This window comes from Rhodococcus sp. 4CII, from assembly GCF_014256275.1.
Classification (GTDB): domain Bacteria; phylum Actinomycetota; class Actinomycetes; order Mycobacteriales; family Mycobacteriaceae; genus Rhodococcus_F; species Rhodococcus_F wratislaviensis_A.
Genome location: NZ_JACCFE010000002.1, coordinates 6,985,857 through 7,821,090, shown reverse-complemented (window position 1 = coordinate 7,821,090; position 835,234 = coordinate 6,985,857). Strand labels below are relative to the sequence as shown.

At 65.7% G+C, this 835,234-nt stretch carries 691 protein-coding genes, 1 tRNA gene, 58 pseudogenes and 1 riboswitch (1 of these 751 running past the window's edge); of the genes and pseudogenes, 359 read left to right on the top strand and 391 right to left on the bottom strand.

Annotated features, from left to right (window positions below; genetic code table 11):
• Positions 1–116: 116 nt before the first annotated feature.
• From H0B43_RS36635 to folP, 7 genes are all read right to left on the bottom strand, one after another.
• Positions 117–371, bottom strand: a complete 255-nt coding sequence (locus H0B43_RS36635; protein ID WP_312034135.1) for a DUF3263 domain-containing protein — start codon at positions 369–371, stop codon at positions 117–119.
• A 75-nt stretch (positions 372–446) separates the two neighbouring features.
• Positions 447–611, bottom strand: a complete 165-nt coding sequence (locus H0B43_RS36630; RefSeq protein WP_185730483.1) for a hypothetical protein — start codon at positions 609–611, stop codon at positions 447–449.
• Between the two features lie 80 nt (positions 612–691).
• Entirely contained in the window at positions 692–3,700 is a 3,009-nt protein-coding gene (locus tag H0B43_RS36625; protein ID WP_185730482.1) for an AAA family ATPase, read from the bottom strand.
• Positions 3,701–3,710: 10 nt separating this feature from the next.
• Positions 3,711–4,760, bottom strand: coding sequence for a porin PorA family protein (locus H0B43_RS36620; RefSeq protein WP_185730481.1), 1,050 nt, complete (start codon positions 4,758–4,760; stop codon positions 3,711–3,713).
• A 284-nt stretch (positions 4,761–5,044) separates the two neighbouring features.
• The gene (locus H0B43_RS36615) at positions 5,045–6,382 is read right to left on the bottom strand and encodes an aminomethyl transferase family protein (RefSeq protein ID WP_185730480.1); all 1,338 of its coding nucleotides are present in this window, start codon (positions 6,380–6,382) and stop codon (positions 5,045–5,047) included.
• A 228-nt stretch (positions 6,383–6,610) separates the two neighbouring features.
• The gene (locus H0B43_RS36610) at positions 6,611–7,861 is read right to left on the bottom strand and encodes an aminodeoxychorismate synthase component I (protein ID WP_185730479.1); all 1,251 of its coding nucleotides are present in this window, start codon (positions 7,859–7,861) and stop codon (positions 6,611–6,613) included.
• A 69-nt stretch (positions 7,862–7,930) separates the two neighbouring features.
• A complete protein-coding gene (gene folP, locus H0B43_RS36605) occupies positions 7,931–8,731 on the bottom strand; it encodes a dihydropteroate synthase (protein WP_213015348.1) in 801 nt (266 codons plus the stop codon).
• A gap of 417 nt (positions 8,732–9,148) precedes the next feature.
• On the opposite strand from folP, the gene purU reads away from it, so the two are divergent.
• Together purU and folD are read left to right on the top strand one after the other, a co-directional pair.
• Complete coding sequence (purU, locus tag H0B43_RS36600) at positions 9,149–10,102, top strand: formyltetrahydrofolate deformylase (protein WP_133987540.1); 954 nt, start codon at positions 9,149–9,151, stop codon at positions 10,100–10,102.
• Entirely contained in the window at positions 10,102–11,031 is a 930-nt protein-coding gene (folD, locus tag H0B43_RS36595) for a bifunctional methylenetetrahydrofolate dehydrogenase/methenyltetrahydrofolate cyclohydrolase FolD (protein ID WP_185730477.1), read from the top strand. Before purU ends, folD begins: the two co-directional genes overlap by 1 nt.
• Positions 11,032–11,099: 68 nt before the next feature.
• Here folD and H0B43_RS36590 read toward each other — a convergent pair whose 3' ends face one another.
• The 4 genes from H0B43_RS36590 to H0B43_RS36575 form a co-directional block, all read right to left on the bottom strand.
• Positions 11,100–11,834, bottom strand: coding sequence for a GntR family transcriptional regulator (locus H0B43_RS36590; RefSeq protein ID WP_185730476.1), 735 nt, complete (start codon positions 11,832–11,834; stop codon positions 11,100–11,102).
• Between the two features lie 136 nt (positions 11,835–11,970).
• Positions 11,971–12,723, bottom strand: a complete 753-nt coding sequence (locus tag H0B43_RS36585) for an alpha/beta fold hydrolase (protein ID WP_185730475.1) — start codon at positions 12,721–12,723, stop codon at positions 11,971–11,973.
• Positions 12,724–13,197 carry a nuclear transport factor 2 family protein gene (locus H0B43_RS36580; protein ID WP_185730474.1) on the bottom strand — a complete coding sequence of 158 codons (474 nt, stop codon included), beginning with the start codon at positions 13,195–13,197 and terminating at the stop codon, positions 12,724–12,726.
• Positions 13,198–13,230: 33 nt separating this feature from the next.
• Positions 13,231–14,151, bottom strand: a complete 921-nt coding sequence (locus H0B43_RS36575; protein ID WP_185730473.1) for a VOC family protein — start codon at positions 14,149–14,151, stop codon at positions 13,231–13,233.
• A gap of 160 nt (positions 14,152–14,311) precedes the next feature.
• Here H0B43_RS36575 and H0B43_RS36570 point away from each other — a divergent pair, with 160 nt between their 5' ends.
• The 7 genes and pseudogenes from H0B43_RS36570 to H0B43_RS36545 all read left to right on the top strand — a co-directional run bounded on the left by H0B43_RS36570 (position 14,312) and on the right by H0B43_RS36545 (position 20,521).
• Positions 14,312–15,211: a hypothetical protein gene (locus tag H0B43_RS36570; protein WP_185730472.1), complete on the top strand. Its 900-nt coding sequence runs from the start codon at positions 14,312–14,314 to the stop codon at positions 15,209–15,211.
• Positions 15,208–15,921 (top strand): annotated as a pseudogene (locus H0B43_RS42125) (HpcH/HpaI aldolase/citrate lyase family protein); the annotation flags it as partial. The gene H0B43_RS36570 and the pseudogene H0B43_RS42125, both read left to right, overlap by 4 nt.
• A 72-nt stretch (positions 15,922–15,993) precedes the next feature.
• Positions 15,994–17,979, top strand: coding sequence for an acetoacetate--CoA ligase (locus H0B43_RS36565; RefSeq protein ID WP_312034155.1), 1,986 nt, complete (start codon positions 15,994–15,996; stop codon positions 17,977–17,979).
• The gene (locus H0B43_RS36560) at positions 17,979–18,773 is read left to right on the top strand and encodes an enoyl-CoA hydratase/isomerase family protein (protein ID WP_185730470.1); all 795 of its coding nucleotides are present in this window, start codon (positions 17,979–17,981) and stop codon (positions 18,771–18,773) included. Before H0B43_RS36565 ends, H0B43_RS36560 begins: the two co-directional genes overlap by 1 nt.
• A gap of 27 nt (positions 18,774–18,800) precedes the next feature.
• On the top strand, positions 18,801–18,980 hold the full coding sequence (locus H0B43_RS36555; protein WP_185730469.1) for a hypothetical protein: 180 nt from the start codon (positions 18,801–18,803) through the stop codon (positions 18,978–18,980).
• Entirely contained in the window at positions 18,977–19,234 is a 258-nt protein-coding gene (locus H0B43_RS36550; protein ID WP_397517532.1) for a DUF3263 domain-containing protein, read from the top strand. Before H0B43_RS36555 ends, H0B43_RS36550 begins: the two co-directional genes overlap by 4 nt.
• A 102-nt stretch (positions 19,235–19,336) precedes the next feature.
• Complete coding sequence (locus H0B43_RS36545; RefSeq protein ID WP_185730467.1) at positions 19,337–20,521, top strand: thiolase family protein; 1,185 nt, start codon at positions 19,337–19,339, stop codon at positions 20,519–20,521.
• Positions 20,522–21,203: 682 nt separating this feature from the next.
• On the opposite strand, the gene H0B43_RS36540 is transcribed toward H0B43_RS36545, so the two are convergent.
• Both H0B43_RS36540 and H0B43_RS36535 read right to left on the bottom strand, forming a co-directional pair.
• Entirely contained in the window at positions 21,204–21,620 is a 417-nt protein-coding gene (locus H0B43_RS36540) for a DUF4345 family protein (protein ID WP_252190381.1), read from the bottom strand.
• A 26-nt stretch (positions 21,621–21,646) separates the two neighbouring features.
• Positions 21,647–22,222: a TetR/AcrR family transcriptional regulator gene (locus H0B43_RS36535; RefSeq protein WP_185730466.1), complete on the bottom strand. Its 576-nt coding sequence runs from the start codon at positions 22,220–22,222 to the stop codon at positions 21,647–21,649.
• A 134-nt stretch (positions 22,223–22,356) separates the two neighbouring features.
• Here H0B43_RS36535 and H0B43_RS36530 point away from each other — a divergent pair, with 134 nt between their 5' ends.
• From H0B43_RS36530 to H0B43_RS36505, 6 genes and pseudogenes are all read left to right on the top strand, one after another.
• On the top strand, positions 22,357–23,271 hold the full coding sequence (locus tag H0B43_RS36530) for an alpha/beta fold hydrolase (protein ID WP_185730465.1): 915 nt from the start codon (positions 22,357–22,359) through the stop codon (positions 23,269–23,271).
• Positions 23,268–24,269, top strand: a complete 1,002-nt coding sequence (locus H0B43_RS36525) for an NADP-dependent oxidoreductase (RefSeq protein WP_185730464.1) — start codon at positions 23,268–23,270, stop codon at positions 24,267–24,269. The genes H0B43_RS36530 and H0B43_RS36525 overlap by 4 nt, the downstream gene beginning before the upstream one ends.
• A 71-nt stretch (positions 24,270–24,340) precedes the next feature.
• A pseudogene (locus H0B43_RS36520) lies at positions 24,341–24,553 on the top strand (alpha/beta fold hydrolase); the annotation flags it as partial.
• Positions 24,554–24,596: 43 nt separating this feature from the next.
• The gene (locus H0B43_RS36515; protein ID WP_185730463.1) at positions 24,597–25,415 is read left to right on the top strand and encodes an SDR family oxidoreductase; all 819 of its coding nucleotides are present in this window, start codon (positions 24,597–24,599) and stop codon (positions 25,413–25,415) included.
• Between the two features lie 245 nt (positions 25,416–25,660).
• Positions 25,661–26,216: pseudogene (locus tag H0B43_RS42980) on the top strand (ANTAR domain-containing protein); the annotation flags it as partial.
• A 261-nt stretch (positions 26,217–26,477) separates the two neighbouring features.
• Positions 26,478–26,756, top strand: a complete 279-nt coding sequence (locus tag H0B43_RS36505) for an AMP-binding enzyme (protein WP_185730462.1) — start codon at positions 26,478–26,480, stop codon at positions 26,754–26,756.
• A gap of 99 nt (positions 26,757–26,855) precedes the next feature.
• On the opposite strand, the gene H0B43_RS36500 is transcribed toward H0B43_RS36505, so the two are convergent.
• Positions 26,856–27,482, bottom strand: coding sequence for a TetR/AcrR family transcriptional regulator (locus H0B43_RS36500; protein ID WP_185730461.1), 627 nt, complete (start codon positions 27,480–27,482; stop codon positions 26,856–26,858).
• A gap of 118 nt (positions 27,483–27,600) precedes the next feature.
• Here H0B43_RS36500 and H0B43_RS36495 point away from each other — a divergent pair, with 118 nt between their 5' ends.
• The 4 genes from H0B43_RS36495 (at position 27,601) to H0B43_RS36480 (ending at position 32,882) form a co-directional block, all read left to right on the top strand.
• Positions 27,601–29,226 (top strand): AMP-binding protein, encoded by a 1,626-nt coding sequence (locus H0B43_RS36495; RefSeq protein WP_185730460.1) that lies wholly within the window; start codon positions 27,601–27,603, stop codon positions 29,224–29,226.
• Entirely contained in the window at positions 29,223–30,035 is an 813-nt protein-coding gene (locus tag H0B43_RS36490) for an enoyl-CoA hydratase/isomerase family protein (protein ID WP_185730459.1), read from the top strand. The genes H0B43_RS36495 and H0B43_RS36490 overlap by 4 nt, the downstream gene beginning before the upstream one ends.
• Entirely contained in the window at positions 30,032–30,790 is a 759-nt protein-coding gene (locus tag H0B43_RS36485) for an SDR family NAD(P)-dependent oxidoreductase (protein ID WP_185730458.1), read from the top strand. The genes H0B43_RS36490 and H0B43_RS36485 overlap by 4 nt, the downstream gene beginning before the upstream one ends.
• Before the next feature lie 424 nt (positions 30,791–31,214).
• Complete coding sequence (locus tag H0B43_RS36480; protein WP_185730457.1) at positions 31,215–32,882, top strand: CocE/NonD family hydrolase; 1,668 nt, start codon at positions 31,215–31,217, stop codon at positions 32,880–32,882.
• A gap of 1,672 nt (positions 32,883–34,554) precedes the next feature.
• On the opposite strand, the gene H0B43_RS36475 is transcribed toward H0B43_RS36480, so the two are convergent.
• Genes H0B43_RS36475 through H0B43_RS36450 form a run of 6 tightly spaced genes read right to left on the bottom strand, consistent with a single transcriptional unit; the run spans position 34,555 to position 39,751 of the window.
• A complete protein-coding gene (locus H0B43_RS36475) occupies positions 34,555–34,956 on the bottom strand; it encodes a Zn-ribbon domain-containing OB-fold protein (protein ID WP_185730456.1) in 402 nt (133 codons plus the stop codon).
• Between the two features lie 11 nt (positions 34,957–34,967).
• Positions 34,968–36,131: a thiolase family protein gene (locus H0B43_RS36470; RefSeq protein ID WP_185730455.1), complete on the bottom strand. Its 1,164-nt coding sequence runs from the start codon at positions 36,129–36,131 to the stop codon at positions 34,968–34,970.
• The gene (locus H0B43_RS36465) at positions 36,128–36,562 is read right to left on the bottom strand and encodes an acyl dehydratase (RefSeq protein ID WP_312034128.1); all 435 of its coding nucleotides are present in this window, start codon (positions 36,560–36,562) and stop codon (positions 36,128–36,130) included. The genes H0B43_RS36470 and H0B43_RS36465 overlap by 4 nt, the downstream gene beginning before the upstream one ends.
• A complete protein-coding gene (locus H0B43_RS36460) occupies positions 36,559–37,167 on the bottom strand; it encodes a MaoC family dehydratase N-terminal domain-containing protein (RefSeq protein WP_185730454.1) in 609 nt (202 codons plus the stop codon). The genes H0B43_RS36465 and H0B43_RS36460 overlap by 4 nt, the downstream gene beginning before the upstream one ends.
• Positions 37,164–38,396 (bottom strand): CaiB/BaiF CoA-transferase family protein, encoded by a 1,233-nt coding sequence (locus tag H0B43_RS36455; RefSeq protein WP_185730453.1) that lies wholly within the window; start codon positions 38,394–38,396, stop codon positions 37,164–37,166. The genes H0B43_RS36460 and H0B43_RS36455 overlap by 4 nt, the downstream gene beginning before the upstream one ends.
• Entirely contained in the window at positions 38,393–39,751 is a 1,359-nt protein-coding gene (locus H0B43_RS36450; protein ID WP_312037610.1) for a CoA transferase, read from the bottom strand. Before H0B43_RS36450 ends, H0B43_RS36455 begins: the two co-directional genes overlap by 4 nt.
• Before the next feature lie 37 nt (positions 39,752–39,788).
• On the opposite strand from H0B43_RS36450, the gene H0B43_RS36445 reads away from it, so the two are divergent.
• Entirely contained in the window at positions 39,789–40,385 is a 597-nt protein-coding gene (locus H0B43_RS36445) for a TetR/AcrR family transcriptional regulator (protein ID WP_185730451.1), read from the top strand.
• Between the two features lie 254 nt (positions 40,386–40,639).
• On the opposite strand, the gene H0B43_RS41065 is transcribed toward H0B43_RS36445, so the two are convergent.
• Genes H0B43_RS41065 through H0B43_RS41055 form a run of 3 tightly spaced genes read right to left on the bottom strand, consistent with a single transcriptional unit; the run spans position 40,640 to position 41,780 of the window.
• A complete protein-coding gene (locus tag H0B43_RS41065; RefSeq protein WP_213015016.1) occupies positions 40,640–40,837 on the bottom strand; it encodes a hypothetical protein in 198 nt (65 codons plus the stop codon).
• On the bottom strand, positions 40,801–41,421 hold the full coding sequence (locus H0B43_RS41060; protein WP_213015017.1) for an IS630 family transposase: 621 nt from the start codon (positions 41,419–41,421) through the stop codon (positions 40,801–40,803). Before H0B43_RS41060 ends, H0B43_RS41065 begins: the two co-directional genes overlap by 37 nt.
• Positions 41,310–41,780, bottom strand: coding sequence for a helix-turn-helix domain-containing protein (locus tag H0B43_RS41055; RefSeq protein WP_213015018.1), 471 nt, complete (start codon positions 41,778–41,780; stop codon positions 41,310–41,312). Before H0B43_RS41055 ends, H0B43_RS41060 begins: the two co-directional genes overlap by 112 nt.
• 358 nt (positions 41,781–42,138) lie before the next feature.
• Between H0B43_RS41055 and H0B43_RS36435 the strand changes: the two genes are divergently transcribed.
• Both H0B43_RS36435 and H0B43_RS36430 read left to right on the top strand, forming a co-directional pair.
• A complete protein-coding gene (locus H0B43_RS36435; RefSeq protein ID WP_185950054.1) occupies positions 42,139–42,543 on the top strand; it encodes a putative quinol monooxygenase in 405 nt (134 codons plus the stop codon).
• Between the two features lie 111 nt (positions 42,544–42,654).
• On the top strand, positions 42,655–43,542 hold the full coding sequence (locus H0B43_RS36430) for an SDR family NAD(P)-dependent oxidoreductase (protein ID WP_185723579.1): 888 nt from the start codon (positions 42,655–42,657) through the stop codon (positions 43,540–43,542).
• Positions 43,543–43,879: 337 nt separating this feature from the next.
• Here H0B43_RS36430 and H0B43_RS36425 read toward each other — a convergent pair.
• Positions 43,880–44,014, bottom strand: a pseudogene (locus H0B43_RS36425) (IS5/IS1182 family transposase); the annotation flags it as partial.
• A gap of 38 nt (positions 44,015–44,052) precedes the next feature.
• On the opposite strand from H0B43_RS36425, the gene H0B43_RS41050 reads away from it, so the two are divergent.
• Complete coding sequence (locus H0B43_RS41050) at positions 44,053–44,331, top strand: transposase (RefSeq protein WP_213015019.1); 279 nt, start codon at positions 44,053–44,055, stop codon at positions 44,329–44,331.
• A gap of 63 nt (positions 44,332–44,394) precedes the next feature.
• Positions 44,395–44,778, top strand: a complete 384-nt coding sequence (locus H0B43_RS41045; protein ID WP_213015020.1) for a transposase — start codon at positions 44,395–44,397, stop codon at positions 44,776–44,778.
• Between the two features lie 19 nt (positions 44,779–44,797).
• Here the strand turns inward: H0B43_RS41045 and H0B43_RS36415 are convergent.
• The 3 genes and pseudogenes from H0B43_RS36415 to H0B43_RS36405 all read right to left on the bottom strand — a co-directional run.
• A pseudogene (locus tag H0B43_RS36415) lies at positions 44,798–45,144 on the bottom strand (transposase); the annotation flags it as partial.
• A gap of 63 nt (positions 45,145–45,207) precedes the next feature.
• Positions 45,208–45,369 (bottom strand): hypothetical protein, encoded by a 162-nt coding sequence (locus tag H0B43_RS36410; protein WP_185723580.1) that lies wholly within the window; start codon positions 45,367–45,369, stop codon positions 45,208–45,210.
• Positions 45,366–46,499 (bottom strand): IS701 family transposase, encoded by a 1,134-nt coding sequence (locus H0B43_RS36405; RefSeq protein ID WP_185723581.1) that lies wholly within the window; start codon positions 46,497–46,499, stop codon positions 45,366–45,368. Before H0B43_RS36405 ends, H0B43_RS36410 begins: the two co-directional genes overlap by 4 nt.
• Positions 46,500–47,709: 1,210 nt before the next feature.
• Here H0B43_RS36405 and H0B43_RS36400 point away from each other — a divergent pair.
• Positions 47,710–48,470 (top strand): IS5 family transposase gene (locus tag H0B43_RS36400; RefSeq protein ID WP_252189884.1). Its coding sequence is split into 2 segments (ribosomal slippage): positions 47,710–48,009 and positions 48,012–48,470, totalling 759 coding nucleotides; the frame shifts between segments, so codons are not numbered across the junction.
• A 291-nt stretch (positions 48,471–48,761) separates the two neighbouring features.
• Here the strand turns inward: H0B43_RS36400 and H0B43_RS36395 are convergent.
• The 10 genes from H0B43_RS36395 to H0B43_RS36350 all read right to left on the bottom strand — a co-directional run bounded on the left by H0B43_RS36395 (position 48,762) and on the right by H0B43_RS36350 (position 60,903).
• Entirely contained in the window at positions 48,762–49,286 is a 525-nt protein-coding gene (locus H0B43_RS36395) for a nuclear transport factor 2 family protein (protein ID WP_185723583.1), read from the bottom strand.
• Positions 49,287–49,501: 215 nt separating this feature from the next.
• Positions 49,502–50,434: a cyclase family protein gene (locus H0B43_RS36390; RefSeq protein WP_185723584.1), complete on the bottom strand. Its 933-nt coding sequence runs from the start codon at positions 50,432–50,434 to the stop codon at positions 49,502–49,504.
• A gap of 172 nt (positions 50,435–50,606) precedes the next feature.
• Complete coding sequence (locus tag H0B43_RS36385) at positions 50,607–52,187, bottom strand: acyl--CoA ligase family protein (protein WP_185723585.1); 1,581 nt, start codon at positions 52,185–52,187, stop codon at positions 50,607–50,609.
• Positions 52,188–52,898: 711 nt separating this feature from the next.
• The gene (locus H0B43_RS36380) at positions 52,899–53,735 is read right to left on the bottom strand and encodes an enoyl-CoA hydratase/isomerase family protein (protein ID WP_185723586.1); all 837 of its coding nucleotides are present in this window, start codon (positions 53,733–53,735) and stop codon (positions 52,899–52,901) included.
• Positions 53,736–53,768: 33 nt separating this feature from the next.
• Complete coding sequence (locus H0B43_RS42110; RefSeq protein WP_185723587.1) at positions 53,769–54,152, bottom strand: carboxymuconolactone decarboxylase family protein; 384 nt, start codon at positions 54,150–54,152, stop codon at positions 53,769–53,771.
• A 50-nt stretch (positions 54,153–54,202) separates the two neighbouring features.
• A complete protein-coding gene (locus tag H0B43_RS36370; protein WP_185723588.1) occupies positions 54,203–55,339 on the bottom strand; it encodes an acetate--CoA ligase family protein in 1,137 nt (378 codons plus the stop codon).
• On the bottom strand, positions 55,336–56,262 hold the full coding sequence (locus H0B43_RS36365; RefSeq protein ID WP_185723589.1) for a CoA-binding protein: 927 nt from the start codon (positions 56,260–56,262) through the stop codon (positions 55,336–55,338). The genes H0B43_RS36370 and H0B43_RS36365 overlap by 4 nt, the downstream gene beginning before the upstream one ends.
• A complete protein-coding gene (locus H0B43_RS36360; protein WP_185723590.1) occupies positions 56,262–58,103 on the bottom strand; it encodes an NAD(P)/FAD-dependent oxidoreductase in 1,842 nt (613 codons plus the stop codon). The genes H0B43_RS36365 and H0B43_RS36360 overlap by 1 nt, the downstream gene beginning before the upstream one ends.
• A gap of 266 nt (positions 58,104–58,369) precedes the next feature.
• Positions 58,370–59,749, bottom strand: coding sequence for an MFS transporter (locus H0B43_RS36355; protein WP_185723591.1), 1,380 nt, complete (start codon positions 59,747–59,749; stop codon positions 58,370–58,372).
• A gap of 203 nt (positions 59,750–59,952) precedes the next feature.
• On the bottom strand, positions 59,953–60,903 hold the full coding sequence (locus tag H0B43_RS36350; protein ID WP_185723592.1) for a LysR family transcriptional regulator: 951 nt from the start codon (positions 60,901–60,903) through the stop codon (positions 59,953–59,955).
• A 390-nt stretch (positions 60,904–61,293) separates the two neighbouring features.
• Between H0B43_RS36350 and H0B43_RS41040 the strand changes: the two genes are divergently transcribed.
• The 9 genes and pseudogenes from H0B43_RS41040 to H0B43_RS41025 all read left to right on the top strand — a co-directional run bounded on the left by H0B43_RS41040 (position 61,294) and on the right by H0B43_RS41025 (position 70,125).
• Complete coding sequence (locus tag H0B43_RS41040; protein ID WP_213015021.1) at positions 61,294–61,533, top strand: hypothetical protein; 240 nt, start codon at positions 61,294–61,296, stop codon at positions 61,531–61,533.
• Positions 61,534–62,278: 745 nt separating this feature from the next.
• Positions 62,279–63,397, top strand: a complete 1,119-nt coding sequence (locus H0B43_RS36345) for an NDMA-dependent alcohol dehydrogenase (protein ID WP_185729638.1) — start codon at positions 62,279–62,281, stop codon at positions 63,395–63,397.
• 73 nt (positions 63,398–63,470) lie between these two features.
• Positions 63,471–64,907 carry an aldehyde dehydrogenase family protein gene (locus H0B43_RS36340; protein WP_185723593.1) on the top strand — a complete coding sequence of 479 codons (1,437 nt, stop codon included), beginning with the start codon at positions 63,471–63,473 and terminating at the stop codon, positions 64,905–64,907.
• Positions 64,908–65,197: 290 nt separating this feature from the next.
• Entirely contained in the window at positions 65,198–66,115 is a 918-nt protein-coding gene (locus tag H0B43_RS36335) for an alpha/beta hydrolase (RefSeq protein WP_185729639.1), read from the top strand.
• A gap of 56 nt (positions 66,116–66,171) precedes the next feature.
• Complete coding sequence (locus tag H0B43_RS36330) at positions 66,172–67,785, top strand: NAD(P)/FAD-dependent oxidoreductase (protein WP_185723594.1); 1,614 nt, start codon at positions 66,172–66,174, stop codon at positions 67,783–67,785.
• A 514-nt stretch (positions 67,786–68,299) separates the two neighbouring features.
• Positions 68,300–68,827, top strand: a complete 528-nt coding sequence (locus H0B43_RS36325; protein ID WP_185723595.1) for a winged helix-turn-helix domain-containing protein — start codon at positions 68,300–68,302, stop codon at positions 68,825–68,827.
• A gap of 133 nt (positions 68,828–68,960) precedes the next feature.
• Positions 68,961–69,212, top strand: a complete 252-nt coding sequence (locus H0B43_RS41035) for a hypothetical protein (protein ID WP_213015022.1) — start codon at positions 68,961–68,963, stop codon at positions 69,210–69,212.
• A gap of 210 nt (positions 69,213–69,422) precedes the next feature.
• Positions 69,423–69,659: pseudogene (locus H0B43_RS43345) on the top strand (SDR family NAD(P)-dependent oxidoreductase); the annotation flags it as partial.
• 283 nt (positions 69,660–69,942) lie between these two features.
• Positions 69,943–70,125 (top strand): hypothetical protein, encoded by a 183-nt coding sequence (locus H0B43_RS41025; protein WP_213015024.1) that lies wholly within the window; start codon positions 69,943–69,945, stop codon positions 70,123–70,125.
• Here H0B43_RS41025 and H0B43_RS41020 read toward each other — a convergent pair.
• Together H0B43_RS41020 and H0B43_RS36305 are read right to left on the bottom strand one after the other, a co-directional pair.
• The gene (locus H0B43_RS41020) at positions 70,110–70,610 is read right to left on the bottom strand and encodes a DDE-type integrase/transposase/recombinase (protein ID WP_185723596.1); all 501 of its coding nucleotides are present in this window, start codon (positions 70,608–70,610) and stop codon (positions 70,110–70,112) included. The genes H0B43_RS41025 and H0B43_RS41020 overlap by 16 nt on opposite strands.
• Before the next feature lie 896 nt (positions 70,611–71,506).
• Positions 71,507–71,854, bottom strand: coding sequence for a hypothetical protein (locus tag H0B43_RS36305; protein ID WP_312033604.1), 348 nt, complete (start codon positions 71,852–71,854; stop codon positions 71,507–71,509).
• 109 nt (positions 71,855–71,963) lie between these two features.
• Between H0B43_RS36305 and H0B43_RS42105 the strand changes: the two genes are divergently transcribed.
• The 3 genes from H0B43_RS42105 to H0B43_RS42095 all read left to right on the top strand — a co-directional run bounded on the left by H0B43_RS42105 (position 71,964) and on the right by H0B43_RS42095 (position 72,840).
• Positions 71,964–72,332 (top strand): helix-turn-helix domain-containing protein, encoded by a 369-nt coding sequence (locus H0B43_RS42105; protein WP_252189887.1) that lies wholly within the window; start codon positions 71,964–71,966, stop codon positions 72,330–72,332.
• Positions 72,314–72,517, top strand: a complete 204-nt coding sequence (locus H0B43_RS42100; protein WP_252189616.1) for a hypothetical protein — start codon at positions 72,314–72,316, stop codon at positions 72,515–72,517. The genes H0B43_RS42105 and H0B43_RS42100 overlap by 19 nt, the downstream gene beginning before the upstream one ends.
• A gap of 164 nt (positions 72,518–72,681) precedes the next feature.
• Entirely contained in the window at positions 72,682–72,840 is a 159-nt protein-coding gene (locus H0B43_RS42095) for a hypothetical protein (RefSeq protein WP_252189617.1), read from the top strand.
• Positions 72,841–72,964: 124 nt separating this feature from the next.
• Here H0B43_RS42095 and H0B43_RS42975 read toward each other — a convergent pair whose 3' ends face one another.
• The 3 genes from H0B43_RS42975 to H0B43_RS36285 form a co-directional block, all read right to left on the bottom strand.
• The gene (locus tag H0B43_RS42975) at positions 72,965–73,504 is read right to left on the bottom strand and encodes a group II intron maturase-specific domain-containing protein (protein WP_213015025.1); all 540 of its coding nucleotides are present in this window, start codon (positions 73,502–73,504) and stop codon (positions 72,965–72,967) included.
• A 154-nt stretch (positions 73,505–73,658) separates the two neighbouring features.
• On the bottom strand, positions 73,659–74,618 hold the full coding sequence (locus tag H0B43_RS36290; RefSeq protein WP_252189618.1) for a tyrosine-type recombinase/integrase: 960 nt from the start codon (positions 74,616–74,618) through the stop codon (positions 73,659–73,661).
• Complete coding sequence (locus H0B43_RS36285; protein ID WP_185729641.1) at positions 74,615–75,400, bottom strand: reverse transcriptase domain-containing protein; 786 nt, start codon at positions 75,398–75,400, stop codon at positions 74,615–74,617. Before H0B43_RS36285 ends, H0B43_RS36290 begins: the two co-directional genes overlap by 4 nt.
• A gap of 639 nt (positions 75,401–76,039) precedes the next feature.
• On the opposite strand from H0B43_RS36285, the gene H0B43_RS36280 reads away from it, so the two are divergent.
• Positions 76,040–77,245, top strand: a complete 1,206-nt coding sequence (locus H0B43_RS36280; protein WP_185723598.1) for an IS4 family transposase — start codon at positions 76,040–76,042, stop codon at positions 77,243–77,245.
• Positions 77,246–77,609: 364 nt separating this feature from the next.
• Here the strand turns inward: H0B43_RS36280 and H0B43_RS36275 are convergent.
• Positions 77,610–78,242: pseudogene (locus H0B43_RS36275) on the bottom strand (acetyl-CoA C-acyltransferase); the annotation flags it as partial.
• An 89-nt stretch (positions 78,243–78,331) separates the two neighbouring features.
• Between H0B43_RS36275 and H0B43_RS36270 the strand changes: the two are divergent.
• Positions 78,332–80,020, top strand: a complete 1,689-nt coding sequence (locus H0B43_RS36270) for an IS1634 family transposase (RefSeq protein WP_185723599.1) — start codon at positions 78,332–78,334, stop codon at positions 80,018–80,020.
• A 100-nt stretch (positions 80,021–80,120) separates the two neighbouring features.
• Here H0B43_RS36270 and H0B43_RS36265 read toward each other — a convergent pair.
• The 12 genes and pseudogenes from H0B43_RS36265 to H0B43_RS36205 form a co-directional block, all read right to left on the bottom strand.
• A pseudogene (locus H0B43_RS36265) lies at positions 80,121–80,680 on the bottom strand (acetyl-CoA C-acyltransferase); the annotation flags it as partial.
• A gap of 55 nt (positions 80,681–80,735) precedes the next feature.
• Positions 80,736–82,125: pseudogene (locus H0B43_RS36260) on the bottom strand (MFS transporter).
• Positions 82,126–82,335: 210 nt separating this feature from the next.
• Complete coding sequence (locus H0B43_RS36250) at positions 82,336–83,043, bottom strand: TetR/AcrR family transcriptional regulator (RefSeq protein ID WP_185723602.1); 708 nt, start codon at positions 83,041–83,043, stop codon at positions 82,336–82,338.
• An 80-nt stretch (positions 83,044–83,123) separates the two neighbouring features.
• Positions 83,124–83,588 (bottom strand): MaoC/PaaZ C-terminal domain-containing protein, encoded by a 465-nt coding sequence (locus tag H0B43_RS36245; protein ID WP_185723603.1) that lies wholly within the window; start codon positions 83,586–83,588, stop codon positions 83,124–83,126.
• A 1-nt stretch (position 83,589) separates the two neighbouring features.
• A complete protein-coding gene (locus tag H0B43_RS36240; RefSeq protein WP_185723604.1) occupies positions 83,590–84,828 on the bottom strand; it encodes a S9 family peptidase in 1,239 nt (412 codons plus the stop codon).
• Complete coding sequence (locus H0B43_RS36235; protein ID WP_185723605.1) at positions 84,825–85,094, bottom strand: hypothetical protein; 270 nt, start codon at positions 85,092–85,094, stop codon at positions 84,825–84,827. The genes H0B43_RS36240 and H0B43_RS36235 overlap by 4 nt, the downstream gene beginning before the upstream one ends.
• Positions 85,091–85,702, bottom strand: coding sequence for a VOC family protein (locus H0B43_RS36230; protein WP_185723606.1), 612 nt, complete (start codon positions 85,700–85,702; stop codon positions 85,091–85,093). The genes H0B43_RS36235 and H0B43_RS36230 overlap by 4 nt, the downstream gene beginning before the upstream one ends.
• Before the next feature lie 45 nt (positions 85,703–85,747).
• Positions 85,748–87,445: a (2,3-dihydroxybenzoyl)adenylate synthase gene (locus H0B43_RS36225; protein WP_185723607.1), complete on the bottom strand. Its 1,698-nt coding sequence runs from the start codon at positions 87,443–87,445 to the stop codon at positions 85,748–85,750.
• Between the two features lie 2 nt (positions 87,446–87,447).
• Entirely contained in the window at positions 87,448–89,007 is a 1,560-nt protein-coding gene (locus H0B43_RS36220) for an FAD-dependent monooxygenase (protein ID WP_185723608.1), read from the bottom strand.
• Between the two features lie 227 nt (positions 89,008–89,234).
• Positions 89,235–91,553, bottom strand: coding sequence for a hydantoinase B/oxoprolinase family protein (locus H0B43_RS36215; protein ID WP_185723609.1), 2,319 nt, complete (start codon positions 91,551–91,553; stop codon positions 89,235–89,237).
• A 9-nt stretch (positions 91,554–91,562) separates the two neighbouring features.
• Positions 91,563–93,662 (bottom strand): hydantoinase/oxoprolinase family protein, encoded by a 2,100-nt coding sequence (locus tag H0B43_RS36210; RefSeq protein ID WP_185723610.1) that lies wholly within the window; start codon positions 93,660–93,662, stop codon positions 91,563–91,565.
• Between the two features lie 234 nt (positions 93,663–93,896).
• Positions 93,897–94,743 (bottom strand): annotated as a pseudogene (locus H0B43_RS36205) (SDR family NAD(P)-dependent oxidoreductase).
• A 190-nt stretch (positions 94,744–94,933) separates the two neighbouring features.
• On the opposite strand from H0B43_RS36205, the gene H0B43_RS36200 reads away from it, so the two are divergent.
• Positions 94,934–95,728 (top strand): TetR/AcrR family transcriptional regulator, encoded by a 795-nt coding sequence (locus tag H0B43_RS36200; RefSeq protein ID WP_185723611.1) that lies wholly within the window; start codon positions 94,934–94,936, stop codon positions 95,726–95,728.
• Positions 95,729–97,180: 1,452 nt separating this feature from the next.
• On the opposite strand, the gene H0B43_RS36195 is transcribed toward H0B43_RS36200, so the two are convergent.
• The 7 genes and pseudogenes from H0B43_RS36195 to H0B43_RS36165 all read right to left on the bottom strand — a co-directional run bounded on the left by H0B43_RS36195 (position 97,181) and on the right by H0B43_RS36165 (position 105,487).
• Positions 97,181–98,005: a mycofactocin-coupled SDR family oxidoreductase gene (locus H0B43_RS36195; RefSeq protein WP_185723612.1), complete on the bottom strand. Its 825-nt coding sequence runs from the start codon at positions 98,003–98,005 to the stop codon at positions 97,181–97,183.
• Positions 98,006–98,222: 217 nt separating this feature from the next.
• Positions 98,223–99,349 (bottom strand): annotated as a pseudogene (locus tag H0B43_RS36190) (IS630 family transposase).
• A gap of 71 nt (positions 99,350–99,420) precedes the next feature.
• Complete coding sequence (locus H0B43_RS36185; protein WP_185723613.1) at positions 99,421–100,014, bottom strand: MarR family transcriptional regulator; 594 nt, start codon at positions 100,012–100,014, stop codon at positions 99,421–99,423.
• A 46-nt stretch (positions 100,015–100,060) separates the two neighbouring features.
• Positions 100,061–101,122, bottom strand: a complete 1,062-nt coding sequence (locus H0B43_RS36180) for an alcohol dehydrogenase catalytic domain-containing protein (protein WP_252189889.1) — start codon at positions 101,120–101,122, stop codon at positions 100,061–100,063.
• Positions 101,123–101,157: 35 nt separating this feature from the next.
• The gene (locus tag H0B43_RS36175; RefSeq protein WP_185723615.1) at positions 101,158–102,591 is read right to left on the bottom strand and encodes an aldehyde dehydrogenase; all 1,434 of its coding nucleotides are present in this window, start codon (positions 102,589–102,591) and stop codon (positions 101,158–101,160) included.
• A 26-nt stretch (positions 102,592–102,617) separates the two neighbouring features.
• Positions 102,618–103,853 (bottom strand): NAD(P)/FAD-dependent oxidoreductase, encoded by a 1,236-nt coding sequence (locus H0B43_RS36170; protein WP_185723616.1) that lies wholly within the window; start codon positions 103,851–103,853, stop codon positions 102,618–102,620.
• Positions 103,850–105,487 carry a pyruvate, phosphate dikinase gene (locus H0B43_RS36165; protein WP_185723617.1) on the bottom strand — a complete coding sequence of 546 codons (1,638 nt, stop codon included), beginning with the start codon at positions 105,485–105,487 and terminating at the stop codon, positions 103,850–103,852. Before H0B43_RS36165 ends, H0B43_RS36170 begins: the two co-directional genes overlap by 4 nt.
• A 392-nt stretch (positions 105,488–105,879) precedes the next feature.
• Here H0B43_RS36165 and H0B43_RS36160 point away from each other — a divergent pair, with 392 nt between their 5' ends.
• The 5 genes from H0B43_RS36160 to H0B43_RS36140 all read left to right on the top strand — a co-directional run bounded on the left by H0B43_RS36160 (position 105,880) and on the right by H0B43_RS36140 (position 110,153).
• The gene (locus tag H0B43_RS36160) at positions 105,880–106,296 is read left to right on the top strand and encodes a PEP-utilizing enzyme (protein ID WP_185723618.1); all 417 of its coding nucleotides are present in this window, start codon (positions 105,880–105,882) and stop codon (positions 106,294–106,296) included.
• 117 nt (positions 106,297–106,413) lie between these two features.
• Positions 106,414–107,589 carry a cytochrome P450 gene (locus H0B43_RS36155; protein WP_312033607.1) on the top strand — a complete coding sequence of 392 codons (1,176 nt, stop codon included), beginning with the start codon at positions 106,414–106,416 and terminating at the stop codon, positions 107,587–107,589.
• Positions 107,586–107,777: a ferredoxin gene (locus H0B43_RS36150; protein ID WP_185723620.1), complete on the top strand. Its 192-nt coding sequence runs from the start codon at positions 107,586–107,588 to the stop codon at positions 107,775–107,777. The genes H0B43_RS36155 and H0B43_RS36150 overlap by 4 nt, the downstream gene beginning before the upstream one ends.
• Before the next feature lie 155 nt (positions 107,778–107,932).
• Complete coding sequence (locus tag H0B43_RS36145; RefSeq protein ID WP_185723621.1) at positions 107,933–108,760, top strand: tyrosine-protein phosphatase; 828 nt, start codon at positions 107,933–107,935, stop codon at positions 108,758–108,760.
• A 37-nt stretch (positions 108,761–108,797) separates the two neighbouring features.
• Positions 108,798–110,153: a CdaR family transcriptional regulator gene (locus tag H0B43_RS36140; protein ID WP_185723622.1), complete on the top strand. Its 1,356-nt coding sequence runs from the start codon at positions 108,798–108,800 to the stop codon at positions 110,151–110,153.
• Here the strand turns inward: H0B43_RS36140 and H0B43_RS36135 are convergent.
• Entirely contained in the window at positions 110,106–110,636 is a 531-nt protein-coding gene (locus H0B43_RS36135) for a hypothetical protein (protein WP_185723623.1), read from the bottom strand. The two genes, H0B43_RS36140 and H0B43_RS36135, sit on opposite strands and share 48 nt — an antisense overlap.
• On the bottom strand, positions 110,633–111,802 hold the full coding sequence (locus H0B43_RS36130; protein ID WP_185723624.1) for a phosphotransferase family protein: 1,170 nt from the start codon (positions 111,800–111,802) through the stop codon (positions 110,633–110,635). Before H0B43_RS36130 ends, H0B43_RS36135 begins: the two co-directional genes overlap by 4 nt.
• Positions 111,803–112,149: 347 nt before the next feature.
• Here H0B43_RS36130 and H0B43_RS36125 point away from each other — a divergent pair, with 347 nt between their 5' ends.
• From H0B43_RS36125 to H0B43_RS36115, 3 genes are all read left to right on the top strand, one after another.
• Entirely contained in the window at positions 112,150–113,463 is a 1,314-nt protein-coding gene (locus H0B43_RS36125) for a hypothetical protein (RefSeq protein WP_185723625.1), read from the top strand.
• 42 nt (positions 113,464–113,505) lie between these two features.
• The gene (locus H0B43_RS36120; RefSeq protein ID WP_185723626.1) at positions 113,506–114,213 is read left to right on the top strand and encodes a hypothetical protein; all 708 of its coding nucleotides are present in this window, start codon (positions 113,506–113,508) and stop codon (positions 114,211–114,213) included.
• A 194-nt stretch (positions 114,214–114,407) separates the two neighbouring features.
• Positions 114,408–115,352 (top strand): hypothetical protein, encoded by a 945-nt coding sequence (locus tag H0B43_RS36115; protein ID WP_185723627.1) that lies wholly within the window; start codon positions 114,408–114,410, stop codon positions 115,350–115,352.
• A gap of 66 nt (positions 115,353–115,418) precedes the next feature.
• Here the strand turns inward: H0B43_RS36115 and H0B43_RS36110 are convergent, their stop codons facing one another.
• Positions 115,419–116,243, bottom strand: a complete 825-nt coding sequence (locus H0B43_RS36110; protein ID WP_185723628.1) for a hypothetical protein — start codon at positions 116,241–116,243, stop codon at positions 115,419–115,421.
• A gap of 286 nt (positions 116,244–116,529) precedes the next feature.
• On the opposite strand from H0B43_RS36110, the gene H0B43_RS36105 reads away from it, so the two are divergent.
• The 3 genes from H0B43_RS36105 to H0B43_RS36095 all read left to right on the top strand — a co-directional run bounded on the left by H0B43_RS36105 (position 116,530) and on the right by H0B43_RS36095 (position 121,670).
• Positions 116,530–118,254: a PEP-utilizing enzyme gene (locus H0B43_RS36105; RefSeq protein ID WP_185723629.1), complete on the top strand. Its 1,725-nt coding sequence runs from the start codon at positions 116,530–116,532 to the stop codon at positions 118,252–118,254.
• A gap of 420 nt (positions 118,255–118,674) precedes the next feature.
• Entirely contained in the window at positions 118,675–120,402 is a 1,728-nt protein-coding gene (locus H0B43_RS36100; protein ID WP_185723630.1) for a PEP-utilizing enzyme, read from the top strand.
• 329 nt (positions 120,403–120,731) lie between these two features.
• A complete protein-coding gene (locus H0B43_RS36095; protein ID WP_185723631.1) occupies positions 120,732–121,670 on the top strand; it encodes a hypothetical protein in 939 nt (312 codons plus the stop codon).
• A 370-nt stretch (positions 121,671–122,040) separates the two neighbouring features.
• Here H0B43_RS36095 and H0B43_RS36090 read toward each other — a convergent pair whose 3' ends face one another.
• From H0B43_RS36090 to H0B43_RS36080, 3 genes are all read right to left on the bottom strand, one after another.
• Positions 122,041–122,640, bottom strand: a complete 600-nt coding sequence (locus H0B43_RS36090; protein WP_185723632.1) for a histidine phosphatase family protein — start codon at positions 122,638–122,640, stop codon at positions 122,041–122,043.
• 18 nt (positions 122,641–122,658) lie between these two features.
• Positions 122,659–123,765 (bottom strand): LuxR C-terminal-related transcriptional regulator, encoded by a 1,107-nt coding sequence (locus H0B43_RS42970; RefSeq protein WP_185723633.1) that lies wholly within the window; start codon positions 123,763–123,765, stop codon positions 122,659–122,661.
• 261 nt (positions 123,766–124,026) lie between these two features.
• Entirely contained in the window at positions 124,027–124,797 is a 771-nt protein-coding gene (locus tag H0B43_RS36080) for a FadR/GntR family transcriptional regulator (protein WP_185723634.1), read from the bottom strand.
• Positions 124,798–125,471: 674 nt separating this feature from the next.
• On the opposite strand from H0B43_RS36080, the pseudogene H0B43_RS36075 reads away from it, so the two are divergent.
• The 5 genes and pseudogenes from H0B43_RS36075 to H0B43_RS36055 all read left to right on the top strand — a co-directional run bounded on the left by H0B43_RS36075 (position 125,472) and on the right by H0B43_RS36055 (position 130,841).
• Positions 125,472–126,527, top strand: a pseudogene (locus tag H0B43_RS36075) (transposase).
• Positions 126,528–126,914: 387 nt separating this feature from the next.
• Positions 126,915–128,021, top strand: a complete 1,107-nt coding sequence (locus H0B43_RS36070) for an NAD(P)-dependent alcohol dehydrogenase (protein ID WP_185723635.1) — start codon at positions 126,915–126,917, stop codon at positions 128,019–128,021.
• 35 nt (positions 128,022–128,056) lie between these two features.
• Positions 128,057–129,073, top strand: a complete 1,017-nt coding sequence (locus H0B43_RS36065; RefSeq protein ID WP_185723636.1) for a hypothetical protein — start codon at positions 128,057–128,059, stop codon at positions 129,071–129,073.
• 26 nt (positions 129,074–129,099) lie between these two features.
• Positions 129,100–130,299 carry a phosphotransferase family protein gene (locus H0B43_RS36060; protein WP_185723637.1) on the top strand — a complete coding sequence of 400 codons (1,200 nt, stop codon included), beginning with the start codon at positions 129,100–129,102 and terminating at the stop codon, positions 130,297–130,299.
• Between the two features lie 2 nt (positions 130,300–130,301).
• Positions 130,302–130,841 carry a hypothetical protein gene (locus H0B43_RS36055; RefSeq protein ID WP_185723638.1) on the top strand — a complete coding sequence of 180 codons (540 nt, stop codon included), beginning with the start codon at positions 130,302–130,304 and terminating at the stop codon, positions 130,839–130,841.
• 15 nt (positions 130,842–130,856) lie between these two features.
• On the opposite strand, the gene H0B43_RS36050 is transcribed toward H0B43_RS36055, so the two are convergent.
• On the bottom strand, positions 130,857–132,236 hold the full coding sequence (locus tag H0B43_RS36050; protein ID WP_185723639.1) for a PLP-dependent aminotransferase family protein: 1,380 nt from the start codon (positions 132,234–132,236) through the stop codon (positions 130,857–130,859).
• A 302-nt stretch (positions 132,237–132,538) separates the two neighbouring features.
• Between H0B43_RS36050 and H0B43_RS36045 the strand changes: the two genes are divergently transcribed.
• The 3 genes from H0B43_RS36045 (at position 132,539) to H0B43_RS42080 (ending at position 137,880) form a co-directional block, all read left to right on the top strand.
• Positions 132,539–133,993 carry an aldehyde dehydrogenase gene (locus H0B43_RS36045; protein ID WP_185723640.1) on the top strand — a complete coding sequence of 485 codons (1,455 nt, stop codon included), beginning with the start codon at positions 132,539–132,541 and terminating at the stop codon, positions 133,991–133,993.
• A gap of 1,659 nt (positions 133,994–135,652) precedes the next feature.
• Complete coding sequence (locus tag H0B43_RS36040; RefSeq protein WP_185723641.1) at positions 135,653–137,071, top strand: MFS transporter; 1,419 nt, start codon at positions 135,653–135,655, stop codon at positions 137,069–137,071.
• 302 nt (positions 137,072–137,373) lie between these two features.
• Complete coding sequence (locus H0B43_RS42080) at positions 137,374–137,880, top strand: hotdog fold domain-containing protein (RefSeq protein ID WP_252189620.1); 507 nt, start codon at positions 137,374–137,376, stop codon at positions 137,878–137,880.
• Positions 137,881–138,723: 843 nt separating this feature from the next.
• On the opposite strand, the gene H0B43_RS36030 is transcribed toward H0B43_RS42080, so the two are convergent.
• Positions 138,724–139,440 carry an IclR family transcriptional regulator C-terminal domain-containing protein gene (locus tag H0B43_RS36030; RefSeq protein WP_185723642.1) on the bottom strand — a complete coding sequence of 239 codons (717 nt, stop codon included), beginning with the start codon at positions 139,438–139,440 and terminating at the stop codon, positions 138,724–138,726.
• Positions 139,441–139,836: 396 nt separating this feature from the next.
• On the opposite strand from H0B43_RS36030, the gene H0B43_RS36025 reads away from it, so the two are divergent.
• The 6 genes and pseudogenes from H0B43_RS36025 to H0B43_RS36000 all read left to right on the top strand — a co-directional run bounded on the left by H0B43_RS36025 (position 139,837) and on the right by H0B43_RS36000 (position 147,504).
• Complete coding sequence (locus H0B43_RS36025) at positions 139,837–141,525, top strand: AMP-binding protein (protein ID WP_252189621.1); 1,689 nt, start codon at positions 139,837–139,839, stop codon at positions 141,523–141,525.
• A gap of 14 nt (positions 141,526–141,539) precedes the next feature.
• The gene (locus H0B43_RS36020) at positions 141,540–142,925 is read left to right on the top strand and encodes an MFS transporter (RefSeq protein ID WP_185723644.1); all 1,386 of its coding nucleotides are present in this window, start codon (positions 141,540–141,542) and stop codon (positions 142,923–142,925) included.
• Between the two features lie 71 nt (positions 142,926–142,996).
• Positions 142,997–144,217, top strand: coding sequence for a phosphotransferase family protein (locus H0B43_RS36015; RefSeq protein ID WP_185723645.1), 1,221 nt, complete (start codon positions 142,997–142,999; stop codon positions 144,215–144,217).
• A gap of 29 nt (positions 144,218–144,246) precedes the next feature.
• Complete coding sequence (locus H0B43_RS36010; RefSeq protein ID WP_185723646.1) at positions 144,247–144,711, top strand: hypothetical protein; 465 nt, start codon at positions 144,247–144,249, stop codon at positions 144,709–144,711.
• A gap of 122 nt (positions 144,712–144,833) precedes the next feature.
• Positions 144,834–145,754: a hypothetical protein gene (locus H0B43_RS36005; protein ID WP_185723647.1), complete on the top strand. Its 921-nt coding sequence runs from the start codon at positions 144,834–144,836 to the stop codon at positions 145,752–145,754.
• A 381-nt stretch (positions 145,755–146,135) separates the two neighbouring features.
• Positions 146,136–147,504, top strand: a pseudogene (locus H0B43_RS36000) (IS701 family transposase).
• A gap of 142 nt (positions 147,505–147,646) precedes the next feature.
• On the opposite strand, the gene H0B43_RS35995 reads toward H0B43_RS36000, so the two are convergent.
• Both H0B43_RS35995 and H0B43_RS35990 read right to left on the bottom strand, forming a co-directional pair.
• A complete protein-coding gene (locus H0B43_RS35995; protein WP_185723649.1) occupies positions 147,647–148,378 on the bottom strand; it encodes a reverse transcriptase domain-containing protein in 732 nt (243 codons plus the stop codon).
• A pseudogene (locus H0B43_RS35990) lies at positions 148,378–148,515 on the bottom strand (IS256 family transposase); the annotation flags it as partial. The gene H0B43_RS35995 and the pseudogene H0B43_RS35990, both read right to left, overlap by 1 nt.
• Positions 148,516–148,760: 245 nt before the next feature.
• Between H0B43_RS35990 and H0B43_RS42075 the strand changes: the two are divergent.
• From H0B43_RS42075 to H0B43_RS42060, 4 genes and pseudogenes are all read left to right on the top strand, one after another.
• Positions 148,761–149,300 carry an IS110 family transposase gene (locus H0B43_RS42075; RefSeq protein ID WP_252189623.1) on the top strand — a complete coding sequence of 180 codons (540 nt, stop codon included), beginning with the start codon at positions 148,761–148,763 and terminating at the stop codon, positions 149,298–149,300.
• Positions 149,297–149,470: a hypothetical protein gene (locus tag H0B43_RS42070; protein ID WP_252190877.1), complete on the top strand. Its 174-nt coding sequence runs from the start codon at positions 149,297–149,299 to the stop codon at positions 149,468–149,470. Before H0B43_RS42075 ends, H0B43_RS42070 begins: the two co-directional genes overlap by 4 nt.
• Positions 149,471–149,485: 15 nt before the next feature.
• Positions 149,486–149,728, top strand: a pseudogene (locus H0B43_RS42965) (transposase); the annotation flags it as partial.
• Between the two features lie 15 nt (positions 149,729–149,743).
• Positions 149,744–150,106, top strand: coding sequence for a hypothetical protein (locus H0B43_RS42060; RefSeq protein ID WP_252190876.1), 363 nt, complete (start codon positions 149,744–149,746; stop codon positions 150,104–150,106).
• A 634-nt stretch (positions 150,107–150,740) separates the two neighbouring features.
• On the opposite strand, the gene H0B43_RS35980 is transcribed toward H0B43_RS42060, so the two are convergent.
• The 9 genes and pseudogenes from H0B43_RS35980 to H0B43_RS35940 form a co-directional block, all read right to left on the bottom strand.
• Positions 150,741–150,953, bottom strand: coding sequence for a hypothetical protein (locus H0B43_RS35980; protein WP_185723650.1), 213 nt, complete (start codon positions 150,951–150,953; stop codon positions 150,741–150,743).
• An 864-nt stretch (positions 150,954–151,817) separates the two neighbouring features.
• Positions 151,818–152,474, bottom strand: coding sequence for a 3,4-dihydroxy-2-butanone-4-phosphate synthase (locus H0B43_RS35975; protein WP_185723651.1), 657 nt, complete (start codon positions 152,472–152,474; stop codon positions 151,818–151,820).
• A gap of 4 nt (positions 152,475–152,478) precedes the next feature.
• Positions 152,479–152,970, bottom strand: a complete 492-nt coding sequence (locus tag H0B43_RS35970) for a flavin reductase family protein (RefSeq protein WP_185723652.1) — start codon at positions 152,968–152,970, stop codon at positions 152,479–152,481.
• Positions 152,967–154,055, bottom strand: a complete 1,089-nt coding sequence (locus H0B43_RS35965) for an alpha/beta hydrolase (RefSeq protein ID WP_185723653.1) — start codon at positions 154,053–154,055, stop codon at positions 152,967–152,969. Before H0B43_RS35965 ends, H0B43_RS35970 begins: the two co-directional genes overlap by 4 nt.
• Position 154,056: 1 nt before the next feature.
• Complete coding sequence (locus H0B43_RS35960) at positions 154,057–155,298, bottom strand: CaiB/BaiF CoA-transferase family protein (RefSeq protein WP_185723654.1); 1,242 nt, start codon at positions 155,296–155,298, stop codon at positions 154,057–154,059.
• A gap of 48 nt (positions 155,299–155,346) precedes the next feature.
• The gene (locus H0B43_RS35955; protein WP_185723655.1) at positions 155,347–157,359 is read right to left on the bottom strand and encodes a GAF domain-containing sensor histidine kinase; all 2,013 of its coding nucleotides are present in this window, start codon (positions 157,357–157,359) and stop codon (positions 155,347–155,349) included.
• Positions 157,343–157,627 (bottom strand): response regulator transcription factor, encoded by a 285-nt coding sequence (locus tag H0B43_RS43340; protein ID WP_397517422.1) that lies wholly within the window; start codon positions 157,625–157,627, stop codon positions 157,343–157,345. The genes H0B43_RS35955 and H0B43_RS43340 overlap by 17 nt, the downstream gene beginning before the upstream one ends.
• 35 nt (positions 157,628–157,662) lie before the next feature.
• Positions 157,663–160,263 (bottom strand): annotated as a pseudogene (locus H0B43_RS35945) (TrlF family AAA-like ATPase); the annotation flags it as partial.
• A 236-nt stretch (positions 160,264–160,499) separates the two neighbouring features.
• On the bottom strand, positions 160,500–161,156 hold the full coding sequence (locus H0B43_RS35940; RefSeq protein ID WP_185723657.1) for an Ltp family lipoprotein: 657 nt from the start codon (positions 161,154–161,156) through the stop codon (positions 160,500–160,502).
• A gap of 370 nt (positions 161,157–161,526) precedes the next feature.
• Here H0B43_RS35940 and H0B43_RS42640 point away from each other — a divergent pair, with 370 nt between their 5' ends.
• The 5 genes from H0B43_RS42640 to H0B43_RS35915 all read left to right on the top strand — a co-directional run bounded on the left by H0B43_RS42640 (position 161,527) and on the right by H0B43_RS35915 (position 166,274).
• Complete coding sequence (locus tag H0B43_RS42640; protein ID WP_185723658.1) at positions 161,527–161,784, top strand: DUF4190 domain-containing protein; 258 nt, start codon at positions 161,527–161,529, stop codon at positions 161,782–161,784.
• 226 nt (positions 161,785–162,010) lie between these two features.
• Positions 162,011–162,514, top strand: coding sequence for a hypothetical protein (locus H0B43_RS35930; RefSeq protein ID WP_185723659.1), 504 nt, complete (start codon positions 162,011–162,013; stop codon positions 162,512–162,514).
• Positions 162,515–162,845: 331 nt separating this feature from the next.
• On the top strand, positions 162,846–163,235 hold the full coding sequence (locus tag H0B43_RS35925) for a hypothetical protein (RefSeq protein WP_185723660.1): 390 nt from the start codon (positions 162,846–162,848) through the stop codon (positions 163,233–163,235).
• A 429-nt stretch (positions 163,236–163,664) separates the two neighbouring features.
• Positions 163,665–163,907, top strand: coding sequence for a hypothetical protein (locus tag H0B43_RS35920; RefSeq protein WP_185723661.1), 243 nt, complete (start codon positions 163,665–163,667; stop codon positions 163,905–163,907).
• A 1,287-nt stretch (positions 163,908–165,194) separates the two neighbouring features.
• The gene (locus H0B43_RS35915) at positions 165,195–166,274 is read left to right on the top strand and encodes a YhcG family protein (RefSeq protein ID WP_185723662.1); all 1,080 of its coding nucleotides are present in this window, start codon (positions 165,195–165,197) and stop codon (positions 166,272–166,274) included.
• 165 nt (positions 166,275–166,439) lie between these two features.
• Here the strand turns inward: H0B43_RS35915 and H0B43_RS42050 are convergent, their stop codons facing one another.
• The 3 genes from H0B43_RS42050 to H0B43_RS35900 form a co-directional block, all read right to left on the bottom strand.
• Complete coding sequence (locus tag H0B43_RS42050) at positions 166,440–166,865, bottom strand: DUF6283 family protein (RefSeq protein WP_252189625.1); 426 nt, start codon at positions 166,863–166,865, stop codon at positions 166,440–166,442.
• 75 nt (positions 166,866–166,940) lie between these two features.
• Positions 166,941–167,135, bottom strand: a complete 195-nt coding sequence (locus H0B43_RS35905) for a hypothetical protein (protein ID WP_185723663.1) — start codon at positions 167,133–167,135, stop codon at positions 166,941–166,943.
• Entirely contained in the window at positions 167,132–167,599 is a 468-nt protein-coding gene (locus tag H0B43_RS35900) for a helix-turn-helix domain-containing protein (protein ID WP_252189626.1), read from the bottom strand. Before H0B43_RS35900 ends, H0B43_RS35905 begins: the two co-directional genes overlap by 4 nt.
• A gap of 316 nt (positions 167,600–167,915) precedes the next feature.
• Here H0B43_RS35900 and H0B43_RS35895 point away from each other — a divergent pair, with 316 nt between their 5' ends.
• Positions 167,916–168,245, top strand: coding sequence for a hypothetical protein (locus H0B43_RS35895; RefSeq protein WP_252189627.1), 330 nt, complete (start codon positions 167,916–167,918; stop codon positions 168,243–168,245).
• Here the strand turns inward: H0B43_RS35895 and H0B43_RS35890 are convergent.
• The 5 genes from H0B43_RS35890 to H0B43_RS35870 form a co-directional block, all read right to left on the bottom strand.
• On the bottom strand, positions 168,156–168,941 hold the full coding sequence (locus H0B43_RS35890) for a 3,4-dihydroxy-2-butanone-4-phosphate synthase (protein ID WP_185723664.1): 786 nt from the start codon (positions 168,939–168,941) through the stop codon (positions 168,156–168,158). The genes H0B43_RS35895 and H0B43_RS35890 overlap by 90 nt on opposite strands.
• On the bottom strand, positions 168,938–169,720 hold the full coding sequence (locus H0B43_RS35885) for an enoyl-CoA hydratase-related protein (protein WP_185723665.1): 783 nt from the start codon (positions 169,718–169,720) through the stop codon (positions 168,938–168,940). Before H0B43_RS35885 ends, H0B43_RS35890 begins: the two co-directional genes overlap by 4 nt.
• Positions 169,717–170,619, bottom strand: a complete 903-nt coding sequence (locus H0B43_RS35880; RefSeq protein ID WP_185723666.1) for an alpha/beta hydrolase fold domain-containing protein — start codon at positions 170,617–170,619, stop codon at positions 169,717–169,719. Before H0B43_RS35880 ends, H0B43_RS35885 begins: the two co-directional genes overlap by 4 nt.
• A 37-nt stretch (positions 170,620–170,656) precedes the next feature.
• Entirely contained in the window at positions 170,657–171,145 is a 489-nt protein-coding gene (locus tag H0B43_RS35875; protein ID WP_185723667.1) for a flavin reductase family protein, read from the bottom strand.
• A 90-nt stretch (positions 171,146–171,235) separates the two neighbouring features.
• Positions 171,236–172,132 (bottom strand): alpha/beta hydrolase, encoded by an 897-nt coding sequence (locus H0B43_RS35870; RefSeq protein WP_185723668.1) that lies wholly within the window; start codon positions 172,130–172,132, stop codon positions 171,236–171,238.
• Between the two features lie 297 nt (positions 172,133–172,429).
• On the opposite strand from H0B43_RS35870, the gene H0B43_RS35865 reads away from it, so the two are divergent.
• Genes H0B43_RS35865 through H0B43_RS41010 form a run of 3 tightly spaced genes read left to right on the top strand, consistent with a single transcriptional unit; the run spans position 172,430 to position 175,793 of the window.
• The gene (locus H0B43_RS35865; RefSeq protein ID WP_185723669.1) at positions 172,430–174,583 is read left to right on the top strand and encodes an acetate--CoA ligase family protein; all 2,154 of its coding nucleotides are present in this window, start codon (positions 172,430–172,432) and stop codon (positions 174,581–174,583) included.
• Positions 174,580–175,044, top strand: a complete 465-nt coding sequence (locus tag H0B43_RS41015) for a hypothetical protein (RefSeq protein WP_213015344.1) — start codon at positions 174,580–174,582, stop codon at positions 175,042–175,044. Before H0B43_RS35865 ends, H0B43_RS41015 begins: the two co-directional genes overlap by 4 nt.
• Complete coding sequence (locus H0B43_RS41010; protein ID WP_213015343.1) at positions 175,041–175,793, top strand: AMP-binding enzyme; 753 nt, start codon at positions 175,041–175,043, stop codon at positions 175,791–175,793. The genes H0B43_RS41015 and H0B43_RS41010 overlap by 4 nt, the downstream gene beginning before the upstream one ends.
• Positions 175,794–175,881: 88 nt before the next feature.
• Here H0B43_RS41010 and H0B43_RS35855 read toward each other — a convergent pair whose 3' ends face one another.
• Both H0B43_RS35855 and H0B43_RS35850 read right to left on the bottom strand, forming a co-directional pair.
• The gene (locus tag H0B43_RS35855; RefSeq protein ID WP_185723670.1) at positions 175,882–177,744 is read right to left on the bottom strand and encodes an acyl-CoA dehydrogenase; all 1,863 of its coding nucleotides are present in this window, start codon (positions 177,742–177,744) and stop codon (positions 175,882–175,884) included.
• Positions 177,745–177,857: 113 nt separating this feature from the next.
• The gene (locus H0B43_RS35850; RefSeq protein WP_185723671.1) at positions 177,858–179,066 is read right to left on the bottom strand and encodes an acyl-CoA dehydrogenase family protein; all 1,209 of its coding nucleotides are present in this window, start codon (positions 179,064–179,066) and stop codon (positions 177,858–177,860) included.
• Positions 179,067–179,607: 541 nt separating this feature from the next.
• Between H0B43_RS35850 and H0B43_RS35845 the strand changes: the two genes are divergently transcribed.
• Positions 179,608–180,648: an LLM class F420-dependent oxidoreductase gene (locus H0B43_RS35845; protein WP_185723672.1), complete on the top strand. Its 1,041-nt coding sequence runs from the start codon at positions 179,608–179,610 to the stop codon at positions 180,646–180,648.
• Positions 180,649–180,690: 42 nt separating this feature from the next.
• Entirely contained in the window at positions 180,691–182,622 is a 1,932-nt protein-coding gene (locus tag H0B43_RS35840; RefSeq protein ID WP_185723673.1) for an NAD(P)/FAD-dependent oxidoreductase, read from the top strand.
• Between the two features lie 155 nt (positions 182,623–182,777).
• Here the strand turns inward: H0B43_RS35840 and H0B43_RS35835 are convergent, their stop codons facing one another.
• From H0B43_RS35835 to H0B43_RS35800, 8 genes are all read right to left on the bottom strand, one after another.
• Positions 182,778–183,605 carry an SDR family NAD(P)-dependent oxidoreductase gene (locus H0B43_RS35835; protein WP_185723674.1) on the bottom strand — a complete coding sequence of 276 codons (828 nt, stop codon included), beginning with the start codon at positions 183,603–183,605 and terminating at the stop codon, positions 182,778–182,780.
• 55 nt (positions 183,606–183,660) lie between these two features.
• A complete protein-coding gene (locus tag H0B43_RS42960) occupies positions 183,661–184,650 on the bottom strand; it encodes a PDR/VanB family oxidoreductase (RefSeq protein ID WP_312033609.1) in 990 nt (329 codons plus the stop codon).
• Between the two features lie 26 nt (positions 184,651–184,676).
• Positions 184,677–185,918 carry a cytochrome P450 gene (locus H0B43_RS35825; RefSeq protein WP_185723675.1) on the bottom strand — a complete coding sequence of 414 codons (1,242 nt, stop codon included), beginning with the start codon at positions 185,916–185,918 and terminating at the stop codon, positions 184,677–184,679.
• A 399-nt stretch (positions 185,919–186,317) separates the two neighbouring features.
• Positions 186,318–187,091 (bottom strand): SDR family NAD(P)-dependent oxidoreductase, encoded by a 774-nt coding sequence (locus H0B43_RS35820; protein ID WP_185723676.1) that lies wholly within the window; start codon positions 187,089–187,091, stop codon positions 186,318–186,320.
• A 49-nt stretch (positions 187,092–187,140) separates the two neighbouring features.
• Positions 187,141–188,376 carry a TetR/AcrR family transcriptional regulator gene (locus tag H0B43_RS35815; RefSeq protein WP_185723677.1) on the bottom strand — a complete coding sequence of 412 codons (1,236 nt, stop codon included), beginning with the start codon at positions 188,374–188,376 and terminating at the stop codon, positions 187,141–187,143.
• A gap of 84 nt (positions 188,377–188,460) precedes the next feature.
• Complete coding sequence (locus tag H0B43_RS35810; RefSeq protein WP_185729646.1) at positions 188,461–188,835, bottom strand: MaoC/PaaZ C-terminal domain-containing protein; 375 nt, start codon at positions 188,833–188,835, stop codon at positions 188,461–188,463.
• A gap of 62 nt (positions 188,836–188,897) precedes the next feature.
• Positions 188,898–189,353, bottom strand: a complete 456-nt coding sequence (locus H0B43_RS35805) for a MaoC family dehydratase N-terminal domain-containing protein (protein WP_185729647.1) — start codon at positions 189,351–189,353, stop codon at positions 188,898–188,900.
• Positions 189,353–190,537 (bottom strand): lipid-transfer protein, encoded by a 1,185-nt coding sequence (locus H0B43_RS35800; protein ID WP_185723678.1) that lies wholly within the window; start codon positions 190,535–190,537, stop codon positions 189,353–189,355. The genes H0B43_RS35805 and H0B43_RS35800 overlap by 1 nt, the downstream gene beginning before the upstream one ends.
• A 239-nt stretch (positions 190,538–190,776) precedes the next feature.
• On the opposite strand from H0B43_RS35800, the gene H0B43_RS35795 reads away from it, so the two are divergent.
• From H0B43_RS35795 to H0B43_RS35755, 9 genes are read left to right on the top strand one after another with little or no spacing between them, the layout of a single operon-like run.
• A complete protein-coding gene (locus H0B43_RS35795; protein ID WP_185723679.1) occupies positions 190,777–191,601 on the top strand; it encodes an SDR family oxidoreductase in 825 nt (274 codons plus the stop codon).
• Positions 191,598–192,467, top strand: a complete 870-nt coding sequence (locus H0B43_RS35790; RefSeq protein ID WP_312033610.1) for an enoyl-CoA hydratase-related protein — start codon at positions 191,598–191,600, stop codon at positions 192,465–192,467. The genes H0B43_RS35795 and H0B43_RS35790 overlap by 4 nt, the downstream gene beginning before the upstream one ends.
• 35 nt (positions 192,468–192,502) lie before the next feature.
• Positions 192,503–193,492, top strand: coding sequence for a hypothetical protein (locus H0B43_RS35785; protein ID WP_185723680.1), 990 nt, complete (start codon positions 192,503–192,505; stop codon positions 193,490–193,492).
• A gap of 41 nt (positions 193,493–193,533) precedes the next feature.
• Positions 193,534–195,108, top strand: coding sequence for an AMP-binding protein (locus H0B43_RS35780; RefSeq protein ID WP_185723681.1), 1,575 nt, complete (start codon positions 193,534–193,536; stop codon positions 195,106–195,108).
• Between the two features lie 52 nt (positions 195,109–195,160).
• On the top strand, positions 195,161–196,372 hold the full coding sequence (locus H0B43_RS35775; protein ID WP_185723682.1) for an acetyl-CoA C-acetyltransferase: 1,212 nt from the start codon (positions 195,161–195,163) through the stop codon (positions 196,370–196,372).
• A gap of 50 nt (positions 196,373–196,422) precedes the next feature.
• Complete coding sequence (locus tag H0B43_RS35770) at positions 196,423–198,555, top strand: 3-hydroxyacyl-CoA dehydrogenase NAD-binding domain-containing protein (protein ID WP_185723683.1); 2,133 nt, start codon at positions 196,423–196,425, stop codon at positions 198,553–198,555.
• 3 nt (positions 198,556–198,558) lie between these two features.
• Positions 198,559–199,701, top strand: coding sequence for an acyl-CoA dehydrogenase family protein (locus H0B43_RS35765; protein ID WP_185723684.1), 1,143 nt, complete (start codon positions 198,559–198,561; stop codon positions 199,699–199,701).
• Entirely contained in the window at positions 199,698–200,504 is an 807-nt protein-coding gene (locus H0B43_RS35760) for an SDR family oxidoreductase (protein WP_312033611.1), read from the top strand. Before H0B43_RS35765 ends, H0B43_RS35760 begins: the two co-directional genes overlap by 4 nt.
• Positions 200,505–200,537: 33 nt before the next feature.
• Entirely contained in the window at positions 200,538–201,605 is a 1,068-nt protein-coding gene (locus tag H0B43_RS35755) for a phosphotransferase family protein (protein ID WP_185723685.1), read from the top strand.
• 1 nt (position 201,606) lies between these two features.
• Here the strand turns inward: H0B43_RS35755 and H0B43_RS35750 are convergent, their stop codons facing one another.
• Complete coding sequence (locus H0B43_RS35750) at positions 201,607–202,746, bottom strand: RNA-guided endonuclease TnpB family protein (RefSeq protein ID WP_185723686.1); 1,140 nt, start codon at positions 202,744–202,746, stop codon at positions 201,607–201,609.
• Between the two features lie 95 nt (positions 202,747–202,841).
• Here H0B43_RS35750 and H0B43_RS35745 point away from each other — a divergent pair, with 95 nt between their 5' ends.
• The 7 genes and pseudogenes from H0B43_RS35745 to H0B43_RS35715 all read left to right on the top strand — a co-directional run bounded on the left by H0B43_RS35745 (position 202,842) and on the right by H0B43_RS35715 (position 211,634).
• On the top strand, positions 202,842–203,246 hold the full coding sequence (locus tag H0B43_RS35745; RefSeq protein ID WP_185723687.1) for a hypothetical protein: 405 nt from the start codon (positions 202,842–202,844) through the stop codon (positions 203,244–203,246).
• 16 nt (positions 203,247–203,262) lie between these two features.
• A complete protein-coding gene (locus tag H0B43_RS35740) occupies positions 203,263–204,798 on the top strand; it encodes a long-chain-fatty-acid--CoA ligase (RefSeq protein WP_185723688.1) in 1,536 nt (511 codons plus the stop codon).
• A 94-nt stretch (positions 204,799–204,892) separates the two neighbouring features.
• The gene (locus tag H0B43_RS35735; protein ID WP_185723689.1) at positions 204,893–207,604 is read left to right on the top strand and encodes an ABC transporter permease subunit; all 2,712 of its coding nucleotides are present in this window, start codon (positions 204,893–204,895) and stop codon (positions 207,602–207,604) included.
• Positions 207,601–208,308: an ABC transporter ATP-binding protein gene (locus tag H0B43_RS35730; protein ID WP_213015342.1), complete on the top strand. Its 708-nt coding sequence runs from the start codon at positions 207,601–207,603 to the stop codon at positions 208,306–208,308. Before H0B43_RS35735 ends, H0B43_RS35730 begins: the two co-directional genes overlap by 4 nt.
• A gap of 41 nt (positions 208,309–208,349) precedes the next feature.
• On the top strand, positions 208,350–209,597 hold the full coding sequence (locus H0B43_RS35725; RefSeq protein WP_185723690.1) for an ABC transporter substrate-binding protein: 1,248 nt from the start codon (positions 208,350–208,352) through the stop codon (positions 209,595–209,597).
• A 38-nt stretch (positions 209,598–209,635) separates the two neighbouring features.
• Positions 209,636–210,463, top strand: a complete 828-nt coding sequence (locus tag H0B43_RS35720) for a mycofactocin-coupled SDR family oxidoreductase (protein WP_185723691.1) — start codon at positions 209,636–209,638, stop codon at positions 210,461–210,463.
• Positions 210,464–210,507: 44 nt separating this feature from the next.
• Positions 210,508–211,634, top strand: a pseudogene (locus H0B43_RS35715) (IS630 family transposase).
• A 489-nt stretch (positions 211,635–212,123) separates the two neighbouring features.
• Here the strand turns inward: H0B43_RS35715 and H0B43_RS35710 are convergent.
• Positions 212,124–215,012 (bottom strand): AMP-binding protein, encoded by a 2,889-nt coding sequence (locus H0B43_RS35710; RefSeq protein WP_185723692.1) that lies wholly within the window; start codon positions 215,010–215,012, stop codon positions 212,124–212,126.
• The gene (locus H0B43_RS35705) at positions 215,009–215,902 is read right to left on the bottom strand and encodes an alpha/beta fold hydrolase (protein ID WP_185723693.1); all 894 of its coding nucleotides are present in this window, start codon (positions 215,900–215,902) and stop codon (positions 215,009–215,011) included. The genes H0B43_RS35710 and H0B43_RS35705 overlap by 4 nt, the downstream gene beginning before the upstream one ends.
• Positions 215,903–216,060: 158 nt before the next feature.
• Here H0B43_RS35705 and H0B43_RS42955 point away from each other — a divergent pair, with 158 nt between their 5' ends.
• Both H0B43_RS42955 and H0B43_RS35695 read left to right on the top strand, forming a co-directional pair.
• On the top strand, positions 216,061–216,420 hold the full coding sequence (locus tag H0B43_RS42955; RefSeq protein WP_312037635.1) for a DUF3263 domain-containing protein: 360 nt from the start codon (positions 216,061–216,063) through the stop codon (positions 216,418–216,420).
• 686 nt (positions 216,421–217,106) lie between these two features.
• A complete protein-coding gene (locus tag H0B43_RS35695; protein ID WP_185723695.1) occupies positions 217,107–217,871 on the top strand; it encodes an SDR family NAD(P)-dependent oxidoreductase in 765 nt (254 codons plus the stop codon).
• 95 nt (positions 217,872–217,966) lie between these two features.
• On the opposite strand, the gene H0B43_RS35690 is transcribed toward H0B43_RS35695, so the two are convergent.
• The 9 genes from H0B43_RS35690 to H0B43_RS35650 all read right to left on the bottom strand — a co-directional run bounded on the left by H0B43_RS35690 (position 217,967) and on the right by H0B43_RS35650 (position 227,846).
• On the bottom strand, positions 217,967–218,908 hold the full coding sequence (locus tag H0B43_RS35690) for an NADP-dependent oxidoreductase (RefSeq protein WP_185723696.1): 942 nt from the start codon (positions 218,906–218,908) through the stop codon (positions 217,967–217,969).
• 28 nt (positions 218,909–218,936) lie between these two features.
• Positions 218,937–220,292 (bottom strand): TetR/AcrR family transcriptional regulator, encoded by a 1,356-nt coding sequence (locus tag H0B43_RS35685; RefSeq protein WP_185729651.1) that lies wholly within the window; start codon positions 220,290–220,292, stop codon positions 218,937–218,939.
• 104 nt (positions 220,293–220,396) lie between these two features.
• Entirely contained in the window at positions 220,397–221,821 is a 1,425-nt protein-coding gene (locus H0B43_RS35680; RefSeq protein ID WP_185723697.1) for an NAD(P)(+) transhydrogenase (Re/Si-specific) subunit beta, read from the bottom strand.
• A complete protein-coding gene (locus H0B43_RS35675; RefSeq protein ID WP_185723698.1) occupies positions 221,821–222,159 on the bottom strand; it encodes an NAD(P) transhydrogenase subunit alpha in 339 nt (112 codons plus the stop codon). The genes H0B43_RS35680 and H0B43_RS35675 overlap by 1 nt, the downstream gene beginning before the upstream one ends.
• The gene (locus tag H0B43_RS35670; protein WP_185723699.1) at positions 222,160–222,309 is read right to left on the bottom strand and encodes a hypothetical protein; all 150 of its coding nucleotides are present in this window, start codon (positions 222,307–222,309) and stop codon (positions 222,160–222,162) included. It lies immediately after the preceding gene.
• Complete coding sequence (locus tag H0B43_RS35665) at positions 222,306–223,427, bottom strand: Re/Si-specific NAD(P)(+) transhydrogenase subunit alpha (RefSeq protein ID WP_185723700.1); 1,122 nt, start codon at positions 223,425–223,427, stop codon at positions 222,306–222,308. The genes H0B43_RS35670 and H0B43_RS35665 overlap by 4 nt, the downstream gene beginning before the upstream one ends.
• A 28-nt stretch (positions 223,428–223,455) precedes the next feature.
• The gene (locus tag H0B43_RS35660) at positions 223,456–225,606 is read right to left on the bottom strand and encodes a 3-hydroxyacyl-CoA dehydrogenase NAD-binding domain-containing protein (protein WP_213015341.1); all 2,151 of its coding nucleotides are present in this window, start codon (positions 225,604–225,606) and stop codon (positions 223,456–223,458) included.
• 21 nt (positions 225,607–225,627) lie between these two features.
• Positions 225,628–226,839 carry an acetyl-CoA C-acetyltransferase gene (locus H0B43_RS35655; RefSeq protein ID WP_185723701.1) on the bottom strand — a complete coding sequence of 404 codons (1,212 nt, stop codon included), beginning with the start codon at positions 226,837–226,839 and terminating at the stop codon, positions 225,628–225,630.
• Positions 226,840–227,039: 200 nt separating this feature from the next.
• Positions 227,040–227,846, bottom strand: coding sequence for an SDR family oxidoreductase (locus H0B43_RS35650; protein WP_185729653.1), 807 nt, complete (start codon positions 227,844–227,846; stop codon positions 227,040–227,042).
• A 207-nt stretch (positions 227,847–228,053) separates the two neighbouring features.
• Between H0B43_RS35650 and H0B43_RS35645 the strand changes: the two genes are divergently transcribed.
• Together H0B43_RS35645 and H0B43_RS35640 are read left to right on the top strand one after the other, a co-directional pair.
• The gene (locus H0B43_RS35645) at positions 228,054–229,376 is read left to right on the top strand and encodes an oxygenase MpaB family protein (protein ID WP_185723702.1); all 1,323 of its coding nucleotides are present in this window, start codon (positions 228,054–228,056) and stop codon (positions 229,374–229,376) included.
• Between the two features lie 76 nt (positions 229,377–229,452).
• Complete coding sequence (locus H0B43_RS35640; RefSeq protein WP_185723703.1) at positions 229,453–229,644, top strand: ferredoxin; 192 nt, start codon at positions 229,453–229,455, stop codon at positions 229,642–229,644.
• 15 nt (positions 229,645–229,659) lie between these two features.
• On the opposite strand, the gene H0B43_RS35635 is transcribed toward H0B43_RS35640, so the two are convergent.
• The 20 genes from H0B43_RS35635 to H0B43_RS35540 all read right to left on the bottom strand — a co-directional run bounded on the left by H0B43_RS35635 (position 229,660) and on the right by H0B43_RS35540 (position 254,044).
• Positions 229,660–231,468, bottom strand: a complete 1,809-nt coding sequence (locus tag H0B43_RS35635; protein ID WP_185723704.1) for a long-chain fatty acid--CoA ligase — start codon at positions 231,466–231,468, stop codon at positions 229,660–229,662.
• Between the two features lie 182 nt (positions 231,469–231,650).
• On the bottom strand, positions 231,651–232,445 hold the full coding sequence (locus H0B43_RS35630) for a hypothetical protein (protein ID WP_185723705.1): 795 nt from the start codon (positions 232,443–232,445) through the stop codon (positions 231,651–231,653).
• Entirely contained in the window at positions 232,442–233,134 is a 693-nt protein-coding gene (locus tag H0B43_RS35625; protein WP_185723706.1) for a hypothetical protein, read from the bottom strand. The genes H0B43_RS35630 and H0B43_RS35625 overlap by 4 nt, the downstream gene beginning before the upstream one ends.
• 33 nt (positions 233,135–233,167) lie before the next feature.
• Positions 233,168–233,725: a hypothetical protein gene (locus H0B43_RS35620; protein WP_185723707.1), complete on the bottom strand. Its 558-nt coding sequence runs from the start codon at positions 233,723–233,725 to the stop codon at positions 233,168–233,170.
• On the bottom strand, positions 233,722–234,408 hold the full coding sequence (locus tag H0B43_RS35615) for a hypothetical protein (RefSeq protein ID WP_185723708.1): 687 nt from the start codon (positions 234,406–234,408) through the stop codon (positions 233,722–233,724). The genes H0B43_RS35620 and H0B43_RS35615 overlap by 4 nt, the downstream gene beginning before the upstream one ends.
• A 2-nt stretch (positions 234,409–234,410) precedes the next feature.
• Positions 234,411–235,841: an MCE family protein gene (locus H0B43_RS35610; RefSeq protein WP_213015340.1), complete on the bottom strand. Its 1,431-nt coding sequence runs from the start codon at positions 235,839–235,841 to the stop codon at positions 234,411–234,413.
• Positions 235,841–236,989, bottom strand: coding sequence for an MCE family protein (locus tag H0B43_RS35605; protein ID WP_185723710.1), 1,149 nt, complete (start codon positions 236,987–236,989; stop codon positions 235,841–235,843). Before H0B43_RS35605 ends, H0B43_RS35610 begins: the two co-directional genes overlap by 1 nt.
• A complete protein-coding gene (locus H0B43_RS35600) occupies positions 236,986–238,263 on the bottom strand; it encodes an MCE family protein (RefSeq protein ID WP_185723711.1) in 1,278 nt (425 codons plus the stop codon). Before H0B43_RS35600 ends, H0B43_RS35605 begins: the two co-directional genes overlap by 4 nt.
• Before the next feature lie 3 nt (positions 238,264–238,266).
• A complete protein-coding gene (locus H0B43_RS35595) occupies positions 238,267–239,490 on the bottom strand; it encodes an MCE family protein (RefSeq protein WP_185723712.1) in 1,224 nt (407 codons plus the stop codon).
• Positions 239,487–240,509 carry an MCE family protein gene (locus H0B43_RS35590; RefSeq protein WP_185723713.1) on the bottom strand — a complete coding sequence of 341 codons (1,023 nt, stop codon included), beginning with the start codon at positions 240,507–240,509 and terminating at the stop codon, positions 239,487–239,489. The genes H0B43_RS35595 and H0B43_RS35590 overlap by 4 nt, the downstream gene beginning before the upstream one ends.
• Positions 240,506–241,714, bottom strand: a complete 1,209-nt coding sequence (locus H0B43_RS35585; RefSeq protein WP_185723714.1) for an MCE family protein — start codon at positions 241,712–241,714, stop codon at positions 240,506–240,508. Before H0B43_RS35585 ends, H0B43_RS35590 begins: the two co-directional genes overlap by 4 nt.
• A 12-nt stretch (positions 241,715–241,726) precedes the next feature.
• Positions 241,727–242,536: an ABC transporter permease gene (locus tag H0B43_RS35580; protein WP_252189901.1), complete on the bottom strand. Its 810-nt coding sequence runs from the start codon at positions 242,534–242,536 to the stop codon at positions 241,727–241,729.
• Positions 242,537–242,592: 56 nt separating this feature from the next.
• Entirely contained in the window at positions 242,593–243,396 is an 804-nt protein-coding gene (locus tag H0B43_RS35575; RefSeq protein WP_185723716.1) for an ABC transporter permease, read from the bottom strand.
• Between the two features lie 110 nt (positions 243,397–243,506).
• Complete coding sequence (locus H0B43_RS35570; RefSeq protein WP_185723717.1) at positions 243,507–244,916, bottom strand: aldehyde dehydrogenase family protein; 1,410 nt, start codon at positions 244,914–244,916, stop codon at positions 243,507–243,509.
• Entirely contained in the window at positions 244,913–246,883 is a 1,971-nt protein-coding gene (locus H0B43_RS35565) for an NAD(P)/FAD-dependent oxidoreductase (RefSeq protein ID WP_252189629.1), read from the bottom strand. Before H0B43_RS35565 ends, H0B43_RS35570 begins: the two co-directional genes overlap by 4 nt.
• A 182-nt stretch (positions 246,884–247,065) precedes the next feature.
• Positions 247,066–248,160, bottom strand: coding sequence for a phosphotransferase (locus H0B43_RS35560; protein ID WP_213015339.1), 1,095 nt, complete (start codon positions 248,158–248,160; stop codon positions 247,066–247,068).
• Positions 248,161–248,318: 158 nt separating this feature from the next.
• On the bottom strand, positions 248,319–249,620 hold the full coding sequence (locus H0B43_RS35555; protein ID WP_312033612.1) for a TetR/AcrR family transcriptional regulator: 1,302 nt from the start codon (positions 249,618–249,620) through the stop codon (positions 248,319–248,321).
• 14 nt (positions 249,621–249,634) lie between these two features.
• Positions 249,635–250,495, bottom strand: a complete 861-nt coding sequence (locus H0B43_RS35550; protein WP_185723719.1) for an alpha/beta fold hydrolase — start codon at positions 250,493–250,495, stop codon at positions 249,635–249,637.
• Between the two features lie 92 nt (positions 250,496–250,587).
• The gene (locus tag H0B43_RS35545; RefSeq protein ID WP_185723720.1) at positions 250,588–252,795 is read right to left on the bottom strand and encodes a 3-hydroxyacyl-CoA dehydrogenase NAD-binding domain-containing protein; all 2,208 of its coding nucleotides are present in this window, start codon (positions 252,793–252,795) and stop codon (positions 250,588–250,590) included.
• A 22-nt stretch (positions 252,796–252,817) separates the two neighbouring features.
• Positions 252,818–254,044 carry an acetyl-CoA C-acetyltransferase gene (locus tag H0B43_RS35540; protein ID WP_185723721.1) on the bottom strand — a complete coding sequence of 409 codons (1,227 nt, stop codon included), beginning with the start codon at positions 254,042–254,044 and terminating at the stop codon, positions 252,818–252,820.
• 353 nt (positions 254,045–254,397) lie between these two features.
• Between H0B43_RS35540 and H0B43_RS35535 the strand changes: the two genes are divergently transcribed.
• Complete coding sequence (locus H0B43_RS35535; protein ID WP_185723722.1) at positions 254,398–255,438, top strand: ABC transporter ATP-binding protein; 1,041 nt, start codon at positions 254,398–254,400, stop codon at positions 255,436–255,438.
• Complete coding sequence (locus H0B43_RS35530; RefSeq protein ID WP_185723723.1) at positions 255,428–256,756, top strand: bifunctional lytic transglycosylase/C40 family peptidase; 1,329 nt, start codon at positions 255,428–255,430, stop codon at positions 256,754–256,756. The genes H0B43_RS35535 and H0B43_RS35530 overlap by 11 nt, the downstream gene beginning before the upstream one ends.
• A gap of 5 nt (positions 256,757–256,761) precedes the next feature.
• On the opposite strand, the gene H0B43_RS35525 is transcribed toward H0B43_RS35530, so the two are convergent.
• Complete coding sequence (locus H0B43_RS35525; protein ID WP_185723724.1) at positions 256,762–257,466, bottom strand: nitroreductase; 705 nt, start codon at positions 257,464–257,466, stop codon at positions 256,762–256,764.
• Positions 257,467–257,681: 215 nt separating this feature from the next.
• On the opposite strand from H0B43_RS35525, the gene H0B43_RS35520 reads away from it, so the two are divergent.
• Both H0B43_RS35520 and H0B43_RS35515 read left to right on the top strand, forming a co-directional pair.
• Positions 257,682–258,995, top strand: coding sequence for an oxygenase MpaB family protein (locus H0B43_RS35520; RefSeq protein WP_185723725.1), 1,314 nt, complete (start codon positions 257,682–257,684; stop codon positions 258,993–258,995).
• Between the two features lies 1 nt (position 258,996).
• On the top strand, positions 258,997–260,148 hold the full coding sequence (locus H0B43_RS35515) for a CaiB/BaiF CoA-transferase family protein (RefSeq protein WP_185723726.1): 1,152 nt from the start codon (positions 258,997–258,999) through the stop codon (positions 260,146–260,148).
• 62 nt (positions 260,149–260,210) lie between these two features.
• On the opposite strand, the gene H0B43_RS35510 is transcribed toward H0B43_RS35515, so the two are convergent.
• Both H0B43_RS35510 and H0B43_RS35505 read right to left on the bottom strand, forming a co-directional pair.
• Positions 260,211–261,350 carry an acyl-CoA dehydrogenase family protein gene (locus H0B43_RS35510; protein WP_185723727.1) on the bottom strand — a complete coding sequence of 380 codons (1,140 nt, stop codon included), beginning with the start codon at positions 261,348–261,350 and terminating at the stop codon, positions 260,211–260,213.
• Between the two features lie 2 nt (positions 261,351–261,352).
• On the bottom strand, positions 261,353–262,522 hold the full coding sequence (locus H0B43_RS35505; protein ID WP_185723728.1) for an acyl-CoA dehydrogenase family protein: 1,170 nt from the start codon (positions 262,520–262,522) through the stop codon (positions 261,353–261,355).
• A gap of 210 nt (positions 262,523–262,732) precedes the next feature.
• On the opposite strand from H0B43_RS35505, the gene H0B43_RS35500 reads away from it, so the two are divergent.
• Positions 262,733–263,518: an enoyl-CoA hydratase gene (locus H0B43_RS35500; protein WP_185723729.1), complete on the top strand. Its 786-nt coding sequence runs from the start codon at positions 262,733–262,735 to the stop codon at positions 263,516–263,518.
• Between the two features lie 293 nt (positions 263,519–263,811).
• Here H0B43_RS35500 and H0B43_RS35495 read toward each other — a convergent pair whose 3' ends face one another.
• From H0B43_RS35495 to H0B43_RS35480, 4 genes and pseudogenes are all read right to left on the bottom strand, one after another.
• On the bottom strand, positions 263,812–264,090 hold the full coding sequence (locus H0B43_RS35495) for an HNH endonuclease (RefSeq protein ID WP_252189902.1): 279 nt from the start codon (positions 264,088–264,090) through the stop codon (positions 263,812–263,814).
• A 55-nt stretch (positions 264,091–264,145) separates the two neighbouring features.
• Positions 264,146–264,388, bottom strand: a complete 243-nt coding sequence (locus tag H0B43_RS35490) for a hypothetical protein (RefSeq protein WP_185723731.1) — start codon at positions 264,386–264,388, stop codon at positions 264,146–264,148.
• Positions 264,389–264,806: 418 nt separating this feature from the next.
• A complete protein-coding gene (locus tag H0B43_RS35485) occupies positions 264,807–265,100 on the bottom strand; it encodes a hypothetical protein (RefSeq protein WP_185950099.1) in 294 nt (97 codons plus the stop codon).
• A gap of 641 nt (positions 265,101–265,741) precedes the next feature.
• Positions 265,742–266,525 (bottom strand): annotated as a pseudogene (locus H0B43_RS35480) (hypothetical protein).
• Positions 266,526–266,948: 423 nt separating this feature from the next.
• Between H0B43_RS35480 and H0B43_RS35475 the strand changes: the two are divergent.
• Both H0B43_RS35475 and H0B43_RS42030 read left to right on the top strand, forming a co-directional pair.
• Positions 266,949–267,971, top strand: a complete 1,023-nt coding sequence (locus H0B43_RS35475) for an alpha/beta fold hydrolase (RefSeq protein ID WP_185723732.1) — start codon at positions 266,949–266,951, stop codon at positions 267,969–267,971.
• Positions 267,972–268,299: 328 nt separating this feature from the next.
• Positions 268,300–268,636, top strand: a pseudogene (locus H0B43_RS42030) (MFS transporter); the annotation flags it as partial.
• 76 nt (positions 268,637–268,712) lie between these two features.
• Here H0B43_RS42030 and H0B43_RS35465 read toward each other — a convergent pair.
• The gene (locus H0B43_RS35465) at positions 268,713–269,351 is read right to left on the bottom strand and encodes a TetR/AcrR family transcriptional regulator (protein ID WP_185723734.1); all 639 of its coding nucleotides are present in this window, start codon (positions 269,349–269,351) and stop codon (positions 268,713–268,715) included.
• Positions 269,352–269,725: 374 nt separating this feature from the next.
• On the opposite strand from H0B43_RS35465, the gene H0B43_RS35460 reads away from it, so the two are divergent.
• Together H0B43_RS35460 and H0B43_RS42025 are read left to right on the top strand one after the other, a co-directional pair.
• On the top strand, positions 269,726–271,387 hold the full coding sequence (locus tag H0B43_RS35460; protein ID WP_185950098.1) for a CocE/NonD family hydrolase: 1,662 nt from the start codon (positions 269,726–269,728) through the stop codon (positions 271,385–271,387).
• Positions 271,388–271,499: 112 nt separating this feature from the next.
• Positions 271,500–272,447 carry a phosphoadenosine phosphosulfate reductase family protein gene (locus H0B43_RS42025; RefSeq protein WP_312037652.1) on the top strand — a complete coding sequence of 316 codons (948 nt, stop codon included), beginning with the start codon at positions 271,500–271,502 and terminating at the stop codon, positions 272,445–272,447.
• Here H0B43_RS42025 and H0B43_RS35450 read toward each other — a convergent pair.
• Both H0B43_RS35450 and H0B43_RS35445 read right to left on the bottom strand, forming a co-directional pair.
• Positions 272,369–273,121 carry an RES domain-containing protein gene (locus H0B43_RS35450; protein ID WP_185723736.1) on the bottom strand — a complete coding sequence of 251 codons (753 nt, stop codon included), beginning with the start codon at positions 273,119–273,121 and terminating at the stop codon, positions 272,369–272,371. The two genes, H0B43_RS42025 and H0B43_RS35450, sit on opposite strands and share 79 nt — an antisense overlap.
• A complete protein-coding gene (locus tag H0B43_RS35445; protein WP_185723737.1) occupies positions 273,118–273,510 on the bottom strand; it encodes a hypothetical protein in 393 nt (130 codons plus the stop codon). The genes H0B43_RS35450 and H0B43_RS35445 overlap by 4 nt, the downstream gene beginning before the upstream one ends.
• A gap of 229 nt (positions 273,511–273,739) precedes the next feature.
• Between H0B43_RS35445 and H0B43_RS35440 the strand changes: the two are divergent.
• Both H0B43_RS35440 and H0B43_RS35435 read left to right on the top strand, forming a co-directional pair.
• A pseudogene (locus tag H0B43_RS35440) lies at positions 273,740–274,737 on the top strand (phosphatidylserine/phosphatidylglycerophosphate/cardiolipin synthase family protein).
• A gap of 149 nt (positions 274,738–274,886) precedes the next feature.
• Positions 274,887–275,173, top strand: a pseudogene (locus H0B43_RS35435) (DUF4193 domain-containing protein).
• Here H0B43_RS35435 and H0B43_RS35430 read toward each other — a convergent pair.
• The 8 genes from H0B43_RS35430 to H0B43_RS42020 form a co-directional block, all read right to left on the bottom strand.
• The gene (locus H0B43_RS35430) at positions 275,170–275,445 is read right to left on the bottom strand and encodes a hypothetical protein (RefSeq protein ID WP_397517423.1); all 276 of its coding nucleotides are present in this window, start codon (positions 275,443–275,445) and stop codon (positions 275,170–275,172) included. The pseudogene H0B43_RS35435 and the gene H0B43_RS35430 sit on opposite strands and share 4 nt — an antisense overlap.
• Positions 275,446–275,529: 84 nt before the next feature.
• Positions 275,530–275,802, bottom strand: coding sequence for a hypothetical protein (locus H0B43_RS35425; RefSeq protein ID WP_185723738.1), 273 nt, complete (start codon positions 275,800–275,802; stop codon positions 275,530–275,532).
• On the bottom strand, positions 275,786–275,917 hold the full coding sequence (locus H0B43_RS42635; protein WP_282555421.1) for a hypothetical protein: 132 nt from the start codon (positions 275,915–275,917) through the stop codon (positions 275,786–275,788). Before H0B43_RS42635 ends, H0B43_RS35425 begins: the two co-directional genes overlap by 17 nt.
• Before the next feature lie 94 nt (positions 275,918–276,011).
• The gene (locus H0B43_RS35420; protein ID WP_185723739.1) at positions 276,012–276,776 is read right to left on the bottom strand and encodes an SDR family NAD(P)-dependent oxidoreductase; all 765 of its coding nucleotides are present in this window, start codon (positions 276,774–276,776) and stop codon (positions 276,012–276,014) included.
• Positions 276,773–277,192: a hypothetical protein gene (locus H0B43_RS35415; protein ID WP_185723740.1), complete on the bottom strand. Its 420-nt coding sequence runs from the start codon at positions 277,190–277,192 to the stop codon at positions 276,773–276,775. Before H0B43_RS35415 ends, H0B43_RS35420 begins: the two co-directional genes overlap by 4 nt.
• Before the next feature lie 138 nt (positions 277,193–277,330).
• Positions 277,331–277,699 carry a Dabb family protein gene (locus H0B43_RS35410; protein WP_213015337.1) on the bottom strand — a complete coding sequence of 123 codons (369 nt, stop codon included), beginning with the start codon at positions 277,697–277,699 and terminating at the stop codon, positions 277,331–277,333.
• A 189-nt stretch (positions 277,700–277,888) separates the two neighbouring features.
• A complete protein-coding gene (locus H0B43_RS35405) occupies positions 277,889–279,022 on the bottom strand; it encodes a cupin domain-containing protein (RefSeq protein ID WP_185723742.1) in 1,134 nt (377 codons plus the stop codon).
• 2,089 nt (positions 279,023–281,111) lie between these two features.
• Entirely contained in the window at positions 281,112–281,459 is a 348-nt protein-coding gene (locus H0B43_RS42020) for a hypothetical protein (protein ID WP_252190875.1), read from the bottom strand.
• On the opposite strand from H0B43_RS42020, the pseudogene H0B43_RS43335 reads away from it, so the two are divergent.
• A pseudogene (locus H0B43_RS43335) lies at positions 281,389–281,856 on the top strand (response regulator transcription factor); the annotation flags it as partial. The gene H0B43_RS42020 and the pseudogene H0B43_RS43335 overlap by 71 nt on opposite strands.
• Before the next feature lie 159 nt (positions 281,857–282,015).
• On the opposite strand, the gene H0B43_RS43330 reads toward H0B43_RS43335, so the two are convergent.
• Positions 282,016–282,366, bottom strand: coding sequence for an IclR family transcriptional regulator C-terminal domain-containing protein (locus tag H0B43_RS43330; protein WP_397517551.1), 351 nt, complete (start codon positions 282,364–282,366; stop codon positions 282,016–282,018).
• 2 nt (positions 282,367–282,368) lie between these two features.
• A complete protein-coding gene (locus tag H0B43_RS41000; protein ID WP_213015336.1) occupies positions 282,369–282,863 on the bottom strand; it encodes a helix-turn-helix domain-containing protein in 495 nt (164 codons plus the stop codon).
• A 9-nt stretch (positions 282,864–282,872) separates the two neighbouring features.
• Between H0B43_RS41000 and H0B43_RS35390 the strand changes: the two genes are divergently transcribed.
• The 3 genes and pseudogenes from H0B43_RS35390 (at position 282,873) to H0B43_RS35380 (ending at position 285,543) form a co-directional block, all read left to right on the top strand.
• Positions 282,873–284,009 (top strand): cupin domain-containing protein, encoded by a 1,137-nt coding sequence (locus H0B43_RS35390; protein ID WP_185723743.1) that lies wholly within the window; start codon positions 282,873–282,875, stop codon positions 284,007–284,009.
• 207 nt (positions 284,010–284,216) lie between these two features.
• Positions 284,217–284,831, top strand: a pseudogene (locus tag H0B43_RS35385) (fumarylacetoacetate hydrolase family protein).
• Positions 284,832–284,922: 91 nt separating this feature from the next.
• Complete coding sequence (locus tag H0B43_RS35380) at positions 284,923–285,543, top strand: maleylpyruvate isomerase family mycothiol-dependent enzyme (protein WP_213015335.1); 621 nt, start codon at positions 284,923–284,925, stop codon at positions 285,541–285,543.
• Positions 285,544–285,821: 278 nt separating this feature from the next.
• Here H0B43_RS35380 and H0B43_RS35375 read toward each other — a convergent pair whose 3' ends face one another.
• The 4 genes from H0B43_RS35375 to H0B43_RS35360 form a co-directional block, all read right to left on the bottom strand.
• Entirely contained in the window at positions 285,822–286,661 is an 840-nt protein-coding gene (locus H0B43_RS35375) for an alpha/beta fold hydrolase (RefSeq protein WP_185723744.1), read from the bottom strand.
• A gap of 201 nt (positions 286,662–286,862) precedes the next feature.
• Positions 286,863–287,774 carry a fumarylacetoacetate hydrolase family protein gene (locus tag H0B43_RS35370; RefSeq protein ID WP_185723745.1) on the bottom strand — a complete coding sequence of 304 codons (912 nt, stop codon included), beginning with the start codon at positions 287,772–287,774 and terminating at the stop codon, positions 286,863–286,865.
• A gap of 456 nt (positions 287,775–288,230) precedes the next feature.
• Positions 288,231–288,584 carry a hypothetical protein gene (locus tag H0B43_RS35365; RefSeq protein WP_185723746.1) on the bottom strand — a complete coding sequence of 118 codons (354 nt, stop codon included), beginning with the start codon at positions 288,582–288,584 and terminating at the stop codon, positions 288,231–288,233.
• 658 nt (positions 288,585–289,242) lie between these two features.
• Entirely contained in the window at positions 289,243–290,127 is an 885-nt protein-coding gene (locus H0B43_RS35360) for a LysR family transcriptional regulator (RefSeq protein WP_185723747.1), read from the bottom strand.
• Between the two features lie 460 nt (positions 290,128–290,587).
• Here H0B43_RS35360 and H0B43_RS35355 point away from each other — a divergent pair, with 460 nt between their 5' ends.
• Together H0B43_RS35355 and H0B43_RS35350 are read left to right on the top strand one after the other, a co-directional pair.
• A complete protein-coding gene (locus H0B43_RS35355) occupies positions 290,588–292,549 on the top strand; it encodes an NAD(P)/FAD-dependent oxidoreductase (RefSeq protein ID WP_185723748.1) in 1,962 nt (653 codons plus the stop codon).
• Positions 292,546–293,421, top strand: a complete 876-nt coding sequence (locus tag H0B43_RS35350) for an alpha/beta fold hydrolase (protein ID WP_185723749.1) — start codon at positions 292,546–292,548, stop codon at positions 293,419–293,421. The genes H0B43_RS35355 and H0B43_RS35350 overlap by 4 nt, the downstream gene beginning before the upstream one ends.
• A gap of 559 nt (positions 293,422–293,980) precedes the next feature.
• On the opposite strand, the gene H0B43_RS35345 is transcribed toward H0B43_RS35350, so the two are convergent.
• From H0B43_RS35345 to H0B43_RS35330, 4 genes are all read right to left on the bottom strand, one after another.
• Positions 293,981–294,814: a mycofactocin-coupled SDR family oxidoreductase gene (locus tag H0B43_RS35345; protein WP_185723750.1), complete on the bottom strand. Its 834-nt coding sequence runs from the start codon at positions 294,812–294,814 to the stop codon at positions 293,981–293,983.
• A gap of 186 nt (positions 294,815–295,000) precedes the next feature.
• A complete protein-coding gene (locus tag H0B43_RS35340) occupies positions 295,001–295,414 on the bottom strand; it encodes a nuclear transport factor 2 family protein (protein WP_185723751.1) in 414 nt (137 codons plus the stop codon).
• 53 nt (positions 295,415–295,467) lie between these two features.
• A complete protein-coding gene (locus H0B43_RS35335) occupies positions 295,468–296,340 on the bottom strand; it encodes an SDR family oxidoreductase (protein WP_185723752.1) in 873 nt (290 codons plus the stop codon).
• Between the two features lie 1,308 nt (positions 296,341–297,648).
• Positions 297,649–298,440: an IclR family transcriptional regulator gene (locus H0B43_RS35330; RefSeq protein ID WP_312033613.1), complete on the bottom strand. Its 792-nt coding sequence runs from the start codon at positions 298,438–298,440 to the stop codon at positions 297,649–297,651.
• A 412-nt stretch (positions 298,441–298,852) separates the two neighbouring features.
• Between H0B43_RS35330 and H0B43_RS35325 the strand changes: the two genes are divergently transcribed.
• Complete coding sequence (locus H0B43_RS35325; protein ID WP_185723753.1) at positions 298,853–299,989, top strand: cupin domain-containing protein; 1,137 nt, start codon at positions 298,853–298,855, stop codon at positions 299,987–299,989.
• Between the two features lie 135 nt (positions 299,990–300,124).
• On the top strand, positions 300,125–300,823 hold the full coding sequence (locus H0B43_RS35320; RefSeq protein ID WP_185729657.1) for an IS6 family transposase: 699 nt from the start codon (positions 300,125–300,127) through the stop codon (positions 300,821–300,823).
• Positions 300,824–300,910: 87 nt separating this feature from the next.
• Here the strand turns inward: H0B43_RS35320 and H0B43_RS35315 are convergent.
• The 6 genes and pseudogenes from H0B43_RS35315 to H0B43_RS35290 all read right to left on the bottom strand — a co-directional run.
• A pseudogene (locus tag H0B43_RS35315) lies at positions 300,911–301,615 on the bottom strand (Dyp-type peroxidase); the annotation flags it as partial.
• Positions 301,608–302,162 carry a copper chaperone PCu(A)C gene (locus H0B43_RS35310; RefSeq protein WP_185723755.1) on the bottom strand — a complete coding sequence of 185 codons (555 nt, stop codon included), beginning with the start codon at positions 302,160–302,162 and terminating at the stop codon, positions 301,608–301,610. The pseudogene H0B43_RS35315 and the gene H0B43_RS35310, both read right to left, overlap by 8 nt.
• A 106-nt stretch (positions 302,163–302,268) precedes the next feature.
• Entirely contained in the window at positions 302,269–303,741 is a 1,473-nt protein-coding gene (locus H0B43_RS35305; RefSeq protein WP_185723756.1) for a PepSY domain-containing protein, read from the bottom strand.
• Between the two features lie 314 nt (positions 303,742–304,055).
• Positions 304,056–304,586, bottom strand: a complete 531-nt coding sequence (locus H0B43_RS35300) for a hypothetical protein (RefSeq protein ID WP_185723757.1) — start codon at positions 304,584–304,586, stop codon at positions 304,056–304,058.
• 97 nt (positions 304,587–304,683) lie between these two features.
• Complete coding sequence (locus H0B43_RS35295) at positions 304,684–305,403, bottom strand: YcnI family protein (protein ID WP_252189632.1); 720 nt, start codon at positions 305,401–305,403, stop codon at positions 304,684–304,686.
• Positions 305,404–305,569: 166 nt separating this feature from the next.
• The gene (locus H0B43_RS35290; RefSeq protein WP_312033614.1) at positions 305,570–306,247 is read right to left on the bottom strand and encodes an XRE family transcriptional regulator; all 678 of its coding nucleotides are present in this window, start codon (positions 306,245–306,247) and stop codon (positions 305,570–305,572) included.
• A gap of 226 nt (positions 306,248–306,473) precedes the next feature.
• On the opposite strand from H0B43_RS35290, the gene H0B43_RS35285 reads away from it, so the two are divergent.
• From H0B43_RS35285 to H0B43_RS35230, 12 genes are all read left to right on the top strand, one after another.
• Positions 306,474–307,325 (top strand): sugar phosphate isomerase/epimerase, encoded by an 852-nt coding sequence (locus H0B43_RS35285; protein WP_185723758.1) that lies wholly within the window; start codon positions 306,474–306,476, stop codon positions 307,323–307,325.
• Between the two features lie 43 nt (positions 307,326–307,368).
• Positions 307,369–308,094 (top strand): SDR family NAD(P)-dependent oxidoreductase, encoded by a 726-nt coding sequence (locus H0B43_RS35280; RefSeq protein ID WP_185723759.1) that lies wholly within the window; start codon positions 307,369–307,371, stop codon positions 308,092–308,094.
• Between the two features lie 14 nt (positions 308,095–308,108).
• Positions 308,109–309,026, top strand: coding sequence for an intradiol ring-cleavage dioxygenase (locus H0B43_RS35275; RefSeq protein WP_185723760.1), 918 nt, complete (start codon positions 308,109–308,111; stop codon positions 309,024–309,026).
• Positions 309,027–309,061: 35 nt separating this feature from the next.
• A complete protein-coding gene (locus H0B43_RS35270) occupies positions 309,062–310,099 on the top strand; it encodes a maleylacetate reductase (RefSeq protein ID WP_213016500.1) in 1,038 nt (345 codons plus the stop codon).
• Positions 310,100–310,148: 49 nt separating this feature from the next.
• On the top strand, positions 310,149–310,535 hold the full coding sequence (locus H0B43_RS35265) for a nuclear transport factor 2 family protein (RefSeq protein WP_185723762.1): 387 nt from the start codon (positions 310,149–310,151) through the stop codon (positions 310,533–310,535).
• 83 nt (positions 310,536–310,618) lie between these two features.
• The gene (locus H0B43_RS35260; protein ID WP_185723763.1) at positions 310,619–311,401 is read left to right on the top strand and encodes an SDR family NAD(P)-dependent oxidoreductase; all 783 of its coding nucleotides are present in this window, start codon (positions 310,619–310,621) and stop codon (positions 311,399–311,401) included.
• Positions 311,402–311,675: 274 nt separating this feature from the next.
• Entirely contained in the window at positions 311,676–313,226 is a 1,551-nt protein-coding gene (locus tag H0B43_RS35255) for a sugar ABC transporter ATP-binding protein (RefSeq protein WP_185723764.1), read from the top strand.
• On the top strand, positions 313,219–314,217 hold the full coding sequence (locus H0B43_RS35250) for an ABC transporter permease (RefSeq protein WP_185723765.1): 999 nt from the start codon (positions 313,219–313,221) through the stop codon (positions 314,215–314,217). The genes H0B43_RS35255 and H0B43_RS35250 overlap by 8 nt, the downstream gene beginning before the upstream one ends.
• On the top strand, positions 314,214–315,236 hold the full coding sequence (locus H0B43_RS35245; protein ID WP_185723766.1) for an ABC transporter permease: 1,023 nt from the start codon (positions 314,214–314,216) through the stop codon (positions 315,234–315,236). Before H0B43_RS35250 ends, H0B43_RS35245 begins: the two co-directional genes overlap by 4 nt.
• On the top strand, positions 315,233–316,255 hold the full coding sequence (locus H0B43_RS35240; RefSeq protein ID WP_185723767.1) for a sugar ABC transporter substrate-binding protein: 1,023 nt from the start codon (positions 315,233–315,235) through the stop codon (positions 316,253–316,255). The genes H0B43_RS35245 and H0B43_RS35240 overlap by 4 nt, the downstream gene beginning before the upstream one ends.
• Before the next feature lie 23 nt (positions 316,256–316,278).
• Entirely contained in the window at positions 316,279–317,079 is an 801-nt protein-coding gene (locus H0B43_RS35235; RefSeq protein ID WP_185723768.1) for an SDR family NAD(P)-dependent oxidoreductase, read from the top strand.
• Positions 317,080–318,147: 1,068 nt separating this feature from the next.
• Complete coding sequence (locus tag H0B43_RS35230) at positions 318,148–318,297, top strand: hypothetical protein (RefSeq protein ID WP_185723769.1); 150 nt, start codon at positions 318,148–318,150, stop codon at positions 318,295–318,297.
• A 610-nt stretch (positions 318,298–318,907) separates the two neighbouring features.
• Here H0B43_RS35230 and H0B43_RS35225 read toward each other — a convergent pair.
• Positions 318,908–319,693 carry a GAF and ANTAR domain-containing protein gene (locus tag H0B43_RS35225; protein WP_213015331.1) on the bottom strand — a complete coding sequence of 262 codons (786 nt, stop codon included), beginning with the start codon at positions 319,691–319,693 and terminating at the stop codon, positions 318,908–318,910.
• Between the two features lie 419 nt (positions 319,694–320,112).
• Positions 320,113–320,895, bottom strand: coding sequence for a hypothetical protein (locus H0B43_RS35220; protein ID WP_185723770.1), 783 nt, complete (start codon positions 320,893–320,895; stop codon positions 320,113–320,115).
• Between the two features lie 423 nt (positions 320,896–321,318).
• On the opposite strand from H0B43_RS35220, the gene H0B43_RS35215 reads away from it, so the two are divergent.
• Entirely contained in the window at positions 321,319–322,341 is a 1,023-nt protein-coding gene (locus tag H0B43_RS35215) for an alpha/beta fold hydrolase (RefSeq protein WP_185723771.1), read from the top strand.
• Positions 322,342–322,869: 528 nt separating this feature from the next.
• Here H0B43_RS35215 and H0B43_RS35210 read toward each other — a convergent pair.
• Positions 322,870–322,943: transfer RNA gene (locus H0B43_RS35210), tRNA-Ile, on the bottom strand.
• Between the two features lie 1,393 nt (positions 322,944–324,336).
• On the opposite strand from H0B43_RS35210, the gene H0B43_RS35205 reads away from it, so the two are divergent.
• From H0B43_RS35205 to H0B43_RS35190, 4 genes are all read left to right on the top strand, one after another.
• Complete coding sequence (locus H0B43_RS35205) at positions 324,337–324,759, top strand: hypothetical protein (protein WP_185723772.1); 423 nt, start codon at positions 324,337–324,339, stop codon at positions 324,757–324,759.
• Between the two features lie 470 nt (positions 324,760–325,229).
• Positions 325,230–325,988: a hypothetical protein gene (locus H0B43_RS35200; RefSeq protein WP_185723773.1), complete on the top strand. Its 759-nt coding sequence runs from the start codon at positions 325,230–325,232 to the stop codon at positions 325,986–325,988.
• Between the two features lie 222 nt (positions 325,989–326,210).
• Positions 326,211–326,399, top strand: a complete 189-nt coding sequence (locus H0B43_RS42630; protein WP_282555455.1) for a DUF732 domain-containing protein — start codon at positions 326,211–326,213, stop codon at positions 326,397–326,399.
• Positions 326,400–326,577: 178 nt separating this feature from the next.
• On the top strand, positions 326,578–326,835 hold the full coding sequence (locus tag H0B43_RS35190) for a hypothetical protein (protein ID WP_185723775.1): 258 nt from the start codon (positions 326,578–326,580) through the stop codon (positions 326,833–326,835).
• A 287-nt stretch (positions 326,836–327,122) separates the two neighbouring features.
• On the opposite strand, the gene H0B43_RS35185 is transcribed toward H0B43_RS35190, so the two are convergent.
• Positions 327,123–327,797: a zeta toxin family protein gene (locus H0B43_RS35185; RefSeq protein WP_185729661.1), complete on the bottom strand. Its 675-nt coding sequence runs from the start codon at positions 327,795–327,797 to the stop codon at positions 327,123–327,125.
• Positions 327,798–327,990: 193 nt separating this feature from the next.
• On the bottom strand, positions 327,991–328,455 hold the full coding sequence (locus tag H0B43_RS42005) for a winged helix-turn-helix domain-containing protein (protein WP_252189633.1): 465 nt from the start codon (positions 328,453–328,455) through the stop codon (positions 327,991–327,993).
• 385 nt (positions 328,456–328,840) lie between these two features.
• On the opposite strand from H0B43_RS42005, the gene H0B43_RS35175 reads away from it, so the two are divergent.
• The 8 genes and pseudogenes from H0B43_RS35175 to H0B43_RS35140 all read left to right on the top strand — a co-directional run.
• Positions 328,841–329,500, top strand: a complete 660-nt coding sequence (locus tag H0B43_RS35175) for a cysteine hydrolase family protein (protein WP_185723776.1) — start codon at positions 328,841–328,843, stop codon at positions 329,498–329,500.
• A 638-nt stretch (positions 329,501–330,138) separates the two neighbouring features.
• Entirely contained in the window at positions 330,139–331,344 is a 1,206-nt protein-coding gene (locus H0B43_RS35170; RefSeq protein WP_185723777.1) for an amidohydrolase family protein, read from the top strand.
• Positions 331,345–331,503: 159 nt separating this feature from the next.
• Positions 331,504–332,130 (top strand): VOC family protein, encoded by a 627-nt coding sequence (locus H0B43_RS35165; RefSeq protein ID WP_185723778.1) that lies wholly within the window; start codon positions 331,504–331,506, stop codon positions 332,128–332,130.
• Positions 332,131–332,177: 47 nt separating this feature from the next.
• Entirely contained in the window at positions 332,178–332,768 is a 591-nt protein-coding gene (folE, locus tag H0B43_RS35160; protein WP_185729663.1) for a GTP cyclohydrolase I FolE, read from the top strand.
• A gap of 394 nt (positions 332,769–333,162) precedes the next feature.
• Positions 333,163–333,663: a DoxX family protein gene (locus H0B43_RS35155; RefSeq protein WP_252189910.1), complete on the top strand. Its 501-nt coding sequence runs from the start codon at positions 333,163–333,165 to the stop codon at positions 333,661–333,663.
• Positions 333,664–333,711: 48 nt separating this feature from the next.
• Positions 333,712–333,960: an alkyl hydroperoxide reductase gene (locus tag H0B43_RS43325; protein ID WP_185723780.1), complete on the top strand. Its 249-nt coding sequence runs from the start codon at positions 333,712–333,714 to the stop codon at positions 333,958–333,960.
• A gap of 113 nt (positions 333,961–334,073) precedes the next feature.
• On the top strand, positions 334,074–334,448 hold the full coding sequence (locus tag H0B43_RS35145) for a hypothetical protein (protein ID WP_252189634.1): 375 nt from the start codon (positions 334,074–334,076) through the stop codon (positions 334,446–334,448).
• Positions 334,449–334,468: 20 nt separating this feature from the next.
• Positions 334,469–335,089 (top strand): annotated as a pseudogene (locus H0B43_RS35140) (L-threonylcarbamoyladenylate synthase); the annotation flags it as partial.
• Positions 335,090–335,319: 230 nt separating this feature from the next.
• Here the strand turns inward: H0B43_RS35140 and H0B43_RS35135 are convergent.
• The 5 genes from H0B43_RS35135 to H0B43_RS35115 all read right to left on the bottom strand — a co-directional run bounded on the left by H0B43_RS35135 (position 335,320) and on the right by H0B43_RS35115 (position 340,337).
• On the bottom strand, positions 335,320–335,685 hold the full coding sequence (locus tag H0B43_RS35135; RefSeq protein ID WP_185729664.1) for a cupin domain-containing protein: 366 nt from the start codon (positions 335,683–335,685) through the stop codon (positions 335,320–335,322).
• A 2-nt stretch (positions 335,686–335,687) separates the two neighbouring features.
• On the bottom strand, positions 335,688–336,683 hold the full coding sequence (locus tag H0B43_RS35130) for a zinc-binding dehydrogenase (RefSeq protein ID WP_185723782.1): 996 nt from the start codon (positions 336,681–336,683) through the stop codon (positions 335,688–335,690).
• A gap of 220 nt (positions 336,684–336,903) precedes the next feature.
• Positions 336,904–338,013 carry an acetyl-CoA acetyltransferase gene (locus H0B43_RS35125; RefSeq protein ID WP_185950097.1) on the bottom strand — a complete coding sequence of 370 codons (1,110 nt, stop codon included), beginning with the start codon at positions 338,011–338,013 and terminating at the stop codon, positions 336,904–336,906.
• 31 nt (positions 338,014–338,044) lie between these two features.
• Positions 338,045–338,884, bottom strand: a complete 840-nt coding sequence (locus H0B43_RS35120; protein ID WP_252189637.1) for an HpcH/HpaI aldolase/citrate lyase family protein — start codon at positions 338,882–338,884, stop codon at positions 338,045–338,047.
• Between the two features lie 247 nt (positions 338,885–339,131).
• Positions 339,132–340,337, bottom strand: coding sequence for an amidohydrolase family protein (locus tag H0B43_RS35115; RefSeq protein WP_185723777.1), 1,206 nt, complete (start codon positions 340,335–340,337; stop codon positions 339,132–339,134).
• Between the two features lie 494 nt (positions 340,338–340,831).
• Between H0B43_RS35115 and H0B43_RS35110 the strand changes: the two genes are divergently transcribed.
• Positions 340,832–341,512, top strand: a complete 681-nt coding sequence (locus H0B43_RS35110; protein WP_252189638.1) for a FadR/GntR family transcriptional regulator — start codon at positions 340,832–340,834, stop codon at positions 341,510–341,512.
• Positions 341,513–341,667: 155 nt separating this feature from the next.
• On the opposite strand, the gene H0B43_RS35105 is transcribed toward H0B43_RS35110, so the two are convergent.
• Positions 341,668–343,263: a class I adenylate-forming enzyme family protein gene (locus tag H0B43_RS35105; RefSeq protein WP_312037634.1), complete on the bottom strand. Its 1,596-nt coding sequence runs from the start codon at positions 343,261–343,263 to the stop codon at positions 341,668–341,670.
• 238 nt (positions 343,264–343,501) lie between these two features.
• On the opposite strand from H0B43_RS35105, the gene H0B43_RS35100 reads away from it, so the two are divergent.
• Positions 343,502–345,472 carry a GAF domain-containing protein gene (locus tag H0B43_RS35100; RefSeq protein WP_252189640.1) on the top strand — a complete coding sequence of 657 codons (1,971 nt, stop codon included), beginning with the start codon at positions 343,502–343,504 and terminating at the stop codon, positions 345,470–345,472.
• A gap of 60 nt (positions 345,473–345,532) precedes the next feature.
• On the opposite strand, the gene H0B43_RS35095 is transcribed toward H0B43_RS35100, so the two are convergent.
• Positions 345,533–348,817: a protein kinase domain-containing protein gene (locus H0B43_RS35095; RefSeq protein ID WP_185723783.1), complete on the bottom strand. Its 3,285-nt coding sequence runs from the start codon at positions 348,815–348,817 to the stop codon at positions 345,533–345,535.
• Between the two features lie 513 nt (positions 348,818–349,330).
• On the opposite strand from H0B43_RS35095, the gene H0B43_RS35090 reads away from it, so the two are divergent.
• The 3 genes from H0B43_RS35090 to H0B43_RS35080 all read left to right on the top strand — a co-directional run bounded on the left by H0B43_RS35090 (position 349,331) and on the right by H0B43_RS35080 (position 353,154).
• Complete coding sequence (locus tag H0B43_RS35090; RefSeq protein ID WP_185723784.1) at positions 349,331–350,773, top strand: MFS transporter; 1,443 nt, start codon at positions 349,331–349,333, stop codon at positions 350,771–350,773.
• A gap of 778 nt (positions 350,774–351,551) precedes the next feature.
• Complete coding sequence (locus tag H0B43_RS35085) at positions 351,552–351,707, top strand: hypothetical protein (RefSeq protein ID WP_185723785.1); 156 nt, start codon at positions 351,552–351,554, stop codon at positions 351,705–351,707.
• The gene (locus H0B43_RS35080) at positions 351,700–353,154 is read left to right on the top strand and encodes an NAD-dependent succinate-semialdehyde dehydrogenase (protein WP_185950096.1); all 1,455 of its coding nucleotides are present in this window, start codon (positions 351,700–351,702) and stop codon (positions 353,152–353,154) included. Before H0B43_RS35085 ends, H0B43_RS35080 begins: the two co-directional genes overlap by 8 nt.
• A gap of 269 nt (positions 353,155–353,423) precedes the next feature.
• Here H0B43_RS35080 and H0B43_RS35075 read toward each other — a convergent pair whose 3' ends face one another.
• From H0B43_RS35075 to H0B43_RS35065, 3 genes are all read right to left on the bottom strand, one after another.
• A complete protein-coding gene (locus H0B43_RS35075; RefSeq protein WP_185723787.1) occupies positions 353,424–354,569 on the bottom strand; it encodes an acyl-CoA dehydrogenase family protein in 1,146 nt (381 codons plus the stop codon).
• A 163-nt stretch (positions 354,570–354,732) separates the two neighbouring features.
• Positions 354,733–356,181: an APC family permease gene (locus H0B43_RS35070; protein WP_185723788.1), complete on the bottom strand. Its 1,449-nt coding sequence runs from the start codon at positions 356,179–356,181 to the stop codon at positions 354,733–354,735.
• Positions 356,182–356,492: 311 nt separating this feature from the next.
• Entirely contained in the window at positions 356,493–357,704 is a 1,212-nt protein-coding gene (locus tag H0B43_RS35065; protein ID WP_185723789.1) for a cytochrome P450, read from the bottom strand.
• A 195-nt stretch (positions 357,705–357,899) separates the two neighbouring features.
• On the opposite strand from H0B43_RS35065, the gene H0B43_RS35060 reads away from it, so the two are divergent.
• Complete coding sequence (locus tag H0B43_RS35060) at positions 357,900–358,589, top strand: FCD domain-containing protein (protein ID WP_185723790.1); 690 nt, start codon at positions 357,900–357,902, stop codon at positions 358,587–358,589.
• A 405-nt stretch (positions 358,590–358,994) separates the two neighbouring features.
• On the opposite strand, the gene H0B43_RS35055 is transcribed toward H0B43_RS35060, so the two are convergent.
• The 4 genes from H0B43_RS35055 to H0B43_RS35040 form a co-directional block, all read right to left on the bottom strand.
• A complete protein-coding gene (locus tag H0B43_RS35055; RefSeq protein ID WP_185723791.1) occupies positions 358,995–359,969 on the bottom strand; it encodes an acyl-CoA dehydrogenase family protein in 975 nt (324 codons plus the stop codon).
• Positions 359,966–361,045, bottom strand: a complete 1,080-nt coding sequence (locus tag H0B43_RS35050) for an acyl-CoA dehydrogenase family protein (RefSeq protein WP_185723792.1) — start codon at positions 361,043–361,045, stop codon at positions 359,966–359,968. The genes H0B43_RS35055 and H0B43_RS35050 overlap by 4 nt, the downstream gene beginning before the upstream one ends.
• 14 nt (positions 361,046–361,059) lie before the next feature.
• Positions 361,060–361,854: an enoyl-CoA hydratase/isomerase family protein gene (locus tag H0B43_RS35045; protein WP_185723793.1), complete on the bottom strand. Its 795-nt coding sequence runs from the start codon at positions 361,852–361,854 to the stop codon at positions 361,060–361,062.
• A 61-nt stretch (positions 361,855–361,915) separates the two neighbouring features.
• Positions 361,916–363,163 (bottom strand): CoA transferase, encoded by a 1,248-nt coding sequence (locus H0B43_RS35040; RefSeq protein WP_312033616.1) that lies wholly within the window; start codon positions 363,161–363,163, stop codon positions 361,916–361,918.
• Positions 363,164–363,234: 71 nt separating this feature from the next.
• Here H0B43_RS35040 and H0B43_RS35035 point away from each other — a divergent pair, with 71 nt between their 5' ends.
• On the top strand, positions 363,235–364,119 hold the full coding sequence (locus H0B43_RS35035; protein WP_185723794.1) for a LysR family transcriptional regulator: 885 nt from the start codon (positions 363,235–363,237) through the stop codon (positions 364,117–364,119).
• Between the two features lie 255 nt (positions 364,120–364,374).
• Here the strand turns inward: H0B43_RS35035 and H0B43_RS35030 are convergent, their stop codons facing one another.
• The 9 genes from H0B43_RS35030 to H0B43_RS34990 form a co-directional block, all read right to left on the bottom strand.
• Complete coding sequence (locus H0B43_RS35030) at positions 364,375–365,115, bottom strand: hypothetical protein (RefSeq protein WP_185723795.1); 741 nt, start codon at positions 365,113–365,115, stop codon at positions 364,375–364,377.
• A gap of 150 nt (positions 365,116–365,265) precedes the next feature.
• A complete protein-coding gene (locus tag H0B43_RS35025) occupies positions 365,266–365,685 on the bottom strand; it encodes an ester cyclase (RefSeq protein WP_185723796.1) in 420 nt (139 codons plus the stop codon).
• Between the two features lie 262 nt (positions 365,686–365,947).
• The gene (locus H0B43_RS35020; protein ID WP_185723797.1) at positions 365,948–367,255 is read right to left on the bottom strand and encodes an NAD(P)/FAD-dependent oxidoreductase; all 1,308 of its coding nucleotides are present in this window, start codon (positions 367,253–367,255) and stop codon (positions 365,948–365,950) included.
• Positions 367,256–367,645: 390 nt separating this feature from the next.
• On the bottom strand, positions 367,646–368,755 hold the full coding sequence (gene ald, locus H0B43_RS35015) for an alanine dehydrogenase (protein ID WP_185950095.1): 1,110 nt from the start codon (positions 368,753–368,755) through the stop codon (positions 367,646–367,648).
• A 351-nt stretch (positions 368,756–369,106) separates the two neighbouring features.
• Positions 369,107–370,354: an NAD(P)/FAD-dependent oxidoreductase gene (locus tag H0B43_RS35010; protein ID WP_185723798.1), complete on the bottom strand. Its 1,248-nt coding sequence runs from the start codon at positions 370,352–370,354 to the stop codon at positions 369,107–369,109.
• Positions 370,355–370,357: 3 nt separating this feature from the next.
• Positions 370,358–370,546, bottom strand: coding sequence for a ferredoxin (locus H0B43_RS35005; protein ID WP_185723799.1), 189 nt, complete (start codon positions 370,544–370,546; stop codon positions 370,358–370,360).
• Positions 370,547–370,618: 72 nt separating this feature from the next.
• Positions 370,619–371,377, bottom strand: a complete 759-nt coding sequence (locus H0B43_RS35000; protein WP_185723800.1) for a gamma-glutamyl-gamma-aminobutyrate hydrolase family protein — start codon at positions 371,375–371,377, stop codon at positions 370,619–370,621.
• Between the two features lie 10 nt (positions 371,378–371,387).
• Positions 371,388–372,884, bottom strand: coding sequence for an aldehyde dehydrogenase (locus H0B43_RS34995; protein WP_397517425.1), 1,497 nt, complete (start codon positions 372,882–372,884; stop codon positions 371,388–371,390).
• A gap of 17 nt (positions 372,885–372,901) precedes the next feature.
• Positions 372,902–374,284 (bottom strand): aspartate aminotransferase family protein, encoded by a 1,383-nt coding sequence (locus tag H0B43_RS34990; RefSeq protein WP_185729671.1) that lies wholly within the window; start codon positions 374,282–374,284, stop codon positions 372,902–372,904.
• Here H0B43_RS34990 and H0B43_RS34985 point away from each other — a divergent pair.
• From H0B43_RS34985 to H0B43_RS34970, 4 genes and pseudogenes are all read left to right on the top strand, one after another.
• Positions 374,199–375,794, top strand: a complete 1,596-nt coding sequence (locus H0B43_RS34985) for an aldehyde dehydrogenase family protein (protein WP_252189643.1) — start codon at positions 374,199–374,201, stop codon at positions 375,792–375,794. The two genes, H0B43_RS34990 and H0B43_RS34985, sit on opposite strands and share 86 nt — an antisense overlap.
• A gap of 255 nt (positions 375,795–376,049) precedes the next feature.
• Complete coding sequence (locus H0B43_RS34980; protein WP_185723802.1) at positions 376,050–377,462, top strand: glutamine synthetase family protein; 1,413 nt, start codon at positions 376,050–376,052, stop codon at positions 377,460–377,462.
• 76 nt (positions 377,463–377,538) lie between these two features.
• Positions 377,539–378,249 carry an ABC transporter substrate-binding protein gene (locus H0B43_RS34975; protein WP_185723803.1) on the top strand — a complete coding sequence of 237 codons (711 nt, stop codon included), beginning with the start codon at positions 377,539–377,541 and terminating at the stop codon, positions 378,247–378,249.
• Positions 378,250–379,291: 1,042 nt separating this feature from the next.
• Positions 379,292–379,737, top strand: a pseudogene (locus H0B43_RS34970) (transposase); the annotation flags it as partial.
• 1,134 nt (positions 379,738–380,871) lie between these two features.
• On the opposite strand, the pseudogene H0B43_RS34965 reads toward H0B43_RS34970, so the two are convergent.
• The 8 genes and pseudogenes from H0B43_RS34965 to H0B43_RS34930 form a co-directional block, all read right to left on the bottom strand.
• Positions 380,872–381,024, bottom strand: a pseudogene (locus H0B43_RS34965) (MspA family porin); the annotation flags it as partial.
• An 84-nt stretch (positions 381,025–381,108) separates the two neighbouring features.
• Positions 381,109–381,345, bottom strand: coding sequence for a hypothetical protein (locus H0B43_RS34960; protein WP_185723804.1), 237 nt, complete (start codon positions 381,343–381,345; stop codon positions 381,109–381,111).
• A 475-nt stretch (positions 381,346–381,820) separates the two neighbouring features.
• A complete protein-coding gene (locus tag H0B43_RS34955; protein WP_185723805.1) occupies positions 381,821–382,726 on the bottom strand; it encodes an IS3 family transposase in 906 nt (301 codons plus the stop codon).
• Positions 382,723–383,034 carry a transposase gene (locus H0B43_RS34950; protein WP_185723806.1) on the bottom strand — a complete coding sequence of 104 codons (312 nt, stop codon included), beginning with the start codon at positions 383,032–383,034 and terminating at the stop codon, positions 382,723–382,725. The genes H0B43_RS34955 and H0B43_RS34950 overlap by 4 nt, the downstream gene beginning before the upstream one ends.
• Positions 383,035–386,484: 3,450 nt before the next feature.
• Positions 386,485–386,868, bottom strand: a complete 384-nt coding sequence (locus H0B43_RS34945) for a hypothetical protein (protein ID WP_252189644.1) — start codon at positions 386,866–386,868, stop codon at positions 386,485–386,487.
• Between the two features lie 443 nt (positions 386,869–387,311).
• Positions 387,312–388,070 carry an SOS response-associated peptidase gene (locus H0B43_RS34940; protein WP_185723807.1) on the bottom strand — a complete coding sequence of 253 codons (759 nt, stop codon included), beginning with the start codon at positions 388,068–388,070 and terminating at the stop codon, positions 387,312–387,314.
• A gap of 43 nt (positions 388,071–388,113) precedes the next feature.
• Positions 388,114–388,461 (bottom strand): Lsr2 family protein, encoded by a 348-nt coding sequence (locus H0B43_RS34935; RefSeq protein ID WP_185723808.1) that lies wholly within the window; start codon positions 388,459–388,461, stop codon positions 388,114–388,116.
• A gap of 79 nt (positions 388,462–388,540) precedes the next feature.
• Positions 388,541–388,864: a hypothetical protein gene (locus H0B43_RS34930; RefSeq protein ID WP_185723809.1), complete on the bottom strand. Its 324-nt coding sequence runs from the start codon at positions 388,862–388,864 to the stop codon at positions 388,541–388,543.
• 551 nt (positions 388,865–389,415) lie between these two features.
• Between H0B43_RS34930 and H0B43_RS34925 the strand changes: the two are divergent.
• Positions 389,416–390,120, top strand: a pseudogene (locus tag H0B43_RS34925) (YhcG family protein); the annotation flags it as partial.
• Between the two features lie 106 nt (positions 390,121–390,226).
• Here the strand turns inward: H0B43_RS34925 and H0B43_RS34920 are convergent.
• The 4 genes from H0B43_RS34920 to H0B43_RS34905 all read right to left on the bottom strand — a co-directional run bounded on the left by H0B43_RS34920 (position 390,227) and on the right by H0B43_RS34905 (position 394,317).
• The gene (locus tag H0B43_RS34920) at positions 390,227–391,258 is read right to left on the bottom strand and encodes a tyrosine-type recombinase/integrase (RefSeq protein ID WP_185723810.1); all 1,032 of its coding nucleotides are present in this window, start codon (positions 391,256–391,258) and stop codon (positions 390,227–390,229) included.
• Complete coding sequence (locus H0B43_RS34915) at positions 391,255–392,190, bottom strand: tyrosine-type recombinase/integrase (RefSeq protein ID WP_185723811.1); 936 nt, start codon at positions 392,188–392,190, stop codon at positions 391,255–391,257. The genes H0B43_RS34920 and H0B43_RS34915 overlap by 4 nt, the downstream gene beginning before the upstream one ends.
• Entirely contained in the window at positions 392,187–393,419 is a 1,233-nt protein-coding gene (locus tag H0B43_RS34910) for a site-specific integrase (protein WP_185723812.1), read from the bottom strand. Before H0B43_RS34910 ends, H0B43_RS34915 begins: the two co-directional genes overlap by 4 nt.
• A 160-nt stretch (positions 393,420–393,579) precedes the next feature.
• A complete protein-coding gene (locus H0B43_RS34905; protein ID WP_185723813.1) occupies positions 393,580–394,317 on the bottom strand; it encodes a PDDEXK nuclease domain-containing protein in 738 nt (245 codons plus the stop codon).
• Between the two features lie 237 nt (positions 394,318–394,554).
• On the opposite strand from H0B43_RS34905, the gene H0B43_RS34900 reads away from it, so the two are divergent.
• Positions 394,555–396,450 (top strand): RNB domain-containing ribonuclease, encoded by a 1,896-nt coding sequence (locus tag H0B43_RS34900; RefSeq protein WP_185723814.1) that lies wholly within the window; start codon positions 394,555–394,557, stop codon positions 396,448–396,450.
• 265 nt (positions 396,451–396,715) lie between these two features.
• Here H0B43_RS34900 and H0B43_RS34895 read toward each other — a convergent pair whose 3' ends face one another.
• Positions 396,716–397,270, bottom strand: a complete 555-nt coding sequence (locus H0B43_RS34895) for a recombinase family protein (RefSeq protein WP_185723815.1) — start codon at positions 397,268–397,270, stop codon at positions 396,716–396,718.
• Positions 397,271–397,855: 585 nt separating this feature from the next.
• On the opposite strand from H0B43_RS34895, the pseudogene H0B43_RS34890 reads away from it, so the two are divergent.
• The 9 genes and pseudogenes from H0B43_RS34890 to H0B43_RS34850 all read left to right on the top strand — a co-directional run.
• Positions 397,856–398,511: pseudogene (locus tag H0B43_RS34890) on the top strand (transposase); the annotation flags it as partial.
• Between the two features lie 112 nt (positions 398,512–398,623).
• A pseudogene (locus H0B43_RS34885) lies at positions 398,624–399,423 on the top strand (IS256 family transposase); the annotation flags it as partial.
• Positions 399,305–400,336 (top strand): tyrosine-type recombinase/integrase, encoded by a 1,032-nt coding sequence (locus H0B43_RS34880; protein WP_397517550.1) that lies wholly within the window; start codon positions 399,305–399,307, stop codon positions 400,334–400,336. The pseudogene H0B43_RS34885 and the gene H0B43_RS34880, both read left to right, overlap by 119 nt.
• On the top strand, positions 400,333–402,624 hold the full coding sequence (locus H0B43_RS34875; RefSeq protein ID WP_185726419.1) for a tyrosine-type recombinase/integrase: 2,292 nt from the start codon (positions 400,333–400,335) through the stop codon (positions 402,622–402,624). Before H0B43_RS34880 ends, H0B43_RS34875 begins: the two co-directional genes overlap by 4 nt.
• Positions 402,625–402,636: 12 nt before the next feature.
• Positions 402,637–402,798 (top strand): annotated as a pseudogene (locus tag H0B43_RS34870) (IS256 family transposase); the annotation flags it as partial.
• A 311-nt stretch (positions 402,799–403,109) separates the two neighbouring features.
• Entirely contained in the window at positions 403,110–404,567 is a 1,458-nt protein-coding gene (locus tag H0B43_RS34865; protein WP_185723816.1) for a class I adenylate-forming enzyme family protein, read from the top strand.
• 146 nt (positions 404,568–404,713) lie between these two features.
• Complete coding sequence (locus H0B43_RS34860) at positions 404,714–406,525, top strand: DUF3556 domain-containing protein (protein ID WP_185723817.1); 1,812 nt, start codon at positions 404,714–404,716, stop codon at positions 406,523–406,525.
• Between the two features lie 4 nt (positions 406,526–406,529).
• Positions 406,530–407,945 (top strand): NAD(P)/FAD-dependent oxidoreductase, encoded by a 1,416-nt coding sequence (locus H0B43_RS34855; protein ID WP_185723818.1) that lies wholly within the window; start codon positions 406,530–406,532, stop codon positions 407,943–407,945.
• A complete protein-coding gene (locus tag H0B43_RS34850; RefSeq protein ID WP_185723819.1) occupies positions 407,942–409,276 on the top strand; it encodes a CdaR family transcriptional regulator in 1,335 nt (444 codons plus the stop codon). Before H0B43_RS34855 ends, H0B43_RS34850 begins: the two co-directional genes overlap by 4 nt.
• 536 nt (positions 409,277–409,812) lie before the next feature.
• Here the strand turns inward: H0B43_RS34850 and H0B43_RS42625 are convergent.
• From H0B43_RS42625 to H0B43_RS34830, 5 genes and pseudogenes are all read right to left on the bottom strand, one after another.
• Positions 409,813–409,944: a hypothetical protein gene (locus H0B43_RS42625; protein ID WP_282555422.1), complete on the bottom strand. Its 132-nt coding sequence runs from the start codon at positions 409,942–409,944 to the stop codon at positions 409,813–409,815.
• A 53-nt stretch (positions 409,945–409,997) separates the two neighbouring features.
• Positions 409,998–411,145: pseudogene (locus tag H0B43_RS34845) on the bottom strand (transposase).
• A gap of 672 nt (positions 411,146–411,817) precedes the next feature.
• Positions 411,818–412,159, bottom strand: a complete 342-nt coding sequence (locus tag H0B43_RS34840) for a hypothetical protein (RefSeq protein ID WP_213015327.1) — start codon at positions 412,157–412,159, stop codon at positions 411,818–411,820.
• A gap of 5 nt (positions 412,160–412,164) precedes the next feature.
• Positions 412,165–412,413, bottom strand: a complete 249-nt coding sequence (locus H0B43_RS34835; protein ID WP_185723821.1) for a hypothetical protein — start codon at positions 412,411–412,413, stop codon at positions 412,165–412,167.
• 76 nt (positions 412,414–412,489) lie between these two features.
• A pseudogene (locus H0B43_RS34830) lies at positions 412,490–414,471 on the bottom strand (cutinase family protein).
• 1,458 nt (positions 414,472–415,929) lie between these two features.
• Between H0B43_RS34830 and H0B43_RS34825 the strand changes: the two are divergent.
• On the top strand, positions 415,930–416,544 hold the full coding sequence (locus tag H0B43_RS34825) for a hypothetical protein (protein WP_185950094.1): 615 nt from the start codon (positions 415,930–415,932) through the stop codon (positions 416,542–416,544).
• Between the two features lie 204 nt (positions 416,545–416,748).
• Here H0B43_RS34825 and H0B43_RS41995 read toward each other — a convergent pair whose 3' ends face one another.
• Positions 416,749–416,979: a hypothetical protein gene (locus H0B43_RS41995; RefSeq protein ID WP_252189919.1), complete on the bottom strand. Its 231-nt coding sequence runs from the start codon at positions 416,977–416,979 to the stop codon at positions 416,749–416,751.
• A 38-nt stretch (positions 416,980–417,017) separates the two neighbouring features.
• Positions 417,018–417,647, bottom strand: coding sequence for a hypothetical protein (locus tag H0B43_RS34820; protein WP_252189645.1), 630 nt, complete (start codon positions 417,645–417,647; stop codon positions 417,018–417,020).
• 594 nt (positions 417,648–418,241) lie between these two features.
• Between H0B43_RS34820 and H0B43_RS34815 the strand changes: the two genes are divergently transcribed.
• From H0B43_RS34815 to H0B43_RS34800, 4 genes are all read left to right on the top strand, one after another.
• Positions 418,242–419,015, top strand: a complete 774-nt coding sequence (locus tag H0B43_RS34815) for a hypothetical protein (protein WP_185723823.1) — start codon at positions 418,242–418,244, stop codon at positions 419,013–419,015.
• Between the two features lie 86 nt (positions 419,016–419,101).
• The gene (locus tag H0B43_RS34810; protein ID WP_185723824.1) at positions 419,102–419,605 is read left to right on the top strand and encodes a cytochrome c oxidase subunit 3; all 504 of its coding nucleotides are present in this window, start codon (positions 419,102–419,104) and stop codon (positions 419,603–419,605) included.
• Position 419,606: 1 nt separating this feature from the next.
• Complete coding sequence (locus tag H0B43_RS34805; RefSeq protein ID WP_185723825.1) at positions 419,607–419,876, top strand: cytochrome C oxidase subunit IV family protein; 270 nt, start codon at positions 419,607–419,609, stop codon at positions 419,874–419,876.
• A gap of 78 nt (positions 419,877–419,954) precedes the next feature.
• Positions 419,955–420,878: an alpha/beta hydrolase gene (locus tag H0B43_RS34800; protein ID WP_185723826.1), complete on the top strand. Its 924-nt coding sequence runs from the start codon at positions 419,955–419,957 to the stop codon at positions 420,876–420,878.
• A gap of 41 nt (positions 420,879–420,919) precedes the next feature.
• Here the strand turns inward: H0B43_RS34800 and H0B43_RS40995 are convergent, their stop codons facing one another.
• Positions 420,920–421,174 carry a site-specific integrase gene (locus H0B43_RS40995; protein ID WP_213015326.1) on the bottom strand — a complete coding sequence of 85 codons (255 nt, stop codon included), beginning with the start codon at positions 421,172–421,174 and terminating at the stop codon, positions 420,920–420,922.
• Between the two features lie 90 nt (positions 421,175–421,264).
• Positions 421,265–421,639 (bottom strand): hypothetical protein, encoded by a 375-nt coding sequence (locus H0B43_RS40990; RefSeq protein ID WP_213015325.1) that lies wholly within the window; start codon positions 421,637–421,639, stop codon positions 421,265–421,267.
• A gap of 205 nt (positions 421,640–421,844) precedes the next feature.
• Between H0B43_RS40990 and H0B43_RS34790 the strand changes: the two genes are divergently transcribed.
• Complete coding sequence (locus tag H0B43_RS34790; RefSeq protein ID WP_185723827.1) at positions 421,845–421,985, top strand: hypothetical protein; 141 nt, start codon at positions 421,845–421,847, stop codon at positions 421,983–421,985.
• An 8-nt stretch (positions 421,986–421,993) separates the two neighbouring features.
• Here H0B43_RS34790 and H0B43_RS41990 read toward each other — a convergent pair whose 3' ends face one another.
• From H0B43_RS41990 to H0B43_RS34775, 4 genes are all read right to left on the bottom strand, one after another.
• A complete protein-coding gene (locus tag H0B43_RS41990) occupies positions 421,994–422,158 on the bottom strand; it encodes a hypothetical protein (protein ID WP_252189646.1) in 165 nt (54 codons plus the stop codon).
• Positions 422,159–422,199: 41 nt separating this feature from the next.
• On the bottom strand, positions 422,200–422,496 hold the full coding sequence (locus tag H0B43_RS41985) for a hypothetical protein (RefSeq protein WP_252189647.1): 297 nt from the start codon (positions 422,494–422,496) through the stop codon (positions 422,200–422,202).
• A gap of 222 nt (positions 422,497–422,718) precedes the next feature.
• Positions 422,719–423,759: an NAD(P)-dependent alcohol dehydrogenase gene (locus H0B43_RS34780; protein ID WP_185723828.1), complete on the bottom strand. Its 1,041-nt coding sequence runs from the start codon at positions 423,757–423,759 to the stop codon at positions 422,719–422,721.
• Positions 423,760–423,805: 46 nt separating this feature from the next.
• Positions 423,806–423,964 carry a hypothetical protein gene (locus H0B43_RS34775; protein WP_252189648.1) on the bottom strand — a complete coding sequence of 53 codons (159 nt, stop codon included), beginning with the start codon at positions 423,962–423,964 and terminating at the stop codon, positions 423,806–423,808.
• Between H0B43_RS34775 and H0B43_RS43320 the strand changes: the two are divergent.
• Positions 423,894–424,091 (top strand): annotated as a pseudogene (locus tag H0B43_RS43320) (hypothetical protein); the annotation flags it as partial. The gene H0B43_RS34775 and the pseudogene H0B43_RS43320 sit on opposite strands and share 71 nt — an antisense overlap.
• 105 nt (positions 424,092–424,196) lie before the next feature.
• On the opposite strand, the gene H0B43_RS34765 reads toward H0B43_RS43320, so the two are convergent.
• Both H0B43_RS34765 and H0B43_RS34760 read right to left on the bottom strand, forming a co-directional pair.
• Entirely contained in the window at positions 424,197–424,754 is a 558-nt protein-coding gene (locus H0B43_RS34765) for an SRPBCC family protein (protein ID WP_252189649.1), read from the bottom strand.
• A gap of 102 nt (positions 424,755–424,856) precedes the next feature.
• On the bottom strand, positions 424,857–425,489 hold the full coding sequence (locus tag H0B43_RS34760) for an isochorismatase family cysteine hydrolase (protein ID WP_185723829.1): 633 nt from the start codon (positions 425,487–425,489) through the stop codon (positions 424,857–424,859).
• A 131-nt stretch (positions 425,490–425,620) separates the two neighbouring features.
• Between H0B43_RS34760 and H0B43_RS34755 the strand changes: the two genes are divergently transcribed.
• Positions 425,621–426,178: a helix-turn-helix domain-containing protein gene (locus tag H0B43_RS34755; RefSeq protein ID WP_213015323.1), complete on the top strand. Its 558-nt coding sequence runs from the start codon at positions 425,621–425,623 to the stop codon at positions 426,176–426,178.
• Positions 426,179–426,465: 287 nt separating this feature from the next.
• Entirely contained in the window at positions 426,466–426,663 is a 198-nt protein-coding gene (locus H0B43_RS34750) for a DUF6300 family protein (protein WP_213015322.1), read from the top strand.
• A gap of 404 nt (positions 426,664–427,067) precedes the next feature.
• Here H0B43_RS34750 and H0B43_RS34745 read toward each other — a convergent pair.
• The 3 genes and pseudogenes from H0B43_RS34745 to H0B43_RS34735 form a co-directional block, all read right to left on the bottom strand.
• Positions 427,068–427,495 (bottom strand): annotated as a pseudogene (locus H0B43_RS34745) (transposase family protein); the annotation flags it as partial.
• Between the two features lie 166 nt (positions 427,496–427,661).
• Positions 427,662–429,197, bottom strand: a complete 1,536-nt coding sequence (locus tag H0B43_RS34740) for a class I adenylate-forming enzyme family protein (protein WP_213015321.1) — start codon at positions 429,195–429,197, stop codon at positions 427,662–427,664.
• 311 nt (positions 429,198–429,508) lie between these two features.
• Positions 429,509–430,066 (bottom strand): helix-turn-helix domain-containing protein, encoded by a 558-nt coding sequence (locus H0B43_RS34735; RefSeq protein WP_213015320.1) that lies wholly within the window; start codon positions 430,064–430,066, stop codon positions 429,509–429,511.
• A gap of 115 nt (positions 430,067–430,181) precedes the next feature.
• Between H0B43_RS34735 and H0B43_RS34730 the strand changes: the two genes are divergently transcribed.
• Positions 430,182–431,291: a thiolase family protein gene (locus H0B43_RS34730; protein ID WP_185729678.1), complete on the top strand. Its 1,110-nt coding sequence runs from the start codon at positions 430,182–430,184 to the stop codon at positions 431,289–431,291.
• Between the two features lie 56 nt (positions 431,292–431,347).
• Here the strand turns inward: H0B43_RS34730 and istB are convergent, their stop codons facing one another.
• The 7 genes and pseudogenes from istB to H0B43_RS34695 all read right to left on the bottom strand — a co-directional run bounded on the left by istB (position 431,348) and on the right by H0B43_RS34695 (position 439,085).
• Positions 431,348–432,112, bottom strand: a complete 765-nt coding sequence (gene istB / locus H0B43_RS34725; RefSeq protein WP_072816447.1) for an IS21-like element helper ATPase IstB — start codon at positions 432,110–432,112, stop codon at positions 431,348–431,350.
• Between the two features lie 53 nt (positions 432,113–432,165).
• Positions 432,166–433,704 carry an IS21 family transposase gene (gene istA, locus H0B43_RS34720; protein WP_185723831.1) on the bottom strand — a complete coding sequence of 513 codons (1,539 nt, stop codon included), beginning with the start codon at positions 433,702–433,704 and terminating at the stop codon, positions 432,166–432,168.
• 402 nt (positions 433,705–434,106) lie between these two features.
• Positions 434,107–434,710, bottom strand: a pseudogene (locus H0B43_RS34715) (GTP-binding protein).
• A 199-nt stretch (positions 434,711–434,909) separates the two neighbouring features.
• Positions 434,910–435,806 carry a hypothetical protein gene (locus tag H0B43_RS34710; RefSeq protein ID WP_185730150.1) on the bottom strand — a complete coding sequence of 299 codons (897 nt, stop codon included), beginning with the start codon at positions 435,804–435,806 and terminating at the stop codon, positions 434,910–434,912.
• Between the two features lie 24 nt (positions 435,807–435,830).
• Positions 435,831–436,091 carry a hypothetical protein gene (locus H0B43_RS34705; RefSeq protein ID WP_185730151.1) on the bottom strand — a complete coding sequence of 87 codons (261 nt, stop codon included), beginning with the start codon at positions 436,089–436,091 and terminating at the stop codon, positions 435,831–435,833.
• 882 nt (positions 436,092–436,973) lie between these two features.
• Positions 436,974–437,996, bottom strand: a complete 1,023-nt coding sequence (locus H0B43_RS34700; RefSeq protein ID WP_185723832.1) for an AraC family transcriptional regulator — start codon at positions 437,994–437,996, stop codon at positions 436,974–436,976.
• Positions 437,997–438,152: 156 nt separating this feature from the next.
• The gene (locus H0B43_RS34695) at positions 438,153–439,085 is read right to left on the bottom strand and encodes an AraC family transcriptional regulator (RefSeq protein ID WP_185723833.1); all 933 of its coding nucleotides are present in this window, start codon (positions 439,083–439,085) and stop codon (positions 438,153–438,155) included.
• Positions 439,086–439,514: 429 nt separating this feature from the next.
• Between H0B43_RS34695 and H0B43_RS34690 the strand changes: the two genes are divergently transcribed.
• The 16 genes and pseudogenes from H0B43_RS34690 to H0B43_RS34615 all read left to right on the top strand — a co-directional run bounded on the left by H0B43_RS34690 (position 439,515) and on the right by H0B43_RS34615 (position 456,085).
• On the top strand, positions 439,515–440,486 hold the full coding sequence (locus H0B43_RS34690; RefSeq protein WP_185723834.1) for a PDR/VanB family oxidoreductase: 972 nt from the start codon (positions 439,515–439,517) through the stop codon (positions 440,484–440,486).
• Between the two features lie 73 nt (positions 440,487–440,559).
• Positions 440,560–441,882 (top strand): cytochrome P450, encoded by a 1,323-nt coding sequence (locus H0B43_RS34685; protein WP_185723835.1) that lies wholly within the window; start codon positions 440,560–440,562, stop codon positions 441,880–441,882.
• Positions 441,883–442,015: 133 nt separating this feature from the next.
• Positions 442,016–442,777, top strand: a complete 762-nt coding sequence (locus tag H0B43_RS34680) for a dioxygenase (RefSeq protein WP_252189650.1) — start codon at positions 442,016–442,018, stop codon at positions 442,775–442,777.
• 17 nt (positions 442,778–442,794) lie between these two features.
• On the top strand, positions 442,795–443,100 hold the full coding sequence (locus H0B43_RS34675) for an EthD family reductase (RefSeq protein ID WP_185723836.1): 306 nt from the start codon (positions 442,795–442,797) through the stop codon (positions 443,098–443,100).
• A 277-nt stretch (positions 443,101–443,377) separates the two neighbouring features.
• Positions 443,378–444,427, top strand: a complete 1,050-nt coding sequence (locus H0B43_RS34670) for a hypothetical protein (protein WP_185723837.1) — start codon at positions 443,378–443,380, stop codon at positions 444,425–444,427.
• Between the two features lie 267 nt (positions 444,428–444,694).
• Entirely contained in the window at positions 444,695–445,108 is a 414-nt protein-coding gene (locus H0B43_RS34665) for a hypothetical protein (RefSeq protein ID WP_185723838.1), read from the top strand.
• Positions 445,109–445,195: 87 nt separating this feature from the next.
• Positions 445,196–445,648, top strand: coding sequence for a hypothetical protein (locus H0B43_RS34660; protein WP_185723839.1), 453 nt, complete (start codon positions 445,196–445,198; stop codon positions 445,646–445,648).
• Between the two features lie 158 nt (positions 445,649–445,806).
• A pseudogene (gene hemQ / locus H0B43_RS34655) lies at positions 445,807–446,384 on the top strand (hydrogen peroxide-dependent heme synthase).
• A 209-nt stretch (positions 446,385–446,593) separates the two neighbouring features.
• Positions 446,594–450,127, top strand: coding sequence for a serine/threonine-protein kinase (locus H0B43_RS34650; RefSeq protein WP_185723840.1), 3,534 nt, complete (start codon positions 446,594–446,596; stop codon positions 450,125–450,127).
• A 298-nt stretch (positions 450,128–450,425) separates the two neighbouring features.
• Complete coding sequence (locus H0B43_RS34645) at positions 450,426–450,995, top strand: flavin reductase family protein (protein ID WP_185723841.1); 570 nt, start codon at positions 450,426–450,428, stop codon at positions 450,993–450,995.
• 38 nt (positions 450,996–451,033) lie between these two features.
• Complete coding sequence (locus tag H0B43_RS34640; protein WP_185723842.1) at positions 451,034–452,653, top strand: 4-hydroxyphenylacetate 3-hydroxylase family protein; 1,620 nt, start codon at positions 451,034–451,036, stop codon at positions 452,651–452,653.
• Between the two features lie 335 nt (positions 452,654–452,988).
• Positions 452,989–453,378 carry a 2Fe-2S iron-sulfur cluster-binding protein gene (locus H0B43_RS34635; RefSeq protein ID WP_185723843.1) on the top strand — a complete coding sequence of 130 codons (390 nt, stop codon included), beginning with the start codon at positions 452,989–452,991 and terminating at the stop codon, positions 453,376–453,378.
• Between the two features lie 46 nt (positions 453,379–453,424).
• Positions 453,425–454,339: a catechol 2,3-dioxygenase gene (locus tag H0B43_RS34630; protein WP_185723844.1), complete on the top strand. Its 915-nt coding sequence runs from the start codon at positions 453,425–453,427 to the stop codon at positions 454,337–454,339.
• Positions 454,340–454,422: 83 nt separating this feature from the next.
• Positions 454,423–455,253, top strand: a complete 831-nt coding sequence (locus H0B43_RS34625; RefSeq protein WP_185723845.1) for an alpha/beta fold hydrolase — start codon at positions 454,423–454,425, stop codon at positions 455,251–455,253.
• 112 nt (positions 455,254–455,365) lie between these two features.
• Positions 455,366–455,707: a WhiB family transcriptional regulator gene (locus tag H0B43_RS34620; RefSeq protein ID WP_185723846.1), complete on the top strand. Its 342-nt coding sequence runs from the start codon at positions 455,366–455,368 to the stop codon at positions 455,705–455,707.
• A gap of 207 nt (positions 455,708–455,914) precedes the next feature.
• Positions 455,915–456,085: a hypothetical protein gene (locus H0B43_RS34615; protein ID WP_185723847.1), complete on the top strand. Its 171-nt coding sequence runs from the start codon at positions 455,915–455,917 to the stop codon at positions 456,083–456,085.
• A gap of 57 nt (positions 456,086–456,142) precedes the next feature.
• On the opposite strand, the pseudogene H0B43_RS40985 reads toward H0B43_RS34615, so the two are convergent.
• From H0B43_RS40985 to H0B43_RS34595, 6 genes and pseudogenes are all read right to left on the bottom strand, one after another.
• Positions 456,143–456,430 (bottom strand): annotated as a pseudogene (locus tag H0B43_RS40985) (ATP-binding protein); the annotation flags it as partial.
• Between the two features lie 405 nt (positions 456,431–456,835).
• A pseudogene (locus tag H0B43_RS43315) lies at positions 456,836–457,429 on the bottom strand (Mu transposase domain-containing protein); the annotation flags it as partial.
• A 70-nt stretch (positions 457,430–457,499) separates the two neighbouring features.
• On the bottom strand, positions 457,500–457,859 hold the full coding sequence (locus H0B43_RS41980) for a hypothetical protein (protein WP_252189651.1): 360 nt from the start codon (positions 457,857–457,859) through the stop codon (positions 457,500–457,502).
• Positions 457,860–458,232: 373 nt separating this feature from the next.
• Positions 458,233–458,607: a hypothetical protein gene (locus H0B43_RS34605; protein WP_185723848.1), complete on the bottom strand. Its 375-nt coding sequence runs from the start codon at positions 458,605–458,607 to the stop codon at positions 458,233–458,235.
• Positions 458,608–458,748: 141 nt separating this feature from the next.
• Positions 458,749–459,156 carry a DUF3224 domain-containing protein gene (locus H0B43_RS34600; protein ID WP_185723849.1) on the bottom strand — a complete coding sequence of 136 codons (408 nt, stop codon included), beginning with the start codon at positions 459,154–459,156 and terminating at the stop codon, positions 458,749–458,751.
• A gap of 69 nt (positions 459,157–459,225) precedes the next feature.
• Positions 459,226–459,717, bottom strand: coding sequence for a hypothetical protein (locus H0B43_RS34595; RefSeq protein ID WP_185723850.1), 492 nt, complete (start codon positions 459,715–459,717; stop codon positions 459,226–459,228).
• Between the two features lie 227 nt (positions 459,718–459,944).
• On the opposite strand from H0B43_RS34595, the gene H0B43_RS34590 reads away from it, so the two are divergent.
• Positions 459,945–460,391 carry a hypothetical protein gene (locus H0B43_RS34590; RefSeq protein WP_252189652.1) on the top strand — a complete coding sequence of 149 codons (447 nt, stop codon included), beginning with the start codon at positions 459,945–459,947 and terminating at the stop codon, positions 460,389–460,391.
• A gap of 268 nt (positions 460,392–460,659) precedes the next feature.
• On the opposite strand, the gene H0B43_RS34585 is transcribed toward H0B43_RS34590, so the two are convergent.
• The 4 genes from H0B43_RS34585 to H0B43_RS34570 form a co-directional block, all read right to left on the bottom strand.
• Positions 460,660–461,019 carry a hypothetical protein gene (locus H0B43_RS34585; RefSeq protein ID WP_185723851.1) on the bottom strand — a complete coding sequence of 120 codons (360 nt, stop codon included), beginning with the start codon at positions 461,017–461,019 and terminating at the stop codon, positions 460,660–460,662.
• A gap of 125 nt (positions 461,020–461,144) precedes the next feature.
• Entirely contained in the window at positions 461,145–462,239 is a 1,095-nt protein-coding gene (locus tag H0B43_RS34580) for a hypothetical protein (RefSeq protein ID WP_185723852.1), read from the bottom strand.
• A gap of 223 nt (positions 462,240–462,462) precedes the next feature.
• Complete coding sequence (locus H0B43_RS34575) at positions 462,463–462,876, bottom strand: VOC family protein (protein ID WP_185723853.1); 414 nt, start codon at positions 462,874–462,876, stop codon at positions 462,463–462,465.
• A 41-nt stretch (positions 462,877–462,917) separates the two neighbouring features.
• Positions 462,918–464,042, bottom strand: coding sequence for a helix-turn-helix transcriptional regulator (locus H0B43_RS34570; RefSeq protein WP_185723854.1), 1,125 nt, complete (start codon positions 464,040–464,042; stop codon positions 462,918–462,920).
• 107 nt (positions 464,043–464,149) lie between these two features.
• On the opposite strand from H0B43_RS34570, the gene H0B43_RS34565 reads away from it, so the two are divergent.
• The 3 genes from H0B43_RS34565 (at position 464,150) to H0B43_RS34555 (ending at position 467,608) form a co-directional block, all read left to right on the top strand.
• A complete protein-coding gene (locus H0B43_RS34565; RefSeq protein WP_185723855.1) occupies positions 464,150–465,169 on the top strand; it encodes a methyltransferase in 1,020 nt (339 codons plus the stop codon).
• Positions 465,170–465,196: 27 nt separating this feature from the next.
• Positions 465,197–466,324, top strand: coding sequence for an NAD(P)/FAD-dependent oxidoreductase (locus H0B43_RS34560; protein WP_185723856.1), 1,128 nt, complete (start codon positions 465,197–465,199; stop codon positions 466,322–466,324).
• A gap of 327 nt (positions 466,325–466,651) precedes the next feature.
• The gene (locus tag H0B43_RS34555; protein WP_185723857.1) at positions 466,652–467,608 is read left to right on the top strand and encodes a nucleoside hydrolase; all 957 of its coding nucleotides are present in this window, start codon (positions 466,652–466,654) and stop codon (positions 467,606–467,608) included.
• Between the two features lie 68 nt (positions 467,609–467,676).
• Here H0B43_RS34555 and H0B43_RS34550 read toward each other — a convergent pair.
• The 15 genes and pseudogenes from H0B43_RS34550 to tal all read right to left on the bottom strand — a co-directional run.
• Positions 467,677–468,247: pseudogene (locus H0B43_RS34550) on the bottom strand (nitroreductase family protein); the annotation flags it as partial.
• Positions 468,248–468,415: 168 nt separating this feature from the next.
• Positions 468,416–469,114: a 2-phospho-L-lactate guanylyltransferase gene (gene cofC, locus H0B43_RS34545; RefSeq protein WP_185723858.1), complete on the bottom strand. Its 699-nt coding sequence runs from the start codon at positions 469,112–469,114 to the stop codon at positions 468,416–468,418.
• Between the two features lie 41 nt (positions 469,115–469,155).
• Positions 469,156–469,962 (bottom strand): 6-phosphogluconolactonase, encoded by an 807-nt coding sequence (gene pgl / locus H0B43_RS34540; RefSeq protein WP_185723859.1) that lies wholly within the window; start codon positions 469,960–469,962, stop codon positions 469,156–469,158.
• Positions 469,959–472,430 carry a 5-amino-6-(D-ribitylamino)uracil--L-tyrosine 4-hydroxyphenyl transferase CofH gene (gene cofH, locus H0B43_RS34535; RefSeq protein ID WP_185723860.1) on the bottom strand — a complete coding sequence of 824 codons (2,472 nt, stop codon included), beginning with the start codon at positions 472,428–472,430 and terminating at the stop codon, positions 469,959–469,961. The genes pgl and cofH overlap by 4 nt, the downstream gene beginning before the upstream one ends.
• Before the next feature lie 75 nt (positions 472,431–472,505).
• On the bottom strand, positions 472,506–473,483 hold the full coding sequence (locus H0B43_RS34530) for a ribose-phosphate pyrophosphokinase (protein ID WP_185729679.1): 978 nt from the start codon (positions 473,481–473,483) through the stop codon (positions 472,506–472,508).
• Positions 473,484–473,634: 151 nt separating this feature from the next.
• Positions 473,635–474,255, bottom strand: coding sequence for an HAD family phosphatase (locus H0B43_RS34525; RefSeq protein WP_185723861.1), 621 nt, complete (start codon positions 474,253–474,255; stop codon positions 473,635–473,637).
• Positions 474,256–474,349: 94 nt separating this feature from the next.
• Positions 474,350–475,807 carry a nicotinate phosphoribosyltransferase gene (locus H0B43_RS34520; RefSeq protein ID WP_185723862.1) on the bottom strand — a complete coding sequence of 486 codons (1,458 nt, stop codon included), beginning with the start codon at positions 475,805–475,807 and terminating at the stop codon, positions 474,350–474,352.
• 845 nt (positions 475,808–476,652) lie between these two features.
• Complete coding sequence (locus H0B43_RS34515; protein WP_185723863.1) at positions 476,653–477,042, bottom strand: nuclear transport factor 2 family protein; 390 nt, start codon at positions 477,040–477,042, stop codon at positions 476,653–476,655.
• 75 nt (positions 477,043–477,117) lie between these two features.
• A complete protein-coding gene (locus H0B43_RS34510) occupies positions 477,118–478,068 on the bottom strand; it encodes a PfkB family carbohydrate kinase (RefSeq protein WP_185723864.1) in 951 nt (316 codons plus the stop codon).
• Positions 478,065–479,096 (bottom strand): LacI family DNA-binding transcriptional regulator, encoded by a 1,032-nt coding sequence (locus H0B43_RS34505; RefSeq protein WP_252189654.1) that lies wholly within the window; start codon positions 479,094–479,096, stop codon positions 478,065–478,067. The genes H0B43_RS34510 and H0B43_RS34505 overlap by 4 nt, the downstream gene beginning before the upstream one ends.
• A gap of 7 nt (positions 479,097–479,103) precedes the next feature.
• On the bottom strand, positions 479,104–479,916 hold the full coding sequence (locus tag H0B43_RS34500) for a glutamine amidotransferase (RefSeq protein WP_185723865.1): 813 nt from the start codon (positions 479,914–479,916) through the stop codon (positions 479,104–479,106).
• A 143-nt stretch (positions 479,917–480,059) separates the two neighbouring features.
• Positions 480,060–480,584, bottom strand: coding sequence for a pyridoxamine 5'-phosphate oxidase family protein (locus H0B43_RS34495; RefSeq protein ID WP_005561315.1), 525 nt, complete (start codon positions 480,582–480,584; stop codon positions 480,060–480,062).
• Between the two features lie 7 nt (positions 480,585–480,591).
• On the bottom strand, positions 480,592–481,047 hold the full coding sequence (locus H0B43_RS34490) for a cupin domain-containing protein (RefSeq protein WP_185723866.1): 456 nt from the start codon (positions 481,045–481,047) through the stop codon (positions 480,592–480,594).
• A 361-nt stretch (positions 481,048–481,408) separates the two neighbouring features.
• Complete coding sequence (gene pgi, locus H0B43_RS34485; protein WP_397517500.1) at positions 481,409–483,052, bottom strand: glucose-6-phosphate isomerase; 1,644 nt, start codon at positions 483,050–483,052, stop codon at positions 481,409–481,411.
• Positions 483,053–483,059: 7 nt separating this feature from the next.
• Positions 483,060–484,340 (bottom strand): annotated as a pseudogene (gene tal, locus H0B43_RS34480) (transaldolase).
• A gap of 283 nt (positions 484,341–484,623) precedes the next feature.
• Here tal and H0B43_RS34475 point away from each other — a divergent pair.
• The 11 genes and pseudogenes from H0B43_RS34475 to H0B43_RS43305 form a co-directional block, all read left to right on the top strand.
• Positions 484,624–486,090, top strand: a complete 1,467-nt coding sequence (locus H0B43_RS34475; protein ID WP_185723868.1) for an aldehyde dehydrogenase — start codon at positions 484,624–484,626, stop codon at positions 486,088–486,090.
• 82 nt (positions 486,091–486,172) lie between these two features.
• On the top strand, positions 486,173–487,603 hold the full coding sequence (locus H0B43_RS34470) for an aldehyde dehydrogenase family protein (RefSeq protein WP_185723869.1): 1,431 nt from the start codon (positions 486,173–486,175) through the stop codon (positions 487,601–487,603).
• Positions 487,604–487,657: 54 nt separating this feature from the next.
• Positions 487,658–488,608, top strand: a complete 951-nt coding sequence (gene gnd / locus H0B43_RS34465) for a phosphogluconate dehydrogenase (NAD(+)-dependent, decarboxylating) (RefSeq protein WP_282555423.1) — start codon at positions 487,658–487,660, stop codon at positions 488,606–488,608.
• 53 nt (positions 488,609–488,661) lie between these two features.
• Positions 488,662–489,607: pseudogene (glpX, locus tag H0B43_RS34460) on the top strand (class II fructose-bisphosphatase).
• A 42-nt stretch (positions 489,608–489,649) separates the two neighbouring features.
• Entirely contained in the window at positions 489,650–490,663 is a 1,014-nt protein-coding gene (fgd, locus tag H0B43_RS34455) for a glucose-6-phosphate dehydrogenase (coenzyme-F420) (RefSeq protein ID WP_185723871.1), read from the top strand.
• An 842-nt stretch (positions 490,664–491,505) separates the two neighbouring features.
• Positions 491,506–491,775: pseudogene (locus H0B43_RS43310) on the top strand (hypothetical protein); the annotation flags it as partial.
• Positions 491,776–491,915: 140 nt separating this feature from the next.
• The gene (locus H0B43_RS34450) at positions 491,916–492,527 is read left to right on the top strand and encodes an enoyl-CoA hydratase/isomerase family protein (RefSeq protein ID WP_312033618.1); all 612 of its coding nucleotides are present in this window, start codon (positions 491,916–491,918) and stop codon (positions 492,525–492,527) included.
• 1 nt (position 492,528) lies between these two features.
• On the top strand, positions 492,529–493,371 hold the full coding sequence (locus H0B43_RS34445) for an MBL fold metallo-hydrolase (RefSeq protein WP_185723872.1): 843 nt from the start codon (positions 492,529–492,531) through the stop codon (positions 493,369–493,371).
• Positions 493,372–493,629: 258 nt separating this feature from the next.
• Positions 493,630–494,010, top strand: a complete 381-nt coding sequence (locus H0B43_RS34440; protein WP_185723873.1) for a hypothetical protein — start codon at positions 493,630–493,632, stop codon at positions 494,008–494,010.
• A 7-nt stretch (positions 494,011–494,017) separates the two neighbouring features.
• Positions 494,018–494,827, top strand: coding sequence for an alpha/beta hydrolase (locus H0B43_RS34435; RefSeq protein WP_185723874.1), 810 nt, complete (start codon positions 494,018–494,020; stop codon positions 494,825–494,827).
• 714 nt (positions 494,828–495,541) lie between these two features.
• Positions 495,542–495,706, top strand: a pseudogene (locus H0B43_RS43305) (hypothetical protein); the annotation flags it as partial.
• Between the two features lie 576 nt (positions 495,707–496,282).
• Here H0B43_RS43305 and H0B43_RS34425 read toward each other — a convergent pair.
• The 3 genes from H0B43_RS34425 to H0B43_RS34415 form a co-directional block, all read right to left on the bottom strand.
• Positions 496,283–496,888 carry a CGNR zinc finger domain-containing protein gene (locus tag H0B43_RS34425; protein WP_185723875.1) on the bottom strand — a complete coding sequence of 202 codons (606 nt, stop codon included), beginning with the start codon at positions 496,886–496,888 and terminating at the stop codon, positions 496,283–496,285.
• Positions 496,889–497,093: 205 nt separating this feature from the next.
• A complete protein-coding gene (locus tag H0B43_RS34420; protein WP_185723876.1) occupies positions 497,094–498,692 on the bottom strand; it encodes an AMP-binding protein in 1,599 nt (532 codons plus the stop codon).
• A 631-nt stretch (positions 498,693–499,323) separates the two neighbouring features.
• Positions 499,324–501,090, bottom strand: coding sequence for a CocE/NonD family hydrolase (locus H0B43_RS34415; RefSeq protein WP_185723877.1), 1,767 nt, complete (start codon positions 501,088–501,090; stop codon positions 499,324–499,326).
• Positions 501,091–501,657: 567 nt separating this feature from the next.
• Here H0B43_RS34415 and H0B43_RS34410 point away from each other — a divergent pair.
• The 10 genes and pseudogenes from H0B43_RS34410 to H0B43_RS41975 all read left to right on the top strand — a co-directional run.
• Positions 501,658–502,389 carry a flavin reductase family protein gene (locus H0B43_RS34410; protein ID WP_185723878.1) on the top strand — a complete coding sequence of 244 codons (732 nt, stop codon included), beginning with the start codon at positions 501,658–501,660 and terminating at the stop codon, positions 502,387–502,389.
• A gap of 17 nt (positions 502,390–502,406) precedes the next feature.
• Complete coding sequence (locus H0B43_RS34405; protein ID WP_185723879.1) at positions 502,407–503,609, top strand: alpha/beta fold hydrolase; 1,203 nt, start codon at positions 502,407–502,409, stop codon at positions 503,607–503,609.
• Positions 503,610–503,726: 117 nt separating this feature from the next.
• Complete coding sequence (locus tag H0B43_RS34400; protein ID WP_185723880.1) at positions 503,727–504,515, top strand: enoyl-CoA hydratase/isomerase family protein; 789 nt, start codon at positions 503,727–503,729, stop codon at positions 504,513–504,515.
• 634 nt (positions 504,516–505,149) lie between these two features.
• Entirely contained in the window at positions 505,150–505,365 is a 216-nt protein-coding gene (locus H0B43_RS43300) for an AMP-binding enzyme (RefSeq protein WP_185729682.1), read from the top strand.
• A gap of 201 nt (positions 505,366–505,566) precedes the next feature.
• The gene (gnd, locus tag H0B43_RS34390) at positions 505,567–506,454 is read left to right on the top strand and encodes a phosphogluconate dehydrogenase (NAD(+)-dependent, decarboxylating) (protein WP_185723881.1); all 888 of its coding nucleotides are present in this window, start codon (positions 505,567–505,569) and stop codon (positions 506,452–506,454) included.
• Positions 506,454–507,455, top strand: coding sequence for a glucose-6-phosphate dehydrogenase (coenzyme-F420) (gene fgd, locus H0B43_RS34385; RefSeq protein WP_185729683.1), 1,002 nt, complete (start codon positions 506,454–506,456; stop codon positions 507,453–507,455). The genes gnd (H0B43_RS34390) and fgd (H0B43_RS34385) overlap by 1 nt, the downstream gene beginning before the upstream one ends.
• Positions 507,452–509,107, top strand: coding sequence for a glucose-6-phosphate isomerase (pgi, locus tag H0B43_RS34380; RefSeq protein WP_185723882.1), 1,656 nt, complete (start codon positions 507,452–507,454; stop codon positions 509,105–509,107). The genes fgd (H0B43_RS34385) and pgi (H0B43_RS34380) overlap by 4 nt, the downstream gene beginning before the upstream one ends.
• Entirely contained in the window at positions 509,107–509,424 is a 318-nt protein-coding gene (locus H0B43_RS34375) for a WhiB family transcriptional regulator (RefSeq protein ID WP_185723883.1), read from the top strand. Before pgi (H0B43_RS34380) ends, H0B43_RS34375 begins: the two co-directional genes overlap by 1 nt.
• On the top strand, positions 509,381–509,539 hold the full coding sequence (locus H0B43_RS34370) for a hypothetical protein (protein ID WP_185730152.1): 159 nt from the start codon (positions 509,381–509,383) through the stop codon (positions 509,537–509,539). Before H0B43_RS34375 ends, H0B43_RS34370 begins: the two co-directional genes overlap by 44 nt.
• 292 nt (positions 509,540–509,831) lie before the next feature.
• Positions 509,832–510,280 (top strand): annotated as a pseudogene (locus tag H0B43_RS41975) (transposase); the annotation flags it as partial.
• A 156-nt stretch (positions 510,281–510,436) separates the two neighbouring features.
• On the opposite strand, the gene H0B43_RS34365 reads toward H0B43_RS41975, so the two are convergent.
• The 3 genes from H0B43_RS34365 to H0B43_RS34355 form a co-directional block, all read right to left on the bottom strand.
• Positions 510,437–511,438: an LLM class flavin-dependent oxidoreductase gene (locus tag H0B43_RS34365; RefSeq protein WP_185723884.1), complete on the bottom strand. Its 1,002-nt coding sequence runs from the start codon at positions 511,436–511,438 to the stop codon at positions 510,437–510,439.
• A gap of 866 nt (positions 511,439–512,304) precedes the next feature.
• Positions 512,305–512,502: a hypothetical protein gene (locus H0B43_RS34360; RefSeq protein ID WP_185723885.1), complete on the bottom strand. Its 198-nt coding sequence runs from the start codon at positions 512,500–512,502 to the stop codon at positions 512,305–512,307.
• A 161-nt stretch (positions 512,503–512,663) separates the two neighbouring features.
• A complete protein-coding gene (locus H0B43_RS34355) occupies positions 512,664–513,551 on the bottom strand; it encodes an NmrA family NAD(P)-binding protein (protein ID WP_312033619.1) in 888 nt (295 codons plus the stop codon).
• A 306-nt stretch (positions 513,552–513,857) separates the two neighbouring features.
• Here H0B43_RS34355 and H0B43_RS34350 point away from each other — a divergent pair, with 306 nt between their 5' ends.
• The 9 genes from H0B43_RS34350 to H0B43_RS34310 all read left to right on the top strand — a co-directional run bounded on the left by H0B43_RS34350 (position 513,858) and on the right by H0B43_RS34310 (position 524,369).
• The gene (locus H0B43_RS34350) at positions 513,858–514,841 is read left to right on the top strand and encodes an MBL fold metallo-hydrolase (RefSeq protein ID WP_252189656.1); all 984 of its coding nucleotides are present in this window, start codon (positions 513,858–513,860) and stop codon (positions 514,839–514,841) included.
• A gap of 746 nt (positions 514,842–515,587) precedes the next feature.
• Positions 515,588–516,394 (top strand): alpha/beta fold hydrolase, encoded by an 807-nt coding sequence (locus H0B43_RS34345; protein WP_185723887.1) that lies wholly within the window; start codon positions 515,588–515,590, stop codon positions 516,392–516,394.
• A gap of 297 nt (positions 516,395–516,691) precedes the next feature.
• Positions 516,692–517,681 carry an Acg family FMN-binding oxidoreductase gene (locus tag H0B43_RS34340; RefSeq protein WP_185723888.1) on the top strand — a complete coding sequence of 330 codons (990 nt, stop codon included), beginning with the start codon at positions 516,692–516,694 and terminating at the stop codon, positions 517,679–517,681.
• 154 nt (positions 517,682–517,835) lie between these two features.
• Positions 517,836–518,099, top strand: a complete 264-nt coding sequence (locus tag H0B43_RS34335) for a hypothetical protein (protein WP_185723889.1) — start codon at positions 517,836–517,838, stop codon at positions 518,097–518,099.
• A 78-nt stretch (positions 518,100–518,177) separates the two neighbouring features.
• Positions 518,178–518,825, top strand: coding sequence for a response regulator transcription factor (locus H0B43_RS34330; protein ID WP_185723890.1), 648 nt, complete (start codon positions 518,178–518,180; stop codon positions 518,823–518,825).
• 79 nt (positions 518,826–518,904) lie between these two features.
• Positions 518,905–520,626, top strand: a complete 1,722-nt coding sequence (locus H0B43_RS34325; protein WP_185723891.1) for a GAF domain-containing sensor histidine kinase — start codon at positions 518,905–518,907, stop codon at positions 520,624–520,626.
• Between the two features lie 55 nt (positions 520,627–520,681).
• Positions 520,682–520,885 (top strand): hypothetical protein, encoded by a 204-nt coding sequence (locus H0B43_RS34320; RefSeq protein WP_185723892.1) that lies wholly within the window; start codon positions 520,682–520,684, stop codon positions 520,883–520,885.
• Between the two features lie 555 nt (positions 520,886–521,440).
• Positions 521,441–521,947 (top strand): cupin domain-containing protein, encoded by a 507-nt coding sequence (locus tag H0B43_RS34315; protein WP_185723893.1) that lies wholly within the window; start codon positions 521,441–521,443, stop codon positions 521,945–521,947.
• A 904-nt stretch (positions 521,948–522,851) separates the two neighbouring features.
• The gene (locus tag H0B43_RS34310) at positions 522,852–524,369 is read left to right on the top strand and encodes an acetyl-CoA hydrolase/transferase family protein (RefSeq protein ID WP_185729685.1); all 1,518 of its coding nucleotides are present in this window, start codon (positions 522,852–522,854) and stop codon (positions 524,367–524,369) included.
• 687 nt (positions 524,370–525,056) lie between these two features.
• On the opposite strand, the gene H0B43_RS34305 is transcribed toward H0B43_RS34310, so the two are convergent.
• From H0B43_RS34305 to H0B43_RS34295, 3 genes and pseudogenes are all read right to left on the bottom strand, one after another.
• Positions 525,057–526,256: a low temperature requirement protein A gene (locus H0B43_RS34305; RefSeq protein ID WP_185723894.1), complete on the bottom strand. Its 1,200-nt coding sequence runs from the start codon at positions 526,254–526,256 to the stop codon at positions 525,057–525,059.
• Positions 526,257–526,344: 88 nt separating this feature from the next.
• Positions 526,345–526,807 (bottom strand): annotated as a pseudogene (locus H0B43_RS34300) (DJ-1/PfpI family protein); the annotation flags it as partial.
• A 28-nt stretch (positions 526,808–526,835) separates the two neighbouring features.
• On the bottom strand, positions 526,836–528,164 hold the full coding sequence (locus H0B43_RS34295; RefSeq protein WP_252190873.1) for a glutathione-independent formaldehyde dehydrogenase: 1,329 nt from the start codon (positions 528,162–528,164) through the stop codon (positions 526,836–526,838).
• A gap of 162 nt (positions 528,165–528,326) precedes the next feature.
• Here H0B43_RS34295 and H0B43_RS34290 point away from each other — a divergent pair, with 162 nt between their 5' ends.
• Complete coding sequence (locus H0B43_RS34290; RefSeq protein ID WP_185723896.1) at positions 528,327–528,623, top strand: putative quinol monooxygenase; 297 nt, start codon at positions 528,327–528,329, stop codon at positions 528,621–528,623.
• 434 nt (positions 528,624–529,057) lie between these two features.
• Here H0B43_RS34290 and H0B43_RS41970 read toward each other — a convergent pair.
• Both H0B43_RS41970 and H0B43_RS34280 read right to left on the bottom strand, forming a co-directional pair.
• Positions 529,058–529,378, bottom strand: a pseudogene (locus H0B43_RS41970) (IS30 family transposase); the annotation flags it as partial.
• 594 nt (positions 529,379–529,972) lie between these two features.
• Positions 529,973–531,144: pseudogene (locus H0B43_RS34280) on the bottom strand (epoxide hydrolase family protein).
• Between the two features lie 103 nt (positions 531,145–531,247).
• On the opposite strand from H0B43_RS34280, the gene H0B43_RS34275 reads away from it, so the two are divergent.
• Together H0B43_RS34275 and H0B43_RS34270 are read left to right on the top strand one after the other, a co-directional pair.
• Positions 531,248–531,823: an ABATE domain-containing protein gene (locus tag H0B43_RS34275; protein WP_185723897.1), complete on the top strand. Its 576-nt coding sequence runs from the start codon at positions 531,248–531,250 to the stop codon at positions 531,821–531,823.
• An 84-nt stretch (positions 531,824–531,907) separates the two neighbouring features.
• Entirely contained in the window at positions 531,908–532,876 is a 969-nt protein-coding gene (locus tag H0B43_RS34270) for a glycoside hydrolase family 43 protein (protein ID WP_252189922.1), read from the top strand.
• A 70-nt stretch (positions 532,877–532,946) separates the two neighbouring features.
• On the opposite strand, the gene H0B43_RS34265 is transcribed toward H0B43_RS34270, so the two are convergent.
• Both H0B43_RS34265 and H0B43_RS34260 read right to left on the bottom strand, forming a co-directional pair.
• Positions 532,947–533,504, bottom strand: a complete 558-nt coding sequence (locus H0B43_RS34265; protein ID WP_185723898.1) for a dihydrofolate reductase family protein — start codon at positions 533,502–533,504, stop codon at positions 532,947–532,949.
• A gap of 344 nt (positions 533,505–533,848) precedes the next feature.
• Positions 533,849–534,364: a putative immunity protein gene (locus H0B43_RS34260; protein ID WP_185723899.1), complete on the bottom strand. Its 516-nt coding sequence runs from the start codon at positions 534,362–534,364 to the stop codon at positions 533,849–533,851.
• 316 nt (positions 534,365–534,680) lie between these two features.
• Here H0B43_RS34260 and H0B43_RS34255 point away from each other — a divergent pair, with 316 nt between their 5' ends.
• The 3 genes from H0B43_RS34255 to H0B43_RS34245 are packed head-to-tail and all read left to right on the top strand — an operon-like array spanning position 534,681 to position 536,892.
• Complete coding sequence (locus H0B43_RS34255; protein WP_185723900.1) at positions 534,681–535,283, top strand: dihydrofolate reductase family protein; 603 nt, start codon at positions 534,681–534,683, stop codon at positions 535,281–535,283.
• Between the two features lie 53 nt (positions 535,284–535,336).
• Positions 535,337–535,660 carry a YciI family protein gene (locus H0B43_RS34250; protein ID WP_185723901.1) on the top strand — a complete coding sequence of 108 codons (324 nt, stop codon included), beginning with the start codon at positions 535,337–535,339 and terminating at the stop codon, positions 535,658–535,660.
• The gene (locus tag H0B43_RS34245) at positions 535,657–536,892 is read left to right on the top strand and encodes an RNA polymerase sigma factor (RefSeq protein ID WP_185723902.1); all 1,236 of its coding nucleotides are present in this window, start codon (positions 535,657–535,659) and stop codon (positions 536,890–536,892) included. Before H0B43_RS34250 ends, H0B43_RS34245 begins: the two co-directional genes overlap by 4 nt.
• A 108-nt stretch (positions 536,893–537,000) precedes the next feature.
• Here the strand turns inward: H0B43_RS34245 and H0B43_RS34240 are convergent, their stop codons facing one another.
• On the bottom strand, positions 537,001–537,441 hold the full coding sequence (locus tag H0B43_RS34240) for a VOC family protein (RefSeq protein ID WP_185723903.1): 441 nt from the start codon (positions 537,439–537,441) through the stop codon (positions 537,001–537,003).
• Between the two features lie 190 nt (positions 537,442–537,631).
• Here H0B43_RS34240 and H0B43_RS34235 point away from each other — a divergent pair, with 190 nt between their 5' ends.
• A complete protein-coding gene (locus H0B43_RS34235; protein WP_185950093.1) occupies positions 537,632–537,784 on the top strand; it encodes a hypothetical protein in 153 nt (50 codons plus the stop codon).
• A gap of 140 nt (positions 537,785–537,924) precedes the next feature.
• Here the strand turns inward: H0B43_RS34235 and H0B43_RS34230 are convergent, their stop codons facing one another.
• The gene (locus H0B43_RS34230; protein ID WP_185723905.1) at positions 537,925–538,671 is read right to left on the bottom strand and encodes a response regulator transcription factor; all 747 of its coding nucleotides are present in this window, start codon (positions 538,669–538,671) and stop codon (positions 537,925–537,927) included.
• 159 nt (positions 538,672–538,830) lie between these two features.
• Here H0B43_RS34230 and H0B43_RS34225 point away from each other — a divergent pair, with 159 nt between their 5' ends.
• Complete coding sequence (locus tag H0B43_RS34225; protein ID WP_185723906.1) at positions 538,831–539,679, top strand: alpha/beta fold hydrolase; 849 nt, start codon at positions 538,831–538,833, stop codon at positions 539,677–539,679.
• A gap of 10 nt (positions 539,680–539,689) precedes the next feature.
• Here H0B43_RS34225 and H0B43_RS34220 read toward each other — a convergent pair whose 3' ends face one another.
• Entirely contained in the window at positions 539,690–540,367 is a 678-nt protein-coding gene (locus H0B43_RS34220; protein ID WP_185723907.1) for a hypothetical protein, read from the bottom strand.
• A 330-nt stretch (positions 540,368–540,697) separates the two neighbouring features.
• Here H0B43_RS34220 and H0B43_RS34215 point away from each other — a divergent pair, with 330 nt between their 5' ends.
• Together H0B43_RS34215 and H0B43_RS34210 are read left to right on the top strand one after the other, a co-directional pair.
• The gene (locus H0B43_RS34215; RefSeq protein WP_397517502.1) at positions 540,698–542,212 is read left to right on the top strand and encodes an MFS transporter; all 1,515 of its coding nucleotides are present in this window, start codon (positions 540,698–540,700) and stop codon (positions 542,210–542,212) included.
• Between the two features lie 118 nt (positions 542,213–542,330).
• Positions 542,331–546,704 carry a non-ribosomal peptide synthetase gene (locus H0B43_RS34210; RefSeq protein WP_185723909.1) on the top strand — a complete coding sequence of 1,458 codons (4,374 nt, stop codon included), beginning with the start codon at positions 542,331–542,333 and terminating at the stop codon, positions 546,702–546,704.
• 401 nt (positions 546,705–547,105) lie between these two features.
• Here H0B43_RS34210 and H0B43_RS34205 read toward each other — a convergent pair whose 3' ends face one another.
• A complete protein-coding gene (locus H0B43_RS34205; protein ID WP_185723910.1) occupies positions 547,106–547,783 on the bottom strand; it encodes a response regulator transcription factor in 678 nt (225 codons plus the stop codon).
• A gap of 211 nt (positions 547,784–547,994) precedes the next feature.
• On the opposite strand from H0B43_RS34205, the gene H0B43_RS34200 reads away from it, so the two are divergent.
• From H0B43_RS34200 to H0B43_RS34190, 3 genes are all read left to right on the top strand, one after another.
• The gene (locus tag H0B43_RS34200) at positions 547,995–548,423 is read left to right on the top strand and encodes a hypothetical protein (RefSeq protein WP_185723911.1); all 429 of its coding nucleotides are present in this window, start codon (positions 547,995–547,997) and stop codon (positions 548,421–548,423) included.
• Between the two features lie 101 nt (positions 548,424–548,524).
• A complete protein-coding gene (locus H0B43_RS34195; protein ID WP_312037633.1) occupies positions 548,525–549,421 on the top strand; it encodes a DUF4436 family protein in 897 nt (298 codons plus the stop codon).
• Positions 549,422–549,429: 8 nt separating this feature from the next.
• Positions 549,430–549,882, top strand: a complete 453-nt coding sequence (locus tag H0B43_RS34190; protein ID WP_185723913.1) for a nitroreductase family deazaflavin-dependent oxidoreductase — start codon at positions 549,430–549,432, stop codon at positions 549,880–549,882.
• Between the two features lie 5 nt (positions 549,883–549,887).
• Here the strand turns inward: H0B43_RS34190 and H0B43_RS34185 are convergent, their stop codons facing one another.
• Both H0B43_RS34185 and H0B43_RS34180 read right to left on the bottom strand, forming a co-directional pair.
• Positions 549,888–550,325, bottom strand: a complete 438-nt coding sequence (locus tag H0B43_RS34185) for a cupredoxin domain-containing protein (protein WP_185723914.1) — start codon at positions 550,323–550,325, stop codon at positions 549,888–549,890.
• A 111-nt stretch (positions 550,326–550,436) separates the two neighbouring features.
• Positions 550,437–551,148 (bottom strand): annotated as a pseudogene (locus H0B43_RS34180) (enoyl-CoA hydratase/isomerase family protein).
• 117 nt (positions 551,149–551,265) lie between these two features.
• On the opposite strand from H0B43_RS34180, the gene H0B43_RS42950 reads away from it, so the two are divergent.
• The 3 genes from H0B43_RS42950 (at position 551,266) to H0B43_RS34165 (ending at position 554,381) form a co-directional block, all read left to right on the top strand.
• A complete protein-coding gene (locus tag H0B43_RS42950) occupies positions 551,266–551,715 on the top strand; it encodes a DUF6292 family protein (protein WP_185723915.1) in 450 nt (149 codons plus the stop codon).
• Positions 551,712–552,878 (top strand): AI-2E family transporter, encoded by a 1,167-nt coding sequence (locus H0B43_RS34170; protein ID WP_185723916.1) that lies wholly within the window; start codon positions 551,712–551,714, stop codon positions 552,876–552,878. Before H0B43_RS42950 ends, H0B43_RS34170 begins: the two co-directional genes overlap by 4 nt.
• Before the next feature lie 117 nt (positions 552,879–552,995).
• Positions 552,996–554,381, top strand: a complete 1,386-nt coding sequence (locus H0B43_RS34165) for a wax ester/triacylglycerol synthase family O-acyltransferase (RefSeq protein ID WP_185723917.1) — start codon at positions 552,996–552,998, stop codon at positions 554,379–554,381.
• Positions 554,382–554,385: 4 nt separating this feature from the next.
• Here the strand turns inward: H0B43_RS34165 and H0B43_RS34160 are convergent, their stop codons facing one another.
• Entirely contained in the window at positions 554,386–555,432 is a 1,047-nt protein-coding gene (locus tag H0B43_RS34160) for an iron-containing redox enzyme family protein (protein ID WP_185729687.1), read from the bottom strand.
• 24 nt (positions 555,433–555,456) lie between these two features.
• Between H0B43_RS34160 and H0B43_RS34155 the strand changes: the two genes are divergently transcribed.
• The 3 genes from H0B43_RS34155 (at position 555,457) to H0B43_RS34145 (ending at position 557,950) form a co-directional block, all read left to right on the top strand.
• On the top strand, positions 555,457–555,678 hold the full coding sequence (locus H0B43_RS34155) for a CDGSH iron-sulfur domain-containing protein (protein ID WP_185723918.1): 222 nt from the start codon (positions 555,457–555,459) through the stop codon (positions 555,676–555,678).
• Between the two features lie 377 nt (positions 555,679–556,055).
• The gene (locus H0B43_RS34150) at positions 556,056–556,511 is read left to right on the top strand and encodes an STAS domain-containing protein (protein ID WP_185723919.1); all 456 of its coding nucleotides are present in this window, start codon (positions 556,056–556,058) and stop codon (positions 556,509–556,511) included.
• Positions 556,508–557,950: a trehalose-6-phosphate synthase gene (locus tag H0B43_RS34145; RefSeq protein ID WP_185723920.1), complete on the top strand. Its 1,443-nt coding sequence runs from the start codon at positions 556,508–556,510 to the stop codon at positions 557,948–557,950. The genes H0B43_RS34150 and H0B43_RS34145 overlap by 4 nt, the downstream gene beginning before the upstream one ends.
• 24 nt (positions 557,951–557,974) lie before the next feature.
• On the opposite strand, the gene H0B43_RS34140 is transcribed toward H0B43_RS34145, so the two are convergent.
• The 5 genes from H0B43_RS34140 to H0B43_RS34120 form a co-directional block, all read right to left on the bottom strand.
• Positions 557,975–558,745, bottom strand: a complete 771-nt coding sequence (locus H0B43_RS34140) for a GAF and ANTAR domain-containing protein (RefSeq protein WP_185723921.1) — start codon at positions 558,743–558,745, stop codon at positions 557,975–557,977.
• 127 nt (positions 558,746–558,872) lie between these two features.
• Entirely contained in the window at positions 558,873–560,000 is a 1,128-nt protein-coding gene (locus H0B43_RS34135) for an aromatic acid exporter family protein (RefSeq protein WP_252189658.1), read from the bottom strand.
• A gap of 76 nt (positions 560,001–560,076) precedes the next feature.
• Positions 560,077–560,874: a SigB/SigF/SigG family RNA polymerase sigma factor gene (locus H0B43_RS34130; RefSeq protein WP_185723922.1), complete on the bottom strand. Its 798-nt coding sequence runs from the start codon at positions 560,872–560,874 to the stop codon at positions 560,077–560,079.
• A complete protein-coding gene (locus H0B43_RS34125) occupies positions 560,874–561,308 on the bottom strand; it encodes an ATP-binding protein (RefSeq protein ID WP_185723923.1) in 435 nt (144 codons plus the stop codon). Before H0B43_RS34125 ends, H0B43_RS34130 begins: the two co-directional genes overlap by 1 nt.
• A gap of 125 nt (positions 561,309–561,433) precedes the next feature.
• Positions 561,434–561,661 (bottom strand): cold shock domain-containing protein, encoded by a 228-nt coding sequence (locus tag H0B43_RS34120; protein ID WP_213016482.1) that lies wholly within the window; start codon positions 561,659–561,661, stop codon positions 561,434–561,436.
• Between the two features lie 475 nt (positions 561,662–562,136).
• On the opposite strand from H0B43_RS34120, the gene H0B43_RS34115 reads away from it, so the two are divergent.
• The 6 genes from H0B43_RS34115 (at position 562,137) to H0B43_RS34090 (ending at position 564,484) form a co-directional block, all read left to right on the top strand.
• Complete coding sequence (locus tag H0B43_RS34115) at positions 562,137–562,676, top strand: Dps family protein (RefSeq protein WP_185723925.1); 540 nt, start codon at positions 562,137–562,139, stop codon at positions 562,674–562,676.
• 42 nt (positions 562,677–562,718) lie between these two features.
• A complete protein-coding gene (locus H0B43_RS34110; protein ID WP_073364240.1) occupies positions 562,719–562,955 on the top strand; it encodes a CsbD family protein in 237 nt (78 codons plus the stop codon).
• A 77-nt stretch (positions 562,956–563,032) separates the two neighbouring features.
• A complete protein-coding gene (locus tag H0B43_RS34105; RefSeq protein ID WP_185723926.1) occupies positions 563,033–563,296 on the top strand; it encodes a GlsB/YeaQ/YmgE family stress response membrane protein in 264 nt (87 codons plus the stop codon).
• A gap of 87 nt (positions 563,297–563,383) precedes the next feature.
• On the top strand, positions 563,384–563,911 hold the full coding sequence (locus tag H0B43_RS34100; protein WP_185729688.1) for a DUF6328 family protein: 528 nt from the start codon (positions 563,384–563,386) through the stop codon (positions 563,909–563,911).
• A 74-nt stretch (positions 563,912–563,985) separates the two neighbouring features.
• The gene (locus H0B43_RS34095; protein ID WP_185723927.1) at positions 563,986–564,129 is read left to right on the top strand and encodes a hypothetical protein; all 144 of its coding nucleotides are present in this window, start codon (positions 563,986–563,988) and stop codon (positions 564,127–564,129) included.
• A 31-nt stretch (positions 564,130–564,160) separates the two neighbouring features.
• On the top strand, positions 564,161–564,484 hold the full coding sequence (locus H0B43_RS34090) for a hypothetical protein (RefSeq protein WP_185723928.1): 324 nt from the start codon (positions 564,161–564,163) through the stop codon (positions 564,482–564,484).
• 19 nt (positions 564,485–564,503) lie between these two features.
• Here H0B43_RS34090 and H0B43_RS34085 read toward each other — a convergent pair whose 3' ends face one another.
• Positions 564,504–566,249, bottom strand: coding sequence for a cutinase family protein (locus H0B43_RS34085; protein ID WP_185723929.1), 1,746 nt, complete (start codon positions 566,247–566,249; stop codon positions 564,504–564,506).
• Between the two features lie 259 nt (positions 566,250–566,508).
• Here H0B43_RS34085 and H0B43_RS34080 point away from each other — a divergent pair, with 259 nt between their 5' ends.
• On the top strand, positions 566,509–567,204 hold the full coding sequence (locus H0B43_RS34080; RefSeq protein ID WP_185729689.1) for a GAF and ANTAR domain-containing protein: 696 nt from the start codon (positions 566,509–566,511) through the stop codon (positions 567,202–567,204).
• Between the two features lie 339 nt (positions 567,205–567,543).
• Entirely contained in the window at positions 567,544–567,894 is a 351-nt protein-coding gene (locus H0B43_RS34075) for an STAS domain-containing protein (RefSeq protein WP_252189659.1), read from the top strand.
• A 218-nt stretch (positions 567,895–568,112) separates the two neighbouring features.
• On the opposite strand, the gene H0B43_RS34070 is transcribed toward H0B43_RS34075, so the two are convergent.
• The 3 genes from H0B43_RS34070 to H0B43_RS34060 all read right to left on the bottom strand — a co-directional run bounded on the left by H0B43_RS34070 (position 568,113) and on the right by H0B43_RS34060 (position 570,298).
• Positions 568,113–568,265, bottom strand: coding sequence for a hypothetical protein (locus H0B43_RS34070; RefSeq protein WP_185723931.1), 153 nt, complete (start codon positions 568,263–568,265; stop codon positions 568,113–568,115).
• A gap of 52 nt (positions 568,266–568,317) precedes the next feature.
• Positions 568,318–568,539, bottom strand: a complete 222-nt coding sequence (locus H0B43_RS34065; protein ID WP_185723932.1) for a hypothetical protein — start codon at positions 568,537–568,539, stop codon at positions 568,318–568,320.
• A 775-nt stretch (positions 568,540–569,314) separates the two neighbouring features.
• On the bottom strand, positions 569,315–570,298 hold the full coding sequence (locus H0B43_RS34060; protein ID WP_185723933.1) for a magnesium transporter CorA family protein: 984 nt from the start codon (positions 570,296–570,298) through the stop codon (positions 569,315–569,317).
• Between the two features lie 97 nt (positions 570,299–570,395).
• Here H0B43_RS34060 and H0B43_RS34055 point away from each other — a divergent pair, with 97 nt between their 5' ends.
• Entirely contained in the window at positions 570,396–570,803 is a 408-nt protein-coding gene (locus tag H0B43_RS34055) for an NYN domain-containing protein (RefSeq protein WP_312033621.1), read from the top strand.
• On the opposite strand, the gene H0B43_RS34050 is transcribed toward H0B43_RS34055, so the two are convergent.
• The 3 genes from H0B43_RS34050 to H0B43_RS34040 all read right to left on the bottom strand — a co-directional run bounded on the left by H0B43_RS34050 (position 570,800) and on the right by H0B43_RS34040 (position 574,281).
• Positions 570,800–572,413, bottom strand: a complete 1,614-nt coding sequence (locus tag H0B43_RS34050) for an NAD(P)/FAD-dependent oxidoreductase (protein WP_185723935.1) — start codon at positions 572,411–572,413, stop codon at positions 570,800–570,802. The genes H0B43_RS34055 and H0B43_RS34050 overlap by 4 nt on opposite strands.
• Before the next feature lie 5 nt (positions 572,414–572,418).
• Positions 572,419–572,814: an SRPBCC family protein gene (locus H0B43_RS34045; RefSeq protein ID WP_397517427.1), complete on the bottom strand. Its 396-nt coding sequence runs from the start codon at positions 572,812–572,814 to the stop codon at positions 572,419–572,421.
• Between the two features lie 144 nt (positions 572,815–572,958).
• Complete coding sequence (locus tag H0B43_RS34040) at positions 572,959–574,281, bottom strand: NAD(P)/FAD-dependent oxidoreductase (RefSeq protein WP_185723936.1); 1,323 nt, start codon at positions 574,279–574,281, stop codon at positions 572,959–572,961.
• Positions 574,282–574,404: 123 nt separating this feature from the next.
• On the opposite strand from H0B43_RS34040, the gene H0B43_RS34035 reads away from it, so the two are divergent.
• Together H0B43_RS34035 and phoU (H0B43_RS34030) are read left to right on the top strand one after the other, a co-directional pair.
• Positions 574,405–574,674, top strand: a complete 270-nt coding sequence (locus H0B43_RS34035) for a DUF4235 domain-containing protein (RefSeq protein WP_185723937.1) — start codon at positions 574,405–574,407, stop codon at positions 574,672–574,674.
• A gap of 53 nt (positions 574,675–574,727) precedes the next feature.
• Positions 574,728–575,375 carry a phosphate signaling complex protein PhoU gene (phoU, locus tag H0B43_RS34030; RefSeq protein WP_185723938.1) on the top strand — a complete coding sequence of 216 codons (648 nt, stop codon included), beginning with the start codon at positions 574,728–574,730 and terminating at the stop codon, positions 575,373–575,375.
• Positions 575,376–575,382: 7 nt separating this feature from the next.
• On the opposite strand, the gene H0B43_RS34025 is transcribed toward phoU (H0B43_RS34030), so the two are convergent.
• Entirely contained in the window at positions 575,383–576,441 is a 1,059-nt protein-coding gene (locus H0B43_RS34025) for an S-adenosylmethionine:tRNA ribosyltransferase-isomerase (protein WP_185723939.1), read from the bottom strand.
• Entirely contained in the window at positions 576,438–577,148 is a 711-nt protein-coding gene (locus tag H0B43_RS34020; protein ID WP_185723940.1) for an SDR family oxidoreductase, read from the bottom strand. The genes H0B43_RS34025 and H0B43_RS34020 overlap by 4 nt, the downstream gene beginning before the upstream one ends.
• 209 nt (positions 577,149–577,357) lie before the next feature.
• Between H0B43_RS34020 and H0B43_RS34015 the strand changes: the two genes are divergently transcribed.
• Positions 577,358–577,678, top strand: a complete 321-nt coding sequence (locus H0B43_RS34015) for a hypothetical protein (protein ID WP_185723941.1) — start codon at positions 577,358–577,360, stop codon at positions 577,676–577,678.
• Between the two features lie 478 nt (positions 577,679–578,156).
• Here the strand turns inward: H0B43_RS34015 and H0B43_RS34010 are convergent, their stop codons facing one another.
• Positions 578,157–578,630 (bottom strand): DUF6194 family protein, encoded by a 474-nt coding sequence (locus tag H0B43_RS34010; protein WP_185723942.1) that lies wholly within the window; start codon positions 578,628–578,630, stop codon positions 578,157–578,159.
• Between the two features lie 63 nt (positions 578,631–578,693).
• On the opposite strand from H0B43_RS34010, the gene H0B43_RS34005 reads away from it, so the two are divergent.
• A complete protein-coding gene (locus tag H0B43_RS34005) occupies positions 578,694–579,455 on the top strand; it encodes a MerR family transcriptional regulator (RefSeq protein ID WP_185723943.1) in 762 nt (253 codons plus the stop codon).
• On the opposite strand, the gene H0B43_RS34000 is transcribed toward H0B43_RS34005, so the two are convergent.
• Positions 579,406–580,035 (bottom strand): bifunctional 2-polyprenyl-6-hydroxyphenol methylase/3-demethylubiquinol 3-O-methyltransferase UbiG, encoded by a 630-nt coding sequence (locus H0B43_RS34000; protein ID WP_185723944.1) that lies wholly within the window; start codon positions 580,033–580,035, stop codon positions 579,406–579,408. The genes H0B43_RS34005 and H0B43_RS34000 overlap by 50 nt on opposite strands.
• A gap of 92 nt (positions 580,036–580,127) precedes the next feature.
• A complete protein-coding gene (locus H0B43_RS33995; protein WP_185723945.1) occupies positions 580,128–581,219 on the bottom strand; it encodes a substrate-binding domain-containing protein in 1,092 nt (363 codons plus the stop codon).
• Between the two features lie 165 nt (positions 581,220–581,384).
• Between H0B43_RS33995 and H0B43_RS33990 the strand changes: the two genes are divergently transcribed.
• Both H0B43_RS33990 and H0B43_RS33985 read left to right on the top strand, forming a co-directional pair.
• The gene (locus tag H0B43_RS33990) at positions 581,385–582,749 is read left to right on the top strand and encodes a hypothetical protein (RefSeq protein WP_185723946.1); all 1,365 of its coding nucleotides are present in this window, start codon (positions 581,385–581,387) and stop codon (positions 582,747–582,749) included.
• Positions 582,749–583,732: a glutamate ABC transporter substrate-binding protein gene (locus H0B43_RS33985; protein WP_185723947.1), complete on the top strand. Its 984-nt coding sequence runs from the start codon at positions 582,749–582,751 to the stop codon at positions 583,730–583,732. Before H0B43_RS33990 ends, H0B43_RS33985 begins: the two co-directional genes overlap by 1 nt.
• A 10-nt stretch (positions 583,733–583,742) precedes the next feature.
• On the opposite strand, the gene H0B43_RS33980 is transcribed toward H0B43_RS33985, so the two are convergent.
• The 5 genes from H0B43_RS33980 to H0B43_RS33960 all read right to left on the bottom strand — a co-directional run bounded on the left by H0B43_RS33980 (position 583,743) and on the right by H0B43_RS33960 (position 587,242).
• On the bottom strand, positions 583,743–584,156 hold the full coding sequence (locus H0B43_RS33980) for a hypothetical protein (protein ID WP_185723948.1): 414 nt from the start codon (positions 584,154–584,156) through the stop codon (positions 583,743–583,745).
• 77 nt (positions 584,157–584,233) lie between these two features.
• Positions 584,234–584,851, bottom strand: coding sequence for a class I SAM-dependent methyltransferase (locus H0B43_RS33975; protein ID WP_185729691.1), 618 nt, complete (start codon positions 584,849–584,851; stop codon positions 584,234–584,236).
• Positions 584,845–585,618 (bottom strand): PIG-L deacetylase family protein, encoded by a 774-nt coding sequence (locus H0B43_RS33970; RefSeq protein WP_185723949.1) that lies wholly within the window; start codon positions 585,616–585,618, stop codon positions 584,845–584,847. Before H0B43_RS33970 ends, H0B43_RS33975 begins: the two co-directional genes overlap by 7 nt.
• A gap of 2 nt (positions 585,619–585,620) precedes the next feature.
• Entirely contained in the window at positions 585,621–586,580 is a 960-nt protein-coding gene (locus H0B43_RS33965) for an acyl-CoA dehydrogenase family protein (protein WP_185723950.1), read from the bottom strand.
• Positions 586,577–587,242 (bottom strand): glycosyltransferase family 2 protein, encoded by a 666-nt coding sequence (locus H0B43_RS33960; RefSeq protein WP_185723951.1) that lies wholly within the window; start codon positions 587,240–587,242, stop codon positions 586,577–586,579. Before H0B43_RS33960 ends, H0B43_RS33965 begins: the two co-directional genes overlap by 4 nt.
• Before the next feature lie 155 nt (positions 587,243–587,397).
• On the opposite strand from H0B43_RS33960, the gene H0B43_RS33955 reads away from it, so the two are divergent.
• The 4 genes from H0B43_RS33955 to H0B43_RS33940 all read left to right on the top strand — a co-directional run bounded on the left by H0B43_RS33955 (position 587,398) and on the right by H0B43_RS33940 (position 591,959).
• Positions 587,398–588,270 (top strand): hypothetical protein, encoded by an 873-nt coding sequence (locus H0B43_RS33955; RefSeq protein WP_185723952.1) that lies wholly within the window; start codon positions 587,398–587,400, stop codon positions 588,268–588,270.
• A gap of 70 nt (positions 588,271–588,340) precedes the next feature.
• Positions 588,341–588,877, top strand: a complete 537-nt coding sequence (locus H0B43_RS33950; RefSeq protein WP_185723953.1) for a 2Fe-2S iron-sulfur cluster-binding protein — start codon at positions 588,341–588,343, stop codon at positions 588,875–588,877.
• Positions 588,874–589,866 carry a xanthine dehydrogenase family protein subunit M gene (locus H0B43_RS33945; RefSeq protein WP_185723954.1) on the top strand — a complete coding sequence of 331 codons (993 nt, stop codon included), beginning with the start codon at positions 588,874–588,876 and terminating at the stop codon, positions 589,864–589,866. Before H0B43_RS33950 ends, H0B43_RS33945 begins: the two co-directional genes overlap by 4 nt.
• Complete coding sequence (locus H0B43_RS33940) at positions 589,863–591,959, top strand: xanthine dehydrogenase family protein molybdopterin-binding subunit (protein WP_185723955.1); 2,097 nt, start codon at positions 589,863–589,865, stop codon at positions 591,957–591,959. The genes H0B43_RS33945 and H0B43_RS33940 overlap by 4 nt, the downstream gene beginning before the upstream one ends.
• 11 nt (positions 591,960–591,970) lie before the next feature.
• On the opposite strand, the gene H0B43_RS33935 is transcribed toward H0B43_RS33940, so the two are convergent.
• The 7 genes from H0B43_RS33935 to H0B43_RS33905 all read right to left on the bottom strand — a co-directional run bounded on the left by H0B43_RS33935 (position 591,971) and on the right by H0B43_RS33905 (position 624,761).
• On the bottom strand, positions 591,971–592,300 hold the full coding sequence (locus H0B43_RS33935) for a hypothetical protein (protein ID WP_185723956.1): 330 nt from the start codon (positions 592,298–592,300) through the stop codon (positions 591,971–591,973).
• On the bottom strand, positions 592,297–592,686 hold the full coding sequence (locus tag H0B43_RS33930; protein ID WP_185723957.1) for a Zn-ribbon domain-containing OB-fold protein: 390 nt from the start codon (positions 592,684–592,686) through the stop codon (positions 592,297–592,299). Before H0B43_RS33930 ends, H0B43_RS33935 begins: the two co-directional genes overlap by 4 nt.
• A 192-nt stretch (positions 592,687–592,878) precedes the next feature.
• Positions 592,879–595,200, bottom strand: coding sequence for a LuxR C-terminal-related transcriptional regulator (locus H0B43_RS33925; RefSeq protein ID WP_185729692.1), 2,322 nt, complete (start codon positions 595,198–595,200; stop codon positions 592,879–592,881).
• Between the two features lie 108 nt (positions 595,201–595,308).
• Positions 595,309–595,995, bottom strand: a complete 687-nt coding sequence (locus tag H0B43_RS33920) for an SDR family NAD(P)-dependent oxidoreductase (protein ID WP_185723958.1) — start codon at positions 595,993–595,995, stop codon at positions 595,309–595,311.
• Positions 595,996–596,081: 86 nt separating this feature from the next.
• Complete coding sequence (locus H0B43_RS33915; protein ID WP_185723959.1) at positions 596,082–597,302, bottom strand: lipase family protein; 1,221 nt, start codon at positions 597,300–597,302, stop codon at positions 596,082–596,084.
• Between the two features lie 118 nt (positions 597,303–597,420).
• Complete coding sequence (locus H0B43_RS33910) at positions 597,421–624,204, bottom strand: non-ribosomal peptide synthase/polyketide synthase (protein ID WP_185950092.1); 26,784 nt, start codon at positions 624,202–624,204, stop codon at positions 597,421–597,423.
• Positions 624,205–624,428: 224 nt separating this feature from the next.
• Positions 624,429–624,761 carry a hypothetical protein gene (locus H0B43_RS33905; RefSeq protein ID WP_073359665.1) on the bottom strand — a complete coding sequence of 111 codons (333 nt, stop codon included), beginning with the start codon at positions 624,759–624,761 and terminating at the stop codon, positions 624,429–624,431.
• 172 nt (positions 624,762–624,933) lie between these two features.
• Between H0B43_RS33905 and H0B43_RS33900 the strand changes: the two genes are divergently transcribed.
• Entirely contained in the window at positions 624,934–625,272 is a 339-nt protein-coding gene (locus H0B43_RS33900) for an RNA polymerase-binding protein RbpA (RefSeq protein ID WP_124393463.1), read from the top strand.
• A 519-nt stretch (positions 625,273–625,791) separates the two neighbouring features.
• Here the strand turns inward: H0B43_RS33900 and H0B43_RS42945 are convergent.
• The 6 genes and pseudogenes from H0B43_RS42945 to H0B43_RS33870 all read right to left on the bottom strand — a co-directional run.
• A pseudogene (locus H0B43_RS42945) lies at positions 625,792–651,399 on the bottom strand (non-ribosomal peptide synthase/polyketide synthase); the annotation flags it as partial.
• A gap of 13 nt (positions 651,400–651,412) precedes the next feature.
• Positions 651,413–656,968 carry a non-ribosomal peptide synthetase gene (locus H0B43_RS33890; protein ID WP_312037631.1) on the bottom strand — a complete coding sequence of 1,852 codons (5,556 nt, stop codon included), beginning with the start codon at positions 656,966–656,968 and terminating at the stop codon, positions 651,413–651,415.
• A gap of 271 nt (positions 656,969–657,239) precedes the next feature.
• Complete coding sequence (locus tag H0B43_RS33885; RefSeq protein ID WP_185723961.1) at positions 657,240–658,022, bottom strand: polyprenol monophosphomannose synthase; 783 nt, start codon at positions 658,020–658,022, stop codon at positions 657,240–657,242.
• A complete protein-coding gene (lnt, locus tag H0B43_RS33880) occupies positions 657,949–659,652 on the bottom strand; it encodes an apolipoprotein N-acyltransferase (protein ID WP_185723962.1) in 1,704 nt (567 codons plus the stop codon). Before lnt ends, H0B43_RS33885 begins: the two co-directional genes overlap by 74 nt.
• Positions 659,642–661,246, bottom strand: coding sequence for an amidohydrolase (locus H0B43_RS33875; protein WP_185723963.1), 1,605 nt, complete (start codon positions 661,244–661,246; stop codon positions 659,642–659,644). The genes lnt and H0B43_RS33875 overlap by 11 nt, the downstream gene beginning before the upstream one ends.
• A 12-nt stretch (positions 661,247–661,258) precedes the next feature.
• A complete protein-coding gene (locus H0B43_RS33870) occupies positions 661,259–661,765 on the bottom strand; it encodes an FxsA family protein (protein WP_185723964.1) in 507 nt (168 codons plus the stop codon).
• 205 nt (positions 661,766–661,970) lie between these two features.
• Between H0B43_RS33870 and H0B43_RS33865 the strand changes: the two genes are divergently transcribed.
• The gene (locus H0B43_RS33865; RefSeq protein ID WP_185723965.1) at positions 661,971–662,588 is read left to right on the top strand and encodes a hypothetical protein; all 618 of its coding nucleotides are present in this window, start codon (positions 661,971–661,973) and stop codon (positions 662,586–662,588) included.
• 27 nt (positions 662,589–662,615) lie between these two features.
• On the opposite strand, the gene H0B43_RS33860 is transcribed toward H0B43_RS33865, so the two are convergent.
• Entirely contained in the window at positions 662,616–663,275 is a 660-nt protein-coding gene (locus tag H0B43_RS33860) for a response regulator transcription factor (RefSeq protein ID WP_185723966.1), read from the bottom strand.
• 65 nt (positions 663,276–663,340) lie between these two features.
• Here H0B43_RS33860 and H0B43_RS33855 point away from each other — a divergent pair, with 65 nt between their 5' ends.
• From H0B43_RS33855 to H0B43_RS33840, 4 genes are all read left to right on the top strand, one after another.
• The gene (locus H0B43_RS33855) at positions 663,341–663,667 is read left to right on the top strand and encodes a DUF3099 domain-containing protein (protein ID WP_185723967.1); all 327 of its coding nucleotides are present in this window, start codon (positions 663,341–663,343) and stop codon (positions 663,665–663,667) included.
• Between the two features lie 125 nt (positions 663,668–663,792).
• Positions 663,793–664,221 (top strand): CBS domain-containing protein, encoded by a 429-nt coding sequence (locus H0B43_RS33850; RefSeq protein WP_185723968.1) that lies wholly within the window; start codon positions 663,793–663,795, stop codon positions 664,219–664,221.
• An 11-nt stretch (positions 664,222–664,232) separates the two neighbouring features.
• Positions 664,233–664,517 (top strand): YciI family protein, encoded by a 285-nt coding sequence (locus tag H0B43_RS33845; RefSeq protein ID WP_185723969.1) that lies wholly within the window; start codon positions 664,233–664,235, stop codon positions 664,515–664,517.
• Positions 664,484–666,193 (top strand): DUF2079 domain-containing protein, encoded by a 1,710-nt coding sequence (locus H0B43_RS33840; RefSeq protein WP_252189662.1) that lies wholly within the window; start codon positions 664,484–664,486, stop codon positions 666,191–666,193. Before H0B43_RS33845 ends, H0B43_RS33840 begins: the two co-directional genes overlap by 34 nt.
• 322 nt (positions 666,194–666,515) lie before the next feature.
• Here the strand turns inward: H0B43_RS33840 and H0B43_RS41950 are convergent.
• From H0B43_RS41950 to arr, 4 genes and pseudogenes are all read right to left on the bottom strand, one after another.
• Positions 666,516–666,726: pseudogene (locus H0B43_RS41950) on the bottom strand (dihydrofolate reductase); the annotation flags it as partial.
• Positions 666,727–666,866: 140 nt separating this feature from the next.
• On the bottom strand, positions 666,867–667,352 hold the full coding sequence (locus H0B43_RS33835) for an SRPBCC domain-containing protein (protein ID WP_185723970.1): 486 nt from the start codon (positions 667,350–667,352) through the stop codon (positions 666,867–666,869).
• 12 nt (positions 667,353–667,364) lie between these two features.
• A complete protein-coding gene (locus H0B43_RS33830; RefSeq protein WP_185723971.1) occupies positions 667,365–667,697 on the bottom strand; it encodes a helix-turn-helix transcriptional regulator in 333 nt (110 codons plus the stop codon).
• Positions 667,698–667,894: 197 nt separating this feature from the next.
• The gene (gene arr / locus H0B43_RS33825) at positions 667,895–668,314 is read right to left on the bottom strand and encodes an NAD(+)--rifampin ADP-ribosyltransferase (RefSeq protein ID WP_312033623.1); all 420 of its coding nucleotides are present in this window, start codon (positions 668,312–668,314) and stop codon (positions 667,895–667,897) included.
• 242 nt (positions 668,315–668,556) lie between these two features.
• On the opposite strand from arr, the pseudogene H0B43_RS33820 reads away from it, so the two are divergent.
• Positions 668,557–669,146: pseudogene (locus H0B43_RS33820) on the top strand (class I SAM-dependent methyltransferase).
• 76 nt (positions 669,147–669,222) lie between these two features.
• Here H0B43_RS33820 and H0B43_RS33815 read toward each other — a convergent pair.
• On the bottom strand, positions 669,223–669,645 hold the full coding sequence (locus tag H0B43_RS33815; RefSeq protein ID WP_185723973.1) for a DUF302 domain-containing protein: 423 nt from the start codon (positions 669,643–669,645) through the stop codon (positions 669,223–669,225).
• Positions 669,646–669,689: 44 nt separating this feature from the next.
• Here H0B43_RS33815 and H0B43_RS33810 point away from each other — a divergent pair, with 44 nt between their 5' ends.
• Positions 669,690–670,094 carry a hypothetical protein gene (locus H0B43_RS33810; RefSeq protein ID WP_185723974.1) on the top strand — a complete coding sequence of 135 codons (405 nt, stop codon included), beginning with the start codon at positions 669,690–669,692 and terminating at the stop codon, positions 670,092–670,094.
• Positions 670,095–670,103: 9 nt separating this feature from the next.
• Here H0B43_RS33810 and H0B43_RS33805 read toward each other — a convergent pair whose 3' ends face one another.
• Positions 670,104–671,267, bottom strand: a complete 1,164-nt coding sequence (locus H0B43_RS33805) for a sensor histidine kinase (RefSeq protein WP_185723975.1) — start codon at positions 671,265–671,267, stop codon at positions 670,104–670,106.
• A 46-nt stretch (positions 671,268–671,313) separates the two neighbouring features.
• Between H0B43_RS33805 and H0B43_RS33800 the strand changes: the two genes are divergently transcribed.
• From H0B43_RS33800 to H0B43_RS33780, 5 genes are all read left to right on the top strand, one after another.
• Positions 671,314–672,081 carry a TSUP family transporter gene (locus H0B43_RS33800; RefSeq protein ID WP_185723976.1) on the top strand — a complete coding sequence of 256 codons (768 nt, stop codon included), beginning with the start codon at positions 671,314–671,316 and terminating at the stop codon, positions 672,079–672,081.
• 22 nt (positions 672,082–672,103) lie between these two features.
• Positions 672,104–673,624 carry a TldD/PmbA family protein gene (locus H0B43_RS33795; RefSeq protein ID WP_185723977.1) on the top strand — a complete coding sequence of 507 codons (1,521 nt, stop codon included), beginning with the start codon at positions 672,104–672,106 and terminating at the stop codon, positions 673,622–673,624.
• The gene (locus H0B43_RS33790) at positions 673,621–674,982 is read left to right on the top strand and encodes a metallopeptidase TldD-related protein (protein ID WP_185723978.1); all 1,362 of its coding nucleotides are present in this window, start codon (positions 673,621–673,623) and stop codon (positions 674,980–674,982) included. The genes H0B43_RS33795 and H0B43_RS33790 overlap by 4 nt, the downstream gene beginning before the upstream one ends.
• Before the next feature lie 219 nt (positions 674,983–675,201).
• Positions 675,202–675,408, top strand: a complete 207-nt coding sequence (locus tag H0B43_RS33785; RefSeq protein ID WP_185723979.1) for a hypothetical protein — start codon at positions 675,202–675,204, stop codon at positions 675,406–675,408.
• A complete protein-coding gene (locus tag H0B43_RS33780; protein WP_185723980.1) occupies positions 675,405–675,755 on the top strand; it encodes an ANTAR domain-containing protein in 351 nt (116 codons plus the stop codon). The genes H0B43_RS33785 and H0B43_RS33780 overlap by 4 nt, the downstream gene beginning before the upstream one ends.
• On the opposite strand, the pseudogene H0B43_RS33775 reads toward H0B43_RS33780, so the two are convergent.
• Positions 675,724–676,728 (bottom strand): annotated as a pseudogene (locus H0B43_RS33775) (DUF418 domain-containing protein). The gene H0B43_RS33780 and the pseudogene H0B43_RS33775 overlap by 32 nt on opposite strands.
• A 32-nt stretch (positions 676,729–676,760) precedes the next feature.
• On the opposite strand from H0B43_RS33775, the gene H0B43_RS33770 reads away from it, so the two are divergent.
• A complete protein-coding gene (locus H0B43_RS33770; RefSeq protein WP_185723981.1) occupies positions 676,761–677,345 on the top strand; it encodes a TetR/AcrR family transcriptional regulator in 585 nt (194 codons plus the stop codon).
• A gap of 45 nt (positions 677,346–677,390) precedes the next feature.
• Here the strand turns inward: H0B43_RS33770 and H0B43_RS33765 are convergent, their stop codons facing one another.
• Positions 677,391–677,786: a PPOX class F420-dependent oxidoreductase gene (locus H0B43_RS33765; protein ID WP_087557467.1), complete on the bottom strand. Its 396-nt coding sequence runs from the start codon at positions 677,784–677,786 to the stop codon at positions 677,391–677,393.
• A gap of 16 nt (positions 677,787–677,802) precedes the next feature.
• Positions 677,803–681,405 carry a cobaltochelatase subunit CobN gene (locus tag H0B43_RS33760; protein WP_185723982.1) on the bottom strand — a complete coding sequence of 1,201 codons (3,603 nt, stop codon included), beginning with the start codon at positions 681,403–681,405 and terminating at the stop codon, positions 677,803–677,805.
• A gap of 55 nt (positions 681,406–681,460) precedes the next feature.
• Positions 681,461–681,604, bottom strand: a riboswitch (cobalamin riboswitch).
• A gap of 6 nt (positions 681,605–681,610) precedes the next feature.
• Here H0B43_RS33760 and cobG point away from each other — a divergent pair.
• The 3 genes from cobG to H0B43_RS33745 are packed head-to-tail and all read left to right on the top strand — an operon-like array spanning position 681,611 to position 684,894.
• On the top strand, positions 681,611–682,744 hold the full coding sequence (gene cobG, locus H0B43_RS33755) for a precorrin-3B synthase (protein WP_185723983.1): 1,134 nt from the start codon (positions 681,611–681,613) through the stop codon (positions 682,742–682,744).
• 24 nt (positions 682,745–682,768) lie between these two features.
• Entirely contained in the window at positions 682,769–683,395 is a 627-nt protein-coding gene (locus H0B43_RS33750) for a precorrin-8X methylmutase (RefSeq protein ID WP_185723984.1), read from the top strand.
• The gene (locus H0B43_RS33745; protein ID WP_185723985.1) at positions 683,392–684,894 is read left to right on the top strand and encodes a precorrin-2 C(20)-methyltransferase; all 1,503 of its coding nucleotides are present in this window, start codon (positions 683,392–683,394) and stop codon (positions 684,892–684,894) included. Before H0B43_RS33750 ends, H0B43_RS33745 begins: the two co-directional genes overlap by 4 nt.
• A 6-nt stretch (positions 684,895–684,900) precedes the next feature.
• Here the strand turns inward: H0B43_RS33745 and H0B43_RS33740 are convergent, their stop codons facing one another.
• Both H0B43_RS33740 and H0B43_RS33735 read right to left on the bottom strand, forming a co-directional pair.
• Complete coding sequence (locus H0B43_RS33740; RefSeq protein WP_185723986.1) at positions 684,901–685,809, bottom strand: serine hydrolase; 909 nt, start codon at positions 685,807–685,809, stop codon at positions 684,901–684,903.
• Complete coding sequence (locus H0B43_RS33735) at positions 685,806–686,699, bottom strand: LysR family transcriptional regulator (RefSeq protein ID WP_185723987.1); 894 nt, start codon at positions 686,697–686,699, stop codon at positions 685,806–685,808. Before H0B43_RS33735 ends, H0B43_RS33740 begins: the two co-directional genes overlap by 4 nt.
• A 147-nt stretch (positions 686,700–686,846) precedes the next feature.
• On the opposite strand from H0B43_RS33735, the gene bla reads away from it, so the two are divergent.
• Complete coding sequence (gene bla, locus H0B43_RS33730; RefSeq protein ID WP_185723988.1) at positions 686,847–687,800, top strand: class A beta-lactamase; 954 nt, start codon at positions 686,847–686,849, stop codon at positions 687,798–687,800.
• Here the strand turns inward: bla and H0B43_RS33725 are convergent.
• From H0B43_RS33725 to H0B43_RS33705, 5 genes and pseudogenes are all read right to left on the bottom strand, one after another.
• The gene (locus H0B43_RS33725; RefSeq protein WP_312033624.1) at positions 687,775–688,089 is read right to left on the bottom strand and encodes an alpha/beta fold hydrolase; all 315 of its coding nucleotides are present in this window, start codon (positions 688,087–688,089) and stop codon (positions 687,775–687,777) included. The two genes, bla and H0B43_RS33725, sit on opposite strands and share 26 nt — an antisense overlap.
• 153 nt (positions 688,090–688,242) lie before the next feature.
• Positions 688,243–688,665, bottom strand: coding sequence for a hypothetical protein (locus H0B43_RS33720; protein WP_185723990.1), 423 nt, complete (start codon positions 688,663–688,665; stop codon positions 688,243–688,245).
• Between the two features lie 218 nt (positions 688,666–688,883).
• Positions 688,884–689,696, bottom strand: a pseudogene (locus H0B43_RS33715) (molybdopterin-dependent oxidoreductase); the annotation flags it as partial.
• Between the two features lie 248 nt (positions 689,697–689,944).
• On the bottom strand, positions 689,945–690,127 hold the full coding sequence (locus tag H0B43_RS33710; protein ID WP_185723991.1) for a hypothetical protein: 183 nt from the start codon (positions 690,125–690,127) through the stop codon (positions 689,945–689,947).
• Between the two features lie 103 nt (positions 690,128–690,230).
• The gene (locus H0B43_RS33705; protein ID WP_185723992.1) at positions 690,231–690,641 is read right to left on the bottom strand and encodes a DUF1801 domain-containing protein; all 411 of its coding nucleotides are present in this window, start codon (positions 690,639–690,641) and stop codon (positions 690,231–690,233) included.
• A 132-nt stretch (positions 690,642–690,773) separates the two neighbouring features.
• Between H0B43_RS33705 and H0B43_RS33700 the strand changes: the two genes are divergently transcribed.
• Positions 690,774–692,195, top strand: a complete 1,422-nt coding sequence (locus tag H0B43_RS33700) for an MFS transporter (RefSeq protein WP_185723993.1) — start codon at positions 690,774–690,776, stop codon at positions 692,193–692,195.
• Here the strand turns inward: H0B43_RS33700 and H0B43_RS33695 are convergent.
• The 3 genes from H0B43_RS33695 to H0B43_RS33685 form a co-directional block, all read right to left on the bottom strand.
• A complete protein-coding gene (locus H0B43_RS33695) occupies positions 692,179–693,015 on the bottom strand; it encodes a CoA ester lyase (RefSeq protein WP_185723994.1) in 837 nt (278 codons plus the stop codon). The genes H0B43_RS33700 and H0B43_RS33695 overlap by 17 nt on opposite strands.
• A gap of 126 nt (positions 693,016–693,141) precedes the next feature.
• Positions 693,142–693,429 carry a hypothetical protein gene (locus H0B43_RS33690; RefSeq protein ID WP_185723995.1) on the bottom strand — a complete coding sequence of 96 codons (288 nt, stop codon included), beginning with the start codon at positions 693,427–693,429 and terminating at the stop codon, positions 693,142–693,144.
• A gap of 67 nt (positions 693,430–693,496) precedes the next feature.
• The gene (locus tag H0B43_RS33685; protein ID WP_185723996.1) at positions 693,497–694,195 is read right to left on the bottom strand and encodes a transglycosylase family protein; all 699 of its coding nucleotides are present in this window, start codon (positions 694,193–694,195) and stop codon (positions 693,497–693,499) included.
• Between the two features lie 442 nt (positions 694,196–694,637).
• Here H0B43_RS33685 and H0B43_RS33680 point away from each other — a divergent pair, with 442 nt between their 5' ends.
• On the top strand, positions 694,638–695,432 hold the full coding sequence (locus H0B43_RS33680) for a class I SAM-dependent methyltransferase (RefSeq protein ID WP_252189663.1): 795 nt from the start codon (positions 694,638–694,640) through the stop codon (positions 695,430–695,432).
• A 209-nt stretch (positions 695,433–695,641) separates the two neighbouring features.
• A complete protein-coding gene (locus H0B43_RS33675) occupies positions 695,642–696,631 on the top strand; it encodes a rod shape-determining protein (protein ID WP_185723997.1) in 990 nt (329 codons plus the stop codon).
• Here the strand turns inward: H0B43_RS33675 and H0B43_RS33670 are convergent, their stop codons facing one another.
• The 8 genes from H0B43_RS33670 to H0B43_RS33635 all read right to left on the bottom strand — a co-directional run bounded on the left by H0B43_RS33670 (position 696,632) and on the right by H0B43_RS33635 (position 706,216).
• Complete coding sequence (locus H0B43_RS33670) at positions 696,632–699,463, bottom strand: FtsW/RodA/SpoVE family cell cycle protein (protein ID WP_185723998.1); 2,832 nt, start codon at positions 699,461–699,463, stop codon at positions 696,632–696,634.
• A 15-nt stretch (positions 699,464–699,478) separates the two neighbouring features.
• Positions 699,479–700,714, bottom strand: a complete 1,236-nt coding sequence (locus tag H0B43_RS33665) for a hypothetical protein (RefSeq protein WP_185723999.1) — start codon at positions 700,712–700,714, stop codon at positions 699,479–699,481.
• A gap of 645 nt (positions 700,715–701,359) precedes the next feature.
• Entirely contained in the window at positions 701,360–701,746 is a 387-nt protein-coding gene (locus tag H0B43_RS33660; protein WP_185724000.1) for a hypothetical protein, read from the bottom strand.
• A 125-nt stretch (positions 701,747–701,871) separates the two neighbouring features.
• Positions 701,872–702,660, bottom strand: a complete 789-nt coding sequence (locus H0B43_RS33655; RefSeq protein WP_185724001.1) for an ABC transporter permease — start codon at positions 702,658–702,660, stop codon at positions 701,872–701,874.
• On the bottom strand, positions 702,657–703,619 hold the full coding sequence (locus H0B43_RS33650) for an ATP-binding cassette domain-containing protein (RefSeq protein WP_185724002.1): 963 nt from the start codon (positions 703,617–703,619) through the stop codon (positions 702,657–702,659). Before H0B43_RS33650 ends, H0B43_RS33655 begins: the two co-directional genes overlap by 4 nt.
• Positions 703,619–704,497, bottom strand: a complete 879-nt coding sequence (locus H0B43_RS33645; RefSeq protein WP_185724003.1) for a DUF4097 family beta strand repeat-containing protein — start codon at positions 704,495–704,497, stop codon at positions 703,619–703,621. Before H0B43_RS33645 ends, H0B43_RS33650 begins: the two co-directional genes overlap by 1 nt.
• Before the next feature lie 51 nt (positions 704,498–704,548).
• Entirely contained in the window at positions 704,549–705,064 is a 516-nt protein-coding gene (locus H0B43_RS33640; RefSeq protein ID WP_185724004.1) for a toxin-antitoxin system HicB family antitoxin, read from the bottom strand.
• A gap of 102 nt (positions 705,065–705,166) precedes the next feature.
• Complete coding sequence (locus H0B43_RS33635) at positions 705,167–706,216, bottom strand: sigma-70 family RNA polymerase sigma factor (protein WP_185724005.1); 1,050 nt, start codon at positions 706,214–706,216, stop codon at positions 705,167–705,169.
• Between the two features lie 205 nt (positions 706,217–706,421).
• On the opposite strand from H0B43_RS33635, the gene H0B43_RS33630 reads away from it, so the two are divergent.
• On the top strand, positions 706,422–706,841 hold the full coding sequence (locus H0B43_RS33630; RefSeq protein ID WP_185724006.1) for a hypothetical protein: 420 nt from the start codon (positions 706,422–706,424) through the stop codon (positions 706,839–706,841).
• A gap of 90 nt (positions 706,842–706,931) precedes the next feature.
• Entirely contained in the window at positions 706,932–707,285 is a 354-nt protein-coding gene (locus H0B43_RS33625; RefSeq protein ID WP_185729695.1) for an HNH endonuclease, read from the top strand.
• A gap of 43 nt (positions 707,286–707,328) precedes the next feature.
• Here the strand turns inward: H0B43_RS33625 and upp are convergent, their stop codons facing one another.
• Genes upp through H0B43_RS33610 form a run of 3 tightly spaced genes read right to left on the bottom strand, consistent with a single transcriptional unit; the run spans position 707,329 to position 710,516 of the window.
• Positions 707,329–707,958, bottom strand: coding sequence for a uracil phosphoribosyltransferase (gene upp, locus H0B43_RS33620; RefSeq protein ID WP_185724007.1), 630 nt, complete (start codon positions 707,956–707,958; stop codon positions 707,329–707,331).
• A 21-nt stretch (positions 707,959–707,979) separates the two neighbouring features.
• On the bottom strand, positions 707,980–709,248 hold the full coding sequence (locus tag H0B43_RS33615; RefSeq protein ID WP_185724008.1) for a URC4/urg3 family protein: 1,269 nt from the start codon (positions 709,246–709,248) through the stop codon (positions 707,980–707,982).
• Positions 709,245–710,516, bottom strand: a complete 1,272-nt coding sequence (locus H0B43_RS33610) for a GTP cyclohydrolase II (RefSeq protein ID WP_185724009.1) — start codon at positions 710,514–710,516, stop codon at positions 709,245–709,247. The genes H0B43_RS33615 and H0B43_RS33610 overlap by 4 nt, the downstream gene beginning before the upstream one ends.
• Positions 710,517–710,850: 334 nt before the next feature.
• Between H0B43_RS33610 and H0B43_RS33605 the strand changes: the two genes are divergently transcribed.
• Complete coding sequence (locus tag H0B43_RS33605) at positions 710,851–711,786, top strand: poly-gamma-glutamate hydrolase family protein (protein ID WP_252189664.1); 936 nt, start codon at positions 710,851–710,853, stop codon at positions 711,784–711,786.
• A gap of 42 nt (positions 711,787–711,828) precedes the next feature.
• Here the strand turns inward: H0B43_RS33605 and H0B43_RS33600 are convergent, their stop codons facing one another.
• Positions 711,829–713,163 carry a serine/threonine-protein kinase gene (locus H0B43_RS33600; RefSeq protein WP_185724010.1) on the bottom strand — a complete coding sequence of 445 codons (1,335 nt, stop codon included), beginning with the start codon at positions 713,161–713,163 and terminating at the stop codon, positions 711,829–711,831.
• A gap of 583 nt (positions 713,164–713,746) precedes the next feature.
• Between H0B43_RS33600 and H0B43_RS33595 the strand changes: the two genes are divergently transcribed.
• Positions 713,747–714,076, top strand: a complete 330-nt coding sequence (locus H0B43_RS33595) for a hypothetical protein (protein ID WP_185724011.1) — start codon at positions 713,747–713,749, stop codon at positions 714,074–714,076.
• Positions 714,077–714,116: 40 nt separating this feature from the next.
• Positions 714,117–714,311, top strand: a complete 195-nt coding sequence (locus tag H0B43_RS33590; protein ID WP_185724012.1) for a hypothetical protein — start codon at positions 714,117–714,119, stop codon at positions 714,309–714,311.
• Positions 714,312–714,328: 17 nt separating this feature from the next.
• Here H0B43_RS33590 and H0B43_RS33585 read toward each other — a convergent pair whose 3' ends face one another.
• Both H0B43_RS33585 and lexA read right to left on the bottom strand, forming a co-directional pair.
• Positions 714,329–717,337, bottom strand: a complete 3,009-nt coding sequence (locus H0B43_RS33585) for a serine/threonine-protein kinase (protein WP_185724013.1) — start codon at positions 717,335–717,337, stop codon at positions 714,329–714,331.
• A 589-nt stretch (positions 717,338–717,926) separates the two neighbouring features.
• Entirely contained in the window at positions 717,927–718,565 is a 639-nt protein-coding gene (lexA, locus tag H0B43_RS33580; RefSeq protein ID WP_252189930.1) for a transcriptional repressor LexA, read from the bottom strand.
• 194 nt (positions 718,566–718,759) lie between these two features.
• Between lexA and H0B43_RS33575 the strand changes: the two genes are divergently transcribed.
• On the top strand, positions 718,760–718,972 hold the full coding sequence (locus H0B43_RS33575) for a molybdopterin-binding protein (protein ID WP_185724015.1): 213 nt from the start codon (positions 718,760–718,762) through the stop codon (positions 718,970–718,972).
• 52 nt (positions 718,973–719,024) lie between these two features.
• On the opposite strand, the gene H0B43_RS33570 is transcribed toward H0B43_RS33575, so the two are convergent.
• Both H0B43_RS33570 and H0B43_RS33565 read right to left on the bottom strand, forming a co-directional pair.
• On the bottom strand, positions 719,025–719,900 hold the full coding sequence (locus H0B43_RS33570; RefSeq protein WP_185729697.1) for a class I SAM-dependent methyltransferase: 876 nt from the start codon (positions 719,898–719,900) through the stop codon (positions 719,025–719,027).
• Positions 719,901–720,086: 186 nt separating this feature from the next.
• Positions 720,087–721,364: a sensor histidine kinase gene (locus tag H0B43_RS33565; protein ID WP_185724016.1), complete on the bottom strand. Its 1,278-nt coding sequence runs from the start codon at positions 721,362–721,364 to the stop codon at positions 720,087–720,089.
• Positions 721,365–721,611: 247 nt separating this feature from the next.
• Between H0B43_RS33565 and H0B43_RS33560 the strand changes: the two genes are divergently transcribed.
• From H0B43_RS33560 to H0B43_RS33550, 3 genes are all read left to right on the top strand, one after another.
• Positions 721,612–722,526, top strand: coding sequence for a hypothetical protein (locus H0B43_RS33560; protein WP_185724017.1), 915 nt, complete (start codon positions 721,612–721,614; stop codon positions 722,524–722,526).
• A 121-nt stretch (positions 722,527–722,647) separates the two neighbouring features.
• Positions 722,648–722,881: a hypothetical protein gene (locus H0B43_RS33555; RefSeq protein WP_185724018.1), complete on the top strand. Its 234-nt coding sequence runs from the start codon at positions 722,648–722,650 to the stop codon at positions 722,879–722,881.
• A 75-nt stretch (positions 722,882–722,956) separates the two neighbouring features.
• Entirely contained in the window at positions 722,957–723,355 is a 399-nt protein-coding gene (locus tag H0B43_RS33550) for an ANTAR domain-containing protein (RefSeq protein WP_185724019.1), read from the top strand.
• A 13-nt stretch (positions 723,356–723,368) separates the two neighbouring features.
• Here the strand turns inward: H0B43_RS33550 and H0B43_RS33545 are convergent, their stop codons facing one another.
• On the bottom strand, positions 723,369–724,661 hold the full coding sequence (locus H0B43_RS33545) for a wax ester/triacylglycerol synthase domain-containing protein (protein WP_185724020.1): 1,293 nt from the start codon (positions 724,659–724,661) through the stop codon (positions 723,369–723,371).
• 69 nt (positions 724,662–724,730) lie between these two features.
• Positions 724,731–725,924 carry an NADP-dependent malic enzyme gene (locus H0B43_RS33540; protein ID WP_185724021.1) on the bottom strand — a complete coding sequence of 398 codons (1,194 nt, stop codon included), beginning with the start codon at positions 725,922–725,924 and terminating at the stop codon, positions 724,731–724,733.
• Positions 725,925–726,129: 205 nt separating this feature from the next.
• Here H0B43_RS33540 and H0B43_RS33535 point away from each other — a divergent pair, with 205 nt between their 5' ends.
• From H0B43_RS33535 to H0B43_RS41945, 5 genes and pseudogenes are all read left to right on the top strand, one after another.
• Positions 726,130–726,852 carry a rhomboid-like protein gene (locus H0B43_RS33535; RefSeq protein WP_185724022.1) on the top strand — a complete coding sequence of 241 codons (723 nt, stop codon included), beginning with the start codon at positions 726,130–726,132 and terminating at the stop codon, positions 726,850–726,852.
• Positions 726,853–727,031: 179 nt separating this feature from the next.
• Positions 727,032–727,654, top strand: a pseudogene (locus H0B43_RS33530) (carboxymuconolactone decarboxylase family protein).
• A 237-nt stretch (positions 727,655–727,891) separates the two neighbouring features.
• Complete coding sequence (locus tag H0B43_RS33525) at positions 727,892–729,715, top strand: amino acid permease (RefSeq protein ID WP_185724023.1); 1,824 nt, start codon at positions 727,892–727,894, stop codon at positions 729,713–729,715.
• Complete coding sequence (locus H0B43_RS33520; protein WP_185724024.1) at positions 729,712–730,602, top strand: universal stress protein; 891 nt, start codon at positions 729,712–729,714, stop codon at positions 730,600–730,602. The genes H0B43_RS33525 and H0B43_RS33520 overlap by 4 nt, the downstream gene beginning before the upstream one ends.
• Positions 730,603–730,714: 112 nt before the next feature.
• Positions 730,715–731,034, top strand: a pseudogene (locus H0B43_RS41945) (prolyl aminopeptidase); the annotation flags it as partial.
• Positions 731,035–731,134: 100 nt separating this feature from the next.
• On the opposite strand, the gene H0B43_RS33515 reads toward H0B43_RS41945, so the two are convergent.
• The 11 genes from H0B43_RS33515 to H0B43_RS33465 form a co-directional block, all read right to left on the bottom strand.
• Positions 731,135–731,317 carry a hypothetical protein gene (locus tag H0B43_RS33515; RefSeq protein WP_185724025.1) on the bottom strand — a complete coding sequence of 61 codons (183 nt, stop codon included), beginning with the start codon at positions 731,315–731,317 and terminating at the stop codon, positions 731,135–731,137.
• A 252-nt stretch (positions 731,318–731,569) separates the two neighbouring features.
• A complete protein-coding gene (locus H0B43_RS33510) occupies positions 731,570–732,010 on the bottom strand; it encodes a DUF1931 family protein (protein ID WP_185729698.1) in 441 nt (146 codons plus the stop codon).
• A gap of 13 nt (positions 732,011–732,023) precedes the next feature.
• Entirely contained in the window at positions 732,024–733,739 is a 1,716-nt protein-coding gene (locus H0B43_RS33505) for an FAD-dependent oxidoreductase (protein WP_185724026.1), read from the bottom strand.
• The gene (locus H0B43_RS33500) at positions 733,717–733,983 is read right to left on the bottom strand and encodes a ubiquitin carboxyl-terminal hydrolase 14 (protein ID WP_185724027.1); all 267 of its coding nucleotides are present in this window, start codon (positions 733,981–733,983) and stop codon (positions 733,717–733,719) included. The genes H0B43_RS33505 and H0B43_RS33500 overlap by 23 nt, the downstream gene beginning before the upstream one ends.
• Positions 733,980–734,432 (bottom strand): thioredoxin, encoded by a 453-nt coding sequence (trxA, locus tag H0B43_RS33495; RefSeq protein ID WP_185724028.1) that lies wholly within the window; start codon positions 734,430–734,432, stop codon positions 733,980–733,982. Before trxA ends, H0B43_RS33500 begins: the two co-directional genes overlap by 4 nt.
• A 14-nt stretch (positions 734,433–734,446) precedes the next feature.
• Entirely contained in the window at positions 734,447–737,080 is a 2,634-nt protein-coding gene (gene clpB / locus H0B43_RS33490) for an ATP-dependent chaperone ClpB (protein WP_185724029.1), read from the bottom strand.
• Entirely contained in the window at positions 737,062–737,391 is a 330-nt protein-coding gene (locus H0B43_RS33485; RefSeq protein WP_185724030.1) for a chaperone modulator CbpM, read from the bottom strand. Before H0B43_RS33485 ends, clpB begins: the two co-directional genes overlap by 19 nt.
• A complete protein-coding gene (locus tag H0B43_RS33480; RefSeq protein ID WP_185724031.1) occupies positions 737,388–738,314 on the bottom strand; it encodes a DnaJ C-terminal domain-containing protein in 927 nt (308 codons plus the stop codon). Before H0B43_RS33480 ends, H0B43_RS33485 begins: the two co-directional genes overlap by 4 nt.
• A 6-nt stretch (positions 738,315–738,320) precedes the next feature.
• A complete protein-coding gene (locus tag H0B43_RS33475; RefSeq protein WP_185724032.1) occupies positions 738,321–738,845 on the bottom strand; it encodes a nucleotide exchange factor GrpE in 525 nt (174 codons plus the stop codon).
• A gap of 8 nt (positions 738,846–738,853) precedes the next feature.
• A complete protein-coding gene (gene dnaK, locus H0B43_RS33470) occupies positions 738,854–740,740 on the bottom strand; it encodes a molecular chaperone DnaK (RefSeq protein ID WP_185724033.1) in 1,887 nt (628 codons plus the stop codon).
• A 3-nt stretch (positions 740,741–740,743) separates the two neighbouring features.
• Positions 740,744–741,247, bottom strand: a complete 504-nt coding sequence (locus H0B43_RS33465; RefSeq protein ID WP_185724034.1) for a general stress protein — start codon at positions 741,245–741,247, stop codon at positions 740,744–740,746.
• 691 nt (positions 741,248–741,938) lie between these two features.
• On the opposite strand from H0B43_RS33465, the gene H0B43_RS33460 reads away from it, so the two are divergent.
• Together H0B43_RS33460 and H0B43_RS33455 are read left to right on the top strand one after the other, a co-directional pair.
• Positions 741,939–742,955: a S1C family serine protease gene (locus H0B43_RS33460; protein ID WP_185724035.1), complete on the top strand. Its 1,017-nt coding sequence runs from the start codon at positions 741,939–741,941 to the stop codon at positions 742,953–742,955.
• 352 nt (positions 742,956–743,307) lie between these two features.
• The gene (locus H0B43_RS33455; protein ID WP_185724036.1) at positions 743,308–743,559 is read left to right on the top strand and encodes a hypothetical protein; all 252 of its coding nucleotides are present in this window, start codon (positions 743,308–743,310) and stop codon (positions 743,557–743,559) included.
• Positions 743,560–743,816: 257 nt separating this feature from the next.
• On the opposite strand, the gene H0B43_RS33450 is transcribed toward H0B43_RS33455, so the two are convergent.
• The 3 genes and pseudogenes from H0B43_RS33450 to H0B43_RS33435 all read right to left on the bottom strand — a co-directional run.
• Positions 743,817–746,057, bottom strand: coding sequence for an NADP-dependent isocitrate dehydrogenase (locus H0B43_RS33450; protein WP_185724037.1), 2,241 nt, complete (start codon positions 746,055–746,057; stop codon positions 743,817–743,819).
• 356 nt (positions 746,058–746,413) lie between these two features.
• Complete coding sequence (locus H0B43_RS33445) at positions 746,414–746,632, bottom strand: hypothetical protein (RefSeq protein ID WP_185730153.1); 219 nt, start codon at positions 746,630–746,632, stop codon at positions 746,414–746,416.
• Positions 746,633–746,693: 61 nt separating this feature from the next.
• A pseudogene (locus H0B43_RS33435) lies at positions 746,694–749,119 on the bottom strand (LuxR C-terminal-related transcriptional regulator); the annotation flags it as partial.
• A gap of 256 nt (positions 749,120–749,375) precedes the next feature.
• Between H0B43_RS33435 and H0B43_RS33430 the strand changes: the two are divergent.
• Entirely contained in the window at positions 749,376–752,603 is a 3,228-nt protein-coding gene (locus tag H0B43_RS33430; protein WP_185724038.1) for a protein kinase domain-containing protein, read from the top strand.
• A 115-nt stretch (positions 752,604–752,718) separates the two neighbouring features.
• On the opposite strand, the gene H0B43_RS33425 is transcribed toward H0B43_RS33430, so the two are convergent.
• From H0B43_RS33425 to H0B43_RS33415, 3 genes are all read right to left on the bottom strand, one after another.
• Positions 752,719–753,402, bottom strand: coding sequence for an MspA family porin (locus H0B43_RS33425; RefSeq protein WP_185724039.1), 684 nt, complete (start codon positions 753,400–753,402; stop codon positions 752,719–752,721).
• Between the two features lie 71 nt (positions 753,403–753,473).
• Positions 753,474–754,157, bottom strand: coding sequence for an MspA family porin (locus H0B43_RS33420; protein ID WP_185724040.1), 684 nt, complete (start codon positions 754,155–754,157; stop codon positions 753,474–753,476).
• A 45-nt stretch (positions 754,158–754,202) separates the two neighbouring features.
• On the bottom strand, positions 754,203–755,624 hold the full coding sequence (locus H0B43_RS33415) for an APC family permease (RefSeq protein WP_185724041.1): 1,422 nt from the start codon (positions 755,622–755,624) through the stop codon (positions 754,203–754,205).
• A 674-nt stretch (positions 755,625–756,298) separates the two neighbouring features.
• Here H0B43_RS33415 and H0B43_RS33410 point away from each other — a divergent pair.
• Entirely contained in the window at positions 756,299–756,571 is a 273-nt protein-coding gene (locus H0B43_RS33410) for a hypothetical protein (RefSeq protein WP_185950091.1), read from the top strand.
• A gap of 31 nt (positions 756,572–756,602) precedes the next feature.
• Positions 756,603–756,890, top strand: coding sequence for a helix-turn-helix domain-containing protein (locus tag H0B43_RS33405; RefSeq protein WP_185724043.1), 288 nt, complete (start codon positions 756,603–756,605; stop codon positions 756,888–756,890).
• Between the two features lie 30 nt (positions 756,891–756,920).
• Here the strand turns inward: H0B43_RS33405 and H0B43_RS33400 are convergent, their stop codons facing one another.
• On the bottom strand, positions 756,921–758,198 hold the full coding sequence (locus H0B43_RS33400; RefSeq protein ID WP_185724044.1) for a CdaR family transcriptional regulator: 1,278 nt from the start codon (positions 758,196–758,198) through the stop codon (positions 756,921–756,923).
• Positions 758,199–758,324: 126 nt separating this feature from the next.
• Here H0B43_RS33400 and H0B43_RS33395 point away from each other — a divergent pair, with 126 nt between their 5' ends.
• The 3 genes from H0B43_RS33395 to H0B43_RS33385 all read left to right on the top strand — a co-directional run bounded on the left by H0B43_RS33395 (position 758,325) and on the right by H0B43_RS33385 (position 763,216).
• Positions 758,325–759,953, top strand: a complete 1,629-nt coding sequence (locus H0B43_RS33395; RefSeq protein WP_185724045.1) for a GMC family oxidoreductase — start codon at positions 758,325–758,327, stop codon at positions 759,951–759,953.
• Positions 759,953–761,467 (top strand): aldehyde dehydrogenase family protein, encoded by a 1,515-nt coding sequence (locus H0B43_RS33390; protein ID WP_185724046.1) that lies wholly within the window; start codon positions 759,953–759,955, stop codon positions 761,465–761,467. The genes H0B43_RS33395 and H0B43_RS33390 overlap by 1 nt, the downstream gene beginning before the upstream one ends.
• 90 nt (positions 761,468–761,557) lie before the next feature.
• Positions 761,558–763,216, top strand: coding sequence for a long-chain-fatty-acid--CoA ligase (locus tag H0B43_RS33385; RefSeq protein ID WP_185724047.1), 1,659 nt, complete (start codon positions 761,558–761,560; stop codon positions 763,214–763,216).
• A 31-nt stretch (positions 763,217–763,247) separates the two neighbouring features.
• On the opposite strand, the gene H0B43_RS33380 is transcribed toward H0B43_RS33385, so the two are convergent.
• The 4 genes from H0B43_RS33380 to H0B43_RS33365 form a co-directional block, all read right to left on the bottom strand.
• Entirely contained in the window at positions 763,248–763,616 is a 369-nt protein-coding gene (locus tag H0B43_RS33380) for a hypothetical protein (protein ID WP_185730154.1), read from the bottom strand.
• 6 nt (positions 763,617–763,622) lie between these two features.
• A complete protein-coding gene (locus H0B43_RS33375) occupies positions 763,623–764,858 on the bottom strand; it encodes an epoxide hydrolase family protein (RefSeq protein WP_185724048.1) in 1,236 nt (411 codons plus the stop codon).
• Positions 764,859–765,262: 404 nt separating this feature from the next.
• Positions 765,263–766,453, bottom strand: a complete 1,191-nt coding sequence (locus H0B43_RS33370; protein ID WP_185724049.1) for a PIN domain-containing protein — start codon at positions 766,451–766,453, stop codon at positions 765,263–765,265.
• Between the two features lie 17 nt (positions 766,454–766,470).
• Positions 766,471–766,929, bottom strand: coding sequence for a helix-turn-helix domain-containing protein (locus tag H0B43_RS33365; protein WP_397517428.1), 459 nt, complete (start codon positions 766,927–766,929; stop codon positions 766,471–766,473).
• A 950-nt stretch (positions 766,930–767,879) separates the two neighbouring features.
• Here H0B43_RS33365 and H0B43_RS33360 point away from each other — a divergent pair.
• Positions 767,880–769,355, top strand: a complete 1,476-nt coding sequence (locus tag H0B43_RS33360; protein WP_185724051.1) for an MFS transporter — start codon at positions 767,880–767,882, stop codon at positions 769,353–769,355.
• On the top strand, positions 769,352–769,996 hold the full coding sequence (locus H0B43_RS33355; protein WP_185724052.1) for a TetR/AcrR family transcriptional regulator: 645 nt from the start codon (positions 769,352–769,354) through the stop codon (positions 769,994–769,996). Before H0B43_RS33360 ends, H0B43_RS33355 begins: the two co-directional genes overlap by 4 nt.
• Before the next feature lie 68 nt (positions 769,997–770,064).
• Here H0B43_RS33355 and H0B43_RS33350 read toward each other — a convergent pair whose 3' ends face one another.
• On the bottom strand, positions 770,065–771,258 hold the full coding sequence (locus tag H0B43_RS33350; protein WP_185724053.1) for a GDSL-type esterase/lipase family protein: 1,194 nt from the start codon (positions 771,256–771,258) through the stop codon (positions 770,065–770,067).
• A 156-nt stretch (positions 771,259–771,414) separates the two neighbouring features.
• Here H0B43_RS33350 and H0B43_RS33345 point away from each other — a divergent pair, with 156 nt between their 5' ends.
• Positions 771,415–771,984 carry a TetR/AcrR family transcriptional regulator gene (locus H0B43_RS33345; protein WP_185724054.1) on the top strand — a complete coding sequence of 190 codons (570 nt, stop codon included), beginning with the start codon at positions 771,415–771,417 and terminating at the stop codon, positions 771,982–771,984.
• Between the two features lie 897 nt (positions 771,985–772,881).
• Positions 772,882–774,414 (top strand): ABC transporter substrate-binding protein, encoded by a 1,533-nt coding sequence (locus tag H0B43_RS33340; RefSeq protein ID WP_185729700.1) that lies wholly within the window; start codon positions 772,882–772,884, stop codon positions 774,412–774,414.
• Positions 774,415–774,595: 181 nt separating this feature from the next.
• On the opposite strand, the gene H0B43_RS33335 is transcribed toward H0B43_RS33340, so the two are convergent.
• From H0B43_RS33335 to H0B43_RS33325, 3 genes are all read right to left on the bottom strand, one after another.
• Positions 774,596–775,738 carry a flotillin family protein gene (locus tag H0B43_RS33335; protein WP_185724055.1) on the bottom strand — a complete coding sequence of 381 codons (1,143 nt, stop codon included), beginning with the start codon at positions 775,736–775,738 and terminating at the stop codon, positions 774,596–774,598.
• A 67-nt stretch (positions 775,739–775,805) separates the two neighbouring features.
• On the bottom strand, positions 775,806–776,033 hold the full coding sequence (locus H0B43_RS33330) for a hypothetical protein (RefSeq protein ID WP_185724056.1): 228 nt from the start codon (positions 776,031–776,033) through the stop codon (positions 775,806–775,808).
• A gap of 299 nt (positions 776,034–776,332) precedes the next feature.
• Entirely contained in the window at positions 776,333–777,133 is an 801-nt protein-coding gene (locus tag H0B43_RS33325; protein WP_185724057.1) for a DUF2127 domain-containing protein, read from the bottom strand.
• 97 nt (positions 777,134–777,230) lie between these two features.
• On the opposite strand from H0B43_RS33325, the gene H0B43_RS41940 reads away from it, so the two are divergent.
• On the top strand, positions 777,231–777,560 hold the full coding sequence (locus H0B43_RS41940) for a hypothetical protein (RefSeq protein WP_185724058.1): 330 nt from the start codon (positions 777,231–777,233) through the stop codon (positions 777,558–777,560).
• Between the two features lie 27 nt (positions 777,561–777,587).
• Here H0B43_RS41940 and phoU (H0B43_RS33315) read toward each other — a convergent pair whose 3' ends face one another.
• Positions 777,588–778,265, bottom strand: a complete 678-nt coding sequence (gene phoU / locus H0B43_RS33315; protein WP_312033626.1) for a phosphate signaling complex protein PhoU — start codon at positions 778,263–778,265, stop codon at positions 777,588–777,590.
• A 337-nt stretch (positions 778,266–778,602) separates the two neighbouring features.
• On the opposite strand from phoU (H0B43_RS33315), the gene H0B43_RS41935 reads away from it, so the two are divergent.
• The 4 genes from H0B43_RS41935 to H0B43_RS33295 all read left to right on the top strand — a co-directional run bounded on the left by H0B43_RS41935 (position 778,603) and on the right by H0B43_RS33295 (position 782,015).
• Positions 778,603–779,424: a polysaccharide deacetylase family protein gene (locus H0B43_RS41935; RefSeq protein WP_185724059.1), complete on the top strand. Its 822-nt coding sequence runs from the start codon at positions 778,603–778,605 to the stop codon at positions 779,422–779,424.
• 153 nt (positions 779,425–779,577) lie between these two features.
• Positions 779,578–779,937: a hemophore-related protein gene (locus H0B43_RS33305; protein WP_185724060.1), complete on the top strand. Its 360-nt coding sequence runs from the start codon at positions 779,578–779,580 to the stop codon at positions 779,935–779,937.
• Between the two features lie 54 nt (positions 779,938–779,991).
• Positions 779,992–780,672, top strand: a complete 681-nt coding sequence (locus tag H0B43_RS33300; RefSeq protein WP_312033993.1) for a response regulator transcription factor — start codon at positions 779,992–779,994, stop codon at positions 780,670–780,672.
• Positions 780,669–782,015 carry a HAMP domain-containing sensor histidine kinase gene (locus tag H0B43_RS33295; protein WP_312033627.1) on the top strand — a complete coding sequence of 449 codons (1,347 nt, stop codon included), beginning with the start codon at positions 780,669–780,671 and terminating at the stop codon, positions 782,013–782,015. Before H0B43_RS33300 ends, H0B43_RS33295 begins: the two co-directional genes overlap by 4 nt.
• 69 nt (positions 782,016–782,084) lie before the next feature.
• On the opposite strand, the gene H0B43_RS33290 is transcribed toward H0B43_RS33295, so the two are convergent.
• Entirely contained in the window at positions 782,085–783,473 is a 1,389-nt protein-coding gene (locus H0B43_RS33290; RefSeq protein WP_185724061.1) for a HAMP domain-containing sensor histidine kinase, read from the bottom strand.
• 343 nt (positions 783,474–783,816) lie between these two features.
• Between H0B43_RS33290 and H0B43_RS33285 the strand changes: the two genes are divergently transcribed.
• The 6 genes from H0B43_RS33285 (at position 783,817) to H0B43_RS33260 (ending at position 789,098) form a co-directional block, all read left to right on the top strand.
• Positions 783,817–784,185 (top strand): CD225/dispanin family protein, encoded by a 369-nt coding sequence (locus tag H0B43_RS33285; protein WP_185724062.1) that lies wholly within the window; start codon positions 783,817–783,819, stop codon positions 784,183–784,185.
• Between the two features lie 242 nt (positions 784,186–784,427).
• A complete protein-coding gene (locus tag H0B43_RS33280) occupies positions 784,428–785,258 on the top strand; it encodes a hypothetical protein (RefSeq protein WP_185724063.1) in 831 nt (276 codons plus the stop codon).
• Positions 785,255–786,238 carry a VWA domain-containing protein gene (locus H0B43_RS33275; RefSeq protein ID WP_185724064.1) on the top strand — a complete coding sequence of 328 codons (984 nt, stop codon included), beginning with the start codon at positions 785,255–785,257 and terminating at the stop codon, positions 786,236–786,238. Before H0B43_RS33280 ends, H0B43_RS33275 begins: the two co-directional genes overlap by 4 nt.
• Before the next feature lie 103 nt (positions 786,239–786,341).
• Positions 786,342–787,601 (top strand): hypothetical protein, encoded by a 1,260-nt coding sequence (locus H0B43_RS33270; RefSeq protein WP_397517429.1) that lies wholly within the window; start codon positions 786,342–786,344, stop codon positions 787,599–787,601.
• A 550-nt stretch (positions 787,602–788,151) separates the two neighbouring features.
• Positions 788,152–788,655 (top strand): GNAT family N-acetyltransferase, encoded by a 504-nt coding sequence (locus tag H0B43_RS33265; protein ID WP_185724065.1) that lies wholly within the window; start codon positions 788,152–788,154, stop codon positions 788,653–788,655.
• Positions 788,656–788,822: 167 nt separating this feature from the next.
• Positions 788,823–789,098 (top strand): WhiB family transcriptional regulator, encoded by a 276-nt coding sequence (locus H0B43_RS33260; RefSeq protein ID WP_185724066.1) that lies wholly within the window; start codon positions 788,823–788,825, stop codon positions 789,096–789,098.
• A gap of 73 nt (positions 789,099–789,171) precedes the next feature.
• Here H0B43_RS33260 and H0B43_RS33255 read toward each other — a convergent pair whose 3' ends face one another.
• Positions 789,172–789,393, bottom strand: a complete 222-nt coding sequence (locus tag H0B43_RS33255) for a hypothetical protein (RefSeq protein ID WP_185724067.1) — start codon at positions 789,391–789,393, stop codon at positions 789,172–789,174.
• Positions 789,390–789,644, bottom strand: a complete 255-nt coding sequence (locus tag H0B43_RS33250; protein ID WP_185724068.1) for a hypothetical protein — start codon at positions 789,642–789,644, stop codon at positions 789,390–789,392. Before H0B43_RS33250 ends, H0B43_RS33255 begins: the two co-directional genes overlap by 4 nt.
• A gap of 97 nt (positions 789,645–789,741) precedes the next feature.
• On the opposite strand from H0B43_RS33250, the gene H0B43_RS33245 reads away from it, so the two are divergent.
• Positions 789,742–789,891 (top strand): hypothetical protein, encoded by a 150-nt coding sequence (locus H0B43_RS33245; protein ID WP_185724069.1) that lies wholly within the window; start codon positions 789,742–789,744, stop codon positions 789,889–789,891.
• 172 nt (positions 789,892–790,063) lie between these two features.
• On the top strand, positions 790,064–790,327 hold the full coding sequence (locus H0B43_RS41930) for a WhiB family transcriptional regulator (RefSeq protein WP_185950102.1): 264 nt from the start codon (positions 790,064–790,066) through the stop codon (positions 790,325–790,327).
• Positions 790,328–790,588: 261 nt separating this feature from the next.
• Here the strand turns inward: H0B43_RS41930 and H0B43_RS33235 are convergent, their stop codons facing one another.
• Entirely contained in the window at positions 790,589–791,047 is a 459-nt protein-coding gene (locus H0B43_RS33235) for a TIGR03618 family F420-dependent PPOX class oxidoreductase (RefSeq protein WP_185724071.1), read from the bottom strand.
• 303 nt (positions 791,048–791,350) lie between these two features.
• Between H0B43_RS33235 and helR the strand changes: the two genes are divergently transcribed.
• Complete coding sequence (helR, locus tag H0B43_RS33230; RefSeq protein WP_185724072.1) at positions 791,351–793,519, top strand: RNA polymerase recycling motor ATPase HelR; 2,169 nt, start codon at positions 791,351–791,353, stop codon at positions 793,517–793,519.
• A gap of 41 nt (positions 793,520–793,560) precedes the next feature.
• Here helR and H0B43_RS33225 read toward each other — a convergent pair whose 3' ends face one another.
• A complete protein-coding gene (locus tag H0B43_RS33225) occupies positions 793,561–793,767 on the bottom strand; it encodes a hypothetical protein (RefSeq protein WP_185724073.1) in 207 nt (68 codons plus the stop codon).
• A gap of 579 nt (positions 793,768–794,346) precedes the next feature.
• Between H0B43_RS33225 and H0B43_RS33220 the strand changes: the two genes are divergently transcribed.
• The 11 genes from H0B43_RS33220 to H0B43_RS33170 all read left to right on the top strand — a co-directional run bounded on the left by H0B43_RS33220 (position 794,347) and on the right by H0B43_RS33170 (position 800,389).
• Positions 794,347–794,733 carry a hypothetical protein gene (locus H0B43_RS33220; protein WP_185724074.1) on the top strand — a complete coding sequence of 129 codons (387 nt, stop codon included), beginning with the start codon at positions 794,347–794,349 and terminating at the stop codon, positions 794,731–794,733.
• A 335-nt stretch (positions 794,734–795,068) separates the two neighbouring features.
• Positions 795,069–795,785, top strand: coding sequence for a hypothetical protein (locus H0B43_RS33215; RefSeq protein WP_185724075.1), 717 nt, complete (start codon positions 795,069–795,071; stop codon positions 795,783–795,785).
• A gap of 5 nt (positions 795,786–795,790) precedes the next feature.
• Complete coding sequence (locus H0B43_RS33210; protein ID WP_185724076.1) at positions 795,791–796,948, top strand: SRPBCC family protein; 1,158 nt, start codon at positions 795,791–795,793, stop codon at positions 796,946–796,948.
• Positions 796,945–797,355: a gas vesicle protein GvpJ gene (gene gvpJ, locus H0B43_RS33205; RefSeq protein WP_185724077.1), complete on the top strand. Its 411-nt coding sequence runs from the start codon at positions 796,945–796,947 to the stop codon at positions 797,353–797,355. Before H0B43_RS33210 ends, gvpJ begins: the two co-directional genes overlap by 4 nt.
• Positions 797,355–798,143, top strand: coding sequence for a GvpL/GvpF family gas vesicle protein (locus H0B43_RS33200; RefSeq protein WP_185724078.1), 789 nt, complete (start codon positions 797,355–797,357; stop codon positions 798,141–798,143). The genes gvpJ and H0B43_RS33200 overlap by 1 nt, the downstream gene beginning before the upstream one ends.
• A 3-nt stretch (positions 798,144–798,146) precedes the next feature.
• Positions 798,147–798,398 (top strand): gas vesicle protein GvpG, encoded by a 252-nt coding sequence (locus tag H0B43_RS33195; protein ID WP_185724079.1) that lies wholly within the window; start codon positions 798,147–798,149, stop codon positions 798,396–798,398.
• A gap of 6 nt (positions 798,399–798,404) precedes the next feature.
• The gene (locus H0B43_RS33190) at positions 798,405–798,695 is read left to right on the top strand and encodes a gas vesicle protein (protein WP_185724080.1); all 291 of its coding nucleotides are present in this window, start codon (positions 798,405–798,407) and stop codon (positions 798,693–798,695) included.
• Positions 798,692–799,084: a gas vesicle protein gene (locus H0B43_RS33185; protein ID WP_185724081.1), complete on the top strand. Its 393-nt coding sequence runs from the start codon at positions 798,692–798,694 to the stop codon at positions 799,082–799,084. The genes H0B43_RS33190 and H0B43_RS33185 overlap by 4 nt, the downstream gene beginning before the upstream one ends.
• Positions 799,071–799,850, top strand: a complete 780-nt coding sequence (locus H0B43_RS33180) for a GvpL/GvpF family gas vesicle protein (RefSeq protein WP_185724082.1) — start codon at positions 799,071–799,073, stop codon at positions 799,848–799,850. The genes H0B43_RS33185 and H0B43_RS33180 overlap by 14 nt, the downstream gene beginning before the upstream one ends.
• Positions 799,851–799,854: 4 nt before the next feature.
• Positions 799,855–800,064: a gas vesicle protein gene (locus tag H0B43_RS33175; RefSeq protein WP_185724083.1), complete on the top strand. Its 210-nt coding sequence runs from the start codon at positions 799,855–799,857 to the stop codon at positions 800,062–800,064.
• Positions 800,057–800,389, top strand: a complete 333-nt coding sequence (locus H0B43_RS33170) for a gas vesicle protein K (RefSeq protein ID WP_185724084.1) — start codon at positions 800,057–800,059, stop codon at positions 800,387–800,389. The genes H0B43_RS33175 and H0B43_RS33170 overlap by 8 nt, the downstream gene beginning before the upstream one ends.
• 26 nt (positions 800,390–800,415) lie before the next feature.
• Here the strand turns inward: H0B43_RS33170 and H0B43_RS33165 are convergent, their stop codons facing one another.
• A complete protein-coding gene (locus H0B43_RS33165; protein WP_185724085.1) occupies positions 800,416–801,243 on the bottom strand; it encodes an NADPH-dependent oxidoreductase in 828 nt (275 codons plus the stop codon).
• 179 nt (positions 801,244–801,422) lie between these two features.
• On the opposite strand from H0B43_RS33165, the gene H0B43_RS33160 reads away from it, so the two are divergent.
• The 11 genes from H0B43_RS33160 to H0B43_RS33110 all read left to right on the top strand — a co-directional run bounded on the left by H0B43_RS33160 (position 801,423) and on the right by H0B43_RS33110 (position 812,399).
• A complete protein-coding gene (locus H0B43_RS33160) occupies positions 801,423–802,163 on the top strand; it encodes an SDR family oxidoreductase (protein WP_185724086.1) in 741 nt (246 codons plus the stop codon).
• Positions 802,164–802,244: 81 nt separating this feature from the next.
• Entirely contained in the window at positions 802,245–802,607 is a 363-nt protein-coding gene (locus tag H0B43_RS33155) for a PadR family transcriptional regulator (RefSeq protein ID WP_185724087.1), read from the top strand.
• Entirely contained in the window at positions 802,607–803,950 is a 1,344-nt protein-coding gene (locus H0B43_RS33150; protein ID WP_185724088.1) for a permease prefix domain 1-containing protein, read from the top strand. Before H0B43_RS33155 ends, H0B43_RS33150 begins: the two co-directional genes overlap by 1 nt.
• A gap of 984 nt (positions 803,951–804,934) precedes the next feature.
• A complete protein-coding gene (locus H0B43_RS33145; protein ID WP_185724089.1) occupies positions 804,935–805,459 on the top strand; it encodes an MSMEG_0572/Sll0783 family nitrogen starvation response protein in 525 nt (174 codons plus the stop codon).
• 11 nt (positions 805,460–805,470) lie between these two features.
• The gene (locus H0B43_RS33140; RefSeq protein ID WP_185724090.1) at positions 805,471–806,532 is read left to right on the top strand and encodes an MSMEG_0568 family radical SAM protein; all 1,062 of its coding nucleotides are present in this window, start codon (positions 805,471–805,473) and stop codon (positions 806,530–806,532) included.
• 19 nt (positions 806,533–806,551) lie between these two features.
• Complete coding sequence (locus H0B43_RS33135; RefSeq protein ID WP_397517503.1) at positions 806,552–807,982, top strand: MSMEG_0567/sll0787 family protein; 1,431 nt, start codon at positions 806,552–806,554, stop codon at positions 807,980–807,982.
• Positions 807,979–808,920, top strand: a complete 942-nt coding sequence (locus tag H0B43_RS33130; RefSeq protein WP_185724091.1) for a carbon-nitrogen hydrolase family protein — start codon at positions 807,979–807,981, stop codon at positions 808,918–808,920. Before H0B43_RS33135 ends, H0B43_RS33130 begins: the two co-directional genes overlap by 4 nt.
• Positions 808,913–809,218, top strand: a complete 306-nt coding sequence (locus H0B43_RS33125) for an MSMEG_0570 family nitrogen starvation response protein (RefSeq protein ID WP_185724092.1) — start codon at positions 808,913–808,915, stop codon at positions 809,216–809,218. The genes H0B43_RS33130 and H0B43_RS33125 overlap by 8 nt, the downstream gene beginning before the upstream one ends.
• On the top strand, positions 809,215–810,471 hold the full coding sequence (locus H0B43_RS33120) for an MSMEG_0569 family flavin-dependent oxidoreductase (RefSeq protein ID WP_185724093.1): 1,257 nt from the start codon (positions 809,215–809,217) through the stop codon (positions 810,469–810,471). Before H0B43_RS33125 ends, H0B43_RS33120 begins: the two co-directional genes overlap by 4 nt.
• A gap of 13 nt (positions 810,472–810,484) precedes the next feature.
• Positions 810,485–811,324, top strand: coding sequence for a carbon-nitrogen hydrolase family protein (locus H0B43_RS33115; protein WP_213016457.1), 840 nt, complete (start codon positions 810,485–810,487; stop codon positions 811,322–811,324).
• A 1-nt stretch (position 811,325) separates the two neighbouring features.
• Complete coding sequence (locus tag H0B43_RS33110) at positions 811,326–812,399, top strand: MSMEG_0565 family glycosyltransferase (RefSeq protein ID WP_185724095.1); 1,074 nt, start codon at positions 811,326–811,328, stop codon at positions 812,397–812,399.
• A gap of 398 nt (positions 812,400–812,797) precedes the next feature.
• On the opposite strand, the gene H0B43_RS43295 is transcribed toward H0B43_RS33110, so the two are convergent.
• Both H0B43_RS43295 and H0B43_RS33100 read right to left on the bottom strand, forming a co-directional pair.
• Positions 812,798–812,944 carry a hypothetical protein gene (locus H0B43_RS43295; RefSeq protein ID WP_185724096.1) on the bottom strand — a complete coding sequence of 49 codons (147 nt, stop codon included), beginning with the start codon at positions 812,942–812,944 and terminating at the stop codon, positions 812,798–812,800.
• Positions 812,945–813,787: 843 nt separating this feature from the next.
• Complete coding sequence (locus tag H0B43_RS33100; protein ID WP_185724097.1) at positions 813,788–814,681, bottom strand: LysR family transcriptional regulator; 894 nt, start codon at positions 814,679–814,681, stop codon at positions 813,788–813,790.
• A 78-nt stretch (positions 814,682–814,759) separates the two neighbouring features.
• On the opposite strand from H0B43_RS33100, the gene H0B43_RS42940 reads away from it, so the two are divergent.
• The 6 genes and pseudogenes from H0B43_RS42940 to H0B43_RS33070 all read left to right on the top strand — a co-directional run.
• Positions 814,760–815,737, top strand: a complete 978-nt coding sequence (locus H0B43_RS42940) for an NAD(P)-dependent oxidoreductase (RefSeq protein WP_312033994.1) — start codon at positions 814,760–814,762, stop codon at positions 815,735–815,737.
• Positions 815,734–817,158, top strand: a complete 1,425-nt coding sequence (locus tag H0B43_RS33090) for an MFS transporter (protein ID WP_397517430.1) — start codon at positions 815,734–815,736, stop codon at positions 817,156–817,158. The genes H0B43_RS42940 and H0B43_RS33090 overlap by 4 nt, the downstream gene beginning before the upstream one ends.
• 18 nt (positions 817,159–817,176) lie before the next feature.
• Positions 817,177–818,655 carry a CoA-acylating methylmalonate-semialdehyde dehydrogenase gene (mmsA, locus tag H0B43_RS33085; RefSeq protein WP_185724099.1) on the top strand — a complete coding sequence of 493 codons (1,479 nt, stop codon included), beginning with the start codon at positions 817,177–817,179 and terminating at the stop codon, positions 818,653–818,655.
• A 91-nt stretch (positions 818,656–818,746) separates the two neighbouring features.
• Positions 818,747–819,730 carry a zinc-binding dehydrogenase gene (locus tag H0B43_RS33080; protein ID WP_312033628.1) on the top strand — a complete coding sequence of 328 codons (984 nt, stop codon included), beginning with the start codon at positions 818,747–818,749 and terminating at the stop codon, positions 819,728–819,730.
• Between the two features lie 171 nt (positions 819,731–819,901).
• Positions 819,902–820,867: an NADPH:quinone oxidoreductase family protein gene (locus tag H0B43_RS33075; protein ID WP_312033629.1), complete on the top strand. Its 966-nt coding sequence runs from the start codon at positions 819,902–819,904 to the stop codon at positions 820,865–820,867.
• A 238-nt stretch (positions 820,868–821,105) separates the two neighbouring features.
• Positions 821,106–821,336: pseudogene (locus H0B43_RS33070) on the top strand (AAA family ATPase); the annotation flags it as partial.
• A gap of 526 nt (positions 821,337–821,862) precedes the next feature.
• Here H0B43_RS33070 and H0B43_RS33065 read toward each other — a convergent pair.
• From H0B43_RS33065 to H0B43_RS33035, 7 genes are read right to left on the bottom strand one after another with little or no spacing between them, the layout of a single operon-like run.
• The gene (locus H0B43_RS33065) at positions 821,863–822,378 is read right to left on the bottom strand and encodes a gamma carbonic anhydrase family protein (RefSeq protein ID WP_185724100.1); all 516 of its coding nucleotides are present in this window, start codon (positions 822,376–822,378) and stop codon (positions 821,863–821,865) included.
• Positions 822,375–823,766 carry an FAD-binding oxidoreductase gene (locus tag H0B43_RS33060; protein ID WP_185724101.1) on the bottom strand — a complete coding sequence of 464 codons (1,392 nt, stop codon included), beginning with the start codon at positions 823,764–823,766 and terminating at the stop codon, positions 822,375–822,377. Before H0B43_RS33060 ends, H0B43_RS33065 begins: the two co-directional genes overlap by 4 nt.
• On the bottom strand, positions 823,763–824,602 hold the full coding sequence (locus H0B43_RS33055; protein ID WP_185724102.1) for an SDR family NAD(P)-dependent oxidoreductase: 840 nt from the start codon (positions 824,600–824,602) through the stop codon (positions 823,763–823,765). Before H0B43_RS33055 ends, H0B43_RS33060 begins: the two co-directional genes overlap by 4 nt.
• The gene (locus H0B43_RS33050; RefSeq protein WP_312033630.1) at positions 824,599–825,519 is read right to left on the bottom strand and encodes a PCC domain-containing protein; all 921 of its coding nucleotides are present in this window, start codon (positions 825,517–825,519) and stop codon (positions 824,599–824,601) included. Before H0B43_RS33050 ends, H0B43_RS33055 begins: the two co-directional genes overlap by 4 nt.
• The gene (locus tag H0B43_RS33045) at positions 825,516–827,132 is read right to left on the bottom strand and encodes an AMP-binding protein (protein WP_213015308.1); all 1,617 of its coding nucleotides are present in this window, start codon (positions 827,130–827,132) and stop codon (positions 825,516–825,518) included. Before H0B43_RS33045 ends, H0B43_RS33050 begins: the two co-directional genes overlap by 4 nt.
• 5 nt (positions 827,133–827,137) lie before the next feature.
• A complete protein-coding gene (locus H0B43_RS33040) occupies positions 827,138–828,352 on the bottom strand; it encodes an acetyl-CoA acetyltransferase (RefSeq protein ID WP_282555459.1) in 1,215 nt (404 codons plus the stop codon).
• Positions 828,353–828,362: 10 nt separating this feature from the next.
• Entirely contained in the window at positions 828,363–829,190 is an 828-nt protein-coding gene (locus tag H0B43_RS33035) for an IclR family transcriptional regulator (RefSeq protein ID WP_185724106.1), read from the bottom strand.
• A gap of 281 nt (positions 829,191–829,471) precedes the next feature.
• Between H0B43_RS33035 and H0B43_RS33030 the strand changes: the two genes are divergently transcribed.
• From H0B43_RS33030 to H0B43_RS33005, 6 genes are all read left to right on the top strand, one after another.
• Positions 829,472–830,803 (top strand): MFS transporter, encoded by a 1,332-nt coding sequence (locus H0B43_RS33030; RefSeq protein WP_185724107.1) that lies wholly within the window; start codon positions 829,472–829,474, stop codon positions 830,801–830,803.
• A gap of 76 nt (positions 830,804–830,879) precedes the next feature.
• Complete coding sequence (locus tag H0B43_RS33025) at positions 830,880–831,635, top strand: SDR family NAD(P)-dependent oxidoreductase (RefSeq protein ID WP_185724108.1); 756 nt, start codon at positions 830,880–830,882, stop codon at positions 831,633–831,635.
• Between the two features lie 142 nt (positions 831,636–831,777).
• Positions 831,778–832,791, top strand: a complete 1,014-nt coding sequence (gene ilvC, locus H0B43_RS33020; protein WP_185729709.1) for a ketol-acid reductoisomerase — start codon at positions 831,778–831,780, stop codon at positions 832,789–832,791.
• Between the two features lie 438 nt (positions 832,792–833,229).
• Entirely contained in the window at positions 833,230–833,478 is a 249-nt protein-coding gene (locus H0B43_RS33015; RefSeq protein WP_185724109.1) for a hypothetical protein, read from the top strand.
• A gap of 62 nt (positions 833,479–833,540) precedes the next feature.
• Complete coding sequence (locus H0B43_RS33010; protein WP_185724110.1) at positions 833,541–834,473, top strand: esterase family protein; 933 nt, start codon at positions 833,541–833,543, stop codon at positions 834,471–834,473.
• Positions 834,474–834,498: 25 nt separating this feature from the next.
• Positions 834,499–835,234: the 5' portion of an APC family permease gene (locus H0B43_RS33005; protein ID WP_185724111.1), read on the top strand. 731 nt of this gene lie beyond the right edge of the window; only the first 736 of its 1,467 coding nucleotides appear in the window; it begins with the start codon at positions 834,499–834,501; the stop codon falls past the right edge of the window.

The window sequence follows — 835,234 nt, the reverse complement described above, 5'->3', positions numbered from 1 at the left end:
CCGCAGGAACACCTGCCGCATAGGCTTTCTCGTGCGTGACGACCACGTCGGATTCGTTGATGTCGTGCTTCGGTACGGGCATGGTGTTCCTTCGAGATCTGCGGGACGAACTACTATCAAGGGCTGGTTGGGTTCTTGCGGTGTCGTGTTCGTCGGCGTTGCTCGGGTGGGTTGTTCGACTGTTGGTCGCGGTGTTCCGCTCGTTCGTCGGCGGGAAGATCGCGCGGGCCCTCGTCGTGGATCCGGGTGAGGTGTTCGTCGTATCGGTCGGTCGTCATGCCGAATTCGACGAGTACGTCTTCGGATCGTGGCCCACCGAACGGCGACCACCGGCGGGCGAATTCGAGGATGGCGGCATCGAAGCTGTCCACGGCGTTGTCCTTTCGAATGTTCAGCGACGGCACTTCTGGTTAGGGGTCGCTCGCGTGCGCGTGCGTTGACTCTGGTCAGTGTGAGTTGTCGAAGACGCCGGTTCCGCTCATTGCGATCCAGCGTCGCTGGATTCGGGCGAGTGCGATGTGTCGGGCGAGGTGCCGGATGAATGCCGCGGACCGGTTGGGCGCGAGCAGGCCAGCGAGGGCGATGACGGCGTGGATGGCGGGTAGGAGCACGCGGAGGTTCCTCATTATGTGGGGCGCCGCGCACAGGGGCTCGGATACGTCCCTGCGATCGATGCGTTCGGGGGTGTTGTTCAGCCCGGTGTACCGGTGGGATGCTCGCCGTCGCTGTCGAGCGCCGCACGCAGCGCGTCCCGCGAGTCGATGTCGAGTTTCCGGTAGATGTTGCGCCGGTGCCATTCGACAGTGCTCATCGTCAGGTAGAGCGTTTCGGCGATGCTCCGAGTGGTCAGTCCGTCCGCGAACAGTGCGGCGATACGTTGCTCGCTGGGGGTGAGGGCATTGAGACCGTGGATGACCTGTCGGCGGGGTCGTGCGCCGCTGACGAGCAGTTCCTGATGGGCCTGTCGTTCGACTGCCGTCGCCCCGGAGCGGTGGGCGAGATCAAGTGCCTCGCGCAACGTCTCGCGGGACCGAACTTTCTTCCCGAGCCGGCGTTGCGCGGATCCCAATTCGATGAGGGTGCGGGCGAGCTCGAGCGGCGAGCTTTCGGCGGATTCGAGTACGGTGACCGACTCTTCGAGAAGGGCGATCTCGGGGTTGGGTGAGGCCACCAATGCTCGCTCACGCAGGGCCGAGCCCAGGGTGGAGCAGAGGCCGAACTGGCGTGCGAGCTCGATGTCGCGGTCGATCAGTTCGATGGCGGCTTCGGTTCTCCCGGCCGCGTGCAGGGCTCGGCCGGCGAGTGAGCGCCAGGGGGCGAGCATGTAGCCGGGGTTGTGGAAGCGGTTGTTCTCGAGGAGCTTCCCGACGCGTAGGAAGTCGTCGGATGCGCCGTGGAAGTCGCTCTGAAGCAGGCGTAACCGGCCACGCGCCATGTAGAACCAGACGTTGAGTGTGCGTGTTTCACGGCTGCGCAGCTGCGCCTCGGCGTCGTGGAGGACTTCGGCTGCCTGTTCGAGTTCGCCACGGTCGATCAGGCAGTAGGCCAGAATTCCCTGCGGGGCGGGGACTGTCGAGTTCCATCCGCGTTTCATTCCGATGATCGCGGCCTGCGCGTCGACCATTGCCTCGCTGACACGGCCGAGGGAGTACATGGCCATGGAACGGGCGAGGGAGATTTCGGCGAAGATCAGCGAGTCACCCCGCATCCGGGCGTCGGTGAGGACGCTGTCGGCGACTTCGGCGGCGTCGTGGGCTCGGCCGCACCAGGTCAGGGCGAGGATGGCGTGGCTGATGGTCATGCCGTCGGAGGTTTCGCGCCAGAGTTTCACGCTGTCGCCGAGTGCCTGGAGAACCAATTCCGCGTGGTCGGCGGAGCGGGGTTCGGACATGGCGCGGAAGACTGCCAGGTGCAGGATCAGGAGTCGCTCGGCTGAGGTGAGTTCGGATTGTGCCGGGAAGGTCGTGGCCAGTGCGCTGACCCGTTGGTGGGCCTCGTGGGGGCGGTCGACCAGGTACGCCGCCGACGCCATGTAGCCGGCCTCGAATCGCAGCGCGAGGTCGCGGTCGGTGTGGGTGAAGGTGTCGGCTCCCTTGCGGAAGACGGTCAGGGCTTCGGCGGGGCGCCCGTATCGGAACAGGGTCTGGCCGAGTGCGTACATTGCTCGGGCCTGCTCGTCGGGTTCGTCGATCAGTTCGAGTGCGGACTCGAGGTGGATCAGGGAGTTGGTCTCTCCGGCAGCGGCTTCCATGATGCCGAGATCGATGAGCAGGTTCGCGTGCTGGCGCGGATCCTCGTGCTGCATCGTCAAGGCCCGACGGAGGTATCCGGCCGCGGCGCTCGGGGCGCCCTTGCGTGCGGCGCTTTTCGCCGCCGAGTGCAGGGCTGTTCGTGCCCAGTCGGAGTCGGTGGGCGCTCCTCGCATCAGGTGCACGGCGACTCCGTCCATGTCCGCTTCGGACGCCCGGAGCAGTTTCGCGGCTTCGAGGTGGCAGCGGGCGCGGTCGTTGGAGGGAAATTTGCGGTAGACCGCGCCGCGAATCATGGGGTGGTAGAACGACAGGTTTGCTGCGCTGGCGAAGATCTGTGCGGTGGCGAGTCGTTCGGCGGCGACGGTGGCAGCGGCGAAGTCGAGTCCACTGAGCTCCGCCGCCGTCGCCAGCGATGTCGAGGTACCCAGGACCGCTACGGCGCGTGCCAGGGCGAGCGCGTCGTCGCCGAGTCGGGCGATGCGGAGCATGACACTGCGGGTGACGGATTCGGGTGCGGTGTCCGGGACGGCGCCGTAGGGGTTGGCGGCCCCGACAGCCGAGCGGGAGTCCATCGCTGTGGCCAGTTCGCGAAGCAGGAAGGGGTTCCCGCGGGTCGCGGCCCAGCTTTCGTCGATCAGGGCGTCGTTGTCGTCGGCGTCGGGAAGCAGTGTGTGCAGCAATTCCTTGACCGCGTCGCGGCTCAGTTCGGCAGGTTGCAGGGTGTGTGACGCCTGCAGGGCGATGCGAGCGACGAGTTCGTTCTCGGCGGCCGGATCTCCGGTGCGAACCGCACCGAGGATGATGACCGGAAGGTCGCCGAGTCGCTGGGCGAGGTAGAGCAGGAATCGCAACGACAGCTCGTCACCCCACTGCAGGTCGTCGGCGATCAGGACGAGGGGCCGCTCCTCGGCGAGATTGGCGATGAGCCAGTAGAGGCTGTGCAGCAGCACGAACTCGTCGGTGAGGGCGGTGGCGGTCTCATGCAGGGGTCGTCGGAGCATCGGCTCCACCAGGGCCGCGTGTCCGCGGAATACCGCTTCGAGTTCAACCTGCGAGGCCCGGGCGATCCGGGTTTCCAGCAGGCGCAGGGCGAGCCCGAGCGGGAATTCCTGCTCGAGCTCGCCCCCACAGGTGGTCAACACTTCGGCGCCGAGGTCCTCACCGATTGCCTGCGCTGCGGCCAGCAACCGTGATTTGCCGATTCCGCTGGGTCCTTCGATGAGTAGCATCTGGCCGTCACCGCGCGTTCCGCTGCGGACTGCGCGGGTGATCGCCTCGACCTCTCTGCCGCGTTCGAGGAGCGGGGCAGGGTTGTCGGTCGACTGCTCAGGGGTTGGCATATCCACCTTCTCCGCGAACGATGCGGCTCCCTGCTCGGGTTGGACCTCCCGCGCGGCGTCTTCCAAGACACCGGGCAGGTCGGTTGTCTCACCTTGTGTATACAACATTGTTGTCCGTCTATCGATCGATCGCGACAGGCTCTTCTCCGGTGTGTGTCTCACGGGTCGGGGTGGCCGCCTGCGCCGGCGGGTGCCGGCGCGCGAACGCCACTGCGAGTGCGATCACCCCGAGCAGGAGCAGCACGATCGGGGCCACGGTACCGAGCACGGTCAGTGCGGTGCTGATGCTCGCGGCCGTGTCGGCGGCTGCTTGCTGGCTCTCGGGTGTGACGGTGGCGTCCACGGCGAGCACCGGGGTGACGTCGGTGACGCTGCCGTTCGCCGAGACTCCCGCGGTGACCTGCTGCTGCAGTCGAGCGTCGAGGACGACGCCGCTGGTGTCGTCGACATAGAAGGTCAGCGTGGTGTCGGCGGTGTAGGCCAGCGGCACCGGATCGGGCAAGGTCGGGACGAGGGGTCCGACGGCTGCCATCACGTCGGCGGGCAATGCCGGTGCGAGACTGGCCAGCAGGTCCTTCGGCAGCGCCGGTGGCAGGGTGGCCAGGGTTGCGTCGTCCTTCAGATTTCCGGACACGGTGGTCGTGTAGACGCGTACGTCTCGGCCCTGCCGGGTGTCCTGGCCGGTATAGGTGATGGGTGCGCTGGTACGCGACTGCGGGTCCCAATAGGTGTAGCGGTCCTCCGGTGCCGGATGGACGGGGAAGGCGACGGTCAGCCCGGAGGCCTGCTCCACCGCGGGTGCCCCGTCGGGGCCGCTGACGGCGCCGAGGCTGGTGCGGTCCACGGCGTAGGTGTGGGTGCTGGGCAGAACGGCCGGACCTGCCTGGATGGTCGCCTCGTCGGCGACGACGGCGGTGCTGCCACTGGTGTCGAGGACGTGGACCCGTCGGTCGATGGTGACCGGAACGTCCTTGGCGATGGCGTTCGCGACGTCGCCGGTCTGCAGGGCGTCCGCGTTGAGCAGTGTCGCGGTGCCGGTGTAGGTGACGGTGACATCGGTGTCCGACGGCAACTGGGCCATGTACGGGGTGACCACGAAGCGGGTGAGTGCGGCCAGTGCAATCAGCACGAGGCCGATCACCCCCCACACGGCAGATGAGCGTCGCATTTTCACAAAGGTCTCCAGTTCGGGCTGGGGCGAGGTCCTCGCCTCACCGGTGGCCGGCCACACCGAGGCGCGCCGAGAGGCGATTCGGTGTGGCCAGGCCTTCAGATGCCTGCACACAGAAGCTGGTTGAGCTGCGCTGCGGGCGAGAGTGGGGCGCGCACGCAGGTGGGATCCTCCGATTGATCCAGACCCACCTGCGCGGTCCCGGCGGGCGCATTGTGCGCCGGTCACAGATACCTATGACAGTCGAGCTCGGGTGGCACGATCACGTGCCGGCTGCGGTCTCACACGGCCAGTGCCGGTTCCTGGGACAGATCGCGGCGGCGGCTGTCCTTCTTGTAGGGGGCCGGTGCGACCGTGGCCCGAATTTCGGTCTGCGGGGTGCCGGGCTTGCCCCACAACACGGTGACCTCGGTGCCGGGTTCGGCGTACTCGGTATCGATGAAACTCAGTGCGAGGGTCTTCCTGAACCACCGGCTGTAGCCGGGGTGCGTTGCGTGGCCGATCTTCTTGCCATCCTTGAGGATCCAGTCGACCCAGTTGCACACCAACTGCACCTCGGGGAGGTCGAACTGCTGGTAGACAGGGCCGTCGGCGTAGAGCGAGGCGTGGATGCGCTTGACGTCCTCGCTGTTGAATTCGAGGGTGACGACCTGGCGGCGCGGGTGGGCGGCTTCCTTCTCGAGCGCTTCGCGGCCCGGGAAGTCGTGATCGAACGCAATGTTGCGGCCCCAACCCATTTCGATCGGGCTGCGGTAGAGCTCCTTGAGGTCGTCACCGTCCCAGCTGCCGTCGAAGGAGGTCGCAAAGTTGTGGCGCAGTGGACCGTTGAACGGTGACTCCACCCATTCCGGGGGGAGGTTCTCGTCCATGAACTTGTGGTAGTCGGCCTTGCTCTCGTCGGAGAGGGCGTTGAAGAAGTGCATTCCGCCGGTCGGGTAACAGGCCTCGAGATGGTTGATCATGAACGTGCGGGTACCGAGCCGGCGGATGCCGAAGTCCTTGCCGGCCTCGAGGATGGCTTCGAGGACCTTGCCGTGGTTTTCGATGGGTCCCTGGATTTCGAAGCCGATCTCACCGGCCATGCCCTGACGAAGGAATGTCACATCGATGTCGTTGATGACACCCTGGCGGGTGTTCATGAACTTCACATCACGAAGCCCGGTCTCGGTGAGCTTTTCGATCACTGCCAGGGCCTTGGGCCCGGAGACCTGGAACTTGTGGGTGAGCGGGAACGAGACCTCGACGTCGTAGCCGCCCTTGCGGGCGTTGTACAGCGACCACTGCGGGGTGCCGACCTGATATTCGAAGTCGTCCTCGGCGTGCCGGAGCAAGATGCCCTCGGCGATGACCTTGCCGTCGTCGTTGCACTGGATGACGTGCTTGGCCTTACCGACCGGGAAGTTGACGAAATCGTTGACCGACAGGTCACGGAAGAGCTTGAGCGCGTCGGGTCCCTTGAAGCGGATCTGCGGGACGAAAGACCAATCACCGACATAGCAATCGGTGTGCCACGACAGCTGCTCGTCCATCCATCCCGTGTGTTCGGGCGGCCCCATGACCGGAAAATATCCGACGGGCGCGATTCCCGTGAAGGCGCGGAAGGGTGCTGGGTCCGTCATTTGAGTTTCCTCCTGAAGATTGTGACCGCGACCACATCGGGCGGCCTTCGTCAGCGTATGTCGCACCACACCCCGTTTCGGCCCTCCGAACCCCCGGGGGTTTTGATCCCATGGGGTCCCCCGAGCACCCCCGGGGGAGGGCCCCCGGCCGTGTTTGGGCAGGTGGAAGGGCCGTGCGGGTGTGGTTCCTGCACGGTTCCGGTGCTGGGGGGTGGGGGTTGGGATGGGTCAGGGCCGCTCGGTGAGTGCGGGTACCCGGGTGGGGCTGAGTTCGATGATGCTGCGTGCCTTGTCGAGGCATTCCTGCCATTCCGCGGCGGGGTCGGAGTCGATGGTGATCCCGCCGCCGACGCCGAGGACGGCGCCGCCGGTGGGGGTGAACTCGACCGTGCGGATGGCGACGTTGAGTTCGAGGCCGGCCAGCGGGCTGCTCATCCCGACGGTGCCGCAGTACACGCCCCGAGGTTGCGGTTCCCACCCGGAGATCAGTTGCCGGGCCCGTGTTTTCGGGCATCCGGTCACCGATGCCGGCGGGAAACTCGCCTCGAACAACTCGGCCGAGGTCGTGGCCGGGGGTAGCTGCGCTTGCACGGTGGACACCAGATGCCACACCCCGGGGGCCGGGTGCACGCGCAGCAGGTCGGTGACGGTGACGGTGCCGGTGACCGCGAGCCGGCCGAGATCGTTGCGGACCAGGTCGACGATCATCACGTTCTCGGCGACGTCCTTGGCCGAGACCCGCAGGGCGGCGGGGTCGGCGGTGAGCGGCAGGGTCCCCTTGATGGGGCTGGAGGTGACGGTGGTGCCGTGGCGGGCCAGGTAGAGCTCCGGGGACAGTGAAGCGACCGCCCCCCAGTCCCCCTGCAGGTACGCCGCCCGGGTGGGATGGGTCTGGTCGATGCCGTCGGCGAAGAAGTCCGCCGGCCGGCCGGTGATCTGCCCGGTGAATTGGGTGCAGATGCAGGCCTGGTACACCTCGCCGGCGCGGATCGCGTCCTTGCAGGCCTCGACGTTGTGGTGGTGGGAGGCGCGGTCGGGGGGTGTCCACCGCATCGACCAGGTGCGCGGTTCGGCCTGTGGGTCGAGGGCGGCGGCGGCCAGATCCGGTGGGCAGGGGGTGTCGGTGAGGGTTTCGTACCACCAGCATCCGCCGGTATCGAGGCGCAGTACCGAGTCGGTCCAGCCGCCGGCGGCCGCGGGGAGCCGGCCCGCACCGTCCGGATATCCCAGGTAGCCGATCCATCCGCCGCCGATCAGTGGGTCACCGGGAGCGGGCGGGCGGTCCGGGTGCCCGCCGGGAAACGCGGCCCGGGGCGTGACGGGCTGGGTGTGCAGGTGCGGGGCGATCACCGCGGCCGCGCCGAACCACTGGCCGACCAGCGCGGCCGGGGCCGGCAGCAGCATCTGCCGGGCCCGGGTGTGCAGCGCCCGGAGTACCTCGGCGGGCCGGCCACCGGGCCCTAGACGTTGCAGGCGCACGGTCGGACACCCGGATCCCTCACGGGAGCAACCGTTCCAGCACATCATCGACAGCAGCAGGCCGGCCGATCATCGGGTCGCACCCTGCCACGCCGCCACCACAGCCACAGCCCGACGCGTGGATTTCACGTTATGGACCCGTACACAGTAGGCGCCGGCTGCGGCGGCGAGCGTGGAGACCGCGCAGGTGAGGTCGTCGCGGTCGGCAGGCGGGGGGATGGTGGCTTCGACGTCGGTCATCAGCGCCCCGAGGAAGGACTTGCGGGAGGCGCCGACCAGTACCGGCCGGCCCAGCTCACGGATCCGGTCGAGGTGAGCGAGCAGCGCCCAGTTGTGGGCGCCTGTCTTGGCGAATCCGAGCCCCGGGTCGAGAACGATGTGGTCCTCGCGGATCCCGGCACCGATCAGTGCGTCGAGGCGGTCGGCGAGTTCGGTGACGACATCGGTGACGACATCGTCGTAGACGGCGCGCTCGGCCATCGTGGTGCTGTGTCCGCGCCAGTGCATGGCGATGAACGGCACACCCAGGCCCGCGACGGTCGCGGCCATCGCCGGGTCGGCCAGCCCGCCGCTGACGTCGTTGACCATCGATGCCCCTGCCGCGACCGCGGCGGCCGCGACCTCCGCGCGCATGGTGTCCACACTGACCAGGACACCGGCCGCGCTCAGCGCCCGGACGACCGGAAGCACCCGCCGCAACTCCTCTGCGACCGGAACCCGCTGTGCCTGCGGCCGGGTGGACTCTCCGCCGACGTCGACGATGTCCGCGCCCTCGGCCACCAACGCCAGCCCTCGGGTGATCGCGGAATCGGCGGCGGCGCACAGCCCCCCGTCGGAGAACGAATCCGGAGTGACGTTGACGATGCCCATCACCAGGCACCGCGCCGGCGCGGGCCGCGACAATCGGACCCCGGATCGGGGTACCGCATCGGTGATGCGGTCGCGTTCGGTCGGGCGCGGCGGGTGAGAGTGTTCGGTCATGATGTGGTGCATTGCTGCCTTCCTGCCGGCCCGTCCCCATCTCCTGGCGGGCGGCGTCAGCGAAGCGCTTGCCCCCGCACCGAGCGGACCGGATATCTGCGGTGAACGTTAGTGACCGAGAGGCCGGACACGGCAGGGCTCGGGGGTATTCCCACCCCGGTGGGGCACAAATCCCATGGGAATCACCGGGCGAAATCGACCCTGCCCCGCCCATACGCTGAGTGCTGTCTCGAGTCGGACCCCATCTGCGGTCCCCATCGCCTCGGACCTCACGACCCCCGCTTTCATCCCGCTCAGGAGGGCATCATGACTGCCACACCGTCGACGTTGGCACCCACAACAGTGGACTTCGCTCCACCGCGCGCCGCTGGAGCTCAGGGCAAGTCCGGCGGGGGCGAGCTGACCGATCTGGGGCGTCTGATCCTGCACTGCGCCGATCAGCCCGGCATTGTCGCCGCGATCTCTCGGTTCCTCGCCGACCACGACGCGAACATCATCGAGTCCGATCAGTCGACGAGCGACCCGGAAGGCGGGCACTTCTTCCTGCGGATGGTGTTCCACAAACGCGACCTCCAGGCACACATCGAACAGATGGAGGCGACGTTCGAGGCCTCGATCACCGATCAGTTCGACGTCACGGACTGGTCGATAACCAGTGCCTCGGCACCGAAACGGGTCGCGGTGATGGTCTCTAAGTACGACCACTGTCTGTTGGATCTGCTCTGGCGCGCCCGCCGCGGCGAGCTGCCCGTCCAGATCGGCCTGGTCATCTCCAACCACGCCGATCTCGCGGCGGAGGTCCGCTCCTTCGGTGTGCCCTTCGTGCACATCCCGGTGACCCGCGATACCAAGGCCGAGGCCGAGGCCAAGCAGCTCGAGTTGCTGCGCGGCAACTTCGATCTGGTCGTGCTCGCCCGCTACATGCAGATCATCACCAACGACTTCCTCGAGAAGGTCGGGTGCCCGATCATCAACATCCATCACTCCTTCCTGCCCGCCTTCATCGGCGCCGGCCCGTACCAGAAGGCCAAGGACCGAGGGGTCAAGCTCGTGGGCGCCACCGCGCACTACGTCACCGAGGACCTCGACGAGGGCCCGATCATCGAGCAGGACGTGGTCCGGGTCAGCCACCGGGACGACGTGGCGACCCTCGAACGACGCGGCGCCGACGTCGAACGTTCGGTGCTGCACCGAGCCGTGCTGTGGCACTGCGAGGACCGTGTCCTGCGTCAGGACAACACCACGGTGGTGTTCGCCTGATGAGCGCCACCATCATCGACGGCAAGGCCGTCGCCCAGACGTTGCGGCACCGAGTCGCCCAAGAGGTCGCCGCCCTCGACCGCCGCCCCGGGCTCGCGACGATTCTCGTCGGAGAGGACCCGGCGTCGGCGATCTACGTGTCGAACAAGCGCAAGCTCTGTGTGGAGGCCGGGATGCGGGATCGGCACCGGCTCCTGCCCGCGCAGGTGTCGCAGGCAGAGGTCGAGGACGTCATCGACGAACTCAACCTCGATCCCGAAGTCGACGGCATCCTCCTGCAGCTACCGCTGCCCAAACATCTCGATGCCCCGTCGCTGATCGAACGGATCGATCCGGACAAGGACGTCGACGGACTCACCGAGACCAACGCCGGACGTCTGGCGCTGGACAGGCCGGGTCTGCGCCCGTGCACCCCCTCGGGTGTGATCCAGCTGCTCGACTCCGCCGGCATCCACCTCGAGGGAGCGCACGCCGTCGTGGTGGGACGCTCCGATCTGGTGGGGCGTCCGCAGGCCCAGCTGCTGCTGGCCCGCGATGCGACGGTCACCATCTGCCACCGGCATACACGGGATCTGGCCAGTCATACGCGCGACGCCGACATCGTCGTCGCGGCGGCCGGGGTCCCGAAACTCATCGGTGCCGAGCACATCAAACCGGGCGCGACGGTGATCGACGTCGGAATCCACCGCACCGACGGCGGCCTGTGCGGCGACGTCGACTTCGATGCCGTGGCCGGTATCGCCGGGCACATCACCCCGGTCCCCGGTGGGGTGGGCCCGATGACCATCGCGACGTTGCTGCGCAACACGTTGACCGCGGCCAATCTGCACAACAGCTCGCACCGGGAGACCCGCACCAACGGGTCCGGGCCGGCACGCGAGGGCGTGGCTGTCACGGCAGGACGGACCCCGCTGCCGGTGCAACCGTAGCGAGTCAGGCGATGTTCAACTCCCCCGTGCGCCCACGAAGTGCTGCGGCGTCTGACTCCCGGGCGGGGTCAGACGCCGGGCGCGGCCTCTGCGGGGGCCGGGCGGGCGCGGCCGCTGGCCGCCTGAACGATGGGGGCGATCATCTTGTGGCTGTAGACGACGTGCTCGACGACGGCGTCGCGGACGGTGTTGGCATCGCCGCCGCGGGCTGCGTCGACCAGGACCTGGTGGGAGGCAATGATCCTGTCCGCCACCTCCGGGTCCGGGTGCGCCCCGACGTACAGCTGGATGTAGCGCTCGGATGCCACCCACAGTTGGTCGAGCAGTCGGCGGTCCCAGTCGGTGGCGCTGGGCAGCATCAGCAGGTGGAATCTGGCGTGCACGGAGTAGACGTCGAAGGCGTTGCCCCGGGTGATGATGCGTTCGAGCTCGCCGAGGGTCTCGTCGAGCAGGGTGAGCCGCTCGGGTGTCATGAGCTCCGCCGACCGTTCGGCGATCTGCCCTTCCAGCAGGCCGCGCAGCCGGTAGACGTCGTCGAAGTCGTCGGTGTTGATGGGGGCGATCTGCGGTCGCCGGCCTCGCCGGAACTGCACCAGTCCGCGGCCCTCGAGGCGGCGCAGGGCTTCGCGGATCGGGACATTACTGACGTCGAGGATCGCACTGAGTTCCTGGATGGCCACCGGCTGTCCAGGTTTGAGCTCGTTGGCGAGGATCATGTTCAGAATATGCGCGGCGACCTGGTCCACGACGGACCTCGGGCCGGAGCCGGAGCCGTCATGCGTGGCCCGATCAATGTCTTCCATTAGCAGGATCCTATCGGTCCGGATTACACGAAACCTTCGTGTGCTGCCGTGTTCCTACCGGGCTGTCCCGGCAGGTCGATCGTCGACGCCGGAGGCCGGGCCACCTGATGGTGGCCCGGCCTGTCGGCGGTGTGCGCTATCCGGGGTGCGCCCGCACAGCGGTGGGCAGCTCGGGCGGGGCGGCGCGTCCGTGGTGCAGGAACGTCGCCGCCTGCGCCTGCAATCGCGGCGAGTGGGGTGTCGAGACGTGATCGACTCCTTCGAGGACCAGGCCGGTCAGGTGCGGGAGCGCCGCGCTGACCTGATCCGCCGCGCCGGCGATGACGTCCTGGTCGCCGACCACCAGCAGGACCTGGGCGCCGATTGCGTGCAGTTGGTCTGCGGTGAGCAGGGACGGGGGGCGCTCGATGGCGGCCGCGAGGGCGCGGGGGTCGTTGCCGGATGCGAGCGCCTCGGCGAGCACCGGGCGCAGTGCGGCCGGGGTGTCGTCGGTGATTCCCGCGTGCAGGGCCTGCGCCACCGCGGCGCCGTTTTCCGGGCGCAGCAGATTGTCCCCGACCCCGGCGATGACCAGTCGCCGGAACCGCTGGGGCTGCTCGGCGGCGAGCTGGAGCAGGAGTTTGCCGCCGAGCGAGAACCCGACCCCGTCGACGACGGTATCGGCCGGCAGGTGCGCGGCGAGTTCGTCGGCCATGTGCGCGTACTCGCCGCTCTCGTGCGGGGCACGGGCGCTCCCGTGCCCGAGCAGGTCCACGGAAATGATCCGGCGGCCATCCTGCTCGAGGGTTCGTTCGAGGTCGGAGCCACCCCAGGTGCGTTCGTAGGTGCTGCCCCACCCGTGTACGAGGACGACGGGTGGGGTGCACGTGTGGTCACAGGCCACGTTCATTCACTTCCTGCCGAGAAGGACCGAGTCATTGTCCTGCGCGACGAAGACCGCTTCCAGGACGCGGCGGCGGATCAGCCAGTTGCCGCCGGTCCTGACGAAGTCGTCGACGACGTCGCAGATCGCCGACGGCGAACCCAGCTCCAGGGGCGCAATCCCGTTCCGGGCGAAGAGGGTCAGGGCGTACGTGGCGGTGACCCGGGCGTCGTCGTGGTGGTCGGTGACGAGATTGGACACGAGGTGACGCGACAGGCGCGGCCCATGGGCCTGGCGTGCCGCGTACCCGCGTACGATCTCGTCCCGGCCGGTCATCGTCACCGCCGGCATCACACACGCCCCGTCTTCGGTGTACAGCAGCTCGCTACCGATCCCGGCGGCCCGGTCGACGTTCCACCAACTGCGGTACACCGCCTGCGCGATCACGGTATGACGATTCGACTCGGCGGCCGCCGGGTCGTGCGGAGGGTCCGAAGACATGCACTTCTCCTGAGGGAAGGTGAGGGGACGGGGTCAGGAACCGATCGTCATGAACGACTCGGGCATGTTGTACGCCCACCCGTTCATGATCTCGGGGAACTTCTCGGGGCTGGTCTCGCCGATGTAGCCCGGGTCGTCGTCCTCGAATTCGTTCATGCCGCAGCTGAATTCGTTGCGGTTTCCGGTCGGGTCGAAGGCGTAGGCGAAGTTGTTGGTGCCGAAGCCCTGGGTGTCCTGCGGGATGCCGCCCATGTGCCGGCCCGGCCCGAACTCCCACCGGTTGCCCGTTTCGGTGAGCCGGTCGCTGAGCCGGAAGTAGTGGTTGCCGTCCTGGACGGCGAACGCGACGTGGTGCAGCCGGTCCCCCGGGCGCTGCGCCTGCATGTAGGCGAGGTCGTGGTCGAGCTTGGAGGCGCGCAGCCAGGACGCCGCCCACTTGCCGGCGATGGTCAGTGCGAGGGACTGCTTGAAGCCCAGGACCATCTTCATGAACTCGGAGAACTCCTGCGGATCCCCTTCTCCGAGAAGGTTGATGTGGTCGATGTCGGTAGGAATGAACGAGCCGTCCGACTGGAAGTTCGTCACCCCGGCCCGCCGGTCGCCGTCACCGACCACGAATTCCATCCGGTGGCCGCTGGGCAGATCGAAGCCGAGGATGTCGCTGTGGCCGGGGCGGTCGGCTTCCTTGTACCGCTTGTGCGCCACCCCGTTCTTGTCCAGCCGCGAAATGATTTCGTCCAGGTCGTCGGCGTGGTCGACGCCGAACGCGAAGCTGTCGATGCTCTGCCCGCCGTCGATGAGCGTGAGATCGGCGTCGGTACCCGAACACGCCAGCAACGCGCGATCGGCGTTGCGGTCCAACACGGTCAGCCCGAGGACACCCTCGTACCACTCCAGCGCCTGACCCAGGTCCTTGACCCGCACGGCCGCGTGGTCGATCCGGTTGATTGCCATTTGTTACTCCTCGGAAGTTCGTTGACACGTTGTGAGCACGATCACCTATACTCAACACACGAATCGTATACACACTTTGGTAGGGCTGTAAAGGAGCGATCCGAACTCGGATCGCAGCGAGCCCTCCGTGGTTTCGCGGCACCGACAATGGAGGTAAGAGATGTACGCGGCAGATGACGTGCGGTCGAAGCTCGCGGGCGGCAAGCCGCAATCGCAGGGCCCGCCGGCTACCGGTATCCGAGCGGCGCAGTACCTCGAGTTTCGGGATTCCGAACCGGACGAGATCACCACGAAAGGCTCCAAGACCTGGGTCTTTCGCAGTCAGAACCTGGCCGTTCTGTTCACCGACGCCGTCGCCGGCGACACATTTTCGCGCGAGCAGGACGACGAGTACGTCGCCGTGCTCTACTCCGGCAGCGCGCCGATCCGGGTCGCCGCCGCCCACGACAGCGCCGAGGTCACCGAAGACGCCCTGGTGGTGATTCCGCCCGGTCCGAGCACCATCGAAGCGCTGACCGACGGGCCGGTCATCCGGTTGATCACCACGCAGAACGACGTCGCGGCCACCGCGAAGAACGCCGCCGCCTACACCGAACGGGACCCGCAGGTCGCCGACTGGCAGCCGTGGCCCGACCCCGTCGACGGCTTCCGGCTGCGGGTCTACCCGCTCGCCCAGACGCCCATCGCCGAGGGCAGGTTCGGGCGGATCTTCCGCACCACCAACATCATGGTGAACTTCCTCGCCGAGGAATCCGCGCCCCGGCCACCGGCCAAGCTCTCGCCCCACCACCACGACGACTTCGAGCAGATCTCGCTCGCCGTCACCGGTGACTACGTCCACCACATCCGCTACCCGTGGGGACCGGACTCGACCGAGTGGAAACCCGACGAACACACCCCGGTCGGTTCCCCCTCGGTCGCGATCATTCCCCCGCCCACCGTGCACACCAGCCAAGGGGTGGGCCCCGCCCAACAGCTGATCGACATCTTCTCCCCACCTCGCCAGGACTTCTCCGATGCCGGTTGGGTTCTCAACGCAAAGGACTACCCGACCCGATGATCACGACCCACACCACCAGCGGTTTCCGTGCAGGCCTCGAACGAGACAACCATCTTCCGCTCGGCACCTGGATCAAGCTTCCCGCCCTCGAAAGCGTCGAACTCGTCGCCGGCGCCGGATTCGACTTCGTGGTGATCGATCTCGAACACAGCCCCCTCGACCTCGGAACGGTGTACGCGCTCATCGGGATCGCCAAAACCTCCGGCCTGTCCCCGATCGTCCGGATACCCGCCACCGACACCGGACTCATCCAACGGGTGCTCGACAGCGGCGCGGACGGACTGATGTTCCCGCACATCGACTCCGCCGACGAGGCCCGCAGCGCCGTCCGAGCCATGCGGTTCCCACCACAGGGAACCCGCGGAGTCGGGAACACCAGCCGCGCCGGGCAGTGGGGCGCCCTCGACCGGAACGAATACCTCCGGTTCGGTAACGAGGAAGTCCTGTGCATCGCCCAGATCGAAAGCGCGGCAGCAGCACTCGTCGCGGGTGACATCGCCGCCGTCGACGGTGTCGACGCCGTCCTCATCGGTGCAGCCGACCTCGCCGTCAGCGAAGGGCACACCGAAACCGATGCCCCGATCGTCGAATTGATCGCCAAGGCCATCGCCGCGGTACGGGCCGCGGGAGTGCCGGTCGGCAACGCCGGGGCAGCCACCGAGGAGGCGGTGCGCGCCACCGTCGACGCCGGCTACGACTTCACCATGCTGAGCAACGACGCCACCCTGCTCGGCAGCGCCGCACGGCAGGCCGTATCCGTCGGTCGCCGCGCCTGCGGGAGTATCGACGGGTCGCCGCAGACCTGGTACCCCACCCGTGAGCGCACCGAGAACGCCAACGTGGAGGTCTTCCGCCGCTGGCTCAAGGCCAATCGGGGTCTGGACTTCGACGACTACACCGCACTCCAGCGGTGGTCGGCGACCGACATCTCACAGTTCTGGGGCGCATTGTGGGCGTACTTCGACATCGCTGCCGACTCCCCCTACGACCAGGTGCTCGTCGACGAGACCATGCCCGGCGCCCAGTGGTTCCCCGGAGCCACCCTCAACTACGTCGATCAGGCCTTCGCGCACCGCCACCGTGATGCCGTCGCCGTCATCGACGAAAGCGAACCCGGCGGCGCCGGTCGCCGCACCCTGTCCTGGGCGGAACTCGAGCGGCAGGTCGGTGCCGTCGCCGACACCCTGCGCCGGTCCGGAGTAGGACACGGTGATCGCGTCGTCGGATACCTACCCAACATCGCCGAAGCCGTCGTGGCGTTCCTCGCCACCGCCAGCCTCGGCGCGATCTGGGCCTCCTGCGGACAGGACTACTCCGCCCCGGCCGCTGTGGACCGCCTCGGTCAGCTCGAACCGAAAGCCCTGATCGCCGCCGACGGCTACCACTACGGCGGCAGGGCCCACGATCGGCGTGAGGCCATCGACTACCTCCGATCCCACATTCCCTCCCTCGACGCCACCATCGTCATCCCTCGAATCGGACTCGATACCGCCGGACTCGCACCGATCACCACCTGGGCCGAGGCCACCACCGGTGACACCGCACTCGAGACCACCCCCGTCGCCTTCGACCATCCGCTGTGGGTGCTGTTCTCCTCCGGCACCAGCGGACGCCCCAAGGGAATCGTCCACGGACACGGCGGCGTGGTGCTCGAACACCTCAAGTCCATGTCCTTGCACCTCGACATCTCCCCCGGCGATACCTACTTCTGGTACACCTCGCCGAGCTGGATGATGTGGAACTTCCAGGTCGCCGGCCTGCTGGTGGGCGCCACCATCGTCTGCTACGACGGCAGCCCCGGCTTCCCCACCACCGACACCCTATGGGCGCTCGCCGACCGCAACCGCGTCACCCACCTCGGCACCAGCCCCGCCTACCTGCAGGCCTGCGAAAAAGGACAGCACTCCCCCACCGCCGAGCACGACCTCTCCACGCTCGAAACGCTCGGCGTCACCGGCTCCGTGCTCCCCCCGGCCTCCTACCACTGGGTCGCCGAACACGTCGGATCCAACGTCCAGGTCGCGTCGATGACCGGCGGCACCGACGTCGTCAGCGCCTTCGCCACCGCCGTCCCCACCGTGCCCGTCCAGGCCGGGGAAATCCCCGTCGTCTCGCTGGGCGCGGCACTGGAAGCCTGGGACGAGGACGGCAACGCCCTCGTCGGCGACGTCGGTGAGATGGTCCTGACCAAACCGATGCCCTCGATGCCGGTGCACTTCTGGAACGATCCCGACGGCAAGCGGTACCGCGACGCGTATTTCGACACCTACCCCGGCGTGTGGCGGCACGGCGACTGGATCACCATCAGCGACCACGGCAGCGTCGTGGTCCACGGACGCTCCGACTCCACCCTCAACCGCAACGGCGTCCGGATGGGCAGTGCCGACATCTATCAGGCCGCCGAGAAACTCCCCGCGGTCCGGGAATCACTCGTCATCGGAGTCGAATACCCCGACGGGACCTACTGGATGCCGCTGTTCGTCACACTCGCCGACGACACCGTCCTCGACGACGACCTGACCCGCACGATCTGCGACACCATCCGCCGCGACGCCTCACCCCGGCACGTGCCCGACGAGATCCTCGCCGCGCCCGCGATTCCGCACACCCGCACCGGCAAGAAGCTGGAAATCCCCATCAAACGACTGTTCCAAGGCGCACCCGTCGACGCCGTCATCGACCCCCAAGCCGTCGACGACGCCACCGCCCTGCAGTGGTACATCGACCTCGCCGCCAGGCGAAACCGGACCTCGGAGGACACGCACTGATGGCACATCTCACCCACGAGCGCATCGCCTTCGCATCCGACGGTGCGATCGCCCGCATCACCCTTCACCGCCCCCAGCACGGCAATGCCTTCGACCTCCCGATGGCCGAAGACTTCCTCGAAGCCGCCGAACGAGTCCACGACGCATGTACAACCGGTCTGCGAGTGGCGGTCCTCGATGCCGAGGGACCGATGTTCTGCGTCGGAGGCGACCTGCAGAGCTTCGCCACCGCCGAGGACCGCAGTGCCCTGATGGACCAGGTGACCTCCACGGCGCACCGCGCGATCGAGTTGCTGACGACGGCGCCGGTACCGGTGGTCACGATCGTCCAGGGAACCGCCGCAGGTGGGGGCATCGGCATCGTGCTCACCGGCGACATCGTCATCGCCGCCGACACCGCGAAGTTCAAGATGGCCTACACCGCAGCGGGACTGAGCCCCGACTTCGGCAGCACCTGGCGCCTGACCCGCGATCTCGGGCTCGCTCGTGCCCTCGATCTGACCCTGACCAACCGCGTCCTCACCGCCGCCGAAGCACAGAGCTGGGGGCTGATCAGCCGGGCCGTGGCCCCGGACACCCTGCCGCAGGAGGCCGAATCCGTCATCGAGCAGTTGGCGGCAGGACCCACCCGGGCCTTCGCCACCTCGAAACACCTACTCCGAACGTCCGCCGCCCACGACTTCACCACCCAGCTCCACCAAGAGGCCGCGGCGATCACCACTCTGGTCGACGAACCCGCCGCGCACGAGGGAATAGACGCGTTCCTCACCCGACGCACCCCGCAATTCACCTGACACCCCTTTTCGAACCAGGACCGACCCATGCCCACACTGATGCTCGACGCCCTCGTCGCCGCCGCCGCGGTCACCCTCCGACTGTGCCTGCCCGAATCGGTCCGGGTCTCGATGACCGGCCTCTCCCGTCCGGCGGAGAAAGTTCGAATGTTTCCCCTGTTCAGCGTCGGATATCTGTCTGCCGATGACTCGTGGGCACAGCGATGACACGGCGAGCGCTGAGCACTGCCACGGCGGTCCCCGATCCCCTGACGCCGCAGGAGCGGCGCGTGCTCGAGTTCGCACGAACGTGGGCACCATTCGGGGAGCCACCCGACGGCGAGATCTTCGTCGAGTTCGGAGTCGATCCGACCCGCTTCTACCGCGACCTCCTGCGCATTCTCTCGACCCACTGCCCGTCCTGCCTGCTCGCACCCGCCGAACGCTCACAGGTGTTGCAACTGGCGAACAACCACACCTGACGGCCGGTCGTCGTCTCGCACATAACGCCGACCGCGACCGCGCACAGGTCAGCGCACACACTCAATTACCCCGCCGCACAATCCACTACAGATCGGATCTTCATGACCTCCCCTGACCGCATCCTGATCGTCGACGGCGCCCGCACACCCGTCGGCAGCTTCGGCGGCGTCCTCAAGGACGTACCCGCCCACGAACTCGGTGCGACCGCCGCGACGGCGGCCCTCGACCGCGCCGGTGTCACTCCCGACGCCATCGGCGAGGTCGTGATGGGCTGCATCGGCCAGGTCGGCCCCGACGCCTACAACGCCCGACGGGTCGCCCTCGCCGCCGGACTCCCGAAATCCACCCCCGCGTACACCGTCAACCGCCTCTGCGGCTCCGGCCTGCAAGCCGTATGGTCCGCAGCCATGCAGATCCGCTGGGGCGGACTGGACATCGCGCTGGCCGGCGGCGACGACAGCATGTCCCGGATGCCGTTCTACGACTTCAATGCCCGAGCCGGCTACAAACTCGGAGACCGCGCACTCGTCGACGGCACCGTCGGAATGCTCACCGACCCCTTCCACGGAATCCACATGGGCGTCACCGCCGAGAACGTCGCCCGCAAATACAACGTCAGCCGCCAAGAACAGGACGAGTTCGCCCTGCAATCGCAACACCGCGCCGCCACCGACGCCGCGAAAGCCGCCTTCGCCGAGGAAATCACCCCCGTCGAGGTCGGCGGCCGCCGACCGGCCACCATCACCACCGACGAGCACCCCAAACCCGAGACCACCCTCGACACCCTCGGCACCCTGCGCGCCGCCTTCGAAAAGGGGGGCACCGTCACCGCAGGAAATTCCTCCGGCATCAACGACGGCGGCGCCGCCCTCGTCCTGGCCCGCGAATCGACCGCACACGAGCGCGGCCTGACCGGGCTGGTCACCCTCGAGGCCGTCACCACCTCCGCTCTCGAACCCGACGTGATGGGCTACGCCCCGGTCCTCGCCCTGAAGAAACTGTTCGAACAGACCGGAACCACCCCCAGCGACATCGACACCATCGAACTCAACGAAGCCTTCGCCGCCCAGGCCGTCGCCGTCATTAGGGACGCCAAACTCGACCCGGACAAGACCAACCCCTACGGCGGCGCCATCGCACTCGGCCACCCCGTCGGCGCCACCGGAGCCATCCTCACCCTCCGAGTCGCGAAGGATCTCGTCCGACGCGACCTCGAACTCGGCATCGTCACCATGTGCATCGGCGGCGGCCAAGCCCTCGCCGCACTGCTCCGCCGAGTCCACTGAACCCACCCCTCCCCACGACACCGTTCATACAGGCAGGTGTCGTGCATCCCGTGCACGCTGTCGCCGACACCGGGGGACAGCGTGCACGGACGCGTAGCGATCGCCAGCTCCGTTGCACAGAGCAGGTCGCCCCACTATCACAGGTTCGACACTCGACATGGGCGGGCGCATGCCGGCGTCACCGAGACCCCCGGCACCGTCGCGTCTCAGGCGATGTCGGGGTGGGCTGCACACACCGACGCGGCATGTCGCCCGCTGCGATGCACATGCAGTCCGCGGTCCGAGATGTGTTCGTCCACCCCCGCCGACCCTGCGCATTCGGTGGAAGCGCGCCGGGGCGAGGGCGGCGGTGCAGGCGCAATACGCCCTCACTCAACGACATCGCGCCGTGGGTGGGATCTCCGTGGTGTCGGTCTTCCGCGGGAGGTGGTTCCCGACCTGCTCGCCCGCTCCAGCATGGGTGCCGGTCCGCGAAGGCATGCGGTAACAGGCGGAAGACGTTAACCCGGCGGCCTCGTTCATGCTCCGCGGCGAGGTGTCGTCCAACTGCGCGCGCCGCGAGTGGGACGACGACAAGTATGTGTCGGTGCGACTACACAGGCAGCACTACGGGGCCAACACCGTCCCAATTGAGACGGAATCCCGAGACGCACTTACTCCCCGCCACCACCAAACCAGCTCATTATCGAGAACCGGCGCCCTGAATTGCGAAACGCCGTCGCCAAGCCAGAATTGCCGGCACGACGCCGACCTCGAGCCCAATGGCAACCATCCCGACGGGATGCGGACGTCCGGCCTGCTTCCACGACCACAGCCGCGCCAATCCCCCCGCGAACACTGCCGCCAAAGCAGCGGTGACCGCAGGCGAATCCTCCACCGCACCCAATCGAGAGAGGATGATCGGACCGACAGCAGCCTTGAACACGTTGGCGTATCGGAGCTCTCCGTCGATTACCGCAGAAACCTCGGGTATGTGCCCGGGTACTGCATCCGCACCCAACAGAACCTGCTGCACCCCGCTGATGGTCGGGACCAACGCCATGAGCCCGAGGGTCCACTGCATGCGGGTTCGGGTGCGGTCGCGCGTGGTCGTTGTCATTGACGTCTCTTTCCCAGTCGGTTGCTTCATTTATCGAGTAGGCGAAACGCGGTCGTGAGCCCGGCCGCGAGAATTTCGTTGGACAGCCTCGGGTCCGACACCGCCCGCGACAACTGCAGGGTCCCGATCAGGCTCGACATCAGGCCTATCGCAACCGTGCGCGCCGCGGCCGTATCGTCGATGTAAGTACGACTTGAGACGATGGCGATCATGGCCGCGAGTCCGTCCGTGAACGATTTCTGCACAATCGGTTTCGACCGACTGATCTCGCTGAGCAGGGCAGCGGACGGACATCCGTTCTCACGCTGGTCACGATGACTCGCCGACAGATAGCCCTCGATGTAGGACTGCAACGAGTGGCCGTCGTCGGGTAGCGCCCGCAGAGTATCCAGCTGCTTCGTCAGCTGATCGGCCAAGACCACCGCGACGAGTTCGTCCTTCGACGCGAAGTGCGCGTAGAAGGCGCCGTTGGTCAGCCCGGCGTCGGACATCAACGCACTGACCCCTGCCCCGTCGATCCCATCCTGCTTCAGACGTCGACCCGCCGCCTCCACCACTCGAGCGCGCGTCTGCGCCTTGTGCTCGCTGCCGTATCTCGCCATGTCGATGATCCTCCGCACTGCCGCGTCCTTGCCCTACCGAAGTCTATCCGATAACCTTACGCCCATAATAGTATGAGCGTACTTCAATCGAGCTCTCACAGGCCAGGCTCACTTGCTTCGGATAGAGGACAGACATGGCAACCAACCACGGTGCACCAGCCGACACCCGCACCTGGACCACGGTCCCGACAAAATCCGTCCTCGCAGGCGGCGTGAACTTCGCGTACCGCGAGCTCGGCCCCACGGGAGGCGTGCCGGTGGTGTTCCTGCACCACTTCGCCGCCGTCCTGGACGACTGGGACCCCCGCATCATCGACGGCATCGCCGCGCATCACCACGTCATCACGTTCGACAACCGCGGCGTCGGCGCGACCGACTCGAAGGTCCCCGCCGATCTCGAGCAGATGGGACGTGATGCGGTTACGTTCATTCGAGCGCTCGGTCACGACAGCGTCGACCTTCTCGGGTTTTCTCTGGGCGGTGGGGTAGCCCAGATGGTCGCCCTGCAGAATCCGACACTGGTTCGGCGAATGGTGTTGGCAGGAACCGGCCCACGCGGCGGCGGCGGTATCGACCACATGGGCAGGATCGTCGGCCTTGCCTACCTCAAAGCCGCCCTTGCCCGCAAAGATGCCCGACACTTCCTGTTCTTCCCACGCACGACCGAAGGCAAACGCGCCGCCGACGCCTATTTCGCCCGGCTCGCCGAACGTGTCGTCGACCGGGACACACGCATTTCGATGCAGGCCCGCCTCGCACAGTTGAAAGCAATCATGGGCGGCGGGCAGGCAGCACCCGACGACCTGTCACAGATCACCGCGCCGGTGTTCGTCGCGAACGGCGACCACGACCTCATGGTCGCCAGTGAGCACTCCGCCGACCTCGCGCGGCGTCTTCCCAATTCGCAGTTGACGATCTACCCGAGCTCGGGACACGGCGGCATATTCCAATACCACCGCGAATTCGTCCCGGAAGTGCTCGCATTCCTCGGCGATGAGCCGCACACCGCCGCCGCGTCCTCCGCGACCAACACTGGCGATCAGTCGTGAAAGCCTTCGCCTTCGCTGCGTACAAGCGGCCGCTGCAGGAAACGACCGTGCCGGAACCGATCGTGGGCGACCATGACGTACTCGTCGAAATTCAGGCAGCCGGCCTCAACCAGCTCGACGAGAAGATCCGCATCGGCGAGTTCAAACAACTGCTCCACTATCCGACGCCGTTGACTCTCGGACACGATCTGGCCGGTACCGTCATCGGAGTCGGCGCCCGCGTTCGACAGTTCTCCGTCGGCGACGAGGTCTACGCGCGCCCCCGCGACGGCCGAATCGGCACCTTCGCCGAACGCATCGCCGTCCACGAGGACGACCTGGCGCTACGACCGACGTCGATCAGCGTGGTCGACGCCGCCTCACTCCCCCTCGTCGCGCTCACCGCCTGGCAAGCTCTCGTCGACAGAGCGAATGTGCAACCCGGGCAGAAAGTTCTGATCCACGCCGGTGCGGGCGGAGTCGGGTCGATCGCGATCCAGCTCGCCAAGCATCTCGGGGCGAGCGTCGCCACCACTGCCAGCGGACGAAACACCGACTTCGTCCGAGAGCTCGGCGCCGACGTCGTCGTCGACTACCGCACCGAAGATTTTGCAGACGTTCTCGACGGGTACGACGTGGTCGTCGACAGCCTGGGTGGGGACAACCTCGAAAGATCACTGCGCGTGCTCCGGCCGGGCGGCAAGGCAATCGGTATCGCCGGCCCACCCGACCCTACGTTCGCCCGGACCGCCGGCGTCAATCCGATCGTTCGTCTCGCGATCACCGCCCTGAGCCGCAAAATACGCAGACAAGCCGCGAAAGCGGGCGTGAGCTACGAATTCCTTTTCATGCGTGCCAGCGGTGCGCAACTACGCCGCATTGCGGAACTCGTCGACCACGGCGCGATCCGTCCGATGGTCGGACGAACGTACCCCTTCCATCAAACACCGGAAGCACTCACGGCCCTCGCCTCGGGTGGCCTCCGCGGCAAAGCCGTCATCACCCTGCCCACCGCCTGACCTCGCAGCCCGGAGACCACCCCATGAGTACCTCGAACAACCACGCCGCCGCCTACGCGTCAGCGCCGACAAAGACCACCCCGTCGGATCTATCACGCATCACCGCCGACACCCTCATCGCCAACGGCGACCACGACCGCATGGTCCCCACCCCACTGTCCGAAGATCTACGACGCCGCATCCCCGGCTCCGAACTGATCATCTACCCCGACTCCGGCCACGGCGGAATCTTCCAATACCACGACAGGTTCGCTCCGGTCGCCGTCGAGTTCCTCGGTCACTGAACACCTCTCGGTACACACGCCCTCTTGGATCGGAGAAGAACACATGCCCTCAGTACTCGTCACAGGAGCCGGCCGAGGCATCGGTCTGGCCATCACCCACCGCATGAGCGAAGCCGGGTGGACCGTCTACGCAACCGCCCGCTCGGAGTCGGCCCTTGCCCGCCTCGACCAGCTGCACCACGTCCACGCGGTCCCACTCGACATCACCGATCGACCGGCGATCGCGGCACTATCACGACACCTTCCAGCACGGCTGGACGCCGTGGTCAACAATGCCGGCATCATCGTCAGCGGACCGGTCGAAGGCCTCGCGATCGAGGACCTCTCGCGTCAGCTCGACGTCAACGTAGTCTCGCAGATCGCCGTCACCCAAGCCGTCCTGCCCGCGATCCGAGCAGCACACGGCCGCATCGTGTTCATGTCCTCGGTCAGCGGGCTGATCACCACCCCCGGCACCGGCGCGTACAGCGCATCGAAATACGCGATCGAATCCCTCGGTGACGCACTGAGAATCGAACTGCGTCCGTGGAAGATCCCCGTCTCACTGATCGAACCCGGACCCATCCGTACCGACATGTGGGAGGGAATGCTCGACGACTACGACGCCATGACCGCGAAACTGAGCCAAGAGAATAAGGCACTTTATGCAGCGCACCTCTCCGGTAGCCGCAAGCTCCTGGGGCGAATGCAAAAGATCGCTGCTCCACCGAAGCGCGTCACCAAAGCCGTCCACCATGCCCTGACGTCGCCGCGCCCCAAACGGCGCTACATCCTCGACACCACAAGTCGCGTCCAAAAACTGGCCGTAGCAGTAACGCCCACACCGGTCACCGACAAACTGCTCGCCGCAGTGACGACGTGACCTCACCTCAGACAGATCGGGTCGTCGACGCAGTACCCCATTCGATATTTTGAGCCCGGTGACACATTGACTTGATCGTCCGCGAATCATGCACCACGTTTCAGCACACGGTTCGGGTTCGGTGCATACCCCTGGAGGCGCAAACGGACCACCGCGGTCGCGCCGTCAGAAATTAGTTTCCTGTACGCGACCGGCTTTCCGCTCTTCACCCTCCCGCCGAACGGCGGTGATGCACCGGGCCAACTTACCAGCCGGGCGAGATCACTCCCACCACCGAACTTCTGCTCTCCCACAAGCACCCAGACGACCACGCACAGGTCGCCGCCTCTTCGACGAGGTGATCCACGCCGACGAGCCGTTCAGCAGCAGACACCGTATCATGGAGACCGACCATCGCATCCACCACGAGATCGTGGTCGGCATCGAATGCTCGACGAGGACGATCAGGTCATCGGCACCTCCGGGTACTACATCGACGTCACCGAAACGTCGGAAACAGACCTCCGCGTCTTCAACGCGGCACACACCGAGGCCGTCGCCGAACTCGAACATCCCGGGCGGTGACGAGCAGGCCAAGGGTGCCGTCATGCTCGTCTACGGCGTCTCCACCGAACGCGCCTTCGGAATCCTCACCTGGCGCTCACAGCAGACCAACACCAAACTCCACACCCTCGCCGAGCGACTTCGTCGACACCCTCACCGCCGAGGCGACCCTGCCCGAGTCGTTTCCGGCCACGGTTCGACCACCTCCTCCTCACCGCACACGAGCACCACGACACACCGCAGGAAAAACGGGACTGACAGGCGACCCCGCACGGTGGAAACACATGGCGGGACCCGGACGAGTGCGAGCCGGGGTAAACCGAGTCGCTGTACACACAGAACCACTGGGAGTGGCTCGTCACCTATCAAGGCGCCTGGAAGCCGGCCCAGTCATCAACCCGATCAACGTCATGTTGACCATCGACGAAGTGGAATACGGTTCTACGAAATGCTCTTCGGCGGCGGCCCATCTATCCGACAGAGATCGAGCGGGTCCTGAGCGCGCACCCGGATATCACCATGGTGAGCGTGGGTGCCGTCCCCCACTCCGTCAAGGATGAACTCACGTGCACCTACGTCGTCCGTGCAACCGGCTCGGAGTTGACAGAGGACGAATCCATCGATTTCTCGGCACAGCATCTCGCCGCATACAAGCGGCCACGGATGGTCCGATTCGTCATCAACCTTCCGAAGACATCGATCGGAAGATTCTGCGCCGCAAACTTATCAATGCCTTCGAATCCTGAGTCGAATCATTGCGTTCGCGAAGGATCACCATGCACTCGGCACTCGCATTAGGTTCAAGTGGTCCCTTCTCGTCGTACCGACGGATTGTCGACAAATGATGTCCGTTGTGATCGGCGGCGACTGCGGTGTGGTGGGCGGTCTTTCGCGTGGTTAGTCGGTGCGCAGCAAGCCGTGGAGCAGGAGGTCGCCGAGTTCTCCGAAGGCATCGGCGGCGGACAGTCCGGTGCGCTCGAGGAGCACGCCGGACTGGACGGCGTCGATCGCCAATGCCACCAACTGGGCGGCGAATGCGGCGTCGGTGGCCCGGAAGTGCCCGGACTCGACGCCCTCGTCGATCAATTCGTGCACCCGCTGCGCGGCCTGCGCGGTATTGCGGCCGTAAATCTCCGCTGTCGGTGCGTACGACACCATGTCGTCGTAGAACGCCCGCGAGTTGCGGCGCATCGCCGATGCGACACCACCGAGATACGTCGTGATCCGCTTACGCGGATCGGACTCGTCGGCAACGGCGGCTTCGATCTCGTCCGCGGCGGCGCCGAAGAAGTGTTTGGTGGCGGCGATGACGAGTTGCTCTTTTGTCGACGCCACGCTGTAGAGGGTGGCCTTGGAGCACCGCAAACGCTGGGTCAGGTCGTCGACGGTGACCGACGTGAACCCCTCCGTCAGGAAAATTTCCTCGATCCGCGCGAGCAGTTCGTCGCGGCGGGCGGTGTCGACGCGTCGACGCCGCGGGGTGTTCATCGTCGCGCGGTTCGGCGTCGCTCCTGCACGTGCCATGTGGTCGAGTGTTTCACAATCGCGGGCCTCTCGAATCCCCAGGGCTTCCCTTCCAGACACGCGTTGGGTACATTGATAGGTACCCAATTACCCAATAGATTACCCGCTAGGAGTTGTCGTGTCTGTCGATATCGACGCGCGAGTACGCAAGATCCTGTCGTCCTACGCCGGTGACGGCACGAACGTGGCGTGGCTACTGTGCGATCGGCACCCACCCGAATCCCTGGCACTGACGGTCGTGAACGAGGATCTGTCCACCACACGACTGACCTATGGTGACCTCGCCGACTCATCACGCCGATTCGCGCAGGTGCTCACCGATCGAGGGATCGGCCGAGGCGATCGCGTTGCCACTCTGATGGGCAAGGGCACCGACCTGGTGTCCGTCCTGCTCGGCATCTGGCGGGTCGGCGCCGTCTACGTCCCACTGTTCACGGCGTTCGCCGAGGACGCCGTGACCTCCCGCCTGACGAACTCGGAGACCAAGCTGGTTGTCGTCGACGCACAGTATCGGTCCAAGGTCGCTACCAGTGGTGATTGGGACGTGCTGGTGGCCGGCGGCGCCGAGAATGGTCTGACCGCGGCCATGGCCTCGGCAAGCACCGAGGCCCGGGCGTCCGTTTCGGTCGGTGGAGACGGACCGCTGGTGCACATGTTCACCTCGGGTACCACCGGCACGCCCAAGGGCGTCGTCCATCCCGTCCGCTACATCGCCGGTTGGCAAAGCTACCTCGAATACGCACTCGCCGTGGGCGAGGACGGCGTGTTCTGGTGTGCGGCAGACCCGGGATGGGCGTACGGGCTCTACACCGCGGTCATCGCGCCGTTGGCCGCCGGAGTTCCGACCATCCTGACCCGCGGCGGCTTCTCCGCCGCCTCCACCTGGGATGTGCTCTCCCAGTTGCAGGTCACCGACTACGCGGCAGCGCCGACCGTGTACCGGGGCATGCGCGCCGAACACCACTACCGGGCCGACACACTCGCGTTGCGCAGCCTCTCGAGCGCGGGTGAACCGCTCACCCCCGAGGTGAACCTGTGGGCCGAGAAGGAACTCGGCCTGCTCGTCCACGACCACTACGGACAGACCGAACTCGGGATGCCTGCCGGATTTCCGCATCACCCTGACCTCGCGGTCCCGGTGGTCGCGGGAGCCATGGGGGTCGCGCTGCCCGGGTGGAAGCTGACCGTCCTCGGCAACGACCGCGACGAGCCCGCACCCGCCGGCACGGTCGGGCGGCTCGCGGTGGTGGTCGCCGACAGCCCGCTGATGACCTTCACCGAATACGCGGCCGGACGCGGCGACGCCGGCCGATTCACCACCGACAAGAACTACTTCCTCACCGGCGACACCGCCAGCATCGACGCCGACGGAATCCTGCATTTCTCCTCCCGCGACGACGACGTCATCATCATGGCCGGTTACCGAATCGGCCCCTTCGACGTCGAATCCGTTCTCGCACAACACCCTGCCGTGCGCGAGTGCGCCGTGGTCGCCGCGCCCGACGAGGTGCGCGGCGAAGTGATCGAGGCCTTCGTCATCCGGAAACCCGATACCACCGTCGCCGAAGAGGATCTGGTCGCCGAGCTGCAGCAGTGGGTCAAGACCAAGTACGCCGCCCACGCCTACCCGCGCCGGGTGCATTTCGTCGACACCCTCCCCAAGACCCCGAGCGGAAAGATCCAGCGCGCCCAGCTCCGCCAGCAGCGCCGCGCCGAACTGGCCCGACAGGACGCACACTCATGACCGACAACCGCTCACCACTGGTCGTGACACAGCACGGCCCCACCCGCATCCTCACCCTCAACCGCCCCCACCGGCGAAACGCCCTGAACGACACCCTGGTCGAGGCACTGGGCGGCGCGCTATCCGACGCCGAGACCGACCGTGACACCCGAGCCGTCGTCCTGCGTGGCGCCGGCAAGAGCTTCTGCGCCGGCGCCGACCTCCAGTACTTCCTGCACCTGCACGCCCGCGGCCAGACCCCACTCGGCTTCCTGCGCAAGGTTTCGGCCCTCGCCACCCGACTCGAGGCCAGCCGGTTGCCTGTTGTCGCAGCGATCCACGGGCACGCCGTCGCCGGCGGACTCGAACTCGCCCTCGCCTGCGACGTCGTCATCGCCACCCCCACCGCACGCATCGGGGACGGCCACGTCCGGAACAACCTCCTCCCCGCCGGCGGCGCCAGCGTGCGCCTGCCCCGCAAGGTCGGCGACTCCATGGCCCGCTGGCTCGCCCTGACCGGCGCCTTGCTTCCGGCGACCGAACTTTCGCACACCGGATGGCTACACGCGGTCGTCGACCACGAACACCTGCACACCACCGCCCTGGCCGCCGCCACCGAACTCGCCGAGCACGCCGGCCCCGCCCAACACGCCTACAAAACGCTGCTCGCCGACCTCACCGGCCTCGACGAAAAACGTGGCCTCGCTCACGAACTCGACGCCTTCGATGCCCACTGGCAGACCAGCGACGTCCCCGCCGCCCTGAACGACTTCCTCCACGGCAGGACCACCACCACCAACTCCCACCCCGCCCCGACAGGAACACGATGAACCGCTACACCGACCAGATCGTCCTCGTCACCGGCGCCGGCCAAGGCCTCGGCGCCGCCATGGCCCACCGCTTCGCCGCCGAAGGCGCCACCGTCGCCATCGCCGAAATCAACGAAGCCGCAGGACAAGCACTTGCCGCCGAGCTGACCGACCGCTACGGACACCCGGCCACCAGCCACCCCGTCGACGTCGCCTCCGCCCCCCAGGTCCAGGACTGGATCGACACGATCGCCGACACCCACGGCCGCATCGATGTCCTGGTCAACAACGCCGGCATCATCCGCGACAACCGCATCGAAAAGATGAGCATCGACGACTGGCACGCTGTGCTCGAGGTGTCCCTGACCGGATCGTTCCTGTGCACCCAAGCCGTCCTACCGCACATGCGCGCCCGCGCCTACGGCCGAATCGTGTCGTTCAGCTCCATGAGCTGGCGCGGGAACTTCGGTCAAGCCAATTACGTCGCAGCCAAGGCCGGCATCGTTGGGCTCACCCGCACCATCGCCCTCGAATCCGCCCGCGACGGCATCACCGCCAACGCCATCGCCCCCGGACTCATCGAAACCCCCATGCTCGCCTCCATGAACGGACCCGCCCGCGACAAACTCGTCTCCAAAGTCCCCCAAAAACGGACCGGTGACCCCACCGACATCGCCGAAGCCGCCGCCTACCTCTGCTCCCCCGCCGCCGGCTACGTCAGCGGCATCGTCCTCGACGTCGACGGCGGCCTCGGCATCGGATCCTCCATCCGGTAGCCCCAAAAACTGAATCCTCCAACATGCGCCCGCAGACACAATTCCGGCAGATCACGTCCGTCGCTCACGTCACGTCCGCGCGAGGCGATCCGCGGCAGCAGGCGCGCCCTAAAGGGGTATTCCACTGCTCTGGATCAATCAGGCTCGCAACAACCTCATTCTCAAACCAGCTTCGTGATCTACGAGATGAATTGCAGGACAGCGACTATCCTGAACGCTCGTTGTTGGGGACGACATCACGTGGGTTCGAGCGACGACCCATCTGGCGGGTACGTTCACTTGCCTACTCGTACCCATTCTTGTACCCTAGAAGGTGTCCGCAATCACAGGATCTACACCCGGTGCTTACGAATACGTCGGCGGGCCCCCCTCAACCGCCGGGTGTGCACCGAGTTGGTGTTCGAACGAAGGCAGGAAGTCTGAAATGAGTCAGATAAGCATCGATCTCAACGTGGAGGTGCCGATGCGCGACGGCACGATTCTGAGGGCCGATGTCTATCGGCCGGCGGCGGCGGGGGCCTATCCGGTGCTGATCCAGCGCACCCCGTACGACAAGACGGCATCGTTGAATGTCCTCTTGTTCGACACCCTGATCGCGGTGAAGCGTGGCTACATCGTCGTGCAGCAGGACACCCGTGGCAGATTCGATTCCGACGGAGAGTGGCTGCCCTGGGCCTACGAGCAGCAGGACGGGTACGACACCGTCGTCTGGGCGAGCCACCTTCCCGGCAGCAACGGCAAGGTCGGCATGTTCGGCGGAAGCTATACCGGTCAGACTCAATGGGCCGCAGCTCTCGCTGCACCGCCAGGTCTGGCGGCGATAGCCCCGCAGGTCACCTGGAGTGACCCGGCCGATGGTCTCATGTTCCGCGGCGGCGCAGTCGAACTCGGTCTCAACGCGTGGTGGACGCTCGCCCAGTCCTTGGCGCAGTTGCCTAAGGTCGTCGAAGATCCCGACGAGTTGCTGGGTGCGATGGCAACCACGATTGCAGATTACGACTCGCTGGCCACGAAGAGCTACTGGGAGCTCCCGGCGGTGCCGCTGCCCGCCCTGAGCCGGGCCGGCCTGCCCGACATCGGTGTTCAACGCGGTCTGCAGAACCCCGACACCACCGAGGAATGCCGGGTTGCCGGCCACCACGACCAGGTAACTGTGCCTAGCCTGAACATCGCTGGTTGGTACGACGTCTTTCAGCAGGGAACACTCGACAACTACATCGCGATGCGCGAACGCGGGGTGCCGACCCGTCTCGTGGCGGGCCCATGGCCGCATGTGAAAGGCTTCAACTTCGGCCAGATCGGCGACGTCAACTTCGGGCTACTCTCGGAGGTCGCCCCCGGAGCCAAGACCATGACCGACTATCAGCTCGATTGGTTCGAGAACTACCTTCGTGACGGGTCGGACACCACCGATTCGAGTGCACCAGTGCAACTGTTCGTCATGGGAATCAACCAATGGCGCGACGAGGAAGAATGGCCGCTCCAGCGTGCGGTCGCCACGCCGCTGTACCTTCACGGAGACGGCAGTGCGTCCTTCGACCAGCCCACCGCCGAGCAATCACACAGCGACTTCACCTATGACCCCGCCGATCCGGTGCCGACGTGCGGCGGCAACCTCGTCATGTCTACCCAGTTCCCGGCCGGACCGAAAGACCAGGCCACCGTCGAAGATCGTGCCGATGTGTTGATGTTCTCGACGCCCGTGCTGACAGAAGACCTCGAAATCACCGGCAAGATAACGGCCGAACTCTTCGCCGCCACCGACGGACCGACGACCGACTGGGTAGTCAGACTCTGTGACGTTGACGAAAACGGCGTCTCCTACAACATCGTCGACGGAATCACCCGCGTGAACACCGAGCCCGAGAGCATCGACAAGACCGAGATCGATCTATGGTCGACCAGCATCGTCATCAAGGCCGGCCACCGGCTCCGAGTGCACGTCACCTCCAGCAACTTCCCCCGCTGGGACCGCAACCCCAACACCGACACCGAAGTGGACGACGCCAGCAAATTCCGCGTCGCACAACAAACCATTCACCACAACGCACTCCACCCCTCGCACCTCGTACTCCCGGTCATCCCCCGCTGAAAAACGCTCACCACGAAAAATGACGGCCGGGCAGCCACGCGCTCACAAACAAGCGTGCGCCTGCCCGGCCGTCCCTTTTCCCTCTGTCTGATAGCGCCGATCCACGAAGTTCTGGCGCGATAACGCCGAACATACGATAGCTAGTCGTTGTGCAGGGAGTCTTCTGACGGTTTCTAGCTGATCGGATTCTCTTCGCACAAGTTACTCACGGTATCCAGCGTCCCGACTCGGCATCGCGCCGCAACCTAGGAGTCGCCATCCACATGCCCATGCTCATCATTCAAGCTGTCATTGCAGGTGTCAGTCTGTTAACCCCCCGACACGCCACAGAATCGATCCGACGAATCCTGACGAACATCGCCCTCGTACAAGCCAATGCGCGATGGATAACCATGGCAGCGGGCGCGCAAGAAGAGTCGTCCTACGGTCGTTCACGCGCAGACGCACTGGCCCAGGTAGACCGCGCAATTCCTTGAGCCAGCCACTCACCGGGTCCCCTAGATCCTTCTGTTCCGAACATGCTATTTCCGCCGCCCACCGGAATCCCGACCACGGTACGGAGCCGACGACGCACTCGTGATGGGCATCAGCGTGGCCCGCCTCCAAGCGATTTCTCGCACATTGGCCACCGCGATCGTCGCCGTCCCCGGCGATGCTGAGAAACGAAGTTCCTCCACCGTCACCTCGCGCTACCGGCGCAGCGACAGCGAACGTCTTACCGTGCTCGCCTCCGAGCAGGAACGCCCGCGGTCCTCACCCGCGCCGAGGTATGGGTTTCTGGCAGCCTCGTGAACCTCGATTCGTTACCTCGCTACGCCATCCGCAACTCGCAACCTGCCGGGTACCTGAACTTCACCGCCCAGCACTGGTGGTCCTTGATCACATCCTTCGAGCAATCGACCTGCATAGGTTCGAGACATGGTAGACCCCGTCATCAGGACATGCCGGACAGAGTGACGACCAAAAAATTGTGAAGCGCTCCTTCAACATCGCCGCTCGATTCCGACTCCGCCGTTGCTGCCCGTGTGTCCGTAGAGATTGACTGCGAGCCGTCACCGAGGTGCGTGATGACGCGCCCATCGTCGAGGTAACCGAACGGTTCGGGGTCCCCCCGCAAACGGTCACCACATGGCGCAAACGGTACGGAATCGCACGCCTTCGGAGGACTGTCCGAGATCTCGAGCCGATCCCATTCGAGCCCGATACCTATCTCGCCCGACATCGAGGCCCTGATCAGCGAGATAGGCAGTCGCTACCGACAGTGGGGAGCGCGGCACATCGGGCTACGACCTGCACCAGGAAATCTGTGATCGTGCCGCGTCAGCCTCGACGATCCAAGTACTTGCGTGCAACGGGCTCGTCAATTCGCAAGAACCGAAATGTAAACGAGCCTAAGCGGCGAGATCTAGCGTTTCCATCGGACGCTGCGATACGAACATCTCGACGAGGTCGGCGCGTTCGCCACGATCCAAGCAGCTCAAGCGGCAGTCGACGACGAATGGATCCATACTTACGACACACCGCCCCATCACCAATGCTCGTTCGCAGGGTCTTCTCTGAGCGAATGGACCATACGGCCCCGTCGTCGGTCGACGAGGCACGTACGCAGAGAATGAGCCAATGAAATAAGAACTGGGGCAGCGTTCGTCAGGTCCGTCCCTATTCCTTAGATTTAGGTCTTGACGGTGAAGTACGGGATCGTCTCGGCCTCCGCATCGGTCTCGCCGTCAGGGCGGGCAAAGGCGACCCGTACCCGAGTCCCGATCAGATCGGAACTGGGATCGACGCCGCTGATCTCGGTCCACCACCACGGGCCTTCGTCCAATTGGACGATTCCGACCACGGTGCGCGCAGGACCATCCGGTGACCGGCGGTGTACGACCGACCATGACACGATTTCGCCTGTTCCCGCAGCGGGGACGAGTGCGTACCGTTCGGGATCGATAGAAACGTCGAATTGGGGCGCATGATGGGCGCCGGTCGACTGATCTCGCACGATGAGGAAGCGCCCGGCTGCGGCGCCGTCGAGAAAGGCAGCAGTCGCAGCGTCACGATGGATGGGGAAAGCGGGCATGTGTTCTCCGATCAGTCCGTGCCCAGCACGAGTGTCGCGTGATAATCCAAGACGCCGCCGTTTCCGGAGACGAGGACGCGGTGATGCTTTTCGACCTGGCGGGCGCCGCCGTGGCCCCGGGCTTGGATGACCCCTTCGGACAGCGGCGTCATGCCCCAGAGGTAGTACGCCGACAGCTCTCCGCCGCCGGTGTTCACTTTAAGCCGGCCGTTCGGCCCCAGCATGCCGGGTTGGGCAACCATCGGGCCCCCTTCTCCCTTGGCACAGAACCCGTAGTCCTCGAGGGTGATGAGGGCCGTATAGGTGTAGCAGTCGTACACCTGTACGACGTCGATCTCGTCTAGCGTCGTGTCTGCCATCCGCAGAGCGGCCGGGCCGGAGCGCGCAGCGCCCGACACAAGCCCGAAGTCGTCGTTGCGCACGCCGGTGTTTCCCGGGTGCGCCTGCGCCCACCCGAGGACCCGCACCGGCGGCTGACGCAGGGCCCGCGCGCGATCCAGACTCGTGACGATAAGGGCGATGGCGCCATTGGATACCAGACAGCAGTCGAACAAGTGGAATGGCTCGGCGATCCACCTCGAGGCGTGGTACTCCTCGAGCGTGAGGGGAGTGTCGTGGAACTGCGCGAGAGGATTTCGTTGTGCCCATTCGCGTTGGGCGACTGCGATGTGGCCGAGCTGGTCGTTGGTCGTGCCGTATGCCTGCATGTGGCGCCTCGCCGCTAGCGCATACATCGTGTTCGCGGAGGAGATCCCGTTCGAAGCGGTGATCGCCCGCCAGCCGGACGCGGCGGAACTAGCCGCCGCGTACGACGCGGACGAACCTTGCCGCTCCTTGAGCGGATTGTCGGCCCAGACGATGGCAATGGTGTCGGCGGTACCCGACTGCACCGCCATCGAGGCGTACTGCACCATCTGGGCCGCGGTCGACCCGTATGCCTGCATAGCGGTCAGTAACTTGAGGTTCTGCAGGCCGAGCTCGCCCTGCAAGTTGAGGCTGACCTGGTCGGTGAGACCGCCCGACATGATCAGCCCATCCACGTCCTGCAAGTCGAGACCGGCGTCCGCGGCTGCCAGGCGGACGGCGTCCGCGGCGAACTGCAAAGCGCTCTTGCCGTAGACCTTACCGAGTTCAGTGATTCCAAGACCAGCGATCGCGGGCTCCACGACGCTCATGAAACGGCTCCGGGCAGGCGCACCAGCACGGAGCCGGGTCCGACCGTGACTCCGGTGCTGTCCGAGGTGGCCGCTGCCACCGTGACGATGTCATCGTCGACGGTTGACACCGTGCCGGTGATCCTGATCGTCTCGCCGACGACGTTGAACCGCCGCATCCGAAAGCCACGGATGCTGGTGATCGTGGCACCCGGTCCGGCCCACTCACGGACGAGACGTTCCCATCCACCCATGAGCATGAGGGTGTTCGCGTACATCTCGGGCGCGCCGGTCTGCTGCGCCCATTCGGTGTTGTGGTGGATGGAGTTGAAGTCGCGCCCGGCGCCAGCCCACATCACGAGGCGGTATACGCTGAGCGGAAAGATCACCGGCGGCAGGTTCTCCCCGACGCGCACATCGGACAGAGATCGGTTCTGATTGGCGAGTGTCACCCGTTCGCTCCCGCCTCAACGTGTTCGGACATGCGCTCCTCCGGAATTGGATCGAACGCGAAGAGCGTGGTTCGCAGACGAGCAACTGTGTCGCCTCGGTCGGACACGATCTGCGATTCGACGGTCATGAACGCGCCCCGACCGACCGACGTTTCCTTCAACACGCACGACAGCAGGTGCCGTCCCTTCGTACCGACCCTTTCGCCGATCTCGACCGGCCGCAGGAAGTCGGCCTCGATGTCGGTCGCGAAGAACCCCTCGGTACGCGGAATCGGCCCCGGGTCTTCGTTGTTGATCGGTGTGCGCGCGGGCTGGGCGTTCCGTTCGCTACTTTTCCAAAGAGTCTCCTCGCCCGGCGACCACATGGCAGGCAATGAGAACGCCAGGGCGCCCGTTGCCGGCGCGACCAAACCCGGGTAGCCGGCGGCGACCGCAGCCTCCTTCTCCGTGTGGATCAGGGTGCCGATCTCGAGTGGCTCGACGTAACGGCGGACTACTGCTGCTTCGATTCGATCGGCTCCCCATCGCGTGGCACCATCGGAAAGGTCCTGGCCGACGGCATCTTGCGCGGCCTGCCACTTTGCCCTCCAAGAATCGTCGATCACTTCATCACTCCGCTCTCGATCAGGTCGCGCACGCGGTCTTCGTCGTATCCGAGGATGTCGCGCAGCACCAGCTCGTTATCGCGTCCAAACGTCGGCGCGGCGTTCTCAACCTTCGCCGGTGTGTCCGAAAGCAGATAGCGCGGACCTTCGACGACAGTCGTGCCGAACAGTGGATGGTCGAGCGCGATCAAATGACCTCGGGCCGCGATTTGCGGGTCGTCGATGAAGTCCCGGGAGGCGGCGACGACGTGGGCAGGCACCCCTCGTGCTTGCAGCTCGATCTCGATTTCTTGGGCGACCCGGTTACAGCTCACGCGCTCTATTGCGGCTTCGAGTAAATCCTGTGCGGCGAGACGTCCGGAGGCCGTGACGAGCGACGCGTCGGCGGTCAAGGTATCGTCGCCCAGCCAGGCGGCCAGCTGCGTCCACTGCTCATCGGTGGTCACTGCGATCGCCACGAAGCGAGCCTTGTCCTCCCCGTCGATCGTCTCGTCTGCGGTGCGAAAGACGCCGTGCGGCGCGAATGCCCGGTCTCGGTTACCCATTCGTTGCGCCACCGCCCCAGTGAGCTCGTACTCAACGAGCTCGGGCGCCTGGAAGTACACCCCGGACTCGACCTGCGAGAGGTCGATGTAGCAGCCCTCGCCGGTCTCGGCTCGGTGTTCCAGCGCAGCTAGGAGCACGGCGAGCCCCATCCGGGGCCCGACGAAGTCGGTGTAGGGGCCGAAAGGTCCAATCGGGACGTCTTCGGGCCAACCGCTGACCTCCTGAAATCCCGAGAGGGCCGCGCCGACGTTACCGAAGCCAGCGAGCCGTGATAAAGGCCCGGTCTGACCGCTGATAGAGCTGCTGACCATGATGAGGTCGGGATGGTCGGCGCTGAGGGAGGTGTAATCAAGACCCCACTTCGACAGCGTTCCCGGTGAAAACGCTTCAAGCACCACATCCGCCCAGGCGGTGAGGTCGCGGACGATCTGCTGTCCTTCCTCATCCCGGAGATTGACCGTGACGCCGAGCTTGCCGGCATTCCACGTGCCGTAAAGCGCCGACCCTTCAGTGGAGACCTCTCCTCCATGGAACGGCTGCATGTAGCGGGCGGTCTCGACCCTTCTCGATGATTCCAGACGCACTACGGTGGCGCCGAAGTCGGCCAGCGCCCGTGTCATGACGGGACCGGCGACAACCCAGGTGAGGTCGAGGACTTTCAGTCCTCGCAGGGGGCGGGTCATGCGAGCACCGCTTCTTCCTGAGCACCGGACGGTGCGGTCGACCAATCACGAATGGCACTGTCGGTGTGCTCACCGATTTTCGGCGCGCGACGCGTAAGCGTGAAAGCGTCGACGTTCACCGCGGCCGGCATACCTACGAGACGAAGTGTTCGTTCACCGTCTCCTACTGGGACGAAGGTATGACGCGCCTCCAGCTGTTCGGTGGCGGCTAGGTCGGCTGTAGTGAAGATCGGGACGCAGAGGAGCTTGTACTGCACTGCCGCTCGCAGGACCTGGTCTTTCGTCTTCGTCGCCAGGAAGTCACGTACGGTTGCCCGCACGCGGTCGATTTCTGCGTCTGGAAATTCGCCCGACTCGATGAGCTTGTCGACTGTGCGCCAGTCGAGTTCGGTGTACTTCTGGACCGGTTCGCCCTCGGCGAGCATCCATTGGAAGAAATTCCCAGTGAAGGCCCCGGCCGCCGGTCCGATACCGACGTGGAACTCGATCATTCCGTCGACGCATTCCCACTTCTTGGAAGCGGCGGGCGTTCCCGAGCCGCTCCCAGATCGATCGACCCGATGTGTCAGTTCCTGGCCAGCGCCTATGGCGCGCGGCACGTCCCCCACGGCCGCGGCGAGCACCGTCGCGAGCGTCGCCGACCCCAGCGCGGCTTGCACGGCGACGTCGACAAGCTGACCGCGGCCAGTAGTTCGACGGGCAATCAATGCCAGCAGGGCGCCGGCGGCGGCGTCCGCGGCGGCCAATCGGTGCGCCTGCGGGATCGAGGGACGGACAGGTGGACGCGAGCCGTCGCGGTGCGGCTCCAGCGGTCCTCCCGCCGCCCACAGGATGAGATCAGACTCGGCATACCCGGCCTTCGGTCCGGTCCGGCCGAAGCCGGTCATCGAAACATAAATAAGACGGGGATTGATTTGCCGCACATCGCTCCAGTCGAGCCCCTCGCGACGCATCGCGACGGGCCCGCTGCTCTCGATGAGGATGTCGGCAGCTTCGATCAGCGCCCGCATGCGTGCGGCATCGCCGGGCACGGCGAGATCGAGCGCGACGCTACGTTTGTTCGCCGCGTATGCCTCCCAGAGGAATGACGCCTCGCGACCAGCGGCGGTTGGCTGAGCCGATCGTGCGGGAGACCCGTTAGGCGCCTCGACGTGCACGACGTCCGCACCGAGGTCGGCGAGGATACGCCCCGTCATCAGCCCGCGCTCGTCGGTCAAGTCGAGCACGCGCGTTCCGGAAATGAATGCCATGTGGGACCTGCCCTTCCGCGCGTCACGGTCGACGCGCTGGCCCCGACCATACCGATACGCCATCCGTTCCGCAATGGATTTTCGAAGGGAGGTTGTGTTCTCCACCTGGGTGTCGCGAAGATCGGCAAGTTACGATTCAGGCATGACGCTCTCCCCTATTCCGACCCCGCAAGGGCGTCCACGTGATCCCGACGTGGATCGCCGCATCATGGATGCAGCGCTCGAAGAATTCGCGGCAGAGGGATGGCGCTCGTTCTCCATCGAGGGCGTAGCCCGCCGCGCGCAGGCGGGGAAGTCATCGATTTATCGGCGCTGGAGTAGCAAACAGGACGTCCTGGTGGACGCCTTTCGGGCGAACGAGCTTCGATTCGACCTGCCCGAGATCGGGCGTGTGCGCGCAGCCCTCTACGACCTCACACTGCAAATGATCCGCAGGTCCGTGAGCCCCGCAGGGGCCGCTCATCTTCGATTGCGCACCGAGCAAGATCTGCCCGAAGAGTTACGTGCGATCGCTGATTGCGGAACGCGCGACGCAATTGCGTCCTCGCGGCAGCTCGTGAAACTCGGGATCGAGACCGGTGAACTCCCCGTCGATGTGACGCCCTCGCTATTCATGGACTGCCTGTCTGGCGCCGTGACCAATCGAGCGATTGCCTCCGCTCTCTATCGCGGCGATAAGCCGCTGAAGTCTGACGAAGAGTTCGCCCAGGAGCTGGTCACGTTCCTGCTGCGCAGCTGAATCACTCCAGCTCCAACAGCTTTCGCATCGACGCGTCGCTTCGAAGGGGTTCGTTGCAGTCGGTCGGGACGTGCGAACCTTTGAAGACATCCATGGATGCCCGAGAAGGGCAACCTGAGACTGCGCGGGCGCCAGGTGACGACCTTCGTCACGAAACGCCGCAACTAACAGTTTCCAACAACACTGTCCGAGCTGCCAGACCAGCGCGAAAGCCTGGGCATGGTCTACCAGTACTAGCTAGTAGACCGTCGCCGCTAAGTCTTGGGATATAGGTGGCGGAGCTTGATACGGGCGTCGTCGGTGGTGAAATGCCACTGGACCTGGCGTTGGTCTGCATTGGTCTGTCGTTGCCAGGCAGCGAGTTCGGAGTTGAGCATCTCGAGGTCCTCGATGCGCCGGTCGAGGCACTGCCGGGTCAGCGCCGAGAGCTCGACTCGGCGATGTTGAGCCACGAGCCGTGTTTGGGGGTGTGGTGGATCTCGAGCCGCTGCGCGAGCGCGAACGCCTCGGCCGGCTCGAAGGCCTCGTAGAGCGATCCGATGCCGTGTGTGTTGAGATTGTCCATCACCAGCACCACCGTCTCTGCGTCCGGGTAGTCTACGCACAGTAGCTTTTTGACCTGTCGGGCCCAGTCGACCTTGGTGCGCCGGGGCTGGGCATTGACACGCCGCCAGCCGGCCAGGGGCTCGACCCAGCAGAAGATCGAGCAGGTTCCGTGCCGCACGTACTCGGAGTCCTCCTTCAGATCGTGTCCCGGGCCTGCAGGGATCGGGTCGCGCACGTGCGCGAGGAGTTGGTAGGGCTTTTCGTCCATGCACACCACCGGGTGAGCGGGGTCGTGGGGGCGGGCGTAGACCGACAGGACATCTTCCATCCGGGCTGCGAACTCCGCGTTCGCTTTTGGTGGGATGGTCCAGCACTTCTTCAGGTGAGGACGAAGTTTCGTTTTTTTAAGATCCGGCCGATGGTCGAGTGGTCCAGGTCGGGGATGTCGTCGACCAGGGCGACGTGCTTCTCCAGCAGTCGCAGCGACCACCGGGCATGACCTTCTGGGGGCTGTGTGCACGCCAACGCAATCAATCTGGCCTCGATCTCGCCGGTGATCTGCGACGGCACCGGTGGGAGGTCACGCTGTTTGCGTCCGATCGTGGCTTCCACGTCCTGACCGGTTTCGGCGAACCGCTTGGCGACCAGTCGCACTGTCTCACCCGAGACTCCCAACCGTGCTGCGATCACCTTCTTCTCATCCACCACCCCGATCGAGGTGTCCAGCGCCAGCAACACCCGGGCCCGTCGGATCATCGAGGCCGGATGTACCCCGGTGGTGGTCAATCGTTCCAAGAACTCACGATCAGCCGAGCTCAACGTCACCGGACGCTTCTTCTGCGAAGGCATGACAACAGTCCTGACCGGCAGAGGGGACGGGGAACTCTGCCGCCCCTTACCTTAACGAAAAAGGCCAGAACTAAGCAGCGACACGCTACTAGTGCAGACCTCCGAACTGGCATTGCCAAATGATCGCTCAGCGAGGAAGGGTCCCCGGCCCGCTGCCCTCGCGGTGGGGCGGGTGCTCGGGTTCCTGCGGCGCTAAGGTCGATGAGTGACTGCTGAATTTGGTTGAGCGGAGGGTAGATCCGTGCCGAGGTTCAGCTGCACCATACTTGACGAACGGTACCCGTCTCGTTAGTGTGAGCTTCCTGACATCGCCGATGCCGATGGCGGTCCAATCAACAATTCATGAAGGGATTTCCGCATGTTCCATATCAATTCCGAGGTCACCATCCCTGAGGGAAAACTCGAGGAATTCAAAGACGCCTTGCGCGCTCAGATGGCCAAAATGGCGGAAGCCGAGACTCGGACGCATTCTTACGTCGCGTACATCAGCAGCGACGGAAAGCGATGCCAAGTTGATCAGTACTACGAGGACGAAGCCGCATTCATCGACCACCTGAAGGCGTCAGCGGCAGGTCTGCGCGATGCTCTCGACGGCACCAAGGAAGATTTTCGTTACTGGATCTACAACGACATCGAGAGCCCTGAAGTGAAAGAGATCATCCCGAAGATTGCAACCCTCGATCTGCTCGTCGTCGGCTCAGCATCCATGGGGTACAAGCGAGAAGCCAGTGGAGGCCCCGTTACTTGGATCGGGGCCCGCTAAAACCAACGGTCTTCCCATTTGACACTCTAGAGAGGTTGACCACCTCGTGACGAGAGTCCCCCTGATACAGCCTGATACGGCTGATACGGCTGAACGATCTAAGGAGTTTGCATGTCCCAGGCCCACACATTCGAGGGGAAGGTCGCCATCGTGACCGGCGCCGGCAGCGGCCTGGGACGAAGTCATGCGCTTGCACTTGCGCGTCTCGGTGCGACTGTAATACTGAACGACCTCGGCGACCGGCCCGAACCGACAGGGGATGGGACAGGCGCTCGCACTGCGGCCGAGACCCTCAGCGACGAGGGCTATCTTGCCTTTGTTGACGAGGGAGACATCGCAAACGAGGCGTACGCGCGTGGTCTTATTTCGCGCACCGTCGATCGATATGGGCAAGTCGACGTGCTGATCAACAACGCAGGTATCGCGGGTTTTGGAACAGCTCAAGACACAACGACGCACGACCTGCAGAAACTTCTGAACATTCACCTCATGGGCAGTTTCTGGACCATGAACGAGGCCCTCCCCCACATGAGGCGACGTCGGTATGGACGAATCGTCAATACATCCTCGGCTGCCGGAGTCTTCGGCGCGGCTGGGGCCTTCCCGTACGTCGTTGCGAAGGCCGCGATAGTCGGTATGACGAAGGGGGCAGCTGAGGACAACATGGACGTGGACATTCGGGTCAACGCGCTCTGTCCGCTTGCCGCAACGCCGATGTCGCAGACGTGGATGGAGGCTAACCCGACGGTCGATCGTGCACTGCTGCGAACCGAATCAGTCTCACCGTTGGCGCTTTACCTTTCCCATCACGACTGCAGCATTACTGGTTTGGTGCTCAGCGGTGGCATGGGGAAGTGGACCAATTACTTCACGGCCGAAGCGGCAGGAGTCGACTCGAGCGAGAATCTCGACGACGTCTTCATGAGGTTGGACAGACTGCTCGCGCTGGAAGGATTTCATGTCCCTCGGATTCACACCATCCCGGACACCGACAGCTAGTAGACCATCTTCCAAAACTGCTTAAGTTGTGGGGTTCGATCACATTGAGGTGAGTCGCTGCCGCTCAATGAGCGAGGTCTCCGGTATCTGGGTTAGCGACCAAGTAGAATAATGAAAATCGGAGACCGCAGCTTCGCAGCATGCCGGTCCGGATTTGTATACGAACAATGAGCTCGGCCATCGTCATCTCGTGCGCCGCCGCAGCCCGTCTAAGAGGGTGTCTCATGTGGGTAGCTTCTTGAAGCAGGTGAGTGGCGGCGCGGTGGAGGAAGCCGGCGAAATGTTCGCCGTAGCGTTCGTAGCGGATGGTCAAGCGCCGGTAGCCGGTGAGCCAGGCGATAGTGCGTTCGATCTTCCACCGGTACCGGCCGAGGCGATCGTTTCGCTCGATGCCGCGGCGGGCGATCCGCGGGACGATGCCTCGTTCGCGCAGCCACCGTCGGTGAATGTCGTAGTCGTAGCCCTTCCCAGCGACTGCGACACGCACTGCGCGAGTACTTCCCTGCCGCATTGGAGGCATTCGACGACCTCGACGCCGTCGATGCCCTCGAGCTGCTCGGGAAGGCACCGGACCCGGCCGCGGCGACACGACTGACACGGGGACAGATCACGGCGGCGCTGCGAAAAGCCCGCCGCCGCGACATCGAGACCAAGACCGATCGGATCCAGGCAGCCCTGCGCGGCGAACACCTGGGCCGGGCGGCCGTGATCACCACCGCCTACGCGGCCACCACCCGCTCCGCCGTCGCCGTGTTGAGCACTCTCAATCACGAGATCAAGATGTTGTAACGGCAGGTCGATGCCCATTTTGGCCGACACCCGGATGCTGAGATCATCCTGTCCCAGCCCGGGATGGGACCGCTGCTCGGCCCCCGGGTATTCGGTGAGTTCGGCGACGACCCGGAACGGTATGCCACCGCGAAGGCTCGCAAGAACTACGCCGCCAACAGTCCGATCACCCGCGCCTCCGGCAAAAAGAAGGTCATCGCGGCCCGGTTCGTCCACAACGATCGGCTCGTCGATGCGCTGAACTCGCAGGCGTTCTCGGCCCTGCAGGCGTCACCCGGTGCCCGCGCCTACTACGACAAACAACGCGCCCGCGGTCTCGACCCCGGTTCCGCCCTGCGGCAGCTCGCCAACCGGCTCGTCGGCATCCTCCACGGATGCCTCAAGACCCACACCTGCTACGACGAAACGACGGCCTGGGCACATCACGTCGAGAGGGCTGCCGCTTGACACCCAAGCTCCTGGGATGTCTTTTTGCCCGGACGCTTGCCGCATCCAGGATCGCTGCCGTCCAGTCGAGTTCGCCCGCGTTCCCGAGCCGGTCGAGCACCTCACGATGGAGTTTCTCGAACACCCCATCCCGCACCCAGGCACTGAACCGTCGATGCGCGGTCGGCACAGTCACCCCGAAGGAGGGCGGCAGGTGCCGCCACGCACATCCGCTGGTGAGCACGTACACGATCGCGGTGACACCGCCCGGCCATCGGCCGGCGCACTGCCACCTCCCTGCGGCCGGATGACAAAACGGGGAATCAACGGTTCGACTATCTCCCACAACGCATCCGGAACCAACCTCAGTGACAACTCATCTACCACGCGTCACATTATGTCCCACATCACTTCATCCACATGAGACACGCTCTAATACTGCAACGGCACTTACGGAACGTGGCCACGGCGTCGGTAGTGGGAGGTGCGGGCCTGGTGTTGCCGGCGTCGTCGCCAGTGTGACCAGGACCAGATGTGCTCGTCGGGGTGGGCGTGTCGCAGGATCAGATGCACGAGCAGTCGCCGGATCTCGGGTACCGTGTACGCGATCATGCCCTGATCTTCAATCCCGATTCCCCCTTTATCGCTTGGGTTTTCGTCCCGGCGAGCCAGGCGAGGGCCAGCATCGACAAGGTGATGTGCGCGTACCAGGCCCGGTAGGTGCGTACCTGATACTGGTCGAGGCCGGCCTCGTTCTTGGCCTGCTGGAAGCATTCCTCGACCCGCCACCGCGATCCGGCGACGGTGGCGAGCTCGGTGAGCGTGGACCGGCGGGGTCCGGCGCAGATGTAGTACGCGATCTCGGTCGGATCGGAGAGGGATCGGCGGGCGAGGAGCCAGTGCCCGCGCCCGGGAGCCCACGCTATCCGGATCGGCACCCGCACCCACGAATACTCCCGTGGCCCGTGGGCGCCGTCGCCGACGGAGATCCGGCGCCACTGCTTCGGTGGGACCGCGGCGATCATCTCGTCGGCACGGCCGGCGCGCCCGTCGGGAGTGAAGACGTCGTCGTTGCGGCGGGTGGCCAGCACGTACGACACATCGCGCTCTTCGAGCCACACGCGCAGGTACTTCACCTGCCCGTAGGCCTCGTCCGCGGTGAGCCAGGAGAAGGGCACCTTCGCGTCGAGGGCGCGTTCGATCATGTGCTGCGCCAGAACCGGCTTGGTCGCGAACTCGACCTCGTCGCCGATGCCGGCGGCGCGGCACCGGTCCCGGTCGGTGGTCCACGATTCGGGCAGGTACAGCTCCCGATCGATGAGTGCGTGCCCGGCCGCACTCGAGTAGGCGAGGAACACTCCGATCTGACAATTCTCCACCCGACCGGCGGTGCCCGAGTACTGGCGCTGCACCCCTGCCGAGCGGGTGCCCTTCTTCAAGAATCCGGTGTCGTCGACGACCAACACCCCGTCCGTATCGCCGAGGCGTTCGACCACGTAATCACGCACATCGTCACGGACCCCGTCGACGTCCCAGTCCGCCCGCCGCAGCAACCGTTGCATCCCGTCCGGGCTCACCTCACCGGCCCGCTCGGCGAGAGTCCACCCATTCTTGCGTTCCAGACCCGCAACCAAACCCGCCACATACTCACGGACCCGGGACCGCGGCTCCGACCGGGTGAACCGACCGGAGATCCGCTCGTGCAACGCTTCCAACTCGGCAGCAACCATATCGAGGACCACGCAACCAGTATCGCCCACCTGTCAAGCAAGTGCCGTTGCAGTACTAAGGAACTGAGGCAACGGTTGGACGAGCGAATGCAAATACTCCACTACACGGTCCGCGCGCCACAAACGGCCACACTGAATCAGTCGAGCTGTGACTCGATGTCGAGGGCTCCGTCCTCGACCAAGCACGACAGTACAGTCAATGGTTGCCGGTGTTCTCCAAACGCATTTCGCTGAGGGATCAGCCCACCGCGGTTCACGATTTCACACAGGTTACCTGGGACGCGGCTCGCAACTTGGGGCGACCGGAACAATTGCGACCAGACACATCATTCGGACCGATCCACGAACGGCCTCCTCGTGCCGAGATGGACACTCTTCAACCGGTCTGGCGGGGTCCCCATCGAAACCATCGCAGCAGAAACGGACCTGTCGATCGAGCATTCCGATCACGCTGACCGTTACACCCGCCACCCTACCTCGCGCCTCGACCGGCGCTGGACACCCTCGGTGACAAACCTGACCTCATTCTGGAGCAGCCGGATTCGGTACGTAAGGGATGGATCGGCCGAGCACTTCGAGTACACCACGACCCCGTTTTCTTTCACCCGCGTCTCGTCATGCCCTCGAAGTGCTCGACGAGGAGCACAACAGACCGAATGTTCCTCAGCATGTGAATGATTTAACGCGGTGCGGACGTTTGGGCCCAGATTGTCTTCCAGCGTCGTCGGCGCAGAGACCGTCGACGATAAACCGGTGGGTGAAGCCCTTGAGCTCACCTCCATTTGTTGATCGCATCGAGGCGGCCTCGCCACCACTAAGTCTATGTCAGCGCCCGGGTGTTTCCCCGGGGAGCTTCGACGCCGAGATTCGCGAGCTCCTCGTAGTGGGAGTAGGCGAGGTCGGTCGACAGCCGTGGACCGTGACCCGGTCAACTAAACATGCCCTCCAGGACAGTGATTCCGTTGGTCGCAAAAGCAACAAACCGCGAGTGCGAGAATGCCAGCACTGCGCAGAACGGATGCCCATCTCCAACGGTGGCCCGTTCGATCACCAGATAGTCACCCCGGTGCCCACACCGCCGGACGTCTTCCTCGCCGATTCCTCTTGCCCACTGATCTTTTGTTTAGAGCGTGTCTCATGTGGATGAAGTGATGTGTGGGACATAATGTGACGCGTGGTAGATGAGTTGTCACTGAGGCTGGTTCCGGATGCGTTGTGGGAGATGGTCGAACCGTTGATTCCGCGTTTTGTCGCCCGGCCGCAGGGAGGCGGCAGTGCGCCGGCCGATGACCGGGCGGTGTTCACCGCGATCGTGTACGTGCTCACCAGCGGATGTCCGTGGCGGCATCTGCCGCCCTCCTTCGGGGTGACGGTGCCGACCGCGCATCGACGATTCAGCGCCTGGGTACGGGATGGGGTGTTCGAGAAACTCCATCGCGAGGTGCTCGACCGGCTCGGGAGCGCGGGCGAACTCGACTGGACGGCAGCGATCCTGGATGCGGCAAGCGTCCGGGCAAAAAGGGGGGATCGCTGACCGGCCCCAGCCCGGTCGACCACGGCAAGAAGGGATCGAAGATCCACGTCCTGTCCGAAACGAATGGAATCCCACTGGTCGTGGGTGTGACCGGGGCGAACACCCACGACAGCACGATGCTGCAACCATTGGTGGCACGGATTCCGGCAACGAAGTCCAGGCGCGGACCACGCCGGCGCAAACCGGGAAAGCTTCGCGGCGACAAGGGCTACGACTACGACATTCACCGACGGTGGCTGCGCGAACGAGGCATCGTCCCGAGGATCGCCCGCCGCGGCATCGAGCGAAACGATCGCCTCGGCCGGTACCGGTGGAAGATCGAACGCACCATCGCCTGGCTCACCGGCTACCGGCGCACGACCATCCGCTACGAACGCTACGGCGAACACTTCGCCGGCTTCCTCCACCTCGCCGCCGCACTCACCTGCTTCAAGAAACTCCCCACATGAGACACACTCTTAAGGCAACGAGGCGGCGGAAGTTGCGGTCCGACCCGTCATATCCCGCGGCCGGCGATCGGCAGCAACGGTTTGGTCGTGATACACCCACGGGATCGTTCGACACGTTCGACGCGTTCGACGAGAACACGCCCTGCGCAAACCCACCCTATCGAGTACTAGATGATCATGACTCCAGCGAACATGCTGGCGGCCCAAACCAACGAGCCAATGAAACCTACAGCAGCCCGTCATAGCTTCTTCTTCTGCTGCAGGGGTTGGTTTTAAGTAGTCCTGAAAGGTTTACGCATTGTCGTGAACGAGCCCCCGGGAATAGGAAGGGTCTGTCTTGTCACGTGTCCCTCTGTGGAACCCAGGGCCGAGGATTGCGTGCTCACCGCCTACCGGGTCGGTTCGTTCGGTATCACATGTCGCCACGCGCTCAACGATGCGCCAATGACCGTCTCTGCGTTCGAGTCGATCGATATAGCGCAAGTTGAGGACCCAGTCCGTTGCAGGCAGCGCGCCGGCAGGTGCCTTTCGGTGGTAAGCCCGGGAGTAGGACTCCATCCAAGCTGAGTCGCCGTTGACTTCGACGAGTTGGTTACCGATGAAGTGTGTTGTCGAGACGAAAGTAGGCAGTAATTTGGCGGCCCAAGCGATGAACTCGTCGATGGTCCCCCGAAAGGGCCCGTGGTCGTCGACGGCACCCGGGTGGTAGCAAGACCGCACAAGTTCCCAGTCCATGCGATCGATTCCGCGGCAATACCGGAGGTGGACCTCGCGGATTGCGGCCTCGTCGATGATCCGCTGCAGCTGTGATTCCATATCGTTAATCCTCTCGCTGTTAGTCTTCTGCCCTGTCTCCCAGGGAAGGTATGCCGCCGCAGCAGGTATCGGGACTCTAGGAAACCGAGCTGTCCAACCTCACCCCGCCGTGGGCCACGGTGGCGGTGATCATTGCGTTCTGTAGGGGTCGCCACAATCGGATGGTTTACCTTTCGTCTTACTCGAGGCGTCAGACACCCACACGACAGGGGGCCTCACCGCAGCGCGATGGCATTGGCAGGTGTGCCTACGCCACCGGGCAGGTTCAGTGGCACCGAGGCCAGGAAGCACGTGTAGCGCCCATCGCGTGCCGACGCCTCGGCGAGCGCGTCAAGTGCCCAGAACTCACCGATGAGGAAGCCGAGCATCGGGATGAGCCGACTGTGGAGGTCGGGTACCTCGAGATTGCGCGGCAATGCTTCGAGGCCGGGGTTATCTCCGGCCGCAGCTGTGATCCTGTTGTCCCAGAGGAACTCGGCCATCTCCTCGGCGGCGGCTAGGCCGGCACTGGTGACTTTGTCCCGAAGTGCGCCCCGGTCTGTCACAGGTGCGGCTAGGTACGCCCCCATGTATCCCGTGCGCACCAGAAGGATGTCGCCGTCGGACAGGACAACTCGCTCGGCGTCCAGGACTTTCTTGATCATCTTGACATCGATACGGTGCGGTACAAAAGGATCGTAGTCTTCGATGCCGCCAAATCGTGGGATATCGAGGAGAACTCCGCGTCCGACGATCCCCTGTTGGGCCCACGCTTCCACGCCCAACCGGGAGCCGCCGGCACCGGCCTCCTCCTCGGAGACACCGTTGTAGAAGCCGACATCGGGGTCCTTTCGGTGCCGCAAGCCATCCCATTGGCTCGAGGCCTGTGGGAAAAAATTGTCCATGACATCGTCGAGCACCAGCTCGCTATGACGAAAGATTCGGTGCTGCATCGGGTTCCGTCCGAAGTACGGCGGGGTTGGAAGGTCGAGGGGCAGTGACAAGTTGACCCGTTCGCCGGTCTGAATCTCGCGGGTCGCGGCCCTGACCGCGACAGGAGAGAGGAAGTTGGCGGTGCCGAGGTCGTCCTCGGAGCCGAATACCCCCCACGCCGAACGTCGACCGTTCTCGATCCTTTCGAGCTCCCTATACTTCGGGTACATCGTCATTTTCTGACTCCTTCCTCGTTACTCACAATGCGGGACCGCCACGGTAGCTGTGCCCCGTCGCGGATCCGACGCCGAACCGCGTGGTCGGATGGCCCGAAAGCATCCTCGAACAGGTCGGTTCGCTTGCCACGGGTGCGTGCTATCGGTTCACAACCCAGTGATTCACCCCGCGTCATTGGATTTGGCGTGCGATGCCAGCCCATGCCTTCTCGCGAAGTAGGTGTTTCTGGATCTTACCGGTGGAGGTTTTGGGAAGCTCGCCGAAACTCACCATCTTGGGTGCCTTGAACCGGGCGAGTCGACTTCGCACGTGCTCGACGATCTCTTCCGCGGTCGTCGAGGCGCCCTCTTGTAGCGTGATGTACGCGGCCGGGACCTCGCCCCATCGCTCGTCCGGCATTGCGATCACCGCAGCCTCCAGCACCGCCGGGTGGTCTAGAATTGCCTGCTCGACCTCGACTGACGCGATGTTCTCTCCGCCTGAGATGATCACGTCCTTGGCCCGGTCTCGTAGCTCGATGTACCCATCGCGATGCACGACGCCGAGGTCACCGGTCCGAAACCACCCATCCGGCACCGCGTTCAGCGTGGCCTCCGGATCGTGCAAGTAGCCCAGCATGAGGTTGTTGCCGCGCAGGGCGATTTGCCCCGTCGTGGTGCCGTCGGCTGGTACGTCGGAGCCGTCCTCGGCGATTACCCGCACGGTACAGGAGATCATGTTCCCGACGCCCTGGCGGGCCTTGAGCCGGGATTGGGCGTCCAGGTCGAGATCGTCCCACTCTGGGCGCCAGTCGCACAACATGGCCGGTCCATAGGTCTCGGTGAGCCCGTACAGATGGGTCACCTCGAATCCGAGTTTCGCCATTCGCCGCAAGATGGCCGGTGACGGCGGCGCTCCTCCTGTCGTGATCCGTACAGGGCGTCCCTTCGGTAGTGGCGTTGCGTCCTTCGCGTGCGCGATCATCGCCAGGACCGTCGGTGCTCCGCTCAGGTGTGTCACGCCCTCCTCGCGGACTAGACGCCATATTTCGGTCGGGTCAACCTTGGGCAGGCAGATATGCGTTGCGGCCGCCGCGGTCACCGCCCATGGGAAGCACCAGCCGTTGCAGTGGAACATCGGCAGCGTCCACAGGTACATCGAGGAGGGTGACAACCCGGTATGGCCCACCATTGCCAACGACTGCAGCGATGCGCCCCTGTGGTGGTACATCACGCCCTTGGGCCGTCCTGTGGTGCCGGACGTGTAGTTGATCGACAGCAGTGAGCGTTCATCCGACGGGGTACGGTGCTCTGATTGTGCCCCGGCGAGCAGGTCTTCATACTCCTGCCCGGCTCGGATCCGCACGGGCGGTTCCGACAGCTCGGCAAACACGGCGCCGACGAGGTCGTCGAACATCGGGTCGTGCACGAGCACTCCAGCGTTCGAGTGCTGCAGAATGTAAGCGACCTCTCCCGCGGAGAGCCGAGTGTTGATCGAGACGAGCGGTACTCCTGCCCATGGCACTCCGAAATTCGCCTCCAGAAGTACATGTGTGTTCGGAGCGAGCACCGCGACCGGCCTGCGGTGCGCCAACGGGGCCAATGCCCCGGCCAGCCGCATGCATCGTTCCCTCAGCTCCGTGTAGGTCCATCGGGAGTGACCGTCCACCACACCGACCCGGTCGCCATGTGCGGCGGCCGCCCGGTCCAGATACGCCGTCGGGGTCAACGGCTCGAATGAAACCGAGCCGTTGGCGCTCTGTCCGTTCGGCATGTGCTTCTCCTTTTCGTCCATACGGAATGAACCCGCGCGCAGTGACAGCTGGGCACACCTCGAACACTCGACTTCCGTGGCCGCAACGTAATTGGCGATCATGAACGGCTGCTCGGGGGAATAACCAGGACCTCCTCGACGACGACGTCGTCGACTCCGAGCAGTCCGATGAAGTGGTCACATCGCTGCCTCCGTGCAACCTCCCCGGCGGGCACCGCAGGCCACGTAACCGCAAAGGGCGTCGCCGGCGACGACCAGGGCGCCCCGGCGACCACCCACTCGGCCGTGCCACTCGATGGCCATCCCACGGTAGTCGTCCCATCCGAGGTGACGAAGCAGATGTATCGGCCGTCGTCGAGCAGTAATGGGTTCGCGATGTGCGGGAAGATTGTGTGACGGCCAGGCTGAACCGGGGAAACGGCAGTGCCGATATCGAGAGGGCAGGGCGAAATTGCTCGCTCACCAGTCCGGATCTCGCGGACTGCGGAGGTGACGGCATCGGGCGACAAAAGTGGTCCCGAGATCGTCGTCGGCGCCGCCCCTCCCGCCGAACGACTGCCGTTGTCGATCGTCTCGAGCTCGCTGTGTTGCGGTCAGCCGGACATGGTGTGTCGGTTCCTCTCTGGCCATTCAGCAGCGCAGCGCTGCCACGACCCAGTTACCGCCCGCGGGCAACCCGCACCCGGGAAGAAGGGAACAGGCTCCGCGTCGTCACTCGAACGGCACGTCCAGACCGACGAATCGTTCCTTCCGCCACTGGATCGCGGCGGTGACACCCTGCTCGTGTCGGATGTTGGATTCGACTTCGTCACCTGCGACGAGATGGGCGAGGATATCCGCCTCCTTGCCGTAGAACCAAGCCTCGCGCAAACCGGCGAGATCGTAGGCGTGCCTGGTCGCGATTTTGCCGAGCTTCAGCGACTCCATCGGCATCCGCGATATGATCGTACCCAGCCGCTCTGCCTCGTTGAGCAGGTTCTCCTGTGAGACGATACGGTTGATCATTCGCAGCCGGAGCGCTTCGGCGGCGTGGACTGTCCCGCCTGTCAGGTAGATCTCGTGGGCGGCCTTCCAGCCGGCCGTATACACCAGCATCTGCGACATGAATACGCCGGTTGCGCGCAGCACGCTGTAGTCGAAAACTGCATCCGGCGTGGCCAGCGTGATGTCGCACAGCAGGGCGAGCTCGGCACCACCGGCCGCTGCTGTGCCGTGTACCGCCGCGATCAGCGGCTTGGGGTAGTCCTTGAGCGGCCAATACCAGTGATCGAAGATGAAGTCCAGGTAGGCGCGCGACTGGTCCTCACTCCAGGGCCGGGGTCCGCTGCCGAGTTCCTTGTGCGCCAATAGATCGTGTCCGGAGCAGAAGTGTGGGCCTGCGCCGCTGATCACGACCGCGTGGACATCGGCGTCGTACTTGGTCTCCTCCAGGAAGTGCCGCATCTCGCGCATCATCTGCGCGGAAATCGCGTTTCGTTTTTCGGGGCGATTCATGGTCACCCAGGCGATTCCTTCACGGACCTCGACGGCCAGTGCTGTGTACTCCATGTGTTGTTGCCTTTCGTCGCGCGTTCAATTGCGCTATTCGGATTCGCCTTGGATTTTCAGTGCATGTTGGAACAGTTCGTCCCCGATCCGGCCGTAGGTGACCATGCCGTTGCACAGCAGGATCATCACCATGGCTTCGCGGATCTGTTGGAGCGTTACGCCCGCACGCAGCGCGGCCTCGATGTGGTTCTTGCCGCCGCTGGGGTTCTCCCGCCAGATGTCGATGATGACGAAGATCAGTTCTTTCATGGCGAGGCTGAGGCCGTCGGGATTGTCCTGCAGCACATCGTCGCGTGCCTGCGTGTAGTGCTGGAAGTAGCTTGGGCTGAGCTGCTTCACGGAGTCGATGATCGGCGGTACCTTGCCCAGAAATGTGTTCCAGTGCTTATCCAGCTGCTTTTCTGTTACGGCGTCCACGTCAGTCCTTCCAGATGAAATAATTGATGTTGCTGCTCACCGCGTCCTACTCATCCGATCAGGACATCCACGGCACAGGCCCGAGCGCCGTCGATCATGAGAGGGTTCACCTCGATCTCGGTGATCCCCGGCTCGGCGTCGTATGCAGCGACCAGTGCGTCGACGGCCGACAGCAGCGCGCGGAGGTTCAACGGCGGCAGGTTGCGGTATCCGGTGAAAAGTGGATACCGCCGCAATGTGCGGACCGCTGCCTCGATCTCCCCCGGCGCGCACGGAAGGGGGAGGAAAACCATGTCCTTGTCCAGCTCCGCCGTGACCCCACCCGACCCGATCGTCAGCACCGGCCCGAACTCCGGATCGGTGACGATACCGATGAGGAACTCCTCGCCCACGTTCTGTTGCTGGACGAGTACGTACCCGGTACCGCCCCGGATGTGCTCGGAAAACCTTGTGTCGAGGGTGGCGTAAGCGGCCTGCAGTTCGACGGCGTTGCGGATTCCGACGATCACGCCGCCGAGCTGGGTACGGTGCGCAACCGCGTCGGACTCAATTTTCGCGACGACCGGGTATCCGATCCGGTCACCGATCGCGACTGCCGCCTCCGCCGAGTGCGCAGCGGCCTGTTGTGGGAGGACCATGCCGTGCAGAGCGAGCAAATCGAACGCATCTTCAGGGAGCTTCTGCTCCGGCTGGCGTGCTGCGATCGGCTTGCCGGTGCTCAGCGTCGACGACGCACGCCGTGCGGCGAGGGCTGCCAGTGCAGCGACGGCTCGTGGTGGCTGCGCGATGACTGCCGCGCCCGCCCGGCGAAGGCGGGTCTCGAGCTCGTCGGGCAGACGGATTTCCGACGCCATGTAGGCGATGACGACGGTGACGCCCTGCGCGGTCCACGTCGGTAGCACACGCAGAATCTCTTCGCCGATGTCCGGGAAATCGTTGGCCAGTGGGGTCAGTATCAGCAGCAACACGTCTGGCCGTGCCGCCGATTCAACGACCGACGTCAGGTAGGCCAACTTGGTCGTGTCGGGCTGCTGGGCGATGGGTCCGATATCGACAGGATTGCCCGAGAGCTCCGGAAGCCCCGACAATTTCACGGTGACCGGCACGAGTTCCAGGGATGTGCCGGCCGCCATGTCGGCGACCAGTGCACCCATCCCGCCGCTGGCGGTCATGACCACAGTTCTCATCGTCCGTCCCTCCCGGCGACGGCGGCAAGTTCGGCGAGCCGAACCTCCGCGATGTCAACAAGCTCGTCGAGCGATGCTGCTGGTAGCAAACCAAATTCATTCGCCACCGCCTCCCACATCTGGCCGTCGCCGGCGATCTTCCCCGTGTGGGAACGGGAGGCTGCTGCCCCGGCAGCCGATCGTCCAGACTTCGTGACGATCACGGTTTTGTCGAGTTCACGTGCACGGCGCCCGACTTCGCGTGCGGTCTCGGGGTTCTTGAAGGCCTCGACGTAGCCGAGTAGCACCCGGGTCTCTGATTGCTCGAGCACAGCGAGTGCGAGTTCGCCCCACTCCAGGTCGAGTTCGTTACCTGAGGTGACCGCGTAGCCGATGCCGAGCCCGCGGCACGCGCAGGTCTGCAGCACGACGTTGGTCAGGGCCCCGCTCTGCGCCACCACCGCCAACGGCCCCGGCGACAGCGGCATCTGTCCGATCACCGTCGAAAAGGTCAGCGGAACATTGTCGATATTGTTCAGCGCACCGATGCAGTTCGGCCCCAGCAGTCGTAGCCCCGACCCCGTGCAGATCCTGCGGACCTCGTCGTCGAGCACCGAATTGCCAGCCTCTCCGAACCCGCTCGCGACGCTGATCGCAAACGGCACCCCGGCCTTGGCGCACTCCAATAAAGTGGCCGGCACCAGGGCCGCATTGACAAGGATTAGCGCCACGTCCGGCACGAACGGAATGTCGGTGATCGTCGGGTAAGTCGGCACTCCCATCGTCTCGGTCCTGCGTGGGTTGACCGCCGCGAGCCGACCCGTGAACCCGGCGTCGAGCAGATATCGGAGGGGCCGCGACGCATAGCTTGCGGGATCGGAGGAAGCACCTACGACGGCGACCGCGGACGGCCGCAGCAATGCGGTAAGTGGATCGGCAGCCATCAACGTTCCGCCCTCCGGGGCTCGAGTGACAGACCCGCGAACCTGCCCTCGGCCCGCCAGTTCTCCAACATGTCGTAGAACTCGAGCGCCGATCCGCCGAAGTTCGCGTCGGTCTCCGGCAGGTCCTCCGGTCGACCCTCGTTGTTGAAGAAGCCCGGAATACATGCCTGTAGGAGCTCGAGGCGTTGCCGGGAGTACGGGTCGTTACGTGCCGAGCGCGTCTTTATCGTCTGCACCCAGCCTGCCTCCGCGTCGGACTCGACGTCGAATACCTCTACTTCGTTGTCGATGCAGTGCGCAATGACAAAGGCGACATGCCGGGCGAATTCGCCCAGTGCGGTGGGGAAGTTGATCGTCAACGGGGCGAACTGGGAATTGACCCCGGGACTGAACGCCAGGTTCGGGAAACCACTGGTCATCATGCCGTGCAGCGACGACATGCCGTCCGCCCACTTCACGGTCAAACTGACCCCATCTCGGCCGACGACGTCGAATCCAGCACGGCGAGTGCGGGCCGAGTTGATATCGAAGCCGGTGGCGAAGATCAGGCAGTCAAGCGGGTATTCGGCGCCATTGACGACAAGTCCGTCCGGCGTGATTCGCTCGATTTCAGCGCCTTTCGTATCCACCAGCGAGACGTTCGGGCGTTCAAACGTCTGGAGGTACTCGTCATGAAAGCCGGGCCGCTTGCAAAAGTAGTAGTAATAGCCCTTCAGGCTTTCGGCCGTGGCCGGATCACTCACGATCGAGTCGATCCGGGCGCGAACTTCCTCGCCCAGTTCCAGGTCCGCGACCTCGGTGCGCGCCGCCCGCTCCGCGGGAGAAAGGCCGACAAAGTCCGGATTGCACATCAGCTTTTTGAAGGCGTACGTCCAACCGTCGTCGACGAGATCTTCCAGCCCTGCAACACCCGAGATGAGCGCGGTGAAGTTGTGGATACGACGCTGCTGCCAGCCGGGTTCCAACGACGCCACCCACGACGGGTCCGTTGGCCGGTTGTTGCGAGGGGCCACGGTGGACGGTGTCCGCTGGAACACGTACACCTGCTTCGCCGACCGACCGAGATGAGGCACGATCTGCACCGCAGTAGCGCCTGTGCCGATGATTCCGACCGACTTGTCCGCCAACCCGCTCAAGTCACCCTCGGCGCTACCCTTCGTGTACTCGTAGTCCCACCGGCTACTGTGAAAGGCATGGCCACGAAAGGTCTCGATCCCAGGGATCGCCGGCGGCCGCGGCTTGTCCATCGGACCGTTCGCCATCAGCACGAATCGCGCGCGCATCGCGTCACCACGATCGGTGTGTACCGTCCAGCGTCGCCTCCTTTCATCCCACTCCAACCCCGTCACCTGTGTCTGGAAGCACGTGTCGCGGTATAGGTCGAAGTGGCGTGCGGCCTTCCGGCAGTAGTCCAGAATTTCCGGTTGACGGGTGTACTTTTCGGTCGGGATGTAGCCCGTTTCCTCCAGTAGCGGCAGGTAAATGTATGACTCGACATCGCACTGGGCGCCGGGATAGCGGTTCCAGTACCAGACACCGCCGAAGTCGCCAGCCTTGTCGAGAACTCGGATCGACTGCACGCCGCGCATACGGAGGTGCGCGCCGCTCAGGATTCCGGAAAGCCCACCGCCGATCACGAGCACGTCCACCTCGTCGGTCAGCGGTTCACGGTGGATCGGAGGCATGTGTGGATCAGCCTCGCTGAGGCCGACATCGGCCAACGTTGCCGTACTTTTGCGTGCCTTCGCCCGCCGTTTCGTCATGCGGACGTCGCGCTCGTGACGGTAGCGGGCCCGAAGTTCGTCCAATTCTGCTTCGGATATGCTGAAAGGGGTTGACATTCTCTTTTACCTTTGGTTTCGAAATCAGTGATGAGCCAGGGCCGTCGCGACGCCAGTGGCAAAGTTGTGCGATCTCCGTCGATCGACGGGGCCTGACACCAGGATGTTTCGCTCTTTCTGAGTCCCTGTTCTGGCGATGTGTCGAGCAGCTGCTCGATAGGGGCCAGGAAACATCCCTCCGAGACCCGAGACGTCGACCGCGTTCCTTCCAGCTAGGGTGAACAGCCACAAGGCGGTGGCCGCGTGGATCGCATCGGATATCGCGATCATGACTGGAGTTGCCGATCGACCGAGGGTGGCTCAATACTCTGCCCTGTGATACGCATGTTCCTGCGACGCACGGCGAGTAAGACGATGCCGACAGCAGCGAGGATTGTCGGAATGATCGTCAGGCTGAAGATCGTGGTGGAGGCCAAACCGGCGGCGATGAGGAACCCGCCAACGAGCGGGCCGATGATCGATCCGACTCGGCCGACGCCGTAGGCCCAGCCGAGGCCGGTGGAACGGGCAACCGTCGGGTAGACGTCGGCGCCGACCGCGCTGATCCCGGTCTGTCCACCGGATATGCCGAAGCCGACAACGAACAGCGCAATCAGCATGAGGGCGGTGTTGCCGATCGCCGTCGCGGTGGCGGCGATGGACACCGCAGCGATGAGGTAGCTGGCGGCAAGGATGCCGGTGGCAGATCGTCGGTAGTCCGCAATCAGACCTATAGTAACGCCACCCACAACCCCACCAAAGTTGTACAGCGATGTCGCCACTAGGGCAAGGGACGCGCTGAGGCCGGCCGCGGTGAAGAGCGACGGCATCCAGTTCAGCAGGAAGTATGCGACGAACAGGTTCATGCCGAAGACAATCCAGAGCAGAATCGTCACCACCGACCGATGTTCGGTGAACAACGTCCGCACCGGGGAGCGACGAATAGCCTTTTCCGGCAGGACGAACGCGCTCTTCGTCGCGTCTGCCTGAACCGCCGGGGCAAGCCTCCCGAGAATCTTGGCTGCTCGCTCATTCTGTCCGGTCACCGCGAGGAAGCGGATCGACTCCGGAAGCGCTCGCCAGGCAATTAACAAGATGATCAAGGTCAGGACTCCACCGGCGGCAAATACAGTGCGCCAACCGTAATGGGGTATCAGGTAGGCCGCCAGAAAGCCGCCCACCATGCCACCGAGGGACATCGACGACACCACAACGGTGACGACGGTGGAGCGACGACGAGCTGGGGCGTACTCGGACGCCAGTGCGATCAGGTTCGGTGTGAGTCCGCCGAGGCCGATGCCACACACAAAGCGGAGCGCTAGGAGGGTCTCGACATTGGGGGCGATGGTCTGAAGTAAGGTGAAGACCGCGACCCCCACAGTACACAGCAGAATGACCTTGCGACGCCCGATCCGATCGGCGATCGGACCGAAAGCCATTCCTCCCAACATCATGCCGACGAGTCCCGCGGAGAAAACCAGGCCGAACGCCGAGACCGGGAGCCCCCAATCCTTGGCGATGGCCGGTGCGGCGAAGCCGATCGACTGAACGTCGAAGCCGTCCAGGATTGCGATCGCGATGCAGATTGCGAGCGTACGTTTCTGCAAGCGAGAGAACGGTGCACCATCGACTACGGCCTCGACGTCGACGCGTAGGGGAGGTTTCATGAAATCCTCTTTCTCATAAGCGTTTTGGATCCGGGCTGACGACCATCCCGTTCCGCGGATGGGCGGCGATCCGGGCAGGTCCGGACCGGGAGAAGGTGCCGTCGTTGTGACATGCGTTCGCCGCACGGCACCCCGAGCCCACCCTTCCGACAGGAGAGATCATTGATCAGATTGATCCTCAGAACGGGGCGAGCGCTGTGTATCTAGAGCACCTCGGAGAACTTCTCCTCGAGGCTCTGCGGACAGATCAGCGCACGGATGTGGCTATCAAACCCGGGCGCAGCCATGCCCTCGCGGAGATGGTCGATCAACGCACCGATGTGCAGCGGCGGCCAGCCCTCGTAGTCGTGAACGAGCCAGGTGCCCATCTCGGTTATCCAGTACTTCTGCAGGACCGGTATCAGGCGACCGGCCTCGATGTGCGGGCGGATGTAGTGCTCGGTGAAATACACGATTCCGAGGTCATTCAATGCCGCGTGCAGCAGGCCGGGTATGTGGCCGTGCACTCGAGAGCGACCCGAGACGAGAATCGGCCGCTCCTCGTCGCCGTCCCGGATCATCCAGAACGGTGCGTCGGCCATCACGCAGTCGTGCTGTTTGAGGTCCTCGGGCGTACGCGGGGTGCCGTGCCGGGCGAGGTAATTGGGTGTGGCTGCCATGCAGAAGGATCGGGTGTGCAGCAATTCCGAGTGCAGCGACTTCTCCGGACCCCCTCCGCTGAGCAACGCGAGGTCGACACCTTGCGATCGAATGTCAATGTCGCGCACGAAAACTGACAGATCGACGCTGACCTCTGGATGCTGCGCTAGGTACTGCGGAATGAGGTACGCCGCGACATCCGACGCGAAGCCCTTTATGGCCGCAACCTTGATGTGTCCTTGCGGGACTGCTTTTTCTCCCTGACCCGCAGCATGCGCCAGCTGAAGACTCGCGACGGCCTGCCGGCATCCATTGAGATATTCCTCTCCCGCCCTCGTCAGCCCGACGCTACGCGTGGTGCGATTGAGCAGCTTGAAACCGAGCCTCTGCTCGAGCTGAGCGATCCGCCGGCTCACGATCGCGACCGAGACTTCGAGATGTCGGGCAGCTCGGGTAAAGCTCCCCTGGTCGACAACAGCGAGGAATTCTTCGATGCCGTCCCAACGAGTGACCACCGCGACTCCTCCATGGTCTCGATCGCGCTGCAAGCCTGGGCCGCGCGAGCATCTGTTGACGCCTTCAAGGGTCATCAACTTTGAAGTATGTTGCCTATCACACTAGTCGACTATCTCCTCCACGGCAATAGTCGCGCCAATGACCCGCAACTTATGCAAAAATGCGTGGACAGCCCCTCCTTGCGACTCCGGTTGCACCCCGCCCGATCACCTGCTCGGCCTTGAGGTTGGCAGCGTGATCCACACAGTCCTAGCCGGTCAGCAGGGTCCGTCCCGAACATCGACGGACACCGCCGGACCGTTTGAAGGCTTCCAGTTCGAGCAGCTACTTCACCTGCAGCATTGGCCGGGCAGACGGGCCGCCGTTCCGCGGGACCCGGGTTTACTGGCGTGCCCAGCTTCTCGCGCCGCGAGCGCGCTCGGGCGCCTCATGAGATTCCTCGGATCGTTTATGACTCGTGGGGGGTCAGAGGGTTCGTCGTCGACGGCACCCAGTTGGCCGAGCAAATGGTCACCACCGTGCGCACTGGGGAGAGCGCTCATTTGCCGGACGATGATCGGCAACGGATGGGCATTCTGATCAAGACCAGCGCCGATACCGGCCCGAGAGCCGGCGATGAGGATCGATGAACACCGCCGGAGGGTCCCGGCACCCAAGGGCAGCGGTGCTGATTCCACATCCACACCAATCCTTATGCTGCGCTACCGAAGTACGCGTATGCGAACGGATGGCGCCGTGGCTTGGAACGGAGTTGCCACCGCAAGGGCAGCGTTTACGTTCGGTCAACTCGATAAGCGCAAGCGCAAGCGCCGCAGGGCCGTCGAGCGTTCGTCGTCGCGGTCGGGGATCGAGCAGTGGCGCGGCAGCGGCGCCGGTACTACTAGCTCGCCTCGACCTACTGGACCGGAGCGATATTCTCCGAGGCAGGCTGCCCAGACACTCCACCATGGAGTGCTTTCGTCCCCATCAGACGAGAACCGACCTGTCGATCACATCGGCGACCACAGTTGCCGACGGCCAATTGAGCAATATATGTATTCGCAATCGACCCCGAGGAGTTACGTCACATCCAGCCGGCTTTCGAGCCGGAAGGGCCGGATTGTTGCGCAATGCGTCCGCGGAGGGCAGGGCTATTGTGCGCTAGTTCACAATGCTCTACAGTCGACCTCACCGCAGACCCGCGTGAATTACTGGAAGTTTCGACTTTCCCATTCGCGTCGCAATGCGCCACGGTGCCAAGGCATGCGGTCGTTCGCATGTTCACCCTCCATGCTGTCGCGCCCAATCCTCCCCCGCGGACCGATCGGCTCCCCGACTGACAGGTCCGAGCCCGGTGAGCGCGCTACCTGCCAGAACTTCGAAGGAAGAGAACCTATGAGAACGCGAGCCGCCATCCTCACCACGGCGCCCGGTAAGTACGAAACCACAGAGGTAGACCTCGATGCGCCCCGTCAGAACGAGATCACGGTCGAACTGGTCGCGTCTGGTCTGTGCCACTCCGACGACCACTACTCGACCGGCGACATCCTCGCAGGCAACTACCCGCTGTGCGGCGGGCACGAGGGTTCAGGCGTCGTGGTCGACGTCGGCCCGCATACCCCGGGTTGGCAAGTCGGTGATCATGTCGTGTTTTCCTTCGTTCCCTCCTGCGGCAAGTGCCGTTGGTGCGCCGAGGGCAAGCAGAATCTCTGCGATATCGCCGCCAACATGTTGATCGGGGCGCGATTCGACGATCCGACGAGCTTCCGTATGGCTCTTAACGGCGCACCGGTCGGACAGGTCTGTGGTGTCGGAAGTTTCAGCCAGTACACCACTGTCAGCGTCGATTCGGCGGTCAAGGTGGACAAGGAGATTCCGCTCGCCATGTTGTCGCTCGTGGGGTGTGGTGTGGCCACAGGCTGGGGATCCTCGGTCCACGCCGCCGGAGCCCGCCCTAACCACACAGTCGTCGTGATGGGAATCGGAGGCATCGGCGCCAGTGCACTGCAGGGCGCGGCGCATGTGGGAGCCCGCGACATCATCGCCGTGGACCCGGTCGCGTTCAAGCGCACAGCTGCGCTGGAGCTGGGGGCCACTCACGCGGTCGAGACGATCGAGGAAGCGACAGATTTGGCGAGGTCCATGACCAACGGCCAGGGCGCCGACTCGGTCGTGGTATCGGTCGGCGTCACCACCGGCGAGCACGTCGGCCAGGCGATGAACGCGATCCGCAAGGCGGGCACAGTCGTCGTCACCGGCGCCGGCCCGGTGAAGGTCTCCGACGTCCCCATCAACCTGATCGACCTCACGATGTCCCAAAAACGCATCGTCGGAGCGCTCTTCGGGATGTCGAGTCCTCGCGAAGCAATTCCCAGGCTGGCAAGTCTTTACAAGGCGGGCCGCCTCAAGCTCGACGAGATGGTTACCAAGGAGTACACGCTCGACGAGGTCGCTCAAGGCTATGAGGACATGCACGCCGGAACGATCATCCGCGGGATGGTGTCGTTCCGTTGATCGGAAAGCTCGGCAGCGACTCCTCTGGGACGTCTGGAGACCGTTGCCCACCCATCATCACTCAGGAGGAAGCATGACCACATCCGTTACCGACGTCGCGGAGGTCTTCGTCGGCGGACATTGGCGGCCGACGACCGGCGAAGGCTTCGATATCATCTCCCCGGCCAACGAGGAAGTAGTTGCCCGTGCGGTGCTCCCGACCCAGGCCGACGCCGACACCGCATTGACTTTGGCCCGTGAGGCGTTCGACGACGGACGCTGGTCGCGGCTCAGCATCGACGAGCGTGCCGACAAGGTGGCGGCGTTTTGCGCAGCGTTCGAGAGGCGTAGGAGCGATTTCGACAGCGCATGGGTCATCGAGTCTGGCCCGACACTCGAGCACGCTGACCTGCTCAGCGGTGCGGTTGTCGCCATGTGGCAGGACCAGGTCGCGCACGCTCGCGCAATACCGTTACAGGAGCGCCGGGCACTGCCGGACGGCGAGGTCCTGATCCGCCGCGAGCCGGCTGGGGTGGCGGTGGTCGTCACCACCTGGAACGGCCCCGCCCTCTATTTTGCGATGAAGGTGGTTCCTGCCCTGCTGGCAGGCTGCACCGTTGTGGTCAAGTCGGCGGTGCAGTCACAGCTCACCAGTCGGATCCTCGCGGAGTGCGCGGACGAGGCTGGGTTCCCGGAGGGAGTGCTCAGTGTCCTGGCGGCACCGACTCCGATCAGCGAGTACCTCGTTGCTGATCCACGGGTAGATCATGTGAGTCTGACCGGCTCAATTCCGGCTGGTCGAAGCGTGATGGCGGCGTGTGCATCCAACTTGACCGACCTGACCCTGGAGTTGGGCGGCAAGTCTCCGGCGATCCTGATCGGCGACGTCCCGTTGGAACGCGTTCTGCCCTCGCTGATTCCGGGTTTCATCGCCTACCAGGGCCAGATCTGCGCTGCCCTCACCCGTGTTCTGGTGCCCGAGCACCGTCGGGACGAAATCGTCGATGCGCTGGTCGAGCAGCTTGCGGGCCTGCAGATCGGCGACCCCACCGAAGCCGGCACCGTGATCGGCCCACTGGCATCGGCCCACCAGTTCGAACGCGTTCGCGGCTACATCCAAAAGGGGATAGATGAGGGAGCAACGTTGGTCCTCGGTGGGCTGGAGCGTCCGCGATCACCCGGTTTCTACCTGGCGCCCACGGTCTTCGCCGACGTGACACCGGAGATGACGATTGCTCGGGAGGAGATCTTCGGTCCCGTGCTCAGCGTCATGACCTACCGAGACCTCGATGACGCGCTTGCTATCGCGAACGGCACCGAGTACGGGTTGGCCGGATCGGTCTACGCGGACGATGACGAGACGGCACTCGCGGTGGCAAGCAGGCTCGAGTCCGGCGCCGTCGCTGTCAACACAGCACGTCCGTCGTTGTTCGCCCCCTTCGGCGGCCGTCGAAACTCCGGCTTCGGCCGCGAGAACGGGCCCGAAGGAATCGCGGAGTTCCTCCGTATCAAGTCCGTCATGTTGAGCTGAGCACAGCGCTTCTGCAGCCAAGTTCGGACGCACCGACGGGCGCTGCCGGGTAACTCCCCGGGCACGGGAATTAATTCGAACAGCTATCGAAGAATCTCGTCGCGGCTTGCGCCTCCGCGAACAAGATCAGCACGATTGCGGTCGACCCGCTGATGGTCGACAACCTCAGGCGTATTCGGTCGCCGGGTCGATCGCCGAATGAGTTCCGTGCAGCCGTTTTGCGTGATGCACTAGAACAGCTGCAAGTCAACATTTCGCCGCAGATCATCGACAAGCGCGAAGGAGTGCAGATGGCACTGGATGAGGCAACAACGCAGTTTCTCGCCACGATGGCTGAATCAGGCACCAAGCCAATAGAAGATATGACCCCGCAGGAGGCCCGCGCGCTCGGGAAGGTGTTACGGGACATGTACGGCCCCGGCCCTGCCGTCGCCAGTAGCACCGACTATCAAGTTGCCACCCCGGACGGGGGGAATATCGGCGTTCGCGTTCTCGCAGTCGAGGCTCCCCGCGGCGCCATCGTCTACTACCACGGCGGGGGGTGGGTGATGGGGACTCTCGATGAGTTCGACACCCTCTGCCGTCATCTGGCGACCCGGACCGGTTGCACGGTCGCAATGGTCGACTACCGACTCGCGCCCGAGTACCGCTACCCCACCGCCGCGGAGGACGCCTGGACTGCGTTGCGCTGGGTCGCCGATCAGCGGCTCGGCGAGGGGCCGCTGATCGTGGCCGGAGACTCGGCGGGCGGCAACCTTGCGGCGGTCACCGCGCAACGCGCGAAAATCGAAGGAGGGCCCCAGATTGCGATGCAGGTTCTCGTGTACCCAGTTACGGATTGCGATCTGGACAATTCGTCCTACGCCGACCCCGCGAATCAACTGATGGTGAGTCGCGCCTCGATGATCTGGTTTTGGGCGCACTACGCGGATCCGAACGACCGCACCAACCCCGATGCCTCGCCGATACGTGCCGCGGATCTGTCCGGTTTGCCTCCCGCTGTCGTCGTCACCGCCGAGCACGACCCGCTATTGGACGAGGGAGAGGCCTACGCGCAGAAACTCCGCGCCGCAGGTGTAACAGTCGAGTCGCGCCGGTTCAGGGGTCAGATGCACGGTTTCTTCACCATGGTCAACGTCCTTCCCGGCCATCAGGACGGTCTCGACTATGTGGTCGAAAACATTGAGCGTGTCATTGCCGGCGGTTAGGCCCGGCTTGTCCGCTTCCTCGATATGTAAGAACACTGCAGGAGAGAGCAACACGAATGAGCACACATCAGTCGGTCGACGCAGTCGTTGTCGGAGCCGGATTCGCGGGGCTCTACCAAATTTACCGGTTCCGTGAATGTGGACTTTCGGTCAGGGGATTCGAAGCCGCCTCAGGGGTTGGGGGAACATGGTGGTGGAACCGCTATCCCGGTGCACGGTGCGATGTCGAAAGCATGGACTATTCCTACGGGTTCTCGGCCGACCTCGATCAAGACTGGACCTGGTCTGAGAAGTACGCGACCCAGCCGGAGATTCTCCGCTACCTTGAACACGTCGCCGAGCGGCTCGACCTCGAACGGCACATCACGTTCGGCACCAGGGTCGAGAGCGCCATCTACGATTCCGATCGCTGCCGCTGGACGATCAGCGCGAGCAACGGTGAGACGGTCGAGGCGCGCTGGGTAGTGATGGCGACCGGGTGCCTGTCGGTCTCCAAGGCACCGGAAATCCCCGGTGCCGATCGCTTCACCGGGCCGATCTACCACACCGGGGACTGGCCTCACGAAGGGATGGACTTCGCCGGGAAACGGATCGCGGTGATCGGTACGGGCTCCTCGGGTATCCAGTCGATCCCGATCCTCGCCGAGCAGGCAGCCCACACAACTGTGTTCCAGCGGACTCCCACCTTCAGCATGCCTGCCGGCAACCGACCGCTCACGGACGTCGAGATCAACGCGCGCAAGGCTGAGTACCCCGACTACCGGCGCCGGCAGAAGGAATCGTCCTTCGGCGTCCCGGTCGCGCCCCCCACGCAGTCCGCGCTCGAAGTTTGCGAGGCCGATCGATTGTCCACGTACCAGGCTGCTTGGGACAGCGGCCGTCTCACGGGGCTGCTCGGTGCCTACACGGATCTCTTGGTGGACAAGGCGGCTAACGACACGGCAGCTGAGTTCGTCCGCTCGAAGATCCGAGACATCGTCGACGAACCGGAGGTCGCTGCGCTGCTGTCCTCACACAACTACCCGTTCGGCAGCAAACGACCGTGCCTGGACTCGGGCTACTACCAGACCTTCAACAAGGACAACGTCGACATAATCGACCTGCGAAGTACACCGCTGATCGAGATAACAGAGACGGGCATCCGCACCTCGCGCCAGGAGTACGCGTTCGATGCGATCGTCTTCGCCACAGGGTTCGATGCAATGACGGGCGCGTTGGCCAGAATCAATATTCGCGGTGAGGGCGGGATGTCGCTGGCCGACAAATGGTCCGAAGGTCCACGATCCTACCTCGGCCTGGCCGTCGCCGGGTTCCCCAATCTGTTTACAGTGACGGGCCCGTCAAGCCCATCGGTGCTGTCGAACATGGTCGTATCCATCGAGCAACACGTCGACTGGATAACCGAGTGCGTACAATGGATCCGCGAAAAGGGCGCCGACGCCATCGACGCAACCGAATCCGCCGAGTCCGACTGGATCCAACACGTCGAGATGGTTGGTAACTCAACCCTTTACCCGGTTGCCGACTCTTGGTATGTCGGAGCCAACGTCCCCGGGAAGCCCCGCATATTGATGGCCTACGTCGGCGGAGTTGGGGAATACCGGAAGATTTGCGACGACGTTGCCCGCCGGGATTACACAGGATTCACAACGAAAGCCGCCCGGGTGTAAACGTCTCCCCAGCGGTGTTTTGCGAGCCGCGCTGCCCTGAATCCTCCGGGGACTCCCCACCGACGCTTCGACTGTGCGTCGATCCAATCGTGGTGGCGCGGCGATCGCCGGCCGCGTCACCGCCCACGCTGCCCGGTCCCTGATCTCGGGAAGCCATCTCGAGATCAGCTCGCGCCAGAGTGCCTCGTCGAGCTTCCTGCCCGCGTTGGCGCCAACCCCGCCGGCAACGCGGGTGCGTCGCACCCCGAAGCTGCGCGAATGCACGCACAAGAAACTGCGGAAATGTATCTGATTAGGAATCCCTACTGACACGGAGTTTGGTCACCAGACGCACCACCGACATGGATCTGGAAGCCGACACGGAAACGCGGAACTGTTCTCGTCGACCATGTCAGTTACACAACGTCGTGACCAAGATTCTCACAAAGCCCTGTTGCCAGCAACCTAAAGACGTTTCGGGCAATAGGGTCTGTTGTTGCACGGGATTCACAATGCGCTGCTGGATCATTGATGAATGGCAGGTAAGGAATCCGGTTCGGGCGAGGGCTCGGAGGCCCGGAAAGTCAAGCGGCGCGGCGGTCGTCGGGATCTCGAGGCGTTGCGTGACCGGCGGACGCGGGCGGCGGAGATGTTCGCTGCGGGACGGCGGCAGGTCGATGTCGCGGCCGAGTTGGAGGTGTCCCCGCAGACTGCGTCACGCTGGTATCGACAGTGGACCGAAGGGGGCAACGAGGCGTTGGAAGGTGCCGGTCGCGCTGAACTCCGACCCCGCTTCGATGACGGCCAGATCGAGGTGATCCGAGAGGAGCTGCTCAAAGGACCCCAAGCGAATGGCTTCACGACCGGGGTGTGGACCCTGGGTCGGGTTGCGATCGTGATCGAGCGGCTCACCGGCGTGACCTACGGACCCACTCAGACGTGGACGATCCTGCGGACCCGACTGGGCTGGAGTCGGCAGCGGCCCGCACGGCGGGCGGTCGAACGCGACGAGGACGCTATCGTCGCTTGGCGCGAGAACGAGTGGCCGCGGATAAAAAAATAGCGCGGCGCCGAGGTGCGTGGATCTGCTTCCAGGACGAAAGTGGTGTGTCGCTGCTCCCGGTGGTCCGCACAACCTGGGCGCCAAAGGCGTGACACCCGTTCTACATCACCGATTCTCTCGGAAGCGAATGTCCATGGCCGGAGTCCTGGCCTATCGGCCCGACCGCAGCGAAAGCGCGTTCGTGTTCTCCATGACTGGCTCGTACAACACCGACAAGCTGATTGTCACCGGATCCGGAGGCCGACTCGGCCGGGCGTATGTCCACGGGCTCGCCCCGGCCGGTGCTGCGGTCGTCGTCAACGACCTCGATGGGGACGTCGCCAAGGACACCGTCGAGAGCATTGTGTCGAGGGGCGGGCGCGCCGTCGCCGAGGTTGCCCGGTAGGCACATCCGATGTGGCGGACGCGTTGGCTCAGCGGGCAGTATCCGAATTCGAGCGACTCGACGTCGTGGTCACCAACGCCGGGGCGATCCGAGACAAGACGCTGCGCAACACCACTGACGAGGGTTTCGAACTTGTCGTGGGTAGCCACCTTCGCGGCACGTTTACTGTGGGCGGGCTGCCGTTGATCAGTTCCGGCAGCAGGGCGAGGGTGGGCGAGGTTGATCCTCGTCGGTTCGTCTGCCGGCCAGCGGGCCAGCTTCGGCCAAACCGCGTACTCGGCGTCCAAGGGGGCCATCGTGGCGATGATGCGTACTTCGGCTGCCGAATGCAGGAAGCTCGACGTGACCGTCAACGCGATCATTCCCACCGCCATGGTCGACCATCCCGGGTCCGCAACGATACGTCACAGAAAACCCGATTCCGAAGAATGCCCCGTGTTGGACTAAAGGCACAGTGAAGATCTATAGTGTACCTGTGAACGATACAATGTAGGCATCTCGATGTGATCGATGGTCGATCTCACGAATCGCTCCGTGTGTCGGCGCCGCCATCCCACTATTCCCACCGCCCTGACTCGCATGGTCGCCACCATCCCCGGTCTCGGCGAACTCGTAGAGAAGGCAGTAGCGGGCGAGTCGATTCCGAAGAATGCACGCCGTGTTGGACTCGGCACACCGGACGATGTCTCCCCGCTAGTGGTGTACCTGGCGTCGAAGGCATCAGTTGCATGTGACCGGGCAGGCCATCGCGGTCGGTGGTGATCGGATCGCCCGGTGGCGGGCGATCTCCACGACACCGCCTCCGGTGCGGGCGACGATCACCAATTCATCGCCGATGACCCGGCACCACACCTTCGCCCCTTGGTGCCCGTCCGGCGTCGAGTACCGCACGTTGCCTCAGATGATGGTCTGATCGAAGCCGACGAGACGCTCGCCGCCGAGGGCAAGCAGATGCGGATCATCCGGCAACACGTGCAGGTGGCCGAGTTCGGTGGCCAACCGTGTGGCCGGGGCCGCTCCGACCGCGCGGTGCGGGCGGGCGTTGACCTTCTCGCACCACCGATCGCACGCGTCGGCGAGCTCGGCGAAACTCGGGTAGTCGCCCAGCAGGTTCGCATCGGTCGGCACCAGATCGGCCTTCGCGATCTTGACCGTGTGCTCGGCGCCGCCCTTCGATTCCGGGTCGAACGGATCACACGTGTGCACGACGCAGCCGTAATGCCTTCCTAGGGAGACGATGTCGGGGTGGCGAACGGGAACTCCGGCGATCCGGTCCATCGTGACGGTTCGGGGATTGTCGGTCAGCAGATACGTCGGTGCCCCACCGATCCGGCGCAGCATGGTGTCCAGGCAGGCGATCAACGTCGGGAGCTGCTGGTCCCACGCCGGCACCACCACCTTCGAACCTCGACCACGACAACCATGCGCAGAACAGTTGAGTCCGCCGGCCACCGACCCGTCGGGCCCTCACCCCAATCGAACTGCAACCACATTCCCGGCTCCGGATCCAGGGCCGATACTTTCGGCGGTGCCCGGCCCGGTAGGTCGCCTTGAGCTCGGCGACCGCGCGACGGGTGGTGCGGTCGGTGCGGTCGGTGCCGTCGAAGCCCATCGCGGTGAGCCGTTCGTGCACCACATCCGCCCTGATCCGGCCCTGTGAGGCATCCACCAGCTCCTCGACCTTCCCGAGGAACGGGTCGATCGACCGCGCACGACGCGCGCGGCCGGCCGGGTCACGGCCGGCGTCGCGGAGCTCGACATACCGGGCCACCGTCTTCTCGTCACACCCGACCAGCTGCGCCGCCGAATGCGCACACCGGGTCAGGTCATAGGCTTCCAAGATTTCCATCACTTCCCTGGCACACTTGGTCATGGGGTTCCTTCGGTCGGTTGGTTTGCGCGGCAAACCAGGCCAACTCGGACGAAGGAACCCCGCCCGGTATTTACGCCAGCGTGTCAATCAGCGCGTCGTGACCACCGACCCGGAATCCTCGTGTCCACCGATCCCGAGAAACCGTGTCCGCCCAATTCTGACCTGTCCGTCGGCAATCCAGAACCGCGGCGCACAGGTGAGAGCCGCCTCTCCGGCCGAGGCGGAGACCACCGAGATATGTATCGCCATCGAAGGGCTCTGTGGTGCAGAGGCTACCGAGAACATCACCAACGCCGAGATTGCAGAAATCGCTGCTCCGCGCGGAGCTGATCACCGCGGCCGAAACCACAGATGCCTTCGCATGCCCGCGGCTGGACCACATGCTGCACAATCTGATTCGTGTTCTTAGTGGTCTGATCCGTTAATTCGTCGGGGGTTGTTGGAAGCCTGTGGGGTCGGCGAGGTAGAGCCCGCATGCGGTGTCGAGAGCATCTTCCGGTGTGCCGGCGAAGTCGCCGTTGGGCAGGATCGAATCCTGGTATTTGCCGCTGAGGGCGAGGTGGATCGCGAATCCCCACGAGCGGGCCGATCCGCCGTAACGCAGCCGCATCAACGGGATGATGGTCCCGTCGGGGAGGGTGGCGTCGACGTAGGCGAACGAGCCACGGAACCGGGCGTCGACGTCTCGCAGCTGCGGCCAGCGGGCGCGGGCGTGATCGAACAAGCGAAGACGCAGGGAGTTCTTCGTCGATTCCGGTGGTGTGGGCACGGGTTTCATCGTGCCCGACGACACCCGTGTCGGTCATCTGGCACGCGGACCTCGCGCGTGAGTGTGGAGGCATGTGTGACGACTGTGAACTAGTGGTGCCGTCGTGGTGATGGTCAGCCCGTACCGGATCGTGTTGGACGAGCGGGAACGCAGCGAGCTCGAGCGGCGGGTGCGGGCCGGCAACACCCCGCAGAAGGCGGCGCTGCGGGCGTTGATCGTGTTGATGGCTTCCGACGGCGCGTCTAACGCGGCTATCGCCGACGAGCTCGGCATCTGCGTCGATGCCGCCCGCAAGTGGCGCGCTCGGTTCTGCGCCAAGGGCATCAAGGGATTGGTGGATGCCTCCCGGTCGGGGCGTCCGCCGGTATCACGCCCACCGAGGTCGCGCAGGTCAAGGCGTGGGCGTGTCAGCTTCCCGCCGAGTACGAGCTGCCTCTGTCTCGGTGGAGCGCCCCGGAGTTGGCTCGGCAGTTGGTGATCGACGGCATCAGCGCGTCGGTTACGACGGTCCGCCGCTGGCTCGCGCAGGACGCCCTCAAGCCCTGGCAGTACCAGTCGTGGATCTTTGTCCGGGACCCGCAGTTCGAAGCGAAGGCCGCCGTCGTCCTCGATCTCTACGCCCGAAGGTTCGATGGAGTCGCGTGGAGGCGGATGAGTACGTGATCTCTGCGGATGAGAAACCGTCCATCCAGGCCCGCCGGCGCTGCCATCGAACGCAGCCGGCGGGCGCAGGACGGCCGATGCGCGTCAATCACGATTACCGCCGCGGTGGGGCCCCTCGCGTATCTGGCGGCCTACGATGTGCATCAAGCGAAGGTGTTCGGCCGATGCGAGCAGACCTCGATGCCGTCGAGCAACGTCTGCTCGCCTTCGAGGACCGCTACGACGCCACCGCTTCGCCGTTCAGGTGGCGTTACACCGCCACCGACCTACACCGACACCTCGAACGACTCGACCACCACGACCGAATCCTACAAGCGGCATGACCCCCGACGAACTAACGGATCCGACCACTTAGAGCGCCGGGTGGCCCCGGGGAATCTCGCCCCGGGGCTCCCACAGAACGGAGCGTGACAGTCTCCCGTCACTCCGCTCTTCTCATCCAGTCCGTCAGAACTCGGTCATCCACTTCCAGTGGGCGAACAGGCCCGGCTGGCGTTGCAGCAGGCCCTTCCACCATCGCTGGGCTTTCTTGAACGATCTGAGCCGTTTGAATCTCCGTCGCGCCCATCGCACCAGATAGGTGTTGATGCGTCGCAGGATGGCGTGGATCTCGGTCCGGTAGAACCGGCCGTAGTAGTTCATCCAGCCGCGAACGACCGGGTTGATCCACCGCGCCAACTCTTCCAAGTCGGTCGTGGTGCGTAGATGCAGCCGCCAGGACCTAACCACCGCGCCCATATTCTTGCGGGCATCGATGCTGGCCGCGGGCAGGAACGCCGAGAACATGCTCGCCTGGTCCCGCGTCGGGGCCTTCCTGGCTCGGAACGTGTACCCGAGGAACGTGAACGAGGTGTTCTCATAATCGAGGCGCCTCTTACGGTCCTTGCAGTACACTATCTTCGTTTTGGTCGGATGCAGTTGCAGCCCGACCTGCTCCATCCGCGTTTCCAACGCGGCCAGCACTTTTCGCGCCTGCCGCTCGGTCACGCAATGCACCACCCCGTCATTAGCTTATGCCGACCACCGGATTATGCCGACCGTGGCGTGACGGTGCTGGTCAGCGGGGCTGAGTCGGCGGTGTGGTCGGCATAATCCGGTGGTCGGTTTCGGGGTCAAAGTCCGTCGAGGAATGCGAGTAGCGTCAGGTGCTCGGTATCGACCGGGACTTGTGTTGTGGGGCTGGACGCGTGCGAGGGCTTGCTCCTTGATGGTCATGTCGGCGTGTAAGGTAGGCCTGGGTGGATCCAGGGTCTTCGTGGCCGAGCCAGAGCGCGATCACCGAGGTGTCCACCCCTGCGTGCAGCAAAGCCATTGCCGCCGAGTGCCGCAGCGTATGCGGTGTGATGTTCTTGCCGGTGAGGGTTGGACAGTTCTTCACGGCTCGGGAGGCGTGTTTGGTGACCAGCTTCTGGACTGCGTCCGATGAGAGCCGCCCGCCGACTCGGGTCGCGAACAATGGGTCACCCGGCCCACCGCCGCACTCGGTGAGCCAAACCCGCAGTGTGGCAACGGTTTGTTTGGTCAGGGGTGTGGCTCGGTCCTTGCGGCCCTTGCCGTGGCAGCGGACGTGCGCCCCGGTTCCGAGTTCGACATCGCCGATTGTGAGGCCCGTCAGCTCACTCAGGCGGAGCCCGGTTTGGCAGGCGAGCAGCAGCAGCGCGTGGTCGCGGCGCCCGAGCCCGGTGTTGCGGTCAGGCGCGGCCAGCAGGGCGTCGATCTCGTCGGCGGTCAGGAAGCAGACCACGGGGCGATCGCAACGTTTGGGTGGGATGGCCAGCACCTTGCTGATTTGCTCGGCGTGCTCGGGTGCGTGCAACGCGGCGTATCGGAACAGGGAACGGATCGCGGCCAAGCGCGCGTTGCGGGTTGAGACCGTGTTGGTGCGCCCGGACTCGATATGGGTCAGAAAGGCCGTGACCAATTCCGCGTTCACCTCGGCGATATCGAGGCCGCTCGGGGGATGCCCCGTCTTCTCGTACGCGAACGTCAGCAGCAGGCGGCATGTGTCGCGGTAGGCGGCAATCGTGTTCGGGCCGGCCTGGCGCTGCCGGAGCAGTTTGTCGGTGAAGAATCCCTGCAGGATCGGGGCCAGCGGGCTCATACCGGCACCCCGAACGCATTCTCGAGCCGGGATGCCGCCAACGCCAGCAATTCCGGGACGGCGTGAAGATACCAGTTATTCCGACATAAGTCCGCGTAGCGTTCGAACTCAACGGTCGGGAACTCTCGTTCCAACCAGGAGTCGAACGCATAGTGCATGAACAGGTTCGCCAAAACTGGCGAGATTGCCGACCCCTGCGGGGTCCCGCGATCACGCTCGACGACCCTGCCCTCAGGCGTTCGGATCGGGGCAGCCAGCCACCGCCGCACATACAGCACAATCCAGCGCTGCTCGTGGGTGACGTTGGCTTCCACCGCCTTGACCATCAGGTCCCAGGCGACACTGTCGAAGAACTTACGGACATCAAGATCGATGACCCAGGACTTCGACCAGCACCTTTCCCGGCACCTGGCCACCGCATCCAGCGCGCCACGCCCCGGCCGATACCCGTAGGAGTCATCGTGAAAGATCGACTCCGTGCGGGGCTCGAGCGTCAACGCCGCCACCGTCTGCGCCACCCGATCACCGATAGTAGGCACACCTAAAATTCGCGTCCCACCAGCGGCTTTCGGTATTTCCACCGCCCGCACCGGAGGTGGGAAAAACGTCCCCGACGACATCCGATTCCAGATCTTGAAGAGATTGTTCTCCAAATCGGCCTCGAACTCCTCGATCGACACTCCATCCACCCCGGCAGCACCCTTGTTCGCCTTGACCTGCTTCCACGCTTTCCACACCAGACGCTTGGAGATATCGAACGGTTTCCCGCTCGGACCTGACATGTTCACTCGTCTCCTCCCGGGCCTCGCCCGGTTGCTCGAACAACCACATCCAGATGAGCCGGCCCCTTCGCTCCACCCCCATTACAGGGGTTTCACCGCTACTACGAGCCGGTCCGCCGGCGCGCGCCGCGACGGTACTCAGCACCTCCGGTTTCAGCCGTTCGGTGTGCTCCCTCTCGCCCACCACCCCACCGGGATGGCCGACAGTGTCGACACGCGCCTTCCCACGTTCCGCACAGCAGCCGCAGACCGGACTCACGCCACCTGCACGCCGGACACCGCCTGGCCAATAAACGGGCACCCGCCAGACTCATCCCGAGATTGCATTGAGACCCCGGTTTCGATGTCATTTCCTAAATCTCGACGCTTCAGCAGTGGTTCACTCGCGTTCGTCTTCCCGGTCCCCACCTGACGACTCTCTCGCCGCCTTTTCCTCGACGCTCACCACGACAGTCTTCAACTAACGCAGCTCGAGGTGGTTTGACGCCTTCCCCCGCAGGACGACGCCGAAGGGCCACAAACCTTCATCTCCTGTGCAGCAAGCACTTCCAAGCCAGCCGCCTCCTACATGACGACTCCTTTCCGCGCCGTGGCGCAACAATACCGTTCAGTTAGCGGTTGCATAGTTTATGATGAGGCGTGCCTCGGAGTGGATGGGTGAAGCCGGTCTCGGATCGGCGGTTGTCGGATGTGGTGTCGGTGGGGTTGTTGACCAGGGTGTTCCCCGCGTCCCTGGTTGATGAGGTGATCGCGGAATGCGGTCGGACCGAGCAGCGCAGTAGGTCGTTGACCGCTCGGGTGACGGCGTATTTCGCGATCGGGATGGCATTGAATTCGGAAGGCTCCTACGAGGAGGTCTTCGAGCAGCTCACCGACGGTTTGTCATGGTCGTCGGGATGGTCGCAGTCCTGGTCGCCGCCGACGAAATCGGCCATCTTCCAGGCCCGTTCACGGCTGGGGCACGAACCGGTGCGGGAGCTGTTCCGCCGTGTCGCACGACCGCTCGCCGACGCGGATACACCCGGATCCTGGCTCGCCGGGCGCCGGCTGGTGGCCCTCGACGGGACCTGCCTCGACCTGCCCGACACCCCGGTCAACGCCGAGCATTTCGGGCGGCCCGGATCGAGTCACGGCGAGAAGGCCGCGTTCCCGCAGGCACGATTGGTGGCCCTCGCCGAATGCGGCACCCACGCGGTCTTCGACGCCGCGATCGGGCCTTGCCGCACCTCCGAGCGGGAGCTCGCGCACGACCTGTTCGACACACTAGAACCGGAAATGCTGCTGCTCGCCGACCGCGGCCTGTACGGATTCGACATGTGGACCCGGGCCGCCGCCACCGGCGCCGACCTGCTGTGGAGAGTCACATCGGCCCTCTCACCCCGGCACCTCGAAACCCTCGACGACGGATCCTGGCTGGCGCACATCGTCCCCACCTCCGGGAAGAATCGGCGGCAGCGAACACCACTGACGGTGCGCGTGATCGACTACACCCTCGACGACGGGCGGGACAACCCCGAGCAGTACCGGCTGCTGACCACCATCCTCGACCCCGCCGACGCATCCGCGGAAGAACTCGCCCTCGCCTACGCCCAACGCTGGGAGATCGAGAACACCTTCGACGAACTCAAAACCCACCAACGCGGACCACGAGCAGTCCTACGGTCGAAATCCCCACCGCTGGTCCAGCAGGAAATCTGGGGGCACCTGTGCTGCCACTACGCCATCCGCACCCTGATGCGCGACGCCGCGACCGCCGGCAGTCACGACCGAAGACCGGATCTCCTTCGTCACCGCCTGCGGATCACCCGAAGATCCCTGTCCCACAGCTCTTTTTCCCCCTCATAACCACCACGCCGCCACCCGATTGTGGAATCAGGGCATCGTCAAACTCCTGCGCCGCATAAACCCAGCCCGCCGCCCCCGATCAAACCCCCGCGTCGTCAAACGCAAAATCCTCAAATGGGCAGCCAAACGCGCACACCACCAACACCATCCACAACCCACCCAACCGCCGAAATGCACCATCCTCGTTCACTAACTGAACGGTATTGCACTTAGAGCGTAATGGTTGTTAGCCGGCGAATGTCGCTGTCGTGACCACTGCACCGCCCGTGCGATCCCTGATACGACCGCGGGCCACCAGATGAGTCCACGTGCGCGTCACGACCCGCCAGCACTCGGGTATGAAGTTCGACACCATGACGAGTGCTCAGCTGAGGCGTTCTAGCACCATGGCCATACCCATGCCGCCGCCGACACATATGGTCTCGACACCGAACGACTTGTCGTGCGCCTTCAGGTTGTTCAGCAACGTCGTCGTAATCTGGGCACCCGTCATACCGAGCGGGTGGCCGCGGCGATGGCGCCACCGGAGACATTGAGCTTGTCGTGGTCGATACCGAGGTCCCCAGCCGAACCGAGAACCTGCACGGCGAACGCCTCGTTGATCTCGAACAGGTCGATGTCGGAGATCGACATGCCGCGATGGACAGCGCCTTGCGGGTGGCTTCGATCGGTCCCAGGCCGATGATCTCGGGCAAAGTTCCGGTGACGCCGGGAGACGGCCCGCGCCAACAGGGCGAGACCGAGTGCCTTGGCCTTGGTTTCGCTCATGATCACCAGTGCTGCAGCGCCGTCGTTGAGCGGGCACGCGTTGCCGGCGGTGACGGTTCCGTTGGGACGGAACACCGGCTCGAGCTGGCTGATCTTCTCGTACGTGGTGCCGGCGCGCGGACCGTCGTCGGTGGACACCACGGTGCCGTCGGGAAGCGTCACGAGTGATCTCGCGCTCGAAGAAGCCGGACTCGAGTGCTTCCTCGACGCGGTTCTGGCTGCGGACGCCCTAGCTTGAGTTTCCCCGCTATCTGCTCGGTCGGCGTGTCTTTTCCTGTGGTGCTTGCCTTTTAGTCCCGGGGAATATATTACCTAAATATGTCGTCGATCGTGGGGAAACGTCAGGGCGGCAAGACGTACTACTACCTGGTCGAATCCGCACGGGTGGACGGTAAGCCGCGGATCGTCTCGCAGCAGTATTTGGGGAGCGCGGACGAGGTGACGGCGAAGCTGGCGGGGGCCGAGTCGGGGCAGCCGGTCCGCAGTGCGCACAAGAGCTTCGGGGATGTGGCGGCGGTGTGGTCGATCCTCGAACGCCTCGGTGTCGCTGAGGTCATCGACGCGGTCGTGCCGCGTCGGTCGGATGCGGCGGTGTCGGTGGGCACCTACATGACGTTGGCCACCGTCAACCGGGTGGTGGCACCACGGTCGAAGGCCGCGTTCGCGCAGTGGTGGGCGGGCACCGCGGGGTCCCGGTGGGTCAAGGCTCCGGCCGCCGCGCTCGATCACCGCCGGTTCTGGAAGGCGATGGACCGACTCGGCGAGGACGAGCTCCGCCGGGTCGAGACCGAACTGGGTCGGCGGATGGTCACCGAGTTCGGGCTGGACCTGTCCGGGCTGGCATTGGACATGACGAACTTCGCCACCTTCATCGACTCGGCCAACGAGGCGGCGCCGATCGCGCAACGCGGCAAGGCGAAACAGAAACGGGTTGACCTGCGGCTGGTCGGGCTGGCGTTGGTGATCACCCGCGACGGCGGCATCCCGATCGTGGCGCACCCCTACCCCGGGGACCGACCCGACGTCACCCAGTTCCCCGACGTCCTCGACGCCCTGGTGGCGCGCTACCGGGACCTGACCAGCTCTATCGAGTCGCTGACCGTGGTCTACGACGCCGGCCAGAACTCCGCCGCCAACCACGCCCACGTCGAGGAGTCGGGGATCGGGTTCGTCGGCTCCCTGCCCCCGAGCGATCATCCCACCCTGCTGGCGATCGGCAGGTCCCGCTACACCAGCGTCGACGAGGACCGGTATCCCGGCCTGCGATGTGTCGACACCGAGGTCAGTGCGCTGGGGGTGACCCGCCGGGCGGTGTTGACACACTCGCCGAACCTGCACGCCAAACAGTCCCGTGGATTCGACCAGACCCTGGCCAAGACCCGCCGACAACTCGCCGAACTGCAGGCCACCCTCGCGGGCGGGCGCACCCGCCGCGACAAGGCAGCCGTGCAGGCCGAGATCGACCGGATCTGCCGACCCCGCTGGGTGCGTGAGGTGCTCACCACCACCCTGACCGGGGAGACTCCGGCGATGCTGCGCCTGTCCTGGCGAACCGACACCAAGGCCCGGAAGCGACTGGAACAGCGGATCTTCGGCAAACGGATCCTGTTCACCAACCGAGACCACTGGAGTACCGCGGAGGTGGTGGCCGCCTACCGGTCCCAGTCCGAGGTCGAGTCCGGCTTCCGGCAACTCAAGGACACCCACGTCGTCTCGTTCTCCCCGATGCATCACTGGACCGACTCGAAGATCCGCGTCCACGTCTTCTACTGCGTCCTGGCCCTGGCCGTCGCACACCTGATGCGCCGCCAGGCCGCACACGCCGGCCTGCACCTGTCCGTGCGCGCCCTGCTCGCCGAACTCGCCGACATCGAGGAAACCGTGCTGCTCTACCACCACGGCGGCAAGGGACGCCCCCGCGCCCGCCGCATGCTCACCGACATGACCGACACCCAGCACCGCCTCTACGATCTGTTCACCCTCGACCGCTACGCCCCCACCCGATGAGCGCAGCCAGTTAGGTAATACACCCACACCACCCCAAAATGCCCACTGGCCAGCGCAAATACCACACAACCCCGAGCTAGCGGGGAAACTCCGGCTAGTGGTCCTGCTCCTCGCGGCCGATGCCGGACAGAAGCGCCACGTTCTCGGCGGTCTGGCCCATCGCGATGTACACGTCGAGACGCTCGCCGATCTCACGAGGATCGGTCCACGTGTCGGCCCTCTTCCTGCGCCTTTTTGGTGCGGACCTTCGCGTCGGCGAAGAGCGGATTGTGGCTCTGCGGCAGCCAATCGGAGTTGCCGTGCACAAAGCTCGAAACGCTCTCGACTCCGGCGGAGATTAAGGCGTCACCCTCGCTCGCCTTGATCGCGTGCAGAGCCATGCGGGTTGTCTGCGGCGACGAGGAACAGTAACGGGCGATGGTGGTACAGGGAGACGAGTAGCCGAGGAGAACAGCGACGATGCGGGCGAGGTTGTCGCCCTGCATACCGTCGGGCTGACCGCAGCCGAGAGCTGATCGTCGATGTCGAGGGGTTCGACGATCTCGGGCACTTTCGCCAACGCCGCTGCCAGCATCTGCACGGTCAGGTCGTTCGGACGGATGTCCTCGAGCGACCCTTCATCGCGCGGCCGATCGGTGAGCGGGCGGTACTGACGATCACTGCTCTGGCATGTAGAGACTTTCGTTCGGTGCGTGGGTCAAATTCAGGTGTTGCGTTACGCGATTGAGTTCCGGGTGTCGACGTTGTGGGCGCCTACTGCCGGGCCACCGGCTGCGGGGCTCTGGTGCGTCTGGCGTGAGGAGACAGCGCGGGGAACGAGCGTCACGGCTGCGACACCGATGATGGCCGGGAGTGCGAAGGCGAGGAACTGCAGGTTCAGTGGTGCACCGGATGCAATGTACACGCCGTCGTAGAGTGGGCCGAGCACACCGCCGACCCTGCCGACTGCCAGCGCAAGTCCCAAACCTGTTGCGCGGCAGTAAGTCGGATAGTAGCTACCGACGTAAGCGAGGAGTATCTGCGATCCTTGTGTTCCGAACCCGGCCAGGGCGACGAGCAGGTACACCACAATTGTCGGCGGTGCCAGGCTCAGTGTCACGAGCGAGAGCGCCGCGGACCCCATCGCCACCATGCTCATGGACTTGAGCCCGAATCTGTCGGCGAGAATCGATGCGCCCAGTGAGCCGATCACGGCACCGGCGTTGAGGACGAGGACGAAGCTCAACGCAGAGGTCAACGGGTAGCCGGCGGTATGCAACAACTCCGGAAGCCAGGACGAGACACCGAAGAACACCATCAGAGAGCAGAAGGTGGCGGTCCAGAAAAGAATGGTTGCTCGCCATGTGGACCGGCCGAACAGGGCGACCGCTTTGGATTCGGTTGCCTTGGCTCCGTCGCCGGGGGTCGATACCGGTTCGACGCGGAAACGCCGTTCGATTGTCGCCGCTTCGTCGTGGCGTCCTCTGGTGCGGAGGAACGCCGGCGATTCAGGGAGTTTCTTGATCAGGATGGGGACGACGACGAGCACGGGAGGGAATCCGGCGACGAACATTCCGCGGAATCCATAGCTCGGGACCAGCCAGGGGGAGCAATCCGCTGGCCATGCCGCCGAAACCGACGCCGACGAAGCTGATGGCCGCCGACCTGGCACGCCTGTTGGGCGGGGAGAACTCCAGCAGGATGGCCATTGCAGTGGGCATCAGGGCTCCGGCGCCGAGGCCGACTACGAACCGGCCGATGCCGAATATTTCGGGTGAGGTGGCGAACGCGCACAGGCCCATCGCCACGGAGAAGAGGACGACGCTGCAGATGATGGTTCGACGTCGGCCCCACCGGTCCCCCATCGAGGCTGCGAGCAGCGCTCCTGCTCCCATGCCGAACACGGCGGCAGAGCCGAGGAAGCCGACTGCGGTGGGGTCGAGTCCCCATGGTTCGTACGTCAATAGCGACGGGCACGATGGTGCCTTACATGACAAGGTCGTAGCCCTCCAGGCAGAGGACAGTGAAGGCCAATGCAAGTAGCAGTGGCGAGGTTCTGGGAACTTCGGCGGGGGTAACTGGGGTCTGATCCACGAGGGGTCCTTAGGTCGTAGCGCGTCGAACACGTGTGGCTGCGGCTGCTGCTGTTGAAACGATGGGGCACACACCGCGTGCGCCTGTAATTCGTTGACGCGGAGGGCCCAGATAGCTGAATTCGGTCAGCCGTGCAGAATGCTGTCTACCGATGGGTCGAGATTGTGTTTATGCGGCCGATAAGCTTATTGACTCGTTACCCTGTTACTGCGCGATCGCTCGTATTCGATAGGAACGTGGATTCAGTCGGACAGGGAGCGCCGCAATTGTGCGATATCGTTCTCGAGTCGGGCGACCAGATCCAAGGGTGTTTCAGGACCTGCCGCCGGGCCATCGGTACGGCGCAGCATGGATACCGCGCTGTCCGAAATTTGTTCGGCGATAGGTGAAATCGGATGGTTGTCCGCTGGCTCGAACCACCACGCGACCCAATTACACATGCCGAGGACCGACAGCGCTGCCACGCGTTCATCGACGGGTTTGAACTCTCCCTCGGCGATTCCTTGCGCGATGACCGATCGTACGATGGCCAGCGCTTCGCGCCTGCCGTGCAAGTATTCTTCTGTCAGTTCATCGGGCAGCGACGATGACGATCGGTCGAGTAGACGGAATTCGCGTGGTTTCTTTGCTCGGTCGGTAACGATTACTGTCACGACCCTCGACAGTTTATCTGTCGCGGTCGCGTCTTCATCCATTTCGATGAACCGCATTTGCTCGACCAAGTTCGTCGTCATATGTGCGACGAGCTTGGCGAGGATGTCTTCTTTGCTGGACATGTAGTAGTACAGCGATTGTCGGCTCATTCCGACCGAGTCGGCGATCTCTTGCGGCGTGGTTCCGGCGTAACCCTTCTCTGCGAACAAGGCCGAGGCGTGCGCGAGGATCTCGCTCTCCACCAGATCGCGCCGTGCAGAACGGCGCGATTGTCCGGTGTGTTCGTCAGCAGTCACATCGCCAATCCTATCGACCGGATTGGTACTGGAGTCGGCAGGTCTACCGTCGCGGTTCGCGCGTTCCGCGCGGCGGGTCGTCATGACGCCGTGTTCCTGACGTACATCTCGCACCGCAAACTGAATACCGTCTCCTCGCCCGCGGTGAGCTGCCCTGCGATGCAGACGAGGGATCGACCTGGCTTGTCGTGGCGAATGTCGACCACTGTCACCGAGCCGTGCAGTTCCATGCCGCCGCGGACTGGGCGGGGCAGTTCGATGTCGGAGATGCGCCGGCCAGCGATGACGGCCCACGAGGAGTAGATCGCGCTCGCGGCCAACCGCTGGAAGATGGCGAATGTGTGTACTCCGCTGGCGATGATTCCACCGAAGTACCCCTCGCGAGCTACCTCGGGATCGCAGTGGAAAGGTTGCGGATCCCAGTGGTTGGAGAAGTCGATGATGTCGGACTCCGTCACCGCAAACAACCCGAGATCGTATCTCTGGCCGATCTCGAGATCGTCCGCGGCGAGGGTGGCAGTACTTGCTGCGCTGTCGGATCGCATCTCAGAACTTATCTTTCAACCACGGCTCAATGACGCGCGCCGCGAGTTCATATCCGGTCGGATCGCCTTTGGTCAGAGGCTGACCGAAATGCTGACCGGGTACCGACTCGTACCGTTTGTCCTTCGCTGCCAGCGCATCGAACATGCGACTGACGTCCGATGGGAACGCCGCCTGGTCACCGCTGAAGTCGACATACAGGGTGGGCACGTGGACGCCTGCGGCGCAGCGGACGAAGTCGGCGTTGCTGCTGATGGCGGACCAGGTCGAGAGCCAGGCGTCGGGTGTGGTGAGCCTGCCGAAGCCGACCAGGCCGTAGTTGATCAGGTCAGGGCGGGCACCGAACAACGAACCGTAGGGCCGATCGTTGGGGTCCAACGAAAGGTCGATGCAGCGTGGGTCGGCGTTTGTGCGGTAGGTGGTGATGATGCGTGGGGCGAGCGATCGACGCCGGTCCTCGACCGCTCCTGTGACCGAGAACGAGGCCCGGTGGTCGAGGACTTCTTTGGCCATCTCTCGTGCGCGTGCGTCGATGCGCTCGACGCGGGTGTACTGCGCTTGCCGGTAGTGGTCGAGCCATTCGGCAGAGTAGGTCGACGACTGCGGCGGTGGTGCGAACCCGTTGGCGGGGTCGAACATGTCCAGCTCGGGGATCCGCGACATCGGATCGTCTTCGTCGGCGACCGACGGGTCGATGAGGCTGAGCAGAACCTTGCCTTGACCCGGGTGCGGCGCCATGAAGATCGCGCCGTCTGGCACCGGCATCTGCGCCCCGGATAGCGCCACCCGGCGGCCGGCTGGTGTGCTGTCTATCCGGAATTCCGGTTCGAGCGCTGCCTGTTCGATGTAGAAGGCGTACAGGGTGCCTCCACCCGAGTGGCCGAGTGTGACGATCTTGTCGAAACCGGCCTCGCGCAGGAACGTCATACCTGCAGCCACGTCGAGGATGGCCTGTTCGTGGACGAGATTGATATCGTTGTTGACCGACCGGCTGTCCTGCGTCCACACCGACACCCCAGCCCGCAGCAGCCACGCGACCATAGGGTGGTGGGTCAGTGACTGCCGCGGGTGCATCAGGGTGACCACTGCCGTGGAGCCGCTGATGCGGTGGAGCACGCCGTGCAGTTTGGCGCCGTCGAAGGCCCCCAGCTCATGCACGGTCGTCACAACGTCGCTGGGCATCTCGACGGTAGCGACATCCCGGCCGGCGCCGAGCCTGTCGACGGCGGTATCGGAACTCATGACGTACCGTCCGTCGCGGTCGCGGTCGGCTCGATAATCATTTCGGTCTTGTCCCAGGTGGTGATGCGGGCGCCGGACAGTGCGGCTACCGAGCTGAACCACACCGCGTTGCGGCAACCGGTGGCGTTTCGATCGATGATGATTTTGTCTTCGGCGCTGACCAGCAGGTACGGTCCGCGCCGAGTGATGGTCACATCGGGATTCTTGGCGGCGACTTCGGCGAGCGGGGTGAAGTCCTCTACGTCGAGGACGAACAGTGTGGTCATGCGAACGTCACCTCGGGAGCATCGTCCGCAAACTGCTCGGCAATGAGAACCGCCTTGCGCGCGTAGAACTTCTGCAGTGACGGTGAGTCCTCCTGGGAGACCTGCAGAAGCGCTTCGGCACTGATGCGAGCGTCGACATCGTCTTCGGGGGTGAGGGCGCGCAGGGGCCTGGTGATCTCGATCAAGTAGCCGTTGGGGTCAGTGACGTAGATCGATTCGACCGTCTCGTGCCGGACCTGCAGCTCGCACTTGTAGTCGCTCGCGTCGAGCCTGCTGCGGTACTCCCGGAGGTGGTCCTCGGTATCAACGTGGATGGCTAGATGCCGGGCGCGAGCCAGCAGATCAGCCTTCGCTGCGTCGACGGGCTCGACCGCTTCGGGCTTTTCGAGCCCGAAGTAGTAGAAGAACGCCAAGCGGTCTCCGCTGCCGATGTCGAAGAAGAAGTGCACGAAGTCCGGATGCGCGGACGGGCCCCAGCCCAGCGCACACGTGGCGTGCACGACCGGGAACCCGAGCACGTCCCTATAGAACGCGATCGTGGCTGCCGGATCGAACGTGGGAAATGCTGCGTGGTCGACGCCGCGGACGACGTGGTCTAGCTCAGTCATTGCAACCTCCTGCGCGGAATGACTCCACGATAGCTAATTCTGTCACTACTGTCTATTATTAGTCATAGTCGCAGATTCCTTGACGGGTTCCGGGGTCAAGTGCTGCGCGATCGCGCTCAGACGCTTCTTGTCGAGCTTGCCGACCTGGCTGGCGCGCGGCATTTCGTCGACCCACTCGATGCGTTCGGGCCACTTGTACTTCGCCACGCCGAGCGAGTCGAGGTATTCGCGAATGTCGTGAATGGTCGGCCGCTCACCCTTGGCCGAGTACACGAATGCGCAGGCCCGCTCCCCCAGTCGGTCGTCGGGCATAGCCACGAGCGCCGCCTCGTCGATAGACGGGTGCGAGACGAGCAGAAATTCGACTTCTTCGGCGTTGATCTTCTCGCCGCCGCGGTTGATGAGGTCCTTGATGCGGCCCTCGACGACCAAATTCGGTTCACCGTCGATAATTTGAACCGACGCCAGATCACCCGAGCGGTAGAAGCCGTCACTGGTGAAGGCGCGTTCGTTGTACTCGGGCGAGTCGAAGTATCCGCGGATCGTGTAAGGCCCGCGAGCGCACAGTTCCCCGACCTCACCCGCGGGAACCTCGTCCTCGTAGCCGGGCTGCAGAATGCGCACCTCGTCGTACGGGGAGATCGGCGAGCCGATGGACACCGACCGAACTGCCGCCGAGTCGTCGAGCTTGGTCACCGCGCACAGGCCTTCACCCATCCCGAAGAGCTGACCTGCCCAGATGTTCAGGTTCGTCAGCGCCGCAAAGTGCTCCGCAGGTACCTTCTTGCCGCTGAAGACCACGCGGCGCAGATGCTTGGCCGCCGTCAGTTCCGGATCGATGGCGACGGCGTAGGCGAAGGGGCCGAGCACGATGTCGGACACTTCATGCTTGGCCATCATCGGAATGACCGGAGGCAGGGCGGGAGGTCCGAGAATCGCTGCCGCGCCCACTGCGTGCGGCCCGTGGATTCCGCAGATGATTCCGGCGTTGTGCGAGACCGGCCCGATGTAGGCCACCCGGGCCTTTTCGTCCCAGCCGAGTCTTTCGGCGTAGGCGCGGGCGTTGTACCAGTACTCGGCGTGCAGGCGCGGAATCACCTTGGGCACTCCGGTGGTGCCGCCGGAGAGTTGCAGTACCGATACCGAATCGGGGTCGACCTCGGCTTGAATGGACGCCACCACTGCGCGGGCCTGATCGAGATCGACACCCTCGGCGAGCGAATCGATATCCTGCGCGGACGAACCCGCACCTTCGATCGCGAGGACGTGGCGAACGGATGGCAGTTCCTTCCGCATCTCGAGTGCGAAGGTCACGAGATCGAAGTTGGGGTTCTTTGCGTCGACCAGATGCAGCGCAGGCTGCGTCTGCCGGGCGATGGCGGAGATCTCGTGACGGCGGTGCAACGCGAGGGTGCAGATCGGGATCAATCCTGCCTTGAGCAGGCCGTACCAGGACACCACCGAGGACAGCGTGTTGTTGACCTGGAGGAGGACCGTTTCGCCGGGGCGCAGACCCACTCGGTTCAGGCCGGCGGCGAGAACGGTCGAGCGGTCGTCCAGCTCGGCGTAGGTCAACGACTCCTCCCCCACGATGAGGGCGACGCGCTCGGGGAATCGCTGGGCGGTGGCGGTGAACTCTTGCGAGAGCGTCGCAGTCCCCCACAGGCCGGCGCTTCGGTAACGCTCTTTGTCCGCTTCCGGAAACTGGACGACCTTCTCGTCGAGGAGTTTCAGCTCTGACATCTTCAAATCCTTCTCGTGTCGAAACAAATCAGGTCCGTACGGAACGAGGCAAGGCCGGCGGCCAGGTCGTCGGTGAGCGCCTGCGGCGCTGCGACACGAACGGGGATGCCCAGCTCGAGGCGGATCCGCTCGGCGATGTCGAGTCGCTCGAGCAGGGCGGGGCGGGTCGGCGGGCCGGTAAGGGTGATCAGGGGCGCCCCGTCGGCCGAGCGGGACTTCACGGTTTCAACCAGGGCATCTGCGGCCGCGCCCCAGGGATCTACGATGTCGACCTCGACGGTGCCGGCCTGCCAGTCGGAGTTGTCCATGTCGGTCAGCCTGGAGACGGTGCGCACCGTGCCGTGGGAGAACGGTTGTTCAATGACCCATTGGGCGATGGTCGTTCCGGCGTCAATTCCGTCGAAGTCGCGTTGGGCGTGTACCGACATCGCGTCGCGGAAGACGTCGGGTTCGCGTGACTGGAATGCCTCGAGGGAGGTGTTGCCGGCCCGGGTGAGGAACGAGAGCATCATCTGTGCTGGTGTGAAGTCCAGTCGGCGGGTGTAGGACTCCCACCAGAACTGGCTGCGTTCGGCGAGGTACTGCAGTCGCTCGACGGAGGGTCGGCGTTCTGTCTCGTACCGCACGAACGCATCTTCGACGCTCGCCTCTTCGGTGAGGGCCGTGGAGAGGGAGATCGCATCTTCCATGGCCAGCTTCGTGCCGGATCCAACCGAGTAGTGCGCGGTGTGCGCGGCGTCGCCGAGCAGCGCGATTCGCCCGTGGTGCCAGGTCTTGCACTTGACGTTGCGGAACTGCGTCCATCGGGTGTTATTGCCCAACAACGGATGCCCCTGCAACTGTTCCTCGAATGTCTTTTCGAGGTAGTCGATGGCCACCTGGTCGGACTCGCCACGTGCGATCGTTTCGGCGGTGGCGTCGAAGCCGGCGGCGCGCCACGTTGCGGGGTCGGTTTCGACGAGGAACGTGCTCCGGTCCTCGCGGTAAGGGTATGCGTGCGTGGTGAACAGTCCGTGCTCGGTCTCTGCGGGCGCGAACAAGGCGTCGGGGAGCGGGAAGTCGGTTCCGCACCACAGGTACATCTGGCGGCCGAGTTCGACGTTCGCACCGAATTCTTCGCTGCGTTCCGTTCGGGTACGGCTGCCGACTCCGTCGGCTGCGATGATCACCTCGGCGTCGAGGTCGTCGATCGACACACGTTCGCCGAATCGGAGATCGACTCCGGCTTCGTTCGCTCTGGTGTAGAGAATCTCAAGCAGATCCGCGCGGGCGATAGCAGTCTGGCTGTTGCCGCCGAAACGGACCGATCCGGTGGAGGCGAACAGATGGGCGCCGTGGCCCTGGTAGGACGAGTTGGCGATCATCTCGAATGTCTTCGGGTCACTGTGGCCGAGGCTTTGCTGCGTACTCGTGCTCAGCCCGACTCCGAAGCCGAAGGTCGCCTGCGCCGGCCACTCCTCGTAGAGAGTGACGGTCATCTCCGGGTTCTTCATTTGAAGTAGGAGCGCTACGTAGGCACCGCCGGGGCCTCCACCGAGGACGGCCACGGTCCGCGGGCTCATCGTCCCGATTCCGGGTTGTTGATGGACATGGCGTGAACCTCCGTGATTGTCATTAATGACAAAAGATTGTCATAATTGTCAGACTCCCGTCAAGCCTGGTCAGCACAGTTGCGTATCGAGTTGCGCACAGTGTGGCGGCCACCTGGGGGCGCGGCCGGAGGCACTCCTCCGACCGCGACCCATGGGTTCCGCGATCACTCGCAGTCGTTCGCGGGCGATCGATCAGCTCACTCGGCGAGTGCGCGGCTCAGCCAGCGAATGTCATCCGTGTGACGGGTCGGTACGACCGAGGAGGCGAACGCCGCCGAGCAGCTCGGGCAGGACAGCTGACGGAACACCACGTCGTCGTCGACGTAAAGGGAGGTGTCCTCAACGATTCGCGGTCCGGCTTCACTGGGCTTGCCGTCGTACGTGAGCACCGACAGCGGCTGCTCGTGATCCGCTCCGAGCACCGCCGAGCAGTGGACGCAGATCACACCAGGACCATCGGCGGTCTCGGCCAGTGCCAGGTTGTCGTCGAGACGACGAGTCCGCGTCACCGAATCCGGCGAAGCCGGGCCGTACGACGAGACCTGTGGCGAGCGGGACTTACGCGTGGACAGGATGTCCGTTCGCCGCGCGTTCGTCGCGTTTGTGTCCACCGCGAGCGCGTCGTCGAGGACGACGCCATAGAGTTCGCGAGCTGCGTCCGTGCTGACGTAGCCGTCGCGAACATCCTTGGCGACGGCATCGGGTTCGCGGAAGAGTGGATCGCCGTATCCGCCGCCGCCCTGCCAATGCATCTCGAACACATCCCCGGGCGCGAGGTAGGTGCGCCCATAGCAGGGGCAGAGCTCGGTCGTGCCGTCGAGCTGGTCGATGGTCGAGGGGATCTGCCCGTTAGCCAGCATCTCCTGCAGACCACCGTAGCGGATGATCGTCTCGCGGCCGGAGTTGCCGGGATAGCCGCCGGAGAGACCGCTGTTCTGACTCACTGCCTTACCTGCCGAGGCAAGCACCAGACCCATCGGCGTACTGGTGCCGTGCGGAACGAGTGCAAGCGAGGCGCTGACGCCGCCGCGGTGACGGCCGGGGCCGCCGGAGTCGATCTCTTCACGCCGCCAGAGGGCGAGCACCGGGTACATCAGTTCGGTCATCTCGACGTCGGGCACCCGGCCCATCGGGATGCCGAGGAGTCCGCCGGTGTCCATTCCGTCGGCGTGGGGCTGGGCGCCGAAACCACCGGCCATCGGTTCCATCATGATCGACAGAAACGGAACCGAGGCACCGTTGCGCTCGTCCAAGCCGGCGATGACGGCGGTGTCCCACGTACCGCAACACGTGGCCTGAACGTGCCCGTTGGTCACATCCGCTGTCTCGAGCATGTTCGACAGGCACTCTGCGACAAGGTTGCCGGTCAGCCAAGCAGGACCGATCGGTGCGCGGCTCACCGCAGCGGGGAACGTTGCGTTGTTGATCGTTCCCTCTTCGGTGATGATGTCGAAGCAGCGCATGATTCCGCCGGTGGACCAGGGAATATCACCCGATAAGTGGGGGAGCACTGCCAGCATGATGCCGCCTCGCAGTCCGGCGTAGGTGCAGTTGATCACCCCCGAGCTCGGGTCGGTGCCGGTGAAATCGAATGTCAGGTGATCGGCGGCCTTGGTCATGGTGACGGTGATGCCATGTACGCCGCGGTCGCCCTCGTGGGACTGATCCTGGTATCCGGTTGCGCTCCATTTGCCGTCCGGCACGCTGGTCAGCTTGCTCCGCAGACGGGACTCGGCGTCGTTCATCATCCGCTTCATCACGGCCTTGACCGTGTCGGCACCGTAGTGGTCGATGATCTGCAACAGCTGGTTGCGGCCGACGGTGTTGGCGCCGACCTTCGCGCGCAGATCGAGTCCGACCATCATCGGTACGCGCGAGCGGCGTACCCACATGTCGGCGATGTCTTCCTGCACGACGTTGCCACGCACGACCTTTACCGGCGGGGTCGGCAGTGCCTCGGAGAATACGTCTTCTGCTGCCGGAGAGAACGACCCGAGACCGACACCGCCCAGGTCGGCCTGGTGAGCGACTGCGCTCGTCCAGGCGAAGAGCTTGCCTTCGTGGAAGATCGGCTGGTAGACCATCGCGTCGTTCTGGTGCAGTCCGCCGCCCACCCAAGGGTCGTTGCAGAGGAACATATCGCCCTCTTCGATGCCCGGGTTGACAACGCGATTCTGCAGAGTCCAGTAGATGGCCAGGTCGACAGCGCCGACGAGCATGGTGTTGTACAGGCCCACCTGAACTTCTTGTCCGAGTTCGTCGCTCAGGGCGAAGTCGAAGTCGTTGGCATCGGTCACGATCGGGGAGCCGCTCATACGCATGAGAGCTTCGCCCATCTCGTTGGTGACCGACCACAGGCGATGTCGTACCACTTCGTACGTCAGGGGGTCGATGTTGCGGACCTGCTCATCGGTGACGGTGTGCACCGGGATGAGCGATTTGAGGGAATCATTCAGTTCGCCCGGGTCGACTGGGCGGCTGATGAACTTGTCGGATCCGAGGACTGGCATTGGCATGGCGAGCTCCTAGTTGGTAATTATCAGGTTGCCGAGGCTGTCGACCGTGCCTGTGCGCTTGTGCGGAATGACGACTGTGGTGGTCGGCACCTCGATGATCGCGGGCCCGTGGATGACGTGACCGGCACCCAACTTCGAATAGTCGTAGACGGGAGTATCGACGAATCCGATTTCGAGATCGAGCGAAACCGGGCGGGCCTCCTTGATCGCACTGGAAGAATCACTGCTGGGTGCGGCGGCGAGCGGCGGCAGCTGGGGCGCGGTGCCGAGAACGCCGGTGCCACGAACGCGATAGGTGATCGACTGAATACCTGCCTCACGGAAACCTGTTCCCTCGCCGTATAATTCGGCGTAGCGACGCTCGAAAAGCGTGACCACCTCTTCGAGCGCCTTCGGGAAATCGTCGTGGTCCGGGACCTCGACGGGGACCTCGGCCAGCTGCATCGCGTAGCGCATGTCGATCTCGCGAGTGAGGTCGACGTGGTCGAACTTCACGTCCTGGCGGTCGATTCCCGCGAGTACCTGCTCTTCGAGGTCCTTGAAAACCTTGTCCACCGACTCGGGGTCGAACGGCGCGAATGCAGGGTCGGACATCTCGCGGGTGAGAACGACGTTGGAAGAGGCCAGCCCGAATGCCGAGAACGCAGAGGCGACGGCACCCAGGGGGATGACCACCTCTCTGACATTGAGTGCGGCTGCGTAAGCGGCGCAGAACGCCGGCCCCGATCCGCCGAAGGCGTAGAGCACGAAATCGCGGGGATCCTTGCCGGCCTCGACGACGGTCTTGCGGAGCAGATCGCCCGTCTGCGCGGTCTGGGCGGCGTAGATCGCTGCTGCGGCGTCCTCGATCGACAGGCCGAGAGGTTCGGCGATCCGGGTCCGGATCGCCTCACGCGAGCGCTCCTTGTTCAGCGCTTTCTTCCCGCCCAGCAAACCGGTCTCGGGCAGGATGCCGAGTACGAGGTTTGCGTCGGTGTTGGTCGGCTCGGTGCCGCCCTGGTCGTAGCAGGCAGGGCCGGGTACGGCCTGCGCGCTCTTCGGTCCGATCCGCAGGTTACGGCCTTCGTCGACCCAGGCGATGGCACCGCCGCCGGAACCGATGGCGTCGACTTTAAGCGTCGGAACGTTGATGGGATGGTGGTTGATGACCGTCACCGAGTCGCGAACCGGCTCCCCGCCGACGATCAGGCCGGTGAGGAAGGTGGTACCGCCGACGTCGGTGGCGATAACATTGGAGTGCCCGAGCTGCTTGGCCAGCGCCATCGATCCGATGACACCGCCGGTCAGAACCGAACCGACCGTTGAGATGGCCTGGTCGGGTGCCTCGGCTGCCGTAACGGCGCCGCCGCTGCTCTGCATCACCAGCAGGGGTCCGGTCAGCCCGCGTGCGTCGAGCTCGCCCTGCAGGTGGTCGAGGTAGCTGCGCAGCCCCGGGCCGACCTGGGTGCTCATGATGGTAGTCGAGTGCCTCGCGAATTCACGGATTCGCGGGCTGACTTCGCTGGAGAGCGCCACGAACACGTCGGGATCGATCTCGTGGATCAGGTCCTTTATCCGCAGTTCGTGCTGCGGATTCCGAAACGACCAGAGCAGCGACACTGCGATCGCACGCACGCCGTGGCCGATGAGTGTGCGGATGCGGTCGCGGCACTCGTCCTCGTCGAGGGCGACGACGATGTTACCGTCGCGATCGATTCGTTCGGTCACCTCTTTGGCCAGGTGCTTGGCCAGCAGCTTGTGGTTCTTGTCCTGCATGATCGGGTTCTGCAACTCGTACGAGCCGCGGCCGAGGAAGCGGCCTTCGACGTTCATGATGAAAATCGAGTCGCGGTGGCCCTTGGTGGCGATGAAGCCCACGTCCGGGACATTGCCCATCACCAGCGCATTGAGCGAGGACGTCGTTCCGTGCGCGATGTGGTGCGTGTCGGCCAGCATCTCTTCGGTGGAGATCTCCAGCTGGGCCGAGAGCTGCTCGAGGGTCTCGAGGACACCCACCGAGTAGTCAGGCGGCGTCGACGGGGCCTTCGCGGCGACGAGAGTTCCGGCACCGTCGTCGAGGACGGCGTCCGTGAAGGTACCTCCCACATCAATTCCGATGACATACGACATGTAGGGCTCCTGAGGCTTCAATGTGACGGTCCGAGAGAAGTGGGCGTCGGGGGTGTGATGCACATCATCTTGTCGTCAGCGGTGACTAATTGTCAACACAACTGACAGGAAAACTTTCGACACGCATGCCGCCGTGACACCACGGACACCCCAGCAATGCCGAGGTCGCCAGGCGGGATTGCGCCGGGCGACCTCCGCTTCCAAGAGTGGAGTTTGCCGCGGGAGCGATGGGCTTCAGAGGTGGGTCGAGCCGCGAGTTGCAGCCTCGACGATGTGTCGAACCTGATCGGTCATGCTGTCGGTACCCGAGGCGAGACTCTTGTCGCTGATCGAATCCCATTGCCGAGCGACGTCTTCTGGCGCCCTCGCATCGACGGGCAGAAACGCTCCCTGCGCTTCGACCATGGCGCTGACCGCGAAGGTCCCGCCGCCCGCACCGAGAATCGTTTTCGTCGGCGCGTCGTCGGAGACGAGAAACAGCGCGCCCGCCGTGATGGACTCCGGCGTGAGCAGGCTGGCCGTTTCGGCGTCGAAGATGTCCTCGGTCATCCCCGTTGCGGCGAGAGGTGCGAGGGCATTGACCCGAATCCCTTTCGGCTTGCCTTCGATCGCGAGGACGTTCATGAGCCCCACCAGGGCGGACTTGGCGGCCCCGTAGTTCGCCTGGCCGAAGTTGCCGTATATGCCCGAGGCTGAAGTGGTCATCAGGATTCGGCCGTAGCCCTGCGAGATCAGGTGCTCCCACGCGGCTTTGCAGGTGTGCACCGCTCCCATCAGGTGAACGTCGAGGACACGGCGGAAGTCATCGAGGTTCGCTTTACGGAATGTCGAATCCCGCAGGATCCCAGCGTTGTTGATCACGATGTCGACCCTCCCCACTCTCCAACCGTCCGATCGGTCATCGCGACGATCTGGTCATAGTCCGTCACATCACTGTGGTCGGCCACAGCCGACCCTCCTAACGCGGTAATTCGGCGACGACGCGTGCCCCGCGCGCGGCCAGGGCGTGAGCGTGTGCCCGGCCCAGTCCCCCGCCTGCTCCGGTCACGATCGCGACCTGCCCGTTAAAATCGATGGTCATCAGCACTCCCTGCTTCGAGTCGACTCGCTACCGCCGGAGCCGAGCAAATTATTGACATAAGTGACAGACTTTCGTCACCGCGGATGATATTATCGGACATCGAGGGCCTGCTGACAGCGCAATTTGTCGGCAGCGGGCTGGTCGACTACGCCACTCCGACAACGAACGACCATGAGGACAGGGTTCACATATGACGCGCGAGGACAAAGCGGTTGAACGCAGATCCCGCCGCGGGGTCGATTACGTCGCGACGCAATCGACCCGCGTCGATGCGCGTGGCGAGGCCCACACTGGCCCACGCCGCGAACTTGTCGAAAAGCAGATCTTCGCTCAGGCCACGCGCTTGTTCGCCGAACGCGGATTCGCCAGAACCACATTGCAAGACATAGCCGACGCCACAGGTCTCACGCGCCCCGCGCTGTACCACTACGTTGCCAACAAGGATGAACTACTCGCGCGCCTAGTGTCCGAAACCACGCAAACTCCGGCCGATCACCTCCGAAAGATCAACGACCGCCTCGATCTCCGCCCCTCGGAAAGGCTTCGCAGTATGGCCACCACGATCGCCCTTCATCAAGCGCGGAATCCCAATCAATTCCAGCTTATCGTTCGATCCGAAGCCGAACTGCCCCCGTACCTCGCCAGAACATTCGAGCAGGGTCGACGTCAGGTACTAAAGGAATTCATTCGCGTTATCGAAGACGGCATCAGCGCCGGCGAATTAAGACCCATTGATTCCAGATCGGCAGCCCTGGGCATTATCGGCATGCTCAATTGGATAGCATGGTGGCACCAACCAGGGAACGCGCGCAACGACGAAACTGTCGCTAAACAACTCGGCGACATGGCCGGACGCTCCCTGGAGCGCGGCCACGGAAGCGACGGGCCAGTAGCGGAGGACGGCCCCGCCCGCGCAATTGCCAGACTCCGTGAAGACGTCGACTACCTCGAACGCCTAATTGCCGGGGCTGGCAGGTCAACGTAGCCAATAATAAGACGGTGCGTACTGCTTCACTAAAGCCACACCGTATGCGCCGATAATTCGTTCCTATGTCGGGTTTGGCTTGTGGGGCCGAGTGCCAGCTGCGAAATGTCGAAGTACTACGTTGAGAACTGATATGCAGAGATACCAATAGCCGGGCGAGAGGAGGCCCGGTTGGACCGACCGCCAAACCCGCCCGATCGACGCGGTCCTCGACGACGCCGGCCAGCACGTCCCCGCCATCGTCGAGCAGTTCGTCCTGCCCTTCCGCGGACCCGCGCGCGCACGCCACGCGCGAGGTCGAGGCACACCTGGACCAGACTCGGCTCTCCTGGATCGGAGTCCACAAGCCAAGGACCTCTTCTATTACCGCATCCAGTCTCCAGTGATCGTCGCCGGGCTCGACCACCACTGCGGAGTCTCTCGACTACGCCACCCCTATGCGCTTCCAGGTCCACACGGTGCTAAGCACCCACACGGCAACGACTGCGGTCGAGCACTGGCTCGCCATCGGCAGGCCGCCCATGCCGAGGTCTCGGGGATGAGCGTTGGGATTGCCGAGACGCGGCACAGGATCGCAAACCTGCTGTTCGCCTACCACGAGCCGACCGCAAGTACGTCGAAGCGGTCGCCGCACTGCTCGGTACAGCGCACGTCCGGGTCCCCGCCGGGGCTGCTCCGACCCGGACGGAGCCGGGCGCTTCCTCGTCAGGCTCTGGAGCGCCCCTTGGGCCAGCGGACGACATGAGCCCCCATTGTCGACCGGTCCGAGGAACCCAGAGCATGGAGTGCGACCGCCCCCTAACCCACTGTGCAGATACGAACTGCTCGTCGAGGGCACTGATTGGTCCATCCGCGAGCTGATGGTCGGCCCGGGCCTGGACCGCAGGGGGCCGCTGCGGTCGAACGCACGGTGACCGCGGTGGCACACCGTTTTCAATCACGTCGGCCGATTCGCCGCCCACTACCGCGGGTGATTGGCCGATCTTCGTGGACTCCCACGACGTCCGGCGCGCGTACTTCAACAGACCCGAACACCCGGCAGTGGCACCAACTGGACTGGGAACACGGGACGTGTCTGCATCAGCAGTTCAACGACCGCCTTGATCTCGCCAAACGCGTCAGCGTCCGCGAGCACCGCCACCCCGAGTGTGGGTGAATCACAGCTTGGACATACCTGCCCTGCGAGAGGGCGCTCCGCCGCTGGTGCCTGATGCGGTGGGGACATCGAACATCCCCACCGATCGATGGTGGTTCAGGGCCGCCTGACAGTCGACAGGCCATCAACGCACATAGATTCACGGTCAACAGCGACCGGCATGGTTAGAAGGGTTCAAAAATTATCACTGCCGGCTCGGTGGCGGTATGGTGTCGAGGATCGTGCGGCTCTACAAGCACCGCCACAGCACAGCACACTACGGTCGCTTGCTCTGGGTCGACCGTAGTGTGCTGTGATCAGCCGAGGCTGAAGCCACAATCAATCTTGAGATCCTGGCCTGTCACGTAGCGTGCCTCCTCACTGACTAGGAACGCCACCGCATTGGACACGTCGTTCGCTTCCACCCATGGAAAAGGCATGGGGCTGATCGAGAAGGCCTCTTCCGCTTGTTTCGGTGTGGGAGTTTCGATGTCAGGCAGGAACAAACGGTACATGGCCTCGTTGTGAATCATCTTCGTGTTTACCATGCTCGGGCTGACAGTATTGACGCGAATCAGGTGCGGTGCCAATTCGAGCGCCAATGCTCGCATCAGGCCCACAACACCGGCCTTGGCGGCGACGTAGTGAGCGGAGTTTTGCATAGGACGCGTGCCCAGCGCCGAGCCGGTGAAAACCATTGCACCCGACCCAGCCTCAATCAGGTAGGGCACGGCGTTGCGGGCAGTGTTGTACACGCCGGTCAAGTTGATGTCGACTACGTCGCCCCACATGCCAGGTCCCAGATCGGCAATGGGGGCGTTGCTGACGATTCCAGCGTTCGCGACCACTATGTCGAGACGACCGAGTTCTGCGACACCGTCGCTCAGCGCCGCCGCGACCGCCTCGTTGTCGCGAACGTCGGCGATTCGGAACACGATTCGCCTGTCCAGCTTCTCCACGAGTGCGACCGTCTCATCGAATTCATCCCGGGTGGCCATCGGGTAAGCGGCGGAATGCACGTCAGCGCACGAATCGACAGCGATGATGTCGGCTCCCTCCTCGGCGAGCCGGACCGCATGACTACGGCCTTGTCCACGGGCCGCTCCGCTGACGAAGGCGACCTTTCCAGCAAGACGTTCCATTGATTTCTCCTTCGATTCGAAATGATTCTCGAATGCTCACCGGGAAAGCCGGCAAGTTGTGTGACCGTCGTTCGAACACCGAAGCTGTTACCGCTGACATGTCCATCCCCCATCCCGGTCCGACTAGATCAGGACGAACAACCGGGCGTAGAGAACGCGACGTCAGAATTGCCGGAAGAGGGCTCCCGTTGAGCTCCAGGCTATGACACTGATCACACTAGTGTCCCGCGTCAGAAATTCGTGAGATATATTTGGCGAGGGAATCGAGGATCTCCTCGGCGGTCTTGTGCCAGACGAACGGCTTCGGGTCGTCGTTCCAGGTCTTGATCCAGTTGCGAACGTCTTTCTCCAGTGCTGCAACGCTTTTGTGTACACCACGGCGGAGCAGCTGATCGGTCAGGAATGCGAACCATCGCTCGACCTGATTGATCCACGAGGACCCGGTCGGGGTGAAGTGGACGTGAAAACGTGGGTGCTTGGCCAACCAGTCGCCCACTGCCGGCGTCTTGTGGGTGGCCAGGTTGTCGCAGACGAGATGCACGTCCAACTCGTCGGGGACGGCCTTGTCGATCGCGGTGAGGAACTTCTTGAACTCCACGGCCCGGTGACGTCGATGAAGCTCGGAGATCACCGTGCCGTCGGCGATGTTGAACGCCGCGACTCCCCCAAGGACTACGTCCAGGGAGGTACCCCCAGGCTGGTGACGCCGCTGCGGGCGTAGTCATGACTGCGCCGTTCCGGCATGCCGGGCATCATCGGCAGCACCGGCTGGGAACGGTTTAATGCCTGCATCTGGCTCTTCTCGTCCACACAGAGGATAACGGCATGCTCGGGCGGATTATGGTAAAGGCCAACAACATCGACGACCTTGTCCACGAACTGCGGATCCGTGGAAAGCTTGAAACCGTCGGTCAGATGCGGTTTGAGTTCGAACTTGCGCCAGATCCGGCCGATCGTCGAAGGTGACAGGCCGGTGCGCTTGGCCATCGAGGTACGCGACCAGTGCGTCGCATCGGCCGGGGCGGTTTCCAGTGTCGCGGTGACCACGTCTTCGACCCGGTCCAGCAAGATCGAGGGCGGACGACCCGGTCGAGGTTCGTCGACCAAGCCGTCGAGGCGTCGGTCGACGAAGCGCCCGCGCCATTTGTTGACCGTGTTAGCGGATATCCCCAGGTCTGCCGCGACTTGCTTGTTGGTCATCCCCGGCTCCGCGCAGGCCAACACGATCCGCGACCTCAGTGCCAACGATTGTGGGGTTTTCGCTCGCCGCGACCATCGAACGAGTTGTTCGCGTTCGTCATCGGTCAACATCAACTCAGCCTTCGGGCGTCCGGTTCGAGGCATGCTTCAGACTATCAATTTAAAGCACGAATTTATGGCGTACTACACTAGCGTTGGCCCTCACGGCCGGATAATTACTCGTCTGCGTGTGTCCGCTCACGGCCGAGGACGAGCAGGAGATCCTCGTGCAGTTCCATCCAAACGTCGTGGTACGACCCTGACATCGGCCGGGCCAATGCAGATGTCTCGCCCCGCTGAAAAGCATCGAGTGCAGCCCTGAATCGAGGTACGTAGGATTGCATCCGGGGAACAGAGTTGGATGCCAGCGACAACACCTTGCCGACGCACTCGTCGATGGCGACGAGTTCCGGCAGAACTACCGACGGGTCGCCGTTGGCCTCGGTCTGCCACTTGGTCGTCACCGCTTTGAAGTCGCGGTTCGGGGCGAGAAATTCGCCATAGGCTGCGGCAAGATCATCGAGTTGCGCCGGAACATTGTCGGCACGCAGTTCCTCGTGCCGCTCACGGCCCTTTGCCGTCAGCATGTATCCCTGTACGCGGCCTCCGGATCGCTTCCTCACATGTTCTTTCTCGACCGCGTCGTCGAGCACTCGCTCGACAAGCGAAGGATCGAGTCCGACCGCCGTGGCGATCTCCTCGGGTTGGGCCATTCCCTTGATTCGGACGCCGTGGAGCACGTCGAATTCTTCCTTATGGCTGAAACTCATGGGTCTGTACCTCCGTGAACGGTTTAAAGGTGTGGCGTTTGACCCCTCAGAGCTGAGGGGTCAGCACGATGCGAAGGGCTTCGCCGCTCTGCTGAGCAGTGACCACCTCGTTGATTTCGGACAGGTCTGCTGTCTTGTTGATCAGCTTCTCGACGGGAAGGCGTCCATTGCGCCACAGCCCGACCAGGATCGGCAGGTCACGGTGCATACTGATGCCACCGTGGAAACTTCCGGTGATCTTCTTGTCGTCATGGAAGAGTTCGTAGGAGTTGATCTCCACAACCTTGTCCGGCCTGCCGGCGCCGACCACCGTCACGGTGCCGCCACGACGGACGGCTTTCCATGCGGCCTCGACGGTCGCGGGGGCACCCACCGCGTCGATGATGACATCCATGTCGCGTAGTTCGTCCAACTGCTCGGGGGCAAGGGATTCCGTCGCACCGACTGTGAGGGCAAGTGCGCGACGGTCCTCCATGGGGTCGATCGCGATTACGCGCGCCGCTCCAGCCACGACGGCACCTATAACAGAGTTCAATCCGACTGCACCACAACCAATCACAGCCACATTGTCACCAGGCTGCACTCTCGCACTTCGGAGGGCAGCGCCAACACCGGTCGGCACTGCGCATCCCATCATCGCGGCGACGGGGAACGGGACATCGTCATCGATGCGGACGACCGCATTGGCAGGGACGACGGTGCGCTCGGCAAAGGTCGAAGTCGCCATACCTTGGTGGATGGAGGTGCCGTTCACGCTGAGCGGGGAGGGCCGTGCGGTCTTTCCTGCGCGTGCATCCGCCGAGGATCGGCGGTTGGCGCACAAGTAGTCATCACCCCGTCGGCACGGTGCGCATCTTCCGCACGGAGGTACCCACACCAGGACGACGTGGTCACCGACCTGAATTGAATCGACGCCCTCACCCACTTCTGCAACGATGCCCGCTCCCTCGTGCCCGAGCACTACCGGAGTGGGCTGTCCGAACGCTATCGTCAACGACAAGTCCGAAGCGCAGACACCGCAACTGTGCAGGTCGACTGCGACATGACCTGGTCCCGGGGAAGCAATGTCGATGTCTTGGACGTCGAACGGCTTACCGGCATCCCACATTACTGCTGCTCGCATCAGAGTCTTCTTTCGGTTGGTCAAGACGGATAATGGATCGACGTGAACTGCAGGTAAGCGTCAAGTCCTTCGGCGCCGAACTCGGTTCCGAGGCCGCTGTCCTTGTGCCCGCCGAAAGGTGCTGCGGCATTAGATCCGTAATGATTGATTCCAATGTTGCCGGTGTGCAGGCGCTCGGCGACGCTCGTCGCGCGGTCCTCGTCGGCGCTGAAGACTGTAGCGGCCAAACCGTAGTCCGAGTCGTTGGCTATGGCGACGGCGTCATCGATGTCGCGATAGCCGATCACGGACAACACCGGACCGAAGATCTCTTCCCTGGCAATCGTCATCTCTGGTGTCACGTGCGAGAACACGGTGGGCTCGATGTAGTAACCGCGCTCAAATCGTGTGGAGACGTCGCCCCCGGTCACCGCCTTGGCCCCCTGGGTGTGAGCCACCGACAAATACCCTGCGATTCGGTCTCGCTGGCGGGCGGACACGACAGGACCGAAGAATGTCTCCGGGTCGAAGGGGTCGCCCACCCGTGCAGAGCCCACGATCTCACCGGCGAGCGAGGCGATCTCGTCCTGCCGGTCGACTGGTACGAGAAGCCGGGTGCAAGCCTTGCAGGTCTGTCCAGTGTTGCGCATCGAGACCTTGAGCAAATTCTTCGCGAAAATCTCGGGGTCGAAGTCATCAAGGACGATCGCCGGCGACTTGCCGCCCAACTCGAGGGTTACCGGGCGAAGCCTGTCGCCACAGATTCGCGCAATCGCCCTGCCGACGGTCGTGGAGCCGGTGAACGAGATCTTGTCGACGTCCCGATGCGTGATCAACGCAGATCCCGCCTCAGTCGATCCAGTCACCAGGTTCACCACACCGTCCGGGATGCCCGCCGCCGCTACCGCATCCATCAACAGGCGGGTGGCCATGGGGGTTTCGGGCGCGGGCTTGATGACGACGGTGCAGCCGGCGAGCAGGGCGGGACCAAGCTTGATGATGATGAGCCCGAGTGGAAAATTCCACGGGGTGATGAGACCGGCAACGCCGACCGGCACTCGACGAACAACGCTGTGGCCCGGCGCCATCGGATTCGCGCGGCGGTCAGGAGCAGCAAGCACCTCGGCGAGATCCGCAGTCAACCTCAAATGCGCGGCACTGTGCGACGGAGCCGCACCGCTTTCCGCGATGGGCGTTCCGTTCTCGGTGGTGATGATGCGTGACAGCTCCGCCGCACGCACGTCGACCTCGTCGGCGAGCCGGCGCAAGAACGCGGCTCTCTCTCCCGGGCTGGTCGCAGCCCATGCCGGAAAGGCTGAGCGTGCGGCTAGTACCGCATCATTGATGTCGAGTTCGTTGCCATCAGGGACGCTTGCCCAGACTTCCTCGGTAGCCGGATTGATCACCTCGGTGCGGTCGGTGGAGCGGGATGGAACCCATCTTCCTCCGATGAAGACATCGTCGTGGTTCTGCATATTCGTGTTCTCCTCGACTCGTGGAGTCAGGCGCTCGCCGCAATGGCGGCGTTACGCTTGTCGGCGAATGCCATCGCTGCGGACCATGTTCCACGGCGCGATATCTGCACGCGGTACTTCATGATGTCCCCTCGTCGGTTGACAGCGAGTGCGCCGACGAGACGATCACCGTTTCGGTAGAGAGCCACGAGGTCGTCGCTGTCCCAGCTACCGCTGACCACGTGAGGCTTACCGACGGGGAGACCTGCGAATTGGATTCGTTGGCCGTACCAGTCCGACCAGAAGTAGGGAACGTGCTGATACGGTGAAGCGTCGGCGGGCGACAGAAGGTTCTCCATCGCATGTGCCGCCTGCTCGCCTGCGTTCGTCCAATGCTCCAGGCGCATCGAGGTGCCGAAAAGTGGATTGCTCCATCGGGCAACGTCACCGGCGGCCCAGATTCCGTCTGTGGCACGTAGAGTTTCGTCGCAAACGACACCGTTGTCGATGCGCAGCCCCGATGTCTCAAGCCAGTCGGTCGCCGGATCTGCGCCGATACCGATCACCACCAGGTCGGCAGCAATCTCGGTTCCATCAGCGAGTCGGACGCCTTCGACGCGGTCATCACCCAGGACCTCGGAGACCGCGACGCCGCATCGGAGGTCGACTCCGTTGCGTTCATGCATTCGAGCGAGCCCCCTACCGCCCTCCTCGCCGACCGCGCGGACGAGTGGAGTGGCGGCGGCTTCGAGAATTATCGGGTCGAGGCCGCGTTTCACAGCAGCTGACGCGACCTCTGCACCGATGAAACCGGCGCCGATCACCACCACGCGTGCCCGCGCGTCGAGTGCCTCTCGAATTGACTCCGCATCATCGAGGTCGCGCAGCACATGGACTCCGGCGAGACGCTCCGTACCTGGCAACCGGCGCGCACGGACGCCGGTGGCGATCAACAGCGCGTCGAAATCGACTATCTCTCCCCGACTCGTTGTCACGGTACGCCCTTGGACGTCCAAAGATTCCGCCCGGGTGCCGGTTCGGACGTCTACGTCCAGTCTCTCTGTGAGATCGGCAGTTTCAGGAAACTTGTGTGCTGTGGTGAGGGGGCCGTCCGCCAAATATTCTTTGGACAGTGGCGGTCGGTCGTATGGGAGGTGGATCTCGTCGCCGATCAGGGTCAGCCGGCCCTCAAAGTTGACCTCACGAGCTGTTTGTACCGCACGTAGCCCGGCGAGCGATGCGCCGACGACGACCACGTGTTTCGGGCACGCTGCCTCGGTCATGCTCGTGACACCTCACCCTGCCGTGCCCACTCGTCGATCCGGAGAAGATGCGGCAACCGTTCTCCGATGACGTCTGCTGCTTCGACGGCAGACGCGATGATTTCACCCAGCCAAACACAGCCAGTAGCGCCGTCGATCGTGATCACGTCTCCTGCCTTGACGCTTGGCCCACCTTCCGAGTGGACCTCGTCGCCGGAGATGCTCAGCGTGTGGGCCCCTACCACTGCGGGGAGGCCCCAGCCGCGGGCCACGACGGCAGCGTGACTCACCAGTCCCCCCTGAGTGGTGAGGATTCCTACCGAGGCGGACATACCGGCCACGTCTTCTGGGCTGGTGCTCGTGCGTACGAGGATGACGTCGTCGTCGGCAAGCATGGCGTCTTCCGCCGTGAGCACGACTCGCCCGCTCACCCGGCCGGGCGATGCTCCCAATCCAATGCCTACGACGGTTGCATTCTGGTCGGGATCATGCGCTTTCGCGGCGACCTCAGCGCGAGCACGTGCGCGGGTCGCTTCGGACACACGGTCCAACACTTCGGCTGGAGTCAGACCGATTTCGACATCGTCGGCCATGTCGACGGCAATACGCACTGCTGCGACAGCGCCGCGCTTGCCGATGCGGGTCTGCAACAACCACAGCTTGCCGTTCTCTACCGTGAACTCAACATCACAGATATCGCGATAGTGCAGTTCGAGGCGTCGGAGGGTTTCCAGCAATTCTGCGTAGGCATCGGGCTGATGTTCGCCCAGATATGCGATGGGCTCGGTCCGCGAACTACCGCCCACGACGTCCTCGCCCTGCGCGCACGGTAGGTAGTCCCCGAACGGCGTCGCTTCGCCCGTCGACGGATCGCGAGTAAAGACAACGCCCGTACCGGAGTCATTTCCTCGGTTGCCGAATACCATCGCCTGCACATTGCAGGCGGTACCGATGTTCTCGTCGATAGATTCGTGCTTGCGGTAGGCGCGAGCGCGATCGGAGCCCCACGAGCGGAAGACGGCCTCGATAGCCTCTCGGAGTTGCTGCACCGGATCGCGAGGCACCGGCCGGCCGGCATATTCAGCGATCCGCTCTTTGAGCGCCGCGACATGCTCGCGCAACGCCTCAGGCGTGGCTCCGGCGGCGATCTCAGGCAATGATTCGCCCGGGACATCCATCACCGTGCTGGCGAACATCGTAAGAAAACGGCGGTAGCTGTCCCAGGCGAACCTCTCGTCCCCGGAGGTGCGGGCGAGCCCTTCGACAGTGTCGTCGTTGAGTCCCAGGTTGAGAACAGTGTCAAGCATGCCTGGCATCGAGACCGGGGCGCCGCTGCGCACGGCGACGAGCAGCGGATCCGCCGGATCGCCCAGCCGACGACCCATGAGTTTGCCCAGGCGATCGATGTGGGTGTTGATCTCACCATCCAAATCAGCCGGCCAGCCGTCTGCAAGGTATGCGCGGCACATGGGCACAGTGATGGTGAAGCCAGGTGGGACATTGAAGCCCAGCGCTCCCGTCATCTCCGCCAGTCCGGCCCCCTTACCGCCGAGCAAGTGACCGAGCTCGCGTGCGGGGACTTTGTGGTCATGGTCGAAGGAGTAGACACCACTCACCATTGCCTCCAGTTCATTACGGTCAGACCGTTTACTCATTGGTCCAAACCTAGCGAGTGATGATCTGCGTCGGAAGCCCCGTGAGTGACTGCAGGCACACTTCCCTCTTTCGAGGTATCCAAGGGCGACCCCTCCCACCTGTTCCGCGCGGGGCGGTCGATGCGCGCGGGCCCGTACCACTGCTCTCCCCCATTGGGTGGACAGGCAATTCGGGCCACCGAACCCTTGTCGCCGGGTGGCGGCCACCCATTTTCACGCGCCGCCCGCGCTCCCAGCCATCCCCACAGACTCGCAACGACACAGCGCTTATCCCGAACGGGGGAAAACACTCGCGAGTTGAGCCAGAAAGGTTGACGTGGTTGGGATTCCTAAATCATGCTCTCGGTAATGGTCCAACAATTTTCGACCCGGCGGGTCCAAGAGGAGCGGGAATGACCACAAGCGAGACCGTGACCGGCAAGCAGATCGGCGCCGGGGTCAAGGCGTTTACGTCCACGTCGGGAGCCAGCGGCCAGATCCGCTTCCTCGACTCACCCGAGGAAGTTCTCGACTTCATCGAAGGCCCGGACGTCGAATCGACCGTGGTGATATCGCGCGGGGGCACCACGACCTTCATGTCGCCAGCCCTGATGGCAGGCGTCGCGGGCCTGATCACTCTCCAGGGCGCACCGGAAAGCCACCTCGGGATCCTGTCGCGCGAGTTCGGCATTCCGTGCGTGATGTCCACCGTATTCACCGAGGGCATTCAAACTGCACGGGGGGAGACAATTCCTGCGGATGGCACGACTGTGCGACTGGACACGTCGGGCGAGACCGGCCTCGTGTTTCTCGCGGACGCTGATGCTTAGCATGCCGCAAGCGGTACAGATCCTGACTCCGATTTTCACGTTCGGGGACGGACGTCCATACCTTTCGATCACCCGAGCGAGGCAGCGATGACAACCGGACAACAGTCAATCGACTTGATGGATCTCAGGCCGTTCATCGACGGCACCGAGAACGCCATACTCGCGCGGCTGCGCGAGTATGAACCACTGCACTGGAACGACGAGAAGGGCGGACCGGGGTTCTGGTCCGTGACTCGCTACGACGATGTGATCCGTGTGGTCACCGACCCCGAAACATTCATCAACGGTGAAGGAACACAGATCCTCAGCCGGAAGGTCGAGGGTGGTACGAGCACGGTACACAACACCGATCCGCCCCGGCACGGCAAACTTCGGAAGCTGGTAGCACCCCACCTGCGTGCAGTCCGCATCAAGGACTGGCAGGAAGTCATCGATCGCTCGGTCACGGCGATCCTCGATGACATCGAGTCCCGCGGCGATGTCGAATTCGTGCATTCGGCCTCGGCACTGCTGCCAATCCAAGCACTGGGGCAGGTGCTCGGCGTGCCCCTCGAAGATTGTGCATTGTTGCTCGACTGGACGAACCGCGTGGTCTCCGACGACCCCGAGTACATGCGTGGGCCGGACGAAAAGGAACGCGCGCGCGCCGAGATGTTCGCGTACTTCAGTGAGCTGAGCGAGTTGCGGCGGAAGGACCCCCGAAACGACATCGTCTCGAAGTTGGTCCACTCCGAACTCGACGGGGAGCCGCTGCCGTGGGACGATCTCGCGGCGTACTACTTCGTGCTCGTCGGGGCAGGCAACGAGACAACCCGGAATCTACTCACCGGTACCGTCCTCGCTTTCGACGAGTTCCCCGATCAATGGGAGAAACTTGCGGCCGACCGCACCCTCTTGAAGCCGGCGATCGAGGAGATGCTCCGCTACATCACTCCCATCCGTGCGATGCGCCGCACGGCGACCAAGGATGTCGAATGGGACGGAAACACGATCCGAGCGGGCGACAAGGTCGTGTGCTGGTTTCAAGCGGCAAACCGTGATCCGGCGATGTTCAGCGATCCGGACATGGTCAGGATCGATCGTGAAGACAACGAGCATGTCGGCTTCGGCTGGGGTATTCATGCTTGCATGGGCTCTCACCTGGCACGCGCGGAAGCAACAGCCTTCCTTTCACAGGTCCTGGATCGAGGATTGCGGATCCGACCGCTGAGCGAACCGGATCGGTTGCACACCAATCAGTTCAATGCATTCAAACGGCTCAACGTGCGAGTGGAGAAGGGAGAGAGTCGATGAAAATCCACGTGGACTGGGATCTGTGTGAGGGCCACGGTCAGTGCGAATATGCAGCACCCGAAGTCTTCACTATTAACGATGACGGTGAATTGACAGTCCTCGACGAGACGCCCGAGGAAGGCCACCGCAAGGAAGTGGAACAAGCCGTCCGGCGATGCCCGGTCAGGGCGCTCGAGATCGAGGACTGAACACAGACGGCCGACGACCTGTTGTCTCGCCGTACAGTCGTCGGCCGGCACGTCGAGAATGAACTATGTAGGCCCATCGAGCTGGAGATTGCAATGAGTCAAGCTGTGCAGCCGGACAAACCGCCCGGCGACAATGTCGCCGTCGCCGCGGCCCAATGATCGACACCGAGAGGCGCATCCCGATTCCAGGGACGTCAAACCTGCGCGACATCGGTGGTTACATAACCCGACACGGAGAAATCGTCGGTCGCCGCCGGGTCCTGCGAGGAGAAGCACTGGTCATGCCCGGCGGCAGCGCGTCTTATGCGATTTACGACCGCTCCGCCGACGAACAGTACAGACAACTGAACCTGCGGACCGTCATCGATCTGCGCGCCTCGAACGAGATGTTTCGTGCGCCGACTGCATGGGCGACGGTCTGCGACGCCGATCTGGTCGAGATTCCCATTGCAGAAGGCGGCGAAGGCGCCGACACGAACTACGTGCGCATGCTTCTGTCCGGCGAAATGCACTCCTTCGGCATCGAAGACATGACGCGGTTCTACATCGGACTTGTCGAGAGGCGTGGCGAGCAGCTCGGGCAGGCAATCCGAGTGCTGGCTGATCGCAATCGATTACCCGTCTTGGTGCACTGCGCCGCCGGGAAGGACCGGACCGGAATCCTCATCGCGTTAGTCCTCTCCGCGCTCGGAGTTCCCGACGATCAGGTTGTTTCCGACTTCGCAATGACCGGCGTGTTACGCCCAAATCGCATCAACACCTACGCTCACCTGTTCATCCAGGCCGATCGGGACCCGGAGGTGGCGCGAGTCTTGTTCGAGTCACCGGCGGAATCCATGTCCGCTTTGTTGACTTATCTCGGCACCGAATACGGTGGCACTGTGAACTACCTGAGGGAGCGGGCGCGTCTCGACGAAAAAGTCATTGCGGATCTCAGGTCCGAGCTGCTTCAGGCCGAGTGCGGCGAACTCGCGACTGAATGAGCGCTAGGATTCTTGCCTCATGAGAGGTGCTGCATCAATGGATCCGACACTCGACACCGCTGAAAAACATCGCCCTGACAGTTACGAGCAACTTACAAACCGATATGAGCTGTTGCTCGGGCAGCACCAGATCGAGTTACGCCTAGCCGACCGATTGGGATCGGGGTGTGAGTTCCCGGAGATGTTCGCAGCCATCGCGGAGTCGAGCGATCTGCCCATGTGGGTATTCGACACGCGGGGTCCCGTGGTGCTCCGGTCCGGCGACAGGGAGCTCGACCAACCTGACATTGCCTCGATCTGCGCCGACGCTCGGGCTGGACAACTGGGCAACAGGTTCGTGATCGCCCCCGCTCCCAATGGGGTCGCTCGACGATTTCTTGTCAGACGCCTGGAGGGGTCGAGTGCAGATGACTCCATCGGTTGGCTCGTCATGGGAGAGATCGGCCGTAGCTTCAGGAAGCTCGATCAATTTCTCGTGGATCGCGGAGCGGTCTATCTTGCGCGGCACTGTACCCTGCACCACGCGATGCACCGATCGATCGCCGATTTGACGCAAGGTTTTGTGGAACGGTTACTCCGGCGTGGCGAGCACGGCGAAAGCACTGTCGAGGATGCGCGCCGAATTGGTATCGCTCCTGACAGTACCTGCATTGTCGTTGCGATCGACGATTCAGCACTGTCGCGTGGCATCGGTGACATCGACTCGCTGATCTCTTCCCTTTCCAAGTTAATCGCCGGCCAGGTCTTTGGGGCGCGAACTCCGCGGGGGCCGGTGCTCATCGTCGATCTCGGTGCGGCGGAACGAATTGAGGACTCCCGGCTGATCGAGGAGGTTTGTAGGGGATTGAACTCGGCCTTACCGGACTCGGGGGTTCAGTGCGGTGTCTCGAGTGCAGTCGAGGTCGACGCCATCACGGAGGGTTACGACGAAGCGTTAGAGGTGGTGGCATGCCTGGAACGCTTCACCGCGGACCATACGCGGGTCGTCAGTGTTCGAGACCTTGGTCCGGCGCGAATTCTGGTCGCCAACGGCAACATCGCCGCGATTCGCCGATACGTCGAGCATACGCTGGGTCCGTTGTGGAGCGAACAAGGTGACAGCGATATGGAAACGCTGATGAACACGCTCGCGCAGTTCTCGCGGGTGGGACATAGTATTCGCCGGACGGCAGCAGCGATGTCGGTGCACGAGAATACCGTCCGACAGCGATTGGCGCGAGTACGGCGGCTGACAGGCCTGGACATGCTCAATGATCCGTTCGCACAGCTGTCAGTGCACACCGCACTCGCGATCATCGCGTTGCGCAATCGTGCGCATCCCCTCTGGGACACACGGGCGAGGGGACTATTGAGCCGTGGTCGGGTCCGCCAGAAGGCGGTTGAGATCGGTTAAGAGTACATCGCTCTCCCACGCCATCCCGACGAAGAATGAGCGGTTCGCATTAACCCGTTCGCGCTCGGAATTCAACACCGCAGTCCTCGCAGCCACTTGGAACGCGTCGTCTCCGTCGTCGTAGGAAGCGAAGATCAGTCTCTCGATTGCTCGACCCAGTCGATCCGTTCTATCGCGTATTGCGGCGGGATCCTGCGGTGGGTACGAACTGGCGAGGATAGTTCTGAGCGTCCTGGTGGCCTCGACGACGGAAGGTCCCCCAGAACTCGCCGCCATCAGTTCTTCCCCCAGACCCTCAAAGCACCTTAGCTCGTACCTGTCGAAACTAGTTGCTATGTCGAGCTGTTCACGAATTACCCGCAGATGAGCGATCGCCATCTGCAGTTGTTCAGCAGCTCGTTCGTCGCCGGCAACGGCGGGATCGACAGTGTCCTCGAGCGCGCGTATCACCGAATCGATCCTGAGCTGTATCGAGGGATTCATCGTGGGCCTTTCTCGATCATGTCGATGATGTCGGCAGCGAAGAGGTATCCGCACGTCGCTAGCCAAGTGAGCAAGACGTCGTGGTGACTTTGCCGGTCGCGGGCAGCCTTCAGCGAAGACGCAAGGGTCGCGACGAGGCTCTTGAATGCGCAGAGTACTTCGTAGAAGTGCAGTGTTACTGGGTCGACGCAATGTCCGGAAAGCTCTTCGTAGCGTGTCAGCAGGCGCTCACGTGGCATCAGCCCCGTGACGAGACGCTGCCCATCCTCGGCGACCGTGCTGTACAGCCGCTGGATCCCCCATGCCAGATCCTCGTGCGGATCTCCGACATGCGCCAACTCCCAGTCCAGTACTGCGGTGACCTTGTTGGTGGACTCGTCGAAGAGATAGTTGCCGGTGCGGTAGTCACCGTGCACGATGGACAGACGTTCCTGTAGGGGAAGGTTGTCGCGTAGCCAGACCTCGATCGCGGCAACGAGTGGGAAAGGTGAGATGGAGTCGTCTCGCCACACGCGAGACCACCAGTTGACCTGCCAGCGGGCCGCCTGACGCGGATCGTCGTCGGGAACTCCGAGACAACCGAGTTGGTCGGAGGACAACTGGATGTCATGCAGAACCGCCAAGTTGTGGACGAATTGTTCAGCAAGTGCTTCGCGTTGTTCGCCGGCGAGCACTGTTTGCAGACCCGAGACGCTCTCCTGTGAGCCCTTTGTCGGCGCTGCTACCCCCTCCACGAAAGACGTCGCCAGGAAGGGCCGTCCCAGTACTTCTCCGGTGGATTCAACCCACCGCGGTGTCGGAACCGGGAAGCGCGGTTCGAGAAAATGTAGGACATCGAATTCTCGTTGCCGGTCCGATTCCATCACCCCCTGGATCGCGTCGATGCGGAGGACAAGTCGTTCGGATCGTCCGTCGGTATGGGCGAGCTCCACGGAATACTGCTCGTTCGATGCCCCACCTCCCATCGGTTCGACACAGCACACACGCGCCGAGATCGCCTCGCGATCGAGGAAGCGTTCGAGCCCGCAACGGACCGCATCGGTCCCCAGCGGTGAGTAATCCCCGTTGCGTTCGACGTTATGCCGCTTGCGATCGAGCATCGCCGCGATGGAAGGTTCGAGATCGTTGCTCGTCCCTAAGGAGAGTGAACTGGTCAAGGGATCCATGTCTCCAATCACATCCTCACAGTTGGTAGAGCGTGTAGAAGCCACGGACTCGTTTCGGAGGCCGAAGCTGCGATGAACTGTTCCGTCCGTGACCTTCGTAAGGCAACGTGCCGCGGATTCAGCTGTGGAGAAATCTACCGAAAAGTGTGTCCTACCTCACAGCATATCTGCGCTTTAGTGCGTTCGACGCCACGTTCCATCGGGGACGAATGTAGATACTTCCATCGGCCGACATCCAGCATTGATCATCGACCTTTCGTCACCTGGTTGCATGTGCCCATCGACAACAGGCAGTCGCACCGCGCATTGTCAGTTGCGGTTGCTTGCAGAACAGAACGGAGCGGGACGTGACAGATATCGACTTCGAGGCAATGCTGCAGCGTTACAGGGGCATCCACCCGCTGGGCAGTGCTGGAGACAGAAGTATCGCGGCGACCCTGAAGACCAGCATCGTCGACACCACCGACCACAATGTGCGCCCCAACCGACTGTCCGTCGAAGAGATCGACGACTACCTTGCTTATTCAGGCTGGAACCTGTGGGACCTGCTTGCTCGGAGGTCGACGGAGGGCGAGTCCGGTTTGATACCGCAACAGGAGTACGAGACGGTCGCCTTCGTCCAGCAGTGGTTGAAGTTCCCGCACCTGTACGACAGGATCACCGAGGCCGCCGGCGGTGCGGAAGGATTGGTCGAACTCGCGCGGTCGCATGCGTCGCAGCCGGCCGACAAACTGAACAACACCCGCGCATGGGTCAACATCTGCACACTGATGGGGCGCGGCCTGCTCACTTCCCTTGGTCTTCAGCAACCACACGATCGTCTCCATGAGCTCAACACCGCAATTCAGTTTCAGCGGCGTATCCAGCACGGTGTGTACGGGCCGGGTCGTGGCTTCATCTCCGGCCGAAACTACAAACCCCGAGTTCTCGACCAGAAGTGGATCGATCGATTCTTCGACGAGCGCCAACCTGTAGCCGACGACGAACACCGACAGTTCTGCCGCAAGTTCAACGCGTCGACCGAGGTCTTCGGGTTCCTGCTCATGTTCGACACGCGGTCGGCGACCAACACGAGCGGACCGTACGAGCTACCCAACGGCGACGTGATGCTGGTCCGAGATCACTTTCTTCTCGAACCGCTGTACCCGTGGATGGACGACGCCGCGGGCGGTCTCCCTTACTGCGTAACGCAGGCAATGATCTTCGACGGTTCCGCCCCGGAGTTCAACATCAACGATATCGGTACAACGTTCACCGCTGAGCACGCCGACTATTGGAACGCGCTAACTCACTTTTCCGTCTACCGCAAGGATCGCTGGGACAGTAGCGAACTCATCCCCCTCGATCTTGAGCAGCAGCGCGATATTTCGCGACGTTCGCAGCAGGGCGTCGGGAAGCTGTACCGGCGGATAGCCAGTATGAGCCGCCGCGATCGCATCATGGCCGGCGTCTTGGTCTATACCCGCGAGATGATGGCTCCCTTCGCACGACCGGTCGGCTTGTGGAATTCGTTTGTCGATCAAGAGCAGTTCGACGAACTCGATCCCTTGACGGCGCAGGCCTACTTTCCACTCACGAACGGCCAGGCGCAGGACCTTCTGCCACCCGCGTTCGTGATGGGAGAGGCATTCATCCCCATCGAACACAGCGCAACCTGGTAACGAGCCGAACGAAACCGACCACGAACATGGAATGGAGCACTCATGACTTTGGCCGCACACGACCATCTCCGTCACACGATCAATGGGCAATTCGCGCGAGAGAGCGTGGCATACTGCCTGATTCTTCCGGAACACGGCATCATGGGCCACTGGTACACCTGGGTGAACGACTCCGGCAAAGGCGGGCGTGCATTCGTTCTCCATTCGGACGGTCCTGAGCCGGTGTACTTCAACCATTGTGACGATCTCGAAGTCGGCGTTCAGGACTTCGATGATTGGAATTTGGGTGGCGCATCCCTCGCGGTCGGAGAGGCGCTCCACAGCGCGGAAGTCCGGTTCGAAGCAGATGACCTCGCTGTCCACTTCACATTCGAAGGCATTCATCCGGCCTTCGACTACGGCTCCAACGCCGTCAGCACACCAAGCTATCTCGCGGACAACCGTTACGAACAGACCGGACGCATCGTCGGCACCCTCGTTTGGCGCGGCAAGACGTACGAATTCGACGGCCCCGGGCACCGTGATCAATCATGGGGAACCCGCGATTGGGATGCAATCCACCACTACAAATGGATAGCGGCTTCGGGGGACGACTGCTCGACGAACCTGATGTGGACAATGGCGGAGGGGAAGTGGACATCAACGGGTACGTCTACCTCGACGGTGTTCAAGCGCCATCGTCGATGCGTCCGTCTCGACCGATTACGGCCCCGAATTCGTTCAAGACGTGGTCCGAGCGGAATTGGTTGATGCAATTGGGCGACGCACGACGCTGGACCTGGATACACGACATACCCTCGCCCGCTGGGACGTGACCCCTAGCTTCAATTTTTCCGACACGATGTTCACCGGGACATTGGGTGGCCGACAGGTGCGAGCGTACGTGGAGTACACCTGGCCGCGCGCGTATCTCGATCACTTGTTGTCACGTGTGGAGGAGACCGATGTCCGTGTCGGCTAGGGCCTTGCATACCGCCCGGGAGACACGTCATGTCTTGGATCCAACTCGTCCACGACATCGGGAGTCGATCGTCTGGGTCATCCCGCACGTCTCGGCCGGGATCACCGCGTTCGTCTACACGTGGATCAACTCGCAAGGCGCCGCCGGAGCCGCGCTCAGCGTGTTTGGAACCACGGTAGGCGAGCAAATATTCGAGAAGGTCGACGGAGTGCCCGTTTCGGACGCTGCGCAATTCGAAAATTATCGAGTCGGTCCGCTGACTCTAGAGTTGAACCCTGACGGTATGGGCTCGACCGTCTCGTTCCGAGGAAAACGCGTTGCGATCACCCTTGAATTCGATGGCTTGCATGCATCCTATCGCTATGGGAGTCACCCGGAGGGATGCCCGTCGTTCTTCGCTGACGACAGGCTGGAGCAAACGGGTCGTGCGGTTGGCACGCTGGACGTCGACGGCCGCTCGTTTCCTTTCGACGCGATGTGCCAGAGAGATCACTCCTGGGGGGAACGCGATTGGGACGCAATGCATCACATGAAATGGGTGAATGCATTGGGTAGCACCACAGCGGTGCATGCTGTCGAGTTGCTCGCCTACGGTCAGCGCTACCTGCGTGGTTACCTTCTCCGTGAGGGTCAGTGTGTTCCGCTCGAGGATCTATCGCTGCGCTACACGCTCGACTCCGAGTTCTTGCACCGCGACATGTCCACAGACTGGACGGATCTGATCGGACGATCCGCCCACGTCACCTTCGACGGGGGTGGTCCGCACTTCGTCTGGGACGTAAGTGCGAATTTCACTCTGCGCGACACCGCCATGTCGGCGTCCATCGACGGGGAACCGGCTGTGGCCTATGTGGACATGTCCTGGGACCCGGACTATCTCCGTCGCACGGCGGAGAAGACGAACATCCCGGTGACTGTCACTATGTAGCGCCGCAGCGCACGCGCGCGAACGGATGCCCGCCCGGTCGTCCAGGCGGGCATCCGTTTGTGTAGTTCAGTTGTACAGTTTGGTGTAGTGGTAGAGATCGAGGAAGTCGGTGCTGGTGCCGTAAGCAGTCAAATCACCCATCGTCCATTTGGGCAGCACCATGAATGCCATCGATCCCGGCCAGAACTGACAGGGGAACTGCGTCTGCGCCTCACCGGTCAATTCCCAGACGCGGTCCTCGGCGTCGGTCAAATGGAGATCGATGGTCTCGGCGTACATACCCCGGCGCCGGATGGTGGCGGTGCCTTCCTTGAGGCCGATGCCCTTGCCGTGGTCCATCACGTAGCCATGCGTGATCTCGGCGATGACTTCTTGGTCCGGCCCGATGGTGGGATCGAATGCGAACATCGAGTGGATCGCCAGATCGTGATTGAAATGAGCCTGAAGCCAAGTCATGGTGCCGAGCTGCTTCTCCTCACGCACACCCCAGCTGTGATCCATCGTCGACATCGAATCGACCTTGTGCGTGACACCGTTCAGAGTCACTTCGCCAGTGATTTTTCCGGTCATGTCGAAGTGACCTGCGTACGCCGCGCTTCCCGAGAGATCACCGGCGGAGTTCTTCGCCCGGGGGTCCATTGCCGCGTCGTGGATGTCGAAACCATCCATGAGCGCCTCGTAGCGAACGTCGATCTTCAGGGATTCGCCGTTGTCGTAGCTAAGGTCCCAGACTTTGTTGGGTTCACGGCAGATGACCGACAGTCCGTTGTCGAGTGAGTAGTCCAGCAAGCTTCCGGATTCGGGCATGGGTAGGTACGCGCGACTGTCCCAGAAGTCGATCTCCCACGACGAGGTCACGCGGCGGGAGTTGACGAAGATGGCGGAGTTCACGACTCCAAGATTTGGTCGGAAGAGGGCGTACAACCCGATGTGGAGGGGGACCTCGGGAATTTCGAATCCGAAGTAGTTGGTCTCCGTCCACATGCGCGCGTCGGTGGTGGGCGGATGAAATTCAGCGTCTTGTGAACTGATCATGGACCTAGTGTCGCGAAAGGAGCAGCACGACGACACCACTTCACGGCGCGTTGCCTCTTATGGGGTATTCCTCTGGCGAGGGCAGTTGATCGCACTCGAACGTTCGTACGCTCCTCACACCATCGATTGACCGAGGAGCGATATGACTACGTCATGGCCTTGCGACGACAAGTCGAGCGAACGTTTCCCCATCTTCACGCGCGCCAACACCGGTGAGGTGTTCAGCGATGCAGCGACACCCCTTACGTGGAGTACGTTTGGGCGTGGCGTGTATGACGCTGCGTACCGTGACGGTCTCTACGAGATCGGGGTGTTCACCGAGGAAGACTTCCGCCCTGAGGGCGAGTGCGAGGTCGTTGGGTGCTTCGGTGGCTATGTGTATATCAACGTCTCGATCTCGCGCGTGCTAGCAGTGCGCACGCCTGGGATGACGGCGGAAGCTATCGACCGGTCGTTGTTCGGCGAGCACCCGGACGTCAGGCCGTACGCTCCGCATCCGGCTGACGAGAATCAGCAGTGCACCGAGCGCATGGTTGCGTGGATGGAGGGCTTGTTCGCCGCGTCGGACGTTCCGGAACTGGTCAAGCACCGAGCGCGGGTCGACACGATCGTCGCGGAGCGACCTGATCTGACGGATTTGAGCGATCAGGAACTCGTCGACCGGTACCGTTCCCTGGTCCCGGAGATGCGACCGGTCTTCGCCACCCATATCGTCCACCTGTACGCGAGCAACATCATTACCGGTTTGCTGGCCCAGGTAGGCGAAGCGGTCGGTGAGGGTGAATTGGTTGCGAAGATGACTTCGGGACTCGGCGAGGTCGACTCCGCGCAGCAATCGTTCGACCTCTGGGAGCTGTCTCGCTCGATTCGCCACTCTCCGAGGCTGTCGGCAGCGTTCGAAGGCGGAATCACTGGGGTCCTCGATCGCATACGGACTCACGATGCTGCCGATGCAAAAGAGTTTCTCGCACAGTGGGACGCGTTCCTCGCCTCGTGGGGATTTCTCGGACCAAGCGTGTGGGAGGGCCGTTCACCGACCTACCGATCCAACCCCGAGATCCCACTTCGGATGCTCGACCACGCGCGCCAGGTCCCGGATGAAGGCTCGCCCGCGGTCCGCACAGCGAATGCGGTTTCAGAGCGCGACGCCGCGGTCGCCGCCATCGCCGCCAAACTCGACGATGACATGCGAGGCCAGTTCCTGGCGGCGGCCCAAGCGGCGAAGCTCTACCTGCCGGCCCGTGAGGCGACGAAAGTGCAGTGCACGCGGTTGTGCGAGGAGGCGCGTATGACCATGCGCGAACTCGGCGGCCGGCTGGTAGGCCGTGGCATCCTCTCCCGCTGGGAGGACGTCCTGCTCCTCATGAACGACGAGTTCGACGCGTTCCTGAGCGATCCCGAGTCTTTCAGGGCCACAATCGCCGACCGCAAAACCACGTTGCAAACTCTTGAACAGAAGTGGCCGCCGTTCATCCTGGATGGTCCTCCGCCCTCCATCGAGGACTTCGCGGACCGGAACAACTCTATCGTCAACCCGGTGGACAGTGGCGAGATCCTCGGAGGTCTCGGAGTGGCACCGGGCGTACACACCGGGCCGGCTCGCGTCGTCCGGTCTCTGATGGACGATGTCGACGTCGAGCCAGGCGATGTTTTGATCGCGATGACTACAGATTCGTCCTGGGGACCACTGTTTCTCTCTGCAGGCGCCGTGGTTTGCCAGACGGGTGCAGCAATATCGCATGCAGCGATCGTTGCCCGTGAACTGGGAATTCCCGCTGCGGTGTCCGTCCAAGACTGCACCACCCGAATTCCGGACGGGACGATGATCACCGTCGACGGAAGCAGCGGCAAGGTGACCGTGCACTAACCGATGAGCACATGACGCTGTACACGAGATCTACTCGAGTACAGCGTCATTGGCGACTTATGGCGAGAAAAACTCTCCATGACCGTCGTTCAAGTCCCTGCGGGCGGCACCGACGACAACCCCCCGGACGGCCTCAGCGTGAGAGTCGGTCAGCTCGGTTCCGGAGCAGTTCCGGTGACGACGATGCGACCGCCGTCGATGGGGATAGCGGCGCTGACGCGGCCTGTTCGAATGACCACAGCATAGGCCGCCCGTTTCGAGACGCGGCCGTGCTGGCCGTGGAGCGCGGCGAACAAGTGTCCGTCGAGTCCCGAAACACGCTTCGCGCCTCTACCTCGAAAGGGGGAACTCCGCGCGGATGACAAGTGGTGAGCGTCACTTACAGAATAATGTTGGACCAAATCGCTAAGGAGGCTCTTGATGGAAAAGATCTGGCCCTGTGACGACGATGCGAGCGAACGCTTCCCAATCTTCACTCGCGCGAACACCGGCGAAGTGTTCGTCGACGCAGCAACTCCACTGACGTGGAGCGTCTACGGTCGCGGAGTCTACGAGAACGGATACCGCGACGCCCTGTATCGCATCGGTGCCTTCACCGCTGAAGACTTCCGGCCCGAAGGGGAGGGCGAAGTCGTCGGCTGCTTCGGCGGTTACGTTTACATCAATGTATCGGCGTCACGCGTCCTGGCTGTCCGAGCGCCTGGAATGACATGGGAAGCCATCGACCAGTCGTTCTTCGGAGACCAGCCTGATGTTCCCCCGTATCAGCCCAATCCGCTCGACGAGAATCCCGAGTGCACGGCACGAATGGGCGAATGGATGAACTCACTGTTCACCGCCACGTCGCTACCGGAGATCGACGAGCACCGTCGGCATATAGACCGGGTTATCGCAGAGCGCCCCGACCTGACGACGCTGACCGACGCCGAGCTCCTAGCAAGGTTCCGCGACCTCGTCCCGCAGATGCGCAAGATCTTTTCCACACACATGGTGCAGACCTACGGCTCCAACATCGTCACGGGCACCATCGCCCAAGCTGCCGCTGCAGCCGGAAGGCCCGAGTTGGTCTCCAGCCTCACGGCAGGTGTCGGCAACGTCGATTCTGTCGTGCAGTCAATCGACATCTGGAACCTGTCCCGCCTGGCCAACGCACCCGCCGTAGCCGCAGAGTTCGACAAGGGGATCGACGATGTTGTCGCGCGCTTGGAAACTTCCGAGAGCCAGGAATCGACGAAGTTTCTCGAGGCATGGCGGGCGTTCATCCGCCAGTGGGGCTACCTTGGCCCTAGCATCTGGGAGCTACGCTCGCCGACGTACGAACAGAACCCTGAGATCCCGCTCAAGATGATCGACCGAGCCCGCGGTGTTCCCGACAGCGGGTCACCGGAGATTCGTGCCCGGCGCCTTGAACACGACCGACTGCGGGCGGTCACTGTGGTCGCGGAACTCCTCGACGGGGCCGAACTCCACGACGCCTTCTTGGCGGCAGCCAACGTCGTGCCGCTCTACATGCCGGCTCGCGAGGCAATCAAGGTTCAATGCACACGCATGCTCGAGGAGGCTCGCAAGACCATGCGGGAGCTCGGCGGACGACTGACCGAGGCCGGAACTCTCGAGCGCTGGCAAGATGTCCTCCTTCTGATGGACGATGAGATCGACGATTTTGTTGACGACCCAGCACCTTGGAAGGACACGGTTGCCGCGCGCAAGGAGAAGCTGACCCTCATCGAGTCGCTCACGCCGCCCTTCGTCTTCTCTGGAACCCCTCCGATGCTCGACCAATTCACCCCACGGAATGCCGCCTCGACGACGACGGCCGCCGAGGCGGGCACCGTCCTCACAGGCATCGGGGCCTCACCGGGTACGCATACCGGACGGGCACGAATCATCACCTCATTGGACGATGAGAGCGACTTCGAATCGGGCGACGTTCTGATCGCGAGGACAACCGACTCCTCATGGGGGCCACTGTTCCTCACTGCAGGTGCCATCGTATGCGAGACTGGTGCGGCAATCTCTCACGCCGCGATTGTCTCTCGCGAACTCGGACTACCTTCGGCAGTTTCGGTACCCGATGCGACGTCGCGGATCCCCGGCGGCACAATCGTCACCGTAAACGGTGACGACGGAACGGTACTCGTCCACTGAACGGACGAGCCTGCGGGCGCGACTGAGCATCGGCGACAGAAGGCCTGGATAGATCTCGGCCTCAGCCCCCTTCACCAGAACGACTGTTCGACGACAACGGTCTTTCACATGCAGAAAACGTGCAATGGCCGAGGTAGGCACCAGGTACGCGAAGGCTGCCGGGCTGTAACAGCCATCGGATCAGATGCGCAGCTTTGTGCCGCCCGTCAGCAGGCAACGTCCGATCCTGACTATCAACTCGACTACATGAGTCGCCGATACGCCGCCAATGGTTCCAGCTCGGCAATGTGTCGATGCAGACAAGCGCGAACCGCCCCATCCGCCTCCGGGTGGATACCGAACCGAAAGAGGATTTCATGCTCGAACAGATGGATCGCCTTCGCCACGACATCGCTGGCGACTTTGCACGTGAAAGCCTCGCCTACTGTGCGATTTTGCCGGGCAAAGGCGTCTATCTTCTCTATACGTGGGTCAATGGAGATGACATCGCCGGCTACGCTTTCGCCATCTATGGCGAGGGACCCGAGCCCACCTACTTCGCTCGGCGCGAGGGGATTCCCGCAGAGGGTCAGAACTTTGACCACTGGGACATCGAAGACCTGTCCGTTCGCGTCGGCGGCGACTTCAGCACGGCGACCGCCACGTACGAGGACTCCGAATTCTCGATCTCCATCGAGTTCGAAGCCTTTCATGCCCCGTTCGACTATGACCAGAACGCCGGCGGGTGTCCGCGCTACCAGGCCACGAACCGGTATGAGCAGTCAGGCGTGATCCGTGGCCAACTTACTCGGAATGGCGTGACGACGGTCTTCGACGGACCAGGACACCGCGATCATTCATGGGGTCGTCGCGACTGGGACGCGATCCATCACTACAAGTGGCTTTCGATCGTAGGCGCGGATAGGGCGGCAAACATCATGGTCGCACTCGTTGAAGGCGAGACAATCTACAACGGCTATGTCTTTGTGGATGGCGTCCTGTCACCGATAGTGTCGGCCGAAATTGCTACCGAGTACGACGACGAGTACTTCCAGGACGCAATCGTCGCATCCGTCCTCGACGAGAGCGGCCGCACCACGCAAATCGACTTCCCCGAACAGAGCGCGCGGGCCCGATGGGATATTTCCCCGACGTTCAACTTTACTGACACCTGTATGGACGGAACGCTCGCTGGCGGGGCCGTCAGTGCCTACGTCCAGTACACATGGCCCCGCAGCTACCTCGATCATTTACTGACACGCGAACCTTACGCCTCGATCACTCATTGACCAGCGGGCGTGCCGGCACCAGCCTTGGATTCAAACGGAGCCACTTGCCCTATATTGATGGTTGATTGTCAGAGGGAGGCGACCTGACAAGGCTCAGGTTTGTTTCTCAGATATCGTCTCGACGAGAGCGCTCATTCTTGCGGCTCTCGCGATGGGAAGCGGGTCTCCCCAGTGCTGTTCACAGGCGGTCTCGGACCGCCAGCCAGCACCGTGGAGGAGGCCTGCTTTCTCCTGTGCCCATGGCGAAGACGCGTCGACCGGACGCATTCACCGCGGTGGGTGTGGCCGGTACCTCGTCAAGCCCGTATCAGGCAAACGCTGGCCCACCGGGATCCGGGCGCTGAGCAGAACACTTCTGTCGCCGCACTTCTCAACGGAGATGGTCGGTCTCGTTCACCGAGAGCAGTTCACGATAGTCGCCGTCGACATGGATGCGGGTGATCGACGTGTAGGCGGTATCGACGAAGAACGTACGAGCCGTCCCGAGAATGTGGGAAAGATACGCACTGATGACACCGCCGTGACACACGACAGCGACAACTGACTGCGGATCTGCACGCGATACGATGTCGTCGAAACCCCCAACGATTCGTCCGCGAAATTCATTCAGGTCGAAGGTGTTGCCACCAAACCGGCCATTGTTGAGGTCATCCCAGCCAGCTCTGCGGTTGGGGTAGTGACCGATTCCCGTCCCATAGGTCTTCCATCCTGAATCGACCTCGACGATGCGGTCGTCGAGGTCGGGCTCCAGACCCACGACGCGCTGGACGTACTCGGTCGTCTCGATTGCCCTGCGCATCGTACTGCTCACCAGATGGGAAATTTCACCGAAGGGTTTAGTTGCAAGATAGTCGGAAAGTCGTGAGGCTTGGTCTGATCCTTCAGGTGTCAGCCCTGGGTCCGCCCCGGACGGGTTGTGGGTGACGGCATGAGGCTGTGCATGACGAATGAGAAGAAGTTGAACGGCCATACCCTTGAGCATAGAGGCTCATACCGCGGCGAGTCGCTGCGGCTTCATCCATATGGCAACGGCCTCAGCCCGATTCGACGAGGAAGTCTTTCTGAGTATCCGTTTGACGTGCGACTTGACCGTTCCTTCCGTAATCGTGAGCCTCCGGCCAATCTGCGCATTGGTCAAACCTTCGGCCATCAGTGCAATCACCTCGACCTCACGCGCGGACAGGCTCCCTTCCGCGTCGGATTCGGTGTCCTCGCGTTGCGGGACAGTTGTGGTGGTGAGCTGTCCGAACACCGATACGGATGCCAGCCCGGCAGTCGAGTGAAGGTCACGGTCGATCACCGGCGCATTCGTCGCTGCCGAATGAGCGATGATTACCGATAGCTGATGACAAAATCGGCGGAGCGCGTCGATCTCGGACTTACTCGGAATACGCTCCTGGAGGTGACAATCGACGTGGATGATGCCCACCACGCGGTGCTGGTGCAGTACCGGTATCATCCAGAAGTTTCTCGATTTCGATCGTTGCCACAGCGAGAAGCCGAACGCACGTTCGCGATGTGCGAGCATGGTCGCCTCGTTCACGTGAGCAGGATGGCAGTGGGCGGCGGCGCTGGGCAGAAGAAATCCGGGCCCCTTCTCACCGTCGAGGTGCGACGATGCCCATTCGGATCCACACCGCGAGTATGCAGACTTCGGATACCACCGCCCCGATGAGACAGTCGAAAATAGCACCCGGTCGAATCCGAGCCGTGCGACCTGCGAAGGGACCATCGCCATAAGTTCCGCTGCGTTCGAACACTGGCTCAATCGGCCGAGCGCATCGGTCGTTACGTCACTCAGCGTGGACGTCAACGCGCGCCGATTCTCCGCCAGCGCTGTTTCCAAATCTCGCAGACGCGAGAGCACTGTCACCAGATCGCCTACCTCCGCAGCGGACGCGTCGGCCGTGACCGTGTTCAGCAAACCACTTGTCGCATCCCACGCGTGAGCGATGAACTCGCCGATGTCGGCCGCATCGCGCAATCGATGGGATCCAGTCAATGGATGGGCGGGTGCCAGGCGCGGATTGGCCGTCACCCTCGCGCGCACTAGGCGGCAGGTGTCGAGCGCCTGCACCACGATGTCGTCGGCCACACGCTCAGGCCCGTAGAGACGTCGCTGCAGATATCGCGATCTGGTGGTGCCAGGGTTCATATCCGATCCCGATTGGGCGCGGCCTTCAGCGAGTCGCAGCATCACGAGTATCCGTTCAGTAGAGGTCGCGGTGTGGTTGTGACAGCGTTTGCCCTGCCGGGGTAGGCGTGCGCCATATCACACTAAATATCGACCATAGAGCGGTCTGACCGATAACGCAAGACCGCTCGGGCGGACTACCACACGGAATGACAGGCCAGGCTACGCCTGGCGGGGTGAGCGTACGCTGCAGTAATCGGCGGGAAGACTGTCCACCGTCGTCGCGTTCACAACTGGTGGTGTGTGCACGTGCCTCGTCATGAGTTGATAGGCAGCGGGCGACGACCCCTCGGCGATGGCAGCAGTGATTGCCCGATGCGCGTCGAGTGACCGTTGCATCGCATCCTGGTCTCGATGCGCCTCATTGTCGGTTTGTCGCAGGATTGCACGCGACACCGCCTCCATAAACGTTGACAACAAGTCGTTGTGGCTGGCCGTGGCGAGAGCGGTATGCCAACGAACCTTGCATTCGATGAAGTCACCCAGGTCATTGATCGCCTCGGCTGATTGTTCATCGATTAGCCTCAGCGCTCGCAGGTCGGCGTCCGTTCGTCGTTCGGCGGCAAAGTACGCACACCACGGTTCGATGACCTGCCTCGACTCGAAGAGCATCTGAGTCCCTGGGGCCCAGCCTTGAAGTTGAAGGTCGACAGAGCTCATGAATGCTGCCGCAGTTGGTCGTGAAACGATCGATCCACCTCCGCGCCCTGGTTTCGTGACGATGAGTCCTTGCCCCTGCAAGCGATGCAAAGCTTCGCGAACAATGGCGCGTGTAAGACCGCTCTCTTCGACGAGCATTCGTTCCGGCGGAAGTAGCGTGCCCACGAGAAGTTCACCAGCGAGGATCTTGTCCCGGATCAGATCGGCGTAGACATCTGCGGGACGAGGGACGTGAACCGCACCGATGTTGAGACGCGCTTGCTGACTCGCCATGTCAGTACCGTGACTCTTCGACTTGGACGTTCACCGACAGCAGGATAACTGCCCGGGAACTCGTCGCGTTTTCCATAGCTTTGTCGTGGGCGGGCCATGTTGGGCATCGGGACAGCCACGCGGAGTGCAGGCTCGGTCGGAACACTTGGGATCTCCTTCGCGCGTTTGCTCCTATTGTGGTGCACGACGACGCGTGAACCAGCGCCCGGTCCTGGGCTTTATCCCTTTCGAGAGACCCTGCGCGACGTGTCGGCTTCCCGCACGTGGCAGTCCAAGAACACCATGTGACATGAGGAGATTTCGGCAGATAACTTAGAAACGGCAGAGTGGTGAAGTGGTCAGCGGGTTCGGCGCGAGACGAAATAGAGTGACGCACGACTTGTCGTGAGTTCACTCCGGTGGGATCGGCGTCCCTCGGTCGGCGAGCATGTGCCTGGCGCGGGGCGATGTCATCAACGTCGTTCATGCTCGGTGCGTGTGCTCTACGTTGACATCGCGGCCTGCGCCGGGCGGGCCAGCGATCATCGAGGGACACCGAAGCTGTGGACCCGTCTTGCGGGCCGGGCCTCACGCACAAGATTCGTGGGTTACCGAGCAGACGAACCGTCCTATTCCGCCTATCCGGCAACTGTGGGAGGCCCGGGGCTACTGCGCGTACGAGCGTTGAACTGGACGTGCACGCACGTTCGGTCGCAGCAGCAGCCATCGACAGCGTCACCGGGACGGGATCCAGACACGATTGACCCCGTCCTATGAACACATCCGATCCCTATTAGCGGATCTACCGGGTCCGGCGGCAGTGGCATATGAGGCCAGACCGACCGGCTTCGGGTTGTAGCGGGACCTGTCCGCGGCCGGGGTCCGGTGCGAGGTCGCGGCCCCGTCGAAGTTGCGGAAACCAGCCGGGGACCGGATCAATACCGATGTCCTCAATGCCTTGCACCTGGCCCGGCTGCTGTGCCTGGACAAGGTCACCCCGGTGACGGTCCCCAGCATTGATCAGGAAATAGCGCGAGATCTGGTGCCGGCTCGAGAGGAGTGCCGCGGGGATCTGATGCGGCCACGTCACCGTCTGTCGAAACTGTCACTTCGCCACGGCATCGTCCACTACGGCGGCGCGGCCTGGACCGGAGCACACGACCGCTGGCTGCGCACTGAGGCAGCGCCGCCGTTGACCTTGCCCGCGACGAGGATGGCGTTCGACGTCGACTACGACCATGCGCCCACAATGCAGGCCCGCCGCCTGCGACTCGATATGGCGAACGAGGAAACAGCCGAGGTGAGTGAATTCACTCCGATCGTGCGCAGACTGGCCTGCCTGCGCGGGGTGAGCATCCCGACCGGGTTGGCGTTGGCCGTGTAGATCGGTGACTGGAATCGGTTTACCGGCAACACCATCGGCTCGTTCGTCGGGTTGGTGCCGTCGGGAGTACACGTCCGGTTCATCGCGGATTCAGGGATCGATCACCAATACCGGCAACACCCATGCACGCCGGCTCTTGGTGGAAGCTGCCTGGCATCACCGGCCGCGCTATCACCTCGGGGCGGTGATGCGGTCGCGATGGGATCAGGCGGCGGTCGCGGCTCGTGCCCGGGGTGACCAGGGCAATCGTCGGCTGCATCAGCGGTGGGTGGGTTTCTCGAGCGGCGGAAAACGGCCCGTGGTCGCGAACGTCGCGATCGCTCGGAAGCTGGCGGGTTGGCGGTGGTCTCTGGCGGTGATGGACTGAGGGCAGGTCTCCTGGACTGCTTCGCCGACGAGTTCGGTGGTGACAGCGCGTGGATCGACCCGCGGCGCAGCTCGCAGAGGATGAGAGCCCGACCAGTGAACCTCGAACCCTTGCAGCAGACAGCCGGGGCAGCACGCTCATAGCAAGCTCCACCCCTCGCCCAACCCGAGGCGATCGCTGTCAGCGCCGGCCAGCGCCATAAGCGCCGCAGGACATCGGCCGCCGGGACCCGACCTCCAGGAACTCTGGCGGGGCGCAGCAAGGGGAACGCCTCGGCGCCTATTGTGCTCCGCACCACTCTTGCCTACACTTTGGCCTAACCATTTCATCTATCGGATGAAAATAGTGCAGAATTGGCCCAGCCAATCAGACGAAGAGGTACTAAAGGTGCAGATCACCGCAGCTGTCGCCCATGGCCCCCACCAGGACTTCAGGATCGAGACAGTGGACCTTGCATCACCTAGGAACGATGAGATCGTCGTCGAGATCCGTGGAGTCGGCCTGTGCCACACCGATATCGCGGCCCGGGACGGTGTATACGGCCTGCCCTATCCGCTCACCCTCGGACACGAGGGCAGCGGGGTGGTCGTGGCCGTGGGCCAGGATGTCACGTCGGTCACCGCCGGCGACAAGGTCGCAGTAACCTTCAGCAGCTGCGGAACCTGTCGTCCATGCGCGAATGGGCGTCCGGCATACTGCACAACCTTCACACAAGAAAACTACATCGGTAGTCGGCCAGACGGATCAGAGACCATGGTCATGGACGGGTCGCCCGTGCATGCGCACTTCTTCGGTCAATCATCCTTCGCCTCACACGCGCTCGTGACCGAGCGCAACACCGTCAAGGTCGACACGGACCTCGACATTTCTCTCGTCGGCCCGCTCGGCTGCGGCATCCAGACCGGCGCCGGGGCTGTGATGAAGTCGATGAACTGCGCGGAAGGAAGCTCGCTGGTCGTACTCGGCGGCGGTCCCGTCGGACTGGCCGCGGTGATGGGCGCGGTCATCCGTGGCTGCTCGACGATCATCGTGGTTGAGCCCGTCGAATCGCGAAGGACCCTTGCCTCACAACTCGGCGCGACCCAAGTGATCGACCCGGTAGGCGAGAATCTGACTCAACGGATCATGGAGATCACACCGGACGGCGTGGACTACATCTTCGACACAACCGGCAGGACCGAGGTCATCACCGCCGCCATGGATTGCGCGGCACAGAATGCCACGGTTGGCCTGGTTGGCGTACCTGCTGACTTCTCAGTGAACCTCCCGCTCAACATCGTCGGTGCTATGCAGAAAGGACTCACCGTACGCGGCATCGTTGAAGGCGACAGCCAGCCACAGTCGTTCATTCCGGAACTACTCGCGTACCACGCCGCCGGCAAGTTCCCTTTCGACACCATCATCTCGACGTACCCATTCTCGAAGATCAACGAGGCAGTCGCCGCCCAAGAACGCGGTGAAGTCACCAAACTCGTGCTAGTGCCGGACGCCTGATCACCGCAGCACACAACACTTTCAGAAAGGTAATAATGATTCACCCCGAAGACGCAGACCTGCATCCCGTCGATTCTTCCCTCACAACCTGGACCGAGACGATCGGCTTCTGGTTCGCGATCCCCGAAGAACAGATCTACGGAAATGTATATGTACTGGCGCGACCCAATGTCGGCGCCGCGATCTCGTCGATCAACGTGGTACAAGGACTCAACCGATACCCCTTCACGGCAGATCTGACCGACCCCCAGATGCATTGCCCGTGTCCCGATTCGATGACCAACTTCTCCCTGACGAGCGGGCTGGAGGTCGATGTCCCCAGTCCGCCGAACAACTACCATTTCCGTTACGCCAATATCGCAGGCACCTGCTCTTTCGATATGACGTTGGAAGGTGCGATGCCTGCGTGGGATCCGAACGACCCCGACGAGAACCCGTTGTTGGCCAAACCTGACGAAGACCACACCGACCTCGGGCTCGGAGACGCGTGGGCGGGAGGCCACCTCGACTTCTTGGGAAGAGTCCGAGGGGAACTGACCCTACGCGGACGTTCCTACCAGATCGATGCCATGGGAGGAATGGATCGGAGCTGGGGCACGCGCACCGAACTTGGCCAGGCTGCAATTTCATACATCCACATTCCGTTCGACGAAGACCTCGGCATCCACCTGGTCACCGGCATCGAACTCGTGGCAGGTGAGGTCGTGTATGGGCCACTGCGCTTCGGTTACATTCATGAAGGCGATAAGGTCTACGGGATTACCGACGCAACTGTTTCGGGAAAGCAACAGGGTCTCAGTCCTTTCCAGAATGAAATCACGGTGACCGATTCGACCGGGCGTACCCTGACTCTTCGAGGTGCTGCCATCGCGAGCGCACCGTGGTACACATTCAGCCCTTCCTACGTCACCTTCCAGTCACTCATGCACTACGAACTCGACGGCAAAAGCGCGTACGGCCTAATGGCCGACACGTATGGCATCGAGTTTCTGGCGGATCGGACATCACGACACGGGGCTCGCACTGTGCAATCCTTCGGCCCGGGCATCTGAGGCCAGAAAAGTCAGGAATACTGAAAATGCACACCTTGCCCCAATCCAGCACCCCCGCAGCAGAAGTTCTCCGTTCAGTCCGCGATCGATTCCCCACCGACTCGGCGAGCCAACGTGCCGTCGATCGCAAGCTCGATCGCCGGCGGGGCGCCGGATGGTCGCCCCTGTCGCTGACACAGCTCACCGAGGCGGTACGAGAGCTGTTGACCGAGGACGAGGACGGCAGTGACTACGAGATCCACAATCCGGTGTGGCTGACCGGTGGCGCATCCAAGATCCAGATGTCGTTCGAACTCACTGCAGGGGCCGATCCGACGCGGCGACATCTCTTACTGCGCATGGATCCGCCGGAATCCCTGAACGCAACGATCAAGACGACCGAGTTCGAAATTCTCCGAGGTGTCGCCGGCGTGCTCCCCGTACCACGGGCCTACTGGATCGACGATGAAGCCCGCCACCTACCCGAACCCGGACTGATCTGCGAATTCGTCGACGGTGTCACCAAACCCACTCTGACCGCGACGGGTCAGGTCAGTGGTCTCGGTACCAATTTTGGCGCGGATCTGCGAAAACCACTCGGTGACCAGCTGATCTCGAGCCTGGCGGCCTTGCATACCATCGATCCCACCGGCTGGGCATCGGAGGCGCTGGTGGTGCCTACAGTCGGCACCACCGAAAGCGCCAACTGGCAGCTCAACTTCGAACGACAGCTGTGGCTGCTCGACAAGTTCGATGCATCGCCGATCATGGACCTGGCGGCCAATTGGCTCGCTCGGAACCTTCCGACGCTCGATCAGGTCAGCGTGGTCCATGGCGACTTCCGAAGTGGCAATTTCCTGTTCGACGAGAGCACTGCGGAGGTGACGGCCTGGTTGGACTGGGAATCGGCGCACCTCGGCGATCGGCACTTCGATCTCGCATACTGTTCGCAGGATCTGTTCGGTCACTACGACGAGTCCGGAGATAATTTCCTGGTGTCGGGTCTCGTGCCTCGTGACGAATTCTTCACACGCTATGAGCAGGCGTCCGGCCTTAGTGTCGACCCGGCCCGTCTTCGGTGGTACACCATATTCTGCGGCTTCTCGTCAACCGTAAAAACTCTCGCAACCTCTATGCGCATAGCTCAGCTAGGGCGGTCCCATCAGGATGTCCTTCTCGCCAGATTGGAAGGGACGGTTCCGATTCTGCTCGGTCAACTCGGACGTCAGCTCGAGGAGGTTATCTGACCATGGATTTCACCAGCATTACGCTGAACGCTGCGGCGAAGGCGATGCACGACTGCGTGCTACCCGCACTGGCTTCTTCGGGTGACCGCCAAGCGCTCGAACAGGCCCACTTGGTATGGGACGCTATCATGTTCGCAAGGGACAGAGTGGACCTCATCGATGCGCGGCGCCGAACGGAAGTGCTCGAGCTCAGTACCCTCATGGGTCAGCTTATGGATCTTGATTCAGTCAGACGACTTGCAGTGAGCGACCGAATGGCACAGGTTCACGCCGAATCGCTACAGGTACTGGCACATCCAGCGAGTACCGCGCGCGAGTATTCCGACCTCGGCGTCAAACTCGGCGAAACGCTCACATCGTTGCTCGCCGAGGCCGACGACCTGGCCGCCCCCACGCGGAGCGAAATCGAGCGTGCGGTTCTTGATCATTCGTTGCGGAAACTCGAACTCGACCGCGCATGGCTGTTGCCTCTGGGACTCGATCCCGACCCTTCGACCGTCCGCGACCTGCAGACCCTCCTGAAAGGTGGTAGTGCAGAGTAGGATTTCGTACTGCTATCACTCCACGGTCTGGAGCGCGTGTCTGAGAGCTTCGGCTGCGCTCCAGACCGGTAGTCGGATATGAGTCTCGAACCCGTGAGTCGGCGAAAAGGACGGGCCACCGGCTATTCTGATACCACGGGCTTGAGCCTTCATAACGTACTCGATCGAGTCGGAGTGGGTGTCGATCCACAGCCCACTCCCACCCTCGGGCATCGCCAGGTCCCACCGCGGACACACCTCCCTGACGATGCGCGCAGTGAGACCGAGGTGGTCCAGAAGGAGTCGCCGGCGGTCGGCAATAGCTTCCTGCGCGTTCTCGAGCACCTCGGCAGCCAGGAACTGATCAACTACTGACGTGGTCACATCGATCGTCTGCTTGGTATCCGCAATTCGGGCAATCGTATGCGGGTCACTGCGTATCCACCCGATTCGAAGCCCACCCCAGAACAGTTTCGACATCGTGCCCACCGTAATCAATCGCTCCGGGTCGATCAGACCGCTCAAACCGGCATTTCGTTGGTCCGGATCGTATATCAGGTCTGCCGCACTCCGATCCTCGACCACCAGCAGGTCGTGCGCGTTTGCGACGTCAGCAAATGCATCGAGCATCTCCTTCGACCGAACTCGCCCCGTCGGACTGTGCACCGACGATTGCAAATACACCAGCGCCGAACGCGACCGAGGGGGTACACGTAGTTGGGCCGATACCGCCGGATAACTGTCGACACGCAAAGCTTTGTTGACGCTCTCGAGCACCGCAAGGATGCCTCGGTAAGTGGGATCCTCGACGATCACGGTGTTACCGTGATCTGTCATCACAAACACGCTCAGCCACAACGCTTGCTGCGCGCCGGCAGTAATGAGGATCTGTTCGGGGCCGGTCAAAGTTCCCGACGAGGTCAGATGACGGGCTACCGCCGACCGCAAGACCTGCAGCCCGTACGGGGTGTGCCCGTCGGTTTCGAGATAGGGCCGCAACGAGGTCGGATTGACATGTTCGAGAACGGCTTTCATTGCCGCGCTCGATGGAAGCGATTGGGTCGACAGGTCGATGGCTACCGGGGTTGGTCCGTAACCGAACACATCATTCGCCGCCGGACGCAACCTGGGCTTGCTGATCGAGCTGACTGTCGACCCGCGGCCCACCTCGGCGGTGACATATCCCCCACCGGAAAGTATCTCGTACGCTGTGGTAACTGTCCCCCGCGCGACCTCGAGCTCGGCAGCAAGCGCACGCTGAGCCGGTAACCGAACGCCGCTCGTCAACTTCTCCGACTCGATCATGTGCGCGATCGCAGTCGCGAGACCAACACTTAATGTTCCCTCGTCAGCCCTCCAAGCACCAAGCATTGCAGAGAGGTCCCTGGCGGACAGTTGCGGTTCGAAGTCCGGCATGACCCGATCTTTTCATACCTCGATTGCCTACAAATCCCCTCGGGGCTCGGTCGTCAATCTCGGTAGCTCGTTGCTTCGCCCTCATCCACTGTCAAAGTTTCACAAAACCATTAGAATGGTCAGACCGATTATTCTACGCCCACGTCCTGTGCAACATGCTGGCGGCTACGGGGAGCCCAGTAGTGACGGCCCGATAGTTCGGCCGCAATAGGTGAGTCATCTGTGTTATCGGTGATCGCTGCCGAAAACACGGTTCATAGAGTCGGCCGGAGAACGGCCTTCATACCCAACAGAGGAGTGAGATGACATCCATCGACTATCAAGAGTTGTACATCGATGGTGGCTGGCAGCGTCCGGCGACCACGAGCACGATCGAGGTACATTCCCCGACTACCGAAGAGTCAATCGGGAGGGTGCCCGCAGCCTCGACTCAGGATGTTGATTGCGCTGTTGCCGCCGCTCGACGTGCATTCGACGATCCGTCCGGGTGGTCGACCTGGTCCCCGAAGCGACGAGCTGAAGCGCTTGATCGCTTCGCGACCGAACTCGAAGCCCGTGCCTCGGAAACCGCTCGACGCGTGACGATGCAAAACGGTATGCCGATCTGGCTGGCCGAACAGTTCGAGGGCGGATTTCCAGCCATCCTGCTGCGTTACTTCAGCCAGATGATGGTCGACACTCCCCCAGTCGATGAGCGCCCGGGCATGCTCGGTGGAACCGCCCGCGTCACTCGCCACCCCGTCGGTGTCGTCGCGGCAATCGTCCCGTGGAACGTGCCGCAGGCAATCTCGTTCCTCAAGCTGGCGCCGGCGCTCGCGGCCGGATGCACGGTCGTATTGAAGCCAGCCGAGGAAACAGTCCTCGATGCCTTCCTGATGGCCGAGGCCGCCGCTGCCGCCGGCCTACCCCCCGGAGTTCTCAACGTAGTCCCCGGTGGACGCGAGATCGGCGCCTACCTCGTCGAGCACCCTCACGTCGACAAGGTCTCCTTCACAGGCTCCACCGCAGCGGGCCGCCGGATTGCCGAAGCATGCGGTCGACTCCTACGCCCAGTAACCCTGGAACTCGGCGGCAAGTCGGCAGCGGTCCTACTCGACGATGTTGACCTGAACGCATCCATGGATGCGCTGTTCGGGGTGACGCTGCTCAACAACGGCCAGATCTGCTGGCTCAACACGCGAATCCTCGCACCGCAATCGCGCTACATCGAAGTCGTCGACGCCGTCACGGACCTAGCCATGTCCCTCCCGATCGGTGACCCCCTGGACCCTCAAACCAAGATTGGTCCGCTGGTATCGGCACGACAGCGTCAGCGCGTCGAGGACTACATCGCACAGGGTAAGAGTGAAGGTGCGCGATTGACCACCGGCGGGGGGCGACCCGAAACCATCGATAGCGGGTTCTTCGTCGAGCCGACCGTTTTCGCCGATCTGGACAACAACGCGACGATCGCACGAGAAGAGATATTCGGACCGGTTCTGACCGTAATCCCCTACACCGACGAGCACGAGGCGCTTGCCATCGCGAACGACAGCGAATACGGACTCGGTGGGTCGGTCTGGTCGTCGGACATCGAACGCGCCGCGAGCTTCGCCAGTAGAGTGGCCTCCGGCACCGTCGGCGTCAACCACTACACCAACGATCCCGTTGCACCATTCGGGGGCATCAAGAACAGCGGCTTGGGCCGCGAACTCGGTCCCGAAGGACTACATACCTTCCAGCACTTGCACACCGTCTACCTCCCACCCGCCGGCTGACGGGGCCGTGCTTATTGCACGGATCATTAAGACAACTCGCGGCCAGAATCCACTCGCCGCCGTCCGACGGCGAAGCGGGCGAGGATACGGCACGTGAAGAACAGTGAACCAGATTTGGACGTTTCTGCGTGCACGCACTGTTCTCGGCGCACGTATAGGTCTTCGGAAACCTCCGCGACGATCGTGTGCAAAAGAAGAACTCACCGGCACAATGGTTGGGCGTGTTGGGGAGCAGTGAGTGTCCGGGGAGCACCACGCTCCCCGGACACCGCGCACGGAGGTCCAACAGAATCCGCCACCGGTCTTTGCCCGGAGCGAGCCACCAGAACCGAAATTTTCGGCGCCTCCGAGGATCTACTGTTCCCGACAACAACGCTAATGCAGTGGCGTCTGCCGTCATCTCACAACGGCAGCATCCTCGACAAGCAACTCCTAAAGCGTGCGCCGCCCCTTGTGCTGCACCCGCACGCGAGGCGTTCCGCGGAAATCTGACCTAAATGGTCGAGGCCTAAACAAGACACTGATTTTGCTGAACACCATTCGGGATCAGGGGCGACACGCGACTCAGTTTGCGACATGAGAACTCGGCGCGGCGGATTCAACAGCGCATCGACTCCGGGCTAAGCTTGGGGCTGAGCTCGCTTATCAAGGTTTGTCGTGCAGGATGCGACATGCCTGCTCGAACTCGAACGGCTTTACGACCATGGAAACTGTTAATGCCATGGTGCGGACAGACCGTCTCGCGCGCACCACCGCTTCGGTTGTCTTGGTTGCTGCAGATAGGTTGCCTGGATCATCCAGCGCAAGCGCGTTCAAAGGCAAAGCGCGACTTGCCAAACTTGCCCCTCTGTTGTTCAGTCGTCCCCCTCGCATCGAATGACGATGAACCCTGATGAGCCACAGCACCTCTTTCGCGATCTGCGGGCTGTCCGTGACAGTGGATACGCTACATCGATCACCGTTTTGCCAGTGTTGCCGTATGGATTCGGAAACACGGCGAGGACGTAGGAGCTTTGGTGGTGGCCTTGCCCTCACGTAGCGCGCATGCTGCGCTCGATGCCGTTTTGGTGCAAACGATTCGGCGGTCGTCATTACCGAGTAGAGACCTACGGAAACAACTGCGAGGCTGGTGCCGTTGCCCCCCTTAGAATGGTCGCAGCACCATAGTTCTTCGCCCCTTGCGGCTCCCTCACGGATGCTCGATGTTGCGCGCCGATCGGCAACGTGCGTGGGAGTCGCTGCCCCAAAGCTTCACGACGAGGAACCGCTGCTCGGAAGCTTCAAGGACTCGTCAGTGACTCCAGAGGCGCGAATGAAGCAACTTCAGCGAAACTTCTTGTGCGCTCAGTCACATCAATGATAAAGTTCGATCCTATAGTAACAATGGTTGGACCATAGATGAGCGATTGCTGGACCGCGAAGGCAGTAACCAGCGCCCCAAGTCATCGATGGAGGCCCCGGCCGCGGCGCCCTGAGTGACGGGGCACGGAGCCGGCCGAGCGGTCGTTGTCACCGAAAGCCGGGATCTCTGTGAATTGGGTTGGGCAATTTTCTTCCGTTTTTGTATCGAAGCCGAAAATTGGTTCTTCTCCAGACAGTACTTCCACCCTGTTTCGGCGTTGCCCGCCGAACTCTCTGCGAATAGAAACGAGTCGAGGGTTGTCACACAACGACGAATTAGTTGACGGGAAGCCTAATACCGCCGATGCGGTCTATGCCCGGTTAGCCGATATCGTGGATGACATCGGCATAAAGTCCGTGCATTACAAGATTCTCGGGCTGATCGCGCTCGGGGGGCTGTTCAATATCATCGAGCAATACAATATCGGATTCGCCGCGCCGGGAATCGTTGCGGAGTGGGGTATCTCGACCTCTCAGGTGGGGTTCCTCTCGACCGCTACCTTCCTGGCGATGGCGGTCTCATCTCTCGTCTGTGGCCGACTCGCCGACCGCTACGGCAGGAAGCGGATCTTCATGGCGAACATTCTCATCTACTCCGTGGGCGCCCTGTTTTGCGCGCTGGCGCCGAGTTACGAATCGCTTCTGGTTGCGCGTGTCGTCGTCGGAGTCGGCCTTGGGGGTGAAATGGCGCTCGGATACACCGTTGTTGCGGAATTAATGCCGACAAAGCGCCGCGGCGCGGCAACGGGCGCAATGAGCCTGACTCACGGCGGTGTTGGGATCTTCGCCGCTGCCGGCTTGGCCGCCCTCATTCTGGGTCCGTTAGGGGACGCCGTCGGTGGTGAGGTTGAATCATGGAGAATTCTTCTGGGAATCATGGTGGTTCCCGCGCTTCTCGCTGTTCTTGTCCGGATGTACGTGCCCGAGTCTCCGCGTTATCTGATCCGTGCGGGCAAGTACGCGGAATTGAATCGGACTCTCACTCTGATTTCCCAAAATCGACTGCGCGCGAACGAGTCGCTTGCGATCGTCCGCTACTTCGATTCGACGGAGGGGAAAGGAGTGTCGGAGGAGAAGTCGTCGGTGGCGGAGTTGTTTCATAGGTCGGTCCGCCGACGGACTTTCGTGTCCTGGGCCCTGGTTACCAGCCTCTTCGGTGCCGTCACGGTTTCGACGATCTTCATGCCGACTGTTCTGACGTCGCTGGGCTTCGATTCGGGTTCCAGTGCGAGGCTGGCGACACTGATCAACCTCGGAGGTCTGCTCGGAGGGGTGATCGGAGTGGTCGGCGCGCATCGCCTTCCACGGCGCGCGGTCGGCTTCGCCTGCACTCTCGTGAACATTGTGCTCGCCCTGGCCATTGCTTTGACGAGCTCGGCGTGGATGGCGTTGGTGTGCGCATTCTTCCTGGCTTTTACGCTTCAGGTGTTGTCCGGAACATTTTGGACGTATCTGCCGGAGTTGTATCCCACCAGGATCCGAGCTCTCGGTTCCGGGACGGCGATTACGGTCGGACTGGTCGTTGGGTCGGCCCTCGGGCCCGTAATCAGTGGCTACGTGTACGACGGAGTCGGCAAGGCCGGTACCTTCGGGTTGGTCGCGGTACTGTGCGTTCTGTTCGCCTTCGGGGTATCCGCTGGCCCAGAGACCTACAATCGGCGCCTCGTCGAAGGGTAAATCAATGCCCGGTCGGAGGACATCGTTCGGATGCCCGCTGCACGGTGGCCGAACCGGGGCGATTCCGGTCGACGAACCCCCTGTTGGTATCCAACGACTGAACTCCGATTCGTGATGATTCGATGCGCAGCCGCGCAACGCGCCCTGCAGTCCCAGTTGCCGGCCTCGAGGTGCCTGCTGTATCGAGGTCGGCCGGTGTTTGCCGGCCTGTTCCACCCAGATCCGCCTACTGATCACTCAAAGGCAACGGCGAAATCAATCTCAACTCAGCCGGACAATCGACGCTGGAGAACGGATGCGGGGTGATCACCGAGGAACATCGACCCAGCTCTGGTGAATGCGACGTCAATCCGAACTACTCGGCGCCCACCACCCGACGGGACAACGCCTCGGCCGGCCTCGAACCCGAACCGTCGGAATCGCTCCGCAATCCGCTGGACAAGGTCCACGGCGGAGTCCTCCTGTGCGCATCCGAGCTCGCCGGCCACTCCGCGGTGACGCCCCAGGCCGGGTTCCGGACGACGTCGATCGCCATGGCATACGTCCGACCCTGCCCGGCCACCGAACCGATCAACCTCGCCCTCAGAGTGATCTACGGCGGCCCCACCTTCGCCGTTATCCAGGTCGTCGGACGCAATCGACCCGGAATGACGTGCACACAGCGACGGTTAAGTTCCATCGCATCCAATCCGGGCACGACGGTAAGCACAATCGACAGCACGGGCACGATCAAGACTCGTTCAGTGCACACCCCCACTAAATCGAAAACAGCAACAGAGCCGTACTTTTGCACGCCCAGTCGCGATTAGCGCATCCTTCGGAACAATACGATCTCAACTCGTCCGCGGTACTCAACAACTCCTGTGCACAGAAACCACAAAATAGTCGCTGAACAGCCCGCCGCGCCCTGATCACGTTCATCATGCGCATGATACCGAGACAGGTAGCGGACCTCGCCATAGAGGTGTTGGGGACCATGTTTACTCCAAATTTCTGAACATCCAGCGGGTCGGTAGCCCTAGAAAACTCCGGCGGAGAATAGAAGTGGTGCTCCTATTGTCGGTACAGTGTTGTCCCGTCTGATAGACCGTACGGATGAATCCTGGGTGTTGGTTTCCTGACCGCTTTGCGCGCGAACAACGCTACTTGGTACAACGCCATAGTGTGTCGTCTCCGTGGGGAGGCTGATCTACCAAGTAGTCGTCCGGCGCTGCCGCCTCGTCCTGTGGTACTCACGGTGTGTCGGTTTGCCCCACAACCCTGACCCTTTCGCATCGGTGTGGTTAAGGACGGTGAACATGACGGCGGCAAGGGCATTCGCCCAACGATCGCCACGCCCTGATCACGATGCCCGCGATCGCGACGCCATACTCGCGATCCCTACCCGGCCTCCGCACACCGATGACCCGAGCAACGCGACGACCCTCCGGAGCAACCCTCGCACCGACCTGTCGGCCACGCAGAATCTGCTGATCGTGACCGCTCGCACCGAAGTCGTCCAGCTGTGTGAGGCAGACGCCCGATGCGCATCGGCAATGTTCAGCGCAACGCCGGATCTGCTGCCGTCAAGTAGATGGGACGATCGGACGCCGGAGCGGGGCCGGCGAAGCAGGCTTCGCTCCGGTTTTTCTTGATTGCCGTATGAACCCCCATCACGACCGCCTCCGATCTACGACCAACTCCGGTCCGCCGCGTCTCAACGCGCCCTCGATCCGTTCGACCGAGGTAGCGAGATGTTTGACCAGGCGCGCTTCGGAGCCGAACGGGAAGCGACTCGACGGGAGAAGTAACACTAGTGCACCGATTGCCTCATCATCGAGGTGAATCGCAACGGCTATGCTCGACAGCCCGTCCTCCACTTCGTTTATGGATGTTGCGTAACCGCGAGCCCGGACGACGGCCAAAAGTTCTGCAAAGCCTTCGGGGAAGGGCGATTCAACGTCGAGAGCGTGAAGAGACGCAGAGTCGAGTTCCGCTAACATCACCCGTCCCCCCGCAGCACGGTGAGCTTCGGTCACGTGACCGAGTCGGCTACCGATCCGCAGCAGACGGGTCGACTCGACGGAGGCGATGGTGCGGGACAGAGTGCCCGTACGGACCATCACGTTTGCCGTCTCGTTGGTTGCTCGGGTAATGCGATCCAGTTCCGGTTGGCATGCGGCGCGCAGTGCACGCTGCGTGCCAGCCAGAGCCGGCTCGATGCCCATCTGGGCGCCCGCGACATAGCGCCGATCGGGCTCCTGGCTGATGAAGCCATGATACGCCAGCGTCGACAGAAGCCTGTGAGCGGTTGACTCCGCAACTCCGAGAACCGTTGCAGCGTCGCTTAATCGAATACCGCCTTGGTCACGCACTTCGGTCAGGAGCACGAGGGCATTGTGCACCGACTCAACCATATACGTCGGTTTGTCGACCAGGCGTCGTACATTCGCGCGCCGAGCGGCCGCAGCACTCGGCCCACGGTTCGCATCCCCGATCGCGGCCGACGATCGTGGGTTTCGCTGCGACTGGGTACTCACCGCTCCTCCTCTTTGTTAGCCGAGTTCCCATCGCGACTGCGCTGGGGAGTCTCGCTAACACGACCACTCTACTGTGATGCGGACTACGAGCCCTCCAGTTTCTGCAGGGCAGAAAACCGCACGTAGCGGCACGTCGATTCAATATTTGGCCCCGCTTTTAGCGGCCAGACCATTCGACCTTTCGGCGGAAGGGAGCTAACTTACGCTCCATAGTGATGCAGGACACAAGAAGGTAGGAGTTTGGTGATGGCAGTAGTGGCCGATCGGTATTCCATCTCGGAGGTCACCGACTTCTACGACAGTGGGGATTGGTTGCGCGACAGCTTCTTCGATATGATTGAAAGGCAGTCCGCGGAGCGCGGAGCGTCTCGGTTCGTCTTCGACGACCACCGATCGCTGACGTTCAGCGAGTTCCGTCACGAGGTCGTACGTCTCGCGGTCGGATTCCGTCGGCTGGGAGTTGGCGCAGGAGACCGAGTGGTCGTTCAGCTGCCCAACTGGGTGGAATTCGCGGTCGCGGCCGCGGCGGTCTCTCGGGTCGGGGCAGTCATCGTGCCGATGATGCCGATCTACCGGGACGAGGAGGTCGAGTACATACTTCGGCACTGCGGCGCGAGGTTTGCGGTGACCTGCGAGGAGTGGAAGGGCTTCTCACATCGCGTGATGTTCAGTGAGATGATCGCGCGCTGCGACAACCTGGAGCATGTTCTCATCGTGCGCGGAGCGACCGATGAGGTGCCCGGCACCTCGCTTATTACCGCCCATCTGGCTGACGGTGAGCCGGACAACCTGCTCGCAGAACTCGGAACAGATCCGGGACCGGACGAGGGATTCCTCATCGTTTATACCTCCGGAACAACGGCACGTCCCAAGGGGTGTTTCCACACTGTGAACACCGTTCGGGCAAGTGCTATCGCCATCGCTCGAAGCCTCGAAGCGACCTCCGAGGACGTTCAATTCGGACCGTCACCGATCACGCACAGCACCGGATTGATGACGAGCGTCATTTTGCCGCTTCTGGTCGGGGCGCAGTCGTATCTCATGGAATCGTGGACACCTGCTGCGGCGGTCGCCAAAGTAGCCCAGCACCGCTGCACGGTCGCCGTCACGGCTACGGCTTTCCTGCAGATGTTTCTCGGTGCCCTCGAAAACCGCTCGAATGCAAACACTCTACGTCAATGGGTTTGCGCCGGGTCTCCCATCCCCGGGGCCGTGGTCGAGCGGGCACGTCGAGAGCTTTCCGGATGCCAGGTTCTGAGCCTTTACGGAAGATCCGAGTCGTTCCTCAACGCGATGTGTGCCAGCGACGATGCCCCCGAACTGTCGGCGAGCACCGATGGTCGGCCACGCGGAAGTGCGAGTCTCCGGGTCGTCGACGCGCAGGGCGAGGAGCTCCCCCGCGGGGAGATCGGAGACATCGCGTATAAGGGACCGAGCCATATGCTCGAGTATTTCCAGAACTCGGACGAAACAGCAGCCCTGGCTGCCGCCGATGGGTTCGCGCGATCGGGCGACCTCGGCTATATGACAGCGGACGGCTACGTCCGGGTGACAGGGAGAACCAAGGACATCGTCATCCGGGGCGGGCTGAACATCAGCGCACGCGAGCTCGAGGACCATCTGATCGAGCATCGGGCCATCGAGGACGTCGCCGTGGTAGGCATGCCCGACGAGCGCCTCGGCGAGAAGGTATGCGCATTCGTCATCGTCGCACGCGGTCATCAGGCGCCCGGCCTCGACGAGCTGGTCGATTTTTTACGGGCTCGCCGGGTTGCGACGCCGAAGCTTCCGCAACGTCTCGAAGTGGTCACGCAGTTCCCTGCCACGGCGACCGGCAAAGTCAAGAAACACGAACTGCGCCAACGGATCACCGCGACTCTTGAGAGCGAGAAATCCGCTCACACGGAGCGCCTTTCCGCAGCCAGCACAACCTAGGAGACATCGACGTCATGCCCACCAACTACTCGACAGACGGTGTCGACCCGGATCGGCTCTACCGCAAGATCACCTTACGAATCATCCCATTCCTTTTCGCCGCGATGCTCGCCAGCTATCTCAACCGTGTCAACGTGGGCTTCATTCAAGAGTCCTTATCGACCGATCTAGGCTTCAGCGACGCTGCATACGGACTCGGTGCCGGCATCTTCTTCATTGGTTACTTGCTGTTCGAAGTTCCGAGCAACCTCTTGATGCACCGAATCGGTGCTCGTCGCACACTTCAACGAATAATGATCTTGTGGGGCATCACATCGGCACTGATCCTCTTCGTCCAGGTCGAGTGGCAGTTCTATATCCTCAGGTTCCTGCTCGGCGTATTCGAGGCCGGCTTTTTTCCGGCCGTCATCCTGTACCTGACTTACTGGTATCCGTCCCTGCGACGGGGCAAGGCAATGGCGTTCTTGATCACCGGCGTCGCGGTGTCCGGAGTCGTCGGTGCACCGCTGTCGGGAGTCATCCTGTCCTTCTTCGAAGGCTGGCTAGGACTGGACGGATGGCAGTGGATGCTGCTTGTCGAAGGTATTCCACCGGTGGTTCTTGGGTCGCTGGTGTTCGCAGTCCTGGCCGACAGTCCCGAACTCGCGAAATGGCTAAGTCCTGCAGAACGCGCATTTGCGACTTTGCGCGTCGAAGAGGATCGTGTTGCGAATCCGCCCGAACACACCACGTTCGTTGCAGCGTTGAAAGATTGGCGTGTTTATGGCCTATGCTGGGTGTACTTTTCCGTGGCGTCGGGCATCTACTTGATCAGCTTCTGGCTTCCACGCATGCTGCGCGAAGCCGGGTCTTTCGTGCCGTGGCAGCTCGGACTCGTTGTGGCAATTCCTTATCTGGTGGCCGCCGTCACGATGGTCGTCGTCTGTTCCCATTCGGACCGAACCGGAGAACGTCGATGGCACTTCGCATCGGCGGGAATCGTCGGGGTCGTGAGCGTCATCGCCGCCACGCAGGTCACGAACGTCTGGCTGGTGGTCACTCTGTTCACCGTCGCCACGGCAGCAATGCTGACGATGTCTCCACTCTTCTGGACCTTCCCCACGACGCTCCTTGCCGGGAGCGCGGCAGCCGGCGGAATTGCCATGGTCAACTCGATAGGCAACCTAAGCGGCTTCGCGGCGCCGTTCGTAACCGGGTGGATTCGAGACACAACCGGTTCGTTCGCTCCCACTCTGTGGCTGAACGGCGGAGTGCTACTCTCCGGAATTGTATTGCTAATGACCATGACTCGGAAGCAGCGTTCCAGTGCATCGTCGGCGCTTGTCGTCGACGCGGAGAGCGAGATAGGTGTCGCGGTGACTGACAGAATCATTGATCGCGGACCCAAGGAGAAGATCTGATGCCGACCCCTGCTGCTCTAGCCGCTAAAGGTCAGGATACTTCGTCGTCGAGCTGGAACGAACCGCGGACGATGACCGAAGCCGAGCGAGACAGGCCAAGCCCCGAAACGATCCAGTGGTTGCGCTCAACGTTCCCCACTGAGGCGGAATACGCCCGAGTCCTGGACTCGAAACTCACCTCACGGGACGGCGGCGAAGAGCGGCCCGAGACGGATCTGTCCGCCATCGGTGCGATGCTTGAGCGGTTCGTGGGACGCACAACGCACGGCGCCTTCTCGATCGATCGGGTTCGGTGGCTCAGCGGCGGCGGTTCCAAGATGCAGGTGGCGTTCGATCTCGACACGAGCGGCGACGGATCGATCGAGGCGGGTCATCATCGGTTGGTCCTTCGGCTCGAACCCCTCGAGTCACTCAACGCGACCAGCCGGGTGCGCGAGGCTCAGATCATCACGGCCCTACGCGATGTGGTCCCGGTACCTCGGGTGTATTGGATCGACGAGTCGAACGATGCATTCGGCCGGCCGGCGCTGATTTACTCGTTCGTCGACGGAGTTACGAAGCCGCGGGGAACCACGAGCCACGTCGGCGGTGTCGGTGGTCTATACACCGGAAAACTGAGAACCCGCCTCGCGGATCAGTTCGTCGACGATATAGCGCGCATTCACACAGTCGATGTCGACGGTGTCGACACACCCCTGGACGCCTTCAGTCGGCCACGAGTCGGATCCCCAGAAAGCGCTCTGTGGCAGGTCAACAGGGCTCGACGCATCTGGGAGGAGGACCGAAGAACAGATTTGCCCTTTATGGAAGTCGCAGCGAATTGGTTGATTGACAACGCCCCGCCGCTGGATCGGATCAGCGTCATCCACGGCGACTACCGCACCGGAAATTTTCTGTTCGACGAAAACTCCGGCGACATCACCGCGTGGCTGGACTGGGAACGAAGCTACCTCGGCGATCGGCACCGCGATCTCGCATGGATCATGCTGCGGCAGTGGGGTAATCGCAGTCAGAGTGGAGATCTTATGGTCTCCGGCCTCATCCCGGAAGAGGAATTCCTTTCGCGATACTCGGAAGCGTCCGGCATGGAGGTCGACCCCGCTCGTCTCCGGTATTACAAAATGATGAATCTGTACCAACTCGTTGCGTCGAGTTTGGGTACGGCTTACCGAGTTTCGCACCTCGGTCGGTCTCATCAAGACGTCTTGTTGACATGGATAGAGGGCCTCGCTCACGCGTTCGCGCGTGATTTGGTCGACGAACTTTCCCAGGTCAGGAGCGCCGCACGGTGACCGATACAATCGACAACGCACTCGCGGCCATGATCCGGTCGCTCGAGACAACCGTCGTTCCCGCGATCGACCCCGGCCACCCACTCGCGCTTGAGCAGGCAGATCTCATTGTCAAGACGCTGCACATGCTCCGTTCACAGCTCCCACAACGCCGCGCCAAGGCACTACGCGAGCTCGACAGATACACAACGCTGACCGAAGAGGTGCGGACGGTGGCTGAATGGCCACCGGAGATCATGACTCGCGTCGACGAGAGCTTGCGGGCAGCGCGCTCGGTGCGCGAATCGACGTCCGCAGAATGTGTCGAGATCGACGAGGTCACTGCCTCTCTCGCAACCGCTGTGAGCGACATCGTGCGCACCGCACGCACCTCCGACGTCGACGTGCGCAGATCAGTCGACCGAACCATACTGGATGCTTCGCAGCCACTTTTGGACGACGAGCTGTCCTGGTTCGCATCCCAAGGTTGGTCGAATTCTTCACCGCACAACTGAGCACGACCCGAAACCGCAATCCACAGACGAGGAATCCCATGATCACCGCTCAAGACCTCGAGTTTCACCACGACGAAGACTCCGATTACACATGGGCGGAAACATATTTCATTCCCATCTCGGTGCCCGAGGCCAAGTTGTTCGCGTTCGCCTACATCTGCGCGCGCCCCGTGATCGGCGCTATGACGAGCTGCGTCCGAGTCACGGGCGCGGTCAGCGGAACAGAGTGGGAGGTACTGTACGACGACAACCAGGAACACCTGCCCTGTCCGGACCGGTTTTCGCTAATCGACGCACCCAACGGCTTGCGAATCGAAGCAGTCACGCCGCCACGCGAGTACCGGATCGACTACTCCGGCTACGACGGAACGGAAATTCATGTCGATTGGAAGGGCATCATGGATCCGTGGGACATACACGATCCGAAACTCAATCCACTCGCAGGAGCGACGGAGGAGGAACAGTACGCCGCGTCCTCGATGGGTAGCGGTTACAAGGGACATTTCGACATGCACGGTCGCGTGACCGGAGAAATCACCGTACGCGGCAAGACGTACCCGATCGATTCGATCGACCGGATGAATCACAGCTGGGGTCCACGACCGACGCTGGACATCCCGTCGATGAACGCACTCTGGGGCTCTTTCGGCGAGAGGTTCGGATTCCGTTTGCACTGCCACCTGGATCTGGACAAGCCCACGGGTGAGGACCAGCGGCTCGCCCACGGGTATGTACTCGAAGACGGAAAGGTCTTTGCGGTCACGGACCTGAAAATGACCACAACGCGGGTCGGGATCGTACCCGTAACGATGAGTCTCGAGATCACTGTCGCCGACGGGCGATATTGGTCTGTTCATGGCCAACCCGTCAACGGAGCCCCGTGGCGTTCGTATCTCACGACTGTGACATGGCTCGGTCTCTACCGATGGTTCCTCGCAGACGAGGTAGGATACGGTGTGGCACAAGAAGTTAGGTCATTCCGAGAGGAGACGCGTCGCCGCGGACGGGCATGGTCGGACAAACCGGCGTACATCACAACGTGACCGGTTGGCTCGTCGGTGCAGCGCACCTCCGCCTGAGGCCAGGCTGATCGTCGCTATGGATACGCGCGCTGCGGCCCTGCAGTGTCTGTGTGCTCGGCCTGGTTGTCGGCGCTCGTCTGCGTCCTCCGTCACGCCTGTAACTCTAGAGTCTTGAGTTGTTAGATTCTATCCTGGCGGGGTTGCCGAGTCGGTGGTCTTGCAACCCAGCTGAGGTGTCACGCAACGTGTATCAGCAAGTTCGGTCCATTGTTGCGCGGGAATTCTCCCTTTGCGGATCAAGCCGCCGAGCTTAGCTTCCTTCGACCACGAGGACACTAGTAGTACTTTGTTAGCTCGGTGTGTCGGCTCGAGTTTTCGTGATTTTCTCGAGAGTATGCGGGCATGGATACAGCCGCGCTCGCCCGTGTCGGGGAACAGTTGGATACGTTTGTCGGTGAGGTGTTCTCGTCGCTGGCACGCAAGGATCAGCGGGAGAAGGCGGGGCTGTATGCGCGGGGGTTGATGCTCGACGGCCGGCGGAAGTCGATGCAGCCGATGGCGCAGCGGCTGCGGGTCGATCACCAACAGTTGCAGCAGTTCGTGACGACCTCGCCGTGGGATGTGGTGCCGGTTCGGAAAACGCTGTCGCGCAAGGCATGTGATCTGATCGACCCGGATGCGTGGGTGATCGACGACACCGGGTTCACCAAGGACGGGCCCGCCTCGCCGGGCGTGGCCCGGCAGTACTCGGGCACCCTCGGCAAGGTCGGCAACTGCCAGGTCGCGGTCAGCGTGCACGCCGCCTCCGACGCGGCCTCGGCACCGTTGGACTGGCGGCTGTTCCTGCCCGAGAGCTGGGACGATCAGTCCACCACGGACCCCGATGCGGTTACGGCGATCACCGCGCGCCGGCGGCGGTCGGCGATCCCCGAAACCGAGCATCACCGCACCAAGTGGGAAATGGCGATCGAGATGATCGACGAGCTGACCGAGTGGGGCCGGAACCCACCGGTGGCGGTGGCGGACGCCGGTTACGGCGACGCCACCGCGTTCCGACTCGCGCTGACCGAGCGCGGCATCGACTACGTCGTCGCAGTCAAGGGCGCCACCAGCGCGTATCCCGGCGAGTCGGTCCCCGAGACCGCGGCGTACACGGGGCGGGGACGCCCGCCGACACCCCGCTACGGCCCGCATTCGACCTGCAAGGACCTGGTCCTGGCGGCCGGACGGAAGGCCCTGCGGATCGTGACCTGGCGCCACGGCAGCAAGACCGATCCGACCAATCCGACCGCGGCGATGCGGTCGCGGTTCACCGCGCTCCGGGTCCGCCCGGCGAACCGCGACATTCCCCGCGCCGAGGACGGCGCCGTGCCCGCGGTGTGGTTGCTCGCCGAGTGGCCCACCGGCGCCGACGAGCCCACCGACTACTGGCTCTCGACCCTTCCCGCCGGCACCCCGCTGCCCGAGCTGGTGCGCCTGGCGAAGATTCGCTGGCGCATCGAGCACGACTACCGGGAGCTGAAAACCGGTCTCGGCCTGGACCATTTCGAGGGCCGTTCCTGGCTGGGCTGGCACCATCACGCCACCCTGGTCACCGCCGCCCACCTGTTCATCACCACCCTGCGGCTGGCCGACCCAAAAGCGGGTGGGCAGGACTGACGCTCTATGGGATCGTGCGCGAACTCCAACGCGCACTTGCCCGTTGGATCGGTACCTGCCCACTCTGCCACCACACCTTCCCGACATGGAGGGTCGAGAGCTGGCGCGGTGACCGTGATCGGCGGTAGGTCGCGAAGCCGCTTGTGACCCATACGGTTTCCCGTTTGATCGTTCTTCTCCTCGACCGTAACCGATCTGGTTCCGTTTCCAGCTCCCGCCCGTCAATCCGTGCATGCGGTTCCCCCGCACACGGCTTACCGACGCCGTTCACCGCCGGCATTCGGCGTCACCCGCCAAGCCCGAAAGGGCCTGGGTGCGACCACGATCCCATCAAGGCTGATCAATCCGAGCTGGTTATCCGAGGACTGGGAGACCACCCACATCCCGAACCTGCGGCTACGCCTGTGCTTCTTGGCCAGCATGCCCACCACCCGCGTCAGCGCGTAGTGCCGGATCTTGGTGAACCGAGCCGAGGAGTTCCCGTATCGGAAATACCCAGCCCACCCGCGCAGGAAGCTGCCCAGCTCCCCCACGATCACGTCCACCGACAGCAACGTCCGGTTGGTTCCCGTGAGACCACGGATACGGTCCCGTGCGTGCCGCATCGCCTTGTCCGAGGGCCAACGAGCGAGGAATTCCACACCCTTGCCGCCGGTGCGTCCTTGCGCGCGCACCCACCGATGATGGAACCCGAGGAAATCCAGGCCCTCACCACCCAGTTTCAGGTGCACGATCCTCGTCTTGGCCTCCTTCGGTTCCAGCCCGAGTTCGGCCAGCAGTTCCCGCAACCGCATCAACGCGGCTTCGGCCTGCGCACGAGTCCGACACATCACGACGGCGTCGTCGGCGAAACGGACCAGCACCCCATGCTCACGCACATCCCACACCCGATCGATCCGATGCAGGAACACGTTGCACATCAGCGGTGAAATCACACCACCCTGTGGAGTTCCGGTCACCTCACGCCGCACCACACCGTCGCTCATCCGCACAGGCTGTCGGCGTCGGCGCCCATGAGTGCGTCGATGAATGTGGACAGCAGACTGCGCAACAGGTCGGGGCTGGCATCGGTGAGCCGATCGATCAGGAACTCGTGTAGGTCGATATCGTGGGCAGTGGTCATCGCATGGTCCAACACCCGAGTGACTTTGGTCGGTCTCTCGAAGAGTCACGCGATGGCCGCCTTCTTGGGGCTACGACACGCCGGTCCGATGCGGATCGGTTCGTACACATAGATGATGGATACGGCCGCGAGGTGACGTGACTCGGTCGTACACCGACGTCCCGACGTGGGACTGTCTTCTGATGGATCTGTCCGTCACCTCGCGGCTACGCGCACCGACCGGGCAGGCATGACTTGATAGGAGCTTGACCTGGGCAGTCTCGTCTATGTGCTGTCTGCCCGCCCGGTCGGTGCGTGTCCAACAACACCGATCGAGGGGAAGGGACGTCATCGATGGGCACCGACGACGAGAACGGGATCAGCGTCTACGGAGGAATCGACACCACAAAGACACCCACCACGTCGCGGTCATCGACGAACACGGACGGCCACTCGGTGACCGCGAGTTCAGAGCCACCGGCACCGGCTACCGGAAGATCATCGATTATCTCCGCGGATTCGGCCTCGTCGTCGCGGTCGCAGTGGAGGGCACCGGCAGCTACGGCGCCGAACTGGCGCGCATACTGCGCCGTGCCGGAATGACCGTTCTCGAGGTCGCTCGGCCCGACCGCCGTGCACGCCGCCTACACGGCAAGTCCGACCCGCTCGACGCACTCCAGGCCGCCGTCACCGCACTGTCCGGACACGGGCTGGCGACCCCGAAAGACCGCGACGGGCTCGTCGAATCGATGCGAATCCTGCTCACCGAACGGTCCTCCGCCCGCAAGGCACGGGCGCGGCGATGAACCAGATCCATGCGCTGCTGGTGACCGCACCAGACCAGATCCGCACCACCTACCGCAACCTCGGTAGCGTGAAACTCATTGCCGCACTGGCTCGATCACGGACGAATCCCGGTCACGGCCCAGAGCAAACCCTCCGCGGATCGTTGAAACGACTGGCCGTGCGCCACTAACAGCACACGTCCGACATCGATGGCATCGACACCCGGCTCGGTGAGCTGGCCGCCCAGATCAACCCGGCCCTACTGCAACTGCCCGGCGTCGGCCCTCTCGTCGCCGGCCAGCTTCTGGTCGCCTGTGGCGACAACCCCAAACGGCTGAGCAGCGAGCAGCAGTTCGCCGCACTGTGCGGAACTGCACCCATCCCCGCCTCGTCGGGCAAGCATCAGCGGCACCGGCTCTCCCGGGGCGGAGACCGCACCGCCAACTCCGCGATCCATCGCATCGTGCTGGTGCGGATGTCCGCCGGCGACGCACGCACCGCCGACTACATCACGCGACGCACAGCGGAGGGCAAGTCCGACCGCGAGATCATCCGCTGCCTCAAACGCTTCGTCGCGCGCGAGGTTTTCAAGACCATCCGGAATCCGCAGCCGGTGAACAGCAACACGGGCCGACTTCGACAACGCCGCCGAACACTGGCCATCCCGATCAGCACCGCGGCAACCGCACTCGCGGTTCCCTACCAGCGCCTACGACGTCTGGAAATCGGACAACGCCTCGACCCCGACCTCACCGCCACCTACTCGCAGTGGCTCACCGACCGCGAACAGCAGTCCAGCTCCCCAGCCCTGGCCGACACGGCTTGAAGCAATCTTGACGGCAATAGGAGCATCCATCATCGTGGACGCAACCCTAACTAGCCTGCGGGACCGCACCCGGTGGGTGCGGTCCTTCATTCGATAGCCCGGATGAGGATCCTTGGGTTCGTGCGGTGATCGCAACACCACTGATCAAAGGGTGTTGCACATGGCAAAATATTACGGGCCACCGCAGAGAATGCAGCACCGATCCGCACCAAACACCAGCACCAGCGCCAGCACCAGCACCAGCGCCAGCACCAGCGCCAGCACCAGCACCAGCACCAGCACCCACCTACCGACATGTCCCGGCCAGGCACAACCTTCGCGCTCTACCTGCGGCGCCGGGAGGGATCGATTCCCCATCGGTAGCATCACCGGAGGTCCACGCCGTATCACCACACCAGGAATCAGGCAGACACTCATGTTCTCGTTCTTCCGCCGCACACCGCCGCGCACCCCAGATCGGACCGCGGCGCACGAACCCGCCACCGAGAACCCGCAAGGACTGTCGCAGGACGAGGCCGCGCGCGCGATCCGGATCCTGGATGGCTTCTCCGCGAACGGGCCGTTCACCGACCCCGGCGACGACGAGATCGCACTCTGGCGGGCCGGAAAGCCTGTCCCCTGGTACATCACCCGCCTACTCGACCGCGGTGGCCACTCCGGGCCGCAGGTCGATCTCACCTGCCGGGCCGAGGAGCCGGCGGTGGATCTGTGGGAACTCGGCCACCTCTACCCCACGTGGGATCAGACTGTCGCCCTCGCCCGGCTGCTCGACGCGCGAATTCGTGAACTCGCCCACCCCGAGGTGGTCCCCGTCCATCTCGCAGACCGGCCCCGGAGACGACGTCACGGCATGATGATCCTGTCGTTCGAGCCCTCCGCCGTCGACGCGGTCACCGCAGAACACCCGCGGCCCGCCCCCTCTAGAGTCACCGGGAAGTCCAGTGCCGGAACGAAGGTCAGCGATCAGCCGGCGCACGCGCACACAATTCACCGTAGGGCATCACACCAGACCCCAAAGTTCCTCACCTCGGTCTGCCGCCGCAGCAGCCCGCCCGCCAGTGTCACGAGTGCATGCCCGAACACAATCATCTTGATTGCATTGGCACATGCCGTAGCGCATGCATGGGGACTTGCATCGGATCGCGGCGGGCGTGTGCGGCGGCCGGGGCACCTGCGGTGCCAGTTGTCATGCGGCACGACAGTTGTCGCGCCGACCACACCGACTCCCACCGTCGCCAAAATCGGTGTCGAGGTAGAGGTCGTCGAGTTGGCGGCGCAGGTATTCCATCCGGCACCCCGTGGTGTGTTGGTAGTCGATCATGGCCTGTTGCTCGGCGTCGCGGGTCGCTTCGAGACCGTCGTAGCGGGCCGTGGCGTAGGTCCAGGGCTTCCCGGTCGTCCATCCCCGCGCACCCCCTGCACGGAGGTGCGTTTGCCATCGGCTGCTCGGTATAACGCGACAGCCTCCGGAACTCCTCCGGATACAGCGACTGACGTCCCACCTCGACATCCCTTCCTGGACCTTCACGATCCATTGTCAGGGTGTCCACTCCAAGGGGTCAGCCTCAAGTTTCAGTCAGGGGCCGGCCTTCGGAACGTGCCGCTGGTGGTTCCGCCTTCGGGAAGCCCAGCAGGATAGTCCATAGTAAGTTGCAGGCTCAAAACCGCTGGGGTGCAATCACTCAAAACCTCTAGCTGACATAATACTTGATTACCGGCAAGATATATTTGCTGTGACTCCGGAGAGTTCGACCGCGTGCAGGTCATGCTCACGTGCGAAGTTCAACGCGGCGCGGCCATCTGCCATGCGGGTGGGTTCGTTCGGATCCACCAACTCGGTGAATACCGCGGCGGGTGTGCAACCGGCCGAACTTACTAAACGCATCGCACGGGATCCAACCGTGACGCTTGCGAATGGGGCGCGTTCGTCCACGCGCACGACGATCACGTGTCCCGGTCGGGTCAGGTCGCCGGGGCGGGTTTCCGGGTCGGCCAACACCCGGGCAGTGTGTGCACGATCTTTCGCCGAAATTCCGGTTCCGACTCCATCGGCGGCGTCGACACCGAGGCACTGACCATAAGCAGACAGCCTCGGATCACGCTCTGTCGGCACAGCTTCGGGAAGCTGCAGCGCATCACAACGTTCTACCGGGAGTGCAACCTGAAGAAGGCCCGAGCCATGCCGTACCGCAAACGCCGTTGCACGAACATCGGCCACCTGCGCGGCGTAGACCATGCAGGAGATTTCTCGGTTGTACAGGACCGTGATCTCGCCCGCCGAACAAGCGAGGGCGGCGGCACTGTCGGACATGTCGGGAATCGACCGAAAGCCTACCGACAGAACGGATCCAACCCCGTTGGTGGTCATCTTCTCACCTCTGATTGGTCAGCACGCTGTGCGTGCCGAAAGTCCGGTTGTGATAGGTCAGTGGTAGCCCATCGCCGATGATGAGTTCGCGAACACACACCAGTGCGACGATGTGGTCACCGCCGTCGATGAGCTCGTTCACCTCGCCCGCCAGCCACCCGGCGGAGCCGGTGATGTGTGGGACACCTGCACGCAGTGTCCAGTCCACGTCCGCAAATTTGTCATCCCCTTTGCGAGCGAACCCGGCTGCGAGCGATGCTTGCTCGCTCGACAGCATGTTCAGGCCGAGGATGCGGTGTTCTCGAACGAGGGCCAGCAACGCTGATGCTCGATCGAGCGCGACCAGGACCATGGGTGGGTCGATCGACAGTGACGCAAATGCACTGACCGTTGTGCCGTGGGGCCGCTCGCCATCGACGGCTGTCACGACCGAGACCGGCGTGCAGACTGCCGCCATCAGATCGCGGAACGACTGACCCAATTCGATACTGGTCATTTTGTCTCCTCATCACTGCTTTTCGAGTACGGCAACCGCCCAGGCGTTTGGAGGTGCTGTGGTCCCTCGTCCAGGGACCGCTGAATGGCGATGGCGACCGAGTTGACGGCCGCGCGTGACATCGCGAGTGCCCGGATTAAGGGGAAGAAGCCGTGCGCCATCGTGTCGTAGCGGTCAACTGTCACCTCCACACCCTGCTCGGACAGACGACGCGCGTAGTCGAGTACCTCATCGCGTAGCGGATCGTATTCCGCAACCAGCAGCAGGGCTGGTGGCATGCCTCGCAGGTCGGTTGCGAGTGCCGGCGAGGCATCCGCCGAACTCCGCAGCTCGCGATCGGGGACATACTGCTCCCAGAACCAATGCATGTCGGGACCACTGATCAACAACCGTCCCGCGTGCTCAACGTACGACTTCGTCTGCATGCGGTGGTCGGTCACCGGATACACGAGGACCTGCAGCGCGATCTCGGTGCGCGCACGATCACGGAATCGGCGTGCCACTACCGTGGCGAGGGTGCCTCCTGCGCTGTCGCCCAGCAGTATCAACGGTTGGCCCTCCGGACTTGTGTCAGCAATCCAGGTGGCGGCTGCGTCCGCATCGTCAACCGCCGTGGGAAACACATGCTCCGGCGCCAGGCGATAGCCCACGCTGACAACTTCGCAACCGGTCGCCCTGGCAAGGGCGCGGCAAAGGTCATCGGACTCTTCGATCCCGCCGACCACCCATCCGCCGCCGTGGTAGTAAACGATGGTGCCGCGTGAGCGACCCGCGAGCGGACGGTAGCGCCGGAGCGGAACCGCGTCCGTCCCGACCTGGACAGCCAGATCGTCCACAGCGAACATCGAGGGCCCCGGAGCCGCAGGGGTCATCTTGCGCAGTTGGACAGCGAAGTCTCGCGAGCGCTCGACGCCGGCGGCGTGAAACCCCGGATGACCCATGCGACGCAGGGACGCGATCAACGAGCGCAGCTCCGGATCGGGTGGATCGGGGAGCACTGTCGTGAACTCTTCCCCCGTCACGTCATCGTGTCCATACACAGGCCTGGCCGGGTCCACGGCCACAGGATTGTTCTGGGCATCCACGTCAACGACCCGCAGTCGTTGACTCGCAGCGAAGAAGTGACGCGCGAACCTCGTCGGGCAGGTCCAGTTCAGCGAGGACCTCCGCGGTGTGCTCTCCGAGCGCCGGGGGCCAGTGCAGCTCTGTGTCTGCCGATAGGAACGGCAGCCTCAGCAGCGGCAGCGGTTCTGACCCCTTCGGCGCACCCGTCGGCTCTACCAGCAGATCGCGCTCCAGCGCCAATGGCATCGTCAAGCCACGATCGAGTCTGTTGACGGCGGAGACGGGCACGCCCGCATCGGCCAGCAGACGCTCGGCGTCATGTTCGGTCAACTTCGCGAGTCGAGCTTCGAGGAGCTCATGCAACTCGCGCCGGTGGGCGAGACGATGGGCGACAGTGTCGAACCGCGAGTCGTTGACCAACCCGGCAAGGTCGAGGGCGGCGCACATCCGGGCGAAGATCGCGTTGTTTCCGGCTGCAACCATGATCGTCCCATCCGCTGTACGGAACGACTCGTACGGCGCTGCCAGCGGCGTCTCTGTTCCCGTCCTCTTCGGGGGCTTACCGGTCGCGAACATCGATGTAATCTGGTGGTTCATCAGGGTGAATCCCGCGTCAACGAGAGTTGATTCAACGCGGGAACCGTGTCCGGTGCGATCGCGTTGCGCCAGCGCCGACATGATCGCAATGCCAGCCCACATGCCGGCGCTGATGTCGACCACAGAGGCCGAGACACGGGCTGCGGGACCGTCCGGGAAGCCGTTCGCGTCCATGATTCCGGTGAACGCTTGGATGACCGGGTCATAGCCGGGAATGGATCGTCCGAGCGGCCCGCGCCCGAAGGCTGACAGCGAGCAATACACCAAGCGCGGGTTGCGGTGTCGAAGCTCCTCCCACGAGAGCCCAAGCCGATCCACCTTGCCTGGACGGAAGCTCTCGATGAATACGTCAGCGGTGTCGATCAACCGCAACAGTGCCTCACGCGCATCAGGATCCGTGAGGTCGAGCTGGATGCTGCGCTTGTTGCGATTGAGGGCGATGAAGACAGTTCCCACGCGTTGGCCGGGCGCCCCGTCCGGGGACCAGAAGGGCGGGAACATGCGGGCGTCGTCGCCCGCGCCTGGCCTCTCCACCTTGATGACGTCGGCGCCGAGGTCCGCGAGGATCATCGTTGCCATCGGCCCGGCAATCATCGCGGTCAGGTCGACAACACGCAGTCCTTCGAAGGCATTGGCGGCGGGATTCTGATGCAGTCCAGTTGACACCACATCATCGTCGTCGTCCTCGTATGGCCGGGCATACTGGCGGTTGCGTCAGTCTCTGACCGTCAAGGGCGCGTGGATCTGGACTTCGGTGCCGCCGCCGGGCGCAGCTTGGAACTCGACGGAGGCTCCCTGGGCAGCGAGCTTGCGACTCATCGCACGACGGCCGTAGCCCTCAGCAGTGACCGCCGAGCCGATGCCGTTGTCCCGGACGATGACATCGAGTCGCATAGCTTCGTTCTGGGCCACTTCGACAGTGATCTCGGAGGCGCGTGCATGTTTCACGGCGTTGATCACGGCCTCACGGGCAGCGGCGACCACGGCGACGGTGACGGGTTCGGGCAGCGAGTCGGCTGCCGCGAGCACCGCGGATTGAGCGACCAACTCGACGGCAACGGCGAACTGTTCCTCCAGCTCGTGCACTGCGTCGACCAGCCGGTCCGCCAGGCCCGCTCGTTGCCGGCTGCCACCAGCCAGCCCATAGATGGCCTCCCGCAGCGACTGCTCGCTCCGCACCAGCATCCCCAGCGCCCGGTCAGCCGTCAGGCGCAGGTCCGAGTCTTCGGGCATTTGACTGATGAGCGACTGCATCGTGATTTTGCCTCCGAACAGCGTCTGTGCGACGTGATCGTGGATGTCATCTGCGATGCGTTCGCGTTCACGGAGCCGCGCGATCTCGGCCTGGCGCAGTCGGTAGCGCTCGGTCGTCCAGGACAACGCGATGATGTTGCTCATTTGGATAACGGCAGCCCGCTCGTGCTTGCGGAACGGTTCGCACGGGATACGAAGTAGCGCCAGGTGGCCCTCGCCGCGTCCTTCCACGGCAATGGGGACATAGAGCGTGGTCCATCCAGATTCTCCAGGTGCTTGCGGCCGACTCACGGAGGATCGGAGGGTCACGGAGCCGCGCATGCCGGCCTCGAATGCCCGGCTGGCCGGACCGGCGTCAAGAGGAGACCCGACATAGGTCGGTGGACCCGAGTGGTCCGAGGGAACGACTGCGGCCGTCGTCGCACCGAGGACGCGACGCAAGTCGTCGAGAAAGTACTCCAGTCCTTCGGCCGCCGACCCGACTCCCAGCCATTCGCCTGCCGCGACCGCGGTAGCGGCCCTGCTCACCACCGCTGCGACGGCCTCTTTGCGACCGATGTCGCGGCGTCGGCAGGCTTGCTGAATGACACCGGCCACGAACGGGGCCAGCGCCTCGGCCCGTCGAGCGTCCGTGTCGTTAAAGTCCGTCGACTTGTTCGCGAGATGCAGCACGCCCAGCGGCTTTCCAGCGACCGCGAGCGGCACCGTCATCAGTCGCGTGATGCCGTATCCCTCGATCCACTCAGGGAATCGCGAGGCATCCCGGCTCGGGGCGTTGGCCAGGAGGGTCCGTCCGCGGTTGAACACTTCAGCCGCGGCGCTGTTCGCCTCGGTGCGACTTAGTTGAGACGACGCGACGAGCGCGTCGCTCGCCCCGAACGAGCCCGGCAGCATCTGGAGGTAGCCCTGTTGGTTCACGACCGCGATCCCTACCGAGGAAGCATCAGCAAGGGGTGCCAGCAGGGCGGTGATAGCCCCCAGAAGCTGATCGTCGTGGGGGACGGAGGTGGCGTCGACCAGCGTAAGTGCGCCCAGCAGCATGGCCCGGTCCTCACTTACCGTCGCAAGCAACTCGCCCTCAGAGTCGAAGAGCTGCTCGGCGCAGCGGGCCAGCATCCGCCCGACGGCGCTCTCCCGACGATCGGGGGACCAGCGTTGATTCGCATAGAGCTCGAGGGTAGCCACAACTTTGTCACCCGCCACCACAGGAAGCGCGACCAGGGCGCCTTCAGGAAAACGTTCGACAACGATCGGCGCGTCCAGGGCTGCGACTGCGGCGACTGATGGCTTGATCGATGCGGAGTTGGACTCGTCACAGATCCCGGCCGCACCGAGGAGTTCGTACGACGGCGAAGCCAACAGTCGCACCCCGTCGACTGGGAGCAGCTTCAATGCCCGGCGGACGAAGCTGGTCGCGACGCTAAGCGGGGTCGGTGCCTCGACTTCTTCGCTGGCCTCAGCGGGCGACAGCATCGGCGCCCGGAGCCACCAAGGCGCAGCGGATGGCCTTGCTGATCAGCTCGGTTTTGGTGTGCACGTCAAGGCTCTGCTTGAGGCGCTGGATATGAAAGCGAACAGTCGACTCGGAGATGTGCAGTTCGCGAGCGATCCTGCCATAGGTCCAGCCCTCGACGACAAGTTCGAGAACTCGCTCCTGACGTGCAGTGAGGGCCCGCCCGCCTGTGGGCAGGATGGTCGTCTCGTGCAGTTGCCGCACCACCGCGGATACACTCCGGGACATCGTTCGATTCGCGGCAAGGCATCTCCATGTTGGAGCGAGAGGATGTTCTCAGCAGCTGATGTGACAACGATATTCGCATTGTGAGTGGACACGATCAATTGACGGCGAGTCTTGATGTTCTTCAGCGTTTCGACGGCGAGACGTCTGACGAGCTTGTTCTCGAGATCATCCTCCGGTTGATCGAGCAGGAGCGGATCAGTGCCCATCTGAAGGATGACAGTGAGCAGAGCCGCTGTCTTCTGACCAGGAGATCCGTGGTCGACAGGAGTCAGATTGCCGCCCTCTGTCGGCCTGTAGAGGACTGTGACGAGGTCCTCAGGGAACCAGAGCATGATGTTTGTGGACAGGTCAAAAGAGTCGGCATTGGACAGGCGACTGTAGAACCGGGCGTCTACCTTGAATGATCGGCCAATCTCAGAGTCGACGCCATCTCGAACCAGCGCCATGAGAGATTTCTTGAACTCTCGCACCCGTGTGGGAAACTGCGGACTCTTGGGCTGCTCCTTGAGAAGAGACGTGGCGATGCCGTCCTGGCCGAACGCCGACTCGAATGAGTCCGGGCAGTTGAGGAGGGCACGCAGTTGGTCCCCGATGCTCGCGATGGCGCCTTGTTGATGGACATCAACCCGAGTGAGCGAACCAGAATTTCCCAGTCCTTGCGCGTACGCCCGCCGTCGGGTGAAGAGTTCACTCCTCTTCGAGATGAGTTTCTCCATAAGTCGATCGATCACGTCTTGCTGTTCCAGGCGTCGCTGCTCAGAGTTTTCGACCTCGCGCAGTTCGGCCTGGAGGTCAATTTCCCTCTGACGATCATCCTGCATCTGCTCAGTTGACGTGTTCGAGGCGTTACCTTGCTCAGCCAGCCAGACGTTGAGCTGTCCTACTCGTTCCTGCCATGCCGTAGGGGCCGCGCGCTTCTCCCATGCAAGCCGCGCGGTATGCAGGGCAGCGCCAGCCTGCTCGAGGAGATTTGCAGCTGTCGCGAACGATGCCGCTCTGTCGGTGTAGTCGGCTATCTGGAGCGCATTGGTCATGAGGTTGCGTAGCGAACTGGCGTGAGTGGCGATGTTCTGCTCGATGCTCTGGGCTTGCTGTTCATGAGTCGAGGCATCCCTGATACGAGCCTCAGTTGCAATGAGCTCTTTGTACTTCTCTGTTGCCTGGAGTTCGGCTAGATGCCTCAGCCGGCCTCGGACTTCTTCGAGTTGCCCACGTAGCCGGTCAGCCTTCTCCGCCTCCGCGAGCACCTGGCGGAGCTTGTTGCGCTCGCCTCTAAATTCAAGTTGCAGTAGTTCGTACTCCTCATCCCATTGGCTCTTCCGGATTTCTGGCATGTCATCGAGGATGGTCAGGAAGCTTTGGGAGGATGTGGCGAGATCGTAGATTTGCTTCTGACTGAACACGCGAATCGGGACACGATCGAAGGACCGACCAGATTGCCTTTCCCAGTTGTTCCCTACCCGAAGATCAAGGGCAGTCTTGTCCGGCTCTTCTCCTGACCACGTGACCCGGAGTAGTTGGTTGTCTTTCGTGTATTCAACGACGATCCGCGTTTCGGCATCCCACCAGCGTTCGCTAGGGTCCGCGGACGGTTGAAACCGCTTCAGATCCTCGGCAACCGACCCTGTCAGCTCGTGGCTACGACCTAGCGCCAATCTGAGCATCTCGATGAGTGTTGACTTGCCAACCCCACGCCCACCGATCAGGCAGTTCATCCAGGGACCGAAACAGTAGTTCTCGGTCACGCCCCCGCGTGAGACTGTTATCCGGTTAATGTGCCCGTGTTCGGTTCTGTTCGGATCGCTGTAATTACGCCGGGCCCGGCGGACAGATTCGGCGGGATCTGTCAAAGCTAGCCGAACTCCCTCGAGATCGAGTTCTTCTGCTTTAACGAGGGTCAAGTGAGTGCCCGGCGCTTTCGCCTCGTTCTCCGCCGGGCAGGCATCGGTAGTCAGATGATGCGCATCAGATCCAAGAACTGGAACCCACCCAAGTCGAGCTGCCTCGATGACGTTCGAGTCATCTACGACCTCGACGGCGATAATTGGACTGGACTCGGCGAGGGCCTTCTTCTCCCGCTCATCCATCTTGAAGACACCACGGGACTGGTCGGCGTGAGCCGGAATACAAATGCCACCCTGGCTCCGAATGATAGAAGCCACATCGGCGACGGTCTTATTGGCAGTTTGGTCACTGTGCCCGCGGGTGCCTCTATATTCGCAGAGGACCAACACGTCGTTGACGACTTGGGACCCACACGTTGGGTCGAAGATCCCGAGAATGTGAGTTCCTCCGCTCGCGGTGATTTCAACACCCGGGAAGATGACGAGCGAAGAAAGCTCTGGGTCATCTCTACGAAGCTCTTCCAGTGCCTCTCGCGCCAAATCGATCCCGGCATGGGAGTTGTGGTCGGCGATGACGATGCCATCCACCCCCGCGTCGATGTACGACCTGATCCACTCTTTGAACGATGGCCGGGGTCCATCATTCGCCTTACCATCGATGCCCCCGTAGTCGAATGACGCGGGCGAGTGCGCATGGATGTCGAGGCTCCACCATCGCGCGCCGACATGCTCTGGCTCCTGCGCGGGGGCAGCAGTGTCTGTCAGTGGCTCCGTGTCAGTAGATGTCGTCACGAAGCGATGTTGGCACAGAGTAAAACTGACACGTGACGCGGGCTAAATGACCGAGTCACGAAGCTCCAAAAGGTCATGAGCACCCAGATAACCAGCAGAAGCACAATGTCATTCGATTGAATGACATCGCTGAGCATGTCTGCTCGAGGCCGACGCGCACTCCTCGCGACACCCATCGATGGCGATGCGCCTGTGCGTCGACGAGAAAGGAACCCGAGACGTTATGTGCGGACTTATCAGTACGCCGCGTTGGCTCCGTATTCAGCCTGCGCACTCGTGAACCCTTCGTACTCGAGCTGCTCAATCAGTCCCGACTTCGAGAACAACGTCATCTCGAGGTACTGCTGGGCACTCAGCGCAGCCTGCTCGTTCCAGTCCACAGTCAAACTGTCCACCGCGTACGTCGCATCCGCGGTGGAGAAGCCTTCGTACTCGAGCTGGTCGATCAGACCACTGCGGGAGAAGGGACTCATCTCGATGTACTGCTGGGCAGACCGGACGGCATTTCGCTGACTGGAACTGATCTGCGGCCTGACCGGTGCCGGTACGAACGCAGGCGAGCTGATCTGCGGCTTGGCCGTCACAGGTACGACCGCAGGCGCAGGCGCAGGCGCTGCTGCGGTCCGCGACGGGATGCTGCTCGGTGCAGGTGCAGCGGAGACGGCAGGCGTTTGCGCCGCAGTGACGCGGGCAGTGGTGGCCTGACTACTGGGTACAGACGCGGTCGCCGTGGAATCCTTCTCCTTGTCGCCTCCGCCGACAGCTGCGGCGAGAATGAAAACGAGGACGATGGCGCCGGCGATCCACGGCCACTTCTTCCGCTTCTTTGCGGGGGTTTCTGGCTGACCGCCGGGCGGCGGCGGAGGAAAGCTCGGATTCTGGGGCGCGGTCATAAGTTTCTCTTTTCGGAAGTAGCTGGAGTCGCGGTTCGATCACGACCTTCTCAGATTTCTCTCAGGATTGCTTGAACATAGCTGCCGACGACAACCGATGCGCACACGCCTCCCAATTCGGTGGCGACAACACCGCAATCCGGCCATCGTCATTCACACAAATGACAGCGTCACAACCGAACATCACCGCACCGATTAGGGCATCGGGTCGGAAACAGCCTCGAGGAGTTGGTTGTGATATCAATTAGCTCGCACCCCTGCATCCAACGTGCACACAGCTCCACGTCGCGGCACAGGACGGGCGCAGCTTCGACGACCGCTCCCCGACTCGACCTGCCCGCACCAACCCCTGACATGAGAGGAACTGGCCGTGGTGGCATTCGACGACACGGAGCTCGATGCCGAGGCGGCGGAGCGCACCAACGTATGCGCGATCGTCGGACTGTTCTGCGCCCTGACAGGGCTCTTCATCCCGGCGCTGGTCTTCGGCGCGATCGGTTACGTCGAGACCGGTGGGCGCGAACACGAAACCGGTTCCGGCCTCGCCGTTGCCGCACTGATCCTGGGTGCAATCGAACTACTTGTCGCCGTGCTGACGGCCGTCATAGTTCTCGTTTCTTATCGCTGAAGCGAACTCCCGCGCCGCTCGGCATGAAGCAGGGGGCTGATGGTGCGTCCGAAACGTCGCCTGCCACTGCTCGGTTCCGATGGGGCGACCACCAGCCGCGCCGACCACCCACTCTTCCATTCTCGCCACGGTCGGCATCTGCCGTGGCGTCGCACCCCCCGACCGTTCCCGCAGACTCCTTTCACGAGAACCCCCAGACCCGACGTCAGATAGGCCACACACCGATATGCGACACCGCCACACCCTGTCCCTCGCCACATGGATCAGCGCAGCCACGTTGCTCCTCGCCGCCTGCAGCGACGACGCAGCCACCACCGCCCACAATGTCTCCTCGACATCATCAACCAGTTCAACGGCCGAACCCGACTCCACCCTCAAGCGGATCACCGCCCCACCCACAACCAGCGCGGCCACTACGACCACCAGCGAGAAGGATCTGCACGGGGCTGCGCTCTACCTGCAGACGTGCCTCGACAGCCTGGACTATTTCGACGCGATCCGCGAACTCGCCGACCTGGCCGGCGAACCCTTTGACGCGAAGGAGGCCGCCGACGGCCTGCTCGAGCTCGCACGCACCGGCGGCGAGGAACTTCGCCGAGACCTCGAAGCGTCGGGTGACCTCGACGTCGCAGCCGCGGATCCGGATGAACCGACATGGGACGAAATCCCGAAGGCCGACCGCACCGAGATCGAGCGCGCCGTCTACGCCGCCGCCAAGGGCGATTGCTGAACCAGCCCCTCGCAGAACCGGCACGATGGGCGTCACCCGGACGAGCACCACCCGAGCGCGCGGCCTGCGGTCCCGCCGCGGCAATCTGCCGGCACAAAGCGGTGGCCTGTATCCGACTTTGATTGCTGCCCTGCAGTCTTCGACTCCAGCGGCAGCCCGCTATGGCTGTGCGATACCCGCCGATACAGTCATTCGATCTATACCGCCGCCCCCTAACGTCTGGTTTGATCCGCGGTGACGACTCCCACCCGCCAACCCGGCGCACCAGCACCGCGGCACACCGCGACTGGCTCAGGTGACTTCGGAGAACGTCACTTCAAGGGGGAATACCGTGACAACCATTCCGACGTGGCCGGCGATTCGCAAGCAAGGTGCCTGGGGGCTGTGGTGGCTGACCGTCATCACCTTCGGCATCTACTACCTGGTCTGGTACGACCGCATCGGCGGGGAACTCGCCGCCACCGCCGGCGTGAGCCGGGAAGCCTGGACCCGGTGGTGGTCCCAGCTGATTCCCATCTACGGGCTCATCGGACTGTCCCGGACCGCCAAACGACTCAACCAGGCTCACACCCAGGTCGGATCGTCGACTCGGGTGTCGCCGGTCGTCACGTGGTTGTGGGCGCCGATCTGGTTCGGCTCACACACCCGGTACCTGCAGCGCCGCATCAACATCCTCGTCGACATCCACGCGGGCCGCGCCGCCCAGCACGCAGCCGCGTAGCCACAAACGCGACCTCGCCCGATCGGGCGGGGCCCGTCGCTGATGCGGTGACGGGGACGGTCATCCACACCCGCACGTTCGCGTACAGAACCCGCGGCACGACGGGCGGAGTAGGGGTGCGGTTCGGGTCGGGCGCGGGGGCCGCACCCTTCGCCCTCCCCGGGACGTGCAGGCCGCGCGCTATCGATGTGTGGAACCCTGGCCGGGTGTCGGGACCTGCCGCCGACGCAGCGCCGGCCAAAGCCCCGCCGACATCCGAGGCTCGAGATGGAATCCGGGGCTTCCGAATCGACGTGATTCTGCGTGCAGCCACGGCCGACCGCATGGCAGGTGAACACAGTGGTGGGCACTCAGGCCGACGATTCGCACCCGACCCCGAGGCACACTTATCCTGCCCCTGAAGCAGGATTGAGTGAGAAGGTGCGTGAAATGCCCCGACACTACGGAAGCGGTCCCGCGCCGGCCGTGGGCACCCGAGTGCTCGTGGCCCGGGCGAAGGACATCGCCGGGACTGCGGTCGGTGAGATCGTCGCCGACTACACCACCCTGACCGAGAACGGCGGCACCGGACACGAGTGGGCGCCGGCGCACCGGTGGGCAATCGCCCTCGACGACGGCCGACTGGTCTTCGCCGACACCGAGGACCTCACCGTCGACCCGAGCACCAGCTGAGCACACCCCGCCGCACCTGACCCCAGCCCCCGCAACTGCCCAAACAGCGTTTCGTGTGATGCGGTCGACGGCACCTGGTCGGCGATGCGAGAACACCCGGTGCACCCGTCGGCTGCCGTCCGCCCACCTGAGGCCCTCGTGTCACGGAAGAAGAATCAGCAATCGATATGGATCCGCGAACCGACAACGATCTCCCGTTGTGAATCCGGCAAGTGGGTGTAGGAACGGATTGCGATCCGACCGACGTGTCGTGGCCCGTGACGCCCGGCCCTAGCGTGACTCTCCGAGAGACCGACACCGCAGCCGGCCCTCAAACATCAACCCGTCGGCGTCCGGCCGTCGGTCACGGCACGATACTGCTCGGCGATCTCCCCCGTCTGTCAGAACTGATTCCACCAGGTCGCGAACGCGTTCCACCACGTCCACGGCCAGAACGTCACGTCACCGACCTGATTCGGAAGGTCGAACACGATGCCAGTCATGACTACTCCTTCGGGTCCGATCCCGACCCATGCTGAATATCGGCACCCATTGGCTCAGCGCTACACACAGCCCCGGACCTTGCCCGCAGCCGCGCGAAACGTATGGAACACACTCGAACCGGCCGTCCTGCGAGGACCGCACGCACCCGGTGTCACGACATGAGGACGCGCGGATCACCGCCGGATCGGGACGCATCTGACCGCCGGCGGCGGATACGTCGCATTCTCCGGAGGCAAGGACTTCCTCGCCGTTCCCGATCTCAGCCGCCGCGTGGACCAACAGCGTGCCTGGACCGGAGATGCATTCGATACCGTCGAGTGACGCGGTCAGGGGTGGTCGGCACTGTTGAGCTCATCGAGAACCCGATCGACACTGGTGGTCGGGATACGGAAGTCTTTGCCCTCCGAGGCCCGAAGTTCGTTCGCGTACGTAGGCGAGCATGAACAGTTCGCGCTCGAGGTCTGCTGCGGTGCGGTCGCTCACGATCCGATTCTGCTCGGAAAGGACAACTGGGGCGACCTCGGCACCGCCCGGCATGCCCGGCGAGGGAGTGCGACCTCGCCGACGCGTCGCTACCGCTCGATGAAATGGTTGCCGTCTGCCTCGCACCGCTCCTCCCCCTGCCGAACGCCCTCGTATCGTTTACGCAGCAGCTTGCTGCGTAAATGCCCGCTCCCCGCGTTTCCACCGGTCGGAACGGCGCCGATCAGCCCGCGGTGCTCCCGAAAGATGACGGCGAGAGCGGACGGGTCGGCGTCCGCCCGGCGTCACCCCTTTCGGCCGGATGGGAGAAGATTGGCGGCAATGAGTCGAGCAGAAGAGATCGAGCCCGCCGGATACGGCGCGTTGCTCGACGACATCAAGTCGCAGGTCCGCACCGCCCGGGTCCATGCCGCCCGCAAGGTCAACACCGAAATCATCGTCCTGTACTGGAAGATCGGGAAGCTGATCCGCGCCCGACAAAGCCAGGAGGGGTGGGGTGCCCGTGTCATTGCCCGGCTCTCCGACGACCTCCGCACCGAGTTCCCCAGCATGCGCGGGCTGTCCCAACGGAACCTGGTCTACATGCGCACCCTCGCCACCGAATACCCCGACCCAATTGCGCAGCACCCTGCTGCGCAATTGCCGTGGGGACACATCCTCGTCCTCCTCGACCGCCTCCCCGACCCCCGGGTCCGCGACTGGTACGCAGCCCAGGCCGCCGACCACGGCTGGTCCCGCGCCACCCTCGTCCACCACGTCACCTCGCAGCGGCACCTGCGGGTCGGCGCCGCACCGAACAATTTCCCCACCACGCTGCCGGCACACGAATCCGACCTGGCCCACGAGATCCTCCAGGATCCGTACAACCTCGACTTCCTCGGCCTCGACCCCGGTTACAGCGAACGCGAACTCGAAGATGCCCTCATCGGCCGGCTCACCCACTTCCTCAGCGAGCTCGGAGGCGGGTTCTCCTTCGTCGGACGCCAGTACCAAATCACCGTCGGAACCTCCGAATACTACCTGGACCTGCTGTTTTTCCACCTCGGCCTGCGCCGATTCGTCGTCTTCGAGCTGAAGATCGGCCGCGCCGAGCCCGAACACATCGGCAAGCTCAACTTCTACGTCAACGCCGTCGACGACCTGCTCCGCAAACCCGAGCACGGAGACGGCAGCACCATCGGGATCCTCCTCGCCGCCGACCGGGACGACATCGTCGTCGAATACGCCCTCCGCGGTCTCGACTCGCCGCTCGCGGTCAGCACCTACACCACACACCGGTCCCTGCCCGAGGAGATCCGGCCCGCCCTTCCCACAGCAGCCGACCTCGCCGACGCCATCCGAGACGTGCGTCACCCCCACAACCCACAGCCTCCCATCCCCGGACCGCCGACCGACGACTAAGCGTTCTCCAGTCGTCTCGACTCCAGCCCCCTCATGCTGCATCGCCGGCCGGGGGCCTGGCCTCGCGGCTCACCCGTCATGGGGGCGCCTCCTGACCGGGCCACGACACAGGAATCGGCGACATCACTGGCTCCCGGCAACGTGGTAGTCGTTCGGTCAGGCTATCTACGACTGCGTTTCGGCCATCTCGTCATACGAGTCGAACAGTGCCGGGCACCCCTCCCGCGCGGTCAGCATTTCCGGATCCAGTCGGCCCTGCACGACAGCAAGCCGGACCCCGAGGTGCTCGACCCCCGCGACGGCCAGCCACCCCGCACAGGCCTCCTCCGCACCCTCAGGCGACTTGTGGCAGGCGAACATCGGACCGCCGACCTCGACCTCCCGGCCGGGACCACCGGACGTGGCGGCGAGCGCCTCGAACCTGTCGCGGCCGAACATGTCCGGCGCGACATCACGACGCCACGGGCACTGCGCACACGGGCGCCGACGATGCGCCATCCCCGACCGGCCCACGCACCGCGCGCCCGCAGACTCCGTTCGCGCACTCGCCTCACCCCGCAGGGGTGAATGTGCCGGGACGCCGTCTTTCATGACACGGATGATACGGGCGCGGCCACAGCGCCGCGCTCGGTGCGGCCAGTCGACTTCAGCCCCCACGAGTACCGGTCAGCGAACCCTCATCGGCATCAGTTCACCGGATGCGGCCGTCGCGCACGAGTCGCGCCGCCACAACCGGGACGGAGATTCCGCGTAGCGGATCATCGTGCCGGTGTCGGATTTGGTGTGCAGCGGGCCGCCGGGCAAGGACATGGCGGTGAGCTGCGCGGCGACGTTGCCGCGCAGCGGATCCGGGGACCTCACGCAGACCGGACCGCCTGCTCGAGGGCGTCCTTGTTGCGTTCCATCAACCGGCCGATCTCGTCGTCGGTGAGCAGGCCACGGCAGTAGGCGCGTTCGATCTCGTCCCAGCTGCCAGGCTCGTACGCGTCCGTCGAGATGCCGCCGCTGACCGGGACCTGGCCGAAGGTGAAGTTCCAGTCCAGCAGCACCTGCATCATGTCATCGTCGGTGATCTGGCCGGCGGTGCGGCGGTCGATAACCTCGGTCGGTGTCTCATCGAGCAGGGCCGGGTTTTCCAGCACGGTGCGCAGCATGCGGTGAATCGTCGGTTGGGAGATTCCGATGTGCTCACAGATGACGCGTTGGGTGATGTGGGCGGCGTTCGCCTCGGCCACGGCGCGCAGGACGTCCAGGTCGGCGACCCGGCGGCGTGCGGCGGCGGCGTCGAGGGCGGCGACGGCCTTGCGGTCGAGGGTGTCCATCATCAACCTCCTCGATTATTCATCATGAATCATTGCACGTCAGGATACCCATACCTGGCCGACGCCATCCACCACGGCCCGGATCCACGCACGAACCGACAGACCGCCGCACCCCATTGTCACCACGGGAACGGCGGCGTTCCCGGCGCTCGATTCCGCCGGGAGGGGTGTGTGACCACTCACTTCTCGCACGAAACTGTTAGCACTCTCACATCGAGAGTGCTAACTTTGTCGTAGTCGATGACCACGCGAAACCGTGAGTGTCCCTCGGACGGAGGCGCACTCGCCTATTCGTCACTTACAGCCTCGAAGGAGGATCATGACCGCCCCTGCCGCTCCGTGCGAAACACCGACGACCAGCGACGGGTGGCCCTCCGCCGACACGCCTGAGCGCCCGGCGCGACGGAGTTCACGGTTGCCCACGGTGTCGATCGTGCTGGGGGCGTTGTCGATTCCGTCGTTCTGGGTGTTCGGGCTCGGGTTCGTCCTCGGCCTGTGCGCGGTGGTGTGCGGGGCCTTCGCCACCACGCGGACCGCCGTCGCCGACGACGAAGCGGCCTCACTGCGGGCGTTGCTGGGCATCGTCGCCGGAGTCGCAGGGATCATGGTGTCGGCGATCGCACTCTTCCCCATACTCGAGTACCTGTGAACCACGCCCTACGGTCGCGGCCACGTCGAGTATCGACAGATGGGCCAGGCTATGACGGCGAGCGAAGGCGACTCCTTCGGTCTCGTCGGCCATCACGGTCTCGTCGGCCGGGGACACCAGCTCGCACAGCGCACCCAAGGGCCGCAGCCCGGCCGCTCGCATCAGATCGACAACCGCATCGGGTGCCCCGTAGGCGGACGGGATTCCGAGCACCGACGGCGAGGGGTCGTGGGCGATCACCGGTACGACGTGGCCGGGCCGGGCCAGGTCAAATGCGACCGTCGCCGGGTCGGCGATTGTTCGGATCGTGTGGGCTCGGTCCGCCGCCGAGATTCCGGTGCCGACGCCCTCGACGGCGTCGACGCTCACGGCGAGATTGCAGCGCGGAGCGTGGCCTGCCAGCGGCCACATCGGTGGCAGTTGCAGCCGTTCGCAATCCGGCACAGACACCGTCACTTTCACGAAACCGGAGGTGTGCCGGATCATGAACGCAAGCAGCTCGGTGGAAGCCAGTTCTGCGGCGAGGACCAGATTGGTCTCCCCACGGACGGGATCGGCTAGGACGAGCGCCCTGCCTGCGGCGGCCGCGGCCGTGGCCCGCTCGACGCGATGCAGCGCGGCTGCACTCCCGGTGCGGTCCGCGGCGGCCGGCCTGCGCTCGACGTACATCTCGTGCCGGCTATCGGTGATCGTCACTTCGACTCCTCGCTGCGACCTCGGTTCACCGCGCGGGCGGCCGCGAATGCCGTGACTGCGTCGCGGAAGCCGTCCGACGTGGTGAGGCGGATCTGCCCGGCCCGTTCGCGGGCGAAGGCCTGGCCTAACTCGGCCAGGGTCGCGTCGTTGATCGCGAGCTTGGTCTCGACGAGCGCGTCGACCGAGCCCCCACCCAGACGGGTCACCAGTGCGCCGAGTTCCGCATCGAACTCGTCCGCGCCGTAGGCCGCCGTCACCAGGCCGAGGTTCACGGCCTCGGGCGCGCTCACCCGGTCCCCCAGCAGCGACATCCGCATCGCGGTCGGGCGCCCCACCGCAGCGGCGACAAGGGCGGTGGCACCGCCGTCCGGCATCAATCCAATCGAGGTGAACGGCATCGAGAAGAAGGCGTCGGAACGGACCAGTGTGAGGTCCGCAGCGAGCGCGAGCGACACCCCGACGCCGACGGCCGGGCCGCGCACCGCGGCGATGACGGGTCGCGGAACCTGCCTGATGGTGTCGATGCATCGCGCAGCCGCATCGGCGGTGGTCGCGGTGTTCGCGACCGACAGTGGGTCCTCGACGTCGAGGTCTCCGCCCGCGCAGAAGGCTCGACCGGTTCCCGAGAGCACGATCACCCGGACGGCGGGATCGGCACCGGCGTCGGTGATCGTGTCCGCCAGTAGGTCGAGCGTCGCCCGGTCGACGGCGTTCATGCGTTCGGGGCGGTCGATCAGGATGTGGCGTGCGGTCCCGTCGTCGACGACGCTGACGGTCATCGCAGCACCTCCCTCAGGGCGCGGGCGATCTCGTCGACACCCTCCCGCGCCTGCGGGAGGAACTCGCTGAAGAGCGTCCAGGCGTGGCAGGTGTCCGGGTACACCGACAGCGTGCTGGTGCCCCCGGCGGCCTGGACCGACTCGTGAATCCGGACGGAGTCGTCGAGTAGGGTCTCGCTGTCGCTGGCCAGCAGCAGCAGCGGTGGCAGGCCGGCGAGGTCCGCGAACACCGGTGACGCGAGGGGGTCCCGGGGATCGTGCCCCTGCAGGTAGCTGGCGGCGAGCAGGCCGAGTGCGCGTTCGGTGATCACCGGATCGGTGCCGGCGTTGGCCGTCACGCTCGCCCCCGCGGCGGTGAAATCCGCCAGTGGCGAGACCACCACGGCAGTCGCCGGCAGCGCACTGCCGGCCTCGCGGGTCCGGACGAGGGCGGCGATCGTCAACCCACCGCCCGCGGAATCGCCTCCGACGGCGGTGTGTTCGGGTCCGTGCTCGGCCACGACTGCTCCGAGCACAGCGGCCGCGTCCTCGACAGCCGCCGGGAAGGGGGCCTCGGGGGCGAGGCGGTACTCGGGCAGCAGCACCGCCGATCCCAGGGCCCGCGCCAGTGCGGCGGCGGCGTGCCGATAGCCATGGGCGCTGCCCATCACGTAGCCGCCGCCGTGGAACCATACGAGAACGTTGCCGTCGATCTCCGGGCCGGCGGTGACCCGCAGGCAGTCGACACCAGCGACCGTCAGCTCTTCCACCGAGACATCATCCGCCAGTGCGGGTTCGAGCATCATCGCGTCCAGGTTCGAGCGCAGTTGCTTGAGAGTCGGTCGGCCGGAGGCGAAGACCGACGCGAACGACTCCCGCGCCCGGTGCAGCGCCGCTTCGCGGCTATCGGTTCCTAACATCCTGTTGTGTCCTTCCCATGGTGCCTGTGTCCTCGCGCTAGAGCGCGGCGTGGGTTCCGAAGACCCGGTCGTGATAGGTCAGCGGGGGGATCGTTTCGCTCCGCACCGCCAGTACTCTGCCGAAGACCACCGTGTGGTCGGCCACGGTCGCGGTCTGCATCACCTCGGCGGCCACCCAGTGCGCGGCACCGCCGATGCGGGGGATCCCGAGTTCCGACTGCCAGTCGACCCCCTCGAACTTGTTCTTGCCCTTGCGCGCGAACCGGGCCGCGAGAGCGGAATGCTCGCTACCGAGCACGTTGATCCCGAAGGCCTCCGATTCGAGGATCAGCCCCAGCAGTTCCGATCCCCGGTCGAGGGACACCAGGAACGAGGGCGGGGACATCGACAGCGACGAGAAGGCGCTCACCGTCGTGCCGTGAGGCCGTTCCCCGTCCATCGCGGTGACCACGGCGACCGGCGTGCACACCGCGGCCATGGCGTCGCGGAACCGGGTCGTGAGTTCGTCGAGTTGTTGTGCAGCCATGTCGGATGCCTTTCGCAGAGTGTGGATCGTGCCGTCGAGGCGGGTGCTCGACGCCGTGGGCGCCGGTGCGGCGCCCACGGCGTCGGGACGTCAGAGCCCGAGGTTCTTGCGGACGAACGATCCGACCTCGTCGGCGGCCTGGATGCCTTCCGGCAGGATCGACGAGAACAACGGCCAGACGTGGACCATGTCGTCGTACACGGAGGTGCTCGCGGATCCACCGCGGTCGACGATGGCAGCCGTCGCACGGAGGGAGTCGTCGAGCAGGACCTCTCGGGATCCGACGAGGAACAGCGCCGGCGGGAGGTCGCGAAGGTCGGCAAACAGAGGTGACGCCAGGGGGTCCTTCGGGTCATGTCCCTGCAGGTATGCCTCGCCGAGATTGGCGACGGACCCCCGGGAGACGGCGATGTCCTGGCCGTCGAAGAGCTCCATGCTCTCGCCACTCGCCGTGAAGTCGAGGAGCGGGGAAATGAACACCGCTGCCGCCGGGAGGTTGTTGCCCCTGTCGCGCGCTGCGGTGAGTGCCGCGAGGGTCAGTCCGCCACCCGCCGAGTCGCCGCCGACCGCGACGTTGTCCGCGTCGTACTCCGTTACCAGCGCCGAGATCACGGCAACGCCGTCGTCCACCGCCGCGGGGAACTTGTTCTCCGGCGCCCGACGGTAGTCCGGCAATACGACGGTCAGGCCAGCAGCGCGAGACAACGTGTGGCCGAGTTCCTGAAAACCTTTGGCGCTACCGAGAACATATCCGCCGCCGTGGAACCACACGAGTACCTTGTCCCGGGCCGCTCCCTCCGCTGTGACGTGCAGGACAGGAACGCCGCCGGCGTCGCCCTCCACTGGCTCGACGCCCTGCGGGAGCGGGAATTGCAGCAGCAACGCGTCGTACGCGGTCCGCAGGTCGTCCACCGTCGCCGTCGCCGGGTCCGGAAAGCCGTCAACATACATCTTCTCGACGCGCGCGAGCGCCTCGGTCCTGGCCATGGGTCCTCCGAAGTAGACATCGAATCCCGACACCGCCTCACAGTCGGGCTGTGAGCGATGTTACATAGTTACTGCTAACTTTTACAGGGGTTTCCCAGCAATTTCCTGCCCATTGCCCCGACCTGTTCCATAACTACCGTTCACGAGGGTAGATTTCGCACCAATCGGTGCCGGCCGCTCGGTCCCCGCCGCAGCGGACGCGACATCCACGACTCACCGATTCGCACCCCTGCGACGACCGCGCCGACGAACAGCCCACCGGAAACCATTACGCCCCGCCCGGGAGGACGAAAACCCATGACCCTCACCTCGCACGACGGTTCCTCCTGCACAGCGGAATCCGCCGCTCCGCCGGCGTCGTCGCTCGGGCGCGTGCTGAACCCGGGCACCATCGCCGTCGTCGGGCTCAGCGACAAGTCCCCGGTCGCACCCTTCATCGAGCCGACACTCGACAGTGGCGCGGACGTGTACTTTGTCCACCCGTCGGCACCGACCGTCCTCGGCAGGCCGACATACCGATCAGTTTCCGAAATTCCGGTGCCTGTCGATGCAGTGCTGTCCGTGATGTCCGCGGAGCGGACCGTCTCCCTCGCCGAGGAGTGCGCGGCGCTCGACTGTGGAGGGCTCGTCGTCTACGCCGCCGGCTTCTCCGAACTCGGCGTCGCCGGAGATGCACTCCAGCGCAGACTCGTTGCCGCAGCCGAACGCGGTAGCATGGCTGTGGTCGGACCCAACAGCCTGGGTTACATCAGCGTCCCCCGCAGCCTCGCCCTGACCGCATCGGCCAACTACCGACCACCCGCGGGGGGAGTATCCATCGTCTCCCACAGCGGCGCGATGATCGGCGGTGTCGCCATCACCGCGCGTCTACGGACCGGAGTCGGGATCTCGCGCCTGATCTCCGCGGGCAACGAAGCGGTCACCGACATCGCCGACTACGTCGATTTCCTGGCAGGCGACCCGGAAACCACCGCAGTCGGCTTGATCGTGGAGGGGATCCGCCGGCCGGAGGCGTTCCTCCGGGCGGCGCGGCGGTGCATCGAGGCGGGCAAACCCGTCGTGGCACTGAAGCTGGCGCGCAACAGCCGGACGCAGCAGATGGCGGCGTCCCACACCGGCGCACTCGCCGGGAACGCCTGGGCCTACGACGTGGCCTTCCATCACGCAGGGATCCAGTCAGCCCACGACATCGAGGAGCTCGTCGACCGACTCTCGATCGTCGATCAACTCCACCCCGCGAACTGGAATACGGTCGAACGTCTGGGTGTCGTGGCCGGAACCGGCGGCTTCGCTTCGCTGGCATATGATCTCGCCGAAGCGGAGGGGCTGAGCCTGCCGCCTCTCGACGAGCTCGCCGACTGGGTCGCAGCGACGATCCCGGGTATCGCCGTACCCAATCCACTCGACACGACCGGCTTCGGCGCGACCTTCTGGACGGAGATCGTCGACCGGTACGTCGGATCGCCCGACCTCGACGCCGTCGTGTTCGTCAACATGTGGGGTGAGGGCGACGACTCGCCGGTCTACCGACGGCTCATCGACGACGTCGCGACGGCCGCTCGCCGGTTCGGAAAGCCGGTCGCGATCGCGGCCGGCGCCGGGCCGGTCGGCTCCTATGCGCAGGAAGTCATCGGCACCGACGGGAGTGTCGCGCTCGGATACGGGCTCCGTGGCACCCTGCGCGGACTCCAGACGATGGGGGCGTTCGTCCGGGACCGTGCGCGGTCGCCTCACCCGGCGGAGCGGGTGCCGGAGATCGCGCGCCCGACGACTCCGCTCGCCGACGCCGGAGGTGGCCGCCGGCTCCTTCCGTTCGATCAGGCGATGAAACTTCTGCAGCAGTTCGACATCCCGATAGCCCCCTACTGCGTGATCCGGGCCGGGGAGCAGGCCTCTCCGACTTTCCCCGGCCATTACGCGGTGAAGCTCGCGGACGTGGCGCACCGAACCGAATTGGGCGCGGTCACACTGAACGTCGCGTATGACGAACTCGACCGAGCGGTCGACGACATGCGCGCTCTCGCCAGCCGTAACGGCGTCCGCGATGCCGTCGCCATCCAGCCGATGACGCCGTCACAAGGTGAGCTGCTCGTCGGGGTCGAGGGCCGCAGCGAACTCGGGCCGATGGTGATGCTCGGTATCGGCGGCGTTCTCGTCGAGGTCCTCGAGCGGGTCGGCGGACGTCCGGCGCCCATGACCACGATCGATGCGGAGGCCCTGATCGAGGAGTTCCACGACCTGCGTCTGATGCACGGCTATCGCGGAGCGCAACCCTGGCACCTGTCGCAGCTCGCGCAGGTCCTGGTCGGCTTCGGGCGCCTGGCCGCGGCCTGCCACGGGTGGATCGAATCTCTGGATGTCAATCCGCTGCTGGTCACCGACGACGGACTCGTCGCGGTCGACGCCCTGTGCATCGTGCGGGACGCACCGGTCGGAAGTGATCTCCGGTGACGGCCGAGGCCGTCGTCCGGTGCGGCGATCAGGTTCGGACCCACGGCGAGGTCCGCGGCCGGGCGGCCCGGATCGCCTCCGCACTCGCGACACTGGGTGTGGGGCACGGGGACCTCTACGCGCTCGTGATGCGCAACGAGATCGGATTCGTCGAGGTGATCCTCCGCTGGAGCGGCGATCGGTGCCGTTCCGGTCCCGGCGAACTGGCACGGCAACACCGAGGACCTCGGCCACCTGCTCGCCGACAGCGGCAGCAAGGTCGTCGTCGTGCACACCGACCTGATTCCGCAGGTGGAGTCCGTGCTGCCGGCCGGCACGGCGATCATCGAGGCCCCGGTCCCCCGGTCGTCGCGGATGCCTACGGGCTCACACACCCGGAACCCTCCGCCCAGTACCCGAACCTCGACGAACTCGTCACCGCGGCGAACCGCACTCGACCGTCATCACCGACCCGCCGATGAGCGTCATCTACACCACCGGCACGACTGGGCGACCGAAGGGGATCCTGCGCACCCCGATCACCCCGGCCGACCCCCCGGCGCTGCTCGAAGTGGTGATCGAGGCCTTCGGGTTCGGCACCGCCCGCTCCACCCTGGTCGCGGCGCCGATGTACCACACCGCCCCGAACACGCAGTTCCAGTTCGCGCTCGCGCTCGGGGCGCCGTCGGTAAGCCTCTCGCCGATGCAGCGGTGCGGATTCTCGACGCAGACGGGCGAGGCTCCGGTCGGGGAACACGGCGACATCTATCTTCGACCCTTCTCCGCCTGGCCCGACTTCACCTATCTGGGCGACGACGCGAAGCGGCGTGCAATGGAGAAGGACGGGTTCGTCACCGTCGGCGACATCGGGTACGTCGATGCCGACGGCTTCCTGTACCTGAGCGATCGACGCAACGACATGATCATCTCCGGCGGGGTCAACATCTTCCCCGCGGAGATCGAGTCGGTACTGCTCGGGCTGGACGGGGTCGCCGACGTCGCGGTGTTCGGCATCCCCGACTCGGAGTTCGGCGAGGCGATCGCCGCGCACGTGCAGCCGGACCGAGGGTGGACACTCACGGCGGCAGCCGTCCGCGAACACGTCAAGAGCCGGCTGGCCCGGTACAAGGCGCCCAAGGTCGTGGTTTTCGAGGACGAACTGCCCCGGGAGGACACCGGCAAGTTGTTCAAGCGCCGGCTCAAGGCCCCCTACTGGGAGGGCCGGGATTGACCGGACACCCACTGCCACACCGACGACTGCGCGCCCAATCCGAGAGGGATCGGGCGCGCTGTCGTCGATCGGTGCGGCGGGGACGCCGTCAGAAGGCGTTCTCGTCCAGGCGCATCACTGAATCGTCCACCGCGAAGGCGATTCGGCTCTCCGCCGCGACCAGGGGCAGGACGTTCCGGGCGAAGAACCGCGCTGCAGCCACCTTGCCCTCGTAGAATGCCCTCTCGGCCGCCGAAACGTCCGTGTCGAGCGCGCGCAGGGCGATCGCGGCGCTCCGACCCAGCAGCCACGCGACGATCACGTCGCCGAGCGCGTACAGCAGACGGGTCGCGTTGAGCCCGACCTTGTAGATGCTCGCCACCTCGCCGCCTTCGACGGCCGGGTTCGCCTGCACCAGGTCGGCCCTCATCGTCGCGACGATCGCCTCGACGCAGCCGGCCGCCTCGCGCAGGAGAGCGCGTTCGATCGCCAGGTCCGTGGCGGCCGTCGGATCGTCCACGAACGAAGAGATCTCGCGCACCAGGTGTGTGAAGGCGATCCCGTTGCCCTTGGCGATCTTCCGGAAAAACAGATCCTGCGCCTGAATGGCGGTCGTCCCCTCGTAGACGGTGTCGATCTTGGCATCGCGCACGTACTGTTCGAGCGGATAGTCCTGGAGGTAGCCCGATCCGCCGAAGGTCTGGAGGCATTCGGTTCCCAGCACCGTCCACGAGCGCTCGGAGCCGTAGCCCTTGACCACCGGCAGGAGCAGATCGTTGACTGCCTCGGCCAGCACGGTATCGTCTCCGGCAGCACTCCTGATCGCGATCTCGTCCTGCCAGGAGGCCGCGTAGAGGACAAGGGACCGCATCCCCTCGGCGAACGATTTCTGCGTGAGCAGCGATCTGCGTACGTCCGGGTGGCGGGTGATGGTGACCCTGGGTGCCGCCTTGCCGGAGGAGCGGGTCAGATCGGCACCCTGCACGCGCAGCCTGGCGTAGTCGAGCGCGTTGAGGTAGCCGCTGGACAGCGTCGCGATCGCCTTGGAGCCGACCATCATCCGGGCGTCCTCGATCACGTCGAACATCTGGCCGATGCCGTCGTGGACCTCGCCGAGCAGCCAGCCGCGCGCCGGCGTGTTCTCCCCCAAGGTCATTTCGCAAGTCGCCGAGACCTTCACGCCCATCTTCTTCTCGACGTTGGTGACGTAGACACCGTTGCGCTCACCGGTGAGCTCCCCGGTGTCGAGATCGAAGTGGAACTTGGGGACGAGGAACAGGCTCAGCCCTTTGGTTCCCGGCCCACCCGCCCCCTCGACGCCCACCGGCCGGGCGAGCACGAGATGGACGATGTTGTCCGCCAGATCATGCTCACCTGCGGTGATGAAGCGCTTGACACCCTCGATGTTCCAGGTGCCGTCGTCGTTCGGGATCGCCCTCGTGCGACCTGCTCCGACATCGGAACCTGCGTCCGGCTCGGTGAGCATCATCGTCGCGCCCCACTGCCGGTCCACAGCGATCCGGGCGATCATCCGGTCCCGTTCGGTGCCGTGCTGCCACACGACGCGAGTGGCGGTCGGGAATCCGACGTAGGTCCACAGGGTCGGGTTGGCGCCCAGCACGAACTCGGCCAGGGCCCAGTTCAGCGAACTGGGTGCGAGGGTTCCGCCGAGATCGGGATGCACTCGTAGACGCCACCATTCGGCGTCCATCCAGGTCTTGTACGTCGCCGCATAGGCGGGCGGGACGGTAACGGTATGTGCCACCGGGTCGAAGATGGTCGGGCTGCGGTCGGAGTCCTCGAACGACTGCGCCAGGTCCTCTCGCGCGAGCCGGTCGACCTCGCGAAGTGCGACCCTCGCGGTGTCGACGTCCACATCCTCGAACGGGCCGGTGCCGAGCACGCGATCCCGTTCGAGCAGTTCGAACAAATTGAACTCCACATCGCGGAGGTTGCTCTTGTAATGGCCCATCAGGGATGCCTCTCACGCTCGTCGGACTGCCGAGCGGCAGACCGGTTGAACGTGGTGGTTCGATCGGGGCGCACCGCAACCCCGGTCGAACCGCCACGTCGACGATCACAGGGTCAGGCCCGCGCCGCGGCATGCGTGTAGATGGGGAGAAGAACTTCGGCGGCATCCACGAGCATCTTCGGATCGACAAGCAGATGCTGAGTTGCGACGTGCATGTCCCGCACGTAGCGGCCCAACGTGCTGGTGCGGCCGATGCTCCGGCTCCCGCCCCAGCGATGGGCGAATTCGACGATGTCGGCGGTCACCTCGTGAACCCAGGCCAGCATCTGCTTCACCCGGGCGATGTCCTCGGGAGTCACCGAACGCCCCGCGTTCACGGTGGCCTCGGCCGACTCGGCGATCTCGTGGCAGTAGAGGCGAGCGGCCTGAAGGGAGGCATCCTTGCGGGCGAAGTCGATTCGGAAGATCTCTGCATCGCCGACCGGGATCGTGTAGTTCGGCCGCATCTTGCCGGCGGTCAGCTCCGCGACCAACTCGAGCGCGCGCGTCGCGATGCCGAGCACGATCGGCGCGTGCGGCAATCCGCCCGCGAACTCGTTCGTGAGCTTGTACAGCGTCTCCGAGCGGACCGGGGTGCCACCGAAGGTCGGCGTGGTGAACTCCGCCGGCACGAATTGCTTCGAGATCGTGTAGTCGTGGCTGCCGGTGCCCGCCAGGCCCCAGACGTCCCAGTTGTTCTTGATTTCGACCTCGTCCTTGGGCAGGAGCGCGATACGGGCCTGAGGCTGACCGTCCTCCCCCAGGATCAGGTTTCCGTTCTCGTCGGCGACCAGGAATCCCGCACCGATCCACGTCGCGTGATCCGAACCGCTCGCGAAGGAATAGTCGCCGTCGATGATGTATCCACCGTCGACCTGGACGGCCGGGTAACGCGGCAGGAGCTGGCCGGCGACGATGAATCCGCCGTCGGTGCTCATCAGCTGGGCGACGACATGCGGCTGGAGGTGGCCCAGGACACCGGCGGTGGCCCAGGAGCTGGCCATCCACGCCCACCCGACCGAGGCGTCGCACTTGGCCATTTCCTCGTATACCCGCAGGGCCTCGCTGGGAAGCAGACCACCGCCACCCAGCTCCTCAGGGATCAGCAGCTCATGTAGACCCAGCTCGACGAGCGCGGCGGCGACTGGCTTGGTGATCGTGCGGTCGCGCTCGATCGCTTCTGCCTCCGCCCGGACCAGGTCCGCGATGGAACGGACCCGATCCAGATAATCGGATTCCCTACTGCTGCCGGCAGTCGTCTCACGGGTCAGCATCTCGGTCATGTTCAGAGCCTTTCCAGTAGAAGTGCGTCCGGAGGCAACAACGCCCGACACTCGAGCGCTCCCCCTGCATCCAGCACGGCGCCGACGACTCATCTCCCGGTACGGATTCGGACGATGCGCGGCTTGTGACCAAGCTAACATAGTTACTGCTAATGTCAATGCTAAAGCATGCAGGTCAGGACACATTGCAACCTAGAATCATCTATAACCGTCATTCGCATGATGTCCCGACAGTCTCGTGGACCGACACACCGGCCGATACCGTCGTCGGCGATCCGGGTTCCGGGTTCCGCCATCGAGTCGTCGCCCGCGACGACTCGATGGCGACTCCACCTCAATGCAATGTTCGACCGAATTCACAACTAACACAATTGACCAAAAGCGCTAGTGATTAGCGCTCGACGGTAGATTTTCTGTGTATTTATCATTAACATGACGTCCACGCGCCGGTCCCGGTCGCGACCCACGGCCGATCCGTCGATCGGACCCGAACGCCGTCAATCGCAGCACGGACTGCGACTCCCAGAAGGCAGGCAACCACATGCGTATCGGCACAGTCCTCGACTTCGGCCCTCCATTCGACGAACTGGCCGACCAGACAGTGGACTTCGAGTCTGCAGGCCTGGACTCGGTGACCTTGGGCGAGGCGTACTCCTTCGATGCCGTCAGCCAACTCGGATACCTCGCCGCGCGCACGTCGAGAGTCGAACTCGCCACCGGGATCCTCGCGCTCGACTCCCGCACACCGACCACACTCGCCATGACCGCGGCGGGTCTCGACTACGTGTCGAACGGGCGGTTTCGGCTCGGACTCGGCGCGTCCGGGCCCCAGGTCGTCGAAGGATTCCACGGAGTCCCGTTCGGTCACGCGCTGGGAAAGACCCGGGAGACCATCGAGATTTGCCGCACCGTGTGGCGCCGGGAGCCCCTGCGACACAACGGCCGTCACCATCAGGTGCCCCTGCCGGCCGATCGTGGCACCGGCCTCGGCAAACCGCTGAAGCTGATCAATCATCCCGTCCGTGCGGACATCCCGATCTCGATCGCCGCCCTCGGCGACCGGATGGTCGAACTCGCCGCCGAGACCGCCCAGGGATGGGAACCGATCTTCTTCCATCCGGAGAAGATGGACGAGGTGTGGGGCGAGGCGCTGCGGCGAGGCGCCGCCAAACGTCCCGAGCATCTGGGCAATCTCGACATCATCGTCCGGGTGCGGTTCGCCGTCACCGAGGACCCCGCGCCCTGGCTGGACCGGGCACGTCCGCAACTCGCCCTCTACGTCGGCGGAATGGGTTCACGGGAACGCAACTTCTACAACGATCTGGCCTGCCGCTACGGATTCGCCGATCAGGCGCGGCGCATCCAGGACCTGTTCCTGTCCGGACAGCATGCCCGAGCGGCGGCCGCGGTGCCGGACGAACTCGTCCGCGCCACAACGCTGATCGGTCCGGTCTCCTACATCGCGGAGCGTCTCTCCCTCCTACGCGAGGTCGGCGTCGGACTGCTCAACGTCGCTCCCCTGGCCGGCACCCACGCCGAACGGCTCGCGGCCTTCGAAACCCTTCGATCGCTGCTCGATTGACCCACGACCGACCCACGACCCGAACTCTGAGAAGGAGACACCATGAGTCAGACCGTCTCGCCGGATCCGAATCTCGACCGGGACACGCTGTATGCCGCCGTCACCGCCGGCAACATTCCCTGCCTCCTCCCGGTCCTGTACCAGCTGACCGGCGAGGAGAAGTGGCTGGCACCGCCATACGTCCCGAGTCCGACGAAGGGCTTCGAGGAGCTCGACGACGGCGGACTCACTCCGCAGATCCAGGCCGAGATCCATGCCGCCGCCACCGACGCCATCCTGGACTGGTCCCAGGGCAAGCCGATCGCCCGCCCCGAGCCGACCGGCGAGCTGGCCCGTCTGATGAGTGCGGTGATGGGCGAGCCGATCGACGAGGCGTACGCCCCGATGATCGCAGAGCAGTTGGGGTTCACCCCCTACGTGCCGACGAACGTCGACGCGCTCGTCGAGTCGACCCGGTCCGATCTCGGCGTCATCGTCGTCGGTGCCGGTATCTCCGGCCTGACCTGTGCGATCAACCTGGGCAAGGCCGGGATTCCCTACACGGTCCTCGAGCGCAACGACCACGTCGGCGGCACCTGGTGGGAGAACCGCTACCCCGGCGCCCGGGTCGACATCCCGAGCGATCTGTACTCGTTCTCCTTCCACCCGAGGAACTGGTCCGAGTACTTCGCCCGGCGGAACGAGATCTTCGACTACCTCGAGGAGGTCGCGCGCGAGTACGACCTCCACGACAACATCCGGCTGCGCCATTCGGTCGAGGGCGCCGAATGGGATGAGACGAACGGGCAGTGGGTCGTCACCGTGACCGGGCCCGACGGACGGCGGCAGGAGATGCGCGCCACCGCGCTGGTGACGGCAGCCGGACTGCACAGCACCCCGAACGTTCCCGAGTTCCCCGGTCGCGAGAGCTTCCGAGGTGAGATCGTGCATTCTGCGCAGTGGCCGCAGGACATCGATCTCACCGGAAAGCGTGTCGCGGTGGTCGGCAATGGCGCCAGCGCGATGCAGCTCGTCGTGGCGATTGCCGACCAGGTCGAGAGCATGGTCGTGCTGCAACGCCAGCCGCAGTGGATCGCTCCCAACGAGCACTACTTTCAGTCCTCGGATCCGATGAAACACTGGCTGTACGACCATGTTCCGTTCTATCGCGAGTGGTACCGGTTCCGTCTCTACTGGCTGTACACCGAACGCACCTTCGCTGCGCTCCCTGTCGATCCGAAGCGTGAGGAGAAGGGCAAGCAGGTCAGCTCGCTCAACGACGCCTACCGCGCGTACTTCACTGCCTACCTCGAACAGCAGATCGGCGGCGATGAGGACCTGATCCGCAAGACCCTGCCCGACCGCCCCCCGTTCGGTAAGCGTCTGCTCATCGACAACGGGTGGTTCACCACGCTGAAAAAGCCTCACGTCGAGCTGCTCACGCAGCGGGTCGAGGCCCTCACCGACAATGGGATCGTCACCAGCGAGGGCGAGTCGAGGGACGTTGACGTGCTGATCCTCTGCACCGGGTTCCAGCAGCAGCGGTACCTCTACCCGATGGACATCCGCGGCCGTGACGGCGTCGAGCTCCGCGAGTCGTGGGAGGACGACAACGGTCGTGCCTACCTCGGCATCACCACCCCGGGATTCCCGAATCTGTTCTTCCTCTACGGACCGAACACGAACCCCCCGGGCGGCAGCTTCATCACCATCGCCGAGGCACAGGTTCGGTACGTCGTCGATTTGCTCGCCCAAATGGTCACCGACGACCTGGCGACCGTCGAGTGCCGTCCTGAGCCGTACCGGCAGTACAACGACGAGCTCGACGAGGCGAACTCGCGGATGGTGTACGCCATGGACGGGGTGGACAGCTACTACCGCAACTCCACCGGACGTGTGGTGACCAACTCCCCCTGGCCGGTGCCCGAGTACTGGGCCCGGACCCACCGTCCCGATCCGGCCGACTTCACCGTCACCGTGCGCGGTACCCACTGACGGCGGACCGAGACCTCCGGCCGGGATGTACTCCACATCCCGGCCGGAGGTCTTTGCGCGTCCCGCCCCGATGAATGCGCGGATCCGCGCACAGCGAAATGCCGGGTGGGTGATCGATCCGATCACCCACCCGGCATGACCTGCCGGCTGCCTCGTTACTGCTCGGACGCGGTGGTCATGCCCATCATGACCATGTCCGGCACGAACGGCTGGTGGGCCAGCAGGCCGCCGTCGACGCGGACCACCTCGCCGTTGATGCCCTTGGCGTCGTCCGAGGCCAGGAAGAGGTAGACCTTGCCGAGTTCGGTGGGACCGTTGAGATCCGGGCTCATCGTGTGAGCGCGGTAGACGTCCTTGATCGCCTCGGGCAGGGCCTGGGCCGGCGGGGTCGTCGTGGTGCCGGGGCAGATCGCGTTGGCACGCACACCCTCCTTGCCGTACTGGGTGGCGGTGTACTTCGTCAACGCCAGGAGTGCGGCCTTGGCGGCACCGTACCCGGTGAGACTGCTGTCGCCGGCGAACGCATGGGTGGACGCGGTGTTCACGATCGCACCGCCGCCCTCACGCAGATGTGGCAGTGCGTGCTTGGTCAGCAGCATCGCGGCCCGGACGTTGGTGGCCATCACGTTGTCCCACGTCTCGATCCCCATGGTCGCGACGTCGCCGTCGTCGATCGGGAAGATGCCCGCATTGTTGATCACGATGTCGGGCCGGCCGAAGTACTCGAGGGTGCGCGCGACGAGCTGTTCGATCTCGCTCTCGTTGCGCAGATCGAGCCCGAAGGCCAGTGCGGTCTTCTCGCCGTGCCGCTCGTTGAGGATCGCGGCCAGCCGCTCCGCGCCCTCGACGTTGATGTCGGCGAGGACCACCCCCGCGCCCTCCGCGGCCAGTTCGGTGGCGGCGGCACCGCCGATGTTCAGACCGCCCGGCTCGACCGAGGTCGCTCCGGTGACGATCGCGATCCTGCCTTCTACACGACCCATTGCTCTCTCCTTTTCACGAATTATTCTGTCGTATAACATATCTGATGTTCTCGGATCACAGGTCCAGCACGAGGCGGTCGCCTCGGCACCGGGAGACGCAGATCAGGATGTACTCCCCCGCGGCTCGCTCCTCCGGGGTGAGGATCTCGTCGCGGTGGTCCGGTTCTCCCTCCAGGAGGGCCTGTTCGCAGGTGCCGCACATGCCCTGCCGGCAGGAGGACGGCACGTCGATCCCGTTCGATTCCAGGGTGTGCAGGATGCTCTCACCCGGCGGCACCTCGAACGAGCGGTCCTGCTTGGCCAGCACGACCTCGAACGGCCGGTCCCGGTGCGTGTCGGCTCCGGCCCGGGGGATGAACCGTTCGACGTGCAGCGAACCGGCCGCGCGGTCCGCGCAGGCCTGCTCGATCACCTCGAGCAGGGGCGCCGGTCCGCAGCAGTAGACGGCGGTCGCCTGGTCCACACCGGCGAGCAGTCCCGCAAGGTCGAGCCGACCGCACTCGTCCTCGGGAAGCACCGACACGCGGTCCCCGTACGCGGCGAGTTCGTCGCGGAAGGCCATCGTGGCCGCGGACCGCCCACCGTACGCGAGTGACCAGTCAGCCCCGGACGACTCCGCGGCGGCGACCATCGGCAGTATGGGGGTGATCCCGATCCCGCCCGCGACGAACAGATAGCTCTCCGCGTCGATGAGCCGAAAGTTGTTCCGCGGAGCACTCACCCGCACCAGGGACCCGCTGTGCAGCGCTCGGTGGACGTACTCGGAACCACCCCGACCGCTGCCGTCAGGCTCACGGAGCACCGCAATCCGCCAGGTCTGCCGGTCCTCGGGGCGGCCGCACAGCGAGTATTGGCGCACCGTGCCGTTGGCGAGGAAGAGGTCGATGTGGGCGCCCGGGGTCCACGGCGGCAGGTCCGCGCCGTCGGGCCGGCGCAGCACGAGCTGTTTGACGCAGGTCGAGACCGACGCGGTGCTCTCGACGAGGGCGTCGAATTCCACTGCGGCCGTGCGCTTCTCACACGCATCGAGGGTGGCTCTGGTCACGGTCTCGGCTCCTTCCGTGCGGTCCGCTACCCGCGGTCCCAGGTGAGCGGGAGCTCGTGCAGCCCGAAGATCCGCGCCTCGGTCTTGACCCGGACCTCCTCCGACGGCACCGCCAGGCGCAGCGACGGAAGGCGCTCGAGGAGGGCGGAGATGACCACCTGAAGTTCCAGCCGGGCCAGCGGCGCACCCAGGCAGGTGTGGATGCCGTGCCCGAAGGTGAGGTGCCGGCTGGCGTCCCGGTGGATGTCGAGGCGGTCGGGCTCGTCGAAGACCTCGGGGTCGCGGTTGCCGGCCTGGGTGGAGAGCAGCACCAGTTCGCCCTTCGCGATCGTCTGGCCGTCGACCTCGATGTCCTCGGTGACCGACCGCGGCAGGTCGCCGATGATGTCGAGATAGCGCAACAGTTCCTCGACGGCCTGCGGCATCAGCTCGGGCTCGGCACGCAGCTGCTCGAGCTGGTCGGGATGTTCGAGGAGCGCATACACGGCCAGCCCGATCATGTTTCCGGTGGTCTCGTGTCCGGCCATCAACAGCAAGGTCGACATGCCCGCGACATCGACCACCGAGACCGCCCCGGACTCGATGTGCTGGATCAACAGGCTGATCAGGTCATCGCCGGGGGTGACCTGTTTGATCGCCACGAGTTCGGCCAGGTAGGTCATCACGGCCCCGATCGCCGCGGCGATGTCCTCCGGTGTGCTGTCCGCCGCCAGCACGGCGCGGGTCCGTTCCTGGAAGAAGTCGTGCTTGTCGTAGGGGACGCCGAGCAGTTCGCAGATGACCAGCGAGGGCAGCGGCAGCGCCAGTGCGTCCACCAGGTCCACCGGGCCGTCCGATTCGAGCATCCGGTCGATCAGCTCGCCGGCGATCCGCTCGACCGTCGGTCGCATCGCTGCCATTCGCCGCGGGGTGAATTCGCGCGCCAGGATGCGCCGCAGATCGTCGTGCCCGGGGGGATCCATCGCGACGAAGAAGCCCGGCACGGCCTGGTCGCCGGCGTCGCCACGCGAGGAGTCGTCGATGCCGCGGACGCTGGTGTGCGGGTCGGCCAGTACCGACCGCACATCCTTGTATCCGGTGACCAGCCACCCGGATGTGCCCGTCCCCTTGAAGCTCAGCTTCTGTGGCTTCTCACCCGAACGGGACTCGAGCTGCTCGGAGAGACCGAACGGGCAGGTGCGCGGGAACGGAAAGGCCGGCTCGGCGGCCGCGGCGGCCTGGCCGTCGGCGGCGTTCGCTGCGACCTCTGCGGTCTTCTGGGGGGTCATGGGTGCTCCTTCGGGTGCGGGAAAGGATCTCGACGTCGTCCGGGGGGCTCGGCATGACGGCGAGCCGCGCAATACTCACGATTTCGGGACGGTTCGGCTGGAACGCTACCCCGTCGGGTGTGACGGACGGCACAGTCAAAGTGAACGATGATATCGTGGCATGTCGACCCGATCCCGTCAATGTCCGAGAACTTGAACGGCCCGGCTCACCGCGACGCGCCCACCCATGTCGGATATGCGATGGTCACCGACTTTCCTTGATAGACAGCGAATGCAGAAGGAAGATTCGGATCGGGCGTCTACGGCGGGAACACGCAATCGGGCACCATCCGAGCGGGAAATCCGCCACGTAATGGTGCCCGATTGTTAGCGTTCACTCTGATATGACCCTTGTCTGGGTCAGCTCGCGGATCGGGTGAAGTGCCGCAACAGGTCCGGATACCTCACCAGGTGCGCCCCGCCGTTCAGGTCAAGGTTCTCACCGGTCAGCCAGGCCGCTCGGGCCATGTAGACGGCGGCATCGGCGACCTCCTCGGGCGTTCCCGCGCGTCCCAGAGGCGTGTTCGCAAGGTAGTCGTCCTTGAGTCCGGGAATCTGCATCGACGGGCTGGTGAGCGGAGTCATCACGATCCCCGGCGCGATCGCGTTGACACGAATCCCCTTGGGCGCCAGTTCGAGTGCGGCAACCTGAGTGAGCATCGCCAGCCCCGCTTTCGCCGAGCAGTAGGCGCCCATGCCGGTGCCGGGCTGGCGGGCGTTGAGCGAGGACAGGGAGATGATCACGCCGCCCTCCTCCATCACCCGGCCGGCGTGTTTGACGACCAGGAAGGCGCCGGTCAGGCAGACGTCGACGACGCGGCGGAACTTCTCCACGGGCAGGTCGGTGACCCCGCCTGCGGCGCTGACACCAGCACTGTTGACCGCGACGTCGACGCGGCCGTGGGCGGACCTGACCGATTCGAACAGGGCGTGGACCGAGTCCTCGTCGGTCACCTCCACTTGAGCGGCCCGGTGGCCGGGGCCCAGTTTTGCGGTGAGGGACTGCGCCAGGTCGAGATTGCGGTCGGCGACGGTGACCGTCGCACCGTCTGCGGCGAACGCCCGGGCGATGGCGGCGCCGATTCCGGAAGCTCCTCCTACGACCACCGCACTTCGGGTAGCTGTTTCGGACATGTGTGGTTCACCCTTCTGGAGGGGTTGTCGGTGTTGTTCTGTGCGATGTTCACTGCGGCACCAGGCCCGTGGGCAATACCATGGCGCGCGCGAGAATCGCGAGGTCCTCCGCGATCCCGGGGCGTTCCCGGAGCCGGGATTCTTGCGACACGTCGGTGATGACGCCGATCGCCGACTGCGCGAGGGCGCGGGCGTCGGCCGCGGACAGGTCGCCGTCGAGGGCGCAGATGGCGTCGACCCACTCGGCGACGTACTCGCGCTGGGTTTCCCGGAGGGCCGCCTGTTCGTCGTCGGGCAGGTAGAGCAGGTCGGTGGCGAGTATGTGCATGATCCGCCCGTGCACCCCCAACGCCTGCCGGATGTACGTTCGGATCAGCGCGTCGAGCGCCTGGTGTGGGTTGTCGGCGGTGGCGAGCGCATCTGCGGTCACGTACAGCAGGCCCTCCGCGCCACGTTCCAGGATCGCACGCAGCACCTCGGTCTTGCCGCTCACGTGCTGGTACAGCGTGGCCACGGACATCTCGGATGCCTTGGCGATGTCGTCGATACGAACGTCGTAGAAGCCGCGCGCGTCGAACAGCCCCGCCGACGCCTCCAGGATCCGTTCCCGTCGGCCCGCCGGGCGCCGGTGGACGGTGTGCGGCGCCGTCACTGCCTCCGGACCGTGGTCCGGGAGCTTGCTGCCGATGATCGCCGCGGCGACGGCCGACTGGATGTCGATCAGGCGATCGGAGGGCAGGGTGCCGCGGATGTCGGGGGTGTTCGAGTACATTGCGAGGACGGCGAACCCGAGCAGTTCCGCGGTGCGTTCGTCGACCTTGGGTTGCGCGGCCATGACCTTCGCCGCGATGCGATCGCGATTGGTGGCGAAGTCCGCCAGGAACTCGTCACGTTCCGCGGGCTCGAGATGCCGTTGCTCACGTCGCCACAGCGTCGCTTCGTCGCCGTTTGCCGTCAGGTCGCCGAGGCCGGCGAGGAACAGATCGAGCTGCTCCTGCGCCGTCACGCCCTCGTCGGCCCGGGCGGCAAGCTCGTCGACGAGCCGGACCTGACTCATCAGGGCCTGCACGAGGATGTCGTGCTTGCCCTTGAAGTGCCGGTAGACGGCAGGCCCGGTCAGCCCGACCGCGGCGCCGATCTGATCGATGCTGACGTTCTGGTAACCCAGGTCCTGGAACAGACGGGCGGCCGCCCGGGCGATCTGCTCGGTCCGCCGTCCACCCTTCACGGACGACCGAGTGCCGCCGGTGCCCGCGTCGGACCGCGTCGCTGTCGCTCGTGGCATCTCAGTACTTCCCCATCGTCTCGGTCACCGAACACGTCTCGATCATGGGAACAAGTTTCGCATCCCGGACACGATCGACGATCCCTACCACGCCACCACGGCGGCGCCGAGCAGGGTGCGGGTGCCGTCGGCGAGCACCGCCGACAGGTCCAGATTCGCGCGCTGTTCGCCGTCGACCGTGACAATCTCCCTGATCTGCGCGTTCAGCACCGGCTCTGCGAGAACCGGAGTGATCGCGGTGAATCGGGTGGACAGCTCCAGGATGCGGCCCTGAGGGATCCAGTCGGTGAGCAGCCGCCCGAGATAGGCCATCAACAGCATGCCGTGGGCGAATACGTCGTCGACGCCGGACGCCCGCGCCGAGTCGATGTCGATGTGGATCGGATTGTGATCGCCGGACGCACCCGCGAACAGGGCCAGGGTTGCGCGGCTGATCCGGCCGGGCCGCAGCTCGGGCACGGACTCGGTGACGACAGCGGAGCCTGTGGCGACGGCGGATTCGGTGGCAACAGGGGGTGGTTTCACGAATTGCTCCCGGGGTTTTTGATGACGCTGACACTCTCGAGCTCGGCCACGACGGTGCCGCCTCGGGTCACGGTGGTGCGACGCACCAGGAAGTCGAGTGTGCCCGAGGCCTTGGAGTACGCGTCGACGTAGGTGGATTCGAACTGCAGCCGGTCCCCGGCGTGGACGTCGGCGAAGTACCGGAATCGCTGCTCGCCGTGCAGGACGTTCCCGAGATCGACCCCGTGGGCGGCGAGGTCGCCGAAGACGTCGGAGTTCTCGAGTTCGAGACCGAAGAGGAAGGTGGGCGGCGCGAGCACATCAGGGTGGCCCGCCGCGAGCGCGGCGTCCCGGTCGCGGTAGACCTGGTTCTTCTCCCCGATCGCGACCGCGAACTGATGGATCCGCCCCCGCTCGACGTCGAGGGACAGGATCGGCGGGGTGACGTCGAGGATCGCGTGGTCGAGAGCCATCATCCCACCTTCTCGTAGAGTGACACGACGCAGGCGCCGCCGAGTCCGAGGTTGTGCTGCAATGCGATTCGCGCGCCGTCGACCTGCCGGTCGCCCGCCTGCCCGCGCAGCTGCCACACCAGTTCCGCGCATTGCGCGAGTCCGGTCGCCCCCAGCGGGTGCCCCTTGGACAGCAGCCCGCCGGATGGGTTGGTCACCACACGGCCGCCGTAGGTGTTGTCGCCGTCGAGGACGAATTTCTCTGCTGTTCCTTCCGGGGTGAGCCCGAGGCCCTCGTAGGTGATCACCTCGTTGGTGCTGAAGCAGTCGTGCAGTTCGACGAGCGGGATGTCGAGCGGGTCGACACCGGACTGCTCGTACACCTCGGCGGCCGCCTTCGCGGTCATGTCGTAGCCGACAACCTTCATCATGTCGGTCGTGTCGAAGGTTCCGGCGACGTCGGTGACCAGCGACTGGGCACGCAGGCGCACGCTCGCGTCCAGACCGCGGCTGCGTGCGAACTCATCGCTACACACGACCGCGGCCGCGGCTCCGTTGGTCGGCGGGCAGCACATCAGCCGGGTCAGCGGACCCCAGACCGGCGCGGCGGTCATCACGGTCTCGAGATCGATCGGATCCCGAAAGACGGCGAGGGGGTTGCGTCCGGCGTGGGTCCGGGCCTTCACCGAGACCCGGCCGAACAATTCGGGGGTGACGCCGTAGCGCTCCATGTACGTCACGCCCGCACCGCCGAACAGCTTGGCTGCCATGGGGCCCGGGACGTCCCCACCGCGCCGCGCGGTGGCCACCTGCTCGCCGCGCGCGGTCGGGCTGGGGCGGTCGCCGTAGGCGTTGACGAGCGCGCCGGGCTGCATCTGTTCGAAGCCGAGTGCGAGAACGCAGTCCGCGGCTCCCGAGGCGACCGCCTGGCGTGCGAGCCACAGCGCGCTCGAGCCCGTCGAGCAGTTGTTGTTGACGTTCACGACGGGGATTCCGGTCATCCCGATGCCGTAGAGAGCGTTCTGTCCGGAGGTGGAGTCGCCGTAGACGTATCCGACGAAAGCTTGCTGGACGTCACGGTATTCGAGTCCGGCATCCTGGAGGGCGGCGGCCGCGGCCCCGGCGCCCATCCGGTCGTAGGTCTCGCTCTTTCCCGGTTTCGCGAAGGGCACCATTCCGATGCCACTGACGCAGACGTTGGTCATAGGCCTGTCCTTTGCTCGATGCGGTCCGTGGGACCAAACCTCTTCCGACTATACATATTCACTACTAACATTTGTCGAATCATTCCTGCAAAAACTGATGATTGACGGCGCCAGGTGCTGAAGTTAATATTCACCCCAGTGATTGGGGTCACAATCGGTTGTCCACCCACTCCGACGCCGGCACCTGCGGCGTCCAACGCATTCGTCCCGTTCGACGCGACACACACAGGAGGCAGCACGTGAGCGTGCAGAAACTGCAGGACAAGATCGCACTGGTCTCGGGCTCCGGCCGCGGCATCGGCCGCGCGGTTGCCGTGAAGCTGGCGTCCGAGGGCGCCAAGGTCGTCGTCAACGACCTCGATCCCGAACCCGCGAAGGAGGTCGTCGCGGAGATCGAGGCGCTCGGTGGCCAGGCCGTCGCCTGCGTCGGCAGCGTCACCGACCCCGATTTCGCCGATCGCTTCGTCGCGACCGCCGTCGACAACTTCGGCGGCATCGACATCATCGTCAACAATGCCGGCTACACCTGGGACAACGTGATCCAGAAGATGAACGACCAGCAGTGGGCGGACATCATCGACGTCCACCTCACTGCTCCGTTCCGAATCCTGCGGGCTGCTCAGCCGGTGATCAGCGCGGCGGTCAAGCGCGAGCGGGAGGCCGGCTTCGTGCCCTGCCGCAAGGTCGTCAACATCTCGTCCACCTCCGGCCTGCAGGGCAACCCCGGCCAGGCGAACTACTCCTCTGCCAAGGCTGGCTTGGTGGGTCTGACCAAGACGATCGCCAAGGAGTGGGGCCGCTACAACGTCACCTCGAACGCAGTCGCCTACGGCGTGATCAACACTCGGCTCACCTCGGTCACCACCGAGGAGAAGACCATCGACGTCGACGGCCGCTCCATCAAGGTCGGCGTCAACCCGGCGGTGATGGACGCCGCCACCAAGCAGATCGCCCTCGGCCGCGCGGGTTCCGTCGAGGAAGCCGCGGGCGCCGTCTACCTGCTGTGCAGCCCCGAGTCGAGCTACATCACCGGCGAGGTGCTCGTCTGCGGCGGCGGACTGTGACGGACACCGTCGCCCCCGGCGCGCACGCCGAGGTCACCTACGAGGACGTGCGCTACGACGCCGCCGACGGCATCGCGGTGATCACCCTCGACGCGCCCGAGCGCCGAAACGCCATGCGGGTGCAGATGCTCGTCAGTGTTCTGCGGGCGCTCGACCTCGCCGATCGTGATCCGCAGGTGCGCGCGGTGATCGTCACCGGCGCCGGTGAGGCGTTCTCCCTGGGCGCTGCACTCGACGGTCCGGAGACGTTGAGCCGGGCGCTCGTCGAGGACATCGAGGGACACACGCCGACCGGATACCGCGAGCCGGCTGGACGGATCAGCGAGCGACTGTTCGCCATGCAGAAGCCGGTGATCGCCGCGCTCAACGGGCACGCGGTCGGCGGCGGGGTGACCATCGCCGCCGCGATGGACATCCGGATCGCCAGCGAGAAGGCCCGATTCGGCTTCGTGTTCAATCGCCGCGGCGTGGTGCCGGAGGGGGCCTCCTCGTGGTTCCTGCCCCGCCTGGTCGGGATCGGCCGCGCCACCGACTGGATCCTCTCCGGGCGTGTCTTCGACGCCGCCGAGGCATACGCCGCCGGGTTCCTGACGCAAGTGGTACCCGCCGACCAGGTGATGGCAGCCGCCCGAACGTACGCCGAGCAGTTCGTCCGCGACACCTCACCGACCTCGGTGGCGCTCTCCAAGCGCCTCCTCGCCGCAAGTTGGGCGCAGCCGCACCCCCGCGGCGCCGCCGCCGAGGAATCCCGCGCCTATGCGTCGCGGGTCGACTCCCTGGACGCCCGGGAAGGGGTGCTCTCGTTTCTCGAGCACCGACAGGCGCTCTTCCTCCCGCTCGACCCCGTACCGGCCGAGAGATTCTGACGCCCAACCCATTCGACGATCCATCGAGGAGAACCATGACGAGCGAACCGTTCACCGCCTGCAAGTACGGAGCGGATGCGGAGGGCACCCACGGCTTCACGGGAGTCGAGAACTTCAACGAGAGCGTCTACTTCAACTTCGTCGACCCGATCACCCAACTCGGCGGCCTGGTCCGCATCGGCAACCGGCCGAACCTCGGTTACAGCGAGACGTCCGTCCAACTCACCCTTCCGGGTGGCGCGATCGCCTTCCGCGCGGGGCGCACGACCTGCACCACCAACGACGAGTTCGCCGGCCAGGGGCTCGAGATCGCGTTCAAGGAGCCCACACGCACCGCGGAGATCACCTACCGCAACACCGTGGCCCGCGTGTCCCATCCGTCGTTGATGGCCGAGAACGGCCGCATCGCATTGAAGAACGCGCCGTCCGAGGAGTGCGAGATCTCCCTGACCTACGAGGCCACCTCGCCGATGTTTGTCATCAACGACGACGGCGACGGCGACTGCACCCCGGGCAGTTCAGTGTTCGCCACCGACCACTACGAGCAGTTCGGCCACCTCTCGGGCACCATCCGAGTCGGTCGCCGGACGTGGGTGCTCGACAAGGTGACCTCGTTCCGCGACCACTCGTGGGGACCGCGTGAATGGGCCTCCTACACCGGCGAATGGGTCGCCGGCTGGCTCGCCGACGGTACCGCTTTCAGCGCCTACGGCGAGTACGAACCGTCCGGTATCCGAGTCAGCGCCGGTGCCGTCGTCACCACCGACCACGTCGTGCACCCGATCACCGACTACCTCGTCCACACCGACTACGCCGGTGAATCCACCTATCGGGGGCGCCACGTCGGCGTCATCACCGCCGAGGGCCTGCCGACGATCGTCGTCGACGGCAGCATCCGCCACTTCGTCCCGGTCACCCAGCGCACCCAGGAACGGGCCGTCCGGATGGCCCAGATGACGGTCGACCTAGCACAGGGTCACGGCGGCTGGGCGGTGGCGGAGTTCCTTCGCCCCATCCGGGCCTGACCGGCAACCATCACCGAACCGACCCCTCACAGGAGCGCAGCATGTACCCCGGTCGCCATGTCTTCGACCACCCTGATCGCCCCGCAGTGGTGATGCACCCCAGCGGGATCACTGTGACCTACGCAGAACTCGATGCCCGCGCCAACCGGCTGGCAGCCCTCTTCCGGTCCGACGGACTCGTTCCCGGCGACCACATCGCGCTGCTGATGGAGAACCACCTCGAGATGATCGTGGCGATGTCGGCGGCCGAACGCTCGGGCTTGTTCTACACCCCGGTCAACTCGTTCCTGTCGGCAGCCGAAGCCGCGTACATCATCGACGACTCCCGGTCACGCCTGGTGATCACCACCACGACCAAGGCCGAGGCGGCACGGGAACTCCCCGGCTTGTGCCCGCGGGTGAGCCGTTGGCTCATGGTCGATGCCGAGCCCGGATCACCGGCCCTGACCGGCCCGTTCGAGTCGTACTCGCATGCCGTGGCCGGCTACCCGACCACCCCCGGCGAGAACGAGCGCCTGGGCACGCCGATGTTCTACTCCTCCGGAACCACCGGCCGCCCCAAGGCGATCAAGCGCCTGCTGCCGGACGCCCACCCGGGCGAGATCCTCGCGATCGAAGACTTCGGACGCAAGCTCTTCCACCTACGCGAGGGCATGCGATTCCTCTCCCCCGCCCCGCTGTACCACTCGGGACCGCAGTCGACAGTCGCGATCAGCCTGCGGCTCGGCGCGACGGTGGTCGTGATGGAGCGCTTCGACGCCGAGCAGTACCTCGACCTGGTCGAGAAGCATCACATCACCCACTCCATGGTGGTGCCGACGATGTTCTCCCGGATGCTCAAACTGCCCGCCGAGAAGCGCAATCAGGACCTGTCCTCGCTCGAGGTCGTGGTGCACGGCGCCGCCCCCTGTCCGGTCGCGGTCAAGGAGGCCATGATCGACTGGTGGGGTCCGGTGATCTACGAGTACTACGGCGGCACCGAAGCCAACGGCATGTGCGGGGCCACCCCGGAAGAGTGGCTCGCGCACAAGGGCACCGTCGGCCGGCCATTCATGGGTGAACCGGTGATCCTGGACGACGACGGCAACGAGTGCCCACCCGGCGTCGCCGGAAACATCTGGTTCCGCGGCGAGGGAAGCGGATTCGAGTACTTCAACGATCCCGGCAAGACCGCCGACGCCAAGGACGACACCGGCACGATGTCGAAGATCGGCGACATCGGCTACCTGGACGAGGACGGATTCCTCTACCTCACCGACCGCCAGGCCTTCGTGATCATCTCGGGTGGGGTGAACATCTACCCCCAGGAAATCGAAAACCTGCTCGTCACCCACCCGAAGGTATTGGACGCCGCCGTCTTCGGCGTCCCCGACGAGGACTTCGGCGAAGCCGTCAAGGCCGTGATCCAGGCGGCCGACCCCGCAGCGACGGACCCGAGCCTGGCCGCCGAGCTCGACGAGTTCTGCCGCGCACACCTCGCAAAGTTCAAATGCCCCAAGTCCTTCGACTTCATCGACGACATGCCACGGTTGCCCACCGGAAAGCTCTACAAGAAGTCGTTGCGCGATGCCTACTGGGCCGGCGCAGACACCGCAGCCGCCCGCGCCTCGGTCTGATCGCGCCGGCCCCGCGCGACTCGCGCATCCATCACCAGAACAGGACCCGAAAATGCCTCATGACGTGTACGTGTACGACGCCTTTCGCACCCCACGCGGGCGGGGACGTGGAGGAGCCCTGCACGGCGTCAAGCCGATCTCACTCGTCACCGGATTACTCCGCGCCCTCCAGGACCGCAACCCGAGCCTCGACACCAAGCGCGTCGACGACCTGATCCTCGGTGTCGTGAGCCCGCTGCGAGATCAAGGCGCGGACCTTGCACGCATCGCCGCCATCGCCGCGGGCCTCCCCGAGACGGTGGCCGGCGTCCAGATGAACCGCTTCTGCGCCTCCGGCCTCGAGGCCGTCAACACCGCCTCACAGAAGATCGCCTCGGGCTGGGAGTCCCTGGTGCTCGCCGGCGGCGTCGAGAGCATGTCCCGGGTTCCGATGGGCTCCGACGGCGGCGCCTGGGCGAACGACCCGGAGACCAACCTCACCACCGGGTTCGTCCCACAGGGCATCGGCGCCGACCTGATCGCCACGATCGAGGGCTTCACCCGCGAGGACGTCGACGCGTTCGCCGTCGAGTCCCAGCGCCGCGCCGCGACCGCCTGGGACGAGGGCAGGTTCGCCCGCTCGATCGTGCCGGTCCTCGATCGGAACGGCCAGACGATCCTCGACCACGACGAGCACATCCGCCGCGGCACCACCCTCGAGTCGCTCGGAAAGATCAAGCCCGCCTTCGCCGCACTCGGCGCACAGGCCGGCTTCGACGCGGTAGCACTGCAGAAGTACCACTGGATCGAGAAGATCGACCACGTCCACACCGGCGGAAACTCCTCCGGCATCGTCGACGGCGCCGCCCTCGTCGCGCTCGGCAACGAGACGGTCGGCCGTGAACTCGGACTGACTCCCCGGGCCCGCATCGTCGCGGGCGCCGTCAGCGGATCCGATCCGACGATCATGCTGACCGGTCCCGCACCGGCGAGCCTCAAGGCCCTCGAGGTCGCCGGCCTGTCGGTCAGCGACATCGACCTGTTCGAGATCAACGAGGCCTTCTCGTCCGTCGTCCTGCGGTTCATGCGGGACCTCGACCTCCCGCACGAGAAGGTCAACGTCAACGGCGGCGCGATCGCGATGGGCCACCCGCTCGGCGCGACCGGCGCGATGCTCATCTCCACCGTCATCGACGAACTCGAGCGCCGCGACCAGCGCCGCGCCCTGATCACCCTGTGCGTCGGCGGCGGCATGGGCATCGCCACGATCGTCGAGCGGGTGTGAACACGGTGACGGCCAATTCCCCTACTTCCCAACGAGAGAAGCGCGAGCGCATGACCGAGACCACCACCTGGAGTCAGGACGAGCAGGGCGTCGTGGTCCTGACCTTCGACGACCCCAACCAGTCCGTGAACACGATGACCGCCGACTGGTCCGCCTCCCTGGCCTCGGCCCTGGACCGGCTCGAGACCCTCGGCGACCAGCTCACCGGCGTCATCCTCACCTCCGCCAAGAAGACGTTCTTCGCGGGCGGCGACCTCGGCGGCCTGCTCGCCACCACACCCGAGCAGGCCGGCGAACTGACCGACTTCGCGAACGGGGCGAAGGCGATGCTGCGGCGCCTCGAGACCCTCGGCGTCCCGGTAGTCGCAGCGCTCGCCGGCACCGCGCTCGGCGGCGGTCTCGAGATCGCGCTCGCCGCCCACCACCGCATCGCCGTCGACTCCCCAGCACTGCGGGTCGGCCTCCCCGAGGTCACCCTCGGGCTGCTGCCCGGCGGCGGTGGCATCGTCCGCACCGTGCGCCTGCTCGGTCTCGACCGCGCGCTGGACAAGGTCCTCCTGCCCGGCACCGCCTTCCGCGTCCAGGAAGCCCTCGACCTGGGGCTGCTGGACCGGCTCGTCCCGGATGCCGACACGCTGATTCCCGCTGCCCGAGAATGGATCTCCTCGAACCCGAGCGCCCGCCAGCCGTGGGACCGCGGCCAGTTCATCCCCGGCGGCACCACATACACCCCGGCGATCGAGAACCAGCTGCCGATGCGGGCCGCGGCACTGCGAAACCGCCACAAGGGCGCCCCGATGCCCGCCCCGGCGAACATCCTCGCCGCCGCGGTCGAGGGCACCCAGGTGGACTTCGACACCGCCTCTGCGATCGAGACCCGTTACTTCGTCGAACTCGCGACCGGCGCCGTGTCGAAGAACATCATCCAGGGCACCTTCTTCGACAAGCAGACCGTGCGGGCGGGTGCCAGCAGGCCGAAGGACTTCCCCACCCACCGCGCGAACCTCGTCGCCGTCCTCGGCGCAGGCATGATGGGCGCCGGTGTCGCCCTCTCGTGCGCGCTCGTCGGGATGCGGGTCGCACTCAAGGACGTCGACGCCGCTGCCGCCGAGCGGGGCAAGGACTACGCCCGCAAGGTGCTCGGCAAGCAGGTCGATGCGGGCAAGCGCACCCGCGAGGACGCCGACGCGGTCCTCGCCCTGATCACCCCCACCGCCGACGTCGCGGACCTCGCGGGCGCGGATCTGGTGATCGAGGCCGTATTCGAGGACCCCGACCTCAAGAAGAAAGTCTTCGGGGAGGTGCTCGACGTGATCGCCCCCGACGCGGTGCTCGCATCGAACACCTCGACGCTGCCGATCACGGACCTCGCCGACGGCGTGCCCCGCCCCGACGACTTCATCGGCCTGCACTTCTTCTCACCGGTCGACCGGATGGAACTGATCGAGATCATCGTCGGTGACAAGACCAGCGACGCGACCCTGGCGAAGGCCTTCGACATCGCCCTGCAGATGCGGAAGATCCCGATCGTCGTCGGCGACGGACGCGGCTTCTTCACCAGCCGGGTGATCCTGCAGCGCCTCGTCGAGGCCGCCGCGATGGTCGGCGAGGGTATCGACCCCCAGTCGATCGAGCAGGCGTCCCTGCAGGCCGGTTATCCGCTCGGCACGCTCGCCCTGCTCGACGAGCTGACGCTGTCGCTGCCGCTGAAGATCCGTGGCCAGTTCCGCGAGGTCGCACAGAGCCGGGGTGCCGAGCTCGCCGATCATCCCGGCGACGCGGTGCTCACCGCGATGGTCGAGGAGCTCGGCCGGCCCAGCCGCGTCGCCAGCGGCGGCTTCTACGAGTACCCGGACGGCCGCCGCGGGACGCTGTGGTCCGGCCTCGCGCAGCGCTTCCCGGTGTCCGGTGACCGCGCGAACCTGACGGACCTGCGTGACCGGCTGCTCTTCGCCGAGGTGCTCGAGACGGTCCGCTGCCACGAGGACGGCATCCTCCGGTCCACCGCCGACGCCAATGTCGGATCGCTGCTCGGCATCGGCTTCCCGGTGTGGACCGGCGGTACCAGCCAGTTCGTCGCCGGATTCCCCGGCGGCACCGAGGCGTTCGTGGCGCGCGCCCGGGAACTCGCCGAGGCGTACGGTCCGCGGTTCACCCCGCCGGCCTCGCTGCTGGAGGGCTGAGCCGTGCGTCGCACCCTGTACACCGCCGAGCACGAGGCGTTCCGATCGGCGTTCCGGTCGCTACTCGACCGGGAAGCGGTGCCGAACGTCGAGAAGTGGGAGCAGGCCGGCACGGTCGACCGGGACTTCATCACCACGGCGGCCGAATCCGGATTCCTCGGTTTCGAATTCGAGACCGAGTATGGCGGACTGGGCATCTCGGACTTTCGCTACAACGCCGTGATGACCGAAGAGGTCGTGCGCTCGGGCATGGCCGGGGACACCTTCAGCATGCAGAACGACATCATCGTGCCGTACCTACGCGACCTCGCCACCGACGATCAGAAGAAGCGCTGGCTGCCGAAGTTCACCCGCGGCGAGTGCGTCACTGCCCTGGGCATGACCGAGCCGGGCGCCGGCTCCGATCTCGCGTCGATCCGCACCTCCGCAGTGCGCGACGGCGACAACCTGGTGATCAACGGCACCAAAACGTTCATCACCAGCGGGGCCACCTGTGATCTGGCGATCGTGCTGGTGCGCACCGGCGAACGTGACGGCCGTGGCACTTCGCTTGTGCTGGTCGAGAACGGGACACCCGGGTTCGAACGCGGCCGCCCGATGCACAAGATCGGCCGCAAGGCCCAGGACACCGCCGAACTCGTGTTCACCGACTGCCGTGTCCCTGCGTCCAACGTCCTCGGCGAACCGGGCCGCGGATTCCGTTCGGCCATCGCGAATCTCCCGCGCGAGAGGCTGTCGATCGCGGTCTCCGGCGTGGCCTCCGCGGTGCACGCGTTGGAACTCGCACTCGACCACGTCCGATCCCGTGTCGCGTTCGGCGGCCCGCTCGCAGACCTGCAGTCGGTGCGGATGGCGATCGCCGAAATGCACACCGACATTCAGGTGCTCCAGCACTACGTCGACGGGTGCGTCACCGCGGTCGACCGCGGTGAGCTGACCGCCGCCGAGGCTGCGGGCGCGAAGTACAAGGCGACCGAGTTGCAGTGGGACGTCGTGGACCGGTGCCTGCAGTTGTTCGGCGGCTACGGCTACATGGAGGAGTACCCGATCGCGCGGATCTGGCGCGACGCGCGCATCCAGCGCATCTACGGAGGAGCGAACGAAGTGATGAAGGATCTGGTCGGCCGAGCGGTGGTGGCGCAGTGAGCATCCCGACGGAAAAGGCACCGCTTGCAGGACGCACCGCGCTCGTCACCGGCGGTTCGCGCGGTGTCGGTCGGGCAGTGGCGCTGCGGCTGGCACGGGACGGCGCCGCGGTCGCAGTGAACTACCGCCGCGACGGGGCATCCGCGGATGAGGTCGTCGACCGGATCGTGTCCGAGGGAGGCCGCGCGAGGGCCTATCAGGCGTCGATCGACGACGAGTCCGCCGTCGCGGACATGGTCACGGCGGTCCGCTCCGAGCTCGGACCGGTCGACCTGATCGTCAGCAATGCCGGCTCCGCCAGCAAGGGCCAGGACGTCGCCTCGACACCGCGGGCGGACTACCTGCAACTCATGCAGGTGCACGCCTTCGGTCCGATCGGGCTGATCCAGCAGGTGCTGCCGGACATGCGCAAGGCCGCGTCCGGGGAGGTCGGCCGCGCTGACATCGTGATGATCTCGTCGAACACGACATTGTCGGCACCTCCGAACTCGGCACCGTACACAATGGCCAAGGCCGCCATGGAGACATGCGTGCGCACGATCGCCCGGGAGGAGCGCCGATACGGCATCCACGCGAACATCGTCGCGCCCGGGCTGATCGCCACCGAGATGGGCAAGCGGCTGGTGTCGGCGGCGAAGGGCGCCGACATCGAGGACCTCGACACCGGGTCGCCGTTCGGGCGGGTGTGCCGGCCCGAGGACGTCTCCGGCACGGTGGCGTTCCTGGTCTCCCCGGATTCCGGGTACGTCACCGGACAACTCCTGGTCGTCGACGGCGGCGGCCCCAACCCGACCATCTTCTGAGAACCGACCCGAGTGAGGCTCGAAGTGACATCCGTGGCCGAGACAGACACCACCACCAGCACACCCGTGCACGACGGCTTCTTCGACGAGTTGACCGCGTCCCTCGACACTGTGCTGTCGGCGGGCGGCTCGCTCCGCCTGACCGACATCGACCGGCGCGGCGAGGGCAACTCGTGGGAGACCTATCTGGTCACCGCGCGGTGGACCAACGGCACGGCGCCGACCACCGCGACCTACGCGGTCAAACGGCAACCCGTCAGCGGGATCACCGGCGACTACGACGTCGACCGCGAGGTCGCGCTGCTCACCACCGCCGCCCGCATCGGGATGCGGGTGCCCGCCGTCGTCACGCACCGCAGCGAGACCGCCGGCGAGCGCGGGTACTTCGTGATGGAGAAGGTGCCGGGCATCATTCCGATGCCGAACACCGTGTCGCGCCTGATCCCGGACCTCGCTACACGAGCCCGTCTCGGACGCGAGGTCGCGCGGTCGATGGCACGCCTGCACACTGCCACCCCGGCCGCGCTGGGCCTGGACGTGCTCGGGCCGGTCCCGGACGGATCCGACACCGGACGGATCGAGAACGACGCCTGGTCGCGCGTGTACCACGAGGCCGTCGACATCCCGATCCCGATCCTCGACCTGGCCTGCGCGTGGCTCGACCACCGCAGCGATTGGGTGTCCGGCCGGGTCGCTCTGGTCCACAACGATTTCCGGATCGGCAACCTGGTCGTACAGGACGGTGCGATCTCCGGTGTCCTCGACTGGGAGACCGCGCACTTCTCCGACCCGACCGCCGACATCGCCTGGTTCGCGCAACGCACCTCGCGCGGCCGTTCGCCATTGCTGTGCAAGCTGCTCGAACTCGAGCCGTTCCTCGACGTGTACGAGACGGCGGCCGGGTGGCGCCCGAGCACCGAAGCCCTCACCTGGTGGTCGGTGCAGTCGCTGGTCAAGACCGCGGTGGGCTGCCTCCAGGCAGTCGACATCTACAAGCGCGGCGACCGCGACGAACTGCGGTACTCGAACATGGCGCACAGCGTCTACTTCAGCGTGGGCTGGCTGGGGAAGATGCTGCGCGACGGCGAATGGGGACTCTGACTTAACGCTTCTCCTGCCTGAAGGCCGGAGATTTCACGCTCGGACCGCAACCCAACCATCCCCGAGGGAGGTGACCAGATTGTCTGACATCGTCAACACATGTGTGGCCGCGCTCTGCCACAGCCAGGATCACCCCGGCAGCGTTCCGATCCCGACCGGCGGTATAGCCGCAGGTCGTGCATCGGAAGACTCGCTCATCGAGTTCGAGGCGCTGCTTGGCTCTCGCGCAACACCTCGAACACGTCATCGTCGTGTACGCGGGCCGCACCAACACCACCCTCCGGCCGGCCCGCACACCACGCTCGATCAACTCTCGCTTCGCCGCGCCGATCGCAGAATCGGCGGCCTTACGCGCCATCGTCGACCTGGCGAGGAACTTCGGCGTGAAGTCCTCCACCGCGATCAGCTCGTGGCTGTCGACAACTTGCTTCGCCCACACCCGCGAGTCGTGTTTCGTTTGCCGGGCCGCTTTCGTGTGCAGCTTCGCTGCCTGCCGTTTCGCCCGCTCGTACCCCTTCGACTGCGGTGTCCTGCACGGCGACCACCACGAATGGTGAGTTCGATCTGCCGTTTCTGGGGCATCGGAAGCGGTGCGCGGCTGAGTTGGCGAAGGCGCGGCGGAAGATGGCACGCCGCCCGTCGCATCCGGGACGGGTGTGACCTCGCGGCGGACGACGAACGACGCGTACCAATGCCCCAGCGAATCCCGGGTGATCCGGACACTCGACGGTTCCGACGGCAACTCCCGCGACCATACCACCGGAACACTGATGCCCTTCGGCAGCACCAACCGGCCGTCACGGATTCGGAACCCGCGGCAGGTGAACTCCACACTCGGCAAGCTCGTCCCGCGGGGCTTGAACTTAGGGCGTCCACGACCCTTCACCGTGCACGACTGATCGAGCGCCCGCCGGTACGTGCGCAATGTCTGCTGCTGCGCGACCTGCGACCCCTCTCTCAGCCACGCGTTACGCGCACGAGCATCGGTCAGGAGTTTCGACAACTTCCCGAACGTCGGCCGAGCCCCCGACTTCTGTTGGTGGACGGCCTCGTTCCACAGGAATCGGCACCGATGCCACTCCTCGGTCAGCGCACGCTCCGCCTGAGCACCGGGCCGCAACCGGAACGTGTACCGCACCACTTCCCCACGCCCTGCAACGTAACCGACCCCACCGACAGAAGGGAGGCTGGCGCTTCTCTCCCCGTGAACGAGGGAGTATCCGCGCCAGACATCCGATGACCGTCTACTCGACCGACCTGACCCAACTGACGACCACGATCCGGGAGACCCTCGTGCAGCGGGTGGCGCCAGGTGTCACCGAGGACGCCGCACGCCTCGAACTCGCCGCGGTCGTCGAGCAGCTCGACAACCTGGTCGAACGCATCGCGTGGGACGGACCGCGGCTCGCGGAAACCTGCGCGCGCACCGACGAACTCGCCGCCCGGCTGGGCCTTCGGGACCGTCCGGACCCCGAGGGCGTCGACCGGCTGCGCGAACGGCGCCGCAAGGTCGCGGCCCTGCTGCGCGACCTCTACGCGGGCGGCGACCCTGCCGACGTCGTCGACGCGGTCGCAGATTTCACCGATGCCGATGTGCAGGAACAGATTTCCACCGCGCTGCGCGCGGGGCTTTCCGACTGACGACGAGAGGGCGGCGATGCGAGTTCACGAACTGCTCGACCACTGGGCCGAGCGCACTCCCGACGAGATCTACCTCAGCGACGACGACCGGAGTCTGACCTGGGAGCAGGTGCGACTGTGGACCCATCGGATCGGCAACTGGCTGGCGGCGACCCTGCAGCCGGGTGACCGCTTCGCGGTGCTCGACCGCAATTCCCTGGAGATGGTCGCCCTCTACTTCGGTGCGTCCCGCGCCGGGGTGGTCCCGGTCCCCCTCAACTTCCGGTTGGCCCCGCCCGAGTGGAAGTACATCGTCGAGGACGCCGGCTGCGGCCTCGCGGTCGTACACGAGGAGTATGCGGACCCCCTCACCGCCGTACTCCCCGACCTCGCGGTCTCAGTGCTCCGAGACGACGCACCGTCGCTTGTCCGGTTCAGCCGAGAGGCGCTCGCGTTCCCCGACGACGAGGTCGACCGAGACATCTCCCCCGACGCCGTGTACCACCAGATGTACACGAGCGGGACCACCGGAAAGCCGAAGGGCGCGATGGTGACCCACCGCGCCGCCTGCACGAATGCGCTCCAGATCCAGATGGCGCTCGACTCGACGCGCAAGGCCACGCTGTGCGTGATGCCGCTCTTCCACGCCGGGGCCGCGCTGCAGATCCTCGCGTACACCTCGGGCGGATGCTCGATCCACGTGGTCCGCAACTTCGACCAGACCAAGGTGCGCCACCGGATGGCCGACCGGCGCATCCGACTGCTGACCCTCGCACCCGCGATGATCCAGACGATGATCGCCGACCCGCTCGCCACCCGCCTCGACCTCGACGCGCTCGAGACGGTGGTCTACGGTTCGGCGCCGATGGCCGTGTTTGTTCTGGAGCGGGCGATCGAGGTCTTCGGGTCCGAGTTCATCCAGGCCTACGGCATGACCGAGTCCTGCGCCGTGGCGACGATTCTCACGCCCGAAGACCACAACAAGGCACTCGAGTCGAGGCCGGAGATCCTCGCCTCGGCCGGCCGTCCGGTACTCGGCACGGCGATTCGCGTGGTGGATCGGGACGGTCGGGAGCTGCCCCGAGGTCAGGTCGGCGAGATCGTCGTCCGCGGTCCGCAGTTGATGATCGGCTACTGGAACCTCGCGGACGCCAGTCGCGCGGCCCTCGCGGGTGGGTGGCTCCACACCGGCGACGCGGGATATGTGGACGAGGACGGCTACCTGTACATCTCCGATCGCGTCAAGGACATGATCATCTCCGGCGGGGAGAACATCTATCCCCGCGAGGTCGAAGAAGTCCTCTTCGCAATGGACGAGATCGCGGACGTCGCCGTCATCGGTGTCCCCAGCGAGAGGTGGGGCGAGAGTCCGGTCGCGGTCGTCGTCACCGCTCCGGGTGCCACTGTCGACGAGCAGTCCGTCCTCGACCACTGCCGCGCCCACCTGGCACGGTTCAAGTGCCCGATCGCGGTCACCTTCGTCGATGCCCTGCCACGCAGCGCGGTCGGCAAGGTCCTCAAGCGCGAGCTTCGAGAGCCATACAGGCAAAACATGTCTCGTAGTGTGACCTGAACCCACGCATCGCATCAACCATCGAGCACCACGACCCGGGCCGGGGCCGTCACCCCGGCCGCGCTGACGCGCACCCTCACACAGGAGCCCGCGAATGGAACTGCTCTCCTTCCTCGTCATCGGACTCGTCGCCGGATCGATCTACGGCCTCGCGGCCGTCGGCCTCGTCCTGACCTACAAGACCTCCGGAGTGTTCAACCTTGGCCACGGCGCCCTGGCCGCCCTCGCCGCCTACGCGTTCTACGTCCTCAACGTGCAACTCGACCTGTCGTGGCTGCTCGCGACCGTGCTCACCGTCGGCGTCGTCGGACCCGCCGTGGGCCTGTTGCTCGAACTGCTCGCTCGCCGTCTGCAGGGCGCCCCGCTTCCGCTGCAGATCTCCGGAGTCGTCGGCATCATGCTGATCATTCAGGCGGGTGCGCTGCTGATCTTCGGCGCCCAGCAGGTGCGCCGCGTCCCGTCCTTCCTGCCGAAGGGCCGCGTCGAGATCGCCGGTACCTTCGTTCAGTACGAGGATGTGCTCACCTGCGCCGTCGCCGTCCTCGCGACCGCGGCACTGTGGGCGCTGTTGCGCTGGACCCGGACCGGCATGGCGATGCGCGCGGTCGTGCAGAACCCTGAACTTCTCGAACTGGTCGGCCGCAGCGCTACCCGCGTGCGACGCTGGGCGTGGGTGCTCGGCACGATGATGGCCTCGCTGTCCGGGGTGCTGCTCGCACCCATCATGCCTCTCGACCCGGTGCAGCTGACATTGCTCGTGGTCGCCTCCTATGCGGCCGCCGCCATCGGCACCTTCAGCAACCTGCCCGGCACCTTCGTCGGCGGCTTGATCGTCGGCATCGGCGCCGCCCTGGCCACCTCCTGGCTGACCGAGGGGATCCTCGCCTCCCTGCCGGCCGCGCTACCCTTCGCGATCCTGTTCATGGTGCTGCTCGTCTACCCGAAGAGGCTCCTCGCCGGCAAGACCGCGGTCCGGATCCACCCGCGCTCGACCTGGCGTGCCCCTTGGCGGCTGCAGTCGACCGGCGGAGCCGTCCTCGTCCTCTTCCTGGTGACCGTGCCGACTTTCGCGGGAATCCACCTCGTCGACTGGACCGTCGCGCTGGCAATGATCCTGGTGTTCGCCTCGCTGTCATTGCTCGTGCACACCTCCGGCCAGGTCTCGCTCGCGCACATCGCGTTCATGGCGCTCGGTGCGGTGACTTTCTCGCACCTGCTCACCCGCGCGGGATTGTCCTGGCCCTTGGCGCTACTCCTCGCGGGGGTCGTCGCGGTGCCCATCGGTGCAATCCTGGCGATCCCCGCGATCCGCCTCGGCGGGCTGTACCTGGCGATCGCGACCTTCGGCTTCGGCATCTTTCTGCAGCAGATGTTCTACACGCAGGACTTCATGTTCGGTGCGGCTTCCTCAGGGCTGCCGGTGCGCAGGCCGGAACTCGGCCCACTCGACCTGAGCACCGACATCGGCTACTACTACCTGGTCCTGTTGATCGTGAGTATCGCGGTCCTCGGTGTGGCTGTGTTCGAACGTGGCCGCCTCGGCCGGCTACTGACCTTCATCAAGCAGTCGCCCCGGGCGGCGGAGTCGAACGGTATCCCCGCCTCGGTGACCCGGCTGTTGATCTTCTGCATCTCGGCCTTCCTCGCCGCGGCGGGGGGTGCGCTGGCAGCCTCTGCCCAACAGACGATCTCGGCGGACAGCTACGCACCGATCGTCTCGCTGACGGTGTTCGTCATCATCGTGCTCAACGGCCCGGCAACCCCGTGGAATGCGGTACTCGCGGCCGCCGCCTACACGCTCATCCCCAGCTACTTCCCGAGCCACCAGGTGGGCACCTACCTGCAGCTGCTGTTCGGCATCAGCGCCGTCGCACTGGTCCTGTTGCCGGCCGCCGGAATCCCTGCCCGGGCCAGGGCCCTCGCCGACCGCCTATTCCGCCGACCGGGAGCCCGGACCAGCGCGCCCGCCCGGATAGCCACGCCGCCCCCCGCTCGGGGCCGGACCGGCCTCCTCGAGCTGACGAACGTCGGTGTCACCTTCGGCGGGGTGCGCGCTCTCGACGGCGTGAACCTCTCCTGCACCACCGGTCGGGTCACCGGACTGATCGGCCCCAACGGCGCCGGGAAGTCCACCGTCTTCAACGCGGTGACCGGCCTGGCCCCCACCGCCGAGGGCGCGGTCCGGCTCGACGGCAGCGATCTCCGTCGCACCACCCCGTCGGGGCGGGCCCGCACCGGAATCGGGCGCACCTTCCAGACCACCGAGCTGTTCGAGTCGATGACGGTGCGGGAGAACATCTCCGTCGGACCGGAGGGCCGGACCGTCGGGCTCAATCCGATCAGTCACCTGTGGTCGCCGCGGGGCGACCGGGAGACGATCGACGCGGCCACCGAGGAGGCGATCGTCGCCTGCGGCCTCGAGGAGGTCGCGGACCGGCACGTCGCGAGCCTGCCGACCGGCACCCGACGCCTCGTCGAGGTGGCCCGCTGCCTCGCCGGTGGACAGCGAATCCTGTTGCTGGACGAGCCCTCCGCGGGACTCGACAACAACGAGTCGGCGCGTCTCGGCGAGTTGATCCGGCGCGTAGTCGACGAGCGCGGAGTGGGTGTGGTCCTCGTCGAGCACGACGTCTCACTCGCGCTCGGGATCTCCGATGCGGTGTACGTGCTCGAGCACGGGCAGGTGATCTTCGCCGGTACCGCCGGTGAGGCGCGGCGGTCGAGCGTCGTGCAGACCGCCTACCTCGGCGGCACCGGTCCCGAGGACGGGCAGCGGTCCGCTCACGAACTGGAGGAAATCCGTTGAACACCCCCGAACTGGAAGTTGTGGGCCTGTCCGCGGCCTACGGCACTCTGACCGTCCTCCGGGATGTGAACCTCACCGTGCGTCCCGGTTCGGTGACCGCCCTGCTCGGCCCGAACGGCGCCGGAAAAACCACCCTGCTCAGGGCGATCGGCGGCCTGATCAGGCCTACAGCTGGGTCCGTCCGGCTCGGGGAAACCGACATCACCTCCCACCGCCCGGCGAAGCGGGCGGAAGCGGGGATCTGCCTGATTCCCGAAGGACGCGGCGTCTTCCCCGGCCTGTCGGTCCGGGAAAACCTCATGCTCGCCGTCGACGGTCCCCTGCGTGATCGGTACGACCTCGCGATGGCGACCTTCCCCGAGATCGGTCGACGCCTCGACGCGACGGCAGGAACCCTGTCCGGCGGCCAGCAGCAGATGGTCGCGCTGGCCCGCGCCTTCCTACCGAGCAGCTCCTTCATCGCCCTCGACGAGGTCTCGATGGGATTGGCCCCGTTGGTGATCGACCAGATTTTCGACGCGCTCTCCGTGCTCGAACAGGCAGGCAAGTCGGTGCTACTGGTCGAGCAGTACGTCGGTCGCGCACTCGCCGGCGCCACCACCGTCCACCTCATCGACCGAGGGCGGGTGTCGGCGCCACTGGATCCGGCAACCCTCGACGAGCATGCACTGGCAAGCCGCTACCTGGGCATCGAAACCCCCTAATACCGTATGCAATTGGTGACCGATAAGTGGAGGAAATGAGTATGGTGACATCGATTCGCAGACGCGCCGCGATCGCGGCCGTCCTGGGCGTGCTGGTCGTGTCCGGATGTTCATCCGGCGGGGAGGCGGCACCGGCAAAGACACCGGCGGACACCCTCACCCAGGCACCGATCGTGGTCGGCACGATCTGCGGCTGTTCGGGAGTATCCGCCCCCACCCACGGCCGAGTGGACGACGTGGCACAGGCTTGGGCGTCGAGCGTGAACGACTCCGGCGGGATCGACGGGCACCCGGTGAAGGTGATCGTCAAGGACATCGGTCAGGAACCATCGAAAGCACTCGGCGCGGTCAAGAGCCTCGTCGAGGAGGAAGGCGCGATCGCGATCGTCGGCGCCATCACCGGCACCACCGGCTCGTGGCGACAGTACGTCGAGGAGAAGGGCGTTCCGGTGCTCGGCGGGGTGCCGTCCGATCCGACCTTCCTGGCCAGCGACATGTTCTTCCAGGGCGGCTCTCCCAACCCGGTCATCACCTACGGACTAGTCAAGCTCGCCAAGGACAAGGGCACCACGAAGTTCGGGGTCGTCTATTGCTCGGAGTCACCGGTGTGCGCCGACTCGGACTCGCTGGCGCAGCGGTCCGCAGCGGACCTCGGGGTCGGCTACGTCTCCGCCAAGGTGGCGGCCGCAGCACCGAATTACACGGCGATCTGTCAGACCATGAAGAGCGAGGGAGTGGATGGACTCTTCCTCGCACACATCACGAGTGTGGACGTCCGGATCGCCGAGGACTGCCACAAGATCGGCTACGAGCCGCAGTTCTACAGCTCGGCGGGCGCAGTGGGCAACGAGTACCTCGAATCGGATGCTGTCGAGGGACTGCTCTTCACCCAGTCGAACGCGCCCTACTACGACCCTTCCGTGCCGGTGGTCGGCGCAGCTCGCGAAACAATTGACTCGTACTTCCCGGGCCTCACCGAGTCCGCACAGTTCTCCGCGGTTGCCTTCGACACCTGGATCTCCGGGAAGATGTTCGAAGTCGCCGCGGCGCACGCTGGACTGACCTCCGACTCCACCTCGGCAGACCTGCTGCGGGGCCTTCGGACGATCGAGAACGAGACCCTGGACGGGTTGGCGCCGCCGCTGAACTTCACCGAGATAGGCGCCTACCCAACCTGCTACTACACCGGTGAGGTCACCGTCCGGGAAATGGTGCCGGGCAACGCCGCCGAGGCTGTCTGTCTCGACGAGAAGGATCTGACGTCCACTGTCTTCACCTCCGCCTCCTAACAAAAATCGCACGTCATCCACAAGAAAGGTTGATTCCCATGGGCCAATTCGATGGTCAAGTTGTATTCGTCACCGGGGCTGCACGCGGCCAGGGGCGTAGTCACGCGCTGCGTCTGGCGCAGGAGGGCGCCGACATCATCGCGGTCGACGTCTGCCGCCAGGTGAAGACCGTTCCGTACCCGACCGCGACGCCGGATGACCTCGCCGAGACCAAGCGTCAGGTCAAGGCGCTCGGAAGACGCATCGTCGCGACGGAGGTCGACGTCCGTGACCTCGCCGCGCTGAGGGAGACTGTCGACGCCGCGGTTGCCGATTTCGGTCGGCTCGACATCGTGCTCGCCAACGCCGGGATTTCGGTGCCCGCGCCGACGCTCGAGATGTCCGAGGAGACCTGGTCGACAATGATCGACGTCAACCTCACCGGGGTCTGGAAGACGTGTGCGGCCGCGGTACCGCACATCATCGCCGGTGGTCGTGGTGGATCGGTCGTCATCACGAGTTCGCTGGCGGCGCTGAAGGCCAACGCCAACACCGCGCATTATTCTGCCGCCAAGGCTGGTCTCGTCGGACTGATGCGGGTCCTGGCGGTCGAACTCGCGCCGCAGAGGATCCGGGTGAACACCATCCACCCGAGCACGGTCGCCACCGATATGATCCTCAACGACGCCACGTATTCACTGTTCCGTCCCGATCTCGAGCATCCGACCCGAGCCGACTTCGAAGAGGCCGCACTAACCCTCAACAGACTCCCGGTTCCGGCGCTCGAGTCGAGCGACCTCACCGATGCTGTCCTATACCTCGTCGGCGACAGCGGTCGCTACATTACCGGAACCACGCACACCGTCGATGCAGGCGGACAACTCTAGTGTCGTACGCCATAAATTCGTGCTTTAACCTGATATCCTGAGGCATGCCTCGAACCGGACGCCCGAAGGCGGAGTTGATGTTGACCGATGACGAACGCGAACAACTCGTTCGATGGTCGCGGCGAGCGAAAACCCCACAATCGTTGGCACTGAGGTCGCGGATCGTGTTGGCCTGCGCGGAGCCGGGGATGACCAACAAGCAAGTCGCGGCAGACCTGGGGATATCCGCTAACACGGTCAACAAATGGCGCGGGCGCTTCGTCGACCGACGCCTCGACGGCTTGGTCGACGAACCTCGACCGGGTCGTCCGCCCTCGATCTTGCTGGACCGGGTCGAAGACGTGGTCACCGCGACGCTGGAAACCACCCCGGCCGATGCGACGCACTGGTCGCGTACCTCGATGGCCAAGCGCACCGGCCTGTCACCGTCGACGATCGGCCGGATCTGGCGCAAGTTCGAACTCAAACCGCATCTGACCGACGGGTTCAAGCTTTCCACGGATCCGCAGTTCGTGGACAAGGTCGTCGATGTTGTTGGCCTTTACCATAATCCGCCCGAGCATGCCGTTATCCTCTGTGTGGACGAGAAGAGTCAGATGCAGGCCTTGAACCGTTCCCAGCCGGTGCTGCCGATGATGCCGGGCATGCCGGAACGGCGCAGTCATGACTACGCCCGCAGCGGCGTCACCAGCCTGGGGGTACCTCCCTGGACGTAGTCCTTGGGGGAGTCGCGGCGTTCAACATCGCCGACGGCACGGTGATCTCCGAGCTTCATCGACGTCACCGGGCCGTGGAGTTCAAGAAGTTCCTCACCGCGATCGACAAGGCCGTCCCCGACGAGTTGGACGTGCATCTCGTCTGCGACAACCTGGCCACCCACAAGACGCCGGCAGTGGGCGACTGGTTGGCCAAGCACCCACGTTTTCACGTCCACTTCACCCCGACCGGGTCCTCGTGGATCAATCAGGTCGAGCGATGGTTCGCATTCCTGACCGATCAGCTGCTCCGCCGTGGTGTACACAAAAGCGTCGCAGCACTGGAGAAAGACGTTCGCAACTGGATCAAGACCTGGAACGACGACCCGAAGCCGTTCGTCTGGCACAAGACCGCCGAGGAGATCCTCGATTCCCTCGCCAAATATATCTCACGAATTTCTGACGCGGGACACTAGCGACCCGTCACGATTGTTGACCAGGCGACTCCGGGCTTCGGGTTGACCTGCGCTACAGACTGTCTCAGAACGGGAACGGAGATAGTCGAGGAACGTCAACCCGAATCATGTTCGTACGTCAGTTCCGCGAAAAGAAGGACGGCGACTGCAAACGATCACACGCACCGTCAAAGGCCCGGTCATTTGCGGAGCGCGATCGTGGCGATGATGCCCACTCAGCACCGGGGCGTCAAGGGCATCAACGTTCTGCAGATCGCCGCCGCCCGGGTGTTCACACGGTCAACGAGCAGAGTAGGTGGTCGACGGAATCGGTCGGCGGTGCATACGGCCGGAGGACATCTGCATGAGCACGACATGGTCGTCGACCGCGGAGGTGGCAGTGCGGCTGGAGAGGTCACGCACTGGGAGCAAACTGCTGCTCGTTGGCCGGGGTCCGATGCCGGGCTAGTTTTTCATCGAACTATTGACCGTTTCCCTCCTCTCGGGTTTTCACGAACTCTGCGCAGCGAGGAAGGTGCGGTCCGGCCGGTACCAGCGGGTGAGCGGGATCGCTTCGACGACTCGCACGGCAACGTCCGCCGTTGCAGGGCGCAGACCCGGTGTGTGTGCGATAGCCGGATCGACGATATCTCTGCAGCTCAGAGCATCCCGGGCGCGACCTTCGTCGAAGGGCACTCGACCACCCGCCGTGACGAGGGCGACTGCGCCGTCCCCCTCGGGGATGCACACGACTTGGTCGACCCCGGGTACACCCGAGAGGATCTGCTCGACTTCACGCGGCCACACCACGCCGGACGGCGTTCTGATCTCCTCGCCGTGACGGCCACTGGGCCACAGGTCGCCGTCCGAGTCTCGGACGAATAGCTCGCCGGTGTCGATCCAGGCGTCCTTGGGTCCGAATACGCCCCGCATCGGCGCGTCCTCCCATGCGGGTTGCTCGCGGTCGACGGCGACCAGCAGCCGGCCTAGTCGTCCCCGACGGGCTCTGAGGACGTACCCGTCGGAGTCGTGCAGCAACGCGCCGGTGACGGGGTGGACAGCGGCCAGCTCGATCGCCGCCGTGCCGGGCAGCGGGCGCCCGACCGAGCCCACCTTGCGCCCGCTGACGTTCGCGAGGATGGCGTCGGTGCGTGCGGCGGCGAACATCTCGACAACGACGGCCGGCCTGAACCGGTCGAGTACCCCGCGCCATACCGCGGGCGGCATACCGGAGCCGATGAACAGGCGCACCGGGTGGTGCCGCTCATCCGCCTCGACGGGCCTGGCGAGCAGCAGCGACAGCATGCTCCACGTGTAGGGCACCACTGTCGCGCCGTAGCGGCGCACCTCCGCCCAGAACGTGTCCGGGTCGAATGTGTCGGTCAGCGCAAGCCGTGCGCCCGACGCGACCGGGGCCGCGGTCGCAAGCAACAACCCGGACGGGTGATACAGCGGGTTCGCCGAGTAGACGGTGTCCGCCGCGGTGAGCGACGCCGTCGACGCAGCGCCGTACGCGGACAACGCCCAGCGCCGGTTCGTCACGGGCAGTGGGCGGATCCCGTCGTTGCCGTCGGTGAACAGGACGAACGCGAGGTCCCGGCCGCGGCCGGGGTCGGGGCGGTACCAGCTCGGTACGCGCACCTCCTCCGTCGCGATCGCACCGAGACAGCCTGCATCACTTTCTGTCCCGGAACCGAGCAGGTGGACAGTGACCGCGGAGTCACCGAACACGCCGGCATGCGCCTGGTCGACCACAACGCGTCGCGCACGCCCGAGCCGCAACTCGGTGGCAGCGTCCCCGCCGGGCCGCAGCAGCACTACGACGGCGCCGATCCGGCTCAGCGCCGCGGCGGTGGACAGCAGGGCGGAACCGGAATCGCACAGCACTCCCACGTGCTCGCCGCGGCGGACCCCTACCGCCAGCAGTCGTAGCACGAGATCGTCGACCTCCCGAGTGATGTCAGCCCTGGTGAACGCGTGCCCGCCGTACAGCAGTGCCACCGCCTCGGGGTCGTCCGCACAGGCCTCGGCGACCAGCTTCCCGTAGGAAACCTGCGTCGTGGCGCCGACCCGCTCGAGCCTCAGCAACCTCGGCACCTGCTCAACGGTGCCGGTGGTGACCTCGGCGATAGTCCCGGCCACGCGGTCGACGATGGTCTTGGCGATGCCCGGCGCCGCGACCGCCGAGGCCGTCGCCACGTTGACGACCTGTTGGAGCGCACTCGGGGTCTGCTCGGCACGATCCTCGACGCCGAGCTCGCGAGCGTCCTGCACGCCCTCGGGTGGGCCGTCAGCGGACGAGGCGCCGGCGTCGACCCACTCTGCCCACCGCGCCACCGTCGGCCACGTCTGCCGGTTCGCCCGCCCGCCGACACCGAGCCCGAAATGCCCGGTCGGCATGGAGAACTCCCACACCCGTGCGCGCGGCATCCCGCGGACCACGTCGCGCACCGCGCGGGGCGGCGCGAACTCGTCGAGCTGCCCGGTGAAAATCAGTACGGGGCAGGTGATGTCGGCAAGCGACACGGTGCGGCCGTCGAAGACGAGACCGCCGCGCACGAAGCGTTCGTTGGTCATCGACTCCATGACCTCGGCGATCGCGGGACCAGGGAAAGTGATCCAGCCGTCGCCGGCGAGGAATTTTCGCTGCCGCTCCCGCGGGAGCAGGGCGTCCCGATCGCGCAGAGCGAGCAGGTACTGCAGCCGCCCCTTGGCGGTCGCGACGGGGCTGGTCCAGCTGAACAGGTTCGCCGACGCCCAGCCCGGCAGACCCGTCTTGCTCAGCACGTCTATGGTCGCGCGGGTAAGCGCCTGCATCAGCTCCTCGGGCAGATCGATACCCGGCAGCGACAACGGCTCCATCGGGCTGCCGAGCGCGAAGATGCTAGCCACATCGCGGCATTCGCGCAGTGCGGCCGCCTGGTAGCAGAACAGCCCGCCCTGGGAGTAGCCACCGATGTGCACCGGGTGACCGGTCGAGGCGGCAACACGCGCGATGGCGTCCGACACGGCGAGCACGTGGTCGGTGACGTTGCGCGCCTTGCCGCCCGGCTCCTGCGCGGGATCGCCGAAGTCGACCACCCACGGATCGAGCCCGCTGCGACGGAGGTGCGCGACGGCACTCGCCGACGGAGACACGTCCCACACGTCCGCGCTGAGCATAAGCGGCGGCACCAGCAGGATCGGGGTGCGCTCCGTCTCACCGGCCTCCTCCGCGAAGTAATGGCGCAGCGTGAGCACCGGTGTGCGTGCCGCGATCTCGTACGGCGACGCTTCCTCGCCGGTCTCGAGGCCGCCGAACCGAATGTATTCGACAACATTCATCGCCGTACGGACCACATGTCCAACTCGTGCCCCGACATTCGGAGTCTCCCCGAGCTTCTCGTCCTTCGTGCTCATACGTGACGTTCCCTCCCCATTCCGGCCCGGCCGAGCGCCGCGACCACGTCCGCGACGACCGCGGGTTGCTGCACCTGCGGGACGTGCCCCGCACCTTCGAGCATCACCAGCCGTGCCCCGGGCACGTGGTCCAGCAGCGGCTGCGCGGCAGCGACGTCGCACACCTCGTCGTCAGTGCCCCACATGAGCACCACCTCGCCTGCCATATCTGCGAAGTCGAAGGCGCCCTCCTCGATCTCTCGCATGAGGACCAGCCCGAGAGCACCCATGCGCCGAATGTCCTTCATGCCATGCACGCCGGCACCGAACCGCCATGCGTTCACCACACCGGGCGCGATCCGGACGCGGTAGTAGGCAGCGACGGCCAGCTGGACGACCAACTGTGGGTAGGGAATCCGATACGCTACGCGCAGAATCGGCACCAGCGAACCCAAAGTACGATCCGCGACGTGCAGCACGCGATGGAAGCCGAGCCCGGCCGGGGCGAGCGCCGCCACCGCCACGACGTCGGGCCGACCGCTGGCGGCGCGCAGGGCGACGGTGCCGCCCATCGAGTTACCCACGACCACCACCGGACCGGAACCGCCCAGCTCGGCGATGAGATCCGTGAGGAAGGCGTCGTACTGCGGAAGGATGTCGCCGCGGTTCAGAGGCGACGCCTCGCCGAACCCGGGCAGGTCCGGGGCGACAGCCCGGCGCCCCCTGCGCCCGAGCTCGACGAGCACCGCGCGCCAGGTGTCCGCGTTATCGCCGAAGCCGTGCAACAACACGATGAGAGGGGCGTCGACGAGCGATTCTCCGGCGCGGGGCAACCGTCTCACCTCCGCTGACGGGAGCACGTTCTCCACGACGCGGGTGTGGTGCCCCCCGACCGCGACCTTCCGGCTCATCACGGGGGCAGCGCGCAGAAGAGCACCACAGAGATTGGGTAACGCACTCGCACAGGGCATTCTCGCTCCCATCGTCCGAAATTTCATGAGGTGCTTGTTCGCTGCGTCATCGAACGGAACAGTGATTGACATCACGTCTGAACACATTGTATAATTAGATGCTGCCTGCGTCCAGTCCGCGCCTTGACTCACTGATTGGCGAGCGGCACGGACGCCAATCACCCCGGCGGTCAGCCGACCAGACGCACTTCAGAGGTAACACCATGGACATGTCCCGAGTAGATGGTTTCGACTCGTCAATGCTCGAGTTTGCTCGGCGATGGCTACCCTTCGGCGGTCCACGAGCGGGCGACATCCTGGTCGAGTTCGGAATGACGGTCACTCAATACGAACTACGCCTGTTGGCGTTGATCGACAGCACCGATTCGCGCACCATGCCCGAGGCGGACCGCGCCAAGCTGCGTGCACAACTGGTGGAGCGGGACTCCAACCGACGACCACACCTAGCCCAACCGTAAGATGCTCGATTCCACCTCTTACGAACTCGCGACTTTCCACTCGAAGGCCGTGCGTCATATCGCGTTACGTGCACGATAACAACGAGGATGATGCCGTCACGCACAGGAAGCCCTATGCGGCAGGTATTCCTTGGTGTTCGGATCGTTGCTTTGCAGGTTCGAGCAGATCAGCCCACAACCGCACGGTGCAGCCCTGGCTCTAATATGGAACTGGCACAGTGGTTTCTGCCGACCAGAGAGATCATCGACGGACGCGGCGGTGCAATGCGGCTCTGCAAGGGTGTCGACGGCAGAGCTCGGATAGTTCCGCCTCGCCACCCCCGGGGCCGCGCCAGTCGTCCCGTGCGCGGACATGTTCTCCAAGTGACCATTGACAACCGATTGTTGCACTCCGATTTCGAACACTCGCTGCCTCAAACCCTTACGCTCTCGCGCAGCAGAACACAAGACACCGATAGGCAAACAGTTCCGAGACGGACATCGGGCTGCGCAAACATAGAGTCTCGCACCCTTCAGTTCCGCGGCGAACCGTGCGTCGGCCACCCGTGACGCGACGAACCTCGAGAAACGCCGAATCCTTTGCACCACCTCTACTAAAGCAACTCAAGACAGGCTCTAGACACACTGTTCAGCCACGTTGTATGTTGCCTGTATTCATTCATCCACCCGAATCGAGGTTGATCAGCATGGGAGCGTTCGAAGGAAAATCGGTTGTCGTCACGGGCGCCGCAACCGGCATCGGAGAGGCGGCCGCACGCCGGTTCGCACGCGAGGGAGCTCGCGTAGTCGTCGCCGACATCGATGGCGCCGGAGCAAAGCGCGTGGCGAGTGACATCGGTGACTCCGCGGTGAGCACCGTCGTCGACGTTACCGACTCCAGGCAAGTCCAGGCCGCGGTAGAGGTTGCCGTGGAGGCGTTCGGCGGCCTCGACATCATGGTGAACAACGCCGGTATCGCCATCCTCGCGCCAATCGCCGAGTTACCCGACGACGACTTCGCACGGCTAGTCGACGTCAACCTCAAGGGCGTCTTTTTCGGCATCAAGGCTGCGGTTCCTCACCTCGTTGCCCGTGGTGGCGGGGCAATCGTCAATACCGCTTCATCGGCTGGGACCAACGGAATGCCGATGATCGGCGGGTACGCCGCCACCAAGGCCGGCGTCATCAATATGACGAAAACGGCAGCAGTGGAGCTGCGGGCATTGGGAATTCGGGTGAACTGTGTTGCACCCGCCTTCGTGGTCACCTCCCTCTCCGACAATCTCATGGACGGCTTCGAACAAGCGTCAGGGGGCACTCCCGCCGACGAATTCTTTGCGGCAAATCAAGGACGGCTCGGTGAGCCAGAAGATGTTGCACGCATCATCACCCACCTCGCCGAGGATGAGGGAAATTGGGTCACCGGGCACGCGTACGTGATCGACGGAGGGTTCACTGCGTCACCGATGTGAATGCAGCGACGGGCAGAAGGGGAGTCCCCCGGCGCAAGCCGCGCGACTCCCCTTCTCGCGATGGATGGGTGTCTGTGTCGAGCTGATTCGCAATCTCAAAAGACGATGAGCGGACGTCCCCGCATCCCACCCGCCTCGATCAGACGGTGGGCGTGTGCAGCGTTCTCGGGAGTCACTCGCGCCGCGACGTCGAGGAAGTCGAAGTCACCCGCGTCGGCGAACGCACTCAGCTGTTCGAGTCCGACCGTATCTTGGAGCCGCGCACGCACCCAGACCTCGCGCACCCGAATTTCGCGCTCCGCCTCACCCTTGAAGCTTCGCACAGTGGCCAATACGCCGCCGTCAGCTATACATGTGAACAGTTCCGCGCCGACGAGAGCGGTATCGAGTACTGCATCCACTCCGCGCGGCGCGGCTGCAGAGAAGCGCTCGGCCACACCGGACCCGCGGTCCACGACCACGTCGGCACCGCGCCGGAGGATGGTGTCATGCTCATCCGGACGCCCGTCCGCGATAACGCGTAATCCGGCCTTCTTCGCCAGCACGATGACGAACGCCGCGAGGAAGCCCGCTCCGCCGGTGATCGCCAGGGTTGCACCCGCGGGCAGGCTCAACTGTTCCAGCGCCTCCAGCGCGGTGAGCCCGTTCATCGGCAACATGGCAGCCTGCTCCATCGAGAGGCTCGCCGGGACAGGAACAATGGCATCCTCAGGGACGACGATCAGCTCTGAGTGTGAACCGCCCTCTGGGCGACGTGGCATGACGATTGCCATGACGGAGTCGCCCGCGCGCAGTCGTTCGACGCCGGGCCCGACAGACTCGACGGTGCCCGCTGCGTCCATTCCGGCGATATACGGTGGAGTGAAGTCGGCATAGGCTGCGGCGACGAGCCCACTTCGAGTGGCTATATCGGTGGGGTTGACGGCGGCGGCATGGACGCGGATGCGGACCTCGCCTTCGCTCGCGGGTCGAACGTCCACATTCCGCACCTCGAGGACGTCGGGACTACCGAACTTCGGGATCACCACTGCACGCATAGACTAAACATAGCGTATGGACTACCTGTTAGTAAGGTGTGTGCGTGTGAGATTCGCTGGGCTGCTGCGACATTAGACCGGTAGGATTACCGTAGATCGCCGACACTGTCAATTGGGCGAGCAGCGCGGTCACCTCACGGAAGTCGGCAAGATTATCTTCCCGAGCCAACGCGCCGGCGACTGTGCGTTCTATGGTCCAGAGGAGAACAGCGGATAGCGCAGCTGCTGGCGGCCCGTCAGGGGCGACACCGTTTGCCCGGTCCGTCGTGATGACAGTTTCGAGTACGTCGGCCATCCGTGCCATTCCGTCGCGGTACACGCGTCGAAGCTCCGGTCGCCGTGGCCATTCGTGGAGCGCGTTCCGCAAGACGACCAGGGTACGTTCGTCGGGGGCCAGCCAGTCCATCACCATGGTCTTGATGTTCTCGGTGTCGGATCGGTCCACCGTCAGCAATTCTTGCAAACCCCTGATCGTCGTTTCGGCGACGCCTCGGTACAACGCCGCGAATGCGTCGTCCTTACTGGTGAAGTAGAAGTAGAAGGTCGCTCGTGATGCGTGTGCACGCTCGATGATCCGTGCGACGCTCAGTTTGCCGAGCGCACACTCCATCAGCAGTGAGTTCGTCGCCTCCAGGATGGTTGCCGCTGTCTCCGAGGCGGCGAGCGCGGGCTGAACAAGGGAGGCGGGCGCGACCGCCACCGGGTTCGGGCGGCGGTTCTTACTCGGACGCTTCGGCTTTCGCCCTGGTTCACAATCGCCGTAGATCGCGGCGAGTGTCAATGCCACGATCGGCGCGACAGCGCTGTCCGCGGTGGGCAGACGCGCATCGAGCGCGCGCGTCCCGACGTAGAACGACCGCTCGATTCCGCATACCAGCACCGTCGCAATCAGCTCGGAAGGGGCACCCGGAGGCGCCGCTCCCACCTCACGCTCGTAGGCGATTTGTTCCGCGACCGCGCTCACGAAACGGTCGAACGTGGCCGTCCACACCTCGGCGACCACGGGCACGCTGTGCATGTGTTCGACCACGGCGCACACCACCCCACCATGCTTCGACCACATCTCGAGGGTCGGACGCACGCTTGCATCCATGGATCGTGCACGCAGCTTTCCCGGAGGTGCCTGCCACGGGCCGGATTCCGTGTACGTGTCGTCGAACAGCTGCGTTGCCATGGCAACCAAGACGTCGTACTTGTTGGCGAAGTAGTGATAGAAGTTGGCACGGGAGAGGCCAGTTCGCGAGATTATCTGCGCTACCGAGATATCCTCGAACGGCATCTCGGTCAATAGTTGCTCGGTCGCACTGAAGACCGCCAACTCGGTGGGACTCTGCCCGTCGAACCGTCGCGGCCGCCGTCTTGTGGAACCTCCTGTCACCCGCATCAATCTACCCCCTGTCCAGACATGGCGATCATTGCGAGGCGCTTCACGCCCGTGCGTGATTAGCGAGTGTCTGCACTCGTCAACCACGCACGGGCCCGGAGGGCCTACAGCGCTTTGAGTTCTTCGGTGACCTCGGCGACCGACTTCTTCGCGTCCCCGAACAGCATCGAGGTGGTGTCGGCGAAGAACAGCGGGTTGTCGATGCCGGCGAACCCGGAGTTCATCGACCGCTTGAGCACGATCACCGACTTCGACTGATCCACGTTCAGGATCGGCATCCCGTGAATCGGCGACGACGGATCGTTGCGGGCGGCCGGGTTGGTGACATCGTTCGCACCGATCACCAGGGTGACGTCGGTGCGAGCGAACTCGTCGTTGATGTCGTCCATTTCCTTCATCGCGTCGTACTCGACGTCGGCCTCGGCCAGGAGCACGTTCATGTGCCCGGGCATCCGGCCGGCGACCGGGTGGATCGCGTACTTGACCTCGACACCCTTCGACTCGAGCAGCTTGGCCATGTCCTTGACCGCGTGCTGCGCCTGGGCCACCGCCAACCCGTACCCGGGGACGACGATGACCTGGTTGGCGTACGCCATCTGGATCGCCGCGTCCGCCGCCGAGGTGGACTTCGCCGTCCTGGCGGTGCCGTCGCCGACCGCGGCCGCCGCACCGCCGCCGCCGAACCCGCCGGCCACGATCGCCGGGATGGACCGGTTCATCGCCTTCGCCATCAGGTTGGTCAGGATCGAACCCGAGGCGCCGACGATCATGCCGGCCACGATCATGGCCTGATTGTTCAGGGCCAGACCGGCGGCCGCCGCGGACAGACCGGTGAGCGCGTTGAGCAGGGAGATCACCACGGGCATGTCGGCGCCGCCGATCGGGAGCACCACCATCAACCCGAGCACCGCCGCCAACACCAGCACCCCGACGATCCACCACTGGGAGGTGGGTGCGGTCGGGTCGATGGCCTTGATGCCGATGGCCACCGCCAACGCGACCGCCCCGATCAGCAGCAGCGCGTTGAGTGGTTGCTGCAACCGGCCGATGCCGATCGGCCGGCCCGGCAGGGTTTCCTGCAGCTTGAGGAATGCGATCACCGATCCCCAGAAGGAGATCGAGCCGATGATCGCCGCGAACAGCGAGGCGATCACGATGTGCACGGTCGGGGTCTGACCGTGGGTGAACGCGGTGAACCCGTCCGAGTCCAGGAATTCGGCGTAGGCGATCAGGGCGACGGTGCCGCCGCCGACGCCGTTGAACAACGCCACCAGCTGCGGCATCGCGGTCATCTTCGTCCGCAACGCCGGCGGCACCCCGAGGACCACACCGATCACCAGACCGGTGATGATGAGCACCCAGTTGGAGGTGTCCCGGATCGAGATCAGGGTGGCGACCACGGCCACTCCCATGCCGACCGCGGCGATCTGATTGCCGCGGACCGCGGTCTTCGGGCCGGTCAGGCCCATCAGACCGTAGATGAACATCGAGAACGCCACGATGTACAACACGTTGACGAGGTAGTCCATTACTTGTCCCCACCCTTCTCAGCGGCAGCGGCAACAGCCGTCGGTGTGGCGGGCTTGGACTTGAACATGCCCAGCATCCGGTCGGTCACCACGAAACCACCGACCACGTTGATCGTTCCGAACACCAGGGCCACGGACAGGATCACCTGCAGCCCCCACGGCGGGTTCTCCACCTTGCCGAGCACCACCAGCGCGCCGAGCACTACGATGCCGTGGATGGCGTTCGTGCCCGACATCAGCGGGGTGTGCAGCGTGTTCGGGACCTTCGAGATCACCGCGAAGCCCACGAACCCGGACAACACCAGGATCGCGATGTTCGCCAACAATTCGGTATACATCTACGACACCTCCCGACGGCCGGTCAGGTCGAGGTCGTCTCCGTACTCATCGATGTAGTCATAGAATTCGCGTATCCGGCGAGGTGCCATCATGTGGTCGAGCACCAACGCCAGCGGTATCACCGCGATCCTGAACAGTGTTGTGATCATGAGGTTTCCTTGGTTTTGCGGGTGACGCAGGCGGCGGCGAGGACCTCGTCCGAGAAATCGGGAGCCAACCGGCCCTCGACCAACATCAGCTCCAGCAGGGCGGAGATGTTCTTCGAGTACAGCTCCGACGCGTGCTCGGGCATGCTGGCGGGCAGGTTCAGCGGCGAGCAGATCGTCACCCCGTGCTTGACGACGGTCTGACCGGGCTCGGTGAGCTCGCAGTTGCCGCCGGTCTCCCCGGCCAGGTCGACCACCACACTGCCGGGCTTCATGCCCTCGACCGCGGCGGCGGTCACCAACCGGGGTGCCGGACGACCCGGCACCAGGGCGGTGGTGATGACCACGTCGAAGCCCTTGATCGCATCCTCGAGCGCCTGCTGCTGCTGCGCCCGTTCGGCCTCGGTCAGCTCGCGGGCGTAGCCGCCCTCACCGGCGGCGTCGATCCCCAGATCGAGCCACTGCGCACCGACGGACCGGACCTGGTCCGCGACCTCCGGGCGGACGTCGTAGCCGGTGGCCCGGCCGCCGAGCCGCTTCGCCGTCGCCAGGGCCTGCAGACCGGCGACACCGACACCGAGGACCAGCACCGACGCCGGCTTGACCGTGCCGGCCGCGGTGGTGAGCATCGGGAAGAACCGGGTCGACTCCGACGCCGCCAGCAGCACCGACTTGTACCCGGACACGTTCGCCTGCGACGACAACGCGTCCATCACCTGGGCGCGGGAGATCCGCGGGATCGCCTCCACCGCGAAGGCCTGCACGCCGGCCGCCTTCAGCGCGGCCACCTGATTGTCCTGATTGCGGGGGGCGAGGAACCCGATCAACGTCTGCCCCGACGACAGGCGGCCGACTTCCTCGTCCGACGGCGGCGCCACCTTCACGATCACGTCCGCCGACCACGGGTCCGCGATAGCAGCCCCGGCATCCTTGTACAACTCGTCCGGAATCAACGCGTCCAATCCGGCCCCCGACTCGACGACCACGTCGACGCCCTTGGCGATCAACGCGGCCACGACCTTCGGCACCAACGCCACCCGACGCTCACCGTCGTTCGACTCCCGAACAACACCCACAGTGGGCGCAGATCGGCCTGGGTCTCTTCTTTCCGATGTACTCACATCATGACTTTCTGCTGAAGTTGCGCGGTTACCGGTAGATCTCACCGCGAGTGGCTTTGGTAACCAGCGATTCCGGGGGGAGGAAGTGGTTTCCGTAGCGTGCGGCAAGTTCTCGCGCTCGGTCGACGAAACCCTGTAGACCCTGGGGATATCCGTTGATGTACTGGATGACTCCACCTGTCCACGCCGGGAATCCGATTCCGAGAATTGAGCCGATGTTGGCGTCGGCCACCGAGTTCAGCACGCCTTCGTCGAAGCACCGAACTGTCTCGAGTGCCTCCGAGAACAGCATCCGCTCCTGGAGATCTTCGAAGGGGATCAACGTACTTCCGGATGCGAACTTCTCACGAAGCCCTGACCAGAGGGTGGTGCGTTTGCCGGAGTCGTCGTAGTCATAGAAGCCTGCTCCGGTCGAACGCCCCTGACGATCGAACTCGTCGATCATGCGGTCGAACACGATGGCCGAGCCATGCTCTACCCAGGTCCCTCCGACGGCTTCCACAGCAGCGCGGTTCTCACGGATAATTTTGCGTGGAAGGGTCAGCGTCAATTCGTCGAGGAGTTGGAGCGGTGGTGCCGGGTAACCTGCCTGTGCCCCCGCCTGTTCCACAATTGCCGGGTCGACACCCTCGCCGACGGCGGCTATCGCTTCCTCGAGGAACTTTCCGATGACCCGGCTGGTGAAGAACCCGCGGCTGTCATTGACGACGATCGGACTCTTCCGGATCTGCAGGGTGTAGTCGACGACCTTCGCAAGGGTTTCCGCGGAGGTGTTCTTGCCGGTGATGATTTCGACGAGCGGCATCTTGTCGACGGGGGAGAAGAAGTGGATTCCGATGAAGTTGTCGGGCCGTGTGACACCTTCGGAGAGCACTGTGATCGGCAGGGTGGAGGTATTGGATCCGAGTACTGAGTCCGGTGCGACCTCGTTTTCGATCTCTTGGAAGACCGTCTGCTTGAGTTCCACGTTTTCGAATACAGCCTCGATCACGAAGTCGACGTCCGCGAAATCTTTCGGGTCGTCTGTCGGGGTGATGCGGTCGAGCAGAGCCTTCGACTTCCCCGGGGTAGCTTGCCGCTTGGCGAGTGCCGTGGCTTCGAGTTTCTCCGCGTACCTTTTGCCCTGTTGTGCCTGGTCGAGGGTGACGTCTTTCAGGACTACATCGATACCGGCGCGCGCCGATACGTAGGCGATGCCTGCACCCATCATTCCGGCCCCAATGACACCGACCTTTTTCGCGGCGTATTTCGGGAATTGCTTGGGTCGGCTTCCGCCGGAGCTGATCGTTTGCAGGTCGAAGAAGAACGCGGTGATCATGTTCTTTGCGACCTGTCCGGTTGCAAGGTGCACGAAATAGCGCGTTTCGATCAGGCTGGCAGATCCGAAGTCGACCTGAGCGCCTTCCACGGCTGCCGCGAGAATCGCTCGCGGCGCCGGCAATGGTGCACCCTTGAGCTGTTTGCGCAGCAGCGCAGGAAGCGACGGCAGATGTGCAGGAATGCCGCCGGGGATCGTGTAGCCCTCGGAATCCCACTTCTGCGCGGCGGCGGGATTCTCTTTGATCCATGCCTTCGCCGCGGGGACGAGGTTCTCTAGCGACGTGACGGTGTCGTCGACCAGCCCGAGTGCCTTTGCGTCGAGCACAGCGTAGCGCCTGCCGCTGAGCAGCACATTCGTCAGCGCGCTGTCGAGTCCAAGTAGGCGCACGGTCCGGACGATGCCGCCACCGCCAGGTAGCAGACCTAGCGATACCTCGGGCAGTCCGATGACGACTCCCCTCGCGTCCAGTGCGATTCGATGATGGGTCGCCAGCGCGATCTCGAGTCCGCCGCCCAGCGCCGCGCCGTTGATTGCGGCGACCACCGGGAATCCCAGGGTTTCCAGGCGTCGTAGTTGCGACTTGACGCGATTGGTGTGTGCGGTGATCTCGGCGGCGTCCTCCACCTTGGCGGCGAGCAGTTCGTGGAGATCGCCCCCCGCGAAGAAGGTCTTCTTCGACGAGGTGATGACGACGCCCTTCACGGTGGCGCACTGCTGCTCGAGTCGATCGACGACCACTTCCATCGACTCGACGTAGTTCGTATTCATGGTGTTGGCGGACTGATCCGGGTCATCCAGAGTCAGCAGAACGATGCCTTCGTCGTCCTGTTCCCATCGGATGGTCTTCGATTCGATCATGTTGTCGGATTCCGTTCTCTCTCAGACCCGCTCGATAATGGTCGCGATGCCCATGCCACCACCGACGCACAGAGTGATGAGTGCCCTCCGGTCGCCGCGACGCTCGAGTTCGTCGACCATGGTGCCGACCAGCATGGCGCCGGTGGCCCCCAAGGGGTGGCCCATCGCGATGGCGCCACCGTTGACGTTCAGTTTCTCGCTCGGGATGTTCAGATCTTTCTGGAACTTGAGCACGACCGATGCGAACGCTTCATTGAGCTCGAAGAGGTCGATGTCGTCGACGGTCAGGCCGGCGAGTGCCAGGACTTTCTCTGTCGCCGGCGTAGGGCCGGTGAGCATGATCGTCGGATCCGATCCGGTGACCGCGGTGGCGACGATCCGTGCTCGCGGGCTCATTCCGTATCGCTTCGCCACCGTTTCGTTCCCGATCAGGACTACCGCGGCTCCGTCCACGATTCCGGACGAGTTTCCGCCGTGATGGACGTGTTCGATACGCTCGATAGACGTGTACTTCTGCAGTGCAACCGCGTCGAATCCACTCATCTCGCCGATGGTTGCGAACGACGGCCAGATCTTCTTCAGAGCCTCGAGGGTTGTTCCCGGTCTGCGGTGCTCGTCATGGTCCAGGATCGGGACTCCGTTCATATCATGGACGGGGACGACGGATTTCGCGAAGTAGCCGCCGGACCACGCCTCTTCGGCTCGTCGCTGTGAGCGGACGGCGTACCCGTCGACGGCCGCCCGGGAGAATCCTTCGATGGTGGCGATCAGGTCGGCGCCGATTCCCTGCGGAACGATGTAGTGGTCGTAGCTGGTGGCAGGGTCGTTGAAGAGCGCGCCACCGTCGGAGCCCATGGCAACCCGCGACATCGATTCGACGCCGCCGGCAATGATCAGGCTCTCGAATCCCGATCGCACTTTTTGGGCCGCAAGGTTCACCGCTTCGAGGCCCGAGGCACAGAATCGGCTCACTTGGGCTCCGGCAACCGAATCAGGAAGTCCTGCGACGAGCGCTGCCGTGCGTGCGATGACGGCGCCCTGATCGGCAACCGGGGTCACGACACCGAGGACGACGTCGTCGATCTGTGCGGGATCCATGTCGGGATAGCGAATCTTCAGTTCCCGGATGAGGCCGACCACCAGGTCGACCGGCTTCACGCCGTGGAGAGAGCCGTTCTTTCCCTTGCCGCGCGGTGTGCGGATGGCCTCGTATACAAAAGCTTCATCAGGCATATTTCCTCCTCGGAGACTGACGCGATATAGGTGCGGAACGATCGGTGACGAGACGTCCGTGGCGGTCACTGTGCGTCCGGAAGGAAGCCGGCTGTCCCATGGCGTGCACGGAGACGATGAGGAATGTGACCTAGAACCGACACCTACCCTACAGTGCGTTCATACACGCTGTACAGTCCTCGCGCGGTTTTTGCGACCCCTCAAAAGCGCGCCGAGCTGCCACAACCCACAATGCCGCCGTCCAGCGGAATGACCGTACCCGTGAGGAATTTCCCGGCCGGCGACGCGAGGAAGATACTCAGCCCCGCGACATCCTCGGGACTACCGAACCGCCCCAGCGGAATGCTCGCAGTCACCGCCGCGTTCGCGGCCGGATCGTCCAAAACGAATCTGGTCATCTTGCTCTCGAACGGCCCCGGTGCGATCGCGTTGACGGTGATCGATTCCGGGGCAAGTTTCTTCGCGAGATGACGCGTCAGGTGATGAACCGCAGCCTTGCTCGCTCCGTAGCTGAAGCTGTCCATCTCTGGGACATTGATTCCATCCGTGGAACCGATATTGATGATCCCCGCACGTCCCGACTGCGACGCCGCCTGGCGCAACCCCGGAAGCAGCGCCACCGTGAGGTGGAATACCCCCTCGACGTTGGTATGCATGACACGGTCCCACGCCGAATCCGGAAACTCCTCCATCGGAGATCCCCACGTCGTGCCCGCGTTGTTCACCAGCACATCGATCTTCGGGCTCTGCGCCAAAACCTCGGCGGCCAGCGCCCGCGCCGAGTCCGGCGTCGAGACGTCCCCGACTATTCCGGTTGCGATGCCCTCACTGCCCAGATCCTCCTGCGCCGCGCGAACCGAATCCGCCTTTCGCGACGAGACGATCACCTCGGCGCCGGCTCGGACGAACCCGCGGGCGATCATCAGGCCGATTCCGCCGGTACCGCCGGTGACGAGCACCCGCGCCCCGGAGACGTCGAACAAGCCCGTTTCGGTTGTCGCATTCATGATGCCTCTCTCCTTCTCGACAATGACAGTATGCATCCCTGAACACGGGACCATACATAGTGTCCAAACATAGCAGCCAGACATGTTGACTGTGGCATGTGCCACAGGTACCGTCGGTCCGATCACACAGAACGGCGACGTGCACATCGCCCGCCATCTGCGTGATTCGACACTTTCGAATACTCACCAGGACAAGGAGCGTCGGTAATGGCCACCACGCAAACAGCACCGCGCCGTGAAGGATCCCTAGATGTTCCCGAGGGTCTGCCCCGAGGCATCGACCTCGATCGGATCAACAACCGACAGGAGGCGATCTCCCGGTTCGGCCGCGACTACACCGAACGCCTCACCGATCACGCACTGTTGGGCGATGACCACGCGTACCGCGCATTTCTCGATTTCAAGGACAAGTCCAAGAATGCCAACTGGGGGATGTTCGAGCAGGCCCTCGACCACGGCATCGACTCGCTGGACAACCCGTCCGACGGGCTGGTTGGGCTCTTCCGCCAGCTGGACCATATTCCGGAGTGGGTCGACTTCGATCAGCTGTACCGTGGTGCTGTTGCGTACTGGCGCGTCGGATCTGTTGCGGGAATGGTGTTGTCCTACTCGTCGATCGGCGCAGGATTCTCCATGTACAGCTCGACCAGGCCCGTGCTCTTCAGCGGCCGACTCAAAGATCCATCCGCGGTGGGCGGCCGATTGACAGAGAGCTTCCGTTACGTCGTCGCCGCCCACACGCCGGGCGGGATGCGGCGCGACCAGGACGGATTCCGGTTGACAGCCAAGGTCCGCATGATCCACGCCGCGGTGCGTCACACGCTGAGCCACTCGCCGCACTGGGACTGGCAGTCCTGGGGATTGCCGATCAGCAACCTCGACTCGATGAACACCCAGGCCGGCCAGTTTGGCACGCAGTTTGTCGACGGGGTTCGGGCGTCCGGCATCCGTATCAGTGACCGTGAGGAGGAAGACATCTTCGCGCTGTGCCGGTACGTCGGCTGGGTCATCGGTGTTCCGGAAGCCGTACTCCACACGAACGTGGACGACGCCCGGATGAAGGTGAAGTTCCACAAGCTGATCGAGCTTCCTGCCGACGACCTCTGCCGGGATGTCGTCAAGACGATTATCGAGTACAGCACCGAGAAGCCTCCGGGCGACGTCGAGATCTTGCCCGGTCCGGTTGCAAAGTTTATGACGACCGAACGTCGTCGCCGGTTGGCGTGGGGTCTGATCCGCAACTGGCAGCCCGAGTACGTCAGTGAAATGCTCGACGTGGAGCGCACACCCTGGCGATTCGCGTTACCTACTGCGCGCCCGTTCATCTCGGTGATGGACAAGGTCGGACGCATACTTCCGCACAACGACGAAGCCAAAGCATTCAAGACGCTGAGCGTGTTCAACAGTGCGATCGAACTGCCGGGAACGTCACGGAAGGAAGAGGTGGCGAACCCCGACACGCTAACGGCCGACATCGCGGCCAACAAGGGAAAGGTTCCGCGGCGCAGCCCGGTGACCGTAGGCGGTTAGCAATCAGATTGGGCGCGGTCGGCAAGAAGTTTACTGCCGACCGCGCCCATCCAGCTCTTTACAGGAAAGGACAATCATGACTATCAAAATCGACCGCACGAAATGCATGAGCCTGGGTATCTGCGAGTCCCTTGCACCCGATGTACTCGAGCTTGATGACAACGGACAGCCGGCGCTGAGGGCCGTCACCCGTCCCGGCGAACACCGCGATCAGATCGTCCTGGCTGTTTCACGATGCCCGATGAAGGCACTTCGGTGGGAAGGGTGACGGCGCGACGAAATCTCAGCGGTAGAGGGTTTCGATCAGATCGGTGTACTTGCCCGCGATCGAACGGCGCTTGAGTTTCATCGTCGGGGTGAGCTCTGCTCCGTCCGGCAACCACTCCTCGTCGAGGAGTTCGTACCGTTTGATCTGCTCGACCCGGGACAGTTGTTCGTTCGCATCGTCGACGGCTTTCGCTATCGCTGCCTGCACCCGGGGGTCCTGCGCGACCGCGTGAGCCGATGAGTCAGGCAGACCGTGTTCGGACGCGAATGCCGCTGCGGCGTCGGGGTCGAGCACGAGCAGTGCGACGTTGTAAGGTCGCCCGTCGCCGACGCAGCACGCCTGCCCGATGAGGGGAGATGCGCCCTTCAGCGCGCCTTCGATGTTGACCGGCGACATGTTCTTGCCCGCCGCGTTGATGATCAGCTCCTTCTTGCGATCCACGATCCGGACGAAGCCCTCGTCGTCGATCGTGGCTATGTCACCGGTGTGCAGCCAGCCGTCGTCGTCGATGGCCTCAGCTGTCTTCACCGGATCCTTCCGGTATCCGCGCATGACGTGCGCCCCGCGGAGCAGGAGTTCGCCGTCGTCGGCGGTACGCGCCTCGGTGCCGGGCATCGCTTTGCCGACGCTGCCGAGCCGGATGTCGCCGGGCAGGTTGGTCATACCCAGGGCGCCGGTCTCGGACATGCCGAATCCCTCGGCCAACGGCAGCCCGATCGCGAGGAAGAACTCGTGTACGACGGAGGGAATGGGTGCGGCTCCGGTCATGAGGAGAACGACTTCGTCGAGTCCGAGTTGTGCACGCAGTGGCGCGAGCACCGTCGAGTCGGCTTGCGCGTAGGTGGCTGCGAGGTCTTCGGGTACCGGCTTTCCGGACTGTTCGACTCGGACCTTTCGCAACCCGGCGTCGAGTGCGGCGTCGATCGCGGCGCGTTGTTCGGGCGGATTCGACGCGAATCGAGCGAGCAGTGCCGAGCGAAGCTTTTCCCAGATTCGCGGAACCCCGAGGAACCAGGTCGGGTGGACCTCAGCGATGGCAGCGAACAACTGCGCCGGGTTCTGCACGGTGGTGAGGGTCCAGCCGGTGACCATGTGGAGGTAGTGGGAGAACACGCGGTCGGCCATGTGCGCGGTGGGCAGATAGGAAATGCACTGCCCCTGAGCGGGGAACGGAAAGCGCTCGTGGCATGTCCGGAGAACGAACGTGAGGTTGGCGTGCGTGAGTTCCACGCCCTTGGGCGGGCCGGTGGTCCCGGAGGTGTAGATGAGGGTCGCGATGTCGTCCGGTTGGACGGCACGCCAGGCGGCGTCGAAGTCGAAGCCGTCAGGCTGCTTGGCCCGCAGGTCGTCGAGTGAGAGCACATCCGTGTCCTCTGCTGCGGGATCGATGACCACGATGTGTTCGAGATGCGGTGTCCCCGCCGCACGGATTCGATCGAGAAATACTCGCTCGCATAGCATTACCCGATTCTCGGCGTGCCCGAGCAGATATTCGATCTGATCCGGTGCCGAGGTGTTGTAGATCGAGAACGGTATCGCGCCGAGGTGAAGTGCCGCGGTGTCGACGAGGTGGAACTCCGGCCGGTTCGTCATCATCAGACCGACGGTGTCGCCGCGCCCGACGCCGAGTCCGGCGAGCCCGCCTGCGATCGCCTCCACCGCGTCGGCGTATTCACGACGGGTCAGCGCGGTCGCGTCGCCGTGGGCACGCAGTGCGGCCGATCCCGGGTCCTTCGATACGGTGTATTGGAAAGCGGCGCAGAGGGTTGCCGCATCAACGCCGGGTGCGGTCGGCGATGCCGACGGGGCTGCTGAGGTCGTCATGATTCCTAACTATACAGAGTGTTCGTACTTTGTGAATGGACAGTTCGTCGGGTCGTGAGGGTCAGGCCGGCGGCAGATGTCCGCGCAGCAGCAGCCACGCGATCGCGGTGACGAGATTCTGAACGGGGTCGACGAGATCGATGAGGACCATGTGAGTTCTTCCTTCTGCAAGTGGGAGGGGGTCAGAAGAGCGGATCGAAGCCGGAGATCAACCAGTCGCCGTCGACGTGGCTCAAGGTCACGCGGACGACATTCTGGGTTTGTGACGGTTCGGGGGTTTCGGCCATCGTGGTCGTCTGGTTCACGTAGACGAGCACCTGCGCGGTATCGGTGGTCACCGACTCCACCGAGGCGCCGACCGGTACTGCCTGCATCGTGACGTTCTTATCCTTTGCGGTGGGACCGACGACGTCGCCGGCGAGCTGCCGATACGAGTTCAGGAGGTCGCCGGTCAGCAGTCCCGAGGCTCGGTCCAGATCCTCGTCCACCGTCTCGGGGGTGTACGAGAGGAGCGCGGCGGCGCCGTCCGACGCCAATTGGACCGTCGCCGCGCGGGCGTCCGAGATGCTCATGTCATCCGCCCGCTGTATCCCGATCTGTACGGCGACGAGTGCACCGACCGCGACGACCGGCGCCGCGCACAGCGCCAGACCTTCCGCCTTGCTGAGTGTTCCGTGCACGCTGATCCCGAGGACCGATCGCCCGGCGGTGAATCCGGCGCGACGGCGACGGACCACACTGTTCCACCCGAGGTACGCGAGTGCGCCGCCGATCGCGACCACCGCGGCCGCGATACCCCAGACCGCGAAGTTCGATACCGCCGCCAGTGCGAGACCGGCGACACCGACGACCAGTGCGGGTAGCACGTCGACCGCCACCGCCGCGATCCGTCTGACCGTCGAGGTGGCATCGTCGTTCAGCGAGGGGTCGCTATTTGCGTCGAGGTCGCCCTGTTTGACGTCCACTGCGGTGCTCATTGGACGAATCCGACACTCGAGAGCTTGGGCTGGTCGTCGACCATGGTGACTCCTACTCGGATCTGGTACTGCTGAATCTGCGGTTCCGGGGCGGCGGCGGGATCGGCCGGCGCGGGGGTGGTCTGCGCCGTCGCGGAGACGAGGACTGTCGTGGTGTCGTTCTCTCGCCCTTCTATTCCCGCTTCGAGTGTCCGGCCTGCGGTCCGGTTTCCGGCTTGCCGCATGGTGTCGATCGTCGCCGTCTTCCGTTGTTCGAATTCGGTGCGCCAGTCGCCGGTCGAGTCCGCGAGGACGCGCTCGACGTATGCCTTGGCATCGTCGGTGTCGGTCGAGAGCAACCGTGCCACTGCGTCCTCGGTGAAGGCGAGGACTCGCGTGTCGGCGGCGACGCTGCGCTGGGTCGCCCGGTGATCGAGGGTGGTCTGTATCGCAAGGGCGCCGGCGCCGAGGCAGGCCACGGCCGCCGCGGCGACCACCGCCCGATAGCGTGCCGACCGGCGCCCCGTCGGCGGGCTCTCCGGCAGCTCACTCGCGCCGTCGTCGCCTCGTTCCTTCTCGGCGTTTTCCGCGGCCGCTCGGGCCGCTGCTGCGGCCGAATCCGCCGCCGCCCGGGCGCGCTGGACCTGCTCCCGCAGGTCGTCGACTCGACCGGGACGTGCTGTCTGCCGGCTACGGCGTCCCAACACCATGGCTACTCGACTCCTTCTCATGATCTAGCGCCTTCACAGGGGCTCGAGGTCTGAGATCGACCAGGATTGGCCGGTCCGTTCGGCGCGTACGCGCACGCTGCTCGACAGGTCCTCGGTGTGGGGCGTCGCGCCGCTCGTCACGGTGCCGTGCAGAAACACCAGTACGGTGGCGGTGTCGGCTTCTGCGGTGACCAGGGACGTACCGGTCACGTCCCACTTCGCGCTGATCGCGTCCTGCTTGGCGCGGGGCACCACCTCGCTGGCTGAGAGGTCGCTGAATTGGGTCAGAAAGTCACCGGTGAGATGCACTTTCGACGTCTCCACGTCGGCCTCGACGGTGTCGGGTGAGTAGCTGAGGACGGTGGCGGTCAGTGTCCCGATCTCCGCGGCGGCACCGGTACGCACTTGTTCGAGGCTGTGGTCTCGAGCACCGATGGCGAAGTGCAGGATCGCGCTGTAGCCGAGGAGTACCAGTGTGATCGTCGCGAGGACGATCAGTGTCCGCGACGAACGCCATCGCCGCGCCGGCTCGGTGGGTCCGGTGTCGTCGATCGTGTCGGTGACGCGTTCGAGGGTCTGGTTCACGGTCATGGCACTACCTCGATCTTCGCGAGTTTATAGAGATCTCCGTCCTTGCCGACCTGCACGCGCAGCCGCCAGGTCCGGGGTTCGTCCTTGGCGCCGGCGGCGTTGGTCACCTTGGTCACGGCGGACACCATGACCGAGGTGGTGCCGTCGTCGTGCGCGCGTTCGATTCCGGCGCCGAGGATTTCCCCTGTGGATTCGGTTTTCGACTGCGCGATGGTGTCGATGAATTCCGTTTTGGTGCTTTCGAATTCGGTCTTCCACTCCCCCGTGGCACCGTCGAGAATCCGCTGTGCGCTTCCCGCCGGGTCGGCAGCGCTCGGGGTGATGAGGTTGATCACCGCCTGCCGGGTTCCCTGCAGAAGTTCGAGATCCTGGTCGGCGGCGGCTTGACGGGCGGTGTGGGAGTGCGAGAGCCCGACGGACGTCGACGCGAGGGCGACCACGGCAACGGCCGAGACGACGGCACCGGCGAGGGCCCGGCGGGGACGCTTCCGGGTCCGCCGGACGGGTTCCTCGGCGTCCTCTGAACCGTCGTCCGCGACGTGGGACTCGTCCTCGGCCAGTGCTCGGGCGAGGGCCGCCTCGGCCTCGCGCGCCGCCGTTTCCGCTTCGGCGGCGGCTCGGGAGGCCTGGGCCGCGGCGTCTGCCGCGGTGGCTGCGGGTCGGGAAGTTGCGCGTCGCACCATGATCAGCGTCCTTGGGTCAGCAGATTTTCGAGAGTGGGCACCCCGCCCGGTGCCAGGTTGGACTGGCGGTAGACCTGTCCGTCGGCACCCCGGTATTCACCGGTGGAGGGGTTGTAACCCGCAGTTCCCACCGACGCCGGTGCGGCGACAGGTTGCGGGACACCGATCGCGTCGAATGCGGCGTTGCCCTCGGCCGCGAGCGGGTTGTCGGTGGTCGGGGTGGGATTGCCCACCCAGGGGTTCGTGCCCTTGGGCACGTATTCTTCGTCGCTCTTGCAGATTTCGACGGTGGGTGCCCGTTTGCCCGGCTTGTCCATGCACGGCATGTTCCGGGCACCGCGAGAAGCGACGTCGGCGTCCTGCGGAACGGCGCAGTAGATCGCATCGGAGGTGCGGACCGGCGAGTCGACGGCCGAACCGTCGCGCCGCTCGGAGGCCGGGAGGAATCCTGTGGTGCAGGGCGGGGAGGTGTTGAGGTTGAGGTTGAAGTCCATCAACGCTGCTCCCGTGGTGTCCTCGTTTGGGACGGTCATCGTCTTCATCAGTCCGACGCTCGGGGGCACCAGTACCAGCGCCTGCTCGAGCGACCGGTTGTAGGTGACGGCGACCTGGCCGAGGCTGGTCAGATTGGCCAGCAGGATCGGGGTGGTCGGGCGCAGTCGCCGGAAGAGTTCCGTCAGCTCCGTCGACGCCGCCGGCGCGGTCTGGAAGATGCTGCGTACCTGCGCGTCACGTCCGGCCGCTTGCGCACTGACCTCGCGGAGATGTCGTACCCATTCCTGCAGGGCCGGGCCGCTGTCCACCTGGGATCGGAGGAACGGCGCGGCGTCTTCGATGAGCCGGGCCGTGGGATCGGCGGTGTCGGCCGCCGTGGCTGCTACCGCGCTCGACGACTCGAGCAGTCGTTGGATATCTTCACCGGTTCCGTTGAAGGCGTTGTAGCTTTCGTCGATCAGGGTGGCGAGCTTGTCCTCGGGGATGGCCTCGAGGCCCTTGTTGACGGTGTCGAACATCGGGGCGATGTCCTGTGGCACCGACGTCCGGTCGACGGGGATCAGATCGCCGTCCTCCAGGTACGGTCCGTCGAGGCCGGTGGGGACGAGATCGACGTATTGCTCACCGATCGCCGACCGGCTGTGCACTTCAGCACGTGCGTCTGCGGGGATCTTGGTGGTGCTGTCGACTCGCAGGGTTGCGTGTGCTCCCGTGGCCGTGGGCACGACGTCGGTGACCGTGCCGATCGTGGCACCGCGGTAGGTGACGTTGGCGGTTCCGTAGAGGCCGCCGCTGGTGGGCAGGTCGACAGTGAGTTCGTACTGGCCCAGGCCGGCGATCGCGGGGAGGCGCATGTAGTGCAGACCCATCACCGCCAGCGCGATCACGGTGAGGATGCTGAAGATGGTCAGTTGGATGCGGACGAAACGGGTGAGCATCACTGTCCACCTCGGATCACGACCGACTCGAGCGGAACGGTCAACGGGTTCTTGTCCGCGGTCGGCATTCGGCCGACGGTGCGACCCAGGGCGGTCTCCGCGTTGTAGAGGGTGCCGGCGAGCGGTGTGCCCTGGAGGAAGTTGGCGTCGATGCGGCCCATGGTGAGGTCGAGGGTGGCGGAGAGGTTACCCGCGTCGCCCTGGATGTATTTGGGGAGACCGGCAAGCGGCCACGGGAAGGTGGGCAGCATGCCCAGGGAACCGGCGAGGCCCGGTCCGGCGTTCGCCAACTCGCGCAGGGTCGGAGCGAGATCCCGCAGGTTTTGTTGAATGTCTTCGGACCCGGCCGTCACCGTCCGGTTCGCGACGTCGGCGAAATTGCCGACTGAGGTCACCGACCCGGTCAGGTTCTCCTTCTGCCGGTTGAGGGTCTCGATGGCGGGCGGTATCCGTTCGAGTGCGCTTTCGAGGGTCTGGGTCTGCTCGTTCGCGGTGAGCGAGAGCCGATCGAGTCCTTCCAACGCTGTCAGGATGTCGTCCTTCTGGGTGTTCAGTGCGCTCGTGAATGTGTCGAGCTGGGTCAGGAAGGTGCGTACGTCCGACTCGCGGCCACCGAGGGCGGCGTTGAGCTGGGTGTCGATCTCTTGCAGCTGGCCGAGGCCTCCGCCGTTGAGCACCACCGACACGGCCGCCAGGGTCTGCTCGGTGGTCGGGTATTGGCCCGCATGATCGAGGGGGATGGTGTCGCCGTCCCGGAGCGAGCCGCTCGGGGACTCGTCGAGCGGTTCGGCGAGTTCGACGTGGAGCGAGCCGAGCAGGCTGGTCTGTCCGATCTTCGCGGTGGCGTTCTTCGGGAGGGTGACACCGCCGTCGAGTCGCACGGTGACCAGGGCGTGCCAGTCCTGTAGTTGCACGTCCGTGACGTTTCCGACGGTCACGTCGTGTACTCGGACGCGGCTGTTGCGCTGGATCGATGTGACGTTCGGCATCTGGATGGTCACGGTGTAGGAGCCGTCTCCCGATCCCTCGGTGCCGGGGAGTGGCAGTGAGTTCGCGCCCTCCCAGCTGCAGCCGGTGAGCAGTGCCGCGGACAGCCCGGTCAATGCGAGGCCGATCGACCGTCGTAGGGGTTTGCGCCGGAACATCATCGGCCTCCACTCGTCGTCGGTATGGCCAGCCCGAGCAGGCCCGGAATGCCGACGCGGGCGTCGATCGTGCGCGCCGGGGGTGCCGTCGGCACCGTGCCGCGCAGCGAGTCCTGGCTGTAGTCGATCTGGTCGGGGCGCACCTGGACGCTGGTGATCGGGTTTGCGCCCGCGGGTGGGTAGTTCATTTGGATCAGGTTGAGGACCGGGGCGAGATGCTGGACGCAGAGTTTCGCCGATTCGGCGGCACCCTTTTGGCTCGCGGCCTGGATTGCACCGCAGATGAATTGGATGGGGTTCTGCATCTGGGTCACCGCCAGCGCACCGGTCATCGAGCCCTGGGCGGGCTGATAGATGTTGTAGAAATTCTGCAATGTGTTCGGCAGGACGTGCAGCAGCTGCTCGATGTCCGGGCGTGATTCGTTGAGCATCGTCGTCACCGCGGCGAGATCGTCGACGGACTTGCCGAGGCCTTCCCGGTTGTCGCCGATGAACTGACCGATGCGGTGTACGAGGGCGTCCACGCTGTCGAGTGAGGTGGCGAGTTCCTGATCGGAGTTGGTGAGTACGCCGGAGACCGATGCGAGGTTCTGGTTGAGCTGCACGATCTGCTGGTCGCTCGCGGCAAGCGCGGAGACGAACACCTGCAGGTTGCGCACCGTCGCGAACACGTCGTCCCGCCCGTCGGACAGTGTCGACATCGCCTCGGACAACTTGGTCAGGGTGGTGTTGATGTCGGTTCCCTTGCCGCTGAGCGAATCCGCGGCATCGTTGACGAACTGGCCGAGTGGGCCGTTGGCGCTGTCCTGGGTGGGGCCGAGCGACTCGGAGAGGTGCTGGAGTTGGGCGCGGAAGTCGTCCCACTCGATCGGCACCGCGGTGCGTTCGAGCGGAATCTCGTCCTGATCGGCGAGGGCGGGGCCTCCGGTGTAGGCGGGGGTCAGCTGGATCGCCCTGGAGGTGACGAGGCTCGGGGACAGGATCGCGGCCTTGGCGTCCTGGGGAACCTGATACTGCGAGTCGTAGTGGAAGGTGACCTTCATCCGTTCGCCGTCCGGCTCGATCGCGTCGATCTTTCCGACGTCGACGCCGAGGATCTTCACCTGGTCGCCGACGTAGATTCCGTTGGTGTTCGCGAAGTACGCCGTCACGGTCGTCGTGGAACTCGTGCGGTAGAAACTCCACCCGGTGGCGGCGACGACGGCGACGGTCACCACGACGAGCGCGGCGATCCAGACGCGGCGTGAGCCTCGGAATGTGTTCAACATGGTCGACATGTCCTATCCGCCCAGTCCGGGCAGTGGGGGCAGACCGGGAATGGAGATCTGCGGCAGCGCGGGGAGCGCGGGCGGCGCCGGCGGCTGCGTCGAGTTCGCGACCGGAAGCTCGCCGGGCTGAACCGGGCAGTTGCTCGGGTTCGGCAACGGCGTCGTGCTGCCGGGGGGAACGGCGCCCGGAGCGCTGTTGTCTCCACAGGTCACCGGGAAGGTGTTCTGCCCGTTCAGGGTGCCGGGGTTGATGCCCTGCTCGGAGAACGCGGCGTCGATGAACGGCTGCAGGTACTGCCCGGGCAGCAGATTCATGATGTAGGCCTTGAAGAACGGGCCGGAGGCCACGGATTCCCCGAGCGACGTCGCGTATTGCGACAACGGCTTGAGCGACGCTGCGAGGTTGTCCTTCTGCTGGTTGAGCAGGCCGGTGGTCGTGTTCAGCTGGTCGAGCACGGGCCGCAGCTGTGCCTCGTTGTCGTCGACGAGACCGTTCACCTGCGCGGTCACCGCCGTGACGTTGCCGAGCAGTGTGTCGATTGCCCGGCGTCGCTGCTCGAGTGAGGCGAACAGGGTGTTGCCGTCGACGAGCAGTTTGTCGATCTGATTGCTCCTCTCGGACAGCACACCCGTCACCGATTCGGCGTTGCGGGAGAGGTCCTGAATCAGCTGGTCCCGGGAGCTGACGGTGTCCGAGAACCGGGACATTCCGTCGAGCGCAGCGCTGAGGTTCGGTTGGGTCTGATCGAGCGTCTCGCCCAGCGTCTGCAGAGCCCCGGTCAGTTTGTCCGTGTCGAGTCCGCTGATCGTCGTGGTGAGGTCACCGAGGGCGTCCGTGAGCAGGTACGGCGTGGTGGTCTGGGCGAGCGGGATGACGTCGTCCGTGGCGAGGAGGTCGTCGTCGCCGCGCGGTGTGACCTGGAGGTACTTGTTGCCGAGCACGGTCCGCGTCTTGATCGACAGTTCGGTCTTGCTGCCCAGGCGCACCCCGTCCGCGGTGAATTCGACGAGGACCTTGTCTCCGTCGAGTTCGACGTCGTGGACCTTGCCGACCTCGACCCCGGCGACCATGACCTTGTCGCCGGTCAACAGGCCGCCGGTGTCACCGAAGTACGCCGAATAGTGTGAGGACGTGGTCAGGTACTGCAGCTTCTCGAAGTTCATGGAGGTGAGCACGACGATGAGGGTGATCGCAATGCCGATCAGGCCGATTCGTGCGGTCTTGGAGCCAATCATTGTGGAGTGCACCTCCCGGCCCGCTGGCCGACGATCGGAATGTATAAGGGGTCTCCGTTCGGGCCGTTCACCTTCAACTGCACATCGCACAGGTAGAACGTGAAGAAGTCACCGAACAGGCCCAGCCTCGACAGCTTGTTGTAGGCCGCGGGAAGGGAATTGAACGCCCAGTTGATGTAGTCCTGATCGGCGACCACCTGGTCGGAAAGCCTGCCGGCCTGGGTGATGTCTTCCTTGATGTCCGGACGGGTCGAGTCGAGCAACGCGGCCATCGAACTCGATGCGTCGTCGATGTGGACGAGGGCGTCGCCGAGCGGATCGGACTGCTCCCCCAGCCTGGAGACGAGTTGCTGGAGTTGATCGATGCCCTGGTTGAACTCGGCGTTCCGCCGGTCGACGGTCCCGAGCAGGGTGTTGAGGTTGCCGATCACGGCCCCGATCAACTGGTCCCGGTCGGCGAGGACCGACGTCAGCTGGCCGGCTTGCTGCAGGAAGTGGTCGATGGTGCCGCCCTGTCCCTGGAAGACGTCGACGAGGGAGCCGGACAACGCGTTGACCTGTTCGGGGTCGAGTGCCTTGAACAATGGCCGGAAGCCGTTGATCAGCGCGTCGAGGTCCAACGCCGGCACGGTGCGTTCGACGGGGATAGTGTCGCCTTCGCCCAGCGGGGTGAGCGGACCGGACCCTTCGATCAGTTCGAGGTAGTGATCGCCGATGAGGTTGCTGAATTTCACTGCCGCGCGTGTCGATTCGGTGAGGGGAACGTTCTTCGTCAGCGCGAAGGTCACCCTCGCCGTGGAGTCCTCCCGCACGTCGACCGATTTCACCTTGCCGACCTCGACGCCCGCGACGCGGACGAACTCGTTGTCCCGGAGTCCGGACACGTCGTCGAAGACTGCGCTGTACTGCTTTTCGCTACCGAAGCGGAACTGTCCGAAGACGATGACGACCGCTGCGGTGAACAGGACCATCACGATCGCGAAGATCGCGAGTTTCGTTGCCGTTGTCGAGATCTTCATCGCGGGGTCACCCCTCCGATGGTGGTGCCGAAGAGGTACTCCACGAAGCTCGGCGATCCGGCACGGGGTGCGGTGGCATTGGCGATGTTCGCGCCGCCATCGACCACCAGGTGCGGGGTTGGGAACATGTCCTTGGTGATCTCCGGGTAGCAGCCGGGAGCGCCGCCGGGTCCACCCCGGCCCTGGACGATCGGAAGATTCTCGGGGTATGTGTAGTTGTCGTCGCCGGGCATGATGCCCGCGTCCAGTTCGAGTGAGTAGCCGGTGTTTCCGGCGCCGAAGCGCTGTTCGGCCTCGGCAGTGGTCGCGGCCTGCTGGAACAGGCACGCGTATTCGGGGCTGTATTCGGCCAGCAGAGCTGTAGTGGGCACGAATAGTCTCATGGCGTCGAGGAAGCTCTTCTCGTTCTCGGATGCGATACCGAATCCCTCGTCGCCCATCGTGCGGAATGCCTGGAGGGTGGACTCGAGCGGTTTCTCCTCGGCGACCAGGGTGTCCGAGGTGACGCTGGCGTTGCCGAGCAAGGCCATGAAGTCGGGAACGGCTTCCGCGTAGGTATTCGCCGTGATGGCGGCGTCGCGCCAGTCGTTCGCGAGGGTCGGCAGGGTTGGGTCGACGGCTGCGAGGAAGGTGTTGGCGTCGGTGATCGTGGTGCCGAGTTGATTGCCGCGGCCACGGAGGCCGGTGGCGACCGCGCCGAGTGTCGCGTTCAGCTTTGCTGCGTCGACGTGTTCGGTGACCGAGGTCAGGTTCTCGAATACCGTGTTGATCTCGGTGGTGACGTTGCGCGATCGCACCTCGTGTCCGGCCGCGAGAGGCTCGGCCGACGATCCGTCCGGGATCTCGAGGGCCACGTATTTCGACCCGAATGCGGTGGTGGCCTTGATCTCTGCGACGGTGTCGGCGGTGAGGAGTCCGAACCACTGCTCGTCGATGTCGAGTTGCAGGCTTGCTCCGTCAGCGACGTGGTCGATTTCGCGGACCTTGCCGATCTGGACTCCGTTCAGCTGCACCTTGGCGCCCTGATCCATCACCAGGCCGGATCGGTCCGAGACGACGGTCAGGGGAACTGTGCTGGTGAACGCGCCGTTGAAGGACAGCAGGCAGCCGAACAGGATCGCCGCGAGTCCGAGGACGAGCGCTGCGCCCTTCGTTTTCAGGGGCGGTGGGTGATAGTGCGACTTGGCACTTCTTGTCGAGAGCATGTTCGTTTACCCCTAGCCCGCAAGGTTGAAGTTGCCGGACGCTCCGTAGATCGCCAGGGATGCGATGAGAGTGACCGAGACGACCGCGATCAGCGAGGTCCGGACCGCACGTCCGACCGCTTCTCCCACGCCGGCAGGTCCGCCGCGTGCGTGGTAGCCGTAGTAGCAGTGGATGAGCATCACCACCAGCGCCATGACCACCGCTTGCAGGAACGACCAGAACAGGTCGGTGGGGCGCAGGAAGGTGGTGAAGTAGTGGTCGTATACGCCGGAGGACTGTCCGTAGACGTACGTGGTGGTGAACTGGGAGGCGACGAATGACATGATCACGGCCATCGAGTAGAGCGGGACGATCGAGATCATGCCGGCGATCAGGCGTGTCGAGACGAGATACGACATGGAGCGGATGCCCATGACCTCGAGCGCATCGATCTCTTCGCTGATGCGCATGGCACCCAATTGGGCCGTGGCGCCCGCGCCGATCGTGGCCGCGAGTGCGATGCCCGAAATTACTGGGGCGACGATGCGCACGTTGATGAACGCGGCGAAGAATCCGGTCAGGGCCTCGACACCGATGTTGCCGAGCGAGCTGAAACCCTGGATCGCGAGAAGTGTTCCGCCGGACAGTGTCATGAATCCGACGATGACGACGGTGCCGCCGATGATGGCCATCGCGCCCGATCCCATGCCGATCTCGGCGATCAGTCGCACTGTCTCCTTCTTGTAGCTGGAGATCGCGTGCGGGGCGAGCCGGATGGTCTTGCCGAAGAAGTCTGCTTGGTGCCCGATCGCCTGGAGGATACGGACGGGGGCACCGGCCATGTCAGCCAGTTTCGGGTGCCGGCTTCCGGCGACGGTCTTGTGCACTGTCATGTTCGTCAGGCTCCTGTTCCGAATTTGACGCCGATGGCGGTGACCACGACGTTGACCGCGAACAAGGCCATGAAGGCGTAGACGACGGTCTCGTTCACCGCGTCGCCGACGCTCTTGGGGCCGCCCTTGACGGTGAGCCCCCGATGACATGCGACCAGGCCGGCGATCAGCCCGAAGAGGGTGGCCTTGACTTCGGAGATGATGACCTCCGGCAGCCCGGTCACGAACGTCAGCGACGACACGTATGCGCCGGGGGTGACGTTCTGGATGTAGACGGAGAACAGGAACCCGCCGGTGAGCCCGATCGTGATGACGAGGCCGTTGAGCAGTACCGCCACGAACATCGACGCCAGCACGCGCGGGACCACGAGACGGTGGATCGGGTCGATTCCGAGCACCCGGACCGCGTCGATCTCCTCCCGGATGGTGCGGGCGCCGAGATCGGCGCAGATCGCGGTCGCGCCCGCACCGGCCACGATCAGCACGGTGACGAGTGGTCCGATCTGCGTGACGGCGCCGAGTCCGGCCCCGGCACCGGACAGGTCGGCCGCGCCGAATTCCACCAGCAGGATGTTGAGAGTGAACACCACGAGCACGGTGAACGGCAGTGCGACGAGGAGCGTCGGCAGCAGCGCGACGCGCACGATGAACCACGACTGCAGCACCAACTCGCGCCACTGGAAGGGGCGCTTCGCGAGGGCGCGGAATGTCTCACCGCACAGCTCGAAGAAGCCTCCGACGGCGCGCAGTCCCGTGTCGACGCCGGATGCGACCTTCGCCGCGGCGGTCTCACGCACGGGTGCACTCATGACGGGCCCTTCTCTGGCGACGGGGCTGCGCGAGCACAGCCGGATACTCGAGGTGACAACGCTCTGGTTCCTTTGCGGCGAAGTGGGTCCGGACGTTTGCAGGTCGACGACTATCCCATGAGGCGGCGGAGCAGACGGGTCGCGAAAGGTCCGTACGGTGGGTACGCGAAGGACGGATCGGGATTGGTCGGCTTGCGCAGCACCGACTTTCGATGACTGAACGTGGCGAACCCGTGCTCGCCGTGGTAGTCCCCCGCCCCGGAGGCACCGACACCGCCGAACGGAAGGTCGGGCACGAGCAGCTGGTAGAGAAGATGATTGACCCCGGCCGAACCGGAGGAGGTGTTGCCGAGCACGGTCTGCACGGTGTCATTGTTCTCCGTGAACAGGTACAGCGCGAGAGGCTTCGGTCTGCTGTTCACCAGCTCGACGGCGGCGTCGACCGATTCCACCGACACCACCGGCAGGATCGGCCCGAATATCTCCTCGGTCATCAGCGGCGAGTCGAGATCGGGGTCCGTGACCACCGCGGCGGCGAATCGGAGGGTGCCGCGATCGTGCTGCCCACCGGTCGTGTCGCCACCGTGCCCGGCCAGGAGCGCGGTGAGGCGATCGAAGTGGTTCTCGTTGACGATGCGGGTCGGTTCCGCGCGCCAGGCGCTGTCGAGCTCCCTGAGCAGCCGTTCGACGAACGCCGGTCGCACCGAGTCCTCGACGAGGACGTAATCGGGTGCGATGCACGCCTGTCCACTGTTCACGCATTTCGCCCACGCGATGCGCCGGGCAGCGACATCGAGGTCGGCGTCGGCCGCCACGATCACGGGGCTCTTGCCGCCGAGTTCGAGCGTCACGGGGGTGAGGTGCTCGGCGGCGGCGGTCGCGACCAGTCGCCCGACGCGCGCAGATCCGGTGAAGAACACGTGATCGAATCGCTCCCGGAGGAGGGCGGTGCTGACCTCGGCGCCGCCGTTGGCGACGACGACCGCGGATGGGTCGCAGTACTTCGGCAGCAGCTCGGCCAGCACCTGCGCTGTGCGCGGGGCCAGCTCCGACGGTTTGACGAGCACCGCGTTTCCGGCGGCGAGAGCGCTCACGAGCGGTTGGAGGGTGAGCAGCAGGGGGAAGTTCCAGGCCCCGATCACCAGGACCACGCCCTTCGGCTCTGCGACGGTCCACGCCTTCCCCGGCTGCTGAGTCGCCGGCAGCGTCACGCGCTGGGGCCGTGACCACCGCTCCAGGTTCTTCAGCGTGTGCCGGATCTCGGCCCGCACCGGGGCGAGGTCACCCATGAAGGTCCCGATCGCCGACCGCCCGAGATCCTGTTCGACAGCGGCGGCGAGATCTTTCTCCCGTTCCGAGAGCAGCCGGGCGAGACCCTCGAGTTGGGCGCGACGCCAGGTGAGCGAGCGGGTGCGTCCGCTACGGAAGGTTGATCGCAGCAGAGCTACCTGCGCGGCGGCGTCCGGGGTGGCGGCGATCGGAGCGGTCACAGGTGTGGCCTTACGAGTTGCGGTGCTCATGCGAAGCTTCCATCCGTTCGGGCTGCCGGCGACAGCGCTGATTCCACGTCGAAGTCGTCCATGTTCGGCTGGTGTGTGCGGCGCCAGTACTCGATGTACTGCCACGGACTGTTGGTCACCACACGTCCCCGACTGTTGCGGTAGTAGGTGGTCATGCCGGGATGCGTCCAGATGGTCCGCGAGAGCGCCTCACCGAGTTCCTCGTCGTACGTGTCGAAGGTGTCCTGCCGAACCTCGACACTCGCGAGACCCTCGTCGATCATCTCGGCGAGGACGCTCGTGACGTACTGGACCTGGATTTCGGTGCCCGCCACGACGGTGCCGCCGTGCCCGGTGTTGGTGTTCGGACCGTAGAGGCAGAAGAAGTTGGGGAACCCGGGGACGGTGATGCCCAGGTAGGCGCGACCGTCGTCATGTCCCCAGTACTCCCGCAGGGACCGTCCGCCCCGACCGCGGATGTCGACCGAACCGAGCACCTGAACCGCATCGAAACCTGTCGCCAGAACGATGATGTCGGCCTCGTGCTCGACACCGTCGGCGGTGCGGACACCGCGAGGGGTGACGGTGTCGATGTTCTCGGTCACCAGGTCGACGTCGTCGCGCCGGATCGTGCGGAACCACCCGTTGTCGATGAGCAGACGCTTCCCGTACGGCGGGTAGGACGGCAGGCTTTTCGCGAGAAGGTCCGGTCGACCGTCGAGCTCACTTTCGATGTGCGCGGTGAGGATCTTGCGCAGTTTGTCGTTGCCGCGGTTGATCGCACGGTCGGTGTGCGGGTAGTCGGGATCGATCTGCAGGAGCCCGTGCAGTTTGTCGCCCATCCGCCAGAACAGCCGGAGCCGGTACCAGCCCTGGTAGTGCGGGATATGGCGGTTTAGGAAGGCGACGCCCTCGGGGATGTCCCGACGGTAGTTGGGGTGCGGCATGGCCCATTGCGGGGAACGCTGGAAGACACGCACGTTGCTCGCCACGCCGGCGGCGGCGGGCACGAACTGCATAGCGCTGGCGCCGGTGCCGATCACCGCGACGCGTTTGCCGGCGATGTCGATGTCGCGGTCCCAGCGCGCGGTGTGCAGGCAGGGGCCCTCGAAGGTGTCGAGACCCGCGATGGCGGGGACGCTGGGGCGGTTCAGCAGGCCCACCGCGCTGACGAGGATGCCGGCGTCGAGTTCGTCCTCGAGTCCGTCGGTGCCGCGCGTCACGATCTTCCAGACTGCCTGGTCCTCGTCGTAGTTGGCCGACACCGCTTCGGTGGAGAACCGGATGTTCCGGCGAATGTTCCATTGGTCTGCGAGCGAGCGCCAGTACTCGGCGAGTTCGTCGCGGCCCGCAAAGAATCGCGTCCAGTCCGGGTTCAGTGCGAACGACAGGGAGTACAGGTTACTCGGGGTGTCGACACCGCAACCCGGATAGGCGTTCTCGTGCCACGTGCCGCCGACGTCGTCGTTCTTCTCGATGATCACATAGGGAATGCGGGCCTGCTCGAGGCGGATCGCCAGGCACAGCCCCGACAGCCCCGCCCCGATGATGGCGACCCGCAGTGGGGCCTCGCCCTCGAATGTCGTCGTGGGGACGGACGCCCGGGGGTAGATCCCGAGTTCCTCGCCGAGGAGGTTGCCGTAGTCGGCGGGCAGTTGCTCCCCCAGGGACACACTCAGAATCCGGACCAGCCGCGCAGGGTCCGGCGTCGGACCGGGCTCGAGCTCCTCGTCGCGATGGCGGCGCAGGACCTCGAAGGCCTCCAGGCGAATGCGGTCCTGCACTTCCTCGGTGAATCCGCCGGAGTCGTGGTCGCCGAGGTCCGTGGGCGGTGTCGGAACGAACGGCTCTTCGATCCAGCGGTCCTCGCCGGTCAAGTGCGCCAGCGCCGCGAGCAGCGCGGGCAGATTCGCCACCGCCAGCGCGTCGCGGAGGTCTTGGTCAGTGAAGGAATCGGGCGCCGATCCCGGCGTCGTGGTCTGCTGCATAGAGTGACCATACAAAGTGTTCATACGTGATGTCAATCACTAGAGGTTGGACAGTTCTGGACACGAAAACGGGGACGAGCCAGAGAGAGTGCCGAAGCGGACAGCAATGAAGCATTCTCCGGTTCATCCCCGTTGAAAAGGAGATGCAGCCGTTGGCCGAGCTCGGGCCGGCGACAGGAGAGTCAGTTCTTGAAGAGCAGGGCGAACGGGTCGTGGTCCTCGATGGCAGCCGCGTACCGGTGCGCCATGGCGGCAACGGTTTCCGATGGCTGCATCACCGTCGGAACGCACATCCACGCAAAGCCGTGCAGCGTGTGTCTCCGATAGTCTTCCCAGGCGTCGTCTCGTGAAATCTTCGGTCCGCCATGGCCTTCCAATGCGTCGAGGTAATGGGCCAGGAGGTCGCGTTCGTGCGTGCGACGATCCTCGACGGTCAGGGCCGATCCGATGAAGTAGGTGACGTCGTGTGACCACGGTGCCAGACATGCGGTCTGCCAGTCGAGGAACGCCGGCGCCTGCCCCGGAATCCGGTACAGCTGCGCGAAGTGGGCGTCCCCGTGGTTGATGGTGTGTACCGCGCTGTCGTCGTGCTCCCACAGCGCACGGAATGCGCGCCGGACTCTGTCGTCGTCCTGCAGTCCGGGCGACAGTTCGGGAACCTCGTCGCGACTGATCAGGGGGTGGAATTGTTCGGGGCTGAGCATGACCTGGAATGCCTGTCGGGCCGCTTCGACGCCGATCGGGAGCCACTGGTACCGACCCTTGGTGCTTCCCCACAGCGGTCCGTGCCAGCTGGCCTGCACCTCGAGCGTTTCGGCGACGCTGTCGGTCGACCAGAGGTTGGTCGCTTCGCCGAATTCGGCTCCCCGCGAGGTGAGATCTTCGAGGATGACGATGCCCTGCTCGGGTTCGGCCTCCGCGTAGTAGCAGGCGGGAACCTCCGCCTGGAGATTCGGCGCGAGGTCGCGGTAGAAGCATCCCTCGAGTTCGTACGCGGCGCCGAGCCCGAATGCCCGGCTCCGCTCGTCGAATCCGCCCTTGACGCAAACCCTTTCGGGTATCCCCTGCGAGTCGCCGTCGAATTCGAGCTTCGCGAACGCCTTGGTGGCCGAGCCCCAGATGACACGTTCGATTTCCACCCCCGTGACCCGGATTCCAGTTCGCGCCTTGGCAAGTGCGGCGGTCATCCACTCCGGGGTCAGTTCTTCGATGGTGCGGACGAGGGGAGTCGGCGACCCGGCGTCGCCGGCCACAGGAGGCGTGAATGTGTGAGTCATGTCACGGACAATACAGAGTGTTCAGACGTGATGTCAATGACATCGGAGGCGCCGCCAACCGCCCTCGAAACGCAAAAAAGGCACACCTCCGAGGAGGAGGCGTACCTTGCGGCCTGTGAGTACTTCTCAACCGCCGGCGGTTGAGAAGTACTCACAGGTCAGAGACCGTAAATGGCGGAGACGAGCAATTCGCCGAGCAGTTTGGTCACGGCGCCGAGATCTTCGAGGTGCTCCTCCTTCGCCATCGCGCCGGCCACGGTCCGCTCGATGGTCCACATGCACACGGCAGCGAATGCTGCCGCGGGAGGACCGTCGACAGCAATCCCGGCCGCACGGTCGGCTTCGATCATGGTTTGGAGCGCCGAGGTCATCCGGGTCATCGTGTCGAGGTAGTGCCGCCGCAGTTCCGGCCGACGGGGCCATTCGTGGACGGCGTTGCGGGCGACCGCGAGAGTGGCCTCGTCCAGATCGAGCCAATCGGCGACCAAATCCCGGATCCGGGCCGGGTCGTTGCGATCCACCTGCACCAGCAGTTCGAATCCACTTGCGATCCGCTCGGCGAATTCCTTGAACAACGCCACGAACGCGTCGTCCTTGCTGCCGAAGTAGAAGTAGAACGTCCCGCGGGACGCGTCGGCGCGTTCGAGGATCTGGGCGACGCTGAGTTCGTCCAGGGTGTGCTCCTGGAGGAGGTCGTTGACCGCCTGCAGGATGGTGGCCGCGGTGTCGGTGCTCGCCGTCACCTCTCCGGCGGCCACCGCCGGTGTCATTGCCGCCGCTCGCGTGCTCTTGGCTGCCGACTTCCTGCGCTTCGCGCGTTTGACCGGCCGCCGGTTGCCGTAGATCGCGGCGAAGGTGAGCGCCAGGATCGACTCGACGGCGCTCTCCGCGGACGGCAGTCGCTCGTCGAGTCCCTTGGAGCCGACGTAGAACGTTCGCTCGACGCCCCCGACCAGCATCGTGGCGATCATCTCCGGGGGCGCACCATCCGGGGCGGCACCGTTCGCGCGCTCGTGGGTGATCTGCTCGGCGACGGCACCGACGAACTGCTCGAGCATGATCTTCCATGCGGCCGCTACGGCGGGCACGCTGTGCATCTGCTCGACCGCCGCACAGATCACCTCACCGTGCCCGGACCACATGTCGATGGTGCCGCGCATGCTGGCGTCCATCGACTTGGCCCGAGTCTTACCGGGAGGCGCCTGCCAGGGGCCGGCCTCCGCATAGGCGTCGTCGAAGAGTCGCGCGATCATCGCGACGAGGACGTCGTACTTGGACGCGAAATAGTGATAGAAGTTCGCCCGCGACAGGCCGGCGCGCTTGATAATCTGCGCGACGGTGAGATCCTGCATCGAGGTCTCCTGCAGCAACTGCTCGGTTGCCTCGAACACCGCCACCTCGGCGCCACGCTGCCCGTCATGGGCGCGTGGTCGTTGTCGCACTACCGGCCGTGTACTCACGCTTCGAGAATACCCTATGTCTGGACACTGTGACTGGACGGTGCCTCGACCCTTCGTACCGCCGGGCCCTTCGGCTTGCGCACCGCGCGGAGCAGCGCCTCGTCGAACAGGTCCGGCCGCTCCAGCATCGGGTAGTGCCCGCAATCGAGCTCCACCAGGGTGCTGCCGATCCGCTCCTGCACCCAGCGCGCGCCGCGGACGGAGAGCGCCGGGTCCGCCGTACCGATGATCTGGGTGACCGGAATATCGAGGTCGTCCAGAGCGAACACCTGCGCCGTCCGCAGGAGCGTGGTCATGCACGCGTTCGCCGCCCAGCTCGGCGTCTGCAGGGAGATGCGCTGCAGCCAGTCGAGGGTCTGCCCGTCCGGCGGTGTGCCGAACGGGTCACCCACCGCCCGCCTCCGGTAGTCCAGCCGTCCGGCGTGCTCGGCCGCATGCATGCCGCCCTCGACCGCGTCTGCCGGCACGCCGAAGGGGTAATCGGGCTGCCGCGCCCCGGCCACACCGTTGGAGGCGACGAGCACGAGGCGATCGACCAAGTCCGGGTGGCGGTGGGCCATCCGCAGTGCGGTCATACCGCCCAGCGACCAGCCGACGACGGTCGCGTTGCGGGCGTGGAACGCTTCCAGGACTGCCGCGCCGTCGTCGGCGAGTCGGTCGATGTCGTACCGGCTCAAGGGCGCATCGGACCCACCGTGCCCGCGCAGGTCCATCGCGAGCACACGATGCCCGGCTTCGGCGAGCACTCGGATCTGCCGGTCCCACACCGCGGAACTCAGGCTCCAGCCGTGGATCAACAGCACCGGGTCGCCGACGCCCAGTTCGAGTACCTTGACCCGGACGCCGGGCTCGACCTCCACCAACGTCGAACTCATTTCTCTCCCTCTTCGTGCTCCGCGACCACACGGCCGGACGACGTGGAATGCCCGGCGGACGGGGCCTGATCGGCTCCCGTCCGCCCGGCCGTCTATGGGGTGCCGACCAATTCGGCGGACCGGGACCGCGCGAGCGTCGTACCCGATTCCGCCAGCTGCAGGAGCGATTCGGTCGGGGTGAAGCGTTCGCTGTAGGTTTCGGCGAGGTATCGGGCTCGGGCGACGAAGCCCGCGACACCGCCCTCGTAGCCGTCGACGAACTGCAGTACTCCACCCGTCCACCCGGGAAATCCGATGCCGAGGATCGACCCGACGTTGGCGTCGGGGACCGCTTCGAGGACGCCCTCGTCGAGGCACTTGACCGTCTCGATCACCTCGGCGAACAACAGCCGCTCGACCACATCGTCGAACGGGATGTCGGTGTTCTCGCCGCCGAACGCGTCCGTCAGTCCGGTCCAGAGCCGGGTGCGTTTGCGGTTCTCGTCGTATTCGTAGAACCCGGCTCCTGCCAGCCGGCCCGCCCGCCCGAACTCGGACAGCATGCGGTCGAGAACGGCCTCGGCGGGATGGCCGATCCAGGCCAGGCCGGCGTCCTCGGCGGCCTCCTTACTCGCGTCGCGGACCCGGCGCAGCAGTTCGAGGTTCAATTCGTCGGTCAGCTGGAGCACGGGAGCGGGGTACCCGGCTTGGGAGCTCGCCTGTTCGATCGTCGTCGCCGGCACCCCCTCCCCGAGCAGCGCCATGGCCTCGTTGATGAATGTGCCGATCACGCGGCTCGTGAAGAATCCGCGGCTGTCGTTGACGACGATCGGGGTCTTCGCGATCTGCTTCGCCAGGTCCAGTGCCCGTGACAGCGTGTCGGCGGAGGTCTTCTCCCCCTTGATGATCTCCAGCAGTGGCATGCGGTCCACGGGGCTGAAGAAGTGGAGTCCGATGAAGTCTTCGGGTCGGCCGACGTTCTCGGCGAGCCCCGTGATGGGCAGGGTGGACGTGTTCGATCCGATGAGGGCGCCGTCTGCGAGATACGGTTCGATCTCGGCGAGCACCTGGGCTTTGACGGCGGGATCCTCGAACACGGCCTCGATCACCAGATCGGCGCCATCGGCCGTTTCCGGGCGGTCGGTGGGCGTGATGCGTGCGAGGAGCGCATCGCCCTTGTCCTTCGAGGTCCTACCCGCAGCGACCTGCTTGTCGACCAGCTTGTGCGAGTATCCCTTGCCTCGTTCGGCGGCCTCGAGTGTCACGTCCTTCAAGACGACGTCGATGCCGGCGCGGGCGCACTCGTATGCTATTCCGGCGCCCATCATTCCCGCGCCGAGGACGACGACCTTTTGTGCGCGCCACGGCGTGCGATCGGCGCTACGACCGCGGGCGCCGTTCACGGATTGCATGTCGAAGAAGAACGCCTGGATCATGTTCTTGGCGATCTGCCCGGTTGCGAGGTCGAGGAAGTAGCGGGCCTCGATCCGCAGCGCGTTGTCGAAGTCGACCTGGGCGCTCTCCACGGCTGCCGCGACGATGTTCTGCGGCGCCGGGTAATTCGCCCCTTTCGACTGCTTGCGCAGCAGTGCGGGGATCGCGGGGAGCCGGGAGTGCAGTTGTCCGCTGCGGTCACCGGGCGCTCCACCGGTAATGCGGTAGCCTTTCACGTCCCATGGTTGGACCGCGGCCGGGTTCGCGAGAATCCACTTCTTCGCCGCGGCAATGAGGTCCGGCCTCGACTCGACGAGCTCGTCGATGATGCCGAGTTCGTGCGCCGACCGGACGGTGCGGCGTTGCCCCTGCAGCAGGAGTTCCGAGAGTGCACGTTCGACGCCGAGCATCCGCACCGAGCGGACGACGCCGCCGGCCCCGGGCAGCAGACCCAGCGTCACCTCTGGCAATCCGACGAAGTTGCGCGAACCGTCCAGTGCGACGCGATGGTGTGTGGCCAAGGCGAGTTCAAGTCCGCCGCCGAGCGCCGAACCGTTGACTGCCGCGACGACGGGCCTGCCGATCGTCTCGAGGCGGCGCAGCAGCGCACTGTTCCGGTCGACGAACGTCGCGAACTCGTCGATGCGGTCCTTCGATGCATCCCGGAGATCGTTGAGATCTCCACCGGCGAAGAAGGTGTCCTTGGCGGACGTGACGACGACGCCGGTGATGGTGTCGCGTTCGGCCTCGATTCGGTCGAGTGCCGCCTCGAGCGCGTCGACGAAGCCGGCATTCATCGTGTTGACGCGCTGCGTCGGGTCGTCGATCGTGAGCACGACGATGCCGTCGTCGTCACGTTCCCAGCGGATGATCGGGTTCTGGCTCATAGCCTGTGCGGTCCTTCCGGTTTCAGCTTGCCTGGAGTGCTTCGATCACGGTGGCGATGCCGATGCCACCGCCCACGCAGAGGGTGACGAGGCCGTAACGCCCGCCGGTGCGGTGCAGTTCGTCGAGGAGGGTGGACACGATCATCCCGCCGGTGGCGCCGAGCGGGTGGCCCATCGCGATGGCGCCGCCGTTGACGTTCACTTTGTCGAGATCGAGGTCGAGATCGCGGACGAACCGTAGAACGACCGAGGCGAACGCCTCGTTGATCTCGACCAGGTCGATGTCGGCGGGCGTCAGTCCGGCCTTTGCCAGCGCCTTCCACGAGGCGGGGGCGGGCCCGGTGAGCATGATGGTGGGGTCTGCGCCGGACACCGCGGTCGCCACGATGCGTCCCCGCGGTGTGAGCCCGAGTTCGTGTCCGAGTTCCTCGCTTCCGATCGCCAGCAGGGATGCGCCGTCTACGATTCCAGAGCTGTTGCCCGCGTGATGGACATGGTCGATGCGCTCGACCGTGTGAAACTTCTGCAGCGCAACCGCGTCGAATCCGGCGGTCTCGCCCAGGGCGGCGAACGACGGCCTCAGGCCGCTCAGCGATTCGACCGTCGTGCTCGGCCTGATCATCTCGTTGGTGGCGAGCACCACGCGGCCGTTCAGATCGCGCACGGGGACGGTCGAATGGTCGAACCGGCCCTCCTTTTGAGCCCGGCTCGCGCGCTGGTGGGAACGCACGGCGTAGGCGTCGACGTCCTCGCGGGTGAATCCCTCGATCGTGGCGATCAGGTCGGCGCCCACCCCTTGGGGCACGAAATGGCTCGCGAGGTTGGTGGCCGGATCGTCCATCCACGCGCCGCCGTCGGACCCCATGGGCACCCGGGACATCGACTCGACGCCACCTGCGAATACCAGGTCCTCGAACCCCGAACGCACCTTCTGCGCTGCGATGTTCACGGCCTCGAGCCCCGATGCGCAGAAACGGTTGATCTGCACCCCCGCGACCGTGTCCGGCAGTCCGGCAGCGATACTCGCTGTGCGAGCGATGTTTCCGCCCTGCTCACCGACTGGGGAGACGACGCCGAGAACGAGGTCGTCGACGCGGTTCGGATCGATGCCGGGGTTACGGTCGAGCAGATCCCCGATCAGCCCGACCGCCAGGTCGATCGGTTTGACGGTGTGCAGGGCACCGCCCGGCTTTCCCTTACCCCGTGGCGTCCGGATCGCGTCGAAGATCAGCGCTTCAGTGGCCGGCATCGAAAGACTCCTTGTTCTCGCTGAATGGCTGCTTCGCCGCAGCACATCGCGACCATACATTGTGTTCATATGCGTTGTCTATACCCGTCCGGAATGGTAACCGAAAAGTCGACGACCCAGCATCCTCGACGAGAGCGCTTTCGACGCAATCGGATACGCAAAGCGACGAATTGGTCCTTACGCCGAGACGCTGTGTGGTGGTATATCTCGATAGTCGATCAACGCTGGGCATTCGCCGCAGTGGACGAGCCCCATGCAATTCTCATGGCGCCGCTTCCGTCTGCGCGCCACTCCTCGCCCAGTCATTACCGGTCCGAACGATTCGGGCCGGTCCCCAATCAGTGGAGGTTGTCGTGGGTGTCGAGGTTTCCGTCGAGGGACTGACCAAATCGTTCGGCTCGCAGAGGATCTGGCAGGACGTCACGTTGACCCTTCCGGCCGGTGAGGTGAGTGCGTTGCTGGGCCCGTCGGGTACGGGTAAGTCGGTGTTCCTGAAGTCGCTGATCGGTCTGCTCCGTCCGGAGCAGGGGTCGATCGTGATCGATGGCACGAACATTCTGGAGTGCTCCTCGAAGGAGTTGTACGAGATCCGGAAGTTGTTCGGGGTGCTGTTCCAGGACGGTGCGTTGTTCGGCTCGATGAACCTGTTCGACAACGTGGCGTTCCCGTTGCGGGAGCACACGAAGAAATCCGAGTCCGAGATCCGCAAGACCGTGATGGAGAAGATGGAGCTGGTCGGTCTGCTCGGGGCCGAGGACAAGCTGCCCGGCGAGATCTCCGGCGGTATGCGCAAGCGCGCCGGTCTGGCGCGGGCGCTGGTGCTCGATCCGCAGATCATTCTGGTGGACGAGCCCGACTCCGGTCTGGATCCGGTGCGCACCACCTACATTTCGCAGACGTTGATCGATATCAATGCGGAGATCGATGCGACGATTCTGATCGTGTCGCACAACATCAATCTGGCGCGGACGGTGCCGGACAACATCGGGATGCTGTTCCGGCGGCATCTGGTGATGTTCGGGCCGCGGGAGGTGCTGCTCACCAGTGAGGAGCCGGTGGTCAAGCAGTTCCTCAACGGCACGATGATCGGTCCGATCGGGATGTCGGAGGAGAAGGACGAGGCGCAGATGGCGCAGGAGCAGGCGATGGTCGATGCCGGGCATCATGCCGGTGGTGTCGATGACGTGGAGGGGATCGTTCCGCAGATGAAGGCGACGCCGGGGATGCCGTTCCGGCAGGCCGTGGCCCGCCGTCAGGAGCGGGTGCGGCACATCATGCACACGTTGCCGGAGAACGCTCAGATCGCGATTCAGGAAAGCCTCGACGAGAATTCCGGCGGCTGGTTCTACGACGACAGCACCGCGCCGCTCGAAGGTGCGGTCGATGTCCGTTGATCCGTCGACCCTGATCGTCGCCGCGGTCGCGGCAGCGGGTGCGTTCGTGCAAGGCACCGCGGCCCCGCCTGAGATCAAGGATCAGGCGACGCAGACCCTCGAGTCCTATTCGCCGGCCACCGCGGACCAGCAGGTGTCCGACCTGATTTCGGCGCTGCCCGAGCCGTTGCGCGCACCTGCGCAGCAGGCTGTGGACGACGTCACCGATGCAGCAGCGGCTGCGCTCGAACCACATCTGCCATCCGGTGCCCTGGCTCCCCCGGCACCCCCACCTGAACCGCCGGTGCCTGCGGAGCCGGTCATGCCGAATTCCGTGTCGGAACCCGCTCCGGCGGCGCCGGTGTTCCTGTCGAGCCCGCCCTCGCCCGACGAAACTTCGATCGGCACGGGCGCTGTGCTGCAGCCGGTTCCGGCAGCGTTTCCTCGCGCCTCGCTCGCTCCGGTCGGTGCGATCGCACTCTTCGCGCCGTGGCTGCGCAAGGCCGGAGCCATCTGCGACGGAATCAAGCCGGCGACTCTGGCGGCGCTGTATTCGGCGGAGAACGGATTCCGATATGGGGCCACCGCACCGGTGTCCCCGTCCGGCGCACTCGGGCCGGGGCAATTCATGCCCGGCACGTGGGCGGTGTACGGCAAGGATGCCGACGAGGACGGGAAAGCCGATGTACTCGGTATCGCCGACCCCGTGATGGCGTCGGGAAACCTGCTATGTGACATGTACGGACAGATCGACTCATGGAAGCGTCAGGGCAGGGTGTCGGGCGATACCCTCGACCTCACCATTGCTGCGTACAACGCCGGATCGGGTGCCGTGCTGCGCTCCGGCGGAATGCCGTCCGGCAGCCCGGACTACGAGAACCAGACCAAGCCGTACGTCGCGAAGATCCGCGGCAGTGAACCGTCCTTCGCGGAATTGCTCGCGCCCCTGATCGGGCTGCCCCTGGCGGACGGCCTCGGCGGGCGGGTGGTCGAGTCGGCCGTCCGCTACCTCGGTCTGCCCTACGTGTGGGGCGGCGGCACCGTCGACGGGCCGTCCGGCGGCGGATTCGACTGCTCGGGACTGACATCGTTCGCGGTCCATGCCGCCACGGGAATCGCGCTGCCGCGCACGTCCGAGACCCAGTGGAACGTCGGGCAGGAGATACCGACGGATCAGGCGCGGCCCGGGGACCTGCTGTTCGGCAACTGGCAGTCGGGTGGTCCCGGGCATGTCGCCATCTACATCGGAAACGGTCAGATGATCCACGCCCCCACCACGGGTGACGTCGTGCGTATCGCCGACGTCTTTCCCGAGATGAAGGTCCGTCGCATTTTCTGACCGACTCAGCGCTCCAGCCAGGTCACGACTTCGTCGCTCGACTGACGCTCCGTCCGATACGAGTTGATCGGATGGTCCACGTCCGGGTATCCGAAGGAGATCCCCAGGAGCACCTGACGACCTTCCGGGATGTCGAAGAACTCGCGGATGAAGGGTGCCTGGCTGGCGAGCGCGGCCTGCGGAATCGTGCCGATACCGTGGCTGTGCGCGGCCAGCAGGAAGCTGTTGACGAAGACCCCGCAGTCGACGGCGCCGTACGTCCCGAGCTTGGCCTCGGTGGTGACGATGGCGACGTGCGGTGCGTCGAACAACTCGAAGTTGCGCATCATCTGCCGCGCGGACGCGATCCGATCCCCCTTGGCGATGCCCACGCTTTCGTACAGTTGCCATCCGCTGGCACGCCGACGCTCCTGGTAGACGCCCTCGTAAGCCTCCGGAAAGGGGATGTCCGGGTTCTCTGCCGGTGCCTGCCCAACGTGTTCGGCCAGTGCTGCGCGGAAGCGATTCGTCGCGTCCGCCTCCGCGATGTGGAGGTGCCACGGCTGAGTGTTGCACCACGAGGGCGCCCGGCGGGCAGTCTCGAGGATCGCGGCGATCACCTCCCTCGGCACGGGCTCGGGCCGGAACCCCCGGCAACTCCATCGACTCTCCATGAGAGTGTGCAAAACCTCGTGACCGGCGGTGGCGGGCTCGACCAGATGTCGTGTCATTACTGTGCCTCGTTTCTCCGGTGGTGACGACCACCTGCGACCGAGCTCGGTTCCGAGCTCGCGTGACCACTGACTAACATCACCATACAGTGCGTGTAGACAAGGTGTTCAGTTTGTCCTACGCTGTTTGTAATGGAGGTCACAGGGGGCGGGCCGGGCGGATGTGCCCGCCGTTCCGTCCGGCCGAATACACAGCTCAGACGTGAGGAGTAGGGATGACTGCCACCACCGAGACACCACGACGCGAGGGCGCACTCGACGTGCCAGAGGGTCTGCCACGCGGCATAGATCTCGGCCGGATCAACAATCGGGACAGGGCAATCGCCATGTACGGCCGCGAGTTCGCCGAGAAGCTGACCGATCACGCGCTGCTCGCTGACGACGCCGCATATCTGGCCATGCTCGACTTCCGCGACAAATCGACGGGCGCCAACTGGCGCACGTTCGACACTGCGCTCGAGCACGGCATCGATGCCCTAGACGACCCGCCCGCTGGCATGGTGGAGCTATTCCGGCAGCTCGACCACATCCCGGACTGGGTCGACTTCGACCAGCTCTACCGTGGTGCCGTCGCCTTCTGGCGGGCCGGGCCCATCGTGCCGCCCATCCTGGCCTGGGCCACCATCGCCGGCGGATTCTCGATGTACAGCGCCACTCGGCCGGTCCTGTTCAGTGGCAGGTTGCGGAAGGCCGACCATGTCGGTACCCGTCTTGTGGAGAGCTTTCGTTACGTCGTCGCGGCTTACACGCCGGGCGGTATGGGGCGTTTCGAGGAGGGCTTCCGGCTCACCGCGAAGGTCCGCATGATTCACGCGGCAGTCCGTCACGGCCTGAGCCGGTCGGACGCATGGGATTGGGAAAACTGGGGTATCCCAATCAACAATCTCGACTCCATGGTCACCCAGGCCGGTCAGTTCGGCGTGAAATTCATCGATGCGGTACACAGTTCCGGTATCCGCTTCACGGACCGGGAGATCGAGGACATCTTCGCCCTCAGTCGCTACGTGGGATGGGTGATCGGGGTTCCCGAGGACATCCTGCACACCGACTACGACGACGCCCGCAAGAAGACGGATTTCCACACCCTCGTCGAGCAACCCGCAGACGACCTGTGCCGCGACGTCGTCCACTCCGTCATCAAGTTCAGCGTGGAGAATCCTCCGGGAGACGTGGAGGTGCTGCCCGCACCCGTCGCCAAGTTCATGACCACCGACCGCCGCCTCAAGCTCGCCTACGGAATGTTGTCGACCTGGCTGCCGGCGAATGTCATCAAAGACCTGCACATCGAGCCCACACCGTGGCGTTTCGTGCTACCCGCGGTGAAGCCTCTGCTGACGTTATCCAACCGCGTCGGTCGCATCCTTCCACACGACGACGAGGCCGCCACCTTCCGAATCCTGAAGCAGTTCAACGCCGCCATCGCGGTGCCCGAGTCGGAAAAGGCGAAGGCCGTCGCCAACCCCGACGACGTCGGAGCCGACGCCGCAGCCAACAAGGGCGGCATGCCCGTCGTCACAAAGGCAGGCTGACGTGCCAGATACGACCAACGCTCCCCTCGCCGGCGTCCGGATAGTCGAGCTTGCCGGGATCGGACCCGGCCCGTTCGCCGGAATGATGCTCGCCGACCTCGGCGCGGAGGTGATCTGCGTCGACCGTCCCGGCGGAAACCCCTGGGCCGCCAGCGGCCACGGAGTGATGTTCCGCAGTCGCCGCTCGATCGCGGTCGACCTCAAGTCGTCCGACGGCGCCGAAATCGTGCGCCGACTCTGCACGAGTGCGGACGGGGTCATCGAGACGTTCCGCCCCGGTGTGGCCGAGCGCCTCGGCGTCGGACCCGCCGACTGCATGGCCGCCAACCCTGCACTGGTGTACGGCCGAATGACCGGATGGGGTCAGGACGGTCCGCTGGCGTCGATGCCCGGGCACGACATCAACTACATCGCCCTCACCGGCGCACTGCACGCGATCGGACGCCGCGACGAGGCGCCCGTACCTCCGCTCAATCTGGTCGGCGATTTCGGTGGCGGCGGAATGTTGCTCACCGTCGGTATGCTCGCCGGGATCATGTCCGCGCGGACCACCGGTGTGGGACGCGTCGTCGACGCCGCCATGATCGACGGCGCATCGGCCCTGATGGCAATGTTTCACGGTCTCCGCGGAGAGGGGACGTTCAGCGAGAATCGCGGAACCCACCTCCTCGACACCGGCGCGTTCTTCTACGACGTGTACCGCACCCGGGACGAGAAGTGGGTAAGCATCGGCGCCATCGAGGATCAGTTCTGGCAGGACCTCTGCGACGCACTGGACCTCCCGGACGATTTGCGCCACAACCAGTTCGACACCACCCGATGGGACGAGTTCCGCGACGTCCTCGGCCGCCGGATCGCGACGTTCGACCGGGCCGAACTCGACAACCTGCTCCTCGGCCGCAATACCTGCTACGCCCCCGTCCTGACACTCGCCGAGGCCGCGGCGCACCCACACCACGCCGCCCGCGGAACGTTCGTCGAGGTGGACGGTGTCGTGCAAGCCGCCCCGGCTCCCCGCTTCGACGGGGCACCGGCCACCAAACCTGGACCGCCGCGCAAGCCCGGCGCCGACACCCGCCAGATCCTCACCGACGCCGGGTACGACGCCGCCGAGATCGAAAGGTTCTTCTCCAGCGGCGCTGCTGCAGACTAGTTTTCGCAACCATATGAGGGCGGGCCGGGAATTCTTCCCGGGCCCGCCCTCATGTGGTGGTCTCACAGTCCCAGTGAGCGTCCCACGATCTCGCGCATGATCTGGTTGGTACCGCCGTAGATCTGCTGTACCCGCGAGTCCCGCCAGCGCCGGGCCACCTCGTACTCCTCCATGTAGCCGTACCCGCCGTGCAACTGCAGACACGTGTCCAGGGCCTCGAATTCGAGTTCGGTGGTCCAGAACTTGGCTCCGGCCGCATCGGCCGCGGTGAGCTCACCATTCCCGTGCGCGTCGAGGCAGCGGTCGAGATAGATCCGCGCGATCTGCACCTTCGTCGACAACTCGGCCAGTGTGAACCGGTTCGCCTGGAAGCTGCCGATCGGGGTCCCGAACGCGCGCCGCTCCTTCGCGTACGACAACGCAAGGTCGAGGGCGTACTCGGCGCTCGCCACGGCGACAACGGCCATCGACAGCCGCTCCTGCGCGAGGTTCGCCATCAGATAGCGCAAACCCTTACCCGGCTCGCCGAGCACGTTCTCAGGCTGCACCTTTACGTTCTGGAAGAACAATTCGGCGGTGTCCTGGGCCTTGCGCCCGATCTTCGACAGCTTACGACCGCGTTCGAAGCCCGGCTGCCCATCCTCGACGACGAACAGGCCGAAGCCACCGCCGTCCTCGTCGGGGATCCGGGCAGCGACGATCACGAGGTCGGCCTGCATGCCGCTGGTCACGAACGTCTTCGAGCCCGTGATGCGCCAGCCGGATCCCTCGCGGCGCGCGGTCGTCTTGATCGCACGCAGGTCCGATCCGGTCCCCGGTTCGGACATCGAGACCGCGATGGTGCGCTCACCGCTCACAATGTCCGGTAGCCAGCGTTTCTGCTGCGCCTCGTCGGCGAGGTCGAGGAAATACGGGAGGACGATGTCGTTGGTGAGGGAGAACCCGTCACCGACCGTGCCGGTGCGCACGACCTCCTCGTTCAGAACCGCGTTGAACCGGAAGTCACGCAGCCCGCCGCCCCCGAACTCCTCGGGTGCGGCGAATCCGACGAGACCCTGCGCCGCGGCGCGGCGCCAGAAGTCGCGGTCGACCATGCCCGCCTCTTCCCACTCGTCGGAGTGAGGCACCGCTTCCTTGATCAGGAACGCGCGCACAGCGTCGCGGAACTGTTCGTGCTCGGGTTCGAAGATGGTGCGCTTCATGATCAGAGCCCCATCGATCGGCCGATGATTTCGCGCATGACCTCACTCGTGCCGCCGTAGATGCGTCCGATCCGCGCATCGACGTAGGCCCGCGCGATGGGGTACTCGGTCATGTAGCCGTAGCCGCCGAACAGTTGCAGGCAGCGGTCGGTGGCGGTGCCCTGCAACTCGGAGGCCGCGAGTTTGGCCATCGCCGCGCGTTCGGGCGTCAAGGTCCCGGCGACGAGTTCGGCGACGCAACTGTCGACGAAGGCCTGCATCACCTCCACCTCGGTCTTGATGCTCGCCAGCACGAATCGGGTGTTCTGGTAGCTCCCCACACTGCGCCCGAAGACGCGGCGTTCCTTCACATACCCCACCGCCCACTCCAAGGCCTGTGCGGCGGACGCGATACTCGCCACGGCGATGGTCATGCGTTCCTGCGCCAAATTCGACACGAGCGAGCGGAACCCGCTTCCCGGCTTCCCGAGCAGGTTGGCCGCCGGCACCCGCGCATTGTCGAAGAACAACTCCGCGGTGTCCTGCGCATGCATGCCGATCTTCTCGAGGTTTCGGCCCCGCTCGAACCCGGGAGTGCCCCGCTCGACGACGATCAACGACAGACCACCGTGACGGTCCGCGTCCCGCTCGGTGCGCGCCGCGACGATGACCAGGTCGGCGTTGTGTCCGTTGGAGATGAACGTCTTGCTTCCGTTCAGCACGTAGTGGTCACCGTCGAGGGCCGCCGTGGTGCCGATACCAGCGAGATCCGAACCTGTACCGGGTTCGGTCATCGCGATCGCCGCGATCAACTCGCCCGACGCCAATCCGGGAAGCCAACGTTTCCGCTGCTCGTCGTCGGCGTAGGCCAAGAAATACGGGACGCAGATGTCGTTGTGCAAATTGATGCCGACCGAGACCGTCCCGGTGCGAGCGATCTCCTCCGCGACGACCGCATTGAAGCGGAAGTCCGATACTCCGCCGCCGCCGTACTCCTCCGGAATATCCATTCCCAGAAAGCCGAGGTCGCCGGCCTCACGGAAGACCTTGCGGGGCACGATGCCGTCGCGCTCCCACTGGGCGTATTGCGGCACCACCCTCGATTCCAGGAAGGATCGGAAGCTGTCGCGGAAGGCTTCATGTTCGTCGTCGTACAGGGCGCGGCGAGTGCGCGCAGGTTTGTCATTGCTCATGACCTCCAGCATACAATTCATCCATACACTGTGTATAGCCTCGATGTACGCTGCATCGTGTGCTTCCCTCCTTGCAGAGTGGAGACACACGCCCCCGAACGACACTCTCCTTCACGCCTAGTGACGTCAGGGCTGGTGCGAGCGGGCGGCCCGGCGTCGCCGATCCAAACCACTCACCGGACAAATTCCACTACCTGCGAAGGAATCCTCATGAGCACCGACATCTCGGGCCTCGACACGAGCATCGACAACGGCCTGCTCCGCCTTACCTTCAATCGCCCCACACGCCTGAACGCAGTCACGGCCGAATCCCTCAATGCGGTAGCCGACGCTCTCGAGTCGAAGGCTGATGACCCCTCGGTGGCGGCAGCAGTCCTCACCGGCACCGGGCGTGCCTTCTGCACCGGCGCCGACTTGGGATCGGCGGACACATCCCGGCCACCGTCCGCCACGACAATCGACGCCGCGAACCGGGCAGTGGCTGCGATTCGTGCGTTTCCGCGTCCCGTCGTCGGCGCGGTCAACGGACCTGCCGCAGGCGTGGGCGTCTCCCTCGCGCTCGCCTGCGACCTCACCGTCGCCACCGAGTCCAGCTACTTCCAACTGGCATTCACGACGGTGGGTCTCATGCCCGACGGCGGTGCCACCGCACTCGTCGCGGCCTCGATAGGCCGGGCCCGTGCATTGAGAATGGCCCTTCTCGCCGACCGCCTCCCAGCGTCTGCTGCGCTCGCGACTGGGCTGATCGCCGACGTCTTCCCCGACACCGAGTTCGCGGACGCGGTCGAGGCCCTCACGCGGCGTCTCGCCAGTGGCCCTGTCAACGCCTACAGATGGACGAAGGACGCCGTTAACGACGCCACCCTCACTGAGCTCGACAACACTTTTGCCCGCGAACGGAAAGGACAACTCGACCTGCTTGCATCCGCCGACTTCGAGGAAGGCCTCGCCGCCTTCCTCGAGAAGCGCGCCGCGGTGTTCGGCGGAGTTGCGTAACCTCGCGGCTTCTCCGCCAGGAATCCTCGCGATAAGCGTGCCTCGCCGGCAATGTCGTCCGGTCGACAGTGTTCGAAACATCCTGCCGGGCAAACGGTATGACGGTGGATGCGAGGATACGGTCGGCCGAAGCATATACCAGTACTACCGTCCCTACGTCGCGCCAGGTGAACCGGCCAAATTGGGCATCGGTGATCGGGGCTGGCATTTGCAGGTATGGGATACCTGTCCGTTGCGACGGGCGGGGACGATCGTCATCAGGCAGGAAGCAATCCGTCGCGGGACCCAAATCATCACCTCCCTGAACAAGGAGACCGCTTCTCATGGAGCGCATCGACGTTTTCGGGGAAGTTAAAGCCCACATCGTCGAGAAGGAGGCCGGACTTGCGCGAATTGCACGGCCAGCACGCCGTGACGATGTTGCCGGCGTCGAGCGGGTCGCCTCCGTGCGAGAGCGGCACGACGTGATCGTGGGTGGCCGACAGTGACCAGTACACGGGGTGAGTGTCGGTGGTCTTCCAGTTGCGATGGAAGGGGAACTGGTCGGGAAACTCCGCGGACAGCAGACGCATCACCGGCGTCAGAATGGTCTTGATCCCGCAGTACCGGCACAGGTATCGGTCCCGGTCATAGATCGCGGCGAGGCCCTTCTCCCGCGGAGCTCGGCGGCGCGTCGCCTCCCGTCTCGAACGCGATACGGTCCATCGCCCGCCGCGCGTCGGCTACGCGCGCCTCGATGAGCGCCTCGACGATTCCGTGCAAAAGATCCGGCAGCGTGGTGCCGGGTCCGACACCTGGCAACGACGTGTGGCCGCCGGTGTGGTCGGGTGCGTCGTGACCGGACCCCGTCGGCGCTGTCGAACCCGTCACGGGCAGTCCTTCGCACTGCCGCGCAGGGGGCACCACACTACCCACGCCAACATATGACACCCCGTTCCGCAGACCGTTTCCGCAGACCGCCCGCTACTCGTGGATCGCAGCGAGGCTGCTGGCCGTGTCATCCGCTGTGCCGGAGAAACTGTCAACGGACACGATTATGCCGGTCGGCCACATCACGATGGCAGGAAGGGACAAGACCCCATCACCCCCGGACGACCGTGCGTGGGGCTGATGGGTCCGGTCCTGATCCCGAGTGCAGTCGGGTCGACAAGGCACCGGAGGCCCCAGTCGCGGCGTCCGAGGTCGTCGCTAGCGGCGTGTTCCGGGCGTGACCGACAGCTCGAAAGGCCGGGTCGCCAGATAAACCCGTCGCCCGTAGATGAAATGCAGATTCGGCAGGAGCAGTGGGTTACGTGACCTTGACACTCCCGGTGAAGAAGAACGGGGCCACGCTTCCGAAGCAGAAGACGGTCACGTTGGACCCCGACGCGAACCCGCCTATCTTTCCGACGCCGGCTTTGAAACCGAAATTCGAGTCGAGAGCGAAGCAATTCCAGCTCTCCCCCGCCGGTACCGCAATGTTGATCTCACCCTTGCCGCCCGCGGTGACAGTGGGTGCCGCTGTCGCGGTACCGGCTCCCACGAGCATCACCGGGGCGATGACGGCTGAGGCAACAGCTGTGCGCAACGCGATCTTGTTCATCGTGCTCACCTTTCGATCTCAAAAGTCCCGACTCCAATAGGGGAGCGGTGACGCCGGCCTCTCCTGGGAAGCCGCGAACACGATCACCGCGTACTTCGCATATCGCATCGACACTCGAAAAGTTTCACAATTTTGGAAATATTCTCGAATCCGGGAACTCGAACAACCGCCCAATCAATTGGACAGTCGAACAATTCCGTTGTCATTCTCATTAACCGAGTTTCAAGCAAATCATCGAAACCAACTGCAGGAGGCCCCATTTCCCGTGTCCGCGTGCGTCGCAGGCACGGTCGGACGCCTCGCCACAGGGGCCCGATCGCCGGGGCCACTCGCGGCGGGGTGAAGGGGACGAGCACCGCGGCCTCCGGCCGCAAGCGACGGAGGGTGAGCCAACCGGAGGACCTGGCTGGCCGCCTACATCACCGGCACCGTCATCAACGTCGACGGCGGCTCGGCATGGGGCACTGAACCAGCCCTCTAACTGCATAGACGACACGTCCCTGAGGCTGGGCACTTCCTCGGAAGTGCCCCAGCCTTCTGCGTCCGTGGGGAATGCAATCAGCTGCGCCCGATATCCCCATGCGGGGGTGCCGGGCGCCGACTCGTTTCTCCGCGACGTCGGCGGGCCCGTGCCTGCCGCGCTAGTGGGACTTCTTCTCGGCGATCGCGGTCGCCGGATGCACGGCGATCAGGCCGAGGCCTTCGCGTCGCTTGCACAGCCGCGCCAGCTCCCGATACGCGGCCTCACCGAGCAACTCGGTCAGCTCCGCCGCATACGACTGCCACACCGCCTCGGAACCGACGTGCGCGTCCGGCGAGCCGGAGCAGTACCAGTTCAGATCCGCGCCGCCCTCACCCCAACCACGTCGGTTGTACTCGGTGATCGTCGTCTTCAGGACCTGCTCGCCGTCGGGTCGCTCCACCCATTCCTGGCTGCGCCGGATCGGCAGCTGCCAGCACACGTCCGGCTTCACCTCGAGCGGCTCGATGCCACGCTCGAACGCCATCGCATGCAGCGCGCACCCGATGCCCCCTGCGAAGCCGGGACGGTTGAGGAAGATGCACGCGCCCCGGTAGCGGCGGGTACGCAACGCCGGCTCACCCTCGAGCTCGTCCTCCTCGATGTACCCCCTCTTCCCCGAGCCCCTGCTTCATGAACTGCCAACCCTCGGGCCTGAGCAGCTTCACCGACTCGTGCAACCTCTCGACATCCTCCTCGTCGGAGAAGAAGGCGCCGTGCGAGCAACAGCCGTCGTCGGGTCGCCCCGCGATGATGCCCTGGCAGGCCGGGGTGCCGAACACGCAGGTCCAGTGCGAAAGCAGCCACGTCATGTCCGCGGCAATGAGATGCTCGGCGTCGTCGGGATCGCCGAACTCCACCCATTCCCGAGCGAAGTCGAGCGCAACCTCGGGGCTGGGCGTCATCTTGGGCGATGACCCCGCACTACCTGCTGTCACAAACCCCCACGGTAGTCGACCCACATCACAGCCAAGGACTGATCGGATCCCCGTCCGGGAGCAACGATGCCCGGCCCGAGTCGCGCCGATACTCCGGTGAAACTACCGCGGTGTTCTGCCGCCGATCAGCCCCAGTCCCGGTGCCGCACAGCGGAAGCACCGTCGAGCGGAACGCCCAGGGGCCAGGGCCCCGGTGGTCGGTGATCGCCTGCGTGTAACGCCCCGGCCTCCACCGCAAATAACCAGCGAACGTTCTCGCGCCCATGTCGGGGCACGTCAGGAGGCAACAACCCTCCCGATGTCGACACCCTCGGGTGGGGCGTGTCGTCAGGTGTGTCGACGGTGCGAAGCGAAGAATCGACGTAAAACGCGACAGTCGAGGAGGGTGCGATGAACCCCAGTCGCATGCGCAGGCTCAGGCCGGTGCCCAACGCCGAACCGCAGATGATGTTCCGCACCATCCACGGGTACCGGCGCGCCTTCCGCATGACCGGTGACGGCCCCGCGCTGCTGTTGTTGCACGGCATCGGCGACAACTCGTCGACATGGACCGAGATCATCCCGCACCTCGCCGAGAAATACACCGTGATCGCACCCGATCTACTCGGCCACGGACGCTCCGACAAGCCCCGTGCCGACTATTCCGTCGCCGCCTACGCCAACGGCATGCGCGATCTACTCTCGACCCTGGGAATCGACCACGCCACCGTGATCGGACATTCGCTCGGCGGCGGCATCGCGATGCAATTCGCCTACCAGTTCCCCCAGATGGTGGATCGGCTCATCCTGGTTTCCGCCGGCGGTATCACCAAGGACGTTCATCCGCTCCTGCGCCTGGCCGCGACGCCGATCGTCAACGAGGCACTGAAATTGCTGCGCCTGCCGGGAGCGGTCCCCGCGGTGCGATGGGCGGGAACCCTGTTGACTCGGCTGCACGGCACTGCCCTGCGCCCCGGTGCCGCCCTGCACGACACACCGGATCTGGTGCGGATCTTGACCGAACTGCCCGACCCCACCGCGTACGAGGCCTACCTACGCACCCTGCGGGCGGTGGTCGACTGGCGCGGACAGACGGTGACCATGCTCGACCGCTGCTATCTGACGGCAAGTCTCCCTATTCAACTCATCTGGGGAGATCGCGATACCGTCATCCCCGTCAGCCACGCCCACACCGCGCACGCGGCAATGCCGGATTCGCGCCTGGACATCTTCGAAGGCGCCGGTCACTTCCCCTTCCGGGACGACCCCATGCACTTCCTCCACACCATCGAGAAGTTCCTATCCGACACGCGCCCATCACCATTCGACGAGACCAGGTGGCGGCAACGGCTCAACACCGGAACCGTCGAGAAGGCCCTCACTCGTGCCGCTGTGTTCGATGCGGTGGAATCCGCCGAACGCAGCGCCACCTGATTCAGGCTCAGGTGACCGACCCCGGCACAGCACCCACCCGGTACCTGGGTAGGTACCACACGGCACGGTGCACCGGTTCGCCGTGCCCGGGGGCTGGAGCTTGTGATGGCGCTCGCTGAAGTAGGGTCGGTCTGGGATAACGGGGTAACTGGTTGAACCGTAGCTACTTTCGTCCAACGGGCAGTGTCCATCGAAGGTGATCTCGAAGGCGTTCTGCTGCCTTCCAGCGGTTGCACCAGCGTTGGCGGGCAGGCGCATGTGGGGTCGAGGCTCATGATTGCCGCAGATGCTGCGGGCGATGCAACCTACCAATGAACCGGCAGCTCGAGCTGTCGGTTGGGCCCTGGCGTTGTTCCCGCTTCTCGACACTGGATCGCCGGCGGCATTCGTGCTGGGAGTATGTGGGACTCTGGCGATCTTCGGCATTGCCTACGGGCCGTGCGGTGCACTACTGCCGGAGATGTTCCATGTTCGGTACCGCTACACCGGCGCCGGTCTCGGATACAACCTGGCCGGTGTCCTCGGCGGCGCGGTCCCGCCGCTGATCGCCCCCGCTCGCCTCCGCATATGGCAGCTTCGCGATCGGGCTCATGCTCGCCGTCCTGGCCCTGCTGAGCCTTCCGTGCACCCGGGCTCTGGCCGAAACCAAGGACCTCGCTCGCTGACGGTCGCGGCAGGACGAACGAACTGGGCGCGGGCACTGGCCGAACTCGGCCGGTGCCCGCGCCTGTGGCTGTCCGGCTACCCCTGGCGACCGTCAGTGCGCAGGAGCCCGTGCAGCAAAAGATCACCGAGTTCTCCGAAGGCATCGGCCGCGGACAGTCCGGTGCGCTCGAGCAGCACACCGGACTGGACGGCGTCGATCGCCAGCGCCACCAGCTGGGCGGCGAACGCGGCGTCGGTGGCCCGGAAGTGACCGCCGTCGACACCCTCGTCGATCAACTCGTGCACCCGCTGCGCGGCCTGCGCGGTATTGCGGCCGTAGATCTCTGCGGTCGGCTGGTACGAGACCATGTCGTCGTAGAACGCGCGGGAGTTGCGGCGCATCGCCGATGCGACACCGCCGAGATACGTCGCGATCCGCTGACGGGGGTCGGATTCGGCGGCGACGGCCGCTTCGATCTGGTCCGCGGCGGCGCCGAAGAAGTGTTTGGTGGCGGCGATGACGAGTTGTTCCTTCGTCGACGCCACACTGTAGAGGGTGGCCTTCGAGCACCGTAGGCGCTGGGTGAGGTCGTCGACGGTGACCGACGTGAACCCCTCCGTCAGGAAGATCTCCTCGATCCGTGCCAGCAACTCGTCCCGGCGGGCGGCGTCGACGCGTCGACGGCGCGGAGTATTCATCGTCGCGCGGTTCGGCGCCGATCCTGCACGTGCCATGCGGTCGAGTGTTTCACAAACGGTCCCCCCCGAATCCATGGGTCTTCCCTTCTCTCGACACGATGGGTACATTATTGGGTACTTTCTGATTATCTAACGTACTCGCAAGGGAGTTTCCGTGTCCGCCCTCTGCTCCCCCGCTGCCGGCTACGTCAGCGGCATCGTCCTCGACGTCGACGGCGGGCTCGGCATCGGCTCCTCCATCCGCTGACCACGGTGCCCGAGCGCTGCACAGGACCTCCGGGTCGGTAATGCGCCCGGCGCACTCGCGAAGACCCGATCACTCTTCGATCCGACCCATGCCCGCACGAAAGCGGCATTCCCTGGTCGCCCGCGCGAAAACTGAAAGAGAAAGCGAGACAACGTTGTCCAGTATGGAAATCGAATTCGATGTCGAGGCCACGATGCGCGACGGCGCCGTCCTTCGCGCCGATGTCTATCGGCCGGTCGGGGACGGCCCGTGGCCCGTTCTCGTCCAACGCACGCCCTACGATCGGCGCGCCATGCTGCAGATGTTCCTCGACCCGTTCACCGCGGTGTCCCGCGGTTACATCCTGATCCACCAGGACACCCGCGGGCGGTTCCGTTCCGAGGGCGACTGGCTCCCGTTCACCTACGAGGCCGAAGACGGCTACGACACCGTGCGCTGGGCGGCGAGTTTGCCGGGAAGCAGCGGCGTGGTCGGCATGTTCGGCGCCAGCTACACCGGCAATACCCAGTGGGCAGCGGCGCTTGCCAAGCCTCCGGAGCTGCGGGCGATCAGTCCCGGAGTCACCTGGAGCGATCCGAGCAACGGCCTGCACTTCCGCGGTGGCGCGATCGAGCTGGGTCTCAACGGGTGGTGGTCACTGACCACCGGTGCCGGCGAAATCGTGGCGCGGGCACAGGACCCGGCACAAGCTTTCACCGCCCTTGGCGCTGCCATCGCAGACTTCGACGGGCTCGTCCCCGACGGTTACTGGGGACTGCCGGCTGCGGAACTGCCCGCCGTCGCTCGCCACGGTGTCCCCGACATCGGCGTGCGCCGCGCGCTGGCCGATCCCGCCGCCGCCGACGGGGCCACGATCGCAGGCAAACACAGCAGCGTGGAGGCCGCCGCACTCAGCACCGGTGGCTGGTTCGACATCTTCCTGCAGGGCACCCTCGACAACCACATCGCCATGACTGCTCTGGGGAAACCCAGCCGCCTGATCGTCGGCCCGTGGACCCACACAGCCCGTGCCGGAATGGCCGGCGGCGTCGTCGGTGAGGTGAACTTCGGGATGGCGTCGACATATCCGGGCATCGCCTACGACGAGCTGCAACTGGACTGGTTCGACCATTGGCTCAAGGGCGTGAACAACGGTATCGATGCCGAGCCGCCGGTGAAGATCTTCGTCATGGGAATCAACCAGTGGCGTTCCGAGGCCGAATGGCCCCCCGCACGCGCTGTCGACACGCCCTGGTACCTCGGCGCCGACGCCACCCTGACCCCGGCCCCGCCCATCACCGAGCAGACTCCGGACCGCTACCGCTACGATCCCGCGGACCCGGTACGCACCCGCGGCGGCAACCTGGTCATGGCTTCCGAATACCCGGCCGGCCAGTTCGACCAGGCCGCCACCGAACAGCGCCCCGATGTACTCGTCTACACCAGCGAACCCCTCGCCGATAACCTCGAAGTCACCGGCCAGGTCCGCATGCGCCTGCACGCCGCCACGGACGCACCCTCCACCGACTGGGTCGTGCGGTTGTGCGACGTCGACACCGACGGCGTCTCACGCAACCTCTGCGACGGTATCCAGCGCATCCAGGCCGTCCCCGGCGAACCCGGCCAATACGAAATCGACCTGTGGTCGACCAGCAACGTCTTCCTCGCCGGACACCGCATCCGGGTCCAGGTCACCTCCAGCAACTTCCCCCGCTGGGACCGCAACCTCAACACCGCAGAACCCGCCACCACCGCGGTCACCATCCGCACCGCCCAGCAAACCATCTTCCACGACGCGGCACGACCCTCCCACATCATCCTGCCGGTCGTACCGCCCACGCCGTAACCCGCCGACCCGCATCGGTGCCGAGCCCGGCACCGATGAGCAGCCCGAGGACGCCGAGCAGGTCGGCCTCCTCGGGCTGCTCCACCTCGATACACGGTGGGTGGCGCCGGTCATGGAACTATTTCCGAGCGGATTCACACCGCCAACCTTCGTGTTGTCCGTCCCAGCTAAGCGGCAATCCCTCGGACCGATGCAACTGGCGGATCTCCGCCCAATCGTCCACAGATCACCTCCACAAGGCTTGTTGGAGGTCAATTTTCGTTCGTCGACAGGTGGTTATTTTTCACCCGTCGTCGACAAACCCTATCGTGCCGACCCACCACTGCTGACCGTCCTCGGACGCTCCGGCGAATGGGACCACCAACAGCCCACCCGCGTTACGAGCCAGAAGCTGCGCGACATTCTCATCGGCGCACCCTCCCGTGCGGCGTACGCGGCACATGGGCCGGGAGAAATCTGGGGCGTACGCGCTGACGAATCCTCGAAAAGGACCGGATGCTGGTCGCTCTACGACAACGCTCTCAGCAGCCACGTCGCACGCGACTGCGACGGCTGCTGCACCAACACGACCGAGCAACGCCAACACCACGGCGGCGTCATCGACCGAGCCGACCGAACACGTGTCTTCGGACCCGTGTGGGACTGGAGCGTCGAAGAGATCTGGGCATACATCGCCCACCACCAGCTACCGGCGAACCCCGTCTACGACAAACTCCGCCAGCCCGGCACACCCGATAAACACCTGCCCACGCGGCTGCGGCGGCTGGCCGGCGCTCGTCGAAGAACGCGTCCATGTCCTCCGCCGGATTCGCGAATTCGTCTGATTGCGAGTGGGTATCGCGGGACCGCTCCGAGAGAGTTGGTGCGAGTGTCACTTCGCTTGTGGACCTCGGCCGCCCACCCAGCCACAAATCGGTGTCGCGACTGTAGTGAGTGCCATTGCGACGCTGCGCAGAATCGCGTGATCACACGGCGGGCGACTCATGTGTCGTCCCATTCGAGTCCGAGCAGACGCATCGCCTGGACAAGGTCACCGTCGTCGGGTGCCACCGGCACCTGATCCAGTGCGGTGACGTGGGCGCTGACCACCGGGTCACCCGGTCGCTCGTAGACTGCCCACAGCCGCAGCCCGTCACCGTGCCGCGAGTCGAACTCCACACCGGTCACCGGATCTCCGTCCGGGCCACCAAGGGTGTTGATCCACTTGGAGATTGCCTGCGTCAACGACCGCGGGCGGCCATCCCGAATCGCGGCGCCGTCCAGATCATCGAGTCCGTGCCGGATCGCGGCCGACCGAAACCCGACACGCAGCGTGGCCAGCGTCTCCGGATGACCGGGAACCGCGAACCACCCCGTCAGCGCGCCGTGGGCGGCCAGGCGAGGCACGCACCATGAGCGCGGCACCCGGCCGGGTTCGACAGTGGGGAATGCGGCGGCATCCTCGTCGTCGACGACGATCTCGTCCAGATCTGCGATCACCTGCGCGCTCGGCCGGGCGTAGGCGAGGACCTCCAGGTAGCAGGCCAAGAGGTTGGCGCCCAGGTAGAGGGTGCGCCACACACCGTCCGGGTCGTCCCACCGGCCGGTGAACCGGCCATCGGTGGCGTACACCCACGGTGTCCATTCCCACGGCGACGGCGCGAACCCGACCCGATAGACCTCGCAGCCGCATCGGTGGGCGCACCACACCGACCCTCGCGCCGTGGCGACGAGGGCATGGTCGACCTGGGTCATCCGACGGCGGCGAACTGCCGGGCCGCGGCGAGGACCTGCCGGCCGACATCGGCGAGTTCCCCCTCGCGCAGCAACAAGGCCGGGGCACGGTCGTCGAGGATCGGATTCAAACCCTGAAACCAGGCCTGCGCCACCGCCGGGGTGTCGCGGGCGGTGATCAACCGTGCCGCCCGGTACGCGATCCGCAGCCGTTCCACATCCGAGTCACTACCGATCGTCCGTGTGCCGTCGGCCCACTGGCGCACTGCCCGGGTCTCCTTCACCCGACCCAGATAGGCGACCAGCTTCGCGCCCAGCAGCTCCCGCAACGCGGTGACCAGCTCGGACTGGGACATCCGGGCGGCCTGGTTGTACGCCTCCAGATCCGGCCGGGGATGCGCTGCGGTCATCACGAACCACCTCCAGATCCCAGGATAAATCACAATAAGGATCCCAGCAACGACTCCAGTCGAGAGCACTCGCACGGAGACTGCTACCGGACCCGCCTCCAACGTGCGGCACGGTGGACTACGCCGGCAACTGGGAGGTAGTGGCGCGGTCTACCAGGGCGGATGGCGCCGAGGTACCCTCCGCGCGGAAACCCACGTGGCGAAACCCCGAAATTGGTGTGTCGTCTCGTTGGACCACCCCGAGGTCTTCCACCGGCGACCGTTCCGCCCCGGGACCACATTCCACGGGCCGAGCCCATGGCCACACATCACCGCCGCGCTCGGGCACGAGGCCCACCGATGGCGGCGATCGCCTACCTCGGAGCCGACGCCCCCACCCTCCCTGCCGCTGCGCGCCGGCGACCTCCTGATCGCCACCGCCGCCCGCGCCGCACTCCGCGCCCACGCCACCTCCCCCGCCGCCCACACCCACTACCTGAACGCCGGGGTACGGGTGTGGTCCACCCCGAACCTGCACACGGGCGTCATAATCACCCACCGGCGGGCGGTCATCGGATCCGCCGACGCGTCGGAGAGTTCTTGCATCGCCGACGACGCCGGCATCGTCACCGACGACCCCGACGGGATCACCGATGCACGCAGGTTCATCGACGGCCTCGACGAGATCACCGAAGTCGACGACACCTTCATCGACGACGCCACCGCCATCGGGCAGATCGGCCGCGCCGTTCCCTCCCCGGGATCGGAACCCGGATCCGCGCGCAACCCGAATACCTCCCCACCCCGGCCACCCCGAATGTTCCTCCGGCACACCACCAACTACCAACCAGAACCCTACGAGTTGCAGGAACGGGACACGCACACCACCCGGCGGCGCACCGCTGCCGGGCCGGCCGCGACATACGCATTCGAATCGTTTCGCATCGACACCCCGAGTGGCCGCCGCGGCGGCCGGCTCGAACGCGGCGACATCCTGATCCAGGTCACCGCCGACAACCAGTGGCTGCATCCGCCGGCAGTCGTCGACTCCGAACCCATCCCGGTCCCGCACACGCGGAAAGCGGGCGTATCTGCTGCGCACCCGTATCGACCTCCAGCCCATCGCCAGTGACCGATGCCGAGACCCGGCTCGCCGACCTCGGACACCCGAACCCTCGCCTCCGAAGCGATCACCGGATCATCTCCGCGAGCTTGCGGGTAGCGCTGCTCCGGCTGCGGAACCGCTGAACCCTCACACCTTCTCCGGCCTGTCATCGGCAAGTGTCAGACCCTACCGACAACGACACCTTCCCGGCCGCGGAGTTGGCAGCCGCGCAATCCCGGGCCCGGGTGCGTGCCACACCTGCACGCCCTCTAGTCTGGCGGCCCGAACAGCCATGGCCACCGACTACGCCCCCAGAGTCACCGAATCCGACGACACGAAATCGATCGAACAGCTGACCGCCAGCGGAAAGAATCTCAGTCCCCCGCCGTGGACGTCGACGACACCGACCCCGACGAGTCCTTCGAGCTGCCCGGCACCGACCTGTCCGGTGAAGAATTCACCGTCCGCGTGATCCCGAAACAGATCGACGAATTCACCTGCACCCGTTGCTTCCTGGTCCACCACCGCAGCCGCCTCGCCGGCAGTGCACAGCTGATCTGCCGAGACTGCGCACTCTAACAAAACGACGACGCGCGAAGGGCGTGTTCCCCTCGACGCCCGAATTTTGGGCAGAGGTGGCAGCGGGGCATCAGATCCGCGCGCATGCCCACGCTGACCGCCGCATCGATGACGCGCGGCCACATCCGTGGTTCGGCGAGCGCGAAGTCCTTGTGCCTCCCCGCGTGTGTGGTGACCACCTCGATTCGAGACTCGTTGTTCCACAACGCCAACGCGGGTCCGTTCGAGTGTGCGGCGTCGTAGTAGACACCGTGGATCCGGTGCCGGGCCACCGGCTGATCCTCATAGATCGCCCGCGCCCATTGCTGGGTACGCGGCCGTGGATAGTCGCCGGAGGCCGTCCGGTGTCGGCGGCATCAGTCAACCTCAAACAGGGGATAGTCCTCGCCGCGGTCCTCTTCCCACACCCGGCGATAGGGGCCGACGACGTCGCGCAACGACTTAATCACTGCGCGTAGAGCATTCTCGGAGTGATCGTTCCCGTTCGCCAAGATCAACGACGTGGTCGACAGGCCCGGGTCGTTGCGGCGGCCGCTGCGATGCAGCAAGCTCTCCAGCCGACTGCGAGTGAGTTTCTGGCCGGCGTCGGGCGTGGCACTGCTGTGAGCACGGTCAGGGATCGCTGACATTCGCCTCGTCGAAGATGTCGAGGTCGACCTCCGGCCCGTCTGCCTGCGTGGTAGAGGGTGCCCGGCCGCTGCTGGACGGGGCGTCCGGGCACAAGTCCTCATCTTTGATGGACATGCAGTGTCTTCTGTTCGCGCTACGGACTGCACTTTCGAGGGAGTCGTTCGACGACGTACGATTTGCCGTTGACTCGTTGGTTGATCGGCGGACTTCACCAAGCACTGGCTCCACCGTCGATGCTCAAATCAGTTCCGGTGATCCAGCTCGCCTCGTCGGAGCAGAGGTAGACCAGTCCCCAAGCGATGTCCTGAGGGGATCCAAGGCGGTTGATGATCGTCTTGGTGCGGGCGCCTTCTTCGAACGCCGGCACGTGTTTGAAAGCCTCCCGCCCCCCAGGGGTCTCGATGACCCCCGGAGAAATGGAGTTCACACGGATGCCGTGAGGACCGCCCTCGAGGGCGAGCTGACGAGAAAAAGCGATCATGCCACCCTTTCCGACGGCATGTGCGCTGGCCCCGAGGCCTCTTGTCGCGCGCCATCCCGCAAGCGAACCGAAGTTCACGATCGACCCACTCTGCTGCGCGACCATGTGTGGCCACGCAGCACTGATCGACAAGAACACGGTGTCGAGCTCGCCCTTCATCGTGTGCTGCCACTGCGGGAGTGTCATCTCACCGATCGGAGCGAAATCGACGAATGAGGCGGCGGTGATCAGGCTGTCGATGCGACCGTGCTGTTGGACAACGCCGTTCATCAGGCCCTGGGCACCGTCTTCGGTGGTCAGGTCGACAGTCGCTGTATGAATCGGCGTTCCTGCAGCCTCCGCGAGCTCGACGGTCTTCGCGAGCAAGTCCGCATTCAGTTCTGCGGCGACGACAATGGCGCCCTCGCGGGCGAATGTCAGGGCGGCCGCCTGACCGAGCCCCCCTCCGGCGCCGGTCACAACTGACACTTTTCCTGCGAGTCGATCGGTCACGATGACTGAATTCCTTTCGTCGTCTCTACGGAGCCCGCAGAGTTTGCTGGCGTATTGAGTTCTTTCGGCTGCGCGAGCCGGCCGACGGCCGAGTCCTCCGAGAACGCGGCGGCAATTTCCGGCTGATCGCTGAGTCGGGGCCCACCGATGTTGGTATCGAACGCCGATGGTGCGATTGCTTTGATTCGAATACCCTTCTGCTCCAGATCTTTCGCCGCTTCACTAGACTGCTGCCCGCAGCTTTCGAAGCGGAGTGCGGATATGCTGTCAAAGGAAGGAATCGCAGCGCGACCGAGGATGTCACAATGATTCGGGCGCTGTCTTGAGCGCATCAGCGAATGCTCCTCGATGTACGAGATGAGGTCTCCACGCTGCGCTAGGGCGAGCACCTCTCCAGTTCGTTTCGCGAACCCCAATTGCTCATGGTCGGCGATGCTTCTTGGACGACCCCGAAGAAGGAGAATGGGACGCTACCTTCCGCGAGACCTACCAGGACGACGAGTCTCCTGCCTAGCCATTCCGATGCGGCGCGAGTCGTGGACGACCGAATTCACTCATGCCGTTATCGCTGCGATGTGCTCGATAATCTTTGGCGTGCTTGCCATCTCGCTTATGGTTTTCCGAATTCGATCATAGAGGGTCGGATCGAACTCGTCCGACGCGTCACAGAACATTGCTTTCTTCCACCGAGGGATGACGAAGTCGATGATGACGGCGTGGTCGGGGTCCGTGAGGTAGCTCAGATAATCGGCCGATCCCTCGAACAGCACGATAGCGGTGTGCGAGAAGCCGTTGGCGGGATTCCCCAGATCTTGACATACGGAGCTCGAGATCACCATCGGCAGATCTACCAGCGAGCGAATCTGCCTGCATACTTCGTCGCGTTCTGCAACTGTCAGTCCGTCTTGGAGGGAAAACCTCATGATGTGATGAAACATCCTGTTCCTTCTGAAGCATCCGGAGGCGGAGGAGAATACGGGCGCGATGATTGGCGAGACCGAAGCGACTGGCCGACGCCGTGACCACTGTGCGTATAGCGGCTCAGAGCGGACTGTCGTACAACTCCGTTGATCCTCGTTGGCAGTCCTCCACAGAGATCGCCACCGAGGAACTCAGCTGAGGTCTTTCACCGGGAACACGCCTGGCCACTCGTCAGGACCGAGAAAATAGTTGGCGCTGGTCTTCGTTACCCACTCCATGTAGGCCTGGAGCTTCTCGGGGGTCGAGAGGTCGGCGCCCCTGTTCTCAGTGGCGAGCGCGTAGAAGAAGTTCAGAAATCCTCCACCTCCCGGGACGAGGCAGGTCAGCACACGTGCGCCGGACTCTCCAGAGATGTGGTAGTAGTGCGGGTAGTCCCGCGGACCCCACACGAAGTCCCCGGGCCGTCCTACCTGCTTGGTCACTCCGGTGGGCTCGGCCACGTACAGAGTGAACTCGCCCTCGAGGATGTAAAAGCCTTCCTCCTCCAGCGTGTGAACGTGCGGGAAGACGATGTCTGGAGCCGACCACGCCACCTCGAGCAGATCGAAAAGATCACCGGTCTGGTGGCCCCAGGCGTGGAAGATGAGCTCGGTGCTGGTCATTTGGCCCCCGCCGACGTTCAGCTCGTACTTGTTGTCAGGATCGGACTTGAAAGGCGCATTGACCATTCGATCGATCTCGGTGGGCCCCAAGAGGCGAGCGTCCGGGGTCAACGGACCGCGGGACAGCGCCGGCCGGGTCGACGGCGGGGGACCTTCCGGCCCGAAGACGCGAACGCCGAACTCCCGGAATGACTTCTCGGCCAACTCAGCCACACTGAGGGCCGTCGCGCCGGCCTCCTCGAAAAACTTGGGCACGAGATCGGTGCCTGGCACGAGATACTGCAGGACCTTGGCCCCCTGAGCACCCGCCCGCAGCTTGTGCGCACGCCCCATGGGGTGCCACACGAACTCGCCCGGTCCTGCCTCGATCACCAGATCGTCGTGCGGCATGTCAAAGGTGACAGTGCCCTCCAGGACGTAGAAACCCTCGTCCTCGAGCGAGTGCAAGTGAAATCCAGAGTCCTCGCCCGGGGCGAGTTCGTGCACGGCGACGGTGAGTCGCCGGTTGGTCTGGCTGGCCTCGGCGAGGACGAAGAGCGACTTCTGCTCGCCGTCGAGAGTGTAAGTGACTTCACGACCTGGAGCGGGGGTCCTGAAGGCCCCGTTCGTCACTGCTGGTGGATGGTCCGTCAGCGTGACGTGCGTGCTGTCAGTGGTGGTCATGTGATCATCTCCGGCGTGGGTAGGGATAGACGGGTTGGTAGGTATGGATAGGAGGGACTTAGGGCACGGAATGGTCGCAATCTCGCGAGAGACCCGTGATCGGACTTGTGATTCACACAAGTGCAACCGTTGTCGGAGCGAGCTTCTCAAGCGTGTCCGGAACGGCACTCGCCGTCCGCGCGGCGGAACCGCCAGGGATTGTAAAGAGATCGGGACTTCTGACGTCCCGGCACACGCTGGAGGAGAGCTCAATCATGGTTGCGGTCACCACGAACTGGCGCGCCCTCTTCTGTCAGAGCAGGTGTCGGTGACCCAGCTCGCCACATCGGAAACATCGAGAGACGAGCGTCCAGACGAACGTCTTGCGGTGAGCCGTGCGGACGAGCGTCGTTTTCACCTCGGCAGCTTCCTCGAATTCTGAACGCGTACTCGGCGTCGAGTTTCGACGAAAGGGTGCTGATGACGCCTAGTGAGACCGTGCTGGCGCGGATACCCTTTGGGTACCCTTCGTATGCAAGGCGGCGCGTGTACGCGGCCAAAGTACTCCTCCGCTCTGAGGATCAGCTAGCTCTGTGAGCCTCATCATATGTACGTTCATAACTTTCATCCCAACAGATCATGCAAATGTCTGACATTCACTTCATAAATGCTTTTCAAAGTGCTGTTCGGTCGAAATCTACGCCGTGATCTCCTGGGCTTGTGGTATACGCTTGAAAGATCGTTCAGTCGATCAGGGAGGATGGGTGATCCAGCGTCTCATTTCATTTCGCGCCGGATGGCGGTCCCAAAACTTCTTGATGGACGCTGGACCTTCGAAATTCAGCTATGACGTCTCTGATCTGGCCGCACTACCGAAATTGCGAGAAATACCACGCTATCGACCGGCCTGGGTTCGCCACGCTCGCCCGGGGCGGACATCATTATGCAGCGGTCGAATATGCAGGGTTACTAGCGCGCAGGCTGGCCGCCCGGAGAACACCACCACCACCGCCGCCGTGCGGCATCGTCCGCGAAAGTGTCGGACATCATTGGCGGGATCGAAGCTGTGGACACGCTGTTCACGACAAGCATGCAGCTACCACCACGCCGCAGCGCGCTCGGTCCCGCCCCCTATCGCTACCTACCATAGGTGAAACGAGACCCGGCACCGTTGACAGCGCAAAAGCGGTCACCCTCTTCGTCGACCGCGCACGACGTGGTGCCGGACTTTACCCTCACGCCGCGGAATACGGCGGCAATCGTGGAGCTCCGCACCCGACTCGACGGGATCCCGCTGGCCATCGAGCTGGCTGCAACCCGACTGCGTGCGAGATCCGTCGCAACCCTCGTTCAACGGTTGCATCATCGCTTCGAGCTGCTTTCCATAGGAGATCGGAGCGCGCTGCCGCGCCAACAGACATTGCGCGCGATGGTCGACTGGAGCTATGAGCTGTGCAACATGGAGGAACTAAAGCTCTGGGCCCGATTGTCGTTCTTTCCTGGCAGTTTCGACCTCGCGGCTGCCGAGGCGATCTGCGGGACGGCAGACCTCCCGCTCGGCGCGATGCTCGCTTTTCGATCGGTTGGTGAACAAATCAGTCCTTGGTGTCGAGCGGACCGACGAGTTGGTTCGCTATCGGCAGTTGATGAGCATGCGCGAGTACGGCGCCGAGTTGATCGACACCCGACGGAGCTCGGGCGGCTCAAACGGGTCCATCGGTATCACTACCGGGATGTAGCGCGACGGATGGTGGACGGGTGGTGTGCCCCGGGCCAGGCTCCGGCGCTTGCTGACGTCAGGCACGACCACGCCAACATCATCGCCGCACTGGAGTGGTCGGCCACAGCTGAAGGCGAGTCACAAGCTGGAGTCGAGCTTGCTTCGCTTCTGCGCTACCACTGGATCGCCGGCGGACACCTCAGCGATGGCCGTCGATGGTTCGACCGCTTGCTCGCAGACGATGACACCACCGGCAGCGCACTGTGGGTGGCGGCGTGGGTGTCCCTGGCCTCGGGAGACTCCGACGCCGCCTTGGTCTACCTGGAGCGATGCCGCCGGGCGGCGGAATCGGCGGGTGACACTGAGATGCGTTCTCACGTCGATCAATGGTCAGGGCCCTATCATCTCTTCCGCGGGAATCTCGACGAAGCAGTTCGTCGCCTTCAGCAGGCGTTGCACGCGCACCGACAGGCCGGCGACCACGCGGCGGAGCTCATAGCCGTGTTCCCCCTGGTCCACGCGCAGGCCTACGGCGGGGATCCGGCGGGCGGCTTGCAAACGTGCATGAGCATTTTGGCGCTGGCTGACCAGAACGGTAAACAGTGGGCACGCAGTTATGCGCTGGCCGGAGGCGCGCTCTGTCACCGCATGCGCAACAGAATCGACGATGCAGAGGAGTTCATCCAGGAAGCGCTTGAACAGCAGCGCGCATTCCAGGACCCCTTGTGCACGGCGCACCTTCTGGAGAACTACGCGATGCTTGCGATCTCTCGCGGGCAGCTCGACAGAACAGCCCAGTTGGCACACTACGCGAGTGCAATGTTGGCACGCGCTCGGCACGACGGCTCAGGCGTTCGGACCGCCCATGGCCGAGGACTATTCGCGAACGGCGGAAGAGCTGGCGCACAGATTGGGCACGGTGGAATCCGGAAGTCCTCGAGCAGACCATCCTCCGCTGGACTTGCCGGGGATAATCGGTCTGGCCCTGGGCGATTCGGTGCCGACAGCCGGCGTAGCCGTGCGTGGCAATCCGTTGACAGCTCGACAGCAACAGATCGCCGAGTTGATCGCGGAGGGCCTGAGCAACCGCAGCATCGCGGAGTCCCTCGTCATCTCACCCCGAACTGTGGGCAGTCATGTCGAACACATCCTGGCCAAACTCGACTTCAGCTCGCGCACACAGATTGCCACCTGGTTCTTTGAGCAATCATGGAATTCGCGAATCGTTAAGCGTACGAGTGCCTATCGACAGCAGAGCCTGAGAAAGATCAACCGTTCGCGAGGCGAGAACACGTCAGTCGAGGTCCGCTCGGACGCCGTCGGCAGCCATCATGAGCGTGGCGACGAGGGCGGGCAGGCACTGCGGGTCATACCGGACGGAGGGCATCGCGATCGACAGTCCTGCCACCGCTTTGTCTTCCAGGTTGCGCACAGCTACGCCGATGGCCACGACGCCACGCTCAGAGCGTCCCCGGTTGACAGCGAAGCCCTGACGGCGCACGCGCACCAGCTCGGTGCGTAGTCGTGCGGGCTCAGGGTCGGCCGAGGCGTGGTCGGCCGTGGTGCCGGACCCATTCGCAGCCTCTCCGGGTGACAGAGAATCAAGTAACCGCGTCAACTCGGACTCGCCGAGCTCGGCGAGCAGGATCAGACCACCCGACGTGCGGTGCGCGGGAACACCATGCCCTCGCGTGAGCCCATCCGCAGGGCCTGCGTCGATTCCACCGAAGCGATGAATCGGACCTCGGTGCCGGTGCGCACCGTCAGGTGCGCGGATTCGTCGACAGCTCTAACCAGCCGTCGCATATGCGGCAGGGCGGCTGACCGCAGTCGAGCAGTGGCCGACCGGGAGTGTTCCGCCAACTGCAGGATCGGCACGGCACCGTAGCGCCGGTCGGGACTCCGTACGGCGAAGTCGCGGTAGACCAGCATCTGCAGGAGTCGGTGAGCTCTTGATCTCGCGACCCCCAGTCGATCTGCGGCCTCGGCCACCGTCAGCTCGCCCTTAAGGTGCAACATCGCTGCCAGCCGCAGTGCGTGGTCGACACTCGATATGGCGTATGCAGGCGGATTCTTCGGCGGCATGGTCGCACAATTCTGTATAACAGAATATTGTGTTCTGCTTGGTGCTTCTTGCGTCATGGTTTCACCATGAGCACACTCGACAACCCCGTCCGGCTACAAGCAGTCAACGCCCAAGGCCAGCCTAATGTCACCCCCGCACTCGAAGAGCTCTATCGCGGCTTCGAGTCGGAGTTGCTCATCCCGCTATGGACCGCGATCGGCGATCTCATGCCACCGCATCCGCGGTCACGTGCGGTCCCCCACCTGTGGCGGTGGGAGAATCTTGTCCGCCTCGCGGAACAGGCCGGGCAGATCGTGCCCGTCGGCCGCGGAGGTGAACGACGCGCGATTGCACTGGCCAATCCAGGGCTCGACGGAATCCCGTTCGCCACACCCACCCTGTGGGCAGCCATCCAGTACCTGATGCCCGGTGAAGATGCGCCCGAGCACCGTCACAGCCAGCACGCGTTCCGCTTCGTCGTTGAGGGGTCGGGAGTCTGGACTGTCGTCGGGGGCGACGCGGTACCGATGAATCGAGGTGACTTCCTGCCCCAGGCCGGCTGGAACTGGCATGCCCACCACAACGCCACGGACCGGCCGATGGCGTGGATCGACGGCCTCGACGTCCCGTTCCAGTACACCAACGAGACCCAGTTCTTCGAGTACGGACGCGATCAGCTCGACGACGACGAACGCATCACGCCCGAACGTTCGCGCTCCGAACGCCTGTGGGGTCACCCGGGCCTGCGTCCGATCGCAGCGACGCCGGTCGCGCCGGGCACTCCCCTGTTGTCGTACAAGTGGGAGTACACGGACCGCGCGCTCGACGACCAACTAGCCGTCGCAGCGGAAGGATTCGGTGGAACAGTCGAGCCCGGCCACGCCGCGGTGCGATACACAAACCCCCATACCGGCGGGGACGTGCTGCCCACACTGCGCACCGAGTTCCACCGGATCGCTCGCGGAAGCGAAACCGCACCCGTGTCCGAGACCGGTTCGAGCGTCTACCAGGTGTTCGACGGAGCCGGGGTCGTCACGGTCGGAGACCGCAGTTGGTCGGTGACCCGTGGCGACCTGTTCGTCGTGCCATCCTGGTCCCCGTTCTCGGCGAAATCCGAGGCGGGTCACTCCGATTCGGATTCCGGAGCGCTCGACTTGTTCCGATTCTCCGACGCACCGATCTTCGAGGCACTCCAGCTCAACCGGAAGAACATCACCCGATGAAGCTCGTGACCATCCGCACCGAGGGCCAGACGCGTGCCGTTCGACTCGAGGGGGATCGGCTCTTCGACCTTGGCGTCGAAGACCTGGGTGAACCACTAACACAACCAGATTGGCGCAACATCGCGGCTGTCGACGCCGGGGGGCCACCACCTATCCGCTGGAGGCAGCGGACCTTGCGCCCGTGGTGCCGAACCCGTCGAAGGTCGTGTGCGTCGGGCGCAACTACACCAACCACATCAAGGAGATGGATCCGAACTCCGCAGTCACCCAACTCTTTTCCCGACGCTTGCCGACTCGCTGATCGGTGCTGGTGACGACATCGTGAAACCGGCGGAAACCGACGCGCTCGACTGGGAAGTCGAACTCGTCATCGGACAGCAGGTGCGTCGGGCTGACGACGCCGCGACGTGAGCCGCGATCGCCGGGTTCACAGTCATGAACGACGTGTCGGTGCGCGACTGGCAGTTCCGCACCATCGAATTGACACAAGGTAAGATCAGGGATTCGTCCACCCCGGTCGGACCGTGCCTCGTGACGCCGGACGAGGTCGGGGGCGTGCGTCCCGCACTCGAAGTCACCACGACCGTGGACGGGACGGTGATGCAGCGCGCCAACACCGGCACACTGTTGTTCGATCCGGTCCATCTCGTGACGTATGTGTCCACCGTCATCCGGCTCAATCCGGGCGACATGATCGCCACCGGCACACCGGTAGGCGTCGGTCACGCACGCGATCCGAAGGTGTACCTCGTCGGTGGCGAAACCGTGGTTACGGCAGTCGAAGGTCTCGGCGCGTGCACCAATCGGGCCGTGACGCAGTGACCCGATCGTTCTCCGATGCGCGCCCGGTGGATGCCGGAAGGCACCACGCTGTTCCTGTCCGGCGTCGACCGTCTCGACGAGGAAGGTCTGGATGCCGTCGATTCTACCGGGCTGGAGCAGGCGGCACGTCGTGGCGCATGTCGCAGCCAATGCGGACGCCCTCGGCAATCTGGTGCAGTGGGCCCGGACGGGAGTAGAGAGCCCGATGTACGCCTCGCCCGACGATCGTTCGCGCGGCATCGAGGAAGGCGCGACGCTGACTACCCCAGAACTGGTCTCGTGGATTTGCGCGTCGGCGACGACACTCGCCCATGCGATGGAGGAGCTGTCCGACTCCCAGTGGGACAAGTCGGTGTGCACCGCGCAGGGTCGAGTGGTCCCGGCAACGGAGGTCCCTTGGATGCGCTCACGCGAGGTTTGCGTGCACGCAGTCGACCTCGCCGTCGGGATCGGTTTCGACGAACTAGGCGTCGACTTCCTTCGGGCCCTGGGCGATGACATCGTGGCCAAGCGCCACACGTCGCCCGCCGTGGCGCTCGCACTCGAGGTCGACGATGACTCGTCCCGCTGGGAACTCGACGGTCCGGGCGAGGCGCAGACCGTCACCCAATCCCTCGCCGATACGGTCGCTTACCTCAGTGGACGCCTGTTGCGTCAGCGACCGGCCGGCGCGGCGAATCCCAGGGTCCCGGTTCTGCCGACCTGGCTCTGACACAGCGGCACAGTTGCTGGCTGACGGATGTGGGGCGGGCGGAATCGCCGGTCTCAAAACGGCTTCCGCGCCACCCCGTGGAGGGATCGGCCGTCTGGCTGTCTGCGGAGGCGAACACTGAAGCTCGTTGCGGTCAGGTCAGATGGTCAGCAGGTACACCCGACCCGCCCCCATGACCGCCACGAACGCCGCCTGTGCTCGTGCGGCTTCGTAGCGGATCTGAATCCGAGTGCCGGCGGGACGTGCTGTCGCGCGTGTGGTCCTGTGGATGCGCCACCTTACCGTGCGCAGAATGCGGCAACCGTGTCGTTGAAACGATCGGGGTACTCGATCTGAGGTAGGTGTCCGCAGTTGTCGAGCGTCAGCAATGCGCAATCGGGAATGCGTTCACGGAGTTCATCGGCATAACCGGGCTCGCGCAATTCGTCGTTTGCGCCGGCGACCAGCAAGGTAGGTACGTCGATGCGTTCATAAGGGATCGTGTCTTGCTGCCCGAAATCCGCACGTTCGCTCACAGTTGGCGCCTTGAATCGGGCAGCCGCGACAGCTTCCCACGCGCCGGGCTCGATTGCAGCTTCGTAGCGGGCTTTGACCAATCTTTCATCGTCGAGCAGATCTTGATTGAACACGAAATGCGATACGATCTTGCGCATTCCCTCATAGGTACAGTCGTAGTCAAGGGTCGCGGCCCGTGCAGAGTTCAAAGGTATGAACCCGCCTCCGGACACCGAAACGATTGCCTTGATCGGCCATGCGTATTCGCTGCCGGCCGCAACAGACAGCAAGAGCGTCGCACCCATCGAGACACCACAGAAAACTGCGGGACCGAGATCCATCACCTCGAGAAAACGCGACATGTGCCAGAGACGCCTAGCGCGACCACCCCCGAAGTCGTGCACTTTGTCGGTACCGCCGAAACCCAACCAATCCGGCGCGATCACACGGTGGGACTGCCCAAGAGCCTCGACGTTCGGATACCAGGACAGTTCGGCCGACGAACCATAGCTGCCGTCGTGCAGCAAGACCAGCGGAGGCCCGTCACCGAACTCCAGGTAGTGGGTTCTGATCCCGTCGATGAGGATCGTACGGCTGGATGCTACTGGAACAAACTTTGACATGGTCCACCGATCTATGAAGAGCGTGATAGTTACGACGGTAGTGCGCGCTCCACTTGTTTGGTACGCCCCCCGCATTTGTGCATTGATTCGTCACGTGACATGGACACCACATCGAGCGGCCAGGTGACATGGTCGTGCCGTCGCGCGCCCCCGCAGCTGACGGACCCGCGACGTCCCCGGCGAGTTTGCCGACCGCCCTCGCTATTTCGAGACCGGTGTCGAGAAGCTGGGAGCGACCGGACCCTGCCTAGCACCTCGGGTCGGGCAAGGGACAGCGCCCAGGTCACTGACCTTGACACGGAGAGTATCGAAGCCCTGCATGTCAACAGCGATGTCCTGGCCGTCGCGGACCTGACCCACACCGGCCGGCGTCCCTGTTGCGATGACATCGCCGGGAAGCAGAGTCATCACGGAGGAGGCATACGCGATCAGCTGCGGCACTCCCCAAATCAGGTCGGCGATCGGCGCAGACTGCCGCAACTGGCCATCCACCGCACACGTGAGCTGCAGGTCGGAAAGGGAGCCAACCTCATCCGGCGTGACCAAGCACGGACCCATGGGGGTGAAGGTGTCAAAGGACTTACGTGTCGAACGGTCCTCGCCACCACGCATGGTGATGTCCAACAGCAGGGAATACCCGGCCACCACATCGAGCGCACCGTCGACCGCGACCCCCCTCGACTTCTTACCGATGACGACCGCGAGTTCGCCTTCCTGGTCGAATCGCCTGTCGGTGTACGGCAACCTGACTGTCGATTCGTGTGCGAGGAGTGATTGCGGAGACTTCAGAAACAATCCGAGCGCCGAAATGTGCACACTCTGGTTCATCTCGACTTTGTGGTTCTCGTAATTGACCGGAGCGGCAATGATCTTGCTGGGATCCGGGACAGGCACGTCTACCGTCAGGTCCTCGAGGGAAATCAGCTCTGCGGACGGCAGTTCGTCCGCCACTGCCTGCACATCACCGGCTGTCCGCTCGAGCAACGCCCGCATCGGGCTGACGTTCGCCGCCGCGTCGCGATCTTGATCGGAACCCACAACGCGGACTCCTTCCTCGGTGAGCACGCCGACGCCGCGGCGCCCATCGAGTGTGGTAAAGCTCAGGAGTTTCATGATTTGTCTCCTACAGACACTGTGCTGAACCCTCGGTCAGCGTTCGGTTGAAGTGCAGTCGTTCGACGATCGGACCATGGGAAGACCGGAAGGAAGCGAGGCCTTCTCGGCCGGAGGAAGGATGCCTTGCCATCTCGACTCCCGGGAACCGCGCGCGACTGCGGTTGGATGGTCATCACCCCAGACGTGTGCGCCCTCAATGTACTGATGCGATTCGCTTTGACACCGGCGTATCGCCTCTGGCCCACTGGTGTTGTCTCCAGCCCGGAACGGGACCCGCTACCGGGACTCTGCCCGGCATCGGTGGTGGTCATGTCGGCTCCTTAGGGCGATCGACCGTCAGGTCTACGCAAAGTACACGCTGTGAAGCTATTAACAACAAAGGGAATCAGAACAATCGGTCGTTCGAGGATCCAGCTAGTGCAGCGTGGGGTAAGTAGTTTGACGGTCGAGTTGTCACCGGTCACCCAGATCAAGACCGGGTGATGTCCGACGCCGCGCATTGCTGAGATCACGTGCGAGCGCTGCAAGTGCCGACAGCCCATAAATGCGCCCGGGAGAGGTGGTGCCTTGCTCGAGTCGGGCCAACTGAAACCTCGCGGCGCCTCGGAGCCTGTAGTTGTACTCGCTCATATCGATTGAGAAGGCGTTCGCAACGTTTTCCGGAGAGGGCCCTCCAAGCGGATCCCAGAGCAACGCAAAATCGAGGATGTCATTGTCGTTAAGGCTGTTCCACATTTTGTCCTGCTTGGGGGTACATACACTGATTTCTCGCAAGTTCTCCGAGACCGTCAGGTCGTCAGCTGACATGCGAAGTCGACGTTTCAGATCGCCGCGGGTTTACGGGAGAGATGAGAACCGCGCCGGGCGCGGGTATGCGTCCACCAAACTGTGTATCTCGGCTTCGGAGCAGGTCGACTCCGGGATGACCTGCCACAATCGCTCGAGGAACCGGCGCCGCGTCATCCCGAACTGCAGAAGGATTTCCTCCTCGGAAGCACCCCCGTACGGCACCCACATCCTGGCGAACCCTATGAGGCGCTCCGCCTCGCTGTCAGGATGGGTCCGGGTGCGGTTGGCTTCCACCCAACCGGCGCGGCGCCTCTGGCGCCATTGGCGACATTCACGAGCGTTCACGGGATATTCACCTCTAATCGTATTTAGGAGGCCCTCGGAACTGCGGGTTCCTCGCCGGCGAGGGATATGCGGGGAACGCCAGTCGTCCTCGCACCGACTGTCAAGGTACTTACCTCACGCCGCACTAGTGGTCCTGGGCTTACCCAAAACCCGTGCTGCACATCGGAAGACAAGTACGCCCCTGGATGAGTACCTCATCGCGAGTTGCACACATCTCTCACCGTAGATCCGAGCGGCGATGTGCGCAAACCTCGATCATCAATACTAGACATTCACAGCGCGAATACCCTGCGCTGAAAGGCATCCACTGGTTCTGCGCAACGCGCTCCGGCTAAGAGTTGAGCTGTTGGCCGATTTCGGCCAGCCGCTCTCTGACCCAGAGGTTTCCCGGGTCTCTGTCATTCTGCGAGTGCCAATACATACTTATGTTCACACGCGGCAACTCTATCGGCGGCGCTATGGTTCGAAATTGACCACCGGCATTTACTCTTTCCGCCAGTTTGTCCTGAATGACACCGATGTGATGATTGCCGGACACCAGGAACGGGATGACCATGAAGTCATCGACAATGATGCGGTCGTTACCAAGACCGGCGGCGACCAGCGCAGACTGCGCATTCACCGGGACGCCTCGATGCTCGTACACCACGTGGGGGTACTGCCTGAACGACACCGGGTCGAATCGCTCCCCTTCAAAAGGATGATCGCGATCCACCAGACATACCCATTCCAAGGACAGCAGGCGCTGATTAGAATGTGCGATTCCGTAGTGCTCCGGCAGTAGAACCAAGTCGATGTTTGCTTGGGTCAGCAAAGTGTTGCTCGGTTCCCCGATGGGAACGACCTGTATCCGAATGTTGGGGGCTTCGCGCTCCAGGACCTTCACGAGGGGGGCGACCAGCATCACCGCGGCGGCATTGGCCGTGGCGATGTGGAAGCACCGTTCGGACGACGCTGGGATGAATGGGAGAGGACTGAGAACCTCTTCCCGCACGATGGCCAAGAGCCGAGTCAGCGGCTCTTGCAAAGCGACCGCGCGCGTCGTCAGCTGCCACTCCCGACCGGTCCTGATCAGGATTTCGTCGTCGAGGGTCTTGCGCAACCGGGCCAGAGTATTGCTCATCGCAGACTGGGTGATTCCGAGGGCGTCGCCCGCACGCCCGACGTGGCGTTCGACAAGCAACGCTTCGAGCGCCACCAGGAGGTTGAGATCCACCCCGTACAGATTCCTGGGCAACGTTCTCCCTCCCCGCGACATCCGCAACCAGCCCAATCTACCACCTCGTACGCCCACTGCGTTTCAGCAGACCGAGCGCGCCGACGGCCCATGGGGTTACGGGTCGACCCCCGCTTCATCCACGACAATGATGCCAGCCATCACCGATCGTCGCTCTCGAATGGGTTGTCGGAGTACAGCGGACGCAGTCTAATGGAGCAGTATCGAAATCACGGGATGAGTTCGGTAACGCACCGGTTGCGACCCACCGGCTGCCTGGTGGAGATCTCAACGGGGGTCGGCATATCGGTACAAGCGCACCAGCCGAGTCGCATCCACGATCTCAACGGAATGAACTTGAAGTTCACGAGGGTCGGTCGTGACCGTGAGTCCGCATTTGTCACTCGCGTCCAGACATTCTCCGCACTCCCCCAAACAGATATTCATCGAGGAGTCCTCAATGGTTGCCCCCCACGTTGTGCCCGGAATTTTCACCGCGGACGACGACACATTGATACAGGCGTTCAGAGACGCTGACCTGCCCTCTCTGCTACCTGCGCTTGCTTTCGTCACCGGTGACATGAGTCTGGTACCAGATGAGTTGCGTCCACAGGTACGGATATCCGGTGCCGCGATGGCGCCACAAGGCGGACTGGCCCCCGAACAGCAAGAGAGTGCACGAAGCCTCGCTCTCGACTGTGTTCGGAAGTTTCGAGGGGCCGGCGCTCCGGCGGATCGCATTGACGACGCCGCTCTCCGTCGGTTGATGCGATTCATCACCGGCGACACCAAGAGCGACTACGAGCCGTTGCTGTTGAAGGAACTTGGCCTTGCCGAACTCGAACGTTCTGATGACCTAGACAACGCGAGCGGCCTCTCTGCACTGGTCATCGGCGCCGGCATGTCCGGGCTCATCGCTGCCCACCGCTTGGACCAGGCCGGCGTTGATTTCACGGTTGTCGAACGCAACGCAGACGTAGGTGGTGTCTGGCTCGAGAACAGCTACCCGGGATGCCGGCTCGACACGAACAATTTTGCTTACAGTTATTCATATGCTCAGAAGAGTGACTGGAATCATCAGTACTCTACGCAGAGATCAATCCACGAGTATTTCCGCGACGTTGCCGATCGCCTGTCACTACGTGACAAGATTGTCTTCGGCACCGAAGTCATATCGGCAGTGTACGACGAGGACGATTGCGTCTGGACAGTCACGATGCGGTCGTCAGAAGGCGTCGCCACCCAACGCGTCAATATCCTCATCAGCGCCGTGGGCCAGCTGAATCAGCCGTCCATCCCGGACTTTCCGGGTACCGCCAGTTTCAAGGGCACGGCCTTCCACACAGCGCGATGGGACCACAGCGTAGACCTCGCCGGTAAGAGCGTAGCGGTCATCGGGACCGGAGCCAGCGCTTACCAGTCCATTCCATCGATCGCAGACGAGGTCGGTGAGTTGTTCATCATGCAGCGCAGCGCACCCTGGGCGCTGCCGGCACCTGCGTATCACGACGAGATCGCGCCAGGACTCAAATGGTTGTTCCAGAACCTGCCCCACTACCACAGCTGGTTTCGCTTCTATCAATTCTGGATCGCCGTCGACGGAATGCGTCGATTCGCCGTCGTCGATAGCGACTGGCAGCGATCGGACTCGGTCTCGGAGGCGAATTACCAGCTCAAACTCGCTCTGGAGAGCCACATCCGAGCTCAGTACACGGACCGCCCCGATCTGATCGACAAGGTCATCCCGGACTACCCTCCATACTCCAAGCGAATGCTGCGGGACAATGGCGTCTGGGCGCGGACCCTGCACCAGGACCATGTTTCTCTTGTGACCGACAAGATCGAGCGTCTCACCGAGGACGGGATCCTGATGGAGTCCGGCGAAGAATACAAGGTCGACGTGATCATCTACGGCACTGGTTTCAAGGCCTCCGACTTCCTCGCACCGATGCAGATCATCGGGCGCGACGGAAAAGAACTTCATGAACAGTGGGGCGCGGATCCCCGCGCGTACCTCGGGATCACCGTCCCGAACTTTCCCAACCTTTTCTGCTTGTATGGGCCCAATACCAACCTGGTCCTGAACGGCAGTATCATCATGTTTTCCGAGTTGGGGATGAAACACATCATGGACTGCATAAACACGCTGGCCAGTCAAGGACCTGGAAGCTTGGAATGCGCCGTCGAGCCCTATGAAGCATATAATCGGCGTGTCGATGAAGGTAACGAAATGATGGCCTGGGGCATACAAGGCGTTCGAAATTGGTATAAGAGCTCGTCGGGCCGCGTGTCCCAGAACTGGCCATTCAGTACCATCGAGTATTGGCGAGTCACCCACCACTTCAACGCCGAAGATTACACCTATACGCCGGCTGCAGTGACAGCGGGTACGGCGCATTCGGCAGGGGCCGCACGATCATGATGGATTCGCTTTCACCTGCCAAATTCGAGAGGGTGGGGTCGTTTCGTACACGATATTACGATTTCGGTGTTGCGGATGCCCCAGTTCTGGTACTTCTTCACGATGGCGCATGGGGTGGAAGCGCTTCCGTCACTTGGGAGCGCATTGCGGCACCACTCGCCGAGCGATACCGCGTCATAGCGCCGGATCTCCTGGGTTTCGGCGCTACGGACAAAGCCGTGTTCTTGGGCGAATCCCCTTACGATTTTCGCATCCGTCACGTCTTTGATTTGTTGCGTCACCTCGGGGTGACGTCAGCGATTCATCTGATCGGGAACTCGTTTGGCGGCTCGCTGGCGCTTCGTGCCGCCGGTTATGGCACCCATACCGCCGACATCGCCGATATAGAAATCAAGTCTGTCGCCAGCATCAACGGAACGGGCGGGCCTTGGCGGACTCAGCTGGCCCTCGACGAGCTCGGGTGGTGGGACGGGACACGGGCGGACCTCGAAAGGGTGGTTCGGCTGTTGATCGATGACGGGCAAGACTTCGCGTCGCACGTAGACCAGCGGCTGGAGCAAGCGACAACGGCGGGACATTACCGCGCGGTCAAGGCACCGACACTCGCATTGCCAGACGCCCTGCGCCTGCCAAAAGCGGCCGATTCATGGCCCGAGCCGCTGCGCACTTGCGAGTCGCCGGTGCTGCTGGTCAGCGGGAAGCGCGATCCGTTGTTGGAACCGGAATGGACGTCGCGGTTGCAGTCCGTGTTACCGCACTGCGAAGTCGAACAACTCGACTGCACGCATGCGCCCAACATCGATCATCCGGATGAGCTCTTGCAAGTGCTCACGCAGTTCTTACTCCATAGCGAGACCACGACAAGAATCTAGAACAAACGGCTCCACCACTTCCCGGCCTGTTGTCTCGCAACAAGGAAGAAGACCCAAGGCCCCCCTTCGTACACGAAGGGGGGCTTCTTGCCAGTGCGCGCCCGCCGACTTGTTTCGGCGGGTGGCCTGGGCGCCGTTCTATGGATTTGGGCGGAGTCAGCCGCAGATTGATCCAGCCTGTTCCGTCGATCATGAGGAGAGGCCAGGAGCGTCACGTGCCCGGGTGTGGTCGTCGCAGGGCTCCTGCGGGTACGCAAACTGCCGGGTGCATGGATGGTGTCAAACGTGCGGCACCAAAAGCACAAAAGGGCCCCTGGCATCGCGCGGTTTTCAACTGCGCCGTCACAATCCAGGCATCACTGGCGGGAAGATGGACTACGCTGCCCGCTTCGCGAATAGTGGACCACACCGGGTAGATGTCCCGGAGGCTGTCGTTCGGCAAAGATGTCCACATCCATTGCGGAGCCTGAACTTTGCCGTCCACTTGGGTCGGTCGAGGTCTCGACCGCATTACCCTTTTCGGTACTTATGATTTCTCCTCTGCCGCAGCCGGAACGAATTAAAGAAGAACAGATCCGGCATCGACTGGCAATGTGAGTCCAGTGATGAAACGAGCTTTGTCAGAAGCAAGGAACGCAACTCCGTTGGCGATGTCCTCGGTTTCGACGTACGGCACCGGCAAGACATTCAGCGACCGGTAAATGGGTTCGACGTCTTCCAGCGTTGGGGCGTCGAGGTCGGGGCGGAATGCTTTGTAGTTGTATTCGTTCAAGAGCAGCGGCGTAGCTGTGGACGTGGGGTGAACACAGTTAACTCGGATCGAGTGCGATCCGAGTTCGAGGGCCAGCGTCTTCATCAGTCCGATAACGCCCATTTTCGCTGCGATGTATGGTGCAAGATTGGGCTGTGCACGTAGCGCGAGGGCCGAGCTCACGAGCGAGATAGAGCCTCCACGTCCACCCTCGATGAGGTGCGGAACCGTGGCACGAACAGTGTTGAAATGTCCCGTCAAGTTATTGGTGATGACATTGTTCCACTCTTCGGCGGAGATTTCCTGGACGGGTCCGGGATTTCCCAGAATTCCTGCATTCGCCACGACAACGTCGAGTCTTCCGAGTTCTGCCACCCCTTCGTCCACCACCGAAGTGACTGCGTCCAGGTCGCGCACGTCGCACTTACGGGCGATGATGCGGCGCCCGAACTTCTCGACGAACCGCTTCGCTTCTTCGAGATCTTCAGGCGTGGAAGCCGGTCCTCCTTGCGAGGCGATCGGCTCGACGATGTCGAGGCCGATGATGTCGGCCCCTTCGGACGCAAGTCGAACAGCTGTGGCGCGGCCGATGCCCCGGGCAATTCCGGAGATGAAAGCGACTTTTCCTTCTTGTTCGGGCATGATGGAGACCTTCTTCTGGGTTGGTGGGCAGCAGGACGCGCGTGGCGATACCAGCGTCAAGACGTCCGTGCCCTGAGATACAACGAAACGGATGAATAGATCCGAATGCGCGTCCGTGAGATGCGACCGGGGTGGAGCGCACATTCTGCTGGACAGATGATTCAGTTGACTTGCCGGGCAGATGATTCAGTTGGCTTGCGCGTCGGAGTAGACGTCGGCCAAGATGGGAGCGAGCGCTTCGGTGCCATAAACATTGTCGAGATACTCATGCAAGCTCGAGATCTTGGTTCCTGAGAATGTGATCCAGTAGGAGATTGCGTTTTCGTACGCATCTCCGTTGCGAAACCGGCTACCCGACTTGGCCTCTACTGCAACGAAGTCTCCATCGCTGATCATTCGGATCGGATTGATCAGCATCTGACGCTCGTCGAAGTGCTTCGCGAACGCTTCGCTCAGCTTCGGGATCTGATCTGTGAGGTCGCCCAGGCCGTTGATCCACCAGGTGAAATCATCTGTCCCGTATCCCTTTACAGCCTGCTGCATTCCTTTGGCAGACATGTCCCTGAAAAAGTCTGTAACAATCTGCTCATTCTGCTTCACTTTACGTTCCCTTCTCGATGATGGAGACTGCACGCCCGGGGGCCGTCGGGCTTCTAAGAGACTGGTTCCCGCCACGCCACAACGCTCTCCTTGATGTAGTCGTCGTAACTGCGCGGGGGCCGACCCAGCAGGCGGGTGAGAGTGTCGAGTTCATCGACGTTTCCGAGCATCCCGTGCAGTCCGATTTCATAGAACATCGCGCCCACATCCTCGATCATCCAGCTCGTGAGGTACGGCTCCATCGAAGCCTCCCACACGTTGATATCTCCTTCGTACCGAACTGGTTGACCCAGGGCGCGGCTCCACTTTTCGGCACACTGGGGTCCCGTCAGGTTTTCGGGCCCTATGAGCGCGTAGTTCCTGCCACTGTGGCCGTCGGAGGTCAGGACCTTCGCCGCTGCTTCAGCGATATCGCGCACGTCGACCCTCCAACAGCCGACGTCTCCAACCGGATTGAGATAGAAGCCGTGCTGGAGCATTGCGTAACGGCAATCCTCATCTGCCTGGAAGAAGAAGTTCGGACTGATGATCGTGTAATCGAGCCCCGAGGACTTCAACGCCGCTTCGATAGCAAGCTTGGCTCCCAGGTGCGGGATGTGGTGCAGGTGGGCCAGACTGTGCGTCGACTGATAGACGAAGCGTTTGACCCCTGCTGCCCTTGCCATGGAGAGGACCAGCAACCCTTCAACGGTTTCGTGGTCCGTCGCCGCGTTCAGCATGAACACGGACTCGACACCCCCGAACGCGGCGCGTGCACCGTTGGGGTCCTCGAGGATGTTCGCGACGAACACCTCCGCGGCGTCCGGAACGAGTGCGGCCCGGTCGGGATTGTGGACGAGAACGCGCACTGTTTCGTTCTGCGAAGTCAGATTCCTCACCAGGTGAGTTCCCACTCTGCCAGTGCCGCCCAAAACTAGGATTGTCATACCTTCTCCTGTGACTTTTCTCCGCCGAACCGGCGGAGGCTATCGAATATGTACCGTCCTCGATCTGGTGACTCCAGATCCACCACCGCATCGACAGGCTGATCGCATTCGACTGCACCGGCCGTTGTGGCGTGACATCGGTTGTTCCTGTGGCGGACGGACCTCTTTCCGGAGCGGGAGGAACTTAGGAGCCCTCCTGACACCGATGAGTTCGCGTTTCAGACGTCGCCCACACAGATGGGTTCCGTGCGGGCGGAGCAAACGCGGTGCGGTTCAGCCCTCGCCGGTCCTTGTTCCGCTTGGACTTGCGGGCAATTCCCAGGTGTCCGGAGCCCATCCGGCGCTGTGATCCACGTCATTTATATAAGACCAGGTTGCGGCGGTTCACAATTACTTTTCGCGTGTTCTTCAGTGATGACGGCCATCAGTCTTGTGAATGCCTCTGAGGTCGACGTCGTTCGTGCCGCAGGGAGTCGTCGGGTCATCTTGCCTCCCTTTATGTCCCGGCCAGTTGGCTTCGCCAACCCTGTGCACGCGCGATCCTCGGCCAGCCAACAAGCGCCGGCGGCCGCCGACCGGCGTCGGGGACTTCCGTCGGATCGTGACCCGCGTCACTTGGGTACTTTAGCATCCACCTGAGTACCCTGCCCATACCTGGTAGTCCCAACTACCGCAGAACGGCTGGATGGTGTGGCGATCGACCGTGGCGGCCTCGCGCGATGGCGGCGGCGATGACCACGCCGAAGCCGGAAGGGACCCAGAGGCCGGTCATGCGACCCGCCGGGATCAAGGCGCTGCGCCGAGGAGGGCAGACGAGAACGCGTCAAGCGTCGAGCGGCTGGTCACCAGTTGACGAGTGGACAGAGAGATCTGCTGTGAGCGCGTTTGCCGCGGCAGTCAATGCTGTGGCTGTTACTGATAGAGCCGTGGGTTGCTTCTGGCTTCAAAGGCCACTCGTTCATTGATCGTCAAGAACCCCGCGTCGAGATGCCACTTGTCACCGGGCTGTGGCCAGCGGCGGCAGCCACCGACTCCTTCCCATTCAGCCATGTCTCCGCACATGGGTACATTCGGCACAATGTTAGTACCCGATTATGTTCCGCACTAGGGTCGACCTGCGCGCGGGCGGCACACTGTGGCCACGGCCCTTATCGAGAGCCCATCTCGACCACCTGGAGCTCTCGATCGCGGACATCGCGTACTCGCCGAACCTGAGTCAGCGTCGTCTCGGCCGCGTCTTCGCCGCGTGTGAGACCACCGGTGGTGGCGGGCTCTAGTTGCAGTCGCACATTGAAGGGGCCGAATCTATCAGGCGTTCAGTGGCTGGTCGTCGGCTGAAGGATGGTCGGAGAGATCTGCTTCAAGTGCCTTTGCGGCGGCGTTCAACGTTGTTACGAAAGCAGGCAGAGATGTAGCGATGTAGCGGGATTTCGGCATGGAGATCGTCAGGCAGGCGATCGGATCCCCACTGGAACCGCGAACCGGCACGCCCACTGCCACAACGTCTTTCTCGAATCTACCCACATTCACTGCAAAGCCGTTGCGACGAATGGTTTGCAGATCGCGCCGGAGCATACGCAGATTTGGACGCTCTCCATAGGAGTCGGTCTCCGGCCCGTCTGGGTACATCGTCTCCAACTCGCGTGAGCTGAGGGGGGCAAGAAGCAGGAGGCCAGCGGCAGTGCGGTGCGCAGGGATCACCATCCCCTCTCGAGAGCTGACGCGAAGTACCTGTTGGCACTCGACAGCGGCGATGAATCGAATGAGGTCATTCGTTCGCACCGCTAAGTTCGCGGTCTCCTCTGTAAGGTCGACTAACCGCCGTAGGTGGATCATCGCCGCTGCTCGTAGACGGCTTGCATGGGGTCGGGAATACGCCGCCAGTTCGAGTACCGCACCGGGCCGATAGACGTGGTTGTCGTCCTTCACGGCGAAGTCGCGGTAGACCAGCATCTGGAGCAGTCGATGCGCGGTCGAGCGCGCGACACCAAGTCGCGCGGCAACCACACTCACTGTGAGCTCACCCTCGAGCTGCAGCATCGTGACGATCTTAAGCGCGTGGTCGACGCTGGTGACCGCATACGTCGGCCGGTCCTTCACCGCTCCTCCTTGTTCTGCAAGACAGAATCTTGTGCCTAGAATCTGGTGGAGCATACATAGTTGGCATATGGTCGCGATGTCGAAGGCCAGCCACACCGTGATCGGCATGGTCGGCGGTCGCTGTGCACGGCAATAGTCGACATCAGCGGTGCCGATGTCGGCCCTCTCGAAGGTCGGTCAAACCATATGGAGCGACTCCGGGGTGTCGTGCCTCGAGGTTCTCCGCCGACTACAACGGAGTCGGTCACGCAATTCGTCGTAGGCCGAAGCCGAAGGCCGAGATGGTCGCGCGCGCATTCGAACATCGACTCAGTCGACGCCCGACCCCTTATTAGTCATGGACAGGTGGGAACTTCAACCGCTCATCCAACATGGCGAGAGTCTTGCCCGTGCTCAACAGAGAAGGATGATTATGACGACCACTGAGCACAAGCCCGCAGTGACCAACGGGGCATTCAGAACCCCCTCCCCCGGCCGGGAGGTCAGATACAAGACCGGCGCCGATGCCGAGAAGGCCGCGTACGTCCTCGCGGAAGCTTCTCAGACCAACCAAAAGTTGAGTGTGGCGTTGCACGAATTGGAGCCGGGAGAAAAATCCGGAAACCACATGCACACGCTGGAGGACGAAGGGTTCTTCGTCCTGGAGGGCACCGTCACCTTCTTCATGCCTCACGACGACTTGGTGATCGAAGCCGGCCCGCGCGAGTTCGTCTGGCATCCGGTCGGCCGGGCCCACAGCTTCCAGGCCGGTGACCAGCCGGCGAAACTCCTCCAGTTCATCGTGCCGGGGAAAGACCTCGTTCCGGAATTCTTCGAAGCGGAGGCCGGAGTCGACACCAGTACTTCCGAACAGCTTTCAGCATTGGCGGAGAAGTCGTTCCGCGAGTTGGGAATACGGGTATTCGGTCCTGACGCCACGCCTCCGTCGACGAGGCCTGCGATGGCACGTGGGCCGCGTACACCCGACGCTCGCCTGCTGATGCCCGATGAATCAGATAGGAAATTGAACAACCCGTTCAAGTCCGACGCCCGCAACAAACTCGTGCTGAATGTCGATCGAGGCGCAATGACGAGCGGGGAACTGATCTTTCACGCGTGGGGCCATCAGACCGGCGACTTATTCGAGTTGTTGGAAGTGGCGTGGACGAAACCCGACATCGTTTTCCCCCATGTCCACACTCTGGAAGAGGAAGGTTTCTACGTCCTCGAAGGTGAGTTCACCCTGTACGTCGCCGAGCCGGAGGGAATCACGAAGCAAGTTGGTCATCCAGGTGACTTCATCTGGGGGCCAAGGGACTACCCCCACTACTACCACATTTCAGGAGAGCAAGGCGCGCGCGTTCTCACATGTTTCGTACCCGGAGGAGCGGGATTCTTGAACTTCTTCCTCGGCATTGCGACCGAAGGAAGAGGCGCTGACCTCTCGACGTTGGAGAAGCTCCAGGACTTCCAGGACTGGACCAACAAGACTTCCGGACAGTACTTCCTGGGCCCTGATGAGTGGCCGGGAGAGTTTCCGACGCCAGTCGGTGGTGGAACACTTTCCTGACGAAGACCGACCCGCAAGCATGAGTTGCCGAGCGGAGGGCGGGCGCGACCAGAGGCTTGGTCGCGCCCGGCCTCCGCATGGCACTGTCACGTTGTTGAACGCGGCAAACTGGGAGAATGTGGCGTGACCACCCCAATGCCGTCGTACAAAGGCCACCGCTACCCGGTCGAGATCATCAACCACTGCGTGTGGTTGTACTTCCGGTTCCCGCTCAGCTTCCGTGAGGTCGAGGAACTCATGCTCGAACGTGGTGTCGCGGTCAGCTACGAGACGATTCGGCGGTGGTGCGCCAAGTTCGGGCAGTCCTACGCCAACCAGCTGCGCCGACGGCGGGCGCGGCCCGGTGACAAATGGCACCTCGACGAGGTATTCATCCGGATCAACGGCACGCAGCACTACCTGTGGCGGGCGGTCGACCAAGACGGCAACGTGCTCGACGTGCTGGTCCAGTCCCGCCGAAACGCGAAGGCAGCCAAGAGGTTCTTCCGCAAGCTGCTCAAGGGGCTGCGGTACGTGCCGCGGGTGATCGTCACCGACAAGCTCGCCAGCTACCAGGTGGCGCACCGCGAGATGCTGGCCTCGGTCGAGCATCGCCGGTCGAAGTATTTGAACAATCGAGCCGAGAACTCCCATCAACCCACCAGGCAGCGAGAACATGCGATGAAGCGCTTCAAATCACCCGGGCACGCGCAACGATTCCTGTCCGCCTTCTCGGGCATCTCACCGCATTTCCGGCCCAACCGGCACAGACTCTCGGCACCCGAATGGCGTACCGAGATGGCCGACCGTTTCGCGGTCTGGCAGCATGTCGCCGCGACCGACGCCGCCGCCTGAAAGTGAACGGCCCGGCGGTGTCCCGTAACAGCCTGCCCCAAACAGGCGTCGCTGCTAGGCGTTTCGACTAACGTGACAGTGCCGGGAGTCGAACTCGGTCGGGCCGGGGTTGGTGGTGCCGTCGACCTGGCCCATCAGGTTGCGCATGGTGGTGCCGGCCGGCCGGCTGCGGCGGGCGTTGCGGAATCCGCGCTGGGACCAGCGGACCGCGACCAGGGACCGCACGTTCTTGATCAGCACCCGCGCCGCGTGCGCCACCGCCACCGGGTCGTCGGCGCAGATCTGCAGCAGCAGATCGGTTTGCCCCCACCGGGTGTCGTCGAGTTCGTCGATCCCGAACGCGGGCAGCGGCCGCAACCACGACGGCTGCCGGTCGACGACCGATGCCGCGGTGAATGCGCCGGGGCCGAGGCCGACGGTGACGGTCAGCCGGGCCGGTGTGGCGGCGAGTTCGGGTTCGGTGTCCGCGAGCGCCGGGGTCCCGGCGGTGAGGCGGGCGGCGTCCTCGGTCCACACCCTCAACAGCCCCGCCACCGTGGCCCGGTCCGCGCCCGCCCGCAGGTCCAGGCCGACGAACTGGGCGTGCGCCTGCGGCGCGGTGGCAACCCCACCCTGGTGGGGGCCGTGGAACGGTTCGGTCAGCCCACCATCGGAGGGACTGTCGGGCCTGAGGTGGTCGGCGGTTTCGTGTGCGCCCCAGCCGACTCCCACGGCCCCGAGCGCGGCGGCACCCCCGGCGAGGAGGCGCCGCCGGCTCAGGCCGCGGGCGGGTGGGGTGGTGGACTCAGCCACCGTGCCGGGGTGCGGTCACGGCGGCGGGGGTGGTGTCGTGGCCGCCGGCGGGATCGTAGTTCTCCTGGTTGCCGGAGAAGTCGCGCACCTGGGCGTCGAAGGTGGTGGCGGAGCCGTCCTCGAAGGTGAGGGTGAACGTGGTGGTGGCGCCGGGGGTCAGTGGTGCGGTCAGGTCCATCAGCATCAGGTGGTCGCCACCGGGGGCGAGGGGGTGGGTGCTGCCCGCCGGGATGGTCACGCCGCCTGGCTTTTCCCGCATCACGGTGGCGCCGTCCGCGCCGGCGGCGATCTCGTGCAGTTCCATCCGGGTCGATGCCGGGCTGGACACGGACACGATCCGCACCGCGCCGCTCCCGGTGTTGGCCAGTTGCGCGAACGCGGCGCTCATCCCGGAATCGGCGGCCTTGACCCACTGGTCGGACACGGTCACCGCATCCGCCTCGGTGGCGGTGGATCGGTCGTGGTCGGGGCCGCCGCATCCGGCCAGCAGCAGGCCGGCGGACAGGGCGACGGCGCCAGCGGACCAGCGGTTGTGAAAGTGAGACATGTTGGTACTCCACACGGTTGAGCATGCGCAGGGCGCATGCGGGGGCATCGGTGCCCGCCCGGGGGCGGGCACCGGTATCAGTGACTGCGGGTGCGGCCGGGCCGCCTCACGCGGTTTCGGCCGTGGTCCTTCCTCGGCGGCCGGCCCGCGCCCGGTTGACGCCGCCGAGCAGGGCGTCGATCAGCAGGAACCCGAGCAGGCTCAGGCCGAGGAGCGGGATGAACCAGCCGACCGCGGCGACGGCCACGGCGACGGCCACGGCCGCGGCCGGGTGGATGCGCCGCCAGGCGCCGCGCACCGGCGGGCGGCCCACCCGGCGGGTGCCTCGGGTGGGGCGGCGCCGCCACCACAGGATGTAGCCGCGGACGATCACCGACACCAACGCGACCGCCAGCGCGAGCAACGCCAGCTGGTTGGCCAGACCGAACAGGATGCCCATGTGCAGTTGGATTCCCCAGGCGGACAGCTTCGCCGCCAGTGGCCAGTCCGCGAACCACGACGTGTCCGTGACCGCGCCGGTGGCTCCGTCGATGGCGATGGCGTTGTTGGACAGCACCCAGGGCTGGCGGGTCTGCGCGACGGTGAACGCGGTGCCCGGCTTGGACGGGATGCCGGCCTCGACCTTGCCGGTGATGCCGTTCTCGCGGGCGAGCGCCAGGACGGCGTCGATGCGCCCGACGTTGGCTGCGGTGATGTCCGCGGCGGGGGCGGCCGCATGCGTCATGCCCTCGTGTGCGGCGTGCTCCCCGGCCGGTGCGGCGGAGATGTCGCCGAGGGTGGTGGTGATTGTCGGGGTCGTCCAACTCAACGCGGACCGCACGTCGGAGACGTGCTGGCCGGCGTAGGTGGACCAGGTCAGGCCGGTCGCGGAGAGGAACACCAGCCCGACGGCGATCCAGATCCCGGCCACCCCGTGCCAGCTCAGGGTGCGATCACGGCCGCGGGCGGTGCGGTCGAGGGTCCACAACCGGGCACCACCGGTGGTGCGGGAGCGCGCCGCCCACAGGTAGACCCCGCCGAGGGCGATCACCCACAGCCAGGAGGCGGCGAGCTCGCTGTAGAGCCGGCCCGGCTCACCGAGGTGCAGGTTCCGATGGAGCTGGTCGATCCAGGTGCGCATCGGCAGCGCCCCGCTGCTGCCGTAGACCACCTGCTCGCCCACCGGGTGGGCGGTGGCCGGGTCGACGAACACCGCGCGGCGTTCGGACTCCCCCAGCGACGGGTCGGTGAAGATCACCCGGGTCGTCTCACCCGGGTCGGTGGCGGGGCGCACCGCCGCCACGGTGAGGTCGGGGCGGACCTGCTCGGCGGCGCGGATCTGGTCGGCCACCGGCACCGCTGGGCCGGTCGAGTCGACATGCAGAGAGTGCGAGTAGACGAACTGTTCGATGGTCGGGGCGACGGCGTAGAGGCCGCCGCTGACGGTGGCGATCAGCAGAAACGGGGCCACCAGGATGCCCGCGTAGAAGTGCAACCGCAGAATCAGCGGCCGGAACCTGCGCGGCGGTGCGGAATCCGGCGCCGCGAGCACGGGGGTGTCCGCGACGGGGGTGTCGCGTTCGAGCTCTGGAAGGGACATCGACGATCTCGATTCGAGTGTGCGCGGGCGACCGTCACCTGCACACCCCTCGACGAGTGCCGGCGCTACTGGGGCGCGGCGATCACTCGGGTGGGGTCGGCAGGCGGCGTCGCCGCAGGGCTGGGTCGGCGCCCGGACCCGGGCTTTCGGATCCTGCCGGCGCCGCCGAGGGACACGCCCGGGCCGCGGCTGACCCAGAACCAGGTGAGCCGGACAGGGGCGGGGAGGAAAGGGACGTCGAAACCTCGCGGACGGGTCCTGCCCGTGGCATCGGGCGATGCCGCGCACTGACCGGGTCCGGTGTCGGGGTCGACTCAGGCGAGCACCGGTGGGCCGCGGGTGCCGGCGGCCGCGCTGACCAGCAGCCACAACGACAGCTTCGCCCGGTAGAGCGGTGTCGCCGACCAGGTTCCGGTATCGACCCGGAGCGGGGCCAGCACCGTGAGCAGGATGCGGGTCACCGCCGCAAGCGCCCGCAGGCAGGCGCGTTCAGCGGCCCGCACCGCGACCGCGGACGCGGCGATCGCACCGACGTGCGCGGCGATCATCGGTGCGGACAGGCCCAGGCTGTGGGTGTGCTCGGACGCCACCGCCAAAGTGGTGTGCCCGATCAGCTGACCGGAGGTGATCGCGCCGATCAGGACCAGCCGGTCCCGGCGGGTCGCGTGGAGCGTGGCCACCGCGACGCCGACCGTGGCGCAGGCGGCGAGCAGCAGCACCAGCGCACCTTCGCTCGGTGGCATCGCGCCGCCGCCGATGCCATGGGCGGCGACGCTGACCGCGCCGGAGAGCGAACCCACGACGGCGCCGCGCACCCGCGCGAGCACCTCCACCCGTGAATTCACCCCGCGAGACTACCGCCCCTGCTGCCGGGCCTCGTACCCCGGACCGCCGGGAACCCGGACCCTCGGGCCAAGGGCTTCCGGTCGACGGGTGTGCGGGTTAGGAGCGCCGGGATCGCGCGAACGCCGCAATGCCCGCGAGCGCCCCGACCGCACCGAGGACCAGACCGATCCCGCCCAACCACCGGGCCAACGTGTCCGAGGTACCGGTGGAGGTGGTCTCCGAGGTGTGCGCGAACTCCCCGTGCTCGCTGCCCGTCTCGCTGCCGGATGCCGCTGCCAGGGTCAGGGTCGGTGCCGGGTACTCCGGTTCGCTGCCCCCGGCGGGGGTCGGTTGCTCCCAGTTGACGACGGTGCCGTCGCTGTAGGTCTGCGCCGCGGGGAAGGACACCGTGTCCTGGTTCGGCAGCGGACCCGCGGCCAGCTCGAATTGCTCGAACTGGTCGGGGCCGACCAGGGTGCCGGCATCGGCGGTCCAGGTCACCGCGGTGGCCTGATCGGCGTTCCTGTCGATGGTGGCCGTCCAGCCGGGCATCGGTTCGGTGCGCGCCGACTTCAGCGACGGCAGCTGCACGGTCAGTTTGACCGTGCCTGCGGTCTCGGATTCGGTGGGGACCCGGAAGGTCAGCACCGAATAGCCGCCCTGCTCGGCTCCCGACCCTGCCGTCAGGTCGAGTGATTCGCTGATCTCACCGATCAATGGCTGGGAGTAGTGGAGATTGGCGACGACGATGCCGCAGGCCGCTGCGATGAGCAGCACGAGCGACGTCGGCATCGAGACAGATGTCTTGGTGGCCGGGATGTCGTCGGCTCTGGTCATCGCGGTTCCTTTCGGCAGCGCCGCCCGGTGTGTAGGCCGTTGGATTTGTTGTTCGTGGCGCGGGCATGCGGAAGCCCGCGCAACAGCACCCGTGTATGCATGAGGCGCGCGGGATGCCGGGAAAGGTGTGGTCAGCGGGGGTAGTGGCCGCTGAGGGCGGACGGGCTTATGAGGCCGGTTGTCCGAACAGCGGCAGGTGGGTGCGGCTCTTTCCGGTCCCGTTGGTGGGTCGGAGCGCATCGAGCAACGAGTTCACGTCGGGTGCGGCTGGCGCGTTGTCGAAGACGAACCAGACGCCGCGCGTCGCTATCGTCCCCGGGTTGTAGAACAGGTGCGGCCGGCTCGAGTCGAAGCAGAACGAGTCCCCGGGTCCGAGTTCGTGCTCGTCGAAGTCGAGTTTCAGCCGCAGTACACCCTCGAGGATGTAGGCGAACTCGGCTCCGGCGTGGCGCATCAGCTTGCCGTCGACCGAACTGGACGCGCCTGCCTGATAGGTGACGTAGAGCGGTTCGATGTCGGTGCGACCACCGGTGGCGAGCCGCTGCCAGGTGACCCCGTTCTCCATTTCGAGGACGGGGTTGTCGGCGGAGCGCTGAATCCCCGCCGCGGCATCGCGGTCCTGCGGAAGCTGAATGCCGAGACTGCGACCGGTGACGATTTCATCGAGGGACACCTCGAGGACAGTCGCGAGCCCGAAGAGTGTCTTCACGGACGGCTGCGTCTTACCGTTCTCCACCTGCGAGAGCAGGCTGGTGGAGATGTTGAGCTGCTCAGCGACCTGACGCAGGGACATCTTCTTGTCCAGGCGCGCCCGTTTCAAAGCGACGCCGATTTCATCATCCACCACATGCCCCGTTCTGTTGCTGACGCTCAATATCCACTGTGACTTAACTCAGACTGCAGCGCAACCGTGCATATCCTTCAACGATGTTGACAATCACACTACACGACTTGCATGATTGGAGTCACAGATTCCAGCCATAGTGAACGATTGGGTTGGTTGCTCTGACATCCTCGACATCTGTGCCACGAGGCGCAGAAGCCTATTTCCCAGGGAAGGAAGATTGACCGTGAGCAAGATCGATCTGATCGCAGGCACATGGACCACAGCAGGCGACGCAGACGCCGGCAACGCGGAGAACGATCGCAGTCCGCATAGTTTCCAGGAGCGCATCGAGGTCGCCGCGAAGGCCGGATTCACTGGTGTCGGCGTCGGTTACCTGGACCTTCTCGACGCCGAGGAGCAGTACGGGTTCTCCACGCTGAAGTCCGTGCTCGCCGACAACGGCATCGAGCACCTCGAACTCGAGTTCCTGGAGAACTGGTTCCTCACCGACGATCGCCGCCCTGCCGCGGACAAGGTCCGCGCCGACATGCTGCGCGCTGCCGAGGCGCTCGGTGCCCGGCACATCAAAGTCGGGGGCGACTTCACCGGAGGTGAATTCGATGCGGACCACATGGCCGCCGAATTCGTAAAGCTGTCCACCGATGCTGCAAACGCCGGAACGACGGTGGTGTTCGAGCCGATGCCGTTCGTGAACGTCAAGACCCCGCAGCAGGCGCTCGAGTTCATCGCCAAGGCCGATCACCCGGCCGGTGGGCTGCTCATCGACATCTGGCACGTCGCCCGAGCCGGCGTCGACTTCACCACCCTGGCCCACATCCCGGCGAAGTACATCTTCGACGTCGAACTCGACGACGCGCCGCTGAACTTCGAGGGCGACATCATCGCCGACACCTTCAACGGCCGCCGGTTGCCCGGTGAGGGCGAACTCGACGTCGCCGGTTTCGTCGAGGCGATCCGCAAGACCGGATACGAGGGCATCTACGGCGTGGAGATCCTGTCCGCCGAGTACCGCAAGCTCCCCATCAGCGAAGCAGTGCCGGCGGCGTATGAAGCGACGATGAAGTTCCTCCGCTGACCCGATCACACCCGAAAGATCACCGAGAGACGAGGACATCGCAATGGGGCGATTGGCAGGCAAGGTAGCGATCATCAGCGGCGGGGCCCGCGGCATCGGCCGCGCCGCCGCGGAATTGTTCGCCGAAGAAGGGGCGAAGGTCGTGGTCGGCGACGTGCGCGAACCCGAGGGCTTCGAGCATGCCGACATCACCTTCCACCCGCTCGACGTCACCCGCCTCGAGAGTTGGGGGAGCCTCGTCGACTCGGTGATCTCCGCCCACGGGCGCATCGACATCCTGGTCAACAACGCCGGCCTGGTCGGCTCCTACGAACCGATCGGCAAGATCGACGTCGACGACTGGCACAACATCATCGAGGTCAATCAGACCGGCGTCTTCTACGGCATGCGATCGGTGATTCCGACGATGCAGGCCCAGCACGCCGGGGCGATCGTCAACGTCTCCTCGATCTGGGGCATCGTCGGCGCCGCCGGCGTCTCGGCCTACCAGGCGAGCAAGGCTGCGGTGCGGATGATGAGCAAGAACGCCGCACTGTCGTATGTCGACGACGGGATCCGGGTCAACTCCCTGCACCCGGGGCTGGCCAGCACCCCGATGATCGCGGCCCAGGACGACGCGATCACCGCCGATGTGATCGCGGCGACTCCGATGAAGCGCGCCGCCGATCCCCGCGAAATCGCCTACGGCGCACTGTTCCTCGCCAGCGACGAAGCCAGCTACATCACCGGGATCGAACTGCCGGTCGACGGCGGCTACACCGCACCGTGAAAGGAAATGAACCGATGACCGATCGTGGATTGTTCACCGAAGGCCGCTCGGCGGAGGTGGTGATCGAGAGCCTGGGCGCCGACACCGACCCTCGGCTGCGGGAGATCCTGACCTCGCTGATCCGGCACCTGCACGACTTCGTCAAGGACGTCCAGCTCACCGAGGAGGAATGGAACACGGGCATCGAGTTCCTCACTCGTACCGGGCACACCTGCAACGATGTGCGGCAGGAATTCATCCTGCTCTCCGACGTCCTCGGGGTGTCGATGCTGGTGGAAACCATCAATCACCGGGCCCTCGACCACGCGACCGAGCAGACCGTCCTCGGGCCCTTCCACATGGTCGATTCGCCGCCCCGCGAGCTCGGGGACACCATCGCCCTCGACGGCGGCGGTGAACCGTGCCTGGTCACCGGGCAGGTCACAAGCGCCGACGGTACTCCGTTGGCCGGGGCGAAGGTCGACGTGTGGCAGGCCAACGCCGAAGGGTTCTACGACGTCCAGCAGCCCGGCATCCAACCGGAGTTGAACCTGCGCGGGTTGTTCACCGCCGATGACGAGGGCAAGTTCTGGTTCCGCTCGATCGTGCCCCGCTACTACCCCATCCCCGACGACGGACCGGTGGGGGATCTCCTCGCGGTCACCGGACGCCACCCCAACCGGCCGGCGCACGTGCACTTCATCGTCACCGCCCCCGGCCACGAACCGGTCACCACGCACCTGTTCGTCGAGGACACCCCGTACATCGACTCCGACGTCGTGTTCGGGGTCAAGGAGAGCCTGATCCGGGAGTTCCCGGTGGTCGACGACCCGCAGCGAGCCACCGAGCTCGGGTTCACCAACCCGTTCCGGAGCGTGCACTTCGATGTGACCCTGCTCGAATCCGACGTCCGAGAGCCCGAAACCGAAGTACGAGAGGCGGTTCGACCGTGACGTTCACCAGCTCCTTCCACTACCAGGCCCTGCCGATGCGGGTGACCTTCGAGGCCGGTGCGGTGACCAAGATCGGGGCGGAACTCGACCGTCTCGGGCTGCGGCGGGCACTGGTTTTGTGTACGCCGGAGCAGAAGCACCTGGCGGAGCAGGTCATGGAGCACCTCGGTGACCGCGGCGCCGGCATCTTCGACCAGGCTCGCATGCACGTGCCGGTCGAGACCGCCGACCAGGCCCGGGACCGGGCGCTCGAGCTCGGCGCGGACAGCTGCGTGGTGATCGGCGGCGGCTCCTCGATCGGCCTGGGCAAGGCGATCGCCCTCGAACACGGGCTGCCGATCATCGCGATCCCCACTACCTACGCCGGATCGGAGATGACCCCGATCTGGGGGCTGACGCGCGAGGGCCGCAAGCAGACCGGACGCGACCCGAAGGTGTTGCCGCAGGCCGTGATATACGACCCGCAGCTGACCACCACCTTGCCGGCGGAAATCTCCGCGGCCAGCGGCCTGAACGCCGTCGCGCACGCCGTCGAAGCGCTCTACGCCCCCGACGCCTCGCCGATCATCTCGCTGATGGCCGAGGAAGGAGTGCGGGCGTTCGCCGAATCGCTGACCGCGATCGTGGCCGACGGGAACGATCTCGACGCCCGGTCGCGGGCGCTGTACGGGGCGTGGCTGTGCGGCGCCTGCCTTGGGGCGACCACGATGTCGCTGCACCACAAGCTGTGCCACGTCCTCGGCGGCTCACTCGATCTGCCGCACGCCCAGACGCACGCCATCGTGCTGCCGTATGTGCTGGCCTACAACGAATCCCACGCCCCGGCGGCCCGGGCCGGGCTGCAACGGGCTCTGGGCACTGACGGCGACCCGTCCATCGCACTGTGGGAACTCGAGCAGCAACTGAAGATTCCGCACTCGCTCGAGGAACTGGGCGTGCGCGAAGGGCAGCTCCCCGCCGTCGTCGACGAGGTCCTGTCCAACCCGTACTCGAACCCCACTCCGGTCACCGACGACGGCCTACGCCATCTCCTGCGCGGGGCACTGCGCGGCGATCGACCCACCCACCGATGACCCGATACACCGATCATCCCCATCCGCCCTGAACAGCACAGGAGCCGACGTGACCGCTCCCCACGATGCCACGACCACCATCCGCGACCTCGAAAACGACCGATACCGGGCCATCGTCGACCGGGACCTGACCCGGTTCGCCGAACTCAGCCACCCGGACCTGGCCTACTCGCATTCCTCCGGCGAGACCGACACCCTCGAGGACTACCTCGACAAGGTGCGTTCCGGCTTCTACGTCTACCACGAGATCGACCACCCCATCGACTTCATCCGCATCGTCGACGACGTCGCACTCGTCGTCGGGGAAATGAACGCCGACATCACCGCCGGCGGGCGCGACAAGAAGCTACGCAACCGGTGCCTGGCGGTGTGGAAGAACACCGACGACGGCTGGCGATTCCTCGCCTACCAGCCCACACCGATACCCACCGCCTAACGCACTCTTCGCTACCGCTCCGCGAGCGAGCGCTCGGCTCGCCAGGGGTAGTTCACCCACCCGAACACCCAGATTGGATCGTCATGCCCACCCTCGAGAACAACATCGCCATCGTCACCGGAGCCAGCCGCGGCCTCGGTGAAGGCATCGCCGTCGAACTCGCCGCGCGCGGCGCCACGGTCGTGTGCGCCGACCTGCACAGCGCCGAGGACACCGCGGCGAAGCTGCAGTCCGCGGGCAGCCCGAAGAGCACGTCCGCCAAGGTCGACGTGTCCAGTGCCGCCTCCGTGAACGAGCTGGTTGGCTCCACCGTCGACACGCACGGGCGTCTGGACATCATGGTCAACAACGCCGGAATTTACACCTACGGTGCGATCGCCGAGGTCAGCGACGAGGACTTCCGCCGCACCATGGACGTCAACGTCGGGGGTGTCTTCCACGGTGCCCGCGCCGCCGCGCGGGTGATGAAGCAGCAGAAGTCCGGGCGCATCATCAACACCGCGTCCCAGCTCGGCAAGCTGGCACGGCCCAATGAGGGTGTCTACTCCGCGTCGAAGGCTGCCGTCATCTTGATGACGCAGGCGCTCGGGCTGGAACTGGCGCCGTACAACATCACCGTCAACGCCGTCTGCCCCGGTTGCATGCACACCGAGATGATGGAGGCCTCGTTCGCGGAAATCGCTGAGAGCGAAGGGATCACGCTCGAGCAGAAGATGCAGAACTACCTCGACGCCAGCATCCCCACGGGCCGCTTCGGCACTCTCGAGGACATGGGGCGCATGGTCGCGTGGCTGGCCTCCGACGAGGCCTCGTTCACCACCGGTTCCGCTCTCAACCTCACCGGCGGAGAACAAGTCTTCTTCTGAGGCGGGCGTCCACTCCCCACCCGTGTTCGACTGCGGTGGCAGCCTTCGTTCACCCGAGGCTGCCACCGCACTCGCATATTCAGCACGGTTAAACAATCGATGCCCAACTTCGGCAGTATCACCCCGTTCACGTCCCCGTGTTGACAGTCACGCTTAAATAGGTGTTATGATTGGGGTCACCGGATTCAGTGATGATGAATTCCTGGTTTGGGAGTGTCATACCAGTCCCCCCTTCCTCCGCACTTTTGTCTATCCGTCTGTTCAGGAGCCCGCCGTGACCAATCAGATCTCCGCTCCGTCACCCATTGCCGTCGAGGCGGCCGGGGTCAGCAAGCAGTTCGGCGGTGTGCACGCTCTCCGCGACGTCAGCGTCCGCGTCGAGTCCGGCACCTGCCACGCGATCGTCGGGGCCAACGGCGCCGGCAAGTCCACCCTCATGAAGGTCCTCGCCGGCCTCTACCTCCCCGATTCCGGACAGGTCACCGTCGCCGGGGAACCACTGGCCGGCGGAACGGTGGCCTCCAAGGCAGCCGGAATCGCGTTGGTGCACCAGGAACTGAGCCTGTGCCCGGACCTGACCGTCGCCGAGAACATCTGCGTCGGAACCACACCCACCAGAAACGGGCTCGTCGACCGCACAGCGATGCGGCGGATCGCGACCGCACTGTGTGCCCGGTTGGGTGTCGACATCGACCCCGACGCCCTGGCCGGCCAACTGCCCGCCACCCTGCAGCAGTTTGTCGAGATCGCGAAGGCGCTCCGGCTCGACCCTCGCATCCTCATCCTCGACGAGCCCACCGCGTCGTTGACGCCGCAGGAAACCGACAAGCTCCTCGACCTGCTGAAATCGTTGCGCGACGAGGGCGTCACCATCGTCTACATTTCCCATCGCCTGCGGGAGATCTTCGAACTCTGCAGCCGCGCCACCGTGCTGCGCGACGGACGCCTGGTCGAGCACCTCGACCTCGCCGAGTCGTCCACCGACGCGCTCGTGGAGAGCATGGTCGGAGAGAAGCTCCTCAACCTCGAGATCAGCGAACGCCAGTCCAAGCCGGAGACGTTCGGTGACGTCGTCCTGTCCGTCGACAACCTGTGGGCACCGGGGGTGTTCGGCACCAGCCTCGAGGTCCGCGCGGGTGAGGTCCTCGGGCTGGGCGGACTGATGGGATCGGGACGCACCGAACTGGTCCGCGCCATCCTCGGTCTCGAACCCCGCACCCGCGGCACCGTCACCCTCACCAGCGACGGCCGCCGTCGGGCCATTCATTCCTACAGCTCCGCGGTCCTGAGCGGGATCGCCTTCGTCCCCGAAGACCGTCGCACCGAAGGGGTTCTGCTCGCCCGCTCGGTCCGGGAGAACCTGGCGCTGCCCTCACTGCGCGCCCTGAGCCGTGTCGGGCAGATCCGGTCCTCCCGGTTGCAGACCCTGGCCACCGGCATCGTCGGCGAGGTCAACCTCAAGCCCGCCAAGACCGGTTCGACGGTGAAACTGCTCAGCGGCGGAAACCAGCAGAAGGTCGCCTTCGGCCGGTGGCTGCCGACCAACCCGCGACTGTTCGTCCTCGACGAGCCGACCGCCGGCGTCGATGTCGGTGCCAAGGCCGAAATCCACGAATTGGTCCGCGGTCTGACCGCGAAGGGCACCGCCGTCATCGTCGTCTCCTCCGACCTCGAAGAACTGCTGTCGCTGTCCGACCGCATCGCGGTGCTGCGCGACGGCACGATCGCCGGTGAACTCTCCGCCGCGGAGGCGGACCAGCACGCCATCGTCCGCCTCGGCACCCACCACACCACGCCCGAAAACAAGGAAGCCGCACATGTCTGACACCCAGATCGCGCCCCCGCAACGGGTCGCCACCTATGTGCCGCCGCTGCGGCAGAAGTTCGACGACAACCCCACGGTGATCGTCGTGACCGGGGCACTGATCGCGCTGCTGCTGTTCGCCGCCGTCGGCCTCGACGGCTTCTGGTCCGCGCAGAACCTCGGCACCCTGCTCCGCAACAGCGCCTTCCTCGGATTCGTCGCTCTCGGTATGACATTCGTCGTCGTCTCCGGTCTGATCATCGACCTGTCGGTCGTCCCCCAGATCGCGCTGGCGGCCATCGTCGTCGTCGCGTTGAGCCCGCACGGATTCCTCGTCGCGGCCCCGGCGGCGATCGGCGCCTGCCTGATCTTCGCGCTCGTCAACGGACTCGGCGCAGGTCTGATGCGCGGCAACGGGGTCATCGTGACCCTGGCCACCGCCACCGCCGGAATGGGTGTGCTCAACTACGTCACCGGCGGCGCCCAGTACTCCGGGAACACCTCGTTCCTGTCCTGGATCGGCAACACCAGCATCGCCGGGATCCCCGTGGTGTTCCTGTTCTTCGCCGCCGCGGCCGTCCTCGCCCACAACCTGCTCTCGTCCACCAGTTTCGGCTACTCGCTGCGAGCGACCGGAACCAACCGCGGCGCCGCCCGGATCGCCGGACTGAGCACCTCCCGCACCCTGACCCTCACCTTCGCCGTCTCCTCCCTCGGAGCCGCGGCCGCCGGAATGGCGCTGGCCGGCTACAGCTCGAGCGCCGTGTCGACCATGTCCGCCGGTTACGACTTCAACGCCCTCGCCGCCGTGGTCATCGGCGGCACCAGCCTCTTCGGCGGTAAGGGTTCCGTCCTGGGCACCGTCCTCGGTGTCGCCTTCGTCCAGGTCCTGCTCAGTGTCCTGTCCCTGGTCGGGTTGCCGTTCCAATGGCAGCAGTTCGTCCAGGGATTCATCATCGTCGCGACGCTGGCGGCCGACGCCGTCCTGCGCCGACGTGGAGGTCTCAAGTGAACAACAACACTCTCCTGACCCAGTTCAAGAACTGGACCGCGTTCCGGGCGGTGATCCTGCTCGCCCTGGTCGTCGCCGTGCTGCTGCTGGTGCAACCCACCGCGCTCGGCTCCTACGGCATCGCCCTGTCCCGGATCGTCGACGTGTGGCTGGTGGCCATCGCGCTGGTGCCCGTCCTGGTCCTCGGTGAGATCGACCTCAGCGTCGGATCGACCATGGCCGTCACGGCCGCCGTCGCCGCGCAGGTCTCCGGCAACCTGGCCATCTCGATTCCCCTCGCGCTGATCACCGGTGCCGTGGTGGGATTGATCAACGGGCTTCTGATCGTCAAGGTCGGGATCAACTCCTTCATCACCACCCTCGGCATGCTGATCACCCTGCAGGGTCTGGCCCTGGCCATCACCGACGGCGCCCCCGTCCCACTGCAGGACTCCCCCCGGGCCCTGTCGTTTTCCGTCCCCCTCGTCGGGCAGGTCACCCCGGACATCGTCATCGCCGTCGTCGCCACCGCGGCCCTGTGGTTCTTCATGACCAAGGTGCGCTCGGGACGCGAGCTCTACATCATCGGCGGCAACGCCGAAGCCGCGGCGTCGGGCGGAATCTCGATCACCTCCCGCAAGATCCTCGCCTTCATGATCTGCAGCTCCGTCGCCGGTCTCGCCGGCGTCGTCGACACCCTCAACCTCGTCGCCGCGTCCCCGACCCTGGGATCGACGGTCATGCTGCTGGCCATCGCCGCCGCCGTCGTCGGTGGGGCGAGCCTGTCCGGCGGGAAGGCCAGCATCATCGGCGCCGTCATCGGCGCCGTCGCCCTCGGCGGCATCAGCATCGGACTGCAGATGAGTGGTCTGGACTCGAGCATCGAGAACGTCGCCATCGGCGTGATCCTGTTCGCCGCGATCGTGCTGACCAAAGACGGCGTCCGAGCCCTCCGCCTACCGGCGCTGTCGGCGCTGCTGGCGCCACGCACCGGCACATCCGCGGACCACACAGCCGTCGCAGCAGGAAAGGCACGATGATGGCGCACACAATCACTCTGCTCCGCAAGGTCGCACTCGCGATCACCGTTTGCGCGGCCACCGTGCTGGCCGGCACCGCGTGCGGCGCCCCCGGGGCGGCGACCAACCACGACGACTGGCCGACGATCGCGTTCCTCGTGCCGATGGACCGCAACCACGAATACGGCCGCAACTACGTTGCGTCCCTGCGCACCACCGCCGAAGAACACCACGTCCACGCGTTCGTGATGAACTCGAACTACGACGCCTCCGTGCAGGCCTCGCAGATGAAGATCGCGATCGCCAAGAAGGTCGACGGCATCGTGATCTGGCCGGCGCTCTACGGCGCCGAACAGCCGATGCTCATCCAGGCCCAGCGCGCCGGGATTCCGGTCGACATCAGCAACTCTCAGCCCCCCGAGGACCTCGACACCAGCCTCTATCACGCCTTCACCGGACCGAACGATCAACGCATCGGTGAACTGCAGGGCAAGGAACTCGCGAAGCTGCTCAGCGGCAAGGGCACCTACGTCTACATCGGCGGCACCCCCGGCAACGCGGCCGCGATCAACCGGCAGGTCGGCCTCGAACGGGAGATGGCCAATCACCCCGACATCACGCTGCTCGGCTCCCAGCCGGGCAACTTCGACAAGAACCAGGCCCAGACCGCCGCGAGCGCGCTGATCAGCCGGTTCGGCAACCAGATCGACGCCCTCGTCACCCCCGACGACATCATGGCCTCCGGTGCCGCGCAGGCCCTCGACGCCGCCGGGATGGCCGGCCAGGTCAAGCTGCTCGGCCACAACTACGCCCCGGTCGCCCGGGGCATGCTCGAGAACGGTTCGATGTCGACCACCCTGTTCCAGTCACCGTGCTGGGACTCCACCCACGCCCTGACCACCATGATGGCCATCCTCGACGGCAAGGACGTGCCGCCGGTCAGCTACATGCCGCTGCCGGTGGTCACCAAGGACAACCTCGACGAGTTCACCCCCAACAGCTGCCTGCCCGACGGATACTCCGAACCCACCCCCAACTAGAAGCCCGACCGAGAGGAACCCCGATGGACACCGGACTCGAGGACAAAGTTGTCGTCATCACCGGCGCCGGCTCCGGAATCGGCGCCGCCTCCGCCCGCGCCTTCGCCGCGGAGAAGGCCCGGCTCGCCCTGCTCGACCGCGACCGGCACGGTCTCGACATCCTCGCCAAGGAACTCGAGCAGATCACCGAAGTCCACTACGCCGTCGCCGATCTCAGTACCGAAGCCGGTGTCACCGGTGGGCTCGACGAGGTCCTCGCCCGCTACGACGGGCGGGTGGACGTGCTGTTCAACAACGTCGGCGCCGGCAGCCTGGGAACGTTCGACAGTCTCACCGACACCGACTGGGTCTCCACCCTCGAGCTGAACTTCCTCAGCCAGGTCCGCGCCGCCACCCACGTGCTGCCCGCCATGCGGGCCGCCGGACGCGGGGTCATCGTCAACAACGCCTCCGACCTGGGCCGCCAGCCCATCGCCGCCGGCCCGGACTACGCCGCATCCAAGGCCGCGATCCTGTCGTTCACCAGCTCGCTGGCGATCAGCGAAGGCCCGACCGTGCGGGTCAACGCCGTCGCCCCCGGACCGATCCTCTCCCCGATGTGGCTGATGGACGGCGGCCTCGCCGACACGTTCGCCGCCGCGCACGGCGTCCACCGCGACGAATCCATCGAGGCCGAGATGAAGCACCGCGGACTTCCCTTGCAGCGCATCGGAACCCCCGAAGAAGTGGCGAACGTGGTGGTCTTCCTCGCCTCCGACCTTGCCTCCTACGTCACCGCCTCGGTCTACGGCGTCGACGGCGGCTCCTTCCGCGCCATCACGTAAACCGCACATCGAACCAGGGCCTGTCCGAATACGGACAGGCCCTATTCGGCGTTGTCACCGGGCCCCGTGCCGTGGGCCTGAGAACGCCCCAAGACCCGCCCTTCCCCATGAACAAATTTAGTAACACTAAATATTTATGCGCACTGCGAACGCGACCACTCGACGGCCGCGCCGACCACCAACCCCGCTCCGCCGAACACCGGGACGAGGGCGCGGCATCCATCAGGAACACCGCAAATAAACTTTCATATGAACACTTCTCGCCGATACTTCGTCGTAGCCGCATCGTGTGGGATACGTCAATGCGGGCCGGGCTCGCGGTCTCTGGCCACCGTCGACACCTCAACCGATCCGCACCTCATCACGGCCGCGGGGCGCACACCGGAACGGACGCCGAGCTGCGGATCCACACATCCATCGCGACGTTCGACGTCGCGGCCGCGCAGACCGTCAGGCGATTCCCGTGCCACGACAGGCGCCCACCTGCCCGCACTACCTGCCCTCTGCCATCGACGGCAGAGAGCCGATCACCATTCCCACGACAGCCTGATGATCACCGGCACTGCGGCGCAACCGAATCGGCCCTTGACCTGCCATCACGACACATCCCCCGGTACCCCAGCGCTCGAGCGGCGATGACTCGTGGTGCGTCGTAGTCGGTAGCCATGACTGATCTTTCCTCGTACGCTGGGTGTTCGGACCCATGATCCTTGTCGGACGAAGGAACAGCAGAGCACCGACACGACGACGGCACGAACGGTTGACATCGCCCATGATCAACCCGCGCAGCGCGATCAGGTTACTTCCCAGCCATCACATGCGCGGCCGAAGTCGGGATCACATCCCGGAGGCAGTGCGGAAAACTACTCTGCACCAGCAATGTTCGTGCCGTTCACTCGGCATCCCGCCAACTTTAGCGCTCACCCACAGGACGTGCTAACTCCGGTGTAGCGGTGCAACCTCCCGGCAAATACTGGCACTGCCGGCGACCGAGTGCTAATTTCTTGTTCTGCACGGTGACCGCGCTCGTCGGGGGACGAGCACAGGAGTCGAGGGAGGTGCATTGCTGTGCGCAACGACGATCGACAACAGCACGATTGCAGTGATCCCACCGCCGAAGATCCGCTCGTGACGGGCGGGTCGGTGCGCTGGCCGGATCCGAGCCCGCTGGCGAAGTGGTGGCAGCAGATAGTCTTCGGCGACCGGAGGGCCGCGTGAGAGCCCTGCGTGTACCGCGGACCGTTTTCGCGTGTAGCCGTTGTGGTCGCGCGTATCGATCGCGGGAAGGCAACCGACCGGGCCTCGCCGCCACGGTGGCCCGACTCAACGGATGGGAGATCGACGAGACCGTTCTGTGCCCCGGGTGCGCCTCGATCACCACGATGGCCTCCTGAGCTGGCGCGTCCGACTCCGATGATGGCGCCCTCGCCGGGATTCCGGGAGTGGTGATGCGACACCGATGGCAGTGGACAGTCGAGGCTACCCGCGGCCGGAGGTGCGGAGTCGGGGTCGGGGTCGGGTAACGAGTTCGCACCAGGCTGGTCCCCCTGACCGGAGCGACCGTGCTGCGTGCCGCACAGGCGAGTCGATGACGCATGCACGCCGAGCAGTCTCTCACCCACTCGCGACAACCTTCGCGGACTGGCGGAGTGTTGCCGACGAGGTGGTCCGTCAGCGCCCGCTTGGAGCCGTGGCCGGTCGCTCGAAACGCAGGTGATCCGTTGCCCTGGGGCCAGCTCAGTCAGTTGGTGGGGGCGGGTGTGCAGTCGATGACCGGTAGGGAAATCCGTACACCTCCCCCGCCCCGGTTCGACTGCGGCAGGGGCGGTTAGCGGACCCGGTCGGGGGACGAGGCCGCGGTCGCGGTGCGGAGCACCTCGCGGGCGACGTCGTAGAGTTTGGTGTTGGTGCGCTGAGACCTCGCGACCAACTCGCGAAATGCCTGTTCGGCGTCGACGCCGTGCCTTCCCATCAGCACCCCCTTGGCCTGTTCGATCTCGGCGCGGCTGGCCAGCGCGGCCTGCAGCTGCTCCACGGTCTGCCTGGATCGGCCCCACCGTAGGGCGTTGGTGATCGCCGCCGACGCCGCGGTGCTCAGCAGCGCCATCAGCTTTTCGTCGAACGGATCGAACGCCTCGGGCCGGGCACTGTACACATTGAACGATCCCACCAACTCCGCCGCGTCGTCATCGCCGACGAGCAGCGGAACCGACAGATACGCGCGGATCCCGGCGGCCCGGGCAGCGGCGGTGAATTCCGGCCACACGTCGTCGTGATCGCCGACCACAGACCGCACCGGGCGGCGAGTGGCGCAGGCCTGCAGGCACGGTCCCCGGCCGGCCGCGTACTGCGCCGCGTCGATCGGTTCCATCGCGGGGTCGGTGACCGCCACGGTCACCGGGTGCCGTTCGTCGAGGCGGGTGACACTGATCGCGTCCGCGTCCTCGAGCGCGGCCACCCCGGTCCGGGCCAGCCGCAGCAACACCACCTCGAGGGCTTCCTCGGAGGCCGACTCGCCGCGAAGCGTGTCGAGTGCCGCGGTGACGGTGTCCAACGCGACGGTCACCGCGGTCATCGACGGATACTGCGCCGACCCGTCGGCACCGATAGTCATCGCTTCATCCCTGCACGTTTCGGACCCGTGAACGGTCCTCAGCGGCGCACACTCGCATCCCGACGCGGTGTGGTGCCCCCTCGGGAACAGCGTCTCCGCCAGCCACGCCCGGGACCTCCGGGACCTCTGAGCCCTGGCCAACATCGGCGGCGATCAACCCAGACACCGCGGCCCGGTACCGCACACACGGGCCGACCGGGAAGAACCCCGGCGGCTACGTCTTCACCCGACCGCCCCGCGACAACGAAGGCACACCCACCCAACTCGCCGGCCGAACCCGACTCCCCATCACCGCCCCCGACGCCCTCCACACCGTCCGCACCGCATGGGCTGCCCACCTCACACCCCCACCCTGACCACCCCGAACCCCACGCCAACGGGGCGGCGCATGCCACCCATCGTCAGGAGCCGCCGCCCCGCTAGTGGGACTTCTTCGCGGCGATCTCGGTCGCCGGATGCACGGCGATCAGGCCGAGGCCTTCGCGTCGCTTGCACAGCCGCGCCAGCTCCCGATACGCGGACTCACCGAGCAACTCGGTCAGCTCCGGCGCATACGACTGCCACACCGCCTCGGCGCCGACGTGCGCGTCCGGCGAGCCGGAGCAGTACCAGTTCAGATCCGCGCCGCCCTCACCCCAACCACGTCGGTCGTACTCGGTGATCGTCGTCTTCAGGACCTGGTCGCCGTCGGGGCGCTCCACCCATTCCTGGCTGCGCCGGATCGGCAGCTGCCAGCACACGTCCGGCTTCACCTCGAGCGGCTCGATGCCACGCCGCAGGGCCATCGCATGCAGCGCGCACCCGATGCCACCCGCGAATCCGGGACGGTTGAGGAAGATGCACGCGCCCTGGTAGCGGCGGGTCCGCAGCGCCGGCTCCTCGTCGAGTTCGTCCTCCTCGATGTACCCCCTCTTCCCGAGACCCTGCTTCATGAACTGCCAGTGCTCGGCTCTGAGCAGCTTCACCGACTCGTGCAACCTCTCGACGTCCTCCTCGTCGGAGAAGAAGGCGCCGTGCGAGCAGCACCCGTCGTCGGGTCGCCCCGCGATGATGCCCTGGCAGGCCGGGGTGCCGAACACGCAGGTCCAGTGCGAAAGCAGCCACGTCATGTCCGCGGCAATGAGATGCTCGGCGTCGTCGGGATCGCCGAACTCCACCCATTCCCGAGCGAAGTCGAGCGCAACCTCGGGGCTGGGCGTCATCTTGGGCGATGACCCCGCACTACCTGCTGTCACAAACCCCCACGGTAGTCGACCCACATCACAGCCAAGGACTGATCGGATCCCCACCCGGGAGCAACGACGCCCGACCCGAATCGCGCCGATACCCCTGTGATGCCACCGCCGTGATCCGCTGACGATCAACCCCAGTCCGGTGCCGCACAGCGGAAGCGCCGTCGAGCGGAACGGCCCAGGGCCCCGGGCCCCGGTGGTCGGTGATCGCCTGCGTGTAACGCCCCGGCCTCCACCGCGAATAACCAGCGAACGTTCTCGCGCCCATGTCGGGGCACGTCAGGAGGCAACAACCCTCCCGATGTCGACACCCTCGGGTGGGGCGTGTCGTCAGGTGTGTCGACGGTGCGAAGCGAAGAATCGACGTAGAACGCGACAGTCGAGGAGGGTGCGATGAACCCCAGTCGCATGCGCAGGCTCAGGCCGGTGCCCGACGCCGAACCGCAGATGATGTTCCGCACCATCCACGGGTACCGGCGCGCCTTCCGCATGACCGGTGACGGCCCCGCGCTGCTGTTGTTGCACGGCATCGGCGACAACTCGTCGACATGGACCGAGATCATCCCGCACCTCGCCGAGAAATACACCGTGATCGCACCCGATCTACTCGGCCACGGACGCTCCGACAAGCCCCGTGCCGACTATTCCGTCGCCGCCTACGCCAACGGCATGCGCGATCTACTCTCGACCCTGGGAATCGACCACGCCACCGTGATCGGACATTCGCTCGGCGGCGGCATCGCGATGCAATTCGCCTACCAGTTCCCCCAGATGGTGGATCGGCTCATCCTGGTTTCCGCCGGCGGTATCACCAAGGACGTTCATCCGCTCCTGCGCCTGGCCGCGACGCCGATCGTCAACGAGGCACTGAAATTGCTGCGCCTGCCGGGAGCGGTGCCCGCGGTGCGATGGGCGGGCACCCTGTTGACTCGGCTGCACGGTACTGCCCTGCACCCCGGTGCCGCCCTGCACGACACACCGGATCTGGTGCGGATCTTGACCGAACTGCCCGACCCCACCGCGTACGAGGCCTACCTACGCACCCTGCGGGCGGTGGTCGACTGGCGCGGACAGACGGTGACCATGCTCGACCGCTGCTATCTGACGGCAAGTCTCCCTGTTCAACTCATCTGGGGAGATCGCGATATCGTCATCCCCGTCAGCCACGCCCACACCGCGCACGCGGCAATGCCGGATTCGCGCCTGGACATCTTCGAAGGCGCCGGTCACTTCCCCTTCCGGGACGACCCCATGCGCTTCCTCCACACCATCGAGAAGTTCCTGTCCGACACGCGCCCATCACCATTCGACGAGATCAGGTGGCGGCAACTGCTCAACACCGGAACCGTCGAGAAGGCCCTCACTCGTGCCGCTGTGTTCGATGCGGTGGGATCCGCCGAACGCAGCGCCACCTGATTCAGGCTCAGGTGACCGACCCCGGCACAGCACCCACCCGGTACCTGGGTAGGTACCACACGGCACGGTCACCGGTCGCGGGCAGGCGCCACTCCGGTGCCGGTAGCGACTCGAGCATGGCGGCGGTCGGCACGGACTTACATCCGAATTCCGTCCAGGCTCTACTCTCCGGGAGAGATCCCCCTCGCCCCGGTGATCGGCTTACGCTGTGGCAGAGGAGAATGACCCCCGAGGAGTGGGCATCAGAGCTTCGGATACCTCGTCCGAGGCTGTCGATCTGCTGATCGCGACGCCGGGGCCCGCCGGCTTTTCCTGAGGGACAGACCCACCCGAGCCTGCAGTTGGTGTACACAACGGGGAAATGGGGTACCGCATGCAGCGGCCGATCCGATGACAGCACCGGTGTTCGAGAGGTTCACCACCTACCGACCGGGATCGCCACGGCCATGTCACTGCCTCGCACACACTCGATCCGGCGGCTGTCTGACCCCGCCCCCCGAGCCTGTCCGGGGCCGGCGATGAACGCGGTGGGGCGGGCGGGGCTCGAACCCGCGACCAATGGATTATGAGTCCACGGCTCTAACCGACTGAGCTACCGCCCCATCACCGCACTACCCCAACCACGTGGGGCGTGGTGATGCTACCGGCCACCCTGCAGGCTGTCCCCCCGCCCGCGTCGGGAAGTCTCATGCGCGGCCGAAGAGCTGCCGCACGCCACCGTCCTCATCGACCGCATACAGCGCCATCCCCAACAGATCCAGAATCCGCTGAGGTGCCCGCACCGCCGCCTCCACCGATCGCGGCTCGTCACGCACGACCAAGGCAAAGCGGCAGCGTCGCATCCCGACATCCCCTAAACCGAGTGAGATGGCCGCGCACCACCGCCCATGTGGGCTTGACGTTTCCGTTACCCCGTCTGCCGGCCGGCTGGGGTTCAGAGCGGATTCCACCAGGCGACGAAGGCGTTCCACTCAGCGATCAGCGGCCACACACCCGCCTCGAGGGGATTCGCACCGAACAGGTCCGGAAGCAGTCCGACCATCACCATCTCCTCAGAACTGATTCCACCAGGTCGCGAACGCGTTCCACCACGTCCACGGCCAGAACGTCACGTCACCGACCTGATTCGGAAGGTCGAACACGATGCCAGTCATGACTACTCCTTCGGGTTCGATCCCGACCCATGCTGAATATCGGCACCCATTGGCTCAGCGCTACACACCGCCCCGGACCTTGCCGGCAGCCACGCGCGAACCGTATGGAACACAATCGAACCGGCCGTCCTGCGAGGACGATGCGCACCCGGTGTCACGACACGAGGACGCGCGGATCACCGCCGGATCGGGCCGCATCTGACCGCCGGCGGCGGATACGTCGCCTTCTCCGGAGGCAAGGACTTCCTCGCCGTTTCCGATCTCAGCCGCCGCGTGGACCCGATGGGCCAGTGGTGTTCTACGGCTTCTGTTTCGTCAGTCAAGTGAATGACAGATCGGCTGTACGGCCCGCACCATCCGCTTCCCGTCGCCGCTAGAGGACAAAGTCCCTGTTCCAATACTCCTGTCGGTCGAATGACCTATTGACTCGGATGCCTTGGAGCGCAACACATGCGTCGCCGCTAGAGGACAAAGTCCCTGTTCCAATACTCCTGTCGGTCGAATGACCTATTGACTCGGATGCCTTGGAGCGCAACACATTGCGCGGATAGCTCGCTACACGCGGGAGATCGTTCCGAATTGTGTTTTCGCCCGGTTTGTCTGGTATAAGTTTCAACTATCGCACTCATGAACGGCGCACGACCTGGGCTTGCGCGCCTTCATGGCGCAGTGCGAGTGACTGCCCACCCTCGAAACAGGCGGCCCGGAAGAGGACTCCAACCCACCAAGGACCTCTCCCCCAAGAAACGGAATGTGGGTGGTTGGTTCCCCTGCCCGAGGGCTGGCCGGGGAGCATGTCCACTCCCATCAGGGGTAACACACCGAACAGGAAGGGCGCCCGATGCGTCTTACACGTCTCGCAACGGCCGTGGCCACCACCACTGTCGCTGCCGCCGCCATCGCCACCGCCGGCGCTGGCACGGCCCAGGCCACCACCTACTACGGGGACAAGGTTCGCTCGTCGATCTACTACTCCGGCACCAACTGCATGAACTACGTCATCTGGCGGGAAGACGGCTCCAAGTACGACGGCTACACCTGCCGGGGCGTCGTCGAGGTCGACCAGATCGTGAACAAGGGCGACTGGCTCGGCATCGAGCCCACACCGGCCGCCGGTTTGTACGTTTCCTGCCACACCTTCAACCTGCGCACCTACGAAACGATCGTCTCCAAAAGTGAGTACTGGGACGAGGACTACGCAGGCTCAGGCTCGCTCGGGTCGCTGTTCGGGCCCCCGCCGCCGATGTGCATGTTCCAGGCCTGACCCACACCCTTTCCTCGACATCCGCAACGAGCAAGACCGCACGGTCCGACAGACCCCGAGACACGGGCCCACATCTGAGGGTCGTGTCCGGGGTCGCAATCCCCCAGCGTACGGACGGTGCCGACAGACAACACAGCGCGACTTGACCTCGACGTTCACGTCATCACCAGCGTGAGTGAGCAAGCGGATCGCCAAGGCGGGGAGGCCGATCGACGGCACGCAACCCCCGGAGCTGACCAAGCACCAGCAGCGCTGGAAAATCAGAGAGACCGACCGGGTCCCCGTGGACGCCGTCCTGACCAGGGTCGAGGACTACCTCCTCGACCGGTACGCCTCGGAGCCGGAGCTGCAGGACTCCACCCCACCTGACGGTGCACATCAAGAACCTTCCGTCACCGCAATAACGCCGGGGGCACCCCGACGGTTGAGGGCAAGACGCAGTAGGCGTCGACTATCGAGAGAGACACCCCGTGAACGACACGCATTTTCCTCCCCAGGACCCGAACCAGCCGAAACCGGGCCAGCTCGGGCAGCCCAGCCCCGGCCAGGCCCCCAAGCCGCCCAAGCAGCCGTGGGCCACCGGCGACAAGAAGAAGCGCTGGCCCTGGGTAGTGGGCGGCTCCTTCGCCGCCGCGATCCTCGTCCTCGGCATCGCCGCCAACCAACACGAGAACACCCCGACGGCGTCCGAGACCGCGCCGGCCTCCCGCACCAGTGCCGCCGCCGCGACCCTGTCAGCTCAGCAGACCGAGGCGAAACGGCTCGAACAGGAGGAGATCAAGCGGCAGCACGAGGAGGAACGGCTGCGCCGCGCCGCCGAGGCCGAGGCCGAACGCCAGCGGCAGGCGGAGGTCCTGGCCGCGAAGATGGACCGGGGCACCTACGAGCAGATCGGCGACCGTGACTTCGCCCTGCTGGCGAAGGACCCGGACGCCCACAAGGGCCGCAAGCTGGTGATCTACGGGGTGGTCACCCAATTCGACTCCGCGACAGGGAAGACGACGTTCCGCGCCGAGACCGGCGCCAACCCGGGCGACTACTACGACTACGACGTGAACTCCATGGTCGGGGTGCTGTCCACCACGGCCGCGAATGTGGTCGAGGACGACATGGTCACCCTGTACGTCGAGGTCGTCGGCTCCATTTCCTACGACACCCAGATCGGCGGCAACACCACCGTGCCGAAGTTCTTCGCGAACATCGTCGACGTCACCGGGAGCAAGGAGTGATGCGACGGGTGGCCCCGCTGCTGCCGGCAGTGGGTTCTCCGGCCCTGGCCGGGTGCAGCTCGGAGTCTGAGACCCGGGAGGAGGCGGTCCCCACGCAGGTAATCACCACCCCCGCAAAGGTTCCGCCGACGATGGCGAAGCCGGTTCAGACCGTGGCCCGGCCCACCATCTCGGAGACGTTGGCCCCCAGGAGCGGGCGTTCATGGATGAACTGAACTTCCACTGGCGGAGGTCAGCGAGAAAGCCTTCCTCGGGCCCGGGGAGGACGTGTGCGCGCAGCTCGACTCCGGTGTGGACTGGAAGGTGGTCATGCAGATCATGACCGAAGCCTCCGACGCCGAGAACGCGGAGAACCTGATGTACGCGTCCACGAAGGCGTACTGCCCGCAGCACTTCACCGGCGCCAAATAGGTCTGAATGAGACTTGAGCTGGCGGAATCCCTTCTGCCAGCGGGTCCGCCGGTTGCTTCTGACGAAGGACACGCACCCATGATCGACCGCCTGTACGTGGTGCCGTGCGGGAGAGGACGTCCACCTTCCCAACCCTGGCCCGGCACCCGGTACACCATGAAATGAGAGGAATTTGCCCGTGGTGACGTTCGACGAGACCGACCTCGGCATCGAGGCGCCCAAGCGCACCAACGTGTGCGCGATCGTCGCACTGTTCTGCGCCCTGACGGGCTTGTTCGTTCCAGCCCTGGTGTTCGGCGCGATCGGCTACGTCGAGACCGGCGGGCGGGAATATGAAACCGGGTCCGGTATCGCCGTTGCCGCACTGATTCTCGGTGCCATCGAACTCACTGCCGTCGTGGTGACCGCCGCCATCGTTCTTGTTTCCCTGCACTGAATCGAATATCCGGGTGGTCGACGACACGGGCTGGCGAGTGCCTGAGCGCCCCCGGAGCGCCCCACCGCCTTCACCGCCTCTCGCGGAGCAGCCATCCCCCACGGAACAGCCCAATCGCGAATCAGGCCCACCTCGGCGTCCCGACGACCTGAGAGTCGGCGACACCGAAGCCCCGCAGTATGAGCCGGAGACGTCACCCCACCACTCGCCATCGGCGTGTGACCAGTTCTTTTCTCTGGCGCGGCGTGTGTCCGGACACGCTTGCCCCAGCCCTTCGCGGGCGGTGGTTACCGTCCCTCGACCAGCTTGCCCTCGACGCGCCGCGAGACCAACGGCTCGGCGCCGAGTCTGCGGTCGATGTGGATGAGGGTGACCTGCGTGATCGCCGCGGCGAGCGAGCTTTCGAACGCCGCCCGGGCGTGGGCTGCGCACCGGCTCACCGGACCATTCTCGTAGAGCCGTGTGATCGCCGCGGGCGGTGTGAACCGCCCACCCATCCGGTCCTGACCGCTGATCCCCCGGAGCCGGCCCTCCCACCACCGGCGCACCGCCTGCTCCTGCGCGATCGGCGCCGGTACTTCGACGTCGACGATGCGGACATCGGTGTAGTCGTGCTCGCTGAGCTGGGCCATCAGGATGTCTCCGAGCGGGCCCCATTGCAGGGTGCCTTCGATGACGACGTTCTCCCGTCGTTGCAGGCACACCTCGCGGACGTCGTCGATGACTTCGGTGGATTCGGCGTGGACCAGGGCCGCGAGCTCCCGGGGTGCGATCGGGTGCGTATCGGCGAGCGTCGTCGACAGCAGGTCCGCGTAGTGACCGTCGGCGATGGCGCGGCGCAGGAGTTCGTCCTTGACGATGTCCGCATCCAGGTATCGGTAGCTGGTATCGACCAGATGCCGTTCCCGCAGTGCCGTCGACTTACCGGCCCCCGGGGTCCCGCGGAAATTATCGCGGCGCAGTGCCCGTCGCGGTCAGGTTCGGCGAGGTCTAGGTACCACTCGATGACCTCCTGCAGTGTCCGGTCTCGCCGGCGATCATTCGCGTACAGGTCGAGGGTGGCCCGGCCACCGTCAGGGTTCAGCGGCTGCCCGTGCTGGCCCAGGTGCACCAATTGCCGAGAAACGATTCCGCACAGCGGTTCTCCGGCCACGCTCACCCTCGGGCCGCAGTACGCTGCGCCTGCCGTGCGGTGCGGGTGCTGTCGAACAACACGTCCCACTCGTCGTCGGTGAGCAAGCCCCGCCGGTACGCCCGCCGCACCTCGTCCCAGCTGCCCTTGGCGTACGCGTCCACCGGCTGGTCGCCGTCGGTGGGCACATAGCCGTAGGTGTAGGTCCAGTGCACCAGCGTGTCCATCATCTCGTCATCGGTGATCACCCCGGCCGAGCGCTGGTAGATCACCTCCTGCGGGCTTCGCTCGAGGTCGCCGGGCTGCTGCAGGACGCGTTGCGCGAGCCGGTGGACCTGCGTTGCCGAGATTTCCAGGAGATCCGCGATCTGGCGCAGCGTGAAACCCTCATTCTGCGCCTTGTCGATCAGCCGCAGGCGGTCCAGCCGCAGGAGGTGCTCCCGCGCGGAATTGGCAGCGAGAGCACTTCTGGTATCGGTGACGGTCATGACCACCCCTTCCCCACACTCGTGTTCCAAATTGTAACACCAATGCGGAAAGCTGCTGCTGGCCGGCGATATAGCTACGGACAGCTCACCAGCGGGAATACGACCGGTTCGATATGCAGGGCCACTAGTGAATGCGGAGACGACGCCGTCACCGAAGACGACTCGCTACATCAGACGACCCGCCCCCGCGCCCCTCGAGTCCCGTCCCGTTGCAACGCATACAACAGCTCGCCGGCCCTGGGGATACAAATTCAGTCAAACTGTGTCTCCCTCGGACATTTGTCCGCACCTCAACCGGGAATACTGTCGATATGTTGCGTATCACTTACCGCAGGTGCATGACTCGAACCCAGAATCGGACAACGGTGCAAATTTGGAGCGGTCGATGAAAGCTGAGATCAGCGCCCCCATCGGTGCGTTGCTGTTGATGGATCTGCAAAACTGCATTCTGTCCGGAATATCGAACTCGGATGAGCTGTTAAGCGTGGCAGAGTCCCTAAAAATTACGGCGCATGAGAATACTCTTGAGACAATCTACGTGCGTGTAGCCTTTGACGAATCGGACTACCGCAAGGTTCCTGCCGAGAACAAAGCATTCTGGCCGATCGCACAGAATCGGGCACTAGGGTCAATGTCAGCGGATTCTGCTATCGCGGAGAGAATTTCGCCTGAATCAGGCGACCAGCTTATTATCACCAAAACTAGATGCAGCGCTTTTTCTGGGACTCACCTATTAGAGCACCTCCGGTCACACGGTTTGCGACTTCTGTTGATCTCTGGGGCCTCGACCAGCGGGGTCGTGTTGTCGACGAGTCGGGAAGCCGCGGACCTCGACTTCAAGGTTGCGGTGGTTTCCGATGCATGCGGGGACTTCGACAGTAAAATTCATCAGACGCTTGTCGAAGACGTGCTCCCATTGCACTTGGACGTAATAACCGCAAACGAGGTGAGCCGATATGTCGAAAACTACCGCGACACTCTCGATCTTGAAGGGCCCCCCTCAAGCCAACTAGCGCCTAAGGAACAAACAGGGCCGCGCAGCTAGGCACCACTACGCCCAAGACGGCGACGATGTTTACATCCCATTGTTTACGTTCCATTGCGGCCAACCCCGGGCGAACTCACCAAAGAAGACCCGGACGGCCGCCCAATACAGGTCCGCCAAGTTGTCGGTGTAACTGAATTGAGCTTTTGCGACATCCAGGGGTCGACGTTCGGCAACCCCCGCCTTCGTCATAGCGGAGAAGCCCGAGCCGGCGCGAGATCCTACCGGCCGCTCGACCCGGCCTCGCTCCGTGATGGCGCATTCCTGAGCGAGAGCTGATCGGCCCTTGTCGTCATACCGGCAACCACGAATCGGCCGGGCTCAGGAGGTAAGCGTTACGCGGTTATCGGCCGACGATCCTTACCAGCACCAAGGGCGCAAAATTGCCGCGTGGGACCCAACGGATCCCGGTCAGATGTCGACCTCACGACGGACAACGTGCACTGTCAGGCACCTCGCCACTACTGGTTGGTGCGGCGGGGTCGCCTACCGGGCGTCTTCGTTCCTGCGTAGGCGTGTTGAGCAGGTGTTTCAGCCGGTGGGTGGGCGTGCGGCGGAAAGTGATGGTTGACACAGACCCTAGTTGATGTAGATCATCTACAGGAACTATTTCTGAGCCAGCAAAGGATTGTGGTGCCATGAGTAAGTACCGGGTCATCGACACAGATACCCATCTCATCGAGCCGGCGGAGCTGTGGACCGAGCGCCTGCCGAAGGCGTGGGGCACGGACGTTCTGCACGTCAAGTGGGACGAGAAGAGTCAGTCGGATCTGTGGTTCTTCGGCGATCAACCGCTCAAGGGCGCGTGGACGTGGGCGAACTGGAACTGGAAGAACTTCAACTCCGAACTGCACGACGGTAGCGGCCCCACCCGCCTCGACGAAGCCCATCCGGCCACCTACGACGTCGACGAGCGCGTGAAGTTCATGGACGACCAGGGCTTCGAGATGCAGGTGCTGTACCCGAACCTCGCCGGATTCGACTGGAAGCCGTTCGTGCAGCACCCCAACCGGAACCTGGCGATCGCGCACCTGGCCGCCTACAACGACTTCCAACTCGAATGGGTGGCCAAGTACCCGGGCCGGTTCATCCCCATGATGGTGATCCCGTACTGGGACGTGGAGGCGTCGGTCGCGGAGATCGAACGCCTCGCGGACTCCGGCTTCGGCGGCATCGTGACCACCGGTGCCCCGCACGAGCACGGCCAGGCGCCCCTGGGCAGCCGCAAGTGGGATCCGCTGTGGAAGGCATGCGAGGAGGCGGGCCTGTCGGTCAGCTTCCACACCGCCAGCGGCGACTTCCGCGAGATGCTCAAGCACGACGACGACGACGGATTGGTCGGCGGTGTCCGAGTCGCCGCCGACGGACCCCACATCTACCTCGCCAATGCCGTCATCGTCAGCGACCTGCTCGTGTCCGGGATCCTCGCCCGGTTCCCGACCCTGCAATTCGTCTCCGTGGAAAGCGGAATCGGCTGGGCCCCGTTCGTTCTCGACGCCCTGGACAAACGATTCCAGAAGAACGGCGTGTTCCGCTCGCACCCCGAGTTCGGTGACATGCTCCCCAGTGACTTCTTCAAACGGCAGGTGTCGCTGAACTTCTGGTTCGAGCAGCTCGACGACTACCACATCGAGACGCTCTCGCTCAAGCCGCTGATGTTCGAGACCGACTTCCCCCACCCCACCAGCTTCCACCGGCCCACCCTCGAGGAAAACATCGAACTCGTCCTCGGCCGCCAGCCCGAAGAGGTCCGCCGCGCAGTCCTGTGGGACAACGCCGCCCGCCTCTACGGCAAGGCCATGGAGAAGCAGGGTGTCAACCCACTCCAGACCGTCGCAATCTAGCTCCACCCCGCAACACCGATAAGCCGGGCGCTCTGGGGCACTCCACCCGCACCCGACGGTGCCCCAGAGCGCCCCACCCCCCCCATCACCCGATACGGATCCTTGGACTCCTCCGGACTGTGTCGAGCGACCTACTCGAGAAGACGTAAGGAAGCGTTAATGACCACCGAGGCAACGGAAACCAAACCGGCGATCCTGACGCAGGCCGGTGCTGCGACAGGCCGTCTCGCCGGTGTCAATCACTTGCAACTCATCGTCAGCGACATGGACGCCAGTGTCAGGTTCTACCGCGACATCCTGGGGTTGACCGTTGTTCGCACCACCGCCGACTATCCGGCGCCCGGACGCGGATACCAGATCCTGAAAAATACCTTCCTGGACATGGGGAACGGTAACCTGCTGTCACTCATTGTGGTGGGTGGCGCCGGCATCAGCGATACTCCCACGACCGCAGAACCCTCGGTCAGCGCCGAATGGTTGTGGCCAGGTGTTCCGGAAAACCAATGGACTCCGCGCAAGTTCGATCATGTGGCGTTCAATGTCGACAGTCACGACGACATGGTGTGGTTCCAGGATCACCTGCAAGCCTGTGGCGTCAAGACGAGCAAGATCATCGCCCGTGACTACGAGGCCTGGGTGGAGTCCCTCTACTTCTACGACCCGGACGGGATTCCCCTCGAAATTGCGACTTTCGACAAGGGAAACCCGAAGTGGGAATCACACAAACCGACGGACTGGTTCCGCGACCCCCACCCTGTCCCTGCTCTCCGCGTGAACCCGTTGTGACAGTGGTAAGGAGCGCAGTCGACGGTAGCTCGACGCAATCGGTCGATCTGCTGCTCTACGGAGGGGAGACCAACGTAGGTGATCCGCCGAACGCGGACCTGGGCGCTGCGGAGTCCGCTGCGCGGGCGTTTCTGGACGCGCTCGGGATCGATACCGGAGCCAGCGGGGCCCGAGATACACCCGCCAGGATGGCACGGGCGTACCTCGATCTCTTTACCGCGAATTCCTTCGAGTTGACGACCTTCCCCAACGATGAAGGGTATGACGAGCTGGTGGTGGCCAAATCTATTCCGGTTCGTTCGGTGTGTGAACACCACCTGCTGCCGTTCAGCGGTGTCGCGCACGTCGGATACCTTCCGGGCGAACGCGTCCTCGGCCTGTCGAAACTTGCCCGAATCGTCGAGTTCTTCGCCCGGCGGCCACAGGTGCAGGAACGGCTCACGAAGCAAGTCGCGGACTGCTTGACAGCGAAACTCGGACCGAAGGGTGTGGGAGTCGTCATCGAAGCCGAGCACAGCTGTATGTCGATGCGCGGTATACGCGCGATCGGCTCTACCACCATCACCTCGGCGCTGTCGGGATCGTTGCGCGACGATCCGCGATCACGCCAGGAATTCTTCGCGCTGACCGGAGTCTAGACGCAACGAAAACCTCTGGCCTGCAGCACACCGCATCAAAAATATGGGCCGATCAATGTCATGTTCGGAGTCCTGAATCTGAAGTCGTCCTGATGTGATTCGGCACTGGCTGCATCGGGCGCCCACGGACGAGATTTGGAGAAGGCGATGAAAAAGAACCCGTGAGCGCGGCTGAACACACGTGTGGTCTCAACCATGCGCCGGCCGGTAAATCGTCAAACGTCAAAGTCATGCCCGGCGCGTCTCACATGCCTTCGAAGGCCCGCGCGTCAAGGCGAAAATGCACAACCCAGGGGTGTCCATGAGAGCTGAGTTGGATCGAGTACGGCAGAACCGCGGATTCGGTGGCGTTGAGGTCGCTGAACTATTACTGAGAACGACTATCGGAGCGACCATGGTCGCACACGGAGTGAAACACGCTCGTTCGCTCGACGGCACGGCGCGTTGGTTCGAATCGATCGGTTTTCGCGACCCCAAGTTTCAGGCAGCCACCAGTGCCGGTGTCGAGATCCTCTCGGGAAGCGCCCTTATCGCGGGGACCATGACGCCGATGGCGGCGGCAGCTGTGATCGGCACGATGGGCGTGGCGATCCGAACCGTGCACGCCCCCAATGGCTTTTTCATCACGTCCGAGGGATACGAGTACGCAGCGGGCATTGCCGCCGGATGTGTGGCGCTCGTCAGTCTGCCGGCGAGCATGTTCGGTCTGGATCGACATCTGCGACTCGGACGATTCCGCGGTGGCAAAGCCGCGTTAGCCACCCTGATCGTGGGTGCGGCATCGGCAGCAAGCCACACATCCGCGTTCTGGAACAGTCCCCGACGTACGCCGCGAGACGCTCCACTGCCGACACCGGATCTCGACACGGTAGAGCCGGACGATCGAACCGACTGATCCGGCGACGTAACTCAACACACCCAGGCCCTCCAGAAGGAACCCCCAATGGTCCTGCTGCCCAACGTTGATCAGTTTCCCGCACACAACTTGACCGCCGCTATTGCTGGCCGCCGCCCCTCCGGCGTCGACCCCCAGTGGCCTGATGACTACGTCACCACCGTCACCGGCGACGTCGACGAAGTCCTCAGAGCGCTCGACACCCTGCGGTCCGACCAGTTATGCATGTGCAACTGCAAGAAGGGCTACCCCACCATCGCCCCTGGCGCACTCCAGACCGCGAGGGCCCGATCATGACGGGCCGAGATATTGCGGCGGCTGCCAGCGCCGTTAGGAAGACCGCGGGTGACATCATTGTTCGACGAGTCGTCCCGTACGCATCCGAGGTGCTCTCGACGGGGACAAAGTGCATGGCACGGACACCACGATGGGGCATCATCGGTAAAGCATCGAACCGGAATCGATTCCTCGCAGATCTTCGCGACGTGCCTGCGATGAGTGTCGATGATTTGATGTCGCAGTACGCGAGGCTTTCACCAGTGGGGGCTCCCACCGATGCCGTGTTCTGGGAGTTGGTTGATGCACGCAATGCGTTGCGAAAGTTCATCGTTGACGCGGCTTGTCGCGAAGACCGACTGATCGAGGTCAGTCAGCGTTTCCTGTCGGTGGAACTGCCCGCCCGGACGGATGTTGCGCCAGCGGTCACGCGGCCTCGACGGTACAACTGGATCGGTTACGGCGGATCCCACGACACGTCGATTGCACCAGGTGAGCCGAGAAGATAGCGACTGCCACGAACGAGCCCATGACGACCGTATATGACTGCCACGCCCTCGCGACCAGGAAGATCGGCATCTCCCACGCTGATACCGCACTCCGATCAGGTCGGCTGGTCGCCTTCCCTACCGACACTCTGTACGCGGTCGGTTCCGACGCCTTCAACCGAGAAGCCGTGCACGCACTGCTGGCTGCGAAACAGCGCGGGGGTGACAAGCCGGCCTCCGTCCTGGTGGGTAACTCGGAATCTCTCGACGACCTGGTGGCCTCTGTGCCATTACAGGCACAACAACTGATCCACGCATTCTGGCCCGGCGCTCTATCGCTGGTCCTGCGGGCCGCACCGCATCTGTGCTGCGATCTCGGTCGGACACACGGAACAATCATGGTCCGGATGCCGCGGCATCCGGTTGCCCTCGAACTGCTCGAGGCGGGCCCGATCGCGCAGTCGAGCGCCAATCAGACAGGGCGCCCGCCGGCGACCACTGCCGAACAGGCTCGCGACTATCTCGGCGCGGCCGTCAGCGTCTATCTCGACGGCGGCGCGACCGGCAATCTGCCCTCCACCATCGTGGACCTCTCCGCCTCAAGGCACCCGACAATCCTCCGGGAAGGGGCTATCTCGAGGGCTGAGATCAGCGACGTGCTGGAATTACCCCTTCCTGCGGGGCCCCGCGCGTTACATCGCAACTCGATCGCCCCCGCCACCGCTCGCGTCCATGATCTGCCAGGGACAACGCCGCCGCAGCAACCTGTGGCCGACGGCGAGCCGTGGTGACCATTCTCCCACACTCCATCCCTTCACCTCGAGTTCACTCACCGCATGACATGCCAGTAGCGGAGTTCCCTCGCGCGATTGGAGACGCTGGCCGACTCAGTTCACTGGAACGGCACCACATCCTGACCGCGGGCGGCATCAAGGTAGTCCTGCCGAAGGGGATGGAACGCCTCGACGAATACAGCACCCTCCCAGCCGACCATCAGACCGTGTCGGACCTCGCCGGGCACCACGTAGCTGGACAACGCGGTTAGCTGCATCTCGCCGGTATCGAGCACCAGCGTCGCGGTGCCGTGGAGAAGCAACCCGATCTGTTCCTGCGGATGCGAGTGGACCGGCACAACCGTACCGGGCTCGAAGGTCACATAGGTCAATTGCATATGTGAGCCGAAGACCGCACGTCCATCCATACCCTGCACCGGCTTGAAACCGATCATTTGTTTTACGTCGAAGACATCTGCTTGCACTTTCAACCAACTTCCAACACGATCTTGCCCAACATTTCATTCTCGGACATCAATTGATATGCCTCATCCGCTTCGTTCCACGGCAGGACTCGCGCGATGACCGGACGGAGTGATTCGTGGATATCGCGGTGGGCGGCATCCGGACGAAATGGCGCAATGTCGCGCCGCACCGCGGCCACGATCTCGGCCTTTTCCTGGGGAGTCCTGGTGCGGAACGTCACGCCGACCAACTCGAGCCGTTTGAACGCGAGCGCCTCCATATCGAGGAGCCCGTCGGCTCCACCCAGACGCCCGACCCCCACGATCCGGCCCTTCACAGCCGCGGCCTGAACGTTCATCGGAAGGTAGCTGCCACCCACAAGATCGAGAACGATGTCGATACCTGTTCCTGCGGTGATCTCCGATGATCGCGCGGCGAAGTCGGTTGCACTGGTGTTGATCACTTCGTCGACGCCCAGGGCGCCAAGTAGCGCACGGCCTCGGTCCGAACGCGTGGTACCGACGATGAGTCCGGCTCCGAAGTAGCGCGCCAGTTGGACTGCCTGCATGCCCACACCCGATGTCGCCGCATGGATCGCCACCGATTCACCGTCGGTCATTCGCGCGGTGGTGACCAACGCGTTGTGGGCTGTCATGAAGCCAAGTACCGCCGCAGCTCCTTCGAGGTAGCTCCAGTTCGTCGGAATCGGGATGAGCATCGAGGCATCCACCACCACCTCTTGCGCCAGACCGCCGGCCACCATCGCCATCACGCGGTCTCCTCGCGCAAAGTCGGTGACGCCAGGACCGACGTCGACGATCTCCCCCGCAGCGTCGAGCCCCACCACCTGCACCGGCGGTCCACCCCCGGCGGCATGCGTTCCGGAGAGCTGGGCCAAGTCGGCGCGGTTCACAGAGGCTGCATGCACTGCGATGCGAACCTGATGGTTCCCGATCTCGGGTGGAACCATATCGACCAGGCACAGTCCAGGACTGTCCGACCGTCGATTGATTACCATAGCCTTCATTCTTGTCCCCTTGAATTCTAGAAATCGAAAATTGACGATAGCCACCCGTAGATATGAAGAATTTGGTCGTGGAGTACCAGGAAGACAGCTTCCCGAATTCGATTCCTTGTTGCCTTCTTGTAGGTTTGCGTGCTCAAGAAACTCGAAGATTTTCTTGAGACTGCTTCGAATGGTGACCGAGGCACGTAGGTCAGTGCGGTCTCGCGGTTGGTCAGGGGCTGTTCAGGCATTCCACCAGCAGTACGCCGGCTCCTTCGGAGTCCGACGTGGCCACCATGCCGTAGGTTCCGCCGGTGTCCTCCAAGGCGCTGAGCATGGTTGTCACACAGCGGATGCCTTCGAGTTCGGCCAGATGGCCGAATGCCAACGCCCCGCCACGCGGATTGAGCATGTAGGGATTCAGACGGAACTGCTCGAGCCAGATCAGCGGGGTCACCGCCACCTCTTCCGGCACTTCGAATTGATCGATCCGGCTGAGGGGCACTCCCCTGGTCCGAAGATACGAGCGCACCGACTCGAGCCGAGAGACGGACACACCCGTCAACGGCGTGTCGAACAGGATCTCGGCTCCCACCAGACGCCCACGAGGGTGCAGCCCCAGTTCGTCGGCGCGCCCGGCACTGGTGAGCACGAGTGCGCCGGCGCCACTTGCGGAATGAGCGCTGAAATGGGAAGGCCGACAATCCTGGCCGGCTCGACCGTTCGAAAACGGCGCCACTGGAGTGCGGGCACGGTGGAGGGCAACGGCCGCCTCGGACACCTGCCTGAGCTCGTCGCTCGCAATGAATTCGGCCATCCCGGGATCGAGGTGAACTTCGAGGGGAATGATCTCTCGTCGAAAATCGCCCGACAGGGCACATTCGCGGGCGCGGCAGCGTGACGCCGAAGCATAGTCGCTTTGGTGCTGTCGCGTGATGGACCACAGGTCCTCCCCCTGCGGCATCAGCCGACCAGGTGCCTTTACACGCGAATGGCCGGGATTCTCGCCCACCGCTCCCGCCACCAACACCACCCTTCGCGGATCGTCGTTGATCGCATCAATGGCTATGATCAGTGCCGCAGTTGATGACACCGTCTCGTGCAGATCGATGTGGCCAAAGACTTTCCGCCATGACTCGGCATACCGCTGCGACGCCGCTCCGTCGCCCACTGTCACCACGGTGGTGACCATGTCCTCATCGATCTTGGCTCGTTGCAGGAGGCCGTCGACGGTGACGTCCAAGAGCTTCGGCACTGTGAGCTCACTGTGAGTTCTGCCGTACACCTGCCGCTGGGCGAGCGGCGAGCGCACTGCCTCCACGATTACGACTTCGTTGGTCATCGGACTACCTCGAACTCCACACTCAGATATTTCAACGGTGTACTGAAGATCCGCCGCACGGCTGGACCATCTGCGACGTCGAGTCCGCGGCTAAGGCGTCCTCGACAGTTCTTCGAAAGTCCCCCACCGATTTGCGGATGAAGGAAAAGACCCCACCGTGGACGATCAACTGTGCCCCCAGTTCAACCTCGGAGGCAATGAGATGGGGGTTCGGCTGGAATACACCGTAGGCGATTCCACGTTCGGCACAGAGTGAGCGCACCCGTTCTTGTGCCTCGAGCACAAGGCGGTGTCGCGAATCTCCGGGCACGCCATACAGCTGGGCAAGGTCCCCGTGCCCGACCAGTGCCAGCCCGACGCCGGGAAGTAGCAGCTCGTCCAACGCCTCGACCGCTTCGGGGGTCTCGACGATCAACGCAATCAGCAGATTCTCATTGGCCCAGCGCATGGCGTCTGTCGCGCTGGTGACCTCCTGATAGTTGACGCCCACACCACCGACCAACGCGACACCGCGTCGACCGCGCGGGTGATAGAACGCCAGGTCGATGAGGTGCTCGACCTCGCCGCGATGTCGCACATGCGGAATCAGCAAGGATTGACATCCTCCATCCAGCAGGCGGGTGATCCAGGCGTAGTCGATTTGTGGTGGCCTGACCAACGGAGTGATTCCCGCCGCGTGGGCGTGCGCGACCAAGTCGGAGACCGTCTCGGTGTTGTGAAGATTGTGTTCTTGGTCGATGAATACGGTGTCCGCACCCGCGGCGGCCATTGCGTAAATCATGCCGGGATCACGTGCTTCATTTAGACTGCAGCCCAGCGAGAGTCGTCCGTCTCGTAAGGTTTCCAATAGCTGGTTGCGCCTCAAGATCATGACGACAGTTCTCCTCACTCTCGGACGGCGAGCAGCAGTCGCCGATCAATGCACGAATAGACACATCCGGCTGGATGGCTGGCACGTGGCGACGTTCCGGGGGACGTAGTGACGTTCCGGTGGGGACACGTGGTGACGTTCCGGGGGCACGTGGAGACGTTCCCGGTGGGGGTGGGCGCTCTGGGGCACCGTCGGGTGCGGGTGGAGTGCCCCAGAGCGCCCGGCTTATCGGTGTTGCGGGGTGGAGCTAGATTGCGACGGTCTGGAGTGGGTTGACACCCTGCTTCTCCATGGCCTTGCCGTAGAGGCGGGCGGCGTTGTCCCACAGGACTGCGCGGCGGACCTCTTCGGGCTGGCGGCCGAGGACGAGTTCGATGTTCTCCTCGAGGGTGGGCCGGTGGAAGCTGGTGGGGTGGGGGAAGTCGGTCTCGAACATCAGCGGCTTGAGCGAGAGCGTCTCGATGTGGTAGTCGTCGAGCTGCTCGAACCAGAAGTTCAGCGACACCTGCCGTTTGAAGAAGTCACTGGGGAGCATGTCACCGAACTCGGGGTGCGAGCGGAACACGCCGTTCTTCTGGAATCGTTTGTCCAGGGCGTCGAGAACGAACGGGGCCCAGCCGATTCCGCTTTCCACGGAGACGAACTGCAGGGTCGGGAACCGGGCGAGGATCCCGGACACGAGCAGGTCGCTGACGATGACGGCATTGGCGAGGTAGATGTGGGGTCCGTCGGCGGCGACTCGGACACCGCCGACCAATCCGTCGTCGTCGTCGTGCTTGAGCATCTCGCGGAAGTCGCCGCTGGCGGTGTGGAAGCTGACCGACAGGCCCGCCTCCTCGCATGCCTTCCACAGCGGATCCCACTTGCGGCTGCCCAGGGGCGCCTGGCCGTGCTCGTGCGGGGCACCGGTGGTCACGATGCCGCCGAAGCCGGAGTCCGCGAGGCGTTCGATCTCCGCGACCGACGCCTCCACGTCCCAGTACGGGATCACCATCATGGGGATGAACCGGCCCGGGTACTTGGCCACCCATTCGAGTTGGAAGTCGTTGTAGGCGGCCAGGTGCGCGATCGCCAGGTTCCGGTTGGGGTGCTGCACGAACGGCTTCCAGTCGAATCCGGCGAGGTTCGGGTACAGCACCTGCATCTCGAAGCCCTGGTCGTCCATGAACTTCACGCGCTCGTCGACGTCGTAGGTGGCCGGATGGGCTTCGTCGAGGCGGGTGGGGCCGCTACCGTCGTGCAGTTCGGAGTTGAAGTTCTTCCAGTTCCAGTTCGCCCACGTCCACGCGCCCTTGAGCGGTTGATCGCCGAAGAACCACAGATCCGACTGACTCTTCTCGTCCCACTTGACGTGCAGAACGTCCGTGCCCCACGCCTTCGGCAGGCGCTCGGTCCACAGCTCCGCCGGCTCGATGAGATGGGTATCTGTGTCGATGACCCGGTACTTACTCATGGCACCACAATCCTTTGCTGGCTCAGAAACAGTTCCTGTAGATGATCTACATCAACTAGGGTCTGTGTCAACCATCACTTTCCGCCGCACGCCCACCCACCGGCTGAAACACCTGCTCAACACACCTACGCAGGAATCAAGACGCCCGATAGGCGACCCCACACGTCGGCACTGAGACACCGACTTCGCCGGCACCACCCCGCCCCACCGACACCAGGGCCGCGATATAGAACGCCGTAGCTCGGGCGACGCCCCCCATTGCCGGAGCGCCCACGAACACGCCCGTGGTCGCCCTGCCCCGCCCGTTCCCCGGTGCGTATCCGCTACCATCGCTACGCCAGCGACGCCTGGCGGATTACCGTGCGACCCGCTCCGGGAGGGTGCCGGTAGCCGCACAAGAAGACGACCTCGCTCGAAATCCCGACCTGGAATCCATCCGTCTACATCGCTGTCACGCAGCGGTGATCCCTATGGTGAGGGCTACCATGAGCGCTATGAAAGTTGTCGGCCGGAAAACTGCGCGACTGGTGGCAGGTCAGATCGTGCAGGATATCGGGACCGAGGGGCTCACTCGGCTGCCCTCGGAAGCGGAGCTACTCGCGCGCTACGAGGTCAGCCGGCCCTCGCTTCGCGAAGCCCTTCGTATCCTGGAAATGTACGGTGTCATCTCCATTCGACCGGGTCCGGGCGGCGGGACCCGGGTGAATACGGTCGCAAGCTCACAATTTGCCAGCGCTTCCTCGTTGTATTTTCATCTGCTCGGCTTGACGCTGCGGGACGTACTGAACACGCGTCTGCAGGTGGAGCCACTCATGGCTCGGCTCGCGAGTGAACGCGTGAAGTCCGGCGTACCGTGGACCCCTGACGAGGCGGAGGGCAGCAGCGCGGAAAACGCGGAGTCCGGAAGTTTCCATTTTTCGGTCGCCCGGTTCACCGGAGACCCGATCTTGCTTTTGTTCGCGGACGGTCTCCGCAGCATATATGTCGATGAATCCGCCGACGAAAAAGTTCCCCGCGAAGAACTTCCGGTTTCACATGATCAAATCGCCGATGCCATCAAGAGTGGCGATTCGGAAAAATCTGAACGTTTGATGCGGGATCATATTCGAAGTTATCTCGACGCATTGGAGGAGAACTGCCCCGAGGTTCTCGACCAGGTTGTGGACTGGAACTAGTCCACCGCATGCCGGAGGTGCGGTGGGCGCGCACTCTCCGCCGCCGGACGCGTCCTCGGAGGGTCCGATGACGCGGCCCGCACCTGTCGTCTTGCCGTATCCAGCCATTCTGCGCGCACTCTCTTCGGGTATCGAAAGGGGCGCGGTGTAGGCGGTTACGCGTCGTGAGGCGTCAGCTGAGACCGTCTGATCTTGCCGACACTCGTTCGCGGCAATTCGGTCACCTGATGCCAGTCGCGTGGGCGAGCTTGGGGTGGAAGGTTCTTCGAGGCCCAGATGTCGAGTTCTTCGACGTCGAGGGGTGTCTCCGGGCTTCGCGGCACGACATAGGCGACGGGAACGACATCGCGGATGGGATCGGGGCGCGGAACGACCGCGACTTCCAGCACTCCCGGGGCCTGCGCTAGTGTCGCCTCGACCTCTGTGAGGCTGACGTTCTCCCCGGAGACCTTGATGACGTCGTCGACCCGGCCGACAAATCGCAGTCGCCCGTCCTGGTCGGAAACCGCGAGATCACCAGTTCGTAGCCAGGTGCCTTCGCCGTACTCGACCAGTGCCGTCGATGTCGCCTTCGGGTCCGAAAGATATTCCTGGAACAGATCACAACCCGGTGTGCCTGCTACCAGTAGGAGGCCGGGTGTTCCCGTCTCGACGGGTTCGAGGCTCTCGGGATCGACGATGGCGGTGGTCCGTCCCGCCCAGCTGGGATTGCCGATGAAGTTCGGGCTTGCGTCCTCCGGGCGTTCCGCCGTGACCATGGCAACGGTTTCGGTCATTCCGTACAGCTGGCGCGGTGCACATCCCACCATCGCAGCGAACTCCTCGAAGTGCCCCGGCGCCAAGCTCTGGGCGAACCACACATGTTTGAGGCGCAGTTGCGGCGCATCCTCGGGGCGGCGCGCGAGAATCATCCGGATCGGTGCTGCAAACAGGCTTGCGTGGGTGGCTTCGAGGCGAGCGGCCTGCTTACTCCACTGTGATGCCGAGAAGGTACTGGTGAGCGCCACGCTTGCACCCGCGGCGATCGCCGCAGCGAAGCAGTAGTACTGGGCATTCGCGTGGAAGAGTGGAAGTGTCACCAACCAGCGGTCCCCTGGACTCAGGTTGGCTGCCTGGGCCATTGACCGTGCGACGTGTGCATAGTTGCACTGCGTGAGGACAACAGCTTTCGGCTCGGATGTCGTTCCGGACGTGAACATCACCGCCAGTCGTTCATGCGGACCGGGTTCGGCACGAAGAGGTGGTCGGTCGGTGGGCGCGAGCAGGATGCTGTCGATGCCTACGTCAGTCGAATCTTCCTCCAGGACTATCACTTCTGTATCCAGTGCGGCGCTCGCACCCTCGTCGCAGGCGCGCTTGACGCCCTGTAGATAGGTGTCGGCGTTGCGCGAACCACACAGCGCCACGGCCGGAGCGGTCCGGCGGATGTGCATCGCGATGTCCCTGGCGGAGGAGGCCGGATCGGCGAAGATTGCGGTTGCACCGATGCGCGCCGCGGCGAGCCACACCGCCACGAACGCCGGACAGTTTTTCAGGACGACGTGTACCGCCGACCCGGGCACGGCCCCGGCCGCTTCGAGCGCGGCTGCAGTCGAGTCGACGATTCGATCGAACTCGTGATAGGTCCATTGCGCGATCTCGTTCCTCGATCCTTCAAAGACCAAGAACGTCTCGCTCGCATGAGCCGCGACGGTCTCGTCCCAGCTTCGGGCGAATGTTGCGCAGGCAACGGCGTCCAACGTGCACCTCACAGATTTGTAGTACAGATCTCGGATCGTTCTCGGTGCTCTACCAGCCCCAGGACGTGTTCGGTGGGCCCATGCACTCTGTGCGCCACGCGGGCCTCCGCCGAAGCCTACGTTCGTCGCGAACGTGCCGACATGTCCGAATAGGACACAGATTAACCAGATTCTGGTCTTGGGTAGACATGCCCCGTATGGTGTGGAGCATCTGTTGCGGGAGGCACACGCAGGACCAGATGAGGCGACCATGAATCACGAAATGCAGCCCACACCTTCCGAACACCCCGCGGGTGGCACGGCCACCAAGCTTTTGCGAATCGCCTCCCAGCTCGTGCGCGCGGTCTCCCGTACGGGCTCCGACCTCGGGGACGTCGAGCGCACAGTCCTCGAGGTCCTGGGCGCAAGTTCGGACCGTCCGATCAGCGCTGAGGAGCCCGGGTTTCATGCGGCGCTGCTCACTTTGCTCAGGGACGTTACCGGCCAGCACGAGGCGCGAGACGATCGGTATCGTGCCCTCTTGGACACCGTTGCCGATATCACCTCGGAAGACGATCCGGACAGGCTTCTCGGAGGCATTGCCGATCGAGCGCGACGGCTTCTTCGTGCAGACGTCGTCTACCTCTGGTTGGCTGACCGGGACGGCACATACGCCTATCTCGGGGCGACGTCGGGTGGTATGACTTCCGAGCTCCTCGACCTGCGCGTTCCCGCTGGGACGGCGATGACCGGACGGATAATCGACACCGGAATGCCGCTGATCGTTTCGCGATACTTCAACGATCAAAATTTCGTGCATTACCCGGACATCGACCGAGTCATGGAACAAGAACAGATCGTCGCGACCGTCGGTGTGCCTCTGGTGAACGGATCGAAACGGCTCGGCGCGTTGATTGCAGCCAACCGTGACGAACGCGCCTACACCCCTGCGGACCTGGATCTGTTGCACTCATTGGCCGGTCATGCGGCCATCTCGATCGAACGCTCGCGGCTTTCGGAGGAAACCAAGAACGCTCTACATTCACTCGAGGCCGCAAATCGCGAGTTGGCCCGCAGCAATGCCGAGTCCGAACGAGCGACCACGGCGCACTTCACACTTTCCCAGGTCGCGTTGGCCGGCGGCAATATCGACAATCTCGTCCAGGAAGTGGTGAAGATTGTCGGCGGCCAGCTGGCTGTGTTCGATCCGGACGGCCGGCTGCTCGCCGACGGCGGCGACTTAGGCGGAACTACGCAACCACCTGAGTTGATTCGGCTCGCCACTCTCGCGCGGACCACTCAGACGGCCGCAGGTGTGGTGGCGATCCCGATCCTGGCGGCCGCCAGACTCCTCGGGATTCTGTACTACCAAGCTGACGGAGCCCCTGCGAATCCGGACATCCAAATCCTCGAACGCGCAGCGGTCGTCGCGGCCTTGCTGCTCCTGCTTGCCGAGGCGGAGGTGGGAGCTGCGGGTTTCCGTCGCGACGACTTCATCGACGATCTCCTGTCGGGCGACGAAGCTACTGGGCGCTTGATCCACCGCGCCGCGCAGCTGCGAATGGAACTACGCCAGCCATACACCATCCATGTCGTGCGGGCCCCCGTGCAGCAACGCCGGCTCGCGTACCTCGCAGACGAAGCAGCGAGGACACGCGGAGGCTTGGCCGGGCAAAGCCACATCCTGCAGCGCGGAAACACATCGTCGGTGGTCGCCCTGATTCCCGGCAACGATCCGCGGTCGAATTCCGAGGAGCTGTCCGTCGCGATAGCGCGCGCCGGACGAGTGACACCATCAGTGGCCGGGGCGGGGCCGACACACGGAGGGGCCGGCGTGCGAGAGCTGTTCGACGAGGCCGTGACCTGCAGTGACGCGATGGAGCGGATACATGGTGGTGCCATGGTCGGCACTTTGGACGATCTCGGTTTCATCGGACTGGTGCTGAGCAACAGACCCAATGTGGACCGGTTCGTGCAGACGATGCTGGCCCCGGTGGCCCGATACGATGCGGCGCACCACACCGAATTGTTGAGCACCCTCGAAGCCATCCTGGCAACGGATGGAAGTCCCACAGCGGCAGCCGAGGCCCTGCATGTTCACGTCAGCACAGTGAAACAGCGAATGCAGCGGTTGAAGGACCTCTTGGGAGACGACTGGCGAACGGTGGAGCGAACGAGTGAACTCCGTCTCGCGATGAAACTCTCTCGCCTTCAACAGAACCCGTTCGAGGCGAATACCTAGCCGCCCCGGAGGAATGCCTCTCGACCGGCCGGTGACTGTGAGCGGTCCGGCCCGGTGGTGCTATGCAGAAGTCTGCTCGACAACCCAGGCTGCAATCTGCGCGCGGGTGTTGAAACCGAGCTTGGACAGAATGTGCTCGACGTGTCCCTGGACGGTGCGGGGGGAAATCACCAGGCGGGTGGCAATGGCTCTATTGGTCAGTCCCTCCGCCACGGCCTCCGCTATTTGACGTTCACGCTTGGTCAACTTCGCGGTCTCCCCCGCCGCGGGCTGCGGCGTGGGCGCTTTCTCCCCGAGGGCATAGGCGATGGCAGCATCCAATCCCAGGCCTTGGCCTTCGCCGCGAGACGAGGCGTATGTTCGCTCGCCGAGCGCCTGAATCGTCCTCCGCTCGCATTCGTCGTGGTAGTTGAGAAGGTTCTGGAACCACAGCGTGAAAGTCCCCACTGACCGCACCAGGTCTTCGGCGGCACCCATCAGAACAGCTGCACGCCGCGCATCGTTGTCTTCGGCTGCCACCCAGGCCAGCACTTCGAGACATGTCGCGGTGGTACGGCGATCGCCCACCTGACGAGACAACTGCAGTGCCTGCTCGAGCAGGCGAACCGTGCGGGGGCGGTCCGACTGTCGCCATGCGGCGATACCCAATGCCCGGAGCGTGGGCGCCCGGTGTACGACCTCACTGCAGGCCTCGGTGATCGCGAGCGCCTGGGAGTAGTACTCGATCGCTCGGTGCCCGTCACCAGCTTGGTCACACGCCCGCCCGAGCATGTGAAGCACCTCAATGCGCGAAGGGTCGTGGGCACCGAACCCCTCGAGCGCGGTCTCCAGCAGTGACCGGGCGTGGGCGAAATCGCCGCGGTACAGGGCGAGCGTCCCCTCCCCGAGCGCGACAAATGCATCTGCCGTCGAGTCGGTCAACTGCTGGGCCACCCTACGTCCCTCGGTTACCGAGCCAGCTGCCGCTGTCAGGTCGCCCTGCAGTTCGGCCAGGACACTGTGTGCGTGCAAGGCCTTGACCCGATCAACTGTCGGGGTTTGCCACGGCTGGGCAAGGAGTCGGTCGAGCCAGCGCCGACCCTCGCTGAACAATCCGCGGGCCCGCCAGAACGGCTCGAGGGCGGCGGCAATGGTCAGTCCGACGCTTGCGTCGTCGCTGAGGCAGAATTCCATCGACTCGCGGAAGTTGGTCTGTTCTCGGTCCAGGCGGGCAATCCAGTCGAGCTGGCGAGAGCTGATCCACTCCGCCTCGGCCGCGAGCGCCAACTGCCGGTACCAGTCCCGGTGGCGGCAGCGCAGCTCGGTGTACCCCTCGTCAACGTGTGCCTTCTCCCTGCCATAATCGCGCAGGATGTCGAGGAGTCGGAACCGCACGACGGTGCCGGCCTCTTCCCGAATCAGGATCGACTTGTCGACCAGCGAGGTCAACGAATCGAGCACCTCCTGCGCGTCCATGTCACTGCCGCAAATCTGCTCGGCCGCGTCTAGTTCGACGCTGCCAGCGAATACCGACAGCCGCGCCCAAACCAATTGCTCTGCAGAAGTGCACAATTCGAAACTCCAGTCGACGCACAGTCGCATTGTCTGTTGCCGCGTCGGAGCGTTCCGGCTGCCGCGGGTCAGCAGCGTGAAACGGTCGGCCAGCCGCTGCAGGATCTGCTCGGGTGACAACGCCCGCAGCCGGGCGGCGGCGAGTTCAATCGGCAACGGCAATCCGTCCAGTCGATGACAGATCTGTGCCACCGTGCCCCCGTTGTCCTCGGTCAGTGCGAACGTGGGCACAGCGGCGGCGGCGCGTTCGGAGAACAACGTGACCGCGTCGTAGCTCGGTGTTCCTCGAAGCGAGGGCCGACGGTCGGGCGCGGGAACGGCAAGTGGAGGAACACTCAGCACTGTTTCCCCCTCGATGCCGAGAGGCTCGCGACTGGTGGCAAGGATGCGCAACCGTGGACAACTCCGAAGGAGGGTCGCAGAGAGCTCTGCCGCCGCGTCTACTACCTGCTCGCAGTTGTCGAACACCAAGAGGAGCTCACGCCGGGCCAGAAAGTCCAACAAACTCTCGCTCAGGTCACCCACCTGATGGTGCCGCAAGCCCAGGGCTGCAGCGACGAGGTCCACCAACAACGACCCGTCGGATAGCTCGGCGAACTCCACCAGCCATACCCCGTCGGTGAATCCGCGTCGCACACTGTCAGCCGCCCTCAAGGCAAGGCGAGTCTTGCCCACGCCTCCGAACCCGGTCAACGTCACCAAGTGCGAAATACCCAGCCACCGTTTCACTTCCGACAGCTCGTGTCGGCGACCGACGAAACTGGTCAGCTCCACCGGCAAGTTTCCCGTCGACGTGCCCGGTCGCGGATACGGGCCCGCGGAGGACGAGCTTCCGCCGGAGCGTGCAACCACGGACTTCGACACCGGGTCGGAGCGGCGCTTCCTTCCCGGCCCGGCTTGTAGCGCCATGTCGTCGACCGATAGCCCGTGGTGAAGCTGCGTACGTTGTAGGTCTTCACCGAGCGCGGCCGCGGAGGGACGGTCCGGGGCGCTTGCGGCCATCGCGCGTTCGACCACCGTGCTCATGTCATCAGCGATGTCGTGTTCACGCAGGTCCGGAACGGGTTGGGTGGTGATGCGTACGAACTGCGCTACCAGTTGCTCACCGCTGCGGCGTTCGAAGGCAGCATGACCTGTCAACGCACAGAACAGGGTGGCGCCGAGCCCATAGACGTCAGAGGCCGGGCTCGACGATTTCCCGTCGAGAACCTCGGGCGCGGTGAACGCTGGCGATCCGGTGATGGTACCGGTGGCCGTCTCGAATCCCCCGTGCATGCGAGCGATACCGAAATCGGTCAACGCCGGTTCGTCGTAGTCGGAGAGCAAGATGTTCGAGGGTTTAACGTCGCGGTGGATAATTCCCAGCCGGTGCGCGGTCTCGAGTGCTCCCGCAATTTTCACCCCGAGTCGAAGGACCTCGTCGAGTGGTAGAGGTCCGCGGCGGCGAATCTGCGTATCGAGGCAGCCGCGGGCGTAGTAGGGCATAACCAGGAAGGGCCGGCCACTGTCTGTGGCACCGACCTGCAGAACGTTCACGATGTTCGGGTGTCCGGTCAGCCGGCCCATCGCCCGCTGTTCCCGCAGGAATCGCTCCCGATTTTCGTTGTCGAAGTCAGCGGTGAGAACCTTCACCGCCACCGTGCGTTCCAGAACGGTCTGCATGCAGCGATACACGACACCGAAACCCCCGCGTCCGATTTCCAGGACATCGGAGAAACCTTCCGAGGCCAGTTCCGACGCCAGCTCAGCGTTCGAGACGCGCTGTGTTGCGAAGGGATCGTTGTCGGTAGCCATACGGTGCGCTCTTCGCCCTGTTCAGGGGCATCGATAAGGCGTCGGTCGACACCTCTTGACTGCCCAGGATATCGCTCGCACCCGATACCCACACGGATGCGTCGGCCACAGGCGCGAGAGGACCGGAACCTGCACGGCGTGCACCCGACTGCTGATCGAGGCAGGCTTTTCGTCGACACCGCGGCAATCGCGAGGGCCTAGGTCAGGGTCCGTTGCAACCAGGGGCGGGCGATGCGATCCCTCACGGACACAAAGTTCAGGGGACTATGTCTCCGACGGACATAGTTCATTGCTCCAACCAGAGTTACGGTCGCTGTGTGTTGCGGATCACCAGGATCCGTGCGCCCCGCACGGTCGCCGGGTTAGCGGTATCCCTTCAGGGAGCCGGAGCCCGTTGCTTGTCGGAAAACCTGTAGGAGCTGCGCCACCTCACCACGCCACATACAAGATCATGAGTGAAGTTCAGTCGGGTGCAATCGACGGCAATCACCATCATCATCCGGAGGAACAAAAGTGACGTTATCCGACAGACCACCTGCGCGCAGCGTCAATCCAGCGCTGACGCTTGCGGTCGTTGTTGCCTCAGTATTTGCCTACAAGGGTCTCGAATCGGTCCTCTCCCCTGCCCTGCCGCTGATTCAGGAGTCCCTCGGCGCAACAGAAGCACAGATCGCGTGGGTGATCACCGGTGTGTTGCTGACAGGTGCTGTTGCCACCCCGCTGATCGGTCGCCTCTCCGACATCCGTGACAAGAAATCGATCCTCCTCGCAGTGCTAGCAATCGTCGCAGCGGGAACCGCGGTCTCGGGTCTCTCGAACTCGATTCTGATGCTCACAGTCGGACAGCTACTGCAGGGAGTCGGTCTTGCTGTGGTCCCCCTCGCCTTCGGGATCATTCGCGATACTCAGACCGAAGCCCGGATCAAGTCCGGCAACGGTTCGGTCATCGCCTTCATCTACGCCGGGACGGCGTTTGCGCTGGTCGGCTCCGGGCTGCTTGTGAGCGTCCTTCCCTGGCGTTGGCTGTTCTCGGTCCCCTTCGCGATCATCGCCATCATCTTCGTCGCCGCATGGCGCCTGGTCCCATCGTGTCCGCCGGCCAACCACGGTCGCGTCGACTATGCGGGCGCAACTTTCCTCGGCAGCGGCATGGCCGTCATCCTCATCGGCATCACCAAGGCACCCGAGTGGGGTTGGCTGTCGGTCGAATTCGGTGCCGCACTGCTCGTCTGCATTGTGCTACTGGCAACGTTCGTCGTCCTCGAGCTTCGCTCATCCGAGCCGCTCATCGACGTGCGCCTACTCGCGACGCGACCGCTCGCAGTGAGCTGTCTCGGATACCTACTGACCGGATTCGCCACCAACGCACTGTTCCTGGCGGTCCCCATGTTGGTTCAACAGTCAACCGACACGGGGTTCGGCCTCGGAGCCTCCGAGTTCACGACAAGCCTTCTCCTGCTCCCTCTGGGGCTGGCGGGAGCGGTGGTAGCACCGTTGACAGGCTGGCTCGATCTTCGTGTCGGTGGACGAAACACCATGCTCACCGGTGTCCTGCTGGCGGGAGTGTCGTTCATCCTCCTGCTCACCGCGAACGGACACTTCCTCATGGTCATGGGGGCGACCATCCTCATCGGCGCTTCAGGTGGAATCACCCTGACGCAAGCAATGAACACCGTGGCGCTGACGTCTCCCGCCAGCCGGATCGGGGCGTTCAGCGGTCTCGCATTCGTGGTCAAGGCAGTCGGTGGCACACTCGGCGTCCAACTCTCCGGAAGCATCCTCACCACCGGCACCAGTACGGCGGCACCGACCTGGAGTTCCTTCACGATTGTGTTCGTGATGGGCATCATCGTCACCGTCCTGGTTGCACTGAGCTGCTTACTGCTGCCCCGTAGAGCAACGACGTCGACGGCAGCATCGGAACCGACGGTCGACACCCGGGTTTCGAAGGACTAGAACATAACTTCCCGTGTCGGTATGCAGTAGAAGGCGTCGCCGAAACTGACACGGGGGCTGCAGATCCCCGTCGAGTCCTCCACACCGGATCAGTGCAGCGGAGCGAAGTCTTACCCCAGGCTCGCCACCTCACTGCCTAACAAGCACCAAGACCAGCGCCACATGGGCACAGACGGGCTACCCGGAAAAACGCACATCAGAGAGTTATTCAATGAATCCAACAAGAACCGGCGCCGACCGCTCAGAGGTCGAAAACCATACGCTCGAGTATCGGAAACTACGCCGGAACCGGCACACCAGGCGACAAATACAGGCGGAGTGCAAGCCTCGGGGGGAAGCTGATCGATTCATCCAGTTTGCCCAAGCCTGGATCCCATACGGCGGCGCGACGGATGAGGACATCTTCATCAGCTTCGGTATGACGCGTACTCGCTTCATACAGAAACTTCGGCACTTCATCGTCGAGGTCGACCTCGATTCCGAAGCCGTCAGAGAACTCGCCGCCGTGTATCCCTACTTTCGGCCAAGGGCAGATCGGTGACCTGACCAGCCTGGCCGTCAGCCAAGCCAACCCCTTCCGTACCGTTCCTTCGGGCGGGCGCGACGCCGTTATCGCATCCCGCCCGCCCGAAGGGTCGCCGGCGTCATCCCAGGGTCGTTGCGTCACCACCCGCACGAACTACAGTTCGCTGCCTTCCGCCGCACACGTGACAACGAGCGACACGCCCCGCAACTCCGGCGGTAAACATTCGTGCGGGCCCTCAGGTAATGCCGTTTGATGGGTGAGAACAGATTCATCACCGGCCGACGTCGTTCCACCCGAAACGATGTGAGCGGGGCCGGATTCTTCGACCGCAACCCCGCCCTCGACGTCGCCCCCACCCCGGAGGCGTGCGATCACCACCATTCCCACCACGAGGACTCCCATGACTGATTTCGAACGGCTCCGCGCCACCCTGCCCACCGGTCTGTGGATCGACGGCGTCCAGACCGACCCGATCGACGGCGGTACCTTCCCGGTCTACGATCCCGCCACGGGAACCCTTCTCGCCGACGTCGCGGACGCCGGCGGCAAGGACGCGATGCGCGCACTCGACTCCGCCGCCGCCGTCCAGGAGGAATGGGCGGCCACGGCGCCACGGCAGCGGTCGATCATTCTGCGGTCCGCCTGGGAGAAGGTCATCGAGCGCACCGACGACCTCGCGCTGCTGATGACGATGGAGATGGGCAAGGCACTGCCGGAGAGCCGCGGCGAGGTGAACTACGGCGCCGAGTTCCTGCGCTGGTTCAGCGAGGAAGCCGTCCGCATCCAGGGCCGCTACACCACGTCACCGTCGGGCAACGGCCGGATCGTGGTGACCAAGGTCCCCGTCGGACCCACCCTGGCGGTCACACCGTGGAACTTCCCGCTCGCGATGGGCACCCGCAAGATCGGACCCGCGCTCGCCGCCGGCTGCACGATCATCGTCAAGCCCGCCGAGGACACCCCGCTCACGATGCTGCTGCTCGCCGAGATCTTCGCCGAGGCCGGCCTGCCCGCCGGTGTGCTGTCGGTGCTGCCCGCGTCGAACGCCGCCGCCGTCACCGAACCGCTGCTCGCCGATCCACGACTGCGGAAGGTGACGTTCACCGGATCCACCCGGGTCGGCAAGATCCTCATCGAGCAGTCCGCCCAGCAGGTCCTGCGCACGTCGATGGAACTCGGTGGCAACGCACCGTTCGTCGTCTTCGACGACGCCGACATCGACGCCGCGGTCGAGGGTGCGATGGCCGCCAAGATGCGTAACGGCGGCGAGGCCTGCACCGCCGCCAACCGCCTGATCGTCGCCAACTCGGTGCGCGAGGAGTTCACCACCAAGCTCACCGAGCGGATCGCCGCGCTCCGGGTCGGCCCCGGCAGCGAGGACGGCACCAACGTCGGTCCCCTCGTCAACGAGAAGCAGCGCCGCAACGTGGCGTCCCTCGTCGACGACGCCGTCGCCGCGGGCGCCCGGGTCCGAACCGGCGGCAAGTCCGTCGACGGTCCCGGCTACTTCTTCCAGCCCACCGTCCTCGACGAGGTGCCCGCGAACGCGCGCATCGTCCGTGAGGAGATCTTCGGACCCGTCGCCGCGATCACCGGTTTCGACACCGAGGCCGAGGGTGTCGCCGCCGCCAACGACACCGAATACGGTCTCGCCGCGTACATCTACACGCAGAACGTCGAACGCGCATTCCGCGTCGCCGACAAGCTCGAGAGCGGCATGGTCGGCGTCAACCGCGGAGTGATCTCCGACGTCGCCGCCCCGTTCGGCGGAGTCAAGCAGTCCGGCCTCGGCAGCGAAGGCGGCACCGAGGGCATCGAGGAGTACCTCGAGACCAAGTACGTCGGCTTCGCGTAAACCCCCCGCCCCGAGACAGAACGGAACCGTCATGGGTTGTGCACAGTCCGCCAAACTCGGATCACCTCGCGAGCGCAAGTCACGACTTGGGTTGTAGAGGAACGACAATCGTCGTAGCTACCCCCGCATATCTACGATAAGCGCAGAAATGGACACCTGCCGCGGGTGTGTCGACCGTGACGAGGGTGGGCGAAAGCCGCCGTGAGAAGCAGACTGGCCGCGATGCGCATGGTGAAGAACCCTTCCGTAACAGAGTGAGCCGGCATCGGCTACAGCGACTTCGCGATGATCCCCTTCATCACCTCGTTGGCGCCCGCGTAGATCTTCTGGACGCGGGCGTCCTCGTACATCCGGGCGATCAGATATTCGCGCATGTACCCGTACCCGCCGTGCAACTGCACACACCGGTCGATGACCGCGCACTGCTGCTCGGTGAGCCAGTACTTGACCATCGCCGCCTCGGCCGGATCCAGCTCGCCACGCAGATGCGCCTCGATGCAATGGTCGAGGAACACCGCACACGTGCGGGCGATGGTCTGACACTCGGCGAGCTCGAACGCCGTGTTCTGGAACTCGAACAGACTGTGCCCGAACGCCTGCCGCGACTTCGTGTACGCAACAGTGTCCTCGACGGCACGATTCATCGCACCCGACGCCTGCGCACCGATGATCAACCGCTCCTGCACCAACTGCGCCATCAATTGCCCGAACCCCTGCCCCTCCTCGCCGAGCAGATTCGACACCGGCACCCGCACGTCGGTGAACGACAACTCCGACGTGTCCGCGCCGTGCTGACCGACCTTGTCCAGCACCCGGCCCACGACGAATCCGGGACAGTCCCGCAGATCGACGATCAGCAGCGACACCCCCTTCGCGCCGGCCTTCGGGTCGGTCTTCACCACCAGCACGATCACGTCCGCCGACGCACCGTTGGTGATGAACGTCTTCGACCCGTTGACCACGTACTCGTCGCCGTCCCGGATCGCGGTGGTCTTGATCGCCTTGAGATCCGAGCCGGCGCCGGGCTCGGTCATGCCGATGGCGCCCAGGAGCTGCCCACTCGCCATCCCCGGCAGCCACGCCTTCTTCTGCTCTTCGGTGCCGTACTCGTAGATGTAGTGCGGGACGATGCCCGAATGCACGGCGATCCCGAACGCGAGGTCACCGGCATAGCCCTGGGCCTCGAACACGGCCAGGTCGTGCGCGAACGTGCCACCCCCGCCGCCGTACTCCTCCGGGATCGAACAGCACAGCAACCCGAGCTTGCCCGCCTCGATCCACACCTCGCGGTCGATGCGGTGCTGCGCGTCCCACTTGTCGTTGTGCGCGACCACCTCGCGCTCGAAGAACCCGACCGCGAGTTCGGACAGGGCCTTCACCTCGTCGTCGTACCACGACGGGACGTGTCTGTTCATGCTGTTTCCTTCTCAGGTGGTGTGGTTGTGGGGCCCCTGGTTAGGAGCCCCACAGCGCAGCGTGATCGAGCCGCTGCGTTCCCCGGCTGGGCAGGGTGAAGTGGCTGGAGGACATGTCCCTCCAGCCACTTCGCGTTTACAGATTCGAGCCTCCTCGACCTGGTCAGACCTCCTCGACCTGGACGGCCGGTCTCGGAGAGACTTCCACCCCGGTCCTCGGCGCTTGTCTGCGTTTGGTGACGGCAAAGACAGCAAGCAGGACCGCGAGGACGATCAGCACGACCCAGGACATGGAGTCGGCCGGTGAGGGCGGCGGGTTGATCACCCCGTTGATGTACATCCACGCGGTCGCCACCGCGCCGAAAACGGACGCACCAATCAGAAACGGCCGCTTCTCGCGCGCCCGCACGGTGAGCACGATGGCCCCGATGGTGATCAGGACGTACGGGAGCACCCACAGGTACACCACGAGGGGAGCGACGGTGTAGTACGCCGACACCACATCGCCCGCGACGAAGACGAGCGCGGTTGCCAGGACGAGACCGGCGAAGGACATCACCGCGATGCTGACAGAAGGGCTGTGGTGACGAGGATGGATCCTCCCCAGCAGTGCGGGGAGGACACCGTCGTCGGCGAGGGTCATGGCGAAACGCGCACCGTAGTTGACGAAACCGATCAGCGCGGCGAAGGTGGCGACGGCGAGCACGAGGTCGCTGGCGGTGGCGGCGCCGGAACCGAGTCCGGCATGCAGCGCGAGTGCTGCGGGCGCCGACATGCCGGCTTCCAGTTCGGCGGACGCCGCCTGCAGTCCGGGGACCTGGAGGAGCGTGACCAGGGGGAAGAGACCGCCGAGGAGCACCGGGACGGACATGACCGCGAGAGGAACGTTGCGGCGGGGATTGCGCGTTTCCGCGGCGAGTGCGGTGCAGGATTCGAATCCGACCAGGAAGGCAGCTCCAACTGCCATGCCCTGGAGGGTTCCGCTGAGACTGAATTCGCTCAGGCTGAATTGATCGGCGAGATCGAGTCCGGTCTTGGCGGCACTGGCGATGGTGATGACCAGGACGAGGGGGAAGGACAGGACGGCGAGGGTCACTGCGATCCAGACCGAGGTGTCGAGGCCGCGGTAGGCGATCGCGGCGGCGAGGGTGAGAGCGATGAGGAAGATCGCCAGTTGCGGCCCGAAGGACAGGGCGTTGTCGACCCCGTGCGTGAGCAGGAAGCTGCCGGCGAAGATCCCGACGACGGCGGCGAGTGCTCCGATCGCGGCGATGAATCCGGCAAGCAGTGCGGCCGCGGTCAGGTATCGGGCCCAGGGTCCGAATACCTCCCCGATATAGGAGTACAGCGATCCGGTGGCGACGTATCGCCGGGCGAACGCGGTGACCGCTCGCCCGACGCAGATGACGGCGATCGTGGAGAGCAGGGATGCCTGCCACGCGTTGGCGCCGGCGGTACTGAACACGAGCAGGGGCACCAGAGCGATGCCGACTGCGGGAAAGAAGGACGCCAAAGACAGCGAGACGAGTGAGGCCCGCCCCAAACGTCCCGACTCGAGGTGCGCCTCCTCGGGAAGGTGGCCGCCGGCTGTGGGTGCGGAGGGATTGGACATGTCACGCCGCCTTGGTCGTCGTACGGAGGCACGCGGTCCGTAGACAATTCCGGCTACTTCTGTAGGCGGTGAATTCCCACTCGATCATGTGATCTCCTTCGGTGAGGGTGACTGACCGGGTTGTGACGACACGCACTCCGATCGATGAGCGAGAACGCTACTGGCGTTATACCGCTAACACAAGAGGTTTTATGTTAAAAATCTGAGCGGTAGGTTTTCCCGCGCTTCGCCCCGCGCCCGCGCAGGGGCACTGCCGTCCGTTCGCCCGCCGCCCTCGGCCCGGCAGGACGGCGTGCCGGTCACCTCTGCCGTCAGTTCGGGCGTGCTGAAACGAAACCCACGGGCAGTTCGATCGGTCCGGTGTTCCCGGTCGGGGGCCGATAGCTGGGCAGGGCGGAGAACCGCGGCTGCGTGAGGCGCTGCGAAAGGGCTTGCAGCGCTTCGCGGATGTCGAGGCGTGCGACGAAGTGCCCGAGACAATGATGCCGTCCTCCCCCGAAGCCGAAGTGAGGAGCGCGTTTGACTGTGATGTCGAAACTCGCGTCTCCGACGGCGAGGGGGTCGGTGCCAGCGGCGTAGGACAGGAGGTGGAGCACCGTGCCCTCCGGGATGTCGACACCCTGAAAGGAGAAGTCCTCGATGGCCAGCCGGGTCGTCCAGTGGATGGCCGGGTTGAAGCGAATGGCTTCCTCGACCGCCTGGGCGGCGAGTTCAGGCCGGTCAGCGAGCAAAGCCCATTGGTCGGGGTGCTCGACGAAGGTCTGCATCATCAGTCCGAGTTGGCTTCGCGTGGTGTCCATGCCGCCGAAGATCAGGCTGGTGATCAGCTCCCGAAGCTCGTGATCGCTCAGCCGATCCCCGGCCTCGTCCGTTGCAGTGACCAACGCCGAGACGAAGTCGTCGGTAGGCCGACTGCGACGCTGAGCGATCAGTTCGTCGGCGCGGTCGTAGAGATCGAGGATTGCGGCTTCGATCTTGGCTCGCTGCTCGACGATTTCTGGACCGAACGCGAGCCCCATGTCGGCCGCGAGTTGTGTGAGCTCGCGCCAGTCCGCTTCAGGCAGGTCGAGCAGCCGCGACAGGGCGCGAGAAGAGTACGGCTCGGCAAAATCCGTCATGAATTCGCATCTGCCGGAGTCGACGAACTGGTCGATGATGTCGTGGGCGAGTTCGCGGAAACTTTCGGTCATCGTGGCGATGACGGAATGAGAGAACGCAGGGTTGACCAGCTTGCGGATGCGGCCGTGGTCGTCACCTTCCATGCCGACCAGGGAGTTCTTCCACCACTCCGAGAGCACACCTTCGGTGATGCCGTTCTGCGCGGGCCACGACCAGCTGCCCTGCCGGAGTCGGCGGTCCTTGAGTAGGGCACCGACCTCACTGTGGCGCAGTACGGCGAGACCGTAATTGGTTCGGGCATACCAGTTTCGCTCCCGGGCCGCACGGATCTCCTCGCCCATCGCGGAGAAGCCGGGGTCGGTGATCTTCAGCAGTTCGCCGTCGGTGGCGGATTCGATACTCATGCTTTAACTCTAACATTAGATGTTAGAGTTGCAAGTGTCGACGCAATCCTCGATAGGTGACACATTCGCGCTTTAGACCTATATGATGTGAAGATAATGGATATCAATGACTCGACGTCCGATTCCCGGACCCCCTCACCGGCGTCCCTGCTCGTCCGCAGCGTCATCCTCTCTCCGATCGCGGGTGACGGGCTGGTGGCGCAGACCGTTCGCCGGCTCGGCGAAGCCATTGGGCTGGGCATTTTCGATGTCGGAGCCCGACTTCCCTCCGAGTCGGAACTGGCCGAGCAGCTGGGGATCTCCGCGATGACATTGCGCGAAGCGCTCGCGGTCATGCGCGAAGCCGGTTATGTCGAGACCCGACGCGGGCGCCAGGGCGGTACCTACGTCAAAGAGCTGGCTCTCACGGTTCCCGAGCGCGAGGCGCAGAAGCGGATCGCGGCAATTACCGACGAATACATCGAAGACCTCACCGCCTATCGCATCGCCATCGGTGGGGAGAGCGCGGCACTCGCCGCCGAACGTGCGGCGCCCGAAGACCTTACCGAGATGCGGGAGCTCCTCGAGAGGATGGACGCCGCGGACGCGTTCGAGGAATTTCGCAAGTGCGACGCCGCCTTCCACGTCACCATCGCCTCCTGCACACGGTCGCACCGGCTTGCCCGGGCTGAGACGGAACTGCAGGCCGAGTTGAACCCGCTGATGGGGGCGTTCCGGGTGGGCCCGCAGGCCCGGCATACCACCAATGCCCAGCACCACGAGATCTTCGCGGCGATCGAAGCCGGAGACGGAGAGCTGGCGCGCCGCTTGATGGCTGAGCACATGACCAGCAGCGCGGCAGCAATTCTGGGATTTACCCGCGCCGCAGCAAGCGCGGGCAGCTGACGCGATCCGCGCGAGGCGCGAACAGACGATGCGGGTGCGCTCCCGCGTCCGGCCTCTCTCACTCCGCTCTGGTCGTTTGAATTCTGCGCGCCCAGGCCCGCGTGGGTAACGAAACGCACGCCTGGGCTTCGGGCCGACGTAGAACGCATCACCTGGTCACCGGACCGGCACGGGCTGTGCGGATGGCCGTGGGATTCTCGGCGCGAGAGCGAGATCGAGGTCTTGACGGAGTGCGCAGCAGACCCTCCCGAGACTGACGCGCCTCGATTGTTTCGGTGCGGCGAACCCGGCCTATCCCGTTCGGTCGAAATCCGCCGCGCCCGGCAGTTCCTCCTCCGCGCCGGCTCGCGGTAGTGACTCGCATCGGGCGGGAGCCGTACCGATGCGAGAACCATTCACTCGCGGTCAGAGCGGGTGCGCTGGTTCCGGCTGGCTCAGCGACCACAGGTCGACCTCGCAGGTGGGCAGGCGTTGCACCCCCCAGCTGCGGTGGTGCAGGCCCTCGTCCCGGTCGGCCCACAGCAGCAGGGTGTGGTGCCGGAGCGTGGCGTCCGCGGTCAAGCCGAGGGCACCGTGCAATTGATGTGTGTGTGCGGCGACGTCGGAGGCGACATCGCAGGCCAGCGCCCGGGCTGCAAGGGCAGCGAAACGAATCCGATCGGGGGATCCGGTGTGCAGGCGGCGGGCGAATTCGGCGATCGCCTCGTCGAGTTGCAGCTGCGCGATCGTCAGCCGGCCCAGTTCCTGGGCCACCGCGGGAAGCTTGATCAGGGGCCGGCCGAACTGCACCCGGCTGGAAACGTAGGCGCGGGCCTGCTCGATTGCACCGTGGGCTGCGCCCGCGATTTCCTCGACGAGCAGAAACTGGCCCAGCACACCGTCGGGTTGATCCCCGAGGTCCTCTGGGTGGTCGGCTCGGTGCACCGGACGGGCCGCGACGTCGCGGTCCACCGGTCCCTGCGCCGCCCGGCTCTGGGTGGTGCCGTCGGCACCGACGAAAGCGGACGCGATCGGATCCCAGACCCCGAACGAGTGCGCGCTGACAACGATTGACCCGGTGGCTATCGGTTGGGAGGCGAGGGCGCGCGCAACCAACGTCTGGCGGACGGGAAGGGCGGCGCCGGCGTGCGCGAGGGCGCGGGTGACGGCGGCGGCGGCGGTGATGAGTTCGACCGCCTGGGCCAAGCCCTCGAAGCTGGTGCAGTCGACGTCGTCGAGGATCGTGGTCCATCCCAATTCCTCGGCGACCTTCCATTGATCGTGGAAGTGTTCGGCGTCCGGGACGAGGCGGCCGGCGGCCGGGAGCTGCCAGGTGGCCACCACGTCGGCGACGGTCGCCGCGAGTTGTGCGGCTTCGTCGGTGAGAATCGTCGTGCTCATTGCATTTCCTTCGTGACGATGGACAGCATGACCGGGGCGGCGCCGCCGCGCAGACCCGACTTCGGGGACGCGATCACCGCCGCGTCGAACAGGGCCCGTACTCGCCCATCGCACCGGGACAACAGAGGTCGGACGAAGTCGAGCATGGCCAGTTCGAGCCGGTTGCCGAGGTATTTACTGGTGGCGGCCTGTGTCACCGGGCTGTGTCCTGCGTCCAAGGCGGTCGCGATGTCCCGCGAGAGGGAACGCAGGACCGTCAGCTGGGCAGTCAGCACGCGCAGCGCGGCGCGGTCGGTGTCGTCGAGGACATCGGCGTCGAGAACCGCGCCCAGCAGCGGGTACATCGACAGGAACCGTTCGGGGCCACCGCGTTCGAAGGCGAGCTGGGAGATGACCTGCTGCCAGCCGTGTCCCTCGGTGCCGATCAGCCACCGGTCGGGCACGCGTACCTCGTCGAAGACGACTTCGTTGAAGTGATGTCCTCCGTCCATGCCGATGATCGGTTGCACGTGCACCCCGGGCGCGGCGGTGTCGACCACGAATTCACTCAGGCCGGCGTGCCGGTCCTCACCCTTGGAGGTGCGGGCCAGGACGTAGAGGTAGTCGGCGAAGTGGGCGCCGCTCGTCCAGACCTTGCGACCGTGGATGACCCAGCCCTCATCGGTGCGGGTGGCCGTGGTGCGCACCGACGCCAGGTCGGAGCCGGCGTCCGGCTCGCTCATCCCGAGCGCGAAACTGATCTCGGCCCTGGCCAGGCGGGAACAGAATTCGTCCTGGAGTTCGCGGTTGCCGTGGCGGATCAGGGTTGGGCCGATCTGTCGTTCGCCCGCCCAGTGGTACGAAACCGGGGCGCCGGCCCGGAGCAGTTCCTCGGTGACCGCGAGCCGGGAGAGGTTCGATTCCGCGGCCCCGCCGAGGTCCTTCGGCCAGGTCAGCGCGAGTAGTCCCCGCCGCCCGAGTTCCCGACTGAATTCGGGGTCGGCCGAGCCGCCCCAGGCGTCGCACCGGGGTTCGTAGTCCCATTCGGCGCACAGTTCGCGCACCGCGACGCGCAGCGATTGTTCTCGTGTAGTCATCGTGTCCTGGCTTGTCATCGTCCCTCGAATACGGGGGTTCGTCGGGTGGTGTAGGCGTCGAGGGCCTCGATCGAATCGGCGGTGGTCATCGCCACCGCCTGGTGGGAGGCGATCAGGTCGAGTGCCGACCGCAGATCACCGGTATCGGATTGGCGTACCGCGCTTTTGATCATCTGAACCGCCACGGGCGGCTGTCCGGCGATCTGGGCGGCGAAGGCATCGAGCCGGGTGTCGAACTCGCCGTCGGTGCAGACTTCGTCGACGAGATTCCAATCGAGGGCCTGTTCGGCGGTCACGAACTCGCCGGTCCACAGCAACCGGAGCGCGCGGGAGCGGCCGATCAGCCGCGGCAGGTAGAAGCAGCCGCCGTCTCCGGGCACCAGACCGACGCGGATGTACCCCTCGGAGAACCGTGCCGTTGTCGAGGCGATCCGGTAGTCACACATCAAGGCCATATCCATCCCGGCGCCGACAGCGGGACCGCTGACACCGGCAATGAGCGGTTTGGTCAGATCGTCGACCGCACGTGCCACCTGGTGGACCGTGTCGGTCATCAGCCTGCGGTTGGTCAGAGGTGTGCGGTCGATCTCACCGATGTCGGTGAGATCGGCGCCGGCGCAGAAGGCCCCACCGGTCCCTCGGACCACGACCACCCGCACCCGCTCGTCCCGCTGGAACTCGCGCAGCGCCTGCGCCCAGTCCTCGAGCATGGCGACGGTGAAGGAATTCTTCTTCTCGGGCCGGTTGAGGATGATGCGCCCGATCTGGTTGTCGATGGTGACGAGAAGGTCACCTCCGGAAAGGGTCATGGCAGTTCGTCTCCATTCACGGTGGTGCGACCGGTCGGGGGTCGAGTGGCTGTGCGGGTGGTCATGCCCGGCTCCGCTGCCGATGGCCGAGGTCGTCGAGGATCGACTCGGTGTGCTGCCCCTGGGCCGGGCAGTGCCGGTGCAGTTGCGCCGGCGTCTCGGAGTACCGGACCGGGTGACCGATCAGCTGGTAGGGGCCCTCGGTGGGGTGTTCGGCGGTGGTGAGCAGACCGCCGTCCTGTGCGTAGCGGCTGGTCGCGCTCTCGGCAAGGTTGTAGACCGGATGCGCCGGGATGCTCGCGCGATCGCACATGCGCTGCCACTCTGTGGTGCTGAACTGTGCTGTCAGGGCCCGCATTCTGGCGTACAGCGCATCGGAATTCGCGACGCGGCCGGCCATGGTGGTGAACCGGGGATCGGTCGCCGCCTCGGGGTCTCCGGCAAGTTCGAAGAAGTCCCGCCAGTTCGCGTCGTTGTAGGGCAGGATGCACATCCACCCGTCGGCGGTGCGGCAGGCCTTGCGTTCACGGCTGAGGACCCGGCGGTAGCCGTACTCGCTGTCGTCGGCCGGGTCGAGTGTTGCTCCGGCGAGGTGTTCGACGAGGTTGAAGGCGATCATGGTGTCCGCCATCGGGATTTCGACGTGCTGTCCGCGCCCGGTACGGTCCCGGTAGTGCAGGGCTGCGAGGACCGATTGCACCATCATCAGACCGCACACCTTGTCGGCTACCACCGAGGGGATGAAGTTGGGTTGGCCTGAGACTTGCTCGTTGAGCCACACCAGGCCGGTGGCCGCCTGGATGATGTCGTCGTAGGCTGCGTTGTCGCGCATCGCGGAGTCGGACCGAAAACCTTGTGCGGTGGCGTACACCAGACGTGGATTGACCGCGGCAACGTCCTCCCAGCCGAGCGAGAGCCGCGCGAGGGCGCCGGGACGGACATTGGTGATGAACACATCCGCGGTCTCGAGTAACGCGAGCAGCGAATCTCGATCGGACGCATCCTTGAGATCGAGTGTGACACTTCGTTTGTTGCGGTTGAGATTAAGGGTCGGGCCGCCCATCCCCGGATGCCGCTTCGGGTCGAACTGCCGTGTCGGATCACCGGCGGGAGCCTCGACCTTGATCACATCCGCACCGAGATCCCCGAACTGCTGACCGGCGTAGGGGCCCATGATGACCGTGGCCAATTCGATGACGCGGAGTCCTTCCAGGGGACCACCGACCGCAACGGGATGGGGGGATGGTTCCCGCCCGCCAGGGGGGAGGGATGTGCTCGAACCGATCAAAATGGGGTTGTCGTGCTTCACACCACAATGAAAACCCCAAATGGTCGTCGATAGCCAATACTAATTGTGGCATCATTAATATGATGGAGGATATGGATTTTTCGCGACGGCTGCTCGAGCAGTTCGTCGTGGTCGCCGAAGAGCGTCACTTCACCCGCGCGGCCGAGCGACTGTCGATGAGTCAGCCGCCCCTCACTCAGGCGATCAAACGTCTCGAAAAGACCATCGGTGTTCCGCTGCTGGAACGAAGCACCCGCCAGGTGCAACTCACCCCCGCGGGGAAGGCTTTCGCTCTCGATGCACGACACCTGCTGGACGCGCAGAGTTCCGCCACCGAACGTGCCAGGCGGATCGCAAGAGGAGCGGAAGGGACGCTGCGCCTCGGATTCGTCAGCGGGGCTTCCTACGTCTCGGTTCCCCGCCTGGTCGGCATGGTCCACAACAACTTGCCCGGCCTCCGCATCCACCTCTATCAACGCACCTCCGCCGAACTCGCCGACATGGTGCGCAGTCGGCGGCTGGACCTCGCGATGGTCCGCGCTCCCCTGCCCGACCCCGACCATCTCGATATCCGGCTCCTGCACGACGAACCGTTGGTGTGCGCACTTCCCGCCGAGCACGATCTCGCATCCCGGGCCGACTTCGCTCTGGCCGACCTGCGGCATCAGGATTTCGCGCTGCCCTCCGCGACCGCGTTGCCCGGGCTCAGCCAGTTGATCTACTCCGGTTGCCGTGCCGGAGGTTTCGAGCCCAGAGACGGTGGTCGAGCCGACAGTCTGATGGGAATGCTGGGCCTGGTCGCCGCCGCCCACTGCGTGTGCCTGGTTCCACGGGAGATCTGCGACGGAACCGTTCCCGGGATCACCTACCGGCCTCTCGGCGACGCCCCGCGCCTGCAAACACTCGTGATCGCCAGCGCGGCACGCAACGACCCCCTGGTCGACCGCGTGATGGCGCTCGTCGGGCACCCTGCGTAGCACCTGACGAGCGAGCACCGTCTCGCGTACGCGGCGTACGAAACCTCGGCATCGAGCGCACCGGGGAGCTGCGACGTCTTTGCCGCAGTGGCGCAGCGCATCGCCATCACGGCGCCGTGCGACCCCTGTCGAGTGCGGTCACGATCTGATCCGCCTACTTCGACCACCGACACCCGGCATGACCGGCTCCCCGAGGGTGTCGATGGCTGGCCGAGGCCGACGCCGCTTCGTGAAGGCGCCTGAAGTGATGTGTCGTCAGCCTGCCAAGGGTTCGGAGGCGGGGGCGTTGATGGCGTCGTAGAACTGGAGTGCGCTTGCAACGGCGACCGGCCCGCCCACGATGATGGTTCCGGCGACGGCCCCGATTGCACCTGCGGCGGCCCCGGTAACCAGGCATCCGCCGAGAAAGCCGGGGACCGCGAGGGTACCGATTGTCGGGACGGCGACGGCGGATCCGACCAGTGCTCCGCCGGCGATGCATCCGATCCCGGCACCGATCGCCGTTCCGATCAGACTGCCCATACCCACGCCGAGCGCGACTTCGGTACCGAAGTTGATGAGGGCAGCGCTGAACTCCGGCGACTGAACATCCAAGGCGGTCGGCTGCAGTGGGAGCGCTGCATCCTCGAGCGGTGTGGCGGTGGCGGGTTCGGTGCTGGGTGTGAGTGTGGCGCTCCTACCGTCGACCTGTGCGGCGACCGGCCATTCTTTCCCATCCCGGTAGTAGGTCAGCGGGAAGCCGGCCACCAGGTTCCCAGCGTCATCGAGTACCTGAAACTGGTTGCCTTGGGTGGTCAGTGAGCCGGCATCGGTCGTCAGGACGACGGACTTGTCGATGACGCTCGCGGTGTAGTGAATGCCGGGGAGTATCTCCGTTTCGAGGGCTGACGCATGGTGCAGATCGGATTGTTGCGGTGCGGCACTGGCGGTACTGGTAGCGGTGATCGCTGCCGTGATGGCAAAGGCTGTCACCGCAATGAGGCGTGTCATCATCATTGGGTTCTCCATTGTGAAGGGGTGGGGAGTGGGGCGTTCGAGTGTGGGTTGCGGGGGTGGTGCCGCCGCGGACGTGGGGCCGGGTGCGCGGCGGTGAATACAGCAACGGCGCCCTGAGGGGTCCCCGGGCGCCGTTGTGTGTTGTTCTGGTCAGTTGTCGAAGACTCCGAGCTGACGAAGCAGCGTCCCCGAGTCCCAGTACGAGCGCTCCTCGCGCAACTGTCCGTCGGGTTTGCAGGTGAGCAGGTTGACCCCGCGTACCTCGATGCGGTTACCGGTCGGGGCGATTCCGTCGAGTTCCCCGGTATGCACTCCGGTTACGGTCCATTCGACGGTGGCGGTCTCACCATCATCGGCGATGACGTCACTCTGAAATTCCATCGAGGAGAAGGCGTTCGTGAACGCGCTGAGGGCTTCTGCGATCGCGGCTCGGCCGGTGACCGGCCCGGGTGAGGTCATGTCGTGCAGGACGCCGTCCTCCGCGAAATGAGCGGCAATTGCCTCATGGGGCCGCTCAGCCGTCCATGCCTTATCCATGTCCTTGACGAAGTTGTACAAGCCGGGGCGCACTGGGATTCCCTTCTGCGCCCTGGATGTGCCGGGTTCGATGCACGGCACATCCAGGGCAGAATAGTGGTCGAATATGGGGTCGGATGTGATCGATGGGCGGCCCTGCTCGGGCCGCCGGCGGAACCGTCCCCCGGGTCAGGATTGCCGGGCCCGGCGATCCGTACCGCTGCGCCGGGTTGGTGGCAGTGGTGATCGACGAGTTCGGCCCTGCGGGCGTCCGCGACGGTCGCGGACGGGTCGCGCCGGTAGAGATGGGCGGCTCTCAAGCCTGCGGGTCGCCGGCCGCCTGATCGCGCACCACATTCCGGGCCGCGAGTGCGCCGCTTTCGAGTGCACCCTCGATCCACCCGACGAACGTCGGGGCGATATCGCTTCCGGCGAAGTAGACACGGCCGTGCGGCTTCTGAATGTCCGGAACCGCCGACGACAACTGCCCGGGACGCATCATCATCCAGGTGCCCTGTGAGAATTCGTCGTCCACCCAGTCGTGCCCATCGGTGTCCACGACCTCGAGGTCCGGCACGTACGCACGCAAGGCCTCCTGCACCGCGTCCTTGTCATCGGCGTCGATCGCCGTAGCGTCGGGACAGAAGCACACGATCAAGCTGTCACCGTCGAGTCGGTATTCGGTCATGGCGATGGTGATGGGGTTGGCTCCCAGCGGGGCGTAGGCGGTGAACGCCTCGATCTCGCCCTTGACCCGGACCCACATCTTGCGGTTGCGCATCGGATGACCCTCGTCGGAGAGACGCTGGCTGCCCTCGCTCAGCGCGGGCGAGAACTCGATCGTGTTGAGGGCGTTGACCGGGACGGCCACGACGGCAGCCTTGGCGCGGATCGTGTCCCCTGATCGGGTGGTGACGACCACTTCCTCGCCTTCGTTCGTGATCGCCGACACCGGAGTGGACAGCCGAATATCAGCCGACGAGTCGGCCGCGATCGCCTCGATCAGGCTCTTGGTTCCGGTCGCGATACGCCAGTAGGCGCCCGACTCCCACAAGGCCCGCCAATCACCGAAGTACAGTGCAGCCCAACGGAGCAGCTGCGCCACCGCCTGCTGGTCGGGCGCGGCCACCGTGTAGGAGAGGATGCCGTCGAGCATGTCGCGTTCGGCGGGGTCGAGATCGAGTCGCTTCATCCGGTCGGCGAAGGTCTCCAGGTCGATCTCCCCGATGTCCGTGGCGTGGACGTCGTAGGGAAACGGGAAGTGCTCGCGGGCGTCTTCGACGAACTTCTCCATGCCGGGGCCGGCGAGGGCGTCGAACTCCGCCTCGGTGCCCGAGTGCAGTGCACCGTCTGCGAGCCAGTGGACGCGCTCGATCGGCTCGGGCGTCGACAGTTCGAGACCGTGCCGCTGCATCTCCCGCCACAGGTTCGGCTGTGTCCAATGCACGTAGGCGCCACCGAGTTCCACCGGTCGCCCGATTTTGTCATCGGTGTAGGTACGGCCACCGATGCGGTCGCGTCCCTCGAGGACGACGACCGACTTCCCCTCTGCGGTCAGGTCTCGGGCGGCGGTGATGCCGGCGAACCCGGCCCCCACGACGACTACGTCAAATACTTCGTTCATCGAGACTTTCTCCTTCATCAACTATGAGCGCCATCACAACCTAACATCTCATAACTTCATATACTAGAGGTTGTAGTCTTATTCTTAAGGTGGTCATGAGTCGACGACTCCGTGGGCCTTCGAGATGCGGGAAAGGGTGACTCGGCCCCCCTCTGGGACGCAGGATCACCCGGTTCTCAGCTGTAGCGGTCCGTGACGCTTGGTGGTGGCCGCGCCGTCCTCGACGGATACGCCCGGGGCGCCGCCACCGCGGTTTCCTGTGATGAGAATGCAAGAAGGGGCCGCCGAACAATTCGCTCGAACGTTCGCCCCACTCGTTCAGGGGGCGGTCCGTTGGATGAGATCGTTCGGCGGCCGGTGGACAGCCTTCGGATGAGGAGTGTGCGTTGCTCAGACAGCGACGGCGTGCGCCGGTTCGAGTCCGTGCGCTTCCGCGACCGGGGTGTACGTCACCTGCCCGGCGTGCGTGTTCAGGCCCCGCGCCAGCGCCTGGTCCTCGTTCAGCGCCTGCTCCCACCCCTTGTTCGCCAGGGCGAGGGCGTAGGGCAGCGTGACGTTGGTCAGCGCATACGTGGAGGTATGGGGCACGGCGCCGGGCATATTCGCCACGCAGTAGAAGATCGAGTCGTGCACCTTGTACGTCGGCTGGGCGTGGGTGGTGGGGCGCGAGTCCTCGAAGCATCCACCCTGATCGATGGAGATGTCCACCAGCACCGAGCCGGGCTTCATCCGGCTGACCAGTTCGTTGGAGATCAACGTCGGGGCCTTGGCACCGGGAACCAGTACCGCCCCGATCACCAGGTCGGCGTCGAGGACCGCACGCTCGATCGCATAGGCGTTGGAGGCGACGGTGCGCAGCCGCCCCTGGTAGATGCGGTCCGCCGCGCGCAGGGTGTCGACATTGCGGTCCAGGAGCCAGACCTCCGCCTGCAGGCCCAGTGCGATCGCCGCGGCGTTCATCCCCGAGACACCGGCCCCGATCACGACGACCTTGGCGGCCTGGACGCCGGGCACCCCGCCGAGAAGGACGCCGCGCCCGCCACCGGCCCGCAGCAGGTGGTGGGCACCGGCTTGCGGCGCCAGGCGGCCGGCGACCTCACTCATCGGTGCCAGCAGCGGCAGGGCCCCGGTCGGGGTCTGCACCGTTTCGTAGGCGATGCCGGTCACCCGACGTTTCTGCAGCTCGTCGGTCAGTGCCTTGTCTGCGGCCAGATGGAGGTAGGTGAACAGGACCTGCCCCTCGCGCATCCGGTGATATTCGGGTGCGATGGGTTCTTTGACCTTCAGGATCAGGTCACCGGTCGCCCAGATGTCGTCCGCCGAGGAGAGGATCTTCGCGCCGGCGGCGAGATACTCCTCGTCCGGGATCGACGATCCCGCCCCGGCTGCCTCCTCGACGAACACCTCGTGCCCGTGTGACACGAGCTCGTGCACACCGGCCGGGGTGATGGCCACGCGGTACTCGTGGTTCTTGATTTCCTTGGGAATGCCGACCTTCACAGGACCCTCACTTCAGTGGTTCTCGGTTGTAGAAACGGGTGGTGATGCACGTGCGCGTGGATACCTCGGCGACTGGAAGGCATTCACCGAGGGAAAACGCCGCGGGTTCGCCCCTGGTGACGTCCACGCCGGCGGTGTCCAGTCCGGAAACGCAGTCCGAGTCGCGCTCCGGTGAGCTGACGCGCCCCGGTCGTCCGGGCTGGCGGCCATCGGGCCTGCGCGGCGGTGGGGTTTCACCGGCTCACATTTGAGATGACAACCCCGGCCGGCGCGGTCATCGAGTGACAGCGGGCCGACACCGGACATATCGCGTAGTCGCCGGTCGCCATGGATCTTCGGTGGGCGCGGGGGTCAGCCCACGCCCTCGAGAAGGGTTTTGTGCCGCAGCCGTTGCGCAGGCGTGCCTCCGGCGATGACGACGCCGGTCATCGTGGATTGCCGGAAGTAGCCGACCACGACCCCCTCCGAGACCCATCCCGGGGCAAAGCCGCCCTCGAGGACCTCGATGCGGTCAGCGTGCTCCGTGCGGCCGAATCCCTGGATCCTGACATCGAATTGGTCACTCCAGAAGGACGGCAGCGGCGCGAAGGGTGCCGGATCCCGGTCACCATTTTCGGCGGTGCTCAGCCCGCGGATCAGGGTAGTGGCCGCGCGGTGCGCGGTGTCGGCCGGAATGCACCAGTGTTCGACACGGCGCGGGGTGCTGCCGAACCTCGGGTTCGGGAACCGTGCCACATCCCCGACCGCCACCACATTCTCGCGGGCCTCGACCCGCATCATGTTGTCGCAGAGGACGCCGTCGGACAGGTCCAGGCCGTTGCCGGCAAGCCATTCGACGTTGGGGTTCGACCCGACCGCCTCGACCAGGACGTCGGCTTCGAGTTCGGTTCCGTCGTCGAGTACGACGGCACCGAGCGTCGCGGGATCCGATGCCCGCCCGGCCAGGGTCGAGACCGATCTACCCAGCCGGAAGCTCACGCCCTTGTCTTCGTGGAAGGTTTGCACGGTGCGGGCGAGCTCGGCGCCGAGGGGGCGCAGCATCGGCGCGGCGAACGGTTCGACGACGGTGACCTGGCATCCGAGCCGGCACGCACTGGCCGCGACCTCGCATCCGATGAAGCCGCCACCGACGACGACCACGGCGGTTCCCGGGGTCAGTTGACCGCGCAAGGCGATCGCATCGTCGAGGGTACGGAGTGCGTGACGGTGACGGTCGAAACCTGCGATCGGCAACCGGCGGGGCCGCAGACCGGTCGCGATGACCAGACCGTCGTAGGCCAACTCCCGTCCGTCGACGGTCAGCAGACTTCGATCCGACAACGCGGCACTGGCGACCTGAGTGTCCAGAACGAAGGACACGTCCTCAACCTGTGCACGGCGCCGCAGGGCGACACCCGGGTAGTCGACGAGCTCGGCTGCCGTGAGCGCGCTGATATCGGGGGACACCAGGACGTTCTTCGACAGCGGCGGACGGTTGTAGGGAAGATGAGCCTCCGCGCCGACGACCGTCAGTGCACCCGACCAGCCGTTCACACGCAGCTGTTCAGCGGCGCGGAGCCCGCCGAGAGACCCGCCGACGACGACGATCTGGGATGCCATGGGTCAGTCGGCTATACGGATCGCCTGGACGGGGCATACGTCCGCGGCTTCCTCGACGGACGCACGGAGCGACTCGTCCGGCGAGGGCTCCCAGACCAGCTTCCCGTCCTCGGCGAACTCGAACACCTGGGGAGCGCTGAAGATGCACTGTCCGTGGTCCGCGCATACCGCGGTGTCTACGGTGACTTTCATTGTGGGCCTCACTTTGCGGGTGGTCAATGCGTTGCTGTGATTGATTCGGTCTTTGTCGTGTGGCCGGAGCCGTCAGCGGCCGGGGCGGCTGTGGGATGCCCGTTCCTCGACGCGGTCAAGGAACGCCCTGAACAGTGGGGTCGTCGGGTCCTGCTCGGGATGCCACAACACGCCGAGCGCGAACGTATGCCCGGGCGACTCGATCGCTTCGATCACCCCCTCCGGGACCGAGCGCGCACTGACCGTCAGCCCGTCGCCGAGCCGTCCGACGCCCTGGTGGTGCGCGGAGTACACGGTCGCGGTGTCGGACTGGTACGCCCACGCGGCGACCGTCTCCGGGACGAGGGAGACCTCGTGCTTGCCGAACACGCCGTCGTGGGCCGCGTGATCGTCGTGGGTGAGCGAGTCGGGCAGGTGCTGGTCCAGCGTTCCCCCGCAGGCGATGTTGAGCATCTGCATCCCTCGACAGATGCCGAGGATCGGGACGTCGAGTTCGAGGGCACGCCGGGCCACCGCGAGTTCGACCCGATCGCGAGCGAGGTCGGGCTCGGCTGTGGCGCTATGGGGGGTCTGGTCGTAGGTCGCCGGGCCGATGTCCCGGCCACCGGCCAGGATGACGGCGTCGACGAGATCGAGTACCTGGTCGGGATTTTCGGCCAACTCGTCGCCGGCGGGGAACAGGAGCGGGAGCGCCCCGGTGCGGCGGACGGCTTCGACATAGGTGGTCGGCAGCATCGCGGTGGGGATGTTCGTCCACATACCGAAATCCCCGTGTTCGACGCCGACGACGATGCCGACCTTCACACGCTTCGAGGTGTTCGAGGAGTGCATTGGGGTCACCTCAGCCGATCGTGAAGGGATCGCGGGTGGCGCCGGTCAACTCGACCCAGACCGCTTTGGTTTCGGTGTATTCGAGAACTGCCTCGGGTCCGTTCTCCCGTCCCCACCCGCTCATCTTGAATCCGCCGAACGGCACGCCGGGTCCGGCCACGCGGTAGGCGTTGATCCACACAGTGCCGGCGACAACCGCGGCGGCGACGCGGTGTGCGCGCTGCAGGTCACGGGTCCACACTCCGGCGGCGAGCCCGTACCTGGTGCCGTTGGCCAGCTCGAGCGCTTCTTCCTCGGTCGAGAATCGCGTCACGGCAAGCACAGGACCGAAGACCTCCTCCTGGGCGATGGCCATGTCCGGCCGGACGTCGGTGAGGACGGTGGGCTCGACGAACAGTCCGCCGAGGCCGGTCGGTTGACCACCACCGGTGGCGACGGTGGCGCCGTCGGCGACCGCCTTCTCGATCCTCCCGAGCACCGAGGCAAGTTGGGTCTCGTTCGCGACGGGTCCCATCTCGGTGGCCGGATCGGTCGGATCTCCCAGCACGATGGTTTTCGCCCGGCGCACGATCAGCTCGACCAGCTCGTGGTGGACGGACTCGTGGACCAGGAGGCGTGAGCCGGCGAGGCAGGTCTGCCCGGTGGCCGCGAAGATGCCGGCGATGACACCGTTGGCGGCGGCTTCCAGGTCCGCGTCGGGGAAGACCAGTTGGGCGGATTTGCCGCCGAGTTCGAGCAGCACCCGGGTCATGTTCTGTAGGGCCGCGCGGCCGACCTCGATACCGACCGTGGTGGATCCGGTGAACGCGATCTTGTCGATGCCGGGGTGGCTGGCGAGTGCCTTGCCGACCTCTGGGCCGGTGCCGGTCAGGACGTTGAAAACGCCTGGGGGGAAGCCCGCCTCGTCGATGCGCTGGGCGAATTCGAGGGTGGAGGCCGGGGTGTAATCGGAGGGTTTGACGACGAGGGTGCAACCGGCGGCGAGGGCGGGCGCGAGTTTCCACGCCAGCAGCATCAGGGGTGAGTTCCAGGGCAGGATTGCACCGACCACGCCGACCGGTTCACGCCGGGTGTAGATGAAGAAGTTCGGGCGATCCGACGGCAGGGTGTCGCCGCCGAGCGTCTCGGCGATGCCGGCGTAGTACCGGTACCACTGCGGGAGGTAGGCCATCTGTCCGGTCATCTCGCGCAGGAGTTTCCCGTTGTCCGTGGTCTCGACGGCTCCGAGTTCGGCGGCGTCCCGCTCGAGGAGGTCCGCGAGTCTGCGCAGCAGTCGTGCTCGTTCGGCGCCGGTTGCGGTCGACCACGGCCCGGTCGTCAGTGCCGTGCGGGCGGCGGCCACGGCGCGGTCGACGTCGGCGGCGGTGGCGTCGGGGGCCGTCGACCAGGGCTCCTGGGTGTAGGGGTTGACGGTGGCGTAGGTGGCGCCAGAGTCGGCCTCGACCCAGTGCCCGTCGACGTACATCTGGTACGCGGGCAGACCGGTGGTGTGAATCGGGCTGGTCATCAGATTTCTCCTGGGGGTCATTCGGTCGGCAGCGAGAGCGCCGCGGCCTCGACGAGCACCGACCGCAGGATGGTCTCGATCTCGGCGAAGTGTCCGGGGCCGGCGATGAGCGGCGGCGCGAGTTGGATGACGAGATCGCCGCGCATGTCCGCCCGGCAGATCAGACCCCGTTTGTAGAGTTCGGGGGCGAGGAAGGCCAGCAGCGTGCGGCCCTCGGCTGGGGAGAAGCGTTGCTTGGTCGCGGTGTCCTTGACCAGTTCGATCGCCCAGAAATAGCCGGCGCCGCGCACGTCGCCGACGAGGGGGATGTCTCGGAGCGACTCGAGCATGTTGCGGAAGACCGGTTCGTTGGCGCGCACGTTTTCGAGCATCTTCTCGTTTTCCATCAGTTCGATGTTGGCGAGTGCCACCGCCGAGGCGACCGGGTGGCCACCGAAGGTGACACCGTGCATGAAGACGTTGTTGTCGGCGAGGAAGGGAGCGATGACGCGGTCGGAGGCGATGACTGCCCCCATGGGGGCGTAGGCCGAGGTGAGGCCCTTCGCTGTGGTGATGATGTCGGGCACGTAGTCGAAGCGCTGGGCGCCGAACCACTCCCCCAGCCGCCCGAAGGCACAGATGACCTCGTCCGAGATCAGCAGGACGTCGTACTGGTCGCAGATCTCCCGGACGCGCTGGAAGTACCCTTCGGGCGGGACGAAGCAGCCGCCCGAGTTCTGAACGGGTTCGAGGATCACTGCGGCGACGGTGTCGGGTCCCTCGAATTCGATTCGTTCCCGGATCGCCTCGGCGAGCGCATCCTCAGCCTGCGGGTCCAGCCGGTACACGTTGGTGTTCGTCACGTGACTTCCGCCGATGGGCAACGGCTCGAAGGGAACTCGTGCCGGCGACAACGCGGTGGCAGCCAACGCACCCAGGGTGGTGCCGTGGTACGCGGTGTTGCGGGAGATCACCTTGTACTTGCCGGCATTTCCCCGAATCTTGTGGTACTGGCGGGCGAGCTTGAATGCGGAGTCCACGGCTTCACCACCGCCGCCGACGAAGAACACCCGGTTCAGGTCCGCGGGCGCCAGGTCGGCGATCTTGGTCGCGAGTTCGATCGCGCGGGGATGGGCGAAGCCCCAGGTCGGGAAGAAAGCCAACTCGGTCGCCTGCTTGGCGGCGGCGTCGGCCAGCTCGGAGCGGCCGTGACCGACGTTGACGCAGTAGAGCGAGCTCAGGCCGTCGAGATACCGGTTCCCGTGCTGGTCCCACACGTAGCAACCCTCGCCGCGGACGATGACCGGGACTTCGGCCCCCTGTGCATACGCTCCCATGTTGCTGAAATGCATCCACAAGTGTCTGCTCGGGTCGGAATCGATGGCTTGCACGGGATTTGCACTCAACTCGACTACCTCCATCTCACTCAAATCCGGATCTTGCCTTCTAACCTCTGACATTATAGGTTTGATATATGGATGTCAACGGAGGAGCGAGAGCATGACGATGGTGCGCAGTCAGAACTTCATCGGCGGTCGGTGGGTCGACCCCGCCGACGGCGCGCGTGCGCCGATCACGAATCCGGCCACGGGCACGGTGATCGGCGAAGCGGCGGTGAGCTCACGATTCGACGTCGACGCTGCGGTCCGTGCCGCCGAATCCGGCTGGCAGACATGGCGTGAGACGACGCCTCGGGAGCGATCGGAGTTCCTCTTCCGCTTGGCCGATGCGATGGCCGCGCACAAGAGCGACCTGGCCGATCTCGAATCGGCGAATGTGGGTAAGCCCATCCTGCTGGCCCGCGGCGAGGTCGACGAGGCGATCGACGGTCTACGTTTCTTCGCCGGCGCCATCCGCGGTGGAGAAGGATTGGCCTCCAATGGGTTCCGCCGCGGTACCACGTCGATTGTGCGGCGCGAACCCGTCGGGGTGGTCGGCCTGATCACGGCGTGGAACTTTCCCCTGATGGGCGCTATCTGGAAGGTCGGCGCCGCACTGGCCGCGGGCAACGCGTGCGTGCTCAAACCCGCCGAGCAGACCCCGCTCACGACGCTGGCGTTGGCGGAACTGGCGGCCCCGATCCTGCCGCCCGGAGTCCTCAACGTCCTCACCGGGCAGGGCGATCCGGTCGGCTCCACGCTCGCTCAGCACCCCGCGGTTCGGATGATATCGGTCACCGGCGCGGTCACCACCGGGAAGGCGGTGGCCGCCGCAGCGGCACAGACCCTCAAGCGGGTGCATCTCGAATTGGGGGGTAACTGCCCTGCCATCGTGTTCGCTGATGCCGATCTCGACGCCGTCGCCGCGGGAATCCGCCATGCCGCCACGGTCAACTCCGGCCAGGTCTGCCTGGCGGCGCCGCGGCTGCTGGTCGAGAAATCGTGTTACGACGATTTTCTCGATCGCCTGGTGCCCGCGTTCGAGTCCGTCCGGGTGGGGGCACCCGACGAGGGCGAACACATCGAAATGGGGCCCCTCGCCTATCGCGAGCACCGCGACCGAGTGGTCGGCTATGTCCAGAACGCTCGGAACGCGAAAGTCCTGACCGGCCACCTCGACCCGAACTTCGACAGCAATTTTGTTTCTCCGACAGTGATCACCGGGGTCGAGCAGGGCGATCCGATCGTGCAGGAGGAGATTTTCGGGCCGGTCGTGACCGTGCAGTCGTTCGACAACGACGCCCAGGCGGTGGAGTGGGCGAACGGCACCCCCTTCGGCTTGGCCGCATCGCTGTGGACCGGCGACCTCAATCGAGCGATGAGTACCGCCCCGCGCCTCGAGTTCGGCACCGTCTGGATGAACGACCATCTGTCGATGCTTCCCGAGATGCCGCACGGCGGGGTCAAGGACTCCGGTTACGGAAGTGAAGGCTCAAGCTACGGTATCGACGAGTTCACGCAGGTCAAGCACGTCTGGATCAAGCACGGTTGAGCCTGGGGCCCGATGGCCCGGCGCCCCGCTCGCGGTGGCGCCGGGACATGCGTACAGACCGCCCGGTTACCCGAACTGATCGACAATCAGGGCTTGCGGATACCCGCACAAGCCGATAACATCTAATGCCAGATGTTATATTCATCACTCAGGGTTCGGCCCTGGGTTCCCCGTGTGCCGCCCCGAGCTTCGATCCGAAGCCTCGCTTGTTCGAGCGCGGCGCCGCACAATATCTTCAGACCCCGGAGGCCAAATATGCCCACCCGCGAACACGCGACCCCACTGGAGCTGGCGCTGAGCGATCCCGCCCGCGAGTCCGAGCTGGAACGGTGTCGGCGACTGTTCGACGAACGCGATGTCACCCACATTCACTGCCAGTACGTGAGCGTGCAGGGCCGCGTCCTCAGCAAGGTCATGCCCGTCAAGTATTTCCTCGGCACCGCCGCTCGCAAGGGCGTGCCCTTCGGCTACGCCGCGGCCGGCGGCCTGCAGGCGAGCCTGGCCGGTGAACTGCTGGGACCGGGCGGCATCAGCACCCGGGAAGGTCTCCTCGTGCCCGACCTAGCCACGGTGCAAATCCTGCCGTGGGATCCGAGTGTCGCACGGGTCTTCTGCGACCACTTCCGCTCGCTGCGCGAGGAGATCGGGCCGGGCGAACCGGAAGAGGCCGACGCCCGCGGCAACCTCAAGCGCGTGATCGCCGCCTTCCGTGAGGAGACCGGGCTCGAGCTCCGCACCGGATGCGAACCGGAGATGAGCTGGTTTTCCGGCCCGGACGCCATCGACCGCTCCGCCTCCTTCTTCCCCGACTGGGTGGGCCCTTCCTACCACCTCGAACACATCGCGGAAATGATGCCGATCCTCAAGCGCATCACGCAGTACGCCCAGGAAATGGGCTTCGAAATGATCCAGTCCGACTACGAAGATCCCGGCCAGCTCGAGTGCAACTTCCAATACGACAACGCCCTCGCCACAGCGGACCGGCTGATCACCTACCGGCAGATCTGCATGGCGGTAGCGAAAGAGTTCGGTGTCCTGGCTACCTTCATGCCCAAGCCGGTGCCCGGAATCATGGCCAACGGCTGCCACCACCACGCGAGCCTGTGGCGCGGCGAGAACAACGTCTTCGCCGACGATGACGACCTCACCGAACTCGGCCGGCACGCGCTCGGCGGCCTGCTCGAGCACACCCGCGGAATGACCGCACTGTTCGCGTCGACGGCGAACTCCTACGCCCGATTCTGGGATGTCGGCCTGTTCGCGCCGGCGGTCACCAACTGGGGATATGACAACCGCACCACCAGCTATCGTGTGTTGCCCGGACGAGTCGAAGTCCGCTCTCCCGACGCGGCCGTCAATCCCTACCTGTCCCACGCCGCACTGATCGGTTCGATGGCCGACGGCATCCGCCGCAACCTCGATCCCGGCAAGCCTGAACTCGGCAACGCCTACGCCGGAACCTCTGATGACGCTTCCTCAGCCTTCGCGCCGCCGCCGCTGACCTTGACAGAAGCCCTGGACGCACTCGAGGAAGACAAGGCGGTCCGCGCCATTCTGCCCAGCGCGCTCTACGAAACCTTCACCGCCTGCAAGCGCGACGAATGGAACCGGCGAACCGGAGCAATCACCAACTGGGACTTCGACGCCTACCTGCGGTACACCCCGTAACACACCATTTCGGACCCCGCCCCCTGGGCGGGGTCCGCTCCTCCATGCCGGTATCACCTTCAGAAGGATCCTTACCGTGAGCGATCTCGAACTCATTCAAACCGGAACTCTTGTCCTGTGCTCCACGGACATTGCCGCACCCCCCATGACCTCGGTTGTCGACGGGGTGCGATTCGGCTACGAGCCCGACCTCGGTCGTGCGCTGGCCAAGCACCTGGGCCTCGAACTGCAGTGGGTCGACGTGCGTCGGTGGGCCGATTTCGTGCCGACACTGACCGAACTGCGATGCGACGCGATCCTGTGCAATCAGGCCATCACCCCCGCCCGCGAAGAGGTCGTCGACTTCACCATCCCCTACGGACGGTTCAACGAAGGCGTCGTTGTCCGGACCGACAGTCCCATCACATCGGCCGCCGACCTCGTCGGCCGCAAGGTCGGGGCCATCGCCGGAACCACCAACATTGCCCTCGCCGCCTCGTTCGCCGGTGCCGAGGTCATCGAATTCGGCTCGAGTGACGACGCATTCCACGAGATGGCCGACGCCGCCGTCGACGGCACCATCGACGCATTCGTCGACGACGAGATCGTGCTGCCCGCACTCGAAGCCACCGGCACGCTGCGGGTCGCCTTCATCGCACCCACAGGTAACCCATATGGCATTGCGGTGCGCAAGGATTCCACTGCATTGCGCACCGCACTCAATGGTGCGATCCAACACCTGATCGCGGACGGAACGCTCCTCGAAATCTGGCACGACAACTTCCCCGACAAGTTATTTCCGCTCTGATCCGGTTGTCCCTTTCTCCGCAGGGCATCAGTGTTCCATGGCTGAGGCAGCGGCCGCCGACGTCCGCACTCGTACGACGGCGGCTGCCGGCCCGGACCGGCCCCCTCGGACGCGGCCACTATTGAAAACTCACCCGCACACGGTTCGGAGAAGACAATGGAATCGACGGTGACACATCCCGACGACGAGATTCTCGACCTGGCCATCTTATGGGCACCAATCGGCGGACCCACCCCGGACAGAATCGAAGACCTCTTCCATATCGGAGTCGACGACTACCGGCGCCGCCTACTGACTGCAATTCGTCTCCACCGCAGACGCATTCCCGCGCGCACCCGCGCCGATCTCGAGCACGTGTACGGATCGTCGATCCTCGCACGACTCGAGAAATCTCAGACTGGGGCTCACACCCCGTCACTCGATGACTGTCGGGCGCCGTCGATCGTCTCGTCAAGCATGGCCACACGACTCTAAGGGCCCAGCTCCGCCGGTACTTCCATTACTCAACCCCGCACTTTCAAATGACGTACTCCCGAGACAGCTGGTTTCCCATGCCTGAACCGCGCACCAACCGCAACTTTCGGCCCGATCCCTCGTCGAGCAGGGGGCGCGCCGACAGTCCCGCCGCCGACGAGCTCCCCACAGTGCACCGCCTTGATCGACGACAACGGTTGCGTGACAGGATCCGCGCGGAACGACACTCCCGCGTTCCGCGCGAGGCCGACCAGCTGATTCGCTTCGCGCAGACCTGGCTCCCGTACGGGGGACCGCCGGCGGATGAAGTCATGGTCCAGTTCGGGATGACCACAACCCGCTTCCTGGAAGCTCTGCGACAGGCGATCTACCTGTCCGACTGCGATCCCAACATCACGCGCCGAATACACACTGCCTACTTCACGCGACGATCGTTCCGTTAAACACAGGCGTCGCACGCTGCCGCCGCGCTTGTAAGGACTCGAAATGCGGCGACGCGCTCGGCGCAATGGAAAATTTCCGACTCTGGGACTGGGAACAACGTTGTAACTCAAAGAGATACGCCACTATGACTGACGTGATCGATCGTGAGCCAGAGACGAACCCGGCTCAGCCGGGTGTCAGCGATGCGCGGCTGAAGGAACTGGTCGAGCAGGCGCGGGTCGAAGGGTTACAGTTGACCGGCGACGGCGGATTGTCGGCGAAACCGACCAAGCTGGTGGTGGAGTCCGCGCTCGAAGGCGGGATGGACGACCACCTCGGCTACAGCAAGAGCGACCCCGCCGGCAGAGGCGCGGCAACTCCCGCAACGGCAGACGAGCCAAGACCGTGCTTACCGAGGCTGGCCCGGTCGAACTGGAGGTGCCCCGTCACCGGGAATCCTCCTTTGAGCCGAAGATCGTAGCCAAACGGCAGCGGCGGCTCACCGGGGTGGAAGACGTGATCTCACTGTCGGCCAAGGGGTTGACCACCGGTGAGACCTCCGCGCACATGGCCGAGGTGTACGGAGCAGCCCGCCAGCGCTGGTCCAACCGCGGGCAGGGAGCACTGAACGCCTTCGAAATCACCTTCGACGGACGCCTGTCCGCCGGACGAAAGTAGCTAAAAATCAACCAGTTACACATCCCCTACCCGCAGCACCACGAACAACATTGAATTCCGGGCCTCGCTCCCCCACCATCGGCAAGACGGTCAAAGGGCGCTGGCGACCCCAGCAGGCACCCGCCGCGCAGAGGACGTCGAGCCGCATGGACGGGTAATTCGCGGGTCACCCGGCGCCGGCACCCACCCCCGGACTGACCCTGCTGCCCAAAGTCGTTGCCAAACCCTCACACTGGACCGCGCCAGGCACCCCCTTTCCCTCTGACCGGTGCGAACTGCGAGGCAGGCGAGAGCAATTCGGAGCACCAGGAGGCGGAGCGGCACGGGTCGACGTGCGACCGAATGACCGCGGCAGTCCGAGAGGCGGCCGCGGTAACGGCAGAGTTCAACGCCAGTCCCCCGCGGTGTGACGGAATCCCGCCGACCCCCGGCTACCCGACAAAGGGGGCGGCCAGCGGGATTCCTCATGCCGCCCAACGGTGCACGAGTGTGTCCCACCCAGTTCGGCAGAGGGTGAAACGCAACTGCTACGGCACGCCCATGAAGCAGCAGTTGATCTGGCGAAGGACCTCTCGGCCAGGTCTGCGAAGCCGGACCAACCGGCACCCTTCGCCCTCGCCCGATCCCTGACACGGACGAGACTCGATACCATCGGAGGGCGACGTACTGTTACCCACATTCGCCCACTAGCACAAAGAGTAAATCAACAAGTAGTCATGCACAAGTAAAGAGGCGGGACCGTTGCAGATCCCGTGGAATCCCCCCGGCCCCGAATCCCCAGGGTAGCGAAAAGTCCCCCACCATCGTGTGGGGTGTGAACGACCGGAATTCGGTGGACTTCACGTGGACGTCGCGTACGCGGGAAACCGCATGCCCACGTGATGGAGATGCGGATGATTCGCGGTGAACGCATCCGCGCCACATACACCACGGTGAAAGCGTCCTCCGTCCGGGCAGCCGATTGACCAGCCGGACCGCGTTCGAGACCGGGTCAGCTGTGCGAACCGTGGGCGGGGTCACCGCGATCTCGTGTGCTTGCATGACTTCGTTGTCGGTGCTCACGGCAACCTTAACGTAGCTGCGAGCCTGGGCGTAGCCGGCGCAACCGCACACGCCGAGGGTCGAGTCGGACCAGGTGACCGAGCCGGTCTTGCCCGCAAACTTGTTTGCACCCGAGTGGGATTCACCGCCGTAGGAGTCCTTCCCGGACCCGAGTACGCCCACCCGCCGGATCCCCCGCACCCTGCAGCCAGCAAGGGGGAAGAACGACCGCGTTCTGCTCGATCACCAGATAGGCGTGGGTGTCGTCGCGGTGGAATCGGTCAGCTCGACGATGCGGGCCACCGGTATGGAGTAGAGCCGGACCAGCGCGCCGACGATGCGAATCTCGAGCGGAAGTTCGTCGTCGGTCAGGCACCGCCGTAGTTGCTCGGCATAGTCTTCGTGGTCCTGGAACCGCTGCGGGAGGCCGTCCTTGTTGCGAGGACCTTCGATTCCCGTGATCAGGCGCCGTGCCTGCATCCAGGCCAGAAAGGTGCCCAACTCTCTGGACTTGGAGGGGCCGGTGTCGAAGTAGGTATCGACGTGGTGCTGACCCAGGGTGCCGATTGAGGCCCCCCATCGGCGAGCCAGCTCAGGAAGGCGATGTCGCACCGGATCCGTTGCCGGTTCAGTGCGTCCGCGTCAGGGCGGAAGGGCCGGCGGGCTGCCCGGAGTCGGGCACGGCGCACGAGGTGCCATTCGGCGTAGGCGCGGATGACGGGCTGATGTTGGACAGGGAGAGTGGGAACGATGCGATCGACCCAGAGTTGGAGCTGAGCCAGCGCCTCGTTTCGCTGCGGCACAACTCCCGCGGCGACAAATGCCGCGCGGATGTGATGGGTTCGAGCGCTCTGCGGGAATTTGCCGATCTCCTCGTGGGTGATACCGCGGCCCGCTCGGACGAGCGCGGCCAGCCCGGTCACCATGACCTGGTCCCCGTTTGCCGGACACGTGATTATGCGGCTTCGAGTCCGCTGACGGTTCGGTTGTGATGGTACTGCTGTTCGTACTCGACCGGCGGCAGATAACCCAGGGACGAATGAAGCCGAGTCCGGTTATAGCGATGGATCCAGGCGAAGATCGCCTGCCGTGCCGCCGCCCGGGTGGGCCACCGATACCGATGCAGCAGTTCGCGTTTGATACTCGACCACAGCGATTCGGCCACCGCGTTATCCCAACATTGACCGGTCCGGCCAGCCGATTGCCGCATCCCAAATGCAGCGAGATGCTGCCGGTAATCCGCCGACAGATACTGACTGCCGCGGTCGCTGTGAAAGGCGATTCCGTTCGTCTTGCCGCCGCGGATTCCCACCGCCATGGTCAATGCGTCGGTGACCAGGTCGGTGCGCATGTGATCGGCCATCGCGTACCCGAGCAGATTCCGCGAGCCCAGATCCAGGACCGAGGCCAGATACAGCCAGCCCTCACCCGTTCGGACATAGGTGATGTCCCCACACCAGGCCACATCCGGTGCCGTGGGTGCGAATCGGCGCTCGACGAGATCGGGTACCACCGGCGGATTCGGAGCCGGGATCGTGGTGCGCTTCTTCCGTCGCCGCAGCAGCGCACCGATCCGGTTCTCGCGCATCAGCCGGGCGATCTTCTTGTGGTTGACCAACCAGCCGGCTCGGCGCAGCGCCGCGGTCATCCGCCGCCACCCGTAGGTGCGGTCGTGTTCGGTCTGGATGTCGAGCATCGCGTTGACCAGGTACGCCTCGTCGAGTTCGGCTACGGTGGGGCCGCGGTGATGTCGGCCGGCCCAGGCGTAGTACGCCGAGGTCGACACCTGCGCCACCCGGCACGCGGGGCGCACCGGGAATCCTTCGGCTTTCCGGTCGTCGACCCAGCGGTAGCGGGTCACCGGGTCGACTCCTTCACCCAGAAAGCCGTGGCTCGTTTGAGCAGATCGCGCTCCTCGGTGACCTTCGCCAACTCCCGGCGTAGTCGGGTCAGCTCGTCCCGTTCTTCGCTGCTCAGGCCCTCGCGCTGGCCGCGGTCGATGCGGGCCTGCTTGACCCACACACCCAGCGTTTGATCACCGATTCCGAGGCCGCGGGCGACCTCGGCGATCGTGCGACCGGTATCGAGGACCATCGCCACGGCGTCGGCCTTGTACTCCGGGGTATACGTCGTCCTCCGACGACGGACCGGACCTTCACCATTCGACATGAACTACCTCCTACACGAGGTGTCCACCAAACGGGGTCCACTTCACGTTGTCGTTGGCCACCCAGGTATGGACGCTGGCGGGGTTCCTTCATCACGACCCATCCACCCAATCCGAGGCGCATGGTCCCGCTTGTGCGCTCGGCTGGTTTTGAGGGGTTCGCCCGGATCGCGCGCATTGATGGTCGCCGCGTGTCGCCTCCGGTGACGTGACGGCAAGACCCCGGCGCCGAGGTGCGTGGCCGGGTCGACCAAACGAAGACGCACCCCTCTCTTCATAGGAGGAGGCGGATGCCCTGTGTGATGCAGTCGATGCTTGAACGGTGAGCGTAGCTGTGGCGGTGGCGGACTGCCGTGGATAATCTGGGCGTGCACCGGGTCGATTCCCTACTCGATTCTCGAGTGCAGAAGCCCTGCCGGGCCCCCCATCCGTAGCCCGGCGAGGCTTTGCCTACCGCGTTTCATGAGGGACACGCGGCACGGGGGCCCCACCGACAGCTCCTCACACGTTCGGTCGGTGGGTCCTTCGCAGCGGGCATCGTGCCGCTTTGGGCTGCGGCGATTTGCGAATGCGCACAGGATCGCGATTGCAACTCTCGGCGGTCTCGTGTCCTCTGCGTAATTGGTCCTGCGACAGTCAATTCGCGGATACGTGTTTGTGCATTTGCGCGCGGGTGCAATGTCATTCAGACGGATGAACTGCGACGCAGTGTGGCCCCCGCGGTTTGACATCGGTAGCGCGTCAACCGCGCTCGGCCTATTGTTCATTCGCCACCCAACCTTGGGCGGCACCGACCCTGCCGACACCTCCAGTGCCGTCGGCAGGGTCTTTTTCTGCCAGCGCCCGCTGCGTTCACCGTCTGCTGACGTTTGGCGGGCATAGTGGGCGATTGGGCCGGAAGCGGTTCACACTCCGTGTCATTCGAGGGACATACATCACTCACTCCAACTGCCGGTGCGGTAACTTGTTCGCTTACCATCAGCTAGCGGCGGCAGGACCCCACCCCGATCACCGGCGCCGGAACCCCCGCCTTCCCGCGACGTTGGGCAGGGTTTCGGCAGATCTGCCGACAGGGATCCGACCAGGGTGACGCAATCGCAGCCAAAATTTTGCCCCTGCATCTTGTGGTACGTATGTACCACATGATGTAGTTGCTGCGCCTCCTCACCTCGGGGCATCTCCGTCGATGACGGGTGGAGGATTCTTCCTGAGACCAGGAGGCAGAGCCCGCCAGCCCTCACGTCCCAGTAGGGGCTGGCGGGTTTCCGGATCGACCTGACGCCACGGACCGTACGCAGAACACCAAGGGGACCCATGATCCGCACTCACGCAGCATTGCCCTGGATCGCGCCCGTCGCCATCGCCGGCCTGGGCACCCTTGTCGCCGTTTACGTCAGAAGATCCGACGATTGGCACATGAATGAGAGATTCTGGGCTGGACTTCTGTCGTTTGCGTGAACGAACTTCAGCGGCCAGGGCGGGCGGATGCCTTACGGCGAACCGTCGCCACGACATGTGTCAGCCCGACGCGAATTCCTTGTGTTTACTGCATCACAATATCTGGACCAACGCGCCGTGCGCCATAGAATTGGCCGCGCACCTACTCGCAGCCTGTGGGCGCGGGCTTATGCACCGACCCCGGCAGCCAAACCCCCAGTGGCTGACGGGGTCTTCCACGCTTCGGCGGTCCGACTGACCCGACTCGGGACCGTCGATTGGGACCCGCTGTCCGTACCGACGGATGGCGGGCTTCCGCCGCCTCGGGCAGGGACCTTGTTCAACTTGACCAGAAGCGTCTAACCCCTTTGTCATTCGCTGACAAATCTTCCGTCCGCACCGATAATCTCAGGCCTCGGGCATGGATGGGACAGATTAATACACAGACGATTTCGTGGTTATGTTGGAAATTCTGCGGTAGATAACTTGCGGTGGGTTATGCAGAGACTCCCCTTCCGGGTCGCCCCCCGGTGGGGTATAGAACCGCCGGCCGGTGGGCATCATGGCGGCCCGGCCGGCGGCCTCACCGATGGCGGGAATGCACGGTTGGCGCGCACGTTAAGCGCCGTAACTTCGGCGTGAGAATGTGGGCGTCTGAACGTTCTGCGGATTGTCCTTCTTAGACCTGGCCTCAGGACCTCCTGCGGCAGGGCTGTCTGTGTTGGACACGGGCGATGGGAATCGAAGGACATCCGCCGGGCGGGGCTGCGTCGGCACTTGCGTCCGCGTGCGTTGGGCACCGGCGAGGATCCGTTCTTTAACGGACCCTGGTGACCGCAGAACGGCGCTCTGATCGCTGGGGAGCCCGTCCCGGCCATCCGGTCCGCCGGTATTGTCGTCATCCCATAGCGCCATCAGGCGGATTACCTCAGCGGTGACACCGACCCGGTGGCGGGTACCCCACGGGGCGGTCTCGGCCACCTGACCGAGGACTGGTCGCTGACACCCCAACGAGTACCCCACTGGAGCACACATCCCGCAGGCACCGTTCGACATCGAAGCGCTCAACGACCTGTCATCGCATGGCGTTGGCCTCATTGTGACCATACGACTCCGTCTGCCCCGCAGAGTCAGTCCCGTCCTGGCTCGCCGTGCTCGGATTCACCGCCGCCTCTTAACCTCACGGGCACGCTGGACGCGGCGCCTCCACAAACGGGTGATGTGTCCAGCCTTCGACGCACGACACATCGCCCTAGCCAGCGCTGGTGGCGATCGTCAGATTGGCGGATCGAGGATGGAGGATGGAGGATGCGGACCGATCGTGGAAGTGGCTGTACCGCAATACCGCAACGTTTCGCCGCCGCCGCGAACGACTCCGGGCGAGGGTCCACGGGCCAGGAAACCTCACCGGCCGGACCGAATACGGCGGCCGCATTCGCCGCCGGACCTGTGGTGAACCGGGTCTGGTACCGGATGCCGTCGAACCCGGCATCGAACGCCGCCGCCCACGCCCGGGGCACGTCGTACGGTGTCATCGAACACAACTCCCGGGTGAGCCCGAACCCGGCAGCCGCATCGGCGCAGGTGTCCGCGAGGTCATGGGTGCCCGGCACCCGCAGAGTCGACAGCATCCGCTCGGCCGCGAAGTCGTGGGCGATCACCCCGAGCGAGATCGTTCGTCAGCTCGTCACCGCTGCCGGAAGCACGGTGTCGTTGGTTCCGGGAGGTGCCGCAGTGTCGCTGGGTGTCGGGGTCGGAGTGGCTTCGGCGGCGCCGTTCGATTCCTGTTCGGTCCCGGGGTATGCGATTCCGGCGGAAACGAGCGACTATTTTTCTGCCAGAACACGTGGGAGCAGGGCTGGTCGCAGCCGGACTGCACGGGCGTCGATGGCGCCGTTGCGAACAAGGCGCTCGAATGGGATTTCCTTGGTGAGGACTTGGCGCGCACCTACGCGCAGCAGAGGAGGTCCGATCTCAGCCTCGGGTTCCCGAGCGAGCGACCGTCCGTGTCGGGATCATCCCGGCGGCGGGGTTGCTGCGTGGCCTGTGGATGTCTGACACCACCACTCGGCGGCGCTGGCCTCGATTTCGCGGGCGTGGGTGGGCCAGTGGGGGTCGGCGATCAGTGAGTGGATCGTCTCCGCCATGTAGGTGGCGTTGCCGTCGATGTCGAGTCGGGTCAGGAGACGGGCGATCCCTGCGGGGGTGGTCGGCCACCGGCCGCCGGTTGTTTCGACCAGCGCCGCGATGAGGGTTGCGCACTCGTGATCGGTGAGCGGTGGTGGTGTGCGTGTCATTCCTCGCAGTCCGCGGCTGCCCTTGGTGAGCCATCGGTCGCTGGCTACACGCTGGATCCGGTTCCAGTACACCCGGCCGCGGCGGTCGAGCAGTGTGGGCATGGTCGGACGGTAGCAAAGCGTGGTGGATGTCCGGGCAGAGCGTATTCCGGGCGCTCGGCCTTCGGGTCGATCCCGCGGCACGGATTTCGGGGTGGAGAGTGGCAGCACGGCCCCAGCCTGGCCTACCGGCCCCGCGTGAAGGGGGTCGCCGATCCGAGGTCGGCCCCGGTGAGGGGAAAGCGCCCGGGGGTATGTCAAAGGGAAGCCGCCGGCACCTTCCCCGGTGTCAGCGGCTTCGCATCCCTTCCGGGAACGCTACGCACTGTAGGTCTTGCCCGGTCAGTGGACGGTGACACCATATCGCCTCTCGGCAAGTGGTCGCTCGCGGCGACTGTTCTGGTGTGGTACCCGGGGTATGCGCGCCACCGTCAGGGGGTTCAACGGCCGATTGTCCGGTGGTATTCCAACCCGGGCGGGTAAGTCCGCCGAGAGATGGGTCTACCTCAGTTCGTGTTCTCGGCGGCGATCGGCGTCAGGAGGTCTTCGCTGTTGTTGCGGACGTTGTTCACCGCCTTGGACACCGGGTAGGTGTCCAGGCTGCCCGGTTCCGGGGGCGCCATCAGGGTTCGGGCGTAGTCGACGTCGGTGTTGGTCGGGTCGAGCCAGTCCACCCAATTCTCCGGGGCCACGCTCATCGGCATCCGGTCGTGGATGTGCCCGACATCGTCGGTGGCGTTGGTGGTGATGACGGAGAAGGTGACCAGCCAGGCGTCCGGGTCGTCGTCGGGGGCCTCGGGATTGCGCCAGAAGTCGAAGATGCCGGCCAATGGAAGAATGGCGTCCAGCGCGGGGTGGATGTAGTACGGCTGCTTGAGCGGTTTTCCGGACTTGCCGACCTGATTGGTCGGGAACCATTCGTAGAACCCGGAGACCGGGATGATCGCCCGCCGCGATTTGAAACACTGTCGATACGCGGGCTTTTCGTGAACGGTCTCGGCGCGGGCATTGATCATCCGGGAGCCGATCTTCGGGTCCTTCGCCCAAAACGGTGTCAGACCCCACTTGAGGTTGCGCAGCTGTCGCTCGGGCGGGGGCTGGGCGTCTTCGGTGTCTTTCGGTGCGCGGGCGATCACGACCGGGGAGGTTTTGGTGGGAGCGACGTTGTAGTCCGGGGCGAGTTCGGGGTCGGCCCGGTCCGGGTCGATCTCGAAGGTGTCGAGCAGCGTGCTCCGGCTCGTCGTCGACGCGTAGCGACCGCACATACCCCACAGCGTGCCACGGCCCACCGACGTGCCGGGGGTGTTGTCAGCGGGCGTCGCGGAAGGCCTGCTCGATCTCGGTGGGGATGCGGCCGCGGGAGGACAGCTGGTAGCCCTGCGCGAGCGCCCAGTCCCGGATCTCCTTGGCTTCTCCCCGCCGCCGCTTCGCCGCCGTGGGGGCAGGAAGTCGGTCTGCGCGGTGTTTGCGGCCGCCGACGCGGGTGGAGTGGGCGATGTAGCACTCGAGGGTCTCGCGGAATTCGCGCGCGTGCTCATCCTTGAGGTCGATCATGTATTCGACGCCGTCGAGGGCGTAGCTGATGCTCTCGCCGTCCTCGATGAAGACGGTGCCGTCGATGTCATCGGCCAGTTCCACCACGACCTTGCGTGCCACAGTTTCCTCCTCGAGACGCCGGTGCGGGTCAGGTGAGAGTACTGGTGGTCCTGGTTGGAGACCACCGCAGTCGAGCGGATCACCCCCGTGGGCGACGGGGGAGCTTGTGACGCGCCGGTTGACACTCCCCAAACCCCCGTCGTCTGCGGGATGCCAGTGGGGGTGATTCGGCGTTCTGGTCGGCGTGCTCGAGGATCAGGTACTGCGCGGAGATCTGCTGGTCGACGTCCTTCTTGTCGAGTCCACCCGCTTCGCCCATGTATCGGCCGTTGACCACGTAGCAGTAGTTCTCCTCCCCCGAGGTGGTGTCCTTGGCCAGGCACTTGGCGCCCGGCAGTCCCGCGGGCACCGGTGCGGCGGCGCCGCCGGGCGCGGTCAGGTCGTCGACGAAGGCGTCGAGCACCGTGGTCGCATCGTCCGCCGAGGCGGCCCGGTAGTGCGTTTACCCCGTCGAGGGTGGGGCCAGCGCTGGAGGGGTTCGTCGGTCCGGTAAGCCTCCCGTGCCGGCCTGCTGAACTGATCCCACCGCAACGCTTCGGAGAGGCAGGCTGCGCCCGCGTCACCACACCTACGGTGACGGGGGCGTCCGCATTCGCGGCCACGCCGGCGAGTGACGACTCACCGTCGCCTACGGAACCTGGAAGGAGCCCCACCCCCGAGCTGACCGGGCGATGATCCCCTGTGCGAGAGGCGGCCGCGGCCACATCGGCGGTCGCGGTGACGGTGCCGCTGCCGGTGACCGCCGTGGCCGGGCGGTGCTCGCCGCCGCGGCCGATCCACAGGTCGACCACGACGGGTGCAGCTCCGTCCGCTCTGAGCCCTCGAAGCAGACTCCGTGGATGATGTTGAATACCTTCATTTTTCCCACCTCATCCGCTCGGGGGCAGCCCGTGGTGTAGGGGGCGTGTCGACGGTCCTGCGTCTTCATCGTCGGTGGTACGGGAAGATGGGCGGGTGAGCGATTCCGGACTGCTGCCCGACGACTACCGCGACTTCCTCGAGCACCTCAAGATGCAGGTCCGACAGGCGCGGGTCCGCGCGACCCGGGTGGTCAACACCGAGTTGCTGCTGCTGTACTGGGACCTCGGCCGCGCGATCCTGGACCGCCAGGAGGCCGAGGGGTGGGGAAGCAAGGTCATCGACCGACTCGCGGTCGACCTGCGGGCGGAGTTCCCCGAGATGCGCGGGTTCTCGCGGAGCAATCTGCACTACATGCGCAAAATCGCCACGGCATGGCCGCGGAGCGCATTCGTGCAACAAGCTGTTGGACAAATTCCGTGGGGACACGTGACGGTGCTGGTCGACCGTCTCGACGACCAGGCATTACGCGACTGGTACGCGGCCGCGGCATTCGATCGGGGCTGGTCGCGCAACGTCCTGTCCCATCAGATCCGGAACCGGCTCGACCAGCGGATCGGGGCGGCGCCCTCGAACTTCACCGAGCACCTCCCCACCGGGGATTCGGACCTTGCGCAGCAGCTGGTCCGCGACCCGTACGTCTTCGACTTCCTGGATCTGACCGATCGGGTCGCCGAACGCGAGCTCGAGGCGGCGTTGATGGCGCGGTTGGAGCGGTTTCTGCTCGAGCTCGGGCACGGCTTCGCGTTCGTCGGCCGGCAATACCACTTCGACGTCGACGGCGACGATTTCTATATCGATTATTCCGATTCCCGGGTTATCCCGAGGCCTGGTCGCCGAGGGGCTGCTTTGTGCTTGCGCCTGGGGTGATGTTGGTTTCGGTTGGCTGGGTGTCGGGATATTGCGGTCATCTGAGTCCGAGGAGCCGGTTGAGGATGTCGTCGTTGTCGTGCCAGACCGCCTGGGATGGCTGGGGAGTCGGGGCGCCGTTCGCGGTGGCTTTCTGGATGGCTCGGCGTTTCATTTCGGTGTCGGCGTGGGCGTAGATGAGTGTGGTCTCGGGGTCGGCGTGCCCGAGCCACTCGGTGAGTAGTGCGAGCGGCATGCCTGCCTGGTAGAGGTGCATGGCTCGGGAGTGGCGCAGCATGTGGGGGTGCGCTCGGACGGGCACTTCGGCGCATTTTCGGTGGGCGGCTTGGGAGTGCTTGCGGATGATCCGGGCGGCGTTATCGTCGGACATGTGCGTCTTGTGGTGGCTGTGGATGGTGTAGAACAGCGGCTCGCCACGCTGGGGGTCGGGGTGGAACGCGGCGGTGTAGTGCCGGTAGTGGGCGGCGGTCTCCTTCGTGATGGGGATGCGGCGGGGTTTGGATCCCTTGCCGAGGAGGTCGATGGTGAGACGTTTCGCGTCGAGGTCTCCGATGGTGGCAGAGAGCATCTCCGCGTCGCGGGCGGCGGTGTCATACATCAGGATCATGAAGAACTGGTCTCGTAGTCCGGTCCGGTTGGTCGGATCGGGTTGGGCGAGGAGCGCTTTGATGGCTTGCTGGCTCATGTGGGAGACGGGTTTGGTGGCGGGCGCTTTCATCAGCGGGATGCCTGCGAGATCGGCAAGGTGGATGGCCAGTGACGGCTCGGCGGTGGCGGCGTACTTGAAGAACGACCGGATGCAGGCGAGGCGCTGGTTGTAGGTTGCCGCCGTCCAGTTGCGTTCGGCACGTGTCTGTTCGAGGAACCCTGTGATGCAGGCGCGGTCCAACATCGGGAAGGTGACCTTGTCGACGGGGATGCCACCGGTGTCGCAGACGTGACGCAGGAGCATGTTCCAGGCGCGGCGGGCAGATTCGATGGTGTGGGGGCTGGCGGCGCGTTGCCTGGGTAGGAACACGGTGAACCAGTCACGCAGGTGTTTGAGGAAGGTGTCGGCCGGTTTTCTCATAACGGCGGCTCCGGGATGATCCCGTCCGCGCTGGTCAGGCCCGTCGCGGCGATCCGCTGGGGCAGCAGGTGGACGTAGTAGGCGGTGGCGGTGTAGGTGGCGTGGCCCATGTAGGCGGACAGGTAGGGCAACCAGACGCCGAGGACGCGGCCTTCGTCGACCCAGCGCGCGAGTGTCCTGGTGGCGTAGTTGTGGCGCAGTGTGTAGGGCGTCGAGCCGGGGGCGACCCCGTCGGCTAGTGCCCGAACGCGGCGGTACTGCGCGGACAGCCAGTTGTGCGGGTAGGGCTGGCCGGGGGCTCGTTCGAAGAACCACTCGCGGTCGGGTTGGCGCAGGTCGGCGAGCCGGTCGAACCTCGCCAGCAGCTCGGTCATGTCGTCGCCGACTGGGACGAGGCGGTCTTTGCGACGCTTGGCGTGGACGACGGTCAGCACCATGGTGTCGAGGTCGACGTCGGCGCGGCGTAGCCGCCGGGCCTCCTGCGGTCGAAGCCCGCAGGAGAGCATGAGGCGGAACACGACCGGGATGATGTGCTCGCGGTTCGGACTCAGCGTCGATGGTCCGATCCGGTCACATGCGTTGAAGAACCGTTCCAGCTCGTCGTCGGTGAACATGTGCGGTAATCGCCTGGCGGGTTTGCCGATCCAGGCGGCCGGCAACACGAACGCATCGGCACCGACGGATTGAAGGTACTTGCCGAAGTTCCGGATGGCGTGCATCTTGTAGCCGGACCTGCCCGCCGACTTGCCCTCGTCGCACCACTGGGTGGCCAGTTCCCGGGTCAGGGCGGTGGCGTCGGGATGCTTTGCTAGGCAGAACCGGTCGAAGTTCTGCATCACGAACGCCAGGTTGCCCGTGTAGTGGCCCAGCGAGTCCCTCAGCTCCAGCATTGCGGTGATGTGGGAGGCGAACGCGCTGTTGTAGTTGGTCATTGCAGCGCCTCCGCACGGCATTCAAAACCGGTCAGGGGCAGGCAGCATTCGCGAAGCGAGTCCGTGTCCAAGGCGATGTAGCGCTTCGACGAGTCGATTCGGGCATGTCCGAGGATTTGGGCGGCCATCGGAAGTTCCGCTCCGGTTTCGATCAGCCTGGTGCCCAGGGTGCGACGTAACGCGTGGAACGTCTTTCCGTCGCCGGCCTTGTGTGGGATGCCTGCCGCGGCCAGATGGCGTTTCATGATCAACGCGCCCGTCGGTCCCGTCAGTTTGACGTGCGGCGCATGGGCGCGCAGGAATACCTCGGGTGAGTCGGAGGCAGGCCTGGCGTTCAAGATGTAGTCGGCGACTGCGTTGCCCGCCTCGACCGTGAGCGGCAGCGCCAGTGTGGCCGCGGTCTTTCGCTGCACGATTCTGATCTCATCTCGCCGCCAGTCGATGCTCTCCAGCCGCAGATCGGTGATGTCGCCGCAGCGCAGCCCTGTCGACACGGCCAGTCGCACCATCGCGTAATCCCTGTTGCCAACGGCCGTCGCGGTGTCGATCACTGCGAGCAGCCGGGTGACCTCGTCCTGGGTGAAGCGCGGCAGGATCCGAATCCGTCTCGGTGAGACCTGTGACAACATTGCGTGCACTGGCAGGTCGGACAGTTCGAAGTCGTTGAGGAAGCTAAAGAATCGCTTGACTGCCCACACGGTGTTTCCCATGCCCGACTGGTGATTCGGGGCTATGGCCATCAGGAATTCCCGCACGTCGCCGAGCCCGACACCGTGGAAGCTGTCATGTCCACGGTCGTGGAGATGAGTAAGCAGCTGTCTAATCTCGCCCAAAGCTAACTCGACCGATCCGACGGCCAGGGTTCCCGAGAGCGACTCGTCGAACAAGCGCAGGGCCGTCTCGAAACGGGGTGGCAGCTGCGTCGGCATCGGACGCCGCCTGCGCCATACCACTTTCCCTTCCATCTTGAACTCGAGCAGCATGTTTGCTGTCTTCTCCAGCGACGACCGGAACACCGGGCCGATATTTCTGCGCTGCAGACGGGTGTCCTGCTCAGCCAGGAACCTGTCGCGGACCTGCTCGTTGTACTCGTCGATCGCGTGGTCGGTGCAGTACCGTGCCACGGTCGCGCAACAACTCCTCTGGTACTTGAGCGATGCCTCGGTCAGTCCGGCGCCCCGGGCTGCGGTCAATACTCCGTCTACCAATACAGACATGGTTGGTTCCATGTTCTTGTCCTTCCATCGTGACGGTCACGGACGCACCATCGGAACGTCCGTAATCAACACAACGGCATGACCCGGCAGCGCGCTATCGTCCAGAGATGGTCGGCGGACTTGAAGGAACTATTCCGACAACGGATCCGAAAACACCTCGTCGGGGCAGGACCTACGCACAGATCGGGATAACCCCGGAATCGGAATAATCGACGAAGTACGCATCACCCTCGACATCGAAATGGACCGGGCGGCCGACGAACGCGAACCCGGGACCGAGCTCGCGAAGGGTGTCGATGATGCGCTCGACGAGCCGATCCTCCAACTGTCGCTCGGCGGCGTCCCCGTCGATGGCGAGGAACTCGAGTGTGAACGGATCCTTGGTGATCTGCTGAGCGAGCTCGGAGTCCGTGCGCTCGAGAGCGTGCGGGAAGTTGGACGGGGCCGCACCCTCGCGGAGGTGCAGTTGAGTCTTGATCTGGTGCGCCAGCACGGGACGACTCCAACCATGTGCGACATCCTTGGCGCTGTACCAGTCGCGTAACTCGGCGTCATCGAGCTTCTCGATCAGCTCGATGACATGCCCCCACGGCAATTGGCCAACGGGTCGTTGACCAATTGCCTCGGGGTCGGGCCACGCCTCGGCGAACCTCCTCATGTACTTGAGGTTGGCCAACGAGAATCCTTTTGCGGTGGGGAACTCTGCGCGCAAGTCCGCGGAGAGCCGGGAGAGGACCTTGCTGCCCCATGGGGCCGTTTTCTGCCGCTCGATGATCGTCGCTCCGATCTGCCAGTAGAGCCTGAGCAGTTCGGTGTTCACTCGGCGCTGGGCGGTGTAGCGCGCCTCATGTACGAGCCGTTTGATGCTCTCGAACGTGGCTGCGTAGTCGGCGGGGACGATGGAGGGCATTCCTCGACGCTAATGGACTCGGATGCCCGCACTGCTAGCGTGACCCTCGACCCGGCTCGAGCTTCGAAACCAGGCCTGCAATGTCCGTTTTCTCCGTTGTTTACCGCGGTAAACAAACCGTACCTGTAGCCGGTTTTAGGGATGTGCAGGTGGTGCGCCTACGGGTGCGTCGCCGACGCGCCTGGTGGGGTTTGGTTATCGTCGAAGTGCTGGAGAACCAAAGGGGGTGCGGCGACCATGACGTCTTCGACAGCGACCGATATGTCGACGCTGCTGATGATCGACTCGCAGTACGCGCGGGACCGGGACGATGCCTTCTCCGTCGTCCCCCGCGCCGACGGCCGTGGGTGGACGGTCGAGGTTCACATCGCCGGTGTCGCCGACGTCGTCGAGCTCGGGTCGGTCGCCGACGAGCAGGCGTTCCTGCGGGCGGAGACCCGGTACCTGCCGGGCCGCACCATTGCGATGCTCGGCGACACGGCCGAACAGGCCGCCACCCTCACCGCTGATGCACGACGCACCAGCCTGCGGGTCACCGGAACCCTCACTACCGGCGGTCAGCTGGTCGACGTCACCGTCCGCCGCGGGGACATCGCCTCGGGGCGGTGCGTGGCGGTCGATCACGCCGAAGCGTCCGCCATCCTGACCGACCCGCAGCATCCGCTGCACCCCCCGCTGGCCGCGGCCGATGCCGCCGCGCAGGTGCTGCTGACCGCCCGGCGTGACGGCGGCGCCCTCGCGTTCTACGACCTCACCCGAGGCTGGGCCGCCAGCGAGGACGGCGCCATCGTGGCGATCCCGGATGCGCTGCGGACCGTCGCCTACGTCATCGTGCAGGAGTTGATGATCGCCACCAACGAGGCGGTGGCGTTGTGGTGCGTGGAACGGGGTCTGCCGATCCTGTTCCGCAACCACCGCGCCAACCCGGTGGCCGGCAGCACCGACGAGCTGATGACCGAGATCGCCGCCGCGGCCGGGGATCCGGACCTGTTCGCGAAACTGCGGGGACGACTGCTGTCCACGCTGCGGGCCGCGACCTACGATCCGACCGTGCACGGGCACTACGGGCTCCGCCTGAGCGCCTACACCCATGTCACCTCACCGCTGCGGCGGGTGGCGGACCTGATCAATCAGCGGATCATCTTCGCCGACCTCGACTCCTCCCCCGGCCCTTACACCGGCGAACAGCTCGCCGCCCTCGGCGCGGACCTGAACCGGCGCACCCGCGCCGCCCGGGAGGCGAAGAAGAACCGGTTCAAGCACGCCGACCAACGTCTCGTAGCCCAGGAGGCGGCACGCGATCTCACAGCCCTCGACTCCCGCACCTTCCACAAGGTGCTCAAATGCGCAGCCGCAAGGCCACTTCGGACCGAGCTGGCATCGGAACTCGCCCGCCGTGTCGACGCCGACCTGCTGACCGCCCCGGACGTCGCGGTCCTGATCGACGCCGCCGACCCCACCTGGCTTCCGATGCAACTCCGCGTCCTGGACACCCTCGCCGCCACCCATCCGGAGATGGGGCCCAGCGTGGTGTCGGTGTGGCGGCAAACTCACCCCGATCACCCTCCCACCGATCTCGAGGTCCGGCGCAGCGGCGTCGACCACCACCCGCTGTTCGCGGCCCGCGCCACCCACCTGGGTATCCGCGGACCGTGGACCATCGGGTCCGCGAAGAAACCGACCGAACAGGCCGCCCTGTGGGCGGCGGTGCGCGCGCAGCTGATCGGCACCGAACCCGCCGACGCGGAGCCGGACTGGCACACCACGGCGCCCACTCCGCGGCCGGCGACTCCCCCACCGGCGCCGAATGATGTAGGTTCCCCGGTCTCCCCGGAACCGCACCGTAAGAGCGCGCCGGCCGCACTGAACCTGGAGGGGGCGAAGAAGTCCAAGGCCCTGTCCAACCCCACCGCCTGGCTGATGAGCCTCGCCCAGAACAACAATCAGCCACCACCCGAGTGGGAGTTCCATATCGACGGGCCGGCACACGCACCCCGCTTCACCGCAACCGTGCACCTCGCCGGCCACCGTGCCACGGCCGACGCGACCACGAAAACCTCGGCGAAGACCGCATCGGCCGCCGCGCTCGTCGAAGCACTGTTCGAAATCAGGCCGCTGCGAGGAACGGCATAACGTTCACCAATTCCATCTCCTACAACAGGACATCACTCTCGACGATGCTCTCGACTCGATCCTGCGGCGGCGCACACACAGAGCAGGCCGGAAGGGTCCGAGGTTCCACCGATATCACCTGACTGGTTCAGTCACGGGCGTTCTCTGGCGTCGCATCACCTTGAGTCTGGTCGAGAAGGGTGCACCGGCGATGTAGGGGTAGGAACCGAATACGCCGGAAAGGGGCCGCGGCCGGGTGTAGGTGCTGGTCAGGCGGGATGAGGGACTACGTGGGCGCGGCCCGCAGGTAGGCGTAGACGGTTTCGCGGCTGATCCCGAATTCCTTGGCTAGCACGGTCTTTGCTTCCCCGCTGGCGGCGCGGTCGACCAGGGCGAGCACCTGGTCGGGGTTGAGGGACTTCTTGCGGCCCTTGTACACCCCGCGATCCTTCGCCTTGGCAATGCCTTCGGCCTGGCGTTCCCGGATCAGCGCGCGCTCGAATTCGGCGAACGCGCCCATCACCGACAGCAGCAGGTTCGCCATCGGTGAATCGTCGCCGGTGAACGTGAGCTGCTCGGTGATGAACTCGACCCGTACGCCCTTGTCGGTCAGGCTGCGCAGGATTCGCCGCAGGTCGTCGAGGTTGCGGGCGAGTCGGTCCATCGAATGCACGAGTACGGTGTCGCCGGCGCGGACGAATCGGAGCAGTTCGTCGAGCTGGGGGCGGGCGACGTCCTTGCCCGAGGCTTGGTCGGTGAACTCGCGATCGACCTGGATGCCATTGAGCTGGCGGTCGGTGTGTTGGTCGACAGCGCTGACCCGGATGTACCCGACGCGCATCACCGACTCCTTCGGACGGACGAACATGTCAGGTTTGACCCTGACTAACAGGTGTCAATCAATACGCGATCAGACTCTTTTCTGACGCAGTTCTCTGGCGGGTTCGGCGTGGTGTTGGGGTGCACACCAACCCGCCACACCGGGCGGACCGCCGCACGTACCGGTCGCCGCATAGCCTCCCCCAATTTGTTTCGCTCTCCCACACACCCCAGGCAGCCTCCAGGATCTACCACAACCGGCGCAACGACCACCCCGATAGGGAAGACCGACCCGGCGGCACCCGTCCCGGTCGACAACCGCAGGGAGCTACCGCCCCGACCCCGGGGTCGCAAATGAAAAGACGTATTTGCAGCACCCCCGGACCCGGCACGGTCCAGACGCACCCAGCCGACGGGACGCCCACCACCTCCACACCCGCCCTTGCAGGCACCCTGCAAACCTGCAAAACGACCCGCAACCTGCAAACGCCCCCCGTCGGACCTAGGAGTTCGTCGTAGATACTGCGGCGCGGGGGGGAACTGTCGGGATAACGGTTGAACTGAATCTGGCCGACACGCCGAGGTAGCTTGGCGAGAAGGCAAGACAATGACCGAAACACTCGATCCCATGGATCAGCCGAAGATTGACCATCAGCAGTTGGCTCAGCAACTGCTCGCGCAGGCAAAAGCCGAGGGCGTGGAACTGGTGGGCCCGAACGGACTGCTCAACCAGCTCACCGCGAACGTCCTCGAAACCGCACTCGATGCCGAGATGGACGAGCACCTCGGCTACGAGAAACACCAGGTCGAGGGGCGAAACGGAGGTAACTCCCGCAACGGGCGGCGGACAAAGACCGTTCTCACGGAAATCGGACCGGTACAGATCCAGGTGCCACGCGACACCGACGCCTCGTTCGACCCGCAGATCGTCAAGAAACGCCAGCGACGCCTGACCGGGGTCGACGAAATAATCTTGTCCCTGTCGGCGAAGGGCCTGACCACAGGCGAAATCGCTGCACACTTCGACGACGTCTTCCCCCGCAAGCGGGAGGTACCCCCAGGCGCATCGGTCTCGAAAGAGACGATCAGCAAGATCACCGACAAGGTCCTCACGGAAATGACCGAATGGTCCGTCCGACCCCTCGACCCGGTGTATCCGGTGATGTTCATCGATGCCATCCACGTCAAGATCCGCGACGGTCAGGTCGCCAACCGGCCCATCTACGTCGCCATCGGTGTCACCACCGCCGGGGAACGCGAGATCCCCTCCCTTCCTCTCCCTCCCCCGCGCTCGCTCCCCCTCTCCGAGATCGTCCCTGTCCGTCCCCAGGTCCCTCGGTCCGTTCCGTACCCCTCGACCCGGTGTATCCGGTGATTCATCGATGCCATCCACGTCAAGATCCGCGACGGTCAGGTCGCAACCGGCCCCATCTACGTCGCCATCGGTGTCACACCGCCGGGGAACGCGAGATCCTCGGACTGTGGGTCGGTGACGGCGGCGAGGGTGCCAAGTTCTGGCTCGCCGTCCTGACGGAAATCCACAACCGGGGTGTCGCAGACGTGTGCATCGCCGTCTGTGACGGGCTCAAGGGACTACCCGAGGCGATCACGACCGTGTGGCCACTCACCGTCGTGCAAACGTGTCTGATTCATCTGCTGCGCAACACCTTCCGGTATGCGTCCCGTCAGTACTGGGACGAGATGTCACGGGACCTGCGGCCGATCTACACCGCCATCAATGAACCAGCGGCGAAGGAACAGTTCGCGGAGTTCGCCAGCAAGTGGGGACCGCGGTATCCGGCGATCGTCCGGCAATGGGAGAACGCGTGGAGCGAGTTCGTGCCCTTCCTCGACTACGACGCCGAGATCCGCCGGGTCATCTGCTCGACGAATTCGATCGAGTCTCGGGGTGCCCGCTACCGACGGGCGGTGCGGGCAAGGGGCCACTTCCTATTAGTTACGTGGAATCAGAACGAGGCTGGAACGATCTCGGCCAAGGAAACCACGGAACTGGGAGGCAGGCTTGGGAACGGTGGTGCTGGAGGAGAAGTGGCCGGTGCTCGGCAGACACGAACGCGCGGCAGGCTGGTTGCGAGTGTGGGTCGATCTGGGTCGAGCACCGCGGACGATCGACGCGTATGCGCGCGGGCTGGCGGAGTTCCTGCAGGTCTGTGAGGACCATGGCATCGACCCGGTCGCCGCGAACCGGGCGGATGTCGCGGTGTTCGTTCGCGAGCTGACCGGGCGGGCCAGCCGTCGCGGCAGGAACGTGGTGTCGATCGATTCCGGGTGTGGATTGGCAAATGCCACGATCCAGCAGCGGCTGGTGCCGGTGCGGTTATTTTTCGACTTTTTGGTGGAGGAAGGTGTTCGGGAATCTAATCCTGTTGGTCGAGGCAGGTATACGCCAGGGCGGAAGTGGGGTGGACAGCAGCGTGGCCTGGTGCCACGGCTCGTGAAACTTCCGTGGATTCCAACCGAGCAGCAGTGGCTCGACATCCTCGCCGTCGCCGCGGCCGAGCCGCCGCGTAACCGGCTGATGCTCGCACTGGCCTACGACGCCGCGCTGCGCCGCGAGGAGTTGTGCTCCCTGCGCACCGACGACCTGGATCCAGCTCGTCGGATGTTACGAGTGCGGGCGGAGACGACGAAGAACCGGCTCGAGCGAATAGTGCCGTATTCGGCGCCAACCGGGGTGTTGCTGCAAAAGTATTTGACGCATCGAGCGACCATAAGCCAGGCCCGAGGACCGCTGTTTCTGTCCGAGTCACGCCGCAACCATGCCGATCCGTTGAGTTTGTGGACATGGTCGAAAGTGGTGCGACGCATCGCAGTCGATGCGGGAGTGCCGCAGTTCTCCACCCACACGACCCGGCATCTGTGCTTGACGGACCTGGCACGGACGGGTTGGGAACTACACGCGATCGCCACCTTCGCCGGACATCGCAGCACCGAAACCACACTCACCTATATCCACCTGTCCGGGCGGGAGCTGGCCGACAAGCTCGCTCTCGGCATGAACCACATCCACTCATGGCGGGTGGAGATGCTGGCTCGCCTCGACGAGCAGGAGACCAGTCGCCGATGACAATGATGATGAATTCGCAGACAGCACCATCCGTTTGGGAGTGGCCGCTACGGCTGGATCGTTTCCGTCGCCACGGGCGGCTCTCGAAGAACGAGTCCGATGCGCTGCAGACCCTCGGTTTCGACCTGCTACGGCTCGACCGGGAGCGCGAACACCCGCAGTGGCAGGCGATTGCGCGGTTGACCGCACCACTGGACGAGGCGATCGCGGCTCTGCACTGGCATCCCGACACCGTGTTCCAGCGACGGTTCGCCCGCTACGCCACCGCGATCGTCCTGCATCGCTGCGGTGAGCTGGGCCGCGACTTCTGGTCCTGGTCGACGCAGGAGTGGGCCGAGCTGCTGCGCCCACAGCAGCTGCGGGAGCGTTTCCGGGGGCAGGTCGGCATGCAGGCACGTCCCTATCTGCTCGTTCATGCCTATTTGCTCACCGGGTTCACCGCATTCGATCTGGTCGGCCCGTTCGCGCGGCAGACGTTGGCGCAGCGGATATTCGGTTCCGTCAGCGTCGATCAGGCGGTCGAGCCGGTTCGCGCGGTGCTGAACGGATGGGGATATCGTGCCGCGAATCTGGAGTCGATGATCTGCACCTTGTTGCTGCTCAACCGCAGCCCGATGCTGAACGAGCTCACCTCATCGGCGCTGGACCGGCTGCGGGCGGACGCGGCGATCGAACGGCACTTCCACGGCCGCCACCTGCACGGCGTTCACCGGGCTCTGGCCACGCTCGGCCACACCGGCCCTCCACCGGCACCGCGATACGGGGACGGGCCCGTCCCCATCACCGGCACCGCCCCGGGCTGGGCGCAGGCGGTCGAACGCTGGCACGCCACCGCGACGGTCCAACCGAGTACCCGCGACACCCATCGCGTCGTGCTGGCCAAGATCGGCCGTTGGCTCGCCGCCGACCATCCCGATATCACCGGGCCCGCTGACTGGACACGGCAGACCTGCTCGGCCTGGATCGCCGCCGTCGACCGCATGCATGTCGGCGACCACATCCAATCGGAGAGCTGGCGTGAGAGCCGCATCGAACAGCTCGGAAAACCATTGTCGGCGAAAACGAAACGCACCTACATCCGGATCGTCCGCACTTTCTTCCGCGATATCCAGGACTGGGACTGGATCCCGCGTCGATTCGACCCCGCGCGAGCATTGGAAACCCCGCGCAGCATCCGGGCACTGCAAGGACCCGACCCGCGAGTGATCGCCGATGACCTCTGGGCCAAACTTCTCTGGGCCGGCCTCAACCTCGATCCCGGCGACCTGCCCGCAGGACCCGGGGCCCACCCGGTCGACATGGTCCGCGCCGTCACGCTGACCTGGCTGTTCGCCGGCCAGCGCAGCGACGAAATCGCCCGGCTTCGGGTCGGCTGCATCCGCTGGCAACACGATCAGCCCGCCGTCGTCGATGACCGACAGCAGACCGACTCATCGGTCTGTCTGCTCGATATCCCTACCCACAAGACTGGCACCGCGTTCACCAAGCCCGTCGACCCGTTGTTGGGCCGGGCGATCGAAGCATGGCAGGCCCTGCGCCCCGCGCAACCACCGATGCTGGACCGGAAAACCGGTGAGAAGGTGCACTTCCTGTTCGCAGTCCGGGCCGGGCGGATCAGCAAGAACTACATCAACGACACGATCATCCCCGCGCTCTGCCGCAAGGCCGACATTCCTGCCGCCGACGTTCGCGGGCCGATCACCAGCCACCGCGCTCGCTCCACCATCGCGACACAGCTCTACAACGCCAAGGAACCGATGACGCTGTTCGAGCTGCAGGCTTGGCTCGGGCACCGCAGCCCGGAATCGACCCAGCACTACGCCAGAATTACCCCGAATACCCTGGCCAAGGCATACAACGACGCCGGTTACTTCGCGCGCAACGTCCGCACCATCGAAGTCCTCGTTGACCGCGACGCTGCGACTTCCGGCGCTGCCGCCGTTGGTGAGCCTTGGCAGCACTACGACCTCGGCCACGGATTCTGCAGCTACACCTTCTTCGAGCAATGCCCGCACCGCATGGCCTGCGCCCGCTGTGACTTCTACATACCCAAAGAGTCCAGCAAAAGTGAACTCTTGCAGGCGAAATCGAACCTTCAGCGCATGCTCGTCAGCATCCCACTCACCGACGATGAACAAGCAGCCGTCGAAGACGGCCAAGCCGCCCTCGACCAGCTACTGCAACGCCTCGCCGACGTTCCGACCCCGGCCGGAACAACACCACGCCAACTGACCGCCACCCCGTTGCCGATCGTCGCCGTCAACCATGGCCGACCAGCACGAACTTGACAATCTTGATTCCACAGAACCAGCGACCAGGCCGCCCTGAAATGCCTCTATCTGGCGACCCGGGCACTGGACCCCACAGGCAAGGGAAGAGCACGATGTGTGACGAGGTGGAAGCCGGCCCTCAACGCGTTTGCAATCACGTTCGAAGGCCGAATGACCCCAACTGTGATCTAGATTAATGTGCCAGAACTGGATCCACCAATGTTCTGACAGTCCCGCGCGGGGGCCGGCTTTTTCGCGCTGAGTGCGACGAGGTTCGCCGTGGTTGCGACGAACTATGGATGCCGGCGAGCCGCCAGGGCAGTAATGGCTGCTATCGCGACCACAGGTGCACACCGGCGGGGCGGAGGCGTTCGGGGTCTCGCCTTAATTGTGCACCGTGCACTACTGCTCCTATGAAGTTCGTCATCGCTGCCGATGTATTGCGCAGTAGCCCGCCGTAGTGTTCCAAGTCACATACATCCATCTACTGCGCAGGAGTGCACATGGCACCGGCTTACCTCCCTTGGCTGCTGGCTGAGCCGTTCGGGTCTGCACCCGCGATCCGAGACGACCTCCGCGAGTTCTCATTCGAGCAACTCGACGCGAGGGTGGCCGCCGTTGCCGCCCAGTTCGCCGGACGAGATGTGGGTCGTGGCGACGTTGTGGCCGTGATGCTGCCCAACCGCAACGAGCTTGTCGTCGCCATCTTTGCCGCCTGGCGCCTTGGCGCCGCCGTGACTCCGGTCAACCCAACTTTCACCGAACAGGAGGCCACCCATCAGATCGCCGATGCCGGCGCCACGCTGGTCGTGAACGCCGGTCCCGGCGCCCCCACCGGCGGCAAGCCAACAATCGCCGTGGACGACCTCGCCGAACATTCCACCGGGGAGGTGCCTGCACCGGTCGAACTCGCAGACAGCGACATGGCCCTGGTGATCTACACGAGCGGCTCCACCGGCCGACCCAAGGGCGTCATGATCACACATGGCAACGCCGATGCCATGACGGCTTCGATCGCCGAGGTGATGGCGCTCACCACCAGTGACCACTGCCTTCTCATCCTCCCGCTGTTCCACGCAAATGCGCTCATGGTGAGCCTCCTCGCGTCCCTGCGCGTGGGCGCCCAACTGACCGTGGTGGGCAAGTTTTCTCCAGACACCTTCTTCCACGCCGTCGAGAAGCACCGCCCCTCCTACTTCTCGGGCGTCCCCACCATCTTCGCGCTCCTGGTGACCAAGGCCGCCGAACGCGACACCGACCTGTCCTCGCTGCGCTTCGCCATCTGCGGCGCCGCCCCCGCCACCCGCGAACTGCTCCAGGCCTCCGAGGAGATGCTCGGAGCCCCGCTGCTGGAGGGCTACGGCCTCACCGAAGCCACCTGCGCGTCCGCCATCAACCCCCTCGTCGGCCTCCGCAAGATCGGCACGGTCGGCCCATCCCTTCCCGGTCAAAGCATCCGGGTGGTCGACGACGAGCTGCGCGACGTGCCCACCGGCGAGACCGGCGAGGTGCTGATCACCGGACCCGTCGTGATGGCCGGCTACCTCGGGAACCCCGAGGCTACCGAGAAGACCATCGTCGACGGCTGGGTCCGCACCGGCGACGTGGGCGTGCTCGACTCCGATGGCTACCTGACCCTGGTGGACCGCATCAAGGACATGATCATCCGCGGGGGAGAAAACCTCTACCCCAAGGAGATCGAGAACGCGATCGGCAGTCTGCCCGGTGTGCTCGAAGTGGCCGTGATCGGCAGACCTGACGACGTGATGGGAGAAGTGCCTGTCGCGTTTGTGGTCCCGTACCCGCACGCCTCACTGACTCCCGAGACCGTGATCGAGCACTGTCGCAACCTGCTCACACGGGTCAAGGTGCCCGTCGCCGTGGACATCGTGACCGAACTCCCCAAGAACCCCGTGGGGAAGATCGACAAGCCCGGACTGCGCAAGGCGCTCGTCGGCTGACCTCGCGCGAGGGCGAGGCCACTCCGTCGTCGTACGACCTCCCCGTGTCCCTTCCGTCCCTTCTTTTCTCATATCGACAGTCGACGATCGTCGATTTTCGTTTCTTCGTGCCCAAACACACCACTCAACTCGCCCCAGGAGGAGTCATGGGTTTTCGCCAAGCCGACGTTCCCGACGTGGACCCGGCAGAATTCGAAAAGATACCGACCATGGAGCGGATGAAGCTGCTCTGCCTGCACTGGGTGGACTATGGCTTCGGCGCCCCCAAGATCATGCACTCGTTGTACCTGGTCAAGGGCCTGTTCTTCATCATCGCCGGCTGGCTTCTCATCGGCCTCACCACTCCCGGCTTGCCGCTGCTCGACCTGGGCGCCTGGTGGGGCGAGATGATCGTCCTACAGAAGTCCATGCTGTGGGTGGTGCTCTGGTCTGCCACCGGCTTCAACGAATCGTGGGGCCCGCTGGCGTTCAAGTTCACACCCAACACTGCCGGGTACCGCTACTGGATCCGCACCGGTACCCTGCGGCTCCCGCCCTGGCCCGGCACGATCCCGCTGACCGGCGGTGACGAACGCAAGGCCATCGACGTGTGGCTGTACCTCGGGATGCTCGCCTCCCTCGTCGCGGGCCTGGTGTTGCCCGGCCAGCAGACCGCCGCCGCCTACAGTGAGCCCGGCCTCCTGCCGATGTGGCCCTTCATCGCCTTCATCGCCTTTCAGCTGGTCATGGGACTGCGGGACAAGGTCGCCTTCCTGGCCTCCCGCCCCGAGCAGTACTCCGTGATGCTGCTCGCCTTTGGTGTCCTGACCAACTACGCCGCCGGGCACGTGGACATGATCGTGGTAGCCAAGATCGCGATCTTCGCCGTCTGGTGGGGCGCGTTCCTGTCCAAGATCGGGCATCACTTCACGCCCACCGTGCAGACTATGCTCACCAATTCGCCGATCAACAAGTCCAAGACCCTGCGACGCGCGCTCTACCGCAACGTGCCCGAGGACCTGCTGCCCTCCCGTCTCGCCTGGTTCTGCGCACACGTCCTCGGCACGGTCGTCGAGTTCGTGGTGCCGATAATCCTGCTCTTCACCACCAACTGGGTGGTGGCAGTGCTCGCCGCAGCGTTCATGACGTGCTTCCACGCCTTCATCTACTCGATGTTCGCCGTGGCCATGCCGCAGGAATGGAACCTCTACTTCGGCTTCCTCTCCCCGTTCGTGTTCCTCGGCTTCTTCGCCGGCGACGGCTACGCCGTGTGGGACGCGAGCAATCCCTGGATCGTGGTGGCGGCCGCGGTCTTGACCCTCACCCTGCCGGTCGTAGGGAACTTCCGACCCGACCTGATCTCGTTCCTGCTGTCCATGCGTCAGTACGCCGGCAACTGGTCGTCCGCCACCATGGCGTTCCGGAACAACGGCTGCGAGGCCAAGCTGGACAGCCCCGACTTCATCACCGAGATCACCTCGCACAAGCACCAGCTGTCCAGCCTGTTCGGGCCTGAAGCCGCCGAGATCTTCCTCCAGAAGACCGCCGCCTTCCGGCTCTTGAATTCTCAAGGACGGGGCCATATGTCGCTGATGATGGATCACCTCGACGACCTGGACAATTACCGGTTTCGCGAGGGCGAGATGATGTGCACGTTCTTCGTGGGCTGGCAGTTCGGCGACGGGCACCTGTTCAACCCCTTCACCATCGCCGCCATCCAGAAGCGGTGCCACTTCGAGCCCGGCGAGTTCATCACCGTCTGGACCGAGTCGCAGCCACTGCACAAGAAAACCCTCGAGTACAAGGTGATCGACGCGGCGCTCGGTGTGGTCGAGACCGGCTACTACGTGGTGAAGGACGCGCTCGCAGAGCAGCCGTGGCTGCCCAACGGGCCGATCAACTACACCGTCACCTGGCGCGATCCCGACTATGTTCCCGCAGGGGCCAGTAGGGATCCCATATCAGAGGTGGCAGGCTGAACTGATGACCACCGCCCTCGTCGTCGGTAGCGGGCCCAACGGCCTAGCCGCCGCCCTGACACTCGCCGCCGAGGGAGTGGACGTGACCGTTCTGGAAGCGTCCGACTCCCCCGGCGGCGGCACCCGGTCCGGCGAGGTGACGTTGCCCGGACTCCTCCACGACCACTGCTCCGGCTTCCACCCGCTCGCGTTGGATACCGGATTCAGCCGACAGTTCGACCTCGCCGCGCACGGTCTCGAGTGGCTGTGGCCCGAGGTCCAGTACGCGCACCCGCTCCACAGCGGGCGGGGGGCCGCGGTGGTGCGGTCCGTCGAAGAGACCGCCGCGGGGCTCGGCGGTGACGGTTCCTCGTACCGCCGGATGTTCGGCCCCCTCTCCGCGCATTTCCACGACATCGTGGGCGAATTCCTCCAACCGATGGTGCACGTGCCCCGCCACCCCTTCGCCCTGGGCTGGTTCGGTGTCCATGCAGCGTTGCCGGCCACCGTGCTCGCGCGGCGCTGGCGGACCGATGGGGCGCGGGCCCTGTTCGGCGGGGTGGCAGCGCACGCGTTCCGGCCGTTCGGTTCGGTGATGTCGTCGGCGATCGGCGTGGCGCTGGGGACCGCGGCGCACCGCTACGGTTGGCCGGTCGCGCGCGGGGGCTCGGCTGCGATCTCGCGGGCGATGGTCTCGGCGCTCGAGTCGTACGGCGGACGGGTGGAGACCGGAGCCCTGGTGCGCGACCACCGCGAGCTGGGCCGGCCCGACATCCTCATGCTCAACACCACGCCCGCCGCAGCTGCATCGGTGTTGGGCTCTGCGCAGCCCCCGCGGATCGCCCGCGCCTACAGCCGGTTCCGGCACGGGCCCGGCGCGTTCCAGGTGTCGTATGCCGTCGAGGACGGCATCCCATGGGGGTACGAACCCTCCCGGCGTGCGGGGACCGTGCACGTGGGCGGGAACTTCGAAGAGATCGCCGCCGCCGAACGCGACGTGGTGCGCGGCGTGATGCCCGATCGGCCATTCGTGTTGGTGGGGCAGCAGTCCGTCGCGGACACTGGGCGTGCATCGGACGGGGTGCATCCCGTCGACGTCTACGCCCACGTGCCATCGGGTTGGAGCGGCGACGCCACCGAGATCATCACCGCGCAGATCGAGCGGTACGCTCCGGGCTTCCGAGCGCGGATCCTGTCGACGCGTTCGCGGTCGGTGGCGCAGATCGAGCAAGCCAATCCCAACTACGTGGGCGGCGACATTATCACCGGTGCGAATACGGCCCGGCAGTTGGTGTTCCGTCCGCGCGTGACTCTGCAGCCGTATGCCACCGGCGTCCCCGGCGCCTACCTCTGCTCGGCCGCCGCCCCACCCGGAGCAGGCGCGCACGGCATGGCCGGCTGGAACGCCGCCCGCGCCGCGCTGGCAGACCTGGCGCCATGACTGAGTCTTGGAGCCTTCCAGGCAAGCTCAGCGTGGATCCGCAGAATCTCGAGCGGCTCGGTGAACTCACCAGGAAGATCGGGGAGCGCCTCCAGCGAGAGACCGATGCGATCAGTCACGGGATGACCGCCGAGATCGCGGCTGCGGTCGGTGAGCTCGACGACCGGGCGATGCGTGACGCTCTCCACTCCAGCGTCACGGACAATGTCGAGGTCATGATCGATCAGCTTGCGCACTCCAAAGAGGTGTCCGACCTGCCTTCGTTGCCGCATGCGCACCGGTACGCCGAGGAGCTCGCGCGGCAGGACGTTCCCGAGTCTTCATTGCGTCGTGCCTATCACGTGGGATCCCACTATTTGCTGGCTCGCATCTTCGACCAGGTGCAGGAGATTGACTGTCCGCCTCACGAGCAGCCGCCGCTCTACCGTCACCTGGCGGGCTGGCTGTACCAATACATCGACGCGATCACGCGCCAGGTGATTGCCACATATCAGGAGGAGCAGCGGTCCTCCCACGAGCGGGCTGCGCGCACCACTTTCACCTGGGTCAATCGTGTCCTCGAGGCCGAGGACGTGTCCCCTAGAGAGTTCTCCGCTGCCACCAAATACCGGCTCGACCAGGTACACGTGGCATGCCGAGTGTGGGTCGACGATCGCGCCGACCAGCCCGCGCATAACCCCGCGCTCGCCCCTCTCATCGACCAGGTCCGCGCGATGCTTGGAGGTCGCGACGATCCACTCGTGGTAGTGACCGGTCGGCGCGAGGCGGACGTGTGGTTTGGTGGCGTGCACCGCGTCGACACCCGTGCTTTTGACTCGGTGGTAGCTTCTGCAGGTGGGTCCCGCCTCGCATTCGGTTCACCTGGGTTCGGACCGGACGGATTCCGCGCAAGCCGGTCCCAGGCGCACCAGGCGTCGCGGATCGCGCACGTCGCAAGTGACCCGACCGCGCGCGTGACCTCCTATGCGGACGAGGGGATCCCGGTGATCTCCCGACTCATCGACGACCTCCCCGCCACCCGCGCCTGGGTTCACGATGTGCTGGGGGAGTTGGCGGTCGACTCCGACGCCGCCGCTCGTCAGCGTGACACCGTACGCGTGTTCCTCGAGTCCGCGTTCAGCTACTCAGCGACGGCGTCGCAGCTCATGCTCCACCGCAACTCGATCCGCTACCGGCTGGAGAAAGCCTCGCTGCAACTGGGCCGCGGCGTCGCCGACAAGCCACTCGACACGCAACTCGCGCTGGCCCTGTGCCGCGTCCTCGGCTCAGTCGTACTCGTGCCCGAGAGCGGGCCCGGGACAGCCGGCGCATCATCTCCCGCGCGGGAATGAGAGCCACCGGTTATAGCGCATGTCCGGAAGGGGATGGGGCTTGACCTGCGATGCCCTGCGGCGGGATTGCAGGACATCCCAGGTCAGGGAGGTCAGTCGAGCCTGAGTGCCGCCGGTCAGATCGAGTTGACGATTCCCCGCGGCCTGGTCCGCCGGCATGCCCAGCGCCTGGAGTGCGAGAGCGGCGAGGGTTTGCGGCATCTTGAGCGGAACGTTCTTGCTGGTGAAGCACGTTTCGGGCGTGACAAATTCAGGTACTTCGTGGTTCTGGCCATCTGACACCTGTCTCTGTGAGGGGACTTCGGTCAGCGGCGGGCCCGCTCGCTTCTTGTAACCTAACTCATGATGCTCAGGAACCTCACAGGAATCATTTGCCCCTCAAGTAACAGATAGCGAGTTGATTCTCGAACATCGATGACCTGCATGTTCAGCCGGAGGTTCACCCACCATTCCCATCTCCGGCGTGTCGGCGAAACCGGGAGATAGATTGTTATGCAAAGCTTTACGTCATTTAGATGTGGCTCGAGCGCTGATTATCAGGCAAGTATCCGGTCGGCCGTGGTTGCCGCAGTCGGCAGTGGCCTGCTGGACTTCAGGGTCTTCTCTCGGATGTAGTCGCCGTCGAGCTGGGCGGCGACGCCGAGCACGGTGAAGAGCATCGAATCCATGCCGTGCGGGTACTCTTCGCCCGTGCCGGCCTATATACAGACGCCGGGGCCGATCACGCGCGTGATCCGAACAGCACTCGCGGTTCCAGGTCGAGCCGGGTGACCGGCGCTTGTTCGGGTGGGGACAGGTTGAGCACGAGGTCGCCCAAGCGGCGGATGGTGTGCTGGATGTACGGGGTGATGGTGGCCAGATCGTCGGTGTCGACGGGATAGCCCTCGGCGGCGAGGCCGTTGGCGACGTCGGTGATGTCCAGTGCGGTCGAGTAGATCGCGCAGTTGGCCAGCAGCTCGTTGAACTTGACCACCCGTTCCTGGTGGTCGGGGTCGTTGTGGCCGATGAGCTTACCGCCGATCATCAGCCATTCCGCGTAGCCGTGGAACGCCTCCGCCTTGTTCGTGACCGCCGTGATCTGCTCCCGCAGAACAGGTTCGGAGAGGTAGCGCAGCAGCGTCACCGTCCTGATGACACGGCCCAGTTCGCGCAGCGCCCGGTACAGGCGGTTCTTGTGCGAGTGGTTGCCGAGGCGCCGCAGCAGCGTCACCGACGACACCCGGCCTTCGCGGATGGAGATCGCGGTGCGCAGCAGGTCGGTCCAATGCCGCTCGATCAGACCCCAGTCGATGGCGTTGTCACCGAACAGGCTGTCGATGTGGGAGTACCGGGTGGTCGGGTCGGGCGGTAGAAGTTCAGGTCCTGCCAGTTGCGGATGCGCGGCAGCAGCTCGAACCCGAGCAACGCGGCGAGCCCGAACACCGGCAGCGACTGCCCCTGGGTGTCGGCGTGGATGGTGTCCGGTCGGACGTCGGACTCGTTGCGCAGCAACCCATCGATGATGTAGACGGCTTCCCACGCCCCGCACGGCACGAAATGGGAGAACAGCGCGATGTAGGAGTCGGACACGAACCGCATCGCCAGCCCTCCGTAGCCGCCGTATCGAATGTGGGACTCGGCGAGCAGGTTGTTCTCCCAGGTGTCGATCTGCGATCCGTCGACGGCGACGATCTGCCCGTCGCCCCACATCCCGGCCACGTCCAGGGTGGTGAACGCGTTGATCACATCCGCCGAGCACCGGTGTACCTTGTCGGCGGTGGAGTGCTTGTTGCCCGCGGTGTAGAGCTCGTGGGTGGAGAGCTGGCCGCGCATGTGCCGGGCCACCTCGGTCGCACCGAGGTTCGCGCCGTAGGCGTAGGCGGTGAGCACGTACCGGCCCAGAACATCGCCGCGGATCTTCGGGTCCGACCCGGACGCCGGTCGGCGCCGACGAGGCCCGGCGGACCGCGATGCCGGCGCGGACGAGCGACGAACATCAGCGGGAGCGCACCCTGATCATTTGAATGACCCGCGACCCCGGCACCTTGTCGTGGTCAATCTCTATGGGGAGCGGCCCACCCAGTGCGGTGGCGGCCATGTCCAGTTCCTTCGGCGCAGCTGCTGGCCGTAGGTGAGGGCGGCCTCCGCGGCCTATCTGGCAGTCATCGAGAACATCCGATCACCACTGGCAGGCAACGATTCTACGGCGTTTCCCATGTTTAGGACCGTGCGGACGCCGAGCCCGTCCATCACCAGAATTCCTGGGTGCAGCTCACAGACCTGCCGCTCGGGACCGAGCCCGACCGTGATGTGTGTTGCCTCAATCTCGATCTTTGCGCACTTCGCGTGAAGCGACGGCCAGCGCGCCGGAGGCCAGACCTTGTCTCGGGGGTCCGCAAGTCGATTGAGGCGGGCGCGGGCGGCCTGGTTCATAAGCTTGTCGTACAGACGTGATGCCTCGTCCACGATGCGCTCGGGGATCCGGAACCTATGGCTCGACCCCGAGCGCATCGGCTCGACTCGTCCCCCAAAGGTGTTCACCGAGCAGGCCCATGCGCTCTCTCATGGCTCGTCCCTGGCGAGAATGTCGAGCTGGACTCGGTTGCGGTGGCTGATTTCGCACCGACCGGATTCGAGGTCGCGAAGTAGGGTTCGGCACTGCTCGTCGGTGCCTACGTCCGTGCTCTGCCCGATCACGTTGACGGGTCCGCGTATTCCGTTTCGCCAGTCGATGACCGTGTAGACGAACTGGCCTTGGGTGGCGAAGTCGCGTTGGCGGGTGCAGACGACGAAGTGCTCCGAGAGTGCGCGGACGGTGTACGGGCGACGGGGTTCGATCCCGAAGCGGATCCGGCCGCCGGGGTCGAGTGCGAGCGGGGTGGTCGGTGTGCCCGTGGCGGTCATCAGTGTCACGGTGCTTCCCCCGCGAGCCGGCCTTCCGCGAGCGTTTCCCGCTGATTTTCTCCGAGGGTGTCGCGGTCGATGTCGCCGCGGCCCAGTCCTTCTGGCCGGAGCCCGAGGTGGAAGCCGTCGCCGTCCTGTTTGTGGTGCGGGCAGGGGTAGATCGACAGGCCGCGGCGCTTTTCGTGATGCGTGCGGGCTGCGCGGGCGTCCCTGCGCGTGAAATAGGTGCGTTTGTCACAGTGCAGGCAGGTCACCCGGCAGGATGTCGGGCGGGTGGGTTCGAGGGGCCAATGTTCGGTGCTCCATTCGATTTCGGACGCCGTCGGATCGTCAGACGGCGCGGGTGATCTGCAGATTCAGCCAATCCGCGATCCACTGGACGGCGTTGCGGCCGGCGTTGTCGACGACCAAGTTCTGGTAGCTCTGGTGTGCACCGGAGGCGAAGAAGCTGGCCGCGTTCAGGCCTTCGCCGACGACTGTGGCGAGGTCCTCGGCGCCCTGTGAGCGCGCGATCGTGGACACCGATCCGGCGAGTCCTGCGAGGTCGAGTCCCTGGGCCTGTGTGGTGATCGCGTTCCCGGCCGGGTTGGCGTGCTTGCCCAGCAGCGCGGGGTCGGTCTTGCCGGCTTTGCCGGTGAGCATGTTTGCGGCCACCGAGGCGAGCTCGAGGCCGAGTGGGATCAACGCTGCGGTCTGCGCCGCAGCACCAACCGGGTCGGCTAGCACTCCGGGTGGTGGGAAGAGCTTGTCCGCGGCGGCCCACGCAATTTCCTGGGCCTGGCCGGCGATGTTGGCCAGCTTGATCACGTCGACGTTGCCGAGAATGCTGGTGACCAGTGCGGCGATCTGGGTGTAGCCGGACGGGTCCGGAATGATCGCGAGGATGTGGGAGACCCACTTCAAGTCGACGCCGGCGGCCATCTTCACCAACGGCGCGAACTGCACGTTCAGGTCCCGGGCGGCATCGCGGGCGGCGCGGACATCGCCGGCGGCGATTTTCTGCGGGAGCACGATCAGGTTGTTCAGGATCTTCGGAATGTCGAGAGCGGTCACTCCGGTGACGACGCCCAGGGCTTGGTCGACGACGACTGTCGGTTTGAGGACCGATAACACGCTCGACGCAGCGGAGAGGGCGTCTGCTGGGGTGGCGGCGACGGGTGCGATCTGGCCGCTGAGTGACGCGGCGGTGTTGGAGAGCGCAGAGATTTCGGGTGCAGTGGCGGGCAGTGTGGTGGTGCCGTTGTTCGAGAGTGTGGCTGCGGTGTTCGCGATGGTGGTCACCGCGTCGAGTGCACCGGTCAGGTCTGCGTGGCTCGCGGTGGTAAGGACCTGCGCGGCCGCGTTTTCCGGTGTGCCCACTGGGGCTGCGGCTAAGCCCGTGGTGGCGGCAGTGTTCGCGGCCCCGGACTGCAGCAGCTCGGCGAGTGGGCTGAGTGTCTTACTCAGCGAGGTTGCGGTGTCGCCTATCCGGTTCACATCAACCGAACCACCGGTGTCGCTGCCGCTCAGTTGTTTTCCGAGCGCGTCGACATTCGATCCGAGACCGGGCAGGTCGACGTCGGTGAAATCGGAGGTCAGCGCGGTGGCAATAGCAGTGTTACCTCCTTCGGTGCCGGTGGTGCCGGGGGTCTTCGACAGGATCGATCCGAGCGATCCGAGGAACGGGTTCGCACCCTTCTGGATCGAGCAGTACAGGTCGTTCGGGTCGCAGATCGAGGCCACCCGCCCGGACAACGTGCCCATGCCCTGTGCCCGGGGACCGGCGATCCCCTCCCCGGAGGTTTTCGGTCCGACCGTCGCCGCGCCCGTCGTGCCGGCACCGGGATCGGCGAGCAGTGCCACACCGAGGACCCGGTCCGCGTCGACCGGTCCCTGATCGTTTCCGATCGCCGAGGCGAGATCGCCTGCAGCGTCCGAACCTTGGGAGTAGCCGGTGATCGTGATCTTCGCGCCCTCGCATGTGTCGGTGTAGTTCTTCAGCACGGCGGTGGCCTGCTGATTGCGTCGTTCTTGCTGTCGGCGTAGGTGTGGCCGTTGTCGAACGCGCGCGCCATATAGGGGAGCGTGTATGTCTGCGCGCGGGCACCGTTCTTTGCCTTGATCGCCTCAGCGACGGGAGCCAGCATGCCCACCGGCCGGGTGGGGTCGGCGTTCTCGTTGGTCTCCCATGTTCCCGGGATGAGAAGGTTGAACGTCGACGAGCAGCTGGCCGGGTCGGCATGCGCGATCGCGGGCGCCGAGAGGAGCGCAGTCCCGCAGAACACTGCGGTGGCGGTGACCGCAGCGAGCCCACCTCTCGCAGACCGTGCCATCTGGGGACTCCTATCGCGCTGCAACCAGTGGTCTTCCGGCTGTCAGTCTCAGGTAGCAGTCCTACTATCAGCGACGACCCCCGCACGCGGTCGGGCGTGTCGGCGATCGAGTATCGACGTTTCCCACAGTCGCGCTGCGCTTGCGGGCATCGGCGCGCATCTCGTCCGTTTCCGCAGCCCGATACTTCGAGACGGCGAGCGGGATTGGTGGTCCGGGCGACGCTGCGGACGCCCTGCGCTGTGCGCCCGGAATCTTGGATAGCTACGCTAGCTAGCGTAGCCAAGCTATTGGTTGCCGTAATCTCCTTTTCACTAACCGGAGGTGATGCCGGTGATTCCGATCCCGCCGTAGAGTTTGGGAACTAGCTGGATGGTGTGGACACCCTGGCTGGTGCCCATAGTTCTCTGGTGGAACTCCTGGCATTGACCCGGTCATCTCGGTCCAGCAGATCCGGTGTCGCGGTCGGAAGCGACGACCCCTGCGCCCTGGAACCGATCGGCAAATAGGACTCCTCTCACCAACATCGGGGGGCTTCAACATTGGGGGGCTTCGGCCCCGTCAAAACGCGCGGACACCACCAGCGGATCCGCCCGGCTACGCTCAACTCGACGCCGCTGGAGGTGGAACCATGTTCCGAACCGCTTCGATGCCCCGCAGCATGACTACTCTCGCCGGGATCGCACTCTCAGCACTGTTGCTCGCCGCCCCGTCCGTGAGCGCAGTCCCGACCGACACGGTCCTACCGATCCCCTTCGCGGGACTGACCAACGGACCGACTGGATTGACTAACCCGCCGTCCAGCACGCACATCACTGTCAGGACGAACCCAGACGAGCCGGGGATTACTCGATTCCGCTGCGGCGCATATCCCTACTGCGATCTTGTCGTCCACTGGCGCAACCTGTCGACCGGAGCGAGTGGTGCTGCGGACCTCTTCTACGGATCGATGCCCCCTGGGGTCATCCAGACTGGATCCGGGACGGTGGTCGCTGCCTTCACAGCAGGTGGTGCACCCGGTTACCTGGGCACCCCCACTACGCTGCTACCGGGCGCTGGCGTTTGGGCCGTGCCTTAATCTGGATCCGCCGCTCACGCGATCAGGACCAGGGGCATTCGCGCCAGTCATTGCCGCCTTATCGACCCGATTCCGAGCATGGGCGTGTCTCACTACAGGATCCGCCACCGACCCACTCGTCGTAAAATTCCGACGCCACGGTTCGCGAGACCCTGCAGAAGTCGCTACGCAGCCAGTGGTGCACATCGGCGGCTCGGTTCGAGTACCCGAATACTCTGCGCAGGGCCTGGTCGCTCGAACACACTGATACGCAGCAGCAGCGTGACTCAGGTAGAACGAGGATCGGTGGCCTGCGATGGATACTGACAGCACACCAGAGCCCGAGAACGGGCCGGACGCCCGGCCACCCGCCCCGGCGCCGACCTCGGACACATCGGAACCAGTGACGGCGTCAACCGGGAGCCTGGAACGCGATATCCGCGCCGCGAGCCGCACCGGCCGCTACGCCCTGGCCACCGCCCTCTGCGCAGCAATCGTGTCCAGCGCCGTCTCGGCCGGATCAGCCGTCTATGTCAGCAGAAACGAGTTGGTGAGAAACGAGACCGTCGCAGTAGCCAAAGAGGTGCGAGAGAACCGGCAAAGGGTCTACGCGGATCTCATGACCGGCGTCATCGAGTACCTCGAAGGACTCGGATACCTCAAAGGGACGCTGACGAGGAATCCTCCCGATAGAGAAACTGTCCGGGCGGCATTCGACGACCTCTCTGAGAAGGGAGAGGCGGCAATCAAGACCGTCAACATGGTCTTCCTGGTGGGGAGCATGCAGCTCATCCCGACACTCGACGAGTTCACAAATCCCTACCATTCCTTCGTCAACGACCAGGTGAATCCCTTCGTTCTCCGCAACTTCGGAGGCGCCAGCGACGTCACCGACCCCGACGGACTACTGCGCGATGGCCCTGGATTGATCGCCGAGATCGACCGGATCGTCGCAGTGACCGGGGATTTCTTAGGGAACTTCGTCGTGCGGGGACGCGAGGACCTCGAAACCGGCTGAACCGTGACATGCACCCGCCGATGCATGATCGCACCGGTCTGCAGCCCGTTGGACTTCGTCTCGGCTGGTTTCCGCCGAGTCAGATCCATCATTGTTGTGCCTGATATAACTCGTGGGGCACCTCGAATGCAGCAATCCGGTTCCGACTTCGTGGAGGCCACAACCAGCTGAATCGTCAGCTCTGTGCGATGCGCGATGTTGCAGCTACTGCAATAAATCCCATTTCACCGATCGCGGATCGATGTCGTACCTCCGGCCCTTCAGGCTTGGATGGCGGAGTCCCCCGCTGGTGTGATCCCTGTAGGCCACGTCGACGACCAGGCGGGCCTCCAGCCACCGAACCCCAGGCGGATCGTGTGCGGGCGGCAGCGGGTCGGTGACAGGGCTGCCCGGGCGCTCCAGCGGCCGGAACTCCTCCCGGAGCTGCCGGCGCATCGAGATTGTGAGTCCCGCGCTCACGGACCCCACCAGAATCAACCGCCCTCGGCGTCGTACGCGCCGAGAATCAGCGCGGCGACCGACCGGCTCGAGCCGACGAACCCGATCACCAGCAGACTCGACGCCGTCCGCAGGCCCTGCTTGATCCAGGCTCTGCTCCGCTGGCCGGGAAGGTGGATCGACGTCGACCGTTTCGCCAGGACCCCTTCCATCCCTGCGCTTTTCGCGGCATTCACCATGATCTTGCCGCTCTGATTCTCCCAGAACGGTGGGACGGTGATCGGCAGGCCCCCCACGTCCTGGAGCATCGAATCCAGCTCGGCCAGCTCCGCCCGCCGATCCAGATACGACGCCCTCGTGAGGTCCCGGTCGCCGCGCGTCAGGACGTCGAAAGGTAAGAACGTCACAGGGATTCGACGTTGCAGCGGCTTCGTTGCATGGACGATCCCCATTCTGCGCTGGAGCAGTCCGAACGAGGCGGTGCCGTGATCGAGGACGACGACCTCGCCGTCGAGGACGATGCGGCCGCGGCCGCCGAATGCTGCGGTCAGCGCGTCGGCGATCTCCGGATACGAGGTCGTCACCACGTTCATGGCACGCGTCCACAGCACCGGCTCGCTGCCGCCGCCCACCGAGGCCAGGATCCGGCATCCGTCGTACTTCATCTCGAAACTCCACGGCCGCTCCGCGGTGGTCTCCGGGAGAGCGTCAGTAGAAGTGCGGAACCGTGTGTTGTGCCGCCGTTCGTGAAGTCACGACTCACGGTATCGGTACCCTCTTCCGGGCTTTGGCCCATTCGCCTGGCCAAATATCGGCGACCTCGGTGGTCGTGGGGGCCCGTGCGGGGCTGCCTGGGCCACCCGGGTGGCCCAGGCAGGTGCTCAGCCCGTTTTGGCTTCTATCCGGGGTTCGAGCATGCCCGCCAGTCCGTGGTCGATCGCCATCCTGTGATCAATGCCGAGAGGGCGGACGCCCCACCGCTGATCTGCACGGATTGCTGCGACAGACCCCTTCACGGGATCTGTCGTGCAGATGCCCCGCCAAGTCGGCTGCTTGCAGCAGGTGTTTCACGCAAAGTATGAAAAACTTACCAAGTTACTATGATTTACTGAGTATCTATGTGATGATGATCCCACCCGGCGCGCAGCGCGTCGGCGGGACGGTGAATCGAAGGGACTACTCATGAGCGACACTCAGGGCGAACCGCTCCGTACCGGCCTTCTTTTCCTCGATCCGTACAACGACTTTGGGAGCTAGCCATGGGTTCAACCATCTCGTCCGTGGACGGGCAGTCGGCTGCCTCGCAGACCACACACGGTGACTTCGGGCTGTGGAGACTCTGCGCGTGGGCAGGTCCGGTCTTTCTCGTCGGCGCCGGCATCGCGTGGTGGGGTATCGCAGGTTTCATTCTGCCGCCGAGGGAGAACTGGTCGGCCGAGCGCATCGCCGAGTTCTATCGCGACAACGAGATCTCCATCCGTATCGGGATGGAAGGCGCGATCATGTTCGCGATGTTCTACTTCGTGTGGAGTCTCGCGGTCGCGTTGGTGATGCGCCGCAACGAGGGGCGGGAACGCATCCTCTCCACCATTCAACTCGTCGGGGGCGCCGGGACCTCGGCGGCCGCCGTAAGCTTCTGTACGATCTGGCTCACTGCCAGCTTCCGGGCCAGTACCCGCGCGGCCGATGAAATTATGCTGCTCAACGACCTGGGCTTCATGTTCCTCATCATGACCTTCGTTGCAACGCTGTTCCAGATGGTCGCGTTCGGTGTGTTCGTTCTCCGCGACCCTCGGCCGACGCCGCTGTACCCGCGATGGCTCGGCTACGTGAGCTTCTGGCTCACCGCCACGCTCCTCACCGGGCTGTTGATGCCGAGTTTCCAGAGCGGACCCTTCGCGTGGCACGGACTGATCACCTACTACCTCGGTCTGAACGCCTACTTCGGCTGGGTCATCGTGACGAGCTGGTATACCTTCGCCGCCATCCGTCGCCTCAAGTCCGATGATGCCGCGACGCTTCGGGCCTCCTGATGGCCTCGACAGCGGTCGCCCCAAGGCCTAGCAGGGCGCGAAGGCTTCCCGGCGAGGAAGGAACCTGGGTCCTGATCTTCGGGGACATGACCGTGTTCGGGATTCTGTTCGGGGTCTATGCGTGGTACTACGGGCAGGAATCCGCGCAGTTCGGTGCCGACCAGGCCGCGCTGAACAAGAACTTCGGTTTCGCCAATACCCTGTTGCTGCTCAGCAGTTCGTTGCTGGTGTACGCGGCGGTTCAAGCCATCCGACAGCAACGCCACTCGCTGGCCAGTCCGCTCATTCTGGCGGCGATGGGCTGCGGAGCTGTCTTCCTGGTCGACAAGGGCATCGAGTACTACGACAAGCTGTCACACGGAATCAGTGCAGCCACCAGCGACTTCTTCATGTACTACTTCGTGTTGACGGGACTTCACGCCATTCATGTGATCGTGGGACTCGCGCTGCTCGGGTTCGTGTTCTCGCTGAGCCGGAAGCCGACTCTGACGGCGAGGCAACACACCTATCTCGAAGGAGCGACGGTCTTCTGGCACATGGTCGACGTTCTGTGGATCATCATGTTCCCCCTGCTCTACCTGGTGCACTGACATGACGAAACTCGTAGATCGCCGCATCCTGGCGGCCTGGCTGTTGCTCGTGGGCGCAACCATGGTCGCATGGCAGCTCGGCAGCGACCACGGCGTCAGCGACGTCCGCACGGCGGCCGTCCTCATCCTCGTCATCGCCTTCGTCAAGGTCCGTATCGTCGGACGGTACTTCATGGAGATCCGCGAGGCGCCCATCGCGCTGGCCGCGATCTTCGACACGTGGCTCATCGCCGTCGCATCGACAGTCCTCACCCTGTACTGCTTGGTGTGACGGGCCAGATGTAAACGCCGGCGGGCTGACGCTCGCTCGGCATTCATTGTTTCCCCTCAAAGAATGGAAGTGAAGGAAATGTCTCAAAAGTCAAGTGCCCCGCCGCGGCGTGAGGTGCAGTTTCAGTCAGGTGACTCCTTCTGCTCGGCTTGGCTGTACCTCCCGGAAACCGCCGTCGGCGAACGCGTGCCCATGGTGGTGATGGGTCACGGTCTCGGGGCAACTCGGGAATTGAGGCTCGCAGCCTATGCCGAGCGATTCGTCTCCGCCGGCATGGCGGTGCTGGCCTTCACCTACCGAAACCTGGGCGACAGCGGAGGTGAGCCGCGTCAGGTGCTCTCCATGCCCAAGCAGCTGGCCGATTGGGATGCCGCGATCGAGTACGTGGCTTCCCTCCCGGAGGTGGACGACAAGCGCATCGCGGTCTGGGGCACGTCCTTGGGGGGTGGGCACGCCATCGCGGTCGCCGCTCGGCATCCAGAGCTTCGCGCGGCGGTGTCGCAATGCCCCTTCACGGACGGACTCAAGAGTGCGAATGTCCTGACGCCCCGCGAGTTGTTGCAGATTTCGGGCTACGTGGCCCGCGACCTGTTCGCAGCGGTGCGGGGCAAGGATCCGGTCTGCATTCCCGTCGCGGCCGCGCCCGGCGAGGTGGGCCTCATGCAAGCACCCGACGCACTGCCTGGAATGCTTGCCCTGGTGCCTCCGGGGCATGACTTCGTCAATCAGGCCGCGGCCCGAAGCCTGCTGAGCATCGTCAAGTACCGGCCCGGCCGTGCCAGCCGGAAGATCGTCCCACCCATTCTGGTCTGCATCAGCAAGAACGACTCGGTTGCACCCGCCGACGTTGCCGAGCACTACGCTCGCCAGGCACCCCGCGGAGACGTCCGCTTCTACGATGCTGGGCACTTCGGTTTCTACGTCGGTGCGGCGTTCGAGGAACTCGTTGCCGACCAGCTCGAGTTCCTCGTCAAACACCTCGAACCCGCTGTCGCAGGTTGACATCTGACGTGTGAGGATCTCGATCCTTGACGGACGGATGCTCACGTGCCGAGAAGATCGCCTTTCCGCTCGTCCGCGAGACGGCCGCGACGGTGCAGTGGCACCATGCGCTCGCGGTGCCCGGAACCTCGAGCGCCTTTGCCATGGCGGACATGGAGTTTGCCGAACCGGCCCAGATCCCACTTGATATCGGCCAGATCCAGGTGACGCGCCTCGTTGACCCGCAACCCCACCTCGGCCATCAACCGGGAAGCGGCGTAGTTGCGGGCAACAGGCCCGAACTTGCGGCAGGTCACCAGCTCTCCGCGCCACCCGGCGAACAACCGCGCGATCTTCTCGGCAGCCGGCGGGATGCGAAGTTGGCCATGGATCGACCTCGGGACGGTTCATCTCGTCGATCGGACACTCGACGACCGGCCGGTCAGGTTATGGATCGCGACCTTGTGCCGCAACTCCAGGAACTCGAAAAAGGTCTTGAGTGCCTGCGCCCGAGCAAGTCTCGTTGGGATCGGCACCGGGCGCAGGACCGTGCCGAAATACGCGTCCGCGTCCGCGGGCTGCATGTCCCACAACGGTTTGCCGAACCAGGTCCGCACCTGCTCCAAGTGACTGACATCCGTGCGAATCGTGTTGTCCGACAACCGATCCGCGCAACGGGCCAGGACGAACCCCGCGAACACGTCGGTCTCGAAACGCTCGATCTCCTCCGGGCCCGCCGCCGCACGCACCTCGCGCAGATCCCGCACGACCGACAACCCCACCGCGCCTCCTGGCCTTCAACTTCACCGCTGGAGCATCATCCAACACGAGACCCACTCGGAATACATGAAGTTGAGTCAGAACGGCCAAAACTCACCAGAACACGGAGAACCTCAGGTCCAGCACAGGAGCGGCGCCTGACGACCCCCAGCGAACTCCGGGGTTATTTTTTAGGAAAAGGAGCTGCCACGGCAGACACCTCGCCTCGTGGCCGACCCAACGTCCTGGCTGTCCGGCTACCGACGTTTGAGCCCTCGCTACGAGCGCGATCCCCGCAACTACCTGGCCTTTCTCGGACTGGCAGCCGCCCTGTGTTGCTACAAACGACTCGTCCGTCTCACCACGTAGGACACGGTCTAAGAGTCGGCGACCACGTGAGGTCGGCCGTAGTAGCGCACCAGCTTGCCGCGGGAGTACAGGTCGCGGCCGGCGGCCTGGGCGATCACGATGCCCACCGCTCCGGCCAGGCCTGCACGAAGCGGGCGGCGACCAGCGACTCGACGCTCGGACTGAAAGCGCACAGCACCGAGGTTCTATGCCGATGGCTGCCAGTTCGTCCACGTCACTCGGCTGCGGGCGATGTAGGCGACGGCACCGGCCGGCATGGGGCGGCGCCGGCCGGTGCCGGATCGGCGAGCACCTGCCCGAACGCCAGGCCGAACAGACAGGCGGTGACCGTGAGCTGCGCGGCCGAGGTCGACGCGTGCAGCTCACGGGTCAGCGCGGGCAGCACTGGCAGGTAAAGGTCCATCGAGATCGGCCCGAAGACGGTCAGCAGCGCGAGAACGACGGCCAGACACGGCCGACCGTCCGCTCGCGCGGCACGCTCGGCACGCTCGGGGTGCTCACACGGCTCCAATCGAACAGGGGAGATAAGACGGAGTCAGCAGCGGCGTCTGGGCACCGCGGAACTCGACAGCTTTCAACGCAAGCGCGTTGGGCGGCGGTCAGGCGTTTCTGTGGAGGGGGTGGTGTACCGGCAGTGCTTGCCTGGCACCGTGCGCACCTGCGCAGGATGCCCGTGCCTGGCGGTGCCAGGCCGAGAGGGTGTGCGGCCCTATCGGCCTGGCACGTCCGCATGTCAGGCGATGGTGCCGGTGTCGATGACGAAGCGGTAGCGGACGTCGGAGGCCAGGACGCGCTCGTAGGCTTCGTTGACCCGGTCGGCGGAGATCACCTCGACTTCTGCGCCGATGCCGTGCTCGGCGCAGAAGTCGAGCATCTCCTGGGTCAGGGCGATGCCACCGAACATCGACCCGGTGAGAATGCGCCGCGGGCTGCCCAGCAGGATTCCGCCTACGGTCAGCGGCCCCGGGGCAATGCCGACGTTCACCATGGCGCCGTCGAGGGCCAGCAGGCCGAGGTAGGCGTTGGTGTCGATGTCGGCGCTGACGGTGTTGACGATGAGGTCGAACCGGCCGGCGAGCTGGGTGAAGGTGTCCGGGTCGGAGGTGGCGCGGTAGTGGTCGGCGCCGAGCCGCAGACCGTCGTCCTGCTTCTTCAGCGACTGCGACAGCACGGTGACCTCGGCGCCCATGGCGTGGGCGATCTTGACCGCGATGTGGCCGAGGCCGCCGAGGCCGACGACCGCGACCTTCTTGCCGGGGCCCGCGCCCCACCGGCGCAGCGGGGCGTAGGTGGTGATGCCCGCGCACAGCAGCGGCGCGGCGGCGGCCGCATCGAGGCTGTCGGGGACGGACAGGACGTAGTCGGCGTCCACGACGACGTGGGTGGAGTAGCCGCCCTGTGTGGTGGTGCCATCACGGTCGGCGCCGGCGTAGGTGAGGATCGCACCGTTTAGGCAGTACTGCTCGTCGCCGCCTCGGCAGTGGGCGCACTCGCCGCAGGAGTTGACCATGCAGCCGACGCCGACGCGGTCGCCGGCCTGGTACTTGGTGACGTCGGCACCGACCTCGGCGACGACGCCGACGATCTCGTGGCCGGGGACGACGGGGAAGGGCTGGGGGCCCCAGTCGCCGTTGACGGTGTGGATGTCGGAGTGGCAGATACCGGCGTACTGGATCGCGATGAGGACGTCGTTCGGGCCGACGTCACGGCGTTCGATGGTGGTGGGGGCCAGGGGCTCGCCGGCGGCGGGGGCGGCGTAGGCGTTGACGCGCATGCGCAGATGTTCCTCGTTCAGGGGGGTGGCTGGTTCAGGTCAGGTGTCAGTCGGTGGCCGGGGAGGCGGCGTATTCCTCGTCGGTGACGGGGGTCAGCCAGTGCACGACGTCGTGGTCGGCGTCGCTTTCGTTGATGGCCAGGTGGACCATCAGCCGGTTCGGAGCGGCGCCGTGCCAGTGCTCCTCGTCAGCCTCGAACAGCACGCGGTCACCGGGTCGGATGACCTCGATCGGTCCGCCCCGGCGCTGGCAGTCCGGGCTGCGCAGGAGAGAGGTCGCCGCGCTGGCCGACGTGAGCGTGGAGTACTACGCGAAGCTTGAGCGCGGCAACCTCGCCGGCGTCTCCCCCGCCGTCCTGGAAGCCGGGGCCCGCGCCCTGCAGCGGCCACTGCTGCGCCGTGCCGGCGCAGCAGTGGGCCGCTGCGAGACGGAGAGATCAGCTCACGGCCGACTTGGCCAGTGCCTTGCGTGCCAAGCTGGCCGCGTAGAGCGGAGTCTCGCGCTGGTTGTGGGCGTGGGTCGAGGCCTGCTGTTGCGCGGCGGCGTCGTCATAGCTCACGCCACCCTGATCGAGAAGGTCCAGGAACCCTTGGGTGGGGTGGACGGTCACGGTGTTGGTAAAACGGCAGGTTTTGTCATCGATCGGCTCCACCCGCAGGTCCCATGTGACCTGGGCTTTGGTCCAGACGCCCGCTGTCTGCGCATCGGTCAGCGACACCATGCGGCAGTGGTGCGGCTCGTGCACCTCGGCCACGTAGTGCTGGATGATGAGGCTGCCGCCGACGTTCTCCACGCAGATGACCATCGGGCGTCCGTCATCCGTGGTCGTCCGGCCCGCAGCGATGTGCTCGCCCGGCGCGCAACGCTGGTACTCCGCGTCGGGCAGGTTCAGCACCCAGTCCGCGATGTCGACCGCCTCGATCGGCGCGTCGACCGTAGCCGTCACCTCTGTCTCGGTCATCAGCAGGGTGTGTACTACCTGTTCGTTCGACAAGATCTGATCCTTTCTCAGTGCAACGCACCGCATGAGCAGTGAGTCACCTACGTATTTGCAATCGAGAGATGTCGCCCCCGTTGGGCGATTCTGTGGTGAGCGTCAGACGTGTGCGCCCTTGAAGGCGGTGACGAGCTCGTCGGTGCTCAGGATGGCGTGGGCGTACGTCGGACCGTTCAGCTCGTGGGCCGCGTGCAGCAATTCCCGGCTGAACGCGGCGGTCGCTCCGCGTACCAGGGTCACGTGGTAGCCCAGTTCCATGGCGAAGCGGCTGGTCGACTCGATGCAGGAGTTGGCCAGCATGCCGACGTTCACCACGTGGGTGATGCCGTGCTTCTTGAGCTGGAAGTCGAGATCGGTGTTGGCGAACCCGCTCTGCGCCCAGTGCTCGTGGATCACGACATCGTTCGGCTGGGGAACGAAGTCCGGGTGCCAGTCGCCGCCCCAGGCTCCGTCTTCGAACACCAGGGCCTCCTTGGCGGCGGCCTGGTCCCGGGTGAGGTAGTTCCAGTTCGCGTAGTTGCCCTCGCGCCCGCGACGGTGCGGGACGACGAAGACCTGGATGCCGGCCGCACGCGCGGCGGCCACCACCGCGCGCAGGTTGTCGAGCAGGCCGACCTCCTTGGCGACCTCTTCGACCAAGGGCCAAACCTTGCCCCCTTCGGAGAGGAAGTCGTTGTACGGGTCCACCAGGAGCAGCCCCGTGTGCGCCGGGTCGTACTGCGTATCGGTCATGAGTGATGCCTCCAGACGTGCCGAGGAGTCCACGTCTTGTCACCTGGACGCTCTCTCGGCTCACCCGAGAGTAACTCAAAAAATCATAGTGATCAACTCTATTTTTCATAGTCACTCGCTCGATCTCTGCGATGATGGGGGCGGAACGAGTTCACGAGGAGGACGTCGGTATGGCTGGCTGGTCAGAGATCACGAGCACGCAGTGCCCCGTCGCGCGGTCGAGCGCGGTGATCGGGGACCGCTGGACGCTCGTGATCATGCGGGAGCTGACGATGGGCAACCGCCGCTTCGACACATTGCAGGTCCAGACCCTGACTTCGCCGCAGATGCTGACCAACCGCCTCAAGCGGCTGGAGGCCGACGGCATGCTCGAACGCCGTGCGTACAGCGAGAGGCCCCGCCGCTACGAGTACCACCTCACCGACAAGGGCGAAGCCTTCGCCTCGGTACTGCTCGCCCTGCGGGCATGGGGCGAGACATGGTGCAAGGAGCCCGGGGAAGAGGTCGCCGTCCACCACATTCACAAGACATGCGGTCGCGAGGTGGGCCTGAGCGGCCCCGTGTGTGAAGGGTGCGGCGAACCCTTCACCATGAACGAAGTGACGGCTGAACTCAGCGCGGCCTTCGCACAGGAACGCGAGGCCAGGAGCGCAGCTGCCAGACGCGACGCCGAGGCCCGCCGAACCTGACCTGCCCCCTCGGGGGCACGACGGCCGCGGAGCCGTCAGCCATGCGGGATCCCGTCTGCCGACGGCACACGCCTGCCGACGGCACACGCCTGCGTGTCACGCTTCGGGCCTCTGGTGCCTGGAAACCAGCAGTGTCGAGTGTGCAGTAAACGTCGCGGGGATCTCGATCTTCTCGCCGAACGGTTCGGTGAGGCGGGTGCCTTGGCCTGCTGTTCGTCCATGGCCATGGCGCCGGCCAGGACCATGCGGTCGTCCGCGGAAATGATGCGATGCGCAATCTTCAGGTTATGGCGCAGTTTCCGAGCACCATCGTGAACGGGCGCGATGCGAAGGTGCACGGCTACAAGGAAGCCGTGCTGTGCGCCACCTGCGACCAGGACAGCCCGGCCGCCGCCGAGCTGCTGGCCCTGTTCACCGAGAACGACGGGACCTCCCCTGGCAACATGCAGGTCTTCGGCGAACTCGCCGTGGCCTGGGTCGAGTAGGTGCGTCACCGTACGGCCGACGAGGCCGCACACGACGACGAACACAAACAGTGGCAACGCAGCGAGCTGTAACCCGCGAAAGCGGGCACTTCGCCGCCCTGGCCACGACGACCCGTGGCGGGAGTGTCCGGAGCACCGGCGGGAGGCCTGCACGGTTGTGGCACTGGTCTGTGGAGTGCCCGGCCCGGTGAGCGAGGGGCGGCCCCGTGCACGGTTGGCGCGGGTGCGTGCGGGCCGGTAGGTACGTCGGGGCGGATGTCCTGGCGCCGACACTAGGAGGCGTGTGCGCGGCGCAGGACGCGTTGGGCAGGCGTGAACAAGGACGGGACGCGCGGGGTATGGTTATCCGAGCAGGTCGTCGACCTGGTGCCAGCGTTCCAGGGTGGTTCGGGCGCGTGGCCCGTCCTCCCGGTCGGCAATGGGATGCGCAGGGTGCGCAGGATCGTGTGACGCGACAGGCCCACCGCGAGTATCGCCGGCAAACGTGATCCCGGCCGGCCCGCTAACTCTTTGACCACGGCCTTGACCTGCGTGGTCAGACGAGCGGTGCGTCGCTGGTATCGCTCCAGCACCCCGGGCACCTGCTCGCGGAAGGTGTGGCAGCAGCCTCGCGTGGGACACACCAGACGCCGCACCCGGACACGGACCACCACCTGTCGCCCGTCGACCGGAACGTCGGCCACCGTCCGCCAGTGATAGCCATGCAGCGCTCCGACGAGGCCCCGCACACCGGACAGACCGCGGCCTCCTGCAGAGTCCGCGCCCGCACCACGATCCGCTCACCCTCGTCGGCCACATCCTCTATGACCAGCGGGGACAGACCCGAAAACACCGTCTACACAAGCTCGTTGACATCCATCACATGATGGTCATCGACCCTCACAACTCTCCGTCACCACCGAATGTGAGACAGGGCCGTTAAATTGACACACCCCGGCCTCGCAGCTCGCGCGGGCCGGACTCTCGTCGGCGGACTCGGACTTGGTCACGGACTGCCGTCATCGCAGTGGATTGCCCCAGCCGATCGTGGCCCGCAGGTTGGCCTTGAGCAGTTTGCCCCCAGCGTTGCGCGGCAGCGGCTCGGTGGCTACCGCGACGTACTGCGGGACCTTGAAGTCCGCCAGCTGCTCGCGGCAGTGCGCGATGACCGATGCGACGTCGACCCCGGCGTCGCCGCCGTACACGACCGCGCCGACCTTCTCGCCCATCACGTCGTCGGGTACGGCGAGCACCGCTGCCTCCAGGACGCCCGGCGAGGCGACCAGCGCGGACTCGACCTCGAAGCTGGAGATGTTCTCGCCGCCGCGGTTGATGATGTCCTTGATGCGGTCGACGATGTGGACGCGCCCGGCGTCGTCGACGCGGACAATGTCGCCAGTGTGCAGCCACCCGTCGACGGTCGTCTCGGCCGTCACTTCCGGGCGGTGCCAGTAGCCGTCGGTGACGTTCGCGCCGCGGGCCACGAGCTCGCCGACCGTCGGGTCGGCCTCGTTGAGCGGGACGAGGCCCAGGTCGACCGACGGCACGGCGTAACCGACGGAGTCGGCGTGCTCGACCGCGTCGGCGTGGGGCAGCAGCGTCATCAAGGAGGCGGTCTCTGTCATGCCGTAGCCGTTGAAGACCTCCGCTCCGCGGAAGGCTGTTTGGAGCTCGCCGACCAGGCTCTGGTCGATCGGCGATCCGCCGTACCCGACCCAACGCACGGTGGAGACGTCCGCGCCGGCGAAGGCCGGGTTGCGCAGGAGCAGCGCATAGACCGCCGGCACGGTGACCATGAAGGTGATCCGCTCGGTCGCCAGTGCCTCGATCAGGCGCACCTGGTCCAGCGCGGGCATGATCACGGCCGTGCCGCCGACCTGGACTGCCACCAGCATCTGGGAGTTGCAGCCGGTGACATGGAACAGCGGCACCGAGATCAGGGTGCGCAGCGCCGCTCCCGCATCCGGGGGTATGCCGATCGTGCGGATCATGTTCTGGGCGTTGCTCAGGAACGCGCGGTGCACGACCGGAACGCCCTTCGGTGTGCCGGTCGTGCCGGAGGTGTAGAAGAGTGCGGCCACGTCGTCGAGGCCCAGGCCCTCGGCGACGTACGCCTCGGCGTCGGGCAGCGGGGTCTCGGGGGCGAGATCGACCTTGGTGCCGGAGTCACCGAGCACGAACTCGACCTCGGAGACGGACGAGCGGGTGTTGACGGCGACCACCACGGCGCCGGCCATCAGGGTGCCCCAGAACGCCAGCACCCACGAGATGCCGGCCGGGTAGCGGATTGCGACCCGGTCGCCGTGCTCGACGCCGTGGGCGCGCAGGCCGCCCGCGACCCGCGCCGCGCGGTCCCAGAGCTGCCGGTAGGTCAGCCGCTCCCCGCCCAGCTCAGCGACCGCCTCGACGCCGGGTGAGCCCTCCATCCGGCTGCGCAGGAGCGCGAGCAACGAGTCCGGCAGGTCGGCGTACTCCGGGCCGTTGACGGAGTCGACCGTTACGCCGTCGCGGCTGAACGGGTTGTGTGTGCGGGGAATGGGGACGATTGTGCTCATCGGGTGCCTCCGGTGAAATAGCGGACGGCGTCGACGATGACGGCTGAGGTCATGATGGCTCTCTTCGATCGGGCAGGTCCCGCCGCCTCCACGATCCGCTCGGGTGTTTCTTGCTTGTGGTCCGTGCTGTAGCGCGCCACCGGTTCCTCCGACCTTCCCGAACGCGGGCAGTTGCCCCGTCGTCAACTCTCGAGTCCATTGTCTGTCAAACGTAATATTATGAGCGACAAGCTACTGATTTCGGCGACATGATCCGATCCTGCAGGACATGGGGTCTGCCGATCGTCGCGCCGATCGCCGCGCGGACGGCGTCAGGAAGGATGGTTGGCGGCGGCCGCTTTCGTCCTGTCGCTACGTTCGCGAGCGAAGGCTTCGCCGGGTGTGTCGAGTGTGTCACCGACTGTGAAGGGTTTACCGCAGCCCTCGCACACCGTGCCGTTCAGGCCGACCTCGTGACCGCATGCCCTGTGGATGACGTGGACGGCCAGCTCGTCGTCGGGCTCCTTGCACCACGTCTCGCCCCATGCCCTCAGGGCGAGCAGTACAGATCCGAATGCGCTGCCCTTGTCGGTCAGCCGGTACTCGTAACGGCGCGGCCGCTCGCTGTAGGCGTGACGTTCGAGCATCCCGTCCGATTCGAGTTGCTTCAGGCGCTCTGTCAGCATCTGGGGCGAAGCGGAGGTCTGGACCTGCAGGCTGTCGAAACGTGTGTTGCCCATTGCCAACTCGCGCATGATCACCAAGGTCCAGCGCTCCCCGATGACCGCGCTCGACCGCGCGACGGGGCACACCGTGTCCGCGACGTCCGACCAGCTCCCCATGATGACCGCCTTCCAGAAGGTCTGCTTGCAGCAGTTGTCTCGCGTCAACGATATCACTATGAAAAAATGACTGAGTCACTATGATTTACAGAGTTTCTGTGTGATGATGATCCTGCCCGGCGCGCAGCGCGTCGTCGGCGCCGATCAATCGAAGGGACTACTCATGACCTCAGCCGTCATCGTCGACGCCGTCCGCACCCCGCTCGGACGAGGCAAGCCCGGCGGCGCGTACGCCGACATCCACCCGGTCGAGCTGCACGCCGCACCGCTCCGCGCCCTGGTCGAGCGCACCGGGATCGACCCCGGCACGATCGACGACGTCATCAGCGGCGCCGTGGGTCAGGTCGGGGAACAGTCGGGCAACACGGCACGGTGGGCACTGCTCGCCGCCGGCTACCCCGAGTCGGTCCCCGGAGTCACGGTGGATCGCCAGTGCGGATCCAGCCAGCAGGCGCTGCACTTTGCCGCGCAGGGTGTCATCGCAGGTGCGTACGACGTCGCGGTGGCTTCGGGTGTCGAGTCGATGTCTCGCATCCCGATCGGGTCACAGTTCCTGGGCAAGGACTTCGCAGGCCCGTCGGTGGCTGAGCGATATGCGCCGGGCTTGATCCCTCAGGGGGTCTCGGCCGAGCTCATCGCCAGGAGATGGGGCTTCTCCCGCGCTCAGCTCGACGAGTTCGCGGCTGAGTCGCACGTGCGCGCCGCAGGGGCATGGAAGGACGGTCTGTTCGACGACGAGGTGGTACGCGTCAGCGACCTCGCCACCGACGAGACGATCCGACCCGCCACCACGCCAGAGACGCTCGCCGGGCTGATGACGGCGTTCGAGGACGACCACTGGAACCGTCGCTTCCCGGGGATCGAGTGGAAGGTCACCGCCGGGAACAGCTCCCCGGTCAACGATGGCGCCGCCGCCGTCCTGGTGATGTCGGAGGGAGCCGCCGAGCGGCGAGGGCTGCGGCCACGGGCGCGCGTGCACTCGTTCGCCGTCGCGGGCGACGATCCGATCTTCATGCTGACCGGCATCATCCCGGCGACGCAGAAGGTCTTGGATCGCGCCGGTCTTACTGTCGACGACATCGATGTGTTCGAGGTCAACGAAGCTTTCGCGTCCGTGGTCCTGGCCTGGCAGGCAGAGACGCGAGCGCCTCTGGAGAAGGTCAACGTGAACGGCGGCGCCATCGCGATCGGTCACCCGTTGGGCGGTTCTGGTGCCCGGCTGGCCACCACCTGTCGACCGTCACGTAATTCCCCAGGGGTGTCCGTCACGTAATTCCCCATGCTCGGGCGTGCTGAGTCGAGGGTAACCCGAGCGGGTGGGGGTGCGGATCAGGTTGCGCCGGCGGTGCGATGTCCGGGTCGTTTGCGGGGTCGGTAGGACGGTCCGTCCATCAGGGTTTGGTGGCTGGTGTTGATGAGCCGGTCGAGGAGCGACTCGGCGACGACCGGGTTCGGGAACAGCGGGTACCAGTCCTTCGGGGCGCGGTTGCTCGTCAGAATCAGCGGTTTGCCGGCGATCGCCCGGTCGGAGACGAGATCGTAGAGGTCATCCGACTGGGTGGTGGTGTGCTCGCGCATCGCGAAGTCGTCGATGATCAACACCAGCGGACGGGTGTATTCGCGCATCCGCTGACCGATGGTGCGGTCGGCATGGCCACCGGCGAGGTCGGCAAGCATGCGGGAGCACTTGACGAAACGCACGTCCCCACCGCGGCGGGCGACATGATGCCCGAGTGCTTGTGCCACATGGGTTTTGCCGACCCCAACGGGTCCGTAGAGAATGACCGACTCGCCGGCGTCGAGCCAGCGCAGGGCGGCCAGGTCCCGCAGCATCGCCGCCGGGAGTTTCGGGTTCGCCGTGAAATCGAAGTCCTCGAACGTGGCCTGTTGCTCGAACCTGGCCCGCCGCAGCCGGCGGGCCAGCGCCGCCGTTTCCCGGCGGGCGATTTCGTCCTCACACAGCACTTGGAGGAATTCGAGGTGTCCGAGCTGCCCGTCCCGGGTTTGGGCGAGCCGGGCATCGAGCGTGTCGAGCATCCCGGTCAACTTCAATGTCTTCAGTGCAGCACGCAGGCTGGGATCATGAATGGTCATCACAGAAACCTCCTGGTTCAACGTGATTGCAGGACAGTTGGGTGGAGTCGAGATCAGGCGGTGCGTTCGGCGTCGAAGGCGTCGGGTCCGCGCAGGAACGCCGGCGCCGGCGCGGCGGCCGGGGCGGGCTGTCCGTCGTGTTCGGTGCCGGCGGCGAGGATGCCCTTGACGGTGCGGTAGCTGGGGTCCCCGACCTCGAGGGCACGGGCGCACGCCGCATTCAGGCGCCGATCCTCGTAGCGGTCCCGCAGCCGGACGATGCCCTGGATCGCCCGCAGCCGATGCAACGCGTTTACCTGCGACAACTCGGCGACCACGGCGACCGCGCCGGGACCGATCTGCTCGGCCTGCGCCCTGCACCAGGACACGGTCTGCAGTGTGTAGGCGATCTTGTGCGGCGGGTAGTGCTCGGGGTTCGTCGACCGCCCCGACAGGTGCAGCACGTGGGTGGCGACCACCTGCTCGGTATGGAAGATCTGCACCACGTCGCCGCTGGTGCGAATCAGCACCTGCTGGCCGATCAGCCGCCAGGGCACCGAATACAGGGCCTTGCCGGCCTTGACATGACAGTCCGGGGCAACCTTCCCGGCCTGATAGAGGACCGGTTCGAATGGTCGCGGTGGAAGCTGTGTGAGACGGTGCTTTTCGATGGCCTCGAACACCGCTGTCGGCTGCGCTCCGTCGAGACCGCGGTGCTGGTGCCGGCCGTAGACATCGGTGCACCAGGCCAGGGCGGCGTCCTGCATCTGCGCCAGTGAGGTGAACTCCCGGCCCTTGAAGAACGAGTCGCGGATATAGGGCATCGGACGCTCGATCCGCGGTTTGTCCTTCGGCTTGCCGGCGCGAGCCGGGTCGATCAACAGCCCGTAGAACCGGGCGAGCTCGGCATAGGCGCGGTTGATCTTCGGGTCGTACAGGTCCGGCCGGTCGACCCCGGTTTTGAGGTTGTCGCACACCATCCGGGCCGGGACGCCGCCGAAGAGCTCGAACGCCGCGACGTGCGAGGCGCACCACGAGGTCTGGTCCATCCGCAGCACCGGCTGGACGAACAGCATCCGCGAGCAGGTCAGGATCATCGCGAACGCCCATACCGCCACCCGACGGTCGGTGGCCGGATCCCGCCACATGCCGAGCTTGCCGTAGTCGACCTGGGCCTCGTCGCCGGGCGGGACCGGGCCACGGGGCACCGTCACCTTCGTCTCCGCCACCTGATCGGCGAATCGCGCTGCCACATAACGACGTACCGTCGACTCGGACACCGCGACGCCGTGGTCGTCACGTAGGCGTTGCGCAATCGTCGCGACCGTCACCGACGCGGTCAGCTGCCCGTTGATCCAGTCGTGGTGCGCGGCGATCGCCGGCCACGTCACCGCCCTCGCCGACGGGTCGCCGACCTCCGGAAACCACCCCGAGATCAGCTCCCGCCAGAGGGCCTCGTCGAACTTCCCGCCCTCGCCGTGCGCCAGCCCCGCCGCCAACGCGGGTGCCAGGTATTTCCGGATCGTCTTGCGGTCGATCCCCAGGGCCGTCGAGATCTGCACCTGGGACCGGCCGGCATGCCAGTGCCGGAACAACTCCATCAGATCGGTCATCGTCCACGTTCTCCTTGCCACCGTCAGGCCCCTTCCCGGGCCCGTTGTCGATGGCCCAGTCAGGAGCGAACCTGCAGCAGCACCCGAACCCCGGCCGACACGCCCCAGGGTGGGGAATTACGTGACGGCAGGGTGGGGAATTACGTGACGGCCGAACCCCTCAACCTGGGGAATTACATGACCGCTGACATGTGTAGGGTCCGCCCACGTATCCGCGGTCGCGGCGCAACCGCCTTGGGAGCGCTGTCGACCTTTCATGACGTGCCGGCAGCGCCCGGCAGACCCCATAATTCGGCGTCGGGGATCTCCTGAGTCTCTATCCCCACTGTTTCGCTTCCTTTGCGCCCACCACCGTGCCGGATACCGAAGAGCTTCGGAGTTCGTGCACCTACGCGCCTGTTGTCAATGGGGCGCCGTCGCGGCGTTCAATGCCTCGAGGGCACATGCCGCGATCTCGAGAAGAGTGTTCCGGACCGACGCACGGCTCCGTGCGTCGACACCGACAATCGGCACTCCGACGGCAATCGCGAGCGCCGCCCGTATATCGTCGAGAGGGTATCGCGGTGCATCGTCGAACTCGTTGACGGCCACCACAAAAGGAAGCCCGCGGGATTCGAAGTAATCGACAGCGGCGAAACTGTCGTCGAGACGACGAGTGTCGATCAGCACTATCGCACCGATCGCACCGCGTACGAGGTCATCCCACATGAACCAGAACCGGTTCTGGCCGGGGCGTTCCGAACAGATAGAGGATCAAATCATCGGCCAGCGTGAGGCGCCCGAAGTCCATAGCGACGGTGGTGGTCGTCTTCCCTGGAGTCGCCAAGACGCTGTCGACTCCGGTGCTGGCCTAGGTGATCATCGTTTCAGTCCGCAATGGAACGATCTCGGACACCGCTCCCACCAGGGTCGTTTTCCCGACACCGAATCCGCCAGCGATGACGATTTTCGCGGAGGTGATCCGGACGGGCGCCAGGATCAGCAGGTTGTCGCCGTTTCTGCGCATCCGTGTGGCGAGGTGGTCGAGTCGGAAGAGGTTGTCGAGGCGCTCGGGGTCACGCTCTTCGAACTCGAGTTGTTCGATCATCTCCAGTTGCAGATCGATGAGCGACCTGCTGCGCCGGGCGAGGGTTTCGAAAACATTGTTCATCTGCGGCCGAAGCTGCGCCTGTTCGCCGGCGAGCAGCAGGGCCTGGCTGTGAATGTCATCTATGGCGCGCGAGTTGCCCGATCTCTTCATGGGTGTGCACGTCGATCGGGCCGAACTCGAGGGTGGAGGCGTCCGCACCGGACTCGAGGCGTCCGACCGCGTCCGGCAGGTCTGCGTGGGCCACTCGGAGAACGCCGCGGCGGAGTCGTCGCAGCGGTTTCAGCAGCGACCGTGCCACCACCACGGCGAGCATGATCGCGGCAAGCAGCAGCGTCGTGACGACCGCCGTGTCACGCCACGCGTGCGCCCGCAGTTCGGCCGACTTGGCCGCCACCGCGTCCGTCAAATCGGCGGACGCCGAAGCAATGGCGTCGGAGCACTCTCCAACACTCGCGATCAAGGAGTTCTTGAGATCGGTCAGCGCTTGGTCGGCGTTCTCGCGGCGCGTGATATCCGGCACCAATGCGGTGCGGTCGATCACGCCTTGGCGGAGCGTCGCCATGGTGGAGTCACCGGGCGGAGATCGTTGTTCGACCAGGTCGAGCAGCGCAGATTCGGTGCGCAGGTGGGCCAGAAGATTGACGCTCTCGGCGTCGAGGGGCGCATCGGATTCGCCGGTGAGAATGGCCGACGATGCGACCACGGACAGGCCCTCCGCCGAGATCAGCTTCTGGGCCGCCCACAAATCCTCGAGGCGCACGGTCTCGAGGACCACGTCGGGGTCGGCGATCGGAGCGGTGATCGCGGTCACCGCGCTCGACAAGGCGGATCTGATGGACGCGAGCTGCGCGGTGAGTGCCGCGGTCGATGCTGGGCCCTGCTTGGCTTGTGCGCTCAAGGCACGGGCACCGGAGAGGGCGGTCGCAACGTGGGAGGCCGTGTCGTCGTCGAGTATGGCAGCGGGATTGGCATATTCGAGGTCCGCTATCGATGCGTCGAGGTTGGCGATCATCGGATCAGTGATGGTCCGGAGCGCCTACGTTCCCATCACCACGGCCGCGTCCCCGTCCAACTCGACGAACAGGGGAAGGATCTGCGCCCGTTCGGCGACCGCGGTGAAGTCCGCCGCCGCGGCGAGACTCGCTTGTACGCGCAGGAAACCGAGTCCGGCCGCGACCAGGAGCGGCACGGTCAGCACGACCGTCATCTTCCAGCGCAGCGGCCAGCCTGCAAGCCCCAATGCCCGGCGCTGCCCGTGGGGTGGACGGCCGACAACCAGAGCGGGTGCGCGACTCATCGCGTGCCTCTCGGGTCGTACGCCCTCGGGCAGCGAAAGGGTGCCGGTGCATAGCCTGCTCTTCATGTGTTCGCGGTGCGAGCTCACCGCACCGCACCCAGCGCCTCTGTGGGGCCGGACGTCGGTAGTCCCGGACTGTTACCGGACTGAGCGCGTCCGCCCTGTTGCGGCGGGCTGACGGCCAGGCGGGCCGAGTCCACCCTCGCGCCGCCCTGGTCTCCACGCGTCAACGAGTGCGGTACTCAGCCTGCGCTTTTGTGCCCTGATCCGGGACACGTCCGACGGCTTCGGTGCCAGTGCTGTTTGCAGCAGGTCGATGAATCGATCCCGGGTGACGCCGTGGTTGACCATCAATTCGCCCGGCCCGGATCCGCCGAAAGGGGCCCACCGTATCGCGAAGTCGATCACCCAGCACTCGTCTGAGGTCAGGACTTTGAGCCGCTCGAGTTGTTCGCAGTCATTGCGGCACTGTTGCATCCAGTTCGGTTGGGTACCGTGAGGTGGGGTGCCGTGATCTGCCGGGACCAACGATGGGCTGGGCGCCAAGGGTGGATTCATCGGATGACCTGCTTGCTACTCGGTCGAATAGTGTGTGCTGCGACTGGTACCGGGTCGGCTGACTCGGAGGAAGGATCGGATCCCGCACCGCGTCGGCTAGCGCTCGGGGAGCGAGATCCTGCGAGTTGTCTGCAAATCTACGCGCAGCGGATCTGCATCACTATCCACGGCGCGACACACGCTGTACGTATTGCGACACAAGACTTTCGGCGTGAGAGCATGATGGGACTGTCGCTGTAAATGCCGTCGGCGGCCAACATCGACGTGATCTGGAAGTTCGGCCCTTTCGGGCGTACTCGCTTTTCCGAACGGCCTTGGTGGATGTCAGGAGCGCAGGGTCTGGGACGGGCTCACACCGTAGATGCGTCGATACTCGTGTGAAAATCGGCCGTAATGGTAGAAGCCCCAGCGACTTGCAATACCGGACACGGTGTCGACCTCCGCATCGGCGTGCATCAGGTCTTCGTGCGCTCTCTTCATCCTGGCGTTACGAATGAACTCGATCGGCGTGGTGTCCAGGTGGTCGCGAAACCCCCGCTGCAGCGCGCGGACGCCCAAACCTACTTTTCGGGCAACCAGTTCAGGAGACAACGGCATGGCTGTGTGAGCGTTGATGAACTCGACGGCCTCGTTGATCGGAGCGGGGGCGGAACGCAATGCCGGCCTCGACAGTTCGTCGGCGTACTGGTGTCCGGTGAGATTGAGCAAACCCACCGCGATCGAATAGGTCAACGGCGCCGCGAGAAGGGGGTTTGCCATGAACGTCCCTTCGATCTGACTGCGGTAGGTATCGAGTACGAGCCGGCGCCACGCGTGCCCATTGACGGTCGTGAGGTCCACGCCGCCGTGGAGTTGCACCGGCTGCGAGACAGGTCGGTCGAGCAGGTCCTGAATCGCGATTTGCATTGTCGAGCGATCGAGTTTCATCGCGAAGACGTGCAGCTGGCTGGTTCGCGGGGTGAGGATCCGGGCATCGGCGCCCGTGGAATAGACGACGGCGTTGCCCTGCTCGACCGTGGTCTGCTCGCCCACCGATTCCGAGAGCAGTCGGCCGGACATCGGTATGTTCACGTGATAGCCGTCGATGGACGGACAGTAGAGGTCGGTGTTGTTGTTGTAGCGCAACTGCCCCGTGACCATGGATCCCGCGACCACCGCCTTCAGGTCGGCGTGAAACCCGCCGGCTGCGCCGACCCGCGTGAGTTCGTGCGGATGGAAGACCTCGCCGACGCCTGCAACTGCTTCTTCGACGTCTTCGCTGTGCAGATTGATCGAGGTGCACGGCGGGGCGCCGTGTCGCGTCGCGGCCGGCACGGTTTGCTCGGGCCCCCTCCAGTGGTCAGGCACGGAGTTTGTTCACCTTTCCGGCATTGCGGCGCGCTTCCATCAAGTGCGCAGAGTATGACTCACATCACATTTTATGCCAACAAAAGCATCGCACCGGACATTGGGCCTCGGCGGCTCTCACACGCGGACGAACCCGGGGCGCGACTGCAGCCGCCCTCAGCGCCTCAAGGTCTCCGAAGGGGTGCTGCCGAACCGGTCGCGATAGGCCGCGGCGAATCTGCTGGTGTGGGTGATTCCACACCGAAACGCGATATCAGCGACCGTGGCCGGGGGGCCGGCCGCCATGAGCTCCGCGTGCGCCCGCTCCAGACGAACTTCGAACAAATATTCGAATGGCGTCTGGTTCATGCACGCCCGGAACCCTTGTTGCAGTCGGCGGACACTGACTCCCGCCACCTCGGCCATCTCACCCGGTGTCCACGTGTGGGCCGAATCGGCATGAATTGCGTCGACGACCCTTTTGACGATGCGGGGACGAACGCCGCGGTGACCGTCCTCGTCGTCCGGTATGGCCGCGAGGACGAACGCGGCGGTGAGCGTACCCGCGAGTTGAGTCAGCACGACGCTGTTACTCCACACACCGGCGTCGTCAGTGACCTGATGGAAGACGGTTTGGACGAACTTGAACCAGCTCGCCCCCCGGTCGGTCCGCAGATCGATCTGCATCGGCAGCTTCCCCGGGCGCCCCAGCACTCGATCCATTTCGCGCTGCAGGTAGTCCGTGTCGACCTTGAACCCGATGAGGCGACACGACGGACTCCAGCGCGGAATGACAGTCCGGGTGTCCGGCGGGCAGATGGTCGCCTGGCCGGGCAGCGACGCGATCTCGGCTCTCCCGATGACCGAGTCGAGCCGTCCCGACACCGGAATGTTGACACCGTAGGCGCCCGGGTGCTCGGTCGCGACGGAGACCGCGGCGCCGAGCCTCATGCTGGTGATCCGGCATGACCCGATCGTCGCTGCCTGCACGGCCGATCGGCACGCGGCTCCGGTCGTCAGCGGCCTCATCTCGTGCGGAAAGTACGCTGCAGCAACCGCATCCTGGACTTCGTGCCAGTCGGCGAATCGGGTAGTGCTGTGTGTGCCCATCGGGGTGTTCAAACCTCTCACTGTCTTGCGCCCTTCCCTGGGCAACCTCCACGGTGGACGCACGATCGTAGACGCCATTGTGAGCCCAATCACTAAACATTTGTCAAGAAATCGTCCCGCCGGCGTGCCGCGCGGAACGGCCCTTCAGGGGTTCACGCAATCACCGTTTCACGAATATCCAGCGAACCCATTTGCCCCGCAGAGCATTTCGCAACATACCGCACCCGAAATTCACCGCCGGCACGACGTGTCGAGAAGTGGATAGCGTGCGACGCGTCCCGGATAGCTATGAGCTCGGCCACACCATAGTTTTGTTTGTGAGATCGCACTCGGTCCGCATGCCTTCGGCACGCGGTCTCGCGATCCGACCGACCACCGTGTCCTCATCGCCCGATGATCGCCCCGCTTCCCCGCCCCATGGAGGCTGTTATGTCCCCCGACCACACTGATCCGTCCACCGCGCTCAAACTGGTGGTGGACGAAGTCCGCAAGGAGTGCGACGGCGTGCTCACGCTGAGCTTGATCGACGGCACCGGAAGTACCCTCCCCACCTGGGAAGCCGGCGCCCACATCGATCTGCACTTGGCGAACGGCATGGTGCGGCAGTACTCGCTGCACAACGCGCCCGGCGACAGTTCCCGCTACGAGGTCGCCGTCCTTCGCGATCCGAACAGCCGCGGAGGGTCACAACACATCCACGACGAGGTGACGAAGGGGGCCACGCTCACTGCGTCCCTGCCGCGCAATAACTTCCCACTGAAACCGGCGCAGGAATATCTATTCGTTGCCGCCGGGATCGGCATCACGCCTCTGCTACCGATGATGGCGGCCGCTGCGGAGAAGGGCATCGCCTACCGCTTGGTGTACGCCGGACGTTCACGGCCGAAGATGGCGTTCTTCGAGCAACTCTCCGACGACGACAACGTGCAGATGTGTGTCTCGGACGAGGGCACTCGCTTGAACCTCGACGCCCTGATCGGCGACGACCTCGATCCGAACGTGCACATCTACAGCTGCGGCCCCGAACGGCTTCTGGACGCGCTCACCGCGCGGTGCGCCGATCTGGGGGTGTCCGCACAGCTGCACGTCGAGCACTTCTCCGGCACCGCCGTCGAGCTCGATCCGAGCGTGGAGACCGTTTTCGAGGTGGAGCTGTCCCGGACCGGGAAAACCCTCACCGTCGGGCCCGACCAGACAATTCTGGACGCCCTGCTCGAGTGCGGAATCAAGGCTGCGAACAGTTGCGGCGAGGGAGTGTGCGGCTCCTGCGAGACAACCGTGCTCGAGGGCGAGGTCGACCACCGCGACGCGGTGCTCGACGACGACGAGAAGGCGGAGAACGAGGTGATGATGATCTGCTGCTCGCGGGCCCGCTCACCGCGAATCGTCCTCGACATGTAGCCATCCCGACCATTACCGACATCATGCGGCGCTCAGCCCGATCTGCCGCTACCCAACGTCCAGGAGGATCGACATGACCGAAACCACTCCGGCACCGATTGCCGAAGACATCGTCTCCGGCAAGTGCCCGGTCAGCCACTTCGCCGCCGAGTTCAACCCGTTCGACGAGGACTACCAGCAGGACCCGTACCCCGTCTTCAAGGCCGTCCGGGAACAGGAACCGGTCTTCTACAGCCCCGAGATCGACTACTGGATCGTCAGCCGCTACGAGGACATCATCGAGATCTTCAAGGACACCGAGTCCTACAGCGCGAGCGAGGCGGGTGTCATGATCACCCCGCCGTGCCCCGCGGCGATGGATGTGCTGGCCGAGGCCAACTTCGTCCCGTCGACGATGCTCGTCGACGAGGACGCACCACTGCACCCGAAGCGGCGCAGGGTTTTCCGCAAGGGCCTCAATGACAACAAGGTAGCCGAACTCGAGCCCTACACCCGCCGGTTCGTCTCCCATTGCTTGGACGCGATCGTCAAGAACGGCCGCGCCGACATAGTCGGCGACATGACGTTCTCGGTGCCGGCGCTGACGGCATTCATCCTGATGGGTGTGCCGGAGGCCGAGGTCGAGCGCGTCCGCGGATACGCGGCCCGGTTCGCGCTCTGGCTGTGGGGACGGCCCACCGATGAGCAGCAGGTTGCTCTTGCCGGCGACTATGCCGCCTACCTTCAGTACGCGCGTGAACACGTCGACAAGCTGGCCGAGAATCCGGGTGAGGACTACATGTCCAATGTCATCAAGGCTTGGCAGAAGGACGGCAACGACGAGGTGTGGGACAAGACCTACCTCGCCTCGATCATGCAGAGCCACCTCTATGCCTCGCACGAGACGACGACCAACGCCGCGGCGAGCGGATTCAAGTCGCTGCTAGAGAACCGGTCTCAGTGGGAAGCGATCTGCGAAGATCCGACGCTGATCCCCGGCGCGGTCCACGAGATCCTGCGCTACCAGTCCTCCGTGCCGACGTGGCGACGGATCACGACGCGGCCGGTCCGGCTCGGTGGCTATGACCTTCCGACCGGGTCGCGGGTGATGATGCTGACCGGATCCGCCAACCACGACGACGCGAAGTTCGAGGACGGGGAGAGGTTCGACATCACCCGCGAGAACGCCGACGAGCACCTCGCCTTCGGGTGGGGCGTGCACCTGTGCCTCGGTCAGGGCTTGGCCCGCATGGAAATGCGGGTGATGCTGGAGGAGACCACAAAGCGCCTGCCGCACCTGCGCCTGGTGGAGGACCAGGAATGGACGTATTCACCGAACACCTCGTTCCGCGGCCCCGACCACGTCCGCGTCGAATGGGACCCGAGTCAGAACCCGCTCCCCGCGGACCGCCCCTAGTTTTCCACTTCCCACCGACCCAGTCTCACTTCCGAAACAGAGAGTGACACGGCGGCAGGTGGTGCCGCGTGGATCGCACCTCCTGCGCGGCACCACCGCCCCTCCCCGCCGCCGCTGTCAGCGAGAGCTGAGAATGACTGCTCACACCACCACCTCGACCACCCCGGGTCACACTGCGAACCACCTGATCCGAGAGCGCACCCACCGAATATTGGGTGCGAGTTCCTCACCGGCACGTATCTCGGCACTCGCCCGGGCCGCGGCCGACGCGATCGCCGATGTCCTCCGCCGCCACAATGTCACTGCTGCCGAATTCCGTTCCCTCGAGTCCTGGCTAATCTCGGTCGGCGACAACGGAGAGTGGCCGCTGCTTCTGGACATGTTCGTCGAACGCACCCTCGTCGATCGCGCCCATCCAGACCGCGGCGCCAGCCCGGCCAGCACCGAAGGACCCTACTACCTTCCCGGACAGCCGCATCTGCCGTCGCCGTGCACGCTGCCGATGCGCGACGACGAGGCCGGGACACCGCTGATCCTGACCGTACGAGTGTCGGAGACAGACGGGTCACCGATCGCCTACGCGAACCTCGATATGTGGCAGACCGATGCCAGCGGCCATTACTCGGGCTTCACGCCCGGCGTTCCGGCAGGCAATCTCCGCGGTGTCGTGGTCGCCGACGACCACGGTTGCTTCGAGGTCGAAACCATAGTTCCCTCGCCTTACCGCATTCCGGAGGACGGCGCGGTCGGGGCCCGCAGCCTCCGATGCCTCCGTCGACCGGAGGATCGAACCCGAGCTCGTCCTCGACATGGTGCCGGGCCGGAACGGCACCGTCCATGCCACCTGCAGTTTCGTCCTCGATTCGGTCGAACCCTGAACCGCACGAACGTATAACCCGGAAGGACCCACCGATGCACACCCTCATGGTTCTCTATGGCCAGCCCACCGATCCGGATCAGTTCCGGGAGTACTACCAGAACACCCACCTCTCCATCGCTCACAAGCTGCCGGGGGTGCGCGCGAGCCGCCACAGCGTCAACCTTGCCGCCGCTGAGGGTGAGTCACCGTTCATCGCCGTCTTCGAGGCGGATTTCGACTCCGCCGAAGCGATGGCGGAGGCACTGTCCTCCCCCGAGGGCGCCGAGGCCGTCGCCGACCTACCCAATTTCGCGACCGGTGGTGTCCAGATCGTGCACTTCGCCGCCGTCGTCAGCTGACCTGGCTTAAAGCGCAAATTTCCCGTTCCCGTCGGTGGGTTGCCCTGTCGCCGTGCCGCTCTGGCGCACCCACCCTGCAGTAGGGTCCGCCAAATCTCGGAGGGGATGCGACGACGGACCCGGATGAAGACGTGTGTGCCGCACGGCGCGAGCGCGGCGGTGTCGACCCACCCCAGTTGAGGCGTGCGGCGAAGACACCCCGCGCTCGTAACACGCCCCCAGTCGACGCCGGATCTCCGGTGTTCACCGAATTTCCACAACCCCAAGGAGGCCGGGAATGCCGGCGAGAAGAACCATCGCACTGTCCAGTGTGGCAGTGATAGGCGCAGTACTGTTCCTCTTCCCGCTCGTGACGGGAATGCTCAGCAAGGCGCAGAGCGTGGACACCCTGACCGGTGATCTTCGTGCGAATTTCGAACCGGACGCACTCGCCCAGACACGGGCCGACATGAACACCGTGCAGGCGATGTCCGACCAGCTGCAAACGGAAACGCTTCCCGCGCTCCCGAACGCGCTCGGTATGCCCCCAGAGCAGTTTCAGAGCTTCGTGGGCGAAAACTTCCCCGACGTGGCCAGCGGAATCGGACAGCTCGACACCATCCTCCCGAAGTTCCAGGGGCTCGTGACGGGGCTCGAGACCCAAGCCCCGAACTTCCGCAGCGCCGACCAGATCCCGACCGGCTTCCTGCCGAGCACCACCGTGCCCTACCTCTTCCTGGTCCCCGGTGCAGTCCTGTTCGTCCTCGCCGGTGCCGCGCTGGTCCTCGGACGGGACCGCACCCGGAGCGGAATGTCGCGGATCGCCCTGCTGGTCAGCATCGTCATCGGACTGGTCTTCGTCGTCGCGCCGCTGATCCTGTCGGTACCGGTCAAAACTAAGGCCGTTGACGACCTCACTGCGGCGTTCGGTCCGATCTTCACCGAAGAAGGCGTCGCCGCCGTGCGCTCGGACATGGACGTCATCCAGAAGATGTCCGACCAACTGCAGGCCGAGACCGCCCCCGCGCTCGCCGAAGCGCTGAAGATGGATCCCACCCAGTTCCAGAGTTTCATGGGCCAGAACTTCCCCGATGTCGCGGCCGGCATGGGCCAGCTCAACGACATCCTCCCGCGCTTCCAGGCCCTCGTGGCGGGCATGGAGCGCAACGTCGAGAGCTTCCAGCAGGCAGCCAGCATCCCCACCGCAACACAACCCACGACAACCCTCACCTGGTGGCTCATCATTCCCGGGGTAGCCCTGATCGTGCTCGGCGGGATCGGCATACCGGCTTCGCCGCCCACCGAAGGTCGCCTCACCCCCCGCGAACGGACCCTGCAAGGCGTCTGATCACCAAGGTCGAAACCACTACCCCCAGTAGAAACTCCCACCGAATCATGGTGGCGTCACCGCACCATCACCGACCGGTTTGCCGCGACACCTCTTCGCGTTCGCAGGGGCAAGCGAAGCCCTGACGGTATCTCGGACAGGGTGCAGGTGGCAGTTCGGTGGGCACAAAGAGGTGCCGTGTCCATGGCCGGGTGGACACGGCACCGCCCCAACCGACACAGATTCCACAACCGCACAACCCAGGACCATTCGAAGGAGATCTCGTCCATGACTGACAAGTTGAAGTTCTTTTCCCCGGAATGGTGTGAGGCCGCACGTGAGGTCGTCAACGCCAACGAGGCGGTCTACCGCGGATTCAAGGACCCGGCGTCGTTCACCAACAAGATGGAACTCGCGGTCGTCGGCCGCGAAGACCTCACCGTGCACATCGAATGGAACCAGGGTGAGATCATCTCGTGGACTCCCCGCAAATTCGACGAGGACGACCTGTGGATCGTCCTCAACGGTGGCCTCGAATCGTGGCAGCGGGCCGCCGACGGAGTCGAAGAAGGCGGAAAACTGCTCATGGCAGGCGAACTCGAGTTCGTCAAGGGACCGATGACGGCAGCGATCGAGAACGCCGGAGCCCTCAACAACTTCCTGCGGTCCTGGGGTCGGGTACCGACCGAATGGGCAGTCTGACACCACCACCTCAGCCCGCGCAGGTCGACGGCGCTCCATCGACCTGCGCGGGCACCCCTTCTTCGCAAGCGCCTTGGAAGGCCCACGATGACAACGGTTCACCCCACCACATACACCCTGTCCCTCTACGACGGTGACGACGCGAATGGCGTCGCGAACATCCTGGCGACCCTGCTCGAGCAGAATCTTCACAATCATCCCGAACGACTCGCCCTGGCCCGCACCTTCACCCGGCCGGTCGCGGTGTTCAGCACGGACACCAACGCCGCCGCGACCATCATCTTTCGGGACGACCACGCCACCGTCTGCAACGACTTCGTGAACAACCCCGCCGTCGTCGTGTGGGCGACGGTGGGACAGATCCTCGACGTCTCCCAACTGGAAATGAAAGCAGGCGGGCTGCTGCCTGTCGGCTTCTTCACCCGGCGCGGGCTGGGAGTACTCCGCGACATCGCAACGCACAAATTGGTCGTGCAGGGCCTGCTGACCCATCCGGTGACAGCCCTGCGCATGATCGCCATGCTGTCCGTAGCGAGCTGATCGATCTCCTGCTCCCACGAAGAAACGAGTCTCATGACCATACCCGTGCGCTGCCGGGTCGCGATCGACAACGGCAGTGCCCCCTCCCCCAGGCCGCAGTCCATGCGCTTCTCTCGCGCCTCGACGTCGACGAAGTGAACTCTGAAATCCGCTACCTCATGTTCTCGGTGTTCCAGGTGGAACCCGGGGTTCTCGGGGACGACCGGGAAGCCGTCATCAAGGAGGCGCGGATCTTCTTCGAAGGCCGAGCCGAGAAGGGTGTCGTCGTTCGCGGGCTCTACGACGTCGCCGGATTGCGCGCCGACGCCGACTTCATGATCTGGACGCACTCGGCGAGCATCGAAGCCCTCCAGGCCACGTACGCGGACTTCCGTCGCACCACCGCCCTGGGGCGCGCGAGCAAGCCCGTGTGGAGCAACGTCGCGTGCCACCGCCCCGCCGAATTCAACAAGAGCCACATCCCGGCGTTCCTGGCAGGTGAGGACCCGGGCAACTACATCTGCGTGTACCCGTTCGTCCGCTCCTACGAGTGGTACCTGCTGCCCGACGACGAGCGCCGCAAGATGCTCGCCGACCACGGCATGGCGGCCCGCACCTACAAGGACGTGCGCGCCAACACCATGCCCGCATTCGCGCTCGGCGACTACGAGAGGCCCGGCTGCACGTCCGCGAGGAGGTGCCGTTCTTCACCGGACCCCGCGTCGAGGTGGACACACTGATCACGGCTCTTCCGTGAAGGCGTAGGGGTGCGGGTTCGCTCGGTTCGAACTCCTGTCCACCTGGTATTTCCGACGCGTAGGCTCATCGGCAGGAGGGTCGAGACACACCCGGCTCGGGTGTCCGTCGCCGCACCGCGGCGCGTGGTGAGCGGGCCGGACAAGGACCGTGGCGGCACAGGATGAACCGGATACCTGAAGTTCCTCGCCCGATCAGGGCGTGTTTCCCATGACCGACGAAAGCGCCTCCGATCCTGGTCACGGACTGTTTCCCGCACTCGAAGCTGAACTCGCAGCCGAGGGATTCGAGGAGGTCAGCGAGATCGGGCACGGAGGCTTCGGGGTGGTCTTCCGGTGCCGAGAACCCTCCTTGGACCGGACAGTGGCAGTCAAAGTGCTCAATTCGACCTTCGACGAGGACGGTTACGCCCGATTCCTCCGCGAGCAGCGTGCCATGGGGCAGCTCTCGGGTCATCCGAACATCGTCAACGTGCTGCGCATCGGGGCCACCGCCAGTGGCAGGCAATTCCTCGTCATGCAATACCACGCGCGCGGATCCCTGGAGACGGTCCTTCGGCGCCGTGGGCCGCTCGCGTGGAGCGCCGCCCTCCAAGTCGGGGTGAAGCTCGCCGGTGCCCTCGAAACCGCGCATCGTGCGGGGATCCTTCATCGTGATATCAAACCGGGCAACGTACTGGTGACCGGTTACGGCGAACCGCAGCTGTCGGACTTCGGGATCGCGCGGATCGCAGGCGGATTCGAAACCGACACCGGCACCATCACCGGGTCGCCGGCCTTCACGGCGCCGGAGGTTCTGTCCGGTGATCCCCCCACCGTCGCCTCCGACGTCTATGGGCTCGGAGCGACGTTGTTCTGTCTGCTCACCGGGCACGCGGCCTTCGAACGCCGCTCCGGTGAGCAAATCGTCGCCCAGTTCTTGCGGATCGCCGCGGAGGCGGCTCCGCCGTTGCCCGCAGCCGGGATCCCCGCCGATGTTCGTGCCGCGGTCGAATCCGCCATGGCACGTGCTCCCGGTCGGAGACCGGCGACCGCCGCCGAGTTCGGACATCAGCTCCGCGCGATCGAACGCAGCCACGGTTTGACCGCGGCCGAGATGGCTCTGCCGCGGGACTCGCACCCGGAAGTTCCGGACCGTCCCCCGCGCAGCGACACCGGAACGGCCAATTACGTCCCGACGGAGCTCGGTCGGCGCGCTGGAGTGGAGGGGCCGCCACGGCAGCCGCCCAGCGCCTCCACCAAGTATCGTCCGCCGACTCCGTCCCGGGCCCTCGTCGCGCGCGGGCGGCTCGCCGAGCGGCTGCACGGTGCCGGCCGTCGGCGGTTGATCTTGATTCATGCGCCCGCTGGTTTCGGCAAGAGCACCCTCGCAGCGCAGTGGCAGCACCTGCAGGCCGGCGCAGGTGTCGAGGTGGCCTGGCTGAGCATCGACGCCGATGACAACAATGTCGTGTGGTTTCTGTCCCACCTGATCGAGTCGATTCGTCTGGTCCGACCCGACCTGGCCGAGGAACTCGGTCAGATCCTCGAAGACCATGGCGAGGAGGCCGACCGGTTCGTTCTGACTGCTCTGATCGACGAGATCCACACCAGCAGAGATCCCCTGACCGTCGTCGTCGACGACTGGCACCTGGTCAATGATCCCGCCACCATCGCTGCGATGAGCTTTCTCCTCGACCACGGTTGCCATCACCTCCAAGTCGTGGTCACCAGCCGCAGCCAGTCGGGCCTGCCCCTCGGCCGGATGCGGGTGCGAGACGAACTGGTCGAGATCGACTCGACCGAGCTCCGGTTCGACGAGGAGGAATCCCGGCAGTTCCTGGTCGACGTCGGCGGATTGACCCTCGATCGGCACGCGATCAGTGCGCTGCGGAACTCGACCGAGGGCTGGGTCGCCGCCCTGCAACTGGCCACCCTGTCCTTGCGAGGGCGTGACGATCCGGCAGAGTTCATCGCCCACCTCTCCGGCCGTCACCGGGGGATCGCAGGCTATCTCGCCGAGAACGTGCTGAGCGCGCTCGAACCCGAGATCCTCGACTTCATGCTGGCCACCTCGGTCACCGAACGCCTGTGCGCGGACCTCGCCGAAACCCTGGCCGGCGTGACCGACGGCCAGGGCATGCTCGAGCAGATCGAGGAACGCGATCTGTTCCTGCGGGCGCTCGACGACGACCGCGAATGGTTCCGGTACCACCACCTGTTCGCGGACTTCCTCCGGCGCCGGCTACAACGCGATCAGCCAACCAGAATCGCTGACCTTCATCGCACCGCCTCTCGCTGGTTCGCCGCGAACGAGCTCCTCAGTGAGGCCGTCGACCAGTCGCTGGCCGGGGGAGACCCCGGCCACGCGGCCGAACTCGTCGACTCTCGCGGATTCGCCTTGATCGAACGCTCCCAGATGGCGACGGCTCTCGGGTTGATCGGCAAACTGCCCTCCGACCAGATCGAACGGCGTCCGCGTCTACAGATCGCCGCGGCCTGGGCGCACATCCTGCTCCACCATCGCCCCACCATCGTCGACGGCGCTCTCGACTCCGTTCGGGCCGGGCTGGCCGTGCTGCCCGAGACCGGGACTGCCACCGCGGCCCTGCGTGCCGAGGCGTCGCTCGTCCAGGCAGCCGCGGACCTGTTCCGGGACCGCATCGACGAACTCACCGAGTTGATCTCGGATTGTCTGGCACGGGAGAAGACTCTCCGACCGTTCGCGTTGGCGGGCTCGGCCAACGTAGCTTCCTACGAGGCCATTCATCGCTTCGATTTCGAGGCCGCCATACGGTGGCAGGAGTGGGCCGCCCCGTTCCATGCGCGTACGTCGGGTCCCTTCAGCGTGATCTACGGATACTGCCTGTCCGGGCTGGCCGAGAGCGAACTGCTGAACGTGCAGGAGGCCGAACACTTTTACCGCAAAGCCTATGATCTCGCCCGAGGGTCAGGTGGCCACCGTTCCTACACCACCCGGCTCGCCGGGACGATGCTCGGCGAATCGCTCTACGAGCAAGGGCACCTCGACGACGCCGAGCGCCTTCTCGACGAATGCTCCGAACTCGGATCCGAGGGCGGGGTCGTCGATTTCATGCTTGTCACCTACGGCACCGGCTCCCGGATCAAGGCCCTGCGCGGTGATCTCGCGGCGGCGGCACGTCGCTTGGACGAGGGGACGCGGATCGCCACGTCCCTGTCGCTGCCGCGGTTGGCGGCACGGATCGAGAACGAACGCACGCGGTGGCGGATCGCCCCGGGGCTGTATCCGCCGTCGATGACGATGGTCAGGGACCCGTCCGGCGCCGCGGCGCCGGCAGCGGATCCCGTCAACGGTGTCACCGAGATGACCGCGGAGCTCGACGAAGACTCCGCCATCCGCCGGCTTCTGGTGGGCGAGGATCCCGGCGACGCCGGGCAGGCGCACCGACGGGCCGAGAAACTCGTCGCCAGGGCCGCCGCGTTGCACCGCCCGCGGGCCGCACTCCGCGCGCGCCTGCTGCACGTCGTCACCACCCGCCGAGTGCTCGGTGACCCTGATGCCCTCACCGCGCTGGTCCCCCTTCTCGCGCAGTGTTCCCGCCTCGGGCTGATCCGGCCGGTGTGTGACGAGGGGCCCGCGCTGACCCAGCTCGTGGCCACCCTGGTGGAACGGCACGAGCGCCAGGACTGGGACACCGGCTGGCCGGCGGTTCCGGTGCCGTTCCTGCGTGCCGTTCTGGCCTCCAGCGACGCGACGTCACCGCCCCCGCACGCACCCGACTGACTCACGGGGCGGGGCCGCTACCCCGTCGGCGCCGTGAGACCGGATCCTGGCCGCCAGTCGTCGCCCCGCGCAGGGGGACATCCGTTGAGCAGCCGCCGGATCGCCCGGAGTCGGCGGCGCCGAACTCTTACTCCGGCCACGGAATCCCGCCAGTTTGCGCCCTGGCCGATGTTCGTTGCGCCGAGCGGATCATCCTTCGCTCAGCGGATCGACGGCGTGTGACCCCCGCCATAGCGTGGACCCGTACTCACGAGGCAGGCCGTAACAGGTCGAACGAGAGCGAAGGTGGCCACCCGAGATGGACGCACGCACCCTACGAGACATTTTCGGGCAGTTCGCCAGTGGTGTCACGGTCATCACGTGCCGAAACGCCGACGGATCTCCGCACGGTGCCACTGTGACGGCATTCACGGCCGTCTCCCTCGAGCCCGCCCTGTGCCAGGTGACCCTCACTCGGAAGTCGAAGGCATGCCAATACCTGAGCGACGCGCCGTTCGCCGTGAACATCCTCGGCGCCGAACAGACCGACACGGCCATGCACTTCGCCGGTCGTCCGCAAGTTCCCGGCCCGGTGTGGGCCGATGGACCCACCGCGCCACTGCTGTGCGGGTCGGCAGCGACACTGTCGTGCACGCCGTGGGCGGAATACGACGGGGGCGACCACATCATTTTCATCGGTGAGATCGTCGACGTCACCGTCACCGAGAGTGCGCCGCTGTTGTTCTACCGCAGCAAGTTCCACCACATCGGCGCCGAGCCGGCCGCGGCCGCCTGGAACGGCAGCATGGACGACCCGCACAGCGGCTGGTTCGACGCGACGACCTCATTCACTCCACTGCACGCCAAGACCCCCCTGTCCATCTCCTGAACCCGACCATCACCAACCGCACTTCGAAGGGATTACCGATGACCGTCACCGACCCCGCCACCGACGCGGCCGGAACCGATCCGACGCAGGTCAATCCGGCCGCGGACGCCGCCGCCAACCAGCCCCAGATCTACGCCACCAAACCGATGACCGGCGACGAATACATCGCGTCCATCAGCGACGACCGCGAGATCTGGTTGCACGGCGAGCGAGTCAAGGACCACACCAACCACCCCGCGTTCCGCAACTCGGTGCGCATGATCGCGCGCCTCTACGACAGTCTGCACACCGGCGAGCACATCGACACCCTCACCACACCCACCGACACCGGCAGCGCTGGTGTGACGATGCCGTTCTTCCGGACCGCCAAGACCACCGAAGACGTTCTCGCCGACCGCGACGCGATCGCCACCTGGGCGCGGATGACGTACGGCTGGATGGGCCGCAGCCCCGACTACAAGGCCTCCTTCCTCGGCACCCTGCACGCGAACAAGGAGCTGTACTCCCCGTTCGAGGCCAACGCCGAACGCTGGTACCGCGAATCGCAGGAGAAGGTCCTGTACTGGAACCACGCGATCATCAACCCACCCGTCGACCGGCAACTCCCGCCCGACGAGGTCGGTGACGTGTTTATGAAGGTGGAGAAGGAAACCGACGCCGGTCTGGTCGTCTCCGGCGCCAAGGTCGTCGCCACCGGGTCGGCGATCACCAACTACAACTTCATTGCCCACTACGGGCTGCCGATCAAGAAGAAGGAATTCGCCCTGATCTGCACGGTGCCGATGGGGGCATCTGGGGTGAAGCTGATCTCCCGGGCCTCCTACGCGCAGAACGCGGCGATCACCGGGACCCCGTTCGACTACCCGCTCTCGTCCCGCATGGACGAGAACGACGCCATCCTCGTCTTCGACAAGGTGCTGGTGCCCTGGGAGAACGTCTTCATGTACGGGGCCGTCGACAAGATCAACACCTTCTTCCCCCAGTCCGGGTTCCTGCCCCGCGCCATGCTGCAGGGCTGCACCCGACTCGCGGTCAAACTCGACTTCATCGCCGGCCTGCTCATGAAGGCCCTCGACTGCACCGGCGCCGGCGGCTTCCGCGGCGTCCAGACCCGCGTCGGTGAGGTCATCGGCTGGCGGAACCTGTTCTGGTCACTGACCGAATCGATGGCCCGCGACCCGGAACAGTGGATCGGCGACACCGTCATCCCCAAGCTCGAATACGGCCTCACCTACCGGATGTTCATGATGCAGGGTTACCCCCGGATCAAGGAGATCATCGAACAGGACGTCGCCTCCGGCCTGATCTACCTGCCGTCCTCGGCAGCCGACTTCAAGTCGGCAGAGATCCGCCCGTACCTCGACAAGTACGTGCGCGGCTCCGACGGCATCACCGCCGTCGACCGTGTGAAGGTCATGAAGGCACTGTGGGATTCGATCGGATCCGAGTTCGGCGGCCGACACGAACTGTACGAGCGCAACTACTCCGGAAACCACGAAAACGTCAAGGCCGAGTTGCTGTTCGGTGCGCAGGCGACCGGGGTGGTGTCGTGCATGAGGGGCCTGGCCGAGCAGTTCATGAGCGAGTACGACCTCGACGGCTGGACCGTCCCCGACCTCATCGGCAACGACGACGTCTCCTACTTCGGCCGCACGTAGTACCCACCGAAGCAGCGACCGCTCCCGGTGACAGCCGATTGTAGCCGGGAGCGCGGACGGCGGACGTTTCTCGACAACGACCGGGTCTCGAGCCTCACCCGGGAAGTCCACCACCGACCACCTACGGGATATCCACCACCGCTTCCAGCGAATGACGCGCCCCCATGAGCGACAACGACCCGCCCCCACCGCGATGACATTCGTCTCGACGCAGTACGCACTCGAGGCAGGCGGCGGCTCCGAGGTTCAACCTCGGGGATGGTCGAGCGTGACGACACGTGCCACGGACGCCGTCCTCGTCGCTGGGGCAGACGACACGGCAGAGCGGAGGAGCCATGACTGACACCCCCCTCGTTCACGCCGGAGATCCTCCACCTCCGGCGGGCGAGTACCAGGTCACCGTGCTTCCCGATGGGATACGCATCCGCGTTCGTTCAGACGAGTCGATCGTCGATGCGCTGCGCCGCCAGGGGTACCGGTCCCGGTACAAGTGCCGGCGAGGCGGATGCGGAGCCTGCCGAGCCACGCTCGTCGACGGGGATGTCGACTACCACACTCCGGTGAGTGCCTCGGTCGTCAACGGCCCCGACCGAAAGCCCGGCGAACAAAAGTGCCTTCCCTGCCGGGCCGTTCCTCAATCAGACGTGACCATCGAACTCGGGGAACGGGACCGCCTCGTCTATGTCCTCGCAGGGTTCGGGCGGTCCCGACAACGCACCACGTAGATCGTGGCAGCGACGAACTCACCTCACACCACAGGAAGGGACCACCATGTCCGTGTTGCGACTGGGCAATGTCCACATCAACGTCACCGACCTCACCGAGGCCAAGAACCACTACATCAACACCCTCGGAATGGACGCTGTCCACGAGGAGGACGGCACCGTCTACCTCAAGTCCTGGGACGAGGCCGACCACCACTCGGTCGTCCTCAACGAAGGCGGGGTCGGACTGATCAAACTCGGCTACAAGGTCTCCGATGTCGACTCCCTCGCCGAGATCGAAACCCGGGTACGCGCGTTCGGGGCAACCTGCGAACGGATGAGCAAGGGCGACAACCAATCCGTCGGCGACGGCCTGCGCGTGACCCTGCCGTCCGAACACATCCTCGAGCTCTACAGCGACATCGAGTACGTCGGCACCGCCACCGGAGTGTGGAACCCGGACCCGTGGCCGCGCGGCGGAACCCGGGGCATCGGCGTACCGCGCCTCGACCACACCCTCATCACCACAGAAGACCCCACCCTGCTCGAACGCTTCTTCTCCGAAGCCCTCGACTTCCAGGCCGCCGAACGCCTCGTCGGCGGCGAGAACAACAACGAACTCGTCGGGTCGTGGATGTTCTGCGGCGAGCAACCCCACGACATCGCGTTCGTCCAGGGCGAGAACGGCAAACTGCACCACTTCGCCTATCACATCGCCGACTGGTCGGCGCTGCTCCATGCCGGCGACGTCTTCTCCATGGAGGACGTGCCCATCGACTTCGGTCCTGCCCGCCACGGCATCACCCGCGGGGAAACGATCTACTTCTTCGATCCCGCCGGCAACCGCAACGAAGTGTTCTCCGGCGGATACCGCACCGGCAAGGATTTCCGCACCATCACCTGGACCATGGATCAGGCCGCCCGCGGCATCAACTTCACCCACCGGGAACTGGACCAGAACTTCCTCACCGTCGTCACCTAAGACACGGGCAGGTATCGGCAGCCGCACCCCGAACACCCGCGACCGCAAGTCCGCAACGATTGCACCGTCATGGAGTAGAACCAATGACCACAACCGATCAATCACCTGAAATCGCGAAGACCATCGACGTCAACGGGGTAGCCACCAACTACCACGATGTGGGACAAGGTGCCCCCGTCGTCCTGATCCACGGGTCGGGGCCCGGCGTCACCGCGTGGGCGAACTGGCGCACCACCATTCCGCATCTCGCCGAGTCGTTCCGCGTCATCGCACCGGACATCCTCGGATTCGGATACACCGAACGCCCCGACGGCGTCGAATACAACTCGACCACCTGGACCAATCATCTCGTGGGCCTGCTCGACGCCCTCGGCCTCGACAAGGTCTCCATCGTGGGCAACAGCTTCGGTGGATCGCTCGCTTTGAACATCGCGACCAAACACCCCGACCGGGTCGATCGGCTCGTGCTGATGGGCAGCGTCGGGGTGCGCTTCGACATCACTGCGGGGCTCGACGCGGTCTGGGGTTTCGAACCTTCCCTGCCGGCCATGCGCGCACTCCTGGATGTCTTCGCCTACGACCGCTCACTGGTCAACGACGAACTCGCCGAACTCCGGCTCGCGGCCGCCACCCGCCCCGGCGTGCAAGAAGCGTTCAGCGCGATGTTCCCGGCACCGCGCCAGCAAGGTGTCGACGAGATGGCCGTCGACGAGAATCTGATCGCAGGTTTGGAGAACGACACCCTGATCGTGCACGGCCGCGACGATCAGGTCATTCCCCTCACCAACTCGCTCCGCCTGCTCGAACTCATCGATCGCTCGCAGTTGCACGTGTTCGGACGCTGCGGTCACTGGGTCCAGATCGAGCACTCGGCCCGGTTCAACAGCCTGGTCGCGGACTTTCTGTCCGAGTAGCCCGGCCGAATCCGACAACGGCGAAGGTGTCCGTGTGCCGTCTCGTCGCGCTCTGTCGCCGCGGCGGCCGCGGACACCCTCAGCGCATCAAGAAAGTACGACCCGAGCCAGCATGTACGACGACCTGTTCGGCCACGACCTCGAATGGCAGCGACACTCCCGCTGCCGCCGGATGGGAACCGAACTGTTCTTCCCGCAAGACGGAGAGTCTCCGCACCAGCGGTCCAAGCGTGAACGCGCAGCCAAACAGCTCTGCGCATGCTGCCCAGTCGCCGACCGGTGTCGAACCCACGCAGTCGACAATTCCGAGCCACACGGGATCCGGGGTGGCCTGTCCGCCCACGAGCGACGCTCGAGTCGCCAAGCTGCAGATTCGCACGCCTCGGCAGCAGTGCCCGCTGCACGTGCACCAACCAAGACCAGGACGGAGACGATCCAACCACGCCCACAGTGAAAGATCGCGGGAACATCCACTGTCATTCGGCGCCGCTCGGCGGCCGGCAATGCATCCGTCGCCGTCGGCCGGGCACCAGGGTGTGCCGGCGTCGACGGAGCCACCATTTCGCATCTTGTTCTCTGCCAACACTATTTGAACCCGTCCGCGCCGACCTGCACTAATTCAGTCCACGAGATCTGCGCCGACCACCTGCAGGAGGCCCGCATGCCCACGCTCATGCTTCACGCTCTGATCGCACTGCTCAGCCCCCTCCACAGAGGCTCATGGGGGGTCACCCCTCGCCGGATAATCCGAGACATCGCGTACACCCAGGCCATGTTGCGCTGGGCGCAGATGTGCGCCGACCCGGTGGAGGCATTCGCGCCCGCCACGTGAGTTTCGTCAAGTGGTCTGGCCCCGGTGGTCGTCATGAAATTCGGCCCACCGGTGGGGTTAGGCGCGTTTTCGATGGTGGGTCTTGCTGGTGCGCAGTCGATAGGATTGGGTTCCGGTTTCGAGGATGTGCGCGTTGAAGGTGATGCGGTCCACGATCGTGGCGACCAGTCGCGGATCGGGGAAGACGGTTCCCCACTCGGAGAACGGCAAATTCGAAGCGATCCCAATACTCGCCCGTTCCTCCCGTTCAGTGATGATCTGGAACAGCATTTCCGCTCCGCGGGTGTCGATTTGGACGTAGCCGAGTTCGTCGAGCAGCAGCAGATCGAGGCGGCCGTAGCGGGTGCGCACCCCGATCGGGACCGCGGTAGCCGCGGAATCGGTGCGGCCCAGCCGGCGGGCATCGATGAGGACGAGTTGGGGATCGATGCACCCGGTCTCGATGGCCCGGTCGAGGGCCTGGCACAGCACGTCGGGCGCCAGGCTGCGGTGCGCGAGCAGCACGTCGATCAGGGCGCGGGTGCCCGCACGGTCAACGAGCAGGTTGCGGGCGATGTCCCGGTACCGCTGGTGGCTGGCGGTAAACGCCCCGGCCGCCTTGGCCTGCGCCAACGCGGTCGCCCCGGGAAGGGCACCGGGTTTGCGGATCAGCACCTCGAGGTAGTGATCGAGGGTGAGGACCTCGGTGAACCGGCCGACGGCCCGATCGTGCACCGCGACCATCCGGGACCCGTCGAGCACCTCGACCCGGCCCGCGCTCAGCCGCACCGGCAACCGCCGGCCCGCGTAATGGGCGGGCACGGAATAGAAGTTCTGCCGCACCGACACCCACGCATGGGTATCGACCCGCGCATACAACAGTCGCGCGCAGTCGAACGGCTCGGCAGGCAGCCCAAGCAGCAGGGGTTGCTCGTCGGCGAACGCGGCCGCCACCGTGACCGGTCGACCCCCGATGACCCGGGTGTCGTCGCACAGGTCCGCGGCGGCGACCTTCTCGTTGAGTGCGGTCAACGACGCCACCTTCGGCACCGGAACCAGATGCCGGCGCCGGAATCGGCCGATTTCACCTTCGACGCCGCCCTTCTCGTGGGCGCCACCCCGGCCGGGGAAGCGGAAGAACGAGTCGAAGCCATAATGGCTGCGCAGGACGACGAATCGGTCCGACTCGACCCGGTCACGGCCCCGAAGAACCCGAACCACAGCAGGTTTGAGGTTGTCGTAACGGATGCGGTGCGGCACACCGCCGAACCACTCGAAGGCCCGGACGTGTCCCTCGAAGAACGCCTCCTGCGCCTGGGTGCCGAACACCACACGGCAAGCCCTGCCAGAATGCGACAAGCGCATCACGAACATCCAACACTTGGTCATCTCCCCGGCGACGACCGCGTAGACCTCCCCGAAATCGACCTCCCCCTCAGGCCGGCAGATGGGTCTGCGGCACCGTCACCTCGATCTCGACCAGCCCCAACTCGGCGCGCCGGCGGCGCACATGCCGGCTGACCGTCGCCTCCGACATCGTCGCCCCGTGCTCGGCGACCAACCGCTGCCACACCCGCCGCGCGGTATGCCGCTGCTTACGCGGTGCCTGCTGGTCGGCGATCAGCCAGGAATCGATCAGCTCGGCCCAGTCATCGATCGCCGGTGGCACCCGCCGGCGATACGGTTTGCGCGGTGGTGGCACCGCCGAGGCCAACGCCTGCCGCACCGTGCGTCGATGCACTCCGTGCCGCTGGGCCAACTCCCGAATCGACAATTGAAGAATCCCGCCGATCACGGCGGATCTGCTCGAACAATTCCATCCGCGAACCCGATCTCTTCACCGGTCCTCCCTCGCTGAAACACGTCCAACGAGGAAATCCGGACCCGGGTGGGGCCAAGATTCGTGCCGACACGCCGCACCACCCGCCCGCGACCACCGGCCACCTCAGCCGGGGCCGGAATTCGTGACGATCAGTGGCCGAACTGGGGCCTACTCAGGTGAGCACACCCAGCCACGTCACGGCAGAGCCATTCGTCGACTTCGGCGTAGCTGATCCCCTGCTGCCCGTAGACACGGTCGACGCCGGCGTCCATCAGCTCGATTCGTTCATCGCCAGGAGTGGTCAGAGCCGGCGCCACCCCACGGACTGCCTGACCAATGCCATGTTTCAGCGACGATAGAACGGTTTGAAGTGATCCCGAACAGCGTCGACGTATGCCTTCTCGAACGGCTTGATCGGAGACAGATCTATGACGCTCGAGGACAAGTTCATTCCGGCATCATCCGCAACGGCCGGCGCATTCCATGCCTCGTTACACGCCTTCCCTGCTACCTGCCGGAGATCTGCAACGAGGTCCGCGTACGCGGCTCCAACAGCTTTCGACTCGCCGTCGGTCCATACCTCGAAGTACGACAACTTGGCCTGCAGGGCGCGCATCTCTTCCGGAAGGCGGACGCGTTCGGCCGCCGGTTGGTCGGCTCGGCGCCGGCGAATGGCATACGGAAATTCCTTGTTGGGGCGTCCTGGGTCGTCTTCACCCACCACGGCGACTGGACGCACTACGAGCACGGCAGTGACCGCCGTTGATTTCCTGTCACCATCCGTTTGCGGGAATCGCTGGAGGCTCGAGGTGCGGACGATTTGCACGGTGCCGGTTCCCGAGCGGCCGCCAGCATGAAGCATTCAGGACGAGTGCTCGAAGCTGTAGACGAGTGTTAGGACGCCTTGGCTGGCCTCGGTGGCGCGACCGGACAGTCCGACTAGTTCCGCAGTACCCGAATGCGGGATCACGGTGCCGAACGTAGTCTGGTCTGCGCCGTCGGCCAGACCGCCATGTTGAATCACGAACGTCCCGCGTCGGCCGTCCAGCGTCGCTTGGATGCGTTCCGAGGCAACGTAACCGGCGCCTTCGGGGCCCTGCGCGGTCAGGACCTCCACGACCCCGGTTCCCGTCAGTGCGCCTCGGTAGGTCTTGCGGATCACGACCCTGGTCAATTTCGGGCCTTCGTCTGGCTCGTCATAGGGAACCTCATCCCAGCTGTCGATGTCGAACGCGGCCTCGACTGTTCGTTGCGTGGTGGTGTCAGCCATGACCACAGAGAATGCCAGACCGGACCGACAACTTTTGACGGCACTGCAGCGGTGAAGTAGGACGAGTAGTCACACCTGGATAGCCCGCACGGTGAGCAGGAGTCCGGACTCCACACCTTCGTCGTAGCTGATTCTTAGCTGGTGGCCATTGGGTGCGGTTGCTATGTACACCTGCTCGCTGCGTTCGAGGTTCGGTCTGCGTATCTCTTCGCGAAGCGGGCCGTCGTCCAGGCTTACTCTCCGTCGGTCAATCTCCTCGCTGACACCGGACCGTTCCAGCAAGGCCTCTCGCGTGGCGTGTGATGCAGTACGCACCATGACAGTTCCGGAGGAGTCCGGGAAGCTTGAGTGCCATTCGCAGGAGACGACATCGTCGTTGTGGGAAAGATGTAGTCCCAGCTCAGACGCGAACGGGAGAGCGGAGTCGCAAGGGTCGTTATGAAACACCCGGGTAACGGTGAACATACCCGTGATGAGGAGAGCAACCACTATTACCCCACATCCGAGCCATAACCACCCGTTGCGGACCTGCGGGCCCCGAGTCTTCAAGCGATCGCGCATCCACCACATCGTACGGACGGTTAAGATCCGGAAAAGACAGTGAATCAAGCCGTGACCTCGAGAGTGGCCGAGACTTCGTTGAGGGCGGCCACCTGGCGACTGACTTGGACGGGGATCGAGAGCCGACAGCACGCCGACGGTGGATCATCATCCGGCACGTTCTCGACGCTTCCATGGTGACGCTGGCGAGACAACGAACGCCGGTGCGGTGCGGTCACACTGGCCGAATGAGCATCAATTGGTGTGTCGATCTGTCGGCTGCGCGCTGGCTCGAACAACGAGAAGAGGGCTGCCGGCGGCTGGCGGCAAGGGGGCCCTTCGCCTTCGACAAGTACGCACGTCTACGGTTCATCCCCGACCCGAGCTATCCGGCGCAGAGGGAAGGCGATGCCCAACGCGACCCGGAAGGGCTGACCGACAACGAACAACTCGGCGTTGTCCTGGCCGAGCTCGCCCGCTACACCGACACGCCTGATGATTGCTTCTTCTGTATCTGGGACGGGTGGCCGAGCTTCACCGCCAACGATCCCACGCCGAAGGTGTCGATCCCGAACCGCGACTACTTCTTGTTCCACGGAACCCTTGGTGACTTCGCCGACTGGGATGCCCAGATCAAGACACTGCTCGATGACCTTGGGCACCTTGGCGACGCACCTACCCCCGCGTTCGTGTAGCCGATCATGCATGGTGCGTGACCTGCGACATCGATCCTCATTTCGCGTCGATCGGCGCAAGCCCGGATGCGATCGATCGGCTCGTAGCCGACCCGCGTGTCGACGTCGTCGTCGATGATCCCGATAGGGAACCTCCGTACTACGCCTGAGTGGAGGTCACTTTCGTGGTTTCAGCGGTGGGATCGACCTGTCCAGTTCGACGGGTCCCAGGACAGATGGCGACGGGATGGAATTGGGAAGAACCACTTGAGGATCCTCGATCGGCTGACTATTGACCGAACGTGAAGCGCAGGTCCGCGTTGATGAGTTCGTTCACTCGCATGCGCATCCGGACGGTCGTCTCCCGGTCCGGGACCGGATCGTCGACGATCAACGTCCAGGACAGAGTGGTGCTGCCGTGGGGAGGGCCGACGATGTCGAAGCGGATACGTGCATCCGGACGCCACGGCCAGATTGAAGTCCATACGACGAGGTTCGGTTCGACGGCTTCTGCGATCGTGGGACGTTGTTCGTCGTTGTGCAGGATCAGCCATCGACGAACTGGGTCACGGTCAGGATCGGTGAGCGCTTCGTAGACGATGTGAGGCGGCGGTGGTTGGGTCCGCCGCCGGCTGGCAATTTCGGGCACCACCGAACCATATCGGCGCCTCACTGTGCGATTGCACGATCTGTGCCCGCTCGTCGATCGGCAGACGGTACATTGCACACCTTGTTGGGGCTCTTGGAGTTGGGTCGCACGCTTGGGGGCCGCGATCATCCCTCCTCGTTCGACCGACTCCGGGTCTCCTCGATGCGCTGCCGCTGCCGGACCCCGTACGCCGCCTCCTTGACGGCGGCGTCGTCCTCGAGACCCGACCCGAGCGCGCCACCGAGGGTGGCGATGGACGCCAGCAGCCAGGTGAGCGTGAGGTAGTCGGAGACGTTCACCCCGTGCCCGAGCACACGGGACAGCAGTTCCGGGGGAAGGGTGAGGCAGGCAGTGAACAGCAGCAGGCAGAACAGGGCCACGTGCAGGACGACGACACCGATGATCAGGGTGACCACGGTCGCGGTGTTGTACAGCGCCGATCGATCGCGTTCCGCCGGCGAGGTCGGCCGCTCCCAGAGTTCGTGGTCGAGGATCAGCCAGAGAATCATCGCCACGATCGACAGGACCGTCGCCGCAGTCATACGCCATGGCCCCATCGTGTCGGCGAACAACCAGATCGTGTTGGTGGCCAGCGCGATCGCACCCGTGGCGAAGGCGCCGACGAGTACTTTCGACAGTCCGGTGACCAGTCGCCACGGCCGGTTGGCCCGCACCATCCCCGACAGCAGTCGCAGTCTCCGCAGTCCCGAGGGCGCGAAGTACCGGATACCGCCCCTGATCTGCGCAGACGGGAACCGCCGCGCCGCGCCGGGGGGCATGAGTTCCGGCTCATCGAGGACGCGGGCGATGGCGAGTTCGGTGACGGTGCGGACCCGGCGCTCGATGTGGACGCCGCCCACTCCGGCGACCGAGATGAGCGCGAATTTGTGGTCGGCGCTGACTTCGCCCACCACCGGCAAGGTGTCCTCGCGGCGCGGCAGATCGGTGAGGTACACGACGATGTCCTCCTCCTCGGAGGACGGATCGACCGTGTCGATCACCTCGGCGAAATCGGCTTGCTCGTCCGGCAGGTACGGTTTGCGGCGCACGCACGTCGTCCACCGACGTTCGAGCCGGCCCGGGCTGCGCAGGCGTTGCGGCAGGTACTCCGCGACGCGTTCCGCGAGGGCCGCTGGTTTGCCCGGATCCGCGATGAACAGCACCGAGACCTGCTCACCGTCCGCACCGGATTGTCGTCCCTCGTGCTCGTTCGCGTTCATCGCCTCCGCGTACCCGCTCGGTCTGCCGCCAAACTCCAGGCAGGGGTGCGAGTCGATCAGCGCCGCCGCGAATCTCCGCTGCCTCCGTTCGTGTCCGCTGGACCCTCCACCGGCGTCCGAGGAGCATCGTCGACAAGACCGGGCACAATCGGCGGGATCTGGTGCGGTCGGTGCACCTCGGCCGAACCGGCCCACCATTGACCGGTCATCGATCGTTCTGTGGTCAGCTCTTCTTCAGCTCTTCGGCGAGCATCACGATGATGCCGCTGGGGCCGCGGACGTAGGTGAGCTTGTACACGTCCCCGTAGGTCGCCACACCGCGCAGCGGGTGGCAGCCGTGTCTCGCGGCGACCCCGAGAGCCTCGTCCAAGTCGTCGACTGAGATAGCCACGCGGTGCATGCCGATCTCGTTAGGCCGGGTGGGCTCCGTCTCGATGGCGTCGGGGTGGATGTACTCGAAAAGCTCGAGGCGACCGTTTCCGTCTGGCGTCTGAAGCATGGCGATGTTGGCGTGGTTGCCGTCGAGGCCGACGGCGGTGTCGGTCCACTCTCCACTGACGGTGTCACGGCCGAGGACGGTCAGCCCGAGGTCGGTGAAGATGGTTCGGGCGGTGAACCTTCTTGGTTGGCGCGCCATTGGCCGTGAAGCAGATACGCACAACTGAGAGTTCGGCGAATTCAGTTGATGCCCTTCGCCCACCATCCGGATGGCGGGGATGCCGCAAGCTCCCAGCGTGGCGCGTAGTGCTCGAGGAATATCTGCCCCACCAGTTCCCCGCGGCTGCGCACCCCGGTCTTGTCGAAGATCGACTTCATGTGGTCTTGAATTGTGTAGACGGATAACGACATTGCGTGCGCCATCTCCCTTGTCGATCGCCCTTGGACGCACAGCGCAGTGAGATGGCATTCGCGTTGGGACAGTCCGTAGGCCATGGCAATGACGGGCGCGATCTCATGCGGCGTCGCGGGTTGGATGATGACGGCGGTGCGTCCATCTTCGACGCCGGAAAGCATGGTCCCGTACAGCAACAGCCAGGCGCCGGATCGCGTGCGTACCCGCGAGCGCGCGGCAATTTCCAGCGGATCGGTGCCCGGTTCGATCGCCCGCGCCCGGGCCGCGATGGCCTGCACGACCTTCGATTCGAACGGCGTCGACGGCGCCGGAACCTCGACAATTTCGTCGATCCAGCGTTCCGCGGCGGGCGAGACCGATTCCGGGTTGCCCGCGGCGTCGAAGACCACCACGCCGGGGCCGTAGTCCACGGTCGTCACGGCGGCCTCGACCTCGTGGAGCATCGAACGTCGCAGACCGGTCGCGAGCGCGGGCGCCAGCGCGGCGATTGCGCGGACGTGCTCGACGGTGTACCACGGCGCGCCCGCATCGCGCAGGAATGCCGCTGCACCCCAATAGACCCCGTCCGACACCAGGGAGACCCGCAGCTCGTCGCCGATTCCGTACGCCTCGTGCGAACGGTGCCGTGCACTGCGGGACAAGTCTCCGTGGGTATCCAGACTAAGTGCACCCGCCAGGCGGCCACTGTGCGCAAGAAACGCCCACTTGTCGACGTCCTCGACCTCGTATTCGTAGTGCGCCAACCAGGATCCGGAACACCCAACGTTCCGGTTGACGCTGCCGGTGAACAGGATGGTGCCCGGGTCGACGGTGTGCCAGCAGCAGCGGTCATGAGGGATCACCGCGCGCAGGGCCTCGCTCATTCGCGCGCTGTACCCCACCCAGTCCAGCTGGTCTGCGGCGGCACGCGAGATTTGATCGCGGACGCGTGGCAGCAAGCTCTGCGCCATGTCCGAAGTGTATCGCAGCAGGTTAGGGGTGCCTACCCCAGAAATCTGGATGAATTCCCCAGGATTGAGGGATATGACGCAGAACCGACAACGACGACGCTGATTTCATGACGATGACAGCCCATACCTCCACCGAAACCGACCACGACCTGCCTAACCCGGAGCCGATCATTCAGCTGGCGTCCGGGTTCATGGCCGCCAAACACCTCTTCGCCGCCAGCGAACTCGGTTTGTTCGAGGCGTTGGGCGAGGGCCCCACCGACCTGCATGGCCTGGCCGCCCGCACCGGGCTTACTGCCCGAGCCACCCGGATCAGCGCCGACGCCATGGTCGCGCTGGGTATGCTCGAACGCCGAGGCGAACAGTATGTCAATACCAAGACGGCGGCCGCGTTCCTCGCCGGCGGATCGCCCGCCGACCTGCGTCCGCTGCTGCTGTTCTGGGACAAGATCAGCTTCCCGGCGTGGGAAGACCTGGCCGGCGCACTCGCCCGCGAGCCGAAACGCCAGATCTTCGACCTCGACTCCGCCCTGCAACCCATCGCCTCGATCGGCATCGAGGCGTTTTCGGCCGGCCCATCGCTCGCCCTGCCGGACACGGTCGATCTGTCCGGCAGTCATCGACTCCTCGACATCGGCGGCGGCACCGGCTCCTGGTCCATCGCGGTGGCGCGCCACTGCCCGCAACTGAGCGCGACCGTGTTCGAGCTGCCGGCGGTTGCCCAGACCGCGCAGGACCGCATCGCGTCGGTCGGGCTGGAGGGGCGAATCGACCTATGCGCCGGCGACGCGATGGCCGACCCGCTGCCCGCCGGATACGACGCCTTCCTGGTCGCGAACCTGGTGCATTACTGGTCGCCGGAGCAGAATCATACGCTGCTACAACGCATTCGCGGCGTCGCCGCACCCGGCGCCACGCTGCTGATTGCCGACTTCTGGACCGACCCCACCCACACCCAGCCGGTCGCGGCCGCCCTGATGGCGGGCGAATTCGCGATCCACCTCGAACACGGCGACGTCTACAGCGTCGGAGAAGGCATCGCCTGGCTGCAGGACACTGGCTGGCGCTACCGCGACCATCGCTCGCTCACCGGCCCGATGAGCGTCATTGTCGCCGAAACCGCATGAAACAAGACAACACCCAAGGAGCACACGATGACCGAGCATCAAGTCGCGATCGTCGGTGCCGGCACCTCCGGGGTCGCGGCGGCGGTGGCCCTCGCCGACCGTGGCATCAACCCGTTGCTGATCGACCGAGCCGACCAAGTCGGTTCGTCGTGGCACTCTCGTTATGACCGGCTGCGACTGAATACCGGCAGGCAGTTCTCCCACCTGCCGAACCGCCCATACCCCAAGGGCACACCAACCTTTCCCACGCGGGAACAGGTGATCGAGCATCTCGAGCGGCACGCATGTACGGACGGGATCGAGCTGCGCCTGGGCTGCCCGGTGGAACGGCTCGACCTAACGGACGGGCACTGGCGGTTGATCACCGCTGCCGGTTCGGTCGACGCTGCCGAGGTGGTGGTCGCGACCGGCTTCGATCATGAGCCCTTCGTCCCGGACTGGCCCGGACGCGGGGACTGGCGGGGTGCACTGGTTCATTCCTCGCAGTACCGGAATCCCTCGCAGTACAACGGGAAACGGGTCCTCGTGGTGGGAGCGGGTTGCTCGGGCATGGAAATTGCCTACGATCTCGCCACCGGAGGCGCGGCAAAGGTCTGGCTTTCGGCTCGCACGCCGCCGAACATCATGCTCCGCCTGGGACCCGGTGGCATACCGGGAGACTTCATCGCGACGCCGCTGTACCATGCCCCGGTCCCGATCGCGGACGCAATCGCTCGGTTCGGCCGGGAGAGGAGCATCGGCGACCTCCGCGAGTTCGGATTACCGATCCCCGACGAGGGGATCTTCGCCCGCAGCGCCCGCCTCGGCGTGGCACCGGCGATCGTCGACAAGGAGCTCATCGCGGCGATCCGAGACAGGTCCATCGAGGTCGTTCGCGGAGTCGAGTCACTCGACGCGGACAGCGTGTGGCTGGTGGACGGTGTGCGAATCGACCCGGAGGCGATGGTCTGCGCGACGGGGTTCGGCCAGGAACTCGAGAAGCTGGTCGGGCACCTCGGCGTACTGGACGAGCGAGGTTGGCCGCACGCCACCGGTGAAAAGCCGGCCGCCGAGAGGTTGCGTTTCATCGGGTTCGTGCCCAGGCCGTCGCAGATCGGGTTCGCGGCGAAGCAGGCTCGCCGCGCGGCCCGAGCGATCGCGCGGGAACTGCGGTGAGCGTCGGCGGTAGGATTCTCCCGCCCTGCCCCGGCGCTCGAACAATGGCGGGTCTGCGCGGAGATGACCGACCGGTCAGATCCCCCCACACAAACGATCGTTCATGTGACATCGGTGGAGTCGGCTGTTCACCAGGGTCGACGGCATTTCGCAGATGTTGAAACGATTATGTCAAGTGAGAACTAACACGTAATCTTGAGAGGAACGACATTCAGATCTCGTGTATTGCTTATGAGTCGGGTTTAGCGGCCGATCGTCGGACAACCTTGTATCGTTTCTAACACGGTCGAATCATGCCGACCCCGAGAAGCCTGAGGAGAACCGACAATGGCTGCGCCTGCACGATTGATCATCGATACAGATCCAGGAATTGACGATGCGTTGGCGCTGGCGCTCGCGGTGACGAGCCCAGAGGTCGATCTGCTTGCCGTCACCACGGTCGCGGGAAACGCTCCGGTCGAAGAAGCGACCGACAACGCGCTTCGGCTGCTGCACGCACTCGGGAGGGAAGATGTTCCGGTCGCGGCAGGCGCAACCCGCGCGCTCGTCCGCATCGGGATGCACAACCAGCCGTCACCGCACGGTGAGAACGGGCTGGGCGGTGTCGAACTTCCTGCGCCGACCCGTTCGTTGTCCGAGGAACACGCCGTCGGACTCATCGCATCGGTGCTCCGTGAGGCCGCACCGCGGTCCGTGACGATCGCGGCGATCGGTCCGTTGACCAACATCGCCCTGCTCATCGCCATGCACCCCGAGTTGATCCACCGGATTGACAAGCTGGTGATCATGGGAGGGAGCACCGGGCGGGGCAATATCACGCCGGTTGCGGAATTTAACATCTGGTCCGACCCCGAGGCGGCGCAACGTGTCTTCGCATGTCCGCACCTCGAAACCTGGCTCCTGGGCCTCGATGTCACGCGACGTTCGACCCTGGACGAGACAGCGCTCGCAACGCTCGACGCGCGGTCACATACCGGGTCACTCCTCGCGACGATGATCCGAGGCTACGGTGACATTCAGCCGGACGGCTGGCCCATGCACGACGCCTTGGTGATCGCAGCGATCGTCGACCCTGCGATCGTTCGATTGCAGACCGCCGCAGTCGAAGTCGAGACCGGTGTCGGTGTCGGTCGCGGACAGACGGTGTGCACGCTGTCGGGCTCCCTCACCACGTCCGTAGGGAGTGCCACGCCGGGTATCCGTCTGGCGGTCGATCTGGATGTCGCCCGATTCCGTAACCTCGTGCTCACCCGCGTCGCGGGTCTCGCTGTGGCACAAGCCTGAAGAGGCCGAACGACAGTGCGTAGCGGACACTGCACAAGGCTGCCGTTGGGCAGCGCGTTCGTGCGAACTCACAATTCTACGAGCGCCCCCGCCACATCGGCGGCCGGACGGACGTGCCGAGGTGGTGTGGGGTAGCCGATCGCCACGGCGCCGCCGCGGCTTCCAGTTCGACGGCACACCCAATTCGGTGCGAACGATATCCGGCGCAAGATGGTGGATCCGACCCAACAACTGCCCACTTCCCTTGCGGCGAGGGAAACCAGGAGCCCTTGTACCGCCGCGCCGACGGCCACAGTGAACATCGTCGGCTCGGCGCGCCGATGATGCGCGTCAGGGTAGTCGTGGCCGCCGTTCGGTACGCAGGAACGGGACGATGACTTCCGGGGCATCGAAGAGAATGGCGCCCCGGTCGATCCGCCGCTCCACCCGCTCCGGGGGCACGCCGTCGGCGGTCAAATCGCTCCGCCATTGCTCGCGCATGGCGGCGAGGCGTCTCGCACGCACCTCGAGCGACCGCAGCCATACAAATTCGCACAGGATGTGTGTGGTGCGGGGTTGGTGCGGTCAGGATTCGGCGACCGCCTGCGTGATCAACGTTGGGTCGACCGGCCTGTCGCTGAAAGCGCGAACCGAATGCCGTTCTACAAGTCCCAACTTCGCTTGTCGGAGTATGTTTTCCCGCTGACTCTGCGCTAGTTCAGGAGTCACGTTCGACGACAACAGTGCGGTCAATTGCTTGAAGTACGGGCGCGGAGGCACGCCGAAGGTGATGAATTTGTCATCCGCGGTTCCGCCACCGAAGGGCTGTCAGCGGCGGGCAAAGTCGATCATCGCAGCCTCGTGTTCGTCCAAGAACGCGAACTCGCGCGCCGACCCCAGGGCAGCCATGCGGGCGCCGAAGCCCAATCCCCGGACCGTGCGCAGGTCGGAGGCGGTGTCCACGTCTGACCTCAGCGAAGTCCATTCACCCTCGAGAGCTATGGCGCCCGATGCCTGATGGGCGAGCGCCGAACCGATGCCGAAGGCCGGGAACAGCCCTTCGCCCGCCGCCGATAGCAGCAACGTTGTACCCTTTCCATCCCGGTCGGCGCAGAACGCACGCCTGCCGTCGGCAGCCGAGATGAATGCGGACAATTCGCGATGCCGAAGCGCTGGAAGATCCGCCAGCAACGCGCCCACCACTCGGCCTGGTCGTTCCCGCTCCAGCAGGGCCGCACCGTGGTTCAATGCCGCGTTCACTCCCCCGGCTGGCTCGTTACCTAGTACGCGTGCACCGCGGCGTTCGACGCTGCGCGCCACGACCGGGTCCGGGGTGACGACGAGCACCGAGTCGACCGCTCGTGCCCGCAGCGCAGCGCAGACTGTGTCGAGCACGATCGCCAGGACCAGCCTCTTGTGCGCGTTCATCTTTCCGGTACCGCCGTCAGCCGCGCCCCGGAGTCGTGTTTTCGCCTCGGAGAGTGACTTGACCGGAATTATCAGGTCGATAGGATGCGGATTCGTCATTGCAAGACTCGGATTCTCGGGTGGGTCTTTCACACCATCGGTTATCGCGCCGAGGCGGGGAAGTCTGCGCAGTTGGACAGCAGGCTCGCTGCGGCCGCGTCCAGGAAAACCCGGGTCGCGTGCGAACCCAGCGCCCCCGCTGCCGGTAGCTGCTGGGGCGTCAGCCCCTGCTCCATCAGCGTCGCGACTGCGGGCGCCTTGGCGTCGCCGGTAGTCATCAGCCATACTTCGCGGGAGCGCGTGATCGCAGACAGGGTCAGCGAAATCCGGGTGCTCGGCGGCTTCGGGCAGTTGTAGACCGCTACCACTTCACGTTGTTTCTCCAGCACTGCCGGTGAGTCGGGGAAGATCGAGGCGACGTGACCTTCCTCGCCCATCCCGAGGAGGCAGATGTCGAACAGAGGCGTCCTGTCCAGGCGACCGTACGCGCACAGTAGCGCCTGGTAGGCGTTTGCCACTGCGGTGCCGTCGTTGCCGAAGCCGCCGTCGGAGGGCGCCATGACGTGAACTCGGCTCGGGTCCACGGGCAGGTGGTCCAGCAGGGCCTCGCGCGCCTGCTTCTCGTTGCGGTCGGGGTGATGTCGGGCCACGAAGCGCTCGTCGCCCCAGAAGAAGTCCACTCGATGCCAGTTGACGATGTCGCGATTCGGGTCGGTGCGTAGTCGCTCGAGCACCGCTGTCCCGGTTCGTCCTCCGGTGAGCACCAACGATGCGTAGGCGCGCTCTTCCTGCGCCTGGGCAAGAGTGGAGAGCAACCTCGACGCGACGTCACCGGCGAGCTGTTCGCCGTCGTCGTAGATATAGGGGATCGGCTTCGAGGGAGCGGAAGTGGTTCTTGTTGTTGTCATCTGAGGATCACCTCTGGTGAGTGTGTCGGCGCACCGTGCAGATCGAGCTGGTGGGTGGGAGGCGTCAGGTAGTTGGTCGTGCGCCGTCGCAGGCGGCGGCCTATTCCCTGCACCACTGACTCCAGGTCTGTCTCGTCGAGTTGCTGGCCGTGGGCGGCGCCGGCGGCGCGGCTGATGTTCTCGTCCATCAACGTCCCGCCGACGTCGTTCACTCCGGCCTGGAGCAGTTGACGAACCCCGTCGAGTCCGAGCTTGACCCACGAGGCCTGCACATTGTCGATCAGCCCGTCGTAGACGATTCGCGCAATCGCGTGGACCAGCACTACTTCTCGCCAGGTCGGACCACGGCGCGCGCCTCGCTTGAGGTAGATCGGAGCCGCCATGTGTACGAACGGAAGACCGACGAACTCGGTGAACCCGCCGGTCTCACGCTGGAGTTCTCGGGTGCGGAGGAAGTGGCGCGCCCAGTGCACCGGCTCCTCGACGGTTCCGAACATCATCGTCACGTTCGACGTCAGGCCCATCGAGTGGGCGACGCGGTGACATTCGAGCCATTCCTCGGTGTCGATCTTGTCCGGGCAGAGGATCGCCCGGACGTCGTCGTCGAGGATTTCCGCGGCGGTGCCCGGGAGCGACTTCAGTCCCGCGTCGACCAATCGCTGTAGGTACTTCTCGAGCGGCTCCCCGATCCGCTTGGCCCCTTCGGTTACCTCGAGGGCCGTGAAACCGTGCACGTGGATGTCGGGCGCTGCTTCCTTCGCCGCGCGGCAGACGTCGATGTAGTAGTCGCCGTCGAAGGACGGATGGATGCCGCCCTGCAGGCAGACCTCGGTACACCCGAGATCCCACGCCTCCCGGACACGGCCGGCGACTTCCTGAAGGGTCAGCAGGTACGGCTTGCCTCGCAGATTCAGCGACAACGGTCCCTTGGAAAACCCACAGAAGGTGCACTTGAAGGTGCAGACATTGGTGTAGTTGATGTTTCGGTTCCGCACGAATGTCACGTCGTCACCGACCGCCCCGAAGCGGAGGTGATCGGCGAACTCGGCGACCTCGGCGACCTCTCCCCCGCGAGCTCCGAACAGGGTGACGATCTCGTCCACTCCCGGTTCCTGCCCCGAGGCGATACCGTCGAGGACGTCCGTGACGGGCCCGCCGAACCCTCGCCTGCGGCTCGGCACCAGGTCGGTGGGCGCGAACTCCGACCCGGAGCTCCAGACGGTCGAGCGTCGACCGATCTGGACTACTTCCGCCCCGGTGCCGACGTTCTTCGCGTCGGCGTGGCTCTCCGGGAACATCGCACCCGGGTCGTCGCGGCCGAGCGACTCGGCGTCCGACCGATCCAGGATCGCGAAGCGCAGACCGGGGTCGATCCATTGGTCGGGGCGGCGCGCGAACTCGGGGTACACGGTGAGGCGGGGTGTGAGGAACTTGCCGTCACGTTCGGTCACCTCGCGGAGCCGGTCCAGCGAGGGCCACGGTCGTTCCGGGTTGACGTGGTCGACCGTCACCGGGGACACCCCGCCGAAGTCGTCGATCCCCGCGTCGAGCAGCGGACCGAGGTCTTCCGACAAGTTGGGGGGTGCCTGCAGGTGCACATCCGGCGGCAGGATCAACCGCGCCACCGCGACCGTGCGGAGGAAGTCGTCCTGCGGGCAGGCGGGTTCGTTGCGCATCACGGTGTCCGGTTTGGGCATGAAGTTCTGCACGATCACCTCCTGGACGTGCCCGTAACGTCTGTGTAGGTCAGCGATGGCTCGCAACGCCGTGACACGGTCCTGCGGAGACTCTCCGATGCCGACGAGGATCCCGGTCGTGAAGGGAATCGCGAGTTCGCCCGCGGCTTCCAGCGTGGCCAGTCGGCGTTCCGGTGTCTTGTCGGGCGCACCGCGGTGGGCCATCAGCGTCGGGTTCAACGACTCGATCATCATGCCCTGGCCTGGGCTCACCGTCCGCAGCAGCGACAGAGCATCCGGTGCGAGGGCTCCGGCGTTGGAGTGCGCCAGCAATCCCGTCTCCGCGGTCACGAGCCGGCACATTGCGGCCAGGTACTCGACTGTGGAGCCGTAGCCGTGATCGGCCAGCCATTGGGCCGCGACGTCGTATCGGTCTTCGGGCTGTTCCCCCAGCGTGAACAGCGCCTCGTGACATCCCGCCTGCGCCCCCTGCATGGCGATCGCGAGCACCTGATCGGGCGTGAGGTAAGGCGCCTCCGCGCGTGCGGGTGAGCGGGAGAACGTGCAGTAGCCACACCCGTCGCGGCACAGTGAGGTCAACGGGATGAAGACCTTCGGCGAGTACGTCACCCTCGTGCCGAAGAGCGAGTCGCGCAGTGCGGCTGCCCGTTCCATCAGCTCCGGGAGCGGAAGGGTGAGAACGGTCGCGTCATCGACGGACAGTGCGTCGAGGGCGTTCCTCGTGGTGCCGAGTTGGTGGATTGTTGACTTGGTACCTATATCGAGACTCATTTTGGGATGCTCTCTACGCCTCTACCGTGTGATGAGAACCTCCGAGCGCGGCTCGGCGGCTCCCACTTCGATCGATCAGAACAACTGGTACTCACTGCCGAACACTTCGCTGACGGATCCGCCTCGGAAGACCTGGCTGATCGAATCGGCGAGGACGCCGGCGCAGGACAGCACGCGGACGTTGGCCGGTGCCTGGGGCGAGAGCGCGATCGTGTCGGTCACGACGATCTCTTCGAACGGCGATGCGGCGAGGTTGTCGTAGGCCTGGCCGCTGAACACCGGGTGGGTGGCTGCGGCGAACACCCGCGACGCTCCCGCCCTCATCACCATCTCCCCCGCAGCACGGAGCGTGCCGGCGGTATCGATCATGTCGTCGACGATGATCGCGGTCTTGCCCCGAACATCTCCGATCACGTGACCTATCTCGGCGACCTGATGTCTCGGGCGTTCCTTGTCGAGAATCGCGAGATCGGCGCCGACGCACTTAGCGAAACTCTTGTTCAGCTTCACCCGGCCGGCGTCGGGTGCCACCACCACGAGATCCTCCATCTCGAGATCGATGAAGTACTGAGCGAGCAACCTCATTGCCGTCATGTGGTCCACCGGAATCTTGAACATGCCCTGGAGCTGTCCTGCATGCAGATCCATCGCCAGGAGTCGGTCGGCTCCAGCCGATTCGAGCATCCGGGCGACCATACGTGCGGAAATCGGCTCACGCGGGGCGCTCTGCTTGTCCTGCCTCGAGTACCCGTACCACGGCGTGACGGCGATGACGCGGTGTGCACTGGCAGCCACCGCGGCGTCGATCATCACCATCAGCTCCATCAGTGCGTCATTGGTGGTGACCCCGGTATCGGGATTGGTACATGTCGGCTGAACGATGAAGACATCGGCGTCGCGGATCGACTCCTCGAACCGGCAGTACACCTCCCCGTTCGAGAAGGTCTTCAGCACAACCGGACTCAGCCCCACGTCCAGCTCGGCACCGATCGCTTTCGCGATGTCGGGGTTGGCTCGACCGGAAAACAGTTTCAACCGCTTGCCGTAATTCATCGGCATGCTCGTTGCGGTACCAACGGACGTAGCGCTGTCCGCACCACTACTTGTCGGGATGCTTCTCAAGGCGGCCACCGTTCAGGACCTCACTGTCGTATTGGTGGAAGGTGACACCGATGTGCCTGTCTTCGACGTGCGGCGGCGCCGGTCAGAGCAGTCCTCGGCCGAGGACGTATGCACCGCGGAGATCGGCCCCCTCGTACTCGATCGTCGCAAGCTCACGAAGCCGGGTGCTCGCATTGACGGCCACCGTGTTCGGGAGCTTTCCGAACAGCGGGATGTCGGACGTGGAGTCGCCGTAAGCGACGCAGTCCCCTTCGGCGAGCCCATACTCCGCGAGTAGCTTGCTGACGATCGAGACCTTGTCCTCGGCGCTGAGGAGGCTCTCGGGGCCGACCTCGCTCCTCAAGGCCACTTGCGCGCCGAACGCCGAATCGGCGCCCAAACCGGTCAGACGTTCCACGAAGAACTGGGGTGACTGAGAGATGACGGTGCTATATTCGCCACGGTTGCGGATATCGGCGAAGACTTCGACCACGCCGCCGATCCACGGGGAGGCGGCGAACGCGTCATCGATGTCCGCCTCGCTGAGCCCTTCCCACAGTGGAAGGCAGAGTTCCCAGAAACGCACATCGCTGATCTCGCCCCTGAGCCAGGATTGCTCGATCAGCTCGCCCGCAGCGAGTTCTCCGACCGCTCTCGAGATCTCGATCGAAGCAGTGGACTGCAGGAGGGTGCCGTCCATGTCGAAGACGTGCAGCTTAGTCATCTGTGAACCTAACTGTGTGTGGAACGAGTTACAAGCCTGCCCGGGCGCCGGCGACCGGGGCTTTGTGAAGGCTGCGCCCGGTCGCCGGCAGCTCTCAGGAGAGTGCGAGTTCAGCGTCGGTGTGCAGGGGTGCGATGGCGTCGGCGTAATAGCTCTCCGGCACCTCCCGCTCACTACGCTCGATCAGCTCGGAGAAATCCCACTTCCGCAGCAACTTGCCGTCACGGAACACCGGCTGCAGGATGTTCTCCTCCGGCGAGATCGACTCCCGCGGCACCGTCTGATACTCACCCTGCGACAGTCGCAACCCGAGTCGGCCTCGCTTGGACGCCTTCATCGCATCCCCGGTCGGCGCCTTCGCGATGCCCCGCCACTCCCCGTTGACACACACCGCGGACGCCTTCTGCCCGAAGTTCATCGTGTCCCGGTTGCAGTGCTGCAACAGGCCGCCGCCCATCCCGAAGATCGCGTTCTCCGCCGAGAAACCGCGGCGCTCGAGCTCGGCGTACACCCGCGGGAGACTGTCACGATTGACCCCGTCACCCTGCACCACCCGCACATAGTCGGGCAGCACCTTGAAACCCTTGCTGTTGGTGGTGTACCCGAAGCTGTCCATCAACCACTCGGTCGTCTCCGCGGTCACCTGCACCACGTCACCCGAATCCGGACGCACCCCGACCAGGCCGGGGAAGTTCCGGACCACGTCGGCGAGCTCGCGGCCGATGATGTTCTTGACCGCGTTCTCGTGGTCGTAGGTGTCGGTCAGCAGCAACGCCACCCCGCTCGGTGCGTGCACCTCGAGCATGTTCCGCATCGCCGCGGCCTCGTTCTCGCGCCCCCACGCGCAGAAACCGGCGTGCTCGGAATTCGGGCCGGAATTCGCCGGCGCGACCGCGTTGTAGTACTCCTTCGCCGCGAGAATGCCTGGCACGGTGTCACTCTGGTTGAAGTTGACCAGGTGCGCCAACCCGCCGAGAGCGGCCGACTGCTGCGAGCTCACCCCGCGGGCGCCGTAGTCGTGCAGACAGTGTCGCAGAATTTCGGGGTGATCGGAGGTTCGGGCCAACGCCTCCTTGATGACCTGCTTGGCCAGCCAGCTGATGGTGCCAACCGTGGTCGGGTACCATACCCCACGCAGCAGGGCGGTCTCGAAGAAGCTCGTCACCCAGAAGTACTTCGGGTCGGTGTTGACGATCTGCACCAGCACGTTGCGGGTCGGCATCACCAGACCCTCGGGCACCGCCTCGATCTCCACCGGCAAGAACCCATCGTGATCGTTGAGGATCCCCAGCCAATTCTCCCGATTGAAGTGCATCCCCTGCTCACGGGCGACGCACTCGGCCTGATCGATGTCCTCGAGGGTGATCGGATGCAGCAGATACTCCCGAATGAAGGCCTGCAAGCCCACGAACATCGTCACCGGGAACTCCCCACCCCGCGACTCGATGTAACTGGAGACGTACTCCGTCCCCGCCGGATACAACGGGTAATGACAATGCTTGTAACTGTCGGTGTTGATGATGATGTTGTCGTAACTCCGGCCCAATGCCATCGCGATTTCGCCTTTTCTCGTGGTGTGTGATCGTTGCTACTTCTCTGCTGTCTGGATTTTCTTCTCTGCGGTCTGGATTTTCCAAGTCCAGGAAAGTTGCCGCGAATGCGCCCGAACCTTCGCCTTCGAGGTGCCGCGTTCGATCTAGCACTCGATTCTGTATGACGTTGGTTACCAGCATGTTTCGGTCCATTACGTCTGGCGAGCAGGTACCCGTCATGTGGGCGACATACAGTGGGTTCGCTCTCTCAGTGTGCTACATCACACCTACTATTAACGTTTATAGTCCCGCAGTCAAGAGGTTCGCGGAGATCAATTCTCAGCTTGCGCCCTCTGCTCGAGAAAGCGGTTCGCACAACCGCTGGCCTGGACAATCCTTCATCAACGCCCAGCCCGCCACATCCCGCTTCCGCGCTCCCTCTCCCGGCGCTACGGAACCCGAAACCCGGTAGAACGACCAGAAATTAGAAAGGGTTCTACTCGTATTTCTGATGCCTGAGTCACCCGCGAACACTCCCACCGACCGGCCGCGTGACGGACTTGAACCGACTCTGAACCATGCACCTGGACAGACGAATACGGCCATCCACACGAGTGAATGACCGTATTCTCGCAGCCAGAGTCGAGGACGCCGTAGCCGAGTGCCGGAACGGCGAGGCGACCGGTCGGTGCCGACTCGAGGAAGTGGCCGTGCGGTTCTCCCACTCATTGCGGGACGGTCGCCCTGTCTACCCACGCCCGGGCGGGTCTGCGCTCCGACACTTGTCATCGGCGTCAGGGTGATCACGTTGCGGGGTCAGACCGCATCCCCACAACATTCAGTTAGCTCCTCTGCGTTGTTCCTTTTAGGAAGCAGTAACGGGAGTGGAAATCTTGCGGTAGGTGTCCTTACGACTGATGCGGTCGCCCTCGAACTCGAACACGTCGCACGCAAGTGTTTCCAGAACGGTCCCGTCCTCTTGCCTTTGGAAGGTAGTCCACCGGGTTACAGCAAAATTCATGCCTACAAGCGGCTCCTCCATCACGGTTTCGGTCGCCGAACCGCCTGGCCGAAGGTATATCTCGAATCCGCGACGAACATTGGCACGACCTTCGAACCGGACTCCTGGATCGGGGCCGACGGAAGAGTGGAAGGTACAATTGTCGGTCATCAGGTTCATCAGTGCGTCGACATCCTTAATGTTCCAGGCGTAGACGAACTGGTCGATCAACGTTGCACGATCGTCAATAGTCATGGTTGCTCCATATGCGCCGGTTCGGGAAGCCTCCGGGTGCGCTGATGATCGCCGCACAGAGGCCTCGAAGGGTGGTTACGCCCGACTGCCGACCTCGATGTCCGTGGCGCGAGGCATCCCTGCGCGGGCCCCGACGTGTGCAACAGAGAGCGCGGCAGCAACATTCGCGGCTCGGACGGCGACGTCGAGTTCGTCTCCCGCTGCTAGCCGGGTGATCAGAACGCCATTGAAGGTATCGCCTGCGCCGGTGGTATCGCGTGCCACCGTCGGCCGTGGCCGCACGTGGTCGACGTTCCCGTCGGGCGTGAGTACCAGGGCACCGTCACCTCCCAGGGTGACGACGACCGGGGCTCCGGTGCGTGCCATGATCGCGGCGGCGGCCTCGCGGGCGTGGGTGTGCTCGTCACCGAGCATCTTGGCGAGTTCGACGCACTCGCCCGCATTGGGCGTCAGGATCGGCCCGTACCCGAGGAGGTCGGCAACGCCGGGAATGGGAGGGGCCGGATTCAAGACACAGCGTGCACCCGCCGAAACGGCAGCGACCACCGCAGCCTCCACCGCGGCGTCGGGTATCTCCGTGCTGACCAGCACTGAATCCGAGGGTCTCAGATCGGAAACGAGAGCCCGCCTCACGTGTTCGACGCTCAGTGCGGCATTGGCACCCGCGCCGACGGCGATCTGGTTCTCGGCGCCCGGGTCGACGACGATCAACGCGACCCCGGTGGCTTCGCGTTCGAGGACGGTGACACCGTCCACCCAAATGCCCTCGGCGGTGAGTTCGTCGAGCGCTTCGGTGCCGTTGGCGTCCGCGCCTACCGCTCCGACGAGATGCACTTCCGCGCCTGCCCGAGCGGCCGCCACCGCGGCGTTGGCGCCTTTGCCACCGCCGTACCGTTCGACGCGGGTTCCCACGACGGTCTCGCCCGGACCGGGCAGTCTCTCAGCGGCGACGACCAGGTCGACATTGATCGCGCCGACGACGAACACTCGCCCCCGGGTGGTACCCGCGTCCAGCGACGTATTCATGAACTACCTAAGGGTGTGGCCACGGAATCTCTTATCTGTAGCAGGGTCGGGAACGGCTCGGGAGCGGGCACGTCGACTTTGTCTTCGATGAGTTCGAAAAGCAGGTTCGCGGCTCGCTCACCCATGTCCCGAGCGGGTTGGCGGACTGTGGTCAATCTCGGCGTGAGGAGCGATACCATCGGTAGGTCGTCGAAGCCGACGACGCTGAGTTCTTCGGGCACTCGGATGCCCTCGGATCGGCAGTACTCGAGCACGCCGATGGCCATCAGGTCGTTCGCGCACAGCAACGCCGTCGGGCGCGCCGACGGCGGCCCGGACAATGCCTTCGCCGCGAGTTCCGTACCCGACTCCTGCCGGTAGTTTCCACCGAAGATCGGAACGGTATCGGGTTCGATTCCTGCGGCTGCCAACGCTTCCCGATAACCGGCGAGTCGCTGCTGCGACGTCCACAGACCCTCGGGACCGCCGATGACGGCGATCTTGCGATGGCCTGCTTCGAGCACATGTTGACCGACTTCCCGGGCACCGCGGCGGTTGTCCGACACGATGGCCGGCAGGTCGAATCCGGGGACCTGCTCGTCCACCAGAACGATCGGACCGAGCCGCGTGAGTTCGAGAAGCGACGTCGGTGACGTCGACGCCCCCGACAGATAGATGATCCCGTTCAGCCTCTGACTTCGGAGCAGCCGCCCGTTGAGCGACTCTCCTCCGTCGGTGGCTTCGGGGGCACACAACACGACGAGCACTCCACGAGCAGCTGCGGCCTGTTCGACGCCTTCCACGAGGAGCGCGAAGAACTGGTTCGACAGTTCGGGGACCACGAGTCCGATCGTGGGCGCCGAACGTCTCTTCAACCCCCGCGCAGCCTCGTTGGGTGCGTAGTTGAGAACCCGCACAGCGTCGAGCACACGGGCTCGACGTGCGGGCGCAACCGGTCCGCTGTCGTTCAAGACGTAGCTGACCGTACTCACGGACACGCCCGCGTGCCGGGCCACGTCTTTCATCGTCGGGGGCTGACCATTGCTCATAAAATTCTCAATCTACCGCAGCAACTGCGTGCACCGGCGACGGAAGGCTCGTGTCGAGGCCCGCAGCCCAGTTCACGATCGAAGTCCACAGCGCCTGATAGTGCTGCCACTGCACGAATTCCGGCGGCGCCCAATGTGGTGCCAGATCGGACGCGAAGGCAACCGTGCGGCCGACGCCGGCGGTACCGACGACCAGCAGTGGGTCTTCGCCGAAGCGCGCGACCACCGTCGCGTCAGACTTGGCGATGACACGGTTGTAGCCGAGCAGCATCGGCCATTCAGCGGGGGTCCCGCCGAGGATCACGTGATTCGGCTCGTCGAACGTGGCGTCGAGGCCTTCGGGAACTTCGATGCGGTCGTCGTAGTCGAGCATGGTGACCGGAAGCACCGGTGCCAGCGGGCTCATCCCGTAGCGGGCCTTGCCGTCGATCCCGGTGAACGACATGTAGCCGCCCACCATGATCAGGCCTCCGCCGGCTTCGGTGAAGGCTGCGAGCAGCGACAACCGGTTGACGCTGCGTTCGGATCGCAGAAATGTCTCGTCGGCCAGCAGGAAGGAGTTCGCTCCGATGTCGCTGAGGACCACGACGTCGAACTGCTGCAACTCTTCCAGCGTCTTCGGGAACCGCCCCGAGATCTCGTGTGCGCGCAAGTACGTCACGTCGAGCCCGGAAGCGTCCAGCGAGTCCAGGAAGACGCCGCCGCCTTCCTCGTACTCGACCGTGCGAAATTCGTCGAAGCCCTTGATGTGCACCGTGTGCTTGATCCACGATTCGCCGACCACGAGCACCCGGGTGGCGCCGTCCTTAGTCGAAGTCATACCTACTCCAAATTTCAAAGAATGTGTGTGTGCAACTCGAGCCGTCGCCCGCGGTCGTCGTTGTCGGAAGCGGGCGGACCGGCGTCCCCGTCAGTGACGAGGCGATGCCGGTCCGCCGTGATCTGCGGCGATGAACGGATCGGTCAGCTCTTGGGGAGCGGCCGGTCTCCTACAAAGTCCGGCAGCACACGAGCTTCCGGAACCTGCGGCATCGTCGTCTCGCGTGAATCCCAGCCGATCATCTTGTCCGGCACCAATTCCAGGTAACGGCGGTCGGCGAATTCACCGAACTCGAAGTACTGCTCGGCGTAGGGGTGACCCGTGCCGAAGTACTTCTCGAACACCTTGTCCTGTAGCTTCTTCACGAGAACCTCGTCTGTGGCTTCGACCAGCGTTCCCAGGATGCGTACACCGCTGACGGTGGCGTACTCGTCGCCCGAATCGACCAGCGCGGCGATTTTCCGGCCCGCCTGCGAGTTCGCACCGTGGCGGCTACCGGCATCGATCGGGAGGAAGATCCTCTTCTCGTCGACGACGAACCACAGGGGAGTCAAGTAGATGCTCCCGTCGGCATTCACGCTCGCCACACGGATGCTCTTGGCCCGGTCGAGGTAACCCCACCTCTTGTCGCCCCGCAGAGGGGCGGTCTGGCTTGCGGTCACGGCCATTGCTCTCTCACTTCCTCAGTTCTTGGAGGGTCTTGTGGTAATCCGGCACCTCGACGAGTCCCACGCGGGGAGACGGTCCGCTGGTCCAGAAGAAGACGGTCCGCACACCGGTGTTCTCGAGGGTGTAGGTGTATCCGGCCGGCAGGTAGATGTGCTCTCCCCGACCGGCTTCGAGCACGACCTCTCGGTCGTTCGCATCCTTGACCCGCAGCTTGATGTGCCCCTCGAGGCAGTAGTGCGTCTCGTCGAAGTTGGGCTGCTCCCAGTTGTAGGGGGCGTGGTCGGGCTCCTGGTAGCAGTAGCCCTGGCGGAAGTAGCGTGCGTCGTCGCGCTCCCGTGACAGGAAGATCGCGGTGTCGATGCCGGTGTTGAACTGCAAACGCGGCATGCTGCTGATCTCGTCTTCGGTGATCACCCGCGGGTAACGTCGCGCGTTCGGCGCTGACGGATCGAAGTCGGCCATCCGGGTCTTCCCTTCATTTCGAGTCGGTTTCCGGAAGCATCCACAATGGTGGCCGGGCAGACTGAGCGCAGTTGGCTCGTGCTGGATCTTTCGGGTGATTCCCGCGACGACCACCGGGACTGCTAGCCGGTGTGAAACGTTTCCACTTTGGAGATCTAATCTGGCATTTCACCTGTTGTAATGCCGACTGGATTCGTTTCTAACCTACAAGAGCGGTTATGGAGCGTCAAGTGTTCTGGAGGATTCTCGCGTGCCTGTCGCGGACACCGTTCCCCACGCCCGGGACCTGTACACCGCACTGTGGACAGCCTTGTTCCCTCAGCGCACGGCGGCAACGCTCCGGTACCCACCCCGTCCGTGACTACACCCGCCGGGCCGCGGCCTTCCGGTACAGCGAGACCAGGGAGTTGGTCGATGCATCGTGACCGAGCGAGGGCGGCTCGTCCTGAGAGAGCTCGTCGAAGATCCGGTGGGCGAGCACTTTGCCCAGCTCCACACCCCATTGATCGAACGAGTTGATCCCCCACAAAACCCCCTGGGTGAACACCTTGTGCTCGTACAGAGCCACCAGCTGGCCGAGCACGAACGGGTCCAGCCTGCCCGCCAGCAGCGTATTCGTCGGTCTGTCCCCCGCGAAACTTCGGTGCGGGACGAGGTCGGCCCGTACCCCGGCAGCTGCCACTTCCTCCTCGCTGCGACCGAAGGCGAGAGCCTCGGTCTGAGCGAAGAAGTTCGCCATCAACAGATCGTGGTGTTCGTCAGGACCGTCGACGGGACGAAGAAAGCCGATGAAGTCACAGGGGACGAGGTGGGTTCCCTGGTGCAGCAGCTGATAGAAGGCGTGCTGGCCGTTCGTGCCGGGTTCGCCCCACACGACCGGGCCGGTACGGACCCGGACCGGACGCCCCTCCGTGTCCACCGATTTGCCGTTGCTCTCCATGTCGAGCTGCTGCAAGTACGCCGGAAAGCGTGCGAGGTACTTGCTGTACGGCAGTACGGCATGGGTCTGAGCGTCGTGAAAATTGGTGTACCAGAGTCCGATCAGTGCAAGGAGCACCGGCATGTTGCGGCCGAAGGGGGCCTCGCGGAAATGAGTGTCCATCGCACGGAAGCCGTCGGTCATCGAGGCGAAGTTCTCCGGCCCGATCGCGATCATCAACGACAGTCCGACCGCCGACTCGACGGAGTACCTACCGCCGACCCAATCCCAGAAACCGAACATGTTCTCGGGATCGATCCCGAAGCGACTCACCTGTTCCGCATTGGTGGAGACGGCGACGAAGTGTCTGCCAACCGCATCCTCGTTGCCGAGCGCGTCCACCAGAAGCCGGCGCGCGGTGCGCGCATTGGTCAGTGTCTCGACAGTGGTGAACGTCTTGGACACCACGACGTACAGGGTTTCGCTCTGATCGAGATCCCGGACCGCCGACACGATGTCCGAGCCGTCTACATTGGAGACGAAACGGACGTTCAGTCCCGGATCCGAGTAGGCCGACAGCGCTGCGGCCGTCATCACGGGACCGAGATCCGACCCGCCGATCCCGATGTTCACCACGTTCTTGATGGCCTTACCCGTGTATCCCAGCCACGCTCCCGACCGGATCCGGGTCGCGAAGGCCGCCATGTCGTCGAGCACCCGGTGCACCCCCGGTACGACATTGCCTCCGTCGATCGCCATTCGCTCACCGCGCGCGGCGCGCAATGCCACGTGTGCCACGGCGCGATCTTCGGTCGTATTGATTCGCTCCCCCGCGAACATCGCCTCGATCCGCCGGTCCACCCCAGCGGCGTAGGCGAGGTCGACCAACTCGCCGATCACCTCGGCGTCGACGAGGTTCTTCGAGTAATCCAGTAGCAGTCCGTCGACGCCGAGGGTGAACTCAGCAGCGCGCCCGGGGTTTTCGGTGAAGAGTCGGCGAAGCGATACTCCGTCGAGGCGTGCTCGGTGTTTCCCGAGCGCGGCCCACTGCGGCCGCTGATCGACCGGGGTCTGAAGGAATTCCATCATCGCCTCACATTTCTCGAGCCTCGGCCGCCGATTCGGGGAAGGGCGGTGGTATCTGTGCTGGGTTACGGGACCGGTCGACCTGCGCGCGGGCGTCGTCGAGAAGCTGCGCGACGGTCGAGGTGAGTTCGTTCCAGGCGACCTCGAACTTCTGCAGCCCCTCGGCTTCGAGCGCACGGACGACGTCGTCGTACTCGACTCCGGCGAGCGTGAGCTTGTCGAGGACCGTGCGCGAGGTGTCGTATGTTCCGGAGATGCTGTCGCCGTCCACGATGCCGTGATCGGCCACGGCGTGCAGTGTCTCCTCCGGCATCGTGTTCACCGTTCGGGCGGCGATTAACTCGGTGACGTACCTGGTGTCGAAGTACGCGGGGTCCTTTACGCCGGTGGAGGCCCACAGGAGGCGTTGCGGGTGGGCGCCGTCGGCCTCGAGCGCCCGCCATCGGGGAGTGCGCAGCATCGTCTCGAACTTCTCGTAGGCAAGCCTGGCGTTTGCTATCGCTGCCGCCCCGCGCAGGTAGTCGCGAGCGTCCTCGCCGAGGCGCCGGTCTACTTCCCTGTCCACTCGGGAGACGAAAAATGATGCCACAGATTGGATGGCGGCCAGGTCGTGGCCGTTCGCGCGGGCCTGCTCGAGACCGGCCATGAACGCGTCCTGAACGCCTTCGTAACGTTTCGAGAGAAAAGATCAGCGTCACGTTGACGCCGATGCCCGCCGCGAGCGTCTGTGTGATGGCGGGAAGGCACTCGGCCGTGCCGGAATCTTGATCAGGACGTTGCGGCGACCGATCAAGCGAAAGAGGTCGCGGGCCTCGGCGACGGTGCCCGGCACGTTGCGAGACAGGTAGGGGTCCACCTCGATCGAGACATATCCGTCGGTACCTCCGGATCGTTCGTACGTCTCCTGCAGAATTTCGCAGGCCCAGCGGACATCGGTGGTGGTCAACGCTCGTACGGCCTCGGTGGCATCCGCCCCCGCGTTCGCCAGCGCGAGGATCTGCTCACCGTAGGCGGCCTCACCCGACTGCAGGGCGTTCTCGAAGATCGACGGGTTGGTGGTCACGCCGCACACGGACCAGTTCCGCACGAGTGCGGCGAGGCTCCCCGACGCCACGCGGTGACGAGACAAATCGTCGAGCCACACTGCAACGCCGGCGGCGGACAGCCGCTGGAGCGGGCCCGACGCGGCCGGGGATTGCGCGGAGTTGCACTCCTCCCCCGCCGGCCCTTCGTCGGTGTCGAGGTACTCGTGAGGGCGGCGGACAGTGCACCCTCGATCGTTTCTCATTCGAAGTCTCCTTGACCGTTCTGGCATGGCCGCTTATTGTCATGTAAACGTTTCTACTCGGGAGGTCATCTCATCGCATGCCGAATGCCCCTGACAACCTCATGACCCACGATTCCCCAAGCGCCTCGGTCGGCCTGAGCGCCGCGATGACACTCCGGCTCGGACACCCCGGCTGGATTCCCGGACGCGACACACCTGATCCGATGCCTCCGCGCTCCATCACTGCAGGTGAAAGACCTGAAATCCCCTGCTCGACTCCTTCCACGCCCCAGGTCAGGTGACCATGTCCAACACTTGTGCGTCTGCACCGCTCCTCGATGACGCCGCGACACTTTTCCTCGATGGCGAGTGGTGCACCTCGGAACAGACATTTAATCGATTCGAGCCGTACGAGATAGATCGCCTGTCGGGCATCTTCGCGTCGGCGACTCCCGCTCACGTACGCCGCGCCTACGACGCGGCCGAGAAGGCCCAGCCGGGATGGGCGGCCACACCTGCCGTCCAACGCGCCGACGTCCTGCGCCGAGCAGCCGACCTGCTCGAGGCCAGGGTCGAGACGGCCGCTCGCCGGCTCACCGCCGACATGGGCAAGGCCATCCGCGACGCCCGCGGCGAGGTGCTGCGCAGCGCTGCGATCCTGCGCTACTACGCCGGCGATCTGCTGCAGCCCTCGGGCGAGACCTACCCGAGCGCAGACCCCGAGACCGTTCTGCTCACCGTCGAGCAACCCCTCGGGATCGTGTGCGCCATCACGCCGTGGAACTTTCCGTTCGCGATTCCGACGTGGAAAATCGCTCCCGCAGTAGCATTCGGCAATTCCGTGGTGTGGAAGCCGGCCGAAGTGGCCTCAGGCAGCGCGGTACTGCTCACCGAGATTTTCGCCGAGGCGGGTTTGCCGACCGGTGTGCTCAATCTTGTCACCGGCAAGGGCCGTTCCCTGTCCGGTTCGTTGACCGGGGACAACCGCTTGGCGGCGTTGACCTTCACCGGATCCAACGGTGTCGGTGTTCGCCTCCGTGAGGCGGTCGCAGACCGCAACGTCAAGGTGCAACTCGAACTCGGCGGCAAGAACCCTGCCATCGTGCTGGCGGACGCCGAACTCGAGGACGCGGCCGTGCAGGTCGTTCGCGGAGCCATGCTGGCGGCCGGACAGCGCTGCACGGCCACCAGTCGCGTCTACGTTCAGCGCCAGGTGGCAACGGAATTCCGCGAACTGCTGCTCGCCCAGGTGAACCGACTGGTGGTGGGCAACCCGTATGACGAGGCCACCGACATCGGGCCGATGTCCTCACCGGAGCAACGCGACACCGTCGTCGAGTACCTTCGGCTCGCGCACGAGGAGGGTGCGGACATACTTCTCGGTGGCAAGGCAGATGGTGAGGGCTGCTTCCTCGAACCGACGGTACTGACCGGCGTGTCCCCGTCCAGCCGACTCTTGCGGGACGAAATCTTCGGCCCGGTGCTCGTCCTGACCGAGGTCGAGAATTTCGAAGAAGCCCTCGCCGCGGCGAACGACACCGAGTTCGGCCTGTCGGCCTCGCTGTTCACCTCGAACATCTCCAAAGCCATGCAGTTCGTGACCCGGATCAATTCCGGCCTGGTGCATGTCAATCGGGAGACGGCGAGTGTGGAGCCGCACGTCCCGTTCGGCGGGGTCAAGGCCTCGAGCAGCATGAATCGCGAGCAGGGAAAGGCTGCCCGCACGTTCTTCACCACCACCAAAACGGTCTATCTCAGATCGCCGAACTAGCGGGGGCGATCGCACATTTTCGAACTCAACCGCTTGGCCCCAGCATTTTTCAGAACCACCAACGCTTCGACGGAGGAAAACGATGGACCACACTCAGAAGTTCTACATCGACGGCACCTGGGTAGACCCGATCGGCTCGAAGACGCTCGAGGTGATCAACCCGGCGACGGAGAAGCCGATCGCCACAATCGCAATGGGCAACGAACAGGACGTTGACCTCGCAGTCACCTCCGCACGTAAGGCGTTCGACAGTTTCGCCTCGACCACCCCGGCCGAGCGCATCGCCCTGTTGGAGAAAATCATCGCGGTGTACAAGCGGCGTATGAAGGACCTCGCGGCCGCCGTCACCAGCGAGATGGGAGCACCCACGGGCCTCGCGGAGGCGGCTCAGGCACCGGCAGGTCTCGGGCACTTCATGGCGACACTCGACGCCCTCAGGAACTTCACGTTCGAGGAAAAGATCGACACCACGACCGTGGTGCGCGAGCCGGTCGGCGTCTGCGCTTTCATCACCCCCTGGAACTGGCCGCTAAACCAGATCGTCGCCAAGGTGGCACCCGCCCTCGCAGCCGGATGCACGATGGTGCTCAAACCGTCGGAGATTGCGCCGCTCAACGCGATCATCTTCGCCGAGATCCTGGACGAAGCCGGTGTTCCCGCGGGCGTCTTCAACCTCATCAACGGTGACGGCCCGACCGTGGGAACGGCACTGTCCGCGCACCCCGCGGTCGACATGGTCTCGTTCACCGGGTCGACGCGTGCCGGCGTCGAGGTCGCCAAGAACGCGGCACCGACGGTCAAGCGCGTCGCCCAGGAACTCGGCGGCAAGTCGGCGAACATCGTGCTCGACGACGCCGACTTCGAAGACGTCATCACCCGCGACGTCACCGGAATGGTGGTGAACTCGGGCCAGTCCTGCAACGCAGGATCCCGCATCCTCATCCCCTCGAATCGCATGAACGAGGCTGTGGAGATCGCAAAGAAGGCCGCAGCCACCATCGTCGTCGGAGCTCCGGATGCGAAGGGCACGACTGTCGGTCCCGTGGTGTCGCAGGCACAGTTCGACAAGATCCAGGGACTCATTCAAAAGGGCATCGACGAGGGCGGCACGCTCGTCGTCGGTGGAACCGGCCGCCCGGACGGGTTGCAGGAGGGCTACTTCGTCAAGCCCACCGTCTTCGCCGACGTCACCAATGACATGACGATCGCGCAGGAGGAGATCTTCGGGCCGGTGATGATGTTCATCGGCTACGAAGACGAGGACGACGCGGTGCGCATCGCCAACGACACGCAATACGGGCTCGCCGGCATGGTGTCTTCCGGAAACCCCGAACGTGCACGGAGGGTCGCACGGCGGATGCGGACCGGAATGGTGCACCTCAACGGTGCCCCGCTGGCCGCCAATGCACCGTTCGGTGGATATAAGCAGTCCGGCAACGGCCGTGAATTCGGCAAGTTCGGTTTGGAGGACTTCCTCGAGGTGAAGGCCATCTTCGGGGACAACCAGAACTGACACACCCGCGGGAGGTCGAGCACTCGTTCCACGGGGCTCGGCCTCCCATACCGGTTGTGCTCTGTCGATTCGGAAAGGCTCCACGCTATGCAGATCGGGCTTATCGGGCTGGGAAAGATGGGCTTCAACATGCGCGAACGGCTGCGCCGTTCGGGAACCGAAGTCCTCGGTTACGACCCACACGTCAACAGTTCCGACCTGTCGTCGATTGACGCGCTCGTCGAGGCACTCCCCTCACCGCGCATCGTCTGGGTGATGGTTCCGGCGGGTGGGCCGACCCAGGAGACGATCACGCACCTGTCACAGGCGCTTTCTCCGGGCGACCTCGTCATCGAAGGAGGCAACTCCCGCTTCGGCGAGGACATCCTCCACGCGAAGGCGCTCGACGCGCGAGGGATCGGGTACATCGACTGCGGTGTTTCCGGCGGAATCTGGGGTCTCGAGAACGGCTACGCGTTGATGGTGGGCGGAGCCGAGGAGCACATCGACAGGGCGATGCCGCTCTTCGACGCCCTCCGCCCCGAAGGCCCACGCAGCGAAGGATTCGTACACGCGGGACCCATTGGAGCAGGGCATTATTCAAAGATGGTGCACAACGGGATCGAGTACGGCCTGATGCAGGCGTACGCGGAGGGCTTCGAGCTGCTCGAGGCCACAGAACTCGTCGAGAATGTCCCGGCAGTCATCGAAGCCTGGAGCCGTGGCACCGTGGTGCGATCGTGGCTCCTCGACCTCCTCGTGCGCGCCCTCAAAGATGATCCCGAGCTGTCCGGGATCTCCGGGTGGACCCAAGACTCCGGCGAAGGCCGGTGGACCGTCGAAGAGGCCATCCGCAATGCCGTTCCGGTACCGGTCATCTCGGCCGCACTCTTCGCCCGGTTCGCCAGCAGGCAGGAGTCCTCACCGTCGATGAAGGCGGTCTCCGCCCTGCGGAAACAATTCGGCGGACACTCCACGAGCAGCGCAGACGCTGCACTCGATCAGGTGAAGGCTGCGGCCCGGTGACCGTGAGCCGCCGGGAGAAGCCGGACCGCAATCTCGCCCTCGAACTGGTTCGCATGACTGAAGCAGCCGCGATGGCAGCCGGACGCTGGGTGGGACGGGGCGACAAGAACGGCGGCGACGGCGCCGCAGTCGACGCAATCCGGCAGCTCATCAATTCCGTGTCCATGCGCGGAGTCGTCGTGATCGGCGAGGGTGAGAAAGACCACGCCCCCATGCTCTACAACGGCGAGTGCGTCGGAACCGGTGACGGTCCCGAGTGCGACGTCGCGGTCGATCCGGTGGACGGCACGACAATGATGTCCAAGGGAATGTCCAACGCCGTCGCCGTGCTCGCGGTATCCGAGCGCGGAACGATGTTCGATCCGTCTGCGGTGTTCTACATGGAGAAGATCGCAGTCGGTCCCGATGCCGCCGACGTCATCGACATCACCGCGCCGGTCCACGAGAACATCCGGCGTGTGGCACGAGCGAAGAAGTCGTCGGTCTCGGACGTGACAGTGGCCGTACTCGACCGGCTCCGCCACGGCGACCTCATCAATACCGTGCGAGACGCCGGAGCCAGGGTTCAACTGCTGGCGGACGGCGATGTCGCCGGCGCCATCGCAGCCGCGGATCCACGTTCGGCACCGGACATGCTGCTGGGGATCGGCGGCACCCCCGAGGGTGTGATCGCAGCAGCGGCACTGCGATGCATGGGAGGGCGCGATCCAGGGCCGGCTCGCACCCGCCAACGATGCCGAGCGCCGGCGAGCGATCGACGCGGGCCACGACCTCGACCGGGTGCTGCATACCGAGGATCTCGTTTCCGGAGACAACGTGTTCTTCTGCGCGACGGGTGTCACTGACGGTGACCTGCTCCGCGGGGTGCGTTACGCCGCAGGCGGAGCCTCCACCCAGTCGATCGTCATGCGATCCAAGTCCGGCACAGTCCGGATGATCGACGGACGACACAGTCTGAACAAACTCCGTGAGTACTCCGCGGTGGACTTCCACGGCTGACGAACCACTTCGTACACACACACAGAAAAGCAGGAAACACACATGACCGCAGAACTCAAGCTCGGGTACAAGGCGTCGGCCGAACAGTTCGGCCCACGTGAACTGGTCGAACTCTCAGTGCTCGCGGAAAGTCATGGACTCGACAGCGCCATGGTGAGCGACCACTTCCAGCCGTGGCGGCACAAGGGTGGCCACGCCCCGTTCTCCCTGGCGTGGATGACGGCCGTCGGTGAGCGGACCACAAGGATCCAGCTCGGCACTTCGGTTCTGACACCGACATTCCGGTACAACCCCGCAGTCATCGCGCAGGCGTTCGCCACGATGGGCCTGCTCTATCCCGGACGGGTGATGCTCGGGGTCGGCACCGGTGAGGCGCTCAACGAGATCGCGACCGGGTTCGAAGGCGATTGGCCCGATTTCAAGGAACGCTTTGCCCGCCTGCGCGAATCCGTGCAACTTATGCGCGAACTGTGGAAGGGCGGCCGGGTCGACTTCGAAGGTCAGTACTACCGCACCACCGGCGCCTCGATCTATGACGTTCCCGTAGAGGGCATTCCGGTGTACATCGCAGCAGGCGGTCCGGTCGTCGCCCGCTACGCCGGACGTGCAGGTGACGGATTCATCTGTACCTCCGGCAAGGGCATGGAGCTGTACAACGACAAGCTGATGCCAGCCGTCGCCGAGGGCGCGCAGAAGGCCGAACGGAAGGTCGAGGACATCGATCGTCTGATCGAGATCAAGATTTCCTACGACACCGATCCCGCACAGGCACTGGAGAACACCCGATTCTGGGCGCCGCTGTCCCTGACACCCGAGCAGAAACATGACATCACCGACCCGATCGAGATGGAGGCCGCCGCGGATGCGCTCCCCATCGAGCAGGTCGCGAAGCGGTGGATCGTGGGCGCCGACGCGGACGAAGTGGTCGAGGCGATCAAGCCCTACATCGACGCAGGGCTGAACCACCTGGTTTTCCACGCTCCCGGTCACGATCAGAAGCGGTTCCTCGAGTTGTTCGAGCGTGACCTGGCACCCCGGCTGCGCAAGCTCGGCTAGCTCACCCCAGCCCGTCACCGCACCGTCCAGCCAGACACCGCGGTGACCGTCGGCGTCAGGGATGCGGACCCACCGCTCCCCCACCCGCACGACCAACGCGCCGTTCTCGGCGGTGAGGTCGGTGCGGTGCAGGCGGGCGATGTCCTCGTATCCGAGCCCGCCTGCCACCAGAGTGAGGATCAGGGCGTCGCGGCGCCCGAACACCCCGACCGGCCACCCCGTGGTGGGCATCTGCGGGATCCACTGCCCCGCAGCAGCCTTGACCCGCTCCAGCCGTTCGGTCCGGGAGTCGTTGAGTAGTTGCCGGATCGTTTCCGCCAGCCCCGGCGCCGGCAACCCGCCTTGGGTGTGGACGGCGTTGACGACGGTGACCCGGCGGCGTTGGGTGCCCGCGGCCGCCGGGTGGTCGGCGAGGAACTCCGTCAGGGCAGTGGGATGCGCCGGCAACGGCCGGTGATCGCAGGCAAAGGGAACGACGCGGTCGGATCGACGATCGTGTTCTGCGACACCCGATCACCGTGTTCACACTGTTCGGCTTGATCCGCGGCAGAGTTCCCCTCCTTGGGATGGGGACCTCAGAACCCGGTCCAGTCGATGGCCGGGCTTAGTCAGGCTGCCCCCTCACAATCAGGCCGATACCCCGCCGTAGGTGAGACCATATGGCTCATGATTACGTCTGACTACGTCGCCATTTGTCTTGCGATTGCCAGGCAAAACACGCGCTAAACGGTCGCCTTGAACAGCTCAGCGCCAAACATCCCCACACCTACAGTCGATAATTGACAGATGCTTACTATCTATGGTTATGTCTCTTGTGTGGCGTCCGACACATCGCAGCCGCCATGAGTAGCGCCCGACTGAGAGAAGGAGGATCTACTGTGGACAAGGTTGTCGATGTTGTCGATTGCGCTGAAGACGCGGTTCGGGATATCGGCGCCGGTGCCTCCCTTGCGGTGGAAGGCGTCGAGTTCTGCGGCATCCCCAGCGTGGTGATTGCAGCACTCGCCAGCGAGGGGTTACAGACCTTCGACCTGGTCTCAAACGACAGCCGGGTGGACGACTGGGGGCCATGGCCTGCTATGTGTGAGGACCGTATCCTCCGAATGACTTCATCGTTTGTCGGCGAGAAGAAGTTCGCGCGGCAGTATTTGGCGCGCGAAGCCACGCTCCACACAATCGGAACCAGCGACGCCCGCGCCGTCCTGCTTCGGGCTAATGGTCCCGACTTCAGCTTCGGTGGGGATATCGATCCGTGGCCGGAGTGCCGGAGTGGACCGAACCCGAGTTGCGCACCCAGTTCGAGAACTTCATGTGGACGTTTAACCGGTTCGAGCGACTGCGAGTGCCTACCGATGCCGCCGTACAGGGTATGCGCTTCGGAGGAGGGTTCGAGTTGGCCATCCGTAGCGACGTGATTTTTGCCGGCCAGAGTGCGAAGTTCGCCCGTCCCGAACAGTCCATCGGAATCGTCACGCTGCTGGGCGACGTCTACCGGGTGGCCGAACGTGCGGGGCGGTCCCGGGCGATGGAGTGGGACCTGACTTCGGAGCAGGTCCGGGCCGATGAGATGGAATGCTGCGGCGTGATCAACAGGGTCGTGCCAGACTCCGAACTCGATGACGCGGCAACTGCTTTCGCACGCACGGTCGCGGAGGGACCGACAGCGGGCTCACGCGGCCCACAAGGCGCTTGTACGCGCCTGGGCGGCTGGCGGAGTCGCGGCAGCCGACGAGGCCATGATCGACATCGCCTTGCCACTTTTCCGGACCGACGACTCGCGGCGATTCCGGCCGCAGTCAAGGCCCTCCAAGCTGGCCGGCCCCGGCTGCCAGGCCATTCCAGGGCCGGTGAGAGGAATTTCTGACATGCCGACACTGTCCTACGACGTATATGTCGCACCGTCCATCCCAACGGCAATCCCCGATATTCCGCCGGACATGGACCGCCGATGGTGGTCGCCTATCTCCTCGACGCTGATCAGCGGCGTTTCCGATGCCGTCCTCGTCGACCCGCTCATGACGGTAGCGCAGGCACGCCACCTGACGGACTGGGTAGGAGCCAGTGGGAAGAACCTCACGACGATCTATATCACGCACGGCCACGGTGATCACTGGTTCGGCTTGGCCACTCTCCTCGAACGCTTCCCGCGAGCTCGTGCGATCGCTACTCCAGCCGTCGTGGCGCACGCTCAGCAACAGTGCGCGCCCGAGTTTGTCGAGTCGTTTTGGAAGTCCCGTTTCCCTGGGCAGATCCCGGATCGATTCGTCCTGCCGGAGCCCTTGATGGGCGACAGCTTCGAAATCGAAGGCGAGGAGATCCGGATTGTCGAACTCGGCCACACCGACACCGACGACACGACCGCGTTGCACGTGCCATCGATCGACCTGGTCGTAGCCGGTGACGCCGCATACAACGACGTGCATCTGTATCTCGCAGAGTCGTCGGTCGAAGGTCGCAAGGCATGGATCGCCGCCCTGGAGACACTTGCCGCCCTGACTCCCACCGCCGTCGTGGCAGGCCACAAGAACCCGGATCGTGGCGACCTCCCAGAGATTATCGAGCAAACCAAGCGATACATCCACGACTTCGAGGCGATGGCTGCGAGCACGTCGACCACACTGGAGCTCTACCACTGCCTGGTCGATGCCTACCCCCACCGGGTGAACCCAGGAGCCGCGTGGGGATCAGCACGCTCGGCCAAAGGGTGAGCCGGACCAGTCGGGCAGCTATCTCGACGCACAGATGAGACGCGGCCCCTCGGGTCAAATGGGAACGACCCCCGAAATCGTCGGCGCCGCCGCCTCCACCGCCTCCGGGCACATGACGGGTCAAACCATGCTCGTCGACGGGGGCATGACCATCGCCTGAACCTTCTGAAGCATAGGCACTTCCGCAGCCGCTGCGTCTGCGGAGACAAGCGCCTCCATCTGCATCACCGGGCCCCACCGACCGAGTTAGGACTTCTCATGGCACAACCTGAAGCGCTGGTATATGACGCAATCCGCACACCGCGACGCAAAGGCAAGAAGGACGGCTCCCTTCACGGCACCAAGCCGATCAACCTCGCCGACGGTCTGATCGACGCTGCGCAGGAGCGCAACCCGAGCCTCGACCCAAACCAGATCGACGAGGCCTGGAGCGACGGCCGGTTCGCAAACTCGGTCGTCCCGGTACGAGACCGCAACGGCGCGATTTTGGACCGCGACGAGGTCATCGGGCCAGAATCGAGCGTCGAGGGCCTGGCCCGACTCAACTCGAGCTACACGAGCGTCGGCCGGGACGCCGGCTTCGACAGCGTCGCGACCTTCGGCCAGGCCATCGAGCTGGCCCACGAGAACGAAGGTTGAGCACGTCATGACTACCCTAGAGACGATCCGGGTCGATGCGCCCGATTCGCGTGCCACCGTCGTACTGGTCCACGGCGCCTGGCATGGTGCATGGTGCTGGCAGGACGGGTTTGCCCAGCGCCTCGCCACGCGTGGTATCTCGACGATCTCACCCAGTCTGCGAGGCCACGCTGGCTCGGCCGAAGGCGTACGGATCAACCGGATGTGCATGCGCGACTATGTCGACGATGTAGTCGACATCGTTGCACGAGTCACCCACGAGTTCGGCACCATCCCATTTGTCGCCGGCCACTCGATGGGGGGCGGCGTTGTTCAGGGCTTGCTCTCTCGCCCGCACCCACCGAGAATCGCAGGCGCTGCGCTGCTCGCCTCGATGCCCCCGACCGGGATTCGCCGACTAGTCCTGGATATCGCGAAACACACCCCGGGCGCCTTCTTGCTCAGCAACCTGACGCTCGACACCGGGCGTCTGGTCCGGACCCCGGAGCAGGTACGTGCTCACTTCTTCCTACCGAGCACACCGGACCACATCGTCGAGGCGACTACCGCGCGACTTCAGCCCGAATCACTCCGAGCATTCGTAATGGATTTGCTGGGCCTGGATCGGCCGAAGCCACAGGCGGTCGACATGCCGATGTTGGTGCTGGGTGCCACCGAGGACGCGGTCTTCAGCCCGGCCATGGTTGCAGCAACCGCCGAGGCCTGGGGTGCCACACCGGTGATGTTCGACGCGATAGGCCATGACGTGATGCTCGATACCGGATGGGAACGCATCGCCGACGAACTCGCCGACTGGATCCTGCAGAACGCCAACTAGGTGACGCGCCGCTGAGAAGTTTGTCTCGGGTACGACCACGACCAGTGCTTGAGAGCCCACGAACCCGTCGGGCGACGATGACGCGCCCGGGTGTAGCCACCAACGTTGACCAAGACCCGGTGTCTCAGTCGCCTTCCAGACTGGCGGTCGAGTCAAATTTCGGCTGGCGTGATAGACGTTCCCCGCCATCCTCTCGACCGACGACAGCCTTCGGTCGCACAGCCGCGATTGGCGGCCTCGGCGGTGGCCGACCACTCCGGATGTCGTAGCCGAGGACCAAAACGCGGCATGGACCGCCGACGATGCCCACGCCGATCTTTCGCTCGGGGCGGCACTGCCTCGCACCTCCATCGGTCCCGCCTATTCCAGCTCGCAGCGAACACAATCCAGTACCACGGAGGTATCGGCTTCACCCGCGAGCACGACGCCCACCTGTACTAACAAACAAGCGCGCCAAAAGCACCGAGCTGTTTTTCGGCCCACCCAACCGAAATCGTGCCTGCGGGACGCCGGTTACACATCCGACCGACACTCGCCGCCCCGGGAACTGCTCGTCAACGAATGCGGCGAAACTGGGGTTACCCCCTGGTGGTGGACACCTGACTGGCGGGACTGCAGGGCCCGCGGGGAGGATGTCCGTATGTCGGGCAAACGTAAGCGCTATACCGCGGAGTATCGGGAGCAGTCCGCGCGCCTGCTGATCAAGACGGACGCCCGATCGCGCACGTCGCCGCGGAGATCGGTGTCAGTGAGCAGGTGCTCGGCGAATGGGTCGCCCAGGCGAAGGCACGAGCAGACGGCGACGACGACCGTGTCTCGATGTGGACGAGCGTGGAGAACTCGAGCGGCTACGCAAGAAGAATGCCGAATTGCGTTTAGACAGAGCACTTCTGAAAACGCCGCGGCTATTGAAGTGTTCCGGTCGGGCTTCTACAAGTGGCGCGGTTCGCAGGCGTTGGGAACCGAATCAAAGAATCCGCACAGGTGAGAGGGCCTTTGACCGCGAATACTGTCACAATCAGTGCCACGGCCCCGGTTACCGCCTTGGCTGCGGCAACGGCACGGCGCTGGATCACTGCGACGGCTACACCCATTCCGAACGCTGCCCAGGCCAGTAGCCAAACCGAGCCATGCAAGGATCGAGAATGTCGCGATACCGCCAGCTTGGCTAGAGACACAGTTGTGACCGAATATGCTGGCCGACAAGCGTTTCAATACTGCCGATAATTACTCAACTAAACTCCTCGACGAACTCAACACCCCGCAGGACGGCGCGCCCCATCCTGCAACGACCGAATTCAGGGCCACTTCCAGGGAAACACAAAGACGCAAATCAATGCGACACGCTCATGTCGAATGGCAAACAGCCGACGATCACGTGGCCAGCACGCCGCCTACTCTGACCAAATCCCCGGTGAGCGTGTCGCCGGAGTGCCACCGCCCGGACAGGGCAATTCAGCGCGCAAGCTCTCGTGAATCTTCGGCGACTTGGCGCTTCCGTGCCCTCGAGGCTCGAAGATTGACCGCATTCCCGCATTGGCGCGCATCGTGCCAGACTCCGCTGTTGTTTCGGGACCGATCATAGAAGGACGTCTGGCAGCGTTCGTTTCGGCAGGTCTTCAGCCGGCGCCAGATGTCCAGTTGTTGAGCCTTGAAGATTTCAAGCATTACTATCGAGGCCACGCGCCGCCATCCCTCGCCCCGCGGCTCCAGGATTGCGGTGCCGTCCGGCGCAAGCCGGGTCGCGAGCGAAGCTGACCGCGTCAATGCGGTCCCCGGGTCCGCATCGTGCGAACGGACGAACGCGTATACATCCATGCGAAGGTCTCGCAGCGCCTCCAGATCCTTGCCCTGAAGCAGGATCGGGTGTTGAGGAATACCGCTTTCCCTCACCCACTGCGCGAGTGCACCATCGAGCCAGTGCTGCGCAGCATCCAGGTCCTCGAGCAGATCGGCTCCGCGTGGCCGGCCAGCGGGGAGCGTGTTGATCAGATCTTGCACAAAACCCAGCCCCCCGGATGCACGCACCAGGTGATAGCGATCAGTTGCGGGCCATGTCATAGTACGACGATACCATTCGCAGACCAGAGCAGTAGACATACCCATAGCCGTTTTGCCCATACGCCATCGCGAGCATGTACTCGCAGCGGTGCGCTTCCGTGCAAGGACCACACGAGGAGCGAATTGGGACAATGTGGTGGTCGCGTGTTGGACGCGGCGGCTGTGTGGTGACCTGCAGCGGCCGCCCTCACCACGATCGGGTGGGCTAGCCGTTGATGCGCAGCGCGGAAGACGCCCACTCGGCATCGCGAAGCTCGTTTTTCCGGACTTTGCCGGTCGATGTGCGGGGCAGAGCATCCACGAATTCCACCGACCGCGGTGCCTTGTACGAGGCGATCTTGCCCTTGACGTGGGCGATAAGCTCTTCTTCGGTGACCGTGATGCGCGCGGTGAGGACGACGAAAGCTTTGGGTCGTTCGCCCCACTTGTCGTCCGGAACTCCGATCACGACCACGTCGGCGACCGCGGGATGGCTGTCGAGGGCCTGCTCGACCTCGATGGTGGAGATGTTCTCCCCACCGGAGATCACCACATCTTTGGCGCGGTCGAGCAATCGAATGTGGCCATCGGGGTACATCACACCCAAATCTCCGGAGTGAAACCACCCCGCTGCGAAGGCTTCCTCGGTGGCGACCGGATCGTCGAGGTAACCCTTCATCACGGTGTTGCCGCGCATCACGATTTCTCCCATCTCGATGCCATCGGCCGTGACATCCTCGAGCGGGCCCGTTCCCTGTCGGACCACTCGAACACGGTCGGATGTCAGCATGCCCACTCCCTGGCGAGCTTGGAGTGCGGCGCGCTCGGCGGCCGGGAGTCGAGACCATTCCTCCTGTACCTCGCAGCTAGCGTAGGGCCCGTAGGTTTCGGTCAGGCCGTAAACCTGCACCAAGTCGGCTCCGAGTGCGCTGATCTTCTCGATCAAGCTGGGGCTCGGTGGGGCACCACCTGTCACGACGGTCAGGGGTCTGTCGAGCGGATGTGCTTCCGGTGCTGTGGCAAGCGTGGTCGCAACGATGGGTGCGCCGCTCAGGTGGGTGATCCCTTCCTCGTCGACCAACTGCCACATCTCGCTGCCTCGGACAGCGCGGACGCAGACGTGACGCCCCGCGGCCGCGGTGACCGCCCACGTCGAGCACCATCCATTGCAGTGGAACATCGGCAACGTCCACAGGTATCGCGAGGATCGGCCGAAGCCTTGGTGCACCACCTCACCGAGCGTTCTGAGATATGCCCCACGATGGGTGTACATCACGCCTTTGGGTCGACCAGTGGTGCCGGAGGTGTAATTGATACTGATCGTCGAGTTCTCGTCGCCGACCTCCCACGGCAGTTCCTCACCGGTGCCGGCAGCGAGGAAGTCCTCGTAGCTAGTCCCTATCCCGACGTACTCCCCTGTCTGCGACGGCACCTCAATGGTGCTCAACGCGGATAGGCTCGAGGTGTCCAAGCCCTGCAACAAATCTGCGTCGCCAAAGAGCACGCGTGCCTGCGAATGCGCGCAGATCCACGCGACTTCCTCACTCGACAGGCGGGTGTTCACCGCAACGAGGACCGCTCCGGCGAGGGGCACACCGAAATGAGCGATCAGCAACTCGGCCGAGTTCGAGGCGAGGTACGCCACCCGCTCACCCCTGCGCACCCCGTGTGCGATGAGCGCGTTCGCCAACCGTTGGGCGGCGGAGGCGAACTCGGTGTAGGTCAATCGTCGATCTCCATCGACGATGGCGATCGACGATGGGTACACCTCGGCGGCGCGTTCGAGGAAACGTAACGGCGTAAGGGGTGTGTTCAGGCCGGACATGATGCTCCCATCTGGTTTGTTCGGGCCACGTCAGTGGTGACCCGACTGTTTAGTGGATTGTTCTCAGTGGATTGTTCGCGGACACGTCGCGTATGCCTGGAGACGACGTCGAGCGACGTTGCATCCAGTCGGCAACCGAACTGGGCAGTCAGCCGCACGCAGCGCTCGAGCGCTGCGGAGTTCGCACTCACTTCATTCTCGAAGCAGCAATTTTTGCCCTCACAATCTTCCGGGCGCTCAGCAGTAGGGCGGAGAACCTGAAATTGGTTGTCGCGGAGATTTTCCGGCACCGGGGACTTGCAGTCAGAGCCGGGCGCCGGTGTGACATGCTCGATTGCCGACAGACCCATTCGCGCGTGCCCCCCACAACGTCGGAAGAATCACCGTACTGTTCCTACTTTCCAGATGGAGCGTTCGCGGACTGCGGTGTCGGCGTCGAGCACCACGGTCACGCCGTCAATTGGGGGTGCGCGAGTCGACTTGGCGGTGAGGGCCTTCCAGGGACGCTCATCCAGGCACTACCGACGGTCGCGTACAGGTCACCGTTGATCTGATCGACCAGTGCCGTCATTTTCGCCGTTGATCGCGGCGTCGCTGGCGAGCACGCCGGTCAGCGACGCATTCATCTCCGCTATCGGGGGATAACGGGGAGCAGGACATGTGACGGGCGCATCCGATCATGGAATACCGTCTGATCGACGGAGGATAGCAATGCGGCCGTCCCTGACGCGTCAGCCGTCCCAGTGTTACGGTCCCAGCGTGGGAAATCGCTCGATGTAACGTGAAGTCGAAGTCGATGCCCTGTGGCAAATACGTGGCTGATATTCCACAAGTTTATCCGGAATGAATAGACCTCGTTCGGCTTGATCGCTGTGGGTGTTTCGTAAGACTCCCGGAACCGGGCGCGAACTATTCCCTCGGCGAGATTCTGAGCGTAGCCGTCAGGCCGAACATCCGAAAGTACAGCGACGAAATCGGTGTCCTCGGCGGTAGTGGAGGCATGCAACTCAACTATCACCGGACCGGTGATTTCCAACTCTTCGTCAAGTTCTACGCTAGTGAAAACTAATACGTCAGACCTACTTTGGTTGTCGCGTTGATCGGCTACTCCACCCCCTATCATTCGACCGCCGGTCGACGGAACGGGGTGTTCGGGGTCGTAGCAGAAACGGTCGGACGGCTCATTGCCGGGGTGCTCGGTGGTAAGGGTTCCGCCGCCGTTGAGTGTGTTTGCGTCCCCTGCGCTGTGGAGGTAGTACGGGGTATGTTCCGCTCGACTCAGTGGCCACTCGACTTCATCTCGCCAGATATTGTCCCCCATGACAAAGATCGACACGGGAGGGCGGGGAAGTCCGTCGCGTTCACTCTTGAGGTAATGGTCGAACCAATTCCTCTGGATATCGACGAGTGAAACTGCCGCCTCCGGCCCGAAGTCGATGTCGCCGGTGCCCCCCGATGTAGGTTGGCTGAAGGGCAGTTGATGGGCCCAGGGGCCCATGATCAGCGCTTGATTGGAGCGTGCTTCCGGGGTCAGCGCCTCTCGCCCGAGACCGGTGAAAAAGCGGGGGGTGTCGCGGTTGGCTATGTCGTACCAAGATCCGACATGCAGCATCGCCACGTCAATGTTCTGCAGCTGCCGGCTCAGATCGGTGGCCCACCAGTAAGGACCGTCCGTCGAGTGGTTGAGGATATCTTTGAGGAACGGGGCCCCCTCGCCCAATCGATCGATCCAATCGGTAATGGGAAGATGCATCAGCGCCGAGTCGGTGAGTCGTGAAAATCGTGTGGCGGGGTCGGCTTTGAAACTCGCAATCTCTGCGAGTGCAGATTCGTTGCCAACTCCTGCAAAGACTGATTCGGCCATGTTCACGAAGTAGCTGAGCATCCACCCGAGTTCGAGTGCGCCGCTGTTGTACCAGTAGTTCTCAAAATTCAGCTGATACGCCGAAACTGGGACGCATGTCTTCAGGTGCGGCGGTCGTTGTGCAGCAGCGAGATACTGTGAGATCGCGCCGTAGGACTGTCCGAACGTCCCCACCTTGCCGTTGGCGCCGGGAAGCCGGGCAGCCCACTCAATAGTGTCGTACCCATCGTGCGCCTCGTAGATGAAGGGGTACCAGCGTCCTTCGGAGGAGAATCTTCCCCGAGTGTCTTGTACGACCACGATGTACCCGTGGGAGGCAAAGTAGTGGGCTTCGTTGAATGCCGCTGAAAGGTCGTTCAACTGCTTCCCGTACGGAGTCCTACGGACCAGCACCGGGAAGGTCTCCTCGGACTCGGGACGGTAGATGTCTGCACGAAGAACGGTACCGTCGCGCGTGGTCATCGCGATGGCATCCTCGCGGACAACGGCGTAGCGCCCGCGCTCGGACTGGATGGATGTTGCGTGCGCCGTCATGTGGATGGACCCTATCTCAGTCGATGTCCGCCTGGTGAGCGCCGTCACTGACGGCCGATACGACAGACATAACCACTATCCTTATGACTACGTCAAGCCTGAAGCCTTTGACTGGCCGATCGAACTGGCATCTACCTACTAGCCCGAGTGCTGCGATGGGCCAGGTTCGAGCGCTGCGCGGACGCGACGTCCGGCGCGACATAACTAGTGCGCCAACCTAACTCGGGTACGCGCAGAGTAGGGCGTCGCTCCGATCCTCGGCGAAAGGTCTCGCACCCTCTCGTTCACGTGAGCGCAGTGCGTGAGCCGTATACGGTTCTGCAACCTGTCCGATCGGCCACCATGGCCCATGGCGTGGGCGGCACGCGCCTCAGGGGCAAGGAGATTAGAAGTATGCGACTGGGGACCATTGCCGCCGGCATCGCATATGGTTGAGTGACATAGGCTACATGTGTATGCTTACGTCAAACACGTGCGGATTCGACCAGCGGTTTCCCGGCAGAATCATGTGACCTTCGGCCGTAGGGTGCGGGCCCAATGCGCACACAATTTCGTGGAGGTATGCAGATGATCATCGACGCAGATGGCCTTGACGCCACAGCGGCTTACAAATTGCTAATCGGGAGTGTTGTGCCTCGCGCTATTGCATGGGTGAGCACGGTTTCCAGAGACGGTGTTGGAAACGTCGCACCGATTTCGTTCTTCACCGTAGTGGGACGGAATCCGCCTACCGTCTCCATTAGTTTGCAACCGCGATCGGACGGCGTGACGCTCAAGGACACGATGGTCAACATTCAAGAAACGGGTGAGTTCGTCACGAATCTCGCCACACTTCCACAAGCGCATCAAGTGCACACCTCTGCGTTGGAGTTCGATTCGGAAGAGGACGAGTTCGAAGCTCTTGGCCTGGAAAAAGCCCCGTGTAAAACAATTAGTGCACCACGAATCAAGGGATCTCCCATCTCCTTCGAGTGCGTAGTGGACCGAATTATTCCTGTAGGAACCGGAAATGAAACTGTGGTTTGGGGACAGATTGTAAATTTCCACGTTCGGGACGATCTTTATCTGGAGCGCGGTCGGATCGACACTGCCGCCGTGCCCGTCGTCGGCCGACTTGCCGCTGAATACACCCTCGTGAACAACGTCTTTTCGACCCCGCTCGGCGATGACGTTGTGGCCGCCTATCAGACCAAACGCATGTCTCGTCTCGATTCCAATGCGTCGGATTGGTCACCCATTGACACGGAGTTGTGGTCTCCTTCGGGAGCCACCACCACCGCAGGAAAGGACAAATCATAATCGTGAAGACTGACCGAGTGGGGCAGACGGACATCCGATTCCGCCGCGGCGGTGCTGGCGAATTCGCCGTCGTTTTCGTTCACGGATTTCTCGATGATCAGTATGTCTGGGACGGTGTGATCGAGGATCTCGCCACCCCAGACGTCGAAACCGTGACGCTGGATTTAGCCGGGTGTGGGGACCGCACGGACGCGAGTGGATCCTTCACTCTCGAGCGGTTGGTTTCCGATGTGGGCGCGGTTGTCGATGCACTGGGCAAGCCCATGGTGCTCGTCGGCCAAAGCATGGCGGCCCCCATCGTGGAGATGGTCGCCGCGACCCGCGCCGACCGAGTTCTCGGTCTGGTATTAGTGACCCCGATCCCGCTGTTGGGCACCCAACTGCCGGACGAAGCGATGGAACCTTTCCGTGCTCTCAGTGGAGCGCCCGAAGCACAGCGAGCCATGCGAGGCCAACTCTCGGCCGCGCTCTCCGACGCCGACTTGGACCGCCTCGTCGTGGTAGGTAGCCGCATGCATCCCGACGTCGTCCGCGACCTCGCCGACTGCTGGAACTCGGGTCACCCGCACGGCGCAAATCCTTCCTCGTTCGATGGACCGGTCCTGGTGGTGCGCGGCGGTGATGACGGATTTGTCACAGATGAGATGGTCGCGAAAGGCGTCCTTCCACGGTTCAGATCGGCACAGACAGCCGTGATCGACCGAGCAGGGCACTGGGTACACGTAGAGCAACCCACCGAGCTCGCGACGCAGCTCGACGTCTTTCTGGGGAAGATATCCACCGCCGCCAACACCGCGCAAGAGCTACGGGGCCAGAAGTGGACCAACGCGTTCGAGAAGAAGTCCGCGGCGGCATTCGGTGACGCATTTGCAAAGGACATCGTGCTGGAGGCCAGTGCGCTGCGCCAGCCCATTCAGGGGTCCGGACGAGTCAAGCAGGTCATGGCAACAGCGAGCACCATCTATGAGGAACTCGTCTTCACACACGAGGCTACCCACGAGCGACGCAACTATCTGGAGTGGGAAGCCAAGGCATTCGACGGCGTACTCCTCAAAGGTGTGACCGTTCTCGACAAGGACGAGGCAGGCCAGATCATTCACGTAGCCATCCACCACCGCCCGCTCGACGGCCTTCTCAAATTCTCAACCGAACTCGGGCAGTGCCTACGCGGAACTATCGATTCAGCGCATTTTCTTGGCGACGAAACCGGCTTCAGCTGAAATCCCTGCTCCACCGCCGCGGTGAATATTTCGGTCCCTATGCCGCGCTTCGTGGTCTGGCAACGCCGAACGTGTGGCTCTGCCAGCACCGGTCCCGAACTAGATTGGAGTCAACGAGTGTCCCACCTTACCTATTCCATCGAAAACGCACTTGCCACAGTGATTTTGCAGAACCCGCCGCAGAACCGCATTGATCAACAGCTTGCCGACGAATTGGCGGTTGCAGTCGAGGCGATCACTGCGAGCCAAGTGCGGGCAGTTTTAGTCCGAGCGGAAGGACCGGATTTCAGCTTCGGCGGAGACATCGTCGACTGGCCCGACCTGGAAGCTGGCCAATTGCGCGGCCTTTTCGAGCGCTACATGACCGTGTTCAACACGTTCGAGCGCCTTCCGTTGCCTGTGGTTGCCGCCGTCCAGGGGCTCTGCCTTGGAGGCGGATTCGAGTTGGCTCTGCGGGCTGACGTGATCTTCGCCGGCGAATCAGCTCAATTCGGTCATCCCGAACAAACCCTTGGTCTCGTTACGCTGCTCGGTGGAATCTACCGTGTCGCCGAACGTGCGGGACGAGCCAAGGCATCTGAATGGGCGCTGACTTCGGAGCGCATTTCGGCGTCCGAGATGGCAGCCGCAGGTGTTGTGAATCGGGTTGTGCCCGATGAACAGCTCGTAACCGAGGCTACCGTCTTCGCGGAGCAGCTCGCGAAGGGGCCAACCCGTGCGTTCGCTGCGCACAAGTTGCTGCTGCGCACTTGGGCTGTTGGCGGCATCTCTGCCGCTGACGAGACAATGTTCGATATCGCGATGCCACTATTTGACACCGAGGACACCAAGACAGGCCTTGCCTCTGCAGTCGCCGCCTACAAAGCGGGTAAGGCCCGGCCAGTTCTCCAATTCGAGGGCCGTTAGCCTGATCCGCCGATGGCCTGAGGTTGTGGGTGAGATCGTACCGGCAGATGCCCATCGTTTCTCCCCCGCTCTCCGTTCACTCACCCGACGTCCGGTGGAACCGATCGACTTCGGCCCTAAGGTCGCGGTATCACCGCTCGCCATTCAGGTCAACAGTTCGACCACTACCTCAAAAACAGCGAAGTCGACCCGGCACCGCGGTCCGCATCTTCGTGGTGGGCGAGAACCGGTGGCGCGACGAACAGGAGTGGCCGCTGGCCCGCACCGTCTACACCCCGTACTACCTCCACAGCGGTGGTGACACCAATACCCGGCACAGCAGCGACACTCCTTCAAACAACCACCGGCGAACGAATCATCCGATTACTTCCTCCACGACCCGAACGACGCCGTCTCGACCTGGCCGAGCGCCGGGCCATGTTGCGCTCCCGCCAGGCGTGGCGAACATCGTCGGTCTCACCGCCCGCGCGATTGGACCGGAAGGTCGGGATATTGCCGCCGGCGGCACGTCAGTTGGTGAAATGAGCGGGTGCGGAGACAATCTCATGTCGGACGCCCCAAGGACGAGGTGGCATTGCCGCTGCACGCGACGGATGGTTCCCATCTTGCGGCCGCGGAGTGATGCACTCGACAGATACATCGAACTACGCGAACGGACAAGGATGTCGTCATCCGATGGCGAGAGCATCACCTCGATCGAAGTCGAACAGGCAGTGCCAGTCACCCGGCAGTACTTGAGGTCGCGGTCGTCGGGACCCCCGACGACCGCTGGGGCGAAGTCCCCGTCGCGTACGTCGTCCATCATCCCTGGGGCTTCGGTCGAGGATCAGGACATCACCGATCATGTTAAGACGCGGCTCGCGCACTTCAAAGGCACCGAAACGCGTTGTCTTCGGCCACCGACAGGATCCTGCTGCGCCGCCGCGCACTTCCCCGAACCTCTACCGACAAGATCCAGAAGTTCCTCTTGCGGAACAAGAGTAGGACAGACAGTGCAGTGTGGACTTTGTGTGCCACACCGATCGCCAAGCAATTCTCAAGGAGTTCCCCGATGCAATTGGGTTTGATAGGTCTGGGACGGATGGGTGGGAACATGCGTGAGCGTGTGCGCGCTGCCGGCCATGAAGTCGTCGGATACGACTCCGATCCGTCTGTGTGTGACGTCGGATCCCTGGCCGAGTTGGTCACTCGCCTCAGTGCCCCGCGGGTGGTATGGGTGATGGTTCCGGCCGTCGAGCCGGCCCGCGCCGTGATCAACGAACTGAGCAACCTTTTAGCGGGTGGCGACCTGGTGATCGAGGGCGGGAACTCCCGCTACTCCGACGAGGCGCACTCGGATGTTCTGCGTGAGCGTGGCATCGGTTACCTGGACTGCGGTGTGTCCGGTGGGGTATGGGGCCTGGAGGAAGGCTACGGACTGATGGTCGGCGGTGACGAGGCGGATGTTGCGCGGGCACTGCCGATCTTCGATGCGCTCCGACCGCCGGGTGATCGCGCCGCGAGCTTCGTGCATGCCGGTCCGGTTGGTGCCGGCCATTACGCGAAGATGGTGCACAACGGCATCGAGTACGGGTTGATGCAGGCGTACGCCGAGGGTTACGAACTTGTGGTCGCCGAACCCCGGATCACCACCCCCGACACAGTGATGGGTGCATGGCAGCAGGGCACGGTGGTGCGGTCGTGGCTTCTCGAGCTACTGGTTGCTGCTCTCCGGGAGGACCCGGGATTGCGCTCGATCTCCGGATACGCAGCGGACTCGGGTGAACGCCGTTGGACCATCGAGGAGGCCATCACGCACGCGGTTCCGGTGATCCCCGCGGCACTGTTTGCGCGATTCTCCTCGCGGCAGGCCGATTCGCCGACGATGAAGGCGGTGTCGGCGCTTCGGCGGCAGTTCGGTGGACATCAGGTTCGGACTATGGAAGCGGTGCAGGCGTGATGAAGTTGGGGTACAAGGCGTCCGCGGAGCAGTTCGGTCCGCGGGAGTTGGTGGAGCTGGGTGTGCTGGCGGAGGCGCACGGGATGGATTCGGCGACGGTGTCGGATCATTTCCAGCCGTGGCGGCATCAGGGTGGTCATGCGCCGTTCTCGCTGGCGTGGATGACCGCGGTCGGCGAACGCACCGAACGGTTGGTGTTGGGGACGTCGGTGATGACGCCGACGTTCCGGTACAACCCGGCGGTGGTGGCGCAGGCGTTCGCGACGATGGGATGTCTGTATCCGGGGCGGATCATGCTCGGTGTCGGTACCGGTGAGGCGCTCAACGAGATCGCGACCGGTTTCGCCGGTCCGTGGCCGGAGTTCAAGGAGCGGTTCGGACGGTTGCGGGAGGCCGTCGCCTTGATGCGCGAGCTGTGGCTCGGTGACCGGGTGAACTTCGAAGGCAACTACTACAAGACGGTCGGAGCATCGATCTACGACGTGCCCGAGGGTGGGATCCCGGTGTACATCGCGGCCGGCGGTCCGGTGGTGGCCCGGTACGCCGGCCACGCCGGCGACGGGTTCATCTGCACCTCCGGTAAGGGCATGGAGTTGTACACCGACAAGCTGATGCCGGCGGTCGCGGAGGGTGTGGCGAAGGCGGAGAGGGACGTCGCGGAGATCGACAAGATGATCGAGATCAAGATCTCGTATGACACGGATCCGGAGTTGGCGCTGGAGAACACCCGGTTCTGGGCGCCGCTGTCGCTGACGCCGGAGCAGAAGCACAGCATCGACGATCCGATCGAGATGGAGAAGGCGGCGGACGCGTTGCCGATCGAGCAGGTCGCGAAGCGGTGGATCGTGGCGTCGGATCCGGACGAGGCGGTGGCGCAGATCCGCCCCTATCTCGATGCCGGGTTGAACCACCTCGTGTTCCACGCGCCCGGGCACGATCAGAAGCGGTTCCTGGAGTTGTTCGAGAAGGATCTCGCCCCCCGACTGCGGGCCCTGGCATGAGCAGCATGAACCGCGCGGAGGTCACCGGGACCGCGCTGTGGGAGAAACTCGCCGACCACCAGAAAACCGTTGCGCCGCTGCACCTGCGGGAGCTGTTCGACGCGGATCCGACTAGGGGCCGGGATCTGACGGTCACCGCGGCCGACCTCTACATCGACTACAGCAAGCACCGCATCACGCGCGAGACCCTCGGGCTGCTCCTGGACCTGGCTAAGGCCGCCGGCGTGGAGGAACACCGGGACGCAATGTTCTCGGGCGCGCACATCAACACCTCGGAAGACCGGGCGGTGCTCCATACCGCGATGCGGATGCCGCCCGACGGTGAGCTGATCGTGGACGGGCAGGACGTCATCGGTGATGTGCATGCCGTGTTGGATCGGATGGGCGAGTTCACCGACCGGGTGCGGTCCGGGTATTGGCGCGGGGCCACCGGAAAGCGGATCCAGGCCGTGGTGAACATCGGGATCGGGGGCTCGGATCTGGGGCCGGCGATGGTGTGCCGGGCGTTGCGGCACTACGCGGACGGACCGCAGGTGCGGTTCGTGTCGAATATCGACCCCACCGACCTGCTGGCCACACTGGCGGGCCTCGACCCGGCCACCACCCTGTTCGTGGTGGTGTCGAAGACGTTCTCGACCTTGGAGACGATGACCAACGCCACCGCGGCCCGCCGGTGGCTCACCGACGCGCTGGGGGAGGACGCGGTGCCGCAGCATTTCGTCGCCGTGTCCACCGATGCCGAGCGGGTGGCCGCGTTCGGGATCGCCCCGGGCAGTGTATTCGGGTTCTGGGATTGGGTCGGGGGTCGGTATTCGGTGGGGTCGGCTGTCGGGGTCGCGGTGATGGCCGCGATTGGGCGGGAGGGGTTCGCCGAGTTCCTGGGTGGGTTCCGGAAGGTTGATGAGCATTTCCGCACGGCCCCGCTCGAGGCGAACGCTCCGGTCCTGCTGGGCCTGCTCGGGGTCTGGTACGCGAGCTTCTTCGGCGCCGACTCACGCGCCGTGCTGCCGTATGCGCACGACCTCGGGCGGTTCCCGGCGTATCTGCAGCAGCTGACGATGGAATCGAACGGCAAATCGGTGCGGGCGGACGGCCGCCCGGTAGGGACGGGGACGGGGGAGGTGTTCTGGGGTGAGCCCGGCACGAACGGTCAGCACGCGTTCCATCAGCTACTGCACCAGGGCACCCGGCTGATCCCGGTTGACTTCATTGGCTTCGCTCAGCCGATCGAGGATCTGCCCACCCTCGACGGGGTCGGGTCGATGCACGGAGTACTGATGGCGAACCTGCTCGCCCAATCCCGGGTGCTCGCGTTCGGCAAGACCGCCGACGAGATCGCGGCCGAGGGCACCGACACCGCGCTGGTCCCGCACAAGGTGATGCCCGGCAACCGACCCTCCACCACAATTCTCGGAACGAAACTGACGCCGTCCACGCTGGGCCAGTTGATCGCGCTGTATGAGCACCAGGTGTTCGTGCAAGGGGTGGTGTGGGGTATCGACTCGTTCGACCAGTGGGGAGTCGAGCTCGGCAAGACCTCAGCCCTCGAGCTGGGACCGGCCCTCTGGGACCGTGACGGATCCGCTCCGACCGGGGACAGTTCCACCGCCGGATTGATCCGCGAGTACCGGAGAGCAAGGGACGCAGAGTAATGCCGGCGTTGATGTTGAAGCTTCCGCCACCGGTCGCCGAGTCCTGGGACTGGCAACTCACCGCCGCATGCCGGGACGCCGACCCGACGGTGTTCTTTTATCTGGACAATGAACGAGGCGAGCCCCGAGAAAATCGAGTACGCGCAGCCAAAAGAATCTGCCTCCGCTGCCCCGTGCGGGCGCGGTGCCTGAACCATGCACTCGAGGCACGCGAAACCCATGGCATCTGGGGCGGCTACACCGAGGACGAGCGAAGGACGCTTCGACGCCGCCGTGAACTTGAGCAAGCTGTCCCTGTTCGATCTCGCAAGCGATGAAGGCCTCCTCACGGCGATTCTGACCTCGCAGAAAACGAGCGTGTCGGCGAGCGTGAAAAGCTGGCTTCGGGGCAACTGCCAGGAAGGTGCTGGGCCTGTCGTCGATATGGGTTGATCGGCGGCTTGTCGGCGTGCGATTTTGTGAGCGTGCGGGTGCTGCTCCCCCATTTGTTCGATGTCGATTTCGATGTCGTTGTCAACGCTCTCCATCGGGTGGTTCCACGATCCGCCTCGCTGCCGAACCCCAAAGGAACGAGGAACGGTGTCCGCGGTGACGGCAACTGCCGACACCGCGATCGGTGGTCATCTCGGCCATAATCGACATCAGGGCCCGCCGGTTCTTCTGCGACATCACCGACTGCGCGGCAAAGACGTTCGCCGAACAGACACCGTTGTGACGCAGCCACATGCACGCGGACACCGGTATGTTCTGTTCTCGGTTCGCGAACCGGTTCGCCCCGATGGGGTCGCGGCGGCGGATGGGCGCGCAACTGCGGATCTTGCTGGGTGAGGAACGCAAGAACGGCTGATGCTCGCCGAGGCGGCCGGTGATGCGGGCGGGAGGGGACGCAGCGGCTGCTGAACGTCTATTCATGGGACTGCAACTGGCTACGTGATGGATATGCGCGAGGTGGTGATCGCGACGATCGGCGACGCCGACAGAGTGTTGATCTTTCGACGATACCGGTTTATGAGAAGGGAACCGTTCGGCGGGGTGGCCCGGCAGTACTCCGGCACTGCCGGGGCGGATCGAAAACCCACAGATCAGGGTGTTCCTCGCCTACCTCCGATCGGTCGGGCGCAGATCGACCGGGAGTTGTACCTGCCGAAAGTCTGGACCAAGGACCGGGATAGGCGCCTCCAGCACTGGCAGCCCCAGCCCTACTGAGACCACACCAGAGATGGCATCGTAAGAATGTCTGCGGGCGGGGCAGGACACGATCAGCGCGGCGTGTGACGTGCAGGTCTCGCTGACCCAGATGCGGCGGCACCACTACTGAATTTCGCACCACTACTGAATTCCGTCGAGAGCCTTCCAATACGTCTCGAGCTCGTGCGGAATGTCGGGACCCGACGTCAGGATGGCGACCTCGGTGACACCTTCCTCGGCGTAGCTTGCGATGAGATCACGGAGCCGACCGGCGTCACCCGAGAAGGTCAGGTCGGGTAGGAGCGCTTTTCCACCACCCTTCCACGCGGCGTCGTCTGCTTCGTTGAGGTACATCAGGTGGCCGTCGTGAATGGCGAGATGTCGTTCGACCTCTGGAGTCCTGGCGATGACTTCGGACCACTCCTTGCCACCAGGCATCGTCTCGACAGCAGCAAACCCGCCCTGGAAGTCATGCGCGGCATGGTAGGAGATGGCCCATGCGGGACCGGCGGTTGCCTTGACCCGGTCGCTGTCGGCGTCCTCGCCCTCTTCGAGGACGGTGCCCCCCACCTGAATGACGCTCCAAGCGAAGTCCTTCATGGCAGGTACCGTAGATCCGAAGCTCATCAGCCCGTCGACCTCGAGGGACTTCGCGATGGTCTCGCCCTTCGGGCCCATCGCTGACAGCAGGATCGGCACGTCACGTGCAGCGTCGGCAAGTCGATCAGCCGAGTTGAACATTTGGATCGGGGCGCCCTCCCACTCGACGATCTCCCCGCGGAGAAGCCTGCGATAGGCGGAGACGTACTGGGCCACTGCATTCCATGGCAGCGCGTTCTGGCCCATGGCTCGTCGACCGGTGAATCCTGTGCCGAACGCGACCGCCACCCGTCCGGGTGCCAATGATGCCAACGTTGCGGTCGCCGCGGCAGCCGACATCGGATGACGGAGGCTGGGTACCAGCACACCCGGGCCGATGCCGATGCGCTCGGTCTTGTCGGCCGCCCTTGCCAGGGTGATCCAGACGTCGGGGCTCTGATGCGGCGTGTCGAACACCCATGCGCGCTCGTAACCGAGCTGCTCGGCGATCGCGATGTGGTCGGGTGTCGCGAGCATCGGGGCGAATACGGTGGACAGCTTCATTGATCATTCCAATCCTGGGGCGTGGAGATCTGTTGTTCGTTCAGGTTTTCCCGCGGTCTGCTGGCTGTCGGCTGCGCGATGCCTCCACACGACCCGAAAAGCGATCTGGCAAAATAATTTGGTGGTCGTGCAGCAGTGTGGACTCGGAGATTGCTCTACGGGTACGTGTCACCGCTTGCGGCTGCGGTGCCTGACTCGGCGGCAAGGGGGGCACCCTGCTCTCAGTGTCGCCCGCCGGCTCGTCGTCGCGACTGGTGCGTTGGTCGAGCCATCCATGACCGCTCCTCGCCAGGCGGTGTTCGGCATCACAGGTGTCATACTAGCGACATAGTCGTACCACGTATACCTCCGTCTTCGCAAGGATCTGCATAGTCCTGGCGGCCATCCGCCGAATGTCACCTGCAGGGCGTAAGAACGACGCTCGCGCAGATGCTGTCGTCGCCAGAAGGCGACCGCCACCACACGCCCCTGTGGGAGCGCGCCGCGGCAGTCATCATTACGTCGCCCGGAACTGTCGGAGTCCGGATTGACATTGAGAAAATGAGTGCGGCGGTGGGACTCTCGACTATCAGATGGCGTCCTGGCCGCGGTGACCGAAGCGACCGGCACCTGCGTGATTCCGGCACCGAACTGCCGGCGAGTTGGGGGTCACAAAGGGCCGTTCTCGCCTGCAGAGGAGGGGCCGGGCCGGCGCACCTGTTCAGGCCGTCGAAGAATGCCATCTCGACCCGGCTTCGGAGTTACCTCACCCATGTCCGGTGATCCAGACCCATGTCCGGTGATCCAGCGTGGTCGGTTCCGGGCGAAGAGTCGTACCAGGTCGGCCTCTCGCATCAGCACCGCCCTGATTGCGGCCCCGGATCGTTTCACAGTGCGGAGAATGCCTCCAATGTCGCCTCGTCCACCGGGGGTCCGGCAGGAGTGACCGGTGAGATCGCGACGATGGACCTGATGGTGTGAGGCATCAGTATCGAGATGCGCAGCGCGGTCAGGCCGCGCATCGAGTGCCCGAGCGCCGAGTAGCTCGTCCAACCGAGTTCTTCGAGAACTTCGCGGACGGTCATCCCACATGCAGGCCCATGCAGGCCCATGCCGGCCAACGCCTGAGCCTGCAGACCCTGACGCGTCCATCCCGAGCTCGTCCAGCGACATGATCGACACGCCGACAGCTGTGTCATACGTACATCTCGGTCGTGGCTTGGCCGCCCCATGATCCGATGCACCGTCAGGTAGCGCGGAACGTCTCCGCGTTCCGCGCGATGAAACTGGTGATGTCACGGGGTGGGCGGCCGGTCAAACGTTCGAAATCCGTTGTCGGCTCGGCATACAAGCCGTGGCGGTTGATGTCGTCGAGGCCGATTAGAAGCTCGATGCGCCAGTCATCCAGTCCGGCCGCATGAAGTTGTGCGACGCGTTCGGCAACGTCGACCGGCCGGTAGGTGATCTCTCGCCCGACGGTCTTGCTCAGGGCTGCTGCGACGTCGGGCCAGGTGAGGGCAGTCGGCCCGGTGAGGACGTACTCGCCACCGCGCGTGCTCGGGTCCCGGATCACGGCAATGACCGCGTCGACCACATCCTGTGAATCGATGAGCGCGTTGGCGCCCCGCGGGGCGGTGCCTACCCAGCCGTCGGTCTCCCTGAGCGACACTGCACCCAGGTAGACGATCTCCATGAAGGTCGACGGACTGATGAGCGTCGAAGGCACAGCGTTTGCGGCGAGATAGTCGTTGATTTCTGCGTGCACTCGAAGCACCGATACCGACGACTCGCTGTTCGCGTACGCAGCGGACAACTTGATCAGGTGCGCGAGCCCGGTGCGCGCCGCTGCATCGATCACCCTCTTCTCGAGAGCGACCTGGTCCGGACTGCTTCCGAGAGCGAGGAATGCGACGTCGACATCACGCATCGCCGACTCGACGAGATCCGTGTCGGTCAATTCACCGACGATGAGTTCCCCGAACGTGCGCTCGCCGCTGCTGGTCCGTAAGGTCTCCACGGCTTTCGCTTGATCCCGCACAAGAGCGGTAGGTGCCGAGCCGACCGCGTGAAGTTCGGCAACCACACGGCTCGCCACACGACCATTTGCAGCGATTACCAATGTTTTCCGATTCACAAAGACTCCCAGCTCTGACAATCCGCTGCCGGACGATAACCGGCCACCGCTGACATATCCTATCGCACTTTGACTCTGTTAGGACGTCCGTGAGTGTTCTTTCAGGATTCCGCTTCGCGAGGTGTCAACGATGACATGGCCCCTGCCCGTAGGCATAACTTTATGGCTTTTGCCCGGCATCAAAGGCGGCTGGAACACAAGCCCCAAACCTCGACGCCTATGTCGTCGAGCTGGCGAAGCTCCCCGCAGAGGGGTAGAGCAAAGACTTGCCGGTCCCGGGGAGTCCCGGAACCGCGGTCAATCACTATGTATGACATCCACCCGGACGCGGGAGTGGGCGATTCCCGCTTTCACCTCAACCGATATTCCCCTATCCTTGACATGACCGTAGCTTGTTTGATCAAGTCGAAATCATTGACCCTGAAGCTGAGGAGTAGATCCATGACAAACCCACTGTCCTATGACGTCCTCGTTCTCGACGGCACGCCGAGAGTGACCGACCTGCGCATGCCGAACGGGGACCCTATCGTCTCATCACCGCTGTCGGTCACCCTCATCTACGGGGACAGCGAAGCCGTGCTGGTGGATGCACCCTTCACCTTCGATCAGGTCCAACAAGTGGGGGACTGGGTCGAGCAACACGGCAAGCGTCTGTCCCACATCTACGCCACGCACGGACACGGCGACCACTGGTTCGGCACATCCGCTCTGATCGAACGCTTCCCCGGTGCTCGCGCCTACGCCACCGAAGGGACAATCCGCGTCATGCGAGAGCAGGCAACCGTCGGCCGTGAGCAACTGTGGGACAAAGTCTTTCCCGGCCTGGTACCGGATTCGCCGATTGTGGCCGAACCCGTCCCGACGGAGGGCTTCACGATCGAAGGGCAGCTGATGCGAGCCATCGAAGTCGGGCACACCGACACCGACGACACCACTGTCCTGCATGTCCCCTCCATCGACCTCGTCGTTGCCGGTGACGTTGTCTACAACGGCGTCCATCAGATGTTGCTCGAGTGCGGCGACCATGGTCTCGACTCGTGGCTGAAGGCGTTGGACATCGTTGACGAACTCAACCCGAAAGCGGTTGTCGCCGGCCATAAGGACCCGAACCTGGCAGACGACCCGAAAACCATAGATGAAACGCGACAGTACCTTCTGGACGCCAAGCGGCTGTTGAACGAAACTCCGACGCCTCAAGCATTTTTCGACGAGATGATCGAACTCCACCCGAACCGGCTGAATCAGGGTCCGGTGTGGTACGGCGCACTGGGTCTGCTGTCCACCCCGTGAGAAGCAGTGCCTGGCTGACCAAACGCATGTGTGGATCGATCCGAACCACCCCGGAGCGAACCGCGGATGTGTGATGGCAATGCGGAATCCACTTCCTGCGGCCTCACGTTGCCCGCGAAGTCTGGTTCGTTTCCTCATCCGATTGCGCCCGCGTAACGGCGGCCTTCCCAGGAGGTGTGTTCTCGGCGGCGGCGAGGGGTGATCAGCTTGGCGGACAATGTCTGAATCTGTCGTTGGATGGCGGCGGGGTTGATGCCGACGTGAGTGTCGTCGAGGATTGGTGCCGGTGCCGGCCACTTCCCGGCCGGCCTTCCCAACACCGCCCAGCAGAAGATCAACGCGGCAACAACGTTCGCCCGTACGTCGGTGGCCGCAAGTCCGGGGACGCACCACCTCCGGACAGCGCTGCCCGCAATGCCTTTGCGGGCATGGTCGCGATGCCAGCCGGTCGTGGCGCACAACTCGCCCCGGGATCTTTGCCTTGTCCGGCTTGCCGGCGCTGATAGCGGGTCGGATCACCGTGGTGACGGCACTGCGTTCAGCCATGCCCAGTCCCAGCATCCGGCCCTCCCCCGACCACCCCACCGATCGACACACCGCTACACGCGCATTCTCACGTGAGGCAACGGAGGGCTTACGCGGGCATTTTGGATGAGTCATCGCGGACTCTTGCGTGACATAGGTAACTTGCTTACGATTACGTCGACTCCGATCACATCACCTTCACTTCTAGGGCAGAGGTCCTGATGAATTCTCCACACATCGCCACCACGAACACCGCAGCAGCGGACCGCCGCGGCAGCCGACATGGACCCGCGATCGTCTTCGTCCACGGTTTCCTGGACGATGCCTTGGTGTGGGGCCCCGTAGTCGAGACGCCGACGTTGCAGAAGTTCGAAACGCATTGCATCGATCTGGCCGGCGTCGGATCCCGGGTATCCGAAGCAGGCCCCTTCACGCTCGAACGATTCGCGCGCGACGTCGCGGCCACCATCGATGACCAGGAGGAAGCGTGTGTCCTGGTGGGCCAGAGCATGGGTGCACTCGTCGCGGAGTTGGCAGCACAGGAACGGCCGGATGCCGTTGCAGCCCTCGTGCTGGTGACTCCCGTGCCCCTGGCCGGCACCAACCTGACGGGGGAGGCGGCAGCATCATTCCGCAGTCTCGGTGGCGACGCCGCGGGCCAACGTGCTGGGCGGGCGCAGTTGACCGTCTCACTGGATGCGGACACCCTCGATCGTCTGGCCGACGAGGGCGCCCGGCTGCGTCCGGACGTCGTCGAGGCCTACTTCGACGCATGGAACGAAGGGCATCCCGCCGGCAACCTCCCCAGCTCCTACACCGGGCCGACCCTGATCGTGCGCGGCGACGGCGACGGGTTCGTCACCGAAGACCTGCTCCACGCGGCGGTCATCCCCCGATTCGCTCAGGTGCAGGTCAGGCAGATCGCCGGCGCAGGACACTGGCCTCATCTCGAGCAACCACAAGCACTGGCCACCATGGTTTCCACGTTCGTATCTTCCCTGAACACCGCAGGCGGCCGGGCTGAATAATATTCACGCCGACGGATGTGCGGCGCCGGGCCGGTAAGGCCAATTCGGCCGCCGCCCAGCGAGTGGCCCGGAGTCCGCAGTTCGAATTAATGTTCGACGTTGGCCATCCCATCCTCTACGCCCGCCCACGGTCAATTCGTCACTGTGACGTATTGGCCGTGGGAAATCGGCGACAACCCACGGCCCGCCGATGACCATCGGCCCTAATCTCCTGTCGTCGAACGGCGAACACTGAGAGGTATGCACCGGCTGTGGTAGCCGGTCGCGGGCGGAACTCCATCCCCCGAGGAGGCGATCATGGACAGCACCGTTCCCGACGAGAACGTGGTTCGCATTGCCGTCGATCTGGCGTGCCGGGCGCCGTCGGTACACAACAGCCAGCCGTGGCAGTGGGCGTACGCCGACGGCCGACTCGACCTGTACACCGACCGCGGCCGGGTCTTGGCGTCCACGGATCCCACGGGCCGGCAACTGGTCGTGAGTTGCGGCGCGGCGTTGCATCATCTCCAGACGGCGCTGACCGCTCTCAAGTGGTCCGCGGACATTCAGCGCGTCCCGGAGGGTCCTCACTCGGGGCACTTGGCAACGATCAGGTTCCGCCGCGACGCCCGGCCGCAGTCACACGACTTCGATCTGCTCGCAGCGATCCGGCACCGGCACTCCGACCGCAGGCCCTTCGGCCCGGTCAGCGTGAAGGCCCCGTTGCCCGCGGCCTTGCCCGCCGTGGTGCGCCGCCGGGACGTCCACCTCACGGTGCTGGGGCAGGACGCACGTCCGACCCTGGCGAAGGCGACCGAAATGACCGCGGCCGCGCGGAAATACGACTCCGCATATCAAGCCGAACTCCATTGGTGGGCAGGTCATTCCAACCCGCAGGGCGGAATCCCGGCGGAGGCGCTCGCCACCGCAGACAACCGCGACCGCGTCGCCATCGGGCGCCGTTTCCCGGCCGGCCGAGACACCGGCGCGACCACGGAGATCGACCGCTCGACGGTTCTGGTGTTGAGCACGGACAGCGACGGCCGCGGTGAGTGGCTCCGAGCAGGCGAGGCGCTCTCCGCGGTGCTCCTGGAGGCAACCGTCGAGAGTCTGTCGACGTGTCCGCTGACCCACATGACCGAACTACGGCAGGGCCGGGAGATCATCCGCGAACTACTCCCCGACCGCGGTTTCCCGCAGGCCCTGATCCGGGTGGGGACCACGGAGAAGAAGTCTCCGCCCCGGCAGACTCCGCGACGACCCGTCGAATCGGTGTTGTCCGTCGGTCGCCGAACCGCCTCCCGCTGACCGACGCGCAGGCCGATTCCCGGCGGGTAGCGGCACCTCGGGACCGGACGAGTGACCTTCGGCCCTGGAATTGCGGGCGCTGTTACCGCACCGTTGTGGTAGACGCCGACACACGACACCGGAACCCCTCGTCGGCGAAGGGAACGAGGACATCATGTTCGAAGGTCACTCCACCGGATCGCGGGTGCGCGACGACGAGCCCGGGGAAGTCCTGTACGCACATCCTGCCGGGCTCGTGCTCGCGGTGGCGACGGGAGCGGCGACCGCCGGTCTGGTCGTCCTGCTGGGGGCCTGGCTCGCTACTCCCCTCGTCGGCGTCGGCGCCGCGGCGACACTCGTCGCCACCGTCGGTCTGGCGGTGGCCATGTTGATGCCGCACCGTCCGCGGCGGCGCGAAGCCCGCACAGGCGCGCGATGACGACACCACGGCCCCGGTGCTTGTTAGCGTAATCTGAGTCCCCGGAAAGATGACGCAGCCAGGACTGGAGGTTGCCCCATGATCAGGGTCTTTCTGGTGGACGATCACGAGGTCGTCCGACGCGGGATCGCGGATCTACTCACCGCCGATCCCGAATTGACCGTGGTCGGCGAGGCTGCCTCCTACGCGCAGGCTGTGGCGCGCATCCCGGCTGTGACGCCGGATGTCGCCGTCCTGGATGTGCGCCTACCGGACGGCAACGGAATCGAGCTGTGCCGCGAACTGCACTCGCTGATGCCGGAATTGCATTGCCTCATCCTGACGTCGTTCACGGACGAGCAGGCGATGCTCGACGCGATTCTCGCCGGGGCGAGTGGATACGTGGTGAAGGACATCCGGGGCATGGAACTGGCGCAGGCGGTGCACGACGTGGGGGCCGGCAAATCGCTCCTCGACAGTCGCGCGGCCGGCACCCTCATGACCAAGGTGCGTGCGGACGCCACCGACAAGGACGGAATCTTCGGGCACCTGACCAATCAGGAACGGACGTTGCTCGCCCTGCTCGGTGAGGGGCTGACGAACCGTCAGATCGCGGCGCGGATGTTCCTCGCGGAGAAAACGGTCAAGAACTACGTGTCACGGCTGCTGACCAAATTGGGTGTGGAGCGGAGGACCCAGGCCGCGGTGCTCGCCACGAAGATGCCGCCTCGACCGTCCGGCACCTGACGGGCCCGGACCGGCACGGTTGTGCGTACCGGTCAGTGTTCCGACTCCCGGCGGTGTCACGACGTGGGACAATGCGTGGGTGACCCGTCGACCGGATGAGCCCGACCGAGGTCCGTTACTCGGCAGCCTGTCCGAGCTTCGGCTCCGTGAGCTCCTGACCGAGGTGCAGGAACGCGTCGAACAGATCGTCGATGCCCGAGATCACGTCGACGGCCTGCTCGAGGCGATGCTCGCCGTCGCGTCCGGGCTCGACCTCGACAACACGCTGCGCACCATCGTCCATGCCGCGATCAATCTGGTGGATGCCCGCTACGGCGCGCTGGGGGTGGTCGGTTCGGGTGGGGGTCTGAGCCAGTTCGTCTTCGAGGGCATCGACGCGGAGACCCGTGAACGTTTCGGTGACCTGCCCCGCGGCCGGGGGGTGCTCGGTTTCCTCGTCACGGATCCGAAGCCGATGCGGTTGGACGATCTGTCCCGGCACTCCGCCTCGGTCGGATTCCCGCCCGACCATCCTCCGATGAAAACCTTTCTGGGAGTGCCCATTCAGATCCGGGACGAGGTCTTCGGGAATCTGTATCTCACCGAGAAGGCCAACGATGCACAGTTCACCGAGGACGACGAGGTCCTTCTGCGCGCACTCGCGGCCGCCGCCGGCATCGCGATCGAGAACGCCCGCCTGTACGAGGAGTCCCGCGCGAGGCAGGCGTGGCTCGAGGCGACTCGTGAGATCGCGACCGAACTGCTCGCGGGAAGTGACACCGCCGCGGTGCTGCAGGTCATCGCCGACGACGCGCTCGCCCTCACCGCCGCCGACAGCGCCTTCCTCGCGGTGCCGGACGATCCGGACATCCCGTCGGACGAGATCACCGAGCTCGTGGTCACGGCGTCGGCCGGGACGGTGTCGGATCGCATCATCGGCCGATCGATCCCGGTGGAGAGGTCCACCTCCGGTGAGGCTTTCCGCGAGCGGACGCCGCTGCGGGTCACTGCGCTGGCCTTCGACCCCGGGTTCGCGACCCGGGATCGGTTCGGTCCGGCATTGGCGCTTCCGTTACGGGCAGCACAGTCGGTGGTGGGGGTACTGGTGACGCTCCGTCACGTCGACGCGGCGCCGTTCACGGACGACCAGCTGGCGTTGATGTCGGGATTTGCGGATCAGGCGGCCGTCGCGCTGCAGCTCGCCAACAGTCAGCGTCGGATGCACGAGCTCGATGTCTTGTCCGACCGCGATCGGATCGCGCGCGACCTGCACGACCACGTCATTCAGCGGCTCTTCGCGGTCGGCCTGTCGCTGCAGAGCACTCTGCAACGGGCCAAGGCTCCCATCGTCAAGGAGCGGCTCGAACAATCGGTCGACGATCTGCATGACATCGTGCGTGACATCCGTACCGCCATTTTCGACCTTCACGGCGGTTCGGGCGGGATGACCCAGTTCCGGCGGCGGTTGCACGACATTGTCGCCGAGGCCACCGCGGACTCCGGGCTTCGCACCACCGTGCACATGTCCGGACCGCTGTCGGTGATCGACTCCGGGCTCGCCGAACATGCCGAGGCCGTGCTGCGTGAGGCATTGAGCAACGCGGTGCGGCACGCCGGAGCTGACACGGTCACGGTCAGCATCTCCGTCTACGACGATCTCGCCATCGAGGTCGCGGACGACGGCAAGGGGTTCGCCCAGAACGTTGTCACGAGCGGATTGGACAATCTGGCCGCCCGGGCACGGGAGGTGAACGGGCACTGCGCGGTCGACTCGACCCTCGGCGGCGGGACCACACTGCGGTGGTCCGCTCCACTCCCCTGACTTCGTCGCCCGGTGGTGGGTTTGCGGTCTGTGATCCTCGATCAGCCCGAGGCGGTTGCCCAGGCCGCGCACCCCGAAACAGGCGGGCCAGTTCGGCGCCCTGCTCGAGTTCTACTTCACGCTCACCAGCCAGTCCGGAAACTGGTCGATCGAAGACATGACCCGCTGGCAGCAACAGGCGAACCTCCCACCCCGCAAACCGATCCATTACCGCACCGTTCCCGGCTTTGGTATCCCGGCCGCCGTCAAACCTCACTGAGCGAGAACACATACATTGGGCAAGGTTTGCTGCCCCCTGATCGGAGCGACCTGGTGTGGGGTCTGGCCGCCGATGACATTTTGGGACGCGACGACCTCGACAGCATTTCTTCAGCGGACACTTTGCCCCTACCAGCTGCCTGTCCCGTGGTTCCGCGTTGGTTCTGAGTAGCCGACGGGGTGATCCCGATCCTTCGGAGGGCTCTATTCAACGCCCCGAAAGGAAAATCATCACTGGACGAGACTATCGGGTTTGTGCTGGTCAGCGAGTTTCGGTTAGGGGCCGGTTTCGGGACGTGCCGTGTGGGTTCCTCAATCGGCATCATGGGTTACGAAGCAGCGTCATGTGCTCCGCGGTATCACTGCCTGACCTTGCGAACGGTGTCGTGGTCTACACGGCTGCCCTCGAATTCTGCATCGCCTGCGCATCGATCACGGAGCCCAGATCATCGATCGGCTATGCCCCGAGAACGTTGACAACGCCTGCGCCGTCGGCGAAAAGTTGAGCGGACAACGTGCGACCCGATCTGTCAACATCGGTGAGTAGGTGAGAAGCGTGAGCACAACCGATCCCCCATCGCTGGTCGTCGTGCCGCCGGGGACCGGGAAGACCGGTAACTTGGGCCCGATCGGGGTCGAATTCAAGCTCTGGGGCCGTGATACCGGCGGGGTGTTGTCGGTCGTCGAGCACCCGTTCCCGGTCGGTGCGCTGGTGCCGCCGCATCTGCACACGCGGGAGGACGAGTTCTCGATAGTCACCCAGGGTGTGATCGGATTCCGCTCCGGCGACCGGGAGGCCGTTCTCGAATCCGGCGGATACATCACAAAGCCCCGGGGTGAGATGCACGCCATGTGGAACGCCGGCACCGTTCCGGCGCACATGATCGAGATCATCAGTCCGGCCGGTTTCGAACATTGCTTCCTGGAAATGTCCGAACTGATCGCCGCCGGCGAACCGGATGTCACCCAGATCGCCGCTATCGCCGGACGCTACGGTCTGCAATTCGGCGAACCCGACTGGTTGCCAGACGTGATCGCCCGATTCGCCCTGACACCGCCGTGAGCCCAGCTTGATCGTCGACGCATGCGGTGCCGGTTCACTGGTCGAGGCTGCTCGGCCCGGGCAGGCGGTGAGCCGAAGACAGTCCTGCATGCCGCGTGGGCATGTAGGCAGGGGCAGATCACGACCTGCACCACCGCATCGTCGAGGCTCCTCGGGATGATCCACTCACCGATGATCATGTCGGCGAGGTCCAGGAGCGACTGGTCGAGGTTCTGAACGATCCACGGGTCGCCGAAGGTGACAAGAACGAGGCGAGACTACTTATCACTGTTGGTGACGATCTACTCGGTGCGATCGGGCGGTGTGGAGTGGAGTGGTGCACCTGACCTGGCGGCGGATTCCGACCGGCGAGCCCGGGTCGGTCCAGTGGGCTCGACCTGTTCCTGCCGAGGACTAGGGCATTTACCCAGGCTCCTGGGGCGGCGAGGAATCGTACGAGATGTCTCCGGAGTTCACCTCGCTCGACGAAGCGCCCATGTGGGCACGCGTTGAGCGCCCTCGATGCTTGTGCGCCCGTGATGGGACAACGGGACCGAGTAGTGGGTCGGCGACGGCCCGCCCCCTGATCGCTATCGCGAGCTCGAGCGTCCGTCCTGACTCGGTGTTCCTATGACCATCGCTGTCGGGCGGCCAGGAATCGAGACCTGTCGCCGCATGATCGCCCGGCTTTTTCACGGAAGCGCCGGGGAAGTGACCAAGATCACGATCCGACGCGCATTCGGGCGCGACTCGGCGGGCGACCTCGCGGAGCCGACGAGCGGCGGGTCCGCCGCGACGAACGGTCGAGGGCCGGGAACACCGGATGTGATCCGGTGAACATCACGATCTTCGGGGTGGTCGCGTCACGTCGCCCACTCCTACACTGTCCGGCGTGAGCCTCCAGATCAGTGATCCCGCGTCCCCGGTGCAGTCGAGCCGGATTCGACACTCGGCGTTCCAGCAGAAGGTGACGTCGGCGGAGGAAGCGGTCAAGGCCATCGGTCCGGGTGACACCGTCGCCGTCAGCGGCTTCGCCAGTGCCGGGACACCCAAGGCCGTCATCCCGGCCTTGGCTGGTCGGATTCACACCGCCCGCGCGGCCGGCGCGAATTTCACCATCGACTTGCTGACCGGGGCGTCCGTGTCGACGGAGACCGAGAGGATGCTCGCCGAGATCGACGGAATCGCCCTGCGGATGCCGTACCAGGCGGAATCGACGGCGCGGCAGAAGATCAACCAGGGGCGGATGGATTACGTCGACATCCACCTCTCACACGTGGCCCAGCAGGTGTGGGAGGGCTACTACGGCGCGGTGAACGTCGCGGTCGTCGAGGTTTCCGGCATCACCGAGACCGGCGAGCTGATCCCCTCGGCGTCGGTCGGAAACAACAAGACGTGGCTCGACGTCGCGGAGAAGGTCATTCTCGAGGTCAACTCGTGGGTCCCGGACGCGATGGACGGTATCCACGACATCTACTACGGCACAGCTCTGCCCCCGCACCGCCGGCCGATCGAACTCACCGACGTCGAGGACCGGATCGGGCAACCGCATTACCGGGTGGACCCAGCCAAGGTTGTTGCGGTGGTGGAGACACATACCCCCGACAGTGCGAGCCCGCTGGCCGCTCCGGATGCGGTCAGTGAGGCGATCGCGGCCCACGTGCTGGACTTCTTCGACCACGAGGTGCGGCGTGGCCGGCTCCCGGAGAACACTCTGCTGCCACTGCAGGCGGGCGTCGGAAACGTGGCCAATGCCGTACTCGGCGGGCTCGACCGCGGTCCGTATCGGGGTTTGACCTGCTATTCCGAGGTCATCCAGGACGGGATGCTGCACTTGATCAAGCACGGCACCGTCCGGTTCGCGTCGGCGACCGCGCTGGCACTCTCGGAGGCGGGGATCGAGGAGTTGACCTCCAACATCGACTTCTACCGGCAGCACATCCGGCTCCGCCCGCAGGAAATCAGCAACCACCCCGAGGTGGTCCGCCGATTGGGAATCATCGCGATGAACGGGATGCTGGAGGCCGACGTCTACGGGAACGTCAATTCGACGCACGTGATGGGCACCAAGATCATGAACGGCATCGGCGGATCCGGGGACTTCGCCCGCAACGGGTACCTGTCGATGTTCCTCAGCCCGTCCACGGCGAAGAACGGGGCGATCTCTTCGATCGTCCCGATGACCCCGCACGTCGACCACACCGAGCACGACACCCAGGTACTGGTCACCGAGCAGGGCCTTGCCGACTTGCGGGGGTTGTCGCCGCGCCGCCGGGCACGGGTGATCATCGAGCGCTGCGCGCATCCGGAATTCCGGCCGCTGCTCACCGACTACGTCGAGCGGGCGAACGCCACTCCGGGAGCCGGCCAGACGCCGCACCTGCTCGGGGAGGCGTTCTCGTTCCACCAGCGGTACCTGGAGTCCGGCTCGATGCGACTCTAGGACGGTCACCTTCCCGCCCTCCCGGGTCGCCAACCCGTCGCCGCCCTCGGCGAGGGAGTCGACGCGGCCGCGGTAGACGAGTATCAGCGATGCGCCGGGGGAACTGTAGACGGAATAGAGGAAGCCGATCACCACGGGAGCGCCGATCTCGTCGCTGGCCGCACCGACAAGGTCATGGAGGTCTTCGGCTGGATGCTCGGACCACGCGAGCAGCCTGCCCCCTCTCCTCGGACTTGGTCTCTCTATTGTGCCCGCGGCTCGGTCCCGTGACTCCCGGACAAGCGTGAAGCACCTCAGATCTCACTGCCTAGGCGCAGGGTGGACGGGCCGCCCGTCGACACCGGATCAACGGGCGCCCACATACCCTGCGTCAGTACACTATCCGAATCTCCTCGGCCATCGGGCCCACCAGGTCCCAGATCGCCTCGCCTCGCCTTCGCGGACGAGCCCGGAAGGGCCACCGCGGTCAAGGCTGACCGCCGTCCAGTACAAGTTCGGCTCACCCGATCACCACGTGGCCCGGTACGCGGAGCTGACCAGGCAGTAGCAGCAGTTCGTCCCAACGCCGCGACTACTGGGGGCGGACGACAACCCGACGGGGGCGAAGTCGTCGGCGCAAGTCAATCCCCCACTCACTGCAACGCCGTGAAGTTTAGCTAGACGGTGCTTACGTCAGCGGAGTCGTTCTCACCATACGGCTCCCGCTATGCCGGTGCCTATCTGCGGGCGCCGCCACAGCTCCCATGCGAGTCGCAGGACTCCGATCGCGGTAAGAACGGTCAGCGACAAGACGGCGGGGACGGAAATCGCCAGCGGAAAAACTAGGAGGGCAGCGGCGGCGGTGAGGAGCCGATCGACGGTGAGCTGATGGTGGTCACGCCATCGGTAGGCCACCTCGGCGGCGTAGAACAGTGCCACCCCACCGGTGAGGGCAAGGGCGGCCAGCGGCGCCAGCGGCTCGTCGATGTGTTCCACCGAAACCCGTGCCCCGAGGGCGAAGAAGACAATCCCCGCGACGAGCGGCAGGTGCAGGTAGCTGTAGGCGTCGCGCGCCAACCGTGCCCGATCGACACTGCGTGTTCGCTGCATACGTTCTTCGGCGCCGGCGGTGAGGCCGAAGTAGGTCCACCACAGGGTGGCCGAGATCAGTACCCCGAGAACCACAGCGCCGAGGACACCGGGATGGCGCAGGTTTTCGGTTGCCCCCGCCCCCAGCGAGATGATCGTCTCGCCCAGCGCGATGATGATGACCGAACCGTGGCGCTCGATAAAATACGAAGGTACGACCCGAAGTCCGCTGATTCCCGCTACCAGGGGACCACCGAAGTCGACCGCCGCCGCCGCGACCCACAGCAACTCTCGGTAGGGGGACGCCACAAAAGCAGCGGCGACGATCAGGGCCGGCCCGACGAGCAGGCCCGGCACCAGTCGGCGGATCGCCGTCGCCAATTCAGCCTCGTCTCGGGATGACGAGGCGAGGAACATACCGACGTTGATGACGCGGACGGCGAGCAATGCGAGCCCGAAAACGAGGGCCCCGGTGGTGAATGCGGTCGGCAGTGCGATCGCCGCGATGAGCATCGCCGCCATCGCGACGATGATCAAAGTCGTCTGCATCACCCGCGCCGTTTCGAATGTGTTGGTCAGCCAGGCGTAGCACACCCACGCCCACCACAGAGCGAGCAGAGCGAGCACACCCCGGCCGAAACCCTGCCAGGAGATGTCACTGAGCATCAGGTGTGTGACCTGCGACATCGCGTACACGAAGGTGAGGTCGAAGAACAACTCCAGGTTGCCCACCGACCGCCCATTCGACTCCTGCGATCCGTCGGTGTCGGGCTCGCGGCCGGTGGATCCGCCGGCGGCGTTGCCGTCGTCGACCGTCATCGTCGACCAGTGGTCATGATCATCGCCCGTTGCTATTCACCAGTGATGTTGTTCTCCGATATCACCTGGTTGGCGCGTCGCTCTATGTGATGGCGACCTCTTCGTCCACGACATTTTGGCCCCGTCGTTGCGCAGGTCGGTCCGCAGACTCGGGGATGAGGTGAGCGTTCTGCCCTTGACCACACCGGCCTCCACCAGGGTCCAGGGACGGTGGCAAATCACCGCGACTGGCTTTCCCGAACCGATGAAGTCGCGCACGAACGACATCGCCGCCTCCTCGATCCGCAGCTCGTCTGGGTTGACGGTGCCGCCCGGCAGGAGCAAGGCGTCGTAGTCGTCGACCGCAACATCGGACACGGCCCGGTCCACGGTGAACGTGCCGGTCGCGTCGAGGTCGTTGTTGCGTACCTGATTTCGCCGGTCTTCGACGACAGCAACTCGGTGTGCCCACCGGCTTGTTGGACCGCCTCGCGGGGTCGCTCGAGTTCGACTCGTTCGACCCCGTCGGCAGCGAGTATCGCGATCCGCTTACCCTGCAGCGCTGTTGCCATCGCTCTGCTCCTCTCGGTCCGGGCCGACTCACGGATGCAGTACGACCTTGGTCCATCCGTCGTCGCGGGCATCGAAATGCTGGTAGCCGGACTCGGCCTCGGCCAGCGGCAGCTGGTGAGACACGATCCAAGACGGTGTGGCCCGACCCTGGTGGATCAGGTCGCGTAGCTGCCGGTTGTAGTGCTTGACGTTGGCCTGTCCGGTACCGATCTTCTGCCCCTTGAACCAGAATTTGCCCATGTCGAAGGCGATCTTGCCCTGGCGCTCCAGTTCGTCGGGGCCGTTTTGGTCCTGGGGCAGGAAGATGCCGACCACGCCGATGTGGCCGGTGAAGCGCACCGAGTCGACGAGCCGGTTCATCGTCATCGCGGCGTCCTCGTGACCTTGCGGGTCGTGCGCCTGGTACCCGACGCACTCACACCCCTTGTCGGCGCCGTGACCGTCGGTCTGATCGAGAACCTGTTCGACCGGATCGCCGGTGGAGTCGTCGATGGGGATGGCCCCGATCTGCTCGGCGAGCCGCAGCCGGTCGGGATGACGGTCGACGATCATCACCTTGCTCGCGCCCTGGATCATCGCCGAGTATGCCGCCATCAGGCCGACCGGCCCGGCCCCGTAGATCACCATCGAATCGCCGGGCCGCATGTCGGCCAGGCGGGTGCAGTGCCATCCGGTGGGAAAGATGTCGGAGAGCATCACGTAGTCGGTTTCCTTGTCCTGGGCATCCTCGGGCAGCCGCAGACAGTTGAAGTCGCCGAACGGCACCCGCAGATATTCCGCCTGTCCGCCCCAGAACGGCCCCATCCCGGCGAAACCGAATGCGGCGCCGGCCATCTTCGGATCCGGGTGCACCGTCAGGCAGAACGCGGTCAACCCTTCCTCGCAGTTTCGGCAGAAACCGCAGCCGATGTTGAACGGCAGGCACACCCGATCCCCGGGTGAGACCTTGACCACCGCATTGCCCACCTCGGCGACGATCCCCAAGTTTTCGTGACCGAGGACCATCCCGGGCTCCAGGTCGGTGCGGCCCTCATACATGTGTAGATCCGACCCGCAAATGTTGGTGCTGGTGATCTTTACCAGCACATCAGTCGGCTGCTCAATCCTCGCATCGGGCACATCCTTCACATGAACCTCACGTGGCCCGTCGTACACAAGCGCTTTCATCTCGACTCCCTGATGCTGCGTTTCCGGTCGATGCCGGCCCGGCGGCCACAGGGGCTTACGCGTGTGCGACCGACCGAATGAATCGTGCTGCTGTGGGGTAGACGCGACAGCGCACGGAAATGAAAGCGACACCCAAAATCTTTGCACACCACCATTTTTCGCGTCACGTCCGACGAACAGCGGGTGCATTCCAGGCGTCGCATTCTCTCCACATGGAGTCTCCTCTTTCGGCTCCACGATTGCTAGGGGTGAGATTGGTTTCCTTGACTTGTGGGCTCGGGCGCTCCTTCCCTTTACCGGTCGATGGTGTGATGCTGGACCATGTCCACCACCTCGAACAGGAGACCCGACATGGCCACCAAGGCGCTGCTGGTCCGACTCGAAGCCAAACCCGGCAAGGAAAACGCGGTCGAGGAATTCCTCCGATCGGCGCTGCCGCTCGTCGAGCAGGAGCCCGGCACGAAGCCCTGGTTGGCGGTACGGTTCGGTCCCTCGACGTTCGGCATCATCGACGCATTCCCCGACGAGACCGCCCGCGAAACACATCTCAATGGGCCGGTCGGCAAGGCCCTCGGCGAACGCGCCGACGAACTCTTCGCTGCGCCGCCCGAAATCAGCAACCTCGACGTGCTCGCCGACAAGCTCTGAACCGCCGACTGGAATCAGCCCGCCCGCAAGCTCGACAGAACCGACAACACCCTCGCGACCGCGAACCTTGACACGCGAGTCCGCCGATCCTGTCGAATCTTGATGCACAACGACGAGGTGAGCGCAGCCTGATCCGTCACCGGGCCGCCGCCAAACTCCACGGAACTCGGGACATCCTCCGCGACCACCATGCTCACCTGGGCCAAAGAAATTCAATCGGCGAGGGCGCCCTACGGCCGGCCGTGGCGCGTCCGGTGACCGATCCGTTTTCGGGAGCTCTGTCGAACCGATCTATTTATGGCGAACTCGTCACGAGATCGAGCCCTTGGAGGGTGGCACCGGTAGAAGGAGACGCCTACCCACATGTTGTCGAACTGACATCCGCGGGACGTAAATCCAAAGGCTTCGACTGTGAAACCAGTGTGAGGGCGGATTCAATCGGTCGTCGCAAGCACGAGTGCACTTGTTCGGCAAACACTTTCGCTGGGGTTCTCCAACCGTGGACTTCGGGGGCGGTTGTCGAGCGCATCGGCGACCGCCTGAAGTTCACGAAGATGGTGTCGGGATAGATCAGTTCCCTTCGGAAAATACTGCCGCAGAGGCCCATTGGTGTTCTCATTCGTTCCGCGCTGCCATGGACTGCACGGATCGCAGAAGTAGACGCGGATACCCGTTGATGCCGTCAGCTCGGCATGCCGCCCCAGTTTCATTCCGCGATCCCATGTCACGGATCTGCGTAGGTACTCGGGCAGGGAGGTCGCCCTCCCGATGGCGTCTTCCAGCTCTCGACCTCCTCCGGACGGGCGCCAATGGTCACCTCCTCGGTGATGAATCCGGTGCGCTGTTCCCGCGATCGGGCACGAGGGCTTACGTAGCGCCCGGCCGGTGCGCAACACGCGACGAGCCCCCGCTCCAAGCCGCCGCGACCCTCGACGTAGAACGATTGGTAGATTGCCTCAGGTGAAATGCGCATCGACGGGTCATCGAAGATGATCGACCGGCAGGCGATTCGAGATCTGCTCCGGACTCGACGCCGTCGCCCACAGAGGATCACCGCGCCGAGACTCGTTGCGGCCAATCCAGGCCTGCCACCGCGGTTCCGTCTTCGGCACGAATCGCACCGGACAGCCTGTCCTGCACATATTCTCGCAACCGATCGTGTTCGGCGAGCTTCGCCGGCTTCGAGCGCCTCGCGGCGAGATCCGCCTTCCACTGCGCGGTCGACGCGCGATACTCGAGCGTCCCACCGCGGGTGGCCGCGATCCGCCGCAACTCTCGCGATGAGCCGAGTATTCGACGCGCAGCTCAGGTCCTCGGACCAAATTGCGAGTCCCGGCACCCAGTCGCAGTCAGCGGTTAGCGGCCAGCACTGCCGCGAGACCTTCTCGCAGGTCCTTGACGAAATACTCGGGAACCTCCAGTGACGGAAAATGCCCCCCGGTTTCGGGCGACCTCCATCGGACGATCTGTCGGAATCGTTCCTGTGCCCAGGTGCGCGGACACTTCTCGATGTCGCGGGGATACACGCTGATTGCTGACGGGACGTCGACCCGAAGTTCGGGGTCGAGCGAGTTGTGGCTTTCGTAGTAGATGCGAGCTGCCGATGCGCCGGTACGCGTCAGCCAATACAGGGTGACGTCGTCGAGAAGCCTGTCTCTGGAAATCGTCTCGAACGGGCTGTCTTCGGTATCTGTCCACTCGGCGAACTTGTCGAGGATCCAGGCGAGAAGCCCGACTGGTGAGTCGACGAGCGAGTAGCCGATGGTCTGCGGTCGGGTTGCCTGCTGCTTCGCGTACGCCGCGTGGTGGTGCCAGAAATCGCGGGTTTCCTCGGTCCATGTGCGCTCGGCCGCCGTCAGCCCGTCCGTCGTCAACCCGGGCGGTGCCTGCGCGGTCGTTGTGTGGATGCCAAGGACGTGCCCCGGGAACCTGCCGCCGAGGACCGTGGTGATCACACCTCCCCAGTCGCCGCCGTGGGCAGCGAATGTGCTGTAGCCGAGCCGTCCCATCAGTTCCACCCATGCGGCCGCGATCTTTTCGATTCCCCACCCGGTGGTGGCCGGCTTGTCGCTGAAGCCGAAGCCTGGTAGCGACGGGACCACGACGTGGAACGCCGGCGCGCCTGCATCTTTCGGATCTGCCAGCTCGTCGACTACATCGATGAACTCGGCAATGCTGCCCGGCCAGCCGTGCGTCAAGATCAGAGGAGTGGCATCTGCGCGCTCGGATCGGCGGTGTAGGAAGTGGATCCCAGATCGTCAATGGTCGTGCGGAACTGGCCGATCTGATTGAGGCGCGCTTCGAACGACCGCCAGTTGTACCCGGTGCGCCAGTAGTTCACGACATCGACCAGGTCGGCGAGAGGAACGCCCTGCCCCCATCGGCGAGGGTCGGGCGCGGCGCGATAGACCGTCTCAGCTTCCGGTAGTCGCGCCGCGGCTAATCGCGCGCGTAGATCGTCGAGGTCAGCGTCGGTTGCGTGGGCTTCAAATGCTTGCACGTCGCTGGTTGGACGGGGTATGAGACCTCCCGGTCATCGTGGCACCGGCTGAGACCTACCGCGAACCGGCTAAGACGGTTCTAGCATGTCTATATACCAGCGTGCAACCGGCTAAGGTGGTTCCATGCGTGCTTCGTTCCCTGACTTTCGCCTCGGCAGCGTGCTGGCGACCAGTTTCACGGGGACTCTGAGTGAGCGTTACGGCACGCCCGTGGAGCGCATACCCACACCGTCTCGACTCGTCGACTGGCTGGCAGTGAATGGCCTCGGCGTGGAATCCTGCACCACCGCCCAGCTCGAACTTGCTCGGGAACTGAGGGAATCAATTCACGCCGCAGCGACCGCGGCCGCGATCCAAGACGCTCTCCCTGCGTCTGCCGTCCAAGTCATCAATGACTGCAGCATTCAGGGTCGGGCCGCGGCAATCCTGACGCGCGAGGGCGTCAGGCGATGGCGACTCAGTGCGACTTCCTGCGTTGAAGATGCCCTGGGCCTGATCGCCGCCGACGCGATCAGCATCATCGCGGGCGAACGGGACGGAAGATTGGCCCTGTGCGCATCGCCAACCTGCCGAGCCGCCTTCTTCGACACCAGCCAGAGTCGCACCCGCAAATGGTGTGACATGAACACGTGCGGGAATCGTGAGAAGAAGGCGCGCTTCAACGCCAACCAGCGCAAAAACCCCGACTCTGCAAAGTAGTCGTCACCCCGCCACATCCCGGTGCAGGCGCCCGCGGCCAAAGTTACGCATGGTGCCCCTGCTGTCATAGATACTGCACCGGTGATGCTGACCAATCGAACCAGCCTTTCCGCCATATCGATGGTGCTGCTCGCAGTCGCGGGATTGCTGGTCGCGGCCCCGGGGAGCAGCGGCGCCGCACCGCCCGCCTGGCGATACACGATGGTGGCGTTCAGCAGCGCCAGCGACCGGGACATGGATGTTTTCGAGTCGGGGGACGCCACTCAATTCCTACCCGCCCGACTGTCGGCATTTCGGCCCCCGGCAGGGCTGGTGCGTGACCCGAGCATCTTCCGGAACACAGACGGGTTGTATTACCTCACCTACACGACAGGCGGTGGGGCGAATATCGGCTTCGCGCGCAGCAGTGACCGCATCAACTGGACCTTCCTGGAGTCCTATCCCGTCCCGTTTTGCTGCGCCTTCATGCCAGGCACGGGGGCCGGTACAGGTCCCGTGCCCCCGCCGGGCTTGTCGGGGTCGGCCGGGTTCAAGGACGGACCGTCGCTGTCGCCATTCGTCACCAAAGCCTGGGCGCCTGAATGGTTCGTGGACGGCGACCGCATCAATGTCATCCTGTCGCTGTCGACCGGGGGAGGATTCGTGCCGTATCTGATGACGGCGCTGGAACCGTCGCTCAGGTTGTGGAGCCCGCCTGTTCCGCTCGCCGGGATCGGCGCGGACCACATCGACACCACTGTGGTCAAGGTGGGATCGACCTACCACGCATTCACCAAGAACGAGACGAAGAAGGTCGTCGAGCATGCGGTCGCGTCGTCGGCGACGGGACCCTATTCGTTCGTTCCGCCCGGAAATTGGGGTTCGCTGGTGGAGGGCCCAGCCCTGGTTCAGTTGCCGAACGGCGCCTGGCGGATGTATCTGGACGCCTACACCGAAGGAAAGTATCTCTATTCCGACAGCACGGATGGGCTGCGCACCTGGTCGCCCGTGCAAGAGCTTCCAGGCGTTTCCGGGACGGTGCGCCATTTCGGCGTGATGAGAGAGCCGGCATAACGACAACTCGTAGCGGTCACGTCGTCAGCAGACGCCGGGACCATCAGTGCGACGGCAGGGCGACCCGGTCCTACTTGTCGACTGGTGTATACACCAATTCGAGGACGCCGGACGGGAAGGCGGTGCTTTTCACCAAACTCAGCTTCACGGGCTGATCCAACTCCGGGAACAACGGCGCGCCCTTGCCCGTGGCGGCGGGCAATACCCACAGCCGGTACTCGTCGACCACACCGAGCCTGATCAGCGAGTGCATGAACTCGGTGCCACCGGCGGCGACGAGGTCCTTGCCGGGTTCGGCCTTGAGCTTGGCGATCTCCTCGGCGGTGTCACCGCTGGCGATCCGGGTCTCGGGCCAGTCGTCGGCGGATTTCAGGGTGTGGGAGAACACGACCTTGGGGATCTCGTTCATGGCCTTGGCGGACGGGTGGTCGGAGGTGGGCCAGTATCCGGCCATGATCTCGTAGGTGTTGCGGCCCATGAGGAATGCCCCAGCATCCCACAGTCGGCTGACGAAGTATTCCTCTTGCTCGGGGTCGTCGATGCTCATCATGACGTCTCGAATTCCGTTGTCCGCGTCAGCGCTCTTGCCGTCGAGCGAGACGTAAAAGCCCAGAATCAACTTGCGCATCCCAGTTCCTCCATGTGTTTCCTCCCGCGCTGGAACCGTGCCGGCACGGGCCTGCCGCTGTCGGTGTGTCCAGAGGTATCGACCACGGATCCATCCGAAATTCATCGGCACAGCCGAGACCTGTACACCCCCGTGCGAAAGCCCTGAATCCGCAGGTATTGCCGGACATAGGCGAAGGGAAGAGACGGCGACAAGGGCGTGGCGCCGGTGTGCTCGGGACTGCCGTGGACGTCAGCGCTTGACCGGGTTCTGGCCGGGAGCCTTACTGACGACGTCGCTCTCGGTGACGGTGTCCACAGGTCACGGTCGACACGGACTCGAGGCCGGCGCCGGCATCCCGACGCTCAGCAGTCGAACACCGACCAGCAGATGTCGTTCCGCAACCGCTGGTCGTCGAAAACGAGCTCGCGAATCGCTTCAGGGAGCTGGTCACGCTGCCACCGGCACTCCCGTCGTCCTGCTGCCTCGCCCTCCCCCTCCGGCGCGGCAGCCCGTGCGGCCTTGATCGCATAGGCGGCAGCACCGAGTTCGTGCGCTGCGACGTGCGCGACGGCTCCGGCCTGCCCCGCAGCGTAGGCCGCGTGGCGTGCCGCTCCACGTAGGTCTCTGGCCGCGCCCATCGCATGGCCGCCCGCTGCGCGAGCCTGCATCATCGTGACCTCCCCGCGCACCCAGGCGCGGGCATGCTCGATCGCCTCACGCGGTCGCGGGTCCTCCGGCCGACTCGACTCGAACAGATGTAGGACGTGCTCCGCGCACGATGCTGCCCAGAGCGCCAGCAGCCGGTGATCCGAGTCGGTGAGGGTCCCACCGCGGCGGATCGTGACGAAGCGTGGGTCTCGGACCTTCGGGAGGATCATGGCTAGAACTTCTATCACTTGCATCCACCCACAAAAGCTGAGGGGTTCAGGCCCGCTCGACCAAGCACACCCCGATCGAAGGCTACGAACCCTGCGGGCGATCGGCGACCGGTCGATTGCGCTCAGTGGGTGCGATGGCCGCCGCATGGCGACCTCGCTGCGGAAGTCGGGGATGCCGTGTCGGATCGCTGACGTCCGGCGACCAGGAAGATTATTTTGAAAGAAGTCCGGAGGCGGTGTCGGATCGGGGCGGTGGTGTTCGTAGCAGTGGTGAGGCCGCCCACAAGGGGCGGCGCCAAGGTAAGGAACCGCGATCATGAAGCTGACGACCATGACTCAGATCACCATCGATGGAGTGATGCAGGGAAACGGCGGCGCGTCGGATGAGGACCGCAGGAACGGATTCGAGCGCGGCGGATGGGCCCTGGGGGCGGGTGACGACGAGACCAGGACGTTCATCACGCAGACCTACCCGCGCGCCGAGGCGTTCCTGTTCGGCCGGCGCACCTACGAGCTGTTCGCCGGCTACTGGGGATCGATGCGCGCACATCCCATCGGCGCGGCCTTGAACGAGGCCCCCAAGTACGTTGCCTCGACCACGCTCACCGCGCCGGGGTGGGAGGACACGACGGTTCTCCACGGTGATCTCGCGGCGGACATCAGCGAGCTGAAGGCCAAGCCCGGGGGTGAGCTGCAGGTGCACGGCAGTGGCTCCCTGACCCGGTGGCTGCTGGAGAACGGTCTGGTCGACGAGATGACTCTGATCGTGATCCCGGTGATCCTCGGCCAGGGCGCGAGACTGTTCCCGGAGACCGGTCCGGATCTTGCGCTCGACCTGGTCGAGTCACGGGTCGACTCGAAGGGTGTGACGATCCAGGTCTACCGGCCCGCCGGGCGCCCGCGGTATGCAAGGGCCTGAAGTCCCTGACCACCGAACCACGCTGTCTTGACACAACAAGAGAGGATCTTCAGATGCAGTATTTGGTTTCCGTGATCGATGACAAGAGCAATCCCGGCAGCACGGACAGGCAGCCTGACATCAGCGTGTTCAACGAACGACTGATCGCCGAGGGCTACTGGGTTTTCGCGGGCGGCCTCGCGGATACCGACGCAGCCACGGTGGTCGACAATCGGGGCGAGCAGGCGGTGTTCAGCGACGGGCCTTTCGTGGAGTCGAAGGAGTACCTTGCCGGCTTGTGGGTGTGGGAGGCCCCCGACCTGGATGTGGCGCTCGAGCTCGCGACCGAGGCGTCGAAGGTCTGCGATCGGAAGATCGAGGTGCGGCCGTTCCAGTGAGCGACGTCGACGAGGCGATCACGCGGGCCCACCACGAGGAGTGGGCCCGCGTGATCGCGGCCCTGACCAGGCGCTTCGGTAACCTCGACATCGCCGAGGAGGCAGCGGCCGAGGCGTTCACGATCGCCGTCGAGCGGTGGCCGGCCGACGGCGTACCGCCCAATCCCGGCGCCTGGCTGACCACCACCGCCAACCATAAGGCCATCGACCGGATCCGGCGCGAGAACAAGCGCGACGACAAGCACAAGGAGGCTCAGATGGTGTACGACGACGACCCGCCCGAGCCCCTCGGCGCCATCGACGACGACCGGCTCCGGCTGATCTTCACCTGCTGTCACCCGGCGCTGGCGATGGAGACCCGGATGGCCCTGACGTTGCGGATGGTCGGCGGCCTGACCATGCCCGAGATCGCCCGCGCCTTCCTGGTGGCCGAAAGCACCATGGGGCAGCGGATCACCCGCGCGAAGGCCAAGATCAAAGCGGCCCGCATCCCCTATCGAGTGCCGGCCGCCGAGGACCTCCCGGCACGCGTCGCCGGCGTACTCGCCGTCCTCTTTCTCGTCTTCAACGAGGGCTACCTGGCCACCGGCCCCGACACCGATCCCCTACGGCACGACCTGACCGCCGAGGCCATCCGGCTGACCCGCCTGATCCGCGCCCTCCTGCCGGACGACGGTGAGGTGGCCGGACTGTTGGCACTGATGCTTCTCGCCGAGGCCCGCCGCCCCGCCCGGGTCTCGGCGGGCGGCGAACTGATCCCCCTGACCGAGCAGGACCGCGGTGCCTGGGACGCCACGCTGATCGCCGAGGGACACCAGCTGGTGCGCGAGCGCCTCGCCGCTGCCGCCGCCGGGGTGGCTCCGGGTCGCTACCAGATTCTCGCGGCGATCAACGCCGTGCACACCTCCGCCCGCGACGCGCGCGACACCGACTGGTCGCAGATCCTCGCCCTCTACGACCAGCTCGTGCGCATCGATCCGTCGCCGATCGTTGCGCTCAACCGGGCCATCACGGTCGCGGAGCTCGACGGCCCTGCGGTGGCGCTGGCGGCTATCGATCAGCTGGAGCACAGGTTGGCCGGCTATCACGCCTATCACGCCACCCGCGCCGACCTGCTGCGCAGGCTGGGCCGAAGTCAGCAGTCGCGCGCGGCGTACGACAAAGCCATCGGGCTGGCGGGCAACACCGCCGAGACCGCCTACCTGACCCGCCGCCGCGACCAACTGCGGTAGTGCTCACGGATCGGCGAACAGGACTGCCACAGCCGGGCATTCAGTACACGTTGTCCAGCTGCCACCGCGTCCACGGTGAATGGACACACGCGGTAGCGCGCACCCCCGTCAGCCGAGCTGTTCGAACAGGGACACGATGATCCCTTCGGGCCCACGCACGTAGGCCATCCGCACGCTGTTCTCGTACTCGCCGATGCCGCCGATGAGCCCGTACCCGTCCGCAGCCACCGCATCGACGGCTGCTTGGAGGTCGGCGACCTCGAAGGACACGTTGCGCAGCCCGAGCTCGTTGGCCATTGCCGTTGGCGATCCGGGCACGTGGTCGGGCGTGACGAACGTCGCGAGCTCCAGCCGGGACCCGCCGTCGGGCGGCCGCAGCATTGCGATCTCACAGTGCGCGCCGGGGATGCCGCAGACGGTCTCCACGAACTCGCCCTCCACGGATCCGGTGCCCTCTACCTCGAGGCCCAGTCCGACGAAGAACGCCGTTACCGAGTCGAGGTCCGCGACGGTGATGCCGACGTGGTCGAAACGCTGTATGTGGGCCATGGGATCGATTCCTCCAATTGCTGTCCTGCCGATTCGAGGCGGGGACGGAGCCGAGGCTGGGATCTCGACATGTCCTTGCCGCAAAGCTGCGGCCAACCCGGCGAACTCTTTCGGCAGCGGAGCCTACTGGATGTTCGCGGTGAGGCAGCGTCTTATGAGCAGAGAGTGAGGTGGTCCGATCGCCGCATCTGTGATGTTGCGACATCCGCAGAAGGTATCCGCCTTCGTCGGACCGAACACCGTCGGGCCGTGGCTGAAGTTCGATCCGACGGCGGTCCGACTCTGCGATCAGCGACTCGAGCTGGTGCTCGAGCGACTTCGGGCGTTCCTGCACGAAACGTGAGAATTGGCTCGGCAGTACTCGAGTTCAATCAACCGGAGTACCTCAGACGCGATCGGTGTATCCCCGGTTCGCGCGATAGCGCTATCCCACAATGGGTTTCGGTGAGATGGCAGCCGGTCATGTTTTTCGCGACGGCCGCCCTACGATGCGGCGACGGGCACCTGGCGGTCCGGCGCGAGGTTCCCCGCGTGTTCGACCTCGCCCAGGGAGAAACCGACACCCCGCACCGTGTGTACGACGTACGGCGAACCCACGGCCACCAGTTTCCGCCGGAGGGAGCAGACGTACGCGTTGAGGACGTTCGTCTTCGATTCCACGGTCACTCCCCAGACCATGAGCATCAGGTCGCGGCGCGTGACTACTCTGCCGATGTTGTGGGACAGCACGGTGAAGAGGACGAATTCCGTTCTGGTCAGCGTGGTGCGCAGCCCGTCGTGATCGGGTTCGTGATGCTCGTCGCAGAGGCAGAGGTCCTGTGTGTCGGCCTGTGCGGTGTCGGGCACGTCGGGCTTCACGCGCCGGAGGATGGCGCGAAGCCGGGCGACGAGTTCGTCGGCGCCGACGGGCATCTCCATCACGTCGTCGGCGCCGGCCTCGAGGAGATCGCTGCGACGGTTGCCGGAACGGAAGGTGCCGATCACGACGACGGCGAGCGCGAACCGCATCGCCTTCAATCCTCGCACGGTGGTGAGGGCGTCAAGGTGGGGTGATCGGGCGTCGACGATCACGACGTCGGGTGGTTCGATCCGCGACCGCACCGGTTCCGCATAGGTGCGTGTGACGAAGAAGCCCGCATCCCGCAAGCGATCGACGATAGATCTCTCCACGTCGGCGTCGATGAGCAGTACACGGGGACGGGCGGCGGCCGGACTCGACACAGAGTTCATGCGGATTCCTCCTGCTTTCGCGCCTCGCGACGGGTGTGCCGGATAGATCAACTGGCGGCCGAGATCAAGTTCCCGCGCCGCAACTGATGACGATATCGAGCGGAACTCCCCTATCGTTACCGTCGACACCACTGCATCACCCGATCGGGAGGTCGCTGTATGTCCCAGCTCCGACATGTCGCGCTGCACGGGGACGACGTCGCCTATCGGATGGCCGGTGAGGGCGAGGCGCTGCTGCTGGTCCACGGGATGGCGGGCAGTTCCGCGACGTGGCGTGCGGTTCTTCCGCAGCTGGAGCAGCGGTACCGGGTGGTGGCACCGGACCTGCCCGGTCACGGTGACTCGGCCAAACCGCGCGGCGACTACTCGCTGGGCGCGTTCGCCGCGTGGCTGCGCGACCTGTTGCGGGAACTGGACATCGAACGGGTGACCGTGGTCGGGCAGTCCCTCGGCGGCGGGGTGGCGATGCAGTTCAGCTATCAGCACCCCGACCTGTGCGACCGCCTGGTTCTCATCGGCAGCGGCGGGCTGGGGCCGGACGTGAACTGGACACTGCGGTTGCTGGCCGCGCCGGGGTCGGAGTTCCTACTGCCGTTGGTGGCGCCCGCCGCGATTCGCGACGCCGGCGACAAGGTCCGCGGCTGGCTGGCGGCGATCGGGATCCAGTCGGTGCGCGGCGACGAGATGTGGCACGCCTACGCGTCGCTGTCCGATCCGCAGACTCGTCAGGCGTTCCTGCGGACGTTGCGCGCCGTGGTCGATCACCGGGGGCAGGCGGTGAGCGCACTGAACCGGCTGTACCTCAATGCGGGTCTGCCCACGCAACTGATCTGGGGTGATTCGGACGGCATCATCCCAGTCGCGCACGGGTACGCCGCTCACGCGGCGATGCCCGGCAGCAGGCTCGCCGTCCTGGACGGTGTCGGGCATTATCCCCATCTGGAGGATCCCGCCGCGGTGGTGCGCATCATCGACGACTTCTTCTCCACGACCCCGTCGCGCACCTGAGCGAATGCCGTCACCCTGACGCGGTTCGGGTGGCTTCGGCCGTCGCGCGGCGTCCGGTGACGAGGATGTAGACGCTGATCACCCCGACCCAGGCCGGGAATGCCAGCGTCGTCCACAGGCTGAAGGTGACCACGAACAGCAGGGACAGCGCCACCACATAGGTGGTGACGACGAGCCACCGCGGCATCAGTCCCGTCCGGAGCCAGATCGTTCCCAGCGAGATCATGAACACCGCGGCCATCCGGAGCGCGTAGACGTGGTTGATCTGCAGCATGATCTCGCGACCGAAGTAGACGATCTCGTCCGCGGAGCTGCCGGAGTGCCGGGCGATGGCGAGGACACCGCCCGCGACGCCCATCGAGACGAAACCCATGGCGAGGAACAGCAACCCACTGCCCAGGAAGACGGTCGCGAAGAAGCGGTCCTCGAGGTCGCCGAGGCGGTCACGGATGACGCCGATGAACCAGAGGAAGGCGATACCGGAGAAGGGGGCGAGCACGAGGGCCGTCTTGATCCGGGTCTCCCCGGTTCCCACCCACGGTGTCTCGTCGAACGGGTCGGCGGGCAGCGCGGTGTGCACCAGGACCAGGCTGGTGGCGAAGAGTGCGGCGAAGACGATGCCCGCGACGGCCGCCGATCGCGGCGTCCTCAGCCGGCGGAACTGCTTCTCGCCCTCGATGTCGGCCATGGAGTAATCCTCGCTCGAGGGCGGAGCCGGAATCAGTGGTTCGCGTCAACTGATGCGTCCGGGCGATGAAACCGACCGACATGTCTGCTACGCCCGATTCGGGGTCGTGAACTGGGCTCTTCCCGCGTGCGCGTGCACGGCGGACGCGGCGGCCTCCCGCTGGGCGGAACGGCGCATGGCGTGCCGCAGGTCCGGGAACTGTGATGTCAATTACACATTCGAGATGTCGACCACCGAATGTGACCACCCACCCCTACCGCCAGGCTCGGGCCTTCCGTCAACGTCGCGGCGAGGCTCCGACATCCCGTGCAGGTATCCGAAAGGACCTCGATAATGGTCACCCATGCGCCCAGCGGCGGATCGGCTCACACGCGACAGCAGGACAGCACTGCCGAGCGTTGGACGCCGCGCCTGATCTTCTCGCTCGCCTCGATCGTGTTGCTCCTGGAGATGCTCGCGGTCAGCTACATGATGATCTCGATCGCGTTGCCGCAGATCGTCACCCACTACCAGACAACCCAGGGTGCGTGGCTGCTCACGTCGTTCCTGCTGGTGGGGGCCGTCACGTGCCCACTGATCGGCAAACTCGCCGACACGCACGGCAAGCGCAGGCTTCTGCTGACGGCCGTCGGCCTGTCGGCCCTGGGGTCGCTGATCTCCGCGGTCGCGCCGACATACGCGGTGTTGATCGCGGGCCGCTCCCTGACGGGTCTGCTCGTGCCCTGCCTGTTCCTGAGCTATTCGCTCATTCGTGACGTCTTCCCCACCCGGACGGTGGCGTTGGCGGTCAGCATCGCCACGAGCGGCATGGGCCTCATCGCGATTCCCGCGCCGTTCTTCACCGGCTGGCTGATCGACAACTTCGGCTTCCGCAGCATCTTCTGGTTCTTCCTCGCCGGGCTGGTGATCCTCAGCGTGCTGATCCGGGTGACGACGGCCGAGTCGTCGGTGCGTCTGCGCTCCCGCATCGATCTGATGGGCGCGGCGCTCCTGGGCGCCGGGGTCGCGGGCATTCTCGTCGGGGTGAGCTTCGGACCGTCGTGGGGCTGGACGTCCGGTTCCACGATCGGCTTCGTCGCCGGCGGTGTCGCCCTGCTGGTCGCGTGGATCGTGTCCGCCCGCCTGCTCGCGGACCCGTTGGTCGACATCCGGTTCTTCGGCAAGCGCCCGGTGTTCCTGACGGCGCTCGGCGCGGGACTCTGCTACGGCACGTCTTCGGTGTTCACGATCATGCTCCCGATGATGTGCATGACCCCGGCAATCCTGGGGCTAGGTTACGGATTCGGGATCAGCGCCGAAGGATTCGCGATCTTCCAGGCGCCGCTGGGTGGCGCGGTGGTGATCGGCGGACTGATCGTCGGAACCCTGGTGCCCCGCAACGTCCGCCCGCGGATCCTGATGGTCGTGGGCATGCTCGCGATGGGTGCGGCCTGCCTGCTCACGGCAACGATCCACGACGACAAGGCGCTCCTCATCGGATTCGCCGCCCTCCTCGGCGTCGGCATGGGCATGGGCTACGCCGCCGTCCCGAACCTGCTCATCGCCGCGGTGCCGCCGCAACTGCAGGCGACGACGGCGAGCATGGTGGCGGTGTTCCAGAGCATCCTGCCCGCCATCCTGCCGGTGATCGCCTTCTCCGTGCTGAACTCGCACATCGCGACCGTCGTGCAGGGCGCGGTCTTCTACACGGACACCGGTATCACCATCGCGTTCGTCATCGGCGCGATCTCGGCGCTGCTCGGCGCGGTCGTGGCCCTCGCGCTGCCCCGCCGGATCGAGCAATTGAGCGCGCCGGGTGCGTCGGCCGCGGCCGACGGGGACGGGGCGGTCGTTCTCGCGCACTAGCCTGCGGACGCCGGCGCCGCCGCGACTCCCCGAACGGAGCGCGGCGGCGCCGGCGTTCTCAGCGCGCACACAGCTTCGGTGTGACAGGATCGACGATCACCCGTCCCTGGGCTCGATCATGCGTGAGGAGGCACCGATGCGGGTGCTCGCGTTGACTGCTGCGCAGCACGCCATCTGGTTCGCTCAGCAGCTCACGCCCCGGATCCCGTACGTGATCGCCCAGTACGTCGACCTGCGCGGGCCCGTCCGCCTGGACCTCCTGACGGAGTCGTGTGCCCGGGCCGTCCGTGAACTGGGATCGTTCACCCTGACCGATATCGACGGTCGCCCGCACCAGGTCGTCGATGCCGGGGCGCCGCAGCGGGTGCCGGTGGTCGATCTCCGCCGGGAGCGCGACCCGGTCGACGCGGCGGAGCGGTGGATGCGGCAGGACTGCAACTCCCCCATCGACATGTACGGGCCGTCGCTGGTCCTGTCGACGATCGTCCGCGTGTCCGACGACCGAGTGTTCTGGTACACCCGTGCCCATCACATCGCGATGGACGGATATGCGGCGATGATGCTGATGCGCCGCACGGCCGAACTGTATGTGGCGGGGATCGGCGACCAGGTGCCCCCGGAGCGCCGGGTGGTCGATCCGGAGCGGATCGTGCGGGAGGACGCCGAATATCGATCCTCCCCGCGCTTCGAACGCGACCGCGCGTACTGGCGGCGCCGGATACGCGACCTACCGCCCGCCGACGGCCGCACATACCGCGAGGTGAACGCCCCGGCGCTGGTCGTGCGCGGCCGCGCGGGCGGGATCCGTGACAGCCCGACCGTGGTGGTGATTGCGGCGTTCGCCGCGTACCTCGCCCGGATGAGGGACGCCGATGACGTGGTCCTGTCCCTGCCGGTGTCCGCCCGGACGTCGGCGCGGCTGCGCGACTCCGGCGGTTCCGTGTCGAACGTGCTCCCGCTGCTGATGCGCGGGGTGGGCACCGGCACCGTGCGCGAGACCGTGCGGACGGCCCGAACGTCGGTGACGGAGGCGCTCCGTCACCAGCGGTATCGCCGCGAGGACATCGGTAAGGACATTGCCTCCGCCGGAACGGGTCTCGCCCACTTCGGCCCGGTGCTCAACCTGATGCTGTTCACGCAGGAGATCACGCTCGGCCCGGTCTCCGGACAGGTGCAGGTGCTGACGACGGGCCCCACCGCGGATCTGTCGGTCAACATCTATCCGGGCACACCCGGTTCGGTGCCGCGGATCGACATGGAGGCGAATCCGGCGCTGTACGACGAGGACGAGGTGACCGGGCATCATCGCCGGTTCATGATGTTCCTCGACCGATTCCACGCGGCGACGGACACCGACCGACGGGTCGCCGAACTCGACCTGTTCCACGACTCCGAACGGGAGTCGTTCGCCCCGGCGTGCGGATTACCGGATGCCGAACCCGCGACGCTGGACCGGATTCTCGCGGAGTCCGCCTCCGTCCACCCCGATACCGTCGCGGTCCGGGACCGGGGGCGGACGGTGTCCTATCGGGAGATCGGTGCCGCCGCGGACCGGTGGGCGCGGGTGCTCGCCGGTCACGGGCTCGGACCGGAGAGCCCGGTGGCGGTGTCCATTCCGCGGTCGTACGAGTCGGTACTCGCATTGTGGGCGGTGGCCCGGTCCGGCGCCGCCTACGTTCCGGTCGATCCGACCCACCCCCTGGACCGGATCCGCTACACGCTCGGCGACTCGGGTGCGACGCTGGGACTGACCGTGCGCTCGGAGCGCGATCGGCTGCCGGGCACCCTCCGGTGGCTGACCCTCGACGAGGATCCGCCGGACGTGGCCGCGGAACGTCCGAGGCCTCTCCGCGTCGAACACCCCGCCTACATGATCTACACCTCCGGCTCGACCGGGGTGCCGAAAGGTGTCGTCGTCACGCACGACGGTCTCGCCAATCTGGTGCGGGAGATTCGCGACAAGTACGCCGTCACCCCGAATGCGCGTGTCCTCCACTTCGCGTCGCCCAGCTTCGATACCGCAGTGGTCGAGGTCCTGGCCGCCTGCACCGGCGGTGCGACCCTGGTGATCGCGCCACCCGACGTGTACGGCGGGGAGGAACTGCGCGAGCTGCTGCGCGCCGAGCGGATCACGCACCTGCTGTCCACGCCGTCCGCGCTGGCGACGGTGGATCCCGGCGGCCTGGACGCACTGGAACTGGTCCTCGTCGGCGGCGAGGTGTGCCCGCCGGACCTGGTGCGCCGGTGGGCGTCCGGCCGGGTGATGCGGAATGCGTACGGGCCCACCGAAACCACATGCAGCGTCACTCTCACCGACCCCATCGACCCCGGCGGTCGGCTGACGATCGGCTCCCTGATGCGCGGCGTGCGGGCGACGGTCCTCGATCGCCGGCTGCGTCCGCTCCCGCCGGGCGCCGCCGGGGAGCTGTACCTCGCGACGGCGGCGCTGGCCCGCGGATACCATCGGCGACCGGCGCTGACCGGCACCCGCTTCGTCGCGGACCCGTTGGGGAAGCCGGGCTCGCGCATGTTTCGCACCGGCGACCTGGTCCGCTGGACCGTCGACGGCACCCTCGAATTCCTCGAGCGCACCGACGATCAGGTGAAGATCCGCGGCTTCCGCATCGAGCTCGGCGAGATCGATGCCGCGCTGCGGCGAAACCCGGACATCGTCTTCGCCACCACGATCGTGCACCGGACCGCGGCGGGGGACCCGGCGCTGGTGTCCTACATCATGGTGCGCGGCGGATCGCAGACCACGCCCGACTCGGCGAGACGCGACCTCGGCCGGTTCCTGCCCGAGTACATGGTCCCGAAGTCGATCACGGCCCTGGACGCGGTTCCCCTCACCCCGACGAAGAAGCTGGACCGGGACGCGCTCCCCCGCCCCGACTTCGGCACCACGTCCGTTCCCCGGCGCGCACCGGTGACCGAGACCGAACGCGTGGTGGCCGACGTGTTCGGCCGACTGCTCGGTGTGCCCTCGGTCGCCGCGGACGACTCGTTCTTCGACCTCGGCGGTGACTCGCTGTCGGCGACGAGGGTGGTCGCGCGGCTCAACGCGACGCTGGGGACGAGCGTCGGCGTGCGGGAGCTGTTCGAAACCCCGACTCCCGCGGGACTGGCGGTGGTGATCGACGGGACCGGTCCGGGCGGCGGCATACCGCGCCCGCCGGGTGTCGCCGACACCGTGGTGCCCGAGCGGGCACCGTTGTCGCCGTCGCAGCAGTACATCGACCGCACCGCCACCTCGCCTGCCCTCTACAACATTCCGTTCACCGTCCGGGTGTCCGGCCCGGTCGATGTCGCCGACCTGCGCGCCGCGGTCGGGGACGTCCTCACCCGGCACGACTCGTTGCGCACCACATTCCCGGATTCGGCCGACGGACCGTATCAACACCTGCTGTCCGTCGAGGACGCCCTCCCCGATCTGGTCCCGGGTCCGGTCGGAACCGGGGACGTCCGCGCACGGGTGGACCGGATGCTGGCGGCGCCGTTCGATGTGCGGTCGGAACCGCCACTGCGCGCCGAACTCTTCGCACTGGGCCCGAGCGAGCATCTCCTGGCCTGCGTCATCCATCACATCGCCGCGGACGGATGGTCGCTGGCACTGGTGGCTCGTGATCTCGTCGCCGCCTACGCGAGCAGATCCGCGGGCGCCGAACCGGACCGGGAGCCGAATCGGGTGACGTACCCGCAGTACAGCGTGTGGCGGCGCGAACTCCTCGGCACCGAGGACGACCCGGACAGCCTCGCGTCGCGGCAACTGGCGTTCTGGGCGGAGGAACTGACGGGGCTCCCCGGTGCCGTCGGGCTGCCCCTCGACCGACCCCGGCCGCAGACCTGGACGTACGGCGCCGGCCGGGAGTCCTTCGCGATCGACGGATCCACGCATCACGCGCTGTCGTCGCTCGCGCACCGGCACCACGCCACGGTGTTCACCGCGCTGCGGTCGGCGGTGTCGATGGCGATCGCGCGGCTGAGCGGCGACTCCGACGTCGCCGTCGGGACACCGGTCGCCGGTCGGAGCGACCCGGAACTCGACGACGTGGTGGGGATGTTCGTCAACACCGTGGTTCTACGGACCCGGGTCGACGCTGCGGACACCCTGGCCGAGGTGGTGCGACGGTCCCGCGACCTCGAGTTACGTGCGTTCGCGCACGCGGACGTGCAATTCGAGCGGGTGGTCACCGTGATCGACCCGCCGCGGTCGTCGTCGCTGCACCCCTTCTTCCAGGTGGCGTTGTCGTTGAACAACTTCGCTCCGGCGACCCTCGACGTCGACGGGCTGCGCTTCGACATCACCCCCCGACCGCTGGATGTCGCGAAATGCGATCTCCACTTTCATTTCACCGAGCGTCACGACACCGGCGGGCACCCGGACGGCATCGACGCCGAACTCGTGTATGCCACCGACCTCTTCGACGCGACCACGGCGGCGTCGTTCGTCGACGCGCTTCTCACGGTCATCGGAGACGATCACGGTGTGTGAGCAACACTGACACGTAGGCTTCGGATCTGCTCGACCCGAGGTCGTGCTCGAGAGCTCCCTGTTCGCCACCGACTGCCAGATCGGCACCATCCAGGTCGTCGATGCCGCGGGTACCGTCGCCGCCGCCTCGCCCGGTGCCGAGGACCTGCCCCTCGTCCTCGACCCGGTCCCGCCCGGCGAGTCGCGGTCCCGGGGCAACATCGACCCCGGCGAAGAGCGCGACCACTGGATCGACGAACGCGGCGCGTCCTCCCCGTCCGGAACCGTGACCGCCGTCGTCGGCGCGGCACCTCTGCCCGTCGAACGGATCCGGGTGCGGGTGGCCGCCATCTCCACCGAACGACTCGACGAGCGCGTGCCGGTGCCGGACTCCGTGATCACCCTCCCACTGGGGGCGCCGCTCAGTCGTCGCCGGACCTCAGCCGGTAGCCGACGCCGCGAACGGTGTCGATGCTGTTCGTGCCGAACGGCGCATCGACCTTGCGACGCAGATAGCCGACGTACACCTCGACGATGTTGTCGTCGCCCTCGTAATGGGTGTCCCACACCGATTGCAGAATCTCCTGTTTGGTGACCACCGATCCGGCGTTCCGCATCAGGAACTCCAGGACGCTGTACTCGCGGGGCGTCAGCGTGAGCGCGGTGCCGTCTCGGGTGACGCGGTGCCGGGCCGGGTCCAGTTCCAGGATGCCCGCGGTGAGGACGGCGGGCCGCCGCGGCGCGCCGCGCCGGACGAGCGCCCGCAACCGGGCCACCAGCACCACGAACGAGAACGGCTTGACCAGATAGTCGTCGGCACCGAGATCGAATGCGTCGGCCAGGTCGTATTCACCGTCCTTCGCCGACAACATCAGCACCGGGGTCCACACCTCACGGCGCCGCAGGTCCCGCACGATGTCGTATCCGTGCTTGCCGGGCAACATGATGTCGAGGACGACCACGTCGAAGTCCCCGGCGAGCGCCGCCTCGAAACCGGCCAGCCCGTCGTGTTCGACATCGACGACGAACCCCTCCGCCGTCAATCCACGGCGCACCGTCTCGGCGAGACGGGTTTCGTCCTCGACCAGAAGAACCCGCACCAGCGTCTCCTCCTTCTGCCGCGAGACCTCAGTACAACAGACCGGCACGCGACGGGCCATGCACTCTCAGCGTCCCCACAGCACCCGCCCTACAGACCCGTCCCACCACACCGCGCCGGGCTCCGCCGAAACCGCTCCCGCCCGTCGAGCGAGTGGGAGGCTGGGACGTGCAGACCGACCACCGGCTCGCGCCGGACGACAGGAGACCACCATGCAACTACCCGCACTCGGCGACCTACCCGGTCGCATCGCGACCGGGGCCTTCATCCTCCACTCGGGGATACAGAAGAGGTCCGCGGACGAACAGACCGCGGCGGCCGTTCACGGCATGGCCGCAGGGGCGTTCCCGTTCCTCGGCGCGATTCCGCCGGACCGATTCGTCGCCCTGCTGTCTGCCGCCGAGATCGGCGTCGGCGCAGCGCTGCTCACCCCGATCGTGCCGACCGCCGTGGCCGGCGCCGCCCTCGCCGCGTTCTCCGGCGGACTCGTGACGATGTACCTCAGGACCCCCGCCCTGCGGAACCCCGGAAGCATCTGGCCCAACGAAAACGGCATCGCCGTCGCGAAGGACACGTGGATGCTCGGGATGGGACTCGGCTTCGTCCTCGACGGATGGTCGCGGTCCCGCCGCTGCAGCTGACTACGGGCGGTGAATCCGGCGTCGACGGGCGACGCCGGCGCACCCGCACACTCACCGGCGAAACCCGATCCACCGGCGGCGGACGGCGGTATGTTGCGACGGTGGCAGCGTCCTCGGTCTCCGCGCGCAGCCGGCTCGTGTGGGTCGCGCCGGCGGTTCTGCTGGCGCTGATCTATGCGGCGTCGCTCACCGTCTACGGGTTGAGCAGCCGGGAGAACATCGAAGGCGGACCGTTCGTGGGCGGCGACGACGAGGTGATCGTGCTCGTGACGACGAAGTCCCTGCAGCCGACGACGGATCGACTGCAGGCGGAGGTGACGATCTCCGCCGGGGCCGATTTCCTGCACGCCAACGGCGACACCCTGAACCGCGACATCACGGTCCTGCTCGTCCCCACCACGAGCCACGAGGAAATCGTGTTCCACGCGGGCACCACACCCACCACGTTCGACACCGAATTCGTCACGGACGGCAACGCGGCCATCTGGCCGTTCGACCGGTTCGACGTGAACCCGATGGTGGTCGAGGCGTACGAGGGTCTCGGCGCAGACCGGGAACTGGTGCCGACGGGGCTGCTGCTGGACGGCCGGGTCGACGGGTGGAAGACGCGCGCCGAGCCTGTCGCGGTCGACACCGACGTCTCCCGCATCGGCACCGGTGCCGACGTGACGTTCGCCCGCACCGGCGGAAACCTCATCTATGCCGGGATTCTTCTGCTGATGATGGCGACCCTCGCGGTGCTCGCCGCGTTCGTGGCACTGCAGACGTTCCGGCGCAAACGGGCCGTCGACACGGACATGCTCGGCTGGATGGCCGCGATGCTGTTCGCGGTCGTGCCGCTGCGCGGCATCCTCCCGGGCAGCCCGCCGATCGGATCGTGGGTCGACATCGCCCTCACGGTGTGGGTGGTGTCCACCCTCGTCGCGTCGCTGGCCCTGTTCGTGTTCTGCTGGTGGCGCGACAGCGAGGAGCCCGCCGCCGCCCCCACAGACCTATAGTCGAGACCATGGTGCGCCGGACCGACCGAGTGATGCCGCCGTGGTACCTCGCCTACGTCAACAGGGTGATCGTCGGCCTGCATCGGGTGGGTGTTCCACTGCCGATGCAGGCGCTCACCGTTCGCGGCCGCACCACGGGCGTGCCGCGGTCGACCCCCGTCACGCCGTACGAGGTCGACGGCGCGCGCTACGTGGTCGCGGGTTATGCCGAATCGGATTGGGCCAAGAACGCCCGGGCCGCAGGGCGCGGGGAGTTGACCCGCGGCCGGCATCGCGAACGGGTCCGGCTGGTGGCGCTACCCGTCGCGGAGCGGGGCCGGATCCTCCGCGAGTTCCCGGCCCGCGTGCCCCACGGCGTCACCATGTTCCTCAAAGCCGGGACCGTCGCGAACGCCACGCCCGAGGCGTTCGCCGCCGCCGCGGACCGGTGCGCGGTGTTCCGCATCGAACCGCTGGACTGACGGCGTCACCGAACCTCGAGGGTACCCACCATGTTCGGGTGATAGGTGCAGTGGAAAGCGAAGGTCCCCGGTTGGCCGGGGGCGGTGAACGTCGCCGTCTCGCCGGCCTTGATCTCGACGTCGAACAGGTCGCCGGTGTCCGCCGTCACGGTGTGCTCGGCGGTGTCGTTGTTGCGGACGGTGACCTGCTCGCCCGGCGCGAACGTGCCGGGGAGGGTGTATTTGAAATCGCTGATCACGATCTCCCGGCCGCCCTGCTCCCCGGCGCCCGCCGGCATGGACATCGGCATCGACATCGGCATCGACATCGACGGCATGCCCGAGTGGTCGCCGGCGTGCGTCGATTCGGCCGACCCCGACGAATCCCCGCTGTCGCTGCCGCACGCCGTCAGCGCGAGGGCGGCGAGCAGGATCGGCAGGACAAGTGTCAGAACGCGTTTCATGGTGCTCGCCTCCGGGTGCCGGTGGGAGCGGATGCCCGACGCACCGCCCCTCGCCGTTGTAGTACCCGTTTTCTCGGCGGACACCCCTTCCCGGAGCATTTCCGTGTGGAGTCAGCCGCCGTTCAACGCCTCCTGCGCCTGGAGATTCGCCACCGGGGTGCGGAGCGAGGCGACGGCGTCCGCGTAGAGCGACGACTTGATCTCGCCGAGCGTGCGGCCGCGCGTCGCCACGAGGCCCGCGGCGTGCTCGACGGCCGCGGCGAGCACCTGCTGCTCGGGGGCGACCTCGTCGACGAGTCCGAGTTCGCGCGCCTCGACGCCGCCGTAGCGGCGGCCGGTCACCAGGGCGGTGTGTACGGCCCGGGCGGGCAGCCGCGCCGCGAGCAGCGCAATGCTGCCGGGCGCGTAACTCGCCCCGATGGTGATTCCGGGCAGGCAGAAGTAGCCGCGGTCCTCCCGCATCACCCGGTGGTCGTGGGCCGCGGCGAGGATGGCGCCGCCGCCGAAGGTGTGCCCCGCCAGTGCGGCCACGGTGGGAAAGGGGAAGGTGAGGATCCGCGCGAACAGGGCCTGCACCCGGTCGATGTAGGCGTTCAGCTTGTCGGTGTTGGCGAGGACCCACCCCGTGTCGAGGCCGGTGGAGTAGAACTTTCCGGTCGCGGTCGTCACCAGTGCGGCGGGACCGTCGTGCTGCTCGACCCGGTCGAGCAGTTCGTTCACCGTCGTGGACCCAGTCCGGGTGAAAGGCGTTCTCGCTGTCGCGTTCCCCCTCCTCGCCGAGGTACAGCACGAACACGTCTCCCGAGCGCTCCAAGTACGGCATGCGGCGAGGCTACCCGCAGACGACGGCGGTGCGCCCCTCGAGCGCACCCAGGTGAGTGAAGTTTCAACTGTCGCCGGTCCGGGTATGTCGATCGTCTACTAGCTGAGGCGGTGGACGATGAAGAGTGGAACAGGCGTTGCCGACACCCACACCGTTCGGGACTACATCCACGCGGTGGCCCGGAGTGTGCATGCCGACTCCATCGACTGGTGGGCCGGCGACGCACTCGACGCCGTCCTCGTCCTGCCGTTCCGCCTGCACTATCTGCCGGGGCGCAGCGCGGTGCTGGCCTGGAACCGGACCTTCGGGTGGTGTCTCGGCGTCGAGGGGCTGGGCCGTCGCAGCGTCGTCGTCATCGACGGCCTCGGAATCGGACGGATGCCGTCGCCAGCCGTGTGCGCGGAGCGGGCAGTGGAAATGATCGACGACTACTGCCGCTCGACACCGGCGATGCCGGCCCCCGTGGTCGCGGACGCGACCCGGCCGGCCGCCGCGGACCGGTGCCGGCGCATCGGCGGGGACAATTCCGGTCGCGGACGGCGGGACAGGGTCGTCCGGCGACCGTGACCGGGGCCGCCGAGGGTCACGACGACAACGTGGCCCAACCGCATTCCCCCGCGGACGAGCAGCCGATCGTCGCCGCGGAGGAGAGCGCGGCCCGCATCAGCACGGAGTCCCACCCGCTCGGCAGGCCGGGACCGCGGTTCGATCGCCGTTCCCCGTTCTTCATCGGCATGGCCGGCGCCGCCGGTGTCGCCGTCACCTACGCCCTGATCGAGGTGGTGCTGGCGGCCCGCGGGGTGCTCGTCCTCATCGCCGTCGCCGCGTTCCTCGCGATCGGGCTCGAACCTGCCGTGTCCTGGCTGGTGCGGCACGGCTTCCCCCGGTGGGCCGCCGTCACAACGGTTTTCGTCATCGCTTTCGCCTTCCTGGCCGGGTTCCTGGCCGCGGCGATCCCGCCGATGGTCACCCAGGGCGGCGCTCTCGTGCACAACGCCCCCGACTACCTGAATCACCTCGAGCAGCGCTACCCCGCGCTCGGGGACCTCAGCACCCGGTTTCACCTGCAGGACGAACTGCGTCAGGCGCTCGACGCGAGTAACGTCCCGGTCGTCGTCGGCGGGCTCGTGGGTGCCGGAAAAGTCGTGTTCAGCGCGGTCAGCGGCATCGTGATCGTGGTGGTACTCACCGCCTACTTCCTCGCCGATTTCGCGCACATCCGGTCGTCGATCTACCGCCTGGCGCCGAACTCCCGACGGCCGCGCACGATTCTGATCGGCGACGAGATCTTCGCCAAGGTCGGCGGCTACGTGCTGGGAAATCTGCTGATCTCGCTGATCACCGCCGTCCTCACGTTCGTGTGGCTCCTCGCCTTCGACGTCCCCTATCCGTTGCTGCTGGCCGTCCTCGTCGCCGTGCTGGACCTGATTCCGGTGGTCGGTTCCACGCTCGCCGGCGTCGTGGTGGCGCTGGTCGCCCTCACCGTTTCCCTTCCGGTGTCGCTGGCGACCGTCGTCTTCTTCATCGCCCTCCGTCTGTTCGAGGACTACCTGCTCGTTCCCCGCATCATCGGCCGCACCGTCAAGGTGCCGCCGATGGTCACGGTCGTCGCCGTCCTCATCGGTGGCGCGTTGCTGGGGATCGTCGGGGCGCTGTTGGCGATCCCGGTGGCCGCCGCCGTGCTGCTCCTCGCCCGCGAGACGGTGTTTCCGCAGCTCGACCGCGGATGAGCAGTCGTGGCGTGAAAACGGCCTTGTGGAATAAGTTTCCGTGTTCTGCTTACCCTGAAGACGTGGGATGCGCCGGGGCATGCTCGGCCATGCCCCGAGCGGAGAAAGAGGCGCTGGATGTCGGTGATGAGCCCCACCGAGGCGATGTTCGTGCTGTTCGAGACGCCGTCCCACCCCATGCACGTGGGGGCGCTCGAGCTGTTCGAACCGCCGAGTGAGGCGGGCCCGGGCCACGCGCGGAACATGTTCGAGGCGTTGATGTCGCACGAGGCCGCGTCGGACATGTTCCGCCGGCGCGCCGTGCGCCCGCTCCGCGGGGCCAGCTACCCCTGGTGGTCGTTCGACGAGCACATCGATCTCGGCTACCACGTGCGGCACACCGCGGTCCCGGGCCGCGGCAGGATGGAGGATCTGCTGTCGCTGGTATCCCAGATGCACGGCATGCCGCTCGATCCGCAGCACCCCATGTGGGAGATGCACGTCATCGAGGGACTCGCCGACGGGCGAACCGCCGTGTTCTCGAAGATCCACCTGTCGTTGATGGATGGGCCCGCCGGACTGCGCCTGCTCCACCACGCCCTGTCCACCGATCCCGCCGTCCTCGACTGCCCCGCACCGTGGACACCCGGGGTGGCCGGCACGACGCGACGGGAATCGCTGCTTCCCGTCGCGATGGTCCGCGCCGGGGTGCGGGCCGCCACCAGCATCGTCGGGGTGCTGCCTGCACTCGCGAAGGTTGCCTACGACGGCGTGCGCGAGCAACACCTCACGCTTCCGCTGCAGTCACCACCGACGATGCTCAACGTTCCGGTGGGCCGGGCCCGCAAACTGGCGGCGCGGTCGTGGCCGATCCGGCGGCTGGTGGCGGTGGCCGCCGCGGGCCGCACCACGATCAATGCGGTGGTGCTCGCGATGTGTTCCGGTGCGCTCCGCCGGTATCTGCTGGAGCAGTACGCCCTGCCCGACGCCCCGCTTACGGCGATGCTGCCGGTTCCGCTGGACCTCGGCGGCACCATGATCGGACCGCGCGGCCGCGATCACGGCGTCGGCGCGATGGTCGTCGGACTGGCCACCGACGAGCCGGATCCGGCGGCACGCCTCGCGCGCATCAGCGAATCGGTCGAGCACACCAACCGGGTGTTCGGCGCGCTCAGCCACACCCAGTTCCAGGTGATGAGTGCGCTGGCGATCAGCCCGATCCTGCTGGAACCGGTGCGCCGGTTCGTCGACGACACTCCCCCGCCCTTCAACGTGATGATCTCGTACATGCCGGGACCGTCGCGGCCCCGGTACTGGAACGGCGCCCGCCTGGACGCGGTGTACCCGGCGCCGACGGTGCTCGGCGGTCAGGCGCTGAGCATCACCCTCACGAGCCGGGCGGGTCAGCTCGACGTCGGCGTGGTCGGCGATCGGCACGCCGTCCCGCACCTGCAGCGGATCATCGCGCACCTGGAGACGTCGCTGAGCGATCTCGAGAACGCGGTGGCCGCCTCCGGCACCTGAACCCCTACCCGACCGGCTGCCGGAGCGAACTGCGCTGCTCCTCCCAGCATCGGGCGACGTGGTCGCCGACGAGGTCGTCGAAGGCCAGGCACGCGGCGGCCCCCAGCAAGATGTCGTCACCCACCTCCGGGCGCGCGGCCACCAGACCGCCGGCGAGGTCTCGGCAGACGATCTGTTCGTGCACGGAATCGGCCTCCACGTGCTCGTCGAAGAACAGTGTGGCCACCGGCCCGAACCCGAGGCGGCGCAACCCCGCGCTGTACTTCTTGCTCGGCAGCGCCGACGTGGTCTCCACGGCGCAGAGGTGCCCGACCAGGGCACCGAGCCGGCTGCGGTGCAGGCCGAACAGGGACAGCGCGTTCAGCGACGCCAGTGTCACGGCGGGCACCGCGTCGATGTAGTGCGCGTAGCCGTCCGACAGGCCGAGTTCGCGCATTGTCGTCGCGAAGAGCGCCGAATGCATGCGCTCGGGCCGGCCGCCGCCGTACTCGTCCGACTGCACCTCCACCAGCGCCGCCTTCGGTGCGCCCGCGAGCCGCGGGATGCCGAGAGTGTGCACGTCGGCCTCGCGCAGCTGGTTGAGGGAGCGGTGAACCAGCAGTTCCCGGAACTGGGTGAGATCCGCGTCGTGGGCCATGTACCCCGACAGCCCCGGGTCCGTGCTGGGCGCTGTCATGTCCCACAGCGCCGCCACCACGTCGCCGGCACCGGTCGGTGCGTCGGCGAGGTCGCGGATAGCGGCGTCGAACGGAGCTTCGAGCGCCGACCGGGCGGCGATCAGGTCACTGCTCCACTCCCAGTCGTCGCCCACACCGGCGATCCCCTGCAGGTGCAACTCGTAGAGGGCGGTGAGACAGATCTGGGCATCGTCGTCGAGCAGGATCGCCCGAGGATCCTCGCCCAGCGCGGACGCGAGCGATCGCGCCGCCGACACGAACGGTGTGGCGTCGGCGCGATCTCCGCGCAGAATGGTGAACAGCAGATCGCTCACGGGACCGCGGGGCGCCGGAAGGGGCATCGACGTTCCCCGTTGCGCCACCGCGTCCGACATCGACCGAGAGTGCAAGGTAGTCACATGAACTCCATTCCCACCGCCGGGACCGACGACTCCGACGTGACGATCACAGTGTGCCCCGACGGCCCACTCCTGGTGCGGGGTGACGCGCGGATCCTGGACCCCGAAGGTAACCCGATCGGCCACGACCGGGCCACCGTGGCACTGTGCCGGTGCGGGCGGACGAGCATCGCCCCCTTCTGCGACAGTTCGCACAAGAAGAAGCGGCGCCGTCCGCAGTGACCGTCGCCGTCGCCGGAGGAGGTCACAGGCGGTCCCGATTCCGTGCCCGCCGACGTACGACGACGAACGCCACCACGGCGAAGAGTATGACGATGGCAATGATTTCCATGCGAGCCGATTACCCATCCGGCCGCGATAACTACCAGGTCCCGATTCCCGCGCGGCCGAGCACGCGAAACACGCTGGCGAGCAACGTAACTTGCGGCACTCGGATGACCGGATCCGTCCGCGTCGGCGAGAGTTCTCCGCCACCGTCGATTTTGTGGGGTAACGTCGGAGTCCTGCACGGTTGAGCCCCCAGCCGCAACGGACGGGCACGGTCGCCGCGCTTTCTCTCGTGCCCGTCTCCTTCGTCGCTCTACCGTGAGGAGTCCGAGATGAGATCGGTTCTGAATGCACCGCCACGACCACACGATCGTGCCGGGACTTCGACCCTGTTCAGTTGGGCGGTCGGACCCGAGCACGGGCGGCTCGTCGTTGCTTGCGCACCCGGCACGGACGGGGTACTCGTCGTCCGGATTTCCGGCGACATCGACGTCACCACGCTCCCGTCGTTCGGCAGTCATCTCGACGAGGCCATCGACGAGCGGTTGCCGTTCGTGCTCGACCTCACGGATGTGCAGTTCTGCTGCGCGTCGGCACTGTCGATCCTCGGCGTCATGGCCGCCCGCGCCCGCAGGCTCGCGTTGCCGTGGGCGGTGACCGGCAACAACTCCGTCCGCAGACCGCTGACGGCGATAGGCATGGCAGACAAGATCCCCTTCTGCGCGGATCTCGAGGACGCGTTCCGGCTGGTCAGCGGGGAACTTCACCTGGGTGGGCGCTCGGCGTGAACGAGACCCCTCCGCACGGCAACTCCGACTTCGTGGTGGTGGCCAACCGCCTCCCGGTGGACATGGAAACTCTCGACGACGGCTCGACGCGGTGGAAACGCAGCCCGGGAGGGTTGGTCACCGCCCTCGAGCCCATCCTCCTCGGCCGGCAGCGCGGCTCCTGGGTGGGCTGGCCGGGCGTGCCGGACACCAAGGTCGAACCCATTTCCTCCGGCGGACTCGACCTGTTCCCGGTGGAATTGAGCTCGGACGAGGTCGAGCGGTACTACGAGGGCTTCTCCAACGCGACGCTGTGGCCGCTGTATCACGACGTGCTCGTGGCGCCGGTCTTCGACCGCGGCTGGTGGCACACCTACCTGGACGTGAACCGTCACTTCGCCGAGGAAACCGCACGTACCGCCGCCGAGGGCGCCACGGTGTGGGTGCAGGACTATCAACTGCAGTTGGTGCCCCGGCTGCTCCGTGAATTGCGTCCCGACCTCACGATCGGGTTCTTCCTGCACATCCCGTTCCCGCCGGTGGAACTGTTCATGCAGTTGCCGTGGCGCAGGGAGATCGTGGAGGGCCTGCTCGGTGCCGATCTCATCGGCTTCCACCTGCCCGGTGGCGCGAACAACTTCCTGTTCCTGGCGCGCAGGCTGCTGGGGCTCGACACCACGACGACGGGCGTGGGCGTGCGCGGTGCACTCGGCGGGGTCCAACTCGACGACCGCGTCGTGCGGGTCGGCGCGTTCCCCATTTCCGTCGACTCCCGGCAACTGGTCGAGCAGGCCACCGACCCCGGCATCGTCGAGCGGGCCGCGGAGATCCGCCGCGAACTCGGCGACCCCCGGAAGATCCTCCTCGGAGTCGACCGACTCGACTACACGAAGGGCATCGACCTGCGGCTCGAGGCGATCGGTGAACTGCTCGACGAAGGCCGTCTCGACCCGTCCGACACGGTGATGGTGCAGCTCGCCACGCCGAGTCGTGAACGCGTCGAGCACTACATGAAGATGCGCAGTTCCATCGAGGAGCAGGTCAGCCACATCAACGGTGATCACGGCCAGATCGGTCGGCCGGTGGTGCACTACCTGTATCAGCCGGTCGATCGGAGCGAGTTGATCGCACTGTTCCTGGCCGCGGACGTCATGCTCGTCACCCCCATGCGTGACGGAATGAATCTCGTGGCAAAGGAATACGTCGCGTGCCGCGCCGACCTCGGTGGCGCCCTCGTGCTCAGCGAGTTCGCTGGGGCGGCCGCCGAACTCCGGGGTGCCTACCTCGTGAACCCGCACGACCTCGACGGTGTGAAGAACACCATCGTGGCGGCGCTCGACCAGGAGCGGGAGCAGGGCCGGCGCCGCATGTCGAGGCTGCACCGCCAGGTCCTCGACCACGACGTGCACCGGTGGGCGCAGTCCTTCCTCGGTGCGCTCACGCCGGATGCCCTCGACTGACCGGAAGCCGCACCGGACGGTCTGTCACTCCGGATTCTTGGTGACCGAGTCCACGATCCGCCGGGCCACCTCCGCCAGCTTGACGTGCTCCTGCTGAGATTGGGCGACGAGGATCTCGAACGCCTGCTCGGCGGACACGCCCTGGAGCGCCATCACGATTCCCTTGGCCTGTTCGATGACCGCGCGGGTCTTCATCGCCCTCGTGAGGCCCGTGACCTCGTTTCTCGCCAGCTCGACCGTGCGGGCACTCCGCAGCAGACCTTCGATCGCCGTGGTGTAGACGAGTAGCACCACGGCGTCGAGTTCGCTGAAGCCGTGATCGCCCGTGCCGTAGATGTTCAGCGTGCCGGCGAGGGCCTCGTCGACGGCGAGCGGCGCGGACAGGAAACTGCGCATGCCGGACCGGCCGAGATGGTCGGCGACCGACGGCCAGCGCCGCGCGGCCTCGTCCACCCGCGCCTTGACCACCTTCCGGGCTCCCGCGACTCCGAAGTAGTCACCGTCGATCGCGTGAACGGCGTCGATGTCGATTGCACGGACCGCGTCGTCGGTGCCCGCCACCGTCACCACGTGCCCGTCACGCAACAGCGAGATTCCGGCCAGGTCGGCACCGGCAATCGCGTCCACCACCTGCTCGCACACCCGCTGGAGCAGCAGGCTCATCTCCATCTGCGAACCGGAGTTCCGATTGAACTCGTCGAGTGCGGTTGCCAGGGAACCCAACTGCGCGGCGATCGTCGCGCCGTCCACGTCAGGGGACAGCGACCCAGGGTGCTCACCTGCAGTCTCGGTCATTCTCGGGTACACCTCAAAATTCCGGGTGTAACCGACAGGACACCCACTGAACGAACGCAGCAGTTGTCTCTACCGTCGAGAAGACTTTACTCGACCCGGCGGCCTCTGCCGCCCACCGATCCCCGCCCTAACGCCGTCGCCACCCGTGCACGGCGGCGGATTCCCCGGTGAGCAGGCGCAGCGCCGCCGAACACGGCCGCAGGAGGCTGCCGGCGCTCATCGACGAGCCGCGGGTCGGATTCTCGGAACAGGCGACGGCGTCCTCGAAGCCGCGGAGCTGCGCCTCCGCGGTCCGGGCTGCGGTGCGGCACCCCTCGCGGTCGTCGTGGAAGGCGAACTCGGCTCGGATCAGGTCGGCGAGCGACTCGAGGAACGCGGCGGCACCGTCCCGGATCTCGGGTGCGAGGGGACCGAACGGGGGGTGCGGTGTCACCGCGAGCTGAGCGGCCCGCACGATCTCCGTGCAGAGGGGCCAACCCTCCGAGAGGGTCACGACGGATCGTCGCCACTGCGTTCCTGCCGCAGCGGGAGTGGCCGACCGCCGCAAGTTGCCCCGCGCGCTCTCCTCCGTCCACGCCACCGCGTCGAGTGCATCGTCCAATTGCCACCGGACCTCCGCCGACCACTTGTTCCACCGGCCGGGTTCGGCGGTGCCCGGTTCTCTCAGTTCCCGGGCGACGTCGTGCAACAGCGCGGTGGCCGTCGAACCGAGCCCGGTCAGCGCGCGCTCCGACCGTGCCAGATACAGCGGGGGCAGAAGCAGTGCGTTCACGGCGACGCCGGTGGCCGCACCCAGTGCGATTTCCAGGATGCGTTCTCCGAGCATCCCCGGTTGATCGGAATCTCCGTACGTCACCATCAGCAGCGCGGTGACCGCAACCCACACGCCGCTCGAACCGAATCGGCGCCAGCGGCCGAGTAGCAGGCCCACCAGTACCGTCACACCCACTCCGACGGTGATCGAGTCCACCAGAGCACCCACCGCCGCGGCCAGCACCACGCCGAGTGACACCGCCGCAAGTTGTTCACCGGCGACCCGCAGCGATCGCGACACGGTGACCTCGATCATGAACACCGCCGCGTAGGGTGCGAGGAACGGCTGCGGCAACCCGAGTATGTGGTCGACCAGGATCCACGCGAGCACGGCGGCCACAGCCGCTTTCACCGATTGCACCACCGCGGTGTGCCGGCCGTGTCCCGCCCAGGCGCGCAGACGCCGCGTACTCCATCCTCGGGGCAACGGCTTCTTCTCCATCCATCGAATCATTGCGGGTCGTGTGCCCGACGCGGAGAACATGGAAACCCGCGGATTCGACCGGAGCCGTCCCGGGTCAGCCGCCGCCGAGCTGCTCCCGCAGCCCCGACAGGGTGCGCGACAGGATGCGCGACACCTGCATCTGTGAGACGCCCACGCGCTGGGCGATTTCCGTCTGTGTCATCGATCCGAAGAAACGCAACATCAGGACGCGTCGTTCGAGCGGTGGGAGTTTCTCCAGGGCGGGCCGCACCGAGGCGTGGCTCTCGACATTCGCGAGCTCGGGATCCTCCTCGCCGAGCGTCTCGGCGAGGGGAAGGTCGTCGGGATCATCACCCATGGCGGCATCCATCGACAAGGTTTGATAGGCGTTCTTCGCGAGCAGGCCCTCGGACACCTCCCGCACGTCGAGTTCCAGTTCGGCCGCGATCTCGCTGGCCGACGGCGACCGCCCCAGTTCCTGCGACAGCTCGTCGACGGCCTTGGTGATCAACGCGTGGAGTTCCTGCATGCGCCGGGGAACCCGCATCGACCAGCCCGTGTCGCGGAAGTAGCGGCGCACCTCCCCCATGATCGTCGGCACTGCGTACGACACGAAGTCGAAGCCGCGGTCCGGGTCGAAGCGGTCGACCGCCTTGACCAGACCGAGCCGGGCGACCTGAAGTAGATCCTCGTGGGCCTCCCCGCGGCCGCCGAATCGGCGCGCGATGTGGTCGGCGAGTGGAAGGCATCGGGTGATGATGTCGTCGCGCAGCGCGGACGTCTCGCCGGCGGACTCGTCGGACGCTCGGAGGCGCGCAATCGCAGGCGCCACGTCCTTGTAGTCGTCTCTGCCGGGGTGGTGTCGTTCGCCGCGCTCCGAAACGGGCGTCACTAGACGATGCCCCGGTATTTGACCAGTTCGACCGACACCGCCCGCCCGGCGGATCCGTCGGAGGCGGCGGAGGCTTCCGACACCGTGACAGCGTTCATCAATGTTTCGAGCACGTGCCACCCGAAACTCTCTCGGTTGGGCACCCCGCCGCGGGTGAGGGGTGCATGGATCGTCACGTGCAACCCCGTCTCCGTGACAGCGAACGAGCACGTCAGTTCGGCACTTCCGGGCGCCGCCGCGATCAGCTCCGAACACACTTCGTCCACGGCCAGTTTGATGTCGGCCACGTCGTCGAGCGTGAAGTCTCCCAGGACGGCGAGAGTTTCCGCGACGGCGCGCACGACGGGCAATTGCTCGAACTCCGCTGCCACACGAAGTTCCACGGGCACACCGGATCTCGTTTTCATACGCCTTACCTCGCCGACCTCGGCCATCTGCACTCCACGTCTGTGTCGTCGGTTTCTGCGACTTCCGGCAGCGTACCCAGCTGCCGCGACCCTCAACCCGTCGACGAAACAAAGTGTGAACCTCCGACGCGATCGGCCCCCCGGCCGCGGAGTCAGGCGATCCGCACGTCCCGCGCCTGATCGCCCGTGTCGGTTCGGCAGACGGCGAAACGCACGTGCTGACCCTCCAGGAGGATGCGGTGGCCGTCACCGGCGATCTCGGAGACATGTACGAAGATGTCGTCGGATCCGTCGGTAGGCGCGAGGAATCCGAACCCCTGTTCGGCGTTGAACCACCGCACCGTGCCCGTGCGAAGCGGCGTCGAGTGCCTGGCGGGCAGCGTGTCCCCCGCGCTCACCGCGCCGCCCTCCGATCGGCCAGGCCGCGGAGCGCGGCTCCGCTGCCCAGGCTCGCGACGAGTAGGACCACAAGCAGAACCACGTTGATCATCGCTTCTCCTCGGCGTAAACGGTCGACATCCGGTCGAATTGGACCGAACGTAGTGCCTGCCCTCGGGGGTGCGCGGCCGTTCGGGCCGAGCGTTTGCCGAATCGAGATGTACCGACCTCGTCGCATCCGGCATCCGATCCATAGAAGATCTGTTTTGCGAGGCATAGATTTTGTAGTACGGTCGTGTCGTCGGAACTTCAGCGGACGAGGGAGGAACGGTGCGTCACCGAACGCGGACCCGTGATTCGAAAATCCCGACCAGGGGTACGCGAAGGGTTGATCCGCCGCTCACGGCGTGCGGTGCCGAATTTTTCGGATGACGCCGTAGATCCGACGGCAGGTAGTAGCGAAAGAGAGGACCGAGAATGTCGAAGTTCACCGTGCCAGGTCTTTCCGACGAGCAGGGAGCGCGAGTTGCCGACATACTTCAGAAGCGGCTCAGCGCCTACAACGATCTGCACCTGACGCTCAAGCACATTCACTGGAATGTCGTGGGCCCGAATTTCATCGGCGTACACGAGATGATCGACCCGCAGGTCGAGTTGGTGCGTGGTTACGCGGACGCGGTCGCCGAACGGATCGCGGCTCTCGGCCAATCGCCGGACGGCACCCCGGCCGCGATCGCCCGCGACCGCACCTGGGACGACTACTCGGTAAAGCGCGACACGGCGCAGGCGCATCTGGGCGCACTCGATCTCGTCTACAGCGGTGTCGTCGAGGACAACCGCAAGGCGATCTCCGAGACCGGCGACCTCGACCCGATCACCGAGGACCTGCTCATCGGGCAGACCGGTGAACTCGAGAAGTTCCAGTGGTTCGTGCGCGCCCACCTCGAGAACTCGGGTGGCAACCTGTCCACCGACGGCGCACACACCGAGAAGCAGGCCGCCACGCAGGCGCGCTGAATACCGTCAGTTCCCCACTTCCACAACCGAAAGGTCACGACCATGGCTGAGAACACGAGCGGACCGGCAGAGGCCGTCAAGGGCGTCGTCGAAGACGTCAAAGGTAAAGCGAAGGAAGCCGCGGGTGCGGTGACCGGTCAGGACGACCTCACCCGCGAGGGCAAGGCGCAGCAGGACAAGGCCGCCGCCCAGCGCGAGGTGGCCGAGAAGGAAGCCGAAGCGGAAAAGGCGCGCGGCAAAGCCGAGGCTCAGGAAGCACGCCAACGCGCCGAACAATGAGACGCGTGCGGGCCGGACGCGATCCGGCCCGCATCGGCCACGCCAGGCCACTCGCCACCTTTCGAAAGGACTGATACGTGCTAGGACTGGGAATTCTGGGCTGGATCATCATCGGCGGTCTCGCCGGATGGATCGGCAGCAAGATCATGAAGACCGATGCTCAGATGGGGATCATCCTCAATATCGTCGTCGGCGTCATCGGTGGACTGCTCGGCGGCTTCATCCTCAAACTCTTCGGTACCGACGTCGAAGGGGGCGGTCTCTGGTTCAGTTTCTTCACATGCCTCCTCGGCGCCGTCATACTCCTGTTCCTGGTCAAACTCGTCACCGGCAAACGGTAGTTCTCGGTTTCCCGATCCGGGGCCCGTCCATCGCACCGATGGGCGGGCCCCGGTGCATTCCCATCCGATAATGGGTCCTCGATGCCGATGGACACCCGAGGACTCGATCGGGACGATGCGAACTGGAACTTCCGCGCCCGCCACGAGACCGACACCCAGAGGCTCGACCGGAACTGGAACGGTCTGCTTCAGGAACTGCGCGTCGTGCAGACCGGAGTGCAACTACTCACCGGCTTTCTGTTGACGCTGCCGTTCCAGCAGCGTTTCGAGGACCTCACCGACGGCGAGGTGGCCATCTATCTCGCGACCGTCGCGCTGTCGGTGACGTCGACCATGCTGCTGGTGGCCCCGGCCGGATTGCATCGCATGCTCTTCCGCCGCCACGCGCTCCGGGAACTCGTCGCCGCATCGCACCGCCTCGCGATGTGTGGAATCGCCACCCTCGGGTTGGCGCTGATCGGCGTGGTGACCCTGATCTTCAGCTTCGTGCTGTCACCCGTCGCCGGGGCGATCGCCGCCGCGGTCGCCCTCGCCATGTTCGTCGGACTCGGAATCTTCGCCGCGATCCTGCAATCGCGGCACCGTTCGGGTGAAGACGGATCCCCCGCTCGGTGAAGTGCGTGGGAGCCATCGTGTTTCGCCAAGAAGGCTCCCGGGTAGGCGGCACGGGAGACGAGGAGAGAGCACACATGGCCGAGGACAAGCACCGCGAGAAGGACGAACCGAAGGGCGGCCGCCCGGGTCCCGTGGACCACGGCAGGGACGGCGGCATGGCCACCAGAGAGCACGCGCCCGAGTTGGCGGAGGAATCCGACGACGTCGACACCGACTGACGCAACACCTGTCGAGCCCAGGAGGACTGTAGTGACCTATCAGCCGGACAACGGACCGAGCCGAAAACTCCCTTCCGAACACGGACCCCAGGACGCTGCGCACACGATGCGCAATCATGCCGGTGAGGCGATCACCGACGGTCGAAACTGGCCGGGATACATCCTGATCGCCGCCGGCATCGCGGTGCTCGGGCTGACGCTCGTCGCAGCAGGCTACGGCTTCGAAGGGTGGGCCCTCATCGGCGGTATCGGGTGCGTGCTGTGCCTCGTGCTCGGCACGACGCTGGTACTACTCGAACGACGTCGGATCAAGGCACTCGAGGGCGAGTCACTGACCGACGAGGCAGGTCACTGACAGACGCGCTGAGCCCGTGTCAACCGACCGCGGGCTGACGAGTCGTGGTCACGACCGGGGTGGTGGTTGCCGACCGCGACACCTCGGTCTGCGTGGGCTCCACCGCCGTCGTGATCGTCGTCGTCGGTTCGGGTTCATATTCCACCGCGGTCTGCGGCTCCGACACCGGCGCCGTCGTCTCCGCCACTACCTGGGCGGCCGCCGAGGACGCGGGCACGGATGCCGGCGAACTGGTCGTCGCAACCGTTGTCGGGGTCGTCGTGGGGGTCACCGAGCCGCTGGTCGTTTGCGTCGTGGAGCCTGCGCTGCTCGCCAGCTGAGGCTTCTTCGCGCTGTCGGTGGTCGGGGCCACCGACGTCACCTCCGCCGACTTCGTGGATGCCGCAGCAAGCTTCGCCGTCGACGGCTCCGCAACGGCGGCACTCTGCTTCCCCTTCTCCGCCTCCTGGGCAAGGTGCGTCAGCCAGGCCGCCGCGTACTGGGCAGACGTCAAGGGTTTCCCATCGCCCGCGTTCGCATCCCGCCAGTAGTCGAAGTGGTGGCCGGTGCCCTCGCCCAGCGTCTGCTGGTACGGATCGCTCATCGCCACCTGAATGGTGTTTTCATTGTCCTCGATGAATCCGATGATCTCGTTCCGCACCTTCGTCGGCAGGTACACCAGGTCGACCGCCTTGTTCGACGAGATGGGGCCGGTCTGTGCACTCGCCGCCGTTGTCACGGTGCCCGGCTTGTAGGCAGGATCGGACACCTTGACCAGGACGTCGAGGAACGTCTCGTCGGACTGCATCCAATCACCCTGCGCCTGAATGTCCGCGAAGGCGGCGAGCGCGACCTGCCCCAGCACCACGACGAGGTCCTGTCCCGTCGCCGGGGTCAGTCCGTCCTTCTGAAGGGAGTCGACGTTCAGCTGCCTACCCACGTTGATCGCCAGTTGCAGCAGAGCGATGTTCTCGGGCGCGGAGCACGTGAGGTCGCCCTCCGAGCAGAAGGACGCCACCTTGCCGTCCAGCGCACCGAAGCTGCCGGAAGTGCCGGGAAGCGCACCCTGCCCGGATGTGCCCGACTGCCCCGACTGGTAGGCGAGATCGAAACCGTCAGGGTTGCGGAATTCGTTCTCGGCACCCGGGAACGGCCCACTGGCCAGGTCTCTGCCTGCGTCCGCGAGGATGACGACACCGACCACGGATGCGGGGTCGAGGATCTCGTACGACCCGTCTGCACTCTCTTGATTGCCGACCTCCATTGCGACGCGCCGCGCGACGTCGGCGCCCTCGCTGTAGCCGACGATCGAAAACTTCGTATCGGGGCACGACGCGTGGATCGAGCGCATGACGGTTTCGGTGTTGTCGACGCCGGCGTTCACGGCGTCCTCGTAGGAATTCATGTTCGCCGGATACTCGACGTACACGGCGGCGTACGACCCTCCCCCGACGGCCTGCTGGGGAGCGTTCACCACCTCGTCGATCCATGGACTGGTGTAGTTGCTGGAGTACGACGCGGGAAGCGGAGTGCCGTCGGGTGCCACGAGCATCTGATGCGTTCCCTCGCGTGGGGTGTCTCCGCGGCCGGCGACGGCGATGCTGATCATGTCGTAGCAAGCGTTCGACGCCGCTGCCGTCAGGGCCGTCGCCGTCGTGGCCGGGGAGCCGGGGTTCGACCACGGCGTGGCGAGCAGCGCCACCAGTCCCAGAGCGCCGGGCGCCACCAGAGAACCTGCGATCCTTCGTCGATGCGCGACCTTGCGTGCTGAACCGCGACGTTCCATGGTCTACCCCGTCCGTTCTTGGCGCGTGCGGAGCACCCGAATAGGTGTCAACGCGTTAACAGACAAGTCGCGCGCTGCCACAGTGGCGTTACATACCGCCATTTGCGCCATCGCATGACGACGGGCGAAGGCAGCAATCGTCGGCCGAGCCGCAGGGAACCAGCATCATCCGGGCTTTGCCGGTCTGGCAGACTTGATCGGACGTCGCGCGAAACGCGACGCCCGGCTCACGCCGTGTCGTTGCCTCAGGAGGCGTGTCATGCCAAGCGATTCTCCCAGCGCCGTTTTCGCGAAGCTGGCCGAGATGGTCTACAGCGGCGACGACTTCGCGCAGGTGTATCAGGCGATCTGTGATGCCGCTGCGACCCTGGTTCCCGGGTGTACCCACGCCAGCCTCATGTTGAAACAGAACGACCAGTACCTCACGGTGGGGGCGAGCGACAGTGTTGCCGCCCAGGTAGACGCGCTCGAGCGCGCCGAGCAGGAAGGGCCCTGCCTCGACGCGATCGAGAAGGAAGCCCCTCAGGTGGAAGCAGACCTCGCTCGATCGACGCAGTGGCCGCGCCTCGCACAGCGCGCGATCGCCGAGACGCCCGTCCGTGGCGCCGCGGGCTTTCGGCTCCTGATCAAGGGTCGCAAGGTCGGCGCTCTCAATCTGTTCTCGGACACTCCGGGAATATTCACCGACGAATCCATCGACCAGGCGATTCTGATCACTGCGTTCGCGGCGGTCACGCTGACCGCGCTCCACGAACATCAGGAGGCCCAGACCCTGCGCGAGGGCCTGGCCAGCAACCGTGAAATCGGGAAAGCGATCGGCCTGCTGATGGCCTTTCACGACATCCCCGAGGACCGCGCCTTCGACCTGTTGCGCAAAACGTCGCAGGACATGAACATCAAGCTCACCCGCGTCGCCCGCGAGATCATCGCGCACCACAATTCGAAGTTCGACTGAGCGCACCTCATGCACCGGCATCCGCCGGCTCGAGTCCGGGGAAGTTGGCAATCAGTTGATGCCCACCTGACGGAGAAGTACTGTTGAGCCAGCGTGGTTGAGAACACAGCCGCAGGTTGCTCGGGCCGCGGCGAAGCGCGGTGAACGAAGATGCGTGCACTCCCACCGTGGCGTTCGCGCTGAGGCTCCATCACTTCACCCCGGCGTGCGGGCACCCACAGAGTGCACCCCGATCGGAGGGTCATGAAACCAACCCGCACGCCACCCCGCCTCAGCCCCTCGGCGGCACCGCGACTGTACGCGACCCGCGACATCCCCTCCCCCGACAGAGGTCTCCGCATGGTGGTCGAAGTCGCGGAGGACGTCGACGCCACGGTGGGGCGCATCACCGGAGACATCGACGTGCTGGCCGCGCCCTCCTTCGCACTCGCCCTCGCGCAGCTCACGCACGGCAGCTCGTCCTCGCGCGTCGTCGTGGACATGACCACCGTCGACTTCGTTGGAACGTCAGGATTGTCGGTACTGTCACAGTTTGCGGAAACCGCTCGGCAACAACATATTACGTGGGCGCTCGCGGGTGGCCGAGCGGTACTCCGACCACTCGAAGCAACCGGACTCGCCGCGATGATCTCGACCTGCAGCACGGTGAGCGCCGCGCTCGACAAGGTGGACAGGACCGCGCACTCCTGACGGGCTCAGCGACTGGCAGGTCCGAACCTTATGGGCAGGTGCTCCGCGAGGTACTTCGCGGATCCGATTTCCTCAGGTTCTGGCTTCGGCCGGAGATTCGGCGGCACGACTGAGGTCTTGCCGCAAGGCGCCCGGTTCGCTGTGTCTTGGAAGGGGCAGGGAGTGAAAAACTCCCCAGCCCTTTCCCATTGCTCTTTTGCCGGCGGATGAGTGCCGGGTTACTCGGCTCCGGCCGTAGCCGCGGGGGCGGGATCGTCGTCCGCGCGGAACATCGCCTCGATACGGTTCTTGATTCCGATTGTGTTCATCGAACCGCGGGCAGTGGCGAAGCTGCGGCGGGGTGCGGACGTCGGCGCGGAACGAGTCTCCATGTACGTGCTTTCCGCCTTCTGTGTCGGCAAGAGCCGCGTAGAGGCGGACACGTCAGATGAGGAATGCGGCGAGCACTACGGCAGCGAGCACTGACACCGAGGTCGCGACCGCGACGAGAACGGATCCCGTCACGACGACGGCGGGTGCAGTGGCGGTTGCTGCCGAGACAGAAGCGATGTACACAGTCGGACGCAATGTGTGGCGTGGCGCCTCGTCGGAAGAGAGCGCCGACGCGATGCGCTGATCGTCCTTGTGCACGGTCGTGCGGGTCATGTGCTGGCGTTCCTCGAGTAGCAGTCAAGTGACCTGAATCACAAACTTATGAGTATGTTGTACAGCACCGCGCGCCCCCCGCGCCAGTCGGTGGGATTCACATCCAGCCGGCAGCTTCTCCCCCGCCGGCCGATATCGCTCGTACTCATCGCCGCCTCGTGCTCTGCGCGGAGATGGATGGGCAATTTGTGGGGACGGAACAGATGTCGGGAGGCGACTACCGGTGCTGCTCCGTGGGGTGATGACCATCTATTCGGTAAACCATGGTATTCCGTCACGGTCCGAGTCGATACCAGGAAGGGTATCGCCCGCTGTGGGGTGCCGATGCCGTGGTTCCGACCGCGTTCGCCCCCGGCCTCCCACCTGGACCGAACGTCGAGATCTCCTAGCACTCCCCCACCCCGACCCGCCGGCCGGCGCCATTGGCCTCGCTCCCCCCGACGCCGTCGCCGCCCGCGGGTCGCGCCTGATCCGCCGGGGCGTTCCGTGGTGATCGAATGGCGATCGTGCGGTGGGCTGGGTGGTCTCCACTCCCCCAGACGCGGAACGGGGCCGCTGCAAGTTCGCACAATCCCGGCGTTCCATCTGTGGCCGACCCCGGAACTGGTGTGTTGGCGGCTATCAGCGCTCACCCTTCGCTGTCACAAGAGCCGTGCCGCTGACGTCGGTCGATCAGCGGGACCGACGCGAGCGGCGCACTCCCCACCCGGGCACACGCCTCCACATGCGCGTCCTCTCCCCCGCGGTCGGATTTTGTTCGACCCGTTCGCGCGATTCAGAACCAGCCTTTGCGTTTGGCCCACACGAGAAGTGCACCGGACATCGCGAGCATCACGAGGATGATCGCGGCCACCCATGGCCACAGCGTCCGGTCGTTGACGATGACGTTCATGCCGAGGATCGACGACAGGGCCGTGATCGGCAGAGTGACGGCCGCGATAACGGCGAGCCGCTCCGCAGCGATCGTCATCTTGGTGTTCGTGCGCGCCTGGTAGAACTCGATCGTGCCCTGGAGGTAGTCCTTTTGACCGGTGGCCATCACGGTCAGATGCTGGAACTGATCCACTGCGTCGAGGAGGAGATCCTGCCCCTTCCCGGCGCCGAACGCCTCGATGGTCACCATCCGGCCATACACCTCGCGGCTCAGCGACGCCATCGTGCCGACCGTGAGCAGACCGTGTCGGACTCGGAACATCTCGTCGAGAAAGGTTTCCGGGTTGCCGAGGTGCCCGCCGGTGACCTGCTGCTCGAGCTTCCAGACGTCCTTGGTCAGGTCTGCAGTGTAAGCGCGCATCCGCGCCGTCAACGCGGCGAGCACTGCGAACGACAATTCGAATCCGGTGCCGGGTCGTAACTTGCCCGATTCCAGCCGGCCCAGCACCGCATTCACCTCGACCATCGCCGTGGACGGGTCGATCGCCGGATTCACCGGACCGTGCACCGTCACCAGATACCTGCTTCCGATGAACTGGTCCAGCTCGACGTAATGCACATGCCCCTGCGCCCCCGACTGCGGTGCATGCAGTACCACGAAGAAGTGATTTTCGTACCGGTGCACCTTGGGTACCTGATTGCGGTCCCTCGAATCCCGCACGGCGAGTGGATGACACCCGAATATGGTGGTCATCGCGTCTTCGGCCTGGTCGTCCCAGGTGGGGACATCCACCCAGACGACTCCGCCGGGTCGATCGAGCAGCATCCTCAGATCCGACGCCGGATACGAACGCACACCCTCGTCGGAGATGAAGCGGACGTCCATATCGGCCTCCTCGCACGACGAGCCTCATCTCCGTCTTAGCACCCCCACCCGTGCAGGTGGGGTCACCGGCCGAATCCGGACGGAGCACACTGAGGGGGTGACGGACGAGAGGGCGTTGATCGTGGTGGATGCGGCGAACGTGGTCGGCTCGCGGCCGAACGGGTGGTGGCGCGATCGTGTCGGCGCGGCCCGCCGGCTGCTCACTCAGCTGAACACGTGGGAACAACGTACGCACGGCCAGGCGGACGTGGTGGTCGTGCTCGAGGGCGCAGCGAACGCCGCGGTCGGTGACCGGGAAGGTCCGGACGTCGGAGACGTGCGAGTGGTGCGCGCGGAAGGCTCGGGTGACGACTCGATCGTCGATGTCGTCGCGTCAGCGGTCGACGAGGACGGCGACCGGCCGATCACCGTCGTCACGGCAGACCGCGGACTTCGTGACCGGGTCGCGGCGCTCGGGGCACACACCGTCGGCCCGCGCTGGCTCCTGGATCGCATCGAGTCCTAGGGGCCGTGCGACTTTCGGGGCGTAACGACGAGATCGAGGATGCGACCACGAACTTTCCGGCGCGCCCACCCCCATCGTCCGTGATCGGCAAGCGCTGCGTGGGCCGCGTTGAAGCCACACATACCATGAACTCCGCCGCCCGGGTGAGTCGCCGAACTGGCCAGGTACAACCGGTCGATCGACGTGTCCGGCCCCGACGAACCCGGAGTCGGACGGAAGACGAGCTGCTGGTAGAGCTGGGCGGTGCCACCGTTGACTGCACCGCCGTGCAGGTTCGCGTTGCTGGCCTCGAGGTCGCCCGGTCGCTGGACGTTGCGTCCGACCACCCGGTCCTCGAACCCCGGCGCGTGCGATTCGAGCATTGCGTCGACGCGGTGCGCCAGCAGTTCCGCCGACTCGTTGTCGGTGATTCCTCGCGGGAGATGCGTATAGGCCCAGGCGCTTTCGGTTCCTTCCGGCGAGCGACTGGGGTCCGATGTCGTCATCTGGCCGAACAGCAGAAAGGGATGGGTGGGGACGACACCCGTGGTGAGATCGGCCATCCACCGGACCAGTCCGTTGTCGTCGGCACCCAGATGCACGGTCCCGGCCGATTCGAGACTGCGCGACCGCCACGGAATCTTGCGGTCGAGCGCGTAGTTCACCTTCACGACCGGGGTGTCCCATTCGAACCTTTCGAGGTCGGCTCGCACACCCGCCGGGACCACGGAGGATTCCAGCAACCGCCCGTACAGTGCCGGCGCCGCCACATCCGCCAGAACGGCGCGCCTGACCACATATCGGTCGCCGCCGGCTGTCCGTACCTCGCGGGCCGCTCCCCCGGTCACATGTATCGACGTCACTTCCTGGCCGCAGCGGATCTCGGCACCGTTCCGTCGCGCCCGTTCCGCCATTGCCGCCGAAAGGGCGCCCGACCCGCCGACCGGCACCACATAGCCATCGTCCTGAGCGAGCATGGTCAGCAGATACCCCATGACCCCACTACCCGGCGAATCGACGGGAGTGTCGGCGTGCATTGCATTGCCCAGCAACAGGACTCGTGCCGCTTCTCCGTCGAACAACTCGTGGGTCATCCGACGTGCGGGCAGCATCAGGAATCGGACGAGCCGGAGGGCGTCGGCGGTGCCGAGCTGAGACAGCAGCCGTCGAGGACCGCGCACCGGGGGAAACGGGCTGAAGAGGGTACCGAGGAACGGTTCCTTGATGTCCTTCCATTGTTCGAAGAGCCGGAGCCACGCCTGTCCGTCACCCGGTTGCCTGCGTTCGAGGTCGGCCGCCGTGTCGGCCGGATCCTCGCGGATCAGCGGGGCGTCGTCGTCGTCCGGGCTCCTGGGGTGCCCGACCGCTGCCGGCGCCTTGCTCCACCGCAGGCCCACGCCCTCGAGGTCGAGATGGCGGATCGCCGGAGACACCGCAGCCAGCGGGTAGAACGCGCTGAACAGGTCGGTGCGAAAACCCGGAAACAGTTCGGCGGAGCGGACCGCGCCACCCGGTTCCGGTTGTTGCTCGAGGAGGACCACATCCCAGCCGGCCTCTGCCAGAGTGGCCGCGGCGGCCAGACCGTTGGGTCCGGACCCGATGACGACGGCGTCCACCGTGTGCACTGTCACCGCGGTCAGGGTTTCGTCTTGTGCTCGGCGAGAAAGGACAGCCTGCGTAGGCATTCCAGATTTCGTGGGAGAACGGCCAGGTCCTGTGCCGTCTGCGGAACCCATTTCAGCGGAGCGGTGGCCGCGCCCTCGGACATCGCGAGGTGGCAACCGGTGTCATGGGGCTCCAATCGCAGGCGCACGATCGCCTTCGCCGGGAACACTTGCGCGAGCAGCCGTAACTCGCGATTCTCCTCGGCGAAGAGAACCTCGGTGGAGTCGTCGATCAGGGCGGGCCAGGCACCGACCGAGTGATGCAGGTGACTTCCGACTGCGGGCCAGTCGGCGGAGACGGCGCGCATGCGCGACGCCCCGACCACCCAGGACGGGTACAGCCACCCATTGGCCAGTACGGACCACACGTCCGAAGCCGAAGCCGACGTGTCTCGATGTGCCTCGATGACGATCTCTCCCTCCAACCGGAACGTGATGGAACTGTGGCCGCTTACCCCGGTTTCCCGATTCGAAAACCCGCGCCGACGGCGACCGGGCGAGCGGCTGTGGTGTCAGGTCTGCGCCCCGACTCTCTCACTTGCGGCGAATCGCGATTCCTCGTCGGTGACCAGCCCGATCGACACGAGTGGGCGGGGGAAGAGAAGATCGGTGAGGTAGGCGAGCGCCACCGCCCAGCGGTTGGCGGCGTTCGGCATGGCATAGAGGTGGTACGCCCGGGTGACGACCTTCGCGAGAAACCCCGACAGCGCGATGTTCAGCGGATTCGCGACCGCGAATCCCGGGCCCAGGTCCACGACGAGACCCATGTCGCGGTGCGAATAGGGCTTCGCGTCCCCGATTCCCAGGCTCGCGGCGACGTTGCGGGCCAGGACACGGCCCTGCCGGACCGCATGCTGCGCGGTCGGCGGGGTGATCGAGCCGCTGTTCCTCAGATCGGGGACGGCCGCCGCGTCGCCGCCCGCGAAGACGTCGGGATGCCCCTCCACCGAGAGGTCGGGGCGCACCGTGAGCCTCCCCTTCTCGGTGGGCAACCCGAGGGTGTCGACGAGCGGGCCGGCGGTCACTCCCGTCACCCAGGCGACTGTGCGGGTGGGAACGACTGTGCCGTCGTCGAGCGTGACGTGTTCGGGGCCGAGTTCGGTCAGCGTGGTTTCCAGCCGTACGTCGACGCCGCGCGAACGCAACACCTCCAGCACCTTGCCGCCCAGCTTCTCCCCCACCTCGGGCATGACCCGGTCGGCGGCATCGAGCAGGAGGAAGCGGACCTCGGAGGGGTCCAGGCCGCGCCGTGAGGCGGCCTCGTCCGCGAGGGCACGCAGTTGCGCAGTGAGTTCCGTGCCGGCGTAGGACGCGCCCACCACGACGACCGTCCGGCGGGCCCGGGCGACCAGGGGGTCGGTGTCCCGCTCGGCAAGCTCGAGCTGGGTGAGGAGCTGGTCACGGAAGAAGAGTGCCTCGGCCGGTGTCTTCAAGCCCCGCGCGTGCTCCGCGAGTCCGGGGATGTCGAACAGGCGAGTCACCGAACCCGGGGTGAGCACCACCCTGTCCCAGGACACGTTCTCGACACCCTGTTCGCAATCGGTGACGTGCACGGACCGGGAGCCGAAATCGACGGAATCGACGCGACCCTTCACCAGTTCGACGTGCGGCAGCGCCTCGGTCAGGGCAACGGTGACGAACCGTGCGTCCAGGATTCCGCCCGCCACTTCGGGCAGCAGCGGTGTGTAGAGCATGTAGTCGTGCGGGGAGATCATGGTGATGTGGGCGTCGGTGCCCCGGAGGCGGCGACTCAGGGCGCGTGCGCACTCGAATCCGGCGAAGCCACTTCCCACCACGACGATGCGTGTCGACTGTCCAGCTGCTTCGTAGGTCATGTAGGAGGCTTTCCCCAGCTTCGCCTCGGACGAAACACGCCGGCTCGCGGTGTGAGGACGCGGTAATGCGGGTACTCGTGTCGCGACGACGATCGTCGCACGTCGAATACGAAGGGCGCGAACATGACTGCCGTGTCGAAGGCGATGTACACACCGTTGGCACTCGCTGCCAGTGTCGGCGGCGGGATCATGGCGAGTGCGGTGTTCGGTCAGCTGTGGAAGCGCATCGCGGGCGAATCCGAGGCCCCCGACCCGAAGGACCTCTCCCGGAGTACGCGCGAGGTGCTGGTCGCAGCCGCAGTGCAGGGCATCGTGTTCGGGCTGGTCAGGGCGGCGATCGACCGGGCCGGGGCACGGGGGTACCGCACACTGGCCCATTCCGACCCTCGTTAGACCCGACTCCGTGAGACCGAAGAAGTTGTCACCGAGCCCCCTAGGCTGAGCCGATGCGTACTCATTTCGCGGAAAACCTCGACAGCCTCGCCGGCGATCTCGCGGGCATGTGCAGGTTGGCCGTCACCGCGATGTCGGAGGCGAGCGACGCCCTGCTCCAGGCAGACCTCGGGCTCGCCGAACACGTGATCGACGTGAGCGGCGACCTCGACGATGCCGCCGCACATTGGGAGAAGCGCGCATTCGCCCTGCTGGCGCTGCAGGCCCCGGTGGCGCACGATTTGCGTTTCATGGTCGGAGGTCTGCACATTTCCGCAGACCTGCACCGCATGGGCGGTCTCGCAGTCCATATCGCGAAGATCGCCCGGCGACGGCACCCCGACCATGTGGTGCCCGACGAGGTTCTCGACGTGTTCACCCAGATGGGAGCGGTCGCCGTCGCGCAAGCCCAGGAGACCGAGCAGGTGCTGCAGCACCGCGATCCCGAACGGGCACGCGCTCTGCTGACCGCGGACGAGGCGATGGACGAACTCCATCGCAGCCTGTTCTTGATCACCCAGGGAGGCGACTGGCCGCACGGCGTGCAATCGGCGGTGGACATCACACTGCTCGGCCGCTTCTACGAGCGGTTCTGCGACCACACCGTGGAGATCGGCAGGCGCGTCGTCTTCCTCGAGACGGGCAGCCTGCCCGAGCAGTGAGGGCCTCTCACCGCCGCAGCAGGAGTGCGCTGTCTCCGAACTCGTGCCACAGGTATCCGCCGGCGAGCGCCTCGTCGTAGGTGTGGCGAACGGCCGCGGCCCCCACCACCGACTCGAGCAGCATCAGATGCGACGCACCCGGGGCGTGCCAGCCCGTGATCAGACCGTCCACCACCCGCGCCGGCCGCCGAGCGCTGAGTACCAGGTCCGTCCAACCGGCGCCCGGCGCGACCGCCCCGTCCGAGGTGGCCTGGGTCTCGAGCGCCCTGGTCACGGTGGTGCCGACCGCGATGACGCGGCCGCCGTCGGCGCGGCGGTGGTTGATCAGCGTCGCCGTCGCCTCTGGCACCTCGTACCGTTCCGGGATCGGTGGCTCCCCCCGTTCCGGTGAGGAGACGCCGGTGTGGAGCAGGATCGGCGCCACCACGATCCCCGCCGTCGCGAGTTCGGTGACAATACTGTTCGTGAAAGGCCGCCCAGCACTGGCCATTTCGGCGCTGCCGCCGGTGCGACCGAAAATTGTCTGGTAATCCGCCAGTGGCCAGTGTTCGGGGACGTATGCGTAGGTGATCGGACGGCCCGAGACGGCGAGCAATTCCGTCGGCACGTCCGCGACGCCGTCGACCGCCACCCGCCACAGCCGGGTCGAGCCCTGTGGCCACGGTTCGACGAGCGTCGCAACAGCACCGAGCGGCAGAACAATTCGCGTTCCCGCCCCGACCGAGTCGAGAGCACCGGCCACCGGTCCCGGCGCCCGCACCTCCACCGCCCAGCCACCGTCACCGAGTTCCGTGGAGAAGTGCACGACAACCGGGCCCATCCCGTCGACGTGCCCGTCGACTGCCGCCGCCAACGTCGCCGACGTGTTCACCACCACCACGTCGCCCGGTCGGAGGAAGCGCGGCAGGTCATGAAATGTGCTGTGTTCCAACCTACCTCGATCGGATACCAGCAGCCGGACCGTGTCCCGCCGCAGTCCTCGACTCTCCGGTGGCCCGCTCGCCTCCAGCCGCCGCGGAAGGACGAACCGGAGGTTTGACCCGGACCCGGTACGGGCGCGGGTCACGACCGTACTCCCGTGTTCGAGGTGACCGCGAAGTCCGATGCACGGTACCGGCCGCTGGGTGGACGCGTGTCGAGCAGTCGCAGCAGCGCCGGAACCACCGTCTCCGGCTCGGGCCGATCCGAGATGTCCTCACCCGGGAACGCCGCCTGGTGCATTGCGGTGCGCATGTCGCCGGGATCGAACGCGTACACGGCGAGATCGGGTTCCTCGACCGCCAGCACCGCGGTGGCGTGGTCTAGCGCCGCCTTCGCCGCCCCGTATCCGCCCCAGCCCGCGTAGGCCTCGACCGCGGCATCCGAGGAGATGTCGACCACCGTCCCGCTCACCGCGCGCACATGGTCGATCAGCGCGGCGATCAAGGCCAGCGGGGCGAGCACGTCCGTCGCGAAGACCTGCGCCAATGCGTCCTCTGGATACCGGGCGAGGGCCGGCATGGGGCTGGGGCCGAGCGCGCTGGCGTTGTTGAGGAGCAGGTCCAGTCCCCCGCGCGCAGCGATCTCCGCGGCGATCCGGCGGCGGTGCCGCGGATCGGTCACATCCCCCGGGAGCGCGGTGAGGGTGCGCGCCCGCGCAGCGACCCGCTCGAGGGGTTCGACCCGCCGTCCGGTGACGATCACCTCCCAGCCGCGCTCCGCGAGGGCGAGCGCACTCGCCCGTCCCAATCCCGCCGATCCCCCCGTGATCAGCGCCGTCCTGGTGCCGTTCATCGCAGACTCCTTGCCTCCAGTGACATCTGGCACCATCCTGAAACCTCGAGTCCACTTCATGTCAAGGACTGCGGCGCCCGGGGGTGGGATTCCGGGGTGCAACGGGCGATAATGAGTCCCTACCGTGAGTCGAATGCGCCACGGGCCACAACCCGCCGGAAGCCGGCGAGCGGAACTCGAGGCGATAACCGAATCGAGAGTGACATCGCATGAATACCTTCGCAGTGCGCTCGGCGATCGCGGCGGGCGCCGCACTCGCCGTCTTCGCCACACCCGGCATCGCGGCCGCGGCGCCGAACCTCCACGGCGATCCGAATACTCCGGGCACCCAGGTTCAGGTCGAGAGCGACCCGGGCGAATCCACCAGCTACACCTGTGGGGCAGTCGGGGTCGCGGGAGCTGGAGTCGGATCGAATTCCTCCGGCGGCACCGGCCAGGTCAACGGCACCTACTTCGGTCCCGGTCCGGTGCAAGGCGGCTGCGTCGGCAGTGACGGGTCGGTCTACTTCCCGACAGGCAACGCCGAATAAAAGCGTGCGGCGCGAGCGCTGCGGCCGCAGCGGCGTGTGTCGACGGCCAGAACTCACTCACGGAACCGGCGACGAAAAGCACGGGGAGTTCGCTGGATCGGATCGTCGGACGCCTATCACGCTTTGCGTGATCGTTCAACAGCGTGAGTTCCGGCGACGACAGTGTCCCGTCCATGCGCCCCATCGCGGCGAGCAGTCGCACAATCGCATCCCACGTCTCCAGATCGAGTTTCTCGACGAGCTCGTGCACGAGTCTGCCTCGTGGCTGCTGGTAGTTCCTGGCGGCAGTTCGGGAGCAGTCCCGTGGCCCGGCAGGTCCGCGGCTGTGACGCGGTGACCCGCCCGGACCAGAGACGGGATCGGTGTAGTCGATTCGTCCCTCGTCGGTGTCGATGGAAGGCACCATTTCTCCTGTCGCCGTGCGATGCCGCGACACGGGGTTTGAGGGCTCCGGTGGCGATCGAGGTGGCCATGGCATTCACGGTGTGTTCACCTGTCGCCGCTCGTAGCGTGAGCGCGCCAGGGCATGGGCCCCGCACAGCAACTCGCGAACGACCGCGTCGGTGCGCGCGCCGGGGTCGATCACGGCGAGCCAGGCCGCGGAGCCGTAGACGGGGTGGGCGATGACGGTGTCGGGCGCGCCGGCGTCGACGCCCGACGGTTCCTGCTCTCGCGGTGCGTGCCCGGTCGCCTCGATGAACGCGTCCTTCCCGGCGTGGACGTTGACCCGGAAGGCGCCCGCGCGGTCCAGCCGCGAGCTTTCGTCACCGGGGTAGTTCTTGGTGACGATCGTGGCGAACGGCTGAGTCGTCGTCGGCACGACGCGTTCCGGCGAATAGTAGAAGAAGGTGTCGCCCCAGCTGATCTCCGGGGAACCGTCGCCGGGCGCGGGGCGCAGAGTCAGGACGCCGCCCAGACCTGCCACGAAGTCGATGATGTCGTCTATGGTCATAGCCTCCAGCGTTACATTGAAGTGCATGTGGAGACCTGAGAGGGCAAAAGCAAAGGAGATGCGGTGCACAGTCTCCAATCGCAGAATTTGCGAACCGTGGACGTCGCGCGGCGTGCCGGATGCTCGGTGCAGCACGTGCGCGACCTCGAACGCGACGGTGTGCTGCCGCCCGCCACGCGCACAGCCGCCGGGTACCGAATCTACGCGGAGGTGCACCTGCAGTCCGCGCTGGCGTATCGCGAACTCGCCGTCGGAGCCGGTCCGGTCGACGCCAAACGGATCGTGCGCAGCGCTCACACGTGCCCGGCGACCACGGTCGCGCTCCTCGACGCCGTTCACGCCCGATTCCATGCCGAGCGAACCGAACTCGCTCTCGCCCAAGCGGCTGCCGCCGCGATCTCCACCGAGCCGGTCGACGACGTGCGGGCGTCGGACTCGATGGGCGTGGCCGAACTCGCGGCCGCACTCGGCGTACGGCCCTCCACGTTGCGGCACTGGGACAGCGAGGGACTCGTCGTCCCCGATCGGGACGGTCCGACGGGAACCCGCCGATACTCGCCCACCCACGTTCGCGACGCCCGGATCGTCCACCAGCTCCGCAGGGCCGGCTACCGCATCGCACCTCTGCGCGCCGTCATGACGCAGGTGCGGCATACACCCGGATCACAGGATGTCGCCGCCGCGCTCGCTGCCCGCGACGAGGCCATCACTGCCCGCTCCCGAGCGCTCCTCGCCGCAACCCCGGCCCTCGCCGCGCTTCTCGCGCTCCGCCCGGTCAGTCCGCGCGAGAGAACACCGCCACCAGAAAGTCGGAGTTCTCGGTGAACGGACGCAGATCCCACGTCGAGAGCAGCAGATCCACCGCGAGACCGTTGGCCTGGGCGTCCGCGAGGAACCGCGGGAACTCGTAGCCCCGGTCGGCGCCGAACCCGATGATCACTCGGCCGGTCGGGGCGAGGTGAGCCGCGAATCCGGCGAGCACCGACTCCCGTGTCGACGGCGCCAGGAAGGTCATCACGTTGCCCGCACACAGAATCAGGTCGAAATCGGCTGCGACCCCGAGGGCCGTCAGATCGAGTTCGGCGAGATCACCCACCAGCCACGTCGGACCGGGGTGGTCTTCCTCCGCCACCGCGACGAGCACAGGATCGACGTCGACACCCACCACGACGTGTCCGGCGTCGTGCAGGTAGCCGCCCAGCCGCCCCAGTCCGCAGCCTGCGTCGAGAACGCGACCACTCCGGCCGAGCATCGCATCCACCAGTCGCGCCTCGCCGACGATGTCCTGCCCCTGCGCTTCCATCGCGCGGAACCGCTCGACATACCACATCGAATGTGCCGGATCGGCCGCGGTGATCTCCTCCCACTGACTGGGGGTGCGCTCACTCGGGGTACGTGCACTCATCGTCGACTCCTCCTCGATCCGGCCCGCCGCGAGCCACTGCCACCGTATGCGACCCAGCTTGCCCGCCCGAATCCAGTCGAGTCGTGAACGGGTCAGTTCCGGTCGCGGCACACCGTGGAGACCGGATCGGGTGCGCAGATCTGCTGCCACGTGTAGAAACCGGAGTTGACGACGACGTCGAGGTTGTCGCGCGTGATGTTCTGCACGGGAAGGAACACCGTCGGCACGGCCATGTACTGGTTGTCGATCGTGCCGTTGATCATCTCCCCGGGGACACCCTCACCGTGCAGGATCGACGTGGTCAGGTGCGCGGCGACCTTCGCCTGGTCGGACAGGTTCTTGAAGATCGTGTTGTCGAGCGCCCCCCACGCGATCAGTTGCAGCGCAGCGAGGTTGGCGTCCTGTCCCCCGGTCACCGGTATCCGCCCGGCCAGCCCGCGGCCGGCCAGTGCCGCGACGATGCCGCCGGCGAGGTCGTCGTTCATGGTGACGAACAGTGCGACGTCGTTGTTCTCGCGGGTCAGGCACTGGTCCGCGAAGGCCTGGCCTTCGGCGGGATCCCAGTCGTCGATCGCGGTGTCGCAGACAACCCGGATCTTGCCGCTGTCGGCCAGCGGCTGCAGGTACTCGTCCTGGCCGAGCCGGAATTGACGGGTTCCGTATTCACCGAGGTTTCCCTCGACCCGGGCGATCTTCAGACCCTCGCCGGGCATGGCGGCAATCAGGTCGGCGGCGCGGCTCCCCTGCCGTCGGCCGACTTCCAGAGGATCGAAGATCACCTGGACGTCCGCCGGTCCGCCGACGGCGTCGTGGTCGTAGAGCACCACGGGAACGTGAGCCCGGGCGGCGGCGGTCAGGGCTCCTCCCGAGAATCTCGCGTCCGCCGAGATCAGCACGAGCACCGACGCGCCGTCCGCGAGGGCGGACTCGACCTGGTCCTGCTGGCGGGCGGGATCACCCTCGGCGTTGCGAACGGTCACGGTGGCCTCCGGCGCGAACAACTCCAGAAAATCGGTGAACAGGGGTTCGTCCCGCTCCGTGAACCGGGTGGTCGTGGTGTTCGGCAGGAAGAAGAAGACCTTCTTCGCGCCGTCGTCCCCCGCCGGTGCAGGTGCCGCGCACGCCCCGAGCGCCGCTGCGGCAACCGAGACCGCGACGCAGAATGCGCGCAGCCCTGCCCTCATCGCGTTGCTTTCATGACGTTGCCTTCATGGGCGATGGACCTCCGGCCGATCGTGCCCAGTTCGGGCATACCCGCGGGTGGGGCCGGCTACGCGGGATCATCGCGGCTTTCGGTGCCGTCCGATCCGGGATCGGCGCACACTGAGTGCAGGGACGAGGAGGAAAGCGTGTTCCACCAGGACCGCGGTGCCGTATCCGGCGGAGCTCGTGACACTGCGCAGGCCGACGAGCATCTCCTGGACGAGTCCCTGCTCGTCGAACCCGACGCCCGGCGACGACCGTGGCGCGAATTCCTCGAGTCGACGCCCGGACGATTGTCGCTGCTCGCCGTCGCCCTCGTGGCGGTTGCACTCACGGCCGGAATCGTGACCTCCGTCGTGATCGACGCGCGGCAGCAGCGAATGGAAACCCTTCGCGCGCACACCGAACCGCTGGCAGATGCCGCGCAGCACCTGTTCAGTTCGCTTTCGGTCGCCGACGCCGCGGCGACGTCGTCGTTCATCGCCGGCGCCATCGAACCGCTTGCGGTGCGCGACCGGTACAACCAGGCGATCGCCGACGCGTCGAACGCACTCGTCACCGCCTCCTACGGCGTCACCTCCGGTGACGTGGACACGCTGCGCCTGCTCACCGAGATGTCGCGGCACCTCGCCGTCTACACGGACCTGGTGGCGACCGCACGGTCCAACGACGCCGCCGGAAATCCGGTGGGGGTGGCGTACCTGGGAACCGCGTCGGGTCTGATGCAGGACACCATCCTGCCGCTGGCCGAACGCCTGTACAACGAACAGTCGGAGGCGGTGGCCGACACGCAGTCCCACACCGCACGGCTGCCGGTCACCGCCATCGTCGTCGCGTCGGCCGGGGTCGTCGTTCTCGCCGCCGCGCACACCTATGTCGCGCATCGCAGCCGTCGGCGCATCAATCCCGGACTGGCGTGCGCGGCGGTCCTGCTGGCGGCACTGGTCGTGTGGATCGTGGTCGCGGGACTGCTGTCGACGTCGGCGAGCGAGCGTGCGCGCACCGACGGCGCCGAACCCCTCGCCGCGGTCACGAAGGCGCGAATCCTCGCCCAGCAGGCCCGCGCCGACGAGACACTCGGACTGCTCCGGCCCGGTTTCGATCCGGCAGGCGCCGACTACACCCGGCACATGGACGCGCTCACCGCGATTCTGAACTCGGACGCGTCGCGGAACGCCGTCGTCGCGCCGGCGATCGACGAGGCGTCCGCGGCGTTCGAGGGTTGGCGGAGTGCGCACCGGGAACTGCAGCAGAAGCTCACCGCCGGTGACTACCAGGGTGCGGCGGACATCGCGGTCGGTCCGGGGTCGACAGCGTCGACGGCCACGTTCCGAGCCCTCGACGAAGCGCTCGACGACGCCATCACCACCCTGCGCACCGAGGAACTCGACGCGATGCGCGAGTCGTACCGCACGATGGCGGCGCTCGCGGTGGCCGGCATCGTGCTCGCCGTGACCGCTGCGGTCGCCGTGATCGCGGGAATCGAACCCAGAGTCGGTGAGTACCACTGATGATGCGCTTCCGTCGCCGATGGGGACCGGGATCCGCCCGGCTGCTCGGCATTCTCGCGTTCGGGGCCGTCCTGCTCGTCGGTTGCGGGGCACCCGACACTCCGACTCCGGCGTTCTCCGGGGATTTCACGGAGTTTCCGTTGTCGGTCGGTGCCCAGATCATCGCCCCGTCCGGCACGCCGCCGGCGGAGCCGTCGACCTGCGAGCCGCAGCCCAGCCTCCGCCCGGGACCACCGCCATCCGATGGCGGCCTCGGGAAGATCCGGGCCCGCGGCGCGGTGGTGGTCGCCGTCGACCAGAACACCAACCTGTTCAGCTTCCGTGACCCGACCACCGGCACCCTCACCGGCTACGCCGTCGACCTCGCCCGGGAAGTCGCCCGTGATCTCCTCGGCGATCCCGGCAAGGTCGAATTCCGGCCGCTCGGCGCCGACGACGGCGCCGCGCTGCTCGCGGACGGTGACGTGGACATGATCGTGCGCCCGGCGGCACTCGCCTGCGACGGCACTGAGGGCGTGGAGTTCTCGACGGTGTATCTCGACACAGCCCGACGGCTCGTGGTGCGCACCGGATCCGGCATCTCCGGTCCTGCGGACCTGGCCCGGCGGCGCGTCTGCACCCATCACGACCCGGCGGCGATCTCGGCGCTGATGCGGATCGCACCCAAGGCCACGATCCTCGCGGTCCCCGACTGGGACGACTGTCTCATGGCGATTCAGCAGCGGCAGGTCGACGCGGTCGCAGGCGCCGCCGTCCTCGCCGGACTCGTCGCGCAGGATCCGAATCTGGAGATCGTCGGTCCCGGTTCCGACTCCGCCCGGTACGCCATCGGCGTCGCGCCCGGGAACGACGATCTCGTCCGGTCCGTCAACGGCACACTCGAACGGCTGCGCGCGGACGGAACCTGGACGGCCCTCTACGACCGCTGGCTGTCGCTGCTCGGCCCGGCCCCCGCACCGCCCGCCGCGGAGTACCGGGACTGACCGGACGTGCTCAGCCTGCCCGGCCCGGATCGTCGTCGGCGACGGTCGCGGGCAGACCCGTCCCGAGCGGATCGAGCAAGGCTGTCGTGCGGGCACCCCACCGCTCGTGCGCGGACTGGCGGGTCATCCCGGCAGCCTTGCCGATGGTCGCCCAGGTCGCTCCCTGAAAGCGCAGGCCGAGAACGGTTTCGACGCCGTCGAGCCCGGCGGCGAGCTGGATGCGCAGACTCAGCAGATGCCAGGCCAGGGTGCGCTGGGCGGGAATGTCGGTGCCCTGCTCCGCCTCCCATTCCGGTGTGCCGGGAAGTGGGCCGGTGCCGATGATGTCGTCGGCGTACCGACTCGCTTCGGCCGCAGCGGCCGTGATCACGGCCCGTGCGGCCACGGCGACGTCCGCACCGAGGGCGCGTTCGACGAGTTCCATGACGATCCTCCAGTTCTGTCAGGTACAGCCTGACGGAATTCGCAGGCCGTTGTCAAGGATCGCCTGACACGCCTGGGTCAGCTGAGCCCTTCCGCTGCCGCCACGGAGGGCACCGCACCCCGCGTGTAGACGTCGAGACGAAAGTCCTCGTCGGCGTACGACCCCGCCCGGACCAGTCCGTCGGTCGCCGCGATCCGCTCGTGAACCGCGCGGCCCGTCTGCGGGTATTCCGGTACCGGGTGCTGCCAGTGCACGGCGACGAGAGTGCCGCCCTCCTCCAGAGCTCCGACAGCCCGTTCCAGCGTGGCAGCCAGGTCATCGGGGGTGAGGTAGTACAGCACCTCACTGAGCACCACGAGATCGAATGTGCCCGGCGGCCAGGGATCGAGGAGCGACGACCGGCCGAGTTCCACCCGGTCCGCCACACCCTGCTCTTCGAGACGATGCCGGGCTCGCTCGAGTGCGCGGGGAACCACGTCCGTCGCGACGACCCGATCGCACCGGTCCACCAGCTGCGCCGTCAGCACTCCGATCGAGCACCCGGGTTCGAAGGCCCGCCGATAGCGCGGGCGCGGCAGTGCGGCGAGCGTGATTGCATACTTTCGGCGTTCGTACCAGCGTTCGCCGAAACCCCACGGGTCCGCAGATTCCGCGTACATCGTCTCGAAGTAGGCGGGATCCATCGCGCTCACCAGAACACCCGTTCCGTCGTCCGCATCAGTCTCGCGAGCACCCACGGCGGCAGGATCGCGGCGTCGCGTGGGTCGTCCGAGAGGGGGAGGATCTGGGTGCGGAATTCCTCGACGGCACGGCGTTTGCGGGTCAGGACAGCGGGGGCCGGTGTGAGGACCCGCATCCGATGCCAGGGCACCGCGGCGTCGGCAGGACGGGCCCAGTGCCACATCCAGACCGGGTACTCCACCATGCGGTGGCCGGTGATCGAGCACGCTTGCGCCGCAGCCCTTCCCGTGGCCTCGTGGTCGGGGTGTCCGTCTCCCCGCCAGGTGGCGAGCACCCACACCCGTTCCCCGGGCAGGCAGGTCGCGGTGAGCACGTCGACGAGGTGAACGGTGAGTTCCTGCTCGCGTGCATCGATCCCGCCGTCGGGAAGTCCGAGGCGGACCGGGTCACTGACACCCAACAGTGCTGTCGCCCTGTTCGATTCGGCGATCCGCGCGATGGCCAATGCGGCGGGAGACAACGTAGGCGAGTTCGGGTGGGAGGCCGCGCCGTCGGTCACCGCGACGACCGCGACGGGAATTCCGTGGCCGGCGGCAGCGGCCACGAGGGCGCCCACCCCGAGCACTTCGTCGTCGGGATGCGGGGCGACCACGACCATGCGGTCGCACTCCGTGAGCGGTATCGACGGAAAGGCGTTGTCGCCCAGCCACGCCTGCCACTCGTCTTCGGGTGTGCCCCGGCCGGCCACCGGCATGTCACGGAATCGGGTGCCGTTGTCCATACTCAGTCCTCCCCCGCGACGAGTTCGCCGAGTGTCGCGAGATCGTGCTCGGCGTGCGATTGCCGGATGTAGACGAGCAGGTCCGCGACATTGCGGGCGTGCTCGGCGTTCGTCGCGAGCGGAGCGGCGCCCAGCGCGCGGCCCACCCTGTCGATCACCTCGCTCGCCGTCCGCTCGATCAGGCCCCGCACCCGGAACGCGCGAACCCGGGCCGACCTGTGATCGAAGGGGCTCGCGTCCACCTCCCCGGCCGCCGACGCGAGCGACCAGCGGGCCGCGCTGACGGCGACGTCGACCGCGCCGAGGTGCGCGAGCTGGTGGCTGTCGGCCCGGCCGCTCCCCGCCCGTGCGCGCAGCGGTTCCGCGACGGCCAGGGCCCCGCCGAACCAGCACGCCGCCACCCCGATCCCGCCGTGCCAGAATCCGGGACGTTCCAGATACGCCGTCGCCGCGCCGATCGGTCGCGCGGGAACGTCGTCGAATGTCACGGACTCGGTGTCGGTCGCCGCCATGCCCGGATTCCGCCAGCCGCCGGTCCCGGCCGCGACCCTCGGTTCGCGGAGGTCGACCGCGAACAGCCGAGGTTGCCCGGCCACTCGGGCCGTCACCAGCGCATGCGTGCACATCGACGCGCCCGAGCACCACGCCTTCGTTCCCCGGAGCCTCCACCCGGACGAACTCTCGGAGGCGTCCAGCACGGGATGCGGCGGCTCACTGGCCCACACCCCCCACACCTCGTCCCGGCCGGCGCGGGTCCCGTCGAGTTCGGCCAGGATCGCGTCCGCGTCGGCGTGGGCCTCGAGGAGCCGCCCCACCGCGAGGTCGCGACTAGACCATCGGGTCAAGTGTGCCCACCGGTCGGCGGTTGCGCCGCCCCCCGGCAGCGGCAGTTCCGCGTCCCCCGCCCGGATGATCGCCGCCACCGTCGCCGCTGTGGGACCGCTGCTCACCCCGGCACTCATCGGTCCTGCAGTCGTTCGAGGTAGGAGGCGAATCCGTGCGGTGCCCGGGCGTCGGCGCGGGCCGACGTCTCGACTGGGGCGTCGATGCTCCATACCACGTTCGCGCCCTGCCCGATCATCCGCTGCACGAGGTCGACGTCCTCGTGCGCGGGCAGTGCGGCAAATCCTCCGACGGTGCGGTACAGGTCCGCGGAGAATCCGAGGGACGCACCGTGGATGTGCCCGTGCGCCGAACCCGACCGGTAGGCGCCTGCGTATCGCGACCGCACATGGTCGGGCCTGCCCGACCAGTCGGTGACGGTCACCGTGCCCGCCACCAACTGCGCCCCCCGCCTCGCGTGCTGCAGATGCGACGACAGCCAGTGCGCCGGAACGTGCGAGTCCGCGTCCGTCGTGGCGAACCATTCGCGCGGGCGCACCCGAACGGAGTCGAAACCCGCCCGCCGGGCCGCCCCGACGTTCTGTGCGTCCAGGACCACGACGTCGGCATTCGCTGCGCGGACGACGGTGTCGCTGCCGTCGCCGCAGCGATCGAGCACCACCACCGTCCTGACCGGCACGGAGACGGCCCGCGCGGCCGCACGCAACCCCGACAGGCACCGCGGCAGCAGCGCTTCCTCGTCGTGGGCGGGCACGACCACCGTGATGTGCTCGACGCGCATGACGTCCCTCCTGATCGCTCGATGTCACGGGTTCAGCAAGTACCCAGTCCGCCGTCGGTGGAACCACGACCCGCGTCGGGCCGTCTACTGGTTGTTCCGGAAACTGGGCGCAGACGTGCGCGCACCGGAACGGGTCGTCGATAGATAATAGGGACGTGAGTTCGCGCAGTTCCGCCGCAGAGTGGGCACTCGATCAGGTCGCCGCAGTACGTGACGATCCGGCGGCCCGGCTCGCACTGATCGCCCGCACCTATCACGGTCCCGTCGGCAACGCACCCCGGCACTTGCCGTTCCGCCGGGCGGCGCTGTCGTTCATGCGCTGGCAGCTCGGCCGCGGCGTGCTGGCTCCCCTCGATGCCGCACCGCCCGGCAGTCCGTGGTGGCGGGCGGTCAACGAGCGGCTTCTGCGCGACGGCTGCGAGGCCGTCGCCCGGAGCGGCGGACAGGGCGGGGCGCATTCGTCGCACACGATCGAACTGTGGATGAGCTTCGTCGCAGATCCCACCGCACGGACGTGGTATCGGGCTCACAATGCGAGCATCTCCTCCGCCTACCTGGACCATCGCGACCTCGCCGACGCCGAGAGCCGACCCGAGCGCTTCTTCCTCAACGTCGTGCTGCTCCGCGTTCTCTACGCCCACGCCCTGGTCGCCGCGCCACGTCTGGCACTCGGGCGGCTCGCCTCGCTCGGCCCCCTGCTCGGCGATCCGCGCCTGTCGATGACCGGGATCTTCCTCTCCCTCTCGCGGGTTCTTCCCGACCGATATCCTCTCGGGGACGACGTCGCGGCCTACGTCGCCGCGGAGCACAACCTCGGTGAGATGCTCGACTACGGCCTCATCGGACCGCGGCTGCAGCAGCTCTACGAATGGTCGGCAGACGGACTCGGCGAGCCACGGCTCCTCGACTGCATACACGACGGCAACCCGACGTATGCCTGGTCCCACGCCGATCGCGAGGTGTGGCATCAGGCACGCCCGGCCGTCACGATCCGTGCGATCCGGCGCTTCCTGCCGGCTGACGGCTGACAGCTGACGCACCGCAACTGTGGCGGTTCTGCCGTGATTCGCGGTCTCCGGCCGTGGGTAACCTCCCCGCATGAATGTCCCGGACAGCCCGACCGGTCCTCGGTACCGCAAGATCGTCCTCACCGTGGACGGTGAGGAACGGACCCTGGAAGTGGACACCCGCACGACCCTGCTCGACGCGCTCCGCGACCACCTCGGCGTGACGGCACCGAAGAAGGGCTGCGACCACGGCCAGTGCGGCTCCTGCACGGTGCTCCTCGACGGCAGGCGGGCCACGTCCTGCCTCACGTTCGCCGTCGCCCACGACGGTGAACGCGTCACCACCGCCCACGGACTGGCCGACGGTGAGGTGCTGCATTCCGTTCAGCAGGCATTCGTCGAGCAGGACGGGCTGCAGTGCGGCTACTGCACCCCCGGCCAGATCTGTTCGGCGATCGGCATGCTCGACGAATTCGTATCACTGCACCCGAGCGCCGTCACCGAGAATCTCGGCGCGCCACCCGAACTGACCGACGACGAGATACGGGAACGCATGAACGGCAACCTGTGCCGCTGCGGCGCCTACCCGAACATCCTCGCGGCCATCAGGCAGGCGGCGGAAGCATGATTCCCTTCGACTACGAGCGGGCCACCGACGTCGACGGCGCCGTGGCCACGGTCACTGGTGATCCGCGGGCATCCTTCCTCGCCGGCGGCACCAACCTCGTCGACCACATGAAGCTCGGGGTCGCCGAGCCGCGTCTTCTCGTCGACGTGAGCCGACTCCCCCTCGGCGACGTCGACGAGCTTCCGGGCGGCGGGCTTCGGATCGGGGCCGCGGTCCGCAACAGCGACCTCGCCGCGCACGATGTGGTCCGCGCCCGCTACCCGATGCTGTCCCGTGCGCTCCTCTCCGGTGCCTCGGGGCAGCTGCGGAACCTCGCGACCACCGCGGGGAATCTGCTGCAGCGGACGCGGTGCGTGTACTTCCAGGACGTCACGACGCCGTGCAACAAACGGGAACCCGGCACCGGGTGTTCCGCGATCGGCGGTTACGTCCGATACCACGCCATCCTCGGCGCCTCCGAACACTGCGTCGCGGTGCATCCCTCCGATATGGCGGTCGCGATGACGGCCCTCGACGGGGTCGTGGTCGTCCGCGACACCGGCGGTGAGCGGCGCATCCCGCTGAGCGAGTTCTACCGGCTCCCCGGCGACCGGCCCGACCTCGACACCGTCCTCACGCACGGTGATCTCGTGACCGCCGTGGAACTGCCCCCGCCACCGGCCGGGAACCGGTCGGCGTACCGCAAGGTGCGCGACCGCGCCTCCTTCGCCTTCGCGGTGATATCCGTGGCCGCCGAACTGACGGTCGTGGACGGGGTGATCAGCTCCGCGCGGGTCGCACTCGGCGGTGTGGCGCACCGGCCATGGCGCGCAGCCCGCGCCGAGGAGGTGCTCGTCGGCGCGGCGCCGACCGACGACACGTTCGCCGAGGCCGCGGCGGCGGAACTTGCCGCGGCCCAGCCTCTCCCGGGCAACGAGTTCAAGGTTGCACTGACCCGGCGGGTGCTCGTGTCGGTACTCCGTTCACTCGCCGAGGAGGCGCCCCGATGACCCTCGTCGAACCGAAGGTGATCGGAACCCCCACCGAACGCGTCGACGCCCACGACAAGGTCACCGGAACGGCGTTGTACGCGTTCGAGCATCCGGTGGACGATCCGACGTATCTGTTCCCGGTGCTGTCGACGATCGGACGGGGCCGCGTGACGGCGATGCACACCGCGGACGCGGAGGCGCTGGACGGGGTCGTCACTGTCCTCACGGTGTTCGACGCGCCCCGCCTCGACGACACCTCGGACGCCGAACTCGCGATCCTGCAGGACCCCGACGTCCACTTCCGCGGGCAATTCCTCGGCGCGGTGGTCGCGGACTCGCCGGAAGTCGCCCGTCACGCCGCCGGCCTGGTGCGCGTCGACTACGAGGCCGCATCCCATGACACCGAGTTCGGTTCCGGCCGAGACGATCTGTATGCGCCGGAGGAAGTGAACGCCGGGTTCCCGACCGACACCGAGGACGGCGACGTGGACGACGCACTCGCCGCCGCGGCAGTCACGGTCGATCAGGTGTATTCCACCGCGATGGAACACAACAATCCGATGGAACCGCACGCGAGCATCGCCCGATGGACCCCCGGCGGCGCCGGACCGGTTCTGACGCTGCACGATTCGACGCAGGGCGTGCATTCCGTCCGCGCCACGCTGGCGCCGCTGTTCGGACTCGAGGTCGAACAGGTGCGGGTGATCGCCCCGTACGTGGGCGGTGGGTTCGGCTCGAAGGGACTGCCGCACGCGCACAACGTGCTCGCCGTGATGGCGGCGCAGCGGACGGCGGGACGGCCGGTGAAGTTCGCGCTCACCCGGCAGCAGATGTTCGCCCTCTCCGCGTATCGCGCGCCGACCGTGCAGCACATCCGGCTCGGCGCGGACGCCGACGGGCGGCTGACCGCACTGTCCCACGAGGTGATCACCCAGTCAGCGAAGATCAAGGAGTTCGCCGAACAGGCGGCGGTCCCGTCGCGGATGATGTATTCCGCCGCCACCCGGTACACCACCCACCGCCTCGCGTCGCTCGATGTGCCCGCCCCCTCCTGGATGCGTGCCCCCGGCGAGACCCCGGGCATGTTCGCGGCCGAGGTGGCGATGGACGAACTCGCCGAAGCCTGCGGACTCGACCCGATCGAACTGAGGATCCGCAACGAACCCGAGGTGGACCCGAGCACGGGCCGCCCGTGGTCCGGTCGACGTCTCACCGACTGCCTACAGGAGGGCGCCCGGCTGTTCGGGTGGGCCGACCGGGACGCGCCCGCGCGGCCGGGGTCGGACCCGGAGTGGCTGGTGGGGACGGGTGTCGCGTCCGCCACGTACCCCGCCAACACGGCGTCGGGTTCGGTGGCCCGCATCGTGTACCAATCCGATGGCACCTACACCGTGCAGATCGGATCGGTGGACATCGGCACCGGCGCGTGGACCGCACTGACCCAGATCGCCGCCGACGCACTGGGCTGCCCCCTGGACGCGATCGACCTGCACATCGGGGACACCGATTACCCGTCGGCGACCGTGGCCGGAGGCTCTACCGGAACCAGCTCCTGGGGCGGCGCGATAGTCGCGGCGGCCCGCGCGTTCCGGGACGAGCACGGCACGTCCCCGCAGCCGGGAGCGGAGTCGAGTGCCGGGACCCCCGAGAACCGCGACGCCGGGACGGTCGCATTGCATTCGTTCGGCGCCCACTTCGTGGAGGCCCACGTCCACCGCGTCACCTGCGAGATCCGCGTCGAGCGCATGCTCGGGGTGTTCGCGATCGGGCGGGTGATCAATGCCCGCACCGTTCGGTCGCAGATGCTCGGCGGCATGACGATGGGTGTGTCCATGGCGCTGCACGAGAGCAGCGTGAACGACCCCCGCTTCGGCCACGTCGTGACCCAGGATCTCGCCTCGTATCACGTCAGCACACACGCCGACATCGGATACCTGGAGGCGGTGTGCCTGGACGACGTCGACGGGCACGCCAACGCGATGGGGTCGAAGGGCGCCGGGGAGATCGGCATCGTCGGGGCGGCGGCCGCGGTGGCGAACGCCGTTCATCACGCCACCGGAATCCGGGTTCGGAAGGTGCCGATCCACCTGGACGATCTGCTGCCCGGCTGATCGGCCCCTCGTCAGCGCACTCCCCACGCCTCCGCGAGGGAGGTGCGCAGGCAACTCTTCATCGCCCGGAGCTTCTGGACGTCGGTGGGCTTCGGCTCGAGTCCGTCGAAGACGAGTTCCAGGAACCGCCGCCGGGTGACGCCGAATCGCTCCATTAGTTCCGCTGCGCCGGCCCCACCGAACGGTGCCCACTGGATGGCGAAACTGATCATCCACCGCGCATCCGCGCTCACGGAATGCGTCTGCGCGAGCAGATCGCATCGGCGAAGCGCCAGGCGCAGCCATTCGGTGCCGAACGCTTCCTCGGGATCGTCCGCGGTGCGGGTCTCCACGCTGATCACCGCGGACGGGCTGCGCGGATCGAGAACACGGGTAACTGCTCCGCCGTCGACGCGGGCCGGAACTCGACGCGAACCGGGCAGTCGGAGGGGGCGGGGACCTCACCGTCGATCCAGGTGTACACCCACGGCCCCTCGTCGAGTTCGACGATCGCGATCGTGCAGGGCACGAGGCCGCGGTCCCGTCCGGCCGCTTCGCGTTGCACCACCTTCGACGACACGATCGACCCGACGCCGCAGGACGGGACCCGCTCGAGTTCCGAACCCTGGCAGGACGAGCACGTCGCCATCAACGGCGCGAGCAGGGTCGTGCAGTTCAGGCACCGCTGGATCATCAGTTCACATTTTTGGGCGAGCCCCTGCAACCGGGTCACTCCCCCCGCGGTCACGACACCACCTCCGGGGCGACCAGTGACCCTGTTCGGGGGTCGGGCTTTCGGTGGATTCGGGGTTCAGTGGACATCGGGGGCCTCGGTCTGGAGCCGGATGGGGGGACGCGTACGAGCATCCCGTCCGCGGCGTGGAAACACAGCGGCTGAACGGCCCGGGGACATACCTGTTTCGCCCGGAAAGGTGCCCCGTCAGGGGTGCGGGTCCTGCGCATGTTCGACGATCCAGGCCGCGATCTGGGTGCGCGAGTTGAACCCCAGTTTCGCGAGAATGTGCTCGACGTGGCCCTGCGCGGTGCGCTGCGAAATGACCAGACGGGCGGCGATCGCCTTGTTGGTCAGTCCGTCGGCGACGAGTTCGGCGACCTGCCATTCGCGCCGGGTCAGGTTGGTCGTGCCGTTCGCCGCCGTGGCCGCGTCGGGGCGCCGTTCGTCGAGCGCATAGGCGACCGCGTCGTCGAAGGACGTGTGCATCCCGTGGTGGAAGGCGGCGTCGAAGGCGCGGTCCCCGATCACGGCGCGGGCCTGCTGCTCGCACTCCGCGTGGTGGACGAGCAGGTTGGGATAGACCGTGCTCGGGTTGCCGACGGCCTGCGCGAGGGCCTCCGCCGCGCCCATCAGTTCGGCGGCGCGCTGCGGCCGATCGGCACCGACGGCAACCCAGGCCAGCACCTCCAGCGCGCCGCAGGCGCTGATCTGGTCGTCGACGAGATGCGACAACCGCAACCCCCGCTTCACGTAGTCGTCGGCGAGCGCGAGGTGCCCGCGCTGCCACGCCGCCATACCCGCCGCCCACAGCGACCAGCCTCGGTAGACGGACTCGCCGTGCTCCTCGGTGAGCGCGAAGATCTCCGATCCGCACATCTTGGCCACGGCCCCGTCCCCCTGCATGCCGCTGACCAGGGCCAACCCGAGCAGGCCCCACGTCAACTGCAGCAGGTTGCCCCTGACGCGGAACTCGGCGAGCGCCTCTTCGAAGCACACCCGGGCGCGCGGAAGGTCACCGGCGAACATGGCGCAGCAGCCGGCGGCATGGACCACCAGGGCGCGCATCAGCGTGTCACCGTGCCGGTCGGCGAGAACCGCCGCCTCGTCGACCAGCGCCTTCGCGGCCTCCCGGTCGCCGTGCATCCCCGCGAGCACACTGTCGACGTACAGTGCCTCGATCCTCTCCTTGCCGGCGCCACCCTCGTGCCGCCCGAGGAGCTGGCCGAGCCAGCGGCGCCCCTCGCGGAGCTGCCCCCGCGCACGCCAGTACGGGTACAGCGCCGCGGCGATCCGCAGTCCCGCCTCCGCCTCCCCCGGCTCGGTCAGGCAGAAGTGGAGCGCGGCGCGCACGTTCAGCGTCTCGGCGTCGAGCCGGTTGATCCACATCACCTGCCGGGGTCCGATCCACTCGGCCTCGCACTGCACCACCAACCGCTCGTACCAGTCGCGGTGCCGCCGGCGGAGCATCATGTACTCGCCGGTTTCCTGCAGCTTCTCACGGCCGTAGTCCCGCACGGTCTCGAGCAGGTGGTACCGCACCGCCTGCCCCGACTCCTCCCGGACCAGAATCGACTTGTCGATCAACGACGCGACCACGTCGAGGACGTTCTCCACCGGCAGGTCGCCGGCGCAGATTCCCTCCACCGCGTCCAGTTCGAAGCCGCCGGCGAACACCGACAACCTGGCCCACAGCTTCCGTTCCTCCTCAGTGCACAGATCGTGACTCCAGTCGACGGACAACCTCAGGGTTTGCTGCCGGCTCGGCGCACCTCGCGACCCGACCGTCAGCAACCGGTAGCGGTCCGTCAACCGGTGCAGGATCTGTTCGGCCGACATCACCCGCAGCCGCACCGCCGCCAACTCGATCGCCAGCGGCAACCCGTCCAGCTGCCGGCAGATCCGGGCGACCGCCTGATGGTTCTCCTCGGTGAGTTCGAACTCGGGCACCGCCGTGGCCGCCCGCTCGACGAACAACGTCACCGCCTCGTACTGCGGCAGGCCCTGCAGCGACGACCGGTCCGGTTCCGGCACCGTCAGCGGCGGCACCCGCAGTACCGCCTCACCGCCGATGCCCAGTGGTTCGCGGCTCGTCGCAAGGATCCGCAGTTCGGGGCAGCTCCGCAACAATGTCTCCGCCAGCGCGGCGGCCGCGGCGACCACGTGCTCGCAGTTGTCGAGCACCAGCAGGAGTTGCCGGGTGGCGAGGTACTCGATCAGCAGCGCCTCCGGATCCCCGGTCCGCTGCTCGCGAAGTCGCAATGCCGACGAGATCGCGTCGACGAGGGTGGTGTCCTCGTCCAGCTCCCCCAGCTCGACCAGCCACACACCGTCGTCGAATGCGCGGCTCGCGTCGGCTGCCACCCGTAACGCGAGGCGTGTCTTGCCCACGCCGCCGATCCCGGCGAGCGTCACCAGACGTGCCACAGACAGGAGGCGGCGCGCTTCGGTCACCTCGCGGCGACGGCCGACGAAACTCGTCAATTCGTGGGGCAGGTTACCCACGGTGCCCTTGACTGCCGGCGGCATCATACCGTCACTCTCGACTCAACGACCCCCTGCGCACACGGTACTCCCGGTCTGCGGCCGGAACGACGCTTTCGGCCGCGGGTCCGGGAGTGTCGGGGACCCCGGCTGTCACCGCGTCCAGCGGGTGGGTGCCCAGCGGCCGGTGTACGAGCGAATGCGGTTCGCGCGGCGGGGCAACCGCCGAGTGCCGGCCTCGGTCAGGCTGTGCGGAATCATGGCGATCCTGGAGCCGTCGACCACGTAGGAGGCGCCGGTGACGAACATGCCGGGCGGCGCGGTCAGGTACGACGCGACTGCGGCGACTTCCCGATCGTCGCGTCCGGGCGATGCGAAGTCCGGTTCGGCCGCCGGAACTACGATCGAATTGACGGTGATCGAATACCGCGCCAATTCGGCGGCCAGCAGACCGGTGAGGCCACCGAGCCCGGAGGACGCGGTGGTGACGTTGACGATCCGGCCGCCCCCGCCGCTCGCGATCATGTAGCGCACGGCACGCTGGATGCACTCGACGGCGGTACTGCCGGGACAACTGACCAGAGCACCTATTCCGCCCAGTTCCCGGGCGAACTCGTCGACGGCCGCCGCGGAGTCGGGCAGGTCGGCCAGATCCATGCGTTGCACGGCCGCGCGGACCGACCTGGTCCGGATGTCCGCTGCGGTGGATTCGACGCTGTCCCGGTCCGTGGCATAGGCGAGGCCGACGTGAAAACCGTCGTCCGCAAGGGCCAGCGCGACTGCCCTGCCCATCGGCGAGTCCGATCCCGTCACGACTGCGGTGCGTGTACTGGGGTGCATGACTGCGGATACCCCGTGGTAGATCTGCTCAAACGCTCAAACGTTTCGGACTGTGTACGGGCAGAACACAATCCGTCGGCCCCCGATCAGCAGGTGGACGGTGCCGGCTCGCCCCGGAACCGGGCGTCGAGATAGTCCAGGGCCGTCGGCAGTCCCAGCACGGCGGTCGTCAGGTGGTCGGGACTCGGGAAGAGGTCGGACTGCACCTTCGCTCCGGCAGCGCAGTACCGGGCGATCGTCGCCTCGATCGAGTCGACCGGGATGAGGACGTCTGTCGGGCTGTGCCATTCGAAGATCGGTGCCGTCGGCACGCCCGGGTACAGCTCGACGCTGTTCTCGTTCAGCACCTCCCAGGCCTGCGGGCTGCTCATGAGGTCGGTGGTCCGGGCGACCTCCGAGGCGCTGTGGCCGGCGCCGGCCGCGAGGATTCCGTTGGTGCACGCGTTGGCCATCTCGTTACGCATCGCGAGGCCGCGGTCGTTGAGTTGCTCGCTGATCGGAAGCCGGTCCGGGTATTCACGTTCGAGGCCGAGTGCCGCCGCCATCGCGAGACCGAACGCCGGGTGCGGTTGCATGCCCAGCCCGTTCGCCATCTTGCCGATGTTCATCGGCACCCCACCCTCGGCGACGCCGACGATGTTCAGTTCTGGCGCATACGTCGGCGCGAGGGCCGCGGCCCAGGCCGACGCCATCCCGCCGCCGGAGTACCCGGCCAGCGCGACCGGGCTCTCCGCCACGTTCAGCTCCGGCACCCGCTGCACGGCACGGATGCCGTCGAGAGTGATGGTTCCCCCCAGCTTCGCGGCGCCGTACGCGCTGTTCGGGCCGAGGTGATCGGGTAGTGCGACCGTCCAGCCCCGCTCCAGCGCGAGGTTCAGCGCGGGCGCCTCCTTGATCTGGAGGTCGGGATCGTTCGAATACAGGGTCCGCGACGGTGCACATCGGGGCCCGAGTGCGTTGATGATGTGCTGATAGGACAGCAGCGGACCGTTCGCGGTCCGGTTGCGGGGTACCAGCACGGTCGTCACCGAAGAGATCGGGTGGTCCTCCGAATTGGTGGTGCGGTATTTCACCTGCCACACGTCGGTGTCGGGGAAGGCGAGCAGCGGCGGCATCGGCCGGGTCGCGATCGGGTCGCCGTCCCCGAAGCCGCTCAGATCCCGCGGCTGCATGTAGAACGGTTCGGTTTCGGACGCCGGGTAGATCGGGGCAGCGGCCGCGAGGCCGGCGTTGGTGACCGCGGCGCAGGCGAAAAATGCGACACACAGGGCACTCGCGGACAGACTCGTGATCCGAGTGCGCTTCATGCCGCCTCCTAGGTTGCGTAGAGATCGATTGTTACCGAGTTCGCAGGAGATATCGGGATTCGGGCCCGCCCGTTACGTCAATGAGATAAGAGGCGGGCCCTCCGCAACCACTAGAAGGTCAGTGCGTCCGCAGATAGTCCTCCAGAACCGGCCCCACCACGGCCAGGACCTCGGGTTCGATCATCTGATTGTGTTCGCATTCGATCTTGACTTCCCGGATGTCTCCGGTGACGGAACTCCGCCATTCCTCGGGTGAATGCTCTTCTGTGGATGCCGATCCGGCCGCGGTGAAGAACAGCAGATCGCCGTCGAACACCTGGGGCCTGAAGTTGCTCATGATCCGCGAGGAGTTCGTGAAACCGGCACTGATCCGTTCGAGGTGCTGCGGGGTCAGACCGGTCTTCTGCCCGAACGCGTCGTCCAGCAACTCGACGGCCCGCTCGTAGGTGAGTTCCTCGCCCGAGACGGACTCGAGGTCGAGTCCGAGACCGTGGAGCAGCTCCGGCACCGTGAGCGTGCCCGGTCCCTGGTCTGCCTCGTTCGCCACGTAGCTGTCCATGACGGCCAGCGTCGCCACGGTCTCACCCTCGCGCCGCAGTTCGACGGCCATCGCATGCGCGATGACACCACCGAGCGACCAGCCCAGCAGGTGGTACGGCCCGTGGCTCTGCACCTTGCGCATCTCCAGCACGTACCGGTGCGCGAGCTGCTCGATCGAGTCGAACGTCGGGCCGCCGCCGATGACCGGCAACTGCAGGCCGAAGACCGGACGGTCCTGCGAGAGGTGTTGCAGCAGGCCCGCATACCCCCACGACAGACCGATGCCGGGATGGATGCAGAACAGCGGCGGCTCGTCGCCCGTCGGACGCAGCGGAATGACCGTGCCGAGCGCCTCGTCGACCGGCGACCCGGCTGAATCGTCCGCCTCCACCCGCAGAGCCAGGCCCGCGGGGGTCGGGTCCAGGAACATCGACTGCAACGGAATCTGCCGTCCGAGACGGTCCTGCAGCACGGTGATCACCCGGGTGGCGACGATCGAGTTGCCGCCGAGGTCGAAGAAGCTGTCGGCGGTGCCGACCCGGTCGACGCCCAGTACCTCGGCGAAGGCCTCGACGATGATCCGCTCGGTCGCCGTGGTCGGAGCCCGGAACGCGGCGCCGGTGGTGCCGAACTCGGGCGCGGGCAACGCCTTGCGGTCGAGTTTGCCGACCGGGGTCATCGGGATCTGGTCGAGGATCACCACCGCGGACGGCACCATGTGGGCGGGCAGGCGGTCCGCCGCGTGGGTACGCAACTCGGCCGGCTCGAGATCGTGCCCGTCGGCTGCCCGCACGTACGACGCGAGGAGCGTGTCGCCGGACGGCCCCGTGTGACCGATGGTGGCCGCGAACGCGACCGCCGGATGGCGGGCGAGGACGGCGTCGATCTCACCGAGTTCGATGCGGAACCCGCGGACCTTCACCTGGAAGTCGGTGCGGCCGATGTACTCGATGGTGTGGTCGCCGCGCCAGCGCACGACGTCACCGGTGCGGTACATCCTGCGGCCGGGCTCCCCGTACGGGCAGGCGACGAAGCGTTCCGACGTCAGTGCCGACCTGTTGTGGTACCCGCGTGCCAGTCCCGGCCCGGTGATGTACAACTCGCCGGGAACGCCGGCCGGGACGGGCTGCAGGCGCTCGTCGAGGACCAGCGAACCGAACCCCAGCGCGGGTGCGCCGATGTTGACCACCCCGCCCGGACGCATCGGGGCGCTGACACTGGCCTGGATCGTCGTTTCCGTGGGCCCGTACCCGTTGTGCATGTTGCGGTGCGCACCCCAGATCTCCACCAGTTCCGGAGGGCAGGCCTCGCCGGCCACCGCGAGCACCCGGAGCGACTCGAGCCCCACGTCCTCGATCGACGACAGCGCCGTGGGGGTGATGAACGCGTGCGTGACCGCGTTGCGCCGGAACAGATCCGCCAGCTCGGCGCCACCGAAGACGGTGGGCGGCACGATCACGACCCGGGCCGATGCGCCGAACGCCATCATCAGCTCGAAGATCGACGCATCGAAACTCGGGGACGCGAGGTGCGACACCCGGGAATCGTGCGTGACCTGGAACCGCTCGTGTTCCTCCGCGGTGAGGTTGGCCATGCCGCGGTGAGTGACGATGACGCCCTTCGGTTTTCCGGTCGATCCCGACGTGTAGATCAGGTACGCCGGGTGCGCGAGATGCAGCGGGATGGTGCGGTCGGCGTCGGTGACCGGCGCCGAAGACACACCCGCGACCTGCTCGGCGAACGCGGGGTCGTCGAGCACCAGCCACGGCACCGTGTCGGGCAGGTTGTCGCGGCGATCGGCGACGGTCAGACCCACCGATGCGCGGCAGTCGGTGAGCATGTAGTCGATGCGGTCCCGCGGGTAGGTGGGGTCGACGGGCACGAACGCGGCACCCGACTTGGCCACCGACCAGATCGACACCACTTCCTCGATGGACCGCGGCATGCCGATGGCCACGAAGGTTTCCGGTCCGACACCCTGGTCACACAGGACCCGCGCCAGCCGGTTGGACCACTCGTCGAGTTCGCGGTAGGTGACCTGCCGGTCCTCGTACGACAGCGCCACCGAATCGGGGTCGAGGGCCGCGGCCGCCGTCAGCAGGTCGGGCCACACCTCGGGGCGCACGTCGGGCTTGCCGCGGGCGGGCACCATCGCGTCGATCTCCGCGTCGTCGAGCAGCGGGAGGGTGCCGATCGACCGGTCCGGGTCGGCGACGACGGCCGTGAGGATCCGGACGAAGCGGTCCGCGATCGAGCGGGCCGTGCCGGGGTCGAACAGCGAGACCGCGAAGTCGAGTCCGCCGGCGATGCCCGCGGGGGCGCCGTTCTCGTCGAACCGCTCGGCCAGGATCACCTCGAGATCTTCCTTCACCACCTTGGTTTCGAGGTCCACGTTCTCGACCCTCAGGTCCGGCAGTTCCAGTGTCGGGTTCTCGGTGTTCTGGAATTCGAGGGCCACCTGGAACAGCGGTGAATACGACGTGGACCGGGTGGGGTTGAGTTCCTCGACGAGCCGCTCGAACGGCAGGTCCGAGTGCGCGAACGCGGCGAGATCGGTCTCCCGGATCCGCTGGACCAGTTCGGTGAACGACGTGGCCGGATCGATCCGGTTCCGCAGGACCAGCGTGTTGACGAACATGCCGACCATGTCGTCGAGTGCGGCCTCACCGCGCCCGGCGACGGGGGTGCCGATGACCACGTCGTCGGTGCTGCCGAGCCGCGCCAGCAACACGGCGAGTGCGGCGTGGACGGCCATGAACATGGTCGCGTTGTTGGCGCGGGCCAGCTCCGTCAGCCGCTGGTGGAGGTCGGCGTCGATGGCGAACTCGACCCGATCGCCCTCGAACGTCTGCTGGACGGGACGGGGCCGGTCGGTCGGCAGCTGGATGACGTCCGGCAACCCCGCGAGGGTCTCCGACCAGAACCGCAACTGGCGGTTGATCATCGACTCGGGATCGTTCTCCGAGCCGAGGCCGGCGTGCTGCCACAGCGTGTAGTCCGCGTACTGGACGTCCAACGGATTCCACTGCGGGCCGTCGCCGCCGAGCCGGGACGTGTAGGCCACCATCACGTCGCGGGCGAGCGGGGCCAGGGAGAAACCGTCCGCACAGATGTGGTGCACCACGATCGTCAGCACGTGATGGTCGGGTGCGGTCCGGAACAGGGCCGCCCGGACCGGGACGTCGGTGCTGACGTCGAATCCGCGCGACACCAGATCCATGATGTGCCGCGGCAGGTCGTCCGCTGCCACCGCGACCGTCTCGACGTCCGGTCGGGCATCGGCGGCGGCCAGGATCCGCTGGGTCGGTTCGTTGTCGACCGTCGGGAAGACGGTGCGCAGCGTCTCGTGGCGCTCGAGGACGTCGGCCATGGCCAGCCGCAGGGCGTCCTCGTCCAGGGTTCCGGTCAACCGGACGGCCAACGGGATGTTGTAGGCGGGTGAGGACGTGTCGAACTGGTTGAGGAACCACATCCGTTTCTGCGCCAGCGACAGTGGAATCACCTCGGGGCGCTCGACCGGTGCGAGCGCCGGGCGGGCGCCGCCGCTCACGCTGTCGCCGACCCGCTCCGCCAGCGACCGGACGTCGGGAGCCTCGAACAGGGCGCGCACACCGATGTCGGTGTCGAGCGCGTCCCGCAACCGTGCCGTGACACGGGTGGCGACCAGCGAGTTACCGCCGAGATCGAAGAAGTTGTCGTCGATGCCGATCCGTTCGAGACCGAGGACGTCGGTGAAGATGTCCACGATCGTGCGTTCGAGCTCGTTGGTCGGCGGCTGGAACTCCGTGGTGGTGACGTGGAACTCGGGTGCGGGCAGCGCCGACCGGTCCAGTTTGCCCACCGGCGTCAACGGGATCTCGTCGAGGAACATGATGCTCGTCGGCACCATGTGCGCTGGCAGCCGGGTCGACAGGTGCGCGGTCAACTCGCCGGCATCGACGCCGTCGGCCGTATTGGGCAGCAGGTAGGTCACCAGGACCGTGTCGCCGGACGGGCCGGGAACACCGAGGGTTGCCGCGAAGCTGACCCCGGGGAACGCGGCGATCTCGTTGTCGATCTCGCCGAGTTCGATGCGGAACCCGCGGATCTTCACCTGGAAGTCGCTGCGGCCCACGTATTCGACGGTGTGATCGGCGCGCCACCGGACGATGTCACCGGTGCGGTACATCCGCTCCCCCGCCTCCCCGAACGGGTTGGCTACGAACCGCTGACTGCTCAGTTCCGGACGCCGGTGGTAGCCGCGGGCGAGACCCGCGCCGGTGATGTACAGCTCCCCGGGAACGCCGACGGGCACCGGCTGGAGCCGTGAATCGAGGACGAGTTCACCGACGCCGCGGATCGGACCGCCGAGGGTGATGGGATCTCCCACCGTCATCGGGTCGCTGATGTTCGCCATCACCGTGGTCTCGGTGGGGCCGTATGCGTTCGACAGTTGCCGGCCGGGCGCCCAGCGGGTGACCAGTTCCGGCGGGCACGCCTCGCCGCCGAACACGACGTGCTGGAACTCGTCGAGCCCCGCCGGGTCCACCGTGGACAGCGCAGCGGTGGTCACGAACGCGTGGGTGACGTGCTCCGACCTGATCAGTTCCGCCAGTTCCGCCCCGCCGTACACGGTGGGCGGCGCGATCACCATGGTGGCGCCGACCCCGAACGCCTGCAGATATTCGAACACCGACCCGTCGAAGCTGGGTGTCGAGAAGTGCAGGGTGCGCGACGTCTGCGCGGCGGCGAACCGCTGCCGCTGGTCCTCGGCGAAGTTGTCGAGGCCCTCGTGGGTGACGACGACGCCCTTCGGCTTGCCCGTCGACCCCGACGTGTAGACGATGTAGGCGGCGTTGTCGAGGCTGATCGGCGACCGTCGATCCGAATCGGCTACCGGCAGAGCCGGTTTCGCCTGGCACGCCTTCTCGAACTTGGGTGAGTCGAGTTGCAGCCACGGCACCGAGTCGGGCAGCGCCTTCTCGTACGCGGCCATGGTGAGCCCGATCGTGGCCCCCGAATCGGTGAGCATGTGCTCGATGCGGTCCATCGGGTAGTTCGGGTCCACGGGAACGAACGCGGCGCCCGTCTTCGCCACCGCCCACACGGCGAGAACCGACTCGATCGATCGCGGGATGCCGAGCGCGACGAACGTCTCCGGACCGGCGCCTCGGGAGATGAGAACCCGTGCCAGCTGGTTGGACCGCTCGTTGAGTTCCCGGTAGGACACGTTGCGGCCCTCGAACGTCAGCGCCGTGCGGTTGGGGTCCAGCGCCGCGGCGTCCTCGAAGATCTGCGGCAGCGTGCGGACGGAGAACCCGGGGCGGCCGCGCACCGGGGCGAACTCGGCGAGTTCGGCCTCGGTGAGCAGTTGCATGTGAGCCAGCGGAATCTCGGGCCGGTCCGCGAGCGCGTCGAGCACCCGCTGCAGCCGATTCGCGATCTCGTCGATCTCGCTCACCTCGAACACCTCGGGAAGGTATTCGAACTTGAAGTTCAACCGCGCGTCACCGGACGCGACGACGGCGAGGGGGTAGTGCGCGGAGTCCTTGCCGTCGATCCCGGTGACGAACATGCCGGCGATGTCCGTCTGCTCCGTCAGTCCCGCCTCGTCGACCGGGTACGACTCGAACACGGTGAGCGTGTCGAATGTGGCACCGCCGCCGACCGCCGACTGGATGTCGGTGAGACCGACGTAGTGATGATCGAGCAACGCCGCCTGCTCACCCTGCACTCGTTCGAGCAACTCCCCCAGCGTCTCCCACGGGTCGAGGACCACACGCACCGGCAGGGTGTTGATGAACAGACCCACCATCGACTCGATCCCCGCGATCTGCGGCGGTCGGCCCGAGACCGTCCCACCGAACACCACGTCGGACCGGCCGACCAGGCCCCCCAGCACGATTCCCCACGCCGTCTGGACGACGGTGTTGAGGGTGAGGCCCCGTTCCCGGCTGAGGTCCCGCAGGCGGGTGGTCTGCTCCTCCGACAGGGTGAACGCGGTTTCCTCCGCGACGACGGAGTGCGCCTCGCCCCGCTCCAGCGGGGCCAGCAGGGTCGGCTCCTCGGCGCCGTCGAGCGCGGTGCGCCAGGCATCGAGGGAGTCGGTGGTGTCGTGCCGCTTCATCCATGACAAGTAGTCGCGGTAGGAGTGCACCCGGGGCAGCAGGCCGGCGTCGGCGTCCGTGGCGTAGAGCGTCAGCAGGTCGCGGATCACGAGCGGAGTCGACCAGCCGTCGAGCAGGATGTGGTGGTTTGTCAGGACCAGCCGGTAGTCCTGCTCGGTGAGCCGGATCAGGGCGAGGCGTAGCAGCGGCGCGCTCGCCATGTCGAATTTCACCGACCGGTCCCGCGCCATGATGGCGTCGTACTCGCGGGCGGTCGCGTCGGCGTCGAGCGCCGACAGGTCGAACTCCGACCACGGCAGCGCGACGTGCTGCTGGATGATCTGGGCGGAGGCGCCGGCACTGTCGTGGACGAAGGCGGCCCGCAGGTTGGGGTGCCGGTCCAGCAGTGCCTGCCCGGCCCGGCGCAGCCGGTCCGGGTTCACGTCCCCACGCAGCTTCAGCGCCAGCTGCACCAGATACGGGTCGACCGTGGCGTCGGAGAACTGGGCGTGGAACAGCAGCCCCGACTGCAGCGGGGAGAGCGACCAGATGTCCGACAGCGCCGGGAACCGGGCCTCGAGCCGATCGATCGCGTCCTGGTCGAGCGTGACCAGGTCCAGGTCGGACGGGGTGACGCCGCCGGCGTCGGGCCGCGCGACGTGGGTGGTCAGCGCGGTGAGCGCCTGCACCCACAGGTCGGCGAGGGTGCGCACCTCGGACGGGGTGAGGACCCCGGTCGGGAACGCCCACGTGGCCCGCAGCCGGTTGCCATCGGGTCCGGTCCCGGTGACGGCGTTGATGTCGAGCGCCGACGCCACCGGGATGTCGGAAGCGGGAATGTCGTCGAGTTTGGTGTCCGTCACCGGAACCCAGGCGTGACCGTGGACGTCGGTGGACGTCGCGCCGCCCAACCGGCCCAGGTAGTTGAAGGTGACCTGCGGCTTCGCCAGCGCGCGCAGTTGATCGGCGCTGTCGGGGTCCAGGTAGCGGAGCATGCCGTAGCCGATGCCGTGGTCGGGGATGGCGAGCAGTTGTTCCTTGATCGCCTTGATCGCGGCACCGGCGGCCGCGCCCCCGGCGAACGCGTCGTCGAGGTCGACGCCGGTCAGGTCCAGGCGCACCGGGAACATGGCCGTGAACCAGCCGACGGTGCGACCCAGATCGGCACCCGGCAGCACCTGGTCCTCGCGGCCGTGACCCTCGAGGCTGACCAGCGACTCGCGGGTGAAGTCGCCGTGACCGCGCCGCCACTGCGCCAGCGCCAACGCCAGCGCTGTGAGCAGGCCGTCGTTGACGCCGCCGTGGAACGCCTCGGGGACACGGGTCAGCAGCGACTCGGTGACGTCGGCGGGGACCTCGACGGTGACCTTCTCGACGGTCCCCGCCACGTCGATCTCGGTGTCGAGGGGCCGCGATCCGATCAGCGGGTCGTCGGCCTCGAGCACCCGCCGCCACAATTCGATCTCACTGCCGCGGTCGCGGGTCGCGTCGACAAGTCCGTGCGACCAGCGCCGCATCGACGTGCCAACCGGCTCCAGCGCCGGTTCCTGACCGGCGGAGACCTGCGCCCAGGCGGTCGCCAGGTCGGGGACGAGGATCCGCCACGACACACCGTCGACCACCAGGTGATGGGCCACGACGAGCAACCGGCCGCCCTCGGCGCCGGCGTCGAACCACACCATCTGCACCATCACGCCGGCCTCGGGGTCCAGTCGTCCTGCGGCCGAATCGAGTTCGCGCGTGGCGATCTCCGCGAACGCGGACCCCACCACCGACGGGACCTCGACCCGGTGCAGCACGTCGTCCACGTCGACCGCTCCCGGGGCCTGCACCTCGATCCGCCACTGCAGTGCGGCGCCGAGCAGGCGCGCCCGCAGCATGTCGTGGTGATCCACGACGGCCGCGATCGTGCGCTTCAGCAGGTCCTCGTCGGCCGCTGGGGGCAGGGAGAGCAGCGCGGTCTGGGTGTAGCGGCGGAAGTCGCCGCCGCGTTCGAGCAGCCACGCGGTGATCGGGGTGGTCGGCATCTCACCGATCCCGCCGCCGGGCAATTCGTCGAGCACCACCACGTCGGCGGCGCCCGCCCACGATGCCACCTCGGCGAGGGAGGCGACGGTCTTGGCCTCGAACACGTCCCGCGGGGTGAGGACCACCCCGGCTGCTTTCGCCCGGGCCACCAACTGGATCGACATGATGCTGTCGCCGCCGAGCGCGAAGAACGAATCCTCCACACCGACGGAGTCGAGTCCGAGGACCTCCGCGAACAGTCCGGCCAGGACGGTTTCCATCTCCGTGGCCGGGGCCCGACCTGCCGAGACCCGGGCCCCGAAGTCGGGCTCCGGCAGCGCGCGCCGGTCGAGTTTGCCGTTGCTCGTCAGCGGCAGCGCGTCCAGCACCACGAGGGTCGCGGGCACCATGTACGAGGTGAGCTGGGTGCCCACGAATTCGAGGGCGGAGGACACCTCGACGGTGGCACCGGATTCCGGAACCACGTACCCGATCAGCCGGTGCCCGCCGTGCCCGTCGTCGCGGGTGAGGACGACGGCCTGGGCGATGCCCCGGTACCGGAGCAACGCCGATTCGATCTCACCGAGTTCGATGCGGAAACCGCGGATCTTCACCTGGAAGTCGCTGCGGCCCAGGTACTCCAGCTGACCGTCGGTGTTCCACCGCGCGAGGTCGCCGGTGCGGTACATCCGGGCGCCCGGCCGGAGCGGATCGGCCACGAACCGGGTGGAACTGAGCGCGGCCCGGCCGAGATAGCCGCGGGTCACCTGGTCACCCGAGACGTACATCTCCCCGATCGTGCCCGGGGGAACCGGGTGCAGACGGCGGTCGAGGACGTGCACGTGCAGGCCGGCGATTCCGCGGCCGATCACGCTGGCCGACGCGGACTCGGCGAAGGCGCGGTCCAGGGCGAGGTAGCTGACGTGGACCGTGGTCTCGGTGATGCCGTACATGTTCACGAGGGTCGGCGCGGTGTCGTCGTGCCGCGAATACCACCGGCCGAGCTGACCGAGGTCGAGCGCCTCACCACCGAAGATCACGTACCGCAGCGCCAGGGCCGCGGCGTTCACGTCGATCTCCGAGACGATGCGGTCGGTCTCGGCGAGCTGGTAGAACGCCGTCGGGGTCTGGTTGAGGACGGTGACCTGCTCGTTGCGGAGCAATTCGTGGAACATCTCCGGCGACCGCGCCGTGTAGAAGTCGACGACGACGAGTCGCCCGCCGAACAGCAGGGGTCCCCACAGCTCCCACACGGAGAAGTCGAATGCGTACGAGTGAAACATCGTCCACACGTCGTTCTCGTCGAACCCGTAGAGCGGCTGGGTGTTCGCGAACAGCGTCAGCACGTTCCGATGCGAGACGACCACCCCCTTGGGGCGGCCCGTGGAGCCGGAGGTGTAGATGACGTAGGCCACCGACGCGGCATCGAGCGGGGCCATCCGGTCGGCGTCGGAGATCGCCGCGGGCGACTGCTGCGCCAGGTCCGCTGTGGTCTCGGGGTCGTCGAGGAGCACCGCCGGGGTTTCCGAATCCGGCAGGGCGGAGACGTCCCCGGTCGTGGTGATGACGCAGTTCGGTGCCGCGTCCTCGAACACGAACGCCAGCCGGTCCGCCGGGTACGTGATGTCGACGGGCAGGTAGCCGCCGCCGGTCTTGATCACCGCGAGCAGGGCGATGATCAGGTCGCAGGTGCGTGGGAGTGCCACGGCCACCAGCGTTTCCGGGCCCACTCCCTGGGAGATGAGCAGGCGGGCCAGCCGGTTCGAGCGGGCGTCGAGTTCGGCGTAGGTCAGCGCCACGTCCTCCGACGTCACCGCGGTGGCCTCCGGGAACCGGGCCACGCTCTGCGCGAACCTGTCCGCGAGGGTGTCGGTGCCTGCCTCGACTCCGGCGGTGTTCCATTCGATCGCCATCGCCGACCGCTCCGCGGCGTCGGTGATCACGATGTCGCCGACCGGGGTCTGCGGGTCGGCGGTGACGGCGGTGAGGATCCGCAGGAACCGGTCGGCGAATGTACGGACGGTGCCTGCGTCGAACAGATCGGTGGCGAAGATGAACGACGCGGTGATGCCCGACGCCACCCCGTCCGCGTCGAACCCTTCCTCGACGCTGAGCTGCAGATCGAACTTGGCGACCTCGAGGTCGAAATCGACGGCGGCCGCGGTGAGTTCCGGAAGCTCCAGCCGTGGGGTCTCGTTGTTCCGGAATTCGAGCATCACCTGGAACAGCGGCGAGTGCGCGGTGGAACGCTCCGGCGCAAGGACGTCGACGAGCCGCTCGAACGGCAGGTCCGAGTGGTGGAACGCGGCGAGGTCCGTGGCCCGCACCTGATCGATCAGGGCGCCGAAACCCTCCGCGGGGTCGACGGCGCTCCGCAGCACCAGGGTGTTGACGAACATGCCGACCATGTCGTCGAGGGCGGCGTCGCCGCGGCCGGCGATCGGGGTGCCGACCGCGATGTCCTCGGTGGACGTCAACGCCGACAGCAGCACCGACAGGGCGGCGTGCACGGCCATGAACATGGTGGAGTTGTGCTTACGCGCCAGCGCCGACAGTGCCCGGTGCACGTCCGCGGGAACGGTGAAATCGACCTGCGCGCCGCGGAACGACTGCTGGACGGGCCGCGCCCGGTCCGCCGGCAACTGCAGCAGTTCCGGCAGGTCGGCGAGCTGATCCGTCCAGTACCGGAGCTGCTGGGAGATCAGCGATTCGCCGTCGCTCTCGCTGCCCAGCGTTTCGAGCTGCCACAGCGTGTAATCGGCGTACTGCACCGACAGCGGGTTCCACTGCGGCGCACTGCCCGCGATGCGGGCGGCGTACGCCGTCATGACGTCGCGGGCGAGCGGGGTGAGCGAGAAGCCGTCGGCGCAGATGTGGTGGACCACGATGACCAGCACGTGGTCGTCGGGGGCGAGGGCGAACAGCGCCGATCGCATCGGTACGTCGGCCGTCACGTCGAAACCGGCGGTCGCGAGACCGGCGATGTGTTCGCGCAGTTCGTCCTCGGACACCTCGGTGATCTCGAGGTTCGGTGTCCATTGCCCGGGCGAGAGCACAACCTGGGTCGGTTCCCCGTCGTGGGACGGGAACACCGTCCGCAGCGATTCGTGGCGGACGAACACGTCCGTCACCGCCGCGCGCAGCGATTCGACGTCCAGGTGTCCGGTGAGCCGCACGGCCAGGGGAATGTTGTAGGCCGCGGAGGAGGTGTCGAACTGGTTGAGGAACCACATCCGCTTCTGCGCCAGCGACACCGGGACGTGGTCGGGCCGCGGCATCGGGCCGAGCGGGATCCGCGCGTGGTCGCCGTCGTGGGCCGGGGCGAACGCCGTCGACTCGATCAGGCGCGCCAGGAGGTGGATCGTCGGCGCCTCGAACAGGGTGCGAACGCCGATGTCGGTGTCCAGTTCCGCGGTCAGGCGCGCGGCCACCCGGGTCGCGATGAGCGAGTTGCCGCCGATGTCGAAGAAGTTGTCGTCGACGCCGACGCGTTCGATGCCGAGGACCGTGGTGACGACGTCGGCGATGGTGTGTTCGAGCACCGTCGACGGCGGCCGGAAGTCGTCGGTCGTGGGCAGGAACTGCGGTTCGGGCAGTGCCGCCCGGTCGAGCTTGCCGACCGGGGTGAGCGGGATGTCGTCGAGGATCATGATGCTGGACGGCACCATGTGCGCGGGCAGCAGGTTCCCGGTCCACTCCTTGAGCTCCGGTGGTTCGAGCACCGAACCCGCCTCCGGCAGCACATACGACACGAGGACCGTGTCGCCGGCGGGCCCGGGGCGGCCGAGCGTGACGGCGAACGCGACGGCCGGGTGTCCGGCGAGCGCGCTGTCGATGTCGCCGAGTTCGATGCGGAACCCGCGGATCTTCACCTGGAAGTCGGTGCGGCCGAGGTATTCGACCGTGTGATCGGACCGCCACCGTGCCAGGTCGCCGGTGCGGTACATCCGGTCACCGGGCGCGCCGTACGGGTTGGCGACGAAACGCTCGCTGGTCAGGCCGAGGCGGGCGTGGTATCCGCGGGCCAGGCCCTCACCGGTGATGTACAGCTCGCCGGCGACTCCGACGGACACCGGTTGGAGCCGGGCGTCGAGAATCACCTCGGCGACGCCGCGGACCGGGGCACCGATGGTGACCGTCTCCCCCACCTCGAGGGGGTCGCTGATGTTGGCCATGATCGTGGTCTCGGTGGGGCCGTACCCGTTGAACAACTTGCGGCCCGGCGCCCACCGGGTCACGAGTTCCGGTGGAACGGCCTCGCCGCCGGCCACCACGTTCTGGAAGACCTCGAGACCCTCAGGGTCGACGGAGGCCAGCGCCGCCGGGGTGATGAATCCGTGGGTGACGCCCTCGCTGCGGATCACGTCCGCGAGTTCCTCACCGCCGTACACGGTCGGCGGCACGATCACCATTGTCGCGCCGACGGCGAACGGCAGCAGGTAGTCGAGGATCGAGGCGTCGAAACTCGGCGACGAGAAGTGCATGGTCCGCGACGACGGTCCCGTGGCGTAGCGGGCGCGCTGCTCCTGCGCGAAGTTGTCGAGGCCGCGGTGGCTGACCACCACGCCCTTCGGGGTGCCGGTGGACCCGGACGTGTAGATGACGTACGCCGGGTGGGCGAATCGCAGGGGAACGATGCGCTCGTCGTCAGTGACCGGCACGGCCGGCAACTCCCGCGCGGCCGAGTCGGTCTCAGCGTCGTCGAGGGTCAGCCAGGTGACCGTCGCGGGCAGTCGGTCGCGATCGGCGCCGACCCGCACACCGAACGTGGCGCCGGAATCCGTGAGCATGTGCTCGACGCGCTCGCGCGGATAGTTCGGGTCGACCGGAACGAACGCGGCGCCCGTCTTGGTGATCGACCAGACCGCGAGCACCGATTCGATGGACCGGGAAATACCCAGCACCACAATGTCTTCCGGCCCGACTCCGCGACCGATGAGCAGGCGCGCGAGCTGGTTGGAGCGTTCGTCGAGTTCCCGGTAGGACATCCGCCGGTCGCCGAACACGAGAGCGGTCGCGTCGCCCGCCGCGGCGGCGGTCTCGGTGAACATCTGCGGCAGTGTCCGCTCGGAGCGACCGGGCCTGCCCCGCACCGGGACCAGTTCGGTCTCCTCCTCGTCGGTGAGCAGCCGCAGTTGCGCGAGCCGCATCCCGGGCCGTTCGGCGAGCGCGATCAGCGCACGGACCATCCGGTCGCCGATGCGCTCGACGGCCGCCCGGTCGAACAGCTCCGGGAAGTACTCGAGCTTCAGTTGCAGATGCTCGTGCGCCGAGGCGATCAGCGCGAGGGGGTAGTGCGCGGCATTGGCGCTGTCGTGTACGTCGAGGATGTGCATGCCGGCGATGTCGGTCTGCTCCGTCAGTCCCTCCCGATCGACGGGGTAGGACTCGAAGACGGTCAGCGTGTCGAAGCCCGCGCCCGCGCCCGCCACCGATTGGATGTCGGTGAGGCCGACATAGTGGTGATCGAGCAACGCCGCCTGCTCACCCTGCACTCGTTCGAGCAACTCCCCCAGCGTCTCTCGCGGATCGAGGGTGACCCGAACGGGCAGGGTGTTGATGAACAGACCCACCATCGACTCGATGCCCGCGATCTGCGGCGGCCGGCCCGAGACCGTCCCGCCGAACACCACGTCGGACCGGCCGACCATGCCGCCCAGCACGATTCCCCACGCGGTGCGGATCAGAGTGCTGAGGGTCAGGCCGTGTTCGCGTGCGATCACGCTCAGCTGATCGGTGCGGTCGACGTCGAGTTCGACGAGCAGTTCACTCGACTGCGAGTCGCTCGTGACCGAGGCGTCGGCCGGCGCGAGCAGCGTCGGCTCCTCCACCCCGGCGAGGGCTCGCTGCCAGACCCCGAGGGAGTCCTCGGTGCTGCGATGCGACATCCAGGCGAGGTAATCGCGGTACGGGTGCACCCGCGGCAGCGCCGTGGCGTCACCCTCCGTGGCGTACAGGGTCAGGAGGTCGCGGATGAGCAGCGGCATCGACCAGCCGTCGAGCAGGATGTGGTGATTCGTGACGATCAGGCGCTGCTCGTCCGCGCCGACGTGGATCAGCATGAACCGCAGCAGCGGTGGGGTGGCCATGTCGAATCCGCGGAGCCGGTCCGCGTCGACCAGTTGCGTGATCTCCGCCTCACGGGCCTCCTCGTCGAGGTCGGTCAGGTCGATCTCCGTCCACGGCAGTTCCGCGTACCTGTGGACCGCCTGGACCGGGGTGCCGCCCTCGTCGTAGACGAACGACGTTCGCAGGTTCGCATGCCGGTCGAGGAGAGCCTGTCCGGCAACCCGCAGTCGGGACGCGACGGCGCCGCTCAGTTCGAGCGTCATCTGCACGGTGTACGAGTCGATCGACTCGTCCGCCAGCAAAGCGTGGAAGAGCAGTCCCGACTGCAGCGGCGACAGCGACCAGATGTCGGCCAGCGCCGGGAAGCGCGACTCGATGCGGTCGATGGCGTCCTGGTCGAGGCTGACCAGTTCGAGGTCGGACGGGGTCACGCCGCCGGCGTCGGGCCGGGCCGCATACGTCGTGAGCGCGGTCAGTGCCTGCACCCACAGTTCCGCGAGTTCCCGGACCTCGGCGACGGTGAGGACTCCGGCCGCGTAGGCCCAGGTGGCCCGGAGCTGGGGCCGGTCCTCCACCTCGGTGGTGACGGCGTTGACGTCGATGGCCGACGTCACCGGGGTGTCGAGGTCCTGCGCGCGGTCCATGTCGACCTCGCCGGTCGGCGTCCACCCCGCCCGGGTCGCCGCCTCCGACAGGTCGGCGGCGAAGCGCCCGAGGTAGTTGAAACTGATCTGCGGCAGCGAACGGGCCGCGAGCAGCGGAGCCGTGTCCTCGTTGAGGTAGCGCAGCATGCCGTACCCCATGCCGTGGTCCGGGATCGCGAGCAACTGTTCCTTGATCGCCTTGATCGCGGAGCCGGCGGCCTTGCCGCCGTCGAAGGCATCGCCGAGGTCGATGCCGGACAGATCGAGGCGCACCGGGAACATCGCCGTGAACCAGCCGACCGTGCGGCCCAGATCGGCGCCGGGCACGACCTGGTCCTCACGGCCGTGGCCCTCGAGGCTGACCAGTGTCCCGTCGACGGGCCTGCCGTGCAGGGTGTGGCCGCGGGTGCGTCGCCACTGGGTGACGGCCATCGCCAGTGCGGTGAGCAGTCCGTCGTTCACGCTGCCGTGGATCGACTCCGGCAGGGCCGTGAGCACGGCCTCGCTCACCTCGGCGGGGAGCTGCACGGTGACGCGGCCGACCGTGGCGTTCACGTCGACGTCGGGGTCGAGCGGGCGGCTGCCGACCAGCGGGTCCTCGCAGTCGAGGATGCGTTGCCACAGGTCGAGTTCGCCCGCCCGGTTCGCCGCCTCGTCGACCAGTCCGTGCGCCCACCGGCGCATGGACGTGCCGACCCGGTCGAGAACCGGTTCCTGGCCCGCGGAGATCTGCGCCCACGCGGTTGCGAGGTCGGGCACGAGGATGCGCCACGACACGCCGTCGACGACGAGGTGGTGCGCCACCACCAGCAGGCGGCCGCCGGCCTCCCCTGCGTCGAACCACACCACCTGCACCATCACACCGGCGGCGGGATCGAGCCGGTCCAGCGCGGCGTCGAGGTCCGCGATGACGGCGGCCGCGAACGCAGGGGTTCCCGGGGCCGCGGACACCGCGACCCGGCGGATCAGGTCGTACGCCTCGACGGATCCGATCGGCCGGACCGCGAGATGCGATTCCTCCGCGGAGACCATCAACTGCGCGCGGAGCATGTCGTGCCGGTCGAGGACGGCCTGGAACGTGCCGATGAGGGGTTCGAGGTCGCGGAGGTTCGGCGGCGCAGTCAGCAGCGCCGACTGCGACATCCGGTTGAACTCGCCGCCGCGCTCAAGCAACCACTTCGTGATCGGCGTGGTCGGCATATCGCCGACCCCGCCGCCGGGCAGTTCGTCGAGCACCACGATGTCCGAGGCGCCCACCCAGGATGCGACCGCGGCGAGACCGGCAACGGTCTTGGCCTCGAACACGTCCCGCGGAGTGAGCACCACCCCGGCGGCCTTCGCTCGGGCCACCAACTGGATCGACATGATGCTGTCGCCGCCGAGCGCGAAGAACGAGTCCTCCACCCCGGCGGATTCCAGGCCGAGGACCTCCGCGAACAGTCCGGCCAGCACCGCTTCCATCTCCGAGACCGGGGCACGGCCGGTCGACACCCGGGCCCCGAAATCGGGCTCGGGCAGCGCGCGGCGGTCCAGCTTGCCCGCCGGGGTCAGCGGCAATTCGTCGAGGACGATCAGTGCGGACGGCACCATGTACGGGGCGAGAAATCCGCCGACGAAATCGAGAACGGCTTCCGGATCCAGTTCTGCACCTGCCGTGGGAACGAGGTAGCCGACGAGGCGGTTGGCGCCGGTGCTGCCCTGATGGGCCGACACCACCGACCGGGCGACGCCCGGGTACCGCGTGAGGGCCGTCTCGATCTCGCCGAGCTCGATGCGGAAGCCGCGGATCTTCACCTGGAAGTCGCTGCGGCCCAGATACTCGAGCTGGCCGGCGCCGTTCCACCGGGCCAGGTCACCGGTCCGGTACATGCGCGCGCCGAGGCCGCCGTACGGGTTGGCGACGAACCGCTCCGCCGTCGTGCCGGCCCGGTCCTTGTAGCCCCGGGCCAGGCCCGAACCGGTGACGTAGAGTTCGCCGGTCACCCCGCTCGGCACCGGATGCAGGCGTGAATCGAGCACCATCTCCCCGGTTCCCATCGGTGGGCGGCCGATGGTGACTCCCTCGCCGGGCACCATCGGTCCCGTCACGCTCGACACCACGGTCGCCTCGGTGGGGCCGTAGGCGTTGAACATGCGCCTGCCGCCGGTCACCCACTGCGCCACCAGTTCCGGAGGGCACACGTCGCCGCCGGTGGCGACGCACTCGAGCAGGTCGAGGCCCGCCGGGTCCACGGACGCCATCGCGGCCGGGGTGATGAAGGCGTGCGTGACCCGGCCCTCGCGCAGCACGTCGGCGAGTTCGGTGCCGCCGATGACGGACGCCGGGGCGATCACCATGGTCGCGCCGGACCCGACCGCGAGCAGCAGTTCGAGGATCGACGCGTCGAAACTCGGCGACGAGAAGTGCAGCGTGCGTGATCGCGGGGTGACCCCGAACCGCACGCGTTCGTCGGTGGCGAAGTTCGCGAGGCCGCGGTGCGTGACGACGACGCCCTTCGGTGTGCCGGTGGACCCGGACGTGTAGATCAGGTAGGCCGGGTTCTCCAGTGCGAGCGGATGGGTGCGGTCTGCGTCGGTGACGACGGCGGCGGAGTGGGTGCTCACCTCCTCGTCGAAACCGGGTGCGTCGACCACCACGTAGGACGTGCATTCCGGCAGCGTGGGACGGAATTCGGCGACGGTGAGCGCGAGGGCGGCGCCGGAGTCGCTGAGCATGTGGACGATCCGATCGGTCGGATAGTTCGGGTCGACCGGGACGAACGCGGCACCGGTCTTGGCCACCGCCCACAAGGACAGCACCGACTCGGGCGAGCGTGCCATCGCCAGCGCGACCACCGACTCCGGGCCGATACCGCGCCCGATCAGCAGCCGGGCGAGACGGTTCGACCGCTCGTCGAGTTCCCGGTACGTCACTTCCCGGCCCTCGTACGACAGGGCCGCCGCCTTGGGATCGACGGACGCTGCGGCCGCGAGCAGTTCGGGCAGCGTCCGCGGTTCCGCGTCCGGCCCGTCCATCACCGGGGTGAGCGCCGCGCGTTCCGACGCCACCATCAGGTCGATGTCGCCGACCGCCATTCCCGGCTCGGACGTCACCGCGTCGAAGATCCGCTGCAGGTAGTCGGCGAATCCGGCGATCGTGGACGCGTCGAACAGACTCGCCGCGTAGGTGAAGGCCGCGGAGATGCCGGCGGGCTCCCCCGACACCCCGAATTCCTCGGTGAGGGTGAGCTGCAGGTCGAAGTTCGAGATGTCCGTGGCCAGGTCGAGGCCGGTCACGGTCAGCCCGGGCAGCTCCAGCCGCGGACGCTCGTTGTTGCGGAATTCGAGCACCACCTGGAACAGCGGCGAATGCGACGTCGCACGTTCGGGTGAGATCGCGTCGACCAGCCGCTCGAACGGCAGATCGGCATGGTGGAAGGCGTTCAGGTCGGTGTCGCGGACCGTGGACAGCAGTTCGGTGAATGTGCCGGACGGTTCGACCGGGGTGCGCAGCACCAGGGTGTTGACGAACATGCCGACCATGTCGTCGAGTGCGGCGTCGCCGCGGCCGGCGATGGGTGTGCCCACCGCGACGTCGTCGGTGTCGCCGAGCCGGGCCAGCAGCACGGCCAGCGCGGCGTGCACGGCCATGAACACGCTCGAATTGTGTTCGCGGGCAGTCGTGATCAGCCGGCTGTGAACCTGCGGGGCGATGCTGAACGAATGGATCCCTCCGCGCATCGACTGCTGCGTCGGGCGGGGATGGTCCGTGGGCAGCGCCAGGAGTTCCGGAAGCCCGGCGAGGGTGCGCGTCCAGTAGTCGAGTTGCGCGGCGAGCAGGCTGTCGGGGTCGTCGGCGTTGCCGAGCACCCGGTGCTGCCACAGGGCGAAATCGGCGTACTGCACGGGCAGCGCCGTCCAGTCCGGGGCCTGTCCCCCGGTGCGGGCCGCGTAGGCGGTCATCACGTCCCGGGCGAGCGGGGCCATGGAGAAGCCGTCCGCGCTGATGTGATGGACGACGATGACGAGCACGTGCTCGCCGGGATCGGTGCGGAACAACGCGGCGCGCACCGGCACCGACACGGTGACGTCGAATCCGGCGCCCGCGAGACGCGAGATGTGCTCGGGCAGTTCCTCTTCCGTCGTCTCGACCGGCGAGAGGTCCGGTACCACGTCTTCGGTCGGCAGAATGACCTGGAGCGGTTCGCCCTCCACCATCGGGAACCGGGTGCGTAGCGACTCGTGCCGATCCATCACGTCGGCGACGGCGTCCTGCATCGCGTCCTCGTCGAGGTCTCCGGTCAAGCGCACCGCGAGCGCGATGTTGTAAGCCGGGGAATCGAGGTCGAACTGGTTGATGAACCACATCCGCTTCTGCGCCAGCGACACCGGCAGACGGTCGGGGCGGACCCCGGCGACCAGGGGCGGACGTTCCGCGTTGTGGACGGCCTCGGATTCGATCCGGGAGGCCAGGGTGGCGACTGTCGGGGCGTCGAAGATCTCGCGGACACCGATCCGGCTGCCCAGCGCGGCGTTGACCCGCGCCACCAGCCGGGTCGCCACCAGCGAGTTGCCGCCGAGGTCGAAGAAGCTGTCGTACACGCCGATTCGGGGTGCATCGAGCAGATCTGCGAAGATCGAGGCGAGAATCTCCTCGATCGGGTTGCGCGGGGTCACGAATTCCGCGGACGGGCTGAGGAACTCCGGCTCGGGCAGAGCGCCCCGGTCCAGCTTTCCGGTGGCGCCGAGCGGGAACCGGTCCAGCACGATGATGCGGGTCGGCACCATGTACGCGGGCAACGCCTCCGCCGCCGCGTCGCGCACGACGGCGGTGTCGATGTCAGCGCCGGCCACGGGGATCACGTACCCGACAAGGCTTTCGCCGGTGGCCTCGCTGCGGTGCACGGTCACGACCGCCTGTGCCACCGACGGGTGCGCCAGCACCGCCGCCTCGACCTCGCCGAGTTCGATGCGCTGGCCGCGGAGCTTGACCTGGAAGTCGCGGCGGCCGATGTATTCGATGTTGCCGTCTGCGCGCCACCGGACGACGTCGCCGGTGCGGTACATCCGCTGTCCCGGAGCCCCGAACGGGTTGGCCACGAACCGGTCCGACGTCAGGTCGCTGCGGCCGACGTAGCCGCGGGCCAACTGCACGCCGGCGAGGTACAGCTCGCCGTGCACTCCGACCGGCACCGGGTGTAGGCGGGAGTCGAGGACGTAGACCTGGGTGTTCCACACGGGGGCGCCGATCGGGACCGAGGCCCGGTCGCCTTCGGTGCACTCCCAGTACGTGACGTCGACTGCGGCCTCCGTCGGCCCGTACAGGTTGTGCAGTGCCGCGGAACCGAATTCCCGGAAACTGTCGGCGGTGGCGGGCGGGAGGGCCTCACCACTGCAGAACACCTGGCGCAGCGAACCGCACAGGTCGGGTTCGGCGCCGGCCGTGAACACCGCCAGCATCGACGGCACGAAGTGCATGGTGGTGACCTGGTGATCGGCGATGATGTGGGACAGGTAGGTGGGGTCGCGGTGACCGTCCGGTGCGGCGAGGACGAGCCGCGCCCCAACCTCGAGGGGCCAGAACAGTTCCCACACCGAGACGTCGAACGTGACAGGCGTCTTCTGCAGCACCACGTCCGTGTGGTCCAACCGGTACGTGTCCTGCATCCACAGCAACCGGTTCGCGATCGCCCGGTGGCTGACGGCGACACCCTTCGGCCTGCCCGTCGATCCCGACGTGTAGATCACGTACGCGGTCGAATCGGGGTGGATCCGACCACCCCGCTCGGCGTCGGTGATCGGGGTGCTCGCGCGCCGCGACAGGTTGAGGGTGTCGATCTCGATCACCGGGGCGGCGGAGCCGTCGACCCCCTCGCACCGATCGCGGGAGGCGGTGAGAACGCACGTGGGTTCGGCGCTCTCGATCACGTACGCGATCCGCGAAGCCGGATGGTCGGGGTCGAGCGGAACGTACGCCGCCCCGGTCTTCTCCACCGCATAGATGGCGATCATCAATTCGAGCGAACGCCGCAGGGCCACGGCGACCCGGGATTCGGGCCCGACTCCCCGGGCGAGGAGTTCGCGTGCCAGCCGGTTGGCGCGGGCATCGAATTCCGCGTACAGCAGTTCTTCCTCCGCGAACACGATGGCCACGGCATCGGGCGTCCGCGCCACCTGCGCCTCGAACAGGTCGACGAGGGTCGCCGACGCGGGAACGGCGACGTCGGTGTCGATCCACTGCTCGAGCATCCGCTGGGTCTCGGCCGCGCCGATCAGGTCGATGTCGCCGACCTTCACGTTCGACCGGGCGGTGATGGTCTCCAGCAGGGTGACGAACCGTTCGGCCAGGGCCGTCATCGTCGGCGGGTCGAACAACTCGGAGGCATAGGAGAACTGGATGTCGATGGCGCCCGGGGCACCGGAGTCCTCGGTGTGCTCGGTGAGGATGACCTGCAGATCGAACTTCGCGGCCCCGGTCTCGAGCGCCTCGACCTCCACGTCCAGCCCGGGCAGTTCGAGCCGCGTGTTCGCGAACCCCTGCAGCACGAGCATCACCTGGAACAGCGGCGAATGTGCCTCGGAGCGAGTCGGTTTCAGTTCGTCGACGAGCCGCTCGTACGGCAGATCGGTGTTGCTGAACGCCTCGAGATCGACGGAGCGGGTGTGCGAGAGGATCTCGGGGAAGCTGCGGTCCGGGTCGACCGTCGTGCGCAGCACCACCGTGTTGACGAACATTCCGACGACGTCGTCGAGTTGCCGTTCGCCGCGACCGGAGACCGGCGAGCCGATCGACACGTCGGACGATCCGCTCGACCGGGACAGCAGGACCGCGAGCGCCGCGTGCACCACCATGAACAGGCTGGCGTCGTGGGCGCCGGCGATCTCGAGCAGCGCGGCGTGGATGCGGGCCGGGATCGTGAAGTCGGCGGTGGCGCCGATCATCGACTGCCGGGCCGGGCGGGGACGGTCGGTCGGCAGGTCCATGACCTCCGGCGCGCCGTCGAGGGTGCGCGTCCAGAACGCCAGCTGCCGGGTGAGAAGGCTGGTGGGATCGTCGGCGGAACCGAGTAGTTCACGCTGCCACACCGCGAAATCGGCGTACTGCACCTCGAGTGGAGCCCACTGCGGGGCGTCGCCGGCGGCGCGGGCGTGATAGGCCACCATCACGTCCCGGGTCAGCGGGGTCATCGACAGACCGTCGGCGGCGATGTGGTGAACCACGAACACGAGCACGTGATCGTCGGTCGCGGTCCGGTACAGCTCCGACCGGATCGGCGGCTCGACGGTGACGTCGAAGCCGGCGGCGGCGTCGCCGATCAGGCGGAACTCGAGGTCGTTCTCGGCGACCTCGATCGCGTCGAGTCGAGGGCTCACCTCGGCGACGGGCAGAACCACCTGGATGGGACCGTTGGGGGTGTTGGGGAACACCGTCCGCAGCGACTCGTGCCGGGTGAGGACGTCACCGACCGCGGTCCGCAACGCGTCCACGTCCAGCGTGCCGCGCAATCGGATGGCGACGGGAATGTTGTAGGCGGGCGACGCGGTGTCGAGCTGGTTGATGAACCACATGCGCTGCTGGGCCAGGGACACCTGCACCGGGCCGGAGCCGGCCCGCGGGGCGAGGACGGGGCGGGCGGAGACGCGGGGCCCGAGGGCGTCCACGCGGGCGCTGAGCAACGCGACACTGGGCGCTTCGAACAGATCCAGCACCCCGATCTCCGTGCTCAGGGCAGTGTTGACCCGGGACACCACACGGGTCGCGACCAGGGAGTCGCCGCCCAGGTCGAAGAAGCTGTCGTCGACGCCGATGCGGTCGACGCCCAGGAGGGTCGCGAACACCTCCGAGATCTGCATCTCGGTCGGGGTGACCGGCGCCCGGTAGACGGTGGACGTGGCCTCGAACTGCGGCTCCGGCAACGCTTTCCGGTCGAGCTTGCCCGCGGGGGTCAACGGGACCTCGAGGAGCACCATGACCCGGGCGGGCACCATGTGCGCGGGCAGCGCGGCCGCCGCGTGCTCGAGGATGTCGCCGACGGCGATCTGCGCCCCGTTCTCCGGCAGCACGTACGTCACCAGGGCCGTGTCGCCGGACGGAGCGGTCCGCCCGACCGTGGTCGCGAAGGCCACACTCGGATGCGAGCGGACGACGGCGTCGATCTCACCGAGTTCGATGCGGAAACCGCGGATCTTCACCTGGAAGTCGGTGCGGCCCAGGTATTCCAGCTGGCCGGCGGCGTTCCACCGGGCCAGGTCGCCGGTCCGGTACATCCGCTCGCCGGGCTCGCCGTGGGGGTCTGCGACGAATCGCTCGGCCGTCGGAATGGACCGGTTGTGGTACCCGCGTGCCACACCGTCGCCGGTGATGTACAGCTCGCCCGGAACCCCGACCGGGACAGGGTGCAACCGCGAATCGAGCACCAGCAGAGCGCAACCGCGGGACGGACGGCCGATCGTCACCGGTTCGCCGACCGTCAACGGTCCGGCGACGCTCGCGACGACCGTGGCCTCCGTCGGACCGTACGCATTGAACATGACACGACCAGGCGCCCATTGTTCCACCAGCGCAGGAGGACAGCTCTCGCCGCCGGTGACGACGCACCGGACGTGGTCGAGTCCGGTGGGATCGACGGACGCCAGGGCGGCCGGGGTGACGAACGCGTGCGTCACCCGTTCGCGACGCAACAGGTCCGCGAGTTCGGTGCCGCCGTACACGGTCGACGGTGCCACAACCATCGTGGCCCCGGCCCCCACCGCGAGAAGCAGTTCCAGGATGGACGCGTCGAAACTGGGTGACGAGAAGTGCAGGGTGCGCGACCCTGCGGTGACGTCGAACCGCTGCCGTTCGTCCTCGGCGAAATTCGCGAGACCGACGTGGGTGACGACGACTCCCTTGGGGGTGCCGGTCGAACCGGACGTGTAGATCAGGTACGCCGGATCCTCGGTCCGCAGCGGCCGGAGACGGTCGGCGTCGGTCAGGGCGCCGGGCGTGTGCTTCGCCAGATCCCGCCGGAACGATCCGTCGTCCATCACGAGCCACGGGGCGGTGTTCGGCAGCGACGCGCGGTGCGCCTCGACGGTGAGACCGATGACGGAGCCGGAGTCGGTGAGCATGTGCTCGATGCGGTCGGCCGGGTAGTTCGGATCGACCGGCACGAACGCGGCACCGGATTTCGCGACCGCCCACGTTGCCAGCACCGACTCGATCGAACGGGCGATCGCCAGCGCCACAACCGAACCCGGCCCCACGCCGTGGCCGATCAGCAGGCGGGCGAGACGGTCCGATTCCGCGTCGAGTTCCGGATAGGTCAGGGTGCGGCCCTCGAAGACGAGGGCGTCTCCGTCGCCACCCGCCTCGACGGCCCGGCGGAGCAGGTCGGGAAGGGTGCGCGCCTCCACCGGGGGTTCGTCCCGGACGGGCGCGAGCGCCGCGTACTCGGACTGCTCGAGGAGGTCGATGTCCCCGATCGGTGCGCCGGGATCCGCCGTCACCGACTGCAGGATGCGAACGAACCGGGCGGCGAGCGCTTCGGCGCTGCCACGGTCCCAGACGTCCGTGGCAAATCGCAGTCGGCCGTTGATGCCGCCCGTCTCCGATTCGGTGAGGGTGAACACGAGATCGAGCCCCAGGGCGCGGTGTTCGCGCTGGATCGGGCTGACCGTGATGTTCCCGGACGAATCGTGCGGGTGCCCGCCGTCGGTGAATTCGAGCATCACCTGGAACAGCGGTCCGTGCGACGGATCGGGTTCGGTGACGAGGGCGGCGACGAGATCGTCGAACGGCAGCGCCGCCCGCGCGAACGCGGCCCGGTCGGCGTCCCGGACCCGGCTCAGGTGATCGGTGAACGTGGACGCGCCCTCCACCTGCGACCGCAGGACCGCCTTGTTGAAGAATGCGCCGGCGTCCGGGTCGTCGGAGTCGATCGGGTCGCGCCCGACGATCGGGGTCCCGATCACGACGTCGTCGGTGTCACCCAGTCGGCCCAGCAGGATGGCCAGCGCGGCGTGCAGGGTGGTGAAGATCCCGGTGCCTGCATCCTCCGCCAGCAATGCCGCGCGGCGTTGCACCTGCGCGTCGACGGCGAACCCGACGACTTCGCCGGTGCTGCTCCGCTCGGCGGGACGCGGCCGGTCCAGCGGCAGCGCCGTCACCTCCGGCAGGCCCGCGAGTTCCCGGGTCCAGAAGTCCAGCTGGGACTGGCGCTCGAGGAACCGGGCGCCGAGGCGAGCGCTTTCGGGGTGGATGTCCGCGGTCCGCGTCTGCGGGTCCGCGGTGACGAACTCCTCGATCAGCTCCACGAACCGGCGGTGGTGGGCGCGCAACTCCTCCGACCCGTACCGGTTCGGGTTGCCGCGGAAATCGAGCAGGGTCTGGCCCTCACCACCCTGATAGATGTTGACCAGCAGATCGTCGACCGGACCGGACGTGACGATGTGGTACTCGCCGGTGACGGCGCCGAGGGTGAACGCCTGGTGGAACAGCATCACGTTCACCATCGGGCCGGCGAGGCCCTCCGCGGTGCCGGCGAGTCCGGCGTCGCGGCGGATATCCTCGAGGCTGCAGCGTTGGTGGCGGAGCGCGCCCATCAGTTCCAGCTGGACCCGCTGCACGAGTTCGGCCACGGTGTCCTCGCGGCGGACCGTGATGCGCAGCGGGGCCACGTTGACGAGCATGCCTCCGGACCGCTGCAACGGCGCGGTGGTGCGCGCCGACACCGGCAGGTTGACGAGCACGTCCCGCTTACCCGTCATCCGGGACAGGTAGCAGGCGAACCCGGCGACGAGGACGGCGGCGGATGTGGCGCCGACCCGCTGGTCCGACTCGCCGAGGAAGGCCAGGGCGTCATCCGAGATCTTCGCGCTCTCGAGCCGGCTCTGCGCCGCGGCGGGCGCGTCGTGGGTGGCCAGCGTCGATCCGTGCTCGATACCGACAATGCGGTCGGCCCAGTACTTCCGGTCGTTCTCGAAGCGGCTCGACGCCCGGTACCGCTGGTCCAGTTCGTACAGCTCGCGCAGATCCAGCGCGCGATTGGGAGCCGGTTCGGTGCCCTCGATCGCCGCCGTGTACAGCGCCGCGATCCGATTCACCATGGTCATGCCGCTGTACCCGTCGAGCGCGACGTGATGAATCCTGGTGTACCACAAGTAATGCTGCTCACCGACCTGCAGGACGGTCATCTCGACGAGACGGTCGCGGGTCAACCGGAGCGGTGTCGCGTAGTCCTCGTCGATCCATGCCTGCGCCGCCGCCATCGGTTCCGGTTCGTCACGGAAGTCGAGGAACCCGATCGACGGGTCGATCGTGAAATCGACAGCCTGGTACGGCTCCCCGTCGACATCGAGCAGTCGCAGGAACGGCGACTGGAATTCCTGCCCGGCCCGCACCGCCGCTTCGCTCAACAGGTCCAGGTCGATGTCGCCACGCAACTCGACGTACTGCGCGATGAACTTGGGAACCGTCGGGCTCAACTGCTGCGCGAACCACATGCTCCGTTGCACCGAGGAGAGCGGGAAGGCCCCTTCGGGAACGCTCACGCCGTCGGCGCCGTCATTCGGCTGCGGCGAATTCACACTCGTCATCTCGTTCCCCCAGCGGGTAGAAGACCTTGGATGCGCAAGTCTTGCGCGTGAGACGGACCAACCGACGCCGGTCTCCCACGCTGTACTGATCGTGCTGTACGTGTGGGCTCGGCGTGCGTCGATTCGTGATGTTCGTTTCGGAATCGCCGTCGATACGCGTCGGCGGCCCGGTCCGGACCGGTCGAGCAGTGTGCGTCCTCCGCTTCCCCGCCTCGGTGCGAGGCTCAGCGGAAGCGTTCGGCCTCACGTGCGAGTTGCACGAGGTCTGCGCACAGGGACTCCACCTCATGGGCCGCCGCACCTTCGGCAACGGCTGTCGCCACGTCCTCGGCGGCACATCGAACCTGGAAGATTCGGTCGACCATGGCGGACGCCTCCTCCGAGGTGAGGACCACCGCGTCGGCGGGGATGCTCGTGCCCTTGACCTGGTTGCGCTGCTCGTAGGCGCGTTGCCGGCAGGACTGGCGGCAGTATCGGCGGCGCCGCCCCATCCCCGACTCCGCCACTTCCCGCCCGCACCACACACAGGAATCGGGTCTGCGGGAAGCGCCGGTCATGGTCGACCACCTTACTGCGCGGCGCCTCGACGCCCGCCCGGTAAGATGTCGAGGTTGCATCTGCGCGGCGTGCGGGAACCAATCGGGAGGCCGTGGCGTTGTAGATGAGTGTGAACGCTTGGTGCTGGTCCAGGCGTGCTCGCGCGGAGACGATCGAGGAGAGGACACAACCATGGCAGATCGCGTACTTCGAGGGAGTCGACTCGGAGCGGTGAGCTACGAGACCGACCGTGACCACGACCTCGCGCCCCGGCGGATGGCCAAGTACCGGTGCGACAACGGTGAGATCTTCGACATCCCGTTCGCCGACGACGCCGAGATCCCGGGCACGTGGCTGTGCCGCAACGGCCTGGAGGGAACCCTGGTCGAGGGCACCGCGCCCGAGGCCAAGAAGGTCAAGCCGCCGCGCACCCACTGGGACATGCTTCTGGAGCGTCGTTCCAAGGAGGAACTGGAAGAACTGCTGAAGGAGCGCCTCGACCTGCTGAAGGCGAAGCGCCGCGGAGCCTGACACAGGCCACCGGACCGTACGAACGCCGTCTCGGCTCTGCCGGGGCGGCGTTCGCCGCATCCGGGGCAGGCCTGCGCCGCTCGCCACTCCGTCGATCTCCGGGGTGGTCACCGTCTCGACAGGACTCATACACGTACTCCGATCTGCTGAACGCGGGAGCGTTACATTCCGAGCACACCAAGCACTGCACACCAAGCACCGAGCGTCACGCCCCGAACACGCAGTCGAAGAAACCACGTATGACCGACCTCCCGGGCTTCCGTACCGTATGAGAGGTAGGTCACATGACCGCTCTCAATCTACTATTCGGTACGGCGGAGTCAAGGGTTTGGTCTTCTCTTCCACCAAATTTCACACCTGGGGTATGAAATCGGCACCCTGAACCCTCGCCCGGTAGGACGTCCGCGACATTCCGGGTGATCAACCGCCCATTTTCACTACAACCGCTCCCTGGACGTGGTATTCCCCTGACAGGACCCGAACCAAACCTTCCGGTCTGTCGAGCGCTGGAGGAGTCGGTCACCGCACCGAATGCGGCCGGTTCTCGCTGTCGTCGGGATCGGCGTCGGGGGCGGCATGCCGCGGACGACGGCCCGCCGTCTCGAGATGCGGCGCGATCACGGCGAGCGCGTCCGGTGTCGTCATCGTCCAGTGCGTTGCGTCGACCGGGTATTCGACGACGGTCCCGCGCACGAACCGGCCCCAACAGGTGACCGGGTCCACGTGGAATCCGTCGTCGAGGGCGGCGGTGAAGAAGACCAGGTCGCCGTCGAACTCCCGCGGTCGGTGGGCGTCGATCAGATCCGGGGCGCGGAGCGCGTTGCCGTAGATCCGGTCGAGTTGCGGCGCGGTCAGGGCGGCCAGTGGGCCTCCCACGACGCGCAGCAACGCCGCTGCCCGCTCGGCGTCGAACCGTCCGCCCGGGGCGAGTTCGTCGAGAACCCCCGGGTCGGGGAGGTCGAGGCCCGCACCGCCGAGGAGATCCGCGGTGGTCGCGGTGTTCTCCACGTTCCGGTCGAGTCCGACGTAACTGTCGAGCAGACCGAGTAGGCGGACCTCTTCGCCGGCACCCTGCAACTGCACCGCCATCTCGTGGGCGATGACGCCGCCCAGCGACCAGCCCAGCAGGTGGTACGGGCCGTGCGGCTGGATGGAACGGATCTCCCGCACGTAGCGGGCCGCGAAGTCGGCGATCGTCTCGAGACTCGGACCGTCCTCGGTGAGGGCGGGCGACTGCAGACCGTACACCGGCCGGTCTTGGGTCAGCTCGCGGCTCAAACCGGCGTAACTCCAGGCCAGCCCGATGAACGGATGCACGCAGAACAGCGGTTCGGCGGTCCCTCTGGTGCGGATCGGGAGAAGCACGTCGAGCGACCCATTCGCATCCCGCGCACCGTCGGGTGCCCCCTGCTGGATGCGTTGCCCCAGCGACCGCGGAGTCGGGTCGGCGAACATCCACTGCAGCGGGAAGTCGGTGCCGAGTTCGGCGCCGAGCGCTGACGCGACCCGGGTGGCGATCAGTGAGTTGCCGCCGAGGTCGAAGAAGCTGTCGTCGACTCCGACGCCGACGACACCGAGGACGTTTTCGAACACCGTGACCACGGCACGCTCGGCCGCCGTTCGCGGGGCCTGGTAGTCGGCGGCCGCGGACCGGACGGGCGCGGGCAGCGCCGTGCGGTCGAGTTTGCCGTTCACCGACAGCGGCAGGGCATCGAGGTGCACCACGTGCGCCGGAATCATGTACGACGGAACGCGGGCCGACAGGTGCGCCCGCACATCGGACCAGTCGGCCGGGCGGCGTCCCACCAGATACGCCACCAGGGCCTCTTCGCCGCGCTCGTCGCGGTGCACCACCACCACCGCCTGCGACACCCCCGCATGCGCCTCCAGCGCCGCCTCGATCTCCCCCAACTCGATCCGCTGTCCCCGCAACTTCACCTGGAAATCAGTACGCCCCACATACTCCAGAGCCCCATCGCCACGACGCCGCACCAGATCCCCCGTCCGGTACATCCGCCCACCCGCGGCAAACGGATTCGCCACGAACCGATCCGCCGACAGATCCGCCCGACCCAGATAGCCGCGCGCCAACTGTTCGCCCGCGAGGTACAACTCCCCTGCCACCCCGACCGGCACCGGATGCAACCGCCCATCGAGCACATGCAACTGCGTATTCCACACCGGACGCCCGATCGGCACCGTATGCGTGTCCGCCGGACCCGTCTCCCAGTACGTGACGTCGACCGCAGCCTCCGTCGGACCGTACAAATTATGCAAACCAGCACCACTGACCGCCCGGAACCGCGACACCTGCTCCGGCGTCAGCACCTCCCCCGAACAGAACACCAACCGCAACGAATCACACACCGCCACAGCCGGTTCCGACACGAACACCGACAACATCGACGGCACGAAATGCATGGTCGTCACGTGACGTTCCTGCACCAGCCCCGCCAGGTACCGCGGATCGCGGTGGCCGTCCGGCGCGGCGACCACCAACGTGGCCCCGACCTGCAGCGGCCAGAACAGCTCCCACACCGAAACGTCGAACGTCACCGGCGTCTTCTGCAACACCACGTCCTCGCTGGTCAACGCGTATTCGTGCTGCATCCACAACAAACGGTTCACGATCGCACCGTGGCTGACCGCGACACCCTTCGGCCTCCCCGTCGAACCGGATGTGAAGAGAACGTACGCCGTGTTCGCGGCGGTCAACGGCCACAGCCGGTCCATGTCGGTGACGGGCGTGCCGTCGTAGCCGGACAGATCCTCGGAGGCGACGTCGATAACGGGGAGGGTGCCCGCGCCGGGGCGCGTGTTGCCGCTGACCAGCACGCACACCGGTCGCGCGGTGTCGAGCACGTAGGCGGTGCGGTCGACCGGATGATCGGGGTCGACCGGCAGGTAGGCGCCGCCCGCCTTCACGACCGCATAGATCGCCACCAGCAGGTCGACCGACCGGCGCATCGCCACCGCCACTACCGACTCGGGACCGACGCCCTGCTCTATCAGGCGACGCGCCAGCCTGTTGACGCGGTCGTCGAATTCGGTGTAGGTCAGCTCGTCCGTGTCGAACACCACTGCGATCCGGTCGGGATCCGCGCCGACCCTCATGTCGAACAGCGAGGCCAGGGTGCCGGACAGTACGTCGTGCAACGTGGCGTTGGTGCCGGCGATCTGCTTCCGCTCGCCGCTGCCGAGGACGTCGATGTCGCCGACCGCGGTGTCCGGGCCGTCGGTGGCCGCCCGAAGAACCTGCAGGAACCGTTGGCCGAACACGTGCATGGACGGCTCGTCGTACAGATCGGAGGCATACGTGAGGCGGGCCGCGATCCCGTCCGGTCGGCCGTCGGAGTCGAACTGCTCCATCAGGGTCAGTTGCAGATCGAATTTGGCGATGTCGACGTCGAAGTCGACGCCGCTCACCGACAGGTCGCCCAGTTCCAGGGTGGTCTGGTCCAGGTTCTGGAACGCGAGCATCACCTGGAACAGCGGGTGCCGCCCGGTGGACCGTTCCGGGTTGATCACCTCCACCAGACGCTCGAACGGCACGTCCGCATGGGAGAAGGCGGCCAGATCGGTCTCCCGCACGTCGGCGAGGAGTTCGGCGAAACTCCGGCCGCCGTCGACCTGCTGTCGCAGCACCAGCGTGTTGACGAACATGCCGATCAGGTCGTCGAGGGCGCGTTCACCGCGTCCCGCGACCGGGGTGCCGACGGCGATGTCACCGGTTCCGGCGAGTCGGCTCAGCAGTACCGCCAGCGCCGAGTGCACGACCATGAACAGGGAGGCGTTCGCGTCCCGCGCCGCACCGAGCAGGCGGCCGTGCAGGTCGGTCGGCACGGTGAAATCGACGGTGCCCCCTCGATACGATGCGACCGCGGGGCGCGGCCGGTCGGCCGGCAGGTCCAGCTGACCCGGCATGCCCGTGAGAGTGCGTGTCCAGAACCCGAGTTGCCGTGCCGCCATGGATTCGGGATCGGTCTCGTCTCCGAGCAGTTCCCGCTGCCACAGCGCGTAGTCGGCGTATTGCACCGGCAGCGGCGCCCAGCCCGGGGCGGTGCCCGCTGCGCGTGCCGCGTACGCCGTCATCACGTCACGGACCATCGGCGCCATCGACCAGCCGTCGCCGGAGATGTGGTGCACCACCAGAACCAGCACGTGTTCGGTCGCCGACAACCGGTAGATCCGCGCCCGCACCGGAACGTCCGTGGTGACGTCGAAACCGGCGGTCACGAGTCCGGCGATCAGGGCGGGGAGCGTCGCCTCGTCGGTCGGCACCACCGACAGGTCGGCACCGCCCCGGCCTACGGGCAGGATCACTTGGTGCGGGCCGTCGGACGAGTCCGGGTACACCGTGCGCAGCGACTCGTGCCTGCCGACGACGTCGGTGAGCGCGCACTCGAGTGCGTCGACGTCCAGGTCGCCCGACAGCCGCACCGCAACCGGGATGTTGTGCACGGCGGAGTCCGGGTCGAACCTGTTGAGGAACCACATGCGGTGCTGCGCCGACGACAGCGGAATGTGGTCGGGGCGCACCGCCGGTGCGAGTGCCGGCCGCGCGGCGGCCGTCGCGTCCCGCGAATCCAGCAGTGCGGCCAGTGCGAAGACGGCGGGGGCCTCGAACAGCGAACGGATCTCTACCCGGCGGCCGAGCTGCTCCGACAACCGGGCGACCACCCGGGTGGCGACGAGGGAGTTGCCGCCCAGGTCGAAGAAATTCGCGTCGGCCCCGACCTGTTCGACGCCGAGCACGTCGGCGAACACCCCGGCGACGGCCTCCTCGGTGGCTGTCGCCGGATCACGGTATTCTCCTGTCGCCGAGACGAAGTCGGGGGCGGGCAGGGCCTTGCGGTCCAGTTTGCCGTTGGCGGTCAGCGGCAATGCCTCGAGCACGACGAGGGCAGCGGGAACCATGTAGCTGGGCACGGTGCCGCCGACCTCGGCGAGCACCGCGGCGGGGTCGACCGCGGCGCCGTCGTCGGGGACGACGTACCCGATCAGGGCGGTCCCGGTGTGCGGATCCTGGTGGGCGACGACCACGGCCTGTCCCACACCCCGGCTGGCCACGAGTGCGGACTCGATCTCGCCGAGTTCGATGCGGAAGCCCCGGACCTTCACCTGGAAGTCGGAGCGTCCGAGGTAGTCGAGGGCGCCCTTCCCGTCCCGGACGCTCCAGCGGACCACGTCGCCGGTGCGGTACAACCGCGCGCCGGGCGGACCGAAGGGGTGGGCGACGAAGCGCTCGGCGGTCAGGTCGGTGCGACCGACATAGCCGCGGGCCAGTTGGTCGCCGGCCAGGTACAGCTCGCCCGCCACCCCGACCGGAACCGGGTTCAGCCGGGCGTCCAGCACGAACACCTGCGTGTTCCATTCGGGGCTGCCGATCGGAATGCTGTCGGTCTCGGTGCCGGTGTGGGTCCAGGCGGTCACCGACACGGCGGCCTCGGTGGGCCCGTACAGGTTGTGTAGCGCGACCCCGCCGAACAGCCGGCCGAAGCGGGCGGCGGTGTCTGCGGGCAGCGCCTCGCCGATGCACAACACCCGGCGCAGTGCCGGCTGCTCGCCCGCGCCCGGGGTCGCCAGGAAGGCGTCCAGCAGCGACGGCACGAAATGTGCTGTCGTGACGCGCTGCTCACGCATGAGGTCGGCCAGGTAGGCCGGGTCGCGGTGGCCGTCCGGGCGGGCGATGACGAGGCGGGCTCCGGCGGTGAGCGGCCAGAACAGTTCCCACACCGACAGATCGAACGTCGCCGGCGTCTTCTGCACCACGGTATCCGTCGTGTCGAGCGGGTATTCGTGTTGTTTCCAGCGCAATTGGTTCGCGACGGCGGCGTGCGACACCGCGACACCCTTGGGCCTGCCGGTGGAACCGGACGTGAAGATCAGGTACGCCGTGTTCTCCGGCCGCAGCGACGCGAGCCGGTGCGCGTCGGTCACCGGCCCATGCGGGCGGCCGGTGAGATCGAGGGTGTCGATGTCGATCACCCGGACGTCCTCGGCGGCGAAGCCGTCCGCGGACGTCGTCAGGACGCACACCGGTCGCGCCGCGTCGAGGACGTAGGCGAGGCGTTCCGCCGGATGGGCGAGGTCGATCGGCAGGTACGCGCCGCCGGCCCGCAGCACCGCATACATCCCCACCAGCAGTTCGATCGACCGGTTCATCGCCAGTCCCACCACGGATTCCGGACCCACCCCGAGATCGATCAGCCGGTGCGCGAGCGCATCGACGCGGCGGTCGAACTCCGTGTAGGTCAGTTCGAGACCGTCGAACGAGACCGCCACCGCATCGGGGGTGCGCGCCGCCTGGGCGGAGAACAGTTCGGCGAGCGTCGTCGGCGGCAGGTCGACGGCTGTGTCGTTGAACCCGTGGAGGACGGCGTGCCGCTCGCTGTCGTCGAGAAGGTCGATCGCACCGACCGCGACGTCCGGATTCCGCACGATCGATTCGAGGATGCGGACGAAGCGTTCCGCGAACGTGCGCACGGTCGATTCGTCGAAGAGATCGGTGGCGTAGGTGAACTGGGCCTCGATCACGTCCGGGGTTCCGTCGACGTCGTGTTTCTCCGACAGCGTCAGATGCAGATCGAAGTTGGAGATCGAGTTCGGCACGTCGAGCCCCTCGACGTGCAGCCCCGGCAGCGCGAGGGTGGTGGCGGCGAGGTTCTGGAACGAGAACGCCACCTGGAACAGCGGGTGATGCGCTCGGGAACGCACCGGGTTCAGCACGTCGACGAGCCGCTCGAACGGAATGTCGGAGTGCGCGAACGCGTTCAGGTCGGTCGACCGGGCGACGGTCAGGCCGTCCACGAACGAACTCGCGAGATCGACGTGGGTCCGCAGGACCAGCGTGTTGACGAACATGCCGACGAGTTCGTCGAGGGACTCCTCGCCGCGGCCCGCGATGGGGGCGCCGACGGCGATGTCGGATTCGTTGCTCAGTCGTGCGAGCAGCACCGCGAGCGCGGTGTGCATCACCATGAACAGCGACGCGTTCCGGCTGCGCGCGAGTGCCAGCAGAGCCCTGTGGGTGTCGGCGTCGACGGTGAACGGCACGTGCCCGCCGCGGTGGGACGCGACCGCGGGCCGCGGCCGGTCGGCCGGCAGCGCGAGCCGATCCGGCAGGCCGTCCAGGGTGCGGGTCCAGTACGCGATCTGGGCGGTGGCCACCGAATCGGGGTCGGCCTCGTCGCCGAGCAGGTCGCGCTGCCAGAGGGCGTAGTCGGCGTACTGCACCGGCAACGGTGTCCACCGGGGAACGTGTCCCTCGGCGCGGGCGGTGTAGGCGAGCATGACGTCCCGCGCCAGCGGGGCGAGTGACCAGCCGTCACCGGAGATGTGGTGGGCGACCATCACGAGGACGTAGTCTTCGGCACCGACCCGGTACATCCACGCGCGCAGCGGCACGTCCGCGGTGACGTCGAAGCCGGTCGTCACGAGCGCCGTCACCCGTTCGAGGATGTCGTCGGGGTGCGCCGGGACCGGGGCCAGGTCGGGCACCGCGTCACCGGCAGGCACGATCACCTGGTGCGGCCCGTCAGCGGAATCGGGGTAGACGGTCCGCAGCGCCTCGTGCCTGCCGACGAGGTCGGCGATGGCGATCTGCATGGCGCGCACGTCCACCGCACCCGACAGCCGGAGCGCGACGGGAAGGTTGTAGGCGGGTGATGCGGTGTCGAACTGGTTGATGAACCACATGCGCTGCTGCGCCGGCGACAGCGGAATGTGGTCGGGCCGGGGCCGCGCCGACAACGCCGGGCGGTGCACCCCGTGGGTGGTGGTTTCGGTGACCCGGGCCGCGAGTGCGGCGACGGTCGGCGATTCGAACACCTGGCGCACGCCGACGTGGACGTCGACGGCGGCGTTGATCCGGGACACCACCTGCGTGGCGAGCAGCGAGTTTCCGCCGAGGTCGAAGAAGCTGTCGTGGATGCCGATTTCGGGCAGCGCGAGGATGTCCGAGAAGATGCCGGCGACGATCAGCTCCATCGGGTTCCGAGGCGCCTCGAAGACCCGCGCTGCCGCCGCGAAGACCGGATCGGGCAGCGCCGTCCGGTCGAGCTTGCCCGCCGGGGTGAGGGGCAGCACGTCGAGGAGGGTGACCGATGTGGGAACCATGTAGGCGGGCAGGGTGCGGCCGACGAAATTCGCGACCTCTACCCGGTCCACGTTCTCGCCGGTGAACGGCAGCACGTACGCGACGAGGGACGTCTCCCCGTTCGGGTGCTCGTAACCGATCGTGGTGGCGTACTCGATCTGCGGGTGCGCGGTGAGCGCCGCGTCGATCTCACCGAGTTCGATCCGGAACCCGCGGATCTTCACCTGGTGGTCGGTGCGGCCGACGAAATCGAGCACGCGGTTCTCCCGCCACCGCACGAGGTCGCCGGTGCGGTACAGCAGGTCGCCGGGCTCCCCGTACGGGTCGGCGACGAAACGTTCGGCGGTCAGTCCCGGCCTGCCCAGGTATCCGCGGGCGAGACTCGGTCCCCCGACGTACAGTTCGCCCGGCACACCCACCGGCACCGGACGCAGTCGCTGGTCCAGCACGAGTGCCCGCACTCCGCGGCTCGGGCCGCCGATGGTGACGGGTTCACCGGCCCGGAGCGGTTCGGTGATGGACGACATGATCGTCGCCTCGCTGGGACCGTACGCGTTGACCATGCGGCGTCCGGGCGCCCAGCGGGCGACCAGTTCCGGTGGGCACACGTCACCGGCGACCACGACGACGGCCAGGTCGTCGAGCCCGTGATGGTCGACCGACGCCAGCGCCGCCGGTGTCGAGAACGCGTGGGTGACGCGTTCGGCGGCGAGCAGTTCCGCGAGTTCCGATCCCCCGTAGATGGTGGGCGGGGCGATCACCATCGTCGCTCCCGCGCCGAGCGCCATCAGCATCTCGAACACGGAGGCGTCGAAGCTCGGGGACGCGAAATGCAGTGTCCGCGAACCGGACGTGACCCCGAGGAGCTCACGTTCGTCGGTCACCAGGTTCGTCAGGCCACGATGTGTGACCGCGACCCCCTTGGGCCTGCCGGTGGATCCGGAGGTGTAGATGACGTACGCCACCTGATCGGACAGGATCGGCCGCATGCGGTCGCGGTCGGTGAACGGCAACCGGGATTCGTGGGTGCAGCGCACCTCGAGTGCCGGGTCGTCGAGCAGCATCCATCGGACCGAGTCCGGGAGGAGTTCCCGTTGCGCGGACACGGTGAGCCCGACCATCGCCCCGGAGTCCTGCACCATGTGCAGGATGCGGTCGGCGGGATACCCGGGGTCGACGGGGACGAAGGCAGCACCGGATTTCGCCACCGCCCACACGGCCACCACGGATTCGAACGACCGAGGCAACGCCAGCGCGACCCGGGTTTCGGGTCCCACCCCCCGGTCGACGAGCAACCGGGCGAGCTGGTTCGACTGTTCGTCGAGGTCCCGGTACGACAGGACCTCGCCCTCGAAGACGACCGCAGGCCCCTCGGGTGCGGCGGCAACCGCGTCGGCGAGGATCTCCGGCAGCAGCTGCACCGGCCGTGCGTCGGCGCCGCGCACCGGGGTGAGGGCGGCGTACTCCTCGTCGCTCAGGACGGGGATGTCGCCGACCGGCCGGTGCGGGTCGGCGACCACGGCCTCGAAGATCCGGTGCAGGCGTATCGCATACTCGGCCGCGGTGTCTTCGTCGAAAATGTCGGTCGCGTAGACGAGTTCGGCGTCGATGCCGGCTGCCTCGCCGGCCCCGCCGAGCCGCTCGGTGAGCGTGAAGTGCAGGTCGAACTTGGCGATGCTCGCCGGAACGTCCAGTGGTTCCACCGACAGCCCGTCCAGTTCGAGTCGGTCGGCCGTCACCGCCTCCACGCCGAGCGCCACCTGGAACAGCGGATGGTGCGACGTGGAGCGGACGGGGCTCAGGACCTCGACCAGCCGCTCGAACGGCAGGTCCGCGTGGGCGAACGCCTCGAGGTCCACGTCCCGGGCCTGTTCGAGCAGCGCCGCGAACGGTCTTCCGGGGTCCACCGTCGTGCGCAGGACGAGCGTGTTGACGAACATCCCGATGATGTCGTCGAGTTCCACCCGGCCGCGGCCGCCGACGGCTGTGCCGACGGTGATGTCGGCGGTGGTGCCGAGGCGGCCCAGGAGCACGGCGAGTGCGGCGTGGGCGACCATGAAGAGACTGGCGCCGTGCGCCCGCGCGAGTTCGGTCAGGGCCCGGTGCGTGCCCGCGTCGAGGCTGAACCGCGTGGCCGCACCCTGATGGGACGGGACGGCGGGCCTGACCCGGTCACCCGGCAGGGACAGCTGATCCGGGACGCCGGCGAGCGCCCGCGTCCAGTACTGCAGTTGCGCGGCGGCGAGGCTGCCCGGATCGGATTCGTCGCCGAGCACCTGCCGCTGCCACAGCGCGTAGTCGGCGTACTGCACCGGCAGCGGCGCCCAGGTGGGTGCCCGGCCCGCGGCGCGGCCGGCGTAGGCGATCATCAGGTCCCGGATCAGCGGTTCCATCGAGGCGCCGTCGGCCGAGATGTGGTGGACGACGAGGGCGAGGACGTGCTCGGTATCGCCGAGCGAGTACACCTTGACCCGCAGCGGCACGGCCTGGGACACGTCGAACCCGGCCAGGAGGAACTCCCGGAGGTCGGCGTGCAGGGCGGCTTCGTTCACCCGGACCCGCGCGGTGTCGGGACTGAACTCGCCGGGTTCGAGGATCACCTGGTGCGGCCCGCCGCGGGAATCCGGGAAGACGGTCCGCAACGATTCGTGCCGGGTGATCAGATCGTCGATCGCCGACGTCAGCGCCGCACGGTCGAGCGATCCGGTCAGCCGGACGGCCGCGGGCAGGTTGTACGTCGCCGACGAGGTGTCGAACTGGTTGAGAAACCACATCCGTTGCTGTGCGAGTGACAGCGGGATCCGGTCGGGACGCGGCTGCGGCACCAGGTCCGGCCCGGCGGAAGCGCCGTCGCCGGCCTCGGACATTCGCGGCGCCAGCGAATCTGCCAGCGCGAGGACGGTCGGGGCTTCGAAGACGTCACGCACCGTGACCCGGATGCCGAGCAGGGCGCCCACCCGGGCGGTCACCCGCGTCGCGGAGAGCGAGTTACCGCCTGCATCGAAGAAGTCGGTGTCGAGGCCGATGTCCGTACCGCCCAGCACTTCGGCAAACGCGTCCGCGATCGACCGCTCGAGTGCGTTCCGCGGCGCCCGGTACGCGATCTCCTTGGCTGCCGCGCCGAAGTCGGGCGCGGACAGGGCGCCCCGGTCGAGTTTGCCGTTCGGGGTCAGCGGGATGGTGTCCAGGAACACGAGCGCCGACGGAACCATGTACCCCGGCAGTGCCTGACGCAGGAACGCGAGCAGAGCTGCCGGATCACGGTCGGCGCCCGCACCGACGAGCACGTGCGATGCCAGTCGTGTTTCCGAGGGGGACTCGTACCCCAGGGTGGCAGCGAATTCGACGTCCGGATGTGCGTTGAGGGCGGCATCGATCTCGCCGAGTTCGATACGAAGGCCGCGAACCTTGATCTGATGGTCGGAGCGGCCGAGGTATTCGATCGCGTGTCCGGGAAGAGTTCCGTCAGTCATGCTGCCGGTCACACCGGAATGCACTGCGCGCCAGCGCACTATGTCACCGGTGCGGTACATCCGGGCACCGGCGGCCTCGAACGGACTGGCCACGAAGCGGTGTGCCGTGAGCGCGGCACGCTCGTGGTACCCGCGCGCCAGCGCCGGTCCCAGCAGATACAGCTCTCCCACGACACCGACCGGCACGGGCCGCAGCCTCGAATCGAGAACCACGGCGGCGACCCCGGGCAGCGGCCCGCCGATGGTGATGTCTCTGCCCGGGCCGAGCACCGAGCTGAACGTGGCGCCCACCGTCACTTCGGTGGGACCGTACCCGTTGACGAGTTCGATCCGGTCGGCCCATCGCGCCACTGTCTCCGGTGGGCAGGCGTCGCCACCGACGACGATCGAGCGTAGGTCGTCCAGTCCCTCCGGGTCGACCGACGCCAGGGCGGCATTCGTGATGGTCATGTGCGTGACGCGCTCGGACTGCAGCACCTCGTGCAGCTCTACACCGCCGTACACACCGGGCGGACAGACCACCAGCGCGGCCCCGGCAGTGTGGGCCAGGAGCAATTCGAGGACGGACAGGTCGAACGTCGGGGACGCGAGGTGCGCGACCCGGGACTTCTCGGTGGTCCGCACCGCGGCGGTATACGAGCCGGCGAGATTCGCGAGGCCGCGGTGGGATACCACCACGCCCTTGGGCAGTCCCGTCGAACCCGACGTGTAGATGAGATACGCAGGATGATCGACGTGCAGTGCGGAGGTGCGGTCCGCGTCCTCCATCGGCTCCGTGCTCGCCGAGGACAATTCGCGGAGCACCTCCGGGTCGTCGAGTACGAGCCAGTCGGTCACACCCGGGAGGCGTTCGGCGAACTCGGCGCGGGTGACACCGACGACGACTCCCGAATCCCGCAGAATGTGCGCGATGCGGTCCACCGGATGCGCGGGGTCGATCGGAACATAGGCCGCACCGGTCTTGGCAGCGGCCCACACGCACAGCACCGATTCGACGGAGCGCGGCAAGGCCACTGCGACGTAGGTTTCCGGGCCGACGCCCATCCCGACGAGCGCACGTGCCAGCTGCGTCGATCGCCGGTCCAGCTCACGGTAGTCGATCGAGACACCGTCGAAGACGAGCGCAGTGGAGTCCGGATACCGTTCCGCCGTCCCGACGAGCAGCTCGGGCAGGGTGGCGTCCGCGAGGAGCGGCCCGCCCCACACCGGCGCGAGGGACTGTTGCTCGGCGGCACCCAGGATGGCGATATCGCCGACGGCGATGTCGTCGGCGGAAGCGACCGCCTCGAGGATCCGCAGGAATCGGTCCGCGAATCCCGCGACAGTGGCGCGTTCGAAGAGTTCCGATGCGAATGTGAAGGCACCGGAGATCCCGTGGTGGTGTCCGGCGTCGTCCACGATCTCGGCGAGCGCCAGATCCAGATCGAACTTCGCGATGTGGGGATCGAAGTCGACGGCCTCCACCACCAACTGCGGCAGTTCCAGCGTCACCGGTCGCAGGTTCTGGAAGGCGAACATGACCTGGAACAGCGGGTGCCGATCGGACGACCGGGTGGGACGCAGGATCTCGACGAGCCGGTCGAAGGGAACCTCTGTGTCCTGGAACGCCGTGAGATCGACATCGCGCACCTGCTCCAGGAGAGCGTCGACACTCTCGCCGGGGTGAATCCGTGTGCGCAAGGCGAGGGTGTTCACGAACATTCCGACGAGCGGGTCGAGGCCCTCGTCGCCGCGGCCGGCGACGGGTGTGCCGATCACGATGTCCGTACTGCCGCTGAGCCTGTGCAAGAGCGTTGCGAACGCAGCATGAACGACCATGAACAGCGTGGTGCCGCCCTTCTGGGCGCGCTCGACCAGCCCCCGGTGGGTGTCGGCATCGATCACGAATTCCACACGTTCGCCGCGGTGCGACGCTACCGCGGGACGAGGGTGGTCCGTCGGCAGATCGATTGCCTCGGGCGCACCGTCCAGAGCCGCACGCCAACGCTCGATCTGCTTGGCCGACAGACTGTCCGGATCGTCCTCGGCGCCGAGGAGTTCCCGCTGCCACACACTGTAGTCGGCGTACTGGACGGGCAGCGGCTCCCAGGACGGCGCCAGTCCTTCCACTCGGGATGCATATGCGGCCATCACGTCGGCGGCGAGCGGACCGAACGACCATCCGTCTGCAGCGATGTGGTGCGCGACGAGCAGCAGCACATGTTCGGATCGGTTCTCCCGGAACAGGTGGATTCGGAACGGGATCTCCCGGGTCACATCGAAACCGGCGGCTGCGTACTCGGCGATCCGGAGCATTAGCTGGTCCGGCGCGGTTCGGATCGGTGTGAGATCGAATTCTGCCGCGGCGGACGGCAGGATCTCCTGATGCGCACCGTCCGCCGAACCCGGATACACGGTCCGCAACGTCTCGTGACGTTCGAGAACGTCACCGAGCGCTGCACGCAAGGCCGGGACGTCGATCCGGCCCGACATCCGCAGTGCGAGTGGGATGTTGTACGCAGACGACGAAGGATCGAACTGGTTGAGGAACCAGATCCGCTGCTGCGCCAGCGACAACGGGATCCGTCCGGGACGCTCGCGCCGCGTCAGCGCGGGCCGCCCCGAGGACGCGTCCGGCCCCGACGTGGCCACTGCGGACACGAGTTGACGCACAGTGGGGTTGTCGAACAGTGTGCGAACGGAGACGCGGGTGCCGAACGCCGAACCGACCCGGGAGACGACCTGGGTGGCGGACAACGAGTTGCCACCGAGAGCGAAGAAGTTGTCGTCCACGCCGATACGTGATTCGCCCAGCACATCCGCGAACGCTGCGGCGACGGCGAGCTCGTCCGCCGTATCGGGTGCGGTGAATCGGGTCTGGCTCGCGAACACGGGCTCGGGGAGGGCGCGGCGGTCGAGCTTGCCCGCCGGTGTCAGCGGGATCGAGTCGAGGACCATGATCGAACCGGGGACCATGTGCGCCGGCAACGCCCCGCCGACGAAGGCGGTCAGGTCGTCGACGTCGACCTCGTTGCCCGACGCAGCACAGACATAGGTGACCAGTGCTGCGACGCCGGATTCGGTGACGTGCGCGACGGTCGCGGCGAATCCGACCGCAGAATGCGCTCGGAACGCGGAGTCGATCTCACCGAGTTCCACACGGAATCCGCGAATCTTCACCTGGAAGTCGCTGCGCCCGACGTATTCGATGACGTATGTCCCGGTGCGGGACTCGACCCATCGGACGAGGTCGCCGGTGCGGTACATCCGCCGACCGGGTGCGCCGTGGGGGTTCGCGACGAAACGCTCCGCGGTGAGACCGAGGCGCTGGTGGTAGCCGCGAGCAAGTGCGGGCCCCGACACGTACAGCTCGCCCGGCACACCGGGGGGCACGGGATGCAGCCGCGCATCGAGCACGAAAGCCTCGACACCGCGCACAGGGCGGCCGATGGTCATCCGCTCGCCGAGCATCAGCGGTCCACTCTGCGTCACCATCATCGAGGACTCGGTCGGCCCGTATCCGTTGAACAGTGCCCGCCCCGGTACCCAACGCTCGGCGAGATCGGCACCCCAGGCCTCTCCTCCGACGACGATGACGGCGAGTTCATCGAGTCCCGTGGGGTCGACGGACGCCAACGCCGCCGGTGTGATGAAGGCGTGCGTGACTCCCTGCTCGCCCAGGAGTTCGGCGAGCTCCGTACCGCCGTACACCGAGTGGGGAACGATCACCATCGTCGCGCCCGCGCAGAAGGCCATCAGATACTCGAACACGGAGGCGTCGAAACTGGGTGATGCGAAGTGCAGGGTCCGGGCGTCGGCGGTGAGTTCGTACTCGTCGGCCAGCTCGGTCAGGAGGTTCGCGAGTCCCGAGTGTGTGACGGCGACGCCCTTGGGCAGTCCGGTGGATCCGGACGTGTAGATCAGGTAGGCGAGTTGGTCCGCGTGCATCCGTCCGAGGCGATCGGCCGCTGTCACCGCCGCCGAGGAATGGGACTCCACCAGCGCAGTGTGGTCGGGATCGTCCATCACGAGCCACCGCGCCGAGTCGGGCAATCCGCCTCGGAACTCGATCGTCGTGAGGCCGAGCGCGGCCCCCGAATCGCCGAGCATGTGTGCGATCCGCTCGGCCGGGTAGCTCGGGTCCACCGGCACGAACGCGGCACCTGTCTTGGCAACGGCCCAGACGGCGAGCACCGACTCGATCGAGCGGGCCAGCGCGACGGCCACGAACGTCTCGGGGCCGGCTCCGGCCTCGATCAATTCGCGCGCCCAGAGGTTGGATCGCCGGTCCAGTTCTCCGTAGGTCATCGAACGGCCGCCGAAGACCAGCGCAGTCGCGGACGGGTCGGCCGCCGACTCGGCCAGAACTTCGGGCAGCAGTCGAGCAGGTCGACACGGGGCCCCGCGAACCGGTGCCAGGCGGGCCCTCTCGGCGTCGTCGAGGAGATTCACATCGCCGACCACAGTGGTGGGGTCTGCGATCACTGTTTCGAGGATTCTCACGAGCTGCGCCGCGTACCGGCGCACGGTAACGTCGTCGAACAAGTCTGCGGCGTAGGTGAACTCGGCACGAATACCCGACGGAACGCCCGCGGGGTCGATGGTCTCGCCCAATGTCAGCTGCAGGTCGAATTTCGCGACGCGCGCGTCGACGGCCTCCACACGCACCCGGAGTCCGGGGAGCTCGATGTCGTCGAGTGCCGTCGGCTGCATCGACAGCGCAGTCTGGATGACCGGGTGATGCGCGGACGTCCGCGTGGGTTCGAGAACGTCGACGAGCCGCTCGAAGGGGAGGTCCGCGTGGCCGAAGGCTCCGATGTCGCCGTCGCGTACCCGCGTCAGCAACTCCGCGAACGTCTCGGCGCTCTCGACCCGCGTGCGGAGCACGAGCGTGTTGACGAACATTCCGACCAGGTTGTCGAGAGCGCGTTCGCCACGTCCGGCGATCGGCGCGCCGACGGCGATATCGTCCGACGCGGACAAGCGGGCCAACAGGAGCGCGAAGGCAGCGTGCGCCACCATGAAGACCGTGGCTCCGTGTTCACGCGCCAACCGCTCTATGCCGCTGTGGATCTCGGGGTCGATGGTGAAGCCCACGGATCCCCCGGCGTAGGACTGCTCGGTCCGGCGTGGGCGGTCGAAGGGGAGTTTCAGCTCGTCCGGGAGACCGTCGAGCGTCCGCGTCCAGTACTCGAGTTGGCGTCGGGCGAGGGACTCGGGCTCGTCCTCGCTGCCGAGGACCGCCCTGTGCCACAGACTGTAGTCGGCATACTGGACCTCGAGCGGAATCCACTCCGGACTCCGGGACTCTGCTCGGGCCGCGTACGCGGTCATGACATCCCCGCCGAGAGGTCCGAACGACCAACCGTCGGCGGCGATGTGATGCAGCGTGATCGCCAGGACATGTTCGCCGGAACCGGTACGGAACAGCGTGGCCCGCACCGGCAGGTCCTCGGACAAGTCGAACCCGCGCGAGGCGAATGCGATCATCCGGGAATCGAGCTCGCCCTCCGGGACCTCCACGACCTCGAGGGGCATCGAGAGATCCGCCGCGGACACGACGACCTGAGCGGGTCCGCCGTCCGTGTCGGGGAAAACGGTACGAAGCGACTCGTGACGTCCGACTACGTCGTCGAGTGCCTGCGACAGCGCTGCGACATCGAGAGCACCGGACATGCGGACCGCGAGCGGCAGGTTGTAGGCGGGCGAGGCCGGGTCGAACTGGTTGATGAACCACATCCGCTGCTGCGCCGGTGACAGCGGTATCCGGGCCGGCCGCTGCACCGCGGACAGCACCGGGCGCGCGCCTCCTGCGGCCGTGGGCTCGGCGAGGCGAAGCGCCAACTCCGCGACCGTGGGCGCGGTGAACACATCGCGCACAGAGATTCCGGTGCCCGAGAACTCACCGAGCCGCGCCGCCACCCGTGTGACGGAGAGGGAGTTGCCGCCGAGGTCGAAGAAGTTGTCGTGCGCACCGACCCGGCCCGAGCCGAGCACGTCTGCGAACACTGCAGCGACCGTGCGCTCGGCCGCATTTCGCGGTGCGATGTACTCGGTGGCAACGCGGAATTCAGGAGCGGGCAACTCTTTGCGATCGAGCTTTCCGCTGGTGTTCAGCGGGAACTCGTCGAGCACTGTGACCGCGGACGGCACCATGTACGACGGCAGGGATTCGGAAGCCTGTCGGCGTAGCTCCACAACGTCCAGCTCGCCTCCGGGTGTACCGACGACGTACGCGACCAGATGATCGCCGACGGTGGTATCGGAGTACACCGACACGACGGCACCCGTGACCGCCGGGTGCGACCGGAGCACTGTCTCGATCTCGCCGAGTTCGATGCGCTGACCACGGAACTTCACCTGGAAGTCGGTACGTCCGATGTAGACGAGCGATCCCGCCGACGTCCATCGCACGAGGTCGCCGGTGCGGTACATGCGCTCACCCGTGCGTCCGAACGGGTTCGCGACGAATCGATCGGAGGTGAGGTCGACGCGGCCGAGGTATCCACGTGCGAGCTGAGCACCGCCGAGGTAGAGCTCACCCGGAACACCGACGGGAACGGGGTGCAGCCGGGAATCGAGCACGTAGACCTGTGTGTTCCATTCAGGCACACCGATCGGCACGTCCGTGGTGTCGGCTTCACCGGTCTTCCAGTACGTCACCGACACCGCGGCCTCGGTGGGCCCGTACAGGTTGTGCAGTCCGGCCGCGAAGAGTTCCCGGAAACGCAGGACAGTCGCGGGCGGCAGCGCTTCGCCGATGACGAACACGTGCCGCAGCGAACGGCACGACCCCACGGCGGCGGCCGCGACGAACACGTCGAGCATGGACGGCACGAAATCGGTGACCGTCACCGAACGCTCGTCGATGACCCGAGTCAGATAGGCGGGCTCTCGATGCCCGTCCGGAGTGGCCAGCACCATGGTGGCACCCACCTGCAGGGGCCAGAAGTAGCCCCACAACGACACGTCGAACGTGGTTGCGGTCTTCTGCAACCACACATCCCGATCGGTGAGTGCGTACTCCGACTGCATCCAGAACAGTTGATTCACGATGGCCGCATGCGGTACCGCGACTCCCTTGGGCTTGCCGGTGGACCCGGACGTGTAGATGACGTACGCAGGGTGTGCAGGCCGCAACGGTTCGATACGTTCTGCGTCGGTCAACGGCACCGCGGAGACACCCGAAAGGTCGAGAGTGTCGAGGTCCGACACGGGGATCCCGTTCGGCAGGTCCGGTCGGTCGGCCGAGGTGGTCAGCACGCACACCGGCTGTGCCGACGCGAGCACGTAACTCGTTCGCTCCGCCGGGTGATCGGGATCGACCGGCACGTATGCACCACCGGCCTTGAGTACGGCGTAGATTCCGACGACCAGTTCCAGCGACCGCCGCATCGCCACGGCCACTCGGGTTTCGGGTGCCACACCCAGTGTGATCAGATGCCGGGCCAGCTGGTTCGCGCGCGCGTCGAGGGCTGCGTACGTCAGCACGTGACCGTCGAAATCGACAGCAACAGCATCGGGTGTACGCGCCGCCTGCGCCTCGAACGACGTCAGCAGCGTCGACTCCGGCACGTGGTGGTCGGTGGCGTTCCAGTCGTGCATCACGCGCGCGTACTCGCCCGGTATGAATCCGGTGACCTCGGCTACCGCGGCGGAGGGCTCTGCGATCAACGCACGGATGACCGAATCGAGCCGCGCCGCAATCAGCTTCGCTTCGTCGCGCTCGAAGGTGTCCGGCAGGTAGGCCACCCCGAGCCGCAGGGTGTCATCGACCTGGGCCATCAGGCTCAATGGGTAGTGGGTGACACTGTGCACCTCGACCGAGTCCACGCGCATCCCGACGATATCGGTCTGCGCCTGCAGCGCCGCCTGATCCACTGGGTACGACTCGAAGACGGTGAGCGTGTCGAACAGCACCCCGACCCCCGCCTCGGCCTGGATTTCCGTCAGGCCGAGATAGTGGTGATCGAGCAAATCGGCCTGCTGCCCCTGCACCCGGGCCAGCAACCCGGCCACCGACTCGTCGGCGTCGATTCGTACCCGGACCGGGACGGTGTTGATGAAGAGCCCGACCATCGATTCGATCCCGGGGATGTGCGGGGGGCGGCCCGAGACGGTGGCGCCGAATACGACGTCGTCCTGTCCGGTGAGTCGCCTGAGCAGCAGAGCCCAGGCAGTCTGGATCACCGTGTTCGGCGTGACGCCGTGCTGTCGGGCGGCCGACAGCAGCTCGGCGGTGTCCGCCTCGGAAAAGTGGATCGGAACTTCCTCCGGGTCCACCGTCACGGTGCCGCCGGTGCGGGCGGGCGCGAGCAGAGTCGGCTCGTCGAGCCCTTCCAAGGCGTGCGCCCACGCGGCCCGCGAGGCGGAGGGGTCTCGGCGTGCCAGCCAGTCGAGGTATTCCCGGTACGGCCGGACCGCCGGTAGCGCGGACTGATCGCCCGCGGTCGCGTAAAGCACCAGCAGGTCCTGGACGATCAGGGGGATGGACCATCCGTCGAGGAGGATGTGGTGGTTGGTCATCGCCAACTCGTGCCGCTCGGCGCCCGTGCGCACGAGCAGCAGACGCAGCAGCGGCGCGTCGGACAGGTCGAACGGTGCGGTCCGGTTGTCTGCGACCAGCGCCTCGAGTTCCCCTTCCGCGGAAACACTCTCACGGCCCGACAGGTCGACCACGGTCAGTGGGACCTCCACCCCGCGCAGGGGGATCTGCGCCGTGACGTCGCCGTCCTGTACGAACACCACCCGCAGGTTGGAATACCGCTCCAGGAGCGCAGCGGCGGCGGCCCGCATCCGATCCGCCGACACGTCACCGAGCAGGGTCATCCGCAGCTGAGAATGGTAGACATCGACACTGTGCTCGGCGGCCAACAGCGAATGGAAGTGGAAACCGGCCTGCAGCGGCGACAGCGCCCACACATCCTCGAGGGTCGGGTACGCCCGCTCCCAGACCTCGATCTGAGACTGGCTGAGCGCCACCGTACCGATGTCCGACGGGGTCAGTCCCCCACCGGACCCGGCGACGACGTGCTCGATCTGTGAGGCAAGCGCCTGCTGCCACAGATCGACGAGTTCGCGAACCTCGTCGGCTGCGAGCAGTTTACCGGCGAACCGCACTGAAGCACCGAGTTGAGGTCCAGCATCGGTATCCGTCACTCCGACATTGATCTCGATCGCTGCGGAAGCACTCATGTCCTGATCGGTGTCACCCGAGAAGACGCGCGACGACGCAAGATCCGGCACCCAGCCGAGCTCACGCATCTCCGGGGACAGATCGCCCATCCCGGTCTTTCCGAGGTAGTTGAAGACGACCTGGGGCGGGTCGAAGCCCGCGAGAACGGTGGCTGTCGCGGGATTGAGGTATCGCAGCAGTCCGTACCCGACGCCCCGGTCGGGGACCGCGAGGAGTTGCTCTTTCACCGCCTTGATCGCGGCGCCGGCCGAGGCGCCGCCGACGAGTGCGTTCTGGGTGTCCACCCCGTCCAGCGTGAGACGCACCGGATACACGCTGGTGAACCAGCCCACGGTACGAGACAGATCGGCGCCCGGCACGACCGACTCCTCGCGGCCGTGACCCTCGAGGGTGATGTACGCAGAGGCGGCGTGCACCCCGCGCGCACGGCGCCACTCGGTGAGGGCCACCGCGAAACCGGCAAGCAGCGAATCACCGACCGAGCACCGGAAGGCCTCCGGCACGCGGGCCAGCAGCGTGCCCGTGATCTCGGTGGACAGCTCGACGTGCAGCTCCTGCGTGGTCGAGGTCCGGTCCCGCACCGGATCGAGAGCCCTGTCGCCGAGGAGCGGGTCCGGAGCGTCGACGACGCTTCGCCAGTAGTCGAACTGCGCGAGGGTGGACGGCTGGCGGGCAGCCTCGGACAACCCGTGCGACCACCGCCGCAACGACGTACCGACCTCCGGCAGGTTCGGAGCGTGACCGGCTGCGACGGCACCTCCCGCCGCAACGAGGTCCGGCACGATGATCCGCCAGGAGACGCCGTCGACGACCAGGTGATGAGCAACCACGAGGAGCCGCCCGGGCCGGGTCGCACCACGATCCAACCAGACGAACTGCGTGAGCACCGGGGTCTCGAAGTCGAACCGGTCGGCCGCGGCGGAGAGTTCGCGGTCGATCAGCGCATCGAAGGCTGCGTCGTCGAGGTCGGGGTCCACCGGCACCGTCGTGACCAGTCGATCGGCGTCGACGGCACCGGCGGGCAACACCGAGTGACGTACGTCCGCACCGTCGCGGACCAGTCGGGACCGCAGCGCGTCGTGCCTGTCGAGCACTGCCTGAACCGTCGCGACGATGTCCGATCGTTCGATCCCGGTCGGCAGCGTGAGTAGCACGGACTGCGAATACCGGCCCACCGGACCCGACCGGTCTAACAGTGATCGGACAACCGGGGTCAGCTCGACGTTCCCCACGCCGCCACCCGCCAGTTCGGCGAGCGCGAGCCGGTCCGCCGACGCGGCGGTAGCCACTTCGGCGAGCGCGGCAATGCTCTTGCGCTCGAACACGTCCCGTGGGGTGAACACGATCCCCGCGGCCTTGGCTCGCGACACCAGCTGGATCGATACGATGCTGTCGCCGCCGAGAGCGAAGAACGAGTCGTTCACCCCCAGGTCGTCGACGCCGAGCGCCTCCCGGAACAAGGCCGCGAGTGTTTCCTCCATCGGAGTACGTGGCTCCACTCGGGCGACCGCGACGTCGCCGACGGCCGGAGCAGGCAATGCCGCTCGATCCAGTTTGCCGCTCGCGTTGAGCGGGAAGGCGTCGAGCGTGACGAACCCGTCCGGAATCATGTATTCGGGCAGCCGACTCTCGGCATACGCCGTCAGAGCCTGTGTGTCGACTGTCGCGCCCGTACGTGTGACGAGGTAGGCCACCAATTGTTCGCTCGCCGCTCCGGAGTACACGGTCACGACCGCCTGGGCAACCGGGTCGGCCGACTCGAGTACCGCCTCGATCTCACCGAGCTCGATCCGCAGTCCGCGCAGCTTGACCTGAAAATCGTTGCGGCCGAGGTATTCCAATTCGCCCCGGCTATTCCAGCGAAGACGGTCACCGGTCCGGTACATCCGAGTGCCTGGCGCGTCGAAGGGGTTGGCCACGAACCGATCGGCAGTGAGGTCGGGGCGTCCCGCGTATCCGCGAGACACCTGGGTGCCGGCCAGGTACAACTCGCCGGTCACTCCGGCAGGACTGGGGTGGAGCCGCTGGTCCAACACGTAGGCTCGGGTGTTCCACACCGGTGTACCCACGGTGACGATGCCCGAGTTCGAGGTGTCCACCCATGAGGTGGTGGAGGCGGGCGCGACCTCCGCGGGACCGTACGCGTTGAGGACGGCAGCGTCGGAGACGGCCGCGAACCGCCGCGCCACATTGACGGACAGTGCCTCGCCGCCGACGAACACGGTACGCAGCGAGGAGAACCGGGACGGCACGATCACGTCGGTGAAGACGGCGAGCATCGACGGGACGAAATGTATCGCCGTGATCTGCTCGGTGTCGACCAGTTCCGCGAGGTAGTCGGGATCCTTGTGTCCGTCCGGTTCCGCGATCACGACGCGTGCTCCCACAGCCAGGGGCCACAACAATTCCCAGAGGGATGCGTCGAACGACTGTGGTGTCTTGACGACAACCCGATCGGTCTCGTCCAGCGCGCCGAGAGACATCAGGAACTCGAAGTGGCTTCCGAGACCGGCGTGCGAGACGGCCACTCCCTTGGGTCGGCCGGTCGAACCCGAGGTGAAGATGACGTAGGCGAGGTTGTCGGCCGCGAGTGGCCGCAGCCGGTCGCGGTCCGTCACCGGGGCATCGTCGAACCGGTCGAGTTCGAGACCGTCCATCGGGAGCACCCGGACTCCGGAGTCTGCCTCGAACTCGCCTCGAACTGCGGTCAGGACGAGAACCGGGTCGGAGGCCTCGATGACGTGGGCCGCTCGCTCCGCCGGAAGGTCGACGTCGAGTGGCACGTACGCCGCGCCACTCCGCAGCACAGCGTGCAGGGCGATCAGAAACTCGATCGACCGGCGGGCTGCGACCGCGACGGTGGTTTCGGTTCCGGCGCCTTCGGCGATGAGTGTGCGGGCCAACCGGTTGACCCGCGAGTTGAATTCCCGGTACGTCAAAGACACGTCGCGGTACACCACCGCCACCGCATCAGGTGTCCGTGCAGCCTGCTCGTCGTAGCGGGCGAGGTAGGGCCGCTCGCTCAACCCCACGTCCGTGGCGTTCCATTCGCGCAGTACGCGAACCAGTTCCCGTTGATCCAGCACCGGCAGGTCGCCCACCGCCGTGCCCGGATCGGCCAGCGCCGCCGCCACGATCCGCGCGAAACGGTCCGCGAACGACTCCACCGTGTCACGGTCGAACAGATCGACCGCGTACGTGAACGCACCGGTGAGACCGGACACGGTGCCGCGCTCGTCTCGGATCTCGGTGAGGGTCACGTCCAGATCGAATTTCGCGATCTCCGGATTCATCTCGACGGCGCTCACCGTCAGACCCGGCAGTTCCAGCACTCCCGGTTCGAAGTTCTCGTATGACAGACCCACCTGGAACAGAGGGGGACGGGCTGTGGACCGGGCGGGTTCGAGTACCTCCACGAGACGCTCGAACGGCAGATCGGCGTGCGCGAACGCGGCGAGGTCGAACTCCCGCACCTGTGCGAGCAAGTCGGCGAATGACAGGTCACCGGATACGCGCGCGCGCAGGGTGAGGGTGTTGACGAACATGCCGACGAGGTCCTGCAGGGAGGGTTCGCCACGGCCGGCGACGGGCGTGCCCACGGTGACGTCCACCGCGTTCGACAGTCGCGAGAGCAGAACCGACAGCGCGGCGTGCCACACCATGAACGGCGTGGCAGCGGAGCGGGCCGCGAGGTCGGCGACGGCTTTCGCCGTGGCTTGGTCGACCGAGAACGATACCGTCGCACCCGAATTCGTCGGGACGGCTGGGCGGGGTCGATCAGCAGGCAACTCCAGCAGGTCGGGGATGCCGTCGAGCGCCGCGGACCAGAATTCGATCTGCTCGGCAGCCTGCGACCGGCCGTCGGTCTCGTCGCCGAGGAACTCCGCCTGCCAGTAGCTGTAGTCCGCGTACTGCACGTCCAACGGCGCCCACGACGGTGCCCGCCCAGCCGTACGCGCCGTGTAGGCGAGCAGGATGTCACGTGCGAGCGGGGCCATCGACGATCCGTCGGCGGAGATGTGGTGCACCACCACGGCCAGCACGTGTTCGTCGGCGGACAGTCGCAGCAATGCCGCGCGCAGCGGCACCGCGGATGTGACGTCGAAGCCCTCGGTGGCGAGCGCCACGAGTCGCGCCGGCAGCTCCGCCTCGGCAATCGGCTGCACGTCGAGATCGAGGGACACCTCGTCGGCGCCGACGATCACCTGATGCGGGCCGTCCGTCGAGTCCGGGTACAGGGTACGCAGGGACTCGTGCCGGTCGAGGACGTCGCGGATCGCCGAACGCAGTCCGTCGCCGTCGAGAATGCCGGACAGCCGCAGGGCGAAGGGCATGTTGTAGGCCGCGGATGCAGTATCGAACTGGTTGAGGAACCACATGCGACGTTGCGCCGGGGACAGCGGAATTCGTCCGGCACGCGTGACGGCGACCAGTGGGGCACGTGGTGCCGTCGGCACTGTTCCCTCGATACGCTCCGCGAGGGCCCCGACGGTGGGGGCATCGAACAGGTCACGCAGGGCGAGCGGCGCACCCAGCTCGGCCCGAATACGCGAGGTGACCCGCGTGGCGACGAGCGAGTTACCGCCGACGTCGAAGAAGTTGTCCCGGAGGCCGATACGGTCGAGACCGAGAACCTCGGCGAAGATCTCCGCGAGGTTGGCCTCGACGGATGTGCGCGGGGCCACGTACTCCGTGGCGGAACCGCCGAATTCGGGTGCGGGCAGCGCCTTGCGATCGAGCTTTCCACTGGTATTGAGCGGGAATTCGTCGACGACCATCAGCGCTGCCGGAATCATGTATGCCGGCAGGGACGCGGCCGTGCACTCTCGAAGTCGCGTGGTATCGAGGTCGTGTCCCGGCTCGGGCACGACGTACGCGACGAGGTGATCGCCGGTGCCGGGATCGGAATGGACCTGCACGGCAGCGCTGGTGACCGACGGGTGTGCCCGCAGGACGAATTCGATCTCGCCGAGTTCGATGCGCTGACCTCGGAACTTGACCTGGAAGTCGGTGCGCCCGATGTATTCGAGTGCACCCGCCGACGTCCATCGCACGAGGTCGCCGGTGCGGTACATGCGCAGGCCGGCAGTGAACGGATTGGCCACGAACCGGTCCGAGGTGAGATCGACGCGGCCGAGGTATCCCCGGGCCAGCTGCTCGCCCGCCAGATAGAGCTCACCGGCAACGCCGGGGGGCACCGGGTGCAGGCGCGAATCGAGAACGTAAACCTGGGTGTTCCACTCGGGCACGCCGATCGGTACCGTGCCGGTGACCGTGGTCGCGGTGTCCCAGTACGTGACCGAGACTGCAGCCTCGGTGGGCCCGTACAGGTTGTGGTCGCCACTCCTGGCAGCCCACGCGCGCGGTCCGATCCGGCGTGCACTCCGGGCTCCATCAGCGAGGACGTGCCCAGGTCGCACCGGACGTGCGAGGCCACAGTACCGACACGTGATGCACCCGGCACGTCCCGTACAGGTTGTGCAGTCCGGCATCGGACAGCGCCCGGAACCGCGTGACGGTCTCCGGCGGCAGCGCCTCCCCGATCACGAAGACGTGCCGCAGGGTGGCGCACGAGGTGGTGGGCACGGACGCGACGAAGGCGTCGAGCATCGAGGGCACGAAGTCCGTGACCGTGACACCGTGCTCGTCGATGACCCGGGCGAGGTACTCGGGGTCGCGGTGACCGTCCGGGGTGGCCAGCACCATCGTGGCGCCCGTGTGCAGCGGCCAGAAGTAACCCCACAGTGATACGTCGAATGTGGTTGCGGTCTTCTGCAGTAGCACGTCTCGCTCGGTGAGCGCGTATTCCGACTGCATCCACAGGAGCTGATTGACGATCCCGCGGTGCGGCACCGACACCCCCTTGGGCCGCCCGGTGGAGCCCGAGGTGTAGATGACGTATGCGGGGTTGTCCGGGCGGAGCGGTGCCAGTCGGTCGGAGTCGGTGACGGGTTCGCCGGAACAGGAATCCAGCGCGATCCGATCGATCTCGACGAATGACGAACCCGCGGGCAGTGCGCCGCGGTCGGCGGAGGTCGTGAGCACGCAGACTGGTTGTGCGGAGTCGAGCACATACCCGATCCGGTCGGTCGGGTGATCGGGATCGACCGGCACGTAGGCACCGCCGGCCTTGACGATTGCGTACATGCCCACCAGCAGGTCCGGTGAGCGCCGCATCGCCAGCCCGACACGCGATTCGGGCCCCACCCCTCGGTCGATCAGATGCCGCGCCAGACTGTTTGCGCGGCAATCGAGTTGGGAATACGACAGCGTGACGTCTCCGAATACCACAGCCACCGCATCCGGTGTGCGGGCAACCTGCGCGTCGAACAGCTCGGGCAGACACATCGCAGGCACGCGGTGCTCGGTGTCGTTCCACGTGCCGAGGAGACGGTCACGTTCGACGGCGTGGAGAAGGGGAAGATCACCGACTGCCGTCGCGGAGGATGCCGCGACCGAGCGCAACAGGTTCACGAATCGCTCGGCCATCGACGCGATGGTCGACTCGTCGAACAGATCGGTGGCGTAGTCGAAGCCGGCCGCGAGACCACCCGGCGTCCCCGCGTCACCGAACCGTTCGGTGACGGTCAACTGGAGGTCGAATTTCGCAACATGGACATCGATTTCTGCCGCCGCGACCTCGAGGCCCGGCAGTGCGACGGAGGTCGGCGCGGTGTTCTGGAACGAGAGCATGACCTGGAACAGCGGATGACGCGCGGCGGACCGGTCGGGGCTGAGCACCTCCACGAGTCGCTCGAACGGGACGTCTGCGTGGGAGAACGCGGCAAGGTCGGCGTCGCGGACACGGTCGAGAATCTCCTCGAACGTGTCGCCCGGCTCGGCGGTCGCACGAAGCACCAGAGTGTTGACGAACATGCCCACCAGGTCGTCGAGCGCCTCCTCGCCGCGTCCGGCGACCGGGGTGCCGATGACGATGTCCGTTCCTGCGCCGAGGCGATGGAACAGCACCACGAGGGCTGTGTGGGTGACCATGAACAGCGTGGTGCCGGTGCTCTGTGCCAGATCGACGAGACGCCCGTGGACCTCGGCCGGGATCGTGAATTCGACGCGACCGCCCCGATGCGACATCTCGGCGGGCCGCGGCCTGTCGGTGGGCAGCTCGAGCATCTGGGGCACTCCGGCGAGCGCCGACTGCCAGTGGGCGATCTGCCGCGCGGACAGGCTGTCCGGGTCGTCTTCCGAACCCAGTAGTTCACGCTGCCAGAGGGTGTAGTCGGCGTACTGCACCGGGAGGGGCGCCCAGGTGGGCGCGTGACCGGCGACGCGCGCCGCGTACGCGACCATCACGTCGGCGGCCAGCGGCGTCATGGACCAGCCGTCGGCGGCGATGTGATGAACCACGAGGACGAGAACGTGCCGGTCGGACGCCTCTCGGAACAGCCCGGCGCGCAGCGGCGTGTCGGTGGTGAGGTCGAACCCGGCACCACCGAGGGCCGTCACGGCGGCGGTGAGCGACTGGGCGTCGACGTCGAGCGGGTCCGTGTCGGCCAGCACGCTCACGGCGGGCATGATCAGCTGGTGAGGTCCGTCAGGGGTGTCGGGGAAGACGGTGCGCAGCGCCTCGTGCCGTTCCTGGACATCGCCGAGCGCCGCTCGCAGGGCTTCCCGGTCGAGAGCGCCGGTGAGCCGCAGGGCAATCGGCAGGTTGTAGGCGGCCGAGGCCGTGTCGAACTGGTTGAGGAACCACATCCGTTGCTGCGCAACGGAGAGGGGCACGCGGGCGGGGCGTTCCCGCGCTTCCAGCACCGGCCGCGAGTCGGCCTGCGGGCCGGCGTTCGACGCCGCGACCGCCAGGTGCGACACCGACGGCGACTGGAACAGGTCCCGGACCCCGATCCGCACACCGAGGGCGGCGTTCACTCGGGACACGACCTGGGTGGCCATCAGCGAGTTGCCGCCGAGTTCGAAGAAACTGGTGTCGACGCTCAGTTCGGGGAGACCGAGGACGTCGCGGAAGATCCCGAGGAGGATCTCCTCGGTGACCGTTCGCGGGCGCACGATGTCGGCCGAGCGTGCGGCGAATACCGGTGCGGGCAGGGCGTTGCGGTCGAGTTTGCCCGCCGGGGTCAGCGGCAGCGAATCCAACACCATGATCGACGACGGCACCATGTACCCCGGCAACCGCTCCCCCACGAACTCCGCCAGCACACGCGTGTCCACGTTCGCCCCGGGCGCGGGAAGCACATACGACACCAGCCGGCTGCCGGTGCCGTCGTCGAATCCGACCGTGTGCGCGAACTCCACCACCGGATGCGCAGCCAGCGCGGCGTCGATCTCGCCCAATTCGATCCGGAACCCCCGGATCTTCACCTGAAAATCACTGCGGCCGAGAAACTCCAGAACCGGAGGCCCGTCCGGGGCGGTCACCCAGCGGACCACGTCACCCGTGCGGTACATCCGCTCGCCGGTGCCGAACGGACTCGCCACGAACCGCTCCGCCGTCAGCCCGGCCCAATGCACATACCCGCGAGCCAAGCTGGACCCGAGGACGTAGAGTTCGCCCCGCACCCCGGCCGGGACCGGACGCAACCGGTGGTCGAGGACGACGAGGTCGACACCCACGGTCGGTGACCCGATGGTCACCGGCTGCCCGGGTCCCAGCGGTCCAGTGGCGGACGACATGATCGTCGTCTCACTCGGACCGTACGCATTGACCATGATCCGGCCCGGCGCCCACCGCGCCACCAACTCCGGCGGACACACGTCACCCGCAACCACCACCGTTTTCAGATGGTCCAGACCGCGGTGATCGAGTGACGCCAGTGCCGCCGGCGTGCAGAACGCATGCGTCACCCGCTGCTCGGCAATCAGTTCCGCCAATTCGGTGCCACCGTAAATCGTGGTCGGCGCCACCACCAGAGTCGCACCCGCACACACCGCCATCACCAGCTCGAACACCGACGCATCGAAACTCGGCGACGCGAAATGCAACACCCGCGAACCCGACGACACCGCCAGACGGTCCCGCTCGTCCGCCGCCAGATTCACCACACCCCGATGCGTGACCGCCACACCCTTTGGCCTGCCCGTCGACCCTGAGGTGTAAATCACATACGCCGGATGGTCGACCGACAACGGCCGCGTCCGATCGGCGTCCGTGACGGCATCCGACGGGTACGAGGCCGCGGCCGCCCGAAACTCGTCGTCGTCCAGGACGATCCAGTGCGTGCACTCCGGCAACCCGTCCCGCAGCGCGGCGGTGGTGATGCCGATAGGCGCACCACAATCCTCCAGCATGAACGCGATGCGGTCGGCCGGATAGCTCGGATCGACCGGGACGAACGCCGCCCCCGCCTTCGCCACCGCCCACACACTCGACACCGACTCGCGCGACCGCGGCAACGCCACCGCCACCATGACCTCCGGGCCGACCTGGAGGTCGATCAGTAACCGCGCCATCCGGTTCGACGTTTCGTCCAGGTCGCGGTAACTCAGGGTGTCGGCGGAGATGCCGTGCCCGGGTGCGACGAGCGCCTCCCCGTCAGGGTTGCCGAGAACGGCACCCGCGAGCAGGTCGGGCAGAGTGACCGGTGCGAATCCGGCGCGGCCGGTAGCGGGAACGAGGGTGCGGCTCTCGTCGTCGTCGAGGATGCCGAGGTCGCCGACCCGTCGAGGTTCATCGGTGTCGGAGGTGAGGAACGCTCCGAGGAACCGGGTGAAGCGAGTGTGATGGGCGCGGAGGGTGTCTTCGGAGTACAGGTCCGGGTTGGCCTCGAGGTCCAGGTTGAGGCTGGTGCCGGCAACCCCGTGATAGACGTTGACCGCGAGGTCGGTGATCGGTCCGGTGGACAGCAGTTCGAGCCTGCCGACGATGCCGCCGAGGGTGATCTCGTCGTGGAACAGCATGACGTTGATCAGGGGGCCGTAGAAGCCCTGGTGGTCGGTGGCCGCGTCCCGCCGGATGTCGATGTGCGGGTAGCGCTGGTGGCGGAGCGCCGCGGTGACCTCTAGCCGGACCGCCGCCACCAGCTCGGCGTTGGTCATGTCCGGGCGGACGTGCAGGCGCAGCGGGACGACATTGGAGACCATGCCGCCGGAGCGGCGGAGCAGCGCGGTGGTGCGGGCGGTGACGGGCAGGCTGACCGCGACCTCTTCGCGTCCGGTCATCCGGGACAGGTACGCGGCGAACGCAGCGACGATTTCGAACGCCGTCGACGAATCGTGCCTGTCCGTGGCGGCCTCGAGGTGGTCGACGAGGGCGCCGGGGATCTGCCCGCCCGTTGTCCGGCTTCGTGCCCGCGCGGGTGCGGAGCGGTCGACGAGGCTGTGCGGTTCACCGATCGTGGACACCCGAGCGGACCAGTACTCCTGGTCGGTGCGGTAGCGCGGCGAGATCCGGTAGTCGTCGTCGACCCGGGCGACGTCGGTGAGTGCGGCCGCCGTGGACGGGGCGGCGGCACGCCCTTCGACGGCCGCGGTGTACAGCCGGGTGGTCCGGTCGATGAGCGTCATCGATCCCATGCCGTCGAGCGCGACGTGGTGGACACGGCTGTACCAGTAATGACGATCCGGCCCGGTGCACAGGACCGCCGAGGTGACGAGCCGATCGCGGCACACGTCGAGCGGAGTGGTGTACTCCTGCCGCATCCACTCCTTGGCCGCCGCCCTCGGATCGGGCTCGTGCTGCAGGTCGACGAACCTGACCGACGCGTCCAGGGTCGGATCGACCAGCTGATAGGGAACTCCGTCGACCTCGACGAGGCGGAGGAAGGCGGAGCCGAGTTCGCGGCCGGCGGTGATCAGCGACTCCGACAGCAACGCCACATCGAGGACACCCACCAGTTCCACGCACTGCGCGATGGTGACGGGCACGTCGGGATCGAGCTGCTGGGCGAACCACATCCCCCGCTGAGCGGTGGAGAGTGGGAATGCACCGTCCGGAATACGACTCGCGGCGGTCACGTCACCACCCGGCACAGCTTCGACCACCTTGTTCGTCCTCTTTCCCACTCCGGCGGTGGGCAGGGCACCCACCGGCCACCCAAGAAACTCATAGTGACCTGCGAACCTGGGAATTTACCGAACCTTACCCGGGAGTACGCTTCAGGTTCCTATCGGACGTACGGTTCATACCGTTTCAGGGCGTCCCAGAATGTGGACGGACCGCGTCTTTGCCCATGGTCACCATGTTTCGAAGCACCTTACCCAGCACTGCCCACTCCTTCCGCGGAAGGAATGGGGCAGCGGTTGGTGCCGGGTGCTATCGGCCCGCCACACCTCTGATCTTGGCGATGCGGTTGCGCAACCCCCACTGAGTGACCTTGAGGAGCGCTTCGCGGACGATGCCGCCGCTCATCTTCGATTCACCGATCTCCCGCTCAGTGAACGTGATGGGAACCTCGCGCACGATGAAGCCCTCCTGGATCGCCCGCCAGGCCAGGTCGACCTGGAAGCAATACCCGTGCGACTCCACCGCACCGAGGTCGAGCTTCTCGAGCACCTCACGGCGGTATGCGCGGTAACCGCCGGTGATGTCCTTGATCTTCACGCCCAGCGCCAACCGCGAGTAGATGTTGCCGCCCCGCGAGAGCCACTCGCGATGCTTCGGCCAGTTCACCACCGTGCCGCCCGGCACGTACCGCGAACCGAGGACGAGGTCGGCGCCCGCATCGACCTGGTCGAGGAGACGATGCAACTGCTCGGGCGCGTGGCTGCCGTCGGCGTCCATCTCGACGAGGACGGAGTAGTCGCGGTCCAGGCCCCAGCGGAAACCGGCGATGTAGGCGGCGCCGAGGCCGTTCTTCTCCGTGCGGTGCATCACGTGGATGCGGCGGGCCTCGTCGTTCGACGCGAGGGCGTCCGCGACATCGCCGGTGCCGTCGGGGCTGCCGTCGTCGACGACGAGAACGTGCGCCTCGGGAAGGGCCGCGTGCAGGCGTCCGACGATCAGGCCGAGATTCTCCCGCTCGTCATACGTCGGAATGATCACCAGAGTCCGTGCGCTCGGTGCCCCGCTCTGCCCGGATTCGGTCTCCGATGTCATGAGGATCCTCCCTGCCGGCAACCGCCGGCGCCTTCTCGGTACTGCCCTGAATCGATGTGCGAACTTCTCGTCGTCGTCGCACCACGGCGAAGGCGACGGCAGCGACGGCGCCGAGGCAGAGGAGCACCTCCGGAATCGGGCCGAGCCGACTTGCCAGCGTAATACCGGTGCGCAGCGGCACCTGCGACACCAGGGCAGCGGGCACGAAAAGCGGTGTTTCCTGCACCGTGGATCCATCGGGGGCGATGATCGCGCTCACACCGCTGGTCGCTGCCACGACGACGGCTCGTCCGTGCTCCACCGCCCGCACCTTCGACATCGCGAGCTGCTGGTACGTCATCTCGGTGTCCCCGAACGTGGCGTTGTTGGTGGGGACGGCGAGCAGTTCCGCGCCGCTGCCCACCGACTGCTCGAACGCCCGGTCGAAGGCCACCTCGTAGCAGGTCGCGACACCCACCGCGATGCCGTTCGCGTGGACGACACCGTCCCCGTCGCCGGGAACGAAGTTGCCTGCCCGGTCGGCGTACGAGGAGAAGTGCCGGAAGAACCCGCGATACGGCAGGTACTCGCCGAACGGCTGGATGATCTTCTTGTCGTGCCGTTCCTGCGGTCCCGCCTCGCCGTCCCACACGATCACCGAGTTGGTGGTGGTGCGGTCGGAGTTCACGAGCACCGTCCCCACCAGGATGGGTGCACCGATCGCCTCGGACGCCCGCGTGATGTCGGCGGCGGCGTCGGCATTGCGCAGCGGATCGATATCCGAGGCGTTCTCCGGCCAGATCACGAGGTCGGGTTGCGGCGCCGCGCCCGACGCGACGTCGGCCGCCAGTTGGAGGGTGCGGTTGACGTGGTTGTCGAGGACGCGTTTGCGTTGGTCGTTGAAGTCGAGTCCGAGTTTGGGGACGCTGCCCTGGATGGCGGCGACGGTGACGGTCCGGTCGCCCGAGTCCGTACCCGGCAGCGTCGGCCACAGCGCGAGCGAGACGACCGTCGCGGCGAGGGCGGCAACCAGTCCCCCGGCCAGGGGACGCATCCAGTTCTCGGCGCCGCCCGCCCGGGCCCGCACCGTCACGGCGACCGACGCGATCCCGGCACCGGTCAACGCGATCGCGAAACTGAGCAGCGGGGAGCCGCCGATGCTGGCGAGCGGCAGGAACCAGCCCTCCGATTGGCCGAACGCGAGCCGACCCCACGGGAAACCGCCGAACGGCACACTGGAGCGGAGCCATTCGGTGAGCGACCAGCACGCGGCGATCCACAACGGTGCCCAGCGCAGCCGGGACACGAGCACCGCGAGCATTCCGAACAGTCCGATGAACAGCGACTCGACCGCCGCGAGCGCAAGCCACGGGAGGGCTCCGACGAACACCCCGATCCACGGCAGCAGTGGGACGAGGAAGCCGAGTCCCGCGAGGTAGCCGTAGCCGAAGCCCGCGCGCAGTCGCGGTGCCGCACCACCGCCGCCGGTGAGGACCAGCGTCAGCAGGGCGATGCCGACGGGCGCGAGGAACCAGAGCGGCCGGGGCGGGAACCCGGCGAACACGAGGTATCCCGCGGCCACCGACAAGGCGGAGCGCACCAGCACCCCGCGTTTGCCGGTGGTCCAGCGCGTCATCGCGTTACCGCTCATGGACGACGCTCCCCCGGTGCACCGAACGCAGCAGCACCGGTGTGGGCGCATCGTCCTCGAGACGCGGCAGGGCCGGCACCCGGGACCGGGGGTCGGTCGACCACCGCTGCACGGAGTCCTTGGGAGCACTGACGACGAGTTCACCCGCATCCCACACGGCGTAGGAGGCCGGCGCGCCCGGGTCGAGGGTTCCGGCGAGACCGTCGCGGACCCCGCCGGCGCGCCACGCACCGCGCGTGGCGGCCGAGAACGCCGCCCGCGGGGAGATGCCGCTGCCCGGTGTGCGGTGGTTGACCGCCGCGCGGAGCATCGCCCAGGGTTCGACCGGGGTGACCGGCGCGTCCGAGCTCAGGGCCAGCGACACCCCTGCGGACGCGGCCCCGGCGAACGGGTTGAGGGTCAGGGCGCGCTCGGTTCCGAGGCGCTGCGCGTAGAGGCCGTCCGGCCCACCCCACAGCGCGTCGAACGCGGGCTGGACGCTGGCGATCACACCCCACTGCGCCAGCCGCGCGGCGTCCTCGCCGGTCATCATCTCGGCGTGTTCGAGCCGGTGCCCGGCCGCCGCGACCGCGGGACCGCCCAGCTCGTCGGCGACGACGCCGAACGCGTCGACGGCGGCCCGGACGGCGGCGTCACCGATGACGTGGAACCCGGCCTGGATCTTGGCGATCGTGCAGGCGCGGACATGCGCGGCGATTTCGTCGACGCCGAGGTAGCTCTTGCCGGTGGCGCCGTCCCGATCCGCATAGGGTGCGCTGAGCCACGCGGTGTGCGACCCGAGGGATCCGTCGATGAACAGGTCGCCGCCCAGTGCGTGGGCGCCGGTGACGTCCAGCACCTTCCGGGCCTCGTCGGCGTCGGTCACCGCTTGGCCCCAGTAGCCGCGGACCTCGACGCCGTGCGGGGTGGACAGGAGTTCACGGAAGTCGTCGAGCCCGGCGATGTCGGGTCCGCCGCACTCGTGCACCGCGACGATGCCGCGGGAGGCGATGGTGTCGAGGGCAGCGATGCGGGCGGCGGACCGCTGCTGGGCCGTCAGCAGTGACCGTGCGACGGTTCGGGCGGCGTGGTGCGCCTCGAACGTCAGTGGCCCGTCCGACGAGAATCCGGCGGTGTCGCTCAGATCCGCGACCAACCTGCGAAGCGCGGTCGAGCACACGGCCGAGTGGACGTCGATGCGGGACAGATACACGGTGCGCCCGGGTGCGGCCTCGTCGACTTGCGCGGTGGTCGGACCGGTTTCTTCCGGCCACACCGACTCGTCCCAGCCGTGCCCCCAGATGACGGCGTCGGCGTGGGTGCGGGCGAACGACGCGAGCCGGTCCAGGCATTCGCGGAGCGAGCCGACACCGACCAGGTCGAGACCCACGATGTTCAAGCCGAGAGCCGTGACATGCACGTGGGTGTCGACGAATGCGGGGCTGACGAAGGCACCGCCGAGGTCGGTCACCTCCGCGTCGGGGTGCAGTGCGCGGGCCGCGCGGTCGTCGCCGACCCACGACACGACACCGTCGGTCACTGCCATCGACGTGGCGTCTGGAGCAAAGGAACTGTAGATTCGGCCGCCGACCAGCAGTTGTGTAGTCACGGGCAACCAGTCTGCCTGTTAGGGCAGGACGTGGGGATCACGGGTCGGGGTTCGGGGCCGCTCGTCGATCACTTCACCCTCGAATACCTCGTCGACTACTTCGCCTTCGATGACCTCGCCGCGACCGCCGCGGGGTGCGCGTGCGAACGCCTCGGCACCGGCAGCGACGGTTGCGGCGCGCCTGCCTGCCAGGAGGACCACGACGGGCCGAAGCATCCAGCGCGTGGGGGGCGTGAGGAACAACAGCCCGAGCACCGACGTGACCAGGCCCGGAACGAACATCAAGGCGGACCCGAGTGCGACGAGCGCGCCGTCGGCGACCGCGGCTCCGGGCGAGCCGTCCCCGCGCGCGGCACGGCGGAGGCCGTCCATCACCCGACGCCACTGCGAACGCATCAGCAGCACTCCGACCAGTGTGCCTCCGAGCAGCAGGAGCACGGTCCACAGCACGCCGATGGCATGACCGACGACGACGAGCGCGGCGATCTCCACCACTACGTACAGCAGGAACAGTGCGGCGTACATGACGCCCCCTTTCGGACGGCCCGGTTCATCGAGGGTCTGTGGATCAACCGTCTGAACGTTTCAACGTTCGACGGCGTCGTTTTTCTCCCGCCTGCAGATATCGAAGCGCTCACGATCTAACCCTCAAGTTGACATTGAGACTCTGGCCATGGTGCAGTTCACTGCGATGGGGGTCTTCCGATCCCGCGCACAACGAGGAGCCGATATGACTCGTTCCACCGTCTTCCGCCGAGCCGCAATCGTTCTCGCGTCCGCAGCAGCGTTCGGCATGCTGACCTCGGGACCGGCCTCCGCGGCACCGGTCGCCGACTTCGCGAAGGGTGCCGCCGAACTGCAGGCGCTGGCCACCGAGGTCTCCCCGGCCGCCTCCGCCGCGGTGGACGCCCTGCTCGGAGCCAGCGTCTTCATTCCGAAGGACGTGCTCGAAGTCGGACTCACCACACCGCAGGACTTCATGTACCCGTCCCCCACACTCGGGTGCGGCGTCGCCGACAATCCCGCGACGGTCACCCTGGCGAGCGCCCAGGGCGGACCGAACTTCTTCCCGCAGATCACCGCCAACCAGCTGCGATTCCAGGCCATCCCGGGCTATGTGGCGATCCCGCAGTCGTCCGACCTCAGCGTGGCCTGGATCAACCTCTCCACGTTCCAGGGCGGGATCGTCAAGCTCGACGACAAGCTGCCGATCCTGAACACCCCGCTGCTGTCGAAGATCGTCGACACCGGCAAGGGCACCGTCCTCGCCACCGTGTTCGGCACGGTCGGATACCCCGACGCCGTCACGTGCACGGTGGTCCCGACGGTCGGGACCTTCACCGTTTGACGGTAGACCGCTTCCCCACCCGCCGGCCTACGAGCCGGGTCGCACCAGGCCCGTCTCGTAGGCCAGCACCACTGCCTGCACCCGGTCTCGGACGTTCAACTTGGTGAGAATTCGTCCCACATGCGATTTGATGGTCGACTCCGAGAGGAACAGCTGAGCGGCGATCTCCGTGTTCGACAACCCCGTTGCCACCAGTTGCAGCACCTCCCGCTCGCGCTCGGTCAGCACGTCGAGGATCGCCGGATCGCGACGCGGGGCCGGACCGTCGTCGAGGAACCGCGCCAGCAGTCGCCGTGTCACCTTCGGCGACACCACGGCGTCACCCGCGGCCACACTGCGAATGGCCGACACGAGGTCTTCCGACGGGGTGTCCTTGAGCAGGAAACCGCTGGCCCCCGCCCGCAGGGCGCCCATCGCATGCTCGTCGAGGTCGAAGGTGGTCATCACCAGCACCCGGCTCGCGACACCCGACTCCAGGATCTGTGTGGTCGCGCTCACCCCGTCCACCACCGGCATCCGGACGTCCATCAGCACCACGTCCGGTTGGAGTGTGCGGACCGCGGCGACAGCGGCCGCGCCGTCGCTCGCCTCGCCGACGACGGTGATGTCGTCCTGGGCGTCGAGCACCATGGTGAGGCCCATGCGCATCAGTTCCTGGTCGTCGACGAGTAGCACGGTGATCGGCACAGCGCCAACCTAACACCGCAGGCCTCATCCGGTTCGGTCCAGCGGTGACCGGGTAGTCCAGTGCTGTGAGCTTCTCCCACGCGCTGCGGTCGGCCGTCGCCGGCCCGAAGTCTCGGTGGGCCACCCCACCGAACGGCACCGCCGAGCATCCGATCAGTATCACCACGGCATCCGTGTCCCGAGAAGAACAGCAGCGGGTGCGGGTGCGCAAGTACGTGATCGTGATGGCTCTCCGGACACTCGCGTTCGTGCTGTCCGCGGTGGTCTACGGACTGACCGGCAGCGCGTGGGCAGCGGTGGCGATCATCGGGGTGTCGCTTCCGCTGCCGTGGATCGTCGGTCTGTTCGTCGACGACCTGCCGCCGTGGGAGCAGGGCGACTCGCACCGGTAGCGTTGTCGTACGGCCCAATTCGATCCACCGGTGCGCCCGTTCGCGCATTCGTTGCTCGTCGTCGGTGCACACCCCTATGATCGAGATGGCGGCTAGTTGGAGTGCCCACAGATCGGGGTGTCCAGATGCGAATCGCGGATGTGTTGCGGAACAAAGGTCCTGCCGTGGTGACGGTGGAGCCGGGGATGTCGGTCAGCACGCTGATCGGCGAACTCGCCAGGCACAACGTCGGCGCCCTGGTGGTGACGGAAAACGACGCCGTCGTCGGAATCGTCACCGAACGCGATGTGGTGCGCCGCATCCACGAACGGGGCCCCGACATCCTGAACGGCCGGGTCGCGGACATCATGACGACGTCGGTGTTCGCGTGCCTCCCGACCGACACCGTGGACAGTCTCGCCGAGACCATGACCGAACGCCGCATCCGGCACCTGCCGGTGATCGTGGACGGACAGTTGGTCGGCATCGTCAGCATCGGCGACGTGGTGAAGAGCAGGATCGGCGAACTGCAGACCGAACGCGACCAACTCGAGTCGTACATCGACCACGGCTGAACGGGGAAACCATGTCGTTGTTCGTCGTGGAGTACACGTACAGCCCCGAAACCTCGTCGCTTCGGGACGATCACCGAACACAACATCGCGGGTGGCTCTCGGAACTGGTCCGCCGCAAGATCGTGCGTTCGACCGGGCCGCTCGCCGACGGTCACGGTGCGCTGTTCATCGTCGACGCCGAGGACGAAGACGCCGTCGCACGCCTGTTCGCGCAAGACCCGTTCGTCCAGGAGAATCTCGTCCAGAAGGTGAACATCCGCGAATGGACGCCCGCGATGGGCGAATTCAGCGAGTAGCGAAGGTCACACCGGCCGTACTCGCGCAGCGTGCCGACGTCGCGGACGGCATGCCTCGTTCACTGAAGAATTCGGTGCTGCGAGCAGAGATCTCGCCCGCACTCTCTAGGATGTGCGCGGTGTCCACAGGATTGCTGAACGAGCCGATCGATCGGCTGACGCCGTCGCCGCGACCGCACTCGATCCGGAAGCCGGCGATCCTCGCCGCGGCCGGCGCGGCGGTGGCGGCCGTACTGTTCTGGATTGTCTCCGGAAGCCTCACCGACGATGCCTACATCAGTTTGTCGGCCGCCCGGAACCTGGCGGTCCACGGGGAGTGGGCGATCGTCCACGGGCTGACCGCGAACACGTCGACGTCCCCATTGAATGTGCTCGCGCTCGGCGCACTGACATTCCTCACCAGGCTGTGGGGCCCGGGCGATCCCCTGCTCGCACTCGGAATGCTCAACGCGGCGGTCACCGGCCTGATGGGATGGGTGCTGGCGCGGATATGCCAGCGCCTGGGCATCGGGCACGGTTGGGCGTGGCTCGCCGGTGCGCTGGTGGTGTTCAATCCGTTCGTGTTGTCCGCGGTCGGGCTCGAGGTGCTGCTGATACCGGCCGCCGTCGTCGTGATGGTGTGGCTGGCACTCGAAGGCAAGGACGCCTGGTTCGGTGCGGCTGCCGGCACGGCGGTGCTGGTGCGTCTGGACCTGCTCGTGTTCGTCGTCGTCATCGCGGCCCTGTCACCGGCGATCCGCACCCAGGTGCGCCGCACCGCGGCCGGCTTCGCCGCGGTCGCCGGACCCTGGTACGTGTTCAGCTGGGTCGTCCTCGGTTCGGCTCTGCCCGATACGTTCCTGATCAAACAGGGGCAGGCCTCCGACGTGGGTGGTTTCAACTACCTCACCGGCCCGATCATGTATTTCGAATCCAACCCGTGGCGGACGGTGGCGTCGTTCGGTCCGGCCGCCCTCGCAGTTCTGCTGCTCGTGCTCGCCCTCGCCGCGTACGCCCGGGGACGGCAGCGACCGGTCCCCGTGCCGGGGCCGGTGCTCGCGCTCGGGGTGTCCGGCGTTCTCTACTACGTCGCCTACGTCGTCCTCGATACCGTGCCGTACCACTGGTATTACGTGGCGCCCGCGACGACGCTTGCGATCTTCGCGGCCCTCGTGGTCGGTCTCTACTGGACCGCCGCACGCGGCACGTCGGACCGCGGAGCCGCCGGGGCACCAGCCGTCCTGCTGCTCATGCTGGGGGCAGGCGCCGTGTATTACGACGTGGAGGGCGGTCTTCCCTGGGACGCGCCGCCCATCTTCGGCAACTGGGCGAGCGCACACGACTACGAGCGGGTCGGCCGCGCGGTCGGCGCACTGGTCGGGGATGCGCCGGTGAGATCGCCCGGCGAGATCGGCACCCTCGCGTATTTCTGCGAATGCGTCATGGTTGACGAATTCTCCGACCGCGGATTGGTGGTCGAGGACCGGTTGGTGCCCCGGCTCGCCGAGGCGAACGAACCGGCACGCACGCTGCTGCGGGGTAACTACGCCTTCTTCGACTATCGCCTCGCGCCGGTGAATCCGGCGTTCGATCTCCGGTACGGGGAGGGACACGGTCCCCGCGGGCCGATGTCGTGGGACGTGTTCTCCGCCGCGCGCGGCGTCGGCCACTTCACACTCGTTCCGCTCGCCGGCTGACCAGGGCGCCGCGGCTTCCCGACGGGCCAGCCCACCGCACCTGCACGGGTGCGACGGACGCCTCCGGACCTCCGGATGCTCCGAATATGCGGCGCAATGCGGATGTTCGCAGCTAGCTTGGGGACGACCTGATCCAGTCTCCCGAGGGCTATTTCTACTACCCCGGCGTCATTTCAGCCGCCAAGTTGCGATTGGTGCAACGCGACCTACCGCCGGCCCGGAATCACTGATCGTGACCACGATCTCGGCGCGACGTGGTGTGAGGCTCGTAATCGTTGCCCGCGCGCACCCGCTCAGACGGCGTAACGGAGCAGAGAGATTCTTTCAGGTCCCGCACGCGGGCGATCCAGTCGCCCGTGAGCACGGTCGAGTTCCGCCACCGGGGGTCGGCCATGGTGGAGGATACGACGTACTTCTGAATCCGGTTGAACTCGTCGCTAATCCCGGTACGTGGGGTCGAACCAGTCGCCGTGCATCTCGATGGAACCGTCGAGGGTGATGTTCTGGGAGATTGAGACTGTCCTCCTATACATACCGACCTCGAGGCGGCCGCAGAATCATCGCCGGCGCAGTTCCGAGCCCAGCCCGGAACGTCGCCCAGCGCAACCCGGGCGGCGTCGATGTCGTCGGTGACCTGACGACGCCGAGTAGGTCGTCAGGCCACTCCGGTAGGTCAACCCTTGATGAGATCGTCGATCTGGCCGATCGCCTGCGACGCACCCTCCACCACGCCCATGTCGAGCACCTGCTGGAGACCTTCGGCGGTCGCATAGGTGCTGACATAAGTGGCGATGGTGCTGCCATCTTTGTCCTGGAAGGAGAACTCGTTGGCGGACACGGGCATCGATTCGATCGGGGTGAAATCCGCATCGGCGAATCCGTCGGTGAAGGTGAAGCCGGCAGGCTCATCGATGGAGATGATGTTCCAGTAGCCCGCATGCTTGTCGCCTTCCGGTCCGGTCATGTAGTAGGTGACCCGACCGCCGGGGGTGAATTCATGGTCGACCACTGTCGCCGGGTAGGTCGGTGGACCCCAGATCTTCTCGAGCTGACGAGGATCGGCATAGATCTGCCAGATCCGCGCTCGAGGCGCGGCGAATTCGGCGGTGATGGTCAGGGTCAGTGCATCGGCGTCATGGCTGACGTTGGTAACGGGCATCGTTCATTCCTTTCATTGGGGTGGCGTTGCGATCAGTTCGTCGATGCGCGCAATCCGACCACGCCAGACCTGTTCCAGCTCGGCCAGCATGGACGACACCGCGCGAACTGCTTCCACATCGCCCGTGGCGAGTTGTTCACGGCCGCTGCGTCGTTTGACGAGTAAGCCGGACTTCTGGAGAACGGCGACGTGCTTCTGCACGGCAGCGAAACTCATGTCGTATTTCGCTGCCAGCGCCGAGACGGAGTGCTCGCCGGCCAGCACGCGACGCATGATGTCGCGCCTCGTTCGATCGGAAAGCGCGTGGAACAGGGCATCGGCCCGGTCCTCTTCCGTTTCTGACACAACCAGAACATACAACCGATTGGTTGTATGTGCAAGACCGGATGTTCGGGTGGATGTCTCACCCACCGGTCTCGAGGACATGCCATGACAGGCATACTCTCGGTGGGGATTTCGAGGGGCGGCCCGCGCGACCGTACGGCGTGCACGATGGTACGGGTGAGAATCCGTCACCGTACTCACATCGGCGCGTCCCGGATCTAGTCGTAGATGACGGCAACTCCCCGGTGCTCGAGGTCCGCCAGGCTGTCCCGCATGGCGTGAAGCTGTTCGGGTGAATGCCCCTCCCAGTCCGTGATCTCGCCGACTATCCTCACGGGCTCCCGAGTGCGGTAGGAGCGGGTCGGATTGCCGGGAAACCTCTTGTCGGTCACGTTCGGGTCGTCCTCCAGTGCGCCTTCCGGTTCCACGATGTAGATGCGACACCGGCCGTCGCCGGTTGCCAACTCGGCTCCCCACGCCGCGGCGTCCAGGGTGTGCGTTACATAGACGTGGTTCGAGAGGCGTCCTTCGGCATAATTCGACGGGCGCCCGGGCACCAGCACATCCCCCACCGACAGGTCCGCTTTGGTGCCGTGGAGGAGCGCACCCGACTCGTGCACTACAAAAGGTTTCGTCACGGCAACCCTTCCGTTGTTTGTTGGTTCGAAGATTGTGCAGCCCGTCAGGGGTCTTGCCGCAAGCCCCCGTCTCTGCCATATAGTGAGAGGGGGCCACACTACGTCAAGTCCCGTGGATGGAAAGCTCAGTCCACGTCCGTTCAGGTCGAATCTCATTGCTCCGGTGCCGATTCCGGTGTGATGCCAGTGGGCGGTTCGCAGATCGGAACCAAGGGCATGTCCCATCGACGATCATCGACGGCATGGAGAACACGAGCACCCCGACAGGCGACACCGTCCGAGAGTCGTATTCGGCCAGATCCCGGGAGTACGTGGAGCTCTTCGGCTCCATGCCGTCGAGCAGCTGGGCCGCCACCGTGACAGGTCCCGTGCTCGATGCGGGGTGTGGTCCGGGGCAGTGGACCGACTTCCTGGCCGCGCGCGGACCCCCTGTGAGCGGGATCGATCTGGTTCCCGAGTTCGTCGAACGAACGCGCATGCGATACCCAGACCTCACCTTCCACGTCGGCCGCTTCGAGGCATCGGGCTCGACCGAATCGCTGGGTGGTGTGCTGGTACTCGCTCATTCACCACGGTCCGCGAGACATCCGGATTCCGCTCGCCGAGTTCGCGCGCGTGATTCGACCGGGCGGAGTTGTTGGTGGGCTTCTTCGACGGAGCAACCGTGGAGACTTTCGACCACGCCGTGACCACCGCCTATCGACGGCCGGTGGTTGACCTCACCCACGAGTTGGTCGCAGCCGGCTTCGACGTGATCGAGACACATACACGAACAGGGATCGGTTACAGACCGCACGGCGCAATCACCGCACGCCGGCACGGCACCCACTGAGTCATCACCAGGTGATCTATGTGGGCGGTGACAGCGTCTACACCGCGCCGAATGCGTGAGATGCCGGCGATCGGCCCTACTGCGTACCGAGGGAGTCGATCGCGGCCCGGAGCTTGGTGGTGGCCTCGTCGGCGACGCCCTGCAACGCCGGTTCGCCGGTCACGTCGACCATCGGTCGCGGGCTCATCGCGTCGACGACGATCGTGTCGTTCGCGGAGGTGTCGGCGCGGACCACCACGTTGCTGGGCAGCAGCAGGCCGATCTGCCGGTCCACGGTGACGGCACGGTGCGCGAGCGGCGGGTTGCATGCGCCGAGGATGAGGTAGTCCTCCATGTCTTCACCGAGTTTCGCTTTCAGCGTCGCGATCATGTCGATGTCGGTGAGCACGCCGAAGCCCCGCTCGGGGAGCGCCTGCCGAGTGCGCTCCACAGCGTCGGCGAAGGTGGTGTGCGGTATTTTCCGGTGGGGGTCGGCAGCCGTCGTGGCGCCGAGCGGCATCCGCGGCCACACTGGAGGTGTCCCGCCGAAGTCAGGAGACAGTGATGGGTGACAACAGGCCGTTCGGCTTCGACCCCGACGATCTCGACCGCGTGATCCGGGAGGCCGGCGAGGAATTGCAGGGCGTCAAGGACCGCATCGTCAGGTTCCTCGACCAGGTGGATGCGCAGATTCCGTGGACGGGCGTCTTCGCCGACTTCGCCCGGTCACCGCGCCCCGGTACGAAGCCGGAGACTACCGGCGACACCGGTGACGGCGTGTGGGCGATCTACACGGTCGACGCCGAGGGTGTCGCTCGCGTCGAACAGGTGTATGCCACCGAACTCGACGCGCTCCGCGCACACAAGCACAACACCGATCCCCACCGCTCCGTGCGGTTCCTCCCCTACGGCGTCACCGTCAGCGTCCTCGACCAGCAGGAGGAACCGACCCCACGAGAGACGGAGTAACCGAGCCGCTCACTCCTCCAGTTCGAGAGGCAACTCGGCGGTGACCCGCCAGCTTCCGTCGGTCTGCCGTCCCGCCTCGAGCGTGCCGTGCAGCACGGCCACCCGCTCGCGCATGCCCAGCAATCCGTTGCCGGACCCGAGCGAGAACTGACCGGTGGAGTTGCCGTTGTCGGTGATTTCGACGAGGACATCCGTCTCGCGGCGACGGACCCGCACCTTCGCGCGCGGGCGCTCTCCGGCGTGCCGCAGCACATTGGTCAGCGATTCCTGAACCAGGCGGTGGACGCCCAGACTGACCGCGGGGCTGATGTCGTCCAGCTTCCCCGTCAACTCCAGTTCCACCGGCAGACCCGCGCTCCGCATCATGTCGACCAGCCGGGCGAGACCGGCCGTCCCGTGCTGGGGCATGTCGTCGGTCGCAGGTTCGGTGCGCAGCAGCGACACGGTGCGCCGCAGTTCCGCCAGTGCCTCCCGTCCGGTGCTCGCGATGTTGGTGAGCGCCTGCTTCGCGATCTCGGGGTTGTTCTTCAACGCGTAGGACGCACCGTCGGCCTGCACAATCATCACGCTCACGGCGTGGGCGACCACGTCGTGCAGCTCTCGCGCGATCCGAGTGCGCTCGGCCGCGACCGCGTCCTCGGCGCGCCGGTCCCGGTCGTAGTCGGCGACGGCGAGCCGTGCGGCCACCTCCTCGTCGTAGGCCCGGCGGGCGCCGAGGAACTCCGCCGTGATCCACGACAGCGCGAAGATCAGCGCCGAATACAGACCGGCCTCGAGCGGCCCCTGCTCGAGCAGCCAGATGGCGAGTGCGGAGTCGAGCACCAGACCGACCGCGTACAAGGCGGCCGCACGCCGGTCGACGTAGGCGACGAGGGTGTAGAGCCCGACCGCGAGGGCCAACAGTCCGGGATGCTCGGCCCGGAGGTCGTCGATCGAATAGCTGACGAAGGTGATCGTGATCGACACCACGAGAATCGCCCCGGCCGCGGCACGCGGGTACGTGCGGCGCCACACGATGGGCAGGCACAACAGGAAGCCAAGGACGAGTTGCACCCACGGTGAGCGATCACCGGCCGCGGTGAAGGCGAACACCTCGAGGGCGAACAGGATTGCCGCCAACATCGAGTCCGCAACCGTCGGCTTTCCTCGCAGCCACAGACTGAACCTCCGCATGTGCACAGCGTAAGTACCTCGCGGTGGGTGTGGTTGAGTCAGCACCATGAATGTGGGTGACTGGGCGCTTCTTCTCACCGCCGCGACAGCCGCCGGGTGGGTCGACGCCGTAGTCGGCGGCGGTGGGCTGATCCTCATTCCCGCGCTGTTCCTCGTCGCCCCGCAACTGACGCCGCAGGCGGCGCTGGCCACCAACAAACTCACCGCGTTCACCGGCACGTCCGCCGCCGTGGTCACGTTCGCGCGCCGCATTCCGATGAACTGGCGGTTGCTGGTTCCGGCCGGCCTGCTCGCGGCGATCACATCCGCGCTCGGCGCCGCGACGGTGTCGCGGATCGACAAGGACGTCTTCATCCCACTGATCATGGCGGTGCTCGTCGGTGTCGCCGTGTTCGTGACGATCCGGCCCCAGCTGGGAACCACGCTGGCGAAGGATCCGCCGACTCGGCGGAAGGTGGTCGCGGTCGTCCTGCTCTCCGCAGGCCTCCTCGGCTTCTACGACGGGCTGTTCGGGCCGGGCACCGGCACATTCCTCATCATCAGCTTCGCCACCTTCCTCGGTACCGAATTCGTCCGCAGCGCCGCGATGGCGAAGGTGATCAACCTCGGATCCAATCTGGGTGCGCTGGTGTTCTTCGCCGTCACCGGTCACGTGCTGTGGGCGCTCGGTCTGAGTATGGCGGTGTGCAACGTGATCGGCGCGGTCACCGGTTCGCGGATGGCCCTGAGCAGGGGCGCCGGTTTCGTCCGGATCACCCTGCTGATGGTGGTGATCGCCATGGTCATCCGGTTGGGTTGGCAGCAATTCGGCTGAGCGACCGACTACGGTGGTCCAGGTGACGGCTCCACGACAGGTTGATCCGGAATTCCTTGCCCTTCCTCTGCGTTCGCTGGCGGACGCGGCACTCACCGCGGCGCGGGCGGCCGGGGCGTCGCACGCGGACCTGCGCGTGCACCGCCTGACCAGCCAGTCGCTGCGACTGCGCGACGGCGAGGTGCAGTCGGCGGTCGACACCGACGAACTCGGCTTCGCGGTGCGCGTGGTCGTCGACGGCACCTGGGGTTTCGCCTCGCACGCCGAGCTGACGCCCGCGACGGCCGCCGCCACCGCGGAGCAGGCGGTGGCCGTCGCCCGTGCGCTGCGCGGACTCAACCGGGAACACGTCGAACTCGCCGGCGAACCGGTGTACACCGACGTCCACTGGGTGTCCGACTACGACGTCGATCCGTTCGAAGTTCCCGCCTCCGACAAGATCTCGCTGCTCGGCGAATACTCCCACAGGATGCTCGCGTCGGACGGCGTCGACCACGTCACCGCCGGCTGCCTGCAGGTGAAGGAGCAGACGTTCTACGCCGATCTCGCCGGATCGTCCATCGTGCAGCAGCGGGTGCGGCTGCATCCGCAACTCGAGGCCACCACCGTCGACCAGTCTGCCGGTGTGTTCGAGACGATGCGCACCCTCGCGCCCCCGGTCGGGCGCGGGTGGGAGTACGTCGCCGGTGACGGCGTGTGGGACTGGACCGGCGAACTCGCGGAGATCCCCCATCTGCTGGCCGAGAAGGTGAAGGCCCCGTCCGTGGTGGCCGGCCCCACGGATCTGGTGATCGACCCCACGAACCTGTGGTTGACGATCCACGAGTCCATCGGGCACGCCACCGAATACGACCGTGCCATCGGCTACGAGGCCGCCTATGCCGGGACGTCGTTCGCCACCCCCGACCTGCTGGGCACGCTCCGGTACGGGACCCCGATCATGCACGTCACCGCCGACCGGACCGAACGGCACGGGCTGGCGACCGTCGGCTACGACGACGAAGGCGTGGCAACGCAGTCCTGGGACCTGGTCGCCGACGGGCTCCTCGTCGGCTACCAACTCGACCGGGCGTTCGCGCCGCGACTCGGGCTGGACCGTTCGAACGGCTGCTCGTACGCCGACTCGCCGCACCACGTTCCGATCCAGCGGATGGCCAATGTGTCGCTGCAGCCCGATCCCGACACCGATCGCAGCACGGACGATCTGATCTCCGGTGTGGAAGACGGCATATTCGTGGTCGGCGACAAGTCCTGGTCGATCGACATGCAGCGCTACAACTTTCAGTTCACCGGTCAGCGGTTCTACCGCATCCGCGGCGGGAAACTCGACGGGCAACTCCGCGACGTCGCCTATCAGGCGACCACCACGGATTTCTGGGGTTCGATGGACGCTGTCGGCGGCCGGTCCACCTGGCAGCTCGGCGGCGCATTCAACTGCGGCAAGGCGCAACCCGGTCAGGTCGCGGCCGTCAGCCACGGCTGCCCGTCGGCGCTCTTCCGCGGCGTGAACGTACTGAACACCCGGACGGAAGGCGGCCGATGATCGCACCGCAGCAACTCGTCGAGCAGGTCCTGGCCCGCGCCACCGTCGACGAGACGATCGTGATCGTCACCGACGCCAGCGAGGCCGCCCTGCGGTGGGCGGGCAACTCGATGACCACCAACGGCGTGTCCACCTCCCGCAGCTGGACCGTGATCTCGATCGTCCGGGCCGGCGAGGACGCGAAGGTCGGCATCGTCACATCGGCGAGTGTCGACGCCGCAGACATCGACGGCGTGGTGCGTTCGGCCGAAATCGCCGCCCGCGCAGCCACGCCCGCATCCGACGCGATGCCCCTGCTCACCGGTTCCGGCACCGACGAGCACTGGGAGACCCCGGCCGAGCGCACCGAGATCGGGGCGTTCGAGCAGCTGGCCCAGGATCTGAGCATGGGCTTCGACGGCGACGACCAGCTCTACGGTTTCGCCCATCACCAGCTGCACACCACCTGGCTGGGCACCTCCACCGGCATCCGGCGCCGATTCGCCCAGCCCACCGGGTCGGTCGAGATCAACGGGAAACGCGGCGACGCCAGCGCCTGGGTGGGTACCAGCACCAAGGACTTCACGGATGTGGCGAGCGTGAAGTTGCTGCAGGATCTGTCCACCCGCCTCGATTGGGCCCGCAACCGGGTGGAGTTGCCCGCGGGCCGCTACGAGACGATCCTGCCGCCCTCCGCGGTCGCGGACCTCATGATCTACCTCATGTGGACCATGGAGGGGCGGGCCGCGGAAGAGGGGCATTCCGCGCTGTCGGCGCCCGGCGGCACCCGGGTCGGCGAGAAGCTGAGCGCACTCCCTCTGACCCTCTCGTCCGATCCGGCCGCGCTCGGCCTGGAGTATGCGCCGTTCGTCGTCACCGGGTCGTCGTCCGAAGCCCTGTCCGTCTTCGACAACGGCATGGAGGCAGGGCGGGTCGACTGGGTGCGCGACGGCACCGTCAACGCCCTCGCGTACCCGCGGGCCGCGGCGAAGGAGTTCGGCGCGGAGGTGACCGTGCCCGGCGACAACCTGATCCTCGACGCGGGGGGTTCGGTGTCGCTGGACCAGATCGTGGCCGAGACCGAACGCGGTCTGCTGCTGACCACCCTCTGGTACATCCGGGAGGTCGACCCCGCCACACTGCTGCTCACCGGTTTGACGCGGGACGGCGTCTATCTCGTCGAGAACGGGAAGGTCACGGCTGCCGTCAACAACTTCCGGTTCAACGAGAGTCCTCTCGATCTGCTGCGCAGGGTCACCCAGGCCGGAGCCACCGAGCGGACTCTGCCGCGCGAGTGGAAGGACTGGTTCACCCGTACTGCGATGCCACCGCTTCGCATTCCGGATTTTCACATGTCGTCGGTCAGCAAGGCGCTCTGAAACCCGGAATTCTATGCGGACGCTCGTCTAGGTGACAGTCCATGCAGTTTCCGTTATAAATGCTGCAGACATCGCGCATATGAGATTTCTCACTCCAGAGACGTTTCGCCACGGATGTCATATTCAGGTCTCCAGAAAGCGGGGCCACCACCCTTCGTGTCGCCGCGTTGTCGCTGCATGCGCCGGGTACCGCCCTTGCACGTCCGACCAGGAGGTTTCATGCACTCCGACACTCGCATCCGCGAGGCACTTCACAGCCCCACCAGGGTCACGAGACGATTCGGTCTCGCCGACGTAGCACTGACGACGTTCGTGTGCCTCGTCTGCGCGACCGGTATCGGCATCATCACCGGTTCCGTTCTGGTCGCCGCGGCGGGAGGGCTGATCGTCGTCCTCGCCACGGCGCTGATGGTGGCAGCGGTATGACCGCCCCCGCGAATCAGCGAAGCACCACAATCCAGGAGATCACTTTGTCGAACGACGTACTCGAGGCCGCAGCACCGCCGGCACATTCGATTCCGCACCGCCACCCCGACGGCCGCGAAGTTCTCGCCACCGCAAAGGGCATTCTCATCGCCACTCGCGGATACGGCGACACGGAAGCATTCGAGGAGTTGCTCGACGTGTCCCGACATCATCACGTCAGTGTGATGCGGGCGGCGAAGTCGTTGGTGGAGTTGGCCACCCGGCGGCAGCCGTGCCCCTCGGTGACGACACCGACACCGAAGTACGCGCTCGAGTTCAGGGAATGGACGACACTGCTGGCACGGTGACGCGGTCCCGGTCGACGCGGGCGAGGCGCTCGTAGGCGCGGTGCGTGACCCATTCGAGTGGTCTTCGATCGAACCACCGCAGCCACAGGCGGGACACGAGGATCAGGGTCGCCGAGACGGCACCGAGCAGGACGAGGGTGGCCGGGACGACGGTGGCGCCATCCACTCGGGCGGCCAGCCCGAAACCCCAGCCGTAGCAGACGATCGAACACAGGATGTTCTGCAGCACATAGCAACTGAGCGCGGTCCGACCGACGTTCGACAGTGCGCGGCCGGCCACGCCGGGTTCACGCCCGTCGGCGTAGCGGTGCGCGATCGCCGCCAGGAGCCCCAAAGCCACCACGGGCGCGGTTCCATACCTGCCCAACAGCAGCCCGGCGTCGCCACCGAGGAGTCCGAGGGTGAAGTCGAGCGGGAGCGCCACCCCCAGTCCCACCACCATCAGACGGCGTCGGAGGGCACCGCGGCCCGACTCGAGGATGCGTGCCCCGGCAGGATGAAGACCACCCCGAGGCGGAACAGCACCAGGTTGTCGATGCGGAAGGCAACGAGATCCCGGAAGCTGCCGTCGGCGTAAGGATTCGGGGACAGCGGCCCCGTTTCCCGCGCCGGCGCCGAGGATACCGCCGCGGCAACGAAGGCCGGCATCGCCAGATGCACGGCCACCGCACACACCAGCCATACTCGTTGTGCGCGAACGCCCGTAGTCAGGATGAACGCGACGATCAGGCCCGTGAGCGCGAATCCGGTCAGCGTCGAACTCGGTGAACAACAGGAAGTGCAGCACTCCGTCCAGCATCAGAAGTCCTGCGCGCCAGGGTTACCCGCCGGGCCACCGCAGACCGCGACGCTTGGGCGGAACGTTGCCGGATCACCAGTCCGATGCCGAACATGACGGTGAGCATGCCGAGGCCAGGCCCTCGACGTCGGTGAAGATCCAGATGTTGGTGTTCAGTGTTTCGACCAACAAAATTCATGCTAACACGACCGTGTTAGCATGGTGGGGTGCCGCGGCTCATTGACCACAACCAGAGGCAGCAGGAGATCGCCGAGGCGCTGTGGCGGGTGATCCAGCGCGACGGCATCGGTGCGGTGTCCGTCCGTGACGTGGCCGCCGAGGCCGGAATCTCGAGCGGCTCACTGCGGCACGTCTTCGCCAGCAAGGCCGAACTCCTCGCCTACTCCATGCGACTCGTCGCGATGCGGGTCCGCGAACGGGCGCAGGCACACGCCACGATCGCCGACCCCTGGCAGCGTGCCATGGCCGTGCTGGACGAGGTACTCCCCCTCGACGATCGCCGGCGCTGTGAAATGGAAGTGAACCTGGCCCTCGTCGCCGAGAGTCCCGCCCACCCGATGCTGAAGGAAATCGCTCTCGACGCCCAGCGGCAACTCCGCGGTGCGTGCGCAGCGATCCTGACCGATCTCGCGCAACGGGGGCTGATCGCGCCCGGGCTCGACGTCGACGCCGAGGCGATGCGCCTGCACGCCCTCGTCGACGGTGCTGCGATGCACGTGCTGCTCGGCGCCACCGACACCCCGCACACCGCGCAGCGCATGATCGCCGAGCATCTCCGCGATCTGGCCTGACCAGCGGGACGCGCAGTCCCCGCACGCCGATCGCGCGCGCTCTCGCTACCGGTCGTCGGCCGTGACGGCGAGTCCGATGGTGCCGGTCTTCCCTCGGCGCAGCAGGCTGCCCTTCATCGTGAGCCAGCCGAGGATGCCGTACTTGCGGGCGATCACGTCGCGCGTGTGATCGGTGTCCGCGGCGTCGAGGATGACGGCGCGGGCGGGAACCTCGGGGCCCTTCGGCTTGCCGCGCGCATCGCACGCGGCCACCGTCACCTCCGGATTGCGGCGGATGCGTTTGACCTTGTAGGAGTCGGTGACCGTCCACATCAGCAGACGGTCACCGTCGGCGGCAGCCCACAGCGGCGTCGCCACCGGGGTGCCGTCTTTCCGAAACGTGGTGAGCAGGACATACTTCGCGGACGACACCCGATCGAATTCTGTGGTCACCCGGCCCATGCTAGACCGAAGCCGGTCAGTCCCCTTCGAGTTCGCCTTCGGTTTCGAGGTAGACCTGTCGCAGTCCGTCGAGGGTCCGCTGCTCGGGGTGCTCCCACATGTCGCGCTCGGCCGCCTCGAGGAGGCGTTCGGCGATGCCGTGCAGGGCCCACGGATTGGACTGTTCCATGAACTTGCGGTTCTGCTCGTCCAGCACGTACGACTCGGCGAGTTTCTCGTACATCCAGTCGGCGACGACATTGGTGGTGGCGTCGTATCCGAACAGGTAGTCGACGGTCGCCGCCATCTCGAATGCACCCTTGTAGCCGTGGCGGCGCATCGCCTCGAGCCACCGCGGGTTCACGACCCGGGCACGGAAGACGCGGGACGTCTCCTCCGACAGGGTCCGGGTGCGCACCGACTCGGGCCGGGTGCTGTCGCCGATGTACGCCTCGGGCGACTTCCCGGTGAGCGCCCGCACGGTCGCGACCATGCCGCCGTGGTACTGGAAGTAGTCGTCGGCGTCGGCGATGTCGTGTTCGCGGGTGTCGGTGTTCTTGGCCGCCACGGTGATTCGCCGGTATGCCGTCCGCATGTCGTCGGCAGCGGGTGCGCCGTCGAGGCCGCGACCGTACGCGAAGCCACCCCACGTGGTGTACACGTCGGCGAGGTCGGCGTCGCCGCGCCAGCTCTTGGAATCGATCAGCTGCAGCAGTCCGGCCCCGTAGGTGCCCGGCTTGGACCCGAAGATGCGGGTGGTCGCGCGCCGTTCGTCGCCGTGCTCGGCGAGATCCGCCTGTGCATGGGCACGCACGAAGTTGCTCTCGGCCGGTTCGTCCAATGCGGCGACGAGCCGGACGGCGTCGTCGAGCAGCGCCAGAACGTGCGGGAACGCGTCCCGGAAGAAGCCGCTGATCCGGACCGTGACGTCGATGCGCGGACGGCCCAGTTCCTCGAGGTCGATCACCTCGAGGTTCACCACGCGCCGGCTCGCCTCGTCCCACACCGGGCGGACGCCGAGGAGCGCGAACACCTCGGCGATGTCGTCACCGGAGGTGCGCATCGCGGACGTGCCCCACACCGACAGACCCACCGACCGCGGCCACTCCCCGTGATCGGACTTGTAGCGGTCCAGCAACGACTCGGCCATCGCCTGGCCGGTCTCCCAGGCGAGCCGGGACGGCACGGCCTTCGGGTCGACGGAGTAGAAGTTCCGGCCCGTCGGGAGCACGTTGATCAACCCGCGCAGCGGCGACCCGCTCGGTCCGGCGGCGATGAAACCGCCGTCGAGCGCGTGCAGCACCTGAGCGATCTCGTTGTCCGTCTCCCGCAGGCGTGGCGCCACCTCGGTGGCCGCGAAGCGCAGGATCTTCGCGACCGTGGCGTCGCCGGTGAGGGTGTCGGCGGCGTCCGGATTCCAGTCGGCGTCGTGCATGCCCTGCACCAGCGCATGCGCCTGCTGCTCGATCTCGTCCACGCGGGTGCGGGACTCGTCGCCGTCCTCGCTGAGCCCGAGCGCCTCGCGGAGTCCGGGGACGTTCTGCTCGCCGCCCCACATCTGCCGGGCGCGCAGCATGGCGAGCACCAGTTCGACCTCGGCGTCGTCCCGGGGCGCCGCACCGAGCACGTGGAGGCCGTCCCGGATCTGGACGTCCTTGATCTCGCACAGCCAGCCGTCGACGTGCAACAGCATGTCGTCGAACACGTCCTCCTCGGGACGTTCCTCCAGCCCTAGGTCATGGTCCATCTTGGCGGCGCGCATCAACGTCCAGATCTGCTGGCGGATGGCCGGCAGCTTGGACGGGTCGAGCGCGGAGATGTTCGAGTGCTCGTCGAGGAGTTGCTCGAGCCGCGAGATGTCGCCGTAACTCTCGGCGCGGGCCATCGGCGGGATCAGGTGATCGACGAGGGTCGCGTGGGCGCGGCGCTTGGCCTGCGTGCCCTCCCCCGGGTCGTTGACGAGGAACGGGTAGATCAGCGGCAGGTCGCCGAGCGCGGCGTCGGTGCCGCACGACGCGGACATGCCGAGCGTCTTCCCCGGCAGCCATTCGAGGTTGCCGTGCTTGCCGAGGTGGACGACGGCGTCGGCGCCGAAACCACCGGCGGCGGCGTCTGCCGCGATCCACCGATAGGCGGCGAGGTAGTGGTGGCTCGGCGGCAGGTCGGGGTCGTGGTAGATCGCGACCGGCTTCTCCCCGAATCCGCGCGGCGGCTGCACCATCAGCACGAGATTGCCGAACTGCATTGCGGCGATCACGATTTCACCGGCAGGGTCCTGGGACCGGTCGACGTACAGCTCGCCCGGGGCGGGGCCCCAGTGCTCCTCGACACCCTCGCGCAGTTCGGCGGGCAGCGCCGAGAACCACTCGCGGTAACGCGCGGCGGAGATCCGGATCGGGTTCCCCTCGAGTTGCTCGTCGGTCAGCCAGTCCGGGTCCTGGCCGCCTGCGGCGATGAGGGCGTGGATCAGCGCGTCGCCGTCCCGGGCAACGAGACCGGGGACGGCGTCGGGCCCGTCCGCGGGGCCCAGATCGTATCCGGCGGCCCGCATCTCGGTGAGCAACCGGATGGCACTGGCCGGGGTGTCGAGCCCGACGGCGTTGCCGATGCGCGCGTGCTTCGTCGGGTACGCCGACAGCATCAGGGCTATCCGGCGCTCCGGAGCGGGGATGCGCCGGAGCCGGGCGTGCCGGACGGCGATGCCCGCCACCCGGGAGGCGCGCTCGGCGTCCGGCACATAGGTGGACAGCCCGTCGGCGTCGATCTCCTTGAACGAGAACGGCACCGTGATCAGGCGGCCGTCGAATTCGGGGACCGCGACCTGGGTGGCGACATCGAGCGGCGACAATCCGTCGTCGTTGGATTCCCACGACTCACGGCTGCTGGTCAGGCACAGCCCCTGCAGGATCGGCACGTCCAGCGCGGCCAGCGCGGTGACGTCCCATGCCTCGTCGTCGCCGCCGGCAGAGGCGCCCGCCGGTTTGGTGCCGCCGGCGGCGAGCACGGTGACCACCATCGCGTCCGCGCGGCGCAGCGTCGTCAGCAACTCCGGTTCGGCGGTGCGCAGCGACGCACAGAAGATCGGCAGCGGTGTGCCGCCCGCCGCGTCGACGGCGTCGCAGAGCGCCTCGATGTAGCGGGTGTTCCCGGCCAGGTGCTGGGCGCGGTAGTAGAGAACCGCGATCGTGGGGCGGTCCGCGCCGGCATCGGGGGCGAACGGCGCGACACCCCAGCTCGGCAGTTGGACCGGCGCCTCGAAACCGTGTCCGGTCAGCAGCACGGTGTCCGACAGGAAGTGGTGCAGCTGGGCGAGGTTGTCGGCGCCGCCCTCGGCGAGATAGTTGTGCGCCTCCGCCGAGACACCGGCCGCGACCGTCGAGCATTCCATCAACTCGGCGTCCGGGGCATGCTCGCCGCCGAGGACCACCACGGGCAGCCCGCTGGCCAGGACCGCGTCGAGGCCCTCCTCCCAGGCCCGGCGGCCGCCGAGGATACGCACCACGACCAGGTCGGCGCCGTCGAGCAGTCCCGGCAGGTCCTCCTCGACCAGCAGCCGGGCCGGGTTGGCCCAGCGGTAGTCCGCCCCGCTGGCGCGTGCGCTGAGCAGGTCGGTGTCGGAGGTGGAGAGCAGCAGGATCACGTGAGGAGCCTTCCTGGGGGTGTCGCGCCCCGTGGCAGTGGTTCTGTGCGGAACCGTAGGTCGGAGGACGGCAGGTGAGGGTCTGGCTCGCCCACCGGGTTCGGCGAGCTCACAGTGGCGCGACCGCACCGGATTTTCACCGGTTTCCTCTCCTGCCGTCGCAAGTGCTGGTGATGCTACCTGGGCCCGCACGTAACCTGGGACCATGGTCGACTCCCGTTCCCGCCCCGATGCGTGCCCCGGCGCGCTGCAGGTCCACCAGGCCGCCGACGGTGCGCTCGCCCGGGTCCGCCTCCCCGGAGGTGTGCTGACCGCCACCCAGTTGCAGACGCTCGCGGAGTCGGCCCGCGACCTCGGGAACGGCGAGATCGAACTGACCTCCCGGGGCAACGCACAACTGCGGGCGGTCGGTGACCCACGGGAGTTCGCCCGGCGCCTCGCCGAGGTAGGCCTCCTGCCGTCGGAGACGCACGAGCGGGTGCGCAACATCCTCGTCTCCCCGCTGACCGGTCGGATCGGTGGTCTCGCGGATCTGCGGGATCTGGTCGACGACCTCGACCGGACGTTGTGCGCGAACTCCGTGCTGGCCGAACTGCCCGGCCGCACCCTGTTCACCCTCGACGACGGGCGCGGCGACGTTTCGGCGCTCGGCGGCGACTTCGGCGTCCATGCGGTCAGCCAGACGGAGGTGGCCCTGGTCCTCGCAGGCCGGGACAGCGGCGCCCGGATCGCGAGGACGGAGACGGTGTCCGTGCTGCTCGACGCCGCCCGCGTCTTCCTGGAACTGCGTGATCGGCACTGGCGGCTGGCCGAGATCGCCGACGGGGTCGACCGGACGCTGGCGGCGCTCGCACTCACCCCGACCGTGGAACCGGTGAGCGGCTTCGACGAGCACCGGCCACCCATCGGGTGGCTGGACCAACCGGACGGCGACGTGACGCTCGGCGGCGGTCTGGCGTTCGGGATCCTCGACGCCCGGCTGGCGGAGTTTCTCGCCGCGGTCGAGAAGCCGGTGATCGTCACGCCATGGAAATCGGTGCTGCTGTGCGACCTCGACGAGTGGTCCGCCGAGCAGGTGGTGCGCGTCCTCGCCCCGATGGGCCTGATCTTCGACGAGGATTCCCCCTGGCTGAACGTCAGTGCGTGTACCGGGCAGCCCGGTTGCGAGAAGGCGCTCGCCGATGTCCGCTCCGACGCACGGGACGCCGTCGCGAGCGGTGAACTCCCGGTGGCGGGGCGGCAGCACTGGTCGGGCTGCGACCGCTGCTGTGGGCGGCCCAAGGGTGCGGTCGCCGACGTCGTCGCCACCGAGACGGGTTACCGGGTGGAGGAGCCGTGAACGCGGTGCCTCTATCGTGAGCGGATGATCGAGTACATCCGAGACGGCGCGGAGATCTACCGCCAGTCCTTCGCCACGATCCGCGCCGAGGCGGATCTCAGTGCCTTTCCCGAGGACGTCTCGCAGGCCGTGGTCCGCATGATCCACGCGAGCGGTCAGGTCGATCTCGTGGACGACATCGCGTTCACCCCCGGTGCCGTGAAGGCTGCCCGCGCGGCGCTGGCGGGTGGCGCCCCGATCCTGTGCGACGCGCAGATGGTGGCCGCCGGCGTCACTCGCAAGCGGCTCCCGGCGGACAACGAGGTGCTCTGCACACTGCGTGATCCGCGGGTGCCGGTGCTGGCGGAACAGATCGGGAACACTCGCTCGGCGGCCGCGCTCGAATTGTGGGGCAGCAAACTGGAGGGGGCCGTCGTCGCGATCGGCAACGCCCCGACCGCCCTGTTCTACCTGCTCGACATGATCGAATCCGGCGCACCGCGACCTGCCGCGATCGTCGGCGGTCCCGTCGGTTTCATCGGCGCGGCGGAATCGAAGGAAGCGTTGATCGAGCACTCCAGTGGACTCGACTATCTGGTGGTCCGCGGCCGCCGCGGCGGCAGCGCCATCACGGCCGCGGCCCTGAACGCGATTGCGAGCGAGGTCGAATGAGCTCCGAACAGCGGGTGACCGGGAAACTGTGGGGCGTCGGCATCGGACCGGGTGACCCGGAACTGGTGACCGTCAAGGCTGCGAGGGTGATCGCCGAGGCCGACGTGGTGGCGTTCCACAGTGCCCGGCACGGCAAGAGCATCTCCCGCGCGGTCGCGGCGCCGTACCTGCGTGACGGCCAGGTCGAGGAGCACCTCGTCTATCCGGTCACCACCGAGACCGTCGACCACCCGGGCGGATACCAGGGGGCGATGGACGAGTTCTACGAGGAAGCATCGCGGCGGCTCGCCGCGCATCTCGAGGCCGGCCGTTCGGTGGCGCTGCTCGCGGCGGGTGACCCGCTGTTCTACAGCTCCTACATGCACATGCACAAGCGGCTGGCGCAGCGCTTCGAGGCGGAGGTGATTCCCGGGGTCACGTCGATCAGCGCCGCCTCGGCCGCACTGGCGATGCCGCTCGTCGAGGGCGAGGAAATCCTCACCGTCCTCCCCGGCACCCTTCCGCAGGGCGAACTGACCCGCCGGCTGCGGGAGACCGATGCCGCCGCGATCCTGAAACTCGGGCGTACCTACCCGGCCGTCCGGCAGGCGTTGAAGGACTCCGGGCGCATCGACGAGACCTGGTACGTCGAGCGGGCCAGCACGACCCGGCAGAAGATCGACGCCGCCGACGACGTCTCGGACGGCGACGTCCCCTATTTCTCGATCGCCATCGTGCCCAGTCCGTCGAACGCCCGGCGCGGCGACGCGCCGCCGCAGGGCGAACTCGTCGTCGTCGGGCTCGGCCCCGGCGATCAGGCCTGGACGACCCCGGAAGTGCAGCACGAACTGTCGCTGGCCACCGACCTCGTCGGCTACGGCCCGTACATCGACCGGGTCCCCGAACGTCCGGGCCAGCGGCGCCACTCCAGCGACAACCGGGTCGAGGCCGAACGCGCCGCGATGGCGCTCGACCTCGCGAAGAACGGGGCCCGCGTCGCCGTCGTGTCGTCCGGTGACCCGGGCGTGTTCGCTATGGCCGCCGCCGTGCTCGAAGTCGCGGCCGAAGAACAGTGGCGCGGCGTTCCGGTCCGGGTCCTGCCCGGGATGACGGCCGCGAACGCCGTCGCGAGCCGGGTCGGCGCCCCCCTCGGGCACGACTACGCCGTCCTGTCGCTGTCGGACCGGCTCAAGCCGTGGGACGTGGTGGCGCAGCGCATCTCGGCAGTGGCGAGCGCCGACATGGCCTTCGCCGTGTACAACCCCGCGTCGAAGTCGCGCACCTGGCAGGTCGCGGCGATGCGCGACCTCGTTCTCGAACACCGCTCCCCCGACACCCCGGTGATCATCGGCCGCGACGTGGCCGGCGCGCAGGAGTCGGTGCGGGTCGTACGGCTCGCCGACCTCGACCCGGCCGAGATCGACATGCGCTGCCTGCTCATCGTGGGTTCTTCCATGACGACCGTCGTCGAGAACGAGCACGGGCCGAGGGTGTTCACACCCCGTCGGTATCCCGGCTGAGGGCCTTCAGTCGAGTCGCCCGGAGCGGAGTTCGGTCACCGCGATCCGGGCGGCGTGCCCGATCGCGGCATCGACGACGGGCAGGACCGGATCCGCTCGGGCGGCCCGGGTGAACACCGCGACGGCGACGGGGACCTCACCGGGAAACGTCACGACGGCGACCTCGTTGCGGATGGCGCCGATGGTTCCGGTCTTGCCGGCCACGTCCACGTCGGAGTACGGGAACCCGGAGCGGATGCGGTGCTGCCACACCTGCGCAGACATCGCCTGCCGGACGAACGCGGCGTGCGGCCCGGGCACCGCCCTGCCCGTCCAGATCGCATCGAGCAACGTGGTCATGTCCCGCGGCGTGGTCGCGCTCGCATACGACGGGTCGTAGGCGGACACGGTCCACGCCTCGTCGTTGTCGGCGAGTGCGGCGAACGCTTCGGCGGTGGTGTGCGCGTGGGCGTCGATCACCAGACTGCTGTGCGCATCCGCGGTGCCGCCGATGACGCGGGTGCTCGTGAGTCCGAGATCGGACAGCACCCGCTCGACGCTCTCGAGTCCTACCCGCCCCAGAACCAGGTCCGCGGCCGCGTTGTCCGACACCGTCATCATCGACAGCGCGAGATCCCGCCAGCTCAGCACGACCGGGTCACGGAACGTCGACACCCCGGTGGGCCCCGGGGTGCAGTCGGCCGGAGTGACCCGGACGGTCGCGGTCGGCGACAGCTCCCCGGAATCGAAAGCGCGGCAGAGGGATACGAACAGCGGAAGTTTGTAGACCGACGCCAGCACCACCAGATCGTCCGCACCGACGGCGATGTCACCTGCGCCCTGGTCCGGGGTTCCGACGCGGCGGGCGTGCAACCATCCGATGCAGCCGGCGTCGGCGAAGACGTCGCGGATCCGCTTCTCCGCTGACGGCGTCATCGATCGGCCTTGAACAACACCCGGTCGAGGGCGGCGGCGGACACCGCGACGTCGGCGCCGGGTCGCCAGACGACACGCAGGCGCAGCGCGAGCTCGTCACGCAGCAGATCGACCCAGGCCACACCCGGCATCACCGTGGGGGCCGTCGCCGTCACGCCGAAATGCCCACCGGCGGAAACGTGGGTGAGGAGTTCCCGCGGCCCCGGCGCGACCACGATGTCGGGGTCCAGACCCCGGGCCCGCCACAGGTCGACGAACAGGTCGTGTGCCGGCGGATTGTCCGACCGCGGGCCGGTGGCCAGCGTCAGCCCGCGCAGCATCCGCACCTGCGCCTTCTTCGTGGTCGCCACCGGATGGTCGTCCGGCACCACCACCCACCGCCGGAGTTTCAGCACCGGTCCGCTGTCGAGACCGGTCAGCAGGGCGGGATGTTCGACCACAGCGACATCGAGACTGCCCGCCCGGACGGCGTCGACGAGTTCGGTGGTGGACGCCGTGGTCGTCACCACCCGGGTGTCGCGGGCCTCGTCCGCGTCTCGCAGCACACGAACACACCGCACCACGACCCCGTCGGCCACCGAGTGCGGGACACCCCAGCGCACCGGCGCATCTCGGCCACCCGCGATGCGCTGCGCCTCGTCCTCGAATCTCGCCGCGTCGGCGACGAGAAGCCGCGCACGCGGAAGCAATTGGCGTCCGGCGTCGGTGAGCCCGACACCGCGAGCACCACGCTGAACCAATTCGGTGCCGAGTCGCTGTTCGAGCCGCCGCACACCCTGCGACAGCGGTGGCTGGGTCATCCCGAGTCGCTGTGCCGCGTTACCGAAGTGCCCCTCTTCCGCCACGGCGACAAAGAAACTCAGGTGGCGGAGCAGATCCATGGCGATCATTCAACCAGTTCCGGCCGCCCTCGCCGGACGACGCGGCCAATTCCCGTGCATAAAACGGGGACCTGAACTGGGGTGATAGCGCACCCGACTCGCCGCGACGACGCATGCGTCTTTGCGCTATGAGCGGGGGCACCCGACATTGGGTTCATGCTCACACACCGAAACCACCCGAAACGCAGGCGCATCGGCCGTCGCGGCTTCTCCGCTCTGGCTCTGGCGTTGCCCGTGCTGGCCGGCGCGTGCACGGCCACGGCGGAACAAGCCCCTCCCACGACATCGGCGGCGACGGCACCCGATGTTCAGTCGCTCGACGCGAAGATCGACGCCCTGGAGGCGCGATACTCCACCCGGATCGGGGTGGCGGCCGTCAATACCGCGACCGGCGAGGTCTACAGCCACCGGGGCGAGGAGCGGTTCGCGATGTGCTCGACGTTCAAGGCGTACGCGTCCGCCGCGGTTCTGCGCAAGGTCGAGGACGGAACGATCTCACTCGACGACACGGTTGTCGTCGAACCCGGCGACCTCGTCGAGAACTCGCCGGTCACCGCCGCAGCGGTCGGGACCCCGATGACCCTGGGGCAGATCGCCGAAGCGGCACTCACGCAGAGCGACAACACCGCCGGAAACTACCTCCTCCGCGAGGTCGGCGGGCCGCAGGCGATCACCGCCCTCGCCCGCGACGTCGGCGACGAGAGCACCCGATTGGATCGGTGGGAAACCGAACTCAACACCGCATTCCGCGGCGACCCGCGCGACACGACGACACCGAACGGACTCGCACAGGGTGTGCGGGCGCTGCTCCTGAGAGACGTCCTCGATGCGGCGAGCCGCGATCAACTTCTCGACTGGATGCGGTCGAGCAAGACCTCGGACAAGCGCATGCGCGCCGGACTGCCGCCCGGATGGTCTGCCGCCGACAAGACCGGCGGCGGCGGTTTCGGCACCGCGAACGATGCCGGCGTCGTGTGGAGTCCGGAGGGCGACCCGATCGCGCTCACCATCCTCACCGACAGCCTCACCGATCAGGAGGACGCGCAGGGAAACAACCAGGCCATCGCCGACAGCACCGCCGCCGTCATCGACGGGTTGACCGCGCCGTGAGCCACCTGTGCGGGGCCGTCGCCAGCGCGACCGGCGCGTCGAACTGGATCCGATGCCCGGCGTCGTCGATGATCTCGAACGCCGCGCCCGGGATCAGGCGGGCCAATTCCTCGGCGTGGTCGACGGGGATCCAGGCGTCGTCCCTCCCCCACACGACCGTGACCGGAACGTCGATCGACGCGTGCCGGCCCTGGATCTCGTCGGTGTACCGCTCGTCGACCCCGGCGATCTGCGGTAGAACGCGGCCCGGCCCTCGTCCATCGACCGAGGAGATCGGCGAGCAGTTCACCCTGCACACCCCGAACCTGTCCCATGCCACCGATCGGCCACGCCATTCGAAGGGCTGCGAAAGCTCCATCCCGGCGTGTGCGCGCGGGGACCGACATCGTCACGGCAGATCCGGAAACCTGGTGGGGCGGCGCGGCCGATTCGTCCGGGCGCCCTACATCAACTCGCGTCCCGTGGCCTGCAACTCCAGATAATCGCGGACCAGCAGGTGCGACCCCGGTGTGGAGGCTGCGGTCCACGGACTGTGCTGGGGAAACACGGGCGCCATCGATTCGGGAAACTCCTCACGACACCTGATGACCGCACGCAGTTGCGGCGTCAGCGAGTTCCACCACGCGTCCAGTGCGCTCCTGCACCGGGCGAGGTACTCCGAGACCGGACCCTGGAGCATCGCCATCTGCGGCAACGAATCGGCTCCCGCCGTGATGCTGGCGACACACGCCTGCCCGCACACGGTCATGACCTGCCCGATGAACTGCGGCGGCATGATGCCCTCCGGGTTGCCGAGGAGGGCGAGGCGCGCGCCATCGGAGAGGGCCTCGTACGCCTTCTCCGGGTCGACTGCCGTGTCACCCACGAGTCGAACTTACCCGGCCGTCAGCATCTGCTCCGGGGAACCGCGTTATCCCCTCGGTGCGACCTGCACGTATCGGCGAATCAGCTCCGGACCGCCCGGCTGCTCCTCGTCGTGGTGTTCGTCGGCCGGCTGACCGGCGATCGCGCGCGGTGAATCGACGAGGCGGATACCCCACCGGCGCTCACCGGGGTCGCGGCGACCAGCGTGCTCGACACCCGGTCCAGGTTCCATTCCCCATTCCCTCGTCGCCGTAACGGAATCCGAGGGAGCCGTGCGGCACCACCGCCTCGCCCGTTGCACCGTCCACCAGCACCGGTTTGAATGCGGCGTTCTCGCTCGACTCACCGAGATCGGCGGCGGTGACGTTCTTTCCGGGCACGAGGCGGCCGCCGCGTTCCTCGAGCGGGACGAGGAACAGCAGGTCCGTGAACTGCCGGACGTCGACGAAGAATTCCGACAGGATCACGTGCCCCATCGCCATCGCCATCGCGTCGTTTGTACCGGCGGTGCAGGGCATCCACTCGTCGGCGAACTTCGTGTTGTCGGTGCAGTCGGGGCTGACCGACAGAACGTTCGTGCCGCGGTACCGCACCTCGGCCATCCAGTACGCGTCGGGGGTCCGGGTGACCGGCACGTTGGAACCCCACATCATCAGGTACGACGCGTCCCACCAGTCCCCCGGACTTCGGGACGTCGGTCTGGTCGCCGAGGACCTGCGGCGAGGCGACCGGCAGATCGGCGTACCAGTCGTAGAACGAGGGCATGACACCACCGAGAAGTTCGATGAACCGTGACCCGGCTGCGAACGAGACCATCGACATCGCAGGAATCGGCGAAAATCCGGCGACGCGGTCGGGCCCGTACGTCTTGATCGTGTGCACGTGGGCCGCGGCGATCATCTCGGTGGCCTCGGCCCACGACACCCGCACGAGCCCGCCCTTGCCGCGGGCCTGCTGGTATTTCCTGCGCCGTGCCGGGTCGGCCTGGATGTCGGCCCACGCGTCCACCGGATCGCCGAGCCGAACCCTTGCGCCCACCCCTCCCGGGTGACGGTGCGCCCGTCGTCCGAGAACACGACCGGCGTGAAGAACCGCCCTCCCCTGAGCAGAGCCCCCTCCGGCGGACCACCGGCATCCGCATCCACCACGTTCTCCTCCAGATCGAGCGAACCGACGTCAGCCGGGCGAAACCTGAGGGATCACACCCATGGAACCGCGCCTGTCGGGCGCTCGTGGCGATTCGCACGAAACCTACGTCCGCACGCGAGGGTCCGGGTAGTTCAGTCGGTGATGCCGCACCGGACCCAGTACTGGCCCCGCCAGATCACGTTGTACAGATTCCACGGTGCAACGTCGTAGGTGTCCCACGGCTGACCGACGTGGGCAGTCCATTCCGGAATCCGGCCACAGCAGATCCGGTGGCCGAACGCGGCGAAGAGGGCATTGCAGAGTGCAGCACGCATCAGGTTTCTCCTGACTCGGGGCGGCCCCGGACCGGGGCTAGCCTTGGTGCTTGCTGCGCATACGGCCACAGTACCGGGTCCGCGCCGGGACCGGGCGGGTGCTCTAGCCGGATGCGGACGTATTCAGTGCCACCGCGGCGTGAAGGAGCGCCGTCAACGCCTGTTCGTCGATCTCGTCGCCCTCGTGGAAGTCGATGGCACGCCTGGTGTTGCCTTCGAGGCTGGAGTTGAAGAGGCCGGAGGGGTCGTCCAACGAAGCACCCTTGGCGAAGGTGATCTTGACCGCCTTCTTGTACGTCTCACCGGTGCAGATCATTCCGTCGTGATACCACACAGGCACCCCTCGCCACTTCCACTCCTCGACCACGTCGGGGTCGACCTGCTTGACAAGAGCGCGGATCCGAGCGAGCATCTCGCCGCGCCAGTCGCCCAGCTCGGCGATTCTCGCGTCGATCAGCCGAGAGGGTGAGTCTTCTCCGTTGCCGTCGTCAGATCCGCTGTGCCTCTTCGCCATTGTCGCCAGTCACTCTCGTCGTGGTTGTCGTCACTTTCCGTCCCCGAGTATCCTCGACGGTCGCCGCGAGTGCAGTACACATCGCACCTTTTCCTTGACCTCGAGTGCACTCGAGTTTTTAGCATCGAACGCATGACAACGACCGCCGCGTCACCGGCCGGCTGGTCCGAACTGCTCGGACCCCGATACCGCTCCACCTCCGTCGTCCTCGCCGGCGGCGTCGCACTGCACGCAGTCAACATCTTTCTGACGACGACCCTGCTGCCCACCGCGATCGGCGAGCTCGGTAACGAGTCGCTGTACGCATGGAGTGCGACCGTCTTCATGGTGGCGTCCGTCATCTCGTCTATGACGGTCAGCCGCCTGCTCGCCCGTCGTGGGGCACTGGGTGCGTATCTCTTCGCGCTGGCACCGTTCGTCACCGGCACGATGATCTGCGCCGTGAGCCCGACCATGGAAGTCCTCCTCGTCGGACGTGCCATCCAGGGTCTCGGGGGCGGTCTGCTCGCGGGGCTGAGCTACGCGGTACTGCGCGAGGCGCTGCCGGAACACGTGTGGGCACGCGCTACCGCCCTGGTCTCGGCCATGTGGGGTGTCGGAACTCTCGCCGGTCCGGCGATCGGCGGATTGTTCGCGCAACTCGGCCAGTGGCGCCTCGCGTTCGTGGCGCTTGCCGGGGTCGCCGCCGCCATCGCAGTGATTGCGCCGCGGGCCTTGCCGCGCACCGAACATGGACGCGGTGGGGAGCCGGTCCCGGCCGTGTCACTCGCACTGCTCACCCTCGCCACGATCGCGATCAGCGTCGCAGGCATCCTCGGCAACCGCACCCGGATGCTGATCCTGATCGCACTCGGGGTCGTGTTCGTCGGTCTCTTCGTCGCGTGGGACCGTCGCTCACCGCACCGAGTGCTGCCGAAGTCGACCTACACCACGGCGTCGTCGCTGAAGTGGATCTACCTCGCCATCGCGGTACTGGCGTCCGGCACGGTCTCGGAGGCCTTCACACCCCTGTTCGGTCAACGGCTCGCCGGACTGGCACCGTTCGCTGCGGGATTCCTCGGCGCCATGATGTCGGTCGGGTGGTCCGTGACCATGGTCTTCAGTTCCGCCATCTCCCGGCCCCGGGCGCAGAAGGCAGCTACGGTCGCCGGACCGGTCGTCCTCGCTGCCGGGCTGCTCGTGTCGGCAGGCCTCTGGCGCGACGACGCCGGCCTCGGCACCGTGATCCTATGTGCCGGTGTGCTCGTCGCCGCCGGTGCCGGGATCGGACTCGCCTTCCCCCACCTCATGGTCGCCGCCATGCGAAGCAGCGACGACGCACAGGAGGGCGCCAAGGCTGCAGCCGGGCTCAACACCGTCGAACTGATCGCCATGGCCGTCGGGTCCGCGATCGCCGGCGTGCTGGTCAACCTCGGCGCGCCCTCGCCGCTGACGTCGGCGCGACTGCTCTTCCTCGGTCTCGGCGTCATCGCCGCGGTCGGCGTCTACCCGGCGTGTCGCGCGACGCGGCACGCCATCTCTAGGTCGTCGGACTCCCCTACGGCCGTGGAGTGAAGTGTTCCGCACGTCGCAGGATGTCGTGGGCACGCGCCAGCTGCGGGAGGTGACCGCCGTGAGTGACACGGGCACCATCCGCACCGAGCCGTTCGATCGTCGCCTCCGCCCAGGAGATGTCGTGCGTGTCGGGGGCCAGCGCTGTATTGATCACCGGCACCTGCTCCCCTGCGAGGGTCAGCTTTCCGGTCATTCCCATCTCGCGGGCCAAACGGGTGTCGTCACGCACCACCGCGGCCTCGGGCGACAACGTGGGCCCGTCGACCGGAGGTCCGATCTGCGCCGCCCGGCTCGCGTTGACGAGACGGGATCGGGCATACGCCAGAGCCATCGGGCTTCGCCCCGCCCCGATGTCACGGCAGTAGTCGCCGATCCCGAACGCGAGCCGGACGACGGAGCGGGTGCGAGCGATGTCGTCGACAACCACGATCGCTGCCGCGGATTCGACGAGCGCGACGATCGGGACGCCGGGCATCTCGCCGGCGGTGTCGCGCACCTGCTCGGGAGTTTCGGTTTTCGAGAGCATCAGCCCCTGCAGCCCCGGCAGACCGCGGATCGCGTCGAGGTCGCGCCGCCAATGGGCGGTGGTGGCGTCGCCTATCCGCACCCAGCCCGTGTGCCGCTCGAGCCAGGCCGCGGCGCAGGCACGGCCCTTCTCCTTCGCCGCGAACGGTAACCCGTCTTCGAGGTCGATGATCAGGGCGTCCGCACCGGATGCCGCCGCCGCGGCGATGGTCTCGCTGCCGATCGCGGGAACCAGAAGCCAACTCCGCGCCATCGCGATGTCGGCCTTCCCGGTCCGGACTGTCTCGACACTCATGCTGTTCTTCCCTCGGCCATACCGAGGAGTCTGCGCATCACCGAGCGAAGACACACTCGACGAAGCGGAGTGCACCGGGGCCGTCCGGTCGCCGCTTCGGCAGGGGCAGCGAACCGGACTCTCTCGTCAGAAGTCGAGGCCCCAGGACACCGGGTTGAACACCACCCGGTACCAGACGTTGGTTGCGGCGTCGAAGGTGCACGGCACGATCACCACGCCCGAGGTCTGCTCGAGCGCCGAAGCCTTTCCACAGAAGTACTGCGCGCCCTCGCCGGACGACTCGGCGCGGTAGACCGGTCCGACGTGCCACGGTTCGGCACTCGCCGCGCCGGCTCCCAGGGTTGCGCCCAGGACAAGGGGCGCGGACAGGATTCCGACGAGTGCTGCGGTACGTCGAGCGGACTTCTTCTGCACGAGGGCTCCTTGGTTGGCGAGGACACGACGGGTCTGTGCGGTTAGTTCGCGCACGAAACGCCGAGCGTTACCGTCCCGCTGCAACTCTCTGCTCGAACACCTGGCTCGACCCGTTCTGCTCGGCAAGCGCGCGGGCGCCGTCCAGGGCCGCCTGGGCGGCCGCCTTCACAGTCGCGGCGTCCTCGGCGGTGGCGGGCGCTTCAGCGGGCGCTTCGGCGGGCGCCGGAGCCTGCACTGGCACGGAGGTCTCGGGATCGGGAGCCTCGACCGGGGCCGGTGACTCGCGGCCGGGGGTCTGGACCTTCGGCGTCTCGACCTCGGGTGTCTCGATGGCCGGGGCGGGCTTCTCGATCGGCGGAGCGGGCTTCTCGATCGCCGGTGCAGGCGCCGGGGTCGGCTTCGGCGCCTCGACGACGGGCGGTGTGCCGCCCTTCTTCAGATACTGGCCGCAGACGGGCCACGCGCCGGGGCCCTGAGTTTTCAGGACGTTCTCGGCGACCCGGATCTGCTCGGCCTCACTGGCTTCCGAGGGGTCGCCCTTTCCGCCGTTCGCCTTCCAGGTTTCCGGCGTGAACTGAAGGCCGCCGTAGAAGCCGTTTCCGGTGTCTGTGGTCCAATCGCCCCCGCTTTCGCATTCCGCGACTGCGTCCCAGTCGTGCGGCGCGGCGGACGCACTTCCGGCGGCCAGTCCCAGGAGGGCGGCAGCGACCGCGCCGATCAGGGCGATCCAACCGAGGGTGCGTTGTCTAACAGTGCGAGTGATCATGCTGGCTCAATCCTCTCCGCGCCTGCGGACGGGGCGTGCCTGCGACAACGTGTCGCTGCGGCCCGGCGTCACCTTGCGGTGCCTCGTCCCGCGCCTCGAAGGTGTCGGGATTCCGAACCCGCGTGCGCAGATTTGCAGCGGCGGGCCCCCGAACGTGGCCTCCTCCCGAAATTCACACGGCATGAACAAGGTACGGATGTCCGACTATTGAGATGCGGGAGTGAAAATTGTTCAGTTCTGAGGTTTCGATATCATTCCGACGTCATGTCGTCACACTTTTGTGACGCATATACACGCGGCGCGAATGCTGTAGCGGCCCATCCGGTCACGCTCCGCCGTCAGGTCTCGGTCTTGATACGGCACCGAGAGACGGTCCCGCGCGCGATCGGCCGACCGGATGACATCGATGAACTATCGGGGCCCCGGTTTCGTCATAAGGGTTATGACCGAACGATTATCCGGTCCGGCTCCGGACTCCGACGGGATGTGGTCGACAGCGCTGGCCCGGGGACTCATCCGCGAGGATGCGCTGCGCTCGACGAGCTACTCGGACACCGGCTACATCGACCTACTCGAGCCGCATCCTCGGTCGCGGCCGACCGTCGCGCAGCGGGCGATGGCCAACAGAACCGTCGCCGCCGTCTACGAACGACTGTGGCGGCCCATCGCCGTCGCGGCGCTGAGCCTGCACGGGCTGTCCGTGGCCGAGGAGCGCGAACGGGCAGCCGACGCCCTGCATCTCGACGGCGGGCAACGCGTCCTCGACGTGGCGTGCGGGCCGGGGAACTTCACCAGCTTCTTCGCCGACCGGCTCGTCGGCGACGGATTCGTCATCGGCGTGGACAACTCGCCGGCGATGCTCGAGCGCGCAGTTCACGACAACGCGCGTGCCCGGGCGGTCTACCTCCGTGCCGACGCGGCCGGCCTTCCGTTCGACGACCGGACGTTCGATGCTGTGTGCTGTTTCGCGGCGCTCTACCTGGTGGCGGAGCCGTGTGCCGTGCTCCGCGAGATGGTGCGTGTGTTGGCACCCGGTGGCCGGATCGCGGTGATGACCAGCTACGGTCGCGAATCCCTTCTCGTGCGAAAGGGACTCGAGCTGGGCGCGACGTTGTGTGGGGTACGGGTCTTCGACCGCACGACCGTCCCGGCATTCCTTACCACCGCCGGACTCGTCGACGTCGAGCAACAACTGCGCGGCATCTCGCAGTTCGTCAGCGCCCGCCGACGGGGGTGATCGGCGGATCGACCGGGGAGGATGCTCGAGCTCGAGCGGCGCGGTTCGAACTGTCCGTCGCGCAGTAGAACTCCGATCCGGGGAGCGGAAGGAGGGCGGGACCGGCGGGGCACAGTGTAGTGGTCTCGGGCGGCAGGCGCCATCTTCCGAACACCGCTGCGCGTGCGTAACATCTACATCATCTCGGTGGAATCCCTGTGGAGGCCGACGTGGGTGGACTTGGTATCGATCTCGGCACTGCCAACACTGTCGTCGGAACCCCCGATGACGGGATCGTCTTGAACGAGCCGTCTTTCATGCTCGTTCGAACGAAAGATCCGCATCGCGCCCTCGCGATAGGCACGGAAGCGCGAAGTCTCGTCGGCCGCACTCCGATCGGAATCGCACCGGTACGACCGATGCGTGACGGGGTCATCGTGGACCTCGAGTCGGCGCGCGCCTTCGTCACCGCCGTCATCAAACGGGTATCCCCGTCGAGGCGATACGGTCTGCGGCCGAAGGGGGTCATCTCCGTTCCCGCGGGCGCCACCCCACTCGAACGTCGCGCACTGCTCGAGGTCGGACACGAGGCCGGTTTGCGGAAAGTGGGATTGGTGCCGGAACCGGTCGCGGGGGCTCTCGGCTGCGGGATCAATCCGCTCGAACCGCGCGCCCACCTCGTCGTCGACATCGGCGGCGGCACTTCCGAAATCACGGCGATCTGCTTCGGTGGCATTCTGTCCCACCGCAGTTGCCGGCTCGCGGGGGATGAACTGACCAACGCGCTGTACCAGTATCTGCGGGCGGAGCACAAGATCGTCGTCGGCGAACTCACCGCCGAGCGGGCCAAGCTGGGCGCACCCGACACCGCTGAAGGGCAGTCGCTCGTCGTGGAGGGTCGCGACGCGGTCACCGGCCGGGCCCGACTGGTCACGCTCGAAACAGAGGAGATCGTCGAGGCGTTGCGGCCGACGACAACTGGGATCGTGCACACACTGATCGAGGTCCTCGAGGACCTCCCGCCCCAGGCGATCGGCGACGTGATGTCGGAAGGGCTGCTCGTCATCGGTGGTGGTGCGTTGCTGCGCGGTCTGTCGCAGCTGCTCGAAGAGTCTTTCGGGTTTCCGGTCAAGACGGCGGAGCGCCCGCTCACGTGCGTCGCCGAGGGCGCGACGGCATGTCTCACGCACCCTGAGGTCGTTGCCGCGTACAGCAGCTGATCACGGATTCGGCGGCGGGGCGGGTGGCCGCGGGTAGTAGTGTTCGAGAATCTTCTTGACCACCGGTCCGGCAGTCGCGGAACCGGACCCGCCGCCGCGAACCAGCACCGACACCACGATTTCGGGTGCGTCGAACGGCGCCACGGCGGAGAACCAGGCGTTGAGTCCCTCCCCCGGCGCCGACGGATCCTCCGCCGTGCCGGTCTTCGCGCCGGCAGGCACCGGGAGATCCGCGAGTTGTCCGGCGGTACCGGCCGCAGCGGATGCCCGCATCCCCGCCCGCACGGGGCCGAGCTGGTCTGCGAACGGTAGCCGCTCCGGTGCCGCTGTCGGGATGGGAATCTGCGCCGACCCGTATGCGGCGGCGAGCTGGGGCGTCACCATGGCACCCGTGGCGACGCCGGTCGTCCAGCGCGCGACCTGTATCGGCGTGGCGCTCACGGTGCCCTGCCCGATACCCATCAGCAGCGTCGATCCGGGATACCAGGTGGCCCCGATGCTCCCGACGTTCTCGGGGGTACCGATGAATCCTTCGGCCTCGCCGGGGAGGTCGATCCCGGAACGCCGGCCTGCGCCGAGTTGCCCCGCGACGTCCGCCATCTTCTCCGGCCCCAGGAGTTCACCGAGCTTGTAGAAGTAGACATTGTCGGACCACTGGATCGCCTGGAGCAGATTGTGCGGACCCATCGGTTGCCAGTTCCGGAAGGTGTGGCCACCGTAGGTGTAGGAGGCGCCGGTCTCGATCACCGCGTCCGGCGACAGCACCGGATACTGAGTATTCGCCGCCGCGACGACGATCTTGAAGGTCGAGCCGGGCGGGACCGCGGTCTGGATGGCATTGTTCACCAACGGGCTCGGCCCCGGAGTCTGGCTCTGCGCGGCGAGCGCGACGACGTCGGCCGGAGGACCGTACACGTTGTTGTCGGCTCCCGGGACACTGGCGAGGGCCAGCACGGCCCCGGTCCGGGCGTCCATCACGACGGCGGCACCGAGGTCCCCCTTGCTGGTGCGCATCGCCTCGACGAGCGCGTCGGTGGCCAGGTTCTGCACCCCGATGTCGAGGTGCAGGCGCAGATCGTGGCCCCGTACCGGATCCACCCGTTCACCCGTCGCCACCGGATTTCCGGACGGATCGACGTAGATGCATTGTTTGCCGTCGGTGCCGCGGAGCAGGGCGTCGTACTGTTTCTCGAGTCCCGCCTTGCCGACCCGTGATCCGAGCGCGAGATGCGGCCAGAGTTGCATGTCGTCGGCGTCGGCGACCCCGACGTGTCCGAGGACGGAGGCGAGCACCGCACCATACGGATACTGTCGGCGGCCGGAGGGAACGACCAGGACGCCGGGAAGTCGCGCGTCCACGATGCGCCGGGCCTGGTCGGGCGCGACCCTGCCCACCACCACCTGCGTTTCCCCGTCGCCACCGGCGGCGATCAGGTCCGCCAACTCCTCCGGAGTCGTGGGAAGCAGCGCGGCGAGCCGATTGCGGGTGTCGTCGTCGTTCTCGTCGAACATCCGCGCGACCACCGCCACGGCGTACTCGTCGACATTCACCGCGAGGGGAACACCGTTGCGGTCGAGGATCAGTCCACGCTCGGCAGGCAGGCGGATGCACCGCATCATCTGCTGGTCGCTCATCGCCCGGAATTCGGCGCCTCGGTCGTGTTGCAACTGCCAGGCGAACATCGACATCGCAACCAGCGCCGCGGTCATCGTCATCGTGCCCGCCGATATACCGCGCGGGCGCCGGCGTCGTCGGGGATCCGGCGCCCACAGCGGCCGCGCGACACCGTCCCGGCGCACCGCGAGCACCAGTCCGATGGCGGCGAATCCCACGATCGCGGCCGTACCTCCGTAGCTGAAGAGGGGAATCGGCATCCCCGTGTGAGGTAGCAGCGACAGACTCTGACCGATAGACACCAACGCGTGGATCCCGAACAGCCCGCCGATTCCGGCCGCGACGAGTGCGGCCTCCCGGGTCCGCGCCGTTCGCGCGGCGAGTGCAGCCCGCCACACGATGACCGAGGTCGCCACTACGACGGCGAGGCCCGCGATCAGACCCCACCCGTACACGAGACTGGCGAACGCGAGATCGTGCTCGGATTCGGGAAGAAATTCCGCCCGCACGTCGTACAGCGGATCACGCGCCAGTCCCCACAGGCCGCCGCTGCCGATCGCGATGTTCGCTTGCAGCGCGGCCCATCCCGCCCCTGCGGGGTCGGCGGTGCTCGACAGGAACACGTGCACCCGTTCGAGTTGGTAGGGGCGGAGAAAGAGCACTGCCAGCGGAAGCGACGCGATGCCCAGCACGAACAGCGGAACCAGAGGCAGCAGCGGAACCCGGGCAAGGATGAGCATGAACCCCACCGTTGCCACGAGCACGACCGCGGTCGAGAGGTCGGGTTGGAGTGCGACGAGTGCGATCGGCAGGGCCGCGATCGCCAAGGTCGCGAGGAATCGGGCCAGGGTGAACCCACCCGCGAGCATGCTTGCGGGCACGAGAACCAGAGCGAGCTTGGCCAGTTCGGACGGCTGGACGGTGAACGCACCGAAGTCCAGCCAGCGTTGGGCGCCCTTGGTCGCGACTCCCGCGAGGGGCACGACCGCCAGCAACACGGTTGCCGCCGCGAACACCGCCCAGCCGAAGGCGCGGAGATCACCCATCCGGAGGCGGGACACCAGGAACATGATGCCGAGACCGACCGCGGCGAAAAGCGCGTGCCGGACAGCATGACCCATCATCCCCGTCGAAGTGAGATTCAGGAGGCCGAGCAGTACGAGGACGATCGCTGCCCCGACGATCCACGGGTCCGATTGGCGCTTGCCGTCGTGCATCCCTCCCCCCGGCGCCTAACAGTGTGCGTTCTCGGCGGGAATCAGCAGGGGCTCGGACGCGGCCGTTGCCGGGGCGCTGGTGATCGCCGCGACGGCGTGCGCGGCACCGGGGGGCAGATCCGTCCGGACGATTCCGTACACCTGTTGCTCGCCGGACGAAACGGGCAACGACACTTCGTCGCTCGTGCGCACCTCGCCGGAGCATCGGTCGTAGATGTTCAACCGCCACGTCACCGTGCCGACGGTGGCCGCGGGATCGAGGTGCACGTCGACACGGACGTCGCACGCCTGTCCGGACACGCACTGGCCGGAGGCAAGGGTCGCGGTGACCAGAGTGATCGGCCCGGCGCTGCTGGGGGCTGCGACGTCGACGGGTCTGGGCACCGGCACGCCGCTCCCCGGGGCAGGCTCCACCGGGGCATCCGCCGGTTCCGGTGGGGGCGATACCGGGCGAATCTGGTTCTGCTCCGACGAATTCACCGGATCGAGGACGGCGTCCCAGCCCCGGCGCAGTTCGGACCACAACCGCGGGGCCAGCAACAGAGTCCCGATGAGAACCAGGAACGCGATCAGCCCCAGCACGCCGTTGCGTCGCGACGGCCGTCGGCTTCGGCGATGCCACGGGTTCCGCACCGGTGGGAACCAGCCGTGCGGCGCGAGTGTCGTTCCGGTTATCACGGGCGGCGGCGGGGACGGGACCGCCGGTGGCTCCGCCGCCGCCTGACCGTCCGGTCGCGGTCGTCCCGTCGTCGCGGCGACGAGATCGGCGAGTTGATGCCGTCTTCTGCGCTCCTCGCCGGCATCGACCTGTGGCGCGATCGCCCCGCCCACCGCATGCACGAGACCATCGAGATCCGTTGAATCCGAGATCGATTCGTCCAGTCGATCGGCGAGCGCCGAACCCCGGCAGTTCGCTGCGATGTCGCGCAGGAGACGTGTCACCGCCTCGTTCATGGGGTCCCGCGACGCCACCGGGCCGGTGCACTCGATCGTGAGGTATCCGGTATCGGACACCCTCACGTCGTCGTCTCGGAGACGGACCGGGTAGCGGCCGTGACCGCGTGCGATCTGATCGAGCACATCCGCGACGAGCAGGACGGTTTGCGCCGGTGTCAACCTCGCCACCGCAAGCAATCTCCGGAGCGAGACTCCACCACCACCTGCGTCATCGTGTTGTGCGGCGGGCGGATCGGATCGGCCGTCAGCGGGCTCGATTCGCCTCGAGAGGAGCCCGGTCACTGCTTCGATCATCGCGCACCCCGAAACGCTATGCCCCCCGTACGGGTTGGACCGGGGCGGGGGGCGGCGGACCTTGAGCTGGGCTCCCTCGTTGTCGAAATCCACTACAAAACCGCGTTACTCCATTTAACTCCGATCCGCGTGCTCGGAACATGCCCTTTACTCATCCGAGATGCGGGCGCACATCGCTCGGCGCCGATCGCCCCCGGCAAACCAAAGAAACCTTCCGGTTGGACTTTTTCTGTGGGATACCAACGTCGACGTCGACGCCATCTATCACCCAAACGATCACGATCGGATCACTCCGATCGTCGCCCTCGATTACGACGTCGAACCAGCAGTGCGCCGCCGGCTGCTGCAGACGCCGGCCGGGCGAGGGTGGCGCGATCCCAGCCCGGTGTTCGACGGAGTGGACGGACTGACGTCCGCGGTCCTGACGTTGCACTCGGGACGTCCGCGATCCGCGCATCGTTGCCTGCCGCCACGCTGAACTCGGTGAGGCACCGGCTCGTCATTCCTGGGCACGTCTTCGGCACGGGGCACCGCCGCGCTACCGACCGCACGTCGTTCGGATGGAGGGAGGCCCGGGCGCTGAAGTGGCTCCTGCGGAAGGTCCGTGCCGACGCCGACCGCTAGCGGAGACGCCCGACCCCCCACTCACGGCGTGTTGATGTACTCCTGGATAGCCTGCTGCGCCTTGGGATTTCCCTGACCGATTCCGACGATCGCGCCGGTGATCGCGCCGATCGGCGTGCCGATGATGCAGCCCGCGAGGCTGCCGGGGAACATCGAGACACACCCGACACCCAGGCCTATGAGCGCTCCGATCGCAGTCCCGGCCGCTCCCCCGTTGGCCCAGCCGACACCGAGTTCGTTGAGCATGTTCTCGAGGGCCTGCTGCTTGTCGACGTCGTGTCTTCCGGGGATCTCGAAGGCCGGCGTTCCCGGGGCCGGAAGTACAGGATCGGCGTGGGCAGTGCCCGCGCCGAGTGTCACCGCCGCGGCGACGACCGCCGACATAGCCGATTTCTTGATCAAGTTCATCGCGATCCCACCCTGCTGACGAAGGAAAAACCGGTTCCGACTGTAACGCGCGGCTGCATCACCGGTGGCGAAACCGCGGCATCGGAAGACTACCGCGGCAAGCGCTCACCAGCACGGGGAAACTGTCACGTCACCCGGCGAATGAAAAGCCGCTTCGCCCAGAGGTAGCCGACCACCGCGATCCCGGCGCTCCAGCCGACGGCAAGCGCGGCGCTGTTGCCGATGGGCGTTCCGAGCAGCAGTCCGCGGATCGTCTCGATGACGGGGCTGAACGGCTGGTACTCGGCGAACCAGCGCAGTCCGGCCGGCATCGAATCGGTCGGGACGAACCCGCTGCCGAGGAATGGAAGCAGTATGAGCACCATCGGAAGGTTGCTCGCCGTTTCGACGCTCTTCGACACCAATCCGAACGCGACCGACAGCCACGTGAGCGCGAAGGTGAACAGTGCGAGCACCGCGAAGGCGGCGAGCCACTCTCCGACGTCGGCGGTGGGGCGGAATCCGATGAGGACGGCGACACCGACGACCACGACGAGGCTGATCAATGTCTGGATCATGCTGCCGACGACGTGCCCGGTCAGGACCGACACACGGGCGATGGCCATGGTGCGGAACCGGGCGATGATGCCCTCCGTCATGTCCGTGGCAACGGAGATCGCGGTTCCCTGCGCGGCGCTCGCGATGGTCATCAGGATGATTCCGGGTGCGACGTAGTCGATGTATGCGCCGCGCCCCCCGGCGGGGTCGCCGAGTCCTGCGCCCAGCGTGCCGCCGAAGACGTAGACGAACAGTAGCAGGAGGACGATAGGCATCCCGACGAGCAGCACTGTCATGGACGGATATCGGATCATGTGCCGGACGTTGCGTCGCAGCATGGTCGCCGAATCGCTCAGCGCATAACCCATGGTCGTCATCGCAGGCTCTCTTTCCGGGGTTCGGTGCGCTCGGTGAGCGCGAGGAAGACGTCGTCGAGATCTGGCGTGTGGACGGAGAGGTTCTCGACCTGGATCGCGGCGTAGTCGAGCCGATCGAGGACCGATCGCAACGACTGCACGCTGCCGTCGCTGGGGACCTGGAGAGTGAGCGATTCGTCGTTCCGGGTCACGTCGCCGAGAACTCGGGATGCGGCGGCGAGTTCCTCCGTCCCGGCCAGTTGCAGTGAGATGTGACCACCCGGAACGAGTCGCTTGAGTTGTTCGGGAGTGCCCTCCGCGACCAGCTTGCCGCCGTCGAGCACCGCGATGCGGTCGGCGAGCTGGTCGGCTTCTTCCAGATACTGCGTGGTGAGGAAGATCGTGACGCCGTCGGCGACGAGTTTCCGGATGATCTGCCACATGGTGCGCCGGCTTCGCGGATCGAGACCCGTCGTCGGCTCGTCGAGGAAGATGATCCGTGGCTCACCGACGAGCGTCATCGCGAGGTCGAGCCGTCGGCGCATGCCGCCGGAGTAGCTTCCGGCAGGCTTCGCGGCCGCCTCGACGAGATCGAACTGCGCGAGCAGCTCTGTGGCCCGCTTGCGACCGGCACTGCGTCCCAGATGGTGCAGATCCGCCATCAGGATCAGGTTCTCGCGGCCTGTGAGGAGGCTGTCCACCGCGGAGAACTGGCCGGTGACACCGATCGTGGCACGCACCGCATCGGACTCGCGGATGAGGTCGTGCCCGCCGATTCGCACGTCACCGCCGTCGGGCTCGATGAGGGTGGACAGAATCTGGACGGTGGTGGTCTTGCCTGCGCCATTGGGTCCGAGGAGGGAGAAGATCGTTCCCTCGGCGATGTCGAGGTCGACACCGTCGAGCACGAGCCTGTCGCCGTAGGACTTTCGCAACCCCGTGGCCGTAATCGCTGATCGGGTGGTGATCGATGCTGTCATCACTCTGCCTTTCGACTGGTCGACTGCTGGACGTCGGCGCGGTGAATCACGATGTCGCCGAAGCTGGTACGGGCCCGCACGTCGACCCTTTCGTCGGTCGATTCGGGGCTGCCGACGGAGTTCATGCGGTTGTGAACCTTCCCGAAGGAAGTGTGTGCGTCGAGCCGGGCGGCGGTGCCGGGGCGGATGCCGATCTCGATTCGGCCGCACGCGGTCTCGAGCGAAGCGGCGCCCTGCACCACCTGTCCGATCCGGATGTCGCCGTTCGCGGTCGCAGCGGCCAGGTCGGCGCGGGCGTCGTCGACGGAGATGTCTCCGTTCGCCGTCTTCACTCGAAGGCTGCCGGCCACCGCGCCGATCCAGTCGTCGCCGTTCGAGTTCTTGACCACCGCACTGCCGTCGATCCCGCCGAGGCGGATCTTCCCCGACCCGGTGCTCACGTCCGCGTTCCCCGAGACGTGTTCCACCACGACGCCGCCGGCGCCCGTGTGCACGTCGAGTGGACCGGTCTGGCCGAGCTGGATGTCGCCTGCCGACGTCTTCACACGGCAGGCTCCGACCCGGCCGACGACGCGGAGCGTCGAGACCGACGCGTCGCACTCGAGCTGGGAGCCGGTCGGCAGCGCGATGGTCACGTCGACCGAACCGGTCTTGCCGAACAGTCCGAGACCCCGCTGCTTCGGCGTCTTGACCAGTAATCTGCCGGCGTCGTATTCGATGCGGGTCTGCTCGGCCGCCCGGACGTCCGGTTCGCGAGAGTCGTCGCTGGGGCGCACGTCGACGACGGTGTCGTCCCGGTCGCTCGCGGTGATCCGGGCGTCACCGACCACGAGTTCGATCGTGGCCGATATCGGCGCCGGGGTGCTGAAAGTGGGCATGGTGAACCTCCGGAAGGTGGTGGTGGAGAACGTGTGGGAGAAGCGGTTGGGCTAGCGCACCCAGCCGGTGAAGTCGTCGCTGCCCTGGGGCGCGCGCCGTTCGGAACGACGGCTCGCGCCGCCCGGTTCCAACGCCGAGGCAGCAGACCGCACCAGCCATGCGTTCACGGACAGCCCGGCGTCCCGGGCGGCCTCTTCGACGCGATCCTTGAGGTCTTGCGGGAGACGGAGATTGATTCGGGTCATCGCACCGTCGTCCGGTTCGGGCGACCGGATCGGAGCGACGTCAGCGGCCGCCGGTGCCTCGTCGCGCGAGGGCTCGATGGGGGCGACGGTGACGACGAAGCTGGGTTCACGACCTCGGAGACGGAGGTCGACCGAACCTGGGGCCAGGTCACGGGTGATTTCGTTCGCCGCGGCAGACAGCGCGTCCAGGAGCGCGAGCCGAACGCCGGATTCCAATGGTGCGGTGAGCCTCTCGGCCAGGGCGCGGCTTTCCTCTCCCCCGGCCTCGGCGGCTACCGCAAGCTCGCGGCGGAGGGAATCGACATACGGTGTGAGATCCATGATGCCATCATGGCACCAACATGGCACCACTGCAAGACCTTGCTGGAAGTATCTGGTGCCACAATGGTGCCGATGTGGCACACTCTGCGGTCGGATCCGTGATTACGGTAGTGATTCGGGCAGCCCGAACGGCACGAAATGCTCCGCCCCCAGGAACGACGTGAGATCCGCGATGCTGTCGCCGCGCAGGGTCAGCACCGTGATCGACCAGCGCAGATGGGTGCGCGCACCCTCGTCCCACAGATAGAAGGCGACGGCGGGTTGCCCGTTCGCTGTGATCGGGACGTGACGCCACGCGCCACAGCCGGTGAGCGGAACCCGGACCGCGAAGTCGGCGACGGCCCCGAGACCGCGGTACCAGTGCGCCATCGGGGGCATCGACCAGGTGACGTCCTCGGTGAGCAGCGCGACCAGGGCGTCGGCGTCACCGCGTTCCAGTGCAGTGGCGTACCCCACGACGAGGGCACGCACGCGTGCGTCGTCGATGTCCCGCAGGGTCTGCGCCTGCGTCACCGGTGGCACCTTTTCGGCGACGATGACGCGGGCCCGCTGCAGGGCACTGTTCACCGAAGCCCTCGTCGTGTCCATGACAGCCGCGATCTCGGCGACGGAGAAACCGAGAACCTCGAACAGCAGCAGCGCGGCCCGCTGGTTTCCCGGCAGATGCTGCAGGGCCGCAACGAATGCCAGTTCGACGGCTTCGCGCTGCTCGTACCGCGCGTCCGGCCCCGCCGGGCCGGCAGGCAGTCCCGTATCGGCATACGGGCCCAGCCAGGCGACGTCCGTCACCGGGAGGTCACCGATGACCGCGCGATCACTCGACGGTCCCAGGTCGACCGGCAGTGCCCGCTTGCCGCGACTGGCGACGGCGTCGAGGCACGTGCGGGTGGCGACGGTGTACAGCCAGGAACGTAGCGTGCTGCGACCCTCGAACCCCGCGAACCCCCGCCACGCACGCAGCAGCGCATCCTGCAGCGCATCGTCGGCGTCGTGACTGGACCCGAGCATCCGGTAGCAATGGGCGTGCAGCTCCCGGCGCAGCGGTCCCACGAGACGGGTGAACGCGGCGTCGTCCCCGTCGCGGGCCCGGGCGAGGTCGGGATCCCGCGTTTCGGCCGCCGCGTCCGAGGTCCGTGCGGAAATGTCGCTCACACGCCATGATTCTGCCCGACCGCGTCGGATGATCGCATCGTTCGGCGATCGATCGGAAAGCCGGAACAACCCCAGGGGTGCAATCTCGGCCCCCCGGATGCCTGCTCGACCACCCCTGTGGGGTCCTTACGCGACGTCCGTTACCGCGAAGACTGGTCGTCGGTCACAGGACACGGAAATTCACACAACAGTCGGGAGAAACACAATGTCCTTCGTCAACACTCGCACCGCAACCGCAGTCGCAGCAGGCGCCGCCCTCGGGTTCGGCATGCTCGTGGCCCAGAGCGCCACCGCCGCAGCGGCGCCTGCGCAGTCGTCGTACCCGCAGGTCGTCTCCCCGCAATCCGAACTCTCCCCGTACCAGGTGCAGGTCAGGGATCGCATCGGCTGCGCGAACGCATGGCCCATGGTCTCGTGCGACGCGCCGGACGAGGACGTCCCCCCGCAGGTCACCCTCGTCGAACCGGGCACCGACCTCGTCGATCCGGGCACGTCGCTGTTCGGTCCCGCCGCCGCATCCGTCGAGTCTCTGTCGGCCGGCGCCCTGCACCAGGTCTATTACCCGCTCGAGCCCGACGACGGAGTGATCTCCCACCCGCTCGATCCCGACATGCCCTGGATGTGACACCTTCGCGGATGCCGCAGCGCATACGCTGGGGCGATGGCGGTCAACCGAAGTCGCAAGGCCCGGGCGGCGCGCAAGCGTCGGCGCCGGATGACGAGTGTCGAGCACGACCTCAGCGACGAGCAGTGGGCAGCGCTGGTGGCGGCGTGGGATGGGTGCGCGTATTGCGGCGCGACCGACAGGCCCTTGCAACGCGACTGCGTGCTGGCACTCTCCCGCGGCGGACGGTACACGCTCGACAACATCGCACCGGCGTGTGGTTCCTGCAATGCCAGCAAGTGCAACGACGAGGTCACGGGCTGGTTGCGGCGTAAGCGGCTCGACGAGCGCGCATTCCTGTTGCGCCACATCGAGATCGGCGCGGCGCTGGCGCTGCGTTTCCGCGCAGTACCGGACGCCGAGCAGGAGAACGAACTCGGAACGCCCGAGGCCACGGCCTCGTAACCGACCGGCCACGAATGTGGGCCGGTCGGTTACGGCGTCGGCGCTACTTGGTGCCGAAGATCCGGTCGCCCGCGTCGCCCATACCGGGCAGGATGTAACCGTGCTCGTCGAGTTCGCGGTCGACGGCGGCGGTGTAGATGGGTACGTCGGGATGGGCCTTGTGCAGGGCGGCAACGCCTTCGGGGCAGGTCAGCAGGCAGACGAATTTGATGGATTTGGGGCCGTATTCCTTCAACCGCTCCACCGCCGCCACGGCGGAATTGCCGGTGGCCAGCATCGGGTCGACCACTACGACATCGCGCTCCTGCAGGTCACCGGGCATCTTGAAGTAGTACTCCACTGCTCCCAAGGTCTTGGGGTCGCGGTACAGGCCGATGTGGCCGACCCGCGCGCCGGGCACCACCGTGAGCATGCCGTCGAGGATGCCGGTACCTGCCCGCAGGATGGAGACGAACACGAGCTTCTTACCGTCGATGACCTTGCCGGTGGTGGTCTCCATCGGCGTCTCGATCTCAATTTCCTGCATCGGGATGTCGCGCAGCACCTCATAGGTCATCAGCGCGGAGATCTCGTTCGCCAGGAGGCGAAAACTGTTGGTAGAAGCGTCCTTACGACGCATCATTGTGAGCTTGTGCTGAACCAGGGGGTGGTCGATCAGGTGTACCGAACCCATGAATCACTCCTCGTCGTCGCTCTAGAAGACTGTGCCGTCACTGAAGATGGACAGCGGTGGCAGCCCACCGCGCAGGCGCTGCGCCAGCGCCCGTCCGGCAGCCCAGGTGCCGCCCTCGAGGACGCACGCCAGCGGCATCCGGGTGTCGTCCACGCCCAGCTGGTCGCGCACCAGCGGCGCCAACTCGTCCAGGAGCGACACCGTCAGGGCACGCCACTCGACCACCACTTCGTCGCTCACCGTCCAGCTTCGCGCGGCCCAGGCAGGGTCGCGCAGGCGCAGCACGCCGGTGTCCAGCAGGAGGCCGCCGTTGCGGTACTCGGGCAGGCCGGTCAGCGCGTCCAGCCCCACCACCTGCACGCCGGCCCACTGAAAGGGCTCCAGCAACGAGTAGCTCAGCCACTGCGACAGCTTGTGGAACGGCATCCAGCCGTCGGTCAGTCCCGGGCCTGACACCGCCTCGTGGCGCCAGCAGTCACCCAGCAGCAGGGTGCCGACGGCATTGCCCGCCGGCCAGATGCCCGACATCGACGTCAGGAGCTGCGACAGGATGTCGTGCGCTGCGACCGTCCCCGTGGACCGGCCCGGACCGCGCTCGACCAGCGCGTCGAACAGGCCACCCGGCCGTCCTTGCGGGCCGAACACCTCGGGCTGCGCGGCGAGCGCCTCCCCCAGCCTGCGCAGCACCAGCACGCGACCTTCGAGACCGACCAGCGGATTGGCCGGTCCGACCTGGAATGCGTCGGCCAGCCGGTCCGCACGCAGCGCGCGCAGGCCGTCCGCATCGACCCGCAACGGGTGCGTCGCGTCGCTCGAGAAGATTCCGCCCGCGAATGCGTGCCAGCTCGCCACGCCCAGACCCTCGGATCGAGCGAAGCCCTGCCCGCTCGCCTCCTCGTGGTACTGCCAGTCGGGTCCGGCGCCCGCATCGAGCAACACGCTGACCACGGCCAGGTCGATCATGGCGCGGGCGCGGGCCGCGGTGTCCTGCGCCTTCAGCCGTTCATCCAGCTCGGCCTTGCGGTCCACGCCGCCTGCCTCGAAATGGCGCCAGCGGCTGTGGAAGGGAATTTTCAGGTCCGGGTAGCGCACCCGGGTCACGTCCACGACCTCTTCGGCGGCCGTGGGCAGCGCGTCGTCGTGAACGGTGAACCACCGCGACTCCCCCTGCCGCGCGCGCCCCAGCAACTGCCGCGCGCGCTCCCGCACCGCAGTGGTCGAGCGCAGTGCCGCGGCCGCACCCTCGGCCCGCCCGGTATCCACAACGGGACCGACACCGAGCACGCTCATCCGTCCAGCCCCCGGCCCTTGGCCTTCGCCAGTTCTACGGCGTCGGGCACCGCCCCCGGCGTGAAGTAGCCGGCCGCCATCTTGGCATCGATCTCCACCCGCGCGTCGGGCGGGATCAGATCGTCGGGCAGGTCCACGCGCACGTCGACCTCGATGCCCGACCCGGTAATGGCGTCGTACTTCATGTTGCTCATCGACACCAGCCGATGGATCTTCTTCACCCCCAACCAATGCAGCACGTCGGGCATCAGTTCCTGGAAACGCATGTCCTGCACGCCGGCCACGCATTCGGTGCGAGCGAAGTACTGATCCGCGGTGTCGCCGCCTGCCTGCCGCTTGCGCGCGTTGTAGACGAGGAACTTGGTCACCTCTCCGAGCGCCCGGCCCTCCTTACGGGAGTACGCCACCAGGCCCACTCCGCCGCGCTGCGCTCCCTGGATGCACTCCTCGATCGCATGCGTGAGGTAGGGGCGGCAGGTACAGATGTCCGAGCCGAACACGTCCGAACCGTTGCACTCGTCGTGCACGCGCGCGGTCAGTTCCACCGCCGGATCGGCCAGGTCACGCGCGTCCCCGAAGATGTACACCGTCTGCCCGCCGATCGGCGGCAGAAACACTTCCAGGTCGGAGCGCGTCACGAGCTCGGGATACATGCCTCCCGTCTCTTCGAACAGCACGCGACGCAGGTCCGTCTCGCTGCACCGAAAGCGGTCCGCCACGCCGGGTAGGTGCCAGACGGGCTCGATCGCCGCCTTCGTGACCAGCGCCGCGCCGCTGGGCAGCAGGAATCGTCCGTCCGGGACCAGGCGGCCGCACTGCACGGCCTCGATGATCTCCGGCAGCATCACGTGCGCTTTCGTCACCGCGATGCTGGGGCGGATGTCGTGGCCGGCCGCCAATTCCGCGGCGAAGACCTCGGCCACCATGGCACCCCACGGATCCAGGCTCACGATCTTGCCCGGTTCGCTCCACTGCGGGTAGGGACCGATGGTGTCGGTCGGCGCCGTATCCGTGAGGTCGGCCTTGTGCTGGCGCGACAATGCACCCGACGCGACCGCGAGCGCCCGGTAGATGCTGTACGACCCGCTGTGGGTGCCGACGACGTTGCGGTGGGCCCGATTCGTCGTGGTGCCGACCACCGGACCGCGCTCGGACGCGGTGGGCGCTCCCCAGTGGATCGGGAGGGAGTCGACGCCACCGCTGTGCGACGTCAATCGGATGTGGCCGGTGGCGCTCTCGGATCTGGCGGACACTGCGTCAGCGGACATGGCGTTCCTCCGTAAGGAAGGCCCGGCGGCACGGCATACCGCCGGAGCGTGTCTCCCGCGGCCGATATTTCCGGTCACTGGAATCCGCAAGCATAGCCACTCGGCGGTGCCGACGTCGGATGTCGAAATCGCGGTCTCCCGTTCGACGTATCAGTAGGAGCACAGCGAGGAGGTGAGCGTGATGTTGTCGGCACATCTGCTGTCCGGTCTGACCAGTGAAGAGGTCGATCTGATCGTGGCGGAGGAACTGCATCTGCTCGACGCCGCCGCGTGAGCCGACGACGTGAGATTCTGTCCGTGAGCAAACCGCGCGCACGAAGAACACGGTGAATGCATGGAACACGTCGACGACGAGCACGACGATCTCGGGGCGCAGCCTTCGGCCGTGGCGGTGCGCCTCGAAGTCCGCCACAGTCGCTCCAACGGCGCATACGCGGCCGAGCATCTCCGGATCCATCCCCGGATGCTGGCCCGACTGGGCGCGCGGCCTCGTCAGCAGGCGCGTGTGAGCCACCTGGGGAAGACCGCACTGTTCACGCTGATCCCGGACACCGATCCGACGGCGATCGACACCATCCGGGTTGCGGAGTGCGGACGACGCAGGCTCGGGGTGGAGCCGGGACACGCGGTGAGCCTCGACCTTCGATGCACAGACCCCGGCATGACCGAACGCCGAGCCCGGATCGACGGGGACTTCGTCGAGCGACTCGTCGACGACGGCCACCATCGACGGCTCGCGGTCCTCGCCCCGCACGGCGGGGCCATCGAGGTCCGCACCGATCGGCAGGCCGAACAGGTTGTCGACTCGCTCGGCTCGGCGAATTCGACGCTCTGGACGTGCAAAGGGTGGTCTCCCGACGGCAACGCCTACTCGGCGTGGCACATCTCGTCGGGTGATCTCAGTGTGCACAGCTTTCCGCTGCTCCGGTCGCTGGCCGCGAGACGGTTCCGGTGGGCGGTGTCGTTCCACGGGTACAGCGGAACCGAGGTCCTCGTCGGTGGTCTCGCCCCCGAGGTGCTCCGGTCGGACGTGCGGAACGCGATCGCGCGGGTACTCGACGGGAGCGGAGTCGGTGTGCGCGTGGCCGATCCCGAGGAACGATGCAGTGGGCGATCGCCCGCGAACCTGGTCAACCGCCTGACGGTCGATGCTGCCGGCGGAGTGCAGATCGAGCAGTGCCTCGCGGCGCGGATGCACTACGGGTCGGCGATCGCCGACGCCGTCGGCGGCGTCTACAAGTCCTGGATCTCCCCCGACCCGGGGCGTTGACTCCGCGCACTCCGCCTCTCCCCCTACGGCTTTCGCTGCCGGTCACGGAGCCCAGCACGGCCCGTCCGGTGGCGGGGTGTGCTCGTAGCCGGGGTAACAGGGCAACACCTGCGGAGCGGGCGCGGGGGCGGGCGCCGGTGCCGGTGCCGGTGCGGGGGCCTGCGCCGGCGGCGACCCGGGCGGGAGACACGGCCCGTCCGGCGCCGGAGTGTGCTCGTAGCCGGGGTAACAGGGCAACACGTCCGGGGCCGACGCGGCCGGCGGCAGTCGCGGCGCGGGTGGTAGTTGCGGCGCGGGTGGTAGTTGCGGCGCGGGCGGCGGGGCCGGTGTCGGCTGAGCCGCTTCTTGACGGACGGGAGGGTCCGCGGGCTGCGCTTCCGCTTCCGCTTCCGTTTCCGCTTCCGCTTGCGATTGCGATTGCGGTTCCGCCGACGGCGACGCCGCCACCACGGTCGGGCTCGTGACGGCCGGAGCGGTGGCCGCGATCGACGACCGGACAGAGCCGGACACGTCGGGCGAGGGTGACCCGGACCCGATCATCACGCCCCCGACGATCGCGGCAGCGATGATCACCGCCACCGCGAGACCAGCGATCAGGACGCGGCGGTTCCGGTCCCCGGGCGAGGTCGCGGGAACGAAGACGGCCGCAGACTTCGGTGGTGGTTGCTGTGGTGACGGTGCCGCGGCGCGAGCAGCGGCCGCCAGTTCACCCGCGGACTGGTAGCGCCGCGCGGGTTCGGCCTCGGTTCCGCGTGCGATCACCACATCCATCCCGACAGGCACCGCCGGATTCACCGACGACGGACGGCGTTGCAATTCGTGTCGGCTCGACGACGGAAAGTACGTGCCGGTGAGGCATTCGTACAACACGGTGGTCAGGCCGTAGACACCGGACGCGGCACCGAGATTCGTGGGCAGCCCGACCTCGGTGAGGTAGACGGACCCGTCGTCCTGCACCGACACGTTGGCCGATGTGACGTACTGGTCGCGGAGTCCGGCATCGTGCACGGCGTCCAGCGCCGACGCCAACTGCTCGACGACGCCGACCGCGGCGGGCACGTCCATCGCGCCGGAGGACCGGAGCATCGCGTGCAGATTCCCTCCCGGGTTGAGCGGCGTCGCGACGAACAATCGGTCGGCGATCTGACCGTAGTCCTGAACCGGAATCACATTCGGGTGCCGGATGCGCGCCGCGACGGCGGCTTCTCGTTCGAATCGCTCGCGGTACTCGTCATCCTCGGTTGCATCCGGTGGCAGGGCCCGCACCGCGACAGGCCGTTGGGTGACGGTGTCGAATGCCGCCCACACCTCGCCGGTCGCATCCACCGACAGCTGTCGGTCCAACCGGTACCTGCCGAACAGGGCTCCCACTTGCATCGTCACTCTCCGCCGCTCGAAAATGGCCGCGTCTGCGGAACTGTGCACCGGGGCGGTCGGACCGCCTCCACCCGTGAAGTCTAGGCGGTCGCGGCGGATCGCTCGCGCGGGGAAGCTTCCGGCACCGCCCTCACCCACGCGGGAAGGTCGCATGCGATGTGGCCGCATCCGAGCGGAAGAATTGGTCGGGCGTGGGGCGCGTGAATTTGCTCTGTGTCCGGTCGCGCCGGAGACCGGCCGAACCTGCCCCGGACAGGGGTTCGGCCGGGAATGCGTTCACATTCTCGGCCGGATCTCTGCATTCCGAGTGTTTCACCGTTTCCGATTACTCTTTCGGTCCGCACCCTCAATCTACGCGCGCAGCAGGGTCCACCGCAATGCCGCGCGCTCATCGATTTCGACTGCCGCCGGACCCTGCGAGTCCAGGTCAGCGCTACGTAGGACGAAAAACAGGTATGCCCCCCGGTAGTTCGGCCGATGTCCCACCTACCCGAGCCAGGGAATGATGTGACGTGTCTCATAGTCGCGAACCGGGGCTCCACGACGGCCCGTACTTCGCCAGTCACGGAAGGTGCCCGCACCGATGAATGCAGTACCGATTACCTGCGGTGACTACGTCACAGCGACATTCTCTCGCGACTTCGTCGCCGAAGGATTCGACTACGACGCCGTCGAACGCATCCACCACGGCCTGTTCGACGAGTGGGGTCAGGCGCTGGGGCAGTCGGGGCTGTTCACCAATCGCACGGTCGCGACCGCCCTGCAGTCCTGGCAGGACGATCCGCACTCCCTTCTGGAGGCACTGCTCGCGGAAGCGGACGAGATGACCCTCAAACGCTACGACCTCGCGTGGGACGCGCTCGACCGAGCCGACCGTGCAGGTTCGGCCGCCCCCGCCGCCGAATACGCGTAACCGCCACTTTGTCGACCGACCACACCGAAGAACGAGAGCAATGAGCATCAACACGTACCCCACCGTCGAGACCATCCGGTTCGGGCCCCGCGGTGACGAATGCCGCTACTGCGCGCAGACCGTCGTCAAGGATGGGCCCGGCTACCGCCACACCACCACCGGGCAGTACCGCTGTGACCCGTCGAGTCGTGCGGCCAAGGAAGCTCGACTGTCCGACAGCCTCATCCGGAGATAGCACGGACCGGTCGATCCCTACCAGAAATCCAGAGCCTGTCCGATCGCGGTGGATTGTGCGTGCGAAGGCCGCAGCGCACCGCCGATGGCGTAGAGGGTGTGGCCTACCGTCGCGACGGCCATCCCGTGAACCCCGACGGGCAGCGGCGGCAGCGACGACCACGTCCCCGACACCACGTCGAACGCCTCGACGGTCGACAACACCCGCGTCGGCTCCTCACCACCGACCGCCACGATCCGGCCGTCGATGAACGCCGCACCCAACCCGCCACGTGGGGTCGGCAACGCCGGCAACGACACCCACACCCCGGACACCGGATCGAACCGCTCGACCGCACCGGAATTCTGATCCGCCGCGAGATCGCGCCCACCCACGGCATAGAAATACTTCCCGTCCGACACCCCCGCCAGATGCTCCCGCGGAGTCGGGATGTCCGACACGGTCGTCCACTTCGTCCCGTCGAACACCTCCGTCGTCGGCACCAACGCACCGTTCGCCTGTCCCCCGGCCACCACGATCCGGTCGCCCACCACCGCCGCCGCCCCGGCCGCCCGCGGCACGTTCATCGGGGGCAGATCCACCCACCGGCCATTACGCAGCGCAAGCACACGGTCCGACGTGGTCCCGGTGAGGTTCGGGCCGTCCGGCACCCATCCGCCGAGTACCACCAGGTCACCCTCGTAGGCGACCGCCGTCGCATGATTGAGCGGGACCGGGAGGTCGGGGCCGGCCTTCCACGTGTCGATGGCCGGGTCGTTGCCCTCGACCTTCGGAGTCGATCCCACGTTGTCGAGACCGCCGAGCACCCAGATCGTGCCGTCGGCGACGGTCGTCGCCGCCTGCTGGCGGGCGATCGGCGCATCCTTCACGGAACGCCACGCCGGGGCCCATTGCGTCTTGCGCGGCGCGATCTGCAGCGCCTCGGACACGGACGTCGATTCGGCGTGGGTCGGCTCGGTGGCGCCACCGACCGCGTACACCGTGTCGCCGACCGCGCCGACCGCCATTCCGTGCCGGGGCGTGCGCAGCGGCGGCAGCGACGACCACGTCCCCGACACCACGTCGAACGCCTCGACGGTCGACAGCACCCGCGTCGGCTCCTCACCACCGACCGCCACGATCCGGCCGTCGATGAACGCCGCACCCAACCCGCCACGAGGGGTCGGCAACGCCGGCAACGACACCCACACCCCGGACACCGGATCGAACCGCTCGACCGCACCGGAATTCTGATCCGCCGCGAGATCGCGCCCACCCACGGCATAGAAATACTTCCCGTCCGACACCCCCGCCAGATGCTCCCGCGGAGTCGGGATGTCCGACACGGTCGTCCACTTCGTCCCGTCGAACACCTCCGTCGTCGGCACCAACGCACCGTTTGCCTGTCCCCCGGCCACCACGATCCGGTCGCCCACCACCGCCGCCGCCCCGGCCGCCCGCGGCACGTTCATCGGGGGCAGATCCACCCACCGGCCATTACGCATGGCCATCACCCGGTCGGAAGCGACAGCGATCAGGTTCTGGCCGTCGGCTTTCCACCCGCCGATCAGAACGGGTTCGTCGTTGTAGGTCACGGCCATCGCATGATTGAGCGGGACCGGGAGGTCGGGGCCGGCCTTCCACGTGTCGATGGCCGGGTCGTAGCCCTCTTGTCGCGCGGAGACGCCGTCGTCGTCCAACCCTCCGAAGACCCAGATCGTGCCGTCCGCGACGGTCGTCGCCGTCTGCTGGCGGGCAACGCGGGCATCGGCGACAGGTCGCCACGACGCCGTCGGGTCGGTTGCGGGAGATGCGCTGGAATCCCCGGCGGTCGGTGCTGCGGCGCCCGGACCGGATGCTTCTCTGACCACCAGATAGCCACCGACGGCGAGCGCGAGCACGACGACGAGGGCGAGCACGGTCAGGATCCCGCGTCGACGTGTGCGTACCGGCGCGGGTGGCGGGTCTGTCGGCGGCCAGAACCACGGGCCCGACGGGTGAGGCTCCGGCTGAATCTGATGGGTCGGTGCCGCAAGCTGCTGCGGGCCGACGATCGCGTCTTCGTACCGGAACCGTCGGTCGGTACCGTCACCCGCTGCCGACCGGTGCGGATCGGTCGTGTGCGCGGCTTCCTTGGGCGCCAGAGCCATCGTGTCCGAGCGCAAACCGACGTGTCGCTGCGCCGCTTGGAGTTCGTGACCGAACTCCTCGGCGGAGGCCGGGCGGGCCGAGGGTGTCGTCGCCATCGCTCTCTCGATCGCGGCGCACACGACGTCGGGGATGCCCTGGGCGCGCAGGTTCGGTACCGGCTGACTGCTGATCCGCACGAATTGCGCGATCAGTTCCTCTCCGGATTTCCGTTCGAATGCCGCCCGGCCCGCGATGAGTGAATAGATCGTCGCGCCCAATCCGTAGACGTCGGATCGCGTGGTCGGCGATTCGCCGTTGAGCACTTCAGGCGCGGTGAATGCCAGTGACCCCGTGAACCCGCCGGTGGCAGTCTCGTAGCCGCCGACGATGTGTGCAATGCCGAAATCGGTCAGCTGCGGCTCGCCGTAGTCGGTGAGGAGGACGTTCGCGGGTTTGATGTCGCGATGCAGGGTGCCGGTCCGGTGCGCCGTCTCCAGTGCTCCCGCCAATTTCACCCCGATACCGATCGCTTCGGGCCACGGCAGCGGACCTTCTCGGCGGATCTGCACGGCCAGCGAATCGCGCGGATGGTAGTGCATGACGATGTACGGGCGACCGGTGTCGGTCACGCCGACCTGCAAGATGTTGACGATGTTCGGGTGACCGGAGAGCCCACCCATCGCGTAGCCCTCCCGCAGGAAACGCTCACGATTCGCGGGATCCAGGTCCGACGTCAGGACCTTGATCGCGACGATCCGGCCGAGTGACCGCTGCAGAGCGCGGTACACGACACCGAAGCCTCCTCGCCCCACCTCCACGGCGCCCGCGAACCCGGCGTCGTCCAACTCGGCCACGATCCCACGGCCCTCCGGGCGGACCGCCGCCGCCCGGGTCGCGTCCGGGTCGAGATCGGACATCGCGGCACCTCGGTTCTGTGATGCAGGGCGACCGGATTCGCCGTTGCGTTCACGACGGACGACGCGGATGTCTTTCTCTCACAACGGCGATGTGCGGAACCTCCGAGTCGAATGCCGGTGGGGTCCACCCTGTAGGCAAAGTATTCGGCCGGCCGGGATCTTCGTCAAGATGACAAATTTCCCTCCCTAGGGTGCCTATCGGCAGCACCTACCACGTGCGCCGCGCCACGGCAGACAGGACTCCCGAGCACATCGGGTTCTGCCGTCCTGGAAGGTGCCGTCGTAGTACCGCCCGCCCCCACGGCCTTCGCCCGGTACATCGCCGAGTCACCTGAACCGGGCAGGGGCGCTCGAATCGCCGATCAGCGGCAGTGTCGGTGTCGCACTGTCCGACCCGGAGGGCGCACGGACGTGGGCGTGGGACATCGCCCGCACGACATCATGATCTCGGCGGGGTGGCCGGAGATCGGCCTCGGGCCGACCTCCGTCACCACTCTCCTGGAACCGAACCCGTCCGCCGTCACCTTCGACTGACACGACGCGGGGTGACGGCGGCGAGACTCGCTGCACGGTTCGGGTGCCACGATCCTCAGATCCGGCGCATCACCGATACCACCTTGCCCAGGACGACGGCGTCGTCGCCGTCGATGACGGTGTAGGCCGAATTGCGGGGCTCGAGGTACACGTGACCGTCACGGCGCCGGAGCACCTTCACCGTGGCCTCGCCGTCGATCATCGCGGCGACGATCTCGCCGGAATGAGCTTCGTCCTGGCGGCGCACCACGACGACATCGCCGTCGCAGATCGCGGCCTCGATCATCGACTCCCCGCGTACCCGCAGCCCGAACACGGTGCCGGAGCCGACCAATTCGCGAGGGAGCGTCAGCATCTCGTCGGCATGCTCCTCCGCGAGGATCGGTGCGCCGGCTGCGATGTCGCCGACCACCGGCACCGCGACAATGTTGTCGGAGGAGGACCCTCGCTTCGCCTCGGAGAGGAACGGTCGCACATCCAATTGCCGAGCCATGGCCGTGCCCCGTCGGAGAAAGCCCTTTTCTTCGAGGCTCTTCAGATGCTGGGACACCGACGACGTCGACCGCAGGCCCACCGCGTCCCCGATCTGCCGGGTGCTCGGTGTACATCCGTGTGCAGCGACCCAATCCCTGATCGTGGCAAGGATCCGCTGCTGGCGGGGTGGCAGGGTGGCGGCGTCGAGGCCACCGAACATGTCGAGATCGTCGTAATCGGTCACCGAAGAATGGTAGGGGGTGATGGCAGCCCCTCGAGCACGGTGTGGACGTACGCCCAGGAGGGGTCGTGGAGCACCTGCCGGAGTCGGTGCCCGGACATCCCGCGAAATCCACGACGTCGGGCGACCGCCCCGGCTAGCGTCGAAACCATCCCCCGTAGATGGAGGTCCACATGCGCTTGTCCACCCGGAACCAGCTCGCCGGCACGATCATCGACGTCACCCCCGGCAGTGTGATGGCGACGGTGAAAGTGAAACTCGACGGAGGCGAGCAGATCGTCACCGCATCCATCACGAAGGAGGCCGTGGAGGAACTCGGCCTGAAGGCCGGTGTCGCGGCCACCGTGCTCGTGAAGTCCACCGAGGTGATGCTCGGCGTCGAGTAGGCGCCGCCGGCCGGACCAGACGACCCTGCCGCCTTCCGGCCCCGCGAACCGTCTATTTGACCGCGGTCAGATACGACGATCGCTTCGACAGGTCAGTGAGCTCTTCGGGCAAATCCGGAACCGGCCGCCCATAGGCCGCGGCCAACTCGAGCGGGTTGACGCGCTGCACCGACCAACCCCGCTCGGTCAGCCATTGCACCGGATCGGCCCGCTCGTCAGCGTAGAACAATTGGGACACGTCGAGGTCACCGAACGGGTCCTTCGGAAAGTACTTCGCCCTGATGGCGTCGAAGCGTCGCACATCCGTTCCCGCCGAAAAGTTGTCCACGGCAAGGCGGCTACCCGGAGCGGACAGTTCGTCGATCCGCTCGAACAACGCGTCGTGCGCCGCGCCCGGGAGATAGGCGAGCAACCCTTCCGCCGACCACGCTGTCGGTTTCCCGGGGTGGAACCCCACCGCCTCGAGAGCTGCGGGCCAGTCGTCGCGCAGATCGACGGCCACCGGACGACGATCGGCCTTCGCCCTGGCACCGTGCTCGACGAGCACCTCCTCTTTGAACTCGAGCACCTTCGGCTGGTCGACCTCAAAGACCGTCGTGTTCGCCGCCCAATCCAGTCGGTAGGCCCGCGCGTCCAGGCCGGCGGCCAGGATCACCGCCTGCGACACCCCCGCCGACGTGAAGAACTCGTCGAAGAACCGCGTCCGCATGCCCATGAAACCCGAGAAGGGCGTGTCACCCAGCGACGACGGATCGGCCAGCAGGCCGGTGAAATGCGGTTCACCCGCCGCCTCGACGAACCACGGCGCGAAATCGTCCCGGATCAACGCATCGGGGCGGGCGCTCTCCAGCGCGCGGAACGTCGCCACTCCCAGTGCGGTGAGGCCGACGCTGCTGACGATATCCCAGGTGTCTCCATCGGTTCGCATCACGAACGTACCCTCCCGATCTCGTCGACATTCGAATGCGGCATCGGGCCGGACACATCGGCGGCGGTGCCAGGGAGTTCATCCCCGGCTCACGGAACTCCCTGGCCTGCGGGCGCATCGACCGAACGCCGCAAGTCTACGCTCGACGCACGGGTCGCCTGTCCTACGATCTGCGCCCCGGCACCGCTACAGCGCCGCGGTCGTGAGTGAATCGGGTGCTGCCGCGGTCTCGAACGGCATTTCGATGTGGGCAACCGTCCCGGATCGAGGTCCGGGGTGCACCGAAAAGCTGCCTCCGGCCGCGACGACCCTGAGTTCGTGCGAGGTCAGTCCGATGTGGCCTCCGCTGAGACTTCGATCGATTGCCTCACGGGAGATGCCGCATCCGTCGTCGGCGATATCGAGGATCGCATGCTCCCCCGACCGCGTCAGCTCGACCCGCACGGTGTTGGCCTGAGCGTGTTTGACCACATTGCCGAGCAACTCGCGTGCCGCGCTGAACAGCACGTCATCGGCCGAGGTGCGCAGGTCGTCGACCCAGTCCGAAGTGAGCAGTTCGACGTCGAAACCGCCACGCGCCTGGGCAGATCGAGTGAGGTCGCCGAGTGCACGGGCGAGACCGACATGATCGAGCACGGTGGGATGCAGTTCGGAGACGGTGGCCCTGAGCAGGGTTGCGGATTCACCGAGTGCGTGAGTGATGCGATCGACCGCTTCCGGATCGGCGCTGCCGGTGAGATCATCGAGATCCATCTTCGCGGCCAGGACGTATTGAAGGGCCCCGTCGTGAAGTTGCTCGGACAATGCACGGCGTTCACGCTGTTCGAGACCCATCAACTCGGCGAGCAGGGCGGTGCGGTCGCGGACGAGGTGACCGATGGTCAGCACCCTGGATCGTTGAATTCTGCTGAGCATGACCGCGCCCGCACAGAGAACCGCGAGTGCCATCGTGCTGAGGAGTATGGACGACCAGGGTTCTTCGTTCGAGGCCATCGTGGCCCAACTCGCGGCAAGGAACACCAGGACCGTGGGCGCCACCACGGAAGCACAGACACCCGGCCGTAGCTGTGTGCAGGCGAGGAGCGGGATCACGAACAATCCGTTGCTGAGTATATCTGCGGTCCAACTCTGTTGTGCCGCAATACCGGTCAGCAGTGTGAGACAACCGATCACCGCGAGGTCGACGAACAAAGCGAGCCAGATCGCGTTCACCGGCCCCGGCCCGCCTCGTCGCGTCCACAGCGCGAGCCCGCCGGCCCAGAGCGCGTAGCAGATCAGGATCGCCAGGCACACGCCCGCATCGTGCATGGGCGGGACGAACAGAAGTGTCAACGCGATGAAGAGCGCGAGCACGCCGCGGAGCACGATTTGCAGGTGCACTCCGCGATACGCGTGCTCGAGGATTATCCGCTCGAGATCCGGGCCGGCGCCGAGATCTGCGGGTAGTACCGATGACTCAGCCATGGGGTGGCCTCCTCGGGCGGGCGACTCCGACGGGGAGACGTGGGGCGTCAACCGCTGGACCTGCGACGATGCACAGATTCTAGCACCGCCCCGGGAGGCAGCCGCGGCATGTGATCGAGGGAAACCGGCCGTCGCCGGGCGCTGTCGTACAGCCGACTCCTTGGATCGATGCGGCACGGCACGCGGGTATTCGTGGGAACATCTCATCCGATCGGTCCGGCGGACCGGACAGAGAGGGGTGCGACGCATGACCAGGATCCGACTTCGGCCCGCAGTGGCGCTGGCAGCGATCGCGGGTGCCACGACCCTGTGGCTCGCGGCCTGCACCCACAATGCGTCGCCGACCGACGGCACCGGGTCGGTCTCACCCACCGTCCCGGCCGAGGCACCGGCGACGGAAGCTGTGGTCAACGGCGTCGACGCGAAACAGTACGCGTCCGGCGACTCGGAGAGTGCAGCCTACGGCTTCGTCACCCCGTCGGGAAAGTGGTTGTGCGCGATCATCCCCCCGAAGAAGATGGCCGGCTGCGCCTCGCACCCCACCGCCGGGCCATTGGAAGTTCCGGGGGTTCCGCCGATCCCCTCGCCGGACGGCGGCCCGCCGGCCGAGGCGAACATCATCGCGGTCGAGTCCGGGAAGGAGCCGGGCTTCCAGAACTCGAACGAGGCACTCTTTCCCGGCAACCCCAACGTCCTCCCCTACGACGCCACCCTGGCGTCCGACGGATTCAGTTGCAATGTGCAGTTCTCGGGAGTCTCGTGCAGAGACGACGCAACGGATGACGGCTTCACCATCTCGACCAACGGCTACACGTTCGACTACACCCCGATACCTGTGAGCATTCCCAGCGAGGGCCCGGCGCCGATCGCGCCCACCGTCGCCTCGCTCCCCCAGCAGGCGGGCGGATCGAATCAGTGTGGTCCCGTTGTGTATCCGGCGACGGGAAAGCCGGCGACCGTGGTCGTCGTGAAGGGAACACTCCGCTGCGACGAGGCGCACGCGATCCTCACGAAGTACTTCGCCGCCCCCGACAAGAGCCAGCCCGTGTACAGCTTCGACGGATGGGAATGCCGCCTCACGGGAGATCCGGAATCCGCGCAGACCGGCTACACGATCAACTGCACCGACGACAAGGGAAACACCGTCGTCGCCCAGCCCTGAGATACCCCTGGCGTTTGCGGTCTCCAGTGGCTCCAACATTTGACACACACATCGACGACCTGCGGGACTTTCCCTTGCGGCGGCCGACCGCCACCACACGGCCTGCTCCGCGAGCCGGCCGATGGCCAGCGCCGCCCGCTCGGTGCGGCTCAGCGATGCGTCCATCATCACGCTGCGCGAGATCGGTCATCGGGTCCACCGACCTCGAGGCCACCATGAAGACAACATCCTGTCCAAACTCGTCCGGGATCTGAACATCATCTCCGCCCGCGGCGTGATGTCCGAAGCCGGCTTCGAGAGCGATGCCGAAGTCATCCTTGGACTCCAAAACGCCGACAACCGCCGGATGGTCTGATCGGACGAGCACGCTCCCGGCCACGTTTACGAGATCGCCCCCCGGGGGAATCTCGTAAACAAAGGATGATGCGCAATGGCGAAAAGCGAGACCCCGAGCCCGAAAAACGAGACCCCGAGCCCGTCGCGGCGGGCCCGCAGCTTCCTGGACCGACGCCGCGGGCCCTCGGACCGTGAACTCCTGACCTCCGCGAAGGCCGTGCTCATCACCAGCCGCGGCTACAGCGACGCCCAGGCGTTCGACGAACTCCTGGACGTGGCACGACGGCACCACCTCTCCGTGCAGGCCGCCGCCCGGTGCCTGATCGATCTGACCAGCAACACCAGGCACCTCACGAGTCGCCGGCCGGTCACTTTCCCCGAGTGGGAGGGACTCCGCGGAGACCCGTCACGGCACCACCACCGTCCGTCGCAGCGAATAGGCAACCTGCAGGGACGGCACCATCCGCATCTGGCGACACAGGTACGACCCTGATCGGGACGCCGCATCAGGTGAGCGCGGCGCCCCGAAGCTCGGCGTAAGAATTTTCCAGTGCCTCCGCCAACACGGCGACGTCGGGGAGCGCCTCGGGATCAGTGCAGAGCCCGATGCCGACGATTCCCGCGCAGGAGATCGCCGAGATGCGGAGCGCGTGGTGAGCGGCGGGCTCCGAGGAGGAGAAGAGGCGCTCGACTCTGCGTCCGGACACGCTGACCGGCGCGGGCGGGCCGGGGACGTTCGAGATCGACAAGCTGAACTCACGCGCACTTCCGGCAAGTCGCTTCGCGGCTTCCCCGATGCGCTTCACGCGTCCGAGAGCATGAAAGAGGTCGAACAGCTCGTCGGCGTCGTCGAGGAGTTTGCGCTTGCTGGTCTCGGCGTTGATCCGGTCGAGCCGGTTGAGCGGATCCGCCTCGGCGAGCGGCAGGTCGACGTTGAGGAAGGAATCGCGGTTTCCGAGTTCACCCGCTCCCTCGTCGCGGTGGTGCAGGCTGACGGGCACCTGGGCACGGAGGCGCGGCAGCGCCGCGTCTTCGCTGCCGAGCCAACTGCGCAGGCCACCTGCAACGATCGCGAGGAGCACGTCGTTGACCGTCGCGCGGGTGGGACGTGAGGCGCCGATCGCCTTCAACTCCGGCAGCGGGACGGCGATGAAGGCCAGCTCGCGGGCGGCACCGATCGGACGGTCGAACGGCGAGCGCGAGCCGCGATGGCCCAGCTCACGACGCACCGCGGCGGGCATCCGCAACGCCTCGTCGACCCGCGAACGCTGCGCCGAATCGGTTCGAAGGCCCGGACGAGGTCCTCGCCGGGGCGGTTCGAGGTGCCGATCCCACAGCACGTCGTCGAGGAAACGCACCGCGCTGATCCCGTCGGCCATCGCGTGATGGATCCGCACCGCGATTGCTTCGCGTCCGTCGCCGAGCGGGCCGATCAGATCGAACGCCCACAGCGGGCGCTCGTGGTCGAGGTGCTCGGACATCAACGTGCCGACGGCCCGCCACAGATCGTCCCGCGACGCACAGCCGGAGCCTTCCGAACGCCGGACGTGGTCGGTGACGTCGAACGTGGTCGCTTCGGTCCAGCGCGGCTCCGGTCCCGACATATCGATCCGCTGCGTCGCACGCGGCTCGTTCGGAAGGCGCTCCGCCACCGCAGTCCGCAGGGCCTCGAGGTCGAGAGGGTCGGCGTCCGGCTCGAGTACCACCAGCTTGAGCGTGTGGCCGGTGATCACCGCCGATTCGAGCCCGAGGATGTGCGCATCATCGTCGGAGAGCCGATCAGGATCCTCGCGGGTCACCTCGACCAGTGTATTCGGGTGCGTGCCGCCCCTGCGCGCACTTCTGAAATCGAGCCTCGGACGGTTTCGCTAGCCGGTGACGCCTTCTGCACGAGCAGCGGCGGCGACTGCCTCCGCGACAGCGGGGGCCACGCGAGGATCGAGCGGGCTGGGAACGATCTTGTCCACAGCCAGCTCGTCACCGACGACCGAGAGGATGGCCTCGGCGGCGGCAAGTTTCATGCCCTCGGTGATCCGGCGGGCACCGGCGTCCAAGGCGCCGCGGAACACACCGGGGAAGGCGAGCACGTTGTTGATCTGGTTCGGGAAATCGCTGCGCCCGGTGGCGACGATCGCCGCATGCTTGCGGGCGACGTCGGGGTGGATCTCCGGGTCCGGGTTCGACAGCGCGAACACGATGGAGTTCTCCGCCATGGTCGCGATCAGCTCCTCCGGCACCGTGCCCGCGGACACCCCGAGGAACACGTCCGCACCGTCCAGGGCCTCGACGATGCCGCCGCGGCGTGCGGCCGGGTTGGTGCGGGCCGCCAAATCCACCTTCACCGCGTTCAGATCCTGGCGGTCGGCGGAGACGATGCCCTTCGAATCGAGGACCGTCACGTCGGCGATGCCGGCGGCGAGCAGGATGTTCGCACACGCCACGCCGGCGGCACCGGCCCCGGAGATCACCACCCGCAGCGAGGACAGGTCCCGGTCCTGGACCTTGACCGCACCCTTGAGCGCGGCGAGGACGACGATGGCGGTGCCGTGCTGGTCGTCGTGCATGACCGGGCAGTCCAGCGCCTCGATGACCCGTTGTTCGATCTCGAAGCAGCGCGGGGCGGAGATGTCCTCCAAATTGACCGCCCCGAAGCTCGGGCGCAGCCGGATCAGGGTCTCGACGATCTCGTCGGGGTCCTTCGTGTCCAGGACCAGGGGGATCGAGTTCAGGCCGGCGAAGTTCTTGAACAGCGCGGACTTGCCCTCCATCACCGGAAGCGAGGCGCGGGGGCCGATGTCGCCGAGACCGAGGACCGCGGAGCCGTCGGAGACGACGACCACGAGGCGGTTGGTCCAGGTGTACCGGTCGGCGAGGGTCTCGTCGGCCGCGATGGCGCGGGAGACCTGCGCGACACCGGGGGTGTACGCGATCGACAGATCGCGTTGATTGTCCAGCGGAGTGGTCAACTCGACGGACAGCTTCCCGCCGACATGCGCGGCGAAAATCTCTTCGTCGGTCAACTCGACCTTCTGCGGTGCGGTGGGCTCGGACACGACAGCCATTCTCTACTCATTTCCGTTCGCAATCGACGATCCACCTCACCGTGTCGTCGCAATTGGTCGATCAGGCAGAGCTGGTACCGAGGTGATCACTTCTCACACCCCGCGGTACGGCGGGCACAGTCTCCGCAAATCCGCAGGTAGTTCACAGCGACTTCACACCGTCGCCCCTTAGCCTGGACCGGTAGCCCACCGTACGGAGTCCGACATGACCGCGCCCGCGACCACACCCGGCATGGTGACGTCTGGAATCATGCCTCTCTCACCGGACCACCGCCGCACTTCGGCGATACGCGCGCGCCGCTACTTCGCGGGCGCGCCCGCGACGCTGGTGTATCTGTTCACGCTGCTGGTCACGTGGTGGACCGTGCAGGGCACCGATCCGAACCTGACGCACCATCTCATCGTCAGCGCATCGACGAACCTCCACAACATGCAGACCGACCCGTTGCAGGTCCTGGTCGCCTCCGCGTTCTGGACCGACTCCACCGGGTTCCCCTGGCTGATGGTCGCGGGCTTTCTACTCGTGATGGTTGCCGCCGAACGGCGGCTCGGCACCCGCCGCTGGATTGCCACCTTCGCGGCCGGACACATCGGGGCGACCTTGGTCACCGTCACCGGCATTTGCTACGCGCTCGACCACAACATGCTGGCCGTCGATATCGCGCACACCACGGATGTCGGCGCCAGCTACGGCTTCTACGCCGTGACAGCCGCATTCATCATGCACTTCACCGGCCGTCTGCGGGTGATCGCGGCGAGCGCGCTGACCGGATACCTGGTCGTGGCCGCGTTGTACGGGCAGTCCTTCACTGATTACGGCCACCTCGCCGCGATCGCCATCGGCTTCGCCGTTCACCCCGTCGCCACGCTTGTCTGTCGACGCTGGGGGCGCTCACGCCTCGCGGCGCCGGCTGCCACAGTATCCTGACGTCCGCGTCGGCGGCTGTTGCCCCAAACATTGTGCAGTGCCGTCGTTTTCATCGGACAGTCCGGCACTGTCCGAATCGGGTCGAGAAGAGTGTCCGGTCCCTGACCCGGGCCTACGATTGAAGCAGTCATCCTCCGCGGCATCGCACAAGACGGTGCCCGCAATCGAGGAGGTGAGCGATGACGCGCATTGCCGGAGTCTCGCGCCGGGATGCAGGGCCGACGGTGAAGCTCGCGTACTGGTTCACCCGCCGTCACATGGCACGGCTCGCGGGACGTGAAACCGAGCAGATGATCGAGCCGGTCACGATGTATGCCCACGTGCCCGGGGTGTTGCGCGCGTACGGCATGCTCGAGCAGGCCACCGCGAAGCTGAAACGGCTCGACGAACGGTACCGGGCACTGGCCGAACTGAAGGCGGCCACCGTCACCCAGTGCGAGTACTGCATCGACTGGGTTCACAGATCGCGCGACGCTGGGGGCTCAGTGACGAAGAACTGCTCGCGCTGCCGTCGTATCGGACGAGCGCACTGTTCACCGACGTCGACAAGCTGGTGCTCGACTATGCGGTCGGCATGAGCAGCACCCCGGTCACGGTGACCGATGCGCTCTTCGCGAAGCTGCGTGAGCACTTCGACGACGCCCAGCTCGTGGAGCTCACCCATCTGATCGCGCTGGAGAACCTCCGTGGGCGTTTCAATCTGGCGCTCGGCGTCCCCGCGGCCGGATTCAGCGAAGGCATGGCCTGTGCGGTGCCCGCGCCCGTCCCCCACTCGACACCGGGAGACGAAGGAACGAACTGACAGCGTGGCCACCGGACCGATCGACGAACTGTCACATCGAACCGGAGAGTCGGTCGCCGCCCTATCCAACTGCACAATCCCGCTCGCCGGGCGGGCGATGCGGCTTACGATGATTTTCACGCCGCGCGGCCCAATTCCCTCTTGTCGCCCGCCCAGCCGAGGACGCCCCGGAAAGGCGACAGTCGGTCTCGCCCATGAGAGCGAGCACGCCGGCGTGTGGAGTATCGGAGGGATGCAATGAGCGCTACACCCGCATTGAAGAAGGCCCTGAGCCAGCGGCAGCTGACGATGATCGCCATCGGCGGGGTGATCGGCGCGGGCCTGTTCGTCGGCTCGGGTGTCGTCATCGGAGACACGGGGCCGGGAGCGTTCATCACGTACGGCCTTGCCGGCGTCCTGATCATCATGGTCATGCGGATGCTGGCCGAAATGGCCGTGGCCAACCCGTCGACCGGATCGTTCGCCGACTATGCTCGCACGGCGCTGGGCAACTGGGCAGGCTTCTCGGTCGGCTGGTTGTATTGGTATTTCTGGGTGATCGTCGTCGGCTTCGAGGCGATCGCAGGCGCCAAGATCATCCAGTACTGGATCGACGTCCCGTTGTGGTTGGCCGCGTTGGTTCTGATGATTCTGATGACAGCGACGAATCTGTTCTCCGTGTCGTCGTTCGGCGAGTTCGAGTTCTGGTTCGCCGGCATCAAGGTGGCCGCGATCGTGGTGTTCATCGCGCTGGGCACGCTATTCGTTCTCGGCGTGTGGCCGGACAAATCACTCGACTTCTCCAACCTGTGGGTCCATGACGGATTCCTGCCGTTCGGCGCCATGGCGATCACGGTGGGTGTGGTCACGGTGATCTTCTCCATGGTGGGCGCCGAGATCGCGACCATCGCCGCCGCCGAATCAGCGGATCCGGAGCGGGCGGTGACCAAGGCCGCCAACTCGGTGATCGTGCGCATCGCAGTGTTCTTCGTCGGCTCGACATTCCTGCTGGCGACGATCCTGCCGTGGAACGACGAGAAGGCGGCCGCATCCCCCTTTGTCGCCGCATTCACCGAAATGGGGATTCCGTACGCCGACCACATCATGAACGCCGTGGTGTTGACGGCGGTGCTGAGCTGTCTCAATTCGGGCATGTACACGGCCTCCCGCATGCTGTTCGTTCTCGCTGCGCGCCGGGAGGCACCCGCGCAGTTGGTCGAGGTCACCCGTCGGGGGGTGCCCGCGGTCGCGATCCTTGCATCCTCGGTCATCGGTTTTCTCTGTGTCATCGCGGCGGCGGTCTCGCCGGACACCGTCTTCGCGTTCCTGCTGAACTCCAGCGGCGCGATCATCCTGTTCGTCTACCTGCTCATCGCCGTATCGCAGATAGTGCTGCGGTACCGCACGCCGGACTCCGAACTGCGGGTCAAGATGTGGCTGTTCCCGGTGCTGTCGCTCATCACCGCGGCGGCGATCGTAGCGATCCTGGTGCAGATGTATCTGCAGGAGGATGTGCGGTCCCAATTGGTGCTGAGTCTGTTGTCATGGGCCGTCGTCATCGTGCTGTTTCTCGCCAACAAGTGGTTCGTGGGTCGGCGACCCACCATGGAAGGGGCCGCTGCGACGGCACGACCGCACCGCGTGCTGGTGCTGGCGAACCAGACTGTGGAGTCCAAGGAGATGCTCGACGAGCTTCGCCGTATCGGCGCGGATCGCGAAGCGAGCTATTTCGTCGTCGTGCCGGCCAGTCCGATCGAGACCGGGACCGCCGCCACCCACGGTCCGCTCGACGTCGCCGAAGCGACCCGGGAAGTTGCACAGCAGCGGCTGGACGACACGCTGGCGACACTCCGCGCAGACAACCTCACCGCCGACGGTGAATTGGGAGACTACCGGCCGCTGCGGGCGCTGTCCGCCGCCGTCGATACGTTCCACCCCGATCAGATCGTCATCTCGACACTGCCACCCGAAGAGTCGGTGTGGCACCGCTTCGACGTCGTGGACCGCGCACGCGCCGAGCACGATGTGCCGGTGACGCACGTCGTCGCAGTCCCGACCGTCGCAGGGAGATCCCGCCGATGACGATCATCGCCGGATTCAGTGCGAGCCGTCAGGGGCCGGCGCCCCTCAACCTGGCAATGCAGATAGCACGCTGGACCGGCGACGCGATCGTCGCCGCGGCCATCGTGGAACGGCCGTGGCCGGCGAAGGACGACCCCATCGAGCGCGAGTACCTGGGCTACGTCACCGAGCAGGCTTCGCTGGCACTCGACAGGGTGGTCAGCCAATTGCCGGGGGATGTCGACGTCCCGACCGTCGTCCACCAATCGCAGTCCGTTCCCACAGGTTTGATGGAGTTGGTTGCAGCCCACGACGCGAGTCACGTTGTCGTCGGGTCGTCGTCGTCCGGGCTGCTGGGCCGGGTGGCGCTGGGCAGTGTCACCGAACGGTTGGTCCACACGGCGGCGGTGCCCGTCGCGATCGCTCCGCGCGGCTACCCCATGATCGCCGAACCCATCCGTCGGCTCACCGTCGCATACGGAGGCGAAGCCGATGTCAACGGTCTCGTCGCGGCCACCGCCGAAATGGCCAGGAAGTGGCCGGTGACGTTGCGGATCGTCTCGTTCACGGTGCGGCCGATGACGATGTACGGTGGCGCCATCGAGCGGTCGACGGAGGACCTTGTCGTGCAACAGTGGGCACGCAGGACACGCGACGATATCAGCAAGCAGCTCAGCCTGGTTCGCGCCCAGATCCCAGTCCCCGACGTCGACCTCGTGGTCGGCAGTGGCCATGACTGGCGCGAGGCGGTCGAATCCGTCTCCTGGGAAGCCGGCGACATGCTGACCCTGGGTTCGGGAGCAGCCGGACCCGCGGCCCACGTATTCCTCGGCTCGGCCGCCTCGAAAATCCTGCGGCACGCTCCCGTGCCCGTGATGATCGTTCCGCGAAACGCAGCTGCGGCATAGTTGTTCACTCGACCAGCGACTCCCTTTTCAGCTAGTCGTGCGCCGCATTCGCCGATCGGTCTTGCGGCGCAGGATGCGAAGGTGTGTAGGTGAGCAACCCACTTTCATCCGAGGTGGAACCGTACGAAGCGGTCGCTGCTTCGACCCGAATGCTTTTCGTGCGGTGTCGTTCGACCAACGCGGATGCGGACGGAGCCGACCGCTGGCCACGACACCGACTTGTCGTCCAACACGACAACACATTTGACAGCGGACATCGAACGTCAGCGCGAGCATCTCGGAATCGCGATGGCGCACCGAGCGATCTCGTCGGGATCGCGAACCGAGATCGACTGGATCACCCGTGACATGAGGCGGATCTTCCCCAGGGAGTGGGAGGAGTGCATCGCTCCCGTACCGGCCCGGGAACGAAACGGGAATCTTGCGGCCGCGTAGGCGCGGCTTCTCGCCGCTTCGATTTGCTGGTCTTCGACGGTGAGCCCGAACCTCGGACGGCGCTTTGGCATGCCTGCAGGCGGGTTCCGATTGCCGCTCAGGGTGATTCGATGGGGGGTGTGTGGTGGGACTTCGTCGCGAACACGACTGCGCTGTTCTCGCGCATCCATCCCAGCACCTTCGCCGTCAATGCGGGGTCTTGTGGGTTGCCCGCAACGGCCGTGCGGCGGGCCTGCTCGAACGCGCTCTCGACAGAGATGCCCCGATCCTGGGCGAACATCGTCGTTGCACGCCAAACCGCAGGGGTGCGGGCACCGGAGTTGGCTGGCCGTGAGAAGGGCGTGGTGCGCGGCGCCGCGGACGACCACGCTCCGCTCGGTTCGAAGCTCCCGGTGAGCAGGTTGGCTGGTCGGTGTCCGGTGCACGTCGAGGGAAGTCTCAACCGGTGTGGTGGGCGACAACCGGTAATTCGTAGCCAGACGAATTCCTCGTGTCCCGGTGATTTACTGGTTCGCCCGGCCGCTGGCCGGGGTCAGAGCAGTAGATGGAAGATGTCGAAGGCGACGTTCCATTCTGCGGTCCCAGGGTTCTTACGGTCCGGCTCGATCGTGACGAAGGTGTGCGCGAGCGCCACGCTCAGCCCTCCGGCAATCAGCGGCAGTCGCTGCTCGGTCTCCTCGGAGAGTGCCACGTCCAACGGCGGCCGGGCCGTCAATTGGTCGAGCAGAGGCTGTAGTTCGATCTCCTCGTCCAGTTTTTCGAACCGGTGGATGCTCTCCTGCAGCCCCTTGGTGATCGGCAGGTCCCACGGTTCGATCACGTCACGCAGGTTTGCCTTTGCCGAGGCCTTGCCGATGAGGATCAAGTCGTAGATCTTGTCGTCGATGAATTCCGTATAGCGCTTGAGATCGTTCCGGTCGACTTGCAGTTCAGCCGCTGCCCGGAAGAATCGCTGGAATTTCACGGTGCCCATCACTGGCATGTCGTCAGCTCCTCTCGAAGTATTCATGGATTTGGCGAACCGCCATCGCTCCTTCACCGACAGCGGATGCGACCCGTTTCACCGAGCCGCTGCGGACGTCGCCCGCCGCGAACAGGCCGGGCCGGCTTGTTTCGAGCGTCCTCGACAGCCCGGCGCCGATCCGCCGGTCGCCGTCCCCTCGGGCGTGGACCGCGTCCACACCCGTGAGGACGAAGCCGTGGTCGTCGAGTGCGATCGCGTCGGCCAGCCACGCGGTGTGCGGGATCGCTCCGATGAAGACGAACAGGGCGTGCGCCCGGAGCGTGTCCTGGTCCCCCGTGCGATTGTCCTCGACCACGATTTCGTCGAGGTACTTCTCACCGTGGACCTCGCGAATCTCGGTATTCCGGTGGACCGTCACGCGCGGATGGCGCTCGATTTGGTCGACCAGATACCGGGACATATTCTTTCCGAGGTCGTCGCCGCGGATGAGCAGGTGAACGTGTGAGACACGGTCCGCGAGAAAAACGGTGGCCTGCCCGGCGGAGTTTCCGCCGCCGACGATGGCCACCGGGTCGGTGCCGCACATCCGTGCTTCCTGATGGGTCGCGGCGTAGTACACGCTCGTCCCCTCCAGTGCCTCGATCCCCGGAACCGCCAACTTGCGATACCGCGCGCCGGTGGCGAGCACGACGGCCCGGCTGCGAACCGCGCCGCCGTCCGCCAGCTGGAGCACGTGGTGCCCTTCCTCGGACCCCAGACCGGTCACCTCCGCCGACACCAGGATGCGGGCGCCGAACTTCCCGGCCTGGATCACGGCCCGCTCCGCCAATTCGGAACCGGAGATCCCCGCCGGGAAGCCCAGGTAGTTCTCGATCCGGGAGGAGGTACTGGCCTGCCCGCCCGCGGCGATCGACTCCAGCGTCACCGTGTTCAACCCGTCCGAGGCGCCGTACACGGACGCGGCCAGACCGGCCGGTCCCGCACCCGCCACGACGAGGTCGCACACGTCCTGGGCAGCGTCCGGGACCGGAAGCCCCACGATGCGGGCGAGTTCCGCATTCGTCGGATTGCGCAGCACCTTCTCGCCGTGCCAGATCACGACGGGTGTGTCCTCGGGGGCGATGTCCAGGCTGCGCAGCAGCTGCTCCGCCCGTTGGTCCTGCTCCAGATCGATCCACCGGTGGGGTAGTCGGTTGCGCATGGCGAACTCCCGAAGCCGCAACGTGTCCGGTGAATAGCAGGAGCCGATGATCCGGAACCCCGATCCGAGCCCGATCAGCAGGTGCCGCCGCACCAGGTAGGCGCGCAGGATCAGATCGCTGAGCACGAAATCGTGGGCCACCAGTTCGCGCACCCGCGCGGCCGGGACGACGAGCATCTCGCCGTCCTCGATCGCCTCGGCGGTGAAGAACGCCACCTGGCCTTCCAGCAGTCCGAGCTCGCCCAGGAATCGGCCGGGGCCGTGCACGCGCAGTATTCGGCGTTCGCCGTCCCCGTCGCCCTCGTCGATGATCGCGACCTTGCCGGAGAGGATGACGAAGAAGTCGTTGCTGGGCGCGCCCTCTTGGATCAGCACCTCGCCGACGCGAACCGATCGACGCGTGCCGCCGACCGCGAGTGTTGCGACCTGGTCGTCCGTCAGCCGCGGGAAAGCACCTTGCTCGTCCGGAGTCTCGTCGTCGACCGGCGGAATGTCGCGGGCGGGCGCGGCGTCCTCAGACGAAGTTCTGGTCGACATAACACCAGCGCCAATCCTCGCCGGGTTCCAATGACTGGACAATCGGATGGCCGATCGCGTGAGCGTGCGCGCTCGCGTGCTTGCCCGGCGAGGAGTCGCAGCAACCGACGTGTCCGCACGTCAGGCACAGCCTCAGATGCACCCACGGGGTGCCGAGGCGAAGACATTCCTCGCAACCCTGGGGAGTCCGGGGCACCACGGGCCGGATCGCGGTCACGTGCGGGTCCACATTGACAAAAGTCATGACGCCGCCCCCTTGCCTGCATTCTCCGAGAGCGCCTGATCGAGCCACGTGCGCAGCGCCGGTACCGGAGCGGCGCCCGCCTGACGAGCCAGGACCTCACCCCGATCCATCACCAGCAGAGTGGGCACAGCGCGGACGGTGAACCGCTCGGCTGTTTTGGGCGCAGCATCCACATCGACCTTGACCAGCTTGATCTGACCTGCGCGTTCCCTGGCGAGCTGCTCGAGCGCCGGACTGACCATGCGGCACGGGCCGCACCACGTCGCCCAGAGGTCGACGAGCACAGGCACCGAGGATTTGTCGGCGACCTCCGCGAAGTCGTCGTCCCCTGCCGAGGCGATCCAGGGCAGCGCCTCGTGGCAGTTCCCGCAGCGCGGTTTGCCGTCCCCGGCCGCCGGCACCTTGTTGACCTTGCCGCAGTTCGGACACTTCACATTTTCGGATCCCATGACCACACCTCTTCTCAGGCCGCCGCGACGGCGGGTTCCGCATACGCGACGGCGAGCTCGCCGCTGTCCACCGTGACACTGATGGTGCCACCGGGTTCGATCTCGCCGCGCAACAGTGCACGACCGATCTTGGTCTCGACCTCGTGGGCGATGTACCGCCGCAGCGGCCGCGCACCGTAGACCGGGTCGAAACCGTGTTCGGCGATGAGCCGGCGTGCTTCCGGCGTGATATCCAGGTGTATCCGCCTCTCCGACAACCTGTTCCGAAGATCTGTGAGTTGCAGCTCTACGATGTGCTCGATCTGGGGCAGGGTGAGTGGGGTGAACAACACGATGTCGTCGACCCGGTTGAGGAATTCGGGACGGAAGTGCCCACGCAGTTCCGCCAGCACCCGCTCCCGGGCGTCCGGCTTGATCTCACCGTCGGCTGTGACTCCGTCGAGGAGATGCTGGGATCCGATGTTGGAGGTCATGATGATCACGGTGTTCCGGAAATCGACCTGCCTGCCTTGGGAATCCGTGATGCGGCCGTCGTCGAGCACCTGCAGCAGGGTATTGAAGACGTCGGCGTGAGCCTTCTCGATCTCGTCGAAAAGGACCACGGAGTACGGCTTGCGACGCACCGCCTCGGTGAGCTGGCCGCCCTCGTCGTATCCGACGTACCCGGGGGGCGCACCGATGAGCCTGCTCACCGTGTGCCGCTCCTGGTACTCGCTCATGTCCAGGCGCACCATGTTTTCTTCGCTGTCGAAGAGGGCACTGGCCAGCGTCTTTGCGAGCTCGGTCTTTCCCACGCCCGTCGGGCCCAGGAAGATGAACGAACCGATGGGCCGGCGCGGATCACGGATACCGGACCTCGCCCGGATCACCGCGTCTGCGACCAGTTGCACCGCCTCGTCCTGACCGACGACCCTCTCGTGCAGGATCTCGTCGAGCTTCAACAGCTTCTCCCGCTCACCTTCCTGCAGCCGGGCGACCGGGATACCCGTCCATGCGGCCACGATCTCTGCGATCTCGTCTTCGGTGACCACCTCGCGCAGCAACGGATTCCGGCCCTGCCTGGTGGCCAGTTGCTCCTCCGCCGCCTCGAGCCTGCGTTCCAGCTCGGTGATCTCGCCGTATCGCAGCTCGGCGGCCCGATTGAGGTCGTAGTTGCGCTCCGCCGCCTCGGCCTCGTGGCGCAACCGTTCCAGCTCACCCCGCAGCTCCTGCACCCGCCGGATCGCCTGCCGCTCCGCCTCCCACTGCGCGTGCCGGGCGTCGGCCTCGGCCCGTAGATCGGCCAGCTCCTTTCGCAGCTCTTCGAGGCGCGTCTTGCTGGCCGCGTCTGTTTCCTTGGACAGCGCGGCCTCTTCGATCTCCAGCCGGGTCACCTTACGGGTGAGCTCGTCGAGTTCGGCGGGCATCGAATCGATTTCGGTGCGTAGCCGGGCGCACGCCTCGTCCACCAGATCGATCGCCTTGTCCGGAAGGAAGCGGTCGGTGATGTACCGGTGCGAGAGGGTCACGGCGGCCACCAGTGCGCCGTCCTGAATCTTCACGCCGTGAAACACCTCGAGGCGTTCTCGAAGTCCGCGCAGAATCGAGATCGCATCCTCGACGCTGGGCTCGTCGACGAGAACGGTCTGAAATCGACGCTCGAGTGCGGCATCGGATTCGATGTGCTTGCGATACTCGTCGAGAGTGGTGGCACCGATCATGTGCAGTTCGCCGCGGGCGAGCATCGGCTTGAGCATGTTGCCGGCGTCGAGAGACCCCTCGCCGCCGACTGATCCCGCACCGACAACTGTGTGTAACTCGTCGACGAACAACAGGATGTGCCCCTCGGCCGCCTTCACCTCGGACAGCACCGCCTGCAGTCGCTCCTCGAACTCGCCGCGGTACTTCGCGCCGGCCACCAGGGAACCCATGTCGAGCGAGAAGATCGTCTTGTCGCGTAGGCCCTCGGGCACGTCGCCGCGGACGATCCGCTGGGCGAGGCCCTCGACGATCGCGGTCTTCCCGACGCCGGGGTCGCCGATCAGCACCGGATTGTTCTTCGTCTTCCGGCTCAGGATCTGCGTCACCCTCCGGATCTCGGCATCTCGGCCGATGACCGGATCGAGTTTGCCTGCCCGCCCCTCGGAGACGAGGTCGCGTCCGTACTTCTCCAGCGCCTCGTACGCCCCCTCCGGGGTCGCCGAGGTGACGCGCTGATTGCCGCGCACTTTCGTCAGCGCCGTGAGGAATGCCTCTCGTGTGACCCCATGACTGGCGAGGACCCGTCCGGCCGCACTGGACGATCCCTCCTCGGAGAGGGCCATCACGAGATGCTCCACCGACACGTAGGAATCCTTGAGTCGCTTTGCCTCCCGTTCCGCGGCGTCGAGCAGCTTGGCCAGGCGCTGGGTGATCATCACCTGACCGGGCGTCGCGCCGGGACCGCTGACCTTCGGCCGACGCGACAGTTCCCGTTCCAGATCGGATCGCAGGGCATCGACGTTCGCGCCGGCCTGCTCGAGCAGGCGAGGTACCAACCCCTCCTGCTGATCGACCAACGCGAGCAGCAGGTGCTCACCGTCGACCTCGGTGTGACCCATTCTGGTCGCTACGTTCTGGGCTTCCTGCAGGGCTTCTCGAGACTTTTCAGTCAGGCTGCCGGTGTCCATGGGGGTGTCCTCCTTCTGCGGGACGATGCTTCGAGTTTCTCGATTCGATCCAGCAGATCGAGCACGAGCCCGATTGCCGAGTAGTTCAGGCCCAGACCGGTCCGCAGCCGTTGGATGCGGGCGGCGTGGGCCACTTCGGATGGTTCGAACGACATCTCGCCGCCGGCGTCGCGGTGGGCGTCGAGCAGGCCGAGAGCCACAAGCTTTCGCGCCAGGTCCGGATGCAGCCCGGTACGTTTGGCGAAGGCATCTGGTGACAATCCGGTACGGCGCACCAAGACGTACTGGGTAACCGGGGGCGGGGTGCTCATTTTTCTTTCCTCGGATCGAAGTTCGATTCGGCGGCCAACTGCTCGAACAGCTCGCGTTCGCGTGCTGTCGGTTTCGACGGCACCATCACCTTGATCTCGGCGTAGAGGTTGCCGTTGGCGCCACGAGGATTGGGCATTCCCTCTCCGCGCAATCGAAGCTTCCTTCCCGTCGACGAGCCCGGTGCCACTTTGACTTTCGCGTCGCCACCCGGGGTGGGAACGACGACGGTCGACCCGAGGACCGCCTCCCAGGGCGATACGGGCAGGTCGACGTAGATGTCCCGACCCTGTACCTGGAACCGGGAATGCGGCTTGATCCGAATTACGAGGTACAGATCCCCGGGCGGCGCGTCACCGTTGCCCCGGCCGCCTTGCCCGGCCAGCCGGATCCTCTGGCCGTCCAGGACACCGGCCGGAATGTCGACGTCGTACTGCCGTCCGTCCAGTCTGAGAGTGCGTTTGCCGCCCCGATACGCTTCTTCCAGGGTCAGTTCCAGTTCCGCTTCCTGATCGGCGCCGGGAATCGGCCCGTACCCGCCACCGCCGCCGAACATCTGCCCGAAGAGGTCCTCGAAGTCGACGGCGCCCTCGCCACCGACACCGTGACCGAAGTGCACCCTTCTGCCACCGCCCCCGCCGCCGTACCCACCGCCGCCGTATCCACCGGCGCTTGCCCGGACCCGTTCGTCGTAGTCCTCGGGCACCCGCCGGAAGTCGTCACCGAATCGGTCGTAGCGTTTCCGGGTATCCGGGTCGGACAACACCTGGTAGGCCTCGTTGGCCTCCTTGAACTTGTCCTCCGCGGTGGGGTCCTTGTTCACGTCGGGGTGATACTTGCGGGCCAGCTTGCGGTACGCCTGCTGGATTTCGTCGGTGCCGGCGCCGCGCGGAACCCCGAGCACTTCGTAGTAGTCACGCGCCATCGGTGCTCACCCCTCGGGTCGGCTGACGACCACTGAGGCGGGACGCAACTGCCGCCCGTCCTCTCCATAGCCCGGGCGCAAGACCTCGATCACGGTCCCGGAGGGAAGGTCGGGTTGGGCCACCACGCTGACCACTTCGTGAAGCTCCGGGGAGAACGGCACACCGACCTCGTCGTGGCGCTCGAAGCCGAGCCGTGACAGCACCTGCACCGCCTGGTCCCGGATCGCCTTCACGCCCTCGACGACGGCCTGGGGATCGCTGCCCGCATGGGTCAGCGCGAGCTCCAGATTGTCCAGTACCGGCAGCCACGCAGAGGAAACCTTCGCCACCTCCGCGGCGCGTTCACGGTCCAGATCCTTGGCATACCGCTTGCGCAGGTTGTCGAGATCTGCAAGGGCCCTGCGCCAGCGGTCCTCGAGTTGAGCCAGCTCGGCCCCCGTGTCGGTGCGATCAGGCGCCGTTTCGGTCTGATCCGTGTCGGTGCCGTCGGTAGCCGGCTCGGTCGTCGAATGATCTGCAGACCTGTCCATCGTGTGCCTCAGCTTCGATCGAATTCGGCGTCGATCACGTCGTCGTCATCCGACGACGCAGCGTCGCCTCCACCGCCGGCCTGGTGTCCGTCGCCTCCGCCGGCCTGGGCCGGTGCGAGCCCGTAGAGCAGCTGCTGCAGCTCCGAGGTGAGTGGCTGTACCTCCTCGGGTGAAGCACCGTCTTTCACGGCCTTCCTGGCGTCGGCGATCAGCATCTCGGCGCGTGCCTTGTCGTGCGGTGGGGCACTGTCACCGAGTTCGGCGAGTCGCCGTTCCACTTGATAGGCAACCGAATCAAGGGCGTTGCGTGCATCGACCGCCTTGCGCAGCGCCTCGTCCTCGCCCCGGTTTCGTTCGGCCTCGGCGAGCATGCGCTCGACCTCGCCCTGGTCCAGGTTGCCCTGTTCGCTGATCGTGATGCTCTGTTCCTTGCCCGTGTCCTTGTCGCGGGCGGTGACGTGGAGGATGCCGTTGGCGTCGATGTCGAAGGTGACTTCGACCTGGGCCTCGCCGCGTGGCGCAGGGCGGATGTCTTCCAGCCGGAACCGGCCCAGCACCCGGTTGTCGGCGGCCCGTTCGCGTTCACCCTGCAGTACCACGACATCCACTGCGGACTGATTGTCTTCCGCCGTGGAGAACACTTCGCTACGCCGCGCCGGGATCGTCGTATTGCGCTCGATGATCTTGGTCATCACCCCGCCCTGGGTCTCGACGCCGAGGGACAGCGGGGTGACATCGAGCAACAGCACATCGGAGACCTCGCCCTTGAGCACGCCCGCCTGGACTGCGGCACCGAGCGCCACGACCTCGTCCGGGTTGACGCTCATGTTGGGGTCCTTGCCGCCGGTGAGCCGGCGAACCAGCGCTTGCACCGCCGGAATACGTGTCGAACCACCGACCAGGATCACTTCGTCGATATCGTTGGCGGTGACCTTGGCGTCACTCATCGCCTGCTTCACCGGGTCGAGGCAGCGTTCCACCAGATCCGCCGTCAGATCCTCGAACTTCGATCGCATGATTGTGGTGGTGAGGTGCTTGGGACCGTTCGCGTCAGCGGTGACGAAGGGCAGGTTGACCTGGGCCTGAGTCACCGAGGACAACTCGACCTTGGCTTTCTCCGCCGCCTCGAAGAGCCGCTGCAACGCCTGCGGATCCTTGCGCAGATCGATGTTCTCCGCACTCTGGAATTCGTCGGCGAGGTAGTCCACCAGACGCCGGTCGAAGTCGTCGCCGCCGAGGTGGGAGTCGCCAGCCGTGGAACGAACCTCGACCACGCCCTCGCCGACGTCGAGCAGGCTCACATCGAACGTGCCGCCGCCGAGGTCGAAGACCAGTACGGTCTCGTGGGTCTGCTTGTCCATGCCGTACGCCAGTGCCGCAGCGGTCGGCTCGTTGATGATCCGCAATACCTCGAGGCCTGCGATGCGGCCGGCGTCCTTGGTGGCGTTACGTTGCGCGTCGTTGAAGTAGGCCGGAACGGTGATGACCGCTTCCTTTACCTTCTCACCGAGGAACTTGCTGGCATCGTCGACGAGCTTGCGCAGCACGAGGGCACTGATCTCCTCCGGCGCGTACTTCTTGCCCCGCACGTCGAATCGAGCCTCACCGTTGTCACCCGCTACGACGTCGAAGCTGACCGCTTTGGCCTCCTCGGAGATCTCGTCGTAGTGACGTCCGATGAAGCGTTTCGCCGAGTAGATCGTGCCCTTGGGGTTCAGGATCGCTTGCCGTCGGGCGAGCTGACCCACCAGGCGCTCGCCGCTCTCGGTGAACGCCACCACCGACGGCGTCGTCCGCGCTCCCTCGACGTTGGAGATCACCACCGGCTCGCCGCCTTGCCAGCTTGCGATGACCGAGTTGGTGGTGCCCAGGTCGATGCCTACCGCGGTTGCCATGACTCATTCCTTTCGATCGGTCCGGCCGGTGAGCAGGCGGACGGCTTCGTCCGCGACCTCGACGTCGGCGAGGACTTCGTAGTGACGTGGTTGTAATGACTGGATTGAGGTGAAGTCGCGCCGACCGCCCTGCAGCGCGTACATGAGCAGGCCGAGCAGAGCACCTATGAGGGCGCCGAAGATAAGCCCGTAGAAGGCGAGCGTGAAGCCTGTGAGCAGCGGTTGGACCCAGTCGAGTAATCCGAAGATCCAGCCGAACAGTGCGCCCGTCAGCGCGCCCGCGGCGGCGCCTCGCAGAGCGGCCCAGCCGTAGTTCAGTCGGCCGACGACCTGCTCGACCAGCTCGATGTCGCGGCCGACGATGGCCAGTTTGCCTACCGCGAAATGCTGGTCGGAGAGGTAGTCGACGGCACTTTCGGCGTCGGCGTAGTTGTCGAACGTTGCAATTACCTGGCGTGCAGGTTGGTGTGGACTTACGGCGGAGGTTCCGCCACTGGACTCTGACATCACGCCCCCTGGGCGTCGATGAGTGGGGTTCGCCGAGCCCGCGGGTACCGGTTCGGCTCCGGTCGGTCGGTCAACGGGTCGAGCACACGGACGGCTCAACCGCATGAGAATCTTCATCCGCCTGTGGGCATACGAGAAAACGGGGGTCGGTGACGGCCACACCCAGTCCGGTGCGGCGCGAAGAAAACTCCCGATCTAGAGGATTCTCGCAGCCGACACGTTGTGTCACAAGGTTCCGGTAAGTCCAAAGTAGGAAGGCGATTCCGTCCTACCAGGACAGTCTCCGGAACCGTGGAAAGACAGCTGCCTCAGCCTCACGTACAGCATCAGGTCCTCGGCGGTGGGGCCTAAGCCTCCGGCTCAGAAGCGAACACCAATGACGAGATCCGATTTTCAGCTGTCGGATCAGGCCGTCCAGCGGGGTCACCGCGACCTTATTCCGCTGTGCGGCAACTGAATCGGTCAGAAGCGGGGGAACTGGTTTTGAAAGTGAAAGTAGTACAACAATATACGACTCGCCGCTACTGTAGTGCAGACATACGCACTGTAATCGTCGACGGCGATTTTCTGTGGGTATTTGACGCGGGTCGGGAGTCGCCGACGACGGGCGGAGACAGGAGTATGTTGATCGGGTGGGCCCGCTGGCGGCAAGTGCTTGTAGGGGACCGATTCCTCACGGAGGCGGTCGCTGATGCACGCGCCGTCGACCGTACGCTCCACGATCCGGGCGCTGCTGGTCGCGATCGTAGTCCTCCTCCTCGCAGGATGCGGCGGCTCGGCTTCCACCACCTCGCCCCCCTCAGACGGGGCCGCCGTGGACCTGCCGGCACTGGTTCGGCAGGTGGAGGCCTCGGTCGTCACTGTGCTCACCGGGTCCGGCGTGGGCAGCGGCATCGTCTACAAGACCGACGGCACCATCGTCACCAACGCCCACGTGGTCGAGGGTGCCCGGCAGGTGAGTGTGGCCTTCGCGGACGGGCAACAGGTGCCGGCGAACGTGCGGGCCGTCGATCAGGTGGCCGACGTCGCGGTCCTTCACGCGGACCGCACGGATCTGACTGCGGCGACGTTCGAGACAGCGCTGCCGGAGGTCGGCGCGCTCGCGGTGGTCATGGGCAGTCCGCTGGGGTTCGAGGACACGGTCACCTCGGGCATCATCTCGGGACTGCACCGTCAGATCCCCGGGTCGGCCTCTACCGGGGCGCCGCTGGTCGACCTGATCCAGACCGACGCTGCGATCTCGCCGGGTAACTCCGGGGGTGCCCTGATCGACGGACAAGGCCGGGTCGTGGGGATGAGCCAGGCCTACATACCCCCGGCGGCGGGTGCGGTGGCTCTGGGCTTCGCCATCCCCGCAGCAGATGTCGTCGACGTCGCGGACCAGCTGCTGGCGTCCGGGACCGCCCGGCATGCGTACGTCGGCATTCAGCCCGGCACACTGACCCCGCAGATCGCCGAACAGTTGGCGGTCAACCGCACCAGCGGTGTCGTCGTCCTCGAGGTCGTCCCGCTCGGTCCGGCTGCGACCGCGGGTATCCGGCCCGGCGATGTCATCACCGCGGTCAACGGCCACGACACCGAGTCGGCGGAGGACTTCATTGCGGCGCTCCGTGCCGTCGCCCCGGGCGATCGAGTCGAACTGACCGTGCTCCGCGGCGGCGAGACCCAGCAGATATCGGTCACCGTGACGGACCGCCCCGCCAGCTGAACGACGATTCCACGGGCAGTGTTGCGGCCCGGCACGTTGCGGGCGTCGCGGGCGTCGATTCCGCCCGAGACCACCGTCGATGGTGGATGGTCCGGACAGCTGCAGTCAGCTGATTCGGGTGCCGTCGAGGTGACCGAATCGTGTGGAGGGAATCACGGCAGAGGACCCTGGCCGCTCTCGATTCGCTGCTTCCGCAGCGTGAACTCGTCCTCCGAAATCTCGGCCAACCCCTGCACAGCAGCACCGGCCGAGTCGACCTGGTACACAGAACTGTATCGACCGGACGAGAAGTACTTCGGCTGCCGCAATCCGCGGGTGGGCATCCGTCCGCGGATTCCGGCAGCCAGTATCCGTGGAGGACGATTTTGTCCTTGGCTTCCAGGCGGCCGAGCAGTCGGCCGACATGCGCCGTGCCACCAAAGACGTCGTTCCATTCATTCGGCCGGTACAGCGCGCCCTCGTGCTTGGTCTCCGGATGACTGGTCGCCAATGTGAGCAGGCCGATTTCCCCGAGAGTGAGTTTGTCGGCCAGGCACTGCTTCTCGTTCGTCTTCGGGCTCTGCACGACGCCAGGATCACTGGTGGTTCGGCGCGGGCGCCGTAGCTGACGAGGCTCAGGCATGACGCACCTCGACTTGGAGCCACTGCCCACCGAGGCGAGAGGTCACACCTCGCTCGGTTGAGATCCGCGACGCCGGGGATCCCCCGGACGCCACCCCCGAGCGCCCACCCCGGCATCGCTGCTCGCCGGCGGAGGGTCACCGATCGGTCGGATAGCCGCGGACCGCATTGGTCGCAGCGACGACCTGGCGGTCCGCCCGTCCACGGACGGGCGGACCTGACTCACACGGTCACTGGGGCTCAGTGTTGCACTGCCGCCAGCGTGGTGTTCAGAGTCTTGCTCGGCCGCATCACCGCGGCGGTCTTCTCGCGGTCCGGGTTGTAGTAGCCGCCGATGTCGACCGGCTCGCCCTGCACCTCGATGAGCTCCCGCACGATGGTGTCCTCGTTCTCGGCCAGTGCCTCGGCGAGCGGGGCGAAGCGCTCCGCCAGTTCCTTGTCCTCTGTCTGCGCCGCGAGTGCCTGCGCCCAGTACATCGCGAGGTAGAACTGGCTGCCCCGGTTGTCGAGCTCGCCGGTCTTGCGCGACGGGCTCTTGTTTTCGTCCAGCAGCTTGCCGGTCGCCGCATCGAGCGTCTTGGCCAGGATCTTGGCTTGCTCGTTGTCGGTCTTGATGCCGAGCTCCTCCAGGCTGACGGCCAACGCCAGGAACTCACCGAGCGAATCCCAGCGCAGGTGGTTCTCCTCGACCAGCTGCTTGACGTGCTTGGGCGCCGAGCCGCCGGCGCCCGTCTCGTACATTCCGCCGCCGGCCATCAGCGGCACGATCGACAGCATCTTGGCGCTCGTGCCGAGTTCCAGGATCGGGAACAGGTCGGTGAGGTAGTCGCGCAGGATGTTGCCGGTGGCGGCGATGGTGTCCATCCCGCGGATCAGCCGCTCCAGCGTGTACCGCATGGAGCGCACCTGCGACATGATCTGGATGTCGAGGCCCTCGGTGTCGTGATCCTGCAGGTACAGTTCGACCTTCTTGATCAGCTCGTTCTCGTGCGGACGGTACGGGTCGAGCCAGAACAGGACCGGCATGCCGGAGTTGCGCGCCCGGGTGACCGCGAGTTTGACCCAGTCGCGGATCGGGGCGTCCTTGACGGTGCACATGCGCCAGATGTCGCCGGCCTCGACGTGCTGGGTGAGCAGCACCTCACCGGAGTCGACGTCCACGAAGTTGGCGTCGCCCTCTTCCGGGATCTCGAAGGTCTTGTCGTGCGAGCCGTACTCCTCGGCCTTTTGTGCCATCAGCCCGACGTTGGGGACGGTGCCCATGGTCGTCGGGTCGAACGCGCCATTGGTCTTACAGAAGTTGATGATCTCCTGGTAGATACGCGCGAAGGTGGACTCGGGCATCACTGCCTTGGCGTCCTTGGGCCGTCCGTCGGCCCCGTACATCTTGCCGCCCGAGCGGATCATCGCCGGCATGGAGGCGTCCACGATCACGTCGCTGGGCGAATGGAAGTTGGAGATGCCGCGAGCCGAGTCGACCATAGCCAGCTCGGGGCGATGCTCATGGCAGTCGTGCAGGTCCTGAACGATCTCCTCGCGCTGCGTGCTGGGCAGCGTCGCGATCTTGTCGTAGAGGTCGCCGAGGCCGTTGTTGACATTGACGCCCAGTTCGTCGAACAGCGCCTGATGCTTGGCGAACGCATCCTTGTAGAACGTCTTCACCGCGTGGCCGAAGACGATGGGGTGCGAGACCTTCATCATCGTCGCCTTGACGTGGAGGGAGAACATCACGCCCGTCTTGCGCGCATCCTCCATCTGCTCCTCGTAGAAGTCGAGCAACGCCTTCTTGCTCATGAACATGCTGTCCATGACGTCGCCCTCCCCCAGGTCCACCTCGGACTTGAGGATGATCGTCTCGCCACCCTTGGTCACCAGTTCCATCCGGACCTTGCGCGGCCGGTCCAGCGTCATCGACTTCTCACCGTGGTAGAAGTCGCCGTGCCGCATGTGCGCGACGTGGCTGCGTGAGGCCATCGACCATTCGCCCATGCTGTGCGGGTGCTTGCGGACGTACTCCTTCACCGCTCGGGGTGCACGGCGGTCGGAGTTGCCCTCACGCAGGACCGGGTTGACCGCGCTGCCGAGGATCTTGCCGTAGCGCTGCCGGATGTCGCGTTCCTCGTCGGTCTTGGGGTCGTCCGGAAAATTGGGAACCTTGAAGCCCTTGCCCTGCAGTTCCTTGATGGCGGCCAGGAGTTGCGGCACGGACGCGCTGATGTTGGGCAGCTTGATGATGTTCGTATCGGGGAGCTGCGTCAGGCGACCCAGCTCGGCCAGGTTGTCCGGAACGCGCTGCTCTTCGGTGAGGTGGTCGGGGAATTCAGACAGGATCCGCGCCGCCACCGAGATGTCGCTGGACTCGATCTCGATACCCGCTGCACCGGCGAAGGTGCGCACGATCGGCATGAAGGCGTAGGTCGCGAGCAACGGCGCCTCGTCGGTCAGCGTGTAGATGATGGTCGGCTGCTTGTCGGCGCACATGGTTGTTCTCCCGCGTCAGTTCGGTCCGATTTCGAAGGGCTCAGGGTGGGCCCTGTCGGTATCGCGTCAAGTATCAGGTTAGGTACTACATCGCCGGCGCCTTGTTCGAGCGCAGGCATTCCGAACTCTATCGCGTGCGTCCGATTCGATCGCAGGCGAGAGTTGGTCGGCGCCGCTGACGTCGACCGCTGCCGCCGGAGACGGCCATCCCTGGATGAACAAGAGATGACCAGAGGGCGTCACCGCCTCTCCGACGAGCCGGGTCGACTCCGACTTCGACCACCGCGACACGTTCGCCGGGCGACTTTCTCTGTGATTCGATCGCCGCCGAACGAGCATGGACGACGAGAGACAGCTCAGCTGCGAGGTGCCGCTGACGGTGTCGGTGCGCCCGGTTCGAATGCGGACGCGTCCGGGTCGCTGCCGGTGACACCGATCAGGTCTGCGACCACCTGGAGCGGAAGCGCGCGTGCCAGTGCATCGATGGCCTCGAACGAGCCCACGGGGGTCAGGGCATAGACGCCGGTGGTGGGCAGATGGACCACCGCGCCGAGATTGCGCAGTTTCTCGTCCATCGGATCGCCTACGCCGACGCCACGGTCCGACAATCCCGGTCTGCGATCAGGACTGATCGCTTTGCCTCTGTTCGATGCTCCAGGCCGCGATTTGCGTGCGGGAGGCGAAACCCAGCTTGGCGAGGATGTGCTCGACGTGCCCCTGCGCCGTGCGTTGCGAGATGACGAGCCTGGCAGCGATCGCCTTGTTGGTCAGGCCTTCGGCGACGAGTTCGGCCACCTGCTGCTCCCGCCGCGTCAGAGACGTCGGTGTTTGCTCGGCGGAGAGATCGGGCCTGCTCCTTTCGTCGAGGGCGCCTTGTTGGTCAGGCCTTCGGCGACGAGTTCGGCCACCTGCTGCTCCCGCCGCGTCAGAGACGTCGGTGTTTGCTCGGCGGAGAGATCGGGCCTGCTCCTTTCGTCGAGGGCGTAGGCTGCGGCGTCGTCGAACCCCATTCCGAGGCCCTGGCGGAACTCCGTCTCGAACGCCCGGTCACCGATCGCCCGGCGGGCCTTGTCCTCGAACTCGGCGTGTCGGTGGCGCGTGTTCGGGAAAATCGTGCTCGGACTTCCCACCGACTGGCCGAGAGTCTTGGTTGCGCCCATCAGCGTCGCGGCACGCCGGGGAGCTTTGTCGTCGGCCGCGATCCACCCGAGCACCTCCATGCACCCCACAGCGCTGACGCGGTCATCCACCAGCCGCGCGAGCTTCAGTCCCTGCGTGAGCAGATCTTTCGCACCGGAGTACTCTCCCCGTCGCCAGGCACCCACCCCCGCGGCCCACAGCGACCATCCCCGGTAGACGGACTCGTCCCGAGATTCGGTGAGCGCCAGGACTTCGCGCTGACATTCCTCGCTCCGGATCCGGTTTCCGGCCGCCTCGCCGGCCAGCGCGAGTCCGAGCAGCGACCAGATCAGGTACAGCAAGGTGCCGCCCTCCCGGAAGACGGCGAGGGAAGACTCGAAATGCTCAGACGCGGCCACGGCATCCGCGGTGAACAGCGCATGCCAACCGGCGGCATCGTCCATCAGCGCCCGACCGGTACGGTCGCCGAGCTGCGCCGCGAGGTCGGTGCCGCGCTGCGCATAGAGTGCCGACGCATCCGGGTCGCCGTGGATCCCGGACAGCACACTCAGCACATACAAAGCTTTGACCCGCTCCATACCCGGCTTGCCACCCTGGACGGCCAGAAGCTGCGCGAGCCAACGCAGACCCTCACGTATCCGGCCCCGCACCCGCCAGTACGGGTACAAGGCCGCGGCCATGCGGAGTCCGGCGTCTGCTTCACTCGGACCGGTGAGGCAGAATTGCAGCGCGGCACGGATGTTGGGTTGCTCGGCGTCGAGGCGCGCGATCCAGGCCATCTGCCTCGGGCTGATCCAGTCGGAGTCCGCCTGCAGCACCAGGTTTTCGTACCAATCCCGGTGCCGCCGCAACAGTGAACCGAACTCGCCGGTTTCCTGCAATCGCTCCAACCCGTAGTCGCGCAGCGTCTCGAGCATGCGAAACCGCACCGCACCCGCGAGTTCGTCCCGGATCAGAATCGACTTGTCGATCAGCGACGCCACAACATCCACGATCTGGTCCGCTGACGCGGTGTCCGTGAAGATGCCTTCGACGGCGCCGAGCTCGAAGCTTCCCGAGAACACCGTCAGTCGTCCCCACATCTTCCGCTCGGCGGGAGTGCACAACTCGTGGCTCCAGTCGATGCTCCAGACCAGGGTCTGCTGCCGGGCCGGTGCCCCACGAGTGTTCGTCGTAAGCAGACCGAGGCGGTCGGTCAGCCTGTGCAGTATCTGCTCCTCCGACATCGCCCGTAGACGCACCGCAGCCAGTTCGATGGCGAGCGGCAGACCCTCCAGTCGGCGGCAGATCGCCGCGACCACGTCCTCATTGTTCTCGGTGAGGGCGAAACCTGGAACCGCCGTCGCCGCGCGTTCGGCGAACAGGCTCATCGCCTCGTAGTGGGCGATCCTGCCCCTGTCCGCCGACCGAGGGTCGGCTTCCGGCAACGTGAGCGGCGGCACCCGGAACACGGCTTCGCCCCCGATGCCGAGCGGTTCCCGGCTGGTCGTCAAAATTCGTAGGTTCGGGCAGGCGCGAAGGAGCGTCCGGGTGAGGGTGGCGACCGGCTCGACGAGGTGCTCGCAGTTGTCGAGGACGAGCAGCAGCGTCCGTTCCGCGAGGTACTCGACGAGCACGGCCTCGGGTGATCCGCCCAGGCCCTCGCGCTGTTGCAAGACCGACGACACCGCGTCGACAACCGTGTCCGGATCCTGCAATTCGCCCAATCCGGTCAACCACACACCGTCGTCGAATGCACGGGTGGAGTCGGCGGCGACCCGTAGTGCAAGCCGGGTCTTCCCCACACCGCCGATCCCCGTCAACGTCACGAGCCGTGATACGGAGAGCAGACGGCGGACCTCGACAATTTCATGGCGACGGCCGACGAAACTTGTCAGTTCATGGGGTAGGTTCCCCGCGTTCGCCTTGCCACCGGAAAGCATCAAACCGTCACTTTCTCACGTACCCGACCCTTCACGGTACCTCGCCGAAATCAGGCGTCCCAGCGGTTCGGGGCCGACCGCGGCCCGGATTCTCAGTGCCGCTCATGCAGCCACCTCGATGCCTGCCGGTCCCCCGCGATCGAGCATTCAACTCGCACCACCGACAACAGCGAGCGATATCCTGGAATACGCCGCCGAGAGGGTAATGGTGCCGAAGTCGTCGAACGCGTCACGGACCGGATGAATCGAACAGCCGATGGCCGATATCGATCCGTCCGGGACCCAGCGCGACCTGACCCCCTCCGTCACATCGGATCTGCGAGCTGACGGGTTCGACAACGCCCAGGAGATCGGGCGCGGGGGTTTCGGCGTGGTGTACCGATGCACGGAGGTGTCCCTCGACCGCACGGTCGCCGTGAAGGTGCTCACCGACAGTGTCGCGGTGGAGAACCGCGAGCGCTTCCTTCGTGAACAGCGCGCGATGGGTCGCCTCACCGATCACCCCAACATCGTCACTGTCCTCCACGTCGGTGCCACCGACAGCGGCGCCCCTTACATCGTCATGTCGTACCACCCCCGGGGCTCCCTGGACACACGCATCCGACAGCACGGTCCGTTGCCCCTGGACGACGTCTTGCAGCTCGGAGTGAAGCTGGCGGGCGCATTGGAAGCGACGCATCGCCAGGGCATCATCCACCGTGACGTCAAACCCGCCAACGTCCTCCTCACCGACTACGGCGAACCGGCGCTGACGGATTTCGGCATCGCGCACATCACGGGCGGGTTCCAGACTGCAACCGGCGTCATCACGGGTTCGCCCGCGTTCACCGCACCCGAGGTGCTCGGCGGCGCCGCCCCGAGCCCCGCCTCCGACGTGTACGGACTCGGGGCCACCCTGTTCTGCGTGCTCACCGGCCACGCCGCGTTCGAACGACGCAGCGGCGAACAGTTGGTAGCCCAATTCATGCGCATCACAACCGAACCCGCACCGGATTTGCGTGAGCACGGCATTCCCGAGGACGTGGCAGCCGTCATCGAGCGGGCAATGTCCGTTCGCCCCGAGGACCGGCACCCCTCCGCCCTGGCCGTGAGTGACGCCCTGCGCGACATCCAACGTCGCCGTGGACTCGACACATCGGAACCAGAATCGACACCGCGTGGGCGGCTTCCTCCGAACCCCTCGAACCGGATGAGGGGGAACCTCCCCCTGGACCTGTCCAGCTTCGTGGGCCGCAGGCACGAAATCGCGGAAGCCAAGAGCCTGTTGGCGTCGTCCCGACTGCTCACACTCGTCGGCATCGGCGGGGTCGGGAAGACCCGGCTCGCACTGCGCGTCGCGACGAGCATCCAACGCGAATTCGCCGACGGCGCATGGCTCGTCGAACTCGACGAGGTCCCCACCTCGTCGCGACTCGTCGACGTAATGGCCGCGACGCTCGGCGTGCGAGACCAGCCCGACCGGTCGCTGCACGAGGCGGTGCTGGACTTTCTGTCGTCACGCGAAGTGCTATTGGTATTGGACAACTGTGAGCAAGTGGTGGGCGCCGTCGCCGATCTCGCCACGATCCTGCTGCAGCAGAACCCCGACCTGCGCATCCTTGCGACAAGCCGCGAACCATTGGGGACCACCGGAGAGGCAACGCTGCGCGTGCCCCCGCTCACCGTCCCCGACCCCGACCACGAGCCGGCATTGCAGGGCCTCCCCCGCTACGACGCCGTGTCACTGTTCACCGAACGCGCCACCGCCGCGGTCTCGACGTTCGCGTTGACCGATGCCAACAAGACCGCGGTTGCCCGCATCTGTCACCGACTGGACGGGTTGCCTCTGCCGATCGAACTCGCGGCGGCGCGGTTGCGCGCGATGTCACCAGAACAGATCCTGAACAGGCTCTCCGACCGTTATGCGCTGTTGACGCGCGGGAGCCGGGGGGCGCCGTCACGCCAGCAGACACTGCGGCTGTGCGTCGACTGGAGCTACGACCTCTGCACCCCGCTCGAACAACGCATGTGGGCCCGATTGTCGCTGTTCACCGGCAGCTTCGAGCTCGATGCCGCAGAATTCGTGTGCGGCGAGAACATGGAGCCGGCAGATGTACTGGACGCAGTCGCATCCCTGGTCGACAAATCGATCCTGATCCGCGAAGACCACAGCGGCACGGTCCGATTCCGACTGCTCGAGACCCTGCGCGCCTACGGCCGGGAGAAGGCACGGGAAGGCGACGACCACCACGTCCTGCGGCGCCGACACCTCGAGTGGTTTCGACAGCTGGCCCTCACCGCCGAGAACGAGTTCATCGGCCCCCGACAACTCGACTGGATCGCGCGACTGCGCATTGAGCAGCCGAACTTTCGAGACGCGATGGACTTCTGCCTCGCCGAGGGCAATACCGAAGCCGGGCTGCAGATCGTCACCCCCTTGGTGCAATTCTGGGCGACACGCGGCCTACTCAGCGAGGCCAGGCGCTGGCTCGACGACTTTCTCTCCCGACCTGCCGAACGGCCGACCACCGCCTACATCCGAGCGCTGTACGCCGACTGTCTCATGGCCGAACAACAGCGTGATCATGAGAGAGGTGCCGCGCTCGCCGAGCAGGCACGCACCCTCGCCGAGCAGTGCGCCGACCCGACAGCGCGTGCGATCGCCGACCACGCGGACGGAATCGCCGGATTGTTCACCGGCGACCTCACACGAGCGACGTCCTGTTTCGAGCGGGCACTGATCGTATTCCGTCACGCGGAGAACGAACTCGCGGTCAGGATCGAGTGTCTCACTCTCCTCGGGTTGGCCTACCAGCTCGACACCGCACCCCGCCGGGCGCTCGAATGTCACGAGGAAGTTCTCGCGATCACAGAAACTCAGGGAGAGTCCATCTACCGGTCCTACGCGTTGTGGGCAATGGCAGTCGCCCAATTCGGACTGGATGCCCACAGTCGCGCACTTGCACTGCTCGAGGACGGATTACGGCTTGGGCGACTCGTCGACGACCCGGTCGGCTGCGCGAATTGCGTCGAGGTGTTCGCGTGGATCGCCGGAGGCCGTGACCCGGTGCGTGCCGGCACGCTGATGGGGGCAGCGGAGGCGCTCGGTCGCGTCGCCGGGAGTCCTTCGGTGTTCGTTCCCGACCTACTCGTGTATCACGAGGAATGCGAACGGACTGTCCGCCGGATGCTCACTGCGCCCGCCTTCGACGCGGCCCGGCAACGCGGCAGGGCCATGGATCTCGCCGCCGCCGTCTCCTACGCACTCGGTGAGGCCCCTCCGGCACCGACCCCGACAGCCCCGGGTTCAGTCCACCTGACCAAACGCGAGCAGCAGGTCGCAGAGCTGATTGCCGAAGGCCTGACCAACAAGGCCATTGCGGCCCGTCTCGTCATCTCCCAGCGCACGGCACAAGGACACGTAGAACACATCCTCACCAAACTCGGATTCACCTCACGCGCGCAGGTCGCGGCCTGGATCGCCGAAGGCCGACGACCGTCGTAGAGCCCGTGGACAGCAGGGCACACCAGACAGGTGCCGACGCACAGCCTTAAAAGCAGGCGACTCTGCGTCGGCACTGGATCCGTTACCGCGGACACGTGAAGTTGTCGAACTGCCCTTAGCCGATGCTGAAGGGCTGGCCCCACAGCGTGACGGTGCTCGTGACGTTCTCGGTCTCGACCTCGACGTTGACGAAGGCCCGGGCCTGGGCGTAGCCGGCGCACCCGCTCACGCCGAGGGTGGAGTCGCTCCACGAGACCGAACCGGTGGGTCCCTCGACGTAGTTGCCACCCCAATGCGCCTCCCCACCGTAGGGGTCGGCGTATTCCTGGTCCAGGATGTCGACCGGAATCGCCTGGCCGGGGCCGAGAGTGATTCCGCCACTTGTCCCCCCGGCAAGTGGATTCCCGACCGACCCGGTCGCGATGTCCGCCCACGACATCGCCGCCCCACCCTCGGCGCCCGCCTCGGCACCGAAGTCGACCTGGCAGGCCAGCAGGTAGCCGGGATAGATGTACGCGCTCTGCACACCGTCACCCTGCAGCTCGACGGCGGCCTTGCCGGAGACCCACACGTTGCGGTGCAACGGCGTCGCCCCCATCGACGGCGAAATGTTCGCACTCTCGCCGGTCAGGTTCACCGTCACCACGGTGCCGTCCGCGAGGGTCTGCGTGATGCTGCCACCGGGCAGCGGAATGAACGTGTCGGCGTTCGCCGCACCGACGGAAAAGAAGCCCATGGTCGCGGCAGCAGCGGCCCCGACCGCGGCCAGACGCACACCGTTCTTACGGTTGACGATCATTGTTCCCTCTCAGGGATAGAAACCTCGCACACGCGAGAAAGTGGGTGGAAGAACAGCGAAAGAGACCGAAATCAGCCGATGCTGAACGGCGCACCGTACAGAACGGTCTTCGAGTAGTCGTTACCCACGATCTCCACGACCGAGTACGACCGAGCCTGCGCGAAACCGCCGCACTTCTGCACCTGCAGCTCCGAATCCTGGTACTGCAGCGCGTAGACGCCATCCTTCTTGATGTCCTTCGCCGCAATCGGCACGTACTTGACCTCACCCGAAGCCAACGGAACCGTCAGACCCGCACTCGCCGACAACGAATCCAAACCCAGACTGAACGACGGGTTCGCCGACAGACCCGTGATGTCCACCTGGCAACCCACGATGTACCCGGTCGACACCCGCGAAACACCATGCGTGGTCGACGCATTCGTACCGTTGTAGGTACCCGCATTGTTCGTCGTGTTGTTCGCGTCCGGAACGTCGGTGACGTCCTCGAGCCCGTTGACGTCAGCCGTCACCGTGCCCGACACCCACGCCACACGACCGGCGCCATTGGCAGCCAACGACGGCGACGACAGAGCACTCTCCGCCGTCCGCGTCAACGTCACATTCGGGCCGGTCTTCGAACCATCAGGCAGCGGGATGAAAGTATCCGCGCTCGCCGCACCAGTAGACATCAAACCGAGGATGGCAGCCGCAGCAGCACCCAGGCCTGCAATACGGGCGCCACGGCGCAGGCCGGACTTGCGTTGAACGATCATTTTCTCAGTACTCCTTTTTCGGGGGTGCGGCGGCGATTTCGGCGGTCACACGTCGACGCGCTCGTGCTGCTGCGCGCCCCGTCGGAGAACCCTGCACAGAACGAACAGCACCAGCACGACGGCGATCACGATTGCGGCAACCCACGTCATCGAATCCGACTGAGCCGCCGGAGGATTGATCCAGCCGTTGACGTAGGTCCACGCCATGGCGGCCCCGCCGACGCCGGCGGCGACCCACAGGCCCGGGCGGAACTCTCGTGCCCGACGCGTCAGCACGATCGCGCCCGCGGCGATCAGCACGTACGGCAGCACCCAGATGTACACCAGCAGGGTGGCAAGTGCGTCATACGCGGCCGACACGTCGCCGACCAGGAGCACCGCGGCCGAGATGAACGCGAGAGATATGAGGGCGAGCGACACGACGGCCACGTGCGGGCTGTGGAACCGCGGGTGGATGCGCGTCAGGGGTGCAGGGAGCAGGCCGTCCTCGGCGAACGCAAGTGCGAATCGGGCACCGTAGTTGACGAAGGCGACGAGCGAGGAGAAGCACGCGGCTGCGAGCACGAGGTCGGTGGCTGCCGCAACCGACGGTCCCAGGCCTGCCTGCACGGCCAGCGCGGCCGGCGGCGACACCCCCGCGGCCAGCTGGTCAGAGGCCTGCAGGAGACCAGGAACCTGCAAGATGGTCGCAAGGGTGTAGACGCCGCCCAATACCACCGGTACCGCCATCACCGCCACGGGGATGTTGCGCTCAGGATCTCGGGTCTCGGCTGCCAGCGCGGCGCAGCTCTCGAAGGCGATGAGGAACGCGGCACCGATGGCCACGCCCCGCAGCGTGGACCCCACGCTGAACTGGCTGAAGTCGAACTGCATCGCGAGTTGCAGGCCCGTGTGTCGCACACTGGCGAGGGTGATGAGGGCGACCAGCGGGGTGGACAGCACAGCCAGGCCGACGACGACGACCACGGAGCTGTCGAGGCCGCGATATGCGATTCCGGCTGCGATCAGGAAGGCGAGCGCGAAGATCACACTTTGGGTGGGGAAGTGGAGTGCTGACAGGTCGGTCGGGTCGGCCTGGCGTTCATGTATGAAGCTGCCGAGGAAGCGTCCGACCAGCATCGCCAGTCCGCCGACCCCGCAGACGAACCCACCCGCCATCGCGGCGCCGGTCAGGTAGCGCGCCCATGGCCCGAAGACTTCGGATATGTAGGAGTAGAGCGAGCCTGTCGCGACGAATCGGCCCGCGAACACGATAATCGCTCGCCCGATCAGGATCACGCAGATCGCGGCGAGGAGCGACGCATGCCACGCGGTGGGGTTTCCGACCGCGGTGAGGACCAGTGTCGGAACGAGGGCGATGCCGACCGCCGGGAAGAACGATGCCAGTGAGAGCGACACCAGTGTGCCGCGGCCGAAATGGCCGCTTTCGAGGTGCCCGGCGGAATCTTCACACTCGATGCTGCTCATCAGAGGCGTCCCTCGTCCGAAGGAGTGCGCGCGGCCAGGAGCCGGCCTCGAGGAGCGACGCACGGCGCCGCGGTCCAGGTCCATCCGGTCATGTCAATCTTCCCTGTCTGTAGGTTGCGAGGCTTCGCTGTCTTGCCCCACGAGATGACCGCGTTTTGAGCGGGTAACCGTGCGTGACAACGTGAATGACTGCCGGGGCGACGCTGGACGCGTCACGGAGGCAGTGTTGATGATGTGATGTGCAACACTCGCAGGCAGGAGCGCGGTGGACCAGTGACAATCTGCACCTACATCGCTGCCCTGCTGATGCAGAGTGCAACGCCCGGGAGAATCGCCTGGAGGCGGATCTCGCATTCCGGATCCGACGACGGCCAGGGAGACACGGTGAACGAATCTGGACGGCTGGGGCCGACGCCCCCTCCGCGGGTATGCGATCTGTCGGGGCCTCGCCACGCGGATGCAGTCGACTGTGGCCGACGTCGCCGACGAGGCGTGGGCGGCCGGTCAGCGCACGCCGAGCTGGATCGACACTTTACCCAGTCGACGCCGGCCCACTGGCTCGTGGCCAATATCGACCGACCCGGGCAGCGGGTCGAGCCGACACTCATCCCGGACCTCCATGCGTATACGCGGGACCTGGTATTGCGCGGCGTCGACACCGATGACGTCGATGCGTGGCGCGCATCGCCGCATCGCAACGCGTCGTGTGGAACTGGTGGCTGAAGGGGTGTTTCGACACTACGGAGAACGGCGACGATCTCCGAGAGCTGGTCGAGATCTCAGCGAACTCGCTCACGGCCCATTTCGATGATTCGAGGGCTGCGGTGTCCGCCCATGTCGGCGAAGTGCGGACCGAGCTCGCACGCGGACCGCTGATCCAACGTCTTGCCACGGTGCAGCTGCTGCTCCGGGGAGCTCCGATCGCCCGTGATCGGGCAGAGGCGTAGCTCGGCTACGCGCTCACCGGTTCGCCGCACCGTGGAGCTGATCTCCCTGCTGACGTCCGATGTCGCGGAACCGCAGCTCTTCATCGCCGACACGCTCGGCGCGCTGGCGAGCGCCGACCGCGTGCTGCGCCACACGGTGCGGGTGTTCATCGCTGAACAGTTCAATACCTCGAAGGCGTCCGAGAAGCTGTTTACACACCGGAACACGATCGACCGACGGCTCGCACGAGTCGACGAACTACTACCGCGCCCCTCGGCCGAGAATCCGATCGCGGTGGACACCGCACTCGCCCTCGTCGAGCTACAAGAGGACGATTAGCTGTCGCGTGCGCGACTGGGCATGTCGCCGTCATACCTCCCGACGGTGCCCCCGGTCTGCGACGGGTCCGACGATCCTTGCCAGTTCGACTGCCGCCCGGAGATGCAGTGAACCGCCGTCGTTCTCGGTGCTGGCCTCGACCACGCGGCGCACCCGGTAGGCGACAGTGTTGCGGTGCACGTGCAGCCGCTCGGCTGCACGGCTGAGGCTCAATCCCTCGTGTTGGTAGACCGACACGGTTTCGAGTAGCCGGTCCGCGTCGTCGCGTTCGAGGGTCTCGCCGAGGACCTCGGAGACGAACTCGCGGGCGCGGTCGACGTCCGCGCACAGCAGTGCCGCGACCGCACAGTCGCGGTAGTCGAGGTACGCGGGAACCGGTGTCGACAGTCGGGCCACCCGCCGCGCCAGCCCGGCCTGATCGTGGGTGCGCCGGAAGCCGGCGATGCCCTTTCCCGGTGAGCCCACGCAGACGTGCATGCCGTCGATCTCCGAATGCGCCGTCGTTCCGCCGCGGCGTCGCGACGACCCGACCCACCCGTACAGCACCGAGCGGCCCGCAGGCACCACCAATGATTCGGTACCTCGCAATACTTCGGCGACTCGGGCCCCGGCTCGGTCGAGTTGCGGCGTGACGTCGACCTCGTCGTCCGCGTCGGACCACACGATGAACCCGATGTGCCAGCGGTCGAGTCGATACCGCATCCGCTCGCTCGCCAAACCGATGTCGACGGCGTCTCCGCGGAGCACGCGCCGTAGTTCGGCTTCGCCCAGGCTCTGCGCTCGCCGCGCCAAACGCTCTCGCTCCCGGAGGTATTCATCGATGATCGGCACGAGCGCTGCATCAACGTACCGGAACGTGTAGTCCGAAGTCGCGGCGGACGTCTCGGCCAGCAGGTTGGGATCGTCGACCCGGGCCGACAGCAATTTCAGCCAGAACTGCCAGAATTCGCCGTGTCCGATCCGATAGGCGCGCAACAGCGTTTCGATCGGAATCCCGTGACGGGCGAGATCCACACCCCAGTCGATGGCCTCCTTCGGCGCGGGCGCCGCGCTCGGATCGGTCCACGCGCCGAGCATCCCCCGGAGCAAGGCCATGTGCGCACTGGTCGAGCGATCGAAACCGTCGCGCAGCTCCAGCGGTGCCTGATCCAGCTCGGGCAATTCGACCAGGACGCGCGCATTGACCGCCGTTCGCGCCGATTCCAAGTGGTCACCGAGCTCGGCGGCGACCTCGGCCACCAGGCGGCGACCCTCTGCAGAGAGCTCGCCGTACCGATCCCGGGACCCGGATTGTGCCGCGCCGGCCATGTCGCCGAGTCTAGACCGTCCTTCTTTGTGCTGGAGTACAACACGGCCGGGATCTGTTGGCGTGCGAACCATTGGTCGCCGGATGCGGCGTCAGTACCTTCGATTTTACCAACGAAGGAGAGATTCATGTCACATGAGACGGACTACATCGTGATCGGCGCCGGTTCGGCGGGGTGCGCGGTAGCCGCTCGGCTGAGTGAGAGGAAAACCGCGCGGGTACTGCTCATCGAAGCCGGCGGCGGCAATCGCCGGCTCGAGGTGAAGGCGCCTGCCGCATTCTCCCAGCAGTTTCACGGAAAGCTCGACTGGGACTATTGGACCGAGCCCGAACCGCACCTCAACGGGCGCCGTCTGTTCTCTCCGCGCGGGAAGATGGTCGGCGGATCGAGTGAGATGAACGCGATGATCTACCTCCGCGGCAACAGGCTCGACTACGACTCCTGGGCCGAGAACGGCGCCACCGGTTGGTCGTATGCGGACGTGCTCCCGATCTTCAAGCGCTTCGAATCGAATGACGAATTCGGTGGCACCTATCATGGCACCGCGGGCGCACTGAAGGTCACCCGCATTCCCGACCCGGACCCGGTCAGCCTGGCACTCGTCGAGGCCGCGGCTGCCCTGGGGATCGAGCGCAACAACGACTTCAACGGTGAAAGACAGGACGGGACGGGACGGGTGCAGGTCACCCAGCATCGTGGCATGCGCTTCGGCAGCGCCGAGGCATACCTTGCACCGATCGCGCGGCGGCGCAATCTGGAAGTTCGCACCGACTCTCTCGTCACCCGGATCATCGTCGAGCGGGGCCGAGCGGTCGCCGTCGAGACCTCCGACCGGAACGGCAATACGGAGCGAATCAACGCCCGCGCCGAGATCATCGTGTCCGGTGGAGCATTCAACACCCCTGCGCTGCTCCAGCATTCGGGCATCGGCCCAGCTGACTTCCTTCGCTCGGTGGGGGTGAAGCCTGTCGTCGACTTGCCGGCCGTGGGCGAGAACCTGATGGAGCACCCACTCGTCTACACCACCTACGAACTGACCGACGGCCACATCGGCATCGCAGACGCGAAGAAGCCGAAGTACCTGTTGGAGTGGCTGTTACGCCGGCGCGGCAAACTCACGAGCAACGTCGCCGAGGCCGCCGCCCACGTTCGCACCGATGCCGCCATGCCGGCACCCAATTTCCAGTGCCTCTTCGCCCCCGGATACTTCTACGATCACGGCCAGATGGCGTGGGACGTGCCCGCGGCGACGATCGCGATGTCCTACATCGCGCCGCGCAGCCGGGGCACGGTGCGGATCCGATCGAACGACCCGACACGCAAACCCCGAGTCACGTACAACATGCTCTCTACCCGCGCGGAGATGGACGAGATGATCGACGCCGTCGACCTCGCTCGCGACATCGCCGCGACCGGACCCGCCCGCGCGGTCCTGGGCACCGAAATCACCCCGGGCCGTGATGTGCGAACGCGCGAAGAGGTGGAGGCCTGGATCCGTACCTCGGTTCAGCACACCTATCACCCCGCCTGCACCGCGCGTATCGGTACCCCCGACGACGGGGTCGTCGATCCGCAGCTGCGTGTCCACGGTGTCGATGGCCTGCGGGTGGCCGATACGTCGGTCATGCCCACCCTCATCCGCGGCAATACCAACGCACCGGCAATCATGATCGGTGAGCGTTGCGCAGATTTCGTCGGCACAACCGTCGCGACGTCTGCATCCGAGGTCACCGCCGCCGGGTCCGGAGCTACGTGATGACGATACCGCTGCAGAGCCGTGACACGGCCGCGACCATTGCGATCGAGAATCCGGCTACCGGTCGGGTGATCGGCCACATCGAGGACATGACCGCCGACCACGTGGCCGAACTGGTAGTCCGTGCGCGTGCCGCCCAACCCGCCTGGGCGAAAATCGGATTCCATCGTCGCGCCGAGTTGGCGCGCAAACTGCGATCCTGGTTCGTCGCCAACCGCGCCGCGCTCATCGACACCATTGTGGCCGAGAACGGCAAGACCCGCGAGGATGCGCTGCTGGCCGAACTGTTCTACCTCGCCGACTCGATGGGCTTCTGGGCCAAGAACGCTGGAAAATACCTCGCGGAGGAGAAAATCCGCACCCACTCTCCGTTCGTGCTCGGAAAGAAGGTCGTCGTCCGGTACCGCCCGCACGGAGTGGTCGGTGTCATCGCGCCGTGGAACTATCCGCTCACCGCGTCGGTCGGTGACGCGCTCCCGGCGCTGATGGCCGGCAACACGGTGATTCTCAAGCCGAGCGAGGTTGCGCCGCTTGCCGTCGAGCAGGTGGTTCGCGGCGCGGCCGAGGTCGGGTTCCCGACGGGTGTCCTCCAGGTCGCCACCGGCGCCGGCGATACGGGCGCCGCGCTCGTCGACTGTGCCGACATGATCCAGTTCACCGGTTCCACCCGCACCGGACGCCGGATCGCCACCCGCTGCGGCGAGCGGCTCATTCCGTCGTCGCTGGAACTGGGCGGCAAGGACCCGATGATCGTCCTGGCCGATGCGAACCTCGAGCGTGCCGCGAACGTGGCCGTGGAGTGGTCGATCCGCAACGCCGGCCAGATCTGTATGGGCATCGAACGCGTCTACGTCGAAGCACCGGTATACGACGAGTTCGTGACCAAGGTAACCGAGAAGGTCGCGCGACTGCGGATCGGCGCACCCGGGGATTTCGGCTCGACGGACGTCGGCGCAATCACCTTCGCACCGCAACTCGACATCATCGAGAGTCACATCGGCGATGCAACTGCCAAGGGCGCGCGCGTTCTCGTCGGCGGCGAACGCGAACCGGGCGCCGGCAGGTTCTTCCAGCCGACCGTTCTCGTCGACGTCGACCACACGATGAAGGTAATGCAAGAAGAAACGTTCGGTCCGATCCTGCCGATCATGAAGGTGCGCGACGAAGAGGAAGCCGTTCGCCTCGCCAATGACACCGTCTACGGGCTGGGATCGACCATTTTCAGTCGCAATATCTCAAAGGCAAACCACCTCGCACGGCGAATGGTCGCGGGCAACACCTGGATCAACGATGCGATCATGAGCTTTCTCGCCCAAGAGGCACCCTTCGCCGGCGCCGGTCGGTCCGGGTTCGGCAGTGGACGACACGGGAAAGACGGAATCCGCAAATACTGTGACACCCATACGATCCTGACCACGCGATTCGCGCTCACTCGCGAACCGACCATGTTCCCGAACAACGCGCGCCGATCACGCCTGTTCGACCGCCTCATGGTGATGCTCTGGGGACGATGACCGACAGCCGGACCGGTCCCGCCGGGAAACCCGCGTGCGGCCACCGCAACCTTCACCATCCGACCTCGCATCAATCTGCAGGAGTACGACATGACGCACGACATAATCGAGGGGCGGCCGTCGACCCACGGCGACGACTACCAACTCAACACCACCACCCTGATCCGGCACTCCGCCCGGACCTACCCGCAACAGCAAATCGTGTTCCGTACCCCGGAGGGCGGCTGGGACCACTACACCTACGGCGAGGCGTACACCAGGATGCAGCGGACCGCCAACGTGTTGACCGCGCTCGGCGTCGGCGCGGGCGACGTCGTGGGCGTCCTCGACTGGAACAGCAAGCGGCACTTCGAACTCTACTGGGCCATCCCGGGCACCGGTGCGGTGATGCTGCAAATGAACCTGCGGCTGGCCTCGGAAGACCTCGGCTACGTCACCTCGCACAGCGAGGCCAGTGTCGTCCTGGTCGACGAGAGCCTTCTTCCGATCGCAGAGGCGCTGGCACCGTTCGCACCGAACATCCGTGCGTGGGTGGTGATGTCGGACAAACCGATGTCGCAGATCGCCACCACCCTGGTCGACGTCCACCACTTCGAGGACATGGTCGCCGCGGCCCCCGACCACTTCGACTGGCCCGTCATTGCCGAGACCTCCGCCTACAGCGCCTGCTACACCACCGGTACCACTGGCACACCCAAAGGTGTCTACTACTCCCATCGCGGCATCTACCTGCACACGATGGCGCAGGCCGCGAACCTCGGTATCCGCAGCAACGACACCGTCATGTTGATCACCCCGATGTTCCATGGCCAATGTTGGGGTCTACCCCAGTCGGCGGTCTACAGCGCCGCAAAGATCGTCTTGCCCGGCCGCTACCTGGCCGAGGACACCCCGGTGTTGATCGACGCCATGATCGCCGAAGACGTCACCGTGGCCAACGGTGCCCCGGCCATCTTCCAGCCGATGCTCGATCACATCGAGACACTCGCTGTGAAACCGGACTTCCGACGGGTGCGGCTGCTGTCGGGTGCCACCGAGCCCGCGCTGTCGTTGATGCGCGGTTTCTACGAGCTCACCGGTGCGGACGTCATTCATGCATACGGCGCCACCGAAACCACCCCGACAGTCGCCGTCAACGCCGAGCCCTTTCTGCGAGAACGTGTTTCCGAGGAGCAGAAGTGGGACCTCAAACGTTGCCAAGGCCTACCGGTCAACGGGGTGGACATCCGCATCGTCGACGCAGACGGCAACGACCTTCCGCACGACGGCAAGAGCCAGGGTGAGGTGCTGCTGCGCGGGCCGTGGATCACCGTGCGCTATCACGAGCTCGACGCCACCGACCACTTCCTCGACGGATACTGGCGCAGCGGCGACATCGGCACCATCGCACCCAACGGATACCTCAAGCTGACAGACCGCCTGAAGGACGTGATCAAGAGTGGCGGGGAATGGATTTCCTCGATCGACATGGAGAACGCCCTTCTCGCGCACCCGAGGGTCGCCGAGGCAGCCGTGATCGGCGTCGAACACCCCAAATGGCAGGAACGCCCCGTCGCGCTCGTCGTCACCACCAACGGAGAGCAGCTGCCGATCGAAGAGATACACGCCCTGCTCGCCGGTTCGTTCGCCAGGTGGCAACTGCCCGACACCGTCCTCTACCTCGACGCCCTGCCTCGCACCAGCGTCGGCAAACTGGACAAGAAGGTGATGCGCGCCGCACACGCCGACATCTACACCAAAGCCGGATAACCGAAGGGTGAGGCCGCCGACGACAGCGGGTTCAGTCGGGGGTGAAGAACAGCTCCATCCCGATGAAGATCCACGCCACCAACGCCGCCATCGGCACGAACGCGCCCACCAACGGCAGGGCGAACTGCCGGGCAGCCCGCCACGGAATCGTCATCAACCCGCACGCCACCACAAACACCACCGGTCCCGCCCAGCTCACCCAATACCCCACCGGCGGCGGATCGGAACCGAGAGAGGTGAACGATTCGTGCGGATACACCCGCGGCTGCGGCACATCCCCGTAGTGCTGCCATCGGTTCACCGCCGGCAGATAGCAGAAGAATCCCAACAGCACACCCGCGGACACACCCGACGAAATCCGCCAGCCCCGCCCCGACGCCGCCGGGGCGCGAGCCCACATGGTCGTTCAGGACCTGCGGCCGTGGAAGGTGCGGCGCAGGTCGCTCACCCAGGCGTCGGGGTTCTCCCAGGGGATGAAGTGACCGCCGTGGTCGTGGGCGTTCACGTTGACGTGGTTGAACCAATTGGCCTGCGGGCCGGTCTTGAACGCCTGGACACGTTCGTCGGCGGTATGGATGCCGGGCGGATTCTCGTACGTGACGAAGGTGAGGCCGACCGGGGCCTGCACAGCCGGAGTGCGGTGGTGGGCGGGGGCCCAGGGGTAGCGGTTGGCGTTGGCATAATAACGCATCGACGTGGCGATGGAGTTGTTCACCCAGTAGATCGTGGCGTGGGTGAGCAGATCGTCCTTGGTGAAGACGGTCTCGACGTCACCGCCGTTGTCGCTCCACGCATTCCAGCGCTCCAGCAGCCAGGCGAGCAGTCCCGCGGGCGAGTCGCTCAGCCCGTGGGCGAGGGTGGCGCCATCGAGCATGTGAACGACGAGGTGGGACGCCGAGCGGTGGTCCAGCTCGATGACGCGGGCGCGGACGTCGGCGGGCTGGTCGTCGGTGAGGGGCCGGTTCCGGGCAAAGTCCCAGGCGCGGGGGCCGTTGAAGAAGTCGAGCGGCAGCCCGGAGCCGATGTGAATGCCGTACAACTCGTCGGCGTACTTGTGGCCGAGCTGGCTGGAGACGATCCCGCCGATGTCGCAGCCCCCGGCTGCGTACTTCTCGTATCCCAGGACCTCGGTCATCAGGATGTGCCAGAGGTCGGAGACCTTCCAGAAGTTGACGTCCGAAAATCCGGTGAGCGGGCCGGGGAATCCGAAGCCGGGCAGGGAGGGCACGATGACGTCGAACGCGTCGGCGGGGTCACCACCGAACGCGGCCGGATCGGTGAGCGGGTCGATCACCTTCGACCAGTGCCAGAACGTCCACGGCCAGCCGTGGGTGAGGATCAACGGGATCGGACGGGGGCCGCGGCCGGGCTTGCGCAGGAAGTGCACCGGAACTCCGGCGACACTCACCTGGTAATGCTGGTAGGAGTTGATGGCAGCCTCGGCCTTGCGCCAGTCGTAGCCGTCCCGCCAGTGGGCGACCAGCTCACGGAGATAGCTGTCCGGGACGCCATAGGACCAGTCCCCATTCCCCTCATCCAGCGGCGGACGGGTCAGAGTGAGACGGACGTGCAGGTCATCGAGGACCTCGTCGGACACATGGATTGGAGTGGGCTCCAGGGCGAAGGCGTGCGGGATGGTCACGGCGTGGCTCCTTACAGAGTGAGGAAAGCGGTGCCTCCGGGCGGGCTCTAGAACTGATTCCACCAGACCGCGAAAGAGTTCCACCACGTCCACGGCCAGAATCTCACGTCACCGATACCTGCCGGAAGATCGAACACGACACCGATCATCACTGCACCTTTCTGGATCGCTCCCCAACCATGCTGTGGATCGGCGTCGCGGCCGTCAGCGCGACCGGCGGGACTCAGCCGTAAGGGACGGAGCAGCAACCAACGTGGCCGGGCGTCGTCGGTCGGGGTATTGACCTACGATGGCTGCCTGCCAAGCTCGGATCCACCCCGCGGGTGGGACTACCGCAGGTTGCACCGGCGATGAAGCTGAGATCATATGCGTCCCAGATAGGGCGAGGTCCGTGTGCGAGGGAGTCAGGCGCGGGCGGCCGGGTCCTCCTCGGACCCCAGGTTCCGCACCAGCCACCGATCGTCGACGAGATGCATCAGGATCGGAAACACAGGCCGAGGAACGTTCGGCTCCCACACGCCGCCGTCGAGCGTCGACATCTCGTGCACATAGAGCACCTCCACACCGGGAGCGACGATTCTGGTTCCGGTACCGATACCCCACGTCGCAGGATCCGGCAGCATCGCACGGAACGACCGCACGTGCACGCGCTCGAAATGCACCCATAGGGGATGGTCCGGCACCGGCACGGCGAGATCCTCGGCGACTGCCTCACCATCCCAACCGTCGACGGTCATCTGATAGTGGTTGTCTTGCACCCACCGCCATGCGAGTACGGCCCGGAAGTCGGGATCCACAGTCGGCCACACGGACAGCAGGTCTCCGTCCACGCAGACCGACGTCAGGAACGCCCACGCCGCGCTCACCAGCTTCGTATGCCCGAGGAACCGCAACAATTCCGCCGGATCCATCGCACGAAGCTCGAGGTACGCCTCCTGCATCTCGGGCGGCAAGGCGCTGATCTGCTCGTCGGTCAACTCCGGAAGGGAGGACGCCGACGGCACCGCACCAGCGCCGGGATCCTCACCCCGGGCGACGAGTAGGGCGCGGGCGGCGTCGACGAACCGCGGCGTCAGTTGCTCGAGTGACGCGAGCAACTCCCCTACCGTGCGCGGCGGGCGAGCGTTGCGGGTGATCAGCACGTGAATGCACTCGACCACCGCGTCCGGGTCGAGATCGAGTTGATCACAGAGGAATTCGTCGGGGTGGATTGCCTCGACGTCGAACGGCTCGAGGGCCGACGGAGGGAAATCCGGCAGGGTTGCGGTCACTATCAATGCCGCTCCGGAGCGCACCGCCGCGGCCAGGACGTGCCGGCTCTTCGGATCGTTGATCATCGCGGGGATCAGCGCGCGGTATCCGTGTGATTCGTCCTCCGCGAGGGGAAACGCTCTGCGCATCTGCTGTACCCGCTGCGCCGCTTGCTGCGACGGCTGCACAGAACCCTCGTCGGACAGGTTGCGCTCGACCTCGTCGAGCAGATCCGGCGTCCAGACCGGTCGGAACAAGTCGGCATCGGCGAGCGTCAGCAGCAGGCTGTTCAGGGTCTGGGGAAGCATGACGCACGCGTCGAGAACCACCCGGGAGGTCGTCATCGGTCACCCGCCCCAGATCAGCGGGTCGAGACGAAGCCGTCAGCGGCGTCACCGGGATCCGGCGTCTCCTCGCGAGCCATCTCCTCGAGCACCTGGCCCCGGCGCGCGCGCTCGCGCCTCTGGAATTCGAGCACGTCCGCCAACTCCACCCGCCGGTGCCGGCCGGGCGAGGTATACGGAATCTTCCCCGCCTCCAGCAACCGCACGAGGGTCGGCCGCGTGATGCCCAACAGTTCCGCGGCCTCCTGCGTCGTCAGCACCGTGCGAAGGGTCTCCACCCTCACCGCCTGCCCCCGATCCAGGGCCGTGACCGCGTCGACGAGCAAACCTCGGACGCTGTCCGGCAACGGCGCCGACCTGTCCGGGGTCGAGATCGACACCTCTCCAGCACCAGCGAGAACGGATTTCAGCTCGGCGAGAAGATCCCGGTCGGCGACGATGGGCGGCAACACCGTGTGGTTCATCAGAGCACCCATACCCCACCGTAAAACGAAAAAAACGAACACGCAATGCGGCGAGGCGCAGCGACGGTACGGTTGACGAACTCAGGCTCGGCCGAGTGTGACGATCGGCTGCTGAGGCCCCCGTTACGCCGACTTCGAACCTGATTCGAAACATTCTGCCCGATAGGTGAATTGGAGTTGCCCTCGATAACACGAACACTCGGAACGAGATGCTCAGCGCAACCAACGCCCCCGGTCGATGCCCTACCCTCACGTCGCCGAACGGCCAGGGTCGCGCCAGCCTGTGCCTCGACCAATCGTCCACTTTCGGGTCGAGGAGCATCAGCCGGGCATACCGTCCGTCACCGATGACGATCGCGAGCCAGGTACCGGTACGCCGAGTTGGCTCGGCGCGACAGCAAGGCGATGACCAAAACACTTGATCCCATTGACGCTTCGATTCGTGCCAATGGGCGATGCAGGCGTTCAGGCTCGGGTAATTACTCGTGCGGTGTAACGCTCGCGAGGGCGGCGAATGTCAGCATCGGAATTGCCGCGGGTGCGACGTGAATCAGGCGCGGGTGCGAGGACACATCCGCCACCGAGTGCGAACGATGTCGTGCAGTGCCCGGCCGAGGTGGCGGTCGTCGCTTCGGCCGCGACGATGACTCTGCGTTCGACCGTAGCTCACTGGCACCCGGCCGATCCCCCACCGGCATCGCACCGCGAGGCGACGACCCGTACAGCGATACTCGCGACGAAAATCACACACCGGTCGCGTGATGCGCGGAGGCGACTGGCCACCCGTCTGCTAGTCCGACCCGATGGTATTGATGGCGGCGGGCACGCTCAGGCCCACTCTCTCAATTGCCAAGAGCGCAGAGCGTTCTCCGAGGAAAGTGGCGCGATGGAGAAATCACGGCGCTTCGAATGATAGATTTCTCAGCAAGCGGAGTGAACGCTCCGCTTTGTTGGGAGTATTCATGGAAACCGCCTCGACGCGGACGCACCATCAGCTGACCTTTGCCGTGCTCACGCTCGGCGTCGGCGCCTTTGCCCTCCTGCAGTCACTGGTCATGCCGGTGCTGCCCACCCTCGAGTCGGGGCTGGGCACGACGCAGAGCGACATCACCTGGGTGTTGACTGCCTACCTGTTGTCGGCGTCGATTTTTACGCCGGTCATGGGACGACTCGGTGACATGCATGGGAAGAAGCGTGTGTTCGTCGTCGCGCTCGTCGCATTGGCGGCAGGATCGCTACTCGCAGCCCTCGCCACCTCGCTGTCGGTGATGATCGCGGCCAGGGTGATCCAGGGCATCGGAGGCGGGGTGCTGCCCTTGGCGTTCGGCATCATCCGGGACGAGTTTCCCGAGGACAAGGTGGTCGGCGCCGTGGGAATCATCGCCGCCCTCACCGCGGTCGGCGCGGGTCTCGGCATCGTCCTTGCCGGTCCCATCGTTGCCGTTCTGAGCTATCACTGGCTCTTCTGGATCCCGATGATCATGGTCGTCCTGGCAGGGGTGGCCGCGCAGATCCTGGTCCCCGAGTCCCGCGTCCGAACTGCCGGAAAAATAAACTGGCTCACCGCGCTGCTGTTGTCCGGGTGGCTCGTCGCGCTACTGCTCGGCGTGAGCCAGGCCCCGACGTGGGGGTGGGGTTCACCGATCGTCGTCGGGCTGCTGGTGGCGGCGGCCGTGCTGGTGGCGACCTGGGTGGTCGCCGAATCGCGATCCGCCAATCCGCTGATCGACATGACGATGATGCGCATCCGAAGCGTCTGGGCCGCCAACCTGCTGGCGCTGCTGATGGGGGTCGGCATGTACGCAGCATTCGGTTTCCTCCCGCAGTTCCTGCAGACACCCACGTCCGCCGGATACGGCTTCGGTGCGTCGGTCACCGAGTCGGGACTGATGCTGCTTCCCGTGAGCGCGGGAATGTTCCTTCTCGGACTCGCCTCCGGCCGCCTCGCGGCTCGACTGGGTTCGAAGAACCTTTTGATCGCGGGGTCCCTCGTGAGTGCGATCGGGTACTTCGTGGTGGCGTTTCTACATCAGACCGAGATAGATATCTACCTCGCCATGTCGTTGGTCGGGATCGGTTTCGGCCTGGCATTCTCGGCAATGTCGAATGTCGTCGTCGGCGCCGTGTCACCGGAACAAACCGGCGTCGCGAGCGGTATGAACGCCAACATCCGCACGATCGGCGGCGCGCTGGGCGCCGCGTTCATGGCCAGCGTCGTCACCTCCGGAGCCTCCCCCACGGGGGTTCCGCAGGAATCCGGCTACACGCACGGATTCCTCATGCTCGGCGTCGCAGTCGGCCTCGGCGCGGTCGCGGCCCTGTTCATCCCGGCGATGAAACGGGACCAGGCCACGCATCTCGAAGCGTCGATCGGGCTGCGGCACCCGGAACTCGCGATGGTCGCGGGCGGCACACTGGTGGGCGACAAATCCGAATGAAGTCCGACGCGAACACTCAGGCTGGCGGCAAGGTACTGCGCCGCGACGCCGCGGAGAATCGGCAACGGCTACTCGACGCGGCAGCAACCGTGTTCAGCACCCGCGGGATCGATGCGGGCGTCGACGAGATCGCCCGGGTTGCCGGCGTCGGGATCGGGACCCTCTACCGACGGTTCCCCACCAAGGACGCACTGGTCAGCGAGCTAGTCCGACAAGTGTTCTACGACTTCGTGGCGCTCGCCAACGAGGCGTCTTCCGCGCCGAACGGTGAAGGCCTCGAGCAGGTGCTCTACGGCACCGGTGCCATCCTCGCATCGAACCGGGGATGCCTGTCTCGAATGTGGAACGACGACGAGACCACGAACTTGCGGGACGAGTATCGACGGATCCTGTTCGAACTCTTGGCCCGAGCCAAACAGCACGGCCGCATCCGTGAGGATGCCACCGACGCCGACCTCGATCTCATCTTCTGGTCCGTTCGGGGCGTCGTCACGACAACGCGTGGCGTCACCGACACGGGGTGGCGTCGGATCATGGCCATCATGATCGCGGGACTTCGGCCCGGCGCGGACGATCTCGACGCGGACCCGATGAGCGCCCACCACATCACCGAGATCATGGACCGCTTCCGGGCACAGTAGAGACCGGCCGACGAACCGAGGCGGGACGATGCCGGTGCGATCCCGGGCTCCGACGACGAAGCCTCGGTTCAGGCCGTGACGGCGCCCGGGTCCGCGAAGGCCCCGTCGGCCGTGAAGGCTCGGTCGGCGAAGCGTTCCCCGATGACGCGGTGGGTGGCGGCGTCGGGGTGGAGTTGATCGGGTAACGGCAGATCGACGTGGTCGGCTTCGCCGTACAGATCGCATCCGTCGAGGTAGTGCAGATGGGGGTCGTCCATCGCCCGCTGCGCCACGATTCGAGCCAACTCGTCCCGGATGGTTCGGAGCGTCAACTTTCCCGCAGCGCGCTCGGCGGGATCTCCCGTAGCCACGAATCGCAGCTCTCCCCTGCCGAGCGCATCGAAGTCGAAGGCGCCGGGTCCCGGAGTGTCCTCGTGAATAGGGCAATGAATCGGCGAGACGATCAACAGCGGCGTGGTGGGATGGCCTTCCCGGATGGTGTCGAGGAAGCCATGCACGGCCGGGCCGAACGCACGCAAGCGCATCACGTCGGTATTGACCAGATTGATGCCGATTTTGACGCTGATCAGGTCGGCGGGGGTGTCGCGTAGCGCGCGGGCGGTGAACGGGTCCAGCAGGGCGCTGCCGCCCAACCCGAGATTGATCAGTTCCACACCCCCACGGGCGGCGGCTAGTGCCGGCCAGGTGGTGGAGGGACCGGCGGCACCGGAGCCATGACTGATCGAGCTGCCGTGATGCAGCCACACGCGGCGACCCTCGTCCGGCGCAGCCTCGATCTCTGCGTCGGTGCGCAAGCCGACGAGTTCGGTGCACTCATTGTGTGGCAGCCAGATCTGCACGGTCTTGACGAGGTCGGACAGATCCGTGAAACGGACAGTGCTGACGGGTCCCGTCTGCCTCTGCGCGGTCCCCGTCGCCATATCGATGGTCACCGTATCGCCACCCGGCGCGCTGGCCTGACCGACCAGTCGACCGTCGACGAGCAGGTCGTACACCCCGTGAGGTCGCGGCGGAGCCCCGTTGTAGATCAATTTGGTGGGCAGCGTGTCGAGTTCGATAGTCGTTGCGCGAGTGCGGAAAACCAGCCGCACGCCTGAGGGCTGTGCTTCCGCCATCGTCAGTTGACTGTCGGCGCATTGCGCGCGGGCGCGGGCCGGAAGGCGGTGCGGGACTATGCCGCGCTCGGTGCGCTCGAGCTCGAGAGCGCCGAACAGAAGATCCTCGGTGCGGGCAGTGGTGATCCAGCTGTTCTGGGTGTGCATGGGTTTCACCTGTACGTGGTTTGTGGGTGCCGCAGCCGCCGTGGTGCCGGCGACAGCGACGTTCGGGCATCACGACAACGTGACTATAGATGATAGTAATTTGCCTATACTATATAGGCAAATGGATCACTATCGGTCGGATGGAGCAGGTCGGACATGGCACGTGCAGGGCTCACCCCGGAACGCCTCACCCAGGCAGGGGCCGAACTGGCGGACGAAGTCGGCTTCGAGCAGGTGACAGTGTCCGCAGTCGCCCGGCAATTCGACGTCAAGGCCGCAAGCCTGTACTCCCACCTGAAGAGCACCCAGGACCTCAAGACCAGGATTGCTCTTCTCGCCCTCGAGGAAATGGCAGAGCAGGCCGCGGACGCTGTGGCCGGCCGTTCCGGCCATGACGCCCTGATCGCCTTCGCGAACGTCTACCGCAGCTACGCGAGAGCGCACCCCGGCCGGTACGCCGCGTCCCAGATGCAACTCGATCCGGAGACTGCGGCCGCGAGCGCAGGCAGACGCCATTCACAGATGATGCGCGCAATTCTGCGAGGCTACGGCCTTACCGACCTGGATCAGACTCACGCAGTTCGATTGCTGGGCAGCGTCTTCCATGGCTATGCCAGCCTCGAATCGGTCGGAGCCTTCAGCCACAGCCCACCGGACAGCGAGGACAGCTGGCCCAGAATTCTCGATGCACTCGACTCCATGCTGACCAACTGGCCTACTCACTAGTCGATGCCGGATCTGTCCCAGGCAGGGATTCAGGGCAACCGGTCCGTCGCCGTCTACCCGAATCACGACCCGTGGGTTCACTCAACTCGCGGACGCGCGTGAGCCGGCAGCTGTCCAGAGCTTGATCGAGCAGATCCCCGCGGCGTGGGGCGGCATCGACGTGCTGGTGCACAATGCGCTCACCCCGTAATGCAATCAAGCCCCCACCTACATCCGCCCGGATGCCCCCGCGATTCGGGCCGTCGTCCGCGCCCACCGACCGGGCCCTCCAGGTGATCCACAGCGATCACCGTGGTCTCCGTCGAACTCTGCGTCCGAGGAACTGTCGCCGCGACCGAGTTCTACGGCACCCGACCATCGCCCGCTGAGCCCGGCACACGCCGCCCACGACGGATGCTCGCCGCAACCCCGCCGGACGCGCATCCACCTCGAGAGCCGTCGGACATCCTCGACGACACGGCGGGTTCGCTCCGCAGCAATCGTTCATGGAGAGCTTCTCACCGGTGCCCCCGACGACCGGGATGGAGGGTTACGGCGGGCATCGTCGACCGCGGTCCGACGTTCCGCGATCGCGGAAATCAACTTCGACGTCGGAGTTTCAGTGGACGGACGGGCGTTGCCCTTCCACTATTGGTTGCGATGGCCGAGGGGTGCACCGGGGCGCGCACAGATGAGCGCGCGGTACCGCCACCGGCCTTTCGCTCAGGCATCGCCGTGGCGTCTGTGTTTCCGACGGCACGCGCATGTTTGAGAGGATGGCTCGCCGTCAACCCAGTGATCGACCGAATCGGTATTGCGGGACCGGTTCGGTCTGGAAAATCGGTCGGGAGGATCCTCGTGTACATCGCACGCAGGGCTGCCGCAGCGGTGGTGGTGGTGGTGGGCCTGGCGGCAGCGATGCTGTCCGCCTGCTCGCCCGGAAACTCGCCCGGCGGGGACAGCAGCGGTGTCGTGAACGCATGGGCCGGTGAGCCGCAGAACCCGTTGGTTCCCACCGACACCAGTGAGAGCTGGGGTGGCCGCGTCGTCGATTCCGTGTTCGCGGGTCTCGTTTCCTACAACGCCGACGGCGGGGTCGAGAACGAGGTCGCCGAGTCCATCGAGACCACCGACGGCAAGAACTTCACCGTGAAGCTGAAGGACGGCTGGACGTTCACCGACGGCACCCCGGTCACCGCCGCCTCCTTCGTCGACGCCTGGAACTACGGCGCGTTGTCGACGAACGCACAGATCCAGGCATCCTTCTTCGACCCGATCCAGGGCTACGACGAGGTGGCGGCCGAGAACCCGACGGCGCAAACCATGTCGGGCCTGAAGGTGGTCGACGACTCCACGTTCACCATCGAACTCAAGCAACCCGAGGCGGTGGCGTACAAGGACATGGCCGCGTTCGGGAAAAATCCGGTCGGCAACGGCCCGTACATGATGTCCGGCCCCGGTGCCTGGCAGCACAACGTCCGGATCGACACGGTCGCGAACCCCGACTACACCGGCAACCGCAAACCGAAGAACGCCGGCGTCGACTTCGTCATGTACAACAGCCTCGACACCGCCTACACGGATCTGCTCGCGGGCAACGTCGACGTCCTCGATCAGGTGCCGCCGAGCGCGGTCACCACGTTCGAGACCGACCTGCCGGGCCGCACCGTGAACCAGCCGTCCGCGACCATCGAGACGTTCACGATCCCGGGCCGTCTGCCGCACTTCAGCGGCGAGGAGGGCACGCTGCGCCGCCAGGCCATCTCCATGTCGATCAACCGCGACCAGATCACCCGGCAGATCTACAACAACACCCGCACCCCGGCCCTCGACTTCACCAGTCCCGCGATCGAGGGCTGGTCGGATTCGCTGGCCGGCAACGGCAACCTGAAGTACGACCCGGAGGCGGCGAAGCGGCTGTGGGCGCAGGCCGACGCCATCGCCCCGTGGTCGGGCAGTTTCGAGATCGCGTACAACGGCGACGGCGGGCACAAGGAATGGGTGGACGCCACCGCCAACAACATTCGCAACACGCTCGGTATCGACGCGAAGGGCAAGGAGTACCCCACGTTCGCGCAGATCCGCACCGAGGCCACCAACCGGACCATCCCCAGCGCATTCCGTTCGGGATGGCAGGGCGACTACCCGCAGCAGTACGGTTTCCTCGCGCAGAACTACCAGACCGGCGGCAGTTCCAACGACGGCGACTACTCGAACCCCGAATTCGATCGGCTGCTACGCGCCTCCGCGGGCGCGTCCGACCCGCAGAAGGCGCAGGACCTGTTGAATCAGGCACAGGAGGTTCTGCTGCGCGATCTGCCCGCCGTCCCGATGTGGTATCGCAACGCCGCCAGCGGCTGGTCGGAGAACGTCTCGAACGTGACCATCGACTGGAAGGGCATCCCGATGTACTCCGACATCGAGAAGAACCGGCCCGCTGACCAATCGTGAGCCCCGCCGCCCAGGATTCCCTGACGTAAGCCGAGCGCCGGTGGCCACCAAATCTACTGCGGCGCTGCCGCTACCCGGACGAGCACACATGGCGGAGGGGAGCGCGATCGCCACCAGGGCTGCCCTCGCGGATTCGCCTCGACACTTGTATGAACGACGTTGTGCAGGGCGCGGGTCCGGACTACACCGAACGCTGGTTCAGCTGGACGCGGTCGGGTGAGGAATCCGAAGCGTGCCCGGACGGTTGCTGTTGGGCTACCCCTGCCCGCAGGGACTCGAAGATGGCAAGCCCCTGGCCGACCAGGCCGGTGGCGATCTCGCCGAGACCGTCGGCGCCGTTGAGTACGGTCAGATTCGCTCCCGATAGACCCTGCGCAGCCTGCTTGACAATTTCGGGCAGCTGGTCGATCAGCATCCGGTCCAATGCCACCCGGTCGTGTGACGCGGCGGCCTCGGCCTGAATCTTCATCTTCTCCGCGTCCGCGAGGGCGAGAATCCGGACGCGCTCCGCCTCCGCCTCGGCAGGTTTGACCACCTCGGCGACCAGCTCCTGCTGGCGTAGCTCGGCCGCGCGCTGCGCCAGTTCCGTCTTCATCGCCAGCACCTCGCGTTGCGCCTGGGCCTGCGCCAACGGACCTGCCTGTGCAGCTTCGGCCTGGGCCCTGTCGACCTCGGCTTTGTACTGCGCCTGCACGATCGCGGTCTCCCGCGCGAACTGCGCTTGATTGCGCTGCGACTCCTGCTCCGCCTCCGCCGCCGCCTGATTGGCGCGAGACTGCGCGATCTGCGCCTGCTGTTGAATGGCTGCGTTGTGCGGCGCGGACATCGCGAGGATGTAACCGAGGTTACCGTCGTCGATCGACTGGATCTGCAACGCGTCGACGGTCAACCCGATCTTGACCATTTCCTCCTTCGACCCGTCGAGCACCTCGCTCGCGAGTTTCTGCCGTTCCTTGATGATCTGCTCGACCGTCATCGATCCGATGATCGAGCGCAGATGCCCGGCGAAGATGCGGCCGGTGAGCACCGACATCTGATCCTGGTCGGACAGAAAGCGTTGGCCCGCACTGATGATACTTTCGCTGTCGTTTCCGACCTTGAACGCGATGACGGCGCGAACGTTGAGACTGATTCCCTGCTGGGTCACGCATCGCTCCTCGACCTCGGCCTCACACATCGCCAACGTCAGGAATCGGACCTTGCGGAAGAACGGCATGATGAAGGTGCCATGACCGGTGACGACCCGGAACGGTGCATTACCTCCGCTTCGCCCGCCCGAGATCAGCATTGCCTCATCTGGTGCAGGCACCCGGTAACCGAACATGTTTCGTCCCTTCTCGTTATTTGATCGACGGGTCGCGGCCCGGTCCCTTGTCGGGCGGGCAGTCTCGTCACAGCCCCAACGCCATCCACGACTCGACCTGGACCGTGCGGGCGCCGCGCACGTCGACGACCAGTACCTCGGTGCCGCGCGGCAGCGGCTCCTCGGACCAGGCGAGGTACGCCTCCCTCGATCCGCGGACCGTCACGAGCACTTCGCCCGCTCCATCGGGTCCCCGGGTCGCGACTGTCAGCGAACCTACACAACCGATGACCGACAACTCGTTCACACCTGCCATGTTCCTCTTCTCACCGCCCGCAGCCATTTCGCCACCCTGATCCGAGACGGAAATTGGCAATTACTCGGCGAACCCGGATGCGTGGTGCGACTTCTGCAGCGTGATCGAGCACCTCAGTGAACTCAACGCGCAGAACCAGGGATTCACCGAGGCGTTCACCGCCGAGTATCCCGGCACCATCCAACTGGTCGCATATCGGAAAGACCACAGCTCGGAATTACGGCCGGCTCAGACAATAGCCTCGAGTTCGTCATCCATCACCGTCTCCGCAAATAGCAGACACGCTCCAGCGGGTCACGTCATTCGGCCCGCTGGACAGCTGGCGCTTCCGTGTCGAGCTTTCCTGACTCGAGGACCGCGGCACGCTCGACGGTCAGCAAACTCTCCGCGCTGTGCTCCTCGTGGTATCTGCGGCCCCCACCACGGACGCCGAACAGCCGTTTACTCCAGATCAGCCACACGACGGCGGCGATGTTCACGAGCAACAGGACTACCCGCAGCACCGTCACCTTCTCGAAAAGCTCGAAAATCTCCAGTGGAAGGAAAAGGCTGGTCGCGACGACGGCGAAATACTCGCCCCACCGCCTGACGAGCCACAGACCGACCGCCTCGATCAACTGCAGTAGCGCATATAGCAGTATGGCAAGCGCCAGCCAGGTCAGCGTGGTCGACGACAGCGCGAAGGTGTCGTCGATGGTCTTGATAATCTTCGACTCGTCGATATTCCAGCCCAACTGGTTCGCGAGGGGCCGGATGAGGGGAAGTTCGTTGTCGAACGACTCCTTCACATGCGTCTTCGACGTCCGGAGATGAAAAATACCCAAGGCCACCAGAATCAGTACGAGCGCTCGGAGCACGCGTTCGACCGCGAGCAGGCGCATAATGACCCGATCCCGCAGCAAGCGCCCACGCGGAACCTCCGGGGCCTTGTCGGCCGGCCCGGACGCCTTCGGCGGGCCGGGAACGAAGTTGGCGCAGCGCAGACACCGCCATGCTTCACCCGCCGGCGTGTCCACCCGCAACCGGGCCCGCAGCGCCGGTTCGTCAGGGGCGTAGGTCTCGTGCCCGTGCCAACTGCACGAGCGGAGCGCGAAGTCCACAGCCGGAGCGTACCCATTCCCCCCTGTTTGCGGGCATACCAACGATCGATCGAGGACTAGAATTCGGTATGTGGAGCGATGCGTTCCGAAGGCCTTCTTGGTCGCACCCGCGGCGATCGCACTGGCCGCTCTTGGAGCCGGGGCGGCATCCGCCGACGCGACCGTGACCGCGGTCGGCGGACGGGGCCAGGTGGCCGTGACCGCGAAGGGCGACGACACGACGCGAGAGTGCGATTTCAGCGTCCTGGACCCATCCAAAGAGACGATCGCGACAAAAGAAATCACTTTGGTGCCGAAGGCGACACAGACCGTGAAGCTCACCAGCATCCCATCGGGCAGCTTCTACACAGTCGTCATGGATTGCACCGGCCAGAATACGACATCGGTTGAGAACATCGCGGTCCGCTCTGCGCCCGATCCCCATTGATTCGCTGGATCCCACCAAGGACGAGTCTTACGTCGTGTCCCGCTTGCCGGTTTCCATGAAAACCACCTGCCGACCGATTTCCACGGCGTGATCGTAGAAGCGTTCGTAGAAGCGGCCGAGCAGCGTCACATCGATTGCGGCTTGGACTCCGTGTGGCCAATGCCCGGAGGTGGTGTGTGCGAGCAGAGTACGGTTGAGATCGTCCATCTCGTCGTCGGTGTGCTCGAGCCTCCTGGCCCGTTCGACGTTCCGGTTCCGCAGGACATCGCCGGCCTCCGCCGTGTGGGCGGCGGCGAGTCGTCCCATATTCGTGAAGATTTCGCGCACCTCCACCGGGAGCACGTAGGTGGGGTGCCGACGGCGGGTGAGCTTACAGATATGGATTGCGAGTCCGCCCATCCTCTGCAGATCGGCGGAGATGTGCAGCCCGCCGACCAAGATCCGCAGGTCCGCCGCGACGGGGGCCTGCAGCGCGATGAGCGCGAAAGCCTTGTTCTCCCATCCCTGTGCGGCATCATCGAACCATTCGCGAGGGGAGATCACCTGTTCGGCCGCGCGGAGATCGGCGGCCAGAAGGGCCCGGGTGGCATCCGCGATGGCCGTTTCGGCATGCCCGCATATCGCTCCCGTCGACACCGCATGGGGGCGCCGGCGGGAGCCGATCGCACCGGCCCCCGCGTCGCCAGCGGCGAGGACTCGGTACACCGCCTCGTATCGGTTGCAGCGAACGAGGGCAGCACCCGAATACTATTCCAGCGCAATCCAAGAAGGGAAGGAAAGTGCCGTCGTTCTCAGCGCGTTCTCAGCGACCGCTCGCACTCGAGTACAGTCGCGTTGCCGTTCACCCGGATGGACGCCGCTTCTCAGCGTTTACACAGGATGTGAGACATATTCTCCGAGAGGGAGATCTGCGTCCTCAGTGCAACTTGTCGCAATCGCTCTGGCCGCGCTGCGCCCCATAAAGCCCGATCGACGTCGACACTGGGCGCCGCCGGCGCCGCAGACACCAAACTTTTCCCCTCCTGCCCTTACACTTTGGCGCGTGGATCGACGTCAGTTCTTGACCCTGCTCGCCTCGGCGACCGTGGCCATCGCCACCGGTGCGGGCTACGCAATCAGCGGCCGCGCCACGGCGGGCGAAGCAATGCCCGATCCCACCGAGCCGGGCCCACCCCCGGCACCCGCGCCCCCTCCGGCGAGTCCGCCGGTATTACCGCCACCGCCGCCGGCGTCGAGGGTCCGGTTACCCGGCGGCGGCGCGTTGACCGCACTGCCAGGCACGGGGGATCTTCTCGCGCTCACCGTCGACGACGGTGTGAACAGCGAGGTCGTCCGCCTCTACACCCAGTTCGCGAAGGACACGGGCATCCGACTCACCTATTTCGTGAACGGGCAGTACCCGTCCTGGACCGACAACACGGCGCTGTTGCGGCCGTTGGTGGACTCCGGTCAGATCCAGCTCGGCAACCACACCTGGTCTCACCCGGATCTGACCACGGTGTCGAAATCCAGGATCGCGGAGGAATTGACCAAGAACGACAGGTTTCTGAAGAACACCTACGGTGTCGATGCAACACCATATTTTCGTCCTCCGTACGGCAACCACAACACCACGGTCGATGCGGTGGCCGCGAGCCTCGGATACACCGTCCCCACCCTGTGGTTCGGGTCCTTGTCCGACTCCCAGCTGATCACCGAGGACTATCTGATGCAGATGGCCGACAAGTACTTCACCCCGCAGGCAATCGTCATCGGACACCTCAATTACCTGCCCGTCACCCACGTGTATCCGCACCTCGTTCAGATCATCCGCGACCGCAAACTCCGAACCGTCACTCTGCACGACGTCTTTCTACAGCCATAGCGGTTGTCGGAAAGCGGCTTCATGTCGCGGGACGCCTTTTCCTCAGAGTTTTCTCATCCACACTTAGCGGTGTGTGAAGGAGCGGGCCCTACCGTCAGTGAGCGCGGCAGGGCGCCGCGTGTGGCCCAGGACGGGAGTACAGGAATGACACCGATGAGCAGGGTAATTCGGGCAGCGATTGTGGCGGTCGGGGTATCGGTGGTGGGTGGATTGTCGGTCTCCGCGGCGCAGGCCGCTCCGCTCTCCCATCTGGACAAGGCGCCGACACCGACCGCGGTGTGCACCGCGGGACAGATCGCCGCCGCCCGCGCCGACAGCGCACCGAAAGTCTCCGCATATCTGCAGGCGCATCCCGACGTCGATCAGGAACTGACCGCACTGCGGATGGAGCCTAGGGACCAGCGCAAGTCCGACGCGAAGGCGTACTTCGCCGCGCACCCGGATGCCGCGGCGGCGTTGAAAGACGCTCGCTCGGCCGAACACGCCCTGCGACAGCAGTGCCGGATGCGATAAGCGGCGCAGACCGATTCGGCGGCAAGATTGTCGAGTATGAACGCTGCTCGAAAGATTCTGATGGTGGACGACGACCCGGACGTGCGCCGCTCGGTGGCTCGTGGTCTGCGAATGTCCGGGTTCACCGTCGACACCGCAGTGGACGGCCGCGACGCCCTCCGCCAGGTCGGCGCCGCCGCGCCGGACGCGGTGGTGCTCGACATCCAGATGCCCGGCCTCGACGGGGTCGCGGTGGTCACGGCCTTGCGAGCGATGGGCAACGACGTCCCTATCTGCGTGCTCAGCGCGTTGGACACCGTCAACGACCGGGTTGCCGGCTTGGAGGCGGGCGCCGACGACTACCTGATCAAGCCTTTCGACATCACCGAACTGGTGGCGCGGTTGCATGCCTTGCTGCGCCGAGGAACGGCACTCCCCCAGCGCGGTGCGGCGCGCACGATCGGCTCCGTTCACATCGACCCGGCCAGTCGACTCGTCTTCGCCGACGGAGTTCGAGTCGATCTGACCAAACGGGAGTTCGAACTGCTCGCGGCGTTGAGTGACAACATCGGTGTCGTCGTGGCCCGGGAACGGTTGATGGAGCTGGTCTGGGGTTACGACTTCAGCGCCGACACCAATGTCGTCGACGTGTTCATCAGTTATCTCCGCAGGAAACTCGAAGCCGGCGGGGCCGCGCGGGTGGTCCAGACCGTGCGTGGTGTCGGATTCGTCCTGCGCGAGGACCCGGTCCGGTGAGCCCGTCATCGCCTGGGTTGCCGAAACGGTCGCTGTCGGTGCGGGCCCGGGTCGCGTGGGCGGCGGGACTCGCGGCCGCGCTGGTCGTATTGCTCGGGGCCGGCCTGGCTGCGGTGACATGGGTGACCAACGAGTATCAGCAACGCGACCGCCGCGTCGACGCCGTGGCCGAAGCCTTGGCCGGTAGCGGAAACCCGATCACCCGCGGTCAGGGATACGTCGCAACTCTCAGGATCGACGACACCGTCGCCGAAACGACGCCGGTGATTCTGCCCGCGACGACGCCCGGGCTGAGCACCGCAGTCGTTCACGGGGTCACGTATCGGGTGCGCACCCTTCCCGTGGCCGGACCCGGCGGGGCGCTGTTGTCGGTGGGAGTGCGGGACAACCCAACCAGAGTGCTGGTCGGTCCGCTCGCCCGCCGCCTCGCCCTCGCCGGGGCTCTGGCGGTTGCCCTTGCCGCGGCATTGGGCTGGTGGTTCGCCGGCCGTGCCGTGCGCCCGCTGCGCCAGCTGATCACCCAGACCCGCACCCTGACCTCCGAGGGCGTCCCTGCGCCCGCCCCGGTGCGCGGCGCCGCCGAGGCAGAGGAGCTCTCCCGCGCGATCACCGACATGTGGACCCGAATGACCATTGCACAGGAACGCACCCGGTCGGCGTTGGATTCCGCCCGCGGCTTCGCCGCTGCCGCTGCCCACGAACTGCGCACTCCCCTCACCGCGATGCGCACGGATCTGGACATGCTGCGTACTCAACCGCTCGGACAGCCCGAACTCGACGAGATCCTGGGCGACCTGATCCGCACGCAACGACGCGTCGAGTCGACCGTCACCGCGCTCGGTCACCTCGCTGCCGGCGAGATGATGAGGCCCGAGGACCGGATCACGTTCGACGTCACCGAATTATTCGACCGCTTGGCACAGGAAGATGCGCGCACACATCCCACCGTGCGGATTACGACCCGCGGCGATCAGCCCCTCCTCATGACCGGATGGCCCGACGGCATCCGGCTCGCGGCCGACAACCTGGTCCGCAACGCCCTCACCCACGGGCGCGCAACGGAAATCGAACTGTCCGCCACCGTCGTCGACCACGCAGACCGCCGACGGATCGAGCTGTGCGTCGACGACAACGGTGTCGGCCTGCCCCTGACCTACCGTGAACGCGTCCTGGGACGATTTGAACGCGGACCCCACCCGCAGGTCAGCGGATCCGGCCTAGGTCTCGCTCTCGTCGCGCAACAAGCCGCGCTCCACGGCGGCAGTATCACCCTCACCGACAGCCCGCTCGGCGGGCTGCGCGCAACCCTGAAGATCGACACCACTGACGTCACCGCGAGATAGCCTCCCACGCCGTTCCGACCCGCACCATCGACACGGTCCACCGTGTGGGCCACCGGCTGACGACCGCGTCTACGGATTCGGCTGCCCCGCCGGAAGGGTGATCACGACCCGTGTCCCGCCACCCGCCGTCGAGTCGATCCGCACCGAACCGTCATGGGCTGAGACGATTTCGGCGACGATCGCCAAACCGAGACCGGATCCTCCCGCGTACCGCGATCTCGCCGAGTCCAGTCTCACGAACCGCTCGAACACCCGCATCCTGTCGGGCTCCGGTATCCCCGGTCCGTCGTCGTCGACAACGACGTACGCGGTACCGCCCCGACGGTGGACCGCCGCCGTCACGGTCGTGGCCGCGTACCGCACTGCGTTGTCGATCAGGTTTCGCACCGCCCGCGACAGCTGATCCGCGTCACCGCGAATGCGCACCGGAGTCACCTCGGCTTTCACGGTGACGCGGTCACCGGGACGTGTGCGGCGGACTTCGCTGTCGACGACGTCGTCGAGATCGACATCGACGACCCGGAGCGGCAGGCCCCGCTCGTCGGCCCGCGCCAGCAAGACCAGGTCGTCGACGAGTAGCTGCATCCGCATCGCCTCGGGCAGGAGGGTGCCACGGATCAGCTCCTGGTCGAGGATTTCGGGGCGCGCATCAGCCACCTCCAAGGCCGCGGTCACGGTCGCCAGGGGATTGCGCAACTCGTGGGAGGCATCGGCGACGAACCGCCGCTGAGCGGCATGCCCGCTCTGCAGACGGGCGAGCATGTCGTTCATCGTGCATGCGAGCGCGGCGATCTCGTCGCGTGGGCGCGGTACCGGTACTCGTTCGCTCAGATCGGTGCTCGAAATCGTGGCCACCTCGGTGCGGATCCGTTCGACCGACCGCAATGAGCGCCGTACCAGTTTGAAGGTCGCCGCCGCCGCGACGACGGCGATGACCGGTGCCCCGACCGCGAGGAGTCCGCCGACGGTGGCCAAGGTCGCCTCCACCGGCTCCTCGCTGGCAGCAACGATCACGCTGTAGTCGCCGCCGACCCCGCGCGTCCCCTGCACCGTGACCCGAAGATCGGCCCCATCCGCTCCCGGTGTGACCAACCCGCGAAGTGGTTCGCTCCCCGGCGGGGGCTGGATCCCGGTGACCGGGAGACCGGGCTCGTCCGCCGAGGATCGCACCACCCGGCTTCCGCTGTCGACGACCTGCACCAGGGTGATGCGCTGATCGGTGTCGAGGAGCTGGCTGTCGAGGTCGGCCGGTGAGTCGGTGCGCAATCCGGCGACGATGTCTGCGGCGCGGGAGGTCGCGGCCTCGTCGAGCGCGAAGAGCAGGGCCCGGTCGAGCACGAACAGCAGCGCCGCCGCGCCTAACGCCAGTGCGGCCGCGACCACCACACCGGCACTCAGGGCCGAACGCAGGGCCAGCCCCCACCGGGACGGTGTCAACCACATCGGTGCGACATTCATGTCGGCCATCATCCGCCATATTTTCTGCCACCGGCTGGGCCCCGGGTACCGCGTCGCGTATTCGTGAAGCGGACCCTCGCGATCGAGGAAACGGCCATTGAGGAACCAATCGGACCACAGCCCGTTGATGGGGCACCGCACCCACCACACAGCACCCCGAGTCGCATCGCTGCCGGGTATCACGCGTAGTTTCCCCAACCTGTGACGTCAATCGCCCCTAGTTCGAAAAGACTTTCTGCCAATGCATCTCGTGAGGCCAGAGGATCTTGCTGCTCTCAGCGATTTCTCAACGAACTCCACATACGTTCGGTAGTGATCCTTCTACGGACGGGAGGTTTACATCATGGAGTCTCCGCTCTCCGAACCCGCACCAAACGAGCCGGAACGCTCCCCTTCCGTCACGGGCAGCAGTTCCGTTGCGCAGCCGAGACCGAGCAGCAATGCCGGCTGGGCGGTGGTGTCACTGCTGTTTTTCTGGCCGCTGGCATTTTCTGCGTTTCACCACGCGTTCGAGGTGTATCCATTGTGGGCCGGTGGTGATACCGACGGCGCACTCTACGCCTCGCGCCGGGTCCGCAAACTCGGCCAGTTGTCGCTGTGGATCTTCGGCGCCCTGCTGCTCCTCGCGGTCGTCCTGTACGTGATCGCGGCGATTGTGCTGATCTCCCACGGCGGGGACGGCGGCCAGTTCCACCACCACCGAAGCGAGTGACATCCACCGACGGGCGCTCACCACCGACGGATCCGCTCGAGGGTGGCTAATCGCGGTGAACCCGCCGGCACATGAGGCCCGGTCCCCCGGCGGCCCCTGAACCGGTTGGAGGATGTATGGGGCCGCCGACAGAGGGCGGGTGCCCGCGTTCCGCCGACGGCACGATCACCGCACCACACCCTCAGGGCCGGGCACCACCGGTTCTCAGTGTTTCCACAGCGGCGGCACTCGACACTGGAGGGGTGTCGCGCACACTGCCGTTGGTGCAGGAGGTCGTCACCGAGGTGGTGACCGAGAGCGCGACGATGGAGATCGCATTACCCGCCCTGGCGATCGCCGCGGCCGTGTTCGGAGCCGGATTCTTCGCCACCGGGCCGGTGCTGCCCACCGGGCTGAGGGTCTCGGGGTTGGCCGCGGCCCTGGCGGTCTTCTGCGTTCACATCCACGTCGGGGGATGGTTGACCGGCGCAGACCGGCCAATCGCGTCGTTTCTGGACGGTCATCACACCGCGCTGCTCGACGAGCTCACGCGCCTGAGCGGCGCCCCGGCCAGTGCGGTCGCCGTAACCACGGGCACTGCGGTCTGGGCCCTTGCACTGCGGCACCGCAGGAGGGACGCTGCCGCCGGGATGGTTCTGGCAGCGGTGGGGGCCGCGGCGCTCGGCGGCGCCGCGCTGGCCGACGACGGCGGATCTGTGCTGCCGGGTGCAGTATTCGCTGCCTTGACTGCATTGTTCGGACTCTTCACCGCGATCGCGAGCGTCATCCGTTCGCGCCCCCGCCGGGTCGGCGCGGTCGGTGCCGGCGTGCTCGCGGTCGTCGCCGCTCCGGTCGGTCGGCTGTATTCGGGGGACGATCGCCTGACCGTTGTCATTGTCGCGATGCTGCTCGCCGCACTCGTCGTTACATGCGCGGCAGGACCGGTGCGGCGCGCCGCCGCCGAGACGCGGTCACGGCACACTGCATCGTCCTTTCGGCGAGGGCGTGCGGCGTGGCGGTATTGGGCCGCGGTGCCGTGGTGCCGTGGTGCGCGACCGTACGGCTCGAACCCGGGACGTCGGGCGTACAGATGAGCGTGTCCGGGTTCACTTCACCGTTGTGGTTGCTGTTCGCGGCAATCATTGCCGCCCTGCTGGCCGGGTATCTGTGGGTGCAGCGCCGGAGACGCAGAAACTTTCTGCGGTTCACCAACTTCGAACTGCTCGACAGCGTGGCACCCCGCCGACGTGGGTTGTCCCGGCATGTCCCCATTGCGCTGATGCTGATCGGCCTGGTGCTGTTGACGGTCGCACTGGCCGGGCCGACCGCCGCCCGTAGGGTTCCGCGCAATCGGGCCACGGTGATGCTGGTGATCGACGTGTCGTTATCGATGCGTTCGACGGATGTGTCACCGACACGTCTCGCGGCGGCGCAGGCCGGCGCGAAGACGTTCGCCGAGACCCTCACCCCGGGCATCAATCTCGGGCTCGAGTCGTTTGCCGGAACGGCGTCGGTTCTGGTCTCCCCTGTCGTCGACCATGCCGCCGTCTCACGCGCGCTCGATCACCTCCAATTGGCCGAGCGGACCGCGACCGGGGAAGCAATTTTCACCGCGTTGCAGGCGATCGACACCCTCGGTAGCGTGCTCGGCGGTGGCGACGGCGGTCCGCCGCCGGCCCGGATCGTCCTGTTGTCGGACGGCAAACAGACCGAGCCCGCCGCCCTGGACGACCCGCGCGGCGCGTTCACCGCCGCCCGGCTGGCGAAACAGAAGAACGTCCCGATCTCGACGATCTCCTTCGGCACCACCCACGGCACGGTCGACATTCAAGGCCGGACCGTCCCCGTCCCCGTCGACGACGACTCCCTCCGGGAGATCGCCGACCTATCCGGTGGATCATTCTTCACCGCCACCACCGCCGACGAACTCGATGCCAGCTACCAGGACCTCCAGCAGCAGATCGGTTACGAGAACCAACTCGGCGACGCCAGCCGGCCCTGGCTGATCCTCGGTTCCGCACTGGTCGCCGCGGCCGCCGCCACGGGCCTAGCGTTGACCCGGCGCCTGGCCTGAGGACCCCGGCCCGTCGTCGAGCAAGGGAACGGGCCACCACCAGGGCTGGGCGTATCACAGCACTCAGCGCCTGCTCAGCCACAGGTCCCTACAGTCGGGCATTGTGAACGAGACGACGCGGTCCGCGGCTGCCACGACTGGGCGCACGATGCTGAGTAAGGTGCCCGAGATCACGGTGTGGTTCTGGGTCATCAAGATCCTGTGCACGACCGTGGGTGAGAGCTTCGCCGACTGGATCGACATGACTCTGGGTGTCGGTCTGAACACGACCGCCCTCATCTTCACGGTGATACTTGGCGCGGTGCTGGGATGGCAGCTTCGCCTGGACCGGTACGTGCCGATCGCCTACTGGCTGACGGTTGTTGTGCTCAGCGTGACCGGCACGCTCTACACGGACATTCTCACCGACGCTCTCCGTGTTCCGCTCGCGGTGAGCACGAGCATCTTCGCAGGGGCACTCGCCGTCGTTTTCGGCGTCTGGTACGCCCGGGAGCGGACATTGTCGATCCACAGCATCGTCACGTTTGCTCGTGAGTTGTTCTATTGGCTCGCCGTGCTGATCACCTTCGCGCTCGGCACGGCCGCGGGTGACTGGACGCTCGAGCTCACCGGCTGGGGGCCGGGAGTATCGGTGCTCCTGCCGGCCGGTCTGATCGTCTTGATCGTGTTCGGCTGGCGACTGGGGGCGAACGCCGTGCTGTCGTTCTGGCTCGCCTACATCCTCACTCGTCCGCTGGGGGCGAACCTCGGTGACTGGCTGGCGTCCCCCTCGGCCGAGCACGGCCTCGGGTGGGGTACCGCCCTGACCAGTGTGGTCTTCCTCGTTGCGATCCTCGCGACGGTCGGGTACCTCACCCTCACCCGCAGCGACGTCATCGAAGAGCACGAACGGACCCACACTCCGACCGTCACCACGACTGCGGCCCGCGAGCGGATCATGCTCGGGTACTACGCCGCAGTCGCGGTCGCGACCGGCGCACTGCTCCTCTGGGCGGCCGGGCAGCCACACGTGACCGTGGCGAGCGAGGAGGACGAATCCGGTACGCCGCCGGTGACCGCGACACTCGACCCGGGTCAGGCGACCGCGCATTTCCCACCGGCACAGGTCGCCAAGTTCCGCACCATCGCCCAGGACACGCTCACCAAGGTGCAGGCCGGGCAGCAGGCTGACGCCAAGGCGCGGATCAAGGACCTCGAAACTGCATGGGACGACGACGAGCCGACACTGCGCCCCGCCGACCAAACGGCGTGGAGCGTCCTCGACGGCCGGATCGACGCCGTCCTTCAGGCCGTGCGAGCAAGCAGACCCGACCCCGCCACCGAGACACAGGGACTCACCGCTCTGTTGACTGAGCTTCGGTGAGGACAACTCCTCGAAATCGTCGACCATGACCTCGCCCCGGACGCAGGGCGACCGCAAGAGGTAGCACAGCGAAACTCCGTCGGGTCACCGTCCGCGGCGCGGCAACGTCGCCCGACCACGGCAATCGAACCGCACTCCTCCGCTCATTCCCGCAGTAGCGACGGCTGACGCGAAGTGAGCCTTCGCCCGACTCGTTAGGGTGTCCAGACGCCGGACTGACAGCCATTTTCGCGGCTGCTATCACCTGGCTGAGTGACGCCGACCAGCATGCAAACATCGCAAGATCGACGCCTGTGGTCACCGTCTGTTCTCACCGCTGTCGGCGTGTGCACCGAGAAACACGACCTGACATTGGGCAGTTCGACGTAATCGGACATAAATTGCTGCGGATCGGGAACGCCCGGGTCGGTGCCGGCCGACCAACTATCCATCCACAATCCAGCTGAACTCGGCGGACCATGTTGGCGTCATGGTGATTTCAACTCTCGATGCCGGGATCTGGTTGATGGATTATCGACCGAATCAGCGGTTTCATCGACGGAGAAAATACATGCCCTCTGAACTGACACTCTCGACCCTTGATGTGATCGAAGTGTCGTGGTTCGACCCCGACGCGGCGGCCTTGCGAGCAGCCATGGCCGCAGAGGTCGGGCCGCGATACAGCGACCGGGTGTCGACGGCAGACCGCACAGCCACCAATGCGGTTGACCCGCAGTCCGTTTTCCTCACAGTGGTCGCGTATGCCGTGCATACCGAAACCCGAGAAGCCGTCGGCCACGCCGCGCTTCGGCGGAACGGCGAGGATCTGGAGTTGAAGCGGATGTTCGTCAAAAGCGAGCACCGCGGAACCGGTGTATCGACGGCATTGTTGAGCGCGGTCGAAGATGCCGCTGTAAGGGCGGCACGATCTCGTTTGATCCTCCAGACCGGCGACCGGCAACCGGATGCGGTGAGATTATACGAGAAGAGTGGTTACTCCCGGATTCCGACCTTCTCCCCTTACGAAATCCTGCCCTTCTCGAAGTGTTTCGAGAAGGTATTCGACCACCGGTGACGGCGGACGACGTCGTCGACACGACGACCACCGTGCCGGGCTCACCGGCCGGCCGCGGAATTGTTGCTGCACGTTCACCCGGAATCCCGGAGATTCGACCCCTTCTGCGGAGGTGCCGATCGGGGTGTACTACGGGCCGACCCAGAGCGAAGGAGGTAGTCGAAGCGATGTCGACACTCGTGACAACACTGCAGCCTGAAGACACCGAGCTGTGGCAATGGCGACTGGCGGCGCGGTGCCAGGAGGAAGATGCCGAGATCTTCTTCCCGGCGGATGCCGAACGCAGGAACGCGCGATCTGAGCGGGAAGATCTCGCCAAGGAATTCTGCCGCGGCTGCGCGGTGGTGGAGCAATGCCTCGAATACGCCCTCCACACCGGCCAACAGCACGGCGTCTGGGGTGCGACGACACCGGGTGAACGGCTCGCACGACTCGGCGGGTAAGCGACCGGTCCCATCGGCTTCCTGCACCCGCCGCTCTACAGCATGATTTATCGAGTTCGACTCGACGTTCGCTTCACATGCTGTCGAAGATGAGATGTTCGGGGACTCCCGCCGACTCTGCGGCGGTCACGGCGTCGAGAAGGTCGTCGGTGAGTTGCTGGAATGTCGCGGAAAGGACCCGTTGCAGGGGCTGGTCGCCCGCATCGGTGTCCATGACGTCGGTGTCCATGAAACTGTGCAGCATGGCGCAGGTGTCGCGCACCTGCTCCAGCGCCCGGCGCTGATTCTGGTTCATCGGCCGTGCGGCGGGCGCCCCACGGTCGACGTCGGCGTCGCTCGCCCGGACCGGGGAGGACACGCGCACCCGACTGCCTGCAGCAGGTCGAGCCGCAGTCGCTCGTAGGTGGCCACCCACCGATGGTCGACAGGTTCGTCGCGAAGATACGCGTTCAGGGCCGCACCGTTGCTACCGGTATCCAACCATCGGCGTAGATCGGTGGTGCGGTCCTGAACGTGCTGCAACAACATCTGTGACGAAACGGGCATCGGGTCTCCTACCTCTCAACTTTACCTACAGCGGCAGTGGATTCGAATACGTTGCACGTCAAGCTCTTTCGGTGGTCATTGTGAAGGATGCGCGCGCATGACGGAGCATTTCCCCGGAATGCCTTCGGACGTCGACACCGCATCGCGGCCCCGGGACAGCGAACGAGCCCGGGTCGACGCCCCGTCCGGGGACTGCTGGACACCCGACCGAGTGGCGTCGACGTGGGGAGATCAGGTATACCTCTAAAACAGGGTGCCCGGTTTGTTATCTGGTACGAGGCGTAGCCGACAAGCAGCACACGAACGACATCACCATCGGTTTTCCTGGCGTGCGGATCTGTTCACGGGTTCCACTCTTCGGGACGAAAGGAACGGCAGTGCCCCCGCGCGACACTTACCCACCGACACCGGACTACGTCATCTGCACCCGCCCCGGGAATTGGGAGATCCGCGCCGCGTGCCGCGGAGTCGCATCGTCCGTGTTCTTCTCCCCCGACGGAGAACGCGGTATTGCCCGGGCCCGACGCGAATCGGGCGCCCGAGAGATCTGTCACGACTGCCCTGTCCTCGCCCAGTGCCGCGACCACGCTTTGAGCAACGGCGAACCCTACGGAATCTGGGGTGGTATGACCGAAGCCGACCGCCGACGGCACACTCGCACACTCCGTCGCGGCCAACACTGACACGCGCCCATTCACCCGCGCCCGGCGCCGACCCCCGGCACTCCCCCAGCGGGAATTGCCGAAAGTTCCGTGAACACGCACGGAGGGCCGAAAAATGGTCGCCACTCACTCAGATACGAGGTGCAGTTGCACCTCGTATCCCTCCGAGCCTGGATCTCTCGGAGGTCGACGGAGTGAGTGGCGACCTGTTTCGTCGCAGCGCGAAGGTACCTCGCACCTACGACACGAATCCGTCTCGCCGTTTCCGAGGAGGGTCTGTTGTCAATCCGTGCTCGCCGGCGCCGGGTTGCTGTAAATGCGATCGGGCCGGACGAACACCGCGGTTCGGCGGTCTGCGGCCATTACACGGTCGTACTCCGACCAGTCGTCATGGGTTCCGCCCGCCGCGACGAAGATGTCGCGCAACAGTAACCGCAACCGCTCGGAATCCAGCCAGGGCTGAGGATCGTCCGGACCGGCGAGTTCCGCACGACCTTCGACAGTGGCCCACTGCCAGCCATCGCGAAAAGTCGTCGTCACCTGGGGACGGGCCCGAAGATTGGCCAACTTGACCTTGCCGAGCGCAACGAAGGCCAGCACGCTCTCGCCCGTGACGGGATGCGCGAGGATGCCGGTATTGACCACGCTCGACTGGATGGTTGTGTCGGCGCGCAGGGTGGCAACTACTGCCAACCCTTGATCGGCACGAGCGAGCCCGAAGGCGTCCTGAAGAGTAGGCACCGGGTGACCTCCCTTTTGTGCTCTGCTCGCGGGAGGCGAGCGAACTTCCGAAGCGCTTCGTGGGCAGTGGGCGACCGAATCGGACGATGAACGGAAGGAGTACACCTCTCTTCCACTTTCAATCTATATCGCACCGGGGGCCTTGCGGCAAGGCCCGGGTCGTGCCGCAGAATCGTCGGACCGAAGCCGGAACCGACGGAAATGGGAGTGGACGAATTGCGTATGTCGTTGCGGACGGATGGGTCGCATGAAGACGTCGAGAACAGGATCCACAAGCACGAACATCAGATCGGAGCCGTTGACGTGAGCCCATTGACCACCAGCGCGTTCGACCTTCCTGCAAACCTCACCCCCAAGGCCGACCCCGCGCTGATCGCCGACGACGAGCGCCATTTCGCGGCGATCGCGACAAGCCTCGAAGAGTCCATCGCCGATCTGGCCGACCGCATCGATGTCGAACGCAGGGCACCCCGCCGCCTGGGGCAGGAAGCTATGGAGCGGGACATGATGGTCCACCAGTTGACCGCTCAGCTGCGCGCCCTGCGCCGCTTCGGTTTGGACCTCTGCCTCGGACATATCGTCGATGCCGACACCCTCGAACCGATGTACGTGGGGCGCCTCGGCCTCATGGACAGCGCGGGCAACCAGTTGCTTGTCGACTGGCGCTCCCCCGCGGCCGAGCCGTTCTTCGGGGCGACCCACGCCAACCCGATGGGCCTCGAACGCCGCCGCAGATACCGCTGGACCCGCGGCCGGATCAGCGACTACTGGGACGAGGTGTTCACCGCGGACGGGTTCGACGGGAACGCCGCGCTCGATGACCAATCCGCGTTCATCGCCAGCCTCGGCAGCAATCGCTCGACCCGGATGCGAGATGTACTGGGCACCATCCAGGCCGACCAGGACGCCATTATCCGCGCGGGCTCCGGCGGCGCCCTCGTCGTCGACGGCGGTCCGGGTACCGGGAAGACCGTCGTCGCGCTGCACCGCGCCGCGTATCTGCTCTACTCCGATCCTCTACTTCGGCACGGCGTATTGTTCGTCGGTCCGCACGAGCCCTACCTGGCGTACGTCGCCGACGTGTTGCCGAGTCTGGGCGAGGAGGGCGTGCAGCTCTGCACCCTGCGGGACCTCGTCGCCGAGGGCGCCGCAGCCCGGATCGAGGACGACCCGGAGGTGGCGCGCCTGAAATCGTCCGCGGATCTGGTGAAGGCGATCGACGCAGCCGTCGCCTTCTACGAGGAACCACCCTCCACGGGCATGATTGTCGCCACCGACTGGTCCGACATCTGGCTGGACCCCGATGATTGGGCCGAGGCGTTCGAAGCACCGGAGCCCGGCACTCCGCACAACGAAGCGCGCGAACAGGTCTGGGAGCTGCTGCTCACGATCCTGCTGGACAAGTACGACGGCGACGTTCCGGCGGCCCAAATCCGGAAGTCGTTGCTGCAGAACGACGAATTGCGCGCAACCCTCGACAACGCGTGGACGATGATCGAGGCTGCCGACCTCGTCGGCGACCTGTGGTCGGTGCCCGCCTACCTCCGCAAGTGCGCGCCGTGGCTCAGCGCTGACGAGGTGCGCGCACTCCAGCGCACGGACGCCCAGAATTGGACGGTGTCCGACCTGCCGCTCCTGGACGCGGCCCGGCAGCGGCTCGGTGACCCCGAGGCGTCCCGGCGTCAACGTCGGTATCACGCCTCGGTCGCTGCCGAACGCGCGCGCATGAGCAGTGTCGTCGACGACCTGATCGCCGCCGACGACTCCGAATTGCTCGTGATGTCGATGCTGCGGGGCCAGGACCTGCAGCAGTCGCTGGTCGACGAATCCGCTCTGCCGGGCACGGAAGCGGATCTGCTCGCCGGACCGTTCGCGCACGTCGTCGTGGACGAGGCTCAGGAGCTCACGGATGCGGAGTGGCAGATGTTGTTGGTCCGCTGCCCGTCCCGCAGCTTCACCATCGTCGGCGACCGAGCCCAGGCCCGGCACGGGTTCACGGAGTCGTGGCAGGAACGACTCGAGCGGGTCGGGCTCGACCGGATCGACCTGGCGGCACTGAGCATCAACTACCGCACGCCGGAAGAAATCATGACGGAAGCGGAACCGGTCATCCGGGCCGTGCTACCGGATGCCAACGTGCCGACCTCCGTCCGCAGCGGCGGTGTCCCCGTCGTGCACGGACCTGCGTCGGATCTGGGACAGATTCTCGACACGTGGCTTGCCGGCCATGCCGACGGAATCGCCTGTGTCATCGGCTCCGGCGGCATCGAAGAGTCGACGTTCCGGGCGACGTCCCGCGTCCGGTTGCTGACCCCGGAATTATCGAAGGGCCTCGAATTCGCCCTCGTCGTCCTCCTCGACCCGAAGTCCTTCGGCACAGGTGTCGAGGGAGCGGTCGACCGGTATGTCGCCATGACGCGGGCGACCGGACAGCTCGTCATCCTCACAAGTTCCGCGGACATGACTGTGTAACCGGGAGAAACTGCACTTCGTTCGAGCAGTCGACCTGCGTTTCAGGGGAGGTGCATCAGCTGCCCGGCAAGGGTGAACAGGCGACGAGCGAGCCTCATGACGGGAAGGCCCAGAGGAATGAGAAGAATCGTCACGCACAGTATGAGACCGACGAGCCACACCACGGCCGCAACGATTCCCAGCAGCGTGCCGAGCACGGCGGTGACGAGTCCCAGCACTGTCTCGAGCAGTCCACGTAGCACCCGCATGACGTCCTCCTGGTTCCAGTCTCCCCCGTTCCGGGCCGCGGCGCACCGTTCGAAAGCCCTTCGTTAGCCCTTCGTTCCAGATCCGACGCCGACATCGTGAGCGCCCGCGTAACTCCTCGGTTTCGAGAATTGTCCGCGGGGTAATTGCAGAATATGGGTACACGTTTGCGGGCGAGCGGCAGGACTGCGCCGGTCCGGCCTGGCCGCGGAAGCACTCGCTCCCATCGTGAAACCGGCAATAGTGGCAGCGCAAAGGAAACCGCGAAGTCCGTTGCGCCGACCCGGTCGGCGACAAAGGCGACACGAACGACCACGCCGTGCAACACCGTCGCGGGGCGGCTCCCGCGGAGGCGCCCGCTGCCACCCAGGCGTCCGGCCGCCTCGACCGCGACGGAGTCTCGCGAACGCGAGCGGGAGCAGACCACCACCACGAAGCCGACGGCGCGCAAGCCTCCGCGAGACGACGGACCCCGCGCATCTGCGCACCCGCGGGCCACCGCGCCGACCCGCACGCGTGGGCCGGAAATTCCGTCACAACGCACCGACAAGGGAGATCCTCCCGATCCCCCGCGCCAGCTGGTGTCGCGCTCGGTCGAGGCCATCATCGAATGGCTGAAATCCCACGTCCACAGAATCGCAAACGCGGTGCGTGACCGCGCCGATACTGTCACTCAGGACATTTTCCAGAAGGCCGAGAAATGGTTGAAGTCCTTCGTCGCATCGGCCGCAAAGAGCGACGCCGGGACCAAAGCCGTAATCGAGGGCATCCGGGCCGCCCTGACGGGGAAAAATCCGGTGTGGGCCGCGACCAAGGCCCTGATATCCGGGTTGAGCGGCAAGGCCAAGGTCGGCCTCGTTCTCCTTCTGGTCCTCGCACTCCTTCTCGCACCCGTGCTGCTTGTGGTCCTCCTGCTGGTGCTCATTGTCGCTGCGCTGGTCGCGGCGGTTCGCGCCGCCGCGCAGTGACCCGAGATCCGACGAGAGTTGTTGAACCACACTCATGCTCGAATTCAAGCGAATCGCGTCCCGGCCGACGACGAGCACATAGCAGCCGGATAGTTGATCCGGAAATGGCGCAGCGCGATCGCCGTCGGCCATGTCGGGACCCGGAGCGGTCACGGCCTTCGGTCGAGTGAGTCGAATTTCTCGGTGCTGGTTGAGTGTCCCGCAGCTGGGGTAGTCCACAAACGGCGCCACTTACCACGCACGGTTTTGCGACACATTGCCGAGGATGGTCCTGCGACACATTGCCGAGGATGGCGAGCGGTGCGCCGGTGACTACTCGGTAAAGGGGTTCGACGATGAAGACCAAAGGTCAGGTGGCATTGGCCGTCGGCGCGGGATACATGCTCGGACGCACACACAGGATGAAAATGGCGCTGATGCTCGCAGCTGCGGGAGCAACCGGGCGCTTCCCCGGCGGTCCGCGCGACCTGCTGGAACGTGGCACGAAAATGCTCGCGAGCTCCCCCGAGTTCGCCAAAATCAGTGATTCGGTTCGCGAAGAGCTGGTCAGCGCGGCGAAGGCCGCTGCGGTCACCGCCGCAAGCCAGCGCATCAATTCGCTCAACAACCGACTGATGTCAGGTGGTGGAGAGGTCGTCGACGACGTGGGCGAGACCGTAGGCGACACCGTCGGCGGCGTCGGTAACTCGGTCGGCAAGCTCGGCAGAGTGACTAAAATCGGCCGGAAGCGACGCAGTAAGTCCGAGGACGAGGACTACGACGAGTCCGACGTGGACGAAGAGCCGGCGGACGAAGAATCGGACGAACAGTACGCCGACGAAGAGGACGAATTCGAGGAACCCGGCGAGCAGGAAGGCGACGACGAGGAGCCGGCCCCACGCAAGCGGCCCGCCGCGCGTCGTCGGAATTCCACCAGCGGCAGCTCCCGTCCGAGTAGTCGGTCACGGAGCAAGAAGACCGACGAGGACGACGAAGAAGCCCCTGCTCGGGGTCGTAGGACACGGGCTAAGGCCACGACTGATTCCGCGCCCGTCCGACGCGGAGGACGGTGAGCATCATGACGAACGCCGCGAGCACGCTACGAGAATCCACATCGGGTGACGGCAACGGATCGTCGGGCGTGTTGCAGGAGGCCCTGCAGAAATTGGTCGGCACGATGGCTGACAAGGCACTCTCATCGGTCTCCGACAAGGTGCAGAATGCGTCGGGGAGACTCACCGACTACGCCGAGGGTGGCGGAGGCGGGCTGCTCGCCGCAGTCACCGGCTCCGAGAAACTCGCGGAGGGTGAGTCACCGATCAAATCTGCGGTGAGCGAGGGCTGGGAGGGCGCCAAGCAGATGGTCAAGGACAAGGCCGGCGACGTCAAGGAGGCAGTCACCGGTGGCGGTGGAAAGGGCGGCGGCAAGGGTAAGAAGCTCAAGTTGACCAATATCGTCGAAACGCTCGACGTCGGCGTCCCGGTCCAACTGGCCTACAACCAGTGGACCCAGTTCGCCGACTTCCCGTCCTTCATGAAGAAGGTCGAGCGGGTGGAGCAAGAAGCCGACGAGAAAATCGAATGGAAGGCGCAAATCTTCTTGTCGCACCGAACCTGGGAATCATCGATTCTCGAGCAGGTTCCCGACGAACGGATCGTGTGGCGCTCGAAGGGTGCCAAGGGCTTTGTCGACGGTGCGGTGACGTTCCACGAAGTGACCCCCGACCTCACCCGAATCATTCTGATACTCGAATATCACCCGAAGGGCTTGTTCGAGAAGACTGGAAACCTGTGGCGTGCACAGGGACGTCGAGTGCGGTTGGAGTTGAAGCACTTTGGACGCCATGTCATGACACAGTCCGTACTTCATCCCGACGAGGTGGAGGGCTGGCGCGGCGAGATCCGGGACGGCAAGGTGGTCGAACCCGAGGACGACGAGGCGCAGTCGGAGGAATCGGAGGAGTTCGAGGACACCGAAGAGGGTGACGGCGCGGGCGACGCCGAAGACGAAACCGAAGAGGGTGACGAGGCGGCCGAGGACGAAGAGCCGGAAGCAGCAGAGGACGAGTCTGCCGAGCCGGATGACGAGGAGGAGCCCGAAGAGGAGGCACCGCCGAAACGGCGCGGCCGACCGCGCAAGACCGCGGCCGCCGGCAAGGAGCAGACAGCTCCGAAACGGCGCGGCCGACCGCGTAAGACCGCGGCGTCCGGCGCCAGGCAGGGTGCACGACGATGACGGCAATACAACCGGCAGGGGGTGGCGGCGGAGTCAGCGGGGGCCCGAGCTCCAGTAGCCTCGCCGACGTCATCGACACCATCCTCGACAAAGGCCTCGTGATCGACGCCTACGTGCGCGTGTCGCTGGTCGGCATCGAATTGCTGACCATCGACGCGCGCGTCGTCGTCGCCAGTGTCGACACCTACCTACGGTTCGCCGAGGCCGTAAACAGGCTCGAGATCGGCAGCGGCGAACCGAAGGGTCTGACGGACCTGGTCGGCGACGTCACCGAGGGCGGTGCGAAAGCGAAGACCAAGGGCGCGCTCGAGTCCGCGAGTGAGAAACTCGGCGACTTCCTCGGCGGCGGGCAGGAAGAGCCTGAACGCGAGCGCGTCTCACGGAAGTCCACTCGAGGGGACAAGTAATGTCTGCGTCAGAAAAGACCGACGATGCACCCGAAGACCCGCGCACCAGCGGTATCTATGTATACGGGATCGTACCTGCGGATGTAGAAGCCGAGGAGGACGCGGTCGGGGTGTGTGACGGACCGGTCAGCATCATCAAGCACGGCGACATCGCCGCTCTCGTGAGCGAAATCTCGGTGGACAGGCCGCTCGGCAAGCCGGCGGACCTCCAAGCCCATGCACACCTCCTCGACGGCACATCCCGCGTGGCACCGGTGCTCCCCCTGCGGTTTGGGGCAGTGCTGACCGATGAAGACGCCGTCGAAGAGGAACTGCTGTCGGCGCATGCCGACGAATTCGCGTCCGCGCTGAATGAACTCGAAGGTCGGGCACAGTATGTAGTGAAGGGACGGTACGTCGAGGAGGCGATCCTTCGCGAGGTGATCGAGGAGAACGACCAGGCCGGCAAACTGCTCGGCACGATTCGGGATCAGCCCGAGGAGGCCACCCGCGACGCACGGATGGCACTCGGCGAGATCGTCAGCAACGCCATCGAGGCCAAGCGGGACGAGGACACCCGCACGGTGGTCGAGGCACTCGACTCGCTCACCGATGCGATCAACGTCCGGGAACCGACTCACGAAGAGGAGGCTGCGCAGGTAGCCATTCTCGTCGAGGTCGCCCGGCAGGAAGAACTCGAGGAGGTAGTGGGCGGACTGGCCGAACAATGGGACGGCCGGGTCGAGATGCGCCTGCTCGGACCTCTCGCCGCCTACGACTTCGTGGTGACGCAGAAGCCGGAGGGCTGACCGATGGGTCTGCTGTCCTTCATCGCCACGCTGCCTCTCGCCCCCGTTCGCGGCGTGATCTCGCTGGCCGAGTTGATACAGCAACAGGTCGAGGAAGAACTCCACAATCCCGCGAGTGCGCGCCGCGCCCTCGAGGAACTGGAGGATGCCCGGGCGGCGGGCGAGATCACGGCCGAGGAAGAGGAGCAGGCACAGCAGGCCATCCTCGACCGTATGACCGGAACGGGACCGCCCACCAGTCCGGAGAAGGGGTGATACGCGATGGCCGAAGAGGAGCCTCCTCCGTTGCCTGCGCCCGAGATTGCCGAAATCGCGACGCGTGACATCGCGAAGTTGACCGGCAAGAAGCCGATGGGTGCGACGTCGGTCATGCCGACCGACGACGGCTGGTCGGTGGAAGTAGAGGTGGTCGAAGATCGCCGGATCCCGTCGTCGACCGACATGCTCGCGCTGTACGAGGTGGTGCTGGATATGGACGGAGAACTGTTGTCCTACCGCCGAACCCGCCGCTACATCCGGGGTGTCGGTGACAGCGGGAGTACGCAGTCATGACCATCGCCGGCGGCGGTACGAGCAACCTTCCACAGGGTGTGAGCGGCGGTCACCAATCGACGAATCTCGGTGAGATTCTCGAGCGGGTGCTCGACAAGGGACTCGTCATCGCCGGCGACATCCAGGTCAACCTCCTCGACATCGAACTGCTGACCATCAAGGTGCGATTGGTGATCGCCTCGCTGGAAACTGCGAAGGAGGTGGGAATCGACTGGTGGGAACACGATCCCTGGCTGACGGGTAGGAACAGCGACGTCGAACTCGAGAATCGGAAGCTGCGGGAGCGGATCGCCGAACTCGAGTCCGACAGATCGGTGCGTCCTGCCGTCGAGGCCGCCGACACGGTCGAGGTGGAGTCGGAGCGGGAGCGCGGCGATGACCGCGAATGACGGTGTGTGGCTGTACAGCATCACCACAGGAAACACCGGCGACGCACAACTCGCCGGTGTCACCGGCGTGGCCGGCGAGCCGGTCCGGGCGGTGGCCTCGGCGGGTCTCGTCGCGGTGGTGGGAACGGTCAGCCTCGGCGAATTCGGGCAGGAACCTCTGCAGCGCAACCTCGAGGACCTCGACTGGCTGGCCGCGACGGCGAGAGCACACGACGCCGTGGTGGCGGCCGTATTGCGCTGCGGTCCCACCCTTCCGTTGCGATTGGCAACGTTGTACCTCGACGACGACCGCGTTCGGCTGCTCCTCGACCAACGACAAAAGGAGTTCGATGCAACGTTGCGCCGGGTGACCGGGCGAAGCGAGTGGGGGGTCAAAGCGTATGCGGATTCGAAGGCGTTGGCGCAGAACGTAAAATCGGAACCGTCCCCGACGGGCTCGGCAGGAAAGGGCACCGCGTATCTGCTGCGGCGTCGTGCCGAACTGAGCGCGCAGCAAGACGTCGAACGCAAGGCCGCAGCCTATGCGGAGGAGATTCACGCCGCGCTCCTCGAGCGTGCCGTCGACGGGTTGCGCCGGCAGGTCACCGACCCGGTGCTGACCGGCAAGAGGGCCTGGATGATCTTCAACGGCACCTACCTCGTCGACGACGAACGGGTCGACGACTTCACAACGCTCGTCACGACCCTGGACGCCGAACGTCCCGGCGTCACACTGGAATCGACCGGTCCGTGGCCGCCGTACTCCTTCGCGGGGATCGACGGGTGAGCCCGTGAGCGACATCGTGCCCGCGGAGGACACTCGCCGTATCGCGCTGGTCGACCTGCTCGACCGGGTTCTCGGCGGTGGTGTCGTCATCACCGGTGAGATCACCCTGTCGCTCGCCGACGTCGACATGGTCCGCATCTCGCTGCGCACACTCATCGCATCGGTCAGTGCCCTCGTCCCCGACCCCGTCGGCGAGGATCCCTCCGATGAGTGAGTCCGATTCCACCGCATCGGATGCACCCGACGACCTCGGCCGCCGGGTTCTGCCGCAACGGATCGACGCCGACCCCGAATCCGTCGAACGCGGCCTGGTCACGCTGGTGCTGACCCTTGTCGAACTCCTACGCCAGTTGATGGAACGGCAGGCGCTCCGCCGCGTCGAGCACGGTGATCTCAGCGACGAGCAGATCGAACGCATCGGCACAACGCTCATGCTGCTCGAGGAACGCATGGCAGAATTGCGTGACCATTTCGATCTCACACCCGAAGACCTGAACATCGACCTCGGGCCGTTGGGCCCGTTGCTGTCGAACGAATAGCTCGCACCGGCGGCCCCGACACACCGTCAGCGAAGCGGGAATCCGAGCCGGATCAAGGACTCCTTCAATCGATCCCGGCCGTTCAGCCGCGCGGCGGACGCAAGTCGATCCAGGACCCGATCGATCCACGAATGGTCGAGACCCTGCGCCGCGTAGAAGGCAGCGATGCGCCCCTCGTAGGCGTCGACATGGTCGCGCTGGGCAGGAAGGTCGTAGGTCTCGTGATGCAACACCGCCGCCCTCGGTAGACGCGGTTTGATCTGCGCGTCGGCATCCGGATGCGGGTGCCCGACGACGAGACCGAACACCGCGAACACGTGAGGCGGCAGACCGAGTACCGCCGCGACCTCTTCGGGCTTGTTTCGGAGTGCGCCGATGAAGACCGTTCCCAGCCCGAGCGACTCCGCCGCGGTCACGGCGTTCTGCGCCGCGAGGGCGGCATCGATGACCCCGATGAAGCTGCTCTCGAGGTAGTCGGCTCCCTCGACCGGGGCACCGCGGTCGTCGGCGAGTTGACGGACACGGGCGAAATCGGCGAGCCAGACCAGCAGGACCGGAGCATCGACGATGTGGGCCTGGTCGCCCGCGAGAGCGGCCAACCGAGCCTTGCGGTCGGGGTCCCGGACCGCGACGACACTCCACGCCTGGAGATTCGACGACGTCGCGGCAGACTGTGCCGCCGAGACGACGACCTCGAGGGTCTTGTCCGCGAGCGGATCGGGCAGATAGCGGCGGACTGAGCGGTGCGTGTGCAGGGCTTCCAGGACCGGGTTCCACTGCGCGGGTTCGGTGAGGGCGGCGTCCCAGTAGCGCTGCTGGAGCGCCGTGCGGGGTGCGATGTCTGCGATGGTCACCGGGAAAGAAAAGCCGACCGCCGTCTGTCACTCCAGGGTTAGGCGCACCGTGATTCCTGAGTGCACCGCGAGGATTCCTGAGTGCCCCGCGAACCCGCCGGCCGAATGGCCGCATTCAACACGGCGATCGGCGACAATTCGGTGGTTTCGCGAAGACAACGATCGACCGAGGAGGGCACGTGACGGAACGAGTCGTCGTGGTGACGGGAGCAGGCTCGGGCATCGGGCGGTCCATCGCGACCGGACTGCTCGAGGCCGGCCACCACGTGGTGCTGGCGGGACGAACCCGGGCAACATTGGACGAGACAGCGCGCGGCCACGAACGCGCGGTCGTGGCACCCTCCGACGTGTCGTCACCACACGCGGTGCACGAACTCTTCGTCGTCGTGGCCGACCGCTTCGGTCGCGTCGACGTCCTCGTCAACAATGCGGGAACCTTCGGCCCCTCCGGTGCGGTGGACGAGATCGAACCGGAAGACTGGGACCGGACGATTGCCGCAAATCTGACAGGAGTCTTCCTCTGCTCGCGGGAGGCGGTCCGGATGATGAAGACGCAGACACCGCGAGGCGGGCGCATCATCAACAACGGTTCACTGTCCGCGCACACACCACGGCCCGCGAGCGTCGCCTACACGGCCACCAAACACGGAGTGTCGGGACTGACCAAGTCGATCGCACTCGACGGACGCGACCACGACATCTGCTGCACCCAGATCGACATCGGGAACGCGGACACCGCCATGACCGCCGGAATCGGCCACTCCGCCCGCCAAGCCGACGGGTCCGTGCGAGCCGAACCCACCTTCGATCCGCGGTACGTCGCGGACGCGGTCACCCGGTTGGTCGATCTTCCCCTGGACGTCACGGTGCCGACGCTGACGATCATGGCCTCTCGAATGCCGTTCGTCGGCCGCGGCTGAGTCGCAGAGCACGGAGATGCCGATGGTTCGAGGGCAGGATCTGCTACGTTCATAGCTAGCAGATCTAGGGATAGGCGTTCTATGTATATCGAGAAGGATTTGGTGGCGGCTTCGGCGACACCGCTCGTGCTCGGAATCCTCGCGGACGGGGAGTCCTACGGATATGCCATCGTGAAACGGGTCAATGACCTGTCCGACGGACGGATCCAGTGGACCGACGGCATGCTGTACCCCCTGCTCCATCGCCTGGAAAGGCTGGGATACGTGTCGGCCTCGTGGGGGACCTCCGACATCGGACGACGACGCAAGCATTACACGATCACGACAGCGGGCCGGGAGGTCCTCGCCGAACGCCGCGCGCAGTGGGACGTCGTCGCGGACGCTCTGAGCCAGGTATGGCGTGCTGTCGAGTTGCCCCCCGCCTCCGCCGAAGGATGGTCGTGATGGACACCGACGAGCAACTGGAATCGCAGATCGGACAATGGCGGGGCTACGTCGAGCGCCGTCGCGCGATATCCGCCGCCGACACCGACGAGATGGAAGACCATCTGCGCGGCCAGATTTCGGATCTGTCCGCCGCGGGCTTGAAATCCGACGAAGCCTTCCTGGTCGCGGTCAAACGCATGGGCAACGTCGACGACATCTCCCGCGAGTTCGCGCGGGAGCATTCCGATCGGCTGTGGAAGCAACTCGTCCTGATGCCGACCGTACCGGAGGGCGGCGCTCGCCCCACACGGGAACTGTTCGTCGTGCTCACGTTGGCCGTCGGAGCAGCCCTCGCTTTCAAAGCAGGATTGTCCGTACTGGGAGAGCGGACCTTCGCGCGCAATGTCAGCCTGTTCGTTCTGCCGTTCCTCGCCGGATACTTCGCCTGGAAGCGGCAGATGACGGCCCGCATCGCCGCAATTCTTCTGGTCCCGTTCGCCCTGGCGGCCGTCCTGTTGAACGTCTTTCCGTTCGCGGCGAACGGGTCGACCGAGGTGATCGCGGCGATTCACGCACCGATCGCGTTGTGGTTCGCGGTCGGCTTCGCCTACGTCGGGGGCCGCTGGCGATCGGACCGACGGCGAATGGACTTCATCCGGTTCACCGGCGAGTGGGTCGTCTACCTGACGCTCCTCGCTCTCGGCGGCGGTGTCCTCATCGGTCTCACGATCGGGGCTTTCAATGCCCTCGATCTGAGCGCCGAGTGGTTCGCCGAGGACTGGGTGTTGCCGTTCGGTGTTCCGGGTGCGGTCGTCGTCGCCGCCTGGCTCGTGGAAGCGAAACAGAACGTGGTGGAGAACATCGCCCCGGTCCTCACCCGGGTGTTCACACCACTGACGATCCTCATGCTGCTGGTGCTGCTCGTGGCGTTCGCGACGACCGAAAGCGTCGTCGACGTCGACCGGCATCTGTTGATCCTGATGGATCTCATACTCGTCGTCGTCCTGGGGCTTCTGCTGTACGCGATTTCGGCTCGTGACCCCGCCCTCCCGCCCGATCTGTTCGACCGTCTCCAACTCGTGCTCGTCGTGAGCGCGCTCGCGGTCGACCTGATCATGTTGTTCGCCATGCTCACCCGGATCGCCGAGTTCGGCGTCACTCCGAACAAGGTCGCCGCACTCGGAATGAATTTGATCCTCCTCGTCAACCTGGGCTGGTCGGCGCATCTGATTCTCGGGTTCCTCCGCGGCCGTCGCACCTTCAGTGCCGCGGACCGCTGGCAGACCCGTTACCTCCCTGTCTTCGGCCTGTGGGCGGCATTGATGGTCGGTGTCCTTCCACCGTTGTTCGACTTCGTATGAGCGCACCGCGGAGTTGGCGAATCTGTGTGTGAACGCGAGTACTGGTTGTTAGTCTCTCCGAGATAATCCAGACCGTCTGGTTCGGAGGTGTCGCCATGCCGATCGTCCGGATGCGGATGATCCGTGAGCAGAGCAATGAAATAGCGGTCATGACGGCGATTCTCGACACCCGCAACGCGACCCCACTCCCCCACCAGTAGCAAAACAAACCATGTGGACGGTTTACTGGTAGGGTTTGCCTCGTCATGGTGGTCACATGACAACGCGAACGCCCGGGCACACGGGCCGATCGCGCGAGGGGTGGAGTGCAGGTGCCGTCCGAGCTGCATGTTGGGCGGCACCTGCACCTCATGGAGCCGCCACCAGGTCGACATCCGCGCTGCCCGGGCCGAGGCGGCCATGGTGCGAAAACTGTTGCCCGCACCCGCCTTCCGACCCGACTCGCGTTGAGGCTGACACCGCCGCCCCAGGACCCACTCCATCGGTCCCACGGGCGCCGGGTGTGTGTACGCGACCCCTGGGCGGGCGCGTGTTCAGGTCAGGGCTATTGCGGTCGGACAAGATCGTCGAAGCGCCCGAGCCCCTATAGGGCACGCATTCCCTGCGGCCTCGCCCCTGGGAGTGCGCACTCCATCTGGCAACGGCCATGCTTGCCGACCGAGGCGACCCGGCGTTCACAAGTCCTACACGGGACGCGTCGTTTCCAGCCGAGAAGTGCGTTACCAGCACTCCACCATCCTGCGGCCGGGACCTGTGCTCGTTGCCAACTCGCGGGATTGCACGATCGGCAGCGCGCCCCACCGAAGCACCCTCATGCTACGGGCGTGTTACGGGTTTCGGTCCCCCGTGAGGGCTACGAAACACGACGTTATTCCTCGGGCAACCATTGCGAAATACGTGGTGCGTGTACTGGTTTCAGCAAACAGGTCGGGAATTACTCCCGCTCCGATCCTACTCGAGACCACTCATGCCGAGGAGCAGCCCGTGTCCGATATCGACCAGACGATCACAGCCAACATCGAGAAGTCCCTCGCGGAAATCCCCCATCCCGCCTTACCTAAGGGCACCAACATCTACGGGTCGACCAAGATCTTCCCAGACTACAAGGCCGAGGACGGTGAGAGCTACTTCACCCTGGTCCACGGCATCGCTCATGAATCGTCGGTGAGCTTCGTCGCCGTCCTGCAGGCCACCCGAGCGCTTCGCAAGGGATTCGAGTCGGCCATCTATTTCTACGGGACCGGAGCGATGAACGCGATCGCCACTCGCGGCTTCCCGACCACCGGTGACAACGGGTTCCCGGGTGAACAGAACATCAACGACGCGCTGGCGACCTTCATCAAGGAAGGCGGCAAGGTGTTCGTGTGCCGCTTCGGACTCGCCTTGCACGGACACCGGGAGGAAGACCTCATCGAGGGAGCGATTCCGGCTCATCCGCTCGACGTGCAGGACGCGATCATCCATTACTCGCGCAAGGGCGCGATCATCAACTCCACCTACATGGTCTGAGGTGTAACCCCATGAGTGGTCTGTCAACTCGCGTCGACCTCGCCGTCCGCGGGATCCGCCGCCTCGACGCACCAGTCTCCCGGCGGTCGGGGGCCGGTCCCAGCGACGACGGCCACGTCCTCATCGGCGGATTCGGGGGTGCAATCCCGATCCGATCGGACAGTCCGTACGAGGTCAGCGGCAACCGGTTGCTGATGAACGGGACCGACATGGGTGTCGAGATCGAGCCAGTCAAACGTCCCCGGTTCTACGACCTGCACACCGACGACGGGATCTCGTACGAGAAGATCGCCCGGCTGCACGGCTCGAACGTACTGGCCACCACCGTAGTCCAGACCTGCATCCGGTACGACACGGATCAGCGGTGCCGGTTCTGTTCGATCGAGGCGTCGCTCGAGGCCGGCGCGACCATCGCGGTCAAGCGCCCCGAGCAACTCGCCGAGGTGGCCGAGGCCGCGGTCCGGCTCGACGGGGTGAGTCAGATGATCATGACCACCGGCACCTCGGCGGCGAAGGATCGTGGGGCGCGGCACCTGGCCCGCTGCGTGGCCGCCGTGAAGGCGGTCGTACCGGACCTGTCGATTCAGGTGCAGTGCGAGCCGCCCGGCGACCTGGCCACCATCACCGACCTGCACGCGGCCGGTGCGGGTTCCATCGGCATCCACGTCGAGTCCCTCGACGACGGCGTTCGCCGGCGGTGGATGCCGGGAAAGTCGACGGTGCCGTTGCACGAATACCGGGCGGCGTGGCGTGAGGCCGTGCGGGTGTTCGGCCCCAATCAGGTGTCGACCTATTTGCTCGTCGGCCTGGGTGAGGACCCGGACGATCTGGTCGCCGGTGCCGAGGAGTTGATCGGAATGGGCGTGTACCCGTTCGTCGTTCCGTTCCGCCCGCTCGCCGGGACCCTGGCCGTCGATGTCGACGGTGCCCCGGCACCGAGTGCGGCGCTCCTCGAGGACGTCACGACGCGCGTGGCAAAGGCGCTGCGCGCCGCCGGGATGCGCGGGGCGGACCAGAAGGCCGGATGCGCGGCGTGTGGGGCCTGCAGCGTGCTTCAGAATGCGGGAGGCTGACATGCTCGATATGAGTTCGCTGTACGGGCTCGATACCGCCGGGCCGGTGGATCTCGAGGTTCTGACCGGGCCGGCACCGAGCGTCACCCGGGCGTCGTTCTTGGTTCAGGTCGCCGATTCTGCCGCAGCGCTCGCGACCTATCACGGTTTACGCCGGGAGACGTTCGTGGCCGAGCAGGGGCTGTTCGCCGGTCACGATCGGGACGACGTGGACGACGATCCGCGCACCGTCGTCCTGGTCGCCACGGGCAACGACGGGACGGTGCTCGGCGGGGTCCGGCTGGCCCCGGTCGGGGGCGGCCCCGATATCGGCTGGTGGGCGGGGAGCCGGCTCGTCGTCGACCGGCGTGCCCGGGCCGGTCTCGGTATCGGGAAGGCGCTCGTCCGCGCTGCGTGCGCGTACGCCGAGACGCAGGGGGTGTTGCGGTTCGATGCCACCGTGCAGTCCCGGATGGAACCGATGTTCATCCGGCTCGGCTGGGAACGGATCGCCGAGGTCACCGTCGCGGACCAGCCGCACGTGGCGATGCGGTGGCCGATCGACCGCATCGAGCGACTTACCCGATCGACCAAGGCGCTCCTCGCCCAGACATTGCTTCCACTTGCAGCCGCGCCGGGCGCTCTCGGCGGCAACGGCTTTCGCGGAGACGACGGTGTCCCCGTGCCCGGCAGCGACGTGGTCGCAGCCTGTGATGCGATCCTGCCGGCGATGGTTCAACGCGACCCGGAGTGGGCCGGCTGGTGCGCGGCACTGGTCAACCTCAACGACCTCGCAGCGATGGGCGCGGAACCGGTCGGGCTCCTGGACGCCGTCGGTGCGCCCAACCAGTCCATCCTGACCCGGATCATGCGCGGTCTGGGCCGAGCCAGTGCCATGTGGGGTGTGCCGGTACTCGGCGGGCACACCCAAGTCGGTGTCCCGGCCGCCTTGTCGGTCACCGCGCTCGGCCGCACCACCGATCCGGTCCCCGCCGGCGGCGGACGCACCGGAGATGCGCTGCGCCTGACCGCGGATCTGTCCGGACACTGGCGACCCGGGTACGCCGGTGCTCAATGGGATTCGACCTCAGAGCGAAGCTCCGAGGAATTGCTCTCGCTCGGATCCTTCGTGCGCCGTGCCCGTCCCGCTGCCGCGAAGGACGTCAGCATGGCCGGCATCGCCGGCACCGCGGGCATGCTCGCCGAGGCCTCGGGGACCGGTGCCGTACTCGACGTGGCGGTGATTCCGAAACCGACGACGGCCACCATGGGCGACTGGCTCACGTGCTTCCCCGGGTTCGGGATGCTGACCGCCGACCGGCCGGGCCGCACCGACACGACTACTCCAGCGCCCGCCACCTCCGCGGTGTGCGGCGAATTGACTACCGAACCGGGGGTCGGCCTCCGCTGGCCCGACGGTGTGATCACACGTGCGGTGCACTCCACCGTCACGGGATTGGGACAAGCATGACCGAGATCGGGATCTCCGTCGCAGCCGCCGAATTCGGCCGCGACATGGAACAGGGCTATGCCACCATCGCAAGACTCATCGAACAGGCGCGAGCGGCGGGAAGCGCGCTACTCGTGCTCCCGGAAGCGTGCCTGGGAGGTTATCTGCCGAGCCTCGGTGGCGGCGACGAGACCGAGGAGGAACGCGAACGCCGCCTCCGCAAACTCCCCCCGGCGCTCGCGGTGGACGGCCCGGAACTGCGCCGCGTGATCGACATGGCCGGTGATCTGGTGGTCACGCTCGGATTCTGTGAGGCCGACGGCGCCACCCGGTACAACGCGGCCGTCACACTCCATGGCGACGGCATCCTCGGGTCGTACCGCAAGGTGCATCAGCCGCTCGGCGAGAACCTCTGCTACGCAGCAGGAGACACCTACGAGGCCTTCGACACTCCGGTCGGCCGCATGGGGATGCAAATCTGCTACGACAAGGCGTTCCCCGAAGCCGCCCGCACCCTCGCCCTCGACGGAGCGGAAATCATCACCTCCCTGTCGGCGTGGCCCACCGCCCGCACGGCCCCGGCGGAGAACATGGCCAACGACAGGTGGAAGCAACGCTTCGACATCTACGACCGGGCCCGCGCCACCGAGAACCAGGTGGTCTGGGTCGCCTCCAACCAGGCCGGCACCTTCGGATCGCTCCGGTTCGTCTGCAGCGCCAAAATCGTCGGACCTGGCGGCGATGTCCTCGCCGACACCGGGACCCGACCCGGGCTCGCGACAGCGAACCTCGATGTGCAGGCGGAGATCTCCGCCATCCGCAGCGGCGGCATGTACAACCTGCGGGACCGGCGCCCCGCGGTGTACGGCGACGTCGTAGCGGACAACCGCGTCACCGGCACCCTGCTGACCCCCGAACAACGCCCCGCCATCTTCCGGAAGGAACCGGCCCATGCCTGAGATGACCTTCCGTGTGCAATGGCCGGACGGACACGAACAGTCCTGCTATTCCCCCTCCCTGGTGATCCACGACTACCTGACCGCCGGCGAGGAGTACAGCGTCACCGACTTCCTCGAGCGCACACGAACCGCGCTCACCGAGGCCAGCGAACGCGTCAAGGCGAAGTTCGGCATGTACTGCACCTCGGCCGCCGAGCAACTCCACGAACTAGAGAAGGCGAGCGTCGCCTACTCCCCCACATCCGCCGTCCGAGTGCTGTCGATGACTCCGGACACCATTTCCGGAGGTATCCAATGACGACGCATCACGACGTAGTGGTGATCGGCGGCGGGCAGGCCGGCCTGTCGATCAGCTGGCACCTCGTCCGGCGCGGCATCGACCACGTGGTCCTCGAACGAGACACGATCGCCCATGAATGGCGCGACAGCCGCTGGGACAACTTCACACTGGTCACCCCCAACTGGCAATGCAACCTCCCCGGCTACTCCTACGCCGGCGGCGAACCCGACGGATTCATGACCCGGGAGCAGACCTACGACTTTGTCCGCGGTTATGCCGACACCTTCGCGGTACCCGTCCGCGAGGGTATCGCGGTCACCTCAGTGCACCAGTCGGCCGATGGTGGTTTCGACGTCGACACCACACAGGGTCCGCTGCACGCCGGCCAGGTGGTGGTGGCGACCGGTGGCTACCACACACCGGTGATCCCGCGGTTCGCCGAACGCCTGCCCGCCACGATCGAGCAGATCCACTCCTCGCAGTACCGGTCGTCGGACGCACTCCCCGACGGCGGCGTCCTCGTCGTCGGCAACGGCCAATCGGGCGCACAGATCGCCGAGGACCTCATGCTGTCAGGGCGGACGGTGCACCTGGTGACGGGTGGCGCGCCTCGCGTGGCTCGCTTCTACCGTGGGCGGGACTGCGTGGCGTGGTTGCACGACATGGGCACGTATGACGTCTCGATCGCCGATCACCCGGGTGGTCTCGCCAAGCGGGAGAACACGAACCATTACGTCACCGGGCGCGACGGCGGGCGGGACATCGATCTGCGTGCATTCGCCCTGCAGGGTATGAAGTTGTATGGGCGCCTGCTCGAGGTGGTCGACGGCACCCTGCAGTTCGCACCCACCCTGCAGTCGTCGCTCGATGCCGCCGATGCCGTGGCCGAGAGCATCAAGGACTCCATCGACGCCTACATCGAACGCGCCGGCATCGACGCCCCTACCGAGAACCGGTACGTCCCCGTCTGGCGACCCGTGCAGGAGACGACGTCGCTCGAGCTCGCATCGTCCGGGATCACGTCGGTGGTGTGGTCCATCGGTTTTCGCACCGACTACCGGTGGCTGCACGCCGGGGTGTTCGACGGCGAGGGGCACCCGTGCCACAACCGCGGCGTGACCACGGTTCAGGGGCTGTTCTTCCTCGGCTTGCCGTGGCAGCACACTTGGGGTTCCGGACGCTTCGCCGGGGTGGCCCGCGACGCCGAGTACCTGGCCGACCGCCTCGAATTGGAGGCAGGTGTGCACCCACCCGTGTCCTCACTAGCCTGAGGACGTGACAATCATGAGGCTGGCTGCACTGGCCGGGCACTTCGGCCGGGACGTCGAGCGTGCACTGCTCAAGCTCGACACGCTCGTCGCCAAGGCCCGCGACGATGGCATCGACCTGCTGGTCCTCCCCGATGCCTGCCTCGGGGGCTACATATCAGACCTGCGCTGCCCCGACCCGGACGAGCTCCCGCCTGCTCTCGACGCGGACGGGCCGGAACTGAAGGCGATCGCACGGATGGCGGGATCGATGACCGTCTGCATCGGCTACACCGAATTGGCCGACGGTGTCCGCTACAACACCGCGGCGTGCGTCACCGGGGACGGGATCCTCGGCAGCCATCGGAAGGTGCACCAGCCTGCCGGGGAGTCGCTCGCATACGCCGCAGGGGACGCCTTCACTGCGTTCGACACCCCGGTCGGCCGGATGGGCATGCTCATCGACTATGACAAAACCTTTCCGGAAGCCGCCCGCACCCTCGCCCTCGACGGGGCGCGGATCGTCTGCGCTCTCTCCGCGTGGCCCGCAAGTATCACCGACCGCGCCGAACGACTGGCCCAGGACCGCCAGTCCCGGCTGTTCGACCTCTACGACTCGGCCCGGGCGGCCGAAAACCAGGTAGTGCTGGTGTCGTCGAACCAGACCGGCATCCAGGGTGGCTTACGGTTCCTGGGACAGGCGAAGGTGGTGGGCCCGGGTGGTGACGTGCTCGCCCGCACCGGCGTCAAAGGCGGGCTCGCCGTCGCCGACCTCGACATCGACCACGAAGTCGACCGGGCTCGAAAGGTGCTGCGACATCTGGAGGAACGCCGGATCGACACCTACCGATCACTGCTCGAGAAAGGCACACCCTGACGTGCGTATCGCACTGCTGACGTACTCCACGAAACCGCGAGGCGGCGTCGTCCACACCCTGGCCTTGGCCGAGGCCCTGGCGCGGCAGGGCGCCGAGGTCACCGTGTGGTCGCTCGGACGCGGCGGCGACGGCGCCTTCTTCCGCAGGGTTGACCCTGCCGTCACCGTCCGTGTCGTGCCGTTCGCGGCAATCGAGGGGGAGAATGTCGGCGACCGGATCCTGCGGTCCATCGCCGTGCTCCGCGGCGCGTTCACACCCGACGCCTACGACATCGTGCATGCCCAGGACTGCATCAGCGCCAACGCCGTCGGCCGATGCATCCGCACCATTCACCACCTCGACCAGTTCACCACCCCCGCACTCGCCGCCTGTCACGAACGCGCGGTCGTGGAACCGTACGCGCGGATCTGCGTTTCCGAAGCCGTTGCCGCAGAGGTACACACCAGGTGGGGACTCGACCCCACCGTCATCCCGAACGGCGTCGACGCAGCCCGATTCGAAAAAGCAGTCCGCGACGACGCAGGACGGCGTCGCTGGGCCGAGAAACTCGGCGACTACGTACTGGCCGTCGGCGGCATCGAGCCCCGCAAGGGCAGCATCGACCTCGTCGAGGCCTACGCCCTGCTTCGCCGCGACAGACCGGACCTGAAACTGGTATTCGCCGGCGGCGAGACACTGTTCGACTATCGGGGGTACCGCGACGACTTCGATGCGCGATGCACCCAGCTCGACGTACGGCCGACCATCCTCGGCACCGTCGACGACGACGCCCTGCCCTCCCTCGTCGCCCAGGCCACCGTCTTCGCGTTCCTCTCCACCAAGGAGGGCTTCGGCCTCGCCGCAATGGAAGCCCTCGCCGCGGGAGTACCGGTGGTGGCCCGCGACCTCCCCGTCCTGCGCGAGGTCTTCGGCAGCACCGTTCGGTTCGCATCCACCCACCAGCAGATGGCTGACGCCCTCCGGCGGCCCGGCGACGCCGACCAGGTCTACCGCGGCCGCGCACTGGCACGCGGGCACAGCTGGGACGACACCGCCAGCGCGCATCTAAAGTTCTACGCCGAGATGGGGCACTGAGAAACGAGCGGGCCGAAAATCGATCGAAGACCTCGAATTCGCTTCGCCGAGACATCGATTGGCCCATGGCATCGTCTGAATCTCTCGCGCGGGCGCGCAGCACATCCCCCTGTGGTCGATGCGGCAGCACTCGCCACGCTCATGACCGGATGGGTTCGGCTCATCGTGGTCGTTCGCGCCCGGGGCGCGCAACGCGGCAGCGACTCCACGGAGATCTCGAGGAATTCGTCGAGGTCGACGGTCCCCCGAAGGTCTCGCGGGTCACGCCTTTGCCGGGATAGCCGCGGGTTGCATGCAGTAGATGGTGCGTCGACGGTCCGCCCTCGAGGATTTGCGGGCGACAAGTACTTGTCGGGCCCTGCCGCGGTTTGTCCTGGTGGTCCGCTCCGTGCGCGAGCCTACGTCGCAAGAGTCCGGAGGCGCTCGGTCTTCGAGACCATGGCGAGCGACATCACCACGGCGAGCTCACCCAGCCCGCCTGCCACGAAGAACCCGGCGTCGTAACCGTCGAACTCGTCGCGGACGAGTCCGGCGACGAAGGCCACGAGGCCGCCCCGCTCTGGTGCGACGTGAACACCCAGCCGAATACGACGGTACGTCGCCGCCGAAAATCTTTGTGGCCCAGGGCGACAGTGGGCGGAGCGGTGGCCACCCAGTCGAGCCCGTCGAAGAAACCTCGACACACCCCCTCTGCTAACGCAACTCGGGGTGCGGGTCATACCGCGGGGCTGCTCCTCGACAATCCGACCGCAGTGCAGTGGCTCATCGACCGGTTCAACCTTTGACCCTGGCCAGTCGTCAACAGAAGCCGCGCTGCCGCCGCACCACGGAGGGCGGCGACCATGGACGATTCAAGTCCCCTGCCGCGCTCACGCGGGCGTCGGGCGCAGCACGGGACAGGGCATCGACGTGACCCAACCTCCCGATTCGCCCCGTTGGGCGGCGGTGAGCCGGTGGGTCGCCAGTCGGGTATGAGAACACTCCCCTGGCCGATCCGCAGAATCAGCAGGTTTGTCAGGTACGACGACGCGGAGTCCGTCACACTGACCATTAACGATCTTTCGGTAATAGGGTGCGTCGTTGCACTTCATTTGTGCCGAGCTGCTTGATAATTGATGAACGGCAGGGAAGGAAACCAGTTCGGGTGCGGGCGGCGGCATGTGGATGTGGCGGTCGAGCTGAAAGTGTCTCAGCAGACCGCGTCACGCTGGTATCGCCAAGGACTCCCGGCACGACTGGCCGGGCCCATCAGAGAGGCAGAACTCAGACCAGGGCGGTCCCATGCTCGTGGCAGGCGACACCTGACCCGGAACCGCGGTGCCGTTGTTGGAGGGAAGGAAGTATTCGAAGAGTCAACAGCACTGAAGTCCGGCCTTTCTTCTCCCGCGCTATTCAGGTAGCAACTCGGATTGCCGCTCGGCGACAGCCTCGCGGATGGCCTGCATCACTGCTGGCGCTGCGGGTCTGCGAAGTCGGCCGGACGCCAGCCATGCGGTGTACTCGGGAACGATGCGCACCTCCGGGAAGAGGACTCGTTGCAGAGTCGGCTCACGATCGGCTACGTATGCGGGGAGCAGTCCGATGCCGGCGCCCGCCAACGTGGCGATGGCCTGGGCTTGCACGCTCGTTGACGCGAAAGTGGCGTGCCGTTGTGTGGTCAACTGGCCGAGAACGACCAGGTCTTCGACGCGCAGGAGGCCTTCGATGTAGTAGATCAGGGAATGTAGGCGTAGTTCGTCGGTCGAATGCGGAAGTCCGTGATCTCGAGCGTATTCGTCCGAGGCATACAGACCGAGTGAGTACTGGGTGAGAGCTTCCGCTCCGAGTCGGCCGAGGACGGGTTCTCCGACCCCGATCTCGATATCTGCTCCGGAGCTGTACGGGTTCAGCCGAGTTTGGGTGACGATCTCGACCTGAAGCTCGGGGTTGATCTTGTGCAGATCGGCGAGAACCGGGGTGACGAAGTAGGCCCCGAACGCTTCGGTGGTGGCCACGCGCACCAGACCGGACAGTGACTGATCGGATTTGCGACGGTGTGCGTAGTCGCGTGCATCGAAGAGCGCCGTCTCGATCTGCTCGCAGGAGCCGAGGAGGCTGTTTCCGAGTTCGGTCAGTTCACATCCTTGGGCGGATCGCGAGATGACCGGTGCATTCAGCTCTCGTTCGAGAGCCGCGATGCGTCGGGAGACGGTGGTGTGGTTCAGGCCGAGGGCAGCGCCGGCTCCGACGAGTGATTTGCATCGGGCGATCTCGAGCAGGACCAGCAGGTCGTCGGCGCGCATCGGGGTCTTCCTTCCGGTGTTGTGCATTCTCGCACAGCTGATGCTCGGGATTGAACCTACCGGCACGGTGTATCAGCCATCACACTCGATGGAGGTTGCGCGACCACTCCACAGGTAGAAACCGAACGAAGGGAGACCCGCATGTCAACGGTATGTTGGCTCGGTCTCGGTCACATGGGCCTACCCATGGCCTCTCAACTGCGTGCCCAAGGGTTCGACGTGCAGGGTTTCGATCCCAGTGCCGACGCATCCGAAGCTGCTCGACTCGCCGGAATCCGGCCGTGTCTCTCGCCGGTCGAGGCGGCCTCGGGAGCCGACGTCGTCTTCACGATGCTGCCCACATACGCACATGTCCACCGCGCGTTGTCGACACCCGGTCTGCTCGAGGCGACCGCCGAGGACGCACTGATCGTCGACTGCTCGACGATCAGCGGACCCGACGCCCGCGAACTCGCCGCATTTGTTGTGCCCTCAGGACGACGGTTCCTCGACGCCCCCGTCTCCGGTGGCACGCCCGGCGCCCATGCCGGCACCCTGACTTTCATGGTCGGCGGCCCGAACCAAGCCGTGACAGTTTTGACGCCTTTCCTGGAGGCCATGGGATCAAGGATCTTCCATGTCGGTGAGGTCGGATGCGGACAGAGCGCCAAGACGGTCAACAACATGATGCTGGCCATGAACATGGCCAGCGTCGCCGAAGCCGCCGTCCTGGGCGAGCGACTCGGCCTGGAGCACAAGACTCTGGTCGAGATCGTGAAGGTCTCCTCCGGTGACAGCTGGGTGCTGCGCAACTTCTATCCCGTCGCCGGTGTGGTGGACAACGCGCCGGCAAACGACGACTTCACACCTGGCTTCACTACGGCGCTGATGCGCAAGGACGTCGGGCTCGCACTGACCTCGGCGGCCGGCCATCCGGTGGATCTCGGCATGACCGCGGAGGTGGCCCGTCGCCTCGACCGGATGATCGAGGCGGGGCTGGGCGGTCAGGACTTCTCGGCTCTGGTGCACGTGGCGTCGGGTGCTCTCGACCGCGAACTCGACGGAGCCGTGTCATGACCGGCCGCGAAGTTCAGGGAGGCAAGACGGTGGCCGGTGAGAACGCTTCGGTTCCGATGTCCTACTTCCGCAAGGTGGTGGCGGCGTCGATGGCCGGCACCGTCGCAGAGTGGTACGAGTTCTTCCTCTACGGTATGGCGGCTGCGCTGGTCTTCGGCCAGTTGTTCTTCCATTCCACCGGGAACCCGCTCGACGGGGTGATCGCAGCACTACTGACCTACGCGGTCGGTTTCATCGCGAGACCGATCGGTGGCCTGCTGTTCGGGCACTTCGGTGACAAGTACGGTCGGAAAAAGCTCCTGCAGGTCTCCCTTCTGATGATCGGTGCGTCGACGTTTTTGATCGGCGCGATCCCCTCGTTCGACCAGATCGGTTATCTCGCACCGATCGCCCTGGTGGTGCTGCGGTTCATCCAAGGCATCGCCGTCGGCGGCGAATGGGGCGGCGCAGTCCTGCTCGTGGCGGAACAGAGTCCGGCCGACAAGCGCGGCTTCTGGTCCAGCTTCCCGCAACTCGGCGCCCCGTTCGGCAACGCGCTCGCCACCATCGTCATGCTCGGTCTGTCCCAGATCATGTCGGAAGAGGCGTTCCTGAGCTGGGGTTGGCGTATCGCCTTCTTCACCTCGGCGATCATCGTTCTGGTCGGCTGGTTCATCCGCCGGTCCGTCGAGGATTCACCTATCTTCCAGAACCTGGAGGAGGATTCGCATGCAGAAGGCCTCGTTGATGCGATCAAGCGGGTGTTCAAGGCCCGCCCACGTGAAGTCCTCACCGCCATGGGCAGCCGAGTGGTCGAGAACATCCTCTATTACATCATCGTCACCTTCTCGCTGACGTACCTGAAACTCGAACTGGGCCTTGCTACCCGCACCATCCTGACGTTGATGCTGGCCGCTCACCTGACACAGTCCGTCGCCATCCTCACGTTCGGACGATTGTCGGACAAGTGGGGCCGTCGGCCGGTGTACATGGCTGGCGCGGTTCTCGCGGGAGGGTACGGTTTCGTCGCGTTCCCGCTGATGAACACCGGCCAGTCGGCACTGATCCTGACCGCCCTCATCGTCGGTCTGGTCATCCATGCCACGATGTACGCGCTGCAGCCCTCGATGCTGGCCGAGATGTTCCCCACCAACATGCGGTACGTCGGTGTGTCCCTCGGTAACCAGGTCGCCACCGTGCTCGCCGGCTCCCTCGCACCGGTCATCGCGACCTGGTTGCTGCGCGAGTACGAGTCCTGGCTACCGATCGCGGTGTATCTCACCATCGCCTCGGTGATCTCGGTGATCTCGGTGATCTTCATGCGCGAGACTAAGGGCAAGTCCCTCAACGCCGTCGACGCCGAGGCCGGCCTGGTCAACGGCAGCATCATTCGGCCGGGTGACGACTTCCTCGCCGAATCCACTACTGCACATATCAAGTAACAAGGAGTATCAAACGTAATGCGTACTGTCTCTCATTGGATCAACGGCAAGCCCGTCGACGCTGGCTCCCAGTTGCACCCGGTCACCGATCCCGCCACCGACCAGGTCGTCGCCGAGGTCTGGCTTGCAGACGACGCGGTCACTGCTTCGGCAATCGATGCCGCGGAGGCTGCCGCGGATTTATGGGCCGACACCAACATGTCCAAGCGCGCCCACGTGCTGTTCCGGTTCCGCGATCTGCTTCTGGCCAACAAGAACGAACTTGCCCAGCTGATCACCTCCGAGCACGGCAAGACCCTCGACGATGCTGCCGGCGAGATCATTCGCGCGGCCGAGTCGGTCGAACTGGCTTGCGGCGGACCAGCTCTCGCACACGGAAGCACCTCGTTGCAGACCGGACCCAACATCGACACCCGATCGATGATGCACCCGGTCGGCATCTGCATCGGCATCACACCGTTCAACTTCCCGGCCATGATGGGCCTGATGATGGTGTCGGTGTCCCTCGCGGCGGGAAACACCTTCATCTGGAAGCCCAGCGAGCAGGACCCCGGGACGGCCGTGCGGATAGCGGAGCTGTTCCAGGAAGCGGGTCTGCCCGACGGTGTTCTCAACGTCGTGCACGGGCAGCAGGATACGGTCAATCACCTGATCGACGACCCGCGCACCCAGGCCGCCTCGTTCGTCGGTTCCAGCGATGTCGCGCACATCCTCTACCAGCGGACCGCGGTGGCCGGGATGCGCTGCCAGGCCTTCGGTGGGGCGAAGAACCACATGGTTGTCATGCCCGACGCCGACCTCGACACCGTCGCCGACCAGCTCACCTCCTCGGCGTTCGGGGCGGCCGGGCAGCGGTGCATGGCGATCTCGGTGGCCGTCGTCGTCGGGGACGTGTACGAAGCCCTGCTCGAGCGGCTCGTACCCCGCGCCGAAGCTGTTCGTATGAACGCCGGTGTGGTGCCTGGCACCGAGGTGGGTCCGGTGGTGAGCCGTCGGGCGCAGCAGCGCATCCAGGAGTTGGTCAAGACCGGTATCGCCGATGGAGCGACCGCGGTGGTCGATCGCAGCTGTGAGCAGGTGCCTGGTTACGAGGAGGGCTACTTCGTGGGACCGGTCATTCTTGCCGGTCTGCCGACCGACTCCGCCGCCTACCAGCAGGAGATCTTCGGCCCGGTGCTCGTCGTGCTCAACGTCGATACGCTCGACGAGGCAATCGCGCTGATCAAGAACCACCGCTACGGCAACGGCGCCTCGATCTTCACCAACAACGGCTCGGCCGCCAACCAGTTCACCAGGGAAGCGACCGCAGGCATGGTCGGCGTAAACGTCGCCATCCCCGTTCCTGTAGCCACCTACGCGGTCCAGGGGTGGAAGGATTCGGTCTACGGCGACACCGGCCTGAACAACGCGTCGTGGAGCTTCTACACTCGCCCGAAGTACGTCACCTCGCGGTGGGAAACCAACGCCGGCATGGATTTCGGCTTCCGACCCAACTGAGAACCCTACAACCGCGGGTGGTCGCGGCACGACGAGCGCCGCGACCACCCGACCATCCACCACCCGATCAAGATGTAGCGAGGTCAAAACCGTGCAGGCAGTGTTGCTCGAGCCGATCGACGGAACCGTCACTCCCACGTTGTCCACGATCGATGCACCCGAACTCATCCCGGGATGCGTGCGCGTCTCGGTGCGCGCCGCGTCGATCAACCGTGCGGATCTACTTATTCGGGCGGGCACTCACACCCCGGCGGCCGCCGGTGCGGGTCCCGCGGTCGCGGGGCTGGACGCCTGCGGAGAAGTCATCGAGGTGGCCCCCGATGTCACCGGAATCCACAAGGGCGATCGCGTCATGGCGATGGTCCCCGGAGGTCTGGCTGAAGAAGTCATCGTGCCGGCCGCCGCGGCGGTGCCGGTACCCAGGTCGTGGTCCTTCGCGGAGGGCGCCGCCGCGATCACGGCCCTGATGACCGAACACAACGCGCTGGTCACGGCGGCGCGGTTGCAGCCGGGGGAGACGGTTCTGGTGCATGCCGCAGCGTCGGGCGTCGCCACCCAGGCGATCCAGCTGGCGAAGGTCCTCGGCGCCCAGCGCGTGTACGGCACTGCGCGGTCGCACACCCACGCCCAGGTACTCGAAGGTCTCGGTTTGGACGAGCTGATCGACGTTTCGGACACCAACTTCGCCGATCGCATTCTCGAGCGGACGGACGGAAAGGGTGCCGATGTGATCCTCGATCACGTCGGCGGGCCCTACCTCGAGGACAACCTGCGCGCGGCGGCGATCAGGGGACGCATCGTCGGGGTCGGTCGGCTGGGCGGTGCCAGCGGGACGCTGGACATGGAGGAACTCGCCCGCAAGCGGGTGGAGCTGATCGGCGTGACCTTCCGAACCCGCAGCGACGAGGAGAAGTTCGCCATCGCCCAAGGTCTGCGGATCGTCGACCTGGAGAAGAACGCGGACGCTCTGCGGCCGTTGATCCATGACACCTACTCGTGGGACAGGGTCCTCGAGGCCCAGGAAGGACTCGCCGACAACAAGCACGTCGGCAAGCTCGTGCTCACAGTGGGATGAGTTCGGCGCCGTACCCACTGAGTGGCGGCGTCACCACCCGAGCTGGCCTCCCGTCAGCCGGTTTCCGGAAAGCGTCGCCGTCCGCGGCGACGGTGAATACCCGGGCGCCTCGTATTGCCTCACCCGGCACGAGGCGCCACGTAACCCGCAGCACAACGAAAAGAGGCATCCGTGCGCGCAGCACACCTTGTCGAGTACACCGGGCCCGACGGCCTACGCATCGTCGACACCGACGAACCCGTCGGTGACGGACGCGTAGTGGTGGACATGCACGCCGCGGGGGTGTCCTTTCCCGATCTGTTGCAGTCCCGCGCCGGGTACCAATTGGTCCGTCCGCTGCCGGCGCTACTGGGCATGGAGGGCGCCGGGATCGTGCGCACCGCACCCGAAGGACACGGACTCACCCCCGGCCAGCGGGTGGGAGTACTCACCGACGCCGGAACGTGGCAACAAACCGTGGTGGTCGACCCGCAGTCGGTGCTTCCGCTGCCCGACAGCGTCACCTTCACCGCAGCCGCGGGACTACTGCTCAATTTCCTGACCGTGCACTTCGCCCTCGACGAGCGCGCTCGGTACCGTCCCGGCGAGACCGTGCTCGTGCACGGGGCCGCCGGTGGGATCGGTGTTGCCGCTCTCCGCGTGGCGTCGGCGCTCGGGCTCGACACGATTGCCGTGGTCAGCACGGACGCCAAGGCAGATGTTGCCCGGGCGCACGGAGCCACCCATGTCATCGGAGTCGACGGATTCAAGGATCGTGTCCTCGAGATCACAGGCGGTCGAGGAGTCGACATCGTCCTCGACCCGGTCGGCGGCGCTCGGTTCACCGACACCCTGCGCAGCCTGGCATCCGGTGGCCGCGTAGTCGTCCTCGGCTTCACCTCCGGCCAGATACCCACCGTGAAGGTCAATCGACTTCTCCTGAAAAATATTTCGGTAGTCGGGGCGGGGTGGGGCGAATATATGCGCGCCGACCCCGCGTACCCAGCACAGCAGTGGTCCGTGCTCGAACCGCTGCTCGGCAGCGGGGACCTGACCATCACAGAGCCCACGACCGTCCCCCTCGACGAGGCTGCCGACGCGCTACGCAGGCTCGAGGACCGTACCGTCCGCGGAAAGATCGTGCTCGCTCTGCGGTGAGCCACACACCCGGCACACGCACTCACAACACAAGTCCGTGTCGCAACAGCTTCGATCCAATGTCTAGAGAGCAATCGCAACCGCCATCTCGCGATGTCGGCCACCTGCCGTTGAAGGATCAGCTCACGGTGTCCAGCCTTGAAGTGCTCACCGAATCATCGACGTCCGATATGCCCGTGGTCGCCACCATCGGCGTGCGGCTCCGCGCCGTCCGTGCCGCGGCCGTCGCGGAAGATGTACCGGTCCCACCGAGGCCGGTTACGTCGGTGAGGACGTCGAGAACATCCTCCTCAAACTCATCCAGGCCGCGGACTACGACGTCAAGCGCGCCGAGACCGGCATCATCTACATCGACGAGGTCGACAAGATCGCTCGCAAGAGCGAGAACCCGTCGATCACGCGTGACGTGTCCGGTGAGGGTGTGCAGCAGGCGCTGCTGAAGATCCTCGAGGGCACCCAGGCCAGCGTCGCCGGGTACTGTGCGGTGATCGAGGCCGCGCATGAATTCGGCCGATTCTTCACCGGACAGGTGACCGCGGCATCGCCGGCCGCACTCTGCACAAGCCGGTCATCGCGGCTGTCGAATCGCCGTCGGCCGAGGACAACACGACCGGGTGGAAGACAACGATGCGTGCGAAGAAACTCATTCGCGCACCGTCCGACTCGCGCGAGGGAGTCGCTGCCCTTCTGGATCATCGTTAACCCCGTTGGCTGGGCCGGTAGCCAGGATCCGATACCGTCCTCCCCTGCACTTGCTTCACCGGAAATCCTGCGCGTGCTTCACCGGCACCGTCCTTACGACCGATTCGTTGCAGGCACGATGGAACAGCGTCGACGAAACGATTACCCTCCCGAATCCGGCAGTCACGTCCGCTACGCGACGGCGAGCACCGTGGTGGAAGAACCCATATGAGAGATCGAACTGGTCGCGCTCGGTACTTACTCCCCGACGGGGACTCTCACTCACTGAACGTGCCGGGCTGGGGAGGTCCGCTTCAAAATTTGGGGGTGTAATGGGTCATTCTGTTGACGTAGTTGTCGGCGTTGCGTCGTATCTGGTCGAGTTCGTCCTGGGTGCAGGTGCGCCGAACTTTGCCGGGTATGCCCGCGACGAGTGAGTTGGGTTCGATGACGACTCCTTCGGAGACAAGGGCGCCGGCCGCGATGATGGTTCCTCGTCCGATTTTGGCGCGGTTCATCACGATCGCGCCCATGCCGATCAGGACGTCGTCGTCGATGGTGCAGCCGTGCAGGACGGCGTTGTGTCCGACGGAGACTCCGGATCCGATGGTCAGGGGGGCTCCGGGGTCTGCGTGGAGCACGCATCCATCCTGGATGTTGCTGCGTGCTCCGATGGTGATGCGGTCCGCGTCGGCGCGTACGACTGCGTTGTACCAGAGGCTGACCTCGTCGCCGAGGTGTGCGTCACCGATGAGGGTGGCGTTCGGTGCCACCCATGCGGTGGCGGCGACGGTGGGTGTGTGCTGGTTGATGGTGATCCAGGTCGTCACTCGAGGACCTTTCCGGGGTTGAGGATGCCGCGTGGGTCGAGGGCGTTTTTGATGGCGGTCTGCATTGCCTGCACCGGCAGGGGCAGTTCCCGGGTGAGGCCACTCATTTTGAGTGTGCCGATGCCGTGCTCGCCGGTGATGGTGCCGCCGAGGTCGAGTGCCACGTCCATGATCTCCTCGAACGCCCGGTGGGCGCGGGCTTCCTGGTCGGTGTCACCGGGGGTGGTGACGATGAGCGGGTGCAGGTTGCCGTCGCCGGCGTGGGCGATGGTCGCGACGAGGGTGTCGTTGCGGTGAGCGATGTCCTCGACCGCGGCGAGCATGGCGGGCAGCTGGTCTTTCGGGACGCAGACGTCTTCGGTGAGGACGTTGCCGAGTCGTTCGACGGCGGGGTAGGCGAGTTTGCGGGCGGCGAACAGAGCTTCGGCCTCGTCGTGATCGCTCGAGCGCATCGCCCAGGTGGCGCCGGCGCTGGTGAAGCACTCCGCGATGGCATCGGCCTCCTCGGCACCGGTGTCTCCGGGGGTGTCGGTGCGGGCGAGGAGCAGGACGTTGGCGTCGGTGGACAGGTCCATCTTTTTCCACTGGTCGATCGCTTCGAGGCAGTGGCGGTCCATGAGTTCGAGGGCTGCCGGCGTGAGTCCGGCGCGGGCGACGGCGCGGACGGCGTTTCCAGCGTCGACTGTGGAGTCGAAGGAACCGACGATCGTGGTGGGCGGCGCTTGCAGGGGGCGCAGGCGGACGGTGATCTCGGTGACGATAGCGAGGGTGCCCTCGGACCCGGTGAGGAGTCCGACCAGGTCGTACCCTGCGACGCCCTTCGCGGTACGGCGGCCGACGGTGGTGAGTTCGCCAGTTCCGGTGACGATTTCGAGGGCCAGCACATAGTCCCGGGTGACGCCGTACTTGACGCAGCACAGGCCGCCTGCGTTGGTGGCGACGTTCCCACCGAGGGTGGACCAGGAAGAGCTCGCGGGGTCGGGTGGGTACCAGAGCCCTTCGGTGGCGCAGGCGGCCCGCAGGTCGTCGTTGACGACACCGGGTTCGACGACGGCAAAGCGTTCGAGAGTGTCGATCGTCTTGATGCGGTTCATCTTCTCGAACGAGATCACGACTGCACCGTCGACGGCGTTCGCCGCTCCGGCGAGACCGGTGCCGGCGCCGCGGGCGACGACGGGCACGTGGTGCTCGTAGCAGGCGCGCACCGTCTGTTGCACTTCGTCTTTGGTGGTGGGGCGGACGAGTGCGATGGGGGTGCCGTGGGTCGCCCAGCTGGCCTGATCCCGCGAGTACGTTTCGAGGATGGCGGGGTCGGTCGTGGTGCAACTCGTGGGGAGGGCGTCGAGTAGTGCGGTGGATGCCGCGGCGGCGGTCAGGGTGTCGGTCATGCGATGCACCGCGTTCCGAGTCCGCCGTCGACTGCCAGGCAGACGCCGGTGATGTAGCTGGCGGCGTCGCTGGCCAGGAAGCGGGAGGCGGCGGCGAGTTCCCAGACGGTGCCCATGCGGCCGATGGGGGCGATCGCGTTGCGGGCGGCGACCATCTCGTCCGCGTCGGCGTACTGGCCGGCGATCTGGCGGTAGATCAGTGGACTGTCGATCAGTCCCGGCATGATGGCGTTGATTCGGATACCGTGGGCGGCTTCGTCGACGGCGAGTGTGCTGGTCAGATGGTTGACCGCTGCCTTCGTCGCGTAGTAGGAGCTGTAGGGCAGTCCGGTGTGGCGGATGGCGGCAAGTGACGAGATGTTGATGATGGACCCTGTTTTGGCCTCGCGCATGTGCGGTAGCACGTATTTACAGGAGTGGAAGACGCTGGTGAGGTTGATGTCGAGCGCGCGGCGCCAGTCCTCAGTGGAGAGGCTGACGGGATCTCCCATCCTGGTCACGCCGACGTTGTTGTGCACGATGTCGACACGGTGATGCTGGTCGATCACCGTGGCGACGGCGGCGGCCACGGAGTCTTCGGTGGTGACGTCGACCTGCAGTGCGGTCGCCGTGCCGCCGTCGGCGGTGATGGCGTCCGCGACGCGGGTCGCGGCCGCGGCGTCGATGTCGCCGCAGATGACGGTGGCGCCGGCGCGGGCGTAGGTCAGCGCGGCGGCGCCGCCGTTGCTCCACCCGTCGGGTGCGGTGCCCGCACCGAACAGCAGGGCGACCTTCCCGTCGAGGGATGCGTCACCGCTGTCCCGCGGCGGGGTGGTCTGTCGGAGGATGTCGATCACTGGATGGTCCTATCTGGTTCGGACAGGGCAAGCTCGAAGGTCATGGCGACCGGGTTGCGGCCGCGCACCACCGACCCCGTGTACACGTTTCCGTCGATTCCCACTGCAGCGCAGGACAACTCGGCACGTGGTCGGCCGTCGGCGTCGGGTGTGACCGCCCCGTCGAGGTACATCACTTCGGTGGCGGGCCCGGGTGCGGTAATGACGTGATCGCCCTGGGTGAGGGTCGCGCCGACGAAGGAGCCGACCTTGCCGCGCACGATCGCGGTGTCGAACCGGTGGGTTTCGGCGAGGTGCTCGACGGCGGCGACGATGTCGACGTTGGGGTGGATGCGGGCCACCACCGAGCGCAGCCCACCCTCGTGGGTGGTGGTGGTTTCGTGGACCGGTTGTGGTTGGAACACCGGGAAGTTGATCTCCGGGTCCGGGGTTACCGTCATGGCGACGTCGGCGGTGGCGTACAGGTCGGCCCGCACACCGGCGCCGAGCAGCACCGAGTCCGGAATGAGGTGCCCGGCGCGCATGATGCCGTCGGCGCCGACGAACATGGCGTGGCAGTGCGCGAAGACCTTCCCGTCGCGCTTGCCGATGGTCACCCCACCCCGGACGAACGCCGCGGGTCCGTGTCCGCGCCGGGGCTCGCTGAAGGTGGCCACACTCGTGCCGGCGTGGCAGATCGAGGGAATGTAGTAGTCGAATTCGGTGAACCCTCCCCCGCGCAGTTCCCCGAAGGCACTGGTGAATCCGCGTTCGAACACGGCGTCGTGCAGGGCCGGGAGCAACGACCGGCCCGCGGGGAGCTCGGTGTCGAGGTGATGCAGGGTGGCAGGATACGCATCCACGCGCCGCGCGGCGGGCGGTCCCGGGTGCTCGAGTTGCGGCACACCCATCAGCAGCGAGGTGTGGGGGGCGCTCACGAGGCGGCCTCGCTCGGCCACAGACCCAACCGGATGAACTCCTCCTTGAGCAGGATGGTGGTGACCTTTCCGTATCCGGAGGTGGGCAGTGCCGCGATGAATTCGATCCGCTTGGGCACCTTGTATCGGGCCATGTTCGATCGACACCAGGTCGCCAGCTCGTCGGTGGTCAGGTCCGATCCCGGGCGGACGACGCAGAGGGCGTATCCGACTTCGCCCCAGGTCGGGTCGGGGGCGCCGACGACACCGACCGCCTCGACATCCGGATGCTTGAGCAGCTTCTCTTCCACCTCGCGGGGGTCGATGTTGGAGCCACCGGAGATGAACATGTCCGAGGCGCGCCCGGTGATGTACAGCAGCCCGGACGCATCGAGGTAGCCGAGGTCGCCGGTGCGGAACCAGCCGTTGCGGAAGGCTTTCCGGTTGGCCTCGGGATTGTCGAGGTATCCCGCGAACACGGCCGGCCCGGCAGCGCAGATCTCGCCGCGCTCCCCGGCGGGCAGTTCGCGGCCGTCGTCATCCTGGATGCTGATGGTCATCCCGGTGCGGGCGTAGCCGGCGGTGCCGATGCCGTCGGGTGCGGGTGTCTTCCCATGCAGCTCGGGGGGCAGGACGGTGATGTTTCCGGTGACCTCGCACAGGCCGTAGTACTGGACCAGGACCTCACCGAGGACGTCGATGGCGATCCGCTGGTCACGCGAGGTCATCGGGGCACCCGCGTAGACGACGTAGCGCAGGCTACTGGTGGCCGGATCGTGGTTGCCGGCGGCCTGGACGAGCTTGTTGAGGATGGTCGGGACGGTGAACATCGTCGACACGGAGTGCTGGTCGATCAGCGCCCACGCCTCCTCGGCGTCGAGGGTGTCACCGATCGTCAGCACGACCGCGGCGCCGCGGGCGATGTGTGTCAGGACGTGGACCCCGGCCCCGTGGGAGAGCGGCGCCAGCGCGAGGGTGGCGTCGCGGTCGGTCAGGTGCGGCATCAGATCGCACAGGTGGTTGGTGACCACGAACGCCATCTGGTCGTGGTTGAGCATCGCGGCCTTCGGCCGTCCGCTGGTCCCGGAGGTGAAGAAGTACCAGGCCGGTGTTCCGACGTAGACCGGTGCGTCGATGCTGGCTGGGTCGGCCTGATGCTTGTCGATCAGTTCGGCGACGTGGGCGCTGCCGAACTGTGCGGCGTCGCGGTCGTCGCCGATCGCCCAGGTCTCGTACCGGCTCAGGGCCTGCGCGTGGGGCTGGCAGGTGTCGTGGCAGATGACCAGGTCGGGTGCCACGGTCTCGGCGAGGGGGACGACGTCGTCGGGCACCAGTTTGCAGTTGGTGGGGACGATGATCGCGCCGAGTCGCCAGGTGGCGAAGAAGACGGTGAGTGTGTCCATGCAGTTGGGGCTGTGCAGCAGCACCACCGATCCGGCGGTGAGGCCGTGGCCGCGCATCGCGGCGGTGAGCGCGTTGACGCGGTGGTCGAGCTGCGCCCACGTCCAGGTCGTGTCGCCGCGGATGACGGCGGGCCGGTCCGGCAGCCGGGCCGCGGTCTGGGTGAGCAGGGTGGCCAGGTTGGTGGTGCGCTGCAGGCCGAGGGTCGGGGTGAGCGTTGTGGTGGCGTTCATGCTCGTCACCACCTCTCCAGCACGGAGGCGTAGTTGGTGACGGCGGTACCGCCCATGTTGAATACGCCTCCGAGATCTGCGGTGGGGAGTTGGAAGGTGCCGGCCTCGGCGGTGAGCTGCATGGCGGCGATCGCGTGCATCGACACACCGGTGGCGCCGATCGGATGCCCCTTGGCCTTCAGGCCGCCGGAGCGATTGATGGGAAGTTTGCCGTCGGGCAGGGCCAGCCCCTCGTCGACCACCTCGTGTCCTCGGCCGCGCTCGGCCAGTCCGAACACCTCGTACTGGATCAGCTCGGCGATGGTGAAGCAGTCGTGGGTCTCGATGAAATCGAGGTCGACGGTCGAGGTCGCCGCCTGCTCGAGTGCCCGGTTCCAGGCCAGGCGGGCGCCGGCGAACTCAATCGGGTCGCGCCGCGAGAGCGGGAGGAAGTCGTTGGCGTGGGCGCGGGAGCGGAACGCCACCCGCCGCGGTGCGGCCTGCGCCCGGTCGGCGCTGGTGATCACCAGCGCCACCGCTCCGTCGGAGATCAGGGAGCAGTCCGTGCGCCGGAGCGGATGCGCGACGTAGGGGTTCTTGTCGGAGACGCTGTTGCAGAACTCGAAGCCGCGATCCTTGTGCAGCTGGGCGTACGGGTTGCTCATGCCGTTGTGATGGTTCTTGGCGGCGATGGCGGCCATTGCCGCGCTCGGATCTCCGTAGCGTTCGGCGTAGGCGCGGGCGATCCCGGCGAAGACACCGGCGAATCCTCCGGTGACGTGCGATTCTTCGGGCCGGTAGCAACCCGAGAGCAGGATCTGCCCGGCGGTGGGCGTGTCGACCGCGGTCATTTTCTCGGCGCCGATGACCAGCGCGACGTCGCCGCGCCCGGAGTCGATGAAGTCACACGCCGCATAGATTGCGGCACTTCCTGTGCCACAGGCATTTTCGACGCGCATCGCGGGGGTGTGCTGGAATTCGGGCATCGGCAGGGACACCAGGGACGCCTGGAAGTCCTGGTCGGAGAAGCCGTTGTTGTAGACGCCGACGAAGATGCCGTCGACCTCGTCGGGCGCCACCTGGGCGTGGGTGAGCGCTCCCGGAACGACGGACCCGATCAGAGCGGTCACGTCGGGCTGGTCGAGTCTGCCGAATTTGGAGTGTTCCCATCCGATGATGGAGGTGCGAGATGTCATGTTCTCTCCGTTGTCAGTGGTGCGGCGACGAGCTGATGGCCGCAGGTGGTGGTCGCTAGATGGCTGAAGATTCGGTGCGCAGGGTGGGGGCGAGGCGGGCGGCTTCTTCTTTGAGCAGGATCGCCAGCCGCGCTTGCCGTTCGGGTCCCATCCGGGAGCTGATGGCCGCGATGCTCAGCGCGAGTGCGGGTTCGCCGTGGGCGTCGAGGACGGCAATTCCGATCGCCCACGATTCGGGGACGACCATGCCCTCGTTGACCGCGATGCCGCCGCGCCGCCGGGTCCGCTCGGCTTGTTCGAGCAACCGGTCCGGGGTCAGTTCGGGATAGCGCTGGGCGAGTTCGGGTGCATTGGCCGCCATCACACTAGCGGCGACCTGCGGCGGCAGGGCCGCCAGCAGGGCCGAGCCGTGCGCTCCGACTCCGAGCGGGTACCGGTCACCGGCCTGGAGTACGTGACTGCGGATCGGCCACGTTCCCTCCTCCCGGTGCAGGCACACCGAGTGGGTGCCGCGGCGCACCGAGATGAACGCCGCGTCCTCGGAGACCTGCGCCAGCCGTATCACCGAGGCCAGGGCCTGCTGCTGCAAGCCGTGCCGCCGTTCGGCGGCGCTGCCGACGGTGTACGCCTCCGGGCCGAGCAGATACCGCCTGTCCTCGGACTGCTCGAGGTAGCCGGTGCTGACCAACTCCGACAGCAACCGGTGCACCGTCGGTTTGCTGAGTCCACTCTCGGACGCGAGCTCCGCCAGGGACAGTCCGCCGACGCGGTCGAAGCCCGCCACCATCGACAGCAGATCGAGGGCGCGGCGCACACTCTGCGAACCCGGAAGTGCGTCCCGGCCGGCCCGGACCGACACCGGATCACTGGAATCGTTCCGCATTGTGAAATCCCCCTGAACTCGCATTTAGCAAGAGTGGAATGGATGATCGGCCTGCTGGCCATGCAAACGACAGTAAGAGGTGATCTGGATCTCGGTCAACAATTTCATAATGTGGACCGATTTCCTGGGGCTTTCCCTTCTTGCTTGACGCCGGATGCCGGAAGGGAACACAGTCACATCCGCAGCGTGACTCAGGTCACGCCCTCGGTCTCCGGGAAGGAGGGCGGTGCAGAACCCGCCCACACTTCTTCCGCCCTTGCTCAGGAAAGACAGGACCCGCAATGACTCCGACGTCCGCGGCCGAACGCCCACCACGCATCGACATCCGACAGGTTCGATGGGCGCGAATCGGTATCCCTCTGTTCGTGACCTACTTCATCTGTTTCATGGACCGCACCAACATCAGTGTCGCTTCCCCCCACCTTGCCGATGAACTGCAGTTGAGTGCGGCCACGATGGGCCTGGTGTTCTCGGCGTTCTTCTGGGGCTACGTCGTCAGCGGACTGCCCGCCGGCGCCTGGGCCGGCAAGGGACACGCCAAGACCATCATCGTGGCGTGCATGGTCGTCATCGGACTGTCCGCGGCGGTGACCGGTGTCGTCCACAACCTGCCGGTCCTGCTGGCGGCGCGGATCGTCCTCGGACTGGCCGAGGGCGCGATCTTCCCCGCCTTCGCCGTGATGTTCATCAGTTGGTTCCCCTCCCGGGAACGTGGTATCGCCGTCGCCTTGACGATGTACACCGTGCCGCTGTCCTCGGCGGTGATGGCACCACTGTCCGGGTGGCTGATCGAGGTCACCAACTGGCGCGCCATGTTCATCATCCAGGCCGTTCCCGCCATTCTGGTCGCGATCTGGTTGCACTTCTCGGCCACCGAGAAGCCCGAGGACCATCCGCGGATCAGCGCCGAGGAACGGGACTACATCCTGGCCACCCGCACCGTGGAGACCACCGACGAGTCGACCCTGCTGCAGGTCTTCATGCGGCCGGTGGTGTGGTTGCTGGCGCTGATCTACTTCTTCTGGGTGATGGGGATCTACGCGCTCACGCTCTGGCTGCCGACTGTCATCGGCGACCTCACCGGTCAGGGCTCGTTCCTCGTCGGACTGCTGACCGCCATCCCGTTCCTCGTCGGCACCCTCGCCCTGTACGTGGTCACCAAACGAGCCGTCGCCAGCGGCCGCTCCCTCGGCTCGTTCATCGCGCTACCCCTCGTGGTCTGTGGCACCGCCATGATTGCCCAACATTTCGTGCACATCGGGGCGGTCTTCAGTTTTGTGATGCTCGTCGTCGCCGCCGGCTCGATCTTCGCGGCCCTCGCGCTCTGGTGGACCTGGGTGATGCAGATCGTCCCGCGCAACCAGGCCGGGGCCTCGGTCGGCTTCGTCAACCTGTGCGGAAACTTCGGTGGACTGGTCGGACCGCTGCTCATCGGTCTGGTCGCCACCTCCGGCAACACCGCCTCGGGCTTCTGGATCATCGGGGTCGGAGTCATCGCCGCCGCCGCGATCGTGGCGATCCTCGACGCCCGGCGCACGAAGACCGGCGGGGAATCCGACGACTCGGAACAGCGCACTGCGGCCGACCCGGAGCACGCACCCCATCCCCATTGAAGGCGATTCGGGCAGTGGCGTCACCGCGCCGGCAGGCACCACACCCCTAACCACATCGAAGAAACCAGGAATCACGATGAATGAACGCATTGCCCTTGTCACCGGATCCGGGGCCGGGATCGGCGCGGCCATCGCCGAACGTCTGGGTGCGCACGGCCGGCAGGTCGTGCTGGCCGACCTGAATCACGAGGCCGCCCACGCCCTCGCCGCCGACATGAGCAGCCGCGGCATGAGCGCGGACGCACTGACGATGGACATCGGTGACCGGGCCTCGATCGAAGCGGGCTTCAAATGGGTCGCCGAAACCTACGGACGCTGCGACATCCTGGTCAACAATGCCGGGATCGCCAAGACGCTCCCCTTCCTCGACTATCCCGACGATCACTGGGAGGCGACCCTGAACGTCAATCTCACCGGCGCATTCCGCTGCGCCCAGCGGGCCGCCCGTCTGATGCTCGAACAGCGGTGGGGCCGCATCATCAACATCGCCTCCACCAGCGGGATTCGTGCCGGTGCCGGTCGCACCGCATACGGCACCTCGAAGGCCGGGCTCATCGGCCTGACCCGCCAGATAGCAGTCGAACTCGCCCCGCACGGCATCACCGCGAACGCCGTCGCGCCCGGCCCCATCGAAACCCCGCTCTCACAGGCAGTGCACACCGCCGCCACCCGCGCCGCCTACAACCGCCTGGTCCCGGCGCAGCGCTACGGCACCCCCGACGAAGTCGCCGGCACCGTGGACTTCCTCGCCTCCGACGACGCGGCCTACATCAACGGCCACGTAATCCCTGTCGACGGCGGATTCATCGCCGCCGGCGTACTCAGCGACTGACAGTTCCGCCTCGACTAGCTCGACGCGGCCCAAAACTGTTGCCGAGCAACACCATTACCCCATCACGGCTCGGTCCATCCATCGGCCGGTCCATTCACATGAAGAGAAGGCAGCACACGTGCTCACCGCAGACACCAGCGACATGACAGTGGAGATGTTCTACGACGACGATGCCGATCTGTCGATCATCCAGGGCCGTAAGGTCGCTGTGATCGGGTACGGAAGCCAGGGCCACGCGCACTCGCTGAGCCTGCGCGATTCGGGCGTCGATGTGCGCATCGGCCTCGAGGAGGGCTCGAAGTCCCGCGCGAAGGCCGAGGAGCAGGGCCTGACCGTCGATACCCCCGCCGAGGTTTCCGAGTGGGCCGACGTGATCATGGTGCTGGCCCCCGACACCGCGCAGGCGTCGATCTTCACCAATGACATCGAGCCCAACCTGAAGGACGGCGACGCGCTGTTCTTCGGACACGGCCTCAACATCCACTTCGAGCTGATCAAGGCCCCGGAGTTCGTCACCGTCGGCATGGTCGCCCCGAAGGGCCCGGGCCACCTGGTGCGTCGTCAGTTCGTCGACGGCAAGGGTGTCCCCGCGCTCATCGCGATCGACCAGGACCCGAAGGGTGAGGGCCAGGCACTCGCGCTGTCCTACGCCAAGGCCATCGGCGGCGCCCGCGCCGGCGTCATCAAGACCACGTTCAAGGAAGAGACCGAGACGGACCTCTTCGGCGAGCAGGCCGTGCTGTGCGGCGGCACCGAGGAACTGGTCAAGACCGGTTTCGAGGTCATGGTCGAGGCCGGCTACGCGCCCGAGATGGCGTACTTCGAGGTGCTGCACGAGCTCAAGCTCATCGTGGACCTCATGTACGAGGGCGGCATCGCCCGCATGAACTACTCGGTGTCCGACACCGCGGAGTTCGGTGGCTACCTGTCCGGCCCGCGCGTCATCGACGCCGGCACCAAGGAGCGCATGAAGGCGATCCTGGCCGACATCCAGTCGGGTGAGTTCACCCGCCGCCTGGTCGCCAACGTCGAGAACGGCAACACCGAGCTCGAGAGCCTGCGCAAGGCGAACGCCGAGCACCCGATCGAGGTCACCGGCAAGAAGCTGCGCGACCTGATGAGCTGGGTCGATCGCCCGATCACCGAGACCGCCTGAGCACATGCCTCGGTGCAGAGCTGGTGGTAGACCTCCGCGAAAACCTGGTAGGCGGCGCACCCCAGTTCCGCAAGGCGCCCGACCTCATCGGGAACCGACCTTTCCACACCTGGTTCCTCAGCGCTTGGGTGCAGCCGATCACCACGACGCGATGCAGCGAGGATCACCGCAGCGGCCATGCCTCAGGGCTCTCGTCATGGTCGTCGCCGCCGCGTCCGACAAAACGTCGGAAAACAGGCATCTAGATCCCACGGACCGATGGTGGGTTGAGTCACACAGCTGGTCCACTGTTGACACAGAGCACCTGCCAAGCACTCCCGGACTCGTCGAAACCACGTGTCACTCATCAGGGACGCCCGCGCACCGATATCTGCTGCTGCGGATCTCTCCCCGACAGGCGCACGTCGACGCCTGGGGACACCCACGAAAGGACAGAAAATGCGATACATCATCGAAGGAACGCAACCCGACAACGACGTTGTTTTGATGGACTCCGTCAGCGAAATTGAGTCAGGCGATGCACACAAATTCATCGTGGCTGGGTCGGCTCGTATCGGCGATGCCCGCGACGTCTACGAGAACGGCGAGATCTCGGTCGTCAACGAGCCTGCGGAAGAACTCGGTATCCGCCCAGGTATGACGACCAAGCAGTTCATCGACGCAGTCTCAAGCCGGTCACGAGTCTGAGTTTTGTCATCTGCCGATCGGTATAGACCGGTAGCGCGTTTCGATATGAGAGGAAAATCGTGGTGACTTCTGGGCAGGGTAATGCCGGAAACCCGTCGAATTCGGACGAGGAATGGTTCGCCGACAAGAATATGACCGTCGAGGATCGCATGGGATACGCGGCGTGCGACGACACCCTTCCCGAGTACAGTCTCAGCCCGTACTCACGTCGGCGCGATGGCATTCCACAGGGAATTGTCACCCAGCACACGCATCGAAGCGAGGTGTCTTATCCGGGAGTCGAGAGGGACTACACGCTGTACGTTCCCAGTCAGTACGATGGATCCGTCCCATTGGCCCTCGTTGTGTTCCTGGATGCGTACGAGTACCTCGCCGCCGACTTCGGTGCCATCGCAGCGCTGGACAACCTGAACGCCGAGGGGCTGATTCCCCTCACTGCCGCCCTGTTCATCGACGCAGGCAAGACCGGGCCCGGATACCCCATCTTCGGCGGCTCCGATAACCGGAGCGTCGAGTTCGATTCGATCGACGACACCTGGGTTCAGTTCTTGGTGGACGAATTCTTCCCCACGGCGATCGGGCATCTCAACGTGTCCTCCGAGACCGCCGATCGAGTCGTCGTCGGATACAGCTCCGGTGGGAACGCAGCGTTCACTGCGGCGTGGCATCGGCCGGACGTGTTCAGAAATGTGATCTCTCACTGCGGGTCGTTCGTCGACATCCGTGGTGGACACAATCACATTCCGGAGGTCCGCCGATCCCCGCGTAAGCCAATCCGCATCTGGATGCAGACCGGTCGACGAGATGCCCGAGTCGTGTTCGGCGATCTCGTCGCGGCGAACCGCGAGATGGCTGCCGCGCTCGAGTGGAGTTACTACGACTACAAGTTCGTCTTCGGTGAAGGCGGACACACATTGCGTCACGGCGGCTTCGAGTTCCCTCGAACGCTCCGATGGTTGTGGCGGGATCATCCAGCCACGGCACGGACCTACTAAATCAGCTGAGATATTGGAGATTTAGGTGAGCACAACTACCACCGTATCGGGGTCCGGTAATACGATCCCGTCGACGTCCGGCGACTCGACAGCCCTGAAGGGCTCCCTCGGCACGTTCGGCCTGTTCTTCAGCATCATGTCGTTCAATGCTCCGCTCGTTGTCGTCATGGGCGTCATTCCGATCATGGTTGCGACCGGGAACGGAATCGGAACACCGTTCCTATTCGTTGTGGGAGGGGCCATCGTGGCCTGCTTCGCGACCACCTTCTTGCGGATGTCCGCCGTCCTTCAGCGGCCCGGCGCCTTCTACGCGTACGTGACGGCCGGTTTGGGAAGGAAGATGGGACTGGGTGCCGGATTCACGATGCTCCTGGCCTACTTCACGTGCGCGACCGGGTATCTCCCGTTCGCCGGGTCGTCTGTGGGCTCCCTCGTGTCCGACACCTTCCATGGGCCCAGTCTCCCGTGGTATGTGTGGGCGTTCCTCCTCTGGGCGCTGGTAGGCATTCTGGGCTACCTGCGTATCGATGTGTCGGCGAAGGTCATGGCCGTCATTCTGATCCTGGAGATCGCCGTCGTCGTCGTGTACGACATCTTCGTTTTCGCTGCCGGCGGTGCCGATGGCCTCAGCGCCGCACCGTTTTCGCCGGCGCACTGGTTCGACGGTTCGCTCGCCAACGGGCTGCTCTTTGCGTGTGCGATGTTCGGCGGTTACGAGATGACCGTGCTGTTCCGCGATGAAGTGAAGCGGCCGGAGCGAA

Excerpts from the sequence above, each read along its gene's own strand:
- H0B43_RS34820 (WP_252189645.1), bottom strand. The coding sequence starts at position 417,647 with ATGAAGTACGACGGATGCCGGATCCTGGCCTCGGTGGGCGGCGGCAGC.
- H0B43_RS34060 (WP_185723933.1), bottom strand. The coding sequence starts at position 570,298 with ATGGACGTCCGCTTCATCTCCGACGAGGGTGTGCGTTCGTATCCGGCG.
- H0B43_RS33150 (WP_185724088.1), top strand. The coding sequence starts at position 802,607 with ATGGACACCGACGAGCAACTGGAATCGCAGATCGGACAATGGCGGGGC.
- H0B43_RS33450 (WP_185724037.1), bottom strand. The coding sequence starts at position 746,057 with ATGTGCGCCGACAAGCAGCCGACCATCATCTACACGCTGACCGACGAG.
- H0B43_RS34695 (WP_185723833.1), bottom strand. The coding sequence starts at position 439,085 with ATGGGCACACACAGCACTACCCGATTCGCCGACTGGCACGAAGTCCAG.
- H0B43_RS34780 (WP_185723828.1), bottom strand. The coding sequence starts at position 423,759 with ATGCGCGTCAACGCCTACGCCGCCCCCGCCGCCGGCGAGCCCCTGGCC.
- H0B43_RS35550 (WP_185723719.1), bottom strand. The coding sequence starts at position 250,495 with ATGAGTTCGACGTTGGTGGAGGTCGAGCCCGGCGTCCGGGTCAAGGTA.
- H0B43_RS36380 (WP_185723586.1), bottom strand. The coding sequence starts at position 53,735 with ATGGAGTACACAGCACTGGCCGTCGAGGTCCGTGAAGGAATCGCCTGG.
- H0B43_RS33650 (WP_185724002.1), bottom strand. The coding sequence starts at position 703,619 with ATGACAGCATCGATCACCACCCGATCAGCGATTACGGCCACGGGGTTG.
- istA (WP_185723831.1), bottom strand. The coding sequence starts at position 433,704 with ATGACCGATCTGATGGAGTTGTTCCGGCACTGGCATGCCGGCCGGTCC.
- H0B43_RS35260 (WP_185723763.1), top strand. The coding sequence starts at position 310,619 with ATGCCCACCCTCGAGAACAACATCGCCATCGTCACCGGAGCCAGCCGC.
- H0B43_RS35855 (WP_185723670.1), bottom strand. The coding sequence starts at position 177,744 with ATGGGCCATTACAAGAGCAACCTCCGCGATGTGGAGTTCAATTTGTTC.
- H0B43_RS33610 (WP_185724009.1), bottom strand. The coding sequence starts at position 710,516 with ATGTCCGCTGACGCAGTGTCCGCCAGATCCGAGAGCGCCACCGGCCAC.
- H0B43_RS33705 (WP_185723992.1), bottom strand. The coding sequence starts at position 690,641 with ATGGCGAAGAGGCACAGCGGATCTGACGACGGCAACGGAGAAGACTCA.
- H0B43_RS35610 (WP_213015340.1), bottom strand. The coding sequence starts at position 235,841 with ATGCTCACCCGTTTCGTCCGCATCCAACTGACCATCTTCAGCATCCTC.
- H0B43_RS36080 (WP_185723634.1), bottom strand. The coding sequence starts at position 124,797 with ATGGCGAGTCAGCAAGCGCGTCTCAACATCGGTGCGGTTCACGTCCCT.
- H0B43_RS33980 (WP_185723948.1), bottom strand. The coding sequence starts at position 584,156 with ATGGAACTCGTCGAACGCGCCCTCGGTGCGGACGTCGCCGTGGCCGCA.
- H0B43_RS35930 (WP_185723659.1), top strand. The coding sequence starts at position 162,011 with ATGCGACACCGCCACACCCTGTCCCTCGCCACATGGATCAGCGCAGCC.
- H0B43_RS35900 (WP_252189626.1), bottom strand. The coding sequence starts at position 167,599 with ATGATGGACACCCTCGACCGCAAGGCCGTCGCCGCCCTCGACGCCGCC.
- H0B43_RS34185 (WP_185723914.1), bottom strand. The coding sequence starts at position 550,325 with ATGAAACGCGTTCTGACACTTGTCCTGCCGATCCTGCTCGCCGCCCTC.
- H0B43_RS33805 (WP_185723975.1), bottom strand. The coding sequence starts at position 671,267 with ATGCGGAGGTTCAGTCTGTGGCTGCGAGGAAAGCCGACGGTTGCGGAC.
- H0B43_RS33865 (WP_185723965.1), top strand. The coding sequence starts at position 661,971 with ATGACTCGTTCCACCGTCTTCCGCCGAGCCGCAATCGTTCTCGCGTCC.
- H0B43_RS33365 (WP_397517428.1), bottom strand. The coding sequence starts at position 766,929 with ATGGGTGCTCTGATGAACCACACGGTGTTGCCGCCCATCGTCGCCGAC.
- H0B43_RS34295 (WP_252190873.1), bottom strand. The coding sequence starts at position 528,164 with ATGCACCCGCTGTTCGTCGGACGTGACGCGAAAAATGGTGGTGTGCAA.
- H0B43_RS34275 (WP_185723897.1), top strand. The coding sequence starts at position 531,248 with ATGCGTGCTTCGTTCCCTGACTTTCGCCTCGGCAGCGTGCTGGCGACC.
- H0B43_RS36325 (WP_185723595.1), top strand. The coding sequence starts at position 68,300 with ATGGCAGGTAAGGAATCCGGTTCGGGCGAGGGCTCGGAGGCCCGGAAA.
- H0B43_RS34875 (WP_185726419.1), top strand. The coding sequence starts at position 400,333 with ATGACAATGATGATGAATTCGCAGACAGCACCATCCGTTTGGGAGTGG.
- H0B43_RS35505 (WP_185723728.1), bottom strand. The coding sequence starts at position 262,522 with ATGAGCAATGACAAACCTGCGCGCACTCGCCGCGCCCTGTACGACGAC.
- H0B43_RS34635 (WP_185723843.1), top strand. The coding sequence starts at position 452,989 with ATGACTGACACCCCCCTCGTTCACGCCGGAGATCCTCCACCTCCGGCG.
- H0B43_RS33185 (WP_185724081.1), top strand. The coding sequence starts at position 798,692 with ATGACCATCGCCGGCGGCGGTACGAGCAACCTTCCACAGGGTGTGAGC.
- H0B43_RS33750 (WP_185723984.1), top strand. The coding sequence starts at position 682,769 with ATGATCGAGTACATCCGAGACGGCGCGGAGATCTACCGCCAGTCCTTC.
- H0B43_RS36160 (WP_185723618.1), top strand. The coding sequence starts at position 105,880 with ATGACCACAAGCGAGACCGTGACCGGCAAGCAGATCGGCGCCGGGGTC.
- H0B43_RS34530 (WP_185729679.1), bottom strand. The coding sequence starts at position 473,483 with ATGAATTACGGCAAGCGGTTGAAACTGTTTTCCGGTCGAGCCAACCCC.
- H0B43_RS34600 (WP_185723849.1), bottom strand. The coding sequence starts at position 459,156 with ATGGCTGACACCACCACGCAACGAACAGTCGAGGCCGCGTTCGACATC.
- H0B43_RS35815 (WP_185723677.1), bottom strand. The coding sequence starts at position 188,376 with ATGCCACGAGCGACAGCGACGCGGTCCGACGCGGGCACCGGCGGCACT.
- H0B43_RS35080 (WP_185950096.1), top strand. The coding sequence starts at position 351,700 with ATGACTGATTTCGAACGGCTCCGCGCCACCCTGCCCACCGGTCTGTGG.
- H0B43_RS34475 (WP_185723868.1), top strand. The coding sequence starts at position 484,624 with ATGTCCAACACTTGTGCGTCTGCACCGCTCCTCGATGACGCCGCGACA.
- H0B43_RS36220 (WP_185723608.1), bottom strand. The coding sequence starts at position 89,007 with ATGAGCCCGCGGACCGTGGCCGTCCTCGGTGGAGGCCCCGGCGGTGCC.
- H0B43_RS34905 (WP_185723813.1), bottom strand. The coding sequence starts at position 394,317 with ATGCCCTCCATCGTCCCCGCCGACTACGCAGCCACGTTCGAGAGCATC.
- H0B43_RS33680 (WP_252189663.1), top strand. The coding sequence starts at position 694,638 with ATGACCGAACGATTATCCGGTCCGGCTCCGGACTCCGACGGGATGTGG.
- H0B43_RS34665 (WP_185723838.1), top strand. The coding sequence starts at position 444,695 with ATGACTGACAAGTTGAAGTTCTTTTCCCCGGAATGGTGTGAGGCCGCA.
- fgd (WP_185723871.1), top strand. The coding sequence starts at position 489,650 with ATGACCGCAGAACTCAAGCTCGGGTACAAGGCGTCGGCCGAACAGTTC.
- H0B43_RS34375 (WP_185723883.1), top strand. The coding sequence starts at position 509,107 with ATGCCGGCGTTGATGTTGAAGCTTCCGCCACCGGTCGCCGAGTCCTGG.
- H0B43_RS35520 (WP_185723725.1), top strand. The coding sequence starts at position 257,682 with ATGACTGCCACCACCGAGACACCACGACGCGAGGGCGCACTCGACGTG.
- H0B43_RS34505 (WP_252189654.1), bottom strand. The coding sequence starts at position 479,096 with ATGAGCAATGGTCAGCCCCCGACGATGAAAGACGTGGCCCGGCACGCG.
- H0B43_RS34345 (WP_185723887.1), top strand. The coding sequence starts at position 515,588 with ATGAATTCTCCACACATCGCCACCACGAACACCGCAGCAGCGGACCGC.
- H0B43_RS35565 (WP_252189629.1), bottom strand. The coding sequence starts at position 246,883 with ATGCAGCAGACCACGACGCCGGGATCGGCGCCCGATTCCTTCACTGAC.
- H0B43_RS35685 (WP_185729651.1), bottom strand. The coding sequence starts at position 220,292 with ATGCGGGTGACAGGAGGTTCCACAAGACGGCGGCCGCGACGGTTCGAC.
- H0B43_RS42050 (WP_252189625.1), bottom strand. The coding sequence starts at position 166,865 with ATGAAAGACGGCGTCCCGGCACATTCACCCCTGCGGGGTGAGGCGAGT.
- H0B43_RS35595 (WP_185723712.1), bottom strand. The coding sequence starts at position 239,490 with ATGATTGGCTCCAAGACCGCACGAATCGGCCTGATCGGCATTGCGATC.
- H0B43_RS33025 (WP_185724108.1), top strand. The coding sequence starts at position 830,880 with ATGAATGAACGCATTGCCCTTGTCACCGGATCCGGGGCCGGGATCGGC.
- H0B43_RS33045 (WP_213015308.1), bottom strand. The coding sequence starts at position 827,132 with ATGAACGCCACCACAACGCTCACCCCGACCCTCGGCCTGCAGCGCACC.
- H0B43_RS35840 (WP_185723673.1), top strand. The coding sequence starts at position 180,691 with ATGAGTCAGACCGTCTCGCCGGATCCGAATCTCGACCGGGACACGCTG.
- H0B43_RS34510 (WP_185723864.1), bottom strand. The coding sequence starts at position 478,068 with ATGAATACGTCGCTGGACGCGGGTACCACCCGGGGGCGAGTGTTCGTC.
- folP (WP_213015348.1), bottom strand. The coding sequence starts at position 8,731 with ATGGGCATCGTCAACGTCACTCCGGATTCGTTCTCCGACGGGGGGCTG.
- H0B43_RS35940 (WP_185723657.1), bottom strand. The coding sequence starts at position 161,156 with ATGACCGCGCCCCAGAATCCGAGCTTTCCTCCGCCGCCGCCCGGCGGT.
- phoU (WP_185723938.1), top strand. The coding sequence starts at position 574,728 with ATGCGTACTCATTTCGCGGAAAACCTCGACAGCCTCGCCGGCGATCTC.
- H0B43_RS36210 (WP_185723610.1), bottom strand. The coding sequence starts at position 93,662 with ATGTCGTATGTCATCGGAATTGATGTGGGAGGTACCTTCACGGACGCC.
- H0B43_RS33120 (WP_185724093.1), top strand. The coding sequence starts at position 809,215 with ATGACGACGCATCACGACGTAGTGGTGATCGGCGGCGGGCAGGCCGGC.
- H0B43_RS36360 (WP_185723590.1), bottom strand. The coding sequence starts at position 58,103 with ATGTCAACCCCTTTCAGCATATCCGAAGCAGAATTGGACGAACTTCGG.
- H0B43_RS35845 (WP_185723672.1), top strand. The coding sequence starts at position 179,608 with ATGCGTATCGGCACAGTCCTCGACTTCGGCCCTCCATTCGACGAACTG.
- H0B43_RS36155 (WP_312033607.1), top strand. The coding sequence starts at position 106,414 with ATGGATCTCAGGCCGTTCATCGACGGCACCGAGAACGCCATACTCGCG.
- H0B43_RS34445 (WP_185723872.1), top strand. The coding sequence starts at position 492,529 with ATGCCGACACTGTCCTACGACGTATATGTCGCACCGTCCATCCCAACG.
- H0B43_RS35065 (WP_185723789.1), bottom strand. The coding sequence starts at position 357,704 with ATGAGTATCGAATCCGCCACCGACGGCGAACTGCTGAAGATCACCGAC.
- H0B43_RS33115 (WP_213016457.1), top strand. The coding sequence starts at position 810,485 with ATGAGGCTGGCTGCACTGGCCGGGCACTTCGGCCGGGACGTCGAGCGT.
- folD (WP_185730477.1), top strand. The coding sequence starts at position 10,102 with ATGAGCGCCACCATCATCGACGGCAAGGCCGTCGCCCAGACGTTGCGG.
- H0B43_RS35615 (WP_185723708.1), bottom strand. The coding sequence starts at position 234,408 with ATGGTGCGACGCGCAACTTCCCGACCCGCAGCCACCGCGGCAGACGCC.
- H0B43_RS36515 (WP_185730463.1), top strand. The coding sequence starts at position 24,597 with ATGCCCTCAGTACTCGTCACAGGAGCCGGCCGAGGCATCGGTCTGGCC.
- H0B43_RS34340 (WP_185723888.1), top strand. The coding sequence starts at position 516,692 with ATGGACAGCACCGTTCCCGACGAGAACGTGGTTCGCATTGCCGTCGAT.
- H0B43_RS34200 (WP_185723911.1), top strand. The coding sequence starts at position 547,995 with ATGCAACTACCCGCACTCGGCGACCTACCCGGTCGCATCGCGACCGGG.
- H0B43_RS34165 (WP_185723917.1), top strand. The coding sequence starts at position 552,996 with ATGTCGGTGATGAGCCCCACCGAGGCGATGTTCGTGCTGTTCGAGACG.
- H0B43_RS33840 (WP_252189662.1), top strand. The coding sequence starts at position 664,484 with ATGGACGCCCGCGATGGGCGAATTCAGCGAGTAGCGAAGGTCACACCG.
- H0B43_RS33180 (WP_185724082.1), top strand. The coding sequence starts at position 799,071 with ATGACCGCGAATGACGGTGTGTGGCTGTACAGCATCACCACAGGAAAC.
- H0B43_RS34015 (WP_185723941.1), top strand. The coding sequence starts at position 577,358 with ATGAATACCTTCGCAGTGCGCTCGGCGATCGCGGCGGGCGCCGCACTC.
- H0B43_RS34900 (WP_185723814.1), top strand. The coding sequence starts at position 394,555 with ATGACGTCTTCGACAGCGACCGATATGTCGACGCTGCTGATGATCGAC.
- H0B43_RS35495 (WP_252189902.1), bottom strand. The coding sequence starts at position 264,090 with ATGCGTCTGCTGTCCGCGGAGTTTCCCGACCAGTTCCCCTTCCATCGC.
- H0B43_RS35690 (WP_185723696.1), bottom strand. The coding sequence starts at position 218,908 with ATGCGTGCAGTGGTGATCCCGAAGTTCGGTAGTCCCGACGTCCTCGAG.
- H0B43_RS36185 (WP_185723613.1), bottom strand. The coding sequence starts at position 100,014 with ATGAGTTTCAGCCATAAGGAAGAATTCGACGTGCTCCACGGCGTCCGA.
- H0B43_RS33155 (WP_185724087.1), top strand. The coding sequence starts at position 802,245 with ATGTATATCGAGAAGGATTTGGTGGCGGCTTCGGCGACACCGCTCGTG.
- H0B43_RS35745 (WP_185723687.1), top strand. The coding sequence starts at position 202,842 with ATGACCGTCTACTCGACCGACCTGACCCAACTGACGACCACGATCCGG.
- H0B43_RS36410 (WP_185723580.1), bottom strand. The coding sequence starts at position 45,369 with ATGATCGCGTACACGGTACCCGAGATCCGGCGACTGCTCGTGCATCTG.
- H0B43_RS33505 (WP_185724026.1), bottom strand. The coding sequence starts at position 733,739 with ATGTCGACCAGAACTTCGTCTGAGGACGCCGCGCCCGCCCGCGACATT.
- H0B43_RS35955 (WP_185723655.1), bottom strand. The coding sequence starts at position 157,359 with ATGCTGTCGCCCGCTGAGGCCAGCGAAGAAGTCGAGGCACCGACCCCG.
- H0B43_RS33425 (WP_185724039.1), bottom strand. The coding sequence starts at position 753,402 with ATGATCGTCAACCGTAAGAACGGTGTGCGTCTGGCCGCGGTCGGGGCC.
- H0B43_RS36285 (WP_185729641.1), bottom strand. The coding sequence starts at position 75,400 with ATGTCAGGTCCGAGCGGGAAACCGTTCGATATCTCCAAGCGTCTGGTG.
- H0B43_RS35625 (WP_185723706.1), bottom strand. The coding sequence starts at position 233,134 with ATGGTGTTGGGACGCCGTAGCCGGCAGACAGCACGTCCCGGTCGAGTC.
- H0B43_RS36225 (WP_185723607.1), bottom strand. The coding sequence starts at position 87,445 with ATGTCAGAGCTGAAACTCCTCGACGAGAAGGTCGTCCAGTTTCCGGAA.
- H0B43_RS34660 (WP_185723839.1), top strand. The coding sequence starts at position 445,196 with ATGACAACGGTTCACCCCACCACATACACCCTGTCCCTCTACGACGGT.
- H0B43_RS41055 (WP_213015018.1), bottom strand. The coding sequence starts at position 41,780 with ATGCCTTCGCAGAAGAAGCGTCCGGTGACGTTGAGCTCGGCTGATCGT.
- H0B43_RS34035 (WP_185723937.1), top strand. The coding sequence starts at position 574,405 with ATGACTGCCGTGTCGAAGGCGATGTACACACCGTTGGCACTCGCTGCC.
- H0B43_RS35785 (WP_185723680.1), top strand. The coding sequence starts at position 192,503 with ATGACGAGCGAACCGTTCACCGCCTGCAAGTACGGAGCGGATGCGGAG.
- H0B43_RS36090 (WP_185723632.1), bottom strand. The coding sequence starts at position 122,640 with ATGGCCGTTCAACTTCTTCTCATTCGTCATGCACAGCCTCATGCCGTC.
- H0B43_RS34330 (WP_185723890.1), top strand. The coding sequence starts at position 518,178 with ATGATCAGGGTCTTTCTGGTGGACGATCACGAGGTCGTCCGACGCGGG.
- H0B43_RS35365 (WP_185723746.1), bottom strand. The coding sequence starts at position 288,584 with ATGTCAGCTGACGACCTGACGGTCTCGGAGAACTTGCGAGAAATCAGT.
- H0B43_RS36435 (WP_185950054.1), top strand. The coding sequence starts at position 42,139 with ATGTTCCATATCAATTCCGAGGTCACCATCCCTGAGGGAAAACTCGAG.
- H0B43_RS33555 (WP_185724018.1), top strand. The coding sequence starts at position 722,648 with ATGGCCAGCGCCGCCCGCTCGGTGCGGCTCAGCGATGCGTCCATCATC.
- H0B43_RS34160 (WP_185729687.1), bottom strand. The coding sequence starts at position 555,432 with ATGTCGGACGCGGTGGCGCAACGGGGAACGTCGATGCCCCTTCCGGCG.
- H0B43_RS35770 (WP_185723683.1), top strand. The coding sequence starts at position 196,423 with ATGACCGAGACCACCACCTGGAGTCAGGACGAGCAGGGCGTCGTGGTC.
- H0B43_RS34260 (WP_185723899.1), bottom strand. The coding sequence starts at position 534,364 with ATGATCCTCCCGAAGGTCCGAGACCCACGCTTCGTCACGATCCGCCGC.
- H0B43_RS34075 (WP_252189659.1), top strand. The coding sequence starts at position 567,544 with ATGGTGGTCGAAGTCGCGGAGGACGTCGACGCCACGGTGGGGCGCATC.
- H0B43_RS33565 (WP_185724016.1), bottom strand. The coding sequence starts at position 721,364 with ATGGCTGAGTCATCGGTACTACCCGCAGATCTCGGCGCCGGCCCGGAT.
- H0B43_RS33600 (WP_185724010.1), bottom strand. The coding sequence starts at position 713,163 with ATGCAAGTGGGAGCCCTGTTCGGCAGGTACCGGTTGGACCGACAGCTG.
- H0B43_RS43325 (WP_185723780.1), top strand. The coding sequence starts at position 333,712 with ATGGTCCTGCTGCCCAACGTTGATCAGTTTCCCGCACACAACTTGACC.
- H0B43_RS35780 (WP_185723681.1), top strand. The coding sequence starts at position 193,534 with ATGTACCCCGGTCGCCATGTCTTCGACCACCCTGATCGCCCCGCAGTG.
- H0B43_RS34150 (WP_185723919.1), top strand. The coding sequence starts at position 556,056 with ATGAGATCGGTTCTGAATGCACCGCCACGACCACACGATCGTGCCGGG.
- H0B43_RS33780 (WP_185723980.1), top strand. The coding sequence starts at position 675,405 with ATGACCGCCCCCGCGAATCAGCGAAGCACCACAATCCAGGAGATCACT.
- H0B43_RS35465 (WP_185723734.1), bottom strand. The coding sequence starts at position 269,351 with ATGGCACGTGCAGGATCGGCGCCGAACCGCGCGACGATGAATACTCCG.
- H0B43_RS33670 (WP_185723998.1), bottom strand. The coding sequence starts at position 699,463 with ATGCACGACGGCAAGCGCCAATCGGACCCGTGGATCGTCGGGGCAGCG.
- H0B43_RS33540 (WP_185724021.1), bottom strand. The coding sequence starts at position 725,924 with ATGGCTGTCGTGTCCGAGCCCACCGCACCGCAGAAGGTCGAGTTGACC.
- H0B43_RS33995 (WP_185723945.1), bottom strand. The coding sequence starts at position 581,219 with ATGAGGGCAGGGCTGCGCGCATTCTGCGTCGCGGTCTCGGTTGCCGCA.
- H0B43_RS34495 (WP_005561315.1), bottom strand. The coding sequence starts at position 480,584 with ATGGCCGTGACCGCAAGCCAGACCGCCCCTCTGCGGGGCGACAAGAGG.
- H0B43_RS34810 (WP_185723824.1), top strand. The coding sequence starts at position 419,102 with ATGACCGTGTTCGGGATTCTGTTCGGGGTCTATGCGTGGTACTACGGG.
- H0B43_RS34500 (WP_185723865.1), bottom strand. The coding sequence starts at position 479,916 with ATGACTTCGACTAAGGACGGCGCCACCCGGGTGCTCGTGGTCGGCGAA.
- cofH (WP_185723860.1), bottom strand. The coding sequence starts at position 472,430 with ATGAGTCTCGATATAGGTACCAAGTCAACAATCCACCAACTCGGCACC.
- H0B43_RS41995 (WP_252189919.1), bottom strand. The coding sequence starts at position 416,979 with ATGCGCCGGCAGCTCCGGGAGGAGTTCCGGCCGCTGGAGCGCCCGGGC.
- H0B43_RS36590 (WP_185730476.1), bottom strand. The coding sequence starts at position 11,834 with ATGGAAGACATTGATCGGGCCACGCATGACGGCTCCGGCTCCGGCCCG.
- H0B43_RS35580 (WP_252189901.1), bottom strand. The coding sequence starts at position 242,536 with ATGGCCGGTGCCCCCGTCCGTATCCTCCAGGCGATCGGGCACCAAGCA.
- H0B43_RS36230 (WP_185723606.1), bottom strand. The coding sequence starts at position 85,702 with ATGACTGAGCTAGACCACGTCGTCCGCGGCGTCGACCACGCAGCATTT.
- H0B43_RS42635 (WP_282555421.1), bottom strand. The coding sequence starts at position 275,917 with ATGTCCATCAAAGATGAGGACTTGTGCCCGGACGCCCCGTCCAGCAGC.
- H0B43_RS35525 (WP_185723724.1), bottom strand. The coding sequence starts at position 257,466 with ATGACACGACATCTGGTCGAGCCCGCCACCGCCGGTCACGAGGTTTTG.
- H0B43_RS34840 (WP_213015327.1), bottom strand. The coding sequence starts at position 412,159 with ATGACCGCCACGGGCACACCGACCACCCCGCTCGCACTCGACCCCGGC.
- H0B43_RS34115 (WP_185723925.1), top strand. The coding sequence starts at position 562,137 with ATGTCGAAGTTCACCGTGCCAGGTCTTTCCGACGAGCAGGGAGCGCGA.
- H0B43_RS33140 (WP_185724090.1), top strand. The coding sequence starts at position 805,471 with ATGAGTGGTCTGTCAACTCGCGTCGACCTCGCCGTCCGCGGGATCCGC.
- H0B43_RS35050 (WP_185723792.1), bottom strand. The coding sequence starts at position 361,045 with ATGACTACACGAGAACAATCGCTGCGCGTCGCGGTGCGCGAACTGTGC.
- H0B43_RS34515 (WP_185723863.1), bottom strand. The coding sequence starts at position 477,042 with ATGACTATTGACGATCGTGCAACGTTGATCGACCAGTTCGTCTACGCC.
- H0B43_RS35155 (WP_252189910.1), top strand. The coding sequence starts at position 333,163 with ATGGTCGCACACGGAGTGAAACACGCTCGTTCGCTCGACGGCACGGCG.
- H0B43_RS34945 (WP_252189644.1), bottom strand. The coding sequence starts at position 386,868 with ATGCCCACACTGCTCGACCGCCGCGGCCGGGTGTACTGGAACCGGATC.
- H0B43_RS33510 (WP_185729698.1), bottom strand. The coding sequence starts at position 732,010 with ATGGGCACCGTGAAATTCCAGCGATTCTTCCGGGCAGCGGCTGAACTG.
- istB (WP_072816447.1), bottom strand. The coding sequence starts at position 432,112 with ATGACCATTCATGATCCCAGCCTGCGTGCTGCACTGAAGACATTGAAG.
- H0B43_RS41035 (WP_213015022.1), top strand. The coding sequence starts at position 68,961 with ATGGCCGGAGTCCTGGCCTATCGGCCCGACCGCAGCGAAAGCGCGTTC.
- H0B43_RS33615 (WP_185724008.1), bottom strand. The coding sequence starts at position 709,248 with ATGAGCGTGCTCGGTGTCGGTCCCGTTGTGGATACCGGGCGGGCCGAG.
- H0B43_RS33740 (WP_185723986.1), bottom strand. The coding sequence starts at position 685,809 with ATGACGCCGTCAGCGGAGAAGCGGATCCGCGACGTCTTCGCCGACGCC.
- H0B43_RS33275 (WP_185724064.1), top strand. The coding sequence starts at position 785,255 with ATGAGCGTGTCCGGGTTCACTTCACCGTTGTGGTTGCTGTTCGCGGCA.
- H0B43_RS36145 (WP_185723621.1), top strand. The coding sequence starts at position 107,933 with ATGATCGACACCGAGAGGCGCATCCCGATTCCAGGGACGTCAAACCTG.
- H0B43_RS33360 (WP_185724051.1), top strand. The coding sequence starts at position 767,880 with ATGGAAACCGCCTCGACGCGGACGCACCATCAGCTGACCTTTGCCGTG.
- H0B43_RS35545 (WP_185723720.1), bottom strand. The coding sequence starts at position 252,795 with ATGAGCCAGAACCCGATCATCCGCTGGGAACGTGACGACGACGGCATC.
- H0B43_RS35175 (WP_185723776.1), top strand. The coding sequence starts at position 328,841 with ATGAAAGCTGAGATCAGCGCCCCCATCGGTGCGTTGCTGTTGATGGAT.
- H0B43_RS34575 (WP_185723853.1), bottom strand. The coding sequence starts at position 462,876 with ATGGCGCGCCAACCAAGAAGGTTCACCGCCCGAACCATCTTCACCGAC.
- bla (WP_185723988.1), top strand. The coding sequence starts at position 686,847 with ATGCTCACACACCGAAACCACCCGAAACGCAGGCGCATCGGCCGTCGC.
- H0B43_RS33420 (WP_185724040.1), bottom strand. The coding sequence starts at position 754,157 with ATGATCGTTCAACGCAAGTCCGGCCTGCGCCGTGGCGCCCGTATTGCA.
- H0B43_RS34750 (WP_213015322.1), top strand. The coding sequence starts at position 426,466 with ATGGCGCAGTTTCCGAGCACCATCGTGAACGGGCGCGATGCGAAGGTG.
- H0B43_RS35620 (WP_185723707.1), bottom strand. The coding sequence starts at position 233,725 with ATGACCGTGAACCAGACCCTCGAACGCGTCACCGACACGATCGACGAC.
- H0B43_RS36475 (WP_185730456.1), bottom strand. The coding sequence starts at position 34,956 with ATGCCCGCTTTCCCCATCCATCGTGACGCTGCGACTGCTGCCTTTCTC.
- H0B43_RS35130 (WP_185723782.1), bottom strand. The coding sequence starts at position 336,683 with ATGGTAATCAATCGACGGTCGGACAGTCCTGGACTGTGCCTGGTCGAT.
- H0B43_RS36330 (WP_185723594.1), top strand. The coding sequence starts at position 66,172 with ATGAGCACACATCAGTCGGTCGACGCAGTCGTTGTCGGAGCCGGATTC.
- H0B43_RS36615 (WP_185730480.1), bottom strand. The coding sequence starts at position 6,382 with ATGACGGACCCAGCACCCTTCCGCGCCTTCACGGGAATCGCGCCCGTC.
- H0B43_RS35735 (WP_185723689.1), top strand. The coding sequence starts at position 204,893 with ATGGAACTGCTCTCCTTCCTCGTCATCGGACTCGTCGCCGGATCGATC.
- H0B43_RS34190 (WP_185723913.1), top strand. The coding sequence starts at position 549,430 with ATGGTGCGCCGGACCGACCGAGTGATGCCGCCGTGGTACCTCGCCTAC.
- gvpJ (WP_185724077.1), top strand. The coding sequence starts at position 796,945 with ATGACGGCAATACAACCGGCAGGGGGTGGCGGCGGAGTCAGCGGGGGC.
- H0B43_RS36025 (WP_252189621.1), top strand. The coding sequence starts at position 139,837 with ATGGCAGTAGTGGCCGATCGGTATTCCATCTCGGAGGTCACCGACTTC.
- H0B43_RS33355 (WP_185724052.1), top strand. The coding sequence starts at position 769,352 with ATGAAGTCCGACGCGAACACTCAGGCTGGCGGCAAGGTACTGCGCCGC.
- H0B43_RS35660 (WP_213015341.1), bottom strand. The coding sequence starts at position 225,606 with ATGATCGAATCGAAGACCATCCGATGGGAACAGGACGACGAAGGCATC.
- H0B43_RS35115 (WP_185723777.1), bottom strand. The coding sequence starts at position 340,337 with ATGAGTAAGTACCGGGTCATCGACACAGATACCCATCTCATCGAGCCG.
- H0B43_RS34910 (WP_185723812.1), bottom strand. The coding sequence starts at position 393,419 with ATGGAACCAACCATGTCTGTATTGGTAGACGGAGTATTGACCGCAGCC.
- H0B43_RS33015 (WP_185724109.1), top strand. The coding sequence starts at position 833,230 with ATGCGATACATCATCGAAGGAACGCAACCCGACAACGACGTTGTTTTG.
- H0B43_RS36045 (WP_185723640.1), top strand. The coding sequence starts at position 132,539 with ATGACATCCATCGACTATCAAGAGTTGTACATCGATGGTGGCTGGCAG.
- H0B43_RS35100 (WP_252189640.1), top strand. The coding sequence starts at position 343,502 with ATGAATCACGAAATGCAGCCCACACCTTCCGAACACCCCGCGGGTGGC.
- H0B43_RS34350 (WP_252189656.1), top strand. The coding sequence starts at position 513,858 with ATGTATGACATCCACCCGGACGCGGGAGTGGGCGATTCCCGCTTTCAC.
- H0B43_RS35585 (WP_185723714.1), bottom strand. The coding sequence starts at position 241,714 with ATGCTCTCGACAAGAAGTGCCAAGTCGCACTATCACCCACCGCCCCTG.
- H0B43_RS35320 (WP_185729657.1), top strand. The coding sequence starts at position 300,125 with ATGCCGTCGTACAAAGGCCACCGCTACCCGGTCGAGATCATCAACCAC.
- H0B43_RS36430 (WP_185723579.1), top strand. The coding sequence starts at position 42,655 with ATGTCCCAGGCCCACACATTCGAGGGGAAGGTCGCCATCGTGACCGGC.
- H0B43_RS33485 (WP_185724030.1), bottom strand. The coding sequence starts at position 737,391 with ATGAGCACCCCGCCCCCGGTTACCCAGTACGTCTTGGTGCGCCGTACC.
- H0B43_RS36580 (WP_185730474.1), bottom strand. The coding sequence starts at position 13,197 with ATGTCTTCGGACCCTCCGCACGACCCGGCGGCCGCCGAGTCGAATCGT.
- H0B43_RS34360 (WP_185723885.1), bottom strand. The coding sequence starts at position 512,502 with ATGACCGTCCGCGAAGTTCTCGAAGAACTCGGTTGGACGAGCTACTCG.
- H0B43_RS36625 (WP_185730482.1), bottom strand. The coding sequence starts at position 3,700 with ATGTTGTATACACAAGGTGAGACAACCGACCTGCCCGGTGTCTTGGAA.
- H0B43_RS33225 (WP_185724073.1), bottom strand. The coding sequence starts at position 793,767 with ATGCGGGTGCTACGTGGACTGCTCGAGACAGTGCTGGGACTCGTCACC.
- H0B43_RS34920 (WP_185723810.1), bottom strand. The coding sequence starts at position 391,258 with ATGAGAAAACCGGCCGACACCTTCCTCAAACACCTGCGTGACTGGTTC.
- H0B43_RS36150 (WP_185723620.1), top strand. The coding sequence starts at position 107,586 with ATGAAAATCCACGTGGACTGGGATCTGTGTGAGGGCCACGGTCAGTGC.
- H0B43_RS33640 (WP_185724004.1), bottom strand. The coding sequence starts at position 705,064 with ATGGATCTCACACCGTATGTCGATTCCCTCCGCCGCGAGCTTGCGGTA.
- H0B43_RS36365 (WP_185723589.1), bottom strand. The coding sequence starts at position 56,262 with ATGGCTGCCGATCCACTTACCGCATTGCTGCGGCCGTCCGCGGTCGCC.
- H0B43_RS34640 (WP_185723842.1), top strand. The coding sequence starts at position 451,034 with ATGACCGTCACCGACCCCGCCACCGACGCGGCCGGAACCGATCCGACG.
- H0B43_RS33905 (WP_073359665.1), bottom strand. The coding sequence starts at position 624,761 with ATGACCGGCGCTTCCCGCAGACCCGATTCCTGTGTGTGGTGCGGGCGG.
- H0B43_RS33655 (WP_185724001.1), bottom strand. The coding sequence starts at position 702,660 with ATGACGACCATGGGTTATGCGCTGAGCGATTCGGCGACCATGCTGCGA.
- H0B43_RS35820 (WP_185723676.1), bottom strand. The coding sequence starts at position 187,091 with ATGTCCGAAACAGCTACCCGAAGTGCGGTGGTCGTAGGAGGAGCTTCC.
- H0B43_RS35825 (WP_185723675.1), bottom strand. The coding sequence starts at position 185,918 with ATGACCCCCCAGAAGACCGCAGAGGTCGCAGCGAACGCCGCCGACGGC.
- H0B43_RS34940 (WP_185723807.1), bottom strand. The coding sequence starts at position 388,070 with ATGTGCGGTCGCTACGCGTCGACGACGAGCCGGAGCACGCTGCTCGAC.
- H0B43_RS33250 (WP_185724068.1), bottom strand. The coding sequence starts at position 789,644 with ATGCCCGTTTCGTCACAGATGTTGTTGCAGCACGTTCAGGACCGCACC.
- H0B43_RS36575 (WP_185730473.1), bottom strand. The coding sequence starts at position 14,151 with ATGGCAATCAACCGGATCGACCACGCGGCCGTGCGGGTCAAGGACCTG.
- H0B43_RS35335 (WP_185723752.1), bottom strand. The coding sequence starts at position 296,340 with ATGACAATCCTAGTTTTGGGCGGCACTGGCAGAGTGGGAACTCACCTG.
- H0B43_RS35575 (WP_185723716.1), bottom strand. The coding sequence starts at position 243,396 with ATGAGTGCACCCGTGCGTGAGACCGCCGCGGCGAAGGTCGCATCCGGC.
- H0B43_RS35325 (WP_185723753.1), top strand. The coding sequence starts at position 298,853 with ATGACGACCACTGAGCACAAGCCCGCAGTGACCAACGGGGCATTCAGA.
- H0B43_RS33255 (WP_185724067.1), bottom strand. The coding sequence starts at position 789,393 with ATGAACCAGAATCAGCGCCGGGCGCTGGAGCAGGTGCGCGACACCTGC.
- H0B43_RS33785 (WP_185723979.1), top strand. The coding sequence starts at position 675,202 with ATGCACTCCGACACTCGCATCCGCGAGGCACTTCACAGCCCCACCAGG.
- H0B43_RS35085 (WP_185723785.1), top strand. The coding sequence starts at position 351,552 with ATGGGTGAGAACAGATTCATCACCGGCCGACGTCGTTCCACCCGAAAC.
- H0B43_RS35225 (WP_213015331.1), bottom strand. The coding sequence starts at position 319,693 with ATGACTATCGGTGCCGACGGGTCGGCGCAGTATCCGTCGATGACCGCG.
- H0B43_RS33125 (WP_185724092.1), top strand. The coding sequence starts at position 808,913 with ATGCCTGAGATGACCTTCCGTGTGCAATGGCCGGACGGACACGAACAG.
- H0B43_RS35380 (WP_213015335.1), top strand. The coding sequence starts at position 284,923 with ATGCCGTCGATTCTACCGGGCTGGAGCAGGCGGCACGTCGTGGCGCAT.
- H0B43_RS36340 (WP_185723593.1), top strand. The coding sequence starts at position 63,471 with ATGACCACATCCGTTACCGACGTCGCGGAGGTCTTCGTCGGCGGACAT.
- H0B43_RS33460 (WP_185724035.1), top strand. The coding sequence starts at position 741,939 with ATGCACGCGCCGTCGACCGTACGCTCCACGATCCGGGCGCTGCTGGTC.
- H0B43_RS35885 (WP_185723665.1), bottom strand. The coding sequence starts at position 169,720 with ATGACCGTCAGCGTCGTCGACGACGGGACCGCACGCCACATCCTGATC.
- H0B43_RS42070 (WP_252190877.1), top strand. The coding sequence starts at position 149,297 with ATGAACCAGATCCATGCGCTGCTGGTGACCGCACCAGACCAGATCCGC.
- H0B43_RS33060 (WP_185724101.1), bottom strand. The coding sequence starts at position 823,766 with ATGACCGACACCCTGACCGCCGCCGCGGCATCCACCGCACTACTCGAC.
- H0B43_RS35460 (WP_185950098.1), top strand. The coding sequence starts at position 269,726 with ATGGAAATCGAATTCGATGTCGAGGCCACGATGCGCGACGGCGCCGTC.
- H0B43_RS36240 (WP_185723604.1), bottom strand. The coding sequence starts at position 84,828 with ATGAGTTCCGATACCGCCGTCGACAGGCTCGGCGCCGGCCGGGATGTC.
- H0B43_RS33660 (WP_185724000.1), bottom strand. The coding sequence starts at position 701,746 with ATGAACTTGATCAAGAAATCGGCTATGTCGGCGGTCGTCGCCGCGGCG.
- H0B43_RS35805 (WP_185729647.1), bottom strand. The coding sequence starts at position 189,353 with ATGGCTCTCGACCACGCGATCCTCGACGTCACCCCGCCGATCCTGTCC.
- H0B43_RS36545 (WP_185730467.1), top strand. The coding sequence starts at position 19,337 with ATGACCTCCCCTGACCGCATCCTGATCGTCGACGGCGCCCGCACACCC.
- clpB (WP_185724029.1), bottom strand. The coding sequence starts at position 737,080 with ATGGACACCGGCAGCCTGACTGAAAAGTCTCGAGAAGCCCTGCAGGAA.
- H0B43_RS35485 (WP_185950099.1), bottom strand. The coding sequence starts at position 265,100 with ATGAACAAGATCGCGTTGCGCACAGCTGTTGCCTCAGCCGTCATCGCC.
- H0B43_RS36180 (WP_252189889.1), bottom strand. The coding sequence starts at position 101,122 with ATGTGGGATGCCGGTAAGCCGTTCGACGTCCAAGACATCGACATTGCT.
- H0B43_RS36060 (WP_185723637.1), top strand. The coding sequence starts at position 129,100 with ATGCACACCTTGCCCCAATCCAGCACCCCCGCAGCAGAAGTTCTCCGT.
- H0B43_RS36175 (WP_185723615.1), bottom strand. The coding sequence starts at position 102,591 with ATGCAGAACCACGACGATGTCTTCATCGGAGGAAGATGGGTTCCATCC.
- H0B43_RS35145 (WP_252189634.1), top strand. The coding sequence starts at position 334,074 with ATGGCACGGACACCACGATGGGGCATCATCGGTAAAGCATCGAACCGG.
- H0B43_RS34365 (WP_185723884.1), bottom strand. The coding sequence starts at position 511,438 with ATGAAGCTGTCCACCGTATTCGCCCCGATGCTCGCGACACCCGACCAC.
- H0B43_RS33035 (WP_185724106.1), bottom strand. The coding sequence starts at position 829,190 with ATGCGGAACGATTCCAGTGATCCGGTGTCGGTCCGGGCCGGCCGGGAC.
- H0B43_RS36015 (WP_185723645.1), top strand. The coding sequence starts at position 142,997 with ATGACCGAAGCCGAGCGAGACAGGCCAAGCCCCGAAACGATCCAGTGG.
- H0B43_RS34225 (WP_185723906.1), top strand. The coding sequence starts at position 538,831 with ATGTCCCAGCTCCGACATGTCGCGCTGCACGGGGACGACGTCGCCTAT.
- H0B43_RS41045 (WP_213015020.1), top strand. The coding sequence starts at position 44,395 with ATGGGACCGCTGCTCGGCCCCCGGGTATTCGGTGAGTTCGGCGACGAC.
- H0B43_RS34670 (WP_185723837.1), top strand. The coding sequence starts at position 443,378 with ATGCCGGCGAGAAGAACCATCGCACTGTCCAGTGTGGCAGTGATAGGC.
- H0B43_RS34620 (WP_185723846.1), top strand. The coding sequence starts at position 455,366 with ATGTACGACGACCTGTTCGGCCACGACCTCGAATGGCAGCGACACTCC.
- H0B43_RS35510 (WP_185723727.1), bottom strand. The coding sequence starts at position 261,350 with ATGAAGCGCACCATCTTCGAACCCGAGCACGAACAGTTCCGCGACGCT.
- H0B43_RS42625 (WP_282555422.1), bottom strand. The coding sequence starts at position 409,944 with ATGGATTCGATGCTCTTCACCGTGCTCGGCGTCGCCGCCCAGCTCGAC.
- H0B43_RS34995 (WP_397517425.1), bottom strand. The coding sequence starts at position 372,884 with ATGACCAGCCCGATTCACACCACCGGTCTGCCCGCGTACCAGATGTAC.
- H0B43_RS34250 (WP_185723901.1), top strand. The coding sequence starts at position 535,337 with ATGCAGTATTTGGTTTCCGTGATCGATGACAAGAGCAATCCCGGCAGC.
- H0B43_RS34895 (WP_185723815.1), bottom strand. The coding sequence starts at position 397,270 with ATGCGCGTCGGGTACATCCGGGTCAGCGCTGTCGACCAACACACCGAC.
- H0B43_RS34040 (WP_185723936.1), bottom strand. The coding sequence starts at position 574,281 with ATGACCTACGAAGCAGCTGGACAGTCGACACGCATCGTCGTGGTGGGA.
- H0B43_RS33195 (WP_185724079.1), top strand. The coding sequence starts at position 798,147 with ATGGGTCTGCTGTCCTTCATCGCCACGCTGCCTCTCGCCCCCGTTCGC.
- H0B43_RS35070 (WP_185723788.1), bottom strand. The coding sequence starts at position 356,181 with ATGTCCAATCCCTCCGCACCCACAGCCGGCGGCCACCTTCCCGAGGAG.
- H0B43_RS35295 (WP_252189632.1), bottom strand. The coding sequence starts at position 305,403 with ATGACCAGAGCCGACGACATCCCGGCCACCAAGACATCTGTCTCGATG.
- H0B43_RS35035 (WP_185723794.1), top strand. The coding sequence starts at position 363,235 with ATGGATTTTTCGCGACGGCTGCTCGAGCAGTTCGTCGTGGTCGCCGAA.
- H0B43_RS35405 (WP_185723742.1), bottom strand. The coding sequence starts at position 279,022 with ATGACCACCACTGACAGCACGCACGTCACGCTGACGGACCATCCACCA.
- H0B43_RS36345 (WP_185729638.1), top strand. The coding sequence starts at position 62,279 with ATGAGAACGCGAGCCGCCATCCTCACCACGGCGCCCGGTAAGTACGAA.
- H0B43_RS42950 (WP_185723915.1), top strand. The coding sequence starts at position 551,266 with ATGAAGAGTGGAACAGGCGTTGCCGACACCCACACCGTTCGGGACTAC.
- H0B43_RS35425 (WP_185723738.1), bottom strand. The coding sequence starts at position 275,802 with ATGTCAGCGATCCCTGACCGTGCTCACAGCAGTGCCACGCCCGACGCC.
- H0B43_RS33345 (WP_185724054.1), top strand. The coding sequence starts at position 771,415 with ATGGCACGTGCAGGGCTCACCCCGGAACGCCTCACCCAGGCAGGGGCC.
- H0B43_RS34555 (WP_185723857.1), top strand. The coding sequence starts at position 466,652 with ATGGCTGCGCCTGCACGATTGATCATCGATACAGATCCAGGAATTGAC.
- H0B43_RS35895 (WP_252189627.1), top strand. The coding sequence starts at position 167,916 with ATGACCGCCCCTGCCGCTCCGTGCGAAACACCGACGACCAGCGACGGG.
- H0B43_RS34730 (WP_185729678.1), top strand. The coding sequence starts at position 430,182 with ATGACCTCAGCCGTCATCGTCGACGCCGTCCGCACCCCGCTCGGACGA.
- H0B43_RS36120 (WP_185723626.1), top strand. The coding sequence starts at position 113,506 with ATGACTTTGGCCGCACACGACCATCTCCGTCACACGATCAATGGGCAA.
- H0B43_RS36585 (WP_185730475.1), bottom strand. The coding sequence starts at position 12,723 with ATGAACGTGGCCTGTGACCACACGTGCACCCCACCCGTCGTCCTCGTA.
- H0B43_RS34065 (WP_185723932.1), bottom strand. The coding sequence starts at position 568,539 with ATGACCCGCACGACCGTGCACAAGGACGATCAGCGCATCGCGTCGGCG.
- H0B43_RS34645 (WP_185723841.1), top strand. The coding sequence starts at position 450,426 with ATGGACGCACGCACCCTACGAGACATTTTCGGGCAGTTCGCCAGTGGT.
- H0B43_RS33500 (WP_185724027.1), bottom strand. The coding sequence starts at position 733,983 with ATGACTTTTGTCAATGTGGACCCGCACGTGACCGCGATCCGGCCCGTG.
- H0B43_RS34110 (WP_073364240.1), top strand. The coding sequence starts at position 562,719 with ATGGCTGAGAACACGAGCGGACCGGCAGAGGCCGTCAAGGGCGTCGTC.
- H0B43_RS34580 (WP_185723852.1), bottom strand. The coding sequence starts at position 462,239 with ATGAACGCGAACGAGCACGAGGGACGACAATCCGGTGCGGACGGTGAG.
- H0B43_RS33605 (WP_252189664.1), top strand. The coding sequence starts at position 710,851 with ATGGAACACGTCGACGACGAGCACGACGATCTCGGGGCGCAGCCTTCG.
- H0B43_RS34960 (WP_185723804.1), bottom strand. The coding sequence starts at position 381,345 with ATGCAGGCACGGCGCCTGATCACGGGAATCGAAGGTCCTCGCAACAAG.
- H0B43_RS34760 (WP_185723829.1), bottom strand. The coding sequence starts at position 425,489 with ATGACCGATACGCAGTACGACCCGGCGCACACGGGGCTGCTCCTGGTG.
- H0B43_RS33685 (WP_185723996.1), bottom strand. The coding sequence starts at position 694,195 with ATGATCACTCGCACTGTTAGACAACGCACCCTCGGTTGGATCGCCCTG.
- H0B43_RS35975 (WP_185723651.1), bottom strand. The coding sequence starts at position 152,474 with ATGACCACCAACGGGGTTGGATCCGTTCTGTCGGTAGGCTTTCGGTCG.
- H0B43_RS33585 (WP_185724013.1), bottom strand. The coding sequence starts at position 717,337 with ATGTCCGATCTCGACCCGGACGCGACCCGGGCGGCGGCGGTCCGCCCG.
- H0B43_RS33430 (WP_185724038.1), top strand. The coding sequence starts at position 749,376 with ATGGCCGATATCGATCCGTCCGGGACCCAGCGCGACCTGACCCCCTCC.
- H0B43_RS35310 (WP_185723755.1), bottom strand. The coding sequence starts at position 302,162 with ATGTCTCACTTTCACAACCGCTGGTCCGCTGGCGCCGTCGCCCTGTCC.
- H0B43_RS36105 (WP_185723629.1), top strand. The coding sequence starts at position 116,530 with ATGACTACGTCATGGCCTTGCGACGACAAGTCGAGCGAACGTTTCCCC.
- H0B43_RS36335 (WP_185729639.1), top strand. The coding sequence starts at position 65,198 with ATGGCACTGGATGAGGCAACAACGCAGTTTCTCGCCACGATGGCTGAA.
- H0B43_RS33330 (WP_185724056.1), bottom strand. The coding sequence starts at position 776,033 with ATGGCAGGTGTGAACGAGTTGTCGGTCATCGGTTGTGTAGGTTCGCTG.
- H0B43_RS34685 (WP_185723835.1), top strand. The coding sequence starts at position 440,560 with ATGACCGAAACCACTCCGGCACCGATTGCCGAAGACATCGTCTCCGGC.
- H0B43_RS35240 (WP_185723767.1), top strand. The coding sequence starts at position 315,233 with ATGATGGCGCACACAATCACTCTGCTCCGCAAGGTCGCACTCGCGATC.
- H0B43_RS34990 (WP_185729671.1), bottom strand. The coding sequence starts at position 374,284 with ATGGAGGTAGTCGAGTTGAGTGCAAATCCCGTGCAAGCCATCGATTCC.
- H0B43_RS35640 (WP_185723703.1), top strand. The coding sequence starts at position 229,453 with ATGACTATCAAAATCGACCGCACGAAATGCATGAGCCTGGGTATCTGC.
- H0B43_RS34080 (WP_185729689.1), top strand. The coding sequence starts at position 566,509 with ATGCCAAGCGATTCTCCCAGCGCCGTTTTCGCGAAGCTGGCCGAGATG.
- H0B43_RS34305 (WP_185723894.1), bottom strand. The coding sequence starts at position 526,256 with ATGACGGTCGACGACGGCAACGCCGCCGGCGGATCCACCGGCCGCGAG.
- H0B43_RS34525 (WP_185723861.1), bottom strand. The coding sequence starts at position 474,255 with ATGACTAAGCTGCACGTCTTCGACATGGACGGCACCCTCCTGCAGTCC.
- H0B43_RS36500 (WP_185730461.1), bottom strand. The coding sequence starts at position 27,482 with ATGGCACGTGCAGGAGCGACGCCGAACCGCGCGACGATGAACACCCCG.
- H0B43_RS33465 (WP_185724034.1), bottom strand. The coding sequence starts at position 741,247 with ATGTCAGAGTCCAGTGGCGGAACCTCCGCCGTAAGTCCACACCAACCT.
- lexA (WP_252189930.1), bottom strand. The coding sequence starts at position 718,565 with ATGTTCGGTGGCCTCGACGCCGCCACCCTGCCACCCCGCCAGCAGCGG.
- H0B43_RS35020 (WP_185723797.1), bottom strand. The coding sequence starts at position 367,255 with ATGAACGAAGTATTTGACGTAGTCGTCGTGGGGGCCGGGTTCGCCGGC.
- H0B43_RS33385 (WP_185724047.1), top strand. The coding sequence starts at position 761,558 with ATGACGCACGACATAATCGAGGGGCGGCCGTCGACCCACGGCGACGAC.
- H0B43_RS35695 (WP_185723695.1), top strand. The coding sequence starts at position 217,107 with ATGGGAGCGTTCGAAGGAAAATCGGTTGTCGTCACGGGCGCCGCAACC.
- H0B43_RS34565 (WP_185723855.1), top strand. The coding sequence starts at position 464,150 with ATGACGATGACAGCCCATACCTCCACCGAAACCGACCACGACCTGCCT.
- H0B43_RS34255 (WP_185723900.1), top strand. The coding sequence starts at position 534,681 with ATGAAGCTGACGACCATGACTCAGATCACCATCGATGGAGTGATGCAG.
- H0B43_RS35835 (WP_185723674.1), bottom strand. The coding sequence starts at position 183,605 with ATGGGTCGTGTAGAAGGCAGGATCGCGATCGTCACCGGAGCGACCTCG.
- H0B43_RS35915 (WP_185723662.1), top strand. The coding sequence starts at position 165,195 with ATGAGTCGAGCAGAAGAGATCGAGCCCGCCGGATACGGCGCGTTGCTC.
- H0B43_RS35220 (WP_185723770.1), bottom strand. The coding sequence starts at position 320,895 with ATGACGCCCAGCCCCGAGGTTGCGCTCGACTTCGCTCGGGAATGGGTG.
- H0B43_RS33525 (WP_185724023.1), top strand. The coding sequence starts at position 727,892 with ATGAGCGCTACACCCGCATTGAAGAAGGCCCTGAGCCAGCGGCAGCTG.
- H0B43_RS36235 (WP_185723605.1), bottom strand. The coding sequence starts at position 85,094 with ATGACCACACTGTTCGTCCTCGACGTAGAGGACTTCACCCCGCTCGCC.
- H0B43_RS34265 (WP_185723898.1), bottom strand. The coding sequence starts at position 533,504 with ATGCGCAAGTTGATTCTGGGCTTTTACGTCTCGCTCGACGGCAAGAGC.
- H0B43_RS35005 (WP_185723799.1), bottom strand. The coding sequence starts at position 370,546 with ATGAAAGTCACCGTAGACACCGCGGTATGCGCGGACCACGGACAGTGC.
- H0B43_RS34270 (WP_252189922.1), top strand. The coding sequence starts at position 531,908 with ATGCTGACCAATCGAACCAGCCTTTCCGCCATATCGATGGTGCTGCTC.
- H0B43_RS36490 (WP_185730459.1), top strand. The coding sequence starts at position 29,223 with ATGACCGACAACCGCTCACCACTGGTCGTGACACAGCACGGCCCCACC.
- H0B43_RS36550 (WP_397517532.1), top strand. The coding sequence starts at position 18,977 with ATGACACGGCGAGCGCTGAGCACTGCCACGGCGGTCCCCGATCCCCTG.
- H0B43_RS35875 (WP_185723667.1), bottom strand. The coding sequence starts at position 171,145 with ATGGCTGCACAACAACTCGACGAACTCACGACCCGGTTCCGCGACGCC.
- H0B43_RS35170 (WP_185723777.1), top strand. The coding sequence starts at position 330,139 with ATGAGTAAGTACCGGGTCATCGACACAGATACCCATCTCATCGAGCCG.
- H0B43_RS36100 (WP_185723630.1), top strand. The coding sequence starts at position 118,675 with ATGGAAAAGATCTGGCCCTGTGACGACGATGCGAGCGAACGCTTCCCA.
- H0B43_RS33710 (WP_185723991.1), bottom strand. The coding sequence starts at position 690,127 with ATGCGTGCTGCACTCTGCAATGCCCTCTTCGCCGCGTTCGGCCACCGG.
- H0B43_RS34710 (WP_185730150.1), bottom strand. The coding sequence starts at position 435,806 with ATGATCGCCAACCTCGACGCATCGATAGCGGACCTCGAATATGCCAAT.
- H0B43_RS33910 (WP_185950092.1), bottom strand. The coding sequence starts at position 624,204 with ATGACGAGTGTGAATTCGCCGCAGCCGAATGACGGCGCCGACGGCGTG.
- H0B43_RS36540 (WP_252190381.1), bottom strand. The coding sequence starts at position 21,620 with ATGACAACGACCACGCGCGACCGCACCCGAACCCGCATGCAGTGGACC.
- H0B43_RS36530 (WP_185730465.1), top strand. The coding sequence starts at position 22,357 with ATGGCAACCAACCACGGTGCACCAGCCGACACCCGCACCTGGACCACG.
- H0B43_RS34335 (WP_185723889.1), top strand. The coding sequence starts at position 517,836 with ATGTTCGAAGGTCACTCCACCGGATCGCGGGTGCGCGACGACGAGCCC.
- H0B43_RS34010 (WP_185723942.1), bottom strand. The coding sequence starts at position 578,630 with ATGACCATAGACGACATCATCGACTTCGTGGCAGGTCTGGGCGGCGTC.
- H0B43_RS36290 (WP_252189618.1), bottom strand. The coding sequence starts at position 74,618 with ATGAGCCCGCTGGCCCCGATCCTGCAGGGATTCTTCACCGACAAACTG.
- H0B43_RS35560 (WP_213015339.1), bottom strand. The coding sequence starts at position 248,160 with ATGACTCACACATTCACGCCTCCTGTGGCCGGCGACGCCGGGTCGCCG.
- H0B43_RS35275 (WP_185723760.1), top strand. The coding sequence starts at position 308,109 with ATGACCGATCGTGGATTGTTCACCGAAGGCCGCTCGGCGGAGGTGGTG.
- H0B43_RS35215 (WP_185723771.1), top strand. The coding sequence starts at position 321,319 with ATGAACCCCAGTCGCATGCGCAGGCTCAGGCCGGTGCCCGACGCCGAA.
- H0B43_RS33885 (WP_185723961.1), bottom strand. The coding sequence starts at position 658,022 with ATGACATCGGAGACCGAATCCGGGCAGAGCGGGGCACCGAGCGCACGG.
- H0B43_RS35110 (WP_252189638.1), top strand. The coding sequence starts at position 340,832 with ATGAAAGTTGTCGGCCGGAAAACTGCGCGACTGGTGGCAGGTCAGATC.
- H0B43_RS33845 (WP_185723969.1), top strand. The coding sequence starts at position 664,233 with ATGTCGTTGTTCGTCGTGGAGTACACGTACAGCCCCGAAACCTCGTCG.
- H0B43_RS36135 (WP_185723623.1), bottom strand. The coding sequence starts at position 110,636 with ATGAATCCCTCGATACAGCTCAGGATCGATTCGGTGATACGCGCGCTC.
- H0B43_RS36505 (WP_185730462.1), top strand. The coding sequence starts at position 26,478 with ATGGTGAGCGTGGGTGCCGTCCCCCACTCCGTCAAGGATGAACTCACG.
- H0B43_RS35740 (WP_185723688.1), top strand. The coding sequence starts at position 203,263 with ATGCGAGTTCACGAACTGCTCGACCACTGGGCCGAGCGCACTCCCGAC.
- pgl (WP_185723859.1), bottom strand. The coding sequence starts at position 469,962 with ATGACAACAACAAGAACCACTTCCGCTCCCTCGAAGCCGATCCCCTAT.
- H0B43_RS33665 (WP_185723999.1), bottom strand. The coding sequence starts at position 700,714 with ATGATCGAAGCAGTGACCGGGCTCCTCTCGAGGCGAATCGAGCCCGCT.
- H0B43_RS35800 (WP_185723678.1), bottom strand. The coding sequence starts at position 190,537 with ATGACCAACGTCTGCGTCAGTGGCATCGGAATGGTGCCCTTCGCGAAA.
- H0B43_RS34590 (WP_252189652.1), top strand. The coding sequence starts at position 459,945 with ATGAGCATCAATTGGTGTGTCGATCTGTCGGCTGCGCGCTGGCTCGAA.
- purU (WP_133987540.1), top strand. The coding sequence starts at position 9,149 with ATGACTGCCACACCGTCGACGTTGGCACCCACAACAGTGGACTTCGCT.
- H0B43_RS34520 (WP_185723862.1), bottom strand. The coding sequence starts at position 475,807 with ATGGCATTGGGCCGGAGTTACGACAACATCATCATCAACACCGACAGT.
- H0B43_RS35250 (WP_185723765.1), top strand. The coding sequence starts at position 313,219 with ATGTCTGACACCCAGATCGCGCCCCCGCAACGGGTCGCCACCTATGTG.
- H0B43_RS36195 (WP_185723612.1), bottom strand. The coding sequence starts at position 98,005 with ATGGAACGTCTTGCTGGAAAGGTCGCCTTCGTCAGCGGAGCGGCCCGT.
- H0B43_RS35355 (WP_185723748.1), top strand. The coding sequence starts at position 290,588 with ATGGTTGCCCCCCACGTTGTGCCCGGAATTTTCACCGCGGACGACGAC.
- H0B43_RS34855 (WP_185723818.1), top strand. The coding sequence starts at position 406,530 with ATGACCACCGCCCTCGTCGTCGGTAGCGGGCCCAACGGCCTAGCCGCC.
- H0B43_RS35635 (WP_185723704.1), bottom strand. The coding sequence starts at position 231,468 with ATGACGACCTCAGCAGCCCCGTCGGCATCGCCGACCGCACCCGGCGTT.
- H0B43_RS33380 (WP_185730154.1), bottom strand. The coding sequence starts at position 763,616 with ATGTGGGCTCGCGCCCCGGCGGCGTCGGGGCGGGGCTGGCGGATTTCG.
- H0B43_RS33790 (WP_185723978.1), top strand. The coding sequence starts at position 673,621 with ATGATCGCACCGCAGCAACTCGTCGAGCAGGTCCTGGCCCGCGCCACC.
- H0B43_RS34570 (WP_185723854.1), bottom strand. The coding sequence starts at position 464,042 with ATGGCGCAGAGCTTGCTGCCACGCGTCCGCGATCAAATCTCGCGTGCC.
- H0B43_RS35995 (WP_185723649.1), bottom strand. The coding sequence starts at position 148,378 with ATGAGCGACGGTGTGGTGCGGCGTGAGGTGACCGGAACTCCACAGGGT.
- H0B43_RS35725 (WP_185723690.1), top strand. The coding sequence starts at position 208,350 with ATGGTGACATCGATTCGCAGACGCGCCGCGATCGCGGCCGTCCTGGGC.
- H0B43_RS33870 (WP_185723964.1), bottom strand. The coding sequence starts at position 661,765 with ATGTACGCCGCACTGTTCCTGCTGTACGTAGTGGTGGAGATCGCCGCG.
- H0B43_RS33915 (WP_185723959.1), bottom strand. The coding sequence starts at position 597,302 with ATGAAGCGCACTCGGATCACGAGTCTGTCCGCGAGTGCCCTGTGTGTC.
- H0B43_RS34085 (WP_185723929.1), bottom strand. The coding sequence starts at position 566,249 with ATGGAACGTCGCGGTTCAGCACGCAAGGTCGCGCATCGACGAAGGATC.
- H0B43_RS33100 (WP_185724097.1), bottom strand. The coding sequence starts at position 814,681 with ATGCGCGCCGACGACCTGCTGGTCCTGCTCGAGATCGCCCGATGCAAA.
- H0B43_RS33945 (WP_185723954.1), top strand. The coding sequence starts at position 588,874 with ATGATTCCCTTCGACTACGAGCGGGCCACCGACGTCGACGGCGCCGTG.
- pgi (WP_185723882.1), top strand. The coding sequence starts at position 507,452 with ATGAGCAGCATGAACCGCGCGGAGGTCACCGGGACCGCGCTGTGGGAG.
- H0B43_RS42105 (WP_252189887.1), top strand. The coding sequence starts at position 71,964 with ATGGTCAGCCCGTACCGGATCGTGTTGGACGAGCGGGAACGCAGCGAG.
- H0B43_RS36445 (WP_185730451.1), top strand. The coding sequence starts at position 39,789 with ATGACGCTCTCCCCTATTCCGACCCCGCAAGGGCGTCCACGTGATCCC.
- H0B43_RS35970 (WP_185723652.1), bottom strand. The coding sequence starts at position 152,970 with ATGACCAGTATCGAATTGGGTCAGTCGTTCCGCGATCTGATGGCGGCA.
- H0B43_RS35350 (WP_185723749.1), top strand. The coding sequence starts at position 292,546 with ATGATGGATTCGCTTTCACCTGCCAAATTCGAGAGGGTGGGGTCGTTT.
- H0B43_RS33645 (WP_185724003.1), bottom strand. The coding sequence starts at position 704,497 with ATGCCCACTTTCAGCACCCCGGCGCCGATATCGGCCACGATCGAACTC.
- H0B43_RS36570 (WP_185730472.1), top strand. The coding sequence starts at position 14,312 with ATGTACGCGGCAGATGACGTGCGGTCGAAGCTCGCGGGCGGCAAGCCG.
- H0B43_RS35075 (WP_185723787.1), bottom strand. The coding sequence starts at position 354,569 with ATGAACAGACACGTCCCGTCGTGGTACGACGACGAGGTGAAGGCCCTG.
- H0B43_RS36170 (WP_185723616.1), bottom strand. The coding sequence starts at position 103,853 with ATGACCGAGGCAGCGTGCCCGAAACACGTGGTCGTCGTCGGCGCATCG.
- H0B43_RS36535 (WP_185730466.1), bottom strand. The coding sequence starts at position 22,222 with ATGGCGAGATACGGCAGCGAGCACAAGGCGCAGACGCGCGCTCGAGTG.
- H0B43_RS34470 (WP_185723869.1), top strand. The coding sequence starts at position 486,173 with ATGGACCACACTCAGAAGTTCTACATCGACGGCACCTGGGTAGACCCG.
- H0B43_RS34135 (WP_252189658.1), bottom strand. The coding sequence starts at position 560,000 with ATGGAGAAGAAGCCGTTGCCCCGAGGATGGAGTACGCGGCGTCTGCGC.
- H0B43_RS33695 (WP_185723994.1), bottom strand. The coding sequence starts at position 693,015 with ATGAGTGTCGAGACAGTCCGGACCGGGAAGGCCGACATCGCGATGGCG.
- H0B43_RS35680 (WP_185723697.1), bottom strand. The coding sequence starts at position 221,821 with ATGGACTACCTCGTCAACGTGTTGTACATCGTGGCGTTCTCGATGTTC.
- H0B43_RS33260 (WP_185724066.1), top strand. The coding sequence starts at position 788,823 with ATGTCGACACTCGTGACAACACTGCAGCCTGAAGACACCGAGCTGTGG.
- H0B43_RS33215 (WP_185724075.1), top strand. The coding sequence starts at position 795,069 with ATGAAGACCAAAGGTCAGGTGGCATTGGCCGTCGGCGCGGGATACATG.
- H0B43_RS35270 (WP_213016500.1), top strand. The coding sequence starts at position 309,062 with ATGCGGGTGACCTTCGAGGCCGGTGCGGTGACCAAGATCGGGGCGGAA.
- H0B43_RS35125 (WP_185950097.1), bottom strand. The coding sequence starts at position 338,013 with ATGACCAACGAAGTCGTAATCGTGGAGGCAGTGCGCTCGCCGCTCGCC.
- H0B43_RS33815 (WP_185723973.1), bottom strand. The coding sequence starts at position 669,645 with ATGCCGCTCGGCGCCACGACGGCTGCCGACCCCCACCGGAAAATACCG.
- H0B43_RS35710 (WP_185723692.1), bottom strand. The coding sequence starts at position 215,012 with ATGAGCACGAAGGACGAGAAGCTCGGGGAGACTCCGAATGTCGGGGCA.
- H0B43_RS35850 (WP_185723671.1), bottom strand. The coding sequence starts at position 179,066 with ATGACCGAGATGCTGACCCGTGAGACGACTGCCGGCAGCAGTAGGGAA.
- H0B43_RS34420 (WP_185723876.1), bottom strand. The coding sequence starts at position 498,692 with ATGTCCGGCCTGAACACACCCCTTACGCCGTTACGTTTCCTCGAACGC.
- H0B43_RS34095 (WP_185723927.1), top strand. The coding sequence starts at position 563,986 with ATGGCCGAGGACAAGCACCGCGAGAAGGACGAACCGAAGGGCGGCCGC.
- H0B43_RS34915 (WP_185723811.1), bottom strand. The coding sequence starts at position 392,190 with ATGACCAACTACAACAGCGCGTTCGCCTCCCACATCACCGCAATGCTG.
- lnt (WP_185723962.1), bottom strand. The coding sequence starts at position 659,652 with ATGAGCGGTAACGCGATGACGCGCTGGACCACCGGCAAACGCGGGGTG.
- H0B43_RS33970 (WP_185723949.1), bottom strand. The coding sequence starts at position 585,618 with ATGGACAACGGCACCCGATTCCGTGACATGCCGGTGGCCGGCCGGGGC.
- H0B43_RS34490 (WP_185723866.1), bottom strand. The coding sequence starts at position 481,047 with ATGGCCGACTTCGATCCGTCAGCGCCGAACGCGCGACGTTACCCGCGG.
- H0B43_RS33370 (WP_185724049.1), bottom strand. The coding sequence starts at position 766,453 with ATGACGACCTCCCGGGTGGTTCTCGACGCGTGCGTCATGCTTCCCCAG.
- H0B43_RS34000 (WP_185723944.1), bottom strand. The coding sequence starts at position 580,035 with ATGAGTGCACGTACCCCGAGTGAGCGCACCCCCAGTCAGTGGGAGGAG.
- H0B43_RS33200 (WP_185724078.1), top strand. The coding sequence starts at position 797,355 with ATGTCTGCGTCAGAAAAGACCGACGATGCACCCGAAGACCCGCGCACC.
- H0B43_RS35235 (WP_185723768.1), top strand. The coding sequence starts at position 316,279 with ATGGACACCGGACTCGAGGACAAAGTTGTCGTCATCACCGGCGCCGGC.
- H0B43_RS34435 (WP_185723874.1), top strand. The coding sequence starts at position 494,018 with ATGACTACCCTAGAGACGATCCGGGTCGATGCGCCCGATTCGCGTGCC.
- H0B43_RS35705 (WP_185723693.1), bottom strand. The coding sequence starts at position 215,902 with ATGAGCCGGAAGGTCGCGGTCGGGGGGCACCACACCCGCGTCGTGGAG.
- H0B43_RS34220 (WP_185723907.1), bottom strand. The coding sequence starts at position 540,367 with ATGGCCGACATCGAGGGCGAGAAGCAGTTCCGCCGGCTGAGGACGCCG.
- H0B43_RS33900 (WP_124393463.1), top strand. The coding sequence starts at position 624,934 with ATGGCAGATCGCGTACTTCGAGGGAGTCGACTCGGAGCGGTGAGCTAC.
- H0B43_RS33390 (WP_185724046.1), top strand. The coding sequence starts at position 759,953 with ATGACGATACCGCTGCAGAGCCGTGACACGGCCGCGACCATTGCGATC.
- H0B43_RS34415 (WP_185723877.1), bottom strand. The coding sequence starts at position 501,090 with ATGACGGCGCACGCAACATCCATCCAGTCCGAGCGCGGGCGCTACGCC.
- cofC (WP_185723858.1), bottom strand. The coding sequence starts at position 469,114 with ATGACGAATCCGCATCCTATCGACCTGATAATTCCGGTCAAGTCACTC.
- H0B43_RS36390 (WP_185723584.1), bottom strand. The coding sequence starts at position 50,434 with ATGACGATGTACCCGAAGTATAGGGAGCTCGAAAGGATCGAGAACGGT.
- H0B43_RS33190 (WP_185724080.1), top strand. The coding sequence starts at position 798,405 with ATGGCCGAAGAGGAGCCTCCTCCGTTGCCTGCGCCCGAGATTGCCGAA.
- H0B43_RS33030 (WP_185724107.1), top strand. The coding sequence starts at position 829,472 with ATGACTCCGACGTCCGCGGCCGAACGCCCACCACGCATCGACATCCGA.
- H0B43_RS35670 (WP_185723699.1), bottom strand. The coding sequence starts at position 222,309 with ATGATCACAACACTGTTCAGGATCGCGGTGATACCGCTGGCGTTGGTG.
- trxA (WP_185724028.1), bottom strand. The coding sequence starts at position 734,432 with ATGGGATCCGAAAATGTGAAGTGTCCGAACTGCGGCAAGGTCAACAAG.
- H0B43_RS34680 (WP_252189650.1), top strand. The coding sequence starts at position 442,016 with ATGACTGCTCACACCACCACCTCGACCACCCCGGGTCACACTGCGAAC.
- H0B43_RS34800 (WP_185723826.1), top strand. The coding sequence starts at position 419,955 with ATGTCTCAAAAGTCAAGTGCCCCGCCGCGGCGTGAGGTGCAGTTTCAG.
- H0B43_RS35445 (WP_185723737.1), bottom strand. The coding sequence starts at position 273,510 with ATGACCGCAGCGCATCCCCGGCCGGATCTGGAGGCGTACAACCAGGCC.
- H0B43_RS34230 (WP_185723905.1), bottom strand. The coding sequence starts at position 538,671 with ATGAACTCTGTGTCGAGTCCGGCCGCCGCCCGTCCCCGTGTACTGCTC.
- H0B43_RS35720 (WP_185723691.1), top strand. The coding sequence starts at position 209,636 with ATGGGCCAATTCGATGGTCAAGTTGTATTCGTCACCGGGGCTGCACGC.
- H0B43_RS34950 (WP_185723806.1), bottom strand. The coding sequence starts at position 383,034 with ATGTCGAATGGTGAAGGTCCGGTCCGTCGTCGGAGGACGACGTATACC.
- H0B43_RS35410 (WP_213015337.1), bottom strand. The coding sequence starts at position 277,699 with ATGAGGTTTTCCCTCCAAGACGGACTGACAGTTGCAGAACGCGACGAA.
- H0B43_RS35000 (WP_185723800.1), bottom strand. The coding sequence starts at position 371,377 with ATGCACTCCTCGAACACCTCGAAGCGTGTGAAGGTCGGCATCGTCGTC.
- H0B43_RS35880 (WP_185723666.1), bottom strand. The coding sequence starts at position 170,619 with ATGTTAGGAACCGATAGCCGCGAAGCGGCGCTGCACCGGGCGCGGGAG.
- H0B43_RS33515 (WP_185724025.1), bottom strand. The coding sequence starts at position 731,317 with ATGTTCGCCCAGGATCGGGGCATCTCTGTCGAGAGCGCGTTCGAGCAG.
- H0B43_RS35055 (WP_185723791.1), bottom strand. The coding sequence starts at position 359,969 with ATGAGCACGACGATTCTCACCGACGAAGCCGCACAACTCGCGGCGACC.
- H0B43_RS33950 (WP_185723953.1), top strand. The coding sequence starts at position 588,341 with ATGAATGTCCCGGACAGCCCGACCGGTCCTCGGTACCGCAAGATCGTC.
- H0B43_RS35590 (WP_185723713.1), bottom strand. The coding sequence starts at position 240,509 with ATGAAGATCTCGACAACGGCAACGAAACTCGCGATCTTCGCGATCGTG.
- H0B43_RS33350 (WP_185724053.1), bottom strand. The coding sequence starts at position 771,258 with ATGCACACCCAGAACAGCTGGATCACCACTGCCCGCACCGAGGATCTT.
- H0B43_RS33960 (WP_185723951.1), bottom strand. The coding sequence starts at position 587,242 with ATGCGCGTCGAGCACATCACGGTGGTCGTGCCCGCCCACGACGAGGAA.
- H0B43_RS35540 (WP_185723721.1), bottom strand. The coding sequence starts at position 254,044 with ATGCCGGCCACTGAAGCGCTGATCTTCGACGCGATCCGGACGCCACGG.
- H0B43_RS33800 (WP_185723976.1), top strand. The coding sequence starts at position 671,314 with ATGAATGTGGGTGACTGGGCGCTTCTTCTCACCGCCGCGACAGCCGCC.
- H0B43_RS35305 (WP_185723756.1), bottom strand. The coding sequence starts at position 303,741 with ATGTCCCTTCCAGAGCTCGAACGCGACACCCCCGTCGCGGACACCCCC.
- H0B43_RS34675 (WP_185723836.1), top strand. The coding sequence starts at position 442,795 with ATGCACACCCTCATGGTTCTCTATGGCCAGCCCACCGATCCGGATCAG.
- H0B43_RS36245 (WP_185723603.1), bottom strand. The coding sequence starts at position 83,588 with ATGCGATCCGACAGCGCAGCAAGTACTGCCACCCTCGCCGCGGACGAT.
- H0B43_RS36010 (WP_185723646.1), top strand. The coding sequence starts at position 144,247 with ATGATCCGGTCGCTCGAGACAACCGTCGTTCCCGCGATCGACCCCGGC.
- H0B43_RS33965 (WP_185723950.1), bottom strand. The coding sequence starts at position 586,580 with ATGAGTGCCGGGGTGAGCAGCGGTCCCACAGCGGCGACGGTGGCGGCG.
- gnd (WP_185723881.1), top strand. The coding sequence starts at position 505,567 with ATGCAATTGGGTTTGATAGGTCTGGGACGGATGGGTGGGAACATGCGT.
- H0B43_RS36055 (WP_185723638.1), top strand. The coding sequence starts at position 130,302 with ATGGATTTCACCAGCATTACGCTGAACGCTGCGGCGAAGGCGATGCAC.
- H0B43_RS36355 (WP_185723591.1), bottom strand. The coding sequence starts at position 59,749 with ATGAAACCTCCCCTACGCGTCGACGTCGAGGCCGTAGTCGATGGTGCA.
- H0B43_RS36020 (WP_185723644.1), top strand. The coding sequence starts at position 141,540 with ATGCCCACCAACTACTCGACAGACGGTGTCGACCCGGATCGGCTCTAC.
- H0B43_RS36620 (WP_185730481.1), bottom strand. The coding sequence starts at position 4,760 with ATGCGACGCTCATCTGCCGTGTGGGGGGTGATCGGCCTCGTGCTGATT.
- H0B43_RS33535 (WP_185724022.1), top strand. The coding sequence starts at position 726,130 with ATGACCGCGCCCGCGACCACACCCGGCATGGTGACGTCTGGAATCATG.
- H0B43_RS34070 (WP_185723931.1), bottom strand. The coding sequence starts at position 568,265 with ATGGAGACTCGTTCCGCGCCGACGTCCGCACCCCGCCGCAGCTTCGCC.
- H0B43_RS35530 (WP_185723723.1), top strand. The coding sequence starts at position 255,428 with ATGTCCGTTGATCCGTCGACCCTGATCGTCGCCGCGGTCGCGGCAGCG.
- H0B43_RS35920 (WP_185723661.1), top strand. The coding sequence starts at position 163,665 with ATGCCCCGACACTACGGAAGCGGTCCCGCGCCGGCCGTGGGCACCCGA.
- H0B43_RS34595 (WP_185723850.1), bottom strand. The coding sequence starts at position 459,717 with ATGCGCGATCGCTTGAAGACTCGGGGCCCGCAGGTCCGCAACGGGTGG.
- H0B43_RS35045 (WP_185723793.1), bottom strand. The coding sequence starts at position 361,854 with ATGACCCTTTCCGGAGGTGACCTTCTCGTCACCATCGACAACCAGATC.
- H0B43_RS33920 (WP_185723958.1), bottom strand. The coding sequence starts at position 595,995 with ATGCACCCCAGTACACGCACCGCAGTCGTGACGGGATCGGACTCGCCG.
- H0B43_RS34850 (WP_185723819.1), top strand. The coding sequence starts at position 407,942 with ATGACTGAGTCTTGGAGCCTTCCAGGCAAGCTCAGCGTGGATCCGCAG.
- H0B43_RS35775 (WP_185723682.1), top strand. The coding sequence starts at position 195,161 with ATGCCTCATGACGTGTACGTGTACGACGCCTTTCGCACCCCACGCGGG.
- H0B43_RS34650 (WP_185723840.1), top strand. The coding sequence starts at position 446,594 with ATGACCGACGAAAGCGCCTCCGATCCTGGTCACGGACTGTTTCCCGCA.
- H0B43_RS33445 (WP_185730153.1), bottom strand. The coding sequence starts at position 746,632 with ATGGACGAGAAACTGCGCAATCTCGGCGCGGTGGTCCATCTGCCCACC.
- H0B43_RS36485 (WP_185730458.1), top strand. The coding sequence starts at position 30,032 with ATGAACCGCTACACCGACCAGATCGTCCTCGTCACCGGCGCCGGCCAA.
- H0B43_RS33480 (WP_185724031.1), bottom strand. The coding sequence starts at position 738,314 with ATGGCGCGTGACTACTACGAAGTGCTCGGGGTTCCGCGCGGCGCCGGC.
- H0B43_RS36050 (WP_185723639.1), bottom strand. The coding sequence starts at position 132,236 with ATGCCGGACTTCGAACCGCAACTGTCCGCCAGGGACCTCTCTGCAATG.
- H0B43_RS33520 (WP_185724024.1), top strand. The coding sequence starts at position 729,712 with ATGACGATCATCGCCGGATTCAGTGCGAGCCGTCAGGGGCCGGCGCCC.
- H0B43_RS36065 (WP_185723636.1), top strand. The coding sequence starts at position 128,057 with ATGATTCACCCCGAAGACGCAGACCTGCATCCCGTCGATTCTTCCCTC.
- H0B43_RS33560 (WP_185724017.1), top strand. The coding sequence starts at position 721,612 with ATGACCAGGATCCGACTTCGGCCCGCAGTGGCGCTGGCAGCGATCGCG.
- H0B43_RS36555 (WP_185730469.1), top strand. The coding sequence starts at position 18,801 with ATGCCCACACTGATGCTCGACGCCCTCGTCGCCGCCGCCGCGGTCACC.
- H0B43_RS33850 (WP_185723968.1), top strand. The coding sequence starts at position 663,793 with ATGCGAATCGCGGATGTGTTGCGGAACAAAGGTCCTGCCGTGGTGACG.
- H0B43_RS35095 (WP_185723783.1), bottom strand. The coding sequence starts at position 348,817 with ATGGCTACCGACAACGATCCCTTCGCAACACAGCGCGTCTCGAACGCT.
- H0B43_RS35280 (WP_185723759.1), top strand. The coding sequence starts at position 307,369 with ATGGGGCGATTGGCAGGCAAGGTAGCGATCATCAGCGGCGGGGCCCGC.
- H0B43_RS36470 (WP_185730455.1), bottom strand. The coding sequence starts at position 36,131 with ATGAGCGTCGTGGAGCCCGCGATCGCTGGTCTTGGAATCACTGAACTC.
- H0B43_RS33090 (WP_397517430.1), top strand. The coding sequence starts at position 815,734 with ATGACCGGCCGCGAAGTTCAGGGAGGCAAGACGGTGGCCGGTGAGAAC.
- H0B43_RS42095 (WP_252189617.1), top strand. The coding sequence starts at position 72,682 with ATGCGAGCAGACCTCGATGCCGTCGAGCAACGTCTGCTCGCCTTCGAG.
- H0B43_RS35675 (WP_185723698.1), bottom strand. The coding sequence starts at position 222,159 with ATGTATACCGAATTGTTGGCGAACATCGCGATCCTGGTGTTGTCCGGG.
- H0B43_RS33290 (WP_185724061.1), bottom strand. The coding sequence starts at position 783,473 with ATGAATGTCGCACCGATGTGGTTGACACCGTCCCGGTGGGGGCTGGCC.
- H0B43_RS35030 (WP_185723795.1), bottom strand. The coding sequence starts at position 365,115 with ATGATGATGACACGCCTCATTGCGGTGACAGCCTTTGCCATCACGGCA.
- mmsA (WP_185724099.1), top strand. The coding sequence starts at position 817,177 with ATGCGTACTGTCTCTCATTGGATCAACGGCAAGCCCGTCGACGCTGGC.
- H0B43_RS33285 (WP_185724062.1), top strand. The coding sequence starts at position 783,817 with ATGGAGTCTCCGCTCTCCGAACCCGCACCAAACGAGCCGGAACGCTCC.
- H0B43_RS34560 (WP_185723856.1), top strand. The coding sequence starts at position 465,197 with ATGACCGAGCATCAAGTCGCGATCGTCGGTGCCGGCACCTCCGGGGTC.
- H0B43_RS33130 (WP_185724091.1), top strand. The coding sequence starts at position 807,979 with ATGACCGAGATCGGGATCTCCGTCGCAGCCGCCGAATTCGGCCGCGAC.
- H0B43_RS33765 (WP_087557467.1), bottom strand. The coding sequence starts at position 677,786 with ATGGGCCGGGTGACCACAGAATTCGATCGGGTGTCGTCCGCGAAGTAT.
- H0B43_RS35645 (WP_185723702.1), top strand. The coding sequence starts at position 228,054 with ATGGCCACCACGCAAACAGCACCGCGCCGTGAAGGATCCCTAGATGTT.
- H0B43_RS41010 (WP_213015343.1), top strand. The coding sequence starts at position 175,041 with ATGAGCGTCATCTACACCACCGGCACGACTGGGCGACCGAAGGGGATC.
- H0B43_RS33590 (WP_185724012.1), top strand. The coding sequence starts at position 714,117 with ATGAGCATCAACACGTACCCCACCGTCGAGACCATCCGGTTCGGGCCC.
- H0B43_RS35650 (WP_185729653.1), bottom strand. The coding sequence starts at position 227,846 with ATGAATGCGACAACCGAAACGGGCTTGTTCGACGTCTCCGGGGCGCGG.
- ilvC (WP_185729709.1), top strand. The coding sequence starts at position 831,778 with ATGACAGTGGAGATGTTCTACGACGACGATGCCGATCTGTCGATCATC.
- H0B43_RS33570 (WP_185729697.1), bottom strand. The coding sequence starts at position 719,900 with ATGCGAACCGATGGAGACACCTGGGATATCGTCAGCAGCGTCGGCCTC.
- H0B43_RS34755 (WP_213015323.1), top strand. The coding sequence starts at position 425,621 with ATGATGGGGGCGGAACGAGTTCACGAGGAGGACGTCGGTATGGCTGGC.
- H0B43_RS35390 (WP_185723743.1), top strand. The coding sequence starts at position 282,873 with ATGAGCACACTCGACAACCCCGTCCGGCTACAAGCAGTCAACGCCCAA.
- H0B43_RS35205 (WP_185723772.1), top strand. The coding sequence starts at position 324,337 with ATGCGTCTTACACGTCTCGCAACGGCCGTGGCCACCACCACTGTCGCT.
- H0B43_RS36200 (WP_185723611.1), top strand. The coding sequence starts at position 94,934 with ATGACGCGCGAGGACAAAGCGGTTGAACGCAGATCCCGCCGCGGGGTC.
- H0B43_RS33245 (WP_185724069.1), top strand. The coding sequence starts at position 789,742 with ATGACGGAGCATTTCCCCGGAATGCCTTCGGACGTCGACACCGCATCG.
- H0B43_RS33810 (WP_185723974.1), top strand. The coding sequence starts at position 669,690 with ATGGGTGACAACAGGCCGTTCGGCTTCGACCCCGACGATCTCGACCGC.
- H0B43_RS33415 (WP_185724041.1), bottom strand. The coding sequence starts at position 755,624 with ATGAGCAGCATCGAGTGTGAAGATTCCGCCGGGCACCTCGAAAGCGGC.
- H0B43_RS33745 (WP_185723985.1), top strand. The coding sequence starts at position 683,392 with ATGAGCTCCGAACAGCGGGTGACCGGGAAACTGTGGGGCGTCGGCATC.
- H0B43_RS34440 (WP_185723873.1), top strand. The coding sequence starts at position 493,630 with ATGGCACAACCTGAAGCGCTGGTATATGACGCAATCCGCACACCGCGA.
- H0B43_RS34625 (WP_185723845.1), top strand. The coding sequence starts at position 454,423 with ATGACCACAACCGATCAATCACCTGAAATCGCGAAGACCATCGACGTC.
- H0B43_RS35600 (WP_185723711.1), bottom strand. The coding sequence starts at position 238,263 with ATGTCGACCATGTTGAACACATTCCGAGGCTCACGCCGCGTCTGGATC.
- H0B43_RS35345 (WP_185723750.1), bottom strand. The coding sequence starts at position 294,814 with ATGCCCGAACAAGAAGGAAAAGTCGCTTTCATCTCCGGAATTGCCCGG.
- H0B43_RS34125 (WP_185723923.1), bottom strand. The coding sequence starts at position 561,308 with ATGGCCGAGGTCGGCGAGGTAAGGCGTATGAAAACGAGATCCGGTGTG.
- H0B43_RS33170 (WP_185724084.1), top strand. The coding sequence starts at position 800,057 with ATGAGTGAGTCCGATTCCACCGCATCGGATGCACCCGACGACCTCGGC.
- H0B43_RS33265 (WP_185724065.1), top strand. The coding sequence starts at position 788,152 with ATGCCCTCTGAACTGACACTCTCGACCCTTGATGTGATCGAAGTGTCG.
- dnaK (WP_185724033.1), bottom strand. The coding sequence starts at position 740,740 with ATGGCAACCGCGGTAGGCATCGACCTGGGCACCACCAACTCGGTCATC.
- H0B43_RS34805 (WP_185723825.1), top strand. The coding sequence starts at position 419,607 with ATGACGAAACTCGTAGATCGCCGCATCCTGGCGGCCTGGCTGTTGCTC.
- H0B43_RS36130 (WP_185723624.1), bottom strand. The coding sequence starts at position 111,802 with ATGGATCCCTTGACCAGTTCACTCTCCTTAGGGACGAGCAACGATCTC.
- H0B43_RS34410 (WP_185723878.1), top strand. The coding sequence starts at position 501,658 with ATGATCATCGACGCAGATGGCCTTGACGCCACAGCGGCTTACAAATTG.
- H0B43_RS33400 (WP_185724044.1), bottom strand. The coding sequence starts at position 758,198 with ATGGCCGGCGCGGCACAATCCGGGTCCCGGGATCGGTACGGCGAGCTC.
- H0B43_RS35375 (WP_185723744.1), bottom strand. The coding sequence starts at position 286,661 with ATGTCAAAGTTTGTTCCAGTAGCATCCAGCCGTACGATCCTCATCGAC.
- H0B43_RS33630 (WP_185724006.1), top strand. The coding sequence starts at position 706,422 with ATGTCCTTCGTCAACACTCGCACCGCAACCGCAGTCGCAGCAGGCGCC.
- H0B43_RS34860 (WP_185723817.1), top strand. The coding sequence starts at position 404,714 with ATGGGTTTTCGCCAAGCCGACGTTCCCGACGTGGACCCGGCAGAATTC.
- H0B43_RS36165 (WP_185723617.1), bottom strand. The coding sequence starts at position 105,487 with ATGAGTAAACGGTCTGACCGTAATGAACTGGAGGCAATGGTGAGTGGT.
- H0B43_RS41000 (WP_213015336.1), bottom strand. The coding sequence starts at position 282,863 with ATGACGCAAGAAGCACCAAGCAGAACACAATATTCTGTTATACAGAAT.
- pgi (WP_397517500.1), bottom strand. The coding sequence starts at position 483,052 with ATGGAATTCCTTCAGACCCCGGTCGATCAGCGGCCGCAGTGGGCCGCG.
- H0B43_RS34865 (WP_185723816.1), top strand. The coding sequence starts at position 403,110 with ATGGCACCGGCTTACCTCCCTTGGCTGCTGGCTGAGCCGTTCGGGTCT.
- H0B43_RS33335 (WP_185724055.1), bottom strand. The coding sequence starts at position 775,738 with ATGTTCGGTTACCGGGTGCCTGCACCAGATGAGGCAATGCTGATCTCG.
- H0B43_RS34630 (WP_185723844.1), top strand. The coding sequence starts at position 453,425 with ATGTCCGTGTTGCGACTGGGCAATGTCCACATCAACGTCACCGACCTC.
- H0B43_RS33985 (WP_185723947.1), top strand. The coding sequence starts at position 582,749 with ATGATGCGCTTCCGTCGCCGATGGGGACCGGGATCCGCCCGGCTGCTC.
- H0B43_RS35120 (WP_252189637.1), bottom strand. The coding sequence starts at position 338,884 with ATGATCTTGAGGCGCAACCAGCTATTGGAAACCTTACGAGACGGACGA.
- H0B43_RS35370 (WP_185723745.1), bottom strand. The coding sequence starts at position 287,774 with ATGAAACTCCTGAGCTTTACCACACTCGATGGGCGCCGCGGCGTCGGC.
- H0B43_RS35630 (WP_185723705.1), bottom strand. The coding sequence starts at position 232,445 with ATGAGCACCGCAGTGGACGTCAAACAGGGCGACCTCGACGCAAATAGC.
- H0B43_RS34705 (WP_185730151.1), bottom strand. The coding sequence starts at position 436,091 with ATGAGTCGCGCACCCGCTCTGGTTGTCGGCCGTCCACCCCACGGGCAG.
- H0B43_RS43340 (WP_397517422.1), bottom strand. The coding sequence starts at position 157,627 with ATGTCCCGGAGTGTATCCGCGGTGGTGCGGCAACTGCACGAGACGACC.
- H0B43_RS34100 (WP_185729688.1), top strand. The coding sequence starts at position 563,384 with ATGGACACCCGAGGACTCGATCGGGACGATGCGAACTGGAACTTCCGC.
- H0B43_RS34690 (WP_185723834.1), top strand. The coding sequence starts at position 439,515 with ATGTCCCCCGACCACACTGATCCGTCCACCGCGCTCAAACTGGTGGTG.
- H0B43_RS36560 (WP_185730470.1), top strand. The coding sequence starts at position 17,979 with ATGGCACATCTCACCCACGAGCGCATCGCCTTCGCATCCGACGGTGCG.
- H0B43_RS33735 (WP_185723987.1), bottom strand. The coding sequence starts at position 686,699 with ATGATCGCCATGGATCTGCTCCGCCACCTGAGTTTCTTTGTCGCCGTG.
- H0B43_RS33395 (WP_185724045.1), top strand. The coding sequence starts at position 758,325 with ATGTCACATGAGACGGACTACATCGTGATCGGCGCCGGTTCGGCGGGG.
- H0B43_RS34425 (WP_185723875.1), bottom strand. The coding sequence starts at position 496,888 with ATGACATGGCCCGCAACTGATCGCTATCACCTGGTGCGTGCATCCGGG.
- upp (WP_185724007.1), bottom strand. The coding sequence starts at position 707,958 with ATGGGTTCGGTACACCTGATCGACCACCCCCTGGTTCAGCACAAGCTC.
- H0B43_RS34815 (WP_185723823.1), top strand. The coding sequence starts at position 418,242 with ATGGGTTCAACCATCTCGTCCGTGGACGGGCAGTCGGCTGCCTCGCAG.
- H0B43_RS35870 (WP_185723668.1), bottom strand. The coding sequence starts at position 172,132 with ATGGCCAGGACCGAGGCGCTCGCGCGCGTCGAGAAGATGTATGTTGAC.
- H0B43_RS34740 (WP_213015321.1), bottom strand. The coding sequence starts at position 429,197 with ATGAGCACAATCGTCCCCATTCCCCGCACACACAACCCGTTCAGCCGC.
- H0B43_RS33940 (WP_185723955.1), top strand. The coding sequence starts at position 589,863 with ATGACCCTCGTCGAACCGAAGGTGATCGGAACCCCCACCGAACGCGTC.
- H0B43_RS35570 (WP_185723717.1), bottom strand. The coding sequence starts at position 244,916 with ATGAGCACCGCAACTCGTAAGGCCACACCTGTGACCGCTCCGATCGCC.
- H0B43_RS35010 (WP_185723798.1), bottom strand. The coding sequence starts at position 370,354 with ATGGCATCCCAGATCGTCGTCGTCGGCGGGTCTCTCGGCGGGCTCCGC.
- H0B43_RS36215 (WP_185723609.1), bottom strand. The coding sequence starts at position 91,553 with ATGCCAATGCCAGTCCTCGGATCCGACAAGTTCATCAGCCGCCCAGTC.
- H0B43_RS35165 (WP_185723778.1), top strand. The coding sequence starts at position 331,504 with ATGACCACCGAGGCAACGGAAACCAAACCGGCGATCCTGACGCAGGCC.
- H0B43_RS42005 (WP_252189633.1), bottom strand. The coding sequence starts at position 328,455 with ATGACCGTCACCGATACCAGAAGTGCTCTCGCTGCCAATTCCGCGCGG.
- H0B43_RS36395 (WP_185723583.1), bottom strand. The coding sequence starts at position 49,286 with ATGGAATCACAGCTGCAGCGGATCATCGACGAGGCCGCAATCCGCGAG.
- fgd (WP_185729683.1), top strand. The coding sequence starts at position 506,454 with ATGAAGTTGGGGTACAAGGCGTCCGCGGAGCAGTTCGGTCCGCGGGAG.
- H0B43_RS33835 (WP_185723970.1), bottom strand. The coding sequence starts at position 667,352 with ATGCCCGTTACCAACGTCAGCCATGACGCCGATGCACTGACCCTGACC.
- H0B43_RS36455 (WP_185730453.1), bottom strand. The coding sequence starts at position 38,396 with ATGACCCGCCCCCTGCGAGGACTGAAAGTCCTCGACCTCACCTGGGTT.
- H0B43_RS33340 (WP_185729700.1), top strand. The coding sequence starts at position 772,882 with ATGCTGTCCGCCTGCTCGCCCGGAAACTCGCCCGGCGGGGACAGCAGC.
- H0B43_RS33700 (WP_185723993.1), top strand. The coding sequence starts at position 690,774 with ATGACAACGACCGCCGCGTCACCGGCCGGCTGGTCCGAACTGCTCGGA.
- H0B43_RS36115 (WP_185723627.1), top strand. The coding sequence starts at position 114,408 with ATGTCCGTGTCGGCTAGGGCCTTGCATACCGCCCGGGAGACACGTCAT.
- H0B43_RS34140 (WP_185723921.1), bottom strand. The coding sequence starts at position 558,745 with ATGACCGAGACTGCAGGTGAGCACCCTGGGTCGCTGTCCCCTGACGTG.
- H0B43_RS35865 (WP_185723669.1), top strand. The coding sequence starts at position 172,430 with ATGACCCTCACCTCGCACGACGGTTCCTCCTGCACAGCGGAATCCGCC.
- H0B43_RS34980 (WP_185723802.1), top strand. The coding sequence starts at position 376,050 with ATGCCCACCCGCGAACACGCGACCCCACTGGAGCTGGCGCTGAGCGAT.
- H0B43_RS34615 (WP_185723847.1), top strand. The coding sequence starts at position 455,915 with ATGCCCACGCTCATGCTTCACGCTCTGATCGCACTGCTCAGCCCCCTC.
- H0B43_RS33925 (WP_185729692.1), bottom strand. The coding sequence starts at position 595,200 with ATGCCGCCGGCAGTCAAGGGCACCGTGGGTAACCTGCCCCACGAATTG.
- H0B43_RS33625 (WP_185729695.1), top strand. The coding sequence starts at position 706,932 with ATGACGAGTGTCGAGCACGACCTCAGCGACGAGCAGTGGGCAGCGCTG.
- H0B43_RS33575 (WP_185724015.1), top strand. The coding sequence starts at position 718,760 with ATGCGCTTGTCCACCCGGAACCAGCTCGCCGGCACGATCATCGACGTC.
- H0B43_RS34985 (WP_252189643.1), top strand. The coding sequence starts at position 374,199 with ATGTTGCTGAAATGCATCCACAAGTGTCTGCTCGGGTCGGAATCGATG.
- H0B43_RS36270 (WP_185723599.1), top strand. The coding sequence starts at position 78,332 with ATGTCGTCGATCGTGGGGAAACGTCAGGGCGGCAAGACGTACTACTAC.
- H0B43_RS36370 (WP_185723588.1), bottom strand. The coding sequence starts at position 55,339 with ATGAGAACTGTGGTCATGACCGCCAGCGGCGGGATGGGTGCACTGGTC.
- H0B43_RS35605 (WP_185723710.1), bottom strand. The coding sequence starts at position 236,989 with ATGATGTTCCGGCGCAAACCCCTACGACGGTCGATCGGCCTCGCATTG.
- H0B43_RS34240 (WP_185723903.1), bottom strand. The coding sequence starts at position 537,441 with ATGGCCCACATACAGCGTTTCGACCACGTCGGCATCACCGTCGCGGAC.
- H0B43_RS35500 (WP_185723729.1), top strand. The coding sequence starts at position 262,733 with ATGAGCACCGACATCTCGGGCCTCGACACGAGCATCGACAACGGCCTG.
- H0B43_RS35655 (WP_185723701.1), bottom strand. The coding sequence starts at position 226,839 with ATGCCTGATGAAGCTTTTGTATACGAGGCCATCCGCACACCGCGCGGC.
- H0B43_RS33210 (WP_185724076.1), top strand. The coding sequence starts at position 795,791 with ATGACGAACGCCGCGAGCACGCTACGAGAATCCACATCGGGTGACGGC.
- H0B43_RS42025 (WP_312037652.1), top strand. The coding sequence starts at position 271,500 with ATGGAACTATTTCCGAGCGGATTCACACCGCCAACCTTCGTGTTGTCC.
- H0B43_RS36480 (WP_185730457.1), top strand. The coding sequence starts at position 31,215 with ATGAGTCAGATAAGCATCGATCTCAACGTGGAGGTGCCGATGCGCGAC.
- H0B43_RS34155 (WP_185723918.1), top strand. The coding sequence starts at position 555,457 with ATGAACTCCATTCCCACCGCCGGGACCGACGACTCCGACGTGACGATC.
- H0B43_RS34020 (WP_185723940.1), bottom strand. The coding sequence starts at position 577,148 with ATGAACGGCACCAGGACGGCGCTGATCACGGGGGGATCGGCGGGATTG.
- cobG (WP_185723983.1), top strand. The coding sequence starts at position 681,611 with ATGGTCGACTCCCGTTCCCGCCCCGATGCGTGCCCCGGCGCGCTGCAG.
- H0B43_RS34290 (WP_185723896.1), top strand. The coding sequence starts at position 528,327 with ATGGCCACCAAGGCGCTGCTGGTCCGACTCGAAGCCAAACCCGGCAAG.
- H0B43_RS33550 (WP_185724019.1), top strand. The coding sequence starts at position 722,957 with ATGGCGAAAAGCGAGACCCCGAGCCCGAAAAACGAGACCCCGAGCCCG.
- H0B43_RS36385 (WP_185723585.1), bottom strand. The coding sequence starts at position 52,187 with ATGCCGAACGGACAGAGCGCCAACGGCTCGGTTTCATTCGAGCCGTTG.
- H0B43_RS42955 (WP_312037635.1), top strand. The coding sequence starts at position 216,061 with ATGCTGCCTGCGTCCAGTCCGCGCCTTGACTCACTGATTGGCGAGCGG.
- H0B43_RS33595 (WP_185724011.1), top strand. The coding sequence starts at position 713,747 with ATGAATGCAGTACCGATTACCTGCGGTGACTACGTCACAGCGACATTC.
- H0B43_RS33475 (WP_185724032.1), bottom strand. The coding sequence starts at position 738,845 with ATGGACAGGTCTGCAGATCATTCGACGACCGAGCCGGCTACCGACGGC.
- H0B43_RS35475 (WP_185723732.1), top strand. The coding sequence starts at position 266,949 with ATGAACCCCAGTCGCATGCGCAGGCTCAGGCCGGTGCCCAACGCCGAA.
- H0B43_RS34210 (WP_185723909.1), top strand. The coding sequence starts at position 542,331 with ATGCGTGAGGAGGCACCGATGCGGGTGCTCGCGTTGACTGCTGCGCAG.
- H0B43_RS36140 (WP_185723622.1), top strand. The coding sequence starts at position 108,798 with ATGGATCCGACACTCGACACCGCTGAAAAACATCGCCCTGACAGTTAC.
- H0B43_RS35450 (WP_185723736.1), bottom strand. The coding sequence starts at position 273,121 with ATGACCCAGGTCGACCATGCCCTCGTCGCCACGGCGCGAGGGTCGGTG.
- H0B43_RS33305 (WP_185724060.1), top strand. The coding sequence starts at position 779,578 with ATGAGCAGGGTAATTCGGGCAGCGATTGTGGCGGTCGGGGTATCGGTG.